Origin of the sequence: Corynebacterium axilliensis (genome assembly GCF_046097495.1) — a bacterium.
Classification (GTDB): Bacteria; Actinomycetota; Actinomycetes; order Mycobacteriales; family Mycobacteriaceae; genus Corynebacterium.
Genome location: NZ_CP175768.1, coordinates 1,031,671 through 1,934,617, shown reverse-complemented (window position 1 = coordinate 1,934,617; position 902,947 = coordinate 1,031,671). Strand labels below are relative to the sequence as shown.

Genomic DNA, 902,947 nt, shown 5'->3' with positions numbered 1-902,947 from the left:
GCTTCCTCCGAAATCGAAAACATCGTCACCACTAACGACGAGCTCTTTCGTGCAGCGTGGCAGGTCGATGCCGAGCCCTCCCCTGCCACGAAGGAGGCTCTCCGCTATAACTCCGCGTTACATGCAGGCTTGTCCTCGTTATCGCAGCGTCCGCTATCAGAAAAGACGGCAAAAATCGTATGCAGCACACTTCTGGACACACAGGCCGAGGTGCGTTCCCTGCCGGGAACTTTCATCGGCAACCCCATCACGCAGCAGCGGCTTTACACGCCTCCCGAAGGCGAGGAGATTATCGAAGGTCACCTCGCGGCATGGGAGGACTATATCTATTCCAACCATGACGTGGATTCGCTAGTGAAAATGGCGCTCCTTCACTATCAATTCGAGGCAATCCATCCCTTCTACGATGGCAACGGACGCACCGGCCGAATCCTCAATGTCCTCCATCTCATCCAGGAGAAGCTCCTCGAGCTCCCAGTCTTGTATTTGTCCGGTTATATCGTTGGTAATAAGGCTGAGTACTATCGCTACCTCAATGCCGTGACTGCTCACGGAGCGTGGGAGGACTGGCTCCTTTTCATGATCCGCGGCGTGTACGCTGCGGCAGACGACGCTTCCTCGATGATTACCCAACTCCGTGCCATCCAGGAGAACACCGCGCACGAAATACGCGCTGCAGGTGTCATTAGCCAACCACATGAGATGGCTGAACTAATCCTCATCAAGCCTTACGTCCGCATCTCGGACGTGGTGGAGATGGGCGTCGTCAAGCGCCAAACCGCCAGCGCATGGTTAGCCCACTTGGTCGACCTGGGAATTTTGGAAGAGATTCAACAGGGCCGCGGGAAAGTGTTCATTCACCGCGCCGCCCTTGAAGTTCTCACCCGTGAGTAGGGCAAAACAATAGGATGGTGAGCATGAATCACCCTGATACTGGTTCCTTTGAACGCATGGCCGGCAGGCAGTGGTACATGCCCGGCGTCAATGCCGAGGTCAGCGCCGAGCACCAGCGCGGCTTCCGCTTGGTCAAGGAGCTCAACGAGCTGCAAAACACCAACCATGAGCGCGCGAGGGAGATCCTGCGCGAGCTGCTCTCCCCTGAATCCGACGTCCCGGGCCTCCACGCGCCGCTCAACCTGGAGTACGGCTGCAACGTCACCGTAGGTAAAGGCGTGTTCATCAACTTCGGGGCCACCATCTTGGCCCAGGCACCGGTCACGCTGGGAGATCGCGTCATGCTGGGGCCGAACTGCTCCCTCATCACGGTGGGCCACCCGGTCAACGATCATGAGATGCGCGCAGACGGCTGGGAGATAGCCCAGCCCATCACAGTCGGGGACAACACGTGGTTCGGCGCCAACGTCACGGTGCTGCCCGGAATCACCGTGGGCAAGAACTGCGTCGTGGGCGCGGGCACGCTGGTGACTCGGGACGTCCCGGATAACTCACTGGTGCTCGGCTCGCCGGGGCGCGTGGTGCGCACGCTCGTAGACAACGAGGAGGCCTGGGAGCGCCAGGATCTCGATGTTTGATCTCGCCGCCATCGGCCGCGGCCTGCCCGTCCTGGAGACCATCGGGTCGCTTCCGTCCGAGGGCCACGTTGTCATCCAGGCCCCGCCCGGCACGGGTAAGACCACGCTGGTTCCGCCGGCGCTGGCTAATCAGGCCGAGGGCCGCGGCAAGGTCATCGTCACCGCGCCGCGCCGCGTGGCGGTGCGCGCGGCGGCCAACCGCCTCCAGGAGCTCTCCGGACAGCGCATCGGTTACGCGGTGCGTGGGGATTCCCGCACAGGCCACGAGGTGGAGTTCGTCACCCCGGGCGTGCTGCTGCGGAGGCTCTTGCGCGATCCGGAGCTTGAGGGCGTGGCTGCTGTTGCCATAGATGAGGTGCACGAGCGCCAGCTCGACACCGACCTCGTGCTCGGCATGTGCCTGGAGCTGGCCCAGCTCCGCGAGGACTTCCGCGTCATCGCCATGTCCGCTACTGTCGACGCCGCCCGGTTCTCCCAGCTCATGGGCGGCGCACCCATCCACACCACGGAAGCTGCGACCTACCCGCTGGACATCACGTACGAGCCCCTGGCCGGCCGCGCGGCCGGGGACCGAGAGTTCTGGAAAGGCGTGGCCCGGCTGGCCGCCCAGCAGCACGAGTCCACCCTGGTCTTCGCCCCCGGCGTGCGCGAGGTCAACCTCGTGTGCGAAGAGCTGGCCGACCACAACGCCTATCCCCTGCACGGCCGCCAGACCACCGCGGAGCAGGACGCCGCGCTCTACACCACCGAGCAGCGCATCGTCGTGGCGACCTCCATCGCGGAATCCTCGCTGACCGTGCCGGGCGTGCGCACCGTCATCGACGCGGGCCTCGCGCGCGTGCCCAAGCGCGATGCGCAGCGCGGGATGAGTGGGTTGGTGACCGTGTCGACGTCGAAAAGCAGCGCCGATCAGCGCGCCGGACGCGCCGGCCGTGAGGCGCCCGGCACCGTCATCCGCTGCTATTCGCAGGACGATTACCAGCACTTTTCCCCGCACACCACCCCGGAGATCCTCTCCGCGGATCTGACCCAGGCAGCACTCTTTCTGGACTGCTGGGGCGCGGGCCCGGACTTCCCGCTGCTGGATCCGCCGCCCGGTCCGGCCCTCGCCGCCGCGCAGGCCACCCTCAAGCGCATCGGCGCCACCCAGGAGCTCGCCCTGCTGCCCACGGATCCGCGCCTCGGGGCCGCGCTGCTGCGTCACGGCAGCCAGGCCGCGCCCATTATCGCCGCGCTTGGCGACGCCCCCACGGTCACCGACCTCACCCGCCACCGCGCGCCGCAGAAGGAAGTCACGCGTCTCGCGCGCCTAGTCCAAGACCGCGGCCCCGCCGACCCGGGCGAGGTCGTGGCCACCGCCTTCCCCGAGCAGGTGGCCAAGCGCATGGGCGAAGACTACCTGCTGGCCAGCGGCACCCGCGCGCGGCTTATCGACAACTCCGGGTTGGCGGGCGCGCCGTGGCTGGCCATCGCGGAGGTGTCGCTGTCCAACGCGGGCAACCCCATCATCCGCTCCGCGGTGCGCATCGAGGAAGCGGCCGCCCTCGACATCGTCGGCGTCACCGAGGAGACCCGCGCCTTCCTTGAGGGCTCCAAGGTCCGCGGGGTGCGGGTACGCGCGGCCGGTGCCATCGTGCTTTCTGAGACCCCGGTGAAGGTCTCTGGAGACGAGGCCGTTGCGGCCCTGCGCAACTCCGGCCAAGGCCTGGGTTTGTTCCACTTCAGCGAGAAGGCCCAGAACCTGCGGGACCGGCTCCGGCACCTGCGTGCGGCCTATGGGGATCCCTGGCCAGACGTCGATAGTGACAGCGCCAGCCTGGAGTGGCTCGAACCGGAGCTGCACCAGTTGGCCTCTGGCCTAAAGCCCGACATGTATCCCGCCCTCCAGCGCCTGCTGCCGTGGCCGGAGGCCAGCCGCCTCGACGAACTAGCCCCGGAGCGCCTGCCCGTGCCTTCCGGCCGCGACGCGCGCATCGACTGGTCCGGCGAGCGCCCCGTGGTGTCCATCAAGCTGCAGGAGTGCTTCGGACTGGCCGAATCCCCCGTCTACTGCGGGCACCGCGTGCAGTTCCACCTACTCTCCCCTGCCGGCCGGCCCCTCGCGGTCACCGATGACCTGGCCAGCTTCTGGTCCGGGCCCTACGCCGGCGTGCGCGCCGACATGCGCGGGCGCTACCCCAAGCACCCGTGGCCCGAGGACCCGTGGAACGCCGTGGCCACGGCGAAGACAAAGAACCGGATGTAGCCTAGCCCCACTGCTGCCAGGCCAGGTACACGCTCATCACCACGACGAGGGTGAGCAGCGCGTAGCGGATGAACTTCGCTCCCCCGCCCAGCACCGTCCGCGCGCCCAGCTGCGCGCCGGCAATGTTGGCCACCGCGAGCACCAGCGCCAGCGCCCACTCCACGTGCCCGCCGGCGATGAACACCACGAGGGCGCCGACGTTAGTGCACGTGTTCACCACCTTCGCCATCGCCGCGGAAGCGAGGAAGTTCTGGGAGAAGATGGCGGTAAACGCCATGATGAGGAACATGCCGGTGCCGGGGCCGAAGATGCCGTCGTAGAACGCGATGGCCGCCACCGCGCCGAGCGCTGCCCACGTGCGCCAGCCGCCGCGCAGGCCCTCCCCGTCAGCGCTGCCGAAGTCAGGGCGGAAGGCCACGAAGACGCCCACGGCCACCATGAGCACGATGATGACCGGCCGCATGACGTCCTTGTCCATGAGTGCAGCTGCCGCCGCGCCCAGCACGGAACACACCAGCGCGGTAAGCCCCATGCGGATGAGCTCGCCCTGCGGCGGGCGCACCTTCTTGACCAAGGTATAAGCCGCCGACGCCGTGCCCGACACCGCCGCCACCTTGTTCGTCGCCAACGCGGTGGCCGGTGCCAGCTGCGGCGCGACGGCCAAGATGAGTGGGATGAGCACCAAACCACCGCCGCCGATGACTGCATCGACCCAGCCGGCCACGCCGGCCCCCACGGTGAGAATGGCCCAGCCGCTCAATCCAAAGTCCATAAGGACCATTAAACTCGTCCGCATGTCTACACGCGCACGGTGGGCCATCGTTGCCCCAGGTTCCTTGGCCCTCGGGGCGCTGTTGAGCTACCTGCATGTGCCGGCCGCGTGGATCCTCGGCGCCATTGTCGTCGCCGGCGCGATGGCGCTTAGCACGGGCACGGAGCTGTCCGTCAACCGCCACTTCTACGCCGTGGCCCGCGGCTTCATCGGCATGATGGCGGGTATCCCGCTCACGCTGGTACCCGCCTCCACGCTCGTCGGCTTCGTGCCGGCGGCGGTGACGATTTCCCTTATCACCGTGCTCGTCGGCGTCACCGGCGGCGTGCTTCTCCACCGCGCGCAGCCCAAGGACATCTCCTGGGAGACGGGCATCCTCTCCATGCTGCCCGGCGGGGCCTCCCTCATGCCGGCTTTGGCCAGCGAGCTGGGCGCGGACTACCGCTACGTGGCGCTGACCCAGTACCTGCGCCTGCTGGCGGTGTCGGTCTCGCTACCGCTGGTGGTCTCGTTTCTTAACGCCCCCGCGGGCCACGGCGTCGACATGAGCGTCGACGGCGAGGTCACCTGGTGGATCGTGCTGCTCACCGTCGCCATCGCCATCCTGGGCGAGCGCCTGGGCAAGCTCGCCCACCTGCCCGCCTCCGCCGTGCTGGGCCCGCTCATCCTCACCGTCGTCGTGGCGCAGTTCCTACCCGCCGGCCACACGCTGGAGCCGCTGTACGTCTTCAAGATCCTGGCGTTTATGTCCATCGGCTGGGTCTGCGGCGGCGGTCTGTCGGTGCCGGCGCTGAAGTCCTTTGCTAAGCAGCTACCCGCCACGATCCTGTTCATCGTGGTGGTCATCGGGGTCTGCGCGCTCACCGCGCTGCCGCTGACCGCGTGGCTAGACATCACCTATTTCGAGGCCTACCTGGCCACCTCGCCCGGCGCGCTGGAGACCGTCCTGGCGCTCTCCGCGGAAGGCGGCGCTGGGCCCGCCGTGGTGGCGGTGCAGATCATCCGGCTCATCATCGTGCTCGTCATCGCCGGCTACCTGCCCCAGATCCTGGGGCTATTCCGCAAGCGCCGCTAGTGGAACTACCCATACCCCATCCGGGCGCTGGAAAGCGGGACCACTCGGAATCACAACTATCAGCGCTGCAGGTGGCGTGGAAAGTTTCGCGGCTACGTGCTTAAGGTGTGCCGCCGCATTTTCGACCTCATTGTGAGAAAGCTTCGCTTCAAACCCCACCCACGAACCATCTCGAAGCTCCACTACTGCATCAATTTCTTCGCGCCCCTTCATATCCCTCAAGTGGAATGCCCCTCGCGCTCGCAGAGCTTGCGCATAAACACGCAAATCGTGCACAAGCTGCGCCTCGAAGAGGATGCCTAAAGTCTCTAGATCCTCAAGCAGTTTGTCTGGCCCTGCTCCCAACAAAGCAGCAGCCAAACCTGGATCAGCCAGCTGGCGTTTAGGCATTTGAACCATCGAAGTCTTCGAACGAGTACGTGGTGACCAAGCCGGTTGGTCCTCAACGAGGAACAGGCGCGTAGCGAAATCGTGAATGACATTGACAGTCTCCGCGGCCGGTGTCGAGGTAGCGCTGCTGAGTTCACCAATGCGTTTGCGAATCGCAGCAGCGGTAGCCGGTTGGGCAACTAGTCCGGCATAGGCACGAAGGAAAGATTGGAACCGGCGCGGATCGCGTCTCGGTCCGCCGAGTTCGGGGTAATCGTGCTCGCTCATTTCCGTCAGATAGGATTCCATGCCTTCCTGCGCATCGAGAGGATCAAGGTCAAAGAATTCCGGAAAACCACCTGCAACGATCCACCGAGCATAATCTGCCACGCTAGCATCTGTTCCAGAGGTCGGGGCCTGATTGCCAGCAATGATGGACCCCAGTGATACCCGGTCAGCAGCAATTCCTCGCTCCGCCAAGCTCAACGTGCGCAGTTGAATGGAACGAATTCGCCCTGCGCCCGAATGCCGGATGGCATCATCATCGGGCGTGGAGGAACCCGTAAGAAGAAACTGCCCTTTCTCCGGGGAGTCATCCACTGCATGGCGCACCTCATTCCAGATGGCAGGGACAACCTGCCACTCATCAATAAGCCGCGGCCGTGCGCCTTCAAGCCCCAATGCCGGTTGCATGCGTGCAAGATTTGCCTCTGGAGAATCACGGTCAAGTTGTATGGCAGATTTGGCAAACTGGCGCGCCGTTGAGGTTTTCCCGCTCGCGCGTGGGCCTTTGAGGAAGAGCGCTCCGGCAACGCGAAGCCCTCTCTCGACTTCTGCATCAACGATTCGGGGCAGGTACATACAAAGTACCTTAGCCCGAAAAATGGATAAATCACAGAGTCACTAGTGGATAAATCCAAGAGTCACTAGTGGATAAATCCAAGAGTCTGGCTGTCGACCTGGGGATTTAGTCCAGGATGGCGTGGCGCAGGATGGACATCGGCACCGAGCCCAAGGCCAGGGCCTGGGAGTGGAAGTCGCGCACGTCCATGCCCTGCTCCGTGGCGGCCCGGCGGGTGTCCTTCCACAGGCGCTGGCCCAACGCGTAGGACGGCGCCTGGCCCGGCCAGCCCAGGTAGCGGGTGACCTCGAAGTTGAGATTGGCGTCATCCATGGCGGTGTTCTCCCGCATGAACGTCTTGACGTGGGACTTGTCCCACGCGCCGGACGTCGTGCAGTCCGGCAGCGCCTTGCCCAGGTGGAGTCCGATGTCCACGACGACGCGCGCGGCGCGGAACCGTTGCGCGTCGAGAAGCCCCATGCGGAAGCCCGGGTCATCCATGTAGCCCAGCTCCGCCATGAGCGCCTCCGCGTACAGCGCCCAGCCCTCGCCGTGGCCGGAGTTCCACGTCACCGCGCGGCGCCACAGGTTCAGATCCGGCTGCGTCAGCGCGGAACCCAGCTGCAGGTGGTGGCCCGGAGCGCCCTCGTGGTGCACCGTGGTCAGCTCCTGCCACGTGTGGAACAGCTCCTGGCCCGCGGGCACGGACCACCACATGCGGCCCGGGCGGGAGAAGTCATCCGACGGCGCCGTGTAGAAGATGCCGCCGGTGCCCGCCGGGTCGATGCAGCACTCGATCTCGCGGATCTCGTCCGGAATGTCGAAGGCCGTGCCGTTGAGCTCCCCAATGACCCGGTCCGCGGTGGACTGCATCCACTCCACCAGCGCGTCGGTGCCGTGCAGCTGGTAGCGCTCCTCCTCGTTGAGCTTGCGCATCGCCGCGCGCACGGAGGTGTCCGTGCCGTACAAACTATGGGCGATCTTCTCCTGCTCCGCCTTGATGGCGCGCACCTGGTCCAGGCCCCACTCGTAGGCCTCATCCAGATCCACGGCGTCGCCCACGAAGAGCCGGGAGAAGCGCTCGTAGCGGTCGCGGCCCACCGCATCCTTGGAGGGGGCCTGCGGCTGCAGCTCATTTGACAGCCAGTCAGCGAACTCGCCGAAGGCCTCCTTGGCCGCATCCACCTCGGGGCCCTCCACGCCGAGGTCCTCGAGCATCGATCCGGCGTCGGCCAGGCGCTCCGACTGGACGAAGACCTCCGAAATCTGGCGCTGCGGGGCCACCATGCCGCGCGACGCCGCCTCCTTCAGGGAGTCCTTGTAGCCGCTTAGCGACGCCGGGACCTTCGACAGGCGCGAGCGCAGGACGTCGAGCTGCTCCGGGGTGTCCCGCGGCATGAGCATGAGCGTATCGCGGATGGTCTGCACCGGGGAGGCGATGTTGTTGAGGCAGCGGATGTCCTCGCCGGCGTGGTGCAGGTCCAGGTCCAGGCAGAGGCGGTCTCGCAGCACCGCGGCTGTGACGTAGTCCACCTCGTCGAAATCGTCCTCGTCGTCGGATTCGTCGGTGGTGTCATCCAACGCGTCGAGATCCGCCAGCATCTCGCGGGTGCGGTCAGCCACGGACTCGTAGTAGGACGGTGAAAAGTCCTCGAGCTCCCCATCGAAACCGGGGATGCCCCACGCGGTGGCGTCGGTAGGCGTGAGCTGCGCGAGGTCGTGGACGAAGTTGTCGCACGACGCGTCCAACAGGGAAGGTTGGCGCGACTCCATGGTCTGGTCAAAACTCATAAGGGCGAAGTCTAACGATGACCCGCCTTAAGGGCCAACCCAGCAGCGCCTTTTTACCAGGTTGTTAGCTAATTGTTGTCCCACTTGGTGCCCGGATGCTGCCACGCGGCGAAGGCGTCGAGCACCGCGGCCGGCGACGGGTCCATGACCAGCGCGTCGACGAAGCGCTGTTGCACGAATCCCGCCTGCGCCATCGAGTGATACAGCCCGGCGAAGGGCTGCCAGAAGCCATCGACGTCCACCAGGCCCACCGGGCCGTCCAGGTTGCCCAGCTGCTGGAGCGTGAGGACCTCACTGAGCTCCTCCAGCGTGCCCACGCCGCCGGGCAGGCACACGTAGGCCCCGGCGAGCTGCTCCATGCGCGTCTTGCGCTGCGCCATGGTCTTCACCACTTCGAGGGTGCTCAGGCGCGGGTGGGAGAGCTCCAAGTCCACCAGCTGCTCCGGGATGACGCCGACGACGGTTCCCCCGGCGTCCAGGCACGCATCCGCGACGATGCCCATAAGCCCCACGTTGCCGCCGCCATATACCAAGGTCAGGCCGCGGCGCGCGAGTTCTTCTCCCAACTGGCGCGCCGCCTCCGCGTAGGCCGGTGAGTTTCCCGCGGCGGAGCCGCAATACACAGCAACAGAATCCATGCGTTCAACTGTATCCCAACCGCTCGCCTAGACCATGATGTCTACTGACAGACAATTTCTATTAGACAATGCGGTCTGCTGAATTTATACTTGCCCCATGATCAAACCCGGCCCCGTGTTCACCCGACCCCGCACTCCGGCGGCGAAGTGCCTCCACCTGATTCGACTGACCCCCATCGTCACCCGCAGCGAGCTGGTCGAAGCCACAGGGCTATCCCAACCCACCATCACGCGCGCCACCTCCGCTCTCCTCGGCGCGGGCCTCATCCAGGAGCGCACCGACCTCACCCAGTCCCGCGGCCGCGGGCGCCCCACCGTGCCCCTGGAAGTGGCGGACAACAACTGGATGCTCGCCGGAGTGGCGGTGGGCACCGCGTTCACCCGCATCGCCTTCTACGACACCAAGGGCCGCACCCTGTGTGAGGAGGACGTGGCAACCCCCATCTCGCGGCTGAGTGAGGGCGACGTCATTGAGCACATCATCGCCGACATGAACCGCCTGATGACGGGCCTGGACCGCCGCCTGGTCTCGGTGGGCGTGACCACCTCCGGTAGCGTCGACGACTCCGGCCTGGTCACCGCCCCCAACCTGGGCTGGAACCGCATGGACATCACCAGCCGCCTGGAGTACCAGTTTGGTGTGCCCGTGGTTGTCTCCTCCGTCGTCCCCGCCATCCTCGGCTCCGAGACGCAGTCCACGCAGCTGGGCAGCGAGAAGCCGGTCATGGTGCTGTACGCGGACGATTCGGTGGGCGCGGCCCTGACCACCACCGATGAGATCACGCAGCTGCCGCTCGACGCCCCGGAGTCCCTGGCCACGCAGGCGCTTCTCGACGCCACCTCGGCCCCCACCTTCGCCGATGCCGTGCAGGATCCCAACGCCCGGGCGCTTCTCGACGATCGCGCGCGCACCCTCGGCACCATCGCCGCCGAGCTGCTGGCGGAGCACCAGCCGGACACCCTCGTCGTGGCGGGCGGCGCCTTTGTGGACGACCCCGCCGCGCCGAAGCTCTTCGCCTCCGCCGTGCGTCAGGCCTGCCCCCACCCGACGGAGCTGCGCCTGATCCCTGCGCACACGGAGATCGTCCGCGCCTGCACCCGCGCCGTGGCGCTCGACCCGCTGCTGCGCGTGCCGCTGGATCTAAGCCGCGAGCTCAACGCGGCCTAGCTCTCCGGTTGCGGGGTGTACCCCCTTGGCCTAGTCTTTCTGGTCATGGGGGTATTAGAAACCTACTTCCACTACCGCAACTCGGGGATCGCGCTAGTGGAACACGCATCCAGCTCACCCGACAAGCTCCGCGCGCTCGGCGCCGATACAGCCGACGCCGCTGAACTCGCACGCCTGCACCGCATCTACTTCGGCCCTACCCGCTTTAGTGGTAAACAACGCAAAGCCCGCACCGCCGCCCAACACCACGCCCACGGCCTGAGCATCCTTAACCTCATCGAGTCCTACACCTCCCGCGTCAAGAAAGAACTCGACGCCTGGAACCTGCGCGCCCGGCTGGCCGCCACACCCGCACATCGCATCCGCGAGGTTGCCACCAAACGCCTCAAAGAACTGCGCACCAAACGCGCCCAGAAACCCGGGGTACGGTTCACCTACCGCACACAGGGGCCCAACTCCGTCACCATCACCGACACACCCACCGTCATCGCCGATATCCGCGGCACCCTCGAATCCATCAACCCCACCAACCTGCTAGACGCCGCCACAACCGCCATCCTGGGCGGTAACACCGGCACCAGGCCCGCTGTGCACGCCCAAGTCGTAGTCACCCTGGACGAATTCGACCGCATCATCAACGGAGACGGTGACGAAATCGAACTCCAACTCACCAACGGTGCCCGCATGACTGGGGCGGAATTCCTCACCCATAAGTTTGCTGAGATTGGCTATGCCACTATCGTCCACCCCGTCGAAGGACCTATCAACTCCTACCGGATAGAGCGCCACGCAAACTGGAAACAACGCCTCACCCTGTGTGCCGAAACCCAAACCTGCTCCAGACCAGGCTGTAACAAGCCGGCGGATTACTGCCAGGTCCACCACATCATCCCCTGGCAGGCAGGCGGTTTCACCAACATCAAGAACCTGACCTTCCTGTGCGCCTACCACAACGGCATCAACGATGATGACCCGTCGAAACCCACAGGAAGAGGCTACGTCTTCAGAATGCCCGGCGGCATCGGCTACATCCCACCCTGGGGCGCACCAATCACCGCCACCCCCGAATACCAACAAGCCCTCACCAGACTCACCGCCGAGAAACCACCAGGCGCAGGTTAGAAACCTGCGCAGAGCCACAACGAAACCCGCCAACCACACCAGGTTGACGGGGAATTCGGCGATCCTTCTTAGAAGCGCACCGAGTCAATGCCCGTAAATAGGTGCGCATTCAGCCCCGCGCGCTCGGCGCCGGCCACGAAGTCGGGCCGGTCGTCGAAAAAGTGGGTCTCCTTCACGCTGGCGCCGAGCGCCTCCACCGCCACCCGGTAGGCCTCCTCCTTGGGCTTGGCCACGCCGATATCGCAGCTCAGCGTCACCGCCGCGCACTCTCCCAACCACGGCTGGGTCGCCCGGACCTTCGCGGCCAAGGAGGCGGGAACGTTGGAGAGCACGCCCACGCTGTGCCCCTCCCCAATGAGGCGCAGGACCACGTCCACCATCGCGGGGTCCGCGGAGAGCAGATGGTCGGTATCGAGATCCACGGCGCGCGAGACCTCAAAGGGCCCCACGTGCGTCATGGCGCGGATGCGGCCCCAATACTGCGAATCGCTCACTTGGCCTGCATCGTAGGCAGGCCGCAGCTCCTCATAGACGGACCAAAAGTGCTCCGGATCCTCCGGGCACACATAGCGTTCGAGTTCAGCGTGGTCGGCCGGCGTGGCCGAGCGCAGAAGCACGCCGTACAGATCGAAGAGCAGTGTGGACATGGGCCCAGTGTAGCCACACGGCCACCGCCCCGGTCAGCGTCCCGCCGACGAACATTGGCAGCGCCACCGCCGCCTGCCCCCACGGCAGCGCGCCCAGGGTCGACAGCGCCCCCACCAGCAGCAAGCCGCCCACACTAAACAGCGAACGGCTCAGTGCCGTCGATGCCGCCCCGGCGCACACCAACAGCGCCACGCCCGCAAACGGACCCAGCATCAGGGCAAGGGCAAAGAAAAACGTCCCCAACGCCACATTCGTCGACGCCAGCCAAGTGCCACCCACCAGTGCAATCGCCAGCCCAGCCAGGGCACCGATAATGAGCATCAGCCGCGTTCTAGTCATAAAAGTAATTCTCCCACCAACCACTCGGGCCGTGGGAGAAATAACGCAATTTATATGGCTTCGTTACCCGTCGTTATGGGCCGGTGACTTAGCGCTCGGCCAGGGAAGTGTCGACAAGCAGCAGGCCCGAACCGTTGTCCCCGGCCAGCTTGAGCTGCTCGATAACACCGGAGACCGTCGCCTCCTCCTCCACCTGCTCATCCAGGAACCAGTTGAGCAGCTGGCGGGAGTCCAAGTCCCCCACCTCATCCGCCGTGCGGACAATCTCACGAATCTGCTCCGACACCTTCTGCTCATGCGCCAGGGAAGCCTCGAAGGCATCGAGCGGGGTGGCCGCCTTGACCGCGCCCACCTGGATGTCCTCCAGCTCCACGCGGTAGCCGCGATCCAGCAGGTGATCGGCGAACTTCTTAGCGTGCTCGCGCTCCTCCTCCGCCTGCTTGTAGAACCACGCGCTCATGCCCGGGAAGGAGAGGTTCTCCATCTCATAAGCCAGCTGGGTGTAGACCAGCGCGGCGGCGTGCTCGTTGTTGACCTGTGCGTTGAGGAGGGTTTGCAGCTTCTCATCCATGGTGGTGGATCCTTTCTAGTCGGGAGAGCACCCAGGATACCGAAATTTAGCCCAGGTCTCCGCTGAGCCGGCGGTAGCGCTCCAAGCTCGCCCCGTCCAGGCCTCGGAATTCGACCTCCACCCCGCGCGCGGCGTACTTGCTCGACACCGAGTCCAGCACCGCTACCGTCGAGGCGTCCCACACCTCCGCCTGCGAGAAGTCCACGATGACCTGGTCCACCGGCAGCGTGTAGTCGAAGGCGTAGACCAAGTCGTTGGAGGAGGCGAAGAAAAGCTGGCCGCGGACGGTATACACGTTGCCGTCCAGCTCCACCGACACCAGGTGCGCCACGCGCCGCGCGAACGCCACCGACGCCACCACGACGCCCAGCACCACGCCGACCGCCAGGTTCTTCGTCAGCAGCGTGCCCGCCACGGTGACGAGCATGACGGCCGTCTCGCTCCACGGCATGCGGTGCAGCGTGCGCACCGAATGCCAGTCCACCGTGTGGAAGGACACCATGAGCATCACCGCCACCAGCGCGGCCATGGGGATGCGCCCCACCGTCTCCCCCAGCACCAGGATGAGAATGAGGAGGAAGACGCCGGCGAGGAACGTGGACAGGCGCGTGCGCGCCCGCGAATCCTTGACGTTGATCATGGTCTGGCCAATCATGGCGCACACGCCCATGCCGCCAATCGCGGCGGCGAGGATGTTGCCAATGCCCTGGCCGATTGACTCGCGGGTCTTGTCGGAGTGGGTGTCCGTGATGTCGTCGACAAGCTTGGCGGTCAGCAGGGACTCCATGAGGCCGACGAGCGCCACGCCCAGCGCGTAGGGCAGGCACAGCAGGAACGTCTCGCTGGTCCACGGCACGTCCGGGATGACAAAGCCGGGCAGCGACGTGGGCAGCTCGCCCTGGTCCGCCACGTCCGGCACGTCCCAGCCGCACGCCACCACCAGGGCGCTGACCACGAGGATGGTCACCAGCGGCGCGGGCACGACGGTGGTCAGCCGCGGCCACAGCACCATGATGGCCAGGCCAAGCGCCACCAGCGCGTACACCAGCCAGGGCACGCCGCGCAGGTGCGGCAGCTGCGCGGTAAACATGAGGATGCCCAGGGCGTTGACGAATCCGGTCATGACGCTGCGGGGGATAAAACGCATAAGCTTAGCGACGCCTACCGCGCCCATCACCACCTGCATAATCCCCGCCATCCAGATGGTGAGCAGCACGTACTGCAGGCCGTGCTCGTGCGCCAGCGGCGCGATGACCACGGCCACCGAGCCGGCGGCGGCGGAGATCATCGCCGGGCGCCCGCCGGTGAGCGCAATGGACAGCGCCATGATGACGGAGGCGAACAGGCCCACCTTCGGGTCGAGGCCGGCGAGGATGGAGAAACTTAAAACTTCCGGAATGAGGGCGAGCGCAACAGCAAGCCCGCCAAACACCTCCTGGCGGAGGCGGGCGGGCGAGCTGCAGGCCGCGCGGAAAGATCCGGCGGAGGCTTCTGGCATTAATGACCTTCCTTGTGGGAGCCATCGCGGGTAATGACCGGCAGGACGGACCAGGCGAAGTTGATCCACTGGTCGGTCTTCTTCCAGGAAAAGTCCGGCTCGAAGATGGTGGTGGGCTTGGTGTAGATGACGGCGGACTTCACCTCGGAGGCGGTCTGCTCGAGGAGGTTGACCACGAGGTCGAGCGTCTTGCCGGAATCGGCCACATCGTCGACAACGAGGACCTTCTTGTCCTTGAGCGAGTCAGTATCCAGCTGCGGGTTGAGCAGGATGGGCTCCGGGAGGGTCTGGCCGATGTCAGTGTAGAACTCCACGTTGATCGCACCCATCTCCTTGACGCCGATGGCGTAACCGATGGCGCCGGCGGGGATGAGGCCGCCGCGGGCCACGCCCACGATGAGGTCCGGGAACCAGCCGGACTCGACGATCTGCTGGGACAGGTAGCGGCTGGCCTCGCCGAAGACCTCCCACGTCAGGTTTTCGCGTTCCGGGTTCCACCACTCCGGTGTGCTCATGGTCTAGGTCTCCTTCGCCAGAATTGTCATTTCCCCTAGTCTATCCACCACGCCCCACGCCGCAAACCCCGGCGGGGTGCAAATGTCAGCGGAAGGGGACCTCCGCCACGGTGCGGCGCAACTTGCGGGTGCGCAGGCGCTCCGGGTTTTCGGCTAAAGCCTCCACCGCGCGCACCGCGCACATGACGTGCGCTTCTTTCGAGTTGGAGTAAAAGGCCTGCGCTTGGGCCGGAAGCTTGGGTACCGCATGCAGCGGGAGGTCGGAGACGGACAGCAGCGTGCCGTAGGGGATGCGGTAGCGGTAGCCGTTGGCCGCCAGCGTGCACGACTCCATGTCCACGGCCACGGCGGTGGAGTGGCGCAGCCACTCCCACAGGTCGCGGGAGGTCCGCCACTCCCAGTTGCGGTCATCGGTGGAGAGCACCGTGCCGGTGCGCATCAGGGAGTTGTCCTCGCCGTAGACCTCATCCACCGCAGCCTCGAGCATGCGCTGGATCTCGGGGATGGCGGGAATCGGGTTGCCGGTGGCCACCGTGTTGTCCAGGATGTGGTCGCCGCGCTGGTAGGCGTTGCCCAGAATGAGGTCTCCGATGCGCATGCGGCCGTCCAGCCCTGCGCAGTGGCCGATCATGATCCAGGCCTCCGGGCGCAGGACCGCCAAGCAGTCCGTGATGGTCTTCGCGTTTGAGGGGCCGACGCCGATGTTGATCATCGTGATGCCATCGCCGCCGGCGGTGATGAGATCAAAGCGCGGCATCTGGTAGCGGGAGGTGAGGGTGAGCTCGTCGACGTCGAGAAGCACCGCGTCATTGGAGTGGATGGTCTCCCCCGTCGGCAGCACCAGCGCCGTGTAACGCGAATCCTCCCGCGCCAGCTCCCGCAGGCCGAACTTGACGAACTCCGTGGTGTGCATGGCGTAGTTGGTGAACAGGATGTACATCTGCACCGTGTCCACCTCGATGCCGGTGTAGTGCTCGATGCGCGCGCAGGCGATGTCGAAGCGCTGCGGGCCGAAGTGGAACAGCGGCTTCTCCTTGCCGTGGAAGACCTTCCAGGCGCCGTCCACGATGCCGTCATTCACCGCGTCCAGGGTGGGCCGCGGGATCTCTCCCCGATCTTGCGGCAGTGGCCCGGCGTCCCGGATGTATTCCGGGGGAATCCGCTCATCCGACTGGCCCACGTACATATCGCACGGGTAGTTGCTGGTCAGCCTGGTCAGCTGCTCGGTGAGGTAGCTGCGGATGAGCCAGGGTTTGGAGATCACCGCAGAATAGCGTCCCTCTTGGTCCACGTAGCCGAAGGGCTCAGAGCGGTCGATGGGAGTCCACCGGCGGACCTGCACGGTGATCTTGGGGTAGACCACGTGGCGGTAGGCATCGTGGTCCCCAGAGGCGAGCGCTTCGCGCGCTAGGGCGCAGGAGCTGTCATAAAGCTCGCAGAGGCGGTTGACCGCCTCGGTGACGGAGTGGGCATGCTGCAGGTCGCTCATGCCCGCCCAGTCTAGTTGGGGTACTGCATCTCGGCAGCGTCACCGGCTTCGCGCACGATGTCCAGGGACTCGCGGAACTCCACGAGGTCCACGCCGGACTTGCGGTACTCGTTGAGGATGGTCTCCGGGATGCACACCGCGCGGGGCTCCAAGTCAATGCCCTTCTGCGTGATGGTGATGGTGCCATCCTCCACGGTGGCCAGGCCGGCGTCCTGCAGGCCCTCAAGCAGGCCCTCGTACGTGCCGGTCTCCGGCTGCAGACGGTCTTTCATGTAGTCCACGGTTACCGGCTTCTTGACGTCCCACAGGATCATCAGCATGAGGTACTGCGGATATGTAATGCCAAGTTCCTTCAGAAGAGGATCATAAGAACGGATCACGGAACGCGCGGCGCGGTACAGTGAAAAGCAAAGCTGGTCTTCTAGGTGGAGAGACATGTTGACCACCCTACCCTAAATATTTGGTACCCGCGCAAGGGCAAAATCTACATAAATTCCTTAATCTGAGCTGAGAGCATCATGGTTCCTCCTTCCCTTCCCCTCGGCGCGCGCATCCCGGCGCGCGGCGTCTTCGAGGACGACTGGTCCGCCCGCCCCACCGCACAGCGCCCGTGGCCGGTCATCCTCATCCACGGCACGTGCGATACCAAGGGCATCTGGCAGGAGCTGGCGTCGCGCCTGCGCGCGGACGGCTGGGCGGTCTTCGCCTCGGATTACGGCCAGCGCGCCACCGGCCCCATCCCGGAATCGGCCCGGCAGCTCGGCGCGTACATCGAGGCGGTCCTCCAGGTCACCGGCGCACAACAGGTTATCCTGGTGGGCCATTCCCAGGGCGGGCTGCTGGCGCGCTACTGGATGCGCCGCTACCAGACAGCGGAGAAGGTGCGGCACGTGGTGTGCCTGAGCGCCCCCAACCACGGCACGACGGAGGGCGGCATCACCAATCAGCTGGTGCGCAACGAGCGGCAGGAGGGCGTGATGCGCTCGCTTATCGACGCCTGGTTTGGCCCCGCCGGCCGCCAACAAATCGCCGGCAGTGACATCATCGCCGCCGCCAACGGCGCAGCCCACGGCACCGAGGTTGAGCCGGGCGTGACGTACACGTGCATTGCCACTCGCTCCGACATCGTCGTGGTCCCGCCCAGCTCCTGCTTCCTCGAGGGCGAGGGTGTGCGCAACTTCTACGTGCAAGACACCGACCGCTGGGCCATCGTGCGGCACGAGAACATGCCCTTGGATAAGCGCGTGTGCGCGCTGGTGCGCGAGGATCTGGCGGACTTAGAGGTCTAGCTCGTCCAAGAGCGCGTCGAAGGCCGGGCCTACCTGCGTGCGCCACAGGGTATCCACGCGGTCGTCGGCGCGCCCCGGCCCGCCGTTGATGGTGGCCACGCGCTTGCCCTGCTTCTTGGCCTCGAGCACGAAGCGGAAGCCGCTCATCACCGCCAGCGAGGAGCCCGCCACCAGCAGGGACTCCGAGCGCTCCAGCAGCGCATAGGCCGCGTCCCTTCGCTCCTTCGGCACGGGTTCGCCGAAGTAAACCACGTCTGGTTTGAGCTTCTGGGAACCACAGTGCACGCAGCCGGGCATCCGGAATTCCGCGACAGCCTGCTGGCTTAAAGCCACGTCACCATCGGGGTTCACGTCCGCATCATCGACCACCCAGCGCTCCAGATAGCCGGGGTTGGCCGCGGCCGCGCGGGCGTCGTAGTCCCCGCGCGCTTCCTCGACGTCGCAGCTTAAGCAGATGACGTGCTCCATGTCGCCGTGCAGCGCGATAAGCCGTTGCTGGCCTGCCTCCTTGTGCAGGCCGTCGACGTTCTGCGTGACCAGGCCGCTCAGCAGCCCGGCGCGCTCGAGTTCCACCAGGGCATAGTGCGTGCGGTTGGGGTAGGCGGCCTGCATCACCCGCCAGCCCACAAACGCCCGGGCCCAGTAACGGTGCGAGGCCTCCGGGTCGTGGAGGAACTCCTGGTAGGTCATAGGCCGGTGGCGGCTGAGCGTGCCGTTCGGGCCGCGGTAGTCCGGCACGCCCGATTCCGTGGAAACGCCCGCGCCCGTGAGGACCATGACGGCGCCGCGGGTGAGCTGCCGGGAGACGTCGCCAAGCGCCTGCGCGTCCGGCGTGGGGGACGCGATCTCGGTGACGACGCGGGAGATCGAGCGCAGCGCGGACTGGTGGGCGTCAAAGGGATCCATGGGCGCCCACTCTAGCTAGCCCAGCGTCTCCTCGTAGATATCCTCAGAGTCGAGCTCGCCGTGGCGGGAGCAGCGCGCGTTCCAGCCGTCCGGGCGCACCTGCACCACCATGCGGCGCCCGCACAGCTGGCAGTAGCGCGGCACGTCGAGGCCAGCCGCCGCCGCTGGGTGGAGAGGAAAATTCTCACTCAGCGGCTTGCCGGTATTGGGGTGGAACAGTGGTTCCTCGCCCGCGAGGACGGCGGCGACGAGCTCCGTCGACCCGCCTGGTGAAGGGGCCATTAGAGGGCCTTGATGGGCAGGTCGATGCGGCCGAGCATGTCGACGTCCTTCTCAATCTGCTTGCCCAGCGTGGTGAGGTAGTTGCCGGCAATGATGGCGTTGATGCCACCGAGGAGGCCCTGCTCCGTGCCGTCGTCTCCGAGGGAGAGCTCGCGGCCGCCCGCAAAGCGCAGGGTCACCGACGGCATGGCCAAACGGAAAGCGGCCACCGCGCGCAGCGCCTCACCGAGCGGGACCAAGGGGCGATCCGCAAACGGGGTGCCCGGGCGCGGGTCTAGGAAGTTCATCGGAACCTCGCACGGCTCAATCTGGGCGAGCTGGTAGGCAAACTCAGCGCGGTCCTCCAGGGACTCGCCCATGCCGATGATGCCGCCGGAGCAGACCTCCATGCCCACCGCGCGGACGTGATCGAGGGTCTCCTTGCGCTCCTCCCAGGTGTGGGTGGTGACCACGTTGGGGAAGAAGGACTTGGAGGTCTCCAGGTTGTGGTTGTAGCGCTGGGCGCCCATGTCCTTGAGGCGCTGCGCCTGCTCCCGGGTGAGCGTGCCCAGGGACAGCGAGATTTCAATGTCCACCTCGTCCAGGATGGCCGGGATGGCCTCGGCGACCTGGCTCAAGAGGTTCTCGTCCGGGGACTTCACCGCGGCGACGATGCAGAACTCGGTGGCGCCGGACTTGGCGGTCTTCTTCGCGGCCTCCACCAGCTCCGGGATGTTGAGGCGGGCGGCGCGCACCGGGGATTCAAAGAGGCCGGACTGCGAACAGAAGTGGCAGTCCTCCGGGCAGCCGCCGGTCTTAATGGAGATGATGCCTTCCACGGAGACGTCCGGGCCGCACCACTTCAGGCGGGTCTTGTGGGCGATGTCAGCAATCTCTTCCAGCTGCTCATCAGGAACCTGGAGGACCTGGAGGAGTTCCTCTTCGTTGAGTCCGATGCCCTGCTCCAGGGCCTTGTCGCGGGCGATATCTACGATGCTCATGACGGAAACCTTACTTGAACGGCGTTCAAGTTGTGGAAAATCTCCGCCTTTTCCTTCCGCGGACTACCCTTGAGGGCCATGACTCTCTACGACGACACCCTGGCCCTGCTCCAAGAACTCATCCGCAACGCCTGCGTCAACGACCTCACACCGGATTCCGGCGACGAGGTCCGCAACGCCGACACCCTGGAGAAGTTCTTCGAGGGCACCCCGGTGGAGATTCAGCGCTACGAGTCCCACCCGGGCCGAGTCAGCATCGTGGTGACCGTGCCAGGTGATCCGGACAAGGAGCCGCTCACACTCATGGGCCACACGGACGTCGTCCCCGTGGACGAGCCCAAGTGGACCAAGCCGCCATTCGACGCCGTCATTGAGGACGGCAAGCTCTACGGCCGCGGCGCGGTGGACATGCTCTTTATTACGGCGACGATGGCGGCGGTAACGAGGGACGTGGCCAAGCGCGGCAACCCTGGCGGCACCCTGGCGTTTGTCGGCATGGCAGACGAGGAGGCCCGCGGCGGCCTGGGCTCCATCTGGATGGATGAGCACCATCCGGAGGCGTACTCGGTGCGCAACTGCCTTTCGGAAACCGGCGGCAGCCACCTGCCCGGCGCGCTGGGTTTCAACGTGGGCGAAAAGGGCGCGGGCCAGCGCCGCCTGCACGTGCACGGCGATGCCGGCCACGGCTCGACGCCGTTTGGCAAGGACTTTGCCATCGTCAAGATTGGTGAGGTGGCGCGCCGCATCGCCGCGGCTGAGCCGCCCGTGGCCACCGACGAGGTGTGGCAGAGCTTTGTCAAGACCTTCCGCTTCGACCCGGAAACGGAAGCCGCGCTTCTCGACGGCTCCGCTACCGCCGCCGACTACGAGAATTTTGGCAACCTCGCCGCTTATGCCCATGCGTTCTCGCACACGACGATCTCCGAAACGGTGTTGCGCGCCGGCGGGGCGATTAACGTACTGCCCTCCCACGCCTACCTGGAGATGGACATCCGCCCCTTCCCCGGTCAGACGCAGGAGGATCTCGATGACTTCCTGCGCGCAGCCCTCGGCGATATGACCGATGAGGTGGAAATCGAGCACCTTATTACTGAGGACGCCACGCAGTCCTCCACGGATACTGAGCTGTGGCGCTGCATCGAGGAGACCGCCCACGAGTTCTTCCCGAATAAGGAAGTACTGCCGGTGCTAGCGACAGGAGGATCAGATCTGCGCGTGGCCCGCCGCCGAGGCGGCAATGCCTATGGCTTCGCGTTGCATGCTGCGGATCGGGATATGGCCAGCGCAAACTCGCAGCTACACAGCCACGACGAGCATCTCTATTTGGAAGACTTGGATCTCACTGTGAAAGCGTATTCTTCGCTGGTAAAACGCTTCCTGCGGTAGGAGCACTAGCGCAAAAGTGTAAAAGGTGTGGCACAATGTGGCGCATGAGAAACAAGCTTGCCCTCTGTTCCGCTGCCACTGCCCTCACCGTCGGCCTTTCCGCCCCTGCCGCATCTGCCGACATGGTCGATGACTACCTAGCCAAGGTTCCGGCCGGCCAGATTTCCTGTGAGCAGGCCGCGAAGTACTACACCAACCCCTCCGACTACAACAGCAAGAAGTCCCAGGCGCTGGCCGCCGCTAACTTCCACCCGCGCGGCGGCGAAATCCGTGACGCCGTTGCCCGCGCCGACGAGGCTATCGCTCGCTGTGGCCTGAACGGTGGCGGCAACAACGCCGGTAACAGCAATACGGCCCCCGCCAACAACGGCGGCAACCACCAAGCTGCTCCGGCGCCTGCGAACCAGAACCAGCCGGCACCGGCCCCTAACCATGGCGGCCAGTCTGCCCCGGCTCCGGCCAACAACGGTTTCCCGATGTTCCCGGTGGCCTTCGGCAACTACACCTTCTACCTCCCGGACCTGCTGGCCTACCTCAAGACCCTCGTCGAGGGCACCCCGCTGGCCCCGCTGCTGCCCTAAGCAGCAGCCTTAAAGTCCTAGCGGAAATACGTCCCCGCGTGCAGCGCGCAGCCGGTATTGAAGGCATGCCCGCACGCGGGGCATTTATATGCCGGGCCTAGTTCATCGCCGGCGTACTCGGCATACGTCATCTGCTGACCGCACGCCCCGCACATCACGCACAGCTCCTCCTTCGGCATCGCGCCAAACTCGTGGTCGGTGAGCTCCGTATGACAGAGCGAACAGGCGAACCAGCCGCCGCAGGTGTGGCACTTGTTCGCGACAACGTCGACAAGCGTATGCCAGTGACGGCACCGGCCCTGCCCGTCGATAGCTCCTTGAATCTGTGTCATTAGCGCGTCAGCCCCCATATGATCTGCTCGTGCACGCGCGGGTCATGGGGCAACTGCCCATGGTCGACGGGGGCGGACTCCACGTTGGCCACGTCCGCACCAGGCACAGCGCGCAGCTCCGAAGTCTGGTTCGGTGTCACGGTGTTATCCGCTGGCGAATAGATAGACGTGTAGGTGATACCGGGCGCGGTGTCCGGCAACTGGTTGAGCTCCTCCATAAAACTTGAGCCCTGCAATTGCTGAATACCGGCGCTGGTACCAACGAAATTGACCACATCGGGGGCGATTTTTGCCGCAGTGTTGAGGGGCGTTGCTCTGTCGCCCCACGACGTCCCGTGGAAGTTTGCGCCGATGGTGACCACTCGGTTTACTTCTTCTGCTGAGCCATACAGCTGCGTGAAGGTCTTGGTGTGCAGCCCGCCCTGTGAGAAGCCGACGAGGTTTACCTTGTCTTGGCCGGTGACCTCACGAATATGTTCAATCTGCCCAGCTATTTCGCGCCCAGAAGAATCCAGATCCGCAATGCCCTTCATATAGTCGTAGGCGTTCTGGTAGGTCAGGTCATCCGCTCCATAGTCGAAGGCCCACACGCACATACCCTGGTCCTTCAGCTTCGGGATGAGGTCGTTCCATTCGGCTGAATTTGCCGAAGTTCCATGCAATAAAACGACGGGTTCAGTGACAGAGCCCGTGGCCTTACAATCCGGATCATTGATGCCCAGACCCTGCGCAGCGGAGGTTTCCATGGACTCAGCATGAGCCGGAACCGGTGCGGAAGTGCCGAGAAGGATGGCGAGGAAGGCGCGCTGCAGAATGCCGTTTTTCATGAGCGATTAGTTTATCCTCCAACTCTGGCCACCTACTGTGTCATTCCTGTGCGCAAGTGGAGTGACGGCCACTACCATAGGAATGGATAGACAAAGGATCTGAAATGAAGCGAATTCTCTCTCTTGCTGCTGCGCTCTTTGTGCTCAGCGGCTGCTCTCTCGACGTCGAGCCTTCCACAAGCACTCTTGAGAGTGAGACGGTGCCAAGTGAAAGCACGAGCATTACCGAAGAGGCCCCACACCCCACCCTCCCCGCCGCTGAGGACAGCACCGAGAATATCGGCGTTGATCACCCACAAGAAGAAGTCATTGGCTTTACCGAGGCTCCCAGTGCGGCGCAGCCTTCTCCGATGGAGAAAACCATCGAATCCTGCGGTGACGTCTCACTGCACGAAACCGGAACCACATTCTTCAGCGATGGAACCTCTGGCTGGACACAACAGTGCGCCGACGAAATGTTGGCAGCGAATCCCCCAGTTCAAGAAGCCGCCGCTGTGTATGAAGCACCCGCCGTACAACAGAACTACGTTCACCCCGGCGCGTATTGCAACGGAGGTAGCGGCGTATCAAAGCGAGGCGTCCCTATGACGTGCGCACCCGCATCTGATGGCAGGATGCGCTGGCAAAGCGCTTAGGCCGTGCGCCACCGGGAGGACTGGATTCTGAAAACGACTACAGCCCCGCATCATCATGCGGGGCTGTCACAGGGTGTGACGTTCACGATGGCAGCGCAACATCGCTTTTTAAAGAGCATCTCCCGAGAATTTCCACCTGTCCACTTGTCTCCTTGACCCAGCACATACTGTGGACATGGGAAAAGCTCGCCCAGTTTGGCTAGACGAGCTGCATGCACTGCCAGCTCCGCATGGCCCTGCTCTAGCCCCAACCATGCGGCACTCTCGAAAGGGAAGTCTAAAGGCTTTTCTTTTTCGAACTCCACCACGCCAAGAGGGCCAAACCCGTAGCAAGCTGTGTCACGCCTAATGTGACCCACGCCGTTGAATCGAGGGCCACGGGAAAGAGGATTGCCAACACGGCCATCACCGCATGCATGCCACCATGTGTACCAGCCGCCCACCACACGCTTTTCTTCCACACAACCACTGCGCCGGCGAGAACCGCCATGCCGAGAGGAAGAACGAGGTACAAGAGAAAATCTGTTGTGCTTTGTTGCCCACCCGAGGAGAAGAGATGCGGAACAGTAAAAGCCAAAGTCGTCCACACTACCGTGAATATGGGTCGCTCAGCTGTAGTAGAAAACAGCCATCCACGATAAATCAATTCCTCTGGAATACCCTGCAGGAGATAAGAACGCACTAGAACATAGACGACACTAGCCACTATCACTCCCACTGAAGCGGTGTTGGGGACCGCATCGTGCTGTGCCTCAGGCTCCGAGAACAGCGATAAGAAAACCCAACCAATTGCCATCGGTACTGCGACGATAGCTGTGCCACCGAGAATTCCAGAGAGGATTTTCGAAATATCAAAAAGTCCGATCGCCCGCAGTTGTCGCCGCTCAACAAACCGCATCCATCCCCATAGCATGATCACCACAGCGATCGGGGTCAGCAGAAAGATTGCAGCATTAGCTCCGATCCCCACAGCGTCTTCTCGCTTCGCGACGGGTAGCTGGTGCAGCGGAACACGCACCATATTAGAAGCCATAAGCATGACGAAAGCGGCAACGATGCGAACTAAGAGTCCCCACCAGTTCAATGGAAGACGTGGGGAAAGAGGCAATGGAAGTTTGTTCATGTCAGGAAAATTACAGCTACTGCGAGCTGCTTTTAAGTGTCTCCCGTCATGACTTCAGGTCGCAAAATACATGACCCGCGTCATGGGTCGGCCGGTCTAGGATTAGTCCTATGCCCTCCCGAGCTCGCCAAATTGCTCCGTCTACGTATGTTGCGTCGACACATGACGTCGCCATGCTTGCGCAGCCTTTTCTAGCTTTTCTCAGCCCGTTAGCGGTGTTTATGATTCTCGCTATTGTGCGCTGGGATACTCCCCAGGCCATGATCCCCCAACTCGTTGCCCTGACGCTTTATCTTGGCTCTGAAATCTGGTGGTCGCACGCGGTAAAAAAGCGCCTGCCTCTCACTGCGGCTACGTGGTGCTTCGCTGCGTCGGCCCTAGTTGTATTCCTCACCGCGAATAACTCATCCTCGCTGGTAGTAATCTGGCTTGGGGTCGTGGCCGTAGTCATTGTCCAGTCGTTGCGTGCTGGAATCATCTACGGTCTAATCCCTGTCTTGACCGTAGCCGGAATCCATGTCGTCGCCGGCTCTAGCGTCAGCAGAATTATTACTGAAACTCTAGCGGCGTTCTCGCTGATAGCAATCGGTGTCTTTCTTGCACGCCTCGCCCGTACGGCAGCCACCGATGCTGTGGAGAAAGCCCACCGGGCTGCAGAACTCGCCGACGCAAATGAACAGCTACGGCACTCCATCGAGACCGCCCGTGAGCTCACACTCTCAGAAGAACGCGGACGCATTGCAGCAGCTTTGCATGATGGTTTAGGACATCGGCTCACGGCCATCAGCATGAGCTTGGATTTTTCCCAACGCATGATAGCGAAAAACCCACAACGCGCCGCCGAAGAGATCACTCATGCACGCGAAACAACAATTGCAGCGCTCGACGATATGCGCACTGTCGTGCGGGCCCTCCACCCTATTCGTTTAGAATCCGAAGGATTTTATGATGCACTGACTGCGTTGGGAAACTCCTTTTCTTCTACCGCACTGACCGTTGAGGTAGCAGTAGCGTCAAACGCCCCACAACTCACACCTCTCGCGGAAAGCTTTTTTCTCGCTGCGGCACAAGAGACCTTAACCAACGTGGTCCGACATAGTGCAAGCGCCACCACGGCACGCATATCCGTGATTTTTGACAGCGATCTCAACGTCATCACTATGTCGGTTTCCGACAACGGCCCAGGTTCTGATGACTCGGAGGCTGGCTTCGGTATTCGCTCGCTACAAGAACGGGCCGAAGCGCTTGGCGGACGAGTCCTCGTTTCGGGGCACGGGGGAATTGCTGATGGATTTCTTCTCAGTATCGAGCTGCCTGTGACTAGCTGCCAACAGAAGGACAGATCAACGTATGCCTAACCGAGTAATTCTCATCGATGACCATAAGCTGCTTCTCCGTGGCCTCACCTTAATCTTCGACACCATCGACGAGTGCGAAGTCGTCGCAACTACTACCGATGGAACAAAGGTGGGCTCCCTGATCGATGCTTTTGCACCCGACATTGTCGTCACAGATGCGGTCATGCCTGGCTTCGATGGGCTCGCTGTCGTACGCGAGTGTGCGACGCACTACCCTCATGTTCCCGTACTGGTTCTCACCACCTTCGACGACGCCACACTGGTCCGCTCACTCATCGATGCTGGTGCTGCAGGCTATCTACTCAAAGACATTGATGCCAATCATCTCGCGGAAGCGATCGATGCCGCCGCCAGCGGCGGCATCGTCCTCGATCCCCGTATTGCCCGTATGCTGCACCAACCAACAAACGCGAGCTGCAGTCCATCATCTAGAAAGCCTGCGCCCGTGGAGGGAGTCACCACCTTGACGCGTGCAGAGCGTAAAGTCGCGACCCTTGTTGCGGAAGGAAAGAACAACAAGGAAATCGCTGAAATTCTCTACTTGGCCGAAGGCACCGTAAAGAACCATGTGTCCGTCCTACTGCGCAAGATGAGGGCGTCCGATAGAACCGTCCTCGCTCTCACTCTTGCCCGCGCCTTTGGTCAACTAGATTAAATCCAATAGATTCGTGCCCCTAGTCCTGTTCGGCGTTCACGAACTGAAAGAGGAAATACTCGGGTCAACCAAGCGCAGCTGAACATGTGATTTTCAATGCGCCTTCCATCGCCGCGCGGAATTCCATTGAGGGGAATGCTAGCTCCGGTGCTTTTCTTTTGCCTTGCGGGCGGTCCGACTAAAGCCGACCAAGGCAGCAAAACGGCGGGGCACTTCAGTGCAAACTGCGTGTTCGCGCCAGTTAGGGCGTAGGCAGGGAAAGTCGACGGAATTGAGAACAGCCACGAGTATCTCGTTGTATGTTTCCCCTCATGGGCAGCTTTCAAGGCAAGGGGGAAGAATCACTCTAGTGGGCCCCTCCGACGTGACTGCTAACGTTATTTTCGGTTCACCCCCGCCCACCTCGGCACTCAACCCTGCTGTGGGGGTTACTCGTAGCGAAGCGAGCTGACCATCCCGGTTTCCATGTGATAGGCGTTATGGCAGTGAAATGCCCACTCACCGGGGTTGTCAGCGATCAGGTCGGCGATCATGGTTTCACCGTGGCGGAGAAGGACGGTGTCCTTGCGTAGTCCGCCGCTGCCGGGCAGCGCCCACGTGTGGCCGTGGATGTGCATGGGATGGGGCATCATGGTCCTGTTGCGCATGACCATCCGCAGGCGCTGGCCCTCCTGCACGGTCGCGGAGGAGGATTGGCCGTCGGTGAGAATGCTCCATTCATACGGCATCATCTGCCCGCCCAGGTCGATGCTGACTTCTCGGTCTGGTGTGCCCTCGGGCAGGAGTGCACGGTCTGCTGGCTTCAGGGAGGACAGAAGCAGTCCGGTGGACGACAACTCGGGGAAGTCGACATCGGGGTGGGGGGCCTGGCCGCCGGCGGTGCGGATGACGGCGAAGGCGCGGTCGTCCTTACCCACCGCCAAAGCCGTGAGCGGGAAGATGCCGTCGCCGAGGATGACCTCGACGTCGACACGCTCGCCCATCGACAGGTAGATCGATTCGGTCTCCCTGGGCTGGACAGGGAAGCCGTCGGTGTGGGTGACGGTCATGCGGTGACCACCGAGGGCCACCTTGAAGATGGTGTCACCGCCGGAGTTGATAAACCGCAGGCGGGCCTTGTCGCCCGGGCGAGCCTCGAAGGTCCGGTGAGCACGGGGTATACGTCCGTTGATGAGGTAGTGCGGATACATCACATCGCCGGCATCCCCGCCCAGTACCCGGTCCGGGGTGCCGTGCATCATATGGCCGTGACCTCCCATTCTCATCCTCCCGTTATGGTCGCCCGAACCCATTCCGGTGAGCTTGTCGAGCTCATCGTCGGGAGTGCCCTGAATGCCATCGACCCAGTCGTCGAGCACGATGGTCCACTCGACGTCCTGGTCCTCAGCGTCTTGCGGGTCACGGATGATCAGTGGGGCGTGGAGGCCGCGATCAAGCTGCAGGCCGGTGTGGGAATGGTAGAAGTAGGTGCCACCGTGGGGGACTTCAAAAACATAGGAGAAAGACTCACCAGGTTCAATGGGGTCCTGGGTCATGCCGGGCACACCGTCGGCTGCGTTGTGGAGTGCGATGCCATGCCAGTGGATGGAGGTGCTCTCAGGCAGTTCATTGGTGATATCGACCTGGAGGACGTCGCCGGCGGTGGCCTCAATGGCCGCATCCCCGGTGTCAGAGACGTATCCCCACGTCTTGGCTTCGATGCCGCCGATATCCAGAGAGAGGGGCCGGGCGGTCAGTGTCCGGCGCACCGTCGGCTCACCGAGCGCAGTGGGGGTGGGAGTGGGGCGAAGAGAGGTACCTGGAGCCGAGGCAGCGGGTCCAGGGTCGCGGGTGCAGGCGGCCACGGCCCCGGTGCCGGCGAGGACGAGCCCGCCGAGCAGAAACTGTCGTCGGGAAAACGCGTTCGTCATGATTTAACCTTCCTTGGTACAAGATTTCAGTGACACGGGAGACAGGCGCAGGTGAGGACCCTGCCCCGCGTGAGGGCCGTGCCCTCCACCCATTGAAAATATACCCCCCGGGGGTATACTGAAAATATACCCCATGGGGGTATACGCTAGAGAGCGGCATCGCCGCACCCCACCGAACCGAAGGAGCTTTCCCATGATCACCTCCACGCCCCGCATCTTGCCGATGGCCTCCCACGGCTGCAACTGTTGCGGACCTGCCTCACGTACCGACACCGCCTCCATCCCTGCCACCAGCGACTCGTCGGCAGGAGGGTCCTCCCCTAGCTACCAGGTCACCGGCCTGACCTGCGGGCACTGCGCGAAAAGCGTGACCCAGGCCCTTCAGGCCCTCCCCCAGGTCGACGACGTCCAGATTGATCTCGCTGCTGGTGGAGTTTCCACCGTCACGGTCACCGGTGTCGTACCTCCGAAGATGGTTCGCCGGGCCATCGAGGAGGCCGGCTACACCGTCTTATCCTGATCAGTTTTACCCATCATCTCGACCCCGACCGGGTTGAGCGAAAGGAACGTCATGAGCACTCCCCACCATTCGGGTGATCACCATGGTGATCACCCCGCTCCGGAAACAGACCACACCCACCACCCGGATCATGCCAGCCACGAACACCACGCAGATGCCGACACCCACGGCCAGGCGATGCCCCACGATCACCCGCACTCCGCCCTGGACGAAGACCACCACGTTCATGGTCACGGCGAACACGCCGGACACAGCACCGCAATGTTTCGGGACCGCTTCTGGTGGTCGCTGATTTTATCCATTCCCGTCGTTATTTTCAGTCCCATGGTCGCCGACCTGCTCGGCTACCACCTCCCGGCATTCCCCGGATCCACCTGGATCCCCCCGGTGCTGGGCACGATCATCTTCGTCTACGGCGGCACGCCTTTCCTCAAGGGCGGATGGAAAGAACTGAAATCCCGCCAACCCGGGATGATGCTCCTGATCGCCATGGCCATCACCGTGGCGTTTGTCGCCTCCTGGGTCACCACTCTGGGGCTGGGCGGTTTTGATCTGGACTTCTGGTGGGAGCTGGCCCTGCTGGTGACCATCATGCTGCTGGGCCACTGGCTGGAGATGTCCGCTCTCGGGGCCGCGTCCTCCGCGCTTGACGCGCTGGCTGCCCTGCTGCCGGATGAGGCCGAGAAAGTCATCGACGGGACCACCCGCACCGTGGCCATCTCCGAGCTGGTCGTCGACGACGTCGTGCTGGTGAGGGCCGGTGCCCGGGTGCCGGCCGACGGAACCATCCTCGACGGAGCCGCTGAATTCGATGAGGCGATGATCACCGGCGAATCCCGTCCCGTCTTCCGCGACACCGGTGACAAGGTGGTCGCCGGTACCGTGGCCACCGACAACACCGTCCGCATCCGGGTGGAGGCTACCGGCGGGGACACCGCCCTGGCCGGGATCCAACGCATGGTTGCCGACGCCCAGGAGTCCTCCTCCCGGGCCCAGGCCCTGGCGGATCGGGCGGCGGCGTTGTTGTTCTGGTTCGCGCTGATCTCCGCTCTGATCACCGCGGTGGTGTGGACCATTATCGGCAGCCCGGACGATGCCGTGGTGCGCACGGTCACGGTGCTGGTCATCGCCTGCCCGCATGCCCTGGGCCTGGCGATTCCTCTGGTCATTGCGATCTCCAGCGAGCGGGCCGCGAAGTCCGGGGTACTCATCAAGGACCGGATGACGCTCGAGCGGATGCGCACCATCGACGTGGTGCTCTTCGACGAAACCGGCACCCTGACCGAGGGTGCGCACGCGGTCACCGGTGTCGCGGCAGCTGCCGGCGTCACCGAGGGCGAGCTGCTGGCCCTGGCCGCCGCCGCGGAGGCCGACAGCGAGCACCCCGTGGCCCGCGCCATCGTGGCGGCCGCGGCCGCCCATCCCGAGGCCTCCCGTCGGCAAATCCGTGCAACTGGTTTCAGCGCCGCCTCCGGCCGGGGGGTCCGGGCCACTGTTGATGGCGCTGAGATCCTCGTGGGCGGGCCGAACATGCTGCGCGAGTTCAACCTCACCACCCCGGCCGAGCTCACCGACACCACCAGCGCCTGGACCGGGCGTGGGGCCGGTGTGCTCCATATTGTCCGCGACGGTCAGATTATCGGTGCGGTGGCCGTCGAGGACAAGATCCGCCCCGAATCCCGCGCCGCTGTGAAAGCCCTGCAGGACCGCGGGGTGAAGGTCGCGATGATCACCGGCGACGCGCAGCAGGTGGCCCAGGCGGTTGGTCAGGACCTAGGCATTGATGAGGTCTTCGCCGAGGTCCTGCCCCAGGACAAAGACACCAAGGTCATGCATCTGCAGGACCGGGGTTTGAGCGTGGCCATGGTCGGTGACGGTGTCAATGACGCCCCCGCTCTGACCCGCGCGGAGGTCGGTATCGCCATCGGTGCCGGCACGGATGTGGCCATGGAATCTGCCGGGGTGGTCCTAGCCAGTGATGACCCGCGGGCAGTGCTGTCGATGATTGAGCTGTCCCAGGCCAGCTACCGCAAGATGATCCAGAACCTGATCTGGGCCTCTGGCTACAACATCCTCGCCGTGCCGCTGGCCGCCGGAGTGCTCGCCTCGATCGGGTTCGTGCTGTCCCCGGCCGTGGGCGCGATCTTGATGTCTGCCTCGACCATCGTGGTGGCCCTGAACGCCCAGCTGTTGCGCCGCATTGATCTGGATCCGGCTCACCTGGCTCCGACCGAGTCGAAGGAGGAACACACTACGCCTACTCCGGCATCCACCGCCATCGACACTGCCTGAAGCTCACTGGCTACTCTGGATCTATGAGACCTATTTTTATGGTCATGCGTTGTTGACTGACTATTCTTTCTGCTTGATCGCTATGGGTCACGATAGATTTTTACCATTGGAGCTCTTTGTTGTCGCCGATTTACCCAGTCGCAGCGTTGTCTGCTAGGTCTCCGTTGAATACCCAGCCAACAAGAAATGATGGGAGATAAAGTGCGGGTGCGGCAGTCATATGCAGAGCGGGCTTTCGAATACGTTGCGGCGCTAGGTGATGTCGACAGCATGGATCCACTAGACGTTAACCTTATAACTGATTGGGGGATGAATATTCATGCTCCTTTGCTTGATGCTGGTTCAGGGCCAGGTCATTGGACTGAACTCCTGCGTAGTTTGGGCTGTGACGTCACGGGTCTCGATATAGTTCCAGAATTTGTTGACTCGGCACGCCAGCGATTTCCTCTAGCCACCTTCGAGACAGGTAACCTTTTGGATATGCCGTTCGAAATCTTCTAGATTCGACGGGATCCTTGCTTGGTATTCACTCATCCATATGACACCAAAAGAACGCCGCGCAGCTTTAAGAGAGTTTTCTAGGGTCCTCAAACCGAAAGGAACTCTCCTTATCGGGGCGTTCCTAGGGCAGCAGGGCGTTTCGTTTAACCATGCGATCACAGAGGCCTTCTACTGGTCGGAAGAGGGATTGGTTACCTATTTGGAGTCTGCGGGTTTTCAAGTGATCTCCGTCGATACTCGTGATTCCGAAGGTAGGCGACCTCATATTTCAGTGCTAGCTCGACTTCCTTAGGAAGACTCATGGAGTACGGACCAACTACCCCAAATCGACACCTATCCCAAGGATCTACTCTGAAAACATCAGTATTCAAGATGATTACAGACCTGCCCTTTGTTGTCATTCGATTGCCTGCATAAACAAACATCTCGCCAATGTCTGACGCATCCCACATGAGACAAGACCACCTAAGAATGTTGGCAAGCGAGGAAAATCTGCGGCTCCAGGAAATTCTGCAAAGGCCTATTCGACTTTGATGCCACGAAGTTGACGACTACAAAAGCCAACCCGATGGGTTCCAGATACCCAATCAGCCGCCATACCTAGGGCTCTCCCACTCCATCCCCACAGGTACGATTCTCGGCATGATCTCACATAAAAATAGAAGAAACCGGAGATCACAAACCCTTTCGAGTTTGTTACCGCCGGTGTCGCAGTTTGTACAACTGCTCAGCGTGCCCGGGGCGGTGTCTGGTTCGGAGACATCGTTCCGCATGTCTCATGAGATCGTTCCGGTCCAACCAGCACCAATGTCTCACCACATCGATCCGGTAGAAAACCCGGAAGCTAAAACTGCCCAGACACGACGAAAAGCGATGTCTCGAGACATCGATCCTCTGCGGCTTTCCGCACCGAAGTGGGGGCTCTGAGAGTATGCCCGTGCGAGGCTCAGCGCTGGTACTTCTAGCGCCTTCAGGAGCAGTTCTAGGTGTGTCGCTAACAACTAACGATAACTGAGGCCAGAACTAGGTCCCGGCTATTGTGTTGAAAGCCCGCAAACGGGACACGATCTTGGCCCGCACAGCTGCCTGTCCCTCGGAGAACTCGGGACGTTGCGGATACCCGCTGTCGTTCACGGTAGATAAGGGCGAAAAATTTTGAACTTCTGGCCCCTAATTACCGTGTACGACGTCCTGAACGTCGGCCTTCCCGAAACGACGACAGCCCCGCACTCTCAACGAGAAAGCGGGGCCGTCACAGCGTGCCCGGGGCGGGACTTGAACCCGCACGTCCTATAAGGACACTGGCACCTGAAGCCAGCGCGTCTGCCAATTCCGCCACCCGGGCAGGGTATTGATGTCTTGGCGACTAGCTAACTCTAGCACGCAGTCCCGCATATTGAACAAATCCGCTGGCAAACTGGAGATTTTTCCCCAATACACAGGGAACTTTGCCGCGCGCGTCTACGTTAAATAGAGGAAAGCCACCTATACTGTTCCTGCTATATCGCTGTATTCCACCAACGCAGTGCAACATTTCCCTGGAACACCCTGAAAGGAGGACGGCACTTCCCCATGACATTGCTCGAGAAACTCGCCAAGCTGGATTCCTCCCTGCAGCGCGGACTGGACAACGGCATGGCCTTTGTCTTTGGCGGCAAGGTCGTCCCCGCAGAAATTGAGGAGCTGCTCAAGCAGGAGGCACAGGACAACCTGTCCCGCGGTGATGACAGCAAGCTGTACAGCCCCAACGTCATGACCGTCGGTGTGTCCTCCAAGGACATTGAGAACCTCTCTCAAGATCGGGATATTCCTTCGGATCTGTCTGACCAACTCACTCGCTTCATCCGCAACAGCGGCTGGTCCCTCGCGGGGCCGGTCATCGTGCGGATTGCGGAGGAGTCGGGCCTGCGCACGGGGCAGCTGCGCGTGTCGTCCTTTTTGGACCACGAGCCCACTGAGGAAACGGGATTCGATGCGATTTTCCACCACGACCACGGCCAGGAGGACCCTATGACCCAGCCGCACAACGCCGACGAGGCAGCCACCACCGCTTTCATGGTGCCGAACCCGAACGACCCGGCGCCCACCCCGCAGGGCCCAGCGGTAACCCTCATGCTGCAGGACGGCTCCTCGCGGGTCTACCACGTACAGGAGGGGTCGAATATCCTCGGCCGCAGCAATGACGCGGACCTGCGCCTGCCGGATACGGGTGTTTCCCGCCAGCACGCGGAGATCACGTGGAACGGTCAGGACGCGGTGCTGGTGGACCTCCAGTCCACGAACGGCACCACGGTCAATGACACCCCGATTGAGAACTGGCTGCTGGCCGATGGTGACGTGATCACCCTCGGCCACTCCCACATCGAGGTCCGCATCACGGGCCTAGAGAACCAGAACTACTAAGCCCCACACCGTCTAGCGTAAGGATTTTCCATGGACTCGATCGTGCTGCTCTCGCTGCGCATCGGCCTGCTGGTGTTGCTGTGGCTGTTTATCTTGGTCGCGCTCAACGCCATGCGCCGGGACGCCAATAAGGCCGCCGGCGTGTATCAGGCACCGACCCCGGTGAAGGGGTCACAGAGGCGTCGAGAAGCGCCGCGTGAAATCACGATCGTCGAAGGCCCCCTGCGCGGCTCCCACATGGAGCTGGGCACGCTGGAGGATTGCACGATGGGCCGCGCGCAGGACTGCGACTTTGTCACCGGGGATGATTTCTCCTCCGGGCATCACGCGCGTCTGTTCCGCCGCGGCAGCGAGTGGTTCGTGGAGGACCTGGAGTCCCGCAACGGCACCTTCGTGGGCGGTGCCCGCATTGACCAGCCGGAACGCGTTGGCGTGGGGTCTGATATCAAGATTGGCCGAACGACCGTGAGGTTGATGGCATGACTTTTAGCCTGAAATTTACTGCAGTGACTGACCGCGGCTTGGTCCGCGGCAACAACGAGGATTCGGCCCATGCGGGCCCGCATTTGCTCGTGCTTGCCGACGGCATGGGGGGCCACGCCGCCGGCGAAGTTGCCTCCACCACGATGGTGGAGCACATGTCCTCACTGGAGCGCGATCCCGGCGACAACGACATGCTTGCTCTCCTCGGCGCCGCCGCCGAGGACGCCAACGCGGCCATCCGCGAGCACGTGGGCAAGCACCCGGAGACCGAGGGCATGGGCACCACGCTCACGGCGATGCTGTTCAATGGCTCCGAGTTCGGCGTGTGCCACGTAGGTGATTCACGCGGCTACCGCCTGCGCGACGGGGAGCTGGAGCAGATCACCAAGGACGATACTTACGTCCAGTCCCTGGTGGACGAGGGCAAGCTCAACCCGGAGGATGTCTCCTCCCACCCGCAGAAGTCCCTAATCCTCAAGGCCTACACCGGGCGCCCGGTAGAGCCCACCCTGTTTACGCTGGATGCGCAGGAGGGCGACCGGATCATGCTGTGCTCCGACGGTCTTTCCGACCCGGTGACCGCGGCCACCATCGAGCAGGCGCTGAAGCAGGGTTCGGTGGAGGACGCCGCCGCCATGCTGCGGGACCTCGCGCTGCGCTCCGGCGGGCCGGACAACGTCACCGTGGTCTTGGCCGAGGTGGTCGAGGGCGCACCGGAGAAGGACCCCACCCCACTGACCGTGGGCGCCGTCCAGGGCGTGGTCCCGGAGGAGTCCCACCCGAATTCTTCCGCCAGCCGCGCCGCCAAGCTCATCTCGCCCCCAAAAGCACAGGCCGCTGAGGGCACGACCCCCGAGGGCGCTTCGGACACCCAGGATTCCGAAGGTTCCGAGAGCACTGCCTCCCCGCAGCGGCCAGCGTCCCGTCGGCGTCGCATCGGGTGGAAGGTCATTGCCGCCCTGGCAGTGGTTCTGGTGCTCGTCATCAGCGGCGGACTGTGGATGAAGAATTACCTGGGCAGCCACTACTACGTGGCCACCGGTGAGGACGACGTGCTCACCATCCAGAAGGGCGCGGACTTTGACCTCTTCGGCCGCCCGCTGCACCAGACCTATCAGCACGCGTGCTTAAACAAGGACAACGCGCTGCGGCTGGGCGCGGACGAGTGCGCCGAGGACTTCGCGCCCTTTACCCTGCAGGCGCTTCCGGAATCCGAGCGCGCCGCCGTGGGCAACCTCGACGGCGGATCCTACGACGAGGTGCAAACGCAGCTCTCGCGGCTGTCGGACAAGGCGCTCAAGCCCTGCAGCACCAGCTCGAAGGACGCGAAAGATAGCGCGAAGAAGGATTCCGGCTCATCGGCCAAGCAGACACAGAAGCCACAAAAGCCACAAAAGCAAGGAAACTGCCGGGAGGTGAAGTAAGTGAGCAAGCTCTTTTCACGCGGGACCGAGTTCGGCCTGCTGGTGCTGGCCACGATCGTCTTCGCCATCACCCTGGTCAGCCTGGAGCTCTCCCAAGGCAATGTGCTGACACTCGACGTGCTCTACCTCATCGGCGGGTTCATCGGCGTCTTCGCCGTGGCCCACCTGGTTTTGTGCTTCTTGGCGCCCTTCGCGGACCAGATCATGCTGCCCATCGTGGCGGTGCTCAACGGGACGGGCCTTATCATGCTGCAGCGCCTGGATCTGGCCAGCGGCGGCGGGCTCGCCGTGCGCCAGGTCATGTGGACCATCGTCGGACTCATCCTCTTCGCCCTTGTGCTGGTGCTGCTGCGGGATCACCGCTCGCTGACGCGCTACTCCTATATTTTGGGTGCACTGGGCCTCATTCTGCTTGCATTGCCGCTGGTGTGGCCGCAGCCGCCGGGCGTGGAGGCCCGCATCTGGCTGTGGCTGGGGCCCTTCTCCATCCAGCCGGGCGAGTTCTCCAAGATCCTGCTGATCTTGTTCTTCGCCATGCTGCTTACCCAGAAGCGTTCCCTGTTCACCGTGGCCGGCTACAAATTCCTGGGCCTGTCCCTTCCACGCCTGCGTGACCTCGCGCCCATCCTGGTGATCTGGGGCATCGCGATTGTCATCATGGGCATCTCTAACGACTTCGGCCCCGCCCTACTGCTCTTCAGCACGGTGCTGGGCATGCTGTTCATGGCCACCAACCGCGTGAGCTGGCTGCTCATCGGCGTGATTCTGGTTGGTGTCGGCGGCTTTGGCATCTACCAGATTTCGGACAAGATTCAGCAGCGCTTCTCCAACTTCCTGGATCCGCTGGGCAACTATGACACCACCGGCTACCAGCTCTCCCAGGCGCTGTTTGGCATGTCCTCCGGCGGCATCACGGGCTCCGGCCTGGGCCAGGGCCACCCGGACATGGTGCCGGTGGCGCACTCGGACTTCATCCTGGCAGGCATCGGTGAGGAGTTTGGACTCATCGGACTCGCCGCGGTTCTGATCCTGTTTGCCATGCTCGCCTCTCGCGGCTTCCGCGCCGCGCTCACCTGCCGCGATACCTACGGCAAGCTGGTTGCCTCCGGCCTGTCGCTAACGCTGGCCGTGCAGGTCTTCGTGGTCACCGGCGGCATTTCGGCGCTGTTGCCCATGACGGGTTTGACCACGCCGTTCATGTCCGCGGGCGGTTCTTCCCTCATGGCTAACTACATGCTGTTGGCCATCCTGCTGCGCATTTCCAACGCGGCCCGCCGCCCCGCGCGCGAGCTCACGTCCAATGCGCCAACTGATACGTCCATGTTCCCCGCCATCCAGGAGGCTACGCGATGAATAAGTCGATCCGCCTCGTCTCTCTTTTCGCTGTCCTTCTCACCGCTGTGCTGCTAGTGAACCTCACGGTGGTGCAGGCCTTTTCTACGGACAAGTACGCGCACAACTCCCGGAACGTGCGTGGCTACATGGAGATGCGCACCACCCCGCGCGGCCAGATCTTCGCGGGGGATACGGTGCTGGCGCAGTCTACTGCCGATTCCGAAGGGAACTACTCCCGCTCCTACCCCACCGACTCGCCGGCCTTCTCCAACATCACCGGCTACCTGTCGGAGCGCTTCGGCGCCTCCCAGCTGGAGGCCTCGCAGAACGACGTCCTCAATGGCAAGGATGATTCGCTGCTGGCCCGCAACTGGCTCGACGTGCTCTCCGGCAAGCCGCAGGTGGGCGCGAACGTGGAGGTCACCATTGATCCGGCCCTGCAGCAGGCGGCCTACGACCAGCTGGCCGGCGCGGGCTACAACGGCTCCGCCGTGGCCATCCAGCCCTCGACCGGCAAGATTCTGGCCATGGCGTCCTCGCCCAGCTACAACGCCTCCGATCTCATGGGGGATCAGGCCGGCGAGAAATGGTCCGAGCTACAGGAGCAAGACGGCAAGCCGCTGATCAACCACGCCACGCAGGAAACCCTGCCCCCGGGCTCCATTTTCAAGATCATCACCACCGCCGCGGGCCTCAACAACGGCTTCACTCCAGAGTCCACACTGACGGGCGAGGCGTCGATTACGCTGCCGGACTCCGTGACGGAGCTGACCAACTACGGAAACCAGGCCTGCGGTGGGTCCCAGAGCGTTAGCCTGCAGACCGCCTTCGCGTTGTCCTGCAACACCGCCTTCGTCCAGATGTCGGAGCAGATCGGCGCGGACGAGCTGCGCAAGTACGCCGACGGTTTCGGTGTGGGCGATGACTACTCGCTGGGCGTCGACAGTTCCGCCGGCACCCTGGGTGAGCTGGGCGACGGCGCCCAGGTGGCCCAGTCCGCCATCGGCCAGCGCGACGTCACCATGTCCGCGCTCCAGGCCGCCATCATGGCCGGCACCATCGCCAACAAGGGCAAGCGCATGGAGCCCTACCTCATCAACCGCATCACCGACGGCCAGATGAACGAGCTGCGCACCACGCAGCCGCGCCAGGCGGCCGAGGCCGTGGATGAGAACACGGCGGAGACCATCAAGAACCTCATGTTCGCCTCCGAGCGCTCCACGTTCGCCTACGACGGCAACGGCTTTGCCTCGAAGACGGGCACGGCCGAGCACGGCGAGGGCCTGGCCCCGCACGTGTGGTACGTGGCCTTCGACCCGGACAAGGACATCGCGGTGGGCGTCGTGGTCAAGGACGGCGGCCACCTGGGTGAGGGCGCTACCGGCGGCCAGGTTTCCGGCCCCATTGGGCGCGCTATCCTGCGCGCATACGGAGGTGAGCAGTAGTGAATAGCGCTGACAACAAAGAGCATCTGCAGGCACTCATCGGTGCGGACTACCAGCTGCAGTGGATCATCGGCCACGGCGGCATGTCCACGGTGTGGCTGGCGGACGACGTCCGCCACGACCGCGAGGTGGCCATCAAGGTCCTGCGCCCGGAGTTCTCCGACAACAACGAGTTCCTCTCCCGCTTCCGTAACGAGGCGGAGGCAGCGGAGTCCATCAATTCCGACAACGTCGTGGCCACCTACGACTACCGCGAGCTGGAAGACAACGGCCGCACCTTCTGCTACATGGCGCTGGAGTACATACGCGGCGAGTCCCTGGCGGATCTCCTGGCGCGCGAGAAGGCGCTGCCGGAAACGTTGGCGCTCGACGTCATGGAGCAGGCCTCCCACGGCCTGTCCGCCATCCACCACATGGGCTTGGTGCACCGCGATATCAAGCCGGGCAACCTCATGATCACCCAGAACGGGCAGGTCAAGATCACCGACTTTGGCATCGCCAAGGCCGCGGCCGCAGTCCCACTCACGCGCACCGGCATGGTCGTCGGCACCGCGCAGTACGTCTCCCCGGAGCAGGCGCAGGGCCTGGATGTCACGCCGGCCTCGGACGTGTACTCGCTGGGCGTGGTGGGCTACGAGATGCTGGCGGGCAAGCGTCCCTTTACGGGTGATTCCTCGGTATCGGTGGCGCTGGCGCACATTAGTCAGGCGCCGGAGCCCTTGTCGACGTCGATTAGCGCGCCCGCCCGCGAGCTCATCGGCATGGCCCTCCGCAAGGACCCGGGCACCCGCTTTGCCGACGGCAACGAGTTCACCAACGCCATCTCCGCCGTGCGCCAGGGCCAGCGCCCGCCGCAGCCCAAGTCCGCGGCACTCGCACCGCTGGCCGCCGAGCCCTCCCCCTCCGCGTCCACGGAAATGCTGGCCAGCATGGCCAACCCCACCACGGTGCACCCGGCCGTCCCGCCTACCGGCGCGCAGGCCGGAGCCGCGCAGCCGCCTGCCCCGGCGCGCCCCCAGCCGCCGCAGGCGCCACAGAAAAAGAAGAAGGGCGGCTTCGGCGTGGGCCTGCTCATCGCCGTGGCCATCGCCGCGCTCGTGGCTATCGGGCTGATGGGCTATAAGTTCTTCTCCGATTCCTCCGCCACCACCGACCCGGCCGTGCCCTCCACCCCGGACCAGCCCACCGAGATCATCGTCACCGAGACCGTCACCCCGGAGACGACGGAGGAGGATCCGACGGAAGAGACCACCGCGGCGGAGACCACCACCGTGGAGGACAGCCCCACCCAGGTCACGGTGACGACGACGCACTCGGTGGCCCCGGAGACGTCGCCAAGCGAGCAACCGCGCCCCACGCGCGCCTCGCAGAAGCCGGTGCAGCCGACCCAGTCGGAACAGCCGACGGCGGACTACCCGGCCCCGGAGGAGACCGAACCGCAGGTCAATGACAGCCCAGTCTCCGGGATCGCACTAAACTCACAGGGCGACCCCACCGAAGATTCCGCACTACAGGGAGGCCAGTAAGCACCATGGTCAGTGATCGCTACCATCTGCGTCAGTCCATCGGCTCCGGTGGCATGTCCGAGGTGTACGAGGCCGACGACTCCGTCCTGGGCCGCACCGTCGCCGTGAAGATGCTGCGCCCCGACATGGCGCGGGACGTCAACTTCCGTGAGCGCTTCCGCCGCGAGGCCCAGAACTCGGGCAAGCTGAACCACCCCAACATCGTCGCCGTCTTCGATACCGGCGAAAAAGACGTCGACGGCCTGGCGGTGCCCTACATCGTCATGGAGTACGTCCAGGGCCGCACCCTGCGGGACATCATCCGGGAGGACGGCCCCATGCCGGTGGAGGAGGCCGCCCGCGTGCTCAAGCCGGTGGCGGATGCCCTGCAGGCCTCCCACGAGGCGGGCATCATTCACCGTGATATCAAGCCGGCCAACATCATGCTTACCAACACCGGCCAGGTGAAGGTGATGGACTTCGGCATCGCCCGGGCGCTCGATGATTCGACGTCCGCGATGACCCAGACCTCCGCCGTGATCGGCACCGCGCAGTACCTCTCCCCCGAACAAGCCCGGGGCAAGCCTGCCGACGCCCGCTCGGACGTCTACGCCCTCGGCTGCGTCATGTATGAAGCCGTTACCGGGCGCACCCCCTTCGAGGGCGAGACCCCCTTTGCGGTGGCCTACCAGCACGTGCAGGAAGATCCCACCCCGCCGTCGGAGCTTATTGCGGATCAGAACCTGTCGCAGCAGCAGCGCCTCAACGTGGATGCGGTGGTGCTCACCGCCATGGCCAAGCACCCGGCCGACCGCTACCAGGCGGCATGGGAGATGGGCAACGACCTGGATCTTTTGTCCCGGGGCCAGCTGCCGGAGGCGGCGCGCTCCCACGTGGGCGAGGACGATCACCCCACCACCATGGTGGCGCCAGTTTCTGCGCAGCACCGCGCGCCCGTGGCGTCGACCCGCCCCTCCCCGGAGGACGAGGAGGGCGGCTCCGGCCTGAAGTGGCTGGCAGCGCTCCTGGCCGCCGCGCTGCTGGCCATCATCGGCTACTTTGCGTGGGACTTCTGGGACAGCTCCAAGCAGCAGGAGCACGAGCAGGAACAGGCGCAGCGCGAAGCCGAGCGGAAGACCGAGATGGTCACCGTGCCGAAGGTGGCGGACCGCCCGCGCAACGAGGTGGTCCAAGAGCTGGAAAAGCTCGGCCTGCTGGTGACGGTGAATGAAGAGCCGAACCCGGATATTGCCCGCGGCAAGGTCATCCGCATTAACCCGGCGGAGGGCTCGGAGCTGCAGAAGAACTCCACGGTCACGCTCACCGTTTCCTCCGGCAAGGAGCTTGTCGACGTCCCCGATGTCACCGGCATGACGCAGGAGCAGGCAGTGCAAGCGCTTGGCGACGCCTCCCTGGAACTCGACGACGACGTCAAGGAAGTCAACGACGACGCCCCCGCCGGCGAGGTCATCTCGCAGAACCCATCGGGCGGCACACAGCTGGCGAAGGGCTCGAAGGTGCGCCTGACGGTGTCCAAGGGCCAGAAGGAAGTCAGCGTCCCGGACGTCGCCGGCATGGATCGGGACAGCGCGGTAGAGATGCTGTCCTCCATGGACTTCGAGGTCAACGTCACGTCCATCGACTCCGAGAAGCAGGAGGGACAGGTCCTCTCCGTGGCGGAGAAGGATCGGAAGCTGCCCAAGGGCTCCACGGTGAACCTGGAGGTGTCCAATGGCATGATGATCCAGGCGCCTGACCTGCTGCATTCCACGCAGGCGGACGCCGAGTCCGCGCTGCGCGCCAAGGGCTGGACCGGTTCCCTCGACGTGGGTGAGCGCATCCCCACGACGAACCCGATTGACGCCGACAAGATTGGGTGGGCCTCCGCCAATCACGGCGACACCATCCGCAAGGACGCCACCATTCACGTCCGCTTCTGGCAGCTGGACCCGGCGGCCCTGTTGCCCCAGTAGCTCCCGCTCCTGGCGCTCGACACACGCCCCCGGCCAGCACGACCCCACGGTGGCACCTCGTGCTGTACGGGGGCCTGCTGCTAAGGTATCCCTCAGATAAAGAGACATTTCCCCCTCCCTAAAGGTGTAATAATGCCAAAGTCCAAGATCACGGAAGGTTCCGCCCTTCCGCAGTCCTCCAGCTCTGCTACGAACCGCACGCCGGTCAAGATCAATGCGGAGGGCACCCCGAAGTGGTACATCGCCATCATGCTGGGCCTCATGCTCATCGGCCTGCTGTGGCTCGTGGTGAACTACTTGGCCGGCGAGTCCATCCCGTTCATGCAGGAACTCGGCCCGTGGAACTACGGCATCGGCTTCGGTCTGGCCATCATCGGCCTGCTGATGACGATGGGATGGCGCTAAACTCCGCCCTTCGGAGCGTTCGGGCTGTGCAGCGATGAAATCTTCGCGGTTTTACAGCATTGCCGGTGCCGGCTGCATCATCTTGGTGATGCTGACTGTCACGGTGAACAACTCCTCCCTTTCTGCTGGCGCACTCGTACTTGCGGGCCTCGGCGTGTGTCTCACGCCGCTGGCCGTCAGCCGTCCCTTCGTGGCGGCCAGCTTGTACGGTGCGCTTTTTGCTGTCACCATCTGGTACCCGGACTGGCGCTCCTTCCTCCTGTTAGCGTGGAGCCCCGTCATCGTGGGCATCGTGGCGTTTTATAAGCGCTGGGTGTGGGCGATTCCTCCCGCGGTCATGCTCACGCTGGTGGTCACGACAGATCCCGGAAGAAACTTCATCCTCGACTTCGATCCTCTCAGCTTCTCGTTTCCTGTCGTGCTCTATACGGCTGCCATCGTCATCGGCGCGGTGGTGCGCAAGGCCCGGGACCAACGCATCGCCGCCGAAGAGCGCGCGGCCGCCGAGCGCGAATCTCTCATGACCGCCCTGCATGATTCCGTGGCGGCGACCTTGACCTCCGTGATCATGCGCTCGGAAACGCTCGCGCTGACCCAGACCGACCCCAGCCCCGCAGACACCGCCGAGGCGATCGCGGACGACGCCCGCAAGGCCATGGCTGAGGTACGCGACCTGTTGCGCGTGATGAAGAACGAGAGCGTCACCAAGGGCGTGAAATCTCTGGATGAGGATCTTGAAACCATGATTAGTTTCCTCAGCAGCCATGGCTTCCACTGCGAGCCGCACGTTGAGCTTGGCAAGATCGGCCAGCAAGCCCTCCCACAGAAGCTGGAGCTTGTGTTTTCGGAGCTCGCGGTGAACATCCTCAAGTACGCAGTGCCCCAATCCCGCGTGGTTATTGAGGCTGCCGGCTCCGCCAAGACCCTTAACTTGTGCATTAAGTCCGACATTGCGCAGCGCCAGTCCCGCGAATACATGACCACTAGCTTGGGTCTGGGGGAAATCGCCCGCCGCGTGCGCCGGGCGCAGGGCAGCTTTGGCAGCGGCAAGGAAGGCGAGCAATGGGTCACGCGCATGAGCCTTCCTGCTGCTAGTTTGCGGAAAATACGGTAGAGTGGTGCAGTAGTCTTTCGATCCTTGAATATAAGAGGTCACATATGCGCACTTCTCTTGCTATTGCCACCGCAGCGCTGGCCCTGTTCTCCGCACCCGTCGCCGGTGCGTCTGAGACCGCCGCCGCTGCCGAGTCCACCACTGCTGAAGCCACCACCGTCAATGAGTCCGAGTCCACCGGCTTCGGCTTCTACAGCTCGTTTGCTCGCGACTTCGCTGACGAGTTCCGCTGCTCCACCAGCCCGCAGCGTTGGTGGTGCGGGGGCTAATACCACGCCCTCGACCCTTGTGACCACGTATCTCCCATGAGTATTCGGGTCTTCCTTGTGGATGATGACGAGCTTGTCCGCTCCTCCTTCCGCATCTATTTCCAGACCGCCTCAGACATCACGGTGGTCGGTGAAGCAACCAACGGTGCCGACTGCTTGGCTCAGCTCGAAGAGACCAAGCCGGATCTCGTGTTGGCTGATATTCACATGCCGCAGATGGACGGCATTACCCTGCTCAAGCACCTCAATTCCGCGCCGAATCCGCCAACCTTCTTAGCTGTCACGGCGTTCGATTCGGACGACACGATGCTGAAGATTCTGCGCGCCGGCGGCGCTGGCTACATCCTGAAGAATCAGCGCCCGCGCTCCATCATCGACGCTGTCCGTGAGGCAATGGAGGGCGGCACCGTCGTCGCCCCCGCCGCCATGCACCGCTTGGTCGACTACATTGGCCAACCCGCCGCACCCCGCGACCCGGTAGCAGCCGCGATCGAAGGCCACGACCTCCCAGAGGCAGAGGTTGCGGTGCTCAAGCTTCTCTTGGCCGGCAACTCCAACTCCGAGATTGCCACGGCCACGGGCTACTCCGAGTCCGCCGTGAAGAAGCACGTCTCTCGGCTCATCACCGAGTTCGGAGCTTCCACGCGCCTCAACCTAGTAACCAAAATCCTGGGCGGCGTAGGCAACTAGCTATCGCCTCATAGCCACTGGCATCCCAACCCGCACACGGGCGCAAGTCGATTCAGATCGCTACAGATCATTCACGCTTTCGCCCGTGCTTGTCGTTTTGGCATTTTCCACAGGCGTCCACAGCGCCAACAGTGTCAACACCATGGGTATAAAGTTATCCACAGGCTGGGGATAACTCTGTGAAAATCGAATTCCACAGTTCTTCTCCACAGCCTGTGGATAAGTGTTTTCACGCTCCCCACAGGGCGTTCAAAAACCGCAATCGAACGCGATTCACCTGCTGATCTGCGGGTTTCTTGGCCCAGGTGTTCGGGGAATTACAAGAATGTAGTTATCCACAATGTGGATAACTGGTGTGGATAACTTTCGCACAAAGGTTTTGGTGAATAACACGCCCGAGTTATCCCCAAAGCCCAGCTCGCAGGGCCGCTAGGACGGCAACCGCCACTCCTGTAATTTCAATTCCCAGCCAGCGCACCCAGGTCCGCTGGCGAAACACGAAGGGAGCGAGCACCAGACCTGTAAGCAAACCGCCCACATGTCCCCACACCGACACGTTGTCCGCGATGAAGCTATAAATGACATTCGCCACCACGAGCACCACGGGCGCGCGCAGGTTCAGGCCGCGACTGCGATAGACACCAATGAGCAAGCCCATCAGCGCAAACAGCGCGCCCGAGGCACCCACCGTGGGCGTGCCAAAGTCCATCCAAAGCACCGCCGCCGAAGAACCCACTACAGAAATGAGGTAGGCCGCGGCATAGAGCACACTTCCAATCGCGCGCTCGACCTCCCTACCCACAAACAGCAGCATCACCATGTTGACCAGAAGGTGCCCGGCGTCGAGGTGCATGAAGCCGGCCATGAGCACCGAATACGGCCGGCTAGCCACGTCTGGGCCCCACAGTGCCCAGTCCTGTGCCATTTGGCTGAGATAGAAGGGGTCTGACAGGGACTTCGCCTGCACGGCGGTAGTCAGCCACGCGCCGATGCACAGGACCATGAACACCGTGGTGGCCGGCGCTGACTTCACATAGTTCTTCATTATGGCTCCTTAAAACGCATCAAACCCGCCACCACGTCGCGTGGCAGCGGGCTTGGGGATGAGCGCGAAAGCGCTTAGGCGATCTCGATGGACTCGATGACAACGTCCTCAGCAGGACGGTCCATGCGGTCGGTGGAGACCTTTGCAATCTTGGACACGACCTCCTGGGAAGCCTTGTCGGTGACCTCGCCGAAGATGGTGTGGTGGTTGTTCAGATGCGGGGTCGGCGCCACGGTGATGAAGAACTGGGAGCCGTTGGTGCCCGGCCCGGCGTTGGCCATGGCCAGCAGGAACGGACGGTCGAACTGCAGCTCCGGGTGGAACTCATCCTGGAACTGGTAGCCGGGGCCGCCACGACCGGTGCCGGTCGGGTCGCCGCCCTGGATCATGAAGTTATCGATGATGCGGTGGAAGATAGCGCCATCGTAGAACGGGCCGGACTGCTCGCCCTTTGCGTTCTGGGTGGTGTAGTCCTTCTCGCCCTTAGCCAGGCCGATGAAGTTCTCCACCGTTACCGGTGCGTGGTTACCGAACAGGTCGATAACAATGTCACCGTGGTTGGTGTGCATCGTTGCAGTTGCGGTCTTCTGAGTCATGCCTGCCATTGTATGGAATTTTCCTCCACCTCGCCGTTGCGCCGCGACGCTGTCAGCGATCTGCGTAGGGTTGCACTCATGATCCGCGCCGTTCTCTTCGACCTCGATGACACCCTCATGGACCACGCCTCCGCCATGCATGCGGCCGTAGAAGACTGGCTTCCGGGAGGTCACCAGCAGCGCTTCGCCGAGTGTGAAAAGAAATGGTTTGCCGCCTACGAGCGCGGTGAGGTCAGCCACCAGGGCCAGCGCATAGGGCGCTGCCGCGAGTTCCTGGGCCGGCCGGACATGTCGGAGCAGGAGGCGCTGGCGGAATACGATACGTACCTGGCTGCCTACGAGCGGCATTGGCGCGCGTTTGATGACGCCCTCCCGGCCCTCCACCACGTCCTGGCGCAGGGTTTCCAGGTCGGCATTCTCACCAACGGTGCCCGTGAGATGCAGTTGGGCAAGCTGCGGGTGGGCGCACTCGATCTGCCCGAAGTAGAACTCTTTCCCACCGTTGAGATGGGCCACCCGAAGCCGCATCCGCAGTCCTACCTCGAGGCCTGCCGGCGGCTGGGCGCGGAGCCAGACTCCACCCTCATGGTGGGTGATTCCCTGGCCAACGATGTGGAGGGCGCGCGGGCAGCGGGCCTGAAGGCACTGCACCTCGACCGCTCTGGGGGCGGCGATATCTCCTCGTTGGCAGAGCTGGAAGCACTGGACTTCGCAGCGCTGTAGCAAGCACTGCACAACGGGCAAAAGCCCTCCCCGCGTGGGGAGGGCTTAAGACCTAGTGCGCGCGGGGCGCGGGCGCTTAGAGGCTGGCGCGGACCTCGTCACGGGCGAGGACCAGGTTGCGCAGGGAGGCCTCGGTCTCCTCGTAGCCGCGGGTCTTCAGGCCGCAGTCCGGGTTGACCCACAGGCGCTCCACCGGGACGTGCTTGAGAGCGGCGCGGATGAGCTCGGCCATCTCTGCCACGGACGGGATGCGCGGCGAGTGGATGTCGTAGATGCCCGGGCCGATTTCGGAGTGGAACTTCTCATCGATGTCCTCGAGGAGCTCCATGCGGGAGCGAGCTGCCTCGATGGAGGTGACGTCGGCGTCGAGGCCGGCGACGGCGTCGATGATCTGGCCGAACTCCGAGTAGCAGAGGTGGGTGTGGATCTGGGTTGCAGGCTTCGCCTGCAACGAAACCACTCGGAAGGAGCGCACGGCCCAATCGAGGTAAGCCTTGCGGTCCTCCTCGCGCAGCGGCAACAGCTCGCGCAGGGCGGGCTCGTCGATCTGGATGATGTCGATGCCGGCTTCCTCGAGGTCACGCACTTCGTCGGCCAGCGCGACGCCTAGCTGGTCGGCGGAGACGGACTGGTGGACGTCGTCGCGCACGAAGGACCAGGCCAGGATGGTTACCGGGCCGGTGAGCATGCCCTTGACGTGCTTGTCAGACTGGGACTGGGCGAACTTCGCCCACTCGGTGGTCATGGCCTCCGGGCGGGAGATGTCGCCGACGACGATCGGCGGACGGGTGCAACGGGAGCCGTAGGACTGGACCCAGCCGTTCTCGGTGACCACGAAGCCGTCGAGAAGCTCGGCGAAGTACTGCACCATGTCGTTGCGCTCCGGCTCGCCGTGGACCAGGACGTCCAAGCCCAGGCGCTCCTGCAGCTCGATGACGCTGGTGACTTCCTTGCGCAGGGCTTCGGTGTAGTCGGCGTCGGACAGCTCGCCCTTGCGGTGAGCGGCACGCGCGGCGCGAATCTCGGAGGTCTGCGGGAAGGAGCCAATGGTGGTGGTCGGCAGGACCGGCAGGCCGAGGGACTCCTGCGCCTTGTTGCGCTCCGCGAACTCCGGCTGGCGCTGGACCTGGCCCTCCGGCAGCTGCGCGGTGCGATCCTGCACGGCCTGGTTGTGGGTGCGGGAGGACTCGGCACGGGTGCGCACGGCGCGGTCGGCCTGAGCGTAGGCATCCGGGGCGTCGAGGGGGCCGGCGGCCAGTGCGACGACCTCGCGGACCTTCTCGTCGGCGAAGGCGAACCAGGTGGCCACATCGACCGGCAGGGAGGTCTCTGCCTCCACGGTGTGCGGCACGTGCTGCAGGGACACGGAGGTGGTCACGCTCACGCCGTCACCCAGGGTCTCGAGCTTCTCGCGCAGGTCGCGCAGGTTGGCAGCCCAGACGTTGCGGCCATCGACAAGGCCGGCGGCGAGGTGGGTTGCCTCGGCGAGCTTGGCGACGCGCTCCAGGTAGGAGTTGTCCAGAGCCAGCGTGCCCACGGAAAGGTCGACCTGGGTGGCCTCCGGCTTGAGCTCGGCAATGGCGTCGAGGCCCGCGTTGAGGGAACCATACGGCGAGGTGAGGTAGACCTGCGGGCGCTTCTCGGCACCGAGGATGCGGCCGTAAGCGGTCTTGAGGGCGGCGGCGAGGGTGGCGTCGTCAGCCGCGGCGAGGTCAGCAACCAGGGCCGGTTCTGCCAGCTGGATCCACTCCACGTTGGCGTCGTGAAGCGCGGCCAGCACGGTGAGGTAGGACTCCACCAGCTCGTCGAGGCGGTCGAGCGGCTGCGTGGTGGCGCCCTCTGCCTGCTTGGACAGGGCCAGAAGGGTCACCGGGCCCACGAGCACCGGGCGCACGGCATGGCCAGCGGCGCGGGCCTCCTCCACGATCTTGAGCACGCGCTGCGGGCGGGCAGTAAAGGACTGCTCGTCAGCGATTTCCGGGACGATGTAGTGGTAATTGGTGTCGAACCACTTGGTCATCTCCAGCGGCGCGGTGTCCTTGTTGCCACGGGCCAGAGTGAACTCGTCGTCCAGGCTCTCGCCCTCGACGGCCCCCACGGTCAGGGCGGTCTCGAGAACATGGTCGTAGTAAGCGACATCGGCCGGGATGGCATAGTCCTCGCTCAGTCCCAGGTCCTTGAGGCGGGCGTAGGTGTCCAGGCGCAGGGAGTGCGCGGCGGACTCGAAGGTCTCGGCGTCAATCTTGCCGGACCAGTAAGACTCCAGCGCGCGCTTGAGCTCGCGGTGGGCGCCTACGCGCGGATAGCCCTCAATGGTGGCCTTGGGGAATGGTGCAGTCATGGTGTCACTCCAATTCGGTTAAGCAGGTCAGTCGTAATGTCAGGATTGTTGTGCGTGTAGATGTGCAGCCCGTCGGCACCGGCCCGCAGGACGGCTTGGGCCAACGCGGCTGTAAGCTGCATGCCTATTTCTTTTTCTTCCTCCGGGGAGGTCGCTGCCGCGAGCTGGTCCAGCACGCCCCGGGGGGCGTCCAGCCCGGACAGCTGGCACATTCGCTCCACCCGGGCCCGGCTGATCATCGGCATGATTCCCGGGATGAGCGGGATCCTCACCCCGGCCAGCCGGGCGCGCTCGGCGAAGCGGACGTAATCCTCCGCGTCGAAGAAGAGTTGGGTGATGGCGAAGTCCGCGCCGAGGCGCTGCTTGGCCAGGAGGACATCGAGGTCCTCGTCCGGGGTGGCGGATTCCGCGTGGCCGCTGGGGTAGCAGGCCACACCGACGGCCAAGCGGCCGGCGGCAAGGCGCGCCACGCGGGCGGACTCCCAGCGGCGGATGAGCCGGACCAGGGAATCTGCGTGCGGCAGGTGGCCTTCGGGCATACCGCCCTCGGGCAAGTCACCGCGGAGGGCAAGAAGGCCGCGCACGCCGGCGTCCACCAGGCGCTCAATCCAGGCCTCGAGTTCTTCCTCGGTACCGGCAGTGCAGGCCAGGTGGGCCAGCGGGCGCATGGAGGTATCGCGGGAGATCTTCTCAATGAAGGCGGCGGTGCCGTCCAGCCACCCGGAGCGCTGCGAGCTGGTCACCGCGATGTAGTCGGGGTGATAGGCGGTCAGTGTGGCAAGCAAACGGTCGATCTTGGCGGCGTCGGCGTCGTGCCGCGGCGGGATCACCTCGAAGGACAAGGCGGGGCGCGCGGCGCGCTCGGGTATATCTTCGCTGATTTGGTCTAGTGGTGCCGACGCGGACATCCTCGGGGACATGCTCACCTCCTCTGCAGGTCATCTGGGTAACTGTTCTGTGCTGTTGCGAAAAAACGTACCAAGCTGTTCATTTCTGCGATAGGCGCCTGGGCTTTAGTATTACCATTCCGAGGCACTTAGCTGCACCGTTACGCCAAAAGCCAAGTGAATAAAATCGCCGCGTTCCGTACAAAGCTGTCTATTTCGGCGCGCGGTTGCTGCTCCCCACACGTGGTGGCGGGCCGTGCGCAGCGCCACTACGCTGGTGAAGAGTTCCCGAATGTAATGAGAGAGACTTAGGCTAAACCCAGATAAGGAGCGCCTGCCCCATCATGAATCCCACCGCCCTGAACACAGTGCTCAACGTGGCTTCCTCCCTGCGCAGCCGCCTCAAGGACTACCGCGAGGAGAAGGCGCGTGACGCGTACACCGTGCTCGAGACCGCTGCCGCCCGGATGGACGAGCGCGATAATGACTGGTTCCCGGAGGCCCGCCGTGAGGCCGGCGCCGTGACCAAGGCGGCGCACGCCCGCCTCGAGCGCGCCCTGGAGCAGCTCAAGGAGCACAGCGACGAGGCCACCGAGAAGATTTCTGCTGCCGCCACCGATGCCCAGGAGACCGCCTCGAAGCGCCTGAGCAAGGCCCAGAAGAACGCCGAGAAGAAGGCGGCCCAGGCCCGCAAGAAGGCCTCCAAGAAGTCCGCCAAGGTGCAGAAGAAGGCCAAGAAGCGCGCCCAGAAGCTCTCCCGCAAGGAGCAGAAGAAGGGCTCGAAGGTCTGGCTGATCTCCGCCATCGTGGCTGCCTTCGCCGCCGTGGCCGGTGGCGTGTACTACTTCTTCACCCAGAAGAAGCAGAAGGAGTCCGAGGTCCCGCCGCGCGTGGAGGACTTTGCCACCCCGTCCACCACCGCCCCGCAGGGCTCCACCTTGGTCTACACCTCCACCACGGAGGATGACGCCAAGGCCCCCGCGGCCACGGCAACCACTGCCGGCGCCAACGCCGTTCCTACCCACACCTCCGATCTGGCAGAGGACGGCGTGGTCGAGCGCGACGAGGAGCTGCTGGGCTCCCTGGATGAACAGCTGGCTCAGCACCGCGAGGAAGAAAACGCCATCCGGGACGCCATCGAAACCGAGATCGAGGTCAGCAACGCCGATAGCGAAGGTGCTGACACCGCCCGCCTCACCGATGACCACGAGGCCGAGGGCAAGCACCGCCTGCGTACTGACGAGGACAACTAGTACTGGCAACTAGCGCAGACCGCTAAGCGGCGACTCCGCAAACCAGATCCCCACAACCCTCTCCCCGCCTTTGGGGGGGAGGGTTTACGTTGTCTTGATCTCAACTCTTTGCCCCCACGTGGGCAAACTGATTCAATTCTAGTAACCGGCATCGATCCTCTTAAAGGGTTGGTGCCCGCGCGCATTTTTATGCTCGCGCATTGTGTGGGTTTTATTGGATTATCGAGTAATCGATTTTTGTCAGCACCAAGGAGATAAGGCGTGAGCTTCGAGTCCCTCGTAGTCAAGCTCAAAGGTGGGGACACCTTCTACTTCCCGGCGGGCGCCGTGGCGGGGGACCCTTCCCCCCGCGTGGACAACCTCCGTTTCGCCATTGAGAACGGCACCACCTTTCATTCGGTGGATGATTACGGCGTGATTCGTGAGTTCAACGGCTACGACGTGGACAACTACCACCTGTCCTAACCCCCCCTTCAGAGCACGCCGAGGTCCTAGCGCTAAGGAACACGGCAACAAGCTCCTATTCTGGGAGGTATGCAATTACTCTCCCTCACTGACGCCGACCGTACTTATCTCGCCCGCCTGAACTTCCTCACCGACACCTTTGGTGACGAGTTCAAGGAGCTGCCCGCGGAGTTCGACACGGACTTTGACTATTACCTGGGCGACTGGGAGCCCTCCCGCGGCGGGTTCATTGCCTGGGAGGGGAACGTGCCGGCGGGCGGCGCCTGGCTCAACTGGGGCACCGCCGAGCGCCACGGCTATGGCCATGTGGCTGAGGGCATCCCCGAGGTGGCCCTCGCCGTCGAACCCCGCTTCCGCAGCCCGGGCGTGGGCACCATGCTTCTCGACGCCTGCACGGTCCTCGCACGCGAGATGAACGCCCCCGGCATCTCGCTCTCGGTGGCCAAAGACAACGACCGCGCCCACCGGCTCTACCTGCACCTTGGCTTCGAGCCGGTGGGCCACGGCCGCGGCCACGAGGTGCTGGTGAAGCGCTTCAGCGACTCGCCGCGGTAGCCCCGCGGTCCGCTTAGTTCGTGGTGCCTACTTAGTCTTCTTTAGTAGTGCAGCTGCGGGTTGGCAATGGCGATGCCACCGATGGGGGCCTCGACGTTCTTGGAGTCATAGCCGGTGAGCCGGAAGTCGATGTTCTTGCTCGCGCCGGAGGAGTAGCGAGCGATATCGAACCGAATGTTTTTGACCTGGCCCGGACGGACAATCTCATTCAGCACCTGCTTGCCACCAACTTCTGCCTGGACGCGCACGTAGGCGGGGCGCTGATTCTTCAGCGTGTTGTCGTCGAAGCCGAGAGTAGCGGAGAGGTACTTGAACTCGACATCCGGGTCGTTGCGGTTCGGACGAATCCAGTAGGAATCCTGAGTGGTTTCGGAATAGGTGTTGACGAAAGAGTTGCTGTAGGTCTTGCCGTTAATGCTGACCTGAGTGTTGCTGTCACCACGGCCATTTGTCCACACCCACGTATCCGTGGCGGGCATGGACTTGGTTGCCGTGTTGTTCGACCCCGCCGCCGGGGAGCTGGCGGAGGTGCCCGAGTTGCTGCTGGAGAGATCGCCGGAGCTGACCAAGCCCGCGATGGTGCTGACGGCGGCGATGATGGCCACGATGGCGGCTGCAAATTCTTGGATGTTTCCGGAGTTGAGCTGCTTGAGAATCTTGTTGATCTGATCCATGCGAGTTTTCCTTTCACGATAGAGAGTCGATCCGAGGCAGAAGGTTATTTAATGAACTATCTAGCTTCAACGGGACTAAAGGAGCCTCCAGAGCCCAGCCAACAAAACCCCAGGAGCTGGTGTTTCACGGCACCAGGAACGAAAAATCCACTTGACATCCGCGCAGCATTATGGCGCGACACCAGGCAAGCCCCCCACGCTCGGCCCCGTACATAACTCCCGTCGCCACACCGCTCCCAACAAGAACCACATTCTCGCAGGTACGAGTACGTAGTCGAGGCAAAGATGCGCACCTAGACAGCTCCAGCACAACGTCGCGGGCGGCATCGCGGTGTCTCGTGGCAGCGCGCGAACAGACCCCAGAAAAGCCTAAACCAGGGAAGTGATAAGGAACGATCCCCGGAAAGGCTCCGACAGCGCCTGCGGGGACCCTGCGGAGCCCTATGAACACAGTGAGAATGTGACTAAAGCGAAACCGGCACCCCAGATCAAAAGAAACTGAGATGCCGGTGTGTCAACGATGTCGCGACTCATGACAGTTGTGGAGCATAGGGGAATCGAACCCCTGACCTTTGCATTGCGAACGCAACGCTCTACCAACTGAGCTAATGCCCCAATGCCTTTAAAGCGTACTCCTCTCGGTGAACGCAACGAAATCACCCGACAAAACGCCCCGGCTAGACCTCACTGGTTAACTTCTTTCACTCTAGTTGCGTGTCACTAGGGATAATCCACCTTCACCAGGCAGACAATGAGACGTCTGAAAAAGTCTGTGGAAGGTTGTCATGCGCCGAAAAAGTGTTCTTGTCCGCTCCGCCATTGCCGTTGCCCTCGCGGCATCCACGTCCCTGCCTGGCACCGCCGCAGCAGCTGATCTGCAGGCGCCCCAGGTGCCGCAGGTGCCGCAGCTTTCCGACGTCCAGGAGGACCTCGAACAGCTCGAGCAGGATGCCTTTGCCGCTCTGCCGAAGGAGCTTCAGTCCAGTCCCCTCTTCGCGGGCTCCTCGCGGCCCGCACCGGCCCGCTCCACTACCCAGTCCGCCGACGCGACTGCGCGGCCGGCCACACCCAAGTCTCCCTCTGTCGCGGATTCCACCTGTTCCAACTGCGTAGCCATCACCTATGACGATGGCCCCGGCGAGTTGACCGCTCAGCTCCTCGATACCCTGAAGGCCAAGGACGCCCACGCCAGCTTCATGGTCTTGGCTCCCAATGCCACCGCGCACCCAGAGCTGCTACGCCGCATGAAGGCCGAAGGCCACACGGTGGGCAACCACACCGCATCCCACCGCGAGCTCAACAAGCTCTCCCCCAGCGAGGTGGACGGCGAGATCAAGGCCGGGGCCGCCGCCATCAAGGCAGCGACGGGTGAGAACCCTCGGTGGATGCGTCCGCCATACGGTGCCACCAACGGCACTGTGGACGCTGCCGCACGGACCAACGGGCAGGCAGAGGCTCTGTGGGCCGTCGACACCCTGGACTGGAAGGACCGCAATTCTGAGCACGTCTGCGAGGCCGCGGTGAGCGGCGCCCAGCCCGGCTCCATTGTCCTCATGCACGACATTCACGCCACCACCGTGGATGCCGCTGATTGCGTCATCGACGGGCTACGCGCGAAGGGCCTGGATCCGGTGAGCCTTGACCGCCTCATCCCCAATCCCCAAGCGGGAAGGCAGTACTTCACCCGCTAGAGCCCACTGCGGCCGCTCTGGGACCAAAGCAAAAGCACCTTTTGCACATTTTCGCATCCATTCACCTGCGGTTTTCCCGCTAGAGGTCTCCAAATGGTGCCTTTACTCCGGTCCCTTAACCCCCAGGTAGGCGGGAACGCGAAAGGCGCCCAGCGTTTCCGCCGGGCGCCTTCCACCTATGCTGTGGAGCATAGGAGAATCGAACTCCTGACCTTCTGCTTGCAAAGCAGATGCTCTACCAATTGAGCTAATGCCCCATTGTTCCGTGGTGGGCCTAGCTGGAATCGAACCAGCGACCTCATCGTTATCAGCGATGCGCTCTAACCGACTGAGCTATAGGCCCTTGACCGGAACGAGTAGTTACTCTACATACGACCGGCGATCTATTACAAATCGCCTGGTCATATGCGGTATTTAGGGCGCTATCGCGACTCTTCTTGCAACCGCACCTTGAAGCCGCCAAAGACATCCACAATCGCGTTGTAGATGCCTGCCATGATCGGCGCCAAGATGGTCATGAGCACGGCAACGATAGCCCCGAAGAGCGCGGCGGCTGAGACCACGAGGCCGAAGCTGACCTCGAAGCCACCGCCGACACCGCCCACGAGCGAGTTGAGGGAATCCCAGATCCCCGCCTGGTCAAGGCCGAGGTACAGCAGGCACACGGCGATGATCCAGGCAACGAGGCCGACGAGGGACATCGCCAAGCCCACGCGGAACGCCGACATGGGTGAAATCCGCGCTAGGTGAAGCTCTCGTCCGATCATGAATTACTCCTCGCCCTCGGTGGTGTCCTGGCTGCTGTCCTTGTCAGCGCCCTTGGCAGTGGCGTCGTCGCCAAGCTTCAGGTGCTCCTGTTGGACATCTTCCACGGACTTCTCGCCCTTCGCCACCGCTTGGGCATCTTCCTCGCCGTCGTCCTCCACGTTGCGGTCGATGGCGAGCAGCTCAACGTCGTCCGCCAGGTTGACCAGGCGCACGCCCATCGTGGCGCGGGAGCTCGGGCGAATCTGGTTGACCTCGGTGCGCACCACGCCGCCGGCGGAGGTGATGGCGAAGATCTCGTCGTCCTCCTCCACGGCAATAGCGGAGATGAGCTTGCCGCGCTTCGGGGTGTACTTGAAGGTCATGACACCGAGGCCGCCGCGGCCCTGCGGGGTGTACTCCTCGATGGCGGTGCGCTTGCCGTAGCCGCCGGAGGTGGCCACCAGCAGGAACTGGCCGTCGTTGACCACGGACATGGACAGCAGCTGATCGTCGCCGCGGAAGCGCATGCCCTTCACGCCGGCGGTGGCGCGGCCCATCGGGCGGAGCTGGTCGTCGTCGGCAGTAAAGCGGATGGCCTGGCCCTGCTCAGAGGTGAGCAGGATGTCGTCGCCCTCGCTGACCAGCTGAGCGCCGATCAGCGCATCGCCCTCGTTGAGGTTGATGGCGATGAGTCCAGCGGAGCGCGCGGACTCGTAATCGGTGAGGCGGGACTTCTTTACGCGGCCCTGCTGCGTAGCCAGGACCAGGTAGGGAGCGTCCTCGTAGGACTGGATCTGGATGACCTGGGCAATCTTCTCCTCCGGCTGGAACTCCAGCAGGTTGGCCACGTGCTGGCCGCGGGCGGTGCGGCCTGCCTCTGGCAGCTCGTAGGCCTTGAGGCGGTAGACGCGGCCGAAGTTGGTGAAGAACAGGATCCAGTCGTGCGTGGAGCAGACGAAGAAGTTCTTCACAATGTCGTCCTGCTTGAGCTCCGCGCCGCGCACGCCCTTGCCGCCGCGCTTCTGCGCCTTGTAGGAGTCCACCTTGGTGCGCTTGGCGTAGCCGGTGGAGGTGATGGTGACCACGACATTCTCGCGGGCGATGAGGTCCTCGTCGGAGACGTCACCGGAGGCGGCGACAATCTGCGTGCGGCGCTCGTCGCCGTACTTCTCCACGATCTCCTGGAGCTCGTCGTGGACGATCTGACGCTGGCGCTCCTCGCGGGCGAGGATGTCCTTGAGGTCGGCGATGATCTCCTCGATCTCCGCCAACTCATCGATGATCTTCTGACGTTCCAGGGCGGCCAGGCGGCGCAGACGCATGGCCAGGATGGCGTCGGCCTGGATCTCGTCAACGTCGAGAAGCTGCATCAAGCCCTCGCGGGCCTCATCCACCGTCGGGGAACGGCGGATGAGCGCGATGACTTCATCGAGCATGTCGAGCGCCTTGACCAAGCCGCGCAGGATGTGGGCGCGCTTCTCCGCCTCATCCAGGCGGAACTGGGTACGGCGGACGATGACCTCGATCTGGTGAGCCACGTAGTAGCTCAGCATCTGGTCCAGGCGCAGGGTGCGAGGCACACCATCGACGATGGAGAGCATGTTCGCGCCGAAGGAGGTCTGCAGCTGGGAGTGCTTGTACAGGTTGTTGAGGACAACGCGCGCCACGGCGTCGCGCTTGAGGGTGACCACGATGCGCATGCCCACGCGGTCGGAGGACTCGTCCTCAATCTTGGCGATACCGGCAATCTTGCCGTTGACCACGGACTCCGCGATGTTGGAGATCATGTTGTCCGGGTTGACCTGGTACGGCAGCTCCGTAATCACGATGGTCTGGCGGTTGCCCACCTCCTCAATGGAGGTCACACCGCGCATGCGGATAGAGCCGCGGCCGGTGGAGTAGGCATCCTTGATGCCCTGGTCGCCCACGATGAGGCCGGCGGTGGGGAAATCCGGGCCCTTGACGCGCTCCATGCAGGCGGCCAGAGCCTCCTCCTCCGACGCCTCCGGGTGGTCCAGCAGCCAGTAGATGGCCTCCGCCAGCTCGCCCAGGTTGTGCGGCGGGATGTTGGTGGCCATACCGACGGCAATACCGCCGGAGCCGTTCATCAACAGGTTCGGAACGCGGGACGGAAGGATCACCGGCTCCTGGGTCTTGCCGTCGTAGTTCGGGGCGAAGTCAACGGTGTTTTCGCGGATATCGCGCACCATCTCCATCGCCAGTGGCGTCATGCGGCACTCGGTGTAACGCATGGCGGCGGGGCCGTCATTACCGCGGGAACCGAAGTTACCCTGGCCGTCGACCAGCGGATAGCGCATGTTCCACGGCTGGGCCAGGCGCACGAGGGTGTCATAAATTGCGGAGTCACCGTGCGGGTGGAACTGGCCCATCGTGTCCGACACCGGGCGGGCGGACTTCACGTAGCCGCGATCCGGGCGGTAGCCGGAGTCATACATGGCGTAGAGGATGCGGCGGTGGACCGGCTTCAGACCATCTCGGACCTCCGGCAGGGCACGGCCGACGATGACGGACATGGCGTAGTCGATGTAACTCGACTCCATCTCCTCATTGATGTCAATGGGGTGGATGCGATCAAACAGATCGCCGTTGTTTTCACTCATAACACCTCATAGTACCGCCTAAAGGCCCGTGTGACGCCCTATGGCGGGGCCGGGTCGCAGAGGTGGTATCACGATGATACCACAGGGTGCTAGCCTGAGGGCATGGCAATGACACTGCGGCTTACCCCTGAGCAAGATCACGCGCTCACACTTCTGGCCTCGGCGCAGGGAACCTCCAAACATGAGGCGGTGGTCCGGGCGGTGGTGGCGGCGGCGTCGCGCACGCTTAGCGACGCCGCAGTGCAGGACACCGCCCGCCATCTCCTGCCCGGCCGCGCGGAGCTGGAGGCTGAAATCCGCCAGGCCCGCGGACGGCGATAACCCATGAGCGTGGAACAACTCGCGCTGGTCGCCCGAGAGTTTTGCCGGGTCTACCGAGTGCGCCTCCTCGACTTCGCGGCCCTTGCCGCCGCTGCCGCCGCGAGCACGGCAAGTATCGAGGGCATTGCGGTGCACGGCAACCGCCACGAGGCGGCTCGCGCGCTGGAGTCAGTGCTTCGGGCGGTACCGGCGCTGAGCGGAAAGAACGAAGAATTCGCAGGATTTTGCGCGCAGGTCTATCTTTCTGTTGCAGAAGTTATGTAAGTTAAACGTGTTAAAGAATCCGCTGCTGCCGTTTGGCCCCGCGGTGACCCCCAGAAAGGAACTCCTCTTTCATGTCCATCAAGAAGCTCCTCGCCGCTGGCGTCGTGGCCACCACCCTGGCCACCGCCGCGACCCCCGCTGCGTCCGCTGCGTCCTCCGCCACCGCCTCCGGCCCGCAGGGCTGGGAGGATGGCAAGAACCCCGACTTCGTGCAGGGTGAAGAAGGCTCCTCCCTGACGGGTTCCACCCCTATCGACATGGGTCTTATCATCGGCGGCTCCATCGTCGGCATCCTCGCTGTGCTCAAGCTCATCACCGACAACGTCCCGGCCCTGCGCGCCCAGGTGGACGAGTTCGCCGCGCAGATCGGCATGGCAGGCTCTTCCGGTTCTTCCGAGCACAACCGCCTCTACGAGGGTGGCCTTGACTTCGACCTGGAGCGCCTCGCCCGCGACAACAACTTCCCGGAGATCGCCGACCAGATCGCCGCCATGAAGGCCGGCTCCAGCGCCCCGGCCCCCGCACAGTAAGTAGCAGTACGCGGCACAGCGCACGGCACAGTAGGCTCTACAGCATGGCTAACCTCACTCAGCTCCTGCAGTCCCCTACCCGCAACGCCGTCGTGGCCAATCTTTCCCAGGCCGCCGAGGACGCCGTGTCCTCCCTCAGCGGCATCTCCGGCATGGCGTTCAAAGGCGCCCTAGCCGCGGCTAAGAAGACCGATTCCGCGGTCGTCTCCAAGGGCGTTAACCGCCTCCTGCCGGACCTGCTCAACTCCCTAGAGCCCTACTGGCAAGAATTCGAGGGCTCTGAGCAGTCCGACTTCGGCACCTACTTGGACGGCCGCAGCGCCGAGATCACTGAGTCCATCATGGCCAGCGCGGATAAGTCCGCCGAGGAGATCACCGCCCCGGGCCTGGCTCGCGCCTACAAGTCGTTGCGCGGCAAGGCCTCCTCCATCTTGGAGCCCAACATCTCGACGATGGGCAGCATCCTGCAGCGCCACATGGACGCCGCCTAACCCTAACTACGCACCGATCACAAAAGGCCAGCCTCCCTCCTTGCGAGGGGCGCTGGCCTTTCGTCGTGCTGGGCGCTTAGACGTCGAGGAAACGAACGTCCTTGGCGCGGCGGGTAATGAAGGAGCGACGAGCAGAGACGTCATCACCCATGAGGATGGAGAAGAGCTCGTCGGCGCGCTGCGCGTCCTCCAGGTCAACGCGGCGCAGGATACGGGTGTTCGGGTCCAACGTGGTCTCCCACAGCTCAGACGCGTTCATCTCACCCAGACCCTTGTAGCGCTGAATGCCGTCGTCCTTGTTGATCTTGCGGTTCTCTTCCAGGCCCTCCGCCAGCAGCTTGTCACGCTCCGCGTCGGAGAAGGCGTAACCCGGTTCGCCCTTGGCCCACTTGAGCTTGTACAGCGGCGGATTAGCCAGGTAGACGTGGCCGTCCTCCACCAGTTGCGGCATGAAGCGGAAGAGCAGGGTCAGAAGCAGCGTGGCGATGTGCTGGCCGTCCACGTCGGCATCGGCCATAAGCACAATCTTGTCGTAGCGCAGCTTGGAGATGTCGAACTCTTCGTGGATGCCGGTGCCCAGAGCGGTGATGATGGCCTGGACCTCTGCGTTCTTGAGCACCTTGTCCATGCGCGCCTTCTCCACGTTGAGGATCTTGCCGCGCAGCGGCAGGATGGCCTGGAACATGGAATCGCGGCCGCCCTTGGCGGAACCACCTGCGGAGTCACCCTCCACGATGTAGAGCTCAGAGAGCTTGGAGTCCTTGGAGCGGCAATCCGCCAGCTTGCCTGGCAGGCCGCCCAAGTCGCCGGCAGACTTGCGGCGCACCAGCTCGCGGGCCTTGCGGGCCGCCACGCGGGCGTGCGCGGAGGAGACGGCCTTGTTGATGATGACCTTGGCCTCCGCCGGGTTGGCGTCGAACCAATCGTTGAGGTGCTCGTTGACCGCGCGCTGGACAAAGCCCTTGATTTCGGAGTTGCCCAGCTTGGTCTTGGTCTGGCCCTCGAACTGCGGGTCTCCCACCTTCACGGAGATCACGGCGGCCAGGCCCTCACGGCAGTCATCGCCGGAGAGGTTGCCGTCCTTCTCCTTAAGCAGCTTGTGCTCCTTGGCGTAGCGGTTCATCAGGGAGGTCAGCGCTGCGCGGAAGCCCTCCTCGTGCGTGCCGCCCTCGTGGGTGTTGATGGTGTTGGCGAAGGTGTGGACGGACTCCTTGTAGCCCTGGTTCCACTGCAGCGCGATTTCTACCTCGTGGTCCTCACCCTTGACGTCGAACGCCACGATGGTCGGGTGAATCGCGGACTTGGTCTTGTTGAGGAACTCAACGTAGTCCTGCAGACCGTTCGGGTAGTGGTAGGTGACTTCCTTCTTCTTTTTCTTGGCCGCCTGCGCCTCGTCACCCTCGCCATCCGCGCCGGATTCGCCCTTCTCATCTAGGCTGCTCAGGCTCACTGGGGCATCGCCCGCTTCGGCGATCTCCTCCAGCTCCGCCTGCTCCTTGGAGATGGCGCGCTCATCGCGCAGGACGATAGTCAGGCCCTTGTTGAGGAAGGCCATCTCCTGCAGGCGGCGAGCGATGGTGTCGTAGTTAAACTCGACGGTTTCAAAGATCTCCGGGTCCGGCCAGAAGCGGATGGTGGTACCGGTACCGCGGGCGTTATCGCCCTCCACCAGCTCATCCGGGATGGCATTAGTGAAGTTCTGGTACCAGTGCTTGCCGCTGCGCTTAATGTCCGCCTCGACGCGGGTGGACAGCGCGTTGACCACGGAGATACCGACACCGTGCAGACCGCCGGACACCGCGTAGGACTCGGAGTCGAACTTACCGCCGGCGTGCAGCTGGGTCATGACCACCTGCACCGTCGGGGCGCCGGAGGCGTGCATCTCCACCGGGATACCACGGCCGTTATCGATAACCTCGACGCCGCCGTCCTCCCGCAGGGTGACGATAACCTTGTCGGCGTAGCCGGCCATGGCCTCATCGACGGAGTTGTCAACAATCTCCCAGATCAGGTGGTGCAGACCGCGCACACCGGTGGAACCGATGTACATGCCGGGGCGCTTACGAACGGCCTCCAGGCCCTCCAGAATCGTAATTGACCCCGCATCATATGCGTGTTGTTCAGCCACGGATTCGTGTTCTCCTTTTGGCTAGAGCTAAATCTAAGACTTTGTCTATTCTACACTGTGTCCCCCCACGCAAGGGCACTGCACGCCAGTGAGAGAGGCAAATTTACGTGAATTTAGCGATCCCACGATCCTTCCGGATTTCACTGGCCCGTCGGCCAGCCGGTCACCCTACCCGTACGTGTCTTGGGAGCCTTGGGGCTTGACCCACTGCCGGCCTTCGTAATTGCGGTGCTGCTTCGGGCCCTGAATGTGCAGCTTGGCCACCACGTCGGGGCCAAGGCGGTCAGCAATCTTCTGCAAGATGGGGCGCTGCAGGTAGCGCAGCTCCGTGGCCCAGCTGGAGGAATCGCAGGCCACGTACACCACCTGTTCTTTGATGTTCAGCGGCTGCGTGTGCGCGGCAATGCGCTCGCCCACCAGGTTCTCCCAGTTGCCCATGACCCACCCGTGCGCGAGCTCGTGCTCCCAGCCGCGCTTGCCAATTTCGCGCTGGATCTGCGAACCCAAACTAGGAATGTCCAGGCTGCGGCGCCGCCGGCGACCGTCCGGACCGGTGGGCCTGCCGCGCCGGTAGGTCTTCGGCTGCTGATCCGCCGGCTGCTGGCCCAGGTTCATCTTCGGCATCGGGCGGTTGAGCTTGGGCGGGTTCTTCGAGGTGCTTCGGGTCCGCTCAAACAGCGCCTTGACCGGGTCGAATTCTGCATCACTCATCGTCTTCTGCCCCCTCTGGCTCGGCAGCGCGCGCAATCTCTGAAATTCGTCCCTCGTCGGTATCGCGGACGGTGACGTTGAAGCGCTCGATGGGCTCCAGGTTACCCGGCAGGTCCTCATCCACCGCCGCGGTGATCAGCACCTGCTCGGCCTCGGCGGCAAGGTGCACCAGCTTCTGGCGGCGCTTGGCATCGAGCTCCGCAAAGACATCGTCGAGGATAAGGATCGGATCGGTGCCCTCCTGGCGCAACAGGTTGAACTCCGCCAGGCGCAGAGAAATGGAATAAGACCACGTCTCGCCGTGGCTGGCAAAGCCCTTGGCGGGGCTCTGGCCCAGGTTGAGCACAAGATCGTCGCGGTGCGGCCCCACCAGCGATATCCCGCGCTCGATTTCGCGCTGCCGCACCGCCGCGAGCTCCGTGAGCATCATCGCCTCGATGACCTCGCGGTCGGACACGTCCACGGTGGACTTGTACTCCACGCTGGCCGGACGGGACTCGGGTGCCAGGCCGCGGTAGGCGGCGGGGATGAGTTCCCGCAAGGCGTCGACAAGCGCGAGGCGCGCCTCAATCACCTGCGCGCCCAACGACGCCAGCTGCGTATCCCACACGTCGAGAGTAGCCAGGGCCGAGGCCCCGTCACTGTCGCTGTATCCGCGGCGCAAGCTGGGCGACGCCCCCTTGAGCAACGCATTGCGCTGCTTCAACACCTTGTCGTAATCCGCCTTCACCCCCGCCAGACGCGGGGTGCGCGAGGCAATAATGTCATCCAGGTACTGACGGCGCGTGACCGGCTCGCCCCGCACCAGCGACAGATCCTCCGGCGAAAAGAGCACGGTTTTGACCACGCCGAGCAACTCCCGCGGGGACTTCAGCCGGGTCCGGTTGATCTGCGCCTGGTTCGCCGCATGCGGCTTAATGAGCAGGTGCGCGGTAAGCTCGCGGCCCTGATTTACCGCGGTGGCGGAGATGCGCGCGTTCTGCGCGCCCTGGCGCACCAGCGGGGCGTCGTGCGATACGCGGTGGGAGGACAAATGCGCTGCGTACCCGATGGCCTCGACGATGTTGGTTTTGCCGAAGCCATTGCGGCCCACAAAAAGGCTGATCCCCGGCTTCAGCTCAAGGTTGAGCTCGGGCCAGGAGCGAAAGTCCCTGACATCGAGATCCCGAATGTACATACGGCCTTAGCCCGGCAGACGCACCGGCATGAGCAAGTAGGTGAAATCCGTCTCCGGGGTGGGGAACGTGCCGTCTTCCTCCGCGGCGGGCAGCTCCTCCGGCTCCGGAATCATGATGGCCGGGCGGGAAGGCTCGGTAAAGCCGAAGACCACGCGGTCCGTGTGCACCACGGCCAGGCCGTCCTTGAGGTAGGACGGGTTGAAGGCAATGACAAAGCTATCGCGGCCGTTGAACGCACACGGCAGGGTCTCACTAGCGCGGCCCGAATCGGCGCCGGCGGCCAAGGTGACCTCGCCTTCGGTGAATTCCATGCGGATCTGCGCGTTGCGGTCCGTCAGCAGGGAGACGCGGCGGATAGCCTCCTGCAGCGGGGCGACCTCGATGCTAGCCATGGCCGTGTGGTTCTTCGGCAGCAGCGGGGCGACGTTGGGGAAGTCCGCATCCAGCATGCGCGTGGTGGTCTCACGGTTATCCGCGTGAAGGCCGAACAGGCCTTCGGCGGCGATGTTCTCACCGGTACCCACGGCGATCTCCACCGGGATGTTGAGGTGAGTATCCAGGGAGCGGCCGGTGTCCTGCAGCGTCTTGGCCGGGACCAGAAGCTTCGCTTCGACGTCCGGGGAGACCGGATCCCACTCGAAGGTGCGCATGGCCAAGCGGAAGCGGTCCGTGGCGGTCATCTCTACGTGAGAGCCCTCGATGGCGATGTGCACGCCAGTGAGCATGGGCAGGGTGTCATCCTTGCCCGCCGCTGCCACGACCTGGCTGATGGCCTCGACGAACAGCTGCGGGTTGATCGTGCCGGTGACCTCCGGCAACACGGGCAGCTGCGGGTAGTCATCCAGCGGGATGAGCGGCAGCTCGAAGCGCGAGGAACCACAGGTAAGCAGGACCTTGGAGTCCTCCTGCGTCATCTCGATTTCCTTGTTAGGCAAGGAGGCAACGATGTCAGACAGAAGCTTGCCGGCGACCGCGATGCGGCCGGGCTCATCCACCATGCCGGCGATGCGCACGCGGGTCGAGACCTCGTAGTCAAAGCCGGTGAATTCCAAACCATTGTCATCCGCGGTGATTAGCATGGCGCGCAGCACCGGTTGGGTCACCTTCGACGGCAAGCTACGCGCGACCCACGCGACGGCGTTGGCGAGGTCATCTTTGGCAACGCGAAATGACACGGACTGGTCCATGGTGGTGAGACGCTCCTCTAGTTGCGGATGGGTTGATTCTTGGAAGCTCTCTCCAACTTACAGGATCGCGCCGACACCACAGGAGTTTGTCATTCACCCCTCCCTGCCCCCTTCGATGGGGCCGGGCGACGAGGCGGAGGCCGGCGAATCACACACATCCTTTTTCTTCTTGGTTAGGGAGAAAACAAAATAGGAGTAGTAATAACCGCTGTGGGATCTGTGGATAACCCACCAAAAGCCGAGCGTGATCCGGCGGCGCGGGGTGTTAGTCGGGGTGTGGGATCTCTGTGATCAAATGACAAGAATTGTGAGCAACTGCTCCGGGGCCAAAGTTATCCACAATTCATCCCCAGATCCATCGCCGCTGATCACAGGCTTAATCACATGTTTTCTGCCCGGGCTTTCTGCCTGTGGATGTGGAAAACGTGACGAGGATCTACGAATTACAAGCGTGAAATTACACAGATGTGGATAAGGCTGTGGATAAAGAATTGAGCCCGCACTGCCTACGCGAAAACCCCCTCTCACCCTGGGATCCCGTGGGATCGTCAGGTGCGACAGGGGGCGAGGAGGCCGGCGGGCTGGTTGCGGCTTAGCTAGCTACGGTTATGTGTTTTGATCCTTTGCGTCAGCGCCTGGATCTCGTCGTACGTATTGCGGTTCTCCGTCATTTCCTTGCGGATCTTGCGGTCGGCATAGATCACGGTGGTGTGGTCCTTGCCGCCGAACTGATCACCGATTTTAGGAAGGGAGAGCTCGGTGAGCTCGCGGCAGAGGTACATCGCGAGCTGGCGAGCGTGCGCCACCGCGCGTTTCTTGCCGGAGCCGCGCAACGTATCGACGTCGATATTGAAGTAATCGGCGGTGACTTCCATGATGGCGGTCGCCGTGATCTGGCGGTCCGCGGAGTCGGGGGCCAGGTCATGGAGGGCGATCTCCGCCATCTCCAGGCTGATCGGTTCATTGACCAGAGAAGAATAGGCAGAGACGCGGATCAGCGCGCCCTCGAGCTCGCGGATGGAGGACTCGAAGCGGGAGGCAATGAGCTCCAACACGGAGCGGTCCACGTCGGTGCCGTCCGCGGCCGCCTTCTTCATGAGAATGGCGATACGCGTTTCCAGGTCCGGCGGCTGAATATCCGTGATAAGACCGCCCTCGAAGCGGGTGCGCAGGCGATCCTCCAGCGTGGTCAGCTGCTTCGGCGGGCGGTCCGAGGACAAGATGATCTGCTTGTTGGCCTGGTGCAGCGCATTGAAGGTGTGGAAGAACTCCTCCTGCGTGGACTCCTTGCCCTCCAAGAACTGGATGTCATCCACCATGAGGATGTCCAGGTTGCGGTAGCGCCGCTTGAAGGATTCCTGGCGGTCATCGCGCAAGGAATTGATGTAGTCATTGGTGAACTCTTCCGAGGACACGTACTTCACCCGCAGGCCCGGGTGCAGCACCTGGGCGTAGTTGCCCGCCGCGTGCAGCAGGTGGGTCTTGCCTAGGCCGGAGCCGCCCCAAATAAAGAGCGGGTTGTAGGCGCGGGCGGGATTCTCCGCCACGGCCACGGCCGCACCGTTGGCAAAGCGGTTGGAGGAGCCGATCACGAAGTTTTCAAACGTGTGCTTCGGGTTGAGAGACTTCTCGCGGTTTGGGTTGTGCGCGGGCTCCTCGCGGCGGATGCGCTGGCCGGAGGTGCCGGCTTGGCCAGCAGGATCGGAGTATTCCGAATAGTTGTTGTACGCGTTGGCCTGCTGATCGCTGTAGTGCTGCGCCAGCTCGTCCAGGCTGGCCGGCGAGTGGGTGGAGTCCCACGGCTGAGCGCTGGGACCCGGAGCCTGCGGTTGCGGTGACTGCTGTGGCGCCGAGGACACCGAGGGCTCCGAGGATACTGAGTGCCCCATCCCGTGCTGCGGGGCCTCGGTCTGAATCGGGCGCCGCGGCTCTGGCTCGGGTTCCGGCTCCGGCTGCGGGGCCGGGGCCTCCGGCGGTGCGGTGATGGTGACCGCCAGGGAGAACGGGCGGCCCAGGTGCTGGGCCAGGGCGCGGGAGATGTACTCGCTGAGCTCGGTCTCCAGCACCCGCTTGGCGTTCTCGTGGGGTGCGGCGATGAGCGCGTAACCCTCGCCGATCATGATTGGCTGGACCAGTTGCAGACTCAGGCGCTGGCTGTGGTTGAAATTGGGTACGTCTGAGCTGGGCTGCTCGGACTGCGCCAGCAGATCGGAGACCACTGCTTTCCAGCTGGCCATGAGAGCCGCGTGCGGATCAGACAAGACGCCTACCTTCTTTGTAGTTCGAGCTCGCCCTCGCCTGGGCGCACTCTGCCTTCACCAGCCTGGCGGGGCTGGGCGGATTTACATTCCGGCGAAGGCATTACTACGGGAACATTGTTGTGATGGACGGATGGACTGGTGAGAGAACAACAGAAATTCACGGGAATTCACCGAAGCTTCCACACCATGTTTTGGCCAGTAACCTCGGATTCCACACTGTTATCCACAGCTGTGGATAGGTTGTTTATCCACAGCCTAGCGCATCACTGTGGATAACTGCCTATCGCCCCTAAATGCCCTTCTACCTGCCGAAAGGTCGGAAGTCTCAAGGTTTGATTGAGAGTTATTCACAGCCTGTTGATGGCTGTGGAATTTGATTCCTTAGTTCTACCGCGTTGCCCTTAAGCTGTCTAATGCGTTTTTTATGCGTGCCCACCACCCGTGTGCCTGGGGTGCGCGCGGCGGCTGTTGCGGCGCAGCATGTGGGCAAAAAGTGCCGCTCTAGCTGGGCAGAAAAACATCTTTGTTATTTCGGGTACACCCAGGGTGTCGATTTGTTTCCACCCCGTTGCGTCACGTAACCTGTGGTGGTCTATTGCGACAGCGCCTGTTGCGTCTGTTGCGCGTGAGAATGCCTCTTCCCTGGCCCTCGCCGGCAAGTGGGAGGCTCCATTCTTTCTCACACTCACCATTCACCAGTGAATGCCCGAGCCAGCACACGGTGCGAGCTCGGTTATTTGCGCACAACTTCAAGGAGTTAATCGTGGCAAAGGGTAAGCGTACCTTCCAGCCGAACAACCGCCGTCGCGCTCGCAAGCACGGCTTCCGCACCCGCATGAGCACCCGCGCCGGCCGCGCCATCGTCGCCGCTCGTCGCAAGAAGGGTCGCGCTAAGCTCACCGCTTAATTCATGCTTCCAGCCCAGCACAAGCTCACGTCCCCGCGACAGTTTCGCAGGACCATCAAGGACGGGCGCCGGGCGGGCACGCGCACCGTTGTCGTGCACATGCGCATCAACGGCGGTGAGGATGCCATCGCGGCCACCGGGCCGCGGTTTGGCCTCATCGTTTCTAAAGCCGTCGGGAACGCCGTGGTTCGCCACCGCACCTCCCGGCGGCTTCGTCATGTGTGCATGGATCTCATGGCTGACCTGCCAGTGACTGCAGACGTCGTCATCCGCGCCCTCCCCGCCAGCGCCGAGGCCACCAGCGACCGCCTCGCCCGCGATATCCGCAAGGCGCTAGCGAAATGGGATATGTAAATTCCCAGGGGGAAGAAATTCCCGCAGCCCGCGGTCTCGCCCGCTTTCTTGTGAAAGGGGTGCGCTTCTACCAAAAGCACCTCTCAGCCCTTAAGATGGTCTCTACCTGTCGTTTTGAACCGACATGCAGTGCCTATGCCCTAGAAGCCATCTCCGTATACGGAGCGTTTAAGGGAACGGGCATGGCACTAGCCAGGGTATGCAAGTGTGGACCGTGGCATCCGGGCGGATTTGATCCGGTACCGAACAAACAACAACTGAGGTAGAAACACTCGTGCTTAATTTCATCTACTGGCCAATCTCCGCAGTCTTGTGGTTCTGGCATTGGCTTTTGAGCTTTGTCCTCGATTCCGCCTGGGGCGGAACCTGGATCATCGCTATCGTCTTGCTGACGTGGACGCTCAAGGCGGTTATGGTCAAGCCGACCATCACCCAGCTGCGCTCCTCGCGCAAGATGCAGGAGATCCAGCCGCAGGTGCAGGAGATCCGTGCCAAGTACGCTAATGACCAGACCAAGGCCGCGCAGGAAATGCAGCGGATCTACAAGGAGTCTGGCGTGCGTCCGGTGGCGGGCTGCCTGCCTATGTTCGCCCAGATTCCGATGTTCATCGGCCTGTTGCACGTTCTGCGCTCCTTCGACCGCACCGTGGCTGTCGCGGGCGGCTTTGGCCACCCGGCAGGTGAGGCGATGTCGGAGGAGATGAACGGCTCCATCGCCAACTACATCTTCAAGCCGGAGCTGGTCCAGCAGTTCGTGGACGCTAAGATCTTCGGCGTGCCGCTCGTGGCTAACTTGCGCCTCAACTCCGGCCTGGAGATTGTCAAGCAAACCACGGTGGCGCAGGCCGCGATGATTATCGTGCCGCTCATCGCCATCATTGCCGTGCTGACACACTTCAACGCCCGCATGTCGCTGAACCGCCAGGAGGCCCGCCGCGCCGCCGGCAAGACCTCGGCACCGCAGGGTCAGAACTCCGAGATGATGCAGCAGCAGATGGCCGTTATGAACAAGATGATGCTGTGGTTCATGCCGGCCATGCTGGTCTTCTCCGGCTTCATCTGGCCCATCGGCCTCCTGTTCTACATGCTGGCCAACACCGTGTGGACCTTCTTCCAGACGCGCATCGTCTACGCCAAGATGGACCGCGAGGAGGAAGAAGAGGCAGCTGCTAAGGCCGAGCTCAAGCGCACGTCCGCCCCGAAGCCGGGCGCGCGCAAGAAGGATAACCGCTCCAAGAAGCAGCGCCGCAACAACAACTAAAACACGACCCAGGAGTTATCACAGTGCCTGAACATCAGCCTGCAACTGTGCCACTGGACCCGTCGGAGGTCTTCGGATCGCGTCTGCCGCTCGCGCAGAAGTACCACGATTCGCTGGCCACGGACGGGTCCACCCGTGGTTTTATAGGCCCCCGCGAGGTACCGCGCCTGTGGGAGCGCCACCTCATCAACTGTGCTGTGGTGGGTGAAGTGATGCCGCAGAACGCCACGCTTATCGACGTCGGCAGTGGCGCCGGCCTGCCCGGCATCCCCCTCGCCATCGCCCGCCCGGACCTCACCATCACCCTCATCGAGCCGCTGCTGAAGCGCTCGACCTACCTCAACGAGGTCGTCGACCTGCTGGGTCTGGATAACGTCACCGTCATCCGCGGGCGCGCCGAGGAGGGCCCGGTGAAGAAGGCGGTCAAGGGCGCGGACATCGTCACCTCCCGCGCGGTGGCCCCGCTGGGCAAGCTGGCCAAGTGGTCCTTGCCGCTCGTGCGCAAGGGCGGAGAGATGATCGCGCTCAAGGGTTCCTCGGTGCACGAGGAGTTGGAGCGCGACGCCGCGGACATCAAGCGCGCTGGCGGTGGAAAGGCCGAGGTCATGACCATCCACGGCACCACCATCATCCGTGTCCCCCGCGTGAACTAAAGTAGACGCCATGACTCATCCTCGTCTTATCACCATCGCGAACCAGAAGGGTGGCGTGGGTAAAACCACCTCCGCCGTCAACCTTGCCGCCGCGCTTGCCGCCGCCGGCAAGAAGGTACTGGTGATCGACCTGGACCCGCAGGGCAACGCCTCTACTGCTGTGGGTGCGGAGCACACCTCCGGTACCCAATCCAGCTATGAGGTTCTTTTGGGTGACTGCACGGCCGATGACGCCATGCAGCACTCCCCTGACAACAAGAACCTCTACTGCATCCCTGCCACCATTGATCTGGCCGGCGCGGAGATCGAGATGGTCTCCCTCGTCCGCCGCGAGTTCCGCCTGTATGACGCCCTTCATAAGGGCTTTCTGGAGGAGCACGGCTTCGAGTACGTCTTCATTGACTGCCCGCCTTCGCTCGGCCTGCTCACCATCAACGCCATGTCCTGTGCGGAAGAGGTCATCATCCCCATCCAGTGTGAGTACTACGCCCTTGAGGGGGTGGGGCAGCTGCTGGGCAATATCTCCATGATCCGGGAACACCTCAACGAGGATCTCCACATCTCCGGCGTGCTGCTCACCATGTTTGATGCCCGCACGAAGCTGGCGGAGCAGGTGGCTAATGAGGTCCGCGAGCAGTTCGGAGCCGTCGTCTTGGGCAACGTCATTCCGCGCTCTGTGCGCGTTTCGGAGGCGCCGGGCTATGGTAAGACGGTTATCGCTTATGACCCGTCGTCGACAGGCGCCCGCGCCTACGCGGCCGCCGCGCGCGAGCTGGATAAGCGCGGGGACTACACGCCGCACCCCACCACCGGAGCTATCGGCGTGAGCCCGGAGATTTTCGCGGAACTGGAAGGATAGGACTCACTGATGGCAGACAAGAAGGCAGATCAGAAGCCGGAACAGCGTCAGGGCGGTCTGGGCAAGGGCCTGGCCGCACTCATCCCGTCCGGGCCCGGTGCTCCCTCCCGCAAGCCGCGTCTGGGAGATTCCGCCGCGGACATCATCCTCGGCGCCTCTACGGGCGCACCGAAGGAGGCGGGTGCGAAGAAGGTGCAGGGGGCGCCGACCATCCAGCAGTCTTCCGGATCGCAGAAGCGCCAGGCCAAGCCCTCGGTGATCGGCGCGACATACCGCGAGATTTCCGTGGGGGACATCCTTCCCAACCCGAAGCAGCCGCGTACCGTCTTCGATGAGGACGAGTTGGCAGAGCTGGTTCACTCCATCAAGGAGTTCGGCCTGCTGCAGCCGGTCGTGGTGCGTCCCTCCGAGGAAGGCGGCTTCGAGCTCATCATGGGTGAGCGCCGCTGGCGCGCTTCCTCCAAGGCAGGCCTGGCCACCATCCCGGCCATCGTGCGCGATACCAAGGACGATGATCTCCTGCGGGACGCCCTCCTGGAGAACATCCACCGCGTCCAGCTCAACCCGCTGGAAGAGGCCCATGCCTACCAGCAGCTGCTGGAGGAGTTCGGCGTGACCCAGAACGAGCTGGCTGATCGCATCGGCCGCTCCCGCCCGCAGGTCACCAACATGATCCGCCTGCTCAAGCTGCCGGTAGATGTGCAGAAGCGCGTGGCCGCCGGAACCCTGTCCGGCGGACATGCTCGCGCGCTGTTGGGCCTGCCGGATGCAGAAGCCATGGAGCTCATTGCTAACCGTGTCGTGGCTGAGGGGCTTTCCGTGCGCGCCACGGAGGAAGCCGTCACCCTGTACAAGCGCGACGGCAAGCCGGCAGAGCCCACGAAGAAGCCGGCCGCCCCGCAGCCGCAGTTCTTCACCGACTCTGCGGAGCGACTCGCGGACCGCTTCGACACCAAGGTCACCGTCACCATGGGCAAGCGCAAGGGCAAGATGGTCGTCGAATTCGGCGATCAGGAAGACTTCGAGCGCATCATGGCGCTCATTGAGGGCACTGAGAACAGCTAGCGTCCCACCATGTTTGTGCAGGCCGTCAAGGAAGGCGTATCCATCAACCCCTTGGCGGCCCGATCCATCTTCTGGGAGATGAAGACCACGGTCGCTGATCCCAGTTTTGAGAAAGAGGCGTGGATCAGTGCTACTCTGCTGCGCTATGGCGAGTGCGGTTTCACCGTGGGCGACGAGGCCACGGTGTTCTTCTGCCCACCGGATCTTGCCCCCGGCGCCGCTAAGCTGCCCACCTCCCCTGTCTCCGAGGACGCTGTGCTGGTGTCCTCCTTGTTCGTGAAGTCGCACCGTGCGGCGAGGGGCTTAGAAGCGGTGCTTCTCGACGCTACAATAATGAACCTCACCTCCCGCGATGCCAGCGCGGTCGAGGCCTTTGGTTACCGCGATGCCGGCACGGCAGAGGATCTGCTGCGGGACAAGCCCGGGCGCATTGGCCTGCTGCCCGTGGAGACGTTGGAGTCCGCCGGCTTCATGGTCGTGAGAGACCACCCCATTACGCCCCGCCTGCGCTTAGAGCTACCCCCTGCCTTCGATCTGCTCACCACAGCCGCAGTGGAGGACCTCCTCGCCCGCGCCCTAGCCTAGGTCGTGGGTTCAAGTCAGAAGCTACTAGTCAAAGGGTTCCCTTGGGGGCGAAGAAACCTTTTAGGAAGGGATAAAAGGTTCGTTTGGGGTCAGGGAAACCATATGACTGGAACCTTGTGAGGGAAACCGTTCTTCACGGCCCCGGGCCCGCTTAGGAAGAACGCTCCGCGCGCAGCAGCTCGTCGAAGCGGTAGGTGCCGGTCACGGCAGTGTCCTCATCAAGCAGGTACAGGCGCTTAACGGAGACCACGATGGCCTCGGCGATGTCATCGCGGCGGTCCGGGTTGGTGAGGACAGCCACGTCCTTCGAGCTGGTGAGGTAACCCAGCACCACCTGCACCACCGGCATCTGCGTCAGGCGCAGCAGCGCCCACGTGCGGCCGTGGTTGCGGCAGTTGCCCAGCTCGGTACGGGCGACGATCTCACGCTGGATGAAACCGGATAGCGTCTCCCCGATAAGGGAGGAGTTTCCGGATTCGGAGCCGAAGTAGAAGGTGGCCACGCCGTTGGCCTTCTCCGTGGGGTACTCGTCGCACGCCAGGGAGATGACCAGGTCGGCGTCGAAGGCGTTGGCGAGGCCCGCGCGGTCGCGCACAGAGGGATCGTCGGTCCGCGGGCGGGAGATGATGGTCTCCATGCCGGCGGCGATCATGCGGCCGGCCACGCGCTCAGCCAGATCCCAGAGGATTTCCTCCTCCGTGATGTCGCCGTAGCGCCCCTTGACCGTGCGGCCCTTGTTGAAGCCGCCGAGGCTGGGGTCGATGACCACGCGCTTGCCGGCCAGCTTGGGGCCGGCGTTGCGCACGCGCTCACGCTCCTGAATGTTGTGGGCGGAACCGCCGGTGATGCGGCGGCCCAGCAGGCTCAGGGCGTTGATGGTGTCGGGGCCGCACACGCCGTCGCTGCGCAGGCCGCAGTTGAGCTGGTATTCCGCCAGCGCGGCGTAGGTATCCGGGCCGAAGTGGCCGTCGATGCGCTCCTGGTAGAACCCGAGCTCCTGCAACTGCTCCTGCAGCTGCGCTACGTCATCGCCCACCTGGAGGTTGCCCGGTTCATAGGCCAGGACGCGAGCGCCCAGGGTGTAGGAGGCTTGGCGCAGTTCCCGGAGGGTCAGGTCATCGATGTCACCGCTCGGCACGATGCCGCGCGATTGCTGGAAGGCCTTCAGAACCTGGGAAAGGGCGGCGTCAAAGTGCTTATCGGTCTCGGAGTACTTTTGCTTCTTCCAGTCGGACAACGTCCCCTGGTAGTCCGTCATGAGGCCGAGGCGGGCTAGGGTTGCGCGTGCTTCGGCAACGCGAACACTCTGGTCACCAACACGTAAAACGCGGTTCACACCTACCCCTTTCGTGATCAAGGTTGGCGCACAGGGGTGCGCCGTCAACGGGTTAAAGAATACCAGTTAGAGCTGTTTTCTTATCTGTGCCACGATGTCGTTCTTAGAACGCAGGCCAACAAACTCATCAACCTTCTCGCCGTTGTTGAAGATCAGCACGGACGGGATGGACATGATCTGGAACATTGCACCCAGGGTGCGCTCTTCGTCCACGTTGACCTTGACCACGGAGACATCATCGCCCAGCTCGTCAGCGACCTCTTCGAGGATCGGGGACAGCTTCTTGCACGGGCCGCACCATTCCGCCCAGAAGTCCACGACGACGGGCTTGCCGGCCTCGACGACGTCCGCGCGGAAGGAATCAGTCGTAACGTTCTTAATGTTGCTCATGTGACTATTAACGGTTCTCGGCGAGGAAATGTTCCGCATCAATTGCCGCGCGGCAGCCGGAGCCAGCCGCGGTGATGGCCTGCTGGTAGTGGTCATCCACCAGGTCACCGCAGGCGAACACACCCGGCAGTGAGGTCTTGGTAGAGGGCTGCTCCACCTCGACGTAGCCAGCGGCGTTGGTGGCCACCTGGCCCTCGAGGAAGCCCGAGCGCGGGTCGTGGCCAATCGCCACGAACATAGCGGTGACGTCGAGCTCGCTGAGCTCGCCGGTGAGTACGTTCTTGACCTCGAGGCCGCCGACCTTGCCGTCCTTTTCCAGGACGCGCTCCACGGTGGTGTTGGTCAGCCACTTGATCTGCTTGTTCTCCTTGGCGCGCTCCAGCATGATCTTGGAGGCGCGGAAGTTCTCGGAGCGGTGGATGATGGTCACGGACTCGGCGAACTTGGTGAGGAAGGTGGCTTCCTCCATGGCGGAATCGCCGCCGCCGACGACGGCAATGTTGTGGCCCTTGAAGAAGAAGCCATCGCAGGTGGCACATGCGGACACGCCGCGGCCGGCCAGCTCGGATTCGCCTGGAATGCCAAGGTAGCGCGGTGCAGCACCGGTGGCGAGGATGACCGTGCGGGCCTCAAATACCTCATCGCCCACGTGCAGCTTCTTGATCTCGCCCTCGAGCTCGATGGAATCCACAACCTCCATGCGCAGGTCCGCGCCGAAGCGGATGGCCTGGGCGCGCATCTCCTCCATGAGCTCCGGGCCCATGATGCCCTTCTGGAAGCCCGGGTAGTTCTCCACCTTGGTGGTGTTCATGAGTTCTCCGCCGTATTCGAAGCCTTCGAAGACGATCGGGTTGAGTTCCGCGCGCGCTGCGTAGAGGGCTGCGGTGTAGCCGGCGGGGCCGGAGCCGACGATGGCGACATCGTGGATAGTCACTAAAAACTCCCTTAAGACGACAATTCCTGTACAGAATCTGGTTCATGTCCGCGCCTCGCGCGCGGAGGACCGGAGGACCGGTGGACACTGAGATTCTACTCGGGCCTAGTCTATCGCCGCACGCAACGCCTGACGCGCCCGGGCACGCCGTGACTTCACCGTGCCGGGAGCTACGCCCTGAACCTTGGCCACCGTGGCGATGGGATAACCGGCGACGTCCGTCAGGTACAGCGCCTGGCGCTGATCCTCGCGGAGGGTCTGCATGGCCTGGGCCACCGTGATGTGCTCCGCTAGGTGTTCGCTGGGGTTGTGCGCGAGCGCGTAGTTGCGGTCATCCTCAATGATGTCGGAGTCCAAGGAAGCGTTCTCCCGGTTGGAGCGGTGGTTGAGGAAGTCGTAGCCGGAGTTCATCACCAGCCGGTGCAGCCACGTGCTCAGCGCGGCATCGTGCCGGTAGGACTGCATGTTGCAGCTGGCCTTGAGCAGGGCCTCCTGCACGATGTCCTGCGCATCATGGTCGTTGCGTGTGTAGCGCCGCGCCATGGCGGTCAGGCGCGCGCGGTGCTTTTCGACGATGGCTGAAAAGGCCTTGGTATCTCCGCCAATGAAGGCGTCGACGAGTTCACGATCGGTCGGCTGAGCAGACAAGAAGAATCCCCCCGGAAACTACAGATGACAAACGGGTCACCACATGCCCCAGCTAAAGCCGATGGTTAGTGATTGTCCCCCCGTTAATGTGTCTGCGAGTCTACGGGAAGATTCTTCAGTCCGCTACGCGAAGCTTCCGCTTCGCAACGCAGTAAGCAGGATGCTTACTGCGTGGAGTTCAAATTTAACGTGTAACGCGGAGCGTTAATGACGTTTCGCGTTATTGGGGGGTAGGTTGAAGAGCGCTGTCTCTAACTCCGGTTTTCGTTCGGCCCCGGCCCATTCCGCTACCTCGTGTGTAGAATCTGCAAGCGGTATCGGGCCGTTGAACTATTAGGTTCACCCACAGTTCCCGTGCCTGCACGCATCGAGAAGGACCAGGTGGTGAACTCGAATGACTCGCCTGGTCCAACGTGTGTGCGCTCGGCGCGTGGTTTAACTCTTATAAGACTTGCCGGTCACAGCCTCAGCGTTTCGCTCGTGCAGCCCGCAGGCCGTTCAAGATCACGATGACTTCGGCGACTTCGTGAACCAACACGACGGCGGCCAGGCCCAGCACACCGCTGATCGCCAGTGGCATCAACACGATAATGATGGCCAGAGACAGCACGATGTTTTGGTTGATGATCCTGCTGCCTCGGCGGGCGTGCTGCAGCGCCTGCGGGATCAGCCGGAGGTCGTGGCCAGTGAAGGCGACGTCAGCGGACTCGATCGCGGCGTCAGAGCCGGTTGCTCCCATCGCAATGCCCACCGTTGCGCCCGCCAGTGCCGGCGCGTCGTTGATGCCGTCGCCGATCATCGCCGTCGGCGTCTTGGAGGAGAGTTCGGCGACGATGCTTGCCTTGTCCTCCGGGCGCAGCTCGGCGCGCACGTCGTCGATTCCGGCGATTTCAGCCAGCGCCCGGGCGGTACGAGTGTTGTCGCCGGTGAGCATGCTCACTTCCACATCGTTGGCGCGCAGGGTCTGCACGGCTTCGGGCACCTCGGGCCGCAGCTCGTCGCGGACGCCGATCGCTCCGGCGAGGGTGTCATCGACGGTGACCAGGACGCAGGTCTGGCCTTCGGATTCCATGCGCTCAACGTCTGCCTTCAGTGGCCCGGCGTCGATCCACCGGGGGCTGCCCACCAGCAGGCGTCGGCCTTCGACGGTGCCGCCGATGCCATGTCCGGCTTCCTCGCTGATGTCCAGGGCGGCGGGTGCTTCGGGCTCCGCTGCCGCGATCGCCGCGGCGAGGGGGTGCGTCGATTGCTGCTCAACTGCCGCAGCGAAAGCAAGCACCTGAGCCCGATCGAATCCCTCTGCCGGGACCACTCCGTTAACCTCGGGCTGGTTGCGGGTAAGGGTTCCGGTCTTGTCTACCGCTAGGTGACGGATGCCGCCGAGTCGCTCGAACGCCGCGCCGGACTTGATGACTACTCCGAACTGGCTGGCCGCGCCGATCGCGGCCACGACCGTCAGCGGCACGGAGATTGCCAGCGCGCACGGCGACGCTGCGACCAGGACCACCAGCGCACGGGTGATCCACGTCTCGGGGTCGCCCAACAGCGAGCCGATCACGCCGACCAGCACCGCCAGGATCATCACCCCGGGCACTAGGGGTCGGGCAATCCGGTCGGCGATCCGGGCGCGGTCACCCTTCTCCGCCTGCGCCTGCTCGACGAGGTCGACGAGTGTGGTCAGCGAGTTGTCCGTTCCAGCTGCGGTCGTCTCGACCTCAAGCACACCGGCGGAGTTGATCGCTCCCGCGGGTACCTCGTCGCCGGGCGCAACCTCCTCCGGAATGGATTCTCCGGTGATCGCTGAGGTGTCAAGGCTGGAGCGTCCGGACCGAATGATGCCGTCCGTGGCGATCCGCTCTCCGGGGCGCACGAGCATCAGTTCGCCAACCTCAAGGTCCTTCGCTGCGACCTTGACCGACGTGCCGTCGCGCAGCACCGTCGCGGTCTGCGGTACCAGCTTCAACAGTGCCCGCAGTCCGCCCTGTGCCCGGTCCATTGCCTTGTCTTCAAGCGCCTCGGCGATCGAGTACAGGAACGCTAGCGCCGCGGCCTCTCCGACGAAACCAAGGATCACCGCGCCGACCGCGCTGATCGTCATAAGCAAGCCAATGCCGAGCTTGCGCTTCGTGACAAGGTTTCGGATCGCGCCGGGCGCGAACGTATACGCCCCTAGCAGCAGGCCGACCCAGAACAGTACTGTCGCGGGTGTCTCTACCCCGGACCAGTCCAGCGCCAGGCCTATGCCGAGGGCTACGCCGGAGAAGATCGGCAGTAGCAACTCGGGGTCCTTCCACCATGGCCGATCGAGTTCTTCGATCTCTGTGGCGGGTTCGTGTGCGCATCCACACGCCGAGCTCATGCGTCCGTTCCTTTCTCGCCGCAGCCGGGTACCGAGCATGCAGGGTCGATGCACGGGGCGTTTTCGTCGACAGCCAACGTCGCGTTCACCAGCGCGTTGAGCGCTGCCGCGAGGTGCGGATTGGCGATTTCGTAGCGTGTCTTGCGGCCCTCCGGCTCGGCGACGACGATGCCGCAGTCGCGCAGGCAGGTCAGGTGGTTCGAGACGTTCGAGCGGGTCAGGTCCAGGTCGCGCGAAAGCACGGCCGGGTAGCTCGGGCCGTCGAGTAGGGTCATCAGGATTCTGGAGCGCGTCGGATCCGCCATGGCCCGGCCGAGCCGGTTCATGACGTCGAGGCGTGAAGCAATGGTCAGCATGTGTTGAACAATACATCGTGTGCTGAACTATTCAAAATGCGCTGAACTGACAGTTACGCGAAGGTCCTGCGACCTACAAGAATTAGTCGATGGGATAGCAGATGACTGATCCTTTGTGGTTCGGCTGCCACCCAACGCGGGAGCGACGTGGGCGGCGAGGTTCTCGAGAAAGTAACTTTGCAACTACATACCGTGGAGTTTAAGCTACAATTGTTATGTCCATAGGGTTTTTGGACATGGAGTCCGGTGTCTTCTTGGACACGGAATCCATGGAGTTCTTGGACACTTCTAGCGGTTTATGGTTATGGCCTGCGTTTCGGCCGGGGTTTGGATAGTTTCGGGTTCATCCGCGGTGGTTGGCGATGTTTCATTCCTTCAACGAGGTTGATGTTGATCTGGCCACCTGGTGGCCTGTGGCTCAACGTGATTGGCAGCGGCACGCTGAAGAGGAATTCACCGTCATGGGCCGTGTAAAACTCCGCAACGTTATCGGCTGTGACCGTGGAGTAGAGCCTGCGGTTTTTAAACCTCAGACCAATGTAGAGACCGAAGCCGCACACGCGTACAACGCCATCTTTGCTCACGCAGAGCTGGTCTGGGATGCCCCAATGGTTTGTTGAATTTGTCGTCGGCACCGTTAGTGTGGGGGTATCGGTGGAAGGTATGCCCTGCTGAGCTGCCATGTCATCGGTGCTGGCCTCGTGTGAAGTTGCCGCTTCCACGGGGCCGTTTAGCATTTCGGGTACAGCGTGTGGATTGTGAGCCTGGTTGTAGGCGACTACGCGGGCCCAGACCTGCTCAGGATCGAGTGGATGCGTAGGCGACGGTGCCTTGGGGAAGGTATCGAAAGCCTGGCGTGGTGTGATGTGCATTTTGCCGACCAGCAGTGATTGATGCCGTCGTCGCTCGTTGTACACCTGGCGATATTCAGCCAGATAGGCGTTGACCTCAGCAAGGCTAACTGGGTGGCGTGCATCGAGGAACTGGGTCAACGTGCGGTGAGAGCGCTCGTCTTTTCCCTGGGTTGTCGGGGCGAAACCAGCAATAGCAAGAACGCCTTGGCTGGCGAGCCAAGTTTCAGTAGCAGAGAGAAAACCACGGTGATAGGTGGCAAACGCATCGCCATTGTCGGAAAGGATTTCTTGGGGCTTGCCGTAGGCGGCGAACGCTGCGGCCAGCACAGCGCGCGCATCAGTACCGTTTTCTGGCAGAGCGAACGCTGTGGTTCCGACATCGAACCTGCTGGCATCATCGATAACCTGGTAAATCGTGACATGTGTGTGGGCGTGGTCAAAGAGGCGATAGACCAGTCCATCGATCTGCCAGAGTTCACCGACGAGAGCGCGGGCGAAGCGCTTATAGGAGCTGCGTGGCCGTTTGCGGGCGTTGGCATCAACGAATCCCAGCTCATGAAGCCACGAGGCGATTGTAGAACGCGACGGTGTGGAATCTGGACCTACAGTGTCGAACAAGAAGTAGTAGATCGACCAAGGCCCATAATCCAAGCCTTGCTCCATCAACTCCTGCCTGGCGTGGACGACTGCGATTTTGTCGGCCTCGTGGAATTTCTTAATCGGATTCTTCGGGGCAGTCGAATCCGGCACAATGCCTGCCCGACCCTTCTGCGCTATCCGGCTTTTGATGTTGTGGTACGTCTGCCGCGAGATTCCCAATTCTTTGCAAAACTGTGTGACCGTCTTGCCGTCACGAACGGGATCGAAATCTGCGACCTTTCTACGCTTATGCAATGGAATAGCCATCCGGCTATTCCACCGCCGCAAACGTCCAAAAAGCCACTAGACATCCCGTCCAAAAACATCCTGGACTCCGTGTCCAAAATGTCGCTAGACATCACAAGTTTAAGCTACAATGTGTAGCTAAGGGCCCTATTAATAGCGTTTGACAACACGCGCTCCCATTTACCTTTGTATCTCACGAGACGCTGACGTGGATGGCCGCACCATTGACCGGCAGCGTCAGGACTGTGAAGCCATTGCAAAGCAGCGTGACTTGCACGTTGGACATAGGACTTAACGACGTCGATCAGTCCATTTCCGCGTCAAAGAAGAATGTGGCTCGCCCCGACTACGACGCCATGGTGACATCCTTTGAACGCGGTGAAATCGAGGCGATCATCTGCTGGGACCTCGAACTACCCGCCCCACGTCGGTGGACAGTCCGATCAGTCGGACAAAATTACTCCCGTACCGCAGCGTAATCAGGGGTGCACCTTAAAAACATTCGGAGGTGAGGGTAACTCCCCCTCGTTGCCCAGATACAGAATGCGCCAGTGGCATCTGTACGACGAGCCGAAGGTAGGACGAATTCCAATCCAGAGATGTCTTGCACTGTTGCGGTGCGGTTGTCTTCCTTCTCACCGTATTGCACTCCGCGAAATTAATTGGATACCATAGGCTCATGTTGATTTCAGGTTCTGTTTTCATGCGGCCGCTCACCAACCGCTAAGGCGGTTTTCTCCCTCCCGCAGGTTAAAAACCGCTCCGGTCCTTTAGCCGGGCGGCCATTTGCCATGCCCGGCTCCGTTTCAACTCCACGGAGCACACCTGATGTCTACATACGGATACGGCCGTCACGAACATGGCCAAAATTTTCTCACAGACCACAAGATCATCAACTCAATAGTCGATCTTGTAAAACAAACCTCCGGCCCCATCATTGAGATCGGTCCAGGAAGCGGTGCCCTCACTCGCCCGATATCCCACTTGGGGAGAGCAATAACGGCAGTTGAGGTAGACGCAAAACTAGCTGCAAAACTCACAAAAAGGACCGCCTCGGCGGCGGTCGAAGTGGTCCAGGATGATTTCCTCAACTACCCGTTACCCGTCACTCCCTGCGTCATTGTGGGAAACATTCCCTTTCACCTCACCACTGCCATTCTTCGAAAGTTGTTGCATGCGCCGTCATGGACTGACGCTGTACTCCTCATGCAGTGGGAAGTCGCTCGCCGCCGGGCCGGGGTAGGCGCAAGCACAATGATGACGGCTCAGTGGTCCCCGTGGTTCACATTTCACCTTGGTTCCCGAGTACCAAGGTCTGCGTTCCGGCCACAGCCAAGCGTTGACGGGGGGATCTTAGTGATCCGCCGGGTGGGTGATCCGAAGATCCCGATAGAGCAACGCAAAGCCTTTCAGGCGATGGTGCACACCGTTTTCACCGCCCGGGGACGCGGGATAGGGGAAATTCTCCGAAGGGCAGGGTTGTTTTCATCACGTTCAGAGACGCAATCATGGTTGCGCTTGCGAGGAATTGACCCCGCAACCCTACCTCCTAGATTGCGCACCAGCGACTGGATCGATCTCTTCCAGGTGACTGGTTCCTTTCCACCGCACCATCGGCCTATTTCACAATCGGGAAGTAGTCAACGCCCTCCTCAACGGAAAAAACGAGGCCGGCGGCGTTAACCCCCGCCACCAAAACCGAAATCCACCAGTAGTAGTGGACGACCAGTGCTGGTCTACCGTGAGCCGGGTTATGACAGTGATGTGTTCTCGTCGGGCACAGTCATAGTTCCCGGCGTTGCCGGCGACAGGGTTCTATACCCGGCAGCGGGGCCGATCAAAATCACCCGCACGGGGAACGACCCTGCTGGTGGTTTTGATTTTGGTGAAAGCGAGGAGGCATAGCCCCTCGCCAACTCCCCGCAGCTGGCGAACAGTAGCTCCTGGCGCTGGCGCTCATTGGTGAGTTTTCGTGCCGCACCGAAGCATTATCTACTCCGCGGTCCAATTCGTCGTGAGCCTTGAGAAGAATTGGGTCCTTCGATAACGGGTTGTAGTGATCCTCGAGTGACCGCTCGGGGTGCCGCTCGCGTGCCCGCAGCACCAACTGTCCAGCGTCGATGATTCGCTGCTGTGCCTTCTCATCTAGTTCACACAGAGCTGGTCCGCAGTGGTAACTCCCGATGTATTCCGAAAAATGAACAAATGAATAGTGGGGATACATCAACCTTCCATTTTCCATTCTTCCGGCTCAGGGTATTGAGGAATCTGGGACCGGGTCCGTAACCCGTGCCGTGCTTATTGCGCGGCACGGACGCGGTGCGCGCGACGCAGCGCATCCTGGCATTCCAGCAGCACGCGGCGAAGTGCACGCGGACGTTCGCTGCCCAAGAACTCGCTGGTGGCGGCGTCGGCCATCGCGAGATCCGGGTAGAGCCCGCGCACCAGGCGGTTGGCAATCTCGATGGGGTGCTCCTCCCACAGCTGAGACAAGGAGTCGAAGTACTCCTGGGCAAAGGCCTCGGTGAGGTGGGCCGAGCGAGGCGCGTTAAACGCCGCGAGCAGGGAATCCACCTCCGCGTTGGAGTACTTCCCCGGCGTGCGCACGAGGTCGAAGACCTCCCGCTTGACCTCGGCCGACGGGAAGGCGTGAGAAACACCCAGGTAGGCGGCGGCGCCGGTGAGCGTGTTATCGCGCGCCTTCTCCGCCTCCAGCTCCTCGGCGTCGACGGCATCGCGGGCGGCCAGCGCGCGGAGGACGGACCAGCGGATATCCGGGTCGAGGGCGAGGCCGTCGAGGGAGCCGTCGTAAAGCGCGCGCAGACGCTGCGTGCCGGACTCTGCCGGGGTGGCCGCCAACGCCTGGATGGCGGCGCGGGCGACGGTGAGCTGCGCGTCGGAGCCCGCCGGGGCGGCCTGCAGCACCTCCCAGAGGCGCTCGGCGTAGTCGGCGCGGATTTCCTCGCGCGCCGCCTCGCTCACGAAGTGGTCGATGGCGTAGCGCGCGTTGGCAAAAGCGGTGGTGAGAAGCGTGGGGTTGGACTCCGCCGGGGCGTGGTTGAGTACGGTGTCCAGGTAGGAGCGCACCGGCCACTCGCCGTCGCGGGTGAGGTTCCACAGGGAGGTCCAGATGACCGCGCGGGAGAGCTCATCGGGCACCTCGGAAAGCCGGGTGCGGATGGTCTCCAGGGAGGTCTCGTCGAAGCGGACCTTGGCGTAGGTGTGGTCGCCGTCGTTAAGCAGCAGCAACGCCGGCGCCTGCAGCCCCGAGACCTCGTCGAGGATGGTGCGCTCGCCGGCCAGGTCGACGTCGAGAGTGGCGTACTTGGCCAGGGAGTCATCGAAGAGCGCCACGTTGAGGCGGTGCGGGCGCGTGGTGTCCTCGGCGTCGACAGTGATGGCAAGCTCGTGGATCTTGTCCCCATCCGTGTGCAGCTCCGGGGTGAGAGTGTCCGGCCCCCACGTGCGCAGCCAGGCGGTGGACCAGGCATCTAGGTCGCGGTCGGTGTGCTTCTTCAGGGCGGCGAGCAGATCCTCGAAGGTCGCGGCACCGAAGGCATGCTTCTGGAAGTAGTCGCGCGCCCCGGCGTAGAAGTTCTCGCGGCCCACGTAGTGCACCAGCTGCTTGAGCACCGCCGCACCTTTGGCATACGTAATGCCGTCGAAGTTCTGGCGCGCGGCATCCACGTCCGGGATCTCGGCCTTGATGGGGTGCGTGGTGGGCAGCTGATCCTGCAGGTAGGCCCAGTTCTTGCGCTGTCCGGCGAAGTTGACCCACGCTTCGGTGTACTCGGTGGCGTTGACGGAAGCATCTGCGCCCATGAACTCCGCGAAGGACTCCTTGAGCCACAGGTCATCCCACCACTGCGGGGTGACCAGGTCACCGAACCACATGTGGGACATCTCGTGCAGGATGGTGTTGGTGCGCCCTGCATGCTGCGCGCGGGTGGCGGCGGAACGGAACAGGTAGTGCTCCGTAAACGTCACCAGGCCGGGGTTTTCCATCGCGCCCAGGTTGTACTCCGGCACGAAGATGGAATCGTACTTGCCCCACGGGTACGGGTAGCCAAAGTTCGCGTGGAAAAAATCCATGCCCTGTGCTGTGACCTGCAGTATCTCATCGTCGACGTAGTCCGCCATGGAGGCGCGGGCAAAGGCGCGCAGCTCCACTTCTAGGGACCCATCGGGGGCGGTCCAGGTGCTGTGCTTTTCGACGTACGGCCCAGCCGCAAACGCCGTCAGGTACGTCGAGAGCAGAGGGGTCGGCGCGAAGTGCGCTACTTCCCCGCTCTCCGTTTTCTCGCGGCCGACCTCTGGTTGGTTGCTTAAGAGCTGCCAGCCCTCCGGGCCGGTGAGGTACACCTCGTAGCTGGCCTTGAGATCCGGCTGGTCAAAGCAGGGGAAGATGCGGCGGGCATCGGATGGCTCCAGGTGCGAGTAGAGGTACGTCGTGCCATCGGCCTGGTCGCGCATGCGGTGCAGGCCCTGGCCGGTGCGGGAGTAATACGAGGAGCCGGTGATTTCGACCGTGAGCTCCTCCCCTACCGGGAGATCCCGCAGGTAAACGCGGCCGCCGTCGAAGGTGTTCTCCACCTCCTTGCCGTTGACGCGCACCGAGTGCACGGCCTTGCCCAGGTAGTCCACGAAGGTCTCCCGCTGCGTGGTGGTGAAGCTCATGCGCGAGGTGACCTCGTAGGAGTCGGCGTCGGTGGGCGCGCTTGTGACGTCGAGGTGCAGCTCGTAGGTGCTCAGGCGCAGCGCGGCGCTGCGGGCGGTGGCTTCTGCATGGGTGAGGTTGGCGGTAGTCATGGGCTACATCTTAAGCTCCGCTGCGCTGCGTATCACAGGGTGGTCAGGAAAGAATCCACCGTGTGTTGGGCCCGCGCTGTGGGCCATCAGGATCGATGCGCGCTTGGCCGATAGCCCGCAGGTGACGCAGTATTCCCGTGACAATTGCCCGATCTACTCCCAGTTCTTCGGCGATTTCACGCGTGGTCAGCGCAGCTCCTTCTTTGAGTTGAGCCAGGATCCAATCCTGAACGGAGGTCGCTGCAATGTGTCCCTCTATGTGTAGCCCCATCAGTGTTCGGGCTTTGGTGGTAAGTATCCATTCTCGCGCTTCCCGTAGTTGTTCTACGAAACCGAGGCTCTCATACCACCGAAGAGTATCCGCGGCCTGATCTTCGCTGACTTGCATGAGTTGGGCAGCGGTGTGGCATAGAAGGATCTGGTTGTCCATGAGGTGACGGGCAATGATGAGGCCATTGACGCTGTTGAAAGGCTCAGCGCCGAAAGCACCTTTGAGTTTGGTCACGGCCTTAACAAACGCGGTGTCAACGCGCCCAGAGGACAAAATAACTTCGACGAAGGATTCCTCGGCGCGAAGCTCCGGAATATGGCGACCACTAGACAGCATGGAAGCCCACATGCGGTCGAATCCACGGGAAGATTCTTCTGCTAACCCCAGCATCCTTAACGCTGTCATAAGGCGGGGATTGCGAGGAATTGATTGTGTTGTGAGAACTCGATCGCGCTGTACACCTGTGGGAAGACCACCGGGAGACCATACAGAGAAGGCTATGGGAGATTGATCGATGACTACCGCAGCCGACGCGTCCCAGTCTCGATGGGCTAAGGCATTAGAGACAAGCTCGTCGACAGCGGTGTCTGGGAAAGCCTTGATCGATACTTCTTGACCCGTGGCAAGGGTGATGCGCTCCACTTCTTGCTGGGCATTGACTCGAATTAGCTCTTTCAACCGCAAGTATGTGGTGATGAGGGGTGCAGAGATTTCCGTTGTTCTCGGCTCACCGCCAGGTACAAGACGGAGGAGGTGCCGAACTGTAACCTGCTGGGATACCGGAGGCATGAAAAGGATTTCGGCCGCGTATGTGGGGTTTTGTGAGCAATCCAGCAGCCCTAGTTCCCCCAGGAGTTCGCGGGCCGTCGCGGGAACAGGCTCCTGGGAGCCGGACATTGCCCTAGCTTGGGCTAGGAGGTGTCGGGCCTGATCGACGGCCGTCATATCGAGTTCCTCGAGTCCCCGCCGCGAGGGGTGAGCGGTGTAATCAGGGTTGGCGCGGTCGAAAAAGAGTGCGCGGCGTTGATGCTCGGTGAGGGGTACGCAGCGAGTGCCTACTCGCCTGCTTGCCTGTCCCTTAGGGCGCTGATACAGCGTGATGCCACGGGGAACGCGCAAGACGATGAGCCGGGCTCCACACCACTCTAGCTCTTCTGCTTCGACGTGGATGTTGGGCTGTGTTCCTTCGAAGATTTTTCTTATGAGCCAGTCCAATTCCCGTTGGGTGCCTGTAAATGCGTCTGGTCCAGATTTCTTGTCTGCGACTCCAAGCACAATGAAAGCGTTCCCGCTATCGGCATTGGAAAAGCACACGGCTTCATCGATGAGGAATTCAACAAGAGACGCGTCTGGATTGCGATTTTGCGGGTGGACGGCGGGGTCTTCTTTAAAATCAAGAATCTCGGATTCCAGGCTATCGGCGGTTGCGCCGGCTTCAATCGAGCGCAGTGCCTGGATGATGAAGTCGAGTTCGTCCTCTCTCATGGCCCCGTAGTGTAGCAGAGTTGTTTCAAACAACTCTGCAACAATTAATAAACAACTATTGGCTAATATGGCAGCTTCTGACGCGGAATTGTTCTAGAACGTGCAGGCCACAGCGTTGTGAAAGTTGTTTGAGAGTTGTTTATTACTCGGTTGCCGTGCCTCTAGTTGTTAAAAAGTTGTTGCCCGCAGTACCGGAATGGGCACTACGGGCAACAACTAAGAACAACTTTTCAAGGCGCGGTATCGCGCTTGATGGCTTACTGCTTGATGGCAGAGACCTCGAGCTCGATCTTGATCTCCTCGGAGACCAGCACGCCGCCGGTCTTCAGCGGTGCGTTGAAGTGGCCCTTCCGAAATCGGTGCGGTTGATGGAGGTCTTAGCCTCGAAGCCCAGGCGGGTGTTGCCGAAGGGATCCTCGGCCACGCCTGCTTCTCCCACCTTGAAGTCGACGGACTTGGTAGTGCCCTTAATGGTGAGGTCACCGGTGACGGTGGCGTCGTCAAGCGCGGCATGCGCCGGATCCCGCGAGCAGGGAGTTTCGGGTTCGAGGTCTGGGGAAATGCACCAGACCGGGGCGGAAGCTACAGCGTTAGTCGGTGGGGATGCCCACCAGCATGGCGTCCCGCAGGGTAACGGAACCGGACTTGGGCATGTCCGTGAACATGATGAGCGCGGCGTCGAAGGCCTCCGGCTTTTCCTTGAGCTCAATGTCCTGGCGCGCCGTCTTCAGCGTGCCGTCCGCGAGCTTGGTGAGCTTATCCACCTTCGGCTTGTCAGCGTCGAAGTCCGCGGAGTGCACGCCGTAGACCACGTACTTCGCGCCCGTGGAATTCTTCTGCGTCAGCGGCAGCACGTGCAGCTGCGTGGACTCATCGATGCTCAGCAGCAATCCCGTGTCCTCCTGCTTGGTGCTCCACGGCTTGTTCTTCAGCGTGGGCACCGTCTTGCCCTCCGGCACCGAGGTGAGGTGCACGTCCTTGAACAGGACCGGCGGCACGTCCGGGAAGGTGGTCTCCGCTGCGGAATCGGGCTTCGAGACCACCGGGGAGGTCTCCTCATTGCCAACCTGGGAGAGGATCCACACGCTCAGCGCGGCCATGGCCACGACGAAGAGGGTGGACAGCACGCCCAAGATCACGGCGCCGGAGCCGGAGTAGCCGCGGCCGCCGAAGCCCGGCACTGGGCTCGGGTCCTCCTTGCGTGGGGTCTTCTCCACCGGGATCTGCAGGGTCTCTTCGCCGTCCTCGTTATCGCCGGCGAAGGCCGCCAAGCGCGTGGCGATGTCCTCGAGATCGGAGTCTTGGCCCTCCTCGGCGTCGGCAGCAATCTCCTGTAGTACCTCCGGTGTCGGACTGGTGGAATCCACAAGGAGCGAAATGGCAGAGGCTAGTGCCGAGCGGTCGGTTTCCTCATCGTTGCTGTGCAGCACGGCGGGGAAGGCTAGGGTGGCAATGCCCTCAGTGGAAATTCGGATGCGGTTGCGGTTTTCAATTCCCAGCACAAGGCCCGCCGCGTGCGCGGCTGCCGTGGTGCGCACCAGCGGTGCCAAGGCGTGGGCAACGGCACGGGGATCGAGGTCCTTATCCTCCGAGACGGTCTTGAGCGAGGTGCCCTCGACCCAGTCCGCCACGACGAGGCAGCCTTGACGGTAGGACAGGATGTCGATGTTGGTCGCCATGGCGTCGAGCTCCAGCTCCGCGAGCTTGCGGGTGGCGCGGGATACGTCCGCGGAGCGGCGGGCGGCCACTGCCGGGGTGGCCGGGGCCATGGGGGCCTCACCGGTGGTATCGACGAAAGTCAGGGACACCACGCGGCCGGTGGCTTGCTCGCGCGCCTTCCAGAAGCGGGTACCCGCGGCAGAGCCGTAGTCCTTGAGGAGTCGGAAGCGGCCGTCGGAGACCGGGGCGCCCGGCACCAGGCGCGGCCCGCGGACAATACCGGCGGACATCGGCGGCGGCACCGGGGAGGAGTTGAAGGCATCCACGCTGAATATCGGCTGGATCTCCAGCTGCTCTGGGGCCTCGACCTCGATGGCCTCCGCATGCTCGAGCTTTATGATGCGGGACATGCCCGGGATGCGCTGCAGCTGGCGGCCCAGGTTGATGACCTCCGGCAGCTTCGAGCGCGAGAGCACCAGGCCGGTGACGGCCACGAAGACGATGCCTAGAATCATCACCTCAACGAGGTAGAAGATGGAATGTATCTGCTCGGGCAGTATGAATGACGCAGCCCAGTACAGAACCGCACACACGATGAGCCCGATGATTCCGGAGATCGTTGACCACACGACAGTTTTGGCGAGTTCGCGACCGCCCAGGCTGCCTAGTTTGCGCTTTAGAAGGAATCCACCGATAACCGCACCTGAGACAAATCCAAAGCCGTTCGCTGTTCCGAGCAGGATGACTACCTTAGAGGAGGAATCAGCCACCAGTGGCGCAAGGAGTGTGAGGACGACTTTGGTAAGAGTAATTCCTAGGATAATAAACGTTGGTGTCCACGCCTCTTCGCGAGCATAAAACACTCGGAGGTGAAGTAGGACGAGGGCATAGGGGATCAACGTAAATGCCGAGAAACAAATTGTAAGGCCGAGTTTCTCTGCACTGTCGGCACCATAGTGTCCGTATTGGAAAAGTGCGCGGGCAATCGGTACACCGAACCCAGTCATGAAAATGACGATGGGGATGAGCGCAATGAACGTCAATTTGGACCCAAGAGTGAGGTCCTTGACGATAGCTTCAACGTCGCCTTCGGCTGCGTTGCGTGAGAGTCGCGGCATGATCGCCGTGAGGAGAGTAACGCCAATGACGCCATATGGGACTTGGAGCATGAGCCAGGCGTTTTGATAAACCAGCATTGCGCCACGATCTGCATAAGAAGCCACCTGGGAAGTAACTACGTAGCCTGCTTGAGAGATCGCCACATAGGTGATGATGGCGAGTGCCATGCCGCCGAATTGCTTAATTCGGTTATCGATTCCCCACTTAGGGCGAAGGTTAATACGGGCCTTTTTGAGGTAGGGAACCAGGATGAGGCACTGTACAACGACGCCAAGCGTGGTACCGACGCCCAACAAAAGAATGTGTTTGTCCGTGACGGGAGATGGGGCAAATGGGTCAAGCGACCCTGGCACCAACCAGTACAGCATAAGGACGGATATGGCGATGATGTTATTAACAACGGGCGCCCACGCTCCAGGGCCGAATATGTTGCGGGTATTCAAAATTGCCTGGAATAGGGCGAAGAGTCCGTAGAATAAAATCTGAGGCAGAAGCAGGTACGCCAGCGATGTTGCCTGGATCGCGTTGACTTTACTGTCTCCGGGGGCCATGAGTCGTGTCAGGAGTGGCGCACCAATAACTGCGAGGATTGTGACGGCGCCTAGCAAGATGGTTGCAAGAGTGAACAATTCACGTATAAAGGTCTCGCCTCTATCTTCGTCTTCTTTTTCTGCCCTGATGAGGACAGGGACGACAAGAGACGTGAGCACCGCGCCCAGCACGATCTCGGTCACCAGGTTTGGGATCTGATTGGCTACGCCGAAGGCGTTGCCAACAATGTCACCCAAGGTCGCGCCAATCAGCATCTGACGTAGGAACCCCGTGATGCGGGAAATCAGAGTCGCAATGGCCATGGAGCCGGTGGCGCGGACGACGGCCCCGTCGGAGTTGTTGGTGGCGTCGCCGCCGGAAGGCTCTCCAGAGGTGGAGGACGAACCCTTAAGGCCCGAGCGGTCCTCCTGCTCGTCGTCGACAGCAACGACGCCGCTCGGCGCGCGCTTCTCTGGCACCGGCGCGGGCGGCGAGGGCGTGACGATCCGTCGGCGGACACCGGGTGTTGCATTATGTGTCATTGAGAAAACTATCCGTGAGACTTCTTTTTCTTGCGCCTACCCAGCCGGAACAGTGCGGCCAGGGCTAGGGCGAGTGCGGCGACGATGCCGACGCCATAGACGCTAACGATACCGGCTCGCGTTTGCACCGTGATATCGATGGGTTCCGAAATCAGGTGGCCAGCGGGCCCGTCTGACTCGGTCGGCGTGGCCAGCCACAGCCGGAGCGAGGTCCGGTCCATGTCGCTGGGTAGGTCTGCGGTCATGGATACGGTAATGGATCCCTTGGCCGGAATGTGAACCGAATCCTGCGTGCTCAGCGTCGCCCCGTCCGGCGCGTCGTAGGCCAGGTGAGCGTCGACAGGCAGCGGCAGCCCATTCTCCGCCACGATGAGCAGCGGGGATGACTCCGAAACGCGCGTGTACACGTTGCCGGGCGGGATGAGGGACACCGAGGACCGCAAGTCCCGCAGCGCGTCCGAGTTCTTCTGCAGGCGCTCCCGGCTCGCGCGTGCCGCCTGGGCGTTGCCGCGCAAGCTGGTACGCGTGGTATCGCTCAGCGCAATGAGGAGGTCGCGCCGCAGCGGCAGCGTGAAACCGTAGCGCGTGAGCGCGATGGACGGCTCGTTGACCATGATGGACATGAGTTCGTCCGTGTAGCGCGCCTGCTGCGCCACCTGGGCAATCTCCGCCTCGCGGAAGGCGGCCGGGTCCGGGTACGGGCTGCCGGGCTCGCCGTCTGGTCCTTCCTGGGCGGACTTGATGGGCAGTGCCGTGACCGGGCGGGGGTCCAGCTGCCCGGCGTCGAGCAGGCGCTGCGTGGTTTCCATGACGCTGCGCGCGGCCGCGGGGTCCAGATAGTTCGGCAGCTTGGCCACCATGTCCTTCTGGTCCTCTTGGGCGGCGGCCACGCTAATCGACGCCCCCGCGGTCAGCGCACGTGCCTGCTCCGAGTCCTCAGCAAAGTCATAGTGCAGCTCCGGGTTCGAATAGCCCACGGTCTGCGGCATGCTGCCGGACTCCGCCAACAGGGCTCCCAGGGAGGAGTCGAACGTCGTGGCGTTGCCTACCCACGTTGAGTTATCCGCCACCACCAGCGGGACCGAGAATTCGTGGGCGGTGGTGCCGGAGGCGGGCGCGGTGAGCTCCGAATTCACGGTGGTGCCCAGGATGCGGGAGACGGTGTCCGCGCCGCGCTCTAGAGCTTCGTGGGTAAGCCACGCGTTGTTCGCCTCGGCCACGGCGTCGGTGTTTGCGTTCGCCCACGGCAGGAGCATGGTGCAGTCCACCGTGCGCATCTTGTCTAGCCACGCGGCGGCATCGGCCGAACCCGTGCCGGGATCGCCGCGGTCCTGCTCGGAGGCGGAAAACCAGGAATCACGCAGGCGCTTTGGGCGCTGCGCAATGGACGGCCGGGAGGGGTTGACCGTGTAGCCGGCGGCCATGCGATCGGCCACGTCGAGGAGCGCCGGGTCCACCGCCATGCAGCCCGAGCCGTGCAGGTCGTGCGAGAGGTAGGTCTCCACCAGCTGGTCCAGGCGCCCGCCGGGAGCGAACTGCCCCGCCAGGTTTTCGCTCTCCAGGATGAGATCCTGGCCCCCGGTATCGCCCGGCACCACGTCCAGCTGCGCGGTGACGGGATAGATTAGGGAAAACTGGTGGCGCTCGTCGGCCTCAGAGTCGGAGTCGGCCGCAGGCTCGTGCTGTGCGGGGTCCCCGAGGACGTCGAGAAGCACGCGCTCCTCCGCAAAGTTCGCGGCCTCCCCGTCGCGGGTGCCGGTGAGCGTAAACAGCAGCGGGTAAGCACCCGGATCCGTGATCGCCAAGGTGGACTCATCCCCCAGCGCCGTGGGCACCTCCAGGGTGATCTCCCGGGACTCCCCCGGCTCGAGGGAGCCGGCGCTATCCGACGGGCCGTAGTACTGGTATGCCCCCGCTGCCAGCTGCTGGCGCGCCTGGGAGGTCGTGTCCACGGCGTCGCCGCGGCGAGCGGTGACCTGCAGGTTGTCCACTGCGCTCTCGCTCGTATTGTCCAGCCGCAGCGTGACGGAGACGGACTGGCCCACGTGCGCCTCGGAGGCGCGGACGAGGCTCAGTTCCAGCTCGTCGGGGCCACGCGCCCCCAGCCAGTATTGCGCATTCTCCAGCGCCGGGTCGGGGGCATCCTGCGCCCGGGCCTGGGGAGACGGGGCCGCCGGTGCGACGCAGAACAGGGCCAGAGTTGCCGCGGCGCAGAGCCTGCGCAACCTCACCGCGGGGTCGCCTTTCCTGCGGACGCTTCCTTTCGCGCGAGATCCGGCAGCAAATCATGCGCAATGCGCGCGAGCTTGCGCTCATCCGCATAGGCCAAGTGCTCAATGAGCTCAGAGACCGGAATCCAGGAGACCTCGGTGACCTCCGGATCCTCATCATTCATGATGCCGTCTTCAAAGCGCAGCAGGTGGTGGTGCACGGTCTTGTGGATGCGTACGCCATCGGAGACAAACCAATAGTCAATCATGCCTAAGTCCGCGAAGACCTTGCCGTAGATGCCGGTCTCCTCCCACACCTCGCGCTCAGCAGTGAGCTCTTTCGGCTCGCCGTTTTCTACGTGGCCCTTGGGCATGGACCACAGCAGCCGCCCGCGGCGGTCCAGTCTGCCGATGAGCGCCACATAGATCTGGGACAGGTCCACGTCGCCGTTCTCATCGATAGCCTCTGCTAGCCCAGACACGACGAGACCACCCGCGGAGGTCTCGTCCCGCGTGGTCATGCGGTTGGTGGAGGCGCGCTGTGGGCGTCCCGTGCGGCGGCTGCGGTTTCCCGACCCCCGCCGGCGGCGGCGCTTCGAGCCTGGCGTGTTCTTAGTCATCCCTGCTAATCGTAGTAGACTTCGATCCGTGAATTTTCAGGACACTCAGCTAATCGGCGTTCTTGCCCGCGCGGACGCCACCGTCAGCCAGCTCAGTGGCCTCCTCAGTGGATTGGTGGAACGCTTCGCGCTTCACGACGCCCCGCTGTACCTCGTCGGCGGCTCCGTCCGCGACGCTCTTTTGGGCCGCCTGGGCAACGATCTGGACTTCACCACGCCCGCCCGGCCGGAGGTGGTCTATTCCATCCTCGAGGACTGGGCCGAGACCGTGTGGGATACCGGCATCGACTTCGGCACGGTTTCGGCGGCCTATAAGGGCCAGCAGATCGAGATCACCACGTTCCGCTCCGATAGCTACGACGGCGATTCCCGCAACCCCGAGGTCGTGTACGGCGACACCCTCGAGGGCGATCTCGTGCGCCGCGATTTCAAGGTCAACGCCATGGCCATCGAGCTGCGCCCGGACGGCACTCGCGAATTCCACGATCCGATGGGCGGACTCGATGACCTGGCGGACCGCGTGCTGGATACGCCCGACGCTCCCGAGATCTCTTTCCACGATGATCCGCTCCGCATGCTGCGCGCCGCCCGCTTCGCAGCGCAGCTGGAGTTCGACGTGGCGGGGCGCGTGCGCGATGCCATGACCGACATGGCTGCTGAAATCCAGCGCATCACCGTAGAGCGCGTGCAGGTGGAGCTCAACAAGCTGATCTGTGGCACCGCGCCGTGGAAGGGCATTGACCTGCTCGTCGAGACCGGCATTGCGGACTATATTTTCCCGGAGATTCCGGCCCTGCGCATGGCTCCCGACGAGCACGCGCAGCACAAGGACGTTTATGCGCACTCGCTGACAGTGCTGCGCCAAGCTATGGACCAGGAGGAAGACGGCCCCGACCTCATCCTCCGGTGGGCCGCACTGCTGCACGATATTGGCAAGCCCGATACTCGCGACACCACCGACGGCAAGGTGAGCTTCCACCACCACGAGGTGGTCGGCGCCAAACTTACCCGCAAGCGCCTGCGCAAGCTCAAGTTTCCTAAGGCCACCACGGAGGACATCGGCCAGCTGGTGTACCTCCACATGCGCTTCCACGGCTTCGGCGATGGACAGTGGACCGACTCGGCCGTGCGCCGCTACGTCACGGACGCCGGCGATCTCCTTCCCCGCCTGCACAAGCTCGTGCGCGCGGACTGCACCACCCGCAATGAGCGCAAGGCCCGCCGCCTCCAGCGCACCTACGATCAACTAGAGGAGCGCATCGTGGAGATCGCGGCCAAGGAGGATCTCGCCCGTGTGCGCCCAGACCTCGACGGCAACGAGATCATGGAGATCCTGGATCTCAAGCCCGGCCCGGAGGTGGGCCAGGCGTGGTCGTACCTCAAGGAGCTGCGCCTCGAGGAAGGCCCGCTGGAGCGCGAGGTTGCTATTGCGAAGCTGCGCGAGTGGTGGAATTCTAGATAGGGATGTACGCAGACAGACTTTTCAACGCCCTCGAGCGCAACGATCCCGTGCCTGGCCAGCTTCTTGTCGCCGCGCCAGACACCCTCATGCCGCACTTTAACCGCTCCGTCATCCTCATCGGTGAGCAGGACGCCGGGCGTACGTTTGGCGTCGATCTGACCAAGCGTTCCGAAGTCGCTCTCTTTAACGTCATGCCGGAGTGGCTGCCCCTGGCGGCCAAGCCCCAGGCGCTCTATGTGGGCGGCCCTCAGAACGACAGGAACGTCGCCGGCGTGGCCATGACGCGCCAGGGCGTAGACATTGATAAGGAACCAGCGCTGACTCGGCTTGCGCCGCGGCTCGCGTACGTCGATCTGCGCGTCGGCCCCGACGAGCTTAGCCCCCTCGTGGAGAGCATGCGGCTTTTTGCCGGCTGCTTCATCTGGGAGCCCGGCGAGCTGGAAGAGCAGATCGAGCGCGGCGAGTGGTACGTTGCGCCAGCCCTGCCTCAGGACGTCCTCGCCGCGGGCAGCGCCGACGTCTGGGCGGACGTGATGAAGCGCCAGCCCATGCCGCTGCCGCTGTTTTCCACCTTCCCGCGCTACGTGGATGAAGATAACTAGGGGCCATTCATCCCGCGTGGGATAGCATGTCAGCCATGCAGGAGGAGATTGTCAGCGCCATCCTCTCCTCCCTGCCTCGCGGCTCCCGCCCATCCGGCGTCTTCGTCTTCACGGTGGAGGCCTTCTGCCAGGTGCTGTGGGTCGGCCCGGAATCATCGGGGCGCTGGCCGGGTAAGGTATCCCCTCCTCTATCGAAGGCCTGGAATTTGCCCTCGTGGCACTCTTCGTGGTTCTGGCCATCGACTCCTTCCAGAACAACAAGGATTACTCCCTCCCGCTAAGTGCCTGCGCCCTGGGAATTCTCGCCGCCGTCCTCGCCCCGGGGCAGCTTCTCATGGTGGCGTTGACCGCCTACTTCCTCCTGCTGCTTCTCCGCTTCCTCTCCCCGCGCCTGGACGGCGCGCTGGTGCTGCGAAAGGAAGAGCCATGCCAGCCGGAGTAACCCTTACCGCCATCCTGGCGGTGCTCGTCCCCGTCGGCATCGTCACCGTGCTGCTGCGCTGGCTCCCGTTCGCCTTCGTCAAAGCCCTGGAGGGCAGCCAGTTCATCAGCATGCTCGGCTTTACCATGCCGGTCGGGGTTATGACCGTGCTCGTGGTCTACACCGTGTTCGGGCAGATGCGGGACACCGGAAACGTGCTCGCCCCCATCGCGGCCGCTGCCGTGAAGGCCGGGCTGCACCTGTGGCGCCGCAACTCCGGGCTATCCATCTTCGGGGGAACGGTGTTCTACATGGTGCTGGTCAACCTCGTTGCCTAGAGGTCGCCGTAGAGAGCTTGGGCCTCGGTCCACAAGGAGTGGAAAACTGGGGCGTCGATAAGCTCCGCGTCGATGTCCGGGAACTGGTCGTAGGTCCGCGGGTGCGGAACCACCTGCTGTGGGATGTCCGCGTTGCCTACCGAGGTCTGCGGCGTCGCCGCCCCCACAATCGCCTCATTGGGCGCCAGCGCGATCATGCGGACCATCATGCAAGAGTCGTCGCTGAGCTCCTTCATCTCGGCAACGTGAATGGCGGTGCCGACCTCCGGAATGGACATCGTGGTTCGGACATAGAGCGTAGTCATAGCGCCCTACTCTACCCGTGCGTAGCGTGCGGCCACAGACGCGCAGATCATTAGCTGCACCTGGTGGTAAATCATGAGCGGCAGGATGAGCAGACCCAGGGATGTCGCGCCGGAGGCAAAGATTACGGATGCCATGGGGAGCCCAGTGGCCAAAGACTTCTTGGACCCGCAGAACTCGATGGCGATGGTGTCTTCCCTACTGAACCCAAGGGTCCGACCTACCAATCGGGTGAGCCAGAGCATGAAGAAGACCAGTGCCGCAGAGAAGGCGATGTGGAAGAGGATCTGCCAGACGCTGATCTGTGACCAAATGCCGTCCACCATGCCCTTGGAAAAGGCGGCATAGACCACCATGACGATGGATCCGCGGTCCACAATCTTGGTGGCCTTGCTGGCCGCAATCTTTCCTACCCATCGGCGAGTGAGCTGACCCAGGGCGAAGGGCAGCAGGAGGAGTACGGAGATTTCGAGGAAGACGGAGCTGTCGATGTGAATGCCGTCGCCGGCGCCCATTAGTGCTATGACGAGGAGTGGGGTCAGGACGACTCCCGCCAGGTTCGACGCGGAGGCGGACACGATGGCGCCGGCCACGTTTCCTTTGGCTACCGACGTAAAGGCGACCGAGGACTGCACAGTCGACGGCACCAGTGTGAGGTAGAGGATGCCCAGGTAGAGGTCGTGCGGGATGAAGAGCGTTAGCGGGCGCAGGGCTAGGCCGATGAGCGGGTACACCGCGAACGTGAACGCCAAGATCGTCAGGTGTAGCTTCCAGTGCTTAATGCCATTGATGGCCTCGCGCGTTGACAGGCGTGCGCCGTAGAGGAAGAAGAGGAGCGCGATGCCGATGTTGGTGAGAACATCGAAGGTGTCCGCAAAGCCCCCACGGGCCGGCGCGATGATGGCCACGCCTACGGCGCAAAGAATGAGGACGATGAGGGGGTCTAGATTCTTCAGGCGCTCAATCATAGAGTTGATTGTAGCTAGTCAGTGCGCCCATGTTTCACGTGAAACGTTACGCGGAAACGTTCTTGACGGTATCGCCGTTCTTCTCGACGCCGTACTCAGTGAGCGGCTTGGAACTCGGGCCGCCGGTGACCTCTCCGCTGGCGAGGTCGAAGCTGGAGAAGTGCGTCGTGCATGTTGCGGTCATGCCGTCGATCTTGGTAATCAGGCTGCCCTGGTGCGGGCAGGTTTGCGAGTAGGCCTTGAACTCGCCCTCAGTGGGCTGGGCGAAGATAACCTTATCCACAATGATGGCAGAGCCGACAGGGATTTCTGTTGCGGCCACTTCAGCCGACGGCTCCTTACCGCACGCGGCGAGGTAGGCACCCGCGAAGGTGGTGGCGGAACCGAGGAGGAACATGCGACGTGAACACTGAGTCATGCCCTCTACCCTAGCGCGTTTCTAGGCGTGGTCCCCGTTCCACACTGGGAGATCTGAGGCACTCCTGCCGCTGTAGTCGTAGGACCCGTACGCGGTTCCGAGGTCGCTGTAAATGGTCCCCGCCTCTGCCCGGTCCGCGACACGGGTCTCGACAGTGCGCGCGAAGGTGGCACCGGCACCGAGCACCGTGAGGCTCAGCGCGGCCGCGGTGACGATGGGAAGTGCTTGCTGTGGAAACTTCATGAGGACTATCGTCCTCCCCCTTCCCTAGCATTGTCACGCGACCGGACCGCGTTGCCATCGTCTTGGCGTCATGTTGCCAGTTGGCCTTAAGAAAACTGGCGACTCTACCCCAATATGGGTCTCACCAACGATGGGTAGAAATTATGGAGTGACGATAAGTTCCATCCACGGTAAGCTGAGAGTGTTTCGTAACAGTGCCGATATATTCGGGGTGCTACGCGTTGTTTCGATCTGCGTGCTGGGCGGCGGTGCGGAGCGCTGCTACATCGACGGTCGGTGCGGAATCGCCGCAGCCGGAGTCGCCGCAATTGCAGGAATCGCCGCAGCCCTCCTCTTCCTTGTGGGCCTGGTCCCACAGGTATGCGGCGCGGGCGCCCATGTTCGATCCGATGGAGAGCGCCAAGAGCGCGATGATGAACGTGAAAACGGGGATGAGCCACATCCAGCCAGAGGCGGTGAGCGCGACGGCGCCGCCGAAGATAAGCGAGACGCCACCCAGCATCCAGAACGGTCCGGCGATGGCGTGCGCGTTATCCCACGCGTCCTTCGACTTACGGATCTCCGCCAGGCGCAAGCCGACGACGCTGTTGCCGGGAAGCTTGCGGAGCGTGGCCAATCCCCCGACGATAAGGAGGACGGCGGCGAGGACGAAGAAGACGATTCCAACTGCGAGCATGATGCATAGTCTATCCCGTCGCCTCCCCGCAGGGAAAAGCAATTTAGATTATGAGGTTGCTGCTGTAATATACATTTCGTGTCCGATAGTAGATATTTTCTCCCTTATCTACCAGCCGCGGCGGCTATGACCATGGTTCCACACTAGAAAAGACTCACATATGACATTTAAGAGTGTTCTCAACTCTCTGTTGTTCAAGATCATCCTGGCGATCGTCTTGGGCATCATCGTTAGCCAATTTGCACCCGAATGGTTGGGCCGAACCTTCGCTACCTTTAACGGCCTCTTCTCGAACTTCCTTGGCTTCTTCATCCCGGTTCTGATCTTCTCCCTCGTGGCTCCTGCCATCGCGGGCCTGGGCCGCGGTGCCGGTAAGTGGCTGGGGATCACTGCGGGAATCTCGTACGGCTCCACCATTGTCTCGGGCGTCGTTGCTTATGGCCTGAGTCAGGCACTGTATCCGATCATCCTCAAAGGCCAGACGCTCAACACCGAGGTGGCGGATATTGACGCGGGCGCGGTAGAGCCCTACTTCACTGTGGAGATGGCCCCGCCCTTCGAGGTGATGACCGCTCTGCTGCTTTCCTTCTGCATCGGCGTGGCCATGACGACGGTCAAGTCGGACACACTCTATGCCGTGTCCAAGGAGCTGGAGAACGTCGTCATCAAGGTGATCTGGGGCTTTGTGATTCCCCTGCTTCCGTTCTACATCTTCGGAATTTTCCTCTCCCTGGGCATGAACGGCAACATTGGTACGGTCATCGTTGCGTTTGCCAAGGTGCTCATCCTCGCCGTGGTGATGACGATTGTGTACCTGGTCTTCCAGTACATCATCGCCGGCGCGATGACCGGGAAGAACCCGTTCAAGGCATTGAAGACCATGGCACCCGCCTACTTCACTGCGCTCGGTACGTCCTCCTCCGCGGCCACCATCCCGGTGTCCCTCGACGCCGCGCTTAAGAACGGCATTTCCAAGCCGGTGGCCGGATTCGTCATCCCGCTGTGCGCGACGATTCACCTGTCCGGCTCGATGATGAAGCTGGTGCTCTACGCCTTCGCCATCGTCTACATGGCGGACGGCATGGAGGCCGACCTCGGCAAGGCAATGGGCTTCGTCTTCCTGCTCGGCATCATGATGATCGCCGCGCCCGGCGTCCCCGGCGGCGCCGTTATGGTTGCGGTGGGTCTGCTGCAGGCAAACATGGGATTCGACGAATCCATGGTCGCGCTCATGATTGCCGCCTACATCGCCATCGACTCGGTGGGTACGGCGGCCAACGTCACCGGCGACGGAGCCATCGCCATGATTGTTGACAAATTTGCTCGCAACAAGATTGACGGCCTGGAGTCCGACGCAGACGCAGAAGCAGCGGCCGATGAGGCCCGCAGTGCTTAAGTTTCACGTGAAACTCAATCCCCTTCCCTACTGTGGGAAGGGGCTTTTTGTTTGGGCATCGCGCTTGCCGACGCCGCCGTGGTCCCCGTCAGCCGAAGCGCGAAAGTTGACGTGAAACTTCGGCGAGTGTCTAGCCGGGCAGCGTAGCCGCCTTCATCGACGACACATAGTCTGACACTGCCTGGGTAAGCGTATCCTTCGGGCGGCCCTCCTCGTCGAGGTGGTCGTTGATGATCTTCGTCAGAGCAGAGCCGGTGATCGCCCCGGCAGCCCCGGCAGCGATGGCCTGCGCGACGTGTTCGGGAGTGGAGATTCCGAAGCCAAGGAGGACGGGGGCACCGCCGAAGCGCTTGACGTTGGCCACGACGGCACCGAGCCCCCGTGTTTCCGACTCCTTCTCGGCGCCCGTGACACCGTCACGAGAGATGGCGTAGATGTAACCCTTAGAATGCTCGGCGACCCCTCTGAGCGTCGCCTCCGAAGCGCGGGCGGGAGTGATATAGATGGGCTCGATGCCCGCGGCGGTGGCGGCGGATGTAAACGGAGCGGACTCCCGCACGGGGACGTCGGGAAGCAGAATGCTGTCCGCGCCAGCCTCGTGGAATTGACTATAGAAGTTATCGAGCCCCCGGGTAAACGCCACGTTGCCGTAGATGAGCATTCCGATCGCAAGCTCGGAAAACTCGCGCCGGATCTGCCGGACCTGATCCAGCGCGGCGTCGACCGTGGCGCCATTCGCCAAGGCGCGGATGTGGGAGGCCTGAATGGTGGGGCCATCGGCTACAGGGTCCGAGAATGGGACGCCAAGCTCCACTGCGTCCGCGCCGCCCGCCACAGCCGCTCGTACGATGTGCAGCGCGGTCTCCGGGTCGGGGTCACTGAGCATGATGAAGGGTACGAAGGCCCCTTCGTGGCGCTCGCCTAGTCGGGCGAAGAGTTGGTCATAGCGGCTCATTACTGTTCCTCCTTGAGGCGGTATTCTGGGTGCTCGCTCAGTGTCCTGCGAACGTGATCGATGTCCTTATCGCCCCGGCCGGAAAGCGAGACGAGGATGGTGATGTCCTCCTCCTTACGCTTGAGGGCGTAGGCCAGCGCGTGCGAGGACTCCAGGGCGGGGATGATGCCCTCCTTCTTGCTCAGTAGCTGGAAGGCCTCGAGTGCCTCCGCATCCGTAATGCCGACGTAGGTGGCGCGGCCCGTCTGTGATAGGTGGGCGTGCTGGGGGCCGACGCCCGGGTAGTCAAGACCGGCGGAGATGGAATAGGATTCTTCCACCTGGCCGTCGGAGTTGCGCATGAGGTAGGACCGAGCGCCATGCAGGATGCCGATGGTGCCATTGTTGATCGTGGCCCCGTGGCGCCCAGAGCTGAGGCCCTCTCCCCCGGGTTCGGCGCCGACGAGTTCCACTGACTCGTCGTCGAGGAAGTCGGCGAACATGCCGATGGCGTTTGAGCCACCCCCGACGCACGCCACGACGAGGTCCGGAAGGCCGCCAGTGCGCTCCAGCATCTGGGCCTTGGCTTCTTCAGAAATCACCTTGTGGAACTCGCGGACAATCGTCGGGAAGGGGTGCGGGCCGGCCGCGGTACCGAGGAGATAGTGCGATTCGTGGAAGGTCGCGGTCCAGTCACGGAGGGCTTCGTTGACGGCGTCTTTGAGGGTGCCCGAACCGGAATCGACGGGAACAACCGTTGCCCCCATGAGCTCCATGCGGTACACGTTGGGCTGTTGCCGGTCCACGTCCTTCGCGCCCATGTAGATGACGCAGTCCAGATCGAGCAGGGCGCATGCGAGCGCGGTGGCCGTGCCGTGTTGGCCGGCGCCGGTCTCGGCGATGATGCGCGTCTTGCCCATCCGCTTGGCCAGGAGCGCCTGGCCAAGCACCTGATTGGTCTTGTGTGCTCCGCCGTGGACGAGGTCCTCGCGCTTGAGGAAGATCCGGGCTTTACCGCCCAGCTTGGTCGCCTCGGTAAGAGGCGTGGGCCGTCCGAGATAGTCCTTGAGATATCCGGCCAATTCCTCGCGGAAGGCGGGATCATCCTGGGCATCGACGAAGGCTTGCTCGAGCTGATCGAGGGCTGGGATGAGTGACTCGGGGACGAACTGTCCGCCGAACTCGCCGAAGTAGGCGGGAAGAAGCGTTTCCCGTCGGTCTTGGTGCTGTGTCATGGTGGTCCTTTGGGTTAGGGGTTAATACGTAAAGTGACGAATAAGAGAGAAGGCCTGAGCAATAACCGCGGGGTCCTTGCGGCCTCCCCTTTCGACTCCCGAGTTCATGTCGAGGCCCGCCGTGCCGGTCCTGAGGGCGTTGGGGATGTTGTCGGCGTTGAGCCCGCCGGCGAGGAGCGCCTTCGACTTCACCGACTCCGGAATGGCCGACCAGTCGAAGCTCGTCCCCGTGCCGCCCTGCCCCGAATCGAGGATGAGGATATCGGCGGTGTCGACAAGCGCGGCCGCCACGTCCGGCCCGTGCGGCGCCGCCATGTCAATGGCGCGCCACACCTGCCTCTCCCCCGCCGCCGCGCGGACGGAGTCGATGAGACGTAATTCCTCCTCGACGCCGCCTTGGTAAGGCGCGTGAATCTGGAAGGCGTCGATGCCGTCGAGGGCGAGTTCCTCCCAGCCGTGCGTGCGCCGAGACACGGCGACATAGCTGAGATCCGGCTCGTGTGCGATGATGTCCTGTGCTGTTTCACGTGAAACATTGCGCGGCGAGCCCCCCTCAAAAATCAGCCCGCCGTAGACGGCACCCGCGGCGCGCGCCGCCTGCGCGACCGACCAGGAGGTGAGCCCGCAGACCTTGTTGGACCCGAAGACGAGCTCGCGGGCGGCCCGGTCAATGTCCGGCGTTCCCGTAAGTTGCGAGCCGACGAGGAACGCGTTGGCGTGTGCGCCGAGACGGCGGACGGTCTGATTGTCGCGGATCCCGGACTCGGAGACGACGACCTTGCCGGCGGGAACGTGGCCGCCAAGGCGCGCAGTGCGCTCTAGATCGATGGTGAGATCGTGCAAATTGCGGTTGTTGATCCCGATGACATCCACGCCGAAGGCCGCGGCCCGCGCCACCTCCTCCTCGGTGATCGCCTCGGTGAGGACGTCGAGTCCCAAGGCGTCGGCAAGCGCCTTGAGCTCCCCGTAGGTGTCGTCGTCCACGATGGACATCATGAGGAGAATCGCGTCCGCCCCAAAGTAGCGTGCGGCGTAGACCTGGATGGGATCGATGATGAAGTCCTTGCACAGTACCGGCAGGTGGGTGGACAGGGCCACGGTCTGCAGGTGGTCGTAGTCGCCGCCGAAGCGCTCGGGCTCACAGAGCACGGAGATGGCTGAGGCGTAGCGCGAATAGACCCGCACAATGGCGCCGGGCTCGTAGTGCTCCCGAATCAGGCCCAGCGACGGCGAGGCCGACTTGCACTCCATAATGAAGCGGTTGGTGCCACGCAGCGCGTCGAAGAAGGAGCGCTCGGAACGTGGGAGCGCGTTAAAGTCCACGCCCTCGAGGCGCTGGCGGATGGCCGGGAGATGGGTGCGGCGCTGGGTGACGATCCCCTCAAGCACGGTCGGCAGTGCCATAGTTCGCCTCCTCGTGCTTCTTCAACCACGCGGCGACCTCGCCCGAGTCGATGAGTTCCTTGGCATGGACGACGCCCCCGGCGATGGACTCGGCGGTGCCGTAGAGGTAGAACATGGCGCCGGCATTGGCGGCGATAGCGTCGTAGTGCGCTGGGGCTCCGTCGCCGGAGAAGACGGCGCGGAGAGAGCGCGCGTTGGCCGCGCCGTCGCCACCGGCCAAAGCGGAGAGGTCGTGGTGGCGTACGCCAAGCTCCTCCGGGGTGAGCTCGTAGCTGCGGACAGAACCATCACGCAGCTCCCACACCTGCGTCGTGCCGTGAACCGCAATCTCGTCGGTGCCCGCTCCGTGAACGACCAGCGCGCGGGAGCGCCCGAGATCCCGGAACACCTCGGCGATAAGCTCGCCCTGGGCGGGGTTGGCAATGCCCATCATTTGAAACTCTGGGTGCCCGGGGCTGAGCAGCGGACCCAGGGTGTTGAAGAGAGTAGAGACGCCGAGCCCCTTGCGCACCGGTTGCACGTGGGCGACGGCCGGATTGTAGGCGGGGGCAAAGAGGAAGGTGAAGTTCGCGGCCGCGAGCTGGCGCACGGCGCGGTCCGGGTCGAGGTCGAGGGGGATGCCGAGCGCTTCGAGGACGTCGGCGGACCCGGACTTGGAGGACACGGAGCGGTTGCCGTGCTTGACCATCCTCACTCCCCCGGCTGCGGCGACAAGCGACGCCCCGGTGGTGATGTTGATCGTATTGGCGCCATCGCCGCCTGTCCCCGCGGTGTCCATGATTCCTGCCCCGGTGACGGGGAAAGGCCGGCCGGCGGCGATGAAGGCTCGGGCGGCCCCGGCGACATCGGCAAAGGTCTCGCCGCGGGTGCGGATGTGGGTGAGCAGAGCCGCGATGTGGATGTCGTCGTACTCCCCCACCGTCAGCGGCGTGAAGACCTCCACGGCTTGCTCGAGGGTGGGCTCGGTAATGTCGAGGTAGGCCTGAAGAGTGGCCAGGGGACCGCGGGCGTGAATCTGAGGCGTCATTAGTAGGAATCCTTAAAGGTTGGCTGGACAGAAAGTTGGTGGATACAACGGTCTACGATGAGGGGTCCGCTGGGAGTGAGCACGGACTCGGGGTGAAATTGGAGACCGAGCGCCGTGCCGTCCCGGGTTTCGGCCGCCATGATGACGGGGCCCGCCTCGGTCTCGGTGGTGGCCAAGCTGCGCATCGCCCCGGGAACCGCGGTGGATCCCAACGAGTGGTAGCGCGCGACTGGAATGAAGCGGCCGACATAGTCCGGTTTATCGGGCTCGGAGTCCGTGGCGAGTCCGCGGAAGATGGGGTGGCGTGAGCCGTCGTCAGTCAGCGTCATGGGCACCGAAGCTCCATGGACGGGGCCACACGGCGCGACGGTCGCGCCGAAGTGCTCGAGCAACGCCTGAAACCCCAGGCAGATCCCGAGGATGGGGATGCGGCCCAGGGTGACGTCGATAAGCTGCATCATGGTGCCGGCATCCCGCGGATGGCCCGGGCCTGGTGATAAGACGATGAGAGTGGGCTGCGCGGCGAGCACCTCCTCCACGGAAACCGTGTTGCGAAAGACGGTGGTGCGATACCCAGCTAGGGCGTCAACGAGGTTGTAGACGAAGGAATCGCGGTTATCAATGAGGACAATGTGCGGGTTCATCGGATGACCTCCAAGCGGGCGGAGTGGGCCTGCGCGATGGCGCTGAGCACCGTGAAAGCCTTGTGGACGGTTTCGTCGGCCTCGGATTGCGGAACGGAATCCCGCACCACCCCGGCCCCGGTCTGGACCACAGCTTTGCCTGCGCGAACATAGGCCGAGCGAATGACAATGCACGTGTCCATCGAGCCATCGCCGCGCAGGTAGCCGATTGCGCCGCCGAAAGACCCGCGGCGGGCCTTCTCGGTCTCCCGGATAAGCTCTAGGGCGCGCAGCTTAGGTGCTCCGGTGAGGGTTCCCATGTTCATGCAGGCGCGGTAGGCATCGAGGGCGTCGAAGTCTTCGTGCAACGTAGCGATGACGCGGGAGACCAAGTGCATGACCCGGGAGTAGCGGTCCACCTGGAGCAGGTCCGCCACCCGGCGGGTGCCGGGCACCGCGACGCGGGCAAGGTCATTGCGCGCCAAGTCCACCAGCATGATGTGCTCCGCTAGCTCCTTGGCATCAGTGCGCATCTCCAGCTCGTTGCGGATGTCTAGCTCGTGGGTGGCGCCGCGGGGCCGGGTGCCGGCAACGGGATAGATCTGCACCTGCCGGTCCGCAGCGGTGTACTTGAGGTTGGACTCCGGTGATGCGCCGAACAGCTCGTGCTCCTCGCCGCGGACGTAGAACATGTACGGCGAGGGGTTGGTCTCCCGCAGGGTGCGGTAGGCCGCGAAGGCGTCCGGGCAGTCGATGGTAAAGGCGCGGGAAGGAACGACCTGGTAGATGTCGCCGGCGGTGACGTTGCCTTGGAGGCGTTCCACGTGGTGTCGAAAAGCAGCGTCGTCGATACTGGCTCTGGCGGCGACGGTTGCTAGCGGTGCCGGGGGTGCCGGGGTGACGGGGTCGGTATGTGCGGCGCGGTCGAGTTCTTCCTCGAGCACGTGCTTGTCGACACCCCACCCCTCAATCTTTGCCGTCTCCGTCAGGTGGTCTACGGTGAGGACGTGCTCGGCCACGAAAAACTCATAATCCGGATACTCATTCGGCCCATCCGGGACCGGCGGGAGCTGCTCGAAAGTCTCCACATAATCGAAGGCGAAGCCGCCGCCTAGGAAGGGCAACATCTCCCCGGAGTAGAGGCGGCTGAACTGCAGCGTGCGCAGGACGTCCGCGGTGGACGTGGAACGCAGACGGGCGCGCTCATCGTGCTCGGAGGAGAGCTCAAATCTCAAGGTGATGCTGTACTCCGTGCTGTGAATGATTCGGGAGTGGAAGTCCTGCCGGAGGTCATCGATGAGAATTCGGCCAGATTGCGTCAGCGCGGTCGCCGTGACCTCTTGACCGCGGCAGACCACCTTGAGCGCTGCCTTGGTGATGGCGATGCAGGTGAGGTTCTTCTTGGTCTCGATGTCCGCGGACTCTAAGAGCATCGAATCCTGCGGTGTGGCGAGGGCATAAAAGAGCGCGGCGGCGTCTGGGGTGTACGCGACCTCGCGTTGGGCTGTAAACGGCATACTGTGTCTTTCATTAATGATGTGTGTGCTGCCGCGAGCTTCGTGGAAGAAACCTAAAACGCCGAAAAGCCCGCAGCTGCGGGCCTTGAGATGGGAGAACAACGAGGCCCGCGGGTTACGCGCGCCACCACCAAAGGTTGAATGTGTTCTTCACGTCACTGACGTTACCGCAATACCTTCTGCCATACAGGTAAATAGATTCACGGGTGCCCCCGAATGCCGAGCAAGTTCCTACAGCCGCTGCTCGGCGGCCCTGCAACCAACTGGTCCGGCATCCTTCCCAGGGCGTTGCTGCGGAAAGAAGGTCGGATGCGTATTTCACAACCCCATGGCGGAGTTCGCCAGGATCAAGGGCGCAACCTCCGCTAGAACCCCCACAGTAAGCCTGTGTTTCACGTGAAACACAGAGGGATCAAATCCCGTCGAGGATGGCATCGAGTTCATCGAGCGTCTCGAAGGCTGGGTCCTCGATGAGGTGACCTCGCGCGATGACCATACGGGGAGCGCTGAGGTTGCGGAAGGACTCGAGGGGGTTGTCGTCCACGACGACGAGGTCGGCTGCGAAACCTTCCTCTACCCTTCCGGTGACTTCTCCCCAGCCGAGGATTTCGGCATTAGTCTGTGTTGCCGCGTGGAGCGCCTGAGCGGGGCAAAGCGCACGAGATAGTCCAACTCGCGCCAGAAGCTGTAGTGCGTCACGTACGTGCAGGCGGAATCGGTACCCGTGCCGATGACTACACCCTCGGCCACGGCCGTGCGAAGGCCATCCAGCATGTTCTCAAAAATGGCAATGCCTTTCTGCTTCACCACATCATTGACCTTGGTCACTTCCGTGTCTAGCGTTGACAGCGGCAGTGCGGGGATAAGGGTGGGCACGAGCGCGGAGTATCTGCGAAGGGAGCGCGGGTTGTTCTTGAAGAGCTCCACCATCTCTGGGGTGAGCGGGCAGCCGTGCTCGATGGTGTCGACACCCGCCTTTTGCGCCTCCGTCACTCCAATTTCGCCTTGCGCATGCGCGGCGACGATGACTCCGGCTTCGTGTGCCTCGTCGCAGATAGCTGCCATCTCTTCCTCAGTAAGCTGTGGGCGTCCCGCCTCCCCTAGTGAACGCGCGTCGGTCACGCCGCCCGTCGCGGCAATCTTGATGCAGTTTGCGCCGTTGCGGAGGCTCTGGCGAACATTACGGCGTCCTTCCCACGGGGAATCATTGACCAACGCAATCTGCGGTACACCGTGTCCGCCGATTGCCGCGAGGAGCGGGCCGGAAGCCAGGATCCGGGGACCAACGTACTCCGCTGCCTCAATAGCCTCGCGGGCTTCCGCGACCTCGTAACCGGGATCCCCGAGACTGCGCAGCCCGGTGACACCGGAGTTGAGCTGGGTGAGAATGTTGGCCTTGGTGCGCTTGCGCATGAGAGCACGACCGAAAAGAGTGTTGAAGACTTTGGCTGCAATGGCCCCGCCGCGGTCGGAGGTCAGCGCTGGGTGAAGTGGCTTTCCGTCGGAGAACAGGTGGGCATGCGCGTTGATAAGGCCGGGCAGGACGAACTTGCCGTCGAGGTTGATGCGGCGCGCACCGGGGAGATGCGGGGCTTCGTCGGCAGGCCCGACATAAACAATGGAGCCTTGCTTGTCGACGCCTATGGAGTGGTTCTAAAGGACGGTACCGACGGCGTAGCCGGTGACGATGGCACAGGATTCGAGGATAAAGGCGGTGCGTGGGCTGGTCATGTGATCAGTCTAAAGCGAACCGTGTTAGGGGGTCGAAAGAGTTTCACGTGAAACGTGGTGTAGAAACACGCACTGTGAATTGGCGAGTTCTCCGAATTATCCCCGCGGGGGTAGCCCTTTAGGGTGTAGCGCGAATGTGGAAAGTTCCACTGTTCGTGCAGTTTAAATGGTCGATTCGCACTGCTTGGGGAGTAGTCACTCAACTGGCAGACAAATTCACTCGAGGAGGGTAGAAAAGACTCATGAGTGATAACACAAATGTCAAAGTTGATGAATTGCTGGCCAAGGTTCCGACTGGACTGCTGATTAACGGTGAATGGGTCGATGCTTCTGATGGCTCCACCTTTGATGTGGAGAATCCAGCCACTGGAGAGGTCATCGCGACCCTCGCTTCTGCAACGTCTGAAGATGCCAAGAAGGCTATGGATGCTGCATGTGCAGTCCAGGATGAGTGGGCGCGCACCTCTACTCGCGAGCGGTCTGAGTTGCTGCGCCGCGCATTTGAACTGGTTCAGGAACGTAAGGACGAGTTTGCCACTCTCATGACCTTGGAGATGGGCAAGCCATTGGCTGAGTCTTATGGTGAAGTTACCTATGGCTCTGAGTACCTGCGCTGGTTCAGTGAGGAGGCTGTCCGCGACTACGGCCGCACCTTGCCCGCGCCGGAGGGCACCCTGCGCATGATTACCCGCCGCAAGCCGGTGGGCCCGTGCCTTCTCATCACCCCGTGGAACTTCCCACTGGCCATGGCTACTCGCAAGATCGCGCCGGCCATCGCCGCTGGCTGCACTATGGTGGTGAAGCCTGCCAAGCTCACGCCGCTGACCACCCAGTACTTCGCACAGACCATGATTGATGCCGGCGTTCCGGCTGGTGTGGTTAACGTGGTCTCCGGTAAGTCCGCTTCCGCTATCTCCGAGCCAATTATGGCCGATTCCCGTCTCCGCAAGATCTCCTTCACCGGCTCTACCCCGGTGGGCAAGACCCTACTTAAGGCCGCTGCAGACAACGTTCTGCGCACCTCGATGGAGCTGGGCGGCAACGCTCCGTTCATTGTCTTTGAGGACGCTGACATTGACCAGGCCGTGGAAGGCGCTATGGGCGCCAAGATGCGCAACATCGGTGAGGCCTGCACTGCAGCAAACCGTTTCATCGTCCACGAGTCTGTGGCCGAAGAGTTCGCAGAGAAGTTTGCCAAGCGCATTGGTGAGCTCAAGGTGGGCAATGGCCTCGATGAGGGCGTTACCTGTGGTCCGCTGGTCGAGCAGAAGGCGCTCGACAACATCACCGCGCTGGTTGACGACGCCGTAGAGAAGGGCGCCAAGGCCATCGTCGGAGGCAAGCCAGGCGAGGGAAAGGGCTACTTCTATTCCCCGACCGTTCTGACGAATGTTTCCCGTGATGCTCGCGTGGCGCAGGAAGAGATCTTCGGCCCGGTTGCTCCAATTCTGACCTTCTCTGACGAAAAGGAAGCTATCGACATTGCTAATGACACGGAGTACGGCCTAGCCTCCTACGTCTTCACCGAGGACTCCGACCGTATGTGGCGCTTGGGTGATGGCCTTGAATTCGGCCTCATGGGCTTCAACGCCGGTGTTATCTCTAACGCCGCTGCCCCGTTCGGCGGCGTCAAGCAGTCCGGCATGGGCCGCGAGGGCGGCGGCGAGGGTATTGCAGAATACACGTCGCTGCAGTACATCGCTATGCGTGATCCGTACGCAAATACCTAAGTCTCCCTGTTAAGCCGGCGGGCACCATCTCGATGAAGTGGTGACCGCTGGCTTTGTCGTTGGAGCCACACTGACTGGAACCACAGTGACTGTGTCTTGGGTAACATGTCCAAAACGACTCCACTAGACTGTCTAGGAGAACCCGATGACTCAGTTCGCCAGCTACGCTGATCTTCTCAATGCCATCACGGATGAGAACGGACGCGAGATTCTCAACCCTGCGACCGGTGGGGTCGTGGGCCGCGCCCCGGAGAACACCGTGGAGGACCTTAACGCTGCAGTTGAGAAGGCACGTGCAGCACAGAAGGACTTTGCCAAGCTGAGCGACGCAGAGCGTTGCGAGCTACTCACCAAGGCTGCAGCCGCCATCGACGCCAATGCAGAGGCACTCGTGGAGCTGCTTTCCCGCGAACAGGGCAAGCCGCTCAACGGGCCGAACGCCCGCTTCGAGGTGGGCGCATGCTCCGGGTGGCTCAACGCCACGGCATCCTTCGAGCACCCGAACTACACTGCCGTCGATGATGACATCACCGCCACCGTCAACTACCGCCCGCTCGGCGTTGTCGGTGCGATTGGTCCGTGGAACTGGCCGATGATGATCACCATCTGGCAGATTGCGCCGGCGCTGCGTATGGGCAACGCGGTCGTCGTCAAGCCTTCCGAGTACACCCCGCTGTCCGTGCTGGGTCTGCTCAAGGTAGTCAACTCCGTGCTGCCGGAGGGTGTCCTCCAGGTTGTCAGCGGTGATGGCGAGGTCGGTGCCGCGCTGACTACGCATGAGGGCATCGAGAAGATCATGTTCACCGGTTCCACCGCCACCGGTAAGAAGATCGTGGAGGCCAGCGCCGATAACCTCACCCGCCTCACCCTGGAGCTCGGCGGCAACGACGCCGGCATCGTGCTGGATGATGCCGACCCGAAGGAAATCGCCGGTGATCTCTTCTGGGGTGCCTTCATCAACACCGGCCAGACCTGTGCTGCGATGAAGCGCGTGTACGTGCCGGAGTCGCTGTACGACGCTGTCTGCGAGGCCCTCGTCGAGGTGGCCAAGGCCTCCCCGATGGGCGTGGGCTTGGAAGAAGAAAACGTGCTCGGCCCGCTGCAGAACAAGCAGCAGTTCGACATCGTGGACAAGCTTGTCAAGGCTGCCAAGGATTCCGGCGCCCGCGTACTGCTGGGCGGCGACCCAGACTACGACGCGCCGGGCTACTTCTACCCCACCACTCTGGTGGCGGATATTGACCCGGATAACCCGCTGGCCGTCGAGGAGCAGTTCGGCCCCGCGCTGCCGATTATCAAGTACACGGACCTGGAGTGGGCCATCGAGCAGGCCAACAAGCTCGACGTGGGACTGGGTTCTTCCGTGTGGTCGTCCAACCGTGAGCGTGCCCTTGAGGTGGCCTCCCGTTTGGAGGCCGGTACTACCTGGATCAACGCCCACGGTGCTGTGGATCCGCGCGTGCCTTTCGGCGGCATCAAGTCCTCCGGCTACGGCGTGGAGTTCGGTACCGAGGGCCTCAAGGGCTTGGCTTACCCGCAGATTATCAACGGTTAAAAACGGCCTGGCGCTGCTATTCTTAGCGCCATGAGCACCGCCAAAGTCCCAGAGATCGAGTACGCGGCCTTCGACGCCATGAAGGAGGTTGCGTCCTCGCTGAAAGCTGCCTACCTCACTCGGGCCGCTGAAGCAGGCAACGATGTTGAATCACAATGGTGGATTCGTCAGAATTGGCTGGTAGAGGACATAGTCAGTGGTGTTGATTCAACCGACATTGAAGCCATCCGCGCCGCTGCGGCTCTCTTTGCGCAGCGGCTTGAAGCCCTCTCCTCCGAGCACAAAGCGGCATAGCCTATGCTTTCCGCCGCTGACTTCCCCGTTGATCCGCAGGTCATGGAGCAACGGCTAAAGACTCTGCAAACTAGCTATTTTGGTCGGTCGAATGCTCATGGTCCGGCTGTTCCAGAGGTCATTTATGTGGCGGGGCAGCCAGCGTCAGGCAAATCAACGGCTATTGAATCTGTAAAGAATGGTCACGCGGTCCTTGATTCCGATGAGGTTCGGAAGCTGCACCCCGCCCTCGATGAGATCATGGACCGCGACCCCCTGCGCATGGACGTGCTCACCAATGGACCGGTCCCCTTTTGGATGTCTTCGCTCATTGAGTATGGCCGGCAGCACGGGCACTCCCTCATCATTGAGAACACGCTGTCCAACCCGGAATTCATCGCGGGTGAGATAGCCAAGTTTCGCTCCGCGGGTTTCCGCGTGAGGGTCGTGGGCTTGGCGGTGGCGCAGGAGGTCTCCAGGCTCGGTGTCGTCCAGCGCTACCTGGAGGCGCAGCGCGTGAGTCGCTATCCGCGCTGGACAAATGAAGTTTCCCACACGTCGGGCTTTAAAGCCATCGTCCCAGGGCTTCAAGCGATTGCCCCGCTTGTCGACGACCTCGAGATCCGCAGCCGCGATGGCCGCACTTTGAGCGGCATCGAGGATATTGAGGCTGAGCGCGCAACCTGGTTCGACTCCCCCGCCATTCGCGCTGATTGGCTGGCCCGCTTCGACAGCTGTGACTTGAGCGGCCTTGAAGCGGAGAAGCTCACGCAGAACCTCGTGGCGGATGCAGAGCGTATCCGCAAACTTTAAGGCTGTGCCCGTTGAAATCTTAGGTTCACCCACAGTTCCCGTGCCTGCACGCATCGAGAAGGACCAGGTGGTGAACTCGAATGACTCGCCTGGTCCAACGTGTGTGTGCGCTCGGCGCGTGGTTTAACCCTTATAAGACTTGCCGGTCACAGCCTCAGCGTTTCGCTCGTGCAGCCCGCAGGCCGTTCAAGATCACGATGACTTCGGCTACTTCGTGTACCAAGACGACGGCGGCCAGGCCCAGTACACCGCTGATCGCCAGTGGCATCAACACGATGATGATGGCCAGAGACAGCACGATGTTTTGGTTGATGATCCTGCTGCCTCGGCGGGCGTGCTGCAGCGCCTGCGGGATCAGCCGGAGGTCGTGGCCAGTGAAGGCGACGTCAGCGGACTCGATCGCGGCGTCAGAGCCGGTTGCTCCCATCGCAATGCCCACCGTTGCGCCCGCCAGTGCCGGCGCGTCGTTGATGCCGTCGCCGATCATCGCCGTCGGCGTCTTGGAGGAGAGTTCGGCGACGATGCTTGCCTTGTCCTCCGGGCGCAGCTCGGCGCGCACGTCGTCGATTCCGGCGATTTCAGCCAGCGCCCGGGCGGTACGAGTGTTGTCGCCGGTGAGCATGCTCACTTCCACATCGTTGGCGCGCAGGGTCTGCACGGCTTCGGGCACCTCGGGCCGCAGCTCGTCGCGGACGCCGATCGCTCCGGCGAGGGTGTCATCGACGGTGACCAGGACGCAGGTCTGGCCTTCGGATTCCATGCGCTCAACGTCTGCCTTCAGTGGCCCGGCGTCGATCCACCGGGGGCTGCCCACCAGCAGGCGTCGGCCTTCGACGGTGCCGCCGATGCCATGTCCGGCTTCCTCGCTGATGTCCAGGGCGGCGGGTGCTTCGGGCTCCGCTGCCGCGATCGCCGCGGCGAGGGGGTGCGTCGATTGCTGCTCAACTGCCGCAGCGAAAGCAAGCACCTGAGCCCGATCGAATCCCTCTGCCGGGACCACTCCGTTAACCTCGGGCTGGTTGCGGGTAAGGGTTCCGGTCTTGTCTACCGCTAGGTGACGGATGCCGCCGAGTCGCTCGAACGCCGCGCCGGACTTGATGACTACTCCGAACTGGCTGGCCGCGCCGATCGCGGCCACGACCGTCAGCGGCACGGAGATTGCCAGCGCGCACGGCGACGCTGCGACCAGGACCACCAGCGCACGGGTGATCCACGTCTCGGGGTCGCCCAACAGCGAGCCGATCACGCCGACCAGCACCGCCAGGATCATCACCCCGGGCACTAGGGGTCGGGCAATCCGGTCGGCGATCCGGGCGCGGTCACCCTTCTCCGCCTGCGCCTGCTCGACGAGGTCGACGAGTGTGGTCAGCGAGTTGTCCGTTCCAGCTGCGGTCGTCTCGACCTCAAGCACACCGGCGGAGTTGATCGCTCCCGCGGGTACCTCGTCGCCGGGCGCAACCTCCTCCGGAATGGATTCTCCGGTGATCGCTGAGGTGTCAAGGCTGGAGCGTCCGGACCGAATGATGCCGTCCGTGGCGATCCGCTCTCCGGGGCGCACGAGCATCAGTTCGCCAACCTCAAGGTCCTTCGCTGCGACCTTGACCGACGTGCCGTCGCGCAGCACCGTCGCGGTCTGCGGTACCAGCTTCAACAGTGCCCGCAGTCCGCCCTGTGCCCGGTCCATTGCCTTGTCTTCAAGCGCCTCGGCGATCGAGTACAGGAACGCTAGCGCCGCGGCCTCTCCGACGAAACCAAGGATCACCGCGCCGACCGCGCTGATCGTCATAAGCAAGCCAATGCCGAGCTTGCGCTTCGTGACAAGGTTTCGGATCGCGCCGGGCGCGAACGTATACGCCCCTAGCAGCAGGCCGACCCAGAACAGTACTGTCGCGGGTGTCTCTACCCCGGACCAGTCCAGCGCCAGGCCTATGCCGAGGGCTACGCCGGAGAAGATCGGCAGTAGCAACTCGGGGTCCTTCCACCATGGCCGATCGAGTTCTTCGATCTCTGTGGCGGGTTCGTGTGCGCATCCACACGCCGAGCTCATGCGTCCGTTCCTTTCTCGCCGCAGCCGGGCACCGAGCATGCAGGGTCGATGCACGGGGCGTTTTCGTCGACAGCCAACGTCGCGTTCACCAGCGCGTTGAGCGCTGCCGCGAGGTGCGGATCGGCGATTTCGTAGCGTGTCTTGCGGCCCTCCGGCTCAGCGACGACGATGCCGCAATCGCGTAGGCAGGTCAGGTGGTTCGAGACGTTCGAGCGGGTCAGGTCCAGGTCGCGCGAAAGCACGGCCGGGTAGCTCGGGCCGTCGAGTAGGGTCATCAGGATTCTGGAGCGCGTCGGATCCGCCATGGCCCGGCCGAGCCGGTTCATGACGTCGAGGCGTGAAGCAATGGTCAGCATGTGCTGAACAATACAACGTGTGCTGAACTATTCAAAATGCACTGAACTGACGGTTACGCGTAGGTCCTGCGACCTGCAGGAATTAGTCGATGGGATAGCAAATGACTGATCCGTTGTGGTTCGGCTGCCACCCAACGCGGGAGCGACGTGGGCGGCGAGGTTCTCCAGAATCTTCACGTTGACGTCCACGCCATCCCGCAAAACCTTTACGTGTTTCCATGCGCCCATATGTTCTCTGTGTGCTGACGTAATTACAGTTTTCTGATTGTTGTAGGCTAACGAGAAAGTAACTTTGCAACTACATACTGTGGAGTTCAAATTTAACGTGTAGCGTTATTGACGCTTCGCGTTATGGGGGATAGGGTGAAGCAGATCCAGTCGTTCGCTGACAAGGACACTGAGCGTCTGTGGAATCGAGAGCGGATTCCCCGGGAAACCGGCTCGAGGCGTTGAAAGGTGATCGGCGGGGTCAGTTCAGCATTCGAATCAACGACCAGTGGCGGATCTGTTTTCGATGGTCCGCCGCGGGGTCAGAGGAGGTTGAGATCGCTGACTACCACTGACAAGCTCCCTCCGGTTCACCCCGGTGAGATCCTCATGGAGGACTTCCTCAAAGGAATGGGGATCACCCAGCAAAAGCTCGCCGTCTCCATCGGCGTTCCACCCCGCCGGATCAACGAAAATGTTCACGGTAAGCGCGCTGTAACCGCTGACACGGCCCTTCGTCTAGCGAAGTTTTTCGAGATGAGCCCCCAGTTCTGGCTCGGGTTACAGGCTCAATATGACTTGGACGTGGCGGAAGACAAGATCCTCTCGGAAATCGAGCGGATTCAACCGGTTCACGCTGTCTCGGCGTAGCGGTTACCCGAACCAGGGCCGTCAGCGTGAGGATATGTATGCGGATGGTTCGAACTAGGGAATTTGGGGCCGCCGTCGCGTGGACTTGAGTTCCGAGCGCCGCTTTTTAGCTTCGAGACGGCGCCGCACCGAGCCGCGCGTCGGCTTCGTTTTTCGCCGCGGGGGAGGGGGCGGAGCGAGCGCCTCACGCAAGAGGGCGGCCATGCGCTCTCGCGCCTCGGCGCGGTTACGGACCTGCGAGCGCTGCGTCGACGCGCTCACGGTGAGCACTGTGCCGTCCAGGCGGTGTTCGAGGTTGTGGAGGGCGCGGCGGCGTTGGGCGTCGGAAAGCGATGAGCACGTAGCGATATCGACGGAAAGCTGCACTTTGCTGTCCGTAGTATTGACGCCTTGGCCACCTGGTCCCGACGACTTCGCGAACCGCTCCGTCAGGTCGGCGGCGACGATGACCAGACCCCCGGGGATCCCTGGGCCAGGCGCGATGGTCAGGTCGTTTATACCGCCCAGCTTAGATAGAGTTGTTTCCGGATCAGACCCGCCGTGCGAGATCAGGGTAGTGTACGACCACGCCGCCACCGTCGACCTCCAACTCGACGTCGACTCCCCGTGTTCCGCTTTCGTATCGGACAGTTTCAGCATCGACGGAGCTGTAGTACTGGTCTGATGCGATCACCTGGAGGGACGGTATATCAATCCAAGCCATGATCAGCTGCGTTTTCGGAACCTGAGTCTCAAGCAGCGTCAAGCGACGAATAGGCATTGTGTTGGTGAGAGGGCACAGACCGAGATCGCAATCGAGTGCGGCTTTCAGGTCGGCTGACTGGACGATACCGGGGGAGGGCAGATCTTCAAGCTGGGCGCCCTCTTCATTGGTTTCCACCGACCACACGCCTTGCTCGGACCTAAACAGCTCGAGGCTTCGCCCCCATCCGTCGCCTTCAACGTTCACCGACACACGTTCAGTCACCCAGTTCTCCGCGGCGCGCAGCTCCCACGTGGCCTCGTATCCATCGCCGTATTGCACTCCGGAAGCGGTCAAACCGGCTCTTAAAAAATGAACTGCGGCCTAGTTCCGGATGAGGGGAATCTCGACATGCTCCCACTTATACGTGCGCTTCATGGTGAGGATTTTCCCACGCTTGATGGTGCGAAAAGGCAGGTAGCTTTCGATTTGGACCACGTACCGAGGACGAGGCATACCGGCAGAATGGTGTATTCAGTAAGTCCGCGACGCAGAAGAATCCCATGAATGAGAGCACGGCCCACACGGCCGTTGCCATCTGCAAATGGGTGAATCGTTTCGAATTGAGCGTGAGCAATCGCGGCCTGGATGAGAGCACCGTGCGAAGCGCCATCGAGGTAAAGACACAAGTCGTCCACGAGGTCATGGACTAGACGTGGGGGCGCTGGGATGAACTCGGCCCCAATGGGTGTGTGGTTACTTCCACCAATCCAGTTTTGAATAGTGCGAAGACCAGTGGGGATAGAGCCCTTCTCCCCCATCAACTCTCTTTGGAGCTTTTCAAGAAGGCCGATGGAGATGTTGGTTCGGTGGCAAAGCTCTTCTCAATGGAACACAGAACGGTGAGGTTACGCGCAACCTCTTCCGCGCTTTCCTTAAAGCCGCGGACTTCCTCCTTTTGGGCGAGTTCCGCGAGGACAACCTTGTCGACGTTGGGCGCAATACCTTCAATGCGTGAGGAAGAAATCGCCTCAGAACGCATGAGTAAGCAGGCCACAGACTCCAACTGGCCAGAAGCAGCATGACGGTTGAGATCCAAAATCTCTCGCTCGATACGTGCTGCCCGGCTGGTGAGCTCTGGGGAAAACTCCATGCCTTACTTACAAGATGGTCAGGGACATAGACCTAAAAAGGGCCTCCGGCCTTATCACGCCGGGGAATGCCGGAGCCTGATTCGGGGATCCAGCTCTCGGTAACGTAGTGAGGCTTGTAGAGGCTATCCATTCGTCAAACAGCAAATGAGTGGTTGGATAACTCTTATCCAACCACTCATTGCGGTTTATGCGCTAGATAAAGCTTAAACATACGGGGTTTCAGGGCCATAATTTGGCCTCAATGAGAATGTCAATGACACCTCAATGGGAAGATCAATGAGAACTCTTGTCATTGAAGAGGAATGAAGTTAGCATTGAGCCGTCATTGTTAACATTGAGGGCGGGTATTCATCGTGAACAATTGGTCCGAGAATCAGCTGAGAGAGCTATTGGCTGAGCTTGAGTTGCGCGGCGGTGATTCAACAACAGTCGAGGTCAAAACCGCTCAAGGGGGCATTCCGGACTCTCTACCGCAGACATTATGCGCGTTCGCAAACATGCCGAGTGGCGGCCTTATCATTCTCGGTGTCAATGAGAAGGAAGGATTCATTGTCACTGGCATTGAGAATCCTTCTGAGATGGAGGCTGCTCTGGCCTCGCAGGCGCGTCATGCCATCACCCCTCCAGTCACAGTGCATACCGACAGTGTGGCAATAGATGGCACGCATGTCGTGATTGCGGAGGTTACGGGTCTTCCGATTATTGATAAGCCTGCTATCTACAGGGGAGAAGCGTATCTTCGAATGGCTGATGGGGACTACCGTATGAGTGCCTCGGAGCTGCGCATGATGGACGTGGCAAAGCTGCATGCCGAAGAGGCAGTGTCCTATGACACGACGATTGTGGAAGGCACGAGCCTTGCAGACCTAGATAGCGACGTGGTGCAAGATTTCTTGGTTCAGGCGCGGAAAAAGAATCGGCGACTATCGGGACTTACTCAAGATGAGGACGTCTTACGGGCGCTAGCGGTGACGACCGCGACTGGAGAGCTGACGCTTGCTGGCCTGTATGCGCTGGGTTTCTATCCCCAAGGGCATTTTCCCTCCTTAGCAGTAACGGTGGCGCAAAGGCTACCAAATGGTTCGAAGCACGGGCGAGTGTTGGGGTTGGAGACCTTTGAGGGGCCCGTTCCGGTGCTGTTGAACTCGGTAATGGGATGGGTAAGGCAACGTTTAGCCGCCGTACGGCGATATCGAGAGGACGGATCAATGGTGGAAGTTCCTGAACTTCCCCTTCCGGCCATTCGAGAGGCCGTGGCTAATGCATTGGTGCACCGTGATCTTGGGCCAAATACGTTGGGTGCGGGTAAATCGATTGATGTCCGCCTATTACCGGACAAGATGGTTATCTCCAGTCCAGGAGGCCTACGGGATCTGACGGTTGAACAGATCAAGTCGAGAGATCTGGCGCGCCAGGAGATTAACCAGCGGCTCTATAGACTGTGCCGATATCTCAAAGCAGACGATGGCTCTTTTGTTATTGAGGGCGAAGGCGGCGGCGTGCAGCTCATGCTGGATGCCGCGCGAGAGCAAGGACTACCGGAGCCTGACCTGATAGATTCTGGCGTGCAATTTACGGTGAAGATGTGGCGGCCGGACACTCGTGGAGAGGCCCGTATCTGGGAGCCACTACGCAAGGAGGAATCAGGCACCGGCCCGGAACGACGAGTGGATGCACCAGTGACCTTGGAACGCCTGGGTGTTAACGCCCCGCGCGTAGCGGAGGCGCTGCGTACGGCGGCACAACCGCTGTCTATCGGCGAAATAGAAACAGCCACAAACCTTACTCGAGCGCAGGTCCGATATGCGCTGAAGTCACTGGTGAAGGCACGATTCGTGCGTATGGATGGCACGCGCGGTTCACAAGCGACAACCTATGAATGGCTAGCTAACCGCGGGGCTGCAGGCGCTTAACCAGCTGCTCGTGGTGGACTGCGGCAAGGCAGCCGGCGTCGACGACGCGCCGGGCTAGCTCCTTGTCCCCCATCTTGGCGGCAAAGGCCATGCCCATGGTGATGTCATGGTCGGGGCGGCCGATGAGCGTGATTTCATCGCCAGGAGTGATGCGGCCAGGCTCGATGATGCGCAGGTAGGAACCGCAATCGCCGCGCTCCGTGAAGGACTTGAGCCAACCGGGCTCGTCCATCCGGCCGGAGAAGGTGGCACAGGGCGTGCGCGGGATAGACACTTCAAGCACGCACTCCCCCACCTGAATCTGCTGGTTGATCAGCATATTCGGCCAGGAAATCCCTTCGGTGGTGAGGTTCTCCCCGAAGTAGCCATCACGCAGCACACGGTTGAGCGTGCCCTCCCAGTAATCGAGCTCCTCACGGGCCACGGCATACACGGCCTTCTCGGCGCCGCCGTGGTGGGCGTGGTCACCGATGGAATCCCCCACCACGCCAGAGCCGTCACCATAGTTGGGCCCGGGTATTTCCAGATCCAGGAAGGGGCGTGGCTGCTTATCGATGCCCGTGTACTCGTGCTGCCCGTGCGGATTGGGGCGGCGGACAGCGACGTTCGTGGAGATAACCTTCATGCTCACCTATTGTGGCACACCTCACGGGCTTACATATCGTGATCGCGGAAGAGCGCTTCGGCGGTCACGAGGTCGTAGAAGAAGAGGCGGGGGGCGAGCGGGAGGACGTCGGCAAGCATGGGCATGTCCTCCTTGAGGAGCGGGCTTTCCATGATGATGTCATTCGCCGCAGCGCGGGACGCCAGGGCGAAGGCATAGGAAATATAGGGCATCCAGGCCGCTGCATTGAGTTCGTCGGCGGTGTTTCCGCTGGCAAAGGCACCCAACGCGATGAGGGTGTGGTTGACGGACATGTCAACGCCCGCGTTTTGCACCAGCGAGGCCAGTGCCGTGGCGTCCTTGCGCAGGTGCTCGATGGTGCCCAGCGCATCGAGGGCGCCGTTGTTGGCAAAGCACTCGCGCAGCGCGGCGACGCGGCCGGCCTCCCCCATCAGGTCATCGACGGGCGGTGTGGGGCTGTGAATGGTCGCAGCATTGAGTAGCATCGGGCGGGTCAGTCCATCAGCGCCGGACTCGCGCACGGCGGTGAGCTCGGGGTTCTCGCTGGCGGAGGGATCGAGGAGGAGATCCAGGTAGCTATCGGCGCCGGATTCGGCGGCGGCCTCCAGCGGCGAGTGGAACAAGCGCGTGCGCGCAAGCGAGCGGGCCTGCTGGTTGACGCTGACGCCGGTGCGCGCCAGGGCGTGGACCGCGGCCTCCGGCTGGGCGCGCAGGCGATCGATGGTGCTGTCGAACATTGCCTGCAGTTTGGGGTTGGGGCTGCGCTGGGAGAGCACGTGGAGCGCGCGGAAGGTGTCCCAGAGCTGCTCCGGGGTCCAGTCCTTTGAGGCGAGCGCCGCCGGTGAGCCTTCCGGCGTGATCACAATGGAGGCGCTGGAGGGGCGTGCAGGGGCGGCGAGGTTGGAGGAGGCGCGGAGCTCGCGGACATCGACAAGCAGCGAGCCCTGCTCAGCAAGCTCGGCGGGCAGCTCAAACCCCTCTTCGGTGGGCGTCAATTGGGTGGACGCTACGGTGGGCTCGGCCAAAGGCCAGGCCCAGCCCACTAAATCTGCCTGAGGTTCTGCGTTCTGCTCGATGATAATCTCATCGCCGTTGAGTAGGCCGCGGCTGACGAAGGGGGACTTACGGACGGTGGCCAGCGCCGCATAGATGAGGCTGGTGGATGCGGATGCTTCGTACTCGACGATGCGCCGCTCCAGGCTGCGGGCCTGGTGAGCCGCGCGCTCCTCCGCCGGGAGGGAATCCAGGTAGTCCTCATAAGACAACGTGGACCACATGAGGAAAAGCTCTGCCGTTGGCTGTTTGCGCACGGCATTGGCCAGCGCGGCATTGGGCACGGCCAGGCTGGTGACGGCCTGCGTGGTCTTGGACGTGCGGGCCAGCTCCTTAATCTTCTGGCGGCCGTCGATGGTCACGAACTTCGCCAGCGGCAGCGGGCGCGGCGAGTGGACGGTAAACATGTCGTCCTGGTCGAGCTGGCCTGCGAGGATGACCGGCTTATCGGAGTGCTCCGTGGGTTCGAGACCAATGCGCTTCACGCGGCTGAACAGGGCCTCCGGCCACACGTCGAATTCGAGCTCGTAGCCGGCCTCGCTGGCCACGACCTCGCGGCGGGATACCTCGGTGTCCTCGAAGGTGCGCAGGCCCTTCTCCAGCGCAATGGGCTTCTTCGGCGGCGAGGCCAGGGTGTAGCTGAACGCCGAATGCGCGCCGAGGGCGTCGATGATGCGGAAATCGATGCCGCGCGGGCCTTCGTTCGTTGCGCGCATGTGGAGGCCCTCGGCGAGGGAGATAAATCGGACGTCGGCAAGCTCTGCGTCACGCCACAGCGACACCTTGTACCGACCCACCCAGGGGTCTTCGTAGAGGTCGCTGGGGAAAGGCTCGGCGATGCCCGCCTCGAACGTCTGCTCCGAGACGTCCTCCTGCTCTCCGCCCAGCGGCGCGTAGGTCAGGTCAATGCGCCACTCCCCTTCCGTCAGAAGGTGGACGCGGGGGGACTTGGTGAACACCGGCTCGCCGTCGAGGCCGCGCGCGTTAGGCAGGACGGCAACGTCAAAGTCCCACTCGAAGTCGCCATGCTTGGCGACGTCCACCGGCTCCCTCTGTGGCACCTCCACCCGGTCTGGAAGCGTACCGACCTCCCAGCCGGCCCACACGCCGAGCGGCTCGGCTTCCTCCAGCGTGCCCTGCGGGGCGATGAGCGTGGTGCGGTCGTAGACGATAAACGGGGCGGCGTCGGTGATACCGGTGAAGGTAGTGGGCTCGATGAGCTCCTCCGCGCCGTCCGGGAGGCTGACCTCGATGCGGGTGAAGGGGCCGGGAATACCGACGTTGATCGGTTCCTCCGTGGAGAATTCACGCAGCGTATGAGGGCGATCGATGAAGTGAGATTCGACAACCCACCGCGGATCTTCTACGTCAGCTTCAGGGTCGGTGGCAGGCAGCTGGAGCATGAGGATGTTGCTGCCGCGGCGCAGGGAAAGTCGCGGGCCTTGCTCGACAATATCGGTGGTCACCAAGGGCGTCGTAGGAAGTGAATAAATCTCCGCACTCATTTGCTTCATCTTAGGACACCGCAGGGGTCTCGTGCCATGTGCCTGGTAGGAGGCTGTGAGGCCATGCGCTGCACGTGCTGAGCCGCGCGCTACCCCCGTGGTGGTTGGGTAGGGCGTGGATGAAAGTGCCTGTTCGCACCGACTCGAACACAAACCCTAAACCAACCCTCAACACCCCCAAAATAGCAACCAGAAAAGAATAATACTGCAGGCCATAGTCATTTAGATGGTGTGCCGGTATAGTTGTTGGTAGAACACCTATTCTATAGTTGCCTCGGGGGCACAATGACAACCACCACTACACCTGCACCACCAGCCTTCTTCGCTCACACCAACCCCACCAACCCACTCGCCCAAGCCCGCCACGACGTCCGCCGCGCCGACTTCGCCTGCTGGCGCGCTGCCCAACCACACCTAGACGCCGACATCGACACCACCGCCCTATCCCTAGTCAACACCTGGGGCCTCGGCGAAGGCCTTATCACCGCCGGCCTGCGCGCCCTCTTCCGCCTCGATACCCTGCCCGGGCTCAAAGCCCTCCAGGACACCCACTGCCTGCTCGATATCCACGGGCTTATCGCCATCGATAAACCCCTGTCTGCTCTTGCCGGGCTCGATGACGCAACACTAGCGCTCATCGATGCCACCCTGGTGTCCTACTTCACCCCGACCCAGCCCAACCAAGTCTTTCCCACCACCGCCAAAATCCGCCGCCGGGTCCGCGACCTAGCCAAAACCTGTTATGTCCATAGGGTTTTTGGACATGGAGTCCGGTGTCTTCTTGGACACGGAATCCATGGAGTTCTTGGACACTTCTAGCGGTTTATGGTTATGGCCTGCGTTTCGGCCGGGGTTTGGATAGTTTCGGGTTCATCCGCGGTGGTTGGCGATGTTTCATTCCTTCAACGAGGTTGATGTTGATCTGGCCACCTGGTGGCCTGTGGCTCAACGTGATTGGCAGCGGCACGCTGAAGAGGAATTCACCGTCATGGGCCGTGTAAAACTCCGCAACGTTATCGGCTGTGACCGTGGAGTAGAGCCTGCGGTTTTTAAACCTCAGACCAATGTAGAGACCGAAGCCGCACACGCGTACAACGCCATCTTTGCTCACGCAGAGCTGGTCTGGGATGCCCCAATGGTTTGTTGAATTTGTCGTCGGCACCGTTAGTGTGGGGGTATCGGTGGAAGGTATGCCCTGCTGAGCTGCCATGTCATCGGTGCTGGCCTCGTGTGAAGTTGCCGCTTCCACGGGGCCGTTTAGCATTTCGGGTACAGCGTGTGGATTGTGAGCCTGGTTGTAGGCGACTACGCGGGCCCAGACCTGCTCAGGATCGAGTGGATGCGTAGGCGACGGTGCCTTGGGGAAGGTATCGAAAGCCTGGCGTGGTGTGATGTGCATTTTGCCGACCAGCAGTGATTGATGCCGTCGTCGCTCGTTGTACACCTGGCGATATTCAGCCAGATAGGCGTTGACCTCAGCAAGGCTAACTGGGTGGCGTGCATCGAGGAACTGGGTCAACGTGCGGTGAGAGCGCTCGTCTTTTCCCTGGGTTGTCGGGGCGAAACCAGCAATAGCAAGAACGCCTTGGCTGGCGAGCCAAGTTTCAGTAGCAGAGAGAAAACCACGGTGATAGGTGGCAAACGCATCGCCATTGTCGGAAAGGATTTCTTGGGGCTTGCCGTAGGCGGCGAACGCTGCGGCCAGCACAGCGCGCGCATCAGTACCGTTTTCTGGCAGAGCGAACGCTGTGGTTCCGACATCGAACCTGCTGGCATCATCGATAACCTGGTAAATCGTGACATGTGTGTGGGCGTGGTCAAAGAGGCGATAGACCAGTCCATCGATCTGCCAGAGTTCACCGACGAGAGCGCGGGCGAAGCGCTTATAGGAGCTGCGTGGCCGTTTGCGGGCGTTGGCATCAACGAATCCCAGCTCATGAAGCCACGAGGCGATTGTAGAACGCGACGGTGTGGAATCTGGACCTACAGTGTCGAACAAGAAGTAGTAGATCGACCAAGGCCCATAATCCAAGCCTTGCTCCATCAACTCCTGCCTGGCGTGGACGACTGCGATTTTGTCGGCCTCGTGGAATTTCTTAATCGGATTCTTCGGGGCAGTCGAATCCGGCACAATGCCTGCCCGACCCTTCTGCGCTATCCGGCTTTTGATGTTGTGGTACGTCTGCCGCGAGATTCCCAATTCTTTGCAAAACTGTGTGACCGTCTTGCCGTCACGAACGGGATCGAAATCTGCGACCTTTCTACGCTTATGCAATGGAATAGCCATCCGGCTATTCCACCGCCGCAAACGTCCAAAAAGCCACTAGACATCCCGTCCAAAAACATCCTGGACTCCGTGTCCAAAATGTCGCTAGACATCACAGACCTAGCCAAAACCCTGGACCCGAGCATTGCCTTTCGCGATACTAGGCCGAAAGACACCTACACGTTTTCGTCCAACGGCACGAAAGCCTGGCTAGAACTCGGCGTGGATGAAGCAACCGGCATTGCTATCGATGCCTTCATCCGGGAAACCGCCACCAAGCATGATCTTTCGCTTACTGATGCGATAAAGAAGCTTCTGACCGGGGCGATTGAACCACCAGCAACCATTGTGCTGCACACCTACCAAGCCTGTGATGTAGAGAATGCCCCGACCTACATCAACGGCTACGGGTGGCGCAGTGCGCCTATCCCACACACCAAGAAGCGGGACTTAACCGGACCGGTCAAAGAGTCTGATTCTTACCAACCATCGGGAACTATCCGCAGCAGTGTGGAAGGCCGGGACGGTACCTGCCGGTTGAGTGGGTGTGACAGGCCGGCGATGTATTCGCAGTTGGATCATCGGCACAACTATGCCGAGGGTGGAAAGACGCATCCGTCGAATATGGCGTGCTTGTGCCAGCATCACCACAACATGAAGACCGATGGACGGCTGGGCTATGTCATGGACCCGGATACCGGGGATATTGTCTGGCTTTTCGACGACAGCACCTGGGCAACCACCAGCCCAGAAGGCCCGCTGTCTGATGGGATGAAGAGGTGGGTGCAAACAGTAGGCCAGCACATGACCGCCTACCGTAAATTCGCCCGCGAGCAAGCCCAGTACCTCAAACAGCAACTCGATGACTACCGCGCCGAACAACAAGCCAAAGAACAGGCCAACGCTGACAAGGAAGCCGACGGGGAAGCCGGCACCGACACTCACGACGACATCCCCTTCTAACCCCCACCGTCGAAAACAACGACGTCGAAGAAAACGACGTCTCCCGCCACAACGAAACACAAAAAATCCCCCGCACACAGCGGAGGATTTAAGGAAGGCGAGGTGTATTAGCCGATCAGCTTGCGGAGTGCAGAGAAGTCGACCTTCACGATGCCCATGTTCTGCAGGAAGGCGGCGATTGCTGCCAGAACGGCGGTAGCGAGGCCTGCGCCCAGGAGGCCAGAGCCGACAGAGGAAGCAGTCTTGCTGGAGCCGTCGTCGTTTTTAGCGCCGTCGTTGTCTGCGCCGCCGTTACCGTTGTCTGCGTCGTCGCCAGCGCCGAACCACCAGTCCTGGATGATCAGGTTGGCAACGTCGGTGTTGTCGATGTACTTGCCGCGAACCGGGTCGGTGTTGGTGGCCTTAGCCTTGATGTCCTCAGAGCCAGCGCCCTGGAAGAAGAACGGAACAACCTGGTTGGTGTGCTGGCCGGAGTACCACTGGTGCTCCGGAGCCTTGCCCTCCTCGCCGGTCTGCGGGTTCCAGGACTTGGTCTCATCCTTGCCGGAGAGGTAGCCGGTCTCGTGGTCAGCGGTGACGATGAGCAGGGTCTCGTCCCAGCTGGAGTTCTCCTCAACCCACTCGATGGCGGCGTCGACGGACTTGTTGAAGTCCTGGGTCTCCTCGATGTCACGGCCGGTCTGGTTGGAGTGGCCGGACCAGTCGATGGCGCCGCCCTCGATCATGACGGAGAAGCCCTTGTCGTTTTGGCCCAGGACGTTCAGGGCGCCCTTGGTCATGGTCGGCAGGTCAACGACCTCGTTCTTCGGGTCGGTGCCCGGCTCGGCAGCGTCCGGGTTGCCGTCGCGGCCCTGCTGCAGGGTGGAAGCAACCGGTGCGAGGCCGAAGTACTTCTTGTCAGCCTCCACGTTGCCCTCGGCCCACTTCTCAAAGTCGGCGGTGTTCTCTGCGAACTCCCAGCCGGCGGAGCCATCACGCAGGGAGTTGAAGGACTCCTCGGAGATGTAGTGGTAGTCCGGCTGGGAAACCTTCTGAGCGTTGTCGTCGAACTCCGGGTGGCCGGCGCCCATGATGACGGACAGGTCGGAATCGACCATTTCGGCAGCGATCTCGGTGTAGTTGTTGCGGTTCTTGTTGTGTGCCGCGAACGCAGCCGGGGTGGCGTGGCTGAACGGGACGGAGCTGACAACACCAGCGGACTTGCCGTGGGAAATCGCCTGCTCAGAGATGTTCTTCAGGGAGTGGCCGTAGCCGGACTTGCCCAGCACGCCGTTCTCGACCTTCTGGCCGGTGGCCATGGCGGTGCCTGCAGCAGCGGAGTCGGTGACCTTGTTGTGCTTGACGTAGTCGTGGTCGGTCCAAGCCTTCTCCGGTTCGTAGGAACCGCCTACCGGGAAGGTGGTCATGGACAGGCGCTCGAAGTCCTCGAAGGCCTGCACAGACTCGCCGTCGAGTTCCTTGACCTCGCCGTCGAATGCGCCCTCAACCAGGTACTTGGACTGGCCGGTCTCGTAGAGGTTGGTGGACGCAATGTGGTTGTAACCCATGCCGTCACCAATCATGTAGATGACGTTCTTCGGGCCGCTGGTCGCAGCCTGAGCGGGGGCGACAACGCCAGCGGTGGCGATGGAGGCGACAGTGACTGCAGAAAACAACGAACGGCGACGCCCCTTGAAAAGAGGCTCGCCGTTCTTAATGCGGGAAGGAGGTTAGGCCATCTGCAGCGTGGTGACGCAGGTGGCGCCCTCGTCGGTGGTGTCCAGGGGGACCTCGCCGGACTTGCCGTCCTTCGTGACGGTGATGGTGCCGTGCTTATCCGCCGGCAGCCAGTAGCCGATGAAGCCGTTGTCGTGCGTGGTGGTGTCCTCGTTGACCAGCTCCTCACCGGAGTCATCGGTGATGGTGACGTGGATGTCCTCATGGCTCAGCTCGCCCGTGCAGGTGGTCAGGGAGTGGTTGAAGCAGTCGTGGGTTTGGGTGAGGTACGGCGCGATGGAGACGTAGAACTTGTCCTCCGGAAGCGGCAGGGAGGCCTGCTGCCCGTCGGCGGTGAGGATTAGCTCGTCCGGGCGAATGGACGCGTGCAGGTCCTTGTCACGCTGGTCCTTCGGGGTTTGCTCGAGTTCCTCGATGATCTGGGTGCCATCCTTGCCGGAGAGGTCGAACTTGGCCAGGATGTCGTCGGCTGAGACCTGCTGAACCTCACTATCGGAGGAGGCTTCGTTCCCGACGGGGCTCTCGGTGGAGCAAGCGGACAGAGAGATAGCTGCGGCACAGGCGGCAGCGAGAGAGATGAGGCGTTTCATAGTGCTTTCAAATGAATCCGATTGGGGACTCTTTTAGGCTATACCCCTCCCCCGTATCAATCAAAAGCTTGAGGGAAATATCATTCTTATGGATTCGGAGGGCTATGCGCTTGCCGACGCCGCCAGTGTCACCAGCACCTACTACACTGTCAAAGCATGACTAACCCGAGCGATACCACCGCCCACCGCTACACGCCGGAGCTCGCCGCGCAGATTGAAAAGACGTGGCAGCAGTACTGGAAGGACAACGGCACGTTCCATGCGCCGAACCCTGTCGGTCCGCTTGCTGAGGGAGGAGAACTCCCCGCGGAGAAGCTGAACGTGCAGGACATGTTCCCCTACCCTTCCGGCTCGGGCGTGCACGTGGGTCACCCGCTGGGTTATATCGCTACGGATACGTACGCGCGCTTTAACCGCATGCTGGGCAAGAACGTCCTGCACACGCTGGGCTACGACGCCTTTGGTCTGCCTGCTGAGCAGTACGCCATCCAGACTGGTACGCACCCGCGCACCACGACGGAGGCGAATATCAAGAACATGCGCCGCCAGCTGGGCCTGCTTGGCCTGGGCCACGATCCGCGCCGCTCCGTGGAGTCCACTGACCCGTCCTTCTTCAAGTGGACGCAGTGGATCTTCCTGCAGATTTACAACTCCTGGTTTGATGAGGAGCAGCAGAAGGCGCGCCCGATCTCGGAGCTCATCAAGGAGCTCGAGGTGGGCAAGCGTAAGACTAAGGACGGCCGCTACTACGCGGACCTCTCCAAGGAAGAGCAGCGCCACGCGCTCGATGAGTTCCGTTTGGTCTACCTGTCCAACTCCACCGTCAACTGGTGCCCGGGCCTGGGTACCGTGCTGGCGAATGAGGAGGTCACCGCGGAGGGCAAGTCTGAGCGCGGCAACTTCCCGGTCTTCCGCAAGAACCTGCGTCAGTGGATGATGCGCATCACCGCCTACTCGGACCGCCTGCTCGATGACCTGGACTTGCTGGACTGGCCGGACAAGGTCAAGTCCATGCAGCGCAACTGGATTGGTCGCTCCCGCGGCGCGGAGGTCACCTTCCACGCGGAGGGCTATAACATCGACGTCTTCACCACGCGCCCGGACACCCTCTTCGGCGCGGAGTACGTGGTGCTGGCCCCGGAGCACGAGCTTGTCGACGCTCTCCTCTCCCCCATCCCCTACGACGATGACGTGGACGAGCGCTGGACCTTCGGCAACGACGACCCCAAGGAGGCCGTGGAGGCCTACCGCGCCTCCATTGCAGCGAAGTCCGACCTGGAGCGCCAGGAGAATAAGGAAAAGACCGGTGTCTTCCTGGGCACCTATGCCACCAACCCGGTCAACGGCAAGAAGGTGCCGATCTTCATCGCGGACTACGTCCTGACCGGCTACGGCACTGGCGCCATCATGGCGGTTCCGGCGCACGATACGCGTGACTACGAGTTCGCCACGGTCTTTGGCCTGCCGATTACCGAGGTCGTTGCCGGCGGCGACATCGCCAAGGAGGCCTATACCGAGTCCGGCAAGGCCGTGAATTCCGCGAATGACTCCCTTGATCTCAACGGTATGTCCAAGGACGAGGCCATCGCCGCCATCATCCCGTGGCTGGAGAAGCAGGGCGTGGGCCGCGAGAAGATCCAGTACAAGCTGCGTGACTGGCTGTTCGCCCGCCAGCGCTACTGGGGCGAGCCCTTCCCCATCGTCTACGACGCGGAGGGCCAGGCCTACCCGCTGCCGGAGTCGATGCTGCCCATCGAGCTGCCGGAGGTAGAGGATTACAAGCCGGTGTCCTTCGACCCGGACGATGCCGATTCTTCCCCGCAGCCGCCGCTGGCGAAGGCCCGCGAGTGGGTTGAGGTGGAGCTGGACCTGGGTGATGGCCCCAAGACCTACTACCGCGACACCAACGTCATGCCGCAGTGGGCGGGTTCCTCCTGGTACCAGCTGCGCTACATCGATCCGACGAACGATGAGAAGTTCTGCGATCTGGAGAACGAGCGTTACTGGACCGGCCCGCGCCCGGAGGAGCACGGCGCCAACGATCCGGGCGGCGTGGACCTCTACGTCGGCGGCGTGGAGCACGCCGTGCTGCACCTGCTCTACTCGCGCTTCTGGCATAAGGTGCTCTTTGACCTGGGCTTTGTAAGCTCCAAGGAGCCCTACCGCCGCCTGTACAACCAGGGCTACATCCAGGCCTACGCCTACACGGATTCTCGCGGCGTCTACGTTCCGGCCGCCGAGGTAGTAGAACGCGATGGCGCGTTCTACTACGGGGATGAAAAGGTCAACCAGGAGTACGGCAAGATGGGCAAGTCCCTGAAGAATGCCGTGGCCCCGGATGACATCTGCAACGACTATGGTGCCGATACCCTGCGAGTGTACGAGATGTCCATGGGCCCGCTGGATACCTCCCGCCCGTGGGCGACCAAGGACGTGGTGGGTGCGCAGCGCTTCCTGCAGCGCCTGTGGCGCCTGGCTATCGATGAGAACTCCGGCGAGCTGTCCACGACGGACGCCGCGCTTTCCGACGATGACCTGAAGCAGCTCAACCGCACCATCGCCGGCGTGCGCGACGACTATGAGAACCTGCGCCTCAACACCGTCGTGGCCAAGCTCATCGAGTACGTCAACTACCTGACCAAGACCTATCCGAAGGGCGCGCCGCGCGCGGCCGTTGAGCCGGTAGCGCAGCTGGTCTCCCCCGTCGCCCCGCACATCGCGGAGGAGCTGTGGAAGCGCTTCGGCCACGAGAAGACCATTACCTACGAGTCCTTCCCGGAGTTCGACGAGAAGTACCTCGTGGACGACGAGATTGAGGTGCCGGTGCAGATCAACGGCAAGGTCAAGGCCCGCGTCATGGTGCCGGCCGACGCCGACCAGGAAACCGTCGTGGGCGTGGCGAAGAACGACGAGCGCATTGCGGAGCTCACCGCCGGCAAAAACGTGGTCAAGGAGATCTACGTGCCGGGCCGCATGGTGAACCTGGTGGTCAAATAAAACCACCGCGGTCGCGGCGTGGAGCTAGTCCAGCTCTTGGTTTAGCTCCTCGCGCACCTTGGTGATGATCGCGCCGAGGAAGCCCTCGCACCCTTCGGTGATGATGGGGAATGTGGAGTCATCCTCAATAACGCCCAGCGTGAACAGTAGGTCGCGGGTGATGGCGTGCGTGTAGTCGTATTCCGGGTTGAACTCCCACTCGCCGCGCAATAGGTGGACCAGCTCAAAGGAGAGTTGAGGGATGCCCTCCGGTTCGGCGTAGGCGTAGGGGATGTTGTTCAGGACGACTTGCGTTGCCCAGAGCGGATCGCTCATGGCCTTGCGGCCATATTTGGTGAGCTTGATTTCCGTCGTTGTGGTCTTGATCCAATCCAAGTCCGTCAAGAAACCCCGCAAGTTCAGCAGCGGCTGGTGGTAGTCTTCGCGCTTGACCTCATCAAAATCATTGGGGCTATTCAGACCCTCCTTGAGCCGGGCCACCGCCGCCTGCTTCAGGTAGCCGGCCCCGGTCAGGCGTGGGAATTCCTCGATGACCTCGAGGTATTCGCGTATGCGCTGGCCGACGTGGGCGGCGATGGCGTCGTCAAGCGCCGGCAGCTCGTAGTCAGGGCGCAGCTCCGGGTAGGTTTTGTGGATCTCCGCGCGCCACTCCTCCAGCATCTTCGTCGTAGGCGTGCCCAACTGCTCCAGCTCATCGTGGAGGGGATCCAGCGGCAAATCCCCTGGCAGTGCGGGCTTCGTGCCGCCCTCCAGGTTCGCTGCCTCGGTGCCCATCGTGGCCAGGCGTTGCGCCACGGCAGGCGGGTAGAAGGTGGTGAGGCGCTGGTGGATTTGATCCAGGGTGTAGTTGGGAAAGTGCGCGAAGATGTGCTCCATGCTGTCCGTGGGCACGGCCATGTAGGCCATGGTGGACTGGACATCCACCACCACCTTCAACATCTCCTCGGCGCTTCCTAACGCACTGACCAGGTCAGGGCCCTCGCCGGCGATGAGGGCGGGCAGCCCCATGACCACGCGGGAGCTATCGGCGATGCTCAGCACGATGTTCCACGCGCCCTCCGAGGGGTGATACTGCGCGCCGTCGCGGAAGGTCTCGAAGAAGTCCTCGTCGATGATGGCCAGGACGTCGATGGGCTCGTCGCCGCCGGCCTCCACGAGGATGCCCGGCGCCGCGGGCTCAAGGCCCAAGGCGGCATGGACGATGATCATCATCTCCCCCACCGTGAGCTCCGCTGGCGCGGCGACGAAGCGGGACGTGGTGAAGAAAGGATTCTCCACGTCGATGCGGACGTTCCTGGCTAGGTTCATAGTCACCGACAGTATTAGAAAAGCCTGCTACGCGCGCGCCAACGCTTCTCCCACGCGCTTGCCCGAGTGGATGCAACCGCCCAGGAAGGTTCCTTCCAGCGCGTTCTTGCCGTGCATTCCGCCGCCGCCGAAGCCGGAGGCCTCGCCGCAGGCATAGAGGCCAGGAAGCACCGTGCCATCGGGATTGAGGCACTGGCCGTCGAGGTTGGTCTCCAAACCGCCGAGCGTCTTGCGGGTGAGGAGCTTCAGGCGCACCGCGATAAGCGGGCCTTTGGATTCATCGAGGATGCGGTGCGGGGGAGCCACGCGGATGAGCTTGTCGCCGAGAAAGCCGCGGGCTACGCGAATGTAGTTGACTTGGGCGTCCTTGCTAAAGGGGTTATCCAGCTGCGAATCCCGGTCCTCTAGGACTCTCCTAAGGTGGGCAACATCTATGGTGGGGGAGCCCTCTGGTGAAATGCGGTTCATTCCGGCGACCAGATCCTCCAGGTTGTCTTCCACAATCCAGTCGATTCCGTTCTCCATGAAAGCTTTGACTGCCACGTGTGTGCCGGGGCCTAGTTTGCCGGCGAGCTTCTTGAACTCCTTGTCCGTCAAGTCCGGGTTCTGCTCTGAACCGGAGAAGATGAACTCCTTGTCCACGATCTCCTTGTTGAGTACGAACCAGGAATAGCCGTGACCGGTCTGGCCGATGTGCGTCAGCGCCGCCAGGTTATCGGTGCCGGGGAAGAGGTTCGTGGGCAGACGGTTGCCTTCCGCGTCGAGCCAGATCGCGGACGGCCCCGGGATGATGCGTATGCCGTGGCCAGGCCAGATGGGATCCCAGTTGGTCATTCCTTCCGTGTAGGCCCACATGCGGTCGGTATTGACAACGGAGGCACCGGCGTTCTGGGCGATGTCTATGCCGCGGCCGTCGACATGCGCGGGCACGCCCGTGACCAGCTCCTTCGGGCACTCGCCCCAGCGCTCGGTGGGCCACATCTGGCGCACCTTCTCCACGTTGCCGCCTATACCGCCGGTGGCGATGACGACAGCGGAGCCGCGCAGTTCGAAGTGCTTGACCACATCCCTCGAGCTCGCCTCACCACGCGGCTGGTTGGTGGGGGAGAGGACGCTGCCGCGCACGCCGACCACACGCGGGTTTCCGCTGTCGTCGTTCTCAACGACGAGCTCATCCACGCAGTGGCGGAAATGGAATTCTACCTGGCCTTTTTCTTCTGCTTTAAGGAGTGGCTTGCGAAAGACGCGCACTACCTCTGGACCCGTGCCCCACGTGAGGTGGAAGCGTGGCACGGAGTTTCCGTGTCCGGAGGCATCGCCCGAACCGCGCTCGGCCCAGCCGATGGTGGGCAAGACGTTGAGGCCTAGGCCTTTGAGGTAGGAGCGCTTTTCATTGGCGGCGAAGCGCACGTATTCGCGTCCCCATTTGTGGCCCCAGTAGTCATGGCGGTCATTGTCGGTGACTGGGTCGTAGTCTGCGGAGTTCGCCCAATCGCGCCAGGCCAACTCTTCGGAGTCCTTGACTCGCATCAGGGATTGCTCGGGGGAGTCCACATAAAACAGTCCGCCGAGTGACCAAAAAGCCTGCCCGCCGAGGTTGTTGCGGTTCTCTTGTTCCAGGAAAATGACGTGCTTGCCGCCCTTGAGGGCCTCGTAGCCGGCGACCATGCCAGCGAGGCCGCTGCCGACGATGATGATGGAATTCTCAGCCGAGGTAGTTTCTTTCATGACAGGAATGATAAAAGAAACTGGCCTCAATTGAGTGCCTTGGCTCGCATATCATCGTCTCTGCGCCGAGGAAATGGAGTAGGCGTAGGTGGTGTTCACCTTCTCCACGAGGGGCAGGATGTCGTAGGTCGCCACAATCTCATCCTCTTGGTTGTAGAGCACGGCATCCCAGCAGACTTCGCCGTAACCATCGGTGACGCGCGGGGTGATGCGCTTAGCGGTGAGCTCTACGCGGATGGAATCGTCATAGGTCACGGCATGGACGCAGAGGTATGGAAGACTCAGTTGCGCGAGCTGGATAAGAAGATGGGTGGCGAAATCCTCGAAGAGTCGGCCCAGCTCCTGGTGGCCACCATGCCGGTTGAGTGAAATACCCAGTCCTTCGGTCTGCTCCACGGCGGAGCTATGGCGTGCCTAGCTGAGGCCGCCATCAAGTTGGGCAAGACGCTGTGCTCCCACGAGATCCTCATTACAGATGAGGAGGGGAGAAGACTGTGCACCGCTCGGATTACGAATGCGCTGGTATCCCCGAGAACGGGAGGGGAGTAAAAAGGGGGCCGTAAATGAAATGTAAAAATCGGGGTCAAGGGGTGTAAAGATGCTGCAAAGAAGCGTTAGGGCCGGGGGAGAGCGGGCCTAACGTCAATGCTCGGCAGGTGCTTTAGTCACCGGCGCTCGGTGTTCATACGCACCGGGCACAACCTTGTATTGCTTTCACCCAAGGGGGTCTCTCCCACATGTTGGACATTCTGGTCATCGTGATCGTGGTTCTGACATTTAGCGCTCCCTCCGCCATCAACGAGTTTATGGACGGAGATGCCTAAATCATGAACACCATCACTGCGGTCATCGGGCTCATCATTGTTGTAGCGCTCGTGGCCTACCTCATCATTTCCCTTATTGACCCGGAGCGTTTCGCATGATCGCCAGCATCGCGGCAGTGGTGCCGCAATACCTTGCCCTCTGTGTACTCCTCGGTGCAGCGTACGTGCCGCTCGGCAACTGGATGGCCCGCGCCTATAGCTCCGACAAAGACTGGGCCGTGGAGCGCCTCGTGTACAGAATCCTCCGGGTTGACCCCAACCGGGGCCACAACGCCAAGAATTACACGCGGGCGCTGCTGGGATTCAGCCTGGCCTCCGTGCTGGTTCTCTATGCGGTGCAACGTCTCCAATCCGTCCTGCCCAGCTTTGGCAATGCCCGGGAAGAGGCGGTGGAGCCGTGGATGGCCTTCAACACTGCGGCCTCCTTTACCTCCAACACCAACTGGCAGTCCTACTCCGGTGAAGACACCCTGACCAACGCCTCCCAGATGTTGGGCCTGACCGTGCAAAACTTCGCCTCGGCAGCCGTGGGTATGTGCGTTGCCGTCGCCCTCATTCGCGGTATCGGCCACCTAGGTTATAGCCGTGACACGCTGGCCACTGAGAGCGGTCAGCACCTTATCGGCAACTTTTGGGTAGACCTCACCCGTGGTCTCGTCCGCATTCTGCTTCCCCTGTCACTCATCATCTCCACCGTGCTCATTCTCGGCGGCACCATGCAGACCTTTGGCTCCAACCTGGTGACCGCTTCGGGCGTGGACATTTCGCGTGCGCCCGTGGCCAGCCAGGAAGCAATTAAGCTCCTGGGTACCAACGGCGGCGGCATCTTCGGCGCCAACTCGGCGCACCCGTTTGAGAACCCGACTGGCTTTACCAACCTGGTGGAGATTTTCTCCCTGCTTGTCATCTCTTTCTGCTTTATCCGCGTCTACGGCGTGATGCTGAATTCCCAGAAGCATGCGTGGACGCTTCTGGGTGTGGCCGGCGGTCTCTGGACACTCATGGTGGTCCTGGTCAACTGGTCTCAGCGCACCCTTGTCGGCGGTGCGGCACACGCGGCCGGGGCCAACATGGAGGGCATCGAACAGCGCCTCGGCATTGATGCCTCCGCGTTGTTTGCAGTCTCCACGACGGGCACCTCGACGGGTGCGGTGGACTCCATGCACGATAGCTATTCCCCGCTCGGCGGTGGCCTGCTCATTCTCAACATGTTGTTGGGTGAGATCGCGCCGGGCGGTGTGGGCACCGGCCTGTATGGCCTGCTCATTGTAGCCATCCTGGCCGTCTTTATCGGCGGCCTACTGGTGGGGCGTACCCCGGAATTCATGGGCAACAAGATCGGCCGCAAGGAAATCTCCGCGGTCAGCCTGTACATCCTCACCATGCCCGTCTTGGTCCTCGTGGGCGTCGGCGCCTCGGTGGCCCAACGCAAGCTGGTAGAACTCTCGGCGACGAACTTTGGCGCGCCGGGTACCGCGGACAATGCGCACGGGCTTTCCGAGGTCCTCTATGCGTTCACCTCCGCTGCTAACAACAATGGCTCCGCTTTCGCCGGCCTGACGGTTACTGAGCCCTGGTGGCAGATCACCTTGGGTCTGGCCATGCTGTTGGGCCGCTTCTTGCCCATCGTCTTTGCCCTGTACCTCGCCGGCAGCCTGGCAGGGCAGAAGCGCCAGGCCACCACGGCTGGCAGCTTGCCGACGTCCGGCGTTACCTTCGCACTCCTCACCATAGGCGTGATTCTGCTGGTCGCCGCACTAACCTTCTTCCCCGTTCTCACCCTGGGTCCCATTTCGGAGGCACTATCATGACAACCCCAACCATGACCACAGAGCCGAATTCTGAGCCGGACAAGGCTCCTCGCCGCGCGGCTTCTGAGAAAAACAACGGCCTCGCCGCGGCGGCACTCAAGTCCCTGCCGGGCAAGATGTCCCCCCTTTCCCAAGCCCGCAATCCCGTGATGTTTGTGGTGTGGGTCGGTGCCGCGCTCACGACCGTGTGGTCCATCATCAACCCCAGCTTCTATGGATGGGTTGTGACGGTGTGGCTGTGGTTCACTATTGCCTTCGCGGCCTTTGCTGAGGCCTACGCCGAAGGCCGCGGAAAGGCCCAGGCGGATAGCCTTCGCTCGGTACGAGACGATGCAACTGCCAACCTCCTGACGGACTCTGGCATCGAGGTGGTTCCGGCTTCCGAGCTAACCAAGGGCGCTATCGTGCGCGTCGAGGCAGGTGAGACCATCCCGGGCGACGGTGACGTCATCGAAGGCGCCGCGACTGTGGATGAATCCGCCATCACCGGTGAGTCGGCCCCGGTGGTCCGCGAGGCCGGCGGTGACCGCTGCGCCGTGACCGGCGGCACCGTGGTGCTGTCTGACTGCATCACGGTGAAGATCACCTCAGAGCCAGGATCCACCTTCGTAGACACCATGATTGCCCTGGTGGAGGGCGCTGAGCGCCGCAAGACACCGAATGAGATTGCGCTGAGCATTCTGCTATCGACGCTGACCATTCTCTTCCTCGTGGCGGTGACCGCATTGGCACCGATGGGTTTGTTTACCGGCGCCGAACTCTCCCCGCTCTCCCTCGTGGCGCTGTTGGTGTGCCTTATCCCCACCACGATCGCGGCCTTGCTCTCCGCCGTGGGTATTGCCGGAATGAACCGACTGGTTCGCCACAACGTGTTGGCCACCTCGGGCCGCGCGGTGGAGGCTGCCGGTGACGTGGCTACCCTGCTCCTAGATAAGACCGGCACCATCACCTACGGCAACCGTCAGGCTACCGGCCTGATTGTGGCTCAGGGTAGTGATGAGCAGGAAGCGGCCGAGGTTGCCCGCGTGGCCTCCATAGCGGATGAAACACCGGAAGGACGCTCCATCGTGGCGTGGCTGACGGAGAACTACGGGCTCAGCAGTGGGGGCGACGACGAAGCCCGAACCGCTGAGGTGGTCCCCTTTAGCGCCTCGACCCGCATGTCCGGTCTGGATTTAGCCAGCCGCAAGCTACGTAAAGGTGCTGGTGATGCCGTGCGCGCGTGGGTTACCGAGGCCGGCGGCCACTGGCCGGAGGAGATTGAGAACGCGGTGACCCAGATTGCCCAAGCCGGCGGTACACCACTGCCGGTTGCGGTCGAAGAAGCCGACGGTAGCCGTAAGGTTATTGCGGTGGTGCAGCTGAGTGACGTCGTCAAGCCCGGCATGGCCGAGCGCTTCGCCGAGCTGCGCCAGATGGGGATCAAGACCATCATGGTCACCGGTGACAACCCTCTGACTGCCGCCGCTATTGCCAAGGAGGCCGGCGTTGATGATTACATCGCCGAGGCCACCCCGGAGGACAAGCTTGCCTGCATTCGCGAAGAGCAGGCGCAGGGCCGCATGGTGGCCATGACCGGCGACGGAACCAATGATGCCCCCGCGCTGGCCCAGGCAGATGTTGGCGTGGCCATGAACACCGGTACCTCCGCGGCTAAGGAAGCCGCCAACATGGTGGACCTCGATTCCGACCCGACCAAGCTCATCGATATCGTGCGCATTGGCAAGCAGCTACTCATTACCCGCGGCGCGTTGACCACCTTCTCCCTGGCCAACGACCTGGCCAAATACTTCGCCATCCTGCCGGCGCTGTTCTCGGCGCAGTTGCCGCACCTTGAGCGCCTCAACGTTATGCACCTGCATTCCCCACAGTCAGCCATCGTCTCCGCCGTTGTCTTCAACGCCCTCATCATCGTTGCCCTGATTCCGCTGGCCCTCAAGGGCGTGGCGTACAAGCCTGCCTCCGCGTCCTCCCTCCTGCGCCGCAACCTCGGCATCTGGGGGTTGGGCGGCGTCATTACCCCATTCATCGGCATCTGGCTCATTGACCAGGTTGTCTCCCTCCTCCCAGGTCTTTAAGAAGTAAAGGACAGTTCAATGCGTGTCTACATGCGTAACCTCATCGCCGGATTCGTCGCTGTGTTCTTGTGCGTCGTTGCACTCGGCATGGCCTATCCGGCGGCCGTCTGGGCGATTTCTCGCATCACACCGGATTCCGCCGACGGCAACCTTATTTACCAGGGCGAGTGCCTCGTGGGATCCAGCCAGATTCAGGATGGGCTCACGGATGGGCCGTACTTCTTCCCTCGTGCGGAAGGCATGAGCAACTACGGCACGAGCAGCTCCGAGCTGGAGAAGTCCATCACGGAACGGCGTGAGAGCATTGCCCAGCGGGAGGGCGTGAGCCCGGAGGAGGTGCCGGCCGATGCCCTCACCGGCTCCGGCTCCGGCGTGGATTCCGGCATCAGCCCCGAATACGCGGCGCTGCAGGCCCCGCGCGTGGCTCGCGAACAGGGCCTGAGCGTGGAAGAAATAGAACAACTTATCGCGGATAACACTGAGCACGCCAGCCTTGGATTCCTGGGCGAAGATGCGGTTAATGTGACGACACTCAACATGTCGCTTCCCACGCCGACGCCGTGCGCATAAAGATGAGTTCATACGAGCACTTAAGATGAAGTAATGATGACCGAAGCAAGCGCGCCCGCCCCGCGGCGCAAACGCGGTACCTTGAAGATTCTTCTGGGTGCCGCGCCCGGCGCGGGCAAAACCTGCGCCATGCTCAATGAGGCGCACACGCTAAGAGACCACGGGCGCGATGTTGTAGTGGGCATCGTGGAAGACCACGGGCGCGCCTACACGAAGGCTCTGTGTGAGGGGCTCGAGGTTATCCCCCGGCGGACCGTCGAAGGGCTGTCCGCGGGTGAAATGGATACTACGGCTGTCATCGACAGGCACCCGGACATTGCGCTTGTCGACGAGTTCGCGCACTCCAACCCCCGCGATGAGGAGCACAAGAAGCGGTGGGAAGATGTCGAGGAGATCTTGGATGCCGGAATCGACGTGATATCAACGTTGAATATCCAGCACGTAGAGAGCCTGAATGACGTCATCAAGCAGATTACGGGCATTGCGCCGCAGGAAACAGTGCCGGATGAGGTGGTGCGGGCCGCAGATGAGATTGAGCTTGTCGACGTTTCCCCGCAGCTGTTGCGAACCCGTCTGAGGGACGGGCAGGTCTACCGGGAGGCCCGTATCGAACCGGCCCTGAGCAATTATTTTCGTGTGGGAAACCTCACCGCGCTGCGTGAGCTGGCCTTGCTGTGGTTGGCAGACCAAGTCGACGAGGCGCTCATTACCTACCGCTCTGACCAGAAAATTACAGAGACGTGGGAGGCGCGCGAGCGCGTCGTGGTGGCTATCCAGAACGTGGCGCATGCGGAAACCCTCATTCGCCGCGGGCGCCGTATCGCGACGAAATCCTCGGCGGAGCTGCACGTGGTGCACGTGGTCTTTGGTGATTCTTTTGCCTCGGGTACGTCCTCTGTAGCGGGATCCGCGCGACAGCTGGCGAGGTTGCAGACCTTGGCCAACGACGTGGGCGCGCGCTTGCATCAGGTCACGGGTGATTCGGTCCCGGAGGCACTGCTTAACTTTGCGCGCAGTGTCAACGCCACCCAGTTGGTTCTTGGGGTTTCTCCCCGCCGGCGGTGGGGCGTGCACTGGCATGGCACCGTGGCTGAGGCGGTATTGCGGGAGTCGGGCACGATCGACTGCCACATCATCAACCTGCCGCCGGACAAACCCCTTCCTTTAACACGCCTGCTGCACCCGTTCCGGCCATTCCCACAACGTGCCATCGCCTGGCTCGGCTCAGTTGTGGGTTTTGTGGGGCTGACAGCGCTGCTTGTCGCGATTGATGGTGCAGAGCTGGGAACTGGCACGTGTTCGGCGTTTTACTTCGCTCTCATCCTGCTGGTCAGCCTCGTCGCGGGGCTGTGGCCCGCGGTGGCGGTGGCAATAGCCTCAGGCTTGGCGGTGAATTGGTATTTTACTGAGCCGCTGTACACCTTCGATATTGCGGAGCCTGCCAATGCTGTCATCGTCGTGGTCATGGTGGCCATCGCCTTGGCCGTGGGCATGCTGGTGCGCCGGGCAAAAATCGATCGCACCAACGCGGCCGTCGCCGCGCGCGATGCAGAGCTGCTCACGGTGTTTTCTCGTGCTGCGCTGAACCGCCGCGCGGACGTCTCACCGAAGGATGTTGTCATGTGCAAGGTAGGGGAGGCCTTTGGCTGCCACACGGCCGTGTTGCTCGATGCTGAAGGAGATAGCCTCGCGACGTGGCGCGCGCCTGTCGCCGAGCGCACGTCCACGCACGTGCGCATTCCGGCGAAACCACGGACTCAGCAGTGGGTAGAAACGGTAGTGGCCAGTGAAGATAGGACGGTGCAGCTGCGGATGGAAGGGCCCGCCCTGTCTGCTCGCGATCGCGGGCTCGTCACCGTGGTCACGGGGTATCTCGCGGGTATCGTTCGCCGCGAGCGCCTCGCCGCTGAAGCCGCCCGGGCAGACGCCATCGCCGCTGCGGATGAGCTGCGCCGCGCGCTCCTGTCCAGTGTGAGCCATGATTTGCGCACCCCGCTGGCGACAGCCAAGTTGGCGGTATCATCGCTGCGCAATGCCGACATTGAGTTCAGCGCCCAGGATCGGGAGATGCTCTTGGCAGAGACTGCTGCGAGCATCGAAGAGCTGACCGGGCTGGTGACTAACCTGTTGGACTATTCGCGGCTCACGGCCGGAGCAATCACGGCGCGCCGGGAGACGGTACAGGTGGAAGAGGTGGCCAACCGCGCCATTGCCTCGTGCGCCTTCGGACACACCCGTGAAGAAATCCGCCGTATTCAGTTGGCGCCCAACCTGCGCGGGGTGACCTGCTGTGCGGATGCCACGCTCTTGGAGCGCGTGCTGGCTAACCTCTTCGACAACGCCCTGCGGTATGCGCCGACGGGGGAGGTGATGCTGAGCGCCCGGGTCGTGGAGGAGCGCGTGGAGCTCAGCGTCACGGACGAAGGACCGGGTATTCCGCCCGAAAAGCAGGAGGAGTTGTTCACGGCCTTCCAGCGTTTGGGGGATACGAGCAACGAGAACGGGGTCGGGCTCGGATTGTCCGTCGTGCGGGGGTTTGTGGAGGCCATGAGCGGTAATATCGAGGTCGATACCACTCCCGGCGCAACGTTTACGCTGAGTTTCCCAGCTGCGGGAGGAGAACATACATGACGAGCAAGAAAACCAGCATTGTCATCATTGATGATGACCCGCGCCTGCTCAATGCCCTGAGCATTAACTTCAAGGCGCGCGGCTACGAGGTACATCCCGCCACGACCGGTGCCCAAGGCCTGCAGGCGGTGTCGCAGACACAGCCCGATGTCGTCATTCTTGACATGGGTTTGCCAGACATGGATGGTTCCACGGTGCTCGAAGGTATCCGGGGATGGTCCGCGGTTCCGGTGATCATCCTGACGGCACGCTCCGATCCGCTCTTTAGCGCCGCGGCTTTGGACAGGGGCGCGGATGACTACGTGACAAAGCCCTTCTCCATGGAAGAACTACTCGCGCGCGTGCGGGTGGCACTGCGCCACGGTAATCCACAGCAGTTTGCCCAGCGCTCAGAGGTCACCGTCGTGCAGGCAGGCGACGTGGTCATCGACGTGCCTCGCCATTCCATCACGAAAAGCGGCGAACCGCTGCACTTGACGCCCACTGAATGGGGGCTGCTCACGACCTTGCTGCGGGCTCGTGGTGGCTTGGTGCGCAAGGAAGACTTGCTCGCTGAAATTTGGGGGCCAGGCTTTGAGGGCCAGAGCCACTACTTGCGCATCTACACCTCTCAACTGCGCCGTAAGCTGGAGGATGACCCGGCCCACCCGGCCTTCTTATTAACGGAGCCCGGTTTAGGCTACCGCTTCGTGGTCCCGGAGTAGGGCGGGCCGGGGTGCGGCTTACTCGGAGTAGTCGTAGATCACGTTGGACATCATGGATAAGTTCACCAACAACCTGGGTATCGTCTTTGGCTCCATCTGCGCACTGGTGGTCGTGGGCTGGATTACCGGCCGCCGCAACGAGATCCAGCAGCACCTCAATGCAGTCTCTCACCTTAAAATCAACAAATTCTGGCAGGTCCTGACCTTCATCGCTACCCCGCTATTGCTGGTCTACTTCCTGGTCAATTAGAACATCACTATCGCGAGGGAAGGATACGAGGGATACTCCTCCATCCAGATTGGGCTCTTCGGGTGGGCCGTGCTGGGCATCATCCTGCTGGAACCCCGAACGCGCTTGCTGCAGGTCAGACGGCAGACACCGCCACCGAAAGCGCAGGCCACAATGCTGTGCCTGTGCCGGGCCAGAAATAACCACTACTAAGAAAGGGCAACGACAATGACACTTCGGGTAAGCTGGGCTCCGCCCCCGGCACGGGTGACGAAGCCCTGTCACACCGCGTTCACTAGCGCAATTAAATCTCCACCACCGTGCGGCCGTGGCGGGTGCCGGCCCGCAGCTCGCGGGCAGCATCCGCGACCTCGGCCAGCGGCACCGTCTCCGTGATGGAGTGCAGCAGTTCGAGGTCCAAGTGTTCGTCGAGAAGCTGCCAGGCGGCCTCACGCACCGCACGCGGCGCGTCGACGGAGTTGCCGCCAGCCAGCACGATGCCGCGCAGGATGAAGGGGAGCACCGAGGCGGGCAGATCCGGGCCTGCAGCCATGCCGGTGGCGGCAACCACGCCGCCCCAGCGCACCTGCGCCAGAACGTTGGCCAGGACGGTGGAACCGGCGGTGTCCACGGCGCCGTCGTACAGCGCCTTCTGCAGCGGACGGCCGGTCTCGGAGAGCGCTGCGCGGTCGAGGACGTGGTCCGCCCCCAGCGTGGTGAGGTACTCCGATTGGGACTCCACGCGGCCGGTCACCGCGGTGACCTCGTAGCCGGCGGACTTGAGCAGCTGCACGGCGATGGAGCCCACGCCGCCCGTGGCGCCGGTGACCAGGATGTGGCCCTCCGTGGTGCCGTGGGTGCGCAGCTGGTTCACGCAGATGGCCGCAGTGTAGCCGGCGGTGCCGATAGCGGCGGCGTCGAACGCGGTAAAGCGCTCCGGAACCGGGATGGTGGCCTCACCGTTGACGCGCTGCTGGGTGGTGTAGCCGCCGTGGCGGAATTCCCCCAGGCCGTCGCCAAAAGCGGCGACGAGCTGGCCGGGGGAGAGGCGCTCATCCGTGGACTCTGCCACCGTTCCCACGACGTCGATGCCAGGAACCAGCGGGTCGATGCGCATCACACCCTTGTCGCCCTCCAGGGCCATCGCGTCCTTGTAATTGAGGGAAGAGTGCTGGACGTTGACCAGCGTGTCTCCCTCCGCCAGGACTGGTTCGTCCTGGAAGGAGTGGGAAACGCCGGATTCGGTACGGGTGACAATCAGTGTGCTCATGGCCACCATGGTACCGACAATGTGATGCAGCGTTTTGCCAGCGAACGCCCCTGGCACCACCCAGAAACCGCCGATACTGTCAGAGCCATGACCACGACACTTACACGCCCGCACAACCGCCTGGCCCCGGCGGCGCCGCAAGAGCACACGCTTCGCGACGCCCTCCTGGTCACCGCGCTGGCGCTACCCACCGTGGTGCTGGCCACGCTGGGCAAGCCCTTTATGCACATCCCGGGCGTGGTCGACGGCACCGCCCACGCGGTGCGCGACGTTAACCTCGTTCCGTTCACCGGTTTCGAGACCGCCTCGGTGTGGTACGGCGGGTGGACCGACATGTTCGGCAACATCGCACTGTTCGTGCCGCTCGCCGCAGCCCTCTGCGTGGCCACGCGCGGCAGGCTGCTGCCGGCGGTGGCCGCCAGCGCGGCGCTGAGCATGGGCATTGAGGCCACGCAGTACGTCTTTGCCCTGGGCTTTAGCGATGTCGACGACCTCATCTACAACACCGTGGGCGCGGTCATCGGCGCGCTGCTGATGCGGCGGCTCAGCCTGGACAAGCGCATGAAGGTGCTCAACCGCCTGGGCTTCGTGCTGGCGGTTGCCGTGGTCGCGCTGGGCGCGGCGGTGTTGCTGACGTGATTTACTGGCCGCGGGAGACCAGCTCAGCCACGCGCCGGGCGGTCTCGCGCGCGAAGGGCGATACGCCCGTAATCGTGGCCGAGCCCGGTCCGGTCCACGAGCCATAGCCCACGGGGAAGAAGCCTTCCACCGTGGGCTTTCCGTCTTTCAACAGGCCGGCGAACGGGCGCAGGGCGGGCCGGAAGCCGGTGGCCCAGATGAGGTCGGTGACTCCATGAAGTTCACTGAGCGACTCAAACATCGGCGAAGCGCGCAGGAGGCCCGCATCACGCGCCCGCAGGACTGGCGGGACCATGACGATATCTCCCAGGTCGGAGACAGGGCCCGGGTCTGGCTCGCCGCGCAGCTGGGCCAGAAGCCGCTGGCGGTTGCGGGTAAAGAGCACGCGACCGTCCACGTCATCCGGCATCCAGCGCGGTGGGTGCGGGGTGTACCATGCCGTGTCCACCCCGGCGAGGGCGAGCTCGGCGGCGATCTGCGCCCCGGAGTTGCCCGCCCCGACCACCGCGCAGCGCCGGTCCGACCGGTCCGCGGAGAGAAATGGAGTAAGACCCGGATAGGTGGCCGTGTGCCACTGGCGGCCGGCAAACGCGCCGGGGTAGTAGGGGATAAAGGGCGCGGTCCACGTGCCGGTGGCGGCCACGACCGTGCGGGCGCGGAACTCACCGTGGGAGGTGGTGAGGTGGAAGAAGGGGGCGCGGGCAAGCACTGCGTCTACGGTGTCTACGGTCACCCCGTGCTGAACCGGCAGGTCGTAGCGCTGCTCGTAGCGGGTGAGATAGTCCACCACGTGGGCGGCCGGCGGGAAGCCCGAGTGGTGCGGCATGGGCCAGCCCGGCAGGGCAGAGGAGGCCGAATCACTAAAGAGGGTCAGGGACTCCCACACGTGCTGCCACGCGCCGCCGGGGACGGGGTTGGCGTCCAGGATGGTAAAGTCCAGCTTCTTACGGCGCAGGTAATAGCCGGTGGCCAGGCCGGATTGGCCGCCGCCGACGACGATGCAGTCGAAGGTATGCATATCTACTTAAATGAGCTTGCGTTCGCGGGCGGCGGAGACCGCTGCGGTGCGGGTATCGACGCCGAGCTTTTGATAGATGTGAATGAGGTGCGTCTTGACGGTGGCCTCGGAGATGAACAGGCGCTTGGCAATCTGCTTGTTGGACTCGCCCGTGGCTAGGGCCTGGAGCAGCTCGAGTTCGCGGGCAGACAGCGCCGTATCCGGTTGGGTAAGGCGCTCCGCCAGCAGGTTGGCCACCTCCGGCGCGAGGGTCCGCTTGCCCTGCGCGGTATCGAGCACCGCGGTGTGTAGGGCCTCCTCGGGGGCGTCCTTGAGCAGGTATCCCAAGGCCCCGGCCTCTACCGCGGCGAGGATATCAGCCTGCGTGTCGTACGTGGTGAGGATGAGCACCGGCGGGCCATCAAGCTCGCGCACGCGCCGGGTAGCGGCGATGCCATCGACGCCGGGCATTTGGATGTCACACACCACGACGTCGATAGCCGGGGCATCCGCTTCCGCGAGCTGTTCCACCGCGGAGCCGTCGGAGCCCTCGAGCACCACCTCAATGTCGTGGAACGTGTTGAGGATCGCGCGTAGCCCGGCGCGGACCACGGGGTGGTCATCAATGAGCATGACGGTGACCATCGTTGTCTCCTTCAGTGGTCTTGAGGGCGCTCGGCCGGACGCAACGGGATGCGCACCGCCAGCGCGGTACCAGCAGGGGAGGATTCTACCTGGACTTCCCCGCCGACGCGGCGAACGCGCTGCTCCAGGCCCGTCAGGCCGAAGCCGCGGGGGCTGTTGATGCCGTCGCCGTCATCGACGACGTCGAGAGTCACCGCGTCCTGATAGGAGCCAAGGGTGACCACCGCGCGGTCGGCGTGCGCGTGCTTCATCACGTTGGTCAGCCCCTCGCGCGCGCAGCGCAGCAGCACGTGCGTGTACTCGGCAGGCACGTGGGCGCTGCCCAGCAGCTTGAGGTCGAAGCGGGTGCTCACGCCCAGACCGGTGGCTTGGGCCTGCAGCTCGTCCACCAGCGCGCGCAGCCCTTCATCCAGCGTGGAGGTCGGCGCGGCCAGCTCCTTCACAAAGCGGCGGGCCTCCGCCAGGTTGTCCCGCGCCACCTTCTCAATGAGCTCGAGCTGGGCGGTGGTCTCCGCCGGATCCGTGGTGTTCTTGGCGGCGCGGCTGAGCAGCACGATGGAGGAAAGCCCCTGCGCTACGGTGTCGTGGATCTCGCGGGAGAGGCGCTCGCGCTCCTCCAGTCGGCCGGCCTGATGCTCGCTGGCGGCCAGTTCTTCCTGGGTTTCTTGCAGCTGCTTGGCCACGGCCGCGTGGTGCGTCGCCTCCGCCTGGATCTTGCGGGCCGAATGGTAGACCGCCACGGCGAAGCACGTGCCGATGAAGGGACCAATGGCCGCGGCGGCCGTCCAGAACTGGGGGTGCAGCCACGCGGGGATGAAGGCTGCGATGGCCCACAGCACCCCGCTGGCCACAAGGCCCGGCCAGAAGGGAAGGGCGTGCACAAAGACGAAGACCAGCGGGAATTCCAGCCACATGAAGTCCTGGGCGTGGACCATGAGCCCGATCCACAGGATGCACAGTGCCGCGAGCCACAGGGTGGTGGGCACGGGGGATACGCGCCGGCGGGCGGAGTAGGCCGCAAAGGCCGCATACACCACGGCGAGCGCCACGGACAGCCCGAGCACCCGGGCATCGAGGCGGCTATCGGCCCAGGCGCGAAGCACGCCGAAGACCAGTAGGAATCCGAACATGACGTGGAGGCCAACGGTCCACAGGCTGGTGCGCATCATCACGACGCACCAGCCTATCGCCTAGGTGGGGGAGCGCGAATCAACCGACTGGTTGACTGGAGGTTCAACTAGGTACCCGATTACTTTCTGCACGCCCGCGACCAGTATGAATACCATGTTCCTTGCATTGAGAGAGATAGTCACCGCCCGCGGTCGTTTCTTCCTGATCGGCGGCGTCGTGGCTCTAATTACGTTGTTGCTCGTTATGCTGTCCGGCCTCACCCAAGGCCTGTCCAAGCAAAATACTTCCGCGCTCGAGGCGCTGGCCGCCCAGACTCCGAACGTGACCTTTTCCACTGAGGAGCCGTCCTTCACGGAGTCCGAGATCTACGCCGACGAAGTGCCCGTCGGTGGGCTGCCGCTGGGCGCGACCCAGACCAAACTGGAGGGCGAGGGCGGCGTGGCCGTTCTGGGCCTGCCGGCCGGTACGCAAATCCCCGGTACCGATACCTTGGTCCCAGACCGCGGCATGGTGCTCAGCCAGTCCATCGATGAGTCCCTGAGCTCGCCCGCAGAGGGCATGCTCGGCGGCGTCGACCTGGACGTGCGCGGCGCGGTGCCGGATGAGTACTACTCCCACTCCCCGGTCGTATGGGTCGACACCGCCACCTGGCAGAAGGTCTCCCACGCCCCGGAGGGCGTAGTAGGCGTAGCGCTGCTGACCGACGCCCCGACGGAGACCTCCGTGTCCATGGGCAAGGCGCTGTCTGGTCTTCCGGCATACAGCTCTGAGCGCGGCTCGCTGCTGACCATGCAGGCCTTCCTCTACGGCATCTCCGCGCTGGTCACCATCGCCTTTCTGAGCATCTGGACCATCCAGCGCACCCGCGACCTGTCCATCCTGCGCGCCCTCGGCGCGAGCGTGACGTACCTGCTCAAGGACGCCATTGCCCAGGCCGCGATCATCCTGGCCGCCGGGGTTGCCGCCGGCGCGCTCGTCGGTTGGCTGCTGGGCTTGGCCGCCCAGGGAACCGTGCCCTTCGAGGTCTCCGTGATGACCGTCATCGTCCCCGCGCTGGGAATCTGGCTGCTCGGCATCGCCGGCGCCTTCCTGGCCACCCGCCGCGTTAGCAAGATCAACCCGCTCGATGCCCTAGGAGGCAACGCCTAATGACTAGCACTACTTCTCCCGCCCTGTCCCTCCGCGACGTCGTGGTCACCTACCCGGACGGCCAGTCCCGCATCACCGCCCTCGACGGCGTGAGCCTGGATGTGCGGCCCGGCGAGCTCACCGCCGTGATCGGCGAATCCGGCTCCGGCAAGTCCACCCTGCTCTCCGTGGCGGCTGGCCTCATCGAGCCGGACTCCGGAACTGTTGAGATGCACGGCACCCGCGGCCTTATCTTCCAGCAGGCCAACCTCCTGGCGTCCCTGACTGCCCGCGAGCAGCTGCTCATCATCGACCACATCGCCGGCACAAAGCCGCGCCAGGACCGCGCCGATGAGCTGCTCCGCTTCGTGGGCCTGGAGGGCTTGGGCAACCGCCGCATGAACCAGCTCTCCGGCGGGCAGCGCCAGCGCGTCAACATTGCGCGCGCGCTCATGGGCCAGCCTTCCGTGCTGCTTGCCGACGAACCCACCTCTGCCCTCGACTCCCAGCTCTCCCGCGAGATTGCCAAGCTCCTGCGCGGTGTCACCGATGATTTCGGCACCGCCACGCTGTTCATCACGCACGACCGCAGCCTGCTCGACTACGCTGACCGCGTCGTGGAGGTCAAGGACGGAAAGCTGTCCGCGTACGCCGACGTGGCGGCCTAAATACCCCCATCGGTCGCCCCCAGTAGTTAATTCAAGGAACTAATTCCCCGCTGGGCGCCCGCGCGGGGCCGGCACCGAGTACATTGTTATCCCGATATGCTTCGCCCCCGACGCCCCCGCGTAACCCCGACCGATTATGAGCGCATGCAGCAGTGGACCCCGCTGCATGCGCTCATGCTGGCCATCACCGTTGCCGCCTGCGGAATCTTCATCGTGGCCGCGCGCCGCGTGCGGGGCACCAGCCGCGAAAAGTTTGCCCGCCAGATGGTGGGCTGGGCCCTGCTGGTGCTGGGAACCGCGTGGACGGTCATCTCCCTGGACCCGAAGCAATTCGACATCCGCGAGTCCCTCCCTCTGCACCTGTGCGATGTGCTGCGTCCCATCTTGGCGCTGGGACTTATCACCGGCAACGAGCACGCGCTGACCCTGACGTACTTCTGGGGCATCATCCTTAACCCGCAGGCCATCATCACCCCGGACGTCATCTACTACTTCTCCCCACGCTGGCTGCGCTTTGCTACCTACTGGTTCTTCCACATCGTGGCACTGGCCGTGCCGCTGGGCTTGACCTTTGGCCTGGGCTACCGGCCGACGTGGAAGGGCTACCGCTTCGCTGTCAAGGTCACGCCCGTGTGGATGGCAATCGCCATGGCAGTCAATGCCAAGACCGACGGCAACTACGGCTTCCTCAATCACGCGCCGGGCAGCCCTTCCATCATCAATTTGTTCGGCCCCTGGCCCGGCTACATCGCGGTGGAGACCCTCGCCGTCATGGCAGCCTGGGCCGGAATGACATGGCCGTGGGAAAACACCTCGCTGCGCCGCGGCACGGTGGCGGTGGGCCCACGCGGGCTCATGCGCAAGTCTGTGGGTACCGCATCCGGTATTCTGCGCCGCGCCACGGTACGTTTTCGTAGATAGTGGTCCGAAAATCGCGAAATTCGAGGACTTCGTTGCGAAAACGTACTTACACGGTGGCGGCTAGGTACGGATCGATCAAATAAGGTCCCAGATCTTCGAATTCTTGGGGTGCTATTTGATCGAAACGTACCTTGCTGCGGAGCTAGCGCCGGGCCACGGAGCTAACGCTTCGCGTTGAGGAGCCGCGCGATGGCCTGCGGAATGGCCGCCGCGATCTGGGAGGCGGAGCAGGGGGCGAGGCCGTCGGGGGTCTCGGCCGCGATGGCTGCCGCGTGAGCGTGGATGGCCCCGGCGTGGAGGACCTCCATGATGACTTCAGCTGGGGACGCGGCGGGAGTGTTGGCGGAAAGCTGGGCGATGACTGCCCCGAGGATCCCGGAGAGCACGTCCCCGGAACCCGGGGTCGCGGCAAAGGAGTGGCCAGCGTTGAAGGAATAGAGCGGCTGGCCCGGGGCAGTGACGCGGGTCAGACGGCCCTTGAGCAGGATGATGCTGTTCAGTTCCTCAGAAAGCTGGTGGAGGGCATCACCCCACGCGGCGGACGGCTCAGTTGAGAAGGTGGCCTCAAAGAGGCGGGTGAACTCGCCCTCGTGCGGGGTGAGGATGGTCATCGGGTGGTTGGTGACTTTCTGGCGCAGGGAGGTGTTGCGCGCCAGAAGCGTGAGGGCGTCGGCATCGATAACGGTGGGCAGGCCCTGCGCCAATACCTTGCGCAGTTCGCTGGCCGCCGCGGAGTCGGTGCCTCGGCCGGGGCCCACGACCCACGCCTGGGCGCGCCCGGCGGAGGCGACATCTGGGTGGCAGACCAGCTCTGGCAGGAGCGAGGTAATGGTGTTGTCACCGATGAAGCGCACCATCGACGGCGTGGCCCGTACCGCCGCGGTGGCGCAGAGAATTCCCGCACCCGGATAGGTCTCGCTGCCAGCAGCCAGGGCGACGACGCCCCCGGAATACTTATCGGAGTGCGCACCCGGGGTGGGATCGGTGATGGGGCCGGTGCAGCCAACCGGCCAGGGTCCACCCTGGTTCCACGCGTACGGCGAGACCACCGTAGGTTCGTGGGCAAGGAAGCCGGCGGGTTCATCGAGGTCAGCCAGGGTTTCGGCGAAGGAAGGCACTTCGCCGGGAAGATGCAGGTCAGCGACCACAACCTGCCCGCACTCGGCGGCCAGCGCGTGGCCCAAGCGCGGGTAACCGAAGGTGACGGTGACATCGGCGTGGACGGCATCCGCAGCGCAGACTCCCGTGTCGGCATCGACGCCGGTGGGCACGTCGACGGCTAGAACTGCGGCCCCGGCAGAAGTGGCGCGGCGGTAGAGCGAAAGCGCGGTGCCGCTCAAACCCCGGGCAGAGCCGAGGCCCGCGATGGCGTCGATAAGCAGCGCGCAGCCTGACGGCAGCTCGGTGTCTGACGGAAGGACCGTGCCGCCCGCGGCGCGGAAGGCTGCCAGCGCCGGTTCGTGGTGCTTGTCGGTGACTAGCGCGTGAACCTCCACGCCGTGCTCAGCCAAGAGCGCGCCGGCGTAGAGGCCATCGCCGCCATTGCCGCCCGGGCCGGCCAGGATGAGCACCGCGCCGGGGCGCGCGGCCAGCATGGTGCCGGCCGCATCCGCCACCGCCGCGGCAGCCAGCCGCATGAGCTGATCTGGCTCTGATTGCTGGGCTAGCAGCCGCTCCTCGGCGGCGCGGACGGTGGCAACGGTATAAGCAGGGCGCATACCCGAAGAGTCTAGCCCTGGCAGGTGGGGCACCAGAAGAGGTTGCGGCCCTGCATCACCTTCTCCTGGATCTCGGTGCCGCACACATGGCAGGGCTGGCCGGCGCGGCGGTAGACATAGACCTCGCCCCCGTGGTCATCCTTGCGGGGCTCGCGGCCCATGGCCTCCGGGGTATGGGCTTCGCGGACGGTGTCGATGCGGCCGTGCTCGACGCCGTAGTCCATCAGAATCCACAAGGTCTTCCCACACGGCGTCGAACTCCGCGCGGTCCAGCTGGGTGCCGGGGATGAAGGGGGAGAGCTCCTGACGGAAGAGGGCCTCGGCGCGGTAGATGTTTCCCACGCCGGCGAAGAGGCCCTGGTCCATGAGCTGGGCGCCGATGCTGCGCCGCGAGGCGTGCACCCGGGACCACAGGGCATCGGGGTCGGCGTCGGCGCGGAGTGGATCCTGGCCCACCTTCGCCACCTTGGCCTGGTAGTCCTCCTCCGTGATGAGCGTGCAGAATTGTGGGCCGCGCAGGTTGGCGGCGCTCGTGCCGTTGTCGATTCGCAGGCGGATCTGGCCCCACACATCAGCGGAAGGCTCAAAGCGCAGGGAGCCAATGAGGCCCAAGTGGATGTAGATGACGTGGCGTGGATCCGCGGCGTCGAAGTGGATAAAGAGGTGCTTGCCAAAGGCTTCGGCAAGAGCGAGACGGGAATCGTTGACGAGCGCTGCCTCCGTGGCGAACCTACCCTGCGGGCTGCTTACGGCCAGGGGGCCGCTGCGGAAGTCGGCGTTGAGCGTGCGCGCGAGGCGGTGAATGACATGTCCCTCAGGCATAGGGAAAAGTTTACGCGGCCTTGGTGTTCGGGCCACGCCGGGGTGCTGCTGTAGACTTCTTGAGTACTATCCTGTTGGACGGAAGGGCCCATGATGAGGCGCGCGCTCGGTTTTGACCGTGAGAAATATATTGAACTGCAGTCGGAGCACATCAACGCCCGCCGGGAGGAAATCGGCGGCAAGCTCTACCTGGAAATGGGCGGCAAGCTCTTTGATGACATGCATGCCTCCCGCGTCCTCCCCGGATTCACCCCGGATAACAAGATCGCCATGCTGGAGCGCATCAAGGACGATCTGGAGATTCTGATCTGCATCAACGCGAAGGACATCGAGCGTCAGAAGATGCGCGGTGACCTGGGCATTCTTTATGAAGATGACGTGCTGCGCTTGGTGGATGTCTTCCGCGGCCGTGGTTTCTTGGTCAACAACATCGTCATGACCCAGCTCGAGGACGGCAACAGCCAAGCCGAGACGTTCATTGAGCGCCTAGAGCGGCTGGGGCTTAAGGTGGCGCGCCACCGCGTCATCCCGGGCTACCCCTCCAACATCGACCTTATTGTCTCGGAAGAGGGACTGGGCAAGAACGACTACGTGGAGACCACCCGTGACCTTGTGGTGGTTACCGCGCCGGGGCCGGGCTCCGGCAAGCTGGCCACCGCGTTGTCGCAGGTCTACCACGAGAACGTCCGCGGCGTGCAGGCAGGCTACGCCAAGTTTGAGACCTTCCCCATTTGGAACCTCCCGCTGGATCACCCGGTGAACCTGGCGTACGAGGCTGCGACGGTGGACCTTAATGACGCCAACGTTATCGACCACTTCCACCTCTCTGCCCACGGCGAGTCCACGGTGAACTACAACCGGGATGTCGAGGCCTTCCCGCTGCTCAAGTCCCTGCTGGAGCGCCTGACCGGCACGGTGCCGTACCAGTCCCCGACGGACATGGGCGTCAACATGGCGGGCTTCTGCATCACCGATGACGAGGTCTGCCGCGAGGCCTCCCGACAGGAGATCATCCGCCGCTACTTCAAGGCGCTGGTGGAGGAAGCCCGCAACAGCCTGGACTCCACCCAGTCCGAGCGCGCGGCCGTGGTTATGGCCAAGGCTGGCATCAAGTCCACCGACCGCCCCGTGGTGGAGCCGGCACGTGCTAAGGCTGAGGAGACCGAGGGGCCGGCCTCGGCGCTGCAGCTTCACGACGGCACCATTATCACCGGCCGCACCTCCCCGCTGCTGGGCTGCTCCGCGGCCACCCTGCTCAACGCCTTGAAGCACCTGGCGGGCATCGACGACGACCTCCACCTGCTGTCCCCGGAGTCTATCGAGCCGATTCAGACGCTCAAGACCAAGCACCTGGGCTCGCTGAACCCGCGCTTGCACACCGACGAGGTGCTCATCGCTCTGTCGGTATCGGCGGCGAAGGACGAGAACGCGCGCCGCGCGCTGGACGCACTCAAGGAGCTCGAGGGCTGCGACGTGCACACCACCACCATCCTGGGCTCTGTGGATGAGGGCATCTTCCGCAACCTGGGCGTGCTCGTGACCTCCGACCCGGTCTTTGCTCGCAAGAGCGCGCTGTACCAGAAGCGCTAAGCCCCGCAGGGCATGCCCCACACAGGGCTCTGCCGCGCATTTCCCCAGACCTGGAACCCGAAAGTCCCTGGTGGGTGGTGGGGCGTCGGCAAGCGCTTGGCGACGCCGAAATGCATGTTTCGGGTTCCAGGTCTGGGGTTTTGGGGCTTGACTCTTAGCGGGGCCTAGAATTGGCGGCGTGACTATCGGCAAGATTCTCCTCTACTACTGCTTCACTCCTATCGCAGACCCCACCGCAATCATGCTGTGGCAGCGCTCCCTGTGCGAGAAGCTGGGACTGAAGGGCCGCATCCTCATCTCGGGGCACGGCATCAACGGCACCGTGGGCGGCGACATGGACGCCTGCAAGCGCTACGTGCGCGAGACCCGCGAATACCCGGGCTTTAAAAAGATGGAGTTCAAGTGGTCCGAGGGCGGTGCGGAGGACTTCCCGCGCCTTTCGGTCAAGGTGCGCGAGGAGATCGTGGCCTTCGGCGCGCCGGGCGAGCTTAAAGTGGATGAGAACGGTGTCGTCGGGGGTGGGGTGCACCTGAAGCCCGAAGAGGTTAACAAGCTGGTGGAAGAGCGCGGCGAGGAGGTCGTCTTCTTCGACGGCCGCAACGCCATGGAGGCGGAAATCGGCAAGTTTAAAAACGCCGTCGTCCCAGACGTGAAGACCACGCACGATTTCATCGCTGAGCTGGAATCCGGCAAGTATGACTGGATGAAGGATAAGCCGGTGGTGTCCTACTGCACCGGCGGTATTCGCTGCGAAATCTTGTCCTCACTGATGAAGAACCGCGGCTTCAATGAGGTCTACCAGATTGATGGTGGCATCGTGCGCTACGGCGAGAAGTACGGCAACGACGGGCTGTGGGAAGGCTCCATGTACGTCTTTGACAAGCGCATGCACCACGAGTTTGGCCAGGGCCTTGAGGATCCGGGCTTCATTCAGCTGGGCCACTGCGTGCACTGCGGAAAGGGGACGAACACCTTCCACAACTGCATCAACGAGGACACCTGCCGGCAGCAGGTGCTCATCTGTGATGACTGCATCCAGCACGTAGAAACCCAGCACTGCGGGCGTGAGGACTGCGCGGAGGTTGCGGCCAGCCTGGCGCGGGCTGCGCAGGAGTCCTAGAGCTCGGGGGCTAACAGGATCTGGATGTCGGTGATGCACCAGAGCATGAAGTGGCCCACCATCACCCAGAAGATGGCCATCCAGCCGCGCCAGCGCACGTAGCTCTTTAGCTTGCGCACCATGATGATAGCGCAGCCGATCATCCCCAGGAAGGGCAGCACCACCGTGGTGGTGGCGTAAATGGTGCGTTGCTGCTTGGTGCACAGCCATGCGGCCAGCTCCGCCGAGTGGCAGTCCTGGCCGCCGCCGGTAAGCTTCAGAACGCCGACCAGGATGAGGGCGTAGACGGCGGAGGCCACGATGATGCCCACCATGAACCACAGCGCTTGGCGGGTGGAGCGGCGGTTCGCGGCGGCGACGTCGAGGGGATCGGGGGCGTCGGCAAGCTCGTCGAACGTCTGCGGCTCTGGGCGTCGCAGGTTGGTGTAATCCGCGTCGCTGACTTCGTCTGAGGTGAGGTCGTTCTCGGGGTGCTCTGCTGCCATGCTGTGCAGTCTAACGATTAGTCTGCGGCGGCTGTATCAGGCGTGCTGGTGGGGCTGACCAGTACGGGAACCCGCACGTGCGGCAGCAGCTCCGTGGCGGTGCTGCCGATGAAGACGCGGGCAATGGGGCCCATGGGGGAGGAGCCCAAGCACAGAAGGTCCCCCTTCTTCCACTTCAGCGAGTCCACCGCGCCGGCCCAGCCGTTGCCGCTGCCGATGGCCGTGGTGACGTCGAGCTCCGGGAAGTTCTCGGAGACGATGTCGTGGGCGCGGTCCAAGAGGGAGAGGGAGTGCTCGCGCCAATTCGGGGCGTCGGCAGGGAAGGTATCGGAGTATTCCAGGGGGACGTCGATAAGCCCCTTGGCAGAAAACGCCAGGATGCGCAGCGGCAGACCCGCGTGGTTGGCCACGCATGCTGCGCGCAGCAGCGCCGGATCGTCGTCCACGCCGCGATCCGTAAACGCGAAGTTGATGCGGGTGACGCCGTGCTTGGATAGCTTGATGCCGCGGGGGCTCAGTCCCAGCGGGAGCGGCGAGTAGTGTAGCAGGGCGTCCGCCGTGGAGCCGGAGAAGAAGCGGCCCTTCGGCGCCGATTGATTGGCGCCCAACAAGATGACGTCTGCCTTAAAGTCTTGCGCCATCTCCTCCAGCAGCTGCGGGCGATCGGGGCCGGCTACCAGCACGGAGACGTTCTTGTCCAACTGGGACTTGTCCACCCCGGCGTGGTCGAGGGCCGCGCGCACGGCCTCCTCGCACTTCCCGCGCTCCTTTTTAAACCACATCTTGTAGGAGCCGGTGAGCTTGCTTAAGGAGGTCACCGTAAAAGGTTGGGAAATGGTGGAGACCACCCGAATCTTCACTGCGGTGGTGCGCGCTAGCCACGCTGCGAAATCGATCGCCTCGGTGCCCGCGGAGCTAGGGCTCCACGACACGAGGATGCGGATTGGGGTGCTCGGAACCCCACTAGGAAGAGAAGCCTCGGACGGGCGCGGAATTTTCTTAGCCATTCACCTAAAGTTTCGGAGTTGTTTTCCTAAGTATTATCAACCCCTACGGGCAGAAAAATAAAATCCGAAAAATGGCTCCTGAAAGGTCTATTTGCCGTCCATGATGGGGCGGTAGACGTCTGCCAGCTTGGAGATCAGGTTCACCAGCAGGTCAGCGTCCTTAATGTCCTCCGGTTCGAGCCAGCGGAGAATCTCTGCCAGAGCCGCCGCGCGCTGGCGAGAGACAATGGTCAGCTCCGATTCGCCCAGCTGGGTCAGGGCCACGAGCACGCCGCGGCGGTCCTTCTCATCGCGGTGGCGTTCCACAAACCCGTGGCGCTCCAATTGGTACAGCGCATTCGAGGCGGTGGGCATGCGGATGAGCTCCGCTTGAGCGATGGTGCTTACACGTGACGGGCCGCGCATGCGCAACTGGTTCATGATGGACACTTGCGACGTGGTCAGGGACGTGCCCTCAGTGGTGCGCTGGAAAATCAGCATTAGCTTGTTCAGGGAGGGCTGGATCTGGCGGGCGACGTCCAGGGCTTCCTCGTAGGAGGTGGGGGACTCCACGTTTTCTTCACTCATGAAAAATAAGTGTAGCGATTGAAGGGTTGCGGCGGTAGTTCGCCCGCTAAAAAATTAGCTTTTGCGTGGGGAAGTAGTTGCCGGAATCTAGATCGCCAAGCCGCGCGCCGTTACACTGTCCCGGGTGAATTCACCGTCAAAGCATGTGGAGCGCCGCAACGAAGTCTCCTACGAGTGGGAACGCGCCCAGCACTTACGCGACTTTCACGCGGGAAGGCTGAGCCGGGAGGAGCTGTGTGACGCGGACTTTCTCCTCCGAGCCGCCGCCGAACACCACGGCGTGGACATGCGCAAGGCGTGCCCGATCTGCGGCCAGGGCCTGCGCCTGACGCTCTGGGTATACGGCGATGCACTGGGGCGGCGCGCTGGAAGCGCGCGCCGCGAGCAGGAAATCGCCGACATTGCGGCTGAAGGGCTGGAATTTACCGTCCATGACGTAGAAGTGTGCCCGGCATGCCGCTGGAATCATCTGCTGCGGGCCGCCACCGTCTATGCTCTAGGGTAGTTTTGGCTTCCCAGTTCACCCCGGTAAGCTGCATATATTTACAGTTTCTGTACAGGATTGATGAGGACACGGATCAGTGACCGAAAAGGAAACGTCCCAGAAAAAGCCATCGCGCCATAGGAAGGCGACGCCGACAAAGGCCAAGCGCTCTGGCCACCGCAAGCGCAGGTGGCCGTGGATCGTGCTCGTCACCCTGCTGGTGATCGTAGCCGTCCCCGCGGCTCTCTTTGGCTACGCGTATACGCAGTACGACGTCCCGGACCCCAAGGACGTGCAGGCCAGCCAGGTCTCCACCATCGTCGCCGGCGATGGCCAGACCCAGCTGGCTAAGCTCGTCCCGCCGGAGGGCAACCGCCGCCAAGTGAGCCTGGATGAGATCCCGGACTACGTGGAGGACTCCGTGCTGGCCGCGGAGGACCGCGAGTTCTGGACCAACTCCGGCTTCTCCTTTACCGGCCTGGGCCGCGCGGTACTGGGCAAGCTCACCGGAGACAGCACCGCGGGCGGTGGCTCCACCATTACCCAGCAGTATGTGAAGAACACGCTGGTGGGCGACGAGTACTCCTACGTGCGCAAGATCCGCGAGCTCATCTACTCCGTGAAGATGACCAACGAGTGGTCCAAGGAAGAGATTCTCAACGCCTACCTCAACACCGTCTACTTCGGCCGTAACGCCTACGGCATCGAGGCAGCCTCCAACGCCTACTTTGATAAGGACGCCAAGGACCTCACGGTGGAAGAAGGCGCGATGCTCGCCGGGCTGATTCAGTCGCCGTCCGTGCTCGACCCGTGGGTCGATGAGGAAGACTCCCAGGCGCGCTGGAACTACGTCATGGATGGCCTGGTGGAGATGGGAGACCTGGATCAGGCCGAGCGCTCGCAGATGGCCTTCCCGCAGACGCGCGATCCGTCCGAGTACTCCGCTTACTCCGAGGCGCCGGGCGCCTACGGCCACATCAAGAACCAGGTGATTGATGAGCTCTCCCGCGTCGGCATCACGGAGGACCAGGTGGCTACCGGCGGTCTCAAGGTGACCACCACCATCGACATGACGGTGCAGAATGCGTCGACAGATGCCGCCCACGCCCAGCTGGAGCCCCTGCAGGACGACGCCCGCACGGCAGCAGTGACCATCGACCCGGCGACGGGTGCGGTTCGCGGCTACTTCGGCGGCGATGATCCCAACGGCTGGGACTACGCCAACTCCCCGCTGCAGACCGGCTCGACGTTCAAGATCATGGCGCTGGCTGCGGCCCTCCAGCAGGGCATTGGGCTCGAGACCAACTACTCCTCCGCGCCGTACCAGCTGCCGGGCTCCCAGATAGTAAACAACGTCGGCGGCGGCTGCGGTAGCTGTTCCATCGCGGAGGCGCTGAAGAACTCCTACAACACATCCTTCCTGCGCCTCCAGGATGACCTGGACAACAAGATGCAGGACACCGCGGACATGGCGCACGCGCTGGGCGTGGCGCGCAGCCTGCCGGGAATTGAGAAGACGCTGACGGAGAATGGCGGCACCCCGTTTGAGGGCGTGGTTTTGGGTCAGTACCAGTCCCGCCCGCTCGACATGGCCACCGCCATGGCCACGCTGACGAACCAGGGCGTGTGGCACCAGCCGCACTTCGTGGAGAAGGTGGAGAACGCCGCCGGCGAGGTCCTCTATGAGAACCCGACTGATGCCGGTGAGCGCCGCGTATCCGCCAACGTGGCCAATAACGTTCTGAAGGCCATGGGGCCGGTTGCCGCCTGGTCCAACGGTGCGCTGGCGGGCGGGCGCCCGTCGGCGTCCAAAACGGGTACCACCCAGCTGGGTGACTCCGGTCTGAACAAGGACGCCTGGATGGTCGGCTCCACCCCGCAGCTGGCCACCGCTGTGTGGGTCGGTACCGCGAACAACACCTCCGCTATCTACAACAGCTCCGGCGGAATCATGTACGGCTCCGACGCTCCGACGAGGATCTGGAAGTCCATCTTGGACACCTCGCTTGCCGACGTTGAGCAGCAGACCTTCCCGCAGGCCTACCCCATCAACTACGGCGTTGGTTCTTGGGGCTCCGGCTACGTGTACGACCCGAGCCAGACGCAGAGCTGGACGCAGGCTCCCGCGGCGCCGGAGGCCGTCACCCCTGAGGGTGGTGAGGCCCCCGCGCCCGAGACGGACGGACAGGGCGAAGGCGGCGGAGAGGCCGGCGCAGAGAACGGCGGTGCCCCCGCCCCGGCACCGGAACAACCGGCCCAGCCTGAGCAACCACAGCAGCCGAACATTGAAGAACTCATAGGCGATGGCCTAGATCAGTTACTCAACCAATAGGAGCACGTGGTGAGCCAGAAGCTAATCCCGCTTTCCTCCGAGTCCCTGGCCCGCGGTGCCGTCGATGCCGTGGGAGGGCCGTTGGGGCGCTTCGCCCGCATTCCCCGTTCCAGCTGGTGGTCACCCCTGCGGGTGGTCATTACTTTGGCGTGGACCTTCCTGGCTTGTGGCTTCTTGAGCAAGGCCACCTGCGCCGGAAGCCGCACGGCCGATGACGGGACTATCAGCCTGAACTGGGACGGCAACCGCCAGTACACCTCCTTCTGCTACAACGACATTGTTCCGCTCTATGGTGGGCGCGGCCTGGATGAGCCGGGCTTTCCCTACGCGTATTCGTGGGTGGAAGACGGCCTGACCCGCTACATGGAGTACCCGGTGCTCGCCGGCATGTTCCAGGGCGGCGTCGGCTGGCTGGCGCGCACCACCTACCCGGCGGTGAAGTGGCTCGGCATGGCGGAGGTTAGCTGGTACTTCGGGCTCACCGCCCTCATCATGGCCATGGTGTGGATTGGCACCGTGGTCATGGTCTTCCGCCTGACGGGCAACCGTGCCTGGGACACCATCCTCATGGCGGCGAGTCCGCTCGTGGTGATCCACGCCTTTACCAACTGGGACATCCCCTCCATTGCGTTTATGGTGGGCGCGCTCTACGCGGTGACTAAGCACAAGAACTGGCTCGCCGGAGTGCTGGTGGGTCTCGGTACCGCCTTTAAACTCTGGCCGCTGTTCATCCTGGGCGCGTTCCTCGTCCTGGCCATCCGCAACCGGCGCTGGGTGCCGTTCCTGCAGATGCTCGGCGGCGCGGTGCTGGCGTGGCTCGTGGTCAACGTCCCGATTGCGTTGAAGTACCCGGAGGCGTGGCGTGAGTTCTTCCGCCTTAATCAGGAGCGCGGCGCCGAGTGGACCACCATCTACGCGGTGCTCAGCCGCATCTTCGGCATCAACTTCGAGCCGGACTTCCTCAACACATTTTCCCTCGTGGGATTCCTGGCCTGCTGCGCGGCTATCGCCGTGGTGGGCCTGCGAGCACCCCGGACCCCGCGCGTGGGCGAGATGATCTACCTCATCGTCATGGCGTTCCTGCTCTTCAACAAGGTGTGGTCTCCGCAGTACTCCCTGTGGCTGCTGGTGCCGGCGGTGCTGGCGCTGCCGCGCTGGCGTCTCATCATGAGCTGGGCGCTTGCCGACGCTGTAGTGTGGCCCATCCTCATGTGGCACATGCTCGGTGCCGACAACAAGGGCCTGCCGCAGGAAATGCTCGATCTGGCCGTGCTGACCCGTGATGGCTTCATCGTGGCCATCGGCGTCTTGGTCCTACGCCAGATGTGGGGCAAGTCCGAGGACAAGGTGCGCGCCGCGCACGGCGGGCGGGACCCGCTGGTGGGGGACTTCGCGCGATGATCCTCACCCTCATTGGCATCGTGTCCATCACGCTGGGGTTCTTCTGCGTGCTGGGCGCCTACTACCTGTACCAGCGTTCGGAGGACCGGACGTGGCCCCTGGTCCTGGGCCTGCTGGCGCTGCTGCTCCTCACGGTAATTCCCGCGGGCAGCGCCATCTTCTTCGCCACCACGATGCGCAGCTAGCGCCCGGAGTCGCGGATTTCTTTTCCGCCGGTCAATGCGGTACTGTGTGGGGGTTGCTTGACGCAACAGACCCTCCTGCCATATCCGCAAAGGTGATATGGCCGATACCAATTACTAGACCATAGGAGGTGATGAGGTCCGTGCGTCACTACGAAGTCATGATCATTCTGGATCCCACTCAGGATGAGCGCACCGTAACCCCGTCCCTGGACAAGTTCCTCGAGGCTATTCGCAAGGATGGCGGCAAAGTCGACAAGGTTGATGTGTGGGGCAAGCGCCGTCTTGCCTACCCGATCAACAAGAAGGAAGAGGGCATCTACGCCGTCGTTGACCTGGAGTGCGAGTCCCACTCGGTGCTCGAGCTCGATCGTCGTCTGAACCTGAACGACTCCATTCTGCGTACCAAGGTTCTGCGCACCGACAGCAAATAGCGGATACTGGGTTTCGAGCATTTCTTCGCGAATCCACGTAACCAATATTTAAGGAGTAAAAGACATGGCTCAGGGAGATACCAACATTACGGTTGTTGGCAACATCGTTGCTGACCCGGAACTGCGCTTTACCCCGGCAGGTGCCGCGGTGGCTAACTTCCGCGTTGCCTCCACCCCGCGTCGCTACAACCAGCAGACGTCTCAGTGGGAGGACGGCGAGGCCATGTTCCTCACCTGCAACGTGTGGCGCCAAGCCGCAGAAAACGTTGCGGAGACCCTGACCAAGGGCATGCGCGTTATCGTCACTGGCCGTCTGCGCCAGCGTTCTTACCAGAACCGTGAGGGCGAGAACCGCACCGTCTTTGAGATCGAGGTCGATGAGGTGGGCCCGTCCCTGCGCTACGCTTCCGCTCAGGTCACCCGCAAGTCCGGAAACGGCGGCAACGGTGGCAACTACGGCGGCGGCCAGCAGCAAGGTGGCGGCAATTACGGCGGCGGCAACAACTACGGCGGTGGCAACAACCAGGGTGGTTTCTCCGGAAACCAGTCCCAGGCCCCGCAGCAGTCACAGCAGCAGTCGGCTCCTAGCAATGATCCGTGGAATTCGGCGCCCCAGGCGGGAAGCTTCGGCGGTGCAGATGCAGAACCCCCGTTCTAAGACTGTCACGCAATTATTCATTTAACTCAATTGAAAGGCAGGGATCATGAAGCTGATCCTCACCGCTGCCGTTGAGAACCTCGGCGCCCCCGGCGAAATTGTTGAGGTTAAGGACGGCTACGGACGTAACTACCTGCTTCCGCGCGGTCTGGCTATCGTTGCCACCCGCGGTGCTGAGAAGCAGAATCGAGGGCATCAAGCGCGCCCAGGATGCTCGCGCGATCCGCGACCTGGATCACGCACGCGAAATCCGCACCCAGCTGGAGGAGCTCAAGGACGTTAACGTCCCCGTGAAGACCTCCGAGTCTGGCAAGCTCTTCGGCTCCGTGTCCGCAGAGGACATCGTGAACGCCGTTGCCGCCGCTGGCGGTCCGAAGCTGGACAAGCGCATTGTTGTGCTTCCCAAGGGCCTGGTCAAGAAGACCGGCAACTACCAAGTCGAGCTCAAGCTGCACGCTGAGGTTCTCGGCAAGGTGAACTTCTCGGTCGTCGCTGCCTAAGATTTAAGGCGCACGACGGTCGCCGTCGCAGCCCCAGTGTGTGAGGCGCTGTGAGGCAGTGCGCGGTGACCCACTGACAACAGCAAGGCTTCAGGGCCGTGCTCCTCCCACCATGTGAGGTGGTGAGAGGGGTGCGGCCCTGAGTCATGTGTAGTCAGAATTCGGGGGTCCTAACGCAGGTGGAATCATTGCCCCGGACGCGTGGCAGCTGCCTGTGGATAACTCCCACATTCTGTGGATAAAACCGCGCCGAATTTACGGTGAGTTTACTCACGCTGCTTGAAGTTAACCCGCTGGTAGTGGCAATTTCGGCGGAATAGTCGTACTTTTCCACGGATTTTGTGCACTTTTTCACACCTGCAAAAATATGCTGTGACCTGCGCGTTTTATCATCGCAGGTCATGGGCCTGAAAGGTTATCCACAGGGCTGACCTCGGCCGACGGAAACGGCTGACGCCATGAGCTGGTAATTCCACAGGCCGCTGTGGATAACTGTGAGAGTTATACCCAAGGGGGAGTGTCCGGGGCTCGGCTACACTGATGTGTACTTCAGACAATGACTGTTATTTGGGGGTCGATGAACTATGACGAACGCCAGCTTTGATGACGATTCCGTGCCGCCACCGCCCGAGCCTGCGGAGGAGGAACCGCGCCGCAGCTTCCGCCGGCAGGAGGAGCCGAAGCGCTACGGCGAGTTCCGTCAACCGCCGGCGGACCGTGAGGCGGAGCAGGGCGTTCTGGGTGCGATGCTGCTCAGCCCCAACACGGTAATGGAGGTCATTGAGGAGCTCGAGCCGGATGACTTCTATTACCCGGCGCACCAGCTGATCTATCAGGCGATGATTGATCTATACGCGGCGGGCACGGACATCGACGCGGTGATTGTGAACTCCCGCCTGGATCGCTATAACAACTTGGAGCGCGTCGGCGGCGCGCCCTATCTGCACACGCTGCTTGCCACCGTCCCCACGGCGGCGAACGCGCGCTACTACGCGGAAATCGTGGCGGAGAAGGCGGTGCTGCGCAAGCTGGTGGATGCGGGCACGCGCGTGGTGCAACTGGGCTTTGAGGGCTCCGAGGACCTCGAGGTCGACGCGGTGCTGGACCGCGCGCAGCAGGAAGTCTTCGGCGTGGCGCAGAAGAAGAACACGGACGACTACCGCGTATTGGGTGACCTCATCGATCCCACCATCGATGAGCTCGCCTCCCTGCAGCAGAACGGCGTGGATGCCGGTGTGCCTACCGGCTTTATTGACCTGGATAACCTCACCAACGGCCTGCGTGCCGGGCAGATGATCATCGTCGCGGCCCGGCCGGGCGTGGGTAAGTCCACGCTCGCCATGGACTTCATGCGCTCTGCTTCCCTGCAGCACGGCAAGACCTCGGTAGTGTTCTCCCTCGAGATGTCCGCCTCGGAGATTGTCATGCGTCTGCTGTCTGCGGAGGCAGAGGTGAAGCTGACGGATATGCGCGGTGGCCGCGTCTCTACCGAGGACTGGGCAAAGATCGATGACACGCTCAACCGCATCCAGGACGCACCACTGTTCATTGATGATTCCCCGAACCTCACCATGATGGAGATCCGCTCCAAGGCCCGCCGGCTCAAGCAGCAGCACGGCCTCGACCTCATCGTGCTGGACTACATGCAGCTGATGTCCTCGGGCAAGAAGGTCGAGTCCCGCCAGCAAGAGGTCTCGGAATTCTCGCGTCAGCTTAAGCTGCTGGCCAAGGAGCTCGAGGTGCCGCTGATTGCGATTTCGCAGCTCAACCGTGGCCCGGAGTCCCGTACGGACAAGAAGCCGCAGCTGGCGGATCTGCGTGAGTCCGGCTCGCTGGAGCAGGACGCCGATATGGTTATGCTGCTCTACCGCCCGGATTCACAGGACCGCGATGATCCCCGCGCAGGCGAGGCTGACATCATCTTGGCCAAGCACCGCGGTGGCCCCATCGATACCGTGAAGGTGGCCCACCAGCTGCACTACTCCAAGTTCGTCAACATGGCCCACGGCTAAGGCGAGGGGAGAACTACAATTCCACCACCGCGGCGGGGTCCCCGAGCCGGGGCCCGAGGATGACCAGCACTACAAACACGCCGGCCGCGGCGAGTGCTAGCCAGCGCCAGACGGGGAAGAAGCGCTCGCCGAACAGGCGAGCGCACGCGGCGCCGATGAACGCGCCCAGGGTATTGAAGAGAAGATCGTCGATGTCGGTGCGCCCGAGCGCGAAGGAGTATTGCACAAACTCCAGGGCTAGGCTCAGTCCGAAGCCCCACGCGGTAGTGCGCGGCAGGGAGCGGCATAACACGAAGACCAACATGCCGAAGGGGATAAAGAAGGCGGTGTTGCCTGCGTATTCAAAGAGCGGGCCGAACCAGGTGCCGCCGGAAAACTCGTCGAGCGGCACGAGGCGCAGGTCGCGGACGCGTTGCTTGTCGGGGTTCCACAGGTAGCCGATCTGGTAGAAGGGCTTGAGCGTGGTGAGTGCGACCATGACGGCCACCCACGCGGGCAGTGAAATCCTAGCGAGCAAGCGCCTTTCCTTTCAGCTCTGAGAGGCACAACGCCGCAAGCGCCGCGATGGCGAAAGCGGCGGCGAAGAGTACGAAGAGCCAGCCTACACCGCCGGCGGCAACGAGCGGCGGGACGATGAGCGGGGCGAGGATGGAGGCGAGGCGGCCGAAGCCGGCGGCCGCACCGGTGCCCCGGCCGCGCAGGGCGGTGGGGTAGAGCTCCGGGCCGATAGCGTAGAGCGCGCCCCACGCACCCAGGTTGAAGAAGGAGAGCAGGCAGCCGGCCAGAATGATGGTGGCCTCGGAGCCAGCCATGCCGTAGAGACCCGCCGCGAGGGCGGAGCCGACCAGGAAGGTGGCCAGGGTGCTGCGGCGGCCCCATACCTCAATGAGCCACGCGGCCGCGGCGTATCCGGGCAGCTGGGCCAGGGTGATGATGAGGGTGAAGCTGAAGGACTTCACCAGGGAGAAGCCATCGGCCACGAGCAGCGACGGGATCCAGATGAAGGCGCCGTAGTAGGAGAGGTTGACACAGAACCAGATGGCCCACAGCGCCACGGTGCGACCGCGCAGGCTCTTCGACCAGATGCTGGTGGCGGTGACGTCCTCTTCCGAATAGGTCGGGGCGGGCGTGCTGTGGTCGATGTCGGCCTCATCGGCTTCCGCTTCGAAGGACGCGACGACCTCCTCGGCTTCCTCGTGGCTGCCTTGCGATTCGAGGAAGCGGACGGATTCTGGAAAGTGGAGGCGCACGAACAAGGCGTAGAGTGCCGGCACCATGCCGAAGGCGAGGGCCCAGCGCCAGCCGCTTTCCGACGCCCCCACGACGAACGTTCCAATAACCGCCGCCAGAATCCAGCCCACGGCCCAGAAGGCTTCGAGTAGGACCACCATGCGGCCGCGCACCTTCAGGGGCGCAAACTCGGAGATGAGGGTGGAGGCTACAGGGAGCTCGGCGCCGAGGCCCAGCCCAATGAAGAAGCGCAGAATGATGAGCAACGTCAGGCTCGTTGTCAGGGCAGACGCACCAGTGGCGAGGCCGTACACCAGCAAAGTCAGGGCAAAGATGTGGCGGCGGCCAAATTTATCGGCTAAGAGTCCGCCGAAGGTCGCTCCCAGTGCCATGCCGATGAAGCCGACGGAGGCAAGCCACGAGGACTCGGTGGGCGTGATACCCCAGTGCACGGCGAGGGCGGCCATGATGAAGGAGATGAGACCCACATCCATGGCATCGAGCGCCCACCCGATGCCGGAGCCGAAGAGGAGGCGTTTGTGTTTGGGAGTAACCGGTAGGCGGTCGAGCCGCTCGGTGCGAGAGACTGTGCGATGGTCAAGCTGGTTCATGCACAGTAAATCTACTCCGCTGAGGTGAAACCTCTCAGGCGAAGCGAGTTCGTGACGACGAACACGGAGCTAAACGCCATGGCCAGGCCGGCGAGAAGCGGGTTGAGCAGGCCGAACGCGGCAACGGGGATAAGAATAATATTGTAGGCAAAAGCCCAGAAGAGATTGCCCTCAATAATGCGCAGCGTGCGTCGGGCGAGCCGTACAGAATCGGCCACCGAGCGCAGATCGTTGTTCATCACGGTGATATCGGAAGCCTCGATGGCGACGTCTGCGCCAGCGCCCATGGCGATACCAAGGTCGGCCTGGGCAAGTGCAGCGGCATCATTGACGCCATCGCCCACCATGGCCACGACCTTCCCCTCCGCCTGCAGGCGTTTGACGGCATCCACCTTGTCCTCGGGCATGACCTCTGCCTGGACGTCTGACGGGTCGATGCCAACCTCGCTGGCTACGGCACGCGCTGCGCCAGCATTATCTCCGGTGAGCAGGTAGGGCTCGAGACCAAGTTCTTTCAGACGTGCAATGGCTGTCGCGGAGGAATCCTTGATGCGGTCATGCAGCTCAATGGTTCCGGCAAGGTCACCGTCGACGTAGACGCCGACCAGCGTGCCCGTGCCCTGGTAACCAGCCGGCGGACGGCCGACGCGGATTCGGGAGGTGACGACAGTCGCCTCAATACCCTGGCCGGGAAGCTCCTCATAGTTTTCCGCGGTCGGTAGTTCGCCCTCGTAGGCGCCAACGATGGCGCGAGCGATGGGGTGCTTGGAGCCCTTCTCCACGGCTGCGGCGAGGCGCAGGAGCTCATCCTCGGTGAGGCTCGCTGCAGCAGTGGGGGCTACCTCCGTGACTGACATGCGGCCCTCGGTGATGGTGCCGGTCTTGTCGAGCACGATGGTGTCGATCTGCCGGGTCGATTCCAGGATCTCCGGGCCCTTGATGAGGATTCCCAGTTCGGCGCCGCGCCCGGTGCCGACGAGGATCGCGGTGGGCGTTGCTAAGCCCATCGCGCACGGACACGCAATGATGAGGACGGCGACGGCGGCGACGAATGCTGGGGCCATGCCGCCGACAAAGAGGTGCGCGACGAGCGTCAGCAGCGCGATACCGATGACGATGGGGACGAAGACACTCGCGATGCGATCGGCCAAGCGCTGGATGGGGGCTTTCGACGCCTGAGCATCGGTGACGAGCTTGCCCATCTGGGCCAAGACGGTATCGGAACCGACGCGCGTGGCGCGCACTTCGAGGCGGCCGGAGGCGTTGATGGTCGCGCCTGTAACGCGGCTGCCTGGGGAGACCTCAACGGGGAGAGATTCGCCAGTGAGCAAAGATTCATCAACTGCGGAGTGGCCGGCGGTGACGACACCATCCGCGGCGATCTTCTCACCAGGGCGAACCACGATGATGTCGCCCACGCGCAGGTCAGAGGCAGGGATGCGTTGTTCGGACTCTCCCCGCAGAACCGTGGCGTCTTTCGCCCCCATGGTGAGCAAGGTGGTTAAAGCCTCGGAGGAACGTCCCTTTGCCTTGACCTCAAACCACCGTCCGAGGAGTAGGAAGGTGATGACCATGCCTACGGACTCGAGGTAGATGTGGTCCATTTGGGCGTTGTTGGAGCGCAGCGTCATGTGCATGGTCATGCCGGGCATGCCGGCGTTGCCCAGGAAAAGGGCATAGAGTGACCAAGCATACGCGGCAGTGGTGCCCAAGGTGATGAGCGTGTCCATCGTGGCCGCACCGTGCTTGAGGTTGGCCCAGGTGGCCCGGTGGAAGGGCGCGCCGCCGAAGATGTAGACGATGGTCGCGAGCACCAGGCACGCCCACTGCCAATGCTGGAATTGCAGGGCCGGGACCATGGACAGCACCATGAGCGGCACTGACAACACCCCGGAGACGAGCGTGCGCTGCAGCAGGTCGGCGGCTTCGGCATCACGGGCGGATTCCGTCGTAGTGGGCGCCGAGTTCCCCTCATCCTCACCACCCATGGCGAAGGCACCATAGCCTGCGCCTTCGACAACCTCGATGAGGTCGCTGGGCGTGGTTGTGGCGGGGTCGTAGCTCACGGAGGCGGATTCCGTGGCGAAATTGACGGTGGCCTCGACTCCGTCGACCTTGTTGAGCTTGCGCTCGACCCGGGAGGAGCATGAGGTGCACGTCATGCCGGTGACGCCGAGGTCGAGGTGCGCGAGGGGGCCTTGTGGCTGTGTGCTGACGGTCATGATGTGCTTAGGCCAGCTGGTAGCCGGCCTCGTCGACAGCGGCGGCGACCTGCGCGTCACTAAAGCCCTCACCGGTGACGGTGACAGCGCCGGTGGCGTGATCAGCGGTGACGTCGGTGACGCCGGCAATCTCGCCGATTTCTTCCTTCACGGACATCTCGCAGTGCCCGCAGGTCATTCCGGTGACGGTGTAGTTCTTGGTGGCCATGAGAGGACCCCTTTCTGGTAGGAAGTGTTCCACGGACCATGATATACCCCCTAGGGGTATACCGGCAAGGAATAATCCAGCCTCATGTACCGTTGAGTGAGAACGAACCTACTAATCAACGTCATTGCGATAAGGGAGAGATAGTCATGGCAACCATCGACATCACTGAGGCAACCTTCGAGGCAACCGTTACCGGAGAGGGCATTACGCTTGTCGACGCCTGGGCGGAGTGGTGCGGCCCGTGCAAGCGCTTCGGCCCGGTCTTTGAGAAGGCCTCCGAGGAGCACCCGGATGCCACCTTTGCCAAGCTCGACACCGAGGCCAACCAGGACCTCGCGGTGAAGCTGCAGATTCAGTCCATCCCGACCCTCATGGTCTTCCGCGATGGCATCCTGGTCTTCCGTCAGGCCGGAACCATGCCGCCGGCAGCACTGGAGGATTCTGATTTCTCAGGTCAAGGACCTCAACATGGATGAGGTTCGCGCCCAGGTGGAGGAGCAGAAGGGCGGCGAGGCTTAGTCTTCCTCGGTTTCCTTCCGCGGCCTTCCCGCACTTCGCGCGCTTTCCTGCGAGTATCGCTACACTCGCAGGAAAGCGCATTTTTATAGTGACCACGTTCTAAGGAGAGTAAGGCGATGGCAAATCCGTTCAGCAAGGGCTGGAAGTACGTGATGGCCTCTTTCGATCAGAAGATCGACGAGAACGCCGACCCGAAGGTGCAGATCCAGCAGGCCGTTGACGCCGCGAAGGAGCAGCACCGGCAGATTTCTGAGCACGCCGCTGAGATCATCGGCCGCAAGACGCAGTTGGAGATGCAGCTCAACCGTCTGGTCACCTCCCAGAAGGACTACCAGGACCAGACGCGCCGCGCCCTAGAGATGGCGGATGCCGCTAAGGATCCGCAGGAGGCGTCCGAGTACACCAAGGCCGCCGAGGTCGTGGCCAGCCAGCTCGTCGCGGTAGAAAACGAGCTGGAGGGCGTCAAGAGCCAGTACCAGGCCGCCAGCCAGGCCGCCGAGCAGGCCAAGGCGCAGCAGCAGCAGTCCGAGGCCCGCCTTAAGGAACAGCTGGCCCAGGTGGATCAGCTGCGGGCGCAGGCGGACCAGGCGGCGATGCAGGAGAAGAACGCCGAGGCTATGGACTCGATGAACGAGCTCAAGCCGGATGACTCCACGCCGACGATGGACTCGGTGCGCGCGAAGATTGAAAAGCGCTACGCGGATGCCCTCGGCGCACAGGAGCTGCATCAGGCCTCCGGCGGGGACCGCATCCAGGAGATCGCGGCCGCCGGCCACGACATGCGCGCAACCTCTCGCTTGGATGAGATTCGTGCCGAGATGGCCGGGGAAGCCAAGAGCAAGGAGCTGGAGGCCGGCGAGGACGACAAGTAGTTCCCGCACGGAGCACCTAGCACGGAGCACGAAGGGACCTTCCACAGCGCGGGAGTAAGGCGCGCGGAAGGTCCCTCGACGTGTTTTAGGGGAAAGAGCTAGCCGTCTTGGCGGCGGACGTTAATGAGCACGCCGCGGATACCGGAGTGGAAGCCATCGCGCAGGTTGACGCGCTGGGTCTCAGTCAGCGTGTACTCGTGCAGCGTCTCGCACGCGAACTGCAGGAGCGGGCGGTCGATCTCCGGGGGCAGTCCGCCGCCGGAGAGCAGGTGCGCCTGGTCGCGCTGGTCGGAGCTTGCGGCGTTGTCAAACCACCACGATGCGTACTGCTGGCCCACATCAAACGGGGACTGGAAGCCGGCGGAGGTCCACACCTCTTCCGGTAGCGGCACGTACTTCGAGCGCAGCTTGCGGCGCGGGGCCATCATGGAGGGCTTCGGCGCCGCAGGTTTCGGGGCGGCGGGCTTGGGCGCGGGCGCGCCGGGCTTCGGGGCCGCGGGAGCGCTCTCCTGACCGGCGGGCTCCACGGCCTCATTGGGGCCGGCGGCAGTCGCGGCATCGGGAGCGGCGGGCGCAGCAGCGGACGGGGTGGCCGGTCCCGGCTTGGGCGCGGACGGGAAGGCGGCCTGCGCCTCGGTGGGCTCGGTGCAGTCGGTGTCCCCGGAAGCGTCGCCAAGCGCTGCGTTGGTCGCCTCACCCGCGGTCTCAGCGCCGTCACCTGAGGCGTCTGTGTGCTCTGGGTTCTGTGGGGTTTCTGGGTTCCCTGGGCCCTCTGTGGCTTCGGGGGTCTCGGCGCCCTCAGCGCGGGGCTCACGAATAGTCGGCGGCAGCGGGCCCTCCAGGACCTCGAGCTCCATGGCGTCGGCGAAGTCCTCGCGCGGATCGAGGATGGTGGTGGAATCGCACGCGTGGCGCAGGGCGGAGGACATGGAGTCCCAGCCAAAGCCGTAGAGGTGGACGCGCACGCCGTTGTTCACGGCCTCCTGGACGCCGGGGATCATGTCGGCATCGCCGGAGACCAGCACGAAGTCAGTGACTTGGCCCTGCATGGCGGAGACAATCATGTCCGCAACGAGGCGCGTGTCCACGGCCTTCTGCGTGCGGCGCTCGCCCCACTCAATGAGCTGGCCGGTGCGCAGCTGTACGCCGTCGCACACGCGCAGCGCGCGCTGGTAGCGGTGCGGGCCGGTATCGGGGATGCCGTCGTACCAGTACTGACGGTGGATCCGGTTGCCAATTTGGTTCTCAATCATGCAGCCGAGGGAGCTAACGACCTCGGGCAAATCGATTTCTAGCTGCGCTCGCGCACCCGTCTCCCAAGAGTTATAGAAACTTGCAAGTAGGTATGAGGTGTCAACGAAGACAAGTGTTCGTTCAAGCATGGCTCCTAAATTCCGTTCTATTGTTTCTAACTAATTTTTCTTTGGTCACTTCTGTGAGGTCCCCAGCCTAGGGCCGGTGTTATCCAGTGTGCCCCATTGGCCACAAAACGTCGATAACCTTTGGAAAAATCCCAGTTCGCGGACCTTTCGGGCGGAGCCCTTGCGGGGGATATGGGCCTGGTTATATGGTTAGTTACATGAGTAACCAACCAACCAGGGAGCGTGCATGGACAATTCCGCACAACCGCTCTTCCGCCAAATAGCAGTGCTCATTGAGGACGCCGTGATTGACGGCACCCTCGCGGAAGGGGCCCAAGCGCCGTCCACCAACGAGCTCGCCGCCTTCCACAACATCAACCCCGCCACCGCCCGCAAGGGCCTGACCCTCCTCGTGGACCTGGGAATCCTGGAAAAACGCCGCGGCATCGGCATGTTCGTCACCTCTGGTGCCGCCGAGCTGATCCGGGCACGGCGCCGCCACGATTTCGCGGCCGAGTACGCCGCGCCGCTTATCGACGAAGCCGTGCACCTGGGCTACACCCGCCAGGAACTCCATGACCTCATAGACCTAGTCGCAGAAAGCCGAGGACTCTACTCATGATCGTGACCCCGCACTTCACCTTCGACGACGGCCTGACGCACGGCCTCGTCGGCCCCAACGGCATTGGCAAAACCACCTTGCTGCGCAAGATTGCTGGCCAGCTTGATGGCTCCGGCATCACTGTCGACGGCGAGGCGCCCTACGACAATGAAAAAGTACTGGGCAAGATCGTGCTCATGGGCATTGATAACCCCCTGCCGGAGGGCTGGAATGTGAAGAAGGTCTTCACTGTGGCAGGCCTGCGCTGGCCGTCCTGGGATCAGAACCGCGCAGAGGAGCTGGTGGAGCGCTTCGAGCTGCCCATGAAGAACTACTCGGGCCTATCCCGCGGACAGAAGTCGGCGGCGAGCTTCATCGTTGCGGTGGCCTCGGGAGTGCCCTACATGCTTCTCGATGAACCCTATCTCGGCCTCGACGCCGCCAAGCGCGAGGTCTTCTACGACGTCCTGCGTGAGGAGCATGGGCGCACCATCATTGTCTCCACCCATCACCTCAACGAACTGTCTGGTTTGCTCGATACCGTGGCCCTGATGGGGGAGAACCCTCTGTCCGGCCCCATCGATGAGTTCATTGAGGGCGTCGTCCAGCTCACCGGTCCCGCCGAGGCCCTCGACCGGGCCCTGGGGCGCCTCCAACTCCCGGTGCTCGAGCGCGAAACTTCCGCCGTGGCAGACCGCGCGCTTGTCGACGCCCGCCCCAACCACACCGCCAACGTCTTCGACATGGCCCAGGAAATGGGGTTGCGCGCCACCGAGGTATCCCTCGAGCAGGCAGTCCTAGCATTGGGGGAGACGCGATGAAGCTCTATAGGCATATGGCGCTGAGCTGGATCAGCTTCTTCTTTGCCCTATGGATCGTCGTCTTGCCGCTGCTTGGAATAGACCGTGGGCAAGGATGGGCCATCGGGTATTCACTCTTTATGGCGTTCCAGCTCTACCTGGTCCAGCCTGACTTCTCGCGCTACCTAACCTTTGGGCTCAGTACGCGCGTCTGGAACGGGCATCGGCGGATCAATGCCTCGCTGGCGTTCCTGCTCATGCTTGTCAGCGCACCCTGGGGATTTCCGTGGTGGGTCCTCATCGCTCCCGCAGCGGTGTGGGTGCTGTGTATGGTGCGGCGCTTCGAGCCTTCGCGCCTGGACACGCGCTCGCTCATCGACGGCAGCGAGGGCGATTCCTCAACGGGATGGTTCTCCGCCTCCCCGGTCTCCCAGATTGTGGTGCGCCCTCAAGCTCGCGCGTGGATGTGGGTTGCGATGGGTGTAGTTATCGCAACGGCGATAACCTTCGCGGTGAGCAAGCTGTGGGATAAAGGCATAGGCATCGCGGGTGTCATTGTCACCTTGACCGTTGTGCCATTGGTGCTGGACGTAGTGCGCAGCTCGCTGAAAGACGCGGTGACCTTTGGGTTGCCGCGGGAATCTTGGGCCACGGCCACACTGCTGTGTACGGCCATCCCGGTGGCGCTGGCTCTCCTGGCCGACCTGGTAGCCCTTGCCTGGAGCGGCGAGTTCGTCGGAGCCACCATCATCTGGCTTGCGTCGACAGCGTGGCTCTTGAGCCTGGCCATTACCGATAAGCGCACGTGGTTTTACACGGTGGCGCTGGTGGGAATCATCGCCGCCGCGTCCAGTGCGTGGCTCCTCACTCCCGGCGTGACGAAGGGATGGATGCTCGCGGGAATGGCCGTGATCTACCTCGCCTGGGGCGCGGCCTATCGCCGGATGGCGAAGCGCGTCGACGTCTTCAGTCCGGGGGTTATGGGCTGGTTCGGCGTCAAATAGACGTCGGCGCAAGAAAGCGCGAAAAGTAGCGATTTAAGGCACCTCAACGAAGGTCTAAAAACCTTGGTTGAGGTGCATATTTGTGTTTTTTCAAGTGCGTGTGTAACTTTATGTGAGTCAGCGCGACCGACAGCGCCCCACAGGAACTGAGGTTCTTGGAGAGTGGCGGTAGGAAAACAGGCCCTGACAACAAATATTTTCTTTACTCGCAGTACTGCGTTCCATCTACTGATGGTCTGTATGACTGTGTGGTGATGATGTGTGAGAACTCAATAGTGTGCCAATGTACTTTTTTGTGTTGGTTGGTTTTTGATTGTTCTGGCTGTGTTGTGCTGGATGTGCAGCATGGTTGGTGTATGCCGGATGGCGCTTTTTTCAAGCGGCGTCATTGTAAATAACATAAGTTGTTTGGGCGTAGATTGAAAATCTTCTAACTAGGCCAGCCTCCTTTTTTGTGCCCCGTCGGGTTGGGGGTTGGTTGGATTTTTTCTTTATGTAATTTTTGGATTTGCCAGTCCGTGTGGTGTGTGCGTGATGCGTTCGCATTATGCGGTTTGGTTTGTTCTTTTTGTTAGGTTTGGGCTTTTCACGGCCTTTTTGTGGAGAGTTTGATCCTGGCTCAGGACGAACGCTGGCGGCGTGCTTAACACATGCAAGTCGAACGGAAAGGCTCCTGCTTGCAGGGGTACTCGAGTGGCGAACGGGTGAGTAACACGTGGGTGATCTGCCTTGTACTCTGGGATAAGCTTGGGAAACTGGGTCTAATACCGGATAGTAGCCGCCTTTAGTGTGGTGGTTGGAAAGTTTTTCGGTGCAAGATGAGCTCGCGGCCTATCAGCTTGTTGGTGGGGTAATGGCCTACCAAGGCGTCGACGGGTAGCCGGCCTGAGAGGGTGTACGGCCACATTGGGACTGAGATACGGCCCAGACTCCTACGGGAGGCAGCAGTGGGGAATATTGCACAATGGGCGGAAGCCTGATGCAGCGACGCCGCGTGGGGGATGACGGCCTTCGGGTTGTAAACTCCTTTCGACAGGGACGAAGCTTTTTGTGACGGTACCTGTATAAGAAGCACCGGCTAACTACGTGCCAGCAGCCGCGGTAATACGTAGGGTGCGAGCGTTGTCCGGAATTACTGGGCGTAAAGAGCTCGTAGGTGGTTTGTCGCGTCGTCTGTGAAATTCCGGGGCTTAACTCCGGGCGTGCAGGCGATACGGGCATAACTTGAGTGCTGTAGGGGAGACTGGAATTCCTGGTGTAGCGGTGAAATGCGCAGATATCAGGAGGAACACCGATGGCGAAGGCAGGTCTCTGGGCAGTAACTGACGCTGAGGAGCGAAAGCATGGGTAGCGAACAGGATTAGATACCCTGGTAGTCCATGCCGTAAACGGTGGGCGCTAGGTGTAGGGGGCTTCCACGTCTTCTGTGCCGTAGCTAACGCATTAAGCGCCCCGCCTGGGGAGTACGGCCGCAAGGCTAAAACTCAAAGGAATTGACGGGGGCCCGCACAAGCGGCGGAGCATGTGGATTAATTCGATGCAACGCGAAGAACCTTACCTGGGCTTGACATACACCAGATCGCTGCAGAGATGTAGTTTCCCTTGTGGTTGGTGTACAGGTGGTGCATGGTTGTCGTCAGCTCGTGTCGTGAGATGTTGGGTTAAGTCCCGCAACGAGCGCAACCCTTGTCTTATGTTGCCAGCATTTTGGTTGGGGACTCATGAGAGACTGCCGGGGTTAACTCGGAGGAAGGTGGGGATGACGTCAAATCATCATGCCCCTTATGTCCAGGGCTTCACACATGCTACAATGGTCGGTACAACGCGCAGCGACACTGTGAGGTGGAGCGAATCGCTGAAAGCCGGCCTTAGTTCGGATTGGGGTCTGCAACTCGACCCCATGAAGTCGGAGTCGCTAGTAATCGCAGATCAGCAATGCTGCGGTGAATACGTTCCCGGGCCTTGTACACACCGCCCGTCACGTCATGAAAGTTGGTAACACCCGAAGCCAGTGGCTCAAACTCGTTTAGGGAGCTGTCTAAGGTGGGATCGGCGATTGGGACGAAGTCGTAACAAGGTACCCGTACCGGAAGGTGCGGGTGGATCACCTCCTTTCTAAGGAGCATTATTTTTCGCACCAGTTGGTGCTTGAAGCAATCATCACTATCTTCACTCTTCTTTTTTGTTGTTGTTGTGGTGGTTGTGTGGTGGTTGAGTAGGCGATTGTTCTGCTGCCACTTTTGTTTAATCGGGTGGAGATACGCCTTAACCAGAAGCAATCAATTGATTAATTGCCAATCAACGCCTTTGTTTAGAGTACTTGGTGCATTGTTGGGTGTCTGGGGCATTATCCCCTGGTTGTAACCCACACGGATGTAATGACCACTTTGTGATTGGTGGTTGTTGGCCTGTGTGGGGTGTTGTGTGAGAACTGTATAGTGGACGCGAGCATTAAACTGCATGCTGTTATCACCATTGGTGGCTGGCCTTTGTTGGTTGGTTGTTGTGGTGGGTGTGTGGTTTGTGTGATTTCTGTTCTTTTGTGTTTTGTGTAGTTCACGCCGGCATGAATGATGACGCACTGTTTGTGTGGTTGTTGTTTGTGTTGGTTGTGTGTTCGTTATTTAGGGCGCATGGTGGATGCCTTGGCATGCTGAGCCGATGAAGGACGTGAAAGGCTGCGTTAAGCCTCGGGGAGTTGTCAATTGAGCGTTGATCCGAGGATGTCCGAATGGGGAAACCTGGCACCTGTTATGGGGTGTTACCCTTCAGTGAATTCATAGCTGTTGTGGGGGTTTACGCGGGGAAGTGAAACATCTCAGTACCCGTAGGAAGAGAAAATAAATATGATTCTGCTAGTAGTGGCGAACGAACGTGGATGAGGCTAAACCGTGTGCATGTGATACTTGGTAGGGGTTGTGTGTGCGGTGTTGTGGGCCCCAACGTGCGGTGACTACCATCATCGTGCTTGTGTGTTGTTGTTAGGTGAAGTGGTGTGGAAACGCCTGCCAAAGAGGGTGATAGTCCCGTAGTTGAAGACTTCAGCATTTAAGTTGTTGGGTTGCCCGAGTAGCAGCGGGCTCGTGGAATCTGCTGTGAATCTGCCGGGACCACCCGGTAAGCCTAAATACTCAGTGTGACCGATAGTGTATTAGTACCGTGAGGGAATGGTGAAAAGTACCCCGGGAGGGGAGTGAAATAGTTCCTGAAACCGTGTGCTTACAATCCGTCAGAGCACTTTTTTTAGTGTGATGGCGTGCCTTTTGAAGAATGAGCCTGCGAGTCAGCGGCATGTCGCGAGGTTAACCCGTGTGGGGTAGCCGTAGGGAAACCGAATCCTAATGGGGTGTTGAGTGGCATGTCCTGGACCCGAAGCGGGGTGATCTACCCATGGCCAGTGTGAAGCAGCTGTAAGAGGTTGTGGAGGCGCGAACCCACGTAGGTTGAAAACTGCGGGGATGAGCTGTGGGTAGGGGTGAAAGGCCAATCAAACTCCGTGATAGCTGGTTCTCCCCGAAATGCATTTAGGTGCAGCGTCGCATTAGCTTGGTGGAGGTAGAGCTACTGGTTGGTTGAGCGGGACTACAATCTTAGCAATGTCAGCCAAACTCCGAATGCCATCAATTGTGTTGTGCGGCAGTGAGACTGTGGGGGATAAGCTTCATAGTCGAGAGGGAAACAGCCCAGATCGCCGGTTAAGGCCCCTAAGGGTGTGCTAAGTGGAAAAGGATGTGGGATCGCGAAGACAGCCAGGAGGTTGGCTTAGAAGCAGCCATCCTTGAAAGAGTGCGTAATAGCTCACTGGTCGAGTGGTCCTGCGCCGACAATGTAGTGGGGCTCAAGCACACCGCCGAAGCCGCGGCAAACATTTTTGTTTGGGTAGGGGAGCGTCGTGCATGTGTTGAAGCGTTACCGTGAGGGGGCGTGGAGTGTGTGCGAGTGAGAATGCAGGCATGAGTAACGAATTGGAAGGTGAGAATCCTTCCCGCCGGATGACTAAGGGTTCCTGGGTCAAGTTCGTCTTCCCAGGGTGAGTCGGGACCTAAGGCGAGGCCGACAGGCGTAGTCGATGGATAACCAGTTGATATTCTGGTACCCGTATGTCCGCGCCCATGATAAAGCACTGATACTAACCACCGCGGATACGACTGATGTGTTCTTTGAACACGTTGGTTGTTGATGTCGTGGGGCCTGATGTGTGGTTCAAGTGATGGGGTGACACAGTGTAGTAGCCATGCCGCTTAGTGGATTGTTGGTGTAAGCGTGTGAGGTGGTGTGTAGGTAAATCCGCATACCGTGTAGCCTGAGGCGTGATGCGTAGCCCGATAGAGGGTGAAGTTGGTGATCTAGTACTGTCGAGAAAAGCCTCTAGCGATGTGGATGTATGGCCCGTACCCGAAACCGACACAGGTAGTCAGGTTGAAAATACTAAGGCGTTCGGGTGAACTGTGGTTAAGGAACTCGGCAAAATGCCCCCGTAACTTCGGGAGAAGGGGGACCACACGACTTCGGCACTTTTTGCGAGTGCTTTGGGGTTGTGGGGTCGCAGAGAATAGAGGGAAGCGACTGTTTATCAAAAACACAGGTCCATGCGAAGACGTTAAGTTGATGTATATGGACTGACGCCTGCCCGGTGCTGGAAGGTTAAGAGGACCGGTTAGTCACCTTTTGGTGGCGAAGCTGAGAATTTAAGCCCCAGTAAACGGCGGTGGTAACTATAACCATCCTAAGGTAGCGAAATTCCTTGTCGGGTAAGTTCCGACCTGCACGAATGGCGTAACGACTTCCCTGCTGTCTCAACCACAGGCCCGGTGAAATTGCACTACGAGTAAAGATGCTCGTTACGCGCGGCAGGACGAAAAGACCCCGGGACCTTCACTATAGCTTGGTATTGGTGTTTGGTTCGGTTTGTGTAGGATAGGTGGGAGACTTCGAAGCATGCACGCTAGTGTGTGTGGAGTCGTTGTTGAAATACCACTCTGATCGGATTGAGCATCTAACCTTGGCCCATGATCTGGGTTGGGGACAGTGCCTGGTGGGTAGTTTAACTGGGGCGGTTGCCTCCCAAAATGTAACGGAGGCGCCCAAAGGTTCCCTCAGCCTGGTTGGCAATCAGGTGGCGAGTGTAAGTGCACAAGGGAGCTTGACTGTGAGACAGACATGTCGAACAGGGACGAAAGTCGGGACTAGTGATCCGGCACCTACTTGTGGATGTGGTGTCGCTCAACGGATAAAAGGTACCCCGGGGATAACAGGCTGATCTTCCCCAAGAGTCCATATCGACGGGATGGTTTGGCACCTCGATGTCGGCTCGTCGCATCCTGGGGCTGGAGTAGGTCCCAAGGGTTGGGCTGTTCGCCCATTAAAGCGGCACGCGAGCTGGGTTCAGAACGTCGTGAGACAGTTCGGTCTCTATCCGCCGCGCGCGTTGAAACTTGAAGAAGGCTGTCCCTAGTACGAGAGGACCGGGACGGACGTACCTCTAGTGTGCCAGTTGTTCCGCCAGGGGCATCGCTGGTTGGCTACGTACGGAAGGGATAACCGCTGAAAGCATCTAAGCGGGAAGCCTGTTTTAAGATGAGGTTTCATTATAAGGTCCCCCAAAGACGATGGGGTTGATAGGCCAGAACTGTACGCACCGCAAGGTGTTTAGGCGACTGGTACTAATAGACCAAAACAAACACACACTTACCCCCAAGAGGGAAGTGTTAACAACACAAACACGATTGTGAATCACACACTGCCCGTGTTCGCGTCCACTACACAGTATCTGACACAACACCCACGGCCAGAAAAATGCCCTGGAAGTTTGTCGGTGGCCAATAGCAGCAGGGAAACGCCCGGACCCATTCCGAACCCGGAAGCTAAGCCTGCCCGCGCTGATGGTACTGCAACCGGGAGGTTGTGGGAGAGTAAGAAACCGCCGACACCAAACAACACACAATAACTCAATACAACACCGAAAAAGGGGACCGTTGAAGCACCACCACTTCAACGGTCCCCTTTTTGGGTTTTACCCGCGCGAGAAGAATTGCAAAATGAGTCCTCGTTGAATCTGAGGTAAACGAAACGTCATTTGTGGAAACTTGTTTTCTGACGCGAGGGATCATATCGTGGCAAACTTGAATATATGGACTTAACTGAACTGCTAACAATATTTGATCGAAGTTTAGCTAATCTCAAGAAGCTCGATGATGTGTGGGAACGGGCGAAGACTTTTATGCCACAAGGGCCTGCAGTCAGTACTGATCCTGAGTATGAAGACTTGCGGCGTGCGTGGGAAGATTTGTTACCTGGGCTTCCTCCAATAGAGGGGTGGACTATTGTCGATGAGCTGCCGGATATCGTTGCGCTAGGACAGGCGCTTTGGGGATATGCGGAACTCGGTGAGCCCCCTTTGGCGGTTTGGGCTGCTATTGAAAAGCCGGCTAAAGATCTGGCAGAGTATCGCTACAAACTTAATAGGTCGCGAAGGATGGCAGTGCGTGACCGTCTTGAGCAGCTTGTTGTCTCGATTGAATCAGACCTCTCGTTGTTGTTGGAAGACGTGGAGCGAGATTCCAGTGAGGTCTCTTATCAGGGGAAGTTCGGGACCGTTTAGCGGACTCGTTTTGTGAGGTCGAGCGGCTAATGGGGGACACTTCTCGACAAAGCGTCAGATGGGGAGACTTAAACCGCCACCTAAACTTTGGGCAGGGCCATGATTGGTATGATATTCAAGAGATGGACTGGCCTAGCGTTAAATCAGATGTTTTAGCTGCTGGACTAACAGGTGTCGATCCCCTGCCTGTGCCGGATGTGGACCTAGGTTTCGCTGCGACTGGAAAGTTGACCGGAACGGCGACAAGTGCGTTGCCGTGGGATCATCTCAATGAGGCAGGCTTCGAACGGCTTCTTTTTGACCTACTCCGGAGCCTGGAAAACCATCAGAACGTGCAATGGTTACAGCGCACTCGTGCAGCCGATAGGGGTCGAGATCTCTCATGTGAGCGCGTTATTCACGATGGAGCGGGGGGTGTAAGAACTGAGCGGGTGGTCGTCCAAGCTAAGCACTGGAAGACTAAATCAATAGGTGTGTCAGAAATATCAACCAACGTGGCAAATATGGCTCTAATTTCCCCGCCGATCGTTCGAGTTTTAGTTTTTGCCACCTCAGGGACCTTTACATTAGATGCGGTCGAATGGTCCGAAAAGCACAACGAAAAAGGTGTTGCCCCAAATATTGAGCTCTGGCCGCATAGTCGGTTGGAGTCTTTACTAGCAGCCCATCCCGCACTAGTTGCCGATCATGGACTCAGATAATGAGAAATGGAGCGGGAGGATGGAGACGGTGATGATGTTTGGGGTACATCCCAAATGAGTTTGTCAAGTTGCTTCTGTGTGGGGCTAGTTTTATAGGTACTTATCGAAGTGGTCGGGGTAGGCCACGGCCATTTGGTTGCTGGCTTGTTTCCAGCTGGCAACTCGGGCTCCTTCCATAAGTCTGGCGGTTGTCGCTGAGACTCGTTTGCCCTTCTTTGCCCCTTGGCAGCTCAGTTGTCTTTAATATTATAGATCATCAACCACTGCGTCTTCAGCGCTGATTCATCGTTAGTGAATTGCCCCCCTGTTGCGGATAGTTTGGAGCGCCGTTGCGCTAATTACCCTGCCTTAGCGTGGGCCTAGTTATGAGTTGTGATGTCTAGCGACATTTTGGACACGGAGTCCAGGATGTTTTTGGACGGGATGTCTAGTGGCTTTTTGGACGTTTGCGGCGGTGGAATAGCCGGATGGCTATTCCATTGCATAAGCGTAGAAAGGTCGCAGATTTCGATCCCGTTCGTGACGGCAAGACGGTCACACAGTTTTGCAAAGAATTGGGAATCTCGCGGCAGACGTACCACAACATCAAAAGCCGGATAGCGCAGAAGGGTCGGGCAGGCATTGTGCCGGATTCGACTGCCCCGAAGAATCCGATTAAGAAATTCCACGAGGCCGACAAAATCGCAGTCGTCCACGCCAGGCAGGAGTTGATGGAGCAAGGCTTGGATTATGGGCCTTGGTCGATCTACTACTTCTTGTTCGACACTGTAGGTCCAGATTCCACACCGTCGCGTTCTACAATCGCCTCGTGGCTTCATGAGCTGGGATTCGTTGATGCCAACGCCCGCAAACGGCCACGCAGCTCCTATAAGCGCTTCGCCCGCGCTCTCGTCGGTGAACTCTGGCAGATCGATGGACTGGTCTATCGCCTCTTTGACCACGCCCACACACATGTCACGATTTACCAGGTTATCGATGATGCCAGCAGGTTCGATGTCGGAACCACAGCGTTCGCTCTGCCAGAAAACGGTACTGATGCGCGCGCTGTGCTGGCCGCAGCGTTCGCCGCCTACGGCAAGCCCCAAGAAATCCTTTCCGACAATGGCGATGCGTTTGCCACCTATCACCGTGGTTTTCTCTCTGCTACTGAAACTTGGCTCGCCAGCCAAGGCGTTCTTGCTATTGCTGGTTTCGCCCCGACAACCCAGGGAAAAGACGAGCGCTCTCACCGCACGTTGACCCAGTTCCTCGATGCACGCCACCCAGTTAGCCTTGCTGAGGTCAACGCCTATCTGGCTGAATATCGCCAGGTGTACAACGAGCGACGACGGCATCAATCACTGCTGGTCGGCAAAATGCACATCACACCACGCCAGGCTTTCGATACCTTCCCCAAGGCACCGTCGCCTACGCATCCACTCGATCCTGAGCAGGTCTGGGCCCGCGTAGTCGCCTACAACCAGGCTCACAATCCACACGCTGTACCCGAAATGCTAAACGGCCCCGTGGAAGCGGCAACTTCACACGAGGCCAGCACCGATGACATGGCAGCTCAGCAGGGCATACCTTCCACCGATACCCCCACACTAACGGTGCCGACGACAAATTCAACAAACCATTGGGGCATCCCAGACCAGCTCTGCGTGAGCAAAGATGGCGTTGTACGCGTGTGCGGCTTCGGTCTCTACATTGGTCTGAGGTTTAAAAACCGCAGGCTCTACTCCACGGTCACAGCCGATAACGTTGCGGAGTTTTACACGGCCCATGACGGTGAATTCCTCTTCAGCGTGCCGCTGCCAATCACGTTGAGCCACAGGCCACCAGGTGGCCAGATCAACATCAACCTCGTTGAAGGAATGAAACATCGCCAACCACCGCGGATGAACCCGAAACTATCCAAACCCCGGCCGAAACGCAGGCCATAACCATAAACCGCTAGAAGTGTCCAAGAACTCCATGGATTCCGTGTCCAAGAAGACACCGGACTCCATGTCCAAAAACCCTATGGACATAACAGGCCTAGTTATGAGTTTGGCCAGAAGTTGGGGTTGACTGCCTTTTCTCTTGTGCTTTCGATGTCCGCTCCAGCAGTAGGTGGGCCGTTGGTTTTCACACTTGATTCATAGCGCGCCTATCTTAGTGTTTCGATTGGTGTGATGATTGCCTCAGATGCCATTTTAGAAGTGTCAGGGAGCTGAAAACAATTCGGTTCGGAATATTAAGGGTTTAATAAATAATGGGTTTCAAGCGGTAGTTGTGAGGTGAATTCCCGGGTTACTCCCGACAAGGGATCGACAAAGGAAATGTGTGTAGCCGTCAGGTGCATGGGAATCCGCATGTCCTCGGCTTCTGCGGGGAGGATGGTGGGGTAAATGGGGTCCCCAATAATGGGTATTCCTGCCTGAAGCATGTGGAGGCGTAGCTGATGCGTCTTACCGGTGTGCGGCTTGAGCGTGTATCTTGCCAATGTCGGAAGCGGTCCGTGGAGGGCTTCGTACGGTGCCTTGTCGATTGGCTCCACGGCGGCTACCTCCGTCACGGCGTTGGGCTCGCCCGCGACAATGCGCCCTTGGAGCTCCCCCGGGGTCTTCTCCATGCGGGAGCGCCAGAGGGTGCCCGGTGAGACGTCGGAAAGCGCGGCGATGGCTTCGTACGTCTTGGACACTCGGCGCTGCGCGAACAACGTCTGGTAGGCGCCGCGAACTGAGCGGTCCTTGGTGAAGACGAGGATGCCAGAGGTGAGGCGGTCGAGGCGGTGCGCGGGGGAGAGCTCGTTGTTGCCGGTGGCGCGGCGCAGTCGCACCGTGGCGGTTTCCGTGATGTGACGGGCGCGCGGCATTGTAGCCATGAACGGCGGCTTGTCGACGACTAGGAGGTGCTCGTCCTCATAGAGGATTGGGATGTCGTAGGGGACGGGGGTCTCCGGCGCGGGGATCCGATAAAAGTAGATGGTGGCGTTAGGGGCCAGAATGCTGTCTGGGGTCAGGGAGGTTCCGTCTTGGAGGACCACCTCGCCCGCAGCGAAACGAGAGCGCAGGGCGGCGTCGTCGTCCTCGGGGTGCCGGTGGCGTTGGGTGAGGATGAGTTCGCGGACGAAGTCCCACGCGGTGATGGGGCCTTCGGGGACGCGTGCGTGGGTGGGGTTTAGCCCATCGCGGATGGGAAGTGGGGTTGCGCCACGCCGTTTTTTGGCTAATCTTTCTCCCATGGATTTTAACTCTATTCTCGCGCCCGTCATTGACTTCTTTTCCAATGGTATCGGTGCGGTCATTCGTGACATTGCGGTGACCCTGTACAACGTCCTCTTCCCCGCTAATGCGGATGCTGCTACCACCCCACAGGCCGGCCTATAGGTATTAGACTGGAGATGTAAGCACGTCGAAAGGATAAGGTCATGGCCAAGGAAGACATTGTCGTCGTAGCCGTTGATGGTTCGGAAGCGTCGAAAAACGCCGTCCGTTGGGCTGCTAACACTGCAATGAAGCGCGGGATTCCGCTTCGTATCGCATCGAGCTACACGATGCCGCAGTTCCTCTACGCCGAGGGCATGGTCCCGCCGAAGGAGCTCTTTGAGGACCTTCAGGCAGAAACCTTGGAGAAGATCGAGGCCGCGCGCGCTGAGGCCCACAAGGTGGCCCCGGAGCTCAAGATTGGTCACACCGTGGCGGAGGGTTCCCCGATTGACATGCTGCTGGAGATGTCCCAGGACGTCACCATGATTGTCATGGGCTCCCGCGGTATGGGTGGCCTGTCCGGCATGGTGATGGGCTCGGTCTCCGCCTCTGTGGTCTCCCACGCATCCTGCCCGGTCGTGGTTGTTCGCGAGGACAACCAAGTGACCGATTCCACGAAGTACGGTCCGGTTGTCGTTGGTGTCGACGGTTCCGAGGTCTCCCAGAAGGCTACCGCCTACGCGTTCAAGGAAGCGGAAGCTCGCGGCGCCGAGCTCATCGCGGTTCACACCTGGATGGACATGCAGGTCCAGGCTTCTCTGGCTGGCCTGTCCGCCGCCCAGGCGGAGTGGGCTGAGGTGGAGAAGGAGCAGGCGGAGCTGCTCACGGAGCGCTTGGCCGAGCACCAGCAGGAGTTCCCGGACGTGCCGGTGAAGAAGATCATCGCCCGCGACCGCCCGGTGCGCGCGTTGACTGACGCGTCCGAGGGCGCCCAGCTCCTGGTCGTCGGCTCCCACGGCCGCGGCGGTTTCAAGGGAATGCTGTTGGGTTCCACCTCCCGCGCGCTGCTGCAGTCCGCGCCGTGCCCGATGATGGTGGTCCGCCCCGACTCCGAGTAGTGTAGCGAACTCATAAAGCAAGAATAACGATTCGGGCGCAGTACGCTGTGAAGTTGCTGCGACCGAATCGTTTTCTGGGTTTTATGTGTACAGTGGTTGATGAAGGCAACAAACATAAAGAAAGGGAGTGCCGCAATGGGACTCGGTCTTGGATTCTTCGGTTCAATTGTCGTCGGTATCATCGCCGGCTGGCTCGCTGAAAAGATCATGAAGCGTGATCAGGGCCTGCTCACCAACCTGATCGTCGGTGTCATCGGCGGCCTGATTGGTGGAGGTATCCTCGCCATCTTCAACAAGTCGGTGGGTGATAGCTGGTTCCTCATGATCATCACCGCGACCGTGGGCGCCTGCATCCTGCTGTGGATCGTCGGCGCGATTACCGGCCGCAAGAAGTAAGATTTCGCATACATACCGGTTTGTCTATATTGTGTAGATGAACCGGTTTTGTCATGTGAGGAGAAAGTAATGGCAGAGAAGAAGTCGCGCCGCAACCGCCCCAGCCCGCGCAGCCGCCTGCTGGATTCTGCTACGCGTCTTTTTACCACCGAAGGTATCCGCGTTATCGGCATCGACCGCATTCTGCGTGAGGCCGATGTGGCTAAGGCGTCGCTGTATTCTCTGTTCGGATCTAAGGATGCGCTTGTTATCGCGTACGTGGAGGCGCTGGATGAGCAGTACCGCGCTGATTGGCAGGAGCGCACCAAGGACTCCACCGACGCGGAAGCGAAGATCCTCGCCTTCTTTGACAAAGCCATTGAAGAGCAGCCCGGTATGGAGTTCCGCGGCTCCCACTTCCTGAACGCGGCGGGCGAGTACCCGCGCCCGGAGACCGACGCCGAGCGCGGCATCGTGGCAGCATGCGTCGAGCACCGCACGTGGATGCATTCCACTATCACCGCCCTGCTCAATGCCAAGAACGGCTACCCCTCCGAGCAGCAGGCCAGCGAGCTGCTCATCTTTTTAGACGGCGGTATGGCAGGTGCCCGCCTGACCCGCGAGATCGCCCCGCTGGTTGCGGCCAAGCAGCTGGCTATTCAGTTGCTGTCGGCCCCTCCTGCTGATTACTCGATTTAAGCACCTTCTTCGCCTCCTCCACGAGCGCTGAGTGGCGCTGTGCAGCCTCCTTGGCCTCCGCTTTGGCCTGCGGGTTCTCCTTCCACTCGGCCTTCTGCTCTGCCTTGCGGCGCTTGCGTTCCTTGGTGCGCCAGCGGCGAATGCTGTCCTTGCGCTGCTCATGAATCACCTCGGGCAGCGGGTAGTGACGGCGCAAAATGGTCTCAAAGGTCAGCGTTTGTAGCAGCGTGAACAGGTAGGAACATCCCCAGTACAGGATGATGGTAACCGGAATGGGGCCGTGCCAGGCCACGTTCCAGAGCATCCAGGGGATGATGAGCACGGAGAGTGCCATGAACCACAGCAGGCGCCGGGGAATCTTCTGATCGAACTGCGTGGTGAGATAGCCGCGGTAGAGCGTGACTAGCGTGTTGAGGGAGGTAAACACGATCGCCGCCACCAGCATCGGCAGCACCAAGTCGTGGTGTTCGCGGGCAAAGTCCGTGAGCGGAACACCGAAGACGGTGGAGGCGCGGAAGGAGGAGACGTCGGCAAGCGTGAGCATCCCCACCGGCTCGTTCGCGGAGCCCGAGACGTTGAGCACCACCTGGTACAGGCCCATAAAGGCCGGGATGACAATAAAGACGGGGAAGCAGCCCAGCGCAGGGTTGTGGTGGAAGCGCTTTTTTAGATCGCGCTGCTGGCGCAGCACGGAGACGGCCTCGTCCACCGTGGAGGCGTGGCGCAGCTCGGCGTTGAGCTCAGTCATTTCGGGACGCATGAGGGCGCCGATGCGGCCTTGCTTGACGGACATCCAGTTCAGCGGCGCGATGATGGCGCGCACGGTGAGCACGAGGAAGACGATGGTGAGAATCCACGCTGCGGAACCGTCCAGGAAGGAGCCAAAGAGAAGGTGCCACAGCTTCATGATGCCGGAGACCGGATACATGAATACTTCGAGCATGGTGGGGCATCTCCTATCGGTCCTGGATGGGGCACTTACACGTTACAGGGATTAGGGTAGTGGTCATGCCACAGCCCGCTGCGCAAAAGTCGCGCCTTGTCACCACTGTGCTCGGTGAGCTCATGCTCACCGTCGGCGTCGTCCTGCTGCTCTTTGCCTTCTATGAGTCCTACTGGACCAATATTGAGTCCGGCCACCTGCAGGAGGAGGCGAACGAGGCACTCGAGGAGGAGTGGCACAACCCGCGCGGTCAGGGCCACGCCCCGCAGCTGGGTGAGGCCTTTGCCCGCCTCTACGTTCCGGCTTTCGGCTCTGACTTTGCCTTCGCGGTCCTGGAGGGCACCAACGAGGACGACCTGCTGCGCGGGCCGGGCCGCTACACCGAGACGCAGATGCCGGGCGAGCCGGGCAACTTCGCCGTGGCGGGTCACCGCGTGGGCAAGGGCGCGCCGTTTAATGATCTGGGCAACCTGGCTACGTGCGACGCCGTCGTCATTGAAACCGCCACGGAGTGGATCACCTACCGCGTGCTGCCTATCGACGGCGCCGAGGGCACCTGCTTCTCCCCGGAGCAGCGCGCGAAGCAGGAATATCAGCAGGTTGTGGGGCGGCACATCACGCTGCCTGGCGACGTCTCAGTGCTCGCCCCTATCCCGGGCATTGAGCCCGAGGCAGGGGTAGAGCCCAGCGAGGGCTTGCTCACCCTCACCACCTGTCACCCCCAGTTTTCCAATGCGGAGCGCATGATCATTCACGCCATGGAAACTGACCGGCAGGATAAGCAGAGTACGAACGGGCAACGCCCAGCAGTCTTGGAGGAGAACTAATGTATCGCGCACTGTGGAATTTGTTGCCCGGCCCGACGGCGGTCAAGGCGCTGCTGGCGGTGGCGCTCGCCGTGGCCGTGTTCTTCCTGCTCATGGAGGTTGTGTTCCCGTGGGTATCGACCGTGATGCCGTATAACGACGTCGCCGTCTAGACAGCCCGGCAGGCGCTAGAGGCCCAGCCGGGAAATAGCCTCCTGGGCAATGAGCTGTGGCTTGAGCGTCTGGAGCTGGTTCGAGCGCACCACCACCGCATGTGTGTCCTTCTGCACGGCGAAGACGGCTTCTTCCCCTAGTACACCGCGCCCGCCGGTCCAGTCCTCAAACTCGGCGATCTCGGTGTCGTCGACAGGCGCAGCGTGGTCCACGACCGCCCGGGCTTCCTCGACGCTGGGCATCTCCCGCACCATCACGGAGGCTTGGGGAGCTTCCGGGTAGGACCAGAACACACAGGCCGGGGTGGCAAAGCGGTGGTCGACGGCCACGCGGGTCATGCGCTGGCCGTTGGTGTCCGCGACCCACTGGCTGTCGAGGTAGGGGCACTCTTCGTCGGTGACGGTGGCGAGATCCGGGGTGGCGTCGACCGGCAGGCCGTCGCCGGCCGGGGCGTCTGCAGCGCTAGTGACCTCCGCAGACGGGGCGGAGGGTGCGGCGGAGTCCTGCGCGGTATCGGTGGGCTCACCGGAACACCCGGCGGCCGCGAGACCGATCCCGGTCAGGCAGGCAGAGAGGCTAAGAAGTAGGCTGTGGCGCATGACGTCCACACTAGACCAGCGCTCGGTAGATTCGGACGCGTTGCGCAACGGTATTCACATTCTCACCGCCACGCTGCTGGTCGTGGCGATTTTTACCACCGTGCGCCTGCCGCTGTGGCAGGGGGTGCTCAACCTTCTGCTGCTCGTCGCCTTCGCCGTGGTCTACTTCGGCGGGTCGGCATCCCTGGAAGCGCTGCCCAAGGTGGCCCGGTACGGGTGGCTGGGCATCCTCACGGTGCTGTGGCTGGCGGACATGGCCGTCGCGCCCGCAGCCATTTACTTGGTCTTCTCCCTCTTCTTTGTCTACCTCTACGTGCTGGACCTTGTGCCCGGCATCGTGAGCGTGGTGGTGGCCACGGTGGTGTCCGTGGTGGTCCAGATACCGGGCGGGCTGACGTTCGGCGGCATCATGGGGCCGGCGGTCTCCGCGCTGGTGACCATCGCTATTACCTACGCCTTTAAAGCACTGAGCCGGATGAACCAGGAGCTCGTGGAAACGCGCGAGCAGCTGGTGGAATCCGAGCGCGAGGCCGGCATGACCGCGGAGCGCCAGCGCATCGCGCACGAAATCCACGACACCCTGGCCCAGGGGCTGTCCTCCATCCAGATGCTGCTGCATGCCGCCGACCGGGATCTCGCTGGGGAGGATATCCCCAAGGCGCAGGAGCGCATCGAGCTGGCGCGGCGCACGGCGGCCGATAACTTGCACGAGGCCCGCGCGATGATCGCGGCGCTGCAGCCGGCGGCCTTGTCGGAAACGTCGCTGGGCGCGGCCATGGGGCGCATGGCGGAGAACTTCTCGGCCACGGGCGGCGTCGACGTCAGCGTGGACGTGGAGGGGGACGCGCAGCAGCTGCCCATGAAGGTCGAGGCCGCGTTGCTGCGTATTGCGCAGGGGGCCGTGGGAAACGTCGTCAAGCATGCCCACGCCAGCAAGGCCCGCGTGACGGTGACGTACGCGCCGGACGAGGTGCGGGTGGACGTGGTCGATAACGGGCAGGGCTTCGACGTCGCGGCGGTCGAAGGCAGGCCCGCCGGCCTCGGGCACATTGGGCTAGCGGCTATGCGCCGGCGCGCGGAGGAGCTCGGCGGCGAGGTGGTTATCGAGTCCACCCCGGGCGTGGGCGCGGCGGTCTCAGTTAGTGTGCCCTTAGATAACGATGTAGATTAGGATTTTGTCCACACTGTACCGAGGAGGAGGAAGCCCGTGATTAGGGTCTTGCTTGCTGATGACCACGAGATCGTCCGCCTGGGGCTGCGCTCCGTGCTGGAGGGCGCCGAGGACATCGAGGTCGTGGGCGAGGTGGCTACCGCTGAAGCGGCCGTCTCCGCAGCGCAGGCAGGCGGTATCGACGTTCTCCTCATGGACCTGCGCTTTGGCGCGGGCATTGAAGGCACGCGCGTGATGAACGGCGCGGAGGCCACCGCCGCCATCCGCCGCGCCATGACCAATCCGCCCAAGGTGCTCGTGGTGACCAACTACGACACCGACGCGGACATCCTCGGCGCTATCGAGGCGGGTGCCGTGGGCTACCTGCTCAAGGACGCCCCACCGACGGAGCTCGTCGCCGCCGTGCGCTCGGCCGCCGAGGGTGACTCGGCGCTCTCCCCCGTGGTAGCGGACCGTTTGATGACGCGCGTGCGCACCCCGCGTACCTCCCTGACGCCGCGTGAGCTGGAGGTGCTCAAGCTGGTGGCGGCGGGCTCGTCGAACCGCGAGATCGGCGTGGAGCTCATGCTTTCTGAGGCCACCGTGAAGTCCCACCTCGTGCACATCTACGACAAGCTGGGGGTGCGTTCCCGCACCTCCGCCGTGGCGGCCGCCCGCGAGCAGGGCGTGCTCTAGATCTTGTTGGCCTCGCGGTAGGCCGTGATGACGCTGGTGGGGATCTTGCCGCGCTCAGCCACCTCGTAGCCGTGGGCGGCGGCCCAGGCGCGGACATCGGCCGGCTTATACGGGCGAGTTTCCTTCTTTGCCGGGCGGTGGGCGGCCTTAATAAAGGGGTCCATTGCCGCGTGGAATTTCTCGGCATTCTCCTTGGAAACGTCCAAGAGATACTCTTTCCCGTCCACGCTAAAACGGATTACGGTGAGCTGCTCTTCCGTGAGCGGGCTGTTATCAAGATCATCAAAGAACTGGGTTACTTCACGGCGCGCCATAGTGTCCTTCGTTAGTGCTGCGGCCTCCCCAATGCGGCCTTCTTACGGCGCTGTGCGCTGGGGAAGCAGGCAGGAATATAGTGATATTTTGTTTAAGGGAAACGTTTAAAAAGTGCTCCCCTCAGCAACCGACTATAACCCATAATTCTGATTTTTGTATATGGATAAACAATAGAATTCGCGGCTTTAACCCAATCTTTAACCCAGGGTAGGTATTTCACGAATTAATAGGCCGTGCAGAACGAATGTTGTCACACAAGTGGCCCGAAAAGATAGCCCCTAATACGGCACAGGCGCCGCCACCCGAAAGGGCGCGGCGCCTAGAGGCTAGCGGGGGATTAGGCCTGCAGCTTGGCCTGGATTTCGGCGTTGATGGAATCAATCTCGCCGGAAATGGAGCGGTGGGTGCGCTGGCGCTGCTGGTCCGTCATGTACTCGGCGTTGTCGATGGCGGAGTCCAGCTCGTTGAGGCGCTCCTTCACGTCGCGCTTGAATCCGACTGGGACGTTGGCCTCCTTGAGGGAGTTGCGGATGCCGGCGGTGCGGGCCTTGAGCGGGGCACCGTGGCCGGAGAAGGACGCTAGCTGGTCGGCCGTAACGCCTGCCTTCTGGGCGCGCTTCTTCTCCATCTCGCGCTGCGCGGCGGTGATGCCGCGGTAGATCAGCGGCAGAAGCAGCGGGGCGGCGGTGCGCAGGGCGCCGGCGTAGCGCTTCACGTTGTTCTTGTTAAAACGGCCTTCCTTGATGCGCTCAAGTTCCTTCTGGGCCATCTTGTACTCGTGCTTGCGGCGCTTCTTCAGGCCCTTCTCCTCGGACTTGATGAGTGCCTTCTCCTGCTTAGCCAGCAGCTTCTGCTGGCGGTGCTTCGCCTTATCCGCGGCCTTGACCTCGGCCTTTGCGCGCGTCTTGGCGGCCTTGATCTCGGCGCGGGCCTCACGGCGGGCCTTGCGGATCTTCTTCAGGATGCTCATGGAATCGTCCTTTAGTTATCTATCGTTAGGGTCTCGCTACAACTCTAGCAAGGTGGTCTACTAAGCTCACCTGGTGTGAAGGATGTGCTCGTCGCCACGGACCTCGTGGGCTGCCGCTACCGCTTGGTGCAGCGCCGCGCGCATCCGGAGATTCCGCGGACCTCCGTCAGCCAAGCCCGCGCCGAGCGCCACGCGGCGGCGATCGAGGCTGCCCTGGCGCTCGTGCCCCGTACCGGCCCCGGCCGCTTCCGCCGGATTGACCTCGAGGGCACCGACTTTGAGCGGGCCATGGCCACGCTGGAGGCCCTGGCCTACGGCTATACCCACATCACCAACGCGGTCTTGTCCACCAGTGAGTGGATGGTCCGGGTGGAGCTCCTCGTCCGCGACGGCGATAACTACAGCCCCGTCATCGTCTCCGATCACCGCGTGGCCCGCCCGCACGAGCACGCCCGCACCCCGGTGGTGCCGACCCACCGCTTAGGTCTGAGCGAGCCCCTGCCGGCGAAGTACAAGATTCGGCACCACGCCGTGGACGGCTACCGCCTAGCGCTGGCCGCCCGGGGATTGGCGGAGGCGAGCCTGAACTCCGGGCGGGGTGCCGCGATTGGGCAGGACCGCACCCAGGCCTTCGTCACGGATACCTCCCGGTTTGCCGTCGATGCCGCCCTGGCCCAGCCGCTTCCGGCGGGCCCGCGCCGGGTGAAGGAGTGTGCCTCCTGCCGCTTCTGGACCCTGTGCGAAGAGGAGCTGAAGGCCCGCGATGACATCTCGTTGTTCCTGCCGGGGGACCGGGCCCGTCCCTACCGGGAACGGGGGATCACCACGGTGCAGGCGCTTATCGACGCCTCCCTGGGCGCCCCCTCCACCCTCGCTGCGGCGTGGCGCGAGGGCATCCCGCTGCTGCGCCGCGGGGCGATGTCGGTTCCCCGCGCGGACGTGGAGGTCGACGTGGACATGGAGGCCTACATGGACCAGGGCGCCTACCTGTGGGGCGCGCGCCTGAACGGGGAATACATCCCCTTCGTGACGTGGGATCCGCTGGGCGGGCGTGCCGAGGCGGAGAACTTCGCTGAGTTCTGGCGGTGGCTCATGGACGTGCGCGCGCAGGCCCATGCTGCGGGCAAGACCTTTGCCGCCTATTGCTACTCCGCACACGGGGAGAACCACTGGATGCGCAGGTCCGCCACGCGCTTCCGCTACCCGGACCTGGCAGAGGTGGAAAGCTTCATCTCCTCTGCGGAGTGGGTGGACCTGTTCGCCCACGTGAAGCGCAGCTTCGCGGGGACCACTGGACTGGGCCTGAAGACCGTGGCTCCGGTGGCGGGGTTTGAGTGGCCCGAGGACTTCGATGGAGAGGAGTCCGTCAACGCGCGCCGCGCCGCCGTGGCCGGGGACGCTACTGCCCGGGCGAAGATTCTGCGCTACAACGCGGGCGACGTGCATGCCACGCAGGTCGTGCGGGAATGGATGTCCGCCGGCGCGCCGGGTGTGCCGCCGCTGGAGCCCTAGGCCCTATCCCGGTCCCTACCTTCTAGATCCCCAGACCTGGAACCCGAAACTCCCAGCTAGAGCAGGCCGAGCCCGCCGAGAATGATGAGCACGGCGAGGGCCACCCACGCCTGATCCCAGTCGGTGGTGGTTACCGGGGCAGGGCCCTGCGCCTTCTTCTGCAGCACCGCCTTCTGCGCCTTGACCCCGCGGACGATGAGGACGGGCAGCACCGCCATCGAACCGATGCACAGAAGGGAGGCGGCCTCCATGACCAGTGAGTTCGACGTGGCGAGCCACAGCCCCAGACCGCCGTTGATGAATACGGCGCGCCCCAGGCCCCAGCGGTTGAACTCGCGCAGGCCAGCCCGCACGGCTGCGGGACCGCCGCCCATGGTGGAGGGCAACAGGTAGGCCATCACGCCGGTGAGCAGCTGCGCCGCGAAGCCGATGACCAGGGCCAGCATGGGGATCCTTGGCTCGGCGTTAAAGAAGTGCTGCACCGCGTAGTAGGTCAGGGCGCCGACTAGCCAGAATGCGGAGCACAGCACGGACAGCGCCGGGTAGGTGATGCGCCCGCGGGGTTCGCGGAGGACCGTGAGTGCGTTGCTCATCCAGCCGTGCAGGCTGAGCACCCACCCCGCGCAGTACAGGATGAGCCCTGCCTGGGGCACGTTCCAGGCTGCTCCGACGAGGGCGCCGATGACGCCCAGGCCCAGCAGGGCGAAGCTGAGGCGCATGTGCGGGTTGATGCCCTTGGTTCGCCAGATGGAGGGGAACAAAATGGTGAGCGAGCCCGCCGCCGCGAGGCCCACGAAGCCGCCGACGTTGGCGGCCACGTGCGCGATGAGCAGGCGCGGCTGGCCGGGATGCACCGCCAACAGGGCGCCTAGGACAGCACCCACGGCCAGGAAGAAGGCCGCGGCCACGTAGGCGGCCACGACGGGGCGGAAGCGCTTCGACTCTGCGTGGCGCCACTGCCCGAACAAGACGGCGCCGTGCCAGGCCACGGTGGCGGCCACGAGGGTGGCGCCCACCTGCGTGAGAATCCAGTGCTGCGCCCACGCCTGAATGAGCAGCTGGCCCAGGAGGACCAGGATGACGCCCGCGTTGAGCAGGTAGATGCGGGCGAGCTGCCGGGGGCGGGCGGATTCCGGCAGGCGCTGCTGCACGAACTTCTCGGTGAGGTACTGCGACCACACCAGGATGCTGTTGGTGAGGATGCCCAGGGTGAAGAGGTGGATGAGCACCCAGCGGTAGTTGGGGATCAGGGTGTGGGTGGCACCGGCTACGAGGAACACCATCATCCAGACGGTAACGGGGCGGGATGCCTTCCTATGCCATGTGCGCGGCGACCACTTATCCATAAAACCCGAGTTTATCCGTTTTTTCTCACGGCCCAACTCAGGCCCGTGATGCCCACACACAAGACGGTGTAGAAGGCGATGAAGCCGGACCAGGGGAGGAGGTCGAAAAGCATGCCCGCCAGCGCACCCAGGATGGAGCTTCCCAGGTAATAGAAGAAAACGTAGAGGCTGGAGGCCTCCGCGCGGTCGTAGGTAGCGATGTGCCCCACCCAGCCGGAGGCCGTGGAGTGTGCGGCGAAGAACCCGATGGTGAGCAGCACGATGCCCAGCAGCACGCACACTAGCGGCCCAGCGCACAGGGCGATGCCCATGGCGAAGAGCGCGCAGGACAGCAGCAGAGTGGTGGCGTGGCCCAGCTGGGAGACCAGGCGGCCCGCCCGCGCCGAGGACCACGTGCCGGTGAGGTAGAAGAGGAAGACTAGGCCCGCCAGGCCGGGCGCGAGGTGAAAGTGGTGGATGAGCCGAAAGCCCAAGAAATTATAGAGGGACACGAAGGTGCCCATGGCCACGAAGGCCACGATGAACAGCGGTATCAGGCGCGGGTCGCGGGCGTGGCGGAAGATGGCGGAAAGCTCCGAGCGGAAATGGATTTCCTTAGGCGTGAAGTTCTGCTGGTAGGGCAGCAGGAGGGAGGCCAGGATGGCCAGGATGAGCGTGACTAGGCTGGAGCCGAATAGGGCCCACCGCCAGGAGGTGAGCTCAAGCAGCCCGGTGGGGATAAGCCGCCCGGTGAGCCCGCCGATGGTGGTGCCGGCAATGTAAAGGCCCATGGCGCGGGCGACATAGTCGGACTCGAGTTCCTCCGAAATCCACGCCATGGCCGTCGCCGGCGCGCCGGCGATGACAGCGCCCTGCAGCGCGCGGGTGGCGATGAGGACCTCCGGGGTGGGAGCCAGCGGTACTAGCATGCCGATGAGCGTAGCGGCGATGGTGGAGATAAGCAGGAGCTTTCCACGTCCGATGCGTTCGGAGACGATGGAGACTGGGATGACGCACAGGGCGAGCGCGCCCGTGGCGGCGGAGATGGTCAGGGCGGCCTCGGTGGAGGACATCCCCATCTCCGCGACCAGGGTGGGCAGCATGGCCTGGGTGGGGTAGAGGCAGGAGAAGATGGCCAGGCCCACGAAAAGCATGGCGATGGTAGCGCGCCGGGTTCGTGTCATGCATCCAGGATGGCCTCCCCGCAGTTATGTGTAAAATGTGCAGAAATAACAAAAACCATGCGAGGTGTGTATGAACGTCGAAGACGTGCGTGGGGTCGTTGCCGTGGCCGAGCACGGCCTGGTGGGCGCGGCTGCCGACGCCCTCGGGCTCTCCCAGCCCGCGCTGAGCCGACGCATCCAGCGCGTGGAGACCGAGGTGGGGGCCAGCCTCTTCGAGCGCAGCGGCCGGCGGCTGCGGCTCAACTCCCGGGGCGTGGCCTTCGTCGAGCATGCCCGCCGGATGCTCAGCGCCGAGACTGCAGCGCGGGACGCGGTGGCCCGGCTCATGGATCCGGAGCGCGGCACCGTCCGCCTGGACTTCATGCACTCCCTGGGCACGTGGATGGTGCCGGAGCTGCTCAAGGCTTACCGTGCCAAGCACCCGCACGTGGATATCCGGCTGCACCAGGGAGCGGCGCGCGAGCTGGTCAGCCGCGTGCTGGCCGGGGACTCCGATCTGGCGCTGGTGGGCCCGCGCCCGGTGACGGACGCGGAGGTGGGCTGGCACCAGCTCAAACTGCAGCGCCTGGGCCTAGCGGTGCCGGAGGGCCACTGGGCCGCCGGCCGGGACAGCGTGCGCCTCGCGGACTTTGCGGAGGAGGCCTTCATCGGCATGCTGCCCGGCTACGGCACGCGCATGCTTCTCGACGACCTCTCGGCCCACGCCGGCTTCAGCCCCCGCCTGGTCTTCGAGTCGATGGAGCTTACCACCGTGGCGGGACTGGTGGCCGCGGGCCTGGGCTGCGCGCTGCTGCCGCTGGATGATCCGTACCTGCACGTGGGTAGCCTCATCCCGCTGGAGCCCGCCGCCTACCGCGAGCTGGGCCTGGTGTGGCGGGTGGGCGACGACGCCCCGCCGGTGGAGCGCTTTAAGAACTTTGTGGTAAGCACTCAGCCAGCGCCTCCAGGGCCTGCGGAGTAGACACCTCGTAGGGCAGCCAGGGGACCTCCACTACAGACTGGCCGGGTAGTTTCTGCGCCAGGAGTGCGAGCGCCTCGTCCTCGGCGGCGTGCCGCTGCGCCAGGAACCCGTCCTGACTGACGGGCGTGCGGCGGTTGACCAGCACGCCGCCCACGTGCACACCGTTGGCCTGAAGGTCTGCGCAGAATTCCGTGGTCTCCAGCACCGGGGTGCGGTCGGCGGTGAGCACGAGGAAGAAGGACGTGGTCGAAGCACTGGTCAGCGCTGTCCGCAGGTGCTCGAAGCGGTGGCGGCGCTGGAGCAGCGTGGAGCGAATCTCCTGGTTCCGGCGCTCCACGGGGCTCAGCGTCGCTGCGGATACGGACTTCTCCGCCGAGGTTACCCCGCGCAGTGCCGCGCCAAACTTATCCGATTTTTCGCGGCGGGCCAGCAAACCATCGGTGTAGGCGGCCATAATCTCCGGCAGCGCCATCAGCCGCGAGGTGTGCCCGGACGGTGCGGTATCGAAGACGATGTGGGCGTAGTCCGCGCGGTGCTCCACCAGCTGCGCGATGCGCTCCAGCATCGCCGCCTCGTGCGTGCCCGGCGAGTTCCGCGCCAGCTCCAGGTGGCGGTCCACCTCGCGGTGCAGCCGCTCCGGCATGAAGCGACGCATGTGCGTGCCGACGTCACGCAGGTGGTCGTTGGTCGCGCGCGCCGGGTCGATCTCGATGACGTCGAGGTGGTCGTGGACGGCCGTGGGGACGTCGGAAAGCTGGGTGTTCCAGATGTGGCCCAGGTTGTGGGCCAGGTCTGTGGACACCAGCAGCACGCGCTTGCCGGTCCGGGCCAGGCGCAGCGCGGTCGCGGTGGCCAGGGTGGTCTTGCCCACCCCGCCCTTGCCGCCGAAGAAGATGATGGGGGTCAGCAGCATGACATTCCGTCCAGTGGTGAGCGCTCCAGGCCCATACGCGTGTGCCAGGCGTGGACGTCCTCGTAGACAAGCGGGAGGAGCTCCAGCGTGTAGTAGCTAGCCGGGTTCGGCACGCCCAGGGCCTCCGACATAACGAGCAGCATAAAGAGATCGTCCTCCTCCTGCTGAGCCTTGGCGAAGGTTCGGCGGTAGGGCGCGGTGTAAAACTCATCCAGCCCGCGCCCGAGGGCCCGCAGCCTATCCCACATGGGCGGGCATGGGCGGCTCGATGTCCTCGTCCTTCCACGTGACCTGCGGGGCCTTGCGGGCACGCCCGATGGCGGCGATGGCCTCACCGATAACCCAGATGGCCGCGACGATAATGACCGCGTCGATGACCAAAAGCAGCCAGTTGCCCGCGCTGAGGAGGGTCTTGAGCTGCAGGACGGCTGCCCACAGGGACATGGCGGTGACGAAGACGAGCGGGATGAGTACCGGCCACGTTGGGCGGCGCAGCTGGGTGAGGATGACCACCACGATGGCCAGCGTCAGGCCGGCCATGAGCTGGTTGGTGGTACCGAACAGCGGCCAGATGAGCATGCCGCCGGAGCCGTCGACACCCGTGGAGAAGGTCAGACCCAAGGCGCAGCCGACGGCGATGATGGTGGACACGAGCCCGCTGAGCTTGATGCCCATGAGCTCCGCGGCCTCCGAGACCACCATGCGCTGCAGGCGCACTCCGGAGTCCATCGTGGTGGCGGCGAACAGCACCGCCATGGTGGCCAGGATGGTGGCGGACAGGGAGGTGGGAACCCCCAGGCCCTCGTTCATGAGGCTGCCGCCGCCCTGGACAAAGGCCTCGACGCCGCCGGCGTTCCACTCGTTATAGACGGTCTCCCAGTCGGCGGCGGTCTTAAAGCCGGAGGTGGTGGCGATGATGGTACCCAGCGCCAGCAGGCCCTCTCCCACCGCGCCGAAGTAGCCGACAAAGCGGGCGTCGGTCTCCTTATCCAGCTGCTTGGAGGACGTACCTGAGCTGACCACGCCGTGGAATCCGGAGATGGCGCCGCAGGCAAAAGTGACGAAGAGCAGCGGGAAGATGCCCGGGGTCTGATCCGGAACATGGTCCGAGAGGGCCGGGGCGACGACCTCCGGGCGGGTGACCAGGAAGGAGCCGTACAGGATGGCCAGTCCCACAAAGAGCTGGAGGCCGTTGGTGTAGTCGCGCGGCTGCAGCAGGACCCAGACCGGCAGGAGGGAGGTGATGAAGGCGTAGACGGAGAGCAGGATGATCCACACGCCGCGGTCCGGGATACCCAGGACGGTCTCCGGCAGGGCCAGCGGCACGCGGTCCCCCAGGATCATCAGGCCGTAGAGCGCGGCCACGCCCACGATGGACACCACGGTGAGGTTCCAGCGGAAGCGGTAGATGGCCTGGCCAATGAGCAGAGCCACAAAGATGGCGCCCCACGTCGGGATGACGGCGGACGGCGTGGAGATGAGCAGGTTGGAAATCACCACGGCGAAGGCAGCGTTGACCATGAGGAGCAGCAGGAAGATGACCACGAGGAAGAGCGCGCGGCCGCGGGCGCCGATGTAACGCCCGGACAGGGTGCCGATGGACTGCCCGCGGTGGCGCTGGGAAGCCCACAGCGCGCCCAGGTCATGCATGCCGGCGAAGAACACGGTGCCCAGCGTGACCCAGAGGAAGGCCGGCAGCCAGCCCCAGATCACCGCGACGGCCGGGCCGATGATGGGGGCTGCACCCGCCACCGAGGTGAAGTGGTGGCCCCACAGCACGTACTTGTTAGTGGGCACGTAGTCCACGCCATCCTCCATGGTGTGGGCGGGCGTGGAGAAGCCCTCCGAGAGGCGGTAGACCTTCGAGGCGAGGAAGCGGGAGTAGACGAGGTAGCCCGCCAGCATCATGGCGACTCCGATAAACGTGAGGACGAGTGAGTTCAAGGCAACCACCTGTAGAGAGTTGTGGGCAACAGCTAAGAAGTGATTCGTTGCCCCATGTGCAGGTGTTGTGAATTATGTCATAGCAAGCGGTGCGAAGATGGGTTAATTTCTTATTCCTTGGCCGGCACTCCTTTGGCTCTGCCCACAATGGTTCTGCCCAAAAACGAGTAACCGCGCCGAGAAACCTTCAGAAGAGAGGTCTCTCGGCGCGGTGTGAGTAAGCCTAAGCAGTAGCCTTACTTGGTGGCAGCAGCGTAACGCTCTGCAACGTCGTCCCAGTTGAAGACGTTCCAGACGGCCTTGACGTAGTCAGCCTTAACGTTCTTGTACTGCAGGTAGAAAGCGTGCTCCCACATATCCAGCATGAGCAGCGGGGTGAAGTTCACGGAGATGTTGCCCTGCTGATCGGTGAGCTGCTCAATAACCAGGCGGCCAGCAACGTGGTCGTAGCCCAGAACTGCCCAACCGGAGCCCTGCAGGCCGGTAGCAACAGCGGAGAAGTGAGCCTTGAACTTCTCAAAGGAACCGAAGTCGCGGTTAATAGCCTCTGCCAGCTCGCCGGTGGGCTCGCCGCCACCGTTCGGGGACAGGTTCTTCCAGAAAATGGAGTGGTTGGTGTGACCACCCAGGTTGAACGCCAGGTTCTTGGTGAGCGCGCGGATGGTGTCAGCGTTAGCCTCGCCGTTGCGCTGCTCCTCCAGAGCCTCGAGCGCAGCGTTAGCGCCAGCAACGTAGCCAGCGTGGTGCTTGGAGTGGTGCAGCTCCATGATCTCAGCGGAGATGTGCGGCTCCAGCGCGCCGTATGCGTAGTCGAGTTCCGGAAGTTCGTAAACAGCCATTGTTGACATCCTTTCTATTGGGTTCGCGGCCCATGGTAGGAGCAGATTGAGAATTTGGCCACAATATTTTTGTCATTTTTGTCCGAGGTGAGTGCGGCAGCGTGCATGGCGGCGTGACCGTGAACAAAAAGCTGGCTCGGTGCCAGGCCGGGGGAGTATAAGAGGGAGGCAACGATAAGTAAAGGAGAATCTACGCATGTTCCTCTACACACCGGAGCCCGCGCTCGTGAGCGCGGAAGAAGCGCTTCCCGGCCGCGACGAGCCCATCCTGGCCACCCCGCAGCCGCATGCGGTGCTGGGCACGCCCATTACCGGCCCGTGGAAGGACGGGCAGAAGTCCCTGCTCGTGGCCATCGGCTGCTTCTGGGGCGCGGAGAAGATGTATTGGGAGACCGAGGGTGTGGAGTCCACCTCCGTGGGTTACGCCGGCGGCACCACCCCGAACCCCACCTATTTTGAGGTCTGCCGCGGTATGACCAACCACGCGGAGACCGTTCAGATCACCTATGACCCGCAGCGCGTGAGCCTGCGCGAGCTCGTGGTCGCCGCCCTGGAGGCGCACGACCCCACCCAGGGCTTCCGCCAGGGCAACGACGTGGGCACACAGTACAGGTCCGCGTTCTATCCGGAGACGGAGGAGGAACGCGCGGAGATTCAGGACCTGGTGGACTCGTACGCCGCCAAGCTAGTCGCCGCCGGCTTTGGTGCCACCACCACCGAAGTCACCCTCCTCAGCGAGACGGATGCAGGCGAGTACTACCTGGCCGAAGACGAGCATCAGCAGTACCTGCACAAGGTCCCCAACGGCTACTGCCCGCACCACAGCACCGGTATCAAGTGCGGCTAGAGCTGCTTGCGCACCTGCGTGCGGAAGTCGGAGGGCTTGTTGAGCTGATCGCGGGCTACGAAGTCTCGCATGCGGTCCGCTAGCTCCGGGGTGAGCTGCGTGCGCGTCTGGGAGCCGAGCACGGAATCCCAGTACCAGAAGGTTTCCTCAAAGTAGTTGTGACCGTGGCCGCCGGGCACGTTGAGGGAGTTGATCTGGTCCAACGCCACCTGCCAGTAGGTAATGAAGGGATACCAGCGAAGGTGCTCGAAGGTATCGGCGTGCAGCGGGGGCGGGGTGGGCTCGTGGATCCAATTGGGCCGGACGTAGATGAGCTTGCTGTCCCACCACACGATGGCGTCGGAAGCGTGCTGGCCCACCGCCACGCGCGGGCGCTGCCACGGGCCGTAGGGCTCGCCGAAGGCGTCGTGCTCCATGTGCTCGGGGACGGCGGCGAAGCGGAGGTGGCGTCCGCCGTCGATAAGCGGCAGGCGTTCCAGGGAGCCGCGCTCGCGGTGGAGGCGGCGCATGAAGCTGGTCATGCGCGGCGGCCCGGTAAACACCGCGCCATCGCACGCGGCGAGGAGCTCATCCACCGTGTCGAAGTTCTCCACGATGGCGTAGCAGCCCAAGGACTCACCGCTGAGGTAGAGCTTGGGGCGGTTATCCTCCGGGAGGAGCTCCAAGTGGTCATGGACCGCGGACATGAGGGCTGCCGCGTAAGTGCGAGAAAGATCCTTGTCCACCAAGTAGGAGAACATGGAGGGCAGGTAGTCGAACTGCACGACCACCGTGGCGCAGTTGCCGCGGGTGAGGAACTCATAGCCGCTCACGGAGTAGTTGTTGACCCAGCCGGAGCCCGAGGGCAGCTGCAGCACGATGGTGTCGCGGTGGAAGGCACCGGTGCGCTCCATTTCCGCTACCGCCTGGCGGGCGGCCGCCTGCGGGCCGCGGCCACGGATGAGGCCGATGTAGATGCGGATCGGCTCGTGTGCCCGCTCGAAGTGCATGACCTCCTTGATGTCGTGGGCGCGCGGGCCACGGTCCAAGAAGGCGCGCCCCTGGGAACCCACCGCCGTCCACGGCTCGTGGGACCATGGGCTGCCGGAGCGCTCCGGCTCCCACGGCATGGAGGAACCGGGATAGACCAGCTTGTTGAGCGCCAGCCCCTTGATGGAGGCCTCGTGCACCATGCGGCGCCACACCATGCGGTCGCTGACCACGGCGGCGGCGTAACCCACCGCGCCGCCGGCCAGTGGCCAAGCAACCCAGCGCGGCAGCCACCGTTGCACCTGGTAGGACAGCTGGGTGACGGCGAGCTGGGTGGCCTCGCCGAGGATGAGCAGCACGCCGTAGCCGGCGGTGCCCACCACCGCGCCCAGCGCTGCGGACTGCGGGCCACGGTCGTTGAGCTTGCCCACCAGCCGTGCCTGCGTGGTTTGGTTGCGCAGCGAGCACAGGCCCACGATGAAGGTGCCCACGCCCAGTACGTAATAGGAGTAGCGCCGGGCGGTGGGGCCGACGTGGTCCTGTGGGCGGTGCCCGGCCAAGCGCAGCGCCTGCTTCGCGGCAAACGCCGCTGTGGTTGCGGCCAGGTGCCCCGCGCCTTGGCCGATGGCCACGTTGGCGGCGGTGACCCACCATGGGCGCGGCAACAGCGACGGAGAGACCGCCGCCCACATGGCAATCTCCGCGCCGAAGAGGCCGGGCCACATGTTCTGTGGCAAACGTCTCCTACCCGTCATGCGCATACCGGGAGTAAGATCGCTGACCAGCTCCAAACCGAAAATTGCAGCGTGAAGCGCCTTTTGGGCGGACTTCATAGCGATTCTGCGGACGAGGGGGCGCATGGGGGCCATTGAACCAGCTTTAGTAAGCGCGCGCAGAAGGTGTTTGATCGGGCATCGGGAATGTGAGATCGGACTACCGAACCTGTGAGTTCGGGCGCAAACCGAGCAAAATTCGGACATTGGGGGCACAATAGGAGCCATGGGAAATCATGTTGGAAACAAAGTAGTACTCATCGGCGCTGGCGATGTCGGAATCGCCTACGCATACGCTCTGGTCAACCAGGGCACCGTTGACCACCTGGCCATCATCGACATCGACGAGAAGAAGCTCGAGGGCAACGTCATGGACCTCAACCATGGTGTTGTCTGGGCCCCGTCCCGCACCCGCGTGACCAAGGGCTCCTACGAAGACTGCAAGGACGCCTCCATGGTCGTCATCTGCGCTGGTGCTGCGCAGAAGCCGGGCGAGACCCGCCTGCAGCTCGTAGACAAGAACGTCAGTATCATGAACTCCATCGTCGGCGATGTCATGAAGAACGGCTTCGACGGCATCTTCCTGGTTGCTTCCAACCCGGTTGACCTGCTCACCTACGCTGTGTGGAAGGCTTCCGGCCTCCCGCACGAGCGCGTCATCGGTTCCGGCACCGTCCTGGACTCCGCTCGCTACCGCTACATGCTCTCTGAGATGGATGACGTGGCTCCGACCTCCGTCCACGCCTACATCATCGGTGAACACGGTGACTCCGAGCTGCCGGTCGTCTCCTCCGCCAACATCGCTGGTGTCTCCCTGGCTCGCCGCTCCGAGAAGGATCCGGGCTACAACGAGCGCATCGAGAAGATCTTCGAAGAGACCCGTGACGCCGCCTACACCATCATCGACGCCAAGGGTTCCACCTCCTACGGCATCGGCATGGCCTTGGCCCGCATTACCCGCGCGGTCATTCAGAACCAGGCTGTCGCCCTTCCGGTCTCCGCCTACCTGCAGGGCGAGTACGGCAAGGAAGATGTCTACATGGGCACCCCTGCCATCGTTGAGCGCTCTGGCGTTCACCGCGTCATTGAGCTCGAGCTCAACGAACACGAGCAGGAGCGCTTCGACAAGTCCTACGAGACGCTGAACCAGATTAAGGAAGAAATCTTCGGCTAGTGAAGATTGTCGCCCACAGGGGATATTCCGGGAAGTTTCCGGAGCTATCCCCTATTGCATTTGAAAAAGCACTCGCGCTGCCCATCCACGGCGTGGAGTGTGACATTCGCCTGAGCAGCGACGGCAAGGTCGTGGTCCACCACGATCCAACGGTGGACCGCACCACCAACGGCTCCGGGCGTGTGTCCCGGAAGACCTGGGAGGAGCTGCGGCGGCTGGATATCGGCGGCGGCCAGCGCATGCTGCTTTTCGACGAATTGCTGGAGATGCTCCAGGACACCCAGCACCACCTCTACGTTGAGACCAAGCACCCCTCAGGGCAGGGCGACATCCTGGAGGAGCAGATGGTGCTGCGCTTGCGCTACGCGGGGCTTATCGACGATCCCCGGATCCACATGATTTCCTTTTCCCACCGCGCCATCCGCCGCGTGACGGCGCTGGCGTCGCACATGGACCGCATCTACTTGCGCCGCGATTGGGAGCGCCACGTCAACCGCTCCGATGTCCTGTTATCTCAGCCCACGGGTCTGGGCATGTCTATTTTGCGCGGCAAGCTCCAGCCCGGCGCTATCGGCGCGCATGGCGTGCCCACGTACATGTGGACTATTGACAAGCCGGAGGACATGAAGTGGGCGTGGGCCAACGGGGTTGACATTCTGGCGACCAACCAACCGGAAGTGGCCCTACACGCCATCGAGCTGTAGCAACCGGGTAAGTTGTTGGGTATGGCCAAGAAGAAAAAGAACAACGAACAGCTGCCGGAGGGCATGTCCCGCCGTCAGGCTAAGCTCGCTGCCCGCGCCGCCGAGCGCGCCGCTTTGGAAAAGGATGCCCGCCCCTACGGTGGTCTCGCCGCTGAAGCTACCCTCGTCGCCCTGCAGGAATTCGTGCCGTCCGCGACGGCAAAGCTCTCCCTTAAGGGCTTTGACAAGGACGTCTACGTTGCCACCGTGCTCCCGGGCGCTTCCGCTGCGCTCATCCGTGACGAGCAGTCCGGCGGCGACGCCTACGTGGGCCTGCAGGTGCAGTCCCACACCCACAACCCAGGCCGTGACCTGGCCTTCGCTCTCAACTGGGTGAAGAACAACGCGCCGGGCTCCAGCCTGGAGTCCACCGCGGCGGACGGCTCCCAGCCGGAGCTCACCGAGCTTCTCGATGAATCCGCGGAGCTCGAGGTCAACGTCTACCAGGACTTCTCCTGGTGGATACCGGAGGGCGCGCAGGTGCCGCCGCACATGGCCAATGCTATGCAGCGTGCCAACGATTCCGTCATCGAGTCCCACCAGGTGGGCCAGGAGGCAGAGGGCTTCGTCGGCACCGCGTTCTGGGCTAACGCCGGCGGCGGCAAGGCCCACATCCGCTGGGTGCGCCCGTGCGATGACGAGAACGCCTTCCTCAACGCCCTGGCCCGCGTGGCCGCCCGCGGCGAGCTCAACCTGGGTGAGGACACCAAGTTCGCTGGTGTCTTCCGCACCCACGGCCTCATCGCCCCGGTCTTTGACCTGCAGCCAGAGGTCGCGCACGACTCTTACGAGGCCGAGCTCTCTCGCGTGAACAAGGCTCTCGAGGAGGAGATCTCCAACGACGCTAACCTCAACGCCGACGAGCGCAAGCAGCTGCAGAACATCAAGTCCCGTCAGGTGACCCTGCGCTAGTCTCACCGGTACCTTCGCACTACCCGCGAAGGCACCTAGTGATCATGGTGATCACGTAAGGCTCCGAAACCCAGCGGTTTTGGAGCCTTCAATGATCGAGATGGGCAGTCGACGCCTTAGGCCACGCCTTAGCGCATCGAATCCCACAACTCTTGCGCACCGGCGTCGTCCCAGAGCACCACGTTGCCCACCACGGTGTCTTCGAAACCGCCGATGGGAACGGTCTCCGTCTCCACGCCCGAGGCCATGGACAACGCCACCCGGGCCAGGTGCCACACGTGGTCCTTTTCGCCCACGGTGAAGGAGCTGGCGGTGTGGTTGACCAGGGAGATTGCCTTGAAGGGGTTGGCGATGGTGGACGGAGAAGTGGTCTTGTCCAGCAGGGCCGCGAAGAACTCGCGCTGGCGCTGCACACGGTCCAGGTCACCCATCGCGGTGGCGCGGGTGCGCACGTAGCCCAGGGCGTCGGGGCCGCGCAGCTTCTGGCAGCCCGCCTGCAGATCGATGCCGGCCAGCGGATCGTTGATGGGCTCCTTGACGCAGATATCTACGCCGCCGACGGAATCGACCACGTTGGCTAGGCCGCCCATACCGATCTCCGCGTAGTGGTCGATGTGCAGCCCGGTGGACTGCTCCACGGTTTCGGCGAGTAGCTGGGGGCCGCCGTAGGTGAAGGCGGCGTTGATCTTATCCATGCCGAAACCGGGCACATCGACGTAGCTATCGCGCGGGATGGACACCAGCTTGGCCTTGCCGGAGGAGGGGATGTGCAGGAGCATGATGGTGTCCGTGCGGCCCACGCCGACGTCACCGCCGGTGCCGAGCTCCGCCTGCTGCTCTTCAGTCAGCCCCTGGCGGGAATCGGAGCCCACCAGCAGCCAGTTGGTGCCGGAGGTGCCGGGGACCTGTTCGTCCGGAAGCGCTTCGATGCGGGTTAGGCGCGAGTCGGTCCAGAAGGTGAACACGAGGGTGAAGACGAGCGCGATAATGGCCAGCCAGCCGGCGCAGCCGAACACCTGCTTGAACGGGTTGACCTTTTTGCGTCGGCGATGTGGCCGTGCGCTTGTGCGCCCGCGCTGCGTGCGGGAGGGGTCCTCTGGGTTGTAGCTGCGGGGCGGGGCAGCGGGGGCGGCCGCCTCGGCCGGGCGGCGCGGGTAGCGCTGCTGCGCGGCGTAGTCGCTATCGGAGGAGCGGTAGGTCTGGCGCGGGGCAGGCCGCTGCTGTGGCGAGTGCTGCGCCATGTAGGCGTTGACGTCGAAGCGCGTTTCCTCCGGCCGGGAGGGGCTGCGCCGTGCTGTGCCGGACGGGCGGGCCTGCGCGGCACCGGGGGACGCGGGGCGGCGGCGCACGGGCCGGCCGTAGCGGTCGCGCAAGGGCTGACCGTCCGCTCCCAGGACGTAATCCTTGGGATCGAACGACTCGGCCGAGCCCGCGCGACGGGAATCGCCGTGGGCTCCGCCGGCGCGTCGCGTCTCGCGCTCTGGATCGCGTCCTTGATAAGTCATGGGGAACACTGTACCGCGAAATCACTTGCGTCCCAGCTTTCACAAGGAGCGGGCGTGCCACACCGCGGCCCGGCCACGGGCTAGGCGCCATCGATGGCGGCGTAGCCGACGAAAGCGATGGCGTCGATAAGAAAGTGCGCGATAACCAGCGGCCACACCTTCCCGGTCCGGTGGAAGTACCAGCCATAGAGCAGGCCCATGAGGATGTTGCCGAACCCCGCCGACACCCCCTGGTACAGGTGGTAGGAACCGCGCAGGAGGCAGGAGGCCGCGAGTACCGCGGGCAGCCCCCACCCGGTTTGCTTGAGCCGGGTGATGAACCAATAGACCACGACGAGCTCCTCCGCCCAGGCGTTGGCGAAGGACTTGAGCAGGAGCACCGGCACCTCAATCCACGTGTCGAAGGCGGCCGGAATCACCTCCTTGGTCCAGCCGAAGTGCAGGGCGGTGTAGTACAGCGCCAGGCCCGGCAGCCCGATGACCGCGGCGAGTGCCGCGCCGTGGAGACCATCGCGCCAGCGCGCCCGTGGCGGCAGCGAGGTCAGGTAGAGCACGAGCGCGCCCCAGGCGAACAGCACCGCGGCGCTGCACAGCTGAAAGGCGAGGTCGAGCAACGTCGTCGCAGACTGCGAAGCGTTGAGCGTGACGGACTGCTCGTTGAGTGGGGCGGGGTTGAGGAGGGAATCGACCAGCCGCAGCAGCGCGCGCACGCCCGACATGCCGAAGGTGATGGTGAGGACAATGAGGATTTCCGCGCGCAGGCGGGAGCGTGATGCGGTCATGGGTGCAACACCTGCGCGAGCCCGAGGAGGGCGGACTCCTCCAGCGTGACGGAGCCTAAGTGGACGCCCACCGGCGGGTGGTGGGGCACCGGCCACGGCACCGAGATCGCCGGCAACTGCGCCACGTTGAAGAGCGAACCCCACGGCGACCAGCGGGTCTGTTCGTCAAAGTTCTCCTGGTGTGCCAGCGCCACAAAGTGCCCGCGCCTGGGCGGATCGAAGGCCAGCATGGGCGTGAGGATGGCGTCCACCTGCCAGAACTCAGCCAGCAGCGCCGGCAGGGCGGCGGCGTGGGCCCGCGCAGCAGCTAGCTGGGCATCGCTCACGCGGCGGCCCCGGGCGCGAATCCACTCCGTGTAGCCGGCGGCGGACTCGAGCCCCGCCAGCCGGCGGGTAAAGATGTGCTGAAAGGCCTCGAAAGTTTGAGTCGCCTGCGGATAGGGTGATAGCGCGACGGTCTCGAAGCCAGCGCCCTCCAGCCGCGCAGTGGCCTCGCGCACGGCGTTGAGCAGGTGTGGCGCTACGGTGGCCTCAGCAAACAGCGGCTCGGTGAGCACGCCAACCCGGGCGCGCGGGGTGCGGGGAGTAAGGCCGTGTAGCGTGGCGGCATCTGCCACGGAGCGGGTGATAAACCCGGGCACGGAGAGGTCCTCGCCGGCGGGCTTGAAGCCCACGACACCGCAGGCAGCCGCCGGAACGCGGATGGAGCCGCCGCCGTCGGAGGCGTGCGCCGCGCGCAGCAGCCCGCGGGCCACCTGCACGGCCGCACCGCCCGAGGAACCGCCCGGCGTGTGCCCCGGGTAGAGCGGGTTATCCGGGTGGGGCAGGCCCACCGGCTCCGTATCGACGCGCAGGCCCAGCTCGGGGGCGGAGGATTTGCCGATGATGAGCGCTCCGGCGTCGATAAGCTCCTGCACGAACGGATCCGTCTCCGCGGCCACATACGTGCGCTCGGCGTGGCCGTGAGTGGTGGGCATACCGGCGACGTCATTGAGATCCTTGGCGGAGAGAACCCACCCGCTCAGACGCTCATGGCGCTGCGGGCGGCGCTCCAGATCGAGGTAGGTAAAACCGTGCTCCTCAGGCCCCAAGCCCGCGAGATCCTCGCGCAGCTGCTCCACGCTGAACTCTTTAGCGTCCATGCCGGCCCAGTCTAGTGGGCTAAGGTTGCCTGCATGAGCACCACCGTCGCATTTCTTGGCCCCGCCGGAACGTTCACGGAGGCGGCGATGCAGCGCTTTGCTGCAGACCTAGGGGAGACCACGCCCCTGCCCGTCGGCTCGCCGCAGAAGGCGCTAGCCACGGTGCGCTCTGGGGAGGCCGACTATGCCTGCGTGGCCATCGAGAACTCTGTGGACGGGCCGGTCACGGCCACCTTCGATGCGCTGGCCGAAGGCGTACCGGTCCAGATCTACCGCGAGGTGGACCTGCCGGTGTCCTTCTCCATCCTGACCCGCGGGACGGCCGTGCAGGACATTCAGACCTTCTCCACCCACCCGGTGGCGTACCAGCAGGTCCGCGGCTGGCTGGAGGAGAACCTCCCCGGGGTGGAGTTCGTCCCGGCGGCGTCGAATGGCGCGGCCGCGCAGGCCGTGGCCCGCGGCGAGGTGGATGCGGCGGCGGCCCCGGCCCGCGCCGGGGAGGTCTTTGAACTGCAGACGTTGGCGGAGAATATCGCCGACGTGGACGGGGCTACCACCCGCTTCGTGCTCGTCGGCCCGGCCGGACAGCCCACCGCGCGCACCGGCCACGACCGCACCTCCGTCATCTTCACCCTGCCCAACGAGCCGGGCTCGCTCGTGGGCGCCCTGCAGGAATTCGCGCACCGCGGGGTGGACCTCACCCGCATCGAGTCCCGGCCGCTGCGCACCGCCTTTGGCACCTACCGCTTCCACGCAGATCTCATCGGGCACATCGACGACCAGCCCGTGGCTGAGGCACTGCGGGCGCTGTGGCTGCGCGCGGAGGAGGTCGTCTTCGTCGGCTCCTGGCCTTCTGCGGCGGCCACGCCTAACACTCAGCTGGATCTGGCCCGCCTGCAGCAGGCCGACGAGTGGGTAGCGCGGGCGCGCAGCGGCCAATAGTCTGGGCAGCATGACCGGAAGAATCATCCTGCTGCGCCACGGCCAGACCTACTCCAACATTGACCGCATCATGGACACCCGCCCGCCGGGAGCCGAGCTCACCGAGCGCGGCCGCAGGCAAGCGGAAGACGTCGGCCGCGAGCTGGCGGAGTTTAGCGCGGGCCGCCGCGTGCGCTTCGTGTGCTCCATTGCCCTGCGCGCCCAGCAGACGGCGATGCTGGCCACCCGGGCCTACGCTGAGTCCGCAGATGAGCGCGACGTGCCCGTGGAGGTCCGCGTGGGCCTGCACGAGGTTTTCGCTGGCGAGCACGAGATGAGCGGCAGCGAAGACACCCACCGCGAGTACATGGTGGCGCTGCGCGGCTGGGTCGACGGCGACCCGGAGGCCCGCATGCCTGGCGGCGAGAGCTACGCGGACGTGCTGGAGCGCTACCAGCCGGTGCTGGAGGATATCGCGGCGGAGCTGGGGGAGGACGAGGATGTCGTCGTCGTCAGCCACGGTGCGGCCATCCGCGTGGTCACCACCCACGCGTGCGGCGTGGACCCGGACTTTGCCTACTCCGGCTACATGCCCAACTGCCGCTTTACCGTCATGGAGCCGCAGGGCAAGCCCTTCGGCCAGTGGACGCTTAAGCGCTGGGCCGATACCGACGTCTAATCCGTGATGGTCGCGGTAGGTGCCTCGGGGCACCTACCCCCAGCCCAGCTCGTGGAGGCGGTCCTCCTCGAAGCCAAAGTAGTGGCCCACCTCGTGGAAGACCGTCACCATAACCTCGTGAGCCAGCTGTTCTTCCGAGTTGCTGATGGACTGCAGCGGCCGGCGGTAGATGGAGATGGTATCCGGCAGGAAGCCCGTGTGCGTGGCGGTGCGGTGGGTGAGCATGACTCCCTCGTAGAGCCCCAGCAGGTTGGGGTTGTCCGGGTGTTCCTCCTCCACCAGGATGACGACGTTGCGCATGCGCTGGACAAACTTGTCCGGGATCTTATCCAGGGCTTCGCCCACCAGCTCCTCGAAGCGCTCTTCGCTGACCTCGTACATGGTGCTACTGCGCGGGCGCGTCGGCCGTCGGGGCGGCGGAGGGGCTAGCGCCCGCCGGCTGGGAGTTCGGGTCCCGCAGCGGGTTGCGCTTGGGCTGTTCGGTCGGCGGGGCGCCGTCAATGGTCATGCCATCCCGGCCGTCCTTGGCCGAGCCGGTGAGGGTGGAGAAGGATCCCGCGTTGTCGTGTATCAGGGAGCAGTTCACCGAGCGCGAGCCGGCGTCCCAAGACTCGCGGGACATCGAGCCCCAGAAGGGCTTGAGCGTGGACTGGTACAGGTTTTCCTCCCCGCCCAGGTAGTCCATGGAATTCTGGGTGCAGGTGTCCTGGATGAAGGCATCCATGTCCGCGTCGGCGGGGTAGCCGCCCGGGAACTTCTGTGCCACGTTGATGATGGAGACAGTCTCCAGCTGGTGCGGCTCGGCACACGGCACGGTGGTCAGCACGTTCTGGTCATCCACCCGGCGGCACTCGCCCGGCTGGGCCACTACGGCCTGGTCCACCTGGGACACCTTGCCCGTGGACTCTTGCGGAACGCCGGCGGCGTCCGTGGTCTGCAGGCCGCACAGCAGGGTGCGGTCGCCCTGCTCCCAGGCCTCTGCCGGCGGGAGAATGGAGGCGATGTCGTAGCGGCCGTTGGGGTCCCACTTGCCCTCGAGGTAGCTCACGGTGGGGGACTCACACAGCTCCTCGCGCAGGGCGTTTTGGCGGGTGACGTCCGGGCGCTCGGCGTTGGGGCCGAACTCGCTGGTGGGGTAGGCGCTCAAGTCCTCGCGGGTAGAGACCTCGAAGCGGTGGGGCTCACCGCAGCTGACCTGCTCGAAGCCGGAGGCTGAGCCGTCAGCGGCCAGGGACCACGTCAGGCAGGCGCCTGCCGACGCCGAAGTGAAGGACGCTGGCTTAGCCTGCGCCGCCGACGGATCCGCCGAGTCGCTGTCCGGTGCGGCCGAGGCAGACTCGCTGCTGGCGGCGGAGGTGCTGTCGCCGGAAGTGTCGTTGACCAGCCCGTAGGCAGCCAGGAAGGCAGCGGCGGCCAGGGTGGCGACGAGGACGATGCGAACCGCGGAGGCGGAACGCCACGCAGAAGAAGTGCTCATAGGATCCCCTATAGTACCCGCCGCGGCTGTGAGGCTCCCTGCTCCCTGCTTGTGCACCCTACTTTTCCGCGGAGCGAGTCACCTGGGTGGTCAGGTGGTAGCGGTCGGTGCGGTACACCGAGGAACACCACTCCACCGGCCGGTCCCCGGAGCGCGCGAAGCGGGTGATGTGGAGCAAGGGGGTGCCCGCTGATACGTCGAGAAGCGCGGCAATCTCCTCGTCCGCACCAATCGCCGTCACCGTCTGCTCGGCGTCCGTGATGGGTACCTGGAACGTCTCATCCAGGATGGCGTAGACGGAGTTATAGATGTCATTTTCCAGCAAGGAGGGCGCGAAGGAGGAGTTGTACCAGGCGTCATCAATGGCATAGGGCTCGCCATCACCCAAACGCAGGCGGCGCAGGTGCGTGTGGGCGACGGTGGCTTCCGTGTCGAAGAACGCGCACACCTCCTCCGGGGCGCTCGCGCGCTCACCCAGCAGGATGCGGGAGGAGGCCGCTAATTGTTGGTTGCCCATCTCGTCGGAAAAAGACGCGAGGTGAAGATGGCTGACCAGCGGGTTGGGGGCTACGAAGGTGCCCTTGCCGCGCACGCGGCGCAACCTTCCCTCGGCCACAAGGTCACCGATGGCGCGGCGGACCGTGATGCGCGAGACGCCGTAGGTCTCCTCCAGGATGCGCTCGCCCGGAAGGATATCGCCGGGCCGGAGCGTGGTCCGGCAGAGTTCTGACAGGATGTCCCGGAGCTGCGCGTGCTTGGGCACGGGGCCGTCGGTGATGATGTGGGGCGCCATGCGTCCATGATAAGTCGCTGGTTATTACCAGCGCAATGGGAGGGCGTGCGCTAGACTGTCCGCGTGATTGATCTCAAGTTTTTTCGCGAAAACCCCGATGTAGTCCGCGCCTCCCAGATCACCCGTGGGGAGGATCCGTCCCTGGTGGATCAGCTGCTCGCCGCCGATGAGCAGCGCCGTGCGGCGATTGTGAAGGCGGACCAGCTGCGCTCGGAGCAGAAGGCCTTTGGCAAGAAGATTGGTCAGGCCGCTCCGGAGGACCGCCCGGCGCTGCTGGAGGGCTCCAACGAGCTGAAGGAAAAGGTCAAGGCAGCCGGCGAGGAAGCGGCTGCCGCCGAGGCCAAGGTCGAAGAGCTGCAGTACCAGATCTCCAACGTGGTCGAAGGTGCGCCGGCCGGCGGCGAGGATGACTTCGTGGTGATCGAGGAGGTCGGTGAGAAGCCGGAGTTCGACTTCGAGCCGAAGGACCACCTGGAGTTGGGTGAGACGCTGGGGCTTATCGACGTCAAGAGGGGCGCCAAGGTCGGCGGCGCCCGCTTCTACTACCTCACTGGTGACGGCGCCTTCCTTCAGCTAGGCATGCTCATGCTCGCCGCGCAGAAGGCCCGCGAGGCCGGCTTTACGCTCATGGTGCCGCCGGTCCTGGTGCGCCCGGACGTCATGCAGGGCACGGGCTTCTTGGGCCAGCACTCGGACGAGATCTACTACCTGCCGGCCGATGACCTCTACCTGGTTGGCACCTCCGAGGTGGCCCTGGCGGGCTACCACAAGGACGAGATCATTGACCTGTCCAACGGCCCGGTCCAGTACGCCGGCTGGTCCTCCTGCTTCCGCCGCGAGGCCGGCTCCCACGGCAAGGACACCCGCGGCATCCTGCGCGTGCACCAGTTCGACAAGCTGGAGATGTTCGTCTACTGCAAGCCCGAAGAGGCCGAGGAGATGCACCAGAAGCTGCTGAGCATGGAGAAGGACATGCTGGCCGCGATGGAGCTGCCCTACCGCACCATCGACATCGCTGGCGGCGATTTGGGCTCCTCCGCCGCCCGCAAGTTCGACAACGAGGCCTGGGTTCCCACCCAGGGCACCTACCGCGAGCTGACCTCGACCTCCAACTGCACCACCTTCCAGGCCCGCCGCCTGTCCACCCGCTACCGCGATGAGAACGGCAAGACCCAGTACGCCGCAACGTTGAACGGCACGCTGGCCACCACGCGCTGGCTGGTGGCCATCCTGGAAAACCACCAGCAGTCGGACGGCTCCGTGGTGGTCCCGGAGGCGCTGCGTCCGTTCGTGGGCAAGGATGTGCTTTACCCCGTAAACTCCCAGTAGTATTTTCCGGTACTTATACTTAAGTGCCTTTTCCCTCGCCCCCCTGAGTTCTGGAGCATCATGAGCGTTGTGACCGACTTCATCTACCGGCAGATTACGCATGTGGGTCGCGGTGTGACCCTGGCGCAGGGGCTGAAGATGCGCCTGTCCGGCCTAGAGAACATCCCGGACAAGGGCGGCGCGGTGATCGTGAGCAATCACACCGGGTACATGGACTTCCTTTTTGGCGCGTTCTTGGCGTACCGCAAGCGCCGGCTGGTGCGCTACCTGGCTAAGGCCTCGATTTTTAAGACCCCCGTGGCGGGTCAGCTCTTCCAGGTCATGGGCCACGTGCCGGTGGACCGCATTGACGGCGGGGCCTCCATTGTGAAGGGCATCGAGCTGGCCAAGGACGGCGAGCTTGTGGGAGTGTTTGCGGAAGGCACAATCTCCCGCAGTTTTGAGATTCGCTCCATGCGCAACGGCGCGGCGCGCATCGCCCACGGCGCGGGCGTGCCGATCATCCCGCAGGTCATCTTCGGCTCCCAGCGCCTGTGGACCAAGGGGCAGAAGAAGCACCTGGGGCGCACGCACACCCCGATCCTCATTACGGCGTTGGAGCCGTACTACACCACCGGGGACTTCGACGCGGATATCGCGGAGGTGCGCCGACGCATGCAGGAGGCCCTGGAGGGCCTGTGGGCGCAGTACGAGGCGGAGTTCGGCCCCATGCCTGCGGGCGAGAAGTGGGTGCCGGCCCGCAAGGGCGGCGGGGCGCCGACGCTGGAGGAGGCTGAAGCCAAGGACTTCGCGGTGGAAACGGAGCGCTACCGCGTGCGCCGCCTGCGCGACGACCTGACCAGCCTCAAGGACCGTGTCTCCGAGGCCACGATTGAGCTGGTCCGGGACCGGATGGCACTCATGAAGGCGCCGGGCGTGGCTGACGCACCGGAGGGCGCGGAAGTGCCGGACAGTGCGGCAGCGGCCGCGAATACGGACGGCGCCGCGGCCAAATCCAAGGACCGCCCCCGCACCGCCCCGGAAACCTTGGAGTGGATCAAGGACAACCTCAACTCCGTGGTGGAGGAGGCCACCCGCGGTCTGGACGAGGGCCGGGACAAGGTCACGGAGGTCATAGCGCAGCTCAAGGCCGACGTGGCGGAGGCCCAGGCGTCCATGACCGCGAGTGGCAAGGAGATCTTCGCCGGCTCCGTGGTGGAGCAGGGCTTGCTGTCCGCCGCCACGCAGTCGCGGCTCATCGTCTCACGCCTGCCGCACCGCGTGAAGGCGGAATACTCCGAGGTACCCCGCATCCTGGTGGCGGACCAGAGTGCGCTGAGCATGGAGGACGGCGCCTTGTCGAAGCGCCTGCGCGAGGCCCTGGCTGGGGTGTACCCGCAGGCCGAGGCGCTGGTGATTATCTCGCAGCAGGGCACCGTGCTGGACGACGCCGCGTTTGCGGACGTGCCCCAGTCCCGCTGGCGCATCGCATGCAGTGAGGGCGCTAACGGAGTGCAGCTTAACGATGCCCCCGGGGGCATCGTCGCCACGGCCTCCTCCCCCGCAGAGGGACTGGCCGCGGTAGTCAAGGAGATGGGTGCTGCGCCCAAGGACCTGCTGTTCTTTGCCAACGAGCCCGGGGATGACGCCTTTGTCGAGGGCGGCGAGGACATCGCCGTGCGCATGGTGGCCCTGGAGACCGCTCCCATTGAGGTGGTCAAGGCGGCTCAGGCGGTGACGTACTCGACCGAGCGTTTCGGCGTGGCTGAGGTGCTCGAGGCCATGGCGCGCCTGCAGCAAAAGAAGTAGCGGGATTCACCACACTCCCACGTAGCGGTACGCCGAAATTTCCATAAGCACCCCTTGGTGGGGGTGCGTTTTCTTTTGTGTTCCCTATGGAAATGTCTGAAAACGCCTGCTTACGGGAGTGGAGGTTACGTGTGAGTAAGTGCTTTCCGGCATTGAGTCAGTGACCTATACCATTGGGTGTGGGAGAAAACTTCTTCTTCACCCCGCGTGAGAATCACGGCTTTGAGGGTGAGCAACAGATGCTCTGAACTGCGCTTTAGTCAACTGGACAGGACTTTCTGGCGCCGCGCAGGGGCGAGCAGCGAGAGAGGAGACTCGGTCAGCCATGACCACGACGAGCAACCACAGTTTCAACCCCGACTACTTTGAGAAGACCTGGAACGACTACTCCACTGAGGACTACGACGTAGTGATCATCGGCGGGGGTTCCGTCGGTGCCGGCGCTGCCGTCGACGCCGCCACCCGCGGTCTGAAGACCGCTGTGCTCGAGGCCCGCGACTTCGCCGCTGGTACCTCGTCCCGTTCCTCCAAGATGTTCCATGGCGGCCTGCGCTACCTGGCCATGTTTGACTTCCGCTTGGTAGCGGAGTCCCTCAAGGAGCGCGAGCTCAACATGTCCACCCTGGCCCCGCACCTGGTCAAGCCGCTGAAGTTCATCTTCCCGCTGACCCACCGCGGTTGGGAGCGTGTCATGATGTTCGGCGGCTTCACCCTGTATGACCTCATGGGCGGCGCCAAGAGTGTCCCGATGCAGAAGCACCTCACCCGCAAGGGCGTGCTCAAGGTGACCCCGGGCCTGAAGGAAGACGCAGTCGTCGGTGGCGTGCGCTACTACGACACGCTGGTCGACGACGCCCGCCACACCATGACTGTCCTGCGCACCGCCGCCGAGTACGGCGCCAGCGTGCGCACCGGCACCGAGGTCACCGGCTTTGAGAAGGATGCGCGTGGCCGCATCACCGCCGCCCACGTGCGTGACCTCGAGACCGGCCGTGAGACCACGGTCCGCGGCAAGGTCTTCATCAACGCCACCGGCGTGTGGAACGACAAGATTCAGGACATGGCGGGCGCCGAGGGCAAGTTCACCGTTCACGCCTCCAAGGGTGTGCACATCGTCGTGCCGAAGGACGCCCTCGATGCCGAGGCCGCCCTGTGCTTCGTCACCGAGAAGTCCGTGCTGTTTGTCATCCCGTGGGGCGAGTACTGGATCATCGGCACCACCGATACCGACTGGGAGAAGGGCCTGTCCCTGCCGGATCCGGCCCCGACGAAGGCGGATATCGACTACATTTTGGACCAGGTCAACCAGCGCGTGCGCAATAAGATCACCCGCGAGGACATCGTTGGTGTCTACTCCGGCCTGCGCCCGCTGCTGTCCGGCAAGTCTGACTCCACCACCAACCTCTCCCGCAACCACGCCGTGGCCCGCGTGGCACCGGGCATGGTTTCCGTGGCTGGTGGCAAGTACACCACCTACCGCGTCATTGGTAAGGATGCGGTGGACCTGGCCGCCAAGGAGCTGGGCACCAAGGTGGCGGAGTCCATCACCGAGAAGACGCCGATCCTCGGCGCCGACGGCTACCACGCCCTGGCCAACCAGGTCCCGGCGCTGGCCCGCCGCTACAACCTCTCCGAGACTTACATCGAGCACCTGCTCGGCCGCTACGGCTCGCTTATCCACGAAGTCCTGGCCCCCGCCGCCGAGGACGCCTCCCTGCTCGAGCCAGTGCCGGGCGCGGAGAGCTACCTGTGGGCCGAGGTGCGCTACGCCGTCACCCACGAGGGCGCGCTGCACATCGATGACATCGTGAGCCGCCGCCTCCGCGTGGCCATCGAGTTCGCTGACCGTGGCGTCGCCGCGGCACGCCCAATCGCTGAGTTCGTCGCTCCGCTGCTGGGCTGGGATTCCGCGGACATCGAGCGTGAGGTCGCCCACTTCACCGAACACACCGAGGCAGAGCTGGCCGCCGAGGCCGCCCTAACGGACCGCGAGGCGAATGACATTCTGGAGCGTGCGGGCAGCGCACGCGCCACCCAGGCAGACGCCTAAGAAATTGAGGGCCCAGCGGGAGCAGCGACCTCTCGCTGGGCCCTTGGCCTAGGCAGATAAGAAAGGACAACACAATGACCGGAACGGATGCATTCCTGTGGGAGTTCATCGGCACTGCGCTGCTGCTCCTGCTCGGCAACGGCGTATGCGCCGTAGTTAACCTGCGCACTTCGGGTGCGCGCGGCGCAGACTGGATCGTCATCGCGCTTGGCTGGGGCATGGCGGTCTTCGTCGGCGCCAGCGTGGCTGACCCCTCCGGTGGTCACCTCAACCCAGCCGTGACTCTCATGCTCGCGGTGAACGGTTCCCTTGAATGGAGCCTCGTGCCCTATTACGCCCTGGGCCAGATCCTGGGCGCGATGGTTGGTGCATTCCTTGCCTGGGCCGCATTCAAGCAGCTTTTCGACGCCAACAATGTCGACGATGCCGGCAACACCACTGGCGCTAACGCCACGACCGGCGGCATCTTCTTTACCAACCCAGCGCATCCGAACAATGGCTGGAACGCGGTCACCGAGTTCATCGCTACCTGCGTGCTCCTCATGTTCATTGCCTTCGGTCCCACCGGCGGCGAGTTGGGCCCGCTGAGCTACTTCGGTGTCGCCTTCGTCGTCGTCGCCGTGGGCCTCTCGCTGGGCACCCCCACCGGCTACGCCATCAACCCGGTCCGTGACCTGGGCCCGCGCCTGATGTACGCCTTCGTCCTGCCCATCAAGGACAAGGGCACCGCCAACTGGAGCTACGCCTGGGTTCCAGTCGTCGCGCCCCTGCTGGCAGCAGTGGCAGTTGGCCTGTTGTCCATGGCCCTGTAAAACCACCCCGACAAGGAGAAAACAATGTCAACCAAGAGCTACGTTGCAGCGATTGACCAGGGAACCACCTCCACCCGCTGCATCATCTTCGACCGCGACGGCGCGCAGGTAGCCGTCGGCCAGTTCGAGCACGAGCAGATCTTCCCGGAGAAGGGCTGGGTCGAGCACGACCCGGAAGAGATCTGGAGCAACACCCGCCGCGCCGTCGGTGAGGCCCTGGCGAACGCCGACATCAACGTCGAAGACATCGCCGCGCTCGGTATCACCAACCAGCGTGAGACCACCGTGGTGTGGGATAAGAAGACCGGCAAGCCGGTGTACAACGCCATCGTCTGGCAGGACACCCGCACCACCGAGATCTGCAAGGAGCTCGCTGGCGACGAGGGCGCGGACAAGTGGCGCCGCCGCACCGGCCTCATCATCAACTCTTACCCGGCTGGCCCGAAGGTGAAGTGGATCCTCGATAACGTCGAGGGCGCACGCGAGCGCGCCGAGGCCGGCGAACTCCTCTTCGGCACCATCGACACGTGGCTGTTGTGGAACCTCACCGGCGGCGCCGAGGGCGACCACGGTAAGGAAGCACTGCACGCCACCGACGTCACCAACGCCTCCCGTACGCTGCTCATGGATATTGAGAAGCTGGAGTGGGACGAGGAGCTGTGCCAGGAGATGGGCATCCCCACCTCCATGCTGCCGGAGATCCGTCCCTCCCTCGGTGACTTCCGCACCGTGCGTGAGCGCGGTTCCCTGTCCGGCGTGCCGATTCGCGCCATCTTGGGTGACCAGCAGGCAGCTATGTTCGGCCAGGGCTGCTTCCGCCCGGGCTCTGCCAAGAACACCTACGGCACCGGCCTGTTCCTCCTGCTCAACACCGGTACCACCCCGAAGTTCTCCGAGAACGGCCTGCTGACCACCGTGTGCTTCCAGCGCGAGGGCGAGCGCCCCGTCTACGCACTCGAGGGCTCTGTGTCCATGGGTGGCTCCCTGGTGCAGTGGCTGCGCGACAACCTGCAGCTCATTCCGAACGCTGCGTCCATCGAGAACCTGGCCCGTGAGGTTAAGGACAACGGCGGCGTTTACATCGTGCCGGCCTTCTCCGGCCTCTTCGCCCCCCACTGGCGCCCGGATGCCCGCGGTGTCATCGTGGGCCTGACCCGCTTCGCCAACCGCAAGCACCTGGCCCGTGCGGTCCTCGAGTCCACCGCATACCAGACTCGCGACGTCGCCGATGCCATGGTGGCGGACTCCGGCGTGGAGATCACCGAGCTGCGCGTCGACGGCGGCATGACCATGAACGAGCTGCTCATGCAGTTCCAGGCCGACATGCTCGGCGTGGAGGTTCACCGCCCGAAGAACGTGGAGACCACCGCCACTGGTGCGGCCTTCGCTGCTGGTCTGGACTCCGGATTCTGGGATGACCTCAGCGTGCTGGGCTCCCAGCAGGGAGATTTCAAGGTCTGGAAGCCGCAGCGTGACAAGGAAGAGGTTGAGGCCCTCTACCGCGACTGGAAGCGCGCCATCAAGCGTTCCCTGAACTGGGAAGACACCGATGACGACGACATCATCCAGTAGCCCCTCCTTGGCCCTGACGTAGACTCGTCACTATGTCCATTGACGCCACCACGGCCCCGCGGCTCATCGCCAGCGATATTGACGGCACCCTGCTCGATCGCAATCATCGGGTGCCCATACGCAACCGCGAGGCCGTGGCGCGTGCCGTGGCGTCTGGGGCCGAGTTCGCGCTGGCCACGGGCCGCCCGTTCCGCTGGATCATGCCGGTGCTGGAGCAGCTCACGGTGCGGCCGGTGTGTGTGACGTCGAATGGCGCCGTGCTGTACGACGCCGCAGCGGACCGCGTTCTCTCCGCCCACGAACTTTCCCCGGCAGCACTCACGGAGGTCGTCGACGTGGCGACCACCGTGCTCCAGCCCCTCGGGGGAGTGGGCTTTGGCTCCGAGCGGGCCGGCGGTTCCGTGCTGGACCCGGTGGAGGAGCTCTTTGTGGTCGAGCCCCACTATTCGGACAACGCGCTTTTCGACGGCTTCGGTGTGGTCAGCGTGGGGGAGTTGGTTTCCCGCCCGGCGGTGAAGCTGCTCATCCGCAATACCGACTACTCGGCCCCGGAGCTCTATGAGCTCATTGCCCCGCACATCGATCCGGAGCTTGCGCACGTGACGTATTCGATGACGGAGGGCGTTCTCGAGGTGGCCGCACCCAACGTCACCAAGCGCCGCGGAATTCAGTGGTTGGCGGACCACCACGGCATTGCCCGCGAGGACATCATTGCGTTCGGGGATATGCCGAATGACATCGAGATGCTCAGCTGGGCCGGCCGGGGCGTGGCCATGGAGAATGCCCACGCGGAGGTGAAAGCGGCTGCCGACGAAGTGACCGTGGCCCACCACCAAGCCGGTGTGGCCAAGGTGCTGGAGCGCTGGTTTTAACCCTCCGGTTGCGGGGTGTCTGACCCTGTTTTAGTCTTTGTGGCCATGGGGGTATTAGAAACCTACTTCCACTACCGCAACTCGGGGATCGCGCTAGTGGAGAAAGCATCCAGCTCACCCGATAAGCTTCGCGCGCTCGGCGCCGACGCCAGTGATGCCGCCGAGCTTGCCCGCCTGCACCGCATCTACTTCGGCCCCACCCGTTTTACTGGTAAACAACGCAAAGCCCGCGCCGCGGCTATAGCCCAAAAGCACGGCCTAGCCACCCTGGCACTCATCGAGTCCTACGCCACCCGGGTGAAGAAAGAGCTCGACGCCTGGAACCTCCGCGCACGCCTTGCTGCCACACCAGCCCACAAAATCCGGGAAGTCGCCGTAAAAAGACTTAAAGAACTTAAGGAGAAACGCGAACACAAGCCAGGTGTGCGGTTTACCTACCGCACACAGGGCCCCAACTCCGTCACCATCACCGACACACCCACCGTCATCGCCGATATCCGCGGCACCCTCGAATCCGTCAACCCCACCAACCTGCTCGACGCCGCCACCACCATCCTCCTGGGTGATGACACCACCGGCACCAGACCAGCCGTCCACGCCCAAGTCGTTGTCACCCTGGACGAATTCGACCGCATCATCAACGGCGACGGCGACGAGATAGAGTTGCAGCTCACCAACGGTGCCCGCATGACCGGGGCGGAATTCCTCACCCACAAATTCGCTTCCATTGGCTACGCCACCATTACCCACCCAGTAGAAGGACCTATCAACTCCTACCGGGTAGAGCGCCACGCCAATTGGAAACAACGCCTCACCCTGTGTGCCGAAACCCAAACCTGCTCCAGACCAGGCTGTAACAAGCCGGCCGATTACTGCCAGGTCCACCACATCATCCCCTGGCAAGCAGGCGGGCTCACCAACATTAAGAACCTGACCTTCCTGTGCGCCTATCACAACGGCATCAACGATGATGACCCGTCGAAACCCACCGGAAGAGGCTACGTCTTCAGAATGCCCGGCGGCATCGGCTACATCCCACCCTGGGGCGTGCCAATCACCGCCACACCCGAATACCAACAAGCCCTCGCCAGACTCGCCCCAGAAAAACCACCGGGTGCAGGCGCAGGCTAGACAGCCTGCGAAGAGCCACACCGAAACCCGCCAACCGCACCAGGTTGACGGGCTACAAGGCCTGCCTTAGTCCGTGTAGACGTGAATCTGCTGCGTCTCCGGGTCGAAGACGATGGAACCGCCCTGGAACTTCACGCGGATTTCCTTGCCGTTGCCGGTGGGGTGCTCGTCGGACGTCGGCAAGCCTAGCTGCGCTGCGTTGTTGTCGGACGCCCAAGCCTTGGCAATTTCACCCACCAGAGCGTGCGCCCCGGTCTCCTCGGAGTAGAGCACCACTCCATTCTGGAACAGCTGCGAAATTACCCCGGACGTCTCATCCGGGCCGCCCACGGCCAGGCCTAGGACCGGGCCGAAGTTGTTGAGCACCGTGGTCCACGATGCCTTGAGGCCCTCGTTCTTGCTCAACGCCAGCACCTTGGTCACGATGCCCGGAATCTTCTCCGCCGGCAGTCCGCCGACCTTCTGCTGCGGGTCGAACTCGGTTTCCGAGCGCTTGTGCATGATGGCAAAGACCGTCGCCGCCAGGCCCACCACGGCGGTGATGGTGCTGACCGGGATTTCAGAATCGCCGATGGAGGACGTGGCCTCCTGGCGTGGGGTGTCCGCGGCACCGGTATCAACGGGGGCATCGGTGTTGGCATCCACGCTGTCCTCAACGTCGGACCAGTCGGTCGACGGTGCGCTTACTGAGCCCGACTTCTGCGCCAAGTACTTCTCGTGCGCCGCCTGGCGGATCTGCGGCCAGCGGGCGATGACGTACTGGCCCGGGCAGGCGGTGTAGTGAACGTCGCTGTGGCCGAAGAGACCGTAGACCGTGGCGGTGGAGCCGGCCGGGTATTTCGCGCCGCGGTATCCGCCCGAGCGCAGGGAGACGCGGGAGGCCGGGTCGACGCCGGAGATGGCGGCCTTCCAGCCGGCCAGGTCCGTAACGGAGTCGAGCATGGCGGAGGTGGGCTGAGCCTCCTCGTAGTTGCCAATCATGGAAATTCCCCAGGTGTTCTCGTTGAAGCCACCAATGTGGGCGCCCTGCACGGCCTTGTCCAGGCCGCCGTAACGGCCCTCATAGATGGTGCCGTACTTATCCACCAGGGCGTTGTAGCCGATGTCGCACCAGCCCAGGTTCTGCGCGTGGTAGGTGTAGGCGGCGCGGACCTGGGCGGCCGCCTGCGCGCGGGTGTAGTTGTTGGAGCCCGCGGTGTGGTGCAGCGCGATGGCCTTGACGCCGTCGTCGTAGTCGGCACCCTTGCAGCGCAGGTTTTCATCCGCGCCCCAGCCGGCGCGGGAGACCACGCGCGGCATGCCGTCGGTGTCCGCGGCAGGGGCGATGGCCTCCCCGGCCTGGGCGTTGCCGTCCATGAACACGGCCTCCAGACCGTCGAGGCTGTTCAGGTCCGCGGCGTCTGCAACCGGGGCGATGTCGCCGACGTTCGAGGCGATCGGCGCCGGCAGCGGGTTCTCGGAGCGCTTCGCTGCGGCTTCGGCGGCGGCGAGGGAGGGGGCGTCGGCAAGCGCTGCGTCTTCGACAGGGGTCTCCGTGAACGAGTCATCCAGGTTGGAGCCCGTGACCAAGTCCACGTTGTTGACGGAGACCTGCACGTCGTTGGTATCGCCCACGAAGATGAGCTCGGTGCCGTTGGTGGCGGACGGGTCGTCGCTGGAGTACGCGTTCGCGTCCATGTCGTACCACTCGGACCAGGACCCATCTTGCTGCTTCGCGCGCACGAAGGCGGCGACGTCGCGCTGGCCCTTCCACGTCACGGCGAAGGAGGAGAAGGGATCGTCGCGGTGGAATTGTTTGACCGCGCGCGGGCCGGAGCCGTCGCCCTGGGCGGCGATGGCGGGGTCATCGACCATGACGGTCTCGCCGTCGCCGAAGGACTCGGACGCGGAGGCGACCTCGATGGGGCCGGAGCCCGTCTCCTGGGTTTCGAGGATGTCATGGCCGCTGATGGCCGCGGCGGCTACCACGGCAATGGAGGTCACGGCGGCGATGAGCGGGGTGGACCACGGCGATTTCGCGGGAACAAGACGACGTCGTAAGTGCACTGTTTCTCCCTAGGGTCTGCGCTGAGAGGCACAAAGAGTTAGATAACGGGACAGATGTTACGCCAGTGGCCAATGTTGTTGGAGGTGTGACACGCCCGCGCGTGTGGGCGTCGGTGGGCTCACGCGCGCTGCTTTAAGCTGGTGGACATGACTGCATATGACCTCATTGTTGTTGGATCCGGATTCTTTGGCCTGACCGTGGCCGAGCGCGCAGCCTCCCAGCTGGGCAAGAAGGTGCTCATTGTGGAGCGCCGCGAGCACCTGGGCGGCAACGCCTACTCGGAGGCCGAGCCAGAGACCGGCATTGAGGTCCACAAGTACGGCGCGCACCTCTTCCACACCTCGAACAAGCGCGTGTGGGACTACTGCAACCAGTTCACCGATTTCACCGACTACCAGCACCGCGTCTTTGCCATGCACGATGGCACGGCGTACCAGTTCCCCATGGGCCTGGGCCTGATTAACCAGTTCTTTGGCCGCTACTATTCCCCGGATGAGGCGCGCGAACTCATCAAGGAGCAGGCCGGCGAGTTCGCCGTGGATGAGGCGCAGAACCTGGAGGAGAAGGCCATCGCGCTCATTGGCCGCCCGCTCTACGAGGCCTTCATTCGTGACTACACCGCCAAGCAGTGGCAGACCGACCCGAAGGAGCTGCCGGCCGGCAATATCACCCGCCTGCCGGTGCGCTACACCTTCAACAACCGCTACTTCAACGACACCTACGAGGGCCTGCCCGTGGACGGCTACGCGGCCTGGCTGGAGAAGATGGCGGAGCACGAGCTTATCGACGTCTCCCTCAACACCGACTGGTTCGACGTCCGGGAGGAGCTGCGCGCGGCCTCCCCGGATGCCCCGGTGGTCTACACCGGTCCGCTGGACCGCTACTTCGATTTCGCCGAGGGTGAGCTGGGCTGGCGCACGCTCGACTTCGATATGGAGGTGCTGGACACCGGTGACTTCCAGGGCACCCCGGTGATGAACTACAACGATGCGGACGTGGATTACACCCGCATCCACGAGTTCCGCCACTTCCACCCGGAGCGGCAGGATAAATATCCTGCCAACAAAACCGTCATTATGAAGGAGTACTCGCGCTTCGCGGAGAAGGGCGATGAGCCGTACTACCCGATTAACACTCCGGAGGACCGCGCCAAGCTGGAAGCCTACCGCAAGCTCGCTGCTGCTGAGGCCCGCGAGAACTACGTCCTCTTCGGTGGCCGCCTGGGCACTTACCAGTACCTGGATATGCACATGGCCATTGCCTCCGCGCTGAGCCTGTTCGATAACAAGCTGGCCCCCTATTTCCGTGATGGCCAAGCCATCACGCAGGAGCGCGGCCACTAGGCAGTTGCGCGCGGCCTGGACGGGTTAGTCCCCGTGGCGCGGTATGCTGAAACACCTCGATGGAAGGAGGTGACGGCATGGCCCAGCGTAAAAAGAAGCGCGCAGACCGCCGCATGTGGAAGATGTCCCCGGAGCGGCTTGAGGAACACCTCAAGCTCCGCAGCCGCGCAACGCGGATACCGGATAAGAAGAAGGAACAATCCAAGAAGGCCTGCCGGAACACCCGGCGGGCCTTTGGCCTTTCTCTGGGAGGTTTCGCCAGCGCACGGGGCCGGGGCACCGCACAAAAAACTTGTCGGGTGCTCAATGATTGATTAAAGTTAACAGCAGGTTAACAATAGGCGAACAGAAAGTGAGTTTAGAGATGACTTCCCCTAATGCCCGCCGTTTCGATACGTTGCGCCACGACCTGCATGCCGATTATGGCCACGAGCACACCACGCAGGAGATTGACTCCTTCCTCGATGCCACGATCGAGCGGCACGAAGCTGGTGCAACCTTAGAAGAGTTTGTCCCCGTGATGGTGGAGCGCGAGGTGCGCGAGCATTTTGGCAGCCACCGCATCCACGTGCGTTTCTCGGCAGGTGCCGACCATGCGCTGGCGCAGGCCGCCGTGGCACTGACGAAGAAGTATGCCGGTAACGCGCTGCTGGTGGACGCCGCCGTAGCCCACCCGGAAAACGACCCTGACTCCCACATGGCCCACGTGCTCCAGGAGCGCGGCATGGCGGAGCACCCGGACCGCTACGTCGAGGACCTGCGTCTGGTGACTATCCCTGACTTCATTGTCTACCTCGGCCGCGAGATCCCGCGCGACGAGGCCGGCAAGGACGTCAAGATCTGGGACATCGCCACGGCAGAAACCGTGGAGGAGACCCGCGAGCTGGCCGATGACCTCGGCGCCCGCGTGCTCTACATGCTCAACCGCCTGGGCATCGATCCCATCTCGGAGGATGCCGCTGTCACGGCCTAAATCAGCTGGATAAAGACTTCCTCAACGCGGTCGACACTGCGCAGGGAATCTGGAAGGTTAAGGCCGGCATGGGCGATGACGTAGGCGTCGCGTATATCGGTCTTGGAGTTGCCGGCGTGGTGTCGCATTGCAAGCCCTGGTAGATAGCGAACATCTGCCCCCATGTCTTGGGCGACTGCGACGGTTAATCGGCCGATGTTGTTGGGCTGATCGACAATGACAAGGACCGAGGCGTTGTTGGCGAGGAATTGGCCGAAGAGCTTGCGTAGCGAGCCTTCATGCTGATTGATGCGTTTGGACAGGACTTGCCTGCCTTGGGGATCGAGGACGCAGGCGTGGTGGAAGTATTTGCCGACGTCTACGCCAATGACGAAGTCATAGGCCATGGGTGTATGCCTCCTAGCGATGAATTAGAAGTTGGACTATTTAAGCTTCATCGCTGGGGTTGTCGGACATGCTTGCGCTGGCATCCACATTACTGTGAGACCTCATACCACCTGGGCTGGGTCGGGTTCCTATTAGCAGTTTGAGGATGTCACTGTCTTCGGCGGCATCACCCCCGGATCATTTTCAGACAGGGGCGGGAATAAGCCATACCGAAGCCAGCGACTAGTTCCACTGTCCTTTCAGACGGAGGGACCGGAAATAAACATAACCAGCCCAATCGGGTGGACAGGCTATGAATCTTCGGTGCCCTGAGGTGGAACTGCTAACAACGTAATGGGGGGGAGCGGGGGCAAAGTCAATAATTCGAGTCTGGCATAAGTGGATAAGGATTGCCTAACCTAATACTGTTTCAAGTTATGTTCCGATCGGGAATCGGCAACGGAAGCGAGGCGGCGACGATGAACAGAAAACGTGGATCGACCAGAGAACCCCTCTCCGGAGGGGGAGTCGGGGACGCGGGCCCGGACGGGACGGGCGACGGTGACGCGGTGGCGTCGCAGACGGACGACGGGCGGTTGGTACACGTCGCACCGGTCGCAGCGGGTGGCCGACCATCCACCCGCGATATGCTCGTCGCCGCCGCGATCGGCGTCGCGGGGTCTCTCGTCGTCGTGCCCCTGACCTACCTGCAGGTGTTCGCCGGCATCGCCCACGTTTATCTCGTCGCGGCGACGCTCGGGTTGTGGTTCCTGCAGTGCGTCGTTCCCCTCATCGTCGTCCGCAAGCCTGGCGCGAGCCTCATTGCGTGCCTTGCCATGGGCGTCGTGTCCGCGGCGACCACCCCGTTCGGCGTCGCCGCGATCGGGGCGCTGATCATGGAAGGATTGCTCATCGAGCTTCCATTCATGGTCACCCTGTACCGGCGGTGGACGCGTACCCAGTTCGTGGCGTCGGCGATGTTGTTCTCCGCGCTGATGGGAACGATGGCCCCGCGCGCAGTTGGCGTCGACTCGCCGACCACGCCCATGACCCTGATCAGCTTCGCCATAGCCTTGGCATCGAGCTTGGTGTTTTTGGTCCTGGGCTTTGCCGTCGCAAAGGGGCTTCGCAGCCGCGGGGTCACCCGGTGACCGGCGGAGCACCCGCGTGCGCCGGTGCGACACGCGGGACGGCCCCGGCCCGGTTACGGGTTAGGGGCGCGGGCGTGCGGCACGCCGATGGGCGATGGGCACCCGACATGGTGGATCTCTCCTTCGATTTCGGCACGATAAACGCCATCACGGGACCCGTGGGATGCGGAAAGACGAGCCTGGCCCACCTCATCGCTGGACTGATTCCCTCGCACATCCCCATCGACCATGCCGGATTCGTGCACATCGTCGATGCCGACGGCACCGAACGCCCCGTGGACGGGGACCGGGTCACCTTCGTCGGGCAAGACCCGGCGACGCAGGTGCTCACGCTCCGAGTCGTAGATGACGTGGCCATGGCCCTCGAGTTTTCCCTCGTGGAAGCCGGTATCGTCGCCAAGCGATCAGCCGCGGCCCTATCAGGGCTCGGGCTGTCAGAGCTCGCGGAGAAGGATCCGTGGGCTTTGTCGGGCGGGCAACGCCAGCGGATGGCCATCGCCGGTGCGGTGGCCAGGGCGCCGGAGGTCATGATCTTCGACGAGCCCGCGGCCCACGTCGACGAGGACGGTCGCCGGTCGCTGTTCGCCGCCATCCGTGATTTGCGGGCCCCGGGGCGCGTCATCCTGCTCATCGAGCACGACCTCCGCCCGTTCGATGGGTGGGTCGACACGGTGACGATCCTCGATGCGGACGGGAGCGTCGCCGCCCACGGAGCGCCGGATGGCATCGCGGTGAAGGGCATTGCGACGACGGCCGCGACCGCCGGAACGCCGGACGCCAGTACGCCGGGCACGGGGGTGCCGGACCGTCCCAATCCGGAATCGGAGGCGGAGGCCGTTCCACTGCTGGCCTTGACCGGAACCCACGTGGCCCGAGGCGGGGAGAGGATCCTGAACGGGGCCGATCTGACACTGGAGCGGGGCGAGATTCATGCCCTAGTCGGTGCCAACGGAGCCGGTAAGTCCACCTTGCTGGCGGTGCTGTCGGGCCAGATGAAGGCGGGAGCGGGCCTCCGGATTGACGGCGCGTCCGCCCGGCGCGTCCCCGACGCCTTCGCGTCGTTGGCGTTCCAGAACCCCGAGCACCAGTTCACCCGCGCGACCGTCGCCGCGGAAATTGACTCCGCGCTGGCCGGCACGGACCCGCACGGACCACTCGGCGCCGATGAGCTGCGGAAACTGCGGGAAGCCTTGTGCCCCCGGGCACTTGACCCCGTCTCGCCGTTCGTCCTGTCGGGCGGACAGAAAAGACGGTTGGGCATCTTCCTGGCGGTGGCGGCCAATCGCCGTTTGCTGCTTCTCGACGAGCCGTTGGCGCATCTGGATTCGCCGAGCTCGCGCATCGTACTGGATGCCCTAGCGGAATACGCAGGGGCCGGCGGAACCGTTGTGTTCACGTGCCACGACCGCCGTGCTGCGCGAACGTGGGCGGATCGGGCGAGCATCGTCGCCGAAGGGAAGGTCGCCTGGTCCGGTCCCGCAGCCGACGTGCCGGCTTCCCCGGAGTCGTCCCGGCGGGATCGCGCACTGCCCGCGGCCGGCGCACGGACGTCCTTGGACGAAAGCCCCTGGACCAGTGGATCCGCCGCTCGAAGGCGCGCGGGGTTGAACGCCATCACGATTGTCGCGGCGGTGATGCTCGTCCTCGTCGCCGGGCTGCTCTCCGGCGGAGACGCCGTTCTCGCTCTGACGGGGGTCGCGTTCCTCGCACTCGCTGCGATCGCGGAACGTGACGTTCGGGCGACGGCGGGGAAGGTCCTCCTCGTCCTGTTAATCGGGGTGTTCTTCGGCCTGCTCGGGTGGCGCTCCGAGTTCTACGGCAGTGGGGATCCGGCGGAGGCTGTCCGCCACGGCATCCATCACGGACTGCTACTGACGGCCGTGTTTGCGGGGACGGTCCTGGTCTCCGCGTGTATGCGCGTCGAGGAGCTTTTCGACGCCATGGTACAACGCCTCCGGGTGCCCTACACATGGTGCACCATAGCGATTTCCGGGGTGAGCATCGCGGCGTTCCTGCGCAGCGAAATCCCCCAGCTGACATGGGCGATTAGATTGCGCTCGATGCGACCGGGGCAGTCTTTCCGCTCCGGCTTCATTCGCGCGACGACGCCCGCGCGCATCGCCTTTCCCCTGTTCGTCAGCGCCGTGCGCTGCGCCGAAAAGCTGTCCCTGACCCTGGTGATGCGCAACTTCGGCCGCCATCCGGGGCGTACCTTCCGCACCGATCACCCCTGGCGAGTGCGTGACGGTTTCGCGGCCGCAGCGTCCGCCGCGGCCTTCGTTGCGGCCCTTGTGTCCGCAGTGACTTGACGGGCACCCGGAACCGGCGGGCCCCGAGCCCGCGAGCGTTTCCGAGCCTGTACGGAGACGCGCCCCACCCAGTTGCTTCAACCCTTCAGACACATCCTCCGGGTCGCGCCATGCGGGCCCGGTCCGCCCGGCACCGGCATGGCGCCGACAACCGAAAGAGGTACCAGTGAACACGATCCCGACCATCAGCGACGTGCTTCGGGACAAGGCCGATGAGACGAAGAAGGGGATCACCTTCGTCGAGAATCGGCGGGACGTCCTCGTCCCGTACGGCCGGGTCCATGCGGAGGCGGTGGCGGCTGCGACTCGGTTGGCCGAAGCCGGCATCGGCCCGTTCGAGGTGCATGCAGACTCACTCGCCCGTGCTTGCATCGACTCAGGCACCGGGTACATCGACGTCAACGATTCGATCGACGCCCGCCGCGCAATCATGGCCCTCGACGGGGATGCTCGGCGGGAGGGGGTTCCCGTGCTCACCGGGTTCGGCCTGTGCCCGGGCTTGTCGACGGCCCTGTTGATGCTCGGGGCCTGCGCTGCGGGGACCGAAGAGGTCCGCGATGTGCGGGTCGATCTGCGAATTGGCGCCGACCAGGAATCCGGGGCCGCGTCGGTCGAGTCGATGTTCCGGACCATTCGCGGCGGATACCGCGCGATGCTCGGCGGCGCCATCGTCGAAGTGCGGCGCAACCTGGTGTCGTCGCAAAGCGGAATCGGCTACGAATGCCCGGACATCGACGTCGTACGCGGGGTGTGCCCCTCGATCCTCGGATTTTCCTATCACGTCGCCTTCGATGCTCTCCCCGATGAGTCGGTGGAGAAGATCCGCACGTCGAGACTGTACGCGATGCCCGTCGTCTCCGGTCTGCTCGCCCGTCTCGGGGCGGCCGTGACGTCGCGGAAGGCGCGGGCGAACGGCACTCCGCAACCCGCCGAGCTGGTCATCGCACTGTCCTCCGCCGGCGCGGGCGATGCGGGGTCGGCGGCCGAGACAACCGTCGTCCGGGCAACTGGCCCGGGTTCCTACAAAATGACCGCGGCCATTGCCGCCACCGTTGCGTCGGTCGCGGGGAAGCCGGTCGCGCCGGGGTGCCGGGATCTCGTCAGCCACCCCCGGCTCCTCGAACCGGTCCTCGCCTTCGCCCGCGATGCAGGCATCCATATCGAAACGCCGCATGACAACCCGACCACGGGGCCACTGCCGGCAGCGGCCCACTGCGACACCAAAGAAAAGGAGAAACGATGACGGATCAAGCTGAACGGGGTGCGGCGATCGTCGTCCGCGACCTCACGAAGAGCTACCCGATTGCGGGCACAGCCGGCACCGCGCCCGAAGGCGGGGCAGGTGCTCCGCCGGACGGCGGGCGCAAGGGAAAGCGCGGCGCCCGGATGCGCAAGCATGTGCTCGACGGCGTGAGTTTCACCGTGCCCGCCGGGTCGATCGTGTCGTTCCTTGGCCACAACGGCGCAGGCAAGACCACCCTCATCCGAATCCTGTCGACGCTCATCACCGCAGACTCCGGCGAGGTGAGCATCTTCTCGCGCGATGTGAAAGAGGATCCGGCGGGCGTGCGCGCCGCCATTGCCACCACCGGCCAATTCGCGGCGATCGACGAGAACCTCACCGGCCGGGAGAACCTGGAGTTCTTCGGGCGTCTGCGCGGACTCGACCGCGCCGACGCGGCCGCCCGCGCGACGGAACTGCTCGCGCAATTCTCGCTCGCGGACAGTGCCTCGACGCTGGCGTCGGCCTATTCGGGTGGCATGCGGCGCCGCCTCGACATCGCCGCGTCGCTGTGCGTCGTGCCCAGGTTGCTGTTCCTCGACGAACCCACGACGGGGCTGGACCCGGTCAGCCGCGAAGAGTTGTGGGGCTTCATCCGGCAATTGCGGGACGACGGAATGACCCTGGTGCTGACCACCCAGTACCTGGAAGAGGCGGAGGCGCTGGCAGACCACGTCCATCTGCTCAAGGACCGCCGCATCGTCGCCAGCGGAACGCCGGAGGAATTGCGCCGCGACTTCGGGTCGCACGTGCTCCGCGTGTCCTTTGCCACCACCGCCGAGGCGGAGGCGTTCGCCCGCTGCCTCGGAGGAACGTGCCTGGACGGCGCCCGCGTCGCGGGGAAGTCGGTGTCCCTCGACGTCGACCCCGGACCGCAGGTCCTCGAGGCGGTGGCGCAGGCGATGGAGGCCTCGGACGCGTTGCCGGATTCGCTGAGCGTGTCGCCGCCCACCCTCAACGAGGTATTCATATCGATGAACGCAGGGGGTGCGGCGCGATGAGTGCGACGTCGGTCGCGGCGTTCCTCCGTCGGGATCTGCTGCTGTTGCGACGCAACACCGCGTCGCTGATCTCCATGTTCGTCGTTCCTCCCCTCTTCCTGCTGTGCCTGTACGCGGTGTTTGGGTACTCGGCAGGGCAATCCGGCTTCGGGTACCTGCGTTTCGTGCTCGGCGGCTGCCTGTTCCAGGCGGCGATGTTCACCGCCGCGGCGTCGGCGATGGCGGTGGGACAGGACGTCGAATCCGGGCTCGTTGACCGCGTGCGCGTGTTGCCCGGGGCCACAGGCGGCTATGTCGCCGGCAGGCTCGCCACCGATGTGCTGCGGATGTCCGCGTCGATCGCGGCGCTGCTGGTCGTCGCGTGGTCCTGCGGCCTCGACATGGCTCTCGGTGACGTCGCGTGGACAGTCCTGTGGTCACTGCTCGCCGCCGCGGTCCTGTCCCTGGTCACGGACGGGGTGATCCTGATGGTGCCCGCCCCGGTGTCGACAGCCTCATCGATCCAGGCGCTGGAAATGCTGCTGCTCATGTTCTCCACCGCGTTCATTCCGGCGACCGCTTTGGACGGCTCCCTGCGCGACGTCGTACGTCACATGCCGTTTTCGCCGATCATCGAGGTGATCAGGGCGGCGTCCCCGGATGCCTTCCCGGATAGTGCCGGGGAAGAGGCCGCCCTGTGGCTCGGTGTCGCGGCGGTCGCCGGAATCGTCTTGTTCATCCGCCGGTTCACCTTGAGGAGCGAATCATGATCGACGCCATTTTCGTGCATCTGCGGCGCATCGTCCACACTTGGCTGCGGCGCCCTGACTTCTGGTTCATGACGTTCATTGCTCCGCTCGTGTACCTGTTCATCGTCAACCGCATGTTCGGTGGCCTGGTCAGGCAGCTCACCGGAGAGTTCGAACTCCCGAACGCGGTCATCCTGGTCGTGACGACGTGGGCGTTCATCTTGGCCATCACGGGATCGTCCACTGTGTTCGTTGAACGCAGCAATGGCCTCCACGAGCGGTTGATCACCATGCCGGCACCGTACGCGGCCGTGCCGACCGCACGGATCATCGCCGAGTTTATCCGGATCATGGCGATGACGGTCGTCGTCGCGGCGGTGGCCGCCTTGCTTTCCGACAGCCCCCCTGAGGTGTCCTGGTGGTGGAGGATCACGGTGACCGGCGCGATGGTTGCCGCGGCGGCCGCATGCACCGGCACGTACATCGCGTTCTCCATCACCAGCCCCCAGGGATCCGTGGCCCTCATCCCGTTAATCATCGTTGCGATGTTCGTCAACACGGTGCTCATGCCCGCCGACCACTTCCGTCCCCTCCTGCGCGGAATCGCCGGGCACACCCCCGTATCCGCGGCCGGCGAGGCCGTCAACGGCACCGGGGCTGCGGGTCTGGTGGTCTGCGCGGCCTGGTTCTTTGGTATCGCTGTGCTCGCGGCGTGGGGCATCGCCGTGAAAACGAGGCCGGGGGAGTCTGCATGACGGCCCGCGAATCCGAGCATCTAACCCGAAACCGCCGCGTGGACGCGGCCCACACACCCGGAGACAGAACCAGATGAAGTCGATCGCCCAGATCGTCCAGAACAACCGCAGGCTCCTCGCGGCCTACGAGGACAAGGTCCAGCCGAGGTTCCTAAGCCGCTATGCGCGCGAACCGATGGACGCCGCCGCCGTGTACCGGAAGCTCCGTGCGCTGGATCCCGGGCCGGATGCGCCGGCCCGGGTCCTCGACCTCGGTTGTGGAACCGGGTGGCTCGCCCGCACGCTCGCCGCTGAGTCTCGCTATCGCAGGGCGAACATCGTCGGCTACGACCTGTCGCCCAATGCGATCCGCATCGCCCGCGAACGCGCCGCCGCCGACGGGCTCGGGGCCCGGACGGAATTCCACGTTGCCGACATCCTCACGCCGCTCGCGGGAGAGCCCGGCGGGGCCTGTGAAAGCTGGGTGATTGGCGCGCTCCACCAAATGAAGGATGCGGGAGCCGCGCTCGGCAGGGTCTCCGGGCTGCTCGCCGACGGCGGCATCGCTTACGTGCAGACGTTCGTCGAGGATCCCGACGTGAACGAGCGGGTCGACATGGCCGTCATGGCGAAGATGGGCCACCGGGTGTTCCGGGGCAGCGAGCTCGAGGACCTCGCCGAAGCCAACGGGCTGAAGCTGGACGGAGCCTCACGCGCCGGCATGGTGTATTTCTGCACTCTCGCGAAGAAAAGCGCGATCGGGGAGGCGGGGAAGTGAGCGCCGTGGACGGGACCGTCGGCCCGTGGTCGCTGCTCGCCCCGATCCGGACCCGGATGCGTGCGGTGGTCGCGTTGTCCGTCCTGTCGTCGGTGGCTACCGTCGCTTCGCTGGTCGGCATCATCGACATCGCGATGACGTACCCGGAGGCCCCGGTGCATCGGACGTGGTTGGCCGTGGTTGTCATCGTCGTCGCCGCGACGGTGCGAATGGCTGCGGACGGCGCCGCCGGCATGCTCTCGCACCGGGCGGATAACGACCTGCAGCTCTACCTCCGGCGCCGGTTGGTTGCCCATATCCGGAAGCTGCCGCTGGGTTGGCTGGACGCCCGGCGCTCGTCGGGGATCATCGGGTCGGTTGAGAAGGACGTCGCGGCCGTCCACCAGCTCATGGGCCACACCGTCGGCGAGACCGTGGTGGCGGTGCTGGTTCCCCTGCTTTCCCTCATTGCGCTCGTCGCGGTCGATTGGCGGATCGCGGCGGTGGCGGTCGTCCCGGTGCTGGTCACCTTCGCCCTGATGGGCGTGATGATTTCGCGCGGAGCCGGTCTTCAGCGCGACTACGAACGAGCCTCTGAAAAAGTGACGGCTGCGGTCATCGAGTTGGTGCGCGGCATCCCGGTGATGAAGTCCTTCGGACGCGCCAGCCAGGGCGCGGGCCGCTACGATGCCGCGGCGTCGTCGTTCGTCCGCGCGTGGTCCGCCTGGTCCCGGCAGTCGAACATCTATCTCGGGCTCATCGACGTGGTGACGTCCCCGATCACGGTCCTCGCAGTGGTGTGCGGCGCCGGCCTCGCTTTGAGGGACACCGCGGGCGGCAAACCGGAGGGGCTCGTCGCCGGGCTGGTTCTCGGCCTTGGACTCTCCGCGGCGATCGTGAGGGTGGCTATGAACTCCGAACCCATCATCGCGGGGATCACCGCCCTGAAGTCCATCGCGGAGGTGCTGGGCACGCCGCCGATCACCGAGTCCGCCGAGCCGGTGCCCGTGCACGGAGGCGCGCTCGAGGTTCGGAACCTGGTCTTCTCCTACGGGGATGGGCCGCGGGTCCTCGACGGGATGTCCGCGACGTTCGAACCGGGGACCCTCACGGCGCTGGTGGGGTCCTCCGGTTCCGGAAAGTCCACCGTCGCCCGGCTGTTGGCGCGTTTCCACGACCCTGTCGAAGGCTCGGTGCTGCTGGGCGGCGACGATCTTCGCGACATCGCCGTGCGCGACGTGCACCGTTCGGTGTCGGTGGTGTTCCAGGATCCGCAGTTGCTCACCCTGCCCTTGCGGGAGAACATCCGGCTGGCCAGGAGAGACGCCACCGACGGCGAAATCATGGCGGCCGCGAAGCTCGCGAACCTCGATACGGTCATCGCGGCGCTGCCGAAGGGCCTGGATTCGGTGGTCAACGTCGACGTGACCTTTTCCGGTGGTGAGGCGCAGCGCGTGGCCATCGCGAGGTCGATTGTCACGGACGCGCCGGTGCTCATCTTCGACGAGGCAACCGCTTACGCGGATCCGGCTTCCGAGGCCCTCATTCAGTCCGCAATCGAGCGTTTGGCTCGTTCGCGGACGGTGATCGTGATTGCGCACAGATTGAGCACGATCCGCAACGCCGACCGCATCCTCGTTCTCGATGGGGGAGCGGTCGCGGAGGCGGGCACCCACGACGAGTTGCTTGCGCGCGGTGGCCGCTACCGGGATCTGTGGCGCGCGTTCGCGCTCGACGACGAACCATCCGCCCCGCGGGGCACTGAAGCAGACGATGAAAAGGCAGGGAACCGATGATCCGGGACTTGTGGTCGATGACGGATCGGCGCTCGAAGATGACGCTGGCGTGGCTCATTGCGTTGGCCGCGCTTGCCGCGCTGGCACAGGGAGCGGCGTTCGTCGCGCTGCTGCCGCTGCTGTCGGCTCTGGCCGTGGGAGATGATGCGACGGCGTGGCGTTTCACCGGCGTCATCGCCGGCCTCGCGGCCGCCCATGCGGTGCTGTCCCTCGCCGCGGGGACGGTCGGCAGGGCGAATTCCGCAGCGGTGCTGTCGTCCCTGCTGCGTTCCCTGGGCGAACGCGTGCTGACGTTGCCACTCGGGTACGTCACCAAGTCCACGGCCGGCCGCTTTTCGGAGATGGCGTCTTCGGGCATAGCGTTCGCGGCGTCCGTGCCGCACGTGATCCTGCGGCCCGTCATCGCTGCTGTGGTTGCGCCGACCGTCATCGCTCTCGGAATTCTGGCGGTGGATTGGCGCGTCGGGTTGGTTCTCGTCGCGTCGGCGCCGGTGCTCTTCTTCGCCTACCGGGCCATTGGCCGAGTCGGCGGGGAGTCGGACGAAGCGCATGCTGATGCCGTCGCTGCCGTCTCCGGCAGGCTGATCGAGTTCACCCGCGGCCAGCAGGCGATTCGCGCCGCGGGCGACGGTTCGGCGGCGGATGCGATGGTGGATGAGGCGATCCGGGCCCAACACGATGCGTTCGCGAAGGCGACGTCGACGCAGGGGGCGGCCATCGGACGGTTGGGTTCGGTCGTCCATGCGGTGTTCACAGCGGCGGTGATCGTCGCCGTGGCAGTCGCCGCGACGGGTGGGATGGCGCCGACGCATTTGGCGCCGATGCTCATCGTGCTCGTCCAGTTCACCGGACCGATCACCACGGCGGGAGCGTTGTCCGGCGGGTTCGGTGCGGGCCGCAACACGTTGGCTGCGTTGCGTGACCTGCGGGCAATCCCCGTCCTTCCCGAACCTGCCGCACCGGAGCTGCCCGACGGGCATGACGTGGAGTTCCGCGACGTGAGCTTCGGGTACGGGGATAAGAAGGTTCTCGACGGCGTCAGCTTCCGTGCACCTCAGGGAGCACTGGTTGCCGTAGTGGGACCGTCGGGGGCGGGCAAGACGACGGTCATGCGGCTGCTGTCGCGGTTTCATGATCCGGACTCGGGGGAGATCCTCATTGGCGGGGTGCCCTTGCCTCGGATCGGCACCGACGGTGTGAACTCGCTGGTGACCCCGGTGTTCCAGGAGACATTCCTTTTCGACGCGTCCGTGCGGGACAACGTGGTCTTCGCCGACCCCGGATTCGGTTCCAGGCCCGGTGACGGGGACCGCTTGCGCGAGGCCGCCCGGCGTTCCGGGGTGGACCGCATCGTGGAGCTGCTGCCTTCCGGGTGGGATAACCCGGTGGGGGAGGAGGGGACGCTGCTGTCGGGAGGCGAGCGGCAGCGCGTCGCCATCGCCCGGGCGCTTCTGAAGGATTCCCCGGTGGTGCTTTTCGACGAGCCGACGTCCTCGCTGGATGCGGCCACTGAGCGGGCGATTGTCGGCACGATGGAAGCGTTGCGCGGCGATCACACCGTGATCGTCGTCGCCCATCGCCTGCACACCGTCCGCGATGCCGACCTCATCGTCGTGCTTTCGGAGGACGGGACGGTCGCAGAACGGGGCACGCACGATGAATTGCTGGCGAAGGGCGGCCGCTACGCCGAGTCGTGGACGTGCCGGACGGGAGGCTCCCCGGGCGCCTGATCCTCGTCCGTCGAGGACTATCGCTCCGGTCCGGTACCGGTGCAGTGGTCCCGCCACGCCGTCCCGGTCAGCGGGTCCTCGACGATGCCCTGGGCGACAGGGGCGTAATTGAAGCCGTAGTGCTCGGTGCGGTGGGCGGGGCACACGTCTTGGGCGGTGATGTTGGTGACGCCGGGTTCCCGCACGAAGGAGTTTTGGTGGGGGAGCACGGCATTGTCGTGCCGCGTGCCCAGGAAGGTGTACCGCACGCCCGGTCGAGTGATGTCGCCGATGGTCAGCTCATTCAGCAGCATGGAACCGGAGATTCTGCTGTTCCCAGGCAAGCGCGTTCGTTTTGCCGGCGTTTCGGGAGTATCCGTGGCGCATCTCGGGGTGGACGTCAAAGCGATCGGCTGCGCTGTGCACCCGGGGCCCGTGGTTCGAGGCACCGGTACCGATGAGCTGTTCGACGACCCGGTCCCGGGAATGAGGATGACGGGCAATTCACCGTCCCGGGGCGGCACCGGAAGTCGTTGGCGCCGGGGGCACCAGACCGGGCTTGGCCATGGACAGGGCTCGGGCGGCCGCGGGTGAGGTTTGCCGGCGGCCGGGCCACCGGTCGGGAAACCGCCGTCCGACAGCGACGAGGGGATTCTCGTCACCTCGTCGGGGGTGTTCCTATATAGGTTGTCAACTCCGCGGGTGGGCAGTCGAACAGTGCTTTTTGTAGTTGTCTCTCTTGAAAGGTTATTGGCGTCTTTTTCGAAGATTGCTGCGGGTGTTTCAATAGTTGGTGCTCTTTCGGCCGAGCTTCATTCAGCGACAAAGGCGATAGTTCTCCCGTTGTGCTACGTGCTTGGCATTCCCGCTATTGTGTTGTCGGTTTCCCAGACAGAGGTGCTGGTATTAGAGCAGTTTGGCCAGGGCATTCAAGACTGGGATTTTCTTATCATCTTTGGTCTTCCCTTGCTATTCGTTGGATTGCTATCTGTTTTTTCTTTTTTCGCGGGGGTGGACCAGATTAAAGTCACCACTGAGCGGCTCGCGCGAATTGGTGTTGCAACTCCGATGATCAATGTCGCACGGTTCATCGGCTTGCCTTTTTGCTACTTGACTTTGTCAATGGCCTTGTCGGTAGTTTTCGCTGTGCTGAGTTCTACATTGCATCTGGCTATCCTTGGTTCCTCATTGGGGCATGTGATGGCGGGGATTTCTCTGAAGGTTTCGTTTTCCCTTGCTGGCGTTCTTTTTGCAGCATTTCTTGTTTGTACCGGCGTTTATCTCACTTGGGGAGCAGTTGGGAAGAGGTTCGCTAAAGTCGACTCTTTGAGCTGACTGAAATAGGAAGAAAGACACTCTGATCATGTGTTGCTATGAGGAGTATCCTTCTTATTGTACAGAGTTAATAGTTGTCAGTTAGCGAAAAATTAGTCAGTATTGTTCTCTACTTTCTCAATCTCCCTCCGATTCGACACTCTCTTGAGCCTCTGACAATTGCGGCCATGAGTTCGTAACCATCGAGGTCGATTTCCTTTTGGCGCCGCACGAAGTCGGCAAGGACATCAAGATTTGGGATATCGCTACGGTAGAAACCGTAGAGGAGACCCGCGAGCTGGCTGAGAGACCTCGGCGCCCGCGTGCTTTACATGCTCAACCGCCTGGGCATCGAGCCCATCGAGGAGCATGCCGCCGTCACGGCTTAGCTTTCCGCCGCGTGGGATCTCAGTGCTGTCCCGACAAACCACTATTCTGGGTTTCTGAATACTGTCGAAAACCGTGTGGAGAACCGAAGATATCGTGACTGCCAACAATTCTGCTGCGCGCGAAGCACTAGAACCCGTCCAGCGCATCCTGCTGCCCAAGCGCGGCGAGCCGAGCGACGTCCAGATGCTCTACCTGATCGAGTCGGAGCGCAACCGCGAGCGCCTAAGCTGGAGCGGGCGCACCTCCGTGACCATCCCGGCTGGTGAGGAAGCCTCCTTCGAGACCTACTTCAACGCCTTCCCGGCCGCCTACTGGCGCCGCTGGTCCCAGCTGAAGTCCATCGTGCTGGTCATGGACGTCGAGGGCGAGGCCAATATTTCCCTCTACCGCTCCAAGCAGGACGGCCAGCGCATTGCGGTGGCCAACCACGTGGTGACCACCGGCCACCACGAGTTTGAGCTGCCCCTGAAGAATTTCGAGGACGGCGGCCTGCTGTGGTTCGACGTCGCGGCGGTGGAGGACACCGTGCTTGCCGACGCCTCCTGGGCCGCCCCCCACGCCCCGCAGCCGCAGATCCTCCCGGACGGCAGCGAGTACCCGGCGCAGGACAAGCGCGTGGCCGTGGGTATCCCGACCTTCAACCGGCCGACGGATGCCGTCGCGGCGCTGCAGGCGCTGGCGGAAGACCCGGTGGTGGACGGCATCATCGACTACGTCCTCATGCCGGACCAAGGCAACCAGCATCCGGCGGATGAGCCGGGCTACGACGAGGCTGTGGCCCACTTTGGCGAGCGCTTCCGCGAGTTCCGCCAGGGCAACCTGGGCGGCTCCGGCGGCTACTCCCGCATCATGTTTGAAGCGCTGGAGAATACCGACTCGCCCTACATCCTCTACATGGACGATGACATCGCCATCGAGCCGGACTCCATCCTGCGCGCGGTGCAGGTAGCGCGCTACGCCGCCAAGCCCTTCATCGTGGGCGGCGAGATGCTCAACCTGCAGGAACGCTCCCAGCTGCGCACCACCGGCGAGCGCGTCAACCGCGCCGACTTCATGTGGGGCGCGGCCGAGCATGCGGTCTACGACCACGACTTTGCCAAGTACCCGCTGCGCGCCATCGGCACCCGCGAATCCCACCTGGACCCGAAGAAGTACGACTCCCGCGCGCTGCACCGCCGCGTGGATGTGGAATACAACGGCTGGTGGATGTGCCTCTTCCCGCGTGTCGTGGCGGAGACCAACGGACAGCCGCTGCCGCTGTTTATCAAGTGGGACGACACGGAGTACTCCCTGCGCGCCGCCGCCCACGGCTTCCCCACGGTGACGTGGCCGGGTGCGGCCATCTGGCACATGGCGTGGGCGGATAAGGACGATGCCATCGACTGGCAGGCCTACTTCCACCTGCGCAACCGCCTCATCGTCGCCGCGCTTTACCACGAGGGCGATGCGCGCGGGATTACCAAGTCCATCTTCAAGTCCACGCTCAAGCACACCATGTGCATGGAGTACTCCACCATGGCCATCCAGCTAGAAGCCATGAAGGACTTCCTGGCCGGCCCGGATCAGCTCTTCGACATCCTGGAGTCCTCCCTGCCGCGCATCGCGGAGATCCGCAAGGGCTACTCCGACGCGGTCATCATCGAGTCCGCCGACCAGCTGCCCCCGGCCACTGGCGCGCCGGGCGTTCCGACGCGCAACATCGGCGGCCGCCTGGGCAAGATCAAGAAGATCCCGTGGCTCATCAAGTCCGCCAAGCACCTGGTGAGCAAGGAGAACCGCGCCCACCACGAGGCCCCGCAGCTCAACCTCACCCCGGAGGAGGCCCGCTGGTTCACGCTCTCCCGCGTGGATTCCGCCACCGTCTCCACCGCGGGCGGCACCGGCGTGGCCTTCCGCAAGCGCGACCGCGAGCTGGCCAAGGAACTAGTCACCTCCACCCGCGAACTGCTCAACGAGATCGAGGACAACTTCGACGACCTGCGCGCCGAGTACCGCGCGGCCCTGCCGGAGCTGACCTCCCGCGAGTCCTGGCGAAAGGTCTTCGATGCCCAGTAAGCTTTCCGTCGCCGAATCCCACGTTCTGGAAAAGATACAGGACGTGGCTTTCGACGCCCCCGGCGTCCTGCCCACCGCCCGGGGCCTTAGCCACATCGGCGAGCACGCCCTGGGCTGGATGGCACTGTCCGCGCTAGGAGCAGGCGTGAACTACGCGAAGCCCGCCGCCCGCCGCCAGTGGGCTTATGTCGGTGTGGGCGCATTCAGCGCCCACGCGGCCAGCGTTGTGATCAAGCGCATTGTGCGTCGCCAGCGCCCGGACTACGACTACGTGAAGGTCGGCGTGAAAACGCCGTCTAAGCTGTCGTTTCCGTCCTCCCACGCGACGTCGACAAGCGCGTTCCTCGTCGGGGCCGCTCACGTGTTGGGCACGCCGGCGCCGCTGCTGGGCGTGCCGGTGATGATGGCCTCGCGTATGGTGCTCGGCGTGCACTACCCGTCCGACACGGCACTCGGCGCCCTGCTGGGTGCGGCCACCGCCGAGGCATTCCACCGTTATGAAAGGAAGACCCGATGAGCACTTCACGCACTGACGACGGCGAGCAGAAAGTCTTCCACTCCGAGCCGCACACCTCCGGCATCGATACCGGACGCAAGCGCAAGCCGCCGAAGAACCTGGCCGACGGCATGGTCAAGGCATTGCGCCCGAAGCAGTGGGTCAAGAACGTCCTGGTCTTGGCTGCCCCCGCGGCCGCCGGCGCGGAGTCCCTGTTCCACTCGCGCGTGCTGCTCGACGTCCTGCTGGCCTTCATCGTCTTCTGCATGGGCGCGTCGTCGATCTACCTCATCAACGACGCCCGCGACGTGGAGGCGGACCGCGCGCACCCGACCAAGCGCTTCCGCCCTATTGCGGCGGGCGTGCTGCCGGTGGGCCTGGCCTACGCCATGGCTGCGGTGCTCATCCTCGGCTCGATCGGCCTGTCCTTCCTGGCTACCGCGGGCCCGCATCTGGCGGTGGTCATGGCCATCTACATCGGCCTGCAGCTGGGCTACTGCTTTGGCTGGAAGCACATGCCGGTGATCGATATCGCCCTGGTGTCCTCCGGCTTCATGCTGCGCACCATGGCCGGTGGTGTGGCAGCAGGAATCGAGCTGTCCCAGTGGTTCCTGCTGGTTGCTGCCTTTGGCTCGCTGTTCATGGCCTCTGGTAAGCGCTACTCCGAGATTCTCTTGGCGGAGCGCACGGGCGCGAAGATCCGCAAGTCCCTCGAGGGCTACACGCCGACCTACCTGCGCTTCGTGTGGACGCTGGCCGCCACCGCAGTGGTCATGTCCTACTCCCTGTGGGGCTTCCAGCTCTCCAGCGACTCCGAAGGCCCGGCCAGCGTGTGGTATCAGGTCTCTATGGTTCCGTTCACCATCGCCATCCTGCGCTACGCCGCGGACGTCGACCGCGGCAACGGCGGCGCCCCGGATGAGATTGCGCTGGAGGATCGCGTCCTGCAGATCCTGGCTCTGCTGTGGCTGGCCTGCATCGCCATGGCGGTCTACGTCATGCCGATGATTGCTGGATAATAAACAATCGCACCCGCAGTGCTAAACTCACTCCCCATGCGAAAACCCGATTCTCGTACTTTGGCAGCGTTCAGCGCGCTCGCTTCGGTCCTCGTGATCGGGGTTTTCTCGTTTTGGGGCGGGTTCGTCCGCCGCTGGATCTCTGACGACGGGCTCATCGTCCTGCGCACCGTGCGCAACCTCGAAGCCGGCAACGGTCCGGTCTTCAACGTGGGCGAGCGCGTGGAAGCCAACACCTCCACGCTGTGGCAGTACCTCATCCTGCTCGTCAGCTGGGTAACGAACGCCCCGCTGGAGGCCATCGCGGTCAACCTGGGCTTGCTGCTGTCTATTGCGGCGATGATGCTGGGCGCCTGGGGCACCGCACGCTCGCTCTTCCGCAGCTCCCAGGCGGACGCGGAGGAGTACACCTCGCGCCACGCCGCGACTACCATGCCGCTGGTGGCGCCGGCCGGCGCGCTGGTCTACCTGGCACTGCCGCCGGCGCGGGACTTCTTCACTTCCGGCCTGGAGTGGGGCCTAGCCATCTTCTACCTGGCCGTGCTGTGGGTGTTGCTGCAGCGCTGGGCCGAGGGCACCAGCGGTCAGATCACCTACTGGTTGGCGCTGTGGGCCGGCCTGTCCTGGCTGGTGCGCCCGGAATTCGCCCTCTACGGCGGACTGGCCGGGCTGCTCTTGCTGGCGGCGCACCGCTCCTGGAAGGCCTGGCTGGGAATCCTGGCGGTGGCGCTGCCCATCCCGCTGGCGTACCAGATTTTCCGGATGGGCTACTACGGCCTGGTGACGCCGCACACGGCGGTGGCCAAGTCGGCGTCGTCAAGCGCGTGGGGTAGCGGCTTTAACTACCTCGCCGATTTCGTGGGACCCTACGCCCTGTACCTCCCCGTGCTGGTCCTCCTCGGCGCCGGGGTATGGGCGTTCCGGGAGCACCTGCGCCCGGCCGGGCTGCGCACGCCGGCGGCCGTGACGTACTTGATGCTCGGTGCCGCCGCGGTGCACACCGTCTACGTGCTGCGCGTGGGCGGTGACTTCATGCACGGCCGCATGTTGCTCCTGCCGCTCTTCGCCGCGCTGCTGCCGGTGTTCGTTCTGCCGCTTAAGGGACTGGTCACGTGGCTGGCTGCGGCCGCCTGCGCGGTGTGGGCGCTGGTCATCATCCTGCGCGGGCACCCGACGGACTGGACTGCCTACGAGCAGCCGCTCAACATCGTGGACGAGCGTGACTTCTGGACCTACGCCACCCGCCGCGAGCCCGGCCACCCGCCGCGTTCCGCGCACGATTACCTCAACATGAAGTTTATGCACGGCTACACCGACGCCGCGCAGAAGCTCTCCGCCGGCGACGCCTTCGCCACCATCTACGTCGAGGATCAAGAGCGCGACATCCTCAACTGGCTCACCGTGCCGCGCGCGGAGGGCAGCACGGAGCCGCCCACGCTCTACCTCATCAACTTGGGCATGACCTCGATGAACGCGCCTCTCGACGTCCGGGTTTACGACAGCGTCGGCCTAGCCACGCCGCTGTCGGCGCGCATGCCGCGCGAGGAGAACGGGCGCATCGGCCACGACAAGTCCCTGGGCTTGGAATGGCAGGCGGCCCAAACCGGCTCGGATGTGGAATATCTGCCCCCGTGGTTCGACAAGGAGCAGGTCCGCAAGGCGCGCGAGGCGCTGCAGACCGAAGACTTTAAGGAACTGCGCGATTCCTACAGCGCCCCACTGACCTGGGAAAGGTTTGTGGATAACCTGAAGTTCTCCCTGACGAAGGGCCGCACCCTGACCTTCGATTCGGACCCCGCGCACTACGTGGGGTAGGGGGGCCTTGTCCCCGCGGAGGAGACAAAACGCGCGCCGATGGGATACGCTAACCAGGATTCTAGTTATTGAACTGTAACAATCGCTGGCGTGTTGGCGATATGGAAGTGTCAGTACATACGTTAAGGAGAAAAATGAGCGCAGTAAGCACAGCAGGCGCAGCTAGCTCCGCGTTCCGCGGGCGCGTCGTGACCGTCCTCGTTGCCATCGCCGTGGCGATGGGCCTCGCCGTTACCGCCGGAACCCAGGAGGCCTCCGCGGCTCACCGCGACTGGCTGCGTGGGGATTCCACCGGCGCCTGCGAGTGGGACCGCGTGGGCTACTGGGTCCAGCGGTGTGATGTCTGGTCCCCGGCCATGGGCCGCAACATCCCGGTGCAGATCCAGCCGGCCAAGAACGGCGGCAACGCCGGCCTCTACCTGCTGGATGGCCTGCGTGCCACCGACATCACGAACGCCTGGGTCAACGACGTCAACGCGGCGAACACCTACGTGGACCACAACATTACCCTGGTGATGCCGGTGGGCGGCGCGGCGTCCTTCTACGCCGACTGGAACGCCCCGGCCACCTATGACCTGGTGGAGCCGGTCAACTACAAGTGGGAGACGTTCTTAACCCAGGAGCTGCCGGCCTACCTGGAGTCCAACTTCGGTGTGGCCCGCAACAACAACTCCCTCGCGGGCCTGTCCATGGGCGGCACCGCGGCCATCACCCTGGCCGGCAAGCACCCGGAGCAGTTCCGTCAGGTGATGTCCTACTCCGGCTTCCTCACCACCACGCTGCCGGGCGCGCAGACCTTCATGCGCCTCGCGCTTCTCGACGCTGGCGGCTTCAACATCAACGCCATGTACGGTTCCCTGATCAGCCCGAAGCGCTTTAGCAACGACCCGTTCAACCTGATCCCCGAGCTGGCCGCCAACGGCACCGACGTGTTCGTCTCCGCGGCGTCGGGCGTGCCGGGCCCGATCGATAACGCACGCTACAAGCCGGAGCACATCGCCGCCGGCTCGGCGCTGGAGTTCTTCTCCAACGCCTCCACCCGCATCTGGGAGATGCGCGCCCGTGCGTCGGGAGTGCGCCTGCAGACCAGCTACCCGCCGCAGGGTCTGCACAACTGGGAGCAGTTTGGCTACCAGCTGGAGATGACCAAGCCGCAGGTTCTTAACGTGATGAACGCCTGGTAAAAGCTTCTGCGCCTGCAGAGCACCGGCCGGCCCCACTGTCTTCCTTCCCACCCGGAAGGAGGAGAGGGGGCCGGCTTTTTGTTGTGTGTAGGGAAAATAGTCTGGGCGTGTCCCTCTAGAAAAAGTCTCAAGTTCAACTTAAACTTGAGTTCACGATAGACCGCTCACCGCGTCTGCAGTGCAGCGAGTTCCGCAGGAGGGGAACCTGCGGAGCCCGCTCGATGCAGCGCGCCCCCTACTCGACACCTCGCAAGGAATGTTCAATGCCGAAAACTGCGTCTTCCCGGTCCACTAAGGCCGGCCTGCGTTCCCCGTCTGCCGCCCGCAAGGGCCTGACCATCGCCGCACTGCCCACTGCCGTCGCCGTTGGCCTGGCGCTGCTGCCTATGGCTAACGCGCAGTCTTCGGATGCCTCGAGCCAGGGGCTGACCGACATGCTGGGCAGCTCCAACTTCTCCGACTCCTTCGCGCCGGCGGATCCGCCGCAGCGCACCCCCATCGATACCGAGTACCCGGACATCGAAGGGCTGCCGGAGGGCGTGGAGGTCTCCCGCGTGGAGTACCTGACCAACCGCCTCCTCAAGGTCTACATCAAGTCCGCCGCCATGCCGGACAAGGAGCAGGTAGTCCAGATCCAGCTCGCCCGCGACTGGTACTCCCAGCCGGATAAGAAGTTCCCAGAGGTCTGGGCGCTCGACGGCCTGCGTGCCCGCGACGACGAGTCCGGCTGGACCATCGAGACCAACATTTTGTCCCAGTACGCTGACCGCAACGTCAACCTCATTATGCCGGTGGGTGGCGAGTCCTCCTTCTACTCCGACTGGCAGAAGGAAGACAACGGCACGCACTACATGTGGGAGACCTTCCTGACCCGCGAGCTCATCCCGGTGATGGAGAAGGCCTTCCGCTCCAACGGCGAGCGCGCCGTGACGGGTATTTCCATGGGCGGTACCGCCGCCATCAACCTGGCGGAGCGCAACCCGTGGGCCTTCAAGTTCGTTGGCTCCTTCTCCGGCTACCTGGACACCACCACGACCGGCATGCCGGAGGCCATTACCGCCGCGCAGGCCGACGCCGGCGGATACACCTCCTCCAACATGTGGGGCGAGCCCTACTCCCAGGACTGGATCGACCACGATCCGAAGCTGGGCATTGAAAACCTCAAGGACATGAAGGTCTACGTCTCCGCCGGCAATGGCAAGGACGACTACGGCCAGATCGGCTCCGTGGCCAAGGGCCAGGCCAACATGGCCGGCGTGGGCCTGGAGGCCATCTCCCGCATGTCCACCCAGACCTTCGTGGACTACGCCAAGCGCGCCGGCGTGGAGCCGGTGGTGAAGTTCCGCCCGTCCGGCGTCCACAGCTGGGAGTACTGGCAGTTCGAGATGACCGAGGCCTGGCCGTACATCGCCGACGCCCTGGGTCTGGACGAGAGCGACCGCGGCGCGGACTGCACGCCGGTCGGCGCCATCGCAGACGCCACCAAGTCCGGCATTATCGGCAAGTGCGTCAACAACGAGTACGACGTGGCTGAGCGCGGCAAGGCCCAGGACTTCCAGGCCGGTACCGCCTACTGGTCCCCGGAGACCGGCGCGCACGCGGTAGTCGGCCGCATCGGCGCTCGCTACTCCGAGATCGGCGGCCCGACTTCCTGGCTGGGCTTCCCCACCTCCGGCGAGGAGAAGACCCTCGACGGCAACGGCCGCTTCGTGCGCTTTGAGCACGGCTCCATCTACTGGACCCCGGAGACCGGCGCCTGGCCCATCCCGCAGGACCTCTACGACGCCTGGGGTAACAACGGCTTCGAGATGGGTGACCTCAAGTACCCGACGTCCGACGTCCGCAAGGTGGGCGACGGCGTCGTGCAGGAGTTCCAGGAGGGCGTGCTCACCCACAACCCGGACGGCTCCTTCCACGTAGTACACGGTGCTATCGGTGCCAAGTACAAGGAGCTCAACGCCGCCGAGTCCCCGCTGGGCTACCCGGTGGGCGAGGAAAAGGCCGTCAACGGCGGCTTCTTCCAGGAGTTCGAACACGGCAACATCTACTGGTCCATGGACTCCGGCGCGCACTACATCCTCAAGGGCGATATCTTTGACGAGTGGGGCAAGCGCGGTTATGAGCAGGGCGAGTTTGGCTGGCCCACCGAGGACTACACGGAGATCGCCGCCGGCGGTCTGACCCAGACCTTCCAGCACGGCGTCATCCGCAAGGTCATGGGCAACGTCCAGGCGGACAAGAAGTAAGCCATGCGCACCCGCCTTCTTCCCGCGGCCGCGGCACTGCTTGCCGCCGGCGCGCTGCTCACCGGCTGCGGCGGTTCCGCCACCGTTGATGATTCCACCGCTACCGATACGTCGGTCGCGCCGCTGGAGCGCTCCACGGCGGCTTCGGCAAGCAGTGCCTCTGCGGGCTCGTCTGAGGCGTCCGCGGGACGGTCCTCCTCCAGTGCGGGGTCCAGCGCAGCGCCGAGCGACGAGCCAGAGGACCGCGGCGCCCGCGAGATCTCCGAAATCCCCTCGCCCTCCCCGTCCGGCGGCCCGAACCAAGAGTTCCTCGACGCCGTGACGAAGGGCGGCGTCAACACCGAGGGAGTCGAGGACCAGCTCGTTGGCGCCGCGCAGGCCGCCTGCCAGGGCGACAGCGTTACCGTCCCCGCGGTGGCCGGCCAGCTCATCGAACAGGGCCGCAGCGAGCTCAGCCACGAGCAGCTGATTCAGCTCATCACCGAGCGCGGCCGTGCGCTCTGCGCCCAGTAATTTTCCAGGGATCCCTCAGGGGATCCCGCACCTTTTTAAGGTACACATTCCCCTATGCGTAAAACACTTACCGTCCTAGCCGTCGTCGTTGTTCTCGCCATCATCGGCGGGGGAGCGGTCCACTTCCTGCAGAACCGCGACGCGGCGGACGTCATCGCGGACCCGACGCCCACCGAGCAAGCCCCCGGCGGCGAGGTGCCGGGCGGTGAGGATAACCCGGAGCCGCCGCAGGACGATGCCTGCCCGCGCGTCGAGTTCATCTCCGCGCCGGGCACGTGGGAGTCCGCGCCGGACGACGACCCCATCAACCCCACCGCGAACCCGAACTCCTTCATGCTCTCCATCACCAACCCGCTCAAGGAGGCCTACGCGCCGGGCGACGTCAAGGTGTGGACGCTGCCGTACACCGCGCAGTTCAAGAACATCAACGCCCAGCAGGAGATGAGCTACGACGAGTCCCGCGATGAGGGCACCTCGCGCCTCGAGGGCGAGCTGACCCACATGCACGAGGTCTGCCCGAACACGAAGTTCCTGCTCAGCGGCTTCTCCCAGGGCGCGGTCATCGTGGGCGACGTGGCGGACCGCATCGGCGGTGACAACGGCCCCATTCCGGCGGATGCCGTGGCGGGCGTGGCGCTGGTGGCGGACGGTCGCCGGGAAGACGGCGTGGGTGTGAACTCGGGCGTGCAGGTCGGCGGCGTGGGCGCGGAGATTGCGCTGCAGCCGGTGTCCACGCTCATCCAGGGCATCGTGCCGGGTGCTACCATGCGCGGCGCGCGTCCCAACGGCTTTGGTTCCCTGGCGGAGCGTACGTTCCAGATCTGCGCGCCGAACGATTCCATCTGTGACGCCCCGCATGACGCCGGCAACGGACTGGGCCGCGCCAAGGACCTCATCGACGCCAACGGGGTGCACGCCATGTACGCCTCCAACCCCAACGTCATCGAGGGCACGACGGCCAACCAGTGGGTCACGCAGTGGGCGAAGGACGTCATCGACGCCCAGTAGCGCACCGGCGCCGACAATTTTTTAACGCGCCCTGTAACAATCTGGCACTCGCATCTGATATTTTCAGTGTCAAAAGTACGCGAGCTATCTACACCCGCTAACAACGAAGGAGTCTCCTCGCTATGGATCTCAAAGCCCTGATTGGCCAGTTCTTCGATGACCAGGGTGCTATCGCCCTCCCGCCGCACCTCACGCTGGCAGGCCTGGCGGAGCACATCTACGGCATGGAGCAGCAGGCGGGCGTGCCGGACCGGCCGGTCATGCGCCAGTGGGTGTACAGCGACAATCCGGAGGGCACCCCGCGCGATGTCACCCGCTCCCAGGTCAACACCCGCATCAAAGTGGTGGCAGCGCGCCTGCAGCAGGTGGGACAGATGGGGGACCGCGTGGCCATCCTGGCGGGCAACTCCCCGGAGTACGTCTTTGGCTTCCTCGGCGCCCTGTACGCCGGAATGACGCCGATTCCGCTCTATGACCCGAACGAGCCGGGCCACACCGACCACCTGCGGGCTGTCTTCGGGGACGCCAACCCGCCCATCGTGCTCACCAACAACGTTTCGGCGGCAGCCAACCGCGCCTACTTTGCGGACCGCCCGGCCGCCGAGCGCCCGCGCATCATCTCGATTGATTCCTTGCCGGACACCCTGGCTGCTAGCTGGGTCAATCCGCTGGAGACGGAGGAGGGCAAGGCGGCCGTGGCCGCCCTCGAGACCGACCCGGTGGATCACCCGGCCTTTCTGCAGTACACCTCCGGTTCCACCCGTACCCCGGCGGGCGTGCTGCTCACCAACCGCAACATCATGACCAACGTGCTGCAGATTTTCACCTCGGTGAAGATTGAGCTGCCGGCACGCGTGGTCTCCTGGCTGCCCATGCACCACGATATGGGCATCATCCTGGCGGTCTTCGCCAGCATCCTGGGGCTCAACCTGGAGATCATGACCCCGCGTGACTTCGTGCAGCAGCCCAAACGGTGGATCGACCAGATCAAGCGCCAGCCTATTGACTCCCATCTCAAGGGCACCTACGCCGTGGTCCCCAACTTCGCCCTCGAGCTCGCGGCTCGCTATGGCGCGCCCGCGGCCGGCGAGGAGCTGGACTTTAGCAACGTCGACGGCATCATTATCGGCTCGGAGCCGGTGACGGAGTCCGCGGTGAATTCCTTCTGGGAGGCCTTTGGCAAGGAGGAGTACGGCATGCGTCGCGAGGTCCTGCGCCCGTCGTACGGCATGGCGGAGGCCTCCCTCATCGTCTCCACCCCGCAGACCCCGGAGCGCCCGCTCATCTCGCACTTCGACCGCGAGCGTCTGGCTCAGGGCGAGGCCGTCATCGTGGAGAAGTCCGAGAACTCCGTGGCCTACGCCTCCTGTGGTCAGAGCGTGGTGTCCCAGGAACTGACCATCGTGGACCCGGAAACCCGAGCCGAGCTTGCCGACGGCCACATTGGCGAAATCTGGCTCCACGGCGACAACCGCGCCGCCGGCTACCTGGACCGCGCGGAGGAGACTGCTTCTACCTTCCACAACTCGCTGGGTGAGCGCCTGGCGGAGGGCACCCGCGTGCCGGACGCCCCGGCAGACAGCAACTGGTTGGCCACTGGTGACCTGGGCGTCATCGTGGACAACCAGCTCTACATCACCGGTCGCCTCAAGGATCTCATCGTCGTGGCCGGCCGCAACCACTACCCGCAGGATATCGAGGGCACCGTGCAGGAGGCCTCCGCGCACGTGCGCGCTGATTCCATCGCGGCCTTCTCCGTCGAGGGCAGCAACACCGAGGAGCTGGTGCTGCTCATCGAGCGCGCCGATGGTGCCAGCCCCGCCGAGGATGATGCTGCCTCCGAGACCATTCGCTCCGCCGTGTCCACGCACCACGGTGTGACCCCGGCGGCCATTCAGTGGTTCAACGCCAACGAGATTAAGCGCACCTCCTCGGGCAAGATCGCCCGCCGCGTGGCCAAGAAGGAGTACTTGGCCTCGTAGCCTCTTAAGACCTCCGTTCACGCGCCGACCTCCGTCCTCTTCCGGGCGGAGGTTTTCGCAGGTCGGGGAGTTTAACGGTATGTCGGTTATGAAGCAGAAGTTAACAAAGTGGGATAATCATTCGATAACCCGTATATACGTGTCGGCACACGCGCCTTCGTGCTGCGTAAAATCGACAACCTTGCACTTTGTCCGCGTTAGAAAGCTAGAGATTTATGACCGTTGAAGAGCTTCGTGGCTGGCTGCGCACCTGGGTTGCGCAGACCACCGGCCTCTCCGCAGAGGAAATCACGGACACCAAGCCGCTGGAGAACTTCGGCCTGTCCTCGCGCGATGCCGTGGTCCTTTCCGGCGAGTTAGAAAACCTTCTGGGCATTAAGCTCGAGCCCACCGTGGCCTACGAGTACCCCACCATCGCGCAGCTGGCGGACCGCCTGGTCAACGGCGCGGCTTCCGAGGCGCCGCAGGCCGCAGCAGGGCAGTCGCGCGCGCCGCTTATCGAAGGCGGCGACATCGCCGTCATCGGCTACGCCGGCCGCTTCCCGGGTGCCAACAACGTCGCCGAGTTCTGGGACATGCTCGCCGAAGGCCGCCCCGGCACCGGCCCGCTGCCCGTCGGCCGCTGGTCGGAGTATTCCGCCGACCCGGTTACCAGCGAGAAGATGGAGCAGCAGAACACCGACGGCGGCTATATTGAGGACATCGCGAGCTTCGACGCCGAGTTCTTCGGTCTCTCCCCACTAGAGGCGGCCAACATGGACCCGCAGCAGCGCATCCTCCTCGAGGTGGCCTGGGAGGCCCTCGAAGACGCCGGCGTGCCTGCCAACCAGCTGCGCGGTACCGCCACCGGCGTCTACATGGGCTCCACCAACAACGACTACGGCATGCTCATCACCGCCGACCCGGCGGAGATGCACCCCTACGCCATGACCGGCACGTCCTCTGCCATCATCGCCAACCGCCTGTCCTACGCCTTCGACCTGCGCGGTCCTTCCATCAACGTGGACACCGCCTGCTCCGCCTCCCTCGTGGCGGTCAACCAGGCCGTCAAGGACCTGCGCGTGGGCGCGGCCGACGTGGCCCTGGCCGGCGGCATCAACATCCTGTCCGCCCCGCACGCCTCCATTGGATTTAGCGAGCTGGGCGTTACCTCGCCCACGAGCGCTATCCACGCCTTCTCCGACGACGCCGACGGCATCGTCCGCGCGGATGCCGCGGGCGTGCTCGTGCTCAAGCGCCTGGCCGATGCCGAGCGCGACGGCGACACCATCGCCGCCGTCATCAAGGGCTCCGCCGTCAACTCCGACGGCCACTCCAACGGCCTGACCGCCCCGAACCCGGAGGCGCAGGTCGACGTCCTCGAGCGCGCCTACGCCGACGCCGGCATCCGCCCGCAGGACGTGGACTACGTCGAGGCCCACGGCACCGGCACCATCCTGGGTGACCCCATCGAGGCCACCGCGCTGGGCCGCGTGCTCGGCCCGGGTCGCCAGGCCGCCACCCCGACCCTTCTGGGCTCCGCCAAGACCAACATCGGCCACTCCGAGTCCGCCGCCGGCGTGGTCGGCCTCATCAAGGTCATCGAGGGTATGCGCCACGGTGTCATCCCGCCCAGCATCAACTACGCCGGCCCCAACCGCTATATCGACTTCGACGCCGAGCACCTCGAAGTGGTCGAGGACCCGCGCGAGTGGCCCGAGTACTCCGGCCAGAAGGTCGCCGGTGTCTCCGGCTTCGGCTTCGGCGGCACCAACGCCCACGTGGTCCTCACCGATTACCGCGGGTTGACCCACACCGATGCCCCGCAGGTGGCCGTCGGCGAGGGCCAGTCGGTGGCCCTGCCGGTCTCCGGCCTGCTGCCCTCGCGCCGCGCGGCCGCCGCAGCCGCGCTGGCGGACTACATCGAGTCCGAGGACCCCAACCTCCTCTCCGTGGCCCGTACCTTGTCCCACCGCAACCATGGCCGCTCCCGGGCGGTCGTGACGGCGTCGTCCAGCGCGGAAGCCGTCAAGCGCCTGCGCCAGGTGGCAGAGGGCACCGTGTCCGTCGGCATCGCCGCCGCGGATTCGCCCTCCGTCCACGGCCCCGTCTTCATGTACTCCGGCTTTGGCTCGCAGCACCGCAAGATGGCCAAGGACATGATTGAGATCTCGCCGCTGTTCAAGCAGCGCCTGGAGGAGCTCGACGCCGTCGTGGCCTACGAGTCCGGCTGGTCCATCTTGGAGCTCGTCCACGATGATTCCCAGACCTACAACACCGAAACCGCGCAGGTGGCAATCACCGCCATCCAGATCGCGCTGACGGACCTGCTCGCTACGTTCGGCGTGCGCCCGGCTGGTGTCATCGGCATGTCCATGGGTGAAATCGGTGCCGCCTACGCCGCGGGCGGCATCAGCGCGGAGGACGCGATGCGCATTGCCTGCCACCGCGCGCGCCTCATGGGGGAGGGCGAGGCCTCGCTTTCCGACGACCAACAGGGCGCCATGGCCGTCGTCGAACTTTCCGCGGACGACATCGACGCTCTACCGGGAAACATCGAGCCCGCCGTCTACACCGGCCCCGGCATGACCACCGTCGGCGGCCCGCGCGAGGAGGTCCTCGCGCTGGTGGAGAAGCTCGACGGCGAGGGCAAGTTCGCCCGCGCCCTCAACGTCAAGGCCGCCGGCCACACCTCCGCCGTGGACCCGCTGCTGGGTGAGCTGTATGCCGAAATCGCCGGCATTGAGGCCCGCCCGCTGCACACCACGCTGTTTTCTTCCGTCGACCGTGGCAAGGCCTACCGCCCGGGTGCCGTGGTGCACGACGAGGACTACTGGATCCGCATGACCCGCCACGCGGTCTACCTGCAGGACGCCACCGAGTCCGCCTTCGACGCCGGCCACACGCAGATTGTGGAGATCTCCCCGAACCCGATTGCGCTCATGGGCCTGATGTCCACCGCCTTCGCCGTGGGCAAGGCGGATGCGCAGCTGCTCTACAGCCTCAAGCGCAAGGTGGACCCCACCGAGTCCCTGCTGGACCTGCTGTCCAAGCTCTACGCCGCGGGTGCCCCAGTGGACTACACCAAGGTCTTCGGCTCCGGTGCGCAGGTCGCCGTTCCGCACACCCAGTTCCGCCGCCAGCGTTTCTGGACCAACGCTCGCCCCTCTGCCGGTATCTCCGGCCTGCCGGGCGCGCGCGTTACCCTCCCGGACGGCACCGTGGCCTTCTCCACCAACGCGGACCAGGCGCCGAGCGCCCTGGCCATCCTGGAGGCCGCGGCCGAGGCCGTGCAGCCGGGCGCGCAGATCGCCGCCAGCGAGGAACACGCGGACCTGCCCGCGAAGGGCGAGGTCACCACCGTTGTTCGCCGCACCTTGGGCGGGCTGTCCGTGGCGGTGCACTTCGTGGATGGTGCGACGACCAAGCTCATCGCGGAGGGTTTTGCCTCCACGCTCAACCTCGCGGCGCCTGCCGCCGATCCCGAGCCGAGCCTGCAGCAGGCCGTGACCGCGCCGAAGTTCGCCGACCCCGAGGTGGGCGTTGACGCCGTGCGTTGGGACCCGGAGAAGGAGACCGTGGAGGAGCGCCTCTCCCTCATCGTCTCCGAGTCCATGGGCTACGACGTCTCCGACCTGCCGCGCGAGCTGCCGCTCATTGACCTGGGCCTGGATTCGCTCATGGGCATGCGCATCAAGAACCGCGTGGAGAACGACTTCCAGATTCCGCCACTGCAGGTGCAGGCGCTTCGCGACGCCTCCCTGGCCGACGTCATCACCATGGTCGAGACCGCCGTCTCCGGCCCGCCGGCCGACGCCGCTGACGCTCACGCCGCTACCGCACACGCCGCGCCCTCCGCGCTCACCGAGGGCGAGGACTCCGCCGACGAGGCCTCCACGGTGAGCGCGAAGGGCGTTGCGGACGAGGCCGACGACGGTGAGCGCGAAGGCGAGGGCGTGGGCGTGGCCCCGCGCGACGCCTCCGAGCGCATGGTTTTCGGCACGTGGGCCACCTTCACTGGTAAGGCCGCGGCCGGCGTGACCTCCGCGCTGCCGGAAGTGTCCGAGGACGTGGCCCAGCAGATTGCCCAGCGCCTTACCGAGCGCGCCGGGGTCGAGGTCACCACCGCGGACGTGCGCGGCGCCGAGACTTTGGAGCCGCTGGCAGACATGGTCCGCCGGGGACTGGAGACCGACGTCGAGGGCAACATCCGCGTCCTGCGGGAGGCCGATGGGCCTGCCGTCTTCATGTTCCACCCGGCCGGCGGCACCACCGTGGTCTACCAGCCGCTGACCCGCCGCCTGCCTGCCGACGTCGCAGTCTATGGTGTCGAGCGCATCGAGGGCAGCCTGGAGGATCGCGCCGCGGCCTACATCGAGGACATCCTGCGCTACGCTCGCGGCCGCAAGGTAGTGCTCGGCGGCTGGTCCTTCGGCGGTGCGCTGGCCTACGAGGTGGCCTACCAGCTGCAGGAGCGTAGCTCCCGCGGTGAGGAGTCGGCCGAGGTCGCCTTCATCGCGCTGTTGGATACCACCCAGCCCGCGCACCCGGCGCCCGATTCCCTCGAGGAGACCAAGGCCCGCTGGGGCCGCTACGCCGCCTTTGCCAAGAAGACCTACGGCCTTGATTTCGAGCCGCCCTACGAGATGCTGGAAACCGTCGGCGAAGATGCGCTCATGGCCATGCTCGCCGAGTTCCTCACCTCCACCGACGCCTCCGAGCACGGCCTGTCCGCCGGCGTACTCGAGCACCAGCGCGCGTCCTTCGTGGACAACCAGATTCTGGGGAAGCTGGATATGGAAAGGTGGGCGTCGGTAAGCGTGCCGGTGCTGCTCTTCCGCTCCGAGCGCATGCATGACGGCGCCATCGAGCTCGAGCCGGCCTATGCGGAGATTAACCCGGACGGCGGCTGGGGCGTTATCGTGAAGGATCTAGAGATTGTGCAGCTGCCCGGCGATCACCTGGCGGTTCCCGATGAGCCGGCAATCGGTATCGTGGGCAAGCACATGGAGGAATGGATCGAGGAGAAGATTCGCAAGTGACTAGCACCGCTGACAAGCTGGCGGACCTGCGCGAGCGCCTCGAGCGCGCCCAAGACCCCGGTAGCGAGCGCTCCCGTGCTCGCCGCGACGAAGCCGGCCGCTCGACGCCGCGCCAACGCATCGCCGCGCTTCTCGACGAAGGCTCTTTCGTCGAAACCGGTGCCCTAGGCAAAACCCCCGGCGACCCGGATGCGATTTACTCCGACGGCGTGGTCACCGGCCACGGCCGCATCAACGGCCGCCCGGTGTGCATCTATGCGCACGACAAGACCGTCTACGGCGGTTCCGTGGGCGTGACCTTTGGTAAGAAGGTCACCGACATCATGGATTTGGCCATCAAGATTGGCTGCCCGGTCATCGGCATCCAGGATTCCGGTGGTGCCCGCATCCAGGATGCGGTGACCTCGCTTGCCATGTACTCCGAGATTGCCCGCCGCCAGCTGCCGCTTAGTGGCCGCAGCCCGCAGATCTCCATCATGATGGGCAAGTCCGCCGGTGGTGCGGTGTATGCGCCGGTGACCACGGACTTCATCATCGCCGTCGATGGTGAGGCGGAGATGTACGTGACGGGTCCGAACGTCATCAAGGAGGTCACAGGTGAGGAGATCTCTTCCCATGACCTCGGTTCCGCGCGTCAGCAGGAGCTCAACGGCAACGTCTCCGTCGTGGTGCCCTCGGAGGATGATGCCTTCGACCTGGTGCGCGATTTGCTCGACCACCTGCCGCTGACCTGCTTCGATGAGGCGCCTGTCTTTGATGCGCCTACTGATGAGGAGGTGGCCCAGGACACCGAGCTGGATTCCTTCATGCCGGATGACACGAACGCCGGCTATGACATGATGGATTTGCTCACGCAGCTTGGCGACGATGACGAGCTCATCGAAATTCAGGAAAACTACGCCCCCAACGTCATTACCGCTTTTGGCCGCATTGATGGCAAGGCCGTGGGTTTTGTGGCGAATAACCCGATGCATTCGGCGGGCTGCATTGACGCAGACGCCGCCGATAAAGGTGGGCGCTTTATCCGCATTTGCGATGCCTACAACATTCCGTTGGTCTTCGTGGTCGATACGCCGGGTTACTTGCCGGGCGTGGACCAGGAGAAGGCTGGTCTGATTCACCGCGGCGCGAAGTTCGCGTTCGCCGTGGTGGAGGCCACCGTGCCGAAGGTATCGCTCATCGTGCGCAAGGCTTATGGCGGTGCGTACGCCGTGATGGGCTCGAAGAACCTCACCGGTGATATCAACCTGGCGTGGCCGACGGCCCAGATCGCCGTGATGGGCTCGGCCGCCGCCGTGGTCATGATTGCCGGCAAGCAGCTGGAGGCTGCTGAGACCCCGGAGCAGCGCGCCATGACGAAGAAGATGTTCATGGACTTCTACGACGAGACCATGACCGCGCCCTATGTTGCTGCGGAGCGCGGTTACCTCGATGGCATGATTAAGCCCTCCGAGTCGCGTCTAGCCCTGCGCCGCGCGCTGCGCCAGCTGGCCGATAAGCAGGAGAAGGATCTGCCCAAGAAGCACACCATCTCCCCGCTCTAGCGCCGGTTGTGCCCCAGACTGTATGCCCGTTTTCCTGCAGGGGCGTAACGTCAAGGGCATCCGTGCACGATAGACATAAAGTCTAGGTAATCGAATAAAGGAGAATTTTCATGCTCTCTAGTGTTATTGACCTTGGTGGCGACCTCATCAACCTCGTTATCATGCTGCTCAACCAGGCTGGCGTTAGCATTTCCGGTTCCTCTTTGAGCTCGAAGTAAGTCCCACACGAATAGCACCCCTCCGCAGGGCTCCTTAGGAGCCCTGCGGAGGGGTGCTTCGTTATTGCACTAAATGGGCGGCTTCTGGTGAACACGACGGCGTTGGGCTTATGTAGGGCGAACTCAAGACAATTCGGAGGTGCCACTGTTTGGTCTTTTGGAAGATCTCAATCCATGGCTTGCTCAAAATAAATAAAGAAGATCTCGCGTAACAGAAGACACTATACGAAGCTCGATGTAAGGTAGCTCACTATCAGGATTTTGTTGGGAGAGACAGGGAGATCGCCCTATGGCGGTAGCGTTAAAAGTCAGCGCGCTGTTAGAGCAATCATCTGCGGCTGGGCACTCCGCTGATAGCTGTCGGCTACCTGAATCCCTGGGCGATGGGATAGCAAATGGTTGTTGACGCACGTGTGACGCGGCTGACTCGATATAGTTTTGTGGTTGACTATTTTCTGTCGCATCTCGGCTACTTCGCTGTGATGCCGATTCTGGCGCTCTGGCTTCCCGATAAGTTTTCTCCGTTCATCGCTGGTTGTGCGATGGCTGCCTTTGGCATTTCGGTAAGAGCATCAACCTTGGTGATGGGGAGACTCCTACGGTTGCTCCCCTTCGCTGCGGCCATGCAGATCGGCTTAGTTGCTGCGTCAGTTTCTTTCTTTGTTATCGGTCTGCAGCCCAATGCGCCGCTACTCGTCGTTGCCTTGCTCTTGGCTGGAGCAGGAATAAACATGAATGGATCGAGTATTCGGCACTACCTTGTTGAATCCGAAGCATCTGAGACGACTAAGTTAGAGATTTTTGGATCGATCAATATTGCGGTGAACGTCTCGGCAGCGGTCGGGCCAGTCATCGGCAATGTCTTGTTCGCATCGACGTCGAATGTGATCTTTTTTTTATACCGCTGCGTGCTACTTGGCCGCTGCAGTTGTACCGGCGTTGACGTTGTCATACAAGCTAAGACCTCGGAAAGCTGATGTCCGGGGTTCCTTTGTGCGTAGAGTAATTCAGCCCCTAGGCAAGGCAACTGTGCGATGGATTGTTCTCGGCGTGGTGGTTGGGTACATGCTTTATAGTCAGCTCTTTTCTTCCATAGCGGTAGCAGTCAGTGCGCATTACACGTCGCCCGTCATCCGAGGAGCGGTATTTGCGGTAAATGCCCTTTCGGTGGTGCTGCTTCAGCCTCTGGGCACGCGATTGATTAAGAAAGCACGAGACAGCGGACTATCGAATCAGACGTTGGTGCTGGTTTCTCCTTTAGTTTTTGTAATTGCCCTGGTCGCGGTGAAAATCAATCCTTTTCTTGGGATCATCATTTTTTCTTTCGCGGAGACTCTTTTTATTCCGCTAGTGGATGCAGCGCTTCTTTCGTTACCAATGACTGGTTCTTTAGAAGCGGTTCAGGCGCGACAGTTAGTGGTTGCCACTGGGGAAGGAATCGGTCTTGGGCTCGGTGTCATCGTTGCTCCTCAATGGATTGCGTTGTCTGCTGCCGTGCTTATTGTCTGCTGCTTTGTTGTGCGCTTAATGAGTGGAGAACATGACGCTAAACAATGCGACAAGGTTCCATCCTCGGCTAAGCATTGAGAGCGCGGCTATTGACAATGAGAACTGACAAACCAACAAACAGATCAATGAGAAGGCGATGAATATGAAATTGAACGAACGCTTTGCAGATGGTTCCGGCAGGTCTCCTCGAACGCTGACGCTAGTGATGTTTGGCTATAATCACGAGGCCCTTTGCGCTCTTGCCAAGGCAGACACAGAATTCTGCGTCATCGTGGTGGAGGAGCGTTCACTGTATGAAAAGAAGGGACTCGAAAAGCGATCTACTGATCCTCGAATTCGATCTGTTCTTTCACGGTGGGAATGGTGCGAATACCAGAACAATTCTCCTGCAGCCATCGAGTGTATCCGTGAGATTCTAAAGGATACGCATGTCGATGGCATCGTGCCGGGCTTGGAGTATGCCGTGGGCGCCGCTAATGCTGCAGCTCGCGCCGTGGGCCTGCCGCATGCAGGGGAAGATGCTCCCTTGCGAGATAAAATTGCGTTCCGCCGTTGTGTGGGCGGAGTTCAATGGACTGAGGTCAAGAGCGAAAGCGACATCTTCGAGCCGCCCTGTGTGATTAAGCCAGCGAACCGTCAAGCCTCACTTGGTGTCTCAATCATTCGTTCATCTGAAGACGTTTCGAAGGCGTGGACTCATACGTCGACCGCACGCGAACCTCGCCAGGAAGCGGGCCGACCATGGGATACTCGCTACATTTGCGAGAGCTTGATAGAGGGAGATGAGACGTCGGCCGAATGCCTCGTAGTCGATGGTGATGTGGTGTTCCTGAACATTACGAGCAAAGAGACTAGCGGTGCCGTGGAATTAGGACACGAAGTAGGACAGCACAATCCTGGGGTGGAGGAGGCCATGCGGGATTTGGTGTCGAAGTTGGGGGTACAGACCGCTCTACTTCATGCCGAATTCAAGGGCACCACACCCATTGAATGTGCAGGCCGCCCACCAGGCGACCGAATCATGCTTCTCATTGATCGGGCGTGGGGAGTAAATCTCTATGAGCAGTGGGCACGTGCACTGTGCCAATATGCGGTCTCAGTGCCACAACAACCTAGTTCTTCAGCAGCTATTCGCTTCATTCATGCACCGCGGGGTTTGGTACGGAGCATTGAAGATCCAACGGGACAGTGCGTTATCACAGTCGAACCGAATACCTGGGTCTCCGAACTAGCATGCTCGTGGGACAGAGTAGGTTTCGTGGAAGCTGATACGCGTGCGGACGCAGTTCGCCGCGCATCGCAGGTTCGTTTCAACATGGCCAACGATGTAGTCCTCTACCTCAATCACCGGAGGACTGCCGCGGAATGGACACCAGCATTCGAAGCATCTGAAGGTGCGGTGCTTCTCACTGACAAGGAAGTTCGACCTGCCGGCATCGTAGAGACAGTGCAGCTTGATACCAATGACCAAGATGCTGTCACTGCAGCAGTGGATGAGTTGTCATCCCGCTACGACATCCGTGGAGTTGTCACTTTCAGCGATCGTGATGTAGAAACGGTGTCCTTGCTTGCCGATAAACTCGGCCTTCCTGCACCATCGCAGGCCGCTGCTCTGAAGGCACGGAACAAATTTGAGATGCGAAAGGCCGTGCAAAGTATCGCACCGCGGATGGTTCCTTCGTTTTCGTTGATTGAGCCGGGGGATAATGCGCAATCGGTAATGGAGAGTGCAGGAATCACGGTCCCGTGTGTGGTCAAGCCAGTGGATGCGTCTGGGTCTCGAGGGTTTTCATTGTGCCATACGGCGGAGGAAGTCACGGCTGCGGTGTCCCGATGGGGCGGCCCGATGGTAGTGGAGGAGTTACTGACCGGAAGTGAACATAGCGCCGAGGGATATGTGTACGAAGGGGACGTTCATCTCATAGGCGTGACAGATAAAACGACTACAGCTAAGTTTCGATTGGAGATTGGACAGGTTTTTCCATCGGCCGTAGAGGGAATTCAGGATGCGGTGAAGCCGCTTCTGCAAGCGACAATCAAAGCCCTCGGAATCAATAATTGTGCGTTCCACATGGAATTCTTCTTTGACGCTAGAACATCAACAGTTAAGTTGGTCGAGATTGCTGCTCGACCAGGTGGAGACTACATTGCCTCCCACTTGGTACCGCAGGTAACTGGTGTATCCTTCGCTCGCGATTTGGTACGCATTGCAACGGGGCAAAGACCTTCATTTGCGGTGCCTCGCGATGGCTATGTGGCGGCAACACTCAAGCTACATACCGAAAAAGAGGGAATACTTAAATTTATGGGTCAGCTTCCTACAGCTCCTATCGTCGTAGAATCCCAACAACACGTGCACGTCGGCGATGTGATTACGCAACCCCCTGCCGACACATTGAGTTCAATCCTTGCGGAAGTTGTAGTGGTGGCGTCGTCCCGAAGAGAGATAGAAGCTTTTGAATCGAGACTTCGGGAAGTGGAGGTAGTCGTTGAATAAGCAGCGAATCGGCTTGGTTGGGGCATTCCCTCGGATGCCGCACGGTCATCATCAGCTAGGCATGCTTCGAGATGCCGCTGCTCGCCAAGGCGTAGAGCTCATCGAATTAGACGGGAAGAACCTCGACCAAGCGCTCGCTCGGAAGGAATCAACTGGATACAGTGACTGTGAAGGCTACGTATGCTTCCGCGAAGACTACACATATCAGACCGCTCTTCTCGACGATTGTGGTAACGCTCCAGAGTGCGTAGCTAGATTGAAGCGGAAGGATGAGGCTCGTCAATGCTTGCGCGATGCTGGCTTCGAACAACCAGCGACGGCAGAGGATCCGAGAGACATACCAGGTCCTTGGGTCGTGAAGCCCCGCAGCGGATCAGGTAGTGCTGGAGTGAGTGTTCACACCGAACTTGAGAGTGCGAGGGAGGCGCTCCGAACACTGTCGGACGGCTTCGTCGAAACATTCGTCCAAGGCACTGAGTTTTCAGCGGAGGGGTACTTCTATGCCTCCGAACCTGTCGTAGTCGGTATCACTGATAAGCGGCTTGAGGGCGTGGTGGAAATCGGCCACCGTTACCCTAGCGTCCTTCTTGCGGATCATGAAGAAGAGATAGCCGCATCCGTCACTTCTGCCCTTAATGCATGGGGATTAAGTGCGGGGCTCTTTCATGTCGAGGGCTGGTGGGTGGACGGCCAGGGGGTGGTCTTAGGTGAAGGGCATGTGCGCCCAGGCGGCGACTTCATTCACCTACTTGTCAGTTCTGTGCACGGTGCAAACATTTTTGATCCTCTCATTGCAGATGCTTTGCGCCAGCACGGTAGAAAAAACGCTCTTAACGATGGATTTGTCTTTCCTCAACGGCGCGATGGTCACAGTAGCGCTGTTCGCTATATCCAAGTCCCTTCCGGCACCATCACAGCCGTTAGTGGGGTCGAGGAGGCGCTATCGGAACCAGGAATCCTTGCCGGCTATTGCACAGCGGAACCTGGTGTAAGGGTGGGGAGTGCGAGCTCTTCAACAGAGCGACTTGGTTGCCTCGTAGCGCATGCCTGCAGCGGAGAAGACCCGGAAGATATTCTGGATAGCGCAATGGGTAAGTTGCGGATTACCGTGAGCGATTAGGAACGCTGGGACGCAAAGGCTGCGATGGCTCGCCAGCCAAAGAAGAACAGCGCGGACATCACGGTGGCCACGATGAGGAAGGACCAGTGCGGCAGACGGCCGTTGACCAGCATCCACAAAGCCATACCGCCAACGATGGCGCTGAGCCACACGACGACGCCTTCCTTCCACAGGCCGCTCAGCTTCGTGGCCATGATGATGACCCAGCCCACGAGCGCGCCCACGGTCCACGGCCAGAAGGCATCCACCCACGAGCTAAAGCTCAGACCACCGTGCGCCAGGCGGGCGAGGATGGCGAAGAGGGCGAGAGCGAGGACGTCGATAAGCGGGGCAACGCGCATTTAGGATTCCTTCTGGTTCAGCGCCGCGTAGGAAAAGCCATCGCGGGCGTAGTGGGCGAAATAGATGACCCACCCAATGATAGTGATGAGCGCAAAGGAGATAAGCCGGTAGATGATGGCCGCGGAGGTGGCGTGCACGACCGTGAGGCCGGTGGCCACCAGCGGGGCGATGAGCGCGGCCTCCACCGTGCCCAGACCACCGGGGGTGACCTGCGCGGACCCAGCCAGCTTCGCGGCGAGGAAAGCCAAGGCCACACCGGCAATTGTGGTGTCGTCCGCACCAGCACGCAGCCACGGAATCTCGCCGGTCATCGCCCACACCGAGGCCCACAAGGCGGCCATATCGGCCAGGCGGTGCACCAGCGACGCCCCGGCAACCACGGCAAAGGAGCCGCGCGAAAGGTGGACCTCGCCGAGGTTGCGCACCTCTTGGATCGCGCGATCCCGCTTAGGCCCGGGCCGCAGCGTGCGCAGCCAGCGCTCCAGGGTCACTGGGTGGGAGGTCAGCCAGAAGATGCCACCGAGTGCGGCGAGCATGAGCACAACCGTGGTAATCAGCGAGCCTAGAGCCATATCCGCGTTGAGGAAGAACACCCCGCCCAGGCCGATGAGGGCGAGGAACAGCGAGCTGACGATGGAGGACAGGAACAAAAAGTAGCTGCACAGCGCCACCGACGCGCCCCAGCGGCGCTGCACCTGGAAGGTGAGCACCGCGGAGAAGGCCGGTCCAGCCGGCAGGGTGGTGGACCACGCGTTGGAGGCCAGCGTGATGGCGTAGGTCTCACGCAGCGGGACCCTGACGCCGCCGGCGCCGATGAGCCGCTTCATCACCTCCGCCATCCCGGCGATGGAGCCGAGCGCAAAGAGCACGACCAGCACCACCGGCAGCGGCTCGGCGTGGCGCAGGCGGCGCAGACCCTCGGTGATGAAGTCCAGCTGGTCGCGGAAGAACCACGCCAGCGCGGCCAGGATGACCAGCGAGATTCCCCAGGTGAGCCATTTCTTGTTCATCGTTTATCCGCGGAGTTGAGGCGGCGGGCAAGCTCGGTGAAGGGGATGAGCTCGTCGTCGGTGTCGACGCTGCGGGAGCCCCGGGCGGGGGCGTCGGTGTCGGTTGCGGGTGCAGCGCTGGACGACGCCTCCCCGCCCAGCCCCGACGCCATCCGCGTCAGGAAGCGCGGTGCCCACCAGTTGTCCTCGCGCAGCAGGTGCATGACGGCGGGGACGAGGAGCATGCGGACGATGGTGGCGTCGATAAGCAGGGCGAAAATCATGCCGAAGGCGATGTACTTCATCATCACGATGTCGGAGAAGCCGAAGGCGCCGGCGACGACGATCATGATGAGTGCGGCCGCAGTGATGATGCCGCCGGTGTGCGCGGTGCCCGCAGCGATGGCCTCGTCTGTGGAAGCGCCCCGGCGACGGGCTTCTACCATGCGGGAGACCAGGAAGACCTCGTAGTCCGTGGAGAGACCAAAGACGATGGCGATGATGAGCACCAAGATCGGGCTCATGAGGGGCCCTGCGGTGTAGTTGAGCGCCCCGGAGCCCAGGCCGTCGACGAACATGAGCGTCAGGATGCCCAGCGTCGCGCCCAGAGAGAGCAGCGTCATGAAGATGGCCTTGAGCGGCAAGATAAATGAGCCGAAGACTAGCGCCATGAGGATGAACGTGGCCAGCACGACGTAGAGGGCCATCCACGGCAGGGTGTCAAAGAGCGCGTCGAGGGACTCGACCTCCATCGCCGGCGTGCCACCGACGTAGAGCTCCACGCCTTCGGGTGCCTCGATGCTCTCGAGTTCGTGGACGATGCGCCCGTAGTCCTCGCGGTCCTGGATGCCCGCGCCCAGGACGGTGGTGCCGTCCACGGTCTTGGACTTCGGGCCCATCGGCTCGGTGAAGCCCTGAATGGAGCGGGCCTGCATGAGGACGTCGACAAGCTGCTGGTTCGTCGCGTTTTTCACCACGAGCTTGACCGGCTCGGTGCGGAAGGCCGGGAACTTATCGTTGAACTGGTCCTGGGCCACGCGGACCTCCTGGTCCGGCGGCAGGTAGGACTCGTTGATGCCGCCGAACTTCACGCCCAGCACCGGCAGGGTGAGCGCGATGAGCAGGGCGCAGATGGCGGCCGTCATCAGCCCCGCGCGGCGCATGGCCCAGCGCGGCAGCTTGTACCACCAGGAGTCTTCGATGCGCCGCCCGCGCCGGGAGGCCTTGCGCACGGACCACTTGTCAATGTTGGGGCCGAGCATGCCGAACAGCGAGGGCAGCACCATCACGGAGAGCAGGGCGGCCAAGCCCACGGCGGAGATGGAGCCGTAGGCTACGGACTTGAGGAAGGCCTGGGGGAAGAGGAAAAGCCCGGACAGGGACACCGCCACCATGGCGGCGGAGAAGACCACCGTCTGGCCCGCGGTGGCGGTGGTGGTGGCCACGGCCTCTTCGGTGCTGCGGCCCTTGTCCAGCTCCTCGCGGAAGCGCGAGACCATGAACAGGCCGTAGTCGATGGCCAGGCCCAGGCCCAGCAGCGTGACGACGGCTTGGGCGAACACGTTGACCTGCAGGAATCCCGCCAGGATGGAAAGGATGCCGAGGGAGCCCAGGATGGACAGCCCGCCCACCACGAGCGGCATGAACGCCGCGACGACGGAGCCGAAGACCACGAGCAGCAGCAGGCCCACGAGCGGCAGCGCGGCCTTCTCGGCGCGGGAAATATCCTTGGCCATGCCCTCATCCAGCGCATCGGCCACGGCGGTCGCTCCGGCGACCTGCACGGGGACGTCGGCAGAGTGTAGCGAATCCTCGATGGCGCGGAAGTCCTTGAGGGTCTGCTCGCCGTCGCCTTTGAGCCCGATGGCGGCGAAGGCCGTGGAGTGGTCCCGCGTGATGAGGTTGGGGTTGCGTTTGTCGAAGTAGCTGGTGACGGAGTCAATCTGCTCCGGGTGCTGCGCCTTGAGCTCATCCAGGAAGGCGGTGGCTTCGGAGGCGTGGGCGTCGGGGTCGTCGAAAAGCAGGATGACGTCGCCGGAATTGTCGCGGCCGAAGGTCTCGAGCTCGATGTGCGCCGCGCTTGTCGACGCCGCCGCCGGGTCCTCCCACCCCTCCTGGCTCATCCGGTCTCCCAGGCGGCTGCCGAACCCGAGGAAGAGCAGCAGGATGATGCCGACGATGACCAGTGGGATGGCCTTGCGGTGGGCGTAGGAAAAACGGCCCCAGGAGTAAAACATGCTTCTCCTAACGGTTCTCGGGGGCGTGAGGGCGCGGGGAGGCCGGGGACACGAGCGCGGACAGCGGGCGGAAGGGCTGCAGCCACGCGCCGCCCGGGGGCAGGTTGTCCAGGTTGACGCGGGGCAGCGGCTCGCGGAAGACACCCTCGATGTCCTCGAGGTCGACGAACTCGATGTCCGGGTGGGTCACCGCCCAGGAGGCGTGCTCGTGGAAGCCGAGGACGCAGGTGGGCAGGCCGGAGGCGGTGAGTTGTTCCAGCAGGTGCTGGAAGTTCTGACCGTCGGCAGAAGCCACGATGACCCCGGAGAGGTCCTCGCGGTGGGCCTTGATGTGTTCGATCATGTCGGGGTCGACGTCGTCGTCCTCGTGCAGCTTGGGCTTGGCAAAGACGGCGAAGCCGACGTTGCGGATGGCCTCCACCCACGGGCGGATGACGTCCGCGCCGCCGGGGCTGACGTTGGTGAAGACGGCGGCCTCTGGGGTGGCGTCGTTGTCCATGGCCAGCTCCACCAGCCAGCGGCCGATGGCGTCAAAGCGCGGGCGGTAGGCGGCGGTGGGCCGCCCGCCCAGGATGGCGCCGAGCCCCATGTCCATGTTCGGTGCGTCCCACACCAGGAGATAGGTTCCGGCCATTACTTCTTCTCCCACAGGTACTCAGTGATGACGTGTTCCTTGTCCAGGCCCTTGCCCTCGAACTTGGTGATGACCTGGCGGTCGGTGAGGATGGGGCACTCCGGCCACGGCCAGCCCTTGTACTCGAGGGACGGCTCGACCTCCACGAGCTCGTTAATCCACTCGGCATATCCTGCATGGTCGGTGGCCACGTGGAGCACGCCGCCCGGCTTGAGGCGGGAGGCGAACAGGTTGAGCGTGCCGGACTGGATGATGCGGCGCTTGTGGTGGCGGGCCTTGGGCCAGGGATCCGGGAAGAAGATGCGGATGCCGTCCAAGGACTCCGGGGCAATCATGCGCATGAGCACCTCGATGCCATCGCCGCGCACCATGCGGATGTTGTCAATGTCATTGCGCACGATGGAGCCGAGCAGCTTGGCCAGGCCGGGCTTGTAGAGCTCAACGGCGATGATATTGGTATCCTTCTCCAGCGGCGCCATGGCGGCGGTGGAGGTGCCGGTGCCGGATCCGATCTCCACGATGGTCTTCGCGCCGTCGCGGCCGAACCAGGCGGGGATGTCCAGGGGTTCGTCGGCAAGCATGCGCCCCAGCTCGGGCCAGTGCTCCTCAAAGAGCGCGTTCTGGTTATCGGTGAGGGTGCCGCGGCGGAAGGTGACGTTGCCCAGGCGCGGGTAGTCCAGGTCGTTGTTGAACTCCGCGTTGAAGTCGGTCTGGAGGCCGCGGCCGTGCGGCATCTCGGCGGCCGGCGGGGTGGGGGAAGAGTCTGCGCTATTCATCGGGATACATTGTTCCCCTAAGCAGGGGTGGGGAGCAACGTGCCGCGCCGGGTGCCCGGGCGGGCGAGTACGCAGCGGGTGCGGCCAGCGGGGTGGGAACGGTGCCCGAATAAAGGATGTAGGGGTAGGAACGCGACAAACCGGGCGTGGAGAAATGATCGATTTATGCCCCCGTTGAGGGGTGATAAAATCCGCCTCGTGCCATATCTCACAGGCCCGTGCGCTTGGTGAAGGCGGTGCGACCAGGGTGGATATAACCACCGTGGCCCGTATTACACCATCTGATAGGACCAGTGGCGATACTCTGGATGGTGACACGCCGATGGGGGAGACCACCTTGTTGGCGCGAGTGAGCACCCGGCCACACCGACCTCAGGAGAATGAGAGATGACCGCAACAATCAAAGGCCTTGTAGGTGAACTGCCCACGAAGAATGAGAAGCTCATTTCGTGGATTAGTGAGAGCGTCGAGCTCTTCCAGCCGGAAGAGGTCGTGTTCGTTGACGGCTCCCAGGAAGAAGCGGACCGCCTCGCTGGTGAGCTCGTGGAGAAGGGCACGCTGATCAAGCTCAACGAGGAAAAGCGCCCGAACTCCTACCTGGCCCGCTCCAACCCCTCGGACGTCGCCCGCGTGGAATCCCGCACCTTTATCTGCACCGAAACCGAAGAGGGCGCCGGCCCCACCAACCACTGGGCGCCGCCGGCGGCGATGAAGGAAGAGATGACGGAGGCCTTCAGTGGTTCCATGAAGGGCCGCACCATGTACGTGGTGCCGTTCTGCATGGGCCCCATCAACGACCCGGACCCGAAGCTGGGCGTGCAGCTGACGGACTCCGCCTACGTGGTCCTGTCCATGCGCATCATGACCCGCATGGGCAAGCAGGCCCTGGACAAGATCGGGGACGAGGGTAACTTCGTCCACGCCCTGCACTCCGTGGGCGCTCCGCTGGAGCCGGGTCAGGAGGACGTAGCCTGGCCGTGCAACGACACCAAGTACATCACCCAGTTCCCGGAGACCAAGGAAATCTGGTCCTACGGTTCCGGGTACGGCGGCAACGCCATCCTGGCCAAGAAGTGCTACGCGCTGCGCATCGCCTCCGTCATGGCCAAGGAAGAGGGCTGGATGGCAGAGCACATGCTCATCCTGAAGCTCACCAACCCGGAGGGCAAGAAGTACCACGTGGCGGCCGCCTTCCCGTCCGCCTGCGGTAAGACCAACCTGGCCATGATCACCCCGACGATTCCGGGCTGGTCCGCCGAGGTTGTCGGCGACGATATTGCGTGGATGCACCTGCGCGAGGACGGCCTTTACGCCGTCAACCCGGAGAACGGCTTCTTCGGCGTGGCGCCGGGCACCAACTACGACTCCAACCCGATTGCCATGAAGACCATGGAGCCGGGCAACACCCTGTTCACCAACGTGGCGCTGACTGACGACGGCGACGTCTGGTGGGAGGAGATGGGCGAGGCCCCGGAGCATCTCATCGACTGGCACGGCAACGACTGGACCCCGGAGTCCACCACCAAGGCCGCGCACGCGAACTCCCGCTACTGCGTGCCGATTTCGCAGTGCCCGACGGCCGCCCCGGAGTACGACGACTGGAAGGGCGTTAAGATCGACGCCATCCTCTTCGGCGGCCGCCGCGCGGACACCGTCCCGCTGGTTACCCAGGCCTTCGACTGGAACCACGGCACCATGATCGGCGCCCTGCTCTCCTCCGGCCAGACCGCGGCCGCCGAGGGCAAGGTGGGCGCCCTGCGCCACGACCCGATGGCCATGCTGCCCTTCATGGGCTACAACGCCGGTGACTACCTGCAGCACTGGGTGGATATGGGGGTTAAGGGCGGCGAGCGCATGCCGGAGATCTTCCTGGTCAACTGGTTCCGCCGCGGCGAGGACGGCCGCTTCCTGTGGCCGGGCTTCGGCGAGAACTCCCGCGTGCTCAAGTGGATTGTGGACCGCATCGAGGGCAAGGTCGAGGCCGTGGAGACCGTCGTGGGCCACACCGCCCGCCCGGAGGACATCGACCTCACCGGCCTGGACTTCGACATCGAGGACGTCCGCGAGGCCCTGGCCGTCAACCCGGCCGACTGGGCCGGCGACATGGAGGACAACAGTGAGTACCTGCACTTCCTGGGCTCCCGCGTCCCGTCCGAGGTGTGGGATCAGTTCAAGGCGCTCAAGGAGCGCGTTGAGTCTGCCAGCTAATTAGCCTCACGCAGCTATAAGCTCCCCGCTTCAACGGCGGGGAGCTTTCGCCGTTTTAGGCGCGCAGGACCAGGACCAGGTTGGAGGTGAGGAACTCGCGCAGCACCGGCACCTTTGTTACCCACCAGGCCCAGGCCGGGTGGTAGCGCGGGAAGGTAGCCAGTAGCGTGTGCGGACCGCGTTTGTTGGCCCCGCGCGCCCAGTCCAGGCCCTCGCGCGCGGAGAGCGCAAAGAGCGAGGTGCCGAAGACGTTCTTCGGCGGGTGGCCGTGGCGGCGGGTATAGCGGTCCCGGGCGAACTCACCGCCCACGTAGTGCTCCCACAGGCCGGTCTCGTGCCCGCCAAAGGGCCCCAGCCACACCGTGTAGCTCAAGACCACTAGCCCGCCGGGCTTGGTCACGCGCAGCATCTCTTTACCCATGTCCCACGGGTTGGGGATGTGCTCGGCCACGTTGGAGGAGTACGTGATATCGAAGGTGCCATCCGCAAAGGGCAGGCGGGTGCCGTCGCCGCGCACGGCCTGGGCCACCTCGATGCCGGCGGCGGCCATCTCGCCCACGTCCGGCTCCAGCCCGACATAGCTGGCCCCGCGCTGGGCAAAGGCCGAGGCGAAATAGCCGGGCCCGCCGCCGACGTCGAGCACGCGCGCGCCGGTGAGGGACAAAGAATGGTCGCGGGAGAGGGCGTCGACAAGCGCGGCGGTGTCCTCCGCCAGACCGCCATAGAACACCGCGGGCTGGGTCTGCTCGAAGCGGAAGGAGCGCAGCAGCCGCCAGGAACGGCGCAGGGTGGCGAAAGCCCGGGTGTGTTTCATAACCCACTAGGCTAGTTCCTCGACATGAAAATCCTTCTTTTGTGCTGGCGCGATTCCACCCACCCGCAAGGCGGCGGCTCCGAGCGCTACCTGGAGCGCGTGGGCGAGTACCTCGCCGCCCACGGCCACGAGGTGGTCTTCCGCACCGCGCGCCACATGAATGCCGCCAAACGCGAGCGCCGCAACGGCGTGCTCTACTCGCGCGCCGGGGCCAAGTTCAGCGTCTACCCGCGCGCGTTGTTGGCGCTGCTGCTGGGCGGGCGCGACATGCGCGGCGTTGACGTGGTGGTGGATACCCATAACGGCATCCCCTTCTTCGCCCGCCTGGCCACCCGCGCGCCTGTTGTCATCCTGACGCACCACTGTCACCGCGAGCAGTGGCCGGTGGCCGGGCCCGTGCTGGCGCGGCTGGGCTGGTTCCTGGAATCCCGCGTGGTGCCGGCGCTCTACCGCGAGAACACGTGGGTGACGGTCTCGGAGGCCTCGAAGCGCGACCTGGAGAAGCTGGGGATAAACGGCGCGCACATCATTGAAAACGGCGTGGATCCCCTACCGGAGCACGTGCCCACCCTGGAGCGCGAGGCCAATGTCCACCTGGTCACCCTGTCCCGCCTGGTGCCGCACAAGCAGATTGAGCACGCCATGGACACCGTGGCGAGGATTCCGGGCGCGCTTCTCGACGTCATCGGTTCCGGCTGGTGGGAATCTCACCTGCGCGAGTACGCCCGAGCCCACGGCGTGGAGGATCGCGTGCGCTTCCGGGGCCAGGTGACCGAGGACTACAAGCACGCCCTGCTGGCGCGCGCCGATGTGCACCTCATGCCTTCTCGAAAAGAAGGCTGGGGGCTGGCAGTCATGGAGGCGGCCCAACATGGGGTGCCCACAGTGGGATACGTGTTTGGCCTGCAAGACAGCGTGATTGATGGCGAGACCGGCCTGCTGGTCCAGCGCGAGGCGGAGTTCACGCAGGCGGTGCGGGCGCTGGTTGAGGACCCCGCCCTGCGCGCCCAGCTTGGCGACGCCGCCCGCGCGCTGGCCGCTACCTTTTCCTGGGAGGCCACCGGCGCCCGCTTCGAAGAGCTGCTCCAAGCGGAAGCGCGCACCAGGCGGCGCTAAGCCCCCACGGCGCGGGCTCGGGTGCGGCGGCGGTGGTGGCAACGATGCGGCCGTCCTCGACCACCGCGCCGACGCCCAGCTGCTCCAACCTGCCCAGATCGCGCTCCTCCCAGGCCGCCGCGGCAGCCACGTAGCGCGTCGAAGGCTCATCCACCACCCTGCCGTCCACGGTGAGCGCGCCCGAATCCAGCTTGTTGGCCGCCTTGGAGTAGGGGTCGAGGGCAATGCCGCCATCGACTTCCACCATGGCGGGGCGGTCAGCAAAAAAGGTCAGGCGCCCGTCGAGCTTGTTTACCAGCTGGCGGTCCACGCCGGTGACCTGCGGCCGCAGGTCGGCGAGCTCCCGCGGCGCATCCGGGGCCTGGAGCAGGCACGCGCAGAGGGCCACCGTCGCCGGAAGCTGACGCAGGGCTCCGATGCCCGCCACCGCCAGCGGTAGGGCCAGCATTGTGAGCTTGGAGGAATCACGAAGAAGGCCCGCGCCGGGAATGTACTCCAGCGCGATGGCGGTGGCCCCGGGAACAAGCCCGCCGAGGATGGCCAGGCCCATGCCAAGTACCGCCAGGACAGCGAGCGGGCGCAGCTCCCGGCGGGGAAGCCGGGCCGCGCCGACGATAGCCAGGGCGGCGACGGCCAGCCCGGCCAGCGCGAAGCCGTGCTCGCGGGAGGCCGGCACCGCCGCGGCGTTCCAGATGCCGCCGAAGCCGAGCAGCGAGCCGACCGTGCCCACGTGCGCCTCCGCGCGCGGGGCGAAGGCCGCGGCCTGGGCGGCGGGATCCCCGGGGGCGGTGGGGGAACCACCGAGGAGACTAGGAACCAACCACGGCAGCCACAGCAGCACCGCACCGCCGGCGAAGAGCTGCCGACGGCGCCCGTCGCGCTCACAGGCCACCGCGAGGAGCCCACCGAAGAGCCCGCCGGTGGGCGTCAAGGACGCCGCCCACAGCGCCAGCCACGCCACGCGCGGACGACCGCGCAGGCAACCCCACGCGATCACGGGCGCCAGCCACGCCGCCACCGCCAGCGACCACTGGCCCTGCAGGAGGCGCTCGATGACGAAGGGATTGGCCACAGCACACGCCATCGCGGCGGCTGCCGCCCACGGGCTCGACTGGGCCCTGCTGCGCGACCAGCAACAGGCCGCCCACGCGGACGCGCTCGCCGCGCCGAGGATAAAAACCCTGGCGAGCCACGCCCCGCCCACCAGCGCGAGCACGCCGTCCTGCGGCGCATTGCGGGCGGGCAGGTCGCCGGCGCCGAAGGCGGAGGCGCTCAACGCCGGGTGATTCAGCAGCACCATGTCGCGCCACAGAAATTCGCCCGGCAGCAGGAAGGGCCAGCACACCGCGGCGACGAGTACGACACCCCAGAGCCTTAAAGCCCAGCGCACTGCGCGGGAGGACACGGACATCGGATCCTTAAGCGTCCTGGGCGCGGCGGCGCATGTACATCGCGGCCGCCACCGCCAGCAGCACCACACCCACGGTCTTGCCCAGCCAGCCCACGATGCTCAGCATCTTCACCGTGGTGATGACCTGGCGCACGGCGTCGAGGCGCTCGGTGCGGGTCTCGGTGGACCAGGCCAGGGGGGCGTCGACAAGCGCGCGCTCCTGCGTGTCATCGGCGGCGACCATGGCCTCGGCCTGCGCGGCGTCGGTAGCCCAGAAGATGCGCGGGTGCTCCTCCTCGTTGACAATCGTGCCGGTGGTGGGCTCCACCCACACCGTGCGGCTTACCGCATAGAAGGGCTCCAGGATGACGTGCGAGTTCGCCTTGAGATCGAAGCGCTGCAGAGACTCCGGCGAGTAGAAGTCGCTCGCCGGGCCGGAACGGTGCTGGTCGGTGCCCAAGACATCCGCCAGCGCGGCCGGCTGAAGCTCCTGGTGGAAGACATAGGTGGGGATGCCGTCCAGCTTCTCATCCCGCAGGAAATCAATCGGCGCCGAGTCCTGCGTGAGCGGATCGAAAAAGGGGTAGGAGCGCTGCTCCGCGCCGGAGGGGAAGAAGTAGCTCATGCCCTCGCTTTCGACCTTCTTGTCCGCACTGTCCACGCCCAGCTCCGGGATGGCGATGCTCTGCGTGGTGTTGGTCCCGGCCACCGGGTACGTGGACTCGCGGTTGAGCAGGGAATCTTCGCTAATACGCACGATGGTTTTCCCGTCCTGGGCCAGCTCCACGGTGGATGTCGCGCGCGCTACCGAATCCTTCTCTGCTGGGGAAGTGGTGGTGTGGCGGGTGTAGGTGGTGCCGTCCTGCTCCGCGCGGACTTCGAGGTTCAGGTCCGTGGCTAGCGGCCGCGCCTGGTTGTTGTAGAGCGGCGGCAGGATGGACCCGAGGATAAGGAAGACCGCGGCGGCAATCGTCACCTGCGCTATGCGGGAGCGAAGGAACACGTCAGCTCCGATCGGTCGAGAGGGGGATTTACTGCAGAAATAGTATCGTAGTAGGCCATGCGCTTTCTCCCCGAGCTCGAAGGTGTGCGTGCGCTGGCAGCACTGGCTGTTGTAATCACGCACGTGTCCTTCCAGACGGCCACCGGCTGGGCCTGGGCCGAGCGTCTGGACTACGGCGTGGCGGTCTTCTTCGTGCTCAGCGGCTTCCTGCTGTGGCGCCGGCGGCACGCGCACACCGTGGGCCAGTACGCGCTCTCCCGCGTGGCCCGCCTGGCCCCGCTCTACGTGGTGTGCGTGGTGGCAGTACTCGCCCTGCTTCCCGACGCCTCCCCGCTCACCCTCCCCCAACTTCTCACCAACCTCACCGGCACGCAGCTCTACATCGCCGACGGGCTAGTACCCGGGCTGACCCAGCTGTGGTCGCTGTGCGTGGAGTTCGCCTTCTACGCGGTGCTGCCGCTTATGGCGTGGGCCTTGGATCGGTTTTCCGCGCGGGGGCGGGTGCTGCTCATCGCCGGCGCGGGTGTGCTGAGCCTGGGCTGGGGTTTCCTGCCTTTCGTGGCGGGGTTTGAGTCTGGCCAGGTCAATACGCAGATCTGGCCGCCGGCGTACTTCTCGTGGTTCGCGGTGGGCATGCTGGCCGCAGAGGCGGAGGCCGCGCAGGTGCGGCTGCGCGCCGGGCGCGTCGTGCGCCCGGTGTGCTGGGCGGTGGCCGCGGGCTGCGTGTGGCTGGCTAGCCGCGAGTGGTTCGGCCCGCAGGGCCTGGTGCACCCCGCTCCGGACGAGTTTGCGCGGCGTATTGCCGCAGGCGCGGTGTGCGGGGCCTGCGTGGTGGTGCCGGTGGCGCTTTCTCCCCGTGAAAGCTGGTTGGCCGCGCCCCTCATGCGCGCGCTGGGCCGCTGGTCCTACGGTGTCTTCCTGTGGCACGTGGCGGTGCTGGCCATCGCGTTCCCGTTGCTGGGCGTGGACCCGTTTACTGGCTCGGCCGGAGACTTCGCGGTGGTGGCCGCCTTTACCGTGGTGGTCAGCTGCGCGCTGTCGGCGGCGACCTACGTGCTTGTGGAGGTCCCCGGGCGCGACCTCATCCGCTCCCTAGCCGCTACTCGCGGGGTCCGGCGGCTCAGCGGGCTCGTAAAACGGGGGCTCGCACATGGCATTTTCTAAAAGGCATTAGTCAAAAGGTTTCCTTGCCCCCAAACAAACCTTTTATGCCGGGGTATATGGTTTCTTTGCCCCCCCAAAGCCGCCTTTTGGCTAGTGCCTTTTGAGGGCAACCATGTACGGCGAGCTAGGGATTGGTGTGCGGCGGGGCGGGGAGGCAGGCGCAGGTGATGGCTGCGACGCAGAGAAGTTGGACGAGGGGCGAGTCGCCGGCGTAGCCGTCGGCGGGCCAGGGCGCGCGGGCGAGCATCGCGCCGGCGGCCAGGGTGAGCGCGCCGGCCAGGTAGTCGGCGCGCAGCGTGGTCCAGCGCGCGATGGCCCACGCCGCCGCGGCGGTGGCCAGGCCGGGAAAGCCCGCCACCAGGGTCGCGGTCGCGGCGGTGACAACAGCGAGGAGGATGCGGGCCGCGGCGGGCGATGCGGCATCGTGCGGTGCCGGCTGGCGGCGCGGCCGGCGTGAGATGACTAGCAGGCAGAAAGCGGTGGTGAGCGCAGCGAGCGCGCCGCCAAAGCCCAGGCCCGCGCGGTAGGCGCGGTCCGCGGCAAAGGACATGCGGAAGTTGCCGCCGGCACCGGCGGGGATGAGGAAGGCCTGCGTGTCGGCGTCGATGGATTGTGCCTCGAGGGAGAGCGGATCGGCCCCGGGGGAGGCAAGCTCGCCGCGCAGGCCCGCGTTGAAGGTGCGGCCGGTAACAAGGAGGCGGTCGTGGTCGGCGGGCGCGATGGACTGGCCGGCGGCCAGCCGGGTGTAGCCGCGGGCCTCTGCAGCGGGAGGCTCGGACGCGGGCAGGGGATCCGGTAGGGAGGAGGACGTATCGGTCAACGCGGCCCAGTCGCCGGTGGTGCGCACGACGTGCGGGCCGGCCGAAAGGTTGAGGGTGGCGCCGGGGGCGTGGCGGTGGGCGTCGATAAGCACAGGCTTCGTGCCGGACACCCGCACCGTCATCGCGCGCGGCGCGGTAAACGAGCGGATCAGAACATCTTCGTGGTCCTGCTGGAACAGGAACTGCCGCGCGTTCGGGGAAGTATCGGGGACGGTGACCAGGCGGCGCGGGGAGGGCTGGCCCACGATGGCGGCCTCCGCAACGCCGGTGCGGCGCTGTGGCACGATGCGGATGGTGGAGGCATGCGCGCCGGGCACCCGAATATCGCGGGCGCGGTAGGCCTCCAGGGTGACGGTGACCTTGGACTCGCCGTTGTAGATGGTGACCTCGGTCGTGCCGGTGGTCATCAACCGCAGCGTGGGCGAGGACCAGGTGGACTCTGCATGCAGCTCCAACCAGCCGGAATCACCGGGGGCTGGCCACCACGCGGTGGAGTTCTCGCCGTCCACCGCCGCGGTGACAGAGCGCGCCGGGTCCGCCCCGCCGAAGGAAGAAGCATCCGCAGCAGACGAGGACGCCGTCACGCGGCCATCGTGCTCTACCACCTGGGTCAGCGGGCCGACAGAAGGGTAGTCACGCAGGCGATTGCGCACCGTGGAAGGATCGGAGGGGGCCAGCGGTGCGGACGCCGGGCCGGAGAGCGTGCCGTAGTTGCGGTCGCGCACGGCGGGCGTGTCGGTGACGATGTCGGCGTCGGCGGAGACGAGCTCGTGCGGGCCATGAAGCAGCGCGAGCGACTCCCCGCCGCCGGCCACCCGCGGCGGGTCGGCCGGTGCCAGGTTCATGGACAGCTCTGGATCGAAGACCACGACGTCGACCTCCCCGAAGCGGTGGACCTCGCCCGGGATGTGGGCAGAGGGCGCGGAGAGGAGGTCGTGGCGCACCGCCACCGCGCCGATGCCCAGGCGCTGCAGGACCGCCGGCGCTGAGTCTGGGTCGCGCGCAATCTGCGCCATCGCGCCGTCGAGCCCGCGGATGGATTCGGGTGGGACGAGCGGCACGGCGTCCCGGACCGCCCAGGGAACGGTGAGTAGTGGCTGCGCGGGCTCGTCGCGCGTCCAGCCCCAGTCCTGGCGGGCAAAGGAGGCCGGCGGGTAGAGGAGCACGCGGGTATCTAGCGTATTCATGAAGTCGGCCGCCTCCTGCCAATAAGCCGGGACCTCCTCGTACGCGCCCTTGGGCAGCAGCCGGCCGGTCCACGCCGGGGCGGTCGCGCCGGCGGCAACCAGGCACACCAGCAGGCCCGCGGCTTGGCGCCGGGTGGGATGCAGGCTGCGCGGCAGCCCCACCCGCGCCACCACGCACGCCACGCCGAGCAGCAGCGGGATGCGCACCACCGGGTCCAGCTTGTGCACGTTGCGCAGGGCGGCCAGCGGCCCGTCCAGCGCGTCGAGGTACCAGGCGGCGTACGTGCCCAGCAGGGCCACGCCGACGAGCAGCATGAATGCCCACACGCGCGGCAGGCGCGCCAGGCCCACCAGGCCCAAGGCGGCGACCCCGACCGTGAAGAGCACAAATACCGGCTCGGTGGCCAGGGCGTTGCCGGCCACGCGCTCGGTGTCCACGAACGGTGCCCAGCTGGTCGTACCGCGCAGGATTTCCGGCAGGTTGAGCCACCGCGTAGTCACCCGGGCGGACTCGATGAACTCAGTAAACGGCGGGGCGAAGCGGCCCAAGATGAGTAGCGGAACAATCCACCACGCGGACACCGCAGCGCACCCGGCTAGCCAGGCCAGCCCGGCCCGGCCCGCCCGGCGCCACAGCAGGACCAGGCCCGCGGGCAGGCAGGCCGCCAGCGTGGCCGTGGCGTTGACCGCGCCCATGCACGCCACCGCCACCACGGCAGGCGCGGCGTCCCGCCACGTCAGCCGGCCCGGCCGCAGGAAGGGCAGGAGCACCCAGGGCGCGAGCATGACCGGCCAGGTCTCCGAGGAAATCGCGCCCAGCGTCGTCAGCGTGCGCGGGGAGAGCGCGAAGAGCAGCCCGCCCGCCATGGCGGCGCGCGCGGGGGCGGCGGGCAGCACCGCGCGGACCAGCCGGAAGAATCCCCCGAACCCCACCGCCAGCACGAGGAACCACCAGAGGCGCTGCGCTATCCAGTCCGGCAGCGGGTCCGTGATGAGAAAGAACAGGCCCTGCGGGAAGAGGTAGCCGTAGGCCTGATTCTGCAGCTGGCCCAGGGTAAAAGTATCGGTATAGGCATGCAGGGCGCCGGCCAAGAAGCCAGCCGGGTTGGCCGCCAGATCGTGTTTGGTGTCGGCGGCGGTCAGCCCCCAGGGCTGCGCCAGCACCACGAGGGCGACAAGGATTAAGCCCCCGGCGTGCGCGTGGCGGGCGCGCACCTTAGTCGCGGGAGCCGTACTCGGGTCCGCCCATCACGGCGTCGGAGGCGGAGACGGAGCTATCGCCCGGCACGGCGTCTGCCTGTGAAAACTGGGCGATGCCCAGGATGGTGACGACTCCCAGCGCTACGCCGACGACGGCGCTGCCCAGGGCGGGGCCGAGGGTGCGCTTGTTCAGGGAATCGGAATCGAAGGCCATGACCGCAGATCATAGCAGGCAGGTGGCCGAATGTAGTTAGTCCTCGTCGGCGTCGTCCGTAATTTCCGGGGGCACGATGAAGACCGGAAGGCCGGCGTTGCGGACGATGTATTCGGCGGTGGAGTTGTTCCACAGGGAGCGGAAGCCGGTGAGCGCGCGGGTGCCGGTGACGATGACGTCCACGTCGAGTTCCTGGGCGGCGTCCACGATGGCGCTTTGGATGGTGGAGACGGATTCCACCAGCTGGGCGTGGCCGCTTAGTCCCAGGGACTCGGCCTTGGCGATGCCGCGGCGGCAAATCTCGAGCGCTTCGGCGTAGGCGGGGTCGTCCTCTACGTTTTCGGGGTTCGGCGCCTGGTTGAGTCCGCTGCGGCTGACCGCGCGGGCGGCCTGGCGGGCGGCGGGTTCCCACGCGGTGAGGATCTCCACGTGGGTGGGGCGCAGCAGGTGTGCGGCGTAGTCCAGGGCGCGGTCGGCGCGGGCGGAGCCGTCGTATGCGATCAGCATGGTCTCTCCGTTACTCATGTGACCATCCTAACAACCGGGTGTCGCCGCCGCGGGCGCTTCAGGCACACTGGTGGGTATGACTAAAGCCAGCTTCGTCCCAGTCCTCGCCGCGGTCTGCGCGCTTTCCGCATGTGCGGGCCAGGAACCGGCGCGTGAAGGAGGCTCCTCGGCGGCACCGGCGGCCCCGGTGACGTCGGAAAGCGCGGCGTCCGCAGAGACACCAAGCACACCGAGCAGCGCGGCCCCGGCCAGCCCCGCGCCCGAGCAGCAGGATGTGCGCGCCCAGGCCGCCTCCCTGCTCATGCCGCCGGCGCTCAACTACGACGACGCGAAGGCGAAACTCGAGGCGGGCGTCGGCGGGCTGTTCATCCCCAGCTGGGCCGACCCGGAGCTGCTGGGCGACGGCCCCCGCGGCCTCAACGCCCTGCGGGAGGAGATAGGCCGCGACTTCGAGGCCTCCATCGACTTCGAGGGCGGCCGGGTACAGCGCTTCTCCGAGGTGCTGGGGGATTATCCCTCCCCGCAGGCCATGGCCGCGGAGAAGAGCCCGGAGGAGGTCGAGGCCCTGGCCCGCGAGATTGGTCAGAGCCTGCGCGCCCACGGCCTGACGGTGGACTTCGCCCCGGTCCTGGACGTGGACGGCGGCGACCTCGAGGTGGTGGGGGACCGCGCCTTTTCCACCGATCCCGCCCAGGCCGGCGAGTACGGCGCGGCGTTTGCCCGCGGACTCGACACCGCCGGGGTGAAGGCCGTGTTCAAGCACTTCCCGGGCCACGGCCGCGCCTCCGGGGACACGCACCTAGGCCAGGCCGTCACCCCGCCGTTGGAGGAGCTGGCCGGCCACGAGTTCATCCCCTTCCAGCAGGCCATCCCGGCCGCGCCGAACGCCGCGCTCATGATGGGCCACCTCGTGGTGCCGGGCCTGGGGGACCAGCCCGCCTCCATCAACCCGCAGGCCTACCAGCTAGCGCGGGAGGAGCTGGGCTTTAACGGCCCCATCTACACCGATGACCTGGGAGGAATGGCGTCCATCTCCGACACCCTGGGGGTGCCCGACGCCGTCGCTGCCGCCATCGCCGCCGGCGCGGACATGCCGCTGTGGTCGACGGATGATGACGTCGAGGCGGTGATCGACGCCGTCGTGCAGGCCGTGGAGGACGGCTCCATCGACCGCGCGCGCTTCGACGACGCCGTGCGCCAGATGGGCTCCGACTAGTAAAAACCCGCGCTTGGGCGATAGTGTCATACTCGTGAAAAAGTCAATCGGACACAGCCAGCACCGCCGCGAGCGCAGCCGCAGGGGGCTGCAGGTCACCCTCGGCGTGCTCGTGGGCCTCGTGCTCATCGCGGGCATCGCCTACGCCTGGGACGTTCTGGCTAACCAGCACAAGGTGCCGCGCGCGACGTCGGTAGGCGGCGTCGACATCTCCCGCATGGAGCGCACCGCTGCCGTGAGCAAGCTCGAAGACGAGCTGGGGGATGTTGCCTCCCAGCCGGTGGAGGTGCGCTCCGGCGAGAAGAGCACCCAGTTCACCCCGCAGGACTCCGGCCTGGCGCTGAATTACCAGAAGGCGGTGGACGGCATCCCGGATGCCTCCCTCAACCCCTTCGCGCGCCTCTACAGCTTTATCAAGCCCACCGAGGAGATCCCGGTGGCAGTGGACGTGGACGAGCAGGCCCTGGGCGGCGAGCTTGAGCGTGTGGGCAAGGACTTGAGCATCGAGCCCAAGGACGGCAACCTGGAGCTCATCAATGGCTCTCTCAAGGAAACCGCCCCGGAGCTGGGCCAGGCCGTGGACCAGGGCACCCTGCACAACGCGGTGGTGGACCACTGGCTGGATCCGGAGGGCGTGGACGTGACGCCCATGGTGGTGGAGCCGCGCATCAATGACGAGGCGATTGAGGCCATGCGCACGGGTGATGCCGCCCGCGCCCTGGATAACCCGCTGACCCTGAAGGGTGAGAACAACACCACCGGCACCCTGCGCAAGCCGGAGATCTCCCAGTTCGTCACCATCGCCGCCGAGGACGGCGAGCTGCGCCTCAAGGTGGACAAGGACCGCGCCCGCGAGCTTTTTGCGGAGCGCATGCAGGGCTCTGAGGTCCCCGGCACCAACGCCAAGATCTCCTTTAGCGGCAACAAGAAGCAGGTCACGCCTTCTGTCGACGGCTCCATCATCGACTGGGACAAGACCCTGGAGAAGTTCGAGGAGCGCGTTTCCTCCGAGGACGACCGCGAGTGGGACGCCGACTACAAGCCGGACCCGGCCAAGTTCACCACCGAGATGGCGGAGAAGGCCACCTTCGACGACACCATCTCGGAGTTCTCCACCGGCGGCTTCTCCGGCGCCTCCGGCACCAACATCCGCCTGGTGGCCCAAGAGGTCAACGGCGCTGTGGTCAACCCGGGGGAGACCTTCTCCCTCAACGGCTACACCGGTCCCCGCGGCACCGGGCAGGGCTACGTGGAATCCGGCATCATTATTGACGGCCACGCGGGTACCGCGGTGGGCGGCGGCATTTCCCAATTCGCCACCACGCTGTACAACGCCGCGTACTTCGCCGGCATGGAGGACACCGCGCATACGCCGCACTCCTACTACATCTCGCGCTACCCGGCCGGCCGCGAGGCCACCGTCTACGAGGGCGCGATTGACCTGCAGTTCACCAACACCTCGGATCACCCGGTGCGCATTGAGACCAGCTATGGCAAGGACATCACCGTGCGCTTCAAGGGCGTGAAGACCGTGGACGTGCAATCCATCAACAACGGCCGCTGGGCCAAGACGGATCCGCAGCGCATGACGGTGAAGGAGGACTGCTCGCCGTCGGGCGGCGCGCCGGGCTTTACCACCTCGGACACGCGCGTGATTAAGGACCTCTCCGGCAAGGAGCTCTCCCGGGAGACCACCACCACGGTCTATGACCCGCAGCCGATTGTCACCTGCGGTTAAGCCATGACGCGGCCGATGCACACCGCGGTGAAGGACCCCGCGGACGTCGATCAGCTAGCCCAGCATCCGGTGAAGTTCCGCCGCGTGGCCCGGCTGTTCTCGGCCCACCGCGGCACCCTGTTGCTGGTGACCGCGCTCATCGTGGCCACCTCGGGGCTGACCGTGGTGCAGCCCTTCCTGGTGCGCCGCACTGTCGATGACGCCATCCCCAACCACGACACCACTCTGCTGTTGTGGCTGGTCGGCGGCATGCTCGCCGTTACCGTGGTCTCCCAGGCCATCGGCGTGGTCCAGTCCTTTCTCTCCGCGCGCGTGGGACATACCATCATGCACGAGCTGCGCACGCAGGTCTTTGCCAACCTGCAGCGACAGTCCCTGCAGTTCTTCACCAACAACCGGGGCGGGGAGATCCAGTCCCGGCTGACCAATGACATCGCGGCCATGCGCGGCATGGTCACCACCACCGCAACCTCCGTGGCGAGCAACCTCACCATGACCGTGGCCACCCTGGTGGCCATGGTGGCTCTATCGCCCACGCTGTCCCTGCTTTCCCTGATTGTCCTGCCGCCCGCGGTGTGGCTGACGCGCCGCGCGGCCATCCTGCGCCGCAGCCTCATGGAGAAAAACTCTCGCGCGCAGGCAACATTGCAGCAGACCATTTCGGAGAATCTCTCTGTTTCCGGCATGCGCCTGGCGGCCACATTGGGCGCGCAGGGGCGCGTGTATGACACGTTTGAGACAACCTCACGTTCACTCATCCGCTTGGAGCTGGAATCACAGCTGGCCGGGCGTTGGCGCATGGCGCTGACCCAGATCATTTTCGGCGTGATGCCGGCGCTGATTTACCTGGTGGCTGGCCTGCGCCCGGGGATTACGATTGGCACGCTGATTGCCTTTTCCACGCTGCAGACCCAAATCTTCCGCCCGATTACCGGCCTGCTCAATGTGGGCGCGCAGTGGGTGGCGTCGATGGCGCTGTTTAGCCGCATCTTTGAGTACCTGGACTTAAAACCCGAGCTTCATGAGGTCACCGAGCCCGCGCAGCTTGCCGACGCCTCCCTCACCCTCCAGCACGTTTCCTACCGCTACCCCGGCACCGACACCGACGCGCTTTCCGAGGTCTCCCTGTCCATCCCCGCCCACACCACCACCGCACTTGTGGGGCATACCGGATCCGGCAAGTCCACGGTGGCCGCGCTCCTGGCGCGCTTGGCCGACCCAACGGAAGGCTCCGTGCTCTTGGGTGGAGTCGACTTGCGCGACATTCCTGCCGATCAACGTTCGGCTGTCATCGGCGTGGTTTCCCAGGAAACCTACCTGATTCACGGCACCGTGCGGGAGAACCTCCTCTTTGCGCAGCCTGATGCGTCGGAGGAACACATGTGGCTGGCGCTGCAGGCCGCCCGCGTGGATAAGGTCATTGCCGCGCTTCCTGAGGGACTCGATACTCTCGTGGGCTCGCGTGGTTATCGTTTCTCCGGCGGTGAGCAGCAGCGCCTCTCGCTCGCGCGCACGCTGCTGCGCGAACCCCAGGTGCTCATCCTGGATGAGGCCACCTCAGCCCTCGATAACGAAACCGAACGCGCTATCCAGGAAGCAGTCCTTGGCGCGGATGCGACCCGCCTGGTCATTGCGCACCGTCTGTCCACCATCCGCGATGCAGAGCAGATCGTCGTCCTCGATGCCGGCCGCGTGGCCGAGCGCGGCACCCACGCTGAGCTGCTGGCTCGCGGCGGTGCTTATGCGGCGCTGCTTCGTGCCGCGTCCGCTTTGGGTGAAGATTCCTAATTGTTCGGGGCTTCCTGCCGTTATTTGGCGAATTTATGGTTTTCGGACGTCGCCGTGACAGGTGTGGCACTCGACCTTCGCTCTAAGGGATGGCTGTTTCCTGTGTGACGGGTGTAAAGATTGGCTTAAAATACCCCCGCGCTGGACGGTGTGGCGCGTTTTATAGAAGTGCACCTAAGCCTGGCAGGTTACCCGCAAAACTCATGTGACCTGCTATATTGACAGCTTCTCCAAGGTGAGGATGGCCGGATTCTGGGAATTTCTCGCAGACTGGTGTGAGAGGTTGTGGCGGCGATGCCTTCTTTATGCTTTCAGTGTAGAATTCAGTTATGCAATCCACAGGCTATCGTCAGCTGAGTCTTGAGCCCTGTGCAGCTACTTTTTTCGATAGAACGTTGGCCTAGGCGGGGTGAAAGACTCTAAATACTGAGTCGGATCATGGTGCGTGAACCGTGGGGATTGGATTGCACACAGCCAATGGGGCGCGGTGCCTCATTTCATAACTCGTGTAAAGGACCAGTTTTCGTGAACAAGATCTCTCGTACCGCTCGTTCGGTTACCTTCGCTGCAATCGTTGGCCTCTCCTTGGGTATCTCCGCTCCGGGTGCACTGGCCCAGGAGAACGCTGGCACTGAGCAGGGTGCCGTGAACAAGGCAAACATCGACTTTGCCAAGAAGGGCTCCATCACCCTCTACAAGAAGAAGGGTGCTGAGTCGACGACGCGTGCTACCGGTAAGGAAATGCAAGATGTTCCGGGCGAGGCGCTTCAGGATGTGACCTACAAGATCACCAAGCTGGATTATGACCTGCAGAAGGGTGATTGGACCAAGTTCCCGCAGAACGCTGCCGATGCCAAGGGCCACGAGACCGATACAACTTTCAATCAGACCACCGGTCCCGACGGCAAGGTGGCTTTCGAGAACTTGGATTTGGGCATCTACTTGGTTGAGGAGACCAAAGCCCCCGCCGGCATCGTTTCTGGTGCTCCGTTCATCGTGTCGGTGCCGATGGTCAATGAGGCTTCCGATGCGTGGAACTACGACGTCATCGCATACCCGAAGAACACGGAAACCAAGACCGAGAAGACTGTCAAGGATGCAGATAAGAACATCCAGGACGCGTACTCCTACACCATCAATGCGGATGCCCCGACTTGGGGCGAAGGTAAGAGCCTGACTGCTTTCCGTTTCGAGGATCAGCTGGATCAGCGCCTTGACTTCCAGAAAGTCACTGAGGTTAAGGCTGGTGAGACGGTTCTCACTGCGGGTGACTACACGGTCAATGACCCGAAGGCTAACGGCAACAAGCTTGTTGTAACCCTCACCGAGCAGGGCCTTGCCAAGGTCAAGTCCGGTGACAAGTTGTCTCTGACCTTCGAGGTTAAGCGCAATAAGGTTGGCGACACCACCGAGCTGAAGAACCAGGCTGACGTCATCTTCAACAACCCGAACACCGGCAACGAGGTTAAGAACAAGACCAACGAGGTCGTCACCTACCACGGCAAGCTGAAGGTCGTGAAGAAGGACGGTAAGGAAGCCGGTAAAGTCCTGGAAGGTGCTGAGTTCGAGCTCTACCGATGTGTTTCCGCGCAGGATAAGCTCGAGAACCCGCTGACGGTAAACGGCGCGAACAAGTGGACCACTGGTGAGGACGGCACCATCACTATCGATGGCTTGCATGTCACCGATTTTGCGGACAACGCACAGGTCACCGACGTGAAGAAGTTCTGTCTGAAGGAGACCAAGGCTCCGGCCGGCTATGCGCTGCCGGAGAAAAACGTTACTGAGATTGACTTCACCCGCGACAACATCGCGAAGACTGGTGAACTGAACGGTGACGACAAGATTACCCTCGTGTCTGAGATCGACAACATTAAGCAGGACACCCCGAATCTGCCGATGACCGGTGGCGCCGGTGTGGGCATCCTGGCCGCCATTGGCGCAGCGATTGTTGCTGCTGGTGCCTGGTTTGCTCGTCGTACCGCGCGTAACTAATAGCCGGGCGTAGTTCCGGTGGTGCAGACTGTCCATGATGGTCTGCGCTGCGGGTCGGGTAACCAAAAGTAGGGCGCTCGATCCAGTAAGGGGACTGGACTAGATATAAACTTTGGTCCCCTTCTTTTTCTTTCGTTGTAATCCCGGTCGCGCTGTGCTAGCGCGTGGGGCATTGTTTTGGGTGGTGCGGGTCGTTGACTTCGGTGGTAGGCCAAGAAACTGGCCGACGACACAGGCGCCGTGGAGGCCTCGTTCTTCCGGCGGTGGTAGTTGTCGTCGGGTTGTTGGTGATGCTGTACCCAGTGGTCTCGACTGCATGGAACAACTGGAATGCCTCAAGAGTGGCGCAGGAATATGCGCGACTGGATAAAGAGACGCCGGTGCAGGTTCAGGACTCTGTATGGGATGCTGCGCATGCGTACAACGAGGAACAGACTTCGGGTCCGATCTTGGATCCGTGGTTGAACCGTATCGGGGAAGACAATCCTGACTATGAGGTTTATCTGAAGCAGTTGGGCGAGAACGAAGCGATGGCTCGCCTTGTCTTCCCAGCCGTAGACGTTGATTTACCGGTGTTTCACGGCACCGCGGATAAGACGCTGCAGCGTGGACTAGGACATTTATATGGCTCTGACTTGCCGGTCGGCGGACCAGGAACCCATTCCGTCATCACGGGGCATACGGGTCTGGCAAATTCGACAATGTTTGATCACCTTGATTCGGCTTCCAAGGGAGATGTTTTCTACATTCAGGTTGCTGGCCACAAATTGAAATACGTCGTGGACGACATCCAAGTGGTGTTGCCGAGCGAGGTTGATGGTCTGCGGCCAGTCGCTGATCAGGACTATGTCACACTGATTACGTGCACCCCGTACGGGATCAACACGCATCGCTTGCTGGTGCGTGGCCATCAGGTTCCTTTGGAGCCGGGAGAGGAGTCGGTGTTCGACGCCTCCCACGGACCGGGCTGGCAGTGGTGGATGTACGCGCTGTTGGCTGCGGTGATTGTCATTGGGTGTTGGCTGGTGTGGTGGCTGCGTCGCCAGAAGGCGGCTACCGGGGCGCAAGAAGTTATTAATAAGGAAAGTAGCGTGCGGGAGTAAGGCGATGAAGAGGTTGACAAATGCATGGTCGGCCCGAGTGGCTGCCGTCGGAGTAGCGTGTGCGATTGCGTTCGCAGGGCCGGGCGTCGTTGCTGCAGAAGCGGTGCAGGTTGCCGGGCAGCAGTCCACTGGTGCGGAACGCACTTCGGCTACGGATACAGTGACAATCCGGCTGACACAAGGCAATCCCAACGACGATGGCCAGCCGCCCTCGGGAAAAATCCAAGGTGTCACAATTCATCTGGACCGGCTTGCCGGCTTGGACCCGACCAACGCTGACGACGCAGCCCGCGTACGGAACGCGAATCTCGACGAGGTTCGTGATTGGCGCACCGATGTGCACGTGGATCTGGTCACCAATGCCAACGGCGAGGTGACGTTTGATGGTCTAGCTCATGGCTTCTATGTGGTGACGTCTACAGCGCCGGATGATTCCTACCGAGAGATAAACCCGTTTGTGGTGGCGGTTCCATTCCATACGGCGGTAGATAACCCGAAACCAGTACCAGGAGTGATTGTGGCCAAGACCCACAAACCGGGTGAAACGCCGACGCCGACGACGACCCCCACGGCCCCGACAACTCCGAATACTCCATCGACAACCTCGAGTACTCCGCGGACAACACCAAAGTTTCCGCCGGTGTTCCCTCCGTTGATTCCCCCGGTACCACCGACGAAGCCAGGAGAGACTCCGCACGAGCCTGGGACAACGCCACCTAACAACCCGGAATCTGGTACAAACACAACTTCAGATTCCCCGAACCGCTCGCAAGGGAATGGCGGCTCATTGGCAATGACCGGCGCAGAAGTACTCGGTGTGGTGGCCGCAGCGTTGGCGTTGATTGCCACTGGATTTGTGATGATTGCCTCTAGCCGTAGGAAGAATTCAGAAAGCGAGGGACGCTAATGTCCTGGACAGATTCTCATCCGGTCGAGCCGGTTGTGTACCGCTGGCGTGCTCTTGCGGCGTTCATTGCTGCACTGGCTCTCGTTGTTGGTGTTGCTGCACCGGCTGCTCTGCCCGGAATCGTTGGTGCTGTCGCCGAAGCACAAACCACAACCCTGCGCACCAAGCTCGATTCCGCAGACCAACTGAGCCTGACTGTTGGCGACTCCGCAACATTTGAAGGCCACTTTGTTGACGCCGGAACCGTGGAGGAGTTGGAATTCACTGTTGAGACTGCAGGACTGGAGTTCGACGGCTCGGCCTACACACTGACTATCGACGGCGAAGTGATCCCCGTCCGCGAAGGAGACAACCTCGTTGTAAAATCAACCAGTTCTTCAGTGACTTTCCGAATCGCTGGCCTTTCTACTGACGTGCCAGCAGGGGCAGCTTTCTCACTGAAGATCCCAGCGGTCGCAGAGGAATCCGAACTGAGCGGGATGTCCGTCGACGTGCGTGGAGTAGCCGAGGAGACTACCAGCACGTCATCACCTGAATCCAGCGAAGCCTTAGAAGCCCCTTCGGAGGTGACTGAGCCGCTTGATATTGCTGACGTTGACGCGGCCCCAGCCCGTCTGATGGCGGCGCCGAACATTACCCCGTACGCTGCAGGCGACCGCACCATCACGATGGTAAACGATGGATACGTGCTCAAGGGAAGCCGCTATATCCCGAACTTTAAGATTCCGGCCGGTGAGCTTTTTGGCGGCCAGCTGTCCATTCCGCAAGGCACGGTGGTTACCCTCAAATCCAGCGTTAACAGTTATTTATCGACTAACCCTGATGACCTGACGATCTATTACACCGGTGCCAACGGAGGTTGGTATGAGGCGAAGGTGACCTACAAAAGGATTAGCGCCAAGGAATACCAAGTCATCCTGCCGCAGATTACTATTGGTGGCACCGCACAGATTCAGTTTAAGGGTGTTCACCGCGGGCCAGCCGATACAGTGTTTACAGCTTCCTTCACCGTTCCTGCGAAAGAGGAGTGCCAAGATCCGGTTACAAGCAGACAGCCAAAGCGCGATCTCACCCCAGCTGAATTTGCCGACGGTAGCCCTGTCTACGTTGTAACCAGTGAACCTAAGGATCTTCGCCGAGACACTTCCATTCTGAGCCGTCAAGTCAACCAAGGCCGAGACTTTCGCCAGGTGGGAGAGTCCACTCCCTGGGTGTACAATGCTCTAGCCTTTGATTCGAGTGATAACTGGCTCTATGCGGTGAGCCAGATTCGCGGCCGAAATGGTGATCCTTGCTACCCGGCAGGAAATCTCCTTCAGATCAATCCGGCAACCGGTGAAGTATATAATCTTGGGCCTATTTTAAAGGCCGGAAGTACCGGTACCCCGTTTGAAACGAGCGGCGACCGGGATGTCCTCAACGCTGGCGTGTACACCAGCGAGGGATTCTTTGTGGGCAACACGTCCACTTCTGGTAGCCGTCACCTTTATAAGGTCGACGTCGACAAAGTCACGGCTCAACGCGTGCTAGGAAGCCAGAAGTCCTACTCGGAGGACTGGGCGGTGCTCCCGCAAGCCCAGAAGTATATGTGGGGTTTCCAGAGTAAGGCTCAGGCAGGCGACAAGCTTATCCTTGAACGCATTGACACACAGACCGGCGACATCAGGACCTGGGATCTCACCGGCATCAAGACCTTGGATGGGCGCACGATCTCGAACCCCTCTGCTTCTTGGGGCAAGGCGTGGACCTACTCCAATGGAAACCTGGGTTTTGGCTCGGGTAGTGCGAATGCGAATCAGCTGGGCTTTGAGCTAAAGATCACCAACCCAGATGATGATAGCCCGAAGTTCGAGCTGGTCAACATAATGAACAACCTGCCTGCTTCATTTAACACGGACGCGGCCTCCGACCTAGTTCCGCCGCCGCCAGCGCTGCAATCAAACATTGCGGTGAAGAAGCAACGCTCCGAGACCAAGGTGGTGGACGGTGAGGTGCGGACTTTTTGGACTATCTCCGTGGAAAACACTACGGACAATGCCAGCTCGGGTGGTACGTTCTGGGAATACCTACCAACGGATACTCACTATGGTGTGAACGCTACCGACCCCAAGGCAAAGTTTGAGGGCTTTGGTCCGGGATCTACCGTGGTCAACGGCCGTGGTCCGGGGCCCAATGAGATCAAACCTGAGAGCGGCATTTACGCCGGGATGGACGTGCCGTCAGCCACAAGTGGTGAGGTGGGGTACATGAAGGGTTACGTGGGTACCCTTCCCGGACACGCGAAGGTAGAGTATGTCGTCTCTGCGCCGGTGCGAAAAGATGAGAACGGCAACCTCAAGACGGTGTGTAGTCCCAACAAGGTGGCCTTCCAGGCCACGGACGGGGAGTCGAGCCCGGCTGAAGATGACAACGTTGCTACTGAAGCCTGCTTGAATAAGGTTGCTGTCGACAACACACCGCAACCTGTTCTTGGTGCAGTGAATGAATACACTGCGAAGTACAACGTCGTAGTTGAGGCACCGGACGCACCTGGCTTCGACACCAACGACGTGATCTACGGCAAGCTCACGGACACCCCGAAGTTCGTTGGTGCTGCCACGGTGACTGGAGCCACTGTGGTCTTCAAGGATGAGTTCAACAGGACCAGCCAGCCGCAGTCGTACCTGGGCGCCGGTCCGTACGAACTCAACAAGAATGACACTCCGAAGATCATTAAACCTAAATCCAAGGGTGTTGGCGGAAGTACAGGGCAGCATGTCTACGAGGTGACGGTGCGTTTCAAGCTGGATCGTTCAAAGCTGGACAGCACCTCTGTACCCGCCGGGTACCCGAGCCAACCTGCAGGAAACACCCGCTGCTACACCAAGGATGGCCTGCACGAGCCCAACTTTGGACTCATGAACGAGGCAGAAATAGGCGGCTGGAAGGATACTGACTGTATCCCGCTGGAGACCAAGGAAACTATGGACGTCCTGCTCGAAAAGGCGAGCTATAATCCGGACAACCCGGACGAGATCCAAACCGACGGGTTGCTTGGCGGCGCGCAGTTCACCGTCCACCGCGGTGATGCTAACGGCAACCTGAAGCTAAACGCGGATGGCAGCGTCAACGCTGATGCTAACCCCGTGGTGAAGCAGTCCACGACCACCACCACAGGCCGCGTCAAGCTCGAAGGCTTGGACGCCCCTGGCGTTTATTACCTCATCGAGACCAAGGCACCGAACGGCTATAATCTGCTGCCCGCGCCGATCAAGTTCTCGACGGAGTGGGATCAGAATGGCAATGCAGTCATCAAGGTGCTCTCCGGGGGGACCGCGATCACCAGTAATAGGTGCGCTGAATCTGACACCTCTGCCAACTGTGTGAAGAAAATCGGCGTCCTTCAGGTCGCTGACATCACCAAGGGTGCACTGCCCAAGACCGGTGGTGAGGGCGTAGGCCTGTGGGCGCTCGCTGGTGGCGCGATTGTCGCGGCAGGGTGCCTCGCTTTGCGACGTCGCCCGGCATAGAACCACCGCTTGCGGCAACTTTAGAAAAGGCCCGCTTTTCCAATAACCAGGGAAGGGCGGGCCTTATTGCATGCTCATTGTCGGTTAGGAGTCCTGCGGGTCGTCGTCAAGCGCGGCGCCCTTGCCGTTGCCCACATATTTGCGCCACCAGTAGATGAGAAGAAGCACGATGATGGCAGCGGCAGCCAGAATGGCCCACATCCACCACTGCCAGTGAATACCAGAGCTGTTGAATGCGGCCTCGTCTTCCGGATCCATTGGCACTCGGTGGCCGGTGACGAGCAAGCGGTGGGTATTTACACCGTAGGGGGTGCAGGTAATGAGCGTAACGAGGTCCTGGCCTGGCTCACGGTGGAGCGAGCTGGTGTCCGCAGGCTCGACGACCCGAATATCGTGCACCTCGTACTTGAGCTTCTCGCCGCCGGCGGCGATGTAGAAAGCATCGCCCTTCTTGACCTTGGTCAGGTTGTCCCACAGCGTGGCGTTTTGTAGGCCCGTGTGAGCGGAAAGTGCTGCGTGCCGGCCCTCACCATCACCTACGCCGCCGACAGGTAAGTCCGTGCCATAGAGGTGGCCAGCGCCGCGAGAAAGTGCCTTTTCTGAGGTGCCGTGATAAATGGGCAGATCGGAATTGATGGAGGGGATAACAATGCGGCCCATGGCATCGGTCTCCGACAATACAGACAGGTATTGGCGGTAGCGCTGGTATTCGGGAGAGTCTTCGTCATCGGTGGTGGTCCAAGCGTCTTCCACACTGATGTGGCCCAGCTGGGCATTGTAGGCCTGTGCCTCGTCCCACGCGGTGTGCAGTACCTCAGGCGGGGCTTGCTTCTCCAGTTTGGCGTATTCCTCCGCGGCGCGGGATTGGGTGTGGTTGTTCCACTGCGTGGCCACGACGGGGTAGAGCAAGACACCGAGGCCGACGAGGATCAGAATTAACGCAATGATGGCGTTGGGGTTGACGCCCTTTTTCTTGGGTGTGTTCCTGACTTCCACTGGTTCGTGCTTGCCCATTGTGTCCTGCCTGTGTGGGGTCTGTTGCCGCACGCCCCTGAGCTGACGTGGGGCGTTTTAAGAGATTCTTAGAACCTCAGACTAGGGAAGAAGCAGATCTAAAAGAAATCGTTTCTGTGTCTAGTCACCGATAACGAAGCACAGGGCTTCATACCGATTCAGAGTGGCCTCATCGATGGTTAAGATTTGATCAATCGCGCGCAATTCGCGGTGTTCATCGACTGTGCGGGGCGCAAGCTCTTGGAGTAGATGCTCACGCTCAGCGCAAAACTCCGCTGTGGTTTTGGGCGTGAAGATCGGGGCTGTCATGGTCCATCCTGTAGGTATGAAATTAGTCCATGAAATGGGAAATTAAGTGGAGCCGACGACGGGAATCGAACCCGCGCCAGCAGCTTGGGAAGCTGCAGTTCTACCATTAAACTACGTCGGCGCAATGCAGGTTGTGCATCGCTCTAAAGCTTAGCACTGCCGCCGCCTGAGGCCATAAATACCCCAGTGGGGAGGTAGACTATGATCCGTGCTTCTTTCTGATCGTGATATCCGTGCCGCCATTGCCGCTGATGTTCCCGAGCGTCTGGGCGTTGAGCCCTTCGACGCTGAGATGGTCCAGCCTTCTTCCATCGATGTGCGCTTGGACAAGTTCTTCCGCGTATTTAATAACTCGCGCTACACGCATATCGACCCCAAACAGGAGATGCCGGACCTCACCAGCGAGGTGGAGGTGGCCGAGGGCGATGCTTTCGTCCTACACCCAGGCGAGTTCGTGCTGGGCGCCACGCTGGAGAAGTTCACCCTGCCGGCGAACCTGGCGGGCCGCCTGGAGGGCAAGTCTTCCCTGGGACGTTTGGGTCTGCTCACGCACTCCACGGCGGGCTTTATTGACCCGGGCTTTTCCGGCCATATCACGCTGGAGCTCTCCAATACGGCGAACCTGCCCATTACTCTGTGGCCGAACATGAAGGTGGGCCAGCTGGCCATCTTCCAGATGTCGTCGCCAGCGGAGGCGCCGTACGGTTCCGGAGCGCTGGGGTCGAAGTACCAGGGCCAGCGCGGGCCGACACCGTCGAAGTCCTATCTGAACTTCCGTTAAACTTTTCTGCCCTGTCGCGCATGCCGCCCGCGTAGCGCCTAAAATGGCTGGTTATGCGTATGACAGTTATTGGTACCGGCTACCTGGGTGCGACGCACGCCGCCTGTATGGCGGAGCTCGGCCACGAGGTACTCGGTGTAGATGTAGATGACAACAAGATCGAGGCTCTCAAGAACGGCCGCGTGCCGTTCTACGAGCCGGGCCTGCCGGAGGTTCTCGAGCGCAACATCGAGGCCGACCGTCTGGGGTTTTCCACCAGCTACGACGACGCCGCGGAGTTTGCGAACCTGCACTTTCTGGGCGTCGGCACTCCGCAGCGGCACGGTTCCTATGCCGCTGACCTGACCTACGTGAAGTCCGTCATTTCGGAGCTCGTGCCGCGCCTGAAGGGCGAGCACATCATCTTTGGTAAGTCCACCGTCCCGGTGGGCACGGCGGCGGAGCTGCAGAAGATGGCCGATGACCTCGCCCCGGAGGGCACCAGCGTGGAGATCGCGTGGAACCCGGAGTTCCTGCGTGAGGGCTACGCCGTCAAGGACACCATCAGCCCGGACCGCATCGTCCTCGGCGTTGGCGAGGGCGAGACCCACGCCGAGGAGATCGCGCGCGAGGTCTACGCGCAGCCGCTGGCGCAGAACACCCCGTTCATCGTCACGGACCTGCAGACCGCGGAGCTGGTCAAGGTCTCCGCCAACGCCTTCCTCGCCACCAAGATTTCCTTCATCAACGCTGTGTCCGAAATCTGCGAGATTGCCGGTGCGGACGTGGTCAAGCTTGCCGACGCAATCGGGTACGACGAGCGCATCGGCCGCAAGTTCCTGGGCGCTGGCCTGGGCTTCGGCGGCGGCTGCCTGCCCAAGGACATCCGCGCGTTCATGGCCCGTGCTGGTGAGCTCGGCGCCGATCAGGCCCTGACCTTCCTCCGCGAGGTCGACGCCATCAACATGCGCCGCCGCGACCGCGTGGTGGACCTGGCCAAGCACGCCTTCGACGGCTCGCTGCTGGGCCACCGCGTGACCGTCCTGGGCTGCGCGTTCAAGCCGAATTCCGACGATGTGCGCGATTCGCCGGCCCTCGCCGTGGCCGGCTCGCTGTCCCTGGCGGGTGCCGCCGTGACGGTCTACGACCCGGAGGGTATGGAGAACGCGAAGAAGGTGTTCCCGACGTTGAATTACGCCCCGACTGCCGACGCCGCCCTGCAGGACTCCGAGCTGGTCATCCTCGCCACCGAGTGGCAGGAGTTCCGCGACCTCGACCCGGCTGCGGCCGGCGAGCTCGTGGCCAACCGCCACATCATCGATGGCCGCAACGTCCTCAACGTCGATGCTTGGCGTGCCGCCGGCTGGACTGTTGACGCTCTCGGCCGTGTCCTTCCGGCATCGTAAACGCCGCAATTGCCGTGGTCAGTGGCACCGCGAGGGTCAAGGCCATGGCGCCCAGCAGCGAGCGCATGACCTCCGTTGCCACGAGATCGCTGGAGAGGATCTGACCCGCTGGGCGCTGCGCCGCCGTAATGAGAATGAGTAGCGGCAGCGCGGCACCGGTGTAGGTCAGCACGATGGTGTACACCACGGACGCGATGTGGTCGCGTCCCACCTTCATCGCGGACGCAAAGAGCTTTCCGGGCCCCGCCGAAGGGTCGGCTGCATGCAGCTCCCGCACGGTCGAAGCCTGCGCGACCGCGATGTCGTTGAGGCTGCCCAACGCGCCCACAATGAACCCGCACAGCAGCACGCCCACAACGGGCACCCCGGGCATGTAGAGCAGCAACTTGAGGTTGTCTTCCGAGCTTGCGCCGGTCAACGCCGTGCTGCTTATCGACGCCCACCCCAGCGCCCCCGCAACCCCTAACGCCACGAGCGCGCCACCCAACGCCGAGGCGGACTTCCAGTTCACGCCGTGGACAAGCGGTACGACGAGGAAGAGAATCGCAGCACAGGCTGCCAAGGCTAGCGGCAGCGGTGGGTGTCCTTCGACTAGTGAAGGTACGAGGTAGAACAAGACGATAGCCAAGCTAATCCCCAGACCCGCCATCGCGCGCAGGCCATGCCACGCGGCAAAGCCGACGATGATGACCGCCGCGATGATGGCCCACAGCGCGAGGTTGCCGCCGCGTCGGTAGTCGGCGAAGGCGTACGTTCCGTCTGCTGAGCGCGACAGCATTACCTCATCGCCGGGATTCAGTGTGGGGTCGCCCGCCACCCCATAGAACACGAGCTGTGTGATGCGGCCTTGGTCTTCGCCGGAGGTAAGGTCAAGGAGTACGCGCGTGCAGGATGTGTCATCGCCGGAGGCGGGGATGAGTGGCGCCTCGTCGAAGGCCGTGCCCGTGTGTGGGTCGCTGCACAAATGGTTATCCACAGTCGTCACCGTGCCGTCAACCTGCGGCTGGTTGAGCGCATACGTTGACGCGAAGTCGGGGCTGGTGTGCTCGGTCAAGGCACTGGTGGGGCGGAGAATAAACAGGCCAGCTACCGTTGCGAGCGCTGCCACTGCCAAGAATCCAAGTAGTCCCACCCGCCACGGGCTTAGGCTAGTCATACCTACTATTGTGAACGATTGTCATAAGAATGAAAACTTATGCTGATGCGTTCAACAAGTTATCCACAGGCTGGCGGCGGCACTGTTGTGTGGTGCGGGTGGGGCGTTTAGCGTTGCTGGCATGAACCTTGTGGAAGCGCATCTTCGCAGCCAGGCGGCGGGCATCGAGCTCGTCGCCGGCGTTGCGGGGCTCAGCCTCGACCAGCTGCGGGCGTGGGGCCCGGAGTCGGCGGCCCAGTCCCTGCTAGCGCTTTACGACGTCTACTTTGCCCCCACCTCCTACACCCGCAAGCAAGCCCGTGCCGTGGACGCTGCGCGCTCAAACGGCCACGACCTGCCCACGCTTGAACTCATCGAGCGCTTCGCCCGCCGCCTTAAGAAACAGCGCGAGGCCTGGGATTTCCGCATTGAGCTGTGCAGCATCGCCGGCGACGAGAAGACCGTCGCCCGCTATGCCCGCACTCGCATCCGCGAGCTCAACCCGCCTCCCACCCCGAAGCCGGGTATCAAGATTCGCCGCGGCAAACAACTGTCCAAGCTCACCCTCACTGCACCGGCCGCACTCATCGAGGATCTCCGCCCCAACATTGATGAAGACGATCCCGTTGGGTCCTTCACCGCAGCATTTCGTGAAGGGCGGCTTGCAAAACCGGTGGCCCAGACCTTCGCTGTCATGGAACTTCCCGAATACGCCAAGATCCTCGGCCGCCTCGGTGACCCTTCGACCCCGCGCCCCGATTCCCACCCCGCCCCGCCCGCGACCACCGCACCTGGCTCGTCCGCTGTCACCCCGTCTGGCTCCGGCCCGGCGCCAGACCTCGGGGACATCGTCATCCAGCTCTCCAATGGCGCGAAAATCACTGGGGCCGAGCTTGTCCAACGCGAGCTTGCCGGGGAGGGCCTCGTCATGCTCGTTGACCGCGTCAAAGGCCCCGTCGAACTTCTTCGCACCCAGCGCCTCGCCTCCGAGAAGCAGCGCATCATGGCCATTGGTGAACAGCCCACGTGTGCCTGGGACGAGTGCCTGTGTGGCGCGGACTACGCCCAGATTCACCACATCACCGAATGGCGCAACGGCGGCGAGACAAACCCCGAAAACCTCACCCCGCTCTGCGAGTACCACAACGCCATCAACGGACTCCCCGGCCGGGGACGCATCGTCCGGGAGAATGGCCGAATCAAGTGGCAGCCGCCAGGACCCCGCGATCCGCGCGAGCCGTTCCACCCGCACCGTGCGCCCCGCGCCCAGCGCCTCCCCGACGCCGAAGACACCACAGGCCAGACTTCAGCCGGCTCTACCGCCAGCCCCGATGCCACCGGCGGTTCACGTCGGGCGTCACCCTCCGGGCCAGCCCCGCCCCGCGGCGACCCTTAACCACTCCACCCCGCTCGACTCTGCGAGCGGGGCAGGGCACACCTGCGCTATTGGCGGTAGCTGGCCAGGAAGTTGCCCAGGCGCTCAATCGCATTCCCCAACTGCGACGCCCAGGGCAGCGTGACCACGCGGAAGTGATCCGGCGCCGGCCAATTGAAGCCGGTGCCCTGCACCATGAGGATCTTCTCCGCGCGCAGGATGTCGAGCATGAGCTTCGAGTCGTCATGAATCTCATAAACCTCGGGGTCCAAGCGCGGGAAGCAGTACAGTGCACCCATCGGCTTGACCACGGACACGCCGGGAATCTCGTTGAGCCGCTCGTAGGCAATGTTGCGCTGCTTGAGCAGGCGCCCGCCGGTGCCGGTGAGCTCGTAAATCGACTGCCGCCCACCCAGGGCCACCTGGATGGCGTGCTGCGCCGGCACGTTCGGGCACAGCCGCGTTCCCGCCAGCAGGTCCAGGCCCTCGATAAACCCGCGCGCGTGGGACTTCGGGCCCGTCAGCACCATCCAGCCAGCGCGGTAGCCGGCCACGCGGTACGCCTTGGACAGGCCATTGAACGTAATCGTCAGCAGGTCCGGCGCCAGCGACGCAATCGAGATGTGCTGCGCGTCGTCGTAAAGAATGCGGTCATAAATCTCATCCGCCAAAATCAGCAGGTTATACTCGCGCGCCACCGCAACGATGTTCTGCAGCACCTCCCGCGAATACACCGCGCCCGTCGGATTATTCGGGTTAATGACCACAATCGCCTTGGTCTTCTCCGAAACCTTCGCCCGGATATCCTCAATCGACGGGTTCCAGTCATCCTCCTCGTCGCACAGGTAGTGCACCGGGGTACCACCCGCCAGCGACGTCGCCGCCGTCCACAGGGGATAGTCGGGGGCGGGGATGAGGACCTCGTCGCCGTCGTTAAGCAGCGCCTGCGTCACCATCGTGATGAGCTCAGAAACGCCGTTGCCCAGATACACGTCATCCAGATCGAAGGCCGGGAAATCCTCCAGCTCATAGCGCGTCACAATCGCGCGGCGCGCGGAGATAATGCCCTTCGACGTGGAATAGCCCTGCGAGGTCGGCAGCGCCGCAATCATGTCCCGCATAATCACATCGGGCGCGTCGAAACCAAACACCGCGGGATTGCCAGTGTTGAGCTTCAAAATGCTGTGCCCATCCAGCTCCATGCGCTCCGCCTCGGCGGACACCTCACCGCGGATATCGTAGGCCACACCCTGCAGCTTGGTGGATTGGTCAAAAATCCGATTTTGAGTCATGTGGGCTATGTTACTTCTGGTTCCACTGCTCCAGCTTGCGTTTGGCCAGATTCATCGCATCCCCGGTGATTTCGCCTGCTTGCCGACGCCTCTCCGCCCACTGCGCCTGCTCCAACGCCCGCATCTGCGCGCGCTCTTCTGCCGTCGCGGCCTTGAGCTCTCGGCGGCGCTGGCGCTCAATCTGCCTCAGCGACGGGCGGTGCCACGATTCCGGGCCCACCTTCGCCACGTAGAGCATGATCCACAGCGCCGGAATGAGAAACAGCAGGCCCGTTCCGGTCAGCGCGGCGGTGACGCCGGACAGGGCGGCAAAGGATGCAATCGCGCCGAAAAAGAGCCCGAGCGAGCCCACCATGGCCGTGGCTAGGCGCGGCTTCCGCGTGGACTCGAACGCGCGGGCCACTTCGCCCTGGGAGTACACCTTGAGCTCACTGCTGGCCTTGGTGGGGATATCCATGAAGACCGCCGCCAGCTCGCGCCTGGTCGACGCCACCATCACCGCGTCGGTGCGCTCTTCGAACTCGTCGAGGCTGAGTCGGCCTTCACCCAGCGCTTGGGCGAGATCGTTGACGGCGTCGGTTCGTTCGGCGTCGGAAAGCCGCATGCTGTAGGGATTTGTCACAGATATAACCCTAACCCTTTTCGCGCACCAGGGTGGACAGCAGTGGGAAGATGGCCACGGTCAGCGCGCCGCCGGCGATGAAGATGGAGCCCGTTTCGGCGTCGACAATGCCGGAGTCCACCGCCACCGTCATCACCGCGACGATGATCGGCAGACCCGTCGCCGCGTACAGCGCGACCTGGATGCGCTCGCGGGTGGTCTCCACGTCGGAGCCGGTGTGGTGAATGTTCTCACGCAGGAACACCGGCAGGCCGCGCGTGACCAGAATCAGCGCGGGGATGCCCAGGACCTTGAGCGGCTCCTCCACAATGACGTGCCAGTCAATCGACATGCCGGAAATAACAAAGAAGACCGGGATGAGCATGGAATAAAACACCACGTCGAGGCGGTTTTCTAGGCCCTTGTGGAACTCGTCCGGGATGATGCGGTTCAGGATGATGCCGGCGGCGAACGCGCCCAGCACAATGTCCAGCTCGAAGACTGCCGTCACCGCCATGAGCACCGCCAGGATGAGGATGATGAGGCGCAGAATCGTCTGGTTGGTCGACCCCGCCCCGGAGATGAACGCGTCCTTGAACCAGGGCATGAGCTTGCCGACGGCAATCGGCATCAACGCCACCGCCACCGCAATCGCGATAAACGCCAGCAGGATGAGCATGGTGGTCAGCGTGGACCGCGTTCCCAGCAGCAGCGCCATAGCGGTAATTGGGGCGACCTCACCAATCGCGCCGTGAATGACGACAGAATCACCGACCTTCGTGCCAAGCAGCTGGTCTTGTTTCAGCATCGGCGTAATCGTGCCCAGCGCCGTCGACGTCAGGGCGATGGCCATAACGATGGCGCCGGGGATGTCATCCATGAGGAAGTACGCCCCGATGCCACAGGCCACGGCGCAGATGAGCCACGTGGAAAGTCCCGTGACGGCCTCTTTGGATTTGAGCGTGGCCAAGTCGATTTCAAAGCCGGCGAGAAGGAACAGTGCACCAACGCCCAGTTCCTTCAGCATGCCGATACCGGGGTCCTCGTGGGCCAAGTCCAGCATCGACGGGCCGATGGCCATGCCGAAGAAAATGAGCAGGGCCACGGCCGGCATCTTCTTGCCCAGGATGTGGGAGACCAGCGGCGCGAGCAGCGCCACGGCCATAATCCAGGCGAACGAGACAAGCGACGGCGTGTAAGCGTTCTCGCCCGCAGCGAGGACGAAGGTCGCGTCAGAAAGCATGGTTCAGAGCGTACCTGCGCCGCGCGGCCTGCGCCTATTTTTGCTTCGGCGGCAGGGGAGGCGGCGGAGTGCCCCCGCTTTCCGACGCCCCCGGCGCCTTCGGCGCTGCAGGAGCGTTCGGAACTTCCGGCGCACCCGGAGCACTCGGTGCCGCGGGCGCATTCGGCGCGGCAGGAGTAGACGGTGCAGCCGGAGCGCTCGGTACGGCTGGTGCGGGCGGTGCGGCAGGCGCTGCTGGTGCGTTCGGGGCCGTTGCCGCGGACGGAGCGCTCGGTGCCGTGGGCGCGTTGGGCGCTGCCGGTGCGCTGGGAACGGGTGCAGCCGGAGCACTGGGTGCAGTCGTTGGCGCGGGAGCACTCGGCGCGGCAGGAGTAGACGGCGCCGCGGGAGCACTCGGCGCGGACGGTGTAGACGGTACAGCAGGCGCTGCTGGTGTGCTCGGGACGGTTGCTGCAGACGGAGCGCTCGGCGCGGCAGGAGTAGACGGTGCAGCCGGAGCACTGGGTACGGATGGTGCGTTCGGCGCTGATGGCGTAGCGGGGGCACTGGGAACGGGTGCAGCCGGAGCACTGGGTACGGACGGTGCGGCTGGTGCCTTTGCTGCAGGCGGTGCGGAAGGAACGCCGGGCGCGGGTGGCGCAGCGGGTGCGCCGGGAGCGGGTGCAGCCGTCGGTGCTGTGGGCGCTGCCGGTGCAGATGGTGCCGCAGGGGTTGCTGGAGCAGACGGTGCCGCGGGAGCACTGGGTGCGGAGGGCGCTGCCGGTGCGGCAGGTGCAGAGGGGGCGGTGGGTGCCGCTGGAGCGGCGGGAGCGGCAGGGGTGGACGGAGAGGCCGGGGCAGCGGAAGCGGGTGGTGCGGACGGCGCCGTGGGCGCGGCAGCGGAAGCGGGTGGTGCGGACGGCGACGTGGGCGCAGCAGCGGAAGGTGCCGCTGGGGACTTGGGAGCAGCCGGCGCGGCAGGGGCGGACGGAGAGGCCGGGGCAGCGGATTCGGCGGGGGAGAGGCGGCGCGGGGTCTCGAGGAAGGCCTTCTCGCGTGGGGCGGGGAGGTCGCCGGTGGGGGCGATGGCGTCGCGAAGCATGAGCGCAACGTCGGATACCTGCGTCTGCGGGGCGACCGACTTCACGCCGCCGGTGAGCATCACGTTGCAGAACGGGCAGCCGGTGGCAATCTGCTCCGCGCCGGTGGCCACGGCCTGCTCCGAGCGGAACTCGTTGATGCGCGTGCCCAGCTTCTCCTCCATGAACATGCGCGCGCCACCCGCGCCACAGCAGAAGGCCTCGTCGCGGTTGTGGTCCATTTCCGCCAGGGAGGCACCGGTGGCCTCCACCAATTCACGCGGCGGGTCGAAAACCTTGTTGTGGCGGCCCAGGAAGCACGGGTCGTGGTAGGTAACAGGGCGGCGGTTCTCCGGCGAGCGCGGCACGGGCACCAGCAGCTTTTCGCGCACCAGGCGGTTGAGCAGCTGCGTGTGATGCAGCACGTCGAAGTGGCCGTCGAAATCGGGGTATTCGTTACGGATCGTATTGAAGCAGTGCGGACAGGTGGTGATGATTTTGCGCTGGCCGGTGGGGACGCCGGCGAAGGCGCTATTAAGCGCGGCGACATTCTGCTCCGCCATCACTTGGAAGAGGAACTCGTTGCCGGCACGGCGCGCGGGGTCACCCGTGCAGGATTCGCCCGTGGCCAGCACGCCGAACTTCACGCCGGCGGTGTGCAGCATGTCTACCACGGCACGCGTCGTGGCGCGGCCCTGGTCGTCGTAGACACCGGCACAGCCCACCCAGAACAGGTACTCCAGGTCCGAGAAATCCGTGGCGTCCTCGCCGATAATCGGCACCTCAATGCCATCGGCACGCGCCTCATCAATCCACGTGCGGCGCTCCGAGGCGTTGCGGCCCCACGGGTTGCCCTTGGTCTCCATGTTCTTAAACATGCCGGTGAGCTCGGACGGGAAATCGGACTCCGCCAGCACCTTGAAGCGCCGCAGGTCCGCGATGTGGTCGATGTGCTCAATATCCACCGGGCACTGGTCCACGCAGGCGCCGCAGTTGGTGCACGCCCACAGGACGTCATCATCAATCGTGCCGGCCATCGCCAGCACGTTAAGCCCCTCATGCGGGTTGTAGTTGTCCAAGGCACCCTGGCGCAGGTCCATCATGACCTTCTTCGGGCTCAGCGGCTTCTCGGTGTTCCATGCGGGGCACAGGTCCTGGCAGCGGCCGCATTCGGTGCAGGAGGTGGCGTCGAGAAGCATCTTCCAGCTGCCCGGCGTGAGGTCTTCCTCAAGGTCCGGGGTGGGCAGGGACTTCAGCGCCTTCGCACCGTCGGCGTTGCGCTGGAAGAAGATGTTGAAGAACGCCATGAAACGGTGCCACATCACGCCCCACTGGAAGTACCGCGCGATGCACGCGATGAAGACCAGGCCCGACAGGAGCTTCACTAGGGCAAAGAACTGCACTGTGCTTGGCGACGCCCCCATCAACCCCGCCACATGCATCGTCACGAAATCAGCCCACGGCGACCCACCGCCGTAGGTAGCGATGGTGGAGGCTTTGACCAACAGCATGCCGAGGCCCTCGATGAACACAATGCCTTCCACCAAGCGCGCCGGGAAGACCTGCGAGTTGTAGAAGCGGCTGCCGCGCTCAGTGTGGCCGAGCTTGAGGCGCACTGCGGAGAGGAAACCGATACCCAGCACCGTGGCGATGCCGAGGACTTCCTCGATGAAGTGATAGACGGGCCAGTCGCTGAGCCACGGCCAGCCCTTATCAGGCGCGAAGGTTTGGATATAGGCCTCAAACCACACGACGATGCCGAAGAGGAAGCCCACCATGACGAGCCAGTGCGCGGCGTTGACGAGCGGGCGGCCTTTAAAGTGGGTATGGCCGAAGACCTCGGTGATGACGCGGCCCGCGCGGGCGACGGGGCGGTCGAAACGGTTGAGCTGCGTCGGCCCGCCGGAGCGGATGAAGCGGAAGAGCACCCCGACTCGGTAGAAGAAATACAGCCACACCGGGATCGATGCGGCGATGGCAACCCAGCCGTACATGCGTGCTCCTTTATCGCTTGGCTCAATGCTGCCTCCTACCTTAAGGCCTCGGGCGTGAAATCCGGGAGTTGGGATTCAGCTATCATTTTGAGGGTTAAGAATTCAGGAGGCGTTATGGGCAGAATCAGTGTTCCGAAGGCGGCGGCGGGTCTTGTGGCGGGTTTCGCCGCTTTCGGCGTGGCCGGGTTTGCGGTGGCACAGGGCGGTCTGACGGCGAACCTGGCGCTCTCGGGCACGTTTTTCAACGTCAACATGCGCCATCTAGAGGGCGAGGGATTTTCGCTCTTCGTGGACAGCGACAAGAAGGGCGAGGAGGACGTCCCCACCGCGCGGCTGAAGCTGGAGCATGCCGTGGCCTCGGACTTGTGTCTTTATGTCACCACCGACCTGCCCGCGGTGGGTGAGTCAACGCTCGCGCTCAAGGCCAAGGGCGATAACAGCGTGGAGGCCACCGACCTCCTCGTCGGCGCCTCAGATATCGAAGGTTCGCTGGTCATGCAGGACGCCAACGTGGGCATCGATGCCAGCCAGCTCTCCCAGACCGCCGACCCCGGCACCTGGGGCCTCTACGCCAAGCAGGTCTCGCTGACTGCCGACGATGTCCGCGCTACCTCCATCGGCGCGAAGACCCTGTCCGCGAAGAACGTGGGCGTATCCGTGGAGCGGGGCCGCAGCAGTGGCTGCTAAGACGCGGAATAAGTCGCGGTTTCAGGAATGGCGCGCCGGGCGGCCGTTCATCCCGGGGCTGCTGCTCATTTTGTCGGGCGTCGTGATTGCGATGCCGGCCTACTTCACGGTGCAGATTTCGGACCTGCTCGTCATGATTTCCACCGTGTCGGGCGTGTCCACGCTGCTCATCGGCGCGCTGCAGGTGATGTTTGGCCTCGGCGCGTGGTTTCGGCCCGCTACCGCGACGTACCTCGGGGTCTTGGGCATCATTGTCGCGGTGGTAGCGGTGCCCACCTCGAACCTGGGCGGGTTCCTCCTCGGTTCGCTGCTCGGCATCGTCGGCGGCGCGCTGACTCTTGCGTGGGAGCCGAGCGATGCGTAGGCGCGGAGCACTCGCAATGGTGCTGGCGGCCGGGGCGCTGAGCGTTGCCGAGCCAGTCAGCGCGCAGGTCGCGCCCGCCCGGCCCTATTTCTCCACCGTGACGGCGGACGAGGTGACGCTGCGGGGCAACGTGGGCGTGGCGCTGAGCACCATGCCCACGCGCGACGGGGAGGTGCGCGTGCTGGAGCTGACCGGGGACCGCCTGGACGTGCGCAACCTAGGTATCACGCTGCCGGGCAACGCGGGCGACGGCCTGCTCACCACCGGTGGCGCGGTGACCACCGTGGAGAACGCGCGCGTGGTGGCCACCGGCCTGGTCGCCACGCCAGCGGTGGCGGGCGCGGACACCGTGACCGTCGCGGTGGACGTCGCCGACGTCAACGCGGTGCGCGAGGCGCTGGGGTTGCCATCGGACGCTGCGCTTCCCGACGTCCTCATGGACCACGTCTCCCTCACCCACGTCACCCTTGAGCTGGCAAACCTCACCGGGGATAGCTTCTCCGCCCCGGTGATTGCGGTCGGCGTGGACTAGGACTCGCGGAACTGGGACTGGTGGAGCCGGTAGTAGGCGCCGTGGGCGTCGAGAAGCTCGGCGTGGGTGCCCTGCTCCACGATGCGACCGGACTCCATGACGATGATGAGGTCGGCGTCCCGAATCGTGGACAGGCGGTGCGCGATGATGAAGGACGTGCGGTCCGCACGCAACGCGTTCATGGCCTTCTGGACCAGCATCTCAGTGCGGGTATCCACCGACGAGGTGGCCTCGTCCAGAATGAGCAGCGCCGGCTGCGCCAGGAAGGCGCGGGCAATAGTGATGAGCTGGCGCTCGCCGGCGGAAATCGCGCCGCTGTCCTGGTCGATCTTCGTCTCGTAGCCGTCGGGAAGCGCGTGCACGAAGCGGTCCACGTAGGTGGCCTTCGCCGCGGCGATGACCTCCTCATCGGTGGCGTCGAGGCGGCCGTAGCGGATGTTGTCCATGATGGTGCCCTCGAAGACGACGGCGTCCTGGAGCACCATGCCCACCTGGGAGCGCAGCTCGTGCCGGGACATCTCGGTGGTGTCGACGCCGTCCAGGCGGATGGTGCCAGAATCGATGTCGTAGAAGCGCATGAGGAGGTTGACCAGCGTGGTCTTACCAGCCCCGGTGGGGCCCACGATGGCCGCGGTCTGGCCCGGCTCCACGTGCAGGGAGAGGTCCTGGATGAGTGGGGAAGCGGGATCGTAGGAGAAGTCCACGTCCGCGAATTCCACCAGCCCCTGGGCGCGGCCGCCCAGGCGGGAGCCGGTCTGCTCGGGCGTCTCCTCCTCGGCGTCGAGGAACTCAAAGACGCGCTCTGCTGAGGCCACGCCGGATTGCACCTGCTGCATCATGCCGCCGAGCTGGCCCAGCGGCTGGTTGAACTCACGCGAGTACTGGATAAAGGCCTGCGCCCCTCCCAAGGTCAGAGTGCCGGAAGCCACCTTGAGCGCGCCCAGCACCGCGATGACCACGTAGGACAGGTAGGAGATGAACTGCATGATCGGCATCATCATGCCGGCCAAGAACTGTGCCAGCGAGGCAGAGCGGAAGAGCTCCTCGTTGCGCTTATCGAATTCTTCGGTCATGGCGTCGATGCGGCCGAAGACGGTGGCGAGGTCGTGGCCGGAGAAGGCCTCCTCCACCTGGCCGTTAAGATCGCCGGTGGCCTTCCACTGCGCCTTGAATTGCTTCTGTGCGCGGGAACCAATGACCGCGACGATGACCAGCGTGAGCGGCAGCGCCAAGAGTGCCACAAGCGCCAGCTGCCACGAGACGGTAAACATCATGACCGTAATGCCCACGACCATGAGCAGGTTGTAGAACAGCTGCGAAATGGCCTGCTGGAGGGCGGATTGGATATTGTCGGCGTCGTTGGTCGTGCGAGAGAGCAGGTCGCCGCGCGAGTTGGAATCGAAGTAGTTGAGCGGCAGGCGGTTAATCTTGGCCTCGATGCGCTCGCGCAGCTCGAAGACCACCTTCATCACCAGCGAGTTGAGCAGGTAGCCCTGCCACCACTGGAACAGCGAGGACACCACGTACATCGCGATCACGATGCCGATAATCGTGCCCAGCTTGTCAAAGTCAATGCCAAAGCCCGGGTTGAGGTCCATGGCGGAGGCCATGTCCGCGAACTTGTCCTGGCCCTGGGCGCGCATCGCCTCGATAGCCTGGTCCTTCGTCACGCCTGGCGGCATCTGGCGCGAAATCACGCCGGAGAAAATCACGTCGGTGGCCTTACCCATCACCTTCGGCGCGGCCACGGCGAGGACCACGCACACGATGTTCATCGCGCCAATCGCCCACAGCTGCACCTTGAACGGTGCGAGCAGGCCGAAGAGGCGCTTGGCGGAAGGCCAGAAGGCCTTGGCCTTGCGCGGGGCGGCCTCGCCGGTCTTCTCCTCCAGCTCCGCAGTCTCGTGATCGTTGTGCGTTGCGTCGAGCTTCTCAGCCATTTATGCCACCTCCGCGGTCTTCTGGGAATCCACGATTTCGCGGTACGTATCGGAGTTTTCCAGCAGCTCCTCGTGCGTGCCGCGCGCAACGATGCGTCCGGCGTCCATGACCAGAATCTGGTCGGCATCCACAATCGAGCTCACGCGTTGCGCCACGATGATGGTCGTGGCCTCGGCGGTGTAGTCGCGCATGGCGTCGCGCACGGCGGCGTCGGTCAGCACGTCCAGCGCGGAAAAGGAATCATCGAACAGGTACACCAGCGGGCGCGCGACGAGCATGCGGGCAATGGACAGGCGCTGGCGCTGGCCGCCGGAGACGTTGGTGCCGCCCTGGGCGATGTGCATGTCCAGGTCCTCGACGAAGTCCGCCTGGGCGGTGCGCAGCGCTGCCCACAGCTCCTCATCGGTGGCCTCTGGGGCGCCGAGGCGCAGGTTGGAGGCGACGGTGCCGCTGAACAGGTACGGCTTCTGCGGCACGAGGCCCACACGCTTGACGACGTCCGCCCGGGCCATATCGGCCACATTCGTACCGTCGAGCAGCACCTGGCCCTGCGTGGGCAGGTAGAGGCGCGGGATGAGCGAGAGCGCGGTGGTCTTGCCGGAGCCCGTCGCGCCGATGAGCGCGGTGGTGGTGCCGGGGGTGGCGGTAAAGGAGACGTCGTGAAGCACGGGCTCATCGGCGCCGGCGTACTGGAACGTGACGTTATCAAGCTCCACCACGCCCTCCGAGCGCTCCGGGGTAACGGGGTGGGTGGGCTCGGTGATGGAGGGCTCGTGGTTGAGGACATCGGTGATGCGGCGAGCGCAGATGATGGCGCGCGGGAGCATCATGGCCATGAAGGTGCCCATCATGACTGCGGCGAGAATTTGCAGCAGGTACTGCAGGAACGCGGTGAGCGAGCCGACCTCCACCAGACCCTCGTCCACGCGGTGGCCGCCAAACCACAGGACCGCGCCCGTGGCCACGTTGAGGATGACCGTGATGATGGGGAACATGAGGATGAACAGCTGGCCCACCTTGAGTGACAGGCCGGTGAGGTCCTGGTTGGCGTCGCGGAAGCGCTTCGCCTCGTGCTCCTCGCGGGTAAACGCACGGACGACGCGGATGCCGGCGATTTGCTCGCGCAGCGTGCCGTTCATGGTGTCGAGCTTGCCCTGCCAGGAGCGGAAGAGCGGCATGAGGCGCAGGATGATGGCGGTGATGGCGGCCAGCAGGACCACGACGGACACGACCACGAGCCAGGACAGGCCGGCGTCCTCGCGCACAGCCATGATGATGCCGCCGATGGACATGATGGGGGCGGTGACCATGAAGCTGAGGATCATCATGTAGACCATCTGGATCTGCTGGACGTCATTGGTGCCGCGGGTAATGAGGGTGGCCGTGCCGAAGTGGCTCATGTCCTCGGCGGAGTAGCGGGTAACGCGGCGGAAGACGTCCGAGCGCAGGTCGCGACCGAGGCCCATCGCCGTGCGCGAGCCGAACCAGATCGCGGCAATGGCGGCGATGACCTGAATGAAGGCCACGGCGAGCATGATGCCACCGGTGCGCCAGATATAGTCGACGTCCACCTGTGCCACTCCTCGGTCAATGATCTTCGCGTTGAGCGAAGGCAGGTAGAGCGTGGCGGCGGTGGAGAGCGCCTGGAGGATGAGAACCGCGATGACGTAGCCGGCGTACGGCTTTGAGCGGGATAACAGTATGCGAACGAGTTCCATAAACCAGCGATTCGTGCGGAGTGTGCAGTGACCGCGCAAGTTTATCCCTTGTGGTTGCGCGGGCGCTAGCCCGTGCGTCTAGCTCGCGCGCGTGGTGTGCAAGATGAATGTCTCCGGTGGGGTGAGGCGCTCAACGGCGAGGGCGATCCGCTGAGTCGACGTTTCCCCTACGCGCATGGCGTGATGGAGGATGGCTCCTTCGTAAAGCGCGTCAAGCACCAGCGTGGTGGGTTCATCAAAATAGGTGGAGAGGATTTCCTGACATGCACGTGTCCATTCCAGGAGGATCATGCGATGGCGTGGCCGGCGAAGCGATAGTGCGTAAAGTTCGCTGCCTAGGATGAGATCGGTGCGTGAACTGGCGGTAGCCGAGAGCATGTCCACGGTGGCGGCTCGAGCGTCCTTGAGCGTGGAGACGCCTTCGTAGAATTCTCGAAACTCGGTAACTGAGCGGTGAGTGAAGCTCTGGAATGCGGCGTTTATGAGGCCGTCTTTATCAGAGAAATAATAGGCAATGGAGCCGAGCGCCACATGCGCCTCTGCAGCGACTGCACGCAGGGTTAGTCCTGCGACGCCTTCGCGGACAATGGTGTTTAGCGCAGCAGTTATGATGAGTTCCCTGCGCTGTGTACCTTCTCTAGACATCTCGCTCCCTGTGTGTGGTGATCCTTCAGTCTAGTGTTCGCATGTACTGAGCAGTGGGAAGTCGGCAGCATGTGGGCGGAGAAGGCTTTATTAGGCCTGGCTTGGCTCCTTCTTCATGAAAATCTTCCAGAGGCCAAGCAGCGCAACCACGGCCCATACCGCCTCAACGATGAACAGTCCTGGGTTAAAGGGTGAAATTGCGGTGTAGACAAATCCTGTAGCGCCGAGGAAATTGAGGGATTGGTACAGCGGGGAATCGGCCGTCAGAACGCGGAAGTTGAGAAGGCCGTAGGCCACGACGAACAGGACGCCGGCGATGATGCCGATTTCGAAAGCGAAGCTCATGGGGGTATTTCTTTCTGTCAAAAGTGGAAGCAGGTCGGGCGGGTTCTAGCCTTGGGTGGCGGCTTTCTTGCGGTCTCGGTAGATGCGGATAATTCCATACAGGCCGAAGAGGGACCAGATGAGCTCAGTGAAGAACACACCGGCATTAAAGGGCGTGGCGGCCGAAGCGGCGAGGAAGCCGGCGCCAATAAAGTTGAGGATTTGGTACGGGTAGTCGTCAACCGTCCATTTCCCAAGGTTGAGCATTGCGAATGCGAAAAGCAGCGCTACAGAGGCGATGAGGCCGAAAATGACCATGGCAGACATTGAAAAACATGTCCTTTCAAGAATGGTATGGGTGGTACATCGATGCTTCTCCGGAGCGTGGCTGCCCCTGAAGCGCGTAGCGAATTGAGCGCGTGGATTGGGGGCAGAAATTGGCGTTGAGCTCGACATTGCCAAGTTAAGCACCGCCGCGTCGCGTGCGGTAAATGGGACAAACGGACGGTTTGTGAACACTTGTCTAAACTGCAGCTGGCGGGCTCGGGCGCTAGTTGAACGGCCGTCCATATTCGCTTGATGCTTGGGGTGGGGGTTTACTGAAGTTTAGGGAGCTGAGAAAAGCTCCAGCCTGCCTCCAGCGTTGCGAATCTCCGGTAGGGCAGGTGTTGCCAGCAGGTGACGGTAGCGAGTCACCTGGACACGAGTGCCCAGCGATGGTCACGGGCGAAGCACGCCTGCGGATCGCAGCTGGCGCGATAGGAGAAGTAGCTCATGTCCGCCTTACCAACATCGGTCGACCCAAACCTTCATGACATCTCTTTGCACGTCAAACCGGGCAAAGAGCGTGCACCTTTCTTTCGCTATTTTCGCTTCAATCTGCCAAAGCTAACCCGAGCCGTGATAGTGGCCATCATGACCCTTCAAGGGGGTCTTGCTTGGTACGTGGCGCGGACCGAATTCTTGATTTTCCCTGGGCAGGAAGTTGTCCTTTATCTCCTCGTCGTCTTGTGCGTCGTCGTCGCTGCCCTCGGCGCCGTGACGCCGTGGCGTGTGTGGGACTTCGGGCTCATCCCCGCGGTGGGATCGCTGCTTCTGTTTGTCGGTGGTCTTGCCGGCACACCGCCTTGGGGATGGAACGGAGCCGATGTATATCTGGCCGCCGCATGGAATACAACAGCCTTGTGTGGCCTCGCTTACCTCGCTCTGTACTGGGCGCTGGACTATGGCGTGCTCGTTGCCTACCCGGACGATCAAGGATTTGAGGACTAATCATGTTGACTGAATTTCCCGCATGGCTACGCATCGAACACTTTGTCAATATCCTCTTCGTTACGCTTTTCATCCGAAGCGGCATCGAAATCCTAGGAACGTTCCCCAAGCTGCACCGTTCGATCCACACGCCCCTAGGAAAACAGTGGGCCCAGTTTTCTGTTAAGCAGAAGCGCAAGCATAAGTACTTCCCGGTTTCCGGTGAGTATGAAAACTACAGCCCCATCGTCTCTCTTCCGGGCTATGGAGCCTTGGGACAAGGCCGCTACTGGCACTTCATCTCGGTGATGGGGTGGTTGCTCCTACTGGTTATCTACTGGGGGCTTTTACTAGCGACGGGACAGTGGCGTCGTTACTGGCCTGAAAACTGGGGCGTTTTTGCCCAAGCCTGGGATGATCTCGTCCACTACTTAGGCTTCCAAATCCCCAGCGCGATGGACGGTTACCCATTCAATGCCATCCAACAGCTGTCTTATGGCTTTGTCGTCCTCATCTTGCCTATGTGGATGATTCTCACCGGCATGTTCCAGTCGCCTGCCATCAATAACCACTTCCCTCGGATTTCCAAGGCAATGGGCGGCCGCCAGGTCATTCGCACCCTGCACTTTTGGGGGCTTGTTGCCTACCTGGTCTTCATTCTCATTCACGTGAGCATGGTGGTCATGCACGGCTACGGCCACGAGGTTTCCAAGATGGTCTTCGGACACGCTGATAAGCCAGTAGCTGGCGGCATCATTTTCACGATGGGACTTATGCTCATTGTCTTCGTCCACATCTGGGCCACGAAGACCTCCCTCAAACGCCCGATGACAGTCGCCGCGATACACAACGCTGTGGTGCGCCCCTTTACACGGTTTCTGCGTGCCAAGGCGCCATCGCGCCAACGCGGGGTGTATGCCGATTCAGAGGTCACCAAGGCGCCACATCATAGGGCCTCGGGCATGCCGCCGGGTTCCGAGGAATACATGGCGCTCCTGTGCAACGGATTTGAGAAGGACTACGTACTTGAAATTGGTGGGTTCGTCGAAAAGCCCATGCGTCTGACCTTGGAGGACTTGCGCCGATTTTCGGCCGGGCATTCCCAGAATACGGTGCACCATTGTGTCCAAGGATTTACTTCTGTGGGAAAGTGGGAAGGTGTTCCGTTGGCGCAGCTCTTGGATTTAGTCAAACCTCTGGACGGGGCCTCCGACGTCGTTGTACATAGCTTCCAGAACATGACCCGCGACGATGATAACTACAGCGGTTCGTACTACTACGAGTCCATGCCCATGGTGGAAGCGCGCCAACCGGAAACGCTCATCGCTATCGGCTATGACGGCGGCGAGATTCCGATCAAGAACGGTGCACCCATGCGCTTGCGACTGGAGACGTCGACTGGTTTCCGTTCTGCCAAGTGGCTCGACCGTATCGAAGTTGTCAACCGTTTCGACATAGTGGGCAACGGGCGCGGTGGCTTCTTCGAAGACACTGACAGCTACGACCGCCTGCAAATGCTTTAGGAGTACGCCATGTCACGAGCACTCTATGAAGACCTCTTCTTAAACCCTGAACAGATTGAGCGCGTGCGCAGCTACATTCGCCAGGTGGATTTTCACCTGCCGGGGGCTACCAGCGCAGACTTTGCCATCAATCAACACGCGCGCTACTTGGGGTACATGTTCCAACAAGAAGATTTGGAATCCTATGGCGTGGGGTTGGAATGCACCGCGCCGGGAATGGAGCACCAGCGCACGTTTATCAGGATGTCGCGCGGGCAGCTGCTAGGGCACGAGGACGCACCCATTCTGGCGGTCAACGATCCTGTTTTGGCAGCAGATGCCATGACGTTACATCGCTTTTACGACGAAGAGCGACGCCCGTTGCGTCATGGAGAGGAGACATATTCCTCCGATGCGGGCGCTCCCGGTGCCGATATGGACTTGTCCATGGTTGAACAACAACTTCGCGACATCGTAGCGTTCCACAACGGCGAACCAGTGCCAGGTAACCAGGAGATCCTGGACCTGCGTGTGTATTGGGGAACGCTCTTGGCGGGGCGCTATCCACGCCTGAAACACCTGGAGAAGTCCGGGCGGCTGTCGGCGCCGCAAGCTGACAGGTTGCGTGCGGTAGAGGCCGAGATCAATTCGGTCGAGGGGATTCTGCACTCCCTGGGGCTGGCTACCCTCGAGGACCTCACCAAGCCCAAGCGCGAGGACGGTTAGAAGCAGACCGGGGCGCGCTGGGCGCGGGCGGCGACGGCCTCCCAGTCCTCTACCTCTGCCGTCGGACGGCACAGGCCCTCCCACGTGGTGACGGCGACCCCGCGCGCCATGAGCTCCAGCAGCACCAGGTGGCGGTCGCCGGAGGCGGACAGCTGGTTGAGGTCCGTGTGGCTAATATCGGCGTCCGGGCCGTCGCCGACGCGCACATTGCCGATGAGCCTAAGGCGCGGCGTGGTGCCTTTGGGGCACGGCGCGGCCTCCGATTCGTCCTGGGCGCCGGCTAGCCCGGCGAAGCGGCGCAGCAAGCCGAAGGGCGCAGGGCACTCACAGTAGAGGTCCACACACAGGCCGGCTCCAACCAGCCGTTCGGCGGTGGAGAGCGCGGCCGGGCTGTCCCCGACAATGGCTACACGCTGCATGGCAACCCCTTCAGTTCGGACTTTCTAGACTATCTAGTCTGTAAATCTAGTCCGCTCGGTTCATATCGGCCAATTTTTATTCGCCCTAGCGGCCAAGCTCACAGCACGTGGAGCCTCCGCCCGGCTGCGCCGACCGCCTGAGGCACATAAGGTGAAGTGCCATGACCGAACCGATCAACCTGCTGGACCGCGGCGATTACCGCGACCCCAGCATCAGCCCCGAGGGCACGCGAGATACCGCTCCGCTCGACCCCGCCGTGGCCGCGCGCAATCAAGAACTCGTCGACGACTGGGCAGACAAGCTCTATAACGCCTCCGCCGAGACCATCACCGAGTGGGCCGCCGAGCACGCGCCGGGCCGCCTCGCGGTGACGATGTCCATGGAAAACACCGTCCTGGCAGAGCTCGCCCACCAGGCGAAGCTCGACGCCGACCTGCTCTTCATTGACACCGGCTGGCACTTTGAGGAGACGCTGGCGGTGGCGGGAGACGTCGAGAAGCGCTATGCGGACCTGCCCTTGGTCAGGGTCCTGCCGATTCTCAGCCCGGAAGAACAGGACAAGATTTACGGTCCGCGCCTCTACGCGCGCGATACCGCGGCGTATAACCGCATGCGCAAGGTGGAGCCGCTCAATATGGCGATGGACCCGTACGTCGGCTGGGTCACCGGCCTGCGCCGCGCCGATTCCGAGCACCGCGCCACTGCCCCGGCGCTGAGCCTGGACCGCACCGGCCGGCTGAAGATTTCCCCGATTATCACCTGGGACCTCGACGACACCGACGCCTACATCAAGGCACACGATTCTCATCATCCACCCGCTCACCCTCAAGGGCTACCGCTCGATCGGTTGCGCGCCCCTGACGTTCCCGGTGGGCGAGGGCGAGGACGCGCGCTCCGGCCGCGTGTTCGCCGACGGCAAGACAGAATGCGGGTTGCACGAATAATGACTCTTTCACCACACCTTCACGAGCTTGAGAATGAATCCCTCCACATCCTGCGCGAGGTGGCCGGGCAATTCGACAAAGTAGGCCTGCTGTTTTCCGGCGGCAAGGACTCCGTCGTGGTCTTCGAGCTGGCGCGCCGCGCGTTTGCCCCGGCGACCGTGCCGTTTGAGCTCATCCACGTCGACACCGGCCACAACTTCCCGGAAGTCATCCAGTTCCGCGACGAGCTGGTGGAAGAAACCGGCGCCCGCCTCCACGTGGCCCTGGTGCAGGACTGGATCGACCGCGGCGACCTGCAGGAGCGCCCCGACGGCACCCGCAACCCGCTGCAATCCGTACCGCTGGTGGAGACCATTGCGGAGCGCGGCTACGACGCCGTCCTGGGCGGCGCGCGCCGCGACGAGGAACGTGCCCGCGCCAAGGAGCGCATCTTCTCCATCCGTGATTCCTTCGGCGGCTGGGACCCGCGCCGCCAGCGCCCCGAGCTGTGGGACCTCTACAACGGCGGCAAGATGGCCGGCGAGAACGTGCGTGTCTTCCCCATCTCCAACTGGACCGAGGCAGATATTTGGGAGTACATCGGCGCCCGCGGCCTGAAGCTGCCGTCCATCTACTTCTCCCACCAGCGCGAGGTGTTCAAGCGCAACGGCATGTGGCTGACCCCCGGCGAGTGGGGCGGGCCGCGCGAGGACGAGCAGCTGGAGACCCGCACCGTGCGCTACCGCACCGTGGGTGACATGTCCTGCACCGGTGCCGTGGAGTCCACCGCTTCGACGACGGATGAAATCCTCGCCGAAATCTCCGTGTCGACCCTTTCCGAGCGCGGCGCCACCCGCGCCGACGACAAACTGTCCGAGTCCGCTATGGAGGACCGCAAGAAGGAAGGCTACTTCTGATGACGATTACCCCCGCACCGAATGTTGGCGCGCTTAAGCAGCGCGACACCCTGCGCCTGTGCACCGCCGGTTCCGTCGATGATGGCAAGTCCACCTTCGTCGGCCGCCTGCTCTATGACACCAAGTCCGTGCTCGCGGACCAGGTGGAGTCCATGGAGCGTTCCTCCGCCGACCGCGGCTTTGACGGCATGGACCTCTCGCTGCTGGTGGACGGCCTGCGCGCCGAGCGCGAGCAGGGCATTACCATCGACGTGGCCTATCGCTACTTCGCCACGGACAAGCGCACGTTCATCCTGGCCGATACGCCGGGCCACGTGCAGTACACGCGCAATACGGTCACCGGCATGTCCACCTCCCAGGTGGTGGTGCTGCTTATCGACGCCCGCCATGGCGTTGTCGAGCAAACCCGCCGCCACCTCAACGTCGCAGCGCTGCTGGGTGTGCGCCACGTGATTCTGGGCGTGAACAAGATCGACCTGGTGGACTACGACGAGGCGACGTTCCGCGCTATCGAGTCCGAGTTCAACGACATCGCCGCGCGTCTGGGCATTACGGATTCGGTGGCCATCCCGATTTCCGCGCTGAAGGGCGACAACGTGGTGGAGGGCTCTGAGAACATGTCCTGGTACGACGGGCCCACCGTGCTCGAGGTGCTGGAGACTGTCCCGGTGACGGGCGGCCGCGCGGAGGACCTGGACTTCCGTTTCCCCATTCAGTACGTCATCCGTGAGCACGCCTCCGATTACCGCGGCTACGCCGGCCGCGTGAAGGCGGGCTCCATTTCGGTGGGGGATACGGTGACCCTGCCCGGCGGGCGCACGTCCACGGTGACGGGCATTGATACCGCCGACGGCGCGCTGGCTGAGGGCCAGTCCGCCACGGCGGGGGATTCGGTGGTGCTGTTGCTTGCCGACGACATCGACCTCGCCCGCGGCGACCTCATCGCTGGCTCCGAGCGCCCAGAGGCCACCCGCGAGTTCGCCGCCACCGCGGTGGTGCTCACAGAAAAGGACCTCACGCCGGGTCAGATGCTCAAGCTGCGCTACGGAACCGCGCTGGTCAAGGCTCGTGTGGCGTCGGTAGACCGCGTCCTGGATTTGGACGGGGTGGCTGACCATGACTCGCCAGAGTCCGCCACGCTGAATGACATTGCCTACATCACCGTCCAGACTCAGGCGGAGCTGCCGGTGGAGGACTACGCCGCGCGTGGCGCGGTGGGCAACTTCTTGCTCATTGACCAGTCCACGGGCAACACGCTGGCGGCTGGGTTCGCCGGCCAGCGTCTGCGCTAAGCGCAGTCCGCGCCTGCTTTAGGCGTTGGGGGCCTTTTTGCGTCCGAGGGTCTTGCGCAGGGACCAGATGAACTCCGCGATCATGAGGTAGACCGGCGTGCCGCCGGCGACCATGAAGAAGAAGGCGATAGCGGAGCTGGCATCCTCCGCGTAGTCATCGGCGCCGAGAAGCAGCTCGGCGCCGCTGGCGCTGCCGACCTCCAAAAGCGCGCCCAGGCCGCGCAGGGTGGAGATGATCCAGAGGAAGGCCAAAAGGCCCCAGACGATGCACCACTGGACGGACTGGCAGCGCTGGCGGGAGGGCTCTACGGGGAAGGAAAAGGAGCTCAGGTCCACGTTGAACTGGTTGCCGCCAGTGGCGTTTGAGGACTGCGGCATGAGCTGCACGCCGGACGTGGAGTGGCCCGCTAGCCCCATGCTCTGCGGGCCCTGTACGCCGCGGTCCCCGGCGGGCAGGGCGGCGATCTGGCGGATGCGGGCGACGTCGACGTCCGCGCCGAAGGGGGCGGAAATCTCTTCGTCGTAGACCGCGCGGCGGGACGGGACGGAGAAGATCTCGCGGGCGGTGGCGAGCTCGTCGCGCTTCGCCGCGTCTCCGGGGCTCACCTCCGCCAGCTGGCGGTCGATATCGGCGGTCAGGGAAGCCGAATCGGCCTGGCGGTTAAGTCCGAGAGAAGAATAGAGGTTGTGGTGAGCCATTGCGTCCTTTCGCGTTAGCAGGGGTCGGTGAAGTCGGCATCGTTGTTGAGGGAGCGGGCGTTTCCGCCGCCATGCCGCGCCTTGAGTGTACAGACCTCATCGACGCTTTTGCCTGCTTCGTAGTAGACGGCGTAGACCTGTTTGCCGTCCACGACGTCCCGCAGCGAGCTGCAGGTAGAGCCCGGCATGACCTTGGCGCCGGAGTAGTAGGCCTGCACGCGGTCGATTTCCGACTGCGGCGATTGCCCCGGCGGGATGAGCAGCGAGTCCACGATGAGCACCCAGCGGCCGTCGCAGACGGGAGAATCTCCGGCTGGCTCATCGGTGGCGCACAGCGGGATGTCAGCGAGAATCTCCGCAGGCACGCCGTCTTTTTCCAGCGTGCCGCGGTCCCAGCAGCTGATGTGGGAGGGCTCAGCCCGCCCGTGCGGCGCGTAGGAGGTCCACTCGGTGCCTGACCACGAGTAGAGGTAGTAGGACGTGCTCCTGTCTTGGGCGAAGAAGAGCCAGTCGCCGTCGCAGATGATGCCTACAGGGTTGCTGACCTGGCGGAGGACAACGTCCGCCGCGGCGCCGCACTTATCCGGCTGTGCTGCAGCGGAGGTGGTGGCGGGCGCAGGAGTGTTGCTCGCGGCGGGCGAGGGTTCGGTGGTGGCAGTGCTTTCCAAGCTCTGCGCCGACGCCCCTGTCTTAATCTGCGTGAACGCCGCAGCGTCGTCCGGGGCTGCCTCCGGGTGGGAGGGGGCGGTGACCAGCCAGGTCACCGCGGCGGTGAGCGCGAGGAGCGCAATCACAGCGACGACAGCGAAGATCGTGCGCCCCGCGGCCGACGAGCCGGCCGCACCGGCGGGAGCAGCGGGTGCTGGATGCGAGTCAGGAACAGCTCTGTACTGAGTGGGCGCATCCGAAGGGAAGTTGTCAGTCATCCAGAGAGCTCCTTACATTGACAAAGAGGCGGGGAGAGAACACCAGAGAATGAGTGGCTTCCAAGGAAACCGTGTCACACTATAGCCTTGCGCCTGCCACTTTTGCCCATTAGTGACTCGATTTCGGGGTTGAATCCCCAGTTGGCGGCAACGGGCATGTCATTCCTGTGCCGTGCGGGTGACGGTCGGGGGAGGCGTCGCCAAGCGCAGGCGTCCCTTAACGTGTGAGGCGTAGTCCCAGGCGTGACCGTCCACAAACAGGGGGAAATTAGTGCGGAACGTCCCCGGTCATGATGCACTCCTGGAGGTCCTCGTCCCAATGGAATCCCGCCTGCGTGGTCCCGGATGCCTCCGCATTGCCCTCGCCTGCGCGCGGCCAGCGGTATGTCACGGCAATCTCGGAATCGTTCACCTGCTTAATCCGCGGGGCAAAGCCGTAGGCCTCGAAGGTGCCCGTGCCCAGGTACTCGCCGTTGTGGAAGAGGAGGATGTGGTACGGCGAGGACACCGTCGCGCCCTCGATGGTGACGGTCATCCAAGACAGCGCCGCGCAGGAGTCATAGCCGGAATCGGCGAGGCGCCAGGGCCGGTTGAAGCCGGGGAGCGGATCGAGCTTCGACATCGCCTCGGCGTAGGCTGCCTGCTGGTCGGGGCCGCAGCCATCAGACGCGGCCGCAGTGCTTTCCGACGTCGGCTCCTGCCGCACCGTCTGCGTCACCGTCGTGGTCTGGGGCGCCGTCGACTCCGAGCTGCGTTCCGGGCTGCTCTGCTCCGTGGTGCTGTGTTCCTTGACCGCGGAGAAGGCCGGCGCAGCGTCCGGCGCCGCGGTGCCCGCGGGCCGTTCTCCGCAGGCAGTCAGGGTGCAGCACGCAAGAAGGGCGGCCACAGTGGGCAGGGTGCGGCGGGCGGTAAACACGGTGGGAGCTGTCCTTTGAGAGAGGCTGTGCGCTGACACGCTCAATGGTAGGCGCGTAGCGGTTGCAGCGGGGGCTAGCAGGGGTCGGTGAAGTCAGCGTTGTTGTTGAGCGAGCGCGCGTTGCCGCCGTACTGGGCCTTGAGCTCGCAGACCTTGTCCACGCTGTGGCCGGCGTCGTAGTACACGGCGACGATCATGTTGTCGCCAGACCAAGCGCGCAGGGACGTACAGGCCCCGCCCTGGAGAATCTCGGAGCCCGGGTAGCGATGCTGGACGCGGTACGGCGCGGAGTAGGGTTCGGTGTTCGGCGGGATAAGGACGGATTCGACGATGAGGATGTACCTCCCATCGCACTTCTCGGACCAGCCGCCCGAGGACGACGTGGTCTCTGCGGTGGACGTGGCCGCGTCGCCGTCGCACAGCAGCAACTGGTCTAGCAGCTCCGCCGGCGCGCCCTGAGCCTCGAGCGTGCCGCGGTCATAGCAGGACAAGTTGGTCACCACAGTCTTGCCGTCAGTGTAGTATCGCTGCCAGCCACCGTCGGCCCACGTGTACAGTCTCACCAGGTCGGTCCTGTATTCGCCCGCGCGAAGCCACGAGCCGTCACAGTACATCACCACCGGGTTGCGAAACTGGCTGAGCTGGGCCTCGGCCATACTGGTGCACTTTTCTTCTTCGGACGGGCCGGCGGGTTGAGTGCTGTGCGGCGTGGTCGCGGAAGGCTGTTCTGCCGGCGGGACGGATTCGGCCACCTGCTCCGTCGTGGCTTCAAGGGCATGGAAGTTGGGCGCGGGCTTCTCGGCGTCGCTGGGCTCAGCGTTGCGCATGACTGCCCAGGCCCCACCACCGACGAGTCCGATGACGGCGAGGGCGGCGACGACTATCAGCGCGATGCGCGCGCCCGCGCCGGTGGAGTGCGCCGAGGGGTTGTTGTCGTTCACTAGTGGTGCTCCTTTGTGCGGTGTGGAAGAGAAGGTGCGAGAAGAATCAATTCGCGTCTCACTATAGGCACGCGGGGTACAGGTTCACTTCCGAATCGGCAGGTGACAGGGCTGGTGAACGCGGTCGTGAGAGAAATCGGTGTAGCACGTGGGGATTAGGGATGACACGCAGGTGGTAGGGTGGGCCGCGGCTACGCGGTGGACCATAAGCGTCTTACCTCGGCGTTCCGCCTCCCAAAGCAGGCGCCCGGCGCGCGTCGCTGCGTGTCGGGCGTGGTCTTAAGCTAGGCCAGAATTCACATCAAAAATGAGCGAGGAAGGTTCCCCATGGCACTCGAGCGCAACCTCAACGCGGCAGAATTACACGCCACGCGCAACCGGGTGAGCGTGTCACCCGACGTGCTCCGCAGGCTCGCGGGGGTCCTGGGCTACGCCGACATCGAGGCCTTTGGCTCTGATACGCAGACGGAGCTGAGCAAGGTCTTTGACGTGGGAGACATCATTGATTTGATGATGCTCAGCCAGCTGCCCGGCCTGGAGGTCGCGCCGGGCGTGGAACAGCAGGTGGAGGGCGAGGTGGCCGCGCAGCTGCTGCGCCGCATCGGCGCGGGCGATTACCTCACTCGTCAGCAGGCGCACGATAGGCTGCCGCGGGCCACGGTGATGCTCTACCGCATGGGGCACCCGCGCCTGTGGGCCTTCGCCACCCGCCAGCGCTTGCCCCGGGACGCGGAGAAAGTCATCCCGGAGTCCTTCCATCGTGACGTCACCGGGCCCTACACCACGCCGGAGGAGGCCTGGCTGGGCATGTATGTGGCCGACGCCACGCACCTAAGCGAGCTGGATACGCGGGTGGAGGGCGCAGGGCTTGACGACGACCGCCAGCAGCGTCTCCGCCTGGGCATGAGCCTGGCGGATACCTACCGCCAGGTGTGGAGCTCCGCCCGCGGGCATTGGCGGGTTAGCCCCAACACCACCTACATCGTGCCTTCCCGCCTGGGCTATTGCCCCTTCGTCTTCCGCGTGGCTGAGGGCGGGTGGCGCTGCGATTCTTTCGATGGCGGGCAGGACAGGTACATGGCCACCGAGGGCTATTGGATCGACGCCGAGCACGAGCGCCTCATTCACCTGGGCTCGCCGGATCCGGACGATTGTTGGCTGCCCACGGCGAGCGTTGCCGCGGAGCCACCCAGTGAGACGGACCTGCAGGTGGCCCGGGCGTTGTCGGGGAAGCTGATCGCCTTAGGGGCGGCGCAAAAGAACATCACGATCCGGCTGCGGCAGAAGAACCGGACGCTGAACTTTGACTAGCTAGTGCCGGGGGACGTCGCCCGTCATGACGACCTTGTTCTGCGCGTCGTCCCAGCGGAAGGTGGCCTCGGTGGTGCCGGTGGGGTTGGCGTTGGCCTCGCCCTCGCGCGGCCAACGATAGGTGACAGCGATTTCGGAACTGCTCTTTCGGGTTACCGAAGGATAGAAGCCCTGGGGCTCCTGGGTGGCGGTGCCAATGTAGTGGCCATAGTGGAAGAGCATGATGTGGTACGGCGAGGACGCTGTTCCGTCTTCGATGCCGAGGGTGAGCCAGGTCAGCTCGTCGCAGGGGCGGAAGTTCGAGAAGTCAGACAGGACCCAGTCGTGGCCGTGCCAGGCGGGGATGGTGTCGATGCCTGATTCGTAGGCTGCCTGCGCGCCCATGGTGTGGCAGTCCTGGGGAGCTGCGGTGTCTGTCGCGGTGTCTGTTGCGGTGTCTGTTGCGGCGGGTTGCTCCGGCTGCGGCTGGGTGGAGCCGGCAGGGGAGGACGTGGTGGTCTCGAGGGCCGGGGCGCTGGCCAGCGTGTCCGGCGTCATCGACTCGGCGGGCGATTCTGCCTGCTGGGCGGGCGTGCACGCGGCCAGGGGGATGGTCAGTAGGGCGACGGTGGTGATTCGGGTGAACATGATTCCTCCTTCTGTGGCCCCGACCCTATAAGTTCTTGGCGGCCTCGTGGCGAGTGTGGGGACTGTTCTTCACGGGTAGTGTCACAGGCATGGAGAATCTATCTGGTCGCACTTTGTTCGTTGCCGCGGTGGACGCGGAGGCTGCGCACGTCCCGGAGGGGGAGCCGCTGCTCATCACGGGGATTGGCACGGTTCCGGCGGCGATTGAGCTGACGAACGCGTTGGCGTCGGCAGAAGCGCTGCCGGAGCGCGTGATCAATATTGGTACCGCTGGGGCGCTGCGCGACGATTTCGCCGGCGTCTTCGAGGTCTCCCACGTGCGCAAGCACGACTTCCACCTCGACGTGCTCAGCGATATTTCCCGCTACCTGCTGCCGGAGGTCATCGAACTAGAGACCTCGGGCACGCTGCCGACGGCCACGCTGGCCACGGGGGATTCCTTCATCTCCGATACCGAGACCCGCACGCGTTTGGCTGCAGATTCGGAGCTGTGTGACATGGAGGGCTACGCCATCGCCGCGGTGTGCAGAAAGTTTGGGGTGCCGTGCACGCTGCTCAAGCAGGTCTCCGACACCGCGAATGAGGAGTCGTACGGCACCTGGGCTACGGTGCTCGACCGCGCGGCGGAGGAGCTGGCGGCGGCCACCAGCACAGTGACCCACAGTGACCGCTGACTAAGGCTCCCACAGCGCCCTTTGTGTGGGGCGGCTAGGCGGAGGCGTGGCGCGCGTGGCTGCCTTCCAGGTGCTCGTAGAGCTCCATGACGGTCTCGTGGCCCTCGGTAGTGGAGATCTTGATGTTCTCCGCGTCGAGCTCGCCGGCGCGCAGGCTGGCCATCTCCTGGTGGTAGCGGAAGACCACCGCGATGGTGGCGGCCACCGGCACGGCGAGGAAGGCGCCGATGATGCCGGCTAGCGCGGAACCCACGGTCACGGAGAGCAACACCATGGCCGCATGCAGGCCCATGGCCTTGGACTGCAGCATCGGCTGGAGCACGTTGCCCTCCACCTGTTGGACGATGATGATGAGGGCGAGGGCCAAGAGAGCCTTGGTGAGGCCATCGGAAACCAGTGCGATGATGACGGCCAAGGCGCCTGCGGTGACCGCACCGATGACCGGGATAAAGCTGGCGAAGAAGGTGACCACGCCAATAACCAGAGCAAGTGGGACTTGAAGGATCCAGAGGCCGATGCCGATGAGGATGCCGTCGACAGCCGCCACGGCCGCCTGGGCCTGGATGAAGCCAGAGAGCGTGTTCCACACGCGGGTGAGCAGCTCAGTGGCGTGCCAGCCCGCGGAGTATCCGGTGTAGGTGCGCAGCCACGGCAGGAACTTGTCGCCGTCCTTGAGGATGAAGAAGGCGACGAAGAGCATGATAGCTAGGGCCATGGCGATCGAACTAGCCATCGACACACCGGAAATCACCCCGGTGGCGATGTTGGAAGCTTGGCCCTTGATGAAGGTCATGGCGTCATCAAGTACTTCCTGCATCTTCTCCGCATCGATATCGAAGGGCAGGTCATTGGCCATTTCAACGAGCTTATTCAAGCCGTCCTCGGCCTGACTGACCAGCGCTGCGCCCTGGGAGGAGACCACCGGGGCCATCGCCGCGAAGACGCCGCCGATGATGGCCAAGAAACCCAGCAACGTGGTGATGGAGGCCAGCGCGCGGGGGAACTTATGCTCGCGCAACCAGTTGGTCACGGGGAAGAGCACCGTGCATACCAGGATGGCCAGGATGACCGGCAGCAGGCCTACCCAGATGAACTTCAGCAGGTAGCCAGCCAGGCCGACGCCTGCCACCACGATGATGAAGATCAAGCACACCTTGGCCAGGGAGATGGCGTCGCGCCCGAGGACACGGGACTTGTCGTCGGTCTCTGAGGGGTGGAGGACGGCTTCTTCGCTAATGGGCTCCGCCGTCGACGCTTCAGAGGCAGCAGCAGAATGCCCCGCGCCAGAAGCCGCGGCGGTGGAGGACTGGGGGTCGGTGCCCGAGCGGGCACCGTCGCCGTTGTTGTTACTCATGCGCTCTATCTTTACACATGAGAGCGCGATCTTACTTATGCGCGGATGCTGCTGACCTTCCGGATGATGCCGAAGCGGTGCATGGTCACCGAAACTGCCTGCTCCAGGAGGAAGGGCAGGAGCTCGCGACGGCCGTCGGCCAGCACCGGCTGGTCCAGCACCACGGAGTTGGACTGCACCGCTGCCTCGTACACGCCAGGCTCCACCGAACCCACCGTGCGCACGCGTGCGGACTCCAGCCCGGCGACCTCGCGGGCGAAGGCCTCGGCACTCAGAGCTTCCACATCGAAGCCCAGCCCGTGCAGTTCAGTGGCCTTGTCCGGGGTAGCACTGAGGCGTACTGGGGAGCCGGTGCGGGTGGCGGCGAGGGCGAGGCGGGCGACGTCGCGAAGCTGCGCGTCCTCAGCAACGCGGACCTGCAGCGGGGTGAGCACCGGGCGGTAGCGGAAGACGTTGGCCTCGCAGACCAAGCCGGCGCGGTCGTGGTTGCGGCCGAACTCCTGCTGCCAGGCCAGCTGGTCCAGCTCGGCGGCGCGCCACAGCCAGGCGGTGTCTTCGTCGGACAGCCCCAGGCGCTCAAAGCCTCGCAGCTGCGCGGCCACCGGCTGGGAGATGTCGGCGTCGAAGGGGCGCAGCGGACCATCGGCCCACGTGCCGAACTGCGCCACGTAGTTCGGGCCGCCCGCCTTCGCGCCCGGGCCCATGACGGACTGCTTCCAGCCGCCGAAGGACTGGCGCTGCACAATCGCGCCCGTAATACCGCGGTTGACGTAGGCGTTGCCCACCTCGACGCGCTCGAGCCAGTAGTCAATCTCGTCGTTGTCCAGCGTGTGAATGCCGCCGGTCAGCCCGTAGCCGGTGGAGTTCTGCCACTCGATAGCCTCATCGAGGGTCTCCGCATGCATAATGCCCAGCACCGGACCGAAGCACTCGTTGACGTGGAACCAGGAGCCCGGGCGCACGTTATCGCGGATGCCTGGGGACCACAGCGTGCCCTCCTCGTTGAGCTTCTGTGGCTTAATGAGCCACGTCTCGCCCGGCTCCAGCTGGGTAAGGCCGCGCAGAAGCTTCTCGCCCGGGGCCTCGGCCAGGCCGTTCATCGTGGTGGTGATGTCGTGGCCGGGGCCCGGGATGAGGGTGGAGACGGCGTCGATAAGCTGCGTGCGCAGGCGCTCGGACTCGCCCGCGGCGCCGACGAAGATGACCAGCGAGGACGCCGAGCACTTCTGGCCGGAGTGGCCGAAGGCGGACAGGTACAGGTCCTGGATGGCCAGGTCCGGGTCCGCGGACGGGGTAATAATGAGAGCGTTCTTGCCGGAGGTCTCCGCCATGATGTTCATCTGCGGGTCCCAGGAGCGGAAGAGCTGGCCAGTGGCGGAGGCACCGGTGAGGATGACGGCATCGACGTCCGCGTGGGAGATGAGCGCGCGGCCGGCGTCGGACTCGTCGGTGAAGACGAGCTGCACCAAGTCCGGGTCGAGGCCCTGGGACTCCAGCGCGGTGCGGAAGGCGTCCACGACGACCTTCGCGCAGTGCACAACCTGCGGCGCGGGCTTGATGATGACGGCAGAACCCGCGGCGAGTGCTGCGGCAATACCGCCGGTGGGGATGGCCACGGGGAAGTTCCACGGCGGGGTCACCACGGTCACGCGGTGCGGGGTGAATTCGGCGGCGTAGCTGTCCAGCAGGCGCGCGGACTGGGCGTAGTAGGTGCAGAAGTCGACGGCCTCAGAAATCTCGGGGTCGGTCTGCGTGACGGTCTTGTTGGCCTCGTAGGCGGCGACGGAGACGAACTCGCCGCGGCGGTTGGCAATCTCATCGGCCACGGCCTCGAGCGCGCGGGCGCGGTCCTCGGCGTCGCGCGCGCCCCACTCAGCCCCCAGCTCGGCGGCGCGGAGCACGTGCTTGTCGACGACTTCCGCATCCGTCACCTGCTCCACCCCGTGCGCGCCGGGGTCGGTGTTCAGCGCCTGGATGGCCCACTCGCGGTTGGACTCCAGGGCCGGGTCGGTATCCGGCTCGTTAGAAAAACGCCCGGTGCGCGCAGCCTGGCGGCCGGCGCGGTTCGCGGCCTCTTCCAGGCGGTTCTGGGTGCGGCGCGGGCCGGCGAAGGTATCCCAGCGCGTCTCCACGGCGCGGCGGAAGACGGCCTCCTGGTCCTGGAGCGCGGACTCCTCCGGGGCGAAGAGGGCGTAGAGGAAGTTCTGCGGGGCGGCGTTTTCCTCCAGGCGGCGCACGAGGTAGGAGACGGCGACATCGAAGTCCTCGCGGTGCACCACCGGGGTGTAGAGGATTCTGGCGGCCCTCGAAGGCCTTGCGCACCGCCGCCTGCTGGGCGGGCGACATGCCCTGGAGCATCTCGGAGTCCATCATGCGCAGCACGCCGCGCTCGGTGCCAAGCTTGTAGGCAAAGGCCGCGGTGTAGAGGTTGTGGGTGGCCACGCCGATGCGCACGGCGCCAACGAACTCGGGGCGCAGGATGTAATCCAGCAGGCGGTAGTAGTTGGCGTCCACCTCTTCCTTGGTGGTGTACGGCGCGGCGGGCCAGCCGTGGACCTCGGACTGGACGTGCTCCATGGAGAGGTTGGCGCCCTTGACGATGCGAATCTTGATGTGCGCGCCGCCGTCGGCCACGCGCTGCTTGGCAAACTCCGCCAGGTGAACCAGCGCGTCGAAGGTGTCCGGCAGGTAGGCCTGCAGCACGATGCCTGCCTCGAGGTTCATGAACTCCGGCTCGCGGAGGATCTCGGTGAACAGGCGCACCGTGAGGTGGAGGTCGTGGTACTCCTCCATATCCAGGTTGATGAAGACCTTATCGGCGCGCTTGGCGGCGGCCTCGTACAGCGGGCGCAGACGTTCCTTGAGGCGGACCAGCGAGCCCTCGATGTCCCAGGGGTTGAGCTGGGCCACCATGGAGGAAGCCTTGACGGACACGTAGGTCACGCGGGGGTTTTCGATGAGCTTGAGGGTGCGCTCGGCGCGGGAGCGCGCTTCGTCGTCGCCCAGCACTGCCTCACCGAGCAGGTTGAGGTTGAGCTGCTCGCCGGAGTCGGCGGCGGCATCGAGGGTCTTGTTGAGGGCCTCTCCCTCCGCGTCGAGGACCAGGTGGCCCACCATCTGGCGCATGCGCAGGCGTGCCAGCGGCATTACCAGGTTGGGAAGGATAGGGCCGAAGAAGCCGCCGAGTCCCACCAGGGAGCCGTTAATGAGGCCCAGGAAGGAAGCATCGTAGCTGGTGGTGACGGACTTCAGTGCCTGGGCGGCCACCTTGTCGTCCTCGGGGCGCATGACGCGGTCAACGAAGTCCATGGTGAAGGCCACGCCGTCGGGGTTGCGCAGCAAGTCGGCGAGCTGCTCGGTGGCGGGGTCCTGCTCGTCGGCGGTGGCGGCGAGCCAGGCGTGGGCCTGGGCCGCGGCGGCGTCGATCAGCGCGGCGTTGATATCAGCGGATTCGGGCACGGGGGTAGTGGCGTTCGTCATCGGTGTCCTTATATGTATGAGTAACTCTGCGGGTGGGCCTGGGGGGATTAGGCCTGGCGGACCGGCGGGCGGTCGCCGTCGCGGCGGGTTCTTGTCATCGGTGCGCCCCTTTGCTGCGGTACGTGGGGTGTTTGGCAAGCCACTTCATGGGAAGTGATGTGAGACATCACATGGAAACTTGGGACAGTATATGTTCCAGTGGTGCCGCTGACTAGACCGAGGCAAGGGTGTTTTATCTCACAAAGGCAGCGCTTATCGACGGCTTGAACTGCCCCTTTGTGGTCTGCGGAGAAAAAGTTGAGCGTATCGGGAACAACTTTGGTGCGGGTGCCGTTGTGTAGGTTGAGTGACCGGCGCTCAGGTTTGGATGACTTTGGGTGTTGCTTCTGTTAGTGTCTGACAGTGGACGCGGCAGAAGTTGAGTCGCGCACAATCAACTTAATGACAAACCCACATAGCAAGGAGAATTCATCATGGGACGCGCAGTAGGAATTGACCTCGGTACCACCAACTCGGTCGTATCCGTTCTGGAAGGTGGCGAGCCCACCGTTATCGCTAACTCGGAGGGTTCCCGCACCACCCCGTCCGTCGTGGCATTTGCCAAGAATGGCGAAATCCTCGTCGGCCAGTCCGCCAAGAACCAGGCGGTCACCAACGTTGACCGCACCATCCGCTCCGTCAAGCGCCACATCGGCACCGACTGGACCGTGGACATTGATGACAAGAAGTACACCCCGCAGGAGATTTCGGCCCGCACGCTCATGAAGCTGAAGCGCGACGCCGAGGCTTACCTGGGTGAGGACGTGACCGATGCCGTGATTACCGTCCCGGCATACTTCGAGGACTCCCAGCGCCAGGCCACCAAGGAGGCCGGCCAGATTGCAGGCCTCAACGTCCTGCGTATTGTCAACGAGCCGACTGCCGCCGCTCTGGCCTACGGCCTGGAGAAGGGCGAGCAGGAGCAGACCATCCTGGTCTTCGACCTCGGTGGCGGCACCTTCGACGTCTCCCTGCTGGAAATCGGTGACGGCGTGGTTGAGGTTATGGCAACCGCCGGTGACAACCAGCTCGGTGGCGATGACTGGGATCAGCGCATCGTTGACTGGCTGGTGGACAAGTTCAAGTCCGCTCACGGTATTGACCTGACCAAGGACAAGATGGCCCTGCAGCGTCTGCGTGAGGCCGCGGAGAAGGCCAAGATTGAGCTGTCCTCCTCCCAGTCCGCCAACATCAACCTGCCGTACATCACCGTTGACTCCGAGAAGAACCCGCTCTTCCTGGATGAGACCCTGTCCCGCACCGAGTTCCAGAAGATCACTCAGGACCTGCTGGACCGCACCAAGGCACCGTTCAACCAGGTCATCAAGGACGCTGGCCTGTCCCTGTCCAACGTTGACCACGTGGTCCTCGTTGGTGGTTCCACCCGTATGCCGGCCGTGTCCGAGCTGGTCAAGGAGCTCACCGGCAAGGAGCCGAACAAGGGCGTCAACCCGGACGAGGTCGTGGCAGTCGGCGCCGCCCTGCAGGCAGGTGTCCTGCGCGGTGAGGTCAAGGACGTGCTGCTGCTCGACGTCACCCCGCTGTCCCTCGGTATCGAGACCAAGGGTGGCGTGATGACCAAGCTCATCGAGCGCAACACCACCATCCCGACCAAGAAGTCCGAGACCTTCACCACGGCCGATGACAACCAGCCGTCCGTGCAGATTCAGGTCTTCCAGGGCGAGCGCGAGATGGCTTCCGCCAACAAGCTGCTCGGCTCCTTCGAGCTCGGCGGCATTGCCCCGGCACCGCGTGGTGTTCCGCAGATTGAGGTCACCTTCGACATCGACGCCAACGGCATCGTCCACGTCACCGCCAAGGACAAGGCCACCGGTAAGGAAAACACCATCAAGATTCAGGATGGTTCCGGTCTGTCCCAGGACGAGATCGACCGCATGGTCAAGGACGCCGAGGCACACGCCGAGGAGGACAAGAAGCGCCGCGAGGAGCAGGAGACCCGCAACCAGGCGGAGTCCACCTCCTACCAGACCCGCAAGTTCATGGAGGAGAACTCCGACAAGCTGCCGGAGGACCTGAAGACCCGCGTCACCGAGGCTGCCGACGCTGTCGATGAGGCCCTCAAGGGTGACGACATCGAGGCCATCAAGGCCGCCGTGGAGAAGCTGGGCACCGAGTCCCAGGAGCTGGGCAAGGTCCTCTACGAGGCACAGGCTGCTGAAGCAGGTGCCGAGGGCGCTGCTGCCGGCGACGCCGCTGGTGACCCGAACGTCGTCGACGCCGAGGTTGTCGACGAGGACGACGAGAACAAGGAGAAGTAAACCATGACCTCCCCTCAGGACCCGGGCAACCCGGCCAACACCGACCCTGAGGCAACCTCCGCCGACGCCGCGGAGGCTGCCGCCGCCGAGGCCGCTGCTGCCGACGGGGTCGCGGACGAGGCCGCTGACGCGCAGGCTGATGCCGCTGTCAACGCCGCTACCGCCGACACCGCTGAGGCAGAGGCCGCCGTGGATGACGCTGCGAGCGACATCGCCGAGGAGGCCGACGCCGACCCGGCTGCTGCCGCCGCGGACAACTCCCTGGAGGCACAGCTGGCGGAGCGCACCGAGGACTTGCAGCGCCTCAACGCGGAGTACACCAACTACCGCCGCCGCACCGAGCGCGACCGTCAGGCCGTGATTGAGACCGCCAAGGCCAAGGTTCTGGCAGACTTCCTGCCTATCCTTGATGACCTGGATCTCGCACGCCAGCACGGTGACCTCAACGAGGGCCCGCTCAAGGCCATCGCTGACAAGCTCCAGGGCGCGCTGAACAGCAACCAGCTCGCGCCGTTCGGCGCCGAGGGCGATCCCTTCGACCCGGAGGTGCACGAGGCCGTCCAGGACCTCTCCTCCGGTGGCGAGCAGGTCGTGGGCACCGTCGTCCGCCGTGGCTACAAGGTGGGCGAGCGCGTGGTGCGCACCGCCATGGTGATCATCGCCGACCCGGCTGACGCGGCCGGCTCGAACCACGCAGAGAGCTCCGGCAATTCTGCTAGTGCAGAAAGCACAGAAAGCGCGGAGTAATCGCTGATGGTGGCGCCAGGACGTTGCAGTCCTTGGCGCCACTGTTCTTTAGTTATTTAGTTATCAACAAAACTTACTTACCCCTGACGTCACAACGACGCTCCTGAAAGGAGGAGATGCCCAGTGAATGCTAAGCCAGAATGGGCAGACAAAGATTATTACGCGGATCTGGGGGTCTCCTCATCCGCCTCCGCCGACGAGATTAAGCACGCCTACCGCAAGCTCGCCCGCGAGAACCACCCGGATGCGAACCCGGACAACCCGGAGGCTGCGGAGAAATTCAAGCAGGTGGCTGAGGCGTACGACGTGCTGTCTGACGCCTCCGACCGCAAGGACTACGACCAGTTCAAGGCCATGATGCGTGGTGGCGGCTTTGGGCGGAGAGGAGGCGCCGGATTTCCCGGCGGGTTTCGATCCCCGAACATGGGTGGACCGGGCGCGCAAGAGTTCGACCTCTCGGACCTCTTCGGAGGATCCGCTGGAGGATCGGCTCAAGGCGGCGGTCTTGGGGATATCTTCGGTAGCGTTTTCAACCGCGGCGGTAGTGCTGGCCACGCAGCTCGGCCGTCGCGGGGGGCCGACGTCGAAACGCAAATAACGCTCGACTTCCGCGAGGCCGCCAAGGGCACCACCATCCCCCTACAGCTCAGCGGCGAGGCGCCCTGCACAACCTGCCATGGCTCCGGCTCCAAGTCCGGAAAGATGAAGAAGTGCTCGACCTGCGATGGTTCTGGGTTCACCTCGGAGCAGCGCGGCACCTTCGGGCTCTCGGCGCCGTGCCCGGACTGTGACGGCACCGGCACGCGTGTCGAGGATCCGTGCCCGGACTGCAATGGCAGCGGCACGGTGCACCGTACCCGCTCCATCACCGTCCGCATCCCGGCCGGTGTTATCGATGGACAGAAGGTACGCCTTGCCGGCCAGGGTGAAGCAGGACCCAACGGCACCCCGTCCGGTGACCTCTTCGTCGCCGTGACGGTAAAGCCGGACGAGGTCTTTACCCGCGAGGGCGACGACCTGCACGTGACCGTCCCGGTCTCCTTTGCGGAGCTGGCATTGGGGGACACCATTACGGTGCCCACCCTCGATTCGCCGGTGCGGGTGAAGGTCCCGGCCGGTACCCCGGATGGCCGCACGTTGCGCGTGCGCGGCCGCGGCGTGGCCAAGCGTGGCGGCAAGGCGGGCGACCTCATGGTGACCGTGCAGGTCACCGTCCCGACGAACCTGGATGCTGCGGCCTCTTCTGCGCTGCGCAGCTACGCGCAGGCGGAGAAGGATTCCGGCTTCGACCCGCGCCAGGGTTGGGCCGGGAATACGGTAGCGCGCTAGAAGGAGGTGTGTGATGAGCAAGGACAGGATCGATTCGGCGAAGCCGCAGGCGATGTACGTCATCTCCGTGGCCGCGGAGCTGTCCGGCATGCACGCCCAAACGCTGCGCACGTATGACCGGATGGGGCTGGTTTCTCCGGCGCGTACCTCCGGCGGTGGCCGCCGCTATTCCGAGAGTGATATTGAGCTACTGCGCAAGATTCAGACGTTGTCGCAGGATGACGGCGTGAATTTGGCGGGCATTAAATCCATCATCGAGCTCACAGCGGAGCGTGACCGCCTCGCCGCCGAGCGCGATGAACTACAGGCTGAGGTCGAGCGGCTGCGCAGCCAGGCTCGGCCCTCCCGCGGCGAGCTGGTGCACGTGCCGCGCTCGACCTCCGTGGTCATGTGGTCCCCACGCCGCAACCGCCGCCGCGACCGCTAGCACTGTTAGCACGGCTGGCAGGACTGGCAGGTTTAGCGCAGACTTTTAGTGCAGCCGCGCCACCTCCCCAAGACCCCGCAGAAATGCGGGGTCTTTCCAATAGGAACCGTGGTCACCAGGGCGTCCGCTAGCCCCCGGTAGGGACATCGCGCCGAACTCGGGGGCGGCCGGGTTGGGGCCGTGGATTCCGCCGAGGGGACCGGAAACAATGGCGATGGGGTCCTGGGCGTTGGTAGCACTCCATACCCGGCCGTGGAGCTCGTGGGCGTGCGCCGCGGAGGCGCCGGGGCTTCCTACAAGCACAACGTCCTCGCCCACCGGCGCCTCACGCGCGGCCTTGCCCACCACCACGGACCCGTAGGAATAGCCCACCACGATGCGCTGTGCCCGCGGAAAGCGCTGGCCCAGGGAGCGCTGAAAACGGGTGAGCTCCGCCGCCCCGCGGCGGGCCGGTTCCTCGTGTGCGGCGTACGGCAAGGAGGGCGGAGCGGAATATCCAATCCAGGCCACCGCCGGGCCGCCCGTTGCCTTAGCGAGGGATCGCGCACGCTCGATGGAGGACGGCCACGATGCTGGCTCGGAGGAACCCACACCGCCGACGAAGGTGGTCACCTGCGCCGCCTGGGTGCCGATGCCTTCAGGATCAACGAGAACAACCAACCTTCCGGGACTGGTCTCCAGGATGCTCATGTCAGGGTTCGCCGCGGCGAGCTCGCGCACGTTATCGCCGGCCATGGCGAGCTGCACCTGGTGCAGCTGTGGCAGCGGCAGGTCCGAAAAGTCTTCTAGGCGGCTCGGTACCTCAGCCAGTGCCGGGGTGCACAGGGCGGTGAGCTGGCGGGCGCAGGCCCAATCCAGGGCGTCAGCCAACGCGTCAAGTTGTGACAGCAGCCGGCTTGCTTGACGGCCCACGCTGGTGGCGTCGGCGCGGCCGGCCCAAGCGGTCAGATCGACGCGCAGGCGCTCGAGCTGCTCCTGCAGCGGAGCGTACAGTGCCAGAATTCCGGCAGCCGCGCGCATCTGCTGCGCCTGCGCGAGTAGGGAATCGGTGGTGCGGCGAAGGGAGGTGCGTGCGGCGTCTGCAGCCTGCCCCCACAGTGCTAGGGATACCCAATCATGGTGCGAGTCATCTATGAATCTATCCAGTTCAGCGGCAATAGAGTCCAATCTGTGCGACTCGGCGCGTAGGGAGGCGGCGGTGCTCATGCACCGGCCCCTAGCCGTGCGGCAAGGTCGGAATCACGACCATGGGTCTCATCCACGAATGTCTCGAGCTCCTCCAGCTGGGCCTGCCGGGCGGTCTCGCTCGCGCTGCGGGTTGCCTCCCACAGCTGGTGCAGGTGGGCTAGGGCCATGACGGTCCGGGGTGGGCTGGTGAGCGCGGGCACAGACCGCGGGGCGTGGTGGTGATACAGGGCGCGAAGCTGGTGGCGGATGGCGGGATCAATCTCTAAGTAGGTCATGGTCTTTAGCCTGCGGCAGGAGCAGGCCCGCGTAAAGGCCCGCGTGGTGCGCGCGGTGAAATCTGTGGATAACTAGCCCGGGCTCGTCTACCGTGGGCCGCATGAAGGTAGCAGCAGTACAGGTCATCAGCAGCGGCGACGTGGAGGCGAACCGGTCGCTCGTGTTGGAGAAGATCCGGGAGGCTGCCAGCAACGGCGCCCAGCTCATCGTATTCCCGGAGGCGATGTCCCAAAGCTTCGACTCTGGGCGCCTGGATACCCACGCAGAAGGCCTAGACGGGGATTTCGCCACCGCCGTGCACGGCCTGGCGGAAGAGCTCGGTGTCTTCGTTGTGGCCGGCATGTTCGCCCCCGCGGATAGCGTGCAGCGCGGCGAGAAGACCATCCACCGCGTGGCCAACACCGCGCTCATTGCCAGCCCCGGATACCTGGGCGGCTACGAGAAGGTGCACACCTACGACGCCTTTAACTACCGAGAGTCCGATACCGTGCGCGCCGGCGATTCCCTCGTGACCTTTGATGCCTACGGCGTCACGGTCGGGCTGGCTATCTGCTACGACATTCGCTTCCCCGAGCAGTTCAAGGAGCTGGCCCGCCGGGGCGCGCAGCTCATTGTGGTTCCCACGAGCTGGGCAGACGGCCCGGGAAAGCTGGAGCAGTGGCGTCTGTTGACCACCGCCCGCGCGCTGGACTCCACCAGCTACGTGCTGGCTGCGGGCCAAGCGCGTCCGGGCGGGGAGGAGATGGCAGGGCAGGATTCCGGGCCTACTGGCGTTGGTCATTCCGTGCTGGCGGCTCCCGACGGCACCCGCGTGGCCGAGGCCGGCTACGACGAGGAGATTCTCTACGGCGAGGTGGATGTGGACACGGTGGCTGCTACCCGCAAAGCCCTGCCGGTGCTCGATGCCTAAGCGCTCAGAGCGTTTAGGACCATTGGGATTTCTTCCACTCTGCCCAGGCTTCCCAGTCGGCGCCCCAGCCATCGAGCTCGGCTGCCGACGCCGCCCACTCGTGCCCGCGCTGCCAGCTGTGCGCGCTAATGGAGGTGGGGTCCACGCCCCCTGTGACCAGCGCGGCCTGTGCTAGCTCCACGCGGTCAGCCGGGCCGACAAGGACGAAGTTTCGGTCTGTGCCAGCCTCAAGGACCGGATCCATCGGCTCGGCGGAGACAATGGGGTCAAAGCCCGCGGCTGGAGGCTGCGCGCCGAGCAGCCACGGATCGTGCGCCTCGCGGACTATGTGCTGCAGGTGTAGCTGCGGCAGTAGTGCCTTGAGGTTTGCCTGGAACTCGGTGTCGTAGTGCTCGCCCGGGGAGGGGGCCACCGCGAAGACCTGGAGGTCGGGCGGGAGGGGGTCCGCCATAGCGTCGAGAAGCAGCGCGCGCACCCCTGCCCACCCGGTGCCGAAGCTGATGAGAGTAGTGGAGGGGCCGACGCGGGTGGGCTCGCCCGCGGGGTTGCCCAGCGTCCACCAGTCGCCAGGGCGGGCCATTGCCAACATGGAGGAGGCCTCACCCGCCAGCGCCACGTGGAAGAGCAATTGGCCGGAGTCTTCCGCCGGGGCGGCGGGCGTGAGAAGCCGCCACGTGCCCGGAGTGAGCTGCGAGGTAACCGGCACGTGCTGCCCCGCGCGGTAGTTCAGCGGCACGCCAGACTCGAGGCGGATCACCGCGGTGTGCCGATTCGGACGCTCCGCCGACACCACCTGGGCGCTGTGCGCGGGGGCAATACCGGAGACATCGGCGCGCTGTGCTGCCTCCTGCATGATGGTGCACACCTGCGAAATAGTCCGCGCGGCCACAGAATGCTGCCACTGCGTCAGGCCCAGTACGGACAGGCCATGCAGAAGTGAGTCCGCGAAGAGCGGGTAGACCTCCGGCGGGAACCCGTGGCGGCGGTGGTCGCGGCCCATCTGGGACAGGCGCTCTTTCACATCCCCCCGGATCTGGCCATCCTCCAGGTTTTCCAGTACCCACGCCAGTGCCGGGGCCATGGAGGGGTGGGTATCCGACATGGACAGCGCGAAGATCTGCCGGGATTGGGCCACGGTGGTGAAAAAGTGGCTGTGAACTGCGTCGCGGTACTCTTCGGCGTGGTTGCGCAGATGTTCACCCAGTTCCCTCATAACCGTTTATCCTAGCGCCCCGATAGCGACTTCGCGGGTAGCGTCCAATTACCCACGGGCTACGGAAAGGGGGTATGAGACAGACAACAAGCTGTAGTGTAATCTCTGGTTCATTTCCCTCCCGAGAGTGACTCTCGTCTCTACATGGCTTTGCCTGCTGTGCGCAGTGCGGCCCGGAAGAAAGGATTCGCGTGGAAGAATTCTCTGCGTACACCATTATGCTCGACGTGGGCTGGATTTCCCTGCTCATGGTGATCGGCAACGTTCTGCGTCATCAGATCAAGTTCGTCTTCCAGGACCTACTCCTACCTGCCCCCATCACCGCGGGCCTGCTCGGCCTGATCCTTGGCCCACACGTCCTGGGCTGGATCGGCTTCTCCGACAACTTGGGTGACTACACCTCGCTGCTCATCGCAGTGGTCTTCGCCTCCATGGCCTACTCCATGGAGATGGGCGGCAGCATGGGCAAGGGTGCACGCAACATGTGGGGCTACTCCACCATGATGTTCACCGGCCAGTGGGGCCTGTTCATTGTCCTGGGCCTCCTCTTCTTCGCGCCCACCTTCGATACCCCGGACTGGTTCGGCATGATGCTGCCCGTCGGCTTCACCGGCGGCTTCGGCACCGCTGCTGCCGTGGGCGGCGCGCTCGAGGGCGTGGGTGCGGAGGCGGCATCTTCCCTAGGCTTCACCTCCGCGACCGTGGGTACGCTGGCCGCCATCATCGGCGGCATCGTGGCCGGCAACTGGGGTATCCGCAAAGGCAAGGTGTCCCACGTGCCGAAGCAGCTTCCGGAGGAACTGCGCCGCGGGTACATTTCCCGCCTGGAGGATCGTCCCTCCCTGGGTCGCGCGACGACGAACCCGTCCGCCATCGAGCCGATCACCCTGCACGTCGGCTTCATCGGGCTGACCGTGATGACGGCCTACGGCATCAACCACTTCATCTCCTCCATCTGGGAGAACGCCTCTATCCCGCTGTTCGCCATGTCCATGGTGGTGGGCCTTATCTTCCGCGCGCTCATGAACCTCATTGGCGCGAAGGACTACCTGGATAAGGACACGGTCAGCTCCGTGTCCGGCGCGGCCACGGACTACCTCATCGCCTTCGGTGTGGCGGCCATCGTGCCGTCTGCCATCGCCGCCTACTGGCAGGCGCTGCTGGTGCTCTTCGTACTGGGCACCGTCTTTTGCATCTTCTTCCTCATGTGGTTCCCGGCGGAGTTCTTTGGTGAGCGCTGGATTGAGCGTGGCATCTTCGGCTGGGGCTGGGCCACCGCCACGGTGGCTACGGGTATTGCCATCCTCAAGATCGTGGACCCCAAGCTCAAGTCCGGCACGCTGTCCGAATACGGCATGGCCTACATCGGCTTTGGCCCGTTCGAGATTTCCTGGACCATCATCGCCCCGCTGGCCGTCATGCACGGCTTCACCGCTGGCTTCGGCTGGGCGTCCCTGGCCATCTCCGTCGGCATCTACTTGGTCTTCAAGTTCACTGGAATGATGCCACCGCGCGGCACCATCTTTAAGGAAGGTATCGGGCACGTGGGGGAGAAGTCCTAGCACGTCCCCACAAGGTGACATGTATACAACCGAGCTGGAATTCTTAATTAATTCTTAGCTAGAGCAAGAAAAGTTAACGCCCGTCACTGCGTGCTTAAGTGCAGGTGGTGGCGGGAGGTGTGTGTGGAATGTTCTGCGGGGCTTTAAGGAATACCTGCTATAAATAATGCATAAGAGCACGTCAAAGGCTTATAGGGTGAGGCTGCGAGAGCTTTCCAAGCTTTGGGCGTTGCTGTTTATACATTGTTCGGGATAAGATTCTAAGAGTTATCAGTCTGAGCTGCGGGTAGACCGACTGGCTCAAAGGCGAATTTTTAGGGATCTACATGCACATTCACTATAAGGACTCACCGCGTGAGGCTGTGCTCGAGGCTGCCGTCTATATTGGCGCCGTCGATGGCGATGACGCCATCACAATTGACTCCGTGGCTAAGCAGGCGGAGATCGAGCCAGCTGACGTGACCGCTGTCTTTGCGGACCGTGAGCAGATTCTCGCTGCCATCCCTGGGTACGTCTCTGAGCGCAAGGTGGGCTTCGTGCAGGAGACCCTCGATGCGGATCCGGCTTACGCGGATCTGTTTTCCAAGCTGGATACCTTCAGCGAAGCCTACTACGAATACGCCGAGCGGGAGCCGGTGCTCTTCCGTTACCTCTTTGAGGAAAAGGCCTACGTCTTTGAAAACGAGTGGCAGACCCTCCTGACCGGTAAGCCTTCGGGCAACGCAGCCCTGGACATGATCTATGACAACATGGTCCAGATTGCTGATTCGGCCGGGCTCGAGGTGGGCCCCGACGTGTGCCCGCAGACCCTGGCCAAGTTGAGCGTGGGCAGCTGGGCCACTATTCACGGCATGGCGCACCTGAGCGTGCTCGGCGTCCTGCGGCACCAGCATCCGGTGGTGCGCCGCTACAACCTGCGGGAGGTATCGAAGGCGCTCATCGGCACGCTCTTCGGGCTTGCGGAAACGTGCACGCTCCCGGACTATGCGCCCCGCATGAAGCGCTTCCGCGAGCAGATGAAGGACTACGATGCTGCGCTGCCGTCGCTGCCCGATGTCGATGGGGTGGAGGATCTGACGGCGCTCCCCCAAGAGGAAGCGCGCGCGGTCGCCCTGGAGTGCGCGATTCAGCTGGCGGGCCGCGGCGGCCTGCAGAAGGTGACCATTGAGCACGTGGCGGACTACTTCGGGGTCTCCGGAGTGTTCATGGCCTCCCTGCTGGACAATGACTTCGTGCTGCGTGAGCGCGTGGAGCAGACCACGGACAGTGAGCTGAGCACCCGTATTACCTACCTCATCGATTGCCTCCCGGAGGGGGCGCCCGCGCTGGATAAGCTCCTCTGCGTGGCCGTAGCCTACTTCGACTACGCGCTGCGCAATCCCATCCGCTACAGCGCGTGCATCGCGGCGGCCTCGGGCTCCGTGGTGCCGCTCAGTGAGGGCGGCGAGGAGCAGACCGAAATGGGTGAGGCCTTCGGCCAGCTCATGCGCTACTCCCGCGAGGCGGTGCGCGAATCCGGGCACGAACCGGAGGACCGTCTGATCTACATCAAGAACTTCACCCTGTGGGCTGGCGCGAACGGCATGTGCCACCTGGCGTCCGTGGGCGAGTTCCGCAACGTGGACGTCGAGGAAAAGTGGTCCCTCTACTACGCGGTGGCCAGCATCGTGTTCGCTTCCTTTGAGTACGAATTGGTGCGCGAGCCGGTCAAATAGCGACGGTCAGAAGGCGGCGGTCAACTAAGACCGGTCAGCCAAAGCCGGGCGAGTAACTCAGGGTTGAGTCCCTACTTATCAAGAATAAAAGTGGTGGGGATGTAAAAACTTCTAATTGAGTGGAACAGACTCAAGTTCTGTGGCGTTATAGTCGGTGAAGCACCTCCGCCCTCCTCCATCGTGGATACCTCGGAGAGGGTAGGGGTAGGCGATACCGAAGGAGAAACACCATAATGAACTCATTTAACCCCACCACGAAGACGCAGGAGGCCCTGCAGCAAGCACTGCAAGACGCCTCCTCGAAAGGCAACCCGGACATCCGCCCGGCCCACCTCTTAGCAGCAATCCTGAGCCAGAAGGACGGCATTGCCGCTCCGGTTCTTAAGGCCACGGGGGTAGACCCGGAGACGGTCCTGAAGGAGGCGCGCCAGCTTGTGGACGCCCTTCCGAAGGCCGAGGGCGCCAACATGGCGAACCCGAACTTTAACCGCGACGCGCTCAACGTCCTTACCCGCGCCCAGGAGCTAGCCGGCGAGCTCGGTGACGAATACGTCTCCACCGAGGTGCTGCTGGCGGCCATTGCCGGTTCGAAGACTGATGCGGCGGAGCTGTTGACCGCCCGCGGCGCTACGTACGACGCGCTGAAGGGGGCCTTCCCGTCCGTGCGCGGAGCGGCGAAGGTGACCTCGGAGAACCCGGAGGACCAGTTCCAGGCGTTGGAGAAGTACGCCACCGACCTCACCGCACGCGCCCGCGAGGGCAAGATCGACCCGGTGATCGGCCGCGATCAGGAAATCCGCCGCGTGGTCCAGGTGCTCAGCCGCCGTACCAAGAACAACCCGGTCCTCATCGGTGAGCCGGGCGTAGGTAAGACGGCGATTGTGGAGGGCCTGGCCCGCCGCATCGTCGCCGGTGACGTCCCGGAGTCCCTCAAGGGCAAGACCCTGTTGAGCCTGGACCTGGGTTCCATGGTCGCCGGCGCGAAGTACCGCGGTGAGTTTGAGGAGCGCCTCAAGGCCGTGCTCGATGAGATTAAAGCCTCCGAGGGCCAGATCATTACCTTCATCGATGAGCTGCACACCATCGTCGGCGCCGGTGCTAGCGGGGATGGCTCCATGGACGCGGGCAACATGATCAAGCCCATGCTCGCCCGCGGCGAGCTGCGCCTCGTGGGCGCCACCACGCTGGATGAGTACCGCAAATACATCGAGAAGGACGCCGCCCTGGAGCGCCGTTTCCAGCAGGTCTACGCCGCCGAGCCCTCGGTGGAGGACACCGTGGGCATCCTGCGTGGCCTCAAGGAGCGCTACGAGGTGCACCACGGCGTGCGCATCCAGGACTCCGCCTTGGTCTCCGCCGCGGAGCTCTCGCACCGCTACATCACCAACCGCTTCCTCCCGGACAAGGCCATTGACCTGGTGGATGAGGCCGGTTCCCGCCTGCGCATGGAGATTGACTCCTCGCCGCAGGAGATCGATGAGCTGGAGCGCGTGGTGCGCCGCCTGGAGATTGAGGAGCTGGCTCTGAAGAAGGAGTCGGACGCCGCCTCGCAGGACCGCTTGGCGCATCTCCAGCAGGAGTTGGCCGATGAGCGCGAGAAGCTCGGCGAGCTCAAAGCGCGCTGGGCTAACGAGAAGAAGGCCATCGATGAGGTGCAGGACGCCAAGGAAGAGCTGGAGGACCTCAAGCGCCAGGCGGAGATTGCGGAACGCGATGGCGACTACGAGAAGGCCTCGGAGTTGCGGTATGGGCGCATCCCGGACGTCGAGAAGCAGCTGGCGGATGCCGAAGGTCGTGCCCACGCCCAGTCCAACTCCATGCTGTCGGAGGAGGTGACCCCGGATACCATCGCGGAGGTCGTCTCCGCGTGGACTGGCATCCCGGCTGGCAAGATGCTGCAGGGTGAGACCGAGAAGCTGCTCAACATGGAGTCCGTGCTGGGTGAGCGCGTGGTGGGCCAGAAGGAGGCCGTCCAGGCGGTTTCCGACGCCGTGCGGCGCGCCCGTGCTGGCGTGGCGGACCCGAACCGCCCGACCGGTTCCTTCCTCTTCCTCGGCCCCACGGGCGTGGGTAAGACGGAGCTCGCGAAGGCCCTGGCGGACTTCCTCTTCGACGATGAATCCGCCATGGTGCGCATCGATATGTCCGAGTTCGGTGAGAAGCACTCCGTGGCCCGCCTCGTCGGTGCCCCTCCGGGATACGTGGGCTACGACGCCGGCGGTCAGCTCACCGAGGCGGTGCGTCGCCGCCCGTACACGCTGGTGCTTTTCGACGAAGTGGAGAAGGCCCACCCGGACGTCTTCGACGTCCTGCTCCAGGTGCTCGATGAGGGGCGCCTGACCGACGGCCAGGGCCGCACCGTGGACTTCCGCAACACGGTCATCATCCTCACCTCGAACCTGGGCGCCGGCGGCACCAAGGAGGAGGTCATGGAGGCGGTCAAGCGCAACTTCAAGCCGGAGTTCATCAACCGTCTCGATGACGTGGTGATGTTCGAGCCGCTGACCTCCGACCTGCTGTCCGGCATCGTGGATATTCAGCTCAAGGGGCTTATGGACCGCCTGTCCGGCCGCCGCCTGACGCTGCAGGTCTCCGACGCCGCCAAGCTGTGGCTGGCGGAGCGCGGCTACGACCCGGCCTACGGTGCGCGCCCGCTGCGCCGCCTGATTCAGCAGGCCATCGGTGACCAGCTGGCGAAGAAGCTGCTGGCCGGTGACATCGTGGATGGTGACACCGTCCACGTCGACGTGGCCGATGGCGGCGAGCGCCTCGACCTGGCCGCCGTGCGCTCTGCCTAGAACGCCGTGACCAGTGCCGTGCAGTACTGTGCGGCACTCGCCGCGCGGTCTTGAGCTCATGCCCCTATCATCAGGGTCATGAGCATTTTGGTCTCTCCTGACGAGCTACGTGACAAGATCTACCGCGGCCATAAAACCACCATCCTGGCCTCCCTGTGGGCCCCGGGGGAGGGGGAATCCTACAACCAATTTTCCTCCCTCCACATCCCTACCGCCCACTATGGCGATGCGGCAAGCGCCTTCGTCGGTCTGCCCGGCTCCCAGGTGGGCCGCAACCCGCTGCCGGATCCGGCGAAGGTCCAGGAATGGGTCGATGACTGGGGGCTGCGGGAGGACTACGAGGTCGTGGTCTACGACGAAGGCCGTGGCCTCTTCGCCGGCCGGGCCTGGTGGACCCTGCGTTGGGCGGGCGTGCAGAACGTGCGCATCCTCGACGGCGGCCTGGCCCACTGGCGTGAGAAGCGCCTGGCTACCCTGACTGGCCCGGGCAACCTGGGAATGACCTCCACCGTTACCGTCGCGCCGGGTTCTATGCCGACCGCGACGATGGAGGACGTCAAGGCCCACGACGGCCTGCTGCTGGATACCCGCACGCGCAACCGCTTCGCCGGCCGCCGCGAGAACCTTGACCTCAAGGCCGGCCACATCCCGGGCGCGGTCAACCTGCCGGAGCGTCTGTTCCACACGGAGGACATGACGACGTGGCGCAGCAAGGACGAGATCCTGGAAATCCTGGCTCAGCACGGCGTGACTAAGGAGAACGTCGACGGTGCCATCATCTACTCCGGCTCCGGCAACCACTCGTCCCTGGCGATTGCGGTCCTGGAGTACGTGGGCTTTACCGGCCTGCGCCACTTCGTGGGCGGCTGGTCCCAGTGGTGTGCGGACCGCTCCAACCCGATTGAGCGCGGCGACCGCGAGCACGTCTAGTCCACCCCGCGTGCCAGCGCGGATAACGCTGCGCGGGGCATTAGAGTCGGTCAGTGATGGCTTTTCTACTCTTACTCTTCGCTGCCGCCGCGCTTGCCGCTGGCCTCGTCCTGCTGCGCCTGGACAAGCGCCAGCGCGCAGGCGAGACGGATACTCTCCGCGCACCCGACCAAGACTCCGACGCCGCCCCGGAGGCCGAGACGGCCGAGTCCTCAGTCCCGGTTGCGCCTGACACGTCCGCCGAGCCTGCCAAGCCCGCCGAACCCGCGGAGCCGGCTGCCTGCGCATCGCTGGCGGCTCACGCTGAGCCGACCGACAACTCCGGGCCGAGCACGCCCGCCACGCCGGCGGCACCGGCCGAGCCCGCGCCCGCTCCACACGCGGCTCCGGAACCGGGTTCCGTACCGGAGCCGACACCTGCGGAACCTGAGCCGACGGAACCGACGCCGGCCCAAACCGAACCCGCAGTAGAGAAACAGCCAGTAGCCGAGCCGCAGCCGCGCCCCCGGCACTCCTTCGTGCCCGGCAGCGCGCGCCGCGAGCGCAAGGCCTTTGGCCAGCAGCGCGGCTGGGACTACACCAAGCACGACTCCTACTTGGCGGACGAGTGGACCCGCGGCGCGGCTGCCCGCGGCGCGGAGCCGAAGGACATCATCGCGGGCACGGTCCGCGGCCACGAGACACTGCTCTTCGACATGGCAGGCATCCCCGTGGCTGCTATGCGCACCGGCGCGGCCTCCGACATTGTTATTGACGCCCGCCGCACCGGCGAAACCGTGGAGACGCCCTCCGAGGATCTGGTCCAAGTCTGCGAGCTGGAGGGCTTCGACATCTGGGCCTCCGACGCCGGCGTGGCCCAGCGCTTCATCGATTCCCGCGTCACCGCGGCCCTGGCCGGGCTGCCGAGCGCGGTGACGGCCGCGTGGATGGAAGGTGAGTGGGTCCTGGCCCAAACCACCAAGCAGGCCCGCTCGGCCGACTGGGAGGCGCTGCTTGCGCCGTTGGCAGTGCTTGCCGGCGCCTCCCGGGTCCTCCCCCCGCGTTCCTCCGCCACCCAGGTCCTGCGCGTGGATGAGCTCGACCCCAGCCGCGACATCCCGGCCCCGCCGCAGCCCGAGCCCACCGGCCCCACTGCGGTCCCGGACCGGGACGCCAGCCTCGGCGCGCCGAACATTCAGCGCCCCACCGAGCCAGTGACCATGCCGTCCCGCACCACCAGCGAGGCCCGCGGCGCCATCGATCACACCAGCCTGGGAGCCGACGAGGTGGACGCGATTGCCGATGGCCGCGAGCGCCCCACCCCCGAGCAGGACCGGGCGCGCCTGCCGCGCCGGCAGGACAACGGCCCGTCCATCTTCGACTAGCTGGCCCCGCACGGCCCCGAGCGGGGGAGCGGGTAGACTACGGGGCGGATTAAAGAGGCACAAGCCATAGACGTATAAGCCACAGACGAAGGAGCGCGCGATGAGCCTGGATGAGCAGAAGAAGCAACGCCTAGCGGAACTGGTGAAGGAGCTGGCCGTGGTCCACGGCAAGGTCACGCTGTCCTCCGGTAAGGAGGCTGACTACTACGTTGACCTGCGCCGTGCGACCCTGCAGCACGAGGCCTCCCGCCTGATCGGCTCCCTGCTGCGCGAGCTCACCACGGACTGGGACTACGCCGCTGCCGGTGGTCTGACCATGGGTGCGGACCCGGTGGGCCTGGCCATCATGCATGCGGATGGCCGCGCTATCGACGCCTTCGTGGTGCGCAAGGAAGCCAAGAAGCACGGCATGCAGCGCCAGATCGAGGGCTTCAACGTCGAAGGCCAGAAGGTGCTCGTGGTGGAAGACACCACCACGACCGGCAACTCCCCGCTGACCGCTGTGGCCGCGCTGCGCAAGGCAGGTGCTGAGGTCGTGGGCGTGGCCACCGTGGTGGACCGCAACACCGGCGCCGGCGACGCCATTGCCGCCGAGGGCTTGGAGTACCGCTACCTGCTGGGACTCGAGGACCTGGATCTTGCCTAGCTCCGAGCAGGAGGCGAAGGGACCCACTGAGTGGAACGAAGGACGGCATGGCGTCGGCCCCTGGGAGGGGCCGCTGCCGCAGGGGGTGGATGCCGCTAAGTACGACCCCGAGCTGCTGGCGGAAGGGGACCGACGCAACGTCGTCGACGCCTACCGCTATTGGACGCGGGAGGCGATCCGCGCGGACATCGATACCCGCCGGCACGCCCTCCACGTGGCCATTGAGAACTTCGAGAACGATTCCAACATCGGCACCGTCGTCCGCACGGCCAACGCCTTTGCCGTAGACACCGTCCACATCGTGGGCCGCCGCCGGTGGAATCGCCGGGGCGCCATGGTGACGGATAGGTACCAGCACTTGATGCACCACGAGGACGTGGCCAAGCTTATGGCGTGGGCCGGGGAGCAGGAGCTGACCGTCGTGGCTATCGATAACACCCCCGGCTGCGTGCCCCTGGAAACCGCCGAGCTGCCGGAGCGCTGCCTCCTTCTCTTTGGCCAGGAAGGCCCCGGGGTGAGCCAGGCCGCGCAAGAAGGTGCGCTGATGACCTGCTCAATCGCGCAATTCGGCTCGACGCGCTCCATCAATGCGGGCGTGGCCGCGGGCATTGCCATGCACGCGTGGATCCGGCAGCACGCGGATTTATCAAAAGCCTGGTAAGTCATTGCCGGATATGTTTACGTTTTAGGTAACAAAATCGCGCTCCAGAATGATGAGACAATTGTGTTAGAAAAGTGGGCACACCGCGCCGACCTTGCGGAGACTGCCATTAATGAGCGCCACGCGCACGCCGTGTGGGGGCTGCCGCGTACCAACCTCGCCGTGGTGAGCTGGCCTCCCACCGGCAAAGACGCCATGTTTTTCCACTGGCACTACTGGTGGCAGGCGCACTACCTGGACTGCCAGGTGGACGCCGCCCTGCGCAAGAACACTAAGGCGCGCCGCGCGCTTATTGCCAACACCATCCGGGGCATCCACGTGCGCAACCTGCGCGCGCTGACGAAGAACCGCTACTACGACGACAAGGCCTGGATGGCCCTGGCCATGGCCCGCGCCGGCGAGCTGAAGAAGCTGCGCCCGCACAAGAAGCTGGGCGCGTTGCAGCTCAATATCCGTGACGGCGTGGACAAGCAGCTGGGCGTGCTGCCCTGGCGCGAGGGCGAGAACTTCATGAACGTGCCCTCCAACGGCCCTGGCGCCATCATGCTGGCCCGCATGGGCAAGGTGGATGAGGCCCGGCACATCGTGGACTGGATCTACGACCACCTCATCGATGACGACGGCTTTGTCATGGACGGCATCCGCATGCGCATGGATGGACGGGAAGTCGTCCGCGCCATCCACCCGTACTGCCAGGGAGTGGTGCTGGGCGCGTGCCTGGAGATTGTCTTGGCGCTGCGGGAGCAGTCCGGGCTGACCTCGGTGGAGAAGATCGACACCATCCACGAGGCCGATCTGGCCGCGGACATGATGGACTACACCACCCGCATCCGCGGCCTGGTCCAGGCGGTGGCCACGGGTATGGCCACGCACTCCGGTGTCATCGACTGGGAGACCGGGGACGGAGATGGTGGCCTGTTCAAAGGTATCTTGGCGCGCTACCTCGCGGACGTGGCGGTGCGCCTGCCGGGCGATTCCCCGGCGAACCGTGCGACGAAGAAGCTGGCCGCGCGCCTGGTGCTGGCCTCGGCGGACTCCGTGTGGGAGCACCGCCTAGAGGTGGACGGCCTGCCCATCTTCGGCTCGGACTGGACTGCGGATGCGCGCCTGCCCCACAACTATGGTTTTGGCCCCACCACGCTGGGGGAGAAGGTGGGTATTATCCGCGTGGCGGAGCGGGATCTGTCCGTTCAGTTGTCCGGTTGGATGCTTCTGGAGGCCTGCACGCGAATTGTGAAGTATAAGTCAAAAACTAGTTAGCGGCACCGTTTATGCAGGTAGTTGTGGTATCGGCCGGGTAGAAACCGAGCACTTTGACTCACCTCACATAGATTTGGCGGCAAAAACCCACAATAACAGGCATACTTGGGTGTTGGAACGTGTTGTTTCGCCAGCGGGCGGAGCGGCGCGGCTTACTGCACAGCAACTCCAAAGGATGGATTTACATGCCTATCGCAACCCCTGAGGTCTATAACCAGATGCTTGATACCGCCAAGAAGGGCGGCTTCGCATTCCCGGCCATCAACTGCACCTCCTCCGAGACCATCAACGCAGCACTCCGCGGCTTTGCCGAGGCTGAGTCCGACGGCATCATCCAGTTCTCCACCGGTGGTGCCGAGTTCGGTTCCGGTCTGTCCGTGAAGAACAAGGTTGCTGGCGCTCAGGCCCTCGCAGCCTTCGCCTATGAGGCAGCTAAGCACTACGGCGTCAACATCGCGCTGCACACCGACCACTGCCAGAAGGAAGTTCTGGATGAGTACGTGCGCCCGCTGATCGCCATCTCCCAGGAGCGCGTTGACCGCGGCGAGCTCCCGCTGTTCCAGTCCCACATGTGGGACGGCTCCGCTATCCCGATCGACGAGAACCTGGAGATTGCCCAGGAGCTCCTGGAGAAGGCCCACAAGGCCAACATCATCCTCGAGGTCGAGATTGGTGTGGTCGGCGGCGAGGAGGACGGCGTCGAGGCTAAGCACGGCGCTAACCTCTACACCTCCACCGAGGACTTCGAGAAGACCATCGACGCCCTGGGCACCGGCGAGAAGGGCCGCTACCTGCTGGCCGCTACCTTCGGTAACGTCCACGGTGTGTACAAGCCGGGCAACGTGCAGCTGCGCCCGGAGGTTCTGGATGAGGGTCAGAAGGCCGCCATCAAGAAGCTGGGCCTTGAGGACGGCGCTCAGCCGTTCGACTTCGTCTTCCACGGCGGCTCCGGCTCCGAGAAGGAGAAGATTGAGCAAGCTCTGGGCTACGGCGTGGTCAAGATGAACGTTGACACCGATACCCAGTACGCCTTCACCAACCCGGTCGCACGCCACATGTTCTCCAACTACGATGGCGTGTTCAAGATCGACGGCGAGGTGGGCAACAAGAAGGTCTACGACCCGCGCTCCTACATGAAGAAGGCCGAGCAGGCTATGGCTGACCGCGTGGTTGAGGCCTGCACCGACCTGCACTCCGTGGGCAAGACCGTCTCCAAGTAAGACGGGCGCTTATAACCCCGCACGATTGGAGAGCGCGGTAGCTGACTGAACCACCAGGTTCGGGAGGGCTACCGCGCTCTTTGTCTCTATTCAGCCTCGTCCCGCCGCGGCCCAGTACTGAGCGCTGTGCGCGTAGAATACTGAAACCATGGGAACCACGGGAGAGGAATCGACGAAAAAGACGCCGGCCGTCGCGCGCGTGCGCAGGACCACGCGCGAGCAGCTGCGGCAAGCCAACGAATCCCTCAAGTCACGGTTCACCCGCGTGCGCACCCGCCTGCTGTTTATGCTGCAGTGTACGCTGGGCGCCGGTCTGGCCTTCTTCGTGGCCCACGATTTCTTCGGCCACGAGCAGCCCTTCTTCGCCCCGATGGCGGTCATCATCATCCTGGGACTATCGGGCAGTGACCGCCTCAGCCGCGCCATCGACATGTCCGTCGGCGGTGTCATCGGCGTGCTGGTGGGCACCGGGTTGGTGGATGCCCTGGGCACGGGGCCTATCCACATGACCATCATCATCGGATTAGCCCTGATCATCGGTTCCTTTGTCACGAGCTCGCAGCTGGTGAGCAACCAGATTGTCATCGCAGCCATCCTTATTGCCACCATCCTGCCCCCGGAGGAAATGGGCGGCATTAACCGCGCAATCGACGCCGTGATCGGCGCGGTCATCGGCGTGACCATGATCGTTCTCATTCCCACCTCGCCGCTACGGCAGGGCCGCGCGGAAGTCTCGAAGGTGTTGGGCGTGGCGTCGTCGGTGCTCTCGGACGTGGCGCGGGGGCTTACCGACGGCGACCCGAGCGGCATCCGCGAAGCCCGCAACGCCGTGCGCGGTACGCAGGGCGATATCAACCGCATGCTCGCGGCCACCAAGGGCGGTGCGGAGACCGCGAAGCTCTCGCCCTTTCTGTGGGGCTCCCAGCGCACGGTGAAGTCCCTGGAGCGCATCCTGACCCCGGTGGACAACGCCGTGCGCGGCACGCGTGTGCTCTCGCGCCGCGCGGTGGTGCTGGCGGAGGATCATGACTCGGTCTCTCCGGAGCAGATCGAACTCATCATGGAGCTTTCCGACGTCATGATGGAGCTGTCAGACCTGTACTCCCACCAGCCCTCCCGCCGGGAGAGCCGAGACGAGGCGCACGCGATGCCGGAATTGGTCAAGCACCTGCGTCAGCTGGGCGCGCGCTGCTCTATGGACGTGGCCGGGGACAAGCCCGTCCTGTCGGCCTATTCGGTCTTGGCGCAGACGCGGTCCATCATCGTGGACCTTCTCATGGTGTGCGGCATGTCCCGCGAGTCCGCCCTGGCGCAGCTGGCGCCCACCTCCGCTCACCCGGCCTACCCGCCGGAGGTCTGGGAGGGTGACTAGGGCCGCACCACCTGCAAGTCACGCAGGTGCCGGTAGAACGTCACGCGCGTGACCGGCCGTTTGGCGCTTTCGCCATCAACACTCACGCGCAGCTGCGGCCCGCCGGCCTGCACCGCGCGCCCAGTGAGCACGCTGTCAGGGTCCAGCTGCCCCGGTTCCGGGTCCGTGCGCAGGAAGCTCAAGAGGCCACGCTTGCGCTTGGACGCGTTTGTCTTGCCGTCCACGGGTGACACCGCCTTGGCGGCGAGGATTCCGGGGTCTTCCACCATCGGTACGAGCTTGGCGCCAAAGGTGTGCCTGTCCCGGTCGGCGCGCAGCAGCACCGCGTCATCCACGATGATTTCCCCCGTGATGGGCTCGTTCGTCCACTCCGCAATCGTGGCAGAACCGGCCACGGCCAGGCCGGCATCATTGCGGATGAGCGGCACCGGCTTCACCGCGCCGTCGAGGGCCAGCGCCCACGCGGCCGCGGGGTCCTCCGGCAGGCCCCAGTTCGTCGCCGCCGTGGATGCTCCTGTAGTGGGAACAAACCCGACCTCCGCCCATAGGTAGTCCCCGCGCATTATGCGGGTGAGCACCGCGCTCAAGGCGGCGTCGCTGCCGGCCACGATAACGCGCAACGGCTCGCGCAAATACTGCGCCTGGGGTGCCGGTGCTGGCTTGCCTAGGTGCCGCACGTTCGGCTGCGCGGCAATGTCATCGAGCGACGGCGTGGGATCCTCCGGAAGGATCTCCCGGGCATAAGCATCGGGCTCTTTGAGTTCCTGGCGCGTGGGTATCTCACTCACGCGCAGGTGCCGGACCGTCATACCGCGCTTCTCGGTCTCCGCGAGGGGGCCACCAGGCCCGTCGGACAGCTGGCCGCCGCAGTCTAGAACCACACAGAACATACCCGGATCATATTAGGCCGGTGGGACACAGAAGCTGTTGGCCTGTAGAGCCGGGGAGATCGCCCCGCACATGTAGCACAGATCACACCACCGGGATAACATTCACTACACAAGCCCCGCCAGTACTCTCCACACCTCCAGGAGCACTCTGACATGACTTCTCTTCGCCATTGCCTCCTTCCTGTCCTGTGTGTCACGGCGCTCACGCTGGGTGCGTGTAGTTCCGCCGATGACAACGCGCGCGATACCGCAGACGGTTCGACGGCAGAGGAGGCTGCAGCGCAGTCACACGCCGGCGAACCTGGCTTCTCCGCGGTACCCGAAGGTGCCGCCGCGGCTGCCCCGACGAGTGAGGAGGAGTGCCACCTGGAGATACAGCTCCGGCAAACCAAGCTCAAGCGGGTCCTAGATGATAAACGGGCAGAGCTAAAGGTCAAGGGCAAGGAAGGCGAGGAAGAAGGGCGCGCGCAGCTGCTGTCCGCCACGCTTGACGTGCACCGCTACGACCCATGCTCCGAGTACAGCTATGTGGTCCTCCGCGGTACGGTGGGCAGCGACGAGGTACGCGTTCCGGTCTTCTTTCACAAGGACCAGATGCTCTCCCCGGAACACGTGATGGTCACCTCGCCGTCACTGAACATCACCCCACAGGGCGACGGCTTCAAGTTCACCTCCGAGGAAAACGAGAACCTCGCTGGCTACGAAGGCACAGTGGGCAAGGACGCCGGTGGTGCGGGCGCGGACTTCACGTCCGCTATCCGGGGAAGCGAGGAGAAGGACACATTTCTTGACGTCTCCCAGGAAGAACAAGAAGCGCCGGGAAAGGCGCCGGAGCATGTCAAGCTCGCGGGGGATACGGCCCTGCGAATGCGCCTGAAGGGCTTGGACATGGTCTGCGTCATCACGAAAGAAGACAAGAAGCTCTCGTGCTTCCGCAATGACGGCCGCCGGTGGCAAGATCTCGACGCGCCAGGCACCGAGCTGGACTACTTCGCCTTGTCCGGCGAAACCGGGGAGTTGGAGCGCTTTATCAACGGCGGCCCGGTACCGGAGCGCAACTTCCGGGAACTAGAGCCGGGAAAGTTCTACATCTTCGATAGCGCCGGGGTCCAAGGCCACATGCTGGTGAAAGAGGATGGCGCCCACATCACTATCAAGGGGGACTTTGGTACCGCCGGCGTATCCGTGATGGATGAATACATCAGCCCTACTGGAATCTCCACAGACCACTAACACCAGGGGAGAAGCCCTCCATGAAGACAACCACTAAGACCACTACGCAGCCACGCCGTACGAACTTCCTTGCCGCCCTAACCGCCGTTGTCACCGTGACGGCCGCTGCGTTGAGCTCCTGCGGTGTCCCTGACCCCAGTGACATCCCCTTCCTCGACGCGGAAGGGGACACTGCGCCGCCGAGTGCCACCGAATCCGCAGCGTCCACCGAGTCCACCGAAGAGGAATGCCCCGACGGCAAGAAGCTGGAGGAGACGGGGATTGGCCCACTGCTCAAGGAAGAGAAGGTGGAGCTCAAAGACTCCCAGGCCAAGATTGAGGGCCTGACCTTCAACAACATCTCCGTGGCGCAGGACCGCTACAACCCGTGCAAGCCGTACAGCTATATCGTCCTGGAAGGAGACGTAGCAGGGGAGCCCGCGCAGGTCCCCGTGTTCTTCTTCGGTAGCCTCATGGCCTCGGCAGAGTACCTGATGGTGACTACGGAGTCCCTGACCATCACGCCGCAGGGAGAAGGCTTTGTGTACAGATCGGAGCCCAGTGACAACCTCGCTGGCTTGGAAGGAAACGTCGGCACGCCGGGCCCGGACGGAAAGCCGGACCACAGCGGTGAGACCACTGGTCCCGAAGTGAACGTCAAGCGCCTGATTCTGCCGTACGACGCGGTCACGCGCCGCGAGATCGAGCACCTGAGTGTCCCGGCCAGCTTCCGCATCCGCACTGAAGACTTAACCATGGTCTGTTTCGTCGACGAGCAGCCCCAGCTGCTGGAGTGCGTGCGCGAGGACGGAGAGGTATGGCAGGACACTGCCTCACTCAAGGAGAAAGGCCGAATCAGCCTAGACCTGTTCCGAGTTCACCTCGACTCCGGGGAGCTGGAACGCTACACCAATAGTGAGCCTATCCCGGAGTCGGACTTCCGCGACCTGCCCTCGGGGAAGACCTACGAGCTCACCAACGGCGATACCCGCACCCACATTGACGTAAACGACAGCTACGTGAACATCAAGGTCTCGCGTGACGAAGATACGCAGCTAACGATGATGATTACCGCATACACCCTCAGCGCCCACGGTGCTAACAACGAGCCGCTCGTGGTCGACGATTCCGAGATTAAGCCGGACGACACAGACCTGCACAAGACTTAAGCGTCACATACTCCCCACCTTGGGCCTTCGGGCGGGTAAAGTGGGTGCGTATTTGGCTTCAATTACTAGGAAGTGACAAGAAAAGATGGCAGCGATCGTCATTGTGGGCGCTCAGTGGGGCGACGAAGGCAAGGGCAAGGCCACCGATATCCTCGGCGGCAAGGTCGATTACGTGGTCAAGCCCAACGGCGGTAACAACGCCGGCCACACCGTCGTGGTGGGCGGCGAGAAGTATGAGCTCAAGCTCCTTCCCGCCGGCATCCTCTCGGAGAACGCCACCCCCGTGCTGGGCAACGGCGTGGTGATCAACCTGGAGGCTCTGTTTGATGAGATCGATGGCCTGGAGGCCCGCGGTGCGAACGCCTCCCGCCTGAAGATCTCCGCCAATGCCCACCTGGTTGCCCCGTACCACCAGACGCTGGACCGCGTGCAGGAGCGTTTCCTGGGCAAGCGCGCCATCGGCACCACGGGCCGCGGCATTGGCCCAACCTACTCGGACAAGGTCGCGCGCATCGGCATCCGCGTCCAAGACATCTTCGATGAGTCCATCCTGCGCCAGAAGGTGGAGTCCGCCCTGGACATCAAGAACCAGATGCTGGTGAAGATGTACAACCGCAAGGCCATCGACCCGGATCAGATTGTGGATTACTTCCTGGGGTACCGGGACCGTCTGCGCCCGATGGTCATTGAGGCGGAGCTCGAGCTCAACAAGGCCCTAGAGCAGGGCAAGCACGTGCTCATGGAGGGCGGCCAAGCCACCATGCTGGACGTGGACCACGGCACCTACCCGTTCGTGACGTCGTCGAATCCGACGGCCGGTGGTGCGTCGGTGGGCTCCGGCATCGGCCCCACTCGTATCAAGACCTCCCTGGGCATCATCAAGGCCTACACCACCCGCGTCGGCGCCGGTCCGTTCCCCACGGAGCTCTTCGATAAGTGGGGCGAGTACCTGCAGACCACCGGCGGCGAGGTTGGTGTCAACACCGGCCGCAAGCGCCGTTGTGGTTGGTACGACTCCGTGGTGGCCCGCTACGCCACTCGCGTCAATGGCTTCACGGACTACTTCCTGACCAAGCTGGACGTGCTCACTGGCATCGGCGAGATTCCGATCTGCGTGGCGTACGACGTGGACGGCAAGCGCTACGACGATATGCCGCTGACCCAGTCGGAGTTCCACCACGCCGAGCCCATCTTTGAGACCATGCCGGCCTGGGATGAGGACATTTCTGGCTGTGAGACCTTCGAGGAGCTCCCTCAGAAGGCCCAGGACTACGTCCTACGCTTGGAGGAACTTTCCGGCTGCCGCATTTCCTACATCGGTGTCGGCCCCGGTCGCGATCAGACCATTGTGCGCCATGATGTCATGGAGGATCAGTAGTCCGGACATGCGAGCAGTATAAGTATTACTTATTTATTGGAATCCCTGATTTCTTGAAGCTGTGCCGTGCTGTAGTACGCCAGTAAGCACCAAGGAGTCGGGGATTTTTCACGTCCAACTGTAGGTAGGTGCAGGAGATTTCCCTGCATACGAGGGTGCTGCGCTGTCCACAATGTGTAAAACACCCCCATGTGGGCACCACTTTTGTGGCTGGTGTTACAAATGTGAGAATGTGATCCAACGCACAAAATATTCGGCGTGTCATGATTGCGGGTTATATGTGCTGGTTGCAGGTGTTTACATAACGATAGTTTCGAAAGCATAGTTTCGATGGGCTTTTAAGCTTGCTGTGCGGTTTCCTAAAAGTTCCAAACTGGCTAGCATATTAGGGGAGTTAACTTACTGGTCCCTGGATTCTCTGACCTCTGTCTGGGGAAGAAGATGTGAGTCGCTCTCGGTAGCGTAAGCCGGATTCCCACTTACGCGGTCACGTGTCCCTAGCGTGATCACCTCTTACAAGTCTTAAGGAAAGGACTTCTTGGTATGTCTAAGAAGCGCTTGCGCGTTACATCCAGCGCCCGTCGCCGCGGTACATCCTTCGCGGCAGCTGTCCTATCTGTCGCACTGATTGCTCCGTTCGTTCACCCTGTTGTTGCACCGCAGACGGCCGCCATGGCGTCTGCTGCAGAGCTCACTGATGCAGACGGCAACTACATTCCGGCGGCTTCCGGGCGAATCAATGACAACGGTGAGGAGGACGGCCTTCTCTATGCCGGCCTTGTGCCCGAGTTTACCAATGCACAGCAAAACAACCCGCAGTACGTCTTCAAGGTTCCGCATCTAAGGAAGGCGATTTGGAATACCGGTAAGACCCCGGAGGGGGATACGGATGCGAACGGCCAGTACATCCGATTCCGTGATGAGGCCCTCTACTCCCAGATCGCCCGCATTGAGCTGGTGGGTGAGAATGGTGACCAACAGGGTTCATTCACCAAGCGTGATCCGAAGGGCTCTGAGTGGGGACTGAAGTTCGAAAACACTAGGAACTTTCCTGGCGCATCTGGTGTCCCGTATGCTTCTTATATTCAGATCTTCTTGAAGAATGGCAAGAAGATTGAGGATCTTGGCCTTCCGGCAGAGGGTTCGCAGGTTGACTACTACTGGGTCCGTAAGGATGGTCGAATCTTCAATAACTCTGTGCAGCACGTGAACCTCGTTAGCAAGAGTCAGCTTGCGGGGAAGAACGGCATTCCCTCAAGCACTTTCGCGGGCACGGGAGAGAGTGTGTTCGGCAACAACGGTATCACTAAGCAGCTGAAGTACAACCAGGAGAACGGGTCTATTAAGTCCACCGCCACCGGCACGTTCTCGTTCTTTGATTACTCTGGCAACCGGTACTGGAACTGGATTCTTAACGAGTACATCAGCCCTGATGTAGCGAAGCACATTACCGACGTCACGGTCTACAAGTCTGATATGGAAGGCAATCCACTTAAGGGCGCGAAGAAGTGGAAGATGGACTTCGACAAGGAGACAGGGCTCGCAACTACCGCAACTCGCCCCGAACTGTCCTACGTCCCACACGGGACCGACATTGACGCAAAGACTAAGGACCAAGTGTGGGTCAACACGAGCAACATCGTGGGTTTCCCGTCTAACGCCACCGGCAGCTTTACCATCGAGTACCAGCTTGAAGAGGGCGCGGAAAACCTCGCCAATTCCCCGTACGGTAAGCGTATCGACACCACCTCCTGGATCTCGGTGGACTTTACGGACAAGTGGCCTAAGACCCTGCCGAACGACGAAAAGCAAGACGGCGGTGCTGAGCCGACGCTGCTGAGGAACACGCTCAAGTCCGACTTCCTCAACATTGCGGATTCCGATGGGGATGGGCTCACTAACGACTACGAGCGTGAACTTGGTACCGACTCGTCGGCTGTAGACACTGACGGCGATGGTATTCGCGACGATGTCGAGGTCCTTACCGATGGCACCGATCCGGTAGACGCGAAGTCCTTCAAGCCTGCTGCTCCGCAGCCGGGTGAGAAGGAAGTCCTCCCGAAGATCGATTCTTTGTCGGGCACCATTAAGCGTGAGCAGGATAAGGACACTCAGGGCAAGGACATCCCGCTGCTTGATGTCACGAATGCTGACGCCGCACCGGTCAAGATTGTCGCTGTGCCGACTGCGAAGCTGAGCGAAGACGAAGACGGCAACCTTAATTATGAGGCTGCTGACGCTATTGCCGTTGCATCGCTTGACGACGCCGCAGCTATCGAGAAGGGCGAGTTCAAATCCGGCAAGCTTGAATTAAAAGAGGGCACGGAGTACACGCTCGTTGCGGAGTCCCCGAATGGTGAGCGCACCAAGGGTGGCACGTTCAAGGCCACCAAGGATGCCCCGACCGAAGCAACCGAGACCCCGTCCATCGAGCCGGTAAAGGCTGGTGAGACCAAGGTCACTGTCGAGGCTCCTGCAGGCAGCGAGGTGAAGGTAACCCTGCCGTCTGGTAAGGAAGTCACCGCTACTGAGGATGCGGACAAGCCGGGCACCTTCACCGCAGATATTCCTGAGGGCGAAAAGCTCAAGGCCGATGACGAGATTAAGGCCGTGGCAACTGAGGATGGCAAGAAGCCGTCGAAGCCGGCAACCGTAAAGGTTACGGCTGCGGACGCACCGAAGCCGGAGAATCCAACCGACCCTGAGACTCCTGAGGCCGATAAGACCTACGGCGTTGACTACCCAGCGCTGGAGAACCTTGCCGTGGACGGCGAGAACGCCACCTCTAAGGTTTCTCCGAAGCTGACTCTCAACGGTGAGCCCGTGGATACCTTGCCTGAGGGATCTAAGTTCACGGCGGATACCGCCAATGCACCTGGCGGCACAAAGGTGACCTTCGATGAGAACGGTGCTGCAACCATCACCGTTCCGAAGCAGGAGCCAGGCGCTCCAGCTAAAGTTTTTGAGCTGCCGGTTACCGTTACTATCGATGGCGAAGAATTCACCGACACCATCGTTGTTCAGGTCCCAGCTGGTGATGAGAAGCCGGCTCCTAAGGATCTGGTCGTTGACAAGATTCAAGGCCAAGAGACCTGGTCCGATGAGGCCATTGACCCGATTCAGGTCGCAGCCACCAACGCCGATGGTGCGGAGCTGTCCAACCCCAAGTACGAGCTCGTTGGTGCACCTGAGGGAATCGCCATCGATGAAAACGGCAAGATCACCGGTACCCCTGCTTATAACAAGGACACCGCTGACATTGTGACCGAGGACGGCAACGCTGTCTACAACGTGACCGTCAAGGTCACTGATGGCGACAGCACCGGTACCCAGACCTTCCCGCTCGTGGTCAAGGACGCCACTGCAGACTCTGACAATGATGGTCTGACGGACAAGCAGGAAGCCGAAAAGGGTACCGATCCGAAGAAGGCCGACACTGATGGTGATGGTCTGACCGATAAGGAAGAGGTTGACGGCTCCAAGAACAAAGGCGAGTCGACCAATCCGACCAAGGCCGACAGTGATGAAGACGGCGTTAACGACGGCGACGAGGTCAACAACACGGACGCCGACGGTAACCCTGCCCCCACCGATCCGAACGATGCGGATGATAAGCCGGCAGGTCCGCAGGTAGCTGTCGACGAGTCCTCCAAGACCCCGGTGGAGCCGACTGATGATGAGCAGTCGACTGGTGTGAAGGTGGAGAACCCGACGGGTAAGACCACTGTGACCGCCAAGGATGAGGACGGTAAGGGTGTTCCTGCCAAGATTGACCCAGAGGCCGGTGAAATCCTCGTTACGCCGGGTGAGGGCGTTGATGGCCCGATTACCGTGACAGTTGAGGATCCGTCTCTGGACCAGCCTGCTACTGCTGAGGTTGCGGTTAATGGTCACGAGAAGGACCAGGATGACAACAATTCCGAGCCTGCGAAGGACTCTGATGGTGACGGTGTCTCCGATGAGCAGGAAGCTGCTGACGGTACTGACCCGAACAAGGCCGACTCCGATGACGACGGTCTGACTGACGGTGAAGAGAAGAAGCTCGGGACCAATCCGAATGAGGCTGACTCCGACGGTGATGGTGTCAACGATGGTGATGAGGTCACCGATGGCACCGATCCGCTGAAGGCTGACACTGATGGCGACGGCCTGAAGGATGGTGAGGAGAAGGACAAGGGTACTGATCCTCTTAAGGCCGATACCGACGGTGACGGCTTGTCGGACAAGCAGGAGCTGGATGGTTCCGAGAACACCGAGCACGGTAACGAGCCGACGGATCCGACGAAGGCTGACTCCGATAAGGACGGTCTGACTGACCGTACTGAGATTGAAATCGGTACGGACCCGAACGTGGCGGATACCGACGGTGACGGTGTCAACGATGGTGATGAGGTCAAGGCTGGTACGAACCCGACCGTGAAGGAGGAGACTCCTGAGGAGCCTGCGAAGGACTCGGATGGTGATGGTGTCACCGATGAGCAGGAGGCTGCTGATGGCACCGATCCGAACAAGTCTGATTCTGATGGTGATGGCCTGAGTGACGGTGAGGAGAAGCAGCGCGGTACTGATCCGAATAAGGCTGATTCTGACGGCGATGGTGTCAACGATGGCGACGAGATCACCGACGGCACTGATCCTCTCAAGTCTGATTCCGATGGCGATGGCCTGAATGATGGCGAGGAGAAGGAGAAGGGTACTGATCCTCTTAAGGCCGATACCGATGGTGATGGCCTTTCCGATAAGGACGAGCTGGACGGTTCGAAAAACACCGAGCACGGTAACGAGCCGACGGATCCGACGAAGGTTGACTCCGATGGCGATGGTCTGACTGACCGCACGGAGACCGAGCTTGGCACCGATCCGAATAAGGCTGATACCGACGGCGACGGCGTCAACGATGGTGACGAGGTCAAGGCCGGCACCAACCCGAACGCGAAGGAAGAGACTCCTGAGGAGCCTGCGAAGGACTCGGATGGTGATGGTGTCACCGATGAGCAGGAAGCTGCTGACGGCACTGACCCGAACAAGGCTGATTCCGATGGCGATGGGCTGAGCGACGGTGAGGAGAAGGAGCGCGGAACCGATCCGAATAAGGCTGATTCCGACGGCGATGGCGTCGAGGACGGCCAGGAAGTTAAGGACGGCACTGATCCTCTCAAGGCTGACACTGATGGCGATGGCCTCAGCGACGGTGAAGAGAAGGAGCTGGGTAGCGATCCGACCAAGGCTGACACCGATGGCGACGGCCTGACGGATGCCGAGGAGAAGGATAAGGGTACTGATCCTGCCAAGGCCGATACCGATGGTGATGGCCTCTCCGATAAGGAAGAGCTCGACGGTTCCAAGAACACTAAGCACGACAACGAGCCGACGGATCCGACCGAGGCTGACTCCGATGGTGATGGTCTGACTGACCGCACCGAGATTGAGATCGGTACGGACCCGAATAAGGCTGATACCGACGGCGACGGCACCAACGATGGTGATGAGGTCAAGGCCGGCACCAACCCGACGGCCAAGGACGAGCCTGCTCCCGAGCAACCTAAGGTTGCCGTCGAGGGCGCTGACAAGCCAAACACCGTTAACCCGACGGACGACGAGCAGTCGACCGGTGTGAAGGTGGAGAACCCGACCGGCAAGACCACGGTGACCGCCAAGGATGAGGACGGCAAGGCCGTTCCGGCCACGATCGATCCGGACACCGGCGAGATTCTCGTTACCCCGGGTAAGGGTGTTGATGGTCCGATTACTGTGGCGGTGAAGGATCCCTCCCTGGATGAGCCTGCAACCGTGGAGGTTCCGGTCACTGGCCACGAGAAGGGCAAGGACGACAACGGTTCCGAGGACACCGGCGGCGTGACCCCGACCGACCCGTCCGAGGAGCCGGCGAAGGATTCCGATGGTGATGGTGTCTCCGACGAGCAGGAGACTGCTGACGGTACCGATCCGAACAAGGCCGATTCCGATGGCGATGGCCTGAGCGACGGTGAGGAGAAGGAGCGCGGTACTGATCCGACGAAGGCTGATTCCGACGGCGATGGTGTCGAGGATGGTCAGGAAGTTAAGGACGGCACCGACCCGCTGAAGTCTGATTCCGATGGCGACGGCCTGAAGGATAGTGAGGAGAAGGAGAAGGGTACTGATCCTCTTAAGGCCGATACCGATGGTGATGGCCTCACCGACAAGCAGGAGCTGGACGGTTCCGAGAACGGCAAGTACGGCAATGAGCCGACCGACCCGACCGAGGCTGACTCCGATAAGGATGGTCTGACTGACCGTACGGAGACCGAGCTCGGCACCGACCCGAACGAGGCCGACACTGATGGAGACGGTGTCAACGATGGTGACGAGGTCAAGGCCGGCACCAACCCCACCGTGAAGGAGGAGACCCCTGAGGAGCCTGCGAAGGATTCCGATGGTGATGGTGTCACCGATGAGCAGGAAGCTGCCGACGGTACTGACCCGAACAAGGCTGATTCCGATGGTGATGGGCTGAGCGACGGTGAGGAGAAGGAGCGCGGAACCGATCCGAATAAGGCTGATTCCGACGGCGATGGTGTCGAGGACGGCCAGGAAGTTAAGGACGGCACCGACCCGCTCAAGTCTGACACCGACGGTGACGGCCTGACGGACGGCAAGGAGAAGGAGAAGGGTACTGATCCTCTTAAGGCCGATACCGATGGTGATGGCCTGTCGGACAAGCAGGAGCTGGACGGTTCCGAGAACGGCAAGTACGACAACGAGCCGACGGATCCGACGAAGGCTGACTCCGATGGCGACGGTCTGACTGACCGCACGGAGACCGAGCTCGGCACGAACCCGAATGAGGCCGACACTGATGGCGACGGCGTCAACGATGGTGACGAGGTCAAGGCCGGCACCAATCCGACCGTGAAGGACGAGTCCTCCCAGGAGGAGCCGAAGACCACGGTCGAGGGCGCGGATAAGCCCGCCACGGTGAAGCCGAACGGCACCGAGCAGTCCACTGGCGTGGAGGTCTCCAACCCGGCAGGAACGACGGTGTCCGCGGTCGATAAGAAGGGCGCGAAGGTCGATGCCCGCATCGATGAGGACGGCGACCTGGTCGTCACCCCGGGCGAGAAGGTGGAGGGCCCGATTACGGTCACCATCACCGATCCGGACCTGGACGGCGGCAAGACCACGGTGGAGGTCCCGGTAGAGGACCAGACCCGCGTACCGGAGATCAACCCGGTGACCGAGGGGGATACCACCATCACGGGTACTGCTAAGCCGGGCGCCGAGGTCACGGTCACCATCACGGACAAGGATGGTAAGGAGAAGCTCAAGGGTGAGCCGGTAGACGTCGATAAGAACGGCGAGTGGAACCTGAAGCCAGCGGTAGGTGTTGCTGCGGGCGATAAGGTCACCGTGACGGATTCCGAAGGTAACGAGAAGTCTGTTGTCGTCAAGGGAACTGACGCCCCAGAGCCGACCGACCCGACCGACCCGACGGAGCCGTCCGACCCGAGCGATGGCAACCAGGCGAAGGGCTCGTCTGAGCGTTGCTTGGCTACCGGCCTGGGTGCTGGTATTCCGCTGCTGTTCTTGATTCCGGTTGGTCTGGCTTCCCAGCTCAACATTCCGGGTCTGAAGGAGTTTATGGCACCGATTGATGGTCAGATTCAGGCGCTGAATACTCAGCTGCAGAAGCAGGCTGGCATCTTCCAGGGCCCGCTGGCTGGTCAGGCTGCTGCGTTTGATGCTCAGCTGAAGCGCTTCGGCATCAACGCAGGCTCCATCGCGCTGGTTGCTGCTGGTGCGCTGGCTATTGGTCTTATCGCTGATGCCTGTGCCCCGGGCGCTGGTTCTTCGGATGGTTCCTCTGAGGGTTCTTCCAAGTAAGAAGCCCAGCGTGAGGTAACCGAGCGCTAGACGGCCCCCTCCCACACCGACAACGACGGTGCGGGGAGGGGGCTGTGGCGTTTGGGGGAGGGAAGGGGACGTCGCCAAGCAGTGCAGCGTAGAAAGTGTGAAATAATCGGGGAATGACTATTGCAGGCCATATCGGAACCCCGCTGACTGGAAGCGCCACCAAGGTGCTGCTTCTCGGGGCGGGTGAGTTGGGCAAGCAGCTCGTCGTAGCCTTCCAGAACCTGGGCCTCGAAGTTCACGCTGTGGACCGCTACGCCGGGGCGCCGGCGCAGCAGCTCGCGCACTTTAGCTACATCGCGGACATCGGGGACCCGGCCAAGGTGTGGGAGCTGGTGCAGCGCATCGGCCCGGACTACGTGGTGCCGGAGGTGGAGTCCGCCTCCGTGGAGGCGCTGCTGCGCATCGAGGAGGAAACGCCGGCCGTGGTTGTGCCCACGGCGCGGGCCTGTGAGCTCACGCAGTCGCGGGAGAGCGTGCGTGCGGTGGCGGAGAGCATTGGCCTGCCGGTCACGGCGTACACCATTGCGGAATCCCCGGAACAGCTGCGCGCGGGCGTGGAAGAGCTGGGGTTGCCGTGCATTGTGAAGCCGGACGTGACCACGTCCGGCAAGGGCCACGTCCTGCTCAGGGACGCCGACGACATCGATGAGGCCTGGGCCATGGTCCGCCGCGTGTCCTCGGACCACAAGCGTGTGGTGGCGGAGCGCTTCGTGGACTTTGACTATGAGGTCACGCTCCTAGCGGTGCGCTCCATCGATCCGGCCACGGGTAAGATGGCCACCTGGTTCAGTGAGCCCATAGGTCACCGCCACGAGCATGGTGACCTGGTGGAGTCCTGGCAGCCGATGGCCATGAGCGAGGACGCGCTGGCCAACGCCCGCTCTGTCGCCGCGCGCATCTCCAACGAGTTGGGCGGGCGCGGCGTGTACGGCGTGGAGCTCTTCGTGGCCGGCGATGACGTGTACTTCTCCTCCGTGTCCCCGCGTCCGCTGGATACGGCGATGCTTACGGGCTACACGCAGCGCTTCTCTGAGTTCGAGTTGCACGTGCGCGCCATGCTGGGCTTTCCCATCGACGTCACGATGGTCTCCCCGGGTGCGTCCGTCATCGTCCATGCAGACGCCGAGCTTGCCGACGTCTCTTTCGCCGGCCTCGACCACGCCCTCTCCTACGCGGAGACTGACGTGCGCCTCTTTGGCAAGCCGGACGCCTACGCTGGCCGCCGCATGGGCATGGTGTCCACGACCGCGGAGGACGTCGATACCGCTCGCGACAGGGCCGCTCTGGCGGCCGCGAAGATACACGTGGTCCCCACGCCGGGTGAGAACGTGCAGGGCGATGTGCAGGCTATAAACCCGGTGGGGACCTCCATCCCAGACATCGAGGTCCTGGAGGTCCGGGAACCGGTCATCGATGTCGACCCGAAGCTCACCCGCTCCGCCGACGACTAAGCGGGGAAGTACATAAGCGGAATTTATAGTCGGGGGTAGTTGCCCGGGGGTGGACGTACGCTGGGGTTTTAAGCGGTCACGCAATGGTGCGTGGCCGCTTTTTCGCTGTGTGTGACGCCGCCGACGGCATGCGGCGGGGTCTAGCTCTGTCCAGTGAAGAATTAATAAGAACATGCGTTCTACAGATCTTACGGGCGCAACTTTGTGGGCGCGTGAACCTTTAATGGGGATCGAATCCATTAGAGAGGGGTACTTTGTTTCCCGAATGAGATAACTAGTTGACGGTGGAATAAATAAACCCCAGCTGAAACTGAAAACTTACCTAAGAATTGCGTCTGGGCGCTGGGGTCCTGCGCGGGGGGGAGGTAAGAATATTAATGAGAATAACCCTGGGTTAAAAAGTGGACCATGTGGCGAACGGGTGTTCTATATATGCAAGGAAAAGGTGATACCAACAGTCTTTACCTGCGGATTTACCCGAAAGACGCCGATATAAGTGGACCCTATAGAGGAACAACAATCTTGCTGGTTCCTGTGCATGATGATAATCTACTGAGTGGACTGTAAGAGATAATCGAGAGTCTGAGGTAATTTCCGGAGGTCAGAACGGAAATACCACGTAAAGATTTCAGATTACAACAGCGATCTGTCTGCAAACTGCAGAAAAAATTGTAAGTATTTGAAACGCTCGAAGAGGAAACGATGAGTAGATTAAGGAACATCTCCAGAGAGGGGGGGATGGTCTTTACCGCAGTGCTTGCTGCCATTGCGGTCATTGCTGCCATGGTCACCGTTCCCTGGGCGAAGGCGGGGGCTGCGGAGCCTACCGACTTCGAGCCCAATAGTGACTTGGGCACGCTTACGAATGACGTCAACCATACTGGCACTGACACTAAGTGGGGTGCCTTGGTGTGGGCTGGTGCAAACACTGATGTCGGTGAGGGGTACCAAGGCTCCGCTGAAAGTAACGTTGGTTGGGCTTGGTGTATCGACCCTGTTGCGGTTACTCCGCTGAACCAAAAAGTCACATACCTGCAAAAGGATGCGGAAAAGCTTCAGGTAACCGAGTATCGTGACTCGGTTTTTAATGTTGCTACCAAGATGCAGGAAGCCCTTGATGCCGGTGATGCGCAAGCCGCTGCGAACTATAACGTGTATCTGGCTGCTCTCGTGGGTAAAAACTTCTCCGATAAGACCGCTGCAGCCCAAACAATTACCGGTCGAAGCGGAAGCTATGGTATTCCGTCCACTTGGGGCATGACGCACTACCCTGACTTTAACGGGTCAAAGGAAGAATTTACCCAGCTGACTGGTCTGAAAATTGTTAGCGACTTCGATCCGCCAAAGTATGAGATTGATCCGAGTGTCAACATTCCTCATGCAGCAGAAGATAGCTTTATTACCGTGATTGTGCCGAAGGGGCCCGATGGTAAGCCTGTGCAGCTTTCGGGTGGCGTTCAGCGAGTAATTCCAGTTGATCAGCCGGGTCTGCCGGATGATGGTGGTGGAAACGAGACTCCGGTTGTCCCGACCCCGGGCACCGAAACGCCTACCGCCGAAACCTCTGAAAAGCCGGCTCCCAAGACTCCGTCGATTAAGACTGAGGCTAAGTTTGCTGAGGGTTCGTCTCGTGTTGTTAATGATGCGGTTGTTACTGACACTGTGACCTATGAGGGTCTGGTTGCTGGTAAGAAGTACCACTTGGATGCGACGTTGATGTCCAAGGATGGCAAGACTGAGCTGGGTACTGGTGAGGCTGAGTTCACTGCTGCTGAGAGTGGTAGTGGTTCCACCACGGTTGATATCACTGTGAAGAATGCTGAGCAGCCGGTTGATGCTGCTGTTGCGTTTGAGGAGTTGACCTCTGTGGAGGTTAATGCTGATGGTGATGAGACTCCGGGTGCTGAGACTCCGAATAAGATTGCGGAGCACAAGGATCCCAACGACGGTAAGCAGACTGTTACCTCTAAGGAGACTTTGGAGCCGTCGATTAAGACTGAGGCTAAGTTTGCTGAGGGTTCGTCTCGTGTTGTTAATGATGCGGTTGTTACTGACACTGTGACCTATGAGGGTCTGGTTGCTGGTAAGAAGTACCACTTGGATGCGACGTTGATGTCCAAGGATGGCAAGACTGAGCTGGGTACTGGTGAGGCTGAGTTCACTGCTGCTGAGAGTGGTAGTGGTTCCACCACGGTTGATATCACTGTGAAGAATGCTGAGCAGCCGGTTGATGCTGCTGTTGCGTTTGAGGAGTTGACCTCTGTGGAGGTTAATGCTGATGGTGATGAGACTCCGGGTGCTGAGACTCCGAATAAGATTGCGGAGCACAAGGATCCCAACGACGGTAAGCAGACTGTTACCTCTAAGGAGACTTTGGAGCCGTCGATTAAGACTGAGGCTAAGTTTGCTGAGGGTTCGTCTCGTGTTGTTAATGATGCGGTTGTTACTGACACTGTGACCTATGAGGGTCTGGTTGCTGGTAAGAAGTACCACTTGGATGCGACGTTGATGTCCAAGGATGGCAAGACTGAGCTGGGTACTGGTGAGGCTGAGTTCACTGCTGCTGAGAGTGGTAGTGGTTCCACCACGGTTGATATCACTGTGAAGAATGCTGAGCAGCCGGTTGATGCTGCTGTTGCGTTTGAGGAGTTGACCTCTGTGGAGGTTAATGCTGATGGTGATGAGACTCCGGGTGCTGAGACTCCGAATAAGATTGCGGAGCACAAGGATCCCAACGACGGTAAGCAGACTGTTACCTCTAAGGAGACTTTGGAGCCGTCGATTAAGACTGAGGCTAAGTTTGCTGAGGGTTCGTCTCGTGTTGTTAATGATGCGGTTGTTACTGACACTGTGACCTATGAGGGTCTGGTTGCTGGTAAGAAGTACCACTTGGATGCGACGTTGATGTCCAAGGATGGCAAGACTGAGCTGGGTACTGGTGAGGCTGAGTTCACTGCTGCTGAGAGTGGTAGTGGTTCCACCACGGTTGATATCACTGTGAAGAATGCTGAGCAGCCGGTTGATGCTGCTGTTGCGTTTGAGGAGTTGACCTCTGTGGAGGTTAATGCTGATGGTGATGAGACTCCGGGTGCTGAGACTCCGAATAAGATTGCGGAGCACAAGGATCCCAACGACGGTAAGCAGACTGTTACCTCTAAGGAGACTTTGGAGCCGTCGATTAAGACTGAGGCTAAGTTTGCTGAGGGTTCGTCTCGTGTTGTTAATGATGCGGTTGTTACTGACACTGTGACCTATGAGGGTCTGGTTGCTGGTAAGAAGTACCACTTGGATGCGACGTTGATGTCCAAGGATGGCAAGACTGAGCTGGGTACTGGTGAGGCTGAGTTCACTGCTGCTGAGAGTGGTAGTGGTTCCACCACGGTTGATATCACTGTGAAGAATGCTGAGCAGCCGGTTGATGCTGCTGTTGCGTTTGAGGAGTTGACCTCTGTGGAGGTTAATGCTGATGGTGATGAGACTCCGGGTGCTGAGACTCCGAATAAGATTGCGGAGCACAAGAATCTTGAGGATGAGGCTCAGACTGTGACTTCGAAGGACGAGGAGACCACGACTTCGACCGAGCCGACGAACCCGACGAACCCGACCAACCCGACGGAGCCGACGGAGCCGACGGAGCCGACGGAGCCGACCAACCCGACGGAGCCGACTGAGCCGTGCAAGCCGGGTGATGAGACGACTCCGGCGAAGCCTTCTGAGCCGGGCGAGGAGACCACTGAGCCGACCCAGCCGGGCGAGGAGACCACTGAGCCGACCGAGCCGACCGGTGAGACCACCGAGCCGACCGAGCCGACTAAGCCGTGCAAGCCGGAGGTTCCGACTTCTGAGACGACGACTACTAAGGTGACTAGCTCGAAGGTGAATAAGCCGGGTAAGGCGAAGATTTCGACGAATGCTGACTTTGCTAATGGCGCAACTGAGGTTGTTGCTGGTGCGCAGGTCAATGACAAGGTGACTTACGAGGGCTTGGTCCCGGGTAAGGAGTACACCTTGAAGGCTGAGTTGATTTCTAAGGTTGATGGCTCTTCTGTTCTGGGTGAGGGTCACAAGACCTTTACGCCGGATGCTGCTAAGGGTGAGGTTGTTGTTGAGATTTCGGTTGATGAGTCTGTGACTGAGCCGGTTGAGGCTGCGGTTGCTTTCGAGGAGTTGACTTCTGTGGAGGTCAACGGCAAGGGTGAGGAGACTCCGGGTACTGATTCGGAGAAGCCGAACCACATTGCTGACCACAAGGACATCAACGACAAGGATCAGACTGTTCCGAAGGAAGAGGAGACCACGACTTCGACCGAGCCGACGGAGCCGACCAACCCGACGAACCCGACCGAGCCGACGGAGCCGACGGAGCCGACCGAGCCGACGGAGCCGACGGAGCCGACGGAGCCGACGGAGCCGACGGAGCCGACCAACCCGACGGAGCCGACGGAGCCGACCAACCCGACGGAGCCGACTGAGCCGACCAACCCGACGGAGCCGACTGAGCCGTGCAAGCCGGGTGATGAGACGACTCCGGCGAAGCCTTCTGAGCCGGGCGAGGAGACCACTGAGCCGACCCAGCCGGGCGAGGAGACCACTGAGCCGACCGAGCCGACCGGTGAGACCACCGAGCCGACCGAGCCGACTAAGCCGTGCAAGCCGGAGGTTCCGACTTCTGAGACGACGACTACTAAGGTGACTAGCTCGAAGGTGAATAAGCCGGGTAAGGCGAAGATTTCGACGAATGCTGACTTTGCTAATGGCGCAACTGAGGTTGTTGCTGGTGCGCAGGTCAATGACAAGGTGACTTACGAGGGCTTGGTCCCGGGTAAGGAGTACACCTTGAAGGCTGAGTTGATTTCTAAGGTTGATGGCTCTTCTGTTCTGGGTGAGGGTCACAAGACCTTTACGCCGGATGCTGCTAAGGGTGAGGTTGTTGTTGAGATTTCGGTTGATGAGTCTGTGACTGAGCCGGTTGAGGCTGCGGTTGCTTTCGAGGAGTTGACTTCTGTGGAGGTCAACGGCAAGGGTGAGGAGACTCCGGGTACTGATTCGGAGAAGCCGAACCACATTGCTGACCACAAGGACATCAACGACAAGGATCAGACTGTTCCGAAGGAAGAGGAGACCACGACTTCGACCGAGCCGACGGAGCCGACCAACCCGACGAACCCGACCGAGCCGACCAACCCGACGAACCCGACCGAGCCGACGGAGCCGACGGAGCCGACCAACCCGACGGAGCCGACGGAGCCGACGGAGCCGACGGAGCCGACGGAGCCGACGGAGCCGACCAACCCGACGGAGCCGACTGAGCCGTGCAAGCCGGGTGATGAGACGACTCCGGCGAAGCCTTCTGAGCCGGGCGAGGAGACCACTGAGCCGACCCAGCCGGGCGAGGAGACCACTGAGCCGACCGAGCCGACCGGTGAGACCACCGAGCCGACCGAGCCGACTAAGCCGTGCAAGCCGGAGGTTCCGACTTCTGAGACGACGACTACTAAGGTGACTAGCTCGAAGGTGAATAAGCCGGGTAAGGCGAAGATTTCGACGAATGCTGACTTTGCTAATGGCGCAACTGAGGTTGTTGCTGGTGCGCAGGTCAATGACAAGGTGACTTACGAGGGCTTGGTCCCGGGTAAGGAGTACACCTTGAAGGCTGAGTTGATTTCTAAGGTTGATGGCTCTTCTGTTCTGGGTGAGGGTCACAAGACCTTTACGCCGGATGCTGCTAAGGGTGAGGTTGTTGTTGAGATTTCGGTTGATGAGTCTGTGACTGAGCCGGTTGAGGCTGCGGTTGCTTTCGAGGAGTTGACTTCTGTGGAGGTCAACGGCAAGGGTGAGGAGACTCCGGGTACTGATTCGGAGAAGCCGAACCACATTGCTGACCACAAGGACATCAACGACAAGGATCAGACTGTTCCGAAGGAAGAGGAGACCACGACTTCGACCGAGCCGATGGAGCCGACCAACCCGACGAACCCGACCGAGCCGACCAACCCGACGAACCCGACCGAGCCGACGGAGCCGACTGAGCCGTGCAAGCCGGGTGATGAGACGACTCCGGCGAAGCCTTCTGAGCCGGGCGAGGAGACCACTGAGCCGACCCAGCCGGGCGAGGAGACCACTGAGCCGACCCAGCCGGGCGAGGAGACCACTGAGCCGACTGAACCGTGCGAGCCGGGCAAGGAGACGACTCCGGTGACCACTGAGCCGACTGGTGAGACCACCAAGCCGGGCAAGCCGGAGGTTCCGACTTCTGAGACGACGACTACGGTGACTACCTCGAAGGCGAATAAGCCGGGTGAGCCGTGGGTTACCACGAATGCTGACTTTGCTGAGGGTTCCCATGAGGTTGTTGCTGGTGCCAAGGTCATTGATGAGGTGACTTATGGTGGCCTGGTTCCGGGCAAGGAGTACACCCTGAAGGCCGAGCTGATTCTGAAGAAGGACGGCGAGACTGTTCTGGGTACTGGTGAGGCAACCTTTACCCCGGAGAATTCCAAGGGTATGGTGCCTGTGACCATTACTGTCAACGATGATGTTGAGGGTCCGGTTGAGGCTGCGGTTGCTTTCGAGGAGCTGACGTCCGTGGAGGTCAATGACAAGGGTGAGGAGACTCCGGGTACTGATTCGGAGAAGCCGAACCACATTGCTGAGCACAAGGACATCAACGACAAGGACCAGACTGTTCCGAAGCCCAAGACTCCGGGCAACGGCGGTTCCAGCAAGTCTGACTGGCCGTGGTGGCTGCTGCTCATCCCGGGCCTGGGTATTGTCAAGATCATCACTGATGGTCACGATGGCGGCCACAACGGCGGCCATGACGGTGGCAATGGTGACCACGATGGTGGCAATGGCCACAACGAGGTGACCGAGGACAACGGCCGCGGCGGCGACCATGGCGATGACCGCGATGTCACCGTCCTGGACGCCACCCCGCCGGAGGATGCCTACCCGGTTGAGGACGCCGGCCAGCCGCTGCCGTCCAACGCCGAGCGTGTGGACATCAAGTCCGTACCGTCCGGTGCGACCAAGCTCGACCCGGGCATGCAGGACTTCATCAAGTAGTCCGCCCACCACGCCGCCCAGCCCTTAATGGGCCGGGGTAGGCTGGGGCCAAACTTGAGATAAGGAAATCCCCTCCAGGGTGAAAACGCTGGAGGGGATTTCTCGTCTATTGTTTAAGAAGAAAAATAAGCAGCATCTAGCTATTTAGGAGTAGGCGCCATGGCAGGCGAAGAGGATAGAAACGCACACCCGGTAGATCCGGACAGAGTAGAAGGCGCGGGTGCTGAGCAGTCGGCTGAACAACCGGCGGAGCACACGCCAAAGCATCGAGCTGAGGATTCTGCTGAGACTTCTGTCGAGGCGACTAACGAGGCTTCCGGCGAGAAGGCAGCAGCCCAGCCCACCGGGGCAAGCACCCCAGTGGGCAGTGATGAGAAGCAAGGCGGCAACAAGAAGCTCCTCCTCGCGGCAGTCGCAGCCCTGGCGGTCCTGGTTATCCTGATCCAGCTCATCGTGGGGCTGGGCGGCAAGGATGACGCGGAAGAGGAAGAGGCGGCCGAGGAGACGTCGGTAAGCGCAGAGGCGTCGCCGACGACGACCAACTCCGACCCCTTCGTGGATGACTCCGGCGAGCAGGACCGTGAGGTCGACGCCGCTCCGGGCCAGTTCCCGGGTATGGAGGCCATGTCCCTGGGCATCGGTGAGGAGTACGCCGCGGTGGATCCAATCCAGGTTTCTGACACGGGCATGCTCGTCCCGCCGCGCGATGTGACGCGCCTGGGCTGGTACTCGGCGTCCGCAGTGCCCGGCACGGCCGGCCCGGTGGGCTCCAGTGTCATTACCGGCCACATCAACTACCAAGGCCAGGGCACCGGCTTTGCGGAGAAATTCACCACCCTGGAGCAGGGCCAGGAATTCTCCGTCTTCATCGATGGTGAGGAGCGCGTCTTCCGCGTGACGGAGGCGCCGTACCGCCTGCCTAAGGGCTCCGGTTTCCCCGATGTAGTCAACGATTCGCAGGGTGAGAACCGCCTGGTCCTCATCACGTGCGGCGGTAAGTTCGTCGGCGGCGAGCTGGGCTACGAGGACAACATCATCACCGTGGCGGAGCCGGTGGCGCCGGTGGAGGCTCCTGAGGACGGCGCCGAGGGCGACGTTCCGGCTGAGGCTCCGGCTGAGGCCCCGGCTGAGGCTCCTGCTGCCTAAAGGGGGTTAAACGGAGGCCTCCTGCAGGCGCGCGATGTGCAGCGCCAGGTAGGAGACCTCATCGGGGGTGAGCGCGCTGTCGAGGCGCAGCTCGATCAGGTTGGCCACGATCTGGGCCGTCTCGCCCGCCTCGGGGTAGCGGGCAGAGATGGCCGTGGCCACCTGGCGGTCATCGGAATCCAACTGCTGGTGCTCCGCCATGCGCACGAACAGGTAGCGCAGGTGCGTGATGAAGCGGGCGACGGAGATGTCCTCGCTGTCTAATGTGGTGCCGTCGTGGGAACCGATGACCGCCAGAATCTGCTGGATGAGACCCGTCATGCGGTACGTGCCGGAGAGATCCCCACGGCAAAACCGGCGTTGACCAGATGCAAGGTGAGCGCTACGGCCTCCGCGGGGGCCAGCGGGGACTGCAGGCCGTCGTTGATGGCGGCAAGCAGCTGCTTGGCCAGGGCGAAGTCCTCGGCGTAGAGGTGGCGGACCTCGGCCTCCAAGGGATAGGAGATGGCGGCGCCGCGCGTGACCGCACCGTGGACGTGGTCCGCGATGGCCACAACCAGGGTGAGCTTGTTGCGTAGAGTCTCCGGCATGTCGACGCGGTGCATGGCATCGATGACGAGCTGCACGTACTCGCCGGGGATGCCGGCAATCATGGCGGCGAGGTGATCCGGGTCGCGCCCGGAGTCGGGGACGAAGACCTTGACCACCTTGGCCGGATCCACCTCAGCGCCCGGCTGGGCTTGGAAGCCAATGCCGCGGCCGGTGACGATGACGTCCTCCGTACCGCGCCGCGCGAGCACGACGTTGTTGTTAAACACGCGCAGCAGTTGCACGAAATACCTTCCTTGTTGCGGTCTGGTTCGGGTGAAAGTTTGTCAGATACGACAAAAGCCGGCCACGATGATAGACATCGTGCCAGCTTAGTCGGTCAGCTCGCGCACGCGCGCGACTGCGTTCTTTAGTGGGTGGCGGTAATGACCGTATCGCCCGCAGCGGCGTGCTTGAGGCCCGCCGGGGTGACGGCCGCAAGGGCCTTGGTGTTGGTCACTGCCAGGACAATCGTGGTGTCGTAGCCCGCGGCGCGGACCTTGTCGAAGTCCACGGTGGCCAGCAGCTCACCCTTCTGGACGGTGTCGCCCTTCTTGACTGCCGGGGAGAAGCCGTCGCCCTTCATCTTCACGGTATTGATGCCGATGTGGACTAGGACCTCGACGCCATCGGCAGTCTTGATGCCGTAGGCGTGGCCAGACTTCATGGCACTCATCACGGTGCCGCTCACGGGGGAGTAGACCTCGTTGTTCTCGGGCACGATTCCTACGCCATCACCGAGCGTGCCGGCGGAGAAGACCGGGTCGTCGATGTCCGCCATGGGGACCACGTCGCCCTCGGCCGGGGAAGCGATGTCGGCGGTGGTGCCGGCTGCGGCCGAAGCGTCTGCGGAGTCTGCGGCGTGAGCGCTAGCGGCGCCTGCACCAGCACCGGCTGCGGCGCCGGCGGCCGGGGAAGCAGCGTGGTAAGCGTTTTCGGTGTGTGCAGTGTCCTCGCCGTTCTCGGCAGCTTCGCGGGCGGCCTTGGCCTCCGCGCGCTCTTCCGGGGTGCGGTAGTCGGTGAAGAAGATGAGCAGGAAGGCCACGACGAACGCCACGGCGATGGAGATGGCGTACTTGGCCATCGGGGTGAAGACCGGAATGGTCAGCAGGGAGGTGAACACGAAGGCGTTGGTCGTAATGCCGTTCGTGCCCAGCGTCAGCAGCGCCACGGTGAGACCACCGGCAAAGCAGCCCACGAGCATGCGCGGGTAAATCCTCTTGTAGCGCAGGTGGATACCGTAGAGGGAAGGCTCGGAAATACCGCCCAGCAGGCCCGCCAGGAGGGCCGAGCCGGAGGTCTGGCGCATCACGGTGTCACGGTCACGGATGGAGATAGCCAGAACACCTGCGGTGGCGCCGAAGCAGGCGAAGTTCCATGCACCCATGGGTCCCTGGATGAAGTCGTAGCCCAGGGTCTGGATATTGACCAGCATGAGGGCGTTGAGCGGCCAGTGCAGGCCCAGCGGGACGAGGAACGGGTAGAGCATCGGGATGGCCAGGGCGAAGACGAACGGGACGTTGTCATTGAGCCAGGACAGGCCGGCGCCAATGCCGTTACCGGCCCACACACCGAACGGGCCAATGAGGAAGGCCGTCAGCGGAATGACGAAGAGCAGGGTGAGGAACGGAACGAAGACCATGTGGACCGCGGACGGAATGATCTTCTGGAAGCCCTTGTAGAACAGTGCGGCGACGGCAGCCATGATGAGCGGGACAAAGACGTTTCCGCCGTAGTCCTGCAGCTGCAGTGGCAGGCCGAAGATATCGATGGAGCACTGCTCAGCCTTCAGCGTTTCGTTGGTGACGCACTGAACAGCCGGGTTGTCCGTCAGACCGCTGAACTCCGGGGTGAACAGCGCGAGCATGACTGCAGCAGGAACCCAAGGGTCGATGCGCAGCTTCTTGCCTGCGTTGTAGGCCACCATCACCGGCAGGAAGAAGAAGACGGAGCGCCACATGGCGTCGACAAAAATCCACGAGGCGGGCTTATCCTCAGCGCGGAAGTCAACGACGCCGATGGCATCCAATACTGCGGCGAAGGCGATGACGAGGGACGCGCCCAGCAGGACGCCGAGAATGGGGCGGAAAGAATCCGAGAGGTATTCGAAGAAGGTATCCATCCACGGCAACTTGCCCTTGGACTTGGCGCGGGCGGCGGCCTTGACGTCATCGTTGGAGCGGCCGTCAGACTCACCGGCGTTCTTCATCTGGGGGAGAGCCATGATCTGGTCGTAGACAGTGGCGACGTCACCGCCGATGACCACCTGGTAGTTGCGGCCGCCCTGCGGCACAGCACCCATGACCTTGGGGTTAGCCTCGAGTGCTTCTTTATCTGCCTTGGAGGCGTCGGCCAGCTCGAAGCGCAGGCGCGTGGCGCAGTGCGTGAGCGAGGTGACGTTCTCCGCTCCGCCGATGCCATCGATGATGGCTTCAGCTGGCGAGCGAACTTCAGTCGACATGTCAGTCCTTTCGCGGGTAAGCGGGCTGGAGTATAAAAACCACAAAAGACCTAGGCCGTCATGGTTCATAGCGAACCATCCCCACGCGGCAACGAGTGGGGAGCCTAGGTCTTGCCCGAAGTAACAATCCTGATAGGGAGCTTACGCCGCTGGCATCACGCTGCGCAAGCCCTGTGAGATCCCGCACTTGAGCGGGCAAGTGGGGGTGCGTAATGGGCATGTCGCGGATTTCTGAAGCGGCGTTTGGCGGAGGCCTCCAGTACTCTGAAACTGTCACTGTGTGCCCACAATGTGAGCGCGGGTACACGCCTTGCATGCAGAGAAAGGTTCTACATGACCGCCAAGTCTTCACGCACTTCCGCATTCGTTAGCGTCATCGGGCGCGGCTTCGACGGCCTCGACATCCAGTCCGTGGCATCCGAGTTGGATGCCACCTTCGCGCACGTAGATGAGCTGGGCACGGACCTCGGAACGATCCTGGAGAAGGCCCCGGAAGGCAACCTGGTTCTCCAGGGAACCGGCGTCGTGGATTTCGACGCCAAGGCGGCAGCCGCCCTGGGCCTGCCCTTCGCGCTCATCTCTAACGCGCCTGCCCGCACCGCGGAGCTGGCGCTGGATCACGCGCGCTCGGTGGGAGCAACCGTGGTGGGCGCGCTTACCGACGTCTCCTCGATCCCCGGCGCCCTCGCCTCCCAGGAGGACGTTGAGCCGCGCATGTGCGCCGAGCTGTTCCAGAAGCAGCTGCTGGATCAGGCCCGCGAGGTCGGGGCCCACATTGTCCTGCCGGAGGGCGAGGATGATCGCATCCTCGAGGCAGCCGGTGAGCTCATTAAGGGCAAGGTGGCGAAGCTGACGATTCTGGGCGATGAGAACGTTGAGAAGCGCGCACAGGAACTGGGCATCGACCTGGACGGGGTGGAGATCATCAACCACCTCGAGTCCCCGCTGGCAGAAGAATTCGCCGCGGACTTCGCGGAGCTGCGCAAGAAGAAGGGTGTCACCCTGGAGCAGGCGCGCGAAACCATGCAGGACGTGTCCTACTTCGCCACGATGATGGTGCACAAGGGCCTGGCGGACGGCATGGTCTCCGGTGCTGCGCACACCACCGCACACACCATAAAGCCCTCCTTCCAGATCATCAAGACCAAGCCGGAAGCCTCCGTGGTCTCCTCCATCTTCCTCATGGTCATGCCGGGGCGCCTGTGGGCCTTTGGTGACTGCGCGGTGAACCCGAACCCGACCCCGGAGCAGCTGGGGGAAATCGCCATCGTGTCGGCACAGACCGCCTCCCAGTTCGGCATCGACCCGCGCGTGGCGCTGCTGTCCTACTCCACCGGCACCTCCGGCGCTGGTCCGGACGTGGAGAAGGTAACTGCGGCCGTGGAGGCAGCCAAGAATATCGATGCGTCCGTGGCTGTGGACGGCCCGCTGCAGTTCGACGCCGCGTGTGATGCCGGCGTGGCCGCCAAGAAGGCCCCGGAGTCCCCGGTGGCAGGCCAGGCCAACGTCTTCGTCTTCCCAGACCTGGAGGCCGGCAACATCGGCTACAAGACCGCGCAGCGCACCGGTGGTGCTTTGGCCGTGGGCCCGATTCTGCAGGGCCTGAACAAGCCGGTCAATGACCTCTCCCGTGGTGCCACGGTGCCGGACATCATCAACACGGTGGCCATCACCGCAACCCAGGCAGGAGTGAAGTAAATGGCGTACGTACTCGTCCTCAACTCGGGCTCGTCCTCCGTCAAGTTCCAGCTGGTGGATCCGGAAAGCTCCGCCACCGACACCCCGTTGGTCTCCGGCCTGGTGGAGCAGGTGGGCGAGCCGCAGGGCGCGGTGACTGTGAAGACCGGCGGGCAGGAGTACAAGGAAGAGCTGGAGATTCCTACCCATTCCTTCGGCCTCGACCGCGCGTTTAGCATCATGCACGAGCACCACGTGGGCCCGACGGACGTGGAAGTTATCGCGGTGGGCCACCGTGTCGTGCACGGCGGCCGCCTCTTTAGCGAGCCGCAGCTCATCGTGGACCAGATCGAGTCCATGATTGAGGACCTCATCCCGCTGGCCCCGCTGCACAACCCGGCCAACCTGGACGGCATCCGCGTCGCCCGCTCGTTGCTGCCGGACATCCCGCACGTGGCAGTCTTCGATACGGCCTTCTTCAACCGCCTCCCACCGGCCGCCGCGCTGTACGCCATCAACAACGACGTGGCCTCGCAGTACGACATTCGCCGCTACGGCTTCCACGGCACCTCCCACGAGTTCGTCTCCCAGCAGGTGCCGGGGCTGCTCGGCCGCGATCCCAAACACACGCACCAGATCACCCTCCACCTGGGCAACGGTGCGTCCGCGGCCGCGATTCGCAACGGCCGCCCCATCGATACTTCGATGGGCCTGACCCCGCTGGCCGGCCTGGCCATGGGCACCCGTTCCGGCGACATCGACCCGGGCATCATCTTCCACCTCTCGCGCCAGGCGGGCATGTCCATCGATGAGATCGATACCCTGCTCAACAAGCAGTCCGGTGTGAAGGGCATTGCGGGCGTCAACGACTTCCGCGTGCTGCGTGAGCGCATCAACAACGAGGACCAGGACGCCTGGTTGGCCTACAACATCTACATCCACCAGCTGCGCCGCTTCATCGGCTCCTACATGATTGCGCTCGGCCGCGTGGACGCGATTACGTTCACCGCCGGCGTGGGCGAGAACGACACCGAGGTCCGCCAGGATTCGCTGTACAACCTAGACATGTACGGCATTGACTTCGACAAGGAAGCCAACCTGGTGCGCTCCAAGGAGCCGCGCATGATTTCTACCGCGGACTCCCAGGTCAAGGTCTTCGTGGTTCCCACCAACGAGGAGCTGGCGATTGCCCAGAAGGCTGCGGGCATTGCCGCCATGGCGCGCGAGGCAGGACTGTATTAGCCGGCGGCCTCCCCGCGCCGGGGCTGCTAGAAGAGCGTGACTGGGCGGACCTTATTGGCTAGGTCCACCAGCGCGTAGCGGTGGCGCGAGAAGGGCGCCTGGCGGGCCAGCGCGCGCAGCGTATCCGCCAGGCCGTAGCGCAAGCCGCGCTGGGTAAAGGGGAACTCGAAGAGATCGTTGGGGGAGGCCGAGGCGTCAAGGTCGGCCTCGCGCAAGAAGGTCAGCGCGGCCGAGATGACAGCGATCTTGATCTGCAGAAAGCGCGGCTCGTTCTGCGGGATCTCCTCTAGGCGGCGCGCGGCACGCCGGATGCGGGACTCCGAGAGATCGTGGACGATGAGCTGCAGAATCGTGGTCAGGCGCGCCATGCGGTGGTGCCGGGAGGCGTTGGGCACGCGGTCCAAGGTGGCCACGGCCAGCTCTACCTGGTGCTCCGCGCGCAGCTGGCGGGCCAGGCCGAAGGCTGAAGAGACCGTCGTCGGGTTCGTCGCCCACACGATGCCGTAGAGCCGCAAAGAGTTAAAGCGCAGGTGCGCCGGGTCCTCGGTGACGTGGTCCCAGATGCCGGGCTGCTCCGCGAAGTCCTCGCTCGGCAAATCAGCCAGCGAGGTGGTGACGTTGGCGCAGGCGCGGGCCACTGCGGCGTCGATAAGCGCTGCTTCTGAGTAGCCCAACTGTTGAAGGATCAATTCATTGACCGCGCCAATGGCCAGCTTGGGGGCGGCCTCACCAGGAAGAATATCCAAAACACGGGCGAAGTGGCCCTGGGCCGCGCGGTACTTATCCAACAGCAACTCCGCCACGCCCGAATACCAGTGGAAGCGCCAGTCGTTGCCCAGCCGGTCCTCGATGGACTTCAGCCACTCGCGGGCCTGGCCGATGTAGCCCAGGTCAATCATCGCGCGCACCACGCCTAGCGGAATCTCTTCAGACTCCTCGTACTCCGGGGTCTGCATGGCCTGGCGGAGGGTCTCCAAAGCCTCCTGCGGCTCGGTATAGGAAGAACCCTGCAGCAGCGAGGCGCCCACGTCGGAGCGGATGATCAGCGGCGTGGGAAGAGCCGAGACCACCTCGGGGGCGGTGATGCGCACGGTGCGGTCGATGCCGTCGATGAGCTGGTCCGTGCGGAACACCAGGTGCTTGGTGCCAAACGTCGTACGCTGCGGGGAGAAGGCCGAGTGCTGCGCGGGGTGCTGGATTCCGTCCCGCAGCGCGATGACCTCCCGGAGCACGCCGAAGAGCTGGTCCCGCAGCTCCGCCACGGAGCGGAAGCGCTTGTTCGGATCCGGGTCCGTGGCGCGCAGCAGCAGGCGGTAGAAGGACAGGTAGCGGCGCAGGAGCGGTTCCTCCGTGGGGGAGGGCAGGCCCGGCTTGTACACGCCGTCCTCCACCGGCAGCTTGAGCACCAGGCAGGCCAAGGTGCGGCCAATGGTGTAGATATCGCTGGCTACCGACGGGCCCTGCGTGGCAATCTCCGGGGCCTGGAAGCCCTGCGTGCCGTAAATGTGGCCGAAGGCGCCGATGCCGGACACCGCGCCTAGGTCAATGAGCTTGACCTGGTCCTCGGTGACGATGATGTTGGAGGGCTTCAAGTCGTTGTAGACCACCCCGCGGGCGTGCAGGTAGTCCAGGGCGGGCAGAATCTCCAGGATGTAGGCAATGGCGGTGTCTACCGGGAAGCAATCCCCCGGCTGACCGTTGCGCCGGTTCTTCAGCGAGGGCCCGCCCACGTACTCCATGACGATGAAGCCGCCGGGGACGCGGGGATCATCGATGAAGTTGAAAATCTTCACGATGTTCGGGTGCGTGATATCCGCCAGGAACTCGCGCTCCGCCTCCGCCGTGGCGGTCTCCTCCGCGGACTTCTCAGACTGCATGCCCTTGAGCACCACAATGCGTCCGGAGACGAAATGATCGTTGGCCAGGTAAATCCAGCCCAGGCCGCCGTGGGCCAAGACTCCCAGGATCTCGTACTGGCCGGCCACCATATCTCCCGGCTGCAGTTGCGGCGGGGCGATGGTGGGGGAGTCCTGCGGGTCCACCAGGGCATCTGCCGGGTTGCCGGGCACCACGAAGGGCAAGGTGGCCATGCCGTCCGCCACCTCACGGTCGGTGCGCTTGGTGGAGCGGCGCTGGCGGAACGTATCGAGCGCCCGGCGGCGCGACGCCCGGGAGGGGTCCTCTGCTTTGCGGCGATCACGCAGCTGTCCCAGCTCCGCGATGAGCGCGGCGATGTTGTCAGAGTCCTCGTAGGCCTCATCGGCCGCGCTGGGAGCGCCGGGCGTGGCGTTGGCACCGGTTGCGCCCGCGGGACGCTGCGTGGCGGCTGTGGCATCTGACTGGTCGGGGCTAGGCAGGACGAAGGAGGCGTCCGTGTCGTCCTCGTCCGCGAAGGGATCGTAGGCAACGGCCGCGGTGCGGTCGGACGCGTCGGCCCCGCCTGCGGCTTCTATGCTGTGGGGGTCGGTCCTTGTGCCGCCCTCGGCGCCTGCTCCGTCGATGTCCTCGTCGCCGTCCTCGTCCGCGAAGGGGTCGAAGGGGATGGCCGCGGTAGCGTCGAGAGCCGCCGCGTCGCGGTCCTGGGGGTCCTCGTGTTCCTCCGGGGTGAGGTGGTCCAGCTCGTCTTCGCTAAAGCTCTGCGTCATGGCTACTCATCCTCCCTGGTGGTGCTCGGCAGCGTCTCAGCGCGGTATTTCGGGGCCGGCAGCGTGGGCTTGTCCATGTAATCCCCCAGCCACGTGGTGAAAAGCCGCGACCACGTCCCGTCCTCCCTGATGCGCTCCAGCGTGGAATTGATTTGGCGGATGAGCGGGCGCGAATCGTAGGCAGCATCCGGCTTGCGCACCGCCACCCCATAGTTCTGCGTCTCCACGGGGCTGCCCACGATCTCGGTGTAGGAATCCTGCGCCAGCATGCCGGCCAGGAGCGCGTCATCCACCACGATGCCATCGGCCTGACCCAGCTGCAGGGACATGAGGCAGTCGCCCCACGCGCGCGTTTCCAGGATGTCCGCGGACGGCGCGTGCCGGCGGATGGCGTCCACCATGGTGGAGCCTCTGACCGCGCACAGGGTCAGGCCCGCCGTGTCCTCGATGGAGGTGATGCCAGAGTTCTTGAGCACCAACATGCGGGCATCCGTCTTCATATACGGGATGGAAAAAGCCACCTCGCGCTGGCGCTCCGGGCTAATGGTCATGGTGCGGATGACCATGTCCACGGTCCGGTCATTGAGCGCCTTCGAGCGGTCCGAGGCCTCCACGAAGCGGAAGTCCACCTTGTTGGGATCCCCAAAAATATCGCGGGCCACCTCCCGGGCAATGTCCACCTCGAAGCCGCGGACCTCACCGGTGGCGGTGTCGCGGTAGCTAAGCAGGTTATTTGAGCGGTCAACGCCCACGATGAGCCGGCCGCGCTTGCGGATCTCCGGCACGCGCTCCTCCGGGGACTTGTCATCGGGACGGTAGGAACCTTCCGCTTCTTCGCCGCTGTCCTTGGCGGGCTCGCCCGTGCCGGCGGGCTCTATGATGGCGTCTTCCGGCAGTGGCGGGCCGGGCGTGGCCTCCAGATTGGCGCTGGGGGCGACAATGGGCTGGGGCGGCGGCGGGGCCGAGGGGGCACAGCCGGCCAGCACGGTAGCGGCGAGCGCGACAGTTGCTGTGACAGTGACTGTGACTGGGGCTGCGGCGCGGGCTGTGGCTGGCGCTGGCACGGCGGGGATAAGGCTGGGTACGCGCATTAGAGGTACTCCTGCAGACGCGGACGAATGCCCAGCCACACCGCGATGATGGCGCCGAAGGTGGCCAGAGACACGCCCGTGGACACCAGCGTCATGGCGTTGAGGCCCCGCACCAGGTAGTTGCGCATGGCGGCGCGGGCTTGGTCAATGAGTGCTGCCAGCGAGTTATCCACGGCGTTGAAGGCGCTGGCCGCGGTTGGATCGCCGTCCTGATCAATAGCCGTGGCCTGGTACAACGCGGAGTCGTAATCGCCCGCGGACAGATCCGCCATGAAGCTGTCGTGCGTGGTGGTCCAATCCTCCACGGCCTGCTGGGCCCGCGGGATGAGCTCCGGGTTGGGGGTGACCTCCGGGTCGTCGCCAAGCGCCGCCTCGTAGTCCCGCAGCGCCTGGTCCACGGAGTAGACCGTGGAGTCGAAGTGCACCGACATGTCCTGTTGGGAGGAGCGCATGACCAGCGCCAAGGTCTCCGAGGTGCGCATCTGCTGTGCCTCAATGCGGGAGGCGGTAAGGGAATCCCACGGACGCGAGACGGTCTCAAACCCCTGGTGGCCGGAGGCCCACGTGGCTAGGTTGGCGCCGGCCGCCCACACCAAAGCGGTAAAGAGCAGCACCGTGGCCGCGACGAAGCCGCGGTTGAGGCGGCGGCGGGTCAGCCGCCAGAGCCACCACTGCGCCAGTCCCAAGAAGATGAGAGCCGCCACCAGTCCGGACAGCGGCACCCACTGCGGGCGGGTGAGGCGCTGCTGCTGGTGGGAGACTTTCTCCGAGGTCAGAGCGAAAAGCTCCGAGGCCGCGGGCAGGATCTGGGTGCGCATGAGCGCCGACGCATTGGACATGTAAGAGTTCGCCACCGCGTTGCCCGCGCGGTGGTTGACCCGGGCCTTTTCCACCAGTGCGGTATAGACGGGCAGCTCTCGCTGGATAAAGGTAACCAGCTCGCGCACGCGCTCGTCCTCCTCCGAGCTGCCGACGACGGACTGGGTGGCGGCGACAGAGGCGGCGTCGATAGCCGCGTTATAGCGCTCGCGGTTACTCTTCGATTCCACGCCGGCCTGCACGAACCCCGTGGTAGCCACCGTGTCTGCCAGGGAAAGGTTGGTGTAGAGATGGTGCGCCGCGTTCGACATCGGCTCGGTAGAGGAGAGCAGCGTATCCAAATCGTCGTGCCGCGCGGCCGAGGAGGACGCCATGGAAAAACCCGCCGCGGCCAGGGCCACGGTGAGGATGACGGTGACGCCAAAGAGCTTGCCCGGGGTGGTGGAGGCGAAGCTGTAGAGACGCTTCAACACGCGCGCCGGGCCGGCGAAGGAGCTCATGGCCAGCTGGGTGGGACGGTTAAAGGCGGGAGTTGCAGGCTCGGTGACCTCATCGAGCCAGTGATCGCCCCACGTATCGGGCGTGTGCTCGCGCTGTTCGGTGGCCGGGCCGGTCATTCCCTTAGGATAGCGCCCTTGACGGAAAAGTGGGTATAGATTGGAGGCATGTGTACACGCGTAAACCCAGAACTCTCCGGCGACGGTTGGGCCACGGGCCCAGGCGGCGTGCCGGTGTGGGGCAAGTTTGGCGCGGCGGGGCTCTTCCTCGTGGCGGGGAACCAGGTACTGCTCCAGCACCGCGCGGCGTGGACTAATCACGGCGATACGTGGGGAATTCCCGGCGGGGCGCGGGACAAGCCGGAGACCGCGGTGGACGCGGCGCTGCGGGAGACCACAGAAGAGACAGGCATCGCGGCCGCGGACGTCGAGGTGCTCGACTCGATGGTGACGGCCGGGCCTTTCGACGGCGGCTGGACCTACACCACGGTGCTGGCGCGGACGGTGTCGGGGCAGTGCTTGGACACGACTGCGAACGAAGAATCCACCGAGCTGCGCTGGGTTGCCTTCTCTGACGTGGACGCCCTCAACCTCCTGGGGCCGTTTCGGTCCGCGCTGCCCGGCGTGCTGGCGCGCTGGGAGGAGCTGAACAGCTAAAACGCGCGTGTGTCCGGCGGGTGTGGCACGCTAGTGGGCATGATTGACGTAGCCGGACTGACAAAACAGTATGGGTCTGTCCGCGCCGTGGATGACCTCACCTTCCAGGTGAAGCCGGGGCAAGTGACCGGCTTCTTGGGGCCAAACGGCGCGGGCAAGTCCACCACCATGCGCATGATCCTCGGGCTGGACAAGCCCACCGCGGGATCCGCGCGAATCAACGGCAAACCCTATCGTGAGCTCCGCAATCCGCTGCGGGAGGTAGGCGCCCTCTTGGACGCCAAGGCGGTCCACTCCAACCGCACCGCCGCGAACCACCTGAAGTGGATGGCGCAGTCCAACGGTATTCCGACCTCCCGCGTAGACGAGGTGCTGGGACTGGTGGGGCTGTCCGACGTTGCCGGTAAGAAAGCCGGCGGCTTCTCCCTCGGTATGGGGCAGCGCCTCGGCCTGGCCGCAGCACTGTTGGGGGACCCGGGCGTGCTGATCCTGGATGAGCCGGTCAACGGCCTGGACCCGGAGGGAATCCGGTGGGTGCGCACGCTGGTGCGAGCACTGGCAGCGGAAGGCCGCACGGTGCTCATCTCCTCCCACCTGCTCTCGGAGATGGCGCAGACCGCGGACCACCTCGTGGTCATTGGCCAGGGCCGCCTGGTGGCGGACCAGCGCACGTATGACTTTGTCAAAGACAACTCCAGCGCCTCTGTCACCGTGCGCTCGGAGCACCTTCCGGCCTTCGCCTCCGCGCTGCGGGAGGCCGGGGTGGGCTTTAGCGAGTCTCTCGATGAGGAGCAGCGGCCCACGCTGGTCATCCCGGAGCAGACCACGGACTACATTGGCCAGCTGGCGTACTCCACCGGCGTGCCGCTCTCGGAGCTCTCGCTGCACCGCGCCTCACTGGAGGAGGCCTTTGTGAAGCGGACGAACCAGTCCGTGCAATACCACGCCACGCAGTTCGGCGCGGATGGCGCGCAGGAAGGAGCGCAGAGCTAATGTTTATCAACACGCTGCATGCGGAGTGGACCAAGCTGCGCACGACAAAGGCCTTCTGGTGGACCACCGGGCTCATCTTTGTCATCATCACGCTGTCGACACTCATCATGTCCTTGAACGCCCAGGAAGCGGTCCTCGGAGTAAGCCCCCTTCAGGCCAGCACGTTGGGAGCGGTCATCATCTTCTTGGGCGTGCCCATCATGATGATCCAAGGCATCATGGTCGTCACCACGGAGTACAGCCACAAGACCCAAACCATCACTTACCTGGCGAACCCGCATCGCTGGAGCGTCGCCGTGGCCAAGCTGGTCCTGTACGGCGCAATTGCCGCGCTCATCGCCTTCTTCGGGCTGGTGTATATCTTCGTGTTGGCGGACAGCACCACAAACGCCTCGGCGGCCGAGGCCTTCCGCCCCTTCTCCGATGACAACGCGAAGCGCATGCTGTGGACCTACCCCCTCGAGGCCTTCGGCATCGTGCTCTTCGGTCAGGCCCTGGGCCTGCTGCTGCGCCAGACCTCTGGTGCTGTGGCACTGGCGCTCATCTGGTACCTGGCTCTCGAAAACGCCATCATGTTCCTGCCACGCGTGGGCGAGAAGATTGTGGACTACCTGCCCATTACCGCGCTGAACCGGTGGCTCAATAACTCGGTGCCGGACACCGTGCCGTGGGATTCCCCGGGTATTTCCGCGCTCATCTTCTTCGTGTGGGCGATCGTGCTGTGGATTATCGGCGTCATCCTGTTGGAGAAGCGCGACGCGTGATACCGCTCCCGCTTCTTGCATCCCTGGCGCTGTTGTCCGCAACAGCGCCTTTTGCCACTGATATGTACCTGCCGGTCATGCCGGCAATTATGGAGGAGCTGGACACCACCCGCTCGATGGTGCAGCTGACCATCTCCGGTTTCTTCATCGGCATGGGCATCGGCCAGCTGTTGATTGGTCCGCTCTCGGACGTCGTCGGGCGCAAGCGTCTCCTCATCCTCGGCGCCGCAGTGGCGCTTGCCGCCTCCGCGCTGGCGGCGCTGGCGCCGAGCGCCTTCGTCCTCGTCGCAGCCCGCGTGCTCCAAGGCCTCGGCGGCGGGGCGTGCGTGGTACTCGCCCGCGCGGTCGTGCCGGATCTTCTTCAGGGCGCTGCGGCGGCCAAGGCCTATTCGCTGCTCATGGCGCTGCAGGGAATCGCCCCGGCGGTGGCCCCGGTCCTGGGCGGCGTGCTGGCGGAGCCCCTGGGCTGGCGTGGCATCTTCTGGGCGCTGGCCGGCCTGCATGCCCTGCAGCTCCTGCTGGCCATCGTCGTCGTTCCGGAGACCGCTGGCGGGCGCTCGAGCTCCGGCGTCTTCCGAGCGATGGCGGGCAACTACTGGGCGGTGCTCACCAACGCCCGCGTGTGGGGCTACCTGGTCACCATGGCCTTCGGCTTCTGCGCCATGTTCTGCTACATCTCGGCGTCCTCGTTCGTGCTGCAGAATCAGTGGGGCTTTTCCGAGGTGGGTTATTCGCTGGTCTTCGGCGTGAATTCCCTTGGCCTCTTTGCCGCCACCGTGGTCAACTCCCGCGCCATGGACTCGGAGTCGCCGGCGTTCATGCTGCGCGTGGGCGTGGTAGGCGTGCTGGTGTGCGCGGTACTCCTGCTGCTGAGCATTGTCGCGGGCGCGCCGGTGTGGCTAAGCCTCATCGCGCTCTTCGCGTGCATAGCGCCCACCGGCTTCATCATGGGCAACGCCACCGCCTTGGCCACCGGGCTGATGCGCTCCCGCGCCGGCAGCGTGTCCGCCATCATGGGCTTCGGCCAATCCCTGCTCGCCAGTTCCATCAGCCCGCTCATGGGGTTGGGCTCCAATGCGGCACGCACCATGGCGCTTGGCATGGTGGCCTGCGCCTTCGTGTCGCTGTGCGGGCTTCTAGCCTCTGCCCGCCTTTCCCGCGCTACTGCAGCGCCGAGGTCAGGCGCATGACGTTGTCCACGTAGCGGCGCAATAGGCCGCGCTCGTTCCACTCCTCCAAGGTGAGCTCGTGGCAGACCTGCTTGTAGTTGAGGGCCAATTGGGTGAAGTCCTCGATGAGATTGCCCTTGGCCACGAGCATGGTGGACTCGTAGTTCAGGCCGAAGGAGCGCATGTCCATGTTGGAGGAGCCGAACATGCACAGCGGGTCACGGTTCGGCAGGTTGGGGTCTGCCAGGATGAACTTGGAGTGCAGCACGAAGGGCTCCGGGAACTGGAAAATCCGCACGCCGGCCTCCAACAGGGCTTGGTAGTAGGAGGACTGGGCGTGGTTGACCATGAACTGGTCGGCCTTGGCGGAGACGAGCAGGTGGACCTCCACGTCGCGGTAGCAGGCGGTGGTGACGGCTTCCAGCAGGGACTCGTCCGGGATGAAGTAGGGCGAGCACATCACTAGCGTTTCCTTGGCGTGGTGCACCACAGAGTTGAACATGCGCAGGTTCGGTTCCGTCGTGTAACCGGGGCCAGACGGCACGAGCTGGAGGTGGTTGGCGTCGGCAGTCACTGCGTCGTCGTAGGGCTGCATGTCCAGGGAGAGCTGCTCCTCGGATTCCAGGTACCAGTCAACCGCGAACACCGCGGCCAGTGAGGTCACCACGGGGCCGGTGAGCTCCACCATGTAGTCGATCCACGCGCGGTCTGTGGTCTTGTACTGGCGCTTGATCATGTTCATCGACCCCAGGAAGCCGGTGTTGCCGTCGATGACCACGATCTTGCGGTGGTTGCGCAGGTCGGGGCGGCGGAAGCGGCCCTTGTGCAGCTGCAGGGGAAGCATCAGGCGCCAGTCCACGTCGATGGCGGTCAGGCGCTTGCCCAGGGTGCGGTAGCCCTTGTACTTGTAGCTGCCGATCTGATCCAGCAGCAGCTTGACCTCCACGCCGCGCTCCCGGGCGCGCTTGAGGGACTGGAAGAAGACGTCCGTGACCTCGTCCCAAGACTGGATGTAGATCTCAATGAGCACGTACTTCTCGGCGCGGTCGACGGCGCGGGCCATGGCCAGAATCGCCTCGTTGTAGGAGGCGTGCAGGCCCATGTTGTGGCCGATGAGCGCCGGATGCCCGGTGAGGTTGCGGTTGAGCTGGATAAGGGACTCGACTTCGGGGGACAGGCGCCCTTCGGGGTGATTGGGGGTGGAGGCGGTGACGTCGCTGATGAGCTCGTTGGCCTCCTGCTGGATGCGGTGGCGGCGCCGGTTGATGTACGGCGAGCCCATGAGGAGGAAGAGCGGCAGGCCCACAATCGGCAGCACCAGAATGGCGAGCAGCCAGGCGGTGGAGCTGGACGGGCGGCGGCCCTCCGGGACCACGCCGATGGCGATGATTTTGATTCCGTAGTCGATGATCAGCAGTACGAGCTGCCACATGGAGAGGTCGATGTTTAAGTTCATAGGGTCCTAGCGCACGGAGGCAAAGTCGGGCACATCGAAGTCTGCGATGAGCGGGACGTGGTCTGAGGTCTTGTCGCCGGCGCGCTCCACCAGGTCCACCTGGGCGCCCTGGACCAGGGCAGCGAGCGGCTCGGTGGCCAGCTGGAAGTCGATGCGCATGCCCTCGTTCTTCTGGAAGCGCAGGGACTTGTAGTCAAAGTAGGTCCAGCGCTCCTTCTCCGTGAAGCGGCGGGTGATTTCCTGCAGGCCGGCCTCCTCGAGCATCTGGAAGGCGGCGCGCTCCGGCTCCGTGACGTGGGTCTTGCCGCGGAAGGGGCGGATGTCCCACACGTCCTCGTCCCGCGGGGCGATGTTGAAATCACCGGTGAGCAGCAGCTTGGACTGCGCGTGGTCCTCCACGTAGCGGGCGAGTGCGTAGAGGAACTCCAGCTTGTAGTCGTAGTGGCGGTCGGTGATTTCGCGGCCGTTGGGGACGTAGAGCGACCAGATCTCCACCCCGCGGATGCGCGCCGACACCGCGCGGGCCTCCCGCTTCTGCTCCTTGGCGGGGTCCTTGTGGAAGCCCGGCTGGCCGGGAAAGAAGGTCTGGACCTCTTCAGCCGGGTCTTTGGAGATGATGGCCACGCCGTTCCACTGGTTCAGCCCGTGGCAGGTGACGTGGTAGCCGGCGTCCTCAAAAATCTGGCGGGGGAATTTGTCATCGGCCACCTTGGTTTCCTGCAGGCAGAGCACGTCGAGGTCGTGCTTGGCCAGCAGGTCCACCGCGCGCTGGGCGCGGGTGCGAACGGAGTTGATATTCCAGGTGGCAATGCGCATGCCGCTTAGGTTACTTGACCACGGCGGCGGGCGTAGCGGTGACGGTGTTGCTCCAGGAAGCCCAGCCCCTCAGCCAGCTGTACGCCGGTGCTATCCGACGCCTCGATTTCCAGCCACGCCTTCTCGGCACCGTGGTCCTGGCCCCAGGTGAGAAGGTGTGCGGCCAACTCCGCCTTCAGCCCCGTATCTTGCTGGTCCGCGGCCGCGGTGAGGGCGGACAGGCCCAGCCACACTGTGCCGTCGCCGGATTCGGTGAGCGTGCCCCGAGCAATCGCGGTTGTCTCGCCCGTATCCGCCAGCAGGCGCGCGAAGACGGCCGTGCCTTCGACTGGGGGCACGAGGCCCTCCGGCGTGTGACCGCCGGAGTGGTACAGGTCCAGCCAGGCGGGGTCGGGCTGCGCGTCGGCGGCGAACGCCGCGCCCGCGGGTTCGGGCAGCTGGTCCAGGGCGCGGACCATCACCAGGATTTCCGGCCCCATCTCCCAGGCACCCGGATCGGCGTCAATGAGTTTTTCGGCGGACTTGCCAATGCGCTCTGGGATGGCGAGGCAGGTGGGCAGGTGATGGCGCGCAAAGAAGGCATCGATGTCGTCGATAGGCACCGGCAGGAAGCCCGCCGAGTGGCCCAGCGGAATGGCCGAGTTGGCCTGGCTCGTGGTGCCATCGCTGGCGCGCATGAGCCACTGGCCGTCTGCGGTCCACTCCTGCTCCGCGCCCGGGGAGGCGGCCGCAGCTGCCACCTCGGCGGCCCGGATGTCGGAATTGCGCACCGTGCGCGGGGAGAGTCGCTTAATAATCTTGAGCTGTTCCGGCGGGATCTCCACGGCCTCGAGGGAGGACGGGTAGCCGCCCACCTCCTGCGGGCGGATGACCAGCGGATCGAGGCTGAGCACGTGGCCGATGACATCGCTGTGGACGTCGCCGAACTCGCGCCGGGCCACCACGCGCTCGCCCACGGAGACGGCGTCGGAGCGGAAGATGCGTGACATTTAGTCCTCGTGCCCGAAGGGATCGTCGTCTTCGCCCGGCATCCAGGTCAGTCCGGCCTCGGTCCAGCCGTTGCGCTTAATGGTCTTCTTGGCCTGGCGCTTGTAGCGGCCGGTGAGCACGTCGGTGTAGACAAAGCCGTCGAGGTGGCCGGTCTCGTGCTGCAGCATGCGCGCGAAGAAGCCGTAGCCCTCGATGGTGATGTCCTCGCCCTTCTCATTTTTGCCGGTAACGCGGGCCCAGTCGGCGCGGCCGGTGGGGAAGCCCTCGCCCGGGACGGAGAGGCAGCCCTCGTCCTCGGAGCCGTCGTCCGCCGGCATGGTCTCCGGGATCTCGGAGGTCTCCAGCACGGGGTTGATGACGCAGCCGCGGCGCATGCCGCCTTCTGGCAGTTCGGTGCCGTCCGGGCCGTCGGTGTCGGGGCAGTGGTAGACAAAGAGGCGCTTGTTCACGCCGACCTGGTTGGCGGCCAGGCCTACGCCGTGGGCCGCGTCCATGGTCTCGTGCATGTCCGCGATGAGCTCCTGGAGCTCGGGGGAGTCGATGGCTTCGGTCACCGGCTCGGTCGGATTGTGAAGGACCGGGTCGCCGTGGATCACGATGGGTCGAATAGTCATGGCCTACAGTTTAGGCATGCAGTCCCTGTCAGACCTAGACGCCGCCATTTTGGAGTTCGAGTCCCACGCCCCGCGGGAGATTGCCGCGAAGGAGGAGGCTATCCGCACCCGCCTGGACATCTCGCCGGTGCGCTATCACCAACGCCTCAACGTGCTTCTCGACGTCCCCGCGGCCCACGCCGCCTACCCCCTCCTCGTGGCGCGCCTGCGCCGGCTGCGGGACGCGCGTGAGGATGTTCGGCGCGCCGCGCGGGACAATGCACCGGAGTAGCGCCCGGGACTACTAAAGTTGCCTGTGTGACTAATGTGAATCCAGATAACTCTGACTCTACGACCCCTCGCGGCCCGCGCCACGCCGCGAAGCCCGCCGAGCCCGAGGCCGCCACGGCTACTGCTGCTGGGGCGGCTTCCGGGGCGAAGGGTGGCGCCGCTGCCTCTACAAACTCTGCCAACTCTGCAGCCCCGGCATCGTCTGCCTCCTCCGCTGGCACCGGCAAGCTGCCGCTGCGCGGTGTCGCCATGGTGCTCATCGCCGTGGCCGTGATGCTGGGCATGTGGGCTCTGTACTCGCTGACCTCGGACAAGGATGACTCTGCCGCAGGCGACGGCTCTGGTACGGGCGACGCCACCGTGTCCGCACCCGCCACCGGCGGTGTCGAGGGCGGCGAGCCGGGCAGCGCCGCCGAGCACGGCTCCCAGGACCAGGCCGGCAACGGCGCGGACGGTGCCCAGGACGGCGACAAGCCGGGCCAGGACGGTGCCGCCGGCGAGGAACAGGATGGTGACTCGGCAGACTCGACTGGGGACTCGGCCGCGGAGAACGGCGCGGCTGGCCAGGGCGGCAACGCTGCGGGCAACCGCGAGCAGGCTGACATCCCGGTCAACGTCTACAACAACTCCGCCCGCATCAACTACGCCGCCGACGAGGCCGAGCGCCTGAAGTCCGAAAACTTCAAGGTTTCTGAGGTAGGCAACCTGAGCGGTGACGTATTCACGGCGCCGCAGACCACCATCTACTTCCCGGAGGGCGACGCCGCCGCGGAGAACCTGGCCAAGGAAGTCGCTGCGCAGTACTACGGCGGCAGTGTCCCGGCCGAGGCCCTCGCGCCGTATCCGGCCGAGCTGAAGGGCGACTACACCAAGGGCGACGCCGTCGTCGTGGTCCTGGCCGTACCGCAGGCTTAAGGAATAAAATCTTATTAAGTTCATCCGTCTGACAGATACGATGGACGGGTGAACATTCCGGAAGAGAACTTCGCCTGCTCCCCCGAGCCCACGCTGGGGGTCGAGTGGGAGGTAGCCCTCGTTGACCCAGTGACCTGGGATCTGGTGCCGCGCGGCGCGGAGCTCATTGACTCCGTCCGCGCCGCCCACCCCGATATCCACCTGGAAAAGGAGTTCCTCCAGAATACCGTGGAGCTGGTCACCGGCATTTGCCGCACGGTGCCGGAGGCGATGGGGGACCTGCAGACGTCGCTAGGCGCAGTGCGTGAAGCGGCCGAGGCCATGGACGTGCGCCTCTGGGCCTCCGGCGGGCACCCTTTCACGGACTTCCGGAAGAACCCCGTCTCCGACAAGCCGGCCTACTCCGAAATCATCAACCGCACCCAGTACTGGGGGCAGCAGATGCTGCTGTGGGGCACCCACGTGCACGTAGGCATCCGCCACGAGGACCACGTGTGGCCCATCATCAACGCGCTGATGACGAAGTACCCGCACCTGTTGGCCATCTCCGCCTGCTCCCCGGCGTGGGAGGGGCTCGACACTGGCTATGCCTCCAACCGCACCATGCTGTACCAGCAGCTGCCCACAGCCGGCATGCCCTACCAGTTTGAGAACTGGGCGCAGTGGCAGTCCTACATGCGGGACCAGGCCATTTCCGGGGTCATCAACCACACCGGCTCCATGCACTTCGACATCCGCCCGGCCTCCAAGTGGGGCACGGTGGAGGTGCGCATTTCCGACGCCACCTCGAACCTCCGCGAGCTCTCCGCCATCGTGGCGCTGACCCACTGCCTCGTGGTCTATTACGACCGCCTGCTCGACGCGGGTGAAACCCTGCCCACCCTGCAGCCTTGGCATGTGGCGGAGAACAAGTGGCGCGGCGCGCGCTACGGGATGGACGCGCTGGTCATCACCTCGCGCGAGACCGATGAGCGCTGGGTCAAGGACGAGCTGGCGGACATGCTGGAGGAGCTCGCGCCGCTGTCCCAGGAGCTCGGCTGCGCCCGGGAACTGCAGTTGGTCCAGGAGATCATTGACTCCGGCGCCGGCTACGAGCGCCAGCGCCGGCTATTCCAGGACACCGGCAGCTGGCAGAAGGTGGTCAAGGCCACCGCGGACGAGATGGAGCAGCTGCGCCCACTCTAAGGTAGGCGGCCGAAACCTGCCTCTGGCAGCCTACTTCTTCGACGCCGGAACGGCCGTGCCCTGCGGGTGGCGCGGCGCGATGAATCCCCACACGGCGTAGGCCGCAATGTAGGCCACGCAGGACAGTGTCCACAGGCACGTCGCCCACGGCTGCAGGGTGGTGGTCACGTCCAAGTTGGCCGAGGACATGGTGAACCACACCGGCACGGAGACAAACGGCAGCTCCACCAGCACCAGCGCGGCCACGCCCGCCAGGCCGGCGAGCTGGGCGCCGGCTGTGCCCGACAGGCGCTTGCCCACGGCCTGGTTGGCCTCGACGAAGATCCAGATGCCGAAGGGGATGGTCCACACGAAGTGGTGGTACCAGGAGAACGGGGAGACCAGGCAGGTGCTCAGGCCGGTGATGGCCAGGGCGGCGGAGCGATTGCCGCGCAGGTACGCGGTGCGCAGCGCCAGGCAGGTCAGGGCGAAGACCACGGCCACCGCCAGGATCCACCAGAAGCCGCCGTCGATGTCCAGCTGGCGGAACATCAGGGAGCGCAGGGACTTCGCGCCCGGGTTATCGTGCTCACCCACGCGGGAGGAGTTGAACATGGCATCGGTCCAGAAGTCGAGCGCGTCCGGCACCACCAGGAAGCCGATGGCCACGGTGACAAAGAACGTGATGACAGACCCCGCGGCCGCCCACCAGCGCTTCTCAAAGAGTAGTGCTAGGCCCATGTAGGCCGGGGTGAGCTTGATGCCGGCAGCCAGGCCGATGCCCACGCCGGGCAAGCGGCGCTTGATGGGCAGCAGGTCGAAGGCGACGAGCAGCATGAGGAAGACGTTGATCTGGCCGTAGTAGAGCGAGCCGTGAATCGCCTCGTTGGCCGGGGTCAGGGCGGTCAGCAGCGCCGCGATGAGGCAGGCGGCCGGGGTCATCTTCAGCCCGCGCTCGCGGAAGATCATGATGATGATCGCCAGCAGCGCGGCGAACATGAGCGCCGGCCACAGGACCGTGAGGACGTCCTTGCTCAACAGCGGCAGCACCATGAAGAGCACGCCGGCAAACGGCGGGTAGGTGAAGGGGAAGTTGAAGATATAGGGGGCGTCGTACAGCAGGCCGCCGTCGAGAAGGTCCTGGCCCGCCATCCGGTAGATGGACAGGTCGAAGGGGAGGATGAAGGTGAAGGCGTGAGGGCCATCGTATTGGCTGAACTTGTATGCCATCACCGCAACCAGTGCGGCCAGTATGGCGAACATGGTGGTCGCGCCATACAGCTTCTTCACGGCGGATCCTCCTTGGTGCTAATCCTTCTTACGGCGCAGCGGGCGCGTAGCTGGTCTCTCGTTGCGCGACATCGACTCCGGCGTGCCGTACAGGCCCTCACGGCGCGCGATGCGGGAGGTCCTCTGGGCGGTCACCGGGCTGGTAATCATTGCAAACAGTACCAGCAGGATGAGGATGCCCAGATCGCCACGCTCAGCCGCGCTGAAATCTTGAGATCCGGTCACCTTGATGATTGCCCCCACAATGGTGAAGATGAGCCCGGTGGTCTGCGGCTTGGAGATGGCGTGCACGCGCGACATCGTGTCCTGGAACCGCACCATGCCCACGGCGGCGGTCAGGATGAGCAGGGAGCCGGCGAAGATGAGGATCAGGGAGGCAACATCAGCAATAAATTCGTAACTCATGAATCCCTCTTCCTAAAGCGCGTCACGGAGACGGTAGAGATAAAGCCCAGAAGCGCCACGACGAGCATGGCGTTGGACACCGTGGTATCCAGCGTCCAGCACATGTAGGTAGCCATCGCGCACTGCGCCATGGCTACGAAACCGTCCACGCCCACCAGGCGGTCCAGCGAGTTGGGGCCGACGACGATGCGCCACGTGGTGATGAGAAACGCTACCACCAGGATGCCGGCGGCCACGGTGAGGAAGATGTTGTAGACATCTGTATCCATCAGGAATGGCTCCTTTCGAAGATGGCGATCATGTCCGCCTCCAGCCGGCGCACGGCCGCGGTTTCCCGCTCCAGGTCGCCCTCAGAGTCGGCGGACAAAAGGTGGATGGTGAGCATGCGGTTGGCAATATCGATATCGGAAATGGTGCCGCCCGGCTGCAGGTTGTACAGGCTCACGGCCAGGGACAGGATGAACTCATTCTCCACGCGCATGGGCATCTGGATAATGGCCGTCTTCGGCACCGGCTTGGGCCGCACCGCCAGCCAGCCCACCCTGAGGGAGGCGTGAATGAGCTCCACAAACCAGCGCGAGCCGAAGGCCACCAGCCGGCCCCAACTAATGGAGATGCCCGAGACCGGCATGGCCGGCAGCGGCAGCGCGAAAACGATAAAGATGCCCACCAGCAGGCCGCCGACCAGGTTGGCCACGGTGAGCTCGCCCATGAGCAGGCACCACATGATGGTCAGCCACACGATGAACCACGGGCGGAAGCGGTGCTTTACTCCTGAAAGCTTCATCGGGACACCTCCTTTTCGGCAGTGCCCACGCTGGTGGGCAGCGGCGGGGGCGAGGACTGCGACGGCGGGGTGGAGGGTGCAGTGCTTGGCGACGCCTCCGTGGTCCCCGGCTCCGACTCCGGACCGCCGCGGTGCTCTAGCGAGTCCGCGCCGCCGTCGTAGCGGTCCTTCGGATCCAAGTGGCGAGTCGGATTGTCGGCGTTGTCACCCAACACGGCGTAGCGATAGATGGAGCCATCCTGCGCCGAGGTAGCCGCCCTGCCCGTCACCGCGGAGATGGGGCCGGCCAGGAACGTCATCGAGACGGAGGCGAGTACCAAAAGTGACGTCGAGGCCAGCATGCCGAACGGCAGGCGGCCCACGTCGGCACGCTCATCCAGCTCGACGTACTCGGTGACCTCGCCCAGAGTAGAGGGCCGGGCCATGGCCAGGTGGCCTTCCGGGGCGTCGCCGCGGTCCCGCAGGAAGCCCTTGGCCCACACCAGGATCATGACGTAGAGCGTGAGCAGGGAGGTGATGATCGCGCCGGCGATGAGAACCCACGACAGCCACGAGCCCTCGTTTGCGCCTGCCTGCAGGAGCAACACCTTGCCCAGGAAGCCGGAGAACGGCGGGATGCCGCCCAGGTTGATCGCCGGGATGAAGTACAGGATGGCGATGAGCGGCGCGCTGTAGATGAGCGATCCCAGCCGGCGCAGGGAGGAAGTACCCGCCTGGCGCTCGACCAGGCCCACGACGAGGAAGAGCGTGGTCTGCACCAGAATGTGGTGCACGGCGTAGAAGATGGCGCCCGACAGGCCCTGCGCGGTGCCCAGCGCCACGCCGAAGATCATGTAGCCGATGTGGCTGACCAGGGTAAAGGACAGCAAACGCTTGATATCGGACTGCGCAATCGCGCCCAGGATACCCACCAGCATGGTAGCCAGCGCCACCCACATGAGCAGCGTGTCCAAGCCGCCGCTGGTGAAGATGGAGGTGCGCGCGCGGATGATGGCGTACACGCCCACCTTGGTCAGCAGACCGGCGAAGACCGCGGTGACGAGGGACGGCGCGGTGGGGTAGGAGTCCGGCAGCCACGCGTCCAGAGGGAAGATGGCCGCCTTGATGCCGAAGGCGATGAGGAGGACGGAGAAGACTGCGGTGCGCGTGCCCTCCGGGACGTCCTCCATGCGGATGCCAATCTGCGCCATGTTCATGGTGCCCACCGTGGCGTAGACGTAGCCCAAGGCCAGCACGAAGATCAGAGAGGAGGCCATGGACACCATGACGTAGCCCACGCCGGCGCGCACGCGGGCCGGGGAGGCACCCAGGGTGAGCAGCACGTAGGAGGCCACGAGGAAGATCTCGAAGCCCACGTAGAGGTTGAACAGGTCGCCCGCCAGGAAGGACACGTTCACGCCCATGGTGAGCAGCATGTAAGTGGGCAGGAACACCGCCACGGGCTCGTCCTTTATGCCGTCGCGCACGCCCTGGGAGATGCCGTACCACATCACGCTGAAGAGCACGACGGAGGAGGTAAAGAGCATCACCGTGGACAGCCGATCCGCCACCAGAGTGATGCCCACCGGGGCGTCCCAGCCACCGACCTGCAGGGTCTGAATGCCGGTGGTATCCGCGATGAAGATGAGCGTGGCGTTGACCGCCGCGAGCAGCAGCAGCGAGAAGAACGCGATCTGGCGCTGGGCCGTGGCGCTGCGGGCACACAGGATGGCCAGGGCCGCCGCGATGGCCGGGATGATGATCGGCAGCGGGATGAGGTAGCTGATGTAGGGCAGCAGCGCGTCAACGACGGGCTGGATGGTCTCAGTCATCGTTGGCCTCCTTCACCGGTGCCTCGAAGAACTCGGGGCCAAACTTGTCGCCCGCCTTGGTGGCGCGGCCGGTGGACGGGTCGCTGGATGCATCGTGGTCCGGCGCCGCGGCGGCGTTACCCGGGCGCGAGGCAATGGCCGCAATGGCGGTGTCCTCGGTGTCGTCCTCAATGACGTCGGCCGAGCGGTAACGGTATTGGCGGTAGGCCAGGGTAAGGATGAATCCGGTCATGGCCATGGAGATGACGATGGCCGTGAGGATCATGGCCTGCGCCAGCGGATCGGCGATTTCCTCGCCGTAGGGCGCGGACGTGCGGCCATCGATAGGCGGCGAGCCCGCTCGGCCGCCCGCCATCAGCATGAAGAGGTTGGCGCCGTTGCCCAGCAGCAGGATGCCGAGCAGCATCTTGGTCATGGCGCGATCCAGCAGGAGGTAGACACCTGCGCCGCAGAGCGTTCCTGCGGCCAGCAGGAGCATGAGATTAGCATCCATTAGGCGTTGCTCCCTTCGGTGGAACGGGCACTGGACTGTGCAGAGTTCGTGGCATTCGCCGCTTTCTTTTCCTGGTTGCGTCGGGCCAGCGACCGGGCACGGTCGCGGGCGCGCTGCTTACGCATGTCCTCTTCCTCATCCAGCTTGGCGCCCAAGGAGGAGAGCACGCAGAGGGTGAGGCCGACGACGATGAGGTACACGCCGGCGTCGAAAATCAGCGCCGAGGGCAGCGACACATCGCCGATGAGCGGGATGGGCAGCTTGGTGTAGGCCGTAGTGAGCGGCGGGTGTCCGAAGAACATCGGCGTGACCACCGCGCCTAGGGAGAACAGTAGGCCCACGGCCATGGTGCGTCCGCCGTCGATAGGCAGCGCCTCCTCCAGCTCCGCGCGCCCACCGGCCAGGTAGCGCAGGATGAGCGCCAGGGCGGCCACGAGACCGCCGGCGAAGCCGCCGCCCGGTGCGTTGTGGCCGGAGAAGAAGAAGTACAGCGACAGCGCCATCATGGACGGGAAGAGCAGGCGGGTGCTCACGTCCACCATGAGGGAGCGGTTGAGTGCCTTCTCCGATTCCGCCCCGGCGGCCAGCCAACGACGGCCAGTGGCGCGCAAGGTGGGCCGCCGGGATTCGCGGGTAAAGGACTGGGTGCGGTAGATGAGGGAGGCAATGCCGGTGGCGGCGATGATAAGGACGGTGATTTCACCGAAGGTGTCCCACGCGCGCAGGTCCACTAGCAGCACATTGACGGTGTTAGCACCGTGGCCAATCTCCTTGGCCAGATCCGGCATGAACTGGGAGATCGGCTCCTCGCGCCGCGCGTTGACGGCGAACATGCCCACCATGGTCACCGTGAGACCCAGGCCCACGGCCAGCCAGGCGCGCAGGCGGCCCATCTTCGGGTCCTGCTTCCACTCGGTGGAGGCCGGCATGCGGCGCAATACCAGCATGAAGAGCACCATGACGATGGTCTCCACCAGCAGCTGCGTGAGCGCCAGGTCCGGGGCACCATGCAGGGCGAAGATGAAGGCCAGCCCGTAGCCGGTGGTGCCGACGAGGATGACTCCGGAGAGGCGGTTATCCAGCACCGTGGCGGTCACCGCCGCGATGATGATGACGACCGCGGCCATAGCCTGCCACGGATTGTCGGCCACAATCATGTGCACATCCGTGAGGTCGCCGCGAATGAGCATAGCCACCGGCAGCACCATGAGCGTGGCAAAAATGATGGTGAGGTTCAGCTGCAGGGAACCGCGCTGCGTGGAGGCAGTGGTGCGCAGGGACAGCTGGCGCAGGTAGTTAATGACGGCGTCGTAGGCCTTGTCCGCCGAACCCAGCGCCGGGTAGGCGAACTGAGCCTTGGCCAGTGCCTTGCGCTGCCAGTGCAGGATCACACCGGCGGCGATGATCACCGCGGAGAGCAGCAGCGCGACGGTCCAGCCGTGCCACAGCGCCAGGTGGGAGCCCTTTTCGACATCGAAGGTGTTGTCCAGGTGCTGGGTAATGCCGTGATCCAGCGGGGTGGGCTGGACACCGAAGAAGATGGTGAGCAGCGTGAGCGCCGCCGGCGGCAGCCACAGGAAGGGGGCCACCGGATGCATGGCGGCTACGGCCTCGGAAGGCTCCTCCTGGCCCTTGGAGGAGAACGCACCCCACAAAAAGCGCAGCGCATAGGCCATGGTCAGCGCGGAGCCGGCTACGACGGCCGCGAGCAGCAGGTTGCGCGGCATGCCCACCAAGAGCTCTTCATGCATGATGGCCTCGAGCGTTGACTCCTTGGACACAAACCCCAGCAACGGCGGGACGCCCGCCATCGACATCGCGGGCAGGATAGCCAGGATGTACAGGCCCGGCTTCTGCTTGCCCAGGCCCGCCAGCTTGCCGATGTCTCGGGTTCCCGCCGTATGGTCAATCGCACCGACGATCATGAACAGCGCGGCCTTGAACAGCGAGTGCGCAAAGGTCAGCGCTAGGCCCGCGTGCATGGCCTCGCGGGAGCCGATGGCAATGACGGCGGTGATAAAACCCAGCTGGGAGACCGTGCCGTAGGCCAGGATGAGCTTGAGATCGCGCTGCTTGAGCGCCATCCAGCCGCCCAGCAGCATGGTGAACGCGCCGAGCGGGACGACGACGAGGTGCCAGGTGGTGACCTCGTGCACCGAGGGAGCCAGGCGCGCGACGAGATAGATACCCGCCTTCACCATCGCGGCCGAGTGCAGGTAGGCCGAGACCGGGGTCGGGGCGGCCATGGCGCCCGGCAGCCAGAAGTGCGCCGGCGCGATCGCGGACTTGGACAGCGCACCGCACAGGATGAGCACGATGGCCACGGTGAGGTATGGGGTGTTGGCTAGGTCCTCGGCGGCGGCGATGTCAGTAAAGCACCACGCGCCGGTCTGCCGGCCGAGCAGGATGATGCCCATGAGCATGGCCAAGCCGCCCAACACGGTGACCATGAGCGCCTGCTGCGCGGCGCGCCGGGAGGACGCGCGCTCGCCGTAGTAGCTGACCAAGAGGAAGGACAGCAAGGAGGTGATTTCCCAGAAGACGTAGAGCAGCAGGAAGTTGTCCGAGATGACCAGGCCGTACATGGCGGTGGCAAAGCCCACCATCTGCGCGCCGAATAGTGCCAGACGCCGCGGCGAGTGGTCAAAGTAGCCCCAACAGTAGATGAGCACGAGCGCGCCCACGCCCAAGATGATCAGGCTGAATAGCGCTGAGAGCGCGTCCATGCGGAAGCTGATGTCCAGATGGACGGCGGGCATCCACTCGGCGTCGAAGGCTAGCTGATGGCCTTCGCGTAGCGTGCCCTCGGTCAGCTGGCGCAGCACCCAAAAGAAACCGACGGCGGGCACCATTGCGAGCAGACCAAAGGCCCGCCGGCCGAGAGAAAAGATGAGAAACGGAGCGGCGATGGTGGTAAGAACCAGGGCGCAAAAAAGGATGAGCACGGTGCTAGTAGGGGCGTCCTTTGCAAAATTGAAAACCGGCTAATCCCGCTGCACGAATGAGCAGGAAGTACTAGTGCTCACAGTACAGACAGGAAAGCCGGTTTTCACATTCTGGGTTCATACAGTTATATATGGTGCGCCTACAGACTTTCCGCAGGGCCGGATGCCGAGCACATACCGAGCAGATACCTGGCAGGTACTGGGCGGCTCCTGGGCGGATGCGGTGTGGGCGCAGAGTTTGTGCAGAGCGCGTTACTGGAAACGCTGCAGGAAGAGCGCCTCCGCAACGGCAATCTTCTCAATCTCGTTCGGGTCCACGGACTCGTTGGCGGAGTGGATGGTGGCCTGCGGCTCCTCCACACCAAACAGAGCAATCTCAGCGCTGGGGTGCTTGCCCTGCAACTCCACGGTCAGCGGGATGGAACCGCCCATGCCCTGCGTGATGGCCTCGGAACCGTAGGCCTCACCCAGGCACTGGCCCAGCAACGCTACGGCGGGCTTCTCCGGGTCCGTCTCGAAGCCCAGGTTGGCTTCCAGGATGGTGACCTCGATGTGTGCGCCGAACGGGACGTGCTGCTTGAGGTGCTCTGCCACGGCTTCCGCGGTGGCCTGCGGGTCCATGGTGGCCGGGGTGCGCAGGTTCAGGTTGGCCTCCGCGGTTGCCGGCACCGCGTTGACGGCTTCTGCCACCGGGGTAGAGGTAAAGCCAGTCACGGTGATGGCCGGGCGGGCCCAGATGAGGTCCGCGATGGCGGTGGCGCCTGCAGGGTCGTGGGCACCCATGACCTCGGTGCCGTCGAGCATCTGCGCGTCGGCGCGGAAGTCCTCCTCGGTGTAGGCGGTGTCCTGGCCGGCGGCGAGGGGCCAGGTGCCGTCACAATCGACGCCGTCGATAGTCGTCCGGCCGTACTCATCCGTCAGGGAGTCCAGCGCGCGCATGAGAGCCTTGACGGCGTCGGGAGCCGCGCCGCCGAACTGGCCGGAGTGCACCGCCGAGTTGAGGGTGGAGACCTTAACGTTGATCTGGGAGCCACCGCGCAGGGAGGTGGTCAACGTCGGCACGCCCGCCTTGGCGTTGCCGGCATCGGCGATCAGGATGGCGTCGGCAGCGAACAGCTCCGGGCGCTCCTCAATGAGTGCGGACAGGCCCTCGCCGCCGCGCTCCTCGGAGCCCTCGATGAGGACGGTGAGGTTGAGGTCGGTGCCGCCATTCGCATCTAGGGCGCGCAGGGCCGCCAGGTGCATGGCCACGTTGCCCTTGCAGTCAGCGGCGCCGCGGCCGTACCAACGGCCATTGCGCTCGGTGAGGGTAAACGGATCCGACTCCCACGCCTCCGGGTTGCCGGCGGGGACAACGTCGTAGTGCGAGTAGAGCAGCACCGTCTTCGCGCCCTCCTTGCCCGGGCGGGTGGCCAGGATGGCGGTGGAGCCATCGGCAGTAGTGATGGACTGCGGCTCAAGGCCCGCAGTAGACAGGGCGTTGCTGACCCACTCAGCGGCCTTGGCAGTCTGGTCTTCCAAGCCCGGCTCGTTGTGCACGGAGTTGAAGGACACCAGCTCCTTGAGCTGGCTAAAGATGTTCTCGCGGTCGGAAGCGATGAATTCAGAAATGTTGCTCATGGCTTCCAACGTACCCTGTGCGGGCTGGGCGCCGGGCCTACTGGCTAGGTGTAGCGGCCGCGGCATACTAGACTTTCTAAGGTTCACTCCATATTGCATTAGAAAGGACCTGACATGGCGACTACCACCGCCGAAGGTTCCCAGTCCACGCTCCGCGAGCTCACGCTGCGCGGCATCATCATCGGTGGACTCATCACGCTGATTTTTACCGCGGCCAACGTCTATCTGGGCCTCAAGGTGGGTCTGACGTTCGCCACCTCCATCCCGGCTGCGGTGATCTCCATGGCCGTGCTGCGCCGCTTTGCCGGTCACAATGTCAAGGAAAACAACATTGTGCAGACCATCGCATCGGCCGCCGGCACCCTGTCCGCCATCATCTTCGTGCTCCCAGGCCTGGTGATGGTGGGCTACTGGCAGGGCTTCTCCTTCGTCGATACCGCGGCGGTGTGCGCCATCGGCGGTGTGCTGGGCGTGATGTACTCCATCCCGCTGCGCCGCGCCCTGGTGACCGGCTCCGACCTGCCGTACCCGGAGGGCGTGGCCGCGGCCGAGGTCCTCAAGGTGGGCGATAGCTCCGGTGTGGAGGGCGATGTTGCCCACGAGGAAAACGCCAAGGGCCTGCACGTCATCGTCTTCGGCGGCATCCTGTCTGCCGTGATGGCGCTGCTGGCAGCGATGAAGGCGGCGGCGTCGGAAGTCGCGGCGTACTTCAAGCTCGGCTCCGGTGCCACCACCCTGGGCTCCTCGCTGTCCCTGGCGCTCATCGGCGTGGGCCACCTGGTGGGCCTGGCGGTGGGTATCGCCATGCTCGTCGGCGTGGTCATCTCCTACCTGATTCTGCTGCCCATCCTCACCGGTGGTGAGGCCCTGGGAGATCCGGCCACCCTTATGGACACCGTGGATAGCGTGTTCTCCGGCCGCATCCGCTTCATCGGCGTGGGCACCATGGCCATTGCGGCCGTGTGGACGTTGATCAAGATTGCCGGTCCGATTGCTAAGGGCATGGCGGAGTCTTTCGCTTCCTCCCGCAACCGCAAGAGCGGCCAGCAGGTGGACGTGGAGGAGCGCGACATTCCGGCGCCCTACGTCATTGGCACCATCGTTGCCCTCATGATCCCCATCGGCCTGCTGCTGTGGAACTTCGTGCGCGGCACCGATATTCACGAGCACATGGCGGTGCTCATTACCGTGTCTGTGCTCTTTACGCTGCTGGTGGGTCTCGTCATCGCCTCGGTGTGCGGCTACATGGCGGGCCTTATCGGTGCGTCGAACTCGCCGATTTCCTCCATTGGCATTATCGCCGTCATCGTCGCCGCGCTCATCATCGCGCTGGTGACTCGCGGCACTGACGCCGAGCCGCTGTCCCTCGTGGCCTACACGCTGTTTACCGCGGCGATTGTTTTCGGCATCGCCACCATCTCTAACGACAACCTTCAGGACCTCAAGACCGGCCAGCTGGTCGGAGCTACGCCCTGGAAGCAGCAGGTCGCGCTCATCATTGGTGTCCTCTTCGGCTCCCTGGTCATCCCGCCGATCCTGCAGATCATGCTCACCGGCTTCGGCTTCCAGGGAATGGAGGGCGCCGGCGAGGATGCCCTGGCCGCCCCGCAGGCAGCCCTGATGTCCTCGGTGGCCTCCGGTATCTTCGATAGCTCTCTGCCGTGGGACCTCATCGGCCTAGGCGCGGCGATTGGCGCCGTCATCATCGTGATCGATGAGTGCCTGCGCAAGTTCACGGACAAGTACTCCCTGTCCCCGCTGGCCGTGGGCATGGGCATGTACCTGCCGGCCGCCATCACCATCGTGGTGCCTATTGGTGCCATCCTGGGCTACGTGTACAACCGCTGGTCGGCCCGCCAGTCCAACCCGGACTTTGTCAAGCGCATGGGCACGCTGCTGGCCACCGGCCTCATCGTGGGTGAGTCCCTGTTCGGCGTGGTCAACGCGGCCATCATCGCGGCCTCCGGCGGCGATTCCCCGCTGGAAATCTTCGAGGGCGGAACCTCTGCCAAGGTGATCGGTGTTGTGCTCTTCATCGCCGCCATCACGGTGTCTTACAAGTGGACCTCGAAGAAGGCGGTTGCGGAGAAGTAGGGCAACCTTTCTTATTCCCTTAACTCACATACCTACTTACTTACCCACGCCGGTTGTTCGGCGGAGGTAGTCGCGGGCGGTGCGCAAGCACCGCCCGTTCGCTTATAGCGTTCGTGTTGAACCTTGCAGTCGGTGGGGGAGAGTGCCAGAATGGTCGCTAGCACTTCCGCTTGGCAAGTGCCAGAAATAAATCAGAGTCATCTATGTGGTTGGGGCTGGAGAACACTCGCCAGCCGTGCCGTCGCGGGCGTCCGTCATAGATCCGACGTGAGTGTCGTCCTCAACAAAGCTTAAGGAGCACAAACACATGGCAAAGATCATTGCCTTCGATGAAGAGGCACGTCGCGGCCTCGAGCGTGGTCTGAACACGCTGGCCGACGCCGTCAAGGTCACCCTCGGCCCCAAGGGCCGCAACGTCGTCCTGGAGAAGTCCTGGGGCGCCCCGACCATTACTAACGACGGTGTGTCCATCGCGCGCGAGATCGAGCTCGAGGACCCGTACGAGAAGATCGGCGCTGAGCTGGTTAAGGAAGTTGCCAAGAAGACCGATGACGTCGCGGGCGACGGCACCACCACCGCTACCGTCCTGGCACAGGCACTGGTTCGCGAAGGCCTGCGCAACGTCGCCGCCGGCTCCAACCCGATGGGCATCAAGCGCGGCATCGAGACCGCTACCAAGAAGGTTGTGGACTCCCTGCTGGCTTCCGCCAAGGAAGTAGAGACCCAGGAGCAGATCGCTACCACCGCCGGCATCTCCGCTGCGGACCCGGCTATCGGTGAGAAGATCGCTGAGGCGATGTACACCGTGGGCAACGGCTCCGTGAACAAGGACTCCGTCATCACCGTGGAGGAGTCCAACACCTTCGGCGTGGACCTCGAGGTTACTGAGGGCATGCGCTTCGACAAGGGCTACATCTCCGGCTACTTCGCCACCGACATGGAGCGCCAGGAGGCTGTCCTGGAGGATCCGTACATCCTGCTCGTCTCCTCCAAGATCTCCAACATCAAGGACCTCGTCCCGCTGCTGGAGAAGGTCATGCAGACCGGCAAGCCGCTGCTCATCATCGCCGAGGACGTTGAGGGCGAGGCTCTGTCCACCCTCGTGGTCAACAAGATCCGCGGCACCTTCAAGTCCGTGGCTGTTAAGGCACCGGGCTTCGGTGACCGCCGCAAGGCCACCCTGCAGGACATGGCTATCCTCACCGGCGGCCAGGTCATCTCCGAGGAGGTCGGCCTCTCCCTCGAGACCGCCGAGATCGAGTACCTGGGCCAAGCCCGCAAGGTTGTCGTGACCAAGGATGAGACCACCATCGTCCAGGGTGCCGGTTCCCAGGAGCAGATCGACGGCCGCATCAAGCAGATCCGCGCCGAGATCGAGAACTCCGACTCCGACTACGACCGCGAGAAGCTGCAGGAGCGCCTGGCCAAGCTGGCCGGCGGCGTTGCAGTCCTTAAGGTCGGTGCTGCTACCGAGGTCGAGCTCAAGGAGCGCAAGCACCGCATCGAGGACGCTGTGCGCAACGCTAAGGCTGCCGTGGAGGAGGGCATCGTCGCCGGTGGTGGCGTGGCCCTGCTGCAGGCTGCCGACGTCTTGGATTCCCTCTCCGACCTCACCGGTGACGAGGCCACCGGCGTGAAGATCGTCCGCGAGGCGCTGTCCGCACCGCTGAAGCAGATCGCGCACAACGCTGGCCTGGAGCCGGGCGTGGTTGCTGACAAGGTTGCGTCCCTGCCGGCTGGCCAGGGCCTCAACGCTGCCTCCGGCGAGTACGTGGACCTCATGGCTGAGGGCATCAACGACCCGGTGAAGGTTACCCGCTCTGCTCTGCAGAACGCGGCCTCCATCGCGGCTCTGTTCCTGACCACCGAGGCGGTTGTGGCTGACAAGCCGGAGCCGGCCGGTGCTCAGCAGATGCCGGATGCTGACGCCATGGGCGGCATGGGCTTCTAAGCGCTCGTACCCATAGCAGAACTTCAGCTCCCCGCGGCGGTGCCGTGGGGAGCTGTTGCGATCTTGAAACCTTCCGGGCGGGAAAAGTAGCCCCACATAGGGGTAAATTGGGGAGTGTGCCCGAAAACTTCGGGTTCAATTTTCAGCCTGTAAAGACATAATCATCGTCGGCGCTGGGGTGCGCGTTACGTATGAGCCAAAGAATTCCGTGAAATTATATCGACACAGCCGCGTTTTACCAGCTAAAGGCGTTTCTGCTGGTTAGGTTAACGTTTGGTTAACATTACATTGCTATTTTATGGGTGCTTTAGCGGCAAAAATCACGGCACAACAATTGGGCGTTGGGGCTTGCAATGTTGGGCAGGTGTGGCAAAATTACGTCTTGTGACGCCCGCAGAGGGTGTCTGCAAACCGCAAACCCCTCCGGGCAAATTCTTTACCCGGACTTCACATGAGGAGACCATAATGGATCTTAACTTCATTGGCGAGCAGCTCGGCAACTTCGGCACCTTCGCCGAGGGCATCAAGAAGCTGTTCACCGGCTTCGCTAAGGCCTTCGACACCGTTGCTGGCGCTGTCCAGCTGGGCGACGACTTCGAGGCTGCTCCGAAGACCGAGCAGTTCGACTGGATGTCCTCCAAGTAAGAACATTCGCCTAACGGCGTAATAAGACCACTTCATACTTTCAATCCCAAGGAGTTTTAAAATGGGTACCCTTTCTTCCACCGGCGTTCTCGGTGTCATCCTTAACGTTCTTTACGGTCTCGGCGACGCTGCTACCGGCGCTTCCAAGCTGATCGGCCTGCTGCCGTAAGACTGCACTGCTCACGCAGTACTAAGCCTTAACCCCGCTGACCCGCTTTGGGCAGCGGGGTTTCGCGTATCCAAAACCGGTAAATTCCGCCGTAGTCTGCCACGGCTCCGAAAGTGGGGGTGAATTGGGATCCACCGGAAATATTTAGCGCGCCAGATCTGTGGTTCACAGTTAGAATTAGCGGCATGGCTGATATTAAAGACGACGAACTCCCCGAGATCGACCTTGCACAGACCGACGGCTACGTCGTTGATGACACTGATGAAGACGACCCGGCGCTAATCATGCCGGACGGCTCGCCCGTGGAGACGTGGCGTGAGAAGTACCCGTACGAGGAGCGCATGACGCGTGAGGAGTACGACCCTCTGAAGCGCGCCCTGCAGATCGAGCTGCTGAAGTGGCAGAACTGGACCAAGGAAACCGGCCAGCGCCACATCATTATCTTTGAGGGCCGTGACGCCGCCGGTAAGGGCGGTACCATCAAGCGCTTCAACGAGCACCTGAACCCGCGCGGTGCCCGTACCGTCGCATTGGAGAAGCCGTCCCCGCGTGAGTCTACCTCGTGGTACTTCCAGCGCTACATCGAGCACTTCCCGTCCGGCGGCGAGATCGTCTTCTTTGACCGCTCTTGGTACAACCGCTCTGGTGTCGAGCGCGTCATGGGCTTCTGCACCGAGTCGCAGCACGCGGAGTTCCTCCGTGAGGTGCCGATGCTGGAGAACATGCTCTTGGGCTCCGGTATTTCGCTGACCAAGCTGTGGTTCTCCGTGACCCGCAAGGAGCAGCGCACTCGCTTCGCTATCCGCCAGATTGACCCGGTGCGTCAGTGGAAGCTGTCCCCGATGGACCTGGCGTCCCTGGGCAAGTGGGACGATTACACCCGCGCCAAGGAAGAGCAGTTCCGCTACACCGATACGGATGAGTCGCCGTGGATCACCATTAAGTCCAACGACAAGAAGCGCGCCCGCATCAACGCCATGCGCTACGTGCTCTCCAAGTTCGAGTACACGGGCAAGGACCACGAGCTGGTGGGCCAGGTGGATGACAAGATTGTCAAGCGCGGTCGCGACCAGATCGACGATTAGGACCTACGTTTTGCGGGAAGGGCCTAACCCATAACCCCTGGCCCTGTCCCCGAATACGAGCAATGCCCTAGCCCCACTGTGGGGCTAGGGCATTTGGCGTTGGCCAGTTTTAGAAGAGGGCCTCAATCTGAGCGATCGGCGCGATGTGGCCGGTTTCCAGCAGGAGGTCGTACAGGCCAAAGGAAGAAAGCCCAAGGGTAACGGCTCCGCTTAAGGAACCGATGATGGAGGTGATGATGGTTGCTGCGGTGCCCATAATAAATGTCTCCTTGAAAGAGTTAGATTGGAACGCGGGGGAATTCTAGACGTGGAAGGACTGTACGAAGTTCTCGATGGCCGGGATTTCTGCCATCTGGCCCAGACGAGTGAGAATGCTGTAGAGACCGTAAGAGGACAGGATCGTGCTGATCATTGTTTGTAAACTCCTTGTGAGTTAGAGGGGGACAGCATGAAACCGAAAGCCTCGTATCACCGCGAACGGTTTGTTAATGTTTCAGTTTCGTTCTCAGAGTAACACCCAGGTGGTAGGGACGCTGGACTTTTTTCGCGGTCACACGATGGTGGCGAAACATAAACCCCCGCTTAACGATGTATGGGGGTGCAAACATCGACAAGCGGGGGCTACTGGGGCTTAGCCGGAAGGTTCTATGAGCGTTTCCACGGCTCGATGGGGTTGCCCTGCCACACGGAGTTGCGGGGCACCTGGTCGCCGCGCATGACCAGGGAGCCTGGGCCCACGGTGGCGGCGGTGCCGATGCGGGAGGCCGGCAGCGCCACCGAGTGCGAGCCCAGCGTGGAGCTGGCCTCAATGGTCACGGTGTCCAGGCTCATGACGCGGTCCTGGAACAGGTGGGTCTGCACCACGGTGCCGGGGCCGACGGAGGCACCCGCGCCCACGGCGCAGAGGTCGGTCTCCGGGAACCAGTAGGAGTCAATCCACGCGCCCCGGCCGATTCGCACGCCGAGCGCGCGCAGGCCCTGGTTGATTTCACCCATGCCGGCGGTGTGGTTGAAGAACCACGGCGCGGCGAGGACCTCCACGAAGGTATCCTGCAGCTCGTTGAGCCAGACAAAGGCCGACCACAACGGGTGATCACCCGGGGTGTGCTTGCCCACGCAGATCCACTTCACCGCCACTGTGACGGCGACGGAGATGGCGCCGGCGGCCATGAGGACCAGTCCGCCGAGCAACCAGGTCAGCGCAACGCCCAGGGAGTCCGCGAGGGCGTAGAGCGCCACTAGGGTGCCAGCCAGCAGCATGGCCGAGGCCATGGGGGCCAAGAGGCGCATCGTCTCGATGAGACCGCGGGCGGCCTTGACGCCGAAGCCGGGGGAGTAGGTGAGGGACTCGCCCTGCACGCCATCCACGTGCGCCTCCACGCGGCGCATGCGCTCCGGAGGGGAACCCCACCAGTTCGCGCCGGCCTTGGTCTTCTTCGGTGTCGAGGAGAGCACGGCCACCAGTGAGTTCTTCGACAGCTTGCGGCCCGGGCCGGTAATACCGGAGTTGCCCACGAAGGAGCGCTTGCCCACCTTGGACTCGCCGGCGAGCATCCAGCCGCCGCCGAGCTCGTAGCCGCCAATCATGGTGTCGTCCGCCAGGAACGCGCCGTCCTTGACCTCGGTGAACTTCGGCACCATGACGGCGGTGGAAATCTCCACGTCCTTTCCAATCGTCGCGCCCAGGGAGCGCAGCCACGTCGGGGTGAGCTGGGAGGCGTAGAGCGGGAAGAGCTTCGTGCGGGCCTCATCCATGAGGCGCTCGATGGCCCACAGGCGCCAGCCCGCGAAGGAACGCACCGCGGTGATGCCGGGCTTGAGCCCCAGCGAGAGCACGCGCACACCCAGCCAGGTCTGCAGCATGTAGGTGGCAAACGCCACCAGCGCGCCCACCGGGGCGAAGAAGATGGCGCCGATCGCCGGGGAGCCGTCGGTAAGCTGCACCAGCTCCATCACCGCGGCAGCGCCAACGCCCAGCGCCACGATGGGCTGGAGCGCGAGCAGCACCGCGGTGGCGTCGTACACCGGCACCCACAGCGGGCGGCGCTTCGGGGCGTGGGACGGGAAGCGGTGCTTGGAGCGGCCCACCTTCATCGCCGGCGAGCCGGACCAGCGCTGACCGTCCTTGATCTTCTTGCGCGCGGTCACAGTGGAGCCGGCCTCCACGTGGGCGTACTTGCCCACGACGGTGCCGGGCAGCAGCGTCGAGCGCGCACCCACGCGCGCGCCTTCCTTGACCTCGATAGCGCCGACGTGGAAGACGTCGCCGTCCAGCCAGTAGCCGCACAAGTCGACCTCCGGCTCGATGGCAGCGTGCTTTCCCAACTTGAGCAGGCCGGTCACCGGCGGCAGCGAGTGCAGGTCCACGCCGCGGCCAATCTTCACGCCCAGGGCGCGGGCGTAGTTGTTGACGCGGGTAGCACCGGCCAGGGAGCTCGCACCGGTGGCGTTGGCCCAGCGCTCCGCCGCCCACACACGCAGGTGGGTAGCGCCACCGCGCGGGTACTCGCCGGGCGTGATGCCGGCGGTGATAAGCCGCGCGCCGTAACCGCCCAGTGGGATGCGCCCGATAGGCGTGACGAACACGACGAGGAGGATAGCCACCAGCCACCACGGGGTGGTCAGTGACCAGTCCACGCCGAGCAGGTTCGCTACGTTGGACCCCAGCAACAGCCAGGCCAACCAGCTGGTGGCGGCCACGGTCATCACCGGGATCTGAATCAGGGTCTGCGCGATGCGCGTGCCCACGCTCACGGGCTTGACCTCGCGGATAGGACCGGCGTCCTCGACAGACTCAGTCCCGGCGAGCTGTTCCGCCAGCGAACCCAGGCGCGGGTGGTCGTAGAGATCGCGCACGGCCACGGTGGGGAAGCGCTCGCGGATGCGGCCCACCAGCGTCGCGGCGGCCAGCGAGGTGCCACCGAGGGAGAAGAAGTCAGCATTGACGTCGTCGACGGAGACACCGAGGGTCTCGACCCACAGCTCCGCCAGCCACTGCTCGGTCGGGTTGAGGCCCGCGGCCTCCACGCCCACGCCGGGCAGCGGCCACGGCAGGGCTTTCTTATCCACCTTGCCGGAGGTGCGCACGGGCAGCTCCTCCATGACGCAGATGCGCGGCACTAGGGCGGCGGGCATGGTGTCCGCCAGGCGCTCATGTGCGGCATCGTGGTCAAACCCCAGGTCCGGGTCCTCTAGGGAGGCGTAGCCCACGAGCACGGACTCGCCGCCCGGCGTCTTCTGCACGGCCACGGCGGAGTTGTACACGTTCGGCAGTGCGGCGACGTTGGCTTCCACCTCACCGAGCTCGATGCGGCGGCCACCAATCTTGACCTGGTCATCGACGCGGCCCACGAAGTACAGGCCGTCCTCTTCCAGGCGCACGTGGTCACCGGTGCGGTAGGCACGCTCCCATCCCATGGACTCCAGCGGCGCATACTTCTCCGCGTCCTTGACCGGGTCCAGGTAGGCAGCCAGCCCCACGCCGCCGATGACGAGTTCGCCGACCTCACCGATGTTCACGGGGACGCCATGCTTGTCGACGACCACCAGGTCCCACCCCTTCAACGGCAGCCCAATCGATACCGGCTGGCCCGGCAGCATGCGCTGCGCGCAGGCCACGACGGTGGCCTCGGTGGGGCCATAGGTATTCCACATTTCGCGGTCCTCGGTGGCCAGGCGGTCCACTAGCTCCTGGGAGCAGGCCTCGCCGCCGACGATGAGGAGGCGGATGTTGTCCAAGGCCTCCGCGGGCCACAGGCCGGCCAAGGTCGGCACGGTGGAGACCACTGTGATGTCGCGGCGGATGAGCCAGGGGCCCAAGTCCATGCCGGAACGCACCAGGGAGCGCGGGGCAGGAACCAGGCAGGCGCCGTGGCCCCAGGCCAGCCACATTTCCTCGCAGGAGGCATCGAAGGCCACAGACAAGCCGGCCAGCACGCGGTCGTCGGGGCCCAGCGGGCCATGGGGGCTATCGGCCAGGAAGAGGGCGGCCTCGGCGTCGACGAAGGCGGCGGCGGAGCGGTGGCTTACCGCCACGCCCTTGGGCTTGCCCGTCGAGCCGGAGGTGAAGATGATCCACGCGGTGTCTTCGGGTCGCGGTTCCTCGAAAAGTGCGCCGTCTCGATCGTCCTTTTCGTCGAACGTGGGGCGCGCCATGCGCGGCCCGCCTTCCCGCACCATGCGGAAACCTTCGTCGGTGAATACACCGTCGATGTCGGCCTCACCAAAGACCATCTCGGCGCGCTCGTCCGGGTCGTCGGCGTCGACGGGCACGTAGGCGGCGCCGGCGGCGAGCGTGGCCAAGATAGCCAGGTAGAGCTCCCGCTTGCCGGAGGTCATGCGGATGCCGATGCGGTCGCCGCGGCGCACACCGTTAGCGTGGAGCTCGGAGGCCCACGCGGAGACGTCGGCAAGCAGCTCGGCGTAGGTCAGGATCTCGCCGTCATCGAGCGCTGCCGCGTCCGGGTAGTGCTCCGCCGTGGTACGCACGATGTCCCACAAGGTGCGCTCCGGCGCGGCCTCGGAGCCGAGGAGGTACTGCGGCGGTATGGGGTTCGTCGCTGCGTGTGTATCGGGCTCTGTCATTTACGCATCGGCCCCAGTCTCGGCAGCGCCATCGTGGCTATCCTGCGCGGCGTCGGCGGCGATGATGGCCTTGGCCAGCTTGCGCAGGTGCTTGAGCTGCTTGTTGGTGGACTCATCCAGGGCCTCGTCCTCGGCGGCGGCGACGAGCTCCGCCAGCTCCTTGTGGGCCTTTACGCCCTTCTTGGTGGAGGCGATGATCTGGCGGCGGCGGTCCTTGGCGTCGCGCTCGCGCTTGACCCAGTTGCGGGACTCCAGTGAATCGAGCAGGCGCACCATATCGGAGGCGTCGATGGCCAGGGTCTCAGACAGCGCGGACTGGGACGACGCGGCCTCTTCCACGAGGCAGGTGAGCACCCAGTACTCGCGCAGGGTGGTCTGCTTGGTCTGCAGGGCAGCCTCAACGCCATCGCGGGTGCGGCGGCGGAGGCGTTCCAGCTGGAAGGACGGGGATTCCAGCAGAGCGGTCGGGATAGCAACAGAATTTGATGAAGACATGCCGATGATTCTATCCCGCCTACCGTCGAAATCCTAAATCATGGGTGGCATCCCACTAGTTTTATGCCGAGGCTAACTTCTGAACGATGAGAGTATTGAGGGACACGCCCTCTCGTTCGGCTTCGATGGTCAGGTTTCGATGGAGCGATTGTGGGATACGGAGGTTGAACTTCCCCGAAAAGCTGCGCTGGCCAAACGGCTCTGGGGCTTGCTCATTGTTGCGCTGCATATCTTCTAGCGCTTCCTCGACGACACTTCGCAGTTCGGATTCTGCGGTGGCTGCGGACGCGTCGAGCCATGACAGGGAGGGGAACTCTAGGACGGTGGCAACGAATTCGCCGTCTTCTTCGGACCAAGCGGTTTGGTAGGTGTATTTGTCTGCGAGGTTCATGAAGTGCCTATTTGTGAGGATCTTTGGTATCTTGGATACCACACTTGAATGGTACCGAAAATGGTACCACTACTGGTTGGGGTAAACCATGGGGCAGCCCTGGGCCTTCCATGCATCCGTGCCGCCGTCGACGTTGATGACGTCCCAGCCCTTGGTGTGCTCCAAGTACTGGCACACCTGCATGCTGCGTCCGCCTAGGTGGCAGATGACGTAGATGTCTTGGTCCGGGTCAATCTCGTCGATGCGCTCGACGAGGTCTCCCATCGGGATGTGCGTAGCACCCTGGGCGTGCTCGGTGTTCCACTCGTGGTCCTCGCGGACGTCGATAAGCTGGGCGTTCTCTGGTACTTCCTGGGGTGTTACGTTTCTCATGCCCCATACCCTAGTCACGCGTTGGGCCTAGTGCTGTTCCTCCACTCGCCGCGTCCAGGGAAGGGCTTCAAACTCTGCGCGGTCGCCGTTCACAAATCGCTCAAGGAGGGACAAGGCTTCGTCGATGTCCTCAAGGAGCATCTGGAAGTTTTCCTCCTCGCCGTTGTTGTGGCCCCATTCGACGAGGTAGCGCGCTGCCCCTGTTTCTGAGGGTTCTACGCGGTCGACCTGGCAGTAATCGCCCGAGACTATTCGATCAAAGGCCGCTACCCACGCTCCCACTTCGGGGAAGCCGTCCTGGCGAACTGCTTCGAGAAGGTCATCGTTGAAAAGATATGCAGCTGAGCCGAATACCGTAGCATTGACCATGAAGCGCTCTTCCTCAGGGATATCTGAGGAAGACTTCTGATCTTGCCAATTCACTTTGTCCACCAATTGCGCTGGGGAGTAGGTGAATTCAACCATCGCATCCAGAGCAAGGGGCAATGGGATGGAAGAGATTTCGTGTAGGTTCCCGTCGGGGGTGACAAGGTCAAGCGAAACGTTGTCGCCCGTGTAGGTGGTTTCCAAGGTATAACGCTCCTGGAAGTCCACCTGACTTCCGGATCGAACCTCAAGTCTCCATCCTGTGAAGAGGCGAAGCCCAGCTTCGAGTACGGAGGAGGACGTAGCCACCTCCCAAGTGTTCACATACAACTTATCCGCGAGTAGCTTCAACTGGCAGCTCTCGGCCCCTGGAAACGGCTTGCCCGACGGGTTATACAGCGCCAGGGAATCATCGACAACAAGCGAAATGCCATAGTCCTGTGCCAGATGAGTAAGCCTCTCGATCGTGACCGTCCTGACGTCAGCGGGGATGAGCAGCCGAGTAAGTGCTTGGGCCTCCACCTGTTCCTCAGCGAGGAGGATTTCGTTTCCGAGCTTTGTGTTAATCCTCTCAATGTATTTCTGCATCCGGGGGCTGGGCTCGTCATTATGGTCAGCGCGGATGCGGTGCATCATGCATATTGATGCTTCAGTCCACTGCTCCTCGCGCTCTGGCAGCTCCATTGCGGTGACAGTGGTGTACGGCGCCGGATCCGACAAGGAAGAGTCCGGGAAGACTGTGGAAATCATCTCGCCGTTGCCGTCTAAATAGTGCTCCGCCACTGCGATGACCTCGTCTGCGATGTCGAAGGTCTGCACATTGTCGGTGCCGAGGTTATCGTAAACCTTCGCGGTCCACTGCCCCTGCGCATTGCGGCCGTAGGCCAGGGAAAATGTTGGCCATTTGTGCAGGTGGACCATCACCCCTGCGGGGAGCTCCTTCACTGCGTCCAGCCGGCGCCACGGCATCTCGTGGCGGGCTGAAAGATCTAAGATGGGTTTCGATCCTGGGGGAAGCAGCGGCTCCCACGCCAATTCTTCGATCACTGGGTTGTGATCACTAAAGGAAAGCAGAAGCTCTCGTGCTTCTTCATAGGTATCGACAGTGAGCCTGCGGAATACTGGTTCCGTGGCCTCTGGCGGAAGGCTGGCCCACATCAATTCGAACTGACCGCTTGCGAGCAAACGCATGGACATATCGTGTCCGTAGCTTCGTATGTCCGCGCCGAGGTTGATTACTTGAATCCACGTCTGTTCGGACACTGGCAGGCGCAGTGCGTCTTCAAAGGCGCGATCCAGCATAGGTCTGCTGACCTGTCGCCACGTAGTTCCCATGCAATTCCTGATGAAGGAAAGGCCATCGCTGCTTGCGTGGATTCCAGTCGCGTTAAAGAGGATGTCTGTGGTCCCAATGAAGACCACCAAGCCGTGTTGATACGCCAACAAATCTAGTTGTCCTTGGAGCTCTACATCGCTTGAATCCATCGTGACCGTGATGGCTGAATGCGCGGGAAGCTCCTGTCCAAAGAGCTTGGAAAGTGCCGCCGATGCCTCTTCCATTTCTGGATCTGGCTTCCGGAAGGAGTCCAGCCCTTCTGTTTGTATCAACTCCAGAAAATAGTCATGGTCAGCAATCGTTTCTTGCTTAAAGCGCACGATGTTGAGCTGCAGCTCCATATTGGTGGCTTCCTTCCAGGGTGGTGGTCCTGTCGTTGTTCTGAGGCTGAAAGCGATCGTAGGCGACCTGGGTCACATCTGCCTGAGCGGCTGCTGGGAGTGCGCTGGAACAGAACAATCGACGAAACCCGTGAAGGATGGAGGCCGCACAAGCCAATGGGCCGAACGTATGAGATTTCGGGCATGTACTTTGGGCGGCATAGGAATCCGGTGTTTCGGCCTTCTCTTCATAGCGAAAGCGGGTGTTCCACCACTTTTTCACTACTCATTTACGTTGAAGGGGAAACTCTTAAATGGAAGATCTGACAGAAATGCGTACCGAGCTTCGACAAGGCACGCTTGAAATCGACGGCATCACCATTGAAAGCCGTATCGGTATGGACCTCGAGCCTCACAGCGAATATATTGTGAACCTCGAATTTGCGGTTCGCCAAGGAACGGTGCCCACTGCAATGAGGCTTAAGACTTTTCACGCTGAGTTCGTTCTTTCTGATGATGAGACAGAAAACAGTATTCGTCTCACCGACGGCGTTAGCAATAGCACAAGCTTTCTCCTTCGAACCGGACAAGAATCGGGCAGACTCAGTGTTTTCAACGAATACCTCCATAGTTACAAGAAAGGTGCGGAACCCGCGTATGAATACATGACTGGTGATGCTGGGATTGTTATCACCAAGAGGGACGGCGACACCATCCACTTTGCCTGCAACAACCGCAGTCCACGCGAGCAACTAGCGTTTGAGGACGTCACGGGGACGCTTACTCTCACTAAAATTGGTTCAGCGGAAGATCATTCCATCGCCCCTGCAGAGGATGGATCGCCGATTCAGCAATATTGCTTCATTGACAGTGGTGATGAGGTACCCGAGGAAAAGGAGCTCGTTGATATTGCTACCTCGCTTTCGGGCACGGCCTCCCCGACTAGCGAAGCGGTCACTACCTTAATTGACAGGCTGGAAGGGCTTAACTACACCATTATTTCTTCCGCTGACAATGCCGTCACCATCGAAGTGGACATCTCGAATGAGGACACCACCGAATTCGCTATGGTCGATGAGGCCCGACTATGGAATCTCAACCTTGTGAAGGTTTGCTCTCGCATTCTGCTGAATCGGAGCACAAACCGGCCAGAAAGTTAGGCCCCGACTGCTCAGAATTGGGATGCTAAGAACTGCGTGACTCGTCGTGTTGAAGAACGAGTTGTGGCGGAGAGCACGCAGGTGTAAGCCACGGATTTGGCTGTGGCACTTAAATCGTCGGGTAGTGCGAGGAGTCGATGTCGTTCGCGGTAATTAGCGCCGGAAAATGGCGGGTTTTCGCGCTCTATTTACCGTGAGCGTAGAGAATGACCCGCCAGCGGTGCGCGGAGATGCCCTTGCTGGACTCGCCGTGGGGATGAACCGAGGATCTCGCGCGGGGTAAGCCTGCCCAGGCCGCTGCACGAAGCTCATCTACGTTTCTGCGGTTGCGGGCTTTTAAGGGGCACTTTATTGTGAGCAGCACGGGGGAGGGGCTTTCAATCGGAGGGGACTGCATGGAGAAAATTGTTGGCCGCGCTGGGCCACTAGCTGCGGCCAAGGGGGAAGCAGTAAAAATCACGCGGGGGCTCTACCTGCCCAGTGAACCAACGCCGTTGGAATTGGCGAAGGTAGTCAGTAAACACTGGCCGGACTGCGCACTGGATGGCTATTCCGCGGGGATGATTTTCCTCGGGCGAAAACCCAAATTTCCGTTGCAGCTCATTCGTGAGAAGGGCCTGGAGGACACGCGCTACTTTGTATGCCGCCGTGCGCAGCCGAAGGGCGTCTTTCTGTACGACGGCATTAATGTGTGTAATCCGCTGCAGGCGGTGGAAGCCATGGAGGAGAAGCATGCGGTGATGTTTCTGGAGAAGTTTTTCGCCGGCGGTGATGCGGAAAGCAGATTAAGGCTGCTTGCCATGGACTTTCGGCGGTTTCCCAAGCACACCCGGCGCGCGCTGGACAAGGCTGTGATCGGCGCGGATAGCGTCCCAGAGAAAGCTTTAACTCGTGCTTTGGAGCCCTTCTTTAAGGTGCGCAACAACGTCAAAATTGGGCCCTACCGCTGGGATCTTTTGTTGGAGGACTGCAAGATTGCCATCGAGGTTGACGGTTACGCCTACCACCGGGGAGAGAACCGGCGGCAATTCGAGCTTGATCGTCAGAAACTTAATGACGTTGTGCATCGGGGGTATACGCCTCTGCACTTCACTGCGACCACCATCGAGCACCATATCGACGAGGTGGTGGAGCAGGTGCGCGGGGTCGCGGGAGGGAACAGACGCTATTTAGACCCGCCGTGGATGTGGCACCGGATGTTCGTGTGAGGAGGCGATGTCGTTCACGGTAAATAGCGCCGGAAAATGGCGCGGATTTTCGCGCTCTATTTACCGTGAGCGTCGTGCGGGTGGCCCGCGGCGGTTCTTGTGGGGCGCATGGGGTCAAAGGGACTTACACGGCGCTGGCCCCTCGCTGGCCGGTGTATTTTAGCGGTGCGCGGAGAGGTACTCCAGAATGGCTTTCACGCGGCGGTTGTCCTCGCTGGGGTCCAGCCGGAGCTTGGTGAAGATGTTGGAGACGTGCTTGGCCACCGCGGCGGAAGAAAGGACGAGCTCGGCGGCGATGTCCTTGTTGGACTTGCCGCGCGACATCAATTCGAGAACTTCGCGCTCGCGCGGGGTGAGCTCGCCCAGTCCGCTGCGCCCGGAGCTCATTAAAGCTTGCGCCACGGTGGGGTCGATGACGGTGCCGCCTTGGGCCACCACGTCCAGGCTGGCCAGGAAGTCGCGAACCTCGGAGACACGGTCTTTGAGAAGGTAGCCGGTGCCAGCCTCGGGGGAGTCGAAAAGTTCCACCGCGTATGCAGGGGCCACGTACTGGGACAGCACCATAACGGGCAGGCCCGGGTAGGCGTTTCTCAAGTTCACGGCGGCTTTCAAACCATCGTCGCCCATGCCCGGCGGCATGCGCACGTCCGTGATGACGATGTCCGGAAGCTCATCGCGCAGCTTATCCACCACCGCCTCAAGCTCCGGGGCGGAGTCCGCCTGGCCCACTACAGAATGCCCGCGGCGCTCCAACAGGCCGGCCAGGCCCTCGCGCAGAATGGCGGAGTCATCCGCCACGACGATTCTCAAACTCATTGGTGAACTCCTGTCTGTCCGCGATCGAGAAGAAGGGGAATGGACCCGGCCACCCGGGTCGGCCCGCCCGGGGGAGAGGACAGCGTCATTTCTCCGCCGAAGGCAGCGAGGCGCTCGGCCATCCCCGCCAAGCCGTGCCCGGGGACGACCTGTGCGCCGCCGGGGCCCTCATCCACCACCGCAATCTTCAAGGAGGCATCCGCGGTCACTAAAACAGATACCGGCGCGCCCGGCGCGTGTTTTGCCGCATTGGTCAACGCCTCCGTGCCGAAGAAGTAGCCGCAGGCCAGCACGGAGGCGGAGAGCTCAGGCAAAGGATGCGGAGCGAAGACGCTGACGTGGGGGCCGTGGGAGGAGGCGGCGTCGGCAAGCGCGGCGACCAGGCCGTGGTCCTGCAGCACCTGTGGGTGGATGCCGTGCACCGTCGTACGCAGGGAATTCAGGCCGCGGTCCACGTCCTGCTTGGCGGCGGTGAGCAGCTCGGTGAGGTCAGAGGGGGCGTCGAGAAGCGCCTCGCCCAACTTCATACTCGCAGCCACGAGGTATTGCTGCGCGCCGTCGTGCAGGTCGCGTTCGATGCGGGCGCGCTCGACCTCGTAGGCGTCCGCGATGGCGCGGCGCGAGGCCGTGAGCTGCGCGATCTGCTGCGCCTGCTGCTGCTCGTGCGTGGTGGGTTGGGGCTTTTTACGGAACACGGTTCACAGCATAACGGGCGCCCTGAACTACAGGGGTAGTGCTGGCACTACCTTAAAGAGCAACGCTAGGGCTGTTCTTTCCGCGGGCCCTTCACGGTGGAATGAGAGACATGGCACAAACACTTTCCCTGACAGACATCACCAAGGATTTCGGCGGCGGCCCGGTGCTCGCCGGAATCTCCCTCGACATCGCGCCGGGCGAGCTCGTGGCCGTCATGGGGCCGTCCGGCTCCGGCAAGTCCACGCTGCTGCACTGCATGTCCGGCGTGCTCACCCCCACGCACGGTAGCGTGCGCTACGGGGACGAGGAGCTCTCCGCGCTTTCCGACGCCCCCCGCTCCCGCCTCCGCCTTCGCAACTTCGGCTTCGTCTTCCAAGATGGCCAGCTCCTGCCGGAGCTGAGCAACGTCGACAACGTGGCGCTGCCCGCAATGCTCAACGGTATGGGGCGGAGTGCCGCCCGCAAGCGAGCACTGGAGCTGTTGGACCAGCTGGGCCTGGGCGATTTGGCGGACCGCCGCCCGGCACAGGTTTCCGGCGGCCAGGCGCAGCGCGTGACCATTGCGCGTGCGCTGGTGGCCAATCCGGGCGTGGTCTTTGCCGATGAGCCCACCGGTGCGCTGGATCAGTCCACCGGCCATGAGGTCATGCAGATGCTCACCACCATCGTGCGCCAGTCGGGTGCGAGCCTGGTCATGGTCACGCACGACCCGAAGGTGGCCGACTGGATGCAGCGCCGCGTGGAGATTCGCGATGGCATCATCCACGACGACCGCCGCCTTGGGGTGATTCGATGAACACCGCAACCTTGGTCTTTGACCTGCAGCGCGAATCGATACGCGCGCGCTCCGGTACTGGAATTGTCTCGGTGCTGGCGATTGTGAGCCTGACCATTGGTTCCGCCATTGCCTTCCTCGTTGCGGGTGGCACCTGGATGTTCTGGGAGCGCGCCCAGCACGTCGAGGACGCCGCCCCGGCACTCAAGGAGCCCTTCGGCAACGAGATTGAGTTCTTCCTGTATTCGTGGTTTGCTCTGGCCCTGTTGGCCTGCGCCTTCATTCTTCCGGCGCTGTTTAACCTCACAGCCCAAGCCGCTGTCCTCGGCGCCTCAGGCAGGGAGCAGCGCCTGGCCACCCTGCGCCTGTTGGGATTGAGCTCCCGCCAGGTGGAGCGCATGGCCATCGTGGAGACGGGCCTGCAAGCCATCATTGGCATCGTGCTCGGCGGGCTGATCAGCCAGCTCATCGCGCCGGTCTTCACCCAGCTGGACTTCCAGATGCGCTCCATTTCTTTGCCTGAGATTCTGCTGCCCTGGTGGGGTTATCTGGCCGTGGCCGGCGTGCTCTTTCTGCTGGCCATCGGTGCAGCACTCGTCGGCATGCGCCGGGTGCGGGTGAGCCCGCTGGGCGTGGCTAAGCGTCAGATGCCCGCGGCTTACCGCTGGTGGCGCGCCATCGTCTTCCTTGTCATCGTGGCGGTCGGCGGGGCTTTCCTCTTCGGCAAGGCGGGCCCGCCCACCGCTATGGTCATCGTGGTTATGTTCGGCATGCTGATGAGCATCAACCTCATCGCTCCCTTCATCCTGCAGCTCGGCGCGCACATCTTGTCCCTCTTCCCGGGTACCGCGCACTTCGTGGCCTGCCAGCGCGTGGCGGGTAATGCGCGCCCCGCGTGGAGGCGGAGTGCTGCCATCGGCTTCTTCGGTTACTTGGCGGGATTCCTCGTTACCGCGCCCTTGGGCTCCGATGCCCTGGCTCTGTCGCTCAAGGAAGACCCCGGAACGAACGTGGTGTTCAAAGACATCTCCACCGGTGTCGTGTTGACCCTCATCTTTGGCTTCACGCTGACCACCATGTCCATCATCCTGGGGCAGGTCTCCGGCATTTTTGAGGACAAGGAGCTCATCCGCTCCCTGGATCTCATGGGCGTGCCGCGTGGCTTCCAGTTCCGGTCCGGCGCGCTTGCGGTCATGGGGCCCGTCGTGGGATTGAGTTTCTTCGGCTTCCTCTTTGGCGGCGGGATTGCCTCGCTGATGTTCTTCTCCAGCGTCGAGTCAAGCGACGTCAATGTACTCGCCCGCCTGCTCATGGCCTTCGGCTTCTTGGCAGTGGGCTGGCTGGTTACGCTCCTTGCCATCGTGATTGTGGAGCCTCTCCGCGGTTACGTGTTGCGCACGGGACGGCGAAAAGAATGAAAACTGTACTGAAAATCTTCGGTGGCCTGTTCGTCGTTGCTCTCATCGCCGTGGTCGCGGCCGTGTACTTCTTCGGCCCCTCCTATGGCGGGGTGTTTGCGGGCAAACCCGTATTCCTCTTCAACGCCAGCGAAAAGCGCATCAACACCGCGATGGTGGACACCGCAGCTTTCACCGGCATTTACGGCGAAAGCGAAGAATTCCAGCGCGCCCGCGAGGCCTTTAAGGAGGACCCCACGAACCCGGATCTCCTCGATGCCGCCATTGACGCCGCCGGTGGCAAGCACTCCAACGTCTTTAGCACCGAAAAAGAAAAGGCCATCGAGGGCACCGATCCCTCCGTCGACTTTGAGAACGGTGTCCTGCGCGCCACCGTGCCGTCGATTGGCCGCCACGCCGACGGCCAGGCCTACGCCGACACACTTGCCCACGGCCTGACCGCCCACCCGGAGGCCTGTGCTGCCGTGGTGGACCTGCGCGGCAACGGCGGCGGGGACATGGGCCCCATGTACGCGGGCTTAAGCCCATTGCTGCCGGACGGCACCGCGCTCTCCTTTGTCAGCCGCATGGGCAATACTGACGTCACCATCGACGGCAACTCCGTCACCGGCGGCGGCACCCCCACCACCACGACGGGAGGCAAGCTTTCGGTCCCCGTTGCCGTAATTACCGACGCCGACACCGCCTCCTCCGCCGAAGCCACCCTCCTGGCCTTCCGTGGCTTGGACAACGTGCGCACCTTCGGCGAGCCGACCGCGGGCTACGCCTCCGCCAACGTGGTGTTGGACTACCCGGACGGCCGCTCGCTCATGCTCACTACCGCCAAGGACAAGGCGCGCACGGGAGAGGAGTTCGCCGAGGACCCCATCGCCCCAGATGCCCCGGAGTCCGAGCTCGACGGCTGGCTTGCCTCCCAGTGTGGCTAGTACGCCGCAACGCTAGCTGGCCCAACGTTCGCCTTCCCACCGCCAGTAGTGGTGCCACTTCCACGGTGGAGGAACGAACTCGCCCCGCCCTTTTATGACCGCGAGGACCTGGTGAACCGCGACGTCGAGGTGGTGCTCAATCGTGGCGGCGGTGAAGTGGAGGGGCAGGTAGCCGCGCTGGACGGCGTCGTTAAGCTTCTGGCGGTCGATTTCGAAACGCTGCCGGTTCTCGCCTTTGTGATAGGCGTAGCCGTCCACCTCGATGGCCACCTTGTGCTCCTCTAGGAGCAGGTCCCAGCGATAAGGTCCAATCCGCACGTTGTTGCGGACTGTGACGTGGGGCTCGAGGCCCCGGGTGAGGTCACGCTCCGGCTTACTATCCGCCCCGACGATGGCCCTCTCCAGAACCTCACGCGTATGCCGGGGCAGGCGGTGAAAGTCCAGCTGTTCGGCCTCGATGCGCGAGCGCCCGTGTGGCCCGGCGAAGAATGCCTCGATGAAGGCCACGGCATCCTCTTGTGCCATCGCCTCAATGCACTGCAGCGGGCTGCACACGTTCACCCCGTTCATGCTGCCCAGCGCCTTGGGCCGCGCCCGCCTACTGCGAAAGAACTCGCTCGATGCCATCGTTCCTGCGCGCAGGAACTGAAGCGGAGAAGTCAGCTCTTGACCAAGATAGTTCTGAGCGGTGGAATAACCATCCAGAGCTGAGTCTGGCCAGCGTCTTGAGACGATTTCAGCGAGTTGGCGCGGTGTTGGCTCCGCAGATAAATACAGACCGCGACAAATCTTGATTGCCTGGCCATTAGCTGCGCGGCGAGTGCCTGCGCGTCCCTCGATAATCTCCATGTGCCCCTGATGAGTACGGTTCTAACAAATAAGCCCCCCGAAACCGCTGTTTTCGGCCCCCCTACTTGATCGAATCGTACGTTATGTATCGGGTACTGTCGCGGCGACAAAGAAAAAGACGTTTCGATCAACTAGGGCCTCTCAAACCCCCGAATTTTGGGCCCTATTTGATTGAAACGTCCCTAGAAACGTGAGTTACTTGAAGCGAGCCTTAGCCTCTTCGAGGATCTTCTCTGCCTCAGCCTTGTCGCCCCAGCCGGAACCGGAGACTTCCTTGTTCGGCTCCAGGTCCTTGTAGTGGACGAAGAAGTGCTCGATCTCGTCCTTGATGTGCTGCTCCACATCGTTGATGTCCTGGTAGCGCTCCCAGCGCGGGTCATCAATAACAGCGAGGAGCTTGTCGTCGCCGCCGGCCTCATCGGTCATCTTGAACACGCCGACGACGCGAGCCTCAACCACAACGCCCGGGAAGACCGGCTCCGGGAGGATAACCAGTGCGTCGAGCGGGTCGCCGTCCTCACCCAGGGTGTGGTCGATGAAGCCGTAGTCAGCCGGGTAGGCCATCGGGGTGAACAGGTAGCGGTCCAGGTAGACCTTGCCGGACTCGTGGTCGACCTCGTACTTGTTGCGGGAGCCCTTGGGGATCTCGATGGTTACTTCAACGCTCACGGCTGATTCCTCCATAACTTATAGGTTGCTACGTGCTCCGCTCAGTCTACCGCGCTAGGGTAAAGGGCGATGAAAGCGAAGCAAGTGTGGTGGAGTGTCGCGGCCGTGGTCACGGCCGGAGTCGTGGCGGCAACGGCGGCGCTGGGGGTAGAGATCCAGCGCACCTACAATCATTTGGACCACGGCGAACCCTATGCGCAGGATGCGCCGGAGACCCTGGTGGAACCGGCACAGGCGGGTCAGTACGACGCCGCAGCGCTCACCGCGCGCTTGGATGAGCTGGGCAAGGACAAGGCCCTGGCTACTTTTGGCGGGCAGGTTATTGATGCGCGCACCCACGAGGTGGTGTGGGAGCGCGAGCCCGCCAAGCCGCTGACCCCGGCTTCGTCCACCAAGGTGCTCACGCTGGCGGCGGCCACCCTGGCCCTCGATGAGGAGGAGACCATCACCACCCAGGTGGTCCGCGGGGAGAAGGACGGCGAGGTGGTCATCAAGGCGGCAGGCGATGTCTGGCTGACCGACGAGCGCTTGGACGATCTGGCAGAGCAGATCAAGGCTAAGGCGGGAGACGTTAAGCGCGTGTCCATCGATACGTCCGTGTGGTCCGGCCCCGACCAGGCGCCGGGCTGGGACGACGACAATATCGATGGCGGCTACGTCGCCCCCATCCAGCCGGCCATGCTCTACGGCGGGCGCCTGGGGGAGAAGACGGGCGATGTCCCCCGCTCCCACGAGCCGGCACTCGACGTGGCCCGGGCCCTGGCCGGGCGGCTGGGCACGGACAAGGCGGACATGGCCACCGCACCCGCAGGCGCGGAGAGCCTCGCCAGCACCGATTCGGAGCCGCTGGCCGTTCGCGCCCAGGAGGCGGCGAAGGATTCGGACAACGTCATGGCGGAGGCCATCGCCCGCGAGGTGGCGCTTAGCCAGCACCAGGAAGCCAGTTTCGAGGGCGCGGCACAGGCCACGCTCGACGTGCTGCAGGGCCACGGCTTCGACACCGCCGGAATTACCATTAAGGACAATTCGGGCCTTTCGCGCGACAACCGCATCACCGCCGGACTGCTCGCTCACATCCTGGATAAGGCAGCCAGCGAAGAGGACCTGCGCCCGCTTATGGGCTACCTCCCGCTGGCCGGCGGCGAGGGCACCCTCTACCAGCGCTACACCGGCTCGCCCGCCCGCGGCTTCGTGCGCGCTAAGACCGGCACGCTGACCGGCACCTCGGCCCTGGCCGGCACCGCGCAGGGTCAGTCCGGAAACGTTTTCGCCTTCGCCTTCCTGGTCAACGACGGCGACGTCAACTCCGCCCGCCAGGCCCAGGACGCTCTCGCTGCCGCGCTCCATGACTTCTAGAACCCCCTTCTGGCCCCGGCGCAGCCCCAACTTTTTGGCTTGCCGCGTGGCTGCCCGCGCGGTCGTGGGGGATGCGCCCCGGCCGATCGCGGTGGGGCTCTCCGGTGGCGCGGATTCCCTGGCGCTGACCGCCGCTCTCGTGGCGGAAGGCCACGAGGTCACCGCGCTGTGCGTTGACCATGGTCTCCAATCTGGCTCGGCCGCGCAGGCGCGCCGGGCTGCCGAGCAAGCGAGGGGGATGGGGGCTGCCGCGGAGGTGGTACGGGTGGACGTCGCCAAGCATGGCTCCCTGGAGGCCGCCGCCCGCGCCGCGCGCTACCGCGCCTTCGCCGACTGGGGTGAGGTGGCCGTGGCCCATACCGCCGACGACCAGGCCGAAACACTCCTGCTGGGCGCGCTGCGGGGGAGGGTGACCGGAATGCTTGAGCGCGCCGAGGTGGAGGGTGTGCGCGTGCTGCGCCCCCTGCTCAGCGTGCGCCGCGCCCAGACCGTGGCCGCCTGCGCCGAGCTGGGGCTTAAGGTCTGGCACGATCCCCAGAACCAGGACCCGACCTTCCGGCGCGTGGCGCTGCGCCGCGATATCCTCCCACGCCTGGCGGATATCGTGGGCGGCGATCCCGTCCCGGCCCTGGCCCAGGCGGCCCACGACGCCGCGCTGGACCACGCCTACCTGCGCACCCCGCCTACTGCGAGCTGCGCAGAACTGGCCCAGCTTCCCGAGCCGCAGCGCCGCCGCGCCATCGCCGCCTGGCTGCGGGAGAAGGGCGTGGAAGTCACCCGCCAGGCCGTGCAGGGCGTGGACAACCTATGCGTGGATTGGCATGGCCAGGGTGGCGTGGCGGTGCCGGGGACCGATGGCGATGGCCGGAGGTTGGAAGTCTTGCGGGTTGGTGGCACACTGTCACTATTGCCTCGGTCAACAAAGGAGCACGCGCGTGCACGACACGAATAATCACACCGTCCCTGCACACCCCTACGGCGAGGACATCGAAGCCGTCCTCGTCACGGAGGAAGATCTGCAGGAGCGCATCCAGGAGATGGCGGATCGCATCTCTGAGAAGTACCGCAACACGGAGGAGGATCTCATCCTGGTGTGCGTGCTCAAGGGTGCGGTTTTCTTCCTCACTGATTTCGCCCGCAAGCTGAGCATCCCCTCCCAGTTGGAGTTCATGGCGGTGTCTTCCTACGGCAACTCCGCATCCTCGTCCGGCGTGGTGCGTATCCTCAAGGACCTAGACCGTGACATTGAGGGGCGCGACGTGGTGATTGTGGAGGATATTATTGACTCCGGCCTCACCCTGTCCTGGCTCATCCGCAACCTGCAGGGCCGGCAGCCGCGCTCGCTGGAGGTAGTCACCCTGCTGCGCAAGCCGGAGGTGGTCAAGGCGGAGCTAGAGCTTTTCGACGTCGGCTTTGACATCCCCAACGAGTTCGTCGTGGGCTACGGCTTGGACTTTGCCGAGCGCTACCGCGACCTGCCCTGGGTCGGTACTCTGCACCCGTCGGTCTACAGCTCTCAGGCTTAGGCTCGCGCATAAGTTTAGGACGTTCTGGTTCGGCACCAGCCGCATACTTGCAAGGTAATTAATGAAAAACAAGAACATCATCCGCTACGGCTCGCTGGCGGGCCTGGTCCTCATCCTGCTGTACGCCTTCACGTTCTTCACCAACGATGCCCGCAGCTTCAAGCAGGTGGAGACGTCGGTAGCCATGGAGCAGCTGACGGACAAGAACGTCGAGGAAGCGCAGATCGACGACCGCGAGCAGCAGCTGCGCCTCAAGCTGAAGAATCCGGTGACGGTGGACAAGCAAGAGGGCGTGGAAGAGGTCATTGCCAAGTACCCGGCACGCGCCTCCGAGCAGGTCTTTAACGCTGTGAAGGATTCCGGCGCGGAGAAGTACCAGACCAAGGTCACGCAGGACTCCTTCATCGGCTCCATGGTGAGCTTCCTGCTGCCGATGCTGCTGCTCTTCGCGCTGCTGTTCTGGATGATGTCCCGCATGCAGCAGGGCGCGGGCGGCATGTTCGGCATCGGCGGCTCCAAGGCCAAGGAGCTGACGAAGGACATGCCCACCAACACCTTCGCGGACGTCGCCGGCGCGGATGAGGCCGTGGACGAGCTGCAGGAGATCAAGGACTTCCTCGATGATCCGGAGCGCTACCACGAGCTAGGCGCGAAGATCCCGCGCGGCGTGCTTCTCTACGGCCCGCCGGGTACCGGTAAGACCTTGCTGGCGCGCGCCGTGGCGGGCGAGGCCGGCGTGCCGTTCTATTCCATCTCCGGTTCTGATTTCGTGGAGATGTTCGTCGGCGTGGGCGCCTCCCGCGTGCGCGACCTGTTCAAGCAGGCCAAGGAAAACAGCCCCTGCATTATCTTCGTGGACGAGATCGACGCCGTGGGCCGCCAGCGCGGCTCCGGCACCGGCGGCGGACACGACGAGCGCGAGCAGACCCTGAACCAGCTGCTCGTGGAGATGGACGGCTTTGGTGACCGCGAGGGCGTTATTCTCATCGCCGCCACCAACCGCCCCGACATCCTGGACCCGGCGCTGCTGCGCCCGGGCCGCTTCGACCGCCAGATCCCGGTGACCAACCCGGACCTGGCCGGCCGCGAGCAGATCCTGCGCGTGCACGCCAAGGACAAGCCGCTGGCTAAGGAAGTGGATGTCACCCAGCTGGCCAAGCGCACCGCCGGTATGTCCGGCGCGGACTTGGCCAACGTGCTCAATGAGGCCGCCCTGCTCACCGCGCGCATCGGCGGCAACGTCATTACCTACGACGCCTTGGAGGAGGCCACCGACCGCGTGGTGGGTGGCCCGCGCCGCCAGGGCAAGATCATCTCCGAGCATGAGAAGAAGGTCACCGCCTACCACGAGGGCGGCCACACCTTGTCCGCGTGGGCGCTCAAGGACATTGAGCGCGTGTACAAGGTCACCATCCTGGCCCGCGGCCGCACCGGCGGTCACGCCATGACCGCCCAGGAAGACGACAAGGGCATGTACACCCGCGACGAGCTGTTCTCCCGCCTCGTCTTCGCCATGGGCGGACGCGCCGCGGAGGAGCTCGTCTTCGGCGCCCCGACCACGGGTGCGTCCTCCGATATTGAGCACGCGACGAAGATTGCGCGCTCCATGCTCACCGAATACGGCTTCTCCCCGGACCTGGGCACCGTGAAGTACGGCCAGGAGCAGGGCGATCCCTTTAGCCAGATGGGCGGCGGCGGATCCATTGATTACTCGGACGCCGTGGCCGCCAAGATCGATGAGCAGATGGCTTACTTGCTCGACCGCGCGCACCAGCAGGCCTACGATATTCTGGCCGCCAACCGCGACTACCTGGACAAGCTGGCGGAGATGCTGCTGGAGAAGGAGACCCTGCGTCGCCCGGATCTGGAGGGCATCTTCGAGGGCATCGAGCCGCGCGAGGCCTTCGATGTCTTCCCGCACGAGGATGATCGCTTCCCGCGCCAGGCCGGCCGCGAGCCGGTGAAGACCCCGGTGGAGCTGGCCAAGGAGCGCGGTGAGGAGCTGCCGAAGCGCATGACGCTTCTCGACGCCTCCCGGGCCGCCCGCGAACGTCGCCTCGCCGCCCAGGAGAACGGGCAGCCGGCGCCGAACGCCACCCCGGAGGAAATCGGCTTCAGCTTTGGCCAGCATGCCGGCGACAACGTGGACCCGGACAAGGGCAATACTTTCTTTGGCGAACCGGACGCCCACGCTGACGCCCAGCCCGCCTCCCAGCAGGATGCTGAGCCCGTCACCGACGCGGCCGGCCACGAGCAGGAGGTCCCGGAACAGGAACTGCACCACGCCCAGGGCGGCCTTAGCCACGCTGAGACCCAGGAGATTCCGCGCGTCGTGGATGCTCCGGAGCCGCAGCGCCAGCCGGGGCGGCGCGGGCGCCACGCCAAACCAGACAGCCCGGACAGCCCAGGCAGCACAGAAACCCAGGGCACCCAGGACAGCAACGGCTGGGGAGCACCCGGCTGGGGCGAGGCGGAGCGCCGCAACAACCCGTACACAAACGACATCACCCCCAAGGACGGCCGCAGCAATGAGCGATAACATCCCGGCGCAGCGCGAGTTTGATCAGGAGCGCGCGGAAGCCGCCGTGCGCGAGCTGCTCATCGCCGTGGGCGAGGACCCCGACCGCGAGGGCCTGCGCGAAACCCCGTCCCGCGTGGCCCGCGCCTACGCAGAGGTTTTCGCCGGCCTGCACCAGGATCCAACTGAGGTCCTGCACAAGACCTTTGCCGAGGAGCACCAGGAGCTCGTCCTCGTGCGTGATATCCCCATCTACTCCACGTGCGAGCATCACCTCGTGCCCTTCTATGGCAAGGCACACATCGGCTACATCCCGGGCCCAGACGGCCACGTCACCGGCCTGTCCAAGCTGGCCCGCTTGGCGGACATGTACGCCAAGCGCCCGCAGGTGCAGGAACGGCTTACCAGCCAGATCGCCAACGCCCTGGTGGAGGTCCTCCACGCCCAGTCCGTCATCGTGGTCATCGAGTGCGAGCACCTGTGCATGGCCATGCGCGGCATCCGCAAGCCGGGGGCGACTACCACGACGTCTGCGGTGCGCGGCGGTTTCAAGAAGAACGCGGCCTCCCGTGCGGAGGTCATGAGCCTGATTAGGAGCTAATTTCCACCATGGCAGTCAGCAACCTCTCCGTCCCGGGCCGCACGCTGGTCATGGGCATTGTCAACGTCACGGAGGATTCCTTCTCCGATGGCGGGCGCTGGATCAACGTCGATGACGCCATTGCGCACGCCCGGCACCTGGTGGCCGCCGGCGCAGACATGATTGACGTCGGCGGTGAGTCTACTCGACCGGGCGCGGTGCGCGTGGCCGCCGAGGAGGAGCAGCGCCGCGTGGTGCCGGTTATCCAGGCGCTGCACGAGGAGGGGATTAAGACCTCGGTGGATACGATGCGGGCCGCAGTTGCCGCGGCGGCCGCGGAGGCCGGCGTGGACATGATCAATGACGTCTCCGGTGGTGCCGCCGACCCGGACATGTATCGCACCATGGCCGCTACTGGCCTGCCGGTGTGCCTCATGCATTGGCGCACCGTCCAGTTCGGTAGTGCGGCCGGGGTGGCGGACCATGGCGGCGATGTGGTGCGCGATGTGCATGAGTCTTTGGCCGCGCTGGCCGACGCCGCCCTGGCCGCCGGCGTTACCCACGACAACATCGTGGTCGATCCCGGCCTGGGCTTTGCCAAGTCCCCGCAGGATAACTGGGCGCTGCTCCAGGCGCTGCCGGAGTTCTTGGACGGCGAGTTCCCGCTGCTCGTGGGTGCGTCCCGCAAGCGCTTCCTGGCCGCCATCCGGGAGGACCGCGGGGCGGAGTCCAGTCCGCTGTTGGCGGATCCCGCCACCGCGGCCGTAACCGCCATCTCCGCGCAGATGGGCGCGTGGGGCGTGCGCGTGCACGAGGTGGACGTCTCCCGCGACGCAGTGGACGTGGCCGCCGCCTGGAACGCGGGCGCGGCCTACACCGGCGGCGCGCATGCTTCCGGCAGCTACGCCAACGGCGCCGATGGCGGCACCGTGGTCTCGACGTCTTTGGGGAGGGCCTAAAACCATGGCAGACCGCATTGAGCTCACCGGCCTGGAGTGCTTTGGCTACCACGGCGTCTTCGAGGAGGAGAAGCAGACCGGGCAGCCTTTCCTCGTGGACGTGACGTGTTGGCTGGACACCGCGGGCATTGAGGATGATCTGAACCGTACGGTCAACTACGCCGAGCTTGCCGACGTCGCCGCGGGCATCGTCGAAGGCCCCTCCCGCGACCTCATCGAGACGGTCGCCGCGGAGGTTGCCGAGACCGCGATGGAACGCTTCGACATTCTCCACGCCATCGAGGTGACCATTCACAAGCCGAAGGCGCCCATCCCGCGCACCTTTGCGGATGTAGCCGTGGTGGCGCGCCGCTCCCGCAAGCGGATGGCCGGCTAATGCGCGCGGTTTTGTCCATCGGCTCCAACATGGAGGATCGCCGCGCGCTGCTGCAGACTGTTTTCGACGAGTTTGCCGCAGAGACCGTCGCCGCCTCTCCGGTTTATGCCACCCCGCCGTGGGGAGTGACAGACCAAGGAGATTTCCTCAACGCGGTACTCATTGTGGACGTGGAGGAAGGCCCGCTGGAGCTGCTGCGCCGCGGGCAGAAGTTGGAAGAGGCCGCCGAGCGAGTGCGCGTGCGCCACTGGGGGCCGCGCACCTTGGACGTGGATATCGTGCAGGTAGACGGCGTGATCTCGAAAGACCCGGAGCTCATCCTCCCGCACCCCTATGCCCACGAGCGCGCCTTCGTGCTCGTGCCGTGGCTGGCCGCAAATCCGCACGCGGAGCTCAACGGCACCCCGGTGAGTGAACTTATCGCTAGCCTAGACAGCACTGAGGTGGCCGCGGTGAAGGAAGTGGGGTAGGCGATGACGAGGACGTCGTTAAGCGCGCTTGTGGGCACCGCCCTGTTCGTGGCCGCGGCGGCCGCCATCCTTACCGCGCGCTTCTACGGCTCCATGCTGGCCATCCCGGCGACGGTGTCTATCTCCCTGTGGGCCATGGCCCTGGTGTGCGTCCTCCTCATCCTCAAGGTGCGCTCCGCCAAGAACGATGAGCATGGCATCGGGCTGGATAACTCGCAGCTCAACCCGATGACGATTGCCCAGTTCCTGCTCGTGGGCAAGGCCTCGGCGTGGACGGGCGCGATTGTGGGTGGTGCCTATGCTGGCATTGCGGTCTACGTCCTCCCGAAGGCGGGCGAACTAGTGGCCGCGTCCGGGGATGTGGCGGGTGTAGTGTCCTCCGCGCTGGGCGGGGCCGCGATGTGCGTGGCCGGCGTGGTCCTCGAGCGACACTGTGAGGCTCCACCTCCACCTGATGGGGCGCAGGCGGTAAGTTAGTGGGCATGACGAGCCCGCACAACGCAGCACCTGAGCCCCAGCACGCACCGGCGCCGGCATCCCGGCAGGAACCCTCGTCTGGTTCCGCTACCGGTTCCAAGGCGGATGCCGGTTCCATTGGCCTCATCATCCTGGTCATCTTGGCGGTGATTGCCAGCCTGGTGATGCTCATTTCGGGCTCGGCGAACGCGCTGAAGATTGCCCTGTTGGCCTCGCTGTGGGCCGCGGCGCTGGGCTTTTTCCTGGTGGTGCGCTACCGCCGCCAGGCCCATGAGGCCACCGAGCTGTTGGCCGTGGAGCGCGCGCACGCGGCGTCCTCCCACACGCAGGCGGCGGCCGCTGCACCGGCGGATAACAGCAAGGTTCTCGCGGACATCCGCGCGGAGCTGGAGTCCATCCGCTCCCAGATTGAGGAGCTCTCCGGCCGCGAGTGGGTCTACGAGCCGGCTGCGCTCTATGCGGAGGCGCGCCGCATCCAGGAGCTGGAGCGCAAGGCCAGCAGCGCGGATAGCGCGGCACACTTCGGTGACTCCGCCGCGTCCAACTTCACCCAGAAGTCCGGCGGTGCCCCTACTGCCGACGCTGTGGCGGGCCGCCTGGGCTCCCAGCCCACGCACCCGACGCACAACACGCTCGACAGTCTGCTCGCGGACAGTGCCGGTCAGGCCAAGACCGCACAGCAGCCCCAGCCGGTCCAGCCGACCCAGCAGGCCCAGCAACCGCGTCCCAAGGCGCAGCCGCAGGAGCAGCCCGCGCAGTCCCAGCCGCAGCCGCAACCTTCGCAGCGTCAGCCCCAGCAGACTCAGCCCCAGCAGCCGCACAAGCCTGCCGCGCCGTCGTTTAAAACGACGACGCCGGCTCAACCTGCACAGTCTGCACAGCCGAAGCAGTCGGAGCAGCCGCAGCAGCCAAAGCAGCCGGAGTTCAAGACCGATAGCTTCCAGGCCGTTCGCTGGAACCAGGGCGCGTCCGAGGCTGCATCGCCGAAGTCGCCGGCGGCATCGGTATCCTCCGCAGCGCCCCACCGCCACCGCAAGCCGGAGGAGGATGCACCGCAGAAGCAGGCCGTGCCGCGCCCGGCCTCCCAGCAGGCGCAGCACCAGGGGCAGCAGTCAGTCGGCGGCGCCCGCAGCGCCGCGGCTGAGACCTCCCGCGGTCGCCGTCGCAGCGACGAGAAGCGCGACGGTGCGGTCTCTGTGGCAGAGCTGATGGCGGAGATGAAGAAGCGCCAGAAGGACAAGAAGGAGAAGTAGGATGCCGGCACCACGTATGCGCGTGGCGGTGTGGGGTAGCTCCCGGGCCGGCATCAACTTTGCCCACCGTCTGGAGATGGCCGGTCACACCATCGAATACCTTGAGGACCCCGCCCAGCTGGACCGCTTCGATGCGCTGATTCTTGCCGCGACGGCGCGGGACCTGGAGGCGGCTGTGGGGGATGTCGAAAAGCACGTGCGTCCCAAGCAAATTGTCATCCACACCTCACTGCTCGCCGGGGTGGAAGCCCTCGACGAGCTGGAGACTCGCGGGTGCCTGACGATTGCCGCAGCTCCCCTGGGCGACTCCTATGCGGTGGGCACCCTCGATGAGGTGGCAGAAACCGTCATTGGGCTGCTGCTCTCGGAAATTCACCAGACCGCAGAAACGGTGCCGGAGGCACAACGTGCCGAGCGAGCCGCGCGGTTGTACTACGCGGAGATGCTCGGTGAACTCAGTGTGTGGGCGGCGCTTAAGGCGGGGATTATCGAAGATTTTATGGGCAGCTCCTTCGACCTTGATGCCGGAGACATCATCGATGCCTACCCCGCCGCCGTGGAGCTGGGCATGGCGCGCAACTACCGCGACGTCGCCCGCATGGTGGGTGAGAAGAAGAATATGGAAGAACTGGAACTGTGGGCAGTAAGAAAGGAAGCGCCGTGGCAGAGCAACTCCTAGTCGACGACATCGAGCGCATCCGCATGGTGGGCAGTGCCTACCGCAAGACGGGCAAGCGCGTGGTGCTCGTGCCGCTGGGCCGTGACATCCATGCCGGCCACCTGGCCCTGGTGCAGGCGGCGCGGCGCGTGCGCGGCGGCGTGGTCGTCGTGGCAGTGGAACCGGACACGGACATCGCTGCACTTAAGGACGTCGACGTGGTGTGGCGCTATAGCGAGCAGAGCCAGCGCACACGGATCCTTGCACCCGACCACGGAATGGAAGACGTCAGCGCGGAGATGACCCGCATTGTGGCGCTGACCTGTGCACTGGGCCCGAGTGATGTGGTGATAGGGGAGAAGGACTACGAGCTGCTCGTGGCCACCCAGCAGGCGTTCACGGACCTCAACATCGGCGCGCGCGTGCAGGGCGTGCCGCCGGTGCGCATGCCGGACGGCGTGGTGATGAGCCTGCGCAACGCGGACGTCGCACCCGAAGCACGCGAGCAAGCCAGCGCCTTGTCAGCGGCACTTACCGCCGGTGCCTATGCCGCGGAATCCGGGGCCGAGGAGGTCGTGCGCGTCGCGCGCGAGGTGCTGGATGCTGCGGGTGTGGAGCCCGAGTACGTCGAGCTGCGCGGCCGCGACCTGCAAGAACCGCCCGCGGAGGGTGAGGCGCGCCTCTTTGTCGCCGCCACCATCGGCGGGGTGCGGCTGACCGATAACGCCGGCGTGCCGCTGGGCATCGGGTTCAAGAACCTGGACCAACAGGAATAAAAGCTCCCGCCCCACCCGGCTTGGCCCGCTAGGTTGGAGGGCATGAAGATTGGAATTCTGGGCGCCGGCGCCATCGGCGGATACTTCGGCGGAATACTGAAAGCAGCAGGCCACGACGTCGCCTTCGTCGCGCGGGGCGAGACCCTCAAGGCGCTGGAGGAGACGGGCGTGACGTTAGTTGACGCCCACCGTGAGCCCACCACCACCGAGATCATCAAGGTTCCCGGTGCGCGTTCCTTCGCGGAGGTGGGGGACCTGCTGGGCGGGCTCGACGTGGCGATTATCGCCACCAAGGCGCTGCCGGGCAATGAGACGTTTGGTAGCGCTGAGGATCGGGAGGCCCTGCAGGGCATTCCGGTGGTGACCACACACAACTCAGTGGAAATTCCGTACCTGGCGGCCGAGGAATTCGGTGCGGAAAATATCCTTGCCGGTGTGGCCCGCGTCTACGCCACGCGCGTGGGCCCGGCCCACATCAGGCGCAATCCGGGGCCACTGTCCCTGGCTTTTGGTCCGCTGAGCGCGGAGGCGCCGGGGTCGCTGCGTCGTACTGGCCAGGAGCTGGCGGCGGCGCTCACGGAGGCCGGAGCCTCCAGCAAGTTCCACGACGCAGCGCTTGTCGACGTCTGGTCGAAGGCCATGTTCGTGACCTCTACCGGAACCCTGGGCGCGGTCGTCGACAAGCCCATCGGCTACCTGTGCCAGGAAATCCCGGGCCAGCTGGAGGCCTTCATGAAAGAGGTCGAGGCCGCTGGGCGCGGCATGGGCGTGGACCTGCCGGCCGACGTGGTGGAGCAGACCATGGAGTTCGCCCGCCAGCAGCACCCGGACAACACGTCCTCGATGCAGCGCGATATCAAAGCCGGCCTGCCTAACGAGTTAGACGCCCAGGTCGGTGCTATCCGACGCATGGGCGTCAAGGCGGGAGTCACAACCCCGCTGTGGGACTTCGCGCAGGACGTGCTCGAAGCCCAGTTACGCTCGGCTTAGGCCAAGTGCGGCTCGGCGTCTACTCGGTGCCGATGTTGCCGTCCTTCTTCCACACCACCACCACGGCCGGGCGCGGGGTGGAGTTGCCGCCGTCGGGCCAGTGGGAGGCCGGCTCGTCGAACTTGGCGTCGTCCGCCTCGCCCGGGTGCTGGACGTTGACCATGACGCGCTCGTCATCCACGATCGGGCCACAGGTCTCAGCGCCCGCCGGGACGGTGAGGAAGCACTTGAGCTCGCCGCGAGTCTCACCGTCGGTAGTCACGGCATAGAGGCCGTCGTTGGAATCCAGCGCGTTGCCGTCGGTGGAGATCCACAGGTTGCCGTGGTTGTCGAAGGCCAGGTTATCCGGGCAGGAAATCGGGGAGACCTTCTCCTTGTCGAAGCCGCCGAAGTAGGTGTTGGCTTCCTTCGGGTCACCACAGACCAGGAAGAGGTTCCAGGTGAACTCCTCGCCCGCGTGATCGTCCTCGATCTCCATGACGAGGCCGTTCTTGTTCTCCTTGATAGGAGCCCATTCCTTGGCGTCTTCCTTGTTCTTCTTGGCGTTCTCACCGGTAGCACCGCGGTAGGAGTTGTTGGTCAGGGCCACGTAAACCTTGTCGTTGTTCGGGCTGACCTGGACGTCCTCCGGGCGGTCCATCTTGGTAGCACCCACCTTGTCGGCGGCCTCACGGGTGAAGACGGCGACCTCCTCGGCGGACATGCCGTCGACGTGGGACTCGAACTTGTTGTTCTCCGTGTCGGAGGTCAGCAGTTTGACCCAGGTGCCCTTGCCGTCGAAGGCGCCGTCCTCCGGCAGGACGCCGGAGCCATCGATTTCCTTCTCCGGGGAGTTACCCTCCATCTTGGCCACGTACAGGGTGCCGTGGTCCAAGATGGTCAGGTTGTGCTCAATGTCGCCTTCCTTGTACTGCTTGGTGGAGACGAACTTGTAGATGTACTCGAAGCGGGAGTCATCGCCGGAGTAGCACACCACGGTGCCGTCCTTGGCAATGTGAATGTTGCCGGCCTCGTGCTTGAAGCGGCCCACTGCGGTGTGCTTGATCGGAGTCGACTTCGGGTCCAGCGGGTTGATCTCTACCAGCCAGCCGAAGCGGTTCGGCTCGTTCGGCTCCTTGGTGACGTCGAAGCGGTCATCGTACTTCTCCCACTTACGTTGGGACGGGCCTTCCTTGATGCCGAAGCGCTTCAGGGACTCCTTGGCGGTGTCATCTTTGATGTCGCCACCAGCGAAGTACTGGTCAAAGTTTTCCTCGCCGGAGAGCATGGTGTTCCACGGGGTGATGCCGCCGGAGCAGTTGTTGAGGGTGCCCAGGACCTTCTCTCCCTTCTGGTCAGCGGAGGTCTTGACCAGGTCGGAGCCCTTGGCCGGGCCGACCAGGGTGAACGGGGTGGTGGCGGTGATGCGGCGGTTGAGCGGGCCGAACTCGCGCTTGAGCTCACCGGAATCCTTGGACTTGGAAACCTCAAGGATGGTGTGGCCGTGGCCGGCCCAACCAATCTTGACCTGCTCCTCGGTCGGGTTCTCCGGATCGTAATCCGGGAACATCATCGGCTCGGTGGTGTACTCGTGGGAGCAGACGTAGATGAGGCGGTCCTTGTTGTCCGGATGCTCGATGAGGCCGGCGAAGTCATTGTTGAAGCCGAACTGCTTCTCAGCATCAGCGGCGGTCTGGTTGTTGACGTCGAACTCCGGAGCGCCCTCGATGACCGGGTCACCCCAGGCGATGAGCACGGACTGCTCGTAGCCCTTCGGAATGACAACCTCATCCTTGGTGTTCGGCTCAACCTTCTCGAACTTCATGCCCTCCGCGGAGGTCAGCTCGATGTCGGAAGAACCGACCTCGGAGGTCTTGCCGGCGGCGGAGGAACCCGCTGCAGCATCCTCGCCCTCCGGGGCGGAGCAGGCAGCCAGGGCGGAGGAGCCGCCGACTGCAACGACGGCCAGGCCGCCGGCGCGCAGCGCGGTACGGCGGGAGAACTGGTCACCGAAGTAAGCGTTATCGGAGGGGTTGTCACACTCACCGAAGCAGGCATTACCGCACTTGTAGGTGCAGGTAAGGGAAGAACGGGAGGAGGCGAACATGTTGGTCAAGAGATTGCGGCCGTTGAGTGCCATGTGGGTGTACTCCAGAATTCGTCGGTATGGGTTGCGTTGAGATGTCGCAACGGACGTTCTGAGTAAATACTGCAAAGGTGGCCGCGCGGTTGAATGACTGTGTCTGCTGGGTGAACAGTCTGTAAACCGGGATCGCGCCAGCATATGGGGATCGACTACCCTAGACAACCGTGAGCGAGAAGAAGAATACCCCAGTTACTGAAGCAACCGACGTCCCCGAGCAGCTGCGCATCCGCCGTGAGAAGCGCACCCGTCTGCTGGAATCCGGTACCGACGCCTACCCGGTGACCGTGGACCGCACCATCTCCATGAAGGACCTGCGTCAGCAGTTCCAGGTGGTGGCTGAGGACGAGCAGCCCGCTGGCGAAGAGGGCGTGACCTACCTCAACGCCGGCGACGAGACGGACGTCGAGGTGGCTATCGCCGGCCGCCTTATCTTCATGCGCAACACCGGCAAGCTGTGCTTCGCCACCCTGCAGGACGGCGACGGCACCCAGGTGCAGGCCATGCTGTCCCTCGCCGAGGTGGGCGAGGAGCGCCTGGCGGCCTGGAAGTCCGACGTTGACTTGGGTGACTTCATCTCCGTGCGCGGCCGCGTCATTGCCTCCCGCCGCGGCGAGCTGTCCGTCATGGCCACGAAGTGGACCATGGCTGCGAAGTCCCTCCGCCCGCTCCCTGTGTCCTTCGCGGACATGAACGAGGAGACCCGCGTGCGCCAGCGCTACAACGACCTCATCGTGCGCGAGGAGGCCCGCAAGAACGCCATGACCCGCGTCAAGGTCATGCGCGCGCTGCGCAATTACCTGGAGGACGAGGGCTTCGTGGAGATCGAAACCCCGATGCTGCAGACCCTCCACGGCGGCGCGGCTGCCCGCCCGTTCGTGACCCACTCCAACGCGCTGGATATTGACCTCTACCTGCGCATCGCCCCGGAGCTGTACCTGAAGAGGGCCGTGGTGGGCGGTATCGACCGCGTCTTTGAAATCAACCGCAACTTCCGTAACGAGGGCGTGGACCGCTCCCACTCCCCGGAGTTCGCCATGCTGGAGACCTACGCCGCGTGGGGTGACTACAACGACTGCGCTCGCACCACCCGCGAGTCCATCCAGGCCGTGGCGCGCGCCGTCTTCGGCTCCACCACCGTCACCCTGGCGGATGGCACGGAGTACGACTTCGGCGGCGAGGAATGGCCAGAGATCGAGATGTACCCGTCCCTCAACGAGGCACTGCAGCGCAAGTTCCCGGGCCAGCCGGAGGTCACCATCGACACCGATGTGGACACGCTGAAGGGCATTGCCGACGTCATCGGGCTCGAGGTTCCGAAGAACGGCGGCTGGGGCCACGGCAAGCTGGTGGAAGAAATCTGGGAGGTGCTCTGCGAGGATCAGCTTGAGGGCCCCATCTTTGTCAAGAACTTCCCGGTGGAGACCTCCCCGTTGACCCGCCAGCACCGCTCCGAGCCGGGCGTGACCGAGAAGTGGGACCTCTACGTCCGCGGCTTTGAGCTGGCCACCGGCTACTCCGAGCTCGTTGACCCGGTCATCCAGCGCGAGCGCTTTGAGGACCAGGCCCGCTTGGCCGCCGGCGGCGACGACGAGGCCATGGTGCTGGATGAGGACTTCCTGGCCGCCATGGAGCAGGGCATGCCGCCGACAGCCGGCACCGGCATGGGCATGGACCGCCTGCTCATGGCCCTGACCGGACTGGGCATTCGCGAGACCGTTCTCTTCCCGATTGTGAAGCCGGAGAAGTAGTCCTCCACGCCCGCACAAGCCGTCAGCCCTAGGGAGGCTGGCGGCATTTCTTATACCCCCATCGCGCCAACGATCAGCCTGCTGCCAGCTCACGTGGAAGAATGCAAAGCATGAAAAAGCTACTTTCTCTACTCTCACTGCCTCTGTTGGCGGCCGGTCTGGTTGCGTGTTCCTCCGACGAAGGAACCGAGGCCTCCCCAACGTTTGAGCGCGTGCCGGAGTCCGGTGCCGAAAGTACGTCGGTGGACTCCAGCGCTGACGAATCGAGCGATGTACAGTCCAGTGAATCCGACTCCTCGTCCAAGGGAAAATCTTCGAAGCTGAAAGAGCGCGATGCCGAGGATTTCCGGGCTACCGGTTTCAGGTTCGAACAGTCCGGCACGGTTGCCTGGGGCGTCGCAAGTCCAGACAACAAGGTGAGCTGCGGTTTGTATGAAGATTCTGAAAAACCGTCCTGCTATTTGGGGATTGACAGTCCACCAATCCTTCCAGATCCTGAAAACCTGCCGTGGAAGGCGAATATTGTGACGTACGACGAAAAGGTGGGGTTCGTCCCCGCATCTTTGGTCGATGGTGGCGATGCCGTCCCGACTACCGCCCTTAACGCCGGAGAGAGGGTAGACATCGAAGGCATGACCTTTGAGGCCCCGAGCGAAGGAGAATTCACTGTCACGTTCAAGGGGCATCAGTTCACTGTTAATGACAAGGGCGAATTTGTCTCAGATACATACCCCTTTGAACAGGACTCGAACGGCTATGGACAAGTCGGCACCGTCTGCGGGGAGCTCGAAGCTGGCAAACTGGGTCGACAGAAAGTGTATGCCCAGGTGGATGGCACTAATTGTCGGAAGGCCATGGATGTCCTCGACCAGTATGTCAACCATGAGTGGACGATGGAGGAAATGAACTCCCGTGGAATCCTGGAAGTCGATGGGTGGAAGTGCTCGGTAACTGAGCCGGATATGCTTGAAATGCCGGATCCGGATGCTCGGCGCCTCAAGTGCCGGGACCTTTCCGGAACAAGCAGAGTTATTCTCTTTAATGCTGACAAACCAAACGTCCCGGATCTTATGCCGTATTGATGGCTCGAGGGGCGGTGGCCAATCTCTAAAGTTAGGCCACCGTTTGGTCTTGCCCCTGTGACCGAGGAAAACTCGGTAGTGCTCGCGCGTGGGACCGATTCGTGGAACGATGCTCTGTATGAAGAAGCTTCTTTCTGTCCTCTCCGCCTCTCTTGTGGCATGTACCCTGGCGTCCTGCTCCTCGTCCAGTGAGCCTGTCGGCGACGAGCCGATGTTCCAGCAGGACTCGGCTGATGCTGCTAGCTCCGAGTCTGCTTCCGCATCCGGCAGCTCCTCCGACAAAGCGGCGCAGAGCAGCGACGAGTCGGCGAAGGAGGACAAGCCGACCGGGTTGAAGGAGCGCGATCCGCAGGACTTCATGGCGGGCGGAGATCTGGCGACTATTCCAAATCCCATTCCGGCGGTTAAGAGCCCCGATGGGCGCTCTATTTGCCTTATCTACGAGGAAGCAGAGGGGCCCATGTGCAAGGTCGAGTTTGCGGATCCGCCGATTTACCCCAGCCCGGTGGGGCAAAGTTGGAAGTCCAACGCGGTGAGCTTCCGTAACGCGCGTGGGTTCTTCCCCGTGTGGGCCATCGAGTTCTATCAACCCACTGAGGTCGCGTCTCTCAACGAGGGTGAGAAGGTGTCCTTCGGCGATACGACATTTGAAGCCACCGGCGCCAAGGAGTTCACGGTGAAGAACGGCGACCATAGCTTCACCCTGAAGGATGATGGCCAGTACTACTCGGATACCTTCCCCGCGAAGCCGGGTGCCGACGGCATTGCTTACACCGGAACGGTGTGCGGTGAGAGCGCTACTCGTGGTGATGCTAGCGGCACGGTCTACGTGCAAGAAGACAACACGAACTGCAATGACGCCATGAAGCTGCTCGAGGAGTATGTGAACGACGACTGGGAGTCAGGTGAGGGAGGAGACCGCGGCGAAATGACCATGGAGCTCGGGACCTGTGGATTGCAGGCCCCGAAGGTGTGGGGAGATAAAGTCGAATACCGCTTTCTTACCTGCAGCCCGGATAGTGGTGGCTCGGTAGTTGTCCTCACACCCGAGAACATGAAGAACCTTCTCTAAAGGATGCAGTGCATGAAAAAACTTGCGTCGTGTCTGTCAGCCGTGACGTTCTCCCTGGCGCTCGTGTCCTGCTCCGCGGGTGGCGATGGCGCCGGCGATGAGCCGAAGTTTCAGGAGGCCTCGGAGAGCTCGGAGAACTCGGTGAGCACTAAGCCCGTTGAGCTCAAAGAGCGCGAGCCCAAGGATTTCTTCCCGGGAGGAAAGGAAGGCGAGGGCATTCCAGCGCTGGTGAGCCAAGACGGGCGCGTCCAGTGCACCTTCTATGAGGAGGGCAGGACGCCCTCGTGCATGGTGGACTTTGCGGATCCGCCCATTGATCCGCAGCCAGACAATGAGACGTGGAAGTCCAACGGCGTTTTCTACACCATTGAGCGCGGATTCCACCCCGTCTATTGGCCCAAGTTCCACGAGTTGGAGGCAGAGACCCTGAACGAGGGTGAAAAGGTCTCCTACGCGGGCATGATAATCGAAGCACCCAGTGCCAATGAGATCACGATGAAGTTCGAAGACCACTACTTCACCATCAAGGACGACGGACGGTTCTATTCGGATACCTACCCCGCCGAGCCGGGTGCGGATGGAAAAGCAGTCACTGGCACCATCTGTGGGACCGTGGACACGAAGTCCGGTGAGTCCGGCGCACTTTATGTTCAACAGGACGGCACCAACTGTAACGATGCCATGAAGCTGGTTGAGGACTACACGAACTACGACGCCGCGCCGGGCGAGGGCGGAAGCCGTGGCATCATCCCCCTCGACGGCGGGACGTGCGGTACGGGCGCGCCGAAGAAGTGGGAGGATATCCCGGAGAACCGTCTTCTTGGCTGCAGCCTGGACAGCGGGGGATTGGTCGTACTCCTGACCCCGGAGACCATCGCCCGGCTGCCTTAAGCGATACGGGCGCCGCCAGCAGGCGGCGCAATTGTCTAGGTGTAGGCGACGGTGAGCTCGTAGGACCCGGAGGGCGTGGTAAAGCACAGCATCGACGTGCCCACCGGGATGGCCGTGGTGGAGTTGGGGAGCAGCCGGATGGGCCCGTTGGTGCGGATGAGCGGGGAGGATAGCTCCGCGGCTAGGAAGTTGCCCACGTTGCTCACCATCCAGTCCTCTTCCCACTGCCAGAAGCGCAGGAAGTGGCGGTGCATTGCGGCATCATCGGGGGCCAAAGGAAAGTCACCCGCGCGGCCGGCCACCACCTGCTGCCCTGGGCGCACGACAGCGCTGTCCCCGTCGGGGCTGGTGAGGAGGAGATCCCGCGGCATCCGGTTGGCCTTTCTCTAGCGGGCGATATGGCCTATAGCCTCCCATTTTCGGTCGACCTGACGGGGGATTCTTGGGGAGTGGCACCCGCTGGGTTGCTGTGGCGCGTGGCCGCGAGGACGGCTACTCTAAGCAGGTTGCTTAGGTAAGGAAAGGAGACGTGTCGAGCATGTCCGCAGAGATTCCCGCGAAGGTGATTATCAACCTCAGCGTCCTGGTGCTGGGTGCGATGGTCATGATCCTCAATGAGACGTCGCTCTCCGTGGCGCTGCCGGCCATCATGGCGGATTACGGGATTCCCGCCACCAGCGCGCAGTGGCTGCTGACTGGTTTCATGCTCACGATGGCGGTGGTGATTCCCACCACCGGCTTCCTCCTGGAGCGGCTCACCACCCGCCAGATTTTCGCCGCCTCCTCCGGGTTCTTCCTCGTCGGCACGGTCGTTGCGGCGCTGGCACCGAGCTTTGTGGTGCTGCTTATCGGCCGTGTGCTGCAGGCAGGCGGCACCGCGCTGATGATCCCCACGCTTATGACGGTGGCCATGACCCTGGTCCCGCCGCAGCGCCGCGGCACCGTGATGGGCATTATCTCCGTGGTGATTTCGGTGGCCCCGGCTCTGGGGCCGACCGTAGGCGGAGCAATCCTCAACCACTTCACCTGGCACGTCATCTTCTGGGCCATGCTGCCGCTCATGGTGCTCATCCTGCTTGCGGGCCTGTGGCGGCTGAGCAACGTGGGTGAAAACCGGGACACGCCACTCGACGTTGCGTCGGTGATTCTCTCCGCGCTCGCCTTCGGCGGGCTGGTGTACGGGCTGTCCTCGATTGAGAAAATGCTGGAGGGCGGCGCCGTGGTGGAAATCGCAGTGACCGCCGTGGGCGCGGTGGCGCTGGTGATCTTCGTCCTGCGCCAGCAGCGCCTGGCCCGCGATGACCGCGCGCTGATGGACCTGCGGCCTTTCCTGGTACGCAACTTCACCCTGGCCGTGCTGGTTATGCTTCTGTCCTTCGGCCTGATGCTGGGCATGGTCACGGTGTTGCCGATTTACCTGCAGACCACCCTGGGGGTCACCGCCTTTGCCACCGGCCTTGCCGTCATGCCCGGCGGTATTCTGCAGGCCATTTTGTCCCCGATTGTGGGGCGCGTATTCGATGCGTACGGCCCACGCCCCTTGATGATCCCCGGCTCGTTGTTCATGGTGGCGAGCCTCTGGCTCATGGCCACCCTGGGCGAATCATCCGCGCTGTGGATGGTGGTTGGCATGCACGTGCTGTTCTCTCTGGGCATGTGCCTGATGATGACCCCGCTGATGACCACCGCGTTGTCCTCGCTGCCGGATACTTTGTATTCCCACGGCTCCGCCATCATGAATACGCTGCAGCAGCTCGCCGGCGCGATGGGCACGGCGTTCCTCGTGGTCTTCTTGACCCGCGGTACGGTGGCCGGCACCGAGGCGGGCTTGAGCCCAGCCGCGGCCACGGCGCAGGGAACGCACTGGGCCTTCCTCTTTGCCGGCATCACCGGAATTGCTATTGCAGTCATCTCCCCGCTGCTCAAGCGGGTGGACTAGCCCGGCGGGTTTAGCACACGGGCAGAGTGTAGAGCTGCTCCGAAGCAGCCTCGCCCCACACCAGGAGGGCGTTCGGGGAATCCTCTACGGCGAGGTAGTACGTGTTGTCGTCCTCGGACACGGTGTACTTGCGCATGGTGCACTGGCCGTTGGAGAGCTTCTCGCCCTCAGTATCGGGCCCGGCTGCCGCACGCTGATCCACATCCTCGTAGCCTGCTACGGAGTAGGAGAAGTCCTCACCCACGCACGTGATCTTGGCGGTCTGGCCCTCTTCCGGTTCGCGGGAGGAACACTTGGCATCGGCAAAGGCCCGACCGTCCGGACGGTCGCTCACCAACTCCGGGTAGGCTTCCGCCAACTTCTGCTCTTCGTCGCTCCAGGAGGGCTTGGACAGGAAGAAGTATGCCGCGGCCGCCACCGCAATGAGTGCGAGGATGCCGAGGATGCTGCCGACAATGAGCGGAGTCTTGGACTTCTTCTTGGCCGGCTCAGCGGTGCCCTGTAGCTGTTGGTCTTGGGGCTTCTGGTCCTGCTGCGCGTAGTACTGCTGCTGGCCAGAGCTCTGCTGTTGGCCATAACCTTGCTGCTGGCCGTAGCCCTGCTGCGGCATCTGTTGCTGCGGGTGTCCGAAGCTGCTCTGCTGTTGCTGCTGCGGCATCTGCTGCTGCGGCGGCATGTACTGCTGTGGTGCCTGCGGCTGTGACTGCTGCTGCGCCTGGCCAAAGCCGTGGGGCTGCTGGGTGGGGCCGGTGCGCAGGGCCTCGACGACGGCAGCGGCGCTGGAATAGTTCCCGCCGTTTCTGAAAGACGGGCAGGCTGCAGAGATGAGCTGGGCAAAACGGTCGATAACCTCCTCCGAGGACGCGTCGTGCGCCACCGGGCCCACCGCCGCGAAGTACCCGCTGGAGCGGTTGGAGGTGAGAACGATGCGGCGCGGGTTGAGCGCGCGCAGCGCGTAGCCGGCCTGGTTGCGCTCCAAGAGGAAGTCCACGCTCTGGGCCAGCGCACCGAAGACGGACTGGGCTTCGCGCGGGGAGAGGTGGCGAGCACCTACTCCCGACGCCGTGTAGTTAGACAGCTGCTCGCCCGGCATGCTGCGGCGCACGAGGAACTCCTGGCCCTCGTCCGTGGTGCCGCCGCCGTCTAGTGGGGCGATGTAGCGCTGCTGGGGCTGGTTACCATTCTGTGCTTCCTGCACAGCGCCGCGGGTCTGGGCGTTGAACAGCTCCACCAGTAGCTGCTCGCCGTTGGGCTTTTCCACGAGGAAGAGGGACGATTCCGAGCCCTGGTCCAGCACCGCTACTTCGCGCAGTTGGTGCCGGGTGGTGAAGAACTGGGGAAGCAAAGACACGGTGGGAAATCCTTTGGGGGAGATAGGAGGCGGGGACGTGCAGGAGAGGCAGCGGGGCGCGCGGCCGGGTGCTCGAATGCTCGAGTGCTACTGACATCTTATGTGAATCAGCGCCGGAGACAACCCCGGGACAGCCCTTTAACCTCAACAAATTGGAATGCTGAGGCGGGCTTGCTCCGCGTCCGGTCCGGCAAGGACAAAAGCGAAGCGCGCAGACACCCCGGTGGGGTAGACACCCCACGTGCCCGGCTGGTTGGGGATCTCTGCGGAGGTGATGGTGCACGCCTCACTGATGAGCTCTTCCATCACGCTCGGCAGAATCTCGTTGCGGCTGTCCTCGGTGCCGAAGTCCGCGGCCACGAGGGTCAAGTCCCCACCCTCGCAGAGGATGCGCGAGCGCTGTCCCTCTTCCGGCTCCACGGGGCGGCAGTCCAGGTTCTTCCACGGCCCGCGGCCGGGATGGGTAGGCAGCAGGTTAGGGAATTCCTGCGCCAGGGTGGAATCTTCCTCGTCCCACCCGGCCCCGCGTAGCCCCAGGATGCCGGCGATTCCGACGAGGCACAGCACCGCCGCCAGAGCACCGTCGAGGAGGGTAAGGCGCCGGCGCTGGGAACTGTGGCCTGCCTCCGCGGCGGAGACGGGTACGGAGGATGCAGTGCTTGGCGACGCCTCCCCGGCCCCCACCTCACCGACCCCTGCCAGCGCCTCAATCATCCCGGCGGAGGTGGCAAAGCGGGCCTGCGGGTCTGGGTTCAGCGCGGTGGCGAAGAAGGCGTTGAGCGCTGCGGCCCGCGGGGCATCACTGTCCGCTAGGTTGTGCGCGGCCAGCTGCGGGATAACGCGGCTGTGCGCCCACTGCTGGGGGCTGGTAGCCCGGCGCAGGTTCACCAGGGTGAGCATCTCCAGCGCGATGAGTGCTAGCGCGTAGCGGTCGCTCGCGGCAGTGGGCTGCGGCGGCTGCTGCGCCAACTGCGTGGGGTAGAGCTCCGGGGCCATGTAGGCATCCGTGCCCACGCGCAGCCCCTCCCGGGTTAGGCGGGTGTTCTCGCCGTTGAGGGCGATGCCGAAATCCGCCAGCATCACGGTGCAGTCATCCGCGATGATGTTCGCCGGCTTGATGTCGCGGTGAATCACCGGTGAGGGCAGATCCGCCAGGTAGTCCAGTGCTTCCGCGATGGGCCGGAGCACCTGCACGGTTTCTTCCACCGTGAACTTAGATCCCTCCAGAATGCGGCGGTTGAGCAGTGCCTCCAGGCTGGGGCCGGAGAGAAACTTCATGACGAAGTACGGCACGCCGCCCGGGGTGATATCGCCGTCATAAATCGGCACGATAGCCGGGTGCTCCAGTGCTGCCACGGTGCGCATCTCCGCCATGAACCGGCGCACCTCTTCCTGGTCGCCGGCCGCGTGCTGGGCAATGACCTTAATGGCCACCTCGCGGTCAAGGCTCTCCTTGCGGGCATAGACAATGGTGCCCATGCCGCCGGCCCCGATCTGGTGGAACTGTGAATAGCCCTTGGCGGTGAGCTCGGGCTCCAGATCCAGGGGCAAGCCGGAGGCGGTGGGTTGGGCGGTCATGGTGTTTTACTCGGCGACGAGGATGGGCTGGCGGATTACAAACGGCTCGTATCCGGCCTGGCGGATGGTGATTTCGGCGTTGAAGCTGCCTGCGTCGTGCAGCTCAGCAGCCAGGGTGCACACGCCGAAGGAGCAGGTGAACTCGGTATCCTCGGACTGGTTGAGGTGGTTGTGGCCGTCGGTGTCGAGCACCGCGACGTGCCATTCGGCGTTGTTTTCCAAATCTGCCTCGTCGCCGCTTAAGTTCAACGCCTGGGTGTTGAGAATCAAAATGCCGCCGACTGCCCACTGCAGCACCCCGGTGGGCGCGGAACCGCTGACCACGGAATCGAAGCCGCGGTTATCCAGCTCTGCGCGCAGGTTTTGGTAGCCAAAATTCTCCAGCCCGGAGTAGTTCGCCACGATCTCGTCTACAGCCCCGGGGCCTGGGAGCTTTTCGGTGAGCTTGTAGGTGCCGTCCTCGTTGCGCAGGTGGGAGGCGTTCCCAGGTTCCGGGCTGGGGTCTGTGGGGCTGCCTCCTGATGCCGGACGGGCCGACAGAGTGGTGGTGCCGCTCACCGTAAACTTCGGGGCATCATCGGCCGCGTCCTTCTCCGCAGTCTGACTGCACGCGGAAAGCGTCACCAGCGCTAGGCCCACAGGGGCCAGCAGGCGCAGGGAAGCTAAGGCGGACATGCGGAGCGACTAATCCTTGCAGCGGTGAGAAGCAGAAACAGAAGTAGTCAAAGAATAACAGCATGCGTGTTGTAGTTAGAAGAGAATAAGATATTTCTCTTCGCTTATATGGGGGTGCTACAGGTGGGCGTAGTACTGCGGGTGCGCCGCCGCGAACTGCGCTAGCACAATCCGCCACGAGATCTTTTGGCCCGGCTGGAACTGCGGAACACCCAGCTTCTGCAAGGTTTCCGCCAGCGTCTGAATCTTGCGCTCCACCTTCTTCTCAGTCCAGTGCAAAGACTCCGCCAGCTCGCGCTGGGTGCCCACGGCCACGCGCGGCTCCGCGGCCGGATTGTCCAGCAGGGGCTGGGCCAAGGCCTTGAGAAGGAGGCATTGCTCCTCGTTCGGTTCGAAGACGTGGGTGGTAAAAGGCCCGTCCGGCGGGAGGCTGGGCTCCGGGCTGCGCAGGGGCTGCATCACCGTGAGCTCGCACTCGTAGTTCATCGTGGCGGTGGAAAAGTACACCGTGGACGTGCCCGGGTGCAGGACCTCGATGCTGCCGGGGCTGACAATGGCCCGGCCGTAGCCGCACGCGGCTGGCGGCTGGATGGTGGCGGCGATGAAACCGCCGATGTTCTTGATGAACCACTGCGCGCCGTTGGACCACACCTGGAGGAAGGTGCGGTGCATAGCAGGATCGTCCGAGGCTAGGAGAATATCGCCCTGGCGGCCCAGGGTGGCGGACTCGGAGACATCGAGGAGGCGCGTATGGCCAATGAGGTCATTGACCAGCAGGGCGCCGTGGTGTGGTTGCATCGTGACCGACTCCTCCCTCGCTGATATAACAGCAGTAAGTTTACTGCACGGGTGTTGCAGGGGAGGCGGAGAAACTAGAGGGAAGCTCGAAGGGCACTAGAAGAACGACGCCAGGCTCGTGACGCCGAAGTTCTGGACCGCCCAGGTCCTACCGCTGCGGTCCTGCGCGATGCCGATGCCGACGACTGTCCACCGCGGGTCTTGCATGTTGCGGCGGTGACCCGGGGACTCGTGCCAATCCTGGATGATCCGGTCGGCGGAGGCGCCGGGTTGGGTCACCAGAATGTTTTCACTAGCGATGTAGACCCCGTCAGGGCTCTGCGCCGTGTAGTTCGGGTTGTGATAGAGCCGTTCTTCGCGCGCGATGCGCTCGGCCCAGGCTTGCGCCACCGCATCCATATCGGTGCGGTGCTCCACAGCGGGCAGGTTGTGATCAGCGCGGTAGTCGTTGAGGGACGCCACCACGCTGTCCGGCGTGGCACTTGGCCCAGACGACGAGCTGATGCCCCCGTCGTGTCCGCTGGTGATACCTAGAATCGTCCCTAGCAAGCTCAGGAGGGCTAGAACCACACCGAGGATTTGGGGTAGATCATTGAGAAATTTGACGTTGACAGGCATGCGCGACAGTTCCTTAGGTGAGAGAGTGGGTAGCTCTTCGGTAGGGGCGAAAAGCACCATTAACAGTATCAGGGGTGGCCATAATTTGAGCCAATAGTGGGGAAGTGCTCTCCGGATGCTGACCATCGCGCTGGCCCTGTTCGCTACCGGCGTACAGTGCTGTGAGCAGCTAAAACGGGGAAATTAGTGGGGTTTGGGGCCGGTGGGAAGGAAAACAGTGGAAGGAGTGTCGTCCGCGCGCGTTAGAGTGGGTGACACATTAATAGCGAAAGGTAGAGGTAATGTTCGAGAGGTTTACTGACCGTGCTCGCCGCGTCATCGTCTTGGCGCAGGAGGAAGCACGCATGCTCAACCACAACTACATCGGCACCGAGCACATCCTCCTGGGGCTTATCCACGAGGGTGAGGGCGTTGCCGCCAAGGCCCTGGAATCCATGGGCATCTCGCTGGAGGACGTCCGCCGTGAGGTGGAGGAGATCATCGGCCACGGCTCCCAGCCGCACACCGGCCACATTCCGTTTACCCCTCGCGCCAAGAAGGTCCTGGAGCTCTCTCTGCGTGAGGGCCTGCAGATGGGCCACAAGTACATTGGCACCGAGTTCCTGCTCCTCGGCCTCATCCGTGAGGGTGACGGCGTGGCCGCCCAGGTGCTGACCAAGCTGGGTGCCGACCTGCCGCGCGTGCGCCAGCAGGTTATCCAGCTGCTCTCCGGCTACGAAGGCGGCGAGGGCGAAGGTAACGGCCAGTCCCAGGGCTCTGGCCCGGTGGGCGCTGGTGCAGGTGCCGGCCAGGGCGGTCGCACCGCACCGGGTGGGTCTGGCGAGCGCTCCAACTCCCTGGTCCTGGACCAGTTTGGACGCAACCTCACCCAGGCTGCGAAGGACGGCAAGCTTGATCCGGTCGTCGGCCGTGAGTCTGAGGTGGAGCGCATCATGCAGGTGCTGTCCCGCCGTACCAAGAACAACCCGGTGCTCATTGGTGAGCCGGGCGTGGGTAAGACCGCCGTCGTCGAGGGCCTGGCGCTCGACATCGTCAACGGCAAGGTTCCGGAGACGCTCAAGGATAAGCAGCTGTACTCCCTGGACCTGGGCTCCCTGGTGGCGGGCTCTCGCTACCGCGGTGACTTTGAGGAACGCCTGAAGAAGGTGCTCAAGGAGATTAACCAGCGCGGAGATATCATCCTCTTCATCGATGAGATTCACACCCTGGTCGGTGCCGGTGCCGCAGAAGGCGCCATTGACGCCGCTTCGCTGCTGAAGCCGAAGCTGGCCCGTGGTGAGCTGCAGACCATCGGTGCCACCACCCTGGATGAGTACCGCAAGCACATTGAGAAGGACGCCGCCCTGGAGCGCCGTTTCCAGCCGGTCAAGGTGGATGAGCCTTCCCTGGATGACACCGTGCTGATCCTCAAGGGCCTGCGCGATAAGTACGAGGCGCACCACCGCGTCTCCTACACCGATGAGGCACTCAAGGCCGCGGCCTCCCTGTCGGACCGCTACATCAACGACCGCTTCCTGCCGGATAAGGCAGTGGACCTCTTGGATGAAGCCGGTGCCCGCATGCGTATCAAGCGCATGACCGCTCCGGAGGGCCTGCGTGAGGTCGATGACCGCATCGCTGAGGTCCGCAAGGAGAAGGAAGCTGCGATTGACGCGCAGGATTTCGAGAAGGCAGCCGGCCTGCGCGATAAGGAGCGCAAGCTGGGTGAAGAGCGCGCCGAGAAGGAAAAGCAGTGGCGCTCGGGTGACCTGGAAGAGATCGCCGAGGTGGGCGAGGAGCAGATTGCTGAGGTCCTCGCGCACTGGACCGGCATCCCGGTGCTCAAGCTCACGGAGAAGGAATCCAACCGCCTCCTGGGCATGGAGGAGGAGCTGCACAAGCGCATCATTGGTCAGGACGAGGCCGTCAAGGCCGTCTCCCGTGCCATCCGCCGTACCCGCGCGGGCCTCAAGGATCCGCGCCGCCCGTCCGGTTCCTTCATCTTCGCCGGTCCGTCCGGTGTGGGTAAGACGGAGCTGTCGAAGTCCCTGGCTAACTTCCTCTTCGGTTCGGATGATGACCTCATCCAGATCGATATGGGTGAGTTCCACGATCGCTTCACAGCCTCCCGCCTCTTCGGTGCTCCTCCGGGATACGTGGGCTACGAAGAGGGCGGCCAGCTGACCGAGAAGGTCCGCCGCAAGCCGTTCTCCGTCGTCCTGTTCGATGAGATCGAGAAGGCCCACAAGGAGATCTACAACACCCTCCTGCAGGTGCTGGAGGATGGCCGCCTCACCGATGGCCAGGGGCGCATCGTGGACTTCAAGAACACGGTCCTCATCTTTACCTCGAACTTGGGTACTCAGGACATCTCGAAGGCTGTGGGCCTGGGCTTCTCCGGTTCCTCGGAGAACGACTCGGACGCTCAGTACGAGCGCATGAAGAACAAGGTCAACGATGAGCTGAAGAAGCACTTCCGCCCTGAGTTCCTGAACCGTATCGACGAGATTGTGGTCTTCCACCAGCTCACGCAGGAGCAGATTGTGGAGATGGTCGAGCTGCTCATCGGACGCGTGGAGAAGCAGCTCTCCGAGCGTGACATGGGCATTGAGCTCACACAGAAGGCCAAGGACCTGCTGGCCAAGCGCGGCTTCGACCCGGTTCTTGGTGCCCGTCCACTGCGTCGTACCATCCAGCGCGAAATTGAGGACCAGCTCTCCGAGAAGATCCTCTTCGGCGAAATCGGCGCCGGTGAAATCATTACCGTGGACGTTGAGGGCTGGGATGGTGAGTCCAAGGACAACTCCTCGGCTACCTTCACCTTCACCCCGCGTCCGCGCCCGCTGCCGGAAGGTACCTTCGAGGATGACTTGGAGGAGACCGCGGTGCGTGAGGCCGATGAGGAGCTCGCCACCGAGATCGATACCGACGCCAACGGCCCGATTTCTGACGGTCCGGACTCCGTGAGCCCGGACGTGCTGGACCAGTCTGGTAGCGACTCCGCGTCGAAGTCCCACAATGACGATGGTGATGACGGCAACCCGCCGCCGGCTGGTGCCGGTGCTGGCCAGCCGCTCTAAGCGCTGACTTGGGCCCGCGCTGGGCCCATAAGGATTAGCCCCCGAACCGCATGCGAGTGACACTCCGTGCGATTCGGGGCCTTTTTTCGTGACCGGTGGGCGGGATGGCCTGCCCACTATCAAAAAGGAATCAGCACACGGTCTCGTGGGATTCGTGCTCCGGGTGTTCGATCTGGATGGTGGAGTGCTCGATGCCGTGTTCGCGCAGGACGTGCTGGGCGGCATCCAACAGTGGACCGGTGTCGACGGTGCCGTCGCGCACGATGTGCACGGTCGTGAGAACGTTGACTCCGTCCAGGCTCCACAGATGCAGGTCATGGATATCGGCAACGCCTTCGAGCCGACGCAGTACGGGCTCGATCGCGCTGGCGTCGAAGTTTGCCGGAACCTGCTCGAGCAGCACGCTCGCCGACAACCGCATGAGCTGCCACGCGCGTGGGAGCACCATCGCCGCGATCACGAGGGAGGCGATCACGTCCGCCGCCACAAACCCCGTGGTCAGCACCACGATGCCCGCCACAATCACTGCGACCGAGCCGAGCAAATCCACCAGCACGTGCAAGAACGCGCCCTCCACGTTGATTGAAGATTCGCGGTGCCGGTGGAGCACCCACGCCGACAGTGCATTTGCCACGAGACCGATCACCGCGATGAGCAGCATTGCCTCGCCCTGCACCTCGGCCGGGTTCTGTAGGCGGCGCACAGCTTCGACGACAATCCACACCGAGATCGCCAGCACCATCACCGCATTTGCCAGCGCCGCAAGTACCTCCACCCGCCGGTAGCCGTAGGTGGCCTGGGCTGATGCTTGGCGCCGACCCACTAGCACCGCGATCACCGCAATGATGAGGCCCGCGGCGTCGGAAAGCATGTGCATCGCATCCGCCATCAGCGCCATTGAGCCAGCCAACCAGCCGCCGATCAGTTCCGCGAAGAAGACGATGCCGGTAATACTGAGCGCTATGAGGAGTGCGCGTAGCGGTGTGCCGGAGTGATCGTGGTCGTGATGCTTGTGTGCCATGCACTCAGCCTATCGCCGCCGGTGCTTATTGACAATAAAATGAAAAAAGAAGGCGGCGGGTAAAAGTGCCCGTTCTGGCTCTACTTGGCCACGCCGAGGCCTACCAGTGACTTCTTTGCCACCTCAGGGTCATCACTCTTGATCATGTACTCAACGATTCCCTTATCGTCAGGGAGGATTTCCTGAACAGTGAAGATGGCTTCCAATCGCTGTGCCTTGAATGTGGAACCGCGCGTTGATTCTGCTGAAATTTCAGCGGCGTCCAAGACGGGCTTACCGTCACGGACGGCGGCGGTGGCGGCTGGGTCATCGGTGAAGACTACGTAACCAACCTCAGGTGCTTTCGTAGTATCTACGGAACAGTTGGTGCCCTTCGCTTCTGGGGCAGGGGAGTTATCCGCGCCGTAGTAGCTGAACACCACTTCATAATCCGTGCACAATTCCACGAAGTTAGCAATCGGCTCGGGTGCTTGGTCGGCAGGGGTGAGGCCACTTTGAGTGTCGCCAGTCTTATCGTCACCGGTCGCGCCGGTAGCGCTACCGTCAGAAGCCCCAGAGTCGGCAGGCGCCTCAGCGGCCGGTTGTTCGGGAGCAGCCGATTCCTCTGATTTATCACCAAAGAGCGCGTTTTTAAGTGCAACGTAGCCAATCGCTACCACCACTATCACAGCGATCACTAGCGGAACGAGCAATAGCTGCTTTTTAACGCTGAGGCCTTGCTTTGCGCCATTGGCGTGGGTTCCTGTGGTGGTTCCCGCGGTGGGGTTCGACGAGGGTGAGGCGGTGCCCATGGCACTATTCGGAGACGCGCCTGCGTCTAGTAGTGAGCCGTGCTTGATGAAATGGCGGTAGCCATTATCTGCAACTGTCTGGCCTTCTTTGATGCGTGATGTGTCTTCCGCCCCGTTAAGGTGATCGGGCGAACCCGGGTATGCAAGTCTGCTCATTATTCAGTCCACCACCGTGAATCAATGTCGGAATACAGGGAGTGCATCGACTCAACGCGCGCTTCCACGCTGTCGCGATTGAGGCGATGCTTGTTTTCTTTCCATCGCTTAAAGAGCTCCTCCGAAGACACCGCGCGGGAGGCCTCCGTTCGTGCCTCCCTGCCTGCAGTCAGGGCCCACTGGGCGGCAAACTGCACGCGACGCGCGGCCTTTTCCGTGAACCCGCTCCATATCTTGTACGTGCTGTAGAGCTGAGCCACGACGGCCCAGCCATCCTTGTAAGGCAGAACTGTGACGTTGCCCAGGTTGTCAAGTTCAAGGAACTCAAAATGGGATGGATTCTTCTTATCGGCGGTCACGAGGATCCTGCGGTTGGTGACAAACGCAGCACCATCCACCCCACTTGCTTTCGTGGCGGCGGCTTCCAGCACAATCTCGTCGACACCAAGGCCTTCTACAACGGCTGCGGCGGCAGCGTGCACAATCTCGGAATCACCAGCACGTTTAAGTGCGGCACCGAGATCTGGCCGGTCTGTCAATGCAATTTGGGGGCCTGTCATGCACACGAGACTAACAACACATCAAAAACTGTGACTGGATGTTCTGAATTATGGCGTAAATCACCCCCAGCATAGGGGTGATAGATGGATCGCTACGGAACCGTGCCAGAAACCTCGGTACGTTGTGTGGGTATGAGCTCAACGTTCACGCCAGCAAAGTTTGATGATACTTGGACCTACCGCCTTTCGAAGTTCCCGTGGCCGGAACCGGCGCCGAGCAAAGATGAAGTGCGCCGCCACTCTTGGGGAATGATGTACAAGAGCAATAAGGCGTTTGCGACCCCGCTAGGGGCGGAGGACATCAATGCAAGGACGGCCAAGCAGTACAAAGCATTCCTCGAGCAAAGCTATGGCGTCACCGGGGCTCAGGAGGCGCATCAGGTCATTGATGCCCTGCTCGAAGGCGGCCAGCATGTGGAAGATGACTTGGTTTTGCCCCTCGCATACGCCGTCAAGGACGTCCCTGAGCGCGAGTTAGATGCGGAAGTGGAAGAAAAGGTCGAGTTTCTCAAAGACTTCTTTGTTGCCCAAGGTGCGGATCCGCGTCGTGGTGAACATAAGTTCCGCTACCTCGTGAGGATGTTGCGCTCGGATGGCTTTGCCAAAGCAGCTGCCCCGGCATTGCCCACCACTACGCGCGCATGGGACATTATCCGAATTCACAACGTTGGTGGCCCGGCAACGGAGCTGGGGTGGATCTCTCCAGAAGAGTTCCTTCAGATTTCGGATAAAGCCGTGGCGGCGCTGCAGCGCTACTTCGTGTCGTGGGCTGACGTTGCCGCAAGCTTCTGGTGGGGCCGAATGGTTTGGGCGAGTGACGGCGAGCCCGACGTCGCCGCTGCGATGAAGGACCAATCGCAACGGCTCACCGAGCTGCTCGCACACAGTGATTCGCCTTGGGTGCGCGTGCCGTTGCATGACATCCAAGCCGAGGAGCCATTCTCACCGTTGGACGGTTTGCACTAGGCCTTAGGAAGCCTGGCAGTTGGTGGGAGCCGGCACATCCCGGAAGCGGTCGAGGAGGTAGTCCACGCCGCGTGGGATGGAGGTCACCATCGGCAGCGCGTGGTTCGCGCCGGCGGTGCGGAAGACATCGACAGGGTCGGCAGCCTCAAACTGGACGGTGCCACCCTGCGCGCAGAAGTTTCCGGCCATGGTGCGCGCCTGCTCGTAGGGAATGAGATCATCCGTGGGGGAATTCATGACCAGCAGGGGCGCGTTGAGCGGGTGTTGGCCCAGACGCTGCTCTGTCATCATCTGCGCGGCCACTGGCTTGCGGTGGATGAGCTCGCTGAAGGACTCACCGGTCTTGGTGAGCTGGCTGGTACGGGTAAAACCCCACGTTGCGATGGAATCGCCGATACAGGCGTCCGCGGCGCTGGCCAGGTAGTGCATGCCGCGCGGGTTCATCTCAGTGACGATCTCGTTGTAGAACTCTGGGCTGCGCTCGGCGTAGCCGTTGATGGCGTAGCCCAAGACGTGGACGATGGAGGAGCCGTCGACAGCATCCATGACCTCAAAGAGGTCAGCAGGAGGTGCGCCCGCGTAGGTGCCTTTGACGTTGAGCTCCGGGGCATAAGTGGCCGCGTACTCGGCGGCCGCTGCCGCTGCACCACCGCCCTGGGAATAGCCGGCGAACCCGACCGGGGCGTTGGCGGGGGCGTGCGTGTGGCGGAGGGTGGCCCGGGCGGCGTCGAGAACCGCGTGTGCCTCCTCGATGTGGTTGACGTAGGAGTGGTGGCCGGGCGTGCCGAGGCCCACGAGATCCGTGGTGACCACTCGCACGCCCTGCTGCGTGGCGTACTGGTAGAAGGCGTACTCGTAGTTCATGTTGAGCGTGACCTGCTGGGCCGGGCCCACAGCTAGGTTGCCCACTGCCTGGTCCGCGTTGGAGGGCGCGCACTGATTGCCCGCCCCGCGGGTGCCCGGGGCAAAGATGATGGTGGGGCGCTCGCCCGGCCCGTTCCACGGTGCGGAGGGCTCGTAGATGACTCCGGTGACGGTGGTGGGGGAGCCGTCCATGAGGGTGGATTCGTAGGAGATCTTTTCCGCGCGCACGCCCGTCATCGCGGCAGCGTGGGAGATGGGGTGGGAGGCGGTAACAGCGCCGGGGTCGGCCGCGGCGGTGGCAGGAGCAACAGCGGTGGTCAGCGCTGCCACCGCTGCGAGGACTGCGCGGGAAACTAGTTTCATGAGGCAATACTAAATCTTTCTCGTGTACGGCGCAGCAGTTTCTCGCGCTAAGCTATCCGTCATGGGTATTTACTTCCGCAAGCGCAAGAAGACCGGAAAGAACAGCTGGGTGAACCTCTCTGGCTCCGGTGCGTCGATGTCGACCAAGGTCGGCCCAGTCACCTTCAACTCTCGTGGCGGCATGTGGGTTAACCTGCCGGGTGGTCTGAACTTCCGGGGGCGCTGGCGCTAATGAGCTCACGCCCCAGCACTGACTACGTTCGCATGGGGTACGAGGCCGACGTGGTACTGCGCCTGGGCATGATGCTGATGGGGGCGGGCACATCGGGCTACCGCGTGCTGCGAGGCATGAAGCGAGCCGCCCGCGCACTCGGGTTTGATCGCCTTGACGCCAACGTCGGCGTCACACAGATCACCTGTACGTTCCACCGCGGCCGTGACTTCCGCACGGTGGTAGCGCAGCAGCATTCCCCCGCGGTGGATGCCTCCCGGATCGAGGCCTTAGAGGATCTGACCCACCACCGGCTGTACGCCGGCATTACGGCGGAAGAGCTCACGGAGATGCTCGACGTCATCGAGGCCAACGTGGTCAAGCGGTGGAACCGGTGGCTGTTGGCAGCGGCGGCGGCAATTGCGTGCGCCTCGTTTGCGGTCCTGAACTTCTTTACCCCGCCGGCGATTCTGCTGGTGGCCCTCGCCGCTTTCTGCGGCCAGCTCACTCGCGCGGTCTTGCACGGCAAACACGTGCACCAGCTGGGCTGCATCGTGGCGGCCGGAACGGTGGCCAGCCTCGTGTACTTCTTCACCACCGAGGCCGTGGCGGCCGCCGGGGTGGCGGACCCCTCGGAGTTTTCCTCGGGCTACGTGGCTGCTGTGCTCTTCCTCATTCCTGGCTTCCCGCTGTTCTCCGCGCTCATTGACCTGGCGCGCTTCGACTTTGAGGCCGGGCTCTCCCGGCTGACCTACGCGCTGACGGTGATCACCGCCGCCACGTTTACCGTGGCGCTGGTCAGCTGGACCACGGAGCTCACCCCGGAACCGGGCATCCCGGACTATGAACCGGTGTGGTACCTCGCCGCCGCGGCGGCGAGCTTCTTGGGCATTTCGGGATTCGCGTTCCTCTTTAACTCATCGCGCCGGATGGTGCTCGTGGCGGCCGCGGTGGGAACGGTGGCCAACCTCGTGCGCCTGATCCTCATCGGAGTCGGGGCCACGAGCTACGTCGGCGCCTTTGCCGGCGGTCTCATCGTGGGGCTTTTGGGCGCGGTGGCCTCCAAGAGCGCGCACCTGCCGCGTATCACCACGACGGTGCCGGCCTCCGTCATCATGATCCCGGGCACCTCCATGTTCCGCACCGTCTACCACCTCAACGTGGGCGACATGGATCAGGCGTTGAGTAACTTCGCCACCGCCTCGATGGCTGTGGCGGCCATCGGCTGCGGTCTCATCCTCGCGCGCCTGCTGACGGATCGTGACTGGACGCTGGGGCGGCTCATTGACTTTTCGCATGTCCCCAGCCCGGCGGGCGGGCCTAGTGCGGCAGGTGAAACAGGCCCTGCGCGTCCTGCTCCATAAGGCCGTCCTCCAGCAAGGAAGCCAGCGCGCGCGAGCGCTGCGCGGCGTCCGGCCACACCGCGTCGAGGTCGGCCTGCGGGACGGGGTGAGGGGAGTCCCGGAGGACGTCGAGAAGCAGGCCCCGCACCTGGCGATCCGTACCGGCGAACTTTTGCACACGCTTCTTCGCACGCGCCGTCTCCTCCGCGCTGGGCTCGGGGCACCCCGCCAGCTGCCACGCGCACGTGGACTTCAGCGGGCAGGCCGCGCAGTCCGGGTTCTTGGCGGTGCACACCAGCGCGCCGAGCTCCATGAGAGCGGCCGAAAAGCGCGGGCCGTTCTCCTCCGGAAGCAATGCTTCCACCTGCGCCAATTCGCGCTTGGACGGGGTGGGCGGCAGGAAAGTGCCGTCGACCGCGCGGGCGTACACGCGGCGCACGTTGGTATCCACCACCGGCACGTTGCGTCCATAATGGAAGCACGCCACCGCCCGGGCCGTATAGTCACCGATGCCCGGCAACGCCAGCAGCTTGGCGACGTCCCCGGGGACCTCCCCCGCACCAATCTCCTTCGCGCACTCCCACAGGCGCAGCGCGCGACGCGGGTATCCCAGTTTGCCCCACGCGCGCAGCACGTCCGCCTTGGAGGCTGCCGCGAGATCCGCCGGGGTGGGCCAGCGCCGCATCCATTCCTCCCATTGCGGGGCCACGCGCGCGACCGGGGTCTGCTGGCTCATGACCTCGCTGAGCAGCACACCCCAGGCGGAGGTCCCGGGGCGGCGCCACGGCAGGGGCCGCTCGTTGGCGTCGAACCACTCCACGACAGCTTGGGTATCCATAAGGCTCACAGTGTAGGGGGTGGGGGACTAGAGTGTGAATCATGCCTCTTCGACACGTACCTCAAGATCCGCAGAAGGTGTGGGAAGCCCTCCAGGAGGGCAACCAGCGCCTCGTTACTGGAAACCTCATCGCCGTCAACCAGGACGCCAAGCTGCGCGCCGGGCTGACGCAGGGGCAGGACCCGCGCGTCATTGTCCTGTCCTGCTCGGATTCGCGCGCGCCGATTGAGCACGTGTTCAACATTGGCTTCGGCGATGCCTTTGTCATCCGCACCGCCGGGCACATCCTGGATAACGCGGTGCTGGCTTCGCTGGATTACGCTCTGGAAAACCTGCAGGCCAACCTGCTCGTTGTCATGGGCCACCAGTCCTGCGGCGCGGTGGCGGCGGCGTCCGGGTTCCTCGCCGGCGGGGAGCTTCCCAAGGGCCTGCAGCGCCCGATTATTGAGAAGGTGGCGGCCTCCGCCTTGGTGGCCAAGCGTGATAGCCGCGATGAGACCGCCGACTTTGAGCGGGAACACACCGCGCAGACGGTGTCCCAGATCGTTTCTGATGTCCCAGCCGCGCGCCGCCTGCTGGATGAGGGAACCCTCGGCGTGGTGGGCCTGCGCTACCTCCTTGAGGACTCCAGCGTCGAAACCGTGGTCCTCCACGGCGTGCAGTAGCCGCACTGCCAGATCATCGCGGTCAGGCGAGACACGCGGCGGGCGGCTGGTAGGAGTTGGCGTCCAGGCACCCTAAAATTGGTGGTGTGACTGAGCCAACCCGCACTTCGAAGCCGCTGCCGCGAGAAATCTATGTCCGGCGCCGCATCGCCGCGCTCGTGGCGATTTTGGTGCTTGTCGTCGTCCTGATCGCGGCGGCAACCATGCTGTTAGGCGGCTCGAAGGAAGAGCAGGACGGCTCCCAGCCCGCTGCGGCATCCACCAGCATGACTGAGGAAACCAGCACCACGGCGGCGCCGGAGAGCTCTGAGGGCTCCGCAGAGTCGGGTTCTCCGGAGGCCGCCGCGCCCGCGGACAAGTCCGAGGATAAGAAGGATGGTTCCGAATCAGAGCAGCCTTCCAGCGAAGAGCCCAGTTCGGAAGAGAACCAGCCCGCTGACCCTGAGAAGTTGGCGGTAGATCCGGCGAAGACCACCTGTTCCCTCGAGGACCTGAAGGTCATGGCGAAGACCAATGAGGAGACCGTCCCGGCGGGCAAGATGCCCACGTTCTACATGGAGGTCTTCAACCCGACCACGAAGGACTGCACTATCAACCTGGATGAGCAGCAGCTGCGCTTTGAGGTCTACAAGATGGGCAGCAACGAGCGCGTGTGGGCGGATACTGACTGCTATGCCTCAGTAGAGACCGGCGAGCAGACCTTCAAGACGGGCGAGACCCGCTACTTCCAGGCGGACTGGTCCCGGAAGCGCTCCGAGCCCGGTGTGTGCACCGACCGCCCCGAGGCAGAACCAGGCGCGTACTTCCTGCACACCGTCATCGGGGAGAACTACTCCGCGGCGCTGCCCTTCAACTTGGTATAAGGCACACCCCGGCCTAGGCCAACCGCCTAGCTCAGTGCCGCGATAGCCTCACTGACTGTTGCGGCGTGCGTGACGCGCATCCCGGATACCTCGACCTCCCCGGGCGGGACGATGGCGCGGCGGTAGCCCAAGCGCGCGGCCTCCGACAAGCGGCGGTCCAGATTGGGCACGCGGCGCACCTCGCCGGCGAGGCCCACCTCCCCAATCACTACCGTCTTGGGTGGCAATGGTCGCTCGTGCAAGGAGGACCAGGTGGCAAGTGCTACCGCCAGATCCGTCGCGGGCTCTTGGATCTTCATGCCGCCCACGGTGGCCACGTAGGCATCCTTGTCGTTGGTGCGCTCGCCGGCGCGGGCCTGCAGCACCGCGAGCACCATGGGCACGCGGTTGGAATCGAGCCCCGTGACGACGCGGCGCGGGTTCTTCGCCACCGGGTCCACGGTAAGCGCCTGGACCTCCGCCAGGATGGGGCGCACGCCGTCCATGGCGACTGTCACCGCGGAGCCGTCCGGGGTGCTGCCACGGTGGGAGAGGAACAGGCCGGAGGGATTGGCCACCTCTCTAATACCGGCCGAAGTCTGCTCGAAACATCCCATCTCATCCGTGGCGCCGAAGCGGTTCTTTAATCCGCGCAGCAGGCGCAGCGAGGACTGGCGGTCGCCTTCAAAATTGAGGACGACGTCCACGAGGTGCTCCAGCACGCGCGGGCCCGCCACGTTGCCGTCCTTCGTCACGTGGCCCACCAGCAGAATCGGGATACCGGTGGTCTTGGCCAGCGTGGTGAGGGCGGCGGTCACGGCGCGGGACTGTGCTACGCCGCCGGCGACGCCCTCCACCCCGGCCGCATGCATGGTCTGGACCGAGTCCACGATGATGAGGCTGGGCTTGAGCTGTTCCACGTGGCCGAAGACGACGTCGAGGTTGGACTCCGCGGCGAGGTACAGCGTCTCATGCAAGGCACCGGTGCGTTCGGCGCGGGCGCGCACCTGTCCCGCAGATTCCTCCGCCGTGGCGTAGAGCGCGGTGCGCCCGAGCTGCGCCCAGCGGGAAGCTACCTCCAGCAGCAGCGTGGACTTGCCCACGCCCGGCTCGCCCGCCATGAGCACCACCGATCCGGGCACGATGCCGCGGCCCAGCACGCGGTCGAGCTCCCCGATGCCAGTGTTGATCGCCTTGGTCTGCGTCGCCCCAATCTTCGTGATGGGCACAGCCGGGCTGGTCGGCGTAAGCCCCGTGGGCCGCCGCCCCGACACGGCGGCCTGGGCGGCACTACCGCCGTCTTGTGCCGCAGTCTCCTGCAGCGTTCCCCACGAACCGCACTCGGGGCAGCGGCCGAGCCACTTCGGCGAGACGAAACCACATTCGGAACACGTGTGGACGGGACGAACCTTCTTTGCCATGCCCAACACTCTAGTAAGTGCCTCGGACACGCACGCCACGCCGGCAAGAGTTGCCGCTCAGCAGCAAAAACGCGAAACGCCTCCCCACGAAGCCCAGCAGGCTTCGGTAAGGGGAGGCGTGGGGAGCGGTAGCTCGGCTGGAAAGCGGCTACGCACTAGTTCTCGGTGTAGCCCTCGGTGGACTCCGGGTCGCGGTCGTACTTGCCGGACTGCAGCGGGGAGGCTGCCACGGCGGCGTCAACCTCGATGGTGCCGGTGTTGAAGGTGAAGGTGACCGGGCGGGCGCCACCGAAGCCGAACTCCTCGTTGTTCAGGGAGGTGGTGACGTAGGTGACGTTCTTGTCCTTCTCGTCCTTCGGCAGCTCCTCCAGGTTGGCGGCGGAGTCACCGTACAGAGACTGATCGCGGGCAATCGGCTCAGCGCCCTCGATGGTGACGTGCTGGCCGTCCACGGTGATGGACTCCAAGGTGACATCGCCGATCTCGTAGCCTTCGTTGATGGCGAGGAACTTCAGGGAGGTCTCACCGCTGTCCGGCTCCACCTGGATGGTGACGTCGCGGACGGCCACCTTGCCGTCCTCGGTGCTGGCGGATGCGCCGTCAACAGCAGCGACCTTCTCAGCGGTCTGTGCAACGTGGCCAGCCGAGCAGGAAGCCAGCGCCAGCACGGAGAGGGCAGTAACTGACATGATGGCACCGCGGCGCGCGGCGGACTTCAGGGATTGCACTGTGAGTGTCCTCCATAGAATTGCGATCACAAAGCTTATCAACGCTTTAGCCTAGTCCCTCTTCGGGGAAAGCACACAGTTAGTCCCCAACCTCTTGGGTAAACCGGGGGTAGCCGTGCTGCGCCGCGTGGCCTTCGTGGTGTAGAGCGTGTGGGCGGTGCCCGCCGGGGCGGGGGTAAAGGCCAGCGTGCTAGAATAAGCTCCCTGTATATACGCCCCACGCAGTGGGCACGCGATGGGTACTCAATAAAGGAGTGGCAATGGAATTTAAGGTCGGAGAGGTCGTCGTCTACCCCCACCACGGCGCTGCCAAGATTACGGCGATCGAAACCCGCGAGATGGGTGGCGAGACCCTCGAGTACCTCGTCTTGCAGATCAACCAGTCCGACCTGGTAGTGCGCGTGCCGTCCAAGAACGTCGAGATGGTCGGCGTGCGCGACGTCGTGGGCAAGGAGGGCCTGGAGAAGGTCTTCTCCGTGTTGCGCGAGGTCGACGTCGAAGAGGCCGGCAACTGGTCCCGCCGCTACAAGGCCAACCAGGAGCGCCTGGCCTCCGGTGACATCAACAAGGTCGCTGAGGTTGTCCGTGACCTGTGGCGCCGCGACCAGGACCGCGGCTTGTCCGCCGGTGAGAAGCGCATGCTGGCCAAGGCACGCCAGATCCTTGTTGGTGAGCTCTCCCTGGCCACCCCGGTGGATGAGAAGAAGGCGGACACCATGATGGAGGAGATTGACGCCACCATCGAGCGCCACCGCGCCGCCGGCCTGGTGGAGGACAAGTCCATCACCACCGACATTGACAATGACATCGATCTCGATGACCTCTCCTTCGACGACGAAGACTAAACCCCGCGTCATCGCACTCGTTGCCGCGGCAGGCAAGGGCACGCGCCTGGGGGCGGATGTGCCCAAGGCTTACGTCGAGCTGCGCGGGCGCACGCTGCTGGAGCGCTCCGTGCAGGCGATGGTGACCTCCGGCATGGTCGATGAGGTGATCGTGCTGGTCAGCCCGGCGATGGAGCACTTTGCCGAGCGTATTCTTGGGCGCGTCGACGCCGACATCCCGCTTCGCCTCGTGCACGGCGGCGGCGAGCGCGCCGACTCCGTGTGGGCCGGGCTGCAAGCCATCCCGGAGGAAGACGCCGTGGTGTTGATCCACGACGCCGCCCGGGCGCTGACTCCGCCGGGGATGGTCGCACGCGTCGCCAAGCGCGTGCTCGACGGTGCCACCGCTGTCGTCCCCGTCTTGCCCGTGGCGGACACCATCAAGGAAGTGGACGGTAACTGCGTCCTATCTACGCCGGACCGCTCCCGCCTGCGCGCTGTGCAGACCCCGCAGGGCTTCTCCCTGGCCGCGCTGCGCCGCGCCAACCTGGACTACTGGGAGCAGAACCCTGAGTTCACCGCCACGGACGATGCCAGCCTGATGGAATGGCATGGCGAGCGCGTGGAGACGGTGCAGGGTGATACCTTTGCGTTTAAGATCACCACGCCCATCGACCTTGTCCTGGCGCAGGCCGTGACGGACGAGGCCGAGCCGACCATCTTCGAGGTACCCAGTGACTAACCCCATCATCCCGCGCGTTGGCATCGCTACCGACGCCCACCAGATCGAGCCCGGCAAGGAGTGCTGGATCGCCGGCCTCCTCTTCGACGGCGTGGATGGCTGCGAGGGCCACTCCGACGGGGACGTGGTGGCGCACGCGCTTGTCGACGCTTTACTGTCCGCCTCCCACCTCGGCGACCTCGGGTCCTTCGTGGGCGTGGGCCGCCCCGAATACGATGGCGTGTCCGGTGCACAGCTGCTGCGCGAGTGCCGCGAGCTGCTGGAGAAGAACGGCTTCACCATCGGCAACGCCGCCGCGCAGCTCGTCGGGCAATCCCCGAAGATGGGCCCGCGCCGCGAGGAAGCAGAGGCAGTCCTGACGGAGATCCTGGGGGCGCCGGTGTCCGTCTCCGCCACCACCACGGATCACCTGGGGTTCACCGGCCGCAAAGAGGGCCGCGCCGCCGTGGCCACCGCCGTGGTCTGGCAGGCCCCCAACTCCTGACGTAAAGTCAAGGGAAAGGAGGCTGCCATGGCATTGACAATGCGAATTATGAATACCGAAGCTTTGCGGGCTCGGTATGGGGAACTCCTGCATGCCTTAGAAGTAGCCATTGGGGCGAACCTTAGTTCTGAAAATCTGCGCATGCTCGCAGAATCCGGCCGTTTTTCTACGGAAGAGCGCGACCTTTATGACGAACTCCGTCGCGTAGAGCTGATGCTTGAACGCTAAATGGCGGTGCACATGGGGGGACTAGGGGAACATCTGACAGCGGAATTTTTCAACTGGGTGCATGCTGTGCATGTGAAGGTTTTGCCCCTCAATGAAGTTGCCGACATCCGCGTGTGGACAGATCTCAATCCAGACGATGGCACTGGATTGTTGGAAATGCACGCACCGTTGGTCTATGGGGTAGGAAGCCAGGCTAGCGATCAGGTTTCCTATAGCGACCTTTTCGAATCCGTTGTTCGTTTTCACACGTCCCTGTCGTCTGATGAATCATCTCTCAGTGTAAAGTCGAGCAAATTCGAGCTGCGTGTAGGAACTGCTCCAGGCGTTCGTTTCGAATATGAGCGAGAGAATCGCACTGCTCCGACGGCCCACATTCACCACTCAGGGGTGGCCGGACTGTTGAGTCCCGCACTCATGAAGAACTTTTCTGGGGTGAAAAACCCTCGAAAGAAGGGCCGAATTGAGGACATACATTTTCCTATTGGCGGCCGTCGGTTCCGGGTATCCCTGGAGGATTATTTTTTCTTTCTTTTTATGGAGTGTGGCTTTCGTTCACGTCCCGGTTGGAAAAGCTTTCTTGCGCAGAGCCGAGAAAAGTGGCTGGATGATCAGTTACGTGGCGCGGTAGCCGATAATCAAGAGGTCGCTGCGCAAGTATTACGAGAAATGGGGTACACCGTCGAAAGGAAAGGCACGGCACTTAGTACTGACGCGCGGGGACATCGGCCGTGGTGAATTCCCACCGGAGGGTCAATTAGACTAGGTCGGGTGAGTACTTTGCGCATTTTTGATACCGCCACCCGCACCCAACGCGACTTTGAGCCGGTCCGCCCCGGCCACGCCTCGATTTACCTGTGTGGCGCCACCCCGCAATCCCAGCCGCACATCGGCCACCTGCGCTCCGGTGTGGCCTTTGACATCCTGCGCCGCTGGCTGCTGGCGCAGGGCTATGACGTGGCATTGGTGCGCAACGTGACCGATATCGATGACAAGATCCTCACCAAGGCCGCGGAGAACAACCGCCCCTGGTGGGAGTGGGTCTCGACCTACGAGCGCGAATTCACCAAGGCCTACAACACCTTGGGCGTGCTGCCGCCGTCCGTGGAGCCGCGCGCCACGGGCTTTGTCACGCAGATGGTGGAGTACATGCAGCGGCTTATCGACGCCGGCTTTGCCTACCCCGTGCCCGGCGGCCCGGCGGGGGAGGACGCCGGTTCCGTCTACTTCGACGTCGCCGCCTGGAACGCCGCGGAGGGCTCCGACTACGGCGCGCTATCCGGCAACCGCGTCGAGGATATGGAACAGGGCGAGACGGACAACGCCGGCAAGCGCAGCCCGCAGGACTTCGCCCTGTGGAAGGCCGCGAAGCCGGGCGAGCCGTCCTGGCCCACCCCGTGGGGTCGTGGCCGCCCGGGCTGGCACCTGGAGTGCTCCGCCATGTCCACCTACTACCTGGGCGGCGAGTTCGATATCCACTGCGGTGGCTTGGACCTGCAGTTCCCGCACCACGAGAACGAGATTGCCCAGTCCCACGCGGCGGGTGACAAGTTTGCCAACTACTGGATGCACAACCATTGGGTGACCATGTCCGGTGAGAAGATGTCGAAGTCCCTGGGCAACGTGCTCTCCATCGCCAACATGCTGGAGATTGTCCGCCCGGTGGAGCTGCGCTACTATCTGGGCTCCGCGCACTACCGCTCCGTGCTGGAGTACTCCGAGGAGGCGCTCAAGGAGGCGGCGGTGGGTTACCGCCGCATCGAGGACTTCGTGGGCAAGTTCGAGGGCGTCGAGAAGGGCGAGTGGACCCAGGGCTTCGAGGACGCGATGAACGATGACATCGCGGTGCCGAAGGCCCTGGCGGAAATCCACACCACCGTGCGCGCCGGCAATAAGGCGCTGGCCGAAGGCCGCCGGGACGACGCCGAGCGCCTCGCCGCCGCCGTGCGCGCCATGGCCGCGGTGCTTGGCTTTGATCCGATGGATGAACAGTGGAAAGATGGTGGCGATACACGCGGCGCCGACACGGCGCTGGACATCCTGGTCCAGGCCGAGCTCGAGCGCCGCACCACCGCCCGCGCAGAGAAGGACTGGGCCACTGCGGACGCCGTGCGCGACCGACTGGCCGCTGCGGGTATTACCATCACCGACACTGCCGACGGGCCCACCTGGTCCCTGGCGGACTAACGTCTGCGGCATAGGCCGAGGACAACATAAGGAGTAAGAACAATGGCACGCACCCACGGCCGCGGCGGCGCGGGCATCCGCAAGAGCAACAAGAAGGGCGCCACCAAGGGCTCCGGCGGTCAGAAGCGCAAGGGCCTGGTAGGCAAGGGGCCGACGCCGAAGGCGGAGGACCGCGTCTACCACGCTAAGCACAAGGCGAAGCTGGAGCGCGAGCGCCGCAACTCCGGCCGCCACCAGAAGGAGACCGCGGAGATGGTCGTGGGCCGCAACCCCGTCATCGAGTGCCTCCACGCCAAGGTGCCGGCCACCTCCCTCTACATCGTGCAGGGCACGCGCAACGACGCCCGCCTCTCCGAGGCCGTCGCCATGTGCAATACCCGCAACATCCCGATTCTGGAGGTGCAGCGCCACGAGATGGACCGCATGACCGGCAACGGCATGCACCAGGGCATCGGCCTGCAGATCCCGCCGTACAAGTACGCCGACGTGCACGACCTCATGGACCGCGCCCGCGACGCGCAGGAGCCGGGCATGTTCGTCATCTTGGACAACATCACCGACCCCCGAAACCTTGGTGCGGTCATCCGCTCCGTCGCCGCATTCGGCGGCCACGGCGTCATCATCCCGGAGCGCCGCTCCGCTTCCGTCACGGCGGTGGCCTGGCGCACCTCCGCGGGCACCGCGGCCCGCCTCCCGGTGGCGCGGGTGACCAACGTGACCCGCACCGTGCAGGAATTCCAGAAGGCCGGCTACCAGGTGGTGGGCCTCGACGCCGGCGGCGAGCACACCCTCGATACTTACAACGGCGGCACCGACCCGGTGGTCATCGTCATCGGCTCGGAGGGCAAGGGCATCTCCCGCCTCGTGCGCGAGAACTGCGATGCCATCATGTCCATCCCCATGACCGCCTGGGTGGAGTCCCTCAACGCTTCCGTTGCTGCGGGTTCGGTGCTCTCAGAGTTTGCCCGACAGCGCCGCGCGGCCCAGCAGTAGGCTCACGCTTTCGCCGCCATGTTCCTCACGAGTGTGCGTCCCGCCCCGGAGCTTATTGGGGAGGGACTGCCCGGCGTGCCGGAACACATGCGCCGCCTGGGCGTGCTCATCGCAGCGCTGCCCGGCGGCGCCTTGCGTTTGCCTACGCCCGTGACCGTCGTCGTGGGGGATAACGGCGCCGGAAAATCCACGCTGCTCGAGGCCATCGCCGTGGGGCTTGGGGTCAATCCCGAGGGCGGCTCGCGCCACGCCCGGTTTGCCACCGGCGACGAGGACTATCCCGAGTGGCTCATCTGCTCGCGGGCGCACAACCCGCGCGACGTGTACTTCTTGCGCGGCGAGACCTTCCTCAACTTGAGCGAGTATCACCACCAGATCCACAGCCCGGAGAATCCCGATCCGCTCAGTGACCTGCCGTTTCTCAGCCACGGCCAGGGTCTGCTCGCCCTCGTCGAGAGACGCTTCCATTCTGACGGAATGATCATTCTCGACGAGCCGGAAGACGGCTTGTCCTATCCCCGGCAGGTCGAGGTTGTCACGCAGCTCGAGCGCCTCGCCGCCCGGGGCGCGCAGGTCATCCTCGCGACGCACTCGCCAGTCTTCCTCAGCATGCAAGGCGCGACCGTCTACACGTTCGGCGACAAGGGGATTGCGCCCGTCGCTCCCGAAGCGACGGAAGCTGTCCACGCCGCGCGCGAGTTCCTTGCCGATCCATTGGGGACCGCCGCGTTTCTTATTGGGGAGGGCGAATGAGAGACTTCTATGTCGACGCCTATGCCGCGCTGGACGGCGGCCACGGACCTGAGTGGGTGTCCTCCGTTCCTGGTTTCGTGGCGCTGCGACGCCAAGGACTGGACCTGCGTGCGCCGGTGACCGTGCTGACCGGGGACAACGGGGTGGGAAAGTCGACGCTCGCCGAGGGCATTGCCTTCGAGTACGGCTTTCCTGAGCGCGGTGGGATATGGGGTGTGCAGCGCTCCGCCGGTCCCATCAATCCCCTCCGGAGGTGGGCGAGCCTGCGGCTAGGTACCGCACCCAAGGACGGCTACTTCCTGCGCGCGGAGGCGCACTACAACGTTGGTTCGACCGCGATGTCGCATGGCGAGTCCGTCATGGACGTCGTGCAGCGTTCCTTTGATGGGCGCGGGCTCTACATCCTCGACGAGCCGGAATCTGGGCTTTCGCTCGTGCGGCAGATGACGCTCATGGCGGAAATCCATCGCGCCGCGGAGGCGGGTGCGCAGTTCATCGTGGTGACGCACTCGCCGATTGTGGCAGCCATCCCCGGTGCGCGGATTGTTGAAATTACAGAAGATGGGTTCTTCCTTGAGCTGCGCGACGTGACACAGACGCTGGCGTTTCAGTCGTTGCGTGAGTTTCTCTACACCTCCGGATGCTAGATTCAGGGCCGAGAAAGCTGGATGGCGATCTTTACTTCTTGGTTGCTGGCCAGTACTTCACATCTTGAACATTCAGATTGCGTGCGTGTGCCGAATAACCTCATGGGCAGTTGTCAGTACAGTCTTTCCATCCATCGAAAATTTCGGTCGAGGCACATATTCCCCTGCTTCAGAAGTCGTGGTGAGAGTTCCTTGCGTCTTAACCGCATCAGCCATTTCAGCTGCATTCCTCATTTTCAGACCGTGCACACTATGAAGCACGTCCGACGAAGATACAATGCTCTCGGCTGCTCCATCACCAAATAGAGTTATAGTTGTTGGGTCATCTCGATTCATAATTTTCGAGTAAGCTGTTGCGACCGGCTATTTGGTAGCAGTGTCGTGACTATCTGGTAGCGCTTTAGTGAGTATCTGGTAGCAGCTCAGGGCGCTCGGGATGATACTTCCGGTAGTCGCACCATCCGGGTGCGGCGTGTACTGGAAGGAGTCCGCTGATGACGGATTACCGTGCGGTGATGGCGCTGCTTTTAGGGAAGCGTTCTTACCGCCAGATTGAAGACCAGCTCGGGTGCTCGCACCGCGCGATTTCCCGAGCGAACCAAGCGCTGCGAAGCCTTGGCCTGACCACTGCCCAGCAGGTCGCGGCGTTGACGAATGACGAGCTGGATGAGATATTCGTTGATAAACGCACCAGCGGGCAAGGCGAATTCGTCCCGATTGACTTTGACGCGGTCGTTAAAGCACGCACAGGGCGTGCGAAGCAGACACTGCAAGTATTGTGGGCTCGCTACACTACCACCCCCGCCCAGCTGGGCCAGCGGCACTACAGCTACGACCGGTTCCGCCAGCTGGTTGCCTCCCATGTCGATGCGGCCGGGCTGACCGCCCGGATCACTCACGCACCAGGGCATACGATGCAGGTGGATTGGGCAGGGACCAGAATGCGCCTGTACGCCCCTTCCGGCACACCGGGTGAGAAAGTCAGCATTTTCGTCGCCTCGCTGCCGTATTCAGGGATGCTGTTTGCCTGTGCGTGTGTTGACCAGCGGCAGCAGTCCTGGCTTGATGCCCACCGCCAAGCGTTTGACTACTTCGGCGGGGTCTGCCAGGTTGTTGTACCCGATAACGCATCGACGGCGTCGAACGCGATCAGCACTGCCGATAGGAATCGGAAGGTCAACGACACCTACCAGCAGTTCTTGGAGCACTACAACACAGCAGCACTTCCCACTCGTGCGCGTCGGCCGAAGGATAAAGCGAATGTGGAAGCTGCGGTAAAGATCGTCACGCACAAAGTCATCCACGCGCTCGATGGCCACCAGTGTGTTGACTTAGACGAGCTCAACGGAAAGATTGTGGGCTTAGTCGACGCGATCAATACCTCCGTGCCGTTTCGCAGTCAGCAGTCAAGCCGCAGGGATCTCTTTGAAGAACACGAGCAACATCTCCTTGCTGACCTGCCGACAACCCCGTGGCAACACACCGAGTGGAAGCGCGCGAAAGTGGCCCCAGATTTCCATATCACGGTTTCAACCGTGCGCTACTCCGTCCCACACCAGCTTGTTGGCCGCACTGTCGATGTACGCATCACCGGGCAAGTCTTGACCGTCTTTGACCAGGGAACAACCGTGGCAACCCACCGGGTTTCGCAAAAGCGTGGGGCCTATGTCACTGACTATGAGCACATTCCATCTGGAATGGACTCCACCCGTGGACTGTGGACAAGCGACTACTTTTACCGTGAAGCCAGCAAAACCGGCCCGGCAACACGCAAGGTCATCGAAGAACTCATCGCGGCGAAAGCCATCCCGGCCCAGGCATACCAGTCCTGCAGAAACGTTCTGTCAATGGGCAAACACGGCAACAAACCAATCCTGGAAGAGGCATGCCAGCGCCTGACCGCCAACGACGACAGCCGACGGCGGTGTCCTATACCGCGGTCAAAAACATGATGGCCGTCGTACGCAAAGAACACGCCACACGGCCCCGCGGTCTAGACCAGCTCCCGCGCAGCACCACAACCAACCAGCCCACCGGCACAGCACCCTCCGACCGGGATACCACCGGCGCGTTTCTCGGCGGTGCAGAACAGTTCAGCATGGACAACCTCATTCAGAAAGGAAACTAAAGCCCATGTCATCACCAACCCCGCCAACAGATCGCTTCCTTGATGAATCCGTCCTGGCCGACTTCACCGCGCTGCGGATGACTGCCTTCGGCAGAAGCGTCATCGACATCGCCAACGACCCCGCATTCGACGCATGGACGTTTTCCCAAAAAGTGCTTTACGCACTCGATAAAGAAGTCGCGGCCAGGCGTGAACGACGCATCAACAAACTGCTGAAAGCATCCCGATCGCCAAACCTTGATGCTTGCCTTGAAAACGTGGTCTGCACACCTGACCGCAACATCAACCCCGAGCAAGTCAGCAGACTCGCTCACGGACAATGGTGCCACCTGGGCCAAAACATTGTCATCCTGGGCAAATCCTCAGTCGGCAAAACTTACCTCGCCCAAGCACTGATCACAGCAGCATGCCGCAACGACTACTCCGCACGGTTCTACCGCACCGACATGCTCGCCGCCGAACTAGCAGTCCTACAACCCGATGACCCCATACGGCTGAAGTTCATCCAACACCTCCACGACGTCGACGTCCTGGTCCTAGATGACTTCCTCACCACACCCATTAATGCCGCAACCGCGCACCAAATTCTCAACATCCTCGCCGGGCGTGAAGGCAAAGTGCCAACAATTGTCACCTCACAATTCACCCCGCAGGAGTGGTACAAGTCCATCCCCGACACCGTGATCTCCGAGTCAATCCTCAACCGACTCGTCTCCGGCGCCGAGATCATCACACTCGAAGGACCAAACATGAGACTGACCACCCACGCATAACCACCAACAACGCCTGAGTGAGACACCGCTACCGGATACTCACTCAGGCGCTACCAGATACTCACCACACCGCTACCATTTCAATCTTCTGAACATAAGCATCTGTGGAAACAACAAGAATATTTTTTAGCTCTGCCTGCGAGGGCAAGAAGCCTTGAGCTACGGCGACTGAGTAAGCCCATCCACTACAAACAGCATTAATATCTAGCGCTGGAGCATGCCGCTGGATACCTAGGCGCCGTGCGATTAACGACGCGGTCGCGGGGATTGTTTGGGTTGCAGTGCTCGTAGAGCACACAACTCCATCAATATCATCAATCGTTAGCCCCGCGTCTTCAATTGTAGATAGTGCAGCTTCGTCCCCAGATTCATCGAGGTGAGTCAAATCTGCACAATTGTATTGGTTTTCTATTCCAGTTTTGCGCTTTATCCAGTCATTATCCTTTCCGGTCCACGAGTCTATAATTTCGTTGCCAATTGACTGATCCGGATAAGAATACCCTTTCCTGATATGTAAATAGTCTTATTTGAAATGGTGACGCATTCCTTTCGGTTGAGAGTTTTCACCTTGCACAGATTCAGCTGCGGGTAACTTGAAGAATCTTCGCCAGCAAACCGTGACATCGAGAGTGCATACATGCACAGACGTGTGCAACATCACGCTGGGACGTAATAATTCTCTAGATAACAAAGGGTCGAAAGTGTGATTAGTCAGTACGCGAGAAAAGAAAACCTACGCGATGGAACGCGACCTCTACGCGATCGTCAACGACATTGCCGACCACTACAACAAGGTTCACTGAATGATGAACTGAAGGATCTTTTATCCCTTGTAGGCCTTTCATTGCACCACAGTGTTTCCTGCGAGCATGCTTCGCTCGGTATGAAACAGCATCTAGGAATCGCCAAAGCACTGGTCGGTAATCCACAATTATTGCTTCTCGACGCTCACCTACGAACGGCCTCGACCCGAGGTTGGGGCTGAGTGGAGTGAGACACGATGGGGCGCACGTGCAGTCTAGAGCCCGAAGAATTCCTCCACGAGCTCGGCAGCGATGAAGGAATCCGTGTTTTTACCCAGGCGTGGGTCCAGCTCGTTGCCCGACGGGATGACGTGGCCCATGCCCTCGACGCTCACGAGCTCGACCGGCGCGCCGGTGGCGTCTGCCGGCTCCCAGCGGTCGACAACGGTGTCGGGGAAAAGGTGGGTGCGCTCTGGCCCGGCGGCATGGTTGAGATCCGCCAGGCGCGCCGCGGTCCACGGCGCGGAGGTCACCTCGCCGCGGGTTTGTGTGGCATCTAACCCGGCCACCCCGCCCTCGTAAGGCGCTAGCGGATCGTCCGTGCCGTGCATGAGCAGCACCGGCGTGGGAAGGTACGCCGAATCCGGGTTGCTCGGCGCGTGGTTGGCCCCCGCACCCAGGGTGGAGGCGAAGACGCAGGCGGAGTGGAGGAGCCCGGGGGCGTCGAAAAGCAGGCGCAGCACCATCTGGCCTCCGTTGGAGTAGCCGCACGCGCTGGTGCGCTCAATGCCGTAGCGCTCCCGCGCGAGATCGACGAGGACGCGGGCAAAGGAGACGTCGTCAATGCCCAGTTCCCTGGCCTTGACCGGCAGGGTGCCGCGCGCGTCGTTGAAGTGGCGGTCCACGCCCTCCGGGTAGATGATGACGCGGCCGGTGCGGCGCGCCATCTCATCAAACGTATTCGCCGTAAACCGCCGCATCACGCTGCCGGACTGCAACGAGCCGTGGAAGAAGAGCAGCAGCTCCCCAGTGGGGTTATCCGGCTCTACGGTGACAAAGGTGCGGGTGCGGCCATCAAGTTCCAGGGATTCCTTCACAGCCTGTCAGTTTAGTCAGGGTGCGCGCAGTTTTCGTCGTGCGTGCTGGTGTGGTGCTCCTCCGCGGGAGTCTTGTGCTCGCGGTGGAAGCGCGCGGCCGCAATGTCATCGCGCACCGCGGTGCGCCCGCGCAGCCAGCCGATGAGACGGCAGACCAGGTAGATGACGAAGGAAATGGTAGTAACGAACACCGAGACAGGCAGGCCCGGAGCCAAGGAGAGCACGAAGCCGCCGACGGCCGCGACCTCCGCAAAGACCGTGGACCACACCACTGCTCGCAGCGGGGAGGAGGTTATCTGCACCGCGGCCGCGCCCGGCGTGATGAGCAGCGCCATGACGAGCAGCGAGCCGACGATCTGCACCGACTGCGCGGCCGTGAGCCCGACCAGGATGGCAAAGCCCACCGAGAGGGACTTGACTGGCACGCCGGCAGCCTGGGCCATGACCGGGTCGGCCGAGGCGAAGAGCAGCGGGCGCCAGAAGAGTGCTACCACGGCGACGACGATGATCATGGTGGCCGCCAGCAGCCACACGGAGGCAGAAGAAACGCCCACGATCTGGCCGGTCAGCAGCGTCATCGCCGTGTTGGCGTTGCCGGGGTAGAGATGCAGGAACAGCACGGATAGGCCCAGCCCGAAGCTCATGACCACGCCGATGGCGCTATCCTGCTGGCCCTTGAGGCCCAGCACCGCCAGGATGATGGCCGCCACGATGGCCCCGGCGATGGCGCCGAAGCCGAGGTTGAGCCCGAACAGCAGTGCCGCGGCCGCACCCATGAGAGCCAGCTCCGAGGTGGCGTGCACGGAAAACGACATCTGGCGCAGCACGATAAGAGAGGTCATCACGCCGGACAGGATGCCCAGCAGGGCGCAGGCAATCAGGGAGGATTGCACGAAATCGACGCCCAGCAGGTACTGGGTGTCTTCGAAGAACTTAGACAACGATGAGCCTTCCATCGACGTTGATAACGGTGACGTCTGAGCCATAGAGCTCTGAAAGTACCTCGGAGCGCATGACGTCCTCCACCGCGCCAAACGTGTGGCCGTTCGGGGCGATGTAGAGCACCTTGTCCACCACGCCCAGCACTGGGTTGATGCCGTGGGTGACGAAGATAATGGAGGTGCCGCGCTCGCGCCGCCATGCGTCGAGCTTGGCCACGGTGGCCTGTTGGCGGGCCGGGTCGAGGGAGAGCAGCGGCTCGTCGGCGAGGATGACCTCGGGGTCGTTCGCCAGCGCCTGGGCCTGGCGGATGAGCTGCTGCTGGCCGCCGGAGAGCTGCCCCACGCGGCGGTTGGCAATGCCGGTGGCGCCCACCTCTGCGAGGAGCTCGTCGACGCGCCCGCGGTCAGGGCGGCGGTGGCGCACGGCGCCGTGCGCCAGCGATAGGGAGACCAGATCGCGGGCGCGCAGCGGCAGGTCCTGGGGGAACATGCGCTGTTGGGGGATAAAGCCGACGCGGCAGTTGACGTCAACGCTTCCGGCGGTGAGCTGGCGGGTGCCCAGGATGGTACCGAGGAGCGTGGATTTACCCACGCCGTTGGGCCCCAAAACGGCGATGAACTCGCCGCGGTCAACGGCGAGGTTCATCTGGGACCACAGCGGTTCAACTGCGGCGTTGTTAAAGGATAGGAGCACTACTTGGCAGCCTCGAGTGCGGAGACGGACTCGTCGTAGTAGTCGAGGAAGTTGGTGTTCTCCGGCGGGGTTTCACCAATCTCGACCACCGGGATGTTCTGTTCCTTCGCGGCGTCGCGGATGCGGGCGGCCATGTCGGTCTCCGTCTGCGGGTTGAAGACGAGCAGGTCGATCTTGCCGGACTTGATGTCCTCCAGGAAGGCCGCGAGGTCGGCCGCGGTGGGCTCGCCCTCGGCGACGGTGGCCTTGCGGTAGCCCTCCGGGGTGGCGTCGGTGCTGTCGGTGTACTTGAAGATGTAGTCCGCGATCGGCTCGGTCTGGGCGTAGTTGCGCTGGGGCAGCTTCTCGACGCGCTGCTTAATCTCCTCCACGCGCTTGACCAGCGGGTCCGCGGAAGCCTTGGCGTCCGGGTTGGTCTCGTTGACCATGTCGGCGACGTCAGAGGCTACCTTCTCGATAGCCGCGGCGTCGTACCAGACGTGCTCGTTGCCGTCGATGTTGGTGATCTGGGAGGGATCATCCTGGGCAATCTTCTTGGCCTCATCCATGGTCACGGTCTCTACGTCACCGTGCTCGTGGCCTTCTTCATGGCTGTGGTCGTGGCCCTCGTCGTGGCCTTCTTCGTGGCTGTGGTCGTGCGAGTGCTCATGGCCCTCGTCGTGGGAGTGCTCGTGCTCCTCGTCGTGGGAGTGTCCGTGGTCGTGGTGGTGCTCCGTCAGCGGCAGGGCGTGGATGATCTCGTCCTGGTTCTCCACGGCCTGGTAGAGCCACGCGTCGTAGCCGCCGCCACCGGCGATGATGACGTCGGCCTCGTTCGCCTTCGCAATGTCCGCGGCGGTGGGCTCGAAGTGGTGCGGGTCGACGCCGTTGCCGGTGACGATGGCCTCGACATCAATGTTGACGTCGGTCTGCGCGGTGTCCACCACGGCCTCGGCCACATCAGCCCAGATGGAGGTGGAGGCGACGACGTGGATGGTGTCCTTATCGGAGCTTCCGTCAGAGCCGTCGGCGCTGCTGCCGTCGGAGCTGCAGGCGGTCAGAGTTGCGGCGCCGAGGGTGGCGGCGAAGACGGCGGCGGTGGGGCGCAGGAGTGCCCGGTGTGAGAAAGATGTGGTCATGCGAATCATCCTAGAGCGTAATGAAAAAGGTTGCCAAATGGTAATGAGTTGAAAACGGGTAGGGTTACCGGCATGTCGAAACGCAGCACGACGCTGGCCTCCCTCGCCGCCGAACTGGGGGTCTCCCGCACCACGGTGTCCAACGCCTATAACCGCCCGGACCAGCTCGCCCCCGCCACCCGCGAGCGCATCCTCGCCGCGGCCGCTGCCCGTGGATACGCCGGCCCCGACCCCACCGCGCGGAGCCTGCGTACTCGCCGCCAAGGCTCGGTGGGGGTGCTGCTCACCGAGCACCTGTCCTATGCCTTCGAGGACATGGCCTCGGTGGACTTCTTGGCGGGGATGGCGGAGGCGTCGGCAGGCGCGAGCACCACCCTGACGCTCATTCCCGCCGGCCCCGACACGGTGGGCGCGCCGGACGACGCCCACGCGGCCCAGCTCGTTAGCTCCGCCGCTGTTGACGGCTTTGTGGTCTACTCCGTGGCGGCGGGGGATGCGTACCTGGAGGCCGTGCGGCGCCGCGGCCTGCCCGTCGTGGTGTGCGACCAGCCCACGGATTCGGGCCTGCCCTTCGTTGGCATCGACGACCACGCCGCGATTGCCCCCGCGGCGCAAGCGCTTATCGACGCCTCCCATGCCCGCATCGGCATCCTGTCCATCCGCCTGCACCGCGAGCGCCACGACGGCGAGGTCTCACCCGCGCAGCTGGCTGCCGCGGACATGCACGTGCAGCGCGCCCGCGTCCAAGGCGCCCTCGAGGTGCTGCGTGCGGCGGGGATCGAGGGCGTTCCCGTGGTTACCCGCCACATCAATGATTCGCGCACCGCCTATGCTGCCGCCGAAGAGCTGCTCACCGCGCACCCGGATCTCACGGCGGTGCTGTGCACGACGGACTCGATGGCCCTCGGCGTCCTGGCCTACGCCCGCGATCACGGCATCAGCGTCCCCGAGCAGCTGTCCGTGACCGGCTTCGACGGCATTGCTCCTGCACTCGCAGTGGGCTTAAGCACCGTGGTCCAGCCGAACAAGGCGAAGGGCGCGGCCGCCGGCCACATGCTGGCAGAGCTCATCGACCGCGACGCGGCCCGCGGCGGGCGTGCGACACAACCGGCCGAGCCGCCGCACAAACTGCTGCGCACGTCCTTTCACCCCGGGCGCACTGTGGCACGCCCGCGGGGTGAGCAGCTTCTGCCGGGGCGCGGCTAGGCGTGGGCCGCGCGGGCGCGGGCCAGCTGCTCCAGGAAGTCCGACACCGCGTGGACGTCGGACACGCGCAGCTGCGCGTGGGTCTGGCCTTCGCCCACCTTTACACCCAGGTCCGGCGGCTGGTTGAGCACGGCAAACCCGTCCTCGTCGGTGGTGTCATCCCCCAAGAAAACCACCGCCGTCGCACCTACCCGGGCGCGCAGTCCCTCAATCCAGGTGCCCTTGGTGGCGCGGGTGGCGGAAAACTCCACCACGCACTTGCCGGTGGTCTTGGGGAAGCCGTCGGCGCTGAGCGCCACGCCCTCCGCGTAGGCGGCCGCCGCCGCGTCGGGGTCCTGCAGCTCCAGCGCGCGCAGGTGCAGTACCCGCTGGAAAGGCTTGACCTCCAGCTCTGCGCCGGGGTGGCGGGCGATGATCTCCTGGATCTCCGCCTCCTTCTTGGCCAGGTGGGCCTCCATCTCCGGGGTTAGGGCGGAGTTCTCCCACGAGGATTCCGCGCCGTGCGAGCCGCCAAATAAGATGGGCTCGCGCAGCGGGAAGACCTGCTTGAGACCGTCGAGGTGGCGCCCAGAGAGCACCGCCACCGTGGTGTTCGGAAGCTGGGAGAGCGCAGCCAGGGCATCCACGGAGCGCTGCTCGGGGCTCACGGAGTAGGCGTCGCGGGCGAAGGCCGCCAGCGTGCCGTCGAAATCAGAGACAACCGCCAGGTGCTCGGCGGCGGCGAGGGAGTCAATCATGATTCCCAGGCTACAGCGTGGCCAGGCGGATAATGGGGGAGTCCACGGCGTCGGTGCGCAGCGTGAGAATCAGCTGGTTGTTCTCGTTGACCTCAAAGGTAAAGTCGTTGCCCGTCGCAATGAGATTGCGCAGGAGAAAATCCACCCGCTGGGGCGACCCGGTGCACTCCGGCCCACCGGCCGCGTCCTCGTAGGTTACTTCCTCCACGTGCATGGAGTCGGCGTCCCAGATGGTGGAGTCCTTCTCGCCCTGGCGGAAGGAGACATCGGCAGTAAAGGGCACGCAGCCGGTGGAGCCGACCATCGTGTGTTCCCCAAAGCTCAGGTGCGGCACCTGCGTGGTGTCCTTCGCAATCGCCGACGGTGCATCTGGCGTCGTGTACAGGTTGACCACCTGCCACTGCTTGCCCACCACGGTGTCGTCGCCAGGCGCGGTTGGCTCCGCGTCGTCCGCGCCGCACCCGGAAAGCGCGCCCGCGCACAGGGCAGCGGCCGCGAGGCGGCCTAGAAAGCGCTTCATGCCTGCTCCTCCTGGGAATCGAGCGCGCCCAGGAAGGAACGTGACCACAGCGCGATGTCGTGCTCGCGGACCTGGGAATTCATAGCCGCCATGCGCTCGCGCATGGTGTCCGGGGACTCATCCAGGCCCTTGATGGCGGACAGCAGCGCTCGCTTGATCGACTCGATGTCGAACGGGTTGCACAGGTTGGCGTGTGTCAGCTCCGCCGCCGCGCCCGCGAACTCGGAGAGAACGAGCGCGCCGGAGCCATCGCCGTGGCTGGCCACGTACTCCTTGGCCACCAGGTTCATGCCGTCCTTAAACGGGGTGACCAGCATGATGTCCGCGAGGCGGTAGTAGCGCCGGAGCACGTCCTTGGGCACGGAACGGTGCTGGTAGTGCACCACGGGAGCGCCCAGGCGGCCGAAGCGCCCGTTGATGCGGCCCACGGCCTCCTCTACCTTGGAGCGGGTGGCGCGGTAGTGGTCGATGCGCTCGCGCGACGGCGTGGCCAGTTGCACCAGCGTGACCTCGGCCGGGTCCAAGGCGCCGGTATCGAGCAGCTCCTCGAACGCAGTGAGGCGCTGGAGGATGCCCTTGGTGTAATCCAGGCGGTCCACGCCCAGAATGATGTGCTTGGGGTTGCCCAGCTCGGCGCGCAGCTTCTCGACGTCCCCTGTCTCCCCCTCGCCAAAGTCATCCGCGGCGATGGAGATGGGGAAGGCGGCCACGCCGACGCGGTGGCCGCTGGAGGTCACGATGTGCGCGTTCACCTCCCGCGTGCTGACCTCACCCTCGACGCTCAGGCCCTGGGTGCGCGCCAGCTCGAGGAAGTTGCGGGCGTTGGACTCGAGGTGGAAGCCGATCAAGTTTGCGTCGAGAAGCCCCCGCACCAGCTCCTCGCGCCACGGCAGCTGGCGGAACAGATCCGGGGAGGGGAACGGGATGTGCAGGAAGAACCCGATGGTCAGATCCGGGCGCAGCTGGCGCAGGATGCCCGGCACGAGTTGGAGCTGATAGTCCTGCACCCACACCGTGGCGTTCTCGGCGGCAACAGCTGCGACCTCATTGGCGAACCGGAGGTTGACCTCGCGGTAGGTGTCCCACCAGTCGCGGTTATAGACGGGCGTGACGATGAGATCGTGGTAGAGCGGCCACAGCGTGGCGTTGGAAAAGCCCTCATAGAAGGCTTCAAAGTCCTCCTGGGTGAGGCGGACGGGGTGGAGCAGCACGCCGTTGTCGGTGGTGAAGGGTTCCGGGGCAGCATCGGCCACGCCCGGCCAGCCCACCCAACAGCCCTGATGCTCCTCCAGAACCGGGGAGAGTGCGGTGACCAGTCCGCCCGGGGAGGCCTTCCACTCCCGGGTGCCGTCCGGGTGGGTCTCCAGAATCCACCGGCAGGCGGTTGGCCACGACGACGAAGCTGTTGGTGCGGCCCGGCATGCCTAGTCCTTCTTGGTCGACTTCTTCGTGGCCTTCTTGGTCGATTTCTTCGTCGACTTCTTGGAGGCCTTCTTCGTAGCCTTCTTGGTCGACTTCTTAGACGCCTTCTTCGTGGACTTCTTCGATGCCTTCTTGGTGGACTTCTTCTTCGGGGCGGCATCCGCCTGCTCCGCCAGCACCTTGCGGTGTACCAAGCCCTCCGGCTCCACGCCCAGCATCGACATAAGCGTTACGCCATCGAGGAAATCCTCCGCATAGGTGGCAACGACGCGGCGCGCGGCGCGGGCGGTCTCTTCCTCAACGGCGTGGGTCTGATCAGCTGCGGGCTGAGTATCGGTGACCTTGGGTGGCACGGAGTCCTCCTGGAATGACGTGTGAAAGCTTTCAGACCGGACATTCTACGCTATTGCTGCTCCGGAGGGGTGGTGGGGGCGGGCTTGCCCGGGACCGTATAGGTGGGGCGCTGTGCTGAAGCTTGATTTGGTGACTGCGCTGGTTGCTGGGCCGGGAATTGAGTGGTGACCGGCCACATGTCCGTGATGGGTTCCGTGACGGCGTCGCCCTGCTGGAAGCGTGCCTGCTGGGCCGGGGTCGGCGGCTTGGGGCCGTACTCCGGCGGCGGGGCCGGCAGGTTGTGGCGCGGGGCGAAGGGCGACATGGGTACGCGCGGAATGCGGGCGCGCTGCGCCAGGCGGGTCGCCCGGGAGAAGGAGAAGGTGCCCAGGCGCTTGAAGGCGGTGTAGGGGCGGAAGTACTGCGGGCGGCGCAGGCGGCGCGCTACGCGCTCACCGAAGACCACGCCGGCCGCCAGCGCGCCGGAGATAGCCAGGGCGCTGGCCAGGTTGGTCAGGCCGGTAACAATCTGCTCGTTGAGCATGGCGTACATGCCGCGGTACAGCGTCAGGCCCGGCAGCATCGGGGTATAGCCCACAATCATGGTGATAAGCGGCGGCATCATGTAGCGGCGGGAGAGCAAACCGCCGGCCAGGCCCACCGCCACGGCGGAGATACCGGAGGCGACCACCGGGCCGACGCCGAAGGGCACGACCACGAAGTAGTAGAAGACCATACCGGCAGCAGCGGTGAGCCCGGAGATGGTGACCTCAGACCACCGCGCGCCGAGGGCCAGCGCAAAGCCTGCAGAACCGATTCCGCCGCACACCACGAGCAGTGGGATCTTGTGATAGACCGGCGGGGCCAGTGTGGCCAGCGGCGGCAGGCTAAAGCCCAGCCACCCCGCCACCTGAATACCCAGGCCCACGCCGGCGATGATGGCGCCGGTGGCCATGATGGCCTCGAAGAACTTGGCGGAGGACGTCACGGGGGCGCGGGTAATGCCGTCGACGAGACACTGCACCAAGGTAAGGCCCGCTACCAGCACGATGATGCCCGAACCGATGATCTGGGAGGGAAGCATCTGGATGCCGAATTGCGCAAACACGTTGTAGAGGATGGCGGCTGGCACCACGGCGAGGAAGCCACCCACAATGTTCTGATAGAAGGGCGGCAGGCGGTAATTAGCCAGGAACATGTTTGTTCCCATGCTCAGCATGGTGATCAGGAAGGTCACCACGCCGACCAACAGGTCGCCGCCGAGCATGACAGCGATGAAGCCGCCCATCGCTCCCCACGCGGTAATGATGGTGGGTTTGGAATAGGGGTTCTGCATGGCGTCGATGTCATCAAGGATCTTTTCCGCCATCGCCGGCGGGGTGGCGCCGGAGTGGATGGAGTGGATGAGGCGATCCACGGCCGAGAGCTTGGTGAAGTCCACCGCGATACCCGGGGCGACGCGGAAGACGTGCAGGTTGCGGCGGTGGGGGCCGGTGCCCATCGACGTGTGAATCGTGATGGTGTTCATCAAGATCGACACATGGCAGTAGTGCAGACCGTAGGAGGAGGCCACCAGGTGGATCTGCGCCTGGGCGTCCGTGTTGGCCGTGCCCGCCGCGATGAGGATTTCGCCCACGCGCGCCGCGATCTCCATAACGCCCGTCACCTGTGCGGGGTCGGTGAGGTCGACCGGGGCGAGCGGGGAGGGAGGCGGCGCGGCCTTGGCGGCGTCAATGGTGGCTACGCGCGACGAGCGGCTCTTAAGGCGCTGGCGCAACGAGGAGAGTACAGACACGAAAAAGAAAGACCTCTACAAGTTCTGGGTGTGGTAAACCAGCACTTTAGTAACTGCCGTCAATTTATGCACCTGCCAGTGACTATCCCCCTTCACAGGCGCGGGAGACCGCGCGCTTTTGCGCTGCGCACGGGGCGTAATGTGCCCCGGCTTTCTCTGCTTGGGGGTGGCTCGGGTACCATTCCGGTAGCGGATCATCCGCGGTGCTGGAGTGGCGCAATTGGTAGCGCAACGCACTTGTAATGCGTAGGTTGCGAGTTCAAGTCTCGTCTCCAGCTCAAATTATGTAGTGAGGTGGCCCAAGGCGACGTCAATAAGCGCGCGGCGCCTACCCGGCGGTAGGGGCCTTTCGGTGAGGTGGTCGTAGACCCATAGGCCGTTGCCAATCACCGCCGCGAGCAGCACAGACTCATCCTCCGTGTCGGGGCTGGGAAGCCAGCGACTATCGACGTCCCGCCACACCGCCTGGAAGTCCGCGTGCGACTGGGCGTGGATGGTCATGAGCAGTTCGATGAGCGGATCATGCTTGCCCATCGACGTAATCGCTGCCCGGTAGCGCTCGCGTTCCGTGAGCTCGTCCGCAATCTTGCCGCCGGACAGCTCCACCAGCTCCGCCTCCCAGCGCTGCGCGCACAGCTGATGGCAGTCCACGAGCAGGTCGTGGCGGGTGGGGAAGTGGTAAATCAAGCCGGACTTGCTCATTCCCGTGGCGGCCGCCAGGGAGTCATAGGTCAGCGCGTGGACGCCGTCGTGCTCGATGATGCCCAGTGCTGCGTCGAGAACATTTTCCTTTTTACTAGTGCGCGGCATGAGCACCTCCTGAGGTCGGGTTGGTGCGGAAGCACCAGGCGGTGAGCGCGGCGAAGACCAGCATGGCTACGGCCAGCCCAGCGGTGGTGGTCAGGTAGGCCTCCGTGTAGGCGCCGGCAGCAGTCTCCTGCAGTGCGGGGTCGTGCAGCGCGTCCATGCCGGCCTGCCGCACCTCCTCGGTGGCGTTGGAGGTGAAGAGGAGGGGGACCACAGAGCCCGTCACGGCGATGGAGAGCAGCGTGCCAAACTCATAAGAGACCTCTTCCACGCCCGCGGCCATGCCCGAGCGCGAGGCCGGCGCAGCACCAATGATGGCGGTGGAGGAGACCGACATGACCAGCCCGGCCCCGAGGCCAGTGGCAAAGAGGCAGGCAAGGTAGACCGCGAAGTGCTCGTGGTGGCCTGCCCACACCGCACCGGATACGCCGGCGGCCATGAGTGAGAAGCCGCCCGAGATAATCGGCAGGAACCCCCAACGGTGGAGGTTCGCACCGCCCAGGGCGGACATGGGAAGTGCCGCCAGCGCGATCACGGAAATGATAAGACCTGCTTCGAGCGGCGAATGCGCGTCCACCAGCTGCAGCTTCTGCGTGGTGGTCATCTCCAGCCCGGAGAGGCCAAACATAGCGCCGCCCGCGGCGATGACACCGCCGGTGAAGATGGGGGAGCGGAAGACATCGAAGGTGAGGAGCGGATCGCTGAGCTTGGACTGGCGGCGGGTAAACAGCGTGGCGCCGAGGAGGAAGACGGCGAGCGCTCCGCCGATGAGCGGGAGGTGTGGGTGGGAGCTCGCCGCGGTTTTGATGACCAGCACCAGTGCCGCCAGGGTGATGAGCGCGTACAGGGAGGACAGGAAATCCCAGTGCTTGTCCGGGTTCGCCACATTGGGCGGGGCGAGGAAAGGTGTCAGCGCGAGCGCGAGGATGACGATGGGCACGTTGACGAGGAAGACGGAGCCCCACCAGAAGTGCTGGAGGAGGAAACCGCCCACGGTCGGCCCGGCCGCAGCGCCGACGACGGCGATGGAGCCCCATATACCGATAGCGGTGTTGCGCTCAATCTCGTTCTCGAAGGTCAGCCGGATGAGCGCCAAGGTGGCCGGCATCATGATGGAGGCGCCGATGCCTAAAAACGCGCGGGCGGCGACCAGCTCCCACGCGCCGGGCGCGAGGGCGGCGGTCAGTGAGGCCAGGCCGAAAATCCACAGGCCGATGACGAACATGCGGCGGTGCCCGATGCGGTCCCCGAGCGTGCCGGTGCCCAGGAGCAGGCCGGCGATCATGAGGGCATAGGCGTTGATGATCCACAGCTGCTGCAGCGAGCTGGCATGCAGCTGCTCCGAGAGCGTGGGCAGGGCCGTGTAGAGGATGGAGTTATCCAGTCCGATCATGAGCAGGCCGAGGGATACGACGCCGAAGAAAGACCAGCGGCGCAGGGCAGAGGAGCGCAGTGCCTCGGCGGAGGTGCGGGCGCGGGCGGGCACGTGCTGTGACGGGGGCAGGGTGGTATGCGGCGTTCCTGACTCTGACATGCCGGAAACTATAGCGAACGGTCGTTACAGTTTCAACTCTGGAACGCTCGGTTTGTTGTTGAGGTCACAAAGATTTTTTAACGTGAGAAATGAGCGTTAAGGTGGCGAAATGCCCTTGTGAAGGGGAACACTAGAGAGTGTTCAAGAAACAGAGTTAGAAATCGAGGTTAGGTAAACATGGCAGGTAATTACGCTGAACAGTTTGTCGACACTCTGGTGGCCCAGGGTGTCGAGCGCATTTACGGACTCGTGGGTGACTCCCTCAACCCGATCGTGGACGCGGTTCGTCGCTCCTCCATCGAGTGGGTTCACGTTCGCAACGAGGAGGCTGCCGCCTTCGCCGCTGAGGCGGACTCCCTGACCACCGGCAAGCTCGCTGTCTGTGCCGCCTCCTGCGGCCCGGGTAATACCCACCTCATCGAGGGTCTGTACGACGCTCACCGCAACGGCGCCAAGGTGCTGGCCATTGCTAGCCACATCCCGTCCCGCCAGATCGGTTCCAAGTTCTTCCAGGAGACCCACCCGGAGGCTATCTTCCAGGAGTGCTCCGGCTACTGCGAGATGGTCAACTCTGCAGAGCAGGGCGGCGTTGTCCTGCACCACGCCATCCAGTCCACCATGGCGGGCAACGGTGTGTCCGTGCTGGTTATCCCCGGTGACGTCTCCATGCAGGAGGCAGAGGATGACACCTTCACCTCCTCCGTTATCTCCTCCGGCTCCCCGGTTGTCTTCCCGGACCCGGCCGAGGCCGCAGCCCTGACCCAGGCCATCAACGAGGCCAAGACCGTTGCGCTCTTCGTTGGCGCCGGCGTGAAGAACGCCCGCAAGCAGGTCCTGGCTCTGGCGGAGAAGGTCAAGGCCCCGATTGGTCACGCCCTCGGCGGCAAGATGTACATCCAGTACGACAACCCCTTCGATGTCGGCATGTCCGGCCTGCTCGGCTACGGTGCTGCCCACGAGGCCACCCACGAGGCCGACCTGCTCATCATGCTGGGCACCGACTTCCCGTACAACGACTTCCTGCCGTCCGACAACGTGGCGCAGGTCGACATCGACGGCTCCCACATCGGCCGCCGCACCCGCATCAAGTACCCGGTGACCGGTGACGTTGCCGCCACCATTGAGAACATCCTCCCGCACGTCGATGAGAAGAAGGATCGCTCCTTCCTGGACAAGATGCTCAAGAAGCACTACGACAAGCTGGAGCACGTCGTGGAGGCCTACACCTCCAACGTGGAAAAGCACACCCCGATCCACCCGGAGTACGTGGCAGACCTCATTGACCGGAACGCCGATGAGGACGCCATCTTCACCGTCGATACCGGCATGTGCAACGTGTGGGGCGCGCGCTACATCACCGCCAACGGCAAGCGCGAGCAGATCGGTTCCTTCCGCCACGGCACCATGGCCAACGCCCTGCCGATGGCCATCGGTGCCCAGGCGGCGAACCCGGGCCGCCAGGTCATCACCTTCTCCGGCGACGGTGGCCTGTCCATGCTCATGGGTGAGCTGCTCACCGTGAAGCTGCACAACCTGCCGGTGAAGATGTTCGTGTTCAACAACTCCTCTCTCGGCATGGTCAAGCTGGAGATGCTGGTCCAGGGCCTGCCGGAGCACGAGACCGACCACGAGCACGTCAACTTTGCCAAGATTGCTGAAGGCGCTGGCATCAAGCACTTCCGCATCGAGGACCCGAAGGACGCACCGCGCCAGATCAAGCAGGCGTTGGCGTACAACGGGCCGGCGCTTATCGACGTCGTGACGGACCCCAACGCCCTCTCCCTGCCGCCGACGCTGACCTTCGAGCAGCTCATGGGCTTCTCCAAGGCTGCCACCCGCACCGTCTTTGACGGTGGCGTGGGCCAGATGCTCACCATGGCAAAGTCCAACTTGCGCAACATCCCGCGCCCGCAGGACTTCTAAGCGGCCCTTTACGCATTCGGTCGATACCCCCGCCTCGCCCCTGAGCACACGTGTTGCCGTGGGCAGGCGGGGGTTTGTCATGCGTAAAGCTCTCGCCTTGCACCTGCCGCGACGACAACTTCTAAGCTGCGTGTCATGAGCACGGACGACAACGAATACAGCATCGGTGAGGTGGCCGCCCTCCTCAAGGTCACCACCCGCACATTGCGGCACTGGGATGGTATCGGGCTGTTGAGCCCTCAGTGGCGCACAGTGGGGGACCACCGACTCTATACGGAGGATGACCTGCAGCGCGGCATGGACATTGTGATCTATCGCAGCGTCGGCATCGAGCTGAAGGACATCGCTGAGCTATTGCAGGCGCCCGCCGCCTCCGCCGTGGACCGCCTCCGCGCTCAGCAAGCAGCCCTGCAGAAGCGGCGCGCCGACGTCGACGCGATGCTGCAGGCAGTGAACCGACTAATCAAGGAGACCGAGATGGACAAGAACCTCACCGCGAGCCAGAAGGTAGAGAAGCTGGGGCAGCAGTGGCCGCAGCTGCACGAGGAAGCCCGCCAGAAGTGGGGCGACGGCGCGGAGTGGGCCGCTAGCGCCGCCACCGCGGAGAACATGGGAACGGCAGAGTGGAACGAGGTGGCAGTGAACCACGAGAGCTTCGCCCGCGAGCTCGAGGACGCCGCCGAAACTGGAGTGGAAGAAGGAAGTGAGAAGGCGCGGGAAATCGTCGATAAGCACTTGGCGTTTATCGCGCAGTGGTACCCCGCCACCCGCTCCAAACAGGTCATCCTGGCCCGCATGTACTGCGAGGACCCGCGCTTTGATGAGGCCTACCGCGGTCATGCCGCTTACCTGCGCCGGCTGATTGAGGCCCAGGCGAAGGCGGAGGGTCTGGACCTTAGCGCCGTGGCGTGGGAGTAGCACCCCCGCTGACGTCGTCCTCCGGAGTTCACAGCACACGTACAGACTCCGCTCAGTAGGCTGGGAAGGCGCAGTGCCATACTTTTCTTTCTGAGTGAGAATTCTGAACGTCAGCCCGCGCCTGGGCGGCCCCAGTGAGGTGTCCGGAGCACGGCGGAGAAAGGACTAAGCGGGACAATGGAAGAGTCAAAAGAGGTCAAGGTACTCGTCGTCGATGACGAGCCGAATATTGTAGAGCTGCTCACGGTATCCCTGAAGTTCCAGGGCTTCGACGTGCACAGCGCTAACTCCGGCAACGAGGCTTTGCGCATCGCGCGCGAGATTAACCCGGACGCCTACATCATGGACGTCATGATGCCCGGCATGGACGGCTTTGAGCTTCTGGGCAAGCTGCGCAGCGAAGGACTCGACGGCCCCGTCCTGTACCTCACCGCCAAGGACTCCGTGGACCAGCGCATCCACGGCCTGACCATCGGCGCGGACGACTACGTGACCAAGCCGTTTAGTCTGGAAGAGGTCATCACCCGCCTGCGCGTCATCCTGCGCCGCGGCAGTGTCGCCGAAGAGCAGGACGGCAGCGCCACCATGTCCTACGCAGACCTGACACTCAACGACGACACGCACGAGGTCACCAAGGGCGGTGAGATCGTGGAGCTCTCACCCACCGAGTTCAACCTGCTGCGCTACCTCATGCAGAACCGCGAGGTCGTGCTCTCCAAGGCCAAAATTCTGGACAACGTGTGGCACTACGACTTTGGCGGCGATGGCAACGTGGTGGAGTCCTACATTTCTTACCTGCGCCGCAAGATCGACACCGGTGATACCCCGCTGATCCACACCGTCCGCGGCGTGGGTTATGTGCTGCGCATGCCGCGCTCGTAGGCTCGGCAAGTATGAGCCACCCCGAATCTGCATCCTCGGACCCCGGCACGGCCGTCGCGGTCGAGCCGCCCCAGCGGCGCCGGCGCGGCCCCAAGGCGCTCCCGCTGCGCACCTGGCTGCTGGTGTTGATGGTGCTGGTGTCCGGCATTGGCCTCGCCACGTCGGCGCTGGCAGTGTCGTCGATCATGCGCAACGTGCTCTATACCCGCGTGGACACCGAGCTTAATGACGCCCTCCACTCCTGGGCCAGCAACCTGGACGAGGCCCTCTACACGCAGGACCGCAGCCGCCGCCCACCGACGGATTACGTGGCCATTGCGTACTATCCCAACGGCACCATCTTGTCCACAGGCCCGACGGTGAACCTCCCCGATTCCAAGGACGTGCTTATCGGCGGCGAGCCGACGTCGGTGAGCTCGACGCAGGATGACACCGAATGGCGCGTGGTGGCGCAGATGAAGCCGGACGGCTCGGTGGTGGTCGTGGGCAAGAACATGACCACGGAGAATTCCATCCTCAAGGGACTAGCCATCGTGCAGGTCATCATCGCGGCGATGGTGCTGCTCATCATCGCGCTGGTGGGCATGGGGCTCATCCACCGCGCGCTGCGGCCGCTGCGGGTGGTGGAGAAAACAGCCTCCCAAATCGCGGCGGGCAACTTGGACAAACGTGTGCCGGAGTGGCCGCTGCATACCGAGGTGGGCCAGCTCGCCGCAGCACTCAACGTCATGCTGGGCCAGCTGCAGAACTCCGTGGTCAACGCCCAGGAAAAGGAGGCGCAGATGCGCCGCTTCGTGGGTGACGCTTCCCACGAGCTGCGCACCCCGCTGACGAGCTTGCGCGGTTACACCGAGCTCTACCGCTCCGGCGCCACACAGGACCCGGAGTTTGTCTTTGAAAAGATCGATGCGGAGTCCAAGCGGATGTCCCTGCTGGTGGAGGACCTGTTGGCCCTGACCCGCGCCGAGGGCTCGCGCCTGGACATGCGGAAGGTCGACATGCTGGAGCTGGTCCTGTCCGTGGGCTCCTCGGCGCACGCGGCCTTTGCCGGGCGCACCATCGACGTCAACAACGCCGCCGATGACATCCCCATCGTCGACGGCGACGCGGACCGCCTGCACCAAATCCTGCTCAACCTGGTCTCCAACGGCATCCGCCACGGCGGGCCGGAGGCGTCGGTGACGCTGACCCTGCGGGACGACGCGGAGCACGTGCTTATCGACGTCGCCGATGACGGCAAGGGCATCTCCCCCGAGGACGCCTCGCACATTTTCGAGCGCTTCTACCGCGCGGATACCTCGCGCACCCGTGACACCGGCGGCTCGGGCCTGGGCCTGGCCATTGTGAAATCGCTGGTGGAACAGCACGGCGGCTCCATCTCCGTGGAGTCCGAGCTCGGCCGCGGCTCCGTGTTTACCGTCTGCCTGCCCAAGTCGGCCGAGGCCTAGCTGCGGCGGCCGTCCTCGTCGGTGCCCAGGTGCTGGCGGATGCGGGCGGCTGCCTCGTCCATGGCGGCGGGGTCGGTGGCATCAGCCGCGAAGGCCTTGGCAAAGTCGTAGTCGTCCATCTTCTCAGCAGGGAAGAGATGGATGTGGGTGTGCGGTACGTCGAATCCGGCGATGACGTAGCCGGCGCGCGGCGTGTTGAAGGCGGTGGCGATGGCGCCGCCGATCTCCTGCGCAATGCTGTTGAGGTGTGCCCACACCTCGGGCTCGAGCTCCGTCCACTTGTCTACTTCCGCCACCGGCACGACCAAGGTGTGGCCGTAACGCAGGGGCTCGATGGACAAAAACGCCACGCAGGTCTCGTCGCGGTAGACAAAGCGAGCCGGCAGCTCGCCGTTGATGATCTTGGTAAATACGGAAGACATGGCCCCTAGGCTACCGCCCGTTAAGATGGACGGCATGCGTATCCTCGTTATCGGTTCGGGCGGCCGCGAACACGCCCTGCTCACCGGCCTGAAAGCAGACCCTTCCGTGACCGACCTGCACGTCGCGCCCGGTTCCCCGGCGCACGCGCAGGTGGCCACCGTGCACCCGGAGTACTCCCAGGTGGGCGACCCCGCACGAATGACGGAGCTCGCGGTGGACATCGCCGCGGATCTCGTCGTGGTAGGCCCTGAGGTGCCCCTGGTCAACGGCGTGGCGGACGCGCTGCGGGAGCGCGGGATTGCGGTCTTTGGGCCGTCAGCAAGCGCGGCCCAGATCGAGGGCTCCAAGGCCTTTGCCAAGGACGTCATGTCCGCCGCCGGCGTGCGTACCGCCCGCGCGGAGCAGATCGCGCCCGGTGCCGCCGAGGCAGACATCGAGGCCGCCCTCGACCGCTTTGGCCCGCACTACGTGGTCAAGGACGACGGCCTGGCCGGCGGCAAGGGTGTTGTGGTCACCGAATCCCGCGCCGCCGCCCGCGGGCACGTCGACGCTGTCCTAGCCGCCGGCAACCCGGTCTTGCTGGAGTCCTTCCTGGACGGCCCGGAAATCTCCCTGTTCTGCCTCGTGGACGGCGAGACCGTCGTGCCGCTCCTGCCCGCCCAGGACCACAAGCGTGCCTACGACAACGACGAGGGGCCCAACACCGGCGGCATGGGCGCCTACACCCCGCTGCCGTGGCTGCCGGAGGAGGGCGTGCAGCGCATCGTCGACGAAGTATGCACCCCCGTCGCCCGGGAGCTGGTCCGCCGCGGTACCCCGTACTCCGGCCTGCTCTACGCCGGCCTGGCGTGGGGCGCGGAGGGCCCGGCCGTGGTGGAATTCAACTGCCGCTTCGGCGACCCGGAGACCCAAGCCGTGCTCTCCCTGCTGAAGTCCCCGCTGGGCCAGGTCCTCAACGCTACCGCTACGGGACACCTGGCGGAGCTTGCGCCCCTTCAGTGGCAGGAGGGCTTCGCCGTCACCGTGGTCCTGGCAGCCGAGGGCTACCCGGCCTCCCCGCGCAAGGGCGACGTCATCACCTCCCCGGACCTGCAGGATCCGACGCGGATCCTGCATGCGGGCACTGCGCTCAAGGAGGGTGCGGTGGTCTCCCACGGCGGCCGCGTGCTCAACGTCCTTGGCCACGGCGCCACGCTGGACCAGGCGCGAGCGGCGGCCTACGAGGTGCTCGATAGCATCGAGCTCGAGGACGGCTTTTTCCGTACGGATATCGGCGCGCGTGCCGCCCGCGGAGAAATCAGCATTTAGTTCCATCCACGCCCCGCGGCGTGGAATAATGGCGGCGTGGTTGAAAAGAAGAACATTTCTAACGTCCTATCCACCCGATACGCCTCCCCCGACATGGCAGAGATCTGGTCCCCAGAGCACAAGATCATCCTGGAGCGTCAGCTGTGGATTGCGGTGATGAAGGCGCAGAAGGACCTCGGCGTCGACATCCCCGCTGAGGCCATCGCCGCCTACGAGGCCGCGGTGGAGCGCGTCGACCTCGACTCCATCGCGCAGCGCGAGCGCGTCACGCGCCACGACGTCAAGGCGCGCATCGAGGAGTTCAACGCCCTGGCTGGCTTTGAGCACATCCACAAGGGGATGACCTCTCGCGACCTGACGGAAAACGTCGAGCAGCTGCAGATCCTGCGCTCGCTGGAGCTCGTGCGCGATAAGGCCATTGCGGTCGTGGCGCGCATTGGCGAGCGTGCGGCGCAGTACCAGACCCTGGTGATGGCCGGCCGTTCCCACAACGTTGCCGCGCAGGCCACGACGTTGGGCAAGCGTTTCGCCTCGGCTGCCGACGAGTTGCTGCTCGGCATCGAGCGCGTCGAAGCACTCCTTGGCCGCTATCCGCTGCGCGGCATCAAGGGGCCGATGGGCACCTCCCAGGACATGCTCGATCTGATGGGTGGTTCCGAGGACAAGCTGGCGGCGTTGGAGACGAGCATTGCGGATCACCTCGGTTTTTCCCGCGTGTTCAACTCGGTGGGCCAGGTGTACCCGCGCTCCCTTGACTTCGACGCCCTCTCCGCGCTCGTGGAGCTCGGTGCGGCTCCCTCCTCCCTGGCCACCACGATTCGCCTCATGGCCGGCAACGAGACCGTCACGGAGGGCTTTAAGGAAGGCCAGGTCGGCTCGTCCGCCATGCCGCACAAGATGAACGCCCGCTCCTGCGAGCGCGTGTGTGGCTTCCAGGTCATCCTGCGTGGCTACCTCACCATGGTGGCGGACCTGTCGGGCCAGCAGTGGAACGAGGGCGACGTGTTCTGCTCGGTGGTGCGACGCGTGGCGCTTCCCGACGCCTTCTTTGCCATCGACGGCATGTTTGAAACCTTCCTTACCGTGCTCGGGGAGTTCGGTGCCTTTCCGGCGATGATTGACCGCGAGCTGGAGCGCTACCTGCCCTTCCTGGCTACCACCCGTATCCTCATGGCGGCGGTGCGTGCCGGCGTGGGCCGCGAGACCGCGCACGAGGTCATCAAGGAAAACGCCGTGGCCGTGGCGCTCAACATGCGCGAGAACGGCGGGGAGCAGGACCTGGTGGAGCGCCTCGCTGCAGACGAGCGCCTGCCGCTCGATGCCGCCGCGCTGTCCGATGCCCTCGCGGACAAGCACGCCTTCATCGGCGCCGCCGAGTCCCAGGTCACCCACGTGCTGGGCCGCATCAAGGCGCTGGCGGATCAGCACCCGCAGGCCGCCGCCTACACGCCGGGCGAAATCCTCTAGCGCTCCTCTGTGCTGTGGGTGCCGGCGTCGGCGGCGCCCTTGCTGGCGCCCTCGATGGCGCCCCGGGCAGCACCTTCCAGCGCGCCGCGCGTTGCGCCCCACGCCTGGCGGGCGCGGTGCGTCACGGTGTCTCCGGCCGCGGCGGCGCGCTGCTGCGCCGCACTGGCGGCCTCGCGCGCCGTGGCGGTGAGCTCGCGTGCGGCCTCGACGGGGCGCACGGGGGCTAGGTCCTCGATGCCCTCGAGGGGCAGGTCGGCCGCGTTCGTCCAGGCTCGCAGCTGGGCAAAGAAGCGGTTGATCTCCTCGACGGCGCGTGGGGAGTTCCAGTCCACGGCCCGGCGGAGCGTGGAGAAGCTGCCTAAGTCATGGGCGTTGCCTGCGATGGCTGACAGGCTGGCGGTAAGCCGCTGCGCGCGCTTATCGCGGGCGACGGTAACGGCGTCGGCAAAGGCCCCGGCCACTTCTCCTTCCACCGCGTCCACACGGCCCAGCTGCAGCACGTACATCTGGTTCTGCAGCTGCACGGTCCGGGGCGAGCTGGTAGAGCCAGAATTGGGCCTCGGAATTGGTTTTCTGGAAGGTTTCTTTGACCTTGCCGGGGGACGTCTTCGACCGCGCCAGGGTATCCGCCACCGCGCCGAGGTAGCGCAGCACGCGGCCCTGTAGCTTGGCTACCTCCGTGGCCAGGCCCTGCACGGTGCTCCACTGCGTATCGGTCACCGTCCCGGTGCCCTCGAGCACGAGGTGCGCCTCCGCCAGGGCCTCCGCCACTCCGTCGATATCGCCGGCCAGGGAATCCTGCTGGAAGCGCAGCACCTTGTCGAGTTTCTCGTCGATGCGCTCTAAATAGTCCTGCATCTGCGCCATCTGCTTTTCCACGGCCGCCTGTTGCAGTGCCGACGCCGCCAGCATCGGCGCCGCAGACGTAAGCAGGCCGGCCTTCTCGAAGCCTAAGTGCTTGAGCACACTCCCACGGTGGGGGAGCGCGGCGGCCCGCGGCAGGTCCTTGACGCGGACCACGCCCGAGCGGATCTCGCCGGGTTTTACCCCCAGGCGCTTGAGATAGTCGGCCGACTCTGAGTCGAGCTTGAGCCAGCGCCCGGACTCCGCGCGGGCCTTGGCCGCCGAGCCCAGGGCCTGGCTGGCGCGGCGAAGTGCCGTGGGCGACACGGCGCGCGGCGCGGCCGCGGACTCGGTATCGCTGAGCTGCGCGAGGGCGGCCTCGGGGCCTAAGAGAAGCGCACCCTCGTCGCTGACGAGAAGCTCCAGTTCATTGTCCCTGGGGTCCTCGGGCTGGCCCACTAGCCCAGCCCCGGGATCTGCAGGACCGGCACCTCAAAGCCACCGAACGGGGCGATGGCTTGCCCGTTCATCACCATGTAGCCGCCGACCACAACGACGGCCAGCGCCAGCATGCCGCCGAGGACTGCGGCACCCGTCGAGGAGCTGCGCTCCTGGGTGGTCTGGCCCGGGATGGTCAGCTCCGGCACCGGCTGGATGCCCTCCTTCGCACCGTGTGCACGCAGGTCCTGCGCACACTGCTCGAAGGCACCGGCCTGCGCGGCGTTAAAGGCGTTGACCGCGGTGGGGTCCTCGTTGTCCTCCAGCGCCTGGCGGAGCTGGGGGCTGAACTGTGTGCCGCTGGAGAGCAACGGCGCGGGCCCGTCCTCGGCGCGTTGCAGCACGGCGTTGAGGGAGTACTCGCGCCCCTCCGGAACGAGCACGTCCTCGTCTTGCACCAGGGCCTCCGGCGCCGTCGCGCCGACCAGGATGATGAGCATGTCCGCGCCGGTGTAGCCGGCCTTGCTCAGCGCGGCCACCGTCGCCGTGTAGCCCGGCACCTTGCGCACGTCCCGCGAGGTGAACCCGGAGAAGTCCAGCTTCGGGAACTGCGCCTGCACCTGCTGCGAGGTAGCACGCACGGTGTCGATGTAGCTCTCGCGCACCTCGCGCGCCAGGGCGCGGTCGGAGGCGGAGGGCTCAACCGTGCACAGCCACTGGCCGTGGGCGGATTCCCGCACGGAAGTCTCAGCTGCCTGCGCCGCGGGCGCGCAGAGAGCGCCGCACACGACGGCAACGGAGGAAACAAGGGACGTCATGCGGGTGCGCACAGGCAAAACTCCTCGGGGACCGGGGATAGGGAGGTGTCTGGATGCAGTCTAGACGCGGCTAGGATGGATGTCATGCGTCCAGAACTTTCTTCCTACACCCACATCGCCTCCGGCAAGGTGCGTGACATCTACGACATCGATGACAACACCCTGCTCATGGTGGCCTCCGACCGCATTTCCGCCTTCGACTTCGCCCTCGAGCCCGCCATCCCCGACAAGGGCCGCGTGCTCACCGCTACCTCGAAGTTCTTCTTCGACGCCATCGACTTCCCCAATCACCTCGCCGGGCCGCTCGATGATGAGCGCATCCCCGAGGAGGTCCTCGGCCGCGCCATGGTGGTGCGCAAGCTCGACATGCTGCCCTTCGAGTGCGTCGCCCGCGGCTACCTGACGGGTTCGGGACTGCGGGAGTATGAGGCGTCGTCAAGCGTGTGCGGCGTGGCGCTGCCTAAGGGGCTGGTTGAGGCCTCCCGCCTGCCCGAGCCCATCTTTACCCCGGCCACCAAGGCGGAGCAGGGCGAGCACGACGAGAACGTGTCCTTCGACGCCGTCGTGGACAAGCTCGGCCGCGAACGCGCCGAGGAGCTGCGCGCCGCCACGCTGCGCATCTATTCGGAAGCCGCCGCCATCGCTGAGGCGAAGGGGATTATTTTGGCGGATACGAAGTTCGAGTTTGGCGTCGATAAGAACGGCACCCTAGTCCTGGCCGATGAAGTCCTCACCCCCGACTCCTCCCGCTACTGGCCCGCCGACTCCTACGAGGAAGGCAAGGTCCAGCCCTCCTTTGACAAGCAGTATGTGCGCAACTGGCTAACTTCCACCGACTGGGACAAGGAGTCCACCCCGCCGCGCCTGCCGGACGACGTCGTCGCTGCCACCCGCGCCCGCTACATCGAGGCCTACGAGCGCCTGTCTGGAGGGACCCTGTAGATGACCCCACCCATCGCCGCCCAGCGCCCCGTCACCCGTGAGTTCCACGGCCGCAGCTTCGTGGACAACTACGAGTGGCTGCGCGACAAGGACGCCCCGGAGACCCGCGAGTACCTCGAGGCGGAGAACGCCTACACCGCAGAACAAACCGCGCACCTGGACACCTTGACCGAGAACATCTTCACTGAGGTCAAGTCCCGCATCAAGCAGACGGACATGTCCGTGCCTCAGCGCCGCGGTAAGTACTGGTACTACGGCCGCACCGAGGAGGGCCAGGAATACGGTTACAGCTGCCGTATCCCGGTATCGGAAGGTTCCGATCCGTGGACCCCGCCCACCATCCCGGAGGACGGTGCGCCGGAGGGAGAGCAGGTGCTTCTCGACGTCAACGCGCTCGCCGAAGGCCATGACTTCTTTGCCCTCGGTGCCTCCACGGTGAGCGATTCCGGGGATCTGCTGGCGTACTCGGTGGACGTGGCCGGTGATGAGCGCTTTGAGTTGTTCATCAAGGACCTCCGTACGGGCTCACTGCTGGAGGATCGTCTCGAGGGCATCTTCTACGGTGCCGTGTGGGCAGGGGAGGAGTTCATCTTCTACACCACCGTGGACGATGCCTGGCGTCCCGACACCGTGTGGCGCCACCGCGTGGGCACCCCGCAGTCGGAGGACGTGGTGGTCATGCGCGAGGAGGACGGGCGCTTCGGCCTGGGAATCGGGACCACGCGCAGCGATAAGTACCTCATGATTGTCTCTGGGTCGAAGACGACGAGTGAGGCGTGGGTCTTGGAACAAGAGGACCCGACTGGCAAGTTCCGCCTTTTGTGGGAACGCGAGACCGGCGTGGACTATGACGTCGACCATGCGGTGGTGGGCGGCACCGACTATTGGGTGGTCACCCACAACGTCACCGGACCCAACTTTGAGCTCGGCTACTGTCCGGTTTCTGCAGAGCTGCCCGCGCTGCGTGACCTCACTGTGCTCATGCCGCACGACGACTCCGTGCGCATTGAGGGCGTGGATTGCTACCGCGATCAGATCGTCGTGGGCTATCGCCGCGGCGGCATCGGCCGTGCCGCGGTGATGGATGTGCGTCAGGGTTGGACGAGCCTTAACGAGCTCCACTTCAACGAGGAGCTCTATACCGTCGGCGTGGCCGGCAACCCCGAGTGGGATGCGCCGGTACTCCGCGTGAGCTACACCTCCTTCATCCAGCCCGCGCAGCTCTTTGACTACCGCGTGGTCACCGGCGAGTACACACTGCTCAAGGAGCAGGAGGTTCCGGGCGGCTACGACACGGACTCCTACGTGGCTTACCGCGTGTGGTCCGAGGCGCCGGATGGAACGCAGGTGCCGGTGTCCCTCGTGCATCGCGCGGACCTGGACCGCACGCAGCCGAACCCGACGTTGCTCTACGGATACGGCTCCTACGAGGCCAACATGGATCCGTACTTCTCGGTCTTCCGTTTGTCCCTCATGGACCGCGGCATGATTTTTGCCATGGCGCACGTACGCGGCGGCGGGGAGATGGGCCGCACCTGGTATGACGACGGCAAGATGCTGGCGAAGAAGAACACGTTTACGGACTTCATCGCTGTGGCCGATGACCTCATCGCGCGTCGGGTGACCACGCCTTCGCAGCTCGTGGCTGAGGGCGGCTCGGCCGGTGGACTGCTCATGGGTGCGGTGGCCAACATGGCGCCGGATCGCTTCAAGGCCATCGAGGCCAACGTGCCTTTTGTGGACCCGCTGACCTCGATTCTCATGCCGGAGCTGCCGCTCACAGTGGTGGAGTGGGAGGAATGGGGCGACCCGTTCCACGACCCGGAGGTCTACGACTACATGGCCTCCTACTCTCCGTACGAGAACGTCTCCGCCCAGGAGTATCCGAATATTCTGGCGCTGACCTCACTGAACGACACTCGCGTACTCTACGTGGAGCCAGCGAAGTGGGTGGCGCAGCTGCGCAGCACCGCCACCGGCGGCGAGTTCCTCCTCAAGACTGAGATGGCCGCTGGGCACGGCGGTGTGTCGGGGCGCTACGCCAAGTGGCGGCAGAGCGCGTTTGAATACGCGTGGCTCATCAACCAGGCCACGGGCAAGGAAGAATAGCCGCCCCCTCAGCGCGCGCCGGGGCCGTGGCTGTGCGATAATTTTCCTTATGCATGGCCACCTTCTGGTTTCCGTTTCCAGTATTTTCGACGACACTCGGAAGCAGGCCGCGCGCCTGCTTAAGCAGTTCGATAGTGCTGGGATTCCGGTGTCGTTGTTGGTGGCGCCGCACATCGACGGCAACTGGCACTTGGCCAAGGATGCGTCCACGCAGGCGTGGCTGCGCGACCAAGCCGATGCTGGACGGGTCCTTATCTTGAACGGCTTCGATCAAGCGGTGCAGGGGCGCCGCGCGGAGTTTGCGAACCTGGATGCCTACGAGGCGCGCCTGCGCCTCAAGGGCGCCACGCGGCAGATGGCCAAGATCGGCTTTGAGCCGACGATTTTCGCGGCACCGCGCTGGCGCATGTCGGAGGGCACGCTCGAGATCCTTCCGGAATTCGACTTTGATTTTGCCGCCTCCACCCGCGGTATCCATGACCTGCGCAGCGGGGAGCTGCACCAAGCGCGCAACCTGTCCTTTGGCGAGGGCTTCGGTTCGGCTAAGTGGTGGCGCCGCAATATCATCCGCGCCGCGGAGCGCTCCGCTCAGCGCGGCAATACCGTGCGCCTGTCCATCTCCGGGCGCAACTTGGAGGACCGCAAGGTGGTCGCGGACTTCCTCAAGGCCGCCGACCGCGCCGCCGCTGCGGGCGCGCGCCCTGCTGACTACCTCGTATACGCCTAGGCACGCCGAGTAGCCCGTCAACCTGGTGTGGTTGGCGGGTTTCGTTGTGGCTCTGCGCAGGCGCTTAGCCTGCGCCTGGTGGTTGTTCTGCGGTTAGTCTGGCGAGGGCTTGTTGGTATTCGGGTGTGGCGGTAATCGGTACTCCCCAGGGTGGTATGTATCCGATGCCGCCGGGCATTCTGAAGACGTAGCCTCTTCCGGTGGGTTTCGACGGGTCATCGTCGTTGATGCCGTTGTGATAGGCACACAAGAACGTCAGGTTCTTGATGTTGGTAAGCCCGCCTGCTTGCCAGGGGATGATGTGGTGGACCTGGCAGTAGTCAGCCGGCTTGTTACAGCCGGGGCGTGAGCAGGTTTGGGTTTCCGCGCATAGGGTGAGGCGTTGTTTCCAGTTTGCGTGGCGCTCAATCCGGTAGGAGTTGATGGGTCCTTCTACGGGGTGGGTAATGGTGGCGTAGCCAATCTCTGCAAACTTGTGGGTGAGGAATTCCGCCCCGGTCATGCGGGCACCGTTGGTGAGTTGGAGTTCGATTTCGTCGCCGTCGCCGTTGATGATGCGGTCGAATTCGTTGAGGGTGACTACGACTTGGGCGTGCACGGCGGGCTTGGTGCCGGTGGTGTTGCCACCCAGGAGGATGGTGGTGGCGGCGTCGAGCAGGTTGGTGGGGTTGACTGATTCGAGGGTGCCGCGGATATCGGCAATGACCGTTGGGGTGTCGGTGATGGTGACGGAGTTGGGGCCTTGTTTGCGGTAGGTAAAGCGCACCCCGGGTTTGTGTTCGCGTTTCGACCTAAGCTCTTTAAGCTTCTTTACGGCAACCTCACGGATGCGATGGGCTGGTGTGGCAGCCAGGCGTGCGCGCAGGTTCCAGGCGTCGAGTTCCTTCTTTACCCGAGAGGCGTAGGACTCGATGAGGTTTAGGGTGCTCAGGCCGTGGGCGTTGTTTTGGGCCGCGGTGCGGGCTTTGCGTTGCTTACCAGTAAAGCGGGTGGGGCCGAAGTAGATGCGGTGCAGGCGTGCGAGCTCGGCCGCGTCGGCTGTATCGGCGCCGAGCGCGCGGAGCTTGTCGGGTGAGCTGGATGCTTTCTCCACTAGCGTCATCCCCGAGTTGCGGTAGCGGAAGTAGGTTTCTAATACCCCCATGGGCACTGAGGTTAAAGCACCCTGGAGGACCCCGCAACTGGAAGAGGAAAAGCCCCTCCGAAGAGGGGCTTGAGCAGGGTTAATTAGCGGGCTACTTGGAGTCGCTCGGTGTGCACGCAGCCGCGATGATGCCCAATGCGGCGACCAGGCCGATTCCGCCGGCGGCGTACTGCGCCTCGCGCGGGATGTTCAGGTTGGCCACCATGGCAGAAATCTGCTTCTGAATCGGCTCCAGGCCCGGGATGTTGAACTGAGCACCCGCGGTGCCCAGGAAGGCGAGCGGGGCGGCGATGGCCGCGGGGATGCTGACTCCTAGGACCGCAGGCAGGCAGCGCGGGCTGAGTGAGGAGCCGCCCTTCGGAGCGGCCGGCTTCTCTCCGACACGGACGGTTTCAGAGGTGCCGTCGGAGTACTTCACCACGAGGTTTCCCTGGGAATCCGTGGAAACGGACTCGATACCGCGACCGTCCTGTCCGTCCTGTCCGTCCTGTCCGTCCGAACCGTTCTTTCCGTCCTTGCCGTCAGCGCCATCGCGCCCATCAGCACCGTCCTGGCCAGGGGCGCCCGTATCGCCCTTCTCGGCGTTGAGGGTTCCAAGGATATCGGTGGTGCCGTCGGTGTACTTCACCACGACTTCGCCCTTGTCGTTGGTGGACACGGAGTCAATGCCGCGGCCATCCTTACCGTCCTTGCCAGCGGCACCGTCGGCGCCGTTCTTGCCGTCAGCACCATCCTGGCCGTCTTCGCCATCCATACCGTCGTTTCCGTCCGCCCCAGCGGCACCGGCAACGGGGCCGACGTTTTGCTCGGCGCCGTCGCTAAACGTGACGATGAGCTCCCCGGCGTCATTGATGCGGACCGATTCGATGCTGCGGCCGTCAGCGCCGTCCTTGCCGTCTTCACCCTTCGGGCCCTGTGCGCCGTCGGTACCGTCGGCACCCGGGGTGCCAGCAGCGCCGTCGTCGCCGACGACCTTGCCGGCGTCCTCTGTGGTGCCGTCGGTGTAGGTAATGATGAGGTGGCCGTCAGCATTGGTGGTTACGGAGTCGATGCCGCGTCCATCCTGGCCGTCAGAACCATCTTGACCGTCCTTGCCGTCTTCACCCTTCGGGCCGTCTGCGCCGTCAGTGCCGTCGGCGCCCGGGGCACCAGCAGCGCCGTCGTCGCCGACGACCTTGCCGGCGTTCTCGGTGGTGCCGTCGGTGTAGGTGATGATGAGGTCACCCTTGTCGTTGGTGGTCACGGACTTAATTCCGCGGCCGTCCTTGCCATCGGTACCGTCCTGGCCGGCGTCGCCCTTATCGCCCTTGGGGCCCTGGGCGCCGTCCTGACCATCCTGACCGTCCGTGCCGGGCTCGCCCTGGTCGCCCTTGGGTCCGGCGACGCTGCCGAGGTTCTTGGTTGTGCCGTCGGTGTAGGTGATTTCGAGGGTACCGTCGTCAAGCACGGCGACGTCGGCAACAGTACGTGGGTCTTCGGTAGGTTCAGTCGGCTCTTCGGTCGGCGGCTGTGGGGTATCGCAGTCCTTCAGATCCTCGGAGTCACGGGATACCTGCCCGAGGTTGAAGCCCACCTTGACCGGGTCGTGGTCGGAGGAGCGGTAGGGGTTATCGGCCTCAAAGACGTCGCCGCCGGTGTAGTTGCGGCGGGAGTACTCCATGGCAATCGGCTCGTCGGAGTTGATGTTCCAGGTCTGCGCAGCCTGCGCGTCGACGTGCTTGTTGGCCAGGATGTGGTCGAGGGAGCCAATGCGGCCGGAGAACTGATAGGAGGCGACGGCCTGCCACTCAGACTCCGGGTTGAGCTCTTCGACCGGGATGGTGTAGCCAGCGTTGCGGAAGATGGAGATGGCGTCTTCCTTGGAGTAAGAGTTCAAGTCACCCATGACGAAGGTGGCCTTTTCCTGCCACTGTGGCTGCTTGGACAAACCATCGAGGACAGCCTGGGCGTGGGCATTGCGCACGTTGGGGTTGTTGCCCTGGCCGTCGCCGGTATCGGCGTCACCGTTAGCCACGGAACCCTTGGATTTGAAATGGTTGGTGACAACAACGAAGGAATCGGGGCCCTCAGCAGCGCACTTGTCCTGCACCGGCACGAACTCGGCAGCGAGTGGGGTGCGGGCGGTGCCCTTGAAACGCTCGTCCTCCAGCAAGGTGGCCTCACCTACTGGCTGGACGCGGTCCTTCTTGTAGATGATCGCAGTGCGGATGACATCCGTGTCCGCCGCGGAGTTTGCCGGGGCCTTGACGTAGTCCCACTTCTCGGAGCCCGCGCGCTCGTTGAGCTCGCCCACCAAGTACTTCACGGCGTCGTCGTAGGAACCGCCCACGGTGTTGGCGGCGTTCTCAATCTCAGACAGGCCGATGACATCGGCGTCGAGTCCCTCCAAGGCGGTGAGGATCTTGCCCTTCTGGTCTTCAAATGCGGAGGCAGACCAGGCGCCACGGAAGGTACCGCTGTTGGAGCCAACGCCGTTGCCAAAGCGGTCCTTATAGGACTTCGCACCGTTGTCCTCACCTAGGTTGATGAAGAAGTTGAGGACGTTAAACGCAGCAACGGTGTAATCGCCGGCCACCTGCGGGGCTTCTGGGCGGGCTGGGTCCCAGGTAATGGGCAGGTCTGCGGTGGCGGAGTCACCGGTAATCAGAGACGTGGGCTGGAAGCGCCACTGGTTGTGGCCGTAGCCCAAGATAACGCCAGAGTCGGCAAACTCCACCTGATTGGTGGTGCGGATGGTCTTCACATCCGAGCCGTTCTGCATGATGTACGGCAGCTTGGTGGAGGCGCCGTCGCGGGTGAAGTCACGGGTGGAACCGTCATCCAGAATGACGTACTTCGCCGCGTTGGACTCCTCAAGGGCGTGCATGTCGTCGGTGCCCGGCTCGTACTTATCGGTGGGCTGGCGCAGTGCCTCAGTGCCCGGGGCCAGGCCCAACTCGCCGTAGCGGTTGAGGCCGTAGTTATCGGTCACCGTGTGCACGCCCGGCTTGAGCAGCATGGACTCGAGCTTCTCGCGGGCCTCATCGCCCTCGGGTAGGGCATCGATGGCGAGCGGGGTGACGGGGTCGAGCGCAGTCTCGAGGACGGAGCCCGAGTTAAGGACCACCTGGGTCTGGCCGTAGTACTCGTCGACGGAGCCGGTGACCTCGACGGATTCCCCAATCTTTGGATAGAAGCCGGTGCCGCCGGTGTAGACGAAGACAGCCTCAGAGGCCTCTGCGGGTGCGGCGTCGCCCGTGCCCGGGGTCTGGATGGTGAAACCGTTGAGGGACTTCTCGCCCTGCCACACGGCGGTGACAACACCCCGGGTGGTGACGTTCTGGCCCTTAAGTGGGGACTCCGTGCCGGCGCCCTGGATCTCTGGGATGGTCACGGTCGCGCCCGGCTCGACCGGATCTCGGGGTCGGATCTGGATCCGGTGCTGGGGCGGTCGCCTCACCCCCGGTAGACGCTGGCGTCGGGGCGCCCGTGCTGAAGTCAACGGAGTTGTCGTCGGTGTCCGTGCCGGCTGCGTTGCGCTGTGCGGAGGTCGTGTTGCTCAGGCTGGGGGTGGGAGCGCCTTCGCTTATCGACGCCTTACCGTACCCCACCACGTCAACCTCGGCCCCGGTGGCGTCGTAAAGCTTGACCGAGCCCTTGGAACCGGACATGTTCAAGCTGCCCTCGGCATCCGGGGTGGGCAGCGGCTCACCGGTGTCACCGCCACCGCCCTGGATAAGGTAGTTGCCACCAGCCGGAATGGAACCGTTAAGCGTGGTCTTTCCACCGGAGCCGCCCTTGGCGGAGAAGTACTCCACGGACCAGTCGGTGAGGTCGATGTCGGCATCGGTGGGGTTGTAGAGCTCGATGAAGTCGTTGGTGAACGGGGCACCGCTATTTCCGCCGCCGCCGTAGACTTCGGAGATGACGGCCGCGGAGCCGTCGGGCGCGGCCGTGGCCTGTGGGGCGATAACGGTGGTGGACACGAGCGCCGCGATGGCGAGCGCGCCGATTCGTTGAGTACGCATGAGGAGATCCTTGAGAGTAGTGAGCGGATAACGCATCTTTTTCTACCGGCAAACCTGCCCGCGCGATACCGGAATGCTGAGAGCGAGCTGGGGGTTAAGCTGAGATTGTCCAAGAATTCTCCCTGCGTTTAGTGCCTGTTTACCCCCTGGGGATTCCGACTCTGTCCCGCCCACGGGATACACTGGCGGGGCACCCATACTCACGCACAGTAAGGCAAAATTTTCATGGCTCGTGTAGTTGTCAATGTCATGCCCAAGGCCGAGATTTTGGACCCGCAGGGTCAGGCCGTCGTTCGCGCGCTGGGGCGCCTGGGGGTTGCTGGGGTCAGCGACGTTCGCCAGGGCAAGCGTTTTGAAATCGAGGTCGATGATTCCGTGAGCGCCGAGGAGCTGGAGAAGGTCGCTTCCACGCTGCTGGCGAACACTGTCATCGAGGACTACGAGGTCATCCAGTAATGAAGATCGGCGTTATTACCTTCCCGGGCACGCTGGACGACGTCGACGCGGCCCGCGCCGCCCGCACCGCCGGCGCCGAGGTGGTCTCCCTCTGGCACGCGGACGCGGACCTGCGCGGCGTCGATGCGGTCGTGGTTCCCGGCGGCTTTTCTTACGGTGACTACCTGCGTTCCGGCGCGATTTCGGCGCTGGCCCCGGTCATGCGCGCGGTGGTCGACGCAGCGAACCAGGGCATGCCGGTGCTCGGCATCTGCAACGGCTTCCAGATCCTTACCGAGGCCGGTCTGCTGCCGGGTGCGTTGACCCGCAACCAGGGCCTGCACTTCCACTGCGAGGACACCTACCTGGAGGTGGCCAATGCGGACACGGCGTGGACTCGCGAATTCGAGGCAGGTCAGCGCATCCTCATCCCAGCCAAGCACGGCGAGGGCCGCTTCCAGGCCGATGCGGAGACCGTGGAGCGCCTTGAGGAGGAGGGCCGCGTGGTCTTCCGCTACACCGATAACTTCAACGGCTCTGTCAATGGCATCGCCGGCATTACCAATGAGGCTGGCAACGTGGTGGGGCTGATGCCGCACCCGGAGCACGCCATCGATCTTCTTACCGGCCCGTCCACGGACGGGCTGGGCTTGTTTGTGTCCGCCCTCAAGGTCGGCGCGTAAAGCAGCGGCGACGGTAACAAGGAGTAACAATGACCGTACACAACGACACTGTTGAGCAGGCCACGACGCAGGCGGACCTGGAGCAGCCCTACCGAGAGCTGGGCCTCAAGGATGACGAGTACGCCCGCATCCGTGAGATCCTCGGCCGCCGTCCGACCGACGCCGAGCTGACCATGTACTCCGTCATGTGGTCGGAGCACTGTTCCTACAAGTCCTCCAAGACGCACCTGCGCTACTTTGGCGAGACCATGACGGAGGAAATGGGCTCGAAGATCCTCGCCGGCATCGGTGAGAACGCCGGCGTGGTGGACATCGGAGACGGCAACGCCGTGACCTTCCGTGTGGAGTCCCACAACCACCCGTCCTACGTGGAGCCGCACCAGGGTGCGGCCACCGGCGTGGGCGGCATCGTCCGCGACATCATGGCCATGGGCGCGCGCCCGATTGCCGTGATGGACCAGCTGCGCTTCGGTCCGGCTGACGCCCCCGACACCAAGCGCGTCCTGCCGGGCGTGGTCGACGGCATCTCGCACTACGGCAACTGCTTGGGCCTACCCAACATTGGTGGTGAAACCGTTTTCGACGCCTCCTATGCGGGTAACCCGCTGGTCAACGCGCTGTGTGTGGGCACGCTGAAGGTGGAGGACCTCAAGCTGGCCTTCGCCTCCGGTACCGGCAACAAGGTCATGCTCTTCGGCTCCCGCACCGGCCTAGACGGCATCGGCGGCGTGTCCGTGCTGGCGTCCGACACCTTCGAGGACGGCGCGGAGCGCAAGCTGCCGGCCGTGCAGGTGGGCGACCCGTTTGCGGAGAAGGTCCTCATCGAATGCTGCCTGGACCTGTACAAGTCCGGCATCGTCGTGGGCATCCAGGACCTGGGTGGCGCGGGCCTGGCCTGTGCGACCTCCGAGCTGGCGGCCTCTGGCGACGGCGGCATGGAGATCAACCTGGACAACGTCCCGCTGCGCGCTCAGAACATGACTGCTGCGGAGATCCTGGCCTCCGAGTCTCAGGAGCGCATGTGCGCCGTGGTGACCCCGGAGAACGTGGAGAAGTTCCAGGAAATCTGCGCCCACTGGGACGTGGCCTGTGCCGAAATCGGCGAGGTCACCACCGGCAAGCACCTCATCATCCGCCACCAGGGCGAGGTCGTCGTCGATGCCCCGGCGCACACCATTGCCAACGAGGGCCCGGTTTACGACCGCCCGTACGCCCGCCCGGAGTGGCAGGACGGACTGCAGGAGTTCAAGGGCGTGGAGAAGCAGGACCTCATCGCGGCCCTGAAGAAGCTCGTGGCCTCCCCGGCGCTGTGCTCGCGTGACTTCATCACGGAGCAGTACGACCGCTACGTGCGCGGCAACACCGTGCAGTCCCACCACGCGGACGCGGGCGTCCTGCGCATCGACGAGGAGACGGGCCGCGGCGTGGCCGTCTCCGCCGATGCTTCCGGCCGCTACACCAAGCTGGATCCGAACATGGGCGCGCGCCTCGCACTGGCGGAGGCCTACCGCAACGTCGCCGTGACGGGCGCCCGCCCGGTCGCCATCACCAACTGCCTCAACTACGGCTCCCCGGAGAACCCGGACGTCATGTGGCAGTTCCGCGAGTCTGTGCATGGGCTTGCCGACGGCGCCGTGGAGCTCGGCATCCCCGTCTCCGGCGGCAACGTCTCCTTCTACAACCAGACCGGCGAGGAGCCGATTCTTGCCCACGCCCGTCGTGGGTGTTCTGGGCGTTATCGACGACGTGCACCAGTCCATCGGCCACCACCTGGGCCGCGTGGAGGAGCCGGAGGTCCTCGTCCTGCTGGGTGAGACCAAGGACGAGTTCGGCGGCTCCATCTGGCAGCAGGTGAGCGCCGATGAGGCCAACATGGACAACCTGAACGGCCTGCCGCCGCAGGTCGACCTGGCCAACGAGAAGCGCCTCGCGGACTTCTTCGTGGGCAACGCGGGCCTGACCGCCGCGCACGACATCTCCGAGGGTGGCCTCGCGGTCACCGCGTTCGAGATGGCCAAGCGCACCGGCGTGGGCCTGAGCCTGGACCTCACCAAGGTGCACGAGGATGAGTTCGTGGCGGCCTTCTCCGAGTCCGCCTCCCGCGCGCTGGTGGCCACGACCGCAGACCGCGTCGACACGCTGCTGCACCGCGCCGAGGAGTGCGGCGTGCCGGCCGTCGTCGTCGGCCAGACCACCGACTCCGGCGAGCTGGAGCTTGGCGGCGAGTCTATTGCCGTCGCGGCCCTGCGCGAGGCGTGGGCTGCTACCTTGCCGCTCCTCTTCGGTCACGCCGTCGGCGCGAACTCCGTCGTGGAGTAACACACGCAGTTCCGCTCAGCAGCATTGACACTGCACCAGCCCGGCTTCGGCCGGGCTTTTCTCTTCTTTGGCTAAACCCCCGCACTGAGGCCAACGCAACCTAGAGTGTTTCTTCGTCCCAATTGCTGGGAATACCGATACTGGCTTTTTCGACAAGTGGATTGGTGAGGAAGTGCTCGTCTAGTAAAGCCACTACTTTGTTGGGCCAGGTTGATCCGGGAGAGATTGTCCTCAGCAAATGCGCCATGATAAGCAAAGCGCCAAATAGCCTTTCACTCTGATTCTCTGGAAGCAGGAATAGGGTTCCGTCGTTCCGGATAACCTCAGTTGGAGCCGGAGCGAATGAACGATTCCATAGCCTTCCATGGTGCGCACACGTATTCCGAATGACAGTTAGCTGCTCGAGCCAACTCGCCAGCGGATGCTTCTTCGCAAGTCTTTGCTTCTGATTCCTATTCAAACTAGAGAAGTTGATTTCTAAATCCAGCGCTTCCGAAATCGATCGTTGATCGTTGGATCCTAAGCCTGCATAGAGCTTTGAAATGTCCGAAAAATCGAGAACTTCAGCCACAACCCACATGGGATACTGTCCACCGTATTCATCAATGTAGTGCTTCACGGCGTCGTTCTTCTTTGCCCTTGCAAGTCGTCCATACGCTGTACTCAGCCACGACACGTGGTCAAAGTTTGGCCGAAAGTCGTCTGAGCGGAGGTAGAAAGTAGGATCATTGGGGTGTCGAGTACACAGTAGCTCGACGAGCTTGGTTCGCATCGCTACTTCGATTCGTTCCATGCCGTCATGGATCAAGGTACGGAGTTTCCTATCGGCTTCATATAAGGAGATGACGTGCGCAAAGTCGGTACCATCGACGAATTGACTAGAACGACTAGTTCCGTCTTCATTGAATTGTCTGGCTGGATACCAATAGGCAGAAAGCCGGTAGTAGCTAACGTGTGAAAACCATTGTTCAGCTAAAGCTCTGTCGATCTTCATGCCACGGCTTTGCAGTCGAATAATATGCTCGTCAATGGTCGCTGCTGGCTTGAGCGATGAAGACATGGGAAGCCAATCTAGAGAGGGGAAGAGTTGTGGGGATCGGTTCGGCGAAACGGTGCGAATGAGAGATCCAGCCCACTCCGAGTTTCCGAAGGGAAACCGGGCGGGCTGAACTATTAACCAGAATCTTACCGCAGGACCTTGACATGCGGCAATCCCATTTTGCAGGTAGACGTGCACGTTGAATGTCTAGTTGTTCATCCGAGGTTGTGGCAGCGCTGGGGAATCGCGCCCTTAGTGAAGTGGCAACCTGCTACTATTTAGGCGCCAATCGCGCGGGCGATGGTCTGGTCCCAGCTCAGCTTCATCTGGTGGGAGAAAAGGTTGAAGGTGTGCGAACCTTGGGGGCTGAAGTAGCGGTTCACGCGTACCCCGGCATTACGGGCGTTGCGGGTGAATTCCTCGGAGCACTGGTTGGCTACCGTCTCCACCGCGCGGGGCCCGAGCCACTGGACGGGGCTGGTGGTGCCGTCGATGGGGCCGGGCGTGCCGGAGGCGGAGCCTACGAAGACCTCGACGTCGCGCAGGCGACCGGGGTTGGCGTTGGGGTCGTGCTCGAACCACTGCGGGGAGCCTGGCAGGCCCCACGCGTTCAGTGAGGAGCCGCCGCCGTAGGCGATCATCGCGGTGGAGGTGGGGAAACCAATCGCGCCGGAGCGCACCGGGCAGCCGGAGTAGGAGGCCGCGGCCTTGTAGCGCTGCGGGGCGTGGCCGGCGATGTCGAGTGCAGCACCGCCGGTAGAAGAAATGCCGCCGATGGCATCGCGGCCGGTGCCGTGGAATTCGGCGTCGATAAGCGGAGGCAACTCAGTGGTCATGTAGGTGTTCCACTTATTGACTCCCAGGATTGGGTCCTCGGCATTCCAATCGGTGTAGAGGGAGTAGGCACCGCCGAGTGGCATTACCACGTTGACGTTCTTGCCTACTGCCCACCGGCCGATATCGGAGTGGGTCATCCAGTTCATGCCCGCCTGGCCGCCCTCCACGCCGGGCAGCAGGTAGAAGGAGGGACGCGGCTGATCGCCCGGGGGAAGCAGGACGTTATTGGACACCACCGCACGGTTGGCTGGGGACCACACGTCCACCACCCAGTGGTTGCCTCCTACGTGGCGCTTGGAGGTGATGAAGGGCTGGTTGCCCAGCCAGGGCTGCGGGTTGGTCGCGCGGGAGGAGACCTCACCGATGGTGCTGGATTGGGCGGCAGCAACGCCAGTGCTTGCCGACGCCACCCCCAACCCCACCAAGGCAGCCGCGAACAGTGCCGCGGCGCGGCGAGAACTTGAGGCAGAGGAAAACATAATGTGCGTAGTTTACGTTGTTCACGCCTGCGAACTGTAAAAATTGGTGGAAATCTCGTGGGAACTTTCGCGCTACCCTTGTCTGCCGTAGCGCGCAGCCGTATATTTACGGTTACGTAAGTTTTGGGGGTAAATGCGTTATGCGCATGACCCGCATCTCCGGCAAGGCAAGGCCCCTCACTATGAACGCACCCAGTACTCACATATCCTCCAGGCACGAACCTCCCGTTGTAGAAGCCCCTGTGCGCCAGGACAGCAGCATGGAGCAGCTCATCCAGCGGAGCTATTGGATGGCGGACCGCGGCCCGCGCCCACTCACGCGCGGCTGGGGACACTTCTTCGCGGCCATCCTTTCCGTGATTGCTTCCACCGTGCTCATTACTTTCGCGTGGATGACGCTGCCGTGGTGGCAGGGGCTCGCGGTGACGGTCTACGGCGTGGGCGTCGTGGGCCTCTTCGCGGTCTCAGCGCTGTACCACCGTTGGCCGTGGGTGACCATGCGGGCGGTGCAGTGGTGGCGCCGGGCGGACCACGCCACCATTTCCGTCTTTATCGCCGCGACGTACACGCCGCTGTGTGCCATCGTCCTGGAGCCGACCCAGGCGCTATGGATGCTGACCGCGGCGTGGGTAGGCGCCATCATGGGTGTTGTCCTGAACCTGGTGTGGATCAATCACCCGCGGTGGCTGGATGTGGTGGTCTACCTGGTATTGGGTTGGCTCATTCTGCCGCTGTTGCCGAACCTATGGCACTCCGCGAGCCCGGCCGTGGTGTGGCTGCTGTTCGCGGGCGGGGTGGTCTATTCAGTGGGCGCGCTCATGTACGGCTTCAAGTGGCCGGGGCGCAACGCCCGCTGGTATGGCTACCACGAGCACTTCCACACCGCGACGATTGCCGCCGCGGTGGTGCACATGGTGGCTATCTGGATGGTTGTGGTCTAGGGGTGTATAAGTCTTAACGGTACGAGCTGCGAGTTCTCCTCCACGTGATTGCGGCAGCACCGAAGGCCGCCCACATGACGTGAACAAGAAGCAGAATAAGCAGGGCGGCGCTGACCGCATCCAACCATTCCACGTTCCACGACAGCGGAGTGCTTTGTGTGGACAAGGCATGAGTACCGAGGCAACACGTGCCTACAGGGAAAGTACTGGCCCACCACGAGGGGTTGTAGGACATTGAAGTGCTACCCAGGACTGCCCCCCAGTGTTTGGTGATGGCATAAACCGCTAACGGGACGCCGAGGCTGAGCATCGCAGCGCCGTAGACCGCAGCTCGAAGGCGCCATTGATCACCAGTGAGCAATTTGTCACCAGCGAGTAGCTGCGCAGCTGCGGTGGACTGGCCGACCAAGCCGAGCGGGATCCAAGCAGTGGCGGCGAAGCTGGTGGGAAGCTTTGGAAAAGTGCGCAGGTAGACGAAGGTAAACGTGGGTACCGCGGTAGTCCAGGCCAGTACAAAACAGGCCAAGCCGATACCGTGGACGACCGAAGCCCACTCACCAGCATGTGGTGTCAATTGCGCTGAGGACGTGGCGGCAACCATGGGTGCTACGAGGGGCAATCCCCAGGTAAATGCCGGCCCAGAGGGGCGTGTGAAAAGAAGGAAATGGAGAAATCGAAGGCAGGTAACGATGCCAAGAACGGTTCCCACTCCCCAACACAGCGCATGGATTGTCCAAGCAGTGAAAACACCGGAGAAGGCGCTCCCCAAGGCGAGGATGCCCATTGAAGCCATACCCCACGATGCCATTTCAGTGGAGTGAAATCCAGGAACGCGGTTTCTCAAGAAGCCGATCAAGAGCGCTAGGGCTAGAGAGGTTGCAATCCCAAGCATGAATGCGGCGGGCAGCCGACCCACAACTGGTGTCAGATGAATGTTGATGAGGGTCGATGAGATTGATAGGCCCATGAGCGAGCCAGCCCAGGCAGGACCTAGAGGTGGGAGTTCTATCTCATCGCGAATTTTTAGCATGGATTTCAGGCTAGGCACTGCCGTGACGAAGCGGGAGAGCGCACAAACCGAGCGGGGTTACAATAAATGAATGTACCCCATGCGAAATAATGGTAGCGATGGATTTTTTCCAGTTCGGCGCGGCTACGTTCCCGACGCGCTTACAGTTGATGCAGTGCTTGGCGTAGCTCGGTATGGGGGTATGAATAAGGCCGCTCAACACTTGGGGGTCTCCCAGCAAGTGGTGAGTACGCGTATTTCAAAACTTGAAAAGCGCTTAGGTCAACGCATTTTTTGGCGAGGAGCCTCAGGTAGCTTCCCCACGGAGGCGGGGAGCCGGATCATTCGTGTGCTCGAAGGTCTGCACGGTGCCCTGGACGACTGTGCGCGGGGTCTCGAGATTGCCGTAGGCGGAAGTCCCACCGAGGAAGTCAAATTAGTGGTTTCTCATACGATCGCCGAAGTGGACTATCCTCGCTGGGCTGCAGCCTATCAGCGTGCTTACCCGCATACCCATTTGCACATGCGTCAGCTCAACAGCCGGGAGGCGCAGAATCACATTGTTCAAGGCAATGCCGAACTAGCCATTGTTGAAGGCAACTGGGTGGCGCATGAGCTCCATCAGCGTGTGGTCGGGCATGATGAGTTGGTCGTGGTTGTCCCTGCTGCACATCGCTGGGCCGAAACGAATGCTCCCCGTCAATCAGGTGGTACTGAAGTTTCCACATCGGTCCCTGAGATAGCGGCGGTGACTAAAGAGGAGTTGCAATCCACGCCTCTGGTGTTGCGTGAGCAAGGAAGCGGAACCCGCGAAGTTGTCACTAATGTGCTGGGGACGCTCGCCTCGCCGGCGGGAGAGTTCGGCTCTCTGGGCGCGCAACGTACCGCCATTGGTGCTTTAGGAGCTCCTGGAATAATTGCACGACGTGCGGTCGCGTCCCAGCTGCAGACGGGTGAGTATGTAGAAGTACCGGTGGCTGGTATTAGTTTTGACCGTCCGCTACGAGCCGTGTGGAGCTCACAGAACCGACTTTCCGATCCCGCCCAGCAGTTCCTGCGTTTTCTCGTGGACTATGCGGAAGGGGCGAGGGCCTAGCCCAGGGGACTCGAAGTCAGGCCAGGATAGGTAAAAACCAGGGAACGCACCCCGCGAGCGGGGTGCGTTCTGAACGGTGGGAACGTTGCTTACGTGTGGAGCGGATCCACACCGGCCTCGTTCAGCATCGGAATGTTGTGAACCTCGGACGGGACGCCGAAGGCATCCACGAGCACGACGGACCACGGGGCCAGCGAATCGACGAGGTCATTGATGGCGGCGCGAGCGGCCTTGATGCGGCCGGCCGGGATGAGGTTGTGCTCCTGGTACCAGCCGGCGTGCTGCACGATGGTGTCGAAGACGAAGAGGTGGCGCAACTGCTCGAAGACCTGGCGAGCCATCGAACCCTCCTCGAGGCGCTCCTCTGCCTCAATCATGGCCTGCACGAGCAAGGTGTCCACGCGGGCCCAGCCGGCGGCGATGAGGTGGTCCTGGCACTGGTCCACGATGGCGGCGGCCTGGACCTTATCCGCCTTGCGCGCCGGCTGGATGCGGCGGACGAGGGAGTAGAGGACGGACTGGGCGCGGTCGTCGATAAGCTTGGCCTGGTACGTGGCATCGAACAGCGATGCTTCCGACGGGTTCACGCGGTCCACCAGGCCCTGCAGGCGGGTGGTGAAGCCGTAGCGGCGGCGCACCACGTCGGTGGCGGTAGAGGCCGCGTACTTCACGGTGTCCCACGGGCTCATGTCGTTCATCTCGCGGCCGTAGGCGGTGAGCAGGTTCTTGCCCACCATCTGGATGAGGACGGTGTTGTCGCCCTCGAAGGTAGCGAACACGTCGGCGTCCGCACGGTAGGTGGTCAGGCGGTTCTCGGACATGTAGCCGGCGCCGCCGCAGGCCTCGCGGCACTCCTGGATGGTGCGGTTGGCGTGCTGTGTCTGGGCGGACTTGATGGCGGCAGCCAGCGATTCCATCTCGCGGGAGGCGAACTTCTGCTCCTCGGTCGGCTCCGTGACAGACCAGGTGCCGGCTTCGTGCTGGTCGTTCTGCTCCTGATAGCGCTCCAGAATTTGGTTGTACAGCAGGTGCAGTGCGTAGGTGCGGGCCAGCGGGATGAGAAGGCGGCGGCGGTGCTGGCGGTGCTCGATGAGACGCTTCTCCGCGCCGGTTGCGCCCTCGAACTGGCGGCGGCGGTTGGCGTAGCGGATGGCGATGTCGAGGGAAGCCTCGGTGGCAGCACCGGCGGCGCCGGAGACGCCGATGCGGCCGCGGATGAGGGTGCCCAGCATGGTGAAGAAGCGGGCGTTCTTGGACTCGATGGGGGAGGAGTACTTGCCGTTCTCATCGACGTCTGCGAAGCGGTTGAGCAGGTTCTCACGCGGGACGCGGACGTGGTCGAAGCGCAGGGTGCCATTGTCGACGCCTACGAGGCCGCCCTTGTGGCCGTGGTCGCCCAAGGTAACGCCCGGTAGCTCGTTGCCGTTCTCATCGCGGATGGGCACGATGATGGCGTGGACGCCGTGAGAGCGGCCCTCGTTGCCCGGGGTGATCAGCTGGGTGAAGACGACGGCGGCGCGGCCATCTTTGGCGGCGTTGCCGATGTAGTTCTTCACCGCGGTATCGGAGGGGGCGTTAATGACGAACTCGTCGGTCTCCGGATCGTAGGTGGCCGTGGTCTCCAGGGATTGCACGTCGGAGCCGTGGCCGCGCTCGGTCATGGCGAAGCAGCCGGGGAGTTCCAGGTTTGCGGCCTTCTTGACCCACTCGATGTGGCGCTCGGTGCCGAGCTGGTCCAGAGCACCTCCCCACAGGCCCCACTGCACGCCGGACTTGATGGCCAGTGAGCCATCAACCCAGGCCAGGCCCTCGAGCGTGAAGGTTGCCAGGTTCGGCTTGCCCTCGCCGCCGTGGGCGCGGCGCAGGCCGTAAGTGAAACCGCCGAAGTCACGGACCTTGGTCAGGTTGTTGAAGGTGTGCTCGCGCTGCTGCTCCAGGGACAGCTCCGGGTGTGGGAAGAGCTCCGGGTTGTTGAGGAAGGAGCGCAGGTCGTCGCGGAAGGAGGCATTGGGGCCGTCGAGAAGCGCGCCCAGCTCCGTCGCCACGCCGGGCTTCGCTGTGGTGGGCAGGCGGCGGGGACTGCGGGCTTCAGCTTTGGGAGCCTTGGGAGACTCTGCCTCGCGGGTGGTGTCGAAAGACTTGGAGAGTGCCATGGTGGTTTCCTTTTTCGTTGCGTTCTGGGGAGTTCTGTCGAGTGAGGTCTGCTTAGCGCTCGACGATGGCCGCGACGCCTTGGCCGCCGGCGGCGCAGATGGAGATGAGGGCGCGGCCACCGCCGTTTTCTTCGAGGATCTTGGCGGCGGTGGCCAGGATGCGCGTGCCAGTTGCGGCGAACGGGTGCCCGGCGGCCAGGGAGGAACCCTTGACGTTGAGCTTGGAGCGGTCGATGGGGCCGAGCGCGCCGGGCAGGCCCAGGCGTTCGCGGCAGTAGGTCTCGTCCTCCCAGGCGGACAGGGTGGCCACGACCTGGGAGGCGAAAGCCTCGTGAATCTCGTAGAAGTCGAAGTCCTGCAGGGAGAGGTGGTTGCGCTCCAGCAGGCGTGGGACGGCGTAGGTCGGTGCCATGAGCAGGCCGTCCGGGCCGTGGACGAAGTCGACAGCGGCGGTTTCGGAGTCTACGAGGAATGCACGCGGCTCGAGGTTGTGCTCGGCGGCCCACTCCTCGGAGCCGAGGAGGGCGACCGAGGCGCCGTCGGTCAGCGGCGTGGAGTTGCCCGCCGTCATGGTGGCCTGGGCGCCGTGCTGCTCCGCGTCGCGCTTGCCGAAGACCGGCTTGAGCTTGGCCAGGGACTCCAGGGAGGAGTCCGGGCGCAGGTTGGTATCGCGGTTGACGCCGAGGAAGCCGGTGGTCAGGTCGGTGAAGAAGCCCTCCTCCCAGGCCTTGTGGAGGTTCTGGTGGGAGGCCAAGGCGAGCTCGTCCTGGGCCTCGCGCGACACGTGCATCTCGCGCGCGGTGATGGCGGCGTGCTCACCCATGGACAGGCCGGTGCGCGGCTCGCCGTTCTGCGGCTGTTCCGGAGCGAGCTGGGAGGGGCGGATGGAGCCGATGAGCTGTGCGCGCTGCGCAGCGGTCTTCGCGCGGGTCAGGCCCAGCAGGGTGCGGCGCAGGGTGTCGTTGACGGCTAGCGGAGCATCGGACGTGGTGTCCGTGCCGCCGGCGATGCCGGCGGAGATGCGGCCCTGTGCAATGGCATCACCCACGTGGATAGCGGCGGCCAGCGAGGTGCAGCAGGCCTGCTGGACGTCGAGCGCCGGGGTGCGGGAGTCCAGAGCGGAGCCGAGGACGGTCTCACGGGTGAGGTTGAAGTCGCGCGAGTGCTTGAGCACCGCGCCGGCCGCCACGAGGCCGAGGCGTTCGTCGTGCAACCCGTAGCGCGCGACCAGGCCGTCGAGCGCGCTGGTGAGCATGTCCTGGTTGGACGCGTGTGCGTACTGCTTGTTGGAGCGGGCAAACGGGATTCGGTTGCCGCCCAGAATGGCTACGCGGTGCTGGGGGGTGGTCATTAAGGCTCCTTCGCAAGTGGTTCAGCGCGAATCGTCTCGGTGGGAGGGGGTAGTGAACCCCGTTGAGAGTTTCGCATCACAACTAAAGTGATAGTGTTAGTTCTATCACTCAATTAACTAACCTTGCAACCAGGGCAACAAAGCTCGCAAGGTTGTGAAGATTCAAGAAAGGATTGCGACCACACATGCCGCACGTCACCCTCGCTGAGAAGCTCATTAACTCCCCGCTTGCCGCCAAGGCGGGTGTGCCGCAGGGCTACCCCCTCCGCCGTCACCAGGCAGGTGAACCGGCGCTCGACGGCCCCATCGTCATCGGCGGTGTCGGCACCGCCCGCGTGGCCGAGTACCTGCGCTCCCAGCTGGCCGTGGACTACCAGATCATCGACACCACGGCGGAGGCCAAGCGCGCCGCCTTGGTCTTCGACGCCACCGGCCTGGAGACCCCGGAGCAGCTGCGCGAGCTCTATGACTTCTTCCACCCGCAGCTGCGCAGCCTCCTGCCGTGCGCACGCATCGTCGTGGTGGGAACCACCCCCGAGGCCGCCGAGACTATCGACGCCCGCATTGCCGCCCGCGCCCTCGAAGGCTTCACCCGCTCGCTGGCGAAGGAAATGCGCAAGGGCGGCACCGTAAACCTGGTGTGGGCGGACCCGGCCGCCACCGCGGAGGTGGAATCCACCCTGCGCTTCTTCCTCTCCGGTAAATCGGCGTTCGTCGACGGTCAGGTGGTCCGCGTTGCCGCCCACGCGCAGGCGCCTGAAGCTGCCAACTGGGAGAAGCCGCTCGACGGCCGCCTCGCCGTCGTCACTGGCGCCGCCCGCGGTATTGGCGCGACCATTGCGGAGGTGCTCTCCCGCGACGGCGCCGACGTCATTTGTATCGACGTCCCGCAGGCCAGCGAGCATCTGGCCAAGACTGCCAACCAGGTCAAGGGCACCGCGCTGCCGCTCGACGTCACCGACCCGCAGGCCGCCGACAAGATTGCGCAGCATGCGCAGGAGCGTCACGGGCGTGCTATCGACGTCATCGTGCACAACGCCGGCATCACCCGCGATAAGCTGCTGGCCAACATGAACGAGGGGCAGTGGGACGCCGTCCTAGCCGTCAACTTGCTGGCCCCTGTGCGCATCACTGAGAACCTCCTCGAATCCGGTTCTCTTGCGCCGGGCGCGGCCGTCATTGGCGTGTCCTCCATGGCCGGTATTTCCGGCAACCGCGGCCAGACCAACTACGCGACCACCAAGGCGGGCATCATCGGCCTGGTAGATGCCCTCCGTGACGAGCTGGCAGACAACGGATCCACCGTCAATGCCGTGGCCCCGGGCTTCATCGAGACCGCGATGACCGCTGCGATGCCGACCGGCCCGCGCGAGATCGGACGCCGCCTCAACTCCCTGCAGCAGGGCGGCCAGCCGGTGGACGTGGCCGAGACCGTCGCTTTCTTCGCTGCCCCCGCCTCCGCCGCGGTTACCGGCAACACCGTCCGCGTCTGCGGCCAGAACCTCATGGGAGCCTAAATGAACTACACCACCCTCAACGAGATTCCTGACCTGTCCGCCCTCTACCGCACGCTCATGGTGGGTGCGGTCCCGGTGCCGGGGCTGGGTGCGGGGAAGCGCACCACCGCCAATCCGCAGACCGCCTTCCGCGTCGACGGCGTGCACGTGGACGCAGAGCACCTCGCGCGCTACTGCCAGGCCACCGGCCTGCGCCTGGGCAACGAGCTGCCCGCGACCTACCCGTACGCCCTGGCCTTCCCGTTGGCTATTAAGGTCATGGCGGCGAAGGACTTCCCGTTCCCAGCGCTAGGGGTTGTGCACCTTTCTAACCGCATCGAGCAAACGCGACCGCTGCGCGTCGATGACGCACTGGACATCGCAGTCCACGCGGAAAACCTCCGCCCGCACCGCAAGGGCCTGGTCATCGATATGGTGACCACCTACAGCGTGGACGGCGAAGAGATTTGGCGCCAGACCTCTGCTTTTCTGGGCCAGGGCGCGAAGTTCACCAAGGACACCCCGCAGGAGCTCACCACCCGCCCGGAGGCGGAGCGCTTCCTCGACTTCCCGGCGGAACCGGAGGCTGGGGTAGCCCCGACCGCGACACTGAGGTTTAGCCCCGAGGGCACGCGCGTCTACGCCGAGGCCTCCGGGGACAAGAACCCCATTCACGTCTCGAAGGTAGGAGCCAAGCTCTTCGGCTTCCCGGCCACCATCGCGCACGGCATGTACACCCACGCGCGGATGCTGTCCGTGCTCGAGGGCGCCACGCGTGGTGCCACCCGCATCACCGCGGATTTCTACAAGCCAGTCATCCTGCCAGCCACCACAGGCGTGTACGTGGCGCCGGCTGGCGCTAGCGGTGCCGCAGCTAGCTACGCGGGGGCGCGGGAGATGACGCTGCGGAAGGCCAAGGACCCCAGCGCGCTGCACGTGGCTGCCCGCGTGGAGCCTGTGGCCTAGCAGCTCATTAGTCCAGGTGTTGGTGCTTCGGCGCCACCACCAGGGGCTTCGGCGAGTACTTGCCGCGCAGCCCGCGAAGAATACCGGCGTGCTCCCACAGGCGCTTATCCTCCTCGGTGCGGGGGATGAACTGGCGGGCGGCCATCGGCTGCCAGTCGGCGTCCATAGCCATGTAGGAGACTGTGGCGTGGATGGCGGTCTTGAGGTGTTCGCGGCCGCCGCGGGGGTTGCCGGAGCGCACGTGCACCGACATCTGCATCGAGCGAGCGTCGGTGCGCATCATGCGGGCGTCGACCTCGATGAGGTCACCGATGTGGATGGGCTGGTAGAAGCGGATGCCGCCCGCGTACACGGCCACGGTGTGCTCGCCCGACCACTCCATCGTGCAGGCAGAAGCCGCCTCATCGATCCACTCCATGGCCGTGCCGCCGTGGACGTTGCCGCCCCAGTTGACGTCGGTGGGCTTGGCCAGGAAACGGTTGATCATGCGCGGGGCGTCGGAGGGGCCGTCATAAGTCTGCTTTTCCATCTCTTCTTCGATGGCCTTGCGCAGCTCAATGCGGGACTGCGCAGCTTCCCACACGCGCTGATGCTCCGTGGACTCCGGGGTGAGGGCCGGCACCGGCACGGACTTGCCCGTTTCGGTGTCCTTGGCCACGAAGATAACCAGGCAGTCGCAGGCGCGGGTGAAGATGCCGTCGCGCGGGTCGGCGGAGAGCACCTCATTGACGATGTGCATGGAGGAGCGCCCCGTCATCGCGATGCGGGAGCGCACCTCCACGAGGTGGCCGGAGGGGATCGGGCGCGTGAAGTGAATGTGGCCCACGTAGGCTGTCACACAGTAGGTCCCTGACCACTGCACCGCGCAGGCATACGCCGCCTTATCGATCCACTCCAGGACGCGCCCGCCGCCAATGCCTTGGGCGCCGGCGATGGTGAGGTCGGTGGGGGCGGCCATAAAGCGCAGAGTGATGGCCGGGGACTTCCCGGTAGGGACAGTATTCTTTTCTTCCGAAAGGCTTGGTGACATGGATAACAAACTAGCAGGGGGAGTGGTCTAACTATGAAGAAGGCTGTAGACGCCGCCACCACCCGCGCCGCCGTCGAGGCGATTGCGGAGTGGATTCAGCGCCCCGAAGATACAGAAAAACCAGGTCGCGCCGCCCTCGCCCTTGCCACGCGCAGCACCGCCCGCACCCTGGAGGCGGACGCGCCGGGCCACTCGGTGGAGCTGCGGGTCCCCCCATTTGTGGCAGTACAGTGCATCGAGGGGCCGCGCCATACCCGAGGTACCCCACCAAATGTGGTGGAAATGGACCCCCTGACGTGGCTCCAGCTGGCCACGGGGGTACTGGGCTGGGAAGACGCGCTGGCGCGTCCGGGCGTGGAGGTCTCCGGCTCCCGTTCCCAGGAGATCGCCGGGTGGTTGCCCATCATTCCGTTAGTTTTCGCAGACCGGAACCGCTAGGATAAGCGCCGTGGTAGCTGAACACGACCCCAACAAGAGCACACCCCTGTCCACGGATCCCACCCAGGATCCGGAGCCCCGCGAAGAGTGTGGCGTTTTCGGAGTCTGGGCCCCGGGGGAGGAAGTGTCCAAGCTGACGTACTTCGGACTGTTCGCCCTGCAGCACCGTGGTCAGGAGGCCGCGGGTATTGCGGTGGGCGATGAGGACCGCATCGTCGTTTTTAAGGACATGGGGCTGGTCTCCAATGTCTTCGACGAGTCCATTCTGAGCTCGCTCCACGGAAACGTGGCGGTGGGCCACACCCGCTATTCCACCGCGGGCGGCAAGGAATGGTCCAACGTGCAGCCGATGTTCGGCACGTCCCCCAGCGGCGTCGACATTGCCCTGGGGCACAACGGCAACCTGGTGAACTACCTGGAGCTGCGTGCGGAGGCCGTGGAGCGCGGGCTCATCCAACCGCACGAGGAGTCCGTGTCGGACTCGATGTGCCTGTCCATGCTGCTGGCCGACGGCGTCTCGGAGGACACCACCGTCTTCGACTCGGCCCTGCAGTTGCTTCCCGACGTCAAAGGGGCGTTCTGCCTGACCTTTACGGACGGGCACACCCTGTACGCCGCGCGCGACCCGCACGGCGTGCGGCCGCTGTCGCTGGGCCGCCTGAGCACCGGCTGGGTCGTGGCCAGCGAGACTTGCGCGCTCGACATCGTGGGCGCGCAATTCATCCGCGAAATCGAACCCGGCGAGCTCGTCGCCATCGATGAGACCGGTATTCGCTCCGAGCGCTTCGCGGAACCGACCCGCCACGGCTGCGTCTTCGAGTACGTGTACCTGGCCCGCCCGGATACGGACATCAAGGGCCGGTCGGTCAATGCGACGCGAGTGGAAATTGGACGTCGTCTAGCGCGGCAGTACCCGGCACCCGACGCGGACATGGTGATCCCCGTCCCGGAGTCCGGTAACCCCGCCGCCGTGGGCTACGCCCGCGAGTCCGGCCTGACCTTCGCGCATGGCCTGGTGAAGAACGCCTACGTGGGCCGCACCTTCATCCAGCCCACCCAATCCCAGCGCCAGATGGGCATCCGCCTCAAGCTCAACCCGTTGCGCGAGGTCATCGACGGAAAATCCATCGTGGTGGTGGATGATTCCATCGTCCGCGGCAATACGCAGCGCGCGCTCATCCGGATGCTGCGCGAGGCCGGCGCGGCCGAGGTGCACGTGCGCATTGCCTCGCCGCCGGTGAAGTGGCCGTGCTTCTACGGCATCGACTTTGCCTCCCCGGGCGAGCTCATCGCCAACGCCAACCCCTCGGACGACCCGGAGGAGGTGGCGCAGACCATCTGCACCGCCATCGGCGCGGACTCCCTGGGGTTTGTGTCCATCGACGAGATGGTGGCCGCCACCGAGCAGCCGCGCGCCGAGCTGTGCTGCGCCTGCTTCGACGGCAAGTACCCGCTCGGCCTGCCCGCCGGCAACCCCAACGCGGAGGCCGTGCGCACCCTGCAGGGCTCCACTACCCACTAGTTCCCACCCGGATTTCATCACCAGAAGGACCGTGTCACACATGAGCGAAAACACCTACGCAGCAGCAGGCGTCAACATCGAAGAAGGCGACCGCGCCGTAGAGCTAATTACCCCGCACGCCAAGCGCGCCTCCCGCCCGGAGGTCATGGGCGGCCTCGGCGGATTCGCCGGACTGTTCAAGCTGGGGGAGTACAAGGAGCCGGTGCTGGCCGCCGGTTCTGACGGTGTGGGTACCAAGCTGGCCGTGGCCCAGGCGATGGACAAGCACGACACGATTGGCATCGACCTCGTCGCCATGTGCGTCGACGACCTCGTGGTGTGCGGTGCGGAGCCGCTCTTCCTGCAGGACTACATCGCCGTGGGCGAGGTCGTGCCGGAGAAGGTCGCGGACATTGTCAAGGGCATCGCGGAGGGCTGCGTCCAGGCCGGAGCGGCCCTGCTGGGCGGAGAGACCGCCGAGCACCCCGGTGTGATGGGCAAGGATGAGTACGACGTGTCCGCCACCGCGGTGGGCGTTGTCGAGGCCGACGAACTGCTGGGGCCGGACAAGGTGAGCGAGGGTGACGTCCTCATTGCCATGCAGTCCTCCGGCCTGCACTCCAACGGCTACTCCCTGGCGCGCTACGTGCTGCTGGAGCAGGCAGGGCTTCCGCTCGACGGCTACATGGAGGACCTCGGCCGCACGCTGGGAGAGGAACTGCTGGAGCCGACGCGCATCTACGCCAAGGACTGCCTGGCACTGACCTCTGAGTGCGCGGTGTCGACCTTCTGCCACGTCACTGGCGGCGGCTTGGCCGGCAACCTGGAGCGCGTCATTCCGGAGGGCCTGACCGCAGAGGTGAACCGCTCCACCTGGACGCCGGGCCAGATCTTCAAGACCATTTCTTCCGTGGGCAAGGTGGCGCTGGAGGAGATGGAGAAGACCTTCAACATGGGCGTGGGCATGATCGCCGTGGTGGCTCCGGAGGACCGCGAGCGCGCGCTGGCCATGATGGCCGCCCGCCACGTCGAGGCCTGGGAGCTGGGCACGGTCCGCGAGTCCGCCGAGGGCGAGTCCCGCGTTCTCATGACCGGTGAGCACCCCGGATTCTAAGCGCTGACACTACGCCACAGGCCGGCAGCCACTCCCTGAAAGGGGAGGAAGGCTGCCGGCCTGTGTGATGAACGCCCAGAGCGTAAAGCCTCAAGGGCCTAGCGCTCGTCGTCCTTATCCCACTCGTCCGAATCCCACTTATCGGCGTAGTCTGCGTACTCCGAATACGGGTCTTCGTCCTCATCGTGGGAGCGATTCGCGCCCCGGGAATTCTGCGAGGCCAGCTCACGCTGGAGGGAATCCAGATCCATCTCGGGCGAGTTGTACTTCAGCTGGCGTGCAACTTTGGTCTGCTTTGCCTTCGCGCGTCCGCGTCCCATGTGCATGACCCCCTTGAGGTGTGTAGGGCGGACCAGGGATTCTTGGCCGCCCCATCGTCTTAATCAGATATGTGTATGTTCCTGTAAGACACAATAGCCTGTGTGACGAAAAAATTCCGAACTACCCCCTGCAATGGGAGCAAATAGTGCTATACCCCGCGGCGATGGGGGCATGTGCGATTTACCACTACCGGCCGCGCAGGCGGTCCTGAGCGGCGCGCCCGGCCTTCGGGCCTTCATCGACCGGAATCGATTCCGGCTCCACCGACGCCGCCACCGGACCAATGCTCAGAATCTCCCTGTCCCAGCGCACTGCGCTTGACCAGACCAAGTGCTATGGGGCCGAAGTCGCAGTCTTCCACGACCGTGCCCAGGCGGCCTACGCGCCGCCCGCCCAGGGTGATGTCGGCGCCGGACTCCGGGGCCTCAGGAGCCGAGCCGTCCAGATAGAGCAGCACCAGAAGCCGCGGCGAGCGCCCCAGGTTCTCCACGCGGGCCACGGTTTCCTGGCCGCGGTAGCAGCCCTTGTCTAGGTGGACGAAGGCCGGGTGCTCAGGGCTGCGCCGGATCCAGTGCGGTACCTCGTGCGCGATGGCCTTTTCATCCAGGTCCGCGGCCAGCTCCGGCTCGCGGGCCTTGACTCGCTCGGCGGTGTAGGCCAGGAGCCCTGCCAGGGTGCCGCCCTGGGCTTCGAGTTCGTTCACGGCCGCTTCGAGCTTTGCGCGCGGCACGCCGAAGTCCTGGCGCGGGCAGCCCAGCCATTCGACGGTGCGCTGGAAAACGGCCCCAGCGGGTGCCTGCAACGGCGCGCCCAGCACGGTGACGATGGCAATATCGGCTTCCTCCACCGTCACCTGGGACCAGAAGATCATCCGGGTAAGGAACGTCAGGAGTGACTCGAACTGCGCTTCGGGAACGTCGAGGTAGAAGGTGTCTCCCGTGAAGGTGAGGTCCATCTGATGCAGCACGCGGCCCTGCACGTCCAAGTCAAGGGCGCCGGCGCTCAACCCCGCGGGGACGTCGTCCAGCTTCTGGCTGAGCAGGTTGTTGAGGAAGCCTGCAGCGTCCGACCCGGAGACCGCAATGACGCGGCGATGGGAGCGGTCCACGATGGCGGAGGAGGACTCCACGGCGCGCTGTTCCACCAAAGGGTTTCCGTAGTGCCAGGGGACCGATGAGACGTCGACAAGCGTGGCGCCCTGAAACTCAGCGGCGCCGGGGCGGGAAAGTAGCGGCGAAGAATAACTCACGGCTACCGATGGTAAGGCATAATCGGGTACATGAGCTTTCAGCGCAAGAAAGAGCCGGTCATCTACGTGGTAGAGCCCTTTGGGGGATCGGTGCGCAGGCATATGCCGAACCTGCCGCTGGTCTACTGGGACGACGCCGCCGTAACACGCGGAGATGGCATCTTTGAATCCCTGCTGGTGCGCAACGGCAAGGCCGCCAACCTGGAGCGCCACGCTGAGCGCTTCGCGCAGTCCGCCCGCGCACTTGAGCTGCCAGAGCCGCCGCTGCACAAGTGGCGGGAGGCGACCGAGCTGGCCATCGCGGACTTCTTCGCCGGCTCGGCGGCAGATAGAGACGCGCAGGCGGAGGCCAAATGTACATGGACGTACACCCGTGGTCGCGCGGCCACCGGCGTGCCGACCGCCTGGGTTGCGGTGCAGGAGATACCCGCAGACGTCGTGGCGCAGCGAGAATCCGGCGTTAAGGTCATGAGCACGCCGCGTCTGTGGCAGGTGGCGGAAGAACTGCCGGCAAAGACCCTCAACTACGCGGCGACGATGGCCACGCTGCGCCTGGCCCGCGAGCGCGGGTTTGAAGACGTCATCTTCACCGACCCGAAGACCGGCCAGGTGCTGGAAGGAGCTACTTCCACGGTGGTGGCGGTCAAAGGCTCGAAGCTGCGTACCCCGGCAGGCAAGGGAATTCTGCCCGGCACCACGCAGGCAGCGCTCTTTGAATATGCCGCTGAACAGGGATTCCGCTGCAAGGCTAAGGAGCTGACCGTGGAGTACCTGCAGGGCGCGGACTCCGTGTGGCTGGTCTCCTCCGTGCGCACGGCGGTGCGCGTTACCCGCCTGGATGGCGTGAAATTGAAGGCGCCGGCCAACGCGGAGGAGATTCGCGCGCTGATCGACGCCGCACTGGCCCGCTAAATACTCCCCCGAAGAAGTGGGCTAGCCCGCGACGCGGGAGAGCTCGGCGGACATGTAGGGGCGCATTTCGCCGTCGACCAGCCGCTCGTCCACCCAGCCCAGGTTGTTGTTCGGCATCAGACCGTACATGCGCTTGCCCGGGCCCAGGTTGGCCGGGCCGGTCTCGGTGACCATGGTGGAGGCAGATTCCAGCTGCCACGCACGCTCGTTAAAGAGGGAGCCGTAGAAGATCTCGTTGATGCCGTTGGAGGAGGTGTAGGTCATCTCGATCTCGTCCTTGGGTGAGATGCGCCAGAAGCCATTCTCCCGCATGTCTGGGCCGGCCGGGTTGCCCTCGGAGTCGATCTTCCACGTACGGGAGGAGTAGGTGAGGTAGTTCTCGCCATCGTGGGCAATGATGAGCTGTTGGCCAAAGGAGTACTGCTCGCCGTCGGTGCTGTGGGCTTGGCCCTCGCCCTGCCAGACGCCCACGAGGGGGAGGAGTCCCAAAAGGCCGTCATGCAGCGACGGGCCCTGGCGCAGGTTGGCCGTCTCATTCGGGAGGGGATTCTCCGCTACCGCCACGGTCGGGATATTGCGGGAAGCAGCGTCCTTCCACGCCTCGGCGGCCTGGTTGACGGCCTCGTTGCCGTCGATCTTGGTGTTTTCTGGGTGATTTCCATTAGCAGTCTGTTCGCTCATGCTGTCCCAGCGTAGTCGGGGAGAGGACACAGAAACCACCTCGGTTCCAGTATTCTGGGCGCCTATGCGAGTCCTGCTTATTTCTAACCCGAACTCCACGAGCCAGAACTCGGTCCTGTTTCGTCAGGTGCTGCCCGTCATCCGTGACGTGGAGGGGCTCCGCCTGCTGACTCAGTTCACGCACTACCCCGGCCACGCCGAGGACATGGTCCGCGGCATGACCCGCGAGGACTTCGACGTCATTCTGGTATTCGGCGGTGACGGCACCGTCAATGAGATTATCAACGGCCTGCTTGGCCCGGCTAACGCTGAGTCGCGGCCTGCGCCGCAGGACATTCCGGCGCTCGCAGTCGTCCCGACTGGTTCCGCAAACGTCTTCGTGCGCGCGCTGGGCTTCCCCAATACTCCGGTGGAGGCCGCCCACGTGTTGGCACGCATGCTGGAGCGCGACATTCGCCGCGAGGTGTTCCTGGGAACCTGGAACGACCGCTGGTTCGCCGTCAATGCGGGGTTCGGTCTGGACGCCGACGTGCTGGCCCGCGTCGACCGCGCCCGCGAGAAGGGCTTTTCGGCCACACCGTTGCGCTATCTGGCCGTGGCTTTCCAGGCCCTGCAGCGCGCCCGCGTCCACCCGCCGCGGATCTCCGTGCGTGCGGTGTCGCGCTCCGGGGAGACCTTCGAGGCGGAGGACGTGCCGGTCATGTTCACCTCCAACACCAACCCGTGGACCTTCCTGGGCCCACTTCCGGTGGTGACCAATCCGCGCAATTCCTTCGATCAAGGCTTGGGGCTCTTCGGCGTTTCGGACCTCAACGGCCTCGACGGATTGGTGGGCGTGCTGCACCTGTTCGGTGTGGATCACCGCCACTGGCTCAACAAGGTGGCGGACGCGCGGACCTTGCATTTCGAGGACGCGGCGGAAGTGGACCTGAGCTGCCCCAAGCCGCACCGCTTCCAAGCAGATGGAGAATCGGAAGGGAAGTTCACCGACATCCACCTGGAGTCCGTCCCGCAGGCCCTGGAGGTCTTCGCGCCCATTGATCCGCACCCGGCCTCCCAGCGCAGCTTCCGCGCCGTACTGCGAGACTTGGTCCGCATTAATTAGGGCCGCCCGTTAACGCGGCATAGCAGGTGTCGCGGCGGCTAATTTTGCTGTCGGTTCTGCTTCCAGCTCGGCGGCGTGGTGGGGGCGCTGCCGACCTCATTGGCGGTGTCCTGCGCCTTTTGCTCGGCATCCAGGACCGCTTGTTCCTCCGAGCCGTCGATTTCCAGCGGGGAGAGCTGGGTGGTCTTGAGAGTGATGTTGCGGCGCTGCACCTCGAAGGAGATGGAGCCGCCGAGCAGTTTCACCGAGGTGGCCTGGGAGGGCAGCGGAAGCGAACGGGTGTCTAGCACGAGTCCGAAGGCTTTCTTCAGGCGCTCGTCATCGGTGCCGTAGACGCTCATCCGGAACTCCGGGCCCACCAGGCGCAGCGTCACCGTGGCGGTGGACTTGTGAGTGTCTCCCGGCAGGGTGCCGGTCAGTTCTGCCTCCGCGGAGGGGCCGCCGGCAGGAGACATGTCATCGGGGTTGGCAATGGACAGGTCCGTAATACCCAAAAGGCGCCCTAGCGCCACGCCATCGAGGCTGATGCTGCGCGTGTACGTCGAGACCGGGGCGCCCTCCAGGTCGCCACTAAAGAGCTGCTCGGGTTGGATCGTGATATCACGCAGCGTGGTGGAAGCATTGACCATGCCTAGCCGCGGTACCTCCACGTCGGAGGAGTTCACCTCGAGGTAGGGGATTTCCTTGCGCAGCGCTGCGGCAGTAAACGGCACGCCGCCGACGTAGACGTTCGGGGTGGTTTCCAGGCGGGAGGATTCCTTTGCCTCCTGCGCCACGCTGTGTTCGGTATGCATCGCCACCGCGGAATCCGCCAGCCATGCGGTAAGAAGCACGCCCGCGACGGCGGCGAGGCGGAGGGCGTTGCGGCTGAGATGGATGACGGTCACCCCTCTATTTCTACCGCACGTACTGTGGGAAGCATGAATATTGAGATTGAGACACTCGCATTGCCGTCGAACCCCGCGCTGGCGCAACGCGCGGAGGACCTCGCCCGGGCCGCAGCGGGGCAGGATGGGATTGATCCGCTCTCGGAGCAGTTCCTCCTGGGTCTGTGCGATGAGCGCCTGGGGCACCGCCACTTCCTGGCCGTGGAGGACGGCGCGGTGCGCGGCGTTGCCGCCGTGGATGGCGATCAGGTGGAGCTGGTCGTAGACCCGGGACACCGCCGGAAAGGAGTGGGGCAGGCGCTTGTCGCAGTCGCAGTGGACACCCTCCCCACGCCCGCTCAGCTGTGGGCGCACGGTAACCTTCCCGCCGCCCAAGCGCTGGCGAAGCGCAACGATCTGGCGGTGGTCCGCCGCCTGCTCGTGATGTCTATCGAGGGCGAGGCTCTTCGTGCGGCGGCCGGGCAGGGCGCGCTGGACGGCGAGCTGCGGATTGAGAACTACTCCGATTCTGTTTCCGCCTGGGGCTGCGAGCGCGTCGACTCCGAGTGGGTACGCGTGAATAATGAGGCCTTTTCTTGGCACCCGGAGCAGGGCGGCTGGGACCTCCAGCGCCTGCACCGCGGCATGGAGGCGGAGTGGTTTAACCCCGCCGACGTGCTCTTGCTGTGGGATACCGCGCAGGAAGGCGATCCCGTGCTGGCGGGCTTCCACTGGCTGAAATGGCATACCGAGACCGAGGCCGAGGGCAAGCCACCTTTCGGCGAGGTTTACGTCGTGGGCCTGGCGCAGGACTACCGCGGGCGCCGCCTGGGCGGGCCGCTGCTCTCGGCAGGCCTGCAGCGCATGCTGGACAAAGGTGAGGGTAAAGACGCAGCTCAGGTCATCCTTTACGTGGAGGCAGACAACGAGCCGGCGGTGAAGGCTTACGAGCGACTGGGCTTCACGGTGGCCGAAGAGCATTGCGTGTGGGCCCGCCCTACCGTTGGGAGTGACTAGTCTCACGCACTTTTGGTACATGTTTACCGAGTGTTCATCTTTTGATCCCTGTGTGGTTAACCCGGCGTGGATAGCTTTACTACCCGTGAGTTAATCGTGCTCGACTTGTGAGGCGATTTCCTCGGACAATCATTCTCTTGTATCCGCACCGGAAAGGTTTCCCGTGATTCGCAACTTCAAGCGCACCGCCGCTATCTTCGGCATCGTCGCCGCTACCTCTACCGCTCTCGTCGCCTGCTCCGAGTCCAACGATTCTGGTTCCTCCGAGGGCGGCGCTGACGCTCAGGACGTCGCCGGTGACCTCTCCGGTGAGGGCGCTTCCTCTCAGAAGTCCGCTATGTCCGTCTTCGAGAAGGCCTTCCTCGAGGCCTACCCGGACGCTAACTTCTCTTACACCTCCTCCGGCTCCGGCGCCGGTGTCAAGGCCTTCAACGGTGGAACCGTAGACTTCGCTGGCTCTGACTCCGCTCTGAAGGAGGACAAGGGTGAGGTCGAGGCCGCCAAGGAGCGTTGCGGTGGCAACGATGCATGGCACTTGCCGACCACCATCGGCCCGGTCGCCATCGCCTACAACCTGGGTGACACCGAGGTCAACCTCTCCACCGACACCCTGGCCAAGATCTTCAAGGGTGAGATCACCAAGTGGAACGACGACGCCATCAAGGCAGAGAACGAGGGCACCGACCTGCCGGAGAAGGACATCACCGTCATCTTCCGTTCCGACGAGTCCGGTACCTCCGACAACTTCCAGAAGTTCCTGAAGTCTGCTACCGGCAACTGGGACTCCGAGGGCAAGCAGTTCCCGGACTCTGTCGGTGAGGGCGCTAACGGTTCCTCCGGTGTTGCTGACCAGGTTGCTTCCATCGACGGTGCTATCACCTACGTGGAGTCTGGCTACGCAAAGCAGAAGGAAGGCGACGGTGTCAAGATCGCCAAGATCGACTTCGGTAGCGGCCCGGTTGAGCTCTCCTCCGAGTCCGTCGGCGTTGCCCTGGACCACCTGGCCTTCAAGGAGACCGGCTCCGAGCACAACATGGTCGTTGATTCCGAGAAGCTCTTCGCTTCCGACGACGAGGGCTCTTACCCGCTCATCCTGACCACCTACAACATCGTCTGCTCCGCTGGCTACGATGAGGAGACCTCCGCTCTGGTCAAGGCCTTCTTCAACACCGTCCTGGACAACCAGAACGAGGACCTGGAGAACGCCGGCTTCATCCCGGTCTCCGGCGACCACCTGGAGCGCCTGAAGGCTGCTGTTGAGGCTATCCAGTAAGAGCGCTTAGCGCGTGATAGCTACCGCTGGGCGCACTGCCTAGCACCGCTTTCGCCCCCAATCCGCCCGTTACGAGCGCTTTGGGGGCGCTGGCATGTCACATATTTTTATTGCTTCCGTTGAAAAGGATTTCGTAGTCTCATGGCAGACAACAATCTCACTACGGCGTCGTCAGCCGAGGAGGACGTTATCGCTACGTCCCAGCCGGCAATGTCGAAGAACGATGCCAACGTAGCAACCGAACCCGCAGTGAAGTCCGGCGTTAAGCGCCCGGGCGACCGCGTATTCGAGTTCCTGTCCACCGCTTCCGCGACGCTGATTACGGTGATGATCGCTGCCATCGCAGCCTTCCTGATCCTGCAGGCAGTGCCGTCCCTCGCCGTCAACGAGGGCGGCCTGTGGGGCTTCTTCACCTACGGCGAGCGCTGGGAGACCACCAACACTGACGCGATGAAGTTCGGTATTCCGACGATGTTCGGTTCCACCGTGCTCATCTCCGTCGTGGCGCTCATCATCGCGATGCCGGTCGCACTCGGCATCGCCATCTTCCTGTCCAACTACGCCCCCGCCAAACTGGTCAAGCCGCTGGGCTTCCTAGTGGACATGCTCGCCGCTGTGCCGTCCATCGTGTACGGCCTCTGGGGCTGGCAGGTGCTCGGCCCAGCGCTGTCCGGCCTGTACACCTGGATCCACTCCTGGGCTGGTGGATTCTTCCTGTTCAAGGTTTACGACAACTCCCCGAACTTTGCGACTGGCCGCAACATCCTGACCGGTGGCATCGTGCTGGCCGTGATGATCCTCCCGATCATCGCCGCTACTGCCCGCGAGGTCTTCGTGCAGACCCCTCCCGGCCAGGTCGAGTCTGCGCTGGCGCTGGGTGCTACCCGCTGGGAAGTTATCCGCATGACTGTCCTGCCGTTCGGTATGTCCGGCTACATCGCCGGCTCCATGCTGGGTCTGGGCCGTGCGCTGGGTGAGACCATGGCTCTCTACATGGTCGTCTCCCCGCTGGTGGACTTCCGCTTCTCCCTGTTCGACGGTGGTACGACCTTCGCTACCGCCATCGCCCTGGCAGCCGCCGAGTTTGGTAATGAGATGCGCGCCGGTGCCTACATCGCCGCAGGCCTCATGCTGTTCCTGCTGACCTTCCTGGTCAACGCCATTGCCCGCTCCATCGTGAAGAGCAAGTAAGGAGGGACGAAGAATGACTACGACTACGACTACCAATTCCGTCCCGGCCTCCTCCGGCCCGACCTTCCTGGATATCTCCGCCGGCCGCAAGGCCACCAACAACGTCGCCACGGTGCTGGTGTGGGTGACCATGATCATCGCCATGATCCCGCTGCTGTGGGTTCTCTATGAGCTCATCGCCCGCGGCGCCGGTGCAGTCATCTCGCCGGAGTGGTGGACCAGCTCCCAGCGCGGCATTCTCGATACCGAGGCTGGCGGCGGTGCCGCCCACGCCATCATCGGTACCTTCGTGCAGACCATCATCGCCACCATCATCTCGGTGCCGATCGGTATTTTCACCGCCATCTACCTGGTGGAGTACTCCAAGGGCGGCCTCCTGAGCCGTCTGACCACCTTCATGGTGGACATCCTCTCCGGTGTCCCGTCCATCGTTGCGGCGCTGTTCATCTTCGCCATGTGGATTACCATCTTTGGCTTCAAGCGCTCCGGCATGGCCGTGGCCCTGTCGCTGGTGCTGCTCATGATCCCGATTGTTGTCCGCAACACCGAGGAGATGCTCCGCGTGGTCCCGATGGACCTGCGCGAGGCGTCCTACGCGCTGGGCGTTCCCAAGTGGAAGACCATCGCCCGCATCGTTCTGCCGACCGCCCTGTCCGGCATCGTCACCGGCATCATGCTGGCCGTGGCCCGCATCATGGGTGAGTCCGCACCGGTCCTGGTGTTGGTCGGTTCCACGTCTTCCATCCACTGGGACCCGTTCAAGGGCGCACAGTCCTCCCTGCCGCTGATGATGCTGGACATGTACAAGTCTGGTGCACAGCCTGCCGTGCTGGACAAGCTGTGGGGTGCCGCGCTGACGCTGGTTATCCTCATCGCCGTCCTCAACATTGCCGCGCGCATCGTTTCGGCGAAGTTCTCGGTCAAGAAGTAACCGTAACCACTCTCTACTTACACACTAGGAGCATTACTCATGTCCAAGCTTGAGCTCAATGACGTGAACATCTACTACGGTGACTTCCACGCCGTACAGAACGTCAACATGCAGATCCCAGCGAAGGCCGTCACCGCGTTCATTGGCCCGTCCGGCTGCGGTAAGTCCACCGTGCTGCGCACCCTCAACCGCATGCACGAGGTCATTCCGGGTGCCTACGTGAAGGGGCAGATCCTCCTGGACGGCCAGGATATCTACGGTCCCAAGGTGGACCCGGTGTCTGTTCGCAACACCATCGGCATGGTCTTCCAGAAGGCTAACCCGTTCCCGACCATGTCCATCGAGGACAACGTCGTTGCCGGCCTGAAGCTGTCCGGCGAGAAGAACAAGAAGAAGCTCAAGGAAGTTGCCGAGAAGTCCCTGCGCGGCGCTAACCTCTGGGACGAGGTCAAGGACCGCCTGGATAAGCCGGGCGGCGGCCTCTCCGGTGGTCAGCAGCAGCGTCTGTGCATCGCCCGCGCGATTGCCGTGGAGCCGGAAGTCCTCCTCATGGACGAGCCCTGCTCCGCGCTGGACCCGATTTCCACCCTGGCCGTGGAGGACCTCATCCACGAGCTGAAGGAGAACTTCACCATCGTTATCGTGACCCACAACATGCAGCAGGCAGCCCGTGTGTCCGATAAGACCGGCTTCTTCTCCCTGGAGGCCACCGGCAAGCCGGGCCACCTCGTGGAGTTCGATGACACCACCAAGATCTTCGAGAACCCGTCCAAGAAGGACACCGAGGATTACATCTCCGGCCGCTTCGGCTAAGCCCGACAGGCGCGGCGCGGATACGTAAAAAGCCAGCCCCTCCGGACCGTAAATGGTCTAGGAGGGGCTGGCTCTTTTTACGCCGTAGAAGGCGAGGGGGAGTGCTCGTGCCTAGTGGCGGAACTGGCGCTCGAGTTCCGCCATGCGGGACTCGAACTCGGCGTCGCGCTGCTCTTCGTCGCGCTTGGCAATGTACTCTTCGGGGGCCAAGCCGGTGGCCAGGTAGATGATGCGCTTGGCGGCGGACACGCAGTGGTCTGCGAAGCGCTCGTAGTAGCGTGACAGCTGGGAGGTTTCCACGGCTTCGCGCACTGAGGCATCCCACTCGCGCTGCGTGAGCAGGCGCAGGAGGTGGTGGTTGATATCGTCCACCGCGTCGTCGTCGGTAGTCAGGCGCAGCGCCAGCTCCGGGTCGCTGGTGACGAGGAGCTCCCGCAAGGTGGTGGACATCTCCAGAACCAGGCGCACATACTCCTCGAAGTAGCCCAGGATCTCATTCGGCACCACGGGCTCGGGGTGGCGGCGCCGGGCGCTTTCGGCAATGTGCTGTGCCAAGCGGCCCATGCGATAGTAGTCCTCCACGATGTAGATAGAGGAGATGACCTGGCGCAAGTCCTTGGCCATCGGGTTCTCCAGTGCCAAGAGGGAGACGGCGCGGTCCTCACAGCGAGCGCGCAGCTCATCCAGCTCATCACGCATGGAGAGCGCCTCCTCGGCAGGCTGCAAGGCAGACTCCACCAGGGCCTGGGATGCCAGGGTCATCAGGGAGTGAACGTTATCGCTCATGATGATGAGGTCATGAGAGAAATTATCCATTTGTTCGCGGTAAGCGGCTCGCATGGCCGTTAGGATAGCGCATTTTTTGGTCTAGCGCGCGTCGAGGTAATTCTTAACCGCCAGAGTGCATAATCTCGGCGCCCTCCGGTACGGTGGCATCCTCCGGATCGTCCAGCCAGCCGTCGGGCAGGACCACCTTGGCGGGGGAGCCTTGGCGGCCACGGGCGCCATCGGCGTCGTCGGCAAGCGCCGGCGAATCCGCCCATGGAGCGAGCAGCTCTCGGAGATCGGCGAGGGAGTTCACGCGGGACAGTCCCGCGCGCACCTGGCCACCGACGGGGAAGCCGCGCAGGTACCAGCCGATGTGCTTGCGGATGTCGCGGCTGGCCTGGTCTTCGCCGTCGTGCTCCGCCAGCAGTTCCGCGTGACGGATCATGATGCGCGTGACTTCGCCCAGGGTGGGCTCGGCCGGGACGGGCTCGCCGCGCAGGTGCGCCGAGAGCTCCGCAAAGAGCCACGGGCGGCCCAAGCAGCCGCGGCCGACGACGACACCATCGCAGCCGGTCTGCTCCATCATGGCGTGGGCATCGGTGGCCTTAAAGATATCGCCATTGCCCAACACCGGGATGCCGGTATCAGCCAGGTGCTCCTTGAGTCGGGCAATCTCGTTCCAGTCCGCGTGACCGGAATAGCGTTGTGCCGCGGTGCGGCCGTGGAGCGCGACTGCCGACGCCCCCTCTTGCACCGCAATGCGTCCGGCGTCGAGGTGCGTGTGGTGCTCGTCATCGATGCCCACGCGCATCTTCACGGTGACGGGAATGTCGGTGCCCTCCGTGGCCTTAACAGCCGCGGCCACGATGTTGCCGAAGAGACGGCGCTTGTAGGGCAGCGCGGAGCCGCCGCCACGGCGCGTCACCTTCGGCACCGGGCAACCAAAGTTCATGTCGATGTGGTCCGCCAGGTTCTCATCCACGATCATCTTCGCGGCTTTGTACGTGTACTCCGGATCGACGGTGTATAGCTGCAGCGAGCGTGGGCTCTCCTGCGGATCAAAGGTGGTCATGTGCATGGTCTTGGGGTTGCGCTCTACTAGGGCGCGCGCGGTGACCATTTCGCACACATAAAGGCCGGAAACGGTTCCGGTCTTCTCAATCTCTTGCTCGCGGCACAGCACACGGAACGCCACGTTGGTCACGCCGGCCATGGGGGCGAGGACAACGGGCGAGTTGAGCTGAATATTTCCGATTGCAAGAGTCACGCCGCCAATTGTGCGCGGTAAGTGGGTGGGGTGGCAAATTGGGGTGCCGGCGAGCGTGACGCGCATATCGTGCCGCGCGGGAAGTGTGGGGAATGGGGATAGAGAGGGGGTGCACACTATTGCGAAGATTGCGGTAAATTCTCCGCACATTCGCTACTGTGGTGCATGTAACTAACAGGGAAGGACCGTAATATAGGTCCTTTCCGTGCATAAAGGAGGATTACATGTCTGAGAGAATCGCGTACGCACCGTTTGCAAAGCTCGTAATGAATGCCGAGGACGCTGCAAAGTTTGTCAATCACGGCGACCGCGTAGGCATCTCCGGCTTTACCGGCGCGGGTTACCCCAAGGCGCTGCCGACGGCCATTGCGGAGAAGGCTAAGGCTGCGCACGAGGCGGGCGAGGAGTTCAAGATCGACGTCTTCTCCGGCGCCTCCACCGCTCCGGACTGCGACGGCGTGCTGGCGGAGGCGAACGCCATTCGCTTCCGCTCCCCGTACAACTCCGATCCGACTCTGCGCGGCCGCTTTAACGACGGCTCCGCCCTGTATCAGGACATGCACCTGTCCCACTCGGGCCAGCAGGTAGAAGAGGGCTTCTACGGCGACTTCCAGGTGGCCATCATTGAGGCCGTGCGCATTGATGAGAAGGGCAACATCGTCCCTTCCTCGGCCGTGGGCAACAACCTGGAGTACATCGAGGCGGCGGACAAGATCATCATCGAGATCAATGAGTGGCAGTCCGAGAACCTCGAGGGCATGCACGATATCTACCGCATTGAGAAGCTGCCGAACCGCCAGCCCATCCCGATTACCTCCCCGGGCGACCGCATTGGCACCACGTACATCGAGATCCCGGAGGAGAAGGTTGTCGCAGTAGTCAAGACCAACGCCCCGGACCGCAACGCCCCGTTTAAGGCGCCGGATGAGGTATCGGAGAAGATTGCCGCCAACTTCATCGAGTTCCTCGAGGGTGAGGTGGCCGCCGGCCGCCTCGAGTACGACAAGTTCATCATGCAGTCCGGTGTGGGCAACGTTCCCAACGCCGTGATGGCGGGCCTGCTGGACTCCAAGTTCGAGAACATCCAGGCCTACACCGAGGTCATCCAGGACGGCATGCTCGATCTTATCGACGCTGGCAAGATGACCGTCGCCTCCGCCACCTCCTTCGCGCTGTCCCCGGAGTACGCAGAGAAGATGAATGCAGAGGCTGAGCGCTACGCCAAGCACATCATCCTGCGCCCGCAGCAGGTGTCCAACCACCCGGAGGTCATCCGCCGCGTGGGCCTGATTTCCTCCAACGGCATGATTGAGGCCGATATCTACGGCAACATCAACTCCACCAACGTCTCCGGCTCCCGCATCATGAACGGCACCGGCGGCTCGGGCGACTTCACCCGCAACGCTTACATCTCCACCTTCGTCTCCCCGTCGGTGGCCAAGGACGGTGCCATCTCCGCGCTGGTTCCGTTCGTGTCGCACACCGACCACACCGAGCACGACACCATGGTCATCATTACCGAATATGGCGTTGCCGACCTGCGTGGCCTGGCGCCGACCGAGCGCGTGGAGAAGGTCATCTCCGTGGCACACCCGGATTACCGCCCGCTGCTGGAGGAGTACTTCACCCGCGCCAAGGAGAACAAGTTCCAGCACACCCCGCACGATCTGAAGACGGCTTTCGACTTCCAGGTGAACTTCATGGAGAAGGGTGACATGCGCGGCTAACTCCGCTGGACACTGACCCTCGCCCGGGAAGTCTTCTTAAGGGGTGAGGGTCATTTTCCTTTCCTGCTTGCCACCTACTAGGATGAGTGAGCATTGGGCCTTTAGCTCAGCTGGTAGAGCTACGGACTTTTAATCCGCAGGTCGCGGGTTCGATCCCCGCAGGGCCCACCCATCGTGCAGCCGCCTTCGGGCGGCTGCACGTGGTTTTGTGGGCGGGTTAGCTCTTGACCAACTTAGGCTTAAGGGACATTTCGTGTGGATTTGCAGCGTGTCGCGTTAAGGGACATTTCGTGTGGATTTAGGAGCGTCCGGCCCAGCCTTTTCTTATGCCTAAGCTGGGGTTCCATTCGTTGTCGATGCCGGTGTCGTATGTGGCAGGTCGCCCGTCTGGGTGGCCGCGTCGTTTAAGTTGCTCTTTTGCCCAGGCCGCGCGTGCTGTCTTTTCTCCTTGGCGTCCGAAGTCTTGTTGCTTGGCTAACTCCAGCGGCGCTACCGGGTCTTCGGTGTGAGTGTAGAGCCACCAGTCCATGGTGATGCGCTGATGCTCATCGAACATGCCACGATGGTTTCCGGCTAAGTCTTTGAGCTGTTTGTTGATGCCACCTTCCAGCAGGTTTGTAGTGGCTTTTAAATCGTGTGTGACACCTTCAGGCGGGGTGAGAAAGGCAAATAGCTGTTCTTCGTGGAGGAGCTTTTCTAAGCGCTTTAGAGCCCTGCGGGCGTTGCGGTGGGTGTACCACCATTTCTGGTTGGGGCTGACCCATTTCGGTACTTGGCCTGCAGGTACCGTGCTGCGATAGGTGCGCTGTTTAAGCCAATCACCAAAGGTGATGCGGGTGTGGTGGACTGCAGCTGTAAACCGTGCAGCGTCCTCAAGGCTGTGTACCTGGACGAGCATGTAGCCCAGCTTCCGGATTGCTTTATGGGCTGGGTGAATCGGGTTGCGGCTGATGTCGGCAAAGGTGTTGCGTTGGACGTGGACTAGGCAGCGCTGGATTTTCACGTCGGGCCATTTAGTGCGCAGCGCCTTGAGCGCTCCGCCTGCCCCGTCGGTGGTGACAACGAGTGGTTGAGCGATTTTGTCGAGCAGTTTTAAGTACTCGTATGAGGTCTCCCGCAAGCACCAATGCCAGGCGATGACGTGTGTATCGGTGCAGGCTACAAGCAGGCATTTCTTGTGAAAGTAGGTGCCGTCGATAAAGACCTGGTCATAGACACGATAGGGGTCTGTAGCGGTTGGCACGGTGATAAACCACAGCATCTTGAACCACCGGGTTAACGTGCGCCTTGTTACGCCAAGCCGTGTGGCTAAATGGTCTGCGGATTCCCCGGAAAGAATCCAGTCAATAAAGATTTTGAAGTGCCGAATCTCGCTGGTGTGCACCCGGGTATTAACCGATGATGCGTTGCACTGAGGGCATAGCCAGCGTTGGGTTCCTGCCGCGGTTTTGCCGTTCTTCACCAGTCCGTGGCCGCACATGTCACACGACGGCCGATTCCTTTTAGCCATAGGAATTGGCCTTACCGCACCGCCAGCAGTCCTCCTACCACAGACCTAGGACTATCCGGTGTTGATTTCTCAGATCGGGCTGTTGGAACCAGTTCAAAATCAAGATCACCGCATTACCCCAGGCTGCCCGGGGAATCCACATCGATTTATCCACACGAAATGTCCCTTAAGCCCCAACTTACGAATGGCGCGCATAGCCTCCTCTAGCTTCTCTGCAGCGACCTTCTCGTCCTCTGCTGCAGCCCCGGCAACACAATGCTCGATATGGTCCTCCAGGAGCGCGAGAGACACGTTCTCGAGGGCGGAGGTGACGGCAGAAATCTGCGTGATGATGTCGATGCAGTACTGGTCCTCATCAATCATGCGGTGGATGCCGCGAGTTTGGCCCTCAATGCGCTTGAGTCGTGCCAGATACTTCGCCTTCTGCTCGCTATCGGCGTTGTAGCCGTGCACGCCTGGTTCGTGACAGGCGCAGGTATCGTGCTGGTCAGCCATGGTGTACCGCCTTTCTGACGGGGCGATTTGGTCAATTCAGGATATCTCCAGTATATTTTTACAACGTTGCCTCCACGGCAACGGGCCCCCATCGTCTAGCGGCCTAGGACACCGCCCTTTCACGGCGGCGGCACGGGTTCGAATCCCGTTGGGGGTACCAACACAATTACGTGTTGGTGCGAATTTAATATCTTTGGCCCTGTGGCGCAGTTGGTTAGCGCGCCGCCCTGTCACGGCGGAGGTCGCGGGTTCAAGTCCCGTCAGGGTCGCCAAAGTTAAGGCCCCGGAGCGCCATCAGAGAGATGGTTCTCCGGGGCCTTTGTCGTGCGCTGAGGTGGCCGCACCGGCAGTGTCCGTGAGGGGTGGGAAGCTTTAGGTATAGCTGCGCGGTGGGGGCCGGAAAGCGGTGGTGCGAAGGCGTGCCTCGCAACTTGGTGAAAAGCCCCGATGACATGCTGATTTGGTGTGTATTCTACGCGTTGTGTAAAGTACTTATTCGTGCCCAGCGCACAAGAGATAATTAAAAATGGCCCTGTGGCGCAGTTGGTTAGCGCGCCGCCCTGTCACGGCGGAGGTCGCGGGTTCAAGTCCCGTCAGGGTCGCCGAAGTCACGTGTGGCTTCTGGCCAGATAGCTCAGTCGGTAGAGCACACGCCTGAAAAGTGTGGGGTCGCCAGTTCGATCCTGGCTCTGGCCACAAGAAAACCCCCTCCTTGCGAGGGGGTTCTTTTGGTTTAATAGTGGTATGTCTACTTCAGTTGCACACCAGACCGATCAGTCCCGCTTCGTCATCACCGTCGACGGGGAAGAGGTGGGCTTTGCGGAGTACCGCGATACCGAGGCCACCCGCGAGTTCTTCCACACCGTCATCGATGAGAAGTTCCGCGGTCAGGGCCTGTCCAAGCCGCTTATTCAGACCGCGCTGGAGGATGACTCTACGGCCTCCCGCCAGGTCATCCCGACCTGCAGCGCGGTCGCCGGCTTCATTGAGAAGAACCCCGAATTTCAGCCGCTGACCACGCGCGAAGGCAACCTCTAGATGTAGTAGTCTGGGTCCACCAGCTTGATGCACTCGCTCTTCTTACGAGGGCGGTTGGTGGCCGGGATGCCGACGGCGATGTGCTCTGGGGGTACATCCTTAGTCACCACTGCGTTGGCACCCACAGCGGAGCCGTGACCGATGGTGATGGGGCCGAGGACCTTGGCGCCGGCGCCGATCGTCACGTTGTCCTCAATGGTGGGGTGGCGCTTGGTTTGCGTGAGCACCTGCCCGCCGAGCGTAACGCCGTGATACAGCATCACGCCGTCCCCAATCTCGGCGGTCTCACCGATAACAATCCCCATCCCGTGGTCAATGAAGAAGCGCCGCCCAATGGTCGCTCCGGGGTGGATCTCAATGCCGGTGAAGAACCGGTTGACTTGAGCCAGAATGCGCGCAGGACCGCGCCAGCCGCGCTGCCACATCAGGTGTGCGATGCGGTGTGCCCAAATGGCGTGTAGGCCGGAGTACACCACAGCATTTTCCACGTCGCCGCGCGCGGCTGGGTCATGATCGCGGGCATTGGCGAGATCTTCGCGGATCGTCCTCAAGATGTGCATACACACCATCCTATCTATAAAGAAAAAGCGCCCGAGGGAGAACGGGCGCTTGGTAGCGCCGCCCTAGCAGGTGACGCCACTGAAATTAAGTTGGAGAGATTACAGAGAGATAGGAGCTAGAGCTTAGGCCTCGCGAATGTCCTCGAAGAGGATGGTGGAGACGTAGCGCTCGCCAAAGTCCGGAGCAACAGCCACGATGGTCTTGCCCTTGAACTCGTCGCGGGAAGCCAGCTTCAGGGCGGCGGAGACATTGGCGCCGGAGGAGATACCGACCAGCAGGCCTTCGTCGGTAGCCAGCTTGCGCGCGGTGGAGACGGACTCCTCGGTGGTGGCGGTGAGGACCTCGTTGAGGATCTCACGGTCCAGCACCTCCGGCACGAAGTTGGCGCCGATGCCCTGGATCTTGTGCGGGCCGGCGTGGCCCTCGGACAGAACCGGGGAATCGGAAGGCTCAACGGCGACAAGGTAGGTGTCCGGGTTCTGGGAGCGCAGGTAGCGGCCAACGCCGGTGACGGTTCCGCCGGTGCCGACGCCGGCGACGAAGGCGTCAACCTTGCCCTCGGCATCCTTCCAGATCTCCGGGCCGGTGGTCTCCTCGTGGATCTTCGGGTTGGCAGCGTTCTCGAACTGGGAGGCCAGGATGGCGTTCGGGGTCTCGGCGATGATCTCGTTGGCCTTCTCGACCGCACCCTTCATGCCGGCAGCGCCCGGGGTGAGGACAATCTCTGCACCGTAGGCGCGCAGGAGGACCTTGCGCTCGTTCGACATGGTCTCCGGCATGGTCAGGATGACCTTGTAGCCCTGAGCAGCGCCGACGAGTGCCAGGCCGATGCCGGTGTTGCCGGAGGTGGCCTCCACGATGGTGCCGCCCGGCTTGAGGTCACCGGACTCCACTGCGGCGTCGATAATAGCCTTGGCAATACGGTCCTTCACCGAGTTCGCCGGGTTGAAGGACTCCACCTTGACCAGCACCTCGGCGCCGAGGCCCTCGGTAAGGCGGTTAAGGCGGACAAGCGGGGTTCCGCCGATGGTCTCGAGAATGTTGTTATATACAGCCACGATGGGTGCTCCTCTAGATAGTTAATACTGCAATACGCCCCATACTCTACACCTGGCTAGTAGACTAAGTGGTATATAAATTCTGAACAGATCATTCGGGCATGGGGTGTGGGATTTTGCAGCCGCAGGGCGCGCGGCGCGATTTAGAATTACCCCCGTCGGCCGGTTATACTTCACAAACAGTGTTCGCCTACCCCCGTTCGAAATGGAGGGTATGGGTGCACCTGATGGTTACCCCCGAGTAAGAGAGAGTCTCATGGAGCCGCATCGACTCAAGGATGACGACGAGGCCGTGCGCGCAGCGCTGTCTTCGCTGAAGACTGCCACGGGCATCCCCGTCACGATGTATGGAACCTTGCTGCCGGACAATCGCGTGCAGATCACCCAGTGGGTGGGACTGCGCACCCCGGCGCTGCAAAACCTGGTGATTGACGCCAACGTGGGCGTCGGCGGGCGCGTCGTCAGCACCCGCCGCGCGGTCGGTGTTTCTGACTACACTCGCGCCACCACCATTAGCCATGAGAACGATCGTCATATTCAGGACGAAGGCCTGCACTCCATCGTTGCCGTTCCGGTGACGGTGCAGCGCGAGATTCGCGGCGTCCTCTACGTCGGTGTGCACTCGCCGGTGCGCTTGGGGGACAAGGTGATTGAGGAAGTCACGATGACCGCCCGCTGCCTGGAGCAGGACCTCGCGGTCAACTCCGCGCTGCGCCGCGCCGACGGTGGCAAGGGGAGTGCTGCCCGCGGCCACGTGATGAACGGTGCCGAGTGGGAGCAGGTGCGCTCCACGCACTCCAAGCTGCGCATGCTGGCCAACCGAGTCTCCGACGATGACATGCGCAAGGAGCTCGAGGCTCTGTGTGATCAGATGGTCTCCCCGGTGCGCGTCAAGCAGTCCACCAAGCTCTCCGCGCGTGAGCTCGATGTTTTGTCGTGCGTGGCCCTCGGGCACACCAACGTCGAGGCGGCCGAGGAAATGGGAATCGGCGCCGAAACCGTGAAGTCCTATTTGCGCTCTGTCATGCGCAAACTGGGTGCCCACACCCGATACGAGGCGGTCAACGCGGCCCGTCGCATCGGCGCGCTGCCCTGATCATAGGTAAGTTAGGTGGGCGTGAAGGACCAATTTATTGTCTCCGGTGGAGCGCGCCTGCAGGGCACCGTCAAGGTGGATGGCGCTAAGAACAGTGTGCTGAAGCTGATGGCTGCCGCACTTTTGGCGGAAGGCACCACCACGCTGACCAACTGCCCCGAAATTCTCGATGTCCCCTTGATGAAGAAGGTTCTCGAGGGGCTCGGGTGCACCGTTGACCTCGAGGGCGCAACGGTACGCATTACAACCCCTGCCCAGCTGCACTCGAATGCGGACTTCGACGCTGTCCGCCAGTTCCGTGCCTCGGTCTGTGTGCTGGGCCCGCTGACTTCTCGGTGCGGCCACGCCAAGGTGGCCCTCCCGGGCGGCGATGCGATCGGCTCCCGCCCACTGGATATGCACCAGTCCGGACTGGAAAAGCTCGGCGCGCAGACCCGCATTGAGCACGGCGCTGTCGTTGCTGAGGCGGAGCACCTGCGCGGCGCCAGCATCAAGCTCGACTTCCCGTCCGTGGGTGCCACGGAAAACATCCTGACCGCGGCTGTCTTGGCGGACGGCGAAACACAGCTGCACAACGCAGCGCGCGAGCCGGAAATTGTGGATCTGTGCCTGATGCTCAAGGAGATGGGCGCCGACATTGAAGGCGAAGGCACGTCCACTATCACGATCAGGGGAGTGGAAAAGCTCCACCCCACCGAGCACGAAGTCATCGGTGACCGCATCGTGGCCGGCACCTGGGCTTATGCGGCGGTAATGACGCAGGGTGACATCACCGTTGGCGGCATCGCGCCCAAGCACTTGCACCTGCCGCTGGAGAAACTGAAGTCCGCCGGTGCCGAGATTGAGGCCTACGTCAACGGTTTCCGCGTGCGCATGAACCGCCGCCCGAGCGCAGTGGATTATCAGACTCTCCCGTACCCCGGCTTCCCCACGGACCTGCAGCCCATTGCCATCGGGCTGTCCGCCGTGGCCGAGGGAACCACCATCATCACGGAAAACGTCTTCGAGTCCCGCTTCCGCTTTGTTGATGAGATGCTGCGCCTCGGCGCCGATGCCCAGGTGGATGGTCACCACGTCGTTATCCGTGGTCAGGAGAAGTTGTCCTCCACGCACGTGTGGAGCTCCGATATCCGTGCCGGTGCCGGCCTGGTGTTGTCCGCCCTGTGCGCGGACGAGAAGACCACCGTGCACGATGTCTTCCACATCGACCGCGGTTACCCGAACTTTGTGGAGAACCTCCAAGCGCTGGGCGCCATCATCGAGCGCACCCAGGAGGAAGAGCTGTACTAGGACGCAGTGCTTGACGACGTCGCCATGTGAGCCCGCGAAAAATGTGGGTTTGCCTGGCGATTTGTTGTTTGTTGGGGGTGTGCGTATATTAATTCGAGTCGCCGCGAGGTAGCCGAGAGGTTAACAAGTGGTGACGTTGGACAGCTTGTTCAGCACTGATGAAGTGCAAATTTTTTCGAGAGTTTGACTTCGTTGGGTTGGTTGTGTAAGTTAGTTCGGGCCGCCAACGAGAGGTTAACGGTTGGTTAACTGATTGTGGTGTGCGGATGATGTGTGAGAACTCAATAGTGTGCCAATGTACTTTTTTGTGTTGGTTGGTTTTTGATTGTTTTGGCCATGGCGCGTTGTATGCGTGTTGTGGTTGGTGTATGCCGGATGGCGCTTTTTTCAAGCGGCGTCATTGTAAATAACATAAGTTGTTTGGGCGTAGATTGAAAATCTTCTAACTAGGCCAGCCTCCTTTTTTGCCCCGTCGGGTTGGGGGTTGGTTGGATTTTTTCTTTATGTAATTTTTGGATATGCCAGTCCGTGTGATGCTTTGGCGTCACGTGGTTTGGTTTGTTCTTTTTTGTTAGGTTTGGGCTTTTCACGGCCTTTTTTGTGGAGAGTTTGATCCTGGCTCAGGACGAACGCTGGCGGCGTGCTTAACACATGCAAGTCGAACGGAAAGGCTCCTGCTTGCAGGGGTACTCGAGTGGCGAACGGGTGAGTAACACGTGGGTGATCTGCCTTGTACTCTGGGATAAGCTTGGGAAACTGGGTCTAATACCGGATAGTAGCTGCCTTTAGTGTGGTGGTTGGAAAGTTTTTCGGTGCAAGATGAGCTCGCGGCCTATCAGCTTGTTGGTGGGGTAATGGCCTACCAAGGCGTCGACGGGTAGCCGGCCTGAGAGGGTGTACGGCCACATTGGGACTGAGATACGGCCCAGACTCCTACGGGAGGCAGCAGTGGGGAATATTGCACAATGGGCGGAAGCCTGATGCAGCGACGCCGCGTGGGGGATGACGGCCTTCGGGTTGTAAACTCCTTTCGACAGGGACGAAGCTTTTTGTGACGGTACCTGTATAAGAAGCACCGGCTAACTACGTGCCAGCAGCCGCGGTAATACGTAGGGTGCGAGCGTTGTCCGGAATTACTGGGCGTAAAGAGCTCGTAGGTGGTTTGTCGCGTCGTCTGTGAAATTCCGGGGCTTAACTCCGGGCGTGCAGGCGATACGGGCATAACTTGAGTGCTGTAGGGGAGACTGGAATTCCTGGTGTAGCGGTGAAATGCGCAGATATCAGGAGGAACACCGATGGCGAAGGCAGGTCTCTGGGCAGTAACTGACGCTGAGGAGCGAAAGCATGGGTAGCGAACAGGATTAGATACCCTGGTAGTCCATGCCGTAAACGGTGGGCGCTAGGTGTAGGGGGCTTCCACGTCTTCTGTGCCGTAGCTAACGCATTAAGCGCCCCGCCTGGGGAGTACGGCCGCAAGGCTAAAACTCAAAGGAATTGACGGGGGCCCGCACAAGCGGCGGAGCATGTGGATTAATTCGATGCAACGCGAAGAACCTTACCTGGGCTTGACATACACCAGATCGCTGCAGAGATGTAGTTTCCCTTGTGGTTGGTGTACAGGTGGTGCATGGTTGTCGTCAGCTCGTGTCGTGAGATGTTGGGTTAAGTCCCGCAACGAGCGCAACCCTTGTCTTATGTTGCCAGCATTTTGGTTGGGGACTCATGAGAGACTGCCGGGGTTAACTCGGAGGAAGGTGGGGATGACGTCAAATCATCATGCCCCTTATGTCCAGGGCTTCACACATGCTACAATGGTCGGTACAACGCGCAGCGACACTGTGAGGTGGAGCGAATCGCTGAAAGCCGGCCTTAGTTCGGATTGGGGTCTGCAACTCGACCCCATGAAGTCGGAGTCGCTAGTAATCGCAGATCAGCAATGCTGCGGTGAATACGTTCCCGGGCCTTGTACACACCGCCCGTCACGTCATGAAAGTTGGTAACACCCGAAGCCAGTGGCTCAAACTCGTTTAGGGAGCTGTCTAAGGTGGGATCGGCGATTGGGACGAAGTCGTAACAAGGTACCCGTACCGGAAGGTGCGGGTGGATCACCTCCTTTCTAAGGAGCATTATTTTTCGCACCAGTTGGTGCTTGAAGCAATCATCACTATCTTCACTCTTCTTTTTTGTTGTTGTTGTGGTGGTTGTGTGGTGGTTGAGTAGGCGATTGTTCTGCTGCCACTTTTGTTTAATCGGGTGGAGATACGCCTTAACCAGAAGCAATCAATTGATTAATTGCCAATCAACGCCTTTGTTTAGAGTACTTGGTGCATTGTTGGGTGTCTGGGGCATTATCCCCTGGTTGTAACCCACACGGATGTAATGACCACTTTGTGATTGGTGGTTGTTGGCCTGTGTGGGGTGTTGTGTGAGAACTGTATAGTGGACGCGAGCATTAAACTGCATGCTGTTATCACCATTGGTGGCTGGCCTTTGTTGGTTGGTTGTTGTGGTGGGTGTGTGGTTTGTGTGATTTCTGTTCTTTTGTGTTTTGTGTAGTTCACGCCGGCATGAATGATGACGCACTGTTTGTGTGGTTGTTGTTTGTGTTGGTTGTGTGTTCGTTATTTAGGGCGCATGGTGGATGCCTTGGCATGCTGAGCCGATGAAGGACGTGAAAGGCTGCGTTAAGCCTCGGGGAGTTGTCAATTGAGCGTTGATCCGAGGATGTCCGAATGGGGAAACCTGGCACCTGTTATGGGGTGTTACCCTTCAGTGAATTCATAGCTGTTGTGGGGGTTTACGCGGGGAAGTGAAACATCTCAGTACCCGTAGGAAGAGAAAATAAATATGATTCTGCTAGTAGTGGCGAACGAACGTGGATGAGGCTAAACCGTGTGCATGTGATACTTGGTAGGGGTTGTGTGTGCGGTGTTGTGGGCCCCAACGTGCGGTGACTACCATCATCGTGCTTGTGTGTTGTTGTTAGGTGAAGTGGTGTGGAAACGCCTGCCAAAGAGGGTGATAGTCCCGTAGTTGAAGACTTCAGCATTTAAGTTGTTGGGTTGCCCGAGTAGCAGCGGGCTCGTGGAATCTGCTGTGAATCTGCCGGGACCACCCGGTAAGCCTAAATACTCAGTGTGACCGATAGTGTATTAGTACCGTGAGGGAATGGTGAAAAGTACCCCGGGAGGGGAGTGAAATAGTTCCTGAAACCGTGTGCTTACAATCCGTCAGAGCACTTTTTTTAGTGTGATGGCGTGCCTTTTGAAGAATGAGCCTGCGAGTCAGCGGCATGTCGCGAGGTTAACCCGTGTGGGGTAGCCGTAGGGAAACCGAATCCTAATGGGGTGTTTTGAGTGGCATGTCCTGGACCCGAAGCGGGGTGATCTACCCATGGCCAGTGTGAAGCAGCTGTAAGAGGTTGTGGAGGCGCGAACCCACGTAGGTTGAAAACTGCGGGGATGAGCTGTGGGTAGGGGTGAAAGGCCAATCAAACTCCGTGATAGCTGGTTCTCCCCGAAATGCATTTAGGTGCAGCGTCGCATTAGCTTGGTGGAGGTAGAGCTACTGGTTGGTTGAGCGGGACTACAATCTTAGCAATGTCAGCCAAACTCCGAATGCCATCAATTGTGTTGTGCGGCAGTGAGACTGTGGGGGATAAGCTTCATAGTCGAGAGGGAAACAGCCCAGATCGCCGGTTAAGGCCCCTAAGGGTGTGCTAAGTGGAAAAGGATGTGGGATCGCGAAGACAGCCAGGAGGTTGGCTTAGAAGCAGCCATCCTTGAAAGAGTGCGTAATAGCTCACTGGTCGAGTGGTCCTGCGCCGACAATGTAGTGGGGCTCAAGCACACCGCCGAAGCCGCGGCAATAACTTGTTATTGGGTAGGGGAGCGTCGTGCATGTGTGGAAGCGTTACCGTAAGGAGGCGTGGAGTGTGTGCGAGTGAGAATGCAGGCATGAGTAACGAATTGGAAGGTGAGAATCCTTCCCGCCGGATGACTAAGGGTTCCTGGGTCAAGTTCGTCTTCCCAGGGTGAGTCGGGACCTAAGGCGAGGCCGACAGGCGTAGTCGATGGATAACCAGTTGATATTCTGGTACCCGTATGTCCGCGCCCATGATAAAGCACTGATACTAACCACCGCGGATACGACTGATGTGTTCTTTGAACACGTTGGTTGTTGATGTCGTGGGGCCTGATGTGTGGTTCAAGTGATGGGGTGACACAGTGTAGTAGCCATGCCGCTTAGTGGATTGTTGGTGTAAGCGTGTGAGGTGGTGTGTAGGTAAATCCGCACACTTTTTGCCTGAGGCGTGATGCGTAGCCCGATTGGGGTGAAGTTGGTGATCTAGTACTGTCGAGAAAAGCCTCTAGCGATGTGGATGTATGGCCCGTACCCGAAACCGACACAGGTAGTCAGGTTGAAAATACTAAGGCGTTCGGGTGAACTGTGGTTAAGGAACTCGGCAAAATGCCCCCGTAACTTCGGGAGAAGGGGGACCACACGACTTCGGCACTTGTTCTAGTGTTTGGGGTTGTGGGGTCGCAGAGAATAGAGGGAAGCGACTGTTTATCAAAAACACAGGTCCATGCGAAGACGTTAAGTTGATGTATATGGACTGACGCCTGCCCGGTGCTGGAAGGTTAAGAGGACCGGTTAGTCACCTTTGGTGGCGAAGCTGAGAATTTAAGCCCCAGTAAACGGCGGTGGTAACTATAACCATCCTAAGGTAGCGAAATTCCTTGTCGGGTAAGTTCCGACCTGCACGAATGGCGTAACGACTTCCCTGCTGTCTCAACCACAGGCCCGGTGAAATTGCACTACGAGTAAAGATGCTCGTTACGCGCGGCAGGACGAAAAGACCCCGGGACCTTCACTATAGCTTGGTATTGGTGTTTGGTTCGGTTTGTGTAGGATAGGTGGGAGACTTCGAAGCATGTGCGCCAGCACGTGTGGAGTCGTTGTTGAAATACCACTCTGATCGGATTGAGCATCTAACCTTGGCCCATGATCTGGGTTGGGGACAGTGCCTGGTGGGTAGTTTAACTGGGGCGGTTGCCTCCCAAAATGTAACGGAGGCGCCCAAAGGTTCCCTCAGCCTGGTTGGCAATCAGGTGGCGAGTGTAAGTGCACAAGGGAGCTTGACTGTGAGACAGACATGTCGAACAGGGACGAAAGTCGGGACTAGTGATCCGGCACCTACTTGTGGATGTGGTGTCGCTCAACGGATAAAAGGTACCCCGGGGATAACAGGCTGATCTTCCCCAAGAGTCCATATCGACGGGATGGTTTGGCACCTCGATGTCGGCTCGTCGCATCCTGGGGCTGGAGTAGGTCCCAAGGGTTGGGCTGTTCGCCCATTAAAGCGGCACGCGAGCTGGGTTCAGAACGTCGTGAGACAGTTCGGTCTCTATCCGCCGCGCGCGTTGAAACTTGAAGAAGGCTGTCCCTAGTACGAGAGGACCGGGACGGACGTACCTCTAGTGTGCCAGTTGTTCCGCCAGGGGCATCGCTGGTTGGCTACGTACGGAAGGGATAACCGCTGAAAGCATCTAAGCGGGAAGCCTGTTTTAAGATGAGGTTTCACTATTAGGTCCCCCAAAGACGATGGGGTTGATAGGCCAGAACTGTACGCACCGCAAGGTGTTTAGGCGACTGGTACTAATAGACCAAAACAAACACACCAAACCCCACCAAAAGGGTTTGGAGGAATAAACACAAACACGAATAAAGACACAGTTCACACTGCCCGTGTTCGCGTCCACTACACAGTATCTGACACAACACCCACGGCCAGAATGCCTCGGATGTTTGTCGGTGGCCAATAGCAGCAGGGAAACGCCCGGACCCATTCCGAACCCGGAAGCTAAGCCTGCCCGCGCTGATGGTACTGCAACCGGGAGGTTGTGGGAGAGTAAGAAACCGCCGACACCAAACAACAAACAATAACTCAATACAAAAACCCCCGAGGGCCCTAGACAACACACCGTCTAGGGCCCTCAACACGTTTTACGCACAAGCAACCGATAAGCCGGTTATGTGGGATAATATTGGATTCATGCTTTCCCTCTATCGCGACTTCCCCGACAACGACATCATCACCACCGTTCTGGGCTTCCCGGAAGCAGAGTTTTTGTTTATCGTCTCCCAGGTGCCGGTGCGCTCGGAGAGCGAATCGCCCTACTCGGAGGACAGGACGCACATCCAGCTCCTGAGCATGCCCGGTATGGCCCTGCGCGTACTGCCGGACGGAGAGCTTTATACGGGTTCGGTGGACGTGCGCTACCCACAGCTCTTCGAGACCAAATGCGGCCACACCGTGTGGGATCCGCGCGAGATCGCAGAACTCTCGCCATTTACCGTCTACCGCGCGCGGGGCGCATATCACTTCAACGAAGGACGCCAGGAGCACTACGTGGACATCTGGGATCTACTCCCTGCCGGCGAAGATCCGGAGATGGAAGCACTTACCGCGCGCATCGCGGCGCCCGTGGCCTTGGACTCAGAGTGGGGGCCGCTGGTTCTCGACCGCTCGACGAACACGTTCGACGGGCGGGCGGAGGAACTCGGCGTCGACATCAGTATCTGGTACGAGGGTGAGGATTCTGATCCTCGCAGAACACAAGAACCTTTCCCGGAAGTTCAAGTCGCCACTCAAGGTGCTGGGCAAGGTTGCCACCGCGTCCACTCTCGACAAGGCGAGACGGTTTGCGGCCGATAAGGTTCTGGCCGCGGCTAACCGCTGGCGGGAGGACGTGGCGGCGTCGGAAAGCAGGCCTGGCCCCGTCGCCGAGCTCACGGCGGAGGATGTCTACGCCGCGCTCAGCCCAGCCGGCATCGAGGTCCCCCAGCGCGGCCACGTGGCCGTCGAGTTCGATGACGGCTACCTCTTCGGCGGCCACCCCGTCACTGTCATGGTCAAGCGCAACGGAACCCCGGCCTCGGTGGAGCTCGACGCCTAGCGCTGCTCCCGCATCCGAGTGATGACGTTCTGCGCCGAGATGAGGCACATGGGCACGCCCACCCCGGGCACCGTGGTGCCGCCGGCGTAATAGAGGTTGCTGAGCTTCCGGGAGACGTTGCGCCCGCGGAAGAACGCCGATTGCCGCAGCGTATGTGCCGGTCCCACCGCGCCGCCGGACCAGGAATTGTACTGCTCGGCAAAGTCGGAGGGACCGAGCGTGCGCTGCACTACGATTCTGTCCTGCAAGTCCGTAATCCCGGCCCAGTCGGCCAGCTGCGCCACGGCGGCCGCGGCGATCTCAGAAACGCGCGGGGAGGCCACCGCCCCGTAGGCGTCTCCGTGCCCGAAGCGTTCTTCTGCCGGTACCGGCACGAGGATGAAGAGGTTCTCGCAGCCCTCCGGCGCCACGGTGGGGTCGGTGGCTGACGTCTTCGATACGTAGATCGATTCGGACGCCCCCAGCGGCCGCGCGGGCTCCGGGCCGTGAAAGACCGCCCGGAAGTCCGGGGTCCAGTCCTTGCTGAACAGCAACGTGTGGTGCTGGAGTTCGGGTAGGGCACCACGCACGCCGAGGAAGACCAGAACGGTGCCAATGCCCGGGTCGCGCCGCGCAAAGTAGCGCTCCGGGTAGGTGCGGGCCCACGCAGGCAGAAGGGCGGTTTCGGTGTGGTGGAGGTCGGCGGCGGAGACGACGGCGTCGGCGGTCAGCCGGGTACCTCCGTCAAGCAGGACGCCCGTCGCCCTTCCTTCCGCGCACTCGATGGCGGTGACGGCAGTCCCCAGCAGGAAGTTCGCGCCCGCGGCCTGGCGAGCGATGGCCTCCACCACCGCCGCGAACCCGCCCTGCGGGTAGCGCACGCCCTCCACCAGATCCGTGTGGCTCATCAGCGAATACAGCGCCGGCGCGGCGGTCGGTTCCGTGGACAGGAACACCGCCGGATAGGTCAGCACCTGCCGCAGGCGATAGTCCGCAAACCGCGCCGCCACGTGTCGGTTCAGCGAGCGCGCCAGCAGCAGCGCCAGTGTGCCGAGGCGCTTGGCGACGTCCCCCCGAACCAACTCGTAAGGCCGCGCAAACGTGGTGTACAAGAAGTTCCGCAGCGCCACGCCGTACACCTCGGTAGCTTGTGCGAGGTATTCGCGGACCCGGGCACCGGCGCTGGGCTCGAGGGATTCGAAGAGCTGCGCCACGCGGTCGACTCCAGTCTCGACGTCGAGGTAGGCGCCGTCCTCGTTGTAGATGCGGTAGGCCGGGGAGAGGTCCACCAGGTTAAGCTCGCGCGCGGTCGAGGTGCCGCAGGCGCGGAAGAACTCGTCGAAGGCCTCGGGCATGAGATACCAGGAGGGGCCGGTGTCGAAGCGGAAACCGTCAATCTCCAGCCGGCCGGCGCGCCCGCCGACGTCGCGGCGTTGCTCCACCACGGTGACCTCATAGCCTTCGCGCAGGAGCAGGGCGGCGGTGGCGAGTCCCGCGATGCCCGCGCCAATGACAACGACGTGCTGTCTCATAGCGCCTCCACCGCCGCGCGGCTGATCAGGATGGCCTTCCGGCCAGGGGGCACGGACACGCGTGTGTGGGTGATATCGGCGGCCGGGGTGGCGGCGAGGCGGTCCGTGAGCTCGGAAAACAGTGCGGTAGCCGCCGCGACGCCGGTGCGGGAGCCGCGGGGTAGCCGCGCCGTGGCGGCCCGCGCCACCTTAAGGTCCGCGCGGATGTCCGCGATGAGCTCCTGCTTCTGCGGCTCAGTCAGACGGGCCGGGTCTGGCACGGTGGGGAAGTAGGCGCGGCCCAGCTCGGTGGTGTCCTCGTGGAGGTCGCGCAGGAAGTTGATTTTTTGGAAGGCTGCGCCGAGTCGCCGTGCGCCGTCGTCAAGCTCCGGCGGGTAAGGCCGGCCCGAATAGAAGGCGGAGAGGCACAGTAGACCGATGACCTCTGCGGAGCCGCACACGTACTCGTCGAAGCTGGCCTGGGTGTGGGCGGTGCGCGTGAGATCGCAGCGCATGGAGGCGAAGAACCGCGCCACGTGCGCATCCTCAAAGCCGCAGCGGCGGGCTGAGAGCGCATAAGCGTGCACGATAGGGTCGGCGTGGAAGCGCTGGGTGTGGGCGGCGCGCACGGTGGCCTCATAAGCGTCCAAGAGCGCGGCTGCATCGTGGGGAGGCAGGCCAGCGTCGACGATTTCGTCGGCCGTGCGCACCATGGCGTAGAGGTTGCGGATGTCCGTCCTGACCTGTGGTTGCAGCAGGCGGGTGGCCAGGGAAAAGCTGGTGGAGTAGTGACGCATCACCTGCGCCGCGGCGGCCTCGGCGCTGCGATCGTAGCGTTCCAGAGCGGACAAAGAAGCGCGCATGGCTCATATTTTAGACCACATGCGTCACACAACTCACCGTGGGCACGATAGGGTGGTGACGTTACTTTCCCCATCTATAAGGAGAATACGTCCATGACCACCCCAACCATGACTGCCGCGGCCCGCGCTGTCGACTTGTTTAAGCAGTACGGCCAAGGAGATACCGCAGTCACCGCGTTGGACCACGTCAACGTCGAGTTTGCGCGCAATACCTTCACCGCCATCATGGGCCCGTCCGGCTCCGGCAAGTCCACGCTGATGCACACCATGGCAGGCCTAGATTCCGCAACCTCCGGCTCGGCGTTCATCGGTGACACGGACATGTCGCAGCTGCGCGACAAGGACATCACCACCCTGCGCCGCGACCGCCTGGGCTTTATCTTCCAGTCCTTCAACCTGGTCCCGACTCTGACCGCGGCGGAGAACATCACCCTGCCCACCGATATCGCGGGCAAGAAGGTGGATCAGGCGTGGTTCGACGAGGTAACTCAGCGCCTGGGCCTGGCGCAGCGCCTGTCGCACCGCCCGGCGGAGCTGTCCGGCGGACAGCAGCAGCGCGTGGCCTGTGCCCGCGCCCTGGTCTCGCGTCCGGAGATCATTTTTGGCGATGAGCCCACCGGTAACCTCGACTCGAATTCTTCGGCCGAGGTCCTCGACATTCTGCGTACCGCCGTGGACCAGGACGGCCAGACCGTGGTGATCGTTACCCACGACGCCAAGGCTGCCTCCTACGCCGACCGCGTTGTCTTCCTGGCGGATGGCCACCTGGTCAACGAGCTGCACAACCCGACCATGGAGTCCATCCACGCAGTGATGGCAGAAATCGAGGGCTAGAGCATGGCCACGAAGACGACGATGCGCACGGTGTCCGTGCGCAACATCCTGGCGCACAAGCTGCGCCTCGCCCTGACGCTGCTGGCCGTGGTGCTCGGCACCGCGTTTATTTCCGGCTCCTTCATGTTCACCAACTCGCTGTCGAATACCTTCGACTCCGCCGTGTCCACCGCCTTTACCGGCGTGGACGCTGCGGTCAGTCAGAAGGAGGACGGCCCGCTGCTGGATCAGAAGATGCGCGATGACATCGCCGCCGATCCGGACGTGCGGGCGGTGAACATGCAGAGCAGCCAGACCGTCGTGGTGGCCGATGCGAATGCGGAGGCCTTCCAGACCGGCGGTGGCACCGCGAGCGTTGAGCCGTACTACCCGGCCGACCAGGTGGTGGGGGAGGCCGCCGAGCTTGTCGACGGCTCCGAGCCGAACGGCACCGGAGAAGTCCTCATCAACGACTCGGCCGCGGAGAAGTTCGGTATCCAGCTGGGCGATACGCTGACCGTGGTCCACCCGGATCAGCGCGACGAGGTCAAGGTCGTGGGCGTGTTCAAGCCCACCGTGGAGCAGGGCTCCAGCCTGAGCCTGCAGATGGCCAACGACGCGTTTAGTGAGCGCTACGGCAACTCCTCCCAGCTCAAGGTCGCCGCGGCCGAGGGCGTGAGCGCGGACGAGCTGGTGGATCACCTCAACCAGACCTTCGAGGTGGACGCGGAGTCCGGACAGAAGCTCGCGGACGAGATATCGGATCAGATCTCCTCGGCGCTGAAGTTTGTCAACTACTTCCTCATCGCCTTCGGCCTCATCGCACTGCTCGTGGGCACGTTTATCATCGCGAATACGTTCTCCATGATCGTCGCCCAGCGCACCAAGGAGTTCGCGCTGCTGCGCGCCCTCGGTGCGTCCCGCGGGCAGATCACGCGCTCCGTGGTGACGGAGGCCCTGCTCGTCGGCCTAGTCGGCTCCGCGGTCGGCGTGGTGGCCGGCATCGGTCTGGTGGCGGCCATCAAGGCGGTCTTTAAGGCGCAGGGCATGCCCATGGACGGCGGCCTGGGCCTGAGCGTCAGCGCCGTGGTGGTGCCGCTGATCCTCGGCGCGGTGGTCACCGTGGTTTCTGCGTGGGCGCCGGCGCGCCGCGCGGGTGCGGTCAAGCCAGTGGAGGCCATGCGCACCACGGAGTCCGCGGCGGGCTCCTCGCTGATGGTCCGCACCATCCTGGGCGGCCTGCTGCTCGCGGCCGGTGTCGTGTTTACCCTCCTGGGCGTGTTCCTGGGCGGCGGCACGGGCCTGCGCGCATCACTCGTCGGCCTGGGCGCGCTCGACCTTATCGTCGGCTTCTTCCTCGCCGGCCCGGCCATCTCGCTGCTGATTGTGCCGGGCATCGGGCGCGTCGTGGGCGCGCCGTTCGGCGCGGTGGGCAAGCTCGCCGCCACGAACTCCGCGCGCAACCCGCGCCGCACCGCGGCCACCGCCTTCGCCCTCATGCTGGGCGTGGCCCTGGTGACGGCGATTGGCATGCTGGGCGCGACCATGAAGGCCTCGGTCTCCGACGCCGTGGATGAGAACATTCGCGCTGACTACCTGCTCTCCGGGCCGTCGTCTGGCAGCTTCCCCACGCCGAACGAAACGGCCCAGCGCGCCCGCGATACCGAGGGCGCGGGCCAGGTCGTGGCTCTGAGCGCCGGCCCGCTGGCGGTCGACGGCCAGGCCTCCATGAACTATGGGCCCGAGATGACCATGAGCCAGGTCCTCGACGGCAACGCCGATGACGTCTTTAACCTGACCGCCGCGGACGGCTCCCTGGCAACGGGCGATGAACCAGGCTTCATTGCCGATAAGGACCTGGCCGCGGAGAATGGCTGGAAGGTCGGCGACAGCTACGAGCTCACCGGCCCCGATCCGTCCCGCACCGCCCAGGTGAAGCTGCTCGGCACCTACGAGCCCTTCCAGATGCTGCCGGGGCTGGCCGTGTCCCAGTCGGCGGCCGCGGAGGTCCTCGACCCCGCGTCGCTGGATATCACCATGGTGGGCGTCAACGCGGACGAGGGCTTTGACCTCGAGACGCTGCGCTCCAACCTGGAGGAGGCCGTCAAGGACCTCGTGGTGGTGCAGGTGCGCACCGGCGAGGAGTACGCGGGTGAGGCCGCGGGCATGATCGACCAGATGCTCACCATCCTCTACGCGCTGCTGGCCCTGGCGGTCATCATCGCCGTGCTGGGTATTATCAACACCCTCACCCTCGGCGTTATCGAGCGCCGCCAGGAGATCGGCATGCTGCGCGCGGTGGGCACGCAGCGCGGCCAGATCCGCACGATGATCACCGTGGAGTCGGTGCAGATTGCGCTCTTCGGCGCCATCATCGGCATCCTCATGGGCCTCGGCTTGGGCTGGGCGTTTATCGCCGTGCTTGCCGACGACGGCCTCGACTCCGCCACCGTCCCGTGGCCGATGCTCATCATCATGCTCGTCGGCTCGGCTCTCGTGGGCGTGCTCGCCGCCATCTGGCCGGCTCAACGCGCGGCGAAGACCCCGCCGCTCGACGCCATCGCCGACTAGGCCAGGAGGGAGCCTACCCAGGCTCCGCGCCAGGCCACCACGATGCCCAAACCAACGGTCCAGAACAGGTAACGCGCCAAGCGCCACCAGCGCTTGGCCTTTATCATTTCTCCGAGCTCTTTCGCCAGCGTGGACCACGTCGACAGGCCGCCGGCAAGGCCGGCCGCCAGCAGGGGGACAAAGAATTCGGGGGCGGCCGTGTTCGCGGCGTATCCATACGCCACGCCGGCCGCTGCTGCACCCGCGATATTTGCGGCGAAGGTACAAGCGGGGGAGGGGAGAATGCGGGTTAGCGCGAAACGCGCGCAGCCGCCTAAGAACCCGCCAATCAGTACGGCGAGGGCGGAGATGAGGATCATGCGGGCCTCCGGGAGACGTCGCCAAGCAGGTAGGCCCCTGTACACCCCACCACGGTAGCCAGGACGTACCCGCCAGCCTGCGCGGGCTCAAACCCAGAGGTGAGGTACGCAAAGGTGGCAAAGCTGGTGAACCCACCCAAGAAGCCCGTGCCCCAGAAGGCCGGCGGCTTGGCATAGCCCATGATCGCGCTGCCCACAATGTTGATCAGCAGCAGCGGCAGCGCACCGCCGCCGAGGAGAGCAGAAAGGCCGAACCGCGCCAGCGCACCCAGCGCCGCCCCGCAGCCGACGAGAATGGTCTGTGGCATGGACACCATCCTAATTGGGATGCGAAACCTCCGCAAAGCAGGCAAGCTAAAGGTACATCCACGTCTTTTAGGCACGTCTTTTAGGAGGACCCACCATGGCACACGAGCGCGCCGGCCAACTTGCCCAGCCTTCCGACCTCATCGACATCGCGGAGCTGGTCACCGCCTACTACACCCGCACCCCCGACGCCGATAACCCCGACCAGCAGGTCGCCTTCGGTACCTCCGGACACCGCGGCTCCGCCCTGGACACCGCCTTCAACGAGGCCCACATCCTGGCCATTACCCAGGCCATCGTGGACTACCGCGCCCAGCAGGGCACGACCGGCGCCATCTTCATCGGCCGCGATACCCACGCGCTGTCCGAGCCCGCCATGGTCTCCGCCCTCGAGGTGCTCCTGGCCAACGAGCTGGAGGTCCGCGTCGACGACCGCGGCCGCTACACCCCAACGCCGGCCGTCTCCCACGCCATCCTGGCGAACCCAGGCACCGACGGCATCGTCATCACGCCTTCCCACAACCCGCCGCGCGACGGCGGCTTCAAGTACAACCCGCCCACCGGCGGCCCGGCGGATACGGACGCCACCGACTGGATTGCCGCTCAGGCCAACGACTACCTGCGCGCCGGGCTCGAGGGCGTCAAGCGCGTACCGGTTAGTGGAGTGCTCGATGAGCGCTGCGTGAAGCACAATTACCTGGATACCTACGTGGCGGACCTGGCGAACGTGGTGGATATGCAGGCCATCAAGGACGCCGGCGTGCGCATCGGCGCGGACCCGATGGGTGGCGCGTCCGTGGATTACTGGGCGGCGATTGCGGAGCATTACGGGCTCAACATGACCGTGGTGAATCCGGAGGTGGATGGCACCTTCCGCTTCATGACCCTGGACACCGACGGCAAGATCCGCATGGACTGCTCCTCGCCGGACGCGATGGCCTCCCTGGTGGCCAACCGCGACAAGTACGACCTGGCCACGGGCAACGACGCGGACTCCGACCGCCACGGAATCGTCACCCCGGACGCCGGCCTGATGAACCCCAACCACTACCTGGCCGTGGCCATCGAGTACCTGTTTAGCCACCGCCCGCAGTGGGGTGAGGCCGGAGTGGGCAAGACGCTGGTGTCCTCCTCCATGATTGACCGCGTGGTGGAAAGCCTCGGCCGCGAGCTCGTCGAAGTGCCGGTGGGCTTCAAGTGGTTTGTGCCGGGGCTTGTCGACGGCTCCTTGGGCTTCGGCGGCGAAGAATCCGCCGGCGCGTCCTTCCTGCGCTTCGACGGCACCGTCTGGTCCACGGACAAGGACGGCATCATCCTGGACCTCTTGGCCGCGGAAATCCTCGCGGTGACCGGCAAGACCCCCTCCCAGCGCTACGCCGAGCTAGCGGAAGAATACGGCGCGCCGGCCTATGCGCGCACCGACGCACCGGCGACCCGCGAGCAAAAGGCCGTGCTCAAGAAGCTGTCCCCAGAGCAGGTCACCGCGACCGAGCTGGCGGGCGAGGAGATCGTGTCCAAGCTCACCGAGGCACCCGGCAACGGCGCGGCCATCGGCGGGCTCAAGGTGACCACGGAGAACGCCTGGTTCGCCGCCCGGCCCTCCGGCACCGAGGACAAGTACAAGATTTACGCCGAGAGCTTCCTGGGTGAAGAGCACCTCGCGCAGGTCCAGCAGGAGGCGCAGGCTTTGGTCGCGGAGGTGCTGGGGTAGGCGTCGTCAAGCACTGCATAACCCGTGAGCGGGAGAGATTTGTGCTACATCTAGGCTGAATAAAATCCGGCGTGTGAATAGTCGCGGGCCGGGTTTGTTAGAGTGAGCCGCGTGGCACACAAGAAGATGAGCGTGGTACTGGACGTTATCAGTGCCTTCGCGCGGTTTTACATGGCATACATCTGGATTAAAGCGGGCGTGTCCAAATTCTCGGACCAGCTCGCCGTAACCCAGAACATCAAGGCCTACGAGATTTTCACGCCGGAATGGTCGGGCTACCTGTCCTACCTGATCGGGCCGCTGGAAGTATGCGGTGGCCTGCTGCTGCTGTTGGGCCTGTTCCTGCGCCAGTCGGCGTGGGTAGGCCAGGTGGTGCTGATCCTATTCATGATTGGTATCGCCCAAGCGTGGCTGCGCGGGCTGGGAATCGACTGCGGTTGCTTCTCCGCCAACCCCGACGAGGACGCACAGGTGATGAACTACATGATGACCCTGCTGCGCGACATCTTCTACTCTGTCCTCATGGTGTGGACCATCAAGCGTCCATTCACCAAGTTCGCACTGCACCCCTAGGTAGGGTGTGTAGGATTTCCGTTCGTTCCATAAACGTCATACAAGGCAAGGTTGTTCAATGAGTACAGTTAAAGACCCCACCGCCAAGGGCAATAGCGGATTCCTGTGGGGCATCGGTGTTCTCTTGGTAATTATCGCCGTCGTGCTCGGCTTCATCTTCTACCAAAACCGTGGCGCCAACATGCAGGGCTTGGAGGGGTTTGCCAAGGAGAACGTCAACATGGAGATGTCCTTTGGTGATAACGCCGTCACCCTCAAGGCCGCCGACGCCAAGGATGCGCCCGAGGTTGAGCTGTACGAGGACTACTCCTGCCCGCACTGCTCCGATCTGGCCAAGGAGACCGATGGTCAGATGAAGGAAAAGATTGAGCAGGGCAAGCTCATCGTAAAGGTGCGCACCCTCAACTTCCTCGACGGCAGCCAGAACGGCATCGAGAGCATCAAGTCCAACGACGGGCACTCCTCCAAGGCAGCAGCCGCGATGGAGCAGGTGGCCAAGTCGGGCGACGTGCAGCTCTACTGGAACCTGCGCAAGTACCTCATGGATGAGCAGTCCAAGGTCTACAACAAGTGGGAGATGAACGACTTCGCCGAGGCCGCCAAGACCCTGGGCGCGGATGAGGAGACCGTCTCCGCCATCAAGGACGCACCGGTGGGCAAGGGCAACGCCCTGGTGACCGCGAACTACGAGAAGCTCGAGGGCGACACCGGCAGCGTGTCCTCGCCGCGCGTCATCAAGGATGGCAAGGACATTCCGGAGGACGACAAGACCTCCATCATGGAGTGGGTTGACCTCGTTGCCGCCAAGTAGGCGCGTGTAAAAATACCGCGCCTTAACTCGCGATTTGGTGAGTGAAAACTGAGGCGATATATTGTTACGAGTTGCAACCGCGAAGGTTGCACCTCGTATGAGGGGCTATGGCGCAGCTGGTAGCGCACCACACTGGCAGTGTGGGGGTCACGGGTTCGAATCCCGTTAGCTCCACTTAAAAATTCAATATCTTTGGGGCTATGGCGCAGCTGGTAGCGCACCACACTGGCAGTGTGGGGGTCACGGGTTCGAATCCCGTTAGCTCCACGTACGGCCGTCTCCTTGCAGGGAGGCGGCCTTTTTCTATGCTGGGGGACATGGATGTTTTCACCAAGACTGTGTCCCGCCCAGACCAAGCCGGTGCGGAGGCCGCCGGGTTGCGGTGGCTTGCGCAGGCGCGTGGCGACGTCGTCGTGGACGTCACTGGCTACACCTCCACCTCCATCAGCACGCGCCGGGTGGTACAGGCTCGGCCGAGTGCGTCCGCGGCCCGCTCCTTCGGTGCCGCGTTGCGCGCGGTCCATGAGGCGGGTGCGCCCGCCTTCGGCGCGCCACCGGAGGGCTGGGACGGGGCGAACTTCATCGGGCGCGTGGAGCAACCCTGTGAACCGTGCGGGCAGTGGGGCGAGTTCTACGCCGAGCAGCGCGTGCTTCCCTTCATCGGTGGGCTGCCGCGGGGGCTGCAGGAGGTCGTGCAGCAGGCGTGCGAGGCCATCGAGGCGGCCGACTGGGACGTGCAGCCCGCGCGCATTCACGGCGACTTGTGGGCGGGCAACGTGCTGTTTACGGAGTCTTCGGCGGTGATGATCGATCCCGCCGCGCATGGCGGCCACCCGTGGACCGACCTGGCCATGCTGGAGCTGTTCGGCACGCCGTTCTATGAGGAAATTCTCCGCGGCTACGGCGCACCCAAGGACTACGAGCAGTGGGTGCCCATGCATCAGCTGCATCCGCTGGCGGTGCACTCCATGACGCATGGGCCTGCGTACTACGGCCCTCTCGGACGGGCGGCGGAGGCTACTCTCGACGCCTTGCGTTAGCGCGATCACCGAATTCCCCGTCAACCTGGTGTGGTTGGCGGGTTTCGGTGTTTGTGGTGGGTGCAGGCTGTCTAGCTTGGTGGTTTCTCGGCGGCGAGTCTGGCGAGGGCTTGTTGGTATTCGGGTGTGGCGGTGATTGGCACGCCCCAGGGTGGGATGTATCCGATTCCGTCTTTCATTCTGAAGACGTAGCCGCGGCCTGTGGGTTTCGACGGGTCATCATCGTTGATGCCGTTGTGATAGGCGCACAGGAAGGTCAGGTTCTTGATGTTGGTTAGCCCGCCTGCTTGCCAGGGGATGATGTGGTGGACCTGGCAGTAGTCGGCCGGCTTGTTACACCCTGGGCGTGAGCAGGTTTGGGTTTCGGCGCACAGGGTGAGGCGTTGTTTCCAGTTTGCGTGGCGTTCAACTCGGTAGGAGTTGATGGGTCCTTCTACTGGGTGGGTAATGGTGGCGTAGCCTATTTCGGCGAATTTGTGGGTAAGAAACTCTGCCCCGGTCATGCGGGCACCATTGGTGAGTTGGAGTTCGATTTCGTCGCCGTCTCCGTTGATGATGCGGTCGAATTCGTCCAGGGTGACAACGACTTGAGCGTGCACGGCAGGCCTAGTGCCGGTGTTACCGCCCAGGATGACGGTTGTGGCGGCGTCGAGCAGGTTGGTGGGGTTGACGGATTCGAGGGTGCCGCGGATATCAGCAATGACTGTTGGGGTGTCGGTGATGGTGACGGAGTTGGGGCCTTGCTTGCGGTAGGTGAAGCGTACCCCGGGTTTGTGTTCGCGTTTCTCTTTAAGTTCTTTGAGGCGTTTTACGGCGACTTCGCGGATTTTGTGGGCTGGTGTGGCCGCCAGGCGTGCGCGCAGGTTCCAGGCGTCGAGTTCTTTCTTGACGCGGTTGGCGTAGGACTCGATGAGGTTAAGGGTGGCTAGGCCGTGCTTTTGGGCTATAGCCGCGGTGCGGGCTTTGCGTTGTTTACCAGTGAAGCGGGTAGGGCCGAAGTAGATGCGGTGCAGGCGTGCGAGTTCTGCGGCATCACTGGCGTCGGCGCCGAGCGCGCGGAGCTTGTCGGGTGAGCTGGATGCGTTCTCCACTAGCGTCATCCCCGAGTTGCGGTAGTGGAAGTAGGTTTCTAATACCCCCATGGGCACTGAGATTAAAGCACCCTAGGGGAGCCTGCAACCGGAGGCGGATTATTGCGGGCCGGGCGGCATGATGCGCTTGTGGGCGCCGCGGTGCCAAAGGGTTTCGATGCGCGATTGGGCGTCGGCAGGCACGGCCTTGCCCTCGAGGTAATCATCGATGTGGGTGTAGGTGACGCCGAGGGCTTCTTCGTCGGAAAGCAGTGGGCGGTCGTCCTCCAAGTCCGCGGTGGGGACCTTCTTCCACGTGGACTCCGGCGCGCCGAGGTGCTCCAGGAGCTGCGCGCCCTGGCGCTTGTTGAGCCCGGCGAGGGGAAGGATGTCGGCAGCGCCGTCGCCCCACTTGGTGAAGAAGGCAGTGACGTTTTCCGCGGCGTGGTCGGTGCCGATGACCAGCGCGCCGACCTCGCCGGCCAGCGCATACTGCGCGGTCATGCGCAGGCGCGCCTTGAGGTTGCCCCGGTTGAAATCTCCCAGCGAGTCCTGCTGCAGGGCGCTGGCCACGGCGCCGTCGAGAGCCGCGGTGGCGTCCGCGATGTTGACGGTGAGGCGGTAGTCGGGCTGGATGAAGTCGAGGGCAATCTGCGCATCGTCCTCGTCGGCCTGCACGCCGTGGGGAAGCCGCACGGCCCAGAAGTGCGCGCCGTCGACGCGGGAGACCGCCAGCTGCGCCAGACGTCCGGCCAAGGTGGAGTCCTGGCCGCCAGAAATTCCCAGGGCAAAGCCCTTCGCGCCGGTGGTGCGCAGGTAGTCAACTAAGAATGTGACGCGGCGCTCAACCTCTTCTGCTGGATCGATACAGGGCTTGACACCCAGGGCTTTTATGATGTCGTGCTGCAGTTCTGCGGATTCGTGTGACATGACGCCCATGGTAGCCGCCTGCGAGAATGGGAACTCGTGAACAGTGATACTTATGTCGTGCTCGTCGCCGGGGTAGCCGCCCTGGGCGGCCTCCTCTTCGGCTACGACACCGGTGTGATGTCCGGCGCCCTCCTCTTCGTCGGGCCGGAATTCGGCATGTCCGCCCACGAGGAGGGGCTGGTGACCTCGATGCTGCTGGTCGGCGCGGCGGTCGGCGCGCTTGTGGCCGGGCGCGTGGCGGGCAGCATCGGGCGGCGCCGCACGCTCATCGCCGGCGGACTGATTTTCGTGGCGGGGTCTGTGTGGTGCGCGCTGTCGGGCTCGGCTACTGAGCTCGCCGCCGCCCGCACGTTCCTCGGTGTGGCGGTGGGCGCGGTGTCCATCGTCTCTCCGATGTACATCTCCGAAATCACTCCGGCGGCCGTGCGGGGCCGGATGGTCTCGCTCAATACGCTCATGATCGTCGTCGGACAGCTGCTGGCATACGGGGTGAACTCGCTGCTGGCCGCTAGCGGGAGCTGGCACTGGATGCTGGGGCTGGCCGCGGTCCCGGGCGCCGTACTTGCGCTCGGCATGTTTTTCCTCCCAGACACCCCGGCCTGGCTTAAAGCTCAGGGCCGCGCGGACGACGCCGCCGCGGTGAGCGCCCGGGTCGGCGCGCAGGGAGCGGAGCTGGAACACAACGGGCGGCCGAGCACAGGCGAATGGCAGGCTGCGCGACGCCACCGCTGGATGCGCTGGGCCATAGCGCTCGCCATGCTCATGGGCCTGACCCAGCAGATTACAGGTGTTAACGCCATCGTGTACTTCGCGCCCACCATGATGAACCAGGTGGGCATTTCCACCGCCAATTCGGTGTACACGTCGATGGTCATTGGCGCGGTGTCGGTGGCCGCGTGCGTGGTTGGCATGCGTGTGGTGGACCGCCTGGGGCGCCGGCGGCTGCTCCTCGCGGGCTTGAGCGGCAACGTGGTCTCGCTCGTGGTGCTGGCCGTGGCCTATCACTTCGCCCACACGTCCACGGCCATGGCCCTGGTGTCGCTGGCCTGCATGGCGGCGTTCATCGCCTTCCAGCAGGCGGCGGTCTCCCCGGCGACGTGGCTGCTGATGTCGGAGATCGTGCCGCCCGCGGTCCGCGGCGTGGGCATGGGCATTGCCGGGCTGGCGCTGTGGGTGAGCAACTGGGTGGTCGCGCAGTTCTTCCTGCCGGTCGTCGAGTGGCTGGGAGGCTCTCTGGCCTTCGGAATCTTCGCGGTGTTGGGGCTCGTCGCGGTGGGATATACGCGGGCGCTGGTGCCGGAAACAGCGGGGGAGAGCCTCGAGGACGTCGCCAAGCAGCTGCGCTCTCGCTACTCCGAACGGTGAGTGTTTTGGTTATGGCGCGCGCGTGGGGTAACATTTTTCCTCGTGTCATTGCTGGGCGTTTGCCCGGCTGTGCTTTGAACTAACCATTCGCATGAAGTTTGCGCATAACGAAAGGAGCGCCCGATGAAGGTTCGCAAGTCGCTTCGGTCGCTGAAGAAGAAGCCGGGCGCCCAGGTTATTCGCCGCCACGGTAAGGTCTTCGTGATCAACAAGAAGGATCCGCGCTTCAAGGCTCGCCAGGGCTAAGAAACGAGTTTCCTCGTCTCCGCCTTCCCCACATTGTTGGGGGAGGCGGATTTTTTATGCCCACTTGCCTGGACAGATGCGGTTTAATGAATATAATTATCGCGCGGGCTTCAGCAGGGGCCCGGCAGGTGGTTGAAAGAAAGAAGAATAATGAACAAGCGTCTCGTGGCGGCGGCGTGCGCTGCCGTAGTGGGGTTGTCTGTCCCGGTGGCTCAGGCTACGGAAGTGGAATTTGAAAGCTTGGCCGATCCGTCGCTGGGGATCAATGATCCCTCGTGTGCGCCCAGCGGCGAGGTGCGCGAACCGGTGGTGCTCCTGCACGGTACGTCGGACAACGCGTCGACGTGGGACGAGCTCATCCCGGTCCTGCAGGAGCAGGGCATGTGCGTGTGGGCCTTTGACTACGGCGCGGACGACGTCACGCTGCAGAACGCCAACCCGCGCACCAAAGCGATTGCGGACCTCGATGACTCGGCTCGCGAGATTGCGCAGCAGATCGACTACGTGCGCGAGGTGACCGGCAGTGACAAGGTGAACTTGGTGGGCCACTCGCAGGGTGGCCTGCATATTAAGACCTACACGCAGATGTATGGCTCGCCGGAGCACGTTGCCCACGCGGTGGCCATCGGCGGTAATTTCCACGGCACCACGCTCAACGGGATGGGTACGGTGCTGGCAAAGGTGATTGCGGCCATGCCGAACTTCGCCCGCTTCATGGCGAGCTCTGCAGGCATCCAGCAGGTGGTCGGCGCGGAGTTCATTGAGCACCTCAACACGCTGCCGGATACGGCACCGGGGCCGCTGTATACGTCGATTTACTCGCCTGCCGACGTCACCGTGACCCCGAATTCCTCTTCCATGCTCGCGGCTGTCGACGGCGCGGACGTGGTCAACATCGACCTGGGAGAGCTGTGCGGGGCGCAGCCGCAGCACCCGGACCTGCCGCGGGATCCCATGGTGATGAGCCAGGTGCTCTTTGGCCTGACGCGTGAGGCCGGCCAGGAGGCTGATTCCAGCACCTGCGTCGAGCCGGTGCGCGGCTAGACTGCACGAGCCCGGAGAGCGACGGGGCGAGGCCTGAGCGGGCCGCGCCCCGTTTGTGGATTTTGTCACAAAGTAGGTGAACGTTTCGTAAACGCGCAGGAAATACCACCCGTGTAGTTACGGCGGTGGGGACGGGTGCGTGAGCGGGGTGTCAACATGTGGGGTTGCGGCGGCTTACAACCTGGGAATATCAGCCATGTAACTACTACATATTGTGCCGCTTGCGGTGTTTCGGCACAAAGTATAGTGTCGTTGATGTTGCTCGGGAGGTGGTCCGGAACCGCCTCGCCGAACTGAGAAACCTCCAGTAAACCGTCAGATACCAGCCAGTTATTCCGACAGTTATCTCGTAACCTGACGTTGCGAGCAGTGCAGTAGAGCAGAAGGAAGCCACCACATGACCATCACCCTGTACACCAAGCCCGCTTGCGTCCAGTGCAACGCCACCAAGAAGGCCTTGGACCGCGCTGGGCTCGACTACACCACCGTCGACGTCACTGTGGACGACGAAGCACGCGACTACGTCATGGCCCTAGGCTACGTCCAGGCTCCCGTCGTTGAAGCAAACGGTGAGCACTGGTCCGGCTTCCGCCCGGACCGCATCAAGGCCCTGTCCTCCCTGGCGGCCAGCGCCTAATTATCGCCATGTTGGTTGTGTATTTTTCTTCCGCCACGGAAAATACCCACCGCTTCGTCGAGAAGCTCGGCCTGCCCAGCGCGCGCATCCCGCTGCGCTTGACGGACGAACCCCTCGTGGTCAACGAGCCCTACGTGCTGGTGTGTCCGACGTACGGGGGAGGGGCGTCGATAAGCAAGCAGAACACTCGGCCCGTACCGAAGCAGGTCATCCGCTTCCTCAACAACGAACACAACCGCAGCTTTATCCGCGCGGTTGTGGCCGGCGGAAACAGCAACTTCGGCACCGACTTTGGCAAGGCCGGCGACGTCATTGCCGCCAAGTGTAAGGTGCCTTATGTGTACCGCTTCGAGCTACTCGGCACCGAGGAAGATGTCACAATGTGCCGCGAAGGCTTGCTCGCCAACGCGGCCGCGTTAGGTCTCGCGGCTTAAAACCCCGCGCCTAGCGCTTCTCCTTATTTATATCCCTTCTCTCCGCACCGTCCGTACAAGAAGAAAGGCCCGTGAACGCCGTGACTACGCAACTGGGTAAGACTGTCGCCGAACCCGTGAAGCCCGCCGAGCAGTTGGACTACCACGCTCTTAACGCGCTGCTCAATCTGTATGACGAGAATGGCCAGATTCAGTTCGACAAGGACCGCGAGGCCGCCAACCAGTTCTTCCTCCAGCACGTTAACCAGAACACCGTCTACTTCCACGACCTGGAAGAAAAAATGCGCTACCTGGTAGACAACAAGTACTACGAGCCGGAGCTGGTCCAGCAGTACGACTTCGACTTCATCAAGTCCCTGTTCAAGCGCGCCTACGCGTTTAAGTTCCGCTTCAAGTCCTTCCTGGGTGCCTACAAGTACTACACCTCCTACACGCTGAAGACTTTCGACGGCCGCCGCTACCTCGAGCGCTTCGAGGACCGCGTGGCCATGACCGCACTCTTCCTTGCGGACGGCGATACCGCCGTGGCCGAGCACCTCGTGGACGAGATCATGACCGGCCGTTTCCAGCCGGCCACCCCGACCTTCCTCAACGCCGGCAAGGCCCAGCGCGGCGAGCTGGTCTCCTGCTTCCTGCTGCGCATCGAGGACAACATGGAGTCCATCGGCCGCTCCATCAACTCCGCCCTGCAGCTGTCCAAGCGCGGCGGCGGCGTGGCACTCCTGCTGTCCAACATCCGCGAGTCCGGCGCGCCGATTAAGCACATTGAGAACCAGTCCTCCGGTGTCATCCCCGTGATGAAGCTGCTGGAGGATTCCTTCTCCTACGCCAACCAGCTGGGCGCCCGTCAGGGCGCGGGCGCGGTGTACCTCAACGCGCACCACCCGGACATCATGAGCTTCCTCGATACCAAGCGCGAGAACGCGGACGAGAAGATCCGCATCAAGACGCTGTCTTTGGGTATTGTCATCCCGGACATCACCTTCGAGCTGGCCAAGCGCAACGACGACATGTACCTGTTTAGCCCGTACGATGTCGAGCGCGTCTACGGCAAGGCCTTCGGCGACATCTCCGTGACTGAGCACTACGAAGAGATGGTGGAGGATCCGCGCATCCGCAAGAAGAAGATCAACGCGCGCCAGTTCTTCCAGACCATCGCGGAGCTGCAGTTCGAGTCCGGCTACCCGTACATCATGTTCGAGGACACCGTGAACCGCGCGAACCCGGTGAAGACCGGCCGCATCAACATGTCGAACCTGTGCTCCGAGATCCTGCAGGTCAACGCTCCCTCCGAGCTGAACGATGACCTGACGTTCAAGACCCTGGGCAGCGACATCTCCTGCAACCTGGGCTCCCTCAATATTGCCGCCACCATGGATTCCCCGGACTTCGCGCTGACCGTGGAGACCGCCATTCGCGGCCTGACGGCCGTGGCGGACAAGACCGCTATTAACTCCGTGCCGTCCGTGCGCAAGGGCAACGATGATTCCCACGCCATCGGCCTGGGCCAGATGAACCTCCACGGCTACCTGGGCCGCGAGCACATCGAGTACGGCTCCGAGGAAGGCCTGGACTTCACCAATGCCTACTTCGCCGCCATCATGTACGCCGCCCTGCGCGCCTCCAACAAGCTGGCCCGCGAGCGCGGGGAGTACTTCACCGAGTTCCCGGAGTCCGAGTACGCCAGCGGCGAGTTCTTTGACCGCTACGACCCGGCCGAGTTCGCCCCGCAGACCGAGAAGGTCAAGGAGCTCTTCGCGGAGTCCTCCATTCACACCCCGACCGCGGAGGACTGGGCGGCACTCAAGGCCGACGTGGCCAAGCACGGCTTGTACAACCGCAACCTGCAGGCGGTGCCGCCGACGGGTTCGATCTCCTACATCAACAACTCCACGTCTTCCATCCACCCGATCGCCTCCAAGATTGAGATCCGCAAGGAAGGCAAGATTGGCCGCGTCTACTACCCGGCGCCGCACATGGACAATGACAACCTGGAGTACTTCAAGGACTCCTACGAGATCGGCTACGAGAAGATCATCGACACCTACGCCGCGGCCACCAAGTACGTGGACCAGGGCCTGTCGCTGACGCTCTTCTTCAAGGACACCGCCACCACGCGCGATATCAACCGCGCGCAGATTTACGCGTGGCGCAAGGGCATTAAGACCCTCTACTACATCCGCTTGCGCCAGATGGCGCTGGAAGGCACCGAGATTGAGGGCTGCGTTTCCTGCATGCTCTAAGGTTCGTCGGGCTGCGGCGCGTCGTGGCGCGCCAGCCCTAAGATGGTGCGGGAAATCTGCTCGGCCGCCGCGGCGTCGCCCGCGTTGATGGCGTCCGCTAGGTTGAGGTGCAGGTCGGCCGTGCCTGACGTCGGGTTGCGCTTGGCGGAGCCGAAGACGGAGCGTCCGCGGACCATGGAGAGCAGGACCGGACTGAGTGCGGCAAACATTTCATTGCCGGAGGCGTGGAGCACCATCGTGTGAAAGCGCAGATCCGTGGCGAGCTCATCGCCCACGCGGCGGGAGGGGGTGACCTCCAGCGTGCGCAGGCGCTGCGCCAGCGCCAAGATTTCGGCCTTCTCCGCGGTGGAGGCCTGCTGGGCGGCCAGCCCCGCGGCCACGGGTTCGATGGCCAGCCGTAGCTGATTGAGGGAGGCGCGCTGATCCTCTTGGGACTTCTCCGAGTTCAAGCGCCAGTTGATAATAGCGGAGTCATAGACGGCCCACTCGCTCAGCGGCAGCACTGTTATGCCCACCCGCCGCGAGGACGCCACCATGCCCAGCTGCTCAAGCGCGCGCATGGCCTCGCGGGCAACGGTGCGGGAAATGTCGAAGCGTGTGCAGATGTCACTGAGCGTGAACCGCTCACCGGCGGGGATGGTGCCGCTGACAATCTCTGCGCCAATGGTATCGAGTACCGTGCTGAGCAGGGGAGCGGACGACTCTTGCGTGGTAGTCAAGGTGGCGAAACCTCCGTGAATCTGGTGCTCTCTCAGGCTAGATAAGAAGACAGTATAAATCCGCGCAGCCTCCGGCTGGGGACGCGTGGGGAGTCGCCCCACGGCGGGGGCTAAGTGGGTACCATGGCGGGGTAACAAACCCGTACTAGCAAGATGAGGTGACGTGCGTGTCTCACGACTACGACGACTACATCGCCAGCCACAAGGCGCCGGTGAAGGCGATCAACTGGAACACCGTTCCGGATGACAAGGATTCCGAGGTGTGGGACCGCCTGACCGGTAACTTCTGGCTTCCGGAGAAGGTCCCGGTGTCGAATGACATTCCCAGCTGGAAGACGCTAACGGAAAAGGAGCAGGAGACGACCATGCGCGTCTTCGCTGGCCTTACCCTGCTGGATACCATCCAGGGCACCGTGGGCGCGGTCTCGCTCCTGCCGGATTCCGTGACTCCCCACGAGGAGGCCGTCTACACCAACATTGCGTTCATGGAGTCGGTGCACGCGAAGTCGTACTCCAATATCTTCATGACCCTGGCCTCCACCCCGATGATCAATGACGCCTTCCGCTGGTCCGAGGAGAATGAGAACCTGCAGCGTAAGGCCAAGATTGTGATGTCGTACTACCAGGGCGACAATCCACTAAAGAAGAAGGTCGCCTCCACGCTGCTGGAGTCCTTCCTCTTCTACTCTGGGTTCTACCTGCCCATGTACTTCTCCTCCCGTGCGAAGCTGACCAACACCGCCGATATCATCCGCCTCATCATTCGTGATGAGGCCGTGCACGGCTACTACATTGGCTACAAGTTCCAGCAGGGCTTCAAGCAGCTCTCCGCCGAGGAACAGGAGGACATCAAGGGCTACGCCTTCGAGCTGCTCTACGAACTCTACGAGAACGAGATTGACTACACCGAAGATCTCTACGACGACCTGGGGTGGACCGAGGACGTGAAGCGCTTCCTGCGCTACAACGCCAACAAGGCGCTGAACAACCTGGGCTTCGAGGGACTCTTCCCAGCCGATGAGACGCGCGTGTCCCCGGCGATCCTTTCTTCGTTGTCCCCGAATGCCGATGAGAACCACGACTTCTTCTCCGGCTCCGGCTCGTCCTACGTCATTGGTAAGGCCGAGGAGACTACGGACGACGACTGGGATTTCTAAACAGTTTTCACTCCTGTCACTGTGGTGACGGGCCGGCGCTTGCCGACGCCCCTCCTAACGCACCCTCTGAGATCATCCGAAAGGTTGATTCTTTCAGGGGGTGCGTTTTCGGCGTTTTGGGCGAGGGTAACCCCCGTCGCTGTGTTCTGGATCACCGCGTTGCGCTGGGGGTTGTGCGGTATGGGCGCAGCGTGGCCGCGCGGGCGGCCCGCGTGCTGGGAGTTCAGCGCGTGGTGCAGCTGTGGGCGGGGTTAACAAGATTGGCGGAAGATAGAAGAGCGCTGGAAATTTGTCTGCTAGGTGCCCTAATATAAGGCGAGTAAACCTAGGTGTTTCACCGTTCTGTCGGCGGCGCGGGCATTCGCGCTGCCGGTGGGGAGGCGAAGCACTTGTTCTTCAGGAGGATTTTATGACCGCTGTGGCGCCACGGCTCGACGATTACGTCGCGCCCACACGCCCTGAGCCGACCGGCAACGGCAAGACCGGTTCCAAGGCTTGGGTTCTACTGACCACCACCGACCACAAGCAGCTGGGCATCATGTACTTGATCATGTCCTTCAGCTTCTTCTTCCTCGGTGGCTTCATGGCCCTGCTGATCCGTGCTGAGTTGTTCACCCCGGGTCTGCAGTTCCTGTCCAACGAGCAGTTCAACCAGCTGTTCACCATGCACGGCACCGTGATGCTGCTGCTGTTTGCAACGCCGGTTGTGTGGGGCTTTTCCAACTACATCCTGCCGCTGCAGATTGGCGCCCCCGACGTGGCCTTCCCGCGTCTGAACGCCTTCGGCTTCTGGATCACCCTGACCGGCGGTATCGTCATGCTGCTCGGCTTCGTCACCCCGGGCGGTGCGGCTGACTTCGGCTGGACCATGTACGTCCCGCTGGCTGACTCCGTCCACACCCCGGGCATCGGCGCGGACATGTGGATCGTGGGCGTCGGCGCCACCGGTGTCGGCACCATTGCCTCCGCGGTCAACATGATCACCACCATCCTGACTCTGCGTGCTCCGGGCATGACCATGTTCCGCCTGCCGGTCTTCACCTGGTGCGTGTTCACCGCCTCCGTCATCGTTCTGATGATCTTCCCGCTGCTGACCGCTGCGGCACTGGGCGTTCTCTATGACCGCAAGCTCGGCGGCCACATCTACGATTCCGCGAACGGCGGCGCCATCCTGTGGCAGCACCTGTTCTGGTTCTTCGGTCACCCTGAGGTCTACGTCCTCGCACTGCCGTTCTTCGGCGTTATCTCTGAGGTCGTCCCGGTCTTCTCCCGCAAGCCGGTCTTCGGCTACATCGGCTTGGTGTTCGCCGTCCTGGCGATTGGCTCCCTGTCCATGGCTGTGTGGGCACACCACCTGTTCGTGACCGGCGCCATCCTGCTGCCGTTCTTCTCCTTCATGACCTTCCTCATCGCCGTGCCGACCGGCGTGAAGTTCTTCAACTGGGTCGGCACCATGTGGAAGGGCCACATCACCTGGGACACCCCGATGATTTGGGCTATGGGCTTCCTGTCCACCTTCCTCTTCGGCGGTATGACCGGCGTCATGCTGGCCTCCCCGGCGCTGGACTTCCACCTCGCGGAGTCCTACTTCCTCATCGCGCACTTCCACTACACCCTGTTCGGTACCGTGGTCTTCTCCGCCTTCGCCGGCCTGTACTTCTGGTTCCCGAAGATGACCGGCCGCATGCTGGATGAGCGTCTGGGCAAGATTCACTTCTGGCTGACCTTCATTGGCTTCCACGGCACCTTCCTGGTTCAGCACTGGGTGGGCAACATGGGTATGCCGCGTCGCTACGCCGACTACCTGGCGTCCGATGGTTTCACGGTCTACAACCAGATTTCCACCATCTTCTCCTTCGTCCTCGGTGCGTCCGTTATCCCGCTGGTGTGGAATGTCTTCAAGTCTTGGCGCTACGGCGAGATCGTCACCGTGGACGATCCGTGGGGCTACGGCAACTCCCTCGAGTGGGCTACCTCCTGCCCGCCGCCGCGCCACAACTTCGTCTCCCTGCCGCGCATCCGTTCTGAGCGCCCGGCCTTCGAGCTGCACTACCCGCACATGGTCAAGCGCATGCGCGAAGAGGCTCACTACGGCCACGCCAAGCAGGCCCACTAAGCCCCGCTAGTTTCGTGGCTAGTCTCGCCCACTGATAGCGAGACCTCCTGAACCGCCGCCTCCCTGTCATCCACTCGCGATGATGGGGAGGCGGCGTTTGGCGTTGAGGCGTGCCTTGGCTCTGGTCGGTCCCTGCGTGCGATAATGAACGCCGTGGATATTCAGAATGAACACCCGAAGCCCGGCACTGCCTTCGCCGTCGTGACCACCTCGGGTCCCGACCGGCCTGGAGTGTCCGCGGCGTTCTTCCGCGTGCTGGGCTCCTACAACGTTGAGCTTGTCGACGTTGAACAGGCCATCTTCTCCGGGCGCTTCTCCCTGTCCGCATACATTCGCGTCGACGCCGCCCGCCTGGAGGCCATGGAGAAGGGGCTGCGCAACACGCTGAGCATCTACGCCCAGCACGTGACGGTCTCCCCGTGCGAGGAGGAGACGACCTCCCGCCCGCGCTCCACCCACGTGGTCGTGGTGCTCGGCCGCCACCTCAACGCCAGCCACATGTCCGCGGTGGCTCGGGAGCTGGCCAACTACGACGCGAACATTGACCGCATTCGCGGGCTGTCGACATCCCCGCTTAACGGCCTTGAGCTGTTTATTACTGTCGGCGATAACTGCGATGCGGTTCGCGCGGCCCTCGCCCGCCTGGCCACCGAGCAGGGCGTGGATATTGCCATCGAGCGCGCGGGCCTGCAGCGCCGCTCCAAGCGGCTCATCTGCTTCGACTGCGACTCCACCCTGATCACCGGCGAGGTCATCGAGATGCTCGCCGCGCATGCCGGCAAGGAGGAGGAAGTCGCCGAGGTCACCGCGCGCGCGATGCGCGGTGAGATCGACTTTGAAGAATCTCTACGCCAGCGCGTGGGCGTCCTAGCCGGGCTGCCGGAATCCGTCATTACGGAGACCGCGGTGGATATTCAGCTCACCCCGGGCGTGCGCACCACCATCCGCACGCTCAAGCGCATGGGTTACCGCGTGGCGGTCGTTTCCGGCGGCTTCATTCAGGTGCTGGAGGACTTGGCTCGCGAGCTCGACCTGGACTACGTGCGGGCCAACACGCTGGAGATCGAGGACGGGAAGCTTACCGGCCGGGTTGTCGGCGACGTGGTGGACCGCAAGGCCAAGGAGCGCTTCCTGCGCGAATTCGCTGCGGATTCGGGTCTGCGCATGTCGCAGACCGTCGCGGTGGGGGATGGCGCCAACGACATCGACATGATTTCCGCCGCCGGCCTGGGCATTGCTTTCAACGCTAAGCCCGCGCTGCGGGAGGTCGCCGATACCTCGGTGAACTACCCCTACATGGACGAAATTCTGCAGATTCTGGGCATCCCCATGGAGGAGGTTCTCAGTGAGTAACCTCCTAGAGGCCCACCGCCGGTTGGTTAAGGCGTGCAGCGAGCGCAGCTGGCGCGATGATCCCGAGGATCCGAACCGGCCAGAGACCGTGCAGGCCATGCAGATCGCCCTGCACCTTCCCAAGCAGGAGCCGCCGGCGCGCACGGAGGTGCTTCAGGCCGCGGCACGCGCGGTGGTTAAGGTCTGTCTGGATGACCGAGCGGGCCAGGACGGAGCTTTTGCTGCGGCGCTGGGTCAGTGGTACGGCCACCGCATCCGCAAGGTGGCTCGCCGGGCGCGCAACAAGGCCTGGCGCGACGTGCAGGCACTGCCCGGGGCGACGGTGGCGGACCGCGCACGCGCGTTTGTGCCGTCGGCGGTCAGTGAGGTCGATTCGCTCATCGCCAAACTGCAGATTGGGCATACGGACCTGCCCATGGATTCCCCGGGGCCGGCGCGTGCCGACGTCCCCGTGATCTACGTCGACGCCTCCCTCGCCATGAGCGCGGGCAAGGCGGCAGCCCAGGTGGGCCACGGCTCAATGCTGTTGGCTGCGGCGATGAGCGCCGACGAGGTCGAGGAGTGGGCAGCACGCGACTTCCCGCTGTCGGTGCGCGAGGTCTCGGCGGAGCACTTCGCCGCCGCCTGCGCGCGCCCCGGGGCGGTGGTGGTGCGCGACGCTGGGTTTACCGAAGTCGCGCCTGATTCCGCCACCGTCTGCGCTCTGCGGAGGCCTTAGCGGGCGTCGACCAGCCGCTTGAGCGCTCCCCGCACCACGGCCGGGTCAGTCGTCGGCCACATCTGCGGCATGGAGGCTCGCAGGTAGGAGCCGTAGCGCTTGGTCTCGAGGCGGTTATCCAGCACGGCAACCACGCCGCGGTCGCTGGTGGAGCGCAGCAGGCGGCCGGCTCCCTGCGCCATGAGCAGCGCCGCATGCGTGGCGGAGACTTCCATGAAGCCGTTGCGCCCGGCGGCCTTCGCGGCCTCGGTGCGCGCCTGCATGAGCGGGTTATCCGGGCGGGGGAAGGGGATGCGGTCGATGATCACCAGCGAACACGAGGGGCCGGGCACGTCGACGCCCTGCCACAGGCTCAGCGTGCCGAAGAGGCAGGAGTTCTCGTTCTTGGTGAATTTGTCCACCAGCGCCCCGATGGAGTCCTCGCCCTGGAGGAAGATGTCGAAGGGAATCAGCTGCTTGAGCTCCTCGGCGGCCTGTTGCGCGGCGCGGCGGGAGGAAAACAGGCCCAGGGTGCGCCCCCCGGCGGCCATGATGAGCTCCCGGATTTCCTGGACGGTCTCCGCCGGGAGCCCATCGCGGCCTGGCTGCGGCAGGTGCGTGGCGGTATAGAGGATGCCGCTGCGGGCCGGGTCGAAGGGATAGCCCACGTCCAGGGAGTCCCACGTGCCCTTCGGCAGGCCCCACTGGGCGGCCATGGCGTCGAAGCGCCCGCCCAGCGCCAGGGTGGCGGAGGTGAGCACCACGGTCTGCTCCCCGAACAACTTCTCGTGCAGCATCCCGGCAATGGAGAGGGGAGCAACGGCCAGCGTGTCGGTGTTCGTGCGCTCGTCCCGCTCCAGCCAGACCACGTCCGCGTGGGCCGCGGGATCCCCCGTAGCAAACACGTCGAGGATGCGGGCGATGGCCTCCACCATGGTGGCCAGGTGATTAGCCAGGTTCTGGCGCTCGGCGGACTTCTCCGGGTCGCTCGCCTGTTCGCCCTCGGGGGCGCGGGCGATGGTCTCGCGGCAGCTGCCCAACGTGTCCGCAAGGCCCATGAGCTGCTGCTTGGCTTCCTCCGGCAGGTCGGTCCAGCGGCCCGGGGAGAATTCGCCCAGCAGTTGGGTGAGTTCCGCCGCCTGCTCGCTGAGGCGCTGCTCCTTGCCGTTGGCGCCGAGCGCCTTGACGCGGTTGGCCGCCATCTTGAGCGCGCGGCCGGTGAGCTCGGCGGTGGATACGGAGGTGATGCGCCCGTCCAGTTCGTGGGCCTCATCGATGATCACCACCTCGTGCTCGGGCAGGATATTGATGTCCGCCACGGCGTCGATAGCCAGCAGGGCGTGATTCGTCACCACCACGTCGACGTCGGCAGCGCGCTGGCGCGCTTGCTCAGCAAAGCAGCCCTCGCCGTGCGGGCAGCGCGTGGCTCCCAAACACTCCGCCGAGGTCACGGATACCTGGCGCCACGCCAGGTCCGGCACGCCTGGCTCCAGATCCTCGCGGTCGCCGGTTTCGGTGTCCTCCGCCCACTCGTAGATACGCTGCACGTGGCGGCCGAGGCGGGAAACCTCGTGCTCATCCAGCAGGGCGTCTTCGCTCTCCAGCTCGGAGGCCTGGGCCACCTTGTTGAGGCAGACGTAGTTGGAGCGCCCCTTCATGATGGCGAAGGTGGGCTTGTGCTCGAGGAGGGGCTCTAAGGCTTCGGCAAGCCGCGGCAAGTCGCGCTCCACCAGCTGGCGCTGCAGGGCCAGGGTGGCTGTAGAGACGATGACGGTATGCCCGGTGGCCTGGGCGTGGCGGAAGGCCGGCACCAGGTAGGCCAGGGACTTACCCGTGCCCGTGCCCGCCTGCACCGCGAGGTGGCGCTCCTTCTCCAGCGCCGCGGTGACCGCTGTGGCCATGCGTACCTGGCCGTCGCGCCGGGCGCCGCCGAGGGAGTCGACGGCGGCGGCGAGAAGCTCGTGCGTGGATTGGTTCAGGGGCTGCTCGTCACTCACGCGAGACAGTCTAGCCGCCCCCGGATGCGCTACTGGGAGAAGCCAACGAAACGGGTGGGCACTGCAGGTTCGTCGCGGGTCAACGCCAGGCCCTCCCATGGCAGGGTGGTGATGGCCTGGGCCAGGTAGTCGCGGGATTCGTGGAGGGAGGGAAGGTTGTCCACGATGTTGCCGTCGCGCATGAGAGGTACGGTCATCTCCCGCGTGCTGAGGGTGCCGGTGTCTGGGTCCGCGGCGTCGATTGGCAGCACGAGCTCTTCGACGGCCACCCCGGTGGAGCGGTAGGTGCGCAGCGAGCGCTTCGCCCCGCCTTGGGACTTCTTGGAGGAGGAGCGCTTGGCCACCGGATGGCCTTCTACCTCGACCACCTTGTAGACCATGCTGGCCGTCGGAGCGCCGGAGCCGGTGACCACGGAGGTGCCCACGCCGTACACGTCGACCGGGTCGCCGCGCAGGCCGGCGATGGCAAACTCGTCGAGGTCGGAGGAGACGACGATCTTCGTGTTGTGGTTGCCCAGGTCATCGAGCTGCTTGCGCACGCGACGAGTGACCGCGCCCAAGTCGCCCGAGTCGATGCGGACGCCGCCGAGCTCCGGGCCGGCGACCTTGACGGCCGTCTCTACGCCCTTGGTGATGTCGTAGGTATCCACCAGCAGGGTCGTGTCCACGCCCAAGGTCTCGATCTGGCTGCGGAAGGCCGCCTCCTCGTTCGGGGTTCCGTCCTCGTTGACGTGCGCCAAGGTCCACGCGTGCGCGGCGGTGCCGGAGACCGGGATGTCGTAGCGGTAGCCCGCCTCCAGGTTCGAGGTGGCCTGGAAGCCTGCCAGGTAGGCCGCGCGGGCGGCGGTGACGGCGGCGTACTCGTGGGCGCGGCGCGATCCCATCTCGATGATCGGGCGACCGTCCGCAGCCACCACCATGCGGGAAGCCGCAGAAGCGACCGCGGAGTCGGCGTTCATGATGGAGAGGATGACCGTTTCCAGGATGAGGCATTCGCCGAAGGTACCGCGCACCGTGAGCAGCGGGGAGTAGGGGAAGTAGATTTCGCCCTCCCGGTAGCCGTCGATCTGGCCGGAGAAGCGGTAGTTGGCCAGGTATTCCTTGGTCTGCTCATCCAGGAAGTCCATCTCCGCCAACTGGTGGGCGGTGAACCGGAAGTCGCGCACGGCGCGGAGCACGCGGTCGATGCCAGCGACCACGCCGTAGCGGCGCTCGTTGGGCAGGCGGCGGGCGAACACCTCGCAGGCTACCTGGCGGTGTGCGGATCCGTCCCGCAGCGCGGCCTGCAGCATGGTGAGTTCGTATTTGTCAGTAAGCAGCGCGGTCGAACGATCCGTGGGAACGTTGGCGGCTGCGTGGTTCGCGGTGTCAGTCACATACCAGATGCTACTTCGCCACCACGGAAAATTCAGGAATACCTATTCCTCTAGCTGGATGACTACCCAGACCTGGCCGTCGCTGTAGGCCACGCCCACGGCAGCGGTGGTCATGCGCCGATCCCGCAGCGCATTGACGTGTGCGGGGGAGGAGCGGAAGGCCTCCACGAAGTCGTACGCACTGGCCTGGTCCACGGGAAGATGGTGCTGGACCATCTGAATGTTTTCTTCGGCAGGCTCCTCGGAATGGGTAACCGCATTGCACTCGGCCTTCTCCCGGGCCGCGGTTTGACGGTCGATCCACGGCAGCAGGGGCGCTTGCTGGTCTTCGGCGCGCCACGCGTTGAGCGCCTCCATGAGGTCGGTCTGGGTCCGCTCGAGTTCGCGCTGCACCGAGCGATCTGGCAGCTCGTAGTCGCACGTGCGCGGCGCCGGGGTGTCTTGGGAGCTGCCGCCTGTGGAGGGCGAGCTGAGGCTTATAATCGCCGCCACCAGGGTGCCCACGATGGCCACCACCGTGACAACGCGCTGCAGGAGATGGATCAAGTCCTCCGAGACCGGCGCGCGGCCGGCCAGGAAGTCTGCCACCGCGTCAGGAAGGAAAGAGGAATTCATCGAGGCCACCTGGAAACGGGAATCAAGAAAGGGGGGATGTACCAGACAGTATAGCCGCATGCGACGCAGAAATTTCTGGCTAGCCTAGCTAGGCTAGAGAACATGATTGCACACCAAATTCCGTCCGCGGGCGTGACGATGAGCTCGCCCATGGCCACCCCGGAGCTGGATGAGGCCATTGAGGTTGATGTCGCCACCAGCGAAAACCTGCCGTGGATGTGCATCGTTTGGGATGATCCCGTCAACCTCATGAGCTACGTGTCCTACGTGTTCCAGACCGTGCTGGGCTACGACAAAAAGCGCGCCAACGAGCTCATGATGCAGGTGCACACCGAAGGCAAGGCCGCGGTGTCCTCCGGTGAGCGCGACAAGATTGAGGCCGACGTGAAGAAGCTGCAGATCGCCGGCCTGTGGGCAACGATGCAGCAGGCGGGATAGGCACACAACGTATGCAGGCTTGGAAGAAGAAAAAGTCCCTCATGCGAGGGGCCAAGTTCACCGCGGTCTTTGAGCCGATGGAGCGAGAGGTCCTGGGGGATCTCACCTCCACGGTCTCGGAGGCCATCATCGCGCGCGCCCAGTCCGCACCAAAGGATGAGCTGGCGGACATGCTGGACATGCCCACCGGCCACACCGAGGCCCCGGAGGACCCCTCCCTGGCTCGTCTGTTCCCGGACTTTGAGAAGCCAGGGGATGAGGAATACGACGGCGATAATTCGCTCCTGCGTTCCTTGCACGAAACGGATATCGCCCGGGCCAAGCTGGAGAACCTCCAGGTGATGAACACCGCACTCGGCCCCACCGGCGGGGTCGAGGTGGTGTTGAGTGAGGACGAGGCCCACGCTTTCCTGGCGGGGCTCAATGATCTGCGCCTCTATGTGGCCTCGGGGGAAACCCCGGAGCCGGACGCGCAGGACAACCGCGATGCCCTGGTGGAGTGGCTGGCTTTCTGCCAGGATTCGCTGCTCACCGCGCTCATGGAGTAGTGCCCTCCGTGCGCGATATCTCTGAGCTGGGATTCTCCGTTGGTCACGCCACCGGGCACGATACCGGCGTGACCGTCATTTTCTGCGGCGAGCAGGGCGCGGTGGCTAGCGTCGACGTGCGCGGCGGCGGCCCCGGCACCCGGGAGACGGATCTGCTCGAGCCGCACAATACCGTCGAGCGCGTCCACGCCTTGGTCCTCGCAGGCGGCTCGGCCTTCGGGCTGGCGGCAGCCGATGGCGTGATGCGCGGTTTGGAAGAGGCCGGTATCGGATTCCCCGTCTTCGGAGACGAGGTTCCGGGCCCGCGGGTGCCCATCGTGCCGGGCGCGGTCATCTTTGACCTGCTCGCCGGGCCGCAGCGCCCGACGGCTGCCGATGGCGCCGCCGCCCTGGCGAGTGCTCTGGCGGGGCACGATGCGACGTCGGGAAGCATTGGCGCCGGCGTTGGCGCGTGCGCAGGCAAGATCCGCGGTGGGGTCGGCAGCGCGCTGGTTGATGCCGCGCCGTACACCGTGGCCGCGGTGGTGGTGGCAAACCCCGTGGGCCAAGTCATTGATGCCCGCACGGGCCGGCTGTTCGGCGCCCCGGAGCGCCCAGCGGTCGACGTTGATCGCTTCGCCGCAGCCCGCAGCCTGGCGGACGCGCACCTCAACACCACGATCGGTGCAGTGCTGACCGACGCCCCGGTGAGCAAAGCCCAGGCCAAGCGCCTCGCCCTGGCCGGCCACGATGGCATCGCGCGGGCGGTGCGCCCATCCCACTCGCCGCTGGATGGGGACACGCTCTTCGCGGCGTCGTCAAGCCCTGTGACAAGCCCAGTAACAAGTTCAGCGCCTAACCCCGCACCAGTACTCGGCCCCGAGGACCTCGCCCGGCTCAGCGCCGCGGCCGCGGATGCCGTCGAGTCCGCCATCGTGGACGCCGTAGTCAGCGCCTCCCCGGGGCTGGGCTTGGAAACGTACTCCGCACTGCTGCCTTGCTAATGTGGGAGGCATTATGACAACGAGTGGACCGTATAGGCAGGGCTCGACCCCCGCGGATTTCGGCACGGGGCGCCCCGCGAACGCACCGGTGAATAAGGGCGATTCCAGGAACTACACCCGCGGCGGGCGCCTGCGGACGGCCACCGCGCTGACCGTGGGCTTCCTGGCCATCGAGTGGATTATCCAGATTGTTAATGCTGTCCTCTTCGGCAACGACTTGGGCCAGTTCGGTATTCACCCGTTGGACTTCAACGGAATCTGGGGAATTTTCACCGCGCCGTTGCTGCACGCCAACTTTGAACATCTCATCGGCAACTCGGTGCCCGGAGCGGTCTTCTGTTTCCTCATCGGTTTGTCGGGGCGCAAGGCGTGGTGGGAGGTCACCATCATCGTGGTGCTCATCGCGGGCGTGGGTACGTGGCTGCTTGGCGGTCCGGGCACCTCCCATATCGGCGCCTCCGGGCTGATCTATGGTTGGCTGACGTACCTCATCGTGCGCGGCATTTTTAACCGCTCGCTGATTCAGTTCATCACCGGCCTCGTCCTGGGATTCGCCTACTCCGGGCTGATCTGGGGCGTGCTGCCAATCTACGAGGGGGTCAGCTGGCAGGGCCACCTGTTCGGCGCCATCGGCGGCGTCGTAGCGGGCATGGTGATTACCTCCGATGACCCGATTCGGAGCGTGCGTACGACGTCCCAGGCGGCGCGGTACTGATGCCGGACGCTAGCGCACCCATCGGAATTTTTGACTCAGGCGTGGGCGGGCTCACCGTGGCCCGCACCATCATCGAGCAGCTGCCGAACGAATCCATTTCCTATATCGGCGATACGGCGCACGCGCCGTACGGCCCGCGGCCCATTGCCCAGGTCCGTGAGCTGTCCACGGCCATCGCCGATGAACTAGTAGACCGCGGCTGCAAGATACTCGTCATTGGGTGCAACACTGCCACGGCGGCGTTTTTGCACGACGCCCGCGAGCGCTACGACATCCCCGTCGTGGAAGTCATCCGCCCAGCCGTGCGTCGCGCGATTGCCACGACGCGTAACGGCAAGATTGGCGTCATCGGCACGGAAGGAACCGTGAAGTCGGGCGCCTACCAGGACCTCTTTGCCGTCAACCCGAACGTTCAGGCGCATGCGGTGGCCTGCCCGGACTTCGTGGGCTTTGTGGAGCGCGGGATCACCGCGGGCCGCCAGATTCTGGGTGTGGCCGAAAACTATCTCGCCCCTCTGCAGGCCGAAGGGGTGGATACGCTGGTGCTGGGCTGCACGCACTATCCCTTGCTCACCGGCGTAATCCAGTTGGCTATGGGGGACAACGTCACCCTGGTCTCGTCCGCGGAGGAGACGGCGAAGGACGTCATGCGCATCCTCACCAACACCGAGATGCTGGCGCCGGCCGGGCACACCCCCGTGCGCACCTTCGAAAGCACCGGTGATCACGAGGCGTTTTCCCGTTTAGCCGCGCGCTTTCTGGGGCCGAAGATTTAACCTGCGGGGGATGTACAATCGTTGTACATCCAGCACGCCTTATAGTTTCGTGGAACGATTGAACGCATGAAGTTGACCATCCTTGGCTGTTCCGGCTCGGTGCCCACCGTGGGCAATCCGGCCTCTGGCTACCTCGTGTCCTTTGACTCTGCCCCGTCCATCATCATGGATTTGGGGCCCGGCACCCTCGCGCGCCTGCAAGAGCATCAGGATCCGTGCGATGCCCACGTGGTGTTTACGCACCTGCATGCGGACCACTGCCTAGACTTTCCCTCCCTGATGGTATGGCGCCGCTTTCACCCCACCGCGCCGGCGCCGGCCCGCAATTTCTGCCTGGGCCCGCAGCGCACGGAGTCCCACCTGGGGCGGTTGTCCTCGGATGATCCGGGGGGTGTGGATGATATGAGCGATACGTTTGCGTTTAGCCCCTGGGTGGACCGTGAGCGCCAGTTGGTCGATGACGTCTACATCACCCCCTACCGCGTGGTTCACCCGGTGGAGGCCTACGCCCTGCGCATGGAGCAGGCCAAGGGCGGCGCCACGCTGTGCTACTCGGGGGATTCGGCCTACGCACCCGCGCTTGTTGAAGCCGCACGGGGCGCCGACGTCTTCCTGTGCGAGGCCGCGTGGGGCGAGACCTCTGAGGGCAAGGCCCCGAACATGCACATGTCCGGGGCGGAGGCCGGGCGCCTGGCCCGCGAGGCCGGGGTGAAGAAGCTGGTGCTCATCCACCTGCAGCCGTGGGGTGACGCGGCGGCCACGTTCGCGGCCGCGGCCCGCGAGTTCGACGGCGAGGTTGTCCTGGGTGCCGCCGGGATGGAGTTTGAGCTGTAGCTGCCCACGGTAGGGTAGGGGGCATGACTGATTTCACTCGTGCCGATGGTCGCGCGCTCGACCAGCTCCGCAGCGTCCGCATTACCCGCAACTTCACCACCAACCCGGCTGGGTCGGTGCTGGTGGAGTTCGGCAATACCCGCGTGATGTGCACCGCCTCCGTGGAGTTTGGCGTGCCGCGTTTTAAGAAGGATTCCGGGGAGGGCTGGCTGACCGCGGAGTACGCGATGCTCCCGTCCGCCACCCACGACCGCATGCCGCGCGAGTCCATGAAGGGCAAGGTCAAGGGACGCACCCACGAGATCTCGCGCCTGGTGGGCCGCTCCCTGCGCGCCGCGGTGGATTTGGAGGAGCTGGGGGAGAACACCATCCAGCTGGACTGCGATGTGCTGCAGGCCGATGGTGGCACCCGCACGGCGTCGATTACCGGCGCCTATGTTGCGCTTGCCGATGCGATCGCGCACCTCAAGGAGGAGGGCGTGGTTCCGGGCGAGCCGCTGCTGGATCCCATCGCGGCGGTGTCCGTTGGCATCATCGACGGCCACGTGTGCCTGGACCTGCCCTACGAGGAGGACTCCCGCGCGGAGGTGGACCTCAACGTGGTGATGCAGGAAGGCGGAGACTTCGTGGAGATTCAGGGCACCGGGGAGCACGGTCTCTTCGGTCGTGCGGAGCTCAATGACATGCTGGACGTGGCGCAGGAGGGCTGTGCCCAGCTTATCGACGTTCAAAAGGCGGCCCTGGGATGGTAAAACTTCTCGTCGCGTCGAATAACTCGAAGAAGCTCGCTGAGCTGGAGCGCATCCTGGCCGATGCCGGGATTGAAGGCATCGAGCTGCTGCCGCTGTCCGCGGTGGAGGCCTACCCGGAGCCGATCGAGGACGGGCGCACCTTTGCCGATAACGCGCTCATCAAGGCCCGCGCCGGGGTCCAGCACACTGGCCTGGCCACGATTGCGGATGATTCCGGCCTGGCCGTGGAAGAGCTCAACGGCATGCCCGGCGTGCTCTCTGCGCGTTGGTCGGGCGGCCACGGCGACGATGAGGCGAACAACCGCCTGTTGCTGGGGCAGATGTCCCACGTGCCGGCGCAGCGCCGCGCGGCGGCCTTCGTCTCCGTGTGCGCGCTCGTGACCCCCGATGGGCAGGAGCACGTGGTGGAGGGCCGCTGGCCCGGGGTCCTGCTGACCGCGCCGCAGGGTGAGAACGGCTTCGGCTACGACCCGCTCTTCCAGCCGGAGGGCGAGCAGCGCTCCGCTGCGGAGATGTCCCCTGAGGAAAAGAACGCGGTCTCGCACCGCGGCCGCGCCCTGGCGCAGCTGCGCGAGCCTTTGGCGGCGCTTGCCGGCCAAGCCTAAGCATCCGCCGGGCCATGACCGCAAGCCCCGGCATCCGCTAGCGGGGCTGGTTAAGAAGGACCATCTGCACACATTCTGCGAAGACCACCTAGGGAAATGCAGAAGCTGAATCGCAGGTGGTCCCTTAACTTTGGTCCCTTCCGCACATGGTTCTACTCAAATGGTTCTCCTGCCCTCAAACGAACCTTCTGCGGTGCTTCAGCTGGTTTCTTTGCCCCCAGAGGAGCCCGATGAGGGGAACCAAATGACTAAAACCATTTGGGGGCAGGGCTGGGGTAAAGAAAACCCCGCACGGAAAACTCGCGCGGGGTTTGAAATTGTGCGCCCGGTGAGACTTGAACTCACACGTCATAAGACACTAGAACCTAAATCTAGCGCGTCTGCCAATTCCGCCACGGGCGCAAACTATGTGCTGCCGCGCACGACGCGAATGCGTCTGCGGCAACGGGGACCAGCTTACAGGGCGGCAGGGCACGGACGGAAATCCACTTTTGCGGGGCTGGTGGGTAGGCTGTTGTACCGTGAGCAACAACCTAACGCCGAAAAAGAAGATGAAGGTCCGATGGTGGCACATCGTTCTCATCGCCTTCTTCGTTGTGCTCTTCTTGTTCCTTGCCTACTGGCAGTGGACGCGCTTCCGCTCCGGCTCGGGAACCTTCCAGAACTTGGGCTATGCCTTCCAGTGGCCGCTGTTCGCGGTATTCGTCGTCTACGCCTACCGCACGGCGATGCGCTACGAGAACGAGCGCATCGACGCCGAGAATGAAGCCCTTGAGCAGGGCACAGAGCCCGGCCACTACCAGGCGCCGCAGCGCGCCACGGGCAGCGGCAAGAGCGCACAGGCCGAGAAACGCCAGCCGGTCACCAAGATCGACGAGGACTTCCTGCCCCCGCGCCCGCAGATCGACGTCGAGACCTTCAACGCTATGAACACCCAACGCCGCCGTCGCGGCACAGAAGAGGAGAACTAATGAGCAACTCCGCGAATTCCCCCTTTACCGAGTCCGCGCAGCAGACCAAGGGCATTCACCCTGCCCGTAAGGACCGCATCCGCGGCCCGCTGAAGTTTTTCTCCATCGCGGCCACGGTGACCGGTATCTTCCTGCTGGTGCTCGTCGCCCGCATGATCCTGCAGTACGGAGTCGGCATGGAGATGCCGTCCTGGGCAACCCTGGTGGCCCAGGCGCACGGCGTGGCCTACATGATCTACCTGCTATCCATCCTCATCCTGGGCCCGCGCGCGCTGTGGCCGGTGAGCAAGCTGATCACCACTGCCCTGGCCGGCGTGGTGCCGTTCTTGTCTTTCTGGATGGAGCACAAGCGCCGCGCGGAGCTCAAGGAGCAGTTCCAGCTTTAGCCAGGGACACGCGGCACGCGCTACGCTAGACAGCGTCTTTTCGTGCCGTGAAAGGGGCTCTATAGTCATGTCTCCTCGCAAAGTCAGCACTACGCTTATCGCCGTCGTCGTGCTGTTGTCGTTGGCCTGCGCGGCCTTGGGCGTCTACGCCCTGCGTTCGTCGGACGATATCTACAGCGCCCCTGTGGAATCCACCAACACGCAGGTTATCAACGCCGTGCAGCGCGAGGAGCAGGTCGTGCTCCTCAGCCTGGGCATTCAGGGCCTGGCGGAGAAGTCTTCCGCCGGCGAGGTCATGGGCGTGCGCGTCCCGTGGACCGACCGCACCCAGTTTGTGCAGTACTCCTACAAGGCCAAGCTGGGTATTGAAGGAAAGGACGTCCGCGTCACCGAGTCCGGCGAGCACGCCTATACCGTCGAGATCCCGCAGTTCATTTTCATCGGCCACACGGATGAGGAGTTCAAGACCGCGGTGGAGGATAACGGCGTGCTGAGCTGGACCACGCAGCCGCTGGATGCGGCCTCGACCGTCTCCGATGTCCTCAGTGCGGACAAGAAGCGCGAGGACATCAACGACAACCGCGAGCTACTGCAGGACCAAGCCCGTTCCTTCTACGAGGGCATCATTCGCGGAGTGGACCCGGAAGCCCAGGTCACCTTGGAGTTTCACTAGGCCCTGAGGGCGGTTACTCCACCTCGGTGAACTTGCGGTCCCAGTACGCGCGCACCGGGTTGGCATCCGCTAGCAGGATGTCGAAGCGGTCGTTGGCAATCTCGATGATTTCGCTTAAGATGACGCGCTGCTCCAGCTCGTCGGAGTTGGACAGGCGGCGCACGCCGGCGTCGATGACACGGTCGGCGGAATCGTTAGTGTCCAGGTAGGCCACGAACGGCATGTCGAAGCGCTCGCGGTAGGCCCGGGCAACGTCGACCAGCTGCTCCGTTTGCACATCGTCCAAGTCATCGAGCGCGAGCGAGCCGCGATCGGCGGAGATGGTGGCCGCCGTGTCAACGTCGGCAAGCAGCAGCTCATCCATCGCCGGGTAGTCGTGGATGAGGGCGCGGCGCTGTTCGGCCGGGGCGGTGAGCACGGCCACCTGGATGGCCTCACGCAGCTGGCTGACGTCGGCGAACGGGCGGGACTCCCACGCGGCCTTCAGCGGCCAGGTCTCGTTGTTGAACAGCGGGCGCAGGGCGGCGACGAAGCCCTCGCGGTCCATCGCGTTGAGCTCGCTGAGGGAGACCCCCGCGCCGTCGATGCGGCTGACGTCATCCTCGGACTGCGTGCCCACGTGGAAGAAGAGCAGGTTGAGCAGGATGGCGGTAATCGCGCCAATGGACATGCCGGAGGAGACGAAAATCTGCGCCCACTCCGGGAAGGCCGCGGCCACGTCCGGCTTGAAGGTCACCAGCATGGCCAGTCCCAGGGCGGTGGTGACGATGGCGGCGTTGCGGCCGTCGGCGATGTTCTCCTTGGCAATGGTCTGCAGGCCCGCCCACGCCACGTTGGCAAACAACGCCAGGGAGGCGCCGCCGAGCACAGGAGAGGGGATGGCGGCCACGATGGCTGCGGCCTTAGGCAGCAGACCGAGGATGACCATGAAGCCGGCGGCGGAAGCGGCCACCCAGCGCGACTTCACGCCGGTGAGGCGGACCAAACCAACGTTTTGCGCAAAGCAGGTATAGGGGAAGGAGTTCATGATGCCGCCGAGCATGGTGGACAGGCCGTCGGCGCGGATGGCGCGCACCACGTCGTCGCGCTTGATGCGCTTCTTCACAATTTCGCCCGTCGCGAAGACGTCACCGGTGGTTTCCACCATGGTGATGATCATGACGATGATGAGGGACAGAATCGCCATGATGTCGAAGCGCGGGGCGCCGAAGTAGAACGGGGTGGTCATGCCGATAGCGTCGGCGTCGCTGACGCCGTTGAACGAAGTATCCCCCAGCACCAGCGCCACGCCCGTGCCGATGACGAGGCCCAGGAGCACGGACAGGGTGCCCAGGAAGCCGCGGAAGAAGCGCTGGACCACGATGATGATGGCCAACGTGCCGAATCCGTAGGCGAGGTCCCGCGCGGTGGGTGTGGCCTCGGCATAGTTGACGAAGTCATTGGCGGAGACCGCCAGCAGGGACGTGCCCATGACCAGCAGCACTGTGCCGGTGACGATGGGAGGGAAGTACTTGAGTACGCGCCCGAAGACGGGGGCGGCGAGGAAGGTGAAGATACCGGAGGCGATGATGGCGCCGTAGATGGTAGGCAGGGCCTGGTCCTCGGCGCTGAGGCCGATGGCGATAATCGGGCTCACCGCGGTGGTGGTCACGCCCTGGATGATGGGCAGGCGAACGCCAATGTGCTTGCCGACGCCCACCGATTGGATCAACGTGGCCAGGCCACAGGTGAGCAGGTCGGCGTTGATGAGGTGAATCGTCGTGGCCTCATCGAGGCCCAGGGAGCCGGCGATGAGCAGCGGGACGATGACCGCGCCGGCGTAGAACGCAAGCACGTGCTGGAGGCCGAGCGCGGCCAGTTTCGGGGCGGGCGGGACCGAATCAACGGGGTGTGTGGGACGTGGGGAGTGAGGTACGGCGGCGGTGTCAGACACGCGGGCAAGCTCCTTGGGACAGGGCAGAAGACGTTTTGTGCACTTACTTTAGAGCGCGCCGCGGACACGTCACAAAAAATAATCTTGGATTTACTCCGGTTTTAATGTGTTAAAAGACATGATAGGGGGTGGCTCACCCCCGGAGTTAAACCGTACGGCCGTTACCCATGGCTGTTATAACCAGTAGGTTGGTGCTAAAACCCCATGATATGGTGGCGTGGGTCTCAAAATGGCCGATGTGAGGTTGTTGTGAATACGTCCTAGGATGGTGTGCAGAGAAGGGTTGATGACAGCCCGGACCCTCCGTAGCCCACGTCATAAAAGCCCTTCTAAACACAACCTTTGTGACGTCGTGTGAACCAAGAAGGGAGTCATTAACTTGACCACCGCAACCGAGCAGTCCGTACAGTTCGAAGCCTGGAAGGGCTTTGAGCCGGGCCCGTGGACCGAGAACATTAATGTCCGCGACTTCATCCAGCGCAACTACACCCCGTACGACGGTGACGCCTCCTTCCTGGCCGGCCCCACCGAGAAGACGAAGAACGTGTGGAACCACCTGGAGGAGAACTACCTGTCCGTCGAGCGTAAGAAGCGCATTTTCGACGTGGACACCCACACCCCGACAGACATCGACGCTTTCCCGGCCGGCTACATCTGCGAGGATGACAACGTCATCGTCGGTCTGCAGACCGACAGCCCGCTCAAGCGCGCCATGATGCCCTTTGGCGGCTGGCGCATGGTCAAGCAGGCCATCTTCGAGGCCGGCAAGGAAGTCGACCCGGACGTGGAGAAGATCTTCACCCGCTACCGCAAGACTCACAACGACGCGGTTTTCGATATCTACACCCCGCGTATCCGCGCTGCCCGCTCGTCTCACATCATCACCGGCCTGCCGGATGCCTACGGCCGCGGCCGCATCATCGGTGACTACCGCCGCGTGGCCCTCTACGGCGTGGACTACCTCATTGCTGAGAAGGAAGCCGCCAAGCACTCCGTCGGTGACGTGGGATTCTCCGAGCACTGGGCGCGCTACCGCGAAGAGCACTCTGAGCAGATCAAGGCTCTGAAGAAGCTGAAGAAGATGGCGGAGTCCTACGGCTTCGACATCTCCGGCCCGGCTAAGACCGCGCACGAGGCAGTGCAGTGGACCTACTTTGGCTACCTTGCCTCCATCAAGTCCCAGGACGGCGCCGCCATGTCCATCGGCCGCCTCTCTGCCTTCTTCGACTGCTACTTCGAGCGCGACCTCGCCGCCGGCATCATCACCGAGGAAGATGCCCAGGAGATCATCGACCAGCTGGTGCTCAAGCTGCGCATCGTCCGCTTCCTGCGCACCGAGGACTACGACCAGATCTTCTCCGGCGACCCGTACTGGGCAACCTGGTCCGATGCAGGCTTTGGTAGCGATGGCCGCCACATGGTGACCAAGACCTCCTTCCGCCTGCTGCAGACGCTGATCAACCTGGGCCCGTCCCCGGAGCCGAACATCACCATCTTCTGGGATCCGCAGCTGCCGGCCGGCTACAAGGAATTCTGCGCCCACATCTCGATTGAGACCTCCTCTATTCAGTACGAGTCGGACCGCCAGATTCGTGAGCAGTGGGGCGACGACGCGGCGATTGCGTGCTGCGTGTCCCCTATGGCCGTCGGCAAGCAAATGCAGTTCTTCGGAGCCCGCGTCAACGCCGCCAAGGCCCTGCTCTACGCCATCAACGGCGGCCGTGACGAGGTCAGCGGCAAGCAGGTCGTCGACGGCTACAAGGCCATCGAGGGTGACGGCCCGCTGGACTTCGACGAGGTCTGGCAGAAGTACGAAGAGATGCTGGACTGGGTGGTTGGCACCTACGTCGAGGCGCTGAACATCATCCACTACTGCCACGACAAGTACGCCTACGAGGCCGTCGAAATGGCGCTGCATGATTCCGACATCGTGCGCTCCATGGGCTGTGGCATCGCCGGCCTGTCCATCGTGGCGGACTCCCTCGCCGCCATTAAGTACGCCAAGGTCTACCCGGTGCGCGATGAGACCGGCCTGATTGTGGACTACAAGACGGAGGGTGACTTCCCCTTCTACGGCAACGACGACGACCGCGCCGACGACATCGCCGCCACCGTCGTCCACACCGTGATGGAGAAGATTAAGGCCATCCCGATGTACCGCAACGCCATCCCCACCCAGTCGGTGCTGACGATTACGTCCAACGTGGTCTACGGCAAGGCCACCGGTTCCTTCCCATCCGGCCACGAGGCGGGCACCCCGTTCGCGCCGGGCGCTAACCCGGAGAACGGTGCGGACAGCCACGGCATGGTCGCCTCCATGCTCTCGGTAGGCAAGTTGGACTACAAGGACGCTCTTGACGGCATCTCGCTGACCAACACCATCACCCCGTCCGGCCTGGGCCGCACGCCGGAGGAGCGCATCACCAACCTGGTGGGCGTCCTCGACGCCGGCTTCATCATGGACTCCGAATAATCCTCCCCCCAAACGCAACTATCTCTTCCGAAGGAGAAAACATCATGGCAACCCCCACTTTTGACGAGCGTCTCGCAACTATGAAGGCCAACCGCGAGGCACACCAGATGAACTCTGGCCTGTACCACGCCAACATCAACGTGCTGGACAAGTCCACCCTGGAGGACGCCGTTGAGCACCCGGAGAAGTACCCGAACCTGACCGTGCGTGTTTCCGGCTACGCGGTGAACTTTGTAAAGCTCACCCGCGAGCAGCAGCTCGACGTCATCTCCCGTACCTTCCACCAGGGCTCCTAAATGGCTGATGGCATTACCGGCGTCGTTCACCTATCCCCCGAAGCGGGAGACAAGGTGCGCGGCGCCGCCGCCGGTTTGGGCTCGGTCAACGACCTCGAGGACATTACTCGCCCGGAGTTGATGCAGGCGCGGCGTACTGGTGACGTGGCCCTCGTCCACTCCTGGGAGCTGGTGACGTCCGTCGACGGCCCCGGAACCCGCATGACCATGTTCATGTCGGGCTGCCCGCTGCGCTGCCAGTACTGCCATAACCCGGACACGATGGAGATGAAGGTGGGCACGCTGGAGCGCATCGAGGACGTGGTCAAGCGCATCAAGCGCTACAAGCCGGTCTTCAAGGCCTCCGGCGGTGGCCTGACCATCTCGGGCGGCGAGCCGCTGTTCCAAATTGCCTTCGCCAGGCGCGTGCTCAAGGAGATCCACGACGCAGGTATTCACACGACGATTGACACGTCGGGATACTTGGGCTCGCGCCTGCGCGACGAGGACCTGGACAACATTGACCTGGTGCTGCTGGATGTGAAGTCCGGCGACGAGGAGACCTATAAGAAGGTCACGCACCGCGAGCTGCAGCCCACCATCGACTTTGGCGACCGCCTCAGCGCGGCGGGCAAGCCGGTGTGGATCCGTTTCGTGGTGGTGCCGGGGCTTACCGACGCCCCCGAGAACGTCGCCAACGTGGTCAAGATTGTCTCCCGGTGGAAGAGCAACGTCGAGCGCGTCGAGGTCCTGCCCTTCCACAACATGGGCGCGGACAAGTGGCACGAGTTGGGCTACCCGTACACCCTGGAGGATACGAAGCCACCCAAACCGGAGGACATCGAATCTATCCGGGATGCGTTCCGCGCGGAAGGTTTCGTGGTCTACTAGAGGGCATGAAACGCTTCGGCCACACCATCAAGGAACACACCCTCACCGTCCCCTGGGACTACGACGACCCCGCGGCGGGCTCCTTCGAGCTCTACGCGCGGGAGGTCATCCCGCCTGGCGGTGAGAAGTACCCGGCACTGCTCTATAACCAGGGCGGGCCGGGTTTTCCCGCGCCGCGGCCGACCGACGCCACCGGGCTCCTAGGCAAGGGCTTGGAGCGCTACCGCTGGATCCTCATGGACCAGCGCGGCACCGGGCGCAGCCACCGGATCGACGAGCTCAGCCCAGCGGAGGACCGCTCCGCGCAGCGCTTGGGCCAGCTGCGTCAGGACCACATCGTCCGCGATGCCGAACGCCTGCGTGAGTACTTGGGGGAGGAGCGCTGGGATCTCTTCGGCCAATCCTTCGGCGGTTTCATCATCACCTCTTACGCCTCGATGTTCCCGGACTCCATCGGGCGCGCCTTCCTCACCGGTGGCCTGCCCACCTTGACCAAGGGCGCGGACGATCTCTATCGGACCACCTTTGCCAAGCTCAAGGTGCGCCACGAGCGCTTTTATGCCCAGTTCCCGTGGGCTCAAGAACGCATCGAAGAGATTATCCACCACCTGGACAATTCGGAAGAACTGTTGCCCACGGGTGAGCGCCTCTCCTCCCGCCGCTTCCGCACCATCGGCATCGAGTTGGGCCGCGGCACCGGCTTCGACAACCTGGCCTACCTGCTGGAGGAGCCCTTCCGCACCGTGGGCGGGGAGAAGCGCCTGCGCTCGGACTTTCTGCACAGCGTCGGAAGCCGCGTGAGCTTCCAGGCCGGGCCGCTCTATGCCGCGATCCACGAGTCGATCTATGGCGGCGTCGGCGGCCAGTCCGTGACCGGCTGGGCGGCCCACCGCATCCGCGAGGAGTTCCCCGAGTTCGCCGAGGACGGGATGTATCTGACCGGCGAGCACATCTTCCCCTGGCAATTCGACGAGGACCCAGCGCTGCGCCCCTTCAAGGAGGGCGCGGAAGGTCTGGCCGCTCATGAGTGGAGCAGCTCGCCGTACGAAGCCGAAGTGCTTGGCAGCGCACCGCTTGGTGCTGCGGCCGCCGTCTACCTCGACGACGTCTTCGTGCCCTTCGAGGATTCCCTGGCCACGGGGGAGACCTACCGCGACCTGCGCCCGATGGTGACCAATCGCTTCCAGCACAACGGCATCGCCGAAGACGGCGCCGGGATTCTGGGCGAGCTGTTCCGCTTGGCCGACGACCACTAAGCGCTCCTTATGCCCAGCGCGCCGGGTAGGTCGTGGCGGTGCTCACGTTGTGGCAAAATTGTCGTTAACGGTACAGATCTTCAGAAAGGGTAGTCTATGTTCGGACTTGTCGTCGTCGGCCTCCTCTTAATTCTCATCATCGTCACGGCTTTCGACGGTTTCTACATCGTGCGCACGAAGGAAGCCGCCATCATCGAGCGCTTGGGTAAGTTCGTCACGGTCGCGCACGCCGGCCTACACCTCAAGGTGCCGTTCGTGGACCGCGTGCGAGCGAAGATCAACCTGCAGGTGCGCCAGCTCGACGTCATGGTGGAGACCAAGACCAAGGACAACGTCTTCGTCCAGATTCCGGTCGCTGTGCAGTACGAGGTGGTTCAGGGCAGCGAGCGCCAAGCCTTCTACACCCTGTCCAACCACGAGCAGCAGATTGTGGCCTACGTGCAGGACAACGTTCGCTCCTCGGTGGCGAACATGGCACTGGATGACTCCTTCTCCTCCAAGGACACCATCGCCCGCAACGTAGCGATGAGCCTGCGGGACAACATGGCTGCCTACGGCTGGAACTTCGTCAACACCCTGGTGACGGATATCCGCCCAGACTCCCGCGTGCGCGAGTCCATGAACTCCATCAACGCCGCGCAGCGTGAGCGCGAGGCGGCGGTGGCCCAGGCCGAGGCGGAGAAGATCCGCGTGGTCAAGGAGGCCGAGGGTGCGGCCGAAGCCAAGAAGCTGCAGGGCCGCGGCGTGGCTGACCAGCGCAAGGAGATCGTCGAGGGTATTGCCCAACAGTACGAGCTGCTGCGCGCCGCCGGTGTGGAGGAGAACCCGGAGACCCTCATGCTGGTCTCTCAATACCTCGACGCCATGGTGGACGTGGCGGACCGGGCGCACACCAACGTGCTGTACATGCCGTCGAACCCGGGTGGCATGCAGGACCTCTTCAGCGGCATGCGCGACACGCTCCTGTCGACCGACGCCATCAACTCTGCCCCGAAGCCGTCCGTGCCCGCCGGGGAGGCGAAGCGCAGCCGCGAGGACTTCGCCGACGCGCGCCGCCGGCGCGAGGAGCAGGAGCGCCGCGAGCGCGATGAGCGTGCCAGCCGCGATGCGGAGGCGTTGGAGCAGGCCCAGCAGCACGCTCAGCAGGCCCAGCAGCACGCTCAGCAGAACCCGGGCCAGATGCCAAACTTCCCCGGCACCCAGCAGGGCAGCGCCCAGCCGCAGAGCGCGCGGGACTACTTTAACCAGCTGCGCAACCAGCTCAACCAGAACAACAACGGCAACCACTAGGCATTAGGCACGACAACTCAGACGCAGGGCCTTCCTCCAGAAGCGGGGGAGGCCCTGCGCTTAGCAGGCATGCAGCAGGCGGCTCAGCGCGTCCTTTTCGGCCTCGGTCACCCACACGCCGTAGGCGGCTTTGACGTCGACGATGCGCTGGGCGTACACGCAGCGGTAGGCCTTGTGCGGCGGCAGCCAGGTGGCCGCGTCGCCGGCGCCTTTCTGCTGGTTGAGGGGCCCATCCACGGCGAGGAGATTGCGCGGGTCGTTGGCAAAGTCGCGGCGCTGCTCCGGTGACCATTGCTGGGCGCCCTTCTGCCAGGCGTCGGCAAGCGGCACCACGTGGTCGATCTGGACCGCACTCGACGTATCCGCCCCGCGCTGAAAGTCAATGTCCTCGTCCGAGTACGGGTCGTGCAGGGTGCCGGACAGGGCCACGCAGTCGTGGGTGCCCTCCTTGACCACCAGGTTGTCTAGGTCGCGCCGAAGGATGTCATTGCGGGTATCGCAGCCGTTGTGGCCGAACTCCACGGTGACGTCGTCGGACCAGGCCTGCCCGAACTGTTCGCGCTCGTAGCCGGTCATCGGTGCGCGGCCCTTGACTGCGAGGGAATCCAGGGTCGCGAGGGAGTCTGCGGCCTGCGGTGCGGGAGTTGGGGTGCCGGAAAGTGCGGCGTCTGGGTCCTCTCCATCGGCAGCGGGTGATTCGTTGCTGGGGGCCGCGGAAGGGCCTGCCTCGGCGCGTTCGGCGGGGGAGGAGAAGACGATGCCGCACAGCACGAGCGCGGCGACAACCACGTTGAGGAGAGCTGCGAGAATGAACGGGGTACGAGAGGCCATGACGCATTGATCCTAGTGGGTAGAATCTACTGTCGGTATGAGTATCGATATGTTCTTTGACGAGTACCTCTCCGAGCGCGGACTGACCCGCTCAGCCGAGGTAGTACCGGATCACGCCTGCCAGGTATTTAGCGCCCAGCCCGGGGACTCGCCGGAGGCCGCACTCGAGGAGGCCGCGCAGCGGGTTGCGCGCGCCCTGGGGGAGTAGCGCGTGAACATCCCTCACAACGCGTTCGCGCTGTCCTTCTCTGGGCAAGGTTTTGCCTGGCTTCCCACCCTCCAGGAGGCACTGGCTGCGGGGGTGCGGCCCCACGTGGCTGAGTACCTCGCCGACGCGGAGGAACTACTCGCCCCGCTGGCCGTCGATCTCCTCCCCGCCAGCCCGCACGGCTTCGCACCGCTCGCCTGGGCCGATGCCGAGCCTGCCTGTGCCCTCACCGCCCCAGCCGTGTCGGTGCCGGGCATCCTCACCGCGCAGCTCGCGGTGCTGGAGTCCCTCCGCGCTCAGGGGCTGGATGCTTCCGCGTCCGTGCTGAACATCGGCCATTCCCAGGGCTGCCTTGCCGCCGCCGTCGCGTCCGGCCGCGCCGCTCCGGCCGAGGCCCTCGCCCTATCCCGCCTCATCGGCGCCGCGCTGACGACGACTGCCCGGATCCATGGTCTCGTGCGCACGGCGCAGGGCGCTCCGATGGTGGCGGTCCACGGAGCCACGCAGGAGGAACTCGCCGCGGCTGGGGCCCGCCTCGGGCTTGTCAACGGCCGCGACCGCCACGTCATCGTGGGCACCCCGGAAGAACTTGCCTGCGTGCGCCGCAGCATGGCAGACGAGCAGGCAACCTTCACTGACCTCGACGTCGACGCCGCCTTCCACCACCCCGCCCTGGCGCAGGCGGTGGAGCAGGTGGAGCACTGGGTAGCACGAATCGGTCTCGATTCGGCACTCAGCAGGGAGCTGGCGCGCGCGGTGCTTACGGATACCGTCGATTGGCCTGCCTGCGTCGACGAGGCTGTTACCGCCGGCGCACAGTGGATCCTGGAGGTAGGCCCCACCCGCGGCGTCGAGCCGCTGACGCGGGCCGCGGTGGCCGGCCGCGGCGTGGGAACCCTAGCCGTGGGGACTGCTGAGGGCCAGGCGCAGCTCTTCGAGCCGGGCCGCGCGCCCGCGCTGCCGACGGCGTGGTCCGACTTCGCCCCGCGGCTAGTGAGCGGCCGCCTGACCACCCGGTTTACTGAGGTAACGGGCTATTCCCCGGTGATGCTGCCCGGCATGACGCCCACCACGGTGGACCCGGACATCGTGGCCGCAGCAGCCAATGCTGGCCACTGGGCGGAGCTCGCCGGCGGCGGGCAGCACACCGACGCCATTCTGGATAGAAACCTGACAAGGCTCGCAGGGCTCCTCCATCCGGGGGTCAACGTCCAGTTCAACGCCCTGTACCTCTCGGCCGCGCAGTGGCGCCGCCAGATTGTGGGGGAGCGAGCCATCCCGCGGGCGCGGGCCGCGGGCGCGCCCCTTAACGGCGTGGTCATCTCCGCGGGCATCCCGCCGCACGAGGAGGCACTCGCCCACATAGAGCGCCTCCACGCGGAGAATATTCCCTGGGTGGCCTTCAAGCCCGGCACGGTGGAGCAGATCGAGCAGGTGCTCGCCCTCGCCCGCGACACCTCTGCCACGCTCATCATGCAGGTCGAGGGTGCTAGCGCCGGCGGGCACCACTCCACCGAAGAGCTCGACACGTTGCTCGCCGCAACGTATGCAGACATCCGTCAGTGCCCCAATGTCCTGCTCGCGGTCGGCGGCGGCATCGGCACTCCGGCGCGGGGTGCGGAGTACCTCACGGGAGCGTGGTCGCAGCGCTTCGGCCTGCCTACAGCGCCTGTTGACGCCATCATGGTCGGCACCGCCGCCATGGCTACCCGCGAGTCCATAGCGTCCGAATCGGTGAAGGGCGCGCTCGTTGCCGCCACGGAGGAGGACGTGACCTCGGGCCGCTCCGATTTGGGGGCGAGTATCCATGAGCTGGACAATTCCTTCGCCCGTGCCGGGCGGTTGCTCGATGAGGTCGCGGGCGACGCGGAGCTCGTCGCCTCCCGCCGCGCGGAGATCAGTGCGGCGCTGGCGCAGACCAGCAAGCCCTACTTCGGTGACCTCGACGCCATGACCTATGCCGAGTGGCTGGGGCGCTACCTAGAGCTGTCCTTCCTGGGCGGCTGGGTGGACGAGTCGTGGCGCACACGCTTCGAGCAGATGGTGGCGCGCGCCGAGGCCCGCCTGCATGAGGCCGACCACGGCGAGATAACCCTGCAGGTCACCGTCGATGGTGATGCGCCCGCCGTCGCTATTGACGCGCTTACTGGGCTCTACGGCGACGCCGCCCTTCACCCCACGGACGCCGCGTGGTTCATCACACTCATCGATGGCCCCGGCAAACCGCCGAGCTTCGTGCCGCTTATCGACGCCTCCGTGCGCCGCCGCTTCCGCCAGGACTCGTTGTGGCAGGCCCACAACGAGCACTACAGCGCCGACCAGGTGTGCATCATCCCCGGGACCGCCGCCGTGGCCGGCATCGAGCGCGTCAACGAGCCGGTGGCGGAGCTGCTGGCGCGCTTCGAGCAGGCTGCCGCTGAGCGGGTCGCCGACTCTGCTCCCCAGGGCCTGGACGTGCCCGCGCCGAGCGCCGCGGAGCGCATCCGCCGTGCCCCCAGCCTGTGCTGGGCCGGCCGCGAACAGCCGAACCCGCTGCTCCTCGAGCTGCCCGGCGCGACGCTGGAGCGGGTGAACCCAGACTCCGCCGACTTCTGGTTCACTGTCCCGCTGGACCCTGGTGCCCACCGCGAAGCGACTGGCGGCGCCGCACTGCGCGTGCGCATTGCCGCGCCGCGCGTGCCGGGGGCCTCGCCGGTGGTGAGCGCGGAGGACGCAGCCTCCGCCATGCGGGAGCTCGCGCGCGAGGCCGCGGGCGGACGCCTGCCGGAGGTAGACCACGGCAGCGCCACGGTCACCGCCCGCCTCGACGCCTCTGACATCGCGAACTACCTGTCCGTGACCAGCGCCGGCGTGGTCGACGGCCCCGCCGCGCCGGACGTCCTGGTAGGTGCTGCCTGGCCAGCCATCTTTGCGGTCATTGCGGATGCCCGCACAAACGCCGATAGCGCCGGGGCAGGCGAGCCCGTGGTCGAGGGCCTGCTCAACCTGGTGCACCTTGAGCACTCGCTGGAGCTGGCGGACGGCGCGGCTGCGCTGCTTGACGCTGCGGCCGCGCCGGGTGCCGCGCCCCTGGACCTGTCCGTGACCGCGGATCTGAGCGCAGTACGGGACACAACTGCCGGCCGGGTTATCGAGGTTGTGGTGACACTGGGCGGAGACGCAGATGCCGCCCAGCTGCGCGAGCGCTTCCTCATTCCCGGGCGCACCGGCGAGGAGCCTGTGCCCGGCGTGGATGAGAACGCTGACACGACCGAGGCGTTCGTCCGCGACACCCCGCGCTCCTTCCGGCACCGCCTCACCGTCATGGCGCCAGAATCCCTGCGCCCATTCGCCGCGGTGACGGGGGACCATAACCCCATTCACGTCTCCGCGAACGCGGCGGCGCTGGCGGGGTTGCAGAACGGGCCCATCGTGCATGGCATGTGGACCTCCGCGCTGGCGCAGGCGGCCGCGGCCTTCGACGGCACTCGGGTCCTGCAGTGGTCGGCGAAGATGCTGGCCCCGGTGCAGCCGGGCAGCGAGGTGGAGCTGGTGGCGCACCGGGTGGGCGTCGACAAGCGCCGCGGCCACGGCGAGGTCCGCTCCGTCACTGCTACCAGCCACGGCGTGGTGGTGCTCGACGCCCGCGCCACACTGAGCGCGCCGCGCACGTTTTATGCCTTCCCCGGACAGGGTATCCAGGCGCCCGGGATGGGCATGGCGGATTATGGCGCCTCGCCCGCCGCGCGCGCAGTATGGGACCGCGCCGATGCGCACACGAGGCAGCACCTGGGCTTTTCGATCCTGGAGATCGTGCGGAACAACCCGGAGACCGTGGTGGTCGACGGCACCGCGTATTCCCACCCCGAAGGTGTGCTGTACCTGACCCACTTCACGCAGGTGGCCATGGCCACGCTGGGCTGCGCGCAGGTGGCGGCGCTAAGGGAGGCGGGGGTCCTAGACACCACCGCGGCCTTCGGCGGGCACTCCGTGGGCGAGTACAACGCCCTGGCAGCCTATGCTGGGGTGCTCTCGCTGGAGGTGGTCCTGGAAATCGTCTACGTTCGCGGTCTCACCATGGACCGCCTGGTGGAGCGCGACGCCGCAGGCTATTCGCGCTACGGCCTGGGCGCGCTGCGGCCGCACCGGATGGGCATGCGTGCCGACGAGGTTGAGGACTACGTGGCCGGCATCGCGGCGACCTCCGGTGAGTTCCTGGAAGTGGTCAACTACAACGTGGCCGGGCGCCAGTACGCCATCGCCGGTACCACCGCGGGCCTTCGCGCCGTTGAGGCCGCCGCCGAGCACCGAGCGCCTGGCGCACGTGCCTTCGTGTCCATTCCCGGCGTTGACGTGCCCTTCCACTCCTCGCGTCTGGTGGCAGGCGTGGATGACTTCCGCGCCCACCTGGATGAGCTCATCCCGCAGGAGATTGATCTGTCTGTGCTGGTGGGGCGCTACGTCCCCAACCTCGTGGCCCGCCCTTTCGCCCTGGAGCGCGGCTTCGTGGAGGCCATCGCGGAGGTTGTTGATTCCCCGCGCATCGCGGCCATCCTCGCGGATTTCGACGCCGCCGCCGCGGAGCCGCAGAAGCTTGGGCGCACGCTGCTGGTGGAGCTGTTGTCCTGGCAGTTCGCCTCCCCGGTGCGCTGGATCGAAACGCAGGAACTGCTGCTCACCCCGCGTGGGAAGCGGACCGCGTTGGGGCTTGCGGGCTTGGGCATTGAGCGCTTCATCGAGGTAGGAGTAGGCCATGCCCCCACCGTGGCCAACATGGTGGGCCAGACGCTGGGCGCGCCGGAGTACGCGGGGGTGAGGGTCGAGGTCCGCAACTCCGAGCGCGACCGCGCCAGGGTCTTCGCCGAGGACGCGGATGTGCAACCGGAAGAAGCACCCATTCCGGACGCCGCGCCGGCTGCCCCCGCGCCGGCTCCCGCAGCAGAGGCACCCGCGCGCGCTCAGTCCCCGCGCCAGGAGGTTGCTGACCGGCCGCTGAGCGTGCAGAGCGCCGTGGAGATGCTCATCGCGCTGTGGACCAAGGTGCGCCCCGACCAGATGGTGGCCACCGATACGATTGAGACCCTCGTGGAGGGGGTTTCCTCCCGCCGCAACCAGCTGCTGCTGGATCTAGGCGTGGAGTTCGGCATCCCCGCCATCGATGGTGCGGCGGATATGCCGGTTAACCAGCTCGCGGAGACCGTGGCCCAGCGCGCGCCGGGCTATCACGCCTTCGGGCCGGTGCTCACCGAGCAGGTGGCGCAGGCCGTGCGCCGCGCGACCGGGCCGGCGGGGAAGAAGCCGTCTTATATTGCCCAGCGCGTGAGCGCCGAGTGGGGCCTGGGCCCCGGCTGGGCGGACCGCGCGGTGGCGGAGCTCGTGCTGGGCAGCCGCGAGGGCACCTCCGTGCGGGGCGGGGAGCTGGCCACGTTGCCCGTCACGGCAGTCACCACCCCAACGGAGCTGGATGCGCTTATCGACGCCTCCCTGACCACCGCCGCCACCCGCGCCGGCGTGGAGGTGACCCGGGTGGTGAAGGAAACCGCAACCGCGGTGGATTCCGCGGCGCTGGCGGCGTACACGGAAAGGCTCGAGTCCGCGCTGGAGGATTCCGCCCGCACGCTACTGGCGGCCCTGGGGCGCGGCGACGAGCAGGGCGAGGAATCCGCGCAGGAGGAAAACCCGACTGGTCTGGCCGAGCTCGTGGAGACTGAGCTGGGCTCGGACTGGGCGAAGCGCGTGGCGCCGGCCTTCGACGCGCAGAAGGCGGTGCTGTTGGATGACCGCTGGGCCAGTGCCCGCGAGGACCTCGTTCGGGCTGCCGCGGCCGGCGTAAAGGAACCGGACCTCGACGTCCTGGGAGCCGGTGCGGAGGTTGCGCGCATGGCCGATTACCTGGGCTACCGCCGCCAGGCCGTGGATGCTGAGGTGCCGGGCGACTCCCTGCTGCACGCCGGGCAGGTGGCCGTGGTGACGGGTGGGGCGCCGGGCTCGATTGGCGCGGAGATCATCGCCGAGCTGCTCGCCGAGGCAGCGACGGTCATCGCGACGACCTCGCAGCTAACCCAGGACCGCCTGGAATTCTTTAAGGAGCTCTACCGCACCAGCGCCGTCGGCACGGCGGCGCTGTGGGTAGTGCCAGCCAACCTCAACTCCTTTTCCGATATCGACGCGCTGGTGGAATGGATCGGCACGCAGCAGACGGTCACCGTGGGCGGGAAGACCGAGCTGCTCAAACCGGCCTTCGTGCCCGATCTGCTCTTCCCCTTCGCCGCCCCGCCCGTGCGCGGCACCCTGGCCGATTCCGGTGCGGAAGCAGAGGCCCAGATGCGCTTGCTGCTGTGGTCGGTAGAAAAGCTCATCGCGGGCCTGTCCGCGCTGGGCGCAGATACCCACCTGGGCCACCGCCTCCACGTGGTGCTGCCGGGATCACCCAACCGCGGACGCTTCGGCGGCGACGGCGCGTATGGCGAGGCCAAGGCGGCCTTCGACGCCCTGGTGCAGCGCTGGCACTCCGAACAGGCAGCGTGGGGCGCGCGAACCTCGCTGGTCCACGCGCTCATTGGCTGGGTACGCGGCACCGGGCTCATGGCGGGCAACGATCCGCTGGTGGAGCAGGTCGAGGCCCGCGGGGTGAGCACGTACTCGGCGAAGGACATGGCGATTCAACTCGTCGATAGCGCCGCGGACGAGGAGGCCCTCCTCCGCGCCGCCGACGGGCCGCTTAGCATGGACTTCACCGGCGGGTTGGCCGAGGCCGACCTAGACCTGGCTGCGTTGGCCCGCGACGCCGCGCTGGCCAGCGTCCCCCCGGCGCCCGCCGAGGACCTCACCCCAGCGCCGCGCACCGTCACGGCCCTGCCGAACGCGCTCGCACCCGTGGAGTGGACCCGGCCCGACTTCCGTGGGCTCACCCAATCCCTGGAGGACATGGTCGTCCTCGTCGGAGCAGGGGAGCTGGGGCCGCTGGGAACCGCGCGCACGCGCTTCGAGGTCGAGGTCGGCGGGGATCTCTCCGCCGCCGGTGTGCTGGAGCTGGCGTGGAGCCAGGGACTGGTGACCTGGGACGCCTCGTCCGCCGTCTGGGTCACGCCGGAGGGCGAGGAGGTAGCCGAGGAAGACGTCTACGAGCGCTTCCACGACGACGTCCTCGCCGGCATCGGCGTGCGCCGCTTCCACGATGACTTCGGCCCGCACCTGCCCATGGTGGATAACCTCGCACCTGAGCTGACCACCATCTACCTGGACAAGCCACTCACCTTCGCCGTGGAGGATGAGGCCACCGCACGCTCCTTCGTGGACAGGTGCGAGGGCGCTTCCCTGAAGCGCGTCGACGTCGAATCCGGTGGCGCTGAGTGGCAGGTCACCCGGCCCGCCGGGTCCGCAGTGCGCGTGCCGCGGCGGGTGGCCATGACGCGCTTTGTCGGCGGCCAGATTCCGGAGGGCTTCGATCCGGCGGTCTACGGTATTCCGGCGGACATGCTGGACAGCGTCGACCGCCTCGCCCTGTGGAACCTCGTGTGCACGATCGAGGCCTTCCTCGCCGCGGGCTTGAGCCCGGCCGAGCTGCTCACCCACGTCCACCCGGCGCGGGTGAGCTCCACCCAGGGCACCGGGATGGCGGGGCAGGAGGCGCTGCGCTCGTTGTACGTCGATAAGCTCCTGGCCCACTCCCGCCAGCACGACATCCTCCAGGAAGCTCTGCCCAACGTCATCGCCGCGCACGTCATGCAAGACTATGTCGGCGGCTACGGGCAGATGGTCCACCCGGTGGCGGCATGCGCCACGGCGGCGGTCTCCGTGGAGGAGGCCGTGGACAAGCTGCGCTTGCGCAAGGCGGACTTCGTCGTCGCCGGCGGCATCGACGCGCTATCCGTGGAGGGCATTACCGGCTTCGGCGACATGGCGGCCACCGCCGATAGCGCGGCGATGGAAGCGAAGGGCATCGAGCACCGCTTCTTTTCCCGCGCCAACGACCGCCGCCGCGGCGGATTCGTGGAGTCGGAGGGCGGCGGCACGCTGCTGCTCGCACGCGGCAGCCTGGCCGCGGAGCTGGGCCTTCCGGTCCTGGGCGTGGTGGCCTTTGCCGAGTCCTTCGCCGACGGCGCGCACACCTCCATCCCCGCGCCGGGCCTGGGCGCCCTCTCAGCGGCGCGTGGGGGAGCAGATTCTCGACTCGCCCGCGATCTGGCGGCGCTCGGCGTTTCGGCGGACGACATCGCGGTGCTGTCCAAGCACGACACCTCCACGAGCGCCAATGATCCCAACGAATCCGACCTGCACGAGCGCCTCGCCCGCGCCCTCGGGCGCAGCGCCGGCAACCCGCTCTACGTCATCTCCCAGAAGGCTTTGACCGGCCACGCCAAGGGCGGGGCGGCGGCCTTCCAGCTGGCAGGCCTGTGCCAGGTCCTGCGCGGCGGCATCGTGCCGCCGAACCGCTCGCTGGACTGCGTGGACCCAGCACTGCGCCGCCACGAGCACCTCGTGTGGCTGCGCCAGCCGCTGGACCTGCGCGCGGCCCCGCCGAAGGCTGGACTGCTCACCTCGCTGGGCTTCGGGCACGTCTCCGCGCTCATTGCGCTGGTGCACCCGGAGGCTTTCGTCGCAGCACTCGCGGCCGAGCGCGGTAAGGACGCAGCCCAGGCCTGGCGCGCGGCTGCCACGGCGCGGGAGCACCAGGGCCTGCGCCGCCTCGAAGAAGCCATGCGGGGCGGGCCGGCACTGTACCAACGGCCGGCCGAACGCAACCTGGGCGGCGGCGACCCGGCCGCGCTCACAGAGCGCGAGGCCGCGGTGCTACTCAGCGAGTCCGCGCGCCTGCGCGGCGGCGTCCTCGAACCCGATCCGGGTGCGGAAGGTACATCCCAGCGGGGGTAAAAAGTCTCCCGATACCCCCAGCGTGCGCGGTCTGAAACGATAAAGAAGCAGGTCAGGTTGGGTTGAAGCGGGTGCGTGGGCTGGGGCACCATGCAGGGTGTGAAAATCAACATCAAACCTGCCCTCCCTGTCCTCGCAGTGGCCCTCGCTGCCACGATCGGGGGATGCTCCGCCACCGGCGGTGCACCCCGCCCCACCGCGGAGGGCGAGCTGGCCGGTGGCGTCGACACCGAACGCCTCGTTATCGCCATGGTCTCCCACGGTGCGCCGGGGGACACCTACTGGGACCTCGTGCGCAAGGGTGCGGAGGACGCCGCGCGCAAAGACAACGTCGAGCTGCGCTACTCCTCCGATCCGGAGGCCCCTAACCAGGCCAACCTGGTGCAATCCGCCATCGACTCCGGCGTGGACGGCATTGCTGTGACCATGCCGAATGCGGGCGCCATTGGGCCTGCCGCCCAGAAGGCCGCCGACGCCGGCATCCCCACCGTGGGGCTTAACGCCGGCATGGACGAGTACCAGAAGTACGGCATGAGCGCCTTCTTCGGCCAAGAGGAAAAGGTCGCCGGGGCCAAGGCTGGCGAGCGTCTTGAGGCCGAGGGCGCCCAGCACGCGTTGTGCGTCATCCACGAGCAGGGAAACTCCTCACAGGAGGCGCGCTGCGCCGGCGTGAAGGAGGGGCTTCGCGGCGGGAAGGTGGACATCCTCTACGTCAACGGCAAGGACCTCACCGCCGCGCAGTCCACCATCAACGCCAAGCTGGCGCAGGATAAGTCCATCGATTGGGTCATGGCCCTACAGGCCTCGGTGGCCATGCGCTCGGCCGCCGCGGTGGCCGATGCCGGCTCCGACGCCAAGGTCGCCACCTTCGACACCAACGCCGAGCTTGTCGACGCCATCGCGGACGGCACCATCCAGTGGGCCGTGGACCAACAGCCCTACATGCAGGGCTATCTCGCCGTCGACGCCCTGTGGCTGGCCCACCGCAACGGCTCCACCCTGGGTGGCGGCAGGCCGGTCTACACCGGGCCGTCCTTCGTGGACTCCTCCAACGTCGACGCCATTTCGGAGGCAGCGAAGGAGGGGCTGCGATGAGCGGGGAGGCGTCGACAAGCGCAGGCGATACCCGCCTGACCCGCCGCAGCGGATTCTCCCGCCTCATCCGCCGCCCGGAGCTGGCCAGCTTGCTCGGCGCGGTGGTGATCTTCGCGCTGTTCATGGCGGTCGCCCCCGCTTTTCGCTCCCTGGAGGCCTTCTCCACCGTGCTCTATGCCAGCTCCACGCTGGGAATTGTGGCCCTGGCGGTGGGGCTTCTCATGATTGGTAACGAGTTCGACCTCTCCTCGGGCGTGGCTGTGACCTCGGCCGCGCTCGTGGCCACGATGCTCAATTACAATTTTCACCTCAACTCTTGGGTGGGCGTGGTCTTGTCGCTCGTGACCGCGCTGGCCATCGGGGCGCTGAATGGCGTGCTGGTCACCCGCACCAAGATTGACTCCTTCCTCATCACGCTCGCCGCCTTCCTCATGCTGCAGGGGCTTAACCTGGCGATTACCAAGCTGGTGACCGGCCAGGTGGCCACCCCCACCGTCGCGGATATGGAAGGTTTTCCCTCCGCGCGCGTGGTTTTTGCCGGCACCGTGCACGTGGGATCGCTGAGCATTCGCGCCACGGTGCTGTGGTGGCTCCTGTTCGTGGCACTTGCCTCGTGGGTGCTGTACAAGACGCGCTGGGGCAACTGGATTTTCGCCGTCGGCGGTGACGACGATTCCGCCCGGGCCGTCGGCGTGCCCGTGCGCCGGGTCAAGGTGGCGCTGTTCATGCTCGTTGGCTTCGCCGCGTGGTTCGTAGGCATGCACACGCTCTTCGCCTTCGACTCTATCCAGGCCGGCCAGGGAATTGGCAACGAGTTCCTCTACATCATCGCTGCGGTCATCGGCGGCTGCTCCATGACCGGCGGGCGTGGCACGGCGGTGGGCACCGCCATCGGCGCGCTCATCTTCGGCATGACCAACCAGGGCATCGTGTACGCGGGCTGGAACCCGGATTGGTTCAAGTTCTTCCTCGGTGCCATGCTGCTTTTCGCGGTGCTCACCAACACCTCGGTGGCCAACTTCACGAGGAGGCGATAGGCATGATTGAGCTGCACGAGATTACCCAGACCTTCGGCAACTTCCAGGCCCTGCGCGGCATCAACCTCAGCGTGCGTGAGGGCACTGTCACCTGCGTGCTGGGGGATAACGGCGCGGGCAAGTCCACGCTGATCAAGATTCTTGCGGGGCTGACCCCGCCCACGGGTGGCACCATTACCGTCGATGGGGAAGAGGTGCACTTTGCTAGCCCGCGCGACTCCCTGGATGCCGGCATTGCCACCGTTTACCAGGACTTGGCGCTGGTGCCGTCGCTGTCGGTGTGGCGCAACTTCTTCTTAGGTCAGGAGCTCACCGGCGCCTTGGGCCGCCTGCGGGAGGAGGAGATGAAGAAGATTACGCACGAGCAATTGTCCAGCATGGGCATTGTGCTTGGCGACGTCTCCGTAGAACTCTCCGCCCTCTCCGGCGGCCAGCGCCAGGTGGTCGCCATCGCGCGCGCCATCTACTTCGGGGCGCGCTACATCATCCTGGACGAGCCCACCGCCGCCCTCGGCGTGAAGCAGTCCGGCATGGTGCTGCGCTTTATCGACGCCGCCCGCGAGCGCGGGATGGGCGTGGTGTTCATTACGCACAACCCGCAGCACGCGTACCTGGTGGGGGACCACTTCGTGGTGCTGACGGTGGGCGAGGCGACTGTCGACGCCGCCAAGGAGGACGTCACCCTGCCAGAGCTGACCCAGTGGATGGCAGGCGGCGACGAGCTGGAGGAGCTCAAGCAGGAGCTGGCGCGGTAGGCGGCGGTAGGATTAGGCCCCATGAGTGGCATAAGCGTGGGCACCGACCTAGTGCACATTCCGTCCTTTGCCCAGCAGCTGGCCACCCCAGGCACGCGCTTTGAGCAGGTCTTTAGCGCCTCCGAGCTGCGCGTGGCCCAGGCTCGCGGATTAGACGGTCAGGCCCGAGCGCGGCACCTAGCCGGGCGCTGGGCGGCCAAAGAGGCCTTCATCAAAGCTTGGTCGCAGGCGCTGTATGGCAGCGCGCCGGTGGTGGGCGAGGAGGACGTCGACTGGGCAGAGATCGAAGTCCAGCCCGATGGGTGGGGGCGCGTGGCCCTCACGCTGCGCGGGGACATAGCGCGCGGTGCTGAGCGCTCGCTGGGGGAGTATTCCACCGCGCTATCAATCAGCCACGACGGCGACTACGCCACCGCCACGGTCATTCTTACTTGTCGAGAGCTTTGAGCACGCGGGCCACGTGGCCGGTGGCCTTGACGTTGTACATGGCCTGGCCAATCGTGCCATCGGCCTCCACGAGGAACGTGGAGCGGATAACGCCCTGGACCACCTTGCCGTAATTCTTCTTCTCACCAAAGGCGCCGTAGGCCGTCATGACTTCCTTGTCGGGGTCCGACAGCAGCGGGAAGTTCAACTCGTGGTCCACGCGGAATTTCGCCAGGGCCTCCGGCTTATCCGGAGAGATGCCCACCACGGCGATGTCCATGCCGTTGAGCTGCTCCAGGCTATCGCGGAAGTCGCACGCCTCCTTCGTGCAGCCAGGGGTATTGGCGCGCGGGTAGAAGTAGACCACGACGCGCTGGCCGGCGTAGTCGCTCAGGCTTACGGTGTTGCCGGCATCGTCGCTCAAGGAAAAGGACGGTGCGGAATCTCCCACGGAAAGTCGTTGTGCTTCAGTCATGCTCCCCACCCTACCGTGTGCTCCGGACACGGTAGGTCGCCTTCGCACGGGTGGACATGCGGTGAAGGTGAAGGTCAATGTAGAATGTCGGCGTTAGAGCAAAAACGAAGTCAAAAATCTCAGGAGATATACGTGGCACGCAACATTGATGACATCCAGCGCGACATCGAGCGCACCCGCCGCCAGCTGGCTAGCACCCTGGATGAGCTGGCTGACCGTAGCAAGCCGCAGAACTTCGTGGACGACGCCAAAGGTGCCGCCACCGATAAGCTGCAGGACCGCAACGTGCAGATGGCGCTCGCCGGCGTGGGCGCTGCCGTGGTGGGCCTCATCGCCTTCTCCGTCTTCCGCTCCAAGCGCCGCAAGTCCGACATCAAGGAGCTGCAGCGCCTGCTGGCTGAGCGCCGCTAGGACACCGCGCGCCGGCACGACGCCGCGCACGCACCACCCTGCCTGGGGACTTGTCCCAGGGCAGGGTTCTTTTTGTGTCTTGGGTCATCTGGAGAATTATTGCCTAGCCTATAGAGACTTTGGGTAGCCTTACCTGATTGTGTAGGATGAACCTCCGAACAGAACATCAAACGAAAGTCTGAAGGAGAATTCGTGCTTCACGTGTTGACACCCGGGCCGCGTGCCGGGCGAGTAGTAGGGGCGAGCGTCATGGTGGCGGCACTGGCCGCCGCGCTGGCAAGCTGCGCCTCCAGCAACGACGGTGCCGACGCCGGTGACGATGCGGCCACGGGTACCGAAGGTGCCGTGAGCTTCACAGACCTGGCCGGCCGCCAGGTGGAGCTGGACCACGCACCCGAGCGCGTCATCCTGGGCGAGGGGCGCAGTGTCTTCGCCACCGGCGTCCTCAACAAGGAAGACCCGCTGGACAAGGTCGTGGCTATCGGCTCGGACCTCAAGCAAACCGTCCCGGACTACTACCGCGAGCTGGAAAAGTCCGTTCCCAAGGTCAACGAGCTGCCTGAAATCGGCGGCTTCACCAAGGGCGACGTCAGCGTGGAGGAGCTGATTAGCCTCGACCCGGACCTCATCGTGCTCTCCATGGACCAGTACGAGGCCTCCCAGACTGCCGGGCTCACCGACAAGCTGGACCAGGCCGGTCTCGACTACGCCGTCACGGACTTCCGCGCCAAGCCGCTGGAGAGCACCGCCCCCACCATGGAAATCTTCGCCGATATCTTCGGCCACGAAGAGCGCGCCGACGAGTTCATCGCCGACTGGCAGAAGACTGTGGACCTGGTGAGCGAGCGCGCCCAGAAGGCGCACGACAAGCCCACCGCCTTCGTGTGGCGCGCCGCGGGAGTCTCCGACTGCTGCGGCTCGTGGAACGACTCCAACATCTCCGAGCTGGTCAACGTCGCCGGCGGCTCGAACCTGGCCGACGGCATCATCGACGGCGAATCCGGGGCCCTGACCCCGGAAAAGGTCATCGACGCTGATCCCGACATGATCATCGCCACCGGCGGCGACTGGTCCGCCAAGGTCGATAGCTCGAAGGGACACACTGGCTTCGCGGCCGCCGGCTACGGCATCAGCGACAAGGACGCTCACGACAGCGCCGCCACGCTGGCCAGCGTCCAGCCCGGCTTCGAGGACCTCACCGCCGTCAAGGAACACAACCTCCACGGCCTGTGGCACCAGTTCTACAACTCGCCCTTCAACTACCTGGCACTCCTCCAGATCGCCGCGTGGCTCCACCCGGAGGACTACGCAGACATCGACGTCCAGCAAGAGTGGGCCGATGCCCAAGAGAAGTACTCGCCCGTCCCCGGCGACGGAACCTTCTTTAGCACCAACTAGTTATGAGCATTTCTACGACCACCGCACGCCCGGTTCGCGCTGAGAGCACCACCGATCCCGTGGCCGCCGCCGCGGCGCTTGCCCGCGAGCATTCCCGCGTAACCCGCCGCCGCATTGCCATCGTTGCCGGCCTTATCCTCGTCGCACTCGCCGCCTTCGTCGTCAGCGTCATCGTCGGCGCCATCAACCTCACCCCGGCCGAGGTGCTGCGGGGGATGGTGGACCCAGGGGGCGTCGACAAGCAAACGCGTACCGTCCTGTGGAGCCTGCGCCTGCCCATGGCCGTCATGGCGCTGCTCATCGGGGCCAGCCTGTCGCTCGCCGGCGCGCAGATGCAGACCATCCTGGATAACCCCCTGGCAGAGCCCTTTACCCTCGGCATCTCCGCCGCTGCGGCCTTCGGCGGGGCCAGTGCCATCGTGCTGCGCTGGCAGCTTCTGGCCCAGCCGCAGTTTAACCTCGCGCTTATCGCGTGGCTGTCCGCTGCGGTAGCCACGGCCATCATCGTCGTCGCCGCCGTCATCCGCGGTGCGAAGTCCGAAACGATGGTGCTGCTCGGCATCGGCCTCGTCTTCTTCTTCCAGGCCATGCTCGCACTCATCCAGTACCGCTCCTCCAGCGAGGCGCTCCAGCAAATCGTCTTCTGGTCCATGGGCTCACTCACCCGCGCCAGCTGGCAGGCCAACGCCGTATTAGCGGGGGTGCTCGTGGTGGCGCTGCCCATCCTGGGAGCGCTGTCGTGGCGGCTGACGGCGCTGCGGCTTGGCGACGCCCGCGCCACCGCCCTCGGCATCAACACCTCCCGCCTGCGGGTCATCGTGCTCGTCGTGGTCTCGCTCGTCGCGGCCACCACCGTGGCTTTCGCCGGCATCATCGGCTTCATCGGCCTCGTCGGCCCGCACATCGCGCGCATGCTGGTGGGCGAGGATCAGCGCTACTTCGTGCCTGCCTCCATGGCTGCGGGCGCGGCGGTGATGTGCGCCGCCCACGCTCTCAGCCTCGTGATTAAGCCGGGGCTGGTCATCCCCATCGGCATCGTCACCTCGCTGCTGGGCGTGCCGTTCTTCATCGCCATCGTCATGACCCGGAGGAGGGCATTGTGGACGTAGAACTCACCATCTCCGAACTGTCTGCCGGCTATGGCTCGCACACGGTGGTGGACGGGCTGAGCCTTCCCACCCTGCGCGGCGGGCAGGTGGTGGGGCTGCTGGGGCCGAACGCGTCCGGCAAGACCACCACCATCAAGACGCTGGCCGGCGTGCACCGCGCGCGGGGTGGGGCGGTGGATTTCCGCGTCGACGGCCAGGCCCCGCGTGGACAGCGGCGCCGTCAGCTCGTCGGCTACGTGCCGCAGGGCCTGCCGCACACCGCGGCGCTGCGGGCGTTTGAGACGGTGCTCATTGCGGCGCGTCGGGAAGCGTGCGACGACCCGGTCGCGCGCACCGCCGAGGTCCTGCACTCCATGGGGCTCGACGAGATTGCGCAGCGCTATCTCAACGAGCTCTCCGGCGGCCAGCGCCAGCTCGTCGCCGTGGCGCAGATGCTGGTGGGCACCCCTGGGCTCATGCTTCTCGACGAACCCACCTCCGCCCTCGACCTGCACCGCCAGCTCTTTGTCTTGGGCCGCGTGCGGGCAAAGGCGCGGGAGGAAGGCAGCCTCGCGCTGGTGGCTATACATGACATCAACCTGGCTGCACGCATGTGTGACCAGCTCGTCGTGCTCCACGGCGGCAGCGTCCGCGCGCACGGCACGCCGGGGGAGGTGCTCACGGAGGAACTCCTGCGTGAGGTCTACGGCGTGGAGGCGGACGTGCTGGACCACCGCGGTCAGCCTGTCGTGGCGCTGCGCGAGGTTAGTTAGACTCGGGCCATGTGAGCCGACAATCGCCCGAGAACCTCCTGCTGTACCTCACGCCGGAGGATGAAGAGACCATCCGGGAGGTCTATGCTGCCCTGGCGGAGCGCGGTTTTCCGGTGCAGCACCAGCGCCCGCATATTACGGTGACGTTTGCGCCGGCGCTCGACGTGAAAGTAGTCGACCTTGCCCGCGAGCTGCTGCCGCCGCTTCTGCCCGCGACCTTTCGCCGTGTGGGCACGGTGGTCTTTGGTACCAAGAGTAAGCAGACCGTGGCGTGGCTCCTAGAAACCACAGATGAGCTGGAAACCGCTGCGCGCCGGATAAGTGCCGCCAACCCGGAGGGGAGGGGTCCGCGATGGACGCCGCACCTGACGATGGGGCTGCGGTTGCCGCGGGCCATGATGCCCGACTACATGCGGGCCCTCGACGACATTTCCACCTTCCGGCACAAGGAGTTCTCGGCGCCGCAGGCCGCGTGGTGGCGTCCGAAGACGCAGCAACTCGAAATCCTGGGTTAGGATCGACGAAACCCCTCACCTTGACAGGTGAGGGGTGATATTGTGCGCCATCAGGGACTTGAACCCCGAACCCACTGATTAAGAGTCAGTTGCTCTGCCAATTGAGCTAATGGCGCATTCGTTGTCGTACTAGCTGCTGATTTTCTCAGCGCCTGCCGTGCAACGAGAAGTAACTTTAACACCCTGTGTGGAAAAAGGTAAAATCGCCTGGTGAATGCGCGTTTTCGGGGTATTTGGGCGAAGGGTTGGTGGGGTGTCCGTGCCGCCGGCGATAACGAATCGGTTAAAGCCTGCGATGTTGGTGGTGTCAACTGGTTTCGATGGTGTTGCGCGGGCTAGTCTTAGAGCACTGTCTTGACAACCTTCGTTCAACTCTAACTAGGGGTTTGTGTGCAATCCTTTTTCCCTTCTGCACGTCCCGCAGTAACTCTCTCTCTGCTGGCCCTGCTGACTTCTATGACCACCGCGTGCACCATTGGTGCTTCCGAGGGGCAGGAAGGAGGTGCCCAGCCCGACGCGTCGGTGGAGGCGAGTGCGTCGGCAAGCGCGGCGGCTGAAAAGGCCAAGAAGGCCGAAGAACTGAAGTTCTCCGTGAAGGACGGCGCCAAGGACGTCGACCCCTCCGAGCCCATCAAGGTGACCTCCACCGCGGGCCTCAAGGACGTCACGATGACGAACGAGGTCGGCACCGTGGTGCAGGAAAAGCTATCCGACGACGAAAAGACGTGGACCACGGCCGAGGAGTTGGGCTACAACCACACCTACACCATCGACGCCACTGACAAAGACGGCGTTCACAAGACCATGACCTTCTCGACGCCGCAGGCCGCTGCCGTGTCGGATGTCGCGCTGTCCCCGCTGCCGGGCTCCGAGGTAGGCGTGGGCCAGGTGATTGGCGTGCGTTTTGGCAACTACGTCACCGACCGCAAAGCGGCCGAAGAAGCCATCACGGTGAAGACGGAGCCGGCCGTGGAGGGCGCGTTCTACTGGGTCAACAACCAGGAGGTGCGCTGGCGCCCGAAGGACTTCTGGCAGCCGGGAACCAAGGTTAGCGTCGACGTGGACCTGTACGGGCGCGACCTGGGCGGCGGAGCCTACGGCGGCGAGGACGCCTCGACGAACTTCACGGTTGGTGAGCGCGTCATTGCGCTGATTGATAACAACACCAAGATGATGTCGGTGTTTAAGAACGGCGAGGTGCTGCGCCGCGTGCCGGTGTCCATGGGCACCGACGGCAAGTGGGATACCCCGAACGGCACCTACGTGATCGGCGATGAGTACCCCACCCTGACGATGGACTCCACGACCTTCGGCCTGTCGCTAGCAGCCGGCGGCTACCGGACCAACGTCAACTGGGCCACCCAGATGTCCTACTCCGGCATTTACGTTCACTCGGCGCCGTGGGCGGCGGGCGCGCTGGGCAGCTACAACCAGTCCCACGGCTGCATCAACGTCATGCCTGAGGTGGCTGAGTGGTTCCAGAACACCGTCAAGCGCGGCGACGTGGTCAAGGTGTCCAACACTGGTGGCGAGACGCTCAACCCGCTGGATGGCTTGGGCGATTGGAACATGGACTGGGCCACCTGGTCTGCGGGCAACGCCACGGCTAACCAGTAAGGATTTGCTTAGGCGGGAAGGCCGCGGCGCCGGGAGACGGATTTGTCGAAGGGGATCCAGAACCGGAGAGGGGCCTGGGCGTTCTTCGAGATGCCAATCCGCGGGCCTTGGACCCAGCGGGGCTCTGTCTGGCGCTCGATGAGCTGAATGGGGCTGCCGTTGTCCGCCAGCGTAAATCCCAACGCCTGTCCCAGGTTGCCCGGCCCGCGGGCGAGGTTGTGGAAGTCGGTCTCACCGCGGCGGGCGTAGGCCTTGTCGACGCCGTCGATCACCTCGCCCGCGCGCAGCAAGCAACCCTGACCGGTTCCTTCGGGCGCGCAGACGATGTTGCCGTTCCGGTGGATGCCGTAGGAGGCATAGACGTAGAGATGCCCGGGAGGGCCGAACATGGCCGCGTTGCGCGGGGTGCGCCCGGAAAAGGTATGGGAGGCGGCGTCGCGCTCTCCGAGGTAGGCCTCGACCTCAGTAAGCCGCACTGACACCCCGTTGTGGCTAAGCACCGCGCCGAGCAGCTGCGGGGCTACCACCTCGGCAGAGGCTGAGAAATCAATCATTGCCGCAGTGTAGCGCGATCACCGAATTCCCCGTCAACCTGGTGTGGTTGGCGGGTTTCGTTGTGGCTCTGCGCAGGCGCTTAGCCTGCGCCTGGTGGTTGTTCTGCGGTTAGTCTGGCGAGGGCTTGTTGGTATTCGGGTGTGGCGGTGATTGGTGCTCCCCAGGGTGGGATGTATCCGATGCCGCCGGGCATTCTGAATACGTAGCCTCTTCCTGTGGGTTTGGTTGGGGTCGTCGTCGTTGATGCCGTTGTGATAGGCGCACAGGAAGGTCAGGTTCTTGATGTTGGTAAGCCCGCCTGCTTGCCAGGGGATGATGTGGTGGACCTGGCAGTAGTCAGCCGGCTTGTTACAGCCTGGTCTGGAACAGGTTTGGGTTTCGGCGCACAGGGTGAGGCGTTGTTTCCAGTTTGCGTGGCGTTCAACTCGGTAGGAGTTGATGGGTCCTTCTACTGGGTGGGTAATGGTGGCGTAGCCAATCTCTGCAAACTTGTGGGTGAGGAATTCCGCCCCGGTCATGCGCGCCCCATTGGTGAGTTGCAACTCAATCTCGTCGCCGTCTCCGTTGACAATTTGGTCGAGTTCGTTAAGGGTGACGACGACCTGGGCGTGCACGGCAGGCCTAGTACCGGTGTTACCACCCAGGATGACGGTTTTCGCGGCATCAAGCAGGTTGGTGGGGTTGACGGATTCGAGGGTGCCGCGGATATCGGCGATGACGGTGGGTGTGTCGGTGATGGTGACGGAGTTGGGGCCTTGCTTGCGGTAGGTGAACCGTACCCCGGGTTTGTGTTCGTGTTTCTCTTTAAGTTCTTTGAGGCGTTTTACGGCGACGTCGCGGATTTTGTGGGCTGGTGTGGCGGCCAGGCGGGCGCGCAGGTTCCAGGCGTCGAGTTCTTTCTTTACCCGAGAGGCGTAGGACTCAATCAGGGTGAGGATGCTCAGCCCGTGGGCGTTGTTTTGGGCGGCGGTGCGGGCTTTGCGTTGTTTTCCGGTGAAGCGAGTGGGGCCGAAGTAGATGCGGTGCAGGCGGGCAAGCTCGGCGGCATCACTGGCGTCGGCGCCGAGCGCGCGGAGTTTCTCGGGTGAGCTGGATGCTTTCTCCACTAGCGTCATCCCCGAGTTGCGGTAGTGGAAGTAGGTTTCTAATACCCCCGTGACCACAGAGACTAAAGCAGGGTGAGACACCCCCGCAACCGGAGCAGCAAAAAGCACACGCCGCGCGGCTGGAACATGTCCAAGCTGCGCGGCGTGTGCGTGACTTTGGGGTGGCTGACGGGACTCGAACCCGCGACACCCAGGATCACAACCTGGTGCTCTACCAGCTGAACTACAGCCACCATTGTTGCCTTGAAAAGCAACGAGATACAGGTTAACTCACGCGCTGGGAATTACAAAAACGCCTGGTAGTCGGCGGTAGTGGTGGACTTGAGCTCCTCTGCTTCTTTGGAGGTGGGACCGTTGTCGGTGCGGAATACGCTGCGGCGGTAGAAATCGAGCTCCCGGATGGACTCGATGATGTCTTGCAGCGCGCGGTGCGCCATGCCCTTGTCGGGTTGGTTGAAGTATGCGCGCGGGTGCCAGCGGCGCGCCAGCTCCTTGATGGTGGAGACGTCAATCATGCGGTAGTGCAGTGCGGCATCCAGGCGGGGCATGTAGGCGCGGATAAACGTGCGGTCGGTGGCGATGGAGTTACCGGCAAGGGGGGCGGGATGATTTGGGTCGCAGTGCTTCTGCAGGAGCTTAAGTACTGCGTCCTCCGCTTCCTCAATGGTGGTCGAAGACTGGCGGATTTCTTTGTCCAGGCCGGACTTCGCGTGCATGGCGGTGACGAAGTCATCCATCTCCCCGAGCTGCTCCTCAGAGGCGTGGACAACGAGATCGAGTCCTTCATCGAGGATGTTGAGCTCGGCGTCGGTGACCACTGCGGCGACCTCGACGATGACATGTCGGTCGGGCTCGAGGCCTGTCATCTCCAGGTCGATCCAGACAAGGCGGTCGTTCTTGGCGGGAATTTCACTCATGCACTCCACCATAGTTTCCCTGCAGTTCTCACCGGACGCCGCGGTGGCCGGGGGTAGGCGAGGGGGTGCGCGAACGACGCCGAATCTTTTGTACGACCAATTTTAGGAAGAAAAGATTTGGCTGCGGAGATCTGGTGTGAGCTGGTGGTTTGGGGAGGCGTCGGCAAGCGCGGCGTCCGCGTGTGGAAGATTGATTGGGATTACCGTCACATAACCGGGTTGAGATGCGCCACAATTGATTCAGTCCGCATAGTGACGGCACTCACATTCAAAGAAGGATGGTCACCCACCCATGTCAGGCTTTCTCGACACACTTAACTCCATAATTTGGTCACCAGCGCTGGTCTTCCTCTGCCTGGCCGCCGGCGTCTACTTCACCCTCGTGACCAAGTTCCTGCAGGTCCGGTGCATCCCGGACATGATCAAGCAAATCAAGGACGGCGAAAGTTCGGACGCTGGCGTGTCCTCCTTCCAGTCCCTGATGATTTCCCTGGCCGGCCGCGTGGGCGTGGGCAACATTTCTGGTGTGGCCACCGCCATCGCGTTCGGCGGCCCGGGCGCGGTGTTCTGGATGTGGGCGGTGGCCCTTTTGGGGTCCGCCACGTCGTTTGTGGAATGTACCTTAGCGCAGGTGTACAAGGAGAAGGACCAGGACACCGGCGAGTACCGCGGTGGCCCGGCCTACTACATCGAGAAGGCCTATAAGCACACCAAGGCCGGCCCCTTCATGCTGGTCTACGGCATCGTCTTTGCCATCGCTATGATTCTGGCCACGAGTTACTTCCTCCCCGGTATCCAGGCCAACGGTGTGGCTGCGGCGGTGGACAACGCGTGGGGTATCAGCGTGGGGTGGTCTGCCGTCGTCCTGGCGGGCGTGCTGGCCATCATCATTGTCGGCGGCGTGAAGCGCATTGCCAACTTTGCCTCCCTGGTTGTGCCGTTTATGGCAGGCGCGTACATCCTGTTCGCCATCATCATCCTCTGCGTGAACTTCAGCCAGATTCCGGAGGTCTTCGGCATGATCTTTAAGTCCGCGTTCGGCGCGGAGCAGGCGTTCTCCGGACTGCTGGGCTCTGCCATCATGTGGGGTGTCAAGCGCGGCATCTACTCCAACGAGGCCGGTCAGGGTACCGGCCCGCAGTCCGCGGCGGCTGCGGAGGTGTCCCACCCGGCCAAGCAGGGCTTTGTGCAGGCGTTTGCGGTGTATGTGGACACCCTCTTCGTGTGCTCCGCTACCGCGTTCATCATTATCTCCACCGACATGTACAAGGTCTTTGAAGGCGAGTCCGAGGACGGTGCCGTGCGCTACGCAGGCGCGCTTCCCGACGGCGTCGCGGTCGGCCCCGGCTTTGTCCAGCACGGCCTCGACACCCTGTTGGCCGGTTTCGGCCCGAGCTTCATTGCTATCGCCATCGCGTTCTTCGCCTTCACCACGGTGCTGGCGTACTACTACATGGCGGAGGTCAACCTGACCTACTTCAACCGCTGGATCAAGAACAAGGCCGCGCGCCGCGCGCTGGTGTGGCTTTTGCGCATCCTCTTGGTGGCCTCCGTCGTCATTGGCGCGACGACCACTCCGGGTGCTGCCTGGGCGCTGGGCGATATCGGCGTGGGCGCTACCGCGTGGCTTAACATCATCGCCATCCTTTTCCTCCAGGTCCCGGCGCTCAAGTGCCTCAAGGACTACAGCGAGCAGAAGAAGGCCGGCAAGGACCCGCAGTTCGACCCGGAGGCGCTGGGCATCCAGAACGCCGAGTTTTGGGTGGAGCGCAAGCTCGCGCGCCAGGAGGCCGCGCAGAAGGCCGTCGCCCGCGAGCAATAGCTAGGCCATCTTGGAGTAGAAGCTTCCGATCAGCGGCGCGGCGATGGGGGTGGGCACAATCTTGCCCAGGGTGTTCATTGCCTTGGACAGGGGTCCGGGAACCACGCGGCGCTGGTTGCGGGCCATGGCCTCGAGGGTCTCTTGAGAGCAGGACTCGTAGGTGGTCCACAGGAAGTCCGGTACCACCTTATCCACGATGGACTGCTCTTCTTCCGGGATGACGGCATCGCGCACCGGGCCGGGAGCAAGCAGCGTGCAGGTCACGCCGGAGCCCTTGAGCTCGTAGTGCAGGGCCTCCGTGAACGCGTTGACGCCCGCCTTGGTGAAGACGTAGGTGGCGTTGTTCGGAATCGACACGTTGCCCGCGGCAGAACCAACGTTGCAGATGGCGCCGCTGCGGCGCGTCAGCATCTGCTCTAGTGCCGCGCGGGTCAGCCGGTGCACGGCCTTCGCATTGAGGTCGAACTGGCGGGTCTCGTAGTCCCAGTCTTGGTCCATGAAGGCGCCGAAGCTAGCGATTCCGGCGGAGTTGACGATGATGGAGATCTCCTTGGTGGACATGAATTCGATGACCCGGGAGACGTCGGCAGTCTCGGACAGGTCCGCGGCCAGCGCGATGGCATCCACCTCGTGCTGCGCGCGCAGCTCGGCGACGATGGACTCGAGTACCTCCTGCCGGCGGGCGACGAGGATGACGTTGTAGCCACGCGCAGCCAAGTCGCGGGCCATTGCGGCGCCGATGCCCTGGCTGGCGCCGGTAAGCAGCGCGTAGGAGGTGCGGGTGGGGGCGGGCAGCCCGGGGGAGTGAGCCATGGTGTCAGGCGTCCTTTCTGTCATAGGGAGGTTTCCACCCAGCGTAGAGCACGAGTGGAAAGAAACTCGGGGAAACATAGGGGTAAACACTGATGCTTTCGCCGCCAGGGTTCTGAATAATAGGTGGTGAAAGGAGACAACATGAACAACCAGCGACTGACCCGTTCCACTACTGACACGATGATCGGAGGTGTCTGCGGCGGAATCGCGGAGACCTACGACCTTGACCCCACCTTGGTGCGCATCCTTTTCGTGGTTGCCACCCTGCTGGGCTTTTCCGGCATTCTGCTGTATCTGATCCTCTGGGTCGTTATCCCAGTGGCCTAAACGCTACTGCAGCGGCCCTAGCTCCATGAAGTCCTTCCACGTGCGCCATTCGTCTTGGAGGCGGGGGAGGGCGTCGGCAGGCGTTGCAGTGCCGTGAATGAGTGCGGCGTCCTGCATGCGCACGCCGTAATCGAAGAACAGGGCCGCGTGCCCGGACGCGCCGTAGCGCAGCACCGGCACCAGGTTGAGACCGTCGAAGGAAAGCCGGGCGTTCGGCCGCACGTCGAGCCCCGCGATGGCCGCCAGCGTCGGCGCGATATCCATGGGGGAGACGAGCTCACGCGAGGTGCCTTCCTCGGCCACCCCTGGCCACCACACGGACATCGGGGCCGGCTCGCCCAACAGCGAGCACACCGCGACGACGCCGGACAGGGTCTCGAGCGCGGCTGGGTCTGGCTGCTCTAGGAGCCGGAACACGCGCGCGGACTCGCTGTGGCGCGCGTCTTCCCGCACCTCGAAGCCGGCTTCCGCGAACACATCCGTGATGCGGGTGGTGGCGCCGCGCTGCGGGTACTGGCCGGTGAGCACCCCGCGGCGCGAGGACGCATAGCTTTCCGACGGCGCCCAGGCGTTAGCAAAGCGCACCCCGCGCAGCGCTGCTGCCGGGGCGTGCTCAAACGTGGCTAACGTGATGTCCATACGTGCCCCCAGCAGGACTCGAACCCGCGACACATGGGGTAGAAACCCACTGCTCTAATCCGCTGAGCTATGGAGGCGTACCGAGTCATCATAGCTCACAGGTGGCAGCCGCCTCGAAACGCCTAGATGTGCGCGAGTGGGGTACTGGCCGCGGCGCTGTCGGTGTTCAAGAGTACGTCCACAAACGTGCTGGCCGCCGGGGATAGGGCGTGATCCGCGCGGTGGATGAGCAAGGCCTGCACCGTCGGAAGCGGTTCCTGGACGCGGCGGAAGTGAACGCCGGCTTGGCTGAATGTCTGGGCCGTGTAGGGCATGAGGCTGATGCCGAAGTCCCCGGCGACGAGGGGGAGTGCGGTCTGGAGCGAGGAGACCTCTTGCGTTGAGGTGGGCGCGTACCCGGGATTGGTGGACCACAGGCGCTCGAGGGCATCCGGTAGAGTGCGCAGCTCATGGACCTGCGGCGGCAGCAGCCACGTCTCCTGGGTGAGCGCGGTGAGGCTGAGCGGTTCGGGAAGGTGCGCCAGGCGCTCCGGGAGTGCCACGCACAAGTCGATGTCACAGACGCGGTGGATGGATACCCGGTCGTTGTAACGGTGTGCGAAGGCGGCTGCGTCCGTGGTGAGCACGATGCCGATTTCGACGGAGCCGTCGGTGACGCGGCTGAGCGTGGATGAGGCGTCTAAGTCATTTAAGGAAATGCTTACCTCTGGTGCCTGCATCCGCATGCGACGCAGCGCTTCCGGCATGAACAGCCAGGTGAACTCCGGGGCGCAGGAGACCGTGACGGAGCCGGCGGTGCCGGCCGCCATCTCCGCCAGGCGCGTCTCCGCCGAGTTGAGCAGGGCGTCGATCGAGGTGGCGATTCCATAGAGGTAGTCACCGGCCTCTGTGGTCTTTACTCCACCGCGACCGCGGGAGAGGAGCTTGACCTTGAGGTGTTCCTCTAGCCTGCGCACGGAAAGGCTGAGTGAAGGCTGTGTTAATTGCAACTGTTCCGCGGCATGCGTAAAGGACCCATGGTCAACGACCGTCCGGAAATACTGCAGCTGGCGGGAGTCCATAAGGGCATATTACCCGATTGCTGAATCTTTGCTGCTATTTAGGTAAGAATCTAAGGCTGGCGGTAGACTGCCCCTTATGCACGAAGAAAAAGATAACTCCAGCTCACGGGCCCCGAAGGAGGCTGTGGCGCAGCCCTCGCACGCGCCTTCTAGGGCCAAGTCTTCCCGCCTTCTCTATCTCTTTTTCCTCGTTTTTGCCGGACTTGTCGGCGGCGTCATTTCCCTGTTCTTCCTCGCGGATTCCCTTGCCGCGTTGGGAATCCCGGATCCTGGTCGCCTCACCACCTTTGGCCTGCCCTTCTTCCGTGCCGTCGCCTGGATGCTCATGGCCTTGTCCGTGGGTTCCTTCATGGCCAGCGCGTTGCTGATTTACCCCGCCGTGCCGGAGGGGGATAACGAGCGGCTGAATAAGGCACGCCTGACTGTCGACGGTCACCTGGCCGCCCGCACCGGCGCATGGGCTGCGCTTGGTGCCGGCGTGGTGTCGTTGCTGGAGGTCCCACTGGTGATGTCGGACCTGACCGGCACGCCGCTGGGGCAGGTCCTCAACTCGGAGCTCATGGGCATGGCGGTGGGCCAGATTGCGGCGTCGCAAGTCTGGCTCGTCACCGCCGTCATTGCGGCCGTCGTGGCAGTGGTGGGCTTCGCCGCCCGCTCGTGGTCCGGTCAGGTCGTGGCTTTCTTCCTGTCGCTGCTGCTCACCGTGCCGTTGGGCTTGGAGGGCCACTCCGCAGCCGGCGGCGACCATGACTACGGCACCAACTCGCTGCTGCTGCACCTCCTGTTCATCATGCTGTGGGTAGGCGGCCTCATGGGGCTCATCGCGCACGGCCGGCGCCTCGGCCCCGACATGGGCGTGGCGGTGCGCCGCTATTCGAGCGTGGCCCTTTTCTCCATCGTCGGGCTCGCAGCTACGGGCGTGGTCAATGCGCTGATCCGCGTAGAGCTGGCAGACCTGTTTGCTACGCGCTACGGCCTGCTCGTACTCGCCAAGTTCGTGTTCACCGTGGTGCTTGCCGCCATCGGCTTCGTCCACCGCCGCGTGACCATCCCGCAGCTGGAGCGCTCCTCGCGTCTGTTTGTCCGCGTCGCTGTGGTGGAGGTTCTCATCATGGCCGCCACCGTGGGCGTGGCCATCTCGATGGGTCGCACCCCGCCCCCGCCGCCGCGCGATCCGAACCTGAACTCCATGCAGATCTTGCTGGGCTACGAGCTTTTCGACGCCCCCAGCTACACCAACGTGTGGACCATGTTCCGCTTTGACCTCATGTTCGGCACCCTGGGGCTGGTCCTCGCTGCCTTCTACCTGTACGCCGTGTGGCGTCTCAAGCGCCGCGGGCTTACCTGGGCGGCGTCGCGAACCGCGTGGTTCCTGCTCGGTGCGCTGGGTATGACCTTCATCATGAGCAATGGCATCGGCCTGTACATGCCGGCGCTGTACTCCATGCACATGCTGGTCCACATGATCCTCTCCATGGCCATCCCGCTCTGCTTGGTGCTGGGCGCGCCGGTCACGCTGGTGATGGAGGCCTTCGAACCGGGGGCTCCGGGCAAGCCCACGCTTCACGACGCCGCCGTGGCACTCACCAAGTCACGCATCCTCCGCGTGCTCACACATCCGGCTGTCAACCTGGTGCAGTTCCTCGGCTTCCTGTACGTGCTCTACCTCTTCCCGAACTTCTACGACCTGGCGATTTCGGAGCATGCCGGGCACGTCATTATGAACTGGGTGTTTTTGATTTCGGGCTACATCTACTACTGGGAGGTGATCGGTCCAGACCCGCTGCCGTGGCGCGCGCCCACGGGCATCCGGCTGCTCATCATCTTCGCCTCGATGCCCCTGCACCTGTTTGCCGGCGTGTACCTGATGCAGATGCAAACCATCCTGGGTCTGGACTTTTATCAGTCCCTGGAGCTGCCGTGGAACCCGGACTTTGTCACGGACCAGCGCACGGGCGGCGGCATTGCGTGGGGCTTCGGCCAATTCCCGCTGGTGGTGGTCTTTGGCAAGCTGTTCATTGATTGGCTGCGGGAGGACCGCGCCCTGGCTCGCCGCCACGACGCCAAGGCCGACATTGATGGTGACGCGGACTTGGAGCGCTACAACGCCATGCTCAAGCAGATGAGTGAAGGCGACGAGACGGGCTTCCGTCAGCAGTAGTAGTCCTTTGTCCGTGTAACGGGTGTGACAACCAGCCTGGGGAAACGGGGTTCTAGTTGACGTCTTCAACTAGTTATCCACAGGCTGGCGCGCGGGGCATTGTGGGTTCCGCAGAAGGCGGCGAAGATGCGAAGTGAGGGAAGCGAACAGGTTTCCTTAAAACCGCACAGAACCCACGACAACCTACAAAGAACGGACTACCACAATGTCTCAATACCCCATCACCATCACCGGCCGGCTTACTCACGAGCCGGAGCTTTCCAAGATCAGTGAGAACATGTACAAGACCCGCTTTCGCATCGCATCCTCGCGCAGTGTCGCCGAGCCGAAGGAGGGCGGCGGCATCCTCTGGCGCGAGCTGGACCTTAATTTCATCGACGCCGAGGTGTGGGGCCAGTGCGCCATCAACGTGAAGCGCTCCCTGCGCAAGGGAATGCCGATTCTGGTGACTGGCCCCCTCGTGACCGACCGCTGGGAGGATCAGCACGGCGCCAAGCGCTCACGAAGCTACATCAAGGCCTACCACGTGGGCTTAGACCTCAACCGCTTCGTGGTGGTGACCTCCACCAAGGTCCCGGCGGTCTATAGCGAGGACGGCAGCGAGCCGTTGTGGCTGGGGGAGAACCCGCCGGTGCCGGACTACGATCACACGGTCCCCACCGGCCAGCCGGACGCGGGCACGGAACAGCCTGCAGAGCCCGCGCCGGACGAAGAGATGCCGGAGGCGCTCCAGCCGGGAGCGGGGGACTCCCCGCACGACACGGCTGCGGACCGCCAGCAGGCCCTGAACGGGGCAGCAGCGGAGCAGGAGGAGCAGCGCGAGCCGGAGGAGGTTATGGCCTAGGCCGAGGGAACAAAGGGCGGGGCACCGCCGCCGCCCATGTGATGTAGTCTTTGTACTGTTATTTACCAATCCTGACAGAAGCAAAGGGTGAAACATGGGCGAGTTCATCTACACGATGAAAAACGTGCGCAAGGCCATCGGTGACAAAGTCATTTTGGACAACGTCACCATGGCCTTCTACCCGGGCGCCAAGATTGGCGTCGTCGGCCCCAACGGTGCAGGTAAGTCCTCGATCCTGAAGATCATGGCCGGCCTGGACCAGCCCTCCAACGGTGAGGCATTCATCGACCCGGGCAAGACCGTGGGCATCCTCCTCCAGGAGCCGCCGCTGAACGACGACAAGACGGTCCGCGAAAACGTCGAGGAGGGCCTAGGCGAGATCTTCCAGAAGAAGCAGCGCTTCGAGGAGATCGCAGAGGAGATGGCCACCAACTACTCCGATGAGCTCATGGAAGAGATGGGCAAGCTGCAGGAGGAGCTGGACCACGCCGATGCGTGGGAGGTTGACTCCAAGATTGAGCAGGCCATGGAGGCTCTGCGCTGCCCGCCGTCCGATGACCCGGTGACCAACCTCTCCGGTGGTGAGCGCCGTCGCGTGGCCTTGGCTAAGCTTCTGCTCTCTGAGCCGGATCTGCTGCTGCTCGATGAGCCTACGAACCACCTCGACGCCGAGTCCGTCCAGTGGCTGGAGAAGCACCTTGAGTCCTACCCGGGCGCTGTCCTGGCCGTGACCCACGACCGCTACTTCCTCGACCACGTCGCGGGATGGATCTGTGAGGTCGACCGCGGCAAGCTCTACCCGTACGAGGGCAATTACTCCACCTACCTGGAGAAGAAGGCGGAGCGCCTCGAGGTCGCCGGCGCCAAGGACAAGAAGCTGCAGAAGCGCCTGAAGGAAGAGCTCGCCTGGGTGCGCTCTGGATCCAAGGCTCGCCAGGCCAAGAACAAGGCCCGTCTCCAGCGCTACGAGGAGATGGCGGCCGAGGCCGAGCAGTACAAGAAGCTCGACTTCGAGGAAATCCAGATTCCGACCCCGCCGCGCCTGGGCAACAAGGTCGTGGAGGTCAAGGACCTGACCAAGGGCTTCGACGGCCGGGTCCTCATCAAGGACCTGTCCTTCACCCTGCCGCGCAACGGCATCGTCGGCGTTATTGGCCCGAACGGTGTGGGTAAGTCCACTCTGTTCAAGACCATCGTGGGCCTGGAGCAGCCGGATTCCGGTTCCGTCGACGTGGGCGAGACCGTGAAGCTGTCCTACGTGGATCAGAACCGCGAGAACATCGATCCGGAGGCCACGGTGTGGGAGGTCGTCTCCGGCGGCCTGGACTACATCCACGTGGGCCAGAACGAGATGCCGTCGCGCGCATACCTCTCTGCCTTCGGTTTTAAGGGTCCGGACCAGCAGAAGCCGTCCAAGGTGCTCTCCGGTGGTGAGCGCAACCGCCTGAACTTGGCGCTGACGCTCAAGGAGGGCGGCAACCTGATCCTCCTCGATGAGCCGACCAACGACCTGGATGTCGAGACCCTGGGCTCCCTGGAAAATGCGCTGGAGAAGTTCCCGGGCTGCGCCGTGGTCATTTCCCACGACCGCTGGTTCCTGGACCGCACCTGTACCCACATCCTGGCCTGGGAGGGCAACGTTGCCGAGGGCCAGTGGTTCTGGTTCGAGGGCAACTTCGGCGACTACGAGAAGAACAAGGTCGAGCGCCTCGGCGAGGACGCTGCCCGCCCGTCCCGCGTGACCCACCGCAAGCTCAGCCGCTAGGCCCCGAGCGCCTCGGGAAAGCCGGGGAAGAGAAGAAACCGGAAGGACTCTGGAATGTCTACTCAGAATGTCGTGTCGGAAGAGACCACGGACAACGTCCACGCGCTGACGGTGAACGTGCGCTGGTCGGACTTCGACATGTACGGCCACATGATGAACGCCAACTTCATCGAGCTGGCGCAGGAAGCGCGCTTGGCCTTTGCCATGCACAACTTCTACTCCCGCGGGCTGAACATGGTGGCCTTTGTCCGCCACATCGAGGCCGACTACCTCCGCCCCATCAAGTGGGACGGCCGCCACGGCACGGTGACGGTGGAGACTACCGTTGTGCGCCTGGGTAAGACCTCCTTTACCACCCGCCAGCAGGTGAAGGACGCCCACGGCGAGGTCGCCTGCGTCATCGACTGTGTCCAGGTCACCATCGACCCGGACACGCAGATGCCGCGCCCGGTCAGCGAGGACGAGCGGCAAATCATCCTCGAGCACGCAGTGGTCGAGCTCGATGATGGAGAGTGAGTCGCTCACCCTCACCGGCGGAGGGGTAGGGCTCAAGGCCCTGATTGCCCGCGCCGTGGGGCTGGATGCCGCGGCGTCGGTACGCCTGCGTCAGCTTGATGACCAGCACGTCGACGTCTTTGTCACCACTCCCTTCGAGGTTGTGGCCGCCCGCCGCATCACCGGAACGGTAGGGCGCGACGGCGCGGTGGTCTCCGCGCAGGCGCTTGGCGACGCCCTCTCGGCCCCCCACACCGAGAACACCGCGGACCTCGACTTAGGCCCTGCCCGCGATGCCTCGTGGCCGGGCGCGCTGCCGCCGGCGGAGGGGTTTCAGGAAATCGACACCCTGCCGGTTGCTGTCGTGCGCGAGCTATCTGATCAGGGCCAGCGCCTGGCCCGTGAGTTCTCCGGCCCGATGGGCCCACCGTCCAGCCTGCTCAACCAGACCGTCATCACGGTGGACAACGCTGCGGGCGTACAGGTGGAAATCCCCATGCGGATGATCTTCGCCTGCACCAACCTGGGGCTCATCCCGGGCTTTTCCGCCCCCATGGACGTGCCCCGCCACCTGCGCGTGGCCGGCAAGGGCCGCTGGGTGCGCGTGGACGCCCCCTTCGGCAGCGTTTATCACTCCACGCGCCTGTCGCTGTTCTAGCCGGCTATAGCAGTACCGCGCCCGCGAGCGCGGCGCCCACCGCAACGGACCACGGCGGGGCCTTCGCAAAGAGGGCGGCACCGGCCGCCACCGCAATGAGCCCGGTGGCCCAGCCGGTGACGCCGTGGGTGAGGATGGGGTCCCACAGCGCTGCCACGAGCAGCCCGATGACTGCCGCGCTCACCGCGGACAGCGCCCCGCGCAGCCACTCCAGGTGCCTCCACCGCGCCCAAAAGTGCAGCGCGGCCAGCGTCAGCAGGGCGCCAGGCAGGAAGATGAGGACGGTGCCGAGGACGGCGCCGCCAAGGCCGCCATCGACCGCCCCGAGATAGGAGGCGAAGGTAAACAGCGGCCCCGGCACGCCCTGCGCCACCGAATAGCCGGCCAGGAATTCCTCCTGTGTGAGCCAGCCGGAGCCCACGAACTGATCCTCGAGCAGCGGTAGCACCACGTGCCCGCCGCCAAAGATCAAGGCCCCCGACTGGTAGAAGGCGTTCGCCCGGGTGAGCAGGTACCCGCCGCTGAGCGGGGCAGCCGCCGCCAGCCCGCCGAGCAGGAGGAAGAACGCCAGCACGCAGCCCCACGCCAGGCCCGCGGGTACCGGGCGGAGTTTCTCGGAGGTGGTGGGCTGGGAGGACGTCGGCAAGCATCGGCGCAACACCGTCGCCCCCAGCACGCCCGCCACTGCCAGCACAGCCAGCTGCCACGCCGACCCAGCCACGATGAGCACCACAGAACTGATGAGGGCTAAGGCCCACGCGGTAATTGTGGTCAGGAGCTTGCGGCCCATGCCCATAATCGCGTGCACCACCACGCCCGCCGCCGCGGCGAGTAGCCCCGTGAGCGCCCCCTCGAGCCAGCTCACGCCACTGCCCGGCAGCGCGAGGCCGCACACCGTGAGGATAAGCGCCGAGGGGAAGGTGAACAGGAACCAGGAATAGGCCATCCCGGCAAGGCCTGCGCGCCCATAGCCCAGCGCCATGCCCACCTTGGAGCTGGCCGGGCCGGGTAGGAACTGCGACATCGCCACCAGGTCCGCGTAGGTGGTGTCACTCAGCCAGCCGCGGCGGCCCACAAACTCCGTCCGGAAATACCCCAGGTGGGCGGCAGGACCCCCGAACGCTGTCCACCCCAGGGGGAGGAAGGAGCGGCGGACATCGCGCAGAGAATTCACTGAGCTGGTCATTGTCCTCATCGTAGTGAGTGCTGGCTACCCCCGCGATCTGAATCCAGAAAACCACAATGGTGGGTGCGTTACCCTAACCTCGTAGCACTGAATTTTCTTCCCCCAAAGGAGTCTGCACATGCGCATTGCGGCACCCAAAGAAATCATGAACAACGAGAACCGCGTAGCTCTCACCCCGGCGGCGGTTCGCACGCTTATCAACGACGGCCACGAGGTCCTCATCGAAACCGGCGCCGGCGCAGGCGCTTCGTTCCCGGACTCCGAGTATGAGGCCGCTGGCGCCACCATCGTTGCCACCGCCAAGGAGGCCTGGGCGGCGGACATGGTGGTCAAGGTCAAGGAGCCGCTGGAGGCCGAGTATGGCTATCTGCGCGAGGACCTGTTGCTGTTTACCTACCTGCACCTGGCGGCGGACCGCCCGCTGACGGACGCTCTCGTGGAAGCCGGCACCACGGCTGTGGCCTATGAGACCGTCACCGATGCCCGCGGCACCCTGCCGCTTCTGACCCCGATGTCCCAGGTGGCCGGCCGCCTCGCCGTGATTGAGGGCACCCACCACCTGCTGTCCACCCAGGGCGGGCGTGGCCTGTTGGTTTCCGGCGTGCCGGGCACCCAGCCGGCGCGCGTGGTGGTCATCGGCGGCGGCCAGGTTGGTGCGTCTGCGGTGGCCATGGCGCACGGCCTGCGCGCGGAGGTCACGGTGCTCGACCTTGACCCGCACGTCCTGCAGCGCTTCGACGACCAGTACCAGGGCGGCGTGCGCACCCTGGTCTCCGACCCGGCCACGCTGGAGGCCGAGCTTCTCGACGCCGACCTGGTCATCGGCGCCGTCCTCGTGCCGGGTGCGGCGGCCCCGAAGCTAGTGCGCGAGGACGTGGTCAAGCGCATGAAGAAGGGCGCCGTGCTGGTCGACGTCGCCATTGACCAAGGCGGCTGCTTCGAGAACTCCCACAAGACCTCGCACGACGAGCCGACCTTCCAGGTCCACGACACCCTCTTCTACTGCGTGGCCAACATGCCGGGCGCGGTGGCTAACACCTCCGCGCGCGCACTCGGCTCGGCCACCCTGCCGTACATGCGGGCGCTGGCCGCCGGCGGTTTCGACGGTGCGGCGGCCCGCTTCCCGGGCCTGACCACGGGCCTGATGACTCGTGACGGGCAGCTGGTCTCCCAGCCGGTCAAGGACGCCTTCGGCCTCTAAGGTGCGCGGTTGATGAGCATCGCCGCCACCCGCTCCATGTGATCCCAGATCATTGCGCGGTAGGCCGGCGGGATGGTCTCCTCATCGATCTGCGCCAGCGAGTTTCCCATGAGCCCCAGCCAGCGATCGTGCGCGGCGACGTCGATGGGGTAGGGGGCGTGCCTCATGCGCAGGCGCGGGTGTCCGCGGTTCTCAGAGAAGAGCTGCGGGCCGCCCCAGTACTGCACCAGGAACCAGGTCAGGCGCTGTTCGGCGCCCTCCCAGTCCTGGTCTGGATACATGGGGCCAATGACGTCGTCAGTGCGCACCTGGGCGTAGAAGCCGCCGACGAGCTTCTCAAAGGTCTCCATTCCGCCGATAGCTTCGTACACGCTGGTGGGCTGCATTTTTTACTCTTCCTTCCTGGTTAGTCCGGTGCCGGACTCGTCCAGATCAAAGATAGCCATGCCGCGCGGGTAGGGAGTGCTGACCCCCTCCGCCTGCATGGCGGTGAGGATGGCGGCCTGCAGTGCGCGCTGGACGTCCCACTGCTTGCCGGGGAGGGTCTTGACGGAGACGCGGTAGGACATGTGGTCCACCTCGAGGCCGGACATGCCGTTGACCGTGGGCTTGGCCAGGATGAAGTCGCGGATGTTGGCGTCGCGGGCGGCGTCGTCGGCGGCGGCGGTGATGACGTTAAGCGCGCGGGTCGGGTCGTTGCTCAGCGCGATGGGCACCTGGACGCGGGCTACGGAGTAGCGGTCGGAGTGGTTGGCTACCTGCATGATTTCGCCGTTGCGGACGTACCACAGGGCGCCGTCGATGTCGCGGACGGTGGTGATGCGCAGGGAGATGGATTCGACGTCGCCGAAGACGCCGTTGCCCAAGTCGATGGTGTCGCCGATGCCGTACTGGTCCTCCATGAGCATGAAGATGCCGGAGAGGAAGTCCTTGACCAGGGCCTGGGCGCCGAAGCCCAAGGCGACGCCGACAACGCCTGCCGACGCCACCAGCGGCGCCACGTTGACGCCGAGCTTATCCAGGATGGCCAGCGCCGCCCATACCCACACGAAGATGGCTACGGCAGATTGGCCCACCCCGGCCAGGGTCTGGATGCGGGAGGTGCGCCGCGCCTCCTGGGTGCGGGCCAGGGCCTTGTCCGTTTCCTTGTGCTGCTTGCGCGGGGTAAGCGGGGAGGTGAGGCGGCCCTGCTTGATGCTGTTGTCTGCCAGTTTCGTGATGAGCCGGCGCAGCAGCCAGCTGCCGATGACGGCGATGAACAGGATGAGGAGGATGCCCAGCGGCTTGGCGACGACCCACGACCGCACAGTGTCGTCCTGCCACCACCGGGAGATGCTGTCGGCGGCCGTGGTGGTGTCGGCCGCAGCGTAGAGGGGTAGGAAAGTCACAGTAGAAGAGCGTCCTTTCAAGCGGGGGGAGTGTGTGGCTCCCGATACTAAAGACACGGCTGATGAATTTAAACCTTCGTATCAAACCCGAAATGAACCGCTTGGTCTAGAATTGTGCCTTATGACTGACAACCTAGGCTTTTCTTCGCGCTCCATTCACGCCGGTTACCAGCCCGATTCCCACATGGGGTCCATCAACGTTCCCATCTATGCCTCCACGACGTTCCAGCAGGACGGTCTGGCGCAGCTGCGCGGCGGCTACGAGTACGGCCGCGTGGCGAACCCTACGGTCCACGCGCTGGAGAAGACCCTCGCCGCGCTGGAAAACGCGCAGTATGCCCGTTGTTTCTCCACGGGCATGGCGGCCGTGGATACGCTCATCCGCATTCTCGTCCGCCCCGGGGACCACGTCATTCTGGGCAACGACGCCTACGGCGGCATGTACCGCCTGCTGCACCACGACTACGGGGAGTGGGGCGTGGAGTTGTCCATCGTCAACACCTCCGACACCGCGGCCGTGACCGCAGCAATCAAGGAGAACACCAAGCTCATCTGGCTCGAGACCCCCACCAACCCGGCGACCACCATCACGGATATCGCCGCGGTGGCCACGGCCGTGAAGGCTGCGTCGGACGCCCAGATTGTCGTCGACAACACCTTTGCCACGCCCTACCTCCAGAACCCTCTCGAGCTCGGTGCGGACCACGTGCTGCATTCGACCACCAAGTACCTGGGCGGACACTCCGACGTTTTGGGTGGGGCCGTGGTGACCAACTCTGCGGAGGTGGATGAGCGCCTGCTGTACTTCCAGGGCAACGTCGGCGCGGTGTCCTCGCCTTTCGACGCCTACCTCACCGCCCGCGGCATCAAGACCCTCGCGGTGCGCATGGACCGCCACTGCACCAACGCGCAGGCCGTGGCCGAGTTCCTCGAGTCCCGCCCCGAGGTCAAGCAGGTTCTCTACCCGGGCCTGCCCTCGCACCCGGGCCACGAGCTGGCCAAGAAGCAGATGCGCGGCTTCGGCGGGATGATGTCCGTGCGCTTCCACAGCGAGGAGCATGCCCGCCAGGTGTGCCTCAACACCAAGCTCATCTCGCTGGCCGAATCCCTCGGCGGCGTGGAGTCCCTCATCGAGCACCCGCAGAACATGACGCACATTTCCGCCGAGGGCTCCGAGTTGGTTCCGCCGGCAGACCTAGTGCGCATCTCGGTGGGCATCGAGTCCATCGGCGACCTCCTCGCGGACTTAAAGCAGGCCCTCGACGCCCTCCACTAGCTAGGATTCCCACCATGGAACACACAGCACAAAAGCTGCGGTCTTTCCACGACGAGGTGGAGGCTGCGCGAGAATTCTGGAAGTCATATTTCGACGCGATTCCAGCTCCATTTGAGAGCGGTTCCGACGAGCCCACCAAGGGATTTATCCAGTTCCTCAAAGGAACCCACTCTAAATACCCGCAGGCCACCGTCGCGTCGCACGGCGCAGACGTGGAAGCATTCCTGAAATCCTGCGTGCACGAGCAGGACTTTGCCACCATTGCTGAGTGGGATGCAGATGGCCTCAACGGCGACAGTCTTAACCGCGAAGAGCCGACGTTCAAGGAGTATCTCTGCGGCGCGGTCTTTGCTCCTTCTGATGCCTTTAAGAAGCGCATTAGCGCTGAATTCGAGGATGACCGCATCACGGAGAGCACCGAGGAAACTAAAGCGGCGTTTAGCGCGGGGTCTTCCAAGGGGGCCGCGCGTCTTACGCGAACCGTTCCGGAATCTTTGTCGGTCAAGCTAGATGGCGGCATCGAGCGCATTCGCATCCTGTGGCTGCTGAAGAATCCGGCATATGGCGGAAATGACGTCATCAGGCTGGCGCGAGACGGTATGGAAGGCGTAGCAAATACAAAAGATGGGGGAGAGGCCTTTACTCCCTTCATCAGGGACCAAGGCAACGTCGCGGCGCTGTTCTCGGATGACCTCGAAAAAGCGCGCTTGCCCTGGGATATTGCCGATACCAAGGGCTGGTATTTCGATCGCGCACGCTTTTACCTCTTCGATGAGTGCGAAGAGAAGGAGCCAGTTTCCTGGAATGAGGTCATTCCCCAGCGCCCGGAATCGGGTGAGCGAGCGGGCGACATCGTGCGCATGGAGATGTTCCCCTACAGGACCAAAGCGTCCGGTGACATCCCCAAGATCATTGAAAACCAAAACAAGAAGGGGCAGGTTCTCCCGTCTCAGGAGCTCGTGTTCAGATGCCTCATCGCCTTCCTTAACGAGGCTAAGCACGGCTACATTATTTGCGCCCGTGACCCGCAGCTGTGGAGAAAGGTAATCGGGGCGTATATCGACGCTAACGAATCTTTGGACGTCGACAAGGATTCCATCCTTGCGGCGTTTACGCACCACGTGTGGGAGTTCAAGGGGCAGAACGCACACCTCACCGTGAAAAATCTCGTTCCACCACTAGATAGCCGCGTTGCGGCGCTGCAACAGGTCTTCGCACGCAAATAGCACGTGGTCCCGAGGAATGACTCGGGGCCACGCGGCGGCTAGAGCGTGCCGAGGAGGGAGCCGGCCGTGCGGTCGGTCTCCTGCAGCATGAGCGGGTCCGTGCCCGGCATGGGGGAGATGGTGGTATCCGGCCACTGCGCGTAGGTGGGAATGCCCACGATGTGCAGGCGCGGATCTTCGGAACCGTCGGGGTTGACCGCGCGGCGGTTCCAGGTGGTCTCCGGGGAACCGGTGGGGTGGCCGTGATCGACGAAGGCGCGCACGCGGCCCTCCAGGGAGAGCGCGAGCGGGTCGCCGGCGAGGCGGACGTCGGGGGAGTGCATCCAGGCGTCGATAAGCCAGGCGGAGGAGGCCTCGCCGTGCTCGGTGCGCAGCGTGAACTGCTCGCCGGCGGTCAGGGAGGGGTGCTGGCCTAGGAAGGTGACCAGGCCGGCGTCGACAAGCGCCAGCAGCTGCCGCGTGCGGAACAGCGGCGGGCCGGAGCCCACCATCTGGCCAAACGCCATGAACTCCTTGTACGTGCTGGTCCGGGATTCCCACGTCATCCGGCCCTCAGAACCGGCGATGGACGCCGGCTTGCGTGCGGCAGAAATCGCCCACAGCGCGGACTTGAGCGGGGAATCGGCGGCGGCGACGGCCTCGAGGATGTCGCGCGCCAAGCTGTCGGCGATGTACTCGGTCAGGTCGCCGCCGGTGAAATCAGCCAGCGGGTCCGCCCAGTGTGCCAGGTCCAGCGGCAGCGCGGAAAAGCCCTCGAGGGCCGCGGTGAGCTGGTCCGCCATGCCGGCCAGGTCCGCGGCGTCCACCGCGGTGGCGTCGATGGCCGCGATGATGTCCTCGAGCGGGCGCTGCAGTGCCTCAGGGGCAACGCGCGCCTGGTTCTCGTAGTACTCGGCGTAGGCATCGCGCAGGATGTGCGGCAGCAGCTGGGTGGAAAAGTCCAGCTCGGAGCCCTGCTCCTGCACGGCCTTCCGGAAGCGCACCAGCGCTGCCTTTGGCGGCAGCGCGTGGTACTCCGACTTCGGGATGTACGGGTAGCCGCGCCCGGAGCTCACGATGAAGTGCGGCTCCTCGCCGCTGGGCTCGTAGCGCAGGCCGGAGCGCGTGGAGGGGTCCTCGACGAACTGACCGCCCTGGTCGATGGTGAGCAGCGCCATGATGTCGAAGAAGCCCATGCCCAGGCCGCGGACCAGGACCTTTTCGCCCGCGGGCACGGCACCCACGGGCTGCTCCACCGGGTTATCCGGGCGCACCCAGTGCAGGTCCGACTGTGCGGCGTCCGCTAGGACGCGCTCCGCGGAGTTGAGGGCGGGTACCTGCCAGCCGTAGGCCAGCACGGTGGCGTCGGCGGTGACCGTGGAGTCGTCGGAAAGCGCGATGGTGTCCTGGCCTTCCGCGGACTCGATGGACAGCGCGCGGGCGCGGTGCTGGACCACCTCCACGTCGGCGGGCAGCTGCGCCAACGCCACCTCGTAGACCCACTCCAGGTAGGCGCCGTACAGGGCGCGGGAGGGGTTGGACTCGGGGCGGGTGGCCGCGAGCTCGTCGGCGAAGGAGGAGGCGAGGCCCGCGCGGGGCGGGTGGGCGTCGTACAGCGCGAGCTTTGCCGGGGACAGGGCAGGGCGCTCGCCGCGCAGCAGCTGAATCCACTCGTAGAGGATGGGGCCTTCCAGCACCGGAGCGGTGGTGGTGGAGTCCGGCTCCGTAAACAGGGTGACCGCGCCGGCCAGCGTATTCATGCACAGCGTACGGGTCTGTTCAGTATCCCAGATGCGGCCGGCGCCGAGCGGGGCGTCGTCGATGATGTGGAGCGTGAGGGCAGAAGCCAAAGGCGCTGCCTTAAGGTGCGCCGCTAGGCGCTCGACCAGCGAAATTCCGCGCGGGCCGGCGCCGACGATGGCGATGGAGGGCATAAAGAATCAACCTCTATTTTTCAGACTATTCTGTCTAGTGGAATAATACCGTTCGGTATGTGTTGTGTTAAATCCAGGCACACGTAAACGAACTATCTTGTGAAAGCACTTACTGTGAAAACTCTACGCTCACTCGCTGCGGTCCTCGCGGCGGCGTTGACCGCCACGCTGGCCAGCTGCAGCGCCGCAGACCGGCCGGAGGGGGAGGACAACGTCCTGACCTACCTCGAGCCGCAATTCTTCCGCACGCTCTACCCGCCGGCGGCTGGGTTCTACCCCAACGGCGGCGTGGTCAACCAGCTCACCGACCGCCTGCTGTACCAGGACCCGGAGACCCTTGAGCTTTCCCCGTGGATCGCCACGGACATGCCGAAGGTCAACGCGGACGCCACCGAGTACACCTTCGACATCCGCACGGACGTCACCTACTCGGACGGCTCCCCGCTTACCGCGGAGAACGTGGTGGCCAACTTCGACCTCTTCGGCCGCGGCGACAAGTCCCGCACGCTGACGACCTCGGAGCAGATTGCCAACTACGACCACGGCGAAGTGGTGGACAAGGACACCGTGAAGTTCTACTTCACCCAGCCTTCCCCGGGCTTCCTCCAGGCCACCTCTTCCTACAACTCGGGCCTGCTGTCTGATTCGACCCTGGCCCTGGACAACGAGGGCTTTGGCCCCGGCAACGCGGTCAACGTCATCGGTTCGGGTCCTTTCGTGGTGGAGTCGGAATCCATTGGCACCGACCTCACCCTCAAGACCCGCGAGGACTACTACTGGGCCCCGCCCGCGGTCAAGCACCAGGGCCGCGCGGACATCGACGGCATTCACTACATCCTGGCCGCCGAGGAATCCGTGCGCACCGGCGCCGTTACTTCCGGCCAGGCCGACATCGCCCGCCAGGTCTCCGCTCCGCAGGAGTCCCTGCTCAAGGACCGCGGCATCAACATCATCGCCCGCGGCACGAACTCCATGGATAACCAGTTCGCCTTCCGCTTCAACCACCCGTTGCTGCAGGATAAGCGCGTGCGCGAGGCCATCATTCACGGCGTGAACCGCGAGGAGATCCTGCGCGTGCTCTTCTCCGACTCCTACCCGCTGGCCACGTCCACCGTGGCGGCCACCGGCCTGGGTTACAAGGAGCAGGCCGGGGCCTACACCTTTGACCCGGAGGAGTCGAAGCAGCTTCTCGACGAAGCCGGCTGGACCCCCGGTCCCGACGGCATCCGCGTCAAGGACGGCAAACGTTTGAGCCTGCGCACGAACACCGCGCTGCCACAGCCGCGCTCCAAGGAGGTCATGACTATGGTGCAGGATCAGCTGCGCGGGCTGGGCATTGAGATCGTGGTCAACGCCGGTGACCAGTCCACGCAGAACGCGGACTCCAAGGACATTGAGAAGGTGCAGATTTACCACTCGATGGTGGGCCGCGCCGACTACGACGTCATCACCTCGCTCTACGGCATCAACAACCGCGATGCTTTCCTCAACCAGGACGAGCAGGGCGAGCCCATTGACGCGCACTTGCAGGAGCTTCTCGACGCCGTCCTGGACACCCCCGACACCGAAGGCCGCGAGAAGGCCGTGGAGAAGGTGCAGGACTACATCACGGAGCAGGCCTACGCGCTCCCGCTCTTCGAGGAGCCCGTGGTCTACGCCGTGCGCCCGGAGGTCTCCGGCTTTAGCCCGGAGTCGGTAGCGCGCCCGTGGTTCTACGAGGTCTCGATCGATCGTTCGGACAAGGGGGAGAAATAAATGACGACCCGCCAGATTCTCAGCCGCATCGGGCAGGCGCTGCTCGTGCTGCTCATTACGTACACGGTGGCCTTCGTGCTGCTCTCGGCGCTGCCGTCGGACGCCGTGCAGTCCCGCTTCGGCGACCCCGCCCTGGGCCTGTCCCAGACGGAGATCGACGCCATCCGGGAGGAGATGGGCGCGGATAAGCCGCTCATCGCGCAGTACTTTTCCTCCCTGGGCGGCTTCCTCACCGGCCACTTCGGCAACTCGACGCAGTCGGGTGCCCCGGTAGCAACGCTGCTTGCCGACGCCCTCCCGCACACCCTCGTCCTCGCCGCCTGCGCCATCGGCCTGGGGCTCATCGTGGCCGTGGCCGTGGCCTTCATCGCCACCCTGCCCGGCATGGGCGCGGTGGCCACCTTCTTCCGCGGCCTGCCCTCCTTCATGGTCTCGCTGCCCGGCTTCTGGATCGGCATCCTGCTCATCCAGGTCTTCTCCTTCCAGCTGGGCTGGATCCGTGTCATTGAGCCCGGCAGCGTCGAGGGGCTTATCCTGCCCACGCTGACGCTGGCCGTGCCCATGGCCGCGCCGCTTATCCAGGTGCTCATTCGCTCGCTCGATGAAACGCAGTCGCGCCCCTTCGTCCAGGCGGTGCGCTCCCGCGGCGCCTCGGAGTCGTGGATCTTCTGGCGCACGACGCTGCGCAACTCCCTGCTGCCGACCCTGACCATGGCCGGTCTGCTCTTCGGCGAGCTCGTCGGAGGCGCCGTGGTCACCGAGACCGTCTTTGGTCGCACCGGCCTGGGGCAGATGACCGCGCAGGCGGTGGCCAACCGCGATACGCCGGTGCTCTTGGCCGTGGTGCTCATCGCCGCGACTTCCTACATCATCATCAACCTGGTCGTGGACCTGCTCTACCCGGTGCTGGACCCACGCCTGCGCAAGGGTACTGCGGACCGCACGGCCGCCAGCTCTGAAGAAAGGACGGTGCGCGCATGATGCACACTAAGACCCGCCCTCTGTCTGGGCGCCGTACCCGTGCGGCGGGGCAGGGCAATCCCTGGCTCGCGCCGGGCTCGATTGTCGCCATCGTCATCCTCGCCGTGGCTTTCCTCGCCGCGCTGGTGCCGGGGCTGTTTACCTCGGCCGACCCGTACGCCGGCACGGACGTCGCCCTGCTGTCCCCGGGCCAAAACGGCCACCTCATGGGCACTGACGCGGTGGGCCGCGACCTCTACGCCCGCGTGGTCTACGGCGCGCGACAGTCCCTTTTGGGCGCGCTCATCGCGGTAGCCGTCGGGCTTGTCGTCGGCACGCTCATCGGCCTTATTGCAGGCTCCCTGCGCGGCGTCGCCGACACCATCTTCATGCGCGTCGTCGACGTGCTCCTGTCCATCCCCGGCATCCTTTTGTCGCTGTCCATCATCATCGTGCTGGGCTTCGGCTCCGTGCAGGCGGCCGTCGCCGTTGGTGCGACCTCCGTGGCCACCTTCGCGCGCCTGGCGCGCTCCCAGGTCATCACCGTGGCCAACGCCGAGTACATCGAGGCCGCCTACGGTGCCGGCGCGACCCGCGCGACGGTGCTGCTGCGCCACATCCTGCCCAACTCGCTGACCCCGGTCATCGCGCTGGCCACGCTGCAGTTCGGCACCGCCATCCTGCAGTTGTCCATCCTCGGCTTCCTGGGCTACGGCGCCCCGCCGCCCACCCCGGAGTGGGGCCTCATCATTGCCGAGGGCCGCGACTTCATGGCCACCGCCTGGTGGCTCATCATCCTGCCCGGCATCGCGCTCGTGGCCGTGGTGAGGTCTGCCAACCGCCTGTCCCAAAACTTCCCCGTGGAGGCCTAACATGTCTGAACCTAAGAACGCAGCGCAGCCGCTGCTTACCGTGCGGGACCTCAACGTTTCCTACGCCACCGGCCGCGGCGACGTGATGGCGGTGCAAGGCGTTAACCTTGCGGTCCACCCTGGGCAGATGACCGCCATCGTGGGCGAGTCCGGCTCCGGCAAGACCACCTCCGCCATGGCCACCATCGGCCTGCTGCCTTCCAACGCCACTATCGACGCCGGCACCATCACCTTCGCCGGTCGCGACATCACCTCGCTGGGCCGCCGCGAGTGGCGCGAGCTGCGCGGGCGCCGCATCGGGCTCATCCCGCAGGACCCGAACAATTCCCTCAACCCGCTGAAAACCATTGGCGCGTCGGTGGAGGAGGGGATGTCCATCCACGGCATCGGCAGCGCCGCCGAGCGCAAGGCCCGCGCGCTGGAGCTGCTCGAGCGCGTCGGCATTGATGAGCCCGAGCGCCGCTACCAGCAGTATCCGCATGAGCTGTCTGGCGGCATGAAACAGCGCGTGCTCATCGCCGCCGCGGTGGCGCTCGAGCCGGACCTCATCATCGCCGACGAGCCCACCTCCGCCCTCGACGTCACCGTGCAGAAGATCATCCTTGACCTCCTCGATGATATGCGCGCTGAGCTGGGCATGGGCATCCTCTTCATCACCCACGACCTCGCGGTGGCGGGCGACCGCGCCGACCGTGTCGTGGTCATGGAATCTGGTCAGCTGCGCGAGGAGGGCCTAGCCGCCACGGTGCTGACGAACCCGCGCCACGACTACACTAAGCGTCTGCTTGCCGACGCCCCCTCGCTCACCGTCGCCGACGCGGGTGCAACCAGCACCCGCAACGCGGTGGAGAAGCGCGAAACGCTGGTGCGCGTGGAGGGCCTGACCCAGCGCTTCGGCGACTTCACCGCCGTCGACGACATCTCCTTCACCGTGGCCAAAGGCTCGACCCACGCTTTGGTGGGCGAGTCCGGTTCCGGCAAGACCACGACGGGCCGCAGCATCGCCATGTTCAACACCCCGACGGCCGGATCCATCACCGTGGGCGGGCGCGACATCGTGGGCCTGCGCGGCAAGGCCCTGCGCGAAGAGCGCAACAACATCCAGCTGGTCTACCAGAACCCCTACGGCTCCCTGGACCCCAAGCAGTCCATCGGCCAGACGGTGGCGGAGCCGCTGCGGAACTTGAAGGGGGCGCGTGCAGGCACGGCGAAGGCCAAGGCCAAGGAGTTCCTGGACTTGGTGGCGCTCAACCCGGACTACTACGACCGCCGCCCGCGCGAGCTCTCCGGCGGCCAGCGCCAGCGCGTGGCCATCGCACGCGCCATGATCGTGGAACCGGAACTGGTCATCCTCGATGAGGCCGTCTCCGCGCTCGACGTCACTGTCCAGGCCCAGATCCTGCGGCTGCTGTCCAGCCTGCAGAAGGAGCTCGGCCTGACCTACATCTTCATCTCGCACGACCTGGCCGTGGTCAACCAGATTTCGGACACCGTCTCCGTGCTCTCGCACGGCAAGCAGGTGGAATCCGGGCCGACGGAGCAGGTCTTTAGCAACCCCCAATCGAAGTTCACCCGCCAGCTTCTCGACGCCATCCCGGGCTCCCGCTACCGAGCCGGCGACCTCAACCTGGGTCTGTAGCCTGGGGCCAGAAGAAGAAAGGATTAATTCATGGCAGACATCATCGACCTGTTGGCAGAAGCCGGCGACGTAGCTCAGCTGCGTGACCGCCGCCCCGAAGCCAAGGAGAACGCGCAGGCCTCCTTCGCAGCGCTCCTCGAGCCTTCAGCGCCCGGCACGTTCAGCTACGCGGAGCGCTACGCCATCGCCACCTTTGTTGCAGGCATTTACCAGGCGGCGCCCGCCGTCGCGTTCTACTCCGACCTGCTGGCAGAGGAATCCGAGGAGCTCGCCGCAGAAATCGCCCGCGCGGTTGAGCGCGGCACAACCACCGGCCCGTACGCCGGCGGCGGCTTCACACTCTTCGACGGTGCCCCGCGGCTCGCGGCTGCCCTCGACTTTGCCCACCTGCTCACCTTCCACCCCAAGGACGCTTCCCCGGCTGCGATTGGTCACCTGCAGGCGGCCGGTTGGTCCGACGATGACATCGTGACCTTGGGTCAGCTGGTCAGCTTCCTGGCCTTCCAGCTGCGCGTGGCGCATGGTTTGTCCGTGCTGGCTGGCTCCGCACCGTCCGCGCCGGAGACGACCAACCTGCGGCCCGAGCAGACCCCGGAGTGGGAACCGGGGAAGGGGACGTTGGTGCCGGACGTCGTGAAGCCGCAGGGCTTTGTGGCGCACTCGCTGGGCTGGAAGCCGTGGGTGCCGCCACAGCCCAAGGAGGAGTTCACGGACGCCCAGCGCGACGCGCTGATTAAGCCCGAACGTATCGACATGGAGTACTTCCGCCTGCTGGCTCGCGACCCGGCCGCGCTCAAGGCGCGCACGAAGACGGACCTGGACATCTTCTACAACACCGATGGTGGCCTGGGCCGCGCCGAGCGTGAGCTGGCTGCGACGGTGGTCTCCCGCTTCAACGGTTGTGAGTACTGCGCGTCGGTGCATCAGCAGCGCTCCAAGGAAGAAGGCGGTGACGCCGCGGCGATTGACCGCCTGCTCGAGGAGGGCGTTTCCGCTGACCTGGGCTCGGAGCAGTGGTCCGCCATCCGTGATGCGGCGCTGGCGCTGACCGCCTCGCCGTTTGCCTTCGACGCCTCCCACGTGGAGCGCCTGAGTGAGGCCGGATTCGATACCCTAGCCATCATCGACGTCATCAACTCCTCCGCGTTCTTTAACTGGGCCAACCGCCTGATGCTGACGCTGGGGGAGCCGGACGTGCCGAAGCGCTTCCGTTAACTGAAGGAGAAGAATCATGTTGAAGACTGCTGTCGTCACCGGCGCTACCGGTGGTATGGGCGCGGAGATCATCAAGGACTTGGCGCGCGACCACCGCGTGTACGCCCTGGGACGCAGTGCCGGGGAGCTGCCGGAGGCAGAGAACATCGTGCCGGTGGCCATCGACTTGCTGGCGCTTCTCGACGACGCACCGCTTCCCACCGAGCTCGCGTCACTCGAGCGCGTGGACGTGCTGGTGCATGCAGCGGCGCGTGCGGAGAAGAAGTCCGTGGACAGCGCCCGTCCTGCCGATTGGCGCGCGCAGATGGAGCTCAACGTGCACGTTCCGGCCGAGCTGACCCGCCGGCTTTTGCCTGCGCTGCGCGCGGCCGAGGGCCTTGCAGTGTTCATCAACTCTGGCGCTGGAATCCACTCCTACGGGGACAACGTCATTTACGCCGCCACCAAGCACGCCCTCTACGCGCTTGCCGACGGCCTCCGCCTCGGCGAGCTCGGCATCCGCGTCTCCACCGTCGCGCCGGGCCCGACGGATACCCCGATGTTGCAGGGCCTGCAGGACTACAACCCGGAGCACGTCATCGCCCCGGTGGAGGTGGCCAAGGCAATTCGCGCCACCGTCGACGCTGGGCCGACGACGCAGCTTACGGAGATTCGCGTGCGCCCGCGCATCGAGCTGAACCAGCGGAAGTAAGTTACTCGCTCAAGATGCGAAACTCATGGGGCGCGGTTAAGTTGTGAGACGTGTCAAACTCTCAACGCCGACGCCCCGCCTACCTGGTGATCGCGGACTCGCTGCGGAGCAAGATTGAATCCGGAGAGCTGCAGCCGGGCGACCGCTTCCCCACGGAAAGGGAGCTGGTTCAGAAGTACAACGTAGCGCGCATGACGGTGCGCCATGCATTGGACATCGTGCAGATAGAAGGACTCATCGACCGCAAGCGTGGTCGCACCGGCGGAACCTTTGTGCGGGCTACTCCGCCGACGCTGAGCCTGACCAGTGGGCGCAGCGCGCTTGAACAGTTGCGCGAGCGCGGGCTGGACGTCTCGGTGCAGGTGCTCTCGCTGGACCTCATCGAGGCCCCGGGGCACCTGGCTACGGCGCTGGGCATCGACGAGGGCAGCAGCGTGTGGGAGGCCCGGGCGGTGCACATGTCCGAGGGCTCGCCGGTCATGGCCTCAACTCTGCTGATGCCGCACAGCCTTGTCCCGAACCTTACGGAGAAGCAGCTGGAGACTCCGCTGTCCACGCTCCTGCCGGAGCTGGGGCTAAAACCGGTGTTTAAGCGTGATTCCCTCATGGCCGCGACCGCGCGGACGGAGGAGCAGAAGGTGCTTGGCGTGGGGCGCACCCAGCCGGTGCTGCGCATTACCCGCACCATCAAGACCGCGGACGGCGCGGTGGCGGCACAGCTGGAGGAAACGCTGCGCCCCGACGCCGCCTCCGTGGAGGTCGAGCTGGGCCAGGATCCCTCGCCGTCCCTCGACTAAGGCACGCCGTCTAACCCGTCAACCTGGTGTGGTTGGCGGGTTTCGGTGTTTGTGGTGGGTGCAGGCTGTCTAGGTTGGTGGTTTCTCGGCGGCGATCCTCGCCGCCGCTTCCTGGTATTCGGGTGTGGCGGTGATTGGCACGCCCCAGGGTGGGATGTATCCGATTCCGTCTTTCATTCTGAAGACGTAGCCGCGGCCTGTGGGTTTCGACGGGTCATCATCGTTGATGCCGTTGTGATAGGCGCACAGGAAGGTCAGGTTCTTGATGTTGGTTAGCCCGCCTGCTTGCCAGGGGATGATGTGGTGGACCTGGCAGTAGTCGGCCGGCTTGTTACACCCTGGGCGTGAGCAGGTTTGGGTTTCGGCGCACAGGGTGAGGCGTTGTTTCCAGTTTGCGTGGCGTTCAACTCGGTAGGAGTTGATGGGTCCTTCTACTGGGTGGGTAATGGTGGCGTAGCCTATTTCGGCGAATTTGTGGGTAAGAAACTCTGCCCCGGTCATGCGGGCACCATTGGTGAGTTGGAGTTCGATTTCGTCGCCGTCTCCGTTGATGATGCGGTCGAATTCGTCCAGGGTGACAACGACTTGAGCGTGCACGGCAGGCCTAGTGCCGGTGTTACCGCCCAGGATGACGGTTGTGGCGGCGTCGAGCAGGTTGGTGGGGTTGACGGATTCGAGGGTGCCGCGGATATCGGCGATGACGGTGGGTGTGTCGGTGATGGTGACGGAGTTGGGGCCTTGTGTGCGGTAGGTAAACCGCACTCCCGGCTTGTGTTCGCGCTTCGCTTTAAGCTCTTTGAGTTTCTTTACGGCAACCTCGCGGATGCGGTGGGCTGGTGTGGCGGCAAGCCGTGCGCGGAGGTTCCAGGCATCGAGCTCTTTTTTGACCCGGGAGGCGTAGGACTCGATCAGGGTGAGGATGCTGAGGCCGTGGGCGTTGTTTTCGGCGGCGGTGCGTGCTTTGCGTTGTTTGCCGGTGAAGCGGGTGGGCCCGAAGTAGATGCGGTGCAGGCGGGCAAGCTCTGCGGCGTCGGCTGCGTCGGCGCCGAGCGCGCGGAGCTTGTCGGGTGAGCTGGATGCTTGTTCCACTAGCGCGATCCCCGAGTTGCGGTAGCGGAAGTAGGTTTCTAATACCCCCATGGGCACTGAGGTTAAAGCACCCCGAGGGACCCCGCAACCGGAGGAACAAAAGCACCGGTTGCGGGGTGGAAATGCTTAACCGCGGTCGACGGCGCGGTTGCGCAGGGCGCGGGCGGTGCGGTCGCGCTGCTCGGTCACCGCGCGGCGCAGGCCGCCGGGCAGGTCGCGGGACAGGAACTCATCGGCGCGGTCGAGGGTCTCCTGGCTGACATCCCAGCGCGGGAAGAGCCCTGTCACCGTGGTCAGGGCAATCTCGTTGGACTGTGCCGACCAGATCTTCTCCGCCACGTCGAAGAACTCCGCGCTCGGCAGAAGCTCGTCGGAGCCGACGAAGGTGAGGCCCGCCAGCTTGGACGTCAGGTCGCGGTTGCCCAGCTCGCCGGCGACAATCTCGTCCCACACCGCGCGCTTGTTGTCCTCGGTGTTCACGGCAGCCAGGGCCTTGAGAGAGGCCTGGTGGCCCAGCGCGGTGTTATCGCGCTTGAGTTCCTCGGCCACCGCCGTCATGGCGGCGCCGGCGGCTTCGGGACCGGTGACGTCGGCAAGCGAGCCATCAGCAATGAGCGTGGTTAGCGCCTTCCAGCGCAGCCCCGCATCCGCGGAGGTCTTCAGGAGGTCCTGGAGGAAGGCACGGGAGGCGTCGTCAAGCGCAATGCCCGCCAGCGCCTGGGTGAAGACGATGGAGCGCTCGGTGTCGTCAGTACGCGCGCCTTCAAGGAGGGCCTGGGCAAGCTGCCTGTCTTCCTTGGCCCACTCCGGGTCCGCGTAGGTGGACTGGGCGGTGGCGGCCTGGGAGAGGATGCGCTCGAGCACGGCGAGCTCGGTCTCGGCCTCCGCACCGCGGGCCACGAGCGCCACGAAATCGCGGGCGCGCATCGAACCTGCACGGGTCATCTCCCATGCGGTGGACCAGCACAAGGTGCGAGCCATGGGGTCCTCGAATTTCTCGATGTTCTCCAACAAGAACTGCAAAGAACCCGCATCCAGATCGATGAGGCAGTAGGTCAGGTCATCGTCGTTGGGAAGGACGAAGGGGATGTCGGAAAGCGCGCGGCCCACAAGCTCCGGAATCTCGGTGGCGGCGCCCTCGATATCCATCTCGATGCGCTCGGTGCGCACGACCTTCTCACCCTGGAGGTTGTACAGGCCGACAGCGACGCGGTGGGTGCGCAGGGTCTCGCCGGACTGGGTGAGGTGGGCCTGCGTGATGGTGCCAGACTCATCCGTCTCCAATGCCACGCCCAGAGTGTTCACTCCCGCGGTCTTGAGCCACTGCTGCGCCCAGAAGGACAGGTCACGCCCCGAAGCTTCCTCCAAGTGACGCAACAGATCCCCGAACGTGGCATTCGACCACTGGTGCTCCTGGAAATGGCGGCGCACGCCGGCCAGGAAGTTCTCGCGGCCCACATAGGCCTGCAGCTGCTTGAGCACCGACGCACCCTTGGCGTACGTGATGCCGTCGAAGTTCTGCTCCACGGTCTCAATATCAGAAGCATCCGTGGAAATCGGGTGCGTGGTGGGCAGCTGATCCTGTTGGTAGGCCCAAGCCTTTTCAATGTTGGCAAAGGTCACCCACGCGGTGTCGTATTCGGTTTCCTCGGCCTGGGAGATGGCCGCGGACCACGTGGCGAAGGACTCGTTGAGCCACAGGTCGTCCCACCACTGCATGGTGACCAGGTCCCCGAACCACATGTGCGCCAGCTCATGCAGGATGGTGTCCGCGCGGCGCTCGTACTTGTAATGCGAGGCCTTCGAGGTAAACACGTATTCATCACGAATGGTCACGCAGCCGGCGTTCTCCATCGCGCCCGCGTTGAACTCCGGCACAAAAATCTGGTCATACTTGCCAAAGGGGTAGGCAAAGCCGAAGTTGCGGTGGTAGAAGTCGAATCCCTGTTTGGTCTCGGTGAAAATGCGCTCAGCGTCGAGGGACTCCAGCAGCGACGGGCGGCAGTAAATACCCAGGGGCACCTCCACGGACTGTGCGGGAGAGCCCTCCGGGTGCTCCGCCAACGTCCCAGCCCACGTGTCAGTTACGCCCACGTACGGGCCCGCGCACAGCGCAATCAGATAAGTAGACAGCGGGTAGTCCACCGTAGCGCGCACGGTGTTGCCTTCACGCGTGATGGGGGAGTTGGTGATTACGGTCCAGTGCTCTGGAACCTCAAAGCTCAGCGAGTACGTAGCCTTCAAGTCCGGCTGGTCAAAGCAGGCGAAGACGCGCTTGGCGTCGGCAGTCTCGAACTGGGTGTAGAGGTAGGCCTCGCCGTCGACGGGGTCAACAAAGCGGTGTAGGCCCTCACCGGTGCGGGAATAGCGGATTTTCGCCACGACCTTCAGCTCATATTCCGCCACCTGCAGTCCTGATAGTGGGATGCCGTAGGTCGGGTCATAAGCGCTGGTGGGCGGGGGAGCGCCGTTGAGGCGGACCTCGAGGAGTTCGTCACCGCGCAGGTCAATGAACGTCGAGCCGGCTTCCTTCACACGGAACTTCACCACCGTGGTGGAGGTGAAGAACTCCTCCCCGGTGAGGTCGAGGGCGACGTCGTAGTGGCTTACCTCCAGCATGGCCGAGCGCTGCTGGGCCTCATCGCGGGTGAGGTTGATCGAGGTCATAGGGTGCATCTCCTCCTATTCGGTGGCTGGGTCTCTGCACCAGCGTAGTCACGCGCCTAGGGTGGGGTGCCACAGACCACACAAGTAAAGGAGATTATTGTGGCTCAATCCGTAACTTTTTGGTTCGACTGCTCATGCCCGTTTGCGTGGCTGACCTCGCGCTGGATTAAGGAAGTGGAAAAGGTCCGCGATATTGAGGTGACCTTCGAGCCGATGTCCCTGTCCGTGCTCAACGAGGGCCGTGACTTGGACGCAGGCTACATGGAGATGATGGAGGCCAACTGGGGCCCCGCCCGCGTGGCCGCCAAGATTGCCGTGGAGGCCCCGGAGAAGGTCGACGAGTTCTACACCGCCATGGGCACCCGCATCCACACCGAGGGCCAGGGCGGCAAGAAGGGCTTCGGCGCGTACGACGCCATCATTGAGCAGGCGCTTGACGATGTCTCCCTGCCCGCCGACTTCGCCACCGTCGCCAACACCGACGAGATGGACGACATGTTGAAGAAGTTCCACAACCGCGGCATCTCCGAGGTGGGCGATGAGGTGGGCACCCCGGTGGTGAAATTCGGCGATACCGCCTTCTTCGGCCCGGTGATTACCCGCGTTCCCACCGGCGATGAGGCGGGCGAGCTGTTCGACGCCGCAGTGCGTCTGGCCCAGTTCCCGTACTTCTTCGAGCTCAAGCGCTCCCGCACGGAGGACCCGCAGGTTTAGTGCGTGCGGTTGCGCATTGCCGCCGCGATGACGCAGACCAGGACGATAGGCGTGAGCACGAAAGCGGGAAGTCCCGCGATGTTAATGATGGGCAGATAGCTCTGCGCCTGGTATTCCTCCCAGGCTGCGGCTAGCCACGTGGCCCACGACGCACCCGCAAGTAGCGCGAGGACGCTGGCGGTGATTCCGCCGGCGGTGCGTGGCTTATGTAGGAGCCACCACAGGCCCACGCCGAGGTGGGCCAGCGTCATCACTGCTGCCAAGAGAAGTGGCAGAATGAAGACGTTGTCGGTGAAGAAACCGGCGGCGAATAAACCTGCGCCGACAAGGATTGCGCCGACGTAAAGGACACAAACACGAGTGTTCATGGACATAGTGGGGTCCTTCCTTGGGGAGTAGACGTGCCCCACCATATCAATTTTGAGTTATTGCTAAAACGGGTCGGCGGGCGTGTTCGCTGACCGGTAGGATGTGGGCCATGCGCGTTTATTTAGGAGCAGACCACGCAGGGTTCGAGACGAAGAACGTCATTGCCGAACACCTGACAAAGCAGGGCCATGACGTCATTGACTGCGGTGCCCACGAGTACGACGCCGAGGATGACTACCCGGCATTTTGCATCGAGGCCGCGCTGCGAACCGTCAACGATCCGGGCTCGCTGGGTATCGTGCTCGGCGGCTCCGGCAACGGCGAGCAGATTGCCGCCAACAAGGTCAAGGGCGCGCGTTGCGCTCTGGCGTGGTCCCCGGAGACTGCACGCCTGGCCCGCGAGCACAACAATGCCCAGCTCATCGGTATCGGCGGCCGCATGCACTCTGAAGATGAGGCGCTGGCTATCGTGGATGCTTTCCTGGATCAGGAATGGTCCCGCGCCGAGCGCCACCAGCGCCGCATCGACATTCTCGCCGAATACGAGCGCACGAACATTCCTCCGGAGGTTCCGGAGGCTTAAGCTCGCGCTAGTCGTTCATCTCGTTCGGGTGGGGGCCGCCGCGGCCCTCCTCCCCGAGGTCGAGGTCGGTGATGGCAGCCATCTCGGATTCATCTAGCTTGAAGCCAAACACGTCGAAGTTCTGCGCGATGCGCTTCGGGTTCTCCGACTTCGGGAACACGATGATGCCGTTCTGCAGGTGCCAGCGGATGATGACCTGGGCGGGGGAGACGCCGTACTTCTCGGCTGGCTCGGTGATTTCCGGGAGCTCGAAGAGATTGGTCTTGCCCTGGCCCAGCGGGCCCCACGCCTCAATCTGTACCTTGTGGGAGCGGAAGGCATCGAGCTCGCGCCAGCGCTGCAGGTAGGGGTGCAGCTCCACCTGGTTGATCACGGGGGTCTCATCAGTCTGGGTCTCCAGCTTGTCCAGGTGCTCCAGCTGGAAGTTGGACACGCCGATGGACTTCACCTTGCCGGCCTTCTTGAGCTCAATGAGCTGCTTCCACGCCTCGACGTAGGTGTCCTTCTCCGGGCAGGGCCAGTGGATGAGGTACAGATCCACGTAGTCGAGTCCGAGCTTCGCCAAGGACTCATCGAGTGCTGCGGCCGCATCCGTCTGGCGATCGTTCCACAGCTTGGTGGTAATAAATAGCTCCTCGCGCGGAATGCCGGACTTGGCAATCGCGCGGCCCACGCCCTCCTCGTTGCCGTAGATGGCGGCGGTGTCGATGTGGCGGTAGCCCACCTTCAGGGCCTCAGTAACCAGCTCTTCGGTCTTGTCCGCGTCAATCTTGAAGACGCCGAAGCCGAGCTGGGGGATGGAGTTTCCGTCGTGCAGTTCGATAGTAGGTACAGTCATGCGGCCCACTCTACGCAGGGCATGGACATCCGTGCAGAAGGGGAGCGCTAGAAAGTGTGTCTAGCGCTCCGAGATAGAACAGATGAATACTGGAGGAGCGGTGGGGGTTTTCTGTTAGTGCTATCTGTGCTGTCGAATGTCCTGCCTTAGCGTCGGCTGGTGATGTAGCTTCCGTAACTTCTGAAAGCTATCTCCACGCGCCAAGGGGGTGCAAAGCGACACTGGTGGGCGGTATGCGGAGGTGCCTTCCGGTGATAGTTTTGTAAATTGCAGCGCGTTAGGAGAGACGTCTGGCTCGGGGTCCATTGCCGGATCCCGTGCGTTTATCTATGTCAATGGAGCCGGATTATATGCAAATCACGCGCAGGTAAGGTGGCGCGGCGTCTTTAATCTAAAAACTCCATGGAAATTCGTCAAGCTGCACCATTTCCCCACAATCTATTTCCCGGGCCGCTACATTTCGTTAAATTTGAACACTGACACCATCAAGGCAAACACCGATGTTTGTGGTAGGTACACCAAAAACGGGGAAACTTCTCCGTGGGTGTGTATGAATATGAAACCATAGGGAGAACAAAAAGTGAGCTTCGGCGTAATTGAGCTAATTCCACTAGTTATTCTATTGGCAATAGTAGGAATCGTGTTCTTAATCTCTCGGCGTAATAAAAAGGACAAGGACTAGAAGCGTTGGAGAGTTTTCGATGTAGCGCTACTCCCGCTGACTTACTGGGCGGCGGTTCGGTCAGGAATGGGAAACGGGTAGAGACGGCACGCTTGAATCTAAAAATTCTAAAGCCGCACTAGCTACCTAAATTGGGTGGTCAGTGCGGCTTTCGTGGAGGGAATGACGGGAATCGAACCCGCGTCTTCAGCTTGGAAGGCTGAGGTATTAGCCACTATACGACATTCCCACGCGCCGAAATCGGCGTGCCCACTACCTTAGCGCACGGACGCGCCGAAGCGAAAATGGGAACTTTAAGCTGCGGTTGTGCGTTGAGATCGATAGATTAGCCGTACTCAAAAACTCTATTGGATGTGATGCTTTCGTGGGCCCCTTGTTACTCATTCTTGTTGTTGTCGGTGGCGCCGCCGCAGTCCTGTCCTCCCGGAGTGGGAAGAAGCAGAAGGAAGTGCGTGAATCCCAGCGCTTCGACGATGCGTATGCGGACGCGAAGCGATGGATCGAGCGCCTGGGTGGCCAGGTGATGAACCTCAGCGGCACGGACACTGCCTCCCAGCAGGCCATGGCGGATGCCTCGGAGCGTTTTACCGCCGCCAATTCCGCGATTTCCCAGGCAAGCACAGTCAAGCAGGCACAGCTGGCCCGCGAGTCCGCGCTGGAGGGGCTCTACTACGTGGCGGCCGCCCGCGACATTATGGGCATGAACCCCGGCCCGGAGCTGCCGCCGCTGGAGGGCCAGCGCCAGGCGGGCAAGGTGACGGAGACCCGCACGGTGGAAGCTAATGGTGAGACCCTGACGGCGTCGCCAAGCGCATCTGCACAAACCCCGAACTACTACCCGGGTGGTGTGGTTGCGGGCCGCCCGGTGCCGGCCGGCTGGTACTCCCGCCCGTGGTGGGCAGACGCGTTGACCACCGGCGTGTGGATGATGGGCTACTCCATGATGTTTAACGCCATGTTTACTGGCATGGCGGGCGTGGGTTACTCCGCAGCAGCGGCCGAAAGTGGTGACTGGGGCGGCGACATGGGCGGTGCCGAGGGCATGGACGGCGGCGACATGGGCGGCGCGGATGCCGGAGCCGATGCCGGTGGTGACGACGGCGGCGGGTTGTTTGACGGTCTCTTTGGGGGAGACGGCGGCGACGGTGGAATGTTTGACTTCGACTTCGACTTCTAACCGCCAATTTCCCCGATGAGCTGGGGTAACAGGCTCTAGCTGGGGGCCGGTGTTGGGGTGTTTACGCGCCTATCGGTACACTAGCCTCCAGTATGAAGCGCAGCTGCGCGCGGCACGTGATACTCCGCATCGTCGGAGGGTAGCGGCCACGCGTGGAGGCCATCCATACGGGGCGTGGCGCAGCTTGGTAGCGCACCTGCTTTGGGAGCAGGGGGTCGCAGGTTCAAATCCTGTCGCCCCGACGTATGGGGGCCTGGAATGCATCCAGGCCCCTTTCATTTTTTTAAACGATCACAATCAGGAGAGTTTCTCGTGAAGACCACCGTAGACAAGCTGAGCGATACCCGCGTCAAGCTCACCGTCAACGTTCCGTTCGCTGAGCTGGACAAGGAAATCGCTCAGGCCTACGCGGCGATCGCGCAGCAGGTTTCCATCCCCGGCTTCCGTAAGGGTAAGGCACCGCGCCAGCTTATCGACGCTCGCTTTGGCCGCGGCCCGATCCTCGAGCAGGTTGTCAACGACATGCTGCCGTCCCGCTACGAGCAGGCTGTGGCGGAAAATGACCTCAAGGTCATTGGCCAGCCGGAGATCGACATTGCCAAGCTGGAGGACAACGACTTCGTCGAGTTCACCGCTGAGGTTGACGTGCGCCCCGAGTTCGAGGTGCCGGACTTCTCCACCCTCTCCGTGACCGTTCCGGAGCTGTCCGTTTCCGACGAGGACGTGGACAAGGCCCTCGAGGACCTGGCTTCCCGCTTCGGTGAGCTCAAGGACACCAAGCGCAAGATGAAGACCGGTGACTTCGCCGTCATCGACATCACCACTGAGGTTGACGGCACCGCCCTGGATGAGGCTTCCCACGAGGGTCTGTCCTACCGCATCGGCGACGACAGCCTGATGAAGGGACTCGATACTGCCCTGCGCGGCATGAAGACCGGCGAGGACAACGAGTTCACCACCACCATCCAGTCCGGTGAGCACGAGGGCGATGAGGCCACCGTCAAGGTTCACGTGCAGCAGACCAAGGAGCGCAAGCTGCCGGAGCTGGATGATGAGTTCGCCATGATGGCCTCCGAGTTCGACACCATCGAGGAGCTGCGCGAGGACACCAAGTCCCGCGTGGAGGAGACCAAGAAGTCCGAGCAGGCAGCCGCCATCCGTGACGAGGTCCTCAAGGCCGCGCTTGCCGACGTTGACTTTGAGCTCCCCACCTCCGTGGTGGACGAGCAGGTCCACGCTCAGCTGCACCAGGTCATGGGCCAGCTGGCCCACGATGAGAAGGCACTGGCACAGCTGCTCGAGGCGCAGGGCACCACCCGTGAGGAGTTCGACGCTGAGGCACGCAAGTCCGCCGAGGAGTCCGTGCGCACCCAGCTCTTCCTCGATGCCTTGGCAGAGCGCGAGGAGCCGGAGGTGTCCCAGCAGGAGCTGACGGATCACATCCTGTTCACCGCCCAGTCCTACGGCATGGACCCGAACCAGTTCATCCAGCAGCTGCAGTCCAACAACCAGCTGGGGAACCTGTTCTCCGACGTCCGCCGCGGCAAGGCCCTGGCTATCGCCATCTGCCGTGTCGACGTCAAGGACGAGGCCGGCAACAAGGTTGATGTTGACCAGTACTTCGGTGAAATCGAAGAAGAGGACGCTGCAGAAGCTTCCGAGGAGAAGTAATCTCCCGCTTGTAACGCGCTGCTGCCACATGTGTGGTGGCGAGCGCGCATGAAACCCCGGATTCAGGTAACTCAAGGATGAGCCTGAATCCGGGGTTTGTGTCATTGTGAACGCCCTCTAGGAGTCTTTGCGTACTTCGTAGAGGGCGTGATGGATGTTGGCTGGGGATACCGCTAGCCGTTCTTGGCTCTAAAGGCCTCGTCGGTCAGCTGCAGGAAGCGCATAACGTAATCCTTGACAAAGTCTGCGGTACGTTGATTGAGATGTCCGGACTCTTCGAAAAGGGTGGGGGATTGGCCCAGAAATACTTCGGGCTGACCAGGGAGCGGCATTTCGAAGTAGGACAGGGCGAGGCGAAGGTTCTTCTGTGAACTGTAGCCGCCCATGCGGCCTACAGAGTGGCTAATGATACCTGCGGGAAGGTTCTTCCACGCCACATCTGAGTTGGGTTTAGAGCCGATGTCCACTGCGTTTTTGAGGCAGGCGGGGATAGTGCGGTTGTTCTCTGGCGTAATGAAGAGGATCCCGCTCGAGTTCTTGATGGTCTCGCGAAAGGTGGTGTACTCAGCCGGAGTGGGCTTGTCCGTGACGGCGGGGTCATCGTAGTCGAAGTCATAGAGCGGCAAGTCACGGATTTCCACGATGTTTGTCTCGTAGTCTTCAGGGATCATCGTGAGCACCTCGTGTGCAATCTTGCGTGCAAATGACCCTCGCCGCAGGCTGCCGACGATAACGCTGATACGTGGGGTGGTCATGGTAAACCTTCTTTCTTAGTTGGGTGTAGGGAGACGTGGTCAAGGGAGAAAAGGCTTGCAGCCAAAGGCCGGTGGTGGGCCGGCAGCGTGGGCGGCGGTGAGGAAGCCATCTACTTTGTCTCCTTCTTCATGGCGGAAGTACAGTTCGATGAGTCCTAGAAGCCCCCCGAGGACGGCCTCTCGTGCGGCGGATGTATTCAAAAGCCGCATGGCTGCGGGTTGGTTTCCTTCGCGGATGGCTTCAAACAGCGCGATGGTCTCAAGCCAGCTTCCTTGGTCTGGTCGCGGAAAAGGCTTAGAAATCCCAGTCATCATCACTCGTTTCTTCAGCAGTACCAATGACATAGGAGGAACCAGATCCGGAGAAGAAGTCATGGTTCTCATCTGCTCCGGGGGCTAGGGCCGCGAGGATTTCTGGGTTCACTTCCGTTTCTTCGGGCGGGAAATAATCCGGGTAGCCCAAATTCATGAGTGCCTTATTGGCGTTATAGCGAACGAACACGGCTACATCATCCATGAGTCCCAAAGGCTCATATAGCTCGCCGGAATAGTCCAGCTCTAGTGCATAAAGCTCTTCGAGCAAAGAAATGGTGAAATCATGCATCTCCTTCTGCCGTAGCGGGGTCGTGGATTCCAGACCGCGCTGATATTTGTAACCCGAGTAGTAGCCGTGCACTGCCTTGTCACGCAGAATGAGGCGAATCATGTCTGCCGTATTTGTCAGGGTGGCGTGGACAGAAAAGTGCAAGGGAAGATAGAAACCCGCGTAGAGAAGCAGCGAGGAAAGCAGCGTCGATGACACCTTGCGTTTGAGTGGATCCGGCCCAAAATAGTGCGCGAGCACTTTCTTGGCGCGTGCCTGGAGAAGATCGTTATTCACCGCCCAGCGGTATGCTTCATCAATTTCCTTTGTACTGCTCAGGGTAGAAAACACTGAAGAGTATGAACGGGCATGGACTGACTGCATGAAGGCGATGTTGGTATACACGGCCTCCTCGTGTTCGGTGCGGGCATCTTGAATCTGACAGATTTCACCCACGGTGGCCTGGACAGTATCCAGGGTGGTGAGTCCCGTGAACACCCGCATGGTGAGGTTGCGTTCCTCGGGTGTCATCTTCTGCCACGCCGGGAGATCATTAGAAAGCGGGACCTTCTCTGGCAACCAAAAGTTGGCGGTGAGGCGGTTCCATACTTCAAGATCCTTCTCATCGCTCACCCGGTTCCAATTGATGGCGCGGATGCGGGCTGAAGGATCATGCCGGTAGCTCGGCGGAGTAACTGAAATGCTGGTTAGTTCAGCACTATTCGATGTTGAAGACATAGCTTCTTTCTTTCTGAGTGAATGGTTGTGGACAAGGGTGAGGACCGTGCTCCTACAAAGCACAGGAGACGCAGCCTTCGACCTCGGTTCCTTGGAGCGCGGATTGGCGTAAACGGATGTAGTAGAGGGTCTTGATTCCGGCTTTCCAGGCATAGATTTGTGCCTTGTTGATGTCCCGCGTGGTGGTATCAGCGGTAAAGAACAAGGTCAGGGAAAGCCCTTGGTCCACGTGTTGGGTGGCCATGGCGTAGGTGTCGATGATTTTTTCGTATCCCACGGCGTAGGAGTCATCGAAATACTCCAGGTTGTCGTTGGTCATTTCCGGCGCGGGGTAGTACACGCGCCCCAAGCGGCCCTCCTTGCGTATTTCAATTTTGGAGGCAATTGGGTGGATGGACGCGGTGGAGTCATTGATGTAGGAAATTGATCCAGTGGGTGGAACTGCCTGCAAGTAGGCGTTGTAGATGCCGTCGCGCATCACTTGATTCTTGAGCCGTAGCCAATCCTCGCGTTGAGGAATCTGCACGCCTGCTTCATGGAAGAGCTGTTTTACGTGTTCAGTGGCTGGCGCCCAGTCTTGGTCGATGTATTTGTCAAAGTAGGCGCCAGTGGCATAGGTGGATTCTTCAAAGCCTGTGAATCGTTGACCTTTTTCAACCGCGAGTGCATGGGATGCGCGGAGCGCATGGTAGGTCACCGTGAGGAAATAGATATTTGTAAAGTCCAGTGCCTCGGCGCAGCCATAAGGAATACGCTGTGAAGCAAGGAAGCCGTGGAGATTCATTTGGCCCAGACCAATGGCATGCATGGAAGCATTTCCGTGAGCGATGGAAGGAACAGCTTCGATATTCGTCAGGTCTGAAACCTTCGTGAGGGCACGCACTGCGGTTTCGACGGTCTCCCCGAAGTTCGGCGATTCAAAAGCCTTCGCAATGTTGAGCGAACCTAGATTGCAGGAAATATCCTGGCCAACGGTGGTGTAGTCACCCGAAGCTCCGTAGGTGGATGGCGTGTTGACCTGGAGGATTTCACTACACAGGTTGGACATATTGATATGTCCTTTGAGGGGATTAGCGCGGTTGACCGTATCCTCAAAGAGGATGTAGGGGTATCCGGATTCAAACTGAAGCTCAGCCAGCGTGGTGAAAAACTCGCGGGCCTTAATGGTCGTGTGAGAAATTCGCGGATTGGCAACCAACTCGTCGTAGTACTCGGTGATGGACATGTCAGACATGGCTACGCCGTACTCGCGAGCGATGTCATACGGGCTAAACAGATGCATATCTTTGTTCTCTTTGGCCAGCTGGAAGGTTATATCTGGAATAACAACCCCCAGCGAAAGAGTCTTGATGCGGACTTTCTCATCGGCGTTTTCCCGCTTGGTATCTAGGAAGCGAAGAATATCTGGATGGTGCGCATGCAGGTAGACGGCTCCAGCGCCCTGCCGGGCGCCCAATTGGTTGGCATAGCTGAAGCTATCTTCGAGAATCTTCATGACTGGGACTACGCCGGAAGCCTGGTTCTCAATCTTTTTGATCGGGGCTCCGGATTCGCGCAGATTGCTCAGCAACAAGGCCACTCCACCACCGCGCTTTGAAAGTTGCAGTGCAGAGTTCACGCTGCGGCCAATGCTCTCCAAATTGTCTTCGATTCGCAGGAGGAAGCAGGAGACCATTTCGCCGCGCTGGGCTTTGCCTGCGTTGAGAAAAGTAGGGGTGGCGGGCTGGAAGCGTCCGGTCATGATGTCATCCACCAGCTTTTCTGCGAGCTCTTCGTCGCCCTGTGCAAGGTATAAAGCTGTGGTGGCGACACGTTCTTCGTAGCCTTCTAGGAATCGGGAGCCATCAAAGGTTTTCAGTGCATATGAAGTAAAGAACTTAAACGCGCCGAGGAAGGTGCGGAACTGGTGCTTAGCTCGATGAGCTCTGTCGTACATGGCGCACAGAAAGGCGTCATCATAAAGCTCAAGGAAATCCCGCTCGTAGTACTCGTTATCAACCAACCATTCCAAGCGTTGCTTGGTGGAATCGAACTGATGCATGCGGGGAGCGACATGGTGCGTGACATAGTCTTGTGCTGCCTGAATGTCCTTGTCAAACTGGATTTTTCCAGAAGCGTCGAACAAGTTCAGCTGCGCGTTGAGTGCGTGGTAGCTCTTGCGCTTGCCGACACCGCCGGCATTGTCTGCTGAAGCGGTGCGGGGCGTAGCGCCAATAGTCTGTGTGGGGGTGGCATCAAGAGGCCACATTGTGTTTTCCAATCTGTGTGATGCGGATGTGTTCTTCATCTTGTGGGGGATTAATGGGGTGTCATCGTTAGCTGCTTTTGCTGCTCCCAAAACTTGTGAAGGCCCTGTTTTACGGCGGCAATGTCTCTCTGGGTGCCGAGAAGCTCGAAGTGATACAGCTCCGGTACGTGGCACTTAGCGGAAATGATGCGTCCGGCGACGCAGTAAGCACTTCCGAAGTTGGTATTCCCTGAGGTAATAACGCCCCGGATAAAGGAGCGGTTGATTGGGTCATTGAGGAAGTCGATGACCTGTTTGGGGACTGCGCGTTTGAGCGAGCCGCCGCCGTAGGTGGGAACGATGAGTACGTACGGGTGTGAAACCTGGATCATCCCGGTTTTCTTGGGGCGCAGTGGAATGCGCACCGCGGGTCTATCTAAGCGTTCGACGAATCTTTTCGTGTTTTCTGAAACGCTGGAAAAGTACACCAAATCTGGTGAGTCTGACATGGCAATCCTGCTCATCCTGGCCTTAGCCATAAGTGGGATAGGTGATATTCGAAAAGACTAACTACGCAATGCCGTAGTTGCAACTACGGTCTAACGTAGTTTTGAAAAGGGCAGGTGAGAGCAGGATTAATGCAAAGGGGAAGGTCTAAAGGTTGTGGTGTGCTACAAACACTGCGTCGGTAGCTGGGCGTCCAAGTACTACCCACTGAGTGCTGCCGGCCACCTGTATTTCGAGAGAATCTGAAAAGGGCGCTCCCTCGCGCGTGCTAAGAACAGCCCCAGTGACAATGCCGCGCTCTTCAAGGAACTTCAGCAGTTGTGGGTCGGAATCAGAAATGCGTTCCACGGTCACCTGCGATTGTGCACCGCTGTCGGTGAGGCGATGCGCACTGGGGATTGTGATCTGTCCATCAACCGTAGGGATAGGATCGCCGTGCGGATCCCTAGTGGGGTAATCAAGGAACTTATCCACACGTTCTATGAGCATGTCAGACACCGCGTGTTCGAGATTTTCGGCTTCATTATGGACTTCGTCCCACGTGTAGTCCAATGCTTGAACCAAAAAAGACTCAAGCAATCGGTGGCGGCGCACCATGACCAATGCGTACTGCCTGCCAAGTTCGGTTAACTCCACAGAGCCATAGGGCGTGTGTGACACGAGCCCTTGCTTCGCCATTTTGCGCACTGCATCGGAGACCGAGGAGAGCTTGAGTCCCAGCTGTTTCGCTATAAGTGTGGCAGTAACGGGCTCGGACGACCATTCCTTTAGCCCCCAGATAGCTTTTAAATAGTTCTGGGTACTGGTGGACAGCTCAGAAACAGACATGAGTAAATGTTAACCCAGCTTCCGTATGTGCCTTTGGCGCTGTGTCCCAACGCTCATAGCGAACAGAGGCCAAGTTTGAGAGGAATGCCGGTAAGGTGGGGCCAGTTAAAGCATTCTTCACTTGAAGGAGAACCACTAATGTCTGAGAAGATTTCAATGAACTCGTCGTCTACGGGTATGAATCTGAGCGATAGCGTGTACGAGCGCCTGTTGCGCGAGCGCATTATCTTCCTGGGAACCCAGGTCGATGATGAGATTGCGAACAAGCTGTGCGCCCAGATCCTCCTGCTGTCTGCCGAGGACCCCACTCGCGACATTTCGCTTTACATCAACTCCCCGGGTGGCTCTGTCACCGCGGGCATGGCCATCTACGACACGATGAAGTACTCGCCGTGCGATGTGGCTACGTATGGCATGGGCCTGGCTGCCTCCATGGGGCAGTTCCTTCTCTCCGGCGGCACCAAGGGCAAGCGCTACGCTCTGCCGCACGCGCGCATCATGATGCACCAGCCTTCCGCTGGTGTCGGTGGTACCGCAGCTGACATCGCCATCCAGGCTGAGCAGTTCGCGCAGACCAAGCGTGAGATGGCTGAGCTCATCGCTGAGCACACCGGCCAGACCTTCGAGCAGATCACCAAGGACTCTGACCGTGACCGCTGGTTCACCGCCCAGCAGGCCAAGGAGTACGGAATCGTCGACCACGTCATCGAGTCCGTCAACGGTCCTATCAGCAACTAGGGAACAAGGAGCCTTAATACAATGTCTAACCTTCAGATGCCTTCTTCCCGCTACGTTCTGCCAGAGTTTATTGAGCAGAACGCGCAGGGATCCAAGACCACCAACCCGTACTCCAAGCTGTTTGAGGAGCGCATCATCTTCCTGGGCACCCAGGTCGATGACACCTCCGCTAACGACATCATGGCGCAGCTGCTGGTGCTGGAGTCTCAGGACCCAGACCGCGATATCACGATGTATATCAACTCCCCGGGTGGCTCGTTCACCGCGCTGATGGCTATCTACGACACGATGCGCTACGTCCGTCCGGACGTGCAGACCGTGTGCCTAGGCCAGGCTGCATCCGCAGCGGCCGTTCTGTTGGCCGCCGGTGCTCCGGGCAAGCGCGCCGCTCTGCCGAACTCTCGCGTGCTGATTCACCAGCCGCGCACGCAGGGCACGCAGGGCCAGGTCTCTGACCTTGAGATCGAGGCCAACGAGATCGAGCGCATGCGCCGCCTCATGGAGGAGACCCTGGCTGAGCACACCGGTCGCACTGCGGAGCAGGTGCGCATCGATACCGACCGTGACAAGATCCTCACCGCGCAGGAAGCTGTTGAATACGGCCTCATCGATACCGTCTTTGACTACCGCAAGCTGAACGCCTAAGTCAGCCGCGCCAGAAAGCGCGTTGCCCCGCCGCCCGGATGATTCCGGGGGCGGGGCTTATCACATGTTTTCCAGGTGGGCCGAGCATCTGAGCTCACCGGCAACGAGACCGGAGAGGCATTAAGCGCGGGCTCCGACCGACACCGGCTGGGGTGCTGCCGTTGTAGTGGAGGTGTAGGCGTGCACGCCGACGAGGGATACCGCGGCCAGCACTGCGGTCGCTCCAGCAAGGGTGTAGAGGCCAGTCGGCGTCCAACCGTTCTCGAGGAGGTAGCCGGCGGCGATGGGGGCGAGGGTGGCACCCACGCGCGCGATGCCAATGGCCGCGCCGGTTCCCGTCGTGCGCAGGGCCGAGGGGTAGGCCTCCGGGGTCACCGTATAGAGACCGGAAATGCACGCGTTTAGGGTCAGGCCAACGCCGACGCCAAGTGCGAACATCAGGCCTGGTACGGCGGTGGAGGTGATGAAACCGACGAGCACCGCCGCGGAGATGAGGCTGAAGACGATGAGGAGGGGACGGGCGTCGATTCGGGTGGTGAGAAGGCCGAAGAGGATGGCGCCGATGGCACCGCCGAAGGAGAGCATGATTCCGCCCAGGATTCCCTGCTGTGCGGTAAGGCCCTCGGCGGTGAGCAGCTTCGGGGTCCATTGGGAGGTGAAGTTGTAGGCAAACATGATGAAGCTAAACGCCAGCCAAAGCTTAATGGAGGTCTGGAGGAACTGCGGGGAGATGAGGTCCTTGTAGGAGGCTTTGTGCTCGGTGCGGGGGCGGACGTTGACGTCGCCAGTCAGCTTCAGCGTGGCGGCGATTCTGCGCACTGTATCCATCCGGCCGCGGGCAGCGAGGAAGTCGGCAGATTCCGGAACGAAGGCGACTGTGAGGGCAAGGGCCACGACCGTGAGCGCGGCGCCGACCCAGAAGATGGGCTGCCACGTGTCGAAGGAGGAGGCGATGACACCGCACAGGGATGCACCGAGACCATAGCCGGAGGCGTAAATGGCGACGGCGAGCCCGCGGAAGCGAAGGTTGGAGTACTCGCTGACGAGCACGGTGACGCACACGAGCACGCCACCGACGCCGATACCGGTGATGACGCGGAAGAAAAGCAGCAGGCTAAACGTCGGCGCCAAAGCGGTGAGAACCAGGCCTGCTAAGTCAATGAGCAGCGATACAGTAATGAGCTTGGTGCGGCCGAGGCGGTCCGCCAGCGGTGCGAGAAAGAGCGAGCCGAGCCCAATGCCGATGAGGGCGGCGGAGAGCAACCAGCCGAGGGTGGAATCAGACAGCGCAAACTCTTCGCTCACTGAGCCCGCACCAAAGGCCATCGCCACCATGTCGTAGCCATCGAGGGCGTTGAGGTAGAGGGCGATGGCGATGATGAGCCACTGGCGTGCGCCCATAGGGGAGCGGTCAATGAGTTCGCGGATATCCATGAAATTCTTTCTTACGGGGAAGGTTAGACAGTAAGTTAATGAACCGCTCTGTCTATGTCTATTAACTGGGGTTTTAAATTCAATGGCGCGCCACTCTGTGGGAATGAGACTCGCGTCGGAGTCGTTGACTAGAGTGTGAATGAGACCGGTGGGGACGAAAACAAGAAGTGCCCCACCATGCACCCAAAAGAGAGTTGAAAGGGCTTCATGGCACGTATGCAAGAAAGCGCTGACCTGCTCAAGTGTTCCTTCTGTGGAAAGAGCCAAAAGCAGGTGAAGAAGCTTATCGCCGGCGGCGGCGTCTACATTTGCGATGAGTGCATTGAGCTCTGCAACGAGATCATTGAGGAAGAGCTCGGTGCCGCCCAGGCTGCGTCCGAGGAGGAGAAGGAAACCCGCCTCCCGCGGCCCTCGGAGATTTCGGCGTTCCTAGATAAGTACGTCATTGGCCAGGACAAGGCTAAGCGCGTGCTGTCCGTGGCGGTGTACAACCACTACAAGCGCATCAAGGCCGAGGAGGCCGCGGGCCTGGAGAACCGCCGCAAGAAGGCGCAGGAGGAGGACGTGGAGATTGCCAAGTCCAACATCCTCATGCTGGGCCCCACGGGTTCCGGAAAGACCTACTTGGCGCAGACCTTGGCCCGGTTGCTCGACGTTCCCTTTGCCATCGCCGATGCCACCAGCCTCACCGAGGCCGGCTATGTGGGCGAGGACGTGGAGAACATCCTGCTCAAACTGCTGCAGGCGGCGGATTTCGACGTGGAGCGTGCGCAGCACGGCATCATTTACGTCGACGAGGTGGATAAGATCTCCCGCAAATCGGAGAACCCCTCCATTACCCGTGACGTCTCTGGTGAAGGCGTGCAGCAGGCCCTACTGAAGATTCTCGAGGGCACCGTGGCGGCCATCCCGCCGCAGGGCGGGCGCAAACACCCGAACCAGGAATTCATCCAGCTGGATACGTCCAACATTCTCTTCATCGTGGCCGGCGCCTTCGCGGGTCTGGACAAGGTGATTTCGGAGCGCGTGGGCAAGAAAGGCGTGGGCTTCGGCGCGGAGCTGGAGACCAAGCAGGAGATGGAAGCCGCGGACCTCTTCTCCCAGGTACGCCCCGAGGACTTGGTGAAGTTCGGCCTGATCCCGGAATTCATTGGCCGCCTTCCCGTCGTGGCCACGGTGGATAACCTGGACCGCGAGTCCCTGGTCAAGGTCCTCATGGAGCCGAAGAACTCCTTGGTAAAGCAGTACCAGCGCCTGTTCAGCATGGACGGTTCGGAGCTGGTGTTCGATGACGCTGCGCTCGACGCCATTGCGGAGCTGGCCCTCGAGCGCAAGACCGGCGCCCGCGGCCTGCGCGCCATCATGGAGGAGCTGCTCGTGCCGGTCATGTATGACCTGCCGGACCGCGAGGACATCGCCAGCGTGCACATCACCGAGGCCTGTGTGAATGGGGAGGGCGAGCCGGAGTTCGTCTACTCGGACGAGGCGAAGGAATCCGCCTAGATTCGTTGACGAAGAAAGTGGCCGATCGGTGCCGTGGAGCATCTGTCGGTCATTTTTTTGAGCCTTAGGATAGAAGAGGAGAGGAGGAGTCTTTCATGGAGCAGCGTGATCAACAATCACTCCAAGTGGCCAAACTCTACTATCGCGGGGGGATGAGTCAAGGTGAGGTGGCATCGGAGATGGGGCTTTCTCGACCAACCGTTGCTAAGCTCCTGCAGCATGCAAAAGCGCGAGGCTACGTTACAGTGGAGATTCATGATCCGCGCGAAGACAGCGACGAGCTGGGGCAGCGGTTGATGGAGCGCTATGGGATTGAGGACGTTCGCCTCGTCTATAGCCCTCGTGGCGATGAGGACACGCTGACAGAAGGTCTGGGACGGGTCGGGGCGAAGATGCTTCATGAGCTAGTTCATGACGGAATGAGTATCGGAATTTCTTGGGGAAATACGATGCATTCCGTCGCGCGCCACTTACAACCCAAGAGCGTTGCGGGAGTTGAGGTTGTACAGCTCAAAGGCGGACATTCGCACTCCAGCCGCGTGACAAATGATATGGATACGCTGAAGCGTGTTAGTTCTGCTTTTGGTGCCGAAGCGATAAGCCTTCCGCTCCCCGTTATCTTCGATTCCGCGGTGGCGAAAGAGATCGTAGAGAAAGATAGACATATTTCTTCGATTCTTAACGCGGGGCGCCAAGCTGACCTCGCAGTTTTTACTGTGGGTGGTGTCTCGCGCAGTAGCTTGTTGCTCAATCTTGGGTATCTCAGTGAGCAGGAGATCCAAGCCTTGGAACACCACGCGGTTGGAGATGCCTGTTCACGCTTCTATACTGCCGAGGGAACGGTGGCCGAACCAGCAGTGGACGCGCGCACGGTTGGTATTTCCTTGTCTGAGTTGAGAGAGGTCCCTCAGCGGTTAATGGTTGCTGGAGGTTTGCAGAAGAGTAGGGCAATCGATACGGCTTTGAGGATGAATTTGCCCACGCACGTGGTCATCGATAAGGAGACGGCCAACCACCTATTACAGCAGTAAGAGCTCCGAAAGAGCCCTCCCTCTTCTCAAAAGGAAGGCTCTTTCTGTTCGGAAGGACTATAGCGCCATCGGGGCGACAATTACGCCAACAATTGCGGCGTTGAGCATATTGGTCAAGAATCCGCCGACCAAAGCTTTGGGGCCAAGCTTGGCAATTTCACCTCGGCGTTCGGGGACAAGACCACCAATAGCGCCAATTTGGATGCCAATGGAAGAGATATTGGCGAAGCCTGCGAGAGCAAAGGACGAGAGCATGATGGCCTTATCACTCAGTTGATCGATGTTGTCACCGAAGGCGGTGTAGCCCACAAACTCATTGAGGATCGTCTTTTGGCCGATGAAGCTACCGACTTGCGTGACATCATCCCATGGGACGCCGATAAGCCATGCGACTGGAGCGAAGAAAAGCCCGAACAGTCCTTCCAAGGACCAGTTGTCTTGCCCAAAGATAGAGCCAATCCCGCCCAAAATGGCGGAAAGCATGGCAATCATAGCGATGAATGCAATGAGAAGGCACGCTACGGAAATTGCGATACGACCGCCAGCCATTGCGCCACTACTTATGGCGTCGATAACGTTCTTGGAATCGTTGTCGCGTACGTCTTTGACCGTGGCGTCCAAGTTGGATTCCTCAGTTTCTGGCATGAGTCCTTTGGCAATAAGTAGGGAGCCTGGAGCGTTCATCAATGAGGCCGCAAGCAGATATTCCAGCGGGGCGCCCAATAGCGAATAACCAATAAGGGTAGAGCCAGCAACTGAGGCGAAGCCACCGACCATGCAGGTATAGAGCTCGGAGCGGGTGAGCTTCGGTAAGTAAGGCTTAATAACGAGAGGGGCCTCAGACTGTCCTAGGAAGATTACTGTGGTGGCCCACACCGACTCTACTTTGGAGGTGCCCATGAGCCATTTAATGCCGGAACCAACGTATTCAACAAAATACTGAATTACACGGAAGTAGTAGAGAGCAGCAATAATCGCGCCCAAGAAGATGACTACTGGGAGAACGTTGAGCGCGAAAATGAAGTCTTCACCGAGTAGGCCACCAAAAACAAAGGATGTACCTTCATTCGTAAAATCGGTGAGCTTCGTCAGTCCGTGAGACACCGCTTCCAAAGCTTTGAACCCGGGCTCCCAAGCAAGAACGAGGAAGCAAAAGACAATTTGGAGGGCAAGGCCGACTCCGATTGTGCGCCACTTAATGTTCTTGCGAGAACTAGAAAACACATAAATTACTGCGAGAATTGCAAGAATTCCCAACAGACCTTGTAGGCGTTCCATGAAATCAGACCGTTCTTCTAGAGGGCCTCGGGGCCAAAGGAATTGGGGAGGATTTCGCTGAAATCAAGGCTTCGAGGTGCGCCGTTTACGGACACGATGACACGTTCGCAATTGAATTCGCGCAGGACCTGGCGGCACGCGCCACAGGGGTAACACGGTTCAGCCTTAAGGCCCACGATGGCAACAGCGCGAATCGTGGGAAGTTGGGGGAGGTGTCCGTCGTCCGCGGTTGTGTCGCCCGATGCAATCATGTGGGCGGCTGCATTGCGCTCTGCGCAAATCCCCAATGGGCTGGAGGCGTTTTCGACGTTGCAGCCGGTGACTACCCGGCCATCGTCGAGAAGCAGTGCAGCACCGACCGGGAACGATGAATATGGTGCCCACGCGTGGTGGGCGGCCTCCCTCGCCTTGTTTAAGAGCTCAACGTCTGTTGGCATTGCTGTCGCATTCATGGTGATGCGGTCCTTTCTTGCGGTCCGAGGCGAGGAGGTGGCTATTCCAACGCGTTAGGAACAAAAAGAAAACTCCTCGTTGACATCTGTTCTAGTGGTGATAATAATGGGACGTGTTGCGATACACAAGCCTGAATTTTATGTGAGACAAAGCACAGAGGGGTTGAATTTCGCACCCGCCTATGTGAGCTACGAGAAAAGGAGTTGTTATGGCAGAGAAGTTTGATGCAGTTGACGTGATCCGTACCAAGCGTGACAAGGGGGTATTGAGCTCAGATGAGATTGACTGGGTTATCGATGCTTATACACGTGGTGTGGTAGGCGATGAGCAGATGGCCGCGCTGAACATGGCGATTTTCCTCAACGGAATGAACCGTAAGGAGATTTCGCGCTGGACGAAAGCGATGATTGCCTCTGGAGAGACAATGAGCTTTGAAGCTCTGTCGAAGAAGACTGCTGATAAGCACTCTACCGGCGGAGTTGGTGACAAAATTACACTTCCGCTTGCGCCGCTCGTAGCGGCTTTCGGTGTTGCAGTTCCTCAGTTGTCCGGGCGCGGACTTGGGCACACGGGCGGAACCTTGGACAAGCTTGAGGCTATCCCGGGTTGGCAGGCTGAAGTCAGTAATGAGCGCATGATGGAAATCTTGGAGGACCCGGGCTGCATTATTTGTGCCGCTGGTGCTGGCTTGGCTCCGGCGGACAAAAAGATTTACGCATTGCGTGATACAACCTCTACTGTGGAGGCAATCCCGCTCATCGCGTCTTCTATCATGTCCAAGAAGATTGCCGAAGGTACCTCCTCCTTGGTCCTCGACGTCAAGGTCGGTTCCGGTGCATTCATGAAGAACGAACAGCAGGCTCGCGAGCTAGCACAAACCATGGTCGATCTTGGCAAGGATGCAGGCACGAAGACCACTGCTTTGTTGACTGATATGTCGACCCCATTGGGGCGCAAGGTTGGCAACGCACTTGAGGTCGAGGAAGCCCTTGAGGTACTCGCCGGTGGTGGACCAGCAGACGTCGTTGAGCTTACGGTCGCTTTGGCGCGCGAGATGCTTGAGGCAGCCGGTGTGCACGATGCGGACATCGAGTCGGCCCTTAAGGATGGCCGCGCTATGGATAAATGGAAGCAGATGATCACGGCTCAGGGTGGTGACCCCGATGCCACACTGCCGGTGGCAAGCCACACGCATGATGTCATAGCTGACGCTGATGGCTACCTGACCGAACTCGATGCTCTCGCTGTTGGTGTAAGTTCTTGGCGCCTTGGTGCTGGTCGTGCACGCAAGGAAGACCCTGTCCAGGCAACCGCAGGTATTGAGCTGCATGCCACGAAGGGTGAAAAGGTATCCAAGGGACAGAAGCTGTTTACCTTGCACACGGAGACCCCGGATCGCTTTGAACGCTCCTTGGAGGTACTAAACAGTGGTTTCCAGATCACCGATGAGCCCCTGTCTGTAGAGCGTTCGATCATTCTCGACCGAATCAGCTAATTCACTTTCGATTTAAAGGAGAGAATATGACTTCCCGTAACGACGTTGCTCAAATGATCGATCACACCCTGCTTAAGCCAGAGGCAACTCCCGACCAAGTTGCAGCTTTGGCCAGGGAAGCAGGTGAGCTAGGTACGTATTCAATTTGTGTGTCTCCGAACCAACTGCCTGTTGAGGTACCTGCCGGAGTTCACGTGGCTACTGTGGTGGGGTTTCCCTCCGGCGCCGTGAAATCTGAGGTCAAAGCGGCTGAGACCGCCCGTGCGATCGGAGACGGCGCCGAAGAGATCGACATGGTGGTCAATCTTTCCCATGTCAAGAGCCACGACTACGCGGCGGTAGAGGCAGACATTAAGGCTGTGCGTGATGCGGCGCCGGCTCCCACCATCGTCAAGGTCATCATTGAATCAGCTGTGCTTGAGGATGACGAAATCGTAGCCACCTGCCAAGCCGCTGAGCGTGCAGGGGCTGACTTCGTTAAAACCTCGACTGGTTTCCACCCTGCAGGTGGTGCTTCGGTTCATGCAGTGAAGCTCATGGCGGAAACAGTCGAAGGACGCCTGGGCGTGAAGGCCTCAGGTGGAATCCGTGACGCCAAGGCGGCGCAGTCAATGATCGATGCGGGCGCCACGCGCCTAGGGCTGTCTTCCTCCGCTGCTGTGCTTGAGGGATTCGAGGCCTAAGATGACCTCTGTGCTGGATACCGCTCGGAAATGGGCTGAGCACGACCCAGACCCGGTGACTCGCGCTGAAATAGAGACCCTCATTGATATGCGCGACGAGGATGCATTGCGTCCAATGTTCGCGGGGCCACTGAGCTTTGGTACAGCTGGTTTGCGGGGAAAAATCGGTCCCGGCGAGTCCCAGATGAATCGGGCTGTTGTAATCCGTACGACAGCAGGGCTTATGGATGTGCTGAAGAAGCATGTGGATGTGCCCAAAATCGTTGTCGGTTGCGATGCTCGCCATGGCTCAGCTGACTTTCACCGTGATGTTGCCAATGTCGTGGCCGCGGCTGGGGGACATGCACTGCTTCTCCCACCGCAGAACCCCACTCCGCTCACTGCGTTTACAGTCCGAGAACTAGGCGCCGACGCGGGCGTAATGGTGACCGCATCGCACAACCCGCCGCAGGACAATGGGTACAAAGTGTACCTCGGCGGCCGCGTTGTGAAGGGGGATGGACAAGGTGTGCAAATTGTCCCTCCGTTCGATGCAGAAATTGCTGCTGCGATTGCGGCCGCCCCAGCTGCAGATGAGGTGTCCCGTGACGTCGCCGACGGTACTGGGGTGGTGGAAGAGGTTGATACGCGCGAGCAGTATCTCGCGCGTATCAAACAACGTGTGGCTGACGGGCCACGGCAGCTGCGCATTACACTCACACCAATGCACGGTGTCGGCGGAAGCTTGGCGCTCCAGGCCCTGGAATCAGTTGGTTTTGGCGAGGTTGAGCTGGTGGCACAACAGGCGCAGCCGGATCCTGAATTTCCCACTGTTGCCTTCCCGAACCCAGAAGAACCAGGCGCCCTCGACTGCGCCATCGCGGCTGCCCGTGAAGCGCAGAGCGATATTATCGTGGCGTTGGACCCCGATGCAGACCGCTGCGCAGTCGCTGTTCCTGATGGAGACAGTTGGCGCCAGCTCACTGGTGATGAAACGGGCGCACTGTTGGGTGACTACTTGGCTTGCCAGGGTGGAGTGCTGGCAAATTCGGTTGTGTCGAGCCGCTTTCTTGGGCGAATTGCGGAGGCGCGTGGAGCGCAGTGGCATACGACGCTCACTGGGTTTAAATGGATTGCCCGCACCCCTGGACTGACTTTTGGGTACGAGGAAGCAATTGGGTATTGCTGTGATCCAGAAGCCGTAGCAGACAAAGACGGAATTTCGGCTGCGGTGACCATAGCGTGCTTGGCCGCTGAGCTGAAGTCTGAAGGTAAGAGTTTGCAGGGTCGTCTGGACGAGCTCGCTGCCGAGTTGGGAACCTACAAGACCAAGCCATTGACCTTTCGCTTCGACGACATTACACGGATTGCTCCCACCTTGGAGCACATCTTGCAGTCGCCACCGCAGGCTCTGGCTGGCTCGCGTGTCACTAGTGCGAGCGATATGTCTCAGGGTTACTACGGCCTTGACCCGACTCCCGGATTGGTGCTGGAAACTGAGGCTAATGACCGCGTTATCATTCGTCCGTCGGGCACCGAGCCCAAACTGAAGTGCTACCTCGAGGTAGTACGCGAGGGAGCTGTTGATTGGACAGGAGCCGAAGACCGGTTGTCACGGATATCGACGGATCTTAGACAGGCGTTGGGACTCTAATCAGCGCGTACCGCAGCAGCAAAGAAGGCATCTTCACACAGTGAAGATGCCTTCTGAGTGCAAGATTCGCCAGTGGAATGTCGCTTATTCGCCGTAAAGGCTCGCTGAGACGTCGAGGCTGTCCGCGGCATCCGAGTCGTAGATGTCCTGCGGCGCGGGCTCGGTGACTAGCTCAGTCTCCTTCTGCGTGAGGTAGGACTGGAAGCCAATGTCCGGGATGTTGGCGGTGAGGAAGGACAGGACGGCGTCCACAGCCATGCGGTGCATGCCCTCGGTGTTGTTATGCGTGTGCATGTCGATATCCAGCAGGTTGCTCATCATCGCGTGGTTGGTCACGCGGTACATGGACAGTGCCGTGATGAGGGTGAAGATATCGTTGGCGGAAATGCCCGGGCGGAACGCGCCGGAATCCTGGCCCAGCATGAGGAGCTTGTCCAGGTGGAGGGAAATCTCCGAAATATCCACCAGCGGGTGGGAGGATTCCAGCACCCCGTGGGAGGATTCCATGGTCAGCATCCGGATGGCCTCCGGGTGCTTGATGTGCTGCCGGAAGATCCAATCCACGAGCGTGCGCAGGCCCTCCACTGGGACGGAAGAGTTAACCTCCAGGCTGCCTTCCGGCGGGTTGAGGCGCTGGGCCGCGGTGGCCAGTGCCTGCTGGTAGAGCCCCTTCTTGTCCCCGAAGTGGTAGTGGATCATGCGCTTGGACATGCCGGACAACTTCGAGACGCTTTCGAGCTTCGTATCGGCATAGCCGTGTTCCGAAAACTCCGCGATCGCAACATCGATCACGTGCTCCACAGAGCCGGAGTCGGCCGAAGTGGTCTCAGTGGTCATGAATGTCCCGTCCTTGTATACGTGAAAAGCAGGCGGTGATATGCCGCCGCATACAACTATGCCGAAAAAGTCTAAAGATAGTGCAAAGGCGCTAAAAACTCGACTCATTTGGGGGTGAACTATCGCCCCATCGCAGAGCGAAACGGTACTAGGCTGGGGGTAGAAGACCCCGCCGAAAGGATTTTCCTATGACTTCTTCCCACCCCGTCAAGATCACCGTCACCGGCGCCGCCGGCAACATCGCCTACTCGCTGCTGTGGCGCATTGCCAATGGCGACGTGTACGGCCAGGACACCCCGGTGGAGCTGGCGCTGCTGGAGATTCCGGCCGCTGTCGGCGCCGCGGAGGGCGTGGCCATGGAGCTCAATGACTCGGCCTTCCCGCTTCTGCGTGGCATCACCGTCACCGATGACCCGAACGTGGCATTCAAGGACACCAAGGCTGCCTTCCTCGTTGGCTCCCGCCCGCGCACGAAGGGCATGGAGCGCGCGGACCTGCTGGAGGCCAACGGCGCCATCTTTACGGTGCAGGGCAAGGCGCTCAACGACGTCGCAGCGCGCGACGTCCGCGTCCTCGTCGTGGGCAACCCGGCCAACACCAACGCCTACATCGCCGCCAACAGCGCCCCGGACCTGGACCCGAGCCAGTTCAGCGCGCTCATGCGCTTGGATCACAACCGCACGCTGAGCCAGGTTTCCTTGAAGACCGGCGTGCCCACTGCGGAGCTGAACAAGGTGGCCGTGTGGGGTAATCACTCCGCCTCCCAGTTCCCAGACCTGACCTTCTCCAACGCGGAGGTGGACCAGGAGTGGTACGAGAAGGAAATGATCCCCAAGGTGGCTAAGCGCGGTGCAGAAATCATTGCCGTGCGCGGCAAGTCCTCGGCGGCCTCGGCGGCCTCGGCCGCGGTGGACCACATGCACGATTGGATCCACGGCACCGAGGATTGGCGCACCGCGGCCATCGTCTCTGATGGCTCCTACGGCGTGGACGAGGGCCTGGTTGCTGGTTTCCCCACCGTCGCGCGCGACGGCAAATGGGAAATTGTCCAGGGGCTCGAGCTCACCGACTTCCAGAAGGAGCGCATCGAGGCCTCCGTGGCGGAGCTGCGCGCCGAGCGCGACGCCGTCGCGCACCTGCTCAAGGACTAGTGGTCTAGCACCAAGTTATCGATGAGCCGCACCGGCCCGACCTCCGCCGCAACCAGCGCGAGGGCGGGCCGGTGGCGTGTCTCAACGGGCTCGAGGGTGGATGGATCCACCACGGTGAGGTAGTCCACCGTGATTCCGGGGGAGCTAGCGAGCTGGGCGCGAGCTTGCTCGAGGGAAGCGCCGTCGCGCAGCGCATAAAGCGCGCGGGAGAGCGCCGTGGCCTGCGCACGCTCGGCGGGGCTTAAGCGCGCATTGCGGCTGGATTCCGCGACCCCGTCCGTCGCGCGCACGATGGGGGCGCTGACAATGTCGACCGGCAGGTCAAGATCCGCCACGAGGCGGCGGATGATGGCCACCTGCTGGGCGTCCTTCTGTCCGAAGTAGGCGCGCTCGGGCCGCACCAGGTTGAAGAGCTTGGCCACCACGGTGGCTACGCCGTCGAAGTGCCCGGGGCGCGACGCACCCTCGAGGACCTCACCCATCGCCCCCGTGCGCGCCCAGATGCGCGGCGTACCGCCCGGGTACATCTCCTCCACGCTGGGGGCAAAGACCGCATCGACGCCCAGGGACTTCAGCAGGACGGCATCGGCATCGAGGTCGCGCGGGTAGGCGCGGTAGTCTTCGCAGTCACCTAAGTCGGTGAACTGCAGCGGGTTGACGAACACCGAACACACCACCACATCGTTCTCCGCCCGGGCGCGCTCCACCAGGGAGGCGTGCCCGGAGTGGAGTGCACCCATGGTGGGCACAAACCCGACTGAGGCGTCAGTGCCGGCTACGTCTGCGCGAAAGTTCCGCAGCTGTTGTTTGGTCGTGAGAATTTGCATGGTGTGGTCCTTAGAACGATTCTTCGGGGGAGGGGAAGGTGCGGTTCGATACCTCAGAGACGTAGTCCTCGGCACCGGCCGTGAGCGCACTGCGCAGGTCGGCGAAGCGGCGCACGAAGCGTGGGGCCTTCGCCCCGCCGAGTCCGAAGGCGTCGGTCCAGACGAGGATCTGGCCGTCGGTCTGCACGCCGGCGCCGATGCCGATGGTGGGGATCGGCAGCTCCCGGGTGACCTGCTGGGCCAGGTCCGCGGGGACCATCTCCAGGACCACGGCGAAGGCGCCGGCGTGGGCGAGCGCGTAAGCGTCGCCAAGCAACTGCTCCGCGTCCTCCCCGCGGCCCTGGACCACGAAGCCACCTAGCGCGTGCACCTGCTGCGGGGTAAATCCAATGTGGGCGCACACCGGGATGCCGGCGCCGACCAGCGCTGAGACAATCTCCGCGCGCTCCGCGCCGCCCTCCAGTTTCACCGCCTGCGCGCCGGTCTCCTTCATAACGCGCACCGCGGACTTGAGCGCCTGGTCTGGGCCTGCCTCGTAGGAGCCGAAAGGAAGGTCCACCACCACGAACGCCCGGGAGGTGGCCTCCACGACGGCGCGGGCCAGCGGAATGATCTCATCGAGCGTGAGTGAGAGCGTGGTTTCTCGCCCCAGGACGACGTTGGCCAGCGAATCGCCGACGAGCAGCAGATCCACGCCGGCCTCATCGAAGATGCCGGCAGTCATGCAGTCATAGCTTGTCAGGCAGGCGATGGGGCGGGATTCTCCTTTGGCGCGGGCGAAGTGGCGGGTACGCAGCCGCGCGGGCCGCGGTGACGGAGAAATGTGGGACATGGCTTTACTCTAGCCAGGCATGCGGGGCTGGTTGACGTACAGGGTAGAGTTGGGCGGGTGACTGATCAGAACAAAGAGCAACTCGTTGGCACTAATCGCGCGGACCAGCTTCCTAAGTCCTGGGAGCCGCAGGCGGTGGAGAAGGACCTCTACGAAGGCTGGGTAAGCGCTGGTTACTTCACCCCGGACGCCTCCTCCGAGGCGGAGCCCTACTCGATTGTCCTGCCGCCGCCGAACGTCACCGGCCAGCTGCACATGGGCCACGCTCTGGACCACACCCTGATCGATTCCATCATTCGCCGCAAGCGCATGCAGGGCTTTGCCACCCTGTGTCTGCCGGGTGCTGACCACGCTGGTATTGCCACCCAGACCAAGGTGGAGGCGAAGCTGCGTGAAGAAGAGGGCAAGAAGCGCTGGGATTACGAGCGCGAGGATTTCATTAACAAGGTTTGGGAGTGGAAGCAGCAGTACGGCGGCACCATCCAGAACCAGATGCGCGCCATCGGTGACTCCGTGGATTGGTCCCGCGAGCGCTTCACGCTGGATGACGGCCTCTCCCGCGCCGTGCAGACCATCTTCAAGAAGCTGTACGAGGACGGCATGATCTACCAGGCCAACCGCCTGGTCAACTGGTCCCCGGTGCTGGAGACCGCCGTCTCTGACATTGAGGTGGTGTACAAGGACGTCGAGGGCGAGCTGGTGTCCATCCGCTATGGCTCGCTGGACGACGCCGAGCCGCACCTCATCGTGGCCACCACCCGTGTAGAGACCATGCTGGGTGACGTTGCCATCGCCGTGCACCCGGACGACGAGCGCTACGCGGACCTAGTGGGCAAGGAGCTGCCGCACCCCTTCCGCGATGACCTGAGCCTGAAGATCATCGCCGATGATTACGTGGACATGGAGTTCGGTACCGGCGCGGTGAAGATCACCCCGGCGCACGACCCGAACGACTACGCCATGGGCCAGCGCCACAACCTGGACATGCCGACGGTCATCGATACCACCGGCCACATCGCCAACACCGGCACGCAGTTCGATGGGCTCACCCGCGAGGAAGCCCGCGTGGAGATCCGCGAGGCGCTGCGTGAGCAGGGCCGCATTGTCAAGGAGATCCGCCCCTACGTCCACTCCGTGGGCCACTCGGAGCGCTCCGGCGAGCCCATCGAGCCGCGCCTGAGCCTGCAGTGGTTCGTGGACGTGAAGAAGATGGCGAAGATGTCCGGCGATGCCGTGCGCGAGGGCGATACCACCATTCACCCGACGGCGCTGGAGCCGCGCTACTTCGAATGGGTCGATGACATGCACGATTGGTGCATCTCCCGCCAGCTGTGGTGGGGCCACCGCATCCCCATCTGGTACGGGCCAGAGCGCACAAGTGCGTCCGGCGAAGTGGAACGAGACATCGTCTGCGTCGGCCCCGACGAGGAGCCGCCGGCCGGCTACGAGCAGGACCCGGACGTCCTGGACACCTGGTTCTCCTCGGCGCTGTGGCCCTTCTCCACCATGGGCTGGCCGGAGAAGACCGCCGATCTGGAGAAGTTCTTCCCCACGAACGTGCTGGTGACGGCCTACGACATCCTGTTCTTCTGGGTGGCCCGCATGATGATGTTCGGCACCTACGCCGCCCAGGCCACCCCGGAGCTGTTGGGCAACGGCGAGGGCGGCCGCCCCCAGGTCCCGTTTAAGGACATTTACCTTCACGGCCTGGTTCGCGATGAGCAGGGCCGCAAGATGTCGAAGTCCCTGGGCAACGGCATCGACCCGATGGACTGGGTGCGCGATTACGGCGCGGACGCCCTGCGCTTCACCCTGGCCCGCGGCGCGAACCCGGGCGTGGACCTGCCGCTGGCGGTCGACGCTGCTGCGGCCGGCCGCAACTTTGCCACCAAGCTGTTCAACGCCACCAAGTTCGCGCTGATGAACGGTGCGGGCGTGGCGGAGCTGCCGGAGCGCGCCGCGCTGACCGACGCCGACCGCTGGATCCTCGACCGCGCCGAAGAGGTCCGCGCCAAGGTGGACGCCTACCTGGACGACTACCAGTTTGCTAAGGCCAACGAGCTGCTCTACCACTACGTGTGGGACGAGCTGTGTGACTGGTACCTGGAGATTGCCAAGACCCAGATCCCGCGCGATTTCGACGCCGCTTCTGCCGAAGAGCAGGCAACCGGACGCACTACCCAGATCGTCCTGGGCCGCGTGTTGGATGTGGTCCTGCGCCTTTTGCACCCGACCATGCCGTTCGTCACCGAAGTCCTGTGGAAGGCACTGACCGGCGGGGAGACCATCGTCACCGCCCAGTGGCCGACGCAGGAGCACACCAACGGTGGCGCAGAAAAGGACGAGGTGGCCGCGCGCCGCATCGAGGACGCCGACAAGCTCATCACGGAGCTGCGCCGCTTCCGCTCCGATCAAGGCGTGAAGCCCTCCCAGAAGGTCCCGGGCCGTCTTGATTTCGCCGCGGCCGACCTGCAGGGCCAGGAAGGCCTCATCCGCAACCTGGCCAACACCACGGAGCCGGGCGAGGACTTCACCGCCTCTGCCTCCATCGAGGTGCGCCTGTCCCAGGCCACCGTCGAGGTCACGCTGGATACCTCCGGCGCCGTGGATGTCGCCGCTGAGCGCAAGCGCCTGGAAAAGGATCTGGCCAAGGCCCAGAAGGAGCTGGATCAGACCGGCAAGAAGCTGGGTAACGAGGCCTTCCTGTCCAAGGCCCCGGAGGCCGTGGTGGAGAAGATCCGCACCCGCCAGCAGGTGGCCCAGGAAGAGGTTGAGCGCATCACCGCTCGCCTGGAGGGGCTCAAGTAGTGGCGGAGGAGAAGAACCGCGAGGAGTTTGAAATCGTCGACGCCCTCGCGGAGGGCACCGACGGCGGGCCGGTGGAAATCACCGATTCCGGCCTGACCCTCAACCTCGGTGGCGAGGAAGACTACGAGGAGGCCGCGCCCGAGCAGGCCACGCCGGAAGAACTCGCGGAGCTGGCCCAGGTCACCGCGGAGCTCAACTCCCGCGCCCCGGAAACCGTCATCGCGCCGAGCCTCGAGCGCATTGAGATGCTCATGGATCTCCTGGGCCACCCGGAGCGTTCTTTCCACGTCATCCAGGTCGCCGGCACCAACGGCAAGTCCTCGACGGCGCGCATGATCGATTCGCTGCTGCGCTCCTTCCACCGCCGCGTGGGCCTGGTCACCAGCCCGCACCTCCAGCTGGTCACCGAGCGCATCGGCATCGACGGCCACCCCATCCACCCGCGCGACTTCGTGCGCATCTGGCGCGAGATTCAGCCCTATGTGGAGATGGTGGACTCCCGCTCCGATATCCCTATGTCCACCTTCGAGGTGCTCGTGGGTATTTCCTACGCGGCGTTCGCTGATGCGCCTATCGACGTCGCCGTGGTCGAGGTCGGCCTCGGCGGCACGTGGGATGCCACCAACGTGGTCAACGCCGAAGTTGCCGTCGTGATGCCGGTGGGCCTGGACCACACCGAGTACCTCGGTGACACCATCACGGAGATCGCCGGTGAAAAGGCCGGCATCATCAAGGCCCGCGAGCATGACGCCGACGATGTCCTGGCCCCGGGCGAAAACATCGCCATCATCGCTGAGCAGGAGCCGGAGGCCATGCGTGTGCTGCTGCAGCGCACCGTGGACGTCGGTGCCGGCGTGGCGCGCTCCGGCTCGGAGTTCGCCGCGCTGGAATCCCGCATCGCCGTCGGCGGCCAGCAGTTGACTATCCAGGGCCTGGGCGGGGTGTACGAGGACATCTTCCTGCCGCTGCACGGCGAGCACCAAGCCAAGAACGCGGCCGTGGCGCTGGCGGCGGTGGAGGCCTTCTTCGGGGCGTCGTCGGGCCACCCCATCGACATCGCCAGCGTGCGCACCGGCTTTGCCAAGGCCGTTTCCCCCGGCCGCCTGGAGCGCGTGCGCACCAGCCCCACGTCCTTCCTGGATGCCTGCCACAACCCGCATGGCGCGAAGGCGCTGGCCGCAGCACTCGACCGCGACTTCGACTTCGCCCGCCTCATCGGCGTGGTGTCGATCTTCGCGGACAAGGATGCTGCTGGCATCCTCACGGCGCTGGAATCCGTGCTCACGGAGGTGGTCATCACCCAGAACACCTCGCCCCGCGCCCGCGACGCCTACGACTTGGCTGAGCTCGCCCGCGACATCTTTGGCGAAGAGCGCGTCTTCGTCGACCCCGACCTGCCCAGCGCCTATACCCAAGCCGTCGAGCTGGCCGAAGACGCCGAGGTCCAGTCCGGCTCCGGCATCATCATCACCGGCTCGGTGGTCACCGCCGGTGACGCCCGCGCCCTGTTTGGAAAGGAGCCCGCATGAGTTCTCGCAAGCCCGTCCCCGAGGAGGAGATTGGCCCGCTGGGCTTAGGCCAGGCCCCGGTCAAGGACCCGCTCAAGCAGTTCGGCGGCATGGTCGTGGCCAGCTCGCTGACGATGGAGCTCATCACCTTCGTGTTGGCCCTGCCGTTGCTGTACAAGCTCTACGACGGCACCCTGTGGACCCCGTTCAACTACGGCGTGGTCATTGGCTTCATGGTGCTCCTGCTGGCGTCTTTCCCGTTTATGAACAAGCCGTGGATTGTGGGCGTGGAGATCGTCGTGCACCTCATCGGCATCGTGCTGGGCTTTATGATCCACTGGTCCGTGGCCACCATCTTCATCATCTTCGCCCTCCTCTGGGCGCTGGCGGCCTACATGCGCTCTGTCATCGTGGCCCGCATGGATCGCGGCTACCTCACCACGCAGCACCTCAACGAGAAGTAGGCATTCGTGTACATTCGGCCGGAGCTGCGCGCGGGCGCGGCGGTGATGTCGCTGTTCGATCCCACGCACCCCTTCATCCGCCACGCCGGGCGCGTGGTGCCGGCGCTGTGGCCCGCGCCCTATATCCACGGCGTGCGCACTCGGCACGTGCAGAGTAAGGACATCCGCGCCACCATCTACGAGCCGGAGAACCCCCGCGCGGTGGTGCTGTGGATCCACGGCGGTGGTCTGGTCATGGGCCATCCCCGCCAGGACGTCAAGCATCTCAAGGAGACTGCCGCGGAAGTGGGCGTGACGGTCGTAGCTCCCCACTACCGCTTCGCCCCGGAGCACCCGTATCCGGCAGCGCTTGACGACGTCCACCGGGCCCACCACTGGCTCATGACCCACGCCGGCGAGTTGGGCGTGTCCCCGGATCGCATCGTCATCGGCGGCCAGAGCGCCGGGGGCGGGTTGGCGGCGGCCCTGTGCCAGCGGTTGCACGACGAGGGAGGCACGCAGCCGATGGGGCAGTGGTTGTTTTGTCCCATGCTCGATGACCGCGCCGCCTCCGAAGAGCGCAACGTCATCTGGGATGCGGATTCCAACGCACGCGCCTGGCGCTTCTACGTGCGGGATAACCCGGACGCGCCGTACGCCGTCCCCGGCCGCCGCGCGGATCTCAGCGGTCTGCCGCCGGCGTGGCTGTACGCCGGCCACAGCGAGCTCTTCTACGGCGAAATCCTGGACTACGCCCAGCGCCTGAAGTCCGCCGGGGTTCCAACCGAGTGCGAGGTCATCGAAGGGGGAGTGCACGCTTTCGAGTTGTGGGCGCCCTATAGTGCTGCGGCAAAGCGGCTGCTCATGAGTTCCCGCATGTGGCTGGCGCAGGTGCTGGACGCGCTAGACTAGCGGGCATGCGCTACCTCCTCTACGGTCTCTCCGCACTCCTGTGCCTCGCCGCAGTCTTTGCCAAGCTCTTCTACGGCGGCTTTGCCCTGCCCTTCGCGCTGCTCGTTCCCGCCTTTATCTTCCTCGTCGTCGCCATGCTCAAGCATCAGAGCGAGCAGCGCCCTGTGGAGTTTGAGGACCTGGAGGGCTGGCACAAGGAGGAGCTTCAGGGCCTGCTCGACAACGGCCAGTACGGCACCGCCGTGCGGCAGGTGCAGATGTGGTTCCGTGGGACCAGCCACGAACGCGCGGAGCAGATTGTGCAGCGCCTCACATAGGAGGGCTTTGCGCGACGCCGCGGGAAGTCTTAGGTACGCTGTGTCCTATGACTGAACGTACACTCATTCTCATCAAGCCGGATGGCGTCAAGAACGGCCACGTGGGCGAGATTATCTCCCGCATCGAGCGCAAGGGCCTCAAGCTGGTAGCCATGGACCTGCGCGTCGCCGACGAGGAGACCGCGAAGAAGCACTACGCCGAGCACGAGGACAAGCCTTTCTTCGGTGACCTCGTCGAGTTCATCACCTCCGCGCCGCTGGTTGCCGGCGTTGTCGAGGGCGAGTCCGCCATCGCCGCATGGCGTCAGCTGGCCGGTGGCACCCACCCGGTGGAGAAGGCCACCCCGGGCACCATTCGCGGCGACTTCGCCCTGACCGTGGGCGAGAACGTCGTCCACGGCTCTGATTCCCCGGAGTCCGCTGAGCGCGAGATCTCCATCTGGTTCCCCAACCTGTAAAGAAGTTCGCCGCGCCTTGTGCGCAAGAAAGCCCGAGCAGTGAATGATGAACTGCTCGGGCTTTTGTCATTCCTGCTATCGGGTACCGGTTAGTCGAATGACAGTAGCGTGCGCAAGGCCGCAAAAGCGTCTTTGTTCACCTGGTGGGTGACGGTGCGGCCGCATTGCTGCTTGGATAGCAGGCCGGCCTCCCGCAGACGTGCTAAGTGGTGGGAGACCGTGGGCTGGCTCAGCGCAGTGAGCTTGGTGAGTTCCGTGACGCTCATTGGCCCGCAGCCTTCCTCGCACAAAATGGACAGCAGACGAAGGCGGGCTGGGTCTGCGAGGACCTTGAATTGCTGCGAAAAATGCATCGCCTCGGCGTCGCTGAGTGGACCCATGCTTAAGGAGCAGCACTCAGTGCCGGGCGCACTGGTCTCGGGCGTGGAAGAGGAAGCCATGCGCTCAGTATAAGGGTATCTCTGCTACCTCAGTCATATTGACGCCTATCAATACGGGCTGTACATTACACCTTCGTATAGCGCTCTGTTCAATAGTGAAGGAAGAGTAAGATATGGCCATGCCACAGCGCCCTACGTTGTCTTTTCTTGATCGCTTTCTACCCGTGTGGATCATTCTGGCGATGGCCGCTGGACTGCTTATCGGTCACTTCTTCCCTGGAATTGGCCACGGTTTAGGGGCCGTTGAAGTCGGAGGGATTTCCATCCCGATCGCCCTTGGTCTTCTCGTCATGATGTATCCGCCTTTGGCCAAGGTCCGTTATGAAAAGACTCGGGAAATTGCCACCGATGCTCGCCTCATGGTGATGTCTCTCGTGCTCAATTGGCTGGTGGGGCCTGCGTTCATGTTTTCCCTGGCGTGGCTTTTTCTCGCGGACCAGCCGGAGCTGCGCACCGGTGTGATCATTGTGGGCCTTGCCCGCTGCATCGCCATGGTGCTCGTGTGGTCGGACCTTTCGTGTGCGGACCGCGAGGCAACGGCGGTTCTGGTTGCGCTTAACTCTGTTTTTCAGGTGGCCATGTTTGGCGTCCTGGGATGGTTTTACCTTCGTGTCCTGCCAGGCTGGTTGGGGCTGGATACAACGAGCGCCGACTTTTCGTTCTGGGCCATCGTCAGAGCCGTGCTCGTCTTCTTGGGCATACCGTTCCTGTTGGGTGCGCTGTCTCGCGTCTGGGGCGAAAAGGTAAAGGGGCGGGAATGGTTTGAGAACCGCTTCCTTCCAGCCGTATCGCCCCTGGCCATGATCGGCCTGTTGTACACGATTGTTCTGCTCTTTTCCCTGCAGGGCGAGCACATTGTGGAGCAGCCAGCCACGGTAGCGCGCGTGGCCGTGCCGCTAGTTATCTACTTCGTGGGCATGTTTGTGCTGTCGCTGGGCGTGGCAAAGGCCGTTGGTATGAACTATGCGCAGTCTGCCAGCGTGGCGTTCACCGCAGCAGGAAATAACTTTGAGCTTGCCATTGCGGTATCCATCGGCACCTTCGGAGCGATGTCTGCTCAAGCCCTTGCCGGAACGATTGGTCCCCTCGTTGAGATCCCCGTCCTCGTTGGTCTGGTCTATCTCATGCTGTGGATTGGGCCGAAACTCTTCCCGGGAGATGACACCCTCCCGCGCTAGCGCTGCCGCGCGGCGTTGATGCTGCGCACCCCGGACTCTGTGAGCGTGACGTTGAAGGTGCGCTGGCCCTTGCCGTAGATGAGCCCCGACAGCTTCACCACGCCGGCCTTCTGCAGATCCTTGAACTCTTCCTCGAGGCCTTCCTCGTACCCGAGCAGCCGGCCAAGCGCCGGAATAGATACCGTATTGCCCGTAACCGCGCCGGAAGCGACGAGCCCGCTGAGTGGCCCCGGGTGCCTCTCCACCGCGTCCAGGCTCTCCCGCGTCACCCCGTCCAGGCTTCCCTGGTCAGTGATGGCCTGGATGCGGCGCTTGCCCACGCGGAAAGACGTGGTGGCGAATGCCCGGCCGCCCAGGATAAACGCGGGGATGGCAAAGGCGGCGTGGCCGGTGGCCATCAGAATGGGATTCACGGACACGTCACCGACGATTCCGGTTGCGGCGATGATGTCGGTGATGATCGGGGAGCAGATGGCTAATACCGGCAAGAGGTAGGCCAGCAGCGGATAGTCACCCGCCCGGAACTCTTCTTGGGCGGCCTGCACGAGGGCGGGCTTGCTCCGGAAGGTGCGGAACGCTCCGTAGAGCATCACCACGATGAGCACCCCATAGACCGGCACGGCGTAGGGATACGGGAAGTCCACGGCTCGCAGGCCCGAGGCGATGCCTGCGGGCACGGCAATAGTCACGATGTCCCGCATCGCAATCTCGTTGCGCGCCCGCGCCTGCGCTACGGTGCGCGGCGCAGATTCGCGTAGAGCTGGGCTAGAAGGTGTGTTTGTGCGCTCAACCTCGGACATAGCGGCAATACTAACAAGTGGCCTAAGCTAAAGGTTGTGCACGATCGACGGCACAGGTACCTGAAATAAGTGAATAAGGAAATATAGAGAATTTTTAAAGTCTCACCACCGTGTGGCGGCAGTCTGCGCCCGGGGTGAGCAGAAGTCAGGAGACAAGCCACGCATGGCATCCAAGAAAAAAGAAGAAGCAGCAACTGAATCCACTGTGGCTGCGGCGGTAGCCAGCATTGACCGCGATAGCCTCGCGCCCAAGACTCGCCTCTACGCCCTGGCCAAGCAGGTGGGTGTGACCTCCAAGGAGCTGGTGGCGCAGTTCGCCCAGATCGGCATCAAAAAGTCCGCGCAGTCATCGCTGACTCCGGAGGAGATTGGCCAGCTTATCGACGCCACTGTGCCCGCCTCGCAGCCCGCGGCCACAACGGCTGCGGATACCGCGGCGGAATCTGACGCTGATACGGACGCTGACGCTGGTACCGACGCTGACGCTGAAGCAGAGAATGCTGCGTCCGACACGGAAAAGCCTGCGGAGCCGGCAAAGACCACGAAGAAGAAGCGGGCGAAGCGCGCCACTAAGCGCACCGCGAAGGCGGGGAAGAAGGACGGCAAGCCGGCCAAGGCCAAGAACACCAAGCAGGCCGAGCAGACTGAGCAGCCCGAGCCGCAGCAGCAGGACGAGCCCGCACAGCCGGAGCAGTCTGCACAGTCAGGGCAGCCGGGGCAGCTGCGCGAGGATGAGGAGAAGCTGCGCGAGCGCGTGCGCAAGAACGTCGACAACGAGATCTCCCAGATCGTGGAGAAGGTCGACGCGGAGATGCTGCACGAGGCCCTCGTGGAGGCCGGCGATGACTTTGATGAGGATGAGGTAGCCCCGGTCATCACGCCGATGCCGGAAGACGAGCCGGGAGTCTACGACTACGCCCCGGTCTTCATGGCGCCGCAGGCCACCAGCCCGAAGTCGCGCAAGCGCCGGGACACGCAGGACACTGAGGACGCCGTTGTGCGTGATGCCGAGGCTGCGGAGGACTACGAGTCCTATGATTCGGCTGATTCGACGCAGAACGCGAAGGACGAGCCGCGCAGCCGTCGCCGCGGGCGCCGCGGCACCTCGCGCGGCCGCGGGGCGGAGGTCATCCAGGAGCCGAAGGCCATCAAGGGCTCGACCCGCATTGAGGCGCAGCGCCGCCGCCGCGCCGAGCTGCGCGAGAAGGGCCGCGAGCGCCAGCACATCGTCTCCCAGGCGGAGTTCCTGGCCCGCCGCGAGTCCGTGGAGCGCACCATGGTGGTGCGCGATAAGCAGCGCACCGACGGTGCGGGCATCATCACCCAGGTCGGCGTGCTGGAGGATGACCTCCTGGTCGAGCACTTTGTCACCACCGAGTCGCATCCTTCCCAGATTGGCAACATCTACTTGGGCCGCGTCCAAAACGTCTTGCCCTCGATGGAGGCAGCCTTCGTCGACATCGGACAGGGCCGCAACGGCGTGCTGTACGCGGGAGACGTCGACTGGCGCGCGCTGGGCATTGGTGGGCGCGGCCGCAAGATTGAAAACGCGCTGAAGTCCGGTGACCAGGTGCTGGTCCAGGTGGCCAAGGACCCCATCGGCCACAAAGGTGCGCGCCTGACCACCCAGATTTCGCTGGCAGGTCGCTTCCTGGTCTACGTGCCGGGCGGGCGCAGTGCAGGCATTTCCCGCAAGCTGCCGGTACCGGAGCGCAAGCGCCTCAAGTCAATCCTGGAGCGCGTTATTCCGGGCGATGGCGGTGCCATCATCCGTACTGCGGCGGAGAACGTGCCGGAGGAGGACATCGCCACCGACGTCAACCGTCTGCACTCCCTGTGGGAGGACATCAGCGCCCGCGCCGCGCACGAAAAGGCCACGAAGGGCGCCAAGCCGGTAACCCTCTACGAAGAGCCGGATCTGCTCATCAAGGTCGTGCGCGACCTCTTCAATGAGGATTTCAGCACACTCGTCGTGGACGGCAAGCGCTCCTATAACACGGTGAGCGCCTATGTAGATTCCATGGCGCACGACTTGGCGGACCGCGTGGTGCGCTACGACGCCCGCGAGCACGGCGGCGAGGACGCCTTCGACGCCTACCGCATCGATGAACAGCTGCACAAGGCGCTCAGCCGCAAGGTGTGGCTGCCCTCCGGCGGCACGCTGGTCATCGACCGCACTGAGGCCATGACCGTCATCGACGTCAACACAGGCAAGTTCACCGGATCCGGCGGCAACCTGGAGGAGACCGTCACGCGCAACAACCTGGAGGCCGCCGAGGAAATCGTGCGCCAGATGCGACTGCGCGATATGGGCGGCATGATCGTCGTCGACTTCATCGACATGGTCCTGCCGGAAAACCAGGATTCTGGTGCTGCGCCGCCTCAAGGAGGCCTTGGGCCGCGACCGCACCCGCCACCAGGTCTCCGAGGTCACCTCTTTGGGCCTGGTGCAGATGACCCGCAAGCGCGTGGGAACCGGCCTGGTCGAAACCTTCTCCACCGAGTGCGAGGCCTGCCACGGACGCGGCATCATCATCCACGAGTACCCGGTGGACGAGGAGCCGGAGGAGGAGACCGGAAAGCCGCAGCACCGCCGCGGACGCAAGGAGCGCCGCAAGCCGCAGCGCGATCCGCAGCAGCACCCGACCGCCGTCCACATGCACGAGCATGAGGACGACGAGCCCTCCGCGGAGAACCGCGGAGATCGCCGGGCAGAGCGCAGCGCTGACCGCGGATCGGGGCGTAGTGAGGACACCTCGCTGGAGGATCTTGTGGCCAACGTCGTCGTCGACGACGAGGGCGGCACCCCGGACAGCGCGTCCATCGGCTACGCCGTGGCAGAGAGCCTGGCGCCGAAGAAGTCTCAGCGCGGTCGCAAGCCCCGCCGGGCTGCCCGGACGTCGCGCAAGCAGGACAAGCGCGCGGAGCAGGAACCTGCAGTAGAGGCTCCGCAACAGCGTGCGGAGAAGCCTGCTGAGCAGCCGCCGAAAAAGGCAGCGAAGGGTGCTGAAAGGAAGCGCCCGGAGCGCAGCTACGAGGAGGCAGTGGAGGAGTTTGAGAAGTCCCCGCGCCGCCGGCGCCGCACCCGCGGCAACTCGCGCTCTGATGTGCGCCCCCGCCCGGAGGACTTCCAGCAGGACTCGAAGTCGCAGCAGGACGAGCCTGCTCAGCCCCGGCAGGAGCAGCAGGAGGACGCCACCGCGCGCACTGGTCGCCGCCGTGGGCGCCGCCGGGCGGTGCGCAAGACGACGTCGCCAGTCGCGGCCCACGCGGAGCAATCCCGCAGGGACTCCGCTCACGCCAACTCCGGCGACGCCCACGAGAACTCCGCTTCGCGGGGCTCCGGAACTACGCGCAAGGGTGGACGCGGACGCCGCCGAGTGGCGCGGCGCAGGTCACGCTAGATAGGGCGTTTTGCCTTTTCGCCCCATCGCGGGGTAGTCTTTGACAGTCGCTGTTTAGACCATGAACGCGCTGGACGGGACGGACGCGGTTTACGCACGCCCCTCGCCGCTCACGGTTTAGACGCAATTGTCCAATGTCCATTCGTCGGTGGCGTCACCCAGCCGCTGACGAGCCGAGTTTAGATAAGGGGTAGCCCTCTATGTACGCGATCGTCAAGACCGGCGGAAAGCAGTACAAGGTTGCTGAAGGTGACCTCGTCAAGGTCGAGAAGATCGAGGGTGAGCCGGGTTCCTCCGTGGCTCTCACCCCGGTTCTGCTCGTCGATGGCGCAACCGTCAAGTCGAAGGCAGCTGACCTGGAGAAGGTCTCTGTCTCCGCTGAAATTGTCGAGCAGGGCAAGGGCCCGAAGATCGACATCCTCAAGTACAAGAACAAGACTGGTTACAAGAAGCGTCTGGGCCACCGTCAGCCGGTGACCACGCTGAAGATTACCGGTATCAAGTAAGCCTTAACCGGGCTGTAATTCATCCCTGAAGGAGGGGAAACCACATGGCACACAAGAAGGGTGCTTCCAGCTCCAGCAACGGTCGCGATTCCGAGTCCAAGCGCCTCGGCGTCAAGCGCTTCGGTGGTCAGCAGGTTAAGGCCGGCGAGATCATCGTGCGTCAGCGCGGCACCAAGTTCCACCCGGGTGAGAACGTTGGTCGCGGCGGCGACGATACCCTGTTCGCTCTCGCTGCCGGCTCCGTCGAGTTCGGTACCAAGCGCGGTCGCCGCATGGTGAACATCGTGCCGGCCGAGGAGGTCGCAGCTGAGGCTTCTGCCTAAGCGCACAACCTTTTTAAGTCTTCAGTCCCGAGTGCTTCGTGCGCTCGGGACTGTGGCGTTTTCGGGGGGTCGGTCGGCGCGCAGGCCGATGCATGTCGTGCAGGAGGGGTTATAAAATACGCCCGTCCTTGTGGTGTGTGTCATGTACTGGCGGTGGGCTTATTAGGCTCCACTTAGGCTACGAGGGGAGTCCTCAGCATTGCTCTCGCCGGAGTTGTGGGAATTGTTGGGATTGGGTGTATGCGGGGGGTGTGCGTGGGGGAGCGAACAGGCGTAAATGGCGCGGAAGGGTGTACTGCATAATCCTTCGGGGATTCGGTAAACGCCCAGCGCACAGCCTTGACGGCGGAATTTTCGCAGATGTAGTATTGCGTTCGGAACAGCGAGCACGCTTCGACACGAAGCCTCCATACCGTCTCTACACAGTCGCTGTGCGTGTGCTGTACCTCGGTATCGCGCCATCCGCCTAGTGGCTGGCTCGCCCCGCACCCATCACCCTTCCCTTTGTCCTAAGGAGAATCACTATGTTCGCAGAGAAGAAGCGCACCCGCACCGGCTGGATTGTCCCGGCCTCCGTCGCCTCCGTTGCCCTCGTTGCCTCCCTGGCGGCTGGCACCCTGGGCGCCTACTCCGCCCAGATCACTAACAGCGGCAACACCGCCGGCTCCGGTGGACTGACCATGTCCGAGTCCCAGATCGTCGACGGCCAGCCCACCAATACCCACAACACCGCCGAGGGTGAGAACAACACCATCTCCGTCTCTGACATCAACAAGTACGGTGGAAACCTGAAGATGGTCCCGGGGGACACGCAGACCACCACCGTGCAGTTCAAGAACACCGGCTCGGTCGACGCCAGCGCCTTTACCCTCAACTTCGGTGACTGCACGGTCACCGGCCAGGACGCCGGCGAGAACAGTCTGTGCGATGTCCTGCAGGTCACCGTCAAGACTGGCGGCACCACCCTGGCGGAGAACACCACCCCGACCGCCCTGGCTGGCAAGTCCTTCGACATCGCTGAGCCCATGGCGGTAGGCGCGACGAAGGATTTCGATATCACCGTCACCCTGCCGAAGGGGACTACTGATACTTCGATCATGGATCAGCAGATCTCCCAGAACCTGGTGTGGACCCTGTCCGCCTAAGGGCGTCGATGACCCAACACCGCCGAAGCCTAGCAATTGGCGCGGCAGCGGTGGCCCTCGTCCTCGCACTCGCGTGCGGCGTGGCATGGTTGGCGGGCGTGCGGGCGCACGTCCTTACTACTCCGTCGATGGGCACTGAGCTGCCCGTCGGCTCGTTGGCTATCACTACCCCAGCGTCCATCGCGGATGTCGAGGTAGGGGACACCGTCACCGTGCGGGACGGGGCGCGGACGAGGACCCACGAGGTCGTCGAGAAGCTGGGCAACTCCGCCATCACCCAGGGCGTGCTCAACGGCGCCCCCGACGCCCAGGCAGCGACCGATGAGTCCCTGGTGGGCAAGGTCGTCTTTTCCTGCCCGGCGCTGGGCTGGGGAATCCGGCTGGCCGGCTGCATGGCCGTGGGCTGGCTCGTGATGCTGCTGGCTGCCTCCCGGATCGAGGATGAGCTGCACCGCCGCCGCTACCGCAACATTGGAGCATTCCTGGGGCTGGCCTGCGGAATCATCCTGCTGCGGCCGCTATTGGGCGCCTATCTTCTGGGGATGGAGGTCAATGGTTCGGGGCAGGAGGCTTATGCCCGCGCACACGTGGTCTCCACCGGCCTGCTACCCGTGCACGTCGTCCCTATCGGCGAGGGTGGGGGAGAGGACTCCGCGGTGATGAGCCCCACCGGCACGGATTCCTTCGCCATCGATTCTGCACCGAACGACGAGGGCGACTTCGTCTTTCGCCCCCTTCCCGTCCTCACGTGGCGGTGGGTGCTGGCGCTGTTAACGCTGGTGCTCTCTCCCTTCGCGTGGTTTTATGCCCAGTACCGTCGAGCCTTGAGGGAGGACTCTCATGCCCAAGAATGAGCGCCTGCCGCTGGCTTTCACCGCGGTGCTGGTGGCCATCCTCGCGGTGCTGGGCCTTACCCTGCGGCCCACCCTGGGCAGCTGGAGCGCCCAGGTGACCAACACCGCGAACTCCGCCGGCACCGCGGAAGGCGAGCTGGAGGGAACGTGCTACGACGAGATGCAGCGTTCCACGGAGGACTACGGCGGCTACCTCTACCACTTCCATACGCCTTTTGCGCAGGCTACGAATGACTCGCTGGATAAAACGACGTGGGCGGCCACGAACGGTACCGCGATCAGGCCCAACCAGTCCTGGAACGTGGACACCAGCCAGCAGGCCCCGACGGAGCCCTGCGTGGGGGTCACGGGGCACGCGTACCTCAAGGGCGGCAACGCGACGACAGGTGGAGCGATCCAGAGTGGTTTGTCGTCGACGCGCACGACTATCAACACCACCCAGACGCCGGTGACCATGCCTACGCAGTTCACCACGGAGACGTGGGTACGCACGTCGCAGGCACAGGGCACCATCGTGGTGAACTCGATTTTTGGTAACTACGACCGCCCGGTGTGGCGTGTGCAGGTGCTTGGCGACGGCACCGTGGCCTTCCAAGTCCGCAAAGCCCCGCTCGGCGCGGACTTGGTCTACGACCAGGTACAAAGTTACAGCCGCATTGACGATGGCGAGTGGCACCAGGTGGTGACGACGTGGAATTTCACCACCAAGGAGCTGTCCATCGCCATCGACGGTGACTTCGAGGCGGCGAAGGTCTCTACATCCGACCTGTACCGCTTCACCGGCGCCAACGAGGGCTACATCCGGTACGGCTACACCGGCGGTAACAACAACTGGCCGGCGACAAGCCCCGATAACTTCCTGGGGTACATGTCTTTCGCGGCGGTCTATCCCACGGTTCTTTCGGCACAGGATGTGGCGCGGCACTGGGAGGCACGCGAAGGTGTCAGAGGCTGGACGGTACACTAGCCGTCATGGCACGTTTCATTGATCGAGTGGTTCTGCACCTGCAGGCAGGCGACGGCGGCCACGGCTGTGCGTCCGTCCACCGTGAGAAGTTTAAGCCGCTGGGCGGCCCTGATGGCGGCAACGGCGGGCACGGTGGAGACATCCTGCTGGAGGTTTCCACCCAGATCCACACCCTCATGGACTTCCACTACCGCCCGCACCTGAAGTCCGGGCGCGGCGGCAACGGCGCGGGCGATTGGCGCAACGGCGCCCGCGGCGAGGACCTTATTCTCGAGGTTCCGGCTGGCACCGTGGTCTACACCGAGGACGGCGAGATGCTTGCGGACCTTACCGTGCCGGGCACCCGTTTCGTCGCCGCCGAGGGCGGCTTCGGCGGCTTGGGCAACGCCGCGCTGGCGTCGGCCGCCCGCAAGGCCCCAGGTTTTGCGCTGCAGGGCGAGCCGGGCGAGGCCCGCGAGCTGGTCCTAGAACTCAAGTCCATGGCAGACGTTGGCCTAGTGGGCTTCCCCTCGGCAGGCAAGTCCTCGCTCATTTCGGTGCTGTCGGCGGCCAAGCCGAAGATCGGTGACTACCCGTTTACCACCCTCCAGCCCAACCTTGGCGTGGTGGACATGGGGTATGAGTCCTTCACGATGGCCGACGTGCCGGGGCTCATCCCCGGCGCGGCCGAGGGCAAGGGCTTAGGCCTGGACTTTTTGCGCCATATCGAGCGCACCGCGGTGCTCGCCCACGTGGTGGACACCGCGTCCATCGAGCCGGGGCGCGACCCGCTGTCGGACGTGGAAGCGCTGGAGAACGAGCTGGCCAAGTACCAGGACCTGCTGGAGCAGGACACCGGCCTGGGGGACCTGCGGGAGCGCCCGCGCGTCATCATCCTCAACAAGGCGGACGTGCCCGAGGCCGAAGAGCTCGCGGAGTTCGTCAAGGGTGACCTGGAGGAGAAGTACGGCTGGCCGGTCTTCATCATCTCCGCGGTGGCCCGCAAGGGCCTGGACCCGCTGAAGTACAAGCTTATGGAGATGGTGAAGGAACACCGTAAGGCCCAGCCGAAGGTCAAGGCGGACAAGAACCACACCATCATCCAGCCCAAGGCCGTGGGCAAGAAAAAGAAGGGGTCCTTCGCGGACTTCACCGTCACCCGTGACCCGGAGGTGGAGGGCGGCTTCATCGTCGAGGGCGACAAGATCGACCGCTGGATTCCGCCAGACCGACTTCGAAAACGACGAGGCCGTGGGCTACCTGGCGGACCGCCTGGCCAAGGCGGGTGTGGAGGACGAGCTGCACCGCATGGGCGCCGAAATCGGCTGCCCGGTCACCATCGGGGACATTACTTTCGAGTACGAACCGATGGCGGGCGGTCGCGCGACCGACGCGGGCCGCGGCCAGGACGGCCGCCTCATGAGCACCGAGCGCGTCTCTGCGGCTGAGCGCAAGCGCGCCTCCCAGGCGCGCCGCGGCTTGGTGGATGAGTTCGACTACGGCACGGACGAAGAGGTCACCCGCGAGTCTGCAAACCGGGATCGCTGGCAGGGTTAGGCCGGTATACTGCGCTGGTATGTCATCCGAACACGACAACCAGCCCGACTATCCTCTCCCTCTCGAACCTTTCGAGGGGCCGACCCCGGACATGGACTACCCGGCCACCCCGCCACTGTCTGACAAGTCCAGCGGTTTCTCCTCGCCGCTGCGTGAGCAGATTTCGAAGGCCAAGCGCATTGTCATCAAGATCGGTTCCTCCTCCCTGACGCGGGATGACTTCGTGACCTCGACGGAGAAGATCGACAAGATTGTGGACGCGGTCTGCGCCCGCATGAATGTTTCGGACATCATCATCGTTTCCTCCGGTGCGGTGGCCGCGGGCATGGGCCCGCTGGGCCTGAACCACCGCCCGAACGACCTGGCTACCAAGCAGGCCGCCGCCGCGGTGGGGCAGGTCCACCTGGCCTACGAGTGGGGCACGTCTTTTGCCCGCTACAACCGCACCATCGGTCAGGTGCTGCTGACTGCCTCGGACTTTGGCCAGCGCGATCGCGCCCGCAACGCCCAGCGCACCATTGACCGCCTGCGCCAGCTGCGCACGGTGCCCATCGTCAACGAGAACGACACCGTGGCCACCTCAGAGATGCATTTCGGCGACAACGATCGCCTCTCTGCCCTGGTGGCCAATCTGGTGAGCGCCGATGCGCTGTTCCTATTCTCCGACGTGGACGGTCTTTACGACAAGAACCCGGCGGAGCCGGACGCGAAGTTCGTGGAGGAGGTGCGCACCGGTAAGGACCTCAAGGCGGTCGTGGCCGGTGACGGCGGCAAGGTAGGCACCGGTGGCATGGCCACGAAGGTGTCCGCCGCCCGCCTGGCCACCCGCGGCGGCATCCCGGTGCTGTTGACCTCGACGGACAACATTGGGCAGGCGCTGGACGACGCCTCAGTGGGCACCGTCTTCCACACCCGCGAAGAGCGCCACCTGTCCGCCTGGAAGTTCTGGGCACTGTACTGCGCGGACGCCGGCGGCTCGCTGCGCTTGGACGAGGGGGCGATGGAGGCCGTCGTGCGCGGCGCAAACTCGCTGTTGGCGATTGGCTTGACCGATATCAAGGGCGAGTTCAACGCCGGCGAGATCGTGGACATCATGGGCCCGAAGGGTCAGGTCATCGGCCGCGGCGAGGTGGGCTATGACTCCACCACGCTGCGCCGCCTCATGGGCAAGCACACCGATGAGCTCCCGGAGGAGCTGCGCCGCCCAGTGGTCCACGCCGACTACCTGTCTAACTTCGCCTCCCGCGTCTGATGCGCTACTACATGGGCCCTGAAGAGTGGGCACCCACGGCCAAGGACATTGAGGCTGCCGGCCATGAGCGCGTGGACAGCCTGGCGGAGGCAGAGGTCTTCGTTAACACCTCCTCTGATCCGGCTGCGGTGCCGGACCTGCCGGAGAACATCCAGTGGGTGCAGTACTGCTTCACTGGGGTCAACCACCTCATCGAAGCCGGACACATCCGGGAAGGCGGGGTGCCGTGGTGCAACTCCGCCGGCGCGTTTGCCAAGCCGGTGGCGGAGTCGGCGCTGGGGCTTCTTCTGTCCCAGGCGCATCACCACAAGGCCTTTGCGCTGGCGAAGACCTGGGACGTAGCTCACGAGCTGGATCAGTCCCAGGCCTGGCTCTATGACCAGCAGGGGCCGAAGCGTGTGGTGATCGTGGGCGCGGGTGGTATCGGCAAGCAGCTCATGGCCTACCTCAAGCCTTTCGGTGTGCACATCACGGCGGTCAACCGCTCCGGCCGCGCGGTCGAGGGCGCGGACGTGACCCTGCCCATCGAGCGTGCGGGAGAGGTGTGGGGTGAGGCCGATTTTGTGGTGAGCATCCTGCCAGCGACGGCGGCGACGGAGCACTACTTCGACGCCGAGATCTTCCGCGCCATGAAGGACTCCGCGGTCTTCGTCAACGTCGGCCGCGGCAGCACGGTGGTCACCGATGACCTGGTGCAGGCCCTGCGCGAGTGCCAGATTGCCGGCGCCGGCCTGGAGGTCATGGACCCGGAGCCGCTGCCGGATGGGCACCCGCTCTATGACTTGCCCAACGTCACGCTCACGCCGCACATGGCGGCGTCCTTCCAGGTGGCCCAGCACCACATGGGTGCTATCTTTAACGCCAACGCTGCCGCGTGGGAGCGCGGCGAGGACATGCCCACGCGCGTCGACCCGGACGCCGGATACTAGTGGAGGAAGTGCATGAAGTACGCCATTGAACCGAAGCCCTGGGAGGAGACCATCGCGGTGCTCGACGCTGCGGGGTTCGAGCGCGCCGCGCTTGGCGACGCCTCCTTCCTCATCTACAACGGCGATGGCACCGATTTCCCGGATCCCCTCCCGGAGAATATTGGCTTCGTACAGATCCCGTCGGCGGGCGTGGACCACGTCCTCGATGCCATGAAGGGCAGCAGTGTGCCGTGGTCGAACGCCGCCGGTGTCTACGACAACACGGTGGCGGAATCCACCATCGGGCTGCTCTTGGCGCAGCTGCATGCGCACCGTCGCGTCAACGGCACCTTCGATTCCTATGCTGAGATGGAGGCGCACACCTCCTATCTCTACGACGACAAGACGGTCGCCATCATCGGTGCGGGTGGCATTGGCAAGCGGTTGATTACGATGCTCTCCGGCTTTGGGCCGCGCATCATCGCGGTCAACCGCTCCGGCAACCCGGTCGCTGGCGCGGACGAGACTTATCCCATCGCCGAGGTGGAGAAGGTGTGGCCCAAGGCTGACTACTTCGTCCTCATCGCCCCGCTAACCCCGGAAACCCGCCACATGGTGGATGCGCAGGCATTCAAGCAGATGCCGGACCACGCCGTCGTCGTCAACGTTGGCCGCGGCCCGCTCATCAAGACCGAGGATCTCGTGGAGGCGCTCAACTCCGGGCAGATTGCTGGCGCGGCGCTCGACGTCACCGACCCGGAGCCACTGCCGGAGGACCACCCGCTGTGGAAGGATAAGCGCGTGGTTATTACCCCGCACATTGCCAACACGCAGCGCTCCGTGCGCGAGAAGATTGGCGCGCACACCATCAAGGTGGCCAAGGCTTTCGCGGCGGGGGAGGAGCTGCCCACGCGCGTGGACCCGCAGGCAGGGTACTAATGGAGAACCCCGACATTCGCGTTGGTGATGCGGAGCGTTCTGAGGCCTTGGAGCAGTTGAGCCAGCACTTTGTCAACGGCGTGCTGGCACCTGATGAGTTCGAGCAGCGCACAGCTGAGGCTGCCCAAGCCCGCACGCGTGGTGAGATCGCGGTGCTTTTCCAGGACCTCCCAGCGCTGACACCAGGCGCGGATGCGCCCGCCACCAATCAAGAGGCGGAGCTGGAGGACATGCTCTCTCGCGGCCGAAAGGTGCAGGTGGCGGATGCCGTCATCTGGTCGGTGGCTATGATTGCTTTCTTCCTGGGGCTCTTCCTCTTTGACTGGGGCTACTTCTGGCTCGCACCTGTCATCGGTGCTTTTGCCTCCATGGGCGTTCGCGGCGTGCTGAACTTCAGCGACTCTGACGAGAAGCTCTTCGAAGAGCTGTCTGACAGTGAGAAGGATAAGCGCGCGGAGCGCCTACGCGCCGCAGCCGAGCGCCGCCGGGAACTCGGCGCCTAAAACGCTCATACCTGGAAAAATCCCTGACAAGCCGGCGGTCCTTCCGTACGCTGGTATGGCATGAGCAACACTGAACGTGAAGAAGTTCTGTCCAAAGCCCGCGCCGCCAAGGCGGTGGCGCCGCAGTTCGCGCAGCTGCCCACCCCGCGCAAGAACGAGATCCTCAACCGTGCCGCGGAGAACCTCATCGTGCACACCGAGGACATCCTCGCTGCTAACCAGCGCGATATCGAAGCCGGCCGCGCCAACGGCATGTCGGAGTCCCTCATTGACCGCCTCTCTCTTGACGCCGCCCGCATCGAGGGTATTGCCGGCGGCTTGCGCCAAGTGGCCTCCCTCCAGGACCCGGTGGGGGAGATCCTGCAGGGCCGCACCATGGACAACGGCATCCAGATGAAGCAGGTCCGCGTGCCGCTCGGCGTGATGGGCATGGTCTATGAGGCCCGCCCCAACGTCACCGTGGATGCCTTCGGTTTGGCGCTGAAGTCCGGCAACGTGCCGCTGCTGCGCGGTTCCAAGTCCGCGAAGAATTCCAACGCCAAGCTGGTGGAGCTCCTGCAGGACACTCTCGCGGAGTTCGACCTTCCGCGCGAGGGCGTGCAGCTGCTGCCGTGCGAGACGCACGACTCCGTCCAGGATCTCATCACCGCCCGCGGCCTGGTGGACCTGGTGATCCCGCGCGGCGGCGCCCGCCTCATCAACGCCGTGGTCGAAAACGCAACGGTTCCCGCCATCGAGACCGGCACCGGCAACTGCCACTTCTACGTCGATGCATCGGCCGACCTGGACAAGGCCATCGACATGGTCATCAACGGCAAGACCCGGCGCACCTCCGTGTGTAACTCCACCGAGTGCGTGCTCATTGACGCCGCGCTTGACGACGCTTCCAAGCTCCGCATCATCACCTCCCTCCAGGAGGCAGGGGTTACCATCCACGGCACCGTGAAGGAACTCGAAGCCTTCGGTGTGCAGGACGCCGTGGAAGCCACGGACGAGGAGTGGCGCGAGGAGTTCCTCTCCATGGACATCTGCGCCAAGGTGGTCGACGGCGTCGACGGCGCCATTGCCCACATCACCGAGTACACCACCGGCCACACCGAGGCCATTGCGGCCCAGGATGCTGACGTGCTGCTCACCTTTGCCAATCAGGTCGACGCCGCAGCGGTCATGCTCAACGCCTCCACCGCGTTCACGGACGGAGAGGTCTACGGTATGGGCGCAGAAATCGGCATCTCCACGCAGAAGCTGCATGCCCGCGGCCCGATGGCGCTGCCGGAGCTGACATCCACCAAGTGGATCCTGCAGGGCACCGGCCAGACTCGCCCCTAAATGGGACAGCCGGGGGCAGTTGTGGTGCGCAGACGCGGTGCACTGGGTAGTGTGTAGCGCGGTAATAAAAACAGAATGATTGGTGAACCTCCCCGTGCTGTCCCGCCTCGCTTCCACCGCCGCCGCAGCTGTCGTTGCTGCCGCCGCCGTGTTCATCCCCCAGACCGTCTCCGCGCCCGCCGCGCAGGCAGACGAGCAGTGCCCCGCAGTGGTTTTCGTGGCCGCCCGCGGCTCCGGCCAGAATGACAAGATCTACCCCACGCAGTATTCCAACCAGGGCGGCCGCGCCTCCAACGGCTGGGAGGCGGAGTCCATCCGCATGATGCTGCAGAACACCGAGGCTCGCTACCAGGCCACCCACGACGGCAACTCGGTGATGAAGGACGTCTACGTGCTGGGCCTGGAGCCCAAGTACTACCCGGCCACCAATCCGGAGTACACTGTGCCGAACGTGGCGCTGCCCACCACCGCCGCCCAGGTCTTGGGCCTGGTGCTGCAGTACGCCCAGCCGGCGATTGGCACCGCGGTGTCTGCCGTGGACCAGTTCTCCCACTCCGTGGAGACCGGCCGCCGGGGCGTGATGAGCGCCATCAATGACTACGAGGCGGGCACCGGCTGCCACCCGCAGTACATCCTGTCCGGCTTCTCCCAGGGCGCGATGGTCATTGCCAACCACGAGGCGGAGCTGGCTCTCCGCGGCCAGCTCGCCGGCGTGGTGACCTTCGGCGACCCGCTGACCCGCCGGAACGATCCGTCCGTCGTGGGCAACACCCAGGGCGCGGGCGGCCCGTTGGGCTTCATGCCCTACCCGCGCGCCACGGCGAACCGCGTGAACTACTGCCTGCCTGCCGACGGCGTCTGTGACCTCTCCGTCAACAACCTGTACTCCGCAGCGCCGAGCGGTGGCTCCCACAGCCACTACTTCTTCCGCGCCTACCCGTGGGATAACCAGGTCTATGACGCCATCGGCCGCTTCGTCGATGGGGTGCGCTTCCGCTAAGCCGTCTATACTCACCACCCATGACTAGTCCGCAACGCATCGGAATCATGGGTGGCACCTTCGATCCCATCCACAACGGCCACCTCGTGGCAGCCAGCGAGGCCGCCCACCGCTTCCGCCTCGACACGGTGGTGTTCGTGCCCACCGGCCAGCCCTGGCAGAAGGCCCACAAGCAGGTCACCGCCGCCGAGCACCGCTACCTCATGACCATGGTGGCCACCGCGTCCAACCCGCGGTTTACCGTCTCCCGCGTCGACATCGACCGTGAGGGGCCGACCTACACCATCGACACGCTGCGGGATCTGCGCGCCGTCTTCCCCGACGCGGAGCTGTACTTCATCACCGGCGCGGACTCGCTGGCCTCCATCATGAGCTGGCGAGACTGGGAGGAGATGCTGGAGATGGCGCACTTCGTCGGCGTGACCCGCCCTGGCTACGAGCTCACCAAGGATATGCTGCCGCAGGACTCGCAAGACGACATCGAGCTCATCGATATTCCCGCCATGGCCATCTCCTCCACGGACTGCCGCGCCCGCGCGGAGCAGGGCCAACCGGTGTGGTACCTCGTGCCGGATGGGGTGGTGCAATACATCGCCAAGAACCACCTGTATAGCCCGCGCCCGGAAAAGCCGCTCTGATCGCCCTTTCCCCATTCTGAATAGGAAAATTCGCAGTAACGTGTAAGACTAGAGTCCTTAAAGTTGTCCGCATCCAACGCGTTGTATAGGGATTGTCATGTCGATTACTGATGAAGCACGCCAGATGGCGGAGACCGCCGCCCTGGCGGCCAACGAGAAGCTGGCCACCAACATTGCCGCTATCGACGTCTCCGACGTGCTCGCCATCACCGAGGTCTTTGTCCTGGCCTCCGCTGATACCGAGCGCCAGGTGGCGTCCATCGTCAATGAGGTTGAGGACGAGCTGACCAAGCAGGGCTTCGAGCCCAAGCGCCGCGAGGGCAACCGCGAAAACCGCTGGGTACTGCTGGACTACGGTCCCATCGTGGTCCACGTGCAGCGCAACGACCAGCGCGAGTTCTACGGCCTGGACCGCCTCTACCACGACTGCCCGTTGCTGGACATCCCGGGTCTTGAGACCCCGGAGCGCCCGGGCGAGTGGGCCAACGAGGTCAACCTGCGTGAAGTCGAGTCCCTCGACGAGATCCCGCTGGCTCAGGCGGAGCCGGAAGACGACGAATTATGACCCGCCGCCTCCTGCTCATCCGGCACGGCCAAACCACGTATAACGCCACCGGCCGGATGCAAGGCCACCTCGACACCGAACTGTCGGAGGTCGGCTACGCCCAGGCCCGCGCCGCCGCGGACCTGCTGGAGGACAAGGACATCACAGCCATCGTGGCCTCCGACCTCACCCGCGCCCGCACCACCGCGGAGATTATTGGTGAGCGGTTGGGGATCCCGGTAGACGCTGACAAGCGCCTGCGCGAAACCCACCTGGGCGAGTGGCAGGGCATGACCTCCGCCGAGGTTGATGAGCAGTTCCCCGGCGCGCGGGCGCTGTGGCGCCACGACCCCACCTGGGCACCGCCGCACGGCGAGAGCCGCGTGGACGTAGCCAACCGTGCGCGCCCCGTTATCGATGAACTCATGCGCGACCACCCCGAGTGGGACAACGGCGCGGTGCTCGTCGTCGCCCACGGCGGCGCCATCTCGGCGCTGACCTGCCACCTGCTGGGCCTGGAGCACCGCCAGTACGGCATCCTGTCCGGGCTGAAGAACACCCACTGGTCGCAGCTGACCGCCCGCCCCGAATTCGACGCTGCACGCCCCCTGTCGCCGCTGGCATTTACCCCAGAGAACGTGGACCGCGCGCAGTGGTACTTCGACGGCTGGAACATGGGCGGACACGTCGTCGGCGGCGCAGGGGCGGACGTCTAGTGATTCGCGTCGTCACCGATTCCGCGGCAGGCCTGCCGGCGGACATCGTGGAGGAGCTCGGCATTAGCGTGGTGGACCTCCACGTGATGGAAAGCCACGGCAAGGACGGCGCGGAGCTGTCCACCTCGGGGCTGACCTCCCTGGAGCTGGCCGCCCTGTACGGCCGGGAGATGGAGCGCTCCGGTGACGAGGGCGTGCTGGCCATTCACCTGTCGAAGGAACTGTCCTCCACGTGGTCGGCGGCCGTGACCGCCTCCGGGGTCTTCCCGGATACCGTGCGCGTCATCGACTCCGGTACCGCCGGTATGGCCATGGGCGCGGCGGCGATGGCGGCGGCGAAGCTGGCCCAGGAAGGCGCTGACCTGCAGGAGTGCTACGCCGCCGCCGTGGATACCCTGGAGCGCGGGCACACGTGGGTCTACCTCAACTCGACGGAGGACCTCCGCCGCTCCGGGCGCCTCTCCGCGGCCACCGCGATGCTGTCCACGGCCCTGCTGGCCACCAAGCCCATCATGTCGGTAGAGGGCGGCAAGCTGGAGTTGGTGGGCAAGACCCGCACGCAGACCAAGGCGTTTACCAAGCTGGTGGACTTGGTGGCCTCCCGGGCGCAGGGCCAGCCCGCCTTCGTGGTGGTGCAGTACAACCAGGACGAGGTGGCCGCACGCCGCCTGGAGGACTTGTTGCGCCTGGCGCTGCCGGATTCTTCCTTCCTGCGTGTGGAGCTGACCAGCGTGCTGTCCGTGCACGTCGGGCCGGGCGCTATCGGGGTATCCGTCGTCTTTAGTTGACGCCTTCACCAAGTTATCCACAGGCGGGCGCGGTGTGTGTCGCGGCCGGTGGGTGCCGTGCGTAGCGTCGCGGGCATGAACGCCATTGCTGACCGCCTCCGTGACCTTGCCCGCCCCACCGGTGAGGAAGACCTGCTCACCGTCGACTACCCGCGCCCGCGTGTGCGGAATCCCGCCCTGGCTAGCGCTCGTGGTGGTGGGGCTCGCGGGCGCGGGCCTACTGGTGTGGCTGGGCGGGACGAGTACGCCCAACCCCTACGAGGTCGAGGCCGTGAGCAGCGAGGCGCCGGCGGACATTGTGGTCGCGGTAGTGGGGGAGGTGGAGAACCCGGGGCTGGTCACGCTAGCACCCGGCGCGCGCGTCAACGACGCCCTGGAGCAGGCGCGGCCCAAGGTGCCCACAGACGGGCTCAACCTGGCGCAGAAGCTTAACGACGGCGAACAGCTCACCGTCGGCGCCCCTGAAGAGCCCGGCGGGGCGCCTGCCGACGAGACGGTCTCCCTGAGCAGCGCCACGGCCGAGGAACTCACTGCGCTCCCGGGCATCGGGCCGGCGACGGCGGCGGCGATTATCGCCCACCGCGAGGAGGCCGGCGCGTTCACCTCGGTAGAGCAGCTCATGGACGTCTCCGGGATTGGCCCGGCTAAGTTCGAAAAGCTCAAGGACTCGGTCCGGCCGTGAGGGAGCTGCGGCTGGTGCCCGCCGCGGCGGTGGCGTGGGCTGCCACCCTGGCGGTTTTGCTGGGGCACCCGTGGCTCGTGGCGGGCCTGGTCGTCGTGGTGAGCTGGTCGTTTCTGCGAGCAGGCCACCGCGGGCAGGCCGTCCTCTGTGCCGCCAGCGCAGCGCTCTTCGCCACGCTGGCCGCGGTGCGCTCCCAGCGCGCCGAGCGCTTCCACTTCGGCGCCGAGGTCACCGGCCGCCTCACCGCGGATCCCACCCAGACCGCCTCCGGGTGGATGGTGCGCCTGAGCGTGCCGGGATACCCGGCGCAGCTGCCGGTCTTCCTCACCGAGCGTCCGGAGGCCTTCGCCGGTTCGCTCGTCACCGTCACCGGGCGCCCCGGGCCCGCGGACCGTCCCGGGGTGGGGGATACCGTCTTCAGCGGGGAGCTCGTGGCCCACTCCCACAGCTGGACGGCCGGGGTGGCAGAAAGGTTCCGCGCCATCTGCGATAACGGCCTCATCCCCGGCATGGTGCTGGGGGATACCAGCCTGCAAAGCCCAGAGGACAAGCAGCTCTACGTGGATACGGGTCTGTCGCATCTGAGTGCGGTGTCGGGATCCAACGTGGCGATTGTGTGCACCGTGGCGGCGCTGCTGGTGCGGGGGCCGCGGGCGCGGGTGGTGGCGTCGGCAAGCGCGTTGGCGTTATACGTCTCCCTGGTGGGGTGGGAGCCCTCCGTGCAGCGCGCCACCGTGGCCGGTGCGGTGGGGCTGCTGGCGGTGCTCAACTCCTCCAGGATGGAACCGCTCCACGCGCTCAGCCTCGGGGTCCTAGCGCTGCTCGCCCTGGACAGCGACCTGGCCGTCAACTACGGCTTCGCCCTCTCCGTGGCGGCCACCGCCGGCATCGTCGCACTCATGCCGCTGCTGCTGCGCGCGTTGGGAACCGGCATCCTGGCGCGGGCGGTGGCGGTGGCCATCGCCGCGGACATCGTCACCATGCCGCTCATCGCCCTGATGACCGGGCGCATCTCCGTCGTATCCGTCGTGGCCAACGTGCTCGTCGCCCCCGTCGTCCCCGTGATCACGGTGGTGGGCCTTGTCGCCGCAGCACTCGCGCAGGTGGGCTGGGGCCGCCCGCTCGTACTACTCATCGAGCCGCTGGCGGACTGGATCCACGGGGTGGCTGCTGCCATGCCGATTACCACGGTGGAGGCCGGGCCCGTGGCCGTGCTGCTATTCGGCGGGTGGGTCGTAGCGGCGTTGCTAAGATGACAGGCATGTCTTCAGCCCCCGTGCACCTCATCCTCGGCGATGACGAGTTTTTGGCCGAGCGCGCCCGCCTCTCCATCCAACACGGCGAGGTCACCAAGCTCAAGGCCTCCGAGGTCAGCGAGGGCGAAATCCTGGAGGCCACCAGCCCCAGCCTGTTTGGGGACGAGCGCTGCATCGTCATCAGTGACGTGGAGAAGGCCGGCAAAGAGGTCACGCGCATTCTGCTCGACGCCTGCGTGAGCCCCATGCCCGGTATCACCCTGGTGCTGCTGTACTCCGTGACGGCGAAGACGCTGAAGAAAAAGAAGAAGCCGCCGGAGCTCATCGCCGCGCTGCGCAAGACCGCCCAGGTCCACGAGGTCTTTTCGCTGTATTCCAACGAGCTTGCCCCGTGGGCCACGCGCGAGTTCGCCTCCCACGGCGTGCGGCCGACCCCGGACGTGGTGCAGGCGCTTCTCGACGGCGTCGGTTCCGACCTCCGCGAGCTCGCCTCCGCCATCTCGCAGCTCGTCTTCGACACCGGCGGCAACGTCACCCGGGAGGCCGTGCACCAGTACTACGTGGGCGTGGCGGAGGTGGCCAACTGGGACATCGCGGACGCGGCGGTGGCCGGCAAGGTTGAGGCGGCGGTCTCCACGTGCCGCCGCGCCCTGCAGCTGGGGGCGAGCCCCGTGGCCATCGCCTCGGCGCTGGCGAACAAGGTGGGCAACATCGCCCGGCTCTACAGCGCGCGCGGGGACCAGTACTCCCTGGCCGCGCAGGCGGGCATGGCGCCGTACGCGGTCAAGCTCACCCAGCCGGTGGCGCGCCGCTGGTCGGGAGACAACCTCACCAAGGCCGTCATCCTCATGGCGGAGCTCGACGGCGCGGTCAAAGGCCAAGGTGGCGACGAGGAATTCGCGGTAGAGGCTGCTGTGCGTCGGGTGGCGGAACTGGCGCGCTAAACTATCCCACCATGGATGAGATCCGCGACTTTGCTACGAAGCTCTTCGACCTCGCCCGCGCCGGCGACGCCACGCTCTTGGACTACATTGCCCAAGGCGTCAACGTGGACATGGTGAACCAGGACGGCCAGTCCTTTATCATGCTCGCCGCCTACCACGGCCACGCCGAGCTCGTGAGCCAGCTGGCTGCCGCAGGGGCCGACGTCAACCTGCTCAACGACCGCGGCCAGTCCCCGCTGGCCGGGGCCATCTTCAAGAAGGAAGACGCGGTGGTCGACGCCCTCCTGAACGCCGGCGCCGACGCGCATGCCGGCCAGCCCAACGCGCTGGATTCGGCCCGCATGTTCGGCCGCGAGGACCTCCTCGAGCGCCTGTCATGAGCGTGTCCGCGTTCGCGGCCCTGATCCTGATGAACCTGGTGGGCGCGGCCGCGCCGGGCCCCGACATCATCCTGGTGACCCGCTATGCCACGCGCTCGCGCCGCCACGCCATCGCGGCGGCCACCGGCGTTCTGGTAGGCGTGCTGTTCTGGTGCTCGCTCACCGTCTTCCCGCAGGTGATGTCCCTCATCCAGGTCCTGGGCGGCTGCTTCCTTGTCTTTATGGGCGTGCTGTCCATCCGCAGCGGGCTGGAGCAGCGCAAGCACCCGCCGGAGGACCTCGAGGAGGCCGCGGCACGCCTCGGCTCCACGCGCAAGGTGTTCCGCACTGGGTTGATGACCAACCTGTCCAACCCGAAGATCGTGCTCTTTCTGGCCGCGCTCGTCGCCCCGCTGCTGCCGCCGCATCCGCCGCTGTGGCTGTCGGTGGCCCTGGTGCTGAGCATGGGCCTGTCCACCTACCTGCTTTTCGTGTTCCTCTCCACGGTGATTTCCACCCCCGCGGTGCGTCGCCGCCTGCTGGCCGCGGGCCCGTGGATCGACATCGGCTCCGGTGTCTTCTTCATCGCCGCCGGCTGCGCCCTGGTGTGGGCTGGCCTCTAGCCCAGCCTTTCGGCCAGCCAGTGCGACCACGCCGCTACAGTGGACGCGCGGCGCCGCAGCGTGCTCTCACCCAAACCCAAGCCGGCCGTGTGCATGAGCGACTCGGCCTCCTCCTTGGTGATGGGCCGGCCAGCGTCCACGACTAGCTTCACCATCTCCCGGAACACCGGCCGGGAGGCCAGCGCTTCCACCAGCGTGAGGTTGCGCTCGTCGCGGGTGCCGTCGAGGCGATTAAGCCCCAGGTAGCGTGCGGCGTTGGTGTAATAGTCCGCCTGGCGCGGGGTGAAGCCGAAGGTCTCTGGCATCTCCGCCTTGGCCACCGGGTTCTCCAACAGACTGATGACGCGGGCGAAGGAATCGGCCTGCGGAAAGGGCACGCCCGGGGCCGCCGCCTGCGTGTGCGCCAGGATGTCGCGCACCGCCGCCGGGGTGAGCGCGGTGCTGCCGAGGACGTAGCGTGCGGTGGCGACTAGCTGGATGCTGCGAAAATCCGCCGGGTCCGGGAACGCGTAGCGGTAGAAGTGGAACACGCCGTTGGAATACACCAGGTAGACGGGCACCACCTCCTTGTCCAGCGCCCGGGAGAAACGGCGGAAGGGGAAGTAGAGCTGGCGGATGTTGAAGTCGGGGCTCAGGCGGTTCTTGGCCTCCACCAGCACCAGGTGCTCGGCGGACTCGTAGCCGGCGTCGATTTCCATCTGCGCGCGGTCCACCACGACGTCGCGGCCGCCGACCCGGATAGGTAGCCGCTGCGTGGACATGCGGCCGCTGACCGTGGGCACCAGGTGGGAGCCGATAAAGTCCTCGAGCATGCCGCTTAAGTGCGCCACAGTCAACGCCATGCTTTCCGACGTCACCTGCTCAAAATCAATCGAGCAAATATGCCGCGGCACCGGCACCGATGTCAGCGGCCCCGCCTCGTCCGGGAAGCGCTCGTAGAGGTCGAACTCGCCGATGAGGTAGGCGTCCCGGCGAAGTGGCAGCATGGACAACCCGCGCTGCCGAAAAACCTGCGGGCGAGCCGCAGAAAAGTCGTGCTTGGCCATAAGGCGCGGCTCGCGCCCGGACAGTCGCTTGAGTGTGGACGCTTCCAGCACCGCGTACCCGAAGGTGGCCAGCTCGGTCTCGAGGTGGGGGAGGACGCGGTCCCAAGCGTCGTCGTTAAGCATAGTTGCGCACGAGGACTTCGTTGACCTTGCCGCGCTTCGACGCCACCGAGTTCACCGCGCGCGTGGCCTTAACGGTCTCCACGCGGTAGTCGGCGTAGAGCTCGGTGATGAAATCCGTCGCCGAGTTTGACAGCAGGAACTTCACGCCGCGCGCATCGAGCGCATCGCAGGTCTCCTTGAGCCGAATCTGCTCCGCGCGGCCGAAGCCGCCGGACTGGTAGCCGGTGAAGTTGCTGGTGGGGTTGACCGGATCGTAGGGCGGATCGAAGTAGACGAAGTCCCCCTCGTTCGCCTCCAGCGCGGCGTAATCGCCGTTGCTAAAGGCCACGTCGTGGGAGTCTAGGTACTCGGAGACCTCCCGCAGGTTGGGCTCGTCGCAGATGGTGGGGTTGGCGTAGCGGCCGAACGGTGCGTTGAACTGGCCGGCGTTGTTGACGCGGTAGAGGCCGTTGTAGCACGTCTTGTTGAGATAAATGGTGCGCGCGGCGCGTTCCACGCGGCTTAAGTGCGCAAATTCCGGCGAGCGGTCCAGTGCGCGCATGGAATAGAAAAAATCCGACTCGTTCGGATACCCCCGAAGCAGCTCAATGAGCTCGTCCACGTCATCGCGGACTACTTCATAGACGGTAATGAGCTCGGTGTTGAGGTCATTGACCCGGGCGCGCTCAGGCGCCAAAGAAAAAAGAACCGCCCCGCCGCCCAGAAAAGGCTCGACGTACGTGTCGTAGCTTTCGGGCAGCATGGAGTGGATAGCGGGAAGCAACTGGCGCTTGCCGCCCACCCACTTCAGGAGCGGTTTCATTTAGGCCATCTTGTTGAAGGCGTTGGCCATGCCGGACTTCTTGTTGGCCGCGTTGTTGCGGTGGAACACGCCCTTGGACACGGACTTGTCCAGCGCACGGGAGGCCACGCGCAGCTGCTTCTCGGCAGCAGCCTTGTCGCCCTCGGCGACGGCGGCGCGGAACTTACGGATCTCGGTGCGCACTGCGGAACGCACAGCCTTGTTGCGCTGGCGAGCCTTCTCGTTGGTCAGGATGCGCTTCTGCTTGGACTTGATGTTTGCCATTAGAAATACCTCTTGCAATCGTAGGAATCGGTGTAACCGAGGAAGGCGGACCCAAGGTCCTGACCGCCAGCATGCCCCGGCATCCACAAAAATTTAGCAGGCCAAACGCCGAATTCCCAAATCACGCCCAGTGGTAGCGCGAGCGCAGCCGGTTAGCCACGCGCTCGAAGCGGCGCTCCGGGAACAGCGTGCCCTGGCGGCGGCACTGCTCCTCGGAGATCTCCAGCACGCGGTCCATGCGCACCCAGCACTGCCGGCCCGTCTCGTCCCACTCGCCGGTGCCGATGTCCAGCCATTCCTCCTTGTGGGCATGCCCCGGGTTGGCAGAGATGAGCAGGCCCAGCACGGTGGTGCGGGTGCGGGAGACGATGAGGATGGCGCGCTCGCGCGGCGGGGACTGTTTGCCGTCGGACGGCGCCCAGACCCACACCACCTCGCCGGAGTCTGCTTGGCCGTCCATGTCCGGGGTGAAGAAGACGCTGCGCGGGTGGGCGGCGGCGGATTCGACGCGGATATCGGCGGCTTTGCGGGGTTCCGTGGCGGTGTCGTTCTGGTTCATGCCCAGTCGTCCGGTGATGTGCTCTAGGCCGACGTCGACAGGCTCCGGGCGTCCGAAGCCTAGAATGCGGGCCAAGCTAAACATGTCGTCTATTCTAAACTCATGTCTTCAAACTTTGCGGCCACTACGTTTACGGATCCCTCCCAGATTCGAAACTTTTGCATTATCGCCCACATCGACCACGGCAAGTCGACGCTGGCTGACCGCATCCTGCAGTTGTCGCAGGTGGTGGAGGAGCGCGATATGCGCGACCAATACCTGGACAACATGGATATCGAGCGCGAGCGCGGCATCACCATCAAGGCGCAGAACGTGCGCCTGCCCTGGATTCCGCGCTCCGGCGAGTTCGCGGGGGAGGAGATCGTCATGCAGATGATCGATACCCCCGGTCACGTGGACTTCACCTACGAGGTCTCGCGCGCGCTCGAGGCGTGTGAGGGCGCCATCTTGCTTGTCGACGCCGCCCAGGGCATCGAAGCCCAGACCTTGGCCAACCTCTACCTGGCCATGGAGAACGACCTGGAGATTATCCCGGTCCTCAACAAGATCGACCTGCCGGCGGCGGACCCGGAGAAGTACTCCCTGGAGATCGCCAACATCATCGGCTGCGAGCCGGAGGAGGTACTGCGCGTGTCCGGCAAGACCGGCGAGGGCGTGGCCGAGCTGCTGGACAAGGTGGCCGAGCTCGTCCCGCCGCCGACCTCGGAGTTCGGCGAGGACGCGCCTGCCCGCGCCATGGTCTTCGACTCGGTCTACGACACCTACCGCGGCGTGGTGACCTACATCCGCATGATGGACGGCAAGCTCACCCCGCGCCAGAAGGTCACGATGATGGCCACGGGCACCAACCACGAGCTGCTGGAGGTCGGCATTGTCAGCCCCACCATGCAAAAGTGCAAGGGCTTGGGCCCGGGCGAGGTGGGCTACCTCATCACGGGTGTGAAGAACGTGCGTGAGACCAAGGTGGGCGACACGATTACATGGGCGTCGAATGGCGCGAGCGAACCCCTCAAGGGCTACGCCGACCCCAACCCCATGGTCTACTCCGGTTTGTTCCCCATCTCCCAGGCGGATTTCCCGGATCTCCGTGACGCGCTGGAGAAGCTGCAGCTTAACGACGCCTCCCTCACCTTCGAGCCCGAAACCTCCGTCGCCCTTGGCTTCGGCTTCCGCTGCGGATTCTTGGGCCTGCTGCACATGGAAATTACGCGCGACCGCTTGGAGCGCGAGTTCGGCCTGGACCTGATTTCCACCGCCCCGTCGGTGACCTACCGCGTGGTGGCAGAAGACGGCGAGGAGTCCTTGGTGCACAACCCGTCGGATTGGCCGGCGGGCAAGCTGAACGAGGTCCACGAGCCAATTGTGAAGATGACCATCATCGTGCCGGAGGAGTTCGTCGGCCCGACGATGGAGCTGTGCCAGTCCAAGCGTGGCCAGATGGGCGGCATGGACTACCTCTCCGAGGACCGCGTGGAGCTGCGCTACACCATGCCGCTGGGTGAAATCATCTTTGACTTCTTCGATATGCTCAAGTCCCGCACCAAGGGTTACGCCTCCCTCAACTACGAGGAGGCCGGCGAGCAGCTGGCGGACCTAGTGAAGGTGGACATTCTGCTCAACGGTGACCCGGTGGATGCGTTCTCTGCCATCGTCCACCGCGATTCCGCCCAGTGGTACGGCAACAAGATGACGAAGAAGCTCAAGGAGATCATCCCGCGCCAGCAGTTCGAGGTTCCCGTGCAGGCGGCCATCGGCTCGAAGATCATCGCCCGCGAGAACATCCGCGCCATGCGCAAGGACGTGTTGGCCAAGTGCTACGGCGGCGATATCTCCCGTAAGCGCAAGCTGCTGGAGAAGCAGAAGGCCGGTAAGAAGCGCATGAAGTCCATCGGCTCCGTGTCGGTGCCGCAGGAGGCCTTCGTGGCGGCGCTGTCCACGGATAGCGATTAGGAAAAGTTACTATGAATTGTACATGAACTGCTGTCGTGTCCGCTGAACGGTAAATTGGTGGTCTATACAGCCCTTTCAGGGCATTCTCTTTCCGGGAATGCCCTTTTTCTTTTGTTGCGGAAACGCCACAGTAGGCGTTAAATCCGCTGTGAATGAAAGCGACCGATGACTCATTTGGCGAGCCACAGCCACTTTCAACCTCATTGTTCCTAAGAGTCTCATCTAAGGTTGGAATCTTCCATGAAACTTCGCTCTCGTGCTGTGGCCCTGTGCGCCGCAGTTGCTGCAACCACGTCCACCGTCCCGGCCCTAGCTGCCCCCGCGACCCCCATCGAGCACGTCGTGGTCATTTACTCGGAGAATATTTCCTTCGATCACTACTTCGCAACGTACCCTAATGCCCTCAATAAAGACGGCGAGAAGCTGCAGAGCAGTGAAAAGGATGCCCCGAAATTTGAGGCCAAGGAAGGCACCCCGAAGGTCAACAACTTGGAGAACAATGACCTGCTCGGAGATAAGAACCCGAACTCTACTAAGCCTTTCCGTCTCACCCCGGAGCAGGCTGTGACTGCGGATCAGAACCACCACTACGCCGATGAGCAGAAGGCCTACAATGGCGGAAAGATGGACAAGTTCTCTGAGACTGTGTCTGTAGACAATGACAAGTATGACCCGCAGTCCTACGGCACCACCGGCCTGACCATGGGCTACTACGATGGCAACACCGTTACCGGCATGTGGAACTATGCGCAGAACTTCGCCATGAACGATAATTCGTTCTCCACTATTTTCGGTCCATCTACGCCGGGCGCGCTGAACCTTATTGCAGGAACCGTTGCTGGTGCCACGATGCATGACCCGGCCACGGGTGAGCAGCAGACCATCAAAGATGGCGAGAACCACGCTTTGGCCGGTGTTTCGGAAGACGGAAAGACCGCCACCGTGGTGGGAGACCCGGATCCGCTGTACGATGACTGCTCCAACAGTTCCTCCGCTGGCACCAACCAAGTCACCGCGATGCACTCCAAGAACATCGGCGACCAGCTCAACGAAAAGGACGTCACGTGGGGCTGGTTCCAGGGTGGTTTCCGTCCTACTGAAGAGGCCACCGATACCTCCCGTGCTCGCTGCGGCTCGTCTCACACCACGCTGACCGGTAATCCTCAGACGGACTACAACCCGCACCACCAGCCGTTCCAGTACTATGCATCGACGGCGAATCCCCACCACCTTGCGCCGTCGAGCGATGACATGATCGGCAAGACGGACCGGGCTAACCACCAGTACGATCTAAAGGATTTCGACACCGCCCTCAAGCAGGGCAACCTGCCGGCTGTGTCCTACCTTAAGGCGTCGAACTTCCAGGATGGTCACGCAAGCTACTCCAACCCGCTCGATGAACAGGCTTTTATTACCCACTACATCAACGAGCTGCAGAACTCCCCGGAGTGGGACTCCACCGCTGTGATTATTGCCTACGATGATTCCGATGGTTGGTACGACCACCAGGCACCAGAGATCCTCAACGGCTCCAATGACCCACACCAAGACTCCGAGATTTGCACTGCGGCTGCTGCTAAGGTCGGCGTTGCCGGTGACAAGCATGGTCAGTGCGGTCCGGGTACCCGCCAGCCGCTTATCGTGGTTTCCCCGTATGCCAAGACCAACTTCGTTGATTCGACCTACACCGAGCAGACCTCCGTCACCAAGTTTATCCAGGACAACTTCGGACTGGGCCGCTTGGGTGGCATCGCCTTCGATGAACGCGCCGGCGAGCTGAACAACATGTTTGACTTCAACGGTGAGAAAGCTCCAAAGCTTTTCCTCAACGAGACCGACGGCACGGTGGCAAAGGACTATGCCTCGATCGAACACGTCGATGTCACCCCTCGCGCTGGCACCAACCTCAAGCCGGTCGTCGAGGGCATGAATGATCCGAAGGTGACCGAAAACGGCGTTCCGGAAATCACCAAGCTGCAGTCTGGGACCAAGCCTTCCGATGACAAGAAGGACGAAGATAAGAAGGACAAGTCTTCCGAGTCTTCCAAGGGTGGCGTCTTCGCCATCCTCGCCGTGCTTGCCGCTGCTGCCGCCGGTGTCGTTGGTTGGTTCATCAACGGCCACCCCGGCCTGGACCTAGACAAGCTCGGCATCAAGCTACCGTTCTAATCTGACAAACCCATGAAGACCCTCCATATCACCACTGCGGCGCTTGCCGTCATGCTCATCGCCACCCCCACCGCCGATGCTCAAAGCTCCTTCGGGCTCAGCTCTTCGCGTTCCGATGCGCCCCCTAAGGTGTCTGCTGAGAAACCGGAGCCGCAGCTCAATGTGCGCGACGTGTACCACTGTCCGACTCCGGACGACGTTCAGGGACAGGCGGAGTGGAAGGTCTTCAACACCACCGGCCTTGCCCTCACCGTCTACGTTGCAGATGATGCGGGTAACGCCTACCAGGTCCTCGAGCGCGTTGGCAGCCCTGCTCAGCGCGCCTGGACCCCCAAGCTTCAGAACGGTACGTACCACCTGACGTGCGTGTTCCATAACGACTCCGCCATTAAGTCGAATAGCTTCACAGTGTCTGGCTCCACCTTTACGAACGCTCCGAAGATGGTGCCTATTACGGATCGCGAGATTTCCGCGGTCGCCATTGAACAGGCAACGCAACAAAAGAAGCGCCTTCCCGAACTTGCTAGCAAAGCTGATGCCTTGGGTAAGGCTGTGCATTCCGGTAATCGTACCGATGCACAGGCCGCCTATCTCGAGTTCTACGAGTTCTTTCGCACCTTTGACAACTATTCGGGTCTGTGGCCGGGAGAGGATGTTGAGTATGGGGGCGTCGAAAAGCAGCTCTTCTCCGACGCCGACCTCACGCCTACGCTTGCCGACGCCCTTGTGGCCGCCGTTCACGCCAAAGTTGAGACCCTTGAAAAGACGCACTTTACAGTGCCAGCTCCCGATTATGGCCTGCGCACCCACGAGGTGATGGAAGAATTTGAGCGATTCGATATGCGCGGCGAGCGTGATTACGGCGCCCACGCGCTACCAGTGGCATTGCGCGCCAATGTCCTCTCCACTCGTTTCATGCTCGACCCAGTACGTGCGCTGGTGGAAGGCCGCGGGCTAGATACGGCGCCGATTTACGCCCAACTTGAAGAACTTGATGCTTTGGCCGCTGAATTCGATGCGAAGTATGACGTTGCCTTTGCTGAGTGGTCCCAGAAGGATCGTTTGCGCCTGCAAGCTGCGGTTGCGAGCGCCAACGAGTTGCTCGCTCCGGTAGCTACCATGACTGTTGTCCGAAGGATGGATTAATGACCTGCCCGTTTCACTTCTCTCGTCGCTCTTTTCTTTCGGGACTCGCCGCGAGTACCGCGGCGGTCGCCGTACCAACGGCGAATGCGCAATCGAGCTTCTTCGGTTCTTCCAAGCCGATGACGAATCCGGACAATGGTAGGAGTAAGGACCTTGAGGAAGTTGCCGCCTTTCACGGCGAGCACCAAGAGGGCATTGTGACGGCGCCACAGAAGTTTTGTGAGGTTATTGCTCTTGATATCCAATTCGCAGATGTGTCGCGTTTGGAGACCCTTCTGCGCACCATAACGGATCGCGCTCGCTTCCTCACTACTGGCGGCCAGACCCCGCCCGATGGTATTGCTTACCCGGCGAATGATTCCGGTGAGCTGGGAACTGACCTGCCTACGGACAACCTGTCCATTACCGTGGCGGTGGGCGAGTCTCTTTTTGATGACCGTTTCGGCCTCAGCTCGCACAAACCTGCGCACCTATCCACGATGGAAGCTTTTGCCGACGACTCGCTTCAAGAAAAACTCTGTCATGGTGACCTCGCCATCCAGATTTGCGCCAACCAGCACGACACCGTTCTGCACGCGCTGCGCGATATCTTGCGCCACACACGCGGCGACGTCGCGGTGCGCTGGCGCCAGTCTGGATACATGAACGAGCCCCGCCCGTCCGGCACGCAACGTAACCATTTGGGTTTCAAGGATGGAATAGTGAACCCGAAAGAAGAGGAGAACGACACCCTAGTGTGGGCCGGTACCGATGAGCCCGCGTGGGCCGCGGGAGGAAGCTACATGGTGGTGCGCCTTATTGCGATGTACACGGAGTTCTGGGATCGTATTTCCATTGCGGAACAGGAGCAGATTTTCGGGCGTGACCGTGCCACTGGCGGGCCGCTCTCGGGCGGCGATGAATGGGCGGAACCAAGCTACCTGGACGATCACGGAGACGTCATTCCTACCGATGCCCATATCCGTTTGGCTAACCCGCGCACTCCGGAGACCGCGGATCAGCTTATGCTGCGCCGCGCGTACAACTACGACAACGGCGTGCGCGATAATGGCACCCTCGATGTAGGTTTGGTGTTTATCTGCTTCCAACAGGATCTGGATCGCCAGTTCATCACCGTGCAAAAGCGCCTTGAGGGCGAGCCGCTCGCGGACTACATCCGTCCTTATGGCGGTGGCTATTTCTATGCGTTGCCAGGTGTGCGCGATGAGTCGGATTTCTTCGGACGCGCACTTCTCACCGCCTAACCTAGTCCGTGCGTTGCGTGCCATTAGGGCTTGAATTCTTGGGGTCCGAAACCGGGACTTCCGGAGCATGATTCGCACATAGCCCTGTACCGAGAACACCCATTCCGTTAGCGGACCCCATTTCATTAGCGCTGTGCGCTTCACACTGCGCGAGCCAGATTGGCGCGGGCGTGCGCGACGAGGTGGTTTTCTTCGCTCGCTGCTCGGCACTTATCCCACGCGCGCCGAGTTTCCCGTCAACCTCCTTCTGGTTGGCGGGTTTCGCTCTTTAAGGTCCCTTAACCTCGGCGGGCAGCCCGTGAATCGTTGTGTGGGATCGCCGACGTGCCCGCTGACCGTGGTGTGGTTGGCGGGTGTCGGTGTGTGGTGTGGTTGGTTAGCCCGTACCTGGTGGTGGGTCGGGTGGTTGTTCGGCGGTGAGTCTGGCCAGCGCTTGGTGGTATTCGGGTGTGGCGGTGATTGGTATACCCCAGGGTGGGATGTATTCGATGCCGCCGGGGATTCTGAATACGTAGCCTCGTCCGGTGGGTCTTTGTGGGTCATCGTCGTTAATACCGTTGTGGTACGTACACAGGAAGGTGAGGTTTTTGATGTTGGTGTCACCGCCTGCTTGCCAGGGGATGATGTGGTGGACCTGGCAGTAATCAGCGGGTTTGTTACAGCCGGGCCTAGAGCAGGTTTGGGTTTCAGCGCAGAGGGTGAGGCGTTGTTTCCAGTTGGCGTGGCGCTCGACTCGGTAGGAGTTGATGGGTCCTTCTACTGGGTGGACGATGGTGGCATACCCGATGGAGGCGAATTTATGGGTGAGGAATTCGGCCCCGGTCATGCGCCCGCCGTTAGTTAGTTGGAGTTCGATTTCGTCGCCGTCGCCGTTAATTATGCGGTCGAATTCGTCCAGGGTGACGACGACTTGAGCGTGCACGGCAGGCTTGGTGCCGGTGTTACCACCGAGGATGACGGTTGTGGCAGCGTCGAGCAGGTTGGTGGGGTTGATGGATTCGAGGGTGCCGCGGATATCGGCGATGACTGTTGGGGTGTCGGTGATGGTGACGGAGTTGGGGCCTTGTTTGCGGTAGGTAAAGCGCACCCCGGGTTTGTGTTCGCGTTTCGACCTAAGCTCTTTAAGCTTCTTTACGGCAACCTCACGGATGCGATGGGCTGGTGTGGCCGCCAGGCGTGCGCGCAGGTTCCAGGCGTCGAGTTCTTTCTTTACCCGAGAGGCGTAGGACTCGATGAGGTTTAGGGTGCTCAGGCCGTGGGCGTTGTTTTGGGCCGCGGTGCGGGCTTTGCGTTGTTTACCAGTGAAGCGGGTAGGGCCGAAGTAGATGCGGTGCAGGCGTGAGAGCTCGGCCGCGTCGGCTGTATCGGCGCCGAGCGCGCGGAGCTTGTCGGGTGAGCTGGATGCGTGTTCCACTAGCGTCATCCCCGAGTTGCGGTAGTGGAAGTAGGTTTCTAATACCCCCATGGGCACAAAGACTAAGCCAAGGGCAGAAGCCCCGCAACCGCTAGTCGATGCTGAAGGAATAACGGCCGGTCAGGCCACTATGGATGACGACGGAATAATCCTGCCCGCTGGCCTCGGCGCCCTCAACTAGAGACTGAAGCTCTTGCGCGTTGTAGTAGCGGCTTAAGCCAAGGTAGAGCAGCGCCAAGAAGAACAGACCTACTGCGGTGATGGTCGCGACGACGACAGGGGTGGAGACCTTCTGAGGCATGGGAATCGAATTTCCTTCACTGGGGTTGGCGTCATCAGCATGCTACACGCTAGTGCTGCGGGGTGGGCGTCGGTAGGCTCGGTGAGACATAGCGTTGAAAGGACTTTCCCATGAAGATGGCACCGCGCCACCGCCAGCAACTGCCCCCGCTCCCGATGGTCTCCGCCAAGCTCGGGGACCGCCGCGCCAGTGAGGTGTTCCTGGAGGAGGGCCGCGATATGCTGCCGGAGCTGCAGGAATTCCGGCGCGATATGCACCAGCACCCGGAAATCGGACTGCATCTGCCGCGCACTCAGAAGAAGGTGCTCGAGGCCCTCGAGGGCCTGCCGCTGGAGATTCACCTGGGCCACGACTTGAGCTCGGTGGTGGCGGTGTTACGCGGAGGCAAGCGCGGCGAGCGCCCGGTGTCGGTGCTGTTGCGCGCCGACATGGACGGCCTCCCAGTGCGCGAGCAGACCGGCAGCCCGTTCGCCTCCACGAACAACAACATGCATGCGTGCGGCCACGACCTCCACACGGCCGGGCTTATCGGCGCGGTGAAGATGCTGTGCCGCCACCGCGAGGAGCTGATGGGAGATATCACCTTTATGTTCCAGCCGGGCGAGGAGGGCCCGGGCGGTGCCAAACCCATGATTGAGGAAGGCGTGCTGGACGCGGCCGGGCGGCGCCCCATCGCCGCGTACGGTCTCCACGTCGGCCCGCAGGATCGGGGCACGTTTAACCACGTGCCGGGCCCCATGATGGCGTCCTCTTCCAACCTATGGATCACCGTTTACGGCAAGGGCGGGCATGGATCGCGTCCGCACGACGCGGTGGATCCGGTGGCGGCACTGGCGGAGATTCAGATGGCGCTGCAGGTGGCTCTGACGCGTCGCTTCGACGCCAACGAACCCATCGTCATCACCGTGACCAACTTGCGCGCGGGCGACGGCGCGGTCAACGTCATCCCGGACAAGGCCGAGCTGGGGGCGACGGTGCGCGTGCTTCGCGACGAAAAAGTGGAGGCCGTCCGCCAGATGATCATCGAAGTCGCGAGCTCCGTGGCCGCCTCCCACCGCTGTACCGCGAAGGTCGACTTCGAGGTCCTCTACTCCGCAACGAAGACGTCGCCGCGTGAGAATCAGTTTGCGGTGTCGTTGTGGTCGGAGATGTTCGGCGCCGAAAACGTCGTGCCGATGGAGACTCCGATGATGGCGTCCGAGGATTTCGGCACCGTCTTAGCCCAGGTGCCCGGCACCTTCATGTGGCTGGGCACGGCGAACCCGGATACACCGGAGCACGTGAGGGAGTGGAACCACTCGCCGCTGGCGCGCTTCGATGATTCTGTGCTGGGTAATCAAGCCGCGGCGCTCGCGGCGGTGGCCTTTGAGCGCCTCGCTGCCGAGGACGCGCACCCGTCCCCGGCTACGAAGGCTATGCGCGCACCGGTGCAGGGGACAGAGGTGGATTAGCAGCCGCCTTCTTCCGCAGCGTGATAACGCCCCAGATGGTGGCCACCCACACAGCGACCACGACGACCATCCCGGCGAGGAGGGGCCAGATGGCGTTGTCGAACGCGGTGCTTAGCGACGGGAAGAGGTTCATAGTGACGTGCACCGCGATTGCGGCACTGAGCCAGCGCACCGGCTGTTTCTGGGATAGGCCATAGGCGCTAAGCCCGGTGAATAGCGAGTGGGAGAGCGGGTTGGCCGCCAAGCGGATAACGCCCGCACCGAGTGCGCCGGCGGTATCCGAGTCGAGGTTGTCCACCGTCATGCGCGCGAAGGCGGTTGCGTCCTCACCCACAGTGAAACCGATACCGACGGCTACGCCCACGAAGAGGTAGTCGAGCCAGCTTCGGGGCCGGATGACGCAGGTGCAGATAAGCAGCACTCCGAGGAACTTCAGCACTTCTTCGTTGAGCGGCGCATAGCCCGCAGCGCCGAGCCAGTCCAGGCCCGCGCGGGCAAGGAGGTGGGTCATGTTCGTATTGATCTCCACCGCTAGCCCGGAGACCGCGAAGCCCCACACCACGCCGTGCGCAATCCCCGGTCGGCGGCGCAGAAGGAACAACGTGAGGGAGACGAGTACGGCGGCGAAGACCACGGCGGCCAGAGCACTTGCGGGCAGGAAGGGCTCGCCCGCGTAGTGGAAGGCAGACACGACCAGCGCGCCGAGGGTGAGCAGGTAATACACGTATCTCATGCGTCCGCTTGTACTCGGTCGGCGAAGTCACGTTCCTTCGGTCCGTAGATGTGGAGGAAGGAAATGGTGTGGTCGTCGGGGTGCGCCAGCGTGATCCCGTTCTCGTCGGCAACGCGGTAGAGTTCCGGTGCTTGGGTGGTGATGGGGGCGTCGGTGAGCGCGCTGGTCCCGTTGAAGGAGCGGTGCTGACGCGGCAGGTACGTGTCCACCTCGTGGGGGGAGCTGCCTTCTTCGGCAATGATGGTCGCGCCCTCACAGTTCCACGTCTGCGAGGAGGAGTACGGGTCCTCCGGGCATTCAAGCCCTGGGATACCGTCCACGGCTGTGGTCTCGGGAGTGGGGTCGGGCAGGAGGGCGTCGGCAAGCGGTACTGCGGCGAGGACGCCGAGGCAGGAATAAATCAGTGTGTTTTTCATGCGTTCGACCCTATGAGCTGTGGTTTCGTGGTGGTATCCTCCGCAGGGAGGATTTTCCGGATCTTGACAATGCTGACAATCGTGGCCACCCACAGGGAGATGAGAATGATGAGGGCGGCAAAGACGGGCCAAATGGCGTCCTCAAACGCGATAGAGATAGACGGGCCGAAATTGGCCGTGAAGTGCACCGCCATGGCGAGGAGCAACCACCGCACCGGTTGCCTGCGAGAGAGCCCGTAAGCCGCGATACCAGTGAAGAAGGAATGCATGAGCGGGTTCGCGATGAATCGGGCAAGGAGTCCCATCAGCGTTCCCTTGACATCGGAGTCCAGGTTCTCCAGCGTCATGTTGACGTAGTAGACGGCGTTCTCGCTCACGCTAAAGCCCATCCCCACGGCCACACCGACGAAAACGTAGTCCGCCCAGTGGCGGGGCCGGATGATGCACGAGCAGATGAAGAGGACGCCGAGAAACTTGAGTAGTTCTTCGGGGAGCGGGGCGATACCGGCCTCGACCAGCCACTCCGGGAAGAAGCGGGTGAGGAGGTGGTCCATGCACATGTTGAGCGAAGCTGCGACCCCGGTGACCGCGATGCCCCACACCACGCCATGCGCAATGCCTGGGTATTTGCGCAGTATCAGCAGCGTGAGGCCGATAGCTATGCCGATGTACGCTACCGCGGCAAGCGCGCTCGTGGGTACGAAGGCGCCTTGGGAGAATTTATAAGCGGCGCTCATGAGCCCAGCGGCGGTGAGCAGATGATACAACATTCGTGTTCTTCTCATGCGGCTTAGGTTATGAACTGCGCCCGGGGTACCGGTATCCTCCGCAGGGAGGATTTTCCGGAACGCGGGGAGAACTATCGTGGCAACCATGACGAGAAAGACGAGACCACTGTGGATCACGGTGCTGCTCATTCTGCTCTGCGTGGTGGCGGAGGGGGCCGCGTGGATCCCCGAACTCGAAAGCTATGATGGCTCGGATCAGAAAGCCTACGTTTTAATGTTCATGGTTCTATCTACCCTTGTCACGTGGATTCTGCTGCCCTTCGCCCTGCACCACTCACGGCGGGAGCGCAACATCCACGAGGAGTACCCCGGCCACCCGGTGGCGCTGATTGCGGCTCTGCTCCTCCTAGTACTAAGTGGGTTTCGCCCACTGTCGCTGTCAGTGCTGGTGGTGCTGATCTCGCTCATTTCGCGCGGCCGACTGCGGTGGTCCCTGGCGGGTACGGCGGTGTTCGTGGCCTCGTATGTAACCATCATTGCGGTGCCTTACCTGAACGTGAGCTACCTGTCGGCGTTCGGTTACGGGTTCTTCGGAATCATCTTTCTTATCGTTGCCTGGATTACGGGCTCGGTGCGCGCGCAGCGCCGCCAGCGCGAGGTCACGCTGGTGAGTTTGGCGGAACTCAATGAGGACCAGCTGCGCTCCCGCGAAGAGCGGGCGCGCTTGGAAGAACGCAACCGCATTGCGCGCGATATCCATGACTCCCTCTCGCACCGGCTCAGCCTCATCTCCGTGTACGCGGGTGGCCTGAGCTACCGCAAGGACGCCGATCCGGAACGCATCCAAGAGGCGGCAGACACCATCCAGTCGGAGGCCAAGGCCGCCGTGGAGGACCTGCGCGGGGTTATCAAGGCCCTCCGTGTGGACGACCGCGTGGATCCGCGTGCCACCATTGAAGAACACATCGAGCGCGCTCGCGCGGCGGGAACCAAGGTGCGATATGAGAAGGGGGACGTCGATAAGCTAAGCACGATGGCGGCTCACACTTTGGGCCGCGCCGTGCAGGAGGGGCTGACCAACGCGCGCAAGTATGCGCCGGGGAAGAAGGTGACGCTCAGCGTGGACAACGAGGAGGGTAAGGTGCAGGTGACGATGCAGAACAAGAAGGTGGCGCACCAGCCTGAGTCCGGCGGCGGCAACGGGCTGCTGGGGCTGGAGGAGCGCGCCCGGCTGGCGGGAGGCACCTTCACAGTGCTTGACGACGCCTCCACGTTCACCTGGGTCCTCGAACTCCCGGAGGAGGGCAGCGCGGAATGATTTCAGTGGTGTTGGTCGATGACGAACAGGCGCTGCGGCGCGGCATTCGCTTCATCTTGGAGGGCGCGCCGGACATCGAGGTTGTGGCAGAGGCCAGCAACGGACGCGACGGCGTGGCACGCGTGACGGATCTGCGGCCGGACGTCGTTCTCATGGATATCCGCATGCCCGTTATGGACGGCATTGAAGCGGCCGGGCAGCTGCGTGCAAGTGCTCCGGATATCCCGGTGGTCATGCTCACCGCCTTCGACACGGATGCGTTCATCGTGGATGCGCTGCGTGCCGGCGCGATGGGCTTCCTGCTCAAGACCATCGAGCCGGAGGGCTTGGTCTCCGCGGTGCGGGCTGCGGCCACGGGGCAGCAGCTGCTGAGCCCGCAAGCTCTGAAGAACCTTCTGGCGCTCAAGCGGCCCGAGCCGGAGCCGGCGGCCGAGCCTTGTCCGCTGGAGGGCTTAAGTCAGCGCGAGAATGATGTGGCGCAGCTCGTGGCCCAGGGCTTGGACAACCAGGAGATCGCCGATCAGCTTTACGTGTCGGTGACGACCGTGAAGACCCACATCAAGCACATCCTGGACAAGCTGGGCGGTACCAACCGCGTGCACATTGCGATTGCGGTGCTGGAATCGCGCTAGCGTCGGCGGAGGAAGGCGGAAATGATGCCGATGATAGCGATGGCGACCACGATGATGGAGGCCGCCGGCCAGTACTGGGGGTAGTACTTCAGCGTGTAGCCAAAGACCTGGCTGTCGTTGAACTGTTGGGCCAGTGCGATGGGCATCCACCACAGCTTGGTCAGCGTAAGGATCGCGCCCAGGAGCCCGGCGAGGAGGCGGCCGCGCCCGCGCAGGAAGAAGCTGGCTGCCACGAGGAGCATGCCGGCGAGGGTGAGCGCGAAAAGCAGGGGAGTTGCCGTGGCGAGGGGAGATCCTTGGATGAGGAATTCGTGGTCCACTTCGTGCTGTTCGATGAGGGTGTAGCCGTCGAGGACGACATCGTCAGGGATGCCCACCTATTTCTCCTTTTGCTCAGAGTTTGGGTCGTAGCCATCGGACCAGGTATCGGTCTTGAAGTCGTAGTCTACATTTTCACCTTCTTCGTCCGTGCGCTGGTACCAGTCGGTATAGCGGTGGGCGGAGGAGTCGAAATCAGAATCCGTCACCGCGGCCGTCGGTATCGCGCGAGCCGAACATCATGGCGACCCAACTGAACCAGCCGAACTCGGGTTCTTCGTCGTCGGTGCCGAGCTTGATGCGACCAAGGCGGGAGAAGCCGATATACGCCATGGTGACAATGGCCATCATCATGGTGACATTCAGCAGCCAACCGGCGTTGGTAATGGCCCACGAGAACGCGGCGGAGGATGCCGCAGAGACGGAATCGGGAGAGCTGATACCCCAGATGATGAAGGCCACGACAAGGACGGCGGTGGTGAAGAAGGTTATCTTATCCAAGCCAAAGGTGTTGCGCTGGTCCTCCACGCCAATCCCGGGGACCAGGCCAGGATGCATGTTATGAGGATAGAGACCGACCGCAGGGCTGGTGGCTTTTTGAGAGTTCACGGCCACCATCTGTCTCAGATGAGCGAAATGACAGCGCTGTGAGTTAGGATGGGGGCACTTATTTCTGCGTCGATTGGAATGCCATGTCGCTGCCTAATTTTGATGAGAATGTCCGCGAGCTGGAGGAGGCCTTTGCCGTCTTCGAGCGCGAGGAAGAGCACGTGCTGGACCCGAACCTTCTGTTGACGGTGAGATGATTCGCCTCTTCAGCGCGCTTTTCCCCTCGGCGGAAGCGCGCGAGCATCTCGTGCGGGCGGTGCGCCCGCTAAAGGACAACGGGCTGCGGTGGGTCGATCCAGTTAATTGGCACATCACGCTGGATTTCTTCGGGGATCAGCCCAATGACGCCGCCGAGGTCCGCGAGATGCTTCGCGGAATTGAAGGAGCGCCCGTGACATTGAGTCTGAGCGGGGCGGGGTCCTTCGACAAACACGTCCTGTGGGCTGGGGTTACGGGCCGTGTGAAGCATCTAATGCTGGAACCATCCCGTCCGCATCTTACGCTGGCCCGCGCGGGGCGTCGTACGCGCGACCCCTGGCTTATCCCGGATGCTGTCCACGCGCTGAGTGTCTACCGCGGACCGGAATTCGACGTCAGCACCATCAGCTTGGTGCAGTCCTTTCTTGGGGAAGGCCGCGGGGGCGGGCCGCGCTACGAGGTCATCGACGAGTTTCCGCTTCGGTGATGTGCTCAATGAGTGTGTCCAGCTCCGCGCGGCTCGGTTGTGAGAGCGGGTTGACCACGCAGAAATCCAACAGAAAATAGCCGGCTGTCTGCAGGGCGGTGTGGCGGCGCCAAAAGTGGTCGATATCGCTGCGGTTGGTGGCCAGGGACTGGATACTGCGGCGCTCCGAGAGCAACTCGTAGTGGAGGTCGCGGCGCTGGGCCAGTGCCTCCTCAGGGGTCTTGATAAGCAGTGCGCCGAGCAGGGCGGCCATGGCCTCGAAGCAGCGCGTTTGCAAGCGGTGGTGGTTGAGCATCTGCGCGTTGGGCTTCCACAGCCATAGTACCAGCATGGCCACCACCACCGACAGGCCAATTTCGGCCATGCGCTGGCCAATCGTCTGCGCCAAGTGGCCTGAGGAATTGCCCATGAGCAGTGCCAACGGGGTGGAGAAAATAACGCAGAGCGCGTAGTTTTTCACTACGAGAATCTCCGCGCAGAACTGGCAGGCGGCCAACGCCAGCAGCAGCGCCCAGCCATGCGGGCTGAAGGAGGCGATGAGCGCGAAGACGCACACGCCCAAGACCGAGCCGAGCATGCGCTGCACGCCGCGGATCGTGCCCGGCACCCGGTCCGGTCCCCACTGCAAGAGTAGAAGCACGGATACCGCGCCCCAGTCCGGGCGGCTGAGCCCCAGCGCCAAGCCAATGAATGCCGTGGCTAGACCACCTAGCGCAATCTTTTCCGCCGTGACCACCGCATGGGAATTGCCCACGGCCGCCCGATATATGCGGTAGCGCATCGTGGGCTTGGTGTGGGGAATCGTGGTGCGGTCGGGGTCGACGTAGGTCGGCGCATCCGACAGGTCGTCTGAGTTGCCGCCCACCTGCTGGTGGTGGGTCACGATGCGTTGCTGCGCGGACAAGGCTCGATGCACGAGCGAGGCCTGGGAGGCGCGGCGGATGCGGCCGCCGCGGACGATGCCGGCGTCGGCAAGCGCTTGCCACGCGGTGGACAGGGCAGATTGCGCCTGATGGTGCTTGGCCAGGAAATCCGAAGAGGAGTCCACGAAGGCCGCGGCGGCTTTCTCCAGTGCGGCCACCGCGCGCGTTTCGGGCCCGTGTGGGTCCCAGAATCGCGGCGACAGGCCCAGCACGTAGCCGGCCGCTACACCTGCCAGGCTCCACCCGGCGACCTCCCATGGTGAAATCCCGCGTAGCATGGTGGAACCGCCCGCCACCATCACCATGAAAAACGTGCCTGGCGGCGGCAGACGCAGCGCGTTCTGCATGAACGCGCCCACCGTGGCCAAGGTCACGGTGAACAGTGCCGTTAAGACCAAGCCGTCGATGAGGGAGCCGACCGTCGCCGCGAGAGTGAGCAGCGCGCCGGCGGTGAGGATGATGCGGCGCCGCGTGCGGTAGGGGTGACCCTCGCCGTAGATGACGGAGAAGGCTCCGGCGGAGACCAAGAGCACGGCGTCGGGGTGTCCGATGAGGATGGCCACCGAGCCAGGAATGATGATGGCCAGCGCCGCGCGCAGGGCACCGGGCCAGCGGCGGGCGGAAGTGTTGAAGGCAGTAAACAGCTGGAGAGCGCTAGGGCGTTGCGGCAGGGGGTGTTCCATAACGGGATAACACCTTACTCGTGTCGCCGCGATCCACGATTCGGCCGTCCTGCAGCATGGCCACGGTGGGGCATAAGTGCTTGACGACGTCCATATCGTGTGACACGAACACCAACGTCATGCCTTTCGTGACACGCTGGAGTAGCTCAAGGACCTGCGCGCGGGAGGTGGCGTCGAGGGCGGAGACGGCTTCATCGGCCAGCAGGATCTCGGGCTTGCCCACGACCGCACGCGCGAGGGAGATGCGTTGGCGCTGCCCACCGGAGAAATCGCGCGGGTAGCGCTCGGCGCCGTCGATGCCGACCTCCTTCAGTATCTGCTCGGCCTCCTCGCGGGTGCCGCCGCCTTCGGCCACGATTTTCCATACGGGCATGCGCGGGTTGAGCGAGCTCTTTGGGTCTTGGAAGACCATGTGGAAGGGCTTGGTCACGGTGACGGTGCCGTTGGTGGGCTCGGTGAGACCGGTGAGCAGCTTGAGGAGTGTGGACTTGCCGGAGCCGGAGCCGCCGACGATGCCGAGGCGCTCGCCCTCACGCACGGTGAGCGAGACATCATCGAGGGCGGTGACTCCGCGGTAAGTCTTGGTGACGTTCTCGAGGGTGATGACGGGGTCGCCTAAGGAGGGCGTGGGCGGGGCGCTGAGGTCGGGGGTGGTGATGTCACCGATGCGGATGACTCGGTCACACATGCGCTCAACGGCGTCTTGGTCGTGGCTGATGAAGAGCAGCGCGGTGTCGCCGGTTGTGGCGGCTGCGATTTCGTCCAGGATTTCTGCTTGTGTGGTGGGGTCCAGGGCGGTGGTGGGCTCATCGCAGATGAGCAGCTTGGGATTGCGGGCCATGGCCATGTGGATGAGCGCGCGCTGGCGCTGGCCGCCGGAGAGCTGGTGGGGGAAGCGCCCGTATTCCGCCACCTTCTGCAGCGGGTCCAGTGCGGTCATGGGCTCCTGGAAGACCATGGCCAGGGGGAGTTGGCGCAGCTTCTTATCGCGCATGCCGATAAGCTCGCGGCCCTCAAATTGGATGGAGCCGGTGGCCTCAAGATTCTCGGGGAGAAGTCCCATAATCGCCAAGGCGGTCAGCGACTTGCCGCTGCCGGAATCCCCGACGAGGCCGACGCGCTCGCCCGGTGCAATGTCAAAGCTGATGGGGCCGACGGGGCCTATGCGCAGGTCTTTAACGGTCAGCATGGCGTCCTAAAAGGTTAAAGCCGAGCACGGTGCCGGCGATGGCCAGCCCGGGCCACAGGGCCTGGAGGGGATGGGTGGAAAGGAGGGGTTGGGCGTCGTGAAGCATGCGGCCCCACGACGCCGTGGGTGGGGCGGTGCCCAGCCCCAGGTAGGACAGCCCGGCCTCCGCCAGCACGGCCAGGGCGAAGTACACCGAGGCCTGCACCGCCACGATGCCGGCGACGTTGGGCAGCACGTGGCGCCAGGCAATGAGCGCCGGCGGGACCTTGGAGATGCGCGCCGCGGCGATGTAGTCCTGCGTCATGACCTGCAGCGTGCCCGAGCGCGTGACGCGGATGAAGGAGGGAATGCCGGCGATGCCAATGGCGATGGTGGCCGTGAGCGTGGAGGAACCCCACACCGCCCCGGCGACGATGGCGAGCAGCAGCGCCGGGAACGCCAGCAGCAGGTCGGTGCCGGCCATGATGACCCGGCCGCGCGTCATGCCGGCGATAATGCCCAGCGGCACTCCGACCAGCGCGGCGATGGCCACCGCCACCACGCCCACGAGTAGCGTGATCTGCGCGCCGGCCAGGATGCGGGAAAAGGTATCGCGTCCGAAGCGGTCGGTGCCCATCAGGTGTTCCAAGCTGGGGCCGACCAAGCGATCCGGGCTCACCTGGTTGGGATCGAAGGGCGTCCACACCAGTGAGATGAGCGCGGCGACCACGGTGAGCGCGACGAGGACGTATCCGGGTTTCATCGCGCCTCCTTTAGCCGGGGATCGATGAGGCGATAGGCGGCGTCGGTCAGCAGGTTCACCGTGAGGGTGAAGGTCACGAAAACCATGATGAGGGTCTGCACGGTGATAAGGTCGCGGCTGGACACCGCGCTGAGCAGCATTGAGCCCAGCCCAGGGAGGACGAAGACGTTCTCAATGACCACCGCGCCCACCACCAGCGTGCTCAGCTGCACGCCGGTGACCGTAAGGACGGGCAGGGCGGCGTTGCGCAGGCCGTGGCGCAGGAGTGCCCCCGTGCGGGATTCGCCCATGGCGCGGGCGGTGCGGATGTAGTCCTTGTCCATCTCCTCCACCAAGGTGGCGCGCACGTAGCGGGTGAGCATCGCCCCTTGCACCAGCGCGAGCGAGATGACCGGGAGGACGAGGTGGCTCAGCCCCTCGCGTGGTAGCTGCCAGCCGTTGGCGGGCAGCCAGCCCAGGTGCACGGAGAACACCGCGACGAGCAGGATGCCGGCTAGAAAGCTCGGCACCGCGATGCCCAGCTGAGTGACGGCGTTGAGGACCGGTAGGCGAAAGCGCGCGAGGAGCAGGCCCATGGGGATGGCCCCGGCCAGGGCGAGCGCTATGGCCAGGACGATGAGCAGGAGGGTGACCTGGGCGCGGTCCAGCACCAGCGGGGTGATGTCCTGCTGCGAGGACAAGGAGATGCCGAAGTGGCCGGTAAAAAGGCCCTTCATCCACTCGGCGTATTGCACGATGAGCGGGCGGTCTAGGCCCATGGAGTGGGTGAGTTTCTCCACGGCCTCGTCGGTGGCGTTGACCCCCAGGGCCACGCGCGCCGGGTTGCCCGGGACCGCGCGCATGAGCAGGAAGATGAGAACGGAGGCGGCAAATAGTGTGCCGATAAAGCGCAGGAGCCTCACTTCAGCCCCCGCAGCTCGATGGCATCAGTGATCTGGTTGGGCTCCAGGCCGGTCAGGCCGTCGCGGTAGAGCACGATATTGGGCAGGTTCATCATGGTCAGGGCGGGCATATCGGTCATTATCTGGTCAACGGCGCCGCGCATATCGTCCTGCTGCAGCAACGTGCGGGCGTGCTGGGAATCATAGCCGATGTAATAGTCCGGATTGCCAAAAATGGTCGGTATATCGCGCGGTTCGACGTGGGCGACCAGGGACATCTGGTAGTCCTTGGCGCCCATTACTTGGTTCAGCCACACCGCCGGGAACTCGGCGGTTTCTAGGGTGACGTCGAAGCCGATGTCGTGCAGCTGGGAGTAGAGGAACTCCGAGAGCGTTTGCGCATAGGGCAGGCTGGGCACGGTCACGGTCAGCGGGGTGCCGACGGCGCCGGCCTCCTCCATGAGCGCTCGCGCGCGGTCCGGGTCGAAGGGGTAGTAGTCCTGGCCGCTGAACCATGGGTCCGTGGGAGGGACGGGCGCGCCGCCGGTATCGCGCGCGCGTCCGCTCCACAGGATGTCGTTGGCGGCCGTGCGGTCGACGCCGTAGGCCACGGCGCGGCGGACCCGGGGGTCGTCGAAAGGCGCGGTGCGGTTGTTCATGGACAGCAGCACCTCGCCGTTGGTGGTGCCCACGGCGGTGTGAATGGAGTCCTCCAGGCTGTCGAGCAATTCCGGGTTTTGCACGCCCCACACGGCGTCAACCCCGCCGGTGCGCAGAGCGTTGACTGCGGTCAGGGAGTCCGGGAAGTAGCGGATGGTGACGTCCTCGGCGGCTGGGGAGCCCCAGTAGTCCTCCCGGGCCCTCAGGGCGATGTACTCTCCGGGGGAGAAGCCGCCGACGCTAAACGGGCCGGTGCCCACGGCTTCGGTGGGCGTGCGCATTGCGCCGATGGCGGTGCCCATGGACCACAACCAGCCGGCGGAGGGGCGCGTGAGCGTGACGACGAGTGTGTGCTCATCCACCGCCGTGGCGGTATCTACCACGTTCATCTGCGCGCTAATGCCGTTGGTCCACTCGGTTTTGACGGCGTTGATGGACCACGCGGCGGTATGCGCGGTGAAGGGCTCGCCGTTGGAGAAGGAGACATCCCGCAGGTGGAAGGTGTAGCGCGTGGAGTCTTCCTCCCAGGATTCGGCGAGGCCGGGGACGATGGAGCCGTCGGGAGCGATGCGCACGAGGGTCTCGTAGACGTTGCTCATGAGCGCTGCTGGGATGGCAGCACCGCCGACGGTGGTGAAATCCAGGGAGGTCGCCGGCGTGGTGGTGGCAAGCGTGAGTGTGTCCGAGTCGGAGTCGACCACAGCGGTGGATCCGGCGGAGCAGGAGCTCAACGCTGCTGCGGCGGCAACGACGCCGAGGAGGGCAGGGAGGCGCTTCATTCTGCGGACAGCTTGACCTCGAGCGGGGAGGTGGTGCCGCGCACGCTGGTCATGCCTAGGGTGAGGCGGTCACCGAGGTACAGAATCTCAGTGCACTCGACCGGGTGGCCGGAGTGGTCGGAGATGTCCAGCTGCAGGCGCCACAGCGGGGTGCCCGGATCGATGTTGAGGGACGCGGCATCCTCGTCGCTGGCGTAGGTCAGGGAGAGCTCGCGGTTGACGTTGTCGAACTCGACGCCTTGGGCGCTCAAGTGATCGTGGATGGATCCGCTATCGGCGTCGAAGTTGAGGATGTGGTTGCCCACGTCGAGCGGGAAGTACATGCGCTCGATGGAAATGGGGTAACCGTTGGCGGAGCGCACGCGGTGGACAAAGACCACCGGGTCGCCCTCCTTGATCCGGAGAAACTTGGCAGCATCCTGGGTGGCGGGGCGGCGGGCCATCCACAGGGTCTTGGCCCCGGGCTCGAAGCCGCGCTCGCGCAGCCAGTGGGTGACGGAGAAGATGGAGTCGAAGGACTCGGAGGTAAAGCGGCCCAGGACCACGGAGCGGCGGCCGCGTCCGGAGGAGATGAGGCCCTCGGAGCGCAGCGCGGCGACCGCCTGGCGCACCGGGCCGCGGGAGGAGGAGAACTGGGCGCACAGCTCGGCTTCGCTGGGGAGGAAATCGCCCGGCGAGAGGTCCTTACCGCGAATGAGGTTACGCAGGTAATCAGCGATAATACTGTGCTGCTGGGTACCGCGAAGTGCCACGGTGGATCTCCTCTATATAGATTCCGTTAATACGTGTGAATTTTAATTCAATCGACTGCAAAAAGTGTTGCAAATCTGCGAATAAATTACAACTCCCAGGCGTGCGCCAGGGTTTCCATGTTGCGCAGCACGGCATCGTGGCTAGAGGACTGCAGGGAAATCATCAGCTCATCCGCCCCGGACAGGCTCTGGAAGTCCGCGAGGTACTCTCGCACGTGCTCGGCAGCGCCGACGGCGGAGTACTGGAGCATCTGCAGAATCTGCTGGCCCTGCGGGGAGGAGATGATCTGCTCCACTTGGGCGTCGCTCAGCTGCTTGCCCCGACCCGCGAAGGCCTTCACACGGTTGAAGCACACGCGCTCGAACTCCTCCTCGGCGTTGTCACCCGCAGTGACGTTGACACCGGCGATGACGTACGGCTCGGCGCACGCCTCCGAGGGCTGGAAGTTCTCGCGGTAGTAGGCGGTCGCCGCCTCCAGATGCTGCGGGGCAAAGTGGGAGGCGAAAGCGTAGGGCAGGCCGTACTTGGCGGCGAGCGACGCCCCGAACATGGACGAGCCCAGGATGTAGAGCGGCACGTTGGTACCGGCGCCCGGAACCGCCTGCACGCCCGGGACGAGGGACTTGCCGCTTAAGTAGCCCTGCAGCTCCTTGATGTCCTCGGGGAAGCGCTCGGCCGCGTGGCCATCGCGGCGCAGGGCGCGGCCCAAGGTCTGCATGTCCGTGCCCGGGGCGCGGCCCAGGCCCAGGTCGATGCGGTTGGGATAGAGCTCCGCTAGCGTGCCGAATTGCTCCGCGATGACGTAGGGCGCATGGTTGGGCAACATGACGCCGCCGGAGCCCAAGCGGATCTTCTCCGTCTTGGCGCCGATGTGGGCGATGAGCACCGCCGGGGAGGAGGAACTGATGGTGGACATGTTGTGGTGCTCGGTGTACCACATGCGGGTAAAGCCCAGCTTTTCCGCCTGCTGCGCTAGCTCCACCGACCGCGCCATCGATTGGGCCGCGGTTTCGCCTTCGTAGATGGTGCAGAAGTCAAGAATGGACAGGCTAGCGCGCGAGGTCATTTAAGGTTCCTTTCTCCCGGATGTAGCTGCATCAATGATAACGCCGATGATGAAGGCGAGGAGGGTGGGAACTACCCATCCCAGGCCCACGCTCTGACCAGGGGAGAAGTCCAGCGGGGCGCCGAGGGAGGTGGCGGCCGACCACAACACGGATACCCACAGCGCCAGGCGGAAGGCCCAGTAGAAGATCACCCAGCGCTTAACGGCCGGCTGCAGCAAGGTCAAGGCGATAAGGGAAATGGCCGGCGGGTACAGGAAGACGATGAAGGGCACTGCGATGGACAGCACCGTATCCAGGCCCTGGAACGCGAAGGCGATGGACAGCGCGGTAAAGAGGCAGGCCCACATGTGGTAGGTGGTCTTCGGCACCAACATGGCGAAAAACTCCGAGGTGGAAGAGATAAGCCCCACCGCGGTGGTCATGCACGCCAGGATGACGATGGCGGAGAAGACGGCTTGGCCGACGGTGCCGAGGGTGAGATTGGAGGCGTCGGCAAGCAAGGCAGCGCCGGAATCGTACGAGGAACCGTTCGGCATGGTCTGCCCAATCCACGCCAAGCCCAGGTAGATGGAGGCGAGCAGCACGCCGGCGATGAGCGCGGCGATGATGGTGCCGCGCAGGAGCTCGCCGCGCTTAGAAAAGCCCTTGGAGCGCAGGGAGCTGACGATGACGATGGAGAACGCCAGGCCGGCGATGGCATCCATGGTGTTGTAGCCCTCGAACAGGCCGGTGACGAACGGCGAGGAGGCGTAGTCCTCCGTCGGGGTGCCCGGCATGCGGGGATTCGTGGTGGTTGCCACGGTGATGAGGACGACGAGCAGGATGACCAGCGCCGGGGTCAGGAACTTGCCCAGGGTGTCGATGATGCTGTTCGGGCGCCAGGCCAGTGCCAGCGCGATGAGGAAGAAGACCACGTTGAACGCGCCGTTGGCGAAGGTTCCCTCCCAGCCCAACAGCGGGGTGACGGCCGTTTCCATGGACACCGCGCCGGTGCGCGGCAGCGCGTAGAAAGCGCCGATGGCAAGGTAAGCGATGACGGAGAACGCCACGCCGAAGAACTTGCCGCCGTGGTTGCCAATATCGCGCACCGACTGCCCGGAGATGGCCACCGCGATAATGGCCAGGACCGGCAGTGCCACGCCGGCGGCGAGGAAGCCCAAGGTGGCGGGCCAGAAGTTGGTGCCGGAGGAGACACCTACCTCCGGCGGGAAAATGAGGTTGCCCGCTCCAAAGAACATGGAGAAGAGCATGAGGGAGGCAACGACAACGATGCCTATGGGGGAGCGAGTGCCAGCCTTGGCGTCATTTATGGACATTTTTCAAAGGATAGTGCCCATGACGTGAGATGTAAATATTTAGGCGAAAGCTTTCTCCAGGCGGTCCAGCGCTTCCTCCAGCACCTCGCGGGACGTGGCGAAGTTGAGCCGCGCGTGGTGCTCGCCGCCGGTGCCGAAGGTCACGCCCTCATTGAGGGCTACCTTGGCGTGCTCGCGCACCCAGGCGGCTGGCTTCGGGTCATCCCCGATGGCGGTCTCTGAAAAGTCGAGCCACAGCAGGTAGGTCGCGCCCGGGTGGGAGGTTTTGAGCCCCGGCACGCGCTTCGGCAGCTCCTCCAGGAGCCAATCGCGGGTGTCCTTGAGGTAGGCCACCTCCTCATCCAGGAAGTCCACGCCCTTGCTGTACGCCGCCTCCGCGGCCAGCACGCCGAGGGTGCCGGTGCCATCTTTGGCCACGCCGGTCAGGCCGTTCCACGTGTCCACGTCGGCCGCGTTGGACAGGATGACTTGTGCGCACTTAAGGCCCGCGGTGTTCCACGCCTTGGACGTGGCGGTGACGGTGATGACGCGGTCCGACAGCGACGCCAGCGGAATGTGGCGGCCGTCGTAGACCAGCGGGGCGTGAATCTCATCGGAGAGGATGCGCGCATCGTACTTATCCGCCAGCTCCACCAGCCCGCGCAGCCACTCCTCGTCGAAGACGATGCCCAGCGGGTTGTACGGGTGGGACAGCAGGATGGAGCCGGCGCCATTCTTAAAGGCGTGCTCGATATCGCCGAGTTCCAAGGAGGTCTCAATCTTCTCGCGCCCGGCGGTCTCCGGAAGCTGCAGCAGCGGTGGGTAAGAAGGCACCGGCACGGCGACGGGGCCTTCGGTGAAGTACTGCACGCCTAGGAGGAGGCCGCGGACGACGTCCCCGATCCAAAACACGTGCTGCGGGCGCCAGCCGTAGCGCGCCTCATAAAAATCCGCCAGCGCCGCGTTGAGCTGCGAGGCCTTCGGCGCGGGAGTGTAGCCGAAGGACTCGGCGTCCACCGCCTCCTGGATGGCCTCCTTCACCGCGGGGGCGGTGAGGAAGTCCGATTCAGCAATCCAGAGGGGGATGACGTCCTCGTCGTAGACGGTCCACTTGCGGGTGCCGCGGGCGGCGAGTTCTTTCAAGCTAGGAAAACGCATGCGCCCCAGCCTACTCGTCGGAGTTCTGCACAAATCCGTATTTTTTCAGCCGCTGGCGGTCCGCCGCGGAGGCGGATTGCGTCAGGCGCAGCAGCTCCGCGTAGATGCCGCCGGACTGCGCCAGCTCGGCCGGGGAGCCGATCTCTGAGATGAGGCCGTGGTCCAAGGTGACGATGGTGTCCACGTCGGCGATGGTGGACAGGCGGTGGGCGATGATGAGCGTGGTGCGGTCCTTCATCAGCTCATCCAAGCCCTGCTGCACCGCGCGCTCCGCCTTGGTGTCGAGCGCAGAGGTGGCCTCATCGAGGACCAGGATGGGCGCGTCCTTGAGCATGGCGCGGGCCACCGCCACACGCTGCTTTTGGCCGCCGGAGAGCTTGAGGCCGCGCTCACCAATGACAGTGTCGTAGCCGTCTGGGAATTCCTCGATGAAGCCGTGGGCGTTGGCGCGCTTGGCCACGTCCACGATCTCCTCCAGGCTGGCGCCGGGCTTGCCGTAGGCAATGTTCTCCCGGATCGTGCCGGAAAAGAGGTAGGACTCCTGGAACACCACGCCTACCGACGCCCGCAGGCGCGCCGCCGTGAGCTCCGAGACGTCGTGGCCCAGCACGGTGAGCGTGCCGGCGGTGGGCTGATACAGGCCCAGCAGGAGGTTGACCAGAGTGGACTTGCCGCCGCCGGATTCGCCGACCAAGGCCACCTTGTGGCCCTCGTGGGCGGCGAAGGTGATGTCGCGCACCACGGGCTTGTTGGCCTCGTAGGAGAAGGCCACGTCCTGGAAGGCGAAGACGGGGCCGTCGGCAGGCCGCAGCGGCTCCACCGGGGTGAGGTCGAGCTCCGGGGTATCCGACGCCGTGGCGGCGGCGACGAGCTGCGGGTTGACCGTTGGCTCCGGGGTTTCCTCCATGACCTTGAAGTAGTCCTTGGAGCCGGCCACGGCGCGCTGGCTCACGTCCACGATCCAGCTCATCATGAACACCGGTTGCTTGGCCATGTTCACCAGCTGCAGCAGCATGACCATGTCACCGATGGAGAAGTGGCCCTCCAGCGTGCGCCAGAAAATCAGGCCGTAGATGCCCATGAAGATGAGCGCCATGGCCACGCCGCGCGCGGTATCCATGGAATGCCACCAGCGCGACTGTGGCTTCGTCGTATCCACCACCGTGCGGTAGCGCTTGCCAAAGGACAGCAGCTCCCTCGCCTCCGCCACGAAGGACTTGGTCACCTTGACCTGACCGATGACCTCGGCGAAGCGGCCGTTGGCCACGTCGATGTTCTCGTTCTTGATGGCCTCGAACTTCTGCCAGCGCTTCGAGGTCAGCGCGGTCAGCCACATGTAGATGGGGAAGAGCGCAGCCAGCAGGACAGCCAGCGGCCAGTAGTACACCGCGGTGATGACGAGCACCGCCGCGGCCTCAATGAGCATGACGAAAAAGTTGTTAGAGAAGGACTGCAGGAACTGCGTGACGTTCGCAATGGAGCGGTCCAGGCGCGCGATGATGGTGCCGGTGACCTGGTTGTCGTAATAGCCCTGCGGCACCGAGAGCAGCTTGGCAAAGTAGCGCGTGGACAGGATCTGGCGCAGCCGGGCCACCATGACGTCGCCGATATAGCCGCCCACGTTCTTCACGGCGTTACCGATGGCGTCGGCGGCAAAGAGCGCGACGACGAGCCAGATGATCGTCTTTAAGGGCCCGCCTTCCACAACAGTGTCGGTGGCCTCTCGCATGATAAACGGGGTCAGCAGCGACAGAATCGCGGTGACCGACGCTGACACAAGGACGCCAATATAAAACGGCCACAGGGCAGAGGCACTGCGGACGATGCGGAGAATAGAGTTCATCGCCGGCCGATGATACGCCCTTGCGGGGAATATCCAACTCGTGGTCTAAGGTAGGGAGGAACCGAATCAGTGCCACGTAGTGGCCCAAGATAGTAATGGAAAAGGATTCGCGGTGAAGAAGTACCTCCCCGTGGCGTGCGTGCCCCTCTGCGGTGTTGTTTTGTCTGCATGCAGCGTCCTCCAGCCGCCGGACTCAGGCCTGCAGGACAACATTGTGGTCTCCAGCTCGGAGCAGCCGACGTTTGAAGCCAAGGACGTGGACACCCACGAGGTGACCGAAAACCTGGCGGAGCCCGTGAAGGACGAAGGGCTCAACGTGCAATTCGAGCTGCAGGGCCTCTACACCGGCTCCGGCGGCACCGTGGTCACCGTGAAGATCCACAACCTCAACGAGGTGCCCATGCCGGCCGACGCCCTTGAGGAACCCACCCTGGAGCGCGCCGACGGCAACGGTGGCTGGGCCAAGGTGGCCCCGATTGCCTACGACCCCGAGGTTAACGTTGACCTGCCCGCGCCGGGCCTGGACCACCCGCTGGGCGCGGGGGCCTCGACCAACCTGCAGTACCTCTACAACGTCTCGCCGGGAAACCTGTGGAACGCGCGCTTTAGCATCGGCAACGTCTCCTACGTCGGAGACCTCAACCTATGACGGAGCTCGTCGTCCTCGCCTCGCCCGACGGCGAGGCTATCGGCACCGCGCCCAAGGCCACCGTGCACACCACAACCACGCCGCTGCACTTCGCGTTCTCGGCGTGGGTGGTGCGCGAGGGCCAGGTGCTCCTCACCCGCCGCGCGCTGTCCAAGCGGACGTGGCCGGGCGTGTGGACCAACTCCTTCTGCGGCCACCCCGGCCCCGGTGAGGAGACGGCGGCGGCGGTGGTGCGCCGCGCCCGCTTCGAGCTGGGGCTGGAGGGCCAGCCGCGTCTCGTCTTGCCGGACTTTTCCTACCGCGCGGTGGACTCCTCCGGCATTGTCGAGCACGAACTCTGCCCCGTCTACCTGTTCGAGGGCGCGGGCGACCCGCAGCCCAACCCGGACGAGGTCGACTCCGTGGCGTGGGTGGACGCGGACAAGCTCATCGCTGCCGCGGCGGCGACGCCCTTCGCGTTTAGCCCCTGGATGGTGGAAGAACTAGCGGAAGAGCCGCTGCGCCGCGCGCTGCTACAGTAGCCCGCCGTCCCGCGCGAAGGCCGCGGAAATGTAGTCTAGGCTGCCGTGGGCGATGCGGTGCTCGCCGCTATCGAGGTTGTACTCCCAGATGGTGTGCTCGGGGCGGTACTCCTCAAAGCCCGGCTCGCCGGTGCGCGCGAAGTTACTGAGCCACGTGCACAGCGGGCTCTCGCCGAAGATGAGGGGGAGCTCGTCGCAGTGCAGCGCCGGGCCGGAGGTGCGGGTGAACTCGACCATCCAGGTCGTACCGGGGGCCTTCTCCGAGGCCTCCACCGCCCAGCGGCGGATGAGCGCGTCCCCGATGAGCCGCCCCGTCGGGCGCTGCGGGTCGAGGAATTTCGCCACCTGGTACCACGGCCGGAAGCCGTTGCGCGGGAAGCCGACCCGCGGTGCCAGGTAGCGCAGGATGAGGCTGCGGAAGGGGGAGCGGTCGGCCTTCTGCGTGGCGGGGATGGCGTACATCTCGTCGCGGGTGGTGGTGAGGACCAGGGGCACGTCGGCAAGCTCGGCACAGTCCAGCGGCGTGGGGCCCAGCGCGATGTCGAGTCCGTACTTTTTGCGGAACTTCGCGTACCCGGCATCGAGCTCCTCCGCGCTGAGCTGCGACAGCGACGAGCGCGTGATCGGAGTCTTCATGGCCTGGCGCAACGCGGCCTTGCGCTGTTCAAAGCCCTCCCGGGGAAGACGGGAGAGAGCGCCACCGCGCGGCGGAAGGCGCCCCGGAAGTGATCGCGGCGCGCCAGCCACAGCACCGCATTCGCGCCCGCGGACTGGCCCACCAGCGTCACGTTCGTGGGATCGCCACCGAAGGCCTCGATGTTGCGCTGCACCCACTCCAAACCCAGCTGCAGGTCCTCGATGGCCCGGTAGCGCCCCGGCTCATCGTCGCGGAAGCGGGCCAAGCCCTGCAGCTTGAGCCGGTAGCCCAGCTGCACTACCACCGCGCCGGTGCGCGCCAGCGCGGTGCCGTCGGCGCGGGGATCCTCGTGGCTGCCGTTCTCGTAGCGCCCGCCGTGGACGTAGACCACCACCGGGGCCTGCGCGGCCGCGGCCGGCGCGGTGATGCTCAGCGCCACCTTCTCTGGGTGCGGGGTGCGCACATCCTGATCCCGCGGGGCGGCGGGCTCGGGGTTCTCGAAATCGCCCGGGATGTGCGAATACTCAATGGAGTGGAAGTAGTTCACCTCACCGGTGCGGTGGCCGGTCAGGGTGCCGGCGGGGCAGGTGATGTCGACAGGTGCGCTGCTCATGGACAACAGGCTACCCTGAGGGCATGGAATGGCTCGTGCAAGCACCCATATGGGTACAGATGGCGCTTCTGGCCGTCACGGCACTGCCCGCCGCGACGGTGCTGGGCTGGCTCCTCATGTGGGGCATTGACCGCCTCGCGGCATGCCTCGTGCCCAGTAGTCCCACCGACGCGCTGAAGACCAGCCCCGCTCGCACCACAGACTAGGATGAGTGACCATGACTCACAATGATCCCCGCGAAGGGCTGTGGGACCCCGAGCGTCCCCAGCGCAAGCGCGCTCTCCCGAAATCCCACGTGAGCGCGACCCTCTGGCTGATGATCACGCTCGTCGTGGTCGTGGCCGTTATCGGCCTGGTCGTGTAGACACCCGCGCCAGGCGCTGGTACAGCTCCTGTTGCGGCAGATCCTCCAACAGCACCGGCTCGCCTGCTGTATTGCACAGCGGGATGCACCAGTTGGGGTACTGGTCCTTGGTGGTGCCCGGCTGGTTCTGCGCACGCACGTCGCCCACCATGTCCACCACGTTGGTCACCGTGAAGGCCGACGGGGTGCCGGCCACGTACTCGTGGAGCGCCACCAGCACGTCGTTCTCATCCTCGCGGTTGTCCAGCATGCCGTAGGCCTGCAGGTTGTCCTTGACAATCTCCTGCCATTCGCGGTCTTCGGCTAGTTCCTCCGCCACCGGGCGGTTGAGCAGCCCCAGGCGGGCGCGCAGCGCGATGTGGTCACCGCGCAGGAACGCCAGCGTGGGCGGCAAATCGTGGGTGCCCACGGCGGACATCGCCATCGTGCGGATCTGATCCTGCGGGCGCGGGCCCGGGTTATCGTCCGCGTGCTCGAACCAGATGACGGTGGTGCCCAGCACGCCCATCTCCCGCAGCGCGGTCTGGACCCACGGTTCGAGCGTGCCCATGTCCTCGCCCACCAGCACGGCGCCGGCACGCTCGGCCTCGAGCAACAGGATTCCCAGCATGGCCTCCCAGTCGTAGCTAACGTAGGTGCCGTTGAGCGGGGAGGTGTGGCGCGGGATCCAGTACAGGCGGAACAGGCCCAGCACGTGGTCGACGCGTAGGCCGCCGGCGTTGCCCAGCATCGTGCGCAGCAGATCGCGCCACGGCTGGTAGCCGGACTCCGCCAAGCGCACCGGGTGCCACGGCGGCTGGGACCAGTCCTGGCCCTGCTGGTTGTAATCGTCCGGCGGCGCTCCCACGGAGCACTGCGGCGCGAGGTATTCAGCGAGGTTGACCGCGTCCGCGCCGCTGGGGTGGATGCCCACGGCCATGTCGGTGATGAGGCCGATGCTCATGCCGGCATCGAGCGCGCGCTGCTGGGCGGAGCTGAGCTGCTCGTCGCAGAGAAACTGCAGCCAGGCGTAGAACTCGGCCAAGTCGCTGACGTCGAGGTCCAGGGCGTGGCGGCGCCCGCTGTGGCGCTCCAGCTCGGATTCGGCGCACCACAGGGCGAAGTTGCGCAGGCCCTCGCCCTCGCGGCGCTGGAACTCGGAGAAGGCAACCCGGCGCTCCGGGGTCATCTCGTGGCTAAACAGCTCCTGGAGGACCTGCAGCTTGGCCTCAAAGATCGAGTCGCGGTCAATCTCCTTCGCGGAACGATTACGCAGCTGGAACTCGGCGGCGAGCTCCGCCACGTCATCCTGGAACTCGGCGCTGAGGAGCTCCAGTTCCGGAACGTCCTCGATGCGCAGGTAAATCGGGTTGATGAAGCGGCGCGTCGTGGGCAGGTAGGGCGAGTCCTCCACCGGCGGGATCGGCTCAGCCGCGTGCAGCGGGTTAATCAGCAGGAAGTCGTAGGTCTCAGCCAGCGTCTCCGCCAGCTCGGCCAAGTCGCCGAAGTCACCCATGCCCCAGGACTTCTCCGAGCGCACCGAGTACAGCTGCGCCATCGCGCCCGCAGTCGGGTGCTCCAGGTACTTATCGGCGGTACTCAGGTGATTTGGCACCACGATGAGCGGGCACTCGTACTCGCCGATTCCGGGGGAGGTTAGCGTGAGCGTGTGGAAGCCCAGCGGCAGGTCACCCGGGACGTGGAAGCTGGCCTCGCCCCACATCACCCCGGCGACGTCGGCAGCCGGGGCGTCGTTCGGGTCCTGGTAGGTGGGGCGGGTTGCGCCGTCTTCCAACGTGATGGTGACGGAGACCGGGTCGCCGTCGTGGACGTGGACGGGGAAGGACTTTTCCGCGCCCTCGCGCGCCACCACGCAGGGCGGCAGCGGGCGGGAGGAGCGGGCGAGGTAGTCCTCGAACAGAGCCTGCGTCAGTTCCTCGTCATCCGGCCGGTCAGAGATGGAAACGCCGAGGGCCCGCAGCGTATAGGTAATGGTTTCCTCGCTGACGTAGACGGGCTGGCCGTTCTGGGCGGTGTACTCGCACGCCACCCCGTGGCGTTGGGCGAGTTCTTGGAGTAGATCTCGGGTAGTCACGGTGCTCAATTGTGCCATGTCAACCCGCCACGCGTGGGGGTTCCGGTTGGTAGAGTGGGCTGGAATTAATTTTTGTGGGAAAGGACACAAGCTGTGACCCAGAACGACCAGAATGAATCGCATACCCCGGCGCAATTCGACATCGAAGAGGGCGAGACCTGCCTGACCGCCATGCTGGATACGGCGAAGGCGCGCCCGCACGGCGTGATGTTTACCCGCCCCGCCAATTATGAGTGGGTCAACGTCACCGCCAAAGAGTTCGTGGAAGAGGTCTACGCGGTGGCCAAGGGCCTTATTGCCTCGGGTGTGGAGCAGGGCGACCGCATCGCGCTGATCTCCACCACGCGCTACGAGTGGTCCCTGCTGGATTACGCCATCTGGGCCGCGGGTGCCATCTCCGTGCCGGTATTCCCATCCTCCTCCATGTCCCAGGTGCAGTGGATCGTGGAGGACTCCGGTGCGGTGCTCGCCATCACCGAAACCCGCGAGCACTCCGAGCTGGTCCAGCACCTCAAGCTGGGGGAGGACGGCACCCCGCAGCTGCACGGCTCGCCCTCGCAGCTGCGCCGCGTGCTGGAGATCAACTCCTCTGCCATTGACACGCTGAAGTTTGAGGGACGCGAGCTTGACGACGCCACAGTGGACGAACGCATCCAGGCCACCCACACCGACGACGTGGCGTCGTTGGTCTACACCTCCGGTACCACCGGCCGCCCCAAGGGCTGCATGCTCACGCACCGCAACTGGCTGGCCGAAGCCCGCGGCCTGCTCACCAACCCCATCGGCGCCATCGCCGTGCCGGGCGCGCACGTGCTCACCTTCCTGCCGCTGGCGCACGTCTTTAGCCGCGCGGTATCCCTGGCCGTGACCATCGGCGGCGCCTCCCAGAACCACTGGGCAGACTTCAGCACCATTACCGTCGAGTTTGCCCGCTCGCGCCCGAACCTCATCCTCGGCGTTCCGCGCGTCTTTGAGAAGGTGCGCAACGGTGCTTCCGCCAAGGCCCACGGTTCCTCCGCCTTCAAGGGCGCCATCTTTGACCAGGCAGAGAAGGTAGCCATCGAGTACTCCAAGGCCCTGGACACCCCGGAGGGCCCGGACCGCTTCCTCCAGGCCAAGCACAAGGCCTTTGACAAGCTGGTGTACTCCGCCATCCGCCAGGCCATGGGCGGCGAGGTGAAGTACTGCATCTCTGGTGGCTCGGCCATCTCCCAGGAGCTGCTGCACTGGTACCGCGGCGTCGGCGTGACCATCTACGAGGGCTACGGCCTCACGGAGACCGCGGCGGCCGCCGCCGTGGACTTTGTGGATCAGTCCATCGGTACCGTCGGCCCGCCGCTGGGCGGCACGACGCTGCGCATCAACGAGGACGGCGAGGTCCTCATCAAGGGTGACATCGTCTTTAGCGGCTACTGGAACAACCCGGAGGCCACCGAGGGCGCGCTGAACGACGGCTGGTACAACACCGGCGACCTGGGAGAGATCGACGCGGACGGCAAGCTGGTCATCACCGGCCGCAAGAAGGACCTCATCGTCACCGCCGGCGGCAAGAACGTCTCGCCCGGCCCGATGGAGGATATCCTGCGCTCCCACCCGCTGATCTCCCAGGCTATGGTGGTCGGCGACGGCAAGCCGTTCGTGGGCGTGCTGCTCACCCTGGATGAGGACGCGCTCAAGCGCTGGAAGGCCGACCACAACATCTCCGCGGCCAAGGGCATCCGCGAGGTTTCTGCGGACCCGGGCCTGCGCGCCGATATTCAGGACGCCATCAACCAGGTCAACGCCACGGTGTCCCACGCAGAAGGCATTAAGAAGTTCGTCATCCTGGACCAGGACCTCACCGAGGAGAGCAACGAGCTGACCCCGACGCTCAAGGTCAAGCGCTACGTCGTGGCCCAGCGCTACGCGGCGGATATTGAGCGCCTGTACGCCGGCAAGAAGTAAGGCTGGACGGAGTCTGTGAATTTCTTCGGAGTGTCGCGCAGCCGTCCCCGGGGGATCTCTAATAGAGTCAGCGGGGTCAGAAAAACTCTCAACCTCAACTAGAGGTTCTCGCGGAAAGGGCAGCCTATGCACAAGAATCGCAGCCGAGCTGCGCCACCGTGAGCTGACCCAAGAAATCTATAACATCGGCGATGAGGTGGTCGATTACATCGAGCACCTCATCGAGGCCATCGAGGACTGGGACGACGAACTCGCCCTCGACTGCCTGGCCGAGCTGGGGGACATTGTCGACGACGCCCGGGTGGATTCCGGGCGGTGCGTCGGCGAGCTCATCGGCCTGCGCCAGGCGCTCGTGTCCGGCCTGAAGTCCGGCACCATCTCCGCTGCCTCCTCCGGCGACAACGACGTGGAGGAGCCCACGCAGCTCACCGCCCGCGCGCTGGCGGAGGGCCTGCCCATCTCCGGCCCGCCCGTAGTGGTCTCCGAGCTCGCAGAGACCCTGCGCGGTCGCACCGCCACGGTGGCGGCGTACCTGCGCGAGCTGGTGGAGTATGTCCTGGCCCAGACCGATGCCGTGGCCCGCAACCTCGACGTGGTCTCCCTGCCCAACCTGTACAAGCGCGCAGGCGAGTCCTCCCTCATCGCGGTGCAGGCCTGGCGCCACACCGTCGTGGAGGCGCACCCGGCCTTCGTGCGCACCATGCGCGGGCACAACCCGCCGCCGTTCTTGGAGGAGCGCGCGCGTATCGACGCCGTCGTTGCCCGTGTGCGCGCCAAGCGGCAGCAGGCCGCCACGACCGCCTAGCAGGCGGTCACCCCATAAGACTTCCTTGTTGCCAACACACAAGGACAAAAGGAAAGCGCCACCGAGATTCCCTCTCTCGGTGGCGCTTTTCGTTATGTCGGGGCCCGCGCTGTCACGCGCTGGCCTCTGGGGGAGGCAGCAGGCTTAGGCTCCCGGGTTCTTCGTTGCCGGGGTGGCCTGGTCCAGCTGCTCCGTAATCTGCGGCCACAGCTGGCCCATGATGTCATCCCAGGTAAGAATCCACACCGTCTTGTCCTTGGTGGGCTTTCCCACCATGACGAGCTGCTCGTTGCGCGCGCGCATCTGGACCAAGGTCTTCTGCACGGTGGAAGAGGAGCCCACGGCGAGTGCCGGGCGGGAGAACTCCAGCACCGGGGTGTCCGGCTCTGCCAGCAGGGTGTCTCGGACGTGGACGATGCGCGGGATGCGGGAATCCCGGGGGTAGACCAGCACGCGCATGATGGACTTGCGCACCACCAAGTCGTGGAGGTCAGCCACCGTGGCGTCGGAGGACAGCGGCAGGATCTCGGAGCCGTGCTCGCGGGCCAGCTGCGCGGCCGTGGAGGCCTCCAGCTCGATGACGCCGGTGATCTGGTCCGCGGAGTCGTCGTCCAGCGTGCCCGCCTCACGGGAGTGCTCCACCAAGTGACGCAGCGTGTCGGCGTCGTAGCCGGCGGCGCCCGCCCGGTCTACCGGCTCCTCGCCGGCCAGCTTCACCAGCTTGTTCGCCATGACGTTGATCCATTTCAGCAGCGGGCGAAAGAGCCAGATGAACCCGCGCGCGGGCACGGCGATGAGCTGCAGGGCCGTCTCCGGGTGAGCGATGGCCCAGGACTTCGGCGCCATCTCACCAATCACCAGGTGCAGGAAGGTGACGACGAACAGGGCAAGGATGAAGGAGATGACATCGGCAATGCCCAGCGGCAGGCCGAGTGACTCCAGCGGGGCCATGAGCAGGTGATGGACCCACGGCTTGGTCACGGCACCGAGGACGAACGTGGCGGCCGTAATGCCCAGCTGGGCGCCGGCCAGCATGATGGTCAGCTCGTTGAGGGAGCGCAGGCCCGCGCGCGAGGCGGCGGAGGACTCCGCGGTCTCCTCCAAGCGGTTGCGGCGAGCGCCCATGAGGGAGAACTCGATGACCACGAAGAACGCGGAGGCCGCGATGATGAGCAGGGTGACGATGAGGTTAAACCACCAGGAATCAGTCATTAGTCATCCTCTCCTTCCGGGAATTCCTCCACCAGCTCAAGGGCCAGGACGGAGGGCACGTGGCGGTCGATCTCCTCGACGCGCACGTTGAGCGTGCGGGTGGGGGCCTCATCGCCCTCGACCCAGTCGTCCGGCTCGGCCTCGAGCTTGATGGCGAGCTCTTCGCCTTCCTCCGGCAGAGTGCCGGCGTGGGCGATGAGCAGGCCGGCGACGGTTTCGAAATCGCCCTCCGGCAGGTCGTGGCCGATGGCGCGCTCGACCTCGTCGATGGGCGTGTCGCCGTCGACAAGCCAGTGCGTGGCGTCCTGCTCGGTGATTTCCTCGGTTTCCTCGATGTCGTGCTCATCGGTGACATCGCCCAGAATCTCTTCGGCCAAGTCCTCCATGGTCACGATTCCCACGAAGCCGCCGTACTCATCGATGACGCAGGCGAGCTTCTCGTCGGCGTCGCGAAGCTCCGTGACAACGTCGGGAAGCGGCATGAGCTCCGGCACCACCACGGGCTCCTGCATGATTTCGCGCGCCGCGGTCGCCGGCGGCAGGTCGGTGCCCAGCACGTCGTACAGGTGGACCACGCCGATGGGGTTGTGCTCATCATCGATGATGGGGTAGCGGGTGTGGTTCTCCGACATCATCTCCCGGACCTCACCGATGGTGGTCTCCGGCTCGATGACGTCCACGCGCGAGCGCGGGATCATGGCGTGCTCGACGTCGTGCTCCGGGAAGTCCAGGAGGCGGTCCAACACCAGGTAGGTGTCCTCGTCCAAATCGCCGGCCTCGTGGGAGGCGTCCACGATGGACTCCAAGTCATCGGTGGTGGCGGAAGAATCGACGTCCTCCACCGGCTCGATGCCAAAGACCTTGAGGATGGCGTTGGAGGAGTACTCGAAGAAGTGGATGAGCCAGCCGAAGAGGCGCAGGTACCACATCGTCGACGCCGACAGCCACAGCGCGGTCTTCATCGGGGCGGCGATGGTGTAGTTCTTGGGGAAGAGCTCCGCGAAGAGCATCGTTAGTACCGTCGAGATGGCCAGCGCCGTCACGGTACCCACGGCCACGGATACGCCGGTGGGCACACCGACACCGCCCAAGAGGATGCCCAGGCCCTGGCCCACGAGGGGCTCGGCCACATAACCGATGAGCAGGCCGGTAATCGTAATTCCCAGCTGCGCGCCGGAGAGCATGAAGGAGGTCTTCTGCGTGATCTTCAGGGCCCGTTCGGCAGCCTTATCGCCGCTCGCGGCGCGTTGCCGCAGCTGCGTGCGGTCCACCGACATGAAGGAGAATTCCTGGGCCACGAAGTAGGCGTTGGCCACGATGATGAGGCCGATGACGATAAAGCCCGCCAGAATCATGAGGATTGCGTTCACCATGGCTTACCCCACCGCCTTAGCAAGGAGGTGGGGACATCGACTCGGAGGTTCCACGTAGGGAGGCCTTTCTTTATAAAACTCGGGGGTAAAAAGTCTGCTTTTTAGACTACCGCTTTAACGCCGTAGTCAGTTATTTTGTTCCCCATGACGCCATTCGGTCTTTACATTCACGTCCCCTTTTGCGCCTCACGGTGCGGGTACTGCGACTTCAACACGTACACGCCGGGTGAGCTGGGAGGAGACCTGACCAGCGCCTACCTGGACGCGCTGGACAGGGAACTGGAGATGGCGGCCGCCCAGGTGGGGCGCGCGGCCGAGACCGTATTTATTGGCGGCGGCACTCCCAGCCTGCTGGGCGCGGACGGCCTGGGGCGCGTGTTGTCCACGGTGCGCTCTACCTTCGGCCTGGCCCCGGGTGCGGAGGTCACCACGGAGTCCAACCCGGAGTCTACCTCGCCGGAGTACTTCGCCGGGCTTCTCGACGCCGGATTTAACCGCGTCTCCCTGGGCATGCAATCCGCCTCCGCCCACGTGCTCCAGGTGCTCGAGCGCGCGCATACCCCGGGCCGCGCCTTCGATGCCGCGCGCGAGGCCATCGCCGCGGGCTTCGAGCACGTCAACCTGGACATGATTTACGGCACGCCCACGGAAAAAGATTCCGACGTGGCCCTGACCCTCGAGCGCGCCCTGGAAACCGGCGTGGACCACATCAGCGCCTACTCACTCATCGTCGAAGAAGGCACGCGCATGGCGCGCAAGGTGTCCAAGGGCCTGCTGCCGGCTCCGGACGAGGACGTGCTGGCCCGCCGCTATGAGGCCATCTCCTCCACCCTGGATGACGCCGGCTTCGAGTGGTACGAGGTGTCCAACTGGGCCAAGCCCGGCGGCGAGTGCCAGCACAACCGCATCTACTGGGTCGATGGCAACTGGTGGGGCGCGGGCCCGGGCGCGCACTCGCACCTGGGCAACGAGCGCTTCTTCAACGTGAAGAACCCGCGGACCTACATCAAGGCCGTGGGGGAGGGGAGCCTGCCCATCAAGGAGCGCGAGGAGCTTACGGACGCTGATCGCCACACCGAGCGCATCATGCTGGGCCTGCGCCTGCGCGAGGGCATCCCCGCCTCCTGGCTCGCCCCGGCGGCCGAGCCCGTAGCCCAGCGTTTCATCGAGCGCGGCCTGCTCGAGCTGTGTGAAAGCCGCCTCCGCGTGAGCAAGGCGGGCCGCCTGCTGGCCGACGGCATCATTACCGACCTCCTCGTGGCCGAGGAGGCATAGCGACTTAGAATTAGCCCCGCCGGGAATCCATTAGTTTTTCTTCTGCTGTCGGGAAGCCTGATAGCGAGGTTAGTCGATGTTAGTTTCCTTCTCCACGTCGCGAAACCTGTTAGTCAGTCTCGATATTGCTAGTATTGGCGACATGGATGACGCCTTAAACCCCTACACTCCCGGCTCTGGCATCGCACCGACAGTTCTTACTGGGCGGGAGAGAGACCTTCATGCTTTTGACAATCTTGTCAAGCGCGTCCAGAACGGACTACTTGGCCGTCCGATGCTGCTCGTTGGCTTGCGTGGAGTGGGTAAGACGGTGCTGCTCAACCAGTTAAAAAGGAGGGCTGACCAGGCGGAGTGGTTGACAATCAAGTTTGAGGCTTCGCAAGGGGCACGTGGACGCGAAGGCGCCCGCCGAGCTCTTGCTCAGGGTTTAGCAAAAGCCTCTTTGCGCTACCGGACAAAAGCCCAGGTTTCTGAGGGCTTCCGCCATATTGCTGCGGCTGTCAAATCCTTTTCACTTTCGGTCGGACACAACATTATTGACCTTGGAGTTGAAATAGGAGACATTCCGCCGGCAACGGGAAACCTTGAGCTTGATCTGCACGACGTGGTTGAGGCCGTCACCACCACGCTCCTCAAGGAGGGCAAAGCCTTAGGAATCTTCATCGACGAAATGCAAGACCTTGATGAGGAGTTGCTCGAAGCGCTCATTTCTGCGCAGCATGAATCCGGGCAACTGGGGTTGCCTTTCTACGTCATCGGCGCTGGACTTCCAAGCTTGCCCGGTATTTTGGCAGAGTCTCGCTCTTACGCAGAGCGAATGTTCGAGGTGCACCACATCGGCAGACTTGACATGTATGCCGCGATTGCTGCCTTCCGCGAACCTGCGCGGAAGCAGGATGTGGAATTCGACGATGAAGCGGTGGAGTATCTAGCCGATGTGTCAGGGCAGTATCCGTACTTCATTCAGGAGTTTGGTTCGCAAATGTGGCGCACTGCGCGTACCTCACCTATGGATTATGATGCTGCTCGTCGCGCCGCGCGGCTTGGGATTGAGCAGTTGGACCGCGGATTTTTTCAAGCCCGGTGGGACCGCGCTACTCCAGCTGAGCGGGACTACTTGACCGCGATGGCAAAGGTTGGTGGCGAGGAAATCTTGAGCAAAGATATCGCGGATACCCTAGGTAAAGACACGAAGAAGTTAGGTCCAGTACGGGCCAAGCTCATCAGTAAAGGGTTGATTTATGCCCCAGAGCACGGAAGGGTGAGCTACACCGTGCCGAATTTTGATGACTTCATCGCCCGCCAGAACGGATAGCCTTAGAGACATGTCCAGCTCTACCGATGCTCGCCGCCAAGAGGTCCTGCGCGCCATCGTCGCGGACTACATCGCCTCCCAATCACCCGTCGGCTCGAAGGCCCTGCTCGAGCGCTACCAGCTGGGTGTGTCCTCGGCGACGATCCGCAACGACATGGCCGTGCTTGAGGCCGAGGGCCTCATTGCCCAGGAACACGCCAGCTCCGGGCGCGTGCCCACGCAGAAGGGCTACCGCCAGTTCGTCGACACGCTGCATGACGTCAAGCCGCTCTCGGCAGCAGAGCGCCGCGCCATGCTCACCTTCCTCGAAGGCGGGGTGGACCTAGAAGACGTGCTGCGGCGCTCCGTGCAGCTGCTGGCCCAGGTGACCAAGCAGGCCGCGGTTGTGCAAATGCCGAACCTCAAGGTCTCTCGCGTCAAGCATTGCGAGGTCGTGGCGCTGTCCCCGGTACGCCTGCTGCTGGTGCTGATTACGGATAATGGGCGCGTCGATCAGCGCAATGTGGAGCTGGCGGACATCATCGACCCGGAGCAGACGCTGCGCCTGCGCGATATTCTCAACACCACCCTGGAGGGCAAGACGCTCACGGATGCCTCGGTGGAGCTGGCCGCGCTGGTCAACGACGCCCCGGCCGACATCCGCCCCCACGTCCTCAAAGCCGCCACCACACTCATCGAGACCCTGGTGGAGCAGCCCTCCGATCGCCTTATTATGGCCGGCACGTCGAACCTGACGCGCGTGGCGCTGCCGGACGGGCTACCCTCTATCATCGAGGCTCTCGAAGAGCAGGTGGTGGTGCTCAAACTGTTGGCCCGCGTGCCGGACTTGGGCAACGTGTCCGTATCCATTGGTGAGGAAAACGAGGCCGACGAGCTGCGTCAAACCTCCGTGGTGGCCACACGCTATGGCTTCGGCACCGGCTCGCAGGCTGCGGCCCTCGGCGGCCTCGGCGTGGTGGGGCCGACGTATATGGACTATTCGGGAACAATCTCCAAGGTGTCCGCCGTTGCACGCTATGTGAGCGAAATCTTGGCGGGCGAGTAAGCTTGCCTGCCGGACTTATTTAGTACAGCAGTAACGAGAATGAGAAAAGGATGACAGTACGTGGCTCGTGACTACTACGGCATTCTTGGTGTAGAAAAGTCGGCCTCTGAAGCCGAGATTAAGAAGGCCTACCGCAAGCTGGCGCGCAAGTACCACCCGGACGTGAACCCGGGCGATGACGAGGCCGCGGAGAAGTTCCGCGAGGCCTCCCTGGCCCAGGAGGTTCTCCTGGATCCGCAGAAGCGCCAGATCGTGGACATGGGCGGCGATCCGATGGAGGAGCGCGGCGCGGCCGGCGGCGGCTACGGCGGCTTTAGCGGCGGCGGCCTGGGCGATCTCTTCGCCGAATTCTTCGGCGGCGGCGGAGCCACCCGCGGCCCGCGCTCGCGCGTGCAGCCGGGCGAGGATGCGCTTCTGCGCACCACCATTAGCCTCGAGGAGGCCTACAGCGGCGTTAAGCAGCAGGTCAAGGTCGATACCGCCGTGCTGTGTGACCGCTGCGAGGGCACCGGTTCGGAGTCCAAGGCCAAGCCGGTGACCTGTGATCACTGCGGCGGCATGGGCCAGGTTCAGGAGGTCCAGCGCAGCCTGCTGGGCAACATGATGACCACCCGCAATTGCCCGAAGTGCCAGGGCTTCGGTGAGATTGTCACCGATCCGTGTGGGCACTGCGGTGGCGATGGCCGCGTGCGCAAGCGCCGCGATATCACCGTGACCATTCCGGCCGGTATCGGCGATGGCATGCGTATCCGCATGGCCTCCCAGGGCGAGGTCGGCCACGGCGGCGGCCCCGCGGGTGACCTCTACGTAGAGGTGCACACCGAGCCGCACCCGGTATTTGAGCGCAACGCCGACGACCTGCACATGACGGTGCGCGTGCCCATGGTGGACGCGGCCTTGGGTACCTCCTGTGCCGTGGAGCAGCTGGACGGCGAGGAGCTGAACATCGACATTAAGCCGGGCACCCAGCCGGGCGAGTCCATCACCCTCGACGGCAAGGGCATGCCGCGCCTGCGCACCGATGGTTTTGGCAAGCTCTACGCGCACGTGGACGTCGTGGTGCCCACCGATCTGGATAAGAAGACCCGCGAGGCGCTGGAGAAGATCCGCACGGCGGGCCACAGCGGCGCCGAGGTGCACCGCGCCGGCGACGACCACGGCGAGTCCATCTTCACGCGCCTGCGCGATAGGCTGCGCCGCTAATGTCGCTGCCCGTCTTCGTCCACCCGGATCTCAGCCACGCCGCGGCCGGCGAGCCCGTGGGGCTGGATGGCGCGGAGGGCCGCCACGCCGTGACGGTCAAGCGCATGACACCGGGGGAGAGCCTGGTGCTTATCGACGGCTCCGGGCGCCGCGTCACCGCCACCATCAATAGCGTGCAGGGCAAGGACACGCTCGCCGCGCTGGTCGACGCCATCGAGGACACCCCCGAGCCAGCCCCACGCGTGGTCGTGGTGCAGGCCATCCCGAAGTCGGAGCGCGCCGAGCTCGCCATCGACCTGGCCACGCAGGCCGGCGCGGACGAGTTCATTGCCTGGCAGGCGGACCGCTGCGTGTCCAAGTGGGATGCGAAGAAAGCGCCGAAGGCGCTGGCGAAGTGGGAGGCCGCGGCCCTGGCCGCAGCCAAGCAGTCCCGCCGCTCCCGCATCCCGGCCGTGCGCGGGCCGCTGAGCACGCGCCAGTTGTGCGAGGAGATCGCGGGCACGGGCGCGCTGGTCCTCCACGAGGACGCCACCGTCCGGCTCAAGGACCTCGACGACCTCGATGCCCCGGGGACCATCTACCTGCTGGTGGGTCCCGAGGGCGGCATCGGCGCGGAGGAGCTAGCCCGCTTACAGGAGGCTGGCGCCACGGCGATCAAGTTGGGGCCGGAGGTGTTAAGGACGGCGTCGGCAAGCATGGTGGCGCTGGCCAGCATCGGCACGCTGACCGCGCGCTGGTAGCCTTTTGGGCGTGCCTATTATCACCACCAAGTTCGATCTGGATTCCGCCTACCTGGCCACCGTGCTAGGCCCGGCGGACGATAACCTGCGCGTGCTGGGCAAGCTTGTCGACGTCGACCTGTTCGCCCGCGGCACCACCGTCACCGTCAGCGGCCCCGACTTCGAGGTGGCCCGCGCGAAGAAGGTGCTGGAGGAGCTCGAGGCCATCGCGCGCCGCGGGCACCCCGTGAGCAAGGACACCGTCAAGCACACGCTCGACCTCGTCGCGGTCGAGGCGCCGGAGTCCGTCTCCCAGGCGCTGGCGGCGGACATCGTTTCCCGCCGCGGCAAGTCCGTGCGCCCGAAGACGGTGGGCCAGTCGCGCTACGTGCAGGCCATCGATGACAACACCATCGTCTTTGGCATCGGCCCGGCCGGTACCGGCAAGACCTACCTGGCCGTGGCCAAGGCCGTCCAGGCCCTGCGCGCCAAGCAGGTCAGCCGCATCATCCTCACCCGCCCGGCGGTGGAGGCGGGGGAGAAGCTGGGCTTCTTGCCCGGCACCCTCAACGACAAGATCGACCCCTACCTGCGCCCGCTGTACGACGCCCTGCGGGACATGCTGGACCCGGAGATGATTCCGAAGCTCATGGAGGCCGGCATCATCGAGGTCGCGCCCTTGGCCTACATGCGCGGGCGCACGCTTAACGACGCCTTCGTCATCCTCGACGAGGCCCAGAACACCACGCCGGCACAGATGAAGATGTTCCTCACCCGCTTGGGCTTTGGCTCCACCATCGTGGTCACCGGCGATATCTCCCAGGTGGACCTTCCCGGCGGCCAGGTCTCCGGCCTGCGCCTGGTGCGCCGCATCTTGCAGGGCGTGCCGGATATCCACTTCGCGGAGCTGGGCTCCGCCGATGTGGTTCGCCACCAGCTGGTGGGCCGCATCGTCGACGCCTACGACACGTTTGCTGAGCAGCAGGAGGAGAAGAAGTGAGCATCGAGTTTATTAACGAGTCCGGCTTCGAGGGCGTCAACGAGGAGATGCTCATTGACGTCGCCTCCTATGCCCTAGGCCGCCTGGACGTCAATCCGGACGCCGAGTGCACGCTGACGGCCGTGGACCTGCAGACCATCGCGGACCTGCACGTGCGCTGGATGGATTTGGAGGGCCCCACCGACGTCATGAGCTTCCCCATGGATGAGCTCACCCCGGGTGCTACCGGAGGACGCCCGGATGCCGCCGAGGCGGGCCCGGCCATGTTGGGCGATATTGTGCTCTGCCCCGAGTTTGCCCAGCGCCAGGCCACCGCCGCCGGCCACTCCCTGGGCCACGAGCTGGCCCTGCTCACCGTCCACGGCTGCCTGCACCTGTTGGGCTACGACCACACCACGGCCGCGGAGGAAAAGGAGATGTTCGGCCTGCAGAACGAGCTGCTGGCGGACTGGTACGAGGACCTGGACTCCCGCGGTGTGAGCTACCAGCCCAAGCCTTCTGGCCCGAAGGCCTTCCCGGATGCCGCCGAGCGCGCCCGGCTGGATGAGGAAGTGCCCGGCGGCGGCATCTAAACCCTCCCAACGTTGAGGTGTCCTGCTGTGCGTAGCACAATGGAGGGCTATGAACATCCTCTCCATTCAGTCCCACGTTGCCTACGGTCACGTTGGCAACTCCGCTGCCGTCTTCCCGCTCCAGCGCGCCGGCCACGAGGTGTGGCCCATTCACACGGTGAACTTTTCCAACCACACCGGCTACGGCGACTGGGGCGGGCCGATGATTCCGGCCGATGACGTCACGGCCATCGTGGACGGCATGGAAAAGCGCGGCGCCTTCCCCCGCATCGACGCCATCCTGTCCGGCTACCAGGGCGGCCCGGATATCGCCGGCGCCATCGTAGATGCGGTGACCCGCATCAAAACCGTCAACCCCAAGGCCCTCTACGCCTGCGACCCGGTCATGGGCAACGCCAAGTCCGGCTGCTTCGTCTCCGACGAGATCCCGCCGCTGCTGCGGGACAAGGTGGTCCCGGTGGCAGACATCATCACCCCGAACCAGTTCGAGCTGGGCTACCTCACCGACTCCGAGGTCGGCACCCTGGACCAGACCCTAGCCGCGGTGAAGAAGGCCCAGGAGATCGGCCCGAAGACCGTGCTGGTCACCTCGGTCCAGCGCCCGGACACCGACGAGGACGAGATTGAGATGCTCGCCGTCGACGGCGAGCGCGCCTACCTGGTTGCCACCCCGAAGCTGCCGGTCAAGCGCAACGGCTCCGGCGATGTCACCGCGGCGCTCTTCACCGGCCACTACACCGAGACCAACGACGCCAAGGAGGCCCTCAAGCGCACCGCCTCCTCCGTCTACGACCTGCTGCACAACACCTACGAGGCCGACACCCAGGAGCTGCAGCTGGTGCAGTCCCAGGACGTCTTTGCCAACCCGCGCCTGCAGTTCCGCGTCGGGGAGCTCTAGCTTTTCTCTGGCCAGCAGCGCCTCGCAGAGAGCACCCCGCACAGGGCACCCCGCACAAGGCATTGGTCAAAAGGCGTTTTCACTGTTGAAAACGCCTTTTGTGCTGTCTTAATGGCGTTTTCAACCCCAAAGATGCCTTCTTGCACATGCCATTTAGCGGATGCCCTCAATCCCGTGTCCTCCGCGGACCGTTCACCAGCGCGGCACTGACCATAAGGTCCCTTTAGTGTGGTCCCTGTGCACCGTAAAGGGACCACCTATCGCGCGAAATCGGTCAACACATGGTCCCTGTACACAGATAGGGGACCAGAGTAGAAGGACCTTCTACCAAGCACACAGCGGGGGAGCGGGAAAATTGCACCCGTGCGTTATGATGAACAGCAATATGAGCACCGATTTTGACGCCGCCTTCGCGGACCTGCCTGCCGAGGGCGAGGCTGACGCCGCAGACTATTCGCAGTACACCAACACGCCCGAGGGCTTCCGCTCCGGCTTCGTGTCCTTCGTGGGCCGCCCCAATACCGGCAAGTCCACCCTCACCAACGCCCTGGTGGGGGAGAAGATCGCCATCACCGCGAACCAGCCGGAGACCACCCGCCACCCCATCCGCGGGCTGGTCCACCGGGAGGACGCGCAGATCGTCGTGGTCGATACCCCGGGTCTGCACCGCCCCCGCACCCTGCTGGGTGAGCGCCTCAATGAGGTGGTCAAGGACACCTACGCCGACGTGGATGTCATCGGCCTGACCATCCCGGCGGATGAAAAGATTGGCCCGGGCGACCGCTGGATTCTGGAGAACGTGCGCAAGGTCGCGCCGAAGACCCCCATCATCGGTATCGTGACCAAGCTCGATAAAGCCTCCAAGGGCCAGGTCGGCGCGCAGCTGCTGGCGTTGCACGAGCTGCTGAGTGAAAACAACCCGGAAGCCGTGGTCATCCCGGTCTCCGCCACCGAGCGCGTGCAGCTGGACGAGCTCACCCAGGTCATCGTGGACCACCTGCCGGAGGGCCCGAAGTTCTACCCGGATGACCACGTCACGGACGAGGCCCAGGCGGAGCGCATCGCGGAGCTTATCCGCGAAGCCGCCCTGGCCGGCCTGAAGAATGAGCTGCCGCACTCCGTGGCCGTCGAGGTGGATGAGATGCTGCCCAGCCAGGAGCGCCCCGGCGTGCTCGACGTCCACGCGGTGCTCTACCTGGAGCGCCCCGGCCAGAAGCGCATCATCGAGGGCAAGGACGGCCGCCGCTTTACCCGCATTGTGGGCACCGCCCGCAAGGAGATCATCCAGCTGCTGGGCCAGAACGTTTACCTGGACCTGCGCATCAAGGTGCTGAAGAACTGGCAGTCTGACCCGAAGATGTTGGGCCGCCTGGGCTTCTAGATGCGGGAGAATTTCCGGGACCGCGCCCTGGTCATTCGCACCTATGATTTCGGGGAAGCGGACCGCATCATCGTGCTGCTCACCCGCTATCACGGCTTGGTGCGCGGTGTGGCCAAGGGCGTGCGGCGGGCGAAGTCGCGCTTCGGCTCGCGGCTGCAGCTCTTTGTCAACCTCGACGTCCAGCTTTACCCGGGCCGCAATCTGTACACCATTTCCCAGGCGGACACGGTGGACTACTTCGGGGCGCGGATCATCGAGGACTACGACCGCTACACCGCCGCCTGTGCGGCCCTGGAATCCGCGGAGCGCCTCGCCGTGGCCGATCCGGGCGGGGACCCGTACCTCTACGAGGCGTGCGTCGACGTCCTCACCCAACTTCAGCACGGCGATCCCATGCAGGTGCTCGATGCCTTCCTGCTCCGCGCCATGGCCCACGCCGGCTGGGCGCCCAGCCTGTTCGATTGCGCGCAGTGCCAGCGCCCCGGCCCGCACCACGCCTTCCACCCGGCGGTGGGCGGGGCCGCCTGCCACGAGTGCCGCCCGCCGGGAGCTGCGGAGGTGGACCCGGAAACCCTCCACCACATGTGGCTTTTGGCCCACGGTCATCCCACCCAGCCCACGCATGCCCAGGCGCAGGAGGCGCATCGGCTCATCCGCGCGCACCTGCAGTGGCATCTTGAGCGAAGCGTTGGCGCGTTGGGGATCATGGAACAGTAGACTGTAGGGCGTGATTACGCCAGACCCGAACCGAGTTCTTCATCCGCCCGCTATCCCGCAGGAGTTCCTGCCGCGCCATATCGCGCTGGTCATGGATGGAAACGGCCGCTGGGCGGAGGAGCGCGGCATGAAGCGCACGGAGGGCCACCGGAGGGGAGAAGCGGTGCTTCTCGACGTCGTGGAGGCCTGCCTCGCCCTCGGCGTGCCCTACCTGTCGGCCTACGCCTTCTCCACGGAGAATTGGCGCCGCAGCAAGGAGGAGGTGCGCTTCCTCATGGGCTTTAACCGCGACGTGCTGCGCCGCCAGCGCCACTGGCTGAACGAGAGGGGAGTGCGCGTGGTGTGGGCGGGCCGCCGCCCGCGCCTGTGGCGCTCCGTTATTAAGGAGCTGGAGGCCGCCGAGGAGCTCACCAAGGACAACACGAAGATGACCCTGGTGATGTGCGTGAACTACGGCGGTCGGGCCGAGCTTGTCGACGGTATCCGGGAACTCGCCCAACAGGCCGCCCGCGGCGAGCTGGACCCGCGCTCCATCAACGAAAAGACCGTGGGCTCGGTGATGTATGACCCCGATATGCCGGACGTGGACCTGTTCCTGCGGCCTTCGGGCGAGAAGCGCACGTCCAACTTCCTGCTGTGGCAGTCCGCGTATGCGGAGATGATCTACCAGGACAAGCTCTTCCCGGACTTCACCCCGGAGGATTCTGTTTGCCGCGGTGGAGGAGTACGCGCGGCGCGACCGCCGCTTCGGCGGCGTCAAGAAGTAGGGGATTAGGACTTCTGGGTCTGGCGGGCGCGGCAGTCGGAGCAGATGCCGAAGATTTCGGCATCATGCCCGGTGAGCTCGAAGTCGAACTCGGAGGCAACCTGGCTGGCCCACTTCTCCACGGCACCGCCGTCGATCTCTTCGGTGCGGCCGCATTCGGTGCACACGAGGTGATGGTGGTGGTCCGCGGAATCGCAGTGGCGGTAGAGGGTTTCGCCGGAGGGCATGTGGAGGGCATCGACCGCGTCGATGTCTGACAACGACTGCAGGGTGCGGTAGACGGTAGTCAGGCCCACCTTGTGCTCGCCATCGATGAGTGCCTGGTGGATGTCCTTGGCGGAGGCGAACTTGTCGAGCTTTCGGAGAACCTCGACCACGGCGGTGCGCTGACGGGTGTTGCGCGCACCGAGCTTCGGGATGCTGTCGTGGATGGCCATGGTGGTTAGTTTATCAATACACTTCCATTAAGGGATAGCGAGAGGCTGCTAAGAGGTGGCCAAGGAGGCGTCGGCAAGCAGGGGCAATACCTTCGGCGCTGCCAAGGTGTAGCGGACCTCGCGGCCAAGACGCTCGCTGTCCACAATGTTCGCACGCTTGAGAACGCGCAGGTGCTGGCTGATGAGCGGCTGGGACTTGCCGGTAGCCGCGACGAGCTCGTGCACGTAGTGATCGCGGGCAGCCAGGCGCTGGATGATGTTGATGCGCAGCGGTGAATCTAAAGCGCTAATCACGGTGGCGGCGCTGTCAACATCGAAAGAGTCGAAAGAAGCGGGTGCTGTAGGGGCTTGGGTCATGCCATTCACCTTCAGTCATATCTATAGATGGAGAGATAAAAAGAGATATACATACTATAACGCATGAGTCGATAGAAATGTATAAAATGCAGACCGCTGTGTGAAAAATCAACGGGGCGAGGTCACGCTGTTGTCTGGCACACGCTAGACTAGTGCGCGTTGAAAAGACTGTCCCCTACCAAAGGAGTCCCTTTTACCATGGCATCCGTCATCGATACCGTTGTTAGCCTGTGCAAGCGCCGCGGCTTGGTCTACCAGGCAGGTGAAATTTATGGCGGCTCCCGCTCCGCGTGGGACTATGGCCCCCTCGGTGTCGAGCTCAAGGAGAACATCAAGCGCCAGTGGTGGCGCCACATGGTGCAGTCCCGCGAGGACGTCGTGGGTGTCGATACATCCGTGATCCAGCCGCGCCAGGTGTGGGTCTCCTCCGGTCACGTCGAGGTCTTCACCGACCCGCTGGTGGAATCCCGCCACACCGGTAAGCGCTACCGCGCCGACCACCTCCTCGAGGCCTACGAGGAAAAGCACGGCCACGAGCCGGCCAACGGTCTGGCGGACATCAACGATCCGGAGACCGGCCAGCCGGGTGACTGGACCGAGCCGAAGGCCTTCTCCGGCCTGCTCAAGACCTACCTGGGCCCGGTCGATGACGAGCAGGGTCTGCACTACCTGCGCCCGGAGACCGCCCAGGGCATCTTCGTGAACTTCAAGAACGTCATGACCTCCTCGCGCATGAAGCCGCCGTTTGGCATCGCCAACATTGGTAAGTCCTTCCGCAATGAGATCACCCCGGGCAACTTCATCTTCCGCACCCGCGAGTTCGAGCAGATGGAGATGGAGTTCTTCGTCAAGCCGGGCGAGCACGAAGAGTGGCACCAGTACTGGATTGATGACCGCTACAACTGGTACATCGACCTGGGCATCAAGGAAGAGAACCTGCGCCTCTACGAGCACCCGAAGGAGAAGCTGTCCCACTACTCCAAGCGCACCGTGGACGTGGAGTACGCCTTCGGCTTCAAGGGCTCCAAGTGGGGCGAGCTGGAAGGCGTGGCCAACCGCACCGACTACGACCTGTCCGTGCACGCCAAGGGCTCGGGAGAGGACCTGTCCTACTTTGACCAGGAGGCCGGCGAGCGCTGGACCCCGTACGTCATCGAGCCGGCCGCCGGCCTGGGACGATCCATGATGGCCTTCCTGGTGGACGCCTACGACGAGGAAGAGGCTCCGAACGCCAAGGGCGGCACCGACAAGCGCGTGGTCCTGCGCCTGGACCGCCGCCTCGCCCCGATCAAGGTGGCCGTGCTGCCGCTGTCCAAGAAGGAAGAGCTGTCCACCCCGGCCCGCGAGCTGGCGAACAAGCTGCGCGCGCACTGGAACGTGGACTTCGATACTTCCGGTGCTATCGGCCGCCGCTACCGCCGTCAGGACGAGATCGGCACGCCGTTCTGCGTGACCTTCGACTTCGACACGCTGGAGGACAACGCCGTCACCGTCCGTGAGCGCGACTCCATGGAGCAGGAGCGCGTCAAGCTGGACGAGCTTGAGGCGTACCTGGCTGCCCGACTGATCGGCTGCTAATGCACTACACCAGCTGGGACCGCACCGACGCGAAGAACCCCGTCCTCCTCGTAGAGGAGGGGCCGGCCTCCCTGGGCATGTTCCAGGAGCGCTCCGCCGATGTGGAGGGCGACCACTGGCGCTTGGCTCTCGACGATTTGGGGGCCTCCATCACCCTGGAGGATGACCGCGTCTACCGCCTGGCCGGCAACGTCAAGCGTGATAAGCGCCTGGAGGCCTCCCTGGACGGGCGCACGTTCGCCTTCATCAACGAGGCCGGCGGCGACTGGATTGTGGAGGATGTCGAGGGCTACAAGGTGGCCCAGTTCTCCTCCAAGAACTCCGGCGTGCGCAAGGCCATCCTGGAGTTCGACGGCGAGCGCGGCGACGATGAGGGCGATCTGTCCCACTCCGAGGTCGCCGGCCTGAGCTGGTTTACCCGCGTGATTCTGGAGGCCAAGACACGCAGCATGGCCATCCCGATCATCGTCACACTGGTGCTGCTGTCCATCGTCGCTGTGGTTACGGTGTTGCTGTAATGCAGCGCTGGGTGTGGCAGGGCAACGCGCTTGTCGACGCTGAAGGTGAGACCCTCGCCCGCATAACGCCGGCGGGCCTGCGCGTGGGCTCGCAGGAGCTTTCCTTCGACCACACTCCAGGCGCGCGCCGCTTTTCTGTGAGCGGCCCCGGCTTCTCGGCCGCGCAGGCCGGTTTTACCGTCACTACGCTGCGCGCGGAGTGCGAGGGCCGCGAGTACCGCCTGGAGCGCACGAATCCCTTCCGCCGCTCCCGCCGCATTCTGCGCGACGGCGAAGAGGTCGCTCGGACCACGCCGCGCGGGCGCGACCTGGAGGTGGCGGTGGGCGAGCTGCCTGCTACCGACGCGGCCTTTTTAAGCTACTGCTGCCTGCTTCTCGACGGCTCCACCCGCCCCCTTCGCACCTAACCCACCCTTCCGGGGTGCCGCCCGTTTACGCGCCGAACCTATTCGCGAGCTTAGCTGCCAGCCCGCCTAAGTCCACTTCGCCTTCTTGCTGCCTGACCGGCCCTACTTTCTGCTCTCCCACAGACGGTCCTTCTAGTTTGGTCCCTCTACTCTGGTCCCTTATGAGTACAAAGGGACCATGTGACGCAGCTTCTCGTCTGATAAATGGTCCCTTTACTGGGCAAAGGGACCAGAATAAAGGCACCAAACTAAAGGAACCTTCCGCGATATGACCTGTACCGACATGCGAGTAGTGGAGTTTGTCTTCGAAGAGGAGCTCTCCGAGTGTGTTTGCTCGGCTTGGTATGCCGGTAGAAGGCATCTCGCAGAGGGCATCTGGTAAAAGGCGTCTTTGGGGCTCAAAACGCCATGTGGAGGGTGTAAAAGGCGTTTTTAGCGTTAAAAACGCCTTCTAGAAGATGCCTTTTGCAAGGCGCCTTTTGCGAGCTGCCTTATGGGACCGCCCGAATTGCGAGATACCGGGTGTGGGCCGCGGGTTTCGAGGGCTAGGCGCGGGGCAGGAGAGAAGTAGGAGGGCGGCTGGGGTAGCCGCCGGCGGAAAAAGGGGAGAAGGCGAGGAAGAGGAGCAGCGGAGAGGGCGGCTAGAAGGAGCCGCCGCGGAAGCCGCCACCGCCACCACCAGAGAAACCACCGCCGCCGAAGCCGCCTCCAGAGAATCCGCCACCGAAGCCACCACCGTGGCCGCGGGAGCTGCCACCGCCGAGGATCTGGCCGATAACCATGCCGGTGAGGATATTGCCGGCAGCATCGGTGGCTTGGCGGCGCTGCTGCTGGCGGCGGTAAGCATCCAGATCGCTCTTGGCGCGGTTAAGAGAGGTCTGCGCGGCAGCGGCAGCATCGCGGGAGAAGTTGAGGGCCGCGCGCAGGTCTGTGGAGGCGGCGCTCTGGGCTTGGGCGTGGAGGCGGGTGGCATCAGCCAGAGCCACGCGCGCTTCAGAACCGATGACGCGCCCGCGGGAGGAGAGCAGGTCCTCAGCTGCCTGGATGGAGGATTCCGCGGAAGCCATCTGCTGGCGGTAAAGGGAGAGCTGGCGCTCACGCGTGGAGTTTGTCTCGCGGACGGTGTCGAGTTGTTCATCCAGCTGGGTATCGATTGCCGTGAGCGCCGTGTACTGGCCAAGGGGGTCGGACTTCCCCTTGTCGCGAGCCTGGTCAACAGCAGTTCGAGCCAGCGAAAGTAACTCTTCCAAGGCGGACCAATCAGCCGGGGAGCCTTGAGCCTTGCCGCGCTGCTCGAGTTCACGGGCTTCGGTGATTTCGTCCTCGATTTCCTCAATGAGCGCCTGCAGGTTTGCCTTGGCTGAGGCGATGGAGGTCTCGGCGTTCTCTACGCCGGTGAGGAGCCGGTCGGAGATCTCGAGGGCGTGTTCACAATCGCGAATAATACCGACCAACGGTCCTTGCTGGCCGGCCGGCTTGGACTGAAGCTCGCGGCCGCGGTCGAGGAGTTTTTCGGCCTCGGTGAGGGAGACTTCCGCCATCTCTGGGTTATCCGCGATGGAGGAGAGCGCCTCTTCCGAATAGGACCCGCGAAGGGACGACAACGTGGCACTAGCCTGCGGCAGGCGGCCTCGCAGATCGACCGTGCGGCGCGTGAGCTCATCGAGCTTGGATCCGGCATTAATGAGCAGGTCACGCATCTGGGCAAAGTCTGCTGCTTGCTGGTCCAGGGCGTCATCGGCTTGGCCGCAGGAGGAGATGATCTGCACCAGCATCTGCCGGCGCTCGCCCTGGGAGGTGGGCAGGTTGTCATCGAGTTGCTGCTGCAGCTGGAAGGCTTTCTGCAGGGTCTGCATGGAGTGGCTCATGGCGCGGCTAAACGGGCGGGCGCGCTCCGGGCCGAACTCGGCCACCGCGATGTGGAGCTCTTCCTTGCCGCGGCGGATGGATTCATCGGTGGAGACCAACTCTTCTTGCGCAAGCTTGGTAAGAGTAGCCATATCCAACCGGTCCAGCTGTGCGGTATTGCCCGGCTCAATCTGGCGCGCTGACTCCAGCGTGGCCGCCGAGTCCTTCTTGGTCTTGCGCCGGTTCGCCACCGCGATACCACCGCCGGCCAACGCCAGGGCACCCGCGCCGCCAGCCAGCCACAAACCACCAGAACCATCGGAATCAGAAGAGCTGGATGAACCAGCTGAGCCAGAAGAAGAACCGGACGCGGCAGCGTCGACAAGCGCAAGCGCGGAGGGGCCGTACTGGTGACCGTCGGCAAGCTTGGCGTAGGCCGCGTCGTACATCGCGTTCAGGCGCCCGCGCGGCCACTCTTTACCCGTCTGCACACCCACGGTGGAATCATCCACGCCTACGACATAGGCCGCGGAGTTCGGCCCCTTGGCCTTCACAATCTCACCCGCATAGCTCTCCGCACCCTCCGGCAGCGAAGAGGCAAAGACCACGAAAATCACCACGTGGTGCTCCTGCTGCAGCGCGGAAATCTTGTCCTCCAACTCGGACTTCTCCGAGCTCGAGAGCACCCCCGCGTCATCCGTCACCTTGTCCTTAATGGAGGCCGCCTCGGGCACGGCAAGAACATAGTCCGCAGCCATAGCGGGGCTAGCAGTGGCCAACCCCAACACAAGAGCAGCAAGGGCGGCGCGACCAAAACGAGCAGCAGTAGTCATGCGCACCACGATACCTTCCCATTTACCGCTAGAGTGGTCAGGCAGTGAAGTACGTTATTGTCCTGGGTGCCGCGCAATACGACGGGCGCCCCTCCCGCATCCTGAGCGGCCGCGTCCGCTTCGCCGCCGAGTACGCCGCCGCGCACGACCTACCCATCATCACCGTCGGCGGCAAGCTGCCCGGCGATAGGTTCACCGAAGCCGGGGTGGCGAAAGCCTTGCTTGACGACGACCCCCTCAACGTCACCGCCCTCGAAGAAGGCCTCGACACCCGCAGCGAACTGGCCGCCGCGCGCGAAAAACTTGGTGTGAGAGAGGCCGTCATCATCACCGACCCGCTCCACCGCCTGCGCACCTTCCTCATCGCGCGTCAAGAGGGGGTTGCCGCCACCGTGCTAGGCACGCCCTATTATCCTTCGCCGCGTTTCTCCATCCCGTGGTGGCGCTACCTGGCCCACGAGCTCGGCGGCCTGGCATATCTGGGCGTGCGCACCGTGGTGGGGCAGGAGCGCTCGGCGGGCCTGCGCGCGGCGTTCTACCGCATCGAGCGCATTATCCGCCCCAACCAGGCGCTGCGCCACCGTGTTATCGGGGACTCCGCCTAAACTGGACAAGCGTGAGCTACTCCTATTCCGCCGACGACGTCGCCCGCTTGGCCCCCGAAACGCCGAAGGGCTCGGCCCTACTCACCACTGAGGAACACCGCGGGGTCTTCTCCCGCGACCGCGCCCGCGTGCTCCACTCCGCGGCCCTGCGCCGTCTAGCGGATAAGACACAGGTCGTCGGACCGCGCGACGGCGATACCCCGCGCACCCGCCTGACCCACTCCCTCGAGGTCAGCCAGATTGCGCGCAGCATCGGCACCGGCCTGGGCCTGGACCCGGACCTGTGCGACATGGCCGGCCTGACCCACGACATTGGCCACCCTCCTTACGGCCACAACGGCGAGAACGCCCTCAACGAGGTAGCCCAGGGCGGCTTCGAAGGCAACGCGCAGACCCTGCGCATCCTTACCCGCCTGGAGCCGAAGGTGGTCCAAGAAGGTCCGCGCGGGCTGACCAGCTTCGGGCTTAACCTCACCCGCGCTTCCCTCGACGCCGCCTGCAAGTACCCGTGGACCAAGACCGCGCCCGATGGCTCCGCGCGCCGCAAGTACGGCGCCTACGACGAGGACGCCGACCTCTTGGCGTGGCTGCGCCAGGGCCACGACGACGACCGCAAGTCCATGGAGGCGCAGGTCATGGACTGGTCGGACGACATTGCCTACTCCGTGCACGACGTGGAGGATGGCATCATCTCCCGCCGCATTTCACTAGGCGTGCTGTGGGATCTGGTGGAGCTGGCCCAGCTGGCGGACAAGGGCGCGAAGGCCTTTGGCGGCACGGCCGACGAGCTGCTGGAGGCCGCGGACCGCCTGCGCCAGCTGGATGTCATTAATGCCATCGGCAGCTTCGACTACTCGCTGCGGGACTACGCCAACTTGAAGAAGATGACCTCGGAGCTCGTCGGACGCTACGTGGGCGCCACCGTGACCGCTACCCACGCGGCCAATGCAGGGGCGCTGGGCCGCATGCACGGCGACCTAGTGGTGCCACCGGGTGCGGTTGCCGAGGTCACCCTGCTGAAAACCATCGCCGTTCTCTACGTCATGGATGAGCCCGCCCACCTGGCCCGCCAGGACCGCCAGCGCGAGCGCATCTACCGCGTCTACGACTACCTGGTGGCCGGCGCGCCGGGCTCCCTGGATGCCACCTTCGCCCTGTGGTGGACCCAGGCGGAGACGGACCTAGAGCGGGACCGCGCCATCATTGACCAGATCGCGTCCATGACGGAGTCCCGCCTGGAGCGCCTGGCGCAGCGCAGCGCGGAGCTCTTCGGTTTCCTCAGTTAGCGGGCTAGGCGCACGCCCTGGTCCTGCAAGACGGTGGCGATGCGCGTGTAGTCTTCCGCCGCCAGCTCCATGTTGGAGGCCACGATGGTCCGGATGTGCTCCTGGCGCAGGAAGTCCGCCAGGTCATCGAGGTTGCGCGGCGCGGACACGTCGCAGCCGTGCAGGCGGCCTAATGCGCCGAAGAAGTCCTCGCGGGTGCGGATCTCTTCCGTGATCAAAATGCGTTCCATGTGTTAGCTCTCCGCCTTCTGCGCCTTCTGCTCGGCATCGGGGATGCTGCAGAAACTCTCGTAGTGATCGTCGGTGTAGTACCAGACATCGGGGTCGGTCTCGCTGCCGCCGCCGGTGATGATGCGCTTGGCGCCGCGGTGGTCCAGCCCCGGGGTATCCACGGTGTACTCGCGGTAATAGTCTCGGGATTCCTGCGGCAGCCGGCCCTCGTAGTTGCCGAAGCGGGCGTTGTCATTGTCCGGGTACTCGTACGGTCCGCCCGCCAGGATGTCCGCCGTCGTGTCCGCAGCCTCCCGCGGCAGGGAGTCCATGGTGCAGGTGGACAGGGAGTCGGGGTTGCCGTGCTTGCCGACGTCCCCCTGGTCCCCCGAGCCATCACCTAAGTCGATGCCGAAGTAGCCGGCGACGAGGACGAGAACGGCGCCGCCGATGAGTGCCGGCAGCGACTTCCTTGTGGGCGAAGACTTGGCCATGCCCTACATCATTGCAGGTATGGGGACGAAAATGAAATCCCGTCCGCCCGTACTGTGAAATGAAAAACCCACGTCAGCGAGGTGTTGTTACCTGGGAATGGTCCAACCCCGAGAGTGGGTACCTGAGTGTCCGGCGGGCGGGGTAGTCTGTACGCATGGCACGAGGCAGAATTCCGGAGAGCGATATCCAGGCAATCCGTGAACGCGCGCCTTTGGAAGAAATCGTGGGCGAGTACGTGCAGCTCAAGCCCGCCGGCTATGACTCGCTCAAGGGCTTGAGCCCCTTTAAGGATGAGAAGACCCCGTCCTTCCACGTGCGCCCGCAGCGCGGCTATTATCACTGCTTCTCCACCGGCAAGGGCGGGGACGTGTTTAGCTTCCTCATGGAGATGGAGCAGGTCTCCTTCCCGGAGGCCGTGGAGGCGGTGGCCCAGAAGATTGGGTACCACATCAATTACCAGGGTGGCAGCACGGGAGCGCGCGATGAGAAGCCGGGTACCCGCCAGCGGCTCATCGCCGCCAACAAGGCCGCCCACGAGTTCTACCGCCAGCAGCTGGAGACCCCGCAGGCAGCCGCTGCTCGTGAGTTCCTGCTGGACCGTGGATTCTCCAAAGAAATTATTTATGACTTCGAGTGCGGCTATGCGCCCGAGGGCTGGGACACCGCCACCAAGCACCTTCTGCGCATGGGCTTTTCCTTTGAGGAGCTGGAGGCCGCCGGCATTTCCAAGATGGGCAAGCGCGGACCCATTGACCGTTTCCACCGGCGTCTGCTGTGGCCTATCAAGGATCTTTCCGGCAACGTCATCGGCTTCGGCGCACGCAAGCTTTTCGACGATGACAAGTTGGGCAAGTACATGAACACGCCCGAAACCATGCTCTATCACAAGTCCAAGGTGCTCTTCGGCCTGGATCTGGCCAAGCGCAACATCGCCGAGCAGCACCAGGCAGTGGTGGTGGAGGGCTACACGGATGTCATGGCTATGTATGCGGCCGGGGTGAAGACTGCTGTGGCCTCCTGTGGCACCGCCTTCGGCGGGGATCACCTCCAGGTGCTGCGCCGCCTCATGCTGGATGATTCCTACTTCCATGGCGAGCTCATCTACACCTTCGACGGTGATGAGGCCGGCCAGAAGGCCGCCCTGCGTGCCTTTGAAGGCGAGCAGAAGTTCACCGGCCAATCCTTTGTCTCTGTGGCCCCTGATGGCATGGATCCGTGCGATCTCCGCCTGGAGCGCGGGGATGCCGCGGTGCGGGACCTGGTGGCGGACCGTATCCCCATGTTCGAGTTCGTCATCCGCTCCGTGATCTCGAGTTTTAGCATCGACTCGGCCGAGGGGCGCCTGCAGGCCCTGCGCCGCGCGGTGCCGGTGGTGGCCCAGATCCGAGACCAGCCGCTGCAGCGCGAATACGCCCGCCGCCTGGCCGGCTGGGTGGGCTGGCCCGACCCGGAAGAGGTGCTCTACCAGGTCCGCCAGGAGGCCCGGAAGCCCAAGAAGCAGGAGCGCCCGCGCTTTGCCAGCCTGCAGGAGACCTCTGCGCCCGCGCAGGCTAACGCCCCGGTGATGCACATCCCGGGCCCGCGGGAGCCGCACCTGTGGCCGCAGCGCGAGGCCCTCAAGCTGGCCCTGCAGTACCCGCAGGTGGCGGGCAGCTACTTCGACGGCATCCCGGAGGACGCCTACTCCAACGAGGCCTACCGCACCGTCCGCCGTGCCATCGCCACCCTGGGTGGGGTGACGGCCGGCGCGGCCATGCCGGAGGTGGAGTGGCTGGCCGCGGTGGCAGGCGAGATGCTCGATCTCACCGCCCGCAACTTCGTCTCCGAGCTCGCAGTGGAGCCCATCAAGCTAGGGGAGAGCGGCAACCCCGCAAACGATCTGGAGGCCTACGCCGATTCTGTGCTCTCCCGGCTGCAGGAAACCCGCGTGGGCGACCAGGTAGCCCAACTCAAAGCCCAACTGGGCCGCATGCGCCCCTCCGATGACGAAGAGTCCTATAACTCACTCTTCGCCGACCTCGTGGCCCTTGAGCAAGCCCGCCGCGAGCTCAATGACCGCGCCTTCCGCGGACCCCGATGACTCAGATAACTCACGCCCCAGCGAGGGCTCTAATCCTCGTCCGGCTCGTAGATGCGGTCCGCCTTCATTCCATCCGTGGCACCTTTGGTGCCACGCTTGCCGCGGTTCCCCTTGTTGTAATCCTTGAGCTCGCGCATCCGCGGCTCCGGGTCCAAGCGGTTGGCCACGGCCTTGCGCGCGGACTTCACCGCGGACTTGGTCACCGGGGAGTTCACGGCCTTTTCGTAGGCGCCCTTGATCTGGTGGTAGCGCTTGCGCCCGGCCTTGGTTCCAAAGACGTATCCGGCGGCGGCACCGATAACAAACTGGTACATGGGTAACCCGTCATCCCCTTCTCACAGCCGGCATGTGGCGCCGGCGCAACGCGTACAACACTCCCACACACCCTACCTGTCTTTCGCGCGCCTGCACAGGGCAGGCGGGGAGAGGCAACCGAATGTGACCGAAGCACTTCCGCTGCGGCGTGTGTCACGTTAGGTTAAATACGTGGATACTTCGAAGCTTTCTCACGCGGTGCCGGCGGCCGTGGCCATGGCGGCACTGCTCACCGCCAGCCTGGCGCCGGGGGAGGCCCGCGCGCTGGCCTCCGGGGATTCCAGTGACGTTGTCACTGCGGAGGACTAGCGTTTACCGCGTTGTAACCCGCCGGCCACTTAGGTTGTGTAAGACCTACTTTATGCTTCATTCCCTCCGCGATTCCGCCAGTGCCCGGAGAATCACCCTTTCCGCGGCACTCAGCGCCTCCCTACTGTGCGCCCCCACCGTCATGCCCAGCTTTGCGACGGCACACGCGGCCGAGCTGCCCTTCACCGTCCCAGCCCTGGTGGAGCCCATGACCGGCTCCAGCATCGGTGACGCCCCGCAGCAGCACGCCGGCGCCCCGCAGCCCACCCCGTTTACCACGGACTACATCGCCGGCTTTCCTTCCGATGTCTCCTCCTACCAGTACGGCGTGTACTGGGAAGTGGTGCGGCTTTACGACGATGTGCAGAAGCGCCCTGACCTCATGGCCCAAGACCTGGACAAGGCGGTGGCGGTCAACAATGCCGCCGCGGGCGATCCGCAGCTTATCGCCCGAGCGCAGCACGACGCCGCCGCGGATACCGCCGGCGTGATGGAAGCCGTCTCCGACGCCCTGGGGCCGGAGATGGGCCGCGCCTTCCGTGACTCCCTGGCGGAGCACCGCCTGCCCAAGACCGAGTACCTGCTCGGTAACGGCTACCTGGCGCGCGCCGGGGGCCTGGCCAGCTCCACCTTTGCGGAGAAGTACTACTTCCGCGCCGCGCGTCCTTTCCAGCAGGCCCCGGACCGCATCCACCGCTACAACGACGGTAAGAAGGACTACTACCTGGATTCCCCGGCCTTCCCCTCCGGCCACACCAACCAGGCAGTGTGGGTCACCACGCTCATGGCCTACATGCTCCCGGAGTTTGGCCCACAGTTAGCCTTGCGCGGCGCGGAGGCCGGCAACCACCGCGTGGTCATGGGCGTGCACTCGCCCCTCGACGTCGTGGGCGGGCGCATGACCGGCCTGGCTGCGGCCGCCGACCGCCTCAACGACCCGCGCATGCGCGACGCCCTGGACCAGGCCGCCGCCGAAATCCGTGCGGAGATCCAGTGGCGCACCGGCAAGGACATCGCCACCCTGGCCGCGGAGCAGACCGCAGCCGGCACCTCCTACGCCACCGCAGAGGAGGCCGCTCAGCGCTACGCCCCGCTGGCGGACTACGACATGGCCACCGTCTACCATCCCGACGCCCCCATGATTGTGCCCCAGGCCGCCCCGGTCCTGCTCGCGTCCGCCCACCCGGAGCTCTCTTATGAGCAGCGCGCCGAGGTCCTGCGCCAGACCGCCACCAAGGCGGGCACACCACTGGACTGGCAGGGCAACAGCGGCTCCTGGCAGCGCATCAACCTGGTGCGGGCGCTGGGGGCGCAGGTGAGTGTGGATGAAGACGGGACTGTGCGTGTGACTGCGTAAGAATCGCGGGGCGGATTAATATACTGGCTTTTCGAATCCCTATCCTGTCGAAACAATTGAGTTCTGCCACGGAGATGCTCTTGGCATGAAAGTATTGGTCTAATTCGACTCCCTCTCTTCAAGGAGAACAATGCGCCGACCGAAGATTTTGACCGTCTATGGCACAAGGCCAGAGGCGATCAAGGTGGCTCCAGTCATCAAGGCTCTTGATGGTGATGAACGATTTGAGTCGGTGGCTATTTCTACGGGGCAGCACAAAGAGATGCTGGATCAAGTAAACGGCATGTTCGGCATTAAGCCTGTGTTAGACCTCCATCTCATGAAAAAGGATCAATCCCTCAACCAGTTGGTTTCCCGTGCCATTCAGGGGCTCGACGACGCCATCGCAAAGGTGGCACCCGATGCGCTTATTGTCCAAGGCGATACCTCCACTGCCATGGCCGCAGCCCTGGCAGGCTTCCACCGCGGCGTGAAGATTGTGCACCTGGAGGCTGGCCTGCGCACCGGTGACATCCACTCGCCGTTCCCGGAGGAGGCTAACCGCAAGCTCATCGGCCAGGTCGCGGAGCTGCACCTGGCGCCGACCTCCGGCTCGATGGAGAACCTGCGCCGTGAGAACGTGCGCTCTAAGGACATTGCGGTCACCGGCAACACCGTCATTGACGCCCTGCTGGAGGCGGCTAGCTGGGACACCGAGTTCCAGGATCCCGTACTGCAGGAGGCCGCTGCCTCCGACAAGCGCCTCGTCGTGGTCACCACCCACCGTCGCGAGAACCTCGAGGCGATGAAGGAAATTGGCGGCGCCGTCAAGGACCTGGCGGAGGCCTACCCGGACATCAACTTCGCGCTGCCGCTGCACCTAAACCCCAAGGTGCGCGAGGCCGTGCTCCCGGAGGTGGAGTCCCTGCCCAACGTCATCATCACGGACCCGCTGCCGTACGACCAGTTCACCAAGCTGCAGGACCGAGCCACCATCATCCTCACCGATTCCGGCGGAGTCCAGGAGGAGGCCCCGGCGCTGGGCAAGCCGGTGCTGGTCATGCGCCAGAACACCGAGCGCCCGGAGGCCGTTGTGGCCGGCACGGTGAAGCTGGTGGGCACCAACCGCAGCCTCATCGTGGCAGAGGCCAAGCTGTTGCTTGATGACGACGTTGCGTACCACTCCATGGCCAACGCCGTGAACCCCTACGGCGACGGCAAGGGCGCAGCCCGCGCGGTCGCCGCCATCGCGGAACTCCTCGGCGTGGGCGAGCGCCTGCCGGATTTCGATCCTTCCGCGGAGTCCTAAATCACCCCGGCCCATAGCCCCGGTAAAACCCCAGCGCGCAGCGTAGAATAAGGGGCATGGGAACACGGGATATTAAGTGCACGGACACGCAGCGACTGACGGCCTCACAGGTCTTGGCGGATGCCTTGTCGGTGGGGCAGCTCAAGGTTGCAGAATTCGATGAGCGCTCCGCCGCCTGCACGGCGGCTACCACGCGCGGCGAGCTCGTCGACCTCCTCGCGGACCTGGTGGAAGACCCTGACAGGATCCTCGTCGGCACCTCCGAAGTGGCACCACGTGCCGCACAGGAGCTCACCGAGAGCAGCGAGGCAGCAGCAACACCGGTGCAGCGCTCGCTGGCACAGGTCGATCCTTCCGTCCACGGCGCGCAGAGCCTCTCCGTCGGCCTCTTCGGCGGCACCACAGTCCGCGGCACCCCGATTGCCTCCCACCACACCACGCTAGGCGTCTTCGGCGGCATCGACGTGGACCTGCGCGGTGCAGCCCTCAAAGAGAACATCACCACCATCCAGGCTGTGGCCGCGTTCGGAGGGGTAGATGTGTGGGTGCCCGAAGGCTTCCGCGTTCGCGTGAATGGCTTCGGCCTCTTCGGCGGACACGACATCCACATTGAAGGCGGCGCGATTGACCCCGCTGACCTTCCCACCAGCGCCCCCGAAATTGTGGTGAACTGCTTCAGCCTCTTCGGGGGCGTGGACGTGCACGTGACCAAGCGCTAGGCCGCCACAACACAGGTGTCGGCGGCCTAGGCCGGTTAGAAGGGGCTAGAAGGGCAGGGGAATGCCGAACTGCTTAGCCAGAGCCCGAATCTGCGGCTCATAGGTGGTGACCGCTCCCGCGGCGAGAGCGATAGCACCGATCAAACCGGCGATGATGCCCCAGATGGTGGCGCTGGAGGACAGGGAGCTGGAGTCCGAGCCCTGCTGGTGCTTCGGCTGCTCAAGGTGTGCCTTGGAGTGATCCGAGGTTGCCCCCAGCGGCAGGCAGGCCTCCAGCTCGTCGAGGGTGTAGAACGTCGAGTCCTCTTCGATGGGCTCGCAGCCGTCGTGGAAGGCAATCTCCTTCTCGTTGTAGAGCATGCGCACCAGGGTGTCTCCGCGCTCGTTCTGGAAGGCATCCCATTGGATGTTTGCGCCCATGGGGGAGACCGTGTCGCCACGCCAGTCGGAGTTCTCCCAGGAGTACAACTCACCGGCAGGCGTGCCCTTCTCAGAGCCCGGAAGCTTGAGCAGCGCTGCAAGCGGGATGATGGTCTCCGCGTGCCCGAAGCGATACTCGGCGGCCACGTCGCCGCCTGCTGCACGGTCCTTGACACCTTGAATCATGTGCTTCAGCAGCGGCTCGTAGTTGTCGTAGGACACCGTCTGCCCCGCAATAGCCGGTCCCTTCTCGTAGTAGTCCTCCACGTCGAGCAGGTAGGCAAACGTCGGGCCGCTGGCATCATCCATGTACTGGTCAAGATTCCAGCCTTCGGCCGGCGTCTTGGCCTCGTGTGCCAGGGCCGGAGCAATGATGTAGAGGTTGTAGAACTGCAGCGCCGCATCCACGATGCCCTCCACCGACTTCTCCTTGTTCTCGCGCCCCACAAAGCTGATGGAACCATCCTCTAGACCCGCGATGAAGTCCTCGGTGAAGATCTTGCGCAAAAGGGTGCGCGACGCGTTCTGAGAGGCCGGCTTGGCGTAGGCTTCATCCACCTTGGCCTCCAGTACATCGGAGTCCTTCCACTCGGAATACTTCTCATAGGACGGCGAATTCTTGTCCTTGTGCGCGTGCATGAGGTCCGTACGCGTCTCAATGCTGACGTGGCCGTCCTTCATGCCATCTACTAGGTTGTCTGCGAGCTCGGGCTCCTCTTCCAGCCACGCCTGGCCAAAGCTCCACCCTGAGTCATTGGCCCGGTCCGCCCCGGAGGAGATGTACTTGACCTTGAGGTTCTCCTTGTCAATATCCTCCAACAGTGCGGCGTTGCGCTGGGCATTGCGCTCGCCCACACCCTGCAGCTCCTCACGGCCCACTACCGTCAAGTTGCCGTAACCGGGCTCTTGACCGATGCCGCCGGCCAGTTCCTTGTTCACGGTGATCATGGCCTCGACCTGCGGGATAAGCTTCACACCCAACTCGGTGAGCTGACCATGCTCCTGGGCATAGGTGAGCATCTGCTGCGCCAAGTCGTCGTACTTGAATCCGGACAGCCCGCGGGAGCCGTGGCGGCCCACAGAGGACGTATAAATCTGGTGGAAACCCTCCGGGGCCGAGGCATACTCGGAGCCCTGCGGCTCATAGTGCTGCTTGGTGGAGTAGTAGGTGGAGCCATCAGCCGCCAGTGCGGGCACCGGGGTGACGGCACAAGCAACAGCAGTAGCGACGGCGAGAGCACGAATACGCATGAGAAAAGTCCTTCGTGAGAAACGGTGGATAGGAGACCACACCACGGTAGAAGAAGAACTTTGCGCGGAGGTTGCGAAACCGTGAACAGTAGGGGGCTCCGCAGACTCACTGCAAAACGCAAAAACCGCCTGAGAACAGGCGGCTAATTTTGCTCCTCCAACTGGGCTCGAACCAGTGACCCTTCGATTAACAGTCGAATGCTCTGCCAACTGAGCTATGGAGGAATATGTGTGGGTTGCAAGGCAGTCAATGCTGCTCGCTGCAACGAGAAGTAACTATATAGGTCAACTCTGTTCGTGCACAAATCGCCTGTTCAAGAAGGGAAAGTGTGCAAGTGATTCGTTTGAATCGTTCTTCAAAGCTAGGGTAAGTACGGTAAGTGAGTCGCTTGAGGACAGGAACTGGCTGTAGCTGGTACGTAGAGACGCTCCGAATTCTAGAACGGCAGAATAATCGGACTGTTGACCCTGTGTGCGTTCCCAAGTGTCCTGGGAAGCGGAAGGCTAATTAAATTTGCGAATCGTAGTGGTATCTCAGTACTGGGCCCCGGAGAATGGGGTGCCTCAGAGGCGGTGGACTTGGTTAAGCGAGCTCTTAACCCGAAAAGGTCACCAGGTTTTGGTCATTGCCCCTCCTCCACACTACGCGCGCAAGATCTCGTTTAAGACGTGGATAGGCAAACTCTTTAATAGTTCGGACAGTGTCGAGGTTGGTCCAAGTGGCGAAAAGATTTTTAGGTGCTTCTACCTTCCCGCAGGGCACTCATTGACGATGCGAGCTATAAGTCAAGCTGTTGCTGCGTTGGGATCATTGCTCACATTTATTTCAAAGAGGAAAGAGATCAAGTCGTTCCGACCGGACGTTGTGATCGGAACGGTACCTGCATTGCCTACGGCAGTAGTTGCGATGCTGGGAGCGAAAAGCCTAAATTTGCCATATGTTATCGATTTGCGCGATGCTTGGCCTGATTTACTAAATGAAGTGGATAAATGGAACAAGGGGTTGGGCCGAAGGTCGTTTAGAGAGCGAGTGCTCAGAAAAGGGCCGCTCCAGTTTATTAGCTTCTTGACTGCTAAAGCCATTGACTACTCGCTGAATCACGCTGCGGCGTTAATGGTTACTTCTGGTCTTTTTGCAAAGGAAATGCGGCAACGGCTAGTGCATAATCGGGCTCAACCGAAACCAGTTACAGTGCTTCGAAATGTCTTCCCGGTAAGAAGCGACGTTGCAGATGAAACAGAGCGACGATCGGTGAGTTCTTGTTGCGGAAACTCGAAGCGAGTTGCGGGGCTAAAGGTTCTCTATGCTGGTACATTGGGTCGAGCGCAAGGCCTAGAGAATACAATCTTGGCTGCAGAAATGGCGCTAGAACGAGGCGTGAATGTTGAGTTGCGACTCATTGGTGCAGGCGCTGCACGACCTGAGCTTGAAGACTTAGTTAGAAAAAGCCCCGCAGACGTTTCTATTTTGGATCGCAGACCGGCGGACGAATTGGGGGCATTATATAGTTGGGCAGATACCCTTCTTGTCCACCTGTCAGACTGGAAAGGTCTGGAGTATGCAGTGCCCTCGAAAACTTTCGAATTCTTCGAAATTGGCAAGCATATTACTGGAGTAGTGCGAGGGGAAGCTGCGGCACTCATTAAACAGCTAGAGGCTGGTGATGTTGTCGAGCCAGAGAATCCCGAACAGCTGGCTTCCTTGTGGTGTGAATTGGTCGAAGACCCCGGAAAGCTTGAAATCTCCGATAGTGCGAGACTATGGCTTCAGCATGAAAGAGAAGTCAACTCGCCCAAAAAGCTATACGACCTTTTGGAGTCTTTGTAAGAAATGATGAGGCTAGCAAACTTTGCCGTCCTGATGGTGACTGAACTAATTCTTGATCCAGTATCGCTGGGACGGAAAGCTGACAGATTTTTTTCTGGGAAGAACTTTCCTCTAATCAAGAAGGTCAGTTTCGAAAAGATATTCAGAAGTTTAAGTAGCTCTTCTCCCGAAACTGCGCACCTAGAAGATCTTCGGCTTTTCGCTGCTGCGGAAGAACGAGCGGCAAAAGTTTCTCTGATCCACCCAATCGGGTATTGGGAAAGATACCGGCTGATAAGGCGACTTGAACTGCTGGATTGTCACATTGCAGAATCGCGAGAAATTGTAAATAAGTCGGGTGAAATTCGCGTACTTCACTATTTTACGAATAGCTCGCCTTTTACGCGTTCGGGTTACACCGAGCGGTCCAGCCGGGTCATCGATTGTCAGAGAACTTCCAAAATCGAAGTCTTTGCAGCAACTCGCTACAATTACCCATTGTCAATCGGGGTTCTTAGCTTTTCCCAGCGTGACTCAATTGGTGGAGTAGATTTCTATCGTTTAGTTCCTGGCTGCATTTCGTTTTCAAAGGGTAGGCAAAAGCGTGATGCGGTTCGTGCACTAGTCGACCTGTGTCTGGAGCTAAACATCGATGTCCTCCAAACGACAACAGGCTTCGAAAACGCTGAGGTAGTTTCATTGGCTGCAGAAGCTGTAGGTATTCCTTGGACTTATGAGGTGAGAGGGGAACTTGAAGAGACTTGGGTATCCAAGCACTCAAACGAGGACCAGCACCTCGCTCTAGAGTCCGACTACTACTGCTCGGCTAGGAAGAACGAAGAGGAGGCAATGAGAATGGCCTCACGCGTAATTACTTTGAGCGAGGTATCGAAAGAAGGATTGGTAGATCGTGGCATCGATAGTCAAAAGATTTGGGTCATACCTAACGGGATTGACAGAGCTCTACTAGAGCGCGATTTTGCAAAGACAGATGCACGTCAGAAACTTGGACTAGAAGTAGATAGAGTGTATGTGGGGTCGGTAACTTCGGTTGTTGGGTATGAAGGTCTCGATAATCTAGTCCGCGCTTTAAAGTATCTACCAACAAACGTTTGCGGGGTAGTTGTCGGAGACGGAGAATCTCTGGCCTCGATTAAGTCTTTGGCTGAGACGCTGGGACTTGCAGATCGGCTAGTGTTCCCAGGACGTAAGTCGCAGGACGAAGCGCTGGCTTGGTATGAGGCTCTCGACGTCTTTACTGTTCCAAGACGAGATACAGCGGTATGCCGGCGTGTGACGCCAATTAAGGCTACGAATGCGCAGGCCCTAGGTGTTCCAGTGGTGGTTTCAGATTTGCCGGCACTGAGAGAGGTGACCGGTGGGTACGCTGTATTTGTCAGGCCAGAGGACCCAAGTGCCCTTGCAGAAGGAATTCTTACTGCACTCGAGGGTGATGCTCCTATCGCTCCGAAGGATTGGCTCGAGTCAAGGAGCTGGGAGGCAAACGGTGAGCGGTATAGCGCGATCTTGAGGGGTTCTGAACCTAATTAGTCTAAGTTGTAGAGTATAAGACTCAGAGTTCGTTGGCTTCGCTCGCTAACAGCGCAGTTTGAAACCCGCTAGTTGAGACAAGAAAGATGGGAGCATTTTGCAAGTACGAGGTAGCCGCATATCGATAGTCGGTTTAGGTTATATCGGATTGCCTACTGCCGTTATGTTTGCCAACGCGGGCTTTGCCGTCAGAGGTGTCGAACGAGATTTAGATAAGGTTGAAGCGATCAATTCCGGAACGCTTCATATCGACGAACCGGGCTTGTTTGAAGAGTTTACCAAGGCCTATGAAAGCGGCAGTCTAGTAGCAGGAAGTAACGCTAATGAAGCGGAAGTTCACATTATCGCTGTTCCCACGCCGATTTCTCAGGACAGACAGCTAGATTTTTCTTTCATTAGCAGTGCAGTAAGAAGCATTGCACCAGTGCTTAGGTCCGGGGATCTTGTCATCTTGGAGTCTACTGTTCCGCCGGGGACTACGGCCAAAGTGGAAAGCCTTGTCTATGAAATCCGCCCTGACTTAAGTATCGAAAAAGCCATAGAGTTTGCGCACTGTCCCGAGAGAGTGCTTCCGGGGGCTATAGTTCGTGAATTCGAATCAAATCCGCGTGTGGTCGGCGGATTGACCCCTTCAGCAACGGCTCACGCAGCTGAATACTATAGGCACGTGACTTCGGGGCAAGTGTTTGAAACCAGTGCCGAAGCTGCTGAGTTAGCAAAGCTGGCGGAGAATGCATACCGAGACGTAAACATTGCTTTTGCCAATGAACTTGCGACCATTTCAGATAGTTTTGGCGTGGATGCTCGTGAAGTAATCAAGCTCGCCAACGAACATCCGAGGGTTAACATTCTGCGGCCAGGAATTGGTGTTGGTGGGCATTGCATTGCGGTGGATCCTTGGTTTATCGTTTCCGCTGACCCGGAAAACGCGAAGCTTATTGCGACGGCAAGATCGGTTAATGATTATCAGCCGACACGGACGGTTAAAAAGGTTTTGAATCACTTTGAGGAAATTAAACCTCAAAAGGTTTACCTCTTTGGACTGAGCTTCAAGCCCAATGTGGGCGATGTAAGGGAATCCCCCGCCGTTGTAGTAGCAACAAGTCTAGCCTTAGAATTTCCCGCGATTGAGTTTGTTTTGGTTGATCCCCATGTGAGTCATGTTGACCAAGACCTTTCGATGATTCCGAACTGTACTTTTACTTCAACCGTTCCAAGCGTTAGAAGTGATGATTGTGTCATCTGTTTAGTAGCTCATGATGCTTTCCGTGGCCCGCTCGCTTCAGTTGAAGCTTCTCCTTACTTTATGGACTTAGCTGGTATTTTTAACTAGAGGAAGTATGACGCGGAAAAACATACTATTTGCGGGACATGATTTTAAGTTTTTGGACAATTTCATCAGTTCCGTACGTTCGCAGGGATGGAATGTTTCAATAGATAGGTGGTTCCGACACTCTAGGCACAATTGGTTGCATTCGATGTACCAACTGCAACGTGCGGACGTAATCTTTTGTGAATGGGGCTTGGGCAACGCGGTTTGGTATGGGCGCAATAAACGGCCAGGGCAGCTTCTACTTGTACGTGTCCACGCTCAAGAAGTCCGTGGTGGATACCTAGCGAAAGTGCCGAAGGACAAAGTCGACATGTTCATCTTTGTATCTGAGCATGTTAGAAGAACGGCGTTGCGAAAAGGGATGGTGGATGAGCACAACTCATTGGTGATTCCCAACGCTGTCAATACGCACCGACTTGCGTTGCCTAAAGATCGGAGCGCCGAGAAGACAGTAGCCATGGTGGGATATGTTCCGATGGCAAAGCGGCTTGATAGGGCTTTGGATTTGATTGCTGCTCTCAGGGAACGGGAGCCAGAGTATCGCCTAATTCTTAAAGGAAAGAAGCCAGAGGAGCTTAAATGGCTGATGCTCCGAGAAGAGGAAGTTGACTTCTTCCAAAGGCAAACCGTGCGGATGCGTGGCGAGCAACTATTGGAGTCTAAAGCAGTACAATTCTCGGGCTTTAGCTCGGACATGCCGAGCTTCTACAAAGGTGTTGGAAACATCATTTCAATGAGTGACTACGAATCATTTCACCTAGGACTTGCAGAAGGCGCAGCATCCGGTGCGACGCCAACCATTTTTAGATGGGAGGGCAGCGAAGAGCTATACCCATCGGATTGGATATGCGATTCTATAGAGGAGATGGCCGAAAGAATCGTTCACTCATCTGAGTGTCCGGATAATAGTGCAATCGAATGGGTCCGAGAAAGGTACGACGTTGACATCGTCTATGAACAACTGATGAATCTCTTGCATCGAGGAACTAAACCCTAGTGACTGATGTCAGAAGGGTTGGTATGCTTAGATGGTTCGAGTTCTCTGTAAATGAAAGGTTTCCCAGTGCAAAATCGCCGCGAATTGACTGTAAAGGCGAAGAGGAGAGCCAAGAAAGAAATTTTGAAGGTCGCTCCTCAACTTGCTGGCTCTCGCAATCGACTTCGTGCCGCTTATCGGGAGCTTAAAGGGGATAGCGTTTCAAACAATGAAGTGATAATTGAGACGCCCGTTGATCCCAAGGTGCACACTGGTAATAAATCGGCGCAGCCAAAGGTTCACCCTTTCGCTAACTCGGTAGACCCGCGTATCTTTGCAGGGGGAGTGGGGCCGAAGTTTGAATATGCCGAGCGAATTCAAAAGGCTCCGGGCAAGCTGGAGCATTTTGCGCTCCGTACTCGCAGCAAGGATATGCGCGATGTGTTTGCGAGGTCGGCAACGTCTCTCCAATATGACTATGCCGATGTCCTTCGGATTTTGCGCGCTCTCCGAGCTGGAAAGCTTGAGAATGCGCGAGTACCAAAAGCATGGAACCGGAAGTTTTTGCTTGCTTTGGCGCGGATTGTTGCAAATCAACGCTTGAGCTACGGGGATCTTGAAGACTCGGAAGTGATTTTCAACGCAGTCAAGCGAATGCATGGCGCCAAGGCTCTCGGTAAGACTGACTACTACATTTATGCGGAGGTTCTGACTGGGCTTGGACGAGCAGGCGCGGCCCATAGAGAGTTTCGGGACTCTCCGCAAGGGCGCAAAGATCCCGTGCAGACAGCGCTACTAACCGCCAATGCCCGTGCTTTAGTTGACGAGCCGAATTGGGACAATTGGGCTGAGTCAATCAATACAGTCTTCGCGCGTGACGGGTTGAGCCCAATCAGAGTTGAGCCTACTAGTGGTAGGACTCCTTTTGATTCTATTGAATCCACAATTGAGGCTCGGACGGTCGAGGGGCCCCTCGTAACGGTGTTTGTACCGACCTACAATAGAGGATCCCTGATTGGCACGGCGCTGAAGTCCCTTGTGCAACAGACTTGGAAGAATCTAGAGATCATCGTGATTGATGATGGTTCTGATGACGAACACCTTGAAACTCTGAAGGAAATTTGCGCAGAGTACCCTGAGGTAAAGGTGATTTACCAGGGGACGAATAAGGGAGCGTATGAAGCACGCAATACTGCGCTAAAGGTAGCCAAGGGAGAGTTCGTAACAGTCCACGACGATGACGACTGGTCTCACCCCGAAAAGATCCAAGTTCAGGTCGGGCATTTGATGTCTACTCCTGACGCTCTCGGCAATATTATCTACCATGCACGAGCGACGGAGGAACTGGCTTTCACTCGAATTAACAATAATCCAGTTTTCAATCAGCCGTACTTTGGCTCTCTTATGTACAGGGCCTCTGTATTTTCAGACTTTGGCGATTTTGATCCGATTAATCGGTCTGCGGACGCTGAGTTCCGCGACCGCGTCGTTGCCGCTACCGGAAAGCCAATCCCTGCAGTTTTGAGCGTTCCACTTGCGTTCATCCGTGCGCATAGTCATTCCTTGACTGCTGGCGAAATTTCTCGTGGCTACATCGATCCAGCGAGAACTTTCTACCAGTCTTCTTATGGTTATGCGTTTGAGGACAAAGCTCCGGATGTGTCTTGGGCGGATGTTGAATTCGCACACCCGTTGAACATGATCGATCCCGATCGGAAGAAGGACCACGGTAAGTTCGACGTTATCTTCGCTACCGATTTTGCCTTCCCCGGGGGAACGTCCCAGCTGACACTCAATGAGGTCGAGGCTGCAGCAGATCAAGGCTTGCGGGTTGGAATGCTCCTTTTGGCATCGCCTCTGAACGCTGGAAAGCCTGCTGTAACTAAGCGCACCACGCAGGTAGCGCTTCACGAGAACGTTGAAGTTTTGACACTGGATGACCGGGTTACCACGCCACTACTAGTTGTTCGACATCCTTCTGTCCTGCAGTATGCGGATAGTCTTTCTACCAACGTTAGGGCAGAGCATCTTCATATTGTTGTAAATCATCCCCCGATTTTGAAGGGTGGAAAAGGCGCCACCTATGACCTGGAAGACGTTAAGAAAAACGCGGTTAAATTGTTTGGCTTGGAGCCGCACTTCCACGCCGAGAGTGGCGTGACTTTTGCTCTGGCTACGGGAGTCACTCGAAAGAGCGAACTTGAAGACGAGCTTTGGCCTGGATTTACCCAGCCGGTTAGCGAGAACTTTGTGCACGTCCCAGACTTCAATTCCAAGCCGATTCTCGGGCGGCACTCGCGAGATTCTGCCTTGAAGTGGCCGTCGAAGAAGGCGGACCTAGAAAAAGCTTACACGGCAAATGAGAAGTTCGATGTTCGCCTAATGGGTGGAATTACTGACCTGTCCAAGGGAGCTCAAGGACTCTTGCGACAAGGAGCTGAGGTTCTTGACTTCGACGAGGTGCCAGTAGACGAGTTCCTAAAGGGAGTGGACTTTTGGGCCTACTTCCACTCTGACAAACTCACCGAGTCCTTTGGCATGTCGATTGTTGAAGCTATGGCCCACGGGTGCTTAGTAATTCTTCCGCCATATATGGAGAAGAATTTTGGCGATGGTGCTGTTTACGGTAGCCCGGAGGAAGTAGCTGCCATAGTCGACCGCTACTGGCGAAATCCGGACCTCTATAAGGAACAGGTTGAAAAGGGCCGTCAGAAGGTCGAAGAGATGTACTCAATTGATTCCTTTGCCCAGCGACTGCATCGTTACGCTCAACCCGGGGAACAGAGCGCACAGTGAATGTAGGAGCGTTTGCTTGAGTTTAACTCGCTCGTGCCAGTCAGCTCGCTGTTTCAGCTAGCGTTTAGAAGTTGAGTTTTGGGGCGACTACTGTAGTCGTTCTTAAACTCAACTTTTTATGTTTTGGTCTGAATTTAAATTCCGTCGCTGGTGAGCTAGACAGTAGCGCTCTGCAGCTTTCGATTTTAAACGTTTGAACGAGGAGCAATTGGAGGAAGTAGCATGTCAGATGCGAGGTTTGGAAACCAGTCTTCTGGGGATTTGGTACGGACGTGTTCTGGGTCGTTGGTACTGGGCCGAGGTGCGTCGACTCGCCCATTTGTTTCATTCGCCCGCCTCTACTAGGGCGGTAGTTTTGCACGTTTCGGAGTCTCCGATATTCATTCATAGGCCGTTGTTGAGGCGGCATACGGCTGAATCGGCTCCGACGCTGTCTGAGAGTGTGCCAACCCAGTAAGCGGCATCTGATTGTGAGGGGCACATGGAGTTGTTTTCCGCCGATATGCACTATGAAGGAAGGTCCCTAGCAGAACTAAGTACGCTGCTACCAACTACGCGGGCCCGTGGTACGAGATGCTCCAAATCGACGTTTGTGGTCGGGGTGAAACCAAATAGCTGCATTATTGCGAGGTCAACTCAGGGCTGACCCGAATCTAGTCAATATGAGGAAAAATCGGTCAGATTGCCGCTCGGCTAAAATAGCTGAGCAGCTACCAAATACCTTCGAAAATGGGACAGTGCACCATCAGGCAAATGCTATGCATTGAAAATTTCGTGCTGATGCGGGAAGGGGGCGACATGGTAGGGGATACGAGCTCAAAGTATAGAATAAAACGTCTTTAGAAATGAAATTTCGTGAATACAGCTTGGAGGCCAACTTCCTTGACTTTATTCGGCTTTCATAAATTTTGCTGCTTCTGTATCAAATAGAATTCTGTTCTGGGGATTCTCGCGCTTCATTCGGACTATGAAGCCACTTGCTTTTCCGTATTCCCGCATGGACACAAGTCGACTCCAGTGGTCGTACTGGCGGTTCACTACCTCGCACGGTCCGTCATTGATGATTTGACCTTTGTGTAGCCAAATGGCCCGAGAACAGTATTGTGCAATCGTCCTTGAAGAGTGGGCTACAAGAAAAACCGTACCGGCGCCTTCAATAAAACTCTCCATTCTCTCCTGGGCCTTCTGCTTAAACGTTGCGTCACCTGTTGAGAGAGCCTCGTCTACCAGCAGAATTTCCTGTCTCACGGCGGTAGAAATAGCAAACTTAAGCCTTGATTGCATACCACTGGAGTATGTCTTCATTGGACGCTCAATCGCTTCACCAATGTCGGACCACTCAGCAACCTGAGGTGAAAGCTCTCTTACTTGGGACCGAGAAAGTCCCATGGCTAAGAGGCCCAGTTCAATGTTCTTCATACCGGATAGTTGGGATTGCAAGGCAGCCGAGACTCCGAGCAATGTCGGCTGAGAAGACACTCGTACTTCGCCGGTAGTTGGTCTTTCGCCACCGGCAATAAGCTTCAGAAGTGTCGATTTTCCGGAACCGTTCTTGCCGATTAGACCGATGGACTCTCCTTTGGAAGCCACAAGGGATACGTCGTCAAGAGCGGTAACCGGTGCTGGCGACTTGCCAAATAGGGTCTTGCGAGAACGGTACTCTTTGGTTACGTTTCTAGCTACAATGGTTGGATTAGAGATGGTTAACATATCGTTCTTCTCCTCCCCAAAAGTAGACCAAACCGAGGATGAAAGTTGCAAAAGCCCACAGTGTGATATACACCCAGTTGCCGAGTGAAGGCGAAGTTTGGGACATAACCACCTCGCGCATGGCCGTCAAGTACTGATACACCGGGTTGTATGTCATTACGTTTTGTACGAAGACATGGCCGTTAAATCGTTCGACCGAGAAGAAGATTCCTGATAAGAAAAAGAGCCCTCTATTAACCAAATTAAAAAGGCTCTTTGTGTCTGGGATGAACGCTGTCATTCTCGCGGCGATCAACATTAGGCCCGTTGAGAAAATCGTCATTAGTCCGAAAATGGGTACCGTTAGTAGGAGCGTCCATGAGATTCTGAAGCTAGGTTCGAATGCCAATGCGATAACGACTGCTACTAGTGCTGGAACAATGGTGTCGTAGCAGTTTCTTAGTGACCTCGAGAGAGGTACTGCGGCCTTTGGAAAGCTAAAGCTAGTAATCATAGATTTCGACGACTGAAGGAGACCCGAACCCGAGGTAAGGCCCTGCGTGATAAAGCCAAAGAAGGTCACTCCAATAACCAGGAAGCCGACAAAATTTTCAATGCCTCGGTTGGTCTTTAGAACAATGCCGAAGACGAGTACATACAAGAGCACTTGCAGCAGGGGATTGAGGAGGATCCAAACGTTGCCCAAGAAAGTTTCGCGCCCGGAACTTAGGGCGCGGCTACGGGCATCAGCGTTGATGAAGCTCCTTCTCTGCCATAGTTTGGTGCAATAGCTAACGAAACTAAATCTTGCGTTAAGATCTCGGAGTCCCGTGGCGTCCACTAGATTGAGGACTGTTTGCCGGTCTTCTGATTCCTTCATCGTTTGTTAGAACTCATTCCAGTTGGCAGTATGGGGCCAAGACCTTGGCATGTTGTTTAAGGTCTTCGTAGAACTCTACCCTTGTCCCGTTATTCGTCGGGCTGTGCGCGCCCTTCCAATTACGATAGCAGCGTACTCGACGCCAGTCGGTAAATACCTGCTCAACTGAAGTTCCGACTTTGCGATGTGCGGTTCCTAATGGAAAAGTAGTTATCGTGCGATAGTATCTGGGTATGAGAGACAACCTTGTGCTAGCTGCGTCGAATCTTCCGTTGCCAGGAAAAGCGTGTTTCGGGTACGCGTGGGTCGGGGCGGACCTCTATTTTTGCGATGGAGAGAGCCGTGAAGCCCCCCAGCTAGAGTTGGGGGAAGATGGAGCATACGTCGCTGTGCTTCCCGGCTCAGAAAAAATCTCTATTGGAACTGATTTTTTTGGGTTTGGAAAAGTCTACCTATACCGTTCCGGAAACAATTGGGCCGTTGGTAGGTCGATGATGGGATTAGCAGACTACGCAGCGAGCTCAGGTTGGTCCCTGACGAAGGATTTCACGCAGCTGCAGTCTTGGTTCCTGCGTGGAAACGCGATGATAGGTGGTCAGTTGTCCTCGTTCCGCACTGTATTCAAGGAGATATCTTTAGTTCCTGCGGAGCAAAAATTGGAGATCGATCGTAATAAGCGTCTTGAGGTCTTGAGTCTAGCTCCGTCAGCGGCAAACATGAGTTACAGTGATGGACTTCAGTTCGCTCTTGAAGAAATGTGTTCGAGACTGCGGACCCTTTTGAAGTCTGAGATGCCTGTTTCGAGTGATATTACTGGCGGCCAAGACTCTCGGCTTATTTTGGGAGCGTTGGTAAATGCCGCCGGCAGTGATATCGATCTTGATGCGGCTGTTCGCTTCAAGAGCCAGGTGGGCTGGAAGCAAGACTATGCAGTCGCTACCAAAATTGCGAAGCGATACGGCATTGCTTTGAATAAGCCAGCCAAGAAGAGGGTAGAAGCAGATGTTGACTATGCATTAGAGCTTTGGAGACTCAATGACTTGGGAGTGTATAGCACGTTCTACCCGGTTCTGCCGTCTAGCGGTGAGATTGCCTTAAACGGTTGTTCGCCGGCGTATCGCCTTATATATAAGAACTCCTCCTTGGGGGATGAAATGAAAGCTAGCCGAACTGAATGGATTTCGGACGATGCGATCAAGGGGCTTGAAGCGGCTGCGCTTGATTCCCTAGCTGAGGTTCCGGATGACGGTGATCTTCGGGTCCGCCATTACAGCTTATTCCGCAATCGTATCCACGGCGGCCGACCAGCGTTGAGGGGGGCGGCCTTATCTCCGCTTAGTTCTCGTGCTCTTTACCAAGCTGCGACCTTGTTGCCGATTACGGCTATCGAGCGCTCGCAGTTTTATGCGGATGCGATGTTCAGTCTTGATCCTGAACTGGCAGAATTTGAATTCGATAAGCCCAGCAAGAATTGGACAAGTGAGCAAAAGTCGGCACTGACTAGAGTTTCCATCAGACAGCAATACATTCAAGGCGGCCAAGTACATGGAGCCCCTTCCGAAATTCCAGGGCGTTCTCCAAATCTAGAAACTCGACAGCATGATCGGTTAGCAGAAATGTATTATCGTGCTAAGCCGAAGGTAATTGGGCTGCTTCCACCTACCTTCTTGGACAAGGCCGATGAATGCATTGCCGAAATATTAAAAGGCAATCAGCAGTTTGCCCCAGTTTTAGGATTTGTGACAACTGTCATTTTGTACGGAGAAGTTGAGCGATTGAGCAACCCCAACCATTCTATTTCCGGAGGGAAAATCTAGATGCCCAAAAGTGAAGAGTATTTTCCGCAGGACAGTTCCTTGGCAAAACGGTGGAGGAACGAATTTGACTCTTGGATTGGCCAAAGCACGTTAGGCTACCAAGAAACTCTCGCAAAAATTCGTGATGAGGGCTTGAGTTTCGCCCGATTCGGTGACGGTGAAATGTTGCTTGCGTCCAAAGCTGACTTTAACCTTGGATTTCAAGAGAATAGTTCAATCCTTCGGAAAGAGCTCGACAAGATCCTTCTAAATCTTAATGATGGTCTGCTAGTCGGTATGTCGCCGTTCTGGCGAAACGAGCATTGGGACAAGGTGTTCGTGGAGGTGTGGCCGCACATGCGGGAGCTAGTGCCTCAAAAACCGACAGTATATGGATCTGCCTACGTAACTCGTTCGGCTGCGTTCTGGAAAGAGAAGCAAGGACTCGTGGACGCGTGGCGGTCAGTTTGGGACGGAAGAAAAGTAGTAGTCGTCGCCGGGCGACGGTCTAGGTTCGAGCTTGTTCCCGAGTTGTTTGACAATGTAAAGAAGGTCGAACTCCTAGAATCCGAACCTGTTAACGCCTATAAAGACATTCCTAGACTTGTCAGTGAGTTACGGGGGCGGAAAGACTCGTTGGTTCTTATTTCATTGGGAGCAGCGGCTACTGTCTTGGCATCCAAGCTTTCAGAGTCCGGTGTCCAAGCCCTTGATGTTGGGCATATTTCAAATTGCTACAACAATGTCTTTAACGGCGGGCCCACCCCGGAGAAGCTTCCCAGAATTGCTCCTTCGGCCCCGAAATAGTGGCTTCGAACTTGACAGTGTGAATTGTGTCATGAGTGGGATAAGGCTATAGTCCTATCGGCGACTTGCCATTGAGCTCACAGGTAATTTTACTTGAATCTGGTATTGAAAAATAGAGGTGTCGGAAATTGAAGATTGCAGTATTCGGTCTGGGATACGTAGGGCTTGCGAACGCGGTTCTACTGGCAAAAGATCACGACGTTTGTGCCGTTGACATTGACGAAAGAAAAGTCGAGCTCGTAAATCGCCGCGTGTCTCCGATTGCAGATACCGAAATCGAAGATGCTTTCGAGGGAAGCGATCTGAAACTGACTGCCGTCACGAATGCCAAAGCGGCCTTGGAAGGGGCACGGTTTGCAATTATCGCGACGCCAACCGACTATGATGTTGATAATGACTTCTTCAATACCAGCAGCGTTGAGGACGTCCTTAACCAGATTGAGCATATTGCCCCGACCGTAACTACGGTTATCAAGTCAACGATCCCCATCGGCTTCACTGAGCGCATGGAGTCAGTGCACCCCACGATGAAGTTGGTTTTCAGCCCTGAATTCCTTAGGGAGGGGAGGGCGCTTTACGATAACCAGCATCCCTCGCGAATTATTTGTGCATCTACGCATTCGGATGAGGCGGCTGAATTTGCCAAACTGTTGGCAACGAGTTCTTTGGAACCAGACGTTCCAACTCTAATCATCAATACGACTGAGGCAGAGGCCGTCAAGCTGTTCTCAAACACGTACTTGGCAATGCGAGTTGCTTATTTCAACGAGCTTGACACGTACGCCGCTTCACACGGCTTGAACACAAAGCACATTATTGACGGTGTGTCATTGGACCCTCGAATCGGCTCTCACTACAACAACCCCAGCTTCGGCTACGGAGGGTACTGCTTGCCGAAGGACACGCGGCAACTGCTTGCGAACTATAAGGGCATTCCCCAGACTCTTATTTCTGCCATCGTCGAATCCAATTCGTTGCGAAAGGAGTTCGTCGCCGAGCAGATTCTGAAGAAGAGCCCTTCTACCGTTGGCATTTATAGGCTTACGATGAAGTCTGGCTCGGATAACTTCAGGTCGTCCGCTATCCAGGACGTCATGAGCATGCTGCAAGACAGAGGCGTCAACGTTGTCATCTTTGAGCCGACGTTGGATGATGAAGCTTTTGACGGAATGCCCGTAATCAATGACTTCACCATGTTTGAGGAGAAGTCCGACGTCATCTTGGCGAATCGCTTGGACGATACTTTGAAGGCTTCTGAGGCATCCATCGTGACCGCAGATATTTACGCCCGAGATTAATTCGGCGCTATCGGTCCAATTTCTTAACTAGTTTCTGGAGATCTGATGTTTAAATCTGTCGTTGTTCCTGCAGCTGGCATGGGCACTCGCTTCCTGCCCGCCACGAAGACTGTTCCAAAGGAACTCCTCCCAGTGGTCGATACACCCGGAATCGAGATGATTGCGGAGGAAGCAGCCACGGCAGGTGCAACGCGATTGGCCATTGTGACGTCGCCAAGCAAGCAAGAGGTGCTTCGCCACTTTGACGAGTTCCCGGACCTTGTTGAGATCTTGCGCGCGCGCGGCAAGGACGAGCAGGCTGCGAAGGTCGAGCGTGCAGCCCAGATTATCCATCCCGTTGCTGTGATCCAGGAAAAGCCTCTGGGCTTGGGTCATGCCGTTGGCTTGGCTGAGCCGGTGCTGGACGACGATGAAGACTACTTCGCCGTCATGCTTCCCGATGACGTCATTGAGCCCACCGTCGCCATGAGCGAGATGATTCGTGTTCGCCAAGAGCGTGGTGGTTCCGTGTTGCTTGCGGTGGAGGTGGACCCGGCACACGTGTCGAACTATGGCGTGTTCGATATTGAGGACACTGACCAGGAGGGCGTGAAGAAGGTTGTAGGCATGGTGGAAAAGCCTGCCGCGGAGGATGCTCCGTCGAATCTGGTAGCGACCGGCCGCTACCTGCTGGACCGGGCGATTTTTGGCGCTCTGCGCCGCATCGAACCAGGCAAGGGCGGGGAGCTGCAGCTTACCGACGCCATTGACCTTCTCATCTCCGAGGGACACCCCGTGCACGTCGTCGTGCACAACGGTATCCGCCACGATTTGGGCAACCCAGCCGGCTTCATCCCAGCCAGCGTCGAGTTCGGCCTGCGCCACCCGAAGTACGGCCCGGCACTGTTCCGCGACCTAGAGGCGATCATGGAGAAGTACCGACCTGAGCTGGGGTAGCGATTAGTATCGCACTCCCGAATCTTTAGGTCTGTAGCGCGCTTAATTAGTGATCTCCAGACTTGTCAGATTCTCCTTGGGAATGTCGGCGTCGGCAAGCTCCTGCGCAGTCGGTGAATGGTCTGGGATGAAGCCAGCCGCCGGAGAAGACTACACTGCGGCAACACGTTGAAACCCTCATGGGGCTTCGCCCCAGCGGTGGGTGCGGCAATCGGTTGGGGTGCCTATATTCTGCCGTGCGACTGGATGCAGTAGGCGGGGCTTGCCGGAATGGTCATCGGCTTTGTCATTGGTGGTCTGATGATTGCCTTTATTGGTTTGAGCTACGATTTTACCATTCGCGCGTTGCCGCTGACTGGTGGCGGCGTGTCGTTCGCCATGGCGGCGCTCGGCCGGACTCATGAGTTTATCGCGGGATGGGCGCTCACACTGCGGTACTCGTGCGTCGTCGCGTTGAATGCGTCGGCGGTCACGCTCGTCTTCCGTGTCACGTTTCCTGAATTGGTAACGCGGGGCGCTTTGCAGCGTCGCTGGTTGGACCATCTATTTGCCCGAAGTAGCGATCTGCTCGCTGTTTATCATTTTGTTTGCGTGGTTGAACACCAAGGGCGCAGCACTTTTCAGGACAGTTCCAGTTCTTTGCAGTCGTGCTCTTGATTGTGGCAGTGGTGGTCATCGTGGCGTCGATGGTGATTTATTACATCGCTGAGCGTCCCGAGCTTGCCCCCGCTTTCCCAGTCGAGGTCGGGCCTGGCCCCCGGAAAGTAGACACGTCGGGGGTTAGCTATGCTGCTTGGGTCAGTGTAGCTGATGTGAGTGCTTCGAAGTCATCGGGGGCTAGAAGATTGCACCAGGAGTGCCGTCTGCGCGTGTTGTAGCGCATGCACCACCGGAAGACTTCTTGGCGGCAGATGATGGGATTGTCAAAGACTTTCCGATCACGCAGAACTTCACGCTTTAGGGTGGCGTTAAACGATTCTGCCAGGGCGTTATCGGCACTCGTTCCCACCGCTCCCATGGATTGGCGTACACCAAGCTGGGCGCAGTGGTCCCTAAAGGCTTGTGAGGTGTACACGCTGCCGTGATCAGAATGGAAAATTGCCCCTTTAAGGCTTCCGCGAACCTTGCTGGCATGAGACAAAGCCTCGATAACCAGCGATACCCGCATGTGATCGGAGAGTGCATGGCCGACGAGTTTGCGCGAGTAGGCGTCGATGACTGTGGCTAGGTACATGTTCTTGCCGCCCTTACACGGCAGGTAGGTGATATCGCCTACATAGACCTGGTTCGGCTTATCAGCGGTGAATTTGCGGCCTACTAAATCTGGCATGACTCGGTGACCAGGCCTGCGCCTGGTGGTGATGCATCGACGCCGTTTGGTAAAGCCTTTTAGCCCCATGGATTTCATGATGCGTGCGACCTTCTTGTGATTGATCGGGCCGAAATCCGTATCACTGTTGAGGCTTGCAGCGATGCGTTTAGCACCATAAAGCCCGTGCTCATCATCGAAGATGGTCTTGATTTTTGCGCCAATAAGAGCATCAGAGCACATCTTTAACCTGCGTTTATCGCGAGTGTTGGCCCATTTGTAGAACGAGGAGCGATTGAGCTTTAACACGTGGCACATCCGTGTGAGCCGAGTATTCGGTTCGGTGGTCATAGACAAACTGGAAGCGGATCACCAGCGTGTCTCTTCGGCAAAATATTTCGCGGCCTTGCGCAGGATGTCGCGTTCTTCGCGCAGCTTCGCGTTTTCTTTTTCTAGCTGGCGGATCCGCTCAGAATCAGTCGTCGCCTGAGCCTCATCGCGCAAGGTCTTCGTGCGGGCACGTTTGCCGGTGCCGTACTGCTTAAGCCAGGAGAAAAGTGAGGAACGATTGACTCCAAGCTCTGCTGAAGCCGCGTGAAGTGAGAGGTCCTCATTGTTTTCGTAGAGGGCCACAGCATCACGTTTGAACTGTTCGGAGTACCTAGGCATGGTGGTAGATTACCTTTCTTCCCAGCCCAACCGGGCTGGATATCAGGTGTCTACCTAACGGGGGTCAGGTCCGTCCCACCGGTGGCGGCGATTGTGACCATCATCGCCTTTGCCCCATGGGCCTACGTGGGGTTTGATTCTATCCCGCAGCTGGTGGGGGAGTTCAGTTTCTCGCCAAAGAAGGCATTGGGCCTTTTGATGCGGGGACTTATTGCGGCGGCCTTGATCTACTTGGCGATGATCCTCGTGACCTCGATCGCTGTGGGAACCGACCACTTTGCCTATGAAGAGGAGGCCTGGCCGTCGGCTGCAGCCATCAGTGAGGTAATGGGGCCGGCAGGTCTGGTACTCATGGTCGTGGCTGTCAGCGCTGGCGTCCTGACTGGACTTAATGGGTTCTTTACTGCAGCAAGCCGTGTGTTGTTTACCCTTGGTCGCGCCAACCTGGTCTCTAGTCGTTTATGTGAACTAAACGGCAAGGAGCACCGCGCAATGCAATTCTCTTGGTGTGCGCTGTGTGCTTGGTGACCCCGTGGTTTGGGCGCGCGGCCTTGACGTGGGTCGTCGATATGTCCAGTGCTGGCATCACGGTGGCGTATTTCTATACGTGCTTCTGTGCACGGAAGATTGCACGTACCGGACAGGTTCCTGGGATGGCCAAGCCGATTGCGCCGAGCAAGTCTTACGAGTACTTCGCGCTGGCTGGATGCATTCTCTCCGTCGGGTTCTTGGCGCTGCTCTTCGTTCCGGGTTCGCCTGGTGTGCTGGGGACTGCTCCGCTCATCGCGCTGGTGGTCTGGATTGTGCTTGGGCTGGCGTCGTGGTCCATTAAGAGCTGTCAGTTGAAGGATGTGCCTGAAGGATGTGCCGCCGGGGGGAGAGAGACGGCGGCGTTGATTTTGGGGTAGGTGGGTGCTGTATTCAGTCGCCGCTACGGTCAGTTGCCGTTGATTTGGTCCGCTAGTAGTTGGATGTGCTTGCTAAGTCGAGGCAATTTCGAGCATCGTAAAATCTCGGCACAATCGAGCCCCGAAACCCAGAACTTAAATCTGGAGTCGAGGCGCGGACTGTATGGAAACTGTTGGAAATTACAGCATTTTAAAGTAGTCCGTCGAGACAGCGCGAATTCGAAGACTTCCTCAGAGGGACGAAGTGCTCTGGTTTGGAGAAAGCTGATAATGACATTCACTGATAACGCGGCTTATAAAACTCTGCACCTTCATCGTTTCATGCAGCTTCTTATCTAGGGCTTCTCGTACCCAGTTTGCTTTACTGGCTGTGATAGAACGGTCAAAATCTTCTAGTTCGCCTTCTGGGGGAAGGCACAACCCCGAATTCTTGAGAAGGAGATTCATTTCGCGGAGCAGTGGGGCCATGTAGCTTTCTGGAGTTACATGCTTCAATTTGCCTGCAAAAACCTCTCTCAATTTGTTATTGTAATTTTTTTCAGTCTTAGCGGGTAGGGGTTCCCTCTCAGCTACGGCTTTTTCCATTTTTTCTCTTAGTTCGATAATTCTCTGAAGGTCATCATTGCCTAGTTTTTCTAGAGTTTTCTTAAACTCGTTTTTGCTTACGATAATATCTGAATCTAAAATTGCAACCACGGGCGTTGCTAAGAGGGCTAGCAATTCTATAGTAGATGGGGCGTTACTTTTTCCACTTATATTAACAAAGTGGGGCGTAACCCGGCGGGAGATACTTTCTGGACCCTGTTGACGCCAATAGAAATCCAAGGATTCCTCATAGAATAAGGCGTCTGTCTCATTTTCTACAATTATTGCAACGTCAACGAATAATCCTTCTAAGATGGAAGAATGCCGAATGCGGCAGTGATTCTTGATGTTTCGATCAAAATCGGGTGGCACGAGTGTATAGTCAAATTGGCGTGAAATGTTACTGTTGGGGTCTCCCGCTCGATTAAGGCGGATTATCGAAAATGCTCCTTGTGACTTTCTTGATATTCCACTCAATAGGTTTCGGTCGTGTGTGGCGCAAAAAAATTGTCTTTTTTCGTTGACTGATATTTCCTTCAAAACTTCGCCTAATGCCGCTGCTTGAGGTGGGTGTAGAAACGCTTCAGGTTCATCGATTAAAACAATAGGCCTTGGGTCTGAGTAAATTCTGATTAGCAATCCAGCCACGCTTCGCATTCCCAATCCTTGGCGCCATAATTTCGGTGCTGTATTGAGTGTCTTCAAGTATTCGGGAGACATACCAGATTCAAATGACCCAGATGATCCAAACGCTTTACCCATCTTGAAGGCAATCTGTCCAGAGTCTGCCAGGTAGGCTGAGATATCCTCATGGAAAATTCGATTGAAGTAATGTGATACTTTTTTAATTAGTTTTTCGTTGCGGTAAACTCTGCTAAAAGAATTTTCCGAGCTAAGCTGTTTTGGATCTGCCTCGCTTACTCGAGATAGTGGGGCATCTCGACGGACGAATGAGCTTGTCCATGCCCCCAGACGTGAGCCTGCCTCGACAGTGGAAATCAACTCCTCAAGCGTTGTCGTCCCTCGTGTTCTAAAGTTCGGCAACGCCTCGGGTTCGAAAAATCCATATCTGTTTTCTTGACCTATAACATCGCGGGCAAGAGCTCGAAATTCGCTCTCTTGGAAGGATTTGATCGGCCCCCAGTCGATGCTTAGGTGCTTTGTTAGCCCCTCGTTTTCTTTAGTTACTTCCGAGTCTTCTCCGACCAATCTTGCTTCGAGTTGATCCAGAAAATGTGATTTTCCGGAGTTATTGGGTCCTACCACTACAACTAGGTTCCCTGCGCCGAGTGCAATCGATTCGTTAAGGAGCTGGATCGATGAGATGCGCGGATATACGGCAAAGTTGTTAACGTCCATAGGTGCAGTCTAACTGGATAGAAGGAGGGAACCGGCGTTCCTTGCAACGTAGACAGGGCGGGGTAGCCGAGTTTTGGCAGTCGGCAGCTGCACTATGTTCTTTAAAGTCATCAGCGCTAGTAGGACTGCACTCGGAGTATCGCTGGCTTGTCGTGTAACGAATGCACTATCGGAAGACTTGAGTTCTCTTGGCAGAAGATGACTTGATGGTGAAACGCTGCCCGTTCATGGATGACGCTTCATGGTTGAGACATACCGCTGAATGTAGTCCTGCTTCTTTCGGGCTGTTCCCGCACTGGTTTTTACCGGCCTTTCTGATGAGTGCCCGTCATGTAAGGAGCTGACGTGGCTTACTTAAAAAGGCCCTCTTGGAGTAAAAGCTACGGTGATCGGAATACGAAACTGCTACGCCAAGCATTCGGACCGACCACGTCATTGCTTACACAGCCGAGAACTGGTTTGAATTTCTATTCACGTAGTAAGGGCAGTTTATGGAGAATTCTCTTCATCGTCACTGTTGGTTATACTCGGCTGATTGATTCCTAATACAACACGGCCCATGAAATACTGGGAATGAGACTTTTTTCGAGGACTCCAGGGAGGGTGCTGAGATGTGGGCAACCTCAACGTCAAGATCGTCGATCGCTGCTTCGCGGCGGAGGCGTTCCTCAAATGCTTGAGTCGAATCTGAGAATATTTTGATGAAAGACTCGCCTGAGCGACGGTTGTAAGTGATTACAAATTTAGCCACTGCGCTGCTCTGATTCATCTGGCTGTCCAACAAGGATCTCAGTTGCTCACAGCCTCTAATCTATTAGGAATCGGTCATGGATAGGGTAGCTCTAGCATCCGATGCGAGTGAATCCCTGCTTGGCGATGGTCGAGCTTCTCTTTCTGAAGGCTGCGGCGAGGGCAGGGACGTTGGAATCGACAAAGTCGTGCACAGTGGCAGAGATGCTCTCTTTGTCATCGGTATCGCGAGTGACTCGGCCAACCTGCTGAATGACAACGCCGCGGAAGCTTACTGGTGCTGCGAGCACAAGGGTATCCAGCGCGGGAAGATCAATGCCTTCGCCAGCCACCTGGGACATGGCTAAAAGGACGAAATGCGGTGTTGCGGCAAGCTGCTCACGGACGGCTTGCCTCTCGCTTGCCTTTTGACCACCGTGTAGTTGCAGGACGGGGAAGGGAGCGTCGGCAAGCAGGGCGTTGAGGGCCGCGAGGTGTTCGCGACGTTTCACTAGGACGAGGACCGTGTGCTTATCCTGAGCTGCTTGAGTGATGACATCGGCGATGAGGCAGTTGCGGTCCTCATCGGCAGCCAGATCGGTGTCGAGGTCGGGCCAGAACAGGTAAGGGGAGTCGTAAGTGAACTCGGTGTTGTGGACTACGTAGTCGCGGCGTCCGGGGCGTTTGAGCTCGACGGTATGGCGGACAGGGCCGCAGATCAGGGGAAGCAGCTTATCGAGGCCGTCGGATCGGTACGGTGTCGCGGTCATACCGAGCATAAAACGAACGTTGAGGTGAGCTAGAACGTTGGTTAATCCGGCGGCACCGACTCGGTGGCATTCATCAACGATGATGTGGCCGTAGCTGGAGAGAAAGTCAGTCTTGGAATCGCTACGGCTGATGGACTGAGCTGTAACAATGTCTACGACTCCGCTGAGCTTCTTTTTGGAACCTGAGTATTGCCCAACCTGAACTTCCGGGAGGAACTGCTTGAGGGCTTGGCGCCATTGGGTAGCTAGCTCTCTCGATGGAACTATCACTGCGGTGGGGACCGAACGCTGGGCGATGATTGCACACGCCATGACGGTCTTTCCGGTGCCGGGAGGAGCAATGAGCATTCCGGACTTGTGCTTGAGCATCTGTTTGACGGCGGAATGCTGGTAGGGGCGTAGTTCGCCGGCGAATGATGCATCGATGCGTTGAGGTTTGGGCGTACGCCCGTGGCGGGTGACGGCATATCCGGCAGTCTTCAAGATGTCGAGGACGTCATCGAGCGTGCCGCGGTCGAGCGTGAGGACTTGGTCCTTCTCATCAAAACGTACGATGATCCGTGGAGTGCCGAAAGTGGAGAAACGCTGGGCCTGTTTTATATAAAACTGTGGGTTGGCAATAGCACCTAGGTGCCGCAGGGCTGTACGAGTGGTGGCGTCGACGCCTGATAAATCGACGTGGACGTGTGAATCGTGCGTGACGTGGACTTTTCCCGAGGCTTTGAGCTTCTTTAGTTCTGCGCGAGTGGGTGCCTGAGGAAGGGAGGTCTCGGGATCGGGCTGAAGCGCAGCGTAGATTCTCTTGAGCTCGGAAAGCGTTGACTTCTTCGTACTTGCCAAAGCCTCGAATTGGTCTGGCAATGGATGAAAATCATTGTCGACGAAGACTGTTGTGCCTTCGGATCGATGGTGGCCCGCTAATGGGAGGGCAATCAGGTTGCCGAAGCCACGGCTTTTCGCCGGCAGTGTGTCTTGGGATGGAAAGAATCGGTCGAAACTGGAGAAGTAGGAATCCGGGCTGGCCTTGGCAAGAAGCCCGATGCCTACAGAACGAGCGAGGCTGGCGGGAATGGGCTCTTCGAAGAAGAGCCAGACGTGCGCACCGTTCCCAGAACGTGATACTTCTAGGAGCGCATCGAGGCCGTGGTTCTTGCATTCTTCGGCGTAGGAACGAGCGGCTTGTTTGAAGTCGTCATCATCAAAATCGCAGACCAAAAGCCGGCAACTATCATCTGTACACAATGGATAAAGCCCGACGTGGAAGTGGTTATCTCGGCGCAAATGTCCTTCGATCACCTTCGGCGTCAATGGCTTCAGGTCAGGGTTTCTTCGGTCATAGTAGCCGTTGCTGGCCGGGTACCAGGCCTTCTTCTCCGCAGTATTTTTGGCCACTGCGTAGACGTCTTTCCTCCCCGAGAAGTAATCCATGAAGAGCGCAATCTTCTGCTCCGGTGAGCGCTTTTCAGAATGAACGGTAGTCGGCGGCGGTGAGTCTGAAGGCCTCGGGTGTGAAGGAGCATGACCGAGGGCCCGCAGTAGCTGGGCTACCTGGGACTCCAATTCGCTAACGCGGGTTTCAAGCGCTTGGAGGCGTTCCTGTTCAGTCATGGTGCGTGTTCCTTGTACGTCGGAACTGGTTTATAGGACGGCATGCGGCTAAAGGTCTTGTCCGTCCAACGTTGTATTGCCTAGAATAATCGCACGATCTGGCTGCCGGAACGCCGCACGCCGTCCGTAAGACTCCTGATTGGCCATTGGACCTGATGAAAATCCAGTTCGTGTTGAGTATCTAAAGCGGCGCTGAGGCGGATCAGCGCTGAATCTCTTGACTGAATCGGGCTACATGAGGAATAGTTTGAGCTAGGAGCAGCCCTACATCACGTACAGCTGCTCGACCCTCACCGAGGCTACTGGCAGGTGAGGGTCAATTAGTTTTGCGGGTTAAGGCCCAAATGTTTGGCTGGCTCGGCGTGTCGGTGCGGTTAGAATTGGCCTTTTGGGTGCCGATTGAAGAGCCCTGGGTTTGTTCCGTTTGAGTAGATGGGAAAATCAGGGACAAATCAAAATTTGGTCCAAAGATTTGAAGTTCGGTAGCACGCTTGCAGCTCCAGGGCGCAGGTTGAAATAGTTAGGGCCGTGGGCGCAGCTTAGGCCGCGTCCACCTGGTCGCCTTGTATCTCTACGCTGCCCATGAAGTACCGTGAATGCGACTTCCTCAAGGACTCCAGGGAAGGCGCTGAGATATGGGCAATCTCAACGTTAGGATCGTCAATCGCTGCTTCGCGGCGGAGGCGTTCCTTTAAAGCTTGAGCCGAGTCCGAGAATTGCTCTATGACGGACTCGCCCGAGCTGCGTCTGTACGTGATTATGAAATCAGTCATTAATCTGCTCGCTTTCGATAGGAAGGTCAGTAAGGGAGTCCTGTAGTTTTCTCAGCGCTTTGAGGGTGCCAGTGTTGTTCTCGGCTGTGTCGGCTAATTTTAACTCATAGTTCGCCATATTCGTATAGAACTCAGCTCGGATTCTGTGCATATGCGGGTCTACGGGGATGGCTCGTGATGTCGCGACTATGGACTGCAAGCTACTCTGCACTGTTTCGTATCCGTCTTCCAGATCGGACTCGATGTTGTAGAAATTTTCAGAGATTTCGAGTAAGTTTTCCCATACAGATTGTAAGACGGTATGTGCAGGACGGTAGTCATCTTCGTATCGGATTCGTCGGCCGGTAAGATCTGCCAGTTTTTCAAATGTATTTGCCCATTCAGCTTGTAGCTGGGTGCGCAATTGGATTTCCACGCGACCGGTAGTTTTACTCGTAACCCAAACATGTACCGCGCGGTATCCCCGCTGAGGATTCGAGAGGTAATTCTTGATGGTTACCTCCGCATTGGCTTGCTTGACTAAAACTTCAATAACCTGGGCAATCTCAAGAAGTATGGAGTGAGTCGCGCCCAGATCGAATCGAACACCGGCGAAGTCTTGCATCGCCGATAACCGGGATCCTCTGTTAATTTTGTCTGCAATCGATGACCTAGTCTTGACTCGGGCAGATTGCACGACCTCGAAAGGTCCTCGTCCGTCGACCTTTATGGAGCGAACTGCAAGCGAAACCAGCTTCGACGCCGCGTCTTTTAACCATTCGTACCAGGTAATAATTTCCTCTTGGCAATCCGGCGGTGTACTGCGCTTTCCTGCATAGAACTCCCCCAACTTATCTATCTGTGAGTTTGAGAAGGGACGTTTCTCACAAAGGAAGTTGGCGTCGATACTCGTTTCGTTGCTCACTGCTAGCCTTTCCCCGAGCCGGACACAAAGATTTCAAATGTGCACAGCCTCAATTTAATAGAAGTTGGTCAAGTATGTGAAAGGTCTAGCTTTCTCTCAAGTGAATCCCTGCCTGGCGATGGTTGTGCTCTTCTTTCCGAAGTATGTGACAAGGGCAGCGATCTTTGCGCTGAGAAAGACATGCACGTTTGCGGAGATTCATTGCTTGTCAGCGGTATCGCGGGTGATTCGGTCAAACTGCTGAATGACAACGCGGCGGAAGTTTACGGCGCGGCCAGCACAAGAGTACCGAATCCAGCAAGCTGTTCACGGACCTCTTGCCATTCAGAGACTATTTACCTGCAATGGAGCTGACGGACCGGGAGAGGCGTCGGCAAGCTTAGCGGTGGCAATGGACGCGATGGTGAGCAGACTGAAAGTAAGGAAGTCTACGTGGCGTGGATGATGCGGAAGCCGGACACGCCAAGGGAAAGCAGCCTCAAGCTCGCCGGACTGCAAGGACCACAAAAGCCTGATTACATGAATGTGTCCTAGGGCCAGGTGCGTGCTTTCATCTAGATTTCGCTTTCACCTCATGCCTTACACAGCGGGCGTTGGTAGCGTCGTATTACATACCGCATCAAGCACCCGCAGGAGGCCATTCTATGGACGAGGATATTACCGGGCTGCTCGTATGTGCCGGGGCAGTGCTTGTCATGGTGCTCTACTGGACCTACTACATCCGGGACGTGCGGAGGGAGCCCAGATCGGAGTCGTGGTACGACGCTGGCGACTCTATAGGTGCGACGAGTGACGGCGTCCTCTTTATCTATCCTTACTGCTCGCTCATTATGGGCGCTGCTGGTGCCGCGGGGTTGGTCGCGAGTGCTAATCCTCCCGAGTTTGTGCACATGGTGCTGAAGGTAGTGCTCACGGCAGCTCTCGTCATCGGAGCCGTTGGATTCACAGGAGCGGTCGGAGTTCCGCTTCCGTGGCCTTTTGTTCCGCATTGGGTCGTTGACATCCGCAAGAAAAAGCGCGCTCGACGGCGCGAGCGCAGAGAAGCCAAGAGAAGGGCAAAGGATAAATAGCGCTGGCGGCTTTCTCGGGGCGGAACGAGCGCGATGCGCCCGTTACGTGAGAAAGCTTCCGCGCCCGTCCGAGCACACCGCTGCGGCAGGGACCTAGTCCTCCGCCACGGTCACGTTCACGTCAATGTTGCCGCGCGTGGCCTTGGAGTAGGGGCAGGCCTCGTGGGCGGCGTCGGCAAGCGCCTGCGCGGTTTCCTTGTTCGCGCCGGGGATGGTGACCTCAAGCTCCACGCTGATGAAGAAGCCCTCGGAGCCGTTGTTGAGGGTCACGCGCGCGCCGACGGCGGAGTCGGTGATGTCCGCGCCCTTGTCCTTGGCCACCATCTTGAGGGCGGAGTGGAAGCAGGCGGCGTAGCCGGCGGCGAAGAGCTGCTCCGGGTTGGCGCCCTCACCGCTGCCGCCCAGCTCCTTCGGGGCGGCCATGGTGAAGTCCAGGTCGGAGTCCTGGACGGCGGTGCGGCCATCGCGGCCGGCGCCGGTGGAGAGTGCTTCGGTGGTGTAGACAGCGGTCATGTTGAATCCTTTCGTGCAAGGGAATTTGCAACAATGATTGTACGCTGCAAATCCGAAATTCTCAGGTGCCGGCAGTCACGAGCGTGCGCAGGGCGTCCAACGCTGCGCGGGAGGCGGCGGTGGAGCGCTGGCTAAGAGTGCTGCGGGCGGAGGAGAAGTTGGCCAGGCGCTCGTCGGCGCCGTGGGTAAGGCGGGATTCGCCGGCGGCGGTCTTGTCCACGGACCAGAAGCCGTTGGGGCCCAGGCCCAGCTCGCTGGCGCGCTCCAGGACGCTGTAGGTGTGGGAGGTAAACACCAACTGGGCACCGTGGACGTTGATGGTGGGGTCGTTGAAGGCGTGAATCATAAAGTCCAGCAGGGCGGGGCGCAGCGTGGCGTCGAGCTCGTCGGCAACGAGGATGCCACCGCGCCTAAGGACGCTGAGCAGCACGGGCGCGGTGGCCAGCCAGTCGCGCGTGCCGCCGGACTCATCGAGGATGCCCAGGCAGTAGTGTGCGTTCTCGCCGCGGTGCTCCACCACCACGGCATACAGCAGCGAGGTGAGTTCGGCGTCGGAGTAGGCCAGGGAGGCGTCGCCAAGCGTGGCAGCGCCGTCGGTACCACTCAACGCGGCGATGACCGGGCGCAGCTGCCGGAAGGAGTGCTCCGGGATGCGCTCCTGGTCCAGACGGACGTAGTAAATATTGGGGTCGGCGGCGCGCAGCATCGGGCCGGCCTCCTCCAGGCGCAGCGTGCCCTCCCGCATGAGCTGAGTGAGCCGCTCGGCGCTGCCGCGGGAAGCGCGGGAGTGGGGGAGGTAGGCCACGCTGTCCACCAGGGCGCGCGCGAGCGGCGCGAGCACGGGGTGCTCCTCCCGCAGACCCACGGACAGGATCAGCTCGGTGTGGGCCAGGGGGCCGAGCTTGTCGACGTCTCCCCGGGACATAAACGTCCGCGTCCACTGCGTTTCCTCCCCGCGGGATCGCACGAAGCACGGCGACCACCTACTGGATGGCACTCTGCTCAGCCACTCGGCGTGGACGCCGGTAAAGCTCCATTGGAAGCCGTAGAGGTAGCGCACCCCGGCGACGTCGAACTCCAGCTCAAACGTACTGGGCAGCGCCTGCGTGCGCGGGTCCAGGCGGAAGGGGTTGTGCGGCAACTGGTTGGGTGCCGCACCTTCAAGCCACGAGGTGGCCGAGGAGGCAATGGCCCGCAGCGCGAAGTCCAGGGCGTCCAGGACGCTGCTCTTGCCGGAGGCCGTCGGACCCACCAGCACCGTTACCGGCTGGCTCACCAAATCCCAGCCGTCCTCCGGCGGAGTGGAGTGCCGCCAGTGGTGATACAGAGAAAGCGTTTGGGCGGCGCGGATGCTGCGGAAGTTCGACACACTGAAGGAGAGGAGCCTCATGCAGGCCACGCTACAAGGTCGGGCGGGTGCGTGCGGGGGTTGTTGGGGAAGCAGCGAGGGCGATGGCAAATTGCTGTTTCCTCACCCCGCCGATTAATGTTGCGGGGAGCGGATTCTCCCCCGTGGCGTGTCGTGGCTGACTGATTGCCGGTACGAGTGCTCGGATGGGGGAAACGCGGGGCTATAGCTCAGTCGGTTAGAGCTACGGACTCATAATCCGTTGGTCCCGGGTTCGAGCCCCGGTGGCCCCACCACTGCGATGCTCATTCTGGGCGGATACTATAGCCCACATGAGTGTTGAGATGGACCCGTTGATCGAGTCTCTGTATTACTGGTCCGATATCATCGGTGTCCTCCTCATGGGCATGATTGGCGGCACCATGGCCCGCCAGCGCGGCTATGACATTGTGGGCTTCTTCTTCATCGCGATGTTCTCCTCCCTGGGCGGCGGCATGATCCGTGACGTGCTTATTAATCGCGGCACGGTGGCGGCGATGAGCCAGCCGGAGTATTTGTACTTGGCGTTCGCCGGCGCCATCCTTGCGCGTTTCGTGTACTTCAAGGGCAAGACCTGGGATTATGTGCAGTCGCATGGCGATGCGATTGTCTCGGCCCTGTGGGCGTCGACAGGCGCGCTCAAGGCCATTGCGTACGGCCTGCCGTTTATTCCCTGCATCATGATGGGCGTGTTCACCGCCACGGGCGGCTCCATGATCCGTGACATTGCGATGGGGCGCGAGCCGGCCGTCTTTGGTGACAACACCCCGACGGTCATCCCGGCGGTCGCGTGCGCGCTGGTGGTGCTGGGAGCGAACTCCTCCGGGGACTTGGCCTGGGGCGTCATCCTCGGCCCGATTGTCTCCTTCGTGCTGACCCTGCTAGGTATCTGGGTGGGCTGGCGCGTACCAGCACGCCAGGAGTGGGCGCCGGTCAACGACACCGCCGCGCACGTCATGGTCATGGCGCGCAAGGCGGAGAACAAGGGGCGTGCGGTGGGCCGCCGCCTAGAGCCGACGAAGCTGCGCTCCTGGCGGCACAACCAGATGGAGAAAGCCCTGCAGCGCCGCATCGAGCGCGAGGTGCGGGCGGGCAAGCGGCGAGCGGACGCGGCTGTTGACGCGTCCGAGTTCCTCGATTCCTTCAACGAAGAAGTCGCGGAGATGGCTCAGGCACAGGCCGAATCGCAGGCGGACAACCAGTCGGACTTCGGTGTGGACTTGACCGGTGATTCCTATGACCAGCCGAACCAGGCTGGGTCCTCGTCGCGCGAGATGTTGGACCTGATTTTGTCGGATGAGAAGCTCACCGATGAATTGGTGGAGAAGCTTGTGCGAAAGTACGAAAAAAGGGATGATTAAATGCTAAAGGCAGGTGATGAAGGTGATGAAGACACGTGCGCGCGTGGTGGCGGTGCTGACGGCGGCCGCGGTGGCGTCGGCAAGCAGTGCCTGCACCACGGAGCCCGACGCGGTGGACGTGTCGGGGCTGGACCTCATCACCACGGACACCTCTGACCCGCAGACCGCGCTCATCCCGGCGGATTCCGCCGACGTGCCGGGGCAGACCGTCATCAACCTGCTCTATTCGGGGCTGATGTACCTGGACAAGGACGGCAACCCGCACAATGACATGGCGGAATCCGTCACCCAGGTCGATGACACCACCTATGACGTGGTGATTAGGGATGATGCGGTGTTCGCGGACGGCTCCGCCGTGGACGCCCAGGATTTCGTGGACACGTGGAACACCGCGGTGCGCCAGTCCCTGCTGGCCGCCCATAACTTTGAGCCCATCCAGGGCTACAACGAGGGCCAAGACACCATGCGCGGGCTGAAGGTGACGGGGGAGAAGACCTTCCGCATTAAGCTCTCCCGGCCTACCGCCGGGTTCATCGAGCGCCTGGGGTACTCGGTGTTTTTCCCCATGCGCTCCGAAGACCAGGACAAGCTCAGCGAGCGCGGGGAGGACCCGATTGGCAACGGCCCGTACCAGCTGGCCTCCTGGGAGCACGATAAATCCCTCATTGTGGTGCCCAACCCGAAGTATGACGGGCCGCGCACCCCGCGCAACGAGGGCATCGAGTTCAAGGTCTACCGCGACGTCGATAAGGCCTACCAGGACCTGCTTGATGATGACCTGGATGTGCTCACCCTCATCCCGGACGAGCGCCGTACCACCTTCCAGGATGATCTGGGGGAGCGGGCGGTGAACCAGCCCACCTCCTCGATTCTGGAAATCACCATTCCCGCCAATGACTCCAACTTCCGCGGGGAGGCCGGGCTGCTGCGCCGCCGGGCACTCTCCATGGCTATTGACCGCGAGAAGATTACGCGCGACTTGTTCCACGGCACCGCGACACCCGCCCGCGGCTTCTCGGCCCCCATTGGCAACACGGAGCCGTCGCGGCCGCAGGACACGTCCTTCTTTGAGTACCACCCGGACCGCGCGCGGGAGCTGTGGGCCGAGGCAGAAAAGCTCGATCCGTTTGAGGGCACGTTCAGCGTGGCCTACAACAACGATGGCAGCCACGGGCCGTGGGTGCGCGCGGTGACGGACCAGAATCTCTGCCACCCTGGGGATCTCCGCGGAGCCGCAGCCCTTCGACACGTTTAAGGAGCTGCGCCACGAGGTCACCGCCCGCCACATCACCGGTGCCTTCCGCACCTCCTGGCAGGCCGAGTTCCCGGATGAGATCACCTTCTTAGGCCCGCTCTTTGCCTCCCACTCCGCGGCCAACGAGTCCGGGTTCAGCAGCTCCGAGTACGACGAGCTGTTGCAAAAGGCGGGCGAGGCGCGCACGAAGGCCGAGGAGCGCGAGTACTACTCCCAGGCCCAGGACCTGCTGGTGGAGGCCATGCCGGCCATCCCGCTGTGGACGCCGAACGCGGTGGGCGGCTACGGCACGGATATTCAGCCGGCGTCCTTTAGCTGGAAGCCCATCCCAGATTATCACAACCTGCAGCGCAAGTAGTCTCCCAGTCCGTTTTCAGCGGGGGAGACTACGCTGGCGCCAATGTTGAAGTTTTACCTTTTCGCCGTGTGGCAGGCCATTGTGGACCACGCCCTGCCGCTGGCAGGGATGCTGCTCACGGCGATTCTCATTCCGCGCATTGGCCGGCTGGCCGTGCGCATCATCGAATCCCGGCTGGATGAGAACCAGGAGACCACCAAGGCCCGCCTGGCGCTGGCCGGCGCGCTGGTCTACGTGGCCCAGGCGGCGGCGTACTTCCTCTTGGTGCTCGCCGCACTGTCCAACCTGGGCGTGCCGGCACTGGGGGCGGCCATCCCGGCCACGGTGGTTTCCGCCGCCGTTGGTTTCGGCGCGCAGAAGATCATCGGTGACTTCCTGGCGGGCTTCTTCATCCTGTCGGAAAAGCAGTTCGGCGTGGGCGATTACGTCAGCTTCGACGGCGTGACCGGCGTGGAGGGCACGGTGGTATCCCTGACGCTGCGCACGACGAAGGTGCGCACGCCCACCGGTGAGGTGGTCATGGTGCCCAATGGTTCCGCGGGCGTGGTGACGAACTATTCCCAGGAGTGGTCCCGCGCCGTGGTGGACATTGCCATCCCGGTGCACGAGGGCGAGTCCCTGCCGGAGATCACCTCCCAGGTGGAGAAGATTTCCCACCGCGCCATCCGCGGCGCGGATATCCGCGAGGATGTCGCCGGCGAGCTCGACGTCCTGCCGGCCACCGGCCTGGTGGCGCCGACGGCGGCGGGCCAGCCCTGGCAGGTTAAATACCGCGTGCTGGTGCAGGTCAACCCCGCGCGCCAGTGGGCGGTGGAGCGCGCCATCCGCTCCGCGCTGCTGGCGGCGTTCTGGGACTACTACAAGCTGCCGACGGCGGACGCCGTGCTTGACGACGTCTCCCCGGCCCCCACCACCGACGATGCCCCTTCTAATTCCGTGAGTACTGCCCCGACGGAGGTGTTCGCCAGCGCTGCGGATGATGCGGCAACGGGTTCCCCGGAGCAGACCGCCGCCACCGCCACGGCCACCGAGAGCAGCGACAACGGCCCGGGCAAGCCCGCCTTTAAGGAGACGGCCGAGGACGAGGAGGAGGACGAGCCGCGCCGCGGGATTTGGCGCGCGGATACCCCGAAGTCCAAGTGGGACTACTTCTGGACCTTGGGCGGGCGCGTGCGGGCGTCCACCACCGCGCTGTTTGCCGGCGTGGCCGCGGTGGGCCTGCTGCTGTTGGCCTCCGCGAACCCGGATGGGACGAGCGCTGGCTGGCTCTCGCCGGCGCGCTGGTCTAGCGGCAACGCCCCGGAGTCCTCCGCGCCGCAGACCCCGGGCCAAGATGCCGCCACAGAGCCGGGGGCCTCTACTGCGCCGGCGGAGCCAACAGCACCGACGGAGGCGACCGATACCACCGAGGCCACCGCCCCGACGGACACGATGGCGCCCGAGCAGCCCACCGGCACCACCGCGCCGACCGAGCCGACCACGGCGACCACGGCTAACCACGACCAGGAGAACGTTACGGAGCCGGAGCGCACCACCGCGCCGGCAGCGCCTGCCGCGGACGGGACGCACACCCCGGCGCCGGGAGCTACCGCGCAGACGGCCGCCCAGTAGCCCGATCAGTAGCCCTGCGCTCGGACTTTCGCGCTAGTCCACGAAGCCAGAGCCCGGGCGGAAGGTGAGCGCCACGGCCTCTCGGACCGGGGAGCCCGGTCTGAGAATATCCTCCACCCGCAGCCAGTGCATCCGGGCCTCCTCGCGGGTGATGGTGACGTAGCTATAGCCGTGGTTATCCAGATCTACGTGGCGGCAGTGCGGGTTGCCGGCCAAGAGGATCTGCCGGGCCAGCCGGGTCACCGAGTTGCCCTGCCGAAGGTGCAGGGCCTCGTTGATGTTGGGTGCGGTGACCGACGCGCACACCAACTCCGCGCCCACGATGTCGCCACCCTTAGAAATGGTGTGCGCCCACTCGGTGTGGATATCACCGGTGAGGAAGAGGGCGTTGGCGGGGGAGGCCTGAAGGACGTCGATAAGCGCCCGGCGCTCTGCCGAATAACCGTCCCACTGATCACCGTTGACGGGGATGCCCGTGATGTTGCTGGTCAGCGCCGAGGAGACCTGCCGGGTGGTGGCATTGTCCTGGAGGGTGACCAGGTTGAGCGGGGAAAACATGACGGAATTGCCCAGCACGTTCCACGCGGCCTGGGAGGTCTCAATCTTGCTCAGCAGCCAGTCATACTGCTCCGAGCCCAGCATGGTGCGGCCCTGCGCGTTGAAGGCCACGGGGTTCCAGGACACCTGCTGGTCGCGGTAGGTGCGCAGATCCATCATGGTCAGCTCCACCAAGTCCCCGAAGGTCAGCGAGCGATATAGGTGCCCGGCCTCCGAGGGGGACGTGGCGCGCACCGGCATCCACTCGAAGTAGGCGCGCATGGCCGCAGCCTGGCGCTCGCGCCACGGGCCCTCCGTGGCTGGGTCGTGGTTTCCGGCGCCGCCGGACCAGTTGTTGTTGGCAATCTCGTGGTCATCCCACACCGCCACCCACGGCAGCGCGGCATGCGCCGCCTGCAGCTCCGGGTCGGTGCGGTAGCGGCCGTAGCGGGTGCGGTAATCCGCCAACGTCACGATCTCGTGCGCCGGGTGGTGCAGGCGCACCGGGCCGAAGCCCGCGTGGGTCTCGGCGGCGTACTCGTAGAGGTAGTCCCCGAGGAAGACCATGTAGTCCAGCTGCCCGCTGCGCCCGCGCCGGGCGATGTCACTGTAGGCGGTGAAAAAGCCCGACTCCCAGTTGGCGCACGAGGCAACGCCGAACGTGAGCGAATCCGGGGAGGCGTCCGGCGCCGGGGCGGTCTTGGTGCGTCCGACGGGGGAGACCGCGCCATCCAGGGTGAAGCGGTAGAAATACACCGTGTCCGGGCGCAAGCCGTGCGGGTCCACGTGGACGGTGTGGTCGCTTTCCGCGGAGGCCTGCACGCTGCCGCGCTGGACCACCTGCGTCATGGCCTCATCGGTGGCCACTTCCCATCCCACCGTGACCGCGGGGCCAGCCCCGGAGCCCGGGCGCGCCTCCGGGGTGGGGCTCACCCGGGTCCACAGCACCACCGAATCCGGGATCGGATCCCCCGAGGCAACGCCGTGGAGGAAGGGCGGGGTGCCCTCCGGCGGCTCCACCATTCCCAGGGCCGAGGAGGTGGATGGATCCGCGGCGTGTGCGGCGGAGCTAGCAAGAGAGGCGGCCGTGGCGGTAGCCAGGCCCGTGGCGTGGAGGAGGCGGCGGCGAGTGAAAGAGCGGCGCATAGCTCTAAAGGTTTCTCGCTTGGGGGAGGCTCGCAACTTGGGGCGGGAGAATTCTTTCGCCGGTTAAGTGAAGTTTGCTTCGATGTTACGTGCTTTACGTGGCGGCCACCCCCGGGGTACCGCGTGATTCCTTTTCGGCGCTGAGAGGTCTATAACTAAGAATTATGAAGAAGATTGCCAGCGCTCTCATTGCTGTTTCCCTGCCGCTATCCATGACCATCCCAGCCTCCGCGCAGGCTGCCGAGCCGGCCGCTGCCGTCGGCGCGGTGGCCCCGGGCGCGGAGTCGCCCTCTGACACTGATGCGGCCAATCCTGCCGATGCCGAGCAGGAGGGCTCCTCCCAGGGTGAGAAGATCGCTCTGGGTGTGGGCATTACCGCCGCGGTGCTCGCCGCCGCTGCCGGTGGTGCGTTCTGGGCTGTGCAGCAGGGGCTGATTCCGAACCCGCTGCCGGGCGTCATTCCTTCGCCGGCGGCTCCTGCCCCTGCACCCGCGCCTGCACCTGCGCCGGCCCCGGCCCCGGCTCCGGCTCCCGCACCGCGCCCGGCGGCGGCCTACAAGAATTGCACTGATGTGTGGAACGCCATCAATCGTCCGATTCGCTACGGGGAGCCGGGATTTCGGTCCAAGTTTGACCGTGATGGCGACGGCGTGGGCTGCGAGAATCGATCCGCGCTAAAGCCCGTTAAGCTAGGGCGCATGAGCGCACTTTCCTCCCTTGAGTCCTGGCCCGTCGATACCGTTGCCGGTGCCCTAGTGCACCGCGGCGAGGTAGTGGAGCAGGTGGGGGATACCTCCCGCCGCTTCCCGGTCGCCTCCGTGACCAAGCTGGTGGCCGCCTATGCGGTGATGCTGGCAGTGGAGGAAGGTGCTGTGGAGCTGGATCAGTCCGCCGGTCCAGAAGGCTCCACCCTGCGTCACCTCCTGGCGCACACCTCCGGAGTGGGCTTTGATACGCGGGAGTCGCAGAAGCCGGTGGGGCAGCGCCGCATCTATTCCTCGGCGGGCTACGAGTGGGCCGCCGAAGAAGTTGAGCGCGCCACCGAGATTGCGTTTCCGGACTACCTGGCGGAGGGTGTGTGCCAGCCGCTGGGGATGCGCGCCACCACGCTCGAGGGCTCCGCCGGACACGGGCTGGTTTCCACGGTGGAGGACCTTGCCGCATTCGCCGCGGAGGTGCAGTCCCCGCGGCTTCTGGCCGCGCAGACGGTGGCTGAAATGCGCACCGTGCAATTCCCAGGCCTGCGCGGCATCGTGCCCGGCTACGGCAGCTTCAAGGACTGCACGTGGGGACTGGGGTTTGAGATTCACGGGGATAAGGAGCAGTGGATGGGGGCGCTGCCGGCGGATGCCGTTGGCCACTTCGGCATGAGCGGCACCTACCTGTGGGTGGCCGGCGAGTGGGCCATGGTGGCCCTGGCCGATAGGGACTTCGGGGACTGGTGCAAGCCGCTGTGGGCGGAGACGAACTCGGCGGTGTGGGAGGACCTTCAGCGTCGCTAGGTGGGCTGTCCTCCCCGTCGGCTGCTAGCGGGGGTGACGGAGGAGTATAAATCCGTGCAACTGTTGGGGTAGCGGAGTACTGGTGTTGCTGATGTGAATCATGTGGCGCCGATTGGCGGAGAAAGTCTCAACGTCAGATTGAGGCAGCGGGGGCTTAAGTGCAGGTTGAGGGTTGTTGGGGTGGAAGTGGCGGGGGAAAATTGTGGGCACATTGACGCTCACTGTCACTCAATGTGGCGTGAGATGACTAAATGACAAGGCAAGTTCGTAGGGGAAGACGAAGCTCGTCTTGCGCCGGGTCCTTCCGGCGTGCCGTCATTGATGTCAAAGGAGTCAAGGAGTGAATCTTCGCGTTCACCCGCAGCCGGCGCACCCGCCGGTGCTCAGCGCTGCGGAAGAATGGCCGAACCGTGCTAGCGGTGAGGTCTGCACTGCCGTGCTGCAGATTTCGGGCATGCCCCGCACTCTGCGCCCGGCCATCGAGCGTGCGATGGCGCGCTGCATTCGCACGGAAAGTGAGTTCATCGTTCCGGGCGATGACCCGCTGACCGCGCAGTGGTGCACCCGGTGGCACCGCGATGGCGGTTGGGATCCCGTCAGCGGGCGCACCACCCCCGCGGGAATTGGTTGCCACCAGGTCATCACCGGCACGCCCAGTGAGCTGGACGCGCTCGATAGTGCGGTGGGCCTGGTGGCAGGGGAGTACGGCTTTCACGCCGCGGTCACGCGCGCCTAGAAGCAACGCGCGTGCGCGTCCGCTGCTAGTCCTGCTCGAAGGGATCGAGGATGCGCTCCGGCAGGTCCGCCACGGAGTCGATGATGTGGCTGGGGCGGAACGGGTAGCGCTGGATTTCGCGGTTATCGCTGATACCGGAGCGCACGAGGATGGTGCGCATGCCGGCTTCCAGGCCCGACTTGACGTCGGTATCCATGCGGTCACCGATCATGACGGTGTTCTCCGAGTGCGCGCCAATGTTATTCAGCGCGCTGCGCATCATGACCGGGTTCGGCTTGCCCACGTAGTACGGCTCGCGGTTCGTGGCGGCGGTGATGAGGGCTGCGACCGCGCCCGTGGCCGGCAGAACACCCTGCGGTGCCGGGCCGGTGACGTCCGGGTTGGTCGCGATGAATCGCGCGCCGGAGCGGATGAGGTTAATCGCGGTGGTAATCGCCTCAAAGGAGTAGGTGCGGGTCTCACCCAGCACCACGAAGTCAGCGTCAGTATCGTTGAGAATCCAGCCCGCCTCATGCAGGGCGGTGGTCAGGCCCGATTCACCCACTACGTAGGCGGTGGACAGGCCCGCCTGGGTGGACAGGAACGCGGCGGTGGCGGTGGCAGAGGTCCAGATGCGCTCCGCCGGGATGTCCAGTCCGGTGTTCTGCAGCCTTGCGGCTAGATCCCGCGGGGTGGACATGGAGTTGTTGGTGAGCACCATGTACTCGATGTTGTTGTCCTTGAGCGCCTGAATGAACTTGTCCGCGCCGGGAATCATCTCCCCTTCCTTGATGAGGACGCCGTCCATGTCAGACAGATAAGAAATCACGAGTGTTCCTCCAGATAGTCAGCAAGTTCGCCCACGGTGGAAAGAGTGAGCATGGTTTCCTCATCAAGGCGTACCCCGAAGGATTCCTCGATGCGAACGGCTAGCTCGATGCGCTCGAGCGATTCCACCCCGAGATCCTCCAGGCGGGCCTCGCGCTCGAGGCCCTCGTCAACGCCCGTGACCTTGGTGATGAGCCGGGTCAGCTCGCCGTAAGCATCGGCAGCGGGCTCCTCACTGGTTGGGGCAGTGGCGCCGAATTTGGCGTGGAGTTGTGCGGAGAGGTCATTAGCCATGTTCTTCAGTCTAGTATTGAATCGTCATGGTTATTCGAGCACGCTCTTCCGCCATCGCGCGCAGCTGGTCACGCCGGGTCCGCCCGGCCCAGCGCCGCGTTGAGCATATGGTCCACTCTCAGCTACATGATCTCACCACGGAGCCGGGGCTAACTGGGCTGAGTGACTCAGGCTTCATCGAGCACGACGGGGTACAGGTGGCCTGGTACGAGGTCGGCCCGAAGGATGCCGCGGCCACCGCCGTGTTCATCCACGGCTACTGCCTGTCCGCGGAGAGCTTCTACGACCAGGTCAAGGACGTGCGCGCTCACTTCCCGCAGGTGCGGTGCCTGCTTGTCGACGTCCGCGGACATGGCCAATCCACCCACGTCACCCCCGCCGAGTGCACGGTGGCCGGCGCGGCGGACGACGTCCTCGCTGTTATTGCGCAGCGCGCTGCCGACGGCCCGTTGGTGGTCCTGGGCCATTCGATGGGCGGCATGATCGCGCTCAACCTGCTGCGCCGCGCCCCACGGTCAGTGGCGGAGCGGGTGGCCGGCATGGTGCTGGTGTCCACATCCATCCAGCGCTTCGCCGCGGCCGGCTTTGCGCGAGTCCTCGAATCCCACCTGATGAAGGCGCTGTACCGCGCCTGCCTGCGCCTGCCAGAAAAGGCCAATAGCGCGCGCTTCGAGATTGCCGCCGTGGTGGCCCCGGCCTTCGCCGCACTGCTGCAGGGATTCCCCCAGATGGACAAGCTCCAGTTCCACGTCTCCATGCTGCTCGATACCCCCATGTCGAGCTACGCCGGCTTCTTCGATGACCTCGTGGAACACTCCGAATTCGGCGCTGCGGCGCGGCTGCGGGACATCCCGGGAGAAATCGTTGTGGGCTCCGCTGACATCGTCACGCCCAAGCGCCAGTCCGAGGTCATCGCTCGCCACTGGCCCGCGGCCGCCCACACCGTCATTGACGGCGCCGGGCACATGGTCATCCTGGAAGAGCCGGCCGAGGTCTCTAAGGCCCTGGGCCGTGTGCTGGAGGCAGTCGTGGACAAGGCAAAGGGCCCTCACTAACGGAGAGCCTCCTCGAACCCGGGGGAGGGATCTGGGGAAGCTTCCATCAGTGAGGGCCCCAAGTAGTGACTAACTACTGCTCCTCGACATCAGACGTGGAGGAGGTAGCCGTCGGGTCATCCAGCTTCAGGTCGCGGGCAGCCTTCTCCACGACGGAGCGCTCCACCTTGCCCTCGCGGGCCAGGCCCTCGAGGACGGCGACGACGATGGACTCGGCGTCGGTGTTGAAGAAGCGGCGAGCGCCCTCGCGGGTATCGGAGAAGCCGAAGCCATCCGCGCCCAGCGTGATGTAGTCACCCGGGACGTAAGGGCGAATCTGCTCCTGCAGGTCCGTGGCAAAGTCGGACACGCCGACGAACGGGCCCTCGAAGCCCTTGAGCTGCTTCGTGGCGAAAGCCTCGGTCGGCTCCACACCCTTGCGCAGCGCCTCCTTGTTGCGGGCGGCGCCGTCGCGCGCCAGGTTCACCCAAGAGGTGACCGAGAAGACGGAGGCCTTCACGTCGAACTGCTCCGCCAGGATCTCCTGGGCGCGCAGCGCCTCGTAGACGCCCACGCCGGAGGCCAGGATGTTGGCCGGCAGGGAGCCGGACTCGGCGGTGTTGTAGTGGTAGATGCCCTTGTGCAGGCCCTCGACGTCCAGGTTCTCCGGCTCGGCGGGCTGCTTGACCGGCTCGTTGTACACGGTGATGTAGTACATGATCGGCTCGTTGTTCTCGCCGTACATGCGCTCGATACCGCGCGGAACCAGGTGTGCAATCTCGTAGCCGAAGGCCGGGTCGTAGACCTCCACCGCCGGGTTGGTGGACGCCAGAATCGGGGAGTGGCCATCCATGTGCTGCAGGCCCTCACCCGTCAGGGTGGTTCGGCCGGCGGTCGCACCAATGATGAAGCCGCGGCCCAGCTGGTCGCCGGCGGCCCAGAAGGCATCGCCCGTGCGCTGGAAGCCGAACATGGAGTAGAAGATGTACAGCGGGATCATGGCCTCACCCTGCGTGGCGTAGGAGGTCGCCGCCGCGGTGAAGGAGGCGGCGGCGCCGGCCTCGGAGATGCCCTCGTGGAGGATCTGGCCGTCGGTAGCCTCGCGGTAGGACAGCATCAGGTCGTGGTCCACCGGGACGTAGTTCTGGCCGCGCGGGTTCCAGATCTTCAGGGTGGGGAACCAGGAGTCCATGCCGAAGGTGCGGGCCTCATCCGGGATGATCGGCACAACGCGCTTGCCCAGCTCCTTATCGCGCATGAGCTCCTTGAAGGTACGCACCAGCGCCATGGTGGTGGCCACGTCCTGCTTGCCAGAGCCCTTGCGCACCGAGCGCAGCTTCGACAAATCCGGCACGGTGAGCGTGTCGAAGTTTTCGCGGCGCTCCGGCAGGAAGCCGCCGAGCTCCTTGCGACGCTCCAGCATGTACTTGATTTCCGGGGTCTCCGGACCCGGGTGGTAGTACGGCGGCAGGTACGGATCTGCCTCCAGCTGCTCGTCCGTAATCGGAATACCCTGCTTGTCGCGGAAGAGCTTGAGGTCCTCCAGGGTCAGCTTCTTCATCTGGTGGGTAGCGTTGCGGCCCTCGAAATTGTGGCCCAGGCCGTAACCCTTAATGGTGTGGGCCAGGATGACCGTTGGGCGGCCGGTACCGGCGTAGCTCAGCGCCTTGTCGTAGGCGGCGTAGATCTTGCGGTAGTCGTGGCCGCCGCGGCGCAGGGCCCAAATCTCGTCGTCGCTGAGGTCCTCCGCCAGCTTGAGCGTGCGCTCGTCGCGGCCGAAGAAGTGTTCACGCACGTAGGCGCCGTCGTTGGCGCGGAAGGTCTGGTAGTCACCGTCGGAGGTGGTGTTCATGATGTTGACAAGGGCGCCTTCCTTGTCGGCGTCGATAAGCTTGTCCCAGCCGCGACCCCAAATGACCTTGATGACGGACCAACCCGCGCCGCGGAAGAAGGACTCCAGCTCCTGAATGATCTGGGTGTTACCACGCACCGGGCCGTCCAAGCGCTGCAGGTTGCAGTTCACCACGAAGGTGAGGTTATCCAGCTCGTACAGGGACGCCATCTGCAGCAGACCGCGGGACTCCGGCTCATCCATCTCGCCGTCACCCAGGAACGCCCACACGTGCTGCTTGGAGGTGTCCTTGATGCCGCGGGTCTCCAGGTACTTGTTGAAACGTGCCTGGTAGATGGCGTTGATCGGGCCCAGGCCCATGGACACGGTGGGGAACTCCCAGAAGTCCGGCATCAGGCGCGGGTGTGGGTAGGAAGGCAGGCCCTTGCCCTCGCCGCGGGAGTGCTCCTGACGGAAGCTGTCCATGTCCTCTTCGGTGAGGCGGCCTTCCATGAAGGCGCGGGCGTAGACGCCGGGGGAGGCGTGGCCCTGGAAGAAGACCTGGTCGCCGCCGGACGGATCGTCCTTGCCCTTGAAGAAGTGGTTCAGGCCCACCTCGTAGAGCGGGGCAGCGCCCGCGTAGGTGGAGATGTGGCCGCCCACGCCAATGCCCGGGCGCTGTGCGCGGTGCACCATGATGGCCGCGTTCCAGCGGATCCAGCGGCGGTAGCGCTTCTCCAGCTCCTCATCGCCGGGGAACTCCGGCTCGAGAGAAGTAGGAATAGTGTTCACGAAGTCCGAGGACGTTAGGGAAGGAAGAGGTACACGCTTCGCGGTCGCGCGCTCCAACAGGCGCAGCATGAGGTAGCGGGCGCGCTCCGGGTCGGAGGAATCAAGCAAACCGTCGAGGGAGTCCATCCACTCGCGGGTTTCTTCCGGGTCGGAGTCGTGCAGGTATGCAGCTACACCGTCACGAACGATGGGAAAATTGGAGTCACCCTTGACGGCGTCCAAATCGGCCATTGAATCCTCCTGGATAGTGGTACAAAGATCGTTATCTAGAATACGCGCCTACTAAATGGGGAGAAACCTCACTCCCCCATAGGTGTTTTGCGAGTGAAAAATGTCCACTTGTGGGTGGTCTCGGGGGAGGTTTGGCGCGAAAAAGTGAACGGCGGGCGTTAAAATACTCGCTATGACAACCACGACTCCATCGGAAGGAACTTCACACGTGACCGGATCTGCCGCCAAGCTCGGTATTGAGGAGGGGCAAATCGCCCTCGAGCTCGGCTGGGACGAGGACTGTGATTCCACGATTTCCGAGGCCATTGAAGACGTGCTGGGGGAGGATTTCCTCGACGAGGAGACCGACGAGCTGTGTGACGTCGTGCTGCTGTGGTGGCGCGCCGAGGACGGCGACTTGGTGGACGGCTTGGTCGACGCCTCCCGTCCCCTCGGCGATTCCGGCCGCATCTGGCTGATGACCCCGGGAGCTGGCAAGCCGGGCAACCTGGAGCCGGGCGAAATCTCCGAATCCGCACAGCTGGCGGGCCTGGTGCAAACCAAGGCGGAGCGCCTCGGCGAATGGCAGGGTTCCTGCCTGGTGGCTCGCGGCTACACCAAGAAGGCCTAAAATCGCCCGCTTTTCTAGCGGATTTGTCGCCGCGGGCGCACGTAGGCTAATCTTGTGCGAGCGCGTTAAGCGCACTGCGGCTTTAGCTCAGCTGGAAGAGCAACTGGTTTACACCCAGTAGGTCGGGGGTTCGATCCCCTCAGGCCGCACCAAATGAAACCCCTTTCCGTTAAGCCGGAGAGGGGTTTCGTCGTGCCCGGAGGGCGCCCGCGGGTGCTCTAGGGCGAAGGCCGCTTTGGTGGTCGGTGTAGATGCGGACTGCTCCGGCTGCTTTGAGTTGGGTGCGTTGGCGTTCGGGGTTTGGTCGGTAGTGCCGACGCTGGCGTAGCCGATGATTTGGCCGGCAATGCCCGTGGAGTATTCGTCAGAATCTAGGGTTGGTGTCGTTTGTGTTCGTTTGGCCTGGTTTAACCCTTGCGAACACTTGGTATGATTCCGGAATGAGTGTTCGGTTGGGGTATACCTCAAAAGGGCACCACTCGCCCCAATTCGTTTGCGTGTCACCAGCTATCTCACGTCGCCCGAGTTGAGCCTAGTTGGAACTTGGAGGATTGGTGTCCTGATGTTGGACTTCCTAGAACAATAGCCGAATGAGGTTACCCTCGAGTAGTGGACACCCTATTTGTGCGGATCTTGTGTCCGTAGGAGAGGATGTTCATTGTGAGTCAACAGCGCAAGAAGTACACGCCGGAGTATCGGCGTGAAGCCGCGAACCTGGTAATCGAGTCTGGGCGCCCGATTGCTCATGTGGCTAAGGAGATTGGCGTATCAGCCACAATTTTGGGCAGGTGGGTCAAACTCGAGCGTGAGCGCCGTGGAGCATCAGATGGGATGAGCGAGGCTGATCTTCGTGCTGAGAATGCTCGTCTGCGCCGGGAGCTGGCGGAAGCCAAGATGGATAATGAGTTTTTGTCAAAAGCGACAGCCTTCTTCGCTGCGAAGCAACGCGAGCAGAAAAGTTCGAATTGATGCAGCAGGAGAAGGCGAACTACAGCATCAAACGCATGGCACGGCTTTTAAAAGTGTCTCGGTCTGGATACTACAAATGGACCCATACGCAGCAGAAGCGACTATCCGGCGACGATGATCGCGCAGCTTTTTACGATGATGTTGACCGCAAGATTCATCAGATTTGGTCGGACTCCGATGAGGTTTATGGTGCTCCGCGGATTACCGCAGAACTTACCGAGCGCTACCACATTGCGCTTAACCGTAAGACTGTGGCTAAACGGATGCGCATGATGGGCATTGAAGGGATTTCACCGCGGGCCTTTGTTCCAGTGACAACGATCCAAGCCAAGCGTAAGTCCACGCTTCCTGACCTGGTCAAGCGCATGTTTGATACTGGTGAGCTCAACCGAGTATGGATGTCAGATATTACCTACCTGCGCACTGCTGAAGGCTGGTTGTACTTGTGCGCGGTACGCGATGGCCATTCCCGCAGGGTACTGGGCTGGGCTATGGATAGCGTTCAAGATACATACCTGGTCGAACGGGCCCTGCGAATGGCGCATACGCTGCGCGGTGACGTGCCTGACGGGCTAGTGTTTCACGCTGACCGCGGAACGCAATTTACCAGCGAGAAGCTCTGGGAAGTTTGCCGCAACCTGGGCATTGCTCAGTCCGTAGGGCGTACCGGTGTGTGCTTCGATAACGCGATGGCCGAGTCATTCTGGTCAACGCTTAAAACCGAGTTCTACGACCGTAAACGCTGGGCGACCCGTGATGCCGCACGCAAGGCCGTTGCCTACTGGATTGAAGTCGTCTACAACCGCCGGCGCCGACACTCCGCACTCGGGATGGCAAGCCCCGTCGACTTCGAGAACCACATTGGTCTAACCACCAGCAGAAAAGAAATAGCTGCCTAACCACTAGGTAGCTCCACTACGTGTCCACGATTTGCGGGCAACCCCACGAACGATGTAATCTGGGTGGGGGGAGACGACTAACCACACAAACCCGCGCTAAACAGCAAGCGTGTATTGAGGAGGATGGCATTGACGCGTAAACAGAAAAGCGCAGCCTACTGGTGGAGCGTTACTGTCGTTGTAGTGCTGTTCATCGCAACGCTTGTAATCAATTATCTAGCCGGACTAAGTGCTGATGAATCATACTTTGGAGCACATTGGTGGCATCGTCTGGCGTGGGTTACGCCACTGTTGTTCTTGGCTTCTTTGATTTGGGCCTGGTTCGAGCACAGGAAGAGGCATCGGTATCCGCATTGACCCATATTTAGTAGCGACGGGCGTGAATGAGAAGGAAGCCTTTGCGCTTGGGCGAAAGATGCTTTTGCTCTAGTGGGGAGTGTCGATCCTGCTTAGGCCAATTGGTGTGATGTCTAGCGACTCTTTGGACGTTTGCGGCGGTGGAATAGCCGGATGGCTTCGGCAATCTCGGTTTCGGTCGCTTCTCGCGTCCACGCAATCGCGTTCATGATCGTTCCCTTTGGGGCCGAGGCTAGAAGCGCTCGTGGCCGCGCTCGCGGATCCTCTCGTAGAAGTCCGGCTTGGAGGAGCCGTAGCGCGAGCGGGTGCGGCGGGACTGGGAGGCTGGGGTGGCCGAAGTCGGCGCCGACTCGTCGGTGTGGTCGGTGGTCTCCGCAGAAACCGCGGACTCGGGCGCAGAGGTGGTGGCGTCGCCAGCGGGGTGGGCCGGTTCGGCGGGGGCACCGTCGACAGCCGCGGCGGCGCTGGCCAGCGCGGCCTCCTCCTCGCGGGCACGGCGGCGCTCCTTGATCTCGGACCACACGAAGTAGCCCAGGCCCAGCGGCGCCATGATGCCAAACGCAATCCACTGGTAGCCGTAGGAGAGGTGATTGCCGCGGTCCAGCTTGGGCACCGGCAGGGCGTGGAGCTCGCCTGGCTGGTCGGGGGAGAGCTGCAGGTAGTCGTGGGCCAAGGAGGTGCCGGTGAGCTGGCCAATCTGCTCCGTGTTGATGGAGTAGACCTGCTCGTAGCCCTGCTGGTTCGTAGGTGCGGTGGCGTGCTGCGGCTCGTCGTAGCGCGCCATGCCCACGATGGTGACCTCGCCGGAGGGAGCCTTGTCGATGTGGGGGACGGTGTTGCCCTCATCCGTGGGCATCCAGCCGCGGTTGACCAGCAGGGTCATGCCGGAATCCGTCTGGAAGGGGACGAGGGACTGGAAGGCAGGGGCGGAATCCACCGGGCGCAGGCGCAGCAACACCTCCTGGTCCGGCAGGTAGTGGCCGGTCAGCTCCGCACGGGTCCACTCCTTGTTCAGGGAGCCGTCGGCGGAGAAGACGTCCTGCACCGGCTGCGGGTCGGACTCGTAGGCTTCCTCGATGAGGTGGTTGCGTTCCACAATCTTGTCGTCCTTGCCCAGCTGCCACGGTGCCAACACCGTGAAGGCGAAGTAGGAGAAGGCGACGACGAAGAGGAGCAGGAGCACCCACCCGGGCTTGAGGAACGTCTTGAGCATGTGGTTCAGCTTAGTCGCGCTGCTGGCGAATCCACGCGAGCAGGCCCGGCACCGCGGCATCGATCTCCTTGCGGGTGCGGGTGAAGTCCTCCTCGGTGCCGTAGTAGGGGTCCTCGACGCTGGCGTCCTCCGGGGAGTTCGGGTCGAAGCTGCGCATGAGGCGCACCTTCTCTGCCGGGATGCCGCGCTCTATCAGCGCCTCGCGGTGGCCGGTGTCCATGGCCACGAAGAGGTCGGCGTCCATATGCTCCGCGCCTAACTGGGCGGCGCGGTGGCTGGCGCCGTCGTGGCCGCCGCGGCGCAGCTCCGCCACCGCGCGCTCATCCGCGCCCTGGCCCACGTGCCAGCCACCCAGGCCGCACGAGGAGACTCGAGCTAGAAGATCGAGCATGTCGGTCTCCATGGCATCGCGCGTAATGATCTCCGCCATGGGTGAGCGGCAGATGTTTCCCGTGCAGACGAAGACAATGTGGAGTTGGTTGTTGTTCTCCGGAGGCGTCATGCGGGAGTCTCCTTAAGATATAGGGTGCGCTGGCGAACGAAAGCTAGGATATAGCAGCGACACGAATGACGTGAAACCCAAGGTTACAAAGGAGCTTTTCAGATGGCAGAGCACACCACCGTCGGCGAGGTTCGCCGCGTCCTCCATGAGGCTTACCCGCCGGAGCTCGCCGAATCCTGGGATTCCGTCGGCCTGGTCTGCGGCGACCCGGCCGCCGAGGTGAGCACCGTGGCCTTCGCCCTCGACTGCACCCAGGAGGTGGCAGACCGGGCGGTGGAGCTGGGCGCACAAATGCTGGTGGTGCATCACCCGCTGCTCATGCGCGGGGCGAGTTCCGTGGCGGCGGATACCCCGAAGGGCAAGGTCATCCACACGCTTCTCCGAGGCGGGGTGGCGCTGCTGGCCGCCCACACCAACGCCGACAAGGCTCGGCCCGGCGTCAACGACAAGTTGGCGGAGCTGGTCGGGATTAAGCCGGGGCGGCCAATTGTGCCGGTGGAGCCCTACGAGGACCTGGAGACCGCGCTGGGTCTGGGGCGCGTGGGAGAGCTGCCGGAGGCCATCACGCTGCGCGAGTTTACCCAGCGCGTGGCCGACGCCCTGCCGGAGACCGTGTGGGGCGTGCGCGCGGCGGGCGACCCGGAGCGCATGGTCAAGAAGGTGGCGGTCTCCAGCGGTTCCGGGGACTCCTTCCTGGATCAGGCAGCAGCCCTGGGCGTGGACGTGTACGTGACCTCGGACCTGCGCCACCACCCGGTGGATGAGCACATGCGGGCTGCGCACCTGATGGACCCGGAGGGCCCGGCCGTGATCGATACCGCCCACTGGGCCAGCGAATTTCCCTGGACGGCCCAGGCGCGCGATATTGTGGAGGACGCATTGCGCGTGAACACCGAGATCATCGATGTCCGCACCGACCCATGGACGATTTCTGCGCATAAGGAGAACTAAATGAAACTGCCACCGCATCTGCAGCCCGTACTGCTCGAGCTGGCCACACTGGAGCGCACCCAGGCGCTCGGCGGGCCCGCTGTCCTTCCGGAGCAGGAGGAGTACGACAAGGCACAGGTCGAGCACGCCCGGCTTGTCGACGCTTCCGGCTCCGCCCAACTGGCCGTCGACGACATGGAGATGGAGATCCTGCGCATCCAGGCCGACGAGCGCAAGCTGCGCCAGCGCGAGCGCGACGACAAGGCCCAGCTCGGTGCGGCCACCGACCCCGAGCAGCGCAAGGACCTCGAGCACGACCTGTACGCGGCCAAGTCCCGCATCGCGGATCTTATGAGCGAGCTGCAGGAAGCCCACAACGAGATCCACGCCCTGCGCTCCAACCTGGACGTCCACGGCGCCAAGCTCTCCGACTCCGAGCGCAAGCTGGAGGTTCTCAAGCGTGCGGCCGAGGCCGCCCAGGAGGCCGCCGACAACCGCCCCGACCCGCAGCTGCGCATCACCGAGCTGCGCGAGCAGCTCCCGGCCGATGTGGTGGAGGAGTACGAGACCGTGCGCGAGGAAAACGGCGTGGGTGCCGCGGCGTTTACCGGCCGGGCCTGTGGCGGCTGCTTCATCGTGCTGCCCCCGGCGGAGCAGAACGCGGTGCGCAACGCGCCTGCCGACGTCCTCCCGCAGTGCGGCGATTGCGGCTCCTACCTGGTGCGCCCGGCTTCATGAAGCTCGTCATCTTCGCCGATGGTGGCTCCCGCGGCAACCCCGGCATCGCCGGCTCCGGCACCGCGGTCTACAACGCCGACCGCTCCCAGCTGCTCAAGGAAATCGCCTACGTCGTAGGCCGAAAATCCACCAATAACGTGGCCGAATACCACGGCCTCCTGCGCGGCTTGGAGGCCGCCGTGGCTATGGGTGCTGACGAGGTGGAGTTCTACATGGACTCCAAGCTCGTGGTGGAGCAAATGAACGGGCGCTGGAAGATCAAGCACCCGGACATGCAAAAGCTCGCGATTGAGGCCCGCGGCCTGCTGGACCAGATCGGCAGCTTCAGCCTGCAGTGGGTTCCGCGCGCCAAGAACAAGGTGGCGGATGCGCTGTCCAACGTGGCGATGGACGCCGCGGCCAAGGGCGAGCCCGTCGGCATCCTCGGCGCAGACGACGCCGGTGCTGACACCAATGCTGCCGACGCCGCAGATACCGCCGGTGCGGCGGTGGGGGCCGGGGAGACGTCGGAAAGCACTGCGTCACCGCTCTCCTCCGCCAAGCCCGCCGAGGGAACCTGGAATGCCTCCGACTGGCGCCGCGAGACCGGGCCGGTAACCCGGTTCATCCTGCTGCGCCACGGCCAGACGCCGATGTCCGCCGCCAAGCAGTACTCCGGGCACGCCAACCCGGAGCTTTCGGAGCTGGGGCAGAAGCAGGCGCTCGCCGCCGCCCAGGCGCTGGCGGAGACCCACATCGACGCCGTCGTGTGCTCCCCGCTGCGCCGCTGCCAGCAGACCGCCGCCGCGGTGGTGAAGGGCCGCGACCTGCAGGTGGAGACCGTGGACAAGCTCATCGAGGTCGACTTCGGACGTTGGGAAGGCAAGACCTTCGCCGAGGCCGAGGCCGCCGACCCCGAGCTGCACGCCCGCTGGCTCAAGGACACCTCCGTGGCCTGCCCGGGCGGGGAGTCCCTGCGCGCAGTCCACCGCCGTGTCAGCGCCGCCCGCCGCGAGCTGGAGGAGCGCTTCGCCGGCAAGACGGTGCTCGTGGTCTCCCACGTCAACCCCATCAAGTCCTTCGTGCGCCAGGCCCTCGACGCCGGGCCGCAGACCCCGCTCCACCTGTTCTTGGGCTTGGCCTCCCTCAGCGAGGTCGAATTCTTTGACGGCGGTAGCACCCTGCACCGATTCAACGATGTGGGGCATTTGAGCGCACTGGGATAAACTAGCGGGAGCGAATGAGCCGACCGGGTAAACGCGTCCTTGCGAACCGGCCCCCAGCGCGGGGCTAGGCGCGGGCCGAGGAAAGTCCGGACTCCACAGAGCACGGTGGTTGCTAACAGCAACCCGGGGTGACCCGCGGGAAAGTGCAACAGAGAGTAGACCGCCGCGCACTCCGCTACGCTTCGGCGCGGCGTGGGGAAGCGGTAAGGGTGAAAGGGTGCGGTAAGAGCGCACCAGCACCGTCAGCGATGGCGGTGGCTGGGTAAACCCCACTGGGAGCAAGGCATCACGGCCCGCCACGATTGCGGGCCCGATCAGGCGTAGTAGGTTGCTCGCTGAAGCCTGAAGGTAGCCGCTTGAGCCAACTGGCAACGGTTGGCCTGGATGGATGTTTACCGCCGCGCTACGTGCGCGGTACAGAATCCGGCTTATAGGTTGGCTCATTCGCTCCCACCGGCATAATTTTTGGAACAATGGGGCGGCATGAAGCTGTATGCCGCCCCTTTAGATTTCCGCGCCATTGCGGAGGAATTCTCCGTTCCCACCGACTTTCCCGCGGACGTGACCGCCCACGCCGCAGCCGCCCACGACCGCTACGCGGAGTCGCGCCGCGACGCCCGGGACATCCCCTTCGTCACCATTGACCCGGCCGGCTCCAAGGACCTGGACCAGGCGGTGTTCATTGAGGCGCGCGGGGCCGGCTACCGGGTGCACTACGCCATCGCGGACGTCGCCGCGTTCGTGGAGCCCGGCTCCGTACTGGAGGAGGAATCCCTCAAGCGCGGGCAGACCATCTACCTGCCGGACGAGCCCGCGCGCCTCCACCCGGCGCAGCTGTCCGAGGATAGGGCTTCGCTGCTTGCCGACGTCGACCGGCCCGCCGTCCTCTGGACCTTCGACCTTGACTCGGCAGGGGAGGTGGAGGACTTTAAGGTGGAGCGCGCCCTGGTGCGCAACCGCGCGCGCCTGGACTACGACCAGGTCCACCAGGATCTGGAAAACGGCAGCCTGCATTCCTCCATCGCGCTTTTGCCGCAGGTGGGCAAGCTGCGCCAGGCCTCCTCGCTGCGCCGCGAGGCGATCAACCTGCGCGTGCCCTCGCAGCGGGTCTCCGAAACCACCGACGACGGCGCAGGACACTACGAGCTCATCATCGAGCCGCGCTACGAGGTCATGGATTTCAACTCAGAAATCTCCCTGCTGACCGGCATGTGCGCCGGCCAGCTCATGGAGCGCCACGGTATTGGATTCCTGCGCACCCTGGCCGCCGCCACGCCGGAGGCCGAGGAGGAGTTCCGCTCCGAGGCGCAGGCGCTGGGCTTCTCGCTCGACGGCCAGTCCATCTCCGAGTTCCTCCACTCCGTCGACGCGGACTCACCCCGCGGAATGGCGATTATGCGCGAAGCACAGCGCCTCTTGCGCGGCGCGGACTACGTGTGGCTGGACGATGCGCCGGCGGAGGTACACGCCGGCATCGGCGGCTTCTACGCGCACGTCACCGCGCCCCTGCGCCGCCTCGTCGACCGGTTCGCCACCGAGGTGTGCCTGGCACTCAGCGGCGGCTACGAGGTCCCGGAATGGGTGCGCGAGCGCGCCGGGGACGTCGTGTCCACGATGCGCTCCACCTCGCAGCTGGCCTCCCAGGTGGATAAAGCATGCCTCAACCTCACCGAGGCCACCGTGCTCGCGCCCTGGGTGGGCACGAACTTCGACGCCGTCGTGGTCGACGGCGGGCCGAAGCGCGAGAAGGCCCGCCTCTTCGTCCTCGAGCCGCCCGTCATCGGGGAGGCCGTGGGCCAGCCAGCAACGGGCCAGGAAACCACCGTCTCCCTGGTTAAGGCCGAGGTGGCCAAGCGCGACGTGCTCTTTGCCTGGCCGGCCGACTAGCCCTCCGTGACAGCCGGGGTGCCTGCGGCAATCGGCACCACCAGAAGGCCGTCCGCAGCCAGATCAGCCGCAAAGTTGTGTGCCTTGGTGTGGGGCACGTACGCGATCACCGCCGTCGACGTTCCTGCATGGGCAGAACGCGCCGCCAGCGCCCCGCGGGCGGTGGCCAATTCCGCCAGCTTCTCCGCTGAGTCAAAACCGTAGACGGTGGCTAGCGCCGACTGGGACTGCGTGAGCAGCGGGAAGAGCTCCGCCCCGCGGCGCGAGCGCAACGCGCGTGCCACCGCCTGGGCCCGCTCAGTTTCCTCGGCATAGAAGTTAAGCCACGCCGTGGCCTGCGCAATGGTGGGCTGGTTCTCGGGCCCATGCACCTTGTGGACAGCAGCCAGCCACTCCAGGACGCGCTGCGGGGCGTCAGGCAGTAGGCGCAAAGACTCCGCGCCAAAAGCCACGCAGGCCTTATCCACGAAGCGCTCGCGCGCGCGGATATCAGCAACCGCCTCCGCCGAATCGAACTCACCCGGCACCGCCAGCACGAAGGCGGCCACCTCTTGGTTAACCACGTGCGGCGCCTGGGTGACGGAGCCATCGGCATAGTCGATGATGGTGATCGCATCCCCCGTACCGCGCAGCGCCGCCGAGTGGCGGGCGCGCAACGCCGGGTAGTGGGCGAAAGTGCCTACAGCCTGGGCACAGACCTCCGCCAACCGGGCGCGCAGGGGCGCGTCGTGCGGATCGTCGGCATCTCCCAGCAGCGCCAGGGCGGTGGCGACGTCAATCGCGGCCGCCGCGCCCAGGCCAGCCGTGGCCGGGATGTCCGTAACCACCGTGATGTCAGCGCCTGCGGTGTCGCGGGTGAGCAGCTGGCGATTAATCATGGTGTGGATAATCCCGCCGAGCCGCGCGGCCAGCCCGCCCTGCGGGGCGGGCGGCTCGATGGGCTGGCCTTCCTCATCGACGGTGGGCTGCTGCTCGGCCGCCAGCGCGGACACCTGGTCCAAGGTGATCGTTTCTTCGCTGGTGGTGCCGTCGGCATGCTGGCAGTGCACGCGCACGGTGCCGTCGGTGCGGGGCCCGACGGCGACGGCGGCCCGCATGTCGTTGAGACCCATGATGGTAACGCCGCCGAAGTGGTCGATGTGTTCGCCGATGAGCGACCATGTGGCAGGAGCGCTGGCGACGTGCGCCGGTGCTGCACCAGTGATCGTGGTGTGCTCGGCGCGGGCGCGATCGGCGGCCGGGGTGGTGGGGGCGGTCCACAAGGGCATAGGGAATGTACTCCTTTGCTGGTGGCGAGGGATTCTCTACAGGTGTGCCCGAGAGAGTGACCCGTCCATTCTAGCGGGCGCGCCGGGGAGGGCGTCTGTAGTGTGGGGTAACACTGCAGCACGCGGGGCGCGCACAGCGCGACCCGCGCAGTCCGGTGTCGCACCTTTTAACGGCGCGACTCGGCTCTACTGACACACAGAGATTGGAGATGACAATGGCCGACGTTGAGAACCAGTGGTTCTACGACCCTTCTACCGGGGAAGTTTCCCAGGGCAAGACTTCCGGGTGGGAGAACCGCATGGGCCCCTACAATTCCCGCGAGGAGGCCGAGCACGCCATTGAGATTGCGAAGGCACGCACTGCTCAGGCCGATGCCGAGGATGAAGCTGAGGACAACTACTAAAGCGTCCTCTCAAAAACCTACTGGCCCCACCGCCAGGTGTAGCCGCGCACACAGAGTGCGGGGCGACCTCGTGCGGTGGGGCCAGTGCTACTGCTCAGCCAGGTGGGTCTGGCTACGAGCAGCTGGTGGCTAGCGCAGCTTCTTGCGCAGCGGCTTGAACGCAGACTTGATGGCCTTGAAGCTTTCCGCATAGGCGTCCAGTGCTTCCAAGCCGATGGCGCGCTCGCGCTGGTATAGCAGGCCGTACCCGAAGGTGTCCTCACCGCGGCGGCGTGCCGTCTCTGCGAGCTCGAGCAGCTTATCGCGGGAAGTCACAGAGTCCTGGAAGTCACCCAAGACGGACTGCATCTGCTTGCACGCCTTGTACAGGTTCTTCGTCTTGAGGTTGGTAGCAGACCCGGCGGCCTCAGCGGCGTAGCGCAGCTTCTTCGCCGCCTTGCGCATGTCGTGGAAGTAATCCTCGCGCTCATGAAGAGTTAGCTCAGAGTTATCCCAATTCGACACTGCCTTCTTGTGGCGCTTGACCAGCTTCTCGTAGGCCTGCTGCAGGTGCAGGGCCATGACGGTGTCAAGGTCGTGCAGCTCGTCGTCGTCCTTCTTGGCGTGCTTCGCGCGCGACTTCTTCTCCGGCGCTGGCGCCTTGTTGTCGGTGCTGGTCGATTCGGCGTTGCCCTCAGCGGCCGGTTCCTGGGCATCAGAATCTTCTGACTCAGGAGCATCGGACTCAGCTTCTTCAGCCACCGGCGGGTGGGCGAGGAAAGAGTCCAATGCATCGAGCAGATCGAGGTACTGGTTGGAATCCAGTGCGGCAATGACACGGCGGTGGGCGCGGCGGTAGTCGCGGCCCATATCGTGCGCGAGGTGCTCACGGGTTGCCTCATCCAGAACGTCGGAGTCTTCCGAAGCGAGGAGGTTCTGCCAGCGCTCTTCTACGACCTCGGCGTCACGAGCCACGCCGAGCATGCTGGCGAGCTCCTTGAGGTCCGATTCGATGCGCTCGATTTCCGGTCCAACCACGATGCCGTGGAAGGTCTGCAGATGGCTGCGAAGCTCACGGGTAGCAACGCGCATCTGGTGAACGGAGTCCCACTCGTCGCGGCGCACACGCGGGTCATAGTCCACGAGCTTGTCGCGGTTCGCCTTGAGAGCTTCAACGACGGCTGCGGCCGCGGAATCCGGGTCCACGTCTGACTCAGCGAGGGCCGGAGGAAGTGCCACGTTTTTAATCGAGTCACCCAAAGCCGACTTCAGCTTCGACGGGGAAGAAGAAACACGCGCACCAGAGCTGATGAGGAACGAAGTGGCCTTGCGCAAGAAAGCGCTGCCCTCCTCCGTGCCCGGAAGCGAGCCAGCAAGCTCAACCTCCCACTCACGCCAAGCGCTTTGGGAGCCACCCGGGAGGAAGGAGAACGCAGTGACGTGGTCATCACAGAACTCAGCAACCGGTTGGTCTGCGGAGTCCACCAGGAGTAGCTCCGTGCGGTTGTTGTCCACCTGGGCAATTGGTTCTAGGGCATGGTTGCGGATAACGGAGCGTACCTCGCGGACCAGCTCCTCGGGTACCTCGTAGCGGCCGTCCACGGGCTCGCCGAGTTCGGCGCGAATCTCGGTGCGGCCGGCAGCACCTGGCACCTTGATGTGCCAACCGTCATCGTTTCCACCGGTGCGTCGACGCAGAGTGATCTTTGCGTGGGTAAGGCGAAGATCCTCAGTGTCGTAGTAAATCGCAGACATGGAGTGGTGGCGGGTTTCCGCAACGCGGGTGACTTCCTCAAGGCGAGTCAGGTCAGGGGCCGGGGTGGAATCGGCCACGGCGAATTTTGCTTCGACTTCTAGAAAAGTCTTCGGAGACATACACACACCTTCGTCGGGGGAGATGGAGGAGGGCTATATAGCCCTCATTTCTCTACGTAGCTTACCCGGCTACTGGAGCCAGTGGGGGTAGCTGGTGGGCGACTAGCCCGTAAGCTGGCGGCGGCCATTCACCCCAGCTGAATCACCTCCCAAGTGGGACTTATCCGCGGCTGTTGTGCCTGCTGACATACCTATGCGGCTGCCCATCGACAGCGACATTGTGCGGGCATTAGGAAAGAAGAGATCCCTCACAGCCTCGGCGTCACGTCGTCGTTGGTCCAGTACAGACAAATTCTTCTCCATAAGCATCAGCGAATGTTCGTCCGCGGAGGAACCATCGGGAGCCATCGATTCGCTAGCTGGTGGCGCACTGTTGTTGGTGGAATCGAGGATCTCTCCAATCCTTGCAGCGTAGGCAAGGATGAAACTACGGCGGAATGACGCGAGGTTTCCGGACAGGCGGGCAGTGGATGCGTGGTCACCGTGGTGCATATGCCAATCGCACTGTCGCTGTAGCGACCCAAAGAGATCGACTACGTGCTGTACGTCTTCTTCTGTGCCGAAGACGCCGACAATTCCCTTTGGGTGAACCTGCAGAGCAGAGCAACCGTTCCGGTCCGCGATGACGCTGAGGAGCGTGGACTTGTGATTGATGTACGGGGCACTGATGTGAATTCGACGGCTTACAAATGCAGTGGGTGAGATGCCGGCAGAGTCCTCCAGGCGGTATCTGTTCTGTAGGCTTTGGGCTTTGGCAATGAGGGCGTTAGCTTCTTCCTCGTAAGGAGTTGACTCTGCTTTCTTCAACAGGCCGCTGATCTTTTCCCGGATGCGTTCAGCCTTGCCTTTTCGGGAAGCTGCCTCCGGCTTCTCAGCAACTAGTGCCTCAACATCACTTAATCGGGGCAGGCGGTTGATGGTTTGGAGGAACTCAACCAGTTGCTCAGTAGTCATCGCCATCGAAGTAGGTGGCTCGAGCGTGAGCCAGTCTTTGCGCAAGACGGTAGACGTAACGTGCGCCGGCACCTGGCCGGCAGCCCGGTAGATGATGGGGTGGCAATAAGTTCCCAGCACATGGAGTAAGTCCCGTGGAGACCATCCACGTTGCGCCGTGCGAATGACAACTTCGATGCTTCGTTGGCTGAGGGCTTCGTGATAAGAGTTCATGATTCCTTCTGTTCGGTTAGTACAAATGTTCGGTTGTGCTGCCATTGAATCATGCCTGCAGTCGCGCTTGAATCTGGTTCGAAAATGTTTGCCCCCGAGATACTTTTGCCAGCTGGGAAAATGATCGGCGAAGCGGGGGCAATTAGCGGCAACTCAACGCTTGGCATGGTCACTCGCCGGTAGGGTTTAGGGCATGAACAGTCAGCACGAATTCGTCCTCCGTACGGTCGAAGAACGCGATGTCCGCTTTATTCGCCTTTGGTTTACTGACATCTTAGGGGCCCTGAAGTCCGTCGTCATGAGTCCCTCGGAGCTGGAATCCGCTTTTGAAGAAGGCGTGGGTTTCGATGGCTCATCTGTCGAAGGGTTCTCCCGTATTTCGGAGGCGGATACCATCGCCATGCCGGACCCTTCTACTTTCCAGATCATGCCCTTCGACAAGGACGAGCCGGAGCTCATGTCGGCTCGAATGTTCTGTGACATCGCGCAGCCTGATGGTCAGCCTTCGATGGTCGATCCCCGCCACATCCTGCGCCGCCAGGTAACGGAAGCAGCCAACGACGGCTTTACGTGTATGGCTTCTCCTGAGGTGGAGTTCTATCTTCTTGAAAACACTCGGGACTTCAACAACCTTGTCGCAACCGATAACGGTGGTTACTTCGACCAAGCCACGCATGACAATGCACCGAGCTTCCGGCGCAGGTCCATGTTCGCCCTCGAATCGATGGGTATTGCGACAGAGTTCAGCCATCACGAAACCGCGCCGGGCCAGCAGGAAATCGACCTGCGGCATGCGGATGTGTTGACGATGGCGGACCACATCATGACCTTCCGGTATGTCATTAAAGAGGTTGCGTCCCATCAGGGAGTCCATGCCACCTTCATGCCGAAGCCCTTTGAGCAGCGGCCCGGTTCTGGCATGCACACACACTTGAGCCTCTTTGAAGGAGATTCGAATGCCTTCCATGACCCCGACGACGAGTTCTCGCTGTCCGAGACCGCGAAGCAGTTCATTGCCGGCATTCTTGAGCACGCGGTGGAGATGACTGCGATTACGAACCAGTGGACCAACTCCTACAAGCGCCTAATGTTCGGCAGCGAGGCGCCGGGGTCGGTGACCTGGGGAGTGTCGAACCGCTCAGCGTTGGTCCGCGTTCCCACCTACCGCCTGTCTAAGGAAATGTCGCGTCGCGTAGAGATTCGTTCGCTCGACTCGGCCATGAATCCTTACCTTGGCTATGCGGTACTTCTTGCCGCGGGGCTTCGAGGCATCCGGGAAGGCTATGAGCTTGCGGACCCGGCGGAAGACGATGTCCATCAGCTGACCCGACGCGAGCGTCGCGCGATGGGCTATAAGGACCTTCCCACGAGTTTGGACCAAGCCCTGAGAGAATTTGAGCGTTCGGAATTCATGGCTGAGGTTCTTGGTGAGCACGTCTTTGAGTACTTCCTGCGCTCCAAGTGGGACGAGTGGCACGAATACCAGCAGCAGATCACCACCTTCGAGCTACGCCACAACCTGAACTTCTAGGAGAAGCATGCGCCCGGTATCGGTACCGTCACCGGCCACACTCGGCCTCACACGCCCCACTGCAGCAGAGGACCTAGCCCGTCTGGGGTGGGATAACCCGGAGTCTTTGGACCTGTTGTGGACACTCGCGGCTACAGGTGATCCGGATATGGCCCTCAACACTCTCATCCGAGTCCTGGAGGGGGCGCCGGAAATTGGGCCCGCGATGCGAGAGGACGAAACCTTTAGAGTCCGTCTCATCGCATTGTTGGGTGGTTCGTCTGCATTCGGTGACCACCTCGCCGCGAACCCGGAAACCTGGACCGAGCTCCAGCGTGCACTGCCCACGCCGACGGAGATGCTCTATACGCTCCTGAGCACCGTGGGCGCTGAGCCGGCGACCTTCGCAGAGGACCCAGAGCGGCCAGATACCGCCTCTGCAGACCTCACGACGCCCGGCACGTACCGGGCAGCAGAAGGGGGCCACAAAGCGCAGCTCAAGAACGTCTACCGCACACTGATGATGCGCATCGCTGCACACGACCTGGCTGGCACCTTCCATTCGCGTAAAGGCCAATCCCGCCCGCAGTCGCGCGTAGGATTTCGCGAAGTCACGAGCCTGACCACGGCGCTGGCGGACGCTGCGCTGACGGCTGCTCTCGCGGGCGCGGTCCGCGTGGTGTACGGCGATGAACCGCTTGATGCCCAACTTTCCGTCATGGCGATGGGCAAGTGCGGTGCGGGAGAACTCAACTACATTTCGGACGTCGACGTCATTTTCGTGGGTTCTGAGGCTACGCCCAAGGTTACGCGGCTCGCCTCCGAATTTAACCGCATAGGTTCGGCCTGCTTCTTCGAGGTCGATGCAAACCTCCGGCCGGAAGGAAAGTCGGGCGCACTCGTGCGCACACTGGACTCCCACGTGTCCTACTACAAGCGGTGGGCCGAGACGTGGGAGTTTCAAGCGCAGCTAAAGGCCCGTCCGCAAACCGGCTACCTGCCACTCGGGCAAGACTATCTGGACGCGATTGGTCCGATGGTCTGGACCGCCTCGCAGCGCGAGTCCTTCGTGGAGGACGTGCAGGCCATGCGCCGCCGTGTGCTGGACAATGTGCCGAAAGACATGCGCCACAGAGAGCTCAAGCTGGGTGAGGGCGGACTGCGCGACGTCGAGTTCGCGGTGCAGCTTCTCCAATTGGTCCACGGTCGCTCCGATGAGACGCTGAGGCCGCTGGCTACCGTTGATGCCTTGGCCGCATTGGTCCGCGCCGGATATGTCGGCCGAGAAGACGGCACGCAGCTTATTGAGGCGTACGAATTTCTGCGGCTGCTCGAGCATCGACTTCAGCTCGAGCGCTTTCGCCGCACGCACACGATGCCAGCAGCAGACGATGCGGTCGCCATGAAGTGGCTGGCCATCAACTCAGGCTTCCATTCTCAAGGACAGCAGTCGGCCGCGGACCGGTTAAAGGAACACCTGCGCAAGATTCGTTTGCGCATCTCGGAGCTGCACTCGCGCCTGTTCTACCGCCCGCTGTTGAACTCCGTGGCCTCGATGTCTGCAGATGAGCTCAAGCTCTCCCGCGAAGCTGCGGTTCTGCAGCTGGCAGCACTGGGCTACCGCCATCCGGATCGAGCGTTTGAGCACCTTACCTCACTTGCCTCCGGTAGCTCTCGCAAGGCCCGCATCCAGGCAATCCTGCTGCCCACACTGATGGAATGGCTGTCGTCGACAGCAGACCCAGACATGGGACTACTCAACTACCGTAAACTGTCTGAGGCTTCCTATGACCGCAGCTGGTTCCTGCGCATGCTGCGTGATGAAGGAGTGGTGGGGCAGAGACTCATGAAGATTCTTGGAACCTCGCCCTTTACCTCGGAGCTCATCATCAGCGCTCCCGACGTGGTCAAGCAGCTATCGGACGGGGCCGCTGGACCGAAGCTCTTGGAGACAAAACCGGAGCAGGTCTCCTCGGCGTTGGTGAAATCCACCTCGCGGCATGCAAAACCGGACAAGGCCGTAGCAGTGGCGCGCTCGCTGCGCCGCGTGGAGCTAGCGCGCATCGCGTCGGCAGATCTGCTGGGACTTCTGCCTGTTCAACAGGTCTGCTACGAGCTGTCAACCATTTGGAACGCCGTGCTCGAGGCAGCACTGCGCGCTGAAATTCGGGCATGGCGCAACGACGCAGACGGTGCGGAGCCCCTCGCGCGCATCGCCGTAATTGGCATGGGGCGACTCGGAGGCATGGAGCTCGGGTTCGGTTCCGACGCCGACGTCATGGTGGTGGCAGAGCCTGCCGAGGGCGTCGACGAATCTGAGGCAATGTCTTGGGCTATCGGAATCGTCGACAAGCTGCGGCGTCGGCTAGCAAAGCCCTCAGGAGACCCGCCGTTGGACGTGGACTTGGGGCTGCGCCCGGAGGGACGCTCCGGTGCCGTGGTGCGGTCCATCGAATCCTACAAGCGCTACTACGAGCGCTGGGGCGAATCGTGGGAGATGCAGGCACTGCTCCGCGCCGCATTCGTGGCCGGCGACGAACACGTAGGCCAAAAGTTCATGGACATGATCGATGGCTTCCGCTACCCGGACAACGGGGCGAGCGAGAAGACCATCCGGGATATCCGGCGCATGAAGGCCCGCGTGGATAACGAGCGCCTGCCCCGCGGAGCCGACCGGAATACACACACCAAGCTCGGCCGGGGTGGTTTGACGGACATCGAGTGGACCGTCCAGCTGCTGCAGATGATGCATGCTCACGAGGCGCCGGAGCTGCACAACCCGTCAACGCTGCGTGTGCTCGACGTCTTGGAAGAACACGAGGTACTGCCCGTGCAGCAGGTGCGCGACCTGCGGGAGGCGTGGCTCTTGGCCACCGACGCGCGCAACGCCCTGGTGCTGGTGCGCGGCAAACGCGTCGATCAGCTGCCCGCGCCGGGCCCGCAGTTGGCGCAGGTGGCGGGCGCCTCGGGGTGGGATCCGGATAATAACCAGGACTTCCTCGAGCACTACCTCAAGGTCACTCGCCACGCGCGGAAGGTGGTGGATGAAGTGTTCTGGGGCGAGTCGGAGTCCTTTGAGCATGACTAACAGAAGAAATCAGGGACTTCCCTGACTTATCCCTGGAACAGGCCCTGATTCTGCAGCTGAGACCTGTTCAATCCACTGGGCGGTTACTACCCTTGAAGGCAGACTGCTCGCACTGCCATAAGGAGACGACAATGAGCCTGAACCTTTCCCTCGACTTGAACGATGCCACCCTCGCGGACCTTGGGGCTTTCCTCGCTGCCGCCCGCGCGGCCAACGGCGACCCAGCAGCGGCGGTGAGCGTGGAGGGCACGGTGCTCCGGGTAGACGTGGCCAAGCCCCGTGTGAGCCCTGCTGAACCCAAGCCCCGCCCCCGCTCCGGTCTGGACCGTCCCGTGGCGGAGAGCACGATTCGGACCATCATTGATGCCCTGTCGGAGCGCCGCGAACCCCCGCGCGGACATTCCTTCGGCACCTTCGACTCTGCCGATTAATTCTCAGTTTATTAAAAGCGCATTAGAGTGGTGAATGTGAAGTCCAAGAACATAATCGCGGTGTGGATTGCGGTGGCAGTGGCGGTGACCGGGGTGACCCTTGCCGGCTGGTGGGCCACGCACCGCCACCAGCCGTCCGCGGGTGCGCTGACCGTCCAGGAGGCCATCAACGGCGGGGTGCCGCAGGATCAGTCGGTAGACCACTCCGGTGATCCGGCGGAACAGGACCGCATTGTGGCCTTGGCTGAGTCCCTGGGAATCCCCTCTGAATCCATCCCGCGGGAAATTCTGTCCATGTCCTCGGATGAGTTTCAATCGCGCGCGGATCTCCTGGAAGAGCTCGAATCTGCGGTGAAGAGCGGCGTTCTTACAGAGGAGGAGGCGCAGGGCACGTTGGCTGCCTTCGATGCGGGAATCATGTCGCCCCGCATGGGGCCCATTGTTGGGGAATCAACGCCCGCCGAATAGACCGCAGAGTTACTTCATCCGCAACTGGCAGACACCCGCCAGACACCAGCTATGCGCTTGGCAGGTACGGGTCTTACTCTCACACGCATACGATAACGAAACGATAAAGGTTGGTGCGTTGAGGTGGAGAAACGTCGAAAACTCGTGGAGTACCTGCGGGCCGCGTTCGCAGTGAGCGTCGCCATTGTGGTGCCCATCGGCGGCGGGCTAGGAGTGTTTGAGGTCGTTAACGGGGTGCCGATGGAGACCGCGATGAGCGCGATGGCGTGGCACTAGACCTGCTCGACAACGGTCACGCGCCGGCCCGGCCGCCCAGTCCTGCCGCGCAGCACGTGGGTGACGAGCACGCCGACAATGCCCACAACCCACACACCAAGCACCGCCCAGGCGGCATGGCGGAAATCCTGCATGGCGTAGTCCGGGTCTTGCCCCGCGTGGTCCAGCACCACGCCAAAGAGCTGCGCGCCGGTCATGGCGGCGATGAATCCGCCCATATTGGCCAACCCGGTGGCAGTTGCCACGACGGTGCGCTCCAGGTTTTCACGCACGATGTCGAAGCCGTAGTTGGCCACCGGGGTGCACAGGGCTACTAGTCCAATGAGGATAAAAAGCGACAGGTAGCTGCCGCCAAAGACAAAGAACCAGAACCACACTGTGATGTTGAAGGCCACGAAGCCGAGTGTCAGCCACGGCCGGTAGCCGCTGGCGCGGGAGGAAATTCGGCCGTGCAGCGGGCCGACGAGGACCATGCAGATGCTGAACCAGGTCAGCACCCAGCCGGCCTTGGGCTTGGAAAAGTCCAGGCCTGCGGTCATCATCGGCATGCCCCAGAGCATGACGAAGACATTCGTAGCACCCAAGCCCACCCAGTGGATGAAGAAGGCCTGCCAGGCCACGGGGGAGCGCAGCACCCGGCCCATCAGTGCGCCCAAGCTTGGTGACGGCGCAGAGGAATCCCCGGACTCCCCGGAATCTGACTCTTCTTCCACGATGCCGAGGGCCTCCGGCGAATCCGCCACTGCTACCGCTGCGGCAATTGCGATGAGAATTCCCACCGCGCCCAGGGACACGAAGGCGGTGGGCCACCCGGCCCACCCCAGAAGGAGCGAGAAGGGGATGGCGGAGATGAACTGGCCCAGCTGGCCCAGCGACGAGGTCACTTGGGTAAACATCGGGGTGCGGTGCAGCGGGAACCAGTAGGGCAGGATGCGCATGACGGACAGGAAGGCCGTGGCGTCGCCCGCGCCGATTAATATGCGCGCGGCGATGGCCACCCAGTAGCTGGAGGTAAAGCCGAGGATGACTTGGCCTATGCCCATGATGATGGAGCCGACGACGAGGAGCATGCGGGGGCCGAACTTATCAATGAGCACGCCGGTAGGGATCTGCGCTATGGCATAGACGCCTAGCTGCACAGACGTGAACACCGCGATGCGGGAGGCATCCACCTCGAAGCGCTCGATGGCTTCCAATCCGGCCACACCGAAGGAGGTGCGCCCCGCCATCGCCACGATGTAGACCAGCATGGCCGCCACCCACACGGAGAGGGATTTGGTGGTGATTACTTCGCGAGGATGGGGTTGAGACATGGCTGATACTTTACGCGGCAACAACTATGATGCAGGGGGTGAAGTACATTTCAACCCGCGATACCCAGCGCACGCCGGCCGCCTTTACGGACATCCTTTTAGGAGGGCTCGCCCCCGATGGTGGCCTGTACCTGCCGGAGACCTACCCCCGCATCGAGGACGCCACCCTGACCGCGTGGCGTGACACTCTGGCAGAGGGCGGCTACCCGGCATTGGCCGCGGAGGTACTCAAGCTCTTCGTGGATGACATTCCGGTAGAGGACCTGGAAGGCATAGCGCAGCGCGCCTACACCTACCCCGAGTTCGCCAACGAAGAGATCGTCCCCGTCAGCGAGCTGGGTGAGGGGCTCTACGTGGGCCACCTGTCAGAGGGGCCAACGGCGGCCTTTAAGGACATGGCCATGCAGATGCTGGGAGAGCTCTTTGAATACGAGCTGGCCCGCCGCGGTGACACGCTCAATATTCTGGGTGCGACGTCGGGGGATACCGGTTCTTCGGCCGAGTACGCCATGCGCGGGCGCCGGGGCATCCGCGTCTTCATGCTCACCCCGGCCGGGCGCATGACCCCGTTCCAGCAGGCCCAGATGTTTGGCCTGGAGGATCCCAATATCTTCAACATTGCTCTCGATGGCGTCTTTGATGACTGCCAGGACGTGGTCAAGGCCGTGTCGTCCGATGCCAGCTTCAAGGCCGAACACCGCATTGGTGCTGTGAACTCCATCAACTGGGCCCGCCTGATGGCGCAGGTGGTCTACTACATCAACTGCTACCTCAAGGTCACCACGGACAACACGGAGAAGGTCTCCTTCAGCGTGCCCACCGGCAACTTTGGCGATATCTGCGCCGGCCACATCGCCCGCCAGATGGGCCTGCCCATTGACCGCCTCATCGTGGCCACCAATGAAAACGACGTGCTGGATGAGTTCTTCCGCACCGGCAACTACCGCCCGCGCCCCTCGGCGCAGACGTACAAGACGTCCTCGCCGTCGATGGATATCTCCCGCGCCTCCAACTTCGAGCGCTTCGTCTTTGATCTGCTGGGACGCGACGCCGCGCGGACTGCGGACCTGTTCGGCACCAAGGTCAAGGAGGGTGGTTTCAGCGTGGACCAGGAGACACTGGCCCGCGCGGTGGAGGAATATGGATTCCTCTCCGCCAGCTCCACGCACGCGGACCGCCTGGCCACCATCCAGGACGTCCACGAGAAGTACGGCGCCCTGGTGGATCCGCACACCGCCGACGGCATCAAGGCGGCCCGCGCGGCGAAGGAGGAGCACGGGGTGGATACTCCGATTGTGTGCCTGGAGACCGCACTGCCGGTGAAGTTTGCGGAGACCATCGTCGAAGCAGTGGGCTTCGAGCCGGAGGTGCCCGAGCGCTTCGCCGGCATTATGGACGCACCGCGCCACGTCAAGGACTTGCCCAATGATGCCGCGGCGGTCAAGGACTACATGTCGGCGTCGATTAGCACTACGGAGGTTTAAGCCATGGCGCAAGAGCAGTTTTCGGGTCCGGAGTACTTTACCGAGTTCGACCCGGAGAAGTTCATTCGCGATATGAAGATTCAGGCGGAGATGGCCAAAGAGAACGCCGCCGAAAAGCACCAGGGCAACGATTCCGCGAAGAAGGATGACTAGCAGGTCCCTTCTCGGGGTTGTGCTGTTGGCCCCTGCGCTCACAGCGGCGTGCACGGCCGGGGAGGACACCCCGCAGGGGGACCTGGCCCAAGCAGAAAGCACGACCTCGCCGCACCCGCCCGCGCCGCCGCCGGTATATGGCCCGGGGGACTCGCCTGTGCCGCCCGGTGCCGCGCTGGACATCTCCTCCCTGGAGCCGGTCCCGGGGGAGTACTTCGACTATTCCCTGTGCACGGCCGCGTGGAGCTTCGTGCTGGACAGCAGCCGGACTATCGCCGTCACCGCCGCCCATTGCGGTGAGCCCGGGGACACCGTCTGGGCGGGCAACGCGGAGGGAGAATTCACCTATCCCGCGGAACCGGTGGGCACGGTCGTGTACTCCAATCTCAGCGCTCCAGACACGCACGGACTGGACTTCGCCCTGGTGGAGATCACGCGCCCGGCGGAGTTTTATACCCCGCGTGAGATGGGAACCCAGATAGCCACCGGGGAGGGGAAACTGCCTGATTCGGTGTGCAAGCTAGGCCGCGTCACCGCGCAGACGTGCGGACCGCTGACACACGCAGAAGGTCGCGGCACGCTCACCATTGGAGAGCGCAGCGTCGATACGGTTTCCGCGCGGGCGCAGGTGTGTTCCCGGCAGGGGGATTCGGGAGCTCCCGTGTACGGCGCGCCGGGCACCCCGGAGGACGGCCGCATCGTGGGCGTCTTGTCCGGGACGACGGGGGAAGCGGACGAGACAGACGCGGCGGACGCGGCGGGCGGCGCTGCGCCGGACTGTGCCGAGGCACCGGAGCAGGACATGTCCTTTACCGTCGCCGCCGACATCGAGGCTGTCCTGCCGGAGATCCTCGCTGGCCTGTAGGCACGTAGGATTGGGCTTATGCCGACTCCTGACTACATCCTGTCCCTGCGCGAGAAAATTGGGCACGACCAGCTCTTCCTGCCCGGGGTGACCGCGGTCATCGTGCGCGCTGTCCCCACTGGTGCTGCGGTGTGGGAGCTGCCGTCGGTGCTGCTGGCCCAGCGCGCGGACAACGAAACGTGGGGGCCTATCTCCGGCATTTGCGAGCCGGGCGAGGAGATCACCACCACCGCTCTGCGCGAGGTCAAAGAAGAAATTGGGTTAGATGGCCGCGTCGAAGCACTGCTGGGCGTGGGGCAGGTGGGCCCGGTGGTGTACCCGAACGGTGACCAGTGCACGTTTATGGACACTGCCCTGCGGGTATCCGTGGCGGACGGGGCTGCCCCCATTATCTCCGACGAAGAGAACCTGGATGCGCGGTGGTTCTCGGTGGGGCAGATGCCGACGTCGGTAAGCGCCCGGCACCGCATGATTATCGCTGACGCGGTGGCTCAGATGAAGCACCCGCAGGGCTTCCGCCCACGCATGGGCTACACCAAGCGCAACCAATAGGCCAGCTCGTCCGGACCTTCCACTAGGTGCACCTCGCCGCCGGCGATGGAATCCTCCACGTCTGCCTGGGTAATCCAGGGCCGGTGCTTGTCGACGCCTACCAGGACCCGCCCGCCCAGCGTCATCAACAGCCGCCCGCGAGAAGACAGGGCGTGGAGCAGGGGGACGTCAGAAAGCGCATAGCTCCACGCCGTTGCGTAGAAGTCCTGCGCGCCCGAGCCCAGGTAGGAGGTTTCCAGAACGAGCGTGCCGCGACGCAGGTAGATGCCCTCGCGCGGAAGCCCGGACAGCAGCGTGCGCACCGCGCCGAGAACTGCTGCGTCGAGGGAAATAAAGGTCAGTGGCTGCATAACAAGGGCCTGTGTATTGCTGGGGAAGGGCTCACAATATCAGTAAAGACTCATGAATCCGGTTGAGGCGGGCATGGGGCGCTGCTTAGTGTGGTCCCATGATGACACACATGGTCAAGAACACCGCAAAGAAGTTGTCCGTCGCTACCGCCTTCGCCGCCCTCACCTGCAGCGCCCTGGGCACCGGCGCGGCCGGCGCGCAGGAGATGTCCTCCCTGGGCGGCCTGGATAAGCTCGACGCGGGCCAGATTGAAAAGCTCAGCTCCATGGTGCTGGGCAAGGACAACAAGGACAATGCAGTGATGGAGAAGTACGAGGACATCAAGGGCCTGCAGGAAGCACTCCCGGCTGACAAGGCTCAGCAGGCACTCGACGGCACCTTCACCGCCAAGAAGAATGATTCCGTGTTCGTGACCTTTGAAAAGAACGGCACCCTGACCTACAGCGATGGCTGCAACAACGGCAACGGCACCTACCAGGTGGACCAGAACGGCGCGGTAGTAGTGGACAACATGGTGGAAACCAAGATGGCGTGTGAGCCGTCCGTGATGCAGGACGCCCAGCAAGTCAAGCAGATCCTGGCGGGCAAGCCGGCCGTCTTCCCCGTGGATGACTCCACCTTCGCCCTGGGCAGCCAGGGCCAGGCCATTCAGTTTGTCAAGGGCGGGGTAACCGCGGAGAAGTAGTCCTTCTACAGAACCTCAGAATCTCAGCGGCTAGCCTGTGGTCAGGTTGGTCGCTGAACTCTTTCTGCCCTCGATGACCCAGCTGATGAAGCGGCCAGAGCACAGGGACCAGTGCACGATCAGCAGCACGGGGATGCTCAGGGCGATGGCGTCGAGCCACTCGGAGCCGTTGACGAGCGCCATCTGGTGGCCGCCCATGCTCACTGTGCCCGGCGGGAAGGTGCAGGACCACCACGCCGGGGTGTAGGCCGTCCAGCGCGCCACGTTGGGGTAGAAGCAGGTCATGGCATAGATGGCCAGGGGGATGGCGATGATGAGCGCCACGTCGCCGTAGAGGACGGAGACCTTACCGGGGTAGAGGATCTGCATGGCGGTGGTGGACTGGCCCACCACGCCGAGGGGAACCCAGGCGGTGGCGGAGTTAGCACCGCTGAGATCGACCTTGCCGTGCCACGCGGCCCAGTACACGTGGGCAAAGACGGGCACTGCGGTGAGGATGGACATGAAGAAGAACACGGTGCCCAGAAGGTGGTAGAACTCCCCGTAGTCGCGGGCCAAGAAGCCGGCGACCGAGGAGGAAATCATCGGCCCCACCAGCGGCAAGCCCCACGTGAACCGCGGCTTGCCGTCGAAGCGCGTGAGCTGGATGGCCCACGTGATAACGGTCACGGGCCCGCCAATCCAGAAACCGATGAGGCGGAACAGGCCGTTGTCCGTCAGCCCGGAGAGCGCTGCACCCAGGGCCAGGATGCCGATGAAATACATGGACCATTCCGCCATGGTGGTCCGCCCAAAGCTGGGCTTGCGGTAGACCGCGAAACCTACCGTAAGGACCGCAAAGACAACGCAGGATAGCGCCGCGAAGAACGCGGCGGGGTAATTGAGGCCTTCTTCGACCAGCAGCCGGGAGACGATAGAGGTGCCCATGAGGCTGCCTCCCCATGCGGGGCCAGGCGGCGGCAATTGGCGGAATCGAGTAGTCACGCCGACAGCGTAGTCGCTCGGCGGAAACCGTGCCGCATTGTTGTGCCCGATAGTGTGGTGAATTTTCCCCAAATTGGCTCACTCAGTAAGGGGTCCCACAATGCCGTGTGCCGGGCACGGTTGTGGGGCGAAAACGTGACTGAGGCCCCCACATCGTGGGGGCCTCGAGCGTCGGTTTGGGCGAGGAGTGGTGAGCGTCTTAAACGCAGTTAGCGTCGCGCCTGGCGCATGCCGTTGAAGTAGTAGTTGCCGTCGCCGCCCTGGTAGCACTCCGTGGAGTTCGACGGCCACATGCCCTGCGCCTGGGAGCAGCCCATGAAGCCACCGTAGGGGCCGATGGTGGCCCATTCCATGCCGTTCGATTGCGGAGCGGCAGGCGCCGGAGCCTGCTGCTGTTGTTGTTGCTGTTGCTGCTGCTGGCGTTGCTGTTGCTGACGCTGCTCCCGCTCGGCCTGGCGCTCTTGCTCCGCTTGCTGCTCGCGGCGTTCCTGCTCGGCTTGGCGCTCACGGCGCTCCTGTTCCGCTTGCCGCTCGCGACGTTCCTGCTCAGCCTTCTGCTCGCGGCGTCGCTCTTCTTCTTCGCGCTCGCGCTCAGCTTCTGCCTCGGCCTCTGCCTGTTGCTCCTCGATGGCCTCGTCGATGTAGGTCAGGGACTCAAAGTCCGGACCATCCATCATGAAGGAGGTCTGTTCCACATTGGTGACTGTCAGGTCCTTTCCACTGCCCTGAGGGCTAAACGCGAGAGTGCAGCGGTAGGTGACTTCCTCATTCGAGCTGGCAAATACGCCAGAATAGTTTCCAGAGGCGTCGATAGTAACGCGGCGATCCCCAGAACGCTCGACCGAATTGATGGAGGTTGTCGTAAAATCCAGGTCATCGCTTTCTAAGTTCACCCCGAAGTACTTCGATACTTCGCGCAGCGCATCGGGCTCGCACTCGTCCACTGCGATCTCCGCAAGTACGTCTTTTTCGGCCTGCGCAGCGTCGTTCTTGCGGTCCTTGGCAAAGAGCACGCCGCAGACTACAACGGCCAGCACGCCGACAAGAACGGCTGCGATAGCGGGCCAATTCGGCGTCGACGACTTCGGTGGGGTGACAGGAGAGGCTGCCTGAGTCCCGTCGTCGCCCTGCGCGGAGAAAGGGTTGGTGGGCGCCTGGCCATCGGGGGAACCGAAGGGATGGGATTGCTCAAAGGGGGATTGTTCGAAGGGGTTCTTGTTCATGATTGGAGAGAGCTTTCAGCCCCAGATAAACGAGGGCGGGAGAGTAGGGTGAGAGACCTTTCGCACGCGGGGAGAGAAACGCGTCAATGCAAGAGTGCAGAGAGCAGAAGTGAATATACCTCTGAAAGCGCGTCGGTGCCGAAGAAAACGGCAGAAGTCACGAAACATCCCTGCCCCGCGGGAAATAAATCCTGCAGGTCAGGGCCTAGCTGCTGGGTTTAGCAGTCGTAGTACAACCCCAACCCCACACTAACCCCCACTACCAGCACAAACCCCATCAGAAGACCCCTCACCACCGTCAGAAATCCCGCACAAATCCCGCACTTGAGGCACAATCCCGCGCAGCCCCTCACCAGCACCAGGAAACAGGTGCGAATACACATCCAGGGTCATCGACGCCGACGCATGCCCCAACGCCCGCTGCACCATCACCACCGACGCCCCCGACTCAATCAACGACGACGCATAAAAATGCCGCAACCCATGAAACGTCGTATCCACGCCAGCAGCACGCGCCAGCTTACGAAACTGGGATGACACACTCGACGACGACAACGGCCTCCCCACCTTCGTACAGAACACCGTCTCCTCCGGGCCACGCGGCGCCCTACGCAGCTGCTCCTCAATCACCGCCACCGTCCCGGGCCCAATCGGCACCACACGCCGCGACGATTCCGTCTTCAACGGGGCAAACTCCCCCGTGCGCTGATTAATCTGCTCCACCACATGCACCTCACCGCGCAGAAAATTCACATTCCGCACCCGCAGGCCACACAGCTCCCCGGCACGCAAACCCGTCTCAGCCGCCACCTGCACCATCGCCGCCAACGTCAAATTCGGGGCACGCCCCACACCCGTACCCCGCGCCGCACGAATCAGAGCCTGCACATCCTCCACCGTGGGAATGTCCGCACGCTCAGCACCAACCTCCTTACGTGGAATCTTCACCCCACGCATCGGATGCCTACCCACCACATCATCCAGCACAGCCTGTGAAAACACCCCGTGAAGAATCGCGGCCAGCATATTGATAGTTGAGGCGGCCAGCGGCCTATCATCAGCCCATGGTCTGCCTTCCTCCAGCACGCTCATCCACTCCCGTACGTGTGACGGCTTCACTGACAGCACTGGCATGTCTCCCAAATCTCCCAGGTTGGCCAGCAGCATGCCACGCCCATTCCTCGTGGACTTATTTACCGCCTGCTGCATCCGCTCCTGTACCAGCTCCTTGACAGTCACACCAGTATCCTCGATGTACTCACCACGCCTAACGGCACGCTCCATATCCTGCAAATGCGCTTTCGCCTGCCGTGCGCGAGGAAAACTCTTCGAGCGTTCCTTACCGGACGGGTCACGCCACCGAGCGATAAAAACCTCTTTACCCGCCTTATTGATACGCTTCTGAATAGCCATTAGAATCACTCCTTGTTAGCCAGGGCTGAAAAACGCCCCGGGCGACAATTCCAAGCCCGTTAGGGTCTTGTGTTTCCCGCCCTTGGTGCTGCACTTCCACATGACGAGCACCAGGGGCGGTCTTGTCTTATACTTCTGGTGGCCCACATCCCCCCGTGGGCCTAGGGCGCCCCGTGTTGAGCACAGCTCCACGGGGCTGTTCCTTATGGGCTGTTTAGTCCACCATCAGACGTAAGCGCGGGGTTTAGCCAGGGTAGGATTCGCAGCCCACGCCGTCGCCGTCCTTGTCATGCTTGGGGAGGTAGATACCGTCGCCGCGGTATACCTTGTGTCCGATGTCGGCGCACGACCCGGAAGTGCCGCCTCCAGAGTAGGCCGGGGCTGGCTGTTCCGGAGCAGGTGCTGGCGCTTCTTCCTGAAGTTCAGGAACCGGAGCGAATTGCTGAACTTGAGTGTTTTGCTCTGGTTCCGGTTGCTCTTGTGGAGCGGGGGCTGGTGCGGGTTGTTCGGTCGTTGGGTCCTGCGCCATGGAAGGCGAAGGTGCAGATGATGTCGGTTCAGTCGTTCTAGTCGTCGAGGTAGGTGCGGACTCCGAGCTTGTAGACGTCATTGAAGACGTGGTGGATTCCGGGGTGGTTGTTGATTCCTTTGGCTCAGTTGTTGTTTCGGGCGAGACGGCGGTTCCAAGGATGAGGAGTCCGACGCAGGCTGCGATTATCCACCACCAGTGGCGCTTTAACGGAGTGGCGCCGTGGGCTTCACGTCGTTCGTGCATGAGGTACCACGCCCCAGGAAAAAGGAAGACTAGACCGACGCATATTCCCGCGAGGATTCCTCGGAAACTGCCTGAAAACAAGTTTCCGAAGATGACAAACCCTCCGAGGGCTGCTGCGGTCCAGGCAAGCACTTTCTTCCACGTGGGCGCTTTATGGGGCGGAGGGGTGGGCTGGGCGCCGTACTCAGAAAAAGGGTTAGAGTTCATGATGGAATTGTCCTTTTGGGGTCAGGCTGCTTTGGTTTGGTAGTGGGCTTTCCAGACGCGTAGCAGGTGTTTGGTGACTTCTAGTTCGTCGGCGATGGCGGGGAGGTGGCCGTGGTGCCATGTTGCGGCGGCTTCGAAGTCGTGGGGGTTGATGAGGAGTCGGGCGGCGTATTCGTCGGCGCGACGTTCTTGACGTTGGTCGTAATGGCCGTTGCCGGTTGGGGTGTCCCCGTAGTGTGCGTGGCCGAGTTCGTGGGCTAGGACGCTGCGGTATTGCTGGATGCTCATGCCGCGCCTTGTGCTGATTATCCGCCGGCGGTGGTCGTACCAGCCGGGGCACCCGCCCGTGTGACGCTGTAGCTGCACGCCCATGCTTTCCGCTAGGAGGTGCAGCTCTACCGCGCTAATCGTCATAGGCATCATCCCTTTCTGCATCTTCATCCGGGCCGCTGTAGGCGACGGCACCTAGAGGTATATCAGCAGGGGCGGACATGCGGCGGCGACGCTGTTCGAGTTCGTTGATTTCGTCGGCACGTGTCGCGGGGTTGAGGCGACGTGCGAGTTCAATAGCGAGTTCCCCATCCTCGGCGGTGTCCAAGAGCTTGCCGTTGTTGTCGAGGTGGCTCATGGCTTCTGCTTCGGTGATGTGTCCGAGGTCTACTAGCGCGTCGATGGGGTTTACGCGTAGTCCTCGGCTGACCTTGATTATTTCGTCGGCGGTGAGTCCGTCTTGGGTGAGGCGGCGGGTCACGGTCGGGCGTGATGCTCCGATGAGCTTGCCGATTTCTTCTGCTGTTACGCGTTGTCCAGTTACGGACTTGTACCAGTCTCGGTAATCAATCATACCCACATCGTAGTGCGTCAGAATTGACGCACGCAACCCGGGCCTAGCTTTACAAATGAGAAATGGGTACCCCCGAAGTGAATCACACCATTGACATTATGGCGCAAGTGGTTCATTATTGAGTCATCCAAGCGAAAGGAGGAAAGGAAATGGCTCAGTTCTTAATCAGTCTGGATGAAGTGGAACGCGTCAAGAAACTAAACCGAATCGGCTCAACCGTGGAACTAGCACAGCGCACCAAAGTATCCCGCTCAACCTGGGGGCGCGCACTAAGCACACGAACCCCCAAACCAGACGTGCTCCAAGCACTCGCAGCCCTCGGCGCTAGGCCAGACCGAATCCTCGTAGCCGACGACCTGGAACCACTAACCGCATAAGAAAACCCCGCACAAGGCGGGGCCAAAACAACCTACTTAGGAGACTACACCATGAGTGAACTAATCCCCATTCACAGCAACGATGGCGCCCAGGCTGTTATGGGCCGAGACCTCTATGACTTCCTCGGCGTCGAGACGGAATACCGGCACTGGTTCCCGCGCATGGTCGAATACGGCTTTGAAGAGGGCAAAGACTACGCGGTCAAAAATGACCGGGTACAAGATTCCCTCGGACGCAGCCGGGAGCGAACCAACCACGTCATCAGCTTGGACATGGCTAAAGAGATTTCCATGATTCAGCGTTCGGAGAAGGGGAAGCAGGCTCGCCAGTATTTCATCGAGTGTGAGCGTCGCGTGAAGTCTTCCGCGTTGGCTATCCCGCAGACGTATGCGGAAGCGCTACGTGCCGCTGCGGATAACGCGGAACGTGCAGCAATCGAGGCACGTAACGCCGCTGAGCAGATGGCTATTGCGCAGAAAGCTACCGCCACCATCGAGCGACAAGCGCCGAAAGTTGCGAAAGCTGATGCGCACAGCGGCGTGAAGGAATGGAAACGCCGCCAAGACTTCTACCGCGAAGTACAGCAATGGGGCGACTTAAAAGGTCTCGACATTAAGCAAAGCTCTGTCCGACAACTGCTTACCCGCAAGTCCATGTTGATCGGCGGCGCCCGAACCGACGCTGGGCAGATGACCCGCAGCGCAGTCAAAGCCGGATGGGGGCGCAACGAAAAAGGAGTCGCCGACAACGGTCACTCCTACTGCACCCCGCAATTATCGCCAGCCGGACAAGACATTGCCTGGAAGTGGATTTACCAGGCATCGCAGGAATATGGCGAAATTCTCAACCCGAAAGAAGGAAAGTAATGCGAGAAAACACTCTTTACCGCGCACACATCGTCGAATATCCAGAGTTTGAACGATATGAAGCCTTCGATGAGCGCGGAGAAGGCGGGGTGTGGACCTGCCCGGTCGGCTGGACTGCTGACGCTGACTACATCGAGCGATTCGGAACTAACAAGTATTTCGAGCCGAATACCGACAAGTTCTATAAGTCGCGGTCATCTGCGAAGGCGCGGGTGGACCTGCTCAATTCGATGGGATACATCGCGATTGTGCAGCGGTCCGCTCCGGTGGAATGGCCGGCAGATGGGCAGGAACGCGTCGAGGCTAAACAGCAGGTGGGCGTGTCCGAAGCTATCGCGGTGCTTAAGCAGGCCGGGGTTATCCAATCCGCCGACGAGCTTTTTAGGGGAGGTGAACCAGCATGACTCGCAACGAAAAGGAAACCTCCGGCGCTGCAACGCCGGAGGAACTGGCTGAAAAGTCAATCGCCTTCTCCAAAACAGCTATCGAATACGCAAAGAAAATAAACGAAGAACTGCAGAAAATTGACGACGACGAGACTGGTTAGAACGGCTTTTCTCCGTACCTCTGCTCAAACGCAGTAACGGCGGCGTTGAGGGCATCTTCGGCAGAGCTGTGTGACGTCTTGGCTTGCTGGTAGAGCTCCTCAGCCTTGTCGTACTTCTCGGCAGCTGCCTTCTTGGATGCCTCGGCCTGATCCAGGTTGAAACGGGCCCTACTGACAGAGATAGCTGCCTGGTCGAACATCGATTTCACCAGCTGCAATTGGGCTCGTTCTAGTTCCTTATCCATCATCATCACCTCACTTTCTAGGGCAGACCGCCCTGAATTAAGTGAAGCACATACGAAAAGGCCCGGTGCTGGAACACCGAGCCAAGAAGAAAAATCAATCTCTCAAAAAGGAGTCTACACCCATGCACCGACCACAAGAAGGCCGCGAGCACTTCCTCAACATTTACCTGCGCATCACTAAGACCCCACCGCTGGACCGGGGCCGCTCCTACTGCGGCACCCACCACGCATAAAAGAGGACCTCTTATGACAAGCACTTCTAAGTACCTCAGCACGGAGGAGGCGTGCGAGCTGCTGCGGTGCAGCCCGGACACGCTGCGCCGCTGGGCCCGCAACAACAACTGGGACCGCATCCGTCCCAGCCGCCGCCACGTCCTTTACCGGCGTGACCAAATCGAAGACCACCTTGAAAAACACACCTACCTAATCCAATAGCCCGACTTAGCAGGCGGGGGAGTGCAAGCCTCCCCGCGGGCACCAGGCCGCCGAACCCTCCTGCCCCAGGGGATAGGGCAGGAACCCGGCTGGCCGCGATGACTGAAAACTGAATTAGTGAAGAGCGCCGGATGATACCGGCCCCGCGAGCATGGTTCTTAGATTGCGATGACCGGGGCGAACCGTGAGGTAGGCACCCCAACGTGGTTGGGAGGGAACGAGCGGCGCCGACAGAAATACTTTGCTTCGCTGGCGGAATCGGCAGACGCACCGCACTCAAAATGCGGCACCCACACGGGTATCCGGGTTCGACTCCCGGGCGAAGCACCCAGCCCAGAACGGTTTGAACACATCACTTATTGCCTATTGGCGGGTGGTTGGTTCTTGGAAGCACCGGGGTTCAACTCCCCGGCTGGGCACAGGGTTGTCAAGCGCTTAATCACATCGGAGGAGAGACAAGCGTCAAGGCTGCATCCGGGGCGAGGTCGTTCAACTTTCCCTCTACCTGGCACTACAAGCCTGCAACCCCCACACATAAAAGCGGCCCCCACAAAAGTTTAGGCACTACGCGGGGGCCTGCTGCCAGGAAAGGACAACACAATGCAGTCTACCAGGACTTACACAGCGCAAGAAGTAGCAGGAATGCTCGGCGTCGCTTTGAGCACCCTGCTGCGCCACACACGCGCCGGGAAACTTCAGGAACTCCACCCAATACAGGTCGGGAACCGAATCGTGTTCCCCCGAACCATCGTTGACCAACGTTTAGGAGACGCAGCATGAAACGCATCTTGACTCACTTTTTTCATCGCCGTCACCGCGCCTACACCCCGCGCTTCTACATGATGCGGAGGGGCTAATGCCGAAGTTTGAAATCCCGCTCGACCAGGCAGCGAAAGAATTCTACGAGATTGAGGGACGATACCACGCCCTCTACCAACTCGCCCGCCTCTCCGGCCCCACCCGCCGCCGCGTCAAAGACGCCGCCGCGCAAGCCAACCTCCTCGCACGCCTCACAGAAAAGGAAGCAAAGAAACATGCACACTAAACGACCGCCCCGCACCACACCAGACGCCCGCCGCATCGCCTACTGGAAGGATATCGCTGCGAAGCGTGTCCGCTTGTGCTGGGCCACCGGCCTGATGGGTGGCATCGCCGGCTTCGCCTTCCATGCACTCATCAGTATTCCTCCGGTGTGGATGTAAACCAGTGGCCACCACCATCCGGAAGGGTCAGACGGGTCTTTGGTGCGTCCACCACCACGGGTACACCTTCCCCGCCGCCTCCTGGCATCAAGCCCTCAAATTCGCCCACGACCTCCACCACACTATGACCACAACACCAAGGGGCAGAGGACCACGCCAGCACCCACAACCCTGGGCACATAACGGGAAATGGTGGGTCAACATCCCAGACCCCACTCGCTTCCACCCCCTGCAAGAAGCAAGGAAAGCCGCCGCTGACTTCGTACGCACACAAGCCTGCCTCTACGACGGCTGCAACCAGACCGGCGGGGATTACCTCGGCTGGGGACGCGGATTCCGCCTCTGCAAATACCACGCCAACCAGGCCAAACGCACTCTCAATCGACGAAGGACCGCATGAACACCCCAAACAAGATGCCTCCACGCATAGGACGCAGCAAACTGCTGTATCTCGACACCCTCGCGGACGAGGCCGACAACCTTATGCAGGACTTTATGGACCGGGGCTATGACCCCGATATTGCTTTCAATCTGACTGATTTGACGCTGTCCCGCTATGACGAGAGGAGGGCGAAGTGAGACGCTACGAACCGGGCGACCATGAGGATTGGCTGGAGTTCCGTCGGGGACGGTTGACCTCGACGGAGCTGGCCCGCCTGCATTGCAGTAAGAATGCGGCGACGTGGCACGAGGTACGCGACCAGAAAGAACACGGCTCGAAGTTCCGGGGCAATCAGTACACGGAGTGGGGGAGCGCTCGTGAACCTTTGTTGGCCCAGGTGCTGATTGAGGAAGTGGACACGCGCCTCACCTACAACGAGGACCCGCAAACCATCTTCCTGCCCGATGATGAGCGCCTGTCCTGCACGCCAGACCTCTACAGCGATGACCTTGAGGTCATTGGGGAGATTAAGACCAGCTCCAGGCCCTTCACGGGCGGGCGCTGGCATGACTGGTGTCCGGACCAGTACTGGTGCCAGATTCAGGCAAACATGCACTACACCGGGGCAGAAGCCTGTGCCTTACTCGTTGAGGTGCACGATGACTTTGTTCCGGTCGCCCTCGACCACCGCACCATCACCTATGACCCCAAGTTTGCGGCAGAGCTGATGAACACCGCGGGGGAGTGGTTCGCCTGGCTCGACGGCACAACACCGGACTGGATGGGCGAAATCACCAGCCTAGACCAGGTTGATGACGTCACCGCCCTAGTCGCGCAGTACGCCACGCTCACCGCTGAGGTAGACGACCGCAAGAAGCGCATCGCGAACCTCAAGGCCGAAATCCTGGAGTTGACCGGCGACTCGCACACCGGCGACTACGGCGGCTACCACCTCACCGTCAGCACCACACAACCAAGCAAGGTGTTCGACACCCGCGTATTCAAAGCCGCCCACCCCGACCTTTACAACGAATTCCGCACCAAAACCCGCGCAGGGTCAACACGACTCACCATCAAGGAGCAATAACCATGAGCAACGCCGAAGAGTGGCGTGACATACCAGATTGGGAAGGCTTCTACCAGGTCAGCAACTTAGGAAACGTGCGCAGCCTGACCCGCACCGTCACGCGAAGCGATGGCCAGCTACGCACCTACCAAGGACGGAACCTGAGACCCGGAACTAACAGGCTTGGGTATCCAATCGTCATTCTGCGCAAGCCAGGGAAAGTCATCACTGCGAAAGTGCACAGGCTAGTCCTTCTGGCTTTCGTCGGCACATGCCCAAAAGGGCAAGAAGCTTGCCACAACAACGGCGACCGTGGAGACGCCCGGCTTGAAAACCTCAGATGGGATACCCACTCCAACAACATGCTTGACCGGCGCGGGCATGGAACCGACCACCAAGCACGAAAAACGCACTGCCCAAAAGGGCACCCCTATGACGAGGAGAACACAAAGGTAATCCCGTCCCGACCAACCGCCCGATACTGCCGCCAATGCCACCGAGATAGGTCTGAAAATCGCTGGCACACCCTAAAGAACAAGGAGAACACCAATGTCTAACGAACTCACCACCACCAATCAGCAGGACATTCAGCCCGCGCCAATGACTCCAGTCAACACCAACGTGCTTGAGCAGCTACAGGCTCAGGCTCAATCATGGGTAGCCGCATCGCAGATTGCGGAACAGCTCGCCAGGACTGATTTCGCAGGCCCATTCAAGGGCAAGCCGAACGACATGGCAGCAGCAATCCTCAAGGGTGCCACTCTAGGAATCCCACCAGAGTCCATCGGAAAGTCCATCTACGTTGTCCACGGCACCCCATCGCTCTACGGCAAGGCAGCGCTTGCCATTGCCCTACAGCACGGCTACATCGCAGAGACCATCGAGGACACTCCTACTGCCGTCACGGTACGCATGACTAGCCCTAAGGGCCAGGAGATGGAAGTCCGATACACCATCGAGCGCGCCACCAAGGAAGGCCTCGTTAAGGGCAATAAAGCTCAGTACGAGACGCGCCCATCCAAGATGCTGTATTGGAAGTGCATTGGTGAGCTAACTGACCGTATGATTCCGCACCTAACCGGCGGTATGCCTATCAAGGAGGATTGGGAGCAGTCGCCGGTCAAGATGACTGCTACTCGTGAGGATGTGCGGGCGAAGGCTGAGACTGCACCGGTTCCGGCGTTGACCAAGAAGGAGCCGGAGCCGGAGGTGGTGGACGGTGACCTCATCAACGACGTGAAGGAAACCCTGGAGGGCTTCACCACCTCGGAGCAGGTCAACGATTTCGCCGCTAACCTCAAGCAATCCGGCGAAGTACCAGACGAAGTACTCGACCTGTGCCGCACCCGCTGGTCCGAGCTGGAAGGGGAAAAGTAGATGATTGACCCCATCACCATCACCGGCGGCCTGCCCCGTGACGCCGAACTGCGATTCACCAAGAGCGGTAAGGCCGTCGCTAGTTTCACCCTCGCCAGCTCGGACAACAAGTTCGACCAGGAAAAGCAGGAATGGGTGAAGACCCGCGTCCTGTACCTCGACGTCACCATCTGGGACGAGACCAAGAATCAGAATCCTGTGCAGTGGGCGCACCTCGCCGCTGAGCTGAAGAAGGGCGACCAGGTTGCCGTCACCGGAAAGCTGATTACCCGCTCGTGGGAGACCAGGGAGGGGGAGAAGCGCAGCAAGGTTGAACTTCTTGCCAGCAGCTTCTACAACCAGCCACGCGGACAAGGCCAGGGACAGCAGCCCTCGCAGGCTCAGCAGCAATGGAACCAAGCCGCGCAGAACGGTCAGACCGCCCAGTCTGGGGCGTGGGGCAACCCCGCACCCACCGGCCAAGACCAGGAACCACCTTTTTAGGTGACTGCCTTGGATGCCTCCTATTACGAGGAGAAACTGAAGCAGCTCGAAGACAGGCTGCTCGCCTACGCCGACGACATCGACCACCTCAAGCACTACAGCAACGATGATCCAACCCCCGCAGAATTACAAGACCTCGGGGCAGCAGACCTAGCCAAAGCCGCCGCACACGTCATAACCCTCATCAGACGAGGTGAGTATTGATGCCCTACGTGGAGATGACAGCGGCAGACCTACCCCACCACAAGGCCTGCCGCGTCGTCCTCAACCCCGACGCTTACGACCCCGACCTGGTGCCCGACCGCATCGTCTACGCCGCCCAGAAAGGCGACTACATACATGGGGCAACCAGGGACGGCCGATTCATCCTGCCCGCCACCGCGCCGGTGCTCATCGACCCCGAAAGGAACCCGCATTGATTTACTACTCCCTCGACGAGGGGGCTGCGCACCCGCGCCAAGCCTACAAGCACGATGCCGGCATTGACCTCGCCCTCAAACACGACCTCACCGTGCCCGTAGGCGCTCACAGGGTAGGAGATACCGGTGTTCATGTCGCTATACCCCGTGACCATGTAGGCATGCTGTTTGTACGCAGCTCCACAGGCATCAAGAAGCACCTGGTGCTCTCCAACGGCACCGGCATCATCGACTCCGGGTATCGCGGACCCATCAAAATCAGCCTCCACAACACCGGCGACACCACCCAACACATTCAGGCCGGCGACTACATCGCACAACTCGTAGTAGTCCCCATCACGCCCAACGAAATCGCCGAAGTCTCCACCCTCGACACCACCCAACGCGGCACCAACGGCATCGGAAGCAGCGGAAAGTGACCACCCACCAGCAGCGTGAGGATTTGCGGGTGTGGCTAGAAGACAACGGCCTTTATTGCGCCTCGCCCGCATTCCTCGACGCACTCATCCACCTATTCCAATCCATCGAGAAAGGAGGAGAAGACGATGGTAAGCAAATCACTCCGCTTTGAAATCTTGCGCCGTGACCAATTCACATGCCGCTACTGCGGCTCCAAAGCCCCTGACGTGCAACTCCACGTTGACCACGTCGTACCAACATCACTCGGAGGCACCGACCAACCCGAAAACCTGGTCACCGCCTGCGCTGATTGTAATTCCGGTAAAGCGAACCGCAGCCTCGACGACGACACAGTAACCGAAATCGTCGAAGACGCTGAGCAATGGCGCGACAACATCGAACGAGCAGCCCAAAAGCGCTACAACACCATCCAAAACATTGAGGCAGTAGGCGACTTCTTCCTATCAGTATGGCCGCAGCACCTGGACTACAGCCTTCCCTTCAACTACGCGAAAATCGTCTACAACTACATCGCTAAGGGAATAAGCCAAGACGAGATTGAACACCTCGTTCAAGTCGCATTGAACTCACCCGCCACCGCGGGGCGAAAGTTCCAGTACTTCTGTGGCTGCTGCCGGAACGTCATTCGTGAGATTGAGGAATCAGCTCGCGAACTAGAAGGAGGCGACGATGAGGGATTTTGCTCAGATTAAGTTGTCTATCTGGAATGATGACGCTTTTCTCGACCTGAGTAACAATGCTCAGCTGCTGTATTTTGTGCTCATCTCGCACCCCACCATGAACCGCGCCGGCGTGGGTACCTGGCATGCGGGCCGCTTGTCTGGGATGTGCGCGTCCTGGACTCGGCAGGATGTTGAACGTGCCGCCTGTGAGCTTATTGATGGTCGTTTCATTGTGGTCGATGAGGACACTGACGAGTTCCTGGTGCGTACTTTTGTGCGGCATGACGGGTTGATGAAGCAGCGGAACTTAGCGACGACGATGGCGCGTGAGTTTGCTGCTGTGGGGTCTAGGTCGATTAAGGGGGTTGTTGTTTGGGAGCTTAGGAGGCTTCATGAGGAGCATCCGGAGTTTAAGGGTTGGGGGTCTGATGAGGCGTTGGCGTTGTTGAAGAAACGCGCTATTGACCCTTCCAGTGACCCCTCGGTTTACCCCTCCATTGACCCTAGCGTTGACCCCTCGGTTTACCCCTCCATTGACCCTAGGGTTAAGGGTGAACCGAAGGGTTCGGTTGACCCTAGCGTTGACCCTAGCCCTACAACCGCAACCACAACCACAACCTTTTCTAGACGTTCGCAGAGGGTGGAAACGCGGGAAGGGGTTGAGGGGGTTCGGGGGAGAAGGGGAAACCAGACTGCCGCCGACGATGGTGCGGAGTCGGATGAATCGAACCCCCCTCCCCAGAACTTGGACGAGTTAGCGGCGGCTCACGCCGCACGCACTCGTTGCCCGAAGCATCGTCACATCCCGGATGGGGAGTGGGTGGATGAGCCGTGCCGCGAATGCCAAAAGTTGCGTGAGGGCACCGAAGCGGAGGATGCCCGGAAGGTTGAGGCTGAGAAGGAAGCCCGCCGCCGCGCTATCGACGAGTGCGACCTGTGTGACGACAACGGCATGCGCTACGAGGCGGGGGAAGCATGGCGCTGCGACCACAACACCGAAACAGGCTCAAATCGCGGCCCAGCGGCCTCACAGACGGACAAACACGCCACCAGTGGGCAATCACCCCAAACCACAACCCCAACCCCTCACAAGCGAAAGGAGGCCCCATTTTGAACATCATTACTTTCCGCGTAGACGGCGAACCCGCCCCGAAGGGCTCCAAGCGTCACGTCGGCAACGGCAGGATGATTGAGTCCTCGAAGAAGCTCCCCGCATGGATGCGGGCCGTCACCCAAGAAGCCACCAAAAACAGGCCCAGCGAGCCGATAGACGCCCCCGTAAGCGTCTACATGCACTTCCACCTACCCAAACCCAAACGACCCCGCTACGACGCCCCAGCAGTCAAACCAGACGTCGACAAATTGGCCCGTTCCGTCCTCGACGCCCTCGAAGCCGCCGGCGTCCTCACCAACGACAGCCGCGTGACCCTGCTGCGCGCCACCAAGCACTACGCCACCGACACCACACCACCCGGTGCCGAAATCGCAATCCACTGGAAGGAAAACAATGACTGATCGTGACGAGTATGACGAGCTGACGCGTGATATGCGCAAGGATGACCAGCTCCTGGACGACCCCCGCTGGCGACACTACAAGGGCGAAGAAATCACCCTCACCCCCTATGACCAGTTCCTGGTCGTCGGTGCGGTGCGCTACGCGAGGGGCCGGGCAACCTACATCGTCGTCAAGACCGTCGACTGGGTCATCCGCAACTGGGATGACCTGAGCGACAACACGCGGCATGTCATCGCCCGCGACGTACGCGAGGAATGCGACTACCGCCAAGCCACGCCCCGCAGCGTCCTCAGCGAAATCGACGACAAAGACTGGCAACGCCTCAACCAACACATCAAGGAGCACACCAATGACTAACCCAACCCGTGAGCAAATCCTTAACGCACACAGGGCACTAACTACCCTTTCAGTGCTTGCGTCCGATATGTCCACTACATCCGCCATATTCAACGAAAAATAGTCCTCGCCGCCCTCCCTCCGCTCCCGCGCCCCACCATGGCCGAGGTGGAGTGGGATGATGACCTGCACTACCTCGCAGAAGCAGAGCACCCCGATTTCGGAAAAGTAATCATGCTTGGAAAGGGCCCTTTGTCTGGGGATGTACGTATCACACGCATCAAAGGAAAAGGTGCGATAGAAAGCCATATGCTTTGGCAGACCGTAGAACCCGAAACCCTCACCCCGACCGGCAGGCGCTACACCCTCGCAGAGGTGCAGGATGACTGAGCCACGCTACGTGGAGGTGAGAAAGACCGTCGGCGTGTGGCGTGAGTATGAGATTGACGTGCGCCTAGAAGTCGCGCCCTGCCAGTACTCCACCCTGACCATGAGTCGCGAAGAAGCGGCAGCGCTCCGCGACAAACTCAACCGATACCTAGGAGACAAGAAATGAAACCTGAAAATGTACAAGCAGCAATTCAGGCGCTCTATGCCTACGGAGCAGCAGCACGGGGAGACTACTACGACCTGACCGGTAAAGATATTCAAAATGGTATGAGGGCAATTGCCAATGCCCTCGAAAGCAGCGCCACCTACACGGAGGGGGAGCTAATCGAGCAGCTCGGAATCACTGAGACCGATAGCGGATACGAGTGGATGTAGACCAATGACTGACCTGAGTACCAGCACCTTGAAGCGCCTACTCGATGAGGAACGAAAAAATCCCCTCGCCTTGCAATGGACGTACAAGGGTGCCGCAGCTAGCAGCATTTACCACGAGTACCCCAGTAAGCATGAAGAAATCTACGGGATGCGGGTGGAGATGGAGCTTAGCCGCCTTGTAGCCCTCGGCCCCGAGGTAGCCCAAGAGCTACTAACCCTGAGGGACGCGCTGCACGACCTCAGTGAGGTCTGGGAGGACGTGAGCATCGACCCAGCACGCACACCAGCAGAGCAAGACCTCGCAGCGGCGGTAGTAGACCACATCGACCAAATCCTAGGAGACCACGATGGATAACCAAGACCAGGCCGCTCGCGTCATCATGATGTGCGTGAAGAAAGGCTACAGCCCAAACCGTATCGCGGAGTGCCTAGCTGATTATGGGCTAATCACCCCAGACCTGCCTGAGCCACGTATTTTCCTCGACACAGGGGAGCGAGAATGGCACATGGTGGACGGCTACGTCAGCCTAGAGGACGGCATTATTCACGTCATCCACGACGAAACCGACGACGACCGGGAACCAGCGGAGCTTAATCCAGACCCCGGCGAACTCCGCTTCGCAGACACCACCAAAGCCCGCGAAACCGCCCACGCAATCCTCGCCGCCTGCGACATGAAGGACGTCCACGATGGGAAACTATGACCGTGCCCTCGCGGTGCTGGAAGCCGCCCGACGCCCCGGAGACCTCCGCATCCACCCGAACGACGCGGTAGAAGCACTCGCACAGGCCGGGCTACTCACCCCAGACCCACCAGAACCGGACAGCGTGAGCCGAAAAGGCTGGCCACACTGGAAACTCCACGGCTACGGAATCCACAACGACACCGTCCACGTGGAATACCTCGCCGGTGGCGTATACATCAACTCCCCAGCCTGCAACATGAGCGCCCACCCCGACGATGCCGCCGCCCTCGCCCACGTAATCCACGCCGCCGCCCACTACCCGAAAGGATGGCCACAAGCATGACGATTAAAGGATTCCACATAACTAACAAGGGTCTCGCAACCCTGATAGTGATGCGGGAAAACGATAAGCGGGATGAAGAAGTCCCGGCCCACTACCGCATAGCAGATGCACTCGCTGAGGCCGGACTACTTGCAGAGGATTTGCCTAAGCCGTCTAGGGGCATGGGCACAAGCGGCGCAGTCTGGTACCTACCCGGCCCCATAGGCGACATTCGCCGCATGGGGGAGCACATCGTCATCTTTGGGCATGACTGCCAAGAAAAGACCTTCCGCCTAGTGCTCAACGCGCCGGAGGCAGTCGCCATTGGCCGGACGATACTCGCAGCCGCCAAGCACAAGGAGGGAGAGGAATGACCCCGGAAGACGCACGCTACTGGCTGGGGTACATCACACGCCTACCATTCATCCCGCCATTTGTGGTGCAGCAAGCTCTGGAGACTATCGCCGCGATGGACACCGAAATAATCACCGCACAACCACACCCACGCGGAAGCTGGAACGGTGATTCCGAAGACCCGCACTATTTCGACGTATCCCCCGGCACCCGCATGCGCCGCCACGTCACAGAATGGAAAGAAGTATGACCCCAAAACCTGCCAATGGCTGGACCGTGAAGGAAACAACTACCGGCGAATGGGCCGCGTTCCCATCCAACCCCCACCCAGATTGGGCATACCTCTGCAAGCGCCAGGCCACACTTGTCCGCGCCTGCGAGTACACCTATCGAGTCGGCCCACTAAGCGACGAACCAAGGAAAGGGGAGGCGGCATGAGGCCACACAGAATCCGTGTCAGCCCACGCGGCATCACCCTCGACGGCATCCCGCTCCTACACAGTGACGAAGGCCCCACCGTGGAAACACCCGCGCCCGGCATCCACCGCGTCCACCTCACCGTGTACGCCGACAGAATCCAACTCGACGGAGACAACCACCGCGACGCGGAGGTAACACCCATCTATGACCGACTGAAGGAGGAACTATGAAAACCCTCGCCGATATGACTCCACAGGAAAGAGCTCAGTGCCGGGGAATGTGGTGCGACTTTCCTGACCCCGACGAGCGCACCAACCTCGCAATCTACGTAGGCGACAGCCTCAATCACCAGGGATTCTGTGAGCTAATCCATGAAGGCCAACTAGGAACCCTCACCATCCCCGAAAATCTCACCCCGCGCCCTGACCTACCCCGCGCCTGGACACCAGACGGCACACCACCAGCAGGGCAGTGGGAGGACGGTCATGTGGTTGTTTCCTACGATGATCCAGACCCCGGGATTCTCAAGAACGCGGTAAGCATCGAGGGACTGTCAGAGGGTGGCATGAGCTACTACGATGCTCCGCCTAACGGTATTGAGGTGAAGCTAGATAAGTTTGGTGAGGGTGAGGGCAAAGCCCGCCGCTGGGTAGGGGAATGGGAGGAAGCATGAGCCGGTGGGAAGTACGCAAAATCGGCGTCATGTGGAGCGTCGAAGACGTTGGCGGCAACAACTACGACCTATTTCACCGGTGGGACGAAGCCATGCACTACGCCAACCGAATGGCCCGGATAACCACCATCGAAGACCGCAGCGGTGCGCTCTGCGCACTCACCGCCACAGTCATCAGCCAACACCGCATCAGTCTCAGAGCAGGCGACGATGTGTTTATCCTCGCATCACACGAATGGAAACCGCTAGCGAAATTCCTACTCGCAGCAGCCAAACACCAGGAGAATCAATGAGCGTTGACGAGTTCCAACTCCGCGACCTAGCGAGAGAACTCCGCACCCACTACCAAGAACTGCAAGCCCTCAAACACACAACCCCCAACCCGCCGGAGGTCAAGACCCGCAACAGCATCAAAGGGCTGGGGCCGAAGTCACCGGGGAACTGGCTATGGGTCAACCGCTATGTAGAGATGGAGCAGAACCTGCGGGAACTCTGTCTTAATGCCTTCGGTATCGACGGCATCAACATCCGCCTACACGACGGCGACCTAGCAGCCCCCAGACTCTGCCACCTCATCGCATACCACGCACAACCACTCACAGAACTCCCATGGGCACAAGACCTCATGCAAGAACTACAAGACCAGGCCCGCACCATCAACCGATGGACACACCCACCGGAACACGGCCAAGCACTACTCAAGTCAGCGCGAGTGAAACGGCACCTCGTCGGTAAGTACTTGCCACCACTTGACAAGGAACCTAAATAAAATGATATGATTGCGCTGTAGTAAGAGCCCGCCTGAGAGCGGGCTTTTGTCGTTTTATAAGTCTTGTCGCCTGACTCACTAACCCACTAATGCGGACACTTTTTGCATAACTATCCACCTGAGATGCGGGCCGCCGGTTCGCGACCGGGGCAAGGCACCAAGCCTTGTAGCCACCTCAACCTGCAACTAACCATCACGCATTGAAACGTTAGAGCAGCTCTGAGCAACAACACCGAGGCGCAGGCCGCCAGCTCACGACTGGAACAAGGCACAAAGAACAAAGGGGGGAGTGAGAGCATGTGGACTAACCCATCACGCGGCGCACCACACCACCTACGCAAAGCTGCCCGCACCCGCGATGGCAACCAATGCGTCCAATGCGGAAGCACCGAGCGCCTGGAGGTTGACCACATCCTCAACGTCGCGCAAGGCGGCACGCACCACCCCAGCAACCTCCAGACGCTGTGCGTGGGCTGTCACCGCGAGAAAACACAGAGGGAGGCGTTCCGTGCTCGCGCTGTGAAGCGGATGCGTCGCCGGTTGCCCGTGGGGCGGCATCCTGGAGTACTCTGAGGGGTGGGGGAGGGCTCTTCGGTTGCCGCGTCGGGCGCGCCGGACGGGATAGGCTCGGAAAAGCTGTACGGGTTGCAGGATTTGCCCTGGCTGGTGCTACATGCCCGTTGTGGTGGCTGTGGTGCCGTTTGCGGGCGGTGTGGCTGCTAGGAGGAGTTTTTCGGGTTTTGGGTGTCTAAAAGGCTCAAACGGCGCTTTGTTTCCTCGCCTCGCTACCTGTGACAAATCGCAGGTCATCAGGTATTATTGGTGGTGTGAAGTGCTTGAATTGTGGCCGTGATGTGGTGCAGAAATCGAAGGGCCCGGCGCGGCGGACGTGCTCGGCACGTTGCCGGCAGGCAGTGTCCCGTAAGCGTCGTCAGCGGCCCGTGCCCGCGGCTATGACCGACGTCCCTCGGTGGGTGCGCGCGGAAGGTAAACGGCCCATCACTCCCGCCGGCACGCCGGCGTCATCTACCAATCCCGGCACCTGGTGCTCGTTCGAAGAATCGCAGCGCGGTGCGGGCGATGGTTTCGGTGTCATGCTCGGTGACGGGCTTGGCTGCTACGACTTGGACAACGCGCTTGAGGGCGGTGTGTTGAAGCCGTGGGGTCGTAGCGTTGTCGACGCAATCGCAGAGCCCATTGTCTATGTGGAGCGTTCTGTTAGTGGGCGCGGCCTGCATGTGTTCGTGGAGGCGGCGGAAGCTCGGGGGATTCGCCGGAGCATAGGCGATGGCAGCGTTGAGAAGTATTCGTATGGCCGGTTCATCCGATGCGGTGAGCCGGTGAGTTTGAAGGAAGTGATGCGTGATGCCCGGTCCACCACCGAAGAGGAGCGACCAGCGTAGGCGCCGCAATAAGCCAGATGAGTCGCAGCCAAAGTTGACTGTCGTGAAAGATGACGCGCCGCGGCCTGCGCCGAAGGCGCCGCGGGTGTCGCCGTCGTGGCATCCGTTGATGAAGGACTGGTTTCGGTCGTTGAAGACGTCGGGCCAGGCGCGGTTCTATGAACCGTCTGATTGGCAGACTGCTCGCCTGCTGGCTGAGGTTATGAGCCAGGAGCTTAATAGTGGTGAAGGGGTTAAAGCGTCGATGCTGGGCGAGTTTAATCGTGCTGCGGCGTCGTTGATGACGACGGAGGGGGAGCGCCGGCGTCTCCGCGTTGAGCTCCAGGCCGCGGAGGCTGGTCCTGTGGATGATGAGGCGTCGTCGGTGATGTCTCAGTACAAGGAGATGTTTAAGTAGGAGGTGGCCTTATGGGTGAGGTTGCTCCGCAGGAGCGGTTGGCGACGTTGCCCGAGGGCCTACCGAAGTACACGCTGGGCTATGAGGCGTTGGCATGGGCTGCGAAGTACCTACGGCACCCCAACGGCATTCGGGCCGGTAAGGCGTGGCAGTTTACTCGCGAGCAGGCGCGCTTCGTCTTGTGGTTCTACGCCTTGGACGAGAATGGCCGTTGGTTGTTTCACCATGGGGCGCGCCGGCTGGCGAAAGGTTCCGGCAAGTCCCCGTTCGCTGCAGTCATGGCACTGGTTGAGCTATTAGCGCCAGTACGGTTCGGCCATTGGGACCCGGATGTGCCTGGCGGCGTGGCCGGTAAGCCGGTGTCGATGCCGTGGGTGCAGATTGCCGCGGTCTCCTTGGACCAGACAGAGAATACGATGCGCATGGTGCGCGCGATGGCTTCACCCGCGAACGCGCCGGCGCTGCACCGTGACTACAGCCTAGACGTTGGAAAGACCCAGATTTTCGTGCAGCCGGAAGGCAAGCTTGAAGTCATCACGTCATCGGCAGCAACCGCCGAAGGTGCGGAGTCAACGTTCGTTATCGGTGACGAGTTGGAGCACTGGACCCCGTCGAATGGTGGGGCAGAATTGCACGCAACTTTGATGGATAACTTGTCGAAGTCTGGCTCTCGTATGTTGGAGACGTTGAATGCGTGGAAGCCGGGCATTAACTCGGCGGGTGAGTCCACGTTTAATGACTGGGTTCTGCAGGAGACAGGGCGGTCTAAGAACGAGTCGCGGATTCTTTACGATGCGCGGCAAGCCCCGCACGATACCGAGCTGGGGAGTGCTGATTCTCTACGCTCTGCGCTCGAGTGGGTGTATGCGGATTGCCCTTGGTCTGACATTGACGCGATTATGACGCGTATCTGGTCCCCGTCGGCACAGGTGGATGATTCGAAACGTAAGTATTTGAACTGGCCGGTGGCGTCATCCGATTCGTGGTGCGACCCGCAGGACTGGGCGCAAATGGCGCGGCCTGATATTCGGGTCGAGCCGGGCGAGGACATCGTGATGTTCTTTGACGGGTCGCTGTCGAATGACCACACGGCACTTATTGGGTGTCGCATGGAGGACGGGCATATCTTCACTATTGGGGTGTGGGAGCCGAAGGCACCGACGCCGGAGGACAAGCCGCTGGTGGACGTGCAGGCCGTCGACAACCGCGTTGACTTTGCGTTCGCTACGTGGAACGTCATTGGCTTCTACGCGGACGTGCGTGAGTGGGAGTCGTTCACAAAGGTGGCGTGGCCGGAGCGGTACCGTGACCGCCTCGAGCTATGGGCGACCTCGCGGGGTGCGCAGCAGCCGGAGCCCATCGCATGGGATATGCGCGGTAAGGATTTCCAGTTCACAACGGCTGCGGAGCTCGCAGAGGCTGAGATTATGCAGCACTCATTCACCCATGACGGTAATCCGCTCTTGACGGAGCATGTGCTGAACGCGCGCCGGCATGAGGGGCGGTATGGCATTACGGTGCGTAAGGAGTCGCGGAAGTCGTCGAAGAAGATTGACGCCTGCGTGTGCATGATTGGTGCGCGCATGGTGTGGCGCCTGGCGCGTGAGCGCGGCGGGGTGTCGAAGAAGCGGCAGCGTACAGGTAAAGCATTTTTCATTTAGGAGCCGGTAGCGGCGGAAGGAGGCTGGGCGTTGAGGAAGAGTCAAGTTGAGCGCGCGGCGCGTGAGCTTTTGGCGACGCACGTGGCCGAGCGCCGTGTTTTCGACAATATTCACGAGTACATGGTGCCGTGGGATAGCGAGGCGGCTTCGGCGCGTGTTGGCGCCGCGCTCAACTCGAAGAATCGTGCTCAGCATGCGGAACTAGCGCGCATGTCGGTAGCCCCGTTCATTGCCCTGGTCGTGGATACATATTCGCAGTCTCTGAAGGTGGACGGTTTCTACTCGGCGGATGGTGAGCAGGCGCGGGCGTGGTCGTGGTGGCAGCGTAACAAGATGTCGGCGCGGCAGACTGGACTGCATCGGGCGGCGCTGACCTATGGGACGTCGTACGCGTCGGTGATGCCCGCCAGCGGCGGGGCGCTGCGTATTGGTGTGCATTCGCCGCGGCGCATGGTCGCGTTCTATTCAGACTCGTTGGGCTTGCCAGGGCTGGCATCGACGGATGAGTTCCCGATGCTGGCGCTCGAGATTGGCGACCGGCATATGCGGCTCTTCGACGAAGAAAACGTGTACTGGTTCGGTATCGAGCATGCGCCGATGACTGTGGATGGTTGGCTCGATAAGACCTACTACTCGCCGTCGAACCTGGTGTTTCAGGAGGCCCGCCCACATAACATGGGTGCGGTCCCTATCGTTCGCTACCAGGACCGGATGCTTGCCGAGGGGGAGGAGCGCCGCGGCATTGTCGAGCATCTCATTGGCCTGCAGGACCGCATCAACCGGACGAACTACGAACAGGGAGTGGCGCAGCACTTCGCGGCGTTCAAACAGCGCTATGTGATTGGTTGGATGCCCGCAGATGAGATGCAAGCATTCCGCCAGTCAGTCGCTGATACTCAGTTCTTTGATGACCCTGATGTGAAGGTCGGTCAGTACGATGAGACGGATTTGTCGCGCTATATTGAGTCTCGTCAGGCGTCGGTAAGGGACTTCGCCGCCCTGGCGCAGGTGCCTGCCCAGTCGTTGGGAGCCAATGCTATTAGTAACATTTCAGCGGATGGTCTGGCTGCGCTCGAGACGTCGAAGGACCGGCAGGCGGCGGAGATTCAAACGTCTTTGGGGGAGTCGCACGAACAGCTGCTGCGGCTATGTTCGCATGCTGTGGACGATGAAGAAGGGGCTTCTGACTTCGATGCGGAAGTGACGTGGGAGGAAACTTCGTCTCGCTCGTTCGCGCAGACCGTGGACGGTCTCGGCAAGCTCACCACCATGCTAGGCATCCCGCCGGAAGAATTGTGGTCGGATATTCCTGGGTGGACGAAGGAGCGGGTGGAGCGTGCTCGCACAACAGCGAAGGCTAACCCGATTCTCGGAGGATGGGCCGATGATGAGGCGTTGCGTGGCCTGCAACTGTAGATAGGAGGCTGCGGTGCCTTTAGAGTTCATCCGACGAAATGATGACTCTCTAACTAGGGATGTTTCGCGCCTCGTGGCAAAAGTGATTGCAACGCGCGGCGTGCCAGTTACAGCTGAGCAGGCTAACGCCCTGGTCGATATTCTGTACCCGCGGGTTGTGCAGATGCGGCGCACTGCGTGGAGAACACACGTTGCTGAGCTCGGCAGGCAGGCCGCGGCTGCGGGAGTAGAGCTACGGCCCGAGCCGTTGGAGCCGTACCCGCGCAAAGCCCTGTATGACGCTATCGCAGATATATCTCGGCTGACTCCGGGTTCAACGCAGCTGCATGTGATGATGCTCGATGAAGAGACAAAGAAGCGAGTACTGACGGCTGTGACTCCAACGGCTGCGAATCGAGGAGATAAGGCGTTGCAAGCCCGGATTTCCTCGGACTTGGGGCGTCGCCTGTCGCGGCATGTGGTCGCCGCGGGTCGGAACGCTGTTGCGGATGCCGCGCATAACGGGTCCGCGAGGTTCATCTCATCGGGTGCTCCGGCGCATGCAGGATATGCCCGTGTCCTGTCAGGGCGGGAGTCCTGTGCGTTCTGCACGATGCTCGCTTCGCGCGGCGCGGTGTACCAAGAGGACACGGTTGTTACTCGCAAGGACGGGCGCCGTTACCACGATGGGTGCGACTGCATCCCGGTTCTTGTCGTGGAGAACGTTCCGTGGGAGGGGGAGGAGCACGCGGAGGCCTTGTACAAGCAGTGGAAGAAACACACATGGTCTGGCGGTAAACCCGCGCCAGGGCAGTTTAAGCGTTGGGCTGAAGCAATCTCCGCAGGCGAGGTTGATGCGACCCAGTATTCCCCGTTTTCAGATAATTAGCGCTACCTGGTGGCATGTTGAGGTTCGATTCCTCTATAGCGCACGACCCCCGCACCACATGGGTGGTGGCCGGGGGATTTTTCATGCCCACCCTAGATAACCCAGGAGGTTACCGATGGCAGAAGAAACGACCGCCACCACCGACGACCAGAACGCCGCCGCGGTGGCAAACGAGGATAAGGCCCAGGAGGCCAATACCTCGAAGACGGAACGTAGCGCGGAGTCTTACCAGCAGGAGCTTGAGAAGCTCCGGAAGGAAAGTGCGCGCTACCGAACCGAGCGCAACGAGTTCCGTGCCGACGCGGAGAAGTACCGCGAGATTCAGGATGCGGAGAAGACCGAGCTGCAGCGCGTGCAGGAGGCCCTGGAGGCCGAGCGGGCGAAGGCAACGCAGTACCAGGTCGAGCTGGCTCGGTCGCAGGCACTGGCCAAGTACGGAATCTCTGCGGAGAATGCGGACCTGCTTGGTGCGGACCCGGAGAAGTTCGACGATAACGCGAAGCGTCTTGGCGAGCTGCAGGCGCAGGCCGCGAAGCGTGCCGCGCCGCCGTCTGACTATCCGATTGAGGACTTTAAGCCTGGTGCTTCCTCACGTGAGGATGTGCCGGATTTTTCGTTCCCGTCCTCGTGGCCGGTTACTGGCCGCTTTACCCAGTCCAATTAAACCCTGAATAAGGAGGGATTTTGTAATGTCCACTGTTGTTCATTACAGCCCCGCCCAGAATCCGACTGTGAAGGCGCAGGCGGATCTGAAGGCGGGCACTTTTGTCCAGATTGCCGGCGACATTGATGGCCGCAACCCCGTCGTTAAGCCTGCCGCGGCTAACGCTGAGGTATTCGGCGTTCCGGCCACCGATGTCGCTAAGGACGGCTACGTCATGGTGTACCGGGCCGGCCACATCGTTGAGGTTGAGGCCAGCGGTGCTATCGCCGCGGGTGACCTGGTTGCTGCCGCGGCGTCCGGTAAGGCTGCGAAGGCAGGCGAGGCCGCGCCAGCTGTCGGTGTTGCCGTTTCTGCTGCCGCTAATAACCGCGTCATTGTGGCGCTGAAGTAAGGAAGAGGAAGAAGAATGGCTGATTTCACTTTCCCGCTGTCCCCAGCGCGTGTGACTGAGGACGGCAAGATTACTGCGTCAATGTTCGTCAAGGAACCGACGCGTCTTTCCAATTACATTGCGCAGCTGACGGAGGCTAACCTGGTCTCCCAGTTCCTGTTTACCTCCATCGCGGCTAACGGCGGCGCCATCATGTATGACCGACTCGAGGCCAACGTGGCGACCGTGTCAGAAAAGCCGGGGGTTATCGCCCCGGGCGCGGAGTTCCCCGCGTTCTCCACTAGCCAGGGCAAGCCGATGGTTGACCCGGTCGTTAAGACCGGTGGCTACTACGACCTGACCCGTGAGGCAGAGAAGCGCAATGACCCGATTATCCTCCAGCGTGGTGCGGCCCGCGTGGCTAACACGATGGTCAAGGACATCGATAATCGTGCTGTTGCCGTCATTGACGACGTGCTTTCTAACCTTGATGGTGCGCTGAAGCTCGAGTCTTCTGGTTGGGCTTCGGCTGGCAAGGTCACCGCATCCAATAAGACCGCGCTGACCGGCGAGGGCAAGCTCATTGACGATATTGAGGAAGCCAAGCTCAAGATTGAGGACACCAATCTCGGCTACACCCCGGATACTCTCGTGCTGAAGCCGCGTGACGCGAAGAATCTGCGCACCATCCTTGGCGTGAAGAACTGGCGAGATGTGCTGGGCACTCTCGGAGTGGAGCTCCTTATTTCTAATGCTGATTCTCTCGGCCAGGGTGAAGGTCTGCTGCTGCAGCGCGGCGCTATCGGAGTCATGGGTGTCGAAGACCCGATTTCTACCGATAACGAGTACATCAAGCGCCGTCAGCTGACCCGCTTCTACACGTGGGCATCCATGGCGTTCGGTGTCACTGATCCGTTCTCCGCGGTGAAGATTTCCGGTCTGGCGCAGTAGTTATGGCGGCGTTTGCAACTGGTGACGACCTGCGCGCGCGGTGGTCGCTTGCCCCTGATGGGGACCAGGCGGACGCCGTTCTCGAGGATGCGTCGGTATGGCTGCAGGCCATGTATGACCTGCCGGATAATCCGTCAGAGAAGCTGACGGCTGTGCTGCGGATTATCGTGTGCTCGATGGCGAAGCGTGCGCTTTTGTCGGAGAACACGGACCATGTTGAATCACTGTCGCAAACCGCGGGGCCTTTCTCGCAGTCGTCGTCGTTCCGTAACAGTGAGGGAAATATTTTTCTCACTCGGGCGGAGCGGGAGATGCTGGATAAAGCGCTCGATGATGAGCTGAACCGGTCGCGTGGCATGCGAACCGTTGAGGCGGTGAGCTGGTGATGGCTCTCGATGTTCCACTTCGGTATTCGGTGGTTCGTATCCGCCGTGAGCGGGTGGGGGCTGTTGACGAGCTGGGAAATGACGTCGTAGAGGACGTGGAGGCTGCCGAGCCAGTCCTGGTGGCAGGTTGGGCAATGCCGCAGTCCGATGAACCGAAGGTTGCAGGCCATGGGCGCCGCACCGTGAAAATCGAGATGTACGCCCCTACAGGGGCGTTTCTTGTAGGTGACGCTGTTCGCCTCCCCGAGCGGAGCGATGTCCTTGAGGTCGTTGGCGAGCCTGAGAACTATGAGCATAACCCGTTCGGGTGGGCGCCAGGTTTGGAGGTGGTTAATCTTGCCGGTATCGAGTAGTTGGCTGTGGGTGGAGCGCCCTAATGGCGACGTGGACAAAGTGAAGACTTCGTCTCTGTCGTTTGATGGGGGTTCGCTAATCTGCTTTGCGGATGAGGCCCAGACGAAGATTAAAGCTGCGTACAGCCCCGCCGGCTGGGCTCATGTGAGGTGGTGCCATGGCGACGAAATACCGTCCTAACCGCGCAGGTTTGGGTGAGCTTCTTCGCGGGAGCGTGGCTAAACGCCTCGTCATTGAGCATGGGGAGGACATTGCCGCCAGGTGCGGCGATGGGTTTGTGCTATCCACTCAGCAGGGTAAGTCTCGCTATCGCGGAATTGTGTACGCCGATACTTGGTCGGCTAAGCACCGCGACCATCGTGAGAACGTGATGGTGAGGGTTCTAGGCTGATGGGCATTTCAACACAGGCTATCGCTGTAAAGATGCTCAAAGACGCTCTGGGTGTACGAGTATCCACGCGGATGCCTGACCCCGAGCCGCAGCGCTTCGTCATTATCTCCCGCATTGGGGGAGGGGCGGATACTTGGTCCACCAAAGCGCCACGCTTTCTAGTGGAGTGCTACGCCCCTACAGAAATTGCTGCTGAAAAGCTAGCAGATGATGCCTGGGAAGCGTGGCGAAGATTCCGCACTAACCAGGTCACCTGGGCATCTGTGGACAACAACCTCATACGCTACGACGACCCAGACCGTAGGTATTCCCGCTTTCAATTCACTGCACAGCTGCAGATTAAGCGCACCCAGTAGGTGTTGCTGACCTTTTTTCTTTCAGGCCCGGTCCACGATTCTGAAAGGAAATTCAGGCACATGGCTGTCAACATTAACAATGCATTCGTTGGTGCACCGCCGATTGATGGCGGCGTGTACTTCAACGCCCCGCTGGGCACCAAGCTCCCGACGTCCGCGACTGAGGAACTTGCCTCAGCATTCAAGGACCACGGCGCGGTCGGTGAGGACGGCTTCAACGTCAACCCGCAGCGCGAGGCCAACACCGAGAAGATGTTTGGTGGCGAGGACTGGGTAGACCTCCAGACCTCCTACTCCGAGACTGTCACCCTCACGTTCCTGGAGGAGGACAATGAGGCGGTTGTGGAGTCCCTGTTTGGTGCTGAGAACGTCAAGACCAAGAAGGCCACCAACTCCGAGGGCAAGCAGACCACCATTTACCACACCTCCAAGCGTCTGCCGATTCGCTCCCACGTCCTTAAGGCTGTGTACGGCGAGAAGGCTAAGACCTATGTGATTGAGCGTGGCCGTATCACCAGCGTGGAGAAGACCGCTGACGTTCACTCCGCCTCCACTAAGTACAACGTGACGATTACCGCGTTCAAGGGTACTGACCCTGCGCGTGAGTACGCGTATGTCACTGAGTACCGCGACGACGGTACCCCGGCTGATGCTGCGGGCGCTGTCTCTGCGGGCTAGTCACTGATTCCCCTGGGCGGAGCAGCAGGGGTTACGTTTCTGCTCCCATTTCTCATCCGGTTAATTGAGGGACAATTTTCCCTTTGGACCGGGCCTGCCCTTGATTTTCCGGGTGGGCTCAATTTTTTTATCGGCTCGGTCCACGATTTTGAAAGGCTTGGTCCAACCATGGCATTCACCGTTTCCACTACTTTCGACAACATTGAGGTAGTCATCCCCGCAGCTGATGGGGAAGGCTCTGTCACGCTTTCTCTGCCCCCGCTGGACTGTTTCTCCCCGAAGCAGGTTGATGCGATTAACAAGGCGCTGGAGAAGAATCCTAAGGCTCACGCCAATGGGGCTGAGGCTTTGCGCACCATGCTTCTGAGCTTTGCGGCTGAGAAGCATGAAAAGGCCGCTATCTCCGCGCTGTGGGCACGCCAGCTCACCGAAATCGACGAGTACTGGCAGAAGGAGTCCGGGATGAAGGTGGGGGAATCCTCGCCCTCTACCGATTCATAACCGAGAAAAAGGGAGCACTCGACGCTTTACGCGCTGACCTATTTGAGCGCGGTATGCCATGGTCACAGCTCGGAGTCACCTACACCTGGGCTGATTTGCGCAGTGTGATTATGCACTTGCCGCTCACGTCCAACTTCCGTCGCGCGCTAAACCCTGAGCGTGCGCGGCTGGAGACGTGGATGACGCCGCAGGTGCAGATGCTGGGCGCTGTCCATGACTCTTTGCAGAACACTCTTCTGCTGTTGAACCACGTCCCAGCGGAGAATCTCCCCGAGAAGGGCCTCCTGTCCGGTGTTCTATCCCAGCTGGAGGGCGAGGGCGGCGAAGAGAAGACGGCGGAAGAACCAAAGGAAAAGCGTCGAGGGCGGAAAAAATCTGCTGCCGAGATTAGGGCTGCGGTGAGGGCTAAAGAACAAAAATCATCAACGTAAGAAGGCAGGTTGACCATGGCTGAGCTTGGCGTCGGGTATATCTCCATCGTCCCAGAAGTCTCCAAAATCTCCCCCGGTATTGCCGAGGCGCTGGGCGCAACGAGCCCAGTCGCGGAGAAATCTGGAAAGACTATGGGCGCTAAGCTCTCCAGCGGCATCAACAAGACCCTTAAGACCTCCGCTATTGGCATCGGTACGACCGCAGGAGGCTTTATTGCTGCCGGCCTGACTAAGGGCTTCGGTCGTCTGCAGGCAATCGAAGGTGCTCAGTCTAAGCTGACTGGTCTGGGCAGCTCTGCACAGCAGGTTTCCGGCATCATGGACAACGCCCTGGCCGCAGTCAAGGGCACTGCTCATGGACTTGGTGAAGCTGCAAGCGTATCGGCGCAGATGGTCGCTGCCGGTATTCAGCCGGGGCAGCAGCTCGAGCAGACCCTGAAGACCGTGGGTGATACCGCGGCAATTGCCGGGCGCTCCATGGAAGACGTGGGCCTGATTTTCGGCTCCGTCGCGGCGCGTGGCAAGCTCCAGGGCGATGACATGCTCCAGCTCATGTCTTCGGGTATCCCGGTGCTACAGCTGCTGTCTAAAGAGCTTGGGGTCACCTCGGCTGAGGTCTCTGACATGGTTTCCGCTGGCGAAGTGGATTTCGCCACGTTCGAGAAGGCCATGCGTGAGGGGATGGGCGGCGCTGCTCTTGAGATGGGAGATACGTTCTCTGGTGCGGTTGCCAACATGGGCGCTGCTGCTGGACGTGTTGGTGCGACTGCCCTGGAACCGTTCTTTGACCTGTCTAAGGACGGGTTCGGGGCTGTAACTAAAGCCCTGGATGGTTTTGAGGGCAAGCTTGGCCCGGTTATGGATAACGTTTCTGCTTGGCTGCAGAATCGTGCCGTCCCCGCTATTAAGGACTTTGGCTCCGAGATGGCGGCTTTGGGCAAGAATGCCCAGGTGCAGTCTGTCCTGAGTGCGACGCAAACGGCGTTGTCCCAACTGTGGTCGACGGGTCAGCGTTTGCTGCCTGTTATCGGGAGTTTGGTTCAGACGTTTGGGCAGGCGTCGGCGTCGTTGGGCTTGGGCCTGTGGGAAAACTTTGCAAACGTTCTGACGGTTGCGGGGTCCGCGTTGGAGGCGGTCGCTGGGCCTTTGGGCTCAGTTGCTGATTTCCTTGCGGAGCACCCGGCTTTGGTTACGGCTGCTGTTGGCGCGTGGGCCGGGTTTAAGACCATCCCGAATTTGATTAGCAAGATTACCGGAATGGTCAATCCTCACGTTTCGTCGTTGAAGACGATGGGGGAGGGTGTTAAGGACCTTAAGTCCTACTATGAGGCCACTGGCCGCGAGATTTCGACCTTCGGCGCGGCGGTTCAGTATGCGGCCACGTCGAACAATACGGTCGTTGCTTCTATGGCCCGTGCTTATGACCAGGCGACCGGGCCGGCGAAGGAAATGGCTAGTGGCGCTGCTGATGCCATGACCGAGATGAGCACTAGCGTGGGGCAGTCCACGCGTAGTGTGTCCGGTTCGGTTAAGCGAATGTCCAGCACTATTAAGGGCGTTGGCGCTGCTGGTTTCGCGGGCTTGAAGTCTGCTGCTGGTAGCGTCATGTCCCTGTTTGGCGGCCCGTGGGGCTTGGCATTTATGGGTGCTACGGCTGCGGTGGGGGCTGTTGCTTCGGCAAACCGTAAGGCTAAGACTGTTCAGGATGCGTACGCGAAGGCGACGCGTGAGGCTGCGACTGCTCAGGACCAGTTGAATGTGTCTTTGGCTGGTACAAGTGCGGCGTTGTCCGATGCGCAACTGAGCGACGCTGCTGCCATCGTGAATAAAGACCTTGTGCAGATGAAGACGTTTGCGCAGGAGTATTCGGGCTGGTTTAACACGATTGAGGCCCCGGATTTGTCTTGGTGGCAGCAAGGCCATTGGTCTGGTGAATGGCGAGACTACGCCAATGAGGTCAACCAGGCTAAGGATGCTTATGAGGCTATTGAAAAGTCCGCCGGTGAGCTTAAAATCCCGATGGAAGACCTTAACCGGGTTGTTGCTGAGGGTGGCCCGGAGTATGACAATCTGATTTCCTCCCTGCGCCAGGGCGGAGACGCTTCACAGATGGCTGCTGACCAGCTTGCTGAGGCGCGGGATAACATCCAGCAGTCTATTGACGCTGCACGCAACCTTGACCCGGCTATTGCCGGCATCTCGGATGGTATGGGCGTTCTTGCTGATGAAGCGTCTACGGCCCAGGATAAGCTCGCGGCTTTGTCCGACATTATGGACAAACTCACTGGTGGGGCGTTGTCGCATGATGAGGCGCAGGCCAAGCTCGTTGAGGACGTGGAGGAGACAACCGAAGCTGTCACGGAGATGGCTGGAAAGCTGTCCGAGCTAGGTCCGGTTGAACTTGACCCAGATGGCACTATTGACGCCACGACCGAGGCTGGCAAGGAAGCCGTTAATACCATCTCTGAGATGGCTCGCACGATGCTGGAGGCGGCATCTAATGGCGTGTCTGTGGATGAGATTTTTGACCAGCAGGCCGATAACCTCACCGCACTGCAGGAGTCCCTGGGGCTGACTGATGACCAGTTCAAAAAGCTCATGGAGTCTTACGGCCTAACCCGTGAGCTTATGGCTTTGCCACTGGAGCTTAAGGGAGCGGAAACCACAGAACAGCAAATCGCCGCCCTTGAGCTTGGACTATCCAAGTTGGAGGAAGGCAAGTCTGTCCAAATCACGCCGCCTGACCCGGCGGTAGCTGCCGCACTTGAAGACATTGGCTTCAAGGTGGAACACCTTGAAGATGGAAACGTCAAGATTACGGCTACTGCCGATGTGGATGCGGAGGGCCTGGATAGTCTTGGCGAGAAGGTCAAGGAGATTGATGGTGCTCATGCGGAGGCCACGGCGGGCCTCGACACCACGATGTTCGCCTTGGGGGCGGATGAAGCGAAGCGGCTTGGTCAAGATTTGGACGGGCTGGAGGTATCTGCTGAGGCAGACCTGACTATTGACAAGTTGCTGCAGGGCAAGGACGTATCTGTTGGTGAGCTGCAGGCGCTTGCACGCGAAGTGTCTACCCCGTCCGCTGACTTGGATAAGATGCTGCTTGACGCCGGCGTGGAGGACTCAAAGGTTAAACTTGCTGACCTTAACAACCGGCGGGCCATCCCAACTATTGACGTCAATACCAAGCCGGCTGAGGAAGGTATTAACTCTGTTGGCCGTATGTTGGCCGGTCTTAAGGATAAGGTCGTCAACATCTTCACTCGCCGGCGAGACACCGCCGCTGACGGCCTCGTTAATTATGGCTCTCACCGCTTCCTTGCGGCTGGTGGCGCGGGGCGCATGTCCCAGCAGCCGGCGCAAATCGCAGCAGGTGGTAGATGGATTACCTGGGCTGAGGATGAAACACAGGGCGAATCGTTTATTCCGCACGCCCCGTCGAAGCGGCAGCGGTCAACGCAAATTTTGGCGGAGACTGCCAGCATTTTCGGCCTCGGCCTCGTTGACCGGGGCGGGAATGAGATTCGCCGTGATGGTTCGTCTGTCGCCCCCACGTCCACGACTTACCGCGCTGATGGTGGTGTGTCCGCCGGCCAGCTGTTGCGGTATTTCAAGGGTGAGCGTGTTAATGGGCAGCAGGCATCCCGCAGCCTTGAGGGCGCGCCGTATGTTTTCGGCGGCTCAAACTGGGGCGACTGCTCCTCGACGCAGGGGCAGGGCGCGCTGTTTGCTGTAGGACGCCCGGCGGACCAGGGCCGGTTTATGTCCACCGCCAATGAACGCCAGCAGCTTGCCTCCATTGGCTTTAAGCCAGGCCTTGGCAGTGGCCCCCGCTACGCTATCGGCTGGTACAACGGCGGTGTTGGTGGTGGACACACCTCCGGCACTATCCACTTCGAGGACGGCACGGCTGTCAACGTCGAGATGGGTGGCGGCGCCGGCGGCCAGGGCAAGATTGGTGGCGCTGCTGCTGGTGCCGCACACCCACAGTATGCGGAGCACGCGCACATGCCCTTGGGGGTTGAACTCAGTGCGGAAACCAAGGATTTGGAATCCGGCGATATTGGCTACACGTCGGTAGAAGGGTACACAACCAAGTCAGGCAAGTCTGTCTCTTGGGGTAAAGCCCAGGAATACTATGACATGGCCTTGGAGTTCCAGAAGCGGGCACGTGTCCACGACCGTGGCGGCATCATGAAGGATGGCCGTATCGCCATCAACATGTCCGGCAAGGATGAGCGCATCCTGAACCCGATGGAAACGGTCGCCTATGAGAAGGCTCTGGACGTGCTGCCGAAGTTCGCGGCGTCGTTTAACTCTGCTGTGGATAAATTCGTGGTGCAGGCGGACGCTGCGCAGCGTCAAACCGCTTCGTACGGTCGCCACTTTGGTGGGGACTACCTGGCTAGTGCTGAGATTGTGCGCGATGCGGAGCAGGGCCTTTTGGACACACGCCGCGCCATTGCCGACGAGAACGACGAAGTAGCGGAGCGCGAGGAGTCCCTGGCTGAGGCGAAGAAGGAACTAGCTGAGGTTGAGAAGGAAGGCGGTGGCCTGTCCACGGCGCAGAAGCGCAAGCTTGCTGACGCTGAGGAGAATCTGAACAAGGCCCGTGCTGAGGGCAAGCCAGACAAGATTGCCAATGCGGAGAAGAAGCTGGCACGCGCCCGCGAGGACGCGGATGAGGCTTTGGAGAAGTCGAAGGACAAGAACGCTAAGGCGGTCAAGTCCGCGCAGCAGAAGGTCAATAAGGCGGAGGACGCTCTGGCTGACGCTAGGGAGCAAACCGTTGACCAGTCCGACCGTCTGATTGCGGCGGAGCGCGCTGTTGCTGCTGCACGCTACAAGGCGGCGGGAGAGATGGCGGAGTCCATCTTTGATTCTGTCTCCAAGGGGTTCATGTCTATCTCCAGCTTCTTTGATGAGATGGAGCGCTTGGCGGAGATTGTGGAACGCACCCGCCAAGAGGTTTCCAAGATGGAGATGCAGCAGCAGACTAACGCTATTGAGCGGTTGCGTTCCTTGGCGGATCTGCAGCTGCGTGAGCAGGATGTTGCGCGGGCGCGTGCCCGTGGTGCGTTGTCTGTTGCGCAGGCTGAGGCTGAGCTGGAGGACGCTCGCGACTCTGCGGCCCGCATGGGCTCTACCTCGATTGAGGCAATGTCGGGCGCTATGGATCGTTTCCGAACGACCGGCATTTTCGCAGTTGAGGAAGTCTCTGAGTCTGTTGTGGAGAACACAGCGGAGGTTAAGGCTGCTGAGTGGGGCGTGAAGGTTGCTCGCGCCCAGGCCGCGTTGGACGAGTTTGAGGCGACACGCCAGCAGGCGATTGCACAGTTGGACGTCGCTCAAGCCACTCTGACGCAGACGGCGGCGGCGGAGCTGTTGACACTGCAGACTAAGCAGCTGCAGCAGCAAGCCGCGAACCTGTATGGCATGACGTCTAATCAGGCCAGCGGCGCGGCACGCGGCTTCGGTGGTGTTGGCAAGGTCACTGGTGGTCTTGGAAAGATTATCGGTGGCGTTCTTGCTGGTATTGCCGGTTTTGCGGTTGGTGGACCGCTTGGTGCCCTGGCTGGCGCGGGGCTTGCACTGGGAGGTCTCAAGGACACGGTCCAGGGCAGTATCGACATCCATCAGAACAAGAAGGAGATGGGTGAGGCCTGGAAGCACCTCGACGCCGGGTCGAAGGCCGGCATCGTCCTTGGCGCTGGTGGCGGTCTTGCTTTGGGTGCTGCTGGTGGTGCGCTGTCTGGCCAGTACGGCACGCAGATGGCAACGGCTGGCGCTGAGCTTGGTTCGCAGTTCACTGACGCCACGATTGGGTCGTTGCAATACGGCATTGGTGGCCGTATTGACAAGCTCAAGCGGGAGTCGGAGGACCAGACGGCTGAGCTGCAGCGCAAGACCGACCGTGACCAGCTAGCCCTGGACATGCTCAAGGCGCAGAACGAGGTCGACTACATCACTAAGAAGGACGTGCTGGAGTCGAACTTGGAGCACGCGAAGCTGCAGCAGGAGCTCGCCACTGCGCAGAGCGAAGGTGTGATTAAGGCACTGGAGCAGGCATCGAAGGTGGAGCAGGACCGGGCTAATAAGGCGCACGTCGAGCAGATGGGCATTATCGGCGACACCAACAAGCACCTGCAAGAGCTGGTGACGCTGACCCGGAATGACTCGGGTGCGAACTCGGAGACCAGCAAGCAGCTTGCTGCCGCTGTGGGCGGGATTAACAAGCTGCTGCTGTCTTTGTCGACGCGTCCGTTGTCGACGGCTGATGGTAACCGCTTTGCGGAAGCCAGGATTTAGGAAAGGAGCTGTAGGTGAATCGGTACAAGATTCGGTACTACACGCCGGATGGGCACAAGTGGGTGCTCATAGGTGATAAGTGGCTGGCCGGCATTAAGTCCGGTGGCATTGATGGCCTGGTGGGTGATGGTGAGGACGTCACTGTTGCCCGCGTGGGCGATGTTGGTCAGTCGCTTGATTCTTTCCAGCCGCAGCCGATGACTGGCACGCTGACGGTGCTGGTGCGTGGTGATGACGCGGATGATGTGGATGCTGTGTGGGCGAAGTTTCGTTCTGGGTTTTCGCGTACACAGCCGGGCACGCTGGTGGTGGAGTCGCCTTCTCGGGCGTTGTCGGCTCGGGTGCGTTTGTCTGGTCCGATTTCGCCGCCGGAGGAGGACCCGACGTCTGCCGGGTTTGTCCGTGATGTTCAAGTTCCGTTGGTGGCGGATAGGTGTGGGTGGTGGACGGATTTGCAGTCCGCCACGGGTACCGCCACTGTGACTAATTGGGGCGACCTTACAGTATGGCCCCAAATCAGGTGGGGAGGGGCCGCTGGCACTGTTTACCTCCCCTCTGGGGCACGTTTCCCCCTGCCGAAGGCGAGTGGGGAGCGCGTGGTGTCCCTATCCATGGCGCAGGCCGGGTTCGTCACGTCCAAGGACGGCACGCCGGATTTCAAGTTGCGTAAGCAAATGAGTGGTGCCTACCCCGAGGGCGTGCCCGCCGGGCAGACACGCACTTACCGCCTGCCTACTGGGGCCGCGCTTGAGTGGCAGATAGGAGTACTTGACCCATGGCGGTAGATTGGGATTCTTATCGACTGCACCGCGCCCAGGTGGTAGCCGACCAGGGGCAGTACGTCGGCCTGCTGGACGAAAATTGCGAGCCATTGATGGATTGCCCGCCGGTCGTTTCGATGAACGCTCCGCAAACCAAGAACGCCCCAACGTCGTTGCGGATGCAATTGTCTGTGCGCGCCCTGGATGGGAGCGTGCATCCTATCTGTGATGAGTTGGTGGCGCAGGGCCTGTCTTCGGCGCGGGGCCAGTGGCTAGAGCTCGACGCGGAGGGAAAAGCACTCTCAACGTCGCTGGATGCTAGCCGCTATGTGCTTGTGGAGCGTGAGGATGTGCGCCGCGTCTACCAGGTCACGCACGTGGCGGCGGAGGCGGGGCGTGAGCTCCCATCGTTGATTGAGATTAATGGTGTTGACCTGCTGAAAAAGCTGGCGTTGGTGCCTTGTTTCTCCGCCCCAACAACTGTGTCGGGTAAGTGGACGACGTTCACGCGTGACTGGGCGGGCCCGGAGAATGTGGGCGTGCGGTTCTCGAAGCCGCGTGACCTGCAAGATTTCAAGCTGGTCACCGTGGCCGATGGTGTCACCGTGGATGGTGATGCTGAGGCGGTGATTCGCCGGCTGGTGTCGGAGTCGCTGCAGGCCACGTGGAAGGCGATGGGGCCGGATGTGGCGAAGGCACCACCGATGGTGGTTGACCCCACCCCGACCGGGCTGGAATCGCCTTACATTTTGATACGCCCCACGGACCAGTCCGTCCTTGATGAGGTATCCGCACAGGCCCTGGCGGCTGGTGTTGTCCTCGATGTTGGCCTGTGGATACCAGGGGACAAGCAGGTGAAGGGGCTGACGCTGAACACGCCGACGATGGTGGTGCGCGTACAGCAAACTTTGGAGGTGAAGTAGCTTGGCAGTCAAAGACCATGTTGTGTTGTCCTCTGATGGTGGAAGTGTGACCATGGGACGCCGGCTGGCGTTCTACTCGTACGGTCGTTTCGAGGTTGTTATCCCGGAGGGGCGGGAGCAGCAGGTTGAGGATGACCGGATTCAGAATGGCTATATTGCTCGCAACCCTGGGCAAAAGATGGGCCGGTTTGATTTCGGATTCATCCGCCAGGACGCCACCATCAACCTTGAGGCGCAAACGTCTGACCTGGAGCTGGCAATTGACTCCACTGAGAAACGTTCCGAGGGGGATGTATATGTGGAGCGGGATATTTCCCGCGCCGGCATGAATGGGTTTGAGCTGGGTCGTGACTTCGGCCTGGATGATATTGTGCGTTACCGCGTGTGGGGGAATTATCTGCGTTTGCCTGTTACGGCTGGCGACCTGGAGTCGTCGGTGGATGGTGGGCTGCGTGGTGTGCGGGTGCACGTTGGTGGTCAGGTTGCTTCGGATAGTGAGGCTCGTCTGCGTCGGAATGCTGAGATTCTGGGGCAGATTGAGAATGAGAAGCGGCAGCGCACGCGTGAGGCGTCGAAGACGCGTTCTGTGGCTTCTGCTGCTAAGTCGACGGCCGACGAGGCCAAGAAAACTGCCGATGAAACCGCCGCGCTGGTCGACGGCCTGGACATCGAGGGCAGTATCCAGCGTGCCCGGGATGCGGTGGATTCCTCGAACGCCATCCTTCAATTAGTCCGCCAGCTTACGGGTGCGGCGGCGGCTCAGGGTGCGCAGGCGCAGGCTCAGGCGTCGCTCGCTATCGAATACGCTAATCGGGCGGAGGAGATACTCGATAAGCTGGATCCGCTGCGTGATGATGTGGTGGCCGCGCACGCGGAGGTGGCGCGCCTGTCGGGTGAGGCTGCTAAGGCGGCTCAGGCTGCTGCGGCGGCGGTGGCTCGTGGTGAGAAGCAGGTTGTGGCTGCGCAGCGGGCGGCTACGGCGGCGGCGCAGGATGCGGCTACGTCGCAGGGGCTGGTGGATGAGGCTAAGGCTCTGCTGTCGGAGCTGTCTCCGTTGCAGGATGCGGCGCGCAAGTCCCTCAACGATGCTCAATCCCTGCTGGATAACGCCGGCGGGACGGGCCGCTCCCTGGCGGATGTGCTGAAGGAGGTAGCCGCGAAACACCAGGCGGTGCTGGCTGCGCATGATGACATTCTGGCTACGCATGGCGAGGTGCTGGAGATTCATGGTGAGGCGATTCGTTATGCGGCTATGGCGGCGGCGCAGGCTGGTGCGGCTGCGATGCAGGCCTCCCAGGCGGCGGCGGAAGCACTACGCGCCGCTGACCTCAACTCGCAGGCTATTGCGGCGTTGGCCGAGGCAGACAAGAAGCTGATGGAGGCGGACCGTAAGCTGCAGGAGCAGATCGACGTGCTCGAAGAATCGCAGCGCCTTCTAGCCCAGGCGGTGCGCTACGTCGCGGCGGCTGCATCCCAGGCCGCGCAGGCCGCCATGTCCGCAGCCCAGGCGTCGGAAGAAAACGCGAACGCGATCGAGCAGACCAACATCGCAGTTGATGCGGCGGCAGATTCGCTGGACGCGCTGGAAGAAGCAAGCGCGGCGCGTGATGAGGTCATGGGCAATATTCAACGCTCGGTTGATGCTGCGGATCGGGCTGACAAAGCCCGCGATGCCACTATTGCCTCTAACTCTAAGGCGATCGCCATTCTTAGATACGAAAAGATGCGTATTGCCACCCGGCTATCGGTGGAGATTGATCCGGAAGGGAATAACAAACCTAGCGGCATTACATACTGGGAGCACTACGGTGTCAGCTATTCGAATGAATTCCTGAATATAGGCCGCGCTGCGAACTCACGCGGAGGTAGCCTCCAACGTGGGGACAAATTTCTTCGCTTCACGTACTGGGATTTCTCCATTGAGCTTCGGGGGAATTGGTCGGGAGCCCTCACCTGGGAAACGGGGACAGGTCCTGAAGAAGATTCCACGTGGAAATCTATGACCATGCTGGTAAAGAACGGTGAGTATGCGGCGGCGCGAAATTACATAGATAACCCCAAGAATCCTTCAATGTTTCGGGACGGCATGAAGAAGAATCTACGCAGCGTAACTGCCAATTCCACGAATGGAATTATCACGGTGAAGGTTTATCCCGAATACGTCGAGGGCGTGACAAATCTTGGCCCATATATGACTTAATCCTGCCGATTGCCGGGAGGCTATACGGCCCGAACCCCTGTAAGGAGGGAAAATTATGACTAGTCCTAGTGTTGATTTGGACGGCATCATGCCGTACGGAGTCACTGTCTCCGGTGGCGGAAGTAGCGGAAAAGCTGCGTTTGTGACCTCATCGCCTCGGGCGTCTAATGATTCGTTGTCGTTGCCCGGTGGCCCGGTCCGGGTATCGGCATCATGGTCAGGGCCGGAGGCAGTGCGCCTCACCCTGAGTGGGGTGGGATACCCTGTGCAGATTCCTGCGGGGGGGGGTTCCGCTCCGGGACGGCTGTCGTCGGCTCAAAGAGCGGGGACACTCTCTATCTGGAATCCGCCGATGGGTCGCCGCTCTACGCGAAAGGGCGCGGCACAATCGAGGTGTACCCACTCCCGAAACTCTAACCGCCGGGATGGTGGTCAAGCATGACCACGCCGCTGCCTGTAGCTGTCTCATATGTAGGGCGGGTGCCATCGTTAGTGAAATGGTCGATGGTCTTATTTTCTACGGATGCCGGGGAATCGACCACCCGCGTGCCCTTGCCTGCCGGGGTGACAACAGCGACGATCACTTGGGAGGGGAAAGCTCAGCTTTATTTCCGCCCGTCGGGGAAGACTCAGGCCATCGTAGAAACGGCGGAGCAGCGGAAGATGGCGGTGTTCACCGCGCCGGAAAAAACGTATCTCGATGTGCAGATTGTAGACGCGGTGCAGGCCGACCTCGACCTAGAAGTCGGTGTTCAGTTAGTAACCCTGCCCCTCGGTCCCTCTCAATAATCCCCGTGGGGGTGGTCTAAGTGGCTGCCCCTTTGAATTTGCCGGCTGGTGTCCTACCTCAGGGCACGACCGTCACCGTCGGTAGCAACGGTGCTGCCTCGGACCGGCCTACCATCCCGAATGGGATTATTCAGGTCACGATGGAGGCCAATACGCAAGCCCGACCCCAGTACTACGCCGATGGCGGCTACTACTCATATACCGCCATTGGCGAGATGAGCGGTAGTCCTGGCCGGTGGACATGTACCTACCGTGTCGCCGCGAAGGGCAGTGCCACCCGCGTGTACCCGCACTGGGGTACGGCGGCTGTGCCAGGTGATGTGGGCAAGCCTTGCACAATCACGTGGCAGCGTATCGACATGCAATAGCCACCCCACCCGGGGTGGCTTTCGCTTATATCTGAAAGGAATACGTCATGGAAGAATTCGATTTTGATGCCTGGGTGGAGGGCCTGAAGGCTATCCCCGAGGAGCTGCTTATGAAGGCGTCAGCCAAGCTATCCGACGAGCGCCGGGAACGGCCCGCCCGCGCCGCCGAGGATAAAGCGCGTGCTGAAATCGTGGCTGGTCTTGCTGAAACCGCCCCGGATTTGGTGCAGGCTCACGTCACTCTAGAAGAAGCCAAGGCTGACCCCAGCAAGGTCCCCGTGTGGAAGAACCCCGGCGCTGATTTCCTCAAGGCCAGCCGCCAGGGCGGCGTTGTGAAGCACGCCGACAAGTACTGGCTATCGGAAACCGAGACCCTCAACGTCTGGGAACCCGGGGCGGAAGGAGTGAACTCTACTGTGTGGCGGGATGTAACTCATGAGGTGATGCCTCCGGCGCCAGTCACCGATGAATCCGGGAATGTCATCGCGCAAGGAAGCGCCGAGAATCCGTTCCCATTCGTTGCCGGGATTCAAGTCAAGGCCGGCCAATACGTCAACTGGAACGGCACTGTCTACCGGGTCCTGCAGGGCCACACCCTCGCCGACCACTGGGCACCCGACGCCGCGCACAGCCTCTTTTCCAAGGCCTAGGAGGACAAGATGGTCACACATCCAATGAAACAAGGCACCTACACGGTGTCATCGGGCTACGGCCCACGGTGGGGCGCGTTCCACGCCGGGCTGGACTTCGCCGCGCCTATCGGCACACCTATCTACGCAGCAGCAGACGGGGTAGTCGTGGAGGGCAGGGAGAGGTACAACGTCGCCGGTTTCGGCTCGTGGATTTGGCTTGACTGCCAGGATAGCGTCGGCAAGGATTTCATCTATGGCCATGTAAAGCATGACGGCATTCTGGTTAGGGCTGGTGACCGTGTACGTGCCGGGCAGCAGATAGGTGTGGTCGGTAACGAGGGCGAGTCCACCGGCCCTCACTGCCACTTTGAAGTTTGGGGGTCGCCGGGGCGTCTCGGTGGCGCGCATCAAGACCCGGCCCCGTATCTCGCGGGCGCGGCACAGCCCGGTGGCTCTGTGGCGCGCCCTGTGGGGAAGCAGGGCAGCACTATCTTCGGCGTTGATGTGTCCGAGCATCAGGACGGTATGAGCCTCAAGCAGGCGAAGCGCGAGGGCGTGGAGTTTGCGATTATCCGCACCACCGACGGCACCTATAAGGATCGCTGCTACCGCTCTCATCTGGAGGATGCGGAGGGCGCCGGGATGCTCACGGCTGCTTATCACTACCTCAGGAACCCGTCGGAGGGCAGCAGCGTGGCGCAGCAGGTGCAAGCCTCACTGGAGGTCATGGGCGACAAGAAGCGCCCGGTGTGGATTGACGTCGAGACCAACGCGGGCCTTCATGTTGGCCATATCCGCGCTTGCAAGGCTGAGTTCGAGCGCCGGGGCGTGCGGGTGATTGGCTGCTACTCCTACGTGCCCTACTGGGAGGGGCGCATAGCGCCGAGTGAGCCGGACTCGCATGAGTTCGGGGCGTTCTGGGTCGCTGCTTATGGGCAGAATCCGCACGGCAAGCCGCGTGATATTTACCCCGGCGACCAGCACCACCAGTGGAACTACCCGCTGGGTAACCAGAAGCCCGTCTTGTGGCAGTTCGGCAGCAACGCCCTTGTGGCTGGGCACGCCGTGGACATCAACGCCTACCGGGGCACGCGGGGCGAGCTGGAAGCACTATTCACAGGAAAGCAGGAACAGGAGCAGGAGCAGGAGCTAAGCATGGCTGACATTCAGAAAATCCTCGACCATATTGACCGGAAAACCGAGGAGACCAAGCGCTACGTCGATATTCGCATCACCGACCCCATTGGCTCGGATGTGAAGGACATTCGGCAGCAAATCACGGGCGGGCGGGACAAGGTCGTTCGCGAGGACGGCACCGTAGACATTGAAGCGTCCTACCCCGGCTGGAAGCACCTAGGGCTGAACGAGAAAGGCAAGGGCATTACCCCAGTTGACGCTCTTGCCCACATGATCCAGATTCTTGTCCGTATTGAGCGCAAGCTCGACCAGCTCCTAGGAGGTAAGCGCTAATGGGCAAGCACTACGGGAATCCTGTGCTCACTGAGGTGGGCGAGTATGTGGCTGACGCGGTGGCTGCGGAGCTGGTGGCTCAGCCGTGGTGGCTGCGCTACAAGGGTTCTATCATGCTGGTGTTGCAGGCCGCCGCGTGGCTGGCGGGTATCCTGCCGGTGTATCTGGCTGACGCTCCGTCATGGTTCATTGCTGTGGCTGGCGGCGTGGGCTTCATCCTCACCACCCTTGTTAACCGTCTCACGATTGATGGCGTGACCCCGTCCATGGCGGGCCGCTTGGCGGAGCAGGCCCAGCAGGCGGAAGACGCAGCCGCGCCCGTCACCTTGCCGGTCTACACCGGGCCCACCACGGCGGGGGAGTAGTCGTGAGATGGGAAGAATGTAAACGTCGTCTCTCCCGGTGGCTGGTGTCAGATGCCGCGGGCCTGCTGATTCTCGGCAGTATCTCCATCGCCCGCGGCATGTCCTACACGCCACTACTAGTGAATCCAGAGCGTAGGCCAACCCACTTCATGGAGAGTGTCCTCAATCCACCCGCGTGGGCGGTGGTGTGGCTTCTTATGGGTGCGCTGTGCCTGTGCGCGGTGAAGTGGCACCGGCTCGTGCCCGCCGCCGTCGGCGCCGTCGTGGGCCTGCACTCCATGTGGGCATTGAGCTTCATCTTTGCCACGCTCTTCGATGACCTCAGCCGCGCCTGGGTGTCCTCCCTGGGCTATGTGGGCATTGCCGCCATGACCCTCTACGCCTACGGACGCGGGCAGAGTAATGAGATGAAGCTGGTCGATGGGAGGTGACGGTGATGCCCGTAGACGGGCCGCTGGCAACAATCATCGTCGGCGTGATTGGTGTGCTCGGCACCCTCATAGGTACTCACCTGACGGAGAAAAGCCAGAAGAAGAAAGCGGAGCTTGAGACGCGTGGTCCGGAGTGGGAATCATTCACCAAAAGCATCCGTGAGTGGACGAACGAGCAATTAGAGGCCCGCGACAAGTCCATCAACGAGATGCGTGGAGAGATTGCGGAGCTACGCGACAAACTGGAAGTGTGGAAAAGCCGCTACTTTGTCGCCGTCAACCACATCCGCCAGTGGCGTCTACGCCACCCAGAGAGTATCGACGAGCTGCCCATCCCGGACGAGCTAGAAAACGACTTTTGAAGACCTTTGAAGTTTATGAAGTTTGGCCCTCACCCCTCGCGGGGTGGGGGCCTCTTTCTGCGTTTTAGGGGGCTACCTCGTAGTCGAAGTCCGCCAGCGTGAGCGCCATGCAAATATGCCCCATGAGGGCGGTGTGCTCTGACCGGCTCAGATTCTCACCCGCGAGCTCGTTGGTGAGCGTGACTTTCTTACCTTCTTCCTCGGCCTTCTCGGCGAGCTGCAGCGCCTGGTCGATGCAGTCCGCGAAGCGCACCCACTTGTCCTGGAGCCATACCCCGGCGTCGAGCGGGGGCTGGTGCGTGGTTTCCCACCGCTGCGCGGTGCGGATGTTCACGTCGCAGGCGTCGGCGACGTCTTGAGAGGTCAGCCCCATTGAGGTGCGGAGGATGCGGAATTCGTTTGGGGTCATGCGGCTATAGTCCTTACTTCGGTGATGGTGCCGAGGGTGAAGTGCTGGCGTCCAACGACGCGGTCGATGGTGCCCCACTGGCCCGGGGTGCTGGTGCGCCGGAATGTGACGTCCTCGGGGAAATGTTCTTTGAGGATGGCGTACATGTGAGGGCCGGTGTAGGTGCCCAGGGTGGTGATGATGGTCTGCATTTCGGGCTCTCTTTCCGATTCTTGCGGCCTCTTCCAGGAGGTGTTCTCCTTGCCGTCTGACTTAAGTGTATGTCGTAAGTTACGACATGGCAAGGTGTAGTATCGATTTGTGAGGAGGGACACACCTTGGAGGGCCGGCCACCGACACCGTCGAGGACTCAAAATCCCGCAGAAATCCCGCAAGAATCCCGCAAACCCCCGAAAACATGCAAACTATGCAAAACATGAAAAGTCCCTGACCAGCGCAAACACAAACACGCAGGCCAGGGACAACCCCCAAAAATTAGCAGTCGTAGTACATTTCGAATTCCTGCGGCGTCGGGCGCAGGCGAACCGGGGCGATTTCGTTCTCGCGCTTGTAATCGATGTAAGTGTCGATGAGGTCCTCGGAGAAGACATCGCCTTCGGTGAGGAAGTCGTTGTCCTCCTCCAGCGCAGCCAGGGAAGCCTCCAGGGAGGTCGGTGCCTGCGGGATGGAGGCGGCCTCTGCCGGCGGCAGCTCGTACAGGTCCTTATCCACCGGGGCGTGCGGCTCGATGCGGTTCTTAATGCCGTCGATGCCGGCCATCATCATGGCAGCGAAGCCGAAGTACGGGTTGCCCGACGGGTCCGGCGCGCGGAACTCGATGCGCTTTGCCTTCGGGTTGGAACCAGTAATCGGGATACGGATGGCCGCGGAGCGGTTGCGCTGCGAGTAGACCAGGTTGATTGGGGCCTCGAAGCCCGGCACCAGGCGGTGGTAGGAGTTCAGCGTCGGGTTCGTGAACGCCAGGACAGCCGGTGCGTGGGCCAGGATGCCGCCGATGTAGTAGCGGGCCATATCGGACAAGCCCGCGTAGCCGGCCTCATCGTGGAACAGCGGCTTGCCGTCCTGCCACAGGGACATGTGGGCGTGCATACCGGAGCCGTTGTCACCCGCGAGCGGCTTCGGCATGAAGGTGACGGTCTTGCCGTACTCGGCGGCCGTGTTCTTGATGATGTACTTGAACGTCTGGATGTCATCCGCCGCGTGCAGCAGGGAGTTGAAGCGGTAGTTGATCTCGTTCTGACCGCTGCCCACCTCGTGGTGGAAACGCTCGATGGTAAAGCCAGCCTTCTGCAGCTGCTCCACCATGGCATCGCGGACTTCGCCGTGCTTGTCGACGGGCGCGGTGGGGAAGTAGCCGCCCTTCACGCGGGTCTTGAAACCAGTGTTCGGGGTGCCATCGAAGTTGGTCTCGGAACCGCGGTTCCACCACCCCTCATCGGTGTCCACCTCGTAGAAACCATTGTTGATCTCGGTGCCGTAGCGCACGGAGTCAAAGATGTAGAACTCCGCCTCGGCACCGAAGTTACAGGTATCAGCAATGCCGGTGGAGGAGAGGTACTCCTCAGCCTTGCGGGCGATATTGCGCGGGTCACGGCTGAAGGGCTCCAGCGTGAACGGGTCGTGGACGAAGAACTTGATGTTCAGCGTCTTGGCCGTGCGGAACGGATCCACAAACGCGGTTGCTGGGTCCGGCAGGAGGGTCATATCGGACTCATCGATGGTGGTGAAACCACGGATGGAGGAGCCATCGAAAGCGAGGCCCTGCTCGCCTGCTTCTTCGGTGAACTCATCAGCCGGAATGGAAAAGTGGTGTTCGGTGCCGGGAACGTCCGTGAAGCGGATGTCAACGAACTTGACGTCCTCTTCCTTGATGAACTCGACGACGTCCTGGATTGTCTCGAAGGACACGGTAGTCTCCTGTTGGTTGACCTGTAGTACTCCCGATCAGTTTACAGGTAGAAGGGGCACAGCTGGGGCACGTGGGGGACCAAGTGAGGAATTTCCTGCCTGCCCCACCTGCGGGCTAGATTGGTGGGCATGGCAGATAAGCGCACGTGGCTCGATGGGCCCTCTATTCCGGGCGAAAACGACGGTTACCAACCGGGCAAGTGGCCGGGGGAGAAGCTCGGCTTGCCCGAGAAAGGCCCGGGCGCGATGGCCTCGGTGATGCGCCGCACGGGCGGGGTCTTCATTGACTGGATTCTCTGGGGGCTGGTGGCCAACGTCATTGCGCACTACACCGATGCCCTGGGCGGGCCAGCATTCCTGGGTTACGCCCTGTGGGCCGTGATGGGCATTGTCTGCGGCTGGCTGTTCGCGCGTACCCCCGGGATGCTGGTGCTGGGGATGGGTGTGGCACGGCTCGATAAACCCGGCGCCCGTGTCGGCTTCTGGCGCGCCGCCGTCCGCACGCTGCTTACCGGAGTGCTCTTCCCCGCCGCCATGGTGGATGCCGATGGCCGCGGTTTGCACGACCGCGCGACGGGCACCGCCGTCATTCTGGCCTAGGGATTATCTCCGCCGAGCGAGCGGGGCGGCGGATAGCAGAGCACACAACGAAGAAGGTCCCTTCCCCGGTAGTGGGAAGGGACCAACTTGTGTAGGCAGCGTGTGGCGGCTGGCTTACTTGCCGCCCTTGCGGGCCTGCATACGACGCATGCGGCGGTTCATGCCAGACATGTTCTGCGCCTGGCGCGGCATCGGGCCCTTCGGCATGCCCGGGGTGGTGCCCGGCATGTCATCCATGGCCTCAATGCGGCGGATGTTGTCGTAGGTTTCGTTCTTGTTGAAGTTACGCGGCAGCTTCATGATGTGGTTGCGCAGCTTCGACACGGGGACTTCATCCTCGCCGCTGCCGACGAAGACTTCGTACACCGGCACGCCGCCGGCCATGCGGTCCACGCGCTTCTTCAGACGGTTAAGGGTCGGGGCCACGCGCTTGCGGTCGCCCTCAACCACGAAGACGACACCGGAGTTGCCGATGACGCGGTGGACCAAGTCCTGCTGGCGGGTCGCAGCCACGCCCGTCTTGACCTTCCACACCACACCGACGGTGTTACGCAGCTGCTGCTCCAGCGCCCAACCGGCAGCGCCCGGCTGATCCTCCACCTTCTTGTACATGTCGCGCTCCAGGCGGCGGGTGAACAGGAACATCGCCAGCATGGCACCGATTCCCAAGCCCAGAATGAGCATGAACCACTGGCCGTTAAAGAGGCTGCCGATGAGGAAGAAGAGCAGTCCCATGCCCAGGAAGGCAGCCAGCATGATGGGGATGAGCAGCTTATCCTGCTTGCGCTGCATGTTGAACGCCTGCCACATCTGTGACCAGGTCTGCTTGCGCTGCGCGCGCTTTGCGGCGCGCTCCTGCTTCTTCGCTGCCTTGAGCGATGCCTTGTCGTCGTTAGCCATGGCTCCTACTTTAAAGGTCAGAGGGTGAAAAAGAGAATCGAACTAGCGGATGGTGGCCGCCGCAGAGTTCGGGCTCGGTGCGCCAGCCGGGGTCTTGACCATGCGGGTGGTCACCGGGGTTTCCTCGGACGGACCGTACTTCTCAATGAGGGTAGACGCCTCCTGGGCGGTAGCGCCCTGGGAAGTCTCGGCCAGATGCTTGAGGTTCTCCGGTAGCTCGAGGCCGCGGGCCTCCATGGCCTGCACGTACAGGCGGCCGGCGCGGTAGGAGGAGCGGACTAGCGGGCCGGACATGACGCCGCCGAAGCCGAGCACCTTGGCCAGCTTGGAGTGCTCCACGAACTCCTCCGGGCGCACCCAGCGCTCAATCGGGTGGAAGCGCGGGCCGGGGCGCAGGTACTGCGTAATCGTGATGATGTCGCAGCCCACCTCGCGCAGGTCACGCAGGGCCTCCTCGATTTCCTCGGCGGTCTCGCCCATGCCCAGGATGAGGTTGGACTTGGTGATGAGGCCAAACTCGTGGGCCTGGCGGATGACGTCGAGGGAGCGCTCGTAGCGGAAGGCCGGGCGGATGCGCTTGAAAATGCGCGGTACGGTCTCCAGGTTGTGGGCGAAGACCTCCGGGCGGGCCTCGAAGACCTCCTGGAGCAGGTCCGGCTTGCCGGAGAAGTCCGGGGTGAGGTTCTCCACGCCGGTGTGCGGGTTGAGCTCGTGGATCTTGCGGACAACCTCGGCGTAGAGCCAGGCGCCCTCGTCCGGCAGATCGTCGCGTGTCACGCCGGTGATGGTGGTGTAGTTGAGGTCCATCTCCTGGATGTTCTCGGCTACGCGGCGCGGCTCGTCGCGGTCCAGCTCTTCCGGCTTGCCGGTGGCGATGTCACAGAAATCGCAGCGGCGGGTGCACTTGTCACCGCCGATGAGGAAGGTGGCCTCGCGGGATTCCCAGCATTCGTGGATGTTGGGACAGCCGGCCTCCTGGCACACCGTGTGCAGGGAAGCTCCGGCAACGCGGGACTTCATGTCTTCGTAGCCCGGTCCGGTGCGGACCTGGTTGCGAATCCAGCGTGGCTTCTGTTCGATGGGCGACTCCGCATTTTTCTTCTCAATGCGGAGCATCTTGCGTCCTTCAGGCTTTACAGTCACAAAAACTCACTTTACGCGTCGGTGTGTGCTCTTCCTAATACAATCAAAGGCGTTGCACGCTTTATTCCCCCGGGTGGGCCTCATCCCGGGCGCGGCGCGCCTGACGTGCCTTTTCGTTGGCCACCTTGATGGGATCGGGGGCTGAGGCGAAGGTGTGGTCAGCCACGGTGAGCTCGCCGGAGAGTGCCTTCTCCAGGGCGCTCAGAAGCGGGGCTTCCGCCTCCTCCATGGTGACCTCGCGGCCCAGCTCAAGTGACAGGGTGGACACGTCGGCGTCGTCGATACCGCAGGCGACGATGTGCTCGTAGTACTCCAACGTGTTGGTGCAGTTGAGCGCCAGACCATGCATGGTCACGCCGCGGGTGATGCGGATGCCCAAGGCACCCAGCTTGCGGTCGCGGGTGGGGGCAGCCGGGTCGGCGGCGCGGGTGGTGGACGGAACCCACACGCCGGAGCGGCCGTCGATGCGCCCAGCCGTCGTCACACCCAGCTCGCGGACGGCCTGGATGATGGCTTCCTCCAAGCGGCGGACGTAATCCACGACGTCGACAGGCTCCGCCAGCTTGAGAATGGGGTAGACCACGAGCTGGCCTTCGCCGTGCCACGTGATGCGCCCGCCGCGGTCGACGTCAATGACCGGCAGGCCGTTATCGGGCATGTCCTCCGGCTGCGTGCGCTTGCCGGCGGTGTAGACATTGGGGTGCTCCACCACGAGGATGACATCACCCTGCGTGCCCGCTGCCCGGGCCGCCGCGAGCTCGGCCTGCAGATCCCAGGTTTCCTGGTAGCCTTTGCGGCCCAGGTGGCGGATCTCCAGTGGCTCGGCGGAGGCACGGATGGAGCGATCAGCGGGAAAGAATGGTTCGCGGGGAGCAGTCATGGCTCCCCATGCTAGTCCCCGCGTCACCAGAATTTCTTAAGCGACTCCGTTAGCGGAGGCGTACTCCTCAGCGCTCATGAGCTCGCCGGCCTCGGTGACCTCGACCTCGAAGAGCCAGCCCTCGCCGAAGGGATCATTGTTGATGACGGCGTAGTCATCGTGCACGGCCTCGTTGACAGCGGTGACGGTGCCGGTAACCGGGGAGTACAGGTCGGAGACAGACTTGGTGGACTCCACCTCGCCGCAGGTCTCGCCGTGCTCGATGGTGTCGCCCACGGCCGGCAGCTCGGCGAAGACAACCTCACCCAGGCGGTCGGTGGCCACGGAGGTAATGCCCACGCGGACGGTGGAGCCAACGACGGAATCAGCAGCAGCGTTGATCCACTCGTGGTCCTCGGAGTAGGAGAAATCGGAAGGAAGGGTAGCCATTGGAAGCGGTCCTTTCAGTAGATGGATTCAGTAGGGGAGTTTACTTCTCGCGCTTGTAGAAGGGGAGCTCGGAGACCTCGAAGGGGTAGCGCTTGCCGCGGATATCGATCTCCACGGCGTCGCCAGCCTCCAGGCCCGCGGCGGTATCGATAAGCGCGAGTACCACCGGGTGGCCCAGGGTGGGCGAGGGCTGACCCGAGGTCACCGTGCCCACCTTGTTCTCGCCCACGAAGACCTCCGCGCCCGCGCGTGCTGCACGCCGCTGGGAGGAAACCAAGCCGGTGATCTGGGCCTTGGGGCCCTCCTCCGCGCGCTGGCGCAGCACGTCAGCACCAACAAAGTCCTGTTCCTTCTTGGCAAAGGCGCGGGCCATACCGGCCTCTACCGGGGTGATGTCCCGGGTGAGCTCGTTGCCGTAGAGCGGCATGCCGGCCTCCAGGCGCAGAGAGTCGCGTGCGGCCAAGCCGCAGGGTTTGATGCCGTATTCCTCGCCGGCCTTGAGCAGCTCCTCCCACAGCTCCGGGGCATCGGAGTTGTAAACAATGAGCTCGAATCCGTCCTCACCGGTGTAGCCGGTGCGGCAGATAAACGCGTACTTCCGGGCCACCTTGCCGGTCATCGCGGCGTAGTAGGGCAGGTCCATGACAGCCTGCTGCTTGGTGTCCTCCACCAGCGGGACGAGGATTTCCATTGCCTTCGGGCCCTGAACGGCGATCATCGCCACGTCGCGGGATTCGTTCTTCAGGTCCACGTCGAAGCCCTCGGCGCGCTCGTTGAGGGCCTCCCACACCGTGTCAGCGTTGCCGGCGTTGGGGACGACGAGGAACTTCGTCTCCTCCAGGCGGTAGGAAATGAGGTCATCCATGATGCCGCCGTCTTCAGCACAGATCATGGAGTACTTCGCCTTGCCAACCTTGAGGGTGGCGAGGTTGGAGATGAAGCAGTAGGACAGGAACTCGGCCGCGTCCGGGCCGTTGACCCAGATTTCACCCATGTGGGAGAGATCAAAGAGGCCGGCGGCGTTGCGGACTGCGCGGTGCTCGTCCAGCTCGTTGTCGTACTTCAGCGGCATCTCCCACGGTCCAAAGGGCGTGAAGGTAGCGCCGAGCTTCTCGTGCTCTGCGTGTAGCGGGGAGTGTAGGAACTCAGTCATTGAATTAATCCTCCTGGTTGTCGGTGTAGTCGAAGGCCTCTGGCGGCGGGCAGGAGCAGACGAGGTTGCGGTCACCGTAGGCCTCGTCGATGCGGCGCACCGGCGGGAAGTACTTGCCGCCGCGCAAGGAAGCTACCGGGTAGGCGGCCTGCTGGCGGGTGAAGGTGAACTCCCAGTCGTCGGCAGCAACGGCCTCCGCAGTGAACGGCGCGTGGTGGATGACGGAGTCCTCATAAGCCACGGAGCCGTCGATGATCTCCTGGATCTCGGCGCGGATGGAGCGCATGGCCTCGATAAAGCGGTCCAGCTCACCCAGATCCTCGGACTCGGTGGGCTCCACCATGAGGGTGCCAGCGACCGGGAAGGACAGGGTAGGCGCGTGGAATCCGTAGTCCACGAGGCGCTTGGCCACGTCGGCAGCGGTGACCCCGGAGGCGTCGGTAAGCTCGCGCAGGTCAAAGATGCATTCGTGCGCCACCAGGCCGGCGTTGCCCGTGTAGAGCACCGGGAAGGAATCTTTCAGGCTTTGTGCCAGGTAGTTTGCACCGAGGATGGCGTGGCTCGTGGCCTGCTTCAGGCCCTGTGCGCCAATCATGGCCAGGTAGGACCAGGAAATCGGCAGCACACCGGCGGAGCCGTAGCGCGTAGCCGTGGACGGCACGCCAGCACCATCCGGCGTGGGCTGGGAGGGATCGACCTTCGGATCGTTGGCGTCGGTAGGCAGGAAGGGCACCAAATGCTCGGCCACACCTACCGGGCCCACACCCGGCCCACCACCGCCGTGCGGGATGGTGAAGGTCTTATGCAGGTTGAGGTGGGAGACATCACCACCGAAGGCGCCCGGGCGGGCCCACCCGGCCAGCGCGTTCATGTTCGCGCCGTCGATGTAGACCTGACCGCCGGCCGCATGGACCTTGTCGCAGACCTCGCGCACCTCAGGGTCGAAGACGCCGTGGGTGGAGGGGTAGGTGATCATGATGCCGGCGATGTGCTCGCCGTGCTGTTCAATCTTGGCGTCCAGGTCGGCGACGTCGATGGAGCCATCGTCCGCAGTCTTGACCACCACGACGCGCAGGTTGGCCAAGGTTGCCGAGGCCGCGTTCGTGCCGTGCGCCGAGGCCGGGATGAGGATGACATCGCGGCCGTGATCGCCGTTGGCCACGTGGAAGCGGCGGATGGCCAACAGGCCAGCCAGCTCACCCTGGGAACCGGCGTTGGGCTGGATGGAGACCTGGGCGTAGCCGGTGAGCTCAGACAGCCAGGATTCCAGCTCCGCAATGAGCGCGCGCCAGCCCGCGGTGGTCTCTTCCGGGGCAAACGGGTGGATGCCGGCGAACTCCGGCCAGGAGATGGGCTCCATGGCGGAGGTGGGGTTGAGCTTCATGGTGCACGAGCCCAACGGGATCATCGTGCGGTCCAAAGCCAGGTCCTTGTCCGCCAGGGTGCGCAGGTAGCGCAGCATCTGGGTCTCGGAGTGGATGGAGTTGAATATCTCGTGCTGCAGCGGCTCCTCGGAGCGCTGTACCGGGGTAGGAATCTCGAAGGATCCGGCGGTCGCTGCTTCGGAATTATCGGAGGACTCGGCTCCGAATGCGGCGGCAAGCGTAGCAACGTCCTCGCCGGTGGCGGATTCGCCGAAGGAGACCGCAACCTTATCCGCACCAATCGCGCGCACCAGGTAGCCCTGCTCCTGCAGCTGGGACTTAATAGCCGCGGCGTCGACGCCGGTGACGGTGACGGTATCGAAGAAATCACGGGAGACGAGCTCCTTGCCGGTGCTGCTGACGGCCGCAGCAAAGGCGGCGGCATGGCCGTGGACGCGCTGCGCGATTTCCTTCAGGCCTTCCGGTCCGTGGTAGACCGCGTACATGGAAGCCACATTGGCCAGCAGCGCCTGCGCGGTACAAATGTTGGAGGTCGCACGCTCGCGGCGAATGTGCTGCTCGCGGGTCTGGAGAGCCAGGCGGTAGGCCGGGCGGCCGGCGGCATCCTTGGACACGCCCACGATGCGGCCGGGCATCTGGCGCTTGAGCTTCTCCGTGACGGCCATGAATGCTGCGTGCGGGCCACCGAAGAAGAGCGGTACACCGAAGCGCTGGGAGGAACCCAGGACCACGTCCGCGCCCATCTCACCCGGGGCCTCTAGCAGCAGCAGGGACAGCGGGTCCGCCACAACGGCAGCCAGCGCGCCGCGGGTGTGCAGCTCCTCAATGGCCGCGCGTGGATCCACGATGTCGCCTTCGGTACCCGTGTACGCCAGGATGGCACCGACGAGATCCTCGCCCACGATGCCATCGCGGACATCAGCGATCTCCACCTCGAGCTCGATGGCGCGGGCGCGCTCGGCAGCCACGGCCAGGACCTGCGGGTGCAGGCGGGAATCCAGCAGCACGCGGCGGCCCTTCTTCACCGCACGCGCCATGAGGCCCACGGCCTCGGCAGTGGCCGAGGCTTCGTCGAGAAGCGAGGCGTTGGCGATGGGCAGACCGGTCAGGGACTCGATCATCGTCTGGAAGTTCAGCAGTGCTTCGAGGCGGCCCTGGGAAATCTCCGGCTGATAGGGCGTGTAGGCGGTGTACCAGCCGGCGTCCTCCAGCAGGCCGCGGCGGATGACCGCCGGGGTGAGGGCGTCGGAGTAACCCTGGCCGTAGAAGGACTTCAGCACAACGTTCTGGGAAGCGTACTCGCGCAGCCGGGCCTGTGCTGCGTCCTCGCTCAGAGCCTCGGGCAGGTTGAGAGCCTCGGCGGCGCGGATGGTGGTGGGAAGGGCGGCATCAACCAGCGCATCGACGCTGTCATACCCCACTGCCTTGAGCATCGTCGCGCGCTCGGCCTCATCCGGGCCCAAGTGGCGAGAGATGAAATCCATGTGTTTGATCTCCTTCATGGCGGTAGTCAATTTGGCCTAAACCGCCCTCAAGTATAAGGCGTGAGTCATGGCATTATTGCCGGTTACCCCCGGTCTTTCTCTCCACACTTAGAGGCGGACAAGGAGCTAGCGAGGGCGGCGGAAAACGACGAAGCTCCCCCGGCCACGGTGGCGGGGGAGCGAGGTCTTCTTAAGGACTAGAGGTCGAGGTCCGCAGCGAAGTCCGCGGTCTCGAGGCGGTCCTTAATGGTGGTGATGAAGCGGCCTGCATCAGCACCGTCGACCACCTGGTGATCGTAGGTGAACGGCAGGTAGCACATCTGGCGGATGGCGATGGCGTCCTGGCCATCTTCCGTCACCACAACGGCACGCTTGGTGATGGCAGCGGTGCCGAGGATGCCGGCCTGCGGCGGAACCAGAATCGGGGTATCCAGCAGGGCGCCCTCGGAGCCGATGTTGGTCACCGTGAAGGTGGCACCGGTGAGGTCGTTCGGCTTGAGCTTGTTGTTGCGGGCCTTGTCAGCCAGCTCGGCGATCTTCTGCGCGATCTCCGGGAGGGTGAGCTCCTGCGCCTTGTGGATGACCGGGGTCAGCAGGCCCTTCGGGGTGTCCACGGCGATGGCCACGTTCACGTCAGCGTGGTAGGTCATCTCCTTGGTCTCCGGGTTGTAGGAGGCGTTGACGTTCGGGTGGGACACCAGAGCCTCCACGGTGGCCTTCACAATGAACGGCAGGAAGGAGAGGTTGGCCTCGTACTTGTCAATGAACGCCTGCTTGGACTGCTTGCGCATATCCCAGATGGCGGTCATATCGACTTCTTGGACGTGAGTGAGCTGAGCGGAAATCTGCAGGGCCTCGACCATCTT

General features: G+C 63.1%; 814 protein-coding genes, 23 tRNA genes, 6 rRNA genes, 1 other RNA gene and 24 pseudogenes (2 of these 868 running past the window's edge). 529 read left to right on the top strand and 339 right to left on the bottom strand.

Annotated elements, in window-relative coordinates; genetic code table 11:
* The 3 genes in view from ACKFR8_RS09295 to ACKFR8_RS09285 are tightly spaced (at most 23 nt apart) and all read left to right on the top strand, a layout consistent with a single transcriptional unit that may run on beyond the window.
* A protein-coding gene (locus ACKFR8_RS09295; protein WP_408929876.1) for a Fic family protein crosses the window boundary here: on the top strand, nt 1-894 show its 3' portion. The gene continues 192 nt to the left of window position 1, outside the view; only the last 894 of its 1,086 coding nucleotides appear in the window; its start codon lies off the left edge, out of view; its stop codon occupies nt 892-894.
* Between the two features lie 23 nt (nt 895-917).
* Nucleotides 918-1,532, top strand: coding sequence for a sugar O-acetyltransferase (locus tag ACKFR8_RS09290; RefSeq protein ID WP_408929875.1), 615 nt, complete (start codon nt 918-920; stop codon nt 1,530-1,532).
* Nucleotides 1,525-3,777, top strand: a complete 2,253-nt coding sequence (locus tag ACKFR8_RS09285) for an ATP-dependent RNA helicase (protein WP_408929874.1) — start codon at nt 1,525-1,527, stop codon at nt 3,775-3,777. Before ACKFR8_RS09290 ends, ACKFR8_RS09285 begins: the two co-directional genes overlap by 8 nt.
* A gap of 1 nt (nt 3,778) precedes the next feature.
* Here ACKFR8_RS09285 and ACKFR8_RS09280 read toward each other — a convergent pair whose 3' ends face one another.
* Nucleotides 3,779-4,549 (bottom strand): TSUP family transporter, encoded by a 771-nt coding sequence (locus ACKFR8_RS09280; RefSeq protein WP_408929873.1) that lies wholly within the window; start codon nt 4,547-4,549, stop codon nt 3,779-3,781.
* A 22-nt stretch (nt 4,550-4,571) separates the two neighbouring features.
* Here ACKFR8_RS09280 and ACKFR8_RS09275 point away from each other — a divergent pair, with 22 nt between their 5' ends.
* The gene (locus ACKFR8_RS09275) at nt 4,572-5,624 is read left to right on the top strand and encodes an AbrB family transcriptional regulator (RefSeq protein ID WP_408929872.1); all 1,053 of its coding nucleotides are present in this window, start codon (nt 4,572-4,574) and stop codon (nt 5,622-5,624) included.
* Here ACKFR8_RS09275 and ACKFR8_RS09270 read toward each other — a convergent pair.
* From ACKFR8_RS09270 to ACKFR8_RS09260, 3 genes are all read right to left on the bottom strand, one after another.
* Nucleotides 5,604-6,854 (bottom strand): ATP-binding protein, encoded by a 1,251-nt coding sequence (locus tag ACKFR8_RS09270; protein WP_296134385.1) that lies wholly within the window; start codon nt 6,852-6,854, stop codon nt 5,604-5,606. The genes ACKFR8_RS09275 and ACKFR8_RS09270 overlap by 21 nt on opposite strands.
* A gap of 106 nt (nt 6,855-6,960) precedes the next feature.
* Nucleotides 6,961-8,625: a DUF885 domain-containing protein gene (locus tag ACKFR8_RS09265; RefSeq protein WP_408929871.1), complete on the bottom strand. Its 1,665-nt coding sequence runs from the start codon at nt 8,623-8,625 to the stop codon at nt 6,961-6,963.
* Nucleotides 8,626-8,693: 68 nt separating this feature from the next.
* Nucleotides 8,694-9,263, bottom strand: a complete 570-nt coding sequence (locus ACKFR8_RS09260; RefSeq protein ID WP_408929870.1) for an LOG family protein — start codon at nt 9,261-9,263, stop codon at nt 8,694-8,696.
* A 97-nt stretch (nt 9,264-9,360) separates the two neighbouring features.
* Between ACKFR8_RS09260 and ACKFR8_RS09255 the strand changes: the two genes are divergently transcribed.
* A complete protein-coding gene (locus tag ACKFR8_RS09255; protein ID WP_408929869.1) occupies nt 9,361-10,431 on the top strand; it encodes an ROK family protein in 1,071 nt (356 codons plus the stop codon).
* 45 nt (nt 10,432-10,476) lie between these two features.
* Nucleotides 10,477-11,553 carry an HNH endonuclease signature motif containing protein gene (locus ACKFR8_RS09250; protein ID WP_408929868.1) on the top strand — a complete coding sequence of 359 codons (1,077 nt, stop codon included), beginning with the start codon at nt 10,477-10,479 and terminating at the stop codon, nt 11,551-11,553.
* Nucleotides 11,554-11,621: 68 nt separating this feature from the next.
* Here the strand turns inward: ACKFR8_RS09250 and ACKFR8_RS09245 are convergent, their stop codons facing one another.
* From ACKFR8_RS09245 to ACKFR8_RS09215, 7 genes are all read right to left on the bottom strand, one after another.
* Nucleotides 11,622-12,200, bottom strand: coding sequence for an HAD-IA family hydrolase (locus ACKFR8_RS09245; RefSeq protein WP_408929867.1), 579 nt, complete (start codon nt 12,198-12,200; stop codon nt 11,622-11,624).
* Nucleotides 12,133-12,540, bottom strand: coding sequence for a hypothetical protein (locus ACKFR8_RS09240; RefSeq protein WP_306508217.1), 408 nt, complete (start codon nt 12,538-12,540; stop codon nt 12,133-12,135). Before ACKFR8_RS09240 ends, ACKFR8_RS09245 begins: the two co-directional genes overlap by 68 nt.
* Nucleotides 12,541-12,628: 88 nt before the next feature.
* Nucleotides 12,629-13,111 carry a ferritin gene (locus ACKFR8_RS09235; protein WP_306508216.1) on the bottom strand — a complete coding sequence of 161 codons (483 nt, stop codon included), beginning with the start codon at nt 13,109-13,111 and terminating at the stop codon, nt 12,629-12,631.
* Between the two features lie 46 nt (nt 13,112-13,157).
* The gene (locus tag ACKFR8_RS09230) at nt 13,158-14,609 is read right to left on the bottom strand and encodes a SulP family inorganic anion transporter (protein ID WP_408929866.1); all 1,452 of its coding nucleotides are present in this window, start codon (nt 14,607-14,609) and stop codon (nt 13,158-13,160) included.
* Entirely contained in the window at nt 14,609-15,124 is a 516-nt protein-coding gene (locus ACKFR8_RS09225; RefSeq protein ID WP_408929865.1) for a phosphoribosyltransferase, read from the bottom strand. Before ACKFR8_RS09225 ends, ACKFR8_RS09230 begins: the two co-directional genes overlap by 1 nt.
* Nucleotides 15,125-15,209: 85 nt before the next feature.
* Nucleotides 15,210-16,613 carry an AMP nucleosidase gene (gene amn / locus ACKFR8_RS09220; RefSeq protein WP_408929864.1) on the bottom strand — a complete coding sequence of 468 codons (1,404 nt, stop codon included), beginning with the start codon at nt 16,611-16,613 and terminating at the stop codon, nt 15,210-15,212.
* An 11-nt stretch (nt 16,614-16,624) separates the two neighbouring features.
* Nucleotides 16,625-17,050 carry a MarR family winged helix-turn-helix transcriptional regulator gene (locus ACKFR8_RS09215; RefSeq protein WP_408929863.1) on the bottom strand — a complete coding sequence of 142 codons (426 nt, stop codon included), beginning with the start codon at nt 17,048-17,050 and terminating at the stop codon, nt 16,625-16,627.
* Nucleotides 17,051-17,131: 81 nt separating this feature from the next.
* Between ACKFR8_RS09215 and ACKFR8_RS09210 the strand changes: the two genes are divergently transcribed.
* Complete coding sequence (locus tag ACKFR8_RS09210) at nt 17,132-17,902, top strand: esterase/lipase family protein (protein WP_408929862.1); 771 nt, start codon at nt 17,132-17,134, stop codon at nt 17,900-17,902.
* Here ACKFR8_RS09210 and ACKFR8_RS09205 read toward each other — a convergent pair.
* From ACKFR8_RS09205 to bioB, 3 genes are read right to left on the bottom strand one after another with little or no spacing between them, the layout of a single operon-like run.
* Nucleotides 17,891-18,808: a Sir2 family NAD-dependent protein deacetylase gene (locus tag ACKFR8_RS09205; protein ID WP_408929861.1), complete on the bottom strand. Its 918-nt coding sequence runs from the start codon at nt 18,806-18,808 to the stop codon at nt 17,891-17,893. The two genes, ACKFR8_RS09210 and ACKFR8_RS09205, sit on opposite strands and share 12 nt — an antisense overlap.
* 15 nt (nt 18,809-18,823) lie before the next feature.
* Nucleotides 18,824-19,090: a biotin synthase auxiliary protein BsaP gene (locus ACKFR8_RS09200; protein ID WP_408929860.1), complete on the bottom strand. Its 267-nt coding sequence runs from the start codon at nt 19,088-19,090 to the stop codon at nt 18,824-18,826.
* Entirely contained in the window at nt 19,090-20,070 is a 981-nt protein-coding gene (gene bioB, locus ACKFR8_RS09195; protein ID WP_306508208.1) for a biotin synthase BioB, read from the bottom strand. The genes ACKFR8_RS09200 and bioB overlap by 1 nt, the downstream gene beginning before the upstream one ends.
* 78 nt (nt 20,071-20,148) lie before the next feature.
* Between bioB and ACKFR8_RS09190 the strand changes: the two genes are divergently transcribed.
* Nucleotides 20,149-21,456, top strand: a complete 1,308-nt coding sequence (locus ACKFR8_RS09190) for a M20/M25/M40 family metallo-hydrolase (protein WP_408929859.1) — start codon at nt 20,149-20,151, stop codon at nt 21,454-21,456.
* 44 nt (nt 21,457-21,500) lie between these two features.
* Nucleotides 21,501-22,037, top strand: coding sequence for a hypothetical protein (locus ACKFR8_RS09185; protein ID WP_373692304.1), 537 nt, complete (start codon nt 21,501-21,503; stop codon nt 22,035-22,037).
* Nucleotides 22,038-22,054: 17 nt separating this feature from the next.
* Here the strand turns inward: ACKFR8_RS09185 and ACKFR8_RS09180 are convergent, their stop codons facing one another.
* Together ACKFR8_RS09180 and ACKFR8_RS09175 are read right to left on the bottom strand one after the other, a co-directional pair.
* Nucleotides 22,055-22,369 (bottom strand): CHY zinc finger protein, encoded by a 315-nt coding sequence (locus ACKFR8_RS09180; RefSeq protein ID WP_408929858.1) that lies wholly within the window; start codon nt 22,367-22,369, stop codon nt 22,055-22,057.
* Nucleotides 22,369-23,196 (bottom strand): esterase/lipase family protein, encoded by an 828-nt coding sequence (locus ACKFR8_RS09175; protein ID WP_408929857.1) that lies wholly within the window; start codon nt 23,194-23,196, stop codon nt 22,369-22,371. The genes ACKFR8_RS09180 and ACKFR8_RS09175 overlap by 1 nt, the downstream gene beginning before the upstream one ends.
* A gap of 104 nt (nt 23,197-23,300) precedes the next feature.
* Between ACKFR8_RS09175 and ACKFR8_RS09170 the strand changes: the two genes are divergently transcribed.
* Nucleotides 23,301-23,831, top strand: a complete 531-nt coding sequence (locus ACKFR8_RS09170; RefSeq protein WP_306508200.1) for a membrane lipoprotein lipid attachment site-containing protein — start codon at nt 23,301-23,303, stop codon at nt 23,829-23,831.
* 277 nt (nt 23,832-24,108) lie between these two features.
* Here ACKFR8_RS09170 and ACKFR8_RS09165 read toward each other — a convergent pair whose 3' ends face one another.
* Nucleotides 24,109-24,954, bottom strand: coding sequence for a CPBP family glutamic-type intramembrane protease (locus tag ACKFR8_RS09165; protein WP_408929856.1), 846 nt, complete (start codon nt 24,952-24,954; stop codon nt 24,109-24,111).
* Between the two features lie 173 nt (nt 24,955-25,127).
* Between ACKFR8_RS09165 and ACKFR8_RS09160 the strand changes: the two genes are divergently transcribed.
* Both ACKFR8_RS09160 and ACKFR8_RS09155 read left to right on the top strand, forming a co-directional pair.
* Nucleotides 25,128-26,312 carry a sensor histidine kinase gene (locus ACKFR8_RS09160; protein WP_408929855.1) on the top strand — a complete coding sequence of 395 codons (1,185 nt, stop codon included), beginning with the start codon at nt 25,128-25,130 and terminating at the stop codon, nt 26,310-26,312.
* On the top strand, nt 26,305-26,967 hold the full coding sequence (locus tag ACKFR8_RS09155; RefSeq protein WP_408929854.1) for a response regulator: 663 nt from the start codon (nt 26,305-26,307) through the stop codon (nt 26,965-26,967). Before ACKFR8_RS09160 ends, ACKFR8_RS09155 begins: the two co-directional genes overlap by 8 nt.
* A gap of 428 nt (nt 26,968-27,395) precedes the next feature.
* Here the strand turns inward: ACKFR8_RS09155 and ACKFR8_RS09150 are convergent, their stop codons facing one another.
* Nucleotides 27,396-28,877 (bottom strand): multicopper oxidase domain-containing protein, encoded by a 1,482-nt coding sequence (locus tag ACKFR8_RS09150; protein WP_408929853.1) that lies wholly within the window; start codon nt 28,875-28,877, stop codon nt 27,396-27,398.
* A gap of 193 nt (nt 28,878-29,070) precedes the next feature.
* Here ACKFR8_RS09150 and ACKFR8_RS09145 point away from each other — a divergent pair, with 193 nt between their 5' ends.
* The 4 genes from ACKFR8_RS09145 (at nt 29,071) to ACKFR8_RS09130 (ending at nt 32,482) form a co-directional block, all read left to right on the top strand.
* Nucleotides 29,071-29,397, top strand: coding sequence for a heavy-metal-associated domain-containing protein (locus ACKFR8_RS09145; protein WP_408929852.1), 327 nt, complete (start codon nt 29,071-29,073; stop codon nt 29,395-29,397).
* A gap of 51 nt (nt 29,398-29,448) precedes the next feature.
* A complete protein-coding gene (locus tag ACKFR8_RS09140) occupies nt 29,449-31,689 on the top strand; it encodes a copper-translocating P-type ATPase (RefSeq protein WP_408929851.1) in 2,241 nt (746 codons plus the stop codon).
* Nucleotides 31,690-31,875: 186 nt separating this feature from the next.
* On the top strand, nt 31,876-32,190 hold the full coding sequence (locus ACKFR8_RS09135; protein ID WP_408929850.1) for a class I SAM-dependent methyltransferase: 315 nt from the start codon (nt 31,876-31,878) through the stop codon (nt 32,188-32,190).
* A 37-nt stretch (nt 32,191-32,227) separates the two neighbouring features.
* Nucleotides 32,228-32,482, top strand: coding sequence for a hypothetical protein (locus tag ACKFR8_RS09130; protein ID WP_408929849.1), 255 nt, complete (start codon nt 32,228-32,230; stop codon nt 32,480-32,482).
* Between the two features lie 968 nt (nt 32,483-33,450).
* On the opposite strand, the gene ACKFR8_RS09125 is transcribed toward ACKFR8_RS09130, so the two are convergent.
* Nucleotides 33,451-33,535 (bottom strand) — tRNA-Leu (locus ACKFR8_RS09125).
* Nucleotides 33,536-33,762: 227 nt separating this feature from the next.
* On the opposite strand from ACKFR8_RS09125, the gene ACKFR8_RS09120 reads away from it, so the two are divergent.
* The 11 genes from ACKFR8_RS09120 (at nt 33,763) to ACKFR8_RS09070 (ending at nt 45,236) form a co-directional block, all read left to right on the top strand.
* The gene (locus ACKFR8_RS09120; RefSeq protein WP_408929848.1) at nt 33,763-34,593 is read left to right on the top strand and encodes a DUF3662 and FHA domain-containing protein; all 831 of its coding nucleotides are present in this window, start codon (nt 33,763-33,765) and stop codon (nt 34,591-34,593) included.
* A gap of 30 nt (nt 34,594-34,623) precedes the next feature.
* Complete coding sequence (locus ACKFR8_RS09115; protein ID WP_408929847.1) at nt 34,624-35,076, top strand: FHA domain-containing protein FhaB/FipA; 453 nt, start codon at nt 34,624-34,626, stop codon at nt 35,074-35,076.
* Nucleotides 35,073-36,500, top strand: coding sequence for a PP2C family protein-serine/threonine phosphatase (locus tag ACKFR8_RS09110; RefSeq protein ID WP_408929846.1), 1,428 nt, complete (start codon nt 35,073-35,075; stop codon nt 36,498-36,500). Before ACKFR8_RS09115 ends, ACKFR8_RS09110 begins: the two co-directional genes overlap by 4 nt.
* Nucleotides 36,501-37,853 (top strand): FtsW/RodA/SpoVE family cell cycle protein, encoded by a 1,353-nt coding sequence (locus ACKFR8_RS09105; RefSeq protein ID WP_408929845.1) that lies wholly within the window; start codon nt 36,501-36,503, stop codon nt 37,851-37,853.
* Nucleotides 37,850-39,280: a penicillin-binding transpeptidase domain-containing protein gene (locus ACKFR8_RS09100; RefSeq protein WP_408929844.1), complete on the top strand. Its 1,431-nt coding sequence runs from the start codon at nt 37,850-37,852 to the stop codon at nt 39,278-39,280. The genes ACKFR8_RS09105 and ACKFR8_RS09100 overlap by 4 nt, the downstream gene beginning before the upstream one ends.
* Nucleotides 39,280-40,806 (top strand): serine/threonine-protein kinase, encoded by a 1,527-nt coding sequence (locus ACKFR8_RS09095; protein ID WP_408929843.1) that lies wholly within the window; start codon nt 39,280-39,282, stop codon nt 40,804-40,806. The genes ACKFR8_RS09100 and ACKFR8_RS09095 overlap by 1 nt, the downstream gene beginning before the upstream one ends.
* A 5-nt stretch (nt 40,807-40,811) precedes the next feature.
* Nucleotides 40,812-42,758, top strand: coding sequence for a Stk1 family PASTA domain-containing Ser/Thr kinase (gene pknB, locus ACKFR8_RS09090; RefSeq protein ID WP_408929842.1), 1,947 nt, complete (start codon nt 40,812-40,814; stop codon nt 42,756-42,758).
* 132 nt (nt 42,759-42,890) lie between these two features.
* A complete protein-coding gene (crgA, locus tag ACKFR8_RS09085; RefSeq protein ID WP_296134293.1) occupies nt 42,891-43,163 on the top strand; it encodes a cell division protein CrgA in 273 nt (90 codons plus the stop codon).
* Between the two features lie 34 nt (nt 43,164-43,197).
* Nucleotides 43,198-44,277 (top strand): sensor histidine kinase, encoded by a 1,080-nt coding sequence (locus ACKFR8_RS09080; protein ID WP_296134296.1) that lies wholly within the window; start codon nt 43,198-43,200, stop codon nt 44,275-44,277.
* Nucleotides 44,278-44,321: 44 nt separating this feature from the next.
* A complete protein-coding gene (locus tag ACKFR8_RS09075; protein ID WP_296134297.1) occupies nt 44,322-44,546 on the top strand; it encodes a hypothetical protein in 225 nt (74 codons plus the stop codon).
* A gap of 36 nt (nt 44,547-44,582) precedes the next feature.
* Nucleotides 44,583-45,236, top strand: a complete 654-nt coding sequence (locus ACKFR8_RS09070; protein ID WP_408929841.1) for a response regulator transcription factor — start codon at nt 44,583-44,585, stop codon at nt 45,234-45,236.
* Between the two features lie 400 nt (nt 45,237-45,636).
* On the opposite strand, the gene ACKFR8_RS09065 is transcribed toward ACKFR8_RS09070, so the two are convergent.
* Together ACKFR8_RS09065 and ACKFR8_RS09060 are read right to left on the bottom strand one after the other, a co-directional pair.
* Complete coding sequence (locus ACKFR8_RS09065; RefSeq protein ID WP_408929840.1) at nt 45,637-46,281, bottom strand: rhomboid family intramembrane serine protease; 645 nt, start codon at nt 46,279-46,281, stop codon at nt 45,637-45,639.
* A gap of 74 nt (nt 46,282-46,355) precedes the next feature.
* Nucleotides 46,356-46,886 (bottom strand): peptidylprolyl isomerase, encoded by a 531-nt coding sequence (locus ACKFR8_RS09060; RefSeq protein ID WP_296134302.1) that lies wholly within the window; start codon nt 46,884-46,886, stop codon nt 46,356-46,358.
* A gap of 69 nt (nt 46,887-46,955) precedes the next feature.
* Between ACKFR8_RS09060 and ACKFR8_RS09055 the strand changes: the two genes are divergently transcribed.
* The gene (locus ACKFR8_RS09055) at nt 46,956-47,600 is read left to right on the top strand and encodes an HAD family hydrolase (protein WP_408929839.1); all 645 of its coding nucleotides are present in this window, start codon (nt 46,956-46,958) and stop codon (nt 47,598-47,600) included.
* A 76-nt stretch (nt 47,601-47,676) separates the two neighbouring features.
* On the opposite strand, the gene metE is transcribed toward ACKFR8_RS09055, so the two are convergent.
* Nucleotides 47,677-49,941 (bottom strand): 5-methyltetrahydropteroyltriglutamate--homocysteine S-methyltransferase, encoded by a 2,265-nt coding sequence (gene metE / locus ACKFR8_RS09050; protein WP_408929838.1) that lies wholly within the window; start codon nt 49,939-49,941, stop codon nt 47,677-47,679.
* Complete coding sequence (locus ACKFR8_RS09045) at nt 49,938-50,861, bottom strand: methylenetetrahydrofolate reductase (RefSeq protein WP_408929837.1); 924 nt, start codon at nt 50,859-50,861, stop codon at nt 49,938-49,940. The genes metE and ACKFR8_RS09045 overlap by 4 nt, the downstream gene beginning before the upstream one ends.
* A 311-nt stretch (nt 50,862-51,172) precedes the next feature.
* On the opposite strand from ACKFR8_RS09045, the gene ACKFR8_RS09040 reads away from it, so the two are divergent.
* From ACKFR8_RS09040 to ACKFR8_RS09030, 3 genes are all read left to right on the top strand, one after another.
* A complete protein-coding gene (locus tag ACKFR8_RS09040; RefSeq protein WP_408929836.1) occupies nt 51,173-52,081 on the top strand; it encodes a hypothetical protein in 909 nt (302 codons plus the stop codon).
* 261 nt (nt 52,082-52,342) lie between these two features.
* Nucleotides 52,343-52,546: a hypothetical protein gene (locus ACKFR8_RS09035; protein WP_296134854.1), complete on the top strand. Its 204-nt coding sequence runs from the start codon at nt 52,343-52,345 to the stop codon at nt 52,544-52,546.
* Nucleotides 52,547-52,615: 69 nt separating this feature from the next.
* The gene (locus tag ACKFR8_RS09030) at nt 52,616-53,101 is read left to right on the top strand and encodes a GNAT family N-acetyltransferase (protein ID WP_408929835.1); all 486 of its coding nucleotides are present in this window, start codon (nt 52,616-52,618) and stop codon (nt 53,099-53,101) included.
* Nucleotides 53,102-53,142: 41 nt separating this feature from the next.
* On the opposite strand, the gene ACKFR8_RS09025 is transcribed toward ACKFR8_RS09030, so the two are convergent.
* Nucleotides 53,143-53,775, bottom strand: coding sequence for a hypothetical protein (locus ACKFR8_RS09025; RefSeq protein WP_408929834.1), 633 nt, complete (start codon nt 53,773-53,775; stop codon nt 53,143-53,145).
* Nucleotides 53,776-54,317: 542 nt separating this feature from the next.
* A tRNA-Ala gene (locus ACKFR8_RS09020) sits at nt 54,318-54,390 on the bottom strand.
* A gap of 170 nt (nt 54,391-54,560) precedes the next feature.
* On the opposite strand from ACKFR8_RS09020, the gene ACKFR8_RS09015 reads away from it, so the two are divergent.
* On the top strand, nt 54,561-55,466 hold the full coding sequence (locus ACKFR8_RS09015; RefSeq protein WP_408929833.1) for a polysaccharide deacetylase family protein: 906 nt from the start codon (nt 54,561-54,563) through the stop codon (nt 55,464-55,466).
* 184 nt (nt 55,467-55,650) lie between these two features.
* Here the strand turns inward: ACKFR8_RS09015 and ACKFR8_RS09010 are convergent.
* The 4 genes from ACKFR8_RS09010 to gyrA all read right to left on the bottom strand — a co-directional run bounded on the left by ACKFR8_RS09010 (nt 55,651) and on the right by gyrA (nt 58,834).
* Nucleotides 55,651-55,723, bottom strand: a tRNA-Ala gene (locus ACKFR8_RS09010).
* Nucleotides 55,724-55,732: 9 nt separating this feature from the next.
* A tRNA-Ile gene (locus ACKFR8_RS09005) sits at nt 55,733-55,809 on the bottom strand.
* A gap of 79 nt (nt 55,810-55,888) precedes the next feature.
* Nucleotides 55,889-56,233: a DUF3566 domain-containing protein gene (locus tag ACKFR8_RS09000; protein WP_296133902.1), complete on the bottom strand. Its 345-nt coding sequence runs from the start codon at nt 56,231-56,233 to the stop codon at nt 55,889-55,891.
* Nucleotides 56,234-56,236: 3 nt separating this feature from the next.
* On the bottom strand, nt 56,237-58,834 hold the full coding sequence (gene gyrA / locus ACKFR8_RS08995) for a DNA gyrase subunit A (protein ID WP_408929832.1): 2,598 nt from the start codon (nt 58,832-58,834) through the stop codon (nt 56,237-56,239).
* A 102-nt stretch (nt 58,835-58,936) separates the two neighbouring features.
* On the opposite strand from gyrA, the gene ACKFR8_RS08990 reads away from it, so the two are divergent.
* The 4 genes from ACKFR8_RS08990 to ACKFR8_RS08975 all read left to right on the top strand — a co-directional run bounded on the left by ACKFR8_RS08990 (nt 58,937) and on the right by ACKFR8_RS08975 (nt 60,440).
* Nucleotides 58,937-59,155, top strand: a complete 219-nt coding sequence (locus ACKFR8_RS08990; RefSeq protein WP_296133898.1) for a CopG family transcriptional regulator — start codon at nt 58,937-58,939, stop codon at nt 59,153-59,155.
* A 3-nt stretch (nt 59,156-59,158) separates the two neighbouring features.
* Nucleotides 59,159-59,419: a cell filamentation protein Fic gene (locus ACKFR8_RS08985; protein WP_296133895.1), complete on the top strand. Its 261-nt coding sequence runs from the start codon at nt 59,159-59,161 to the stop codon at nt 59,417-59,419.
* Between the two features lie 71 nt (nt 59,420-59,490).
* Complete coding sequence (locus tag ACKFR8_RS08980; protein ID WP_193633906.1) at nt 59,491-59,949, top strand: hypothetical protein; 459 nt, start codon at nt 59,491-59,493, stop codon at nt 59,947-59,949.
* A 44-nt stretch (nt 59,950-59,993) separates the two neighbouring features.
* Nucleotides 59,994-60,440: a DUF6918 family protein gene (locus tag ACKFR8_RS08975; protein ID WP_408929831.1), complete on the top strand. Its 447-nt coding sequence runs from the start codon at nt 59,994-59,996 to the stop codon at nt 60,438-60,440.
* Nucleotides 60,441-60,516: 76 nt separating this feature from the next.
* Here ACKFR8_RS08975 and gyrB read toward each other — a convergent pair whose 3' ends face one another.
* The 5 genes from gyrB to dnaA all read right to left on the bottom strand — a co-directional run bounded on the left by gyrB (nt 60,517) and on the right by dnaA (nt 67,905).
* The gene (gyrB, locus tag ACKFR8_RS08970; protein ID WP_408929830.1) at nt 60,517-62,568 is read right to left on the bottom strand and encodes a DNA topoisomerase (ATP-hydrolyzing) subunit B; all 2,052 of its coding nucleotides are present in this window, start codon (nt 62,566-62,568) and stop codon (nt 60,517-60,519) included.
* Between the two features lie 168 nt (nt 62,569-62,736).
* Nucleotides 62,737-63,279, bottom strand: coding sequence for a DciA family protein (locus ACKFR8_RS08965; RefSeq protein WP_408929829.1), 543 nt, complete (start codon nt 63,277-63,279; stop codon nt 62,737-62,739).
* Nucleotides 63,272-64,456, bottom strand: a complete 1,185-nt coding sequence (gene recF, locus ACKFR8_RS08960) for a DNA replication/repair protein RecF (protein WP_408929828.1) — start codon at nt 64,454-64,456, stop codon at nt 63,272-63,274. The genes ACKFR8_RS08965 and recF overlap by 8 nt, the downstream gene beginning before the upstream one ends.
* 6 nt (nt 64,457-64,462) lie before the next feature.
* Nucleotides 64,463-65,644: a DNA polymerase III subunit beta gene (gene dnaN, locus ACKFR8_RS08955; protein WP_296133883.1), complete on the bottom strand. Its 1,182-nt coding sequence runs from the start codon at nt 65,642-65,644 to the stop codon at nt 64,463-64,465.
* A 596-nt stretch (nt 65,645-66,240) separates the two neighbouring features.
* Nucleotides 66,241-67,905, bottom strand: coding sequence for a chromosomal replication initiator protein DnaA (gene dnaA / locus ACKFR8_RS08950; RefSeq protein ID WP_408929827.1), 1,665 nt, complete (start codon nt 67,903-67,905; stop codon nt 66,241-66,243).
* Nucleotides 67,906-68,668: 763 nt separating this feature from the next.
* Between dnaA and rpmH the strand changes: the two genes are divergently transcribed.
* The 8 genes from rpmH to ACKFR8_RS08910 are packed head-to-tail and all read left to right on the top strand — an operon-like array spanning nt 68,669 to nt 73,589.
* A complete protein-coding gene (rpmH, locus tag ACKFR8_RS08945; RefSeq protein ID WP_003847033.1) occupies nt 68,669-68,812 on the top strand; it encodes a 50S ribosomal protein L34 in 144 nt (47 codons plus the stop codon).
* 3 nt (nt 68,813-68,815) lie between these two features.
* Nucleotides 68,816-69,166 carry a ribonuclease P protein component gene (rnpA, locus tag ACKFR8_RS08940; protein ID WP_408929826.1) on the top strand — a complete coding sequence of 117 codons (351 nt, stop codon included), beginning with the start codon at nt 68,816-68,818 and terminating at the stop codon, nt 69,164-69,166.
* Nucleotides 69,154-69,432 (top strand): membrane protein insertion efficiency factor YidD, encoded by a 279-nt coding sequence (gene yidD / locus ACKFR8_RS08935; protein ID WP_408929825.1) that lies wholly within the window; start codon nt 69,154-69,156, stop codon nt 69,430-69,432. The genes rnpA and yidD overlap by 13 nt, the downstream gene beginning before the upstream one ends.
* Before the next feature lie 8 nt (nt 69,433-69,440).
* Complete coding sequence (gene yidC / locus ACKFR8_RS08930; protein ID WP_408929824.1) at nt 69,441-70,427, top strand: membrane protein insertase YidC; 987 nt, start codon at nt 69,441-69,443, stop codon at nt 70,425-70,427.
* A 23-nt stretch (nt 70,428-70,450) separates the two neighbouring features.
* Nucleotides 70,451-71,080 (top strand): 16S rRNA (guanine(527)-N(7))-methyltransferase RsmG, encoded by a 630-nt coding sequence (gene rsmG / locus ACKFR8_RS08925; RefSeq protein WP_408929823.1) that lies wholly within the window; start codon nt 70,451-70,453, stop codon nt 71,078-71,080.
* Nucleotides 71,081-71,090: 10 nt separating this feature from the next.
* Entirely contained in the window at nt 71,091-71,939 is an 849-nt protein-coding gene (locus tag ACKFR8_RS08920) for a ParA family protein (protein WP_408929822.1), read from the top strand.
* A 9-nt stretch (nt 71,940-71,948) separates the two neighbouring features.
* The gene (locus ACKFR8_RS08915; protein WP_408929821.1) at nt 71,949-73,004 is read left to right on the top strand and encodes a ParB/RepB/Spo0J family partition protein; all 1,056 of its coding nucleotides are present in this window, start codon (nt 71,949-71,951) and stop codon (nt 73,002-73,004) included.
* A 9-nt stretch (nt 73,005-73,013) separates the two neighbouring features.
* Nucleotides 73,014-73,589 carry a hypothetical protein gene (locus ACKFR8_RS08910; protein ID WP_296133872.1) on the top strand — a complete coding sequence of 192 codons (576 nt, stop codon included), beginning with the start codon at nt 73,014-73,016 and terminating at the stop codon, nt 73,587-73,589.
* Nucleotides 73,590-73,740: 151 nt separating this feature from the next.
* Here ACKFR8_RS08910 and ACKFR8_RS08905 read toward each other — a convergent pair whose 3' ends face one another.
* The 7 genes from ACKFR8_RS08905 to ACKFR8_RS08875 all read right to left on the bottom strand — a co-directional run bounded on the left by ACKFR8_RS08905 (nt 73,741) and on the right by ACKFR8_RS08875 (nt 81,372).
* On the bottom strand, nt 73,741-74,925 hold the full coding sequence (locus tag ACKFR8_RS08905) for an N-acetylmuramoyl-L-alanine amidase (RefSeq protein ID WP_306507474.1): 1,185 nt from the start codon (nt 74,923-74,925) through the stop codon (nt 73,741-73,743).
* Between the two features lie 66 nt (nt 74,926-74,991).
* Nucleotides 74,992-75,315, bottom strand: coding sequence for a thioredoxin (gene trxA / locus ACKFR8_RS08900; RefSeq protein WP_042532947.1), 324 nt, complete (start codon nt 75,313-75,315; stop codon nt 74,992-74,994).
* A gap of 7 nt (nt 75,316-75,322) precedes the next feature.
* Complete coding sequence (gene trxB, locus ACKFR8_RS08895) at nt 75,323-76,249, bottom strand: thioredoxin-disulfide reductase (RefSeq protein ID WP_408929820.1); 927 nt, start codon at nt 76,247-76,249, stop codon at nt 75,323-75,325.
* Nucleotides 76,250-76,354: 105 nt separating this feature from the next.
* Nucleotides 76,355-76,897, bottom strand: a complete 543-nt coding sequence (locus tag ACKFR8_RS08890; RefSeq protein ID WP_042532943.1) for a sigma-70 family RNA polymerase sigma factor — start codon at nt 76,895-76,897, stop codon at nt 76,355-76,357.
* 466 nt (nt 76,898-77,363) lie between these two features.
* Entirely contained in the window at nt 77,364-79,256 is a 1,893-nt protein-coding gene (locus ACKFR8_RS08885) for a heavy metal translocating P-type ATPase (protein WP_408929799.1), read from the bottom strand.
* Nucleotides 79,253-79,612 (bottom strand): Cd(II)/Pb(II)-sensing metalloregulatory transcriptional regulator CmtR, encoded by a 360-nt coding sequence (locus tag ACKFR8_RS08880; RefSeq protein ID WP_408929819.1) that lies wholly within the window; start codon nt 79,610-79,612, stop codon nt 79,253-79,255. Before ACKFR8_RS08880 ends, ACKFR8_RS08885 begins: the two co-directional genes overlap by 4 nt.
* A 302-nt stretch (nt 79,613-79,914) precedes the next feature.
* Nucleotides 79,915-81,372, bottom strand: coding sequence for an integrase core domain-containing protein (locus tag ACKFR8_RS08875; protein ID WP_408929761.1), 1,458 nt, complete (start codon nt 81,370-81,372; stop codon nt 79,915-79,917).
* Between the two features lie 807 nt (nt 81,373-82,179).
* Here ACKFR8_RS08875 and erm point away from each other — a divergent pair.
* Entirely contained in the window at nt 82,180-83,034 is an 855-nt protein-coding gene (gene erm / locus ACKFR8_RS08870) for a 23S ribosomal RNA methyltransferase Erm (RefSeq protein WP_070536900.1), read from the top strand.
* Between the two features lie 45 nt (nt 83,035-83,079).
* Nucleotides 83,080-83,256: a hypothetical protein gene (locus ACKFR8_RS08865; RefSeq protein WP_408931022.1), complete on the top strand. Its 177-nt coding sequence runs from the start codon at nt 83,080-83,082 to the stop codon at nt 83,254-83,256.
* Here ACKFR8_RS08865 and ACKFR8_RS08860 read toward each other — a convergent pair.
* The 7 genes and pseudogenes from ACKFR8_RS08860 to ACKFR8_RS08830 form a co-directional block, all read right to left on the bottom strand.
* Nucleotides 83,195-83,575 (bottom strand): type IIL restriction-modification enzyme MmeI, encoded by a 381-nt coding sequence (locus ACKFR8_RS08860; protein ID WP_321969374.1) that lies wholly within the window; start codon nt 83,573-83,575, stop codon nt 83,195-83,197. The two genes, ACKFR8_RS08865 and ACKFR8_RS08860, sit on opposite strands and share 62 nt — an antisense overlap.
* A gap of 74 nt (nt 83,576-83,649) precedes the next feature.
* Nucleotides 83,650-86,160: an aminopeptidase N gene (pepN, locus tag ACKFR8_RS08855; protein WP_296135098.1), complete on the bottom strand. Its 2,511-nt coding sequence runs from the start codon at nt 86,158-86,160 to the stop codon at nt 83,650-83,652.
* Nucleotides 86,161-86,203: 43 nt separating this feature from the next.
* Nucleotides 86,204-87,916: an ATP-binding protein gene (locus ACKFR8_RS08850; protein WP_408929818.1), complete on the bottom strand. Its 1,713-nt coding sequence runs from the start codon at nt 87,914-87,916 to the stop codon at nt 86,204-86,206.
* Between the two features lie 257 nt (nt 87,917-88,173).
* A pseudogene (locus tag ACKFR8_RS08845) lies at nt 88,174-88,418 on the bottom strand (YceI family protein); the annotation flags it as partial.
* Nucleotides 88,419-88,506: 88 nt separating this feature from the next.
* Nucleotides 88,507-91,767, bottom strand: a complete 3,261-nt coding sequence (gene murJ / locus ACKFR8_RS08840; protein ID WP_408929817.1) for a murein biosynthesis integral membrane protein MurJ — start codon at nt 91,765-91,767, stop codon at nt 88,507-88,509.
* Between the two features lie 8 nt (nt 91,768-91,775).
* Entirely contained in the window at nt 91,776-93,998 is a 2,223-nt protein-coding gene (locus ACKFR8_RS08835) for a hypothetical protein (protein ID WP_408929816.1), read from the bottom strand.
* A complete protein-coding gene (locus ACKFR8_RS08830) occupies nt 93,995-94,597 on the bottom strand; it encodes an NUDIX hydrolase (RefSeq protein ID WP_408929815.1) in 603 nt (200 codons plus the stop codon). The genes ACKFR8_RS08835 and ACKFR8_RS08830 overlap by 4 nt, the downstream gene beginning before the upstream one ends.
* Before the next feature lie 28 nt (nt 94,598-94,625).
* Between ACKFR8_RS08830 and ACKFR8_RS08825 the strand changes: the two genes are divergently transcribed.
* From ACKFR8_RS08825 to ACKFR8_RS08810, 4 genes are all read left to right on the top strand, one after another.
* Nucleotides 94,626-96,059 (top strand): CCA tRNA nucleotidyltransferase, encoded by a 1,434-nt coding sequence (locus ACKFR8_RS08825; RefSeq protein WP_408929814.1) that lies wholly within the window; start codon nt 94,626-94,628, stop codon nt 96,057-96,059.
* A gap of 2 nt (nt 96,060-96,061) precedes the next feature.
* Nucleotides 96,062-96,661 (top strand): YqgE/AlgH family protein, encoded by a 600-nt coding sequence (locus ACKFR8_RS08820; RefSeq protein WP_408929813.1) that lies wholly within the window; start codon nt 96,062-96,064, stop codon nt 96,659-96,661.
* A 214-nt stretch (nt 96,662-96,875) separates the two neighbouring features.
* Nucleotides 96,876-97,103 (top strand): hypothetical protein, encoded by a 228-nt coding sequence (locus ACKFR8_RS08815; RefSeq protein ID WP_408929812.1) that lies wholly within the window; start codon nt 96,876-96,878, stop codon nt 97,101-97,103.
* Complete coding sequence (locus ACKFR8_RS08810) at nt 97,088-97,420, top strand: branched-chain amino acid transporter permease (protein ID WP_306507484.1); 333 nt, start codon at nt 97,088-97,090, stop codon at nt 97,418-97,420. The genes ACKFR8_RS08815 and ACKFR8_RS08810 overlap by 16 nt, the downstream gene beginning before the upstream one ends.
* On the opposite strand, the gene ACKFR8_RS08805 is transcribed toward ACKFR8_RS08810, so the two are convergent.
* From ACKFR8_RS08805 to ACKFR8_RS08785, 5 genes are all read right to left on the bottom strand, one after another.
* Entirely contained in the window at nt 97,417-97,725 is a 309-nt protein-coding gene (locus ACKFR8_RS08805) for a hypothetical protein (RefSeq protein WP_296134006.1), read from the bottom strand. The genes ACKFR8_RS08810 and ACKFR8_RS08805 overlap by 4 nt on opposite strands.
* Nucleotides 97,726-97,731: 6 nt before the next feature.
* A complete protein-coding gene (locus ACKFR8_RS08800; protein ID WP_306507485.1) occupies nt 97,732-98,691 on the bottom strand; it encodes a bile acid:sodium symporter family protein in 960 nt (319 codons plus the stop codon).
* A 46-nt stretch (nt 98,692-98,737) separates the two neighbouring features.
* Nucleotides 98,738-99,109, bottom strand: coding sequence for a Rieske (2Fe-2S) protein (locus tag ACKFR8_RS08795; protein WP_296134009.1), 372 nt, complete (start codon nt 99,107-99,109; stop codon nt 98,738-98,740).
* Nucleotides 99,110-99,130: 21 nt separating this feature from the next.
* Nucleotides 99,131-99,352 carry a hypothetical protein gene (locus ACKFR8_RS08790; RefSeq protein ID WP_408929811.1) on the bottom strand — a complete coding sequence of 74 codons (222 nt, stop codon included), beginning with the start codon at nt 99,350-99,352 and terminating at the stop codon, nt 99,131-99,133.
* Nucleotides 99,353-99,566: 214 nt separating this feature from the next.
* Nucleotides 99,567-100,028, bottom strand: a complete 462-nt coding sequence (locus tag ACKFR8_RS08785) for an SdpI family protein (RefSeq protein WP_408929810.1) — start codon at nt 100,026-100,028, stop codon at nt 99,567-99,569.
* Between the two features lie 160 nt (nt 100,029-100,188).
* On the opposite strand from ACKFR8_RS08785, the gene ACKFR8_RS08780 reads away from it, so the two are divergent.
* Entirely contained in the window at nt 100,189-101,424 is a 1,236-nt protein-coding gene (locus ACKFR8_RS08780) for a dicarboxylate/amino acid:cation symporter (RefSeq protein WP_408929809.1), read from the top strand.
* 130 nt (nt 101,425-101,554) lie between these two features.
* Here the strand turns inward: ACKFR8_RS08780 and trpA are convergent, their stop codons facing one another.
* From trpA to ACKFR8_RS08745, 7 genes and pseudogenes are all read right to left on the bottom strand, one after another.
* Nucleotides 101,555-102,379: a tryptophan synthase subunit alpha gene (gene trpA / locus ACKFR8_RS08775; RefSeq protein ID WP_408929808.1), complete on the bottom strand. Its 825-nt coding sequence runs from the start codon at nt 102,377-102,379 to the stop codon at nt 101,555-101,557.
* Nucleotides 102,379-103,593, bottom strand: coding sequence for a tryptophan synthase subunit beta (gene trpB, locus ACKFR8_RS08770; RefSeq protein WP_408929807.1), 1,215 nt, complete (start codon nt 103,591-103,593; stop codon nt 102,379-102,381). Before trpB ends, trpA begins: the two co-directional genes overlap by 1 nt.
* 21 nt (nt 103,594-103,614) lie before the next feature.
* Nucleotides 103,615-104,997, bottom strand: coding sequence for a bifunctional indole-3-glycerol-phosphate synthase TrpC/phosphoribosylanthranilate isomerase TrpF (gene trpCF / locus ACKFR8_RS08765; protein ID WP_408929806.1), 1,383 nt, complete (start codon nt 104,995-104,997; stop codon nt 103,615-103,617).
* Nucleotides 104,975-106,024: an anthranilate phosphoribosyltransferase gene (gene trpD / locus ACKFR8_RS08760; RefSeq protein WP_408929805.1), complete on the bottom strand. Its 1,050-nt coding sequence runs from the start codon at nt 106,022-106,024 to the stop codon at nt 104,975-104,977. The genes trpCF and trpD overlap by 23 nt, the downstream gene beginning before the upstream one ends.
* Nucleotides 106,024-106,668, bottom strand: coding sequence for an anthranilate synthase component II (locus tag ACKFR8_RS08755; RefSeq protein WP_408929804.1), 645 nt, complete (start codon nt 106,666-106,668; stop codon nt 106,024-106,026). Before ACKFR8_RS08755 ends, trpD begins: the two co-directional genes overlap by 1 nt.
* On the bottom strand, nt 106,665-108,164 hold the full coding sequence (locus ACKFR8_RS08750) for an anthranilate synthase component 1 (RefSeq protein WP_408929803.1): 1,500 nt from the start codon (nt 108,162-108,164) through the stop codon (nt 106,665-106,667). Before ACKFR8_RS08750 ends, ACKFR8_RS08755 begins: the two co-directional genes overlap by 4 nt.
* A 412-nt stretch (nt 108,165-108,576) precedes the next feature.
* A pseudogene (locus ACKFR8_RS08745) lies at nt 108,577-109,676 on the bottom strand (amidohydrolase family protein).
* Nucleotides 109,677-109,682: 6 nt separating this feature from the next.
* Between ACKFR8_RS08745 and ACKFR8_RS08740 the strand changes: the two are divergent.
* The 5 genes from ACKFR8_RS08740 (at nt 109,683) to ACKFR8_RS08720 (ending at nt 114,266) form a co-directional block, all read left to right on the top strand.
* Nucleotides 109,683-109,946, top strand: coding sequence for a hypothetical protein (locus tag ACKFR8_RS08740; RefSeq protein ID WP_296134029.1), 264 nt, complete (start codon nt 109,683-109,685; stop codon nt 109,944-109,946).
* Nucleotides 109,947-110,137: 191 nt separating this feature from the next.
* Entirely contained in the window at nt 110,138-111,625 is a 1,488-nt protein-coding gene (locus ACKFR8_RS08735) for an NAD-dependent succinate-semialdehyde dehydrogenase (RefSeq protein WP_408929802.1), read from the top strand.
* A 145-nt stretch (nt 111,626-111,770) separates the two neighbouring features.
* Nucleotides 111,771-113,180 (top strand): aldehyde dehydrogenase family protein, encoded by a 1,410-nt coding sequence (locus ACKFR8_RS08730; RefSeq protein ID WP_408929801.1) that lies wholly within the window; start codon nt 111,771-111,773, stop codon nt 113,178-113,180.
* 30 nt (nt 113,181-113,210) lie between these two features.
* Nucleotides 113,211-113,474 (top strand): hypothetical protein, encoded by a 264-nt coding sequence (locus tag ACKFR8_RS08725; protein ID WP_070524133.1) that lies wholly within the window; start codon nt 113,211-113,213, stop codon nt 113,472-113,474.
* Between the two features lie 3 nt (nt 113,475-113,477).
* Nucleotides 113,478-114,266 (top strand): zeta toxin family protein, encoded by a 789-nt coding sequence (locus ACKFR8_RS08720; RefSeq protein WP_408929800.1) that lies wholly within the window; start codon nt 113,478-113,480, stop codon nt 114,264-114,266.
* Between the two features lie 154 nt (nt 114,267-114,420).
* Here the strand turns inward: ACKFR8_RS08720 and ACKFR8_RS08715 are convergent, their stop codons facing one another.
* Both ACKFR8_RS08715 and ACKFR8_RS08710 read right to left on the bottom strand, forming a co-directional pair.
* On the bottom strand, nt 114,421-116,313 hold the full coding sequence (locus ACKFR8_RS08715) for a heavy metal translocating P-type ATPase (RefSeq protein ID WP_408929799.1): 1,893 nt from the start codon (nt 116,311-116,313) through the stop codon (nt 114,421-114,423).
* Nucleotides 116,310-116,669: a Cd(II)/Pb(II)-sensing metalloregulatory transcriptional regulator CmtR gene (locus ACKFR8_RS08710; RefSeq protein ID WP_408929798.1), complete on the bottom strand. Its 360-nt coding sequence runs from the start codon at nt 116,667-116,669 to the stop codon at nt 116,310-116,312. The genes ACKFR8_RS08715 and ACKFR8_RS08710 overlap by 4 nt, the downstream gene beginning before the upstream one ends.
* Nucleotides 116,670-117,020: 351 nt before the next feature.
* On the opposite strand from ACKFR8_RS08710, the pseudogene ACKFR8_RS08705 reads away from it, so the two are divergent.
* Together ACKFR8_RS08705 and ACKFR8_RS08700 are read left to right on the top strand one after the other, a co-directional pair.
* Nucleotides 117,021-117,232, top strand: a pseudogene (locus tag ACKFR8_RS08705) (type II toxin-antitoxin system RelE/ParE family toxin).
* Nucleotides 117,219-117,527, top strand: a complete 309-nt coding sequence (locus tag ACKFR8_RS08700; protein ID WP_306508343.1) for a HigA family addiction module antitoxin — start codon at nt 117,219-117,221, stop codon at nt 117,525-117,527. Before ACKFR8_RS08705 ends, ACKFR8_RS08700 begins: the two are co-directional and overlap by 14 nt.
* A 54-nt stretch (nt 117,528-117,581) precedes the next feature.
* Here the strand turns inward: ACKFR8_RS08700 and arfB are convergent, their stop codons facing one another.
* From arfB to ACKFR8_RS08680, 4 genes are all read right to left on the bottom strand, one after another.
* Nucleotides 117,582-118,025: an alternative ribosome rescue aminoacyl-tRNA hydrolase ArfB gene (arfB, locus tag ACKFR8_RS08695; RefSeq protein WP_296134838.1), complete on the bottom strand. Its 444-nt coding sequence runs from the start codon at nt 118,023-118,025 to the stop codon at nt 117,582-117,584.
* Between the two features lie 31 nt (nt 118,026-118,056).
* Nucleotides 118,057-118,566: a putative glycolipid-binding domain-containing protein gene (locus tag ACKFR8_RS08690; RefSeq protein ID WP_296134837.1), complete on the bottom strand. Its 510-nt coding sequence runs from the start codon at nt 118,564-118,566 to the stop codon at nt 118,057-118,059.
* A gap of 77 nt (nt 118,567-118,643) precedes the next feature.
* Nucleotides 118,644-119,030, bottom strand: coding sequence for a Fic family protein (locus ACKFR8_RS08685; protein WP_296134836.1), 387 nt, complete (start codon nt 119,028-119,030; stop codon nt 118,644-118,646).
* Nucleotides 119,030-119,362 carry a Fic/DOC family N-terminal domain-containing protein gene (locus ACKFR8_RS08680; RefSeq protein ID WP_296134833.1) on the bottom strand — a complete coding sequence of 111 codons (333 nt, stop codon included), beginning with the start codon at nt 119,360-119,362 and terminating at the stop codon, nt 119,030-119,032. The genes ACKFR8_RS08685 and ACKFR8_RS08680 overlap by 1 nt, the downstream gene beginning before the upstream one ends.
* A gap of 354 nt (nt 119,363-119,716) precedes the next feature.
* Between ACKFR8_RS08680 and ACKFR8_RS08675 the strand changes: the two genes are divergently transcribed.
* Complete coding sequence (locus ACKFR8_RS08675) at nt 119,717-121,276, top strand: ATP-binding protein (RefSeq protein ID WP_296134832.1); 1,560 nt, start codon at nt 119,717-119,719, stop codon at nt 121,274-121,276.
* On the opposite strand, the gene ACKFR8_RS08670 is transcribed toward ACKFR8_RS08675, so the two are convergent.
* Together ACKFR8_RS08670 and ACKFR8_RS08665 are read right to left on the bottom strand one after the other, a co-directional pair.
* Nucleotides 121,251-121,901: an MOSC domain-containing protein gene (locus ACKFR8_RS08670; protein ID WP_408929797.1), complete on the bottom strand. Its 651-nt coding sequence runs from the start codon at nt 121,899-121,901 to the stop codon at nt 121,251-121,253. The genes ACKFR8_RS08675 and ACKFR8_RS08670 overlap by 26 nt on opposite strands.
* 29 nt (nt 121,902-121,930) lie before the next feature.
* On the bottom strand, nt 121,931-124,459 hold the full coding sequence (locus tag ACKFR8_RS08665; RefSeq protein WP_408929796.1) for a hypothetical protein: 2,529 nt from the start codon (nt 124,457-124,459) through the stop codon (nt 121,931-121,933).
* A gap of 285 nt (nt 124,460-124,744) precedes the next feature.
* Here ACKFR8_RS08665 and ACKFR8_RS08660 point away from each other — a divergent pair, with 285 nt between their 5' ends.
* Nucleotides 124,745-125,278: a hypothetical protein gene (locus ACKFR8_RS08660; protein ID WP_408929795.1), complete on the top strand. Its 534-nt coding sequence runs from the start codon at nt 124,745-124,747 to the stop codon at nt 125,276-125,278.
* Between the two features lie 10 nt (nt 125,279-125,288).
* Here ACKFR8_RS08660 and ACKFR8_RS08655 read toward each other — a convergent pair whose 3' ends face one another.
* Nucleotides 125,289-126,746, bottom strand: a complete 1,458-nt coding sequence (locus tag ACKFR8_RS08655) for an integrase core domain-containing protein (protein ID WP_408929761.1) — start codon at nt 126,744-126,746, stop codon at nt 125,289-125,291.
* A 69-nt stretch (nt 126,747-126,815) separates the two neighbouring features.
* On the opposite strand from ACKFR8_RS08655, the gene ACKFR8_RS08650 reads away from it, so the two are divergent.
* On the top strand, nt 126,816-127,688 hold the full coding sequence (locus tag ACKFR8_RS08650; RefSeq protein ID WP_408929794.1) for an HNH endonuclease signature motif containing protein: 873 nt from the start codon (nt 126,816-126,818) through the stop codon (nt 127,686-127,688).
* Nucleotides 127,689-127,795: 107 nt separating this feature from the next.
* On the opposite strand, the gene ACKFR8_RS08645 is transcribed toward ACKFR8_RS08650, so the two are convergent.
* Nucleotides 127,796-129,343, bottom strand: coding sequence for an alkaline phosphatase (locus tag ACKFR8_RS08645; protein ID WP_408929793.1), 1,548 nt, complete (start codon nt 129,341-129,343; stop codon nt 127,796-127,798).
* Between the two features lie 54 nt (nt 129,344-129,397).
* On the bottom strand, nt 129,398-129,994 hold the full coding sequence (locus ACKFR8_RS08640; RefSeq protein WP_408929792.1) for a CueP family metal-binding protein: 597 nt from the start codon (nt 129,992-129,994) through the stop codon (nt 129,398-129,400).
* 156 nt (nt 129,995-130,150) lie between these two features.
* On the opposite strand from ACKFR8_RS08640, the gene leuS reads away from it, so the two are divergent.
* Nucleotides 130,151-132,991 (top strand): leucine--tRNA ligase, encoded by a 2,841-nt coding sequence (gene leuS / locus ACKFR8_RS08635; protein ID WP_408929791.1) that lies wholly within the window; start codon nt 130,151-130,153, stop codon nt 132,989-132,991.
* A gap of 24 nt (nt 132,992-133,015) precedes the next feature.
* Here leuS and ACKFR8_RS08630 read toward each other — a convergent pair whose 3' ends face one another.
* The 3 genes and pseudogenes from ACKFR8_RS08630 to ACKFR8_RS08620 all read right to left on the bottom strand — a co-directional run.
* Nucleotides 133,016-134,299: a hypothetical protein gene (locus tag ACKFR8_RS08630; RefSeq protein ID WP_408929790.1), complete on the bottom strand. Its 1,284-nt coding sequence runs from the start codon at nt 134,297-134,299 to the stop codon at nt 133,016-133,018.
* 27 nt (nt 134,300-134,326) lie between these two features.
* The gene (locus tag ACKFR8_RS08625) at nt 134,327-136,027 is read right to left on the bottom strand and encodes an FAD-binding dehydrogenase (RefSeq protein ID WP_296133950.1); all 1,701 of its coding nucleotides are present in this window, start codon (nt 136,025-136,027) and stop codon (nt 134,327-134,329) included.
* A gap of 51 nt (nt 136,028-136,078) precedes the next feature.
* Nucleotides 136,079-136,291: pseudogene (locus ACKFR8_RS08620) on the bottom strand (hypothetical protein); the annotation flags it as partial.
* Between ACKFR8_RS08620 and ACKFR8_RS08615 the strand changes: the two are divergent.
* The 8 genes and pseudogenes from ACKFR8_RS08615 to ACKFR8_RS08580 all read left to right on the top strand — a co-directional run bounded on the left by ACKFR8_RS08615 (nt 136,286) and on the right by ACKFR8_RS08580 (nt 144,895).
* Nucleotides 136,286-136,576 (top strand): annotated as a pseudogene (locus tag ACKFR8_RS08615) (PaaI family thioesterase). The pseudogenes ACKFR8_RS08620 and ACKFR8_RS08615 sit on opposite strands and share 6 nt — an antisense overlap.
* Before the next feature lie 278 nt (nt 136,577-136,854).
* A complete protein-coding gene (kdpF, locus tag ACKFR8_RS08610; RefSeq protein ID WP_039672809.1) occupies nt 136,855-136,950 on the top strand; it encodes a K(+)-transporting ATPase subunit F in 96 nt (31 codons plus the stop codon).
* A complete protein-coding gene (kdpA, locus tag ACKFR8_RS08605; RefSeq protein WP_408929789.1) occupies nt 136,947-138,662 on the top strand; it encodes a potassium-transporting ATPase subunit KdpA in 1,716 nt (571 codons plus the stop codon). Before kdpF ends, kdpA begins: the two co-directional genes overlap by 4 nt.
* Entirely contained in the window at nt 138,659-140,740 is a 2,082-nt protein-coding gene (gene kdpB / locus ACKFR8_RS08600) for a potassium-transporting ATPase subunit KdpB (protein ID WP_408929788.1), read from the top strand. Before kdpA ends, kdpB begins: the two co-directional genes overlap by 4 nt.
* A gap of 18 nt (nt 140,741-140,758) precedes the next feature.
* The gene (locus ACKFR8_RS08595; protein WP_306507878.1) at nt 140,759-141,310 is read left to right on the top strand and encodes a potassium-transporting ATPase subunit C; all 552 of its coding nucleotides are present in this window, start codon (nt 140,759-140,761) and stop codon (nt 141,308-141,310) included.
* A gap of 33 nt (nt 141,311-141,343) precedes the next feature.
* On the top strand, nt 141,344-143,941 hold the full coding sequence (locus ACKFR8_RS08590; RefSeq protein WP_408929787.1) for an ATP-binding protein: 2,598 nt from the start codon (nt 141,344-141,346) through the stop codon (nt 143,939-143,941).
* Nucleotides 143,938-144,645 carry a response regulator gene (locus ACKFR8_RS08585; RefSeq protein WP_296133962.1) on the top strand — a complete coding sequence of 236 codons (708 nt, stop codon included), beginning with the start codon at nt 143,938-143,940 and terminating at the stop codon, nt 144,643-144,645. The genes ACKFR8_RS08590 and ACKFR8_RS08585 overlap by 4 nt, the downstream gene beginning before the upstream one ends.
* A 52-nt stretch (nt 144,646-144,697) precedes the next feature.
* On the top strand, nt 144,698-144,895 hold the full coding sequence (locus ACKFR8_RS08580; RefSeq protein ID WP_408929786.1) for a hypothetical protein: 198 nt from the start codon (nt 144,698-144,700) through the stop codon (nt 144,893-144,895).
* Between the two features lie 283 nt (nt 144,896-145,178).
* Here ACKFR8_RS08580 and ACKFR8_RS08575 read toward each other — a convergent pair whose 3' ends face one another.
* Entirely contained in the window at nt 145,179-146,144 is a 966-nt protein-coding gene (locus ACKFR8_RS08575) for an acrylyl-CoA reductase family protein (protein WP_408929785.1), read from the bottom strand.
* Nucleotides 146,145-146,231: 87 nt separating this feature from the next.
* Here ACKFR8_RS08575 and ACKFR8_RS08570 point away from each other — a divergent pair, with 87 nt between their 5' ends.
* On the top strand, nt 146,232-146,783 hold the full coding sequence (locus ACKFR8_RS08570; protein ID WP_408929784.1) for a VanZ family protein: 552 nt from the start codon (nt 146,232-146,234) through the stop codon (nt 146,781-146,783).
* A 1-nt stretch (nt 146,784) separates the two neighbouring features.
* Here ACKFR8_RS08570 and ACKFR8_RS08565 read toward each other — a convergent pair whose 3' ends face one another.
* The 3 genes from ACKFR8_RS08565 to ACKFR8_RS08555 are packed head-to-tail and all read right to left on the bottom strand — an operon-like array spanning nt 146,785 to nt 149,594.
* Nucleotides 146,785-147,801, bottom strand: a complete 1,017-nt coding sequence (locus ACKFR8_RS08565) for an NAD(P)-binding domain-containing protein (protein ID WP_408929783.1) — start codon at nt 147,799-147,801, stop codon at nt 146,785-146,787.
* A gap of 6 nt (nt 147,802-147,807) precedes the next feature.
* The gene (locus ACKFR8_RS08560) at nt 147,808-148,425 is read right to left on the bottom strand and encodes a response regulator (protein ID WP_408929782.1); all 618 of its coding nucleotides are present in this window, start codon (nt 148,423-148,425) and stop codon (nt 147,808-147,810) included.
* An 11-nt stretch (nt 148,426-148,436) separates the two neighbouring features.
* Nucleotides 148,437-149,594 (bottom strand): sensor histidine kinase, encoded by a 1,158-nt coding sequence (locus ACKFR8_RS08555; RefSeq protein WP_408931009.1) that lies wholly within the window; start codon nt 149,592-149,594, stop codon nt 148,437-148,439.
* Nucleotides 149,595-149,709: 115 nt separating this feature from the next.
* Here ACKFR8_RS08555 and ACKFR8_RS08550 point away from each other — a divergent pair, with 115 nt between their 5' ends.
* The 3 genes from ACKFR8_RS08550 to ACKFR8_RS08540 all read left to right on the top strand — a co-directional run bounded on the left by ACKFR8_RS08550 (nt 149,710) and on the right by ACKFR8_RS08540 (nt 152,273).
* Entirely contained in the window at nt 149,710-150,705 is a 996-nt protein-coding gene (locus ACKFR8_RS08550; RefSeq protein WP_296133973.1) for an FtsX-like permease family protein, read from the top strand.
* Nucleotides 150,705-151,352, top strand: coding sequence for an ABC transporter ATP-binding protein (locus ACKFR8_RS08545; protein WP_296133975.1), 648 nt, complete (start codon nt 150,705-150,707; stop codon nt 151,350-151,352). Before ACKFR8_RS08550 ends, ACKFR8_RS08545 begins: the two co-directional genes overlap by 1 nt.
* 96 nt (nt 151,353-151,448) lie before the next feature.
* Nucleotides 151,449-152,273: a YwaF family protein gene (locus ACKFR8_RS08540; protein WP_408929781.1), complete on the top strand. Its 825-nt coding sequence runs from the start codon at nt 151,449-151,451 to the stop codon at nt 152,271-152,273.
* 161 nt (nt 152,274-152,434) lie between these two features.
* Here the strand turns inward: ACKFR8_RS08540 and ACKFR8_RS08535 are convergent, their stop codons facing one another.
* Entirely contained in the window at nt 152,435-153,991 is a 1,557-nt protein-coding gene (locus tag ACKFR8_RS08535) for an NAD(P)H-hydrate epimerase (RefSeq protein WP_408929780.1), read from the bottom strand.
* An 11-nt stretch (nt 153,992-154,002) separates the two neighbouring features.
* Nucleotides 154,003-154,813 (bottom strand): annotated as a pseudogene (locus tag ACKFR8_RS08530) (Fpg/Nei family DNA glycosylase).
* 93 nt (nt 154,814-154,906) lie between these two features.
* On the opposite strand from ACKFR8_RS08530, the gene ACKFR8_RS08525 reads away from it, so the two are divergent.
* Both ACKFR8_RS08525 and ACKFR8_RS08520 read left to right on the top strand, forming a co-directional pair.
* Nucleotides 154,907-156,403 (top strand): DUF1846 domain-containing protein, encoded by a 1,497-nt coding sequence (locus tag ACKFR8_RS08525; RefSeq protein ID WP_408931008.1) that lies wholly within the window; start codon nt 154,907-154,909, stop codon nt 156,401-156,403.
* A gap of 178 nt (nt 156,404-156,581) precedes the next feature.
* Nucleotides 156,582-157,523, top strand: a complete 942-nt coding sequence (locus tag ACKFR8_RS08520) for an oxygen-dependent tRNA uridine(34) hydroxylase TrhO (RefSeq protein WP_408929779.1) — start codon at nt 156,582-156,584, stop codon at nt 157,521-157,523.
* Here the strand turns inward: ACKFR8_RS08520 and ACKFR8_RS08515 are convergent.
* The 3 genes from ACKFR8_RS08515 to ACKFR8_RS08505 all read right to left on the bottom strand — a co-directional run bounded on the left by ACKFR8_RS08515 (nt 157,520) and on the right by ACKFR8_RS08505 (nt 159,582).
* Nucleotides 157,520-158,008, bottom strand: a complete 489-nt coding sequence (locus ACKFR8_RS08515) for a hypothetical protein (RefSeq protein ID WP_408929778.1) — start codon at nt 158,006-158,008, stop codon at nt 157,520-157,522. The genes ACKFR8_RS08520 and ACKFR8_RS08515 overlap by 4 nt on opposite strands.
* A gap of 17 nt (nt 158,009-158,025) precedes the next feature.
* Nucleotides 158,026-159,015, bottom strand: coding sequence for a universal stress protein (locus ACKFR8_RS08510; protein ID WP_408929777.1), 990 nt, complete (start codon nt 159,013-159,015; stop codon nt 158,026-158,028).
* Between the two features lie 87 nt (nt 159,016-159,102).
* On the bottom strand, nt 159,103-159,582 hold the full coding sequence (locus ACKFR8_RS08505) for a MarR family winged helix-turn-helix transcriptional regulator (RefSeq protein WP_408929776.1): 480 nt from the start codon (nt 159,580-159,582) through the stop codon (nt 159,103-159,105).
* A 124-nt stretch (nt 159,583-159,706) separates the two neighbouring features.
* Here ACKFR8_RS08505 and ACKFR8_RS08500 point away from each other — a divergent pair, with 124 nt between their 5' ends.
* The 8 genes and pseudogenes from ACKFR8_RS08500 (at nt 159,707) to dnaB (ending at nt 167,585) form a co-directional block, all read left to right on the top strand.
* Nucleotides 159,707-160,087, top strand: a complete 381-nt coding sequence (locus ACKFR8_RS08500) for a DUF5318 family protein (protein WP_408929775.1) — start codon at nt 159,707-159,709, stop codon at nt 160,085-160,087.
* A gap of 76 nt (nt 160,088-160,163) precedes the next feature.
* Nucleotides 160,164-162,398, top strand: coding sequence for a transglycosylase domain-containing protein (locus ACKFR8_RS08495; protein ID WP_408929774.1), 2,235 nt, complete (start codon nt 160,164-160,166; stop codon nt 162,396-162,398).
* A 9-nt stretch (nt 162,399-162,407) separates the two neighbouring features.
* Entirely contained in the window at nt 162,408-163,799 is a 1,392-nt protein-coding gene (locus ACKFR8_RS08490; protein ID WP_408929773.1) for a glycosyltransferase family 87 protein, read from the top strand.
* On the top strand, nt 163,796-163,984 hold the full coding sequence (locus tag ACKFR8_RS08485) for a hypothetical protein (protein WP_408929772.1): 189 nt from the start codon (nt 163,796-163,798) through the stop codon (nt 163,982-163,984). Before ACKFR8_RS08490 ends, ACKFR8_RS08485 begins: the two co-directional genes overlap by 4 nt.
* 140 nt (nt 163,985-164,124) lie before the next feature.
* A complete protein-coding gene (rpsF, locus tag ACKFR8_RS08480; protein ID WP_408929771.1) occupies nt 164,125-164,415 on the top strand; it encodes a 30S ribosomal protein S6 in 291 nt (96 codons plus the stop codon).
* Between the two features lie 64 nt (nt 164,416-164,479).
* Nucleotides 164,480-165,073, top strand: a complete 594-nt coding sequence (locus ACKFR8_RS08475) for a single-stranded DNA-binding protein (RefSeq protein WP_408929770.1) — start codon at nt 164,480-164,482, stop codon at nt 165,071-165,073.
* A gap of 46 nt (nt 165,074-165,119) precedes the next feature.
* A pseudogene (gene rplI, locus ACKFR8_RS08470) lies at nt 165,120-165,573 on the top strand (50S ribosomal protein L9).
* Nucleotides 165,574-166,157: 584 nt separating this feature from the next.
* Nucleotides 166,158-167,585, top strand: coding sequence for a replicative DNA helicase (dnaB, locus tag ACKFR8_RS08465; protein ID WP_408929769.1), 1,428 nt, complete (start codon nt 166,158-166,160; stop codon nt 167,583-167,585).
* A gap of 13 nt (nt 167,586-167,598) precedes the next feature.
* Here the strand turns inward: dnaB and ACKFR8_RS08460 are convergent, their stop codons facing one another.
* Genes ACKFR8_RS08460 through ACKFR8_RS08445 form a run of 4 tightly spaced genes read right to left on the bottom strand, consistent with a single transcriptional unit; the run spans nt 167,599 to nt 171,856 of the window.
* Nucleotides 167,599-168,063 (bottom strand): VanZ family protein, encoded by a 465-nt coding sequence (locus ACKFR8_RS08460; RefSeq protein WP_296134357.1) that lies wholly within the window; start codon nt 168,061-168,063, stop codon nt 167,599-167,601.
* Between the two features lie 28 nt (nt 168,064-168,091).
* Nucleotides 168,092-169,426 carry an MFS transporter gene (locus tag ACKFR8_RS08455; RefSeq protein WP_408929768.1) on the bottom strand — a complete coding sequence of 445 codons (1,335 nt, stop codon included), beginning with the start codon at nt 169,424-169,426 and terminating at the stop codon, nt 168,092-168,094.
* Nucleotides 169,427-169,437: 11 nt separating this feature from the next.
* Nucleotides 169,438-171,648 (bottom strand): heavy metal translocating P-type ATPase, encoded by a 2,211-nt coding sequence (locus tag ACKFR8_RS08450; RefSeq protein WP_408929767.1) that lies wholly within the window; start codon nt 171,646-171,648, stop codon nt 169,438-169,440.
* Nucleotides 171,649-171,655: 7 nt separating this feature from the next.
* A complete protein-coding gene (locus ACKFR8_RS08445) occupies nt 171,656-171,856 on the bottom strand; it encodes a heavy-metal-associated domain-containing protein (RefSeq protein WP_296134345.1) in 201 nt (66 codons plus the stop codon).
* Between the two features lie 146 nt (nt 171,857-172,002).
* On the opposite strand from ACKFR8_RS08445, the pseudogene trxA (ACKFR8_RS08440) reads away from it, so the two are divergent.
* Together trxA (ACKFR8_RS08440) and ACKFR8_RS08435 are read left to right on the top strand one after the other, a co-directional pair.
* Nucleotides 172,003-172,375 (top strand): annotated as a pseudogene (gene trxA, locus ACKFR8_RS08440) (thioredoxin).
* Between the two features lie 116 nt (nt 172,376-172,491).
* Nucleotides 172,492-173,247, top strand: a complete 756-nt coding sequence (locus ACKFR8_RS08435) for a PspA/IM30 family protein (protein WP_408929766.1) — start codon at nt 172,492-172,494, stop codon at nt 173,245-173,247.
* A gap of 98 nt (nt 173,248-173,345) precedes the next feature.
* On the opposite strand, the gene ACKFR8_RS08430 is transcribed toward ACKFR8_RS08435, so the two are convergent.
* Entirely contained in the window at nt 173,346-174,629 is a 1,284-nt protein-coding gene (locus ACKFR8_RS08430; RefSeq protein ID WP_408929765.1) for an NYN domain-containing protein, read from the bottom strand.
* Nucleotides 174,630-174,855: 226 nt separating this feature from the next.
* Here ACKFR8_RS08430 and ACKFR8_RS08425 point away from each other — a divergent pair, with 226 nt between their 5' ends.
* The 9 genes from ACKFR8_RS08425 to ACKFR8_RS08385 all read left to right on the top strand — a co-directional run bounded on the left by ACKFR8_RS08425 (nt 174,856) and on the right by ACKFR8_RS08385 (nt 186,240).
* The gene (locus tag ACKFR8_RS08425; RefSeq protein WP_296134339.1) at nt 174,856-175,230 is read left to right on the top strand and encodes a GntR family transcriptional regulator; all 375 of its coding nucleotides are present in this window, start codon (nt 174,856-174,858) and stop codon (nt 175,228-175,230) included.
* The gene (locus ACKFR8_RS08420) at nt 175,227-176,030 is read left to right on the top strand and encodes an ATP-binding cassette domain-containing protein (protein ID WP_408929764.1); all 804 of its coding nucleotides are present in this window, start codon (nt 175,227-175,229) and stop codon (nt 176,028-176,030) included. Before ACKFR8_RS08425 ends, ACKFR8_RS08420 begins: the two co-directional genes overlap by 4 nt.
* Nucleotides 176,027-177,013 carry a hypothetical protein gene (locus ACKFR8_RS08415; protein WP_306508153.1) on the top strand — a complete coding sequence of 329 codons (987 nt, stop codon included), beginning with the start codon at nt 176,027-176,029 and terminating at the stop codon, nt 177,011-177,013. The genes ACKFR8_RS08420 and ACKFR8_RS08415 overlap by 4 nt, the downstream gene beginning before the upstream one ends.
* Before the next feature lie 596 nt (nt 177,014-177,609).
* Nucleotides 177,610-179,128: ribosomal RNA gene (locus tag ACKFR8_RS08410) — 16S ribosomal RNA — on the top strand.
* A gap of 498 nt (nt 179,129-179,626) precedes the next feature.
* A 23S ribosomal RNA gene (locus tag ACKFR8_RS08405) occupies nt 179,627-182,699 on the top strand.
* Between the two features lie 125 nt (nt 182,700-182,824).
* Nucleotides 182,825-182,942 (top strand): 5S ribosomal RNA (gene rrf / locus ACKFR8_RS08400).
* Together the 16S, 23S and 5S rRNA genes form the textbook arrangement of a ribosomal RNA operon.
* 201 nt (nt 182,943-183,143) lie before the next feature.
* Nucleotides 183,144-183,614, top strand: coding sequence for a hypothetical protein (locus ACKFR8_RS08395; protein WP_408929763.1), 471 nt, complete (start codon nt 183,144-183,146; stop codon nt 183,612-183,614).
* Nucleotides 183,615-183,643: 29 nt separating this feature from the next.
* On the top strand, nt 183,644-184,315 hold the full coding sequence (locus tag ACKFR8_RS08390) for a restriction endonuclease (protein ID WP_408929762.1): 672 nt from the start codon (nt 183,644-183,646) through the stop codon (nt 184,313-184,315).
* A gap of 467 nt (nt 184,316-184,782) precedes the next feature.
* Complete coding sequence (locus ACKFR8_RS08385; protein ID WP_408929761.1) at nt 184,783-186,240, top strand: integrase core domain-containing protein; 1,458 nt, start codon at nt 184,783-184,785, stop codon at nt 186,238-186,240.
* Between the two features lie 293 nt (nt 186,241-186,533).
* Here the strand turns inward: ACKFR8_RS08385 and ACKFR8_RS08380 are convergent, their stop codons facing one another.
* Nucleotides 186,534-187,586, bottom strand: coding sequence for a pseudouridine synthase (locus ACKFR8_RS08380; protein WP_408929760.1), 1,053 nt, complete (start codon nt 187,584-187,586; stop codon nt 186,534-186,536).
* Here ACKFR8_RS08380 and ACKFR8_RS08375 point away from each other — a divergent pair.
* From ACKFR8_RS08375 to ACKFR8_RS08360, 4 genes are all read left to right on the top strand, one after another.
* A complete protein-coding gene (locus ACKFR8_RS08375) occupies nt 187,522-187,668 on the top strand; it encodes a hypothetical protein (RefSeq protein ID WP_168165583.1) in 147 nt (48 codons plus the stop codon). The two genes, ACKFR8_RS08380 and ACKFR8_RS08375, sit on opposite strands and share 65 nt — an antisense overlap.
* Nucleotides 187,669-187,709: 41 nt before the next feature.
* Entirely contained in the window at nt 187,710-188,606 is an 897-nt protein-coding gene (locus ACKFR8_RS08370; protein WP_408929759.1) for a universal stress protein, read from the top strand.
* A 135-nt stretch (nt 188,607-188,741) separates the two neighbouring features.
* Nucleotides 188,742-189,002 (top strand): GlsB/YeaQ/YmgE family stress response membrane protein, encoded by a 261-nt coding sequence (locus ACKFR8_RS08365; RefSeq protein WP_296134722.1) that lies wholly within the window; start codon nt 188,742-188,744, stop codon nt 189,000-189,002.
* A gap of 69 nt (nt 189,003-189,071) precedes the next feature.
* Nucleotides 189,072-189,680, top strand: a complete 609-nt coding sequence (locus tag ACKFR8_RS08360; protein ID WP_296134724.1) for a TetR/AcrR family transcriptional regulator — start codon at nt 189,072-189,074, stop codon at nt 189,678-189,680.
* Here the strand turns inward: ACKFR8_RS08360 and yidC (ACKFR8_RS08355) are convergent.
* The gene (yidC, locus tag ACKFR8_RS08355) at nt 189,637-190,623 is read right to left on the bottom strand and encodes a membrane protein insertase YidC (protein WP_408929758.1); all 987 of its coding nucleotides are present in this window, start codon (nt 190,621-190,623) and stop codon (nt 189,637-189,639) included. The two genes, ACKFR8_RS08360 and yidC (ACKFR8_RS08355), sit on opposite strands and share 44 nt — an antisense overlap.
* Nucleotides 190,624-190,688: 65 nt before the next feature.
* Between yidC (ACKFR8_RS08355) and ACKFR8_RS08350 the strand changes: the two genes are divergently transcribed.
* Together ACKFR8_RS08350 and ACKFR8_RS08345 are read left to right on the top strand one after the other, a co-directional pair.
* Nucleotides 190,689-191,450, top strand: coding sequence for a class E sortase (locus tag ACKFR8_RS08350; RefSeq protein ID WP_408929757.1), 762 nt, complete (start codon nt 190,689-190,691; stop codon nt 191,448-191,450).
* A complete protein-coding gene (locus ACKFR8_RS08345) occupies nt 191,450-191,602 on the top strand; it encodes a hypothetical protein (protein ID WP_296134729.1) in 153 nt (50 codons plus the stop codon). Before ACKFR8_RS08350 ends, ACKFR8_RS08345 begins: the two co-directional genes overlap by 1 nt.
* Before the next feature lie 15 nt (nt 191,603-191,617).
* Here ACKFR8_RS08345 and ACKFR8_RS08340 read toward each other — a convergent pair whose 3' ends face one another.
* Nucleotides 191,618-192,202, bottom strand: a complete 585-nt coding sequence (locus ACKFR8_RS08340) for a DUF2020 domain-containing protein (RefSeq protein ID WP_408929756.1) — start codon at nt 192,200-192,202, stop codon at nt 191,618-191,620.
* Here ACKFR8_RS08340 and ACKFR8_RS08335 point away from each other — a divergent pair.
* Both ACKFR8_RS08335 and ACKFR8_RS08330 read left to right on the top strand, forming a co-directional pair.
* Nucleotides 192,201-193,373, top strand: coding sequence for a sensor histidine kinase (locus ACKFR8_RS08335; RefSeq protein WP_408929755.1), 1,173 nt, complete (start codon nt 192,201-192,203; stop codon nt 193,371-193,373). The two genes, ACKFR8_RS08340 and ACKFR8_RS08335, sit on opposite strands and share 2 nt — an antisense overlap.
* A 36-nt stretch (nt 193,374-193,409) precedes the next feature.
* Nucleotides 193,410-194,048: a response regulator gene (locus ACKFR8_RS08330; RefSeq protein ID WP_296134735.1), complete on the top strand. Its 639-nt coding sequence runs from the start codon at nt 193,410-193,412 to the stop codon at nt 194,046-194,048.
* Here the strand turns inward: ACKFR8_RS08330 and ACKFR8_RS08325 are convergent.
* Together ACKFR8_RS08325 and ACKFR8_RS08320 are read right to left on the bottom strand one after the other, a co-directional pair.
* Nucleotides 194,045-194,362 (bottom strand): histone-like nucleoid-structuring protein Lsr2, encoded by a 318-nt coding sequence (locus ACKFR8_RS08325; RefSeq protein WP_408929754.1) that lies wholly within the window; start codon nt 194,360-194,362, stop codon nt 194,045-194,047. The two genes, ACKFR8_RS08330 and ACKFR8_RS08325, sit on opposite strands and share 4 nt — an antisense overlap.
* Before the next feature lie 338 nt (nt 194,363-194,700).
* Nucleotides 194,701-195,333, bottom strand: coding sequence for a DUF6474 family protein (locus tag ACKFR8_RS08320; RefSeq protein WP_408929753.1), 633 nt, complete (start codon nt 195,331-195,333; stop codon nt 194,701-194,703).
* Between the two features lie 75 nt (nt 195,334-195,408).
* Between ACKFR8_RS08320 and ACKFR8_RS08315 the strand changes: the two genes are divergently transcribed.
* Complete coding sequence (locus ACKFR8_RS08315; protein ID WP_408929752.1) at nt 195,409-196,845, top strand: TM0106 family RecB-like putative nuclease; 1,437 nt, start codon at nt 195,409-195,411, stop codon at nt 196,843-196,845.
* A 56-nt stretch (nt 196,846-196,901) separates the two neighbouring features.
* On the opposite strand, the gene ACKFR8_RS08310 is transcribed toward ACKFR8_RS08315, so the two are convergent.
* On the bottom strand, nt 196,902-198,191 hold the full coding sequence (locus tag ACKFR8_RS08310) for a copper oxidase (protein ID WP_408929751.1): 1,290 nt from the start codon (nt 198,189-198,191) through the stop codon (nt 196,902-196,904).
* Between the two features lie 11 nt (nt 198,192-198,202).
* Nucleotides 198,203-199,354 carry an MFS transporter gene (locus tag ACKFR8_RS08305; protein WP_306508223.1) on the bottom strand — a complete coding sequence of 384 codons (1,152 nt, stop codon included), beginning with the start codon at nt 199,352-199,354 and terminating at the stop codon, nt 198,203-198,205.
* A 70-nt stretch (nt 199,355-199,424) separates the two neighbouring features.
* Between ACKFR8_RS08305 and ACKFR8_RS08300 the strand changes: the two genes are divergently transcribed.
* Complete coding sequence (locus ACKFR8_RS08300) at nt 199,425-200,315, top strand: LysR family transcriptional regulator (protein WP_408929750.1); 891 nt, start codon at nt 199,425-199,427, stop codon at nt 200,313-200,315.
* Here ACKFR8_RS08300 and ACKFR8_RS08295 read toward each other — a convergent pair.
* From ACKFR8_RS08295 to ACKFR8_RS08280, 4 genes are all read right to left on the bottom strand, one after another.
* Complete coding sequence (locus ACKFR8_RS08295; RefSeq protein ID WP_408929749.1) at nt 200,263-201,228, bottom strand: ArsA family ATPase; 966 nt, start codon at nt 201,226-201,228, stop codon at nt 200,263-200,265. The genes ACKFR8_RS08300 and ACKFR8_RS08295 overlap by 53 nt on opposite strands.
* Nucleotides 201,219-201,476: a cory-CC-star protein gene (locus ACKFR8_RS08290; protein WP_408929748.1), complete on the bottom strand. Its 258-nt coding sequence runs from the start codon at nt 201,474-201,476 to the stop codon at nt 201,219-201,221. The genes ACKFR8_RS08295 and ACKFR8_RS08290 overlap by 10 nt, the downstream gene beginning before the upstream one ends.
* Nucleotides 201,466-203,172 carry a carbon starvation CstA family protein gene (locus ACKFR8_RS08285; protein ID WP_408929747.1) on the bottom strand — a complete coding sequence of 569 codons (1,707 nt, stop codon included), beginning with the start codon at nt 203,170-203,172 and terminating at the stop codon, nt 201,466-201,468. Before ACKFR8_RS08285 ends, ACKFR8_RS08290 begins: the two co-directional genes overlap by 11 nt.
* Before the next feature lie 236 nt (nt 203,173-203,408).
* Complete coding sequence (locus ACKFR8_RS08280) at nt 203,409-204,011, bottom strand: superoxide dismutase (RefSeq protein ID WP_408929746.1); 603 nt, start codon at nt 204,009-204,011, stop codon at nt 203,409-203,411.
* 196 nt (nt 204,012-204,207) lie between these two features.
* Between ACKFR8_RS08280 and msrA the strand changes: the two genes are divergently transcribed.
* Complete coding sequence (gene msrA, locus ACKFR8_RS08275) at nt 204,208-204,858, top strand: peptide-methionine (S)-S-oxide reductase MsrA (protein WP_296133832.1); 651 nt, start codon at nt 204,208-204,210, stop codon at nt 204,856-204,858.
* Here the strand turns inward: msrA and ACKFR8_RS08270 are convergent.
* Complete coding sequence (locus ACKFR8_RS08270; RefSeq protein ID WP_408929745.1) at nt 204,855-206,696, bottom strand: alpha/beta-hydrolase family protein; 1,842 nt, start codon at nt 206,694-206,696, stop codon at nt 204,855-204,857. The two genes, msrA and ACKFR8_RS08270, sit on opposite strands and share 4 nt — an antisense overlap.
* A 130-nt stretch (nt 206,697-206,826) precedes the next feature.
* On the opposite strand from ACKFR8_RS08270, the gene ACKFR8_RS08265 reads away from it, so the two are divergent.
* The 3 genes from ACKFR8_RS08265 to ACKFR8_RS08255 are packed head-to-tail and all read left to right on the top strand — an operon-like array spanning nt 206,827 to nt 209,429.
* On the top strand, nt 206,827-207,774 hold the full coding sequence (locus ACKFR8_RS08265; protein ID WP_296133837.1) for an L-lactate dehydrogenase: 948 nt from the start codon (nt 206,827-206,829) through the stop codon (nt 207,772-207,774).
* On the top strand, nt 207,774-208,478 hold the full coding sequence (locus ACKFR8_RS08260) for a glycerophosphodiester phosphodiesterase (RefSeq protein ID WP_408929744.1): 705 nt from the start codon (nt 207,774-207,776) through the stop codon (nt 208,476-208,478). The genes ACKFR8_RS08265 and ACKFR8_RS08260 overlap by 1 nt, the downstream gene beginning before the upstream one ends.
* Before the next feature lie 21 nt (nt 208,479-208,499).
* Nucleotides 208,500-209,429: a DUF5926 family protein gene (locus ACKFR8_RS08255; protein WP_408929743.1), complete on the top strand. Its 930-nt coding sequence runs from the start codon at nt 208,500-208,502 to the stop codon at nt 209,427-209,429.
* Between the two features lie 128 nt (nt 209,430-209,557).
* Here ACKFR8_RS08255 and ACKFR8_RS08250 read toward each other — a convergent pair whose 3' ends face one another.
* The 3 genes from ACKFR8_RS08250 to ACKFR8_RS08240 all read right to left on the bottom strand — a co-directional run bounded on the left by ACKFR8_RS08250 (nt 209,558) and on the right by ACKFR8_RS08240 (nt 212,858).
* Nucleotides 209,558-210,934, bottom strand: coding sequence for an LCP family protein (locus ACKFR8_RS08250; protein WP_408929742.1), 1,377 nt, complete (start codon nt 210,932-210,934; stop codon nt 209,558-209,560).
* Between the two features lie 80 nt (nt 210,935-211,014).
* Nucleotides 211,015-211,716, bottom strand: a complete 702-nt coding sequence (locus ACKFR8_RS08245) for a CPBP family intramembrane glutamic endopeptidase (protein ID WP_408929741.1) — start codon at nt 211,714-211,716, stop codon at nt 211,015-211,017.
* Nucleotides 211,713-212,858 (bottom strand): amidase, encoded by a 1,146-nt coding sequence (locus ACKFR8_RS08240; protein ID WP_408929740.1) that lies wholly within the window; start codon nt 212,856-212,858, stop codon nt 211,713-211,715. The genes ACKFR8_RS08245 and ACKFR8_RS08240 overlap by 4 nt, the downstream gene beginning before the upstream one ends.
* 33 nt (nt 212,859-212,891) lie before the next feature.
* On the opposite strand from ACKFR8_RS08240, the gene pheA reads away from it, so the two are divergent.
* Together pheA and ACKFR8_RS08230 are read left to right on the top strand one after the other, a co-directional pair.
* A complete protein-coding gene (gene pheA, locus ACKFR8_RS08235) occupies nt 212,892-213,800 on the top strand; it encodes a prephenate dehydratase (RefSeq protein ID WP_408929739.1) in 909 nt (302 codons plus the stop codon).
* 10 nt (nt 213,801-213,810) lie between these two features.
* Nucleotides 213,811-214,458 (top strand): histidine phosphatase family protein, encoded by a 648-nt coding sequence (locus ACKFR8_RS08230; RefSeq protein WP_408929738.1) that lies wholly within the window; start codon nt 213,811-213,813, stop codon nt 214,456-214,458.
* A 33-nt stretch (nt 214,459-214,491) separates the two neighbouring features.
* On the opposite strand, the gene ACKFR8_RS08225 is transcribed toward ACKFR8_RS08230, so the two are convergent.
* The 3 genes from ACKFR8_RS08225 to ACKFR8_RS08215 are packed head-to-tail and all read right to left on the bottom strand — an operon-like array spanning nt 214,492 to nt 216,728.
* Nucleotides 214,492-214,839: a metallopeptidase family protein gene (locus ACKFR8_RS08225; RefSeq protein ID WP_306508162.1), complete on the bottom strand. Its 348-nt coding sequence runs from the start codon at nt 214,837-214,839 to the stop codon at nt 214,492-214,494.
* 4 nt (nt 214,840-214,843) lie between these two features.
* The gene (locus ACKFR8_RS08220; protein ID WP_408929737.1) at nt 214,844-215,935 is read right to left on the bottom strand and encodes a septum formation family protein; all 1,092 of its coding nucleotides are present in this window, start codon (nt 215,933-215,935) and stop codon (nt 214,844-214,846) included.
* 58 nt (nt 215,936-215,993) lie between these two features.
* Nucleotides 215,994-216,728 (bottom strand): GntR family transcriptional regulator, encoded by a 735-nt coding sequence (locus ACKFR8_RS08215; protein WP_408929736.1) that lies wholly within the window; start codon nt 216,726-216,728, stop codon nt 215,994-215,996.
* A 63-nt stretch (nt 216,729-216,791) separates the two neighbouring features.
* Between ACKFR8_RS08215 and serS the strand changes: the two genes are divergently transcribed.
* From serS to ACKFR8_RS08180, 7 genes are all read left to right on the top strand, one after another.
* Nucleotides 216,792-218,057: a serine--tRNA ligase gene (gene serS, locus ACKFR8_RS08210; protein ID WP_408929735.1), complete on the top strand. Its 1,266-nt coding sequence runs from the start codon at nt 216,792-216,794 to the stop codon at nt 218,055-218,057.
* A 60-nt stretch (nt 218,058-218,117) separates the two neighbouring features.
* Nucleotides 218,118-219,845 (top strand): lysophospholipid acyltransferase family protein, encoded by a 1,728-nt coding sequence (locus ACKFR8_RS08205; protein ID WP_408929734.1) that lies wholly within the window; start codon nt 218,118-218,120, stop codon nt 219,843-219,845.
* A gap of 325 nt (nt 219,846-220,170) precedes the next feature.
* The gene (locus tag ACKFR8_RS08200) at nt 220,171-221,895 is read left to right on the top strand and encodes a glycerol-3-phosphate dehydrogenase/oxidase (RefSeq protein ID WP_408929733.1); all 1,725 of its coding nucleotides are present in this window, start codon (nt 220,171-220,173) and stop codon (nt 221,893-221,895) included.
* Nucleotides 221,896-221,969: 74 nt separating this feature from the next.
* Nucleotides 221,970-222,707 (top strand): MIP/aquaporin family protein, encoded by a 738-nt coding sequence (locus ACKFR8_RS08195; protein WP_408929732.1) that lies wholly within the window; start codon nt 221,970-221,972, stop codon nt 222,705-222,707.
* 24 nt (nt 222,708-222,731) lie between these two features.
* The gene (gene glpK / locus ACKFR8_RS08190; protein WP_408929731.1) at nt 222,732-224,279 is read left to right on the top strand and encodes a glycerol kinase GlpK; all 1,548 of its coding nucleotides are present in this window, start codon (nt 222,732-222,734) and stop codon (nt 224,277-224,279) included.
* A 32-nt stretch (nt 224,280-224,311) separates the two neighbouring features.
* Nucleotides 224,312-225,151, top strand: coding sequence for an HAD family hydrolase (locus ACKFR8_RS08185; RefSeq protein ID WP_296133865.1), 840 nt, complete (start codon nt 224,312-224,314; stop codon nt 225,149-225,151).
* A gap of 45 nt (nt 225,152-225,196) precedes the next feature.
* On the top strand, nt 225,197-226,282 hold the full coding sequence (locus ACKFR8_RS08180; RefSeq protein ID WP_408929730.1) for an HNH endonuclease signature motif containing protein: 1,086 nt from the start codon (nt 225,197-225,199) through the stop codon (nt 226,280-226,282).
* A gap of 66 nt (nt 226,283-226,348) precedes the next feature.
* Here ACKFR8_RS08180 and ACKFR8_RS08175 read toward each other — a convergent pair whose 3' ends face one another.
* Nucleotides 226,349-228,328, bottom strand: coding sequence for an N-acetylmuramoyl-L-alanine amidase (locus ACKFR8_RS08175; RefSeq protein WP_408929729.1), 1,980 nt, complete (start codon nt 228,326-228,328; stop codon nt 226,349-226,351).
* A 147-nt stretch (nt 228,329-228,475) separates the two neighbouring features.
* Between ACKFR8_RS08175 and glf the strand changes: the two genes are divergently transcribed.
* The 3 genes from glf to ACKFR8_RS08160 all read left to right on the top strand — a co-directional run bounded on the left by glf (nt 228,476) and on the right by ACKFR8_RS08160 (nt 230,645).
* On the top strand, nt 228,476-229,672 hold the full coding sequence (glf, locus tag ACKFR8_RS08170; protein WP_408929728.1) for a UDP-galactopyranose mutase: 1,197 nt from the start codon (nt 228,476-228,478) through the stop codon (nt 229,670-229,672).
* A gap of 77 nt (nt 229,673-229,749) precedes the next feature.
* Nucleotides 229,750-229,986 (top strand): hypothetical protein, encoded by a 237-nt coding sequence (locus ACKFR8_RS08165; protein WP_408929727.1) that lies wholly within the window; start codon nt 229,750-229,752, stop codon nt 229,984-229,986.
* Between the two features lie 50 nt (nt 229,987-230,036).
* Nucleotides 230,037-230,645, top strand: a complete 609-nt coding sequence (locus tag ACKFR8_RS08160) for a three-helix bundle dimerization domain-containing protein (protein ID WP_306508374.1) — start codon at nt 230,037-230,039, stop codon at nt 230,643-230,645.
* 2 nt (nt 230,646-230,647) lie between these two features.
* Here ACKFR8_RS08160 and ACKFR8_RS08155 read toward each other — a convergent pair.
* Nucleotides 230,648-231,031 (bottom strand): annotated as a pseudogene (locus tag ACKFR8_RS08155) (IS110 family transposase); the annotation flags it as partial.
* 627 nt (nt 231,032-231,658) lie between these two features.
* On the opposite strand from ACKFR8_RS08155, the gene ACKFR8_RS08150 reads away from it, so the two are divergent.
* The 9 genes from ACKFR8_RS08150 (at nt 231,659) to ACKFR8_RS08110 (ending at nt 242,499) form a co-directional block, all read left to right on the top strand.
* Nucleotides 231,659-232,162 (top strand): ECF transporter S component, encoded by a 504-nt coding sequence (locus tag ACKFR8_RS08150; protein ID WP_408929726.1) that lies wholly within the window; start codon nt 231,659-231,661, stop codon nt 232,160-232,162.
* Nucleotides 232,163-232,269: 107 nt separating this feature from the next.
* Nucleotides 232,270-234,471, top strand: coding sequence for an ATP-binding cassette domain-containing protein (locus ACKFR8_RS08145; RefSeq protein WP_408929725.1), 2,202 nt, complete (start codon nt 232,270-232,272; stop codon nt 234,469-234,471).
* Nucleotides 234,472-234,637: 166 nt separating this feature from the next.
* Nucleotides 234,638-235,714, top strand: coding sequence for a saccharopine dehydrogenase (locus tag ACKFR8_RS08140; protein ID WP_408929724.1), 1,077 nt, complete (start codon nt 234,638-234,640; stop codon nt 235,712-235,714).
* Complete coding sequence (locus ACKFR8_RS08135) at nt 235,711-236,754, top strand: ABC transporter ATP-binding protein (protein ID WP_239180856.1); 1,044 nt, start codon at nt 235,711-235,713, stop codon at nt 236,752-236,754. Before ACKFR8_RS08140 ends, ACKFR8_RS08135 begins: the two co-directional genes overlap by 4 nt.
* A complete protein-coding gene (locus ACKFR8_RS08130; RefSeq protein ID WP_095279056.1) occupies nt 236,751-237,503 on the top strand; it encodes an ABC transporter permease in 753 nt (250 codons plus the stop codon). The genes ACKFR8_RS08135 and ACKFR8_RS08130 overlap by 4 nt, the downstream gene beginning before the upstream one ends.
* A complete protein-coding gene (locus ACKFR8_RS08125; RefSeq protein ID WP_095534860.1) occupies nt 237,500-238,237 on the top strand; it encodes an ABC transporter permease in 738 nt (245 codons plus the stop codon). Before ACKFR8_RS08130 ends, ACKFR8_RS08125 begins: the two co-directional genes overlap by 4 nt.
* 73 nt (nt 238,238-238,310) lie before the next feature.
* Nucleotides 238,311-238,994: a class I SAM-dependent methyltransferase gene (locus ACKFR8_RS08120; RefSeq protein ID WP_408929723.1), complete on the top strand. Its 684-nt coding sequence runs from the start codon at nt 238,311-238,313 to the stop codon at nt 238,992-238,994.
* Nucleotides 238,991-240,769, top strand: coding sequence for an ABC transporter ATP-binding protein (locus ACKFR8_RS08115; RefSeq protein WP_239180850.1), 1,779 nt, complete (start codon nt 238,991-238,993; stop codon nt 240,767-240,769). The genes ACKFR8_RS08120 and ACKFR8_RS08115 overlap by 4 nt, the downstream gene beginning before the upstream one ends.
* Entirely contained in the window at nt 240,766-242,499 is a 1,734-nt protein-coding gene (locus tag ACKFR8_RS08110; RefSeq protein WP_408929722.1) for an ABC transporter ATP-binding protein, read from the top strand. The genes ACKFR8_RS08115 and ACKFR8_RS08110 overlap by 4 nt, the downstream gene beginning before the upstream one ends.
* A gap of 17 nt (nt 242,500-242,516) precedes the next feature.
* Here ACKFR8_RS08110 and ACKFR8_RS08105 read toward each other — a convergent pair whose 3' ends face one another.
* Nucleotides 242,517-242,792 (bottom strand): hypothetical protein, encoded by a 276-nt coding sequence (locus tag ACKFR8_RS08105; protein WP_408929721.1) that lies wholly within the window; start codon nt 242,790-242,792, stop codon nt 242,517-242,519.
* Between the two features lie 403 nt (nt 242,793-243,195).
* Between ACKFR8_RS08105 and ACKFR8_RS08100 the strand changes: the two genes are divergently transcribed.
* The 17 genes and pseudogenes from ACKFR8_RS08100 (at nt 243,196) to ACKFR8_RS08020 (ending at nt 268,409) form a co-directional block, all read left to right on the top strand.
* On the top strand, nt 243,196-243,813 hold the full coding sequence (locus ACKFR8_RS08100; RefSeq protein WP_306507699.1) for a hypothetical protein: 618 nt from the start codon (nt 243,196-243,198) through the stop codon (nt 243,811-243,813).
* A 211-nt stretch (nt 243,814-244,024) separates the two neighbouring features.
* A pseudogene (locus ACKFR8_RS08095) lies at nt 244,025-244,181 on the top strand (protein tyrosine phosphatase); the annotation flags it as partial.
* Nucleotides 244,182-244,275: 94 nt separating this feature from the next.
* Entirely contained in the window at nt 244,276-246,237 is a 1,962-nt protein-coding gene (locus tag ACKFR8_RS08090) for a glycosyltransferase (protein WP_408929720.1), read from the top strand.
* Nucleotides 246,227-246,754, top strand: a complete 528-nt coding sequence (locus tag ACKFR8_RS08085; protein ID WP_296134401.1) for a phosphatase PAP2 family protein — start codon at nt 246,227-246,229, stop codon at nt 246,752-246,754. Before ACKFR8_RS08090 ends, ACKFR8_RS08085 begins: the two co-directional genes overlap by 11 nt.
* Entirely contained in the window at nt 246,751-247,752 is a 1,002-nt protein-coding gene (locus tag ACKFR8_RS08080; RefSeq protein WP_408929719.1) for a decaprenyl-phosphate phosphoribosyltransferase, read from the top strand. The genes ACKFR8_RS08085 and ACKFR8_RS08080 overlap by 4 nt, the downstream gene beginning before the upstream one ends.
* A gap of 36 nt (nt 247,753-247,788) precedes the next feature.
* The gene (locus tag ACKFR8_RS08075; protein ID WP_408929718.1) at nt 247,789-249,567 is read left to right on the top strand and encodes a hypothetical protein; all 1,779 of its coding nucleotides are present in this window, start codon (nt 247,789-247,791) and stop codon (nt 249,565-249,567) included.
* Nucleotides 249,568-249,701: 134 nt separating this feature from the next.
* On the top strand, nt 249,702-250,751 hold the full coding sequence (locus ACKFR8_RS08070; protein WP_408929717.1) for an alpha/beta hydrolase: 1,050 nt from the start codon (nt 249,702-249,704) through the stop codon (nt 250,749-250,751).
* Nucleotides 250,752-251,014: 263 nt separating this feature from the next.
* Entirely contained in the window at nt 251,015-252,997 is a 1,983-nt protein-coding gene (locus ACKFR8_RS08065) for an alpha/beta hydrolase-fold protein (protein ID WP_408929716.1), read from the top strand.
* Nucleotides 252,998-253,000: 3 nt separating this feature from the next.
* The gene (locus ACKFR8_RS08060) at nt 253,001-253,510 is read left to right on the top strand and encodes a hypothetical protein (protein WP_408929715.1); all 510 of its coding nucleotides are present in this window, start codon (nt 253,001-253,003) and stop codon (nt 253,508-253,510) included.
* Nucleotides 253,511-253,564: 54 nt separating this feature from the next.
* Entirely contained in the window at nt 253,565-254,518 is a 954-nt protein-coding gene (locus tag ACKFR8_RS08055) for a cutinase family protein (RefSeq protein ID WP_408929714.1), read from the top strand.
* 122 nt (nt 254,519-254,640) lie between these two features.
* Nucleotides 254,641-256,500, top strand: a complete 1,860-nt coding sequence (locus ACKFR8_RS08050; protein WP_408929713.1) for a FadD32-like long-chain-fatty-acid--AMP ligase — start codon at nt 254,641-254,643, stop codon at nt 256,498-256,500.
* Nucleotides 256,501-256,715: 215 nt separating this feature from the next.
* Complete coding sequence (locus ACKFR8_RS08045; RefSeq protein WP_408929712.1) at nt 256,716-261,521, top strand: beta-ketoacyl synthase N-terminal-like domain-containing protein; 4,806 nt, start codon at nt 256,716-256,718, stop codon at nt 261,519-261,521.
* Nucleotides 261,518-263,065, top strand: a complete 1,548-nt coding sequence (locus ACKFR8_RS08040; protein WP_039672570.1) for an acyl-CoA carboxylase subunit beta — start codon at nt 261,518-261,520, stop codon at nt 263,063-263,065. Before ACKFR8_RS08045 ends, ACKFR8_RS08040 begins: the two co-directional genes overlap by 4 nt.
* A 613-nt stretch (nt 263,066-263,678) precedes the next feature.
* Nucleotides 263,679-264,260, top strand: a complete 582-nt coding sequence (locus ACKFR8_RS08035) for an MFS transporter (RefSeq protein WP_408929711.1) — start codon at nt 263,679-263,681, stop codon at nt 264,258-264,260.
* Nucleotides 264,261-264,312: 52 nt separating this feature from the next.
* Complete coding sequence (locus tag ACKFR8_RS08030) at nt 264,313-264,870, top strand: hypothetical protein (protein WP_408929710.1); 558 nt, start codon at nt 264,313-264,315, stop codon at nt 264,868-264,870.
* Nucleotides 264,871-264,928: 58 nt separating this feature from the next.
* A complete protein-coding gene (locus ACKFR8_RS08025) occupies nt 264,929-267,289 on the top strand; it encodes an ATP-grasp domain-containing protein (protein WP_408929709.1) in 2,361 nt (786 codons plus the stop codon).
* Between the two features lie 34 nt (nt 267,290-267,323).
* Nucleotides 267,324-268,409 (top strand): ATP-grasp domain-containing protein, encoded by a 1,086-nt coding sequence (locus tag ACKFR8_RS08020; protein ID WP_408931007.1) that lies wholly within the window; start codon nt 267,324-267,326, stop codon nt 268,407-268,409.
* Here the strand turns inward: ACKFR8_RS08020 and ACKFR8_RS08015 are convergent.
* From ACKFR8_RS08015 to trmB, 5 genes are read right to left on the bottom strand one after another with little or no spacing between them, the layout of a single operon-like run.
* Nucleotides 268,406-268,750, bottom strand: coding sequence for a DUF3054 domain-containing protein (locus ACKFR8_RS08015; protein WP_408929708.1), 345 nt, complete (start codon nt 268,748-268,750; stop codon nt 268,406-268,408). The two genes, ACKFR8_RS08020 and ACKFR8_RS08015, sit on opposite strands and share 4 nt — an antisense overlap.
* Complete coding sequence (locus ACKFR8_RS08010) at nt 268,751-269,761, bottom strand: lysylphosphatidylglycerol synthase transmembrane domain-containing protein (protein WP_408929707.1); 1,011 nt, start codon at nt 269,759-269,761, stop codon at nt 268,751-268,753. It lies immediately after the preceding gene.
* Complete coding sequence (locus ACKFR8_RS08005; RefSeq protein WP_408929706.1) at nt 269,758-271,977, bottom strand: MMPL family transporter; 2,220 nt, start codon at nt 271,975-271,977, stop codon at nt 269,758-269,760. Before ACKFR8_RS08005 ends, ACKFR8_RS08010 begins: the two co-directional genes overlap by 4 nt.
* A gap of 7 nt (nt 271,978-271,984) precedes the next feature.
* Nucleotides 271,985-272,611, bottom strand: coding sequence for an NYN domain-containing protein (locus ACKFR8_RS08000; RefSeq protein ID WP_296134702.1), 627 nt, complete (start codon nt 272,609-272,611; stop codon nt 271,985-271,987).
* Nucleotides 272,611-273,387, bottom strand: coding sequence for a tRNA (guanosine(46)-N7)-methyltransferase TrmB (gene trmB / locus ACKFR8_RS07995; RefSeq protein ID WP_408929705.1), 777 nt, complete (start codon nt 273,385-273,387; stop codon nt 272,611-272,613). The genes ACKFR8_RS08000 and trmB overlap by 1 nt, the downstream gene beginning before the upstream one ends.
* Before the next feature lie 387 nt (nt 273,388-273,774).
* Here trmB and ACKFR8_RS07990 point away from each other — a divergent pair, with 387 nt between their 5' ends.
* A complete protein-coding gene (locus ACKFR8_RS07990; RefSeq protein ID WP_408929704.1) occupies nt 273,775-275,595 on the top strand; it encodes a phosphoenolpyruvate carboxykinase (GTP) in 1,821 nt (606 codons plus the stop codon).
* Between the two features lie 55 nt (nt 275,596-275,650).
* Here the strand turns inward: ACKFR8_RS07990 and ACKFR8_RS07985 are convergent, their stop codons facing one another.
* Nucleotides 275,651-276,409 carry a class I SAM-dependent methyltransferase gene (locus ACKFR8_RS07985; protein ID WP_408929703.1) on the bottom strand — a complete coding sequence of 253 codons (759 nt, stop codon included), beginning with the start codon at nt 276,407-276,409 and terminating at the stop codon, nt 275,651-275,653.
* Nucleotides 276,410-276,433: 24 nt separating this feature from the next.
* Between ACKFR8_RS07985 and ACKFR8_RS07980 the strand changes: the two genes are divergently transcribed.
* Nucleotides 276,434-277,525, top strand: coding sequence for a glycosyltransferase family 4 protein (locus ACKFR8_RS07980; protein ID WP_408929702.1), 1,092 nt, complete (start codon nt 276,434-276,436; stop codon nt 277,523-277,525).
* Here ACKFR8_RS07980 and ACKFR8_RS07975 read toward each other — a convergent pair.
* Together ACKFR8_RS07975 and ACKFR8_RS07970 are read right to left on the bottom strand one after the other, a co-directional pair.
* Entirely contained in the window at nt 277,449-278,930 is a 1,482-nt protein-coding gene (locus ACKFR8_RS07975; protein ID WP_408929701.1) for a hypothetical protein, read from the bottom strand. The two genes, ACKFR8_RS07980 and ACKFR8_RS07975, sit on opposite strands and share 77 nt — an antisense overlap.
* 13 nt (nt 278,931-278,943) lie before the next feature.
* Nucleotides 278,944-279,918 (bottom strand): DUF3068 domain-containing protein, encoded by a 975-nt coding sequence (locus ACKFR8_RS07970; protein ID WP_408929700.1) that lies wholly within the window; start codon nt 279,916-279,918, stop codon nt 278,944-278,946.
* Nucleotides 279,919-279,975: 57 nt separating this feature from the next.
* On the opposite strand from ACKFR8_RS07970, the gene ACKFR8_RS07965 reads away from it, so the two are divergent.
* On the top strand, nt 279,976-281,082 hold the full coding sequence (locus tag ACKFR8_RS07965; RefSeq protein WP_408929699.1) for an acyltransferase family protein: 1,107 nt from the start codon (nt 279,976-279,978) through the stop codon (nt 281,080-281,082).
* 124 nt (nt 281,083-281,206) lie between these two features.
* On the opposite strand, the gene ACKFR8_RS07960 is transcribed toward ACKFR8_RS07965, so the two are convergent.
* Genes ACKFR8_RS07960 through ACKFR8_RS07950 form a run of 3 tightly spaced genes read right to left on the bottom strand, consistent with a single transcriptional unit; the run spans nt 281,207 to nt 285,029 of the window.
* Entirely contained in the window at nt 281,207-284,305 is a 3,099-nt protein-coding gene (locus ACKFR8_RS07960; RefSeq protein WP_408929698.1) for an alpha-(1->3)-arabinofuranosyltransferase domain-containing protein, read from the bottom strand.
* Between the two features lies 1 nt (nt 284,306).
* Nucleotides 284,307-284,504, bottom strand: coding sequence for a DUF2613 domain-containing protein (locus ACKFR8_RS07955; protein ID WP_408929697.1), 198 nt, complete (start codon nt 284,502-284,504; stop codon nt 284,307-284,309).
* Between the two features lie 36 nt (nt 284,505-284,540).
* Entirely contained in the window at nt 284,541-285,029 is a 489-nt protein-coding gene (locus tag ACKFR8_RS07950) for a universal stress protein (protein ID WP_296134191.1), read from the bottom strand.
* Between the two features lie 58 nt (nt 285,030-285,087).
* On the opposite strand from ACKFR8_RS07950, the gene ACKFR8_RS07945 reads away from it, so the two are divergent.
* The 7 genes from ACKFR8_RS07945 (at nt 285,088) to ACKFR8_RS07915 (ending at nt 297,267) form a co-directional block, all read left to right on the top strand.
* Nucleotides 285,088-286,227, top strand: coding sequence for a glycoside hydrolase family 3 N-terminal domain-containing protein (locus tag ACKFR8_RS07945; RefSeq protein WP_408929696.1), 1,140 nt, complete (start codon nt 285,088-285,090; stop codon nt 286,225-286,227).
* 34 nt (nt 286,228-286,261) lie between these two features.
* The gene (locus tag ACKFR8_RS07940; protein WP_408929695.1) at nt 286,262-287,965 is read left to right on the top strand and encodes a VanW family protein; all 1,704 of its coding nucleotides are present in this window, start codon (nt 286,262-286,264) and stop codon (nt 287,963-287,965) included.
* Nucleotides 287,966-287,968: 3 nt separating this feature from the next.
* Nucleotides 287,969-289,753: an ABC transporter ATP-binding protein gene (locus tag ACKFR8_RS07935; protein WP_296134196.1), complete on the top strand. Its 1,785-nt coding sequence runs from the start codon at nt 287,969-287,971 to the stop codon at nt 289,751-289,753.
* Between the two features lie 525 nt (nt 289,754-290,278).
* Nucleotides 290,279-291,748, top strand: a complete 1,470-nt coding sequence (locus tag ACKFR8_RS07930; protein ID WP_306507730.1) for a SpaH/EbpB family LPXTG-anchored major pilin — start codon at nt 290,279-290,281, stop codon at nt 291,746-291,748.
* Nucleotides 291,749-291,912: 164 nt separating this feature from the next.
* On the top strand, nt 291,913-292,851 hold the full coding sequence (locus tag ACKFR8_RS07925; protein WP_408929694.1) for a class C sortase: 939 nt from the start codon (nt 291,913-291,915) through the stop codon (nt 292,849-292,851).
* A 37-nt stretch (nt 292,852-292,888) separates the two neighbouring features.
* Entirely contained in the window at nt 292,889-293,758 is an 870-nt protein-coding gene (locus ACKFR8_RS07920; protein ID WP_408929693.1) for a surface anchored protein, read from the top strand.
* The gene (locus tag ACKFR8_RS07915) at nt 293,758-297,267 is read left to right on the top strand and encodes a DUF6923 family protein (protein WP_408929692.1); all 3,510 of its coding nucleotides are present in this window, start codon (nt 293,758-293,760) and stop codon (nt 297,265-297,267) included. Before ACKFR8_RS07920 ends, ACKFR8_RS07915 begins: the two co-directional genes overlap by 1 nt.
* 84 nt (nt 297,268-297,351) lie before the next feature.
* Here ACKFR8_RS07915 and ACKFR8_RS07910 read toward each other — a convergent pair whose 3' ends face one another.
* The 3 genes from ACKFR8_RS07910 to ACKFR8_RS07900 form a co-directional block, all read right to left on the bottom strand.
* A complete protein-coding gene (locus tag ACKFR8_RS07910; RefSeq protein WP_408929691.1) occupies nt 297,352-298,281 on the bottom strand; it encodes a class C sortase in 930 nt (309 codons plus the stop codon).
* A gap of 120 nt (nt 298,282-298,401) precedes the next feature.
* Nucleotides 298,402-298,590 (bottom strand): hypothetical protein, encoded by a 189-nt coding sequence (locus ACKFR8_RS07905; RefSeq protein ID WP_204099431.1) that lies wholly within the window; start codon nt 298,588-298,590, stop codon nt 298,402-298,404.
* 47 nt (nt 298,591-298,637) lie between these two features.
* Nucleotides 298,638-298,711 (bottom strand) — tRNA-Gly (locus ACKFR8_RS07900).
* Nucleotides 298,712-298,798: 87 nt separating this feature from the next.
* Between ACKFR8_RS07900 and dcd the strand changes: the two genes are divergently transcribed.
* Both dcd and ACKFR8_RS07890 read left to right on the top strand, forming a co-directional pair.
* Nucleotides 298,799-299,371 carry a dCTP deaminase gene (dcd, locus tag ACKFR8_RS07895; protein ID WP_204099432.1) on the top strand — a complete coding sequence of 191 codons (573 nt, stop codon included), beginning with the start codon at nt 298,799-298,801 and terminating at the stop codon, nt 299,369-299,371.
* 53 nt (nt 299,372-299,424) lie between these two features.
* Nucleotides 299,425-300,756, top strand: a complete 1,332-nt coding sequence (locus ACKFR8_RS07890) for a UDP-glucose dehydrogenase family protein (RefSeq protein WP_306508383.1) — start codon at nt 299,425-299,427, stop codon at nt 300,754-300,756.
* Here the strand turns inward: ACKFR8_RS07890 and ACKFR8_RS07885 are convergent.
* On the bottom strand, nt 300,686-301,912 hold the full coding sequence (locus ACKFR8_RS07885) for a YibE/F family protein (RefSeq protein WP_296134129.1): 1,227 nt from the start codon (nt 301,910-301,912) through the stop codon (nt 300,686-300,688). The genes ACKFR8_RS07890 and ACKFR8_RS07885 overlap by 71 nt on opposite strands.
* A gap of 121 nt (nt 301,913-302,033) precedes the next feature.
* Between ACKFR8_RS07885 and ACKFR8_RS07880 the strand changes: the two genes are divergently transcribed.
* Nucleotides 302,034-303,287, top strand: a complete 1,254-nt coding sequence (locus ACKFR8_RS07880) for an HNH endonuclease signature motif containing protein (protein WP_408929690.1) — start codon at nt 302,034-302,036, stop codon at nt 303,285-303,287.
* Between the two features lie 47 nt (nt 303,288-303,334).
* Here the strand turns inward: ACKFR8_RS07880 and ACKFR8_RS07875 are convergent, their stop codons facing one another.
* The 4 genes from ACKFR8_RS07875 to ACKFR8_RS07860 are packed head-to-tail and all read right to left on the bottom strand — an operon-like array spanning nt 303,335 to nt 309,454.
* On the bottom strand, nt 303,335-304,558 hold the full coding sequence (locus ACKFR8_RS07875) for a pyridoxal phosphate-dependent aminotransferase (protein WP_408929689.1): 1,224 nt from the start codon (nt 304,556-304,558) through the stop codon (nt 303,335-303,337).
* A gap of 10 nt (nt 304,559-304,568) precedes the next feature.
* Entirely contained in the window at nt 304,569-305,180 is a 612-nt protein-coding gene (locus tag ACKFR8_RS07870; RefSeq protein ID WP_408929688.1) for a DUF1707 SHOCT-like domain-containing protein, read from the bottom strand.
* A gap of 10 nt (nt 305,181-305,190) precedes the next feature.
* On the bottom strand, nt 305,191-306,402 hold the full coding sequence (locus ACKFR8_RS07865; RefSeq protein ID WP_408929687.1) for a cation:proton antiporter: 1,212 nt from the start codon (nt 306,400-306,402) through the stop codon (nt 305,191-305,193).
* Nucleotides 306,403-306,436: 34 nt separating this feature from the next.
* Entirely contained in the window at nt 306,437-309,454 is a 3,018-nt protein-coding gene (locus tag ACKFR8_RS07860) for a (Fe-S)-binding protein (protein WP_408929686.1), read from the bottom strand.
* 114 nt (nt 309,455-309,568) lie between these two features.
* Here ACKFR8_RS07860 and ACKFR8_RS07855 point away from each other — a divergent pair, with 114 nt between their 5' ends.
* Genes ACKFR8_RS07855 through ACKFR8_RS07845 form a run of 3 tightly spaced genes read left to right on the top strand, consistent with a single transcriptional unit; the run spans nt 309,569 to nt 311,037 of the window.
* Nucleotides 309,569-310,141, top strand: a complete 573-nt coding sequence (locus ACKFR8_RS07855) for a DUF6230 family protein (RefSeq protein WP_296134139.1) — start codon at nt 309,569-309,571, stop codon at nt 310,139-310,141.
* Nucleotides 310,131-310,505 (top strand): DUF6114 domain-containing protein, encoded by a 375-nt coding sequence (locus ACKFR8_RS07850; RefSeq protein WP_408929685.1) that lies wholly within the window; start codon nt 310,131-310,133, stop codon nt 310,503-310,505. The genes ACKFR8_RS07855 and ACKFR8_RS07850 overlap by 11 nt, the downstream gene beginning before the upstream one ends.
* Nucleotides 310,498-311,037, top strand: coding sequence for a hypothetical protein (locus ACKFR8_RS07845; RefSeq protein WP_408929684.1), 540 nt, complete (start codon nt 310,498-310,500; stop codon nt 311,035-311,037). Before ACKFR8_RS07850 ends, ACKFR8_RS07845 begins: the two co-directional genes overlap by 8 nt.
* Here the strand turns inward: ACKFR8_RS07845 and ACKFR8_RS07840 are convergent.
* The 5 genes from ACKFR8_RS07840 to ACKFR8_RS07820 form a co-directional block, all read right to left on the bottom strand.
* Nucleotides 311,034-312,977, bottom strand: coding sequence for an ABC transporter ATP-binding protein (locus ACKFR8_RS07840; protein WP_408929683.1), 1,944 nt, complete (start codon nt 312,975-312,977; stop codon nt 311,034-311,036). The genes ACKFR8_RS07845 and ACKFR8_RS07840 overlap by 4 nt on opposite strands.
* Nucleotides 312,978-314,696, bottom strand: coding sequence for an ABC transporter ATP-binding protein (locus ACKFR8_RS07835; protein ID WP_408929682.1), 1,719 nt, complete (start codon nt 314,694-314,696; stop codon nt 312,978-312,980).
* Between the two features lie 78 nt (nt 314,697-314,774).
* Nucleotides 314,775-315,341, bottom strand: a complete 567-nt coding sequence (locus ACKFR8_RS07830) for a TetR/AcrR family transcriptional regulator (protein ID WP_306507348.1) — start codon at nt 315,339-315,341, stop codon at nt 314,775-314,777.
* A 90-nt stretch (nt 315,342-315,431) separates the two neighbouring features.
* Complete coding sequence (locus ACKFR8_RS07825) at nt 315,432-315,686, bottom strand: CBU_0592 family membrane protein (RefSeq protein ID WP_306507347.1); 255 nt, start codon at nt 315,684-315,686, stop codon at nt 315,432-315,434.
* Between the two features lie 45 nt (nt 315,687-315,731).
* The gene (locus tag ACKFR8_RS07820; RefSeq protein ID WP_306507346.1) at nt 315,732-315,992 is read right to left on the bottom strand and encodes a CBU_0592 family membrane protein; all 261 of its coding nucleotides are present in this window, start codon (nt 315,990-315,992) and stop codon (nt 315,732-315,734) included.
* A 447-nt stretch (nt 315,993-316,439) separates the two neighbouring features.
* Here ACKFR8_RS07820 and ACKFR8_RS07815 point away from each other — a divergent pair, with 447 nt between their 5' ends.
* From ACKFR8_RS07815 to ACKFR8_RS07805, 3 genes are read left to right on the top strand one after another with little or no spacing between them, the layout of a single operon-like run.
* The gene (locus tag ACKFR8_RS07815) at nt 316,440-316,937 is read left to right on the top strand and encodes a hypothetical protein (RefSeq protein WP_408929681.1); all 498 of its coding nucleotides are present in this window, start codon (nt 316,440-316,442) and stop codon (nt 316,935-316,937) included.
* A gap of 2 nt (nt 316,938-316,939) precedes the next feature.
* Nucleotides 316,940-318,439, top strand: a complete 1,500-nt coding sequence (locus ACKFR8_RS07810; protein WP_408929680.1) for a molybdopterin-dependent oxidoreductase — start codon at nt 316,940-316,942, stop codon at nt 318,437-318,439.
* Nucleotides 318,440-318,448: 9 nt separating this feature from the next.
* A complete protein-coding gene (locus ACKFR8_RS07805; RefSeq protein ID WP_306507343.1) occupies nt 318,449-319,144 on the top strand; it encodes a hypothetical protein in 696 nt (231 codons plus the stop codon).
* Here the strand turns inward: ACKFR8_RS07805 and ACKFR8_RS07800 are convergent.
* Nucleotides 319,141-319,563 (bottom strand): methylenetetrahydrofolate--tRNA-(uracil-5-)-methyltransferase, encoded by a 423-nt coding sequence (locus tag ACKFR8_RS07800; protein WP_306507342.1) that lies wholly within the window; start codon nt 319,561-319,563, stop codon nt 319,141-319,143. The genes ACKFR8_RS07805 and ACKFR8_RS07800 overlap by 4 nt on opposite strands.
* A gap of 161 nt (nt 319,564-319,724) precedes the next feature.
* Between ACKFR8_RS07800 and ACKFR8_RS07795 the strand changes: the two are divergent.
* The 3 genes and pseudogenes from ACKFR8_RS07795 to ACKFR8_RS07785 all read left to right on the top strand — a co-directional run bounded on the left by ACKFR8_RS07795 (nt 319,725) and on the right by ACKFR8_RS07785 (nt 322,696).
* Nucleotides 319,725-320,508 (top strand): annotated as a pseudogene (locus ACKFR8_RS07795) (phosphoadenylyl-sulfate reductase).
* Entirely contained in the window at nt 320,508-321,404 is an 897-nt protein-coding gene (cysD, locus tag ACKFR8_RS07790) for a sulfate adenylyltransferase subunit CysD (RefSeq protein WP_408929679.1), read from the top strand. Before ACKFR8_RS07795 ends, cysD begins: the two are co-directional and overlap by 1 nt.
* Nucleotides 321,404-322,696, top strand: a complete 1,293-nt coding sequence (locus ACKFR8_RS07785; RefSeq protein ID WP_408929678.1) for a sulfate adenylyltransferase subunit 1 — start codon at nt 321,404-321,406, stop codon at nt 322,694-322,696. Before cysD ends, ACKFR8_RS07785 begins: the two co-directional genes overlap by 1 nt.
* Nucleotides 322,697-322,714: 18 nt before the next feature.
* Here the strand turns inward: ACKFR8_RS07785 and ACKFR8_RS07780 are convergent, their stop codons facing one another.
* The 4 genes from ACKFR8_RS07780 to ACKFR8_RS07765 form a co-directional block, all read right to left on the bottom strand.
* Entirely contained in the window at nt 322,715-323,395 is a 681-nt protein-coding gene (locus tag ACKFR8_RS07780; protein WP_408929677.1) for a hypothetical protein, read from the bottom strand.
* A 14-nt stretch (nt 323,396-323,409) separates the two neighbouring features.
* A complete protein-coding gene (locus ACKFR8_RS07775) occupies nt 323,410-324,321 on the bottom strand; it encodes a hypothetical protein (protein WP_408929676.1) in 912 nt (303 codons plus the stop codon).
* A 268-nt stretch (nt 324,322-324,589) separates the two neighbouring features.
* Entirely contained in the window at nt 324,590-325,237 is a 648-nt protein-coding gene (locus tag ACKFR8_RS07770; protein WP_408929675.1) for an LppP/LprE family lipoprotein, read from the bottom strand.
* A gap of 74 nt (nt 325,238-325,311) precedes the next feature.
* A complete protein-coding gene (locus ACKFR8_RS07765; RefSeq protein ID WP_408929674.1) occupies nt 325,312-326,178 on the bottom strand; it encodes a hypothetical protein in 867 nt (288 codons plus the stop codon).
* Between the two features lie 327 nt (nt 326,179-326,505).
* Here ACKFR8_RS07765 and ACKFR8_RS07760 point away from each other — a divergent pair, with 327 nt between their 5' ends.
* Nucleotides 326,506-327,489, top strand: coding sequence for a hypothetical protein (locus ACKFR8_RS07760; RefSeq protein WP_408929673.1), 984 nt, complete (start codon nt 326,506-326,508; stop codon nt 327,487-327,489).
* Here the strand turns inward: ACKFR8_RS07760 and ACKFR8_RS07755 are convergent, their stop codons facing one another.
* Nucleotides 327,490-328,116, bottom strand: coding sequence for an LppP/LprE family lipoprotein (locus ACKFR8_RS07755; protein WP_296132976.1), 627 nt, complete (start codon nt 328,114-328,116; stop codon nt 327,490-327,492). It abuts the gene before it with no gap.
* A gap of 89 nt (nt 328,117-328,205) precedes the next feature.
* Here ACKFR8_RS07755 and ACKFR8_RS07750 point away from each other — a divergent pair, with 89 nt between their 5' ends.
* Nucleotides 328,206-328,790, top strand: a complete 585-nt coding sequence (locus tag ACKFR8_RS07750; RefSeq protein ID WP_296132975.1) for a nucleosidase — start codon at nt 328,206-328,208, stop codon at nt 328,788-328,790.
* A 34-nt stretch (nt 328,791-328,824) separates the two neighbouring features.
* On the opposite strand, the gene ACKFR8_RS07745 is transcribed toward ACKFR8_RS07750, so the two are convergent.
* Both ACKFR8_RS07745 and ACKFR8_RS07740 read right to left on the bottom strand, forming a co-directional pair.
* Nucleotides 328,825-330,144 carry an AI-2E family transporter gene (locus tag ACKFR8_RS07745; RefSeq protein WP_408929672.1) on the bottom strand — a complete coding sequence of 440 codons (1,320 nt, stop codon included), beginning with the start codon at nt 330,142-330,144 and terminating at the stop codon, nt 328,825-328,827.
* Nucleotides 330,145-330,179: 35 nt separating this feature from the next.
* A pseudogene (locus tag ACKFR8_RS07740) lies at nt 330,180-333,624 on the bottom strand (bifunctional proline dehydrogenase/L-glutamate gamma-semialdehyde dehydrogenase).
* Nucleotides 333,625-334,097: 473 nt separating this feature from the next.
* Between ACKFR8_RS07740 and dnaK the strand changes: the two are divergent.
* From dnaK to ACKFR8_RS07720, 4 genes are all read left to right on the top strand, one after another.
* The gene (gene dnaK / locus ACKFR8_RS07735; protein WP_408929671.1) at nt 334,098-335,942 is read left to right on the top strand and encodes a molecular chaperone DnaK; all 1,845 of its coding nucleotides are present in this window, start codon (nt 334,098-334,100) and stop codon (nt 335,940-335,942) included.
* A 3-nt stretch (nt 335,943-335,945) separates the two neighbouring features.
* Nucleotides 335,946-336,689, top strand: coding sequence for a nucleotide exchange factor GrpE (gene grpE / locus ACKFR8_RS07730; RefSeq protein WP_408929670.1), 744 nt, complete (start codon nt 335,946-335,948; stop codon nt 336,687-336,689).
* A gap of 123 nt (nt 336,690-336,812) precedes the next feature.
* Nucleotides 336,813-338,018 carry a molecular chaperone DnaJ gene (gene dnaJ / locus ACKFR8_RS07725; protein ID WP_306507329.1) on the top strand — a complete coding sequence of 402 codons (1,206 nt, stop codon included), beginning with the start codon at nt 336,813-336,815 and terminating at the stop codon, nt 338,016-338,018.
* A gap of 13 nt (nt 338,019-338,031) precedes the next feature.
* Complete coding sequence (locus ACKFR8_RS07720; protein ID WP_306507328.1) at nt 338,032-338,445, top strand: heat shock protein transcriptional repressor HspR; 414 nt, start codon at nt 338,032-338,034, stop codon at nt 338,443-338,445.
* A 45-nt stretch (nt 338,446-338,490) separates the two neighbouring features.
* Here ACKFR8_RS07720 and ACKFR8_RS07715 read toward each other — a convergent pair whose 3' ends face one another.
* Nucleotides 338,491-339,651 carry an alpha/beta hydrolase gene (locus tag ACKFR8_RS07715; protein WP_408929669.1) on the bottom strand — a complete coding sequence of 387 codons (1,161 nt, stop codon included), beginning with the start codon at nt 339,649-339,651 and terminating at the stop codon, nt 338,491-338,493.
* On the bottom strand, nt 339,648-339,908 hold the full coding sequence (locus tag ACKFR8_RS07710; RefSeq protein ID WP_408929668.1) for a hypothetical protein: 261 nt from the start codon (nt 339,906-339,908) through the stop codon (nt 339,648-339,650). The genes ACKFR8_RS07715 and ACKFR8_RS07710 overlap by 4 nt, the downstream gene beginning before the upstream one ends.
* Before the next feature lie 101 nt (nt 339,909-340,009).
* On the opposite strand from ACKFR8_RS07710, the gene ACKFR8_RS07705 reads away from it, so the two are divergent.
* Entirely contained in the window at nt 340,010-340,819 is an 810-nt protein-coding gene (locus ACKFR8_RS07705) for a carbon-nitrogen hydrolase family protein (protein ID WP_408929667.1), read from the top strand.
* A gap of 13 nt (nt 340,820-340,832) precedes the next feature.
* Here ACKFR8_RS07705 and ACKFR8_RS07700 read toward each other — a convergent pair whose 3' ends face one another.
* Complete coding sequence (locus tag ACKFR8_RS07700; protein WP_408929666.1) at nt 340,833-342,032, bottom strand: FAD-binding oxidoreductase; 1,200 nt, start codon at nt 342,030-342,032, stop codon at nt 340,833-340,835.
* A gap of 191 nt (nt 342,033-342,223) precedes the next feature.
* Here ACKFR8_RS07700 and ACKFR8_RS07695 point away from each other — a divergent pair, with 191 nt between their 5' ends.
* The 10 genes from ACKFR8_RS07695 (at nt 342,224) to ACKFR8_RS07650 (ending at nt 355,560) form a co-directional block, all read left to right on the top strand.
* The gene (locus ACKFR8_RS07695; protein ID WP_408929665.1) at nt 342,224-343,594 is read left to right on the top strand and encodes a sodium/glutamate symporter; all 1,371 of its coding nucleotides are present in this window, start codon (nt 342,224-342,226) and stop codon (nt 343,592-343,594) included.
* 326 nt (nt 343,595-343,920) lie between these two features.
* A complete protein-coding gene (locus tag ACKFR8_RS07690; RefSeq protein WP_408929664.1) occupies nt 343,921-345,309 on the top strand; it encodes a WHG domain-containing protein in 1,389 nt (462 codons plus the stop codon).
* A 233-nt stretch (nt 345,310-345,542) separates the two neighbouring features.
* On the top strand, nt 345,543-348,107 hold the full coding sequence (gene clpB, locus ACKFR8_RS07685; protein ID WP_306507321.1) for an ATP-dependent chaperone ClpB: 2,565 nt from the start codon (nt 345,543-345,545) through the stop codon (nt 348,105-348,107).
* A gap of 78 nt (nt 348,108-348,185) precedes the next feature.
* Nucleotides 348,186-349,037, top strand: coding sequence for a sulfurtransferase (locus ACKFR8_RS07680; RefSeq protein WP_306507320.1), 852 nt, complete (start codon nt 348,186-348,188; stop codon nt 349,035-349,037).
* A 56-nt stretch (nt 349,038-349,093) separates the two neighbouring features.
* The gene (locus ACKFR8_RS07675) at nt 349,094-350,401 is read left to right on the top strand and encodes a hypothetical protein (protein ID WP_306507319.1); all 1,308 of its coding nucleotides are present in this window, start codon (nt 349,094-349,096) and stop codon (nt 350,399-350,401) included.
* Between the two features lie 100 nt (nt 350,402-350,501).
* On the top strand, nt 350,502-351,047 hold the full coding sequence (pyrE, locus tag ACKFR8_RS07670; RefSeq protein ID WP_306507318.1) for an orotate phosphoribosyltransferase: 546 nt from the start codon (nt 350,502-350,504) through the stop codon (nt 351,045-351,047).
* On the top strand, nt 351,040-351,708 hold the full coding sequence (locus ACKFR8_RS07665; RefSeq protein ID WP_306507317.1) for a TrmH family RNA methyltransferase: 669 nt from the start codon (nt 351,040-351,042) through the stop codon (nt 351,706-351,708). The genes pyrE and ACKFR8_RS07665 overlap by 8 nt, the downstream gene beginning before the upstream one ends.
* Before the next feature lie 63 nt (nt 351,709-351,771).
* A complete protein-coding gene (locus tag ACKFR8_RS07660; RefSeq protein WP_306507316.1) occupies nt 351,772-352,968 on the top strand; it encodes a glycoside hydrolase family 76 protein in 1,197 nt (398 codons plus the stop codon).
* A 185-nt stretch (nt 352,969-353,153) separates the two neighbouring features.
* Complete coding sequence (gene fbaA, locus ACKFR8_RS07655; protein WP_306507315.1) at nt 353,154-354,188, top strand: class II fructose-bisphosphate aldolase; 1,035 nt, start codon at nt 353,154-353,156, stop codon at nt 354,186-354,188.
* A gap of 148 nt (nt 354,189-354,336) precedes the next feature.
* Complete coding sequence (locus ACKFR8_RS07650) at nt 354,337-355,560, top strand: FUSC family protein (RefSeq protein ID WP_306507314.1); 1,224 nt, start codon at nt 354,337-354,339, stop codon at nt 355,558-355,560.
* Here ACKFR8_RS07650 and ACKFR8_RS07645 read toward each other — a convergent pair.
* Nucleotides 355,557-356,450: a hypothetical protein gene (locus ACKFR8_RS07645; protein WP_408929663.1), complete on the bottom strand. Its 894-nt coding sequence runs from the start codon at nt 356,448-356,450 to the stop codon at nt 355,557-355,559. The two genes, ACKFR8_RS07650 and ACKFR8_RS07645, sit on opposite strands and share 4 nt — an antisense overlap.
* Nucleotides 356,451-356,603: 153 nt before the next feature.
* On the opposite strand from ACKFR8_RS07645, the gene ACKFR8_RS07640 reads away from it, so the two are divergent.
* The 7 genes from ACKFR8_RS07640 (at nt 356,604) to ACKFR8_RS07610 (ending at nt 377,764) form a co-directional block, all read left to right on the top strand.
* Nucleotides 356,604-357,683, top strand: coding sequence for a hypothetical protein (locus tag ACKFR8_RS07640; RefSeq protein ID WP_306507312.1), 1,080 nt, complete (start codon nt 356,604-356,606; stop codon nt 357,681-357,683).
* 20 nt (nt 357,684-357,703) lie between these two features.
* A complete protein-coding gene (locus ACKFR8_RS07635) occupies nt 357,704-358,831 on the top strand; it encodes a hypothetical protein (RefSeq protein WP_408929662.1) in 1,128 nt (375 codons plus the stop codon).
* An 85-nt stretch (nt 358,832-358,916) separates the two neighbouring features.
* Nucleotides 358,917-360,209, top strand: coding sequence for an adenylosuccinate synthase (locus tag ACKFR8_RS07630; protein ID WP_306507310.1), 1,293 nt, complete (start codon nt 358,917-358,919; stop codon nt 360,207-360,209).
* Between the two features lie 543 nt (nt 360,210-360,752).
* Nucleotides 360,753-368,072 (top strand): hypothetical protein, encoded by a 7,320-nt coding sequence (locus tag ACKFR8_RS07625; protein ID WP_408929661.1) that lies wholly within the window; start codon nt 360,753-360,755, stop codon nt 368,070-368,072.
* 143 nt (nt 368,073-368,215) lie between these two features.
* Nucleotides 368,216-369,553, top strand: coding sequence for a formate-dependent phosphoribosylglycinamide formyltransferase (gene purT / locus ACKFR8_RS07620; RefSeq protein ID WP_408929660.1), 1,338 nt, complete (start codon nt 368,216-368,218; stop codon nt 369,551-369,553).
* 1,257 nt (nt 369,554-370,810) lie between these two features.
* Nucleotides 370,811-376,618, top strand: a complete 5,808-nt coding sequence (locus ACKFR8_RS07615) for a VaFE repeat-containing surface-anchored protein (protein WP_408929659.1) — start codon at nt 370,811-370,813, stop codon at nt 376,616-376,618.
* A gap of 159 nt (nt 376,619-376,777) precedes the next feature.
* Nucleotides 376,778-377,764 carry a class F sortase gene (locus ACKFR8_RS07610; RefSeq protein ID WP_408929658.1) on the top strand — a complete coding sequence of 329 codons (987 nt, stop codon included), beginning with the start codon at nt 376,778-376,780 and terminating at the stop codon, nt 377,762-377,764.
* A gap of 6 nt (nt 377,765-377,770) precedes the next feature.
* Here ACKFR8_RS07610 and ACKFR8_RS07605 read toward each other — a convergent pair.
* Nucleotides 377,771-378,597, bottom strand: a pseudogene (locus ACKFR8_RS07605) (PRD domain-containing protein).
* A 125-nt stretch (nt 378,598-378,722) separates the two neighbouring features.
* Nucleotides 378,723-380,813 carry a glucose PTS transporter subunit IIA gene (locus ACKFR8_RS07600; RefSeq protein ID WP_408929657.1) on the bottom strand — a complete coding sequence of 697 codons (2,091 nt, stop codon included), beginning with the start codon at nt 380,811-380,813 and terminating at the stop codon, nt 378,723-378,725.
* 333 nt (nt 380,814-381,146) lie between these two features.
* Here ACKFR8_RS07600 and pta point away from each other — a divergent pair, with 333 nt between their 5' ends.
* Both pta and ACKFR8_RS07590 read left to right on the top strand, forming a co-directional pair.
* A complete protein-coding gene (gene pta / locus ACKFR8_RS07595) occupies nt 381,147-382,511 on the top strand; it encodes a phosphate acetyltransferase (protein ID WP_296134970.1) in 1,365 nt (454 codons plus the stop codon).
* A complete protein-coding gene (locus tag ACKFR8_RS07590) occupies nt 382,512-383,732 on the top strand; it encodes an acetate kinase (protein ID WP_408929656.1) in 1,221 nt (406 codons plus the stop codon). It abuts the gene before it with no gap.
* 26 nt (nt 383,733-383,758) lie between these two features.
* Here the strand turns inward: ACKFR8_RS07590 and ACKFR8_RS07585 are convergent, their stop codons facing one another.
* Genes ACKFR8_RS07585 through ACKFR8_RS07575 form a run of 3 tightly spaced genes read right to left on the bottom strand, consistent with a single transcriptional unit; the run spans nt 383,759 to nt 388,904 of the window.
* The gene (locus ACKFR8_RS07585) at nt 383,759-386,377 is read right to left on the bottom strand and encodes a serine/threonine protein kinase (RefSeq protein WP_408929655.1); all 2,619 of its coding nucleotides are present in this window, start codon (nt 386,375-386,377) and stop codon (nt 383,759-383,761) included.
* Between the two features lie 2 nt (nt 386,378-386,379).
* A complete protein-coding gene (locus ACKFR8_RS07580) occupies nt 386,380-387,468 on the bottom strand; it encodes a glutamate ABC transporter substrate-binding protein (protein WP_408929654.1) in 1,089 nt (362 codons plus the stop codon).
* Nucleotides 387,468-388,904, bottom strand: coding sequence for a hypothetical protein (locus tag ACKFR8_RS07575; protein ID WP_408929653.1), 1,437 nt, complete (start codon nt 388,902-388,904; stop codon nt 387,468-387,470). Before ACKFR8_RS07575 ends, ACKFR8_RS07580 begins: the two co-directional genes overlap by 1 nt.
* 48 nt (nt 388,905-388,952) lie before the next feature.
* On the opposite strand from ACKFR8_RS07575, the gene ACKFR8_RS07570 reads away from it, so the two are divergent.
* Genes ACKFR8_RS07570 through ACKFR8_RS07555 form a run of 4 tightly spaced genes read left to right on the top strand, consistent with a single transcriptional unit; the run spans nt 388,953 to nt 392,388 of the window.
* A complete protein-coding gene (locus ACKFR8_RS07570; RefSeq protein ID WP_408929652.1) occupies nt 388,953-389,441 on the top strand; it encodes an NUDIX domain-containing protein in 489 nt (162 codons plus the stop codon).
* A 39-nt stretch (nt 389,442-389,480) separates the two neighbouring features.
* Complete coding sequence (locus ACKFR8_RS07565; RefSeq protein WP_408929651.1) at nt 389,481-390,434, top strand: ABC transporter ATP-binding protein; 954 nt, start codon at nt 389,481-389,483, stop codon at nt 390,432-390,434.
* Complete coding sequence (locus tag ACKFR8_RS07560) at nt 390,434-391,198, top strand: ABC transporter permease (protein WP_306507625.1); 765 nt, start codon at nt 390,434-390,436, stop codon at nt 391,196-391,198. Before ACKFR8_RS07565 ends, ACKFR8_RS07560 begins: the two co-directional genes overlap by 1 nt.
* Nucleotides 391,195-392,388: a multidrug effflux MFS transporter gene (locus ACKFR8_RS07555; protein ID WP_408929650.1), complete on the top strand. Its 1,194-nt coding sequence runs from the start codon at nt 391,195-391,197 to the stop codon at nt 392,386-392,388. The genes ACKFR8_RS07560 and ACKFR8_RS07555 overlap by 4 nt, the downstream gene beginning before the upstream one ends.
* On the opposite strand, the gene ACKFR8_RS07550 is transcribed toward ACKFR8_RS07555, so the two are convergent.
* Genes ACKFR8_RS07550 through ACKFR8_RS07535 form a run of 4 tightly spaced genes read right to left on the bottom strand, consistent with a single transcriptional unit; the run spans nt 392,360 to nt 396,243 of the window.
* Nucleotides 392,360-393,823 carry a phospholipase D-like domain-containing protein gene (locus ACKFR8_RS07550; protein ID WP_306507627.1) on the bottom strand — a complete coding sequence of 488 codons (1,464 nt, stop codon included), beginning with the start codon at nt 393,821-393,823 and terminating at the stop codon, nt 392,360-392,362. The two genes, ACKFR8_RS07555 and ACKFR8_RS07550, sit on opposite strands and share 29 nt — an antisense overlap.
* 6 nt (nt 393,824-393,829) lie before the next feature.
* Complete coding sequence (locus ACKFR8_RS07545; protein WP_296133078.1) at nt 393,830-394,639, bottom strand: exodeoxyribonuclease III; 810 nt, start codon at nt 394,637-394,639, stop codon at nt 393,830-393,832.
* A gap of 5 nt (nt 394,640-394,644) precedes the next feature.
* A complete protein-coding gene (locus ACKFR8_RS07540) occupies nt 394,645-395,628 on the bottom strand; it encodes an N-acetylglutamate synthase, CG3035 family (protein ID WP_408929649.1) in 984 nt (327 codons plus the stop codon).
* A complete protein-coding gene (locus ACKFR8_RS07535) occupies nt 395,629-396,243 on the bottom strand; it encodes a peptide deformylase (protein WP_296133080.1) in 615 nt (204 codons plus the stop codon).
* A 16-nt stretch (nt 396,244-396,259) separates the two neighbouring features.
* On the opposite strand from ACKFR8_RS07535, the gene ACKFR8_RS07530 reads away from it, so the two are divergent.
* From ACKFR8_RS07530 to ACKFR8_RS07520, 3 genes are read left to right on the top strand one after another with little or no spacing between them, the layout of a single operon-like run.
* Entirely contained in the window at nt 396,260-396,514 is a 255-nt protein-coding gene (locus tag ACKFR8_RS07530; protein ID WP_408929648.1) for a DUF3263 domain-containing protein, read from the top strand.
* 26 nt (nt 396,515-396,540) lie between these two features.
* On the top strand, nt 396,541-397,428 hold the full coding sequence (locus ACKFR8_RS07525) for a LytR C-terminal domain-containing protein (RefSeq protein ID WP_408929647.1): 888 nt from the start codon (nt 396,541-396,543) through the stop codon (nt 397,426-397,428).
* A 48-nt stretch (nt 397,429-397,476) separates the two neighbouring features.
* The gene (locus ACKFR8_RS07520; protein ID WP_408929646.1) at nt 397,477-398,613 is read left to right on the top strand and encodes a glutamate--cysteine ligase; all 1,137 of its coding nucleotides are present in this window, start codon (nt 397,477-397,479) and stop codon (nt 398,611-398,613) included.
* A gap of 30 nt (nt 398,614-398,643) precedes the next feature.
* Here the strand turns inward: ACKFR8_RS07520 and ACKFR8_RS07515 are convergent, their stop codons facing one another.
* The 8 genes from ACKFR8_RS07515 to ACKFR8_RS07480 form a co-directional block, all read right to left on the bottom strand.
* The gene (locus ACKFR8_RS07515; protein ID WP_408929645.1) at nt 398,644-399,882 is read right to left on the bottom strand and encodes a glycosyltransferase 87 family protein; all 1,239 of its coding nucleotides are present in this window, start codon (nt 399,880-399,882) and stop codon (nt 398,644-398,646) included.
* 18 nt (nt 399,883-399,900) lie between these two features.
* Nucleotides 399,901-400,287 (bottom strand): monovalent cation/H(+) antiporter subunit G, encoded by a 387-nt coding sequence (locus tag ACKFR8_RS07510; RefSeq protein ID WP_408929644.1) that lies wholly within the window; start codon nt 400,285-400,287, stop codon nt 399,901-399,903.
* Entirely contained in the window at nt 400,284-400,556 is a 273-nt protein-coding gene (locus ACKFR8_RS07505; protein ID WP_408929643.1) for a monovalent cation/H+ antiporter complex subunit F, read from the bottom strand. The genes ACKFR8_RS07510 and ACKFR8_RS07505 overlap by 4 nt, the downstream gene beginning before the upstream one ends.
* Nucleotides 400,556-401,074, bottom strand: a complete 519-nt coding sequence (locus ACKFR8_RS07500; RefSeq protein ID WP_408929642.1) for a Na+/H+ antiporter subunit E — start codon at nt 401,072-401,074, stop codon at nt 400,556-400,558. The genes ACKFR8_RS07505 and ACKFR8_RS07500 overlap by 1 nt, the downstream gene beginning before the upstream one ends.
* Nucleotides 401,071-402,885 carry a Na+/H+ antiporter subunit D gene (locus tag ACKFR8_RS07495; RefSeq protein ID WP_408929641.1) on the bottom strand — a complete coding sequence of 605 codons (1,815 nt, stop codon included), beginning with the start codon at nt 402,883-402,885 and terminating at the stop codon, nt 401,071-401,073. The genes ACKFR8_RS07500 and ACKFR8_RS07495 overlap by 4 nt, the downstream gene beginning before the upstream one ends.
* A complete protein-coding gene (locus ACKFR8_RS07490; protein WP_408929640.1) occupies nt 402,878-403,378 on the bottom strand; it encodes a Na(+)/H(+) antiporter subunit C in 501 nt (166 codons plus the stop codon). The genes ACKFR8_RS07495 and ACKFR8_RS07490 overlap by 8 nt, the downstream gene beginning before the upstream one ends.
* On the bottom strand, nt 403,378-406,323 hold the full coding sequence (locus tag ACKFR8_RS07485; protein ID WP_408929639.1) for a Na+/H+ antiporter subunit A: 2,946 nt from the start codon (nt 406,321-406,323) through the stop codon (nt 403,378-403,380). Before ACKFR8_RS07485 ends, ACKFR8_RS07490 begins: the two co-directional genes overlap by 1 nt.
* Before the next feature lie 252 nt (nt 406,324-406,575).
* Nucleotides 406,576-407,943 (bottom strand): dipeptidase, encoded by a 1,368-nt coding sequence (locus ACKFR8_RS07480; protein ID WP_408929638.1) that lies wholly within the window; start codon nt 407,941-407,943, stop codon nt 406,576-406,578.
* Between the two features lie 114 nt (nt 407,944-408,057).
* Between ACKFR8_RS07480 and ACKFR8_RS07475 the strand changes: the two genes are divergently transcribed.
* The 4 genes from ACKFR8_RS07475 (at nt 408,058) to ppk2 (ending at nt 413,887) form a co-directional block, all read left to right on the top strand.
* A complete protein-coding gene (locus ACKFR8_RS07475) occupies nt 408,058-410,037 on the top strand; it encodes an OPT family oligopeptide transporter (RefSeq protein ID WP_408929637.1) in 1,980 nt (659 codons plus the stop codon).
* Nucleotides 410,038-410,344: 307 nt separating this feature from the next.
* Nucleotides 410,345-411,988 carry a chaperonin GroEL gene (gene groL, locus ACKFR8_RS07470; RefSeq protein WP_306507635.1) on the top strand — a complete coding sequence of 548 codons (1,644 nt, stop codon included), beginning with the start codon at nt 410,345-410,347 and terminating at the stop codon, nt 411,986-411,988.
* 465 nt (nt 411,989-412,453) lie between these two features.
* Nucleotides 412,454-412,633 carry a PorH family porin gene (locus tag ACKFR8_RS07465; RefSeq protein WP_306507636.1) on the top strand — a complete coding sequence of 60 codons (180 nt, stop codon included), beginning with the start codon at nt 412,454-412,456 and terminating at the stop codon, nt 412,631-412,633.
* Nucleotides 412,634-412,987: 354 nt separating this feature from the next.
* Nucleotides 412,988-413,887 carry a polyphosphate kinase 2 gene (gene ppk2, locus ACKFR8_RS07460; protein ID WP_296133092.1) on the top strand — a complete coding sequence of 300 codons (900 nt, stop codon included), beginning with the start codon at nt 412,988-412,990 and terminating at the stop codon, nt 413,885-413,887.
* 109 nt (nt 413,888-413,996) lie between these two features.
* Here the strand turns inward: ppk2 and ACKFR8_RS07455 are convergent, their stop codons facing one another.
* The 6 genes from ACKFR8_RS07455 to ACKFR8_RS07430 form a co-directional block, all read right to left on the bottom strand.
* On the bottom strand, nt 413,997-414,143 hold the full coding sequence (locus ACKFR8_RS07455; RefSeq protein WP_306507637.1) for a hypothetical protein: 147 nt from the start codon (nt 414,141-414,143) through the stop codon (nt 413,997-413,999).
* 389 nt (nt 414,144-414,532) lie between these two features.
* Entirely contained in the window at nt 414,533-418,471 is a 3,939-nt protein-coding gene (locus ACKFR8_RS07450) for a Pls/PosA family non-ribosomal peptide synthetase (protein ID WP_408929636.1), read from the bottom strand.
* Nucleotides 418,472-418,966 carry a MarR family winged helix-turn-helix transcriptional regulator gene (locus ACKFR8_RS07445; RefSeq protein ID WP_408929635.1) on the bottom strand — a complete coding sequence of 165 codons (495 nt, stop codon included), beginning with the start codon at nt 418,964-418,966 and terminating at the stop codon, nt 418,472-418,474.
* 61 nt (nt 418,967-419,027) lie between these two features.
* A complete protein-coding gene (locus tag ACKFR8_RS07440) occupies nt 419,028-419,357 on the bottom strand; it encodes a type II toxin-antitoxin system HicB family antitoxin (RefSeq protein ID WP_408929634.1) in 330 nt (109 codons plus the stop codon).
* 69 nt (nt 419,358-419,426) lie between these two features.
* Complete coding sequence (locus ACKFR8_RS07435) at nt 419,427-419,729, bottom strand: rhodanese-like domain-containing protein (protein WP_408929633.1); 303 nt, start codon at nt 419,727-419,729, stop codon at nt 419,427-419,429.
* Between the two features lie 27 nt (nt 419,730-419,756).
* Nucleotides 419,757-421,772 (bottom strand): hypothetical protein, encoded by a 2,016-nt coding sequence (locus ACKFR8_RS07430; RefSeq protein WP_408929632.1) that lies wholly within the window; start codon nt 421,770-421,772, stop codon nt 419,757-419,759.
* 293 nt (nt 421,773-422,065) lie between these two features.
* Here ACKFR8_RS07430 and ACKFR8_RS07425 point away from each other — a divergent pair, with 293 nt between their 5' ends.
* Both ACKFR8_RS07425 and ACKFR8_RS07420 read left to right on the top strand, forming a co-directional pair.
* Complete coding sequence (locus ACKFR8_RS07425) at nt 422,066-422,911, top strand: hypothetical protein (protein WP_408929631.1); 846 nt, start codon at nt 422,066-422,068, stop codon at nt 422,909-422,911.
* 395 nt (nt 422,912-423,306) lie between these two features.
* The gene (locus ACKFR8_RS07420) at nt 423,307-424,119 is read left to right on the top strand and encodes an endonuclease domain-containing protein (RefSeq protein ID WP_408929630.1); all 813 of its coding nucleotides are present in this window, start codon (nt 423,307-423,309) and stop codon (nt 424,117-424,119) included.
* 159 nt (nt 424,120-424,278) lie between these two features.
* Here ACKFR8_RS07420 and ACKFR8_RS07415 read toward each other — a convergent pair whose 3' ends face one another.
* Nucleotides 424,279-424,935: a LuxR C-terminal-related transcriptional regulator gene (locus ACKFR8_RS07415; RefSeq protein ID WP_408929629.1), complete on the bottom strand. Its 657-nt coding sequence runs from the start codon at nt 424,933-424,935 to the stop codon at nt 424,279-424,281.
* The gene (locus ACKFR8_RS07410; RefSeq protein ID WP_408929628.1) at nt 424,932-425,630 is read right to left on the bottom strand and encodes a sensor histidine kinase; all 699 of its coding nucleotides are present in this window, start codon (nt 425,628-425,630) and stop codon (nt 424,932-424,934) included. Before ACKFR8_RS07410 ends, ACKFR8_RS07415 begins: the two co-directional genes overlap by 4 nt.
* Before the next feature lie 110 nt (nt 425,631-425,740).
* Between ACKFR8_RS07410 and ACKFR8_RS07405 the strand changes: the two genes are divergently transcribed.
* The 3 genes from ACKFR8_RS07405 to ACKFR8_RS07395 are packed head-to-tail and all read left to right on the top strand — an operon-like array spanning nt 425,741 to nt 428,750.
* The gene (locus ACKFR8_RS07405; RefSeq protein ID WP_408929627.1) at nt 425,741-426,427 is read left to right on the top strand and encodes an ABC transporter ATP-binding protein; all 687 of its coding nucleotides are present in this window, start codon (nt 425,741-425,743) and stop codon (nt 426,425-426,427) included.
* Entirely contained in the window at nt 426,424-427,824 is a 1,401-nt protein-coding gene (locus ACKFR8_RS07400; RefSeq protein ID WP_042532379.1) for an FtsX-like permease family protein, read from the top strand. The genes ACKFR8_RS07405 and ACKFR8_RS07400 overlap by 4 nt, the downstream gene beginning before the upstream one ends.
* A complete protein-coding gene (locus ACKFR8_RS07395; RefSeq protein ID WP_408929626.1) occupies nt 427,821-428,750 on the top strand; it encodes a S41 family peptidase in 930 nt (309 codons plus the stop codon). Before ACKFR8_RS07400 ends, ACKFR8_RS07395 begins: the two co-directional genes overlap by 4 nt.
* Nucleotides 428,751-428,762: 12 nt before the next feature.
* On the opposite strand, the gene ACKFR8_RS07390 is transcribed toward ACKFR8_RS07395, so the two are convergent.
* Together ACKFR8_RS07390 and ACKFR8_RS07385 are read right to left on the bottom strand one after the other, a co-directional pair.
* A complete protein-coding gene (locus ACKFR8_RS07390) occupies nt 428,763-429,320 on the bottom strand; it encodes a hypothetical protein (RefSeq protein WP_306508097.1) in 558 nt (185 codons plus the stop codon).
* A 474-nt stretch (nt 429,321-429,794) separates the two neighbouring features.
* Nucleotides 429,795-430,268 carry an inorganic diphosphatase gene (locus ACKFR8_RS07385; protein WP_408929625.1) on the bottom strand — a complete coding sequence of 158 codons (474 nt, stop codon included), beginning with the start codon at nt 430,266-430,268 and terminating at the stop codon, nt 429,795-429,797.
* Nucleotides 430,269-430,337: 69 nt separating this feature from the next.
* On the opposite strand from ACKFR8_RS07385, the gene dacB reads away from it, so the two are divergent.
* From dacB to ACKFR8_RS07320, 13 genes are all read left to right on the top strand, one after another.
* Nucleotides 430,338-431,624, top strand: a complete 1,287-nt coding sequence (gene dacB, locus ACKFR8_RS07380; protein WP_408929624.1) for a D-alanyl-D-alanine carboxypeptidase/D-alanyl-D-alanine endopeptidase — start codon at nt 430,338-430,340, stop codon at nt 431,622-431,624.
* Nucleotides 431,614-432,576, top strand: a complete 963-nt coding sequence (gene tilS / locus ACKFR8_RS07375; RefSeq protein ID WP_408929623.1) for a tRNA lysidine(34) synthetase TilS — start codon at nt 431,614-431,616, stop codon at nt 432,574-432,576. The genes dacB and tilS overlap by 11 nt, the downstream gene beginning before the upstream one ends.
* Nucleotides 432,560-433,150, top strand: coding sequence for a hypoxanthine phosphoribosyltransferase (gene hpt, locus ACKFR8_RS07370; RefSeq protein WP_408929622.1), 591 nt, complete (start codon nt 432,560-432,562; stop codon nt 433,148-433,150). The genes tilS and hpt overlap by 17 nt, the downstream gene beginning before the upstream one ends.
* Before the next feature lie 61 nt (nt 433,151-433,211).
* Nucleotides 433,212-435,689, top strand: a complete 2,478-nt coding sequence (ftsH, locus tag ACKFR8_RS07365) for an ATP-dependent zinc metalloprotease FtsH (protein WP_408929621.1) — start codon at nt 433,212-433,214, stop codon at nt 435,687-435,689.
* Entirely contained in the window at nt 435,679-436,269 is a 591-nt protein-coding gene (folE, locus tag ACKFR8_RS07360) for a GTP cyclohydrolase I FolE (RefSeq protein WP_408929620.1), read from the top strand. Before ftsH ends, folE begins: the two co-directional genes overlap by 11 nt.
* A gap of 8 nt (nt 436,270-436,277) precedes the next feature.
* Entirely contained in the window at nt 436,278-437,207 is a 930-nt protein-coding gene (folP, locus tag ACKFR8_RS07355; RefSeq protein ID WP_408929619.1) for a dihydropteroate synthase, read from the top strand.
* A gap of 4 nt (nt 437,208-437,211) precedes the next feature.
* Nucleotides 437,212-437,583 (top strand): dihydroneopterin aldolase, encoded by a 372-nt coding sequence (gene folB / locus ACKFR8_RS07350; protein WP_306508103.1) that lies wholly within the window; start codon nt 437,212-437,214, stop codon nt 437,581-437,583.
* Complete coding sequence (folK, locus tag ACKFR8_RS07345) at nt 437,583-438,053, top strand: 2-amino-4-hydroxy-6-hydroxymethyldihydropteridine diphosphokinase (protein WP_408929618.1); 471 nt, start codon at nt 437,583-437,585, stop codon at nt 438,051-438,053. Before folB ends, folK begins: the two co-directional genes overlap by 1 nt.
* A gap of 3 nt (nt 438,054-438,056) precedes the next feature.
* Nucleotides 438,057-438,530, top strand: coding sequence for a DUF3180 domain-containing protein (locus ACKFR8_RS07340; protein ID WP_408929617.1), 474 nt, complete (start codon nt 438,057-438,059; stop codon nt 438,528-438,530).
* Nucleotides 438,531-438,535: 5 nt separating this feature from the next.
* A complete protein-coding gene (locus tag ACKFR8_RS07335; protein WP_408929616.1) occupies nt 438,536-439,783 on the top strand; it encodes a DUF6779 domain-containing protein in 1,248 nt (415 codons plus the stop codon).
* A gap of 1 nt (nt 439,784) precedes the next feature.
* Nucleotides 439,785-440,462, top strand: coding sequence for a hypothetical protein (locus tag ACKFR8_RS07330; RefSeq protein ID WP_408929615.1), 678 nt, complete (start codon nt 439,785-439,787; stop codon nt 440,460-440,462).
* Nucleotides 440,444-441,217 (top strand): pantoate--beta-alanine ligase, encoded by a 774-nt coding sequence (locus ACKFR8_RS07325; RefSeq protein ID WP_408929614.1) that lies wholly within the window; start codon nt 440,444-440,446, stop codon nt 441,215-441,217. Before ACKFR8_RS07330 ends, ACKFR8_RS07325 begins: the two co-directional genes overlap by 19 nt.
* Nucleotides 441,218-441,259: 42 nt before the next feature.
* Nucleotides 441,260-442,207: a 2-dehydropantoate 2-reductase gene (locus ACKFR8_RS07320; protein ID WP_408929613.1), complete on the top strand. Its 948-nt coding sequence runs from the start codon at nt 441,260-441,262 to the stop codon at nt 442,205-442,207.
* A gap of 19 nt (nt 442,208-442,226) precedes the next feature.
* On the opposite strand, the gene ACKFR8_RS07315 is transcribed toward ACKFR8_RS07320, so the two are convergent.
* The gene (locus tag ACKFR8_RS07315) at nt 442,227-444,326 is read right to left on the bottom strand and encodes a PhoX family protein (RefSeq protein ID WP_408929612.1); all 2,100 of its coding nucleotides are present in this window, start codon (nt 444,324-444,326) and stop codon (nt 442,227-442,229) included.
* Between the two features lie 170 nt (nt 444,327-444,496).
* Here ACKFR8_RS07315 and lysS point away from each other — a divergent pair, with 170 nt between their 5' ends.
* From lysS to ACKFR8_RS07295, 4 genes are all read left to right on the top strand, one after another.
* Nucleotides 444,497-446,080, top strand: coding sequence for a lysine--tRNA ligase (gene lysS, locus ACKFR8_RS07310; RefSeq protein ID WP_408929611.1), 1,584 nt, complete (start codon nt 444,497-444,499; stop codon nt 446,078-446,080).
* Between the two features lie 110 nt (nt 446,081-446,190).
* Nucleotides 446,191-447,162 carry a hypothetical protein gene (locus ACKFR8_RS07305; protein ID WP_408929610.1) on the top strand — a complete coding sequence of 324 codons (972 nt, stop codon included), beginning with the start codon at nt 446,191-446,193 and terminating at the stop codon, nt 447,160-447,162.
* 118 nt (nt 447,163-447,280) lie between these two features.
* On the top strand, nt 447,281-448,234 hold the full coding sequence (locus ACKFR8_RS07300; RefSeq protein ID WP_408929609.1) for a hypothetical protein: 954 nt from the start codon (nt 447,281-447,283) through the stop codon (nt 448,232-448,234).
* Between the two features lie 12 nt (nt 448,235-448,246).
* Complete coding sequence (locus ACKFR8_RS07295; RefSeq protein WP_408929608.1) at nt 448,247-449,125, top strand: hypothetical protein; 879 nt, start codon at nt 448,247-448,249, stop codon at nt 449,123-449,125.
* 35 nt (nt 449,126-449,160) lie between these two features.
* On the opposite strand, the gene ACKFR8_RS07290 is transcribed toward ACKFR8_RS07295, so the two are convergent.
* Nucleotides 449,161-449,496 carry a hypothetical protein gene (locus ACKFR8_RS07290; RefSeq protein WP_408929607.1) on the bottom strand — a complete coding sequence of 112 codons (336 nt, stop codon included), beginning with the start codon at nt 449,494-449,496 and terminating at the stop codon, nt 449,161-449,163.
* A gap of 167 nt (nt 449,497-449,663) precedes the next feature.
* Here ACKFR8_RS07290 and ACKFR8_RS07285 point away from each other — a divergent pair, with 167 nt between their 5' ends.
* Nucleotides 449,664-451,064: an MDR family MFS transporter gene (locus tag ACKFR8_RS07285; protein WP_408929606.1), complete on the top strand. Its 1,401-nt coding sequence runs from the start codon at nt 449,664-449,666 to the stop codon at nt 451,062-451,064.
* Between the two features lie 10 nt (nt 451,065-451,074).
* Here ACKFR8_RS07285 and ACKFR8_RS07280 read toward each other — a convergent pair whose 3' ends face one another.
* The 5 genes from ACKFR8_RS07280 to ACKFR8_RS07260 all read right to left on the bottom strand — a co-directional run bounded on the left by ACKFR8_RS07280 (nt 451,075) and on the right by ACKFR8_RS07260 (nt 456,084).
* Nucleotides 451,075-452,415, bottom strand: coding sequence for a serine/threonine protein kinase (locus ACKFR8_RS07280; RefSeq protein WP_408929605.1), 1,341 nt, complete (start codon nt 452,413-452,415; stop codon nt 451,075-451,077).
* A 144-nt stretch (nt 452,416-452,559) separates the two neighbouring features.
* On the bottom strand, nt 452,560-453,993 hold the full coding sequence (locus tag ACKFR8_RS07275) for a serine/threonine-protein kinase (RefSeq protein WP_408929604.1): 1,434 nt from the start codon (nt 453,991-453,993) through the stop codon (nt 452,560-452,562).
* Nucleotides 453,994-453,999: 6 nt separating this feature from the next.
* The gene (locus ACKFR8_RS07270; RefSeq protein WP_408929603.1) at nt 454,000-454,668 is read right to left on the bottom strand and encodes a hypothetical protein; all 669 of its coding nucleotides are present in this window, start codon (nt 454,666-454,668) and stop codon (nt 454,000-454,002) included.
* A 117-nt stretch (nt 454,669-454,785) separates the two neighbouring features.
* A complete protein-coding gene (locus ACKFR8_RS07265) occupies nt 454,786-455,466 on the bottom strand; it encodes a hypothetical protein (RefSeq protein WP_296132204.1) in 681 nt (226 codons plus the stop codon).
* 96 nt (nt 455,467-455,562) lie between these two features.
* Nucleotides 455,563-456,084, bottom strand: a complete 522-nt coding sequence (locus tag ACKFR8_RS07260) for a CAP domain-containing protein (RefSeq protein ID WP_408929602.1) — start codon at nt 456,082-456,084, stop codon at nt 455,563-455,565.
* Between the two features lie 281 nt (nt 456,085-456,365).
* Between ACKFR8_RS07260 and ACKFR8_RS07255 the strand changes: the two genes are divergently transcribed.
* Nucleotides 456,366-459,143, top strand: coding sequence for an ATP-dependent Clp protease ATP-binding subunit (locus ACKFR8_RS07255; protein WP_408929601.1), 2,778 nt, complete (start codon nt 456,366-456,368; stop codon nt 459,141-459,143).
* Between the two features lie 130 nt (nt 459,144-459,273).
* On the opposite strand, the gene ACKFR8_RS07250 is transcribed toward ACKFR8_RS07255, so the two are convergent.
* The 3 genes from ACKFR8_RS07250 to ACKFR8_RS07240 all read right to left on the bottom strand — a co-directional run bounded on the left by ACKFR8_RS07250 (nt 459,274) and on the right by ACKFR8_RS07240 (nt 461,671).
* On the bottom strand, nt 459,274-460,164 hold the full coding sequence (locus ACKFR8_RS07250) for a cation diffusion facilitator family transporter (protein WP_408929600.1): 891 nt from the start codon (nt 460,162-460,164) through the stop codon (nt 459,274-459,276).
* 80 nt (nt 460,165-460,244) lie between these two features.
* A complete protein-coding gene (locus ACKFR8_RS07245) occupies nt 460,245-461,111 on the bottom strand; it encodes a hypothetical protein (protein ID WP_408929599.1) in 867 nt (288 codons plus the stop codon).
* Nucleotides 461,111-461,671, bottom strand: a complete 561-nt coding sequence (locus tag ACKFR8_RS07240; protein ID WP_408929598.1) for a hypothetical protein — start codon at nt 461,669-461,671, stop codon at nt 461,111-461,113. The genes ACKFR8_RS07245 and ACKFR8_RS07240 overlap by 1 nt, the downstream gene beginning before the upstream one ends.
* 84 nt (nt 461,672-461,755) lie before the next feature.
* Here ACKFR8_RS07240 and ACKFR8_RS07235 point away from each other — a divergent pair, with 84 nt between their 5' ends.
* The gene (locus tag ACKFR8_RS07235) at nt 461,756-462,637 is read left to right on the top strand and encodes a DUF1266 domain-containing protein (protein ID WP_408929597.1); all 882 of its coding nucleotides are present in this window, start codon (nt 461,756-461,758) and stop codon (nt 462,635-462,637) included.
* A gap of 3 nt (nt 462,638-462,640) precedes the next feature.
* On the opposite strand, the gene ACKFR8_RS07230 is transcribed toward ACKFR8_RS07235, so the two are convergent.
* Nucleotides 462,641-463,864 carry a lipase family protein gene (locus ACKFR8_RS07230; RefSeq protein WP_408929596.1) on the bottom strand — a complete coding sequence of 408 codons (1,224 nt, stop codon included), beginning with the start codon at nt 463,862-463,864 and terminating at the stop codon, nt 462,641-462,643.
* A gap of 61 nt (nt 463,865-463,925) precedes the next feature.
* On the opposite strand from ACKFR8_RS07230, the gene ACKFR8_RS07225 reads away from it, so the two are divergent.
* The gene (locus tag ACKFR8_RS07225) at nt 463,926-464,096 is read left to right on the top strand and encodes a DUF4236 domain-containing protein (RefSeq protein WP_296132186.1); all 171 of its coding nucleotides are present in this window, start codon (nt 463,926-463,928) and stop codon (nt 464,094-464,096) included.
* Nucleotides 464,096-465,439 carry a threonine/serine exporter family protein gene (locus tag ACKFR8_RS07220; protein ID WP_408929595.1) on the top strand — a complete coding sequence of 448 codons (1,344 nt, stop codon included), beginning with the start codon at nt 464,096-464,098 and terminating at the stop codon, nt 465,437-465,439. The genes ACKFR8_RS07225 and ACKFR8_RS07220 overlap by 1 nt, the downstream gene beginning before the upstream one ends.
* Here the strand turns inward: ACKFR8_RS07220 and ACKFR8_RS07215 are convergent.
* Nucleotides 465,396-466,256 carry an A/G-specific adenine glycosylase gene (locus ACKFR8_RS07215; RefSeq protein ID WP_408929594.1) on the bottom strand — a complete coding sequence of 287 codons (861 nt, stop codon included), beginning with the start codon at nt 466,254-466,256 and terminating at the stop codon, nt 465,396-465,398. The two genes, ACKFR8_RS07220 and ACKFR8_RS07215, sit on opposite strands and share 44 nt — an antisense overlap.
* A gap of 41 nt (nt 466,257-466,297) precedes the next feature.
* Between ACKFR8_RS07215 and ACKFR8_RS07210 the strand changes: the two genes are divergently transcribed.
* Both ACKFR8_RS07210 and ACKFR8_RS07205 read left to right on the top strand, forming a co-directional pair.
* Entirely contained in the window at nt 466,298-466,921 is a 624-nt protein-coding gene (locus ACKFR8_RS07210) for a carbonic anhydrase (protein WP_306507084.1), read from the top strand.
* Between the two features lie 86 nt (nt 466,922-467,007).
* Nucleotides 467,008-467,784 carry a hypothetical protein gene (locus ACKFR8_RS07205; RefSeq protein ID WP_408929593.1) on the top strand — a complete coding sequence of 259 codons (777 nt, stop codon included), beginning with the start codon at nt 467,008-467,010 and terminating at the stop codon, nt 467,782-467,784.
* Between the two features lie 26 nt (nt 467,785-467,810).
* Here the strand turns inward: ACKFR8_RS07205 and radA are convergent, their stop codons facing one another.
* A complete protein-coding gene (gene radA / locus ACKFR8_RS07200; protein ID WP_408929592.1) occupies nt 467,811-469,184 on the bottom strand; it encodes a DNA repair protein RadA in 1,374 nt (457 codons plus the stop codon).
* Nucleotides 469,185-469,339: 155 nt separating this feature from the next.
* Nucleotides 469,340-469,912 (bottom strand): hypothetical protein, encoded by a 573-nt coding sequence (locus tag ACKFR8_RS07195; protein WP_408929591.1) that lies wholly within the window; start codon nt 469,910-469,912, stop codon nt 469,340-469,342.
* Nucleotides 469,913-470,172: 260 nt separating this feature from the next.
* Between ACKFR8_RS07195 and ACKFR8_RS07190 the strand changes: the two genes are divergently transcribed.
* Genes ACKFR8_RS07190 through ACKFR8_RS07150 form a run of 9 tightly spaced genes read left to right on the top strand, consistent with a single transcriptional unit; the run spans nt 470,173 to nt 476,767 of the window.
* A complete protein-coding gene (locus ACKFR8_RS07190; protein WP_296132167.1) occupies nt 470,173-470,757 on the top strand; it encodes a CarD family transcriptional regulator in 585 nt (194 codons plus the stop codon).
* On the top strand, nt 470,729-471,478 hold the full coding sequence (gene ispD, locus ACKFR8_RS07185; RefSeq protein ID WP_306507087.1) for a 2-C-methyl-D-erythritol 4-phosphate cytidylyltransferase: 750 nt from the start codon (nt 470,729-470,731) through the stop codon (nt 471,476-471,478). Before ACKFR8_RS07190 ends, ispD begins: the two co-directional genes overlap by 29 nt.
* Complete coding sequence (gene ispF, locus ACKFR8_RS07180) at nt 471,471-471,962, top strand: 2-C-methyl-D-erythritol 2,4-cyclodiphosphate synthase (RefSeq protein ID WP_306507088.1); 492 nt, start codon at nt 471,471-471,473, stop codon at nt 471,960-471,962. Before ispD ends, ispF begins: the two co-directional genes overlap by 8 nt.
* A gap of 27 nt (nt 471,963-471,989) precedes the next feature.
* Entirely contained in the window at nt 471,990-472,190 is a 201-nt protein-coding gene (locus ACKFR8_RS07175; RefSeq protein ID WP_296132159.1) for a hypothetical protein, read from the top strand.
* A complete protein-coding gene (locus tag ACKFR8_RS07170; protein ID WP_408929590.1) occupies nt 472,191-472,925 on the top strand; it encodes a hypothetical protein in 735 nt (244 codons plus the stop codon). It begins immediately after the preceding gene.
* Between the two features lie 33 nt (nt 472,926-472,958).
* Nucleotides 472,959-474,374 (top strand): cysteine--tRNA ligase, encoded by a 1,416-nt coding sequence (gene cysS, locus ACKFR8_RS07165; protein ID WP_408929589.1) that lies wholly within the window; start codon nt 472,959-472,961, stop codon nt 474,372-474,374.
* Nucleotides 474,375-474,416: 42 nt separating this feature from the next.
* Nucleotides 474,417-475,367 carry a 23S rRNA (guanosine(2251)-2'-O)-methyltransferase RlmB gene (gene rlmB / locus ACKFR8_RS07160; protein WP_408929588.1) on the top strand — a complete coding sequence of 317 codons (951 nt, stop codon included), beginning with the start codon at nt 474,417-474,419 and terminating at the stop codon, nt 475,365-475,367.
* An 18-nt stretch (nt 475,368-475,385) separates the two neighbouring features.
* Nucleotides 475,386-476,120, top strand: coding sequence for an AAA family ATPase (locus tag ACKFR8_RS07155; RefSeq protein WP_296132146.1), 735 nt, complete (start codon nt 475,386-475,388; stop codon nt 476,118-476,120).
* Nucleotides 476,117-476,767 carry an AAA family ATPase gene (locus ACKFR8_RS07150; RefSeq protein ID WP_296132144.1) on the top strand — a complete coding sequence of 217 codons (651 nt, stop codon included), beginning with the start codon at nt 476,117-476,119 and terminating at the stop codon, nt 476,765-476,767. The genes ACKFR8_RS07155 and ACKFR8_RS07150 overlap by 4 nt, the downstream gene beginning before the upstream one ends.
* Nucleotides 476,768-476,839: 72 nt before the next feature.
* Here the strand turns inward: ACKFR8_RS07150 and ACKFR8_RS07145 are convergent.
* Nucleotides 476,840-477,112 (bottom strand): annotated as a pseudogene (locus ACKFR8_RS07145) (ketoacyl-ACP synthase III); the annotation flags it as partial.
* Nucleotides 477,113-477,261: 149 nt separating this feature from the next.
* Between ACKFR8_RS07145 and istA the strand changes: the two are divergent.
* From istA to ACKFR8_RS07130, 3 genes are read left to right on the top strand one after another with little or no spacing between them, the layout of a single operon-like run.
* Entirely contained in the window at nt 477,262-478,719 is a 1,458-nt protein-coding gene (gene istA / locus ACKFR8_RS07140; RefSeq protein WP_408929587.1) for an IS21 family transposase, read from the top strand.
* Nucleotides 478,716-478,895 carry a hypothetical protein gene (locus tag ACKFR8_RS07135; protein ID WP_408929586.1) on the top strand — a complete coding sequence of 60 codons (180 nt, stop codon included), beginning with the start codon at nt 478,716-478,718 and terminating at the stop codon, nt 478,893-478,895. Before istA ends, ACKFR8_RS07135 begins: the two co-directional genes overlap by 4 nt.
* A 5-nt stretch (nt 478,896-478,900) precedes the next feature.
* On the top strand, nt 478,901-479,668 hold the full coding sequence (locus tag ACKFR8_RS07130) for an ATP-binding protein (RefSeq protein ID WP_408929585.1): 768 nt from the start codon (nt 478,901-478,903) through the stop codon (nt 479,666-479,668).
* 61 nt (nt 479,669-479,729) lie between these two features.
* On the opposite strand, the gene ACKFR8_RS07125 is transcribed toward ACKFR8_RS07130, so the two are convergent.
* A complete protein-coding gene (locus ACKFR8_RS07125; protein ID WP_408931006.1) occupies nt 479,730-479,966 on the bottom strand; it encodes a hypothetical protein in 237 nt (78 codons plus the stop codon).
* A gap of 405 nt (nt 479,967-480,371) precedes the next feature.
* On the opposite strand from ACKFR8_RS07125, the gene ACKFR8_RS07120 reads away from it, so the two are divergent.
* Nucleotides 480,372-480,653, top strand: a complete 282-nt coding sequence (locus ACKFR8_RS07120; RefSeq protein WP_296132139.1) for an ATP-binding cassette domain-containing protein — start codon at nt 480,372-480,374, stop codon at nt 480,651-480,653.
* Nucleotides 480,654-480,686: 33 nt separating this feature from the next.
* On the opposite strand, the gene ACKFR8_RS07115 is transcribed toward ACKFR8_RS07120, so the two are convergent.
* The 4 genes from ACKFR8_RS07115 to ACKFR8_RS07100 are packed head-to-tail and all read right to left on the bottom strand — an operon-like array spanning nt 480,687 to nt 484,261.
* On the bottom strand, nt 480,687-481,508 hold the full coding sequence (locus ACKFR8_RS07115) for an alpha/beta hydrolase family esterase (protein ID WP_408929584.1): 822 nt from the start codon (nt 481,506-481,508) through the stop codon (nt 480,687-480,689).
* An 11-nt stretch (nt 481,509-481,519) separates the two neighbouring features.
* Nucleotides 481,520-482,464, bottom strand: a complete 945-nt coding sequence (locus tag ACKFR8_RS07110; RefSeq protein WP_408931005.1) for a metal ABC transporter permease — start codon at nt 482,462-482,464, stop codon at nt 481,520-481,522.
* Nucleotides 482,442-483,143 (bottom strand): metal ABC transporter ATP-binding protein, encoded by a 702-nt coding sequence (locus ACKFR8_RS07105; protein ID WP_408929583.1) that lies wholly within the window; start codon nt 483,141-483,143, stop codon nt 482,442-482,444. Before ACKFR8_RS07105 ends, ACKFR8_RS07110 begins: the two co-directional genes overlap by 23 nt.
* Nucleotides 483,143-484,261, bottom strand: a complete 1,119-nt coding sequence (locus ACKFR8_RS07100; protein WP_408929582.1) for a metal ABC transporter solute-binding protein, Zn/Mn family — start codon at nt 484,259-484,261, stop codon at nt 483,143-483,145. Before ACKFR8_RS07100 ends, ACKFR8_RS07105 begins: the two co-directional genes overlap by 1 nt.
* 72 nt (nt 484,262-484,333) lie before the next feature.
* On the opposite strand from ACKFR8_RS07100, the gene ACKFR8_RS07095 reads away from it, so the two are divergent.
* Nucleotides 484,334-485,467, top strand: coding sequence for a LacI family DNA-binding transcriptional regulator (locus ACKFR8_RS07095; RefSeq protein WP_408929581.1), 1,134 nt, complete (start codon nt 484,334-484,336; stop codon nt 485,465-485,467).
* Here ACKFR8_RS07095 and otsB read toward each other — a convergent pair.
* From otsB to thrE, 5 genes and pseudogenes are all read right to left on the bottom strand, one after another.
* Nucleotides 485,464-486,204, bottom strand: coding sequence for a trehalose-phosphatase (gene otsB, locus ACKFR8_RS07090; protein WP_408929580.1), 741 nt, complete (start codon nt 486,202-486,204; stop codon nt 485,464-485,466). The genes ACKFR8_RS07095 and otsB overlap by 4 nt on opposite strands.
* Nucleotides 486,205-486,214: 10 nt before the next feature.
* On the bottom strand, nt 486,215-486,724 hold the full coding sequence (locus ACKFR8_RS07085) for a hypothetical protein (protein WP_408929579.1): 510 nt from the start codon (nt 486,722-486,724) through the stop codon (nt 486,215-486,217).
* Nucleotides 486,721-488,146: pseudogene (locus tag ACKFR8_RS07080) on the bottom strand (trehalose-6-phosphate synthase). Before ACKFR8_RS07080 ends, ACKFR8_RS07085 begins: the two are co-directional and overlap by 4 nt.
* Before the next feature lie 2 nt (nt 488,147-488,148).
* Nucleotides 488,149-488,499 (bottom strand): hypothetical protein, encoded by a 351-nt coding sequence (locus ACKFR8_RS07075; RefSeq protein WP_408929578.1) that lies wholly within the window; start codon nt 488,497-488,499, stop codon nt 488,149-488,151.
* Nucleotides 488,500-488,549: 50 nt separating this feature from the next.
* On the bottom strand, nt 488,550-490,274 hold the full coding sequence (gene thrE, locus ACKFR8_RS07070; RefSeq protein WP_408929577.1) for a threonine/serine exporter ThrE: 1,725 nt from the start codon (nt 490,272-490,274) through the stop codon (nt 488,550-488,552).
* A gap of 205 nt (nt 490,275-490,479) precedes the next feature.
* On the opposite strand from thrE, the gene ACKFR8_RS07065 reads away from it, so the two are divergent.
* Nucleotides 490,480-490,552 (top strand) — tRNA-Thr (locus tag ACKFR8_RS07065).
* A gap of 4 nt (nt 490,553-490,556) precedes the next feature.
* Here the strand turns inward: ACKFR8_RS07065 and ACKFR8_RS07060 are convergent.
* Nucleotides 490,557-491,084 (bottom strand): TetR/AcrR family transcriptional regulator, encoded by a 528-nt coding sequence (locus tag ACKFR8_RS07060; protein WP_408929576.1) that lies wholly within the window; start codon nt 491,082-491,084, stop codon nt 490,557-490,559.
* Nucleotides 491,071-492,615, bottom strand: a complete 1,545-nt coding sequence (locus tag ACKFR8_RS07055; RefSeq protein ID WP_408929575.1) for an MFS transporter — start codon at nt 492,613-492,615, stop codon at nt 491,071-491,073. Before ACKFR8_RS07055 ends, ACKFR8_RS07060 begins: the two co-directional genes overlap by 14 nt.
* Before the next feature lie 177 nt (nt 492,616-492,792).
* On the opposite strand from ACKFR8_RS07055, the gene ACKFR8_RS07050 reads away from it, so the two are divergent.
* From ACKFR8_RS07050 to ACKFR8_RS07035, 4 genes are all read left to right on the top strand, one after another.
* Nucleotides 492,793-494,538: a pyruvate dehydrogenase gene (locus ACKFR8_RS07050; protein WP_408929574.1), complete on the top strand. Its 1,746-nt coding sequence runs from the start codon at nt 492,793-492,795 to the stop codon at nt 494,536-494,538.
* Nucleotides 494,539-494,673: 135 nt separating this feature from the next.
* Nucleotides 494,674-495,456 carry a MerR family transcriptional regulator gene (locus ACKFR8_RS07045; RefSeq protein WP_408929573.1) on the top strand — a complete coding sequence of 261 codons (783 nt, stop codon included), beginning with the start codon at nt 494,674-494,676 and terminating at the stop codon, nt 495,454-495,456.
* A gap of 177 nt (nt 495,457-495,633) precedes the next feature.
* Nucleotides 495,634-496,338, top strand: a complete 705-nt coding sequence (locus tag ACKFR8_RS07040; RefSeq protein WP_296132698.1) for a response regulator transcription factor — start codon at nt 495,634-495,636, stop codon at nt 496,336-496,338.
* A gap of 11 nt (nt 496,339-496,349) precedes the next feature.
* The gene (locus tag ACKFR8_RS07035) at nt 496,350-497,786 is read left to right on the top strand and encodes a sensor histidine kinase (RefSeq protein ID WP_408929572.1); all 1,437 of its coding nucleotides are present in this window, start codon (nt 496,350-496,352) and stop codon (nt 497,784-497,786) included.
* Here ACKFR8_RS07035 and ACKFR8_RS07030 read toward each other — a convergent pair.
* The gene (locus ACKFR8_RS07030; protein WP_408929571.1) at nt 497,783-498,208 is read right to left on the bottom strand and encodes an HIT family protein; all 426 of its coding nucleotides are present in this window, start codon (nt 498,206-498,208) and stop codon (nt 497,783-497,785) included. The two genes, ACKFR8_RS07035 and ACKFR8_RS07030, sit on opposite strands and share 4 nt — an antisense overlap.
* A 34-nt stretch (nt 498,209-498,242) precedes the next feature.
* On the opposite strand from ACKFR8_RS07030, the gene purD reads away from it, so the two are divergent.
* On the top strand, nt 498,243-499,517 hold the full coding sequence (purD, locus tag ACKFR8_RS07025) for a phosphoribosylamine--glycine ligase (RefSeq protein WP_408929570.1): 1,275 nt from the start codon (nt 498,243-498,245) through the stop codon (nt 499,515-499,517).
* 36 nt (nt 499,518-499,553) lie between these two features.
* Nucleotides 499,554-500,984: an adenylosuccinate lyase gene (gene purB / locus ACKFR8_RS07020; RefSeq protein ID WP_408929569.1), complete on the top strand. Its 1,431-nt coding sequence runs from the start codon at nt 499,554-499,556 to the stop codon at nt 500,982-500,984.
* Here purB and ACKFR8_RS07015 read toward each other — a convergent pair.
* The 3 genes from ACKFR8_RS07015 to ACKFR8_RS07005 are packed head-to-tail and all read right to left on the bottom strand — an operon-like array spanning nt 500,981 to nt 503,095.
* The gene (locus ACKFR8_RS07015) at nt 500,981-501,445 is read right to left on the bottom strand and encodes a hypothetical protein (RefSeq protein ID WP_408929568.1); all 465 of its coding nucleotides are present in this window, start codon (nt 501,443-501,445) and stop codon (nt 500,981-500,983) included. The two genes, purB and ACKFR8_RS07015, sit on opposite strands and share 4 nt — an antisense overlap.
* On the bottom strand, nt 501,402-502,286 hold the full coding sequence (locus ACKFR8_RS07010; RefSeq protein ID WP_408929567.1) for a hypothetical protein: 885 nt from the start codon (nt 502,284-502,286) through the stop codon (nt 501,402-501,404). Before ACKFR8_RS07010 ends, ACKFR8_RS07015 begins: the two co-directional genes overlap by 44 nt.
* Nucleotides 502,286-503,095 carry a serine/threonine protein kinase gene (locus ACKFR8_RS07005; protein WP_408929566.1) on the bottom strand — a complete coding sequence of 270 codons (810 nt, stop codon included), beginning with the start codon at nt 503,093-503,095 and terminating at the stop codon, nt 502,286-502,288. The genes ACKFR8_RS07010 and ACKFR8_RS07005 overlap by 1 nt, the downstream gene beginning before the upstream one ends.
* Before the next feature lie 72 nt (nt 503,096-503,167).
* On the opposite strand from ACKFR8_RS07005, the gene ACKFR8_RS07000 reads away from it, so the two are divergent.
* The 3 genes from ACKFR8_RS07000 to ACKFR8_RS06990 are packed head-to-tail and all read left to right on the top strand — an operon-like array spanning nt 503,168 to nt 506,861.
* The gene (locus tag ACKFR8_RS07000; RefSeq protein ID WP_408929565.1) at nt 503,168-504,025 is read left to right on the top strand and encodes a phosphoribosylaminoimidazolesuccinocarboxamide synthase; all 858 of its coding nucleotides are present in this window, start codon (nt 503,168-503,170) and stop codon (nt 504,023-504,025) included.
* Nucleotides 504,026-506,134, top strand: a complete 2,109-nt coding sequence (locus ACKFR8_RS06995; RefSeq protein ID WP_408929564.1) for a S9 family peptidase — start codon at nt 504,026-504,028, stop codon at nt 506,132-506,134.
* Between the two features lie 49 nt (nt 506,135-506,183).
* Nucleotides 506,184-506,861 carry a DUF2334 domain-containing protein gene (locus ACKFR8_RS06990; protein WP_408929563.1) on the top strand — a complete coding sequence of 226 codons (678 nt, stop codon included), beginning with the start codon at nt 506,184-506,186 and terminating at the stop codon, nt 506,859-506,861.
* Between the two features lie 64 nt (nt 506,862-506,925).
* Here ACKFR8_RS06990 and ACKFR8_RS06985 read toward each other — a convergent pair whose 3' ends face one another.
* The 3 genes from ACKFR8_RS06985 to ACKFR8_RS06975 form a co-directional block, all read right to left on the bottom strand.
* A complete protein-coding gene (locus ACKFR8_RS06985) occupies nt 506,926-508,005 on the bottom strand; it encodes an HNH endonuclease signature motif containing protein (RefSeq protein ID WP_408929562.1) in 1,080 nt (359 codons plus the stop codon).
* Between the two features lie 91 nt (nt 508,006-508,096).
* A complete protein-coding gene (locus ACKFR8_RS06980) occupies nt 508,097-511,378 on the bottom strand; it encodes an ExeM/NucH family extracellular endonuclease (protein ID WP_408929561.1) in 3,282 nt (1,093 codons plus the stop codon).
* Nucleotides 511,332-512,012, bottom strand: coding sequence for a lamin tail domain-containing protein (locus tag ACKFR8_RS06975; RefSeq protein WP_408929560.1), 681 nt, complete (start codon nt 512,010-512,012; stop codon nt 511,332-511,334). The genes ACKFR8_RS06980 and ACKFR8_RS06975 overlap by 47 nt, the downstream gene beginning before the upstream one ends.
* A gap of 225 nt (nt 512,013-512,237) precedes the next feature.
* On the opposite strand from ACKFR8_RS06975, the gene purS reads away from it, so the two are divergent.
* From purS to purL, 3 genes and pseudogenes are all read left to right on the top strand, one after another.
* Nucleotides 512,238-512,468, top strand: coding sequence for a phosphoribosylformylglycinamidine synthase subunit PurS (gene purS, locus ACKFR8_RS06970; protein WP_039676532.1), 231 nt, complete (start codon nt 512,238-512,240; stop codon nt 512,466-512,468).
* The gene (purQ, locus tag ACKFR8_RS06965; RefSeq protein WP_408929559.1) at nt 512,468-513,130 is read left to right on the top strand and encodes a phosphoribosylformylglycinamidine synthase subunit PurQ; all 663 of its coding nucleotides are present in this window, start codon (nt 512,468-512,470) and stop codon (nt 513,128-513,130) included. The genes purS and purQ overlap by 1 nt, the downstream gene beginning before the upstream one ends.
* Before the next feature lie 29 nt (nt 513,131-513,159).
* Nucleotides 513,160-515,449, top strand: a pseudogene (gene purL, locus ACKFR8_RS06960) (phosphoribosylformylglycinamidine synthase subunit PurL).
* Between the two features lie 100 nt (nt 515,450-515,549).
* Here purL and ACKFR8_RS06955 read toward each other — a convergent pair.
* Both ACKFR8_RS06955 and ACKFR8_RS06950 read right to left on the bottom strand, forming a co-directional pair.
* A complete protein-coding gene (locus ACKFR8_RS06955; RefSeq protein ID WP_408929558.1) occupies nt 515,550-516,509 on the bottom strand; it encodes an Abi family protein in 960 nt (319 codons plus the stop codon).
* A 257-nt stretch (nt 516,510-516,766) separates the two neighbouring features.
* A complete protein-coding gene (locus ACKFR8_RS06950; RefSeq protein ID WP_408929557.1) occupies nt 516,767-517,804 on the bottom strand; it encodes an alpha/beta hydrolase in 1,038 nt (345 codons plus the stop codon).
* A gap of 260 nt (nt 517,805-518,064) precedes the next feature.
* On the opposite strand from ACKFR8_RS06950, the gene ACKFR8_RS06945 reads away from it, so the two are divergent.
* A complete protein-coding gene (locus ACKFR8_RS06945) occupies nt 518,065-518,745 on the top strand; it encodes a PAQR family membrane homeostasis protein TrhA (protein WP_408929556.1) in 681 nt (226 codons plus the stop codon).
* Between the two features lie 13 nt (nt 518,746-518,758).
* Here the strand turns inward: ACKFR8_RS06945 and ACKFR8_RS06940 are convergent, their stop codons facing one another.
* Entirely contained in the window at nt 518,759-519,775 is a 1,017-nt protein-coding gene (locus ACKFR8_RS06940; protein WP_408929555.1) for a TDT family transporter, read from the bottom strand.
* A gap of 70 nt (nt 519,776-519,845) precedes the next feature.
* Between ACKFR8_RS06940 and ACKFR8_RS06935 the strand changes: the two genes are divergently transcribed.
* Nucleotides 519,846-520,850, top strand: a complete 1,005-nt coding sequence (locus tag ACKFR8_RS06935; RefSeq protein ID WP_408929554.1) for a LysR family transcriptional regulator — start codon at nt 519,846-519,848, stop codon at nt 520,848-520,850.
* Between the two features lie 89 nt (nt 520,851-520,939).
* Here ACKFR8_RS06935 and ACKFR8_RS06930 read toward each other — a convergent pair whose 3' ends face one another.
* Nucleotides 520,940-523,003: an acyl-CoA dehydrogenase family protein gene (locus tag ACKFR8_RS06930; RefSeq protein ID WP_408929553.1), complete on the bottom strand. Its 2,064-nt coding sequence runs from the start codon at nt 523,001-523,003 to the stop codon at nt 520,940-520,942.
* A 52-nt stretch (nt 523,004-523,055) separates the two neighbouring features.
* Nucleotides 523,056-524,354, bottom strand: coding sequence for an acetyl-CoA C-acetyltransferase (locus ACKFR8_RS06925; RefSeq protein ID WP_296132735.1), 1,299 nt, complete (start codon nt 524,352-524,354; stop codon nt 523,056-523,058).
* 185 nt (nt 524,355-524,539) lie between these two features.
* Here ACKFR8_RS06925 and ACKFR8_RS06920 point away from each other — a divergent pair, with 185 nt between their 5' ends.
* Entirely contained in the window at nt 524,540-525,871 is a 1,332-nt protein-coding gene (locus tag ACKFR8_RS06920) for a 3-oxoacyl-ACP reductase (protein ID WP_296132737.1), read from the top strand.
* Nucleotides 525,872-526,816, top strand: a complete 945-nt coding sequence (locus ACKFR8_RS06915; RefSeq protein WP_408929552.1) for a MaoC/PaaZ C-terminal domain-containing protein — start codon at nt 525,872-525,874, stop codon at nt 526,814-526,816.
* A gap of 7 nt (nt 526,817-526,823) precedes the next feature.
* On the opposite strand, the gene ACKFR8_RS06910 is transcribed toward ACKFR8_RS06915, so the two are convergent.
* Complete coding sequence (locus ACKFR8_RS06910; RefSeq protein WP_408929551.1) at nt 526,824-527,846, bottom strand: acyl-CoA thioesterase; 1,023 nt, start codon at nt 527,844-527,846, stop codon at nt 526,824-526,826.
* 33 nt (nt 527,847-527,879) lie between these two features.
* Here ACKFR8_RS06910 and ACKFR8_RS06905 point away from each other — a divergent pair, with 33 nt between their 5' ends.
* From ACKFR8_RS06905 to purM, 3 genes are read left to right on the top strand one after another with little or no spacing between them, the layout of a single operon-like run.
* Nucleotides 527,880-528,284 (top strand): sterol carrier family protein, encoded by a 405-nt coding sequence (locus ACKFR8_RS06905; RefSeq protein ID WP_408929550.1) that lies wholly within the window; start codon nt 527,880-527,882, stop codon nt 528,282-528,284.
* A gap of 10 nt (nt 528,285-528,294) precedes the next feature.
* Complete coding sequence (gene purF, locus ACKFR8_RS06900) at nt 528,295-529,806, top strand: amidophosphoribosyltransferase (RefSeq protein WP_408929549.1); 1,512 nt, start codon at nt 528,295-528,297, stop codon at nt 529,804-529,806.
* Nucleotides 529,807-529,846: 40 nt separating this feature from the next.
* On the top strand, nt 529,847-530,899 hold the full coding sequence (gene purM, locus ACKFR8_RS06895; protein ID WP_408929548.1) for a phosphoribosylformylglycinamidine cyclo-ligase: 1,053 nt from the start codon (nt 529,847-529,849) through the stop codon (nt 530,897-530,899).
* A 98-nt stretch (nt 530,900-530,997) separates the two neighbouring features.
* On the opposite strand, the gene ACKFR8_RS06890 is transcribed toward purM, so the two are convergent.
* Nucleotides 530,998-531,219 (bottom strand): DUF3073 domain-containing protein, encoded by a 222-nt coding sequence (locus ACKFR8_RS06890; protein WP_408929547.1) that lies wholly within the window; start codon nt 531,217-531,219, stop codon nt 530,998-531,000.
* Nucleotides 531,220-531,406: 187 nt separating this feature from the next.
* Nucleotides 531,407-532,469 (bottom strand): annotated as a pseudogene (locus ACKFR8_RS06885) (YgfZ/GcvT domain-containing protein).
* 30 nt (nt 532,470-532,499) lie between these two features.
* Here ACKFR8_RS06885 and ACKFR8_RS06880 point away from each other — a divergent pair.
* Nucleotides 532,500-533,381, top strand: a complete 882-nt coding sequence (locus ACKFR8_RS06880) for an aminodeoxychorismate lyase (RefSeq protein WP_408929546.1) — start codon at nt 532,500-532,502, stop codon at nt 533,379-533,381.
* Between the two features lie 21 nt (nt 533,382-533,402).
* Here ACKFR8_RS06880 and ACKFR8_RS06875 read toward each other — a convergent pair whose 3' ends face one another.
* Entirely contained in the window at nt 533,403-534,062 is a 660-nt protein-coding gene (locus tag ACKFR8_RS06875; RefSeq protein ID WP_408929545.1) for an FABP family protein, read from the bottom strand.
* 64 nt (nt 534,063-534,126) lie between these two features.
* Here ACKFR8_RS06875 and ACKFR8_RS06870 point away from each other — a divergent pair, with 64 nt between their 5' ends.
* Entirely contained in the window at nt 534,127-535,167 is a 1,041-nt protein-coding gene (locus ACKFR8_RS06870) for a diacylglycerol/lipid kinase family protein (protein ID WP_408929544.1), read from the top strand.
* Nucleotides 535,168-535,205: 38 nt separating this feature from the next.
* Here ACKFR8_RS06870 and ACKFR8_RS06865 read toward each other — a convergent pair whose 3' ends face one another.
* Nucleotides 535,206-536,054, bottom strand: coding sequence for an LmeA family phospholipid-binding protein (locus ACKFR8_RS06865; protein WP_408929543.1), 849 nt, complete (start codon nt 536,052-536,054; stop codon nt 535,206-535,208).
* 39 nt (nt 536,055-536,093) lie between these two features.
* Between ACKFR8_RS06865 and mshD the strand changes: the two genes are divergently transcribed.
* From mshD to pstB, 5 genes are all read left to right on the top strand, one after another.
* Nucleotides 536,094-537,050, top strand: coding sequence for a mycothiol synthase (gene mshD, locus ACKFR8_RS06860; RefSeq protein WP_408931004.1), 957 nt, complete (start codon nt 536,094-536,096; stop codon nt 537,048-537,050).
* 163 nt (nt 537,051-537,213) lie between these two features.
* Nucleotides 537,214-538,323, top strand: a complete 1,110-nt coding sequence (pstS, locus tag ACKFR8_RS06855; RefSeq protein WP_408929542.1) for a phosphate ABC transporter substrate-binding protein PstS — start codon at nt 537,214-537,216, stop codon at nt 538,321-538,323.
* Between the two features lie 141 nt (nt 538,324-538,464).
* On the top strand, nt 538,465-539,514 hold the full coding sequence (gene pstC, locus ACKFR8_RS06850) for a phosphate ABC transporter permease subunit PstC (protein ID WP_408929541.1): 1,050 nt from the start codon (nt 538,465-538,467) through the stop codon (nt 539,512-539,514).
* Nucleotides 539,515-539,527: 13 nt separating this feature from the next.
* Nucleotides 539,528-540,445: a phosphate ABC transporter permease PstA gene (gene pstA / locus ACKFR8_RS06845; protein ID WP_239181156.1), complete on the top strand. Its 918-nt coding sequence runs from the start codon at nt 539,528-539,530 to the stop codon at nt 540,443-540,445.
* A gap of 39 nt (nt 540,446-540,484) precedes the next feature.
* Nucleotides 540,485-541,258 (top strand): phosphate ABC transporter ATP-binding protein PstB, encoded by a 774-nt coding sequence (gene pstB, locus ACKFR8_RS06840; protein WP_408929540.1) that lies wholly within the window; start codon nt 540,485-540,487, stop codon nt 541,256-541,258.
* Between the two features lie 111 nt (nt 541,259-541,369).
* Here pstB and phoU read toward each other — a convergent pair whose 3' ends face one another.
* Nucleotides 541,370-542,098, bottom strand: a complete 729-nt coding sequence (phoU, locus tag ACKFR8_RS06835; protein ID WP_144792363.1) for a phosphate signaling complex protein PhoU — start codon at nt 542,096-542,098, stop codon at nt 541,370-541,372.
* A 49-nt stretch (nt 542,099-542,147) separates the two neighbouring features.
* The gene (gene dusB, locus ACKFR8_RS06830) at nt 542,148-543,293 is read right to left on the bottom strand and encodes a tRNA dihydrouridine synthase DusB (protein WP_306507134.1); all 1,146 of its coding nucleotides are present in this window, start codon (nt 543,291-543,293) and stop codon (nt 542,148-542,150) included.
* Nucleotides 543,294-543,517: 224 nt separating this feature from the next.
* On the opposite strand from dusB, the gene ACKFR8_RS06825 reads away from it, so the two are divergent.
* Nucleotides 543,518-545,020 (top strand): acetyl-CoA hydrolase/transferase family protein, encoded by a 1,503-nt coding sequence (locus ACKFR8_RS06825; protein ID WP_306507135.1) that lies wholly within the window; start codon nt 543,518-543,520, stop codon nt 545,018-545,020.
* Between the two features lie 95 nt (nt 545,021-545,115).
* Nucleotides 545,116-545,188, top strand: a tRNA-Lys gene (locus tag ACKFR8_RS06820).
* 130 nt (nt 545,189-545,318) lie between these two features.
* On the opposite strand, the gene ACKFR8_RS06815 is transcribed toward ACKFR8_RS06820, so the two are convergent.
* Both ACKFR8_RS06815 and ACKFR8_RS06810 read right to left on the bottom strand, forming a co-directional pair.
* On the bottom strand, nt 545,319-546,530 hold the full coding sequence (locus ACKFR8_RS06815) for an IS1249 family transposase (protein ID WP_408929539.1): 1,212 nt from the start codon (nt 546,528-546,530) through the stop codon (nt 545,319-545,321).
* Nucleotides 546,531-546,704: 174 nt separating this feature from the next.
* Nucleotides 546,705-547,025 (bottom strand): annotated as a pseudogene (locus ACKFR8_RS06810) (metal-sensitive transcriptional regulator); the annotation flags it as partial.
* A gap of 84 nt (nt 547,026-547,109) precedes the next feature.
* Between ACKFR8_RS06810 and ACKFR8_RS06805 the strand changes: the two are divergent.
* From ACKFR8_RS06805 to ACKFR8_RS06785, 5 genes are all read left to right on the top strand, one after another.
* A tRNA-Glu gene (locus ACKFR8_RS06805) sits at nt 547,110-547,185 on the top strand.
* A gap of 35 nt (nt 547,186-547,220) precedes the next feature.
* Nucleotides 547,221-547,297, top strand: a tRNA-Asp gene (locus tag ACKFR8_RS06800).
* A 256-nt stretch (nt 547,298-547,553) separates the two neighbouring features.
* Nucleotides 547,554-547,627, top strand: a tRNA-Asp gene (locus ACKFR8_RS06795).
* Nucleotides 547,628-547,648: 21 nt separating this feature from the next.
* A tRNA-Phe gene (locus tag ACKFR8_RS06790) sits at nt 547,649-547,721 on the top strand.
* A complete protein-coding gene (locus tag ACKFR8_RS06785) occupies nt 547,689-548,063 on the top strand; it encodes a GNAT family N-acetyltransferase (protein ID WP_408929538.1) in 375 nt (124 codons plus the stop codon). The genes ACKFR8_RS06790 and ACKFR8_RS06785 overlap by 33 nt, the downstream gene beginning before the upstream one ends.
* Here the strand turns inward: ACKFR8_RS06785 and epsC are convergent.
* The gene (gene epsC / locus ACKFR8_RS06780; RefSeq protein ID WP_306508378.1) at nt 548,060-548,623 is read right to left on the bottom strand and encodes a serine O-acetyltransferase EpsC; all 564 of its coding nucleotides are present in this window, start codon (nt 548,621-548,623) and stop codon (nt 548,060-548,062) included. The two genes, ACKFR8_RS06785 and epsC, sit on opposite strands and share 4 nt — an antisense overlap.
* Nucleotides 548,624-548,746: 123 nt before the next feature.
* Nucleotides 548,747-549,685 (bottom strand): cysteine synthase A, encoded by a 939-nt coding sequence (gene cysK / locus ACKFR8_RS06775; RefSeq protein ID WP_306508381.1) that lies wholly within the window; start codon nt 549,683-549,685, stop codon nt 548,747-548,749.
* Between the two features lie 253 nt (nt 549,686-549,938).
* Here cysK and ramA point away from each other — a divergent pair, with 253 nt between their 5' ends.
* The 7 genes from ramA to ACKFR8_RS06740 all read left to right on the top strand — a co-directional run bounded on the left by ramA (nt 549,939) and on the right by ACKFR8_RS06740 (nt 559,030).
* Complete coding sequence (gene ramA, locus ACKFR8_RS06770) at nt 549,939-550,778, top strand: acetate metabolism transcriptional regulator RamA (protein WP_306508379.1); 840 nt, start codon at nt 549,939-549,941, stop codon at nt 550,776-550,778.
* A 21-nt stretch (nt 550,779-550,799) separates the two neighbouring features.
* A complete protein-coding gene (murA, locus tag ACKFR8_RS06765; RefSeq protein ID WP_306508380.1) occupies nt 550,800-552,068 on the top strand; it encodes a UDP-N-acetylglucosamine 1-carboxyvinyltransferase in 1,269 nt (422 codons plus the stop codon).
* Between the two features lie 597 nt (nt 552,069-552,665).
* Nucleotides 552,666-554,184: ribosomal RNA gene (locus tag ACKFR8_RS06760) — 16S ribosomal RNA — on the top strand.
* A 498-nt stretch (nt 554,185-554,682) separates the two neighbouring features.
* Nucleotides 554,683-557,752, top strand: a 23S ribosomal RNA gene (locus tag ACKFR8_RS06755).
* A gap of 129 nt (nt 557,753-557,881) precedes the next feature.
* Nucleotides 557,882-557,999, top strand: a 5S ribosomal RNA gene (rrf, locus tag ACKFR8_RS06750).
* Between the two features lie 127 nt (nt 558,000-558,126).
* On the top strand, nt 558,127-558,789 hold the full coding sequence (locus tag ACKFR8_RS06745) for a hypothetical protein (RefSeq protein ID WP_408929537.1): 663 nt from the start codon (nt 558,127-558,129) through the stop codon (nt 558,787-558,789).
* Nucleotides 558,671-559,030, top strand: coding sequence for a DUF2262 domain-containing protein (locus ACKFR8_RS06740; RefSeq protein WP_408931003.1), 360 nt, complete (start codon nt 558,671-558,673; stop codon nt 559,028-559,030). The genes ACKFR8_RS06745 and ACKFR8_RS06740 overlap by 119 nt, the downstream gene beginning before the upstream one ends.
* Here ACKFR8_RS06740 and crtI read toward each other — a convergent pair.
* On the bottom strand, nt 559,027-560,541 hold the full coding sequence (gene crtI, locus ACKFR8_RS06735) for a phytoene desaturase family protein (protein ID WP_408929536.1): 1,515 nt from the start codon (nt 560,539-560,541) through the stop codon (nt 559,027-559,029). The two genes, ACKFR8_RS06740 and crtI, sit on opposite strands and share 4 nt — an antisense overlap.
* Nucleotides 560,538-561,383 carry a phytoene/squalene synthase family protein gene (locus tag ACKFR8_RS06730; protein ID WP_408929535.1) on the bottom strand — a complete coding sequence of 282 codons (846 nt, stop codon included), beginning with the start codon at nt 561,381-561,383 and terminating at the stop codon, nt 560,538-560,540. The genes crtI and ACKFR8_RS06730 overlap by 4 nt, the downstream gene beginning before the upstream one ends.
* A 93-nt stretch (nt 561,384-561,476) precedes the next feature.
* Between ACKFR8_RS06730 and ACKFR8_RS06725 the strand changes: the two genes are divergently transcribed.
* Together ACKFR8_RS06725 and ACKFR8_RS06720 are read left to right on the top strand one after the other, a co-directional pair.
* A complete protein-coding gene (locus tag ACKFR8_RS06725) occupies nt 561,477-562,217 on the top strand; it encodes an ABC transporter ATP-binding protein (protein ID WP_296134525.1) in 741 nt (246 codons plus the stop codon).
* 3 nt (nt 562,218-562,220) lie between these two features.
* Entirely contained in the window at nt 562,221-564,767 is a 2,547-nt protein-coding gene (locus tag ACKFR8_RS06720) for an ABC transporter permease (protein WP_306508078.1), read from the top strand.
* On the opposite strand, the gene ACKFR8_RS06715 is transcribed toward ACKFR8_RS06720, so the two are convergent.
* Nucleotides 564,764-565,126, bottom strand: coding sequence for a CrcB family protein (locus tag ACKFR8_RS06715; protein ID WP_408929534.1), 363 nt, complete (start codon nt 565,124-565,126; stop codon nt 564,764-564,766). The genes ACKFR8_RS06720 and ACKFR8_RS06715 overlap by 4 nt on opposite strands.
* Nucleotides 565,123-565,434: a fluoride efflux transporter family protein gene (locus tag ACKFR8_RS06710; RefSeq protein ID WP_408929533.1), complete on the bottom strand. Its 312-nt coding sequence runs from the start codon at nt 565,432-565,434 to the stop codon at nt 565,123-565,125. Before ACKFR8_RS06710 ends, ACKFR8_RS06715 begins: the two co-directional genes overlap by 4 nt.
* A gap of 95 nt (nt 565,435-565,529) precedes the next feature.
* Here ACKFR8_RS06710 and pgm point away from each other — a divergent pair, with 95 nt between their 5' ends.
* The 6 genes from pgm to ACKFR8_RS06680 all read left to right on the top strand — a co-directional run bounded on the left by pgm (nt 565,530) and on the right by ACKFR8_RS06680 (nt 569,567).
* On the top strand, nt 565,530-567,143 hold the full coding sequence (pgm, locus tag ACKFR8_RS06705) for a phosphoglucomutase (alpha-D-glucose-1,6-bisphosphate-dependent) (RefSeq protein ID WP_408929532.1): 1,614 nt from the start codon (nt 565,530-565,532) through the stop codon (nt 567,141-567,143).
* A 126-nt stretch (nt 567,144-567,269) separates the two neighbouring features.
* Complete coding sequence (locus tag ACKFR8_RS06700; RefSeq protein WP_373692300.1) at nt 567,270-567,716, top strand: MauE/DoxX family redox-associated membrane protein; 447 nt, start codon at nt 567,270-567,272, stop codon at nt 567,714-567,716.
* 58 nt (nt 567,717-567,774) lie between these two features.
* On the top strand, nt 567,775-568,527 hold the full coding sequence (locus tag ACKFR8_RS06695; RefSeq protein WP_296134535.1) for a DsbA family protein: 753 nt from the start codon (nt 567,775-567,777) through the stop codon (nt 568,525-568,527).
* 101 nt (nt 568,528-568,628) lie between these two features.
* Nucleotides 568,629-568,701 (top strand) — tRNA-Ala (locus ACKFR8_RS06690).
* Nucleotides 568,702-568,721: 20 nt separating this feature from the next.
* A tRNA-Ala gene (locus ACKFR8_RS06685) sits at nt 568,722-568,794 on the top strand.
* Between the two features lie 50 nt (nt 568,795-568,844).
* Nucleotides 568,845-569,567: a fructosamine kinase family protein gene (locus ACKFR8_RS06680; RefSeq protein ID WP_306508073.1), complete on the top strand. Its 723-nt coding sequence runs from the start codon at nt 568,845-568,847 to the stop codon at nt 569,565-569,567.
* 71 nt (nt 569,568-569,638) lie between these two features.
* Here the strand turns inward: ACKFR8_RS06680 and ACKFR8_RS06675 are convergent, their stop codons facing one another.
* Both ACKFR8_RS06675 and nadE read right to left on the bottom strand, forming a co-directional pair.
* Nucleotides 569,639-570,709: an HNH endonuclease signature motif containing protein gene (locus tag ACKFR8_RS06675; protein ID WP_408929531.1), complete on the bottom strand. Its 1,071-nt coding sequence runs from the start codon at nt 570,707-570,709 to the stop codon at nt 569,639-569,641.
* Between the two features lie 48 nt (nt 570,710-570,757).
* A complete protein-coding gene (gene nadE, locus ACKFR8_RS06670) occupies nt 570,758-571,576 on the bottom strand; it encodes an ammonia-dependent NAD(+) synthetase (RefSeq protein ID WP_408929530.1) in 819 nt (272 codons plus the stop codon).
* A gap of 27 nt (nt 571,577-571,603) precedes the next feature.
* Between nadE and ACKFR8_RS06665 the strand changes: the two genes are divergently transcribed.
* The 6 genes from ACKFR8_RS06665 (at nt 571,604) to nrdE (ACKFR8_RS06640) (ending at nt 577,536) form a co-directional block, all read left to right on the top strand.
* On the top strand, nt 571,604-572,932 hold the full coding sequence (locus ACKFR8_RS06665) for a sugar porter family MFS transporter (protein WP_408929529.1): 1,329 nt from the start codon (nt 571,604-571,606) through the stop codon (nt 572,930-572,932).
* Nucleotides 572,933-573,055: 123 nt separating this feature from the next.
* Nucleotides 573,056-573,178, top strand: a complete 123-nt coding sequence (gene ykgO, locus ACKFR8_RS06660) for a type B 50S ribosomal protein L36 (RefSeq protein ID WP_003847162.1) — start codon at nt 573,056-573,058, stop codon at nt 573,176-573,178.
* A gap of 150 nt (nt 573,179-573,328) precedes the next feature.
* Nucleotides 573,329-574,222 carry an esterase/lipase family protein gene (locus tag ACKFR8_RS06655; RefSeq protein ID WP_296134712.1) on the top strand — a complete coding sequence of 298 codons (894 nt, stop codon included), beginning with the start codon at nt 573,329-573,331 and terminating at the stop codon, nt 574,220-574,222.
* 397 nt (nt 574,223-574,619) lie between these two features.
* Nucleotides 574,620-574,859, top strand: a complete 240-nt coding sequence (gene nrdH / locus ACKFR8_RS06650) for a glutaredoxin-like protein NrdH (RefSeq protein WP_296134711.1) — start codon at nt 574,620-574,622, stop codon at nt 574,857-574,859.
* 8 nt (nt 574,860-574,867) lie between these two features.
* Nucleotides 574,868-575,293 (top strand): class Ib ribonucleoside-diphosphate reductase assembly flavoprotein NrdI, encoded by a 426-nt coding sequence (gene nrdI / locus ACKFR8_RS06645; protein ID WP_296134710.1) that lies wholly within the window; start codon nt 574,868-574,870, stop codon nt 575,291-575,293.
* Between the two features lie 80 nt (nt 575,294-575,373).
* The gene (gene nrdE / locus ACKFR8_RS06640) at nt 575,374-577,536 is read left to right on the top strand and encodes a class 1b ribonucleoside-diphosphate reductase subunit alpha (protein WP_408929528.1); all 2,163 of its coding nucleotides are present in this window, start codon (nt 575,374-575,376) and stop codon (nt 577,534-577,536) included.
* On the opposite strand, the gene ACKFR8_RS06635 is transcribed toward nrdE (ACKFR8_RS06640), so the two are convergent.
* Nucleotides 577,533-578,255: a FadR/GntR family transcriptional regulator gene (locus ACKFR8_RS06635; protein WP_306508069.1), complete on the bottom strand. Its 723-nt coding sequence runs from the start codon at nt 578,253-578,255 to the stop codon at nt 577,533-577,535. The two genes, nrdE (ACKFR8_RS06640) and ACKFR8_RS06635, sit on opposite strands and share 4 nt — an antisense overlap.
* 167 nt (nt 578,256-578,422) lie before the next feature.
* Between ACKFR8_RS06635 and nrdF (ACKFR8_RS06630) the strand changes: the two genes are divergently transcribed.
* From nrdF (ACKFR8_RS06630) to ACKFR8_RS06615, 4 genes are all read left to right on the top strand, one after another.
* The gene (nrdF, locus tag ACKFR8_RS06630; protein ID WP_306508068.1) at nt 578,423-579,412 is read left to right on the top strand and encodes a class 1b ribonucleoside-diphosphate reductase subunit beta; all 990 of its coding nucleotides are present in this window, start codon (nt 578,423-578,425) and stop codon (nt 579,410-579,412) included.
* A gap of 409 nt (nt 579,413-579,821) precedes the next feature.
* Nucleotides 579,822-581,528 (top strand): aa3-type cytochrome oxidase subunit I, encoded by a 1,707-nt coding sequence (gene ctaD / locus ACKFR8_RS06625; RefSeq protein WP_408929527.1) that lies wholly within the window; start codon nt 579,822-579,824, stop codon nt 581,526-581,528.
* A 144-nt stretch (nt 581,529-581,672) separates the two neighbouring features.
* A complete protein-coding gene (gene serB / locus ACKFR8_RS06620) occupies nt 581,673-582,881 on the top strand; it encodes a phosphoserine phosphatase SerB (RefSeq protein WP_408929526.1) in 1,209 nt (402 codons plus the stop codon).
* Nucleotides 582,874-583,599, top strand: a complete 726-nt coding sequence (locus ACKFR8_RS06615) for a peptidyl-tRNA hydrolase (protein ID WP_408929525.1) — start codon at nt 582,874-582,876, stop codon at nt 583,597-583,599. Before serB ends, ACKFR8_RS06615 begins: the two co-directional genes overlap by 8 nt.
* Here the strand turns inward: ACKFR8_RS06615 and ACKFR8_RS06610 are convergent.
* The 3 genes from ACKFR8_RS06610 to ACKFR8_RS06600 are packed head-to-tail and all read right to left on the bottom strand — an operon-like array spanning nt 583,596 to nt 587,566.
* On the bottom strand, nt 583,596-585,584 hold the full coding sequence (locus ACKFR8_RS06610) for an ATP-dependent DNA helicase (RefSeq protein ID WP_408931002.1): 1,989 nt from the start codon (nt 585,582-585,584) through the stop codon (nt 583,596-583,598). The genes ACKFR8_RS06615 and ACKFR8_RS06610 overlap by 4 nt on opposite strands.
* A gap of 20 nt (nt 585,585-585,604) precedes the next feature.
* The gene (locus tag ACKFR8_RS06605) at nt 585,605-586,951 is read right to left on the bottom strand and encodes a nicotinate phosphoribosyltransferase (RefSeq protein ID WP_408929524.1); all 1,347 of its coding nucleotides are present in this window, start codon (nt 586,949-586,951) and stop codon (nt 585,605-585,607) included.
* 42 nt (nt 586,952-586,993) lie between these two features.
* Nucleotides 586,994-587,566: a hypothetical protein gene (locus tag ACKFR8_RS06600; RefSeq protein WP_408929523.1), complete on the bottom strand. Its 573-nt coding sequence runs from the start codon at nt 587,564-587,566 to the stop codon at nt 586,994-586,996.
* 102 nt (nt 587,567-587,668) lie between these two features.
* Between ACKFR8_RS06600 and clpS the strand changes: the two genes are divergently transcribed.
* The 8 genes from clpS to rdgB all read left to right on the top strand — a co-directional run bounded on the left by clpS (nt 587,669) and on the right by rdgB (nt 593,217).
* Nucleotides 587,669-588,004: an ATP-dependent Clp protease adapter ClpS gene (gene clpS / locus ACKFR8_RS06595; RefSeq protein WP_408929522.1), complete on the top strand. Its 336-nt coding sequence runs from the start codon at nt 587,669-587,671 to the stop codon at nt 588,002-588,004.
* Nucleotides 588,005-588,015: 11 nt separating this feature from the next.
* A complete protein-coding gene (locus tag ACKFR8_RS06590; protein WP_408929521.1) occupies nt 588,016-588,552 on the top strand; it encodes a DUF2017 domain-containing protein in 537 nt (178 codons plus the stop codon).
* Nucleotides 588,553-588,560: 8 nt separating this feature from the next.
* Nucleotides 588,561-589,535 carry a P1 family peptidase gene (locus ACKFR8_RS06585; protein ID WP_408929520.1) on the top strand — a complete coding sequence of 325 codons (975 nt, stop codon included), beginning with the start codon at nt 588,561-588,563 and terminating at the stop codon, nt 589,533-589,535.
* 13 nt (nt 589,536-589,548) lie between these two features.
* Complete coding sequence (locus ACKFR8_RS06580; RefSeq protein WP_408929519.1) at nt 589,549-590,250, top strand: rhomboid family intramembrane serine protease; 702 nt, start codon at nt 589,549-589,551, stop codon at nt 590,248-590,250.
* Nucleotides 590,250-591,026, top strand: a complete 777-nt coding sequence (murI, locus tag ACKFR8_RS06575; RefSeq protein WP_408929518.1) for a glutamate racemase — start codon at nt 590,250-590,252, stop codon at nt 591,024-591,026. The genes ACKFR8_RS06580 and murI overlap by 1 nt, the downstream gene beginning before the upstream one ends.
* Nucleotides 591,027-591,092: 66 nt before the next feature.
* Nucleotides 591,093-591,860: an MBL fold metallo-hydrolase gene (locus ACKFR8_RS06570; RefSeq protein ID WP_408929517.1), complete on the top strand. Its 768-nt coding sequence runs from the start codon at nt 591,093-591,095 to the stop codon at nt 591,858-591,860.
* Between the two features lie 23 nt (nt 591,861-591,883).
* Nucleotides 591,884-592,612, top strand: a complete 729-nt coding sequence (gene rph, locus ACKFR8_RS06565; RefSeq protein ID WP_296133033.1) for a ribonuclease PH — start codon at nt 591,884-591,886, stop codon at nt 592,610-592,612.
* The gene (gene rdgB / locus ACKFR8_RS06560) at nt 592,606-593,217 is read left to right on the top strand and encodes an RdgB/HAM1 family non-canonical purine NTP pyrophosphatase (RefSeq protein WP_296133032.1); all 612 of its coding nucleotides are present in this window, start codon (nt 592,606-592,608) and stop codon (nt 593,215-593,217) included. The genes rph and rdgB overlap by 7 nt, the downstream gene beginning before the upstream one ends.
* 320 nt (nt 593,218-593,537) lie before the next feature.
* Here rdgB and ACKFR8_RS06555 read toward each other — a convergent pair.
* A tRNA-Leu gene (locus ACKFR8_RS06555) sits at nt 593,538-593,619 on the bottom strand.
* A 149-nt stretch (nt 593,620-593,768) separates the two neighbouring features.
* Here ACKFR8_RS06555 and ACKFR8_RS06550 point away from each other — a divergent pair.
* From ACKFR8_RS06550 to ACKFR8_RS06540, 3 genes are all read left to right on the top strand, one after another.
* Nucleotides 593,769-594,188 carry a hypothetical protein gene (locus ACKFR8_RS06550; RefSeq protein ID WP_408931001.1) on the top strand — a complete coding sequence of 140 codons (420 nt, stop codon included), beginning with the start codon at nt 593,769-593,771 and terminating at the stop codon, nt 594,186-594,188.
* Nucleotides 594,188-594,574 carry a DUF3817 domain-containing protein gene (locus tag ACKFR8_RS06545; protein WP_408929516.1) on the top strand — a complete coding sequence of 129 codons (387 nt, stop codon included), beginning with the start codon at nt 594,188-594,190 and terminating at the stop codon, nt 594,572-594,574. The genes ACKFR8_RS06550 and ACKFR8_RS06545 overlap by 1 nt, the downstream gene beginning before the upstream one ends.
* A gap of 67 nt (nt 594,575-594,641) precedes the next feature.
* Nucleotides 594,642-595,247, top strand: coding sequence for a hypothetical protein (locus ACKFR8_RS06540; protein WP_408929515.1), 606 nt, complete (start codon nt 594,642-594,644; stop codon nt 595,245-595,247).
* A gap of 13 nt (nt 595,248-595,260) precedes the next feature.
* On the opposite strand, the gene ACKFR8_RS06535 is transcribed toward ACKFR8_RS06540, so the two are convergent.
* Nucleotides 595,261-597,180: a solute carrier family 23 protein gene (locus ACKFR8_RS06535; RefSeq protein ID WP_296133029.1), complete on the bottom strand. Its 1,920-nt coding sequence runs from the start codon at nt 597,178-597,180 to the stop codon at nt 595,261-595,263.
* 379 nt (nt 597,181-597,559) lie between these two features.
* Here ACKFR8_RS06535 and pflB point away from each other — a divergent pair, with 379 nt between their 5' ends.
* The 5 genes from pflB (at nt 597,560) to ACKFR8_RS06510 (ending at nt 603,365) form a co-directional block, all read left to right on the top strand.
* Entirely contained in the window at nt 597,560-599,653 is a 2,094-nt protein-coding gene (gene pflB / locus ACKFR8_RS06530) for a formate C-acetyltransferase (RefSeq protein ID WP_296133028.1), read from the top strand.
* A 44-nt stretch (nt 599,654-599,697) separates the two neighbouring features.
* A complete protein-coding gene (grcA2, locus tag ACKFR8_RS06525; protein WP_296133027.1) occupies nt 599,698-599,949 on the top strand; it encodes an autonomous glycyl radical cofactor GrcA2 in 252 nt (83 codons plus the stop codon).
* Nucleotides 599,950-600,819 carry a pyruvate formate-lyase-activating protein gene (pflA, locus tag ACKFR8_RS06520; protein WP_296133026.1) on the top strand — a complete coding sequence of 290 codons (870 nt, stop codon included), beginning with the start codon at nt 599,950-599,952 and terminating at the stop codon, nt 600,817-600,819.
* Between the two features lie 5 nt (nt 600,820-600,824).
* A complete protein-coding gene (locus tag ACKFR8_RS06515; RefSeq protein ID WP_408929514.1) occupies nt 600,825-602,075 on the top strand; it encodes an alpha/beta fold hydrolase in 1,251 nt (416 codons plus the stop codon).
* A 96-nt stretch (nt 602,076-602,171) separates the two neighbouring features.
* On the top strand, nt 602,172-603,365 hold the full coding sequence (locus ACKFR8_RS06510) for an SPFH domain-containing protein (protein WP_296133024.1): 1,194 nt from the start codon (nt 602,172-602,174) through the stop codon (nt 603,363-603,365).
* 60 nt (nt 603,366-603,425) lie between these two features.
* Here ACKFR8_RS06510 and ACKFR8_RS06505 read toward each other — a convergent pair whose 3' ends face one another.
* Nucleotides 603,426-604,196, bottom strand: a complete 771-nt coding sequence (locus ACKFR8_RS06505; protein WP_296133023.1) for an HNH endonuclease family protein — start codon at nt 604,194-604,196, stop codon at nt 603,426-603,428.
* Between the two features lie 37 nt (nt 604,197-604,233).
* Here ACKFR8_RS06505 and ACKFR8_RS06500 point away from each other — a divergent pair, with 37 nt between their 5' ends.
* The 6 genes from ACKFR8_RS06500 (at nt 604,234) to ACKFR8_RS06475 (ending at nt 616,591) form a co-directional block, all read left to right on the top strand.
* On the top strand, nt 604,234-604,404 hold the full coding sequence (locus ACKFR8_RS06500) for a hypothetical protein (RefSeq protein WP_408929513.1): 171 nt from the start codon (nt 604,234-604,236) through the stop codon (nt 604,402-604,404).
* 3 nt (nt 604,405-604,407) lie between these two features.
* The gene (locus ACKFR8_RS06495; RefSeq protein ID WP_408930954.1) at nt 604,408-613,257 is read left to right on the top strand and encodes a fatty acid synthase subunit beta domain-containing protein; all 8,850 of its coding nucleotides are present in this window, start codon (nt 604,408-604,410) and stop codon (nt 613,255-613,257) included.
* Nucleotides 613,258-613,362: 105 nt separating this feature from the next.
* Nucleotides 613,363-614,352, top strand: coding sequence for a substrate-binding domain-containing protein (locus ACKFR8_RS06490; RefSeq protein ID WP_408931000.1), 990 nt, complete (start codon nt 613,363-613,365; stop codon nt 614,350-614,352).
* Complete coding sequence (locus ACKFR8_RS06485) at nt 614,349-615,389, top strand: ABC transporter permease (protein WP_306508003.1); 1,041 nt, start codon at nt 614,349-614,351, stop codon at nt 615,387-615,389. The genes ACKFR8_RS06490 and ACKFR8_RS06485 overlap by 4 nt, the downstream gene beginning before the upstream one ends.
* A gap of 2 nt (nt 615,390-615,391) precedes the next feature.
* Complete coding sequence (locus tag ACKFR8_RS06480) at nt 615,392-616,144, top strand: ATP-binding cassette domain-containing protein (RefSeq protein ID WP_306508004.1); 753 nt, start codon at nt 615,392-615,394, stop codon at nt 616,142-616,144.
* Nucleotides 616,145-616,165: 21 nt separating this feature from the next.
* On the top strand, nt 616,166-616,591 hold the full coding sequence (locus ACKFR8_RS06475; protein WP_408930953.1) for a holo-ACP synthase AcpS: 426 nt from the start codon (nt 616,166-616,168) through the stop codon (nt 616,589-616,591).
* Here ACKFR8_RS06475 and bcp read toward each other — a convergent pair.
* A complete protein-coding gene (gene bcp / locus ACKFR8_RS06470) occupies nt 616,572-617,045 on the bottom strand; it encodes a thioredoxin-dependent thiol peroxidase (protein WP_408930952.1) in 474 nt (157 codons plus the stop codon). The genes ACKFR8_RS06475 and bcp overlap by 20 nt on opposite strands.
* A gap of 132 nt (nt 617,046-617,177) precedes the next feature.
* Here bcp and ACKFR8_RS06465 point away from each other — a divergent pair, with 132 nt between their 5' ends.
* The 5 genes from ACKFR8_RS06465 to ACKFR8_RS06445 all read left to right on the top strand — a co-directional run bounded on the left by ACKFR8_RS06465 (nt 617,178) and on the right by ACKFR8_RS06445 (nt 621,230).
* A complete protein-coding gene (locus tag ACKFR8_RS06465; RefSeq protein WP_296133015.1) occupies nt 617,178-617,456 on the top strand; it encodes a DUF3618 domain-containing protein in 279 nt (92 codons plus the stop codon).
* A 249-nt stretch (nt 617,457-617,705) separates the two neighbouring features.
* Nucleotides 617,706-618,854 (top strand): ABC transporter substrate-binding protein, encoded by a 1,149-nt coding sequence (locus ACKFR8_RS06460; RefSeq protein ID WP_296133042.1) that lies wholly within the window; start codon nt 617,706-617,708, stop codon nt 618,852-618,854.
* 2 nt (nt 618,855-618,856) lie between these two features.
* A complete protein-coding gene (locus ACKFR8_RS06455; RefSeq protein ID WP_296133014.1) occupies nt 618,857-619,963 on the top strand; it encodes a FecCD family ABC transporter permease in 1,107 nt (368 codons plus the stop codon).
* Nucleotides 619,954-620,715, top strand: a complete 762-nt coding sequence (locus ACKFR8_RS06450) for an ABC transporter ATP-binding protein (protein ID WP_296133013.1) — start codon at nt 619,954-619,956, stop codon at nt 620,713-620,715. Before ACKFR8_RS06455 ends, ACKFR8_RS06450 begins: the two co-directional genes overlap by 10 nt.
* Nucleotides 620,716-620,726: 11 nt before the next feature.
* Complete coding sequence (locus ACKFR8_RS06445; protein ID WP_408930951.1) at nt 620,727-621,230, top strand: 2'-5' RNA ligase family protein; 504 nt, start codon at nt 620,727-620,729, stop codon at nt 621,228-621,230.
* Nucleotides 621,231-621,273: 43 nt separating this feature from the next.
* Here ACKFR8_RS06445 and ACKFR8_RS06440 read toward each other — a convergent pair.
* A tRNA-Lys gene (locus ACKFR8_RS06440) sits at nt 621,274-621,346 on the bottom strand.
* Nucleotides 621,347-621,620: 274 nt separating this feature from the next.
* On the opposite strand from ACKFR8_RS06440, the gene ACKFR8_RS06435 reads away from it, so the two are divergent.
* Nucleotides 621,621-622,847: a L,D-transpeptidase gene (locus ACKFR8_RS06435; protein WP_408930950.1), complete on the top strand. Its 1,227-nt coding sequence runs from the start codon at nt 621,621-621,623 to the stop codon at nt 622,845-622,847.
* Nucleotides 622,848-622,855: 8 nt separating this feature from the next.
* Here ACKFR8_RS06435 and ACKFR8_RS06430 read toward each other — a convergent pair whose 3' ends face one another.
* From ACKFR8_RS06430 to orn, 4 genes are all read right to left on the bottom strand, one after another.
* A complete protein-coding gene (locus ACKFR8_RS06430) occupies nt 622,856-623,401 on the bottom strand; it encodes a DNA-3-methyladenine glycosylase (protein ID WP_408930949.1) in 546 nt (181 codons plus the stop codon).
* A gap of 33 nt (nt 623,402-623,434) precedes the next feature.
* A complete protein-coding gene (locus tag ACKFR8_RS06425) occupies nt 623,435-624,508 on the bottom strand; it encodes an HNH endonuclease signature motif containing protein (protein WP_408930948.1) in 1,074 nt (357 codons plus the stop codon).
* A gap of 157 nt (nt 624,509-624,665) precedes the next feature.
* Nucleotides 624,666-624,741: transfer RNA gene (locus ACKFR8_RS06420), tRNA-His, on the bottom strand.
* 51 nt (nt 624,742-624,792) lie between these two features.
* Nucleotides 624,793-625,425: an oligoribonuclease gene (orn, locus tag ACKFR8_RS06415; RefSeq protein ID WP_408930947.1), complete on the bottom strand. Its 633-nt coding sequence runs from the start codon at nt 625,423-625,425 to the stop codon at nt 624,793-624,795.
* A gap of 292 nt (nt 625,426-625,717) precedes the next feature.
* Here orn and ACKFR8_RS06410 point away from each other — a divergent pair, with 292 nt between their 5' ends.
* Nucleotides 625,718-627,247 (top strand): alanine/glycine:cation symporter family protein, encoded by a 1,530-nt coding sequence (locus tag ACKFR8_RS06410; protein WP_408930946.1) that lies wholly within the window; start codon nt 625,718-625,720, stop codon nt 627,245-627,247.
* On the opposite strand, the gene cmrA is transcribed toward ACKFR8_RS06410, so the two are convergent.
* A complete protein-coding gene (gene cmrA, locus ACKFR8_RS06405; RefSeq protein WP_408930945.1) occupies nt 627,248-628,060 on the bottom strand; it encodes a mycolate reductase in 813 nt (270 codons plus the stop codon). It lies immediately after the preceding gene.
* 141 nt (nt 628,061-628,201) lie between these two features.
* Here cmrA and ACKFR8_RS06400 point away from each other — a divergent pair, with 141 nt between their 5' ends.
* Nucleotides 628,202-628,387, top strand: coding sequence for a PspC domain-containing protein (locus tag ACKFR8_RS06400; RefSeq protein WP_408930944.1), 186 nt, complete (start codon nt 628,202-628,204; stop codon nt 628,385-628,387).
* A gap of 3 nt (nt 628,388-628,390) precedes the next feature.
* On the opposite strand, the gene ACKFR8_RS06395 is transcribed toward ACKFR8_RS06400, so the two are convergent.
* From ACKFR8_RS06395 to ACKFR8_RS06385, 3 genes are all read right to left on the bottom strand, one after another.
* Entirely contained in the window at nt 628,391-629,026 is a 636-nt protein-coding gene (locus ACKFR8_RS06395; RefSeq protein ID WP_408930943.1) for a hypothetical protein, read from the bottom strand.
* A 3-nt stretch (nt 629,027-629,029) separates the two neighbouring features.
* Nucleotides 629,030-629,103: transfer RNA gene (locus tag ACKFR8_RS06390), tRNA-Arg, on the bottom strand.
* 45 nt (nt 629,104-629,148) lie between these two features.
* Nucleotides 629,149-630,087, bottom strand: coding sequence for a LysR family transcriptional regulator (locus ACKFR8_RS06385; RefSeq protein WP_408930942.1), 939 nt, complete (start codon nt 630,085-630,087; stop codon nt 629,149-629,151).
* A 76-nt stretch (nt 630,088-630,163) separates the two neighbouring features.
* On the opposite strand from ACKFR8_RS06385, the gene ACKFR8_RS06380 reads away from it, so the two are divergent.
* The 5 genes from ACKFR8_RS06380 to ACKFR8_RS06360 all read left to right on the top strand — a co-directional run bounded on the left by ACKFR8_RS06380 (nt 630,164) and on the right by ACKFR8_RS06360 (nt 636,010).
* The gene (locus ACKFR8_RS06380) at nt 630,164-632,248 is read left to right on the top strand and encodes a cytochrome c oxidase assembly protein (protein WP_408930941.1); all 2,085 of its coding nucleotides are present in this window, start codon (nt 630,164-630,166) and stop codon (nt 632,246-632,248) included.
* Between the two features lie 205 nt (nt 632,249-632,453).
* Nucleotides 632,454-633,092: a single-stranded DNA-binding protein gene (locus ACKFR8_RS06375; RefSeq protein WP_408930940.1), complete on the top strand. Its 639-nt coding sequence runs from the start codon at nt 632,454-632,456 to the stop codon at nt 633,090-633,092.
* 94 nt (nt 633,093-633,186) lie between these two features.
* Nucleotides 633,187-634,857, top strand: coding sequence for an energy-dependent translational throttle protein EttA (gene ettA / locus ACKFR8_RS06370; RefSeq protein ID WP_296133510.1), 1,671 nt, complete (start codon nt 633,187-633,189; stop codon nt 634,855-634,857).
* A 54-nt stretch (nt 634,858-634,911) separates the two neighbouring features.
* Complete coding sequence (locus tag ACKFR8_RS06365; RefSeq protein ID WP_408930939.1) at nt 634,912-635,373, top strand: acyl-CoA thioesterase; 462 nt, start codon at nt 634,912-634,914, stop codon at nt 635,371-635,373.
* The gene (locus tag ACKFR8_RS06360; RefSeq protein WP_408930999.1) at nt 635,363-636,010 is read left to right on the top strand and encodes a hypothetical protein; all 648 of its coding nucleotides are present in this window, start codon (nt 635,363-635,365) and stop codon (nt 636,008-636,010) included. The genes ACKFR8_RS06365 and ACKFR8_RS06360 overlap by 11 nt, the downstream gene beginning before the upstream one ends.
* 4 nt (nt 636,011-636,014) lie before the next feature.
* Here the strand turns inward: ACKFR8_RS06360 and chrA are convergent, their stop codons facing one another.
* Nucleotides 636,015-637,196, bottom strand: coding sequence for a chromate efflux transporter (gene chrA / locus ACKFR8_RS06355; protein WP_408930938.1), 1,182 nt, complete (start codon nt 637,194-637,196; stop codon nt 636,015-636,017).
* A 118-nt stretch (nt 637,197-637,314) separates the two neighbouring features.
* Between chrA and ald the strand changes: the two genes are divergently transcribed.
* Nucleotides 637,315-638,397 carry an alanine dehydrogenase gene (ald, locus tag ACKFR8_RS06350; RefSeq protein WP_408930937.1) on the top strand — a complete coding sequence of 361 codons (1,083 nt, stop codon included), beginning with the start codon at nt 637,315-637,317 and terminating at the stop codon, nt 638,395-638,397.
* On the opposite strand, the gene ACKFR8_RS06345 is transcribed toward ald, so the two are convergent.
* Nucleotides 638,394-638,783 carry a globin gene (locus ACKFR8_RS06345; protein ID WP_408930936.1) on the bottom strand — a complete coding sequence of 130 codons (390 nt, stop codon included), beginning with the start codon at nt 638,781-638,783 and terminating at the stop codon, nt 638,394-638,396. The genes ald and ACKFR8_RS06345 overlap by 4 nt on opposite strands.
* Before the next feature lie 3 nt (nt 638,784-638,786).
* Nucleotides 638,787-639,785 (bottom strand): mechanosensitive ion channel family protein, encoded by a 999-nt coding sequence (locus ACKFR8_RS06340; RefSeq protein ID WP_408930935.1) that lies wholly within the window; start codon nt 639,783-639,785, stop codon nt 638,787-638,789.
* A 121-nt stretch (nt 639,786-639,906) separates the two neighbouring features.
* Between ACKFR8_RS06340 and ACKFR8_RS06335 the strand changes: the two genes are divergently transcribed.
* Together ACKFR8_RS06335 and ACKFR8_RS06330 are read left to right on the top strand one after the other, a co-directional pair.
* A complete protein-coding gene (locus tag ACKFR8_RS06335) occupies nt 639,907-641,061 on the top strand; it encodes a cystathionine gamma-synthase (protein WP_408930934.1) in 1,155 nt (384 codons plus the stop codon).
* 14 nt (nt 641,062-641,075) lie between these two features.
* Entirely contained in the window at nt 641,076-642,287 is a 1,212-nt protein-coding gene (locus tag ACKFR8_RS06330; RefSeq protein ID WP_296133524.1) for a hypothetical protein, read from the top strand.
* Between the two features lie 38 nt (nt 642,288-642,325).
* On the opposite strand, the gene ACKFR8_RS06325 is transcribed toward ACKFR8_RS06330, so the two are convergent.
* Entirely contained in the window at nt 642,326-644,200 is a 1,875-nt protein-coding gene (locus ACKFR8_RS06325; RefSeq protein WP_408930933.1) for an FAD/NAD(P)-binding protein, read from the bottom strand.
* A gap of 114 nt (nt 644,201-644,314) precedes the next feature.
* Here ACKFR8_RS06325 and ACKFR8_RS06320 point away from each other — a divergent pair, with 114 nt between their 5' ends.
* The 7 genes from ACKFR8_RS06320 to ACKFR8_RS06290 are packed head-to-tail and all read left to right on the top strand — an operon-like array spanning nt 644,315 to nt 652,129.
* On the top strand, nt 644,315-645,955 hold the full coding sequence (locus ACKFR8_RS06320; protein WP_408930932.1) for a TIGR04028 family ABC transporter substrate-binding protein: 1,641 nt from the start codon (nt 644,315-644,317) through the stop codon (nt 645,953-645,955).
* Nucleotides 645,956-646,936, top strand: a complete 981-nt coding sequence (locus tag ACKFR8_RS06315; protein ID WP_408930931.1) for an ABC transporter permease — start codon at nt 645,956-645,958, stop codon at nt 646,934-646,936.
* Complete coding sequence (locus ACKFR8_RS06310) at nt 646,933-647,787, top strand: ABC transporter permease (RefSeq protein ID WP_408930930.1); 855 nt, start codon at nt 646,933-646,935, stop codon at nt 647,785-647,787. Before ACKFR8_RS06315 ends, ACKFR8_RS06310 begins: the two co-directional genes overlap by 4 nt.
* Nucleotide 647,788: 1 nt before the next feature.
* A complete protein-coding gene (locus ACKFR8_RS06305) occupies nt 647,789-649,426 on the top strand; it encodes a dipeptide ABC transporter ATP-binding protein (protein ID WP_408930929.1) in 1,638 nt (545 codons plus the stop codon).
* Nucleotides 649,427-649,456: 30 nt separating this feature from the next.
* Nucleotides 649,457-650,641: an alkylhydroperoxidase domain protein gene (locus ACKFR8_RS06300; protein ID WP_408930928.1), complete on the top strand. Its 1,185-nt coding sequence runs from the start codon at nt 649,457-649,459 to the stop codon at nt 650,639-650,641.
* A 16-nt stretch (nt 650,642-650,657) separates the two neighbouring features.
* Nucleotides 650,658-651,332 carry an SDR family oxidoreductase gene (locus ACKFR8_RS06295; RefSeq protein WP_306508055.1) on the top strand — a complete coding sequence of 225 codons (675 nt, stop codon included), beginning with the start codon at nt 650,658-650,660 and terminating at the stop codon, nt 651,330-651,332.
* Between the two features lie 50 nt (nt 651,333-651,382).
* On the top strand, nt 651,383-652,129 hold the full coding sequence (locus ACKFR8_RS06290) for a GntR family transcriptional regulator (protein WP_408930927.1): 747 nt from the start codon (nt 651,383-651,385) through the stop codon (nt 652,127-652,129).
* 69 nt (nt 652,130-652,198) lie between these two features.
* On the opposite strand, the gene ACKFR8_RS06285 is transcribed toward ACKFR8_RS06290, so the two are convergent.
* Nucleotides 652,199-653,269, bottom strand: coding sequence for an HNH endonuclease signature motif containing protein (locus ACKFR8_RS06285; RefSeq protein ID WP_408930926.1), 1,071 nt, complete (start codon nt 653,267-653,269; stop codon nt 652,199-652,201).
* Nucleotides 653,270-653,344: 75 nt separating this feature from the next.
* Nucleotides 653,345-655,885 (bottom strand): aminopeptidase N, encoded by a 2,541-nt coding sequence (pepN, locus tag ACKFR8_RS06280; RefSeq protein WP_408930925.1) that lies wholly within the window; start codon nt 655,883-655,885, stop codon nt 653,345-653,347.
* Between the two features lie 99 nt (nt 655,886-655,984).
* On the opposite strand from pepN (ACKFR8_RS06280), the gene ACKFR8_RS06275 reads away from it, so the two are divergent.
* A complete protein-coding gene (locus ACKFR8_RS06275; protein WP_408930924.1) occupies nt 655,985-656,599 on the top strand; it encodes a mycothiol-dependent nitroreductase Rv2466c family protein in 615 nt (204 codons plus the stop codon).
* Here the strand turns inward: ACKFR8_RS06275 and ACKFR8_RS06270 are convergent.
* Nucleotides 656,596-656,967 (bottom strand): hypothetical protein, encoded by a 372-nt coding sequence (locus tag ACKFR8_RS06270; protein ID WP_408930923.1) that lies wholly within the window; start codon nt 656,965-656,967, stop codon nt 656,596-656,598. The genes ACKFR8_RS06275 and ACKFR8_RS06270 overlap by 4 nt on opposite strands.
* Before the next feature lie 110 nt (nt 656,968-657,077).
* Here ACKFR8_RS06270 and ACKFR8_RS06265 point away from each other — a divergent pair, with 110 nt between their 5' ends.
* Entirely contained in the window at nt 657,078-657,551 is a 474-nt protein-coding gene (locus tag ACKFR8_RS06265; RefSeq protein ID WP_408930922.1) for a ribose-5-phosphate isomerase, read from the top strand.
* A gap of 7 nt (nt 657,552-657,558) precedes the next feature.
* Here ACKFR8_RS06265 and ACKFR8_RS06260 read toward each other — a convergent pair whose 3' ends face one another.
* Nucleotides 657,559-658,389, bottom strand: a complete 831-nt coding sequence (locus ACKFR8_RS06260) for an aldo/keto reductase (protein ID WP_408930921.1) — start codon at nt 658,387-658,389, stop codon at nt 657,559-657,561.
* A gap of 836 nt (nt 658,390-659,225) precedes the next feature.
* Nucleotides 659,226-659,300 (bottom strand) — tRNA-Gly (locus ACKFR8_RS06255).
* Between the two features lie 135 nt (nt 659,301-659,435).
* Here ACKFR8_RS06255 and ACKFR8_RS06250 point away from each other — a divergent pair.
* The 3 genes from ACKFR8_RS06250 to tig all read left to right on the top strand — a co-directional run bounded on the left by ACKFR8_RS06250 (nt 659,436) and on the right by tig (nt 661,919).
* Nucleotides 659,436-660,248, top strand: coding sequence for a DUF1542 domain-containing protein (locus ACKFR8_RS06250; protein WP_408930920.1), 813 nt, complete (start codon nt 659,436-659,438; stop codon nt 660,246-660,248).
* 168 nt (nt 660,249-660,416) lie between these two features.
* Nucleotides 660,417-660,490 (top strand) — tRNA-Pro (locus ACKFR8_RS06245).
* Between the two features lie 70 nt (nt 660,491-660,560).
* Nucleotides 660,561-661,919, top strand: a complete 1,359-nt coding sequence (tig, locus tag ACKFR8_RS06240; RefSeq protein WP_408930919.1) for a trigger factor — start codon at nt 660,561-660,563, stop codon at nt 661,917-661,919.
* 173 nt (nt 661,920-662,092) lie between these two features.
* Here tig and ACKFR8_RS06235 read toward each other — a convergent pair whose 3' ends face one another.
* The 6 genes from ACKFR8_RS06235 to ACKFR8_RS06210 all read right to left on the bottom strand — a co-directional run bounded on the left by ACKFR8_RS06235 (nt 662,093) and on the right by ACKFR8_RS06210 (nt 667,557).
* Nucleotides 662,093-662,674, bottom strand: coding sequence for an NADPH-dependent FMN reductase (locus ACKFR8_RS06235; protein ID WP_408930918.1), 582 nt, complete (start codon nt 662,672-662,674; stop codon nt 662,093-662,095).
* Between the two features lie 39 nt (nt 662,675-662,713).
* Complete coding sequence (locus tag ACKFR8_RS06230) at nt 662,714-663,019, bottom strand: hypothetical protein (RefSeq protein ID WP_023020917.1); 306 nt, start codon at nt 663,017-663,019, stop codon at nt 662,714-662,716.
* Nucleotides 662,970-663,995, bottom strand: a complete 1,026-nt coding sequence (gene nrdF, locus ACKFR8_RS06225) for a class 1b ribonucleoside-diphosphate reductase subunit beta (RefSeq protein ID WP_284791450.1) — start codon at nt 663,993-663,995, stop codon at nt 662,970-662,972. Before nrdF (ACKFR8_RS06225) ends, ACKFR8_RS06230 begins: the two co-directional genes overlap by 50 nt.
* A gap of 52 nt (nt 663,996-664,047) precedes the next feature.
* Nucleotides 664,048-666,243, bottom strand: a complete 2,196-nt coding sequence (gene nrdE, locus ACKFR8_RS06220; RefSeq protein ID WP_408930998.1) for a class 1b ribonucleoside-diphosphate reductase subunit alpha — start codon at nt 666,241-666,243, stop codon at nt 664,048-664,050.
* A gap of 50 nt (nt 666,244-666,293) precedes the next feature.
* On the bottom strand, nt 666,294-666,761 hold the full coding sequence (gene nrdI / locus ACKFR8_RS06215) for a class Ib ribonucleoside-diphosphate reductase assembly flavoprotein NrdI (protein WP_257157375.1): 468 nt from the start codon (nt 666,759-666,761) through the stop codon (nt 666,294-666,296).
* 115 nt (nt 666,762-666,876) lie between these two features.
* Nucleotides 666,877-667,557, bottom strand: coding sequence for a metal-dependent transcriptional regulator (locus ACKFR8_RS06210; RefSeq protein WP_408930917.1), 681 nt, complete (start codon nt 667,555-667,557; stop codon nt 666,877-666,879).
* A gap of 138 nt (nt 667,558-667,695) precedes the next feature.
* On the opposite strand from ACKFR8_RS06210, the gene ACKFR8_RS06205 reads away from it, so the two are divergent.
* The gene (locus tag ACKFR8_RS06205; protein ID WP_042531994.1) at nt 667,696-668,295 is read left to right on the top strand and encodes an ATP-dependent Clp protease proteolytic subunit; all 600 of its coding nucleotides are present in this window, start codon (nt 667,696-667,698) and stop codon (nt 668,293-668,295) included.
* A gap of 21 nt (nt 668,296-668,316) precedes the next feature.
* Entirely contained in the window at nt 668,317-668,940 is a 624-nt protein-coding gene (locus ACKFR8_RS06200) for an ATP-dependent Clp protease proteolytic subunit (RefSeq protein WP_070447792.1), read from the top strand.
* Nucleotides 668,941-669,060: 120 nt separating this feature from the next.
* On the opposite strand, the gene ACKFR8_RS06195 is transcribed toward ACKFR8_RS06200, so the two are convergent.
* Nucleotides 669,061-670,374, bottom strand: coding sequence for an MFS transporter (locus tag ACKFR8_RS06195; protein WP_408930916.1), 1,314 nt, complete (start codon nt 670,372-670,374; stop codon nt 669,061-669,063).
* Nucleotides 670,375-670,581: 207 nt separating this feature from the next.
* Here ACKFR8_RS06195 and clpX point away from each other — a divergent pair, with 207 nt between their 5' ends.
* Both clpX and ACKFR8_RS06185 read left to right on the top strand, forming a co-directional pair.
* A complete protein-coding gene (gene clpX / locus ACKFR8_RS06190; protein ID WP_408930915.1) occupies nt 670,582-671,877 on the top strand; it encodes an ATP-dependent Clp protease ATP-binding subunit ClpX in 1,296 nt (431 codons plus the stop codon).
* Nucleotides 671,878-671,972: 95 nt separating this feature from the next.
* Entirely contained in the window at nt 671,973-672,908 is a 936-nt protein-coding gene (locus tag ACKFR8_RS06185; RefSeq protein ID WP_408930914.1) for a sugar-binding transcriptional regulator, read from the top strand.
* A 57-nt stretch (nt 672,909-672,965) separates the two neighbouring features.
* Here ACKFR8_RS06185 and ACKFR8_RS06180 read toward each other — a convergent pair whose 3' ends face one another.
* Together ACKFR8_RS06180 and ACKFR8_RS06175 are read right to left on the bottom strand one after the other, a co-directional pair.
* Nucleotides 672,966-674,186, bottom strand: a complete 1,221-nt coding sequence (locus ACKFR8_RS06180) for a NupC/NupG family nucleoside CNT transporter (protein WP_296134242.1) — start codon at nt 674,184-674,186, stop codon at nt 672,966-672,968.
* A gap of 17 nt (nt 674,187-674,203) precedes the next feature.
* Nucleotides 674,204-674,638, bottom strand: a complete 435-nt coding sequence (locus tag ACKFR8_RS06175; RefSeq protein ID WP_296134240.1) for a cytidine deaminase — start codon at nt 674,636-674,638, stop codon at nt 674,204-674,206.
* A 209-nt stretch (nt 674,639-674,847) separates the two neighbouring features.
* On the opposite strand from ACKFR8_RS06175, the gene ACKFR8_RS06170 reads away from it, so the two are divergent.
* Genes ACKFR8_RS06170 through ACKFR8_RS06160 form a run of 3 tightly spaced genes read left to right on the top strand, consistent with a single transcriptional unit; the run spans nt 674,848 to nt 678,450 of the window.
* Nucleotides 674,848-676,134 carry a thymidine phosphorylase gene (locus ACKFR8_RS06170; RefSeq protein ID WP_408930913.1) on the top strand — a complete coding sequence of 429 codons (1,287 nt, stop codon included), beginning with the start codon at nt 674,848-674,850 and terminating at the stop codon, nt 676,132-676,134.
* 26 nt (nt 676,135-676,160) lie between these two features.
* The gene (gene deoC / locus ACKFR8_RS06165; protein ID WP_408930912.1) at nt 676,161-676,817 is read left to right on the top strand and encodes a deoxyribose-phosphate aldolase; all 657 of its coding nucleotides are present in this window, start codon (nt 676,161-676,163) and stop codon (nt 676,815-676,817) included.
* Between the two features lies 1 nt (nt 676,818).
* Nucleotides 676,819-678,450, top strand: coding sequence for a phospho-sugar mutase (locus ACKFR8_RS06160; RefSeq protein WP_408930911.1), 1,632 nt, complete (start codon nt 676,819-676,821; stop codon nt 678,448-678,450).
* 84 nt (nt 678,451-678,534) lie between these two features.
* On the opposite strand, the gene ACKFR8_RS06155 is transcribed toward ACKFR8_RS06160, so the two are convergent.
* Entirely contained in the window at nt 678,535-679,287 is a 753-nt protein-coding gene (locus ACKFR8_RS06155; protein WP_408930910.1) for a TetR/AcrR family transcriptional regulator, read from the bottom strand.
* Between the two features lie 188 nt (nt 679,288-679,475).
* On the opposite strand from ACKFR8_RS06155, the gene ACKFR8_RS06150 reads away from it, so the two are divergent.
* Nucleotides 679,476-680,438: a malate dehydrogenase gene (locus tag ACKFR8_RS06150; protein WP_408930909.1), complete on the top strand. Its 963-nt coding sequence runs from the start codon at nt 679,476-679,478 to the stop codon at nt 680,436-680,438.
* On the opposite strand, the gene panC is transcribed toward ACKFR8_RS06150, so the two are convergent.
* Complete coding sequence (gene panC, locus ACKFR8_RS06145) at nt 680,435-681,265, bottom strand: pantoate--beta-alanine ligase (RefSeq protein WP_408930908.1); 831 nt, start codon at nt 681,263-681,265, stop codon at nt 680,435-680,437. The two genes, ACKFR8_RS06150 and panC, sit on opposite strands and share 4 nt — an antisense overlap.
* A 10-nt stretch (nt 681,266-681,275) precedes the next feature.
* Nucleotides 681,276-682,097, bottom strand: coding sequence for a 3-methyl-2-oxobutanoate hydroxymethyltransferase (gene panB / locus ACKFR8_RS06140; RefSeq protein WP_408930907.1), 822 nt, complete (start codon nt 682,095-682,097; stop codon nt 681,276-681,278).
* Nucleotides 682,098-682,154: 57 nt separating this feature from the next.
* On the opposite strand from panB, the gene ACKFR8_RS06135 reads away from it, so the two are divergent.
* Genes ACKFR8_RS06135 through ndk form a run of 6 tightly spaced genes read left to right on the top strand, consistent with a single transcriptional unit; the run spans nt 682,155 to nt 688,543 of the window.
* Nucleotides 682,155-684,905 (top strand): valine--tRNA ligase, encoded by a 2,751-nt coding sequence (locus ACKFR8_RS06135; RefSeq protein ID WP_408930906.1) that lies wholly within the window; start codon nt 682,155-682,157, stop codon nt 684,903-684,905.
* The gene (folC, locus tag ACKFR8_RS06130) at nt 684,905-686,434 is read left to right on the top strand and encodes a bifunctional tetrahydrofolate synthase/dihydrofolate synthase (RefSeq protein ID WP_306507588.1); all 1,530 of its coding nucleotides are present in this window, start codon (nt 684,905-684,907) and stop codon (nt 686,432-686,434) included. Before ACKFR8_RS06135 ends, folC begins: the two co-directional genes overlap by 1 nt.
* A complete protein-coding gene (locus tag ACKFR8_RS06125; protein ID WP_296134876.1) occupies nt 686,431-686,877 on the top strand; it encodes a DUF4233 domain-containing protein in 447 nt (148 codons plus the stop codon). The genes folC and ACKFR8_RS06125 overlap by 4 nt, the downstream gene beginning before the upstream one ends.
* Before the next feature lie 6 nt (nt 686,878-686,883).
* A complete protein-coding gene (locus ACKFR8_RS06120) occupies nt 686,884-687,768 on the top strand; it encodes an alpha/beta hydrolase (RefSeq protein WP_296134875.1) in 885 nt (294 codons plus the stop codon).
* A gap of 5 nt (nt 687,769-687,773) precedes the next feature.
* Complete coding sequence (locus tag ACKFR8_RS06115; RefSeq protein WP_296134873.1) at nt 687,774-688,085, top strand: hypothetical protein; 312 nt, start codon at nt 687,774-687,776, stop codon at nt 688,083-688,085.
* A gap of 47 nt (nt 688,086-688,132) precedes the next feature.
* Complete coding sequence (gene ndk / locus ACKFR8_RS06110) at nt 688,133-688,543, top strand: nucleoside-diphosphate kinase (protein ID WP_296134871.1); 411 nt, start codon at nt 688,133-688,135, stop codon at nt 688,541-688,543.
* An 89-nt stretch (nt 688,544-688,632) separates the two neighbouring features.
* Here ndk and ACKFR8_RS06105 read toward each other — a convergent pair whose 3' ends face one another.
* Nucleotides 688,633-688,983, bottom strand: a complete 351-nt coding sequence (locus ACKFR8_RS06105) for a metalloregulator ArsR/SmtB family transcription factor (protein ID WP_408930905.1) — start codon at nt 688,981-688,983, stop codon at nt 688,633-688,635.
* A 113-nt stretch (nt 688,984-689,096) separates the two neighbouring features.
* Between ACKFR8_RS06105 and arsB the strand changes: the two genes are divergently transcribed.
* Nucleotides 689,097-690,161, top strand: coding sequence for an ACR3 family arsenite efflux transporter (gene arsB / locus ACKFR8_RS06100; RefSeq protein WP_408930904.1), 1,065 nt, complete (start codon nt 689,097-689,099; stop codon nt 690,159-690,161).
* Here arsB and ACKFR8_RS06095 read toward each other — a convergent pair.
* Nucleotides 690,158-690,961: a hypothetical protein gene (locus ACKFR8_RS06095; RefSeq protein ID WP_408930903.1), complete on the bottom strand. Its 804-nt coding sequence runs from the start codon at nt 690,959-690,961 to the stop codon at nt 690,158-690,160. The genes arsB and ACKFR8_RS06095 overlap by 4 nt on opposite strands.
* Nucleotides 690,962-691,124: 163 nt before the next feature.
* Between ACKFR8_RS06095 and ACKFR8_RS06090 the strand changes: the two are divergent.
* From ACKFR8_RS06090 to ACKFR8_RS05985, 22 genes and pseudogenes are all read left to right on the top strand, one after another.
* Nucleotides 691,125-694,365, top strand: a pseudogene (locus ACKFR8_RS06090) (translation initiation factor IF-2 N-terminal domain-containing protein).
* Nucleotides 694,366-694,565: 200 nt separating this feature from the next.
* On the top strand, nt 694,566-694,871 hold the full coding sequence (gene rplU / locus ACKFR8_RS06085) for a 50S ribosomal protein L21 (protein WP_408930902.1): 306 nt from the start codon (nt 694,566-694,568) through the stop codon (nt 694,869-694,871).
* A gap of 44 nt (nt 694,872-694,915) precedes the next feature.
* Nucleotides 694,916-695,194, top strand: a complete 279-nt coding sequence (gene rpmA / locus ACKFR8_RS06080; protein WP_408930901.1) for a 50S ribosomal protein L27 — start codon at nt 694,916-694,918, stop codon at nt 695,192-695,194.
* A gap of 524 nt (nt 695,195-695,718) precedes the next feature.
* Nucleotides 695,719-696,339 carry a hypothetical protein gene (locus ACKFR8_RS06075; protein WP_408930900.1) on the top strand — a complete coding sequence of 207 codons (621 nt, stop codon included), beginning with the start codon at nt 695,719-695,721 and terminating at the stop codon, nt 696,337-696,339.
* A gap of 8 nt (nt 696,340-696,347) precedes the next feature.
* Nucleotides 696,348-697,193, top strand: a complete 846-nt coding sequence (locus tag ACKFR8_RS06070; RefSeq protein WP_408930899.1) for a hypothetical protein — start codon at nt 696,348-696,350, stop codon at nt 697,191-697,193.
* Complete coding sequence (locus ACKFR8_RS06065; RefSeq protein ID WP_408930898.1) at nt 697,180-698,160, top strand: LamG-like jellyroll fold domain-containing protein; 981 nt, start codon at nt 697,180-697,182, stop codon at nt 698,158-698,160. Before ACKFR8_RS06070 ends, ACKFR8_RS06065 begins: the two co-directional genes overlap by 14 nt.
* 5 nt (nt 698,161-698,165) lie before the next feature.
* Nucleotides 698,166-699,696 (top strand): annotated as a pseudogene (gene obgE, locus ACKFR8_RS06060) (GTPase ObgE).
* Nucleotides 699,697-699,715: 19 nt separating this feature from the next.
* On the top strand, nt 699,716-700,948 hold the full coding sequence (proB, locus tag ACKFR8_RS06055; protein WP_408930897.1) for a glutamate 5-kinase: 1,233 nt from the start codon (nt 699,716-699,718) through the stop codon (nt 700,946-700,948).
* A complete protein-coding gene (locus ACKFR8_RS06050; RefSeq protein ID WP_296133933.1) occupies nt 700,948-701,877 on the top strand; it encodes a D-isomer specific 2-hydroxyacid dehydrogenase family protein in 930 nt (309 codons plus the stop codon). The genes proB and ACKFR8_RS06050 overlap by 1 nt, the downstream gene beginning before the upstream one ends.
* A gap of 12 nt (nt 701,878-701,889) precedes the next feature.
* The gene (locus tag ACKFR8_RS06045) at nt 701,890-702,795 is read left to right on the top strand and encodes a D-isomer specific 2-hydroxyacid dehydrogenase family protein (protein ID WP_408930896.1); all 906 of its coding nucleotides are present in this window, start codon (nt 701,890-701,892) and stop codon (nt 702,793-702,795) included.
* On the top strand, nt 702,795-703,298 hold the full coding sequence (locus ACKFR8_RS06040; RefSeq protein ID WP_296133930.1) for a DUF1707 SHOCT-like domain-containing protein: 504 nt from the start codon (nt 702,795-702,797) through the stop codon (nt 703,296-703,298). Before ACKFR8_RS06045 ends, ACKFR8_RS06040 begins: the two co-directional genes overlap by 1 nt.
* A gap of 60 nt (nt 703,299-703,358) precedes the next feature.
* On the top strand, nt 703,359-704,627 hold the full coding sequence (locus ACKFR8_RS06035) for a glutamate-5-semialdehyde dehydrogenase (RefSeq protein ID WP_296133928.1): 1,269 nt from the start codon (nt 703,359-703,361) through the stop codon (nt 704,625-704,627).
* Nucleotides 704,628-704,709: 82 nt separating this feature from the next.
* Nucleotides 704,710-705,627, top strand: a complete 918-nt coding sequence (locus tag ACKFR8_RS06030) for a cutinase family protein (RefSeq protein WP_296133945.1) — start codon at nt 704,710-704,712, stop codon at nt 705,625-705,627.
* Between the two features lie 20 nt (nt 705,628-705,647).
* The gene (nadD, locus tag ACKFR8_RS06025; protein WP_296133926.1) at nt 705,648-706,265 is read left to right on the top strand and encodes a nicotinate-nucleotide adenylyltransferase; all 618 of its coding nucleotides are present in this window, start codon (nt 705,648-705,650) and stop codon (nt 706,263-706,265) included.
* 97 nt (nt 706,266-706,362) lie between these two features.
* A complete protein-coding gene (gene rsfS, locus ACKFR8_RS06020) occupies nt 706,363-706,830 on the top strand; it encodes a ribosome silencing factor (protein WP_296133925.1) in 468 nt (155 codons plus the stop codon).
* Complete coding sequence (locus ACKFR8_RS06015) at nt 706,827-707,525, top strand: histidine phosphatase family protein (protein WP_408930895.1); 699 nt, start codon at nt 706,827-706,829, stop codon at nt 707,523-707,525. The genes rsfS and ACKFR8_RS06015 overlap by 4 nt, the downstream gene beginning before the upstream one ends.
* Nucleotides 707,525-708,313 (top strand): DegV family protein, encoded by a 789-nt coding sequence (locus tag ACKFR8_RS06010; RefSeq protein WP_296133921.1) that lies wholly within the window; start codon nt 707,525-707,527, stop codon nt 708,311-708,313. The genes ACKFR8_RS06015 and ACKFR8_RS06010 overlap by 1 nt, the downstream gene beginning before the upstream one ends.
* A gap of 85 nt (nt 708,314-708,398) precedes the next feature.
* Nucleotides 708,399-708,995: a helix-hairpin-helix domain-containing protein gene (locus tag ACKFR8_RS06005; RefSeq protein WP_408930894.1), complete on the top strand. Its 597-nt coding sequence runs from the start codon at nt 708,399-708,401 to the stop codon at nt 708,993-708,995.
* Nucleotides 708,992-710,251, top strand: coding sequence for a ComEC/Rec2 family competence protein (locus tag ACKFR8_RS06000; RefSeq protein ID WP_296133917.1), 1,260 nt, complete (start codon nt 708,992-708,994; stop codon nt 710,249-710,251). The genes ACKFR8_RS06005 and ACKFR8_RS06000 overlap by 4 nt, the downstream gene beginning before the upstream one ends.
* Nucleotides 710,248-711,195: a DNA polymerase III subunit delta gene (gene holA / locus ACKFR8_RS05995; protein WP_296133915.1), complete on the top strand. Its 948-nt coding sequence runs from the start codon at nt 710,248-710,250 to the stop codon at nt 711,193-711,195. The genes ACKFR8_RS06000 and holA overlap by 4 nt, the downstream gene beginning before the upstream one ends.
* An 11-nt stretch (nt 711,196-711,206) precedes the next feature.
* Nucleotides 711,207-711,575, top strand: a complete 369-nt coding sequence (locus tag ACKFR8_RS05990) for an ankyrin repeat domain-containing protein (protein WP_296133914.1) — start codon at nt 711,207-711,209, stop codon at nt 711,573-711,575.
* Nucleotides 711,572-712,177, top strand: a complete 606-nt coding sequence (locus ACKFR8_RS05985; RefSeq protein WP_408930893.1) for a LysE family translocator — start codon at nt 711,572-711,574, stop codon at nt 712,175-712,177. Before ACKFR8_RS05990 ends, ACKFR8_RS05985 begins: the two co-directional genes overlap by 4 nt.
* Here ACKFR8_RS05985 and ACKFR8_RS05980 read toward each other — a convergent pair.
* The 4 genes from ACKFR8_RS05980 to ACKFR8_RS05965 form a co-directional block, all read right to left on the bottom strand.
* Nucleotides 712,174-713,346, bottom strand: a complete 1,173-nt coding sequence (locus ACKFR8_RS05980) for a type II restriction enzyme (RefSeq protein WP_408930892.1) — start codon at nt 713,344-713,346, stop codon at nt 712,174-712,176. The two genes, ACKFR8_RS05985 and ACKFR8_RS05980, sit on opposite strands and share 4 nt — an antisense overlap.
* On the bottom strand, nt 713,339-714,148 hold the full coding sequence (locus ACKFR8_RS05975; RefSeq protein ID WP_408930891.1) for a DNA adenine methylase: 810 nt from the start codon (nt 714,146-714,148) through the stop codon (nt 713,339-713,341). The genes ACKFR8_RS05980 and ACKFR8_RS05975 overlap by 8 nt, the downstream gene beginning before the upstream one ends.
* The gene (rpsT, locus tag ACKFR8_RS05970; protein ID WP_296133907.1) at nt 714,149-714,412 is read right to left on the bottom strand and encodes a 30S ribosomal protein S20; all 264 of its coding nucleotides are present in this window, start codon (nt 714,410-714,412) and stop codon (nt 714,149-714,151) included.
* A 121-nt stretch (nt 714,413-714,533) separates the two neighbouring features.
* Nucleotides 714,534-715,055, bottom strand: a complete 522-nt coding sequence (locus ACKFR8_RS05965; RefSeq protein ID WP_296133905.1) for a type II toxin-antitoxin system PemK/MazF family toxin — start codon at nt 715,053-715,055, stop codon at nt 714,534-714,536.
* An 18-nt stretch (nt 715,056-715,073) separates the two neighbouring features.
* Here ACKFR8_RS05965 and lepA point away from each other — a divergent pair, with 18 nt between their 5' ends.
* From lepA to efeB, 4 genes are all read left to right on the top strand, one after another.
* The gene (gene lepA, locus ACKFR8_RS05960) at nt 715,074-716,921 is read left to right on the top strand and encodes a translation elongation factor 4 (protein ID WP_408930890.1); all 1,848 of its coding nucleotides are present in this window, start codon (nt 715,074-715,076) and stop codon (nt 716,919-716,921) included.
* A gap of 240 nt (nt 716,922-717,161) precedes the next feature.
* Nucleotides 717,162-719,090, top strand: a complete 1,929-nt coding sequence (locus ACKFR8_RS05955; protein WP_408930889.1) for an alkaline phosphatase family protein — start codon at nt 717,162-717,164, stop codon at nt 719,088-719,090.
* A 12-nt stretch (nt 719,091-719,102) separates the two neighbouring features.
* Nucleotides 719,103-720,236, top strand: a complete 1,134-nt coding sequence (locus ACKFR8_RS05950; RefSeq protein ID WP_408930888.1) for an EfeM/EfeO family lipoprotein — start codon at nt 719,103-719,105, stop codon at nt 720,234-720,236.
* The gene (efeB, locus tag ACKFR8_RS05945) at nt 720,236-721,480 is read left to right on the top strand and encodes an iron uptake transporter deferrochelatase/peroxidase subunit (RefSeq protein WP_408930887.1); all 1,245 of its coding nucleotides are present in this window, start codon (nt 720,236-720,238) and stop codon (nt 721,478-721,480) included. Before ACKFR8_RS05950 ends, efeB begins: the two co-directional genes overlap by 1 nt.
* A 376-nt stretch (nt 721,481-721,856) precedes the next feature.
* Here efeB and ACKFR8_RS05940 read toward each other — a convergent pair whose 3' ends face one another.
* Nucleotides 721,857-722,945, bottom strand: a complete 1,089-nt coding sequence (locus ACKFR8_RS05940; protein WP_408930886.1) for an HNH endonuclease signature motif containing protein — start codon at nt 722,943-722,945, stop codon at nt 721,857-721,859.
* Nucleotides 722,946-722,985: 40 nt separating this feature from the next.
* Nucleotides 722,986-723,195, bottom strand: coding sequence for a hypothetical protein (locus ACKFR8_RS05935; RefSeq protein ID WP_408930885.1), 210 nt, complete (start codon nt 723,193-723,195; stop codon nt 722,986-722,988).
* A 110-nt stretch (nt 723,196-723,305) separates the two neighbouring features.
* Between ACKFR8_RS05935 and ACKFR8_RS05930 the strand changes: the two genes are divergently transcribed.
* Complete coding sequence (locus tag ACKFR8_RS05930) at nt 723,306-724,646, top strand: M20 metallopeptidase family protein (RefSeq protein WP_408930884.1); 1,341 nt, start codon at nt 723,306-723,308, stop codon at nt 724,644-724,646.
* Here the strand turns inward: ACKFR8_RS05930 and ACKFR8_RS05925 are convergent.
* From ACKFR8_RS05925 to ACKFR8_RS05915, 3 genes are read right to left on the bottom strand one after another with little or no spacing between them, the layout of a single operon-like run.
* Nucleotides 724,609-725,379 (bottom strand): PrsW family glutamic-type intramembrane protease, encoded by a 771-nt coding sequence (locus ACKFR8_RS05925; RefSeq protein ID WP_408930883.1) that lies wholly within the window; start codon nt 725,377-725,379, stop codon nt 724,609-724,611. The genes ACKFR8_RS05930 and ACKFR8_RS05925 overlap by 38 nt on opposite strands.
* Nucleotides 725,376-725,795, bottom strand: coding sequence for a hypothetical protein (locus ACKFR8_RS05920; RefSeq protein WP_408930882.1), 420 nt, complete (start codon nt 725,793-725,795; stop codon nt 725,376-725,378). Before ACKFR8_RS05920 ends, ACKFR8_RS05925 begins: the two co-directional genes overlap by 4 nt.
* A complete protein-coding gene (locus ACKFR8_RS05915) occupies nt 725,792-726,580 on the bottom strand; it encodes a PrsW family glutamic-type intramembrane protease (protein ID WP_408930881.1) in 789 nt (262 codons plus the stop codon). The genes ACKFR8_RS05920 and ACKFR8_RS05915 overlap by 4 nt, the downstream gene beginning before the upstream one ends.
* Nucleotides 726,581-726,668: 88 nt before the next feature.
* Here ACKFR8_RS05915 and ACKFR8_RS05910 point away from each other — a divergent pair, with 88 nt between their 5' ends.
* Both ACKFR8_RS05910 and ACKFR8_RS05905 read left to right on the top strand, forming a co-directional pair.
* Nucleotides 726,669-727,841: a sensor histidine kinase gene (locus ACKFR8_RS05910; protein ID WP_408930880.1), complete on the top strand. Its 1,173-nt coding sequence runs from the start codon at nt 726,669-726,671 to the stop codon at nt 727,839-727,841.
* Nucleotides 727,838-728,473, top strand: a complete 636-nt coding sequence (locus tag ACKFR8_RS05905; protein WP_408930879.1) for a response regulator — start codon at nt 727,838-727,840, stop codon at nt 728,471-728,473. Before ACKFR8_RS05910 ends, ACKFR8_RS05905 begins: the two co-directional genes overlap by 4 nt.
* On the opposite strand, the gene ACKFR8_RS05900 is transcribed toward ACKFR8_RS05905, so the two are convergent.
* From ACKFR8_RS05900 to ACKFR8_RS05890, 3 genes and pseudogenes are all read right to left on the bottom strand, one after another.
* Nucleotides 728,470-728,850 (bottom strand): hypothetical protein, encoded by a 381-nt coding sequence (locus tag ACKFR8_RS05900; protein ID WP_408930878.1) that lies wholly within the window; start codon nt 728,848-728,850, stop codon nt 728,470-728,472. The two genes, ACKFR8_RS05905 and ACKFR8_RS05900, sit on opposite strands and share 4 nt — an antisense overlap.
* On the bottom strand, nt 728,851-729,000 hold the full coding sequence (locus ACKFR8_RS05895) for a hypothetical protein (protein WP_408930877.1): 150 nt from the start codon (nt 728,998-729,000) through the stop codon (nt 728,851-728,853).
* A gap of 19 nt (nt 729,001-729,019) precedes the next feature.
* Nucleotides 729,020-729,409 (bottom strand): annotated as a pseudogene (locus ACKFR8_RS05890) (BCCT family transporter); the annotation flags it as partial.
* Nucleotides 729,410-729,593: 184 nt separating this feature from the next.
* Here ACKFR8_RS05890 and thpR point away from each other — a divergent pair.
* Nucleotides 729,594-730,085, top strand: coding sequence for an RNA 2',3'-cyclic phosphodiesterase (gene thpR / locus ACKFR8_RS05885; protein WP_408930876.1), 492 nt, complete (start codon nt 729,594-729,596; stop codon nt 730,083-730,085).
* Here thpR and ACKFR8_RS05880 read toward each other — a convergent pair.
* From ACKFR8_RS05880 to ACKFR8_RS05835, 10 genes are all read right to left on the bottom strand, one after another.
* Nucleotides 730,060-731,691 (bottom strand): FUSC family protein, encoded by a 1,632-nt coding sequence (locus ACKFR8_RS05880; protein ID WP_408930875.1) that lies wholly within the window; start codon nt 731,689-731,691, stop codon nt 730,060-730,062. The genes thpR and ACKFR8_RS05880 overlap by 26 nt on opposite strands.
* Nucleotides 731,663-732,880: an ATP-binding cassette domain-containing protein gene (locus ACKFR8_RS05875; RefSeq protein WP_408930874.1), complete on the bottom strand. Its 1,218-nt coding sequence runs from the start codon at nt 732,878-732,880 to the stop codon at nt 731,663-731,665. Before ACKFR8_RS05875 ends, ACKFR8_RS05880 begins: the two co-directional genes overlap by 29 nt.
* On the bottom strand, nt 732,867-733,622 hold the full coding sequence (locus ACKFR8_RS05870; protein WP_408930873.1) for an ABC transporter permease: 756 nt from the start codon (nt 733,620-733,622) through the stop codon (nt 732,867-732,869). Before ACKFR8_RS05870 ends, ACKFR8_RS05875 begins: the two co-directional genes overlap by 14 nt.
* On the bottom strand, nt 733,619-734,524 hold the full coding sequence (locus ACKFR8_RS05865; protein ID WP_408930872.1) for an ABC transporter permease: 906 nt from the start codon (nt 734,522-734,524) through the stop codon (nt 733,619-733,621). The genes ACKFR8_RS05870 and ACKFR8_RS05865 overlap by 4 nt, the downstream gene beginning before the upstream one ends.
* Nucleotides 734,521-735,942: an ABC transporter substrate-binding protein gene (locus tag ACKFR8_RS05860; RefSeq protein WP_408930871.1), complete on the bottom strand. Its 1,422-nt coding sequence runs from the start codon at nt 735,940-735,942 to the stop codon at nt 734,521-734,523. Before ACKFR8_RS05860 ends, ACKFR8_RS05865 begins: the two co-directional genes overlap by 4 nt.
* Entirely contained in the window at nt 735,939-736,694 is a 756-nt protein-coding gene (locus tag ACKFR8_RS05855) for a GntR family transcriptional regulator (RefSeq protein WP_296132869.1), read from the bottom strand. Before ACKFR8_RS05855 ends, ACKFR8_RS05860 begins: the two co-directional genes overlap by 4 nt.
* 86 nt (nt 736,695-736,780) lie before the next feature.
* The gene (locus ACKFR8_RS05850; RefSeq protein ID WP_408930870.1) at nt 736,781-737,761 is read right to left on the bottom strand and encodes an LLM class flavin-dependent oxidoreductase; all 981 of its coding nucleotides are present in this window, start codon (nt 737,759-737,761) and stop codon (nt 736,781-736,783) included.
* On the bottom strand, nt 737,762-739,078 hold the full coding sequence (gene brnQ, locus ACKFR8_RS05845) for a branched-chain amino acid transport system II carrier protein (RefSeq protein ID WP_408930869.1): 1,317 nt from the start codon (nt 739,076-739,078) through the stop codon (nt 737,762-737,764). It lies immediately after the preceding gene.
* Between the two features lie 39 nt (nt 739,079-739,117).
* Nucleotides 739,118-740,215, bottom strand: coding sequence for a MalY/PatB family protein (locus ACKFR8_RS05840; protein WP_408930868.1), 1,098 nt, complete (start codon nt 740,213-740,215; stop codon nt 739,118-739,120).
* A gap of 10 nt (nt 740,216-740,225) precedes the next feature.
* The gene (locus ACKFR8_RS05835; RefSeq protein WP_408930867.1) at nt 740,226-742,058 is read right to left on the bottom strand and encodes an ABC transporter ATP-binding protein; all 1,833 of its coding nucleotides are present in this window, start codon (nt 742,056-742,058) and stop codon (nt 740,226-740,228) included.
* A gap of 112 nt (nt 742,059-742,170) precedes the next feature.
* Here ACKFR8_RS05835 and ACKFR8_RS05830 point away from each other — a divergent pair, with 112 nt between their 5' ends.
* Complete coding sequence (locus ACKFR8_RS05830; protein ID WP_408930866.1) at nt 742,171-742,707, top strand: hypothetical protein; 537 nt, start codon at nt 742,171-742,173, stop codon at nt 742,705-742,707.
* Entirely contained in the window at nt 742,704-743,228 is a 525-nt protein-coding gene (gene idi / locus ACKFR8_RS05825) for an isopentenyl-diphosphate Delta-isomerase (RefSeq protein WP_408930865.1), read from the top strand. The genes ACKFR8_RS05830 and idi overlap by 4 nt, the downstream gene beginning before the upstream one ends.
* On the opposite strand, the gene ACKFR8_RS05820 is transcribed toward idi, so the two are convergent.
* Nucleotides 743,220-743,864, bottom strand: coding sequence for a hypothetical protein (locus ACKFR8_RS05820; RefSeq protein ID WP_408930864.1), 645 nt, complete (start codon nt 743,862-743,864; stop codon nt 743,220-743,222). The genes idi and ACKFR8_RS05820 overlap by 9 nt on opposite strands.
* Nucleotides 743,861-744,478 (bottom strand): carboxylesterase family protein, encoded by a 618-nt coding sequence (locus tag ACKFR8_RS05815; RefSeq protein WP_408930863.1) that lies wholly within the window; start codon nt 744,476-744,478, stop codon nt 743,861-743,863. The genes ACKFR8_RS05820 and ACKFR8_RS05815 overlap by 4 nt, the downstream gene beginning before the upstream one ends.
* 23 nt (nt 744,479-744,501) lie before the next feature.
* Here ACKFR8_RS05815 and ACKFR8_RS05810 point away from each other — a divergent pair, with 23 nt between their 5' ends.
* Nucleotides 744,502-744,684, top strand: coding sequence for a hypothetical protein (locus ACKFR8_RS05810; protein ID WP_296132877.1), 183 nt, complete (start codon nt 744,502-744,504; stop codon nt 744,682-744,684).
* An 11-nt stretch (nt 744,685-744,695) separates the two neighbouring features.
* On the top strand, nt 744,696-744,842 hold the full coding sequence (locus ACKFR8_RS05805) for a hypothetical protein (RefSeq protein WP_296132878.1): 147 nt from the start codon (nt 744,696-744,698) through the stop codon (nt 744,840-744,842).
* On the opposite strand, the gene malQ is transcribed toward ACKFR8_RS05805, so the two are convergent.
* Nucleotides 744,823-746,934, bottom strand: coding sequence for a 4-alpha-glucanotransferase (gene malQ / locus ACKFR8_RS05800; RefSeq protein ID WP_408930862.1), 2,112 nt, complete (start codon nt 746,932-746,934; stop codon nt 744,823-744,825). The genes ACKFR8_RS05805 and malQ overlap by 20 nt on opposite strands.
* A gap of 75 nt (nt 746,935-747,009) precedes the next feature.
* Here malQ and ACKFR8_RS05795 point away from each other — a divergent pair, with 75 nt between their 5' ends.
* Entirely contained in the window at nt 747,010-748,860 is a 1,851-nt protein-coding gene (locus ACKFR8_RS05795) for an AMP-dependent synthetase/ligase (RefSeq protein WP_408930861.1), read from the top strand.
* A gap of 136 nt (nt 748,861-748,996) precedes the next feature.
* Nucleotides 748,997-749,665, top strand: a complete 669-nt coding sequence (locus tag ACKFR8_RS05790; protein ID WP_408930997.1) for a hypothetical protein — start codon at nt 748,997-748,999, stop codon at nt 749,663-749,665.
* Nucleotides 749,666-749,809: 144 nt separating this feature from the next.
* On the opposite strand, the gene ACKFR8_RS05785 is transcribed toward ACKFR8_RS05790, so the two are convergent.
* Together ACKFR8_RS05785 and ACKFR8_RS05780 are read right to left on the bottom strand one after the other, a co-directional pair.
* Nucleotides 749,810-750,877: a CNNM domain-containing protein gene (locus ACKFR8_RS05785; protein ID WP_408930860.1), complete on the bottom strand. Its 1,068-nt coding sequence runs from the start codon at nt 750,875-750,877 to the stop codon at nt 749,810-749,812.
* Nucleotides 750,877-752,250, bottom strand: coding sequence for a hemolysin family protein (locus ACKFR8_RS05780; protein ID WP_408930859.1), 1,374 nt, complete (start codon nt 752,248-752,250; stop codon nt 750,877-750,879). Before ACKFR8_RS05780 ends, ACKFR8_RS05785 begins: the two co-directional genes overlap by 1 nt.
* A gap of 144 nt (nt 752,251-752,394) precedes the next feature.
* Here ACKFR8_RS05780 and hemW point away from each other — a divergent pair, with 144 nt between their 5' ends.
* The 11 genes and pseudogenes from hemW (at nt 752,395) to ACKFR8_RS05725 (ending at nt 763,142) form a co-directional block, all read left to right on the top strand.
* Nucleotides 752,395-753,525, top strand: a complete 1,131-nt coding sequence (gene hemW, locus ACKFR8_RS05775; RefSeq protein WP_408930858.1) for a radical SAM family heme chaperone HemW — start codon at nt 752,395-752,397, stop codon at nt 753,523-753,525.
* A 142-nt stretch (nt 753,526-753,667) separates the two neighbouring features.
* Complete coding sequence (locus ACKFR8_RS05770; RefSeq protein WP_296132885.1) at nt 753,668-754,840, top strand: ATP-binding protein; 1,173 nt, start codon at nt 753,668-753,670, stop codon at nt 754,838-754,840.
* Between the two features lie 10 nt (nt 754,841-754,850).
* The gene (gene hrcA, locus ACKFR8_RS05765; RefSeq protein WP_296132886.1) at nt 754,851-755,885 is read left to right on the top strand and encodes a heat-inducible transcriptional repressor HrcA; all 1,035 of its coding nucleotides are present in this window, start codon (nt 754,851-754,853) and stop codon (nt 755,883-755,885) included.
* A 60-nt stretch (nt 755,886-755,945) separates the two neighbouring features.
* Nucleotides 755,946-757,088: a molecular chaperone DnaJ gene (gene dnaJ / locus ACKFR8_RS05760; protein ID WP_408930857.1), complete on the top strand. Its 1,143-nt coding sequence runs from the start codon at nt 755,946-755,948 to the stop codon at nt 757,086-757,088.
* A complete protein-coding gene (locus tag ACKFR8_RS05755) occupies nt 757,088-757,828 on the top strand; it encodes a 16S rRNA (uracil(1498)-N(3))-methyltransferase (protein WP_408930856.1) in 741 nt (246 codons plus the stop codon). The genes dnaJ (ACKFR8_RS05760) and ACKFR8_RS05755 overlap by 1 nt, the downstream gene beginning before the upstream one ends.
* A 10-nt stretch (nt 757,829-757,838) precedes the next feature.
* Nucleotides 757,839-758,807, top strand: coding sequence for a PhoH family protein (locus ACKFR8_RS05750; protein WP_408930855.1), 969 nt, complete (start codon nt 757,839-757,841; stop codon nt 758,805-758,807).
* A complete protein-coding gene (ybeY, locus tag ACKFR8_RS05745; protein ID WP_408930854.1) occupies nt 758,804-759,379 on the top strand; it encodes an rRNA maturation RNase YbeY in 576 nt (191 codons plus the stop codon). The genes ACKFR8_RS05750 and ybeY overlap by 4 nt, the downstream gene beginning before the upstream one ends.
* 49 nt (nt 759,380-759,428) lie before the next feature.
* Complete coding sequence (pdxY, locus tag ACKFR8_RS05740) at nt 759,429-760,277, top strand: pyridoxal kinase PdxY (protein ID WP_408930853.1); 849 nt, start codon at nt 759,429-759,431, stop codon at nt 760,275-760,277.
* A gap of 385 nt (nt 760,278-760,662) precedes the next feature.
* Complete coding sequence (era, locus tag ACKFR8_RS05735; protein WP_408930852.1) at nt 760,663-761,658, top strand: GTPase Era; 996 nt, start codon at nt 760,663-760,665, stop codon at nt 761,656-761,658.
* A complete protein-coding gene (gene recO / locus ACKFR8_RS05730; RefSeq protein ID WP_408930851.1) occupies nt 761,659-762,375 on the top strand; it encodes a DNA repair protein RecO in 717 nt (238 codons plus the stop codon).
* A 10-nt stretch (nt 762,376-762,385) separates the two neighbouring features.
* Nucleotides 762,386-763,142 (top strand): annotated as a pseudogene (locus ACKFR8_RS05725) (isoprenyl transferase).
* A 4-nt stretch (nt 763,143-763,146) separates the two neighbouring features.
* On the opposite strand, the gene ACKFR8_RS05720 reads toward ACKFR8_RS05725, so the two are convergent.
* Both ACKFR8_RS05720 and ACKFR8_RS05715 read right to left on the bottom strand, forming a co-directional pair.
* Nucleotides 763,147-763,578 carry a Fur family transcriptional regulator gene (locus ACKFR8_RS05720; protein ID WP_296132894.1) on the bottom strand — a complete coding sequence of 144 codons (432 nt, stop codon included), beginning with the start codon at nt 763,576-763,578 and terminating at the stop codon, nt 763,147-763,149.
* Between the two features lie 48 nt (nt 763,579-763,626).
* Nucleotides 763,627-763,935, bottom strand: coding sequence for an ArsR/SmtB family transcription factor (locus tag ACKFR8_RS05715; protein ID WP_306507419.1), 309 nt, complete (start codon nt 763,933-763,935; stop codon nt 763,627-763,629).
* Nucleotides 763,936-764,133: 198 nt separating this feature from the next.
* Between ACKFR8_RS05715 and ACKFR8_RS05710 the strand changes: the two genes are divergently transcribed.
* The 3 genes from ACKFR8_RS05710 to ACKFR8_RS05700 are packed head-to-tail and all read left to right on the top strand — an operon-like array spanning nt 764,134 to nt 766,438.
* Nucleotides 764,134-765,513: a glycine--tRNA ligase gene (locus tag ACKFR8_RS05710; protein ID WP_408930850.1), complete on the top strand. Its 1,380-nt coding sequence runs from the start codon at nt 764,134-764,136 to the stop codon at nt 765,511-765,513.
* Nucleotides 765,513-766,031, top strand: a complete 519-nt coding sequence (locus tag ACKFR8_RS05705; protein ID WP_408930849.1) for a hypothetical protein — start codon at nt 765,513-765,515, stop codon at nt 766,029-766,031. The genes ACKFR8_RS05710 and ACKFR8_RS05705 overlap by 1 nt, the downstream gene beginning before the upstream one ends.
* Nucleotides 766,031-766,438, top strand: a complete 408-nt coding sequence (locus ACKFR8_RS05700; RefSeq protein ID WP_408930848.1) for a hypothetical protein — start codon at nt 766,031-766,033, stop codon at nt 766,436-766,438. The genes ACKFR8_RS05705 and ACKFR8_RS05700 overlap by 1 nt, the downstream gene beginning before the upstream one ends.
* A 641-nt stretch (nt 766,439-767,079) precedes the next feature.
* Here ACKFR8_RS05700 and ACKFR8_RS05695 read toward each other — a convergent pair.
* Nucleotides 767,080-769,119: a TPM domain-containing protein gene (locus ACKFR8_RS05695; protein ID WP_408930847.1), complete on the bottom strand. Its 2,040-nt coding sequence runs from the start codon at nt 769,117-769,119 to the stop codon at nt 767,080-767,082.
* Nucleotides 769,120-769,163: 44 nt separating this feature from the next.
* Here ACKFR8_RS05695 and ACKFR8_RS05690 point away from each other — a divergent pair, with 44 nt between their 5' ends.
* Entirely contained in the window at nt 769,164-769,724 is a 561-nt protein-coding gene (locus ACKFR8_RS05690; protein WP_408930846.1) for a YdcF family protein, read from the top strand.
* A gap of 11 nt (nt 769,725-769,735) precedes the next feature.
* Entirely contained in the window at nt 769,736-771,010 is a 1,275-nt protein-coding gene (locus ACKFR8_RS05685; RefSeq protein ID WP_408930845.1) for a deoxyguanosinetriphosphate triphosphohydrolase, read from the top strand.
* Here ACKFR8_RS05685 and ACKFR8_RS05680 read toward each other — a convergent pair.
* Both ACKFR8_RS05680 and ACKFR8_RS05675 read right to left on the bottom strand, forming a co-directional pair.
* On the bottom strand, nt 771,007-771,240 hold the full coding sequence (locus ACKFR8_RS05680) for a hypothetical protein (RefSeq protein ID WP_408930844.1): 234 nt from the start codon (nt 771,238-771,240) through the stop codon (nt 771,007-771,009). The two genes, ACKFR8_RS05685 and ACKFR8_RS05680, sit on opposite strands and share 4 nt — an antisense overlap.
* A gap of 3 nt (nt 771,241-771,243) precedes the next feature.
* On the bottom strand, nt 771,244-771,714 hold the full coding sequence (locus tag ACKFR8_RS05675; RefSeq protein ID WP_408930843.1) for a ribonuclease domain-containing protein: 471 nt from the start codon (nt 771,712-771,714) through the stop codon (nt 771,244-771,246).
* Nucleotides 771,715-771,869: 155 nt separating this feature from the next.
* Here ACKFR8_RS05675 and dnaG point away from each other — a divergent pair, with 155 nt between their 5' ends.
* Complete coding sequence (gene dnaG, locus ACKFR8_RS05670) at nt 771,870-773,795, top strand: DNA primase (RefSeq protein WP_408930842.1); 1,926 nt, start codon at nt 771,870-771,872, stop codon at nt 773,793-773,795.
* A gap of 29 nt (nt 773,796-773,824) precedes the next feature.
* On the opposite strand, the gene ACKFR8_RS05665 is transcribed toward dnaG, so the two are convergent.
* The gene (locus ACKFR8_RS05665) at nt 773,825-774,109 is read right to left on the bottom strand and encodes a hypothetical protein (protein ID WP_408930841.1); all 285 of its coding nucleotides are present in this window, start codon (nt 774,107-774,109) and stop codon (nt 773,825-773,827) included.
* A gap of 172 nt (nt 774,110-774,281) precedes the next feature.
* Here ACKFR8_RS05665 and ACKFR8_RS05660 point away from each other — a divergent pair, with 172 nt between their 5' ends.
* The 4 genes from ACKFR8_RS05660 to ACKFR8_RS05645 all read left to right on the top strand — a co-directional run bounded on the left by ACKFR8_RS05660 (nt 774,282) and on the right by ACKFR8_RS05645 (nt 777,783).
* Nucleotides 774,282-774,419, top strand: coding sequence for a hypothetical protein (locus ACKFR8_RS05660; RefSeq protein WP_408930840.1), 138 nt, complete (start codon nt 774,282-774,284; stop codon nt 774,417-774,419).
* Nucleotides 774,420-774,561: 142 nt separating this feature from the next.
* A complete protein-coding gene (locus tag ACKFR8_RS05655; RefSeq protein WP_408930996.1) occupies nt 774,562-775,776 on the top strand; it encodes an acid phosphatase in 1,215 nt (404 codons plus the stop codon).
* Nucleotides 775,777-775,906: 130 nt separating this feature from the next.
* Nucleotides 775,907-777,064, top strand: coding sequence for a non-hydrolyzing UDP-N-acetylglucosamine 2-epimerase (wecB, locus tag ACKFR8_RS05650; protein ID WP_408930839.1), 1,158 nt, complete (start codon nt 775,907-775,909; stop codon nt 777,062-777,064).
* A 56-nt stretch (nt 777,065-777,120) separates the two neighbouring features.
* Nucleotides 777,121-777,783 (top strand): DUF1707 SHOCT-like domain-containing protein, encoded by a 663-nt coding sequence (locus ACKFR8_RS05645; protein WP_408930838.1) that lies wholly within the window; start codon nt 777,121-777,123, stop codon nt 777,781-777,783.
* A 45-nt stretch (nt 777,784-777,828) separates the two neighbouring features.
* Here ACKFR8_RS05645 and ACKFR8_RS05640 read toward each other — a convergent pair whose 3' ends face one another.
* Complete coding sequence (locus tag ACKFR8_RS05640) at nt 777,829-779,454, bottom strand: histidine-type phosphatase (protein ID WP_408930837.1); 1,626 nt, start codon at nt 779,452-779,454, stop codon at nt 777,829-777,831.
* Between the two features lie 152 nt (nt 779,455-779,606).
* A tRNA-Asn gene (locus ACKFR8_RS05635) sits at nt 779,607-779,679 on the bottom strand.
* Between the two features lie 301 nt (nt 779,680-779,980).
* Here ACKFR8_RS05635 and ACKFR8_RS05630 point away from each other — a divergent pair.
* The 5 genes from ACKFR8_RS05630 to ACKFR8_RS05610 all read left to right on the top strand — a co-directional run bounded on the left by ACKFR8_RS05630 (nt 779,981) and on the right by ACKFR8_RS05610 (nt 787,917).
* Complete coding sequence (locus tag ACKFR8_RS05630; RefSeq protein ID WP_408930995.1) at nt 779,981-781,282, top strand: glycosyltransferase family 4 protein; 1,302 nt, start codon at nt 779,981-779,983, stop codon at nt 781,280-781,282.
* Between the two features lie 3 nt (nt 781,283-781,285).
* Nucleotides 781,286-782,812, top strand: a complete 1,527-nt coding sequence (locus ACKFR8_RS05625; RefSeq protein ID WP_408930836.1) for a glycosyltransferase family 4 protein — start codon at nt 781,286-781,288, stop codon at nt 782,810-782,812.
* A gap of 97 nt (nt 782,813-782,909) precedes the next feature.
* Nucleotides 782,910-784,145 (top strand): nucleotide sugar dehydrogenase, encoded by a 1,236-nt coding sequence (locus ACKFR8_RS05620; RefSeq protein ID WP_408930835.1) that lies wholly within the window; start codon nt 782,910-782,912, stop codon nt 784,143-784,145.
* Between the two features lie 310 nt (nt 784,146-784,455).
* Complete coding sequence (locus tag ACKFR8_RS05615; protein WP_408930834.1) at nt 784,456-785,142, top strand: hypothetical protein; 687 nt, start codon at nt 784,456-784,458, stop codon at nt 785,140-785,142.
* A 66-nt stretch (nt 785,143-785,208) separates the two neighbouring features.
* Complete coding sequence (locus ACKFR8_RS05610; RefSeq protein ID WP_408930833.1) at nt 785,209-787,917, top strand: glycosyltransferase; 2,709 nt, start codon at nt 785,209-785,211, stop codon at nt 787,915-787,917.
* Between the two features lie 888 nt (nt 787,918-788,805).
* Here ACKFR8_RS05610 and ACKFR8_RS05605 read toward each other — a convergent pair.
* The gene (locus ACKFR8_RS05605; RefSeq protein WP_408930832.1) at nt 788,806-789,627 is read right to left on the bottom strand and encodes an ABC transporter ATP-binding protein; all 822 of its coding nucleotides are present in this window, start codon (nt 789,625-789,627) and stop codon (nt 788,806-788,808) included.
* Nucleotides 789,611-790,486: an ABC transporter permease gene (locus tag ACKFR8_RS05600; RefSeq protein ID WP_408930831.1), complete on the bottom strand. Its 876-nt coding sequence runs from the start codon at nt 790,484-790,486 to the stop codon at nt 789,611-789,613. The genes ACKFR8_RS05605 and ACKFR8_RS05600 overlap by 17 nt, the downstream gene beginning before the upstream one ends.
* A 233-nt stretch (nt 790,487-790,719) precedes the next feature.
* On the opposite strand from ACKFR8_RS05600, the gene ACKFR8_RS05595 reads away from it, so the two are divergent.
* The 5 genes from ACKFR8_RS05595 to ACKFR8_RS05575 all read left to right on the top strand — a co-directional run bounded on the left by ACKFR8_RS05595 (nt 790,720) and on the right by ACKFR8_RS05575 (nt 795,980).
* The gene (locus ACKFR8_RS05595; RefSeq protein WP_408930830.1) at nt 790,720-792,303 is read left to right on the top strand and encodes a hypothetical protein; all 1,584 of its coding nucleotides are present in this window, start codon (nt 790,720-790,722) and stop codon (nt 792,301-792,303) included.
* Entirely contained in the window at nt 792,304-793,089 is a 786-nt protein-coding gene (locus ACKFR8_RS05590) for a GT-D fold domain-containing glycosyltransferase (RefSeq protein ID WP_408930829.1), read from the top strand.
* Nucleotides 793,090-793,217: 128 nt separating this feature from the next.
* Nucleotides 793,218-794,387 (top strand): nucleotide sugar dehydrogenase, encoded by a 1,170-nt coding sequence (locus ACKFR8_RS05585; RefSeq protein ID WP_408930828.1) that lies wholly within the window; start codon nt 793,218-793,220, stop codon nt 794,385-794,387.
* A gap of 45 nt (nt 794,388-794,432) precedes the next feature.
* Nucleotides 794,433-795,323, top strand: coding sequence for a UTP--glucose-1-phosphate uridylyltransferase (locus ACKFR8_RS05580; RefSeq protein ID WP_408930827.1), 891 nt, complete (start codon nt 794,433-794,435; stop codon nt 795,321-795,323).
* Nucleotides 795,324-795,593: 270 nt separating this feature from the next.
* Entirely contained in the window at nt 795,594-795,980 is a 387-nt protein-coding gene (locus ACKFR8_RS05575) for a hypothetical protein (protein ID WP_408930826.1), read from the top strand.
* Nucleotides 795,981-796,107: 127 nt separating this feature from the next.
* On the opposite strand, the pseudogene ACKFR8_RS05570 reads toward ACKFR8_RS05575, so the two are convergent.
* A pseudogene (locus ACKFR8_RS05570) lies at nt 796,108-797,301 on the bottom strand (IS3 family transposase).
* Nucleotides 797,302-797,394: 93 nt separating this feature from the next.
* On the opposite strand from ACKFR8_RS05570, the gene ACKFR8_RS05565 reads away from it, so the two are divergent.
* Together ACKFR8_RS05565 and ACKFR8_RS05560 are read left to right on the top strand one after the other, a co-directional pair.
* Complete coding sequence (locus ACKFR8_RS05565; RefSeq protein WP_408930825.1) at nt 797,395-797,829, top strand: amino acid permease; 435 nt, start codon at nt 797,395-797,397, stop codon at nt 797,827-797,829.
* The gene (locus ACKFR8_RS05560) at nt 797,817-798,209 is read left to right on the top strand and encodes a hypothetical protein (protein ID WP_408931025.1); all 393 of its coding nucleotides are present in this window, start codon (nt 797,817-797,819) and stop codon (nt 798,207-798,209) included. Before ACKFR8_RS05565 ends, ACKFR8_RS05560 begins: the two co-directional genes overlap by 13 nt.
* Nucleotides 798,210-798,440: 231 nt before the next feature.
* On the opposite strand, the gene ACKFR8_RS05555 is transcribed toward ACKFR8_RS05560, so the two are convergent.
* The 3 genes from ACKFR8_RS05555 to ACKFR8_RS05545 all read right to left on the bottom strand — a co-directional run bounded on the left by ACKFR8_RS05555 (nt 798,441) and on the right by ACKFR8_RS05545 (nt 804,937).
* Entirely contained in the window at nt 798,441-800,153 is a 1,713-nt protein-coding gene (locus tag ACKFR8_RS05555) for an ATP-dependent nuclease (protein WP_408930824.1), read from the bottom strand.
* Nucleotides 800,154-800,995: 842 nt separating this feature from the next.
* A complete protein-coding gene (locus ACKFR8_RS05550) occupies nt 800,996-803,260 on the bottom strand; it encodes a TOTE conflict system archaeo-eukaryotic primase domain-containing protein (RefSeq protein ID WP_408930823.1) in 2,265 nt (754 codons plus the stop codon).
* A gap of 765 nt (nt 803,261-804,025) precedes the next feature.
* Nucleotides 804,026-804,937: a hypothetical protein gene (locus ACKFR8_RS05545; RefSeq protein WP_408930822.1), complete on the bottom strand. Its 912-nt coding sequence runs from the start codon at nt 804,935-804,937 to the stop codon at nt 804,026-804,028.
* A gap of 644 nt (nt 804,938-805,581) precedes the next feature.
* Here ACKFR8_RS05545 and ACKFR8_RS05540 point away from each other — a divergent pair.
* Entirely contained in the window at nt 805,582-806,007 is a 426-nt protein-coding gene (locus tag ACKFR8_RS05540) for a hypothetical protein (RefSeq protein WP_296133055.1), read from the top strand.
* Between the two features lie 93 nt (nt 806,008-806,100).
* Here ACKFR8_RS05540 and ACKFR8_RS05535 read toward each other — a convergent pair whose 3' ends face one another.
* The gene (locus ACKFR8_RS05535; RefSeq protein WP_296133054.1) at nt 806,101-806,520 is read right to left on the bottom strand and encodes an organic hydroperoxide resistance protein; all 420 of its coding nucleotides are present in this window, start codon (nt 806,518-806,520) and stop codon (nt 806,101-806,103) included.
* 61 nt (nt 806,521-806,581) lie between these two features.
* Nucleotides 806,582-807,910 carry an AAA family ATPase gene (locus ACKFR8_RS05530; protein ID WP_408930821.1) on the bottom strand — a complete coding sequence of 443 codons (1,329 nt, stop codon included), beginning with the start codon at nt 807,908-807,910 and terminating at the stop codon, nt 806,582-806,584.
* A 177-nt stretch (nt 807,911-808,087) separates the two neighbouring features.
* Between ACKFR8_RS05530 and ACKFR8_RS05525 the strand changes: the two genes are divergently transcribed.
* The 5 genes from ACKFR8_RS05525 (at nt 808,088) to ACKFR8_RS05505 (ending at nt 812,492) form a co-directional block, all read left to right on the top strand.
* Nucleotides 808,088-808,164: transfer RNA gene (locus ACKFR8_RS05525), tRNA-Ile, on the top strand.
* A 36-nt stretch (nt 808,165-808,200) separates the two neighbouring features.
* A complete protein-coding gene (locus ACKFR8_RS05520) occupies nt 808,201-809,268 on the top strand; it encodes a trimeric intracellular cation channel family protein (RefSeq protein ID WP_306507980.1) in 1,068 nt (355 codons plus the stop codon).
* A 25-nt stretch (nt 809,269-809,293) separates the two neighbouring features.
* Entirely contained in the window at nt 809,294-810,523 is a 1,230-nt protein-coding gene (locus ACKFR8_RS05515; protein WP_408930994.1) for a peptide ABC transporter substrate-binding protein, read from the top strand.
* 160 nt (nt 810,524-810,683) lie between these two features.
* A complete protein-coding gene (locus ACKFR8_RS05510; protein WP_408930820.1) occupies nt 810,684-810,881 on the top strand; it encodes a hypothetical protein in 198 nt (65 codons plus the stop codon).
* A gap of 42 nt (nt 810,882-810,923) precedes the next feature.
* The gene (locus ACKFR8_RS05505; RefSeq protein WP_296133051.1) at nt 810,924-812,492 is read left to right on the top strand and encodes a mechanosensitive ion channel family protein; all 1,569 of its coding nucleotides are present in this window, start codon (nt 810,924-810,926) and stop codon (nt 812,490-812,492) included.
* Between the two features lie 33 nt (nt 812,493-812,525).
* Here the strand turns inward: ACKFR8_RS05505 and ACKFR8_RS05500 are convergent, their stop codons facing one another.
* A complete protein-coding gene (locus ACKFR8_RS05500) occupies nt 812,526-814,175 on the bottom strand; it encodes an alkaline phosphatase D family protein (RefSeq protein ID WP_296133050.1) in 1,650 nt (549 codons plus the stop codon).
* A 164-nt stretch (nt 814,176-814,339) separates the two neighbouring features.
* Here ACKFR8_RS05500 and ACKFR8_RS05495 point away from each other — a divergent pair.
* The 3 genes and pseudogenes from ACKFR8_RS05495 to ACKFR8_RS05485 all read left to right on the top strand — a co-directional run.
* Nucleotides 814,340-814,825 (top strand): annotated as a pseudogene (locus ACKFR8_RS05495) (excalibur calcium-binding domain-containing protein); the annotation flags it as partial.
* 48 nt (nt 814,826-814,873) lie between these two features.
* A complete protein-coding gene (locus ACKFR8_RS05490; RefSeq protein ID WP_296133048.1) occupies nt 814,874-815,677 on the top strand; it encodes a serine hydrolase domain-containing protein in 804 nt (267 codons plus the stop codon).
* A gap of 340 nt (nt 815,678-816,017) precedes the next feature.
* Nucleotides 816,018-816,413, top strand: a complete 396-nt coding sequence (locus ACKFR8_RS05485; protein WP_296133047.1) for a hypothetical protein — start codon at nt 816,018-816,020, stop codon at nt 816,411-816,413.
* Between the two features lie 25 nt (nt 816,414-816,438).
* Here ACKFR8_RS05485 and ACKFR8_RS05480 read toward each other — a convergent pair whose 3' ends face one another.
* Entirely contained in the window at nt 816,439-817,221 is a 783-nt protein-coding gene (locus tag ACKFR8_RS05480) for an HAD-IIA family hydrolase (RefSeq protein ID WP_296133046.1), read from the bottom strand.
* Complete coding sequence (locus tag ACKFR8_RS05475) at nt 817,218-817,514, bottom strand: acyl carrier protein (RefSeq protein WP_296133045.1); 297 nt, start codon at nt 817,512-817,514, stop codon at nt 817,218-817,220. Before ACKFR8_RS05475 ends, ACKFR8_RS05480 begins: the two co-directional genes overlap by 4 nt.
* A gap of 26 nt (nt 817,515-817,540) precedes the next feature.
* Here ACKFR8_RS05475 and ACKFR8_RS05470 point away from each other — a divergent pair, with 26 nt between their 5' ends.
* A complete protein-coding gene (locus ACKFR8_RS05470) occupies nt 817,541-818,569 on the top strand; it encodes an alpha/beta fold hydrolase (RefSeq protein ID WP_296133044.1) in 1,029 nt (342 codons plus the stop codon).
* A gap of 73 nt (nt 818,570-818,642) precedes the next feature.
* On the opposite strand, the gene aceE is transcribed toward ACKFR8_RS05470, so the two are convergent.
* Nucleotides 818,643-821,402, bottom strand: a complete 2,760-nt coding sequence (aceE, locus tag ACKFR8_RS05465; protein WP_408930819.1) for a pyruvate dehydrogenase (acetyl-transferring), homodimeric type — start codon at nt 821,400-821,402, stop codon at nt 818,643-818,645.
* 172 nt (nt 821,403-821,574) lie between these two features.
* Between aceE and ACKFR8_RS05460 the strand changes: the two genes are divergently transcribed.
* The 3 genes from ACKFR8_RS05460 to ACKFR8_RS05450 all read left to right on the top strand — a co-directional run bounded on the left by ACKFR8_RS05460 (nt 821,575) and on the right by ACKFR8_RS05450 (nt 823,880).
* The gene (locus ACKFR8_RS05460; RefSeq protein ID WP_296131259.1) at nt 821,575-822,012 is read left to right on the top strand and encodes a DUF3052 domain-containing protein; all 438 of its coding nucleotides are present in this window, start codon (nt 821,575-821,577) and stop codon (nt 822,010-822,012) included.
* 76 nt (nt 822,013-822,088) lie between these two features.
* A tRNA-Val gene (locus ACKFR8_RS05455) sits at nt 822,089-822,164 on the top strand.
* Nucleotides 822,165-822,663: 499 nt separating this feature from the next.
* Nucleotides 822,664-823,880, top strand: a protein-coding gene (locus tag ACKFR8_RS05450) for an IS3 family transposase (RefSeq protein ID WP_408929507.1) whose coding sequence is annotated in 2 segments (ribosomal slippage) — nt 822,664-822,925 and nt 822,925-823,880 — 1,218 coding nt in all. Because the reading frame shifts where the segments join, the coding sequence is not laid out codon by codon here.
* A 589-nt stretch (nt 823,881-824,469) separates the two neighbouring features.
* On the opposite strand, the gene ACKFR8_RS05445 is transcribed toward ACKFR8_RS05450, so the two are convergent.
* On the bottom strand, nt 824,470-825,450 hold the full coding sequence (locus ACKFR8_RS05445; RefSeq protein ID WP_296131256.1) for an SURF1 family cytochrome oxidase biogenesis protein: 981 nt from the start codon (nt 825,448-825,450) through the stop codon (nt 824,470-824,472).
* Between the two features lie 10 nt (nt 825,451-825,460).
* A complete protein-coding gene (locus tag ACKFR8_RS05440) occupies nt 825,461-825,952 on the bottom strand; it encodes a low molecular weight protein-tyrosine-phosphatase (protein ID WP_408930818.1) in 492 nt (163 codons plus the stop codon).
* A 102-nt stretch (nt 825,953-826,054) separates the two neighbouring features.
* On the opposite strand from ACKFR8_RS05440, the gene ACKFR8_RS05435 reads away from it, so the two are divergent.
* From ACKFR8_RS05435 to ACKFR8_RS05415, 5 genes are all read left to right on the top strand, one after another.
* Nucleotides 826,055-826,903: a Nif3-like dinuclear metal center hexameric protein gene (locus tag ACKFR8_RS05435; protein WP_408930817.1), complete on the top strand. Its 849-nt coding sequence runs from the start codon at nt 826,055-826,057 to the stop codon at nt 826,901-826,903.
* Nucleotides 826,904-827,620, top strand: coding sequence for a zinc ribbon domain-containing protein (locus ACKFR8_RS05430; RefSeq protein ID WP_408930816.1), 717 nt, complete (start codon nt 826,904-826,906; stop codon nt 827,618-827,620). It begins immediately after the preceding gene.
* Nucleotides 827,617-828,825, top strand: a complete 1,209-nt coding sequence (locus tag ACKFR8_RS05425; RefSeq protein WP_408930815.1) for a bifunctional RNase H/acid phosphatase — start codon at nt 827,617-827,619, stop codon at nt 828,823-828,825. Before ACKFR8_RS05430 ends, ACKFR8_RS05425 begins: the two co-directional genes overlap by 4 nt.
* A 15-nt stretch (nt 828,826-828,840) precedes the next feature.
* An RNA gene (gene rnpB / locus ACKFR8_RS05420) (RNase P RNA component class A) lies at nt 828,841-829,272 on the top strand.
* Between the two features lie 36 nt (nt 829,273-829,308).
* Nucleotides 829,309-830,712, top strand: a complete 1,404-nt coding sequence (locus ACKFR8_RS05415) for an RNB domain-containing ribonuclease (protein ID WP_408930814.1) — start codon at nt 829,309-829,311, stop codon at nt 830,710-830,712.
* Here ACKFR8_RS05415 and ACKFR8_RS05410 read toward each other — a convergent pair.
* On the bottom strand, nt 830,709-831,980 hold the full coding sequence (locus ACKFR8_RS05410; protein WP_408930813.1) for a galactokinase family protein: 1,272 nt from the start codon (nt 831,978-831,980) through the stop codon (nt 830,709-830,711). The two genes, ACKFR8_RS05415 and ACKFR8_RS05410, sit on opposite strands and share 4 nt — an antisense overlap.
* Nucleotides 831,981-832,195: 215 nt before the next feature.
* Here ACKFR8_RS05410 and ACKFR8_RS05405 point away from each other — a divergent pair, with 215 nt between their 5' ends.
* Nucleotides 832,196-832,384: a hypothetical protein gene (locus ACKFR8_RS05405; RefSeq protein WP_296131238.1), complete on the top strand. Its 189-nt coding sequence runs from the start codon at nt 832,196-832,198 to the stop codon at nt 832,382-832,384.
* A 129-nt stretch (nt 832,385-832,513) separates the two neighbouring features.
* Here the strand turns inward: ACKFR8_RS05405 and ACKFR8_RS05400 are convergent, their stop codons facing one another.
* Nucleotides 832,514-834,238, bottom strand: a complete 1,725-nt coding sequence (locus ACKFR8_RS05400) for a CYTH and CHAD domain-containing protein (RefSeq protein ID WP_408930812.1) — start codon at nt 834,236-834,238, stop codon at nt 832,514-832,516.
* A 102-nt stretch (nt 834,239-834,340) separates the two neighbouring features.
* Entirely contained in the window at nt 834,341-835,405 is a 1,065-nt protein-coding gene (locus ACKFR8_RS05395) for a DUF2786 domain-containing protein (RefSeq protein ID WP_408930811.1), read from the bottom strand.
* Nucleotides 835,406-835,598: 193 nt separating this feature from the next.
* Between ACKFR8_RS05395 and ACKFR8_RS05390 the strand changes: the two genes are divergently transcribed.
* The 5 genes from ACKFR8_RS05390 (at nt 835,599) to ACKFR8_RS05370 (ending at nt 841,178) form a co-directional block, all read left to right on the top strand.
* The gene (locus ACKFR8_RS05390; RefSeq protein WP_306507269.1) at nt 835,599-836,936 is read left to right on the top strand and encodes a glutamine synthetase family protein; all 1,338 of its coding nucleotides are present in this window, start codon (nt 835,599-835,601) and stop codon (nt 836,934-836,936) included.
* 7 nt (nt 836,937-836,943) lie between these two features.
* Complete coding sequence (locus tag ACKFR8_RS05385; protein WP_408930810.1) at nt 836,944-840,003, top strand: bifunctional [glutamine synthetase] adenylyltransferase/[glutamine synthetase]-adenylyl-L-tyrosine phosphorylase; 3,060 nt, start codon at nt 836,944-836,946, stop codon at nt 840,001-840,003.
* 131 nt (nt 840,004-840,134) lie between these two features.
* Nucleotides 840,135-840,434: a hypothetical protein gene (locus ACKFR8_RS05380; RefSeq protein WP_296131221.1), complete on the top strand. Its 300-nt coding sequence runs from the start codon at nt 840,135-840,137 to the stop codon at nt 840,432-840,434.
* Nucleotides 840,435-840,470: 36 nt separating this feature from the next.
* Entirely contained in the window at nt 840,471-840,902 is a 432-nt protein-coding gene (locus tag ACKFR8_RS05375; RefSeq protein ID WP_408930809.1) for a hypothetical protein, read from the top strand.
* 123 nt (nt 840,903-841,025) lie between these two features.
* Nucleotides 841,026-841,178 (top strand): hypothetical protein, encoded by a 153-nt coding sequence (locus tag ACKFR8_RS05370; protein ID WP_296131216.1) that lies wholly within the window; start codon nt 841,026-841,028, stop codon nt 841,176-841,178.
* Here ACKFR8_RS05370 and ACKFR8_RS05365 read toward each other — a convergent pair.
* Nucleotides 841,175-842,491, bottom strand: coding sequence for an MFS transporter (locus tag ACKFR8_RS05365; protein ID WP_408930808.1), 1,317 nt, complete (start codon nt 842,489-842,491; stop codon nt 841,175-841,177). The genes ACKFR8_RS05370 and ACKFR8_RS05365 overlap by 4 nt on opposite strands.
* Before the next feature lie 38 nt (nt 842,492-842,529).
* Here ACKFR8_RS05365 and thrC point away from each other — a divergent pair, with 38 nt between their 5' ends.
* Genes thrC through ACKFR8_RS05345 form a run of 4 tightly spaced genes read left to right on the top strand, consistent with a single transcriptional unit; the run spans nt 842,530 to nt 845,545 of the window.
* On the top strand, nt 842,530-843,975 hold the full coding sequence (thrC, locus tag ACKFR8_RS05360) for a threonine synthase (RefSeq protein WP_408930807.1): 1,446 nt from the start codon (nt 842,530-842,532) through the stop codon (nt 843,973-843,975).
* 3 nt (nt 843,976-843,978) lie between these two features.
* On the top strand, nt 843,979-844,128 hold the full coding sequence (locus ACKFR8_RS05355; protein WP_408930806.1) for a hypothetical protein: 150 nt from the start codon (nt 843,979-843,981) through the stop codon (nt 844,126-844,128).
* Complete coding sequence (locus ACKFR8_RS05350) at nt 844,121-844,993, top strand: S1 family peptidase (protein ID WP_408930805.1); 873 nt, start codon at nt 844,121-844,123, stop codon at nt 844,991-844,993. The genes ACKFR8_RS05355 and ACKFR8_RS05350 overlap by 8 nt, the downstream gene beginning before the upstream one ends.
* 18 nt (nt 844,994-845,011) lie before the next feature.
* Nucleotides 845,012-845,545 (top strand): NUDIX hydrolase, encoded by a 534-nt coding sequence (locus ACKFR8_RS05345; RefSeq protein ID WP_296131200.1) that lies wholly within the window; start codon nt 845,012-845,014, stop codon nt 845,543-845,545.
* Here ACKFR8_RS05345 and ACKFR8_RS05340 read toward each other — a convergent pair.
* Nucleotides 845,524-845,895, bottom strand: coding sequence for a hypothetical protein (locus tag ACKFR8_RS05340; protein WP_296131197.1), 372 nt, complete (start codon nt 845,893-845,895; stop codon nt 845,524-845,526). The genes ACKFR8_RS05345 and ACKFR8_RS05340 overlap by 22 nt on opposite strands.
* A gap of 110 nt (nt 845,896-846,005) precedes the next feature.
* On the opposite strand from ACKFR8_RS05340, the gene ACKFR8_RS05335 reads away from it, so the two are divergent.
* Nucleotides 846,006-846,581, top strand: a complete 576-nt coding sequence (locus ACKFR8_RS05335; protein WP_408930804.1) for an META domain-containing protein — start codon at nt 846,006-846,008, stop codon at nt 846,579-846,581.
* Nucleotides 846,582-846,611: 30 nt separating this feature from the next.
* Here the strand turns inward: ACKFR8_RS05335 and ACKFR8_RS05330 are convergent, their stop codons facing one another.
* The 5 genes from ACKFR8_RS05330 to ACKFR8_RS05310 form a co-directional block, all read right to left on the bottom strand.
* Nucleotides 846,612-847,565, bottom strand: a complete 954-nt coding sequence (locus ACKFR8_RS05330; protein WP_408930803.1) for a TDT family transporter — start codon at nt 847,563-847,565, stop codon at nt 846,612-846,614.
* A 209-nt stretch (nt 847,566-847,774) separates the two neighbouring features.
* The gene (locus ACKFR8_RS05325; RefSeq protein WP_296131187.1) at nt 847,775-848,788 is read right to left on the bottom strand and encodes a hypothetical protein; all 1,014 of its coding nucleotides are present in this window, start codon (nt 848,786-848,788) and stop codon (nt 847,775-847,777) included.
* 249 nt (nt 848,789-849,037) lie between these two features.
* A complete protein-coding gene (locus ACKFR8_RS05320) occupies nt 849,038-850,201 on the bottom strand; it encodes a tyrosine-type recombinase/integrase (protein ID WP_408930802.1) in 1,164 nt (387 codons plus the stop codon).
* Between the two features lie 1,003 nt (nt 850,202-851,204).
* Nucleotides 851,205-851,555 carry an ImmA/IrrE family metallo-endopeptidase gene (locus ACKFR8_RS05315; protein WP_408930993.1) on the bottom strand — a complete coding sequence of 117 codons (351 nt, stop codon included), beginning with the start codon at nt 851,553-851,555 and terminating at the stop codon, nt 851,205-851,207.
* Nucleotides 851,556-851,586: 31 nt separating this feature from the next.
* Complete coding sequence (locus tag ACKFR8_RS05310) at nt 851,587-852,027, bottom strand: hypothetical protein (RefSeq protein ID WP_408930801.1); 441 nt, start codon at nt 852,025-852,027, stop codon at nt 851,587-851,589.
* 428 nt (nt 852,028-852,455) lie between these two features.
* On the opposite strand from ACKFR8_RS05310, the gene ACKFR8_RS05305 reads away from it, so the two are divergent.
* From ACKFR8_RS05305 to ACKFR8_RS05295, 3 genes are read left to right on the top strand one after another with little or no spacing between them, the layout of a single operon-like run.
* The gene (locus ACKFR8_RS05305; protein WP_408930800.1) at nt 852,456-853,271 is read left to right on the top strand and encodes an antA/AntB antirepressor family protein; all 816 of its coding nucleotides are present in this window, start codon (nt 852,456-852,458) and stop codon (nt 853,269-853,271) included.
* Complete coding sequence (locus ACKFR8_RS05300; RefSeq protein ID WP_408930799.1) at nt 853,271-853,675, top strand: hypothetical protein; 405 nt, start codon at nt 853,271-853,273, stop codon at nt 853,673-853,675. The genes ACKFR8_RS05305 and ACKFR8_RS05300 overlap by 1 nt, the downstream gene beginning before the upstream one ends.
* On the top strand, nt 853,672-853,818 hold the full coding sequence (locus tag ACKFR8_RS05295; protein ID WP_408930798.1) for a hypothetical protein: 147 nt from the start codon (nt 853,672-853,674) through the stop codon (nt 853,816-853,818). The genes ACKFR8_RS05300 and ACKFR8_RS05295 overlap by 4 nt, the downstream gene beginning before the upstream one ends.
* On the opposite strand, the gene ACKFR8_RS05290 is transcribed toward ACKFR8_RS05295, so the two are convergent.
* Nucleotides 853,815-854,036 (bottom strand): hypothetical protein, encoded by a 222-nt coding sequence (locus ACKFR8_RS05290; protein WP_408930797.1) that lies wholly within the window; start codon nt 854,034-854,036, stop codon nt 853,815-853,817. The two genes, ACKFR8_RS05295 and ACKFR8_RS05290, sit on opposite strands and share 4 nt — an antisense overlap.
* Nucleotides 854,037-854,309: 273 nt before the next feature.
* Here ACKFR8_RS05290 and ACKFR8_RS05285 point away from each other — a divergent pair, with 273 nt between their 5' ends.
* From ACKFR8_RS05285 to ACKFR8_RS05145, 29 genes are all read left to right on the top strand, one after another.
* Nucleotides 854,310-854,498: a helix-turn-helix domain-containing protein gene (locus ACKFR8_RS05285; RefSeq protein WP_408930796.1), complete on the top strand. Its 189-nt coding sequence runs from the start codon at nt 854,310-854,312 to the stop codon at nt 854,496-854,498.
* A gap of 243 nt (nt 854,499-854,741) precedes the next feature.
* Nucleotides 854,742-854,825: transfer RNA gene (locus tag ACKFR8_RS05280), tRNA-Leu, on the top strand.
* Nucleotides 854,826-855,098: 273 nt separating this feature from the next.
* Complete coding sequence (locus tag ACKFR8_RS05275; protein WP_408930795.1) at nt 855,099-855,278, top strand: helix-turn-helix domain-containing protein; 180 nt, start codon at nt 855,099-855,101, stop codon at nt 855,276-855,278.
* Between the two features lie 76 nt (nt 855,279-855,354).
* Nucleotides 855,355-855,543 carry a hypothetical protein gene (locus ACKFR8_RS05270; RefSeq protein WP_408930794.1) on the top strand — a complete coding sequence of 63 codons (189 nt, stop codon included), beginning with the start codon at nt 855,355-855,357 and terminating at the stop codon, nt 855,541-855,543.
* Nucleotides 855,533-855,700 (top strand): hypothetical protein, encoded by a 168-nt coding sequence (locus tag ACKFR8_RS05265; RefSeq protein ID WP_408930793.1) that lies wholly within the window; start codon nt 855,533-855,535, stop codon nt 855,698-855,700. Before ACKFR8_RS05270 ends, ACKFR8_RS05265 begins: the two co-directional genes overlap by 11 nt.
* A 396-nt stretch (nt 855,701-856,096) precedes the next feature.
* Nucleotides 856,097-856,279, top strand: coding sequence for a hypothetical protein (locus ACKFR8_RS05260; protein WP_408930792.1), 183 nt, complete (start codon nt 856,097-856,099; stop codon nt 856,277-856,279).
* Nucleotides 856,276-857,169, top strand: a complete 894-nt coding sequence (locus ACKFR8_RS05255) for a YqaJ viral recombinase family protein (protein ID WP_408930791.1) — start codon at nt 856,276-856,278, stop codon at nt 857,167-857,169. The genes ACKFR8_RS05260 and ACKFR8_RS05255 overlap by 4 nt, the downstream gene beginning before the upstream one ends.
* Nucleotides 857,170-857,171: 2 nt before the next feature.
* Nucleotides 857,172-857,705: an NUMOD4 motif-containing HNH endonuclease gene (locus ACKFR8_RS05250; protein WP_408930790.1), complete on the top strand. Its 534-nt coding sequence runs from the start codon at nt 857,172-857,174 to the stop codon at nt 857,703-857,705.
* Entirely contained in the window at nt 857,698-858,525 is an 828-nt protein-coding gene (locus ACKFR8_RS05245) for a hypothetical protein (RefSeq protein ID WP_408930789.1), read from the top strand. The genes ACKFR8_RS05250 and ACKFR8_RS05245 overlap by 8 nt, the downstream gene beginning before the upstream one ends.
* Complete coding sequence (gene ssb / locus ACKFR8_RS05240; RefSeq protein ID WP_408930788.1) at nt 858,526-859,008, top strand: single-stranded DNA-binding protein; 483 nt, start codon at nt 858,526-858,528, stop codon at nt 859,006-859,008.
* On the top strand, nt 859,009-859,212 hold the full coding sequence (locus ACKFR8_RS05235) for a hypothetical protein (protein WP_408930787.1): 204 nt from the start codon (nt 859,009-859,011) through the stop codon (nt 859,210-859,212).
* 14 nt (nt 859,213-859,226) lie between these two features.
* On the top strand, nt 859,227-859,427 hold the full coding sequence (locus ACKFR8_RS05230) for a hypothetical protein (RefSeq protein WP_408930786.1): 201 nt from the start codon (nt 859,227-859,229) through the stop codon (nt 859,425-859,427).
* Entirely contained in the window at nt 859,424-859,846 is a 423-nt protein-coding gene (gene dut / locus ACKFR8_RS05225; protein ID WP_408930785.1) for a dUTP diphosphatase, read from the top strand. Before ACKFR8_RS05230 ends, dut begins: the two co-directional genes overlap by 4 nt.
* A gap of 126 nt (nt 859,847-859,972) precedes the next feature.
* Complete coding sequence (locus ACKFR8_RS05220) at nt 859,973-860,539, top strand: HNH endonuclease (protein ID WP_408930784.1); 567 nt, start codon at nt 859,973-859,975, stop codon at nt 860,537-860,539.
* Nucleotides 860,517-861,623 (top strand): hypothetical protein, encoded by a 1,107-nt coding sequence (locus ACKFR8_RS05215; RefSeq protein WP_408930783.1) that lies wholly within the window; start codon nt 860,517-860,519, stop codon nt 861,621-861,623. Before ACKFR8_RS05220 ends, ACKFR8_RS05215 begins: the two co-directional genes overlap by 23 nt.
* A complete protein-coding gene (locus ACKFR8_RS05210; RefSeq protein WP_408930782.1) occupies nt 861,620-862,024 on the top strand; it encodes a RusA family crossover junction endodeoxyribonuclease in 405 nt (134 codons plus the stop codon). The genes ACKFR8_RS05215 and ACKFR8_RS05210 overlap by 4 nt, the downstream gene beginning before the upstream one ends.
* Nucleotides 862,017-862,382, top strand: a complete 366-nt coding sequence (locus tag ACKFR8_RS05205) for a hypothetical protein (protein WP_408930781.1) — start codon at nt 862,017-862,019, stop codon at nt 862,380-862,382. Before ACKFR8_RS05210 ends, ACKFR8_RS05205 begins: the two co-directional genes overlap by 8 nt.
* 147 nt (nt 862,383-862,529) lie before the next feature.
* A complete protein-coding gene (locus ACKFR8_RS05200; RefSeq protein ID WP_408930780.1) occupies nt 862,530-862,751 on the top strand; it encodes a hypothetical protein in 222 nt (73 codons plus the stop codon).
* Nucleotides 862,744-862,917, top strand: a complete 174-nt coding sequence (locus ACKFR8_RS05195; protein ID WP_408930779.1) for a hypothetical protein — start codon at nt 862,744-862,746, stop codon at nt 862,915-862,917. Before ACKFR8_RS05200 ends, ACKFR8_RS05195 begins: the two co-directional genes overlap by 8 nt.
* Nucleotides 862,914-863,126, top strand: coding sequence for a hypothetical protein (locus tag ACKFR8_RS05190; RefSeq protein WP_408930778.1), 213 nt, complete (start codon nt 862,914-862,916; stop codon nt 863,124-863,126). Before ACKFR8_RS05195 ends, ACKFR8_RS05190 begins: the two co-directional genes overlap by 4 nt.
* Nucleotides 863,127-863,130: 4 nt before the next feature.
* The gene (locus tag ACKFR8_RS05185; protein WP_408930777.1) at nt 863,131-863,481 is read left to right on the top strand and encodes a hypothetical protein; all 351 of its coding nucleotides are present in this window, start codon (nt 863,131-863,133) and stop codon (nt 863,479-863,481) included.
* Nucleotides 863,474-863,830 (top strand): hypothetical protein, encoded by a 357-nt coding sequence (locus ACKFR8_RS05180; RefSeq protein ID WP_408930776.1) that lies wholly within the window; start codon nt 863,474-863,476, stop codon nt 863,828-863,830. Before ACKFR8_RS05185 ends, ACKFR8_RS05180 begins: the two co-directional genes overlap by 8 nt.
* Nucleotides 863,817-864,155 (top strand): hypothetical protein, encoded by a 339-nt coding sequence (locus ACKFR8_RS05175; protein ID WP_408930775.1) that lies wholly within the window; start codon nt 863,817-863,819, stop codon nt 864,153-864,155. The genes ACKFR8_RS05180 and ACKFR8_RS05175 overlap by 14 nt, the downstream gene beginning before the upstream one ends.
* Nucleotides 864,152-864,508 (top strand): hypothetical protein, encoded by a 357-nt coding sequence (locus tag ACKFR8_RS05170; RefSeq protein WP_408930774.1) that lies wholly within the window; start codon nt 864,152-864,154, stop codon nt 864,506-864,508. The genes ACKFR8_RS05175 and ACKFR8_RS05170 overlap by 4 nt, the downstream gene beginning before the upstream one ends.
* Nucleotides 864,505-864,738, top strand: a complete 234-nt coding sequence (locus ACKFR8_RS05165; protein WP_408930773.1) for a hypothetical protein — start codon at nt 864,505-864,507, stop codon at nt 864,736-864,738. The genes ACKFR8_RS05170 and ACKFR8_RS05165 overlap by 4 nt, the downstream gene beginning before the upstream one ends.
* A 184-nt stretch (nt 864,739-864,922) precedes the next feature.
* A complete protein-coding gene (locus tag ACKFR8_RS05160; RefSeq protein ID WP_408930772.1) occupies nt 864,923-865,138 on the top strand; it encodes a hypothetical protein in 216 nt (71 codons plus the stop codon).
* Nucleotides 865,135-865,581 carry a hypothetical protein gene (locus ACKFR8_RS05155; RefSeq protein WP_408930771.1) on the top strand — a complete coding sequence of 149 codons (447 nt, stop codon included), beginning with the start codon at nt 865,135-865,137 and terminating at the stop codon, nt 865,579-865,581. The genes ACKFR8_RS05160 and ACKFR8_RS05155 overlap by 4 nt, the downstream gene beginning before the upstream one ends.
* Nucleotides 865,578-865,874: a hypothetical protein gene (locus ACKFR8_RS05150; protein ID WP_408930770.1), complete on the top strand. Its 297-nt coding sequence runs from the start codon at nt 865,578-865,580 to the stop codon at nt 865,872-865,874. The genes ACKFR8_RS05155 and ACKFR8_RS05150 overlap by 4 nt, the downstream gene beginning before the upstream one ends.
* A complete protein-coding gene (locus ACKFR8_RS05145) occupies nt 865,871-866,350 on the top strand; it encodes a hypothetical protein (protein WP_408930769.1) in 480 nt (159 codons plus the stop codon). The genes ACKFR8_RS05150 and ACKFR8_RS05145 overlap by 4 nt, the downstream gene beginning before the upstream one ends.
* A gap of 333 nt (nt 866,351-866,683) precedes the next feature.
* On the opposite strand, the gene ACKFR8_RS05140 is transcribed toward ACKFR8_RS05145, so the two are convergent.
* A complete protein-coding gene (locus ACKFR8_RS05140) occupies nt 866,684-866,830 on the bottom strand; it encodes a hypothetical protein (RefSeq protein WP_408931024.1) in 147 nt (48 codons plus the stop codon).
* On the opposite strand from ACKFR8_RS05140, the gene ACKFR8_RS05135 reads away from it, so the two are divergent.
* From ACKFR8_RS05135 to ACKFR8_RS05015, 25 genes are all read left to right on the top strand, one after another.
* Nucleotides 866,762-866,923 (top strand): HNH endonuclease, encoded by a 162-nt coding sequence (locus ACKFR8_RS05135; RefSeq protein ID WP_408930992.1) that lies wholly within the window; start codon nt 866,762-866,764, stop codon nt 866,921-866,923. The two genes, ACKFR8_RS05140 and ACKFR8_RS05135, sit on opposite strands and share 69 nt — an antisense overlap.
* Nucleotides 866,924-867,303: 380 nt before the next feature.
* A complete protein-coding gene (locus ACKFR8_RS05130) occupies nt 867,304-867,753 on the top strand; it encodes a hypothetical protein (RefSeq protein WP_408930768.1) in 450 nt (149 codons plus the stop codon).
* A 43-nt stretch (nt 867,754-867,796) separates the two neighbouring features.
* Nucleotides 867,797-868,150 carry a phage terminase small subunit gene (locus ACKFR8_RS05125; RefSeq protein ID WP_408930767.1) on the top strand — a complete coding sequence of 118 codons (354 nt, stop codon included), beginning with the start codon at nt 867,797-867,799 and terminating at the stop codon, nt 868,148-868,150.
* Between the two features lie 11 nt (nt 868,151-868,161).
* On the top strand, nt 868,162-869,811 hold the full coding sequence (locus tag ACKFR8_RS05120; protein ID WP_408930766.1) for a terminase: 1,650 nt from the start codon (nt 868,162-868,164) through the stop codon (nt 869,809-869,811).
* 81 nt (nt 869,812-869,892) lie between these two features.
* Nucleotides 869,893-871,227 (top strand): phage portal protein, encoded by a 1,335-nt coding sequence (locus tag ACKFR8_RS05115; RefSeq protein ID WP_408930765.1) that lies wholly within the window; start codon nt 869,893-869,895, stop codon nt 871,225-871,227.
* A 592-nt stretch (nt 871,228-871,819) separates the two neighbouring features.
* Nucleotides 871,820-872,095, top strand: a complete 276-nt coding sequence (locus ACKFR8_RS05110; RefSeq protein WP_408930764.1) for a VG15 protein — start codon at nt 871,820-871,822, stop codon at nt 872,093-872,095.
* Nucleotides 872,096-872,210: 115 nt separating this feature from the next.
* Nucleotides 872,211-872,759 carry a hypothetical protein gene (locus tag ACKFR8_RS05105; protein ID WP_408930763.1) on the top strand — a complete coding sequence of 183 codons (549 nt, stop codon included), beginning with the start codon at nt 872,211-872,213 and terminating at the stop codon, nt 872,757-872,759.
* Nucleotides 872,760-872,784: 25 nt separating this feature from the next.
* On the top strand, nt 872,785-873,150 hold the full coding sequence (locus tag ACKFR8_RS05100) for a capsid cement protein (protein ID WP_408930762.1): 366 nt from the start codon (nt 872,785-872,787) through the stop codon (nt 873,148-873,150).
* Between the two features lie 15 nt (nt 873,151-873,165).
* Nucleotides 873,166-874,080 (top strand): major capsid protein, encoded by a 915-nt coding sequence (locus ACKFR8_RS05095; RefSeq protein WP_408930761.1) that lies wholly within the window; start codon nt 873,166-873,168, stop codon nt 874,078-874,080.
* A gap of 2 nt (nt 874,081-874,082) precedes the next feature.
* On the top strand, nt 874,083-874,466 hold the full coding sequence (locus ACKFR8_RS05090; RefSeq protein ID WP_408930760.1) for a hypothetical protein: 384 nt from the start codon (nt 874,083-874,085) through the stop codon (nt 874,464-874,466).
* The gene (locus ACKFR8_RS05085; RefSeq protein WP_408930759.1) at nt 874,466-874,819 is read left to right on the top strand and encodes a hypothetical protein; all 354 of its coding nucleotides are present in this window, start codon (nt 874,466-874,468) and stop codon (nt 874,817-874,819) included. Before ACKFR8_RS05090 ends, ACKFR8_RS05085 begins: the two co-directional genes overlap by 1 nt.
* Before the next feature lie 391 nt (nt 874,820-875,210).
* Nucleotides 875,211-875,567: a hypothetical protein gene (locus tag ACKFR8_RS05080; protein ID WP_408930758.1), complete on the top strand. Its 357-nt coding sequence runs from the start codon at nt 875,211-875,213 to the stop codon at nt 875,565-875,567.
* Nucleotides 875,568-875,627: 60 nt separating this feature from the next.
* A complete protein-coding gene (locus ACKFR8_RS05075) occupies nt 875,628-876,245 on the top strand; it encodes a phage tail tube protein (protein ID WP_408930757.1) in 618 nt (205 codons plus the stop codon).
* A gap of 168 nt (nt 876,246-876,413) precedes the next feature.
* Entirely contained in the window at nt 876,414-876,746 is a 333-nt protein-coding gene (locus tag ACKFR8_RS05070) for a hypothetical protein (RefSeq protein WP_408930756.1), read from the top strand.
* A 53-nt stretch (nt 876,747-876,799) separates the two neighbouring features.
* Nucleotides 876,800-877,177, top strand: a complete 378-nt coding sequence (locus ACKFR8_RS05065; protein ID WP_408930755.1) for a hypothetical protein — start codon at nt 876,800-876,802, stop codon at nt 877,175-877,177.
* A 15-nt stretch (nt 877,178-877,192) separates the two neighbouring features.
* Nucleotides 877,193-883,489, top strand: a complete 6,297-nt coding sequence (locus ACKFR8_RS05060; RefSeq protein ID WP_408930754.1) for a tape measure protein — start codon at nt 877,193-877,195, stop codon at nt 883,487-883,489.
* 14 nt (nt 883,490-883,503) lie between these two features.
* Entirely contained in the window at nt 883,504-884,274 is a 771-nt protein-coding gene (locus tag ACKFR8_RS05055; protein WP_408930753.1) for a hypothetical protein, read from the top strand.
* Nucleotides 884,265-885,173, top strand: coding sequence for a hypothetical protein (locus ACKFR8_RS05050; protein ID WP_408930752.1), 909 nt, complete (start codon nt 884,265-884,267; stop codon nt 885,171-885,173). Before ACKFR8_RS05055 ends, ACKFR8_RS05050 begins: the two co-directional genes overlap by 10 nt.
* Before the next feature lies 1 nt (nt 885,174).
* Nucleotides 885,175-887,373, top strand: coding sequence for a hypothetical protein (locus ACKFR8_RS05045; protein ID WP_408930751.1), 2,199 nt, complete (start codon nt 885,175-885,177; stop codon nt 887,371-887,373).
* 438 nt (nt 887,374-887,811) lie between these two features.
* Complete coding sequence (locus tag ACKFR8_RS05040; protein ID WP_408930750.1) at nt 887,812-888,162, top strand: hypothetical protein; 351 nt, start codon at nt 887,812-887,814, stop codon at nt 888,160-888,162.
* 415 nt (nt 888,163-888,577) lie between these two features.
* Nucleotides 888,578-889,180 (top strand): carbohydrate-binding protein, encoded by a 603-nt coding sequence (locus ACKFR8_RS05035; RefSeq protein WP_408930749.1) that lies wholly within the window; start codon nt 888,578-888,580, stop codon nt 889,178-889,180.
* A 9-nt stretch (nt 889,181-889,189) separates the two neighbouring features.
* The gene (locus tag ACKFR8_RS05030) at nt 889,190-890,632 is read left to right on the top strand and encodes a peptidoglycan DD-metalloendopeptidase family protein (protein ID WP_408930748.1); all 1,443 of its coding nucleotides are present in this window, start codon (nt 889,190-889,192) and stop codon (nt 890,630-890,632) included.
* On the top strand, nt 890,632-890,997 hold the full coding sequence (locus ACKFR8_RS05025) for a hypothetical protein (RefSeq protein ID WP_408930747.1): 366 nt from the start codon (nt 890,632-890,634) through the stop codon (nt 890,995-890,997). The genes ACKFR8_RS05030 and ACKFR8_RS05025 overlap by 1 nt, the downstream gene beginning before the upstream one ends.
* 2 nt (nt 890,998-890,999) lie before the next feature.
* Nucleotides 891,000-891,428, top strand: a complete 429-nt coding sequence (locus ACKFR8_RS05020) for a hypothetical protein (protein ID WP_408930746.1) — start codon at nt 891,000-891,002, stop codon at nt 891,426-891,428.
* Nucleotides 891,429-891,433: 5 nt separating this feature from the next.
* Nucleotides 891,434-891,790 (top strand): hypothetical protein, encoded by a 357-nt coding sequence (locus ACKFR8_RS05015; protein ID WP_408930991.1) that lies wholly within the window; start codon nt 891,434-891,436, stop codon nt 891,788-891,790.
* 64 nt (nt 891,791-891,854) lie between these two features.
* On the opposite strand, the gene ACKFR8_RS05010 is transcribed toward ACKFR8_RS05015, so the two are convergent.
* The 3 genes from ACKFR8_RS05010 to glnA all read right to left on the bottom strand — a co-directional run bounded on the left by ACKFR8_RS05010 (nt 891,855) and on the right by glnA (nt 894,107).
* A complete protein-coding gene (locus tag ACKFR8_RS05010; protein WP_408930745.1) occupies nt 891,855-892,199 on the bottom strand; it encodes a hypothetical protein in 345 nt (114 codons plus the stop codon).
* The gene (locus ACKFR8_RS05005) at nt 892,196-892,390 is read right to left on the bottom strand and encodes a hypothetical protein (RefSeq protein ID WP_408930744.1); all 195 of its coding nucleotides are present in this window, start codon (nt 892,388-892,390) and stop codon (nt 892,196-892,198) included. Before ACKFR8_RS05005 ends, ACKFR8_RS05010 begins: the two co-directional genes overlap by 4 nt.
* 283 nt (nt 892,391-892,673) lie before the next feature.
* Nucleotides 892,674-894,107 (bottom strand): type I glutamate--ammonia ligase, encoded by a 1,434-nt coding sequence (gene glnA / locus ACKFR8_RS05000; RefSeq protein WP_296131167.1) that lies wholly within the window; start codon nt 894,105-894,107, stop codon nt 892,674-892,676.
* A 129-nt stretch (nt 894,108-894,236) separates the two neighbouring features.
* Between glnA and ACKFR8_RS04995 the strand changes: the two genes are divergently transcribed.
* The gene (locus ACKFR8_RS04995; protein ID WP_408930743.1) at nt 894,237-894,707 is read left to right on the top strand and encodes an RDD family protein; all 471 of its coding nucleotides are present in this window, start codon (nt 894,237-894,239) and stop codon (nt 894,705-894,707) included.
* 114 nt (nt 894,708-894,821) lie between these two features.
* Here the strand turns inward: ACKFR8_RS04995 and ACKFR8_RS04990 are convergent, their stop codons facing one another.
* The 7 genes from ACKFR8_RS04990 to sucB form a co-directional block, all read right to left on the bottom strand.
* The gene (locus tag ACKFR8_RS04990; protein ID WP_408930742.1) at nt 894,822-895,607 is read right to left on the bottom strand and encodes a DUF4191 domain-containing protein; all 786 of its coding nucleotides are present in this window, start codon (nt 895,605-895,607) and stop codon (nt 894,822-894,824) included.
* A gap of 42 nt (nt 895,608-895,649) precedes the next feature.
* Nucleotides 895,650-896,723, bottom strand: coding sequence for a lipoyl synthase (gene lipA / locus ACKFR8_RS04985; protein ID WP_408930990.1), 1,074 nt, complete (start codon nt 896,721-896,723; stop codon nt 895,650-895,652).
* A gap of 88 nt (nt 896,724-896,811) precedes the next feature.
* Complete coding sequence (gene lipB / locus ACKFR8_RS04980; RefSeq protein ID WP_408930741.1) at nt 896,812-897,630, bottom strand: lipoyl(octanoyl) transferase LipB; 819 nt, start codon at nt 897,628-897,630, stop codon at nt 896,812-896,814.
* Between the two features lie 36 nt (nt 897,631-897,666).
* A complete protein-coding gene (gene gcvH, locus ACKFR8_RS04975; protein ID WP_408930740.1) occupies nt 897,667-898,059 on the bottom strand; it encodes a glycine cleavage system protein GcvH in 393 nt (130 codons plus the stop codon).
* 40 nt (nt 898,060-898,099) lie between these two features.
* Nucleotides 898,100-899,212, bottom strand: a complete 1,113-nt coding sequence (gene gcvT / locus ACKFR8_RS04970; RefSeq protein ID WP_306507286.1) for a glycine cleavage system aminomethyltransferase GcvT — start codon at nt 899,210-899,212, stop codon at nt 898,100-898,102.
* Between the two features lie 4 nt (nt 899,213-899,216).
* A complete protein-coding gene (gene gcvP / locus ACKFR8_RS04965; protein ID WP_408930739.1) occupies nt 899,217-902,081 on the bottom strand; it encodes an aminomethyl-transferring glycine dehydrogenase in 2,865 nt (954 codons plus the stop codon).
* A gap of 197 nt (nt 902,082-902,278) precedes the next feature.
* On the bottom strand, nt 902,279-902,947 hold the end of the coding sequence (gene sucB / locus ACKFR8_RS04960; RefSeq protein WP_408930738.1) for a 2-oxoglutarate dehydrogenase, E2 component, dihydrolipoamide succinyltransferase. Its footprint extends 1,386 nt past the window's final position; the window shows 669 of its 2,055 coding nt (coding positions 1,387-2,055); its start codon lies beyond the right edge, outside the window — the gene reads right to left on this strand; it ends in the stop codon at nt 902,279-902,281.

Excerpts from the sequence above, each read along its gene's own strand:
- ACKFR8_RS08990 (WP_296133898.1), top strand. The coding sequence starts at position 58,937 with ATGGCAATGACACTGCGGCTTACCCCTGAGCAAGATCACGCGCTCACA.
- ACKFR8_RS05680 (WP_408930844.1), bottom strand. The coding sequence starts at position 771,240 with ATGGAACGCATTTTGATCACGGAAGAGATCCGCACCCGCGAGGACTTC.
- ACKFR8_RS05955 (WP_408930889.1), top strand. The coding sequence starts at position 717,162 with ATGAAACTTCGCTCTCGTGCTGTGGCCCTGTGCGCCGCAGTTGCTGCA.
- ACKFR8_RS07800 (WP_306507342.1), bottom strand. The coding sequence starts at position 319,563 with ATGCAGCGTGTAGCCATTGTCGGGGACAGCCCGGCCGCGCTCTCCACC.
- ACKFR8_RS07715 (WP_408929669.1), bottom strand. The coding sequence starts at position 339,651 with ATGAGCACCGCCGCCTCCCTACGCGCCGAGTCGCACAGATTGGACTCT.
- ACKFR8_RS07490 (WP_408929640.1), bottom strand. The coding sequence starts at position 403,378 with ATGGATGCTAATCTCATGCTCCTGCTGGCCGCAGGAACGCTCTGCGGC.
- ppk2 (WP_296133092.1), top strand. The coding sequence starts at position 412,988 with ATGGCTGATATTAAAGACGACGAACTCCCCGAGATCGACCTTGCACAG.
- cysD (WP_408929679.1), top strand. The coding sequence starts at position 320,508 with ATGACTCTTTCACCACACCTTCACGAGCTTGAGAATGAATCCCTCCAC.
- ACKFR8_RS07890 (WP_306508383.1), top strand. The coding sequence starts at position 299,425 with ATGCGTATGACAGTTATTGGTACCGGCTACCTGGGTGCGACGCACGCC.
- ACKFR8_RS05815 (WP_408930863.1), bottom strand. The coding sequence starts at position 744,478 with ATGAGCAGCGCACCTGTCGACATCACCTGCCCCGCCGGCACCCTGACC.
- ACKFR8_RS05675 (WP_408930843.1), bottom strand. The coding sequence starts at position 771,714 with ATGGCCAAGTCTTCGCCCACAAGGAAGTCGCTGCCGGCACTCATCGGC.
- ACKFR8_RS06995 (WP_408929564.1), top strand. The coding sequence starts at position 504,026 with ATGACCCCACCCATCGCCGCCCAGCGCCCCGTCACCCGTGAGTTCCAC.
- groL (WP_306507635.1), top strand. The coding sequence starts at position 410,345 with ATGGCAAAGATCATTGCCTTCGATGAAGAGGCACGTCGCGGCCTCGAG.
- ACKFR8_RS05270 (WP_408930794.1), top strand. The coding sequence starts at position 855,355 with ATGCCGAAGTTTGAAATCCCGCTCGACCAGGCAGCGAAAGAATTCTAC.
- ACKFR8_RS08485 (WP_408929772.1), top strand. The coding sequence starts at position 163,796 with ATGATCCTCACCCTCATTGGCATCGTGTCCATCACGCTGGGGTTCTTC.
- ACKFR8_RS04990 (WP_408930742.1), bottom strand. The coding sequence starts at position 895,607 with ATGGCTAACGACGACAAGGCATCGCTCAAGGCAGCGAAGAAGCAGGAG.
- ACKFR8_RS08280 (WP_408929746.1), bottom strand. The coding sequence starts at position 204,011 with ATGGCTGTTTACGAACTTCCGGAACTCGACTACGCATACGGCGCGCTG.
- ACKFR8_RS06545 (WP_408929516.1), top strand. The coding sequence starts at position 594,188 with ATGAGCAACTCCGCGAATTCCCCCTTTACCGAGTCCGCGCAGCAGACC.
- ACKFR8_RS05215 (WP_408930783.1), top strand. The coding sequence starts at position 860,517 with ATGAGGGATTTTGCTCAGATTAAGTTGTCTATCTGGAATGATGACGCT.
- ACKFR8_RS07445 (WP_408929635.1), bottom strand. The coding sequence starts at position 418,966 with ATGTCTTCATCAAATTCTGTTGCTATCCCGACCGCTCTGCTGGAATCC.
- ACKFR8_RS09240 (WP_306508217.1), bottom strand. The coding sequence starts at position 12,540 with ATGACTAGAACGCGGCTGATGCTCATTATCGGTGCCCTGGCTGGGCTG.
- ACKFR8_RS08150 (WP_408929726.1), top strand. The coding sequence starts at position 231,659 with ATGCTCGTCGCCGCCGCGATCGGCGTCGCGGGGTCTCTCGTCGTCGTG.
- ACKFR8_RS06105 (WP_408930905.1), bottom strand. The coding sequence starts at position 688,983 with ATGGCTTCCTCTTCCACGCCCGAGACCAGTGCGCCCGGCACTGAGTGC.
- ACKFR8_RS05305 (WP_408930800.1), top strand. The coding sequence starts at position 852,456 with ATGAGTGAACTAATCCCCATTCACAGCAACGATGGCGCCCAGGCTGTT.
- ACKFR8_RS05030 (WP_408930748.1), top strand. The coding sequence starts at position 889,190 with ATGGTCACACATCCAATGAAACAAGGCACCTACACGGTGTCATCGGGC.
- ACKFR8_RS05580 (WP_408930827.1), top strand. The coding sequence starts at position 794,433 with ATGTTTAAATCTGTCGTTGTTCCTGCAGCTGGCATGGGCACTCGCTTC.
- ACKFR8_RS08450 (WP_408929767.1), bottom strand. The coding sequence starts at position 171,648 with ATGACCGTCAGCACACAGCCACAAGGCCCCCTCGCGCACCTCGACCTC.
- ACKFR8_RS08755 (WP_408929804.1), bottom strand. The coding sequence starts at position 106,668 with ATGAACCCGCACATTGTCCTCATTGATAACCGCGATTCCTTCGTCTAC.
- ACKFR8_RS07990 (WP_408929704.1), top strand. The coding sequence starts at position 273,775 with ATGACCGCAACAATCAAAGGCCTTGTAGGTGAACTGCCCACGAAGAAT.
- ssb (WP_408930788.1), top strand. The coding sequence starts at position 858,526 with ATGATTGACCCCATCACCATCACCGGCGGCCTGCCCCGTGACGCCGAA.
- ACKFR8_RS05300 (WP_408930799.1), top strand. The coding sequence starts at position 853,271 with ATGCGAGAAAACACTCTTTACCGCGCACACATCGTCGAATATCCAGAG.
- ACKFR8_RS07760 (WP_408929673.1), top strand. The coding sequence starts at position 326,506 with ATGGCACTCGAGCGCAACCTCAACGCGGCAGAATTACACGCCACGCGC.
- ACKFR8_RS06725 (WP_296134525.1), top strand. The coding sequence starts at position 561,477 with ATGACCACCCCAACCATGACTGCCGCGGCCCGCGCTGTCGACTTGTTT.
- ACKFR8_RS05365 (WP_408930808.1), bottom strand. The coding sequence starts at position 842,491 with ATGTCTCAACCCCATCCTCGCGAAGTAATCACCACCAAATCCCTCTCC.
- ACKFR8_RS05265 (WP_408930793.1), top strand. The coding sequence starts at position 855,533 with ATGCACACTAAACGACCGCCCCGCACCACACCAGACGCCCGCCGCATC.
- ACKFR8_RS08965 (WP_408929829.1), bottom strand. The coding sequence starts at position 63,279 with ATGAGTGATGCAGAATTCGACCCGGTCAAGGCGCTGTTTGAGCGGACC.
- ACKFR8_RS07475 (WP_408929637.1), top strand. The coding sequence starts at position 408,058 with ATGGCGACTACCACCGCCGAAGGTTCCCAGTCCACGCTCCGCGAGCTC.
- ACKFR8_RS09075 (WP_296134297.1), top strand. The coding sequence starts at position 44,322 with ATGCGCACTTCTCTTGCTATTGCCACCGCAGCGCTGGCCCTGTTCTCC.
- ACKFR8_RS05820 (WP_408930864.1), bottom strand. The coding sequence starts at position 743,864 with ATGAAGACTCCGATCACGCGCTCGTCGCTGTCGCAGCTCAGCGCGGAG.
- ACKFR8_RS05100 (WP_408930762.1), top strand. The coding sequence starts at position 872,785 with ATGTCCACTGTTGTTCATTACAGCCCCGCCCAGAATCCGACTGTGAAG.
- ACKFR8_RS08730 (WP_408929801.1), top strand. The coding sequence starts at position 111,771 with ATGACTCAGTTCGCCAGCTACGCTGATCTTCTCAATGCCATCACGGAT.
- ACKFR8_RS05595 (WP_408930830.1), top strand. The coding sequence starts at position 790,720 with ATGAGAGACAACCTTGTGCTAGCTGCGTCGAATCTTCCGTTGCCAGGA.
- dnaB (WP_408929769.1), top strand. The coding sequence starts at position 166,158 with ATGACGAACGCCAGCTTTGATGACGATTCCGTGCCGCCACCGCCCGAG.
- ACKFR8_RS06210 (WP_408930917.1), bottom strand. The coding sequence starts at position 667,557 with ATGTCTGTTTCTGAGCTGTCCACCAGTACCCAGAACTATTTAAAAGCT.
- ACKFR8_RS05275 (WP_408930795.1), top strand. The coding sequence starts at position 855,099 with ATGCAGTCTACCAGGACTTACACAGCGCAAGAAGTAGCAGGAATGCTC.
- ACKFR8_RS05905 (WP_408930879.1), top strand. The coding sequence starts at position 727,838 with ATGATTTCAGTGGTGTTGGTCGATGACGAACAGGCGCTGCGGCGCGGC.
- ACKFR8_RS05165 (WP_408930773.1), top strand. The coding sequence starts at position 864,505 with ATGACCCCGGAAGACGCACGCTACTGGCTGGGGTACATCACACGCCTA.
- ACKFR8_RS08655 (WP_408929761.1), bottom strand. The coding sequence starts at position 126,746 with ATGGCTATTCCATTGCATAAGCGTAGAAAGGTCGCAGATTTCGATCCC.
- ACKFR8_RS05985 (WP_408930893.1), top strand. The coding sequence starts at position 711,572 with ATGAGCGTGTCCGCGTTCGCGGCCCTGATCCTGATGAACCTGGTGGGC.
- ACKFR8_RS05380 (WP_296131221.1), top strand. The coding sequence starts at position 840,135 with ATGAGCCTGAACCTTTCCCTCGACTTGAACGATGCCACCCTCGCGGAC.
- ACKFR8_RS06915 (WP_408929552.1), top strand. The coding sequence starts at position 525,872 with ATGAACTACACCACCCTCAACGAGATTCCTGACCTGTCCGCCCTCTAC.
- ACKFR8_RS08875 (WP_408929761.1), bottom strand. The coding sequence starts at position 81,372 with ATGGCTATTCCATTGCATAAGCGTAGAAAGGTCGCAGATTTCGATCCC.
- ACKFR8_RS08725 (WP_070524133.1), top strand. The coding sequence starts at position 113,211 with ATGAGCACCGCCAAAGTCCCAGAGATCGAGTACGCGGCCTTCGACGCC.
- ACKFR8_RS07565 (WP_408929651.1), top strand. The coding sequence starts at position 389,481 with ATGATTGACGTAGCCGGACTGACAAAACAGTATGGGTCTGTCCGCGCC.
- ACKFR8_RS09165 (WP_408929856.1), bottom strand. The coding sequence starts at position 24,954 with ATGAACAAACTTCCATTGCCTCTTTCCCCACGTCTTCCATTGAACTGG.
- ACKFR8_RS08105 (WP_408929721.1), bottom strand. The coding sequence starts at position 242,792 with ATGCTGCTGAATGAGCTGACCATCGGCGACATCACTCGACCGGGCGTG.
- ACKFR8_RS05295 (WP_408930798.1), top strand. The coding sequence starts at position 853,672 with ATGACTCGCAACGAAAAGGAAACCTCCGGCGCTGCAACGCCGGAGGAA.
- ACKFR8_RS05320 (WP_408930802.1), bottom strand. The coding sequence starts at position 850,201 with ATGGCTATTCAGAAGCGTATCAATAAGGCGGGTAAAGAGGTTTTTATC.
- ACKFR8_RS06955 (WP_408929558.1), bottom strand. The coding sequence starts at position 516,509 with ATGTCTTCATCGCTCAAGCCAGCAGCGACCATTGACGAGCATATTATT.
- ACKFR8_RS08335 (WP_408929755.1), top strand. The coding sequence starts at position 192,201 with ATGACGTCCACACTAGACCAGCGCTCGGTAGATTCGGACGCGTTGCGC.
- ACKFR8_RS09135 (WP_408929850.1), top strand. The coding sequence starts at position 31,876 with ATGATGGGAGATAAAGTGCGGGTGCGGCAGTCATATGCAGAGCGGGCT.
- ACKFR8_RS08785 (WP_408929810.1), bottom strand. The coding sequence starts at position 100,028 with ATGCTCGCAGTTGGAATCGTCTTCTTCGTCCTCGCCGCCGTCCTCCTT.
- ACKFR8_RS08560 (WP_408929782.1), bottom strand. The coding sequence starts at position 148,425 with ATGGTCACCGTCATGCTCATTGATGACCACCCCGTGGTCCGCGCCGGG.
- ACKFR8_RS08000 (WP_296134702.1), bottom strand. The coding sequence starts at position 272,611 with ATGGCCGGAACCTATCTCCTGGTGTGGGACGCACCGAACATGGACATG.
- ACKFR8_RS07135 (WP_408929586.1), top strand. The coding sequence starts at position 478,716 with ATGATGGCCGTCGTACGCAAAGAACACGCCACACGGCCCCGCGGTCTA.
- ACKFR8_RS06550 (WP_408931001.1), top strand. The coding sequence starts at position 593,769 with ATGAAGGTCCGATGGTGGCACATCGTTCTCATCGCCTTCTTCGTTGTG.
- ACKFR8_RS08265 (WP_296133837.1), top strand. The coding sequence starts at position 206,827 with ATGGGAAATCATGTTGGAAACAAAGTAGTACTCATCGGCGCTGGCGAT.
- lepA (WP_408930890.1), top strand. The coding sequence starts at position 715,074 with ATGTCTTCAAACTTTGCGGCCACTACGTTTACGGATCCCTCCCAGATT.
- phoU (WP_144792363.1), bottom strand. The coding sequence starts at position 542,098 with ATGCGAGCCGCTTACCGCGAACAAATGGATAATTTCTCTCATGACCTC.
- rpsT (WP_296133907.1), bottom strand. The coding sequence starts at position 714,412 with ATGGCAAACATCAAGTCCAAGCAGAAGCGCATCCTGACCAACGAGAAG.
- bcp (WP_408930952.1), bottom strand. The coding sequence starts at position 617,045 with ATGACTGAAGCACAACGACTTTCCGTGGGAGATTCCGCACCGTCCTTT.
- ACKFR8_RS06385 (WP_408930942.1), bottom strand. The coding sequence starts at position 630,087 with ATGGACTCCCGCCAGCTGCAGTATTTCCGGACGGTCGTTGACCATGGG.
- ACKFR8_RS09280 (WP_408929873.1), bottom strand. The coding sequence starts at position 4,549 with ATGGACTTTGGATTGAGCGGCTGGGCCATTCTCACCGTGGGGGCCGGC.
- kdpB (WP_408929788.1), top strand. The coding sequence starts at position 138,659 with ATGACAACCCCAACCATGACCACAGAGCCGAATTCTGAGCCGGACAAG.
- ACKFR8_RS07805 (WP_306507343.1), top strand. The coding sequence starts at position 318,449 with ATGTCACGAGCACTCTATGAAGACCTCTTCTTAAACCCTGAACAGATT.
- ACKFR8_RS07645 (WP_408929663.1), bottom strand. The coding sequence starts at position 356,450 with ATGTTCTGTGTGGTTCTAGACTGCGGCGGCCAGCTGTCCGACGGGCCT.
- ACKFR8_RS06475 (WP_408930953.1), top strand. The coding sequence starts at position 616,166 with ATGAGTGGCATAAGCGTGGGCACCGACCTAGTGCACATTCCGTCCTTT.
- ACKFR8_RS05335 (WP_408930804.1), top strand. The coding sequence starts at position 846,006 with ATGGTCAAGAACACCGCAAAGAAGTTGTCCGTCGCTACCGCCTTCGCC.
- ACKFR8_RS08800 (WP_306507485.1), bottom strand. The coding sequence starts at position 98,691 with ATGATTGAGCGCCTGAAGAATCTAGACCCCCTCATCGTCCTCATTCTT.
- clpS (WP_408929522.1), top strand. The coding sequence starts at position 587,669 with ATGATTGCACACCAAATTCCGTCCGCGGGCGTGACGATGAGCTCGCCC.
- murJ (WP_408929817.1), bottom strand. The coding sequence starts at position 91,767 with ATGACACATAATGCAACACCCGGTGTCCGCCGACGGATCGTCACGCCC.
- ACKFR8_RS07260 (WP_408929602.1), bottom strand. The coding sequence starts at position 456,084 with ATGCCTGTCAACGTCAAATTTCTCAATGATCTACCCCAAATCCTCGGT.
- ACKFR8_RS05475 (WP_296133045.1), bottom strand. The coding sequence starts at position 817,514 with ATGGCTAATGACCTCTCCGCACAACTCCACGCCAAATTCGGCGCCACT.
- nadE (WP_408929530.1), bottom strand. The coding sequence starts at position 571,576 with ATGGGCGTCATGTCACACGAATCCGCAGAACTGCAGCACGACATCATA.
- ACKFR8_RS06095 (WP_408930903.1), bottom strand. The coding sequence starts at position 690,961 with ATGTCCGAGGTTGAGCGCACAAACACACCTTCTAGCCCAGCTCTACGC.
- dnaN (WP_296133883.1), bottom strand. The coding sequence starts at position 65,644 with ATGGACCAGTCCGTGTCATTTCGCGTTGCCAAAGATGACCTCGCCAAC.
- ACKFR8_RS07060 (WP_408929576.1), bottom strand. The coding sequence starts at position 491,084 with ATGCCGCGCACTAGTAAAAAGGAAAATGTTCTCGACGCAGCACTGGGC.
- ACKFR8_RS08920 (WP_408929822.1), top strand. The coding sequence starts at position 71,091 with ATGACTCATCCTCGTCTTATCACCATCGCGAACCAGAAGGGTGGCGTG.
- ACKFR8_RS05120 (WP_408930766.1), top strand. The coding sequence starts at position 868,162 with ATGGGTGAGGTTGCTCCGCAGGAGCGGTTGGCGACGTTGCCCGAGGGC.
- ACKFR8_RS08435 (WP_408929766.1), top strand. The coding sequence starts at position 172,492 with ATGGCAAATCCGTTCAGCAAGGGCTGGAAGTACGTGATGGCCTCTTTC.
- ACKFR8_RS05520 (WP_306507980.1), top strand. The coding sequence starts at position 808,201 with ATGAGTGTTGAGATGGACCCGTTGATCGAGTCTCTGTATTACTGGTCC.
- ACKFR8_RS07400 (WP_042532379.1), top strand. The coding sequence starts at position 426,424 with ATGAACACCGCAACCTTGGTCTTTGACCTGCAGCGCGAATCGATACGC.
- ACKFR8_RS06580 (WP_408929519.1), top strand. The coding sequence starts at position 589,549 with ATGACAACGAGTGGACCGTATAGGCAGGGCTCGACCCCCGCGGATTTC.
- ACKFR8_RS07825 (WP_306507347.1), bottom strand. The coding sequence starts at position 315,686 with ATGAGCTTCGCTTTCGAAATCGGCATCATCGCCGGCGTCCTGTTCGTC.
- ACKFR8_RS05965 (WP_296133905.1), bottom strand. The coding sequence starts at position 715,055 with ATGTTTAGCTTGGCCCGCATTCTAGGCTTCGGACGCCCGGAGCCTGTC.
- ACKFR8_RS08065 (WP_408929716.1), top strand. The coding sequence starts at position 251,015 with ATGCCGAAAACTGCGTCTTCCCGGTCCACTAAGGCCGGCCTGCGTTCC.
- ACKFR8_RS08795 (WP_296134009.1), bottom strand. The coding sequence starts at position 99,109 with ATGACTCAGTGTTCACGTCGCATGTTCCTCCTCGGTTCCGCCACCACC.
- nrdE (WP_408930998.1), bottom strand. The coding sequence starts at position 666,243 with ATGTGGCCTCTTGATGCCACCCCCACACAGACTATTGGCGCTACGCCC.
- ACKFR8_RS08200 (WP_408929733.1), top strand. The coding sequence starts at position 220,171 with ATGACCACGACGAGCAACCACAGTTTCAACCCCGACTACTTTGAGAAG.
- purD (WP_408929570.1), top strand. The coding sequence starts at position 498,243 with ATGCGTATCCTCGTTATCGGTTCGGGCGGCCGCGAACACGCCCTGCTC.
- ACKFR8_RS06400 (WP_408930944.1), top strand. The coding sequence starts at position 628,202 with ATGAACAACCAGCGACTGACCCGTTCCACTACTGACACGATGATCGGA.
- ACKFR8_RS06715 (WP_408929534.1), bottom strand. The coding sequence starts at position 565,126 with ATGATCCTCATCTCCGCCCTCGCCGTACTGATTGGCGGGTTCTTAGGC.
- trxA (WP_042532947.1), bottom strand. The coding sequence starts at position 75,315 with ATGAGCAACATTAAGAACGTTACGACTGATTCCTTCCGCGCGGACGTC.
- ACKFR8_RS05340 (WP_296131197.1), bottom strand. The coding sequence starts at position 845,895 with ATGCAGCCACTGACCTTTATTTCCCTCGACGCAGCAGTTCTCGGCGCG.
- ACKFR8_RS05145 (WP_408930769.1), top strand. The coding sequence starts at position 865,871 with ATGAGCGTTGACGAGTTCCAACTCCGCGACCTAGCGAGAGAACTCCGC.
- ACKFR8_RS05155 (WP_408930771.1), top strand. The coding sequence starts at position 865,135 with ATGAAAACCCTCGCCGATATGACTCCACAGGAAAGAGCTCAGTGCCGG.
- ACKFR8_RS06950 (WP_408929557.1), bottom strand. The coding sequence starts at position 517,804 with ATGTTTTCCTCTGCCTCAAGTTCTCGCCGCGCCGCGGCACTGTTCGCG.
- rlmB (WP_408929588.1), top strand. The coding sequence starts at position 474,417 with ATGGCACGCACCCACGGCCGCGGCGGCGCGGGCATCCGCAAGAGCAAC.
- ACKFR8_RS09120 (WP_408929848.1), top strand. The coding sequence starts at position 33,763 with ATGACATTGCTCGAGAAACTCGCCAAGCTGGATTCCTCCCTGCAGCGC.
- murI (WP_408929518.1), top strand. The coding sequence starts at position 590,250 with ATGCCGGACGCTAGCGCACCCATCGGAATTTTTGACTCAGGCGTGGGC.
- ACKFR8_RS08595 (WP_306507878.1), top strand. The coding sequence starts at position 140,759 with ATGCGTGTCTACATGCGTAACCTCATCGCCGGATTCGTCGCTGTGTTC.
- ACKFR8_RS08225 (WP_306508162.1), bottom strand. The coding sequence starts at position 214,839 with ATGTACGAGGTCAGCGAAGAGCGCTTCGAGGAGCTGGTGGGCGAAGCC.
- ACKFR8_RS08850 (WP_408929818.1), bottom strand. The coding sequence starts at position 87,916 with ATGAGAGAGGACGAACTCGACTTCATCATCCAGGCACTGCGCTCGATT.
- ACKFR8_RS08575 (WP_408929785.1), bottom strand. The coding sequence starts at position 146,144 with ATGAGCACACTGATTGTCACCCGTACCGAATCCGGCGTTTCCCACTCC.
- ACKFR8_RS07720 (WP_306507328.1), top strand. The coding sequence starts at position 338,032 with ATGAGCAAGGACAGGATCGATTCGGCGAAGCCGCAGGCGATGTACGTC.
- ACKFR8_RS06325 (WP_408930933.1), bottom strand. The coding sequence starts at position 644,200 with ATGCCCTCCATCGCCATCGTCGGCGCCGGCCCGCGCGGAATTTCGCTG.
- clpB (WP_306507321.1), top strand. The coding sequence starts at position 345,543 with ATGAACTCATTTAACCCCACCACGAAGACGCAGGAGGCCCTGCAGCAA.
- ACKFR8_RS08205 (WP_408929734.1), top strand. The coding sequence starts at position 218,118 with ATGAGCGTTGTGACCGACTTCATCTACCGGCAGATTACGCATGTGGGT.
- ACKFR8_RS09175 (WP_408929857.1), bottom strand. The coding sequence starts at position 23,196 with ATGAAAAACGGCATTCTGCAGCGCGCCTTCCTCGCCATCCTTCTCGGC.
- ACKFR8_RS06485 (WP_306508003.1), top strand. The coding sequence starts at position 614,349 with ATGAGCGGGGAGGCGTCGACAAGCGCAGGCGATACCCGCCTGACCCGC.
- ACKFR8_RS08220 (WP_408929737.1), bottom strand. The coding sequence starts at position 215,935 with ATGAGCACTTCTTCTGCGTGGCGTTCCGCCTCCGCGGTTCGCATCGTC.
- ACKFR8_RS07570 (WP_408929652.1), top strand. The coding sequence starts at position 388,953 with ATGTGTACACGCGTAAACCCAGAACTCTCCGGCGACGGTTGGGCCACG.
- ACKFR8_RS08050 (WP_408929713.1), top strand. The coding sequence starts at position 254,641 with ATGGATCTCAAAGCCCTGATTGGCCAGTTCTTCGATGACCAGGGTGCT.
- dnaK (WP_408929671.1), top strand. The coding sequence starts at position 334,098 with ATGGGACGCGCAGTAGGAATTGACCTCGGTACCACCAACTCGGTCGTA.
- ACKFR8_RS06460 (WP_296133042.1), top strand. The coding sequence starts at position 617,706 with ATGGTGGCGGCACTGGCCGCCGCGCTGGCAAGCTGCGCCTCCAGCAAC.
- ACKFR8_RS05095 (WP_408930761.1), top strand. The coding sequence starts at position 873,166 with ATGGCTGATTTCACTTTCCCGCTGTCCCCAGCGCGTGTGACTGAGGAC.
- crgA (WP_296134293.1), top strand. The coding sequence starts at position 42,891 with ATGCCAAAGTCCAAGATCACGGAAGGTTCCGCCCTTCCGCAGTCCTCC.
- idi (WP_408930865.1), top strand. The coding sequence starts at position 742,704 with ATGACGGAGCTCGTCGTCCTCGCCTCGCCCGACGGCGAGGCTATCGGC.
- ACKFR8_RS05080 (WP_408930758.1), top strand. The coding sequence starts at position 875,211 with ATGGGCATTTCAACACAGGCTATCGCTGTAAAGATGCTCAAAGACGCT.
- ACKFR8_RS09130 (WP_408929849.1), top strand. The coding sequence starts at position 32,228 with ATGACACCAAAAGAACGCCGCGCAGCTTTAAGAGAGTTTTCTAGGGTC.
- ACKFR8_RS07675 (WP_306507319.1), top strand. The coding sequence starts at position 349,094 with ATGGCTTTTCTACTCTTACTCTTCGCTGCCGCCGCGCTTGCCGCTGGC.
- erm (WP_070536900.1), top strand. The coding sequence starts at position 82,180 with ATGTCTACATACGGATACGGCCGTCACGAACATGGCCAAAATTTTCTC.
- ACKFR8_RS05805 (WP_296132878.1), top strand. The coding sequence starts at position 744,696 with ATGACTCACAATGATCCCCGCGAAGGGCTGTGGGACCCCGAGCGTCCC.
- ACKFR8_RS06710 (WP_408929533.1), bottom strand. The coding sequence starts at position 565,434 with ATGCCACAGACCATTCTCGTCGGCTGCGGGGCGGCGCTGGGTGCGCTG.
- ACKFR8_RS08425 (WP_296134339.1), top strand. The coding sequence starts at position 174,856 with ATGGACAATTCCGCACAACCGCTCTTCCGCCAAATAGCAGTGCTCATT.
- ACKFR8_RS09235 (WP_306508216.1), bottom strand. The coding sequence starts at position 13,111 with ATGGATGAGAAGCTGCAAACCCTCCTCAACGCACAGGTCAACAACGAG.
- metE (WP_408929838.1), bottom strand. The coding sequence starts at position 49,941 with ATGACTGCACCATTCCCCAAGGCCACCATTGAGGGCTATCCGCGCGTA.
- ACKFR8_RS05980 (WP_408930892.1), bottom strand. The coding sequence starts at position 713,346 with ATGCTTAACGACGACGCTTGGGACCGCGTCCTCCCCCACCTCGAGACC.
- ACKFR8_RS06375 (WP_408930940.1), top strand. The coding sequence starts at position 632,454 with ATGTCTCAATACCCCATCACCATCACCGGCCGGCTTACTCACGAGCCG.
- ACKFR8_RS07285 (WP_408929606.1), top strand. The coding sequence starts at position 449,664 with ATGTCCGCAGAGATTCCCGCGAAGGTGATTATCAACCTCAGCGTCCTG.
- era (WP_408930852.1), top strand. The coding sequence starts at position 760,663 with ATGAGCACCGATTTTGACGCCGCCTTCGCGGACCTGCCTGCCGAGGGC.
- ACKFR8_RS08195 (WP_408929732.1), top strand. The coding sequence starts at position 221,970 with ATGACCGGAACGGATGCATTCCTGTGGGAGTTCATCGGCACTGCGCTG.
- ACKFR8_RS08130 (WP_095279056.1), top strand. The coding sequence starts at position 236,751 with ATGAGTGCGACGTCGGTCGCGGCGTTCCTCCGTCGGGATCTGCTGCTG.
- ACKFR8_RS08455 (WP_408929768.1), bottom strand. The coding sequence starts at position 169,426 with ATGAACCAGCTTGACCATCGCACAGTCTCTCGCACCGAGCGGCTCGAC.
- ACKFR8_RS08780 (WP_408929809.1), top strand. The coding sequence starts at position 100,189 with ATGACATTTAAGAGTGTTCTCAACTCTCTGTTGTTCAAGATCATCCTG.
- ACKFR8_RS07255 (WP_408929601.1), top strand. The coding sequence starts at position 456,366 with ATGTTCGAGAGGTTTACTGACCGTGCTCGCCGCGTCATCGTCTTGGCG.
- ACKFR8_RS06065 (WP_408930898.1), top strand. The coding sequence starts at position 697,180 with ATGCCCAAGAATGAGCGCCTGCCGCTGGCTTTCACCGCGGTGCTGGTG.
- ACKFR8_RS07905 (WP_204099431.1), bottom strand. The coding sequence starts at position 298,590 with ATGACAGCCCCGATCTTCACGCCCAAAACCACAGCGGAGTTTTGCGCT.
- ACKFR8_RS05575 (WP_408930826.1), top strand. The coding sequence starts at position 795,594 with ATGGTCATCGGCTTTGTCATTGGTGGTCTGATGATTGCCTTTATTGGT.
- ACKFR8_RS07875 (WP_408929689.1), bottom strand. The coding sequence starts at position 304,558 with ATGACTCAAAATCGGATTTTTGACCAATCCACCAAGCTGCAGGGTGTG.
- ACKFR8_RS07785 (WP_408929678.1), top strand. The coding sequence starts at position 321,404 with ATGACGATTACCCCCGCACCGAATGTTGGCGCGCTTAAGCAGCGCGAC.
- ACKFR8_RS08570 (WP_408929784.1), top strand. The coding sequence starts at position 146,232 with ATGACCACGACACTTACACGCCCGCACAACCGCCTGGCCCCGGCGGCG.
- ACKFR8_RS05990 (WP_296133914.1), top strand. The coding sequence starts at position 711,207 with ATGGATGAGATCCGCGACTTTGCTACGAAGCTCTTCGACCTCGCCCGC.
- ACKFR8_RS07085 (WP_408929579.1), bottom strand. The coding sequence starts at position 486,724 with ATGAAGCGCTTTCTAGGCCGCCTCGCGGCCGCTGCCCTGTGCGCGGGC.
- ACKFR8_RS05285 (WP_408930796.1), top strand. The coding sequence starts at position 854,310 with ATGACAAGCACTTCTAAGTACCTCAGCACGGAGGAGGCGTGCGAGCTG.
- thpR (WP_408930876.1), top strand. The coding sequence starts at position 729,594 with ATGATTCGCCTCTTCAGCGCGCTTTTCCCCTCGGCGGAAGCGCGCGAG.
- ACKFR8_RS08980 (WP_193633906.1), top strand. The coding sequence starts at position 59,491 with ATGTCCATCAAGAAGCTCCTCGCCGCTGGCGTCGTGGCCACCACCCTG.
- ACKFR8_RS05920 (WP_408930882.1), bottom strand. The coding sequence starts at position 725,795 with ATGAAAAACACACTGATTTATTCCTGCCTCGGCGTCCTCGCCGCAGTA.
- ACKFR8_RS07455 (WP_306507637.1), bottom strand. The coding sequence starts at position 414,143 with ATGGGCACCGCAGCAACCATCATCACCTCCATCATCGGTTCCTTAAGC.
- ACKFR8_RS05460 (WP_296131259.1), top strand. The coding sequence starts at position 821,575 with ATGACAACCACGACTCCATCGGAAGGAACTTCACACGTGACCGGATCT.
- ACKFR8_RS07335 (WP_408929616.1), top strand. The coding sequence starts at position 438,536 with ATGACGAGCCCGCACAACGCAGCACCTGAGCCCCAGCACGCACCGGCG.
- ACKFR8_RS05655 (WP_408930996.1), top strand. The coding sequence starts at position 774,562 with ATGCCCAGCTTTGCGACGGCACACGCGGCCGAGCTGCCCTTCACCGTC.
- ACKFR8_RS08160 (WP_306508374.1), top strand. The coding sequence starts at position 230,037 with ATGACTTCCCCTAATGCCCGCCGTTTCGATACGTTGCGCCACGACCTG.
- ACKFR8_RS08720 (WP_408929800.1), top strand. The coding sequence starts at position 113,478 with ATGCTTTCCGCCGCTGACTTCCCCGTTGATCCGCAGGTCATGGAGCAA.
- ACKFR8_RS06310 (WP_408930930.1), top strand. The coding sequence starts at position 646,933 with ATGATGCACACTAAGACCCGCCCTCTGTCTGGGCGCCGTACCCGTGCG.
- ACKFR8_RS07265 (WP_296132204.1), bottom strand. The coding sequence starts at position 455,466 with ATGCAACCACACCACGGCGCCCTGCTGGTCAATGACCTCATTGGCCAT.
- ACKFR8_RS08510 (WP_408929777.1), bottom strand. The coding sequence starts at position 159,015 with ATGGCTAAGAAAATTCCGCGCCCGTCCGAGGCTTCTCTTCCTAGTGGG.
- ACKFR8_RS07845 (WP_408929684.1), top strand. The coding sequence starts at position 310,498 with ATGCGTAGGCGCGGAGCACTCGCAATGGTGCTGGCGGCCGGGGCGCTG.
- ACKFR8_RS05035 (WP_408930749.1), top strand. The coding sequence starts at position 888,578 with ATGGAAGAATTCGATTTTGATGCCTGGGTGGAGGGCCTGAAGGCTATC.
- ACKFR8_RS05250 (WP_408930790.1), top strand. The coding sequence starts at position 857,172 with ATGAGCAACGCCGAAGAGTGGCGTGACATACCAGATTGGGAAGGCTTC.
- ACKFR8_RS07780 (WP_408929677.1), bottom strand. The coding sequence starts at position 323,395 with ATGGCTCACCACAACCTCTATTCTTCTCTCGGACTTAACCGCCAGGCC.
- ACKFR8_RS08360 (WP_296134724.1), top strand. The coding sequence starts at position 189,072 with ATGGCAGAGAAGAAGTCGCGCCGCAACCGCCCCAGCCCGCGCAGCCGC.
- ACKFR8_RS06515 (WP_408929514.1), top strand. The coding sequence starts at position 600,825 with ATGAAACGCTTCGGCCACACCATCAAGGAACACACCCTCACCGTCCCC.
- ACKFR8_RS05425 (WP_408930815.1), top strand. The coding sequence starts at position 827,617 with ATGAAGCTCGTCATCTTCGCCGATGGTGGCTCCCGCGGCAACCCCGGC.
- ACKFR8_RS08390 (WP_408929762.1), top strand. The coding sequence starts at position 183,644 with ATGGGGGACACTTCTCGACAAAGCGTCAGATGGGGAGACTTAAACCGC.
- ACKFR8_RS05090 (WP_408930760.1), top strand. The coding sequence starts at position 874,083 with ATGGCGGCGTTTGCAACTGGTGACGACCTGCGCGCGCGGTGGTCGCTT.
- ACKFR8_RS07530 (WP_408929648.1), top strand. The coding sequence starts at position 396,260 with ATGCAGTCCCTGTCAGACCTAGACGCCGCCATTTTGGAGTTCGAGTCC.
- ACKFR8_RS06285 (WP_408930926.1), bottom strand. The coding sequence starts at position 653,269 with ATGGGGGTATTAGAAACCTACTTCCGCTACCGCAACTCGGGGATCGCG.
- ACKFR8_RS08680 (WP_296134833.1), bottom strand. The coding sequence starts at position 119,362 with ATGGAGTTTTCCCCAGAGCTCACCAGCCGGGCAGCACGTATCGAGCGA.
- ACKFR8_RS06500 (WP_408929513.1), top strand. The coding sequence starts at position 604,234 with ATGAGTATCGATATGTTCTTTGACGAGTACCTCTCCGAGCGCGGACTG.
- grcA2 (WP_296133027.1), top strand. The coding sequence starts at position 599,698 with ATGGCAACCCCCACTTTTGACGAGCGTCTCGCAACTATGAAGGCCAAC.
- hemW (WP_408930858.1), top strand. The coding sequence starts at position 752,395 with ATGACGCCATTCGGTCTTTACATTCACGTCCCCTTTTGCGCCTCACGG.
- ACKFR8_RS05540 (WP_296133055.1), top strand. The coding sequence starts at position 805,582 with ATGGACGAGGATATTACCGGGCTGCTCGTATGTGCCGGGGCAGTGCTT.
- ACKFR8_RS08255 (WP_408929743.1), top strand. The coding sequence starts at position 208,500 with ATGGCCAAGAAGAAAAAGAACAACGAACAGCTGCCGGAGGGCATGTCC.
- ACKFR8_RS08820 (WP_408929813.1), top strand. The coding sequence starts at position 96,062 with ATGTACGCAGACAGACTTTTCAACGCCCTCGAGCGCAACGATCCCGTG.
- ACKFR8_RS07230 (WP_408929596.1), bottom strand. The coding sequence starts at position 463,864 with ATGAAACTAGTTTCCCGCGCAGTCCTCGCAGCGGTGGCAGCGCTGACC.
- ACKFR8_RS06480 (WP_306508004.1), top strand. The coding sequence starts at position 615,392 with ATGATTGAGCTGCACGAGATTACCCAGACCTTCGGCAACTTCCAGGCC.
- ACKFR8_RS06935 (WP_408929554.1), top strand. The coding sequence starts at position 519,846 with ATGTACCCCATGCGAAATAATGGTAGCGATGGATTTTTTCCAGTTCGG.
- ACKFR8_RS07235 (WP_408929597.1), top strand. The coding sequence starts at position 461,756 with ATGGATCGCTACGGAACCGTGCCAGAAACCTCGGTACGTTGTGTGGGT.
- ACKFR8_RS06125 (WP_296134876.1), top strand. The coding sequence starts at position 686,431 with ATGAGTTCTCGCAAGCCCGTCCCCGAGGAGGAGATTGGCCCGCTGGGC.
- pdxY (WP_408930853.1), top strand. The coding sequence starts at position 759,429 with ATGAACATCCTCTCCATTCAGTCCCACGTTGCCTACGGTCACGTTGGC.
- ACKFR8_RS05245 (WP_408930789.1), top strand. The coding sequence starts at position 857,698 with ATGTCTAACGAACTCACCACCACCAATCAGCAGGACATTCAGCCCGCG.
- ACKFR8_RS08395 (WP_408929763.1), top strand. The coding sequence starts at position 183,144 with ATGGACTTAACTGAACTGCTAACAATATTTGATCGAAGTTTAGCTAAT.
- ACKFR8_RS07560 (WP_306507625.1), top strand. The coding sequence starts at position 390,434 with ATGTTTATCAACACGCTGCATGCGGAGTGGACCAAGCTGCGCACGACA.
- ACKFR8_RS05645 (WP_408930838.1), top strand. The coding sequence starts at position 777,121 with ATGGGAACACGGGATATTAAGTGCACGGACACGCAGCGACTGACGGCC.
- otsB (WP_408929580.1), bottom strand. The coding sequence starts at position 486,204 with ATGATTGACTCCCTCGCCGCCGCCGAGCACCTGGCGGTTGTCTCTGAT.
- ACKFR8_RS06920 (WP_296132737.1), top strand. The coding sequence starts at position 524,540 with ATGCCGCACGTCACCCTCGCTGAGAAGCTCATTAACTCCCCGCTTGCC.
- bioB (WP_306508208.1), bottom strand. The coding sequence starts at position 20,070 with ATGAGCATCGTAGATATCGCCCGCGACAAGGCCCTGGAGCAGGGCATC.
- pyrE (WP_306507318.1), top strand. The coding sequence starts at position 350,502 with ATGAGCCTGGATGAGCAGAAGAAGCAACGCCTAGCGGAACTGGTGAAG.
- ACKFR8_RS08215 (WP_408929736.1), bottom strand. The coding sequence starts at position 216,728 with ATGGCGCCCCACATCATCACCGACGGCCCCGTGCCCAAGCACGCGCAG.
- ACKFR8_RS07050 (WP_408929574.1), top strand. The coding sequence starts at position 492,793 with ATGGCAGGTAATTACGCTGAACAGTTTGTCGACACTCTGGTGGCCCAG.
- ACKFR8_RS07040 (WP_296132698.1), top strand. The coding sequence starts at position 495,634 with ATGGAAGAGTCAAAAGAGGTCAAGGTACTCGTCGTCGATGACGAGCCG.
- ACKFR8_RS08885 (WP_408929799.1), bottom strand. The coding sequence starts at position 79,256 with ATGAGCTCGGCGTGTGGATGCGCACACGAACCCGCCACAGAGATCGAA.
- ACKFR8_RS06300 (WP_408930928.1), top strand. The coding sequence starts at position 649,457 with ATGGCAGACATCATCGACCTGTTGGCAGAAGCCGGCGACGTAGCTCAG.
- trpB (WP_408929807.1), bottom strand. The coding sequence starts at position 103,593 with ATGACACAGCACCAAGACCGACGGGAAACGCTTCTTCCCGCCTACTTC.
- dnaG (WP_408930842.1), top strand. The coding sequence starts at position 771,870 with ATGGCACGAGGCAGAATTCCGGAGAGCGATATCCAGGCAATCCGTGAA.
- ACKFR8_RS06160 (WP_408930911.1), top strand. The coding sequence starts at position 676,819 with ATGACCTCTGTGCTGGATACCGCTCGGAAATGGGCTGAGCACGACCCA.
- ACKFR8_RS05780 (WP_408930859.1), bottom strand. The coding sequence starts at position 752,250 with ATGGTGAACGCAATCCTCATGATTCTGGCGGGCTTTATCGTCATCGGC.
- ACKFR8_RS07625 (WP_408929661.1), top strand. The coding sequence starts at position 360,753 with ATGTCTAAGAAGCGCTTGCGCGTTACATCCAGCGCCCGTCGCCGCGGT.
- ACKFR8_RS06205 (WP_042531994.1), top strand. The coding sequence starts at position 667,696 with ATGTCTGAGAAGATTTCAATGAACTCGTCGTCTACGGGTATGAATCTG.
- ACKFR8_RS09285 (WP_408929874.1), top strand. The coding sequence starts at position 1,525 with ATGTTTGATCTCGCCGCCATCGGCCGCGGCCTGCCCGTCCTGGAGACC.
- ACKFR8_RS07315 (WP_408929612.1), bottom strand. The coding sequence starts at position 444,326 with ATGGCACTCAACGGCCGCAATCTCTTGACCAACATGTTCGCCTCCTCC.
- deoC (WP_408930912.1), top strand. The coding sequence starts at position 676,161 with ATGACTTCCCGTAACGACGTTGCTCAAATGATCGATCACACCCTGCTT.
- proB (WP_408930897.1), top strand. The coding sequence starts at position 699,716 with ATGTCATCCGAACACGACAACCAGCCCGACTATCCTCTCCCTCTCGAA.
- ACKFR8_RS08545 (WP_296133975.1), top strand. The coding sequence starts at position 150,705 with ATGACTAGCACTACTTCTCCCGCCCTGTCCCTCCGCGACGTCGTGGTC.
- ACKFR8_RS06570 (WP_408929517.1), top strand. The coding sequence starts at position 591,093 with ATGAAGTTGACCATCCTTGGCTGTTCCGGCTCGGTGCCCACCGTGGGC.
- ACKFR8_RS05005 (WP_408930744.1), bottom strand. The coding sequence starts at position 892,390 with ATGCAGACCATCATCACCACCCTGGGCACCTACACCGGCCCTCACATG.
- ACKFR8_RS09115 (WP_408929847.1), top strand. The coding sequence starts at position 34,624 with ATGGACTCGATCGTGCTGCTCTCGCTGCGCATCGGCCTGCTGGTGTTG.
- ACKFR8_RS08125 (WP_095534860.1), top strand. The coding sequence starts at position 237,500 with ATGATCGACGCCATTTTCGTGCATCTGCGGCGCATCGTCCACACTTGG.
- pflA (WP_296133026.1), top strand. The coding sequence starts at position 599,950 with ATGGCTGATGGCATTACCGGCGTCGTTCACCTATCCCCCGAAGCGGGA.
- ACKFR8_RS05180 (WP_408930776.1), top strand. The coding sequence starts at position 863,474 with ATGGATAACCAAGACCAGGCCGCTCGCGTCATCATGATGTGCGTGAAG.
- ACKFR8_RS08305 (WP_306508223.1), bottom strand. The coding sequence starts at position 199,354 with ATGACACGAACCCGGCGCGCTACCATCGCCATGCTTTTCGTGGGCCTG.
- ctaD (WP_408929527.1), top strand. The coding sequence starts at position 579,822 with ATGACCGCTGTGGCGCCACGGCTCGACGATTACGTCGCGCCCACACGC.
- ACKFR8_RS07175 (WP_296132159.1), top strand. The coding sequence starts at position 471,990 with ATGGCATTGACAATGCGAATTATGAATACCGAAGCTTTGCGGGCTCGG.
- ACKFR8_RS06430 (WP_408930949.1), bottom strand. The coding sequence starts at position 623,401 with ATGATTGATTTCTCAGCCTCTGCCGAGGTGGTAGCCCCGCAGCTGCTC.
- ACKFR8_RS07030 (WP_408929571.1), bottom strand. The coding sequence starts at position 498,208 with ATGTCTTCCGTATTTACCAAGATCATCAACGGCGAGCTGCCGGCTCGC.
- ACKFR8_RS06330 (WP_296133524.1), top strand. The coding sequence starts at position 641,076 with ATGGAACACACAGCACAAAAGCTGCGGTCTTTCCACGACGAGGTGGAG.
- folB (WP_306508103.1), top strand. The coding sequence starts at position 437,212 with ATGGCAGACCGCATTGAGCTCACCGGCCTGGAGTGCTTTGGCTACCAC.
- ACKFR8_RS07215 (WP_408929594.1), bottom strand. The coding sequence starts at position 466,256 with ATGGATACCCAAGCTGTCGTGGAGTGGTTCGACGCCAACGAGCGGCCC.
- ACKFR8_RS05600 (WP_408930831.1), bottom strand. The coding sequence starts at position 790,486 with ATGAAGGAATCAGAAGACCGGCAAACAGTCCTCAATCTAGTGGACGCC.
- pta (WP_296134970.1), top strand. The coding sequence starts at position 381,147 with ATGACCGCCAAGTCTTCACGCACTTCCGCATTCGTTAGCGTCATCGGG.
- ACKFR8_RS08860 (WP_321969374.1), bottom strand. The coding sequence starts at position 83,575 with ATGTATCCCCACTATTCATTTGTTCATTTTTCGGAATACATCGGGAGT.
- ACKFR8_RS05160 (WP_408930772.1), top strand. The coding sequence starts at position 864,923 with ATGAGGCCACACAGAATCCGTGTCAGCCCACGCGGCATCACCCTCGAC.
- ACKFR8_RS05515 (WP_408930994.1), top strand. The coding sequence starts at position 809,294 with ATGAAGACACGTGCGCGCGTGGTGGCGGTGCTGACGGCGGCCGCGGTG.
- ACKFR8_RS09245 (WP_408929867.1), bottom strand. The coding sequence starts at position 12,200 with ATGTCCACACTGCTCTTCGATCTGTACGGCGTGCTTCTGCGCTCGGCC.
- ACKFR8_RS06335 (WP_408930934.1), top strand. The coding sequence starts at position 639,907 with ATGACTGACAACCTAGGCTTTTCTTCGCGCTCCATTCACGCCGGTTAC.
- ACKFR8_RS08550 (WP_296133973.1), top strand. The coding sequence starts at position 149,710 with ATGTTCCTTGCATTGAGAGAGATAGTCACCGCCCGCGGTCGTTTCTTC.
- glpK (WP_408929731.1), top strand. The coding sequence starts at position 222,732 with ATGTCAACCAAGAGCTACGTTGCAGCGATTGACCAGGGAACCACCTCC.
- ACKFR8_RS07035 (WP_408929572.1), top strand. The coding sequence starts at position 496,350 with ATGAGCCACCCCGAATCTGCATCCTCGGACCCCGGCACGGCCGTCGCG.
- ACKFR8_RS06365 (WP_408930939.1), top strand. The coding sequence starts at position 634,912 with ATGTCTACTCAGAATGTCGTGTCGGAAGAGACCACGGACAACGTCCAC.
- ACKFR8_RS06890 (WP_408929547.1), bottom strand. The coding sequence starts at position 531,219 with ATGGGACGCGGACGCGCGAAGGCAAAGCAGACCAAAGTTGCACGCCAG.
- ACKFR8_RS05590 (WP_408930829.1), top strand. The coding sequence starts at position 792,304 with ATGCCCAAAAGTGAAGAGTATTTTCCGCAGGACAGTTCCTTGGCAAAA.
- ACKFR8_RS06040 (WP_296133930.1), top strand. The coding sequence starts at position 702,795 with ATGGAGAACCCCGACATTCGCGTTGGTGATGCGGAGCGTTCTGAGGCC.
- ACKFR8_RS07855 (WP_296134139.1), top strand. The coding sequence starts at position 309,569 with ATGGGCAGAATCAGTGTTCCGAAGGCGGCGGCGGGTCTTGTGGCGGGT.
- ACKFR8_RS08710 (WP_408929798.1), bottom strand. The coding sequence starts at position 116,669 with ATGCTGACCATTGCTTCACGCCTCGACGTCATGAACCGGCTCGGCCGG.
- ACKFR8_RS08415 (WP_306508153.1), top strand. The coding sequence starts at position 176,027 with ATGAAGCTCTATAGGCATATGGCGCTGAGCTGGATCAGCTTCTTCTTT.
- ACKFR8_RS07885 (WP_296134129.1), bottom strand. The coding sequence starts at position 301,912 with ATGACTAGCCTAAGCCCGTGGCGGGTGGGACTACTTGGATTCTTGGCA.
- ACKFR8_RS07580 (WP_408929654.1), bottom strand. The coding sequence starts at position 387,468 with ATGCGCGTACCCAGCCTTATCCCCGCCGTGCCAGCGCCAGCCACAGCC.
- ACKFR8_RS06075 (WP_408930900.1), top strand. The coding sequence starts at position 695,719 with ATGTTCGCAGAGAAGAAGCGCACCCGCACCGGCTGGATTGTCCCGGCC.
- ACKFR8_RS07305 (WP_408929610.1), top strand. The coding sequence starts at position 446,191 with ATGAAAAAGCTACTTTCTCTACTCTCACTGCCTCTGTTGGCGGCCGGT.
- ACKFR8_RS07170 (WP_408929590.1), top strand. The coding sequence starts at position 472,191 with ATGGCGGTGCACATGGGGGGACTAGGGGAACATCTGACAGCGGAATTT.
- ACKFR8_RS08515 (WP_408929778.1), bottom strand. The coding sequence starts at position 158,008 with ATGGCAGCAGAGCACCCCGAGAACGACCTCACCTCAGACGAAGTCAGC.
- ACKFR8_RS08020 (WP_408931007.1), top strand. The coding sequence starts at position 267,324 with ATGCCGCACGGTCATCATCAGCTAGGCATGCTTCGAGATGCCGCTGCT.
- ACKFR8_RS07240 (WP_408929598.1), bottom strand. The coding sequence starts at position 461,671 with ATGACAGGCCCCCAAATTGCATTGACAGACCGGCCAGATCTCGGTGCC.
- ACKFR8_RS07425 (WP_408929631.1), top strand. The coding sequence starts at position 422,066 with ATGGAAGATCTGACAGAAATGCGTACCGAGCTTCGACAAGGCACGCTT.
- ACKFR8_RS09210 (WP_408929862.1), top strand. The coding sequence starts at position 17,132 with ATGGTTCCTCCTTCCCTTCCCCTCGGCGCGCGCATCCCGGCGCGCGGC.
- ACKFR8_RS05405 (WP_296131238.1), top strand. The coding sequence starts at position 832,196 with ATGGCCGACGTTGAGAACCAGTGGTTCTACGACCCTTCTACCGGGGAA.
- nrdF (WP_284791450.1), bottom strand. The coding sequence starts at position 663,995 with ATGTCTTCAACATCGAATAGTGCTGAACTAACCAGCATTTCAGTTACT.
- ACKFR8_RS08345 (WP_296134729.1), top strand. The coding sequence starts at position 191,450 with ATGTATCGCGCACTGTGGAATTTGTTGCCCGGCCCGACGGCGGTCAAG.
- ACKFR8_RS05015 (WP_408930991.1), top strand. The coding sequence starts at position 891,434 with ATGCCCGTAGACGGGCCGCTGGCAACAATCATCGTCGGCGTGATTGGT.
- gyrA (WP_408929832.1), bottom strand. The coding sequence starts at position 58,834 with ATGAGTGAAAACAACGGCGATCTGTTTGATCGCATCCACCCCATTGAC.
- clpX (WP_408930915.1), top strand. The coding sequence starts at position 670,582 with ATGGCACGTATGCAAGAAAGCGCTGACCTGCTCAAGTGTTCCTTCTGT.
- ACKFR8_RS07150 (WP_296132144.1), top strand. The coding sequence starts at position 476,117 with ATGAGAGACTTCTATGTCGACGCCTATGCCGCGCTGGACGGCGGCCAC.
- ACKFR8_RS05700 (WP_408930848.1), top strand. The coding sequence starts at position 766,031 with ATGCAGCGCTGGGTGTGGCAGGGCAACGCGCTTGTCGACGCTGAAGGT.
- ACKFR8_RS08555 (WP_408931009.1), bottom strand. The coding sequence starts at position 149,594 with ATGATGCGCACCAGCCTGTGGACCGTTGGCCTCCACGTCATGTTCGGA.
- ACKFR8_RS07430 (WP_408929632.1), bottom strand. The coding sequence starts at position 421,772 with ATGGAGCTGCAGCTCAACATCGTGCGCTTTAAGCAAGAAACGATTGCT.
- glf (WP_408929728.1), top strand. The coding sequence starts at position 228,476 with ATGACTGCATATGACCTCATTGTTGTTGGATCCGGATTCTTTGGCCTG.
- folE (WP_408929620.1), top strand. The coding sequence starts at position 435,679 with ATGAGCGATAACATCCCGGCGCAGCGCGAGTTTGATCAGGAGCGCGCG.
- gcvP (WP_408930739.1), bottom strand. The coding sequence starts at position 902,081 with ATGGATTTCATCTCTCGCCACTTGGGCCCGGATGAGGCCGAGCGCGCG.
- pepN (WP_296135098.1), bottom strand. The coding sequence starts at position 86,160 with ATGACTACCGCCAACCTCACCCATGCAGAAGCCACCGCCCGCAGCGCC.
- ACKFR8_RS05940 (WP_408930886.1), bottom strand. The coding sequence starts at position 722,945 with ATGGGGGTATTAGAAACCTACTTCCACTACCGCAACTCGGGGATGACG.
- ACKFR8_RS09260 (WP_408929870.1), bottom strand. The coding sequence starts at position 9,263 with ATGGATTCTGTTGCTGTGTATTGCGGCTCCGCCGCGGGAAACTCACCG.
- ACKFR8_RS08010 (WP_408929707.1), bottom strand. The coding sequence starts at position 269,761 with ATGAACAAGAAATGGCTCACCTGGGGAATCTCGCTGGTCATCCTGGCC.
- ACKFR8_RS07650 (WP_306507314.1), top strand. The coding sequence starts at position 354,337 with ATGGGAACCACGGGAGAGGAATCGACGAAAAAGACGCCGGCCGTCGCG.
- ACKFR8_RS05025 (WP_408930747.1), top strand. The coding sequence starts at position 890,632 with ATGGGCAAGCACTACGGGAATCCTGTGCTCACTGAGGTGGGCGAGTAT.
- ACKFR8_RS06045 (WP_408930896.1), top strand. The coding sequence starts at position 701,890 with ATGAAGTACGCCATTGAACCGAAGCCCTGGGAGGAGACCATCGCGGTG.
- ACKFR8_RS09230 (WP_408929866.1), bottom strand. The coding sequence starts at position 14,609 with ATGCCAGAAGCCTCCGCCGGATCTTTCCGCGCGGCCTGCAGCTCGCCC.
- ACKFR8_RS07130 (WP_408929585.1), top strand. The coding sequence starts at position 478,901 with ATGTCATCACCAACCCCGCCAACAGATCGCTTCCTTGATGAATCCGTC.
- ACKFR8_RS05470 (WP_296133044.1), top strand. The coding sequence starts at position 817,541 with ATGGTTATTCGAGCACGCTCTTCCGCCATCGCGCGCAGCTGGTCACGC.
- purQ (WP_408929559.1), top strand. The coding sequence starts at position 512,468 with ATGAAGATCGGCGTTATTACCTTCCCGGGCACGCTGGACGACGTCGAC.
- ACKFR8_RS06815 (WP_408929539.1), bottom strand. The coding sequence starts at position 546,530 with ATGGCTAAAAGGAATCGGCCGTCGTGTGACATGTGCGGCCACGGACTG.
- ACKFR8_RS07945 (WP_408929696.1), top strand. The coding sequence starts at position 285,088 with ATGACTAAAGCCAGCTTCGTCCCAGTCCTCGCCGCGGTCTGCGCGCTT.
- ACKFR8_RS07835 (WP_408929682.1), bottom strand. The coding sequence starts at position 314,696 with ATGGAACTCGTTCGCATACTGTTATCCCGCTCAAAGCCGTACGCCGGC.
- ACKFR8_RS05625 (WP_408930836.1), top strand. The coding sequence starts at position 781,286 with ATGATGAGGCTAGCAAACTTTGCCGTCCTGATGGTGACTGAACTAATT.
- ACKFR8_RS08735 (WP_408929802.1), top strand. The coding sequence starts at position 110,138 with ATGAGTGATAACACAAATGTCAAAGTTGATGAATTGCTGGCCAAGGTT.
- ACKFR8_RS06540 (WP_408929515.1), top strand. The coding sequence starts at position 594,642 with ATGTCTCCTCGCAAAGTCAGCACTACGCTTATCGCCGTCGTCGTGCTG.
- ACKFR8_RS09180 (WP_408929858.1), bottom strand. The coding sequence starts at position 22,369 with ATGACACAGATTCAAGGAGCTATCGACGGGCAGGGCCGGTGCCGTCAC.
- ACKFR8_RS08910 (WP_296133872.1), top strand. The coding sequence starts at position 73,014 with ATGTTTGTGCAGGCCGTCAAGGAAGGCGTATCCATCAACCCCTTGGCG.
- ACKFR8_RS09290 (WP_408929875.1), top strand. The coding sequence starts at position 918 with ATGAATCACCCTGATACTGGTTCCTTTGAACGCATGGCCGGCAGGCAG.
- panB (WP_408930907.1), bottom strand. The coding sequence starts at position 682,097 with ATGTCCCACATTTCTCCGTCACCGCGGCCCGCGCGGCTGCGTACCCGC.
- ACKFR8_RS05130 (WP_408930768.1), top strand. The coding sequence starts at position 867,304 with ATGACCGACGTCCCTCGGTGGGTGCGCGCGGAAGGTAAACGGCCCATC.
- ACKFR8_RS07815 (WP_408929681.1), top strand. The coding sequence starts at position 316,440 with ATGTCCGCCTTACCAACATCGGTCGACCCAAACCTTCATGACATCTCT.
- yidD (WP_408929825.1), top strand. The coding sequence starts at position 69,154 with ATGGGATATGTAAATTCCCAGGGGGAAGAAATTCCCGCAGCCCGCGGT.
- ACKFR8_RS06155 (WP_408930910.1), bottom strand. The coding sequence starts at position 679,287 with ATGACCACTGAGACCACTTCGGCCGACTCCGGCTCTGTGGAGCACGTG.
- ACKFR8_RS06035 (WP_296133928.1), top strand. The coding sequence starts at position 703,359 with ATGAGCAACACTGAACGTGAAGAAGTTCTGTCCAAAGCCCGCGCCGCC.
- ACKFR8_RS07435 (WP_408929633.1), bottom strand. The coding sequence starts at position 419,729 with ATGAGAAACGTAACACCCCAGGAAGTACCAGAGAACGCCCAGCTTATC.
- ACKFR8_RS08565 (WP_408929783.1), bottom strand. The coding sequence starts at position 147,801 with ATGCATACCTTCGACTGCATCGTCGTCGGCGGCGGCCAATCCGGCCTG.
- ACKFR8_RS07290 (WP_408929607.1), bottom strand. The coding sequence starts at position 449,496 with ATGCCGCGGGATCTCCTCCTCACCAGCCCCGACGGGGACAGCGCTGTC.
- trpA (WP_408929808.1), bottom strand. The coding sequence starts at position 102,379 with ATGAGCCGCTATGACCAACTCTTCGCCCGACTAGGCGAGCGCCACGAA.
- ACKFR8_RS05220 (WP_408930784.1), top strand. The coding sequence starts at position 859,973 with ATGGTAAGCAAATCACTCCGCTTTGAAATCTTGCGCCGTGACCAATTC.
- ACKFR8_RS07585 (WP_408929655.1), bottom strand. The coding sequence starts at position 386,377 with ATGACGCAGAGCTTTAGCGAAGACGAGCTGGACCACCTCACCCCGGAG.
- ACKFR8_RS06410 (WP_408930946.1), top strand. The coding sequence starts at position 625,718 with ATGTCAGGCTTTCTCGACACACTTAACTCCATAATTTGGTCACCAGCG.
- ACKFR8_RS05310 (WP_408930801.1), bottom strand. The coding sequence starts at position 852,027 with ATGATTGATTACCGAGACTGGTACAAGTCCGTAACTGGACAACGCGTA.
- ACKFR8_RS05185 (WP_408930777.1), top strand. The coding sequence starts at position 863,131 with ATGACTGACCTGAGTACCAGCACCTTGAAGCGCCTACTCGATGAGGAA.
- ACKFR8_RS07220 (WP_408929595.1), top strand. The coding sequence starts at position 464,096 with ATGAGCTCACGCCCCAGCACTGACTACGTTCGCATGGGGTACGAGGCC.
- ACKFR8_RS08420 (WP_408929764.1), top strand. The coding sequence starts at position 175,227 with ATGATCGTGACCCCGCACTTCACCTTCGACGACGGCCTGACGCACGGC.
- ACKFR8_RS05720 (WP_296132894.1), bottom strand. The coding sequence starts at position 763,578 with ATGGCCATCCACGACAGCATCCCGAAGCTCGGTGCGCGCAACACCCGT.
- yidC (WP_408929758.1), bottom strand. The coding sequence starts at position 190,623 with ATGCTCGAAGTATTCATGTATCCGGTCTCCGGCATCATGAAGCTGTGG.
- ACKFR8_RS09250 (WP_408929868.1), top strand. The coding sequence starts at position 10,477 with ATGGGGGTATTAGAAACCTACTTCCACTACCGCAACTCGGGGATCGCG.
- ACKFR8_RS07750 (WP_296132975.1), top strand. The coding sequence starts at position 328,206 with ATGGAGAATCTATCTGGTCGCACTTTGTTCGTTGCCGCGGTGGACGCG.
- ACKFR8_RS05410 (WP_408930813.1), bottom strand. The coding sequence starts at position 831,980 with ATGCCCTTGTGGACCGCCCCCACCACCCCGGCCGCCGATCGCGCCCGC.
- ACKFR8_RS06360 (WP_408930999.1), top strand. The coding sequence starts at position 635,363 with ATGGAGAGTGAGTCGCTCACCCTCACCGGCGGAGGGGTAGGGCTCAAG.
- ACKFR8_RS08535 (WP_408929780.1), bottom strand. The coding sequence starts at position 153,991 with ATGCGCCCTGCTTATACCGTTGCCACCGTCCGCGCCGCCGAGGAGCGG.
- ACKFR8_RS07965 (WP_408929699.1), top strand. The coding sequence starts at position 279,976 with ATGCGCTTTCTCCCCGAGCTCGAAGGTGTGCGTGCGCTGGCAGCACTG.
- ACKFR8_RS07390 (WP_306508097.1), bottom strand. The coding sequence starts at position 429,320 with ATGAACGGGGTGAACGTGTGCAGCCCGCTGCAGTGCATTGAGGCGATG.
- ACKFR8_RS07495 (WP_408929641.1), bottom strand. The coding sequence starts at position 402,885 with ATGACTGAGACCATCCAGCCCGTCGTTGACGCGCTGCTGCCCTACATC.
- ACKFR8_RS07955 (WP_408929697.1), bottom strand. The coding sequence starts at position 284,504 with ATGGCCTTCGATTCCGATTCCCTGAACAAGCGCACCCTCGGCCCCGCC.
- ACKFR8_RS08110 (WP_408929722.1), top strand. The coding sequence starts at position 240,766 with ATGATCCGGGACTTGTGGTCGATGACGGATCGGCGCTCGAAGATGACG.
- kdpA (WP_408929789.1), top strand. The coding sequence starts at position 136,947 with ATGATCGCCAGCATCGCGGCAGTGGTGCCGCAATACCTTGCCCTCTGT.
- ACKFR8_RS06600 (WP_408929523.1), bottom strand. The coding sequence starts at position 587,566 with ATGAATTCCTCTTTCCTTCCTGACGCGGTGGCAGACTTCCTGGCCGGC.
- ACKFR8_RS06985 (WP_408929562.1), bottom strand. The coding sequence starts at position 508,005 with ATGGGGGTATTAGAAACCTACTTCCGCTACCGCAACTCGGGGATGACG.
- lipB (WP_408930741.1), bottom strand. The coding sequence starts at position 897,630 with ATGACTGCTCCCCGCGAACCATTCTTTCCCGCTGATCGCTCCATCCGT.
- pstA (WP_239181156.1), top strand. The coding sequence starts at position 539,528 with ATGACTACGACTACGACTACCAATTCCGTCCCGGCCTCCTCCGGCCCG.
- ACKFR8_RS06395 (WP_408930943.1), bottom strand. The coding sequence starts at position 629,026 with ATGGACATCACGTTAGCCACGTTTGAGCACGCCCCGGCAGCAGCGCTG.
- ACKFR8_RS09270 (WP_296134385.1), bottom strand. The coding sequence starts at position 6,854 with ATGTACCTGCCCCGAATCGTTGATGCAGAAGTCGAGAGAGGGCTTCGC.
- ACKFR8_RS08005 (WP_408929706.1), bottom strand. The coding sequence starts at position 271,977 with ATGTTTTACTCCTGGGGCCGTTTTTCCTACGCCCACCGCAAGGCCATC.
- rpmA (WP_408930901.1), top strand. The coding sequence starts at position 694,916 with ATGGCACACAAGAAGGGTGCTTCCAGCTCCAGCAACGGTCGCGATTCC.
- ACKFR8_RS05915 (WP_408930881.1), bottom strand. The coding sequence starts at position 726,580 with ATGAGAAGAACACGAATGTTGTATCATCTGCTCACCGCCGCTGGGCTC.
- rplU (WP_408930902.1), top strand. The coding sequence starts at position 694,566 with ATGTACGCGATCGTCAAGACCGGCGGAAAGCAGTACAAGGTTGCTGAA.
- leuS (WP_408929791.1), top strand. The coding sequence starts at position 130,151 with ATGACTAACCCGAGCGATACCACCGCCCACCGCTACACGCCGGAGCTC.
- ald (WP_408930937.1), top strand. The coding sequence starts at position 637,315 with ATGCGCATTGCGGCACCCAAAGAAATCATGAACAACGAGAACCGCGTA.
- ACKFR8_RS05860 (WP_408930871.1), bottom strand. The coding sequence starts at position 735,942 with ATGAAGCGCCTCCCTGCCCTCCTCGGCGTCGTTGCCGCCGCAGCAGCG.
- ACKFR8_RS08060 (WP_408929715.1), top strand. The coding sequence starts at position 253,001 with ATGCGCACCCGCCTTCTTCCCGCGGCCGCGGCACTGCTTGCCGCCGGC.
- ACKFR8_RS09015 (WP_408929833.1), top strand. The coding sequence starts at position 54,561 with ATGCGCCGAAAAAGTGTTCTTGTCCGCTCCGCCATTGCCGTTGCCCTC.
- ACKFR8_RS08740 (WP_296134029.1), top strand. The coding sequence starts at position 109,683 with ATGCGCGTTGATAAGGCCGGGCAGGACGAACTTGCCGTCGAGGTTGAT.
- trpD (WP_408929805.1), bottom strand. The coding sequence starts at position 106,024 with ATGACGCCTCAGATTCACGCCCGCGGTCCCCTGGCCACTCTTCAGGCC.
- ACKFR8_RS09255 (WP_408929869.1), top strand. The coding sequence starts at position 9,361 with ATGATCAAACCCGGCCCCGTGTTCACCCGACCCCGCACTCCGGCGGCG.
- ACKFR8_RS07980 (WP_408929702.1), top strand. The coding sequence starts at position 276,434 with ATGAAAATCCTTCTTTTGTGCTGGCGCGATTCCACCCACCCGCAAGGC.
- ACKFR8_RS07745 (WP_408929672.1), bottom strand. The coding sequence starts at position 330,144 with ATGAGTAACAACAACGGCGACGGTGCCCGCTCGGGCACCGACCCCCAG.
- crtI (WP_408929536.1), bottom strand. The coding sequence starts at position 560,541 with ATGAGACAGCACGTCGTTGTCATTGGCGCGGGCATCGCGGGACTCGCC.
- ACKFR8_RS08240 (WP_408929740.1), bottom strand. The coding sequence starts at position 212,858 with ATGGACGCTAAAGAGTTCAGCGTGGAGCAGCTGCGCGAGGATCTCGCG.
- ACKFR8_RS07915 (WP_408929692.1), top strand. The coding sequence starts at position 293,758 with ATGTCCTGGACAGATTCTCATCCGGTCGAGCCGGTTGTGTACCGCTGG.
- ACKFR8_RS07590 (WP_408929656.1), top strand. The coding sequence starts at position 382,512 with ATGGCGTACGTACTCGTCCTCAACTCGGGCTCGTCCTCCGTCAAGTTC.
- orn (WP_408930947.1), bottom strand. The coding sequence starts at position 625,425 with ATGAGTGAAATTCCCGCCAAGAACGACCGCCTTGTCTGGATCGACCTG.
- ACKFR8_RS06930 (WP_408929553.1), bottom strand. The coding sequence starts at position 523,003 with ATGGCACTCTCCAAGTCTTTCGACACCACCCGCGAGGCAGAGTCTCCC.
- malQ (WP_408930862.1), bottom strand. The coding sequence starts at position 746,934 with ATGGCACAATTGAGCACCGTGACTACCCGAGATCTACTCCAAGAACTC.
- ACKFR8_RS05190 (WP_408930778.1), top strand. The coding sequence starts at position 862,914 with ATGAAACCTGAAAATGTACAAGCAGCAATTCAGGCGCTCTATGCCTAC.
- epsC (WP_306508378.1), bottom strand. The coding sequence starts at position 548,623 with ATGCACATCTTGAGGACGATCCGCGAAGATCTCGCCAATGCCCGCGAT.
- ACKFR8_RS05445 (WP_296131256.1), bottom strand. The coding sequence starts at position 825,450 with ATGCTCAAGACGTTCCTCAAGCCCGGGTGGGTGCTCCTGCTCCTCTTC.
- ftsH (WP_408929621.1), top strand. The coding sequence starts at position 433,212 with ATGAAAAACAAGAACATCATCCGCTACGGCTCGCTGGCGGGCCTGGTC.
- ACKFR8_RS09225 (WP_408929865.1), bottom strand. The coding sequence starts at position 15,124 with ATGAGCACACCGGAGTGGTGGAACCCGGAACGCGAAAACCTGACGTGG.
- nadD (WP_296133926.1), top strand. The coding sequence starts at position 705,648 with ATGACTAGTCCGCAACGCATCGGAATCATGGGTGGCACCTTCGATCCC.
- gcvH (WP_408930740.1), bottom strand. The coding sequence starts at position 898,059 with ATGGCTACCCTTCCTTCCGATTTCTCCTACTCCGAGGACCACGAGTGG.
- folK (WP_408929618.1), top strand. The coding sequence starts at position 437,583 with ATGCGCGCGGTTTTGTCCATCGGCTCCAACATGGAGGATCGCCGCGCG.
- radA (WP_408929592.1), bottom strand. The coding sequence starts at position 469,184 with ATGGCAAAGAAGGTTCGTCCCGTCCACACGTGTTCCGAATGTGGTTTC.
- ACKFR8_RS05385 (WP_408930810.1), top strand. The coding sequence starts at position 836,944 with ATGCGCCCGGTATCGGTACCGTCACCGGCCACACTCGGCCTCACACGC.
- ACKFR8_RS08015 (WP_408929708.1), bottom strand. The coding sequence starts at position 268,750 with ATGCGCGTTGCCCCGCTTATCGACGTCCTCGCTCTCGCCCTCTTCGCC.
- ACKFR8_RS06260 (WP_408930921.1), bottom strand. The coding sequence starts at position 658,389 with ATGACTGTACCTACTATCGAACTGCACGACGGAAACTCCATCCCCCAG.
- ACKFR8_RS05150 (WP_408930770.1), top strand. The coding sequence starts at position 865,578 with ATGAGCCGGTGGGAAGTACGCAAAATCGGCGTCATGTGGAGCGTCGAA.
- ACKFR8_RS09185 (WP_373692304.1), top strand. The coding sequence starts at position 21,501 with ATGAGAAACAAGCTTGCCCTCTGTTCCGCTGCCACTGCCCTCACCGTC.
- ACKFR8_RS08055 (WP_408929714.1), top strand. The coding sequence starts at position 253,565 with ATGCGTAAAACACTTACCGTCCTAGCCGTCGTCGTTGTTCTCGCCATC.
- ACKFR8_RS08290 (WP_408929748.1), bottom strand. The coding sequence starts at position 201,476 with ATGTGGGATAGGCTGCGGGCCCTCGGGCGCGGGCTGGATGAGTTTTAC.
- ACKFR8_RS07820 (WP_306507346.1), bottom strand. The coding sequence starts at position 315,992 with ATGTCTGCCATGGTCATTTTCGGCCTCATCGCCTCTGTAGCGCTGCTT.
- ACKFR8_RS09190 (WP_408929859.1), top strand. The coding sequence starts at position 20,149 with ATGACTCTCTACGACGACACCCTGGCCCTGCTCCAAGAACTCATCCGC.
- ACKFR8_RS05440 (WP_408930818.1), bottom strand. The coding sequence starts at position 825,952 with ATGACGCCTCCGGAGAACAACAACCAACTCCACATTGTCTTCGTCTGC.
- aceE (WP_408930819.1), bottom strand. The coding sequence starts at position 821,402 with ATGGCCGATTTGGACGCCGTCAAGGGTGACTCCAATTTTCCCATCGTT.
- ACKFR8_RS06675 (WP_408929531.1), bottom strand. The coding sequence starts at position 570,709 with ATGGGGGTATTAGAAACCTACTTCCACTACCGCAACTCGGGGATGACG.
- ACKFR8_RS08625 (WP_296133950.1), bottom strand. The coding sequence starts at position 136,027 with ATGAAAGAAACTACCTCGGCTGAGAATTCCATCATCATCGTCGGCAGC.
- ACKFR8_RS05665 (WP_408930841.1), bottom strand. The coding sequence starts at position 774,109 with ATGTACCAGTTTGTTATCGGTGCCGCCGCCGGATACGTCTTTGGAACC.
- ACKFR8_RS05350 (WP_408930805.1), top strand. The coding sequence starts at position 844,121 with ATGACTAGCAGGTCCCTTCTCGGGGTTGTGCTGTTGGCCCCTGCGCTC.
- ACKFR8_RS08525 (WP_408931008.1), top strand. The coding sequence starts at position 154,907 with ATGAGGCGCGCGCTCGGTTTTGACCGTGAGAAATATATTGAACTGCAG.
- ACKFR8_RS07225 (WP_296132186.1), top strand. The coding sequence starts at position 463,926 with ATGGGTATTTACTTCCGCAAGCGCAAGAAGACCGGAAAGAACAGCTGG.
- ACKFR8_RS07300 (WP_408929609.1), top strand. The coding sequence starts at position 447,281 with ATGAAGAAGCTTCTTTCTGTCCTCTCCGCCTCTCTTGTGGCATGTACC.
- ACKFR8_RS06265 (WP_408930922.1), top strand. The coding sequence starts at position 657,078 with ATGCGCGTTTATTTAGGAGCAGACCACGCAGGGTTCGAGACGAAGAAC.
- ACKFR8_RS06870 (WP_408929544.1), top strand. The coding sequence starts at position 534,127 with ATGCGAGTCCTGCTTATTTCTAACCCGAACTCCACGAGCCAGAACTCG.
- ACKFR8_RS05170 (WP_408930774.1), top strand. The coding sequence starts at position 864,152 with ATGACGATTAAAGGATTCCACATAACTAACAAGGGTCTCGCAACCCTG.
- ACKFR8_RS07320 (WP_408929613.1), top strand. The coding sequence starts at position 441,260 with ATGAAGATTGGAATTCTGGGCGCCGGCGCCATCGGCGGATACTTCGGC.
- ACKFR8_RS08250 (WP_408929742.1), bottom strand. The coding sequence starts at position 210,934 with ATGACTTATCAAGGACGCGATCCAGAGCGCGAGACGCGACGCGCCGGC.
- ACKFR8_RS06345 (WP_408930936.1), bottom strand. The coding sequence starts at position 638,783 with ATGCAGCCCACCAGCGTGTACGAAGCTATCGGCGGAATGGAGACCTTT.
- ACKFR8_RS05785 (WP_408930860.1), bottom strand. The coding sequence starts at position 750,877 with ATGACTGATTCCTGGTGGTTTAACCTCATCGTCACCCTGCTCATCATC.
- fbaA (WP_306507315.1), top strand. The coding sequence starts at position 353,154 with ATGCCTATCGCAACCCCTGAGGTCTATAACCAGATGCTTGATACCGCC.
- ACKFR8_RS07690 (WP_408929664.1), top strand. The coding sequence starts at position 343,921 with ATGCACATTCACTATAAGGACTCACCGCGTGAGGCTGTGCTCGAGGCT.
- grpE (WP_408929670.1), top strand. The coding sequence starts at position 335,946 with ATGACCTCCCCTCAGGACCCGGGCAACCCGGCCAACACCGACCCTGAG.
- ACKFR8_RS09000 (WP_296133902.1), bottom strand. The coding sequence starts at position 56,233 with ATGATCGGACGAGAGCTTCACCTAGCGCGGATTTCACCCATGTCGGCG.
- ACKFR8_RS08350 (WP_408929757.1), top strand. The coding sequence starts at position 190,689 with ATGCCACAGCCCGCTGCGCAAAAGTCGCGCCTTGTCACCACTGTGCTC.
- ACKFR8_RS05505 (WP_296133051.1), top strand. The coding sequence starts at position 810,924 with ATGTTGAAGTTTTACCTTTTCGCCGTGTGGCAGGCCATTGTGGACCAC.
- ACKFR8_RS06200 (WP_070447792.1), top strand. The coding sequence starts at position 668,317 with ATGTCTAACCTTCAGATGCCTTCTTCCCGCTACGTTCTGCCAGAGTTT.
- ACKFR8_RS05205 (WP_408930781.1), top strand. The coding sequence starts at position 862,017 with ATGACTGATCGTGACGAGTATGACGAGCTGACGCGTGATATGCGCAAG.
- ACKFR8_RS05430 (WP_408930816.1), top strand. The coding sequence starts at position 826,904 with ATGAAACTGCCACCGCATCTGCAGCCCGTACTGCTCGAGCTGGCCACA.
- ACKFR8_RS05490 (WP_296133048.1), top strand. The coding sequence starts at position 814,874 with ATGAGCGCACTTTCCTCCCTTGAGTCCTGGCCCGTCGATACCGTTGCC.
- ACKFR8_RS07880 (WP_408929690.1), top strand. The coding sequence starts at position 302,034 with ATGAACCTTGTGGAAGCGCATCTTCGCAGCCAGGCGGCGGGCATCGAG.
- ACKFR8_RS06875 (WP_408929545.1), bottom strand. The coding sequence starts at position 534,062 with ATGAGCGAACAGACTGCTAATGGAAATCACCCAGAAAACACCAAGATC.
- ACKFR8_RS07110 (WP_408931005.1), bottom strand. The coding sequence starts at position 482,464 with ATGGAAGGCTCATCGTTGTCTAAGTTCTTCGAAGACACCCAGTACCTG.
- ACKFR8_RS05615 (WP_408930834.1), top strand. The coding sequence starts at position 784,456 with ATGTTCATCTTTGTATCTGAGCATGTTAGAAGAACGGCGTTGCGAAAA.
- ACKFR8_RS09140 (WP_408929851.1), top strand. The coding sequence starts at position 29,449 with ATGAGCACTCCCCACCATTCGGGTGATCACCATGGTGATCACCCCGCT.
- ACKFR8_RS07045 (WP_408929573.1), top strand. The coding sequence starts at position 494,674 with ATGAGCACGGACGACAACGAATACAGCATCGGTGAGGTGGCCGCCCTC.
- ACKFR8_RS05060 (WP_408930754.1), top strand. The coding sequence starts at position 877,193 with ATGGCTGAGCTTGGCGTCGGGTATATCTCCATCGTCCCAGAAGTCTCC.
- ACKFR8_RS08180 (WP_408929730.1), top strand. The coding sequence starts at position 225,197 with ATGGGGGTATTAGAAACCTACTTCCACTACCGCAACTCGGGGATCGCG.
- ACKFR8_RS05110 (WP_408930764.1), top strand. The coding sequence starts at position 871,820 with ATGCTCGCTTCGCGCGGCGCGGTGTACCAAGAGGACACGGTTGTTACT.
- ACKFR8_RS05910 (WP_408930880.1), top strand. The coding sequence starts at position 726,669 with ATGACGAGAAAGACGAGACCACTGTGGATCACGGTGCTGCTCATTCTG.
- rnpA (WP_408929826.1), top strand. The coding sequence starts at position 68,816 with ATGCTTCCAGCCCAGCACAAGCTCACGTCCCCGCGACAGTTTCGCAGG.
- ACKFR8_RS07935 (WP_296134196.1), top strand. The coding sequence starts at position 287,969 with ATGACGCGGCCGATGCACACCGCGGTGAAGGACCCCGCGGACGTCGAT.
- ACKFR8_RS06825 (WP_306507135.1), top strand. The coding sequence starts at position 543,518 with ATGTCTGAGAGAATCGCGTACGCACCGTTTGCAAAGCTCGTAATGAAT.
- ACKFR8_RS05935 (WP_408930885.1), bottom strand. The coding sequence starts at position 723,195 with ATGCCTCAGAAGGTCTCCACCCCTGTCGTCGTCGCGACCATCACCGCA.
- nrdI (WP_296134710.1), top strand. The coding sequence starts at position 574,868 with ATGTTGGTTGTGTATTTTTCTTCCGCCACGGAAAATACCCACCGCTTC.
- ACKFR8_RS07830 (WP_306507348.1), bottom strand. The coding sequence starts at position 315,341 with ATGTCTAGAGAAGGTACACAGCGCAGGGAACTCATCATAACTGCTGCG.
- ACKFR8_RS07500 (WP_408929642.1), bottom strand. The coding sequence starts at position 401,074 with ATGAAGCTTTCAGGAGTAAAGCACCGCTTCCGCCCGTGGTTCATCGTG.
- ACKFR8_RS05710 (WP_408930850.1), top strand. The coding sequence starts at position 764,134 with ATGGCATCCGTCATCGATACCGTTGTTAGCCTGTGCAAGCGCCGCGGC.
- ACKFR8_RS07510 (WP_408929644.1), bottom strand. The coding sequence starts at position 400,287 with ATGAGTTACGAATTTATTGCTGATGTTGCCTCCCTGATCCTCATCTTC.
- ACKFR8_RS07775 (WP_408929676.1), bottom strand. The coding sequence starts at position 324,321 with ATGACTGACAACTTCCCTTCGGATGCGCCCACTCAGTACAGAGCTGTT.
- ACKFR8_RS09155 (WP_408929854.1), top strand. The coding sequence starts at position 26,305 with ATGCCTAACCGAGTAATTCTCATCGATGACCATAAGCTGCTTCTCCGT.
- recO (WP_408930851.1), top strand. The coding sequence starts at position 761,659 with ATGCGGGAGAATTTCCGGGACCGCGCCCTGGTCATTCGCACCTATGAT.
- ACKFR8_RS07415 (WP_408929629.1), bottom strand. The coding sequence starts at position 424,935 with ATGAGTTTGAGAATCGTCGTGGCGGATGACTCCGCCATTCTGCGCGAG.
- ACKFR8_RS08365 (WP_296134722.1), top strand. The coding sequence starts at position 188,742 with ATGGGACTCGGTCTTGGATTCTTCGGTTCAATTGTCGTCGGTATCATC.
- ACKFR8_RS05535 (WP_296133054.1), bottom strand. The coding sequence starts at position 806,520 with ATGACCGCTGTCTACACCACCGAAGCACTCTCCACCGGCGCCGGCCGC.
- ACKFR8_RS08445 (WP_296134345.1), bottom strand. The coding sequence starts at position 171,856 with ATGGCCACCAAGAACTACACCGTCACCGGAATGACCTGCGGGCACTGC.
- ACKFR8_RS08580 (WP_408929786.1), top strand. The coding sequence starts at position 144,698 with ATGGATAAGTTCACCAACAACCTGGGTATCGTCTTTGGCTCCATCTGC.
- ACKFR8_RS05975 (WP_408930891.1), bottom strand. The coding sequence starts at position 714,148 with ATGAAACCGCTCCTGAAGTGGGTGGGCGGCAAGCGCCAGTTGCTTCCC.
- ACKFR8_RS08270 (WP_408929745.1), bottom strand. The coding sequence starts at position 206,696 with ATGGCCCCCATGCGCCCCCTCGTCCGCAGAATCGCTATGAAGTCCGCC.
- cmrA (WP_408930945.1), bottom strand. The coding sequence starts at position 628,060 with ATGGCTCACTCCCCCGGGCTGCCCGCCCCCACCCGCACCTCCTACGCG.
- trpCF (WP_408929806.1), bottom strand. The coding sequence starts at position 104,997 with ATGGCACTGCCGACCGTGCTTGAGGGGATCGTCACCCAGCGCCGCACC.
- ACKFR8_RS09205 (WP_408929861.1), bottom strand. The coding sequence starts at position 18,808 with ATGGATCCCTTTGACGCCCACCAGTCCGCGCTGCGCTCGATCTCCCGC.
- ACKFR8_RS07635 (WP_408929662.1), top strand. The coding sequence starts at position 357,704 with ATGAAGACAACCACTAAGACCACTACGCAGCCACGCCGTACGAACTTC.
- ACKFR8_RS06590 (WP_408929521.1), top strand. The coding sequence starts at position 588,016 with ATGCAGGCTTGGAAGAAGAAAAAGTCCCTCATGCGAGGGGCCAAGTTC.
- ACKFR8_RS05840 (WP_408930868.1), bottom strand. The coding sequence starts at position 740,215 with ATGCGTTTTCCTAGCTTGAAAGAACTCGCCGCCCGCGGCACCCGCAAG.
- ACKFR8_RS06170 (WP_408930913.1), top strand. The coding sequence starts at position 674,848 with ATGGCAGAGAAGTTTGATGCAGTTGACGTGATCCGTACCAAGCGTGAC.
- ACKFR8_RS06195 (WP_408930916.1), bottom strand. The coding sequence starts at position 670,374 with ATGGATATCCGCGAACTCATTGACCGCTCCCCTATGGGCGCACGCCAG.
- ettA (WP_296133510.1), top strand. The coding sequence starts at position 633,187 with ATGGGCGAGTTCATCTACACGATGAAAAACGTGCGCAAGGCCATCGGT.
- ACKFR8_RS05400 (WP_408930812.1), bottom strand. The coding sequence starts at position 834,238 with ATGTCTCCGAAGACTTTTCTAGAAGTCGAAGCAAAATTCGCCGTGGCC.
- ACKFR8_RS07640 (WP_306507312.1), top strand. The coding sequence starts at position 356,604 with ATGACTTCTCTTCGCCATTGCCTCCTTCCTGTCCTGTGTGTCACGGCG.
- ACKFR8_RS05770 (WP_296132885.1), top strand. The coding sequence starts at position 753,668 with ATGGATGACGCCTTAAACCCCTACACTCCCGGCTCTGGCATCGCACCG.
- ACKFR8_RS05230 (WP_408930786.1), top strand. The coding sequence starts at position 859,227 with ATGACAGCGGCAGACCTACCCCACCACAAGGCCTGCCGCGTCGTCCTC.
- ACKFR8_RS09065 (WP_408929840.1), bottom strand. The coding sequence starts at position 46,281 with ATGAAGAACTATGTGAAGTCAGCGCCGGCCACCACGGTGTTCATGGTC.
- ACKFR8_RS08715 (WP_408929799.1), bottom strand. The coding sequence starts at position 116,313 with ATGAGCTCGGCGTGTGGATGCGCACACGAACCCGCCACAGAGATCGAA.
- ACKFR8_RS06380 (WP_408930941.1), top strand. The coding sequence starts at position 630,164 with ATGCACGAAGAAAAAGATAACTCCAGCTCACGGGCCCCGAAGGAGGCT.
- ACKFR8_RS06115 (WP_296134873.1), top strand. The coding sequence starts at position 687,774 with ATGCGCTACCTCCTCTACGGTCTCTCCGCACTCCTGTGCCTCGCCGCA.
- ACKFR8_RS08630 (WP_408929790.1), bottom strand. The coding sequence starts at position 134,299 with ATGAACCTAGCCAGGAACGTCCGCATCGACGTGGAGAATCCTTTCTTC.
- ACKFR8_RS08385 (WP_408929761.1), top strand. The coding sequence starts at position 184,783 with ATGGCTATTCCATTGCATAAGCGTAGAAAGGTCGCAGATTTCGATCCC.
- ACKFR8_RS05870 (WP_408930873.1), bottom strand. The coding sequence starts at position 733,622 with ATGAAACCCGGATACGTCCTCGTCGCGCTCACCGTGGTCGCCGCGCTC.
- ACKFR8_RS06315 (WP_408930931.1), top strand. The coding sequence starts at position 645,956 with ATGACGACCCGCCAGATTCTCAGCCGCATCGGGCAGGCGCTGCTCGTG.
- ACKFR8_RS06185 (WP_408930914.1), top strand. The coding sequence starts at position 671,973 with ATGGAGCAGCGTGATCAACAATCACTCCAAGTGGCCAAACTCTACTAT.
- ACKFR8_RS08685 (WP_296134836.1), bottom strand. The coding sequence starts at position 119,030 with ATGGGGGAGAAGGGCTCTATCCCCACTGGTCTTCGCACTATTCAAAAC.
- panC (WP_408930908.1), bottom strand. The coding sequence starts at position 681,265 with ATGCAAATTCTCACGACCAAACAACAGCTGCGGAACTTTCGCGCAGAC.
- ACKFR8_RS05050 (WP_408930752.1), top strand. The coding sequence starts at position 884,265 with ATGGCGGTAGATTGGGATTCTTATCGACTGCACCGCGCCCAGGTGGTA.
- ACKFR8_RS06990 (WP_408929563.1), top strand. The coding sequence starts at position 506,184 with ATGCATGGCCACCTTCTGGTTTCCGTTTCCAGTATTTTCGACGACACT.
- kdpF (WP_039672809.1), top strand. The coding sequence starts at position 136,855 with ATGAACACCATCACTGCGGTCATCGGGCTCATCATTGTTGTAGCGCTC.
- ACKFR8_RS08310 (WP_408929751.1), bottom strand. The coding sequence starts at position 198,191 with ATGGATAAGTGGTCGCCGCGCACATGGCATAGGAAGGCATCCCGCCCC.
- ACKFR8_RS06720 (WP_306508078.1), top strand. The coding sequence starts at position 562,221 with ATGGCCACGAAGACGACGATGCGCACGGTGTCCGTGCGCAACATCCTG.
- ACKFR8_RS08045 (WP_408929712.1), top strand. The coding sequence starts at position 256,716 with ATGACCGTTGAAGAGCTTCGTGGCTGGCTGCGCACCTGGGTTGCGCAG.
- ACKFR8_RS09110 (WP_408929846.1), top strand. The coding sequence starts at position 35,073 with ATGACTTTTAGCCTGAAATTTACTGCAGTGACTGACCGCGGCTTGGTC.
- ACKFR8_RS09070 (WP_408929841.1), top strand. The coding sequence starts at position 44,583 with ATGAGTATTCGGGTCTTCCTTGTGGATGATGACGAGCTTGTCCGCTCC.
- amn (WP_408929864.1), bottom strand. The coding sequence starts at position 16,613 with ATGAGCGACCTGCAGCATGCCCACTCCGTCACCGAGGCGGTCAACCGC.
- ACKFR8_RS07550 (WP_306507627.1), bottom strand. The coding sequence starts at position 393,823 with ATGAACTTAAACATCGACCTCTCCATGTGGCAGCTCGTACTGCTGATC.
- ACKFR8_RS07155 (WP_296132146.1), top strand. The coding sequence starts at position 475,386 with ATGTTCCTCACGAGTGTGCGTCCCGCCCCGGAGCTTATTGGGGAGGGA.
- ACKFR8_RS05950 (WP_408930888.1), top strand. The coding sequence starts at position 719,103 with ATGAAGACCCTCCATATCACCACTGCGGCGCTTGCCGTCATGCTCATC.
- ACKFR8_RS05605 (WP_408930832.1), bottom strand. The coding sequence starts at position 789,627 with ATGTTAACCATCTCTAATCCAACCATTGTAGCTAGAAACGTAACCAAA.
- ACKFR8_RS07275 (WP_408929604.1), bottom strand. The coding sequence starts at position 453,993 with ATGACCGCCCAACCCACCGCCTCCGGCTTGCCCCTGGATCTGGAGCCC.
- ACKFR8_RS05345 (WP_296131200.1), top strand. The coding sequence starts at position 845,012 with ATGCCGACTCCTGACTACATCCTGTCCCTGCGCGAGAAAATTGGGCAC.
- holA (WP_296133915.1), top strand. The coding sequence starts at position 710,248 with ATGACAGGCATGTCTTCAGCCCCCGTGCACCTCATCCTCGGCGATGAC.
- ACKFR8_RS08325 (WP_408929754.1), bottom strand. The coding sequence starts at position 194,362 with ATGGCGCGCCGTGAAGTAACCCAGTTCTTTGATGATCTTGATAACAGC.
- ACKFR8_RS07095 (WP_408929581.1), top strand. The coding sequence starts at position 484,334 with ATGTCGAAACGCAGCACGACGCTGGCCTCCCTCGCCGCCGAACTGGGG.
- ACKFR8_RS07100 (WP_408929582.1), bottom strand. The coding sequence starts at position 484,261 with ATGACCACATCTTTCTCACACCGGGCACTCCTGCGCCCCACCGCCGCC.
- brnQ (WP_408930869.1), bottom strand. The coding sequence starts at position 739,078 with ATGTCCATAAATGACGCCAAGGCTGGCACTCGCTCCCCCATAGGCATC.
- ACKFR8_RS08830 (WP_408929815.1), bottom strand. The coding sequence starts at position 94,597 with ATGACTAAGAACACGCCAGGCTCGAAGCGCCGCCGCCGGCGGGGGTCG.
- ACKFR8_RS08540 (WP_408929781.1), top strand. The coding sequence starts at position 151,449 with ATGCTTCGCCCCCGACGCCCCCGCGTAACCCCGACCGATTATGAGCGC.
- ACKFR8_RS07395 (WP_408929626.1), top strand. The coding sequence starts at position 427,821 with ATGAAAACTGTACTGAAAATCTTCGGTGGCCTGTTCGTCGTTGCTCTC.
- ACKFR8_RS05715 (WP_306507419.1), bottom strand. The coding sequence starts at position 763,935 with ATGACCCAAGCCCCTACAGCACCCGCTTCTTTCGACTCTTTCGATGTT.
- ACKFR8_RS09170 (WP_306508200.1), top strand. The coding sequence starts at position 23,301 with ATGAAGCGAATTCTCTCTCTTGCTGCTGCGCTCTTTGTGCTCAGCGGC.
- ACKFR8_RS05315 (WP_408930993.1), bottom strand. The coding sequence starts at position 851,555 with ATGGGCGTGCAGCTACAGCGTCACACGGGCGGGTGCCCCGGCTGGTAC.
- ACKFR8_RS06295 (WP_306508055.1), top strand. The coding sequence starts at position 650,658 with ATGTTGAAGACTGCTGTCGTCACCGGCGCTACCGGTGGTATGGGCGCG.
- ACKFR8_RS05010 (WP_408930745.1), bottom strand. The coding sequence starts at position 892,199 with ATGACCCCAAACGAATTCCGCATCCTCCGCACCTCAATGGGGCTGACC.
- ACKFR8_RS07055 (WP_408929575.1), bottom strand. The coding sequence starts at position 492,615 with ATGTCAGAGTCAGGAACGCCGCATACCACCCTGCCCCCGTCACAGCAC.
- ACKFR8_RS07985 (WP_408929703.1), bottom strand. The coding sequence starts at position 276,409 with ATGAAACACACCCGGGCTTTCGCCACCCTGCGCCGTTCCTGGCGGCTG.
- ACKFR8_RS08185 (WP_296133865.1), top strand. The coding sequence starts at position 224,312 with ATGTCCATTGACGCCACCACGGCCCCGCGGCTCATCGCCAGCGATATT.
- ACKFR8_RS07450 (WP_408929636.1), bottom strand. The coding sequence starts at position 418,471 with ATGACAGAGCCCGATACACACGCAGCGACGAACCCCATACCGCCGCAG.
- ACKFR8_RS09160 (WP_408929855.1), top strand. The coding sequence starts at position 25,128 with ATGCTTGCGCAGCCTTTTCTAGCTTTTCTCAGCCCGTTAGCGGTGTTT.
- ACKFR8_RS06745 (WP_408929537.1), top strand. The coding sequence starts at position 558,127 with ATGCTTTCCCTCTATCGCGACTTCCCCGACAACGACATCATCACCACC.
- ACKFR8_RS05415 (WP_408930814.1), top strand. The coding sequence starts at position 829,309 with ATGAAGCTGTATGCCGCCCCTTTAGATTTCCGCGCCATTGCGGAGGAA.
- ACKFR8_RS06180 (WP_296134242.1), bottom strand. The coding sequence starts at position 674,186 with ATGGAACGCCTACAAGGTCTGTTGGGAATTCTTGCAATTCTCGCAGTA.
- ACKFR8_RS08590 (WP_408929787.1), top strand. The coding sequence starts at position 141,344 with ATGATGACCGAAGCAAGCGCGCCCGCCCCGCGGCGCAAACGCGGTACC.
- ACKFR8_RS05755 (WP_408930856.1), top strand. The coding sequence starts at position 757,088 with ATGTCGCTGCCCGTCTTCGTCCACCCGGATCTCAGCCACGCCGCGGCC.
- ACKFR8_RS08810 (WP_306507484.1), top strand. The coding sequence starts at position 97,088 with ATGCCAGCCGGAGTAACCCTTACCGCCATCCTGGCGGTGCTCGTCCCC.
- purM (WP_408929548.1), top strand. The coding sequence starts at position 529,847 with ATGAGCGAAAACACCTACGCAGCAGCAGGCGTCAACATCGAAGAAGGC.
- ACKFR8_RS06880 (WP_408929546.1), top strand. The coding sequence starts at position 532,500 with ATGAGCTTTCAGCGCAAGAAAGAGCCGGTCATCTACGTGGTAGAGCCC.
- ACKFR8_RS08805 (WP_296134006.1), bottom strand. The coding sequence starts at position 97,725 with ATGACTACGCTCTATGTCCGAACCACGATGTCCATTCCGGAGGTCGGC.
- ACKFR8_RS08075 (WP_408929718.1), top strand. The coding sequence starts at position 247,789 with ATGCGAAAACCCGATTCTCGTACTTTGGCAGCGTTCAGCGCGCTCGCT.
- ACKFR8_RS06455 (WP_296133014.1), top strand. The coding sequence starts at position 618,857 with ATGAGCATTTCTACGACCACCGCACGCCCGGTTCGCGCTGAGAGCACC.
- ACKFR8_RS08340 (WP_408929756.1), bottom strand. The coding sequence starts at position 192,202 with ATGCGCCACAGCCTACTTCTTAGCCTCTCTGCCTGCCTGACCGGGATC.
- ACKFR8_RS07245 (WP_408929599.1), bottom strand. The coding sequence starts at position 461,111 with ATGAGCAGACTTGCATACCCGGGTTCGCCCGATCACCTTAACGGGGCG.
- ACKFR8_RS08460 (WP_296134357.1), bottom strand. The coding sequence starts at position 168,063 with ATGGTCGCACTCACCACGCTCAAGCCCTTCTACCAGATCGGCTACCTG.
- ACKFR8_RS07505 (WP_408929643.1), bottom strand. The coding sequence starts at position 400,556 with ATGGATACAGATGTCTACAACATCTTCCTCACCGTGGCCGCCGGCATC.
- gcvT (WP_306507286.1), bottom strand. The coding sequence starts at position 899,212 with ATGACTGAGTTCCTACACTCCCCGCTACACGCAGAGCACGAGAAGCTC.
- ACKFR8_RS06695 (WP_296134535.1), top strand. The coding sequence starts at position 567,775 with ATGAGTACAGTTAAAGACCCCACCGCCAAGGGCAATAGCGGATTCCTG.
- ACKFR8_RS05260 (WP_408930792.1), top strand. The coding sequence starts at position 856,097 with ATGAACACCCCAAACAAGATGCCTCCACGCATAGGACGCAGCAAACTG.
- ACKFR8_RS07405 (WP_408929627.1), top strand. The coding sequence starts at position 425,741 with ATGGCACAAACACTTTCCCTGACAGACATCACCAAGGATTTCGGCGGC.
- ACKFR8_RS09080 (WP_296134296.1), top strand. The coding sequence starts at position 43,198 with ATGAAATCTTCGCGGTTTTACAGCATTGCCGGTGCCGGCTGCATCATC.
- ACKFR8_RS08145 (WP_408929725.1), top strand. The coding sequence starts at position 232,270 with ATGGTGGATCTCTCCTTCGATTTCGGCACGATAAACGCCATCACGGGA.
- ACKFR8_RS05550 (WP_408930823.1), bottom strand. The coding sequence starts at position 803,260 with ATGACTGAACAGGAACGCCTCCAAGCGCTTGAAACCCGCGTTAGCGAA.
- ACKFR8_RS05835 (WP_408930867.1), bottom strand. The coding sequence starts at position 742,058 with ATGAACTCTATTCTCCGCATCGTCCGCAGTGCCTCTGCCCTGTGGCCG.
- ACKFR8_RS07480 (WP_408929638.1), bottom strand. The coding sequence starts at position 407,943 with ATGAGCAACATTTCTGAATTCATCGCTTCCGACCGCGAGAACATCTTT.
- ACKFR8_RS05875 (WP_408930874.1), bottom strand. The coding sequence starts at position 732,880 with ATGCTGACCGTTAAAGACCTGCGCATAGGCCCCGTCGGCCCCATCAGC.
- ACKFR8_RS09215 (WP_408929863.1), bottom strand. The coding sequence starts at position 17,050 with ATGTCTCTCCACCTAGAAGACCAGCTTTGCTTTTCACTGTACCGCGCC.
- ACKFR8_RS08985 (WP_296133895.1), top strand. The coding sequence starts at position 59,159 with ATGAGCGTGGAACAACTCGCGCTGGTCGCCCGAGAGTTTTGCCGGGTC.
- ACKFR8_RS06070 (WP_408930899.1), top strand. The coding sequence starts at position 696,348 with ATGACCCAACACCGCCGAAGCCTAGCAATTGGCGCGGCAGCGGTGGCC.
- rsfS (WP_296133925.1), top strand. The coding sequence starts at position 706,363 with ATGTCGATTACTGATGAAGCACGCCAGATGGCGGAGACCGCCGCCCTG.
- folP (WP_408929619.1), top strand. The coding sequence starts at position 436,278 with ATGGCAGTCAGCAACCTCTCCGTCCCGGGCCGCACGCTGGTCATGGGC.
- ACKFR8_RS05880 (WP_408930875.1), bottom strand. The coding sequence starts at position 731,691 with ATGGAACACCCCCTGCCGCAACGCCCTAGCGCTCTCCAGCTGTTTACT.
- ACKFR8_RS09150 (WP_408929853.1), bottom strand. The coding sequence starts at position 28,877 with ATGACGAACGCGTTTTCCCGACGACAGTTTCTGCTCGGCGGGCTCGTC.
- ACKFR8_RS08320 (WP_408929753.1), bottom strand. The coding sequence starts at position 195,333 with ATGAGCATCCTGAAGAAGATCCGCAAGGCCCGCCGTGAGGCCCGCGCC.
- ACKFR8_RS07270 (WP_408929603.1), bottom strand. The coding sequence starts at position 454,668 with ATGTCCGCCTTAGCTTCCCTGCGCCTGCTGGCCCCTGTGGGCCTAGCG.
- ACKFR8_RS08640 (WP_408929792.1), bottom strand. The coding sequence starts at position 129,994 with ATGAAACGCCTCATCTCTCTCGCTGCCGCCTGTGCCGCAGCTATCTCT.
- ACKFR8_RS06940 (WP_408929555.1), bottom strand. The coding sequence starts at position 519,775 with ATGCTAAAAATTCGCGATGAGATAGAACTCCCACCTCTAGGTCCTGCC.
- ACKFR8_RS07700 (WP_408929666.1), bottom strand. The coding sequence starts at position 342,032 with ATGAGGGAACTGGGTGAACATCTGCGCAACCACGCCGAAGAGTACCGC.
- ACKFR8_RS07860 (WP_408929686.1), bottom strand. The coding sequence starts at position 309,454 with ATGTACGGCTGGGTTGCCATCGCCGCATCGATCCCGGTGTGGCTGTAT.
- ACKFR8_RS06015 (WP_408930895.1), top strand. The coding sequence starts at position 706,827 with ATGACCCGCCGCCTCCTGCTCATCCGGCACGGCCAAACCACGTATAAC.
- hrcA (WP_296132886.1), top strand. The coding sequence starts at position 754,851 with ATGTCCAGCTCTACCGATGCTCGCCGCCAAGAGGTCCTGCGCGCCATC.
- ACKFR8_RS08975 (WP_408929831.1), top strand. The coding sequence starts at position 59,994 with ATGGCTAACCTCACTCAGCTCCTGCAGTCCCCTACCCGCAACGCCGTC.
- ACKFR8_RS06975 (WP_408929560.1), bottom strand. The coding sequence starts at position 512,012 with ATGCGTACTCAACGAATCGGCGCGCTCGCCATCGCGGCGCTCGTGTCC.
- ACKFR8_RS07440 (WP_408929634.1), bottom strand. The coding sequence starts at position 419,357 with ATGAACCTCGCAGACAAATACACCTACCAAACCGCTTGGTCCGAAGAA.
- ACKFR8_RS08915 (WP_408929821.1), top strand. The coding sequence starts at position 71,949 with ATGGCAGACAAGAAGGCAGATCAGAAGCCGGAACAGCGTCAGGGCGGT.
- ACKFR8_RS09200 (WP_408929860.1), bottom strand. The coding sequence starts at position 19,090 with ATGGCCCCTTCACCAGGCGGGTCGACGGAGCTCGTCGCCGCCGTCCTC.
- ACKFR8_RS08295 (WP_408929749.1), bottom strand. The coding sequence starts at position 201,228 with ATGCTGCTGACCCCCATCATCTTCTTCGGCGGCAAGGGCGGGGTGGGC.
- ACKFR8_RS08475 (WP_408929770.1), top strand. The coding sequence starts at position 164,480 with ATGGCTCAGGGAGATACCAACATTACGGTTGTTGGCAACATCGTTGCT.
- ACKFR8_RS08080 (WP_408929719.1), top strand. The coding sequence starts at position 246,751 with ATGAGCACTTCACGCACTGACGACGGCGAGCAGAAAGTCTTCCACTCC.
- ACKFR8_RS06655 (WP_296134712.1), top strand. The coding sequence starts at position 573,329 with ATGAACAAGCGTCTCGTGGCGGCGGCGTGCGCTGCCGTAGTGGGGTTG.
- nrdH (WP_296134711.1), top strand. The coding sequence starts at position 574,620 with ATGACCATCACCCTGTACACCAAGCCCGCTTGCGTCCAGTGCAACGCC.
- ACKFR8_RS05075 (WP_408930757.1), top strand. The coding sequence starts at position 875,628 with ATGGCTGTCAACATTAACAATGCATTCGTTGGTGCACCGCCGATTGAT.
- ACKFR8_RS05695 (WP_408930847.1), bottom strand. The coding sequence starts at position 769,119 with ATGACTACTGCTGCTCGTTTTGGTCGCGCCGCCCTTGCTGCTCTTGTG.
- ACKFR8_RS05390 (WP_306507269.1), top strand. The coding sequence starts at position 835,599 with ATGAACAGTCAGCACGAATTCGTCCTCCGTACGGTCGAAGAACGCGAT.
- ACKFR8_RS08750 (WP_408929803.1), bottom strand. The coding sequence starts at position 108,164 with ATGCCGTTTACAGCCCAACGCGAGGTCGCGTACACCCCAGACGCCGCC.
- ACKFR8_RS07840 (WP_408929683.1), bottom strand. The coding sequence starts at position 312,977 with ATGGCTGAGAAGCTCGACGCAACGCACAACGATCACGAGACTGCGGAG.
- ACKFR8_RS07535 (WP_296133080.1), bottom strand. The coding sequence starts at position 396,243 with ATGACTATTCGACCCATCGTGATCCACGGCGACCCGGTCCTTCACAAT.
- ACKFR8_RS08085 (WP_296134401.1), top strand. The coding sequence starts at position 246,227 with ATGCCCAGTAAGCTTTCCGTCGCCGAATCCCACGTTCTGGAAAAGATA.
- ACKFR8_RS05850 (WP_408930870.1), bottom strand. The coding sequence starts at position 737,761 with ATGACCTCGCGCGCTAGCCTGTCCATTCTTGACTTCTGCACCATCTAC.
- rdgB (WP_296133032.1), top strand. The coding sequence starts at position 592,606 with ATGGTAAAACTTCTCGTCGCGTCGAATAACTCGAAGAAGCTCGCTGAG.
- ACKFR8_RS07600 (WP_408929657.1), bottom strand. The coding sequence starts at position 380,813 with ATGTCGACTGAAGTTCGCTCGCCAGCTGAAGCCATCATCGATGGCATC.
- istA (WP_408929587.1), top strand. The coding sequence starts at position 477,262 with ATGACGGATTACCGTGCGGTGATGGCGCTGCTTTTAGGGAAGCGTTCT.
- ACKFR8_RS06235 (WP_408930918.1), bottom strand. The coding sequence starts at position 662,674 with ATGACCACCCCACGTATCAGCGTTATCGTCGGCAGCCTGCGGCGAGGG.
- ACKFR8_RS07545 (WP_296133078.1), bottom strand. The coding sequence starts at position 394,639 with ATGCGCATTGCCACCTGGAATATCAACTCCGTTCGCACCCGCGCCCAG.
- ACKFR8_RS05435 (WP_408930817.1), top strand. The coding sequence starts at position 826,055 with ATGGCAGAGCACACCACCGTCGGCGAGGTTCGCCGCGTCCTCCATGAG.
- ACKFR8_RS09055 (WP_408929839.1), top strand. The coding sequence starts at position 46,956 with ATGATCCGCGCCGTTCTCTTCGACCTCGATGACACCCTCATGGACCAC.
- ACKFR8_RS05065 (WP_408930755.1), top strand. The coding sequence starts at position 876,800 with ATGCCATGGTCACAGCTCGGAGTCACCTACACCTGGGCTGATTTGCGC.
- ACKFR8_RS08025 (WP_408929709.1), top strand. The coding sequence starts at position 264,929 with ATGAATATGAAATTGAACGAACGCTTTGCAGATGGTTCCGGCAGGTCT.
- ACKFR8_RS07540 (WP_408929649.1), bottom strand. The coding sequence starts at position 395,628 with ATGTCACGCATCTTCCGCTCCGACGCCGTCTCCGTGGGCGAGCGCGTG.
- ACKFR8_RS08120 (WP_408929723.1), top strand. The coding sequence starts at position 238,311 with ATGAAGTCGATCGCCCAGATCGTCCAGAACAACCGCAGGCTCCTCGCG.
- ACKFR8_RS05175 (WP_408930775.1), top strand. The coding sequence starts at position 863,817 with ATGGGAAACTATGACCGTGCCCTCGCGGTGCTGGAAGCCGCCCGACGC.
- ACKFR8_RS05640 (WP_408930837.1), bottom strand. The coding sequence starts at position 779,454 with ATGCGTATTCGTGCTCTCGCCGTCGCTACTGCTGTTGCTTGTGCCGTC.
- ACKFR8_RS09265 (WP_408929871.1), bottom strand. The coding sequence starts at position 8,625 with ATGAGTTTTGACCAGACCATGGAGTCGCGCCAACCTTCCCTGTTGGAC.
- efeB (WP_408930887.1), top strand. The coding sequence starts at position 720,236 with ATGACCTGCCCGTTTCACTTCTCTCGTCGCTCTTTTCTTTCGGGACTC.
- ACKFR8_RS08670 (WP_408929797.1), bottom strand. The coding sequence starts at position 121,901 with ATGAAGGTTATCTCCACGAACGTCGCTGTCCGCCGCCCCAATCCGCAC.
- rph (WP_296133033.1), top strand. The coding sequence starts at position 591,884 with ATGACTGATTTCACTCGTGCCGATGGTCGCGCGCTCGACCAGCTCCGC.
- ykgO (WP_003847162.1), top strand. The coding sequence starts at position 573,056 with ATGAAGGTTCGCAAGTCGCTTCGGTCGCTGAAGAAGAAGCCGGGCGCC.
- pgm (WP_408929532.1), top strand. The coding sequence starts at position 565,530 with ATGGCACACGAGCGCGCCGGCCAACTTGCCCAGCCTTCCGACCTCATC.
- ACKFR8_RS05040 (WP_408930750.1), top strand. The coding sequence starts at position 887,812 with ATGACCACGCCGCTGCCTGTAGCTGTCTCATATGTAGGGCGGGTGCCA.
- msrA (WP_296133832.1), top strand. The coding sequence starts at position 204,208 with ATGTTCCTCTACACACCGGAGCCCGCGCTCGTGAGCGCGGAAGAAGCG.
- ACKFR8_RS09030 (WP_408929835.1), top strand. The coding sequence starts at position 52,616 with ATGCAATTACTCTCCCTCACTGACGCCGACCGTACTTATCTCGCCCGC.
- pstC (WP_408929541.1), top strand. The coding sequence starts at position 538,465 with ATGGCAGACAACAATCTCACTACGGCGTCGTCAGCCGAGGAGGACGTT.
- ACKFR8_RS05705 (WP_408930849.1), top strand. The coding sequence starts at position 765,513 with ATGCACTACACCAGCTGGGACCGCACCGACGCGAAGAACCCCGTCCTC.
- ACKFR8_RS06925 (WP_296132735.1), bottom strand. The coding sequence starts at position 524,354 with ATGACCACCCCCCAGCACCGCGTAGCCATTCTGGGCGGCAACCGAATC.
- nrdI (WP_257157375.1), bottom strand. The coding sequence starts at position 666,761 with ATGGCTAAGGCCAGGATGAGCAGGATTGCCATGTCAGACTCACCAGAT.
- ACKFR8_RS08035 (WP_408929711.1), top strand. The coding sequence starts at position 263,679 with ATGGTTGTTGACGCACGTGTGACGCGGCTGACTCGATATAGTTTTGTG.
- ramA (WP_306508379.1), top strand. The coding sequence starts at position 549,939 with ATGGAGCCGCATCGACTCAAGGATGACGACGAGGCCGTGCGCGCAGCG.
- ACKFR8_RS06730 (WP_408929535.1), bottom strand. The coding sequence starts at position 561,383 with ATGCGCGCTTCTTTGTCCGCTCTGGAACGCTACGATCGCAGCGCCGAG.
- pheA (WP_408929739.1), top strand. The coding sequence starts at position 212,892 with ATGAGCACCACCGTCGCATTTCTTGGCCCCGCCGGAACGTTCACGGAG.
- ACKFR8_RS05395 (WP_408930811.1), bottom strand. The coding sequence starts at position 835,405 with ATGAACTCTTATCACGAAGCCCTCAGCCAACGAAGCATCGAAGTTGTC.
- ACKFR8_RS08300 (WP_408929750.1), top strand. The coding sequence starts at position 199,425 with ATGAACGTCGAAGACGTGCGTGGGGTCGTTGCCGTGGCCGAGCACGGC.
- ACKFR8_RS06700 (WP_373692300.1), top strand. The coding sequence starts at position 567,270 with ATGAGCGTGGTACTGGACGTTATCAGTGCCTTCGCGCGGTTTTACATG.
- ACKFR8_RS05925 (WP_408930883.1), bottom strand. The coding sequence starts at position 725,379 with ATGAGATACGTGTATTACCTGCTCACCCTCGGCGCGCTGGTCGTGTCT.
- pknB (WP_408929842.1), top strand. The coding sequence starts at position 40,812 with ATGGTCAGTGATCGCTACCATCTGCGTCAGTCCATCGGCTCCGGTGGC.
- ACKFR8_RS07000 (WP_408929565.1), top strand. The coding sequence starts at position 503,168 with ATGCGTCCAGAACTTTCTTCCTACACCCACATCGCCTCCGGCAAGGTG.
- arsB (WP_408930904.1), top strand. The coding sequence starts at position 689,097 with ATGGCCATGCCACAGCGCCCTACGTTGTCTTTTCTTGATCGCTTTCTA.
- ACKFR8_RS08880 (WP_408929819.1), bottom strand. The coding sequence starts at position 79,612 with ATGCTGACCATTGCTTCACGCCTCGACGTCATGAACCGGCTCGGCCGG.
- ACKFR8_RS06050 (WP_296133933.1), top strand. The coding sequence starts at position 700,948 with ATGCGCTACTACATGGGCCCTGAAGAGTGGGCACCCACGGCCAAGGAC.
- ACKFR8_RS08230 (WP_408929738.1), top strand. The coding sequence starts at position 213,811 with ATGACCGGAAGAATCATCCTGCTGCGCCACGGCCAGACCTACTCCAAC.
- ACKFR8_RS07610 (WP_408929658.1), top strand. The coding sequence starts at position 376,778 with ATGGCAGGCGAAGAGGATAGAAACGCACACCCGGTAGATCCGGACAGA.
- ACKFR8_RS07910 (WP_408929691.1), bottom strand. The coding sequence starts at position 298,281 with ATGGGCAAGCACGAACCAGTGGAAGTCAGGAACACACCCAAGAAAAAG.
- ACKFR8_RS08370 (WP_408929759.1), top strand. The coding sequence starts at position 187,710 with ATGGCCAAGGAAGACATTGTCGTCGTAGCCGTTGATGGTTCGGAAGCG.
- ACKFR8_RS09025 (WP_408929834.1), bottom strand. The coding sequence starts at position 53,775 with ATGGATCAGATCAACAAGATTCTCAAGCAGCTCAACTCCGGAAACATC.
- ACKFR8_RS06175 (WP_296134240.1), bottom strand. The coding sequence starts at position 674,638 with ATGAATGCGACAGCAATGCCAACAGACGTTGAGCTCTTAAACAAGGCG.
- ACKFR8_RS05105 (WP_408930763.1), top strand. The coding sequence starts at position 872,211 with ATGGCAGAAGAAACGACCGCCACCACCGACGACCAGAACGCCGCCGCG.
- ACKFR8_RS04995 (WP_408930743.1), top strand. The coding sequence starts at position 894,237 with ATGGCAGATAAGCGCACGTGGCTCGATGGGCCCTCTATTCCGGGCGAA.
- ACKFR8_RS07190 (WP_296132167.1), top strand. The coding sequence starts at position 470,173 with ATGGAATTTAAGGTCGGAGAGGTCGTCGTCTACCCCCACCACGGCGCT.
- ACKFR8_RS08380 (WP_408929760.1), bottom strand. The coding sequence starts at position 187,586 with ATGACCGCACCGATACCATTGGAAAAGAAGTCAATGACGGGCGCGAGA.
- ispD (WP_306507087.1), top strand. The coding sequence starts at position 470,729 with ATGACCTCTCCTTCGACGACGAAGACTAAACCCCGCGTCATCGCACTC.
- lipA (WP_408930990.1), bottom strand. The coding sequence starts at position 896,723 with ATGCTCCGCATTGAGAAGAAAAATGCGGAGTCGCCCATCGAACAGAAG.
- ACKFR8_RS05325 (WP_296131187.1), bottom strand. The coding sequence starts at position 848,788 with ATGAACAAGAACCCCTTCGAACAATCCCCCTTTGAGCAATCCCATCCC.
- ACKFR8_RS08070 (WP_408929717.1), top strand. The coding sequence starts at position 249,702 with ATGAGCGCAGTAAGCACAGCAGGCGCAGCTAGCTCCGCGTTCCGCGGG.
- ACKFR8_RS08165 (WP_408929727.1), top strand. The coding sequence starts at position 229,750 with ATGGCCCAGCGTAAAAAGAAGCGCGCAGACCGCCGCATGTGGAAGATG.
- ACKFR8_RS05195 (WP_408930779.1), top strand. The coding sequence starts at position 862,744 with ATGACTGAGCCACGCTACGTGGAGGTGAGAAAGACCGTCGGCGTGTGG.
- ACKFR8_RS07330 (WP_408929615.1), top strand. The coding sequence starts at position 439,785 with ATGCCGGCACCACGTATGCGCGTGGCGGTGTGGGGTAGCTCCCGGGCC.
- ACKFR8_RS06910 (WP_408929551.1), bottom strand. The coding sequence starts at position 527,846 with ATGTCACCAAGCCTTTCGGAAGAAAAGAATACTGTCCCTACCGGGAAG.
- ACKFR8_RS07250 (WP_408929600.1), bottom strand. The coding sequence starts at position 460,164 with ATGGCACACAAGCATCACGACCACGATCACTCCGGCACACCGCTACGC.
- ACKFR8_RS05500 (WP_296133050.1), bottom strand. The coding sequence starts at position 814,175 with ATGCGCCGCTCTTTCACTCGCCGCCGCCTCCTCCACGCCACGGGCCTG.
- purS (WP_039676532.1), top strand. The coding sequence starts at position 512,238 with ATGGCTCGTGTAGTTGTCAATGTCATGCCCAAGGCCGAGATTTTGGAC.
- ACKFR8_RS08660 (WP_408929795.1), top strand. The coding sequence starts at position 124,745 with ATGACAACCACCACTACACCTGCACCACCAGCCTTCTTCGCTCACACC.
- ACKFR8_RS07680 (WP_306507320.1), top strand. The coding sequence starts at position 348,186 with ATGAGCATTTTGGTCTCTCCTGACGAGCTACGTGACAAGATCTACCGC.
- ACKFR8_RS09045 (WP_408929837.1), bottom strand. The coding sequence starts at position 50,861 with ATGTCCCCGAGGATGTCCGCGTCGGCACCACTAGACCAAATCAGCGAA.
- ACKFR8_RS05070 (WP_408930756.1), top strand. The coding sequence starts at position 876,414 with ATGGCATTCACCGTTTCCACTACTTTCGACAACATTGAGGTAGTCATC.
- ACKFR8_RS08790 (WP_408929811.1), bottom strand. The coding sequence starts at position 99,352 with ATGAAGTTTCCACAGCAAGCACTTCCCATCGTCACCGCGGCCGCGCTG.
- ACKFR8_RS09060 (WP_296134302.1), bottom strand. The coding sequence starts at position 46,886 with ATGGCAGGCATGACTCAGAAGACCGCAACTGCAACGATGCACACCAAC.
- ACKFR8_RS05085 (WP_408930759.1), top strand. The coding sequence starts at position 874,466 with ATGGCTCTCGATGTTCCACTTCGGTATTCGGTGGTTCGTATCCGCCGT.
- dacB (WP_408929624.1), top strand. The coding sequence starts at position 430,338 with ATGAAAGCGAAGCAAGTGTGGTGGAGTGTCGCGGCCGTGGTCACGGCC.
- ACKFR8_RS07295 (WP_408929608.1), top strand. The coding sequence starts at position 448,247 with ATGAAAAAACTTGCGTCGTGTCTGTCAGCCGTGACGTTCTCCCTGGCG.
- serB (WP_408929526.1), top strand. The coding sequence starts at position 581,673 with ATGAACGCCGTGGATATTCAGAATGAACACCCGAAGCCCGGCACTGCC.
- ACKFR8_RS05810 (WP_296132877.1), top strand. The coding sequence starts at position 744,502 with ATGGAATGGCTCGTGCAAGCACCCATATGGGTACAGATGGCGCTTCTG.
- ACKFR8_RS07630 (WP_306507310.1), top strand. The coding sequence starts at position 358,917 with ATGGCAGCGATCGTCATTGTGGGCGCTCAGTGGGGCGACGAAGGCAAG.
- ACKFR8_RS09275 (WP_408929872.1), top strand. The coding sequence starts at position 4,572 with ATGTCTACACGCGCACGGTGGGCCATCGTTGCCCCAGGTTCCTTGGCC.
- ACKFR8_RS06510 (WP_296133024.1), top strand. The coding sequence starts at position 602,172 with ATGTTCGGACTTGTCGTCGTCGGCCTCCTCTTAATTCTCATCATCGTC.
- ACKFR8_RS06230 (WP_023020917.1), bottom strand. The coding sequence starts at position 663,019 with ATGTCATTGGTACTGCTGAAGAAACGAGTGATGATGACTGGGATTTCT.
- ACKFR8_RS07710 (WP_408929668.1), bottom strand. The coding sequence starts at position 339,908 with ATGACCTACTTAGAGATTGATCCCGCCATCCGCCACCAGCTTCGCGCC.
- ACKFR8_RS07950 (WP_296134191.1), bottom strand. The coding sequence starts at position 285,029 with ATGAGTAACGGAGAGACCATGCTGATCGCATACGACGGCTCCGCCCGC.
- ACKFR8_RS05930 (WP_408930884.1), top strand. The coding sequence starts at position 723,306 with ATGAAGATGGCACCGCGCCACCGCCAGCAACTGCCCCCGCTCCCGATG.
- ACKFR8_RS05530 (WP_408930821.1), bottom strand. The coding sequence starts at position 807,910 with ATGAGGCTCCTCTCCTTCAGTGTGTCGAACTTCCGCAGCATCCGCGCC.
- ACKFR8_RS08135 (WP_239180856.1), top strand. The coding sequence starts at position 235,711 with ATGACGGATCAAGCTGAACGGGGTGCGGCGATCGTCGTCCGCGACCTC.
- ACKFR8_RS09100 (WP_408929844.1), top strand. The coding sequence starts at position 37,850 with ATGAATAAGTCGATCCGCCTCGTCTCTCTTTTCGCTGTCCTTCTCACC.
- ACKFR8_RS07575 (WP_408929653.1), bottom strand. The coding sequence starts at position 388,904 with ATGACCGGCCCGGCCACCGAACAGCGCGAGCACACGCCCGATACGTGG.
- ACKFR8_RS07340 (WP_408929617.1), top strand. The coding sequence starts at position 438,057 with ATGACGAGGACGTCGTTAAGCGCGCTTGTGGGCACCGCCCTGTTCGTG.
- trmB (WP_408929705.1), bottom strand. The coding sequence starts at position 273,387 with ATGAATAGCGCAGACTCTTCCCCCACCCCGCCGGCCGCCGAGATGCCG.
- ACKFR8_RS06680 (WP_306508073.1), top strand. The coding sequence starts at position 568,845 with ATGGATGTTTTCACCAAGACTGTGTCCCGCCCAGACCAAGCCGGTGCG.
- ACKFR8_RS08505 (WP_408929776.1), bottom strand. The coding sequence starts at position 159,582 with ATGAGTGAAGAAAACGTGGAGTCCCCCACCTCCTACGAGGAAGCCCTG.
- pstB (WP_408929540.1), top strand. The coding sequence starts at position 540,485 with ATGTCCAAGCTTGAGCTCAATGACGTGAACATCTACTACGGTGACTTC.
- ACKFR8_RS06305 (WP_408930929.1), top strand. The coding sequence starts at position 647,789 with ATGTCTGAACCTAAGAACGCAGCGCAGCCGCTGCTTACCGTGCGGGAC.
- purT (WP_408929660.1), top strand. The coding sequence starts at position 368,216 with ATGACTATTGCAGGCCATATCGGAACCCCGCTGACTGGAAGCGCCACC.
- ACKFR8_RS07465 (WP_306507636.1), top strand. The coding sequence starts at position 412,454 with ATGGATCTTAACTTCATTGGCGAGCAGCTCGGCAACTTCGGCACCTTC.
- ACKFR8_RS09145 (WP_408929852.1), top strand. The coding sequence starts at position 29,071 with ATGATCACCTCCACGCCCCGCATCTTGCCGATGGCCTCCCACGGCTGC.
- ACKFR8_RS08665 (WP_408929796.1), bottom strand. The coding sequence starts at position 124,459 with ATGAGTGCGGAGATTTATTCACTTCCTACGACGCCCTTGGTGACCACC.
- ACKFR8_RS07755 (WP_296132976.1), bottom strand. The coding sequence starts at position 328,116 with ATGTTCACCCGAATCACCACCGTCGCCCTACTGACCATCCCCCTGGCC.
- ACKFR8_RS06150 (WP_408930909.1), top strand. The coding sequence starts at position 679,476 with ATGACTTCTTCCCACCCCGTCAAGATCACCGTCACCGGCGCCGCCGGC.
- ACKFR8_RS07420 (WP_408929630.1), top strand. The coding sequence starts at position 423,307 with ATGGAGAAAATTGTTGGCCGCGCTGGGCCACTAGCTGCGGCCAAGGGG.
- chrA (WP_408930938.1), bottom strand. The coding sequence starts at position 637,196 with ATGACCAGCTCAGTGAATTCTCTGCGCGATGTCCGCCGCTCCTTCCTC.
- ACKFR8_RS08375 (WP_168165583.1), top strand. The coding sequence starts at position 187,522 with ATGGATTTTAACTCTATTCTCGCGCCCGTCATTGACTTCTTTTCCAAT.
- ndk (WP_296134871.1), top strand. The coding sequence starts at position 688,133 with ATGACTGAACGTACACTCATTCTCATCAAGCCGGATGGCGTCAAGAAC.
- ACKFR8_RS07810 (WP_408929680.1), top strand. The coding sequence starts at position 316,940 with ATGTTGACTGAATTTCCCGCATGGCTACGCATCGAACACTTTGTCAAT.
- pepN (WP_408930925.1), bottom strand. The coding sequence starts at position 655,885 with ATGACCTCGATCAACCTCACCCGCGATGAGGCCCAGCAGCGCTCGGCC.
- ACKFR8_RS06905 (WP_408929550.1), top strand. The coding sequence starts at position 527,880 with ATGAAGAAGGCTGTAGACGCCGCCACCACCCGCGCCGCCGTCGAGGCG.
- ACKFR8_RS08245 (WP_408929741.1), bottom strand. The coding sequence starts at position 211,716 with ATGACCGCATCACGCTCCCGCCTGCGCGCGGAAATCCTCATTGTCCTC.
- tilS (WP_408929623.1), top strand. The coding sequence starts at position 431,614 with ATGACTTCTAGAACCCCCTTCTGGCCCCGGCGCAGCCCCAACTTTTTG.
- ACKFR8_RS08430 (WP_408929765.1), bottom strand. The coding sequence starts at position 174,629 with ATGCTTGAACGAACACTTGTCTTCGTTGACACCTCATACCTACTTGCA.
- ACKFR8_RS06505 (WP_296133023.1), bottom strand. The coding sequence starts at position 604,196 with ATGGCCTCTCGTACCCCGTTCATTCTCGCAGCTCTCCTCAACGTGGTT.
- ACKFR8_RS07210 (WP_306507084.1), top strand. The coding sequence starts at position 466,298 with ATGCCTCTTCGACACGTACCTCAAGATCCGCAGAAGGTGTGGGAAGCC.
- recF (WP_408929828.1), bottom strand. The coding sequence starts at position 64,456 with ATGTACATTCGGGATCTCGATGTCAGGGACTTTCGCTCCTGGCCCGAG.
- wecB (WP_408930839.1), top strand. The coding sequence starts at position 775,907 with ATGCGCCGACCGAAGATTTTGACCGTCTATGGCACAAGGCCAGAGGCG.
- ACKFR8_RS08585 (WP_296133962.1), top strand. The coding sequence starts at position 143,938 with ATGACGAGCAAGAAAACCAGCATTGTCATCATTGATGATGACCCGCGC.
- ACKFR8_RS05355 (WP_408930806.1), top strand. The coding sequence starts at position 843,979 with ATGGCGCAAGAGCAGTTTTCGGGTCCGGAGTACTTTACCGAGTTCGAC.
- ACKFR8_RS05555 (WP_408930824.1), bottom strand. The coding sequence starts at position 800,153 with ATGGACGTTAACAACTTTGCCGTATATCCGCGCATCTCATCGATCCAG.
- ACKFR8_RS06270 (WP_408930923.1), bottom strand. The coding sequence starts at position 656,967 with ATGAACACTCGTGTTTGTGTCCTTTACGTCGGCGCAATCCTTGTCGGC.
- ACKFR8_RS07705 (WP_408929667.1), top strand. The coding sequence starts at position 340,010 with ATGAAGGTAGCAGCAGTACAGGTCATCAGCAGCGGCGACGTGGAGGCG.
- ACKFR8_RS07865 (WP_408929687.1), bottom strand. The coding sequence starts at position 306,402 with ATGCTTTCTGACGCGACCTTCGTCCTCGCTGCGGGCGAGAACGCTTAC.
- ACKFR8_RS07615 (WP_408929659.1), top strand. The coding sequence starts at position 370,811 with ATGACGCACTACCCTGACTTTAACGGGTCAAAGGAAGAATTTACCCAG.
- ACKFR8_RS06945 (WP_408929556.1), top strand. The coding sequence starts at position 518,065 with ATGGAGCAGCTCATCCAGCGGAGCTATTGGATGGCGGACCGCGGCCCG.
- ACKFR8_RS09040 (WP_408929836.1), top strand. The coding sequence starts at position 51,173 with ATGAATCCCACCGCCCTGAACACAGTGCTCAACGTGGCTTCCTCCCTG.